The sequence below is a fragment of the Pseudomonas sp. D5(2026) genome (assembly GCF_057766845.1).
On the sequence record NZ_CM173421.1, the window covers coordinates 3229469 to 4152214 of the forward strand.

Consider the following 922746-nt stretch of genomic DNA (forward strand, 5'->3'; position numbering starts at 1 on the left):
AAGCACTATCAGAAGGTTGAAGGCCTGGATGTACCGGAATCCTTCGTCACCCACCGCGACAACGCCACCGTCATCGAAATGCCGGGCACCGAAGGCCGCTGGAAAACCACCCGCTTTGTCGACATGGCCGACATGCGCCACGACATGCACGTGAACATCGTCACCTTCCAGCCGGGCGGTGTGATTCCGTTCGCAGAAACCCACGTGATGGAACACGGCCTGTACGTGCTGGAAGGCAAGGCAGTGTACCGTCTGAACCAGGACTGGGTCGAAGTGGAAGCCGGCGACTTCATGTGGCTGCGCGCCTTCTGCCCGCAAGCCTGCTACGCTGGCGGCCCAGGCAACTTCAGCTACCTGCTGTACAAGGACGTGAACCGTCACGTACACCTGACGCTGAACCCTAAACGCTAAGCCCAGGCTGATGCCCGCAAGCCCGCCAACCTGGCGGGCTTTCTGTTTGCCGCGCATACTGAAACACCCACCCCTGCAGGGTACGGCCATGAACCGCTACCTGCTGATCGCGACCTTGCTGCTGTGCACCTCTGCCCTGGCCACCGATGGCTGGAAACTCGCCTACGACCGCGAAGGCATTCGCGTGTACCTGAAAGACCCAAGCGCCTCGCCCTACCCGCAGTTTCGTGGTGTCAGCACCATGAAAGCCAGCGTGCGCACGCTTACTGACCTGCAGGATAACCTGCGCGTAGCCTGCAAGTGGCTGTACGCCTGTGACCAGCTGCGGCTGCTGGATGTGGAAGGTGATAGCACCTGGGTATACCTGACCACCAACCCACCATGGCCGACGAGGCCGCGAGACATGGTGCTGAAAGTGACCAGCGAACGCCTGGCCGACGGTACCCTGGTGCGCCACCTGAGCGCCGAGCCCGACAGAATCCCCAAGGTTGACGGACTGATCCGGGTACGGCACCTGAGTGGCAAGTGGCGGATGAAGCCGCTGGGTGAGCGGGTGACCGAGGTGACCTACCAGTTGCAGGCCGCCCCTGCCGGGGATGTGCCGAGCTGGCTGGCCAACCGGCTAATGGTGGATATAGCGGTGGTGACGCTGCGTACCTTGCGAGCGGTGGCTGAGCGCCAACCTTGAGTATGCTGGTCGCCGCCATCCGCCGGGCTTCGCTCTGGAAGATCACGCCGTACCACGGTACGTACTACAGAAAATAAAAAACGCGGGATGTGCGCAAGGATCGTGACCTTGAATCAGGTCCGGCGAACAGGGAGCGTGACGGGTGTGGGAGCGGGCTTGCCCGCGATGCAGGCTGCGCGATGGAAGGCAAAGGGCTTCACCTGTATTCGCCGGACAACCTCACAATGATCGTGCTGGCTTTGAGTGCTGTGCAAGAGCATCTTCCACAGATCATCAGATCCCACCGCCCGCCAACAACTGCGCCATCACCTCAGCCAACGCCTTGACCATCACATCCGCGGTCGGCCGGTGCACGATGACGATCTCATAACTGTCGACCTCCGGCAGCCCTTGCCCGGCCCCCAACACCCTGTGCTCGCCGGTGGCCGCCCTTGGCGGCAGCAGGCTGATACCCATGCCATCGGCGACCGCGGCCTGGATGCCACTGAGGCTGGAACTGGTAAAGCTGATGCGCCAGCGCCGGCCCATGCCTTCGATGGCGTTGATCATGTCCTCGCGATACAGGCCACGTGGCGGAAAGGTGACCAACGGGATCGGGTCCAACTCGAAGGCAGGCGTGCGCGCGCTGTCGATCCACTGCAGACGCTCTGGCCAACAGGCCACGCCCTCACGGCTGTTGCGTCGTTGCTTGAGCAGCACCAGGTCAAGCTCGCCATTGTCGTAGGCCTGGCTCAGGTCGCGGCACAAGCCGCTGGTCACTTCGAGCTTCACCTGTGGGTGCAGCCGGCTGAATGCCGACAGCGCATTGGTGGTACGCCCGCCAACGAAGTCCTCGGGCACGCCAAGCCGTACCGTGGTGCCTACCATCGCCCCGGCCAGGGCTTCAAGCATCTGATCGTTCAGGGCAAGCATGTGTCGGGCATAGCCGAGCAAGGTCTGCCCGGCGTCGGTCGGCAGCACATCACGGTTGCCCCGCACCAACAGGCGGTGGCCGACCATGTCTTCCAGGCGGCGTACCTTCTGGCTGATCGTCGACTGGGTCGAATGCAAACGCGCAGCAGCGGTAGTGAAGCTGCCGCAGTCGGCTACTACGACAATAGCGCGCAGCAGATCGAGGTCGAACAAGGCTCTATTCGATTTCACGCTGATGGACATCTGGATATTCAACTAATGAATGGCAAGTCTGCGTTCTATCACGGCTAGTCACCGAGGGCCACTCCTTCCCGCCGAGGATCGGCACCGCCTGACCAACCCTCGCCGCTGCGCTGGATGATCTGCATGCCGCTGGTCATGGTCATCGGCGTCACCTCATGGCCCCAGGCTGCCAACTGGCGGATCAGCGCCGGGCTGCTCAGCCCTGCTTCCACTTCGGTGCCGGCATTGCGACTGCCGAAGTTGGGCAGGCCAGCGGCCTGTTGCGGGTCGAGCTGCCAATCCAGCAGGCCGACCAGTGCCTTGTTCACGTAACCGATGATCTGCGAACCACCCGGCGAACCTAGGCTCGCGACAAACTCGCCCGTGGCACGCGAGAACACCAATGTCGGCGCCATGGCCGACAGCGGCCGTTTGCCCGGCTGCACCCGATTGGCCACAGGCTTGCCGTGCTCGTGGGGGATGAACGAGAAGTCGGTCAGCTGATTGTTGAGCAGGAAGCCCTTGACCATCAGGTGCGAGCCAAATGCGGCCTCCACCGAGGTGGTCATGGCCAGGGCCTGGCCGCTGTCATCCACCGCACTGAGGTGAGAGGTGGAGATACGCAGTGGCGAGCGGTCGGGCGCAAGTGCCAGGTCCGCTCCTTGCGGGTGGCCCGGACGGGCGCGCTTCATGCTGTGCTCGCCGATCAGCGCCGCGCGGCTGGCCAGATAAGCAGAGTCGGTCAGGGCCTTGACCGGGACGGGCACGTAGTCGCTGTCGGCCAGGTACTGAGCGCGGTCGGCGTAGGCCAGGCGCTCGGCCTCGGCGATCAGGTGCACGGCCAAGGGCGGGGCTTCCAGGCGGGCCGGGGACGAAGTGGCCAGCGGTCGCAGCGCTGCCAGGTCGCGTTGCGGCGCGGTGCGCTGCACGGCTTCGAGCAGGCCCAAGGTTTGCAGGACGGTCACCCCACCCGATGAAGGTGGCGGCATGCCGCAGATCTGCCAGGCCTTGTAGGGACCGCACAACGGCTCGCGCTCCTTGGCCTGGTACCGCTGCAAGTCCTGCAACGACAGATAACCGGCATTGGCGTGGCTACGCACCTTGGCGACGATGGCTTCGGCAATTTCACCGCTGTAGAACACCTCGGGCCCCTGTGCGGCGATCTGCTCGAAGGTATGAGCCAACTCAGGGTTGCGCAGGATCGTTCCCACCGCCAGCGGCTTGCCCTGTTCATCGAGGAAGTAACGGGCCATGGCGGGCGAGCGGGCAATGTAGGGGTCCCCGGCCAGTAGCGTGTGCAGGCGCTCGGAAACCGCGAAGCCGTTGCGTGCCAGGGCGATGGCCGGGGTGAACAGGGCGTGCCAGGGCAACTTGCCATGCTGCTCGTGGACCTGTTTCAGGGCACGCAGCACCCCGGGCACGCCCACCGAACGCCCTCCGATCTGCGCCACCCGGAACGGCATGGGTGTGCCATCGGCTTGCAGGAACAGTTTTTCCGTCACCGCCGCAGGTGCTGCCTCCCGCCCGTCGAATGCCTGCACGCGCTTGCCATCCCAGTACAGGATGAACGCCCCGCCACCGATCCCACTGGACTGCGGCTCGACCAGTGTCAGCACCATTTGCATGGCGATGGCGGCGTCAATCGCACTGCCGCCGGCACGCAGCATCGCCCGCCCCGCTTCACTGGCCAGCGGGTTGGCTGCGGCGACCATGTGCCGGCTGGCGTGCACCGGCTGCAAACCGCTACGGTAGCCAGAGGCCAGTTCCGGTGGTGCGGGCAATACCTGGTCGGCCCCGGCCCAGTCACTGGCAGCCAGCAGGCACAGAACGCAGATCAGCGGGGTGGGATATTTCATCGTCAAGCGTCCTGCCTTCACCTATTCAGCGAAGTACTGTCGGTCATAAGCAGTCTCGACTTCAAGCCTTGGTGCAATTACCGGCAAGCCATTCGCTGACCAATACAGCCTTTGCTCTCTGCGTGAGTGCCAGGTTTGCGCAATGACAGATCAGGTCACTTCTTCGAACGGCAGCCCCACATAGTTCTCGGCAATGTTCACCAGCCCCGCCGGCGAGCTCAGGAAGTACTCGCGGTCAGCTTCCTGCATCTTCTGGTCCCAGGCGTCCTTGTGGCTACCGAAGTCATGCAGCAGTTGGGTCATGAACCAGCTGAAGCGCTCGCCCTTCCACACGCGGCGCAGTGCCAGCGGCGAGTATTGCGCCAGCAGGTCGACGCGCCCTTCGTGGTACACCTTGACCAGAATACGGTACAGGTAGTTGACGTCCGAGGCCGCCAGGTTAAGGCCTTTGGCACCGGTAGGGGGGACGATGTGCGCAGCGTCACCCACCAGGAACAGGTGACCATACTGCATGGGTTCGACCACCAGGCTGCGCAGCGGCGCAATACTTTTTTCCAGGGCTGGGCCGGTAACCAGGTCAGCCGCCACGTCGGCGGGCAAACGGGCTTTAAGTTCGTCCCAGAAACGCTCGTCAGACCATTCCTCAACCCGGTCCTGCAAAGGTACCTGCAGGTAGTAGCGGCTGCGCGTTTGCGAGCGTTGGCTACACAACGCAAAACCGCGCTCATGGTGGGCGTAGATCAGCTCGTGATTGACCGGTGGCGTGTCCGACAGCAGGCCCAACCAGCCAAACGGGTAAACCCGCTCATACTGTTTCAGCACGCCCTCCGGGATGCTCTGCCGCGAGATGCCGTGGAAGCCGTCGCAGCCGGCGATATAGTCGCAGTCAACCCGCTGCACCCGGCCATCCTTTTCGAACGTCAGGTAGGGCTTCTGGCCTTTCAGTTCATGCGGCTGGACATTGCTGGCGGAATAAATGATCGGCGCACCACTGGCTTCACGGGCCTGCATCAGGTCACGGGTGACTTCGGTCTGGCCGTACACCATCACCGTCTTGCCCCCGGTCAGGGCCTTGAGATCCAGACGTTGACGGCGCCCGCCAACCAGCAGTTCGACACCCTCGTGCACCAGGCCTTCACGGTCCATGCGCTCGGCCACGCCGGCCTCACGCAGCAGGTCGACCGTACCTTGCTCCAGCACCCCGGCACGAATGCGGCCCAGTACATATTCTGGGGTCTGGCGTTCGACGATGACGTTATCGATACCGGCCTTGTGCAGCAGCTGGCCCAGCAGCAGGCCAGACGGACCTGCACCAATAATTGCAACCTGAGTTTTCATTGTTGTTGTCTCTGTTCGGACGATACCGGCCCGGAACTGGCAGCGGGGCGGCATCTGCTGTTAGGGTTTGCCATTGCATTTTTAATGGCAAAAAATGCCGCTTAAGTGTGCTATTCCATAAAAAAACTGCACTTTTACGAAAAGCGTTCGATTAACGGACAGGTCAGCCCAGATGAAATCCACCCTCCCCGGCGTCCCGTTGTTCAAGCTGTACGGCGAAAATCAGGCCTGGCCCGGCACCGACCTGCTGCACTGCGAATCAATCCCGGCGCGCAGCCGCCTGCATCACTGGGAGATCAAGCCGCACCAGCATGCCGAGCTGTTCCAGCTGCTGTATGTACAGCGTGGCCAGGCCCAGGTGGAGATCGAGGGGGTGCGCAGTGCCATCGGCGAAGCGGCGATCCAGGTAGTGCCGCCGATGACCGTGCATGGTTTTCGCTTCAGCGCCGATATCCAGGGCTATGTCCTGACCTTTGGTACTGCCCTTGTAGCGAACCTGGAACAGCGCCTGGGCGCGCCACTGACGGTGCTGGCACAACCTGCGTGTTACCCGCTGGGCCATGACCGCGTGCACCTGCGCAGCCTGGTCGACACCTTGCAGCAGGAGTACCAGGGCAATGCCCCGGCTCGCGCAGCGATGCTCGAAGCGTTGGTGACCGCGCTGATGGTGTGGATCAGCCGCCGCCAGCAGCAAGGGCTGGCGCCGCGCAACCGCGATGAACGTGACCGGCTGTTGCTGGGGCAGTACTTGCGCCTGGTCGAAGCGCATTACCGCGAGCATCTATCGGTTGAAGATTATGCCGCGCGGCTGAATGTTCCGAGCTTGCAGCTGAACCAGCTGTGCCGGACGCTGAGTGGCCAGACTGCGTTGCAGGTGGTGCACCAGCGGTTGTTGCTGGAGGCGCGACGCAACCTGATCTACACGCGGATGAGCATCGGGCAGTTGTCGGACAGCCTGGGGTTTACCGACCCGACCTACTTCGCCCGGTGGTTCAAGCGCTTGAGTGGGCAGACGCCCAATGGGTATCGCAGATCGGGGCTGTCTGAATAATCCATGCAGGCCTCTTCTTGACGTATACGTCAACCTGCCCTCAGGATATCCGCATACCCTACGTCGAGCCCGAGCATGAGCACTCAGACCTACAGCATCTCCGACCTGTCCCGCGAGCTGGACATCACCACCCGCGCAATACGCTTCTATGAAGAACAGGGACTGCTCAGCCCTGAGCGTCGTGGCCTGGAACGTATCTACTCACCGCGCGACAAGGTCAGCCTGAAGCTCATCCTGCGCGGCAAGCGCATCGGCTTTTCCCTGGCCGAGTGCCGTGAGCTGATCGAACTGTACGACCCCACCAGCGGCAACCTCAAGCAGCTCAACAGCATGCTGGCGAAAATCGCCGAGCGCCGTGCCCAGCTGGAGCAGCAGATGCTGGACATTCACCAGATGCAACTGGAACTGGACACCGCCCAGGAGCGCTGCGAACAAGCCCTGGCCGCCACCCTGAACAACAAAGACAACCGCTGAACGCCACAGGAAACCCGCCATGTCCTTGCCCAAACACGTCCGCCTGGTCGAAGTCGGCCCCCGCGACGGCCTGCAGAACGAAGCCCAGCCCATCAGCGTCGGCGACAAGGTACGCCTGGTCAACGACCTCACCGAAGCGGGCCTGGCCTATATAGAAGTGGGCAGTTTCGTGTCCCCCAAGTGGGTGCCACAAATGGCCGGCTCTGCCGAGGTTTTCGCCGGCATCCAGCAGCGCCCCGGTGTGACGTATGCCGCACTGGCGCCGAACCTGCGTGGTTTCGAGGACGCCCTGGCTGCCGGGGTGAAGGAAGTGGCGGTCTTCGCTGCCGCCTCCGAAGCGTTTTCGCAGCGCAACATCAATTGCTCGATCAGCGAAAGCCTCAAGCGTTTCGAACCCATCATGGACGCTGCGCGCAGCCACGGCGTGCGCGTGCGCGGGTATGTGTCTTGCGTGCTGGGCTGCCCTTATGAGGGCAAGGTCAGCGCCGAGCAGGTGGCCCCGGTGGCCCGCGCCCTGCACGACATGGGCTGCTATGAGGTCTCGCTGGGTGACACCATCGGCACCGGAACCGCAGGCGACACCCGGCGCCTGTTCGAGGTGGTGTCGGCCCAGGTACCGCGCGAGCAGCTGGCCGGACACTTCCATGACACTTACGGCCAGGCCCTGGCCAACGTCTATGCCAGCCTGCTTGAAGGCATCAGCGTGTTCGACAGCTCGGTAGCCGGGCTGGGCGGCTGCCCTTACGCCAAGGGTGCTACCGGCAATATCGCCAGTGAAGACGTCGTGTACCTGCTGCAAGGGCTTGGCATTGAAACCGGCATCGACCTGGGCCGGCTGATAGCCGCCGGCCAGCGCATCAGCAGCGTGCTGGGCCGCGACAACGGGTCGCGGGTAGCACGGGCCTGCAGCGCTCAATAGGTCACACGGGTGTCACATTGGTGTGGGTGAAGTGTTACCTCCCGCACATTTCACAGCAAAAAATCGGGTAACAGGGAAACAAATCGGCAGAATTTCAGGCTGGGCGGTGTCGACCAAAATTCTTAACTCATTGATTTTAAAGGGTTTTCAAAAGTTGGCACGCACCCTGCTATATCTCTGGTACAACAACAAAAAAAACGCGATACCCAATAAAAACAACAGGTAACGGCTCTGACATAACAAGAACAACACGGCAGAGGCGTAGCAAGCAGATTTTTTTGGAGTCGACACGCTTTTCAGGGGTTCGCCCCGCGGTCTGGCACAGAACAATAAAACTACCTCAAGGTAGCGGCAGCCAGGTTCGGATCAGCGATGATGACAGCAGGTCAGCGCTCAAAAAAATACGTTTGCTCTTGACCCCGCATGGGGGTCGCCCGCAGCACCAGGACAAGCCGACAAAAACAACAATAGGCCGGTCCCAATAATAAAAAAAGAGCAGGCAACAACGCTTTGAGGGGAGCTTCGGCTCCCCTCAGTGCTTCCTGCCCTCTTCCTCCTTCTGCTTCTCCTCATCCTTTCCTTCGACCTTCTCCACCAGCAACGGCATCGTGCCCAGTACCAGCAGGGCCAGTACCGTGCTGATCAGCGCCGTGGCTTCGCGTCCCATGCCAGCCGCCATACCGATGGCAGCCGTCATCCATAGCCCGGCAGCGGTCGTCAGCCCCTTCACATGGCTGGTGTTCTGGCCGTTACCCTTCAGAATGGTACCCGCACCGAGAAACCCGATACCGGCAACGATGCCTTGGATCACCCGGCTTAGCGCCTGGTCATCGGCCCCCGCCATGCTGGGTGACAGCATGAACAGGGCAGCGCCCAGCGAGACCAGCATGTGGGTACGCACCCCGGCAGACTTGCCCCTGTGTTCACGCTCGAAGCCCAGTATTGCGCCAAGCACAGCAGCCATCAGCAAGCGCACAAGGATTTGCGTGACCTCGCGCTCATCGGTGACATCGGCGAATTCGGCCTGGATTGCTTGCCAGATGACATCCATCGCGGTGCTCCCCTGCCTGAGCATATGGTTTCAGGGTTGACCTCTTCACGCAGTGCAAAGTGCCGCTCAGCCTACCGATGCAGCAACTGGCCCCTGACCGCGGTCCACCCTGTAACCACCCCAGGAGGATCCCACCATGCCCATTGAAATCGACGAAACCACCCGCCGCTGCACGCTGATTGGCGAAGGCTTGCGCATCGAGGGCGAAGGCCCGGACATCGAGATCATCACCGACGAGCAGTTGCGCATGTCGGTGGCCATTCTGGCCGGCCAACGCGTGCCGATCACGGAAACCGAAGCCGATACACTGACCGTGGCGGGTGCGGTGGATAGCCGCAGGCATCTGAAGGCCAGCGCGCCAGGCTCGGTGATATGAGGCCTGGCGGGGCTATGCGGCAAATCTGATATGGTTTTTATCGTAAAATCTGAACCTGTGCTGATAACAGCTTCAGCGCCATAGTGCTCATGCCTGATCGAGGCCTGATGAGCAGCGAACCATGAACGATAGAATCCCTTTTACAGAGATCGCCACCGCCCCAGCCAGCATCCAAGCGCGACGCACCGACAGCGGCATCCATACCCGCAGCTTTACCGGGCTTTACCGTAACCTGCGCATCGGCTTTGCCGGCGCCCTGTTCGTGCTGTTCTTCGGCACGGCCTGGCTGAACTGGAACGGCCGCCAGGCCGTACTGTGGGACCTGGGGAACAGCAAGTTCCACATCTTCGGCGCCACCTTCTGGCCACAGGACTTCATCCTGCTGTCGGCGCTGCTGATCATCTGTGCCTTTGGCCTCTTCGCCATCACCGTCTACGCCGGGCGTGTCTGGTGCGGTTACAGTTGCCCGCAAAGTACCTGGACCTGGCTGTTCATGTGGTGCGAAAAGGTTACCGAGGGCGACCGCAACCAGCGCATCAAGCTGGCCGCGGCGCCCTGGAGCATGAACAAACTGGCCCGTCGCACGCTCAAGCACAGCCTGTGGTTGGCCATTGGCGTGCTCACGGGGCTGACCTTTGTCGGCTACTTCACCCCGATCCGGCCACTGGCCGCAGAATTGCTCACCTTGCAACTGGGCGGTGTGGCACTGTTCTGGGTACTGTTCTTCACGGCCGCTACCTACATCAATGCCGGCTTGCTGCGTGAAGCGGTGTGCCTGCACATGTGCCCGTATGCGCGCTTCCAGAGCGTGATGTTCGACAAGGACACCCTGGCGGTCGCTTACGACCCGCGTCGTGGCGAGGCCCGTGGGCCGCGCAAGAAAGGCAGTGATGTCGGCGCCCAGGGACTGGGCGACTGCATCGACTGCACGCTGTGCGTGCAGGTGTGCCCCACCGGCATCGACATTCGTGATGGTTTGCAGATGGCTTGCATCGGCTGTGCCGCGTGCATCGATGCCTGTGACGGGGTAATGGACAAGATGGGTTACGCCCGCGGCCTGATTGGCTACAAGTCCGAGCACAGCCTGCAAGGCGGTACCACTCACTGGCTGCGCCCGCGCCTGCTGGGCTACGCTGCCGCACTGCTGGTCATGATCGGGGCACTGGTGGTAGCCCTGCAGATGCGCCCGATGGTATCGCTGGATGTGATCAAGGACCGCGGCCTGTTCCGCGAAAACGCCCAAGGCCAGATCGAGAACATTTACCTGCTCAAGGTCATCAACAAGACCGAACGTACCCAGCACTATCAATTGCGCCTGCTGGACGCTGACGGTTTCACCCTGCAGGGCAATAGCGCACTGGTCATCCCTGCTGGTGAAATGAGCGAACTGCCGGTGTCGGTGGCGATGCTGGCCGAGCGCCCGGCCAGCAGTTCGCAGACGCTGAGCTTTGAAATCCGCGAGCGTGACGACCCCACTATCCGCAGCGTAGCGCACAGTCGCTTCGTCGCCCCCATGAACCGCTGATCCCTTACACTCACGCCACCTTGCCTGCCAGGCTTCGACAGAAGGCCAGAATGAAACGCTACGAACGCTTCGCCGACGACATTGCCGAACTGATCCGCTCCGGGGTGCTGGGCCCCGGCCAGCGCGTGCCGTCCGTGCGCTACGCCAGCCAGACCCACGGGGTCAGCCCGTCCACCGTGTTCCAGGCCTACTACCTGCTTGAGCGGCGTGGGCTGATCCGGGCCCGGCCGCGCTCCGGGTATTTCGTCAACGCCCACGTTCCGCGCCAGTTCAGCGAGCCGCAGGCGCTGCAGCCGGTAAGCGAGTCTACCGATGTCGACGTTAGCGCCTTGGTATTTTCGATCCTCGACTCGATCAAGGACCCCAACACCATTGCCTTCGGCTCAGCCTTCCCCAGCCCTGAGCTGTTCCCGCTGCAACGCCTGTCGCGCTCACTGGCCAGCGCCAGCCGCAGCATGGACCCGCGCATGGTGGTGACCGATCTGTCCCCCGGCAACCCGCAACTGCGCCGGCAGATAGCCTTGCGCTACATGGTCGGTGGGCTGATGCTGCCGATGGAAGAGCTGCTGATCACCAACGGCGCACTGGAGGCCCTGAACCTGTGCCTGCAGGCAGTGACCCAGCCGGGCGACCTGGTCGCCATCGAGGCCCCCGCCTTCTATGCCTGCCTGCAGGTGCTGGAGCGGCTCAAGCTCAAGGCGGTGGAAATCCCCGTGCACCCGCGCGAGGGCATGGACCTGGGGGTGCTGGCGCAGACCCTGGAAAAGCACCCGGTAAAGGCTGTGTGGTGCATGACCAACTTCCAGAACCCGGTAGGTGCAAGCATGCCGGAGGCCAAGAAACAGGCGCTGGTGGAGCTGCTGGCGCACCATCAGGTGCCGTTGATCGAAGACGATGTGTACGCCGAGCTGTACTACTCGCAACAGGCGCCCAAACCCGCCAAGGCTTTCGACACCCAGGGCCTGGTCATGCACTGCGGTTCGTTCGCCAAAAGCCTGGCACCGGGCTATCGCATTGGCTGGGTGGCCGCCGGGCGCTTTGCGCAGAAGATCGAGCGGTTGAAACTGATGACCTCCCTGTGTGCCTCCATGCCGGCCCAGGCGGCCATCGCCGACTACCTGCAACACGGCGGCTACGACCGCCACCTGCGCAAGCTGCGCTACGCGCTGGAGGGCCAGCAGGCCAACATGCTGGCAGCCATCGCCCGCCACTTCCCGGCGCAGACACGGGTCAGCCAGCCCTCCGGCGGTTACTTCCTGTGGCTGGAACTGCCCGAGCAGATGGATGCCCTCAAGCTGTTCCACATGGCTCTGGCCCAAGGCATCAGCATCGCCCCTGGGCCGATCTTTTCGCCCACCCGACGCTTTGGCAATTGCATCCGCCTGAACTACGGCAGCCCCTGGCATGACGGCGCCGAACAGGCGATGGAGACCCTCGGGCGGATCATTCGCTCGTTCTGATAGCGAGGGGCCAGAGGGACGACTATAGTTGCTCGGTCCGACCATCAGGCCCTCGTCATGCAGCCAGATACGTCCTTTGCCCGATTGCAAGCGCGTGTCGCAGAACTGGAAGCACGCCTGGCAGAACGCGAAGACAGCGCTCAGGCGCATGACAGGCTGCTTGGAGAACTGCTCGACAACAGCCCGGCCAACGTGTTTGCTGCCGACCGCAGGATGCGCCTGTTGGCCATCAACCGCACGGCGCGCGAAACCTTCGAGCGTTACCGAGGCTTCGTGCCGCAGATTGGTGACTACGTACCCCAGTTCCTGACCGGTCAACCCGACATCATGGGCCGCCTGGCCCCGATATGGCCGCGCATACTGGCAGGGGAAGCGTTCATCGACACCGTCACCTTCGGGCCGGACGACGCACCACGCCATTACGAAATTCGCTACCACCCGTTACTCGATACTCAACAGCGAATTCAGGGCGGCTACCTGTTCGCCTATGACATCACGCAGCGCGTGACCGAACAGGAACGCCTGCAGCAGGCCGAAGAAGCACTGCGCCAGGCGCAGAAAATGGAGGCAGTCGGTCAGTTGACCGGCGGGATAGCCCATGATTTCAACAACCTGCTGGCCAGCATCCTTGGCGCCCTGGAACTGGCTGGGCAGCGTCTGGTGCAGCAACGCGTGGCGGACACCGCGCAGCTGCTTGAACTCAGCCGGCACAATGCCCAACGCGCCGCAGCCTTGGTGCAGCGCTTGCTGGCATTCTCACGGCAGCAGACGCTGGTCCCGCAACGGGTCGATGTGCAGCAACTGGTGGCTGGTATGCACGACCTGATCAGCAGCTCCACCGGCCCCTATGTCGACTACCACGACCAGACACATGCCGGGCTATGGCCCATCCGAATAGACGCACAGCAACTGGAAAATGCGCTGCTCAACCTGTGCATCAACGCCCGTGACGCCATGCCGCTTGGCGGCACCTTGAGCATCGGTTGCGCCAATGTCGAAGTGCAAGGCGCCGAAGCCAGACAGCTGGGCCTGGCCGCTGGCCAGTTTCTGCGTATACGCGTTGAAGACACTGGCATGGGCATGTCCAAAGCAGTGATGCAGCGCGCCCCTGAGCCCTTCTTCACCACCAAGCCGCTCGGCCAGGGCACTGGCCTTGGGCTGTCCATGGTCTACGGCTTTGTGCGGCAATCCGGGGGCCAGCTGGTCATCGATAGCACCCCTGGCCAGGGTACGGCCATCAACCTGTATCTGCCCCGCGATGAAAGCGTCGCCGCCGCTTCACCCAGCCCCCACGTCGAGGAGCCTGCGCCTGCGGCCTCGCTTCAGCAGCGCGTATGCAAGGTGATGCTGGTGGAAGACGAGCCGGCCCTGCGCCTGGTCATGCTGGAGGTATTGCTGGACCAGGGCTATGAAGTTCAGGCATTCGAAGATGGCCGCCAGGCATACAAGGCCTTGCAGGAAGCCCCTGCGCCGGACTTGCTGATTACCGATGCCTGCCTGCCAGGGGGTATCGATGGCCACCAACTTGCGGACGCCTGTCGAAGTATTGCACCACATGCAGCGGTGCTGCTGATCACAGGGCATGACCCTGTGCACAGTATGGCAAATGCGCGGCCCGACCGGCGCACCGAACTGCTGCCCAAGCCATTCGATCTTCAGGCACTTGCCCAGGCGCTTGAACGGCTGCTGGGGAGCACCGCCCAGTCGCACTGAGCGGCTATTCGCCTACAGGTGAACACGTTAAAGTCAGGACTTTTCATTGGCCGGACGCAGGCATGCCTTCTCGTGATCTGAACTCACTGCGCCAACAAGTCGAAGACCTCCAGCGACAGAACACACTGCTGGAGCAACGGCTTGCAAGCCTCCAGGCGCACGACCAGGACTTCTATCGCTCACTGTTCGACACCATGGACGAAGGCTTCTGCATTATCGAATTCTTCGATGGCCCCCATGGCCCGCTGAGTGACTACGTGCATGTGCTGGCCAACGCAGCCTATACCAAACACGCCGGCATCCCCAACGTGGTCGGGCAAAAACTGCGCGAGATGGTGCCTGATGAGGCAGATGACTGGGTGGCCCGCTATGGCGCGGTGCTTCGCACCGGTGAACCGCTGCACTTCGAGCAGGAACTGGTTGCTACCGGCCGTGTGCTGTCAGTGACCACTTTTCGCATAGAGCCTGCCGAGAAACGCCAGGTAGCGGTATTGTTCAAGGATGTGACCGAACGCCGGCGTGCAGAGCAGGCCCTGCAGCGTCTGAACGAAGAGCTCGAACAACGGGTGAGTGCCGCATTGGCAGAGCGCCGTTTGTTTGCCGAGCTGGTCGATCACAGTGTGGTCAATGTGCATGTGGTCGACAAGGACCTGCGCTGGCTGGCTGTCAATCGCCAGGCCAGGCATGACTTCCACCTGCTGTACGGGAGGACACCCGAAATCGGCGACTACCTGCCCGGGTTGTTCGAGGATGGCACCGCCGGCCAGACGCCTATTCTGCCGATGTGGCAGCGCGCCCTGGCAGGCGAGCAGTTCATCGAGATCGGTACCTTCGGCAAGCCCCCCGCGCTGCGCCATTACGAGTTGCGGTTCAACGCCTTGCGCGACCCCAAAGGCGAGGTACAGGGCGCGTTTCTGTTCGCCTATGACATCAGTGAACGGGTGCAGGAGCAGGAACGCTTGGCCAAGGCCGAAGCGGCGCTGCGCCAGGCACAGAAAATGGAGGCCGTAGGCCAGCTCAGTGGCGGCATTGCCCATGACTTCAACAATTTGCTGGGCGGCATCCTTGGTGCTCAGGAGCTGATGCGTCAACGCCTGGACCAGTCACGCTTCGACGCCCTGGCACCCTTGCTGGAGCTGTCCAGCAGCGCGGCGCAGCGGGCCTCGTCGCTGGTGCACCGGCTGCTGGCGTTCTCCCGCCAGCAGACCCTGCAACCCTGCTCCACGCAGGTGGCCACTTTGGTGGCTGGCATGGAAGACCTGCTTCGCCGCACCATCGGCCCGGCGATTACCCTGAGCAGCCGCTTCGCCAACCAGCTGTGGCCAACCTTCATCGACCCTCCCCAACTGGAAAGCGCCTTGCTCAACTTGTGCATCAACGCGCGCGATGCCATGCCGGCCGGTGGTGTGATCGAGATCATTGGCGACAACCTGCGGCTTGACGACAAGCAGGCCCTGGCACTGGCACTGCCGGCCAGCGAGTACGTGCGGCTGAGCATCGTCGACAACGGTAGCGGCATGTCGGCTGAAGTCGTTGAGCGCGCAGTCGAGCCGTTCTTCACCACCAAGCCGATGGGCCAGGGCACCGGCCTGGGTCTGTCCATGACCTATGGCTTCGTGCGCCAGTCGGGTGGGCAATTACGGGTGCTGTCGGTGCCTGGCGAGGGTACCCGCATCGAGCTGCTGTTACCCCGCCACCACGCGCAAGCCCAGGCGCCAATCAGCAAACCGCAGCGCGCGCCTTTGCGAAGAAGCAGCGAGACTGCAAAACGCATTCTGTTGGTTGAAGACCAGACCGCCTTGCGCCTGGTGATAGGTGAAGTGCTGGAAGAGCTGGGCTATCGGGTGGACGCCTTCGAGAACGGTCCGTCTGCCCTCACCCACCTGCAAAGTGGCGAACGGCCGGACTTGCTGCTGAGCGATGTCGGCCTGCCTGGCGGCCTGAATGGCCGCCAGGTAGCCGAACGCTGCCGTGAGCGTTACCCGGACCTCAAGGTACTGTTGATGACTGGGTACGATGAGAGCGCGGCGTTCAGCGACGGCCAACCGCTGCAAGGTACGCTGGTGTTGACCAAGCCGTTCGAACTGGACGCACTGGCGGAGCGGGTTCGTGAGCTGCTGGAAACTTGACGGGCGCGTTCAGCGCCCGCCGCCCAGGTCGATGAAGCTGCCGGTGGCATAGGAGGCTTTGTCCGAAAGCAGCCAGAGGATGGCCTCGGCCACTTCCTCGGGACGCCCCCCTCGGCCCATGGGCAAGCCAGGTTCGAGCTTGCTGACGCGGTTTGGGTCACCCGACAGCGCATGGAAACCGGTATGGATATAGCCCGGCCGGACGCCATTGACGCGCACGCCCTCGCCTGCCACTTCTTTGGCCAGGCCGATGGTGAAGGTGTCGAGCGCGCCCTTGGAGGCGGCATAGTCGACATATTCGTTGGGCGAACCCAGGCGTGCGGCTACCGATGATACGTTGACGATGGCCCCGCCTTGCCCGCCATGCCGGCGCGCCATGCGCAGCAGGGCGTGCTTGGCGCAGAGCATGGGGCCGACGACGTTGGTTTTCATGACATTCAGCAGCCGGAACTCGGACATGTCCTCGACCCTGCTTTGCTGGCCGATGGTGCCGGCGTTGTTGACCAGTGCGGTGACCGGGCCGAGCTCGTCGTCGACGCGCAGGAACAGCTGGATGATTTCATCTTCGACGCTGACGTCGGCGCGCACCGCGATGGCCTCGGCGCCCAGGGCGCGGACCTGGCTGAGGATGGCTTCGGCGGCTTGGTCATCGGCGTGATAGTTGATGCAGATGCGGTAGCCCTGGTGGGCGGCCAACAGCGCAGTGGCGGCGCCGATGCCGCGGCTGCCGCCGGTGATGACGATGACGTTCTCCATGGGTTTGCCAATGGTTTGGGGAAGGGAGCATCGACAATAGGCGAAATGGCGCTGCGTTGGAATGACGAAGATCAGCACAGCCAACCCTCTGCTGTTGATGTGGCTGTTGATGTGGCTGTTGATGTGGCTGTTGATCTGGCTTTTGATCTGGCTTTTGATCTGGCTTTTGATCTTGATCTTCGCGACTTCAGGAGGCCGAACGCAGGCCTTGCGGAGGCAGGTGACGGGCATGGATGCCCGTCAAGCGCTGAGGCCCCAGGATGGGGCCTTCGGCGCGGTCCTGCCGGGAGCAAGGCCGGAGTGAGGGAACCCCGGAGCGCAGCGCAGGGGCCGGATGATGGGAGCGCAGCGTTTTTTGGTTACTTTTTGTCGCGTTTGACAAAAAGTGACTCGCCGTAAGGGCGAAAAGGTGAGTCCGTGTCGCCATCGCGAATGGACTGTTCGCTGAGTCAAAACAGACGAATTTGCTTCTTGCTTCTTGCTTCTTGCTTCTTGCTTCTTGCTTCTTGCTTCTTGCTTCTTGGATGTGGGCATCCACATCGAGTAGGTATTCATTCGCGCAGGTGGCGCATCATCACCTTTCCGCCCTTACGGCGGGTCACTTTTTGTCAAACGCGACAAAAAGTAACCAAAAAACGCTGCGCTCCTATCATCCGGCCCCTGCGCTACGCTCCGGGGTTCCCTCGCTCCGGCCTTGCTCCCGGGAGGACCGCGCTGCAGGCCCCATCCTGGGGCCCAGCGCTTGACGGGCATCCATGCCCGTCACCTCCCTTCGCAAGCCCTGCGCTCGGCCTCCTGAAGTCGCAATCCGCGGCGCCTGGGCTATCGCGCGCTTAGAAGCAAAATCAAAAGCCGAAGCGAGAGCGAGAGCGAGAGCGAGAGCGAGAGCATCGAGATCTTGCCTTGTGTTTAGATCAACTCTGCTGTTGATCTTGATCTTGATCTTGATCTTGATCTTCGCGACTTCAGGAGGCCGAACGCAGGCCTTGCGGAGGCAGGTGACGGGCATGGATGCCCGTCAAGCGCTGAGGCCCCAGGATGGGGCCTTCGGCGCGGTCCTGCCGGGAGCAAGGCCGGAGTGAGGGGACCCCGGAGCGCAGCGCAGGGGCCGGATGATGGGAGCGCAGCGTTTTTTGGTTACTTTTTGTCGCGTTTGACAAAAAGTGACTCGCCGTAAGGGCGAAAAGGTGAGTCAGCGTCGCCATCGCGAATGGACTGTTCGCTGAGTCAAAACAGACGAATTTGCTTCTTGCTTCTTGCTTCTTGCTTCTTGGATGTGGGCATTCACATCGAGTAGGTATTCATTCACGAAGGTGGCGCATAGTCACCTTTCCGCCCTTACGGCGGGTCACTTTTTGTCAAACGCGACAAAAAGTAACCAAAAAACGCTGTGCTCCCATCATCCGGCCCCTGCGCTACGCTCCGGGGTCCCCTCGCTCCGGCCTTGCTCCCGGGAGGACCGCGCTGCAGGCCCCATCCTGGGGCCCAGCGCTTGACGGGCATCCATGCCCGTCACCTCCCTTCGCAAGCCCTGCGCTCGGCCTCCTGAAGTCGCAATCCGCGGCGCCTGGACTATCGCGCGCTTAGAAGCAAGATCAAAAGCCGAAGCAAGACCGAGACCGAGAGCATCGGGATCTTGCCTTGTTTAGCTCAATGCCCCGCCGATGCCGGGCCCGCCTTGGCGGTAAAGGGCGGCTTGGCGAACCACACCAGCAGAATCAACCCGGCAAACACCCAGCTCATCAACGTGAAGTAATCCACCGTCGACATCATGTAAGCCTGCCCGTTGAGTATCTGCTCCAACTGCGCATAACTCTGCGGGCTGGCGCCGCCCAACTGCTCAAGGGTATGCCGCGTCGTCGGGTCGAACTGGCTGATGTGCTCGCTCAGATAGGCATGGTGCTGGTCCGCCCGACGAATCCAGATCCAGGTGGTCAACGAAGCCGCAAAACTCCCGCCCAAGGTTCGCAGAAAAGTCGCCAGCCCCGAACCGTCGGCAATCTGGTGCGGCGGCAGATCGGACAGCAGAATGCTCAACGTCGGCATGAAGAACAACGCCACGCCAATCCCCATGAACAACTGCACCAAAGCCACGTGCTGGAAGTCCACCTCGCTGGTGAAACCAGCACGCATGTAGCAACTGGTACCGATCGCCAGGAACGCCAACCCAGCCAGCACCCGCAAGTCGAACCGGTGCGCATATTTACCCACGAACGGCGACATGATCACCGGCAGCAAGCCGATCGGCGCAACCGCCAGGCCTGCCCAAGTCGCGGTATAGCCCATCTGCGTCTGCAACCACTGCGGCAGGATCAGGTTGATACCGAAGAACCCGGCATACCCCCCGACCAGCACAATGGTGCCAATGCGGAAGTTGCGGTGCACGAACAGACGCAAGTTGACCACCGGGTGCCGGTCGGTCAGCTCCCAGATCACGAACACCGCCAGGAACACCACCGAGATCAGGCTGCCGACAATGATGAACGACGATTCGAACCAGTCCAGATCGTTGCCTTTGTCCAGCACTACCTGCAAGGCACCGACGCCGATAATCAGGGTCAGCAGGCCAATGTAATCCATCGGCTGGCGGCTGGTGACCACCGGGCGCGTGCGCATCTGCTGGCGCACCACGGCAGCAGCGAACAGGCCGATGGGCACATTGATGAAGAAGATCCATGGCCAGCTGTAGCTATCGGTAATCCAGCCCCCAAGAATCGGCCCGGCAATCGGCGCCACCACCGTGACCATCGCCAGCAGCGCCAGTGCCATCCCCCGTTTTGCCGGGGGGTAGACAGCAATCAGCAGGGTTTGGGTCATCGGGTAAAGCGGCCCGGCGACCACGCCCTGCAAGACACGAAACCCCACCAGCTCGGGCATCGACTGGGCAATACCACACAGGAACGACGCCAGCACGAACAGCAGCGTGGCCCAAATGAACAGCTTCACTTCACCAAAGCGCCGGCTCAGCCAGCCGGTCAGCGGCAAGGCGATAGCGTTGCTCACCGCGAACGAGGTGATGACCCAGGTACCTTGCTCGTAACTCACCCCCAGGTTGCCGGAAATGGTCGGCAAGGCCACGTTGGCGATGGTGGTGTCCAGCACCTGCATGAACGTCGCGAGCGACAGGCCGATGGTGGTCAGCAGCAGACTCGGCGGCGTGAACTGGGCAGCGGCGTTGTTGCTCATCGTTGCGCCGTCTTGCCGGTTGCGCTGTTCTCGTGAATCAGCCGGGCGATCAGGTTGTCGGCTTCGACCAGCTGGTGGTCATACACCTGGGTGGTGTAGCTGGCCTTCTGCGGAGGCTGCTGGGCCAAAGCCGGGCCGCTCTGGTCATGCAGGTCGACTTCAACCACGGTGGACAGGCCGATACGGAGGGGGTGGTCCTTGAGCTGGTCGGGGCTGAGGTGGATGCGCACGGGTACTCGCTGGACAATCTTGATCCAGTTACCGGTTGCGTTCTGCGCCGGCAGCAAGGCAAAGGCGCTGCCGGTGCCCGCGCCAAGGCTGTCGACCGTGCCGCTGTACTTGACCTCGCTGCCGTACAAATCAGCGGTGACTTCCACCGGCTGGCCAATGCGCATCTCACGCAGCTGGGTTTCCTTGAAGTTGGCATCGATCCACACCTGATCCAGCGGGATTACCGCCATGGTCGCGGTGCCCGGCTGCAGGCGCTGGCCCAACTGGACGGTACGCTTGGCAACGTAGCCGGTGACCGGCGCGACCAACGTGGTGCGGGCGTGGTCGAGGTAGGCCTGGCGCAGGTCGGCAGCAGCAGCCATGACGTCGGGGTGCGAGGACACCACGGTGTCGTCGACCAGCGCGCTGCTGGTGCTGAGCTGTTGGCGCGCACTGTTGACGGCGGCCTGGGCAACGGTCAGGTCGTCGCGGGCATGGGACAGTTCTTCTGCGGCAATCGCACCGCTGTCAGCCAGCACCTTGCGCCGGTTGAAGTCCTGCTGCGCCTTGCGCAGTTCAGCTTGGCGCGTTTCCAGTTGAGCCTTCAGCGAGTCGACGTTGCTGTACAGCCCGCGCACCTGCCGCACGGTGCGTGCCAGCTTGGCTTCGGCGGACTGCAAGGCCACTTCGCTGTCGGCCGGGTCGAATTGCAGCAACACCTGGCCGGCGTGGACCAGGTCGCCGTCATCGGCCCCGATGCTGGTAACGGTGCCAGCGACCAGCGGGGTGATCTCCACCACGTTGCCGTTGACGTAGGCATCGTCGGTGCTTTCGTGCCAACGCCCGACAATGCTGTACCAGGCCCAGGTGCCGACCCCGGCAAGGATCAGCAGCAACAGCAGGCCAAGCAGCCAGGCCTTGCGCTTGCGTGACGACTCGGGCGCGGCGGAGGGAGTCGGGGTGTCTGTGGGAGTGGCCATGACAATACCTTGGATAATTCGTTACAGGGTTCAACGGTCGCCAAAGCGGCGGATCGTCAACGGGTCGCCAGCACTGAGCAGCACCTTGGCCAGCAGGCCTTCCAGGGTCTTGAGCTCCTCTGGTGCCAGCACGCCGCACAACTCGTTCATGGCGGCGGCGCCAATTTCCGGCAGGCGGTTGGCCAGGCGCTGGCCGTCCGCAGTGAGTGCCAGGCGCACTTGGCGCCGGTCGTCGGCGCAGCGGTTGCGCACGATCAGTTCCTTCTGCTCGAGGCGGTCGAGCATGCGGGTCATCGAACCGCTGTCCAGGCCCAGGTACCGGCACAGTTCGGCCGGGGTATCCACCTGGTACTGGGTGACGATGATCAGCACTTTGAACTGCGCGGCGGTGACGCCCTCTGACTCCAGGTGCCAGTCAAGAATGCGGTCTTTGAGAATCGCAGCACGGCCAAGCAACATGCCGATGGCGCAGGTCTGGAAGTTTTCGGGGGAAAAATGGGCCATCGTTGACTGCTCAGTTAAGTGTGTAGAAATATTACTGCCTAGGCAGTGAATGTCAAAGCCTTCATTAGCAAGCTATGAAATATTTCATGACTTCTGCCTGTCTCACCGCTCTCAGCAGGCGCGTATTGCGGCCCATTGCTGCACACAAGGCCGCGCCTGCAAGGGTGTGCGTAAAGGCGGCTAACGCGCTCGCAGGCCCAACGCCTCCACCGCCCCGCAAGCAATCGCCATTCCCACCAGTTCTGCGAGGCTGCCCGCCTGCAACCGCTTCATCACCCGCCCCCGGTACAGGTCCACGGTCTTGACGCTGATGCCCAACTGCTCGGCAATTTCGCGGTTGCTCAACCCTTGGGCCAAGGGTACGAACACGTCCCGCTCACGCGGCGTCAGGCCATCGATACGCGCCTGCACCAAGGCCAGCGCCTGATCGCCTTGTCGCGCCAGCCCGGCGTGCTCCAGCGCAGCCTGAACGCTGTCGAGCAGCAACTGGTCGTTGTAGGGTTTTTCGATGAAGTCGCAGGCACCGGCCTTGAATGCCCGCACCACGATCGGTACATCGGCATGACCGCTGACGAAGATCACCGGCACCATCAGGCCACGCTCACGCATCGCCTGCTGCACAGCCAACCCGCCCAACCCCGGCATGCGCACATCCAGCAGCACACAGGCGGGCCCATCATCGACGCAGGCGTCGAGAAACGCCTGCCCGCTGGCGAACGGCAAGGCTTGCAGGCCCACCGACTGCAGCAGCCAGACCGTAGAGTCGCGCATCCCCTGGTCGTCATCGACCACATACACTTTTGCTTGCAACACTGCCTCCCCTTATTCCCTGCTGACCGCCAGCCGGCAGCACAGTACCAGACCGCCGCTGTCACCCGCCCGCGCCCACAGGCTGCCACCGAAGCCTTCGATCAGGCTGCGGCTCATGCTCAAGCCCAAGCCCAGGCCGTCGGCCTTGCTGGTGGTGAACGGCGTAAAGATTTCATCCAGCCGCTCCGGTGCCACGCCCGGGCCCTGGTCGGCTACCTCGACCAGCACCCCATCGCCATCGCGCGCAGCGCAGAGCAGGATACGTGACGGCCGCTCCCCCTGCTGCTCGCGATTGGCATCGATGGCATTGCGCAGCAGGTTGAGCAGCACCTGCTCCAGCAGCACTCGGTCGGCATACACCAAGGGCAGTTGAGCGCTCATGCGAAGTTCCACCTGCACTTGGTCCCGCGCGGCTTCCCAGGCGCACAGGCGCATGGCTTCGCCAGCCAGCTCGGCCACATCCAGCGCCTCCAGGCGGCGCGGCCCCTTGCGCAGGAAGGCACGCAGGCGGCGGATCACTTCGGCGGCATGGGTGGCCTGTTCGCTGATACGCTGCAGGCCCTGGCCTACCCGCTCGCGAGCCTGGGGGGCACGTTCCAGGCCCTGCAGGTAACGCTGACTGGCGTTGGCATAGTTGACCACCGCGGCCAGTGGCTGATTGATCTCGTGGGCGATGCCCGAGGCCAGCTCGCCCAGGGTAGCGAGGCGGGCACTGTGCGCCAGGCTTTCCTGCGCTTCGATGCGCAAGGTGATGTCGCGGGACACGCTGACCACCTCCACCACCGCGCCCGTGTAGGTCTCGCGGATCGCCCGGCTGGCGATTTCGAACCAGCGGTAGTCGCCTGTCGCCTGGCGTACCCGGCAGGTCATGGTGTGGTAGCCATCCTGGTCCAGCGCGGCAGCGGCCTGGCGTAGTACCTGACGCCGTTCGCGCGGATGCAGCAAGGTATGTACAGGCATGCCACGCAGCTGCTCGGGCCACAGGCCGAGCAGGCGGTAGGCTGCCGGTGAGGCATCGAGAAAGCGGCCATCGGGGCTGTGTCGGGAAATCAGGTCGGTGGTGTTTTCGATAATCAACCGATACAGGCGCCGGGCGCGGCTGGCTTCGCGTGCGCCATGGCGCTCTTCGCTGGCATCACGGCAGCGGCCCAGCACCTGCTGGCCGTGGTTGTCCGGCATGAACGTCCACAGCACGATACGTTCGCCGACCTGCACTTCGACATCGCTGATCGCCCGGTGCTGGCGCAGACAGGCACGCACCAGGGCAGCGCAATTGGCCGGCAGCCAGCAAGCCAGCTCAGGCCCTTCGGCGACCCAGGCCTGCAGTGCCGGGTTGAGTGCCAGCGGGCTTGCATCACTGGCCAGCAACAGACTGGGTTGGGGGTCTTTGGCAAGCAAGGGGTAAGCAGTGTCATCCACGGTAGGCGGCCTGTTGTTATAGTAGTTTTACTATATTGCTATAGTCGATATTCCTAATACCATAGCGACTCGCGTAAAACTGCGACAGAGGGGGCGGCCCACCGTCCGCCCCCTGCACCCTGAACAGAGCTAACAATCAGCCATCGGGGGCCAGGTGCACAGGCTGCGTCTGCCTCCCTTACAGGATTACCGCATGTCGATCTATGCCCAGGGCCTGATGCCCGCTGCCGTCAACCATGTCGCCCTCACCCCGCTGAGCTTCATCGAACGCACCGCGGCCGTTTACGGCAACTACCCGGCCGTCATCCACGGCGCCATCCGCCGCAACTGGCAAGAAACCTACCAACGCTGTCGGCGCCTGGCCAGCGCCCTGGCCGGCCGTGGCATTGGCCGCGGCGACACCGTGGCAGTGATGCTGCCCAACACCCCGACCATGCTCGAGGCGCATTTCGGCGTACCCATGACCGGTGCTGTGCTCAATACCCTGAACGTGCGCCTGGATGCCGAGGCCATCGCCTTCATGCTGCAGCATGGCGAGGCCAAGGTGCTGATCACCGACCGCGAGTTCCATGCGGTCATCGAAGGCGCTCTGGCACTGCTTGAACACCCGCCGCTGGTGGTTGATGTAGATGACCCGGAGTACGGTGAAGGCCGCGCGGTCAGCGAGCTGGACTATGAGGCCCTGCTCAACGAAGGCGACCCGGAATTTGCCTGGGAATGGCCCGATGACGAGTGGCAGGCCATATCACTGAACTACACCTCCGGCACCACCGGCAACCCCAAGGGCGTGGTCTACCACCACCGTGGCGCCTACCTGAACGCACTGGGCAACCAGATGACCTGGGCCATGGGCCACCGACCGGTGTACCTGTGGACGTTGCCGATGTTCCACTGCAACGGCTGGTGCTACCCCTGGACCATCACCGCGCTGGCCGGCACCCACGTGTTTCTGCGCCGGGTCGACCCGCAGAAAATCCTGACCCTGATCCGCGAGCACAAAGTCAGCCACCTGTGCGGTGCGCCGATCGTGCTCAACGCGCTGGTCAACATGCCCGAGGCGGCCAAGGCAGCCATCGAGCACCCGGTGCAGGCCATGGTCGCCGGCGCTGCACCACCGGCCAAGGTCATCGGCGCCGTGGAGCAAATGGGCATCAAGGTCACCCACACCTATGGCCTGACCGAGGTCTACGGCCCGGTGACCGTGTGTGCCTGGCATGACGAATGGGACGCGCTTTCGCTGGAAGAGCGTGCCCGGATCAAGTCTCGCCAAGGCGTGCGCTACCCGACCCTCGATGGCCTGATGGTTGCCGACCCGCAAACCCTTCAGCCGGTGCCCCGCGACGGCGATACCCTGGGCGAAATCTTCATGCGCGGCAACACGGTGATGAAGGGCTACCTGAAAAACCCTGAAGCCACCGCCGAAGCCTTCCGTGGCGGCTGGTTCCACACCGGCGACCTGGCCGTGTGGCATGCCGACGGCTATATCGAGATCAAGGACCGGCTCAAGGACATCATCATTTCCGGTGGCGAGAACATCTCCACCATCGAGGTCGAAGACGCCCTGTACAAGCACCCGGCAGTGCTGGAAGCCGCCGTGGTGGCGCGCCCGGATGAAAAATGGGGGGAAACCCCGTGCGCCTTCGTTGCCCTGAAGCCAGGCCGGGAGGACACCCGTGAAGCCGACATCACCAGTTGGTGCCGCGAGCACCTGGCCGGGTTCAAGGTGCCGAAGACCGTGGTGTTCGGCGAGCTGCCCAAGACCTCGACCGGCAAGATCCAGAAGTACGTGTTGCGCGACCGGGCCAAGGCCCTCTGATGCCGTAGCCGCTCCGCTTCAGGCGCAGCACACGGCTGCGCCTGAAGGTTCAGCGCACGCCCAACCATCCCCCACTATTGCAAGAGCTGCCGATGACCACCTATTCCGCCCCCCTGCGCGACATGCGCTTCGTCCTGCATGACGTGTTCAACGCTTCGGACCTGTGGGCCCGCCTGCCCGCCCTGGCCGAACGCATCGATGCCGACACTGCCGACGCCATTCTCGAAGAAGCTGCCAAAGTCACCGGCCAGCTGATTGCCCCGCTCAGCCGCAACGGTGACGAGCAAGGTGTGTGCTTCGACGCAGGCCAGGTCACCACCCCTGATGGCTTCCGCGAGGCCTGGAACACCTACCGCGAAGGTGGCTGGGTTGGCTTGGGCGGCAACCCGGAACACGGCGGCATGGGCATGCCAAAGATGCTCGGCGTGCTGTTCGAAGAGATGCTCTACGCCGCTGACTGCAGCTTCAGCCTGTATTCGGCGTTGAGCGCCGGCAGTTGCCTGGCGATCGATGCCCACGCCAGCGAAACCCTCAAGGCCACTTACCTGCCACCGCTGTATGAAGGCCGCTGGGCCGGTACCATGTGCCTGACCGAACCCCATGCCGGCACTGACCTGGGGCTGATCCGCACCCGCGCCGAGCCCCAGGCCGATGGCAGCGTGCGCATCAGTGGCAGCAAGATCTTCATTACCGGCGGCGAGCAGGACCTGACCGAGAACATCGTCCACCTGGTGTTGGCCAAACTGCCGGATGCGCCCGCCGGTGCCAAAGGTATATCGCTGTTCCTGGTGCCCAAATTCCTGGTCGAGGCCGATGGCCGTCTGGGCGCGCGCAACGCTGTCCACTGTGGCTCGATCGAACACAAGATGGGCATCAAGGCCTCGGCGACCTGTGTCATGAACTTTGATGGTGCCATCGGTTACCTGGTGGGCGAGCCGAACAAGGGCCTGGCAGCGATGTTCACCATGATGAACTACGAACGCCTGTCCATCGGCATACAAGGCATCGGTTGTGCCGAAGCCTCCTACCAGAGCGCCGCCCGCTACGCCAACGAGCGCCTGCAGAGCCGCGCAGCGACTGGCCCGCGGGCACACGACAAGGCGGCCGACCCGATCATCCACCATGGCGATGTCCGGCGCATGCTGCTGACCATGCGCACCCTCACCGAAGCAGGTCGGGCGTTCGCCGTCTACGTTGGCCAGCAACTGGACGTGGCACGCTATGCCGAGGACGCCGGCGAGCGCGAGCATGCCCAGCGCCTGGTGGCACTGCTGACACCGGTGGCCAAGGCATTCTTCACCGATAACGGTCTGGAAAGCTGCGTGCTTGGCCAGCAGGTGTATGGCGGTCATGGCTACATCCGCGAATGGGGCCAGGAGCAACGGGTGCGAGACGTGCGCATTGCACAGATCTATGAAGGCACCAACGGCATCCAGGCCCTTGATCTGCTGGGGCGCAAGGTGCTGGCCGACGATGGTCAGGCGTTGGCCAGCTTTGCCAGCGAAGTGCGAGCCTTCAGTGTGGATGCGCCCTTGTACCGCGAGGACCTGCAGGCGAGCCTGGCGCGGATGGAGGCCACCAGCAGCTGGCTGCGGGAGCAGGCAGGCGAAGATGCCAACCTGGTCAGCGCGGTGGCGGTTGAGTACCTGCAGCTGTTCGGGCTGACTGCGTACGCATATATGTGGGCGCGGATGGCTGCGGTGGCGTTGGCCAAACGTGAGGAGGATGAGGCGTTTCATGGCGCGAAGCTTGCGTGTGCGGCGTTCTATTTCCAGCGGGTCTTGCCGCGAGGGCTGGGGCTGGAGGCGAGTATTCGGGCCGGCAGTGGCAGCCTTTATGGGCTAGAGGCTGCACAGTTCTGAGCGATGTGTCACTGACGCGCTTTTTGCAAGCGCAGCCGTGTGCTGCGAAGAGGCCGGTGCAGGCTAACGAATCTGTACTCACTGACCTCTTCGCAGCATCAGCCCGTTCCAGAAGCGATTGCAGACATCGTCTTGTGCCCGCGAAGGGTTCTCAAACGCTGAAAAACCATGGCTAATCCGACGAAAAACCGGCACAACTGATAGTCATTCGCCATTACATTGGTTCTCGGGAGCCCTCCCGCAAGGGTAGAATGCGCAAAACCCGGAGCCGCAATGAACCACGACCGCCTCAATCCCAACCCAGACGATGCCATCACCGACGCCGCAGCGCATTGGTGCATGCGCCTTCACGCCGAAGATTGCACGCAGGCCGAGCATGAAGAATTCGCTGACTGGTTGGCGGCCGACCCGCGGCATGCCGAAGAGTACCAGGCGATGCTGGAGATCTGGCAAACCGCCGACCTGCTGCCGCGCAGCGCCACCGTCATCGACTTCAACCCACCCGTCAAACACGCCGCCCGCCCTCGCAACTGGCGGCCATTGGCGTCTGCTGCAGCCATCGCCCTGGCAGTGCTGCCGCTGGCCGGCTGGATGGGGTGGGAACAGGGCTGGTTGCCCAACCACTACCAGCACTTCGAAGCCAGTGACCGCATGCAGACCGTGGAACTCAGCGACGGCAGCACGGTACAGCTCAACCTCCACACCGAGCTCACCTTCCTCAACTACAAGGACCAACGCCAGGTCACGCTCAAGCGCGGCGAGGCGTTCTTCAAGGTGCGACACGACAGCAGCCACCCGTTCATCGTGCGTGCCGGCAGTGGCCAGACCCGGGTCACCGGCACCCAGTTCAACGTGTGGAAGTACCAAGACCAGGTGAAGGTCACCCTGGTGGAAGGTTCAGTACTGGTGTCCAGTGAGGGCAGTGCCGGTGGCTACCGCCTTGGCCCTGGCATGCAGGCCAGCTACCACAAGGGCGACTTCGAGCCGCAGCTGGAGCAAAGCGACGACTATGGCAACAGCCTGGCATGGCGCAGCGGCAAGCTGGTGCTCGACAACCTGAGCCTGGAACAGGCGCTGCCGGTGATCAACCGCTACCTCGACGCCCCGCTGCTGCTGGCCGATGCCAGCACCGGCCGTATCCGCATCAGCGGCATCTACAACACCCGTGACGTGGGGCGCCTGGTCAACAACCTGCCCAAAGTCCTACCGGTCTACCTGACCCGCAGCAAGGACGGCAGCACCGTGCTCAATCGCATCTCGCCGCCGCCCGACAAGGGCTGACGCCCTCCCCGCCTTACAAGGTCATCGCTGCCAACCAGCCGAACGCCATCAACGGCAAGTTGTAATGGATGAAGGTCGGCACCACGGTGTCCCAGATGTGGTGATGCTGGCCATCCACGTTCAGGCCCGAGGTTGGGCCCAGGGTCGAGTCAGAGGCCGGCGAACCCGCATCGCCCAATGCACCGGCAGTACCGATGATGCACACCGTGGCCAACGGGTCGAAGCCCAGTTGCACGCACAGTGGCACGAAGATCGCGGCCAGGATCGGCACGGTGGAGAACGACGAGCCGATCCCCATCGTCACCAAAAGGCCTACCAGCAGCATCAGCAAGGCACCGATGCCCTTGCTGTGGTCGATCCACTGCGCCGAGGTTTCCACCAGGCTCATCACCTCACCGGTGGCCTTCATCACCTCGGCAAAGCCGGACGCGGTAATCATGATGAAGCCGATCATGGCCATCATTTTCATGCCTTCGGTGAACAGGTCGTCGGTATCTTTCCACTTGACGATGCCCGACAGCGAGAAGATCAGGAAACCGACCATGGCGCCGATGATCATCGAGTCCAGCAACAGCTGAACGATGAAGGCTGAAGCGATCGCCAGCCCGGCCACCAGCAAGGTCAGCGGGTTGTACTGCACGCTCACCTGCTCCACCTGCTGGATGCGCGTCAGGTCGTAGTCGCGCTTCTTGCGGTAGCTGATGAACACCGCCACCAGAAGGCCGACGAGCATGCCGGCTGCCGGGATGGCCATGGCGTGGGTGACGTTGACGCCGCTCACATCGACACCTGCGCGGGCAACGTTGGCCAGCAGGATCTCGTTGAGGAAGATATTGCCGAAGCCCGCCGGCAGGAACATGTACGGGGTGATCAGGCCAAAGGTGATTACACAGGCGATCAGCCGGCGGTCGATGCGCAGGCGCGTCAACACGTACAACAGAGGCGGCACCAGCAGCGGGATGAAGGCAATGTGGATAGGCAGGATGTTCTGGGACGACACGGCCACCACCAGCATCAGGCCGATCATCAGCCACTTGACCTTGCCACCCTTGGCGTCCCCTCGCCGGTCGATCATGGCCAGGGCGCGGTCGGCCAGCGCATGAGCCAGGCCAGACTTGGCGATTGCCACGGCAAAGGCACCCAGCAGTGCATAAGACAAAGCCACCGTGGCACCACCACCTAGGCCACCGTTGAAGGCTTTGAGCGTGCCTTCGATACCCAGGCCGCCCACCAGCCCACCGACCAGGGCGCCGATGATCAGGGCGATGACCACGTGCACGCGGGACAGGCTGAGTATCAGCATGATGCCGACCGCGGCGATCACTGCATTCATGGTTGGCTTACCTCATTACGACAGAAAAAAGCGCGAACTCTGAAGCAGTAGGCGGCAGATGTCAAAAGCGCCTTGATGCAGCGCGTCAACGGGTGGCCGAATTTAAATTGAATGTTTGAATAAAGAAAAAACGGCATAGGCCGATACTGTGGGAGGCAGCGAGGTGCCTGGCTGGAGAGCTTTGGCGCCTCCCCGCCCCACCGCAAATAAAGCCATAACCCTTACTGCCAAAAAGGGATCCGCCCCCATGCCTTTGCGACAACTTTCCATCCAGTGGAAAATCACCCTGCTCGCCGGTCTCTGTCTGGCCGGTATCGTCACCTTGCTCGTCGGCCTGTCGCTGTACCGCATGGATCACAGTTCGGACCTGGTCAAGGCCAGCAGCATGCAGATGCTGACCGAGGCGGCGCAGTCACGTATCGAATCACAAGGTGAAGTGCAAGCGCTGAACATTCGCCGCCAGTTCATGGATGCCTACCAGTACGGCGCCGGCTTCGCCCGCCAGGTACTGTTCCTCCGCGAGCAGGCCGAAAAGCGCTTTCTCGATGCCTTCGACCTGCGCGAGGACATGACCCGCCAGGTGCGCGCCGCACTGCAAGCCAACCCCGACCTGCTCGGCCTGTCACTGGTGTTCGAGCCCAATGCCCTGGACGACAAGGACAGCCTGTTTGCCGGCAAGGCAGAACTGGGCAGCAACGAAACCGGGCGCTTTGCCCTGTACTGGTCGCAGCCACGCGCTGGCCAGCTGACCTCGATGGCCCTGCCCGAACATGACATGGCCAACACCGAGATCGGCCCCAGCGGCCAGCCGGCCAACACCTGGTGGGTGTGCCCTCGCACATCCGGCAAGGTGTGTGTGGTGGAGCCCTACTTCTACGACATCGACGGCCAGCAGGTGCTGATGACCAGCATCGTGTTCCCGCTGGCGGTCAACGGCAAGATCATTGCCACCCTGTCCATCGACATCAACCTCAACAGCCTGCAGGCACTGAGCCAGGAGGCCAGCCACAGCCTTTACGAAGGCCGCACCACGGTCGGCATTCTTACCCCGGTCGGCCTGCTGGCAGGCTACAGCGCCGATGCCAGCAAGCTTGCCCAGCGCTTCGACCAGGTAGACCCGACCAAAGGCGCCGAGCTGGTGCGCAAGCTGGCCGATGGCAAACTGACTATCCTCCACGACCGCCAGCGCTTGAAAGTGCTGGCGGCATTCCGGCCAATCCCGGACGCCCAGCCCTGGGGCGTGTTGCTGGATGTGCCGGAAAACGCCCTGACCGGGCCGGCCGAAACCCTGAAGCAGGAACTTGACGCGCTCAACACCAGTGGCACCCTGCTGGAACTGAGCCTGGGCCTGGCCGCAGCCATTGCCGGCCTGCTGCTGGTGTGGCTGATGGCCCGCGGCGTTACCCGGCCAATCCTTGGCGTGGCCGCCATGCTCAAGGACATTGCCAGCGGCGAAGGCGACCTGACCCGTCGCCTGACCTACCAGAAACAAGACGAACTGGGCGAACTGGCCGGCTGGTTCAACCGCTTCCTCGACAAATTGCAGCCAACCATCGCCGAGGTCAAAAGCTCGGTGCAGGCCGCCCGAGGCACGGCCGACCAATCCTCGGCGATTGCCACTGAAACCAGCGCCGGCATGGAGCAGCAGTACCGCCAAGTCGACCAGGTGGCCACCGCCTCGCATGAAATGAGCGCCACCGCCCAGGACGTTGCCCGCAGCGCCGCCCAGGCGGCACAGGCGGCACGCGATGCCGACCAGGCCACCCGCGAGGGCTTGGCGGTAATCGACCGCACCACCAGCAGCATTGGTGCACTGGCCGCCAACATGAGCGACACCATGGCCGAAATAGAAGGCCTGGCGCAGAACAGCGAGAAGATCGGCTCGGTACTGGAAGTGATCCGCTCGATCGCCGAACAGACCAACCTGCTGGCGCTCAACGCTGCCATCGAAGCTGCCCGCGCCGGTGAGGCCGGCCGTGGCTTTGCCGTGGTCGCCGATGAGGTGCGCAACCTGGCCCAGCGCACTCAGGAGTCGGTGGAAGAAACTCGTCAGGTCATCGAAGCACTGCAGAACGGCACCCGCGAAGTGGTCGGCGCCATGGACCACAGCCACCGCCAGGCCCAAGGTGGCGTGGAGCAGGTCGGCCAAGCCGTCACGGCATTGCAGCGCATTGGCCAGGCGGTGACGGTGATCACCGACATGAACCTGCAGATTGCCTCTGCCGCCGAGGAGCAAAGCGCGGTAGCCGAGGAAATCAACAGCAACGTGGCGACCATTCGTGATGTCACTGAATCACTGTCTGGCCAGGCCAACGAGTCGGCGCGGGTCAGCCAGTCGCTGAACAGCCTGGCCAACCAGCAGCAAGCGCTGATGGACCAGTTCCGCGTCTGAAGCAAACGGGGCCACGCCAGTGGCCCTGAAACCGACAAAACCTCGTCGTCTACACTTGCCCCCACTGCCAAGGGGTGGCGAACGACGAGGTTTACATGAAGAGAATTCCAGCGCTGCTGGCCGGGCTGCTGTTGACGGTGGGCCTGGCCAGCACCGACAGCGCCGCATCGGCAGAACAGCCTTCACCTATCCATTTTGGTGCCATCGGCTGGGAAAGCGGCGCCCTCACTACCGAGATCCTGCGGCTGATCGTTGAGCGCGGCTACGGCTACCGTACCGACACCCTGCCTGGCAGCACGGTCAGCATGGAGGTGGCCCTGGCGCGCAATGACCTGCAAGTGATCGCCGAGGAATGGGCCGGGCGCAGCCCTGCCTGGGTCAAGGCCGAACAGGCCGGCCAGGTGTTCGCACTGGGCGATACGGTCAAAAACGCAGAGGAAGGTTGGTGGGTACCGGCCTATGTGATCGAGGGCGATGCCGCACGCAATCTGAAACCCGTGGCGCCGGAGCTGCACAGTGTCGAGGACCTCAAGCGTTACCCGCAGGTTTTTTCTGACCCCGAATCGCCCGGTAAAGGGCGCTTTCTCAACAGCCCGAGCGGCTGGACGTCTGAAACCGTCAACAGCCAGAAGCTCAAGGCCTATGGCCTGGATGGGCTCTACAGCAACTTCCGCAGTGGCTCCGGTGCCGCGATGGACGCCGAGATCGGTTCGGCAATCCGCCGTGGCAAACCCGTGCTGTTCTACTACTGGAACCCGACCCCGCTGATGGGGCGCTACAAGCTCATCCGGCTGGAAGAGCCACCGTTCGATGCCCAGGCCTGGGCCACCCTCACCGACCCCGCCAATCCCAACCCGAAGGGCAGCCGCTCGCTGCCGGCAAAGTTGTCGATTGGCGTGTCCAAAGCCTTCCGCGAAAACTACCCAGACCTGGTCAGCGTGTTCGAACAGGTCAACCTGCCCATCGATCGCCTGAACAAGGCCCTGGCCGTCATGAGCGAAAAACGCACGCCCCCGCGCAAAGCCGCCCTCACCTTCCTGCGCGATAACCGCGAGGTGTGGAAAGCCTGGCTGCCGGCGGACATCGCCGCCAAGGTCGAGGCCAGCCTGTGAGCAGCGGTTTCCCGCAAACCCTGCAGTTTTCCTTTGCCGACAGCGTCAACCGCCTGGTCGACTGGTTGGTATTGAACTACGGCGACCACCTGCGCGGTTTTTCTGACCAGTTGCTGCAACTGCTGGTCGGCCTGGAGAACCTGCTGCGTCTGTTGCCTTGGTGGCTGCTGTTGCTGCTGGTGGGGCTGCTGGCCTGGCACGCCAGCCGCAGCCTGCTGCGCAGCGCCGTGCTGGTCGCGCTGCTGGCCCTGATCGGTATGCTCGGGCTCTGGGACAAGCTGCTGCAGACCCTGGCTCTGGTGCTGGTCAGTACCGGCCTGTGCGTACTGGTGGGGGTACCGCTGGGCATCCTGCTGGCCACCCGCCCGCTGGCCAGACGGCTGCTGTTGCCAGTACTCGATGTGATGCAGACGCTACCTGCGTTCGTTTACCTGATCCCGGTGCTGATGCTGTTTGGCCTGGGCAAGGTGCCTGCCGTGTTCGCCACGCTGATCTACGCCCTGCCGCCGCTGGTGCGGTTGACCGAACTGGGCTTGAGCCAGATCGACCCCTCGCTGTTACAGGCGGCACACGGCCTTGGCGCCAGCCGTTGGCAGCGGTTGCGGCGCATCGCCCTGCCCTTGGCGCTGCCAAGTATCATGGCCGGGCTTAACCAGTCGGTGATGATGGCCTTGTCGATGGTAGTCGTGGCGTCGATGATCGGCGCCCGTGGGTTGGGCGAGGATGTGCTGGCGGGGATCCAGACCTTGAATGTTGGCCAAGGGGTGGAGGCCGGGCTGGCAATTGTCGCCCTGGCGATGGTGATCGACAGGATCAGCCAGGCCTATGGGCGTAGCAATCGCTGAGCCGTGTCGCCAGTGCCTGGGAGCAGCCTTGTGCTGCGAGAGGGCCGGGCCTGACAATACGTTTCTGTCAGCTGAGAACCGGACCTCAACCGCATGTCCCTGAAAGCCCTGCGCACCTTGGTGACCATCGCCCGCCACGGCACCTTTGCCCGCGCCGCCGACCTGCTCAGCCTCACCCCTTCGGCGGTCAGCCTGCACATCAAAACCCTCGAAGACGAACTGAAGGTGGCCTTGTTCGACCGTAGCCGCAGGCAGGTGGTGCTGACCGAAGCCGGCCAGTTGGCGGTGGCCCGCGCCGAAAGCCTTCTGGCTGCCTATGACGAACTGGCCGATGCCCTGGCCAGCGGCCCGAGCCTGCGCGGCCGCTTGCGCCTGGGGGCGATCCACACGGTGCTGGCGCGGCGTTTGCCCAAGGCGCTGGTGTGGATCAAGGCTCACCACCCGCAGCTACACATCAGCGTGGCCTCAGGCATGTCGGCGGAGCTGGCGCGGCGCGTGGAAGACGGTGAACTCGATGCAGCGATCACCACCGAACCGGTCAGCCCTTACCCGCAGAACCTGGACTTTACACCGCTGTTCGAGGACCGTTTCTGGGCCATTGCCAGCCCTGAACTGGCCGGGTATAGCGTGCCGCAGTTGCTGGCCAGCCAGCCTTTCCTGCGCTTCGACAAGCGTGCCTGGGCTGGCCGCCAGATCGAGCAGGAGCTACGCCGCCAGCATATGCAGGTGAGCGAACTGATGGAACTGGACAGCCAGGAAGCCCTGGCGCGCATGGCGGTGATGGGCCTGGGTGTGGCGGTTATCCCCATGGCGGACGACGACCTGCAACGCTTGCCACCCGCCACCTGCCTGCCGTTTGGCGAGCCGCAGCTGACCCGGCGGGTGGTGTTGCTGGAGCATGAAAAAAGCCAGCGGCGGCATTTGAGTGCGGTGTTGAAGACCGCCCTGGAAGCCTGAAGCCAGGCTGCTCGAAAGCGCGGTATGCGCCCACCAACATGCATTTTTCCTCAATGGTCACTGAAGAAAACAACGTTTTTACCGATTGATCCGCACCCGTAGTCTATGCCCGTACCCGACTACGGAATGCTGACCATGCTGCACTTGCTGCTGACCACCCTGCTACCCATCATCCTGCTCATTGCCCTGGGTACCTTCCTGCGTATTCGCGGTTTTCTTGCCGAGAGCTTCTGGCCTGGCGCCGAGCGCCTGAGCTACTACGTCCTGCTGCCGTCGCTGTTCCTTCATGGGCTGGCCACCGCCAACCTCGATGGCATACCGGTGCTGGGCATGGCAGGTGCCCTGATGCTCTCAACCTTGGTCGGTGCCTTATTGCTGGTGCTGTATCAGGGCACGGCAAATCATGATGGTGCCGATTTCACCTCGGTGTTTCAGGGCGGTATCCGCTTCAACAACTACATTGGTGCCACCCTGGCTGCGGGCATCTATGGCAGCGCCGGTATTGCCCTGGCGGCGGTGGCCAACGCGGCCATCGTGCCCTTGGTCAACCTGCTCTGCGTGCTGGTGTTTGCCCGCTTCAGCGCCCGTCACAGTTCCCCTGCCACAGTGCTTCGGGCGATCTTCGCCAACCCGTTGATCGTCGGCTGCGCTGGCGGGCTGATGCTACGGGTCTCGGGGCTGGGCTTGCCAGCCGGTATCGACGCCACGGTCAAGGCCTTGGGCCACGCCGCCCTGCCTCTGGGTTTGCTGTGTGTCGGCGCAGCACTGGGTGGCGCCAGCCTCGGCCAGCAGGTGCGGCCGCTGATGGCAGCATCGGCGTTCAAGTTCCTGGTCATGCCACTGACCACCTGGGGCCTTTGCCGGCTGCTCGGCCTGAGTGGCCAGGCTGCGGTGGTGGCGGTGTTGTTCCAGGCGCTGCCCACCGCTTCGTCATCTTATGTCATGGCCCGGCAAATGGGCGGCAATGCGCCACTGATGGCCACCATCATCGCTCTGCAGACCGTGGCCGCCGCCGCTACCCTGCCTTTGGTGTTAATGCTTACGCTTGGCTAGACTGAAATTCTGCCCACCGCCTGGTAGTTCGCCCATGCGCCTTTACTGCATGCTGATCGGCTTGACCTCGGCCCTGCTCGCAGGCCCCCTCCATGCCGCTGACCCGGCCAAAGCCGCCGTTGCCGAGGACAAGGCCGAAATGCTTGAAGAAAAGGTCGTTGAAGATGCACCTCCCCCCAAAAAAGCGGAGAAACTGACCCCCGGCGAAGCGCGGGCAGTGGACCCGGCTGGCAAGGCGCCGCTGGATGACAGCATCACCTGCCTGGCACGTACCATCTACTGGGAAGCCAAAGGCGCCGACGCCAAAGACATGACCGCAGTGGCCAGTGTGGTGCTCAACCGCCTGGGCCACGATGGCTTTCCCGACACCATCTGCGCGGTAGTCAAACAGGGTGTGGAGGCCAAGGCCTGTCAGTTCTCATGGTGGTGTGACGGGCGCCCGGACCAGGTCGAGGAACCGCAACGCTACGACGTTGCCAAAGAGATCGCACGCAAGGCACTGAACCAGCAGTTGAAAGACCCCACCGGTGGCGCATTGTACTTCCACGACCGCACGGTGCGCCCCGACTGGGCCAAGGCTTATCGCAAGACCGCGCAGACCACCCACTTCCTGTTCTACAAGCCGAACCAGGCATTGGCCCATTGACGCGTAAACGGCTGACAACGCTGGCCCGATGCGAATGACTGGCAACTGACCGCACTTTTCCACCGACCAGGGGTCTACTCCCTCTTTTGCCGCCAGTAACGATTGCCGGCGTTTTCATTGTCTTGCACGACCTCGGGCCAAAAGCCGCGGGCTTGTGTAGGATGAGCAGCGCACACCACGACGCTGCCAGTCATAGGGAGATCCACATGCGCGTCCTGACATCCGTTGTCGCCTTGTCACTGGGCCTGGTCGTTTCGACCGGGGCGCTGGCAGCCACCGGCGAAGAGGCGCAGTTGATCGATTCGATCAATGTCTACCGCAGCAAGGCCCAGCCCTGCGGTGGCGGGGCGTCGCTGGAACTGCCGCCGCTCAACAGCGACACACGTCTGGCGCTGTCGCCAGAGGGCACCCGCGACCTGCAACAGGCCATGACCCGCGCCGCCTACCCAATGGTCAGCGTCCAGGCCATCAGCCTGTCGGGGCCACGCGATGCACGCGCCGCCATGCATGCCATTGAGGAAAGCTTCTGCCAGGTGGTGCTCGATCCGCAATTCGTCGATATCGGCGTCAGCCAGGAGGGCCGCGACTGGCGCATCGTGCTGGCACGGCCGCTGCTCACCGGCCGCCTGGGCGACTGGCAAGCCGAGGGGCAGAAGGTGCTGCAGGAGGTCAACGCCGCGCGCAAGGTGCCACGGCAATGCGGCGGCCAGCCGTTTGCCGCCGCCCCGGCACTCAGCTGGAGCACAGTGCTGGCCGGGGTCGCCGCCAACCACACACGGGCGATGGCCAACCAGAACTTCTTCGACCACATCGATAAAGATGGCCGCACACCCGGTGACCGGGCGGAACTGGCCGGATACCTGTACCAGCAGATCGGCGAAAATATCACTGCCGGGCGTGACACAGCGCAAAAGGTCGTCAACGGCTGGCTGGACAGCCCGGGGCACTGCGCCACGCTGATGAATCCGGCTTTCCGTGAACTGGGCGCTGCCTATGCGGTGGACCCCAAGAGTGATGCCGGGATCTACTGGACAGGCGTGTTCGGGACGCCGCAGTAGGTCACGTGAAGGGGCAATTGCCTGCACGCAACTGCAAGGCCGTACAACCAAACCGACGCCGCACGCATTTGCCAAGGTAGCTGGCATCCCCCAGGCCCACCTCATCGGCAATCTGCGCCAGGCTGTGGCTGGAGTTGAGTAAACGCCAGCGCGCCTGCTGCAAGCGCATCTCCAGCCACCAGGCCTTGGTGCTCATGCCGTGGCTGGCCTGGAACTGCCGGTCCAGTTGACGCCGGCTGATGCCCAGTTCCGCAGCCAGTTGCTCCACGGCCAACGGCGTGCCCAGGTGATGACGCATCAGTGCTTGCGCCCGCTGCACCTGGCGCCCCTGACCGGCACCCAGCTCCAGCGAGCGCAAGGCGTGACGGCTGTCGCGGGTCTCGTCCACCAGCATGTCAGCCAGCCCTTTGAGCGCACGCGTTCGCCCGCAAGCGCGTGAAAGTAGGGCAACGGCCAGGTCTATGGCGGCAGTGCCACCGGCGCACGTGATGCGATTGCCATCGATGCAGTACAACTGCTCGCTCAGCAGCTGCAACTGCGGAAAAGCAGCACGAAACTCGGCTTCGTGACGCCAGTGCACCACCACCTTGTGCCCCTGCAGCAGGCCGCAGGCCGCCAGCAGGAAGGCGCCATTGTCGCCCCCCACCAGCTTGACACCCGCCTTGGCGGCCTGCCTGAGCAAAGCCTGGTAACGTGGCGCCAGCGCTGCGGTGGCCATGGCACTGCGGCCGCCAAACACCACCAGGTAGTCGAAACAGTTCAGCTCGAGCTGATCAGCAATGGCCTCGACCTGCAGTACCGCGCCACTGCTCGACGGTATCGGCTCAAGGCTGAGCCCCGCCACCGTCCAGCTGCAATAGCGTTGCTTGCTGTAGTCCTCGTCGTCGGCGCTGAAGCGCAATTTGTCGAGAAAGGCGCCAAACGGCAGCAAGGCAAAATCCGGTAACGGCATGATCAGCAAGCGGATGTCGGGCGGCATGAAACCACGTCCAGAAAAGACCCTTTTATGACCAGATAATACTCTTCCAGCTTGAGCGTTGCGCCATAGACTGGCGCCCTCTCTCGAACAAGGTATTTTTCAGCATGGCACTGGACACCTGGCTCATCTACCTGCTGGCCAGCATCGGTCTGTCGCTGACCCCGGGGCCTAACAGCCTGTTGGCGTTGACCCATGGCGCGCTATATGGCGCACGACGAACGCTGTTCACCATCGTGGGCGGGGTATTGGGTTTCAGCGCCCTCATCGCCTTGGCCATGTTCGGCCTCAGCGCACTGCTCCAAACCTCGGCGTCGGTGCTGGGCGTACTGAAGTGGGTGGGTGGGGCTTATTTGATCTGGCTGGGCATTCAACTGTGGCGCAGCCCAGGCCTGCAACTGGAACTGACCGAGCAAAGCGCGCGGCGCGGCAATGCCGGGCTGTTTCGCCAGGGCCTGCTTTCGGCCATGGCCAACCCCAAGGTGTTGCTGTTCTATGGTGCCTTCCTGCCGCAGTTCATCGACCCACAGCGAGGACTACTGCTGCAGTTCGCTGTGATGGCCGCGACCTTTGCCAGCGTCGAGTTCCTGGTCGAGTATTTGCTGGCACGCCTGGCGTTTCGCATTCGCCCTTGGCTGGCCAAGGGAGGTAAAGGTTTCAATCGCTGCTGCGGCAGCCTGTTTGCCTTGATTGGCCTGGCGCTGCCGCTTGGCCGATAGCGGGCCCGCGAACACGGGCGAAGCCCGTGCCCTGCACCGCGTAACGGTTCAACCCCGGCGTGCTTTGAGTAGAAACACAACCAGCGCCACACCCGGCAACCCCGCCCCCACCAGTGCCACACCCTGCCAGCCAAACTGGCTGAACAGCGCACTGGCCACCGCGGACCCCAGCGCCCCTCCAAGGAAAATGCTGGTCATGTACACCGCATTCAGCCGCCCGCGGCTGGCAGGGTCCAGTGCGTACACTTCGCGCTGGCCGATGACCATGTTCATCTGCACCGCAAAGTCCAGCAACACGCCGGTAAGGCCCAGGCCAATCACGCTGTAACCCGGCACTGTCAGCCCCAGCAACAAGGCCGCTGGCGCCAGCAACAGCGCCAGCAGCGAGCCGGCCCGGGCATGCCCGGCATCGGCCAGGCGGCCGGCCATGGGCGCAGCAACGGCACCCACCGCGCCGACAAGGGCGAACACAGCGATCTGGCTTTGTGACAGGCCATGCTCACCGGCAAGCGCCATCGGCACCGCCGTCCAGTAAAGACTGAACGCTGCAAACATCAGTGCCTGGTAAAACGAACGCTGGCGCAACAGCGGATAACGACGCAGCAGTGTGAGCAGCGACAGCATCAACCCGGCATAGCTGGCTTTGTGCTCGGGACGCCGCTGCGGCAAGGTCAACACCAACAACAGGATGATCGCCAGCATTACCCCTGCGGCGCCAATGAACACCGCACGCCAGCCGAAGTGGTCGGCCACCAGGCTCGACAGCGGTCGCGCCAGCAGGATGCCCAGCAGCAAGCCGCCCATGATGTTACCAACCACACGACCACGCTGCTGCTCCGGCGCCAGATGCGCTGCCAGCGGGATGAGCATCTGCACCGACACCGAACTGAAGCCGATCAGCAGTGCGTAACCCAGGAACAGCTGGCCCTGGCCGCTGCTGCTGGTACCCGCCAGCAGCAGGCTGACGCACGCCAGGACCGCGGTGGCCACCATCAGGCGGCGGTTTTCCAGCAGGTCGGCCAGCGGTACCAGCAACAATAGGCCCAGGGCATATCCCAGCTGAGTGAGAGAAACGATCAGGCTGGCATGCTCGGTGGACAGCCCTAGGTCCGGGGCGATCAGCCCGACGATGGGCTGGGCGTAGTAGATGTTGGCGACGATCGCGCCGCAGCAGAACGCCAGCAGCACTACCAGAGCCCGGCTCAGGCTGGCGGCTGCCGGTTGCGCTGTCGCAAGGGAGGGGTTCATGCGAAGTTCCTCGACAAGGGATGGGGAGATGCTGGCCACCTTACCCATGCACGCCATCGCCGAGAATCCGGCGGTGGCGCAATGCGGCTTTGCGCACAGCGCAACACTAGTTGCCGCGTATGAGCAAATTTTCGCAAAAGTCGATGAATGCGTTTACCCGCCGTGAGCCCCGGTGGTTGGGCATATACAAGGCGTTGATGCTGCTATTGGCCGTGCCAGGGCTGGCCTGCCAGTCGGGGAAAACCCGCTGCAGGCGCCCCGCCAGCACATCCTCGCGTACCAGCCAGTCGGCCAGCAGTGCGATACCACTGCCTGCCAGTGCCGTTTCACGCAACATGTCGGCATTGGCGCTGCGCAATGGCCCGCTTACATCCAGCTCCAGGCTGTCCTGGCCACAGGTCAGGCGCCAGGGGCGCGCTTTCTGCCCATAGCGAAAGCGCAGGCAGGCATGGTCAAGCAACTCCCGGGGATGCTGCAGTGGCTCACGCCCGGCCAGGTAAGCCGGGCTGGCCACCAGCCAACGCTGAAAACCGCCCAGCCGGCGGCACACCAGCTCGTCATTGGGCGAGGGGTCGCCCAGGCGAATCGACAGGTCATAGCGCCCGTCAAGCAAGTCGTCCAGGCGGTCGCTGAGGTCGATGTCCAGTTCCAGTGCCGGGTGCTGCGCCAGAAACGGCCCCAGGTGCGGGGCGATGACCCGCCGGCCGAACTCCACTGGCAGGCTCAGGCGCAGTACACCAACAGGCTCCTCGCCGCGATCGGCGATGCTGGCATCAGCCTCGTCCAGTGCTTCAAAAATGCCCCGTGCCCGCTCGTAGTAACGGGCGCCGGCTTCGGTCAGGCTGACCTGGCGCGTCGAACGGTTGAGCAAGGTGGCGCCCAACGACGCTTCCAGGGCATCGACCAGACGTGTCACCGACGATGTCGCCAGCCCTAGCCTGCGCGCGGCAGCAGAAAAGCCTTGAGCATCGACAGTGGCCACGAACATTTTCATCGCCAGCAGCTTGTCCATGTTCAGCCCGTCTTCCAAAAACCGGAAAGTTCTTACAAACCGCCGGGCGGGTCAAGCAGCGCGCCCCACGGCAATCGCGTCCATAGTGAAATCAACCCAATTCCAAGGAGGCTTGCCATGACCCTGAACAACCTGCTGACCGCCCTGCCGCCCTGCGATCCCGCCAGCGCCGAACGTGTCGACGAATTGCTCAGCCGCCCAGGCGTACGCGTGGAGCGTATCGTCTCCAGCGGGCAGGCAAGCCCACCCGGCTTCTGGTACGACCAGGCCGAAGGCGAGTGGATCATGTTGCTCAGGGGGGCTGCCGCCCTGCGTTTCGAGCACGAGCGCCACACCCGCCTGCTGGCGCCGGGCGATTGTCTGGACATCCCCCCGCACCACCGCCACCGCGTGGAATGGACCGCGCCCGGCACAGCCACCATCTGGCTCGCGGTGTTCTATAGCAGCAGCACCCCATGGCCGGCATGAAGGGGCCATGCCTGCCCGTGCACAAGGCGCAGTTGCCCCGTCGCCGTGCAAGGTTGGGCTTACGACCAAAGCATGAATACAAATCGAAGAGGCCTCATAAACGCCCCGTTCAATGCGTTTTTCAGCACCTTATCTATACTTTTAGCCACATCTTCGTAAGTTCAGCCCTGCGACAATCAGCCTCGCTCAATTATGTACCAACTTGTTAATTAGCAAGCTAAGGGCTTAAACTGCGCGCATTCCACCTGCTGAGATCCCTGGCATGAAAGAAACACCGCGCGCCTCTGGCGCCACACACTTCATCCTGGTCGGCCTGGGCGTGATCGTCGCCCTGCTCGGCCTCCTCCTGGCTGCTGGCGGCGTCAAGCTCGCCGGTCTGGGCGGTTCCTGGTACTTCCTGATCGGCGGCTTGGCCATGGCCATCGCCGGTGTCCTCATTGCTCGGCGCAAGAGGGCTGGCGCCTGGCTGTATGCCGTGTTCTTGATCGGCACTGCCATCTGGGCACTGATCGATGCGGGCCTGGTGTTCTGGCCGCTGTTCTCGCGCCTGTTCATGTTCGGCGCAATCGGCATGGTCGTGGCGCTGGTCTACCCGCTGCTGGCGCGTGCCAATGGCGCCAGCGCCGGGCGCGGTGCCTACGGCGTCGCCGGGGTAATGGCCGTGGTGCTGGTGGTCGCTGTCGGCAACATGTTCGTTGCCCACCCAAGCGTTGCTCCCAACGGCAAAGGCCCTGGCATGACCCCAGTCGAAACCGGCAAGGAACAGAAAGACTGGGCCCACTACGGCAACACCGAAGGTGGCAGCCGCTTCGCCGCGCTTGACCAGATCAACCGTGACAACGTCAACAAGCTGAAGGTAGCGTGGACCTACCACACCGGCGACGTCGCGATCAGTGACGGCAACGGTGCCGAAGACCAGCTCACCCCGCTGCAGATCGGCAGCAAGGTGTTCATCTGCACCCCGCACAACAACCTGATCGCACTCGATGCCGACACCGGCAAAGAACTGTGGAAGAACGAAATCAACGCCCAGTCCAAGGTCTGGCAGCGTTGCCGTGGCATGGCCTACTTCGACGCCACTGCCGCCATCGCTCAGCCAACCCAGCCGAACAGCTCGCCGATCACCAGCGTTAGCGTAGCGGCCGGTGCCAACTGCCAGCGTCGCCTGCTGACCAACACCATCGACGGCCGCCTGATTGCCGTCGACGCCGACAACGGCGAGTTCTGCCAGGGCTTCGGCAACAATGGCCAGGTTGACCTCAAGGCCGGCCTGGGTGATGTACCGGACTCCTACTACCAGCTGTCCTCGGCACCACTGATGGCCGGCACTACCGTAGTGGTCGGCGGCCGTGTTGCCGACAACGTCCAGACCGACATGCCAGGTGGCGTGATCCGTGGTTTTGACGTGATCACCGGTGAAATGCGCTGGGCCTTCGACCCGGGCAACCCGGAAGATCGCCAGGCACCACAGGCCGACAGCACCTACGTGCGCAGCACCCCGAACAGCTGGGCGCCGATGTCCTACGACCCGGCGATGAACACCGTGTTCCTGCCGATGGGTTCGTCGTCCACTGACATCTACGGCGTAGAGCGCAGCAAACTGGACCACACTTACGGCGCTTCGGTGCTGGCCCTGGACGCCACCACCGGCAACCAGAAGTGGGTGTTCCAGACCGTGCACAACGACCTCTGGGACTTCGACCTGCCCATGCAGCCAAGCCTGATCGACTTCACCAAGGACGACGGCCAGTCGGTACCTGCCGTGGTGATCGGCACCAAGGCCGGGCAGATCTACGTGCTCGACCGCGCCACCGGCAAACCGCTGACCCAGGTCGACGAAGTACCGGTCAAGCCAAGCAACATCCCGAACGAGCCGTACTCCGCTACCCAGCCCAAGTCGGTGGGCATGCCGCAGATTGGCGCGCAGACCCTGACCGAATCGGACATGTGGGGTGCCACCCCTTACGACCAGCTGCTGTGCCGCATTGACTTCAAGAAGATGCGCTACGACGGCCTGTACACCGCGCCGGGCACCGACCTGTCGCTGAGCTTCCCGGGTTCGCTGGGTGGCATGAACTGGGGCAGCATTTCTACCGACCCGGTACATGGCTTCATCTTCGTCAACGACATGCGTCTGGGCCTGTGGATCCAGATGATTCCTTCGCAGAACAAAGGTGGTGCAGCATCCGGTGGCGAAGCACTGAACACTGGCATGGGCGCGGTACCGCTCAAGGGCACCCCGTATGCCGTGAACAAGAACCGCTTCCTGTCGGTCGCAGGCATTCCATGCCAGGCACCGCCGTTCGGCACCCTGACCGCCATCGACATGAAGACCCGCCAGGTAGCCTGGCAGGTACCGGTCGGCACCGTTGAAGACACCGGCCCGCTCGGCATCCGCATGCACCTGCCGATCAAGATCGGCCTGCCAACGCTGGGCGGCACCCTGTCGACCCAAGGCGGCCTGGTGTTCATCGCCGGCACCCAGGACTTCTACCTGCGCGCCTACGACAGCAGCAATGGCAAGGAAATCTGGAAGGCTCGCCTGCCCGTTGGCAGCCAGGGCGGCCCGATGACCTACGTCTCGCCGAAAACCGGCAAGCAATACGTGGTGATCACTGCTGGCGGTGCACGCCAGTCGACTGATCGTGGCGACTACGTGATTTCTTACGCTCTGCCGTAAGACCGCGTCGCCTGCTTCGCGGGCAAGCCCGCTCCTACAAGGCTTACACCGGCCCTGTAGGCGCTGGCTTGCCCGCGAATGCCCCTCAAAGACAATCCGAGATTCTGTAATGCCATCCGCAATTCGCATCACCCCCACCCTGCTGCTGGCCCTGGCCAGCACCACTGCCCTTGCCAACGACGACCTGCTGACCCGCAGCACCCTGACCGGTGACTGGGGCGGCCTGCGCCATCAACTCGAAGAAGACGGCGTCAAGATCACCGGCGACTACAGCGGTGAAACCGCCTACAACGCCCACGGTGGCCTGCACCGCTCGGCGCGCTATTCGCAGAACGTCAAGCTGGGCGTGCAGTTCGACCTGTCGAAACTGTACGGCCTGGACAACGGCGGCAAGGTCCAGCTGACCATCAACGACCGCCGCGGTAACAGCGCCTCGGAAGACCTGGTAGGCAACCGCCTGCCGATCCAGGAAAACTACGGCGGCCTCTACACCCGCCTGACCGAGCTGAGCTACGAGCGCACGCTGTTCACCCCGGCGCTCAACGTCAAGCTCGGCTACATGGCCATGGGCAACGACCTCGGCGGCCTGGACAGCGGCATCCTGTGCAATTTCATGAACGCCGGCTTCTGCGGCCACCCGCTGAACATGTCCGGCGGCAGTGGCTGGGCCAACTACCCCAACGCCCACCTCGGTGTGCGGGTGAAGTACGACCTGTCGCCTTCCTGGCAACTGCGCGTGGCGGCGTTCAACGTTGACCCCGAAAGCAACGGCAACTCCAGCCGCGCCTGGCACCTGGGGCCCAAGCACACCACCGGCACCGTGGTACCGGTAGAGCTTATCTACAAGCTGCAAGGTGAACTGCCAGGTGAGTACAAGCTGGGCTACTACTACGACAGCTCCGATGTGAAACGCATCGGCAGCGACGATGAAGTGTCCGGCCGAGGTGGCCATTACCTGTTGGTCGACCAGGCAGTGTGGAACGACCAGGCCTCCCCAGGCCGAAGCCTGCACGCCTTCGGCCAGTACTCGGCGTCAAGCAAGGCTGCTTCGCCGTTCACCAAGTGGTATGGCGCCGGCGTGGTGCTGTACAAACCGTTCGAAGGCCGCCCGAAGGATACCGTGGCACTGGGTTATGGCCGGGCCGTGCCCAACCCGCGTAGCCGCGACGTGCTGGAAGATGCCGCTTTCAACGCGGGCCAGCAGTTCCCGGATATCGACAGCGCCGAGCAGTTGATCGAACTGAGCTACGGCTACCAGGCCACGCCATGGCTGAACCTGCGCCCGGATGTGCAATACATCATCGAGCCAGGGGCGTTTTCGGGCAAAGACATCGACAACGCACTGGTGGTTGGCCTGCAGGTCAAGGCGACCTTCTGAGTCACCGGGGCCGCGCTGCGGCCCATCCACCGTCGCGACCATCAAGCCTGCTTGAGGTAGTCCACCAGCCTCAGCAGCATGGCATCGCAGCCCCGCAACTGTTCGACACTGACAAACTCATCCGGCTTGTGGCCCTGGTCCATGCTGCCAGGCCCGCACACCACGGTGGGGATGCCCGCCTGGTCAAACAGGCCACCTTCGGTACCAAACGCTACCGTACCGAACGTATCCGAGCCACTGAGCAACGCCACCAACCTCGCAGCCTCGCTGTCCTCCGGTGTCGCCAGCCCCGGATAGGCACTCAGCGGCTCCAGGCGAATGGCGCTGGCGATGTTGACCTTGCGCATACGTGGCAGCAACTCGGTTTCAGCATAGGTTTGTAACTGGTCGGCCACCGCCTGCGCCTCGAACCCAGGGAGCGCGCGTACTTCGAAATCGAACTCGCACTCGGCCGGCACGATGTTCAGCGCCCTGCCCCCTTTGATCACGCCGGTCTGCACCGTGGAGAACGGCGGATCGAAGCGCTCGTCGTGATAAGCCGGCAGTGCCAGGGCATCGCCGATGTCACCCAACTTGCCAATCAGTTTCGCCGCATACTCGATGGCGTTCACCCCATACGGCGCGTACGCCGAATGGCACGCTGCGCCCTGTACCTGGCAGCGCATTGCCAGCTTGCCCTTGTGCCCCAGCACCGGTTTGAGTTCGGTAGGTTCACCGATCAGGCACAGCCGTGGTTTACACGGGCGCTGTTCGAGGGCAGCCAGCATCGAGCGCACGCCCAGGCAACCAACTTCTTCGTCATAGGAAAATGCCAGGTGTACCGGCATGCGCAACGGCTGGGCGAGAAAAGCGGGTACAGCAGCCAACACCGAGGCGATAAAGCCTTTCATGTCGGCCGTGCCGCGGCCATACAGGCGGCCTTCACACTCACTCAGGGCAAACGGCTCGACCGTCCAGGCCTGGCCATCCACTGGCACCACATCGGTATGGCCAGACAGCACCACACCGCCAACATCCTTGGGGCCGATGGTGGCGAACAGGTTGGCCTTGGTGCCCTCCGGGTTATGGAACAGCTCGCATTCCACTCCCAACTCGGCCAGGTAATCACGGATAAAACCGATCAGCGCCAGGTTGGAGTCGCGGCTCACCGTGGCAAAGCCGATCAGCCGGGCCAGCAGCGCGCGGCTGGCAAACTCACTCATCGCCCGGCACCCCATAGCTTGGCGCGGCGGTCGGGTTGAGGGCGCGGGTAACGTAATCCTGCATCTGGGGGCGATAGGCTTGCCACAGGCCATCAAGCACGCCGATCGGGTCACTATCGGCCCAGTCGACGCGCAGGTCCACCAGCGGCCAGGTCAGCTCGCCCGCAATCTTCAGCGCCGCCGAGTGCACGGGCCCGGCTTCGCCACCCGCTGCCATCGCCGCGTGCATGGCTGCCAGCAGGCGATCGGCCAGATGGCCGCCGGCCTGCTCGAAGGCCAGCACCATGGCTTCGATCACCTGGGTCGAGGACAGCAGGTTGCCAGCCGCCGCGCATTGTTCGCCGGCCACTGCATGGTGTGTGCCCAGTGCTTCCCGCCCGGTGAACAATGCCACCTGGCCGTGACTGTCGATCACCGTGACCTGGCGGTACTCACTCCAGCCATTGGCACTGAGCACCCTGTCCAGCGCAGCGGCAGGCGGTAACTGGCCATGCTCAAGGGCATCGAGAATCTGCGGGCCTAGCGCCGGCAGGGTGATGTTCTGGGTAGAGACCGCGCCCACACCGGCACGCACCCAGGGGCAACGGGCACCCACGGCGATGCTCGACGAGCTGATGGCGATACCGACCTGGCCGGTTTCCTGGCAACGACCGATGATGGAGAACGTCATGTCATGGTTCCTGTTGTGCTGTGCGATACACGGCATTTTGAGTGGAACCTTCTGGCGGGCGAAACGACCTTTTTCCGAGGGGGTAGGCAGGAAAAAACTATGCTCAAGGCGCCGCTCTCTGCACCCGCTCGAAAAACCACCTCACCCACCCGGGCAACCCACCCCGCAGGCCAGAGAACTCAAGGCCTTCGCCGTTTTATCGGCAAGCACCAGCTAAATACTATTTTCGCCATTTCCACGGCATCCCTAGTCTGGCTCCAGGCAACGGCGGTCCTCCAAACCGACCTGACAAAAACCGCCTGAACAAGGGCTCGGACATGACACTGAACAACCTCGAAATCGACACCCTCGTCGTCGGCGCCGGCCAGGCCGGCGTGGCCATGAGCGAACACCTGAGCAAGCTTGGCGTGCCGCACCTGGTACTGGAGCGCAACCGCATCGCGCAGGCCTGGCGTACCGGCCGCTGGGACTCGCTGGTCGCCAACGGCCCGGCCTGGCACGACCGCTTCCCGGGGCTGGAATTCAACCTCGACGCCGATGCGTTCGCCGGCAAGGACCAGGTGGCCGACTACTTCGAGCAGTACGTACGCAAGTACAACCTGCCCGTGCGCACCGGCATTGAAGTGAAGCGCGTGGTGCGTAACAGCGACCGCCCAGGCTTCACCATCGAAACCAATGAAGGCGTGATTCGCGCCAACCGCGTAGTCGCCGCCACCGGCCCGTTCCAGAAGCCGGTGATCCCGGCCATCGCGCCGAAAGACAGCAACCTGCACCAGATTCATTCCGCCGCTTACTTCAACCCAGAGCAGCTGCCTGAAGGCGCGGTACTGGTGGTCGGTGCCGGTTCCTCCGGCGTGCAGATTGCCGAGGAATTGATGCGTGCCGGACGCCAGGTGTACCTGTCGGTCGGCGCCCACGACCGCCCGCCGCGTGCCTACCGCAACCGCGACTTCTGCTGGTGGCTGGGCGTACTGGGCGAGTGGGACGCAGAAATTGCCAAGCCCGGTCGCGAGCATGTGACCATCGCGGTCAGCGGCGCCCGCGGTGGCCACACCGTGGACTTCCGCGCCCTCGCCCACCAGGGCATGACCCTGGTCGGCCTGACCCAGTCGTTTGAAAACGGCGTAGCGCGCTTCCAGGACAACCTGGTCGAGAACATCAACCGCGGCGACGAAAACTACCTGGCCCTACTGGATGCGGCCGATGCCTACATCGAACGCAACGGCCTGGACCTGCCGCAAGAGCCCGAAGCCCGCCAGCGCCTGGCCGACCCGGAGTGCATGCGCAACCCGCTGCAGCAACTGGACCTGGCCAAGGCCGGCGTCAGCAGCATCATCTGGGCCACCGGTTACGGCGTGGACTTCAGCTGGCTGCAGGTAGACACCTTCGATGCCAACGGCAAGCCCCAGCACCAGCGTGGTGTGGCCCGCGAACCGGGCGTGTACTTCCTCGGCCTGCCGTGGTTGTCGCGCCGTGGTTCATCGTTCATCTGGGGGGTGTGGCACGACGCCAAGCACGTAGCCGGCCACATTGCCACGCAGCGTACCTACACCGCCTACCGCGACCGCGAGCAACGCGCAGCGGATGAGCAGCAAACTGCCAAGATCAGCAATGTCAGCACCCTCGGAGCCCACTGATGCCTACCCATACTCGCATCCGCATGTTCAACACCAAGGAAACCTACCCCAACCAGACCCTGGACAACGACTTGTGCCAGGCCGTACGGGCGGGCAATACCATCTACGTGCGCGGTCAGGTCGGTACCGACTTCGAAGGCAAACTGGTCGGCCTGGGTGACCCGCGCGCACAAACCGAACAGGCGATGAAGAACGTCAAGCAACTGCTTGAAGAAGCCGGCTCGGACCTGTCGCACATCGTCAAGACCACCACCTACATCACCGACCCGCGCTTCCGCGAGCCGGTGTACAAAGAGGTGGGCAAGTGGCTCAAGGGCGTGTTCCCGATTTCCACCGGGTTGGTGGTGGCCGGGTTGGCCCAGGCCGAATGGCTGATGGAGATCGACGTGATCGCCGTGGTGCCCGATCAGCAATGACCACAGGCCTGAATGACGGCGGGTGACTGCCACCTGCCCGTCCAGCCACGCCTGGGTTGCCCGTGCCGCAGCTTGCCAGCGCTGAGGTGCGGGCACACCAACGGACGACGGCACATGCACACTGAAACGTCGCCCGCAGTTCGCGCGTGGCTGGCTACCCGGCGCAGCTCCAACGCCATCGGGCGTACCACACCCAGTCCATTCAGTAGGTCGCCCTCCCGCCGCTGAGGTCAAACACAAAGCCAGTGGTAAAGCTGCACTCAGGCCCGGCGATCCAGCTGACCATGTTGGCAATCTCCTCGGCCTTGAGGAAGCGCCCCATGGGGATCTTGGCCTTGCTCGCGGCAATATGCTCGGCCGTCATCTCGGCCATCAGCGGCGTCTCGACCATCGCCGGTGCCACGCAGTTGAGCAGCACGCCATCCTGCGCCAGCTCCTTGGCTGCCGCCTTGGTGAAGGCGATGACCCCGGCCTTGGCTGCCGAATAGCCCGAGATGTACTGCACACCCTCCTTGCCGGCCATGGAGGCGATATTGACGATGCGCCCGTAGCCGCGCTCACGCATGTGCGCGATGGCGGTGCGGCAGCAATAGAACACACCGTTCAGGTCGATGGCGATGACCTTGTCCCAGGCGTCTGGCGGGTACTCCCAAGACGCCACCACCGGACCGTTGATGCCGGCATTGTTGACCAAGATCTGCACCTGCCCCAAACGCGCCAGCGTCTGGGCAAAAGCCGCCTCCACCGAGGCCAGCGACGACACATCCACTGCCTGGCGCAGCACCGGCTCGAAGCCGTTTTCCGTGCTGTTCCAGCCATCGACGGCAAGGTCCCAGATCACCACCTGGGCGCCGGCGACATGCAAGCGGCGGGCAATCGCCAGGCCGATGCCACGCATGCCACCGGTGACGATAGCGATTTGGCCTTGCAGGTACTGGCTCATTGTTCAGCTCCATTTTCGACAGAAGGAATATCCGGCAAGCGACGCAGGTCACATGCCCTTTGGGGCGCTAGCCGAGACGATCCTCCAGGCCATGGAGGATGCCGCCCGGGACGGGTGTTCTGTTCAGTGTTCATCACGATTGCGCGCTTGTTGTTGGAAGGGCAAACAACGGAGGGGCTAGGCAAACCCGAACAATCGCCGAGGGGTGTCCCACATTACTGTGCGGCGCAGCCGGGCATCCGGCATCAGGCGCTCGGCCAGCTTCAGCAGCGGGCCGTAGTCCACCCGCGCGGGTTGGCGAATGAACGGCCAGTCCGACCCCCACACACAGGATTGGGCGCCAAAGGCTTCGAGCAGGGCCTGCACGTATGCACTGCTCTGTTCGAACAAGGCGTCCGCTGCGGCAAACTTCTGCATGCCTGACAGCTTCACGCAGGCGCGGCCGCTGTCGGCCAGCCGCAGCAACGCCTGGAAGCCGGCTTGCTGCAAACCGGCAGCGACATCCGGGCGGCCGCAATGGTCAATCAACAGACGAGCCTGCGAGCCTTGCAGCAGGCTGTGCAGGTCCAGCAACTGGTCGTCACACACCTGCAGCTGGGCGAACATGCCAACCTCGGCGAGCTTGCCGAACAGCCCGTCAACGCCCTTGAGGCTGGCTACCCCGTACAGCGCGGGGTTGAAGGCGATACCCACCACGCCTTGCGCCTGTAACGCCGCCAGCGCGTCGAGGTTGATGTCCGCCTTGACCACCGCCACCCCCTTGAACCGCCCCTGCCCGCTGGCCAAGGCATGCAGCAGGCAGCGGTTGTCGGTGTGGTAGCCGCTGTTGGGGCCCACCAGCAAGGCATGTTGCACGCCGTAAGCCTCCATCACCCGGGTGAACTGCGCCTGGGTGGCGACCTCCTGGCCGGAGGGCGCGTAGGGTGCATCGGGGTGATAGGGGAAACGGGCGGGGTCAAACAAATGGTTATGGCAATCGATCTTCGCTTCGTCAAATATGTTCACGCAGCACTCCCGTCAAGCGCCACTGCGCTTGTCTGCAGATCTTGTTATTGTGCGCCGCAAGGGCAGTTAGGCTGGGATTAACGATACTGTGTGGCCGGCTTTGACGCTCATACCCAGATGGCGAAAACCATAACCGAAGGTAATACACATGCTGCTTGGCAACGAAGGCGCAGACGCAAGCACCATGCTGTTCAAGCTGCGGCACATGGAAGTGTTCAGGGCGGTGATGCTGACGGGCTCGATCAGTGCGGCGGCCAAATTGCTGTATGTGTCGCAGCCGGCGGTGAGCAAGCTGATTCAGTACATCGAAGCGCGCCTGGCCTACCCGCTGTTCGAGCGCGTCAACAACCGCCTGGTGCCGACGGCCGAAGCGCAGGTGCTGTTTCGCGAGGTCGAGCGGGTGTACCAGGCAGCGTTGCAGGTCAACGAATGTGCCCTGGCGCTGGGCGCTGGCGGCCAGCGCAAGTTGCGTATCTCGTGCAGTGCATCGTTGTCCACGGTGGTGATCCCAATGGCCCTGGCCCAGCTCAAGCGTGAATCACCGTCACTGAATATCGAGTGGCAAACCTCGTTGATGGGCGAAATGCCCAACCAGATCTTGTCGAAGAAGGTCGACCTGTCGATCGCCGCCCTGCCGGTGGTGCACGACCACCTGCATTCGCAAGCGTTCATGCGTGGACGCATGGTAGTGGTGATGCCGCCGGGTCACCCTTTGGCCGGTCAGCCCGCGCTGACCCTGCAGCAGCTGGAGGGCCACGCGTTGCTGCTGTTCCGGCCCGACATGCCGTTTGGCAAGCTGTTGGCCGAACACATCGGGCGCCGCGGGCTACAACTGAAATCACTGTTGTCGTTCACCAATGCCAACGAGGCTGTGGCGTTGGTCAAGCAAGGCATGGGCATCAGCGTGATCGACGAGTTCGTTGCACAGGACAGCGGGCTGGCGGTGGTGCCGTTGGCCGATGAGATTCACTTCGATATCAGCTTCGTCTATTCGCGCTTCGAGCCGCCCTCGCATGCAGCGCTGCAGTTGATGCGGGTGTTGCAGGGGCAGGCGCAGAAGCTGGGGCGGGCGCTTGCGCCGGGCTGATCATCTACGCAACTGCTCCCCTGTGGGAAGGGCTTCAGCCGCGAACACTGCCGAAGCCGGTGCCGTGCACCGAGTCGCCAGATTCGCGGGCACGTCCGCTTCCGCTGGGTATACAAGGGTGCGGTTTAAAAGCCGACCGTGGCCGAGAGCAGATAGGTCCGCGGGGTGGACAGGGTCAACCCCGGCTCACTGTCATCCGACGCCCCTGCCGAGCTCCAGTAGAGATCATCGAGCACATTCTCGACACTGGCCCGCAAGGTAACCTCGGTGGCGTCCACCTTGAAGGCATAACGTGCACCCAGGTCATAACGCTCCCAGCCGTCGATGCGCTTGCTGTTGTTCTGGTCCAGGTACTGGGAACTTGAGTGAATGCCGCGCGCTGTGAAGGTCAGGCCGTTCACCCCTGGCACGTCCCATTCAGCCCCCAGATTGACGTTGTATTCGGGCGTGGCCGGCGCACGGTTGCCATCGTAGGCACCGCCGACAGTGTCGGTGAGTTCGCTGTCGATATACATCACCCCACCCAGCACCCGCACGCCCTGCACCGGTTCACCGAACACACTCAGCTCGATGCCGCGGTTGTCACGCTTGCCATTGGGGCCGAATACCCGCGAGGCGGGGTTGGTCTCGTAGGCTGGCTGGCGGATGCGGAAGGCGCTGGCGGTAAAGGCCACCTGGCCGAGGTCGTACTTGGCCCCCACTTCGATCTGGCGGCTGGTGAACGGCGGGAAGATCTGGTCTTCGTTGATCGAGGTCGACGGGGCGATCTTGCCTTGGCTCAGACCCTCCATGTAGTTGGCGTACAACGAGAGCTGGTCGGTGACCTTGAGCAATACGCCCCCAGAAGGCGAGACCTTTTCTTCGTCATAGCCCGTATCGCCTTTGACGCCGTCGCTCCAGTCATCCACCTGCACCCGTTGCCAGCGCGCCCCCAGGGTCAACAGCAGGCGGTCGTCAAAAAAGCCAAGGGTATCGGCCAGGGCCACGCCGGAAAAGCGGTTTTCCGTGTAGACCTCGGGGTCGAGGCGGGTTGGCGTAGCGGGTGACGGTGCGGCCACCGGGTTGTAGAGGTTGCTCGGCGCCGAGGCATAGCGCGCACCGCCGTTGGTGAAGTCCATGTAGTAATAGCTGGCGGCCAGGTTCAGCTCGTGGCTCACCGGCCCGGTATGGAACCAGTGACGCAAACCGGCCATGGCGGTGCGCACTGACTCGTCCCGGGTAAAGTCACGCGGCTGCACGGTGAAGTCGCCGGCATCGTTGGTGATCGACACGTTATGGCGAAGGAAGTCGTGGTTGCTCTTGCGCGCGCCGACCGCACCATAGGCCAGCAGCGACTCGCTGATATCGTACTCGGCGTTCAGCGCACCGAAGGTGTCGTTGGTACGCGCCTTGCTCCAGGCCTGGGCGTAGTTGTGACGTACATCATTGGCATTGGGCACCTTGGCATTGGCACCGACCAGCACACGCTCCTGCGGGGCGTCGGTGTCGCGTTCGGTGTGGCCAAGGTCCGCCGAGAGCCGCAGGCGCTCGCCTCGAAAATCCAGGCCCAGCACCGCCATTTCGCGGTCAACGCGCTGGTGATCCCATTCGGTGTCACCGGCCTGCTTCACGCCATTGAAGCGCACGCCGAACTGCTGGTCTTCACCAAAGCGACGGCCGATATCCACTGCGCCGCCAGCCTGGCCGGCCGAAGCGTAGCTGCCGGTGAATTCGGTGATCGGCTTGTCAGCGGCTCGCTTGGGCTGCACATTGATACCGCCGCCCACGCTGCCACGCGGCGAAATGCCGTTGATCAACTGGCTGGGGCCTTTGATGATGTCGACCCGGTCAGCCATTTCCATGTCGATCGAATACGTCGGCAAGATGCCATACAGGCCGTTGTAGGCCACATCGCTGTTGAACAGGCTGAAGCCGCGAATGGTGAACTGCTCGAAACGCCCGCCCGCCGGGTTGGTAGCACGCACTGAAGGGTCACTGGCAATCAGTTCGCCCAAGGTGCGCGCCTGTTGGTTCTTGACCAGGTCGCTGGTGTAGCTGCTGATGCTGAATGGGGTTTCCATGAAGTCGCGCGAACCGAGCAAGCCTTGTGCCCCCTGGCGTGCCACTTGGCCACCGGCATACGGCTGCGTTTCGTTGCTTGCGGCCAGGCCGCCGACGATGCTGGTGGGGGCGATTTCCAGAGCGCCACTGCCCTGGGGGGCAGGCATCAGGGTGAAGGCCCCCTCACCCACCGGCAGCGCCTGCAGGCCACTACTGCGCAGCAACTGGCTGAAGCCTTCATCGACACTGTAACGACCGGACAAGCCGTTACTTTGCCGGCCCTCTACCAATGCCGGGTCCAGCGAAAGGCTGACACCGGCCTGGTCGGCGAAATGGGTCAAAGCAGCACCCAGGCTGGCTGGCGCTACCTGGAACGTACGCCGGGCCGGCTCATCGGCCCAGGTGGGTGCACACAACAGCAGGCTCATCGCGAACAATGGATGTGCTGCGCGCGCCAGTGGGCGCAGGCGGCAAGATTTTACTGCAGGCATTGAACAAGGCTCCCCTTTTATTTTCTCCTACCGGTAATGACCGGCGAGTGAAAAAAAGGGGACAGCCTCATGCTCGTTTTTCTCGTGCGGTCAGGCTCACCCAATAACGCGTGCGGGTCTGCACTTGCAACGGCAGGCTGGCGGCGAGCAGGGCCAGCACCCGGTCGGTGTCGTCAAGGCGGAACGTGCCGGTCACACGCAAGCGCTCCAGTTCTGGTGCCCAGCGCAGTACGCCGGGGCGATACCTGCGCAGTTCGCGCAGCAACTCGCCCAACGGGCGGTCGTCCAGCCGTAGCGCGCCTTCGCGCCAGCCCAGTTGCCATTCGTCGAAGGCTTTGACAGGGCCAACGCCGGCCGCCTGCAAACTGGCCTGTTGGCCGGCCTGTAGCATCACGGCTGGACCACGCAGCGGTTGCAGGCTGACTGCACCCTTGATCGCCGACACCCGGCAGGCCTCATCAAGCAGGCGCAGGCACACCTCGCCCTCACTGAGCACCACCCGGCCGTAAGGCACCTGCAAGGTGAGGCTCAGGTTAGCGGGCACGCTGACGGCCACTTCACCGCGCACCAGTGCCACGCGGCCTGCACCCAGCTCGATATCGACCGCACTGTCGGTGTTCAACTGCAACAAGGTGCCGTCGCTCAGCATTGCCTGCCTGCGCTCTCCTACCGCGGTGCGCATGTCGGCGGTCCAGGCATCCAGCGGCAGCTCACGGCTCACCAGCCAGGCCAACGGCAGCAACGCCGACACACCCAGGGCTTGTTTGAGCAGTGCCCGACGACCGGCATCCGGGCGATCCAGGGCGGCCATCGCCAATGCGCCGGGCAACCCGGCAAACCGCGCTCGCAGCAGCGATGCCTTTTGCCAGGCGTCTTCGTGCAGGGGGCTGCTGGCGCGCCATTGCGCCAGGCGCAGCAGGTCAGCTTCGCTTGCGTCGCCAGAATCCAGTAGTGCCAGCCAACGGGCCGCAGCACGCAGCGCCTCGCGGGTTTCTGGGGTGTGGGGGCTCATCGCAACTCGGCCAACAGGCAATGCTCGTAAGCCTGCGCCATGTAGCGTTTCACCGAGCGCTGGCAAACGCCCAGGCGCTGGCCAATCTCGGCGTAGCCCAAACCTTCCAGCTGGTGCCAGAGAAAGGCCTTGCGTATCGCCGGCTTGAGGCCGTCGAGCAGTTCATCCAGTGCCTGCAGGGTTTCCAGCAGTACCCAGCGCTGTTCTGGCGACGGCACGTGTTGCTCGGGCAACTGCGCCAAGGCATCAAGGTAGGCCTGCTCCAGGCTACGTCGCTGGTGGAAGTTGCTGAGCAAACGCTTGCCCACGGTCAGCAGATAGGCGCGCGGTTCGCGTATGTCTGCCAGCGGCTGGGCGCTGGCCAGAATGCGCAGAAATGTATCCTGACTGAGGTCGGCGGCATCCCAGGCATTGCCCATACGCCGGCGCAGCCAGGTTTCAAGCCAGCCACGATGCTCCCGGTACAGGGCAGGCAGGCCAGGCTCCGGTGGCGGCGCGGCGTCGATCATGAGGTGAGTCCTGCAGCGGAGTAAATAAGATTAATTCTAATTTACATCACGCCACAGAACCAAGCGCTTTGTTACCGGTCAGGCAATTGCTTCATCTACCAGCACTTGTGCTTCCTGCACCAGACGCTGCAAATGCGCCTCGTCGATGAAGCTTTCGGCGTAGATCTTGTAGATGTCTTCAGTACCCGACGGGCGCGCGGCGAACCAGCCATTGGCCGTCATCACCTTGAGCCCGCCAATCGCCTGGCCATTGCCTGGAGCATGGCTGAGGATCTGCACGATCGGCTCACCGGCCAGCTCGGTCGACTTCACCTGCTCCGGCGCCAGCTTGCTCAGCAACGCCTTCTGCCGCGCGTCCGCCTTGGCCTCGACACGAGTGGCGAACGGCTTGCCCAGCGCGTCGGTCAGGTCGGCATAAGCCTGGCTCGGGTTACGCCCGGTACGGGCGGTCATTTCGGCGGCCAGCAAGGCCGGGATCAACCCGTCCTTGTCGGTGGCCCAAACCGAGCCATCGCGGCGCAGGAACGAAGCCCCTGCACTTTCTTCGCCACCAAAACCGAGCGAACCGTCGAACAGGCCCTGGGCGAAGAACTTGAAGCCCACCGGCACTTCGTACAGCTTACGGCCCAGGCGCTGGGTGACGCGGTCGATCAGGCCGCTGGAGACCACGGTCTTGCCCACGGCAGCGTCACTGCGCCACTGCGGGCGGTGGCGGAACAGGTAGTCGATGGCCACGGCGAGGTAGTTGTTGGGTTGCAGCAAGCCATCAGGGGTAACGATGCCGTGGCGGTCGTGGTCCGGGTCGCAAGCGAAGGCCACGTCAAAGCGCTCACGCAGGCCTATCAGGCCCTGCATGGCATACGGCGAGGAAGGGTCCATGCGGATCTGGCCGTCCCAATCGACGGTCATGAAGCGGAAGGTCGGGTCGACCTCGGTGTTCACCACTTCCAGGGCCAGTTGGTAGTGCTTGGCAATCGCCGACCAATAGCGCACCCCTGCCCCGCCCAGCGGGTCGACGCCCAGGCGCAACCCGGCGCCACGGATCACATCGAAATCGATGACGTTTTCCAGGTCCGCCACATAGGTGCTGACGTAGTCGTGGCGGTGGGTGGTCGGCGCCAGCAACGCCTGGGCATGGTCCATGCGCTTGACGCCGGCCAGGTTAGCGGCCAGCAGTTCGTTGGCCTTGCCCTCGATCCACTTGGTCACGTCGCTGTCGGCCGGCCCGCCGTTGGGCGGGTTGTACTTGAAGCCACCGCTTTGTGGCGGGTTGTGCGACGGGGTAATGACGATACCGTCAGCCAGACCCTGTGTGCGGCCACGGTTGTGGCAGAGGATGGCGTGGGACACAGCCGGTGTGGGCGTGTATTCGTCATCCTTGGACAGCATCACCTGCACGCCGTTGGCGGCCAGTACTTCCAAGGCACTGGCGGCCGCAGGAGCTGACAGGGCGTGGGTATCGGCGCCAATAAACAGCGGGCCATCGATACCTTTTTCCTGGCGGTACAGGCAGATAGCCTGGCTAATGGCCAGGACGTGATACTCGTTGAAACTCAATTCAAGCGAACTGCCCCGGTGCCCCGAGGTGCCGAAGGCCACGCGCTGGGCCGCCACGGCAGCATCTGGGCGGCCGGTGTAATAGGCGGTGAGCAGCCGGGGAATATCGACCAGCACGCTGGCCGGAGCCGGCTTGCCTGCCAAAGGACTGAGCGTCATGCAAAAACCTCGAGTTCAACGGATGTTGGTGTTGGAACGTGCAGTGTACTGAGAGTTGCAATGCCGTGCGATGGGGGCATCAAAGAAACCCCGGTCCCTGCTGGGTACAGCGCACCCCGCCCAACCCTATGACGGTCTAGAGTTCAAGCCATACCCATTGTGAATAAGGCTCTATGGCTTTCCATCGTCTGACCCGCACACACCCCCGCCTGAGCCTCGCCACTATAGTCGGCCTCGCTGGCGCCTGGCTGATCCCCGCCGGTGATACCGTGCAACACATCCTCGCTGGCTGGAACCTGGGGGTGTGGCTGTACCTGCTGCTGGTGCTCTACCTGAGCTGGACAGCCAGCCCGGAAAAGGTCCGCAAGGTCGCCGGCGTCGAAGACGAGAACGCGGGCCTGGTCCTGCTGACCGTGTGCATCGCCGCCATCGCCAGCCTTGCCGCGGTCACCCTGCAACTGGTCTCCAGTCGCGGCCTGCAAGGCACGGACCTGGCCGTGCACTATCTCTATACCGGCCTGACCGTCGCCGGTTCATGGCTGCTGATCGGCTGCATATTCACCCTGCATTACGCCCGCCTGTTCTACACCGGGCAAAGCCACGAACTGCCGCTACGCTTCGCTGATGGCGAGCGCAACCCTGATTACTGGGACTTCCATTACTTCTCGTTCACCATCAGCGTGGCGGTGCAAACCTCAGACGTTGGCGTCGCCGGACGAGGGTTGCGGCGGGTGGTGCTGGCGCATTCGCTGGTGGGCTTCGTATTCAATACGGCGATTCTCGGGTTCACGATCAACATCGCCGCCGGGTTGCTAGGTTGACCAAGCCGCTCGTCTGAAAAACCTGCGCGTCTAGCGCCAGCGAAATCCACCAAACCCAATGGTTACCTGACACCTTGCGGTCGGGAAAACGTTTGCCATGCAGTCAACCGACACACTGCGCCCGTGACAAGGGTGTGACCCCTGTCATGCATTCGCACATTTGTCGTACTTGCAACCGAAAATCGCACGTAGCAGGTGCTATCTTTACTTTCCCGGCGGCCGCATCGATGTGGCCACCCGCTCATCACGTCCAGGTACGGACAAGGAGGCTGGCATGAACAAGATGACGTTCCCCAACGCCTGCCAGGTGATGCGCTGGCATTTCCATCCGTTGGGTTTCGAGGCCAGCATGGATGCGCCACGCAGCATGGTTGCACGGCTGTTCGACCGCGCCAGCGGTGAGACCCTGCTGGCGATTGCGGGCATCCCCTGTGCAGCGATCATGGCCGCCGCCGATGTAGAGCGCATCATCGAGGCCGTCGAGGCGGAAATGGACGCCTTCATACCCGCCTTTACCTTGCGCGATGCAGTCTAGGCTCTGTTTTCAACGCAGCCTCACCGAGTATCAAGGCTTTTCATACAGCGCCTAGCCTGCAGCAGTGAGTTCCGGGCCCATGGCCTGCAACTTGCTCATGAACTGCTCGGCCGGCACAGGCTGGCCCAGCAGGTAGCCCTGCAACGAATCACACCCCAGCCGGGTCAGGAAGTCCTGCTGCTTGTCGGTTTCAACCCCCTCGGCAACGATACGCAGGCCCAACGCCTGGCCCAGTGCGACGATTGCCGAAACAATCGCTGCATCGTCACTGTCCTGCTCCAGGTCGCGCACGAAACCGCGGTCGATTTTCAGCTCGTTGGCTGGCAGGCGCTTTAGGTACATCAGGCTGGAATAGCCCGTACCAAAGTCATCAATGGACAAGTCCACGCCCATGTCGGACAGGCGCTGCAGCACGGTCAGGCTGGCGTCGGCATCGTGCATGGCGGTGGTTTCGGTAATTTCCAGTGTCAGGCAGTTGGCCGGCAAGCCGTTCTGCTGCAGGGCGCGGGCCACGCTGTCGACCAGGCCGGCGTGGCAGAACTGGATAGCCGACAGGTTCACCGCCATGCGCCAGCCAAGGTGGCCCTGGTCCAGCCACTGGCGCATCTGACGGCAGGCCTCGATGAGTACCCACTCGCCAATGGGGATGATCAGGCCGGTCTTTTCCGCCAGGCCGATGAAGCGGTCAGGCAGCAGCAGGCCTTGCTGCGGGTGCTCCCAGCGCAGCAGCGCTTCGGCACCAATCGGCTGGCAGGTATGGGCGTCGAACTTGGGCTGGTAATGCAAGCTGAACTGGCGCTGCTCCAGCGCCAGACGCAAGTCCTGCAGCAACTGCAACTGCTGGCGAGCATTGCTGTTCATCGACACATCGAAGAAGCTGTAACCGTTCTTGCCAGCGCTCTTGGCATGGTACATGGCCGCGTCGGCGTTACGCAGCAACTCGTGCTGGTCCTGGCCGTTGCCCGGGTACAGGACGATGCCCAGGCTCGCCGACAGTTGCAGGTCGTGCTCGGCCACGCGGAAAGGCCGGGAAACCAGGTTGACCTGCTTGACCGCCACGTCCATGGCATCGTTCGGTTCCTGCAGTTCCACCAGCAGAACAAACTCGTCGCCACCAATCCGTGCCAGCGTGTCCTGGCTGTGCAAGTGGCCGCGCAGGCGGGCCGCCACGGCCTTGAGCAGAAGGTCACCAATATGATGGCCAAAGGCATCGTTGACCGGTTTGAAGCCGTCCAGATCAATGAACATCAGGGCAAAACAGCCGCCCTGCTCCGCCACTTTGGCGATAGCCTGCTCAATGCGATCGGCCAGCAGGGTACGGTTTGGCAGATCGGTGAGGGTGTCGTGCAAGGCCAATTGTGTCAGTTCCTGGTTGGCCAAGGTCAGCGAACGGGCCAACTCGGCAGTACGTGCCTCCAGGCGCGCGTCCAGCACCGAAGTCAGCAACGCCACTGCCAGAACTGCCAGCGTGGTGATCAGCACCAGGTAAACCAGACTGTCACCCTGCAGACCGCCCCCCAGCGCGCCGCAGAAGCTGCCCTCGGGGAAGTTCGCCGCGGCCATGCCGGTGTAATGCATACCAACGATGGCAAAGCCCATCACCACTGCCGCCAGGCCACGGATCTGCCGTACATAGGGTGTATGTGCGCGCAGGCGGAAGGCGATCCACAATGCTGCCGCCGAGGCGCCTACGGCAATCAGCAGCGAAGCACCAAACAACGTCGGGTCGTAATCAATACCCGGCAGCATGCGCAGCGCGGCCATGCCGGTGTAGTGCATGCAGGCGATACCGGCGCCCATGATCAGCGCGCCGAACCCCAACTGCAGCGCGGGCAGGCTCGGCTGGCTGACCAGCCACAGGGCAAAGCCCGAGGAAAGCACAGCGATCAGCAGCGAGAACGCGGTCAGGGCCAGGTCGTAACCCAAGTCGATGGGCAAGCTGAAGGCAAGCATGCCAATGAAGTGCATCGACCACACGCCGATGCCCATGGCCAACGCACCGCCGCCCATCCACAGGTAGGCAGCGCGGCCCTTGGCCGTGGCGATGCGGCCAGTCAGGTCAAGAGCGGTATAGGATGCCAGGATCGCCACGCACAGCGAAATCAACACCAGCGAAGAAGAGTAGCTACCGGTCAGCATTGAGAGTTCCAGCGCCGGAACAGGGGGCCCGGCAAAAGCTGACGATTGTACTCAAGCTTAAGCGAAACGCACGGGGTTTTTGCGGATGGGAATGGACCCAATAACTGCAAATGCCCCCCCTCTGCGCATGGTCATTTCTGCTCGGCAAACGCCTGCTCTGCATTCCAGCCGCCGCCCAACGCAGCCACCAGTTGCACACTGGCCACCAGGCGCCCTTGCAGCAGGTTCAGCACGCTGCGCTCGTTGCTCAGCGCCGTGGTTTGCACGTTGACCACATCCAGATAGCCGATCAGCCCGGCGCGGTACTGGTTCTCGGTCAGACGCAACGACTCACGGGCGGCATCAAGCGCCTCTTGGCGCACCCTGGCTTCATCGCCATACACTTTCAGTTGAACCAGCAGGTTTTCCACTTCCTTGAAGCCGTCCAGCACGGTCTGGCGGTACTGCGCCACCGTCTGGTCATACACGGCCACCGTGCGGTCGACCTCGGCGCTGCGTTTGCCGGCGTCGAACAGGGTCAGCGCCAACTGCGGGCCTACCGACCAGTAGCGGTTGGGCAACTCGATCCAGTTGCTGAAGCTGCTGCTGGAATATCCGCCACTCATGCTCAGGCTGAGGTCCGGGAAGTAGGCTGCCCGCGACACCCCGATGTTGGCGTTGGCCGCCATCACGTTGCGTTCGGCTGCAGCGATGTCCGGGCGTCGCTCCAGCAGTTGCGAAGGCAGCGAAACCGGTATTTGCGGCAACGCGGGAATAGCCTTGCTGTCGGCCAGGGCGAAGTCGGCCGGAACCTTGCCCAGCAGCACGGCGATGGCATTTTCGAACTGCGCACGCTGCCAGATCAGGTCGATCAGGTCAGCCTGGGTGCTTTTGAGCTGGGTGCGGGCCTGGGCCACGGCATCCGGGCCGGCGACACCGGCACGGTACTGGTTTTCGTTCATTCGCAGTGAGCGTTCATAAGCCGCCACGGTGGCTTCCAGCAAGCGCTTCTGCTCATCGATAACCCGCAATTGCAGGTAGTTCTGCACCAGCTCCGACTGCTGGCTCAGGCGGATCGACGCAAGGTCGGCGAAACTGGCTTCGGCACTGGCCTCGTTGGCATTCAAGGTTTCACGCAGCTTGCCCCACAGGTCGATCTCCCAGCTCACGCCCAACTGCGCGTTGTAGGTGTTGCGAATGCCACTGCTGTTATTGGACAGGCTGGAACTGGAGCTGCCGGTGCCCTGCGCCGAGCGGTTCTTGCTGGCGCTCAGGTCCAGGCTGGGGAACAGCGCCGCGCGGCTGCTGCGCACCAGTGCCTGGGCCTGGCGGTACTGGGCTTCTGATTGCGCCACAGTCTGGTTGCTGCGGTTAAGCTCTTCGACCAGCGCATTGAGCCCGGCATCACCGTAGATCTCCCACCAGGCGCCGCGGGCGATGGCGTCGGAGGGCGAGGCCTGGGTCCAGCCTTCGGCATGCTTGAACTGCGCCGCCGTGCTGTTCAGCTCGGGGCGGTGATAGTCGGGGCTCAGGGTGCAGGCACTGAGCAAGGCCGCGCACAACCCGGCGCTGAGCAGGCGCGAGCCACGGCCACGGGTCAGTGCTTGCAGGGCACGGTGAAGTGGGGTCTGGGCAAAAGTCATAGCGGGGTTTCCAGGGCGGCGTCGGTGCGCACGCCGCGCCAACGGTTGAAGCGGTGGCGCAGGCGGTCCAGGTACAGGTAAACCACCGGCGTCGTATAAAGGGTGAGGATCTGGCTGAACACCAGGCCCCCGATGATGGTCAGGCCCAGCGGCTGACGCATTTCTGCGCCCTCAGCCTGGCTCAACAGCAATGGCAATGCGCCAAGGATCGCCGCCAGGGTGGTCATCAGGATCGGCCGCAGGCGCAGCAGGCAGGCCCGACGTATTGACTCTTCCGGCGAAAAGCCATGATGGCGCTCCAGTTGCAGGGCCAGGTCGATCATCAGGATGGCATTTTTTTTCACCACCCCGATCAACAGGAACAGCCCCAGCAACGAGATCAGGCTGAACTCGCCACCGGTGACGTACAGCGCCAGCAAGGCTCCGACGCCCGCCGAAGGCAGTGTCGAGAGAATGGTCAGCGGGTGAATGTAGCTTTCATACAGAATGCCCAGCACCAGGTACACCAGCAGCAGTGCGCCAAGGATCATGAATGGCTGGCCCTGCTGGGTCTTGGCAAAGGCATCGGCAGTGCCGCCGAGCTTGGCAATCACCTCCTCGGGCAAGCCCAGCCTGGCCACCGCGCGTTCCAGCGCCGCCATGGCCTGGTCGGGGCTATAGCCCTCGGCGACGTCGAAGGCGATGTCTTCCGAAGCGAACTGGCCTTCGTGGCTGACCCGGTCGTTGGCCAGGCTGTTCTCGTAGTGAGCGATGGTCGACAGCGGCACCCGGGCGCCGTCGGCGGTGATCACCTGCACTTGCTCGAGCGTGCTCGGGTCCCAGGCGTATTTCGGGTTGATCTCCAGCACCACCTGGTATTGGTTGAGGCTGTCGTAGATGGTGGAGATCTGCCGCTGGCTGTAGGCGTTGTTCAGTACTGCGGTGACCATGTCCATGTCGATGCCCAGGCGCTTGGCCTGGTCACGGTCGACCACCAGCGTCACCTGCTGGGTACCGGCGCCATCACGGGCGTCGATGGCGGTCAGCTCAGGCAGTGCACGCAGCGCAGCGACCACCTTGGGGAACCATTCGCGCAATGCCGAAAGGTCGCCGCTTTGCAGGGTATACAGGTACTGCGAAGAGGTCTGGTCACGCCCACCGCCACCCAGTTGCAGGTCCTGGTCAGCCATCAGGAACAGGCGCCCGCCGGGCACTTTGGGCAGTTCCTTGCGCAGGCGTTCGATCACTTTCTGCGCATCGATCTTGCGCTCGCTGATCGGTTTCAGGCGCACCAGCACAAAGGCGTTGTTGGTACCGCTGTTGCCGCCGATGAAACCGGCAACGCTCTGCACGGCAGGGTCGGCCAGCAAGGCGCGGCGGTAGATTTCCATCTTCGGCTGCATCACGCTGAACGACAGGCCGTCGTCGCCACGGATGAAGCCCATCAACTGGCCGGTATCCTGCTGGGGCATCAACGTTTTGGGTACTACCACGTACAGGGCGATGTTGATGCCGATGGTGGCCAGCAGGCTGAGCAGGGTCAGGCGCTTGTGGCGCAGAGCCCAGCCCAGGCTGCGGTCATAGGCAGCAACCATGCGCTGATGCAGCTTGTCGCTCCAGCGCTGCAGGCGGCTCTGCTCGGCCTTGTGCGGCTTGAGCCAGCGGGCGCAGAGCATCGGCGTAAGGGTCAGCGACACCACCAGCGAGACGATGATCGCCGCCGCCAGAGTGATGGAAAACTCCTGGAACAGGTTGCGCACGATGCCGCCCATGAACAGGATGGAGACAAACACCGCCACCAGCGACACGTTCATCGACAGCAAGGTGAAGCCCACTTCCTTGGCGCCCAGGAAGGCCGCCTTCATCGGCGGCTGGCCGTTCTCGATGTGCCTGGAGATGTTTTCCAGCACCACGATGGCATCGTCCACCACCAGCCCGGTGGCAAGGATCAGCGCCATCAGCGACAGGTTGTTGAGCGAGAAACCGCACAGGTACATGACCGCGAATGTCCCCACCAGCGATACCGGCACCGCCAGGCTGGGGATCAGCGAGGCGCGCAGGCTGCCGAGGAACAGGTAGACCACCAGGATCACCAGCACCACGGCGATCAGCAGGGTGTGCTCGGCCTCTTTGAGGGTGGCCTTGATCACGGGCGAGCGGTCCATGGCCACGTTCAATTGCACGCTGGCTGGCAGCAGCGACTGCAGTGCCGGTAGCTGGGCCTTGATCTGGTCGACCGTTTCGATGATGTTGGCGCCGGTCTGGCGGTTGACCACCAGCAGCACCGCTGCCTGGTCGTTGAAGAAGCCGCTGTTGTAACGGTTTTCAACGCCGTCGGTGACGGTCGCTACGTCAGACAGGCGCAAAATGGTGCCGTTCTGCTGGCGAATCACCACCGGCTCGTAGTCCTTGGCGCTTTCCAGCTGGTCGTTGGCCCGCACCTGCCAGTTACGCTCGGCGTCCTCGACAAAGCCCATGGGCCGGCGCTGGTTGGCGTTGGACACCGCAGTGCGCACCTCGTCCAGCGACAGGTTGTACTGGTTGAGCAGTTGCGGCTCGACGGCAATGCGCACGGCCGGCAGCGAACTGCCACCGATCTGCACCTCCCCTACCCCCGATACCTGAGCCAGGCTCTGTGAAAGGATGGTGTCGGCCAGGTCATACAGCTGGCCTTTCTGCAATACATCCGAGGTCAGCGACAGCACCATGATCGGCGCCTGCGACGGGTTGATCTTCTTGTAGGTGGGCATGCTGCGCATGCCGCTGGGCAGCAGGTTGCGGGTTGCGTTGATCGCCGCTTGCACCTCACGGGCTGCGCCATCAATGTCACGGCCCATCTCGAAGCCGATGATTACCCGTGTCGACCCCTGGCTGGAGCTGCTGGTGAGCGTGGTGACACCGGCGATGCTGCCGAGCTTGCGTTCCAGCGGTGTGGCCACGGTCGAAGCCATGACCTCGGGGCTGGCACCAGACAGGTTCGCCGACACCACGATCACCGGGAAGTCCATTTGCGGCAGTGGCGCCACCGGCAGCAAGCCAAAGCTGACCCCACCCAGCAGCATGATCGCCAGGCTCAACAGCATGGTCGCCACCGGGCGACGGATGAAAGGCCCGGACAGGTTCATGCCTGAGCCTGCTTCACGTCAGTGGCCGGGCGCCAGCGGCGGGCCAGGCGATCGAAGTACAGGTAGATGACCGGGGTGGTGAACAGCGTCAGCACCTGGCTGACCAGCAGCCCGCCGACCATCACCAGGCCCAGTGGCTGACGCAGCTCGGCGCCGGAACCGGTGGCAAGCATCAGCGGCACCGCGCCAAACAGCGCGGCCAGGGTGGTCATCAGGATCGGCCTAAAGCGCAGCAGCGCCGCCTGGTAGATGGCATCGCGTGGGCTCATGCCCTGATGGCGCTCGGCCTCCAGGGCGAAGTCGATCATCATGATCGCGTTCTTCTTGACGATACCGATCAGCAGGATGATGCCGATGATGGCGATCATGCCCAGGTCGTTACCGCTGATGAGCAAGGCCAGCAAGGCACCGACCGCCGCCGACGGCAGGGTCGAGAGGATGGTGACCGGGTGGATGTAGCTTTCGTACAGCACCCCCAGCACGATGTACATGGTCACCACCGCCGCCAGAATCAGCAGCAAAGTGCTCGACAGCGACGCCTGGAAGGCCTCGGCCGCACCCTGGAAGCGGGTTTGCACACCCAACGGCATGCCGATGTCCTGCTGCACCTGCTCGATCACCTGCACGGCTTCGCCCAGCGACGCGCCGTGGGCCAGGTTGAACGACAAGGTCACTGCCGGGAACTGGCCGATGTGGGAAATAGCCAGCGGGGCTTGACGCTGGTCGATCCGCGCCAGCGCCGAAAGGCGCACCTGGCCGCCATCGGTGGCCTTGACGTGGATCGACTCCAGCGCCTGCGGGCCGATCGTTGCGGCGTCCTTGGACTGCAACACCACGCGGTACTGGCTGGCCTGAGTGTAGATGGTCGAGATCTGCCGCTGGCCGAAGGCGTCGTACAGGGCATTGGTGATCTGCGACACGCTGATCCCCAGGCGGCTGGCCATGTCCCGGTCGATGACCAGGTACACCTGCAAGCCTTTGTCCTGCAGGTCGCTGGCCACATCGGCCAGTTCCGGGCGCTGCTGCAGCGCCTGCACCAGCTTGCCGCTCCACTGCGCCAGCAGGTCGGCGTCCGGTGAGGACAGGCTGAACTGGTACTGGGTACGGCTGACCCGGTCTTCGATGCTCAGGTCTTGCACCGGCTGCATGAACAGGCGGATGCCCACCAGCCGGTCGACTTGCGGCTGCAGGCGGCTGATCACTTCGCTGGCGCTGACATCGCGCTCGCCGTGGGGCTTGAGGTTGATCAGCAGGCGACCGCTGTTGAGCGTGGCGTTGTCGCCGTCTACGCCAATGTAGGACGACAGGCTTTGCACGGCCGGGTCTTGCAGGATGACCTTGCTCAGGGCCTGCTGACGTTCGCTCATGGCGGCGAACGAGGTGGACTGCGGCGCCTCGGAAATACCCTGGATCACCCCGGTATCCTGCACCGGGAAGAAGCCCTTGGGCACAACCATGTACAGAAACACCGTGAGCACCAGGCTGGCCACTGCCACCAGCAGGGTCAGCGGCTGGTGCTTGAGCACCCACTGCAGGGCACTGCCGTAGTGCTTGATGAGCCAGTCGATCCAGGCGCCACTGGCACGGTAGAAGCGGCCTTGCTCTTCTTCCCTGGGCTCGCGTTTGAGCAGACGCGCGCACATCATCGGCGTCAGGGTCAGGGACACCACCAGGGAAATCAGAATGGCCACTGCCAGCGTGATGGCGAACTCGCGGAACAGGCGTCCGACCACGTCAGCCATGAACAGCAACGGGATCAGGACCGCAATCAGCGAGAAGGTCAGCGAAATCAGGGTGAAGCCAATCTGCCGGGCGCCCTTGAGCGCCGCCTGCATGGGCGTCTCGCCCTCTTCGATATGCCGGGAGATGTTCTCCAGCATGACGATGGCATCATCGACCACAAAGCCGGTGGCGATGGTCAGGGCCATGAGTGTCAGGTTGTTGACCGAGAACCCTGCCAGGTACATGACTCCGAACGTCCCGATCAGCGACAGTGGCACGGCAATCGACGGAATGAGGGTGGCGCTGAAGCGGCGCAAGAAGACGAAGGTGACCATCACCACCAGAACGATGGCGATCAGCAGCTCGTGCTGCACGTCCTTGACCGCGGCGCGAATGGTCTGGGTGCGGTCGGTCAGCACCGACACATCGAGGCCGGCCGGCAGGTTGTCGGTGATCGACGGCAGCAGGCCCTTGATGCGGTCGACCACTTCGATCACGTTGGCGCCCGGCTGACGCTGGATGTTCAGCAGCACTGCATGGTTCTGGTTCGCCCAGGCGGCCAGCCGCTCGTTCTCGGCGCCGTCGACGATTTCGGCCACATCTTTCAGGCGCAGCGGCGCACCGTTGTTGTAGGCCAGGATCAGGTTGGCGTATTCCTCGGGAGAACGCAGCTGGTCATTGGCGTCGAGCATCGACACCCGGGTCGGGCCGTCGAAGTTGCCTTTGGGCTGGTTGACGTTGGAGGCACCGATCAGCGTGCGCACGTCATCCAGGTTCAAACCATTGGCCGCCAGGGCGTCGACGTTGACCTTGATGCGCACCGCCTGGCGCTGGCCACCGGCAATGCTGACCATGCCCACGCCGCTGATTTGCGCAAGCTTTTGCGCCACGCGGGTATCGACCAGGTCGTTGAGCTTGGGCAGCGGCATGGTCTTGCTGGAGATGGCCAGGGTCAGCACCGGGGTGTCGGCCGGGTTGACCTTGTTGTATACCGGCGGTGCCGGCAGGTCGCTGGGCAGCAGGTTGCTGGCGGCGTTGATCGCGGCCTGCACCTGTTGCTCGGCAACGTCCATGTTCATGTCGAGGTTGAAACGCAGGGTCAGCACCGACGCGCCGCCAGAACTGGTCGAGGCCATCTGTTCCAGGCCCGGCATCTGCCCGAACTGGCGCTCCAGTGGCGCGGTGACGGCGCTGGTCATCACCTGCGGGCTGGCGCCGGGGTACAGGGTCATGACGCGAATGGTCGGGTAATCCACCTGCGGCAAGGCGGAAACCGGCAGCAACTTGTAGGCGATCAGGCCGGCCAGCACGATGGCCAGCATGCTCAGCGTGGTGGCGACCGGGCGCAGGATGAACAGGCGCGAGAGGTTCATGCGCCCGCCTTGCCTGCTGCGTTGCCGGGTTGTGCTTCACCTGTTGTTTGGGCCGCGCCCTTGGCTTCCTGCCCTTGCAGGTGCTGGCCTGGGCTGGTCGGCACTTGCGAGCTGTCTTCGACCACTTCCACCTTGGTGCCTTCGCGCAGGCGGTCGGTGCCTTCCAGCACCAGGCGGTCGCCGGCCTTCAGGCCGTCGAGAATGACGCTGTTCTCGCCATCGCTGGCGCCCACCTTCAGCTTGCGGACATTGACGGTGCTCTGCTCGTTGACCACATAGGCGAAGGTGCCATCGTTGCCAAACTGGATGGCCGCGGCCGGCGCCATGACCACCTGCTTGAGGGTGTCGGCCAGCAAGCGCACGTTGACGAACTGGTTGGGGAACAGGGCCAGGTCCTTGTTCTCGAAACGGCCTTTGAACTTGAGTGTGCCAGTGGTGGTGTCGATCTGGTTGTCGATGCTGCCCAGCACACCGGTGGACTGCAGCTTGCTGTCACTGCGGTCCCAGGCCTCGACCGGCAGGCTGGCGCCACTGCGGTAGCGCTCCAGCACCGTGCTCAGTTCGGTTTCCGGCAGGGTGAAGGCGACGTTGATCGGCTCGGTCTGGGTAATCACTACCAGCGCGGTGGTGTCGTTGGCGGCCACCAGATTGCCCAGATCGAGCTGGCGCAGGCCCACCCGGCCACTGATCGGCGCACGGATCTGGGTGAAATCGAGGTTCAGGCGGGCGTCGTTGACCTGTGCCTGATTGGTCTTGACCAGCCCTTGGAACTGCGCAACCTGGGCTTGGGCAGTGTCCAGGGTTTGCTTGGCGATGCTGTCTTCGGCGTACAGGCCTTTATAGCGGGCCAGGTCGACCTGAGCGTTCTTCAACTGCGCCTGGTTCTGCGCCAAGGTACCTTCGGCCTGCTGCAGGGCGATGCGATAAGGGCGCGGGTCGATTTCGGCCAGCAGGTCGCCGGCCTTGACGCGCTGGCCTTCCTTGAAGTGGATTTTCACAAGCTCGCCAGCCACACGGCTGCGCACATTGACTGTATTGGTCGCGGTGACCGTGCCCAAGGCTTTGTAGTAGAGCGGGAAGTCGCCTGTCCGCACCGGCACGACGCGTACCGGCACCGGGTCGCTGGAACCGCCAAAACCTGGGCGGCCGCCGATCATGCCCATGCCCTTGCCACCGCGCCCGCCACTGGCCTCTTTATGCGCAGGCGTCGCTGCGGGCCACAGCCACCAGGCCAGTGCAGCCACCAGCAGCAGGATCAGCAGGCCGACGAGCCAGCGACGGAGGGAACGGGAATTGGACGCTTGCATGGGTTGAACGAACCTTGTTCGGAATGACGACTTGGGGAGGATGAACGATAAGCACTGCCATCGTTTTAGCAAAGGGCCTTTACCAGAGGTTTACCTTTGCCTGACGTTGCCAAGAGGCGGAATTTTAAATGAAAACGGCCCGGAACGTGTTCCGGGCCGTTACAGGGTGTTGCTTGGAGCGGTGACGGGCCTGAAGGTTCGGTTGCCTGGTCTGGCCCTTTCGCGGGTGAACCCGCTCCTACGGGGATGTCACAGCTTTTGAAACCTGTGCCGCACGTTGTAGGAGCGGGTTTACCCGCGAAGAGGCCATCACAGGCTACAGACGCCCGCCCTGCCCCACGCAATCCTTACTTCAGTACAGCCAGCGCCGCGTCGTAGTTCGGCTCGTCAGCAATTTCGCCAACCAGTTCGCTGTGCAGCACCTTGTCGTTCTCGTCCAGCACCACCACGGCGCGGGCGGCCAGGCCGGCCAGCGGGCCGTCGGCAATGGCTACGCCGTAGTTTTCGAGGAACTCGCGGCCACGCAGGGTCGACAGGTTCTTCACATTGTCCAGCCCTTCGGCACCGCAGAAACGTGCCTGGGCGAACGGCAGGTCAGCCGAGATGCACAGCACCACGGTGTTGGCAACGTCGTTGGCCTGGGCGTTGAACTTGCGCACCGAGGTGGCGCAGGTCGGGGTATCGACGCTTGGGAAGATATTCAGCACCTTGCGCTTGCCGGCGTAGTCTTTCAGCGACTTGTCAGCCAGGCCTTCACCTACCAGGGAGAAAGCCGGAGCCTGGGCGCCGGCCTGTGGCAGGTTGCCGTTTACCTGGACCGGGTTGCCTTTGAGAGTCACTTGAGCCATGACGAAATCCTTATGCGGGGTTTGAAAAGGACACTGAGTTAAGCATGAAGGCAGCCGGGTGCCTATGGGGGGCAGGTGAAATTGTTCCATTGCCGGACGAATTTTGTGGACAAAAAATGCCGATAGCCGCGGTTACGGCCAGTTGCCTCACAGTTCACAACCGCCCATCCACACCTCCCACTCCGAGTGCGGAGCACAGTGAGCTAATTGATATGGGCGGTACAACGCTGCTCCCAAAATCGCTGTGAGGTTTGTGCCAGAGGCTTTACGACGCAGTTGGATTGGCACCTCGTGACTATAAGGGTAACAAATCCTACAACTTCATCGGAAGTTTCGCTACAAAGTTTGCCTTGTACATCTTCAAAGTGACGCTAACATCAGACAAGTCGCAATACCGCGACGCATAAATGGAGATTCAAATATGAAAACCATCAAGATGGAGTCTACAAAACTGGCCAACCTGGCCCTTCTGGTCAAAAAGAGCCAGTAAGCCTTAACCGATGAATGCTGAAGCGCAGTGCCGGCCTGCGCTTTAGCCAAAGGAGGAAAAATGGTAAGCAGAGACTGTTTTTTTATCGCCAAGGATAACGCTCTGATCTGCTGGGACTTCAACAATCACAAGCAGTATGAACTTTCAGCCGAGCACGCAGAAAAACTGATATCGATCATTTACGGCCACCCCTGCAATGACCCAACTGATCCCACAATCAAAGATCTAAAGCGCTGCGAGATAATCACTGACCGCACAACGGATGAAAACGCTTGGGGATGGGACATTCTCTCTAGAATCTTTCATATTGGAACCAAAAACATACCGCTAGACGATCAACCAACCAGTACGCATCAATGGGCCAACCAATACCTGGAACATTGCAATGAAGTATTGAGTGAAATACCTCCTGCCGCCGCCGATGAGCCAACAGCAGGCATCCAACTGCCAACCACAAGCAACGCCAGTGAGTTCGATAAAATTCTCGGGCGGCGGGCAACCGTGAGAAACTTTCATCGCTCATTAATTCCAATAGCTGAACTAGGGCAAATTTTACACCACACGCTAGGCTTTATTGACTCTCGAGCCCTGGATCATGAAGAAGGAGGGATTGAGCAATTCAACAAGCGGCGTTGCAGCCCATCAGCAGGAGGATTGAATGCCACCGAAGGCTATGTATACATAGCGAATGTCGAAGGTATAGCGCCAGGAATTTACCGGTATGACCCTCACATGCATCAGTTATACTGGCGTAATCCGCTGCCTCCAAGATTGGGTGACTTGCTCTCTGGACAACATTTCGCCAACGATATACCAGTGGGATTATTCCTTACCTCCAGATTCGATAAATTGTGGTGGAAGTACGAACATTCGCGTGCTTATCGGATGGCACTGATCGAGATAGGCCATGTGGCACAGACCTTTCAGCTGGCTGCTACCGCCTGCGGAATGAATACCTGGCTAACTGGCGCATTGAATGAGTGCTTGATTGAACCACTGCTGAACCCTATAAACGCGAATGAGCAGGTCCTTTTCTTTGTCGGCTGTGGCTACAGTGATGGGTCCGCCATTCCCGACTGCCTAAAGTCCATCTTGAAAAAAACCGAGGCGAGCTGACATATGAACAAGTTAGCCAACCGCAGTATAACCTTGTTTCGGAATTGGCACTCCTCCAGCGCTGTCCGTTCGCGACCCTACGCTTATCAATTCACAAAAGCGGATTTCGCTCAGACAGACCCCGGCTTATGGTTCCCCATCGCACTCAGTCCAGCACTGGCTCATGATGCAATAAAATCCCTTCCCAAAAAAGAATTGCTGATCGCACATGCATCTCATCTAGTATATTTTATGGACTATACCACAGCACTAGAGATGACGCATGTCAATGAGGCTGTACGTTGCATTGTAACTGGAAGCCTGAAGAAATACTTTGAGAACAAAGAGCGCCGCATCGCTTTAAAAATATACGCGGATGAAGCGTATCACGCATTATTTTCAAAAGAGATTGCAGATCACGTAGCACAGCATTTCAACTTAGTACGCATCAGGCCCGCTCGCCTAGATAGGCTAGATCGTGTTATAGATAAAAGCCCTCCAGCGTTCGAATGTTTAACCCGCTTCTGCATCGGATTTGTGTCAGAAACCTTGATCACTCACGAACTCCTTAAGTTATCTAGCGAGGCGCTCGTTGGCCCAGTGACGAACATGCTAAGGGATCACTTGCATGATGAAGGCCGCCATGCAGCCTTCTTTTCCGAGTGTTTCGTCAGCTTGTGGCGAAATATTTCCAAGATGGAGAAGGACTATGTGGCTCAAATTTTACCTGAGGTGCTCATAGCTTTCTGCCAGCCCGACCTATCATGCTTGCGAATGCTACTCAGAAACCGACCAGACCTAGAAGACGAAATTTCTGCTTATGTGGAGGCAAACTGGACGATCCGAATGATCGAGATTTGCGGGCCGACACTTCGAGCAATTCAGCACACTGATTTGCTGGATGATGAAGGCTATTTCTTGCAATTCCAATCGGCGGGGTTGATAGCATGAACCGCCCCACTGGTTCGCTTCGGCGCCACCTGTGCTCGACGTTGCTGATTTTGTTATGTCTGCTGGGTGTATTTCCTCTGGACGTGATCCTCCCATCATTCCCGGCGCTCTCAGATGAGTTTCGGGTCAACACAAAACAGATTGCGTACTCAGTGAGCTTTTTTGCTGTTGGTGTGGCCATGGCGCAAATCGTGATCGGCCCGCTGTCAGATGGCATCGGGCGCAAGCGTTTGTTGCTCGCTGGGTTGAGCGTATCCATTGTGGGGGCGCTCGGTTGCGTATTTTCAACCCAATATGAAACGTTCATGGCCTTTCGCTTGGTGCAGGCCCTGGGTTGCGGCAGCCTCGTGCTAGGCCAGGCGCTTGTGCAGGACCTCTACAGCGGTACACAACGCAATGCCATGCGCATCCTGTTAACAAGCGCGAGCGGGTTGTTCATCTCCCTGTCACCGCTGGCAGGTGCCTTTCTTCAACAGTCCTTTGGCTGGGAGGCCAGCTTTACGGTATTCGTGATCATCGCTGCAATCGTTTCACTTTTATCGTGTGTGCTGCTCCATGACACACCTGCGTCGCATGACCGGGCGCCAAGCATGTCCAGTTATCGGGTGATGCTGCGAGACACGGACTATCTCGCGCATTCCATGCTGTCCAGCCTCGCCTTTGCCTGCCATTTTTCCTTTATCGTCATAGCGCCCTTGCTGCTGATGGGCAGGCTGGAGCTGACGGCCTATCAATTCTCTCTGGTCTTTATCGGCTATGGGTTGGCATACATCGTCGGCGGCATGGCTGCGACCTACTTGAACAGTCGCGTAAGCCCGCAAGCTCAAATAAAAGCAGGCTTGCTGCTTATAAGTACTGCGGGCATCACCCTTTTGATGTGGGAATGGGTGGCAGATTTATCTGTGCTGGGGGTTCTACTGCCGATGATTGTCTGTACCACCGGGACAACCCTGGTACGCCCCGCCGCAACGACCCAGGCTTTGGCGCGCTATCCACGTCAGGCAGGTGCGGCAGCGTCGCTCAATACGACGTTGCTGTTCGCCGGTGCCGGTTTGACGAGCAGTGTGGTCGCAGGCTTCGAAAGCGCGCTACCGGCAGGCTTGGGCGTGCTGTTCGTGGTGGCCAGCCTGTGCGGGTGGTGGCTGCTTGCATGCACCAAGGACGATGGAATGCAACGCTGCTGAAACTTTGATCAGGCAAAAAAATGCCCGGGTGACGACAAGCGCCCCGGGCATTCTTGAATGAAACGGGTGAATCAGCTTACAAGGCCGTACACCACAGAGGTCAGCGCAACCAGGCCGACCACAACGACGAACACGTTGGAGGCCGCACCGCTGTACTTGCGCATCGATGGCACACGGCGAATGGCGTACATCGGCATCAGGAACAACAGCACCGCGAGAATCGGGCCGCCGAGCGACTCGATCATGCCGAGAATGCTCGGGTTAAGGGTGGCGACGATCCAGCACACCACCAGCATCAGTGCGGCAACCACGCGGTCCAGGGCCTTGGCGCCTGGGCGCGCACCGGTCTTGGCGATGATGCCCTTCAGGCCTTCGCTGGCGCCGATGTAGTGGCCGAGGAACGACTTGGCGATGGCCACGAAGGCGATCAACGGCGCAGCGAACGCGATGGTCGGGTTGCTGAAGTGGTTGGCCAGGTACGACAGGATCGACAGGTTCTGTGCCTTGGCTTCGGCCAGCTGGGCGCTGCTCAGGGTGAGCACGCAGCTGAACACGAAGAACAACACCATCACCACCATCAGCAGGTGGGCACGACGCAGGATCTGGCCGCTGCGCTCGTCGGCGTGCTCGCCGTAACGGCGCTTCTGGTCGACGGCAAAGGCCGAAATGATCGGCGAATGGTTGAACGAGAACACCATCACGGGTATGGCCAGCCACAGGGTGTGCAGGAAGGCCGAGGCCGGCGGCACCTGAGTGGCGCTGTCGAGAATGCCACCGGTCCAGTGCGGCACCAGGTACAGGCCCAGCAACGCCAGAGCAACGATGAACGGGTAGACCAGCAGGCTCATGACCTTGACCGTGGCCTGCTCCCCGCAGCGCACAATGGCCAGCAGGCCGAGAATCAGCACGAATGACAGGATTGCCCGTGGCGGCGGCTGCATGTGCAGCTGGTGCTCCATGAAGCTGGACACGGTGTTGGTCAGTGCCACGCTGTAGATAAGCAGGATCGGAAAGATCGCGAAAAAGTACAGCACGGTGATCGAGGCGCCGGCGGTGACGCCGAAATGCTCCTTGACCACGTCGGTGATATCGCCGCCATCGCGCCCGGAAAGGACGAAACGGGTCAGCCCGCGATGGGCGAAATAGGTCATCGGGAAGGCCAGCACGGCCAGGATCAGCAGCGGCCAGAAGCCGCCAAGGCCGGCGTTGATCGGCAGGAACAGTGTCCCGGCGCCGATGGCTGTGCCGAACAAGCCCAGCATCCAGGTGGTGTCGTGACGCGCCCAGGTGCCGAGGGCGGCGGGGGTCGATTCTGCAAAGCGTTGTTCAACGCTTGGGGCCTGCTCATTCATTCCGGGTGAAGCTCCACTCGCAAGACTGCAACAGGCTGAGAATGGCGAAATAGACGTTTCGCCCAACTCAACCGGAAAAGAGGGGCGCGATTGTGCACGGAAAGGTTGCACTTGCGAAGCCCTTTTCCGAGGAGCGGTTGCACTTGTCTTTACAAGCGGGTTATACCAACAGGCTGCGGGGTGGGGCTGGCAGGTGTTGGCCGTGGTTCTTTCGGCGCCTGTGAAATCGAGCGCCGCCCGCGCGGCGCATCGCGAGCTGCGCTCGCTCCTACGTTTGTTTCGGGCCAGTTATTTCTGTGGGATTTGCGCGCGTACGCCTTGGCGCATGGCTCGATATCGCGTCGTACAAGCAAGGGGGTCGCGCGCGCCTGTCACAAGCCTCACTGGCCCGAAACAAACGTAGGAGCGAGCGCAGCTCGCGATGCGCCGCGCGGGCGGCGCTCGATTTCACAGGCGATGCAAATGCCACGCCCAACACCTACCAGCCCCACCCCGGCGAACTGACTGGCATTACGCTACGCCCCCCTTTCGCGACGCAAGGCCGCTTCCACAGAGGGGCCGCGCAGGCCTTTGGTGGTGTTACTTCTGAACGGCAGCGAACGCTTCGGCAACCCGCTGCAGGTTGGCCGGGCGCAGGCCGGACATGCACACACGGCCGCTGTCGATCAGGTAAACGCCGAACTCGTCACGCAGGCGACGTACCTGCTCGACGCTGAAGCCGGTGTAGCTGAACATGCCGCGCTGGCGCAGGAAAAACTGGAAGTCCTGGCCCGGCAGCAGCACGGCCAGGGCATCGACCAGCGCCTGGCGCATGTCAAGGATACGCTTGCGCATCACTTCGACTTCTTCGGCCCACTGGGCATTCAGGCCAGCATCGCTCAGTACGCCGGCAACCAGCTGGGCGCCGAAGTTGGGCGGGCTGGAGTAGTTGCGGCGCACGGTGGCCTTCAGCTGGCCAAGCACGCTCTGGGCAGTGGCCTCGTCATCGCACACCACCGACAGGCCGCCCACCCGCTCACCATACAGCGAGAAGATTTTCGAGAAGGAGTTGCTGACCAGGCACGGCACGCCGGCACGGGCCATTTCGCGGATAGCGTAGGCGTCTTCTACCAGGCCTTCGGCGAAGCCCTGGTAAGCGATGTCGAGGAATGGGATCAGCTGGCGCGCCTTGACCACTTCGACCACTTGTTGCCACTGGTGCTGCTCCAGATCGGCACCTGTAGGGTTGTGGCAGCATGGGTGCAGCAGCACCACGCTGTTGGCCGGCAGGCTTTGCAAGGTGGCCAGCATGCCGTCGAAGTCCACGCCACGGGTGGCCTGGTCGAAGTACGAGTAGGTGTGCACCTTGAAGCCCGCACCTTCGAAGATGGCGCGGTGGTTGTCCCAGGTCGGGTTGCTGACCCAGACTTCGGACTGCGGGAAGTAGCGCTTGAGGAAGTCGGCACCGACCTTCAGGGCGCCGGAGCCACCCACGGTCTGTACGGTGGCCACACGGCCGCCGGTCACGGCCGGGTGATCGGCACCGAACAGCAGCGCCTGAATGGCTTGGCGGTAGCTGGCCAGGCCTTCCATCGGCAGGTACAGGGAGGCTTCGTGGTCCTGACCGGCAATGCGTTTTTCCACCGCATCCACCGCCGCCAGTTGCGGCACCACGCCGGCCTCATCGTAGTACAGGCCAATACTCAGGTTGACCTTGTCGGCGCGCGGGTCGGCCTTGAAGGTTTCCATCAACGAGAGGATCGGGTCGCCGGCATAGGCATCGACATGTTTGAACACAGCGTGCAGCTCCTTGGATCAGGACGGTACGGAAAGTCAGCCCTGAGCATACCCGGAGAGCGGGCTCAGGAACATCCACTATTGTGCAAGGTTGTCTATGCAACATTGCATGGCCGGGGATGAGTGCTGGATTCTTCGCGGGTAACCCGCGAAAGGGCCGGCTCAGCCAAGCAGCTCTTTCAGGCCTTGCAACTCCTGCTCGGTCACCGCCACTCCCTCCTCCTCGGCCACCTCGCGCTCACGATAGCGGCGCTCACCCGGCATGCGGGTCAGCCCGACTGCCTGCATCTGCTCCACCAGTTCGCGGCTGCGCTGGGCAAAGCGCTCGCCCTCGGCCTTGCCCGGGTCGATGACGATGATCAACTGCCCGGTCCATGGCGTTTTCGCCCCCGGATGCCCGGACCAATCGAACTCCCAGGAGAAATGACCGCCGGTCAGCGCCGCCGCCAGCAACTCGACCATCATCGATAACGCCGAGCCCTTGTGCCCGCCAAATGGCAGCAAGGCCCCGCCTTCCAGAATCGCCTTTGGGTCGGTGGTCGGCTGGCCATCGGCGTCCACCCCCATGCCCTCCGGCAATTGCTGGCCGGCACGCGCGGCAATTTGCACATCGCCATGGGCCATGGCACTGGTGGCCATGTCGAAAACAATCGGGTCATGCTCGGCGCAAGGCGCAGCAAAAGCGATGGGGTTGGTACCGAACAGTGGCTTGCGCGCACCATGCGGCACCACGCAGGTCATGCTGTTGACCACGCTGAGGGCTACCAGGCCCTCTTCGGCGAACGGCTCTACATCCGGCCACAACGCAGCGAAGTGGTGCGAGTTGTGGATCGCCAGCACGGCAATGCCTGCGTTGCGCGCCTTCGCCACCAACAGCTCACGGGCCGCCGCCAGTGCCGGCTGGGCAAAACCGCCCGCAGCATCGACACGCACATACCCGGCGGCCACGTCGCTGACCTGTGGCGCGGCCTGGCCATCGACCCAGCCGCTGGCCAAGGTCGAGACATAACCGGGCATGCGGAACACCCCATGGCTATGGGCGCCATCACGCTGGGCGCTGGCGCAGTTGTGGGCCAGCACCCGGGCCACGGCCTCGCTGCACCCATGGCGCTGGAAAATGGCCTGCAACAGGCTTTGCAGCTCGGTAAACGGCATGCGCACAACGGTGCTGGTGGAAGGTGCGGACATCTGAAGCTCCTTGTTGATTTTGGAATGGCTACAGCGTTGCAACGACAAAAACTTTCCTTCATGTGACAGCAATCTGTCAAATATTGACTTGATGACAGAAAACATTCATTTTCTTCCCAAGCCTCACCCCTGGAGCCGCAGCATGAGCCAAATGATCAAGCAACGCCTGGAAAACAGCCTCGAAGGGGCCGCTGCCTCCGGTCGCAAGATCGCCACCTACATGCTTGCCAACCTGCACGAACTGCCGTTCCAGACCTCGGCCAGCATTGCCGCCAAGCTGGGCGTCAGCGAATCCAGCGTCGGGCGCTACTGTCGCTCACTGGGTTATGCCCACCTCAAGGCGCTTAAGCAAGACCTGCAGAACGATCTGGGCGATGGCCCGTGGTTGGTAGGTGATCGCCTGCAAGATTACCGCCAGAACCAGGACGCCAGCGACAACGCCGGCAGCCTGGAACTGGAAATCGCCGCCCTGGTGCGCGTACACGAGTACCGCCAGAGCCCGGCCTGGCACAACGTGGCGCAACGCCTGGCAAGCAAACCGCGGGTGTTCATCGCCGGCTTCCAGACCGAGCGTGGCATCGCCATGTGCATGAGCCACCTGCTGCAATACCTGCGCGATAGCGTGCAACTGGTCGACATCAGCGCCGGGCACTTCGGTGAGGTGTTGCTGGGCCGTGCCGAAGACAGCGCCCTGGTGGTGTTCGAGGCGCGCCGTTATTCCCGCCATGCCCTGATGCTGTGCCAGAAGGCGCGCGAGGCTGGCATTGCGGTCACCTTGGTGACCGACACTTTCTGTGACTGGGCGGATGCCAATGCCGACGAGGTGTTCCGCATCCCCACCGAGTTCAACCTGTTCTGGGAATCCACCTCGACGATGCTGTCGTGGGTGCATCTGATGGTCAACGAGGTCTGCAAGAAGCTCGGACCGGATGTTGAAAAACGCTTGGAAGCAACTGCCGCTCTACATAACGAATTCGTCGGCTACACCTCGTGGTCGACGGGCAAACAACAATAGCAAGAGTGCAATGAGGTGCGAGATGAACAAGTCCATGGCCTTGGTGGGTGCGTGCGCCCTGCTGCTGGCGGGTGCCGCCAGCGCCGAAACCCTGCGGTTCGCCACCGAGGGTGCCTACCCGCCCTTCAACTATGTAGACGCCGATAACAAGCTGCATGGCTTCGATATCGACATCACCCACGCCCTGTGCGAGCAGATGAAAGTCGAATGCACGCTGGTGGCCCAGGACTGGGAAGGCATCATCCCCGCCCTGATGGCGCGCAAGTATGACGCCGTGGTGGCGTCGATGATCGACACCGAAGAGCGACGCAAGAAGATCGCCTTCACCGACCACTACTACCGCACGCCACTGACCGTGGCGGTTGCCAAGGACAGCAAGATCGACAGCGCCCAGACCGACTTTGTCGGCTACACCGTCGGTGCGCAGTCTTCGTCCACCCAGGCCATCTACGCCGAAGACGTGTATGGCAAGGCCGGTGCCGACGTAAAACTGTACCCGACCATGGACGAAGCCAACGCAGACCTGGCGGCCGGCCGCCTGGACGGTGTGATTGCCGACAAATTCCCGCTGCACGAGTGGATGAACAAGAACGGCGGGGATTGCTGCAAAATCCTTGGCGACGTGGCCGACACCAAAGCCGATGCCGCCATCGCTGTGCGCAAGGACGACGAAGCCCTGCGCCAGCGCCTGAATACCGCGCTGCAACAGATCGTGGCCAACGGTACCTATCAGAAAATCGCCAGCAAATATTTCGCTTTCGATATCTATAACTGACCACTGGCCTTGCGCCTCACCCTTGCAGGCACGGGCTTGCCCGCGCCTGCAAGGGTGAGCGCCCCTCCAAGTTAGGGGTTCGTCATGCTCGATCAATTGTCCTTGCTGTCTTTCGCCAGCGGAGGCTGGGGCCAGGCGTTGCTGGCCGGCGCGCTGGTTACCGTTTCCCTGGCCCTGGCCTGCCTGCCCATCGGCCTGCCACTGGGCCTGGTGGTCGCGCTGGCGGCGCGCTCACGCAAACGCCTGCCACGGGCCTGGGCCACCACCTTTTCTACCGTGTTCCGCGGCCTGCCCGAGCTACTGACGTTGCTGATCATCTATTACGGCTGCCAGATCGCCGCACAGAAGATCCTCGCCGCCATGGGTTATCAAGGTGAGTTCATCATCAACACCTTCCTCGCCGCGATGATCGCCTTCAGCCTGGTGTTCGCCGCGTTTTCCAGCGAGATCTGGCTGGCCGCCTTCAAGACCCTGCCCAAGGGCCAACTGGAAGCCTGCTCGGCGCTTGGCCTGAGCAAGCGCACCGGTTTCTTCAAGGTGCTGCTGCCGCAACTGACCCGCATCGCCCTGCCCGGTTTGTCCAACAATTGGCTGTCGCTGCTCAAGGACACCTCGCTGGTGTCGACCATCTCGCTGGTCGACCTGATGCGCCAGACCAACCTGGCGGTCAGCGTAACCAAGGAGCCGATGTTCTTCTACGGCGTCGCCTGCCTGGGCTACCTGCTGTTCGCGGCACTGTCCGGGCGCGTATTCGCCTACATCGAACGGCGCAGCAACCGCCACCTGCAAGGAGCACGCGCATGAGCTTCGATCAACTGCTGGCAATGGTGCTCGACCCCGACCTGCTGGAGCGCTACGGCCCACGCTTCATCGACGGCCTGCTGGTAACCGCCAAGCTGGTGGCGATTTCCTTCAGCCTGGGCGCTGTGCTCGGCCTTCTGCTGGCCCTTGCACGCATGTCTCACAGCCTGTTGCTGCAGCGCATGGCTGCCGGCTACGTGTACTTCTTCCGTGGCTCGCCGCTGCTGGCGCAATTGTTCCTGCTGTATTACGGCCTGGGTTCGCTCAAGGGCTTCTGGCAGGACGTCGGCCTGTGGTGGTTCTTCCGCGAAGCGTGGTTCTGCACCTTGCTGGCGTTCACTCTGAACACCGCCGCCTATCAGGCCGAGATTTTCCGCGGCAGCCTGATGGCGGTTGCGCCTGGCCAGCATGAAGCGGCTCGGGCGCTGAACCTGAAACGCTCGACCACCTTCTTCAAGGTGATATTGCCACAGTCGCTGCTGGTGGCCATTGGCCCGCTGGGCAACGAACTGATCCTGATGATCAAGGCCAGCGCGATCGCCTCGCTGGTGACGATCTACGACCTGATGGGCGTGACCAAACTGGCCTTCTCGCGCAGTTTCGACTTCCAGATCTACCTGTGGGCCGCCGTGCTCTACCTGGTGATCGTCGAACTGGTGCGGCGCCTGTTGAAACACCTGGAAGCCCGCCTGGGCCGCCACCTGAACTGACCGAAGGATACGTTTCATGCATTGCCAGACCCTTGTCCTTGGCGCCGGCATTGTCGGCGTCAGCACCGCGCTGCACCTGCAGGCACGCGGGCGCCAGGTAATTCTGATCGACCGCGACGAACCGGGCAGCGGCACCAGCCATGGCAACGCCGGGCTGATCGAGCGCTCCAGTGTCATCCCCTATGCCTTTCCACGGCAATTGAGCGCACTGCTGCGCTACGGCCTGAACCGCCAGCCCGATGTGCGCTACAGCCTGGCGCACCTGCCCAAGGCCGCACCGTGGCTGTGGCGCTACTGGCGCCAGTCGGCACCCGGGCGTCTGGCTGGGGCCGCCGCCGATATGTTGCCGCTGGTGCAGCGCTGTGTCGAAGAGCATGACGCGCTGATCGCTGCTGCCGGCCTGGAAAGTCTGGTGCAAGCCAAAGGCTGGATCGAAGTGTTCCGCGACCCAGCGCTGTTCGAGCAGGCAAAAACCGATGCCAAGGGCCTGAGCCGCTATGGCTTGCAATTCGAAATCCTCGAATGCGGGCAACTGCAGGCTCGTGAGCACCAACTGGACGCCACCGTGGTCGGTGGCATTCACTGGCTCGACCCGAAAACCGTGAACAACCCCGGCGCGCTCACCCGTGGCTATGCGGCGCTGTTCCTGCAACGCGGCGGGCAGTTTGTGCATGGCGATGCGCGCAGCCTGCGCCAGGCCAATGGCCAATGGCGGGTAGAGAGCCGTCGCGGCCCGATCACTGCCGACGAAGTGGTGGCCTGCCTCGGTCCACAGTCGGCCGACCTGTTCAGCGGCCTGGGCTACCAGATCCCGCTGGCAATCAAGCGGGGCTACCACATGCACTACAGCACCCGTGACGGCGCTCAGCTGGAGCACTCAATCTGCGACACCCAAGGCGGCTATGTTCTGGCGCCGATGGCGCGCGGTGTGCGCCTGACCACCGGCATCGAGTTCGACGCAGCCAGTGCGCCCGGCAACCAGATTCAACTGGGCCGCTGCGAGGCCTTGGCGCGCAAGCTGTTCCCGGCCCTCGGCGAGCGCCTGGACGACACGCCTTGGCTGGGCCGCCGCCCCTGCCTGCCCGACATGCGCCCGGTGATCGGGCCGGCGCCGCGCCACCCAGGGCTGTGGTTCAACTTCGGCCATGCCCATCACGGTCTCACACTGGGCCCGGTCTGCGGCCGGCTGCTGGCCGAGCTGCTCACTGGCGAGCCCCCCTTCACCGACCCCGCGCCTTACAGCGCGACCCGTTTCGACTGAACCCATGCGGGAGAACAACAAGATGACCGCACCACTGAGCCTTGCCACCCTTGCCCCCGAACCCGACCCGCGTCCGGTGCTGATTCGCATCGAAGGCCTGAACAAGCACTATGGCGCGTTCCACGTGCTGCGTGACATCGACCTGCAGGTGCGCGAAGGCGAACGCATCGTGCTGTGCGGGCCGTCCGGCTCGGGCAAGTCGACCCTGATCCGTTGCATCAACCGCCTGGAAGTCGCCCAGCAGGGCAGCATCCAGGTGGACGGCATCGACCTGGCAGCCACCACGCGCGAGGCGTCACAGGTACGCAGCGACATCGGTATGGTGTTCCAGCACTTCAACCTGTTCCCACACATGAGCGTGCTCGACAACTGCCTGCTGGCCCCCACTAGCGTGCGCGGGCTGTCACGCAAGGACGCCGAGGAGCGGGCACGCATGTACCTGAGCAAAGTCGGCATCGAAAGCCAGGCGCACAAGTACCCCAGCCAGCTGTCCGGCGGCCAGCAGCAGCGCGTGGCCATCGCCCGGGCACTGTGCATGAAGCCGCGGATCATGCTGTTCGACGAGCCCACTTCGGCGCTGGACCCGGAAATGGTCGCCGAGGTGCTGGATGTGCTGGTGCAGTTGGCTGGCACGGGCATGACCATGCTGTGCGTCACCCATGAAATGGGCTTTGCCCGGCAGGTAGCCGAGCGGGTGCTGTTCCTTGAGGGGGGTCAGATCATCGAGGACAGCCCGCCGCAGGTGTTCTTCAACCAGCCGCGCACCGAGCGGGCCAAGGCGTTCCTGGCGCAGATACTGCATTGATTGAAAGCCTGTGGGGCGGGTTTACCCGCGAAGAAGACACCGCCGTGGATGGCACGGGCTTCGCCCGTGTTCGCGGGCAAGCCCGCTCCCACAGGGATCGCGCCAGCTTTTAGACGTTGAGCAAGACAGTTGCCCCACAAGGACCGAGGAGACTTCGAGCTACCTATTCATTGCACCGCTGCAATGACCCAACTGCATCGTTAAATATTATTGACCGCCGCCCCTGCCAAACCCACGCCGCCACAGGCCCGCATCGGTTTCAGCCCCCCAAAAAACGGTGTATTGCCTGCGTTAAAGCCCTCTTCCGTTGTTTGACATATCGAACGGCTCTGGCAAGCTATCTACAAGCCCCGACCGGAATCGTCGCCTCTGACGAGCCGGCAGTGCTCGGGGCCACAGGCAGCAATCAGGGCCCCGCGCCGTGCGCCTGCACAACAACGACAGGTCGAACCTGTCCCAAGGTGACATATGTCCAACAGCAACATTGGCAACAAGCAACCTTCCCTGCGCAAACCTGTCGTCCTGATGACCATGGGCACCCAAGAGCGCAAAGGCCATGACTACCAGGTCATGACCCACAAATACATTAGCCCGCTGGTCGAGTTCTCCGATTGCGTCCCGGTGTTGGTACCCACCTGCTTCGGTACTGAAGACCTCGAGACCTACCTGGACATGGCCGACGGCGTGTACCTGACTGGCGCTGGCAGCAACATCGACCCAGCCCTGTATGGCCAGGAAAACCAGACTCCAGGCAAAGGCCAGGACCAGAACCGCGACCTGTTCGACATTCCGCTGGTCAAGGCGGCGATCAAGCGTGGCCTGCCCATCTTCGGCATCTGCCGTGGCATGCAGGAAATCAACGTGGCCCTGGGTGGTGACATTTACCAGAAGGTGTATGCCGAACCTGGGTTCAATGACCACCGGGAAAACCCGGAAGACCCGGTCGAAGTGCAGTACGCCCAGGTGCATGGGGTGAAGATCCAGCCGGGCAGCTGGCTGCACGAAACCCTGGGTACCGACGAGATTCGCGTCAACTCGCTGCATGGCCAAGGCCTGAACAAGCTCGGCGCCGGTATTGAAGCGATCGCCCGTGCCGAAGATGGCCTGGTCGAAGCGATTCATGCGCCAAGCATTTCGCCGTTCCTGTTCGCGGTGCAGTGGCACCCTGAGTGGCAAGCGGCGAAGAACCCTGACTCGATAAAGATCTTCCAGGCTTTCGGCGATGCTTGCCGGGCCCAGGTACGCAAGGCGCAAGTCAAGCGCCAGCACGCGGCCTGACCTTCAGTTTCCTCTGCTTTGATCGCGGGGCGGCGCAAGGCCTCCCCCGTTTCCCCGGTCACCCTCTGCTGGTCCCAGAACACTTCCCGTGGAATCGGGCGGCGGGCTTGTGCCTGTCTCCGCGATCCTTTTTCTTCCAAGAGATACGATGACCGTTATGTGGTTGTCGTTATGCCTTCTGCGCCGGTGCGATCGCGCGCCGCCCGCGCGGCGCATCGCGAGCTGCGCTCGCTCCTACGTTTGTTTCGGGCCAGTTACGCCTGTGACAGGCGCGCGCGACCGCCTTGTTTGTACGACGCGATTTCGCGCCATGCGCCAAGGCGTTCGCGCGCGAACCCCACAGGAATGATTGGCCCGAAACAAACGTAGGAGCGAGCGCAGCTCGCGATGCGCCGCGCGGGCGGCGCTGGATCTCCGCGCCACCGCCATTCTCAAACTGGCCACCTGAGCACCTAAACACCCAAACAAAAAATTCCGAAAGGGGCTAGCCACACTCGAAGTTGTACGATAACTTACCTCCAACGCAAAACAACACCCTTCACCAAGCGCCCCAGGATGCCAACAACAATGAATCCACAAGAACTCAAATCCATCCTCTCCCACGGCCTGCTGTCTTTCCCGGTCACCGACTTCAACGCCCAGGGCGACTTCAACCCGGCTGGCTACATCAAGCGCCTTGAGTGGCTGGCCCCCTACGGCGCCAGCGCGCTGTTCGCCGCCGGCGGTACCGGTGAATTCTTCTCCCTGGCCGCAAGCGAATACAGCCAGGTGATCAAGACCGCGGTTGACACCTGCGCCACTTCGGTACCGATCCTCGCCGGTGTCGGCGGCTCCACCCGTCAGGCCATCGAATACGCGCAAGAAGCCGAGCGCCTGGGTGCCAAGGGCCTGCTGTTGTTGCCGCACTACCTGACCGAAGCCAGCCAGGACGGCGTCGCCGCCCACGTCGAAGCGGTGTGCAAATCGGTAAACATCGGTGTGGTGGTGTACAACCGCAACGTCTGCCGCCTGAACGCCGACCTGCTGGAAAAACTGGCCGAGCGTTGCCCGAACCTGATCGGCTACAAGGACGGCCTGGGTGATATCGAGCTGATGGTGTCGATCCGTCGTCGCCTGGGCGAGCGCTTCAGCTACCTGGGTGGCCTGCCGACCGCCGAAGTGTATGCGGCCGCCTACAAGGCCCTGGGCGTACCGGTGTACTCCTCCGCGGTGTTCAACTTCGTGCCGAAAACCGCCATGGACTTCTACAACGCCATCGCCCGCGACGACCACGCCACCGTGGCCAAGCTGATCGACGATTTCTTCCTGCCGTACCTGGACATCCGCAACCGCAAGGCCGGCTACGCCGTCAGCATCGTCAAGGCTGGCGCCAGAATTGCCGGTTATGACGCAGGCCCGGTGCGTACTCCGCTGACCGACCTCACCGCCGAAGAGTACGAGATGCTCGCCGCGCTGATGGACAAGATGGGCCCGCAGTAAACGCCGCCCGCGGCCTGCCACATGCCGCGCCCGGAGTGGGCCTGCCCCACTCCGGTTACAATTCGTGAGCCCGCACAAAAATAACTAGTGGGAGTATTGCCAGCATGCAAGCGACTAAGAAGACGCATGTGCGCTACCTGATCCTGTTCATGCTGTTTCTGGTGACCACGATCAACTATGCCGATCGCGCTACCATTGCAATCGCAGGCTCCAGCCTGCAGAAAGACCTCGGCATTGACGCCGTAACCCTCGGTTATATCTTTTCCGCCTTCGGATGGGCTTACGTGGCTGGCCAGATTCCTGGTGGCTGGCTGCTCGATCGCTTCGGTTCCAAGAACGTCTACGCCTTCAGCATCTTCACCTGGTCGCTGTTCACCCTGCTGCAGGGTTTTGTCGGTGGCCTTCCGGTTGCCTGGGCCGTGGTCACCCTCTTCACCCTGCGCTTCCTGGTGGGCTTCGCCGAAGCCCCGTCATTCCCGGGTAACGCGCGCATCGTCGCTGCATGGTTCCCGACCCAGGAACGCGGCACGGCGTCGGCCATCTTCAATTCGGCGCAGTATTTCGCCACTGCACTGTTCGCCCCGATCATGGGCTGGATCGTGTTCAGCTTCGGCTGGGAGCACGTGTTCGTGGTCATGGGTGTGCTGGGCATCATCTTCTCGGTGGTGTGGCTGAAGACCATCTACAACCCGCGCCAACACCCGCGCATCAGCCCAAGCGAACTCGAGCACATCGAGCAGAACGGCGGCCTGGTCGACATGGACCAGAAGCGCGGCAGCGACGGCCCGAAATGGGGTTACATCAAGCAGTTGCTGACCAGCCGCATGCTGCTGGGCGTCTACCTGGGCCAGTACTGCATCAACGCCATCACCTACTTCTTCCTCACCTGGTTCCCGGTGTACCTGGTGCAGGAACGTGGCATGACCATCCTCAAGGCCGGCTTCATCGCCTCGCTGCCGGCGGTGTGTGGTTTCATCGGTGGCGTACTGGGTGGTGTGATCTCCGACTGGCTGCTGCGCCGCGGCAACTCGCTGACCTTCTCGCGCAAACTGCCGATCGTCTGTGGCCTGCTGCTGTCCACCACCATGGTGTTCTGCAACTACGTCGATGCCGAGTGGATGGTGGTTGGTTTCATGACGCTGGCGTTCTTCGGCAAGGGCATCGGTGCGCTGGGCTGGGCGGTGGTAGCGGACACTTCGCCCAAGCAGATCGCCGGGCTGTCCGGTGGCCTGTTCAACACCTTCGGCAACATCGCTTCGATCACCACCCCTATCGTGATCGGCTACATCATCAGCGCCACCGGCTCGTTCAAGTGGGCGCTTGTGTACGTGGGTGCCAACGCGCTGGTCGCAGTATTCAGCTACCTGGTTATCGTCGGCCCCATCAAGCGCATCGAGCTGCGTGATGCCGCCCCAAAGCCACACGCTGAGCCTGCCACCGACGGCGAACTGGCCAGTTCGCGTCACTGAAAGAACACGCCCGTGCCGGGTCACCCGGCGCGGGCGGATGTACAAAAGCCTGAGAATCTGACAAGTAGGGCCCAAACATGCAGTTGATCGAACATTCCGACTCGCCCCGCTACGTCCGCCTGCACGACGACGATAACGTCGTGGTGGTCGTCAACGACGGCGGCTTGGGCGAAGGCGCCCGCTTTGCCGACGGCCTGACTCTGGTCGAAGGCGTGCCGCAAAGTCACAAGGTGGCCACCGTGGCCATCGCCAAGGGCGAGCCGGTACGCCGCTACGGGCAAATCATCGGCTACGCGCTGGAAGACCTGCGCCAAGGCAGCTGGGTACAGGAAAGCCAGTTGGCCATGCCGGCTGCGCCGGAACTGGACAGCCTGCCGCGCTGCGACGCCGTGCCACAGCCGCTGCCGCCGCTGGAGGGTTTCACCTTCGAGGGCTATCGCAATGCCGACGGCACTGTCGGCACCCGCAATATCCTCGGCATCACCACCACCGTGCAATGCGTGACCGGCGTGCTGGAACATGCGGTCAAGCGCATTCGCAACGAGCTGCTGCCCAAATACCCCAACGTCGACGACGTGGTGGCCATTACCCACAGCTACGGCTGCGGCGTGGCAATCAATGCCCGCGACGCTTACATCCCGATCCGCACCGTGCGCAACCTGGCGCGCAACCCCAACCTCGGCGGCGAGGCACTGGTGATCAGCCTGGGCTGTGAAAAACTGCAAGCCGGCCAGGTGATGCACGACAACGACCCGTCGGTGGACCTCAGCGACCCATGGCTGTACCGCCTGCAAGATGCCAGCCTTGGCTTTGTCGAAATGATCGAGCAGATCATGGACCTGGCCGAAACCCGCCTGAAGAAGCTGGACCAGCGCCGCCGCGAAACGGTCCCGGCCAGCGAACTGATCCTCGGCATGCAATGCGGTGGCAGCGACGCCTTCTCAGGCATCACCGCCAACCCGGCACTGGGCTATGCCGCGGACTTGCTGGTCCGCGCTGGCGCCACTGTGCTGTTCTCTGAAGTGACCGAGGTGCGCGACGCGATCTATATGCTGACCTCGCGCGCGGAAAACCAGGCCGTTGCCGACGCGTTGGTGCGCGAAATGGACTGGTACGACCGCTACCTGCAGCAAGGCGCCGCCGACCGCAGCGCCAACACCACGCCGGGCAACAAGAAAGGCGGGCTGTCGAACATCGTCGAGAAATCGCTGGGTTCGATCGTCAAGTCTGGCAGCGGCGCTATCCAGGGTGTGCTCGGCCCAGGCGAACGGGTCAATCGCAAAGGCCTGATTTTCTGCGCCACCCCGGCCAGCGACTTTGTCTGCGGCACCTTGCAGCTGGCAGCCGGCATGAACCTGCACGTCTTCACTACCGGCCGCGGCACCCCGTATGGCCTGGCCATGGCACCGGTGGTCAAAGTGTGCACCCGCAGCGAACTGGCCCAGCGCTGGCCCGACCTGATCGACATCGACGCCGGTCGCATCGCCAGTGGTCGCTCGACCATCGAGGAGCTGGGTTGGGAACTGTTCCATTACTACCTGGACGTGGCCAGCGGCCGCAAGCAGACCTGGGCCGAACAACACCGGCTGCACAACGACATCACCCTGTTCAACCCGGCGCCCATTACCTGATGCCGCAGCCCTGACCACGCATTCACACACTCCACCCTCAAGCCCACAGGAGCACCCCATGCCTGAAATCCTCGGCCATAACTTCATCGCCGGTCAGCGCAGTGCCGCTGGCCCTCAGCGCCTGCAGAGCCTGGACGCCAGCACTGGCGAAGCCCTGCCCTACAGCTTTGCCCAGGCCACCGAAGCCGAAGTGGACCAGGCCGCCAAGGCCGCCGCCGCTGCCTTCGCCGAGTTCCGCCAACTGGCCCCGGCACGTCGGGCCGAGTTCCTCGACGCCATTGCCGCTGAACTCGACGAACTGGATGACGCCTTCGTCGCCATCGTCTGCCGCGAGACCGCCCTGCCCGCCGCCCGTATCCAGGGCGAGCGTGGCCGCACCAGCGGGCAGATGCGCCTGTTCGCCCAGGTGCTGCGCCGCGGCGACTTCCTCGGCGCGCGCATTGACCTGGCACTGCCCGAGCGCCAGCCGCTGCCACGCGTAGACCTGCGCCAGATGCGCATCGGCGTGGGCCCGGTCGCGGTGTTCGGTGCCAGCAACTTCCCGCTGGCCTTCTCCACCGCCGGGGGGGATACCGCCGCCGCCCTGGCCGCAGGCTGCCCCGTGGTATTCAAGGCGCACAGCGGCCACATGGCCACGGCCGACCTGGTCGGTTGCGCCATCGTGCGCGCCGCTGAGCGTACCGGCATGCCCAAGGGCGTGTTCAACATGGTGTTTGGTGGCGGCGTGGGCGAGTGGCTGGTCAAGCACCCAGCGATCCAGGCGGTTGGCTTCACCGGCTCGTTGAAAGGCGGCGATGCCCTTTGCCGCATGGCCGCTGAGCGCCCGCAACCAATCCCGGTATTTGCCGAGATGTCCAGCATCAACCCGGTCATCATCCTGCCGGGTGCCCTGGCCAAGCGTGGCGAGGCCATTGCCCGCGAGTTGTCGGGGTCTGTGTGCATGGGTGCCGGGCAGTTCTGCACCAACCCTGGACTGGTGATTGGCTTGCAGTCGCCACAGTACAGCCAGTTACTCGCCGACCTTGGCCAGTACCTGGACCAGCAAGCCGGGCAAACCATGCTCAACGCTGGCGGCCTGCGCAGCTACGTCGGCGGCCTTGAACACCTGCATGCCCATGCCGGTATCGAGCATGTGGCCGGCCAGGCGCAGGAAGGCAACCAGGCGCGCGCTCAGCTGTTCAAGGCCGATGCACGCCTGCTGGTCGAGTCCGACCCGCTGTTGCAGGAGGAAGTGTTTGGTCCCACCACCGTGGCCGTAGAGGTGCAGGACAACGACCAACTGCGCGAAGCGCTGCTAGGCCTGCGTGGCCAGCTGACCGCGACGCTTATCGGCGAGGCGGAAGACTTCGATGCGTTCGCCTGGCTGGTGCCGCTGCTGGAGGAGAAAGTCGGTCGAATCCTGGTCAATGGTTACCCGACCGGTGTCGAAGTCTGTGATGCGATGGTGCACGGAGGCCCGTACCCGGCTACCTCCGATGCGCGTGGCACCTCGGTCGGCACGTTGGCCATCGACCGCTTCCTGCGCCCGGTGTGCTATCAGAACTATCCGCAGACGCTGCTGCCTGAGGCACTGCGCGACGGCAACCCGCTGGGGCTGCGGCGGTTGGTGAACGGGCAGTGGAGTGACGGGGCGATCTGACTGGCTGCCAGAAACAGGAAAGCCCTGCGCACGGCGGGGCTTTTCTTTCTGACTGTACCGGCCTCTTCGCGGGCAAGCCCGCTCCTACAGGGCTATCTTGCCCGCGAAGAGGCCAGTACAGGCAGCAAAGGCTTCAGGTCCCTTGCGCTTCAGCCGCCTCATGCGCCTGGCGCAAGCGCTCGCGGCTGTTGCTAAGGTGCATGCGCATGGCCATCTTCGCCCCTTCGCTGTCACGCCGGGCAATCGCCTCATAGATCGCCTCGTGCTCATGCATCAGGCGACTCATGTAATGCGCCTGATCATCATGGGCCAGGCGCGCCGAATTCAGCCGGGTGCGCGGAATGATGCTGGTACCCAGGTGGTTGATGATATCGGCGAAGTAGTGGTTGCCGCTGGCCTGGGCAATGCGCAGGTGGAACTGGAAGTCCGCCGACACCGCATCAGTGGCGTGGGCCGCCCCCTCGTTGAGTTCGTCCAGCGCCGCCCGCATACCGGCCAGCGCTTCGTCGCTTCGCCGCTGGGCCGCCAACCCGGCCGACTCAATCTCCAGGGCAATGCGCAACTCCAGCACCGCCAGCACCTCGCGCAGGGTGACCACGGTGGCCGGGTCGATACGGAAACCGCCCGTAGCCGGCGCATCCAGCACGAAGGTGCCGATGCCGTGGCGGGTCTCTACCTGCCCGGCGGCCTGCAACCGCGAAATCGCCTCACGCACCACCGTGCGGCTGACGCCCTCTTCGGCCATGATCTGCGATTCGGTCGGCAGCTTGTCGCCGCGCTTGAGCTGGCCGCTGCGAATGCGTTCGGTCAGCACCGTGACCAGTTCCTGGGCCAGACTGCGCGGCTTGCGCCGGGTCCTTGCCTGTACCTGTTGCTCTGTCATTGCCCTGTATTTCACCTAGAAAGACAGCGCTCATCATAGCGCAAGCGGTTGTACGATCACATACACCCGGTGCGGTATTTATTGTCCATCTTTGCCGACCATGCCCCATGAAAAAGCGCGCAGAATGATTGGCCCATGGTCTGCGCGAGCCTGTACTGTACGCCTTCACGCTCACTGATCCATGGAAGGAATCTGCAGTATGAAAACCCTCGACCGCCTTTTGCTCGGCAGTGGCCTGCTGATCCCCCTCTGGCTGCTGGCGGGCGTTTGGCTCACCGCCCAGGCCTACCCCGGCTACGACCACCTTCAACAGGCCATGAGCCAGCTTGGCGCGGCCGGTTCGCCAACCCACAGCTGGTCACCACGGGTCAACAACTTCCCCCTAGCCCTGCTGTTTGCCCTGTTTGCCTGGGGCCTGGTGCGGCGCTGGCGTAGCTCGACGCTGGCGCTGCTGAGTGCGGGCCTGGTGTTGCTGCATGGCATGGGCAGTTTGGGCACCGGCTGGTTCCCCTGCGACCAGGGCTGCGCACCGGCACAGCCATCTACCTCGCAGCAACTGCATAACCTGTTTGGTTTGCTGATGTTCCTCTCGCTGACTTTCGCCAGCGCCCTATGGGCATGGCTGGGCAACCGTATTGCCGGCTCCCCCGCCCTGGCGCTGTTCTCGCTGGCTTGCGTGGTGCTGGCGATTACCACCGTCGCGTTGATGGGCCAGGCGGCGCAGAGTGGCCAGTTGTTCGGCCTGTATCAACGTCTCAACTATGGCGTGTCGGTAGTCTGGGTTGCCAGCCTGGCCTGGACGAGCCTGCGCAAGCCCGCAGCCAATCCTCTGCGCGTAACCTGACGGCAAATTGCTGGCCCACAGCACCGGAAAGCGAAGGCAAACTCCGTTTTCTTTCAGACGCTTAGGACCGCAATATGCGAGTAATTCTAGCAACGATGGCCGGCTGCGTGCTGGCCACCCTCGCTTTCGGCGCCCAGGCCAGGGCACTGAGCCAGAACGATCGTCACACCTGCGGCTGGGGTGCACAGATAGCCGCCGAAGCCCAGCAGGCCAAGCTTTCCGGGGTAACGCTGTACGCCACACGCAAGAAGCTTCAGGTGCGTAAGTTTCCCAAGCCGTGGATGCGCATGACAGCCTTCGGCATTACCGAACAAACCTACAACAGCCGCTCGCGACTCAAGCCGGCAGCGATAAAGCGGACTTACTTTGAGCAGTGTGTTCAGCATGCGACTGCAAGAAGATAATGGTTTTTTATCAGTGAATTACAGAACAAACATAAACCCATTTAGTAGAATTCATGTGCTGTGAAGTGGCCTCTATCGCCAGCAGCTTGTAAGCGCGTGCAAGACTCAAGCATTTGTTAAGCTGATACAAGTCGCCAGAATTGACCAAGGCCATTCACCCTATGGATGAACTGCGCAAGATCGACCTCAACCTGCTGCTCGCGTTGCACGCCCTGCTCAGCGAAAAGCACGTGACCCGCGCAGCCTTGCGCCTGCACCGCAGCCAACCGGCGGTGAGCCACGCCTTGGCGCAGTTGCGCAAACACTTCGACGACCCTTTGCTGGTACGCCAAGGCGGCGGCATGGTCCTCACTGCCCGCGCCCAGTCGCTGGCACAGCCACTACAGGATGCACTGAGCAATCTCGACAGCCTGCTGGCCACCCCGCTGTTCGACCCAGCCCGGGCCCAGCGCCGATTCCGGCTGTCGCTATCCGATTACGCTTCGCGCATCATCCTGCCGCATCTGCTACGCCACCTGCGCCAAGTCGCGCCCGGGGTGGACCTGGCCATCAGCCAGGCCAGCCGTGAAACCATGTTGGCGCAGTTGCTCGATGGCGAACTGGATCTGGCCCTGGGCCTGTTCCCCGAACTGCCTCAGGACATCACCGTCCAGCCCCTGTTTGCGGATCGCTTCATCAGCGTTGCCGATCGCCAGGTGCTGCCTGCCAGCGGCGGCATGGCCCTGGAAGACTGGCTGGCACGCCCACATGTATTGATGGCCATGCGCCCGGATGCTTTCGATGAAATCGAGCGCGCACTGGCCGCCCGGGGCCTGCAACGCCGTATCGCCCTGGCCTTGCCGCACTGGAGTGCGGCAGTCGAAGTGCTGGCCGGCACCGACCTGATCCTGACGGTGGCCAGCCGCGCTGTGGGGTCGTTGCGCCAGCACAGGACACTGCGCCAGTTCACGCCACCACTGGCCATCCCCTCGTTCGATTATCAGCAAGCCTGGCACAACCGCAAGGACACTGACCCCGGGCACCGCTGGCTGCGCGAAACCGTATGGGCGTGCAGCCAACCAGGGCGCTGATCAGTTTTCCTGCCCTTTCACAGCTGCCGTGGAATGGACCGGTGACGCCGTCGCCCAAGTGCCCTGTACCAGCATTACTCCGCACAGGATCAGCACCACGCCGGCCACCCTGGCCAGACTGAGCGGCTTGCCACCCAACCCCATCACCCCATAGTGGTCGGCAAGCACTGCCGTGATGATCTGCCCAGCCACCACCAGTACCAGGAACCCTGCTGCGCCAAGTTTAGGGGTGAGTGCTGCGGCGCCGGCTACATACATTGCCCCCAGCACGCCACCAACCCACAACCACCAGGGCCCCTGCAGGGCCTTTCCCATGTCTGGCACCGGCACCCGAATAATCAGCAGGGCAGCAATCACCACCAGCATGCTTACCGTCAACGATGTGAAAGCCCCCCACAGCCAATGCCCAAGTGCCCGGCCTGCCGCAGCATTACCTGCGGCCTGAAACGGCAACACAGCACCGGCAAGCAACGCCATGGCCACAGGAAGCGCCAGCAGAAGCATTGATTTACTGAACATGGCATTCCTCATCCAAGGTATCGATGGCCACCATGATGGTGCATTACCCAGTACTGATAGAAATCAAAATCCTGCACTTGAACTATTCGTACCATGCATAGTGAAACATCCCTTCCGTCCGGCGTGCGCATGTTGTCTTAACCCTGAAACATCTGTGCTGTTGACTTACTAAGGCACCAAGATAAACTGCGCCTTATGAATATTCTTGAGAACAAGCATCACATCATGCTCGATGCACTGGCCGAGGCCCCCGCTGACGCCAGGCAGAACGTGCGCCTGTGTTTCGAACTGCTGTCCGCTGCAGCGGCCATCAACCGGGTATGCGCCGCACGGTTGGCCCGCCATAACCTGTCGGAAGGGCGGTTCGCAATCCTCCTGACCTTGCAAGGTGCAGGCGGCCGCCTGGCACCGCTGGAGCTGGCGACGCGCCTGGCAATCACCTCGGGCACCGTAACCGGCCTGCTCGACGGCCTGCAGGGTGACGGTTTTATCAAGCGCCGCAAGGACGCCCATGACCGTCGCAAGCTGAGCATCAGCCTTACCTCGGCAGGCATAGCGGTACTCGACGCCGTATTCGCACAACACACTGACTGGATCGGCACGATCATGCAGTCACTGGACAACACGCAACGCGACGCCCTGTCCATCACGCTACAGGCACTCTCGGCCAGTCCTGCCCTGGCACTGCCACCGGACAAGCACTGAACCCAAGACACACCCGCAAGACCACATGGAGGTGGATAATGTTGCAAAATCAGAGCGTATTGGCCCGGCTTGGCAGGAAGCCCCGGGTACATAGCGAACACGACCGGTTAAGTCGTCGCCAACCTTGGCTCGAGGCCTGCCTGCCAGCGGCCCTTTACCGGCGCCTGTTCATCCGCCGCCTTGCCAGACAGCCACTGGCCATCGAGGGTTTCAGCTTTCGCCCGGTGCAGAACCTGTTCGAACTCGAGCAGGCCCTGCGTCTGGTCAACGAGAGCTATGCACGCCGCGGCATCGCCACCGTGTGCCGTGCGGGCATGCGGTTTTCGCCGTTTCACCTGCTACCGGGCACTACCACCTTCGTGGCTCTGAAAGACGGGCGAGTGGTTGGCACCGTGTCGCTGATCGAAGACTCGGCACTGGGCCTTCCACTGGAGGATGTGCACATCAACGAGGCTGTGCTGCAGCGCCTGGGCGGTGTGCGCGTGGCCGAAGTCGGGACCTTGGCGGTATGTAGCCGCTACAAGGGCAAGGGCGTGCCACTGATGCTGTACAACGCCATGTTTCGATGGGCCATTGACCATCGTAAGGTGAGCACCTTGGTGATCGCCGTGCACCCGCGCGCCGCCAGCTTCTACCGCAATGTACTGTTCTTCTCGCCCATCGGCCCGGTACAGGCCTATACCAAACTCAACAATGCCCTGTCGCTGCCGCTGGCCGTGAATCTAGCCCGGGCGCGGGATGTGTTCGCCAAGGCCTACAGTGCGCCAGGCCTGAAGTTTACGGTCGACCAGACGTGTACCGACCTGTTCGACTTTTTTTGCTCGCGCCATTACCCACATATCCAGCTGCCCGCCGCACAGGCTCGCTGGAGTGCCGACGACGTCCTCACCCACATGGCGCGTTGTGGCACCTCGCCGCACCACCTTTCGCCGCGGGTGCGACGGGCTCTGCAACTGGACTGAGCAGCCCGCCCCGCGTTCCAAACCCACACGACTTTCATGGAGGACAAGTTCATGGACACAGGATTGCTGCGCGCGATCTACAGGGAAATCACCCTCAGGCAACCGTTTGTACGTACACCTGAGCCCGACCTGGTGATGGTCGACGAAACTTGCGTCAGTGCCTACGCCGACAGTGCCGGCCAGGGCCAGGCGCTGTCCGGCACCTACTTGTACCACTGCGCACAGATGTGCGCCCTGATCAAACCCGGTGATGTCGTACTGGATATCGGTTGTGGCCCTGCCAGCCTATTGCTGCAGTTGGCCCGGCTGAACCCGCGGGCCGAGTTCATCGGTGCCGACCTGTCCACCAGCATGCTCGAGGTGGGCCGTGAATCGATCCGCCAGCAGGGCATCGACAACGTCGAACTGCGCGAAGAAGACATGACGCGCCTGGCCGGTATCGCCGACCGCAGCGTCGATGTAGTGATTTCGTCCATGGCCCTGCATCACCTGGCAGACCTCTCTCAGCTGGAAGCGACGTTCCGCAACATCGCGCGCGTGCTGCGCAATGATCGGGCCATCTACCTGAATGATTTCGGCAGGCTCAAGTCGGTGGAATCGGTGGACTACTTCGTCAGCCGCGCTAGCGACGGTGCCGATCAGGCTACCCTGCTCGACTACCGCAACTCGCTGCTGGCGGCGTTCTCGCGGGAAGAGTTCCAGACCCTTGCCGCCAGCTATCTGGGCCCATGTGCCAAGGTCTACAGCACCGCCGTCAGCCCATTGATGATGGTTGTCCGCACTCCCAAGCGGCGCTGCGTGGCGGCAATGAAGGACGAGTTCCGCCGCCGCTACCGCAGCTTGCCGCGTAGCCGCCAGGCTGATGTCGATCAGTTGCGCCTGTTCCTCGGCATGGGGGGGATGGCGAGTGCGTTCTGAGCCGCAGCGCCTGCAAGCCGCCCTGGCGGCGTGGCGCACGTTGCTGGGCGACGTCCACGTGCAGACGGATGCCGCGACGCTCGCCAGGTTGCGCCAGGACACAATGCGCTCGCCCGCCCATGCCTGCGCCCGTCTCAGGCCCGCCAACAGCGAAGAGGTGGCGGCCTGCCTGGCCATTGCCCGCCAGCACAACGTTGCGCTGCAACCTGCCAGCACCGGCAACAACTGGGGCTACGGTGGCATGGCGACTACGAATAGCCACTGCGTCCAACTCGACCTGTCGCGCATGGACAAGATCCTCGCCTTTGACGAAGCGCTGGCTGTGGTCACCCTCGAGCCTGGCGTGACCCAGGCGGCACTGGCCGACTACCTGGCCAGCCGCGACCTGCCCTTCCTCACCCCGGTCACCGGCGCCGGGCCCACATGCAGTGTGCTGGCCAATGCGCTGGAGCGAGGGTTCGGCATCACGCCGGTAACAGACCACTGGCAGGCCGTGATGGGCCTTGAGGCCATCCTGCCCGATGGTCAGCGCTACCGCTCGCCCATGTGGGCGCCTGGCACCACCCCGTGTTTCAAGTGGGGAGTCGGGCCTTACCTTGATGGCCTGTTCGGCCAGAGCGGCCTAGGCGTGGTGACGCAAATGTCGATTGCCTTGGTCCGACGCCCGCAAGTCGTGCAACCGTTCTATTTCTGGGTCGACTCCGCGGCACAGTTACCTGCAGCACTGGACGGGGTGAAACGCATTCTTGACCGTTGCGGCAGCCAGGTGGGCGGCATCAACCTGATGAACAGCACACGCCTGCTGAGCATGGCTTATGACGCGCGTCCCCTGACCCAGCTAAACCAGGCTGAGCGCGACACCGCTGCGAGGTCGCTGGCCCTGCCTGCCTGGATGGGGGTGGGCTCGATTTACTGCGAACAGGCGCAACTGGCCTCGCTGAAGGGCATTATCCGTACCGAACTGCGTCGTTTCAGCAGCCGCTATCTGTTCCGCAGCCAGCGCCAGCTGGCATGGGCAAGCCAAGCCCTGCGTCTGCTGCCAGGTGCCTGGTCCAGGCGCTGGCGGGTCATGCTGGACAAACTGCACTTGGGTATGGAACTGATGGAAGGCCGGCCCAATCAGGTGGCGCTGCCGCTGGCCTATGTCGCCGGAGCACGGCCGCAGGCAGGCGCCCTGCTCGACCCGGCACGGGACAACTGCGGCCTGATCTGGTACGCACCGATCCTGCCTTTGCGTAGTCAGCAGGTGGCAACATTCGTCAGGCACATGGAGCATGTGTGCCAGACCCACCGCCTCCCCTGCCCGGTCACCCTCACCACGTTGTCTGGCCGGGCAATCGACTGCACCTTGCCACTGCTCTTCGATCGCAACGATGAAAAGGCCACAGCCCGCGCAGAGGACTGTTACCGGCACTTGTTCAACAGCGGCAAACAGCAAGGTGTACTGCCCTATCGCCTGCCTCTGGCCTTCATGCACCTGCTGACCGATACGCAGGCGCCTGCCTGGCAGCTTGGGCAGCGCCTCAAACACGCCCTGGACCCGCAGCACCTGCTCGCACCAGGGCGTTACTGCCCACCAGCCCCGGCCACCGGATGCCATTCCTCCGCCATGGAACCTCTGCAATGAGCGACGACCGAAAATCCCTGATCGACCTTGGCCAACTGCCAACCCGCAACCTGGCCGAATGCCTGGCGGTGGATCAAGCCGCCCTGGTCAACGCCTTGACAGGCCAACTGCCCTCAACGTTGGTAGAGCACCTCGCTGCCAGCGCGGACCAGGCCCAGGCACTGGGCCTGTCAAAAAAAGTGGCGGCCATTGGCCTGGCGTTGGGCCAGTGGCTGGAGCAGGCCCCCGAGTCTTTGCGCCAGCAGGTGTTCGAGCAATGCTGCACGCACCCATCCGATACCGTGCGCAGTTGGGCGGCGTTTGCCCAGGCGTTCCTGTCACGCTCGCTGCCAGCGGAAGATGCCCTGCTGGCGCAGTTTCGCTTCGCCCGCGATGAGCACTTCGGTGTGCGTGAATGGGCCTGGATCGCCCTGCGACCGCGCCTGGCCCAGCACCTTGAAGCGGCCCTGGCGCTACTCGGCCGCCATACCGGCGATGCAGACCCACTGGTCCGTCGGTTCTGCATCGAGATCCTGCGCCCGCGCGGCGTTTGGTGCGAGCACATTGCCGCGCTCAAGCAACAACCAGAAGTGGCCGAGCCGTTACTGGTACCGCTACTGGCCGAAGCCGAGAAATACGCCCAGGACTCGGTCGCCAATTGGCTCAACGATGCCAGCAAGACCCGCCCCGACTGGGTACTTCAGCTGTTTCAGCGCCATCCCCCGGCCTGCAAGGCCTCGCAGCGCATCCAGACCCGGGCCACCCGAAGCCTGCCCCAGTGAACCACCACAAGGAAACAAGCATGTCACTTAAGGAAAAACTCGACGCTGTCAAACAGCAGATGGCCCAACTGCCCACCGAGGTGCTGGAAAAATTTGGCGCCTCGTTGCAAGCCCTTATCGCAAGACACCCTGAAGAGCACGTGCTCAAAGCCGGCGACAACGCCCCGCTGGCCGTGCTGGAGGATGCCGATGGCAAGGCCGTGGACCTGCGGGCCCTGCTGGCACGCGGTCCATTGGTACTGGTGTTTTACCGCGGCCTGTGGTGCCCGTTCTGCAATGTAACGCTCAGCGAATACCAGCAGATGGCAAGCGATCTGGCCGCCAGCGGTGCCACGCTGGTCGCCGTCTCTGCCCAGAGCCGCGCTGCCACCCTGAAAACCCGCGAATCCCTGGGCGTGCGCTACCAACTGCTGAGCGACCCGGGCAACCAGCTGGCGCGCCAGTACGGCATCGTCTTCGAGCTGGAGCCAGAGCTGGAAGCGGTGTATCGGGCACTCGGCGCCGACCTCAAGGCACTGAACGACTGCGACGATCTCAGCCTGCCGATGGCCAGCGCTTTCATCATCGGCCAGGATGGCCGCATTCGCCATGCATTCGTCAATGTCGACTACTCCGAACGTGCCGAACCACAGGCCTTGATCGAAGCCGCCAGCCACTAGGACTCACTCCCCGGCACCGGGCTGCCCGGTGCCTCACCTCATCACGGACAGATGACATGAAACGTATCGCTATCATGGGTGCCGGCGTGGCCGGCCACCTGGCTGCCCTGTACCTGCGCAAACGCCTGCCGGGCGTCGAAGTGACGCTAATCGGCCGTCCGGACCGCAAGCGGCCGATCGTCGGCGAGTCGACGGTCGAACTCACTACGCACTTTTTCAAAGGCATAGGCCTGGGCAGCCTGCTCGAAGAGAAGCACTACCACAAGTACGGCCTGACCTATTACCTGAAGCTGCGCAACAACCCGGAATGCCGCAACTACGTGGTCCACGAGGCCCCCGGGGTTATCCGCATGCCAGCCTACAACCTTAACCGGTTCAGTTTCGACAAAGACCTGCGCGCCATTGTCGCCGGGCAGCAGGTGCAACTGATAGAGGCTGACGTGGCTGCGGTGGACCTGCATGAAGGTGAGCACACCCGCCATCGCCTGACCCTGCGCAACGAGGCGCAGAGCTGGCAGCTGGATGCCGACTGGGTGGTGGATGCCACAGGCCGCAATCGCTTCATGGCAAAGAAGCTCAAGCTGCACAAGGAGCCAACCTACCAGCGCAGTACCTTCTGGTTCCGCCTGCGCCAGTTCGACCGCAGCATTCTGCACAACATCAACACCCACAAGGACAGGCATCACTGCTACGACCCCTACTACGTCACCCACCATTTCTATGGCAAAGGCTACTGGATCTGGCTCATCCCCATGCGCAGTGACGACGGTGCCGACATGATCAGCATCGGCATCACCTACCGGCCCGACATGGTCAACGAGCGGATCGGCACTTTGGAGGCGTTCAAGGAGCGGGTCATGGCCGATCATCCGGTGATCACCGAGTTGATGGCCTCAGGCGAAGTGGTCGACCAGCACGCCATGTACAACTACATGTACGAAGCCAACCAGTACTACTCCACCGATGGCTGGTTCCTGATCGGTGACGCGGCATTCACCTTCGACCCGGCCAACAGCGCAGGGCTGGCCTACGTGGCCCAGCAGATCCCGCAGGTGGCTGCGATGATCGAAAAGGATATCCAGGGCACCCTCACCCCGGGCTACGTCAGTTGCCTGGAGTCGCACATCCAGGCGCAGCTCGCACTGCAGGACACCTGGAGCAAATGGTATGAGGTGATGGACGACCCGTTCCTGATGGGCTGGACGCTGTTGTTCGCCAACATGGCGTACTTCCATGTGGTGCTGCCGATGTACGTCAGTGGCGACTTCCTCGACGGCCACCAGGCGCAGCAGTTCGCCGACCTGCTGCCACGCTACACACGTGACTTACAGCCATCGCCGCTGCCGTTCGCCTGCCTGCTGCGCGAAGTGCGCCGCTCCAACCCGGGCATTAGCCCACAGATGATCCCCAACCTGTACTCGCGCACCATCAACTTCGCCCTGTACAAGGCCGACAACCAGGCTCGCCCGCGTTACGCCGCCAGCTACTTCCTGCGCTCGGCAATGCTGCGCCTGCGACTGATGCGCATGGTGCGCTGGAGCTTGGCACCACGCCACCTGAAGTTGCTGGCGCGGCACAGCCTGGGCACCCTGCAGGACCTCGGCCGGGCAACCAGCCTAAGGCTGATGCCCTCGTTGTTCTACAAGTACGGCGAAGCCCCCGAGCTGCTCAAATCGCCATTCGGCAGCGACGGTGGTTTCCTCGACCTGGCCAAACACTGATGGCCTTGCCCAAGATGACGGCCGACCACGAACTGCTCGCCCAGAGCGGTGTGCGCCTGGCTGCGGGGGTGCGCGATGGCACACTGTCACCGGTCGCCCTGGTCGAGGACAGCATCGGCCGCTGCCAGGCCATACAACAACGCTGCAACGCCGTGGCAGTGGCGTTGTACGACCAGGCACGACGGGCTGCCGAGTTTGCCGAGCGCCAACGTGACCAAGGGGTTACGCTGGGCCGCCTGCATGGCGTGCCCTTTAGTTTCAAGGAAGGCCTGGGCCTGGCCGGTGCACCGAAAACCTGCGGTTCGCGCCTTCGCCAGCAACAGGTTGCGCGTTTTACCGCCACTGCCGCGCAGCGCCTGATCGAGGCTGGCGCCATTCCGGTGGCACTGGGCAACCAGGCCGAGATGGCGCTCTGGCCTGAAACTGATAACCCGGTCTATGGTTGCACCGGCAGCCCTTACCGGCAGGGGCGCAGCGCCGGTGGCAGCAGTGGTGGTGATGCCGTGCTGGTGTCCAGTGCTTGCGTACCTTTCGCGCTGGGCACCGATGGTGGCGGCTCGGTGCGTATCCCGGCGGCCTGCAATGGCATCTTCGGCCTCAAGCCATCACGGGGGCTGGTGCCATTGACCGGGCATCTGCCCCTTGACGAGCGCGGTCTGGGGCAGCCGCATGCACTGGGTATCGCCCGGCATTTCACCGTGGGCCCGTTATGCCGACATGCCGAAGACCTGCCCGTTCTGCTGGAAATCATCGCTGGCCCCGACCAGCACGATCGCAACATTGTCGGCCACTACCAGCATTGCCAGGCGCCCGGTGCCTTGCAGCACCTATACCTGTGCCAGCCAGACCGCCTGAGCTGGGGCAGCCGGGTATCCCCGGCAGTGACCCAGGCACTGGAGGACCTGGCGCATCACTTTCAATTACAAGGCACCCAGGTCGAACGCTGGCACCCTCAGGCACTGGACGACGCATTCGCCATCTGGCTGGCCGTGCTGAAGAAGGAAGCCGGCGTTCGCCTGGCCGATATCCTCGGTGACGGCCAACCTGTGGCGCACGTGACCCAGGCCTGTCTGGCCCTGACCGGCAAACCCCTGCATGCCACCGGGCCTTGGCTGGCTACTGTACTCGACAGCCTGGGCGAATACCTGGGCAGCCCCGGGCTTACGCGTCAGCTGTCGAAACGAGATGCCCTGCAACAGGCATTGGCCGAACGCCTGGCGGGCAACAGCTTGCTGGCACTACCGGTGCTCCCCGGCATCTCCCCCAAACATGGCCATGCCCTGCGCTATCCGGGCGATATCGGCTACACCGCATTGTTCAACGTACTCGGGCTGCCAGCGCTGACGGTCCCCATGGGACGCCTTGACCAAGGTTGCCCGGTTTCCGTGCAACTGGTCGCCGGCCCAGGGCAAGAGCACCGGCTGCTGAACGCAGCCCTGGCCCTGGAACATGCATTCGGTGGCTGGCTCGCACCGCCTATCTGACTCTTTATTTTCGGGACTTCATCATGTCCAACGCCATTCATGCCAGTACCGTGCAACTCACGCCGGCACCCCAGTCACAGTCAGCCGTAGGCTCCCAGGCGGAGCACCTGACCCTGATGTTTCTGCTGCAACTCATCGTGATCTTCAGCGTCTCGCGGCTGATCGCCTGGTTCAGCACCCGCAGCCTGGGCCAGACGCCGGTCGCCGGCGAAATCCTTGCCGGGCTGGTGCTCGGCCCGAGCCTGCTGGGCTATTTCTTCCCCGAGCAACTGGCCGCGCTGTTCGTACCGCAAACGGCCACCGCCTTCGTGGTCACCGCGCAGATCGGCCTGATCCTGCTGATGTTCCAGGTCGGCCTGGAGTTCGAGTTCGGCACGCACCTCAAGGGCCGCAAGCGTTCGGTCATCGTCATCAGCATGGGAGGGCTGCTGGTGCCATTTGCCAGCGGCATGCTCACTGCCGAGTACTTCTGGCAGCAGATCAGCGGGGACAAACCCTCACTGCTAGCCTTCCAGTTGTTCTTTGCCACGGCACTGTCGATCACCGCACTGCCTATCCTGGGACGGATATTCATGGAGCTTGGCCTATCCCGCTCTCGGGTCGCCACGCTCACCATTGGCGCGGCAGCAATCGACGATGTATGCGGCTGGCTGATCCTGGGCGGCGTCACTTCGTTGATCGCCTCGCAGTTCAATCCCTGGACCTCTCTGGCGAGGTTGCTGGCGCTCGGGTTGTTCTTCGTCGTCGTGATCGCCCTGGTACGGCCACTGGTCCTGCGCTGGATAATCGGCGACCTGCAGCGCCGGCCGTTGTCGACCCAAGGGATATCGCTGATGCTGATCATTCTGTTGGCCAGTGCGACAGTGACCAACCTGATCGGGGTATTTTCGATCATCGGCGGTTTCATACTTGGCGTAGCGCTGCATACCCAGCGCACCTTCGTCGAACAGTGGAATGCCAAGGTCAGTGGCGTGGTCAATGCGTTCTTCCTGCCGATCTTCTTTGCCTATACGGGCCTGCGCACCGATATTGGCGCCCTTGAGGGCAACACCGCTCTGTGGAACTGCCTGTTGATCTGCCTGGTGGCCTTTGCCAGCAAATTCTTCGGTGCTTATGGGGCTAGCCGCCTTCTGGGCGAAAATCGCCGCGATTCGGCATTGATCGGTGTATGCATGAACACCAGGGCGCTGATGGAGTTGGTGGTACTGAACGTTGGCTATGACCTGGGCGTGCTGCCCAAGGAGTACTTCACGCTGCTGGTAATCATGGCCATCATCAGTACCTTCATCGCATCGCCGCTGATTCGCTTGTTGACCGCACGCACCCGCGCCCCGCATGCGACCCCGGGGGCAACCGAGGTCAGCAACGGCTGAGGTCAGCGCGAGGTTTCGACGCGCAGTACTTCGGTGTAGATCGCGTCGACAGTCTGGCCAACCTTGAGGTTCTTCATGCGTTTCTGCAGGTCTGGATTCTCGACCTTGACCACCTGAAGCTTGCCCTCCGGTGGCAACAAGCTCACCTCATGCGTGTTGAGGTCGATCTTCTTGATCTGAGAGGTAACCTTGACCTGGCGGAACGCCTCGCCGCCCGGGTTGGGGTTTTGCTCGGTTGCACGGATGGTACCGGACTCTTCAGTCGCTTTCGGCGCCCCACCCACGTCCGGATTGAGCACATAGGCCACCGCGCGTGTCACGTAGATGTCGACTTGGTCACCGACTTTCAGGTTGGGCAGCGCCTTGGCCTTTTCGGTCAGCTGGAACGTCACATCCTTCTTATCGTCAGGGCCTTTCACCGTGACCTGGCGGGTGGCCAGATCGATAGCCGTTACCTGCGTGGTGACATGGCTTTCCAGCGCCTCGCTCCCGATTGGGATTCCGGCAGCCTGCACCGTGAAGCTGGCAGCAGAGGCCAACGTGGCAAGGGCTACAGCACGAGCGAGAGTACGAATGGGGTTCATAGGCGTGCTTCCCTGTGATCAAGTCCGAATAGGCGCGTGAAAGGTTCACGCGCTATCAAGCATAGCCATTACCTGCCGCTTTGCTGGCCCTCTGAGGGCGCCCCGCATTCGTCGTAGAAAAACTGCACTTGTGAATGCAAATTTTTAAGGGCGCCTGGCATTTCAGCGATTACGCGTCACCCGCCACACCGTATTCGCCAGGTCATCGGCAATGATCAACGCTCCCCGTGGGTCCACCGTCACGCCAACCGGTCGCCCCCGGGTCTTGCCATCCTCACCGCGAAAGCCCGTGGCGAAGTCGATGGGTTCCCCAGCAGGCTTGCCATTGCTGAACGGCACGAAAATCACCTTGTACCCCACCGGGTTGGGGCGGTTCCAACTGCCGTGCTCGCCCACGAACACACCGTCGGCAAAGCGCTCGCCCATTGCCGAGGTCGAGAAGTCGACACCCAGTGCAGCCACATGCGAACCCAGGCTGTAATCCGGCTTGATCGCCGCCGCCACCTTGTCCGGGTTCTGCGGCCGCACCCGCTCATCCACATGCTGCCCCCAGTAGCTGTAAGGCCAACCATAGAAGCCCCCTTCACGTACCGAAGTGAGGTAGTCCGGCACCAGGTCGGGGCCCAGCTCATCCCGCTCGTTGACCACCGTCCACAACTGCCCGGTCTGCGGCTGAATGGTCAATGCCGTCGGGTTACGCAAGCCGGTGGCATAGGGCCGGTGTGCGCCGGTCTCGGCATCGACCTGCCAGACCATGGCCCGATCGATCTCTACCTCCAGGCCGCGCTCTGTGATGTTGCTGTTCGAGCCGATCCCCACATACAAGTAGCGGCCATCCGGGCTGATGGTCAGCGCCTTGGTCCAATGGTGGTTGATCTCGGCCGGCAGGTCGGTGACCTTGGTTGGCGGGCCGTCGGCCTGGGTCTGGCCTTCCTTGTAGTCAAAGCGCACCAGCGCATCCTGGTTGGCTACATACACCTTGCCGTTGGCATAGGCCAAGCCGTACGGTGCATTGAGGTTATCCGCAAACACGGCCTGTACCTCGTAGTTGCCATCGCCGTCAGCATCGCGCAGCAAGGTCAGGCGGTTGCCACCCTTGACCTGGGTATTGCCCTTGGCCTTGATCTGGCTGGCGATTACATCCTTGGGCTTGAGCTTGGCCGCGCTGCCACCCCTGCCCTCAGCCACCAGAATGTCACCATTGGGCAGCACCAGGCTCTGGCGCGGGATTTTCAGGCCGGTGGCGATGGCGGTGACACTGAAGCCCTCCGGCACGGTCGGTTTCAGTTCGCCCCAGGCAGCCGGTTGCGCAATCTTCATGCTCGGCAGCAAGCCGCGCTGAGGTTCCGGCAGCTTCGGATCCGGGCCGTGGGCCTGGGTCGGCTCGCCGTCGCCACCACAGGCACTCAGCAATAGCGCCACACCCAACAGGCTAAATGCATGCAAAGGCTTCATGCCACACCTCCTGAACGCAGGTTGCTCAAACCGATCCAGGCGGCCACCACTGCGAGCACTGTCACGATGACCGACAACACCAGCCCGGAAGGCATCACCGCCCAGGCGTCCTTGGCATGCTCAAAGGCATTGATCAGCCCAAGCACCCAGGTCACCAGCAGCAGCACAAAGTACAACGTAGCGCGCCCGCCCTTACGCTCGGCGCGGATCAGGTTGGCCAGCGCGAACAACAGTGTCAGCCCACAGAACACCAAGGCACCGGCGATCAGCCAGGCGGCGAAGTTGCTCCACTGGATCTGGTAGCTGTTGTAGTAGGCGATATCGCTCAACAGTGCGCCAAGGAACAACGGCACACTACCTGCCAGCAGCAAGGCATGCAGTGGGCTGGGCGTACAGCGGTAGAGGGTTTGATCAGATGCGGTCACGTTGCCTCCTTTTCATTCAGTGACCAAGGGCTGATGGTCTTGCGCCATCAGGTAAGCGCAGGGTGCGCTTAGCAAAGGAGCCTATTGACGCCGAGATAGTTCACCGCTTCGCTGTAATGAAATATCCTGCAAGGCATTTGCTGCCAAGCGCAGAAGGGGAATACATGAGCAGACCACATGCGTCCTGGGCACTGGCTACCCTGCTCTGCCTCAGCCTGGCATTTACCACTGGTTGCTCCAGTAAAGCCAGCCAGGCACGCTACGCCACGCCTGCAGTGGGCTCCAACTGCTTCGCCAAGGCCGTCCCCACTATCGGTGAAGGCGGCCTGGCCTGGGGCAATACATTGAGCATTGCGCAACAGAAATCGCTGAACAACTGCGTACGTTATGCCAGCCGCTCGGGAGGCACGCCCAGGACTTGCCAGGTAGTGCTGGCCAAGTGCAAAAACTGAACATATAACAATCTTAAAGTACGAAACTTCCTACAAAAACACTGCAACTTTTCACACGATATTTCGCGAACGCGATACATATACGCTCAAATAAAATCTTACACTTTCAGCCTCGACCCAAAAGCAGCGATCGAGGCATTGTCTTTCACTTGAATTCCAGATACTTGATCACCCGCTCATCTCAGCAAATAAGTAGGAAACTTCTTACAGCATAGATTCGAGCCTGAAATCCAGCACAGTATGAATAACGGTATTTCAGTCTTGTCAGTACTGAAAGTTGCCGCAGTGCGTCTCTGGTTCGAAAAGACTGTCTCTCTGAGCAAGGAGCTCGCATGACCAATGCCTCCGTCAGCCGCGCCACCTCCGGCCCAGCCTGCAGCGCACGCGTGCCCATCCTGCCAGTGCGCTACGCCATCGTGCCCCGCACCGGCGACGCCCACGCCTGCCGCTATGTCGATGCAGGCTTCAACCTGGAACAAGGCTTCGCCCCGCTGCAGCACTCGGCCTACACCCTCCGCGCTTTGCGCCCAGGCTATGTCTACGTGTTCATGAAAGGCCCTCAGGGCGAAAAGCTGGTCATTCATGAGCACGTCGGCGCGGGCCTCTACAAGGAGCTGCGCTACCAAGGGCTGGAGGACTACCACCGGCGTGAGCGCTACCTGTCCGGCCAGAGCATGGGCTGGGTGTGGGCCGACACCTGTCAGGACTCCGCCAAGGAAGTGTGGATCGGCTACAGCCCGCACCTGTGGACCAATGCCATCACCGCCCGTATCACCGGTTCGCCAGCCCTGCGCAAACGGCACATGCGCCAGCTGGACATGGCCGACCTGGTGAGCGGCAACCAGGCGCCGTCCACACAGCCCCATGTGTTGCCAGTGAGTGCCCTGCAAATCTGGGTCGAAGACTTCAAACCAACAGAGCGGCGCATGCCGCTGACCTGGAGCAGCGACCCGGTCACCGAAACTTTGCCCATCGGCAACCTCACTGCCATCGCCCGCCACTACCCCTGGACCCAACCGAAAGTGCCGGTGGTGGTGGCGCTCGCCGACGCGGAAGGCATGGCCCTGGACCTGAGCCTGTCGGTCTCGGCCTACCAGCATCAACTGCGCGACCTGATGCCGGCCGAGCAACTGGAACACACAAAACCCGCCCAGCCTCCCGAGCAGGAGCGCGTGCCGGCATGCTACCGGCTGGATGCCGAACAGCTCAGCCCGCAGAGCCGCGACTTTCACCATCGCAACCTGGTCGCCATGCTGCTGAACAAGACGCTGGAAAGCCTGTACCCGGCGGATGCGCCTTCACCAGAACTGGCCGCGTTCAGGCTTGGCACGTCACGCCGGGGGCCCGCCCTGTCGCCGGCCGAGTCACATTTCCAGGCCCTCACCCATGAAGACTATTCACCCAATGGTGCACGCCTGGCACAGCGCCTCGATGTCGACAAATACCGGCGCTTCCTCGCCGAACGCGACGCACTGGAACGGCGCATTGCCGCCCTGCGCAACCTGGCCTTGCAAGCCAGCAACGATCATGACGCCTGGCTGGCGACGGCCGAATCCCAACACATCGATAACCCCTACAGCCTCGCTGCGGCACTGGCCTGTTACGACCGCGACGAACGCACCTCCGCCCGCGGTCTGGAAATCTCACTGGCGTTGCTGATTCACCCAATGGGCCAGCCGACACCCGGCACCGAAGATCATGACCGACGCTTCAAACGCCTGGAGCAATGGCTGGACCAGAACGACAGCCCGCTTTACACCGCCTTGGCGCCGTTCAACCCGTTCAAGGACAAAGCCGATTCGATAGGCACCTTGTTCGGCGCCAGCGACAACGTGATCGAAGGGCTGGCCGGTCGCTTCCCGGCCATGGCAGACATCACTGACCTCACCGCCCAGTCGGTCAATACCGTGGTGCTCAAGCGCCTGCGCGGGCAGACCCGCTGGGATGCCAGCCATGGCTTGCGGCGGCAAGTGTTGTTGGCTGCGCGTGAGGCCAATGCCGAGAAAGCACTGGGGTTGTTGGCGGCACGCTATCGAATCACCGAGCAGGCCATTACGGAAAATCCCTTTAGCCAGGAGGTACAGCGGTATTTGAAGAGCGGCATGGCGCAGGTCGAAGAGATGAAAGCGTTGCGCATATCAGGAAGCCGCACGGTGTCCATCGAGCTGACCACCACTGCACGGGTGAAACCCAACTTCCTTGGGTTGCTCACTTCCGGGGGTGGGGGTGGTTTAAACGCGGGGATGCTGTGGTTCAACATCTTATCGCTCAAGACGGCCTACAACAGCCTGCAGAAGAGCGATGCACCGGAATACACCCTGGGGTTCGCTTCATCTGTTTTCGGGGTGATTGGTGCAGCGGCGGCGACATTGGTCAGCGTACGGGCAACGCAAAAGGCCGTCATGCTGAGATTAAGTGCCACAGCGCCGGGCATGGCCTTTGGTAACGGTCTAATCAAGCTCCTAGGAAGCAATTTGTTCGCAAGGTTGTCCGGTTACCCGGCTATTTTCCTAGGATTCGCCTCTGACTATAAAAAATCCCAAAGACAGAAGATGCACGGTAATACTGCCGCTTCTGATTTAACTTTCTATGGCGGGGGCGCGGTCGCAATAGGCTCTGTCTTGGTATTAGAAGGTGGATTAGCTATTGCAGGCGCCACAACACTTATCCCTTTTGCAGGGTGGACTGCAGCTGCAGTAGTCCTATTAGGCGCTGCGATCATAGCTGGAGGCATCTACCTCCATGCGAAAGCCAACGAACACCTTCACAACCCTATAGAGCTATGGGCCAGTCGAAGTATATTTGGGAACCGTCTCAATGACGGTGAAAGCCGACCAGACATAATTTTAGATACCGACAAGAAACTTCCAACCTTCGTCAACATTAACGACGAAATCAACGCTTGGCATCAGGTATTTTACTCACCCTCGCTGCTTTCAAAAAAAGAGACAAAACTATTTGACCTAGGGCATCTGGACAGCAAATGGACTGACTTAAACACATGGACTACTCCAAACTGGACTGCCATCACACACAATCAAGTTTCTAGCATCCCCCCTACTGCTGAATTTACAGTCCTCCTACGGGGATTTCTATTGGGCCAGAGCGAATGGAAAGCCAGCCTTAGTAGTCAACTCGAGAACAATGGCATATCTGTATTCCCAGCCACACCAGACTGCTATGAAATTAGGGGCGGACTGATACTCCACTTCAAGAATCAAATTCGAAACCACCGCCATATTAAACTGAACATCAAATATCTGCCAAATCTAGGCTTAGACGAACAAGCAGGCTCCTCCCAGATTTTCAAACTTGGGGAACAATAATGGCCATTTCATGGATTTTCACACCTTCCGCACGCTCTCAGTTCACTCCACATATCTCAAGCCAACTATTAACCATAAACAAACATCACTTATCGCTCGTAAACCCATGGGTATCCGACTCCGTATTCATGGGAAAACTATATACCGCCATGACATTAGGGTTAGCAGCCTATATCTACCCGGATATCATAGATACGGATTTTAGAAAGTCGGCGCTAGCGGACCTTCACTCACTCGCACAATACATTGTTGCACCACTGATATTTACACCATTCATCGCCTACAGGATATTCTTCATAAAAAATCTGTCAAACATCTACCTCAATCGCGCAACTGGAAAATTATATACCAACGCAACAAAAAACTTATCTCATTCGATTGGACCAATATCAAGGGAGGGGTATTTAAGCGCACAGAGTTTGGCGGTTCATCCTCCAGTACTAGTTATGCACTTGCCTTTGCCCCGCCTAGGAAGGACGGTAGCCTTCACAAAAAAGACTGCCTGTGGGTCGACAGCAACGAACCCACCGAACCCGGCGTCAAGCATGTCGCCGAAGTATGGGAATACCTCCGCCACTTCATGGACCACGGCCCGGACAAACTCCCCCCGCCCGGTGAACCCAACTGGTGGCACAAGCCACTGCACGCCATCTGCCTGACCCCGGCCGAAGCCTGGCGCCACTATGCCCCCTGGCGAACCGGCGAGCCCGGTGAAATGCAGGGCAAAAAGAACTGGCAATTGCCGTTCTGGGCCCTGCTGTTCCCCTACAACCTCTCCGTAGCCATCTGTTGGTACGGCATCTGCCGCCTGTTCAACGTCCGAGCAGCGCCACCGCCACCCGAAGCATTTGAGGAGGCCCCAGCTCATTCAACCCAAAGGAAGCGTACATGAGCGACGCCTCCGTCAGCAGCGCCACCTCCGGCCCTGCCTGCAGCGCACGCATACCCATCCTGCCAGTGCGCTACGCCATCGTGCCCCGCACCGCCGACGCCCCCGCCTGCCGCTATGCCGATGCAGGCTTCAACCTGGAACAAGGCTTCCCCACGCTGCAGCACTCGGCCTATACCCTCCGCGCTTTGCGCCCAGGTTATGTCTACGTGTTCATGAAAGGCCCTCAGGGCGAAAAGCTGGTCATTCATGAGCACGTCGGCGCGGGCCTCTACAAGGAGCTGCGCTACCAAGGGCTGGAGGACTACCACCGGCGTGAGCGCTACCTGTCCGGCCAGAGCATGGGCTGGGTGTGGGCCGACACCTGTCAGGACTCCGCCAAGGAAGTGTGGATCGGCTACAGCCCGCACCTGTGGACCAACGCCATCACCGCCCGTATCACCGGTTCGCCAGCCCTGCGCAAACGGCACATGCGCCAGCTGGACATGGCCGAGCTGGTGAGCGGCAACCAGGCGCCGTCCACCCAGCCCCATGTGTTGCCAGTGAGTGCCCTGCAAACCTGGGTCGAAGACTTCAAACCGACAGAGCGGCGCATGCCGCTGACCTGGAGCAGCGACCCGGTCACCGAAACTTTGCCCATCGGCAACCTCACTGCCATCGCCCGCCACTACCCCTGGACCCAACCGAAAGTGCCGGTGGTGGTGGCGCTCGCCGACGCGGAAGGCATGGCCCTGGACCTGAGCCTGTCGGTCTCGGCCTACCAGCATCAACTGCGCGACCTGATGCCGGCCGAGCAACTGGAACACACAAAACCCGCCCAGCCTCCCGAGCAGGAGCGCGTGCCGGCATGCTACCGGCTGGATGCCGAACAGCTCAGCCGGCAGAGCCGCGACTTTCACCATCGCAACCTGGTCGCCATGCTGCTGAACAAGACGTTGGAAAGCCTGTACCCGGCGGATGCCCCCTCACCAGAACTGGCCGCGTTCAGGCTGGGCACATCACGCCGGGGGCCCGCCCTGTCGCCGGCCGAGTCACATTTCCAGGCCCTCACCCATGAAGACTATTCCCCCAATGGCGCGCGCCTGGCACAGCGCCTCGATGTCGACAAATACCGGCGCTTCCTCGCCGAACGCGACGCGCTGGAACGGCGGATTGCCGCCCTGCGCAACCTGGCCTTGCAAGCCAGCAACGATCATGACGCCTGGCTGGCGACGGCCGAATCCCAACACATCGATAACCCCTACAGCCTGGCAGCCGCCTTGGCCTGTTACGACCGCGACGAACGCACCTCCGCCCGCGGTCTGGAAATCTCACTGGCCTTGCTGATTCACCCGATGGGCCAGCCGACACCCGGCACCGAAGAGCATGACCGACGCTTCAAACGCCTGGAGCAATGGCTGGACCAGCACGACAGCCCGCTTTACACCGCCTTGGCACCGTTCAACCCGTTCAAGGACAAAGCCGATTCGATCGGCACCTTGTTCGGCGCCAGCGACAACGTGATCGAAGGGCTGGCTGGTCGCTTCCCGGCCATGGCAGACATCACCGACCTCACCGCCCAGTCGGTCAATACCGTGGTGCTCAAGCGCCTGCGCGGGCAGACCCGCTGGGATGCCAGCCATGGCCTTCGGCGGCAGGTGCAGTTGGCAGCGCGTGAGGCCAATGCCGATAAAGCACTGGGGTTGTTGGCGGCGCGCTATCGAATCACCGAGCAGGCCATTACGGAAAATCCCTTTAGCCAGGAGGTACAGCGGTATTTGAAGAGCGGCATGGCGCAGGTTGAAGAGATGAAAGCGTTGCGCATATCAGGAAGCCGCACGGTGTCCATCGAGCTGACCACCACTGCGCGTGTGAAACCTAACTTTCTCGGGCTGCTCACCTCGGGCGGTGGTGGTGGTTTAAACGCGGGGATGCTGTGGTTCAACGTGATCTCGCTGAAGACGGCGTACAGCAACCTGCAGAAGAGCGATGCACCGGAATACACCCTGGGGTTCGCTTCATCTGTTTTCGGGGTAATCGGTGCAGCGGCGGCGACATTGGTCAGCGTGCGGGCGACGCAAAAGGCCATGATGTTGAAGTGGATCTCAACGGCGCCAGGCATGGCCTTTGGTAACGGCATCATCAACTTTCTGACGAGTAATCTTTTCGCGCGGGCATCAGGCTACCCGGCGATAATAATTGGGTTTTCCTCAGATATTTTTAAGGCAGTACGTCAATGGCAGAACGGCAATCTTATTTCAGGCTTATATACAGCGGCCGCCAGCGCGACTACTGCTTTAGGTTCGATTCTTGTTCTAGAAGGAAGCCTTGCCATCGCAGGCACGACAGTCCTCATTCCCTTTGCAGGCTGGACAGCAGCTGGAATCGCCCTGATCGGAGCAACTTTGATCGGTGGAGGTCTATTCCTCTACTCAAAAGCTCACTCCCGCCTTCATAGCCCTTTAGAATTATGGGCCAGCAGAAGCATCTTCGGGACAAGGGAAAACGATGGAGAAATACGGGAGAATATAAAGTTAGACTTTGATAAAAAATTGCCACCCTTTCGCCACATCCACGAAGAAATCAAGTCATGGCAGATTGAATTTTTCTCACCGAAAGCATTGTTGACACCGTACTCTGAGCAGCTCGGCTTAGGCGCCCTAACGACACATTTGGATATAAATAACAAATGGCCAACACCTGACTGGGCAACAATTATCCATACCCAGGCCACTAAACAAAACGCAACACTCGAGCTAACTATACTTTTACCAGAATTCGTATTAGGTCAAAGCGAATGGTCAGGGAGTTTAGTGAGCCAGAATCTCGACAGGCAGACAACCCCACTCCAAATAACCCCTGACTGCCATATCACCCAAGCAGGTTTATTACTTCATTACAAAACTGATGCTAGACAAATCAGGTCTGCCACGCTAACGATTACTTACTATGCCAACCAAGGACTGGATGACGACACTCCTTCTACTACCACTATTCATCTGGAACGCTAAACCTATGGCGACTATCTGGCTTTTTAATCAAGCCCACAATTCAGGATTCAAGCCAAAAATTTCCGGACAACTTATACAAACAACCAGTTCACACTTAAGCCTGCGCAACCCTTGGGTGTCCGATTCTGTATTCATGGGAAAAATCTACACTGCCATGTTTCTATTTACCTGGATATTATCATGTTACAATCTCATTAATGAAAATATAGACTACTCAATCAACGGCGGCGACATTTTCGTTGCCATCCTGATCTCACTCCCCTTTATTTTTACCCCATTCTTAGCCTACAGAATACTTTTCATAAAAAACTTATCGAACATATATTTAAATCGACACACAAAGAAAATCTACTATAAGCGATTCAAAAAACTCATAATATTTGACTGGAGCCAAGTCGCAGGCGGTCTTTTCAGTCGCACAGAATTCAGTGGTTCCTCCTTCACTACCAGCTATGCCCTCGCCTTCGCTCCCCGCCGCGAAGACGGCAGCCTGCATCAAAAAGACTGCCTCTGGGTCGACAGCAACGAACCCACCGAACCCGGCGTCAAGCATGTCGCCGAAGTATGGGAATACCTCCGCCACTTCATGGACCACGGCCCGGACAAACTCCCCCCGCCCGGTGAACCCAACTGGTGGCACAAGCCACTGCACGCCATCTGCCTGACCCCGGCCGAAGCCTGGCGCCACTATGCCCCCTGGCGAACCGGCGAGCCCGGTGAAATGCAGGGCAAAAAGAACTGGCAATTGCCGTTCTGGGCCCTGCTGTTTCCCTACAACCTCTCCGTCGCCATCTGCTGGTATGGCATCTGCCGCCTGTTCAACGTCCGAGCAGCGCCACCGCCACCCGAAGCATTTGAGGAGGCCCCAGCTCATTCAACCCAAAGGAAGCGTACATGAGCGACGCCTCCCCCAGCAGCGCTACCTCCGGGATTAGGGCTTGGCACAATGAACATTACGGGCCCAAGCTACTATCCGCCGAGCAGGCCCTATCCCTCGGCATAACTAAAGCCGACACCCGATGGCATCAGAACAACCACTGGTCGCCGCCAAATTGGACAGCTATCACACATAACGAAGTAGCCACACCCCAACCAACCGTAGAGTTCACAGTGCTGCTGCCTGCATTCAGGCTAGGCGTAAGTGAATGGTCAGGAAGTTCGAGTTCCCTCCGTGACGACCACGGAATTGACGTATTCCCAATCACTCCAGCCGGACACATCGTAGACGCTGGATTAATTTTGCATTTCGAGAACACGGTTGCCAACCAAAATCATGTCTCACTGCATCTAGCTTACAGCGCCGATCAAGGCCTGGACGAAGATAATGAGATCCTTTCAACTTTTCGCCTGGAGCGCTGATCATGGCAACCATCTGGATATTCAATTCAACGTCATACTCCGGACACCCTCCTGCAATTGGAGGGCAGTTGGCAAACGTATCCGAGGTTACCTTGTGCCTGAGAAACCCATGGATAACAGATTCCGTGTTTATGGGAAAATTATACTGCGCAATGACGATCACACTACTGGCAGGCACTTACCCCTATCTACCCCCTAACATCTCGAAACTTTACAACGAAGACATTTTAATGATGCTTTTATTATTAATAACCCCCTTCGTGTTTACTCCTTTCCTAGCTTATCGAATTTTCTTTATAAAGGGCTTATCAACTATCTGCCTCAACCGATCAACCCAAAAAATCTACTACCAACGTTTGAGCAAGGTATTTGTGTTTGAATGGGCTAACACAGGAGGTGGCATCTTCAAACGCACCGAATACGGCGGCTCATCGTTCAGCACCAGCTATGCCCTCGCCTTCGCCCCCCGCCGCGAAGACGGCAGCCTGCACCAAAAAGACTGCCTCTGGGTCGACAGCAACGAACCCACCGAACCCGGCGTCAAGCATGTCGCCGAGGTATGGGAGTACCTCCGCCACTTCATGGACCACGGCCCGGACAAACTCCCCCCGCCCGGTGAACCCAACTGGTGGCACAAGCCACTGCACGCCATCTGCCTGACCCCGGCCGAAGCCTGGCGCCACTATGCCCCCTGGCGAACCGGCGAGCCCGGTGAAATGCAGGGCAAAAAGAACTGGCAATTGCCGTTCTGGGCCGTGTTGTTCCCCTACAACCTCTCCGTAGCCATCTGTTGGTACGGCATCTGCCGCCTGTTCAACGTCCGAGCAGCGCCACCGCCACCCGAAGCATTTGAGGAGGCCCCAGCTCATTCAACCCAAAGGAAGCGTACATGAGCGACGCCTCCGTCAGCAGCGCCACCTCCGGCCCTGCCTGCAGCGCACGCGTACCCATCCTGCCAGTGCGCTACGCCATCGTGCCCCGCACCGGCGACGCCCACGCCTGCCGCTATGTCGATGCAGGCTTCAACCTGGAACAAGGCTTCCCCACGCTGCAGCACTCGGCCTATACCCTCCGCGCTTTGCGCCCAGGCTATGTCTACGTGTTCATGAAAGGCCCTCAGGGCGAAAAGCTGGTCATTCATGAGCACGTCGGCGCGGGCCTCTACAAGGAGCTGCGCTACCAAGGGCTGGAGGACTACCACCGGCGTGAGCGCTACCTGTCCGGCCAGAGCATGGGCTGGGTGTGGGCCGACACCTGTCAGGACTCCGCCAATGAAGTGTGGATCGGCTACAGCCCGCACCTGTGGACCAACGCCATCACCGCCCGTATCACCGGTTCGCCAGCCCTGCGCAAACGGCACATGCGCCAGCTGGACATGGCCGAGCTGGTCAGCGGCAACCAGGCGCCGTCCACACAGCCCCATGTGTTGCCAGTGAGTGCCCTGCAAACCTGGGTCGAAGACTTCAAACCGACAGAGCGGCGCATGCCGCTGACCTGGAGCAGCGACCCGATCACCGAAACCTTGCCCATCGGCAACCTCACTGCCATCGCCCGCCACTACCCCTGGACCCAACCGAAAGTGCCGGTGGTGGTGGCGCTCGCCGACGCGGAAGGCATGGCCCTGGACCTGAGCCTGTCGGTCTCGGCCTACCAGCATCAACTGCGCGACCTGATGCCGGCCGAGCAACTGGAACACACAAAACCCGCCCAGCCTCCCGAGCATGAGCGCGTGCCGGCATGCTACCGGCTGGATGCCGAACAGCTCAGCCCGCAGAGCCGCGACTTTCACCATCGCAACCTGGTCGCCATGCTGCTGAACAAGACGCTGGAAAGCCTGTACCCGGCGGATGCGCCTTCACCAGAACTGGCCGCGTTCAGGCTTGGCACGTCACGCCGGGGGCCCGCCCTGTCGCCGGCCGAGTCCCATTTCCAGGCCCTCACCCATGAAGACTATTCACCCAATGGGGCACGCCTGGCACAGCGCCTCGATGTCGACAAATACCGGCGCTTCCTCGCCGAACGCGACGCGCTGGAACGGCGTATTGCCGCCCTGCGCAACCTGGCCTTGCAAGCCAGCAACGATCATGACGCCTGGCTGGCGACGGCCGAATCCCAACACATCGATAACCCCTACAGCCTGGCAGCCGCCTTGGCCTGTTACGACCGCGACGAACGCACCTCCGCCCGCGGTCTGGAAATCTCACTGGCGTTGCTGATTCACCCAATGGGCCAGCCGACACCCGGCACCGAAGATCATGACCGACGCTTCAAACGCCTGGAGCAATGGCTGGACCAGCACGACAGCCCGCTTTACACCGCCTTGGCACCGTTCAACCCGTTCAAGGACAAAGCCGATTCGATCGGCACCTTGTTCGGCGCCAGCGACAACGTGATCGAAGGGCTGGCTGGTCGCTTCCCGGCCATGGCAGACATCACCGACCTCACCGCCCAGTCGGTCAATACCGTGGTGCTCAAGCGCCTGCGCGGGCAGACCCGCTGGGATGCCAGCCATGGCCTTCGGCGGCAGGTGCAGTTGGCAGCGCGTGAGGCCAATGCCGATAAAGCACTGGGGTTGTTGGCGGCGCGCTATCGCATCACCGAGCAGGCCATTACGGAAAATCCCTTTAGCCAGGAGGTGCAGCGGTATTTGAAGAGCGGCATGGCGCAGGTTGAAGAGATGAAAGCGTTGCGCATATCAGGAAGCCGCACGGTGTCCATCGAGCTGACCACCACTGCGCGTGTGAAACCTAGCTTTCTCGGGCTGCTCACCTCGGGCGGTGGTGGTGGTTTAAACGCGGGGATGCTGTGGTTCAACATCTTATCGCTCAAGACGGCCTACAACAGCCTGCAGAAGAGCGACACACCGGAATACACCCTGGGGTTCGCTTCATCTGTTTTCGGGGTAATCGGTGCAGCGGCGGCGACATTGGTCAGCGTGCGGGCGACGCAAAAGGCCGTCATGCTGAGATTAAGTGCCACAGCGCCGGGCATGGCCTTTGGCAATGGGGTTATCAAGTTTTTGAGTAGCAATCTGTTTGCGCGTTTAGCCGGATATCCGGCAATAGCATTTAGCCTATTTTCTGACCTATTTAAGGGAGTGCGCCAACTCAAAAGTGGTAATTCAATTACAGGCGGATACACCTTGGCCGGCGGGGTAACGATGGCCACTGGCTCTGTTGTTACCCTTGAAGCAGGACTTGCAGTTGCGGGCGTTACATCCGTTGTTCCCTTCGCTGGATGGGCCGCCGCCGCCCTTGTTCTCGTAGGAGTAGCCATCATTGCAGGAGGCCTCTACCTACACGCCAAGGCACATGAGCGCCTTCACAGCCCAATAGAACTGTGGGCAGCACGTAGTATCTTCGGCAACCGTATTAACGATGGAGAAATTCGCACTAAAATCATCTTGGACTATGAAAAAAAACTGCCTGCATTCCCATCGCTGCATGCAGAAATCAAAGCTTGGCATGACGAGCATTTTGGACCAAAGCTAATTTCAGCTGAGCAAGCTCTCACACTCGGCATAACCAAAGTCGATACAAGATGGAATCAAAACAATCACTGGTCTCCGCCAAACTGGACAGCTATCACACATAACGAAGTAGGCACATTTCAACCAACCGTTGAGTTCACAGTCCTGCTACCTGGCTTCAGGTTAGGCGTAAGCGAATGGTCAGGAAGCTTGAGCTCCCTCCATGATGACCAAGGAATGGACGTATTCCCAATTGCCCCGACCGGCCACATCGTAGGTGCCGGCCTGGTTCTGCATTTCGAGAACACGCTTACCAACCAAAAACATATCTCACTGCATCTAGCTTACAGCGCCAATCAAGGCCTGGACGAAGACAATGAGACCCTGTCAATTTTTCGTCTGGAGCGCTGATCATGGCAACCATCTGGATATTCAATTCAACGTCAGCTTCAGGGCATAAGCCCGCTATTGGCGGGCAAGTATCAAACTTATCAAAAAATACTTTATGCCTGCGAAATCCTTGGGTATCAGATTCTGTATTCATGGGGAAACTGTACTGCACAATGACCCTATCATTAATAATCGGCTTATATCCAAATCTATTTGATGGAGAATTTTTGGACTACTTTGAGTCCAACCCCATATTAATGTCCGGCTTCACACTCGCCCCCTTCACCTTCCTTCCCTTCCTTATTTATCGAATATATTTCATAAAACGCTTATCAAGTTTCTGCTTCAATCGTTCAACCCAAAAAATCTACTACCAACGTTTGAGCAAAGTACTCGTATTCGAATGGGCCAACACCGGAGGTGGCATCTTCAAGCGCACCGAATACGGCGGCTCCTCCTTCACCACCAGCTATGCCCTCGCCTTCGCCCCCCGCCGCGAAGACGGCAGCCTGCACCAAAAAGACTGCCTCTGGGTCGACAGCAACGAACCCACCGAACCCGGCGTCAAGCATGTGGCCGAAGTGTGGGAATACCTCCGCCACTTCATGGACCACGGCCCGAACAAACTCCCCCCGCCCGGTGAACCCAACTGGTGGCACAAGCCATTGCACGCCATCTGCCTGACCCCGGCAGAAGCCTGGCGCCACTATGCCCCCTGGCGAACCGGCGAGCCCGGTGAAATGCAGGGTAAAAAGAACTGGCAATTGCCGTTCTGGGCCGTGCTGTTCCCCTACAACCTCTCCGTCGCCCTCTGCTGGTATGGCATCTGCCGCCTGTTCAACGTCCGAGCAGCGCCACCGCCTCCCGAAGCATTTGAGGAGGCACCAGAGCATTCAACCCGAAGGAAGCGTACATGAGCGACGCCTCCGTCAGCAGCGCTACCTCCGGGCCCTGTCTGCAGCTCACGCGTACACATCCCGACGGTGCACTACACCAACGCGCCATGCACCCGCGACTTCCCGGCCATGGCTGAGACCTTGTCAATTTTTCGTCTGGAACGCTGATCATGGCAACCATCTGGATATTCAACTCAATGTCAGACTCTGGACACAAGCCCTCTATCACAGGACAACTATTAAGCTTATCTGACACCATTTTATGCTTAAGGAATCCATGGATCACAGACTCTGTCTTCATGGGAAAGCTGTATTGCGCGATAATTATTTTATCAATTTCCGGCTTTTACCCACACTTACTCTCCAGAGATATATGGCACATGTACGAATCCGCTCCATTACTGGCGACCGGATTCTTGCTTATGCCTTTCACTTTCCTACCTTTCCTCATTTATCGAATATATTTCATAAAACGCCTATCAAGCTTCTGCTTCAATCGGGCGACCCAAAAAATCTACTACCAACGTTTGAGCAAGGTACTCGTATTCGAATGGGCCAACACCGGAGGTGGCATCTTCAAACGCACCGAATACGGCGGCTCATCATTCAGCACCAGCTATGCCCTCGCCTTCGCCCCCCGCCGGGAAGACGGCAGCCTGCATCAAAAAGACTGCCTCTGGGTCGACAGCAACGAACCCACCGAACCCGGCGTCAAGCATGTAGCCGAGGTATGGGAATACCTGCGCCACTTCATGGACCACGGCCCGGACAAACTCCCCCCGCCCGGTGAACCCAACTGGTGGCACAAGCCACTGCACGCCATCTGCCTGACCCCGGCCGAAGCCTGGCACCACTATGCCCCCTGGCGAACCGGCGAGCCCGGTGAAATGCAGGGCAAAAAGAACTGGCAATTGCCGTTCTGGGCTGTGCTGTTCCCCTACAACCTCTCCGTAGCCATCTGTTGGTACGGCATCTGCCGCCTGTTCAACGTCCAAGCAGCGCCACCGCCACCCGAAGCATTTGAGGAAGCCCCCAATCAACCCGGCAAAAGGAAGCGCAAATGAAACCCATCGTACTGGTAGGCCATCATCATAGCTGCCCGCTCCATGGCGAAGGCACTGTGGAAACCGGCGCAAGTGCAACATTCGTGGATGGCAAGGCCGTCGCACGTGTGGGCGATCGCATCAGTTGTGGCGCCGTAATCGAAACCGGCGCTGCCTGCACGATCATCGAGGGCCACCCCGCAGCAAGGGAGGGTGACACTACCAGCCATGGAGGGACTTTGATCGAGGGGGACCAAGGTTGGCTCATTGATTGAAAGCCACTACCGGCCACCGAGCCAGATGCTGAAGCCTGTCAGTCAACAGGTTTGGGCCGTCCAGCGGCCCAAATGGCGAACAAAGCCACCTTTCCGGGTGACCCGTTCTCATAACCATGGCGCCAGCCCGCAAACTGCGCCATATCTGCGTCAATCCAGCACTGGCCGAAGCAACGCCTGTGCCTCGTAAAGGGTCGGCAAATACCGCAACCGTATCTCATCAATACTCAACCGCGAAGCATGAGTCGTGATGGTCAGCGTGGCTTTCAACTGACCGGCCCGTCCCAGCAATGGCACCCCCAGCACCCGCATACCGATTTCATACTCCTGATCAACGATACAGAACCCCTGCCCCTTCACGCGCAACAGCTCAGCGTCCAGCTGCGCCCGGTCTGTCAATGTGTAAGGCGTCAACGCCCGCAGCGGGTGACGGGCAAAGTATTCGTCTCGCTCCCCCTCATCCAGCCAGGCCAGCCAGACCCGCCCGCTGGCCGTGCAATACATGGGTACCCGGGAGCCCGGCCTGATCGACAAAGACGCCACATGGCTATACCGGCTACGCACCAGATGGATGATCTCATCGCCATCGCGGGTACCCACCGATACGTGCTCCTGGGTCTGGCGCGCCACCTGTTCAACAATCGGCCGCAGCATGCGCGGCAGTTGCGCCGAGTCCACATAAGCCTGGCCGATACGCAAGGCCTTGGGGGTCAGCCAGTACTCACGGCTGTCAGTTTCGGCAAAGCCTTCATGCACCAAGGTCAGCAGAAACCGCCGCACCGCACTGGGCGTAAGGCCAGATAACCTGGCCGCCTGCGGCACACTCAGGCGCGGCTGCTCGGCGCTGAACAGTTGCATCAGCGCCAGGCCTTTCTGCAAGCCCGCGATCAGGTCACGGGGATGGATGACAGGTGTGTTCATGCATTCGACTCGCTACCAGAGGAACAAAAACAGCCGATTACTGCGATAACCGGATCATGACTGTGATTATCGCATTAAGTGGCCGATTGACGCATTGTTGCCCGCGCCCCTCTGCCTCACCCTTACCTCCATAACAACGCCAATAAGGAGGTCAGCATGATTCGAGGGTCCACTGAACTGGTCGCCATCGTCGGTTCGCCCATCGCCCAGGTGAAGTCCCCGGAAAATTTCAACACCTGGTTCAACCATAACAACTGCAACCTCGCCATGCTGCCCATCGACCTGCACGAGGCGGCGCTGGACAGCTTTGCGGATACCCTGCGAGGCTGGCAGAACCTACGCGGTTGCGTGGTCACCGTGCCTTACAAGCAGGCGCTGGCCAACCGCGTGGACGGCCTGAGCGAGCGCGCAGCTGCCCTGGGTTCGGTCAATGTGATACGCCGCGAGCGCGACGGACGCCTGCTGGGCGACAACGTGGACGGCGCCGGCTTCCTCGGCGCTGCGCACAAGCATGGCTTCAAACCGGCGGGCAAACGGGCACTGGTGATCGGTTGCGGCGGTGTTGGCAGTGCCATTGCCTATGCACTGGCTGAGGCAGGGATCGCCAGCATTACCCTCAGCGACCCCACCACAGCACGCATGGGTGCTGTATGCGAACTGCTCGGCAACGGCTTCCCCGGGCTCACGGTCAGCACACAGTTCAGTGGGCTGGAAGACTTCGACCTGGTGGCCAACGCGTCCCCGGTCGGCATGGGTACCCGCGCAGAGCTACCGTTGTCCGCCGCCCTGCTGGCCACCCTGCTGCCAGACACCCTGGTCGCCGACGTGGTCACCTCACCCGAGATAACCCCGCTGCTGAACCGCGGGCGGCAAGTAGGTTGCAAGGTCCAGACTGGCCCTGAAATGGCCTTCGCCCAACTGGGCCATCTTGGCGCCTTCATGGGCGTCACGCCGTCGGAGATCTGAGGCTATGACGACTCTGGAGCACACACGCAACAGCTTCGACCTGGTTGTGCTGGGCAGCGGTGCCGGTGGTTTCGCCGCTGCCGCCACAGCATCCCGCCGGGGGCTAAAGGTGCTGGTGGTGGAAAAGGCCGAACGCTTTGGCGGCACCTCGGCGATTTCTGGCGGCGCGGTGTGGCTGTATGGCACCGACCAGGCCCGTGACGCCGGCGCCAAGGATTCTCCCGAGGCAATGCGCACCTACCTCAAGCAGGTCATCGGCGACGGCTACGACCCCGCCTTGGGCGATGCCTTCATCGAGCATGGTCACCAAGCGCTGCGCTGGCTGGAGCAGAACACCGAACTGCGTTATGCCCTGCGCCCACTCTCACCCGACTATTACCCGGATGCACCCGGCGCCACTCAGTTCGGTCGGGCGCTGGAAATGGTCGAATACGACGGCAAACACCTGGGCACACGCTTCAAGGACCTGCAGATGCCACCGCCCGGCATGCTGCTGTTCGGCGGCATGATGGTCAACCGGGTGGATATCCAGCATTTCCTCAGCATTCGCCGCTCACCCAGGTCGCTGTGGCATTGCCTGAAGCTGATGGCGCGTTACGCGCGCGACCGCCTGCAGCACCCACGCGGCACCCGGCTTACCACTGGCAACGCATTGATCGCCCGCCTGGCCACCAGCGCCTTCGCCCACGGCACGCAGTTGTGGTTACGCAGCGAGGCCGTGGAGCTGATCGCCGAGCACGGCGTGATCACGGGCGTGGTCGTACAGCGCGAGGGCCGCCGTGAGCGGGTAATGGCCCGTGGTGGCGTGGTGTGCGCCATGGGCGGATTCGCAGCAGGCGCAATGGCCGCCAGCTACCGCCCTGCTCAAAAGGCGCCGCACCTGACCATGTCACCACCGGCAAACGACGGAGCCGCCCTGCGCCTTGCCCAGGCCGTGGCAGCAGCCGAGGGCGAGAGCCTGGCGGCCAACTTCTTCTGGGCACCGGTTTCCGAACTACGTCATGCCGATGGTGAACGTGAGCGCTTCCCGCACCTGGTCACCGACCGCGCCAAGCCGGGCGTAATTGCGGTAGACCAAGCCGGGCGGCGCTTCGTCAACGAGTCCGACTCCTACCACCACTTCGTGCACACCATGTTCGCCAACGGCATTGCCAGCTGCTGGCTGGTCTGCGATGCCGAGGCAATGAACCGGTACGGGCTTGGCCTGGCGCGGCCCAAGCCCGTCAACAACCAGGCGTTGATCGACGCAGGCTACCTGTATCGGGCCACCACATCGCAGGCACTGGCCCTGGCCATCGGCGTCGATCCACAGGTGTTTGCGCAAACACTTGCACAGTTCAACAGCGATGCCGGCAATGGCATCGACCGCGCATTTGGCAAAGGCGGCAACAGTTACAACCGCTACATGGGCGACCCGCAACATGCGCCCAACCCATGCTTGGCCCCCCTGACCAAGGGGCCGTTCTATGCCATCCGCATTCACACCGGCGACCTCGGTTCAGCCCGTGGTCTGGTGACCAACGCCGATGCCAACGTGCTGAACCGCAGCGGTTTGCCCATTCCCGGGCTGTATGCGGTCGGCAACGACATGAACTCACTGATGAAGGGCACCTACCCCGGCCCCGGCATCACCCTGGGCCCTGCCCTCACCTTCGGCTGGCTTGCTGCCAACCACATCACCGCGCGCCTGCAGGCGCCGGCTACCCATACGGAGAACCCGGCATGTACTACGAACTGAGAACCTACACCCTCGACCCCTTGAAAATGGCCGACTGGCTGGCCCTGTACCAAAGCCACGCACTCGAGGTGCAGAGCGAACACCTGGGCAACCTGGTGGGCTTTTTCACCAGCGAGTTCGGCGACGTCAACCAAGTGGTGCACATCTGGGGCTATGCCAGCCTCGACGACCGCATGGCGCGCCGCGCAGCCATGGCGGCAGACTCGCGCTGGGCGGAATTCTCGCGACGCAACCGCGAGCTGGGCGCGGTACTGCGCCTGCAATCGCGGCTGCTGCGCCCGACCGGTTTCTCACCGCTGCAGTAAGCCACACACCACCTCTTCCAACAGCCGAGCGGACCCCTTCCATGCCCCCCCTTGAATGTGACGTACTCGTCATCGGCTCCGGCGCCTCAGGCCTGGCTGCCGCCGTAACCGCCGCGCATCATGGCCTGACAGTGGTCGTCGCGGAAAAAGCCAGCCAGCTGGGCGGCACCAGCGCCTGGTCGGGGGGCTGGTTGTGGATACCGCGCAACCCTCTGGCCATCGCCGAAGGCATCGTCGAAGCCGACGATGCCCCGGAGCGCTATTTGCGTGCGCAAACCCACACCCGCGAGTTGGACCCGCGTCAACGCGCCTTCCTGCGCCATGGTCCGGAAATGGTGGCGTTCTTCCAGCAACACACTGCCGTGCAGTTCCAGTGCGGTAGCCGTATGCCCGACATGCGTGAAGGCGATGGCAGTGCACGCGGCGGTCGCTCGCTGTGTGCATTACCTTACGACGGGCGACGGCTAGGGCCTTGGCTGCACAAGTTGCGCCCGCCGCTGGACATCGTCAGCCTGGCCGGCATGGGCATTGCCGGAGGTGCCGACATGGCTGCCTTCTTCAACACCACACGCTCGCCAAAGGCAGCGCTGCATGTTGGCAAGCGCCTGTTGCGCCATGGCCGAGACCTGCTGCTGCACCGTCGCGGCCTACATCTGGTCAATGGCAACGCGCTGGTAGCGCGCCTGCTGCGCAGCGCCCTTGATCGTGGCGTGACATTGCTGACCGAGAAAGCGGCCAGCCGACTGTTGTTGTGCGAAGAACGGGTCAACGGCGCGCTGTTTGCCGACGGCCAAACGATCTACGCACGGCGTGGTGTGGTGCTGGCGTGCGGTGGTTTCCCACATGATCGCCAGCGTATCTCGCAACTGATGCCGCACGCGCCGGACGGTGACCAGCATTACTCCGCTGCGCCCAGGGAGAATAGCGGTGACGGTTTGCGCCTGGGCGAACAGGCGGGTGGCCAGGTGTCTGCGGCAGGCGCCCACGGGGGCGCCTGGGCGCCGGTATCGCAGGTACCGCGCGGCAATGGCCATTTCGGCCATTTTCCACACCTGATCGACCGCGCGAAGCCCGGTTTCATCGCCGTGCGCCGCGATGGTCGGCGCTTCGTCAACGAAGCCGATTGCTACCACGACTTCATGAACGCGCTTTTCGCCGCCACGCCGCAGGCTGAGCAGCCGGAGGCCTGGCTGATCTGCGACCATGCTGCGCAACGACGCTATGGCATGGGTTGGGCCAAGCCCTTTCCCTTCCCTACCCGCTTCTATCAGCGCAGTGGCTATTTGCACAGCGGCGCTACCCTGGCGCAACTGGCGCAGCGCTGCGGGATCGACGCCGAGCAGTTGCAGCGCACGGTGGAGGGCTTCAACCATCATGCGGCACAAGGTGAAGACCCAACCTTTCTACGTGGCGCATCGGCCTACAACCGGGCCCAAGGCGACCCGCAGCAGGCACCTAACCCGTCGCTTCGGCCGTTGCTGAAGGGGCCGTTCCATGCGGTGAAACTGCTGCCAGGCAGCCTTGGCACCTTCGCCGGCCTGGACACAGACGCCTCAGCCCGCGTACTGGACCACGAAGGGCAGCCGATACCCGGGTTGTTTGCAGTGGGTAACGACATGCACAGCGTGATGGGTGGGTACTACCCGAGCGGCGGCATTACCCTTGGGCCAGGGATGACCTTCGGGTATCTGGCCGGTAGAGCGTTGAGCGGGGGCTGTGCACATCATTGATGTCGGTTTTGCGCGCATCAGGCAACCAAGGCCAAAGCCTTCTACCCTTCAGTGACGTGAATACCTGCCGCGCCCGCCGGCCAACGCAACCGTTCGATAACCGAACAGTAGCCCGTCTCTCGAATTGACGCTGCCGTCTTCACTGCTCACCATGCACCGGCCTTGCGTGCCCCCCCTGCCTGGGAAACGATCACGCACCCGTAGCACCGCAGCTGAATACAATTTCAAGAAACGAGCAGTCTATGAACCACTCCAAGATCCCCCCCGCCGCGCCCCGGATGTCCCAGGGCTCGATCGGCGACAAGCTCCGCGGCGCCTTCGGCGTCGGCAAGACCCGTTGGGGCATGCTCGCCCTGGTGTTCTTCGCCACCACCCTGAACTACATCGACCGCGCCGCCCTCGGCATCATGCAGCCCGTGCTGGCCAAGGAAATGAGCTGGACGGCGATGGACTACGCCAACATCAATTTCTGGTTCCAGGTCGGCTATGCCATCGGCTTTCTGCTGCAAGGCCGACTGATCGACAAGGTCGGGGTCAAACGGGCCTTCTTCTTCGCTGTACTGCTGTGGAGCCTGGCCACGGGTGCCCACGGCCTGGCCACCTCGGCGGCAGGTTTCATGGTTTGCCGCTTCATCCTCGGCCTGACCGAGGCCGCCAACTACCCAGCCTGCGTCAAGACCGTGCGCCTGTGGTTCCCGGCGGGTGAGCGGGCCATTGCAACGGGGCTGTTCAACGCCGGTACCAATGTTGGCGCCATGGTCACCCCTGCGCTGTTGCCGCTGATCCTGGCTGTGTGGGGCTGGCAGGCTGCGTTCATCGCCATGGGCAGCCTGGGCCTGGTGTGGGTCGTGCTGTGGGTATTGAAGTACTACAACCCTGAAGACCACCCCCGCGTGCGTCAGAGCGAGGTGCAGTACATCCAGCAGGATGATGAGCCCGAGCCGACCCGCGTGCCGTTCAGCCGTATCCTGCGCCTGCGTGGCACCTGGGCTTTTGCAGTGGCCTATGCGATGACCGCGCCAGTGTTCTGGTTCTACCTGTACTGGCTGCCGCCGTTCCTGAACCAGCAATACAGCCTCGGCATCAACGTGACCCAGATGGGCATCCCGTTGATCATCATCTGGCTGACGGCAGACTTCGGCAGCATCGGGGGTGGCATCCTGTCGTCGTGGCTGATCGGCCGTGGCGTGCGTGCCACGACAGCGCGGCTGGTGTCCATGCTGATCTTTGCCTGCACCATGCTCAGCGTCATCTTTGCCGCCAACGCCAGTGGGCTGTGGGTCGCGGTGGCGGCCATCTCGATCGCGGTAGGCGCGCACCAGGCGTGGACGGCGAATATCTGGAGCCTGGTGATGGACTACACACCCAAGCACCTGGTGAGCACCGTATTCGGCTTCGGCAGCATGTGTGCGGCAATTGGCGGGATGTTCATGACGCAGATTGTCGGCAGCGTGCTGACCGCTACCAACAACAACTATGCCGTGCTGTTTACCATGATCCCGGCCATGTACTTCCTGGCGTTGGTGTGGATGTATTTCATGGCACCGCGCAAGGTCGAGAGCGCCTGAGAGCGCTAGCCACTTACCTCTACGGGGCCCTTGCGGGCCCTTTTTTTGGCTTGGAGTTTCTTGAGAAGCGGACAACGACAATGCAGCCTTCGGTGTGGGTTCACTCGCGAACGTGGCGTAGCCGGTGCCATGCGCCACGTTCGCTCGATCAGACCGCGGCCAACACCGCCTTGGCTTTCTCCAGCGCCATGCGCGCGCGCTGCTCGCCGCTGATGCCCTGCTCCAGCAATTGCCGCGTGGGGATTTCCAGGCTCAGCGGCACGCTCGGCGGCAAGGCGCGCAACAGGCCAACCAGGTCGGCATCGCCATCACCCGGGAAGCGTCGCTCGTTACGCGCCTGGCGCAGGATCTCATCCATGTCGGCCGGCACCGGGCCAGCAACGTCACACAGTTGGGCATAGCGCATGCGCTGCGGCTTCAGTTGCGCCAGGTCGTCCAGCGAAGAGCCGGAGCGGTTGAAGTGGAAGGCATCTACCAGTACGCAGCCATTGGCACGGTCGGCGTTGGCCACGACCCGCATGGCCTGGCGCAGGTCACGTACGTCGGTCCAGGGCATGAACTCCAGGTGAGGGTGAATGCCGTATTGCACCGCCAGCTCGCACAATGCGGCAAAGCGTTCGGTCAGGCGCGCTTCGTCGGGGTCGTTGCCCGCTACCAGCAATTCAGTGCCACCCAACCCGGCGCCCACCGCCAGGATCGCTTCGAAGTCGGCCACACAGGTTGCCGGTTCAAGGCGCAGGATCTCCAGGTCGAGCACCTTGATACCCGTGTCGCGCAGGCGCGCCTGGGTTTGCCGGCGCAGTTCGGCATCGGCTACCAGCGGGAAATGCCGCTCCTGTTCGGTGGCGGGTACCAGCCGTAGGCCGACATGGCTGTAACCCGCTCGGGCGGCGGCCTCGACCATGTCCGGTGGAGACAGCTCGAGCACCGTCAGGGCCGCGAGGGAAAAAATTCGATCAGTCATTTATCATCACCAGCAATAGTAAGGTTGTATCAGCCAATGTGCTCGGGCGCGCAAGCCCGACCGCTTTGGGCTGCCTGCCTTATCGCTTCGATCAGCGCCAGTGTGCGCCCCCCGTCAGCAGCGTCGATCAGCGGCACCTGTTCACCCCGGGCAACCCGCACAAAATGCTGCAATTGCAGGGTCAATGCCTCGCCGGCGGGGATGCTTTCCGAGCTTTGCAACAGGGGCGTATGCCAGCCCGAGCCTGCCTCGGCGTAATGCCAGCGCTTGAGCTGGGGAATGCTCAGTGCTCCTTGGGTACCGGCCAGCAGATAGCACGGCTGGCCATCCTGGCGCGGGTACACAGGGCTTTCGCCACTGTCCAGCTCCCAGCTCCACGGAGCAGCCACCGCGTCAGACCCGGTCAGGCTGCCCAGGGCACCGTTGGCAAACTGCAACAGCACTGCGGCGCTGTCTTCGTTGGCAAAACCGCGTACATCGTTGCGGGTGAAGGCTTGCACCTGCACCACCTCGCCGCACAGGTAACGCAACAGGTCAAGGTCGTGGATCAGGTTGGTCAGCAAGAAGCCGGCCCCTGGCTCGCGACGCCAGGGCGTTTCGAAATAGCTGTCAGGCTTTTGCAGCTGCCACAGCGCAGTGACGTTGATCAACCGGCCCAGTTTGCCTTCGTTGATCACCTGGTGCGCCTTGGCGATCAGCGGATTGTGTCGGCGATGGTGACCTACAAGCACCGGCACACCCCGGCGGTTTGAAGCTTCCACCAGTGCACGCACTTCATCCAGGTGCACCCCCACCGGTTTTTCCACCAGCACCGGCACCCCAGCCTCGACACAATCCAGGGCGGTGGCGACATGCAGGTTGTTGGGGTTGGCGACAATCACTGCCTCGGGGCGAACTCGCTCCAACATTTGCCGGTGGTCGGCAAAGCAAGGCACGCCGCAGTCGGCGGCGAAGGCCTCGGCCTGCGGGCCGGGGTCGGCTACCGCACACAGTTGGGCTTGCGGCACATTGCGCAAGTGCTGGTAGTGCTGCCGGCCCATGATGCCGGCGCCAATCAAGGCAATACGAAGGGGTGCGTTCAACAGCCTGTCCTCTTGTCATTGTTGTTATGAAGTTCTGAAACCAGGTTCCAAAATTCACACTCGACAATTTAGAACCAAGTTCAGCTTTTCAGAAGAACGGGCGCAACAGACTGTGCGGTAATCGACCGGAATATCCCCTCAGGCAAACAGCTCGCTGGCTGGGCTGGCCGCCGACAGCTCTTCTGCCGCCGCCAGCAATAGCGGTGCCAGCGCTGTAAGGCGGCTCTGTGCCAGCCGCGCGCTGGGCCCGGCGATGCTCAGCACGCCGATCACCTCGTCACTTTGCGGGCGGCGTATCACTGCGGCCAGGGCTGAGGTGCCGATGGCGGAGGTCTCCTCGACCCAGGCATAGCCACGCTCGCGGGCGCGGTGCAGGTAGGCGAGCAATTCATCGGTGGAGCGTGGCGCGTTCGGGCCGAACTGGTCGGGGTCGGCAATACCTTGGCGCAACACCATCTGCAGCGCCTGCTCATCGTCCAGGCTGGCCAGCCAGGCATGCCCGGAGGCGGTATAGAACAGCGGCGCGTCGCGCCCCATATCCGGGTCGTAGCGCAGCCCGGAGCGGGCCCCCTGGGACTTGGCGATCCAGGTTTGCCGGGCACCGTCGATCACCCCAAGGCGCACGAGTTCGCCGCTGTCCTGGGCCAGGCGGTCAAGAATCGGCTGGATGATGTCGGCACCGCTGCTGGCGAGGTAACGAAAGCCCAGCGCTACCAGCTTGGCCGACAGCTGATAGCGGCTGCTTTCCCGGTTCTGGCGCACGTAGCCCAGCCGCACCAGCTCAGTGAGCATGCGGTGGGCAGCGCTTTTGGGAATGTCCAGGCGCTCGGCCAGGGTTTGTAACGGCAGCCCTTGGGGTTCACCGGTAAGGCTTTCTACAAGACTGAAGGCGCGTTCGATCTGACTACCAGCCATGTCACAGGTCCCTGATTTTTTTGCGGATTCTAGAAGATGATTCCACATCGTCGCCAGCCAGCGCAGCTCGGGCCACCTCGAATGTCCGATGATCGCCCAGTTCTTGCCTGACATGCCCGACCTGACCTTGCAGGACCACCCGCCGCCGATAAAAATGTGGAACATTGTTCCAATAAAAACACAGGAAACCCGCAATGTCTTCCGCTCCTCTCGAAACCGCATGCGATGTACTGGTCATAGGTTCTGGCGCCGCCGGGCTGGCGGCGGCCGTCACGGCTGCCTGGCATGGGCAGAAGGTGATCGTGGCGGAGAAAGAACGGGTGTTTGGCGGTGCCACCGCCTGGTCCGGCGGCTGGGCCTGGGTGCCACGCAACCCGCTGGCGCGCAGGGCCGGCATCGAGGAAGACATCGAGCAACCGCGGACTTATCTGCGCCATGAGCTGGGGGCAAACTACAATGCCGAGCGCGTCGATGCCTTCCTTGAGGCGTGCCCGCACATGGTGGCGTTTTTCGAGAAGTACACGGCGTTGCAGTTTGCCGACGGCAACGGCATCCCGGACATGCATGGCGATACGCCGGGGGCAGCTCTTGGCGGCCACCAGGTGATCGCCGCGCCCTACGATGCCCGCGAGGTTGGCGCCCTGCTGCCACGCTTGCGCAAGACCATGCGCGAAACCTCGTTCATGGGCATGGCGATCATGGCCGGTACCGACCTTGCCGCCTTCCTTAACATGACCCGCTCGCCCAAAGCCCTGCTGCACGTGTGCAAGCGCTTTGGCCGCCACCTGTACCACCTGGCCCGCCATGGTCGGGCCATGCACCTGGTCAACGGTGTGGCGTTGGTGGCGCGCCTGGCTAAATCGGCACAGGACCTGGGTGTGCACCTGCAAGCGTCGGCACCGGCCAAACGCCTGCTGATCGAGGATGGCCAGGTGCGCGGGGCGTGGGTCGCTACGCCACAGGGCGAGCAGCTGATCCGCGCCAAGGCCGTGGTGCTGGCGGCCGGTGGTTTCCCCAATGACAACGCCCGGCGCCAGCAACTGTTCCCGCGCGATGCCAGCGGCCACGACAACCTGGCACTGCCGCCCAAGGGGTGTTCTGGTGATGGCCTGCGGCTGGGCGAGTCCGCCGGCGGCGTGGTTGCCACCGACCTGAAGTCACCGGTGGCCTGGGCACCGGTTTCACAGGTGCCGTATCGCGACGGCAGCGTCGGCCACTTCCCGCACATTATCGAGCGCGGCAAACCGGGCGTTATCGGCGTGCTGGCCAACGGCAAGCGTTTCGTCAACGAAGCGCATGGCTATTACGACTATGTGTCGGCCATGGTCGCTGCAGTGCCGCAAGGTCAGGAGGTGTGCTCGTGGCTGGTTTGCGATCATCGCTTCTTGCGCCGCTATGGCCTGGGGCATGCCCGCCCGGCACCGCTGCCGGTAGGCCCGCATGTGCGCAACGGCTACCTGAAACGCGGTGCCACGCTCGAGCAGCTCGCCCAGGCCTGCGGCATTGACCCGTCCGGGCTGCGCGCCACGGTCACTGACTTCAATACCCATGCCCGCAGCGGCCAGGACCCGGCGTTTGGCCGCGGTTCCACGCCGTTCAACCGCAAGCAGGGCGACCCACGGCACAAGGGCCCTAACCCGTGCGTAGCGCCCATCGAACACGGGCCGTTTTATGCGGTGAAAGTAAAGCCCGGCTGCTTTGGCACCTTTGCCGGGTTGCGCACCGACGGCAATGCCCGTGTGCTGGATGAGGCCGGGCAACCGATCGCAGGTCTGTACGCAGCAGGTACCGACATGGCCAGCGTGTTTGGTGGCTGGTACCCGTCGGGCGGTATCAACCTGGGGCCGGCGCTGACTTTTGGCTACGTCGCCGGGCGGCACATTGCCGGGGTGCAGGGGTATGAGTGAGCTGACTCACAATATCCGGGTGGTCGGCACGCGTCAGGAGGACGCAGGGAAAGGCCGTGGCGCTTGAATCGAGCGCCATGCGGTCTGATCTTTCAGCGTTGTCGTCCCTCCGCTCACAGGTCACGCTGCGCTGTGCTCCTGAATCTGCTCAAGCCAGTAGGCCACATCCACCTCGTCGATCTGCTCGGTGCGCAGGAAGCGCTCGGCATATTGACGGTATACCCCGCTGCTTAGGAACAGCTGTAGCAATTGGCCATCGACGTGCCCCTCGCGGGCCATGGCCACCAGGATCTTCACCGATTCGGACAGGGTCTTCGGGGGTTTGTAAGGCCGGTCTGCTGCCGTCAGGGCTTCGAAGATGTCGGCAATCGCCATCACCCGCTCGGCGACGCCCAGGTCCTGCCCGCCCAAGCGGCGCGGATAGCCGCTGCCGTTCATCTTTTCGTGGTGGTTGCCGGCGATGTCGGGTACCCGCTTGAGCTGGCGCGGGAGCGGCAGCGCGCTGAGCATGATGATGGTCTGCACGATGTGTTCGTTGATCTTGAAGCGTTCTTCATCAGTCAGCGTGCCACGGCGGATCGACAGGTTGTACAACTCGCCGTAGTTGCTGGCGTGGCCTGGCAGGTGCATGTCGAACCCCCAGATATTACGCGGGTCGCCCTTCACCACCGGCGGCGTGCGGGTGCCCCAGGGCACGCAGTGTTCGGGGCGGTCGGCCAGCAATGGCTCCTCTGTCGGTAGTGCAGGCTGCGGCACGCCGACAAGGCGTTCCGCCTCGTCACGGGAGATGCCCAGGCGGTTATCGAAATGGCGCAACCAGCGACGCTTGCCGATCACCTGCAAGCGCTGGATATCGGTGTCCTGCATGAACTCGCCGCCGATGTTGGCCTGGGCGACGAAAGCGAAGTCGTCCTGCAGCTCGGCCTGGCTTCGGCTCAGTGCGGCTTTCAGCACCTGCTGGTCGGCGCCACTGGCCAGGCCTTGCCAGTAGGCCAGCTCCGCATCGCGCCACAGCACTTCGAAACGCATGCGTACTTCGTGAATGCGGTTGTACAGGGTCTCCAGCTTGGTCGCCTTGTCCACCACGTACTCGGGGCTGGTGACCTTGCCACAATCGTGCAGCCAGGCTGCCACACGGAACTCGTATCGCTCTGCCTCGGTCATGCTGAAGCTGGCGAACGGGCCGTTGTCGGCTGCCACTGCCTGGTCCAGCAGCATCTGCGCCAGCTGAGGCACCCGCTCGCAGTGGCCACCGGTATAGGGGCTCTTGGCGTCGATGGCGTCTGCCAACAGCTTGATCATGGCGTCCAGCAGACATTGCTGGGCTTCGACCAACTGCCGGGTCTCGATAGCCACTGCAGCCACACCGGACAACTCCTCGACAAAGCGCCGGAATGCCTCGCCTACCCGCTCAGGCGCCTGCTCTTCGTCCATTTGCAGGACCAGGATGCCCAACAGTGCCTGGCTACGGTCATTCAGCACGACGGCCTGACTGCGCTCATGCAGGCCGAGGGCCCGGGTCACTGCTGTAGCCAAGTGCTGCCGTGCGCCTTCATCCACTGCCAGTTCGCTTGGGTATTGCTCACCGCGGCACGAGGCGGCCAGGCGCAGCAAAGCCTGTTCGGCGTCGTACAGGTACACCACGCCGGCGTCGCCCGCGGCAGCTTCCACCAGATGGCTCAGCACGCCATCGAGCATGCGCTCCAGGTTTCGCTCACGGCTGAGCGTAAGGGTAATCGCCTGATAGTGGCGAATAGTACCGGCCATTCGGCTCAACACGCGGCTCAGTTCACGCACCTCGGAAACCCGCGAGTGCACGCCCACCTCACGGCTGAAATCAAAGCTTGCCAAGCCTTGAACCTGCTCGCGCAACAGCCGCAGCGGGCGGCCAATACGCCGGCCAAGCACACCGCCGAGCACCAGCAACACAGCCATCAGCGCCACGGTCCAGAGCAACTGCTCGAACAAGACTTTGCGTGCCCCTACCAGCAGCTCGTGGCCTGGTACGGCAATCAGCACTTGCAAGTCGTGCCCGGCCAGAGTGGTCAGCTGCACGCGAATGCCATACCAGGTCTGGCCGTCCACCTGATAAGGCTGGGGCTGGTTGCCCGTCGGCATGTCAGCGTATAGCCGCGCCAGGCTGGGAGCGCCCAGCTCGGCGATACGCGACAGGCGCACGCCTTGCCCTTCATGCACGATTGCCCGCTGCGGGTCCGGATAAGCCACAACATCGCCCCGGTCATCGACCACAACGATCTCGGTACCCGGGGTCATGCGCAGGTCCTGAATCTCACTGGCCAAGTCGTTGACCGAAACGTCCAGGCCGATCACGGCCCCACCGTCGACGCTACGTTGGGCCATGGTCAAGCCGACCTCACGGGTGGTGAAGAACACATAAGGGCGGGTCAGCACTGTAGCGGGCTGTACCGTGGCTTCAGAGAACCAGGGGCGCAGGCGTGGATCGTAGCGATAGTCAGGTTTGGCCTGGGCCTGCAACAGCTTCAGCGCCCGATCATAAAAGCGCCACTCGCCCTGCACCTTGGCGCCCTCGCCATGGCTGACGCTCTGCACCAGAAATGCCGTGCCCGGTGGGGCCGCGAAACGCTGCATCAGTTGCGGGTCACGCAGGCGACGCACCAACAGGAACTCGCCGCTGGGGTAACCCAGATAGGCGGCGCTGAGCATGCGGTTGGCGTCCAGCATTTCCACCAGCTGTGGCAGCCGATCCAGACGCTGTGCCTGGGTGTGAAGCGTCGTGTTGTGGGCAAGCAGGCGGATGCTGCTTTGCGCCGGCTCGATCAGGCGCCTGGCGCGCTCATCGATGGTCTTGGCAACCTGCTGGGCGGCATCGCCAGCAGCAGCCACGAGGGTCTGGCGAATACCGCGATAGCCCTGCCAGGCCAGGGCAGCGCCGAGCAGCAGCATGCCCAGCACGATGGCCAGCGCCACCAGCCACTGCAGTGAAATACCACGTCCTGTATTGCCAACAACACGCCCCGTCGACACGCAGCCCATCCCAGGTACTCCATGTGCGGCACATTGCCTTGGCTGATTTCTGCAGCAGTGTAGAGTGCGCGTGAGCTTTCTGCCGGGCCGGCAACACGTTTACAGACGAGCGTGCAAGGCTTTGTACCGCGACATAGGCGACGTGGGCCATGATCAGGGCATCAGCCGCGCAACTGGTACCAGGTGGTCTTGAGCTGCGAATACTTGTCGAACGAATGCAGTGACAGATCGCGGCCAAACCCCGACTGCTTGCCCCCACCGAACGGCACCGTCACATCCAGCGCATCGACCGTGTTCACCGATACGGTACCGGCTTTCAACGCCCGCGCTACCCGGTGCACCTGGTTGAAGTCGTCGCTCCAAACCGAAGCTGCCAGGCCATAGATGCTGTCGTTGGCAAGGCGCACCGCTTCTTCTTCCGTGTCGAAGGCGCTGACCGCCAGCACTGGGCCGAATACCTCCTCCCGCGCCAGGCTCATGCGGCCCTCGACACCGGCAAAAATGGTCGGTTCGATGTAGTTGTCCGAACCTTCGATGTTCAGGCGTCGGCCGCCACACACCAATTGCGCGCCCTCTTGCCCGGCACGCACGATGGCGGCCTCAATGCGGCCGGTCTGTTCGGCATCGACAATGGCCCCGGCGCGGCTCGCCGGATCCAGCGGGTTACCGGGCAGCCACTGGCGAGCCTTGACCTGCAGGCGCGCGATGAACTCATCGTGAATGGCACGCTGCACGTACAGCCGCGAGTTGGCCGAACACACTTCGCCCTGGTTGAAGAAAATGCCAAAAGCGGCTTTCTCCGCAGCCAGGTCCAGGTCCTGGCAGTTGTCGAACACCAGGTTCGGGCTCTTGCCGCCGCACTCGAGCCAAACCTGCTTGAGGTTGGACTGCGCCGAGTACTGCATGAAGTACTTGCCCACCTGGGTGGAGCCTGTGAACACCAGGCAGTCCACATCCGGGTGCAGGCCCAGCGCCTGCCCGGCCTGCTCGCCCAGGCCTGGCACCACGTTCAGTACGCCTTCCGGCAACCCCGCTTCCAGCGCCAGTTGGGCCAGGCGCAGGGCCGAGAACGGTGATTGCTCGGCGGGCTTGAGTACCACGCTGTTACCGGCAGCCAGCGCCGGGGCCAGCTTCCAGGCGGCCATGTCGAGCGGGAAGTTCCATGGCACCACGGCAGCGACCACGCCGAGGGCTTCGCGGGTGATGGTGGCCAGCGCATTGGCAGCAGTGGGCGCCACCTGGTCATACAGCTTGTCCAGCGCCTCGCCGTACCAGGCGAACACATGGGCAGAACCCGGCACGTCGATGTTGTAGGCGTCCATCACCGGCTTGCCCATGTTCAGCGAGTCCAGCAAGGCCAGTTCTTCACGATGGGCCATGATCAGCTCGGCCAGGCGCAGCAGTACTTTCTTGCGCTCGCCCGGCGCCATGCGCGGCCAGGGGCCGTGTTCGAAGGCCCGACGGGCGCTGGCGACGGCCAGGTCGACCTCGGCCTGGCCGCAGGCGGCTACCTGTGCCATCAGGTTGTTGGCGGCGGGGTTGATGGCTGCGAAGGTGGCGCCATCCTGTGCATTGACGGGTTTGCCATTGATCAGCGCTTTGGATGGCAGGTACAGGTCCGAGGCGCGTTGTTGCCAGAATTCGAGGGTGTACATTTGTACTCCAGGCGACCGCGGTGGCGATCATTTTTTGCGGAAGTAACAGGTACCACACAGTCCGCAAGCGCGCCGCGCCTCCTCTGTGGGAGCGGACGTGCCCGCGAATCAGGCGACACGGAGGATGGCACCGGCTTCGCCGGTGTTCGCGGGCATGCCCGCTCCCACAGGGGAAACCGGTTGCCCTTGGCAACGGCTTAGAGCTTGCCGACCAACCGAGCGGTGCGGTCCACGGCAATGCGGGTTTTCTCTACCAGCTCATCCAGCTCGCTGTGGTTGGCGATCAAGGCCGGGGCCATGATCATTCGGCCCAAGGTCGAGCGTATGATCACCCCTTCCTCGAAACCAAAGGTGCGGCACTGCCAGGCCAAGTCGTTCTCGTTGGCAAAGCGCTTGCGCGTCGGCTTGTGCTCGGCGAACTGCAGCGCCGCCACCAGCCCGGCCCCTTGCACCTGGCCGATCAATGGGTGATCGGCAAACACTTCCCGCAGAATGCGCTGCAGGTACGGCCCCGTGTCGTCCTTCACCTGGCGCACGATGCCTTCGTCACGCAGCGCCTTCAGGTTGGCGATGGCCACTGCCGCCGCCACCGGGTGGCCGGAATAGGTCAGGCCGTGGGCAAAGACCCCGCCGCGCTCTACCAATGCCTCGGCTATGCGTTTGCTCAGCACCAGGCCCCCCATGGGCACATAGCCGCTGGTCAGGCCCTTGGCAATCGACAGGGTGTCGGGCTCGAAGCCGAAGTATTCATGGGCGAACCATTCGCCGGTGCGACCAAAGCCACCGATCACCTCATCGGCGCACAGCAGCACGTCGTACTGGCGGCAGATACGCTGGATTTCCGGCCAGTAGCTTTCAGGCGGGAAGATCATGCCGCCCGCCCCCTGGAAGGGTTCGGCAATGAAGCCGGCAACGTTTTCGGCACCCAGCTCGAGGATCTTTTCCTCCAGTTGCAGGGCGCAGCGGCGGCCGAACTCGGCCGGGGTCAGTTCACCGCCCTCGGCGTACCAGTAGGGTTCGTCGATGTGTGCCACATCCGGAATCAGCCCGCCCATGTCGTGCATGAACTTCATCCCGCCCAGCGCCGTGGCCGCCAGGGTCGAGCCGTGGTAGCCGTTCCAGCGGCCGATCATGATTTTCTTGCCTGGCTGGCCAACCACCTGCCAGTAGCGGCGTACGGTGCGGATCAGTACCTCGTTGGCCTCGGAGCCAGAGTTGGTGTAGATCGCGTGGCTGTAGTGCCCCGGCAGCAGGCTGAACAGCAACTCGGACAGTTCGATCACCGCCGGGTGGGTGGTGTGGAAGAACATGTTGTAGTAGGCCAGCTGATCCATCTGCGTGGCTGCGGCGGCCGTCAGGTCACGACGGCCATAACCGAGCTGGGTGCACCACAGGCCGGACATGCCATCCAGGTAACGCTTGCCCTCGCTGTCCCACAGGTGCAGGCGTTCGCCCCCGACGATCACCCGCGGCCCTTCGGCGTTCAGCGCCTTCTGGTCGAGGAAGGCATGAATGTGGTGGGCTGCATCGGCTGCCTGGTAGTCACGGGTCTGGCGTTGCGGGGCGAAAGGCGCGTTCATTGTTGGTTTTCCTTTGCGGTGGGGTTGCAGGGCGGCTGGCGTTCAGCGCAGCTTGCCCATGTAGCTTTCCAGCGGGTCCTTGCCCAGCACGCCCTGGGCATTGGCCAGTGCATCGATGAACAGGGAGAACAGTTCGGACTGGGTGCCGATGTCGAGCTTGGCGTAGACGTTCTTGCGGTGCGACTTGATGGTGTCCTCCGACACGCCCAGCCGCTCGGCCAGCGACTTGGTCGAGTGGCCACGCAGGATCAGCTGGGCGATACGGCATTCACGCTCGGTCAACAGCGAGCTGCCGAAGTTGTTCAGGGCGGCATGGATACGTTGCTCGAGGATGTTCTCGAAGCGGCCTGCGCGGCTGTCCAGCCCGGCAAAATGCTTGCCGAGTACCGCCAGCACCCAAGGCGTGATGAGCCCGAACCGCGTGCGGCTTTGCCCATCCAGCTTGTCGGTGAAGGCCAGCGACACCGCCAGGCTTTGCCCGGGCGCCACCTGCAGGATGTAGTTGAGTTCATCCTCCAGGTGCGAGTGGCGATAGAACGATTGGTAGTACTCGCTGACCTCGAAGTGATCGGGTGCCACTTCGAACAGGCCGTAGCAGCCGGATTCGACCTGTTCCACGCAAGCACCGTAGAACGGGTCGAGCAGGTAGAAGCCCGACAGGTAGCGGCTGACATTGCCCTCGGGCTGCCAAGGCGCCTTGTCATCCTGCTCGAACAGCGCACAGGGCATGCCGTCGTGCGGGTACAGGTACACCGTGGTCGCCTGGATCGGCCGGATCACACCCAGTGCCGCAAACAGGCTGGCGGCAAAGCCCGGCCGGCCGATCGCCTCGGTGACCTTGGCCTGGTGCTCGAACCATTGTTCTGAAAGCAGTTGATTAGTCACTGTGGGCCTGCCGTTTCTTTTCAGTGGCACCGCCGCCAGTGCGGTGCGTCGTTGAGCAGATACTCCCACGGCGCTGCTGGCACCGGAATCACCCTTTGGGGTGAGCCGGGCAAGGGCAGTGGCCGCTCACCCCAAAGGGTGATTCCGGGTACCTGCAGGGTGTGGGAGCATCGACCTGCCCCAGCGCTGCGAGCTTTCCGCTCGACCTCCTTGCACAACACCCAACGGTTGCGAGCCCGCTCGCCTGCCGCGGTGTCCTGCATCCCTTTTCAGGAGTTAGCAATGCATACAACAACAAGTACAGCCCATAGCCCCGCCCCGCATGCACCCTCGCAACCCGGCACCAGCACAGGCCGCTTCCGCAAGTCCATGAGCATGACCGCCCTGGTGCTATTTGGCCTGGCCTACATGGTGCCCCTGGCCGTATTCACCACCTACGGGCTGGTCACCCAGATGACCAAAGGGCACCTGCCCACCGCCTACCTGCTCACGCTCGCCGCCATGCTGCTGACCGCTTACAGTTACGGCCGCATGGTCCAGGCCCATCCCTACTCCGGCTCGGTCTACACCTACACGCGCAAGGCCTTCGGCAGCCATATCGGCTTCATCACCGGTTGGACACTGCTGCTCGACTACATCTTCCTGCCGCTGCTCAGCTACCTGCTGATCGGCATCTACATGTCGGAATACTTCCCGACCATCCATGCCTGGGTGTGGGTGGCGGGCTCCATTGCCCTGGTCACCTTCCTCAACCTGATCGGCATCGAATCGATCACCCGGGTCAACTGGATACTGGTAGTGGTGCAACTGGTGTTCATCATCGTCTTCGTCGCCCTGTCCATTCTCAAGCTCAGCGGACAGGCGGAGCCGGTGTCGCTGCTGGCCCCCTTCCACCACGAAGGCTTCAGCGTGCCGTTGATCCTGACCGGCGCCGCCGTACTGTGCCTGTCGTTCCTCGGTTTCGATGCGGTATCGACCATGGCTGAGGAAACCAGCAACCCGACCTACCGCATTCCCGTGGCGATTCTTGCGGTGTCGTTGATCGGCGGGCTGCTGTTTCTGGTGGTGTCTTACTGCGCACAGATGGTGTTCCCCGACTGGGGCAGCTTCGCCGACCCGGATTCGGCCTCGGTGGACGTGATGCGCCGGGTGGGCGGCGAGCTGCTGGTAACCGCCTTCACCGCGACCTACGTGGCCGGCTGCTTTGCCTCGGCCATGGTGTCCCAAGCCAGCGTGTCGCGCGTACTGTTCGCCATGGGCCGTGACGGCGCATTGCCGCGGGCATTCGGCCAGCTGGTGACGAAAAAGCGCGTGCCGGCCACTGCCATCCTGGTGGTCAGCCTGCTGTCGCTGATCGCCCTGGTGATCACCCTGGATACCGTGGCCAACATGATCAGCTTTGGTGCACTGTTCGCCTTCTCGGCGGTGAACCTGGCGGTGGTCAAGCACTACCTGGTCGACCAGAAACTGCGCGGTTGCCGCAACGGCCTGCTGTACGGCGTAATTCCCGGGCTGGGCGTTATCAGCACGCTGTGGCTATGGAGCAGCCTGACCAGCCTGTCGTTCACCATCGGTCTGTGCTGGATGGGCATGGGCCTGTTGGTGCTACTGGGGCTGACCCGCGCGTTGCGCGTGAAGCTGCCAGAGCTGCAGATGGCCGAGTGACACCTGAAGACTTGCGCGCCTTTGCCTCGCGGGAACCGGTGCTGGAACGCAAGGCCGGGCGCCGAGGCGGTGCGCGCATTCATGGGTTTAACCTGTGCCGGCCGCTTCGCGGTCTTACCTGCTGAGAGGCCGGCACTGGTGCTCCGGGCTGTATACAATCAGCAAAAAGCTTGCTTACAATACCTAGCGCCTATGACATCGGTAATCGCCGATGCGTATTGCGCAGGCTTGCACCATGTCATCTACAAACCCTGTAAAAACGCTACTCGTCAAAAACGCCGCGCTGCTGGTCACCATGGACGGCGAGCGCCGCGAGATCAAGAACGGCGGCCTGTTCATCGAAGACAACCTGATCAGGCAAGTCGGCCCCAGCGATACCCTCCCGCAGCACGCCGACGTGGTTCTGGACATGGCCGGCAAAGTGGTCATCCCAGGGCTGGTCAACACCCACCACCACATGTACCAGAGCCTCACCCGCGTGGTACCGGCAGCTCAGGACGGCGAGCTGTTCAACTGGTTGACCAACCTGTACCCGATCTGGGCGCGCCTGACCCCCGAGATGATCGCGGTGTCGACCCAGACCGCCATGGCCGAGCTGATTCTCTCCGGCTGCACCACCTCCAGCGACCACCTGTATATCTACCCCAACGGTTGCAGGCTCGACGACAGCATCCACGCGGCTGCCGAGATCGGCATGCGCTTCCACGCCGCGCGCGGCAGCATGAGCGTGGGCCAGAGCCAAGGCGGCCTGCCACCTGACTCGGTGGTGGAAAAGGAAGCCGACATCCTCAAGGAGTCGCAACGTCTGATCGAGGACTACCACGATGCCAGCCACGGCTCGATGCGCCGCATTGTGGTCGCGCCATGCTCGCCGTTCTCGGTCAGCCGCGATCTGATGCGCGAAGCTGCCGTGCTGGCGCGCCAGTATGGGGTGTCGCTGCACACCCACCTGGCCGAGAACGTCAACGACATCGCCTACAGCCGCGAGAAGTTCGGCATGACCCCTGCCGAGTACGCCGAAGACCTTGGCTGGGTCGGCCACGATGTATGGCATGCCCACTGCGTGCAGCTCGACCAGCACGGCATCGAGCTGTTCGCCCGCACCGGCACCGGCGTGGCCCACTGCCCATGCTCGAACATGCGACTGGCCTCGGGCATCGCCCCGGTGCGCAAGATGCGCGACCATGGCGTACCGGTGGGCCTTGGGGTCGACGGCTCGGCCTCCAACGACGGCGCCAGCATGATCGGCGAAGTGCGCCAGGCCCTGCTACTGCAACGGGTGGGCTTCGGCCCTGACGCGATGACTGCACGCGAAGCACTGGAGATTGCCACCCTGGGTGGCGCGAAAGTGCTCAACCGCAATGATATCGGCGCCCTGGCCCCTGGCATGGTCGCCGATTTCGTCGCCTTCGACCTGGGCCATGTGGCGTATGCCGGCGGCCACCACGACCCATTGGCAGCACTGGTGTTCTGCACCCCGACCCAGGTGCATACCAGCGTGATCAACGGCCGCATCGTGGTGAAAGACGGCCAGCTGACCACTGTCGACCTGCCGCGCGTACTGGAGCGCCACAACCAGCTGGCACATCAGTTGGTCAGTGGCACTTGATGCCAGGCATCAGCTCGGCATCGCTGGGTTGAATGAAGGTAGTGCGCAGCCCTTTTGGGCTGCGCTGTCACGCAGCGAGATGTCCACTCAAAGGTCCATGACCATCTCATGCCAGGCCATGCCGCCGTGTTCCGACGGTGACGGTTTCACGTACTGGTAGCCCAGTTTCTGGTACAGGGCCACATGCTGCTCCTTGCACATCAGGTGAATGGCCTGCTTGCCCGCCGCGTGCATGCGTCCAATGAATTCGTTCATCAACACTTTGGCGTAGCCTTTGCCCTGGTGGGCCGGGTCTACAACCACCGACATGATCACCACGTTCGCTGCCGCCGGGTCATGGCCGACCAGCTCTTTGAATGCCTCGTCGGACATCACGACCTCGTGGGCGCAACCACTGTTGATGAAACCAACGATCTCGCCGTCACTTTCCAGCACCAGGAAGCCTTGTGGGTACTGCGTGATACGCGTGCGGATTTTCTCCAGCGTGGCTGCCTCATCCCCTTCATAGGCGCCAATTTCGATGGCGTAGCAACGCTCGGCATCTGCGGGGACGGGGGTGCGAAACTGGAGGGCGCTCATGGCAAGTATCCTTGGCAATGGTAAAGGCAGCCGCCATGATAAATGAGCATCGTCCTTGCGCTCCATCATTGCGAACTCGCCCAGGTCGGGCGTGTGATGCTTGCTGCTTGCCAAGGACGGCAAGCATCATGGGAGCCTTGCTCTATTGCCACGGATACGCCGATGACCGCTGTAACTTCCCCCACCACCGAACCAAGCCGCTGCAAACGCCTGAAAGCGGCCAGCAGCAGGGATCATGACAGCGTTGATCAACTGGTGATGGCAGCGCGGCCTTTCGAGAACCGCGCGCGCTATGGACGCTTCCTGCAGGTGCAGCACCGCTTTCATGGCAGCCTGCTGGCGTTGTATCAGGATGAACAGCTCAACCAGCAACTGCCTGGGCTGGCGGCGCTGTCGCGTTTCGCGGCGGTAGAGGCCGACCTGCTCGACCTGGGCCTGCCACTGCCAACGTCCCCCCAACCGGTCTGCGTCAGCTCGGCCCAGGCCCTGGGATGGCTGTATTGCAGTGAAGGTTCGAACCTGGGGGCGGCGTTTTTGTTCAGGCACACACAACGTCTTGGGCTGGATGGCGACAAGGGCGCCCGCCACCTGGCCCCCCATCCGGATGGCCGAGCGCTGCATTGGCGCGAGTTTGTCGCCAGGCTGGACAGCCTGGTGCTGGAGGAACAGGAAGAAGCAGAGGTGGTGGCAGGGGCAATTGCTGCGTTCGACAGTTATCGGGGGCATCTGCGTGAGGTATTTGCAGGCAGTTGACTGAGCGCAATGGCACCTGTTGCGGGTACTGCCCAGCACCAACCACCCCGGCAAAGTTCTTCAAGTTGTTGCTGCAGCGAACTTTTTCTTGATTCCCTGTCTATGTGTGAGGCGCAGAAAGGTAGCGGAACGCGAGACAAGGTTCGCCCCACACCTGCTGGCCAGATGGCTCAATTGTTATCAGAGGTTGGCTACGCTCATGAAAATACATGTCGCAAGGTTGGTGCTGCTCGGCCTGTTCTCGTTCGCGGCGGTGGGCACGGCATCGGCAACACAAATGAAAGCCACCGAGGCAGTTGCACCGGCCGTTCAATCACCGTTGCAACCAGCCGGCAACCCTTGGTCCAGGGTGGCCAGTGCGGCCGTTGAACAGCCGGCCACGCTGCTGGCGCATGATGACGATCGCTGGCATGGCCACCGAAGCGACTGGCGCCGCGAACAGTGGCGCCGTGAACAAGCCCGGCGGGACTGGGAGCGGCGGCGCGACTGGGAACGGCGCCGTGATTGGGAGCGCCGCCATGAGCGCGCCATGCGCCAGCGTCATCATGACGAGCATCGCTACTACCGCCGTTGAAGCCCAGGCGAGCGTGCAGACGCGGTGTCAGTCGGCCAGCTGGTGAGCATCGCCCGCCGCCTCTGCCTCCATCTTCAAGCGGTCAGCCTTGCAGATGTACCTGGGCTTGCGCGGCGCCAGTTTGGCACTGGCCTTCTTGGCATGCGCCTGCAACAGTTGTTTGATCTTCTTACGACGGTTCATGGTCCACGGGGCCTGTCAGTACGGTTTCGCTGCCGCCATCATACCTCGGCAGCCTGGGGTAAACGCGGGCAAAGGCCAAGTTCATGCCTGCCAAGGCCGCAGCAGGACACATGATTCGCCGCGTTGACGTTATTTTCACAGTCCACAGATTAGCGTCACGCCCTTTCCGGCCACGAGCACGACCGCTGGCCGCCAAGGTACGACGAGGCATACGTGTCACACACTACATCCCCCGCCGCGCACAAGCGCGTGGACTGGGCCGGCTTGGGCTGGCTCTTGCTGTTCTTCTGGTATTTCTCCGGCGTAACCCAGGCGTTACTACTGTTCAGCGGGACTACCGGCTTCGCCGGTTTTCGCGATGCGCTATTCCTCAGCAGCCTGTGGCTGGCACCCGTCCTGTTGCTGCCGCGCTTCACCCGCGCCACCGCGGCAATCATCGGCCTGGTGCTGTGGGCTGCATCGCTGGTGGGCCTGAGCTACTTCGGCATTTATCGCCAGGAGTTTTCACAAAGCGTCATCTTTGTGATGTTCGAGTCCAACACCGCCGAGGCCGGTGAGTACTTCAGCCAATACTTCAGCGTGGGGCTGGGCCTGGCACTGGTGCTATACACGCTGGTTGCGGTACTGCTTTGGCGGCGCGTGCGCCCGGTCAGCCTGCCGCTGCGCAGCCGCCTGCCGGTGGTCGTGCTATTGCTGGTGGCCAACCTGGTGTGGCCGTTCTACAAGCAGATGGTCACCCAGGAACGCAACTTCGCCGATGCGCTCGAAAAAGTGCAGCAGCGCATGGAACCGGCCGTACCTTGGCAGTTGCTGGTCGGCTACCGCCAGTATCGCCAACAGCTGGACAACATGCAGAAGCTGCTGGCCCAGAATGCCGCATTGCCACCGCTGCAAAACCTGCGTGACAGCAGTGGCAAGGCGCCACGCACCCTGGTACTGGTGCTGGGCGAGTCGACTACCCGCGAGCACATGCACCTGTATGGCTATAACCGCGACACCACGCCCAACCTCGACGCGCTGGCCGCCAGTGACAAGGGCCTGACCGTGTTCCGCGACGTAGTATCGCCGCGCCCCTACACCATCGAAGTGATGCAGCAGATCCTCACGTTCGGCGACGAGCAGAACCCGGACCGCTTCCTCAGCGCCCCATCGCTGATCAACCTGATGAAACAGGCAGGCTACAAGACCTTCTGGATCACCAACCAGCAGACCATGACCAAGCGCAACACCATGCTTACCACCTTCTCGCAGCAGACGGACGCGCCGGTGTACCTGAACAACCAGCGCAACCAGAATGCCAGCCAGTACGATGACGTGGTGCTGGCACCGTTCGAGAAAGCCCTGCAAGACCCTGCGCCCAACAAATTCATCATCGTGCACTTGCTGGGCACGCACATGGACTACCGCTACCGCTACCCGGACGACTACGCGCACTTCAACGACAGGCAGGGCGTGCCAGGCACGCTGACGGCGGACCAGGTAGAAACCTATAACTTCTATGACAACGCGGTGCGCTACAACGACTATGTGGTGTCGACCCTGATCAAGCGTTATTCGGCAGGCAACCCCAATGGGTTCCTGATGTACCTGTCCGATCATGGTGAAGACGTGTACAGCTCCGGTGACCACGACCGCCTGGGGCGCAACGAAGGCGCACCAACCCGGCCGATGTATACCATTCCGTTCCTGCTGTGGACCTCGCCTAGCTGGCAGGCCGACCACCCGCGTGACTTGCAGGCAATGGCCAACCGCCCGTACAGCAGCTCACACCTGATTCACACCCTGTCTGACCTGGCCGGGTTGAGTTATGACCTCTATGAACCGGCCAAGAGCCTGGTCAGCCCACAGTTCTTGGTAGCGCCACGCTGGATCGGCGACCCATACCGCAAGGATGGCTTGCGCGAGTTCGATCAGCTACCGCGGGACAAGGCCGACGGGGTACAGGAAACAGCCAGCACCCGGCAGTAATGAGGCCACGGGTCATGCAGGGCAGCTTCCCTGCCGGGCACTCCCCCGCACCGCCTCGGCCAACTTGCGCAGGTTGGCCTGGTGCGCATTCACCAGGCTGGTGATGCTGTTGTCCGCGGCAGTCTGCACCGACGTACGGCAGGTCAGCTCGGCCTGCCCTTGCTGCTTGAGGCGCCACACGGCCTCCAGCGAGGCGTAGCGCCCTGGTACCGTGTCGAAGCGCTGCACATCCACCCGCAGCGACGCCTTGCCACCGCCCGCCGGGCCGCCCAACTGGTCCTGCAGGGCGCTGCGGAATTCATCCACCAGGTTGGCGCCCCACCACTCCGTCTCCAGGATGGCCAGGCCGCTCTGCCCTTGCCGCACCACCAACTGTGGGCGGTCGACCTGGGGCGGCACAGCCACCCTGACTACCTGTATGCGCTGGCCGCTGCCACGCACCGGTTCGCTCGGTACCAGCGTGTGGTAGTTGTTCGGCGTACTGCTGCAGCCCCCGAGCCACACCAGCAGGCTGGCCACACATACATTGCGCAGTCGTTGCATCGGCTGTCTCCTCAGGGTTCAAGGTCTGCGGCCCCGGCCGCTTTCGGCCGGCCACGAATCAGCGACTCGGGGTGGCGGCCCAGGTAATCGGCAAGGTCACGTAGCGAACGCGACATGCGCTCCAGCTCGTCCAGTGTTTCGCTCATTCGCTGGCGCTGTGGCGAGTCTTCGGAAATGGCCGAGTTGGCCGTACGCAGGGTCTTGTGCACCTCGTCCAGCGCCACGTTCACGTCCGGCAGTGTCTGGCCATTGAACTGCCTGAGGCTGGCGCGCAGCTCACGCAGGCTGCCGTCCAGGTTACCGGCGATGCTTTCCAGCGGCAGCTTGGCAATGCGCTCCACTACCCGCTGCAACTGTTCCTGCAACTGCTCAAGGCTGCCGGGCAGCGTCGGGATCGTGATGGGGTTGGCAGCCATGTCGAAGGTCACCTTGGGTGCATCCGGGTAGAAATCCAGCGAAATAAACATCTGCCCGGTGATCAGGTTGCCGCTACGCGCCTGGGCCCGCAGCCCATGTTCGACAAAAGTGCCAATCAGTTTCCGCGCACCTTCCAGATCGCCCTCGGTGTGCTTGAACACTGCCAGCATCTTGCGGTGCACCGGCCCCAGCCGCTGGGGGTAGATCACCGCATCGACCACTACCGGAAAGGTCTGCCGCGCAGCATCGTAGTCAAGCTGGATCGAGGTGACCCGGCCAAACTCCACACCCTTGAACTCCACTGGCGCCCCCACCGACAGGCCACGCATGGCCTGGTCGAAGCGCAACTGCAGGTACTGCGCCTGGCCATGCGGAGGCGACAGCGCCATGTCGCGGTCGGCGAATAGCTGGAAGCGGGCCTGGTCGGCAGCAGGCTCGGCTTGCGCCGCAAAATCGGGCGAGCCGAAGGCCAGCCCGCCCACCAGAATCGACGACAGCGATTCGGTATCGACCTTCAGGCCATTGGCACCGATCTGCATGTCGATGCCACTGGCATTCCAGAAACGCGTGTCAACAGTGACGAACGTGTCGTAGGGCGCCTGCACGAACACGCCAATCTCTACCCCCTTGCCATCGTCCTGGAGGGCAAAGGACACCACCTCGCCCACCGGGATCTTGCGGTAGTAGATCGAAGAGCCGATATCCAGCGAGCCCAGGTCGCTGGCAACCAGAACAAAACGCTTACCCTTTTCGTCATAGGTGATCGGCGGAGGCAGCTCCAGGCCGACAAAGGACTTTTCCGGCACTTTCGACTCGCCGGAATCGGCCCCGATGAAACTGCCCGAAAGCAACGTGTCCACCCCGGAAACCCCGCCGACACCGATGCGCGGTCGCACCACCCAGAAGCGCGCCCCTTGGGTAGCAAACGAACGGGCATCGTTGGAAAGCTGAACCTTGGCCACCACACTCTTCTTGTCGTCGGCCAAGTCCACCGTGGTCACTTCGCCGATCACCACGCTGCGGTATTTTACCTGGGTCTTGTGCGCCACCAATCCCTCGCCGCTGTGGAAAGAAATGGTGATCACCGGCCCTTGCTGCATCCAGTTGCGCACCACCAGCGAAGCGCCGATCAGGATCGCCAGGATCGGCACGATCCATACCAGCGACACACTCCAACGTCGGGTGCGCACTTCAACCTGCCCAGGGCCCTCGCGCTTGTCAGTCTGTTGCCCCATCAATGCGGCCTCCCCTCGTTGGCATGGCTATCCCAGATCAAGCGTGGATCAAAGCTCATCGCAGAGAACATGGTCAGCACCACCACCATGCCAAAAAACAAGATGCCCACGCGCGGCTCGATGGTGCCCAGCCCGCGCAGTTGCACCAGCGCAGCCACCAACGCCACTACCATCACATCGAGCATGGACCAGTAACCGATCAGCTCGACGAAGCGATACAACTGCGAACGCTGCCGGCAGGCCCAGGAAGAACCACGCTGGGCAGTGAACAGCAGCAGGCCAAGGGACAAGAACTTGATGGCAGGCACACCCACGCTGGCGATGAAGATGATCAGCGCGATGTCCCAGGCCCCGGCTTCCCAGAACTCCAGCACGCCACCGCCAATGGTGCTGTCTGTACCACTGCCGAGCATTTCGGTGTGCATCACCGGCAGCAGGTTGGCGGGGATGTAGAAAACCAGGGCTGCCAGCAGAAACGCCCAGCCACGGCTGATGGCATTGGCCTTGCGCCGGTGAATGACGGCGCCGCAACGGTCGCAGGTGTGCGCGCCACTGCGCGTGTCGCAGGCCTGGCCACAGCCATGGCACAGACACAAGCCAAGGTCGTGCGCATTGGCTGGAGTAGTCATACCTGTTCCCACAAGTCGCGGATGTCCTTGCCGGCAATGTGGATGATCAACATGCTAAGCGCAGCCAGGGCCAGCAGGCCGATACCGGGGATCACATCGAGCAGCCCCGCCAGCTTGATCACCGCCACCATCGCCCCCAGCAGACACACCTCCAGCATGCTCCAGGGCCGCAGGCTTTCCAGGCCACGCATGCACAAGGCGAAACCGGGGGCACGCTGGCCGGCAAGGGCAAAACTCAACACCCAGCACAACAAGGCAATTTGCAGCAGCGGCGCAAAAATGATCGATAGCGCCATGACCAGGGCGATGAAGGTGATACTGCCGTGACTGAGGATCTGCACGGCGTCCCACAACGTGGCCGAGTGGGTCAGCCCCTGCATGCCGATGGTCATGACCGGGTAATAGTTGGCGAATACCAGCAGGACGCCGCCCGTCACACTCAATGCCAGCCGCTGCTCAATGGTCAGTGACCTGTGCCGGTACAGCACGCCGCCACAGCGCTGGCAAAGGGCACGTTGATGTTTGAGCAGCGGTGCCCGGTGGTACACCGTGTCGCAATACTCGCAGATGATCAGATCTTGCGTCTGGCTCATGTCTTGCCCACAGGAAGCCTTGCATCAGGCCAAGAGGCTAATCGGAACGGCGTCTGATATCCGGTGTAGCCTATCTGGGCAAAACTTCCATCACCGCGTCAAAGGCGAACTATCCTGTGGGGCGGGCTTTTCGCCCGGTGGAGGTGTGCCATGCGTACGTTCACGTGGAGTTACCTGTTGCTGCTGTGCGCAGCATCGGCCGCCCAGGCGCAGTCGGTGGTGCCGCTCAAGGGTCAGAGCAGCCAGCAGATGCAACTGGATATCAACGATTGCAATACCGTCGCCACCAATGCCGCAAACGGCACGGCGACGTCCAGCGACCCACATGTCGGTGGCCGGGTTCGCGGTGCAACTGCGGGTGCGGCCGCCGGTGCTGTAGGCGCGCAGGTGCGCGGCAACCAGCATGACGCGCTGTATGACCGGGTGGGTGACGATGCCAAGCAGCAATACCGGCAGAACCGTGCCGGCGAAGCAGCCGCCGCCGGGGCCGCGGTCGGTGGCATGCGCCAGCGTCAGGACCGGCGCCAGGACAGGCGCGGCCAGGACGAGGCAAAAACCCAGGCCCATGCCAGTGCCTACAGCGGTTGCCTGCAGGGGCGCGGCTATCAGGTCAACCCCTGAGCAATGCCACGCCATGCGCCTCCTGCCGGGGAAGCATGGCGTGCTCAGTTCAGGAACTTCGCCAGCTCTTCCCGACAAAATTCCACGAACAACTGCGCCGGTTTGGTCAGCTGGACTCGCTTCAACCGCGCCGCAGCCAGCCCCGACAGCGCCACCGGCTCGGCAATGTCGAGCATTGCCAGGCGCTGGCCGTCATAGGTGTATTCCGAGTGCGGGCGGGTTACCAGCAACGAAAAACCGAAACCCTGACCCACCATTCCACGCACCATCTCAATTGATGGCGAACTGAAGACAATGTTCGGTGCCAGGCCCATATCGTTGAACAGGCTGACGAAGTATGTGCGGCTAGGGGCCACGTCCAGCAGGATCATCGGTTCCGGGCACAGGTCGCGCAGCGAGACCTGGGCCTGGCCGGCAAAGCGGTGGTTCTCTGGTAGCAGCACATAGGGCTTCTGCGGCGGCATCAGAGGTTCGGCCTCAATGGTGCCGTCCAGGTCGTGGTCATAGAGAAACGCCAGGTCGAAGGTACCGGCGGTCAGGCCCTGGATCAGGTCCTGCTGTTCACCGTCACGCAGGCGAATGTCCACACCCGGGTAACGCTGGCGAAAACCGGCTATCAGGCGAGGCAGGTACAGCGGTGCCACGGTTTCGAAACAGCCGATGTCGATTTGCCCGGCGACGGTATCGTTGTCGGCCAGGGCGTTCTGTTCGAACTCATGGGCCATCTGCAGCAGCGACTTGGTCTTGGCGTAGAAGCGTTTGCCGCTGGGCGTCAATGACACGCCCTGGGCGTGGTGGCGGATGAATAGCTGTACACCGAAACTTTCCTCCAGACTCTTGATAGCCGTGGAGATGGACGGCTGGGCGATATACAGCTGGCGTGACGCTTCGGCCACACTGCCCGCTTCCACGGTGGTGACGAAGTACTTCAGTTGTCGCAAGGTATAAGCAGCCACAGGGTACCTCTCTGACGCTGGTCTGGGCAGACTGGGATCGTGCCTCACACTTTACCCTTGGCTATAGCTGAGCGGGCGCTGAGCGCTGAAGGATTTACCTATACCTTGAACAGTTTTTTTGTATGGGCCGGGTTGCCCCGGCCCGGTGCATCACTCAAACCCGGGGTTCGCCCGAATGCAGTCGTCACCAATCTGCTTGTACCCCGACTCACAGGGCATTCCGCAAACTGGAGCCGCGCCGCGCTTACGCCGGGACAGCGTTGCAGGCGGCTCAGTGGTATCTGCCTGATCCTCATCATCGACGTCTGGCAGGTCTTTCATCGGTTCTTCTTGCATGCATTTCACTCCTTGGTGGGTTGCTAAGGCCAGGCCAACGATAGGTCGTGCGTGCGCTGTCGCGCAGCTGGAAACAGGTCCCAGAGGCACTGCAGCCACTGGTCAAAAACGCCCGAGCGTCTTTACTGATAGTCATCGGCCCAGGCAAGCGGTGTGCGCTAATGAAGATCGTGGTCACCAGCATCCTCGTCGACGACCAGGCCAAGGCCCTGGCTTTCTACCACTACGTACTCGGTTTCGAGCCCAGACACGACATTCCCATGGGCCGGCACCGCTGGCTGACTCTGACTTCGCCCAACGACCCCAATGGCGTCGAACTGCTGCTGGAACCCGACGCGCATCCGGCAGCCAAGGTGTACAAGGCCGCGCTCAAGCAGGATGGCATCCCCGCCACCTCGTTCGGCGTGCGTGACATCCAGGCCGAATACATGCGGCTATGTGCAGCAGGTGTGAAGTTCATCCGGCCACCTACCCCAATGGGGCCGGTTACCGTGGCGGTGTTCGATGATACGTGCGGCAACCTGATCCAGATTGCCCAGAAGCACTAGCCGGTTGCCCTTACCCCACTGCGCACCCACAAGGAAAAAAGATGCGCCACGAATTCAGCGAAGTGCTCAACGACCTGGTCGACTACTTTCTGCTCGGCGATATCCAGTTGCTCGAGCGCTTCAAGCAAGACCATCAACTGCCCGACGACCTGGCCCATGCGTTCACCCACGGTGACAGCGGCGACCAGGCTGTGCGCGAAGGTGTCGTGTTGCCGCTGGCCGGTGTCGACAACCTGCCCTACCGCATCCTGTTCACCCTCGATAACCACACACCGGCCCTGCGCGAGGCCGGCAGCCGTCTGAAGCACCGGCGCAATGGCTATGTACTGCGGGTCGAGCACGGTGCGCTGATGCTGTACACCTGGCGCATCCTGCAGCACTTCACGCCCAAGACCCTGGGTGACCTGATGGCGCGTTACCAGGTGACAGGGCGGCCGATCATCGAACTGGACAATGGCTGGTACGACGTGGAGGTGCTGGCGGGGGCACTGGTGCGCGACGGGTTGTACGAGCCGGCGTTCGAGTTCGTGTTGAAGAAGCGCTGGAGCCGGGGTGAGGCGACAGCTGTGGATACCGGGTACGCATTCGGGCTACGTGGCTACTTCGACTGATTGATCGCCTGTGCTTGCCCGCGAAGGAGCCAGCACAGGCAAACTCGACCTTCAGGTGTGATTGATATCCCGATCCTTGGTCTCAGGCAGGAAGAAGATCCCCAGCACTGCCGTCATCAGGGCAATCACGACCGGGTACCACAAGCCGTAGTAGATATCTCCGGTCGCTGCCACCATGGCAAACGCCACGGTCGGCAGGAAGCCGCCGAACCAGCCATTACCGATGTGGTAAGGCAGCGACATTGAGGTGTAGCGGATACGCGCCGGGAACAGCTCCACCAGCCAGGCGGCAATCGGGCCGTAGACCATGGTCACGTAGATCACCAGAATGGTCAGCAGTAACAGCACCATCGGGTAGTGGATCTTCGCCGGGTCGGCCTTTTCTGGGTAGCCCGCCTCTTTCAACGCACCACTCAAGGCTGCGGTAAACGCTTCGCTCTGCACCTTGAAGTCCGCCGCAGCCAGGCTGCTGCCGTCAAAACTCGGCAGTACTCGCTCACCTATGCGGATCTGCGCCACGCTGCCGGGTTCAGCCGCTTCGTTGGTATAGGGAATGGCGCGCTTGGCCAGCAGGCTCTTGGCAATGTCGCAGGAGGTGGTGAATTTGGCCTTGCCCACCGGGTCGAACTGAAATGCGCACTGATCTGGGTCGGCCACCACCACTACCGGGTTCTGCTCCTGGGCAACGAACACATCCGGGTTGCCGTACTCGGTCAGGGCCTTGAAGATCGGGAAGTAGGTCAGCGCGGCGATGATGCAGCCGGCCATGATGATCTTCTTGCGGCCAATCCGGTCGGACAGGCTACCGAAAATGATGAAGAACGGCGTGCCGATCAGCAGCGAGCCGGCAATCAGCAGGTTGGCAGTCTGCGGATCGATCTTGAGCATCTGCAACAGGAAGAACAACGCGTAGAACTGCCCCGTGTACCACACCACGGCCTGGCCGGCGGTACCACCGAGCAGCGACATGATCACCACCTTGAGGTTGTCCCAGCGGGCAAACGACTCAGTCAGCGGGGCCTTGGATGCTTTGCCTTCGGCCTTCATCTTCATGAACACCGGCGACTCGTTGAGCTGCATGCGGATGTACACCGAAATCGCCAGCAACAGGATCGACAGCAGGAACGGCACCCTCCAGCCCCAGGCTTCGAACACTTCCGTCCCCATGGCCGTGCGGCATGCCATGATCACCAGCAAAGACAGAAACAGCCCCAACGTGGCAGTGGTCTGGATCCAGGCGGTGAAAAAGCCGCGTCGGCCCTTGGGTGCATGTTCAGCCACATACGTGGCCGCGCCGCCGTATTCGCCACCCAAGGCCAGGCCTTGCAGCAAACGCAAGGTAATCAGGATGATCGGCGCAGCCACGCCGATCGCACTGTAGCTTGGTAGCAGGCCCACCAGTGCCGTAGACAGGCCCATGATGACTATGGTGATTAGGAAGGTGTGCTTGCGCCCGATCATGTCGCCCAGGCGGCCGAACACGATGGCTCCGAACGGCCGTACGGCGAAGCCGGCAGCAAAGGCCAGCAAGGCAAAGATGAATGAGGTGGTTTCATTGACGCCTGCAAAGAAATGCCTGGCGATGATCGCGGCGAGTGAGCCATACAGGTAGAAGTCGTACCACTCGAATACCGTACCAAGGGACGAGGCGAAGATGACCTTGCGCTCCTCCTTGGTGATACCGCGTTGGGGCGCGCTGCCCGTGGATGTGCTGTCGAGAACCGCCATGGGTTGCCTCCGTCATGTTGTCATGCAGGCCGGAGCACCCCACAACCACTTCACCGTCGCACCCAGGCCCTTGAGCTTGCTTTGTTTGCGCGAAGCACGACGAGGCGGGCCGCCTCGGATCGCAGCAAGGTAAATGAAGCATAATCGGGATTGCCTGAATATCCACCCGCCAGGCCCTGCACACGAAGGCGGCCTGGACGACACGGCAGCACCGAGTATTGGGCGATATCTGGTCCGCGATTCTGGCGAGGGCGGTTTCACCCGCCAGACGTTACCGGCCCCTTCAACTCGACCTGATTACCATCCGGGTCATAGCAGTACAGCGAAAGCCCCTCGCCTTCGGCACCATAACGCTTCTCGGCAGGCTCCACCTTTACCCCGGCGGCTTCCAGATAGGCCGTCAACGCGGCCTCGTCGAACGGCTCGATGCGCAGGCAGAAATGGTGCAGGTTGCGCCCCTCCACCCCCGGTGCAGCCCCACCTGGCTGCCCCAGCGGCCCGTCCAGGGTCACCAGGTCGATCATCGCCGCGCCCGTGGCCAAATGCACCATGCCCAGGTCTTCGCGCACGCGGCTGACCGTGCAGCCGAGCAGCTCGGTGTAAAAGGCAACACTGCGCGGCAGGTCGCGGACCCGCAACACAAGGTGGTCGATTTGCTTGATGGTGAACGGTCGCATGCCAGGCTCCTTGTGGCGTGTTTGCAAAAGCGTGCGCCACCATAGCGCAGGTTCACGCGGCGTGACCAGAATCAGCTATTCGTTCACCAAGCGTTGCAGTACACCCCCTTCATGGCGCGTCAGGATACGCAGCAGTTGGTCGACCAGCGCCCGGTCTGGCGCATCCAGGTGGAAGTGGTGCCCGCCTGGGTGCCAGGAGACTTTCGCGTGGCTGGGCAAGGCGGCCTGACGCCGGGTAAAGGCCTCGCCGGTGAACGCCCCCTGGCGGCCGAACAGCAGGTACAACGGGCAGCGGATCTGGCTGAGCAGGTCGCATGCTTCGCGCTCGGTCAGTGGCATGGGCTCGGGCAATACCAGGCGCGGGTCGTGGCGCCAGCAATAGCCATCGCCCAGTTGAAGCAGGTCGCGCAGCGCCAGCAGCCGAGCGGCATCTTCCGACAGTTCGGTGTCCAGACGCTCGCGGCGTTGTGCCAAAGCGGTGTCCAGGTCGTCGAAGCGACCGACATCGGGCTCGGCAAAACCCGGCAACTGGCTGCGCTGTACCATGCGCTTGAGCCGGTAGGCCCGCGCCAGGTGCTGCACCCGGTCATCCTCGGCCACCGTGAACGGTGCACCCATGCCGTCGAGGAAGGTCATGCTGGCAATGCCACTGGTCATGGCCGCCAGCAGCGACGCTATACCGGTGCCCATACCATGGGCCAGCACATGAAATTGCGCCAGGCCCAGGCTGTCGGTCACCGCCAACATGTCTTCGGCATGCTCCCACAGGTAATAGCCACTGTCGTGGCGACGATGGCCAGAACGGCCATGGCCGATCAGGTCGGGGGCCACCACGAAGCAGCCGTCCAGCATCGGTGCCAGGCGCTCGAACGAGGCAGCGTTATCTAGCCAGCCATGCAAGGCCAATATGGGAATACCGTCTTCTTGCCCCCAGGTACGGACCGCTATTTCAATACCATCGAGGTCTAGCAGGTGGTCTTTCGGACTGCACAGCGAACGCATTGCAATTCTCCTTGGCTGAGGCCTGCACCATGACCTGTCCCACCCTCTCGCAGATCCTCCCTCGCTGCCAGCCCCTCACCGACCCGCACATGCGCAGGACCGACCGCTGCCAAACAACTATCTACCGCACACCGACGCCTTGATCAGCGTGGACTATCTCACTCCACAAAAGAGATGGTTACCATGACAACCCCGACACCGTTGCATCAAAGCCAGATAACCCGATCGTTACCGAAATGGAGCAAGGCGCTCCAACCCACGCATACACGCAAAGTGGTGCAGAGCCTGTACAAGGAGTATCTCGATGAAGATGGCAGCCCTTACGCGTGGTATGCCACTGCCGATGAGCCAACGCGCGAGCAGTTGCACAACGCGTTGCAAACCCGTAACAAACGGCTGGCGCAAGTCAAGCAGGCGCTGGGCGAGTTCAAGGACATCATTGCGTTCTGCGGCCCTCTGCTGACCGAGCGGTTGGGGGTGAATGTGCCCGTGGACAGGGCGCAGTATGTGTTCCAGCCCTTTGAGTCAGAGGCCAACATCTGGGTCGGCGTTCCCGATGTGGAAACCCCTTTGGTCCCGGACGTGGATGCGGATGTGCTGGCTACTCGCCCGGCAGGCCAGCCGCAAACACGCAGCTTGCTGGAGGCTGCCCTGCACAACTTCGAGGGGCTGGACGAAGTCGGCCCCTACAGCAGGCTCACCAACGCCGCAGGCAGCGACACCCCCCTGGCAGGCCTGACGATGGCGGACTTCGTCAGGCATTGTCGGGCACTGGACCTTGGCAAACGCTATCAAGATCATCTGCTTGCAACCCATGAAGGCGCCAATCGCGCTGAGATCCAGCGCCTGTCGATTGCAGCGAACCGTGAGACGTTGAGGGTCCAGGCATTGATCGCCAAGCTCAAAGGTCTGCTGAGCAAGGCCGGGCTCGATGCGCTTGCGCAACTGTGCGACGGCAGCCCTGACCCCACCTATGACAACGAGGCGTTGCATTGCTGGAACTTCAACCTCTTCGATGTCCCCGTCCACGAAGTACTGTTCATTGGGCCAGACAACCCTTACCGCCAGAACCCCTGCATCGTGTATATCCCTGGCGACAGCGAGCACCCGATAAGGGAGTTCGCTTCTCGTCAGGAAGCGGGCAAGCACCTGCGCAGTCGGCTATTGCAAAGCGAGTTTCGTCGAGCCTTGGTGCATTTCGCCTACAAGGACAGGCAAAAAGAACTCGCCGGAAAGCTGGAAATCGCGCTGTTCGAAGAGAATGAAGCGGGCATACGCAAACCCCGAATCATGCCAGTGATCCCTTTCACGCTCTCGCTAATCAGAATCGACCCTTGGGCGACCTTGTACAACGCACACCTTGCGCGCATGAAGGCCGACGCAAAAACCATTGCAGTCCCTACCGCCGAAGTCGACGCCAACGCCCGCCACGAGCGTCTGAAGTACTGGTTCGACCTGGGTATGAACGTGCTTAATGTCGCCGCGTTCTTCGTGCCGGGGCTGAACACGGTCATGCTAGGCGTTTTTGCTTACGACCTGATGAGCTCGGTTTTCACCGGGTTCGAGGCCTGGGAAGAAGGAGATACCCGTCAGGCACTGGCACAGCTGGAATCGTTGGCCATCAACGCGGGGGTGATTGCCGGCTTTGCAGCGGGCGCCAGGGTTGTCCAGGCCTCTGGCTTTGTAGATGCTTTGAAGAGTGTGTGGCATGAAGACAAGGAAGTGCTTTGGCACCCCGACATGAAACCCTATGCGAGCACGGTGGCTATTCCTGAGGGGGCTCAACCCGATTTGCTCGGCCATGTGCACGTCGACGGGAAGACCTACCTGAAGCTGGATGGGACCCTGTACGAGGTGTTTCAGGACGCTGATCAGCAGTGGCGCGTGCGCCACCCAGAGGATGCGCAGGCCTATGCCCCACGTTTGCTGCATCATGGTGATGCCCGCTGGCAACTGGCCCATGAACAGCCTCTGGAATGGGACCGCGAACAGCTCGCGCGCCGCCTCGGCAGCCATGGCGCAGGCCTGGACGACAGCGAACTGGACCATGCCATGCGCAGTACCGGTACCGATCCAGACGTACTGCGACGCGCCCAGGCAGCGGGCCTGCGTCCACCCGCCTTGTTGCTCGACACGCTGCAGCGGTTGCAACTGGACAATCAGACACAACAAATCATCAACTGTGTACGCCATGGGTTGCCGCTAGCTGCGTACAAGAACTTTGCCTTGCCCGAGTTGCTGCGCCTGCCGGGGTGGCCCGAAGGGAAGGTGCTGAAGGTTTACCAAGGGCCAGAGCCCTGGGGCGAATCGGTGCGCTACGGCCCTCCTGACACGCTGGGCCAAGTAGAAATCGAGGTTACCCGAACCGATCTGGACAATGGCCAGTTGAGCCAGACCGTGCTGGATCAGATGGATGAAGACGCCATTGAGCAGTTGCTCGGTGACACACCAACCGAGCACCGAGCGTCCGCACTGAACAACAAGCTCGCGCAACACCTGGAACAGCATCGCAAGGCGCTGTTCGAGAGCCTGCACCAAAGACGCCGTCCCACACGCCCGCCAATCGCACAAACCCTCGCCCGGCAGTTTCCCGGGCTACCGGACAGCGCGCTTGAAGAATTGCTTGCCAACATCAGCAACGCTGAACGGGAACGCCTGACCAACGGACGGGTGCCGCTGCGCATTGCCGAGGAAGCACGCCTTCTGCAAGCTCGAGCGCGGCTTGACCGCGCCCTCCTCGGCCTGTTCAGGCCCAGCCTGGCCAACGACGACAGCCTACGCATCAAACAGGCGCTGCAAGCCACGCACCCGCAGGCTGACCCGGCCCGGTTGCTGCAACTTGCCCTTGACGATCGCCAGCACTGCGCCTCACTGATCGGCCAACAACCCATCAACCCCAGGTTCCGCTCCCCTTTGCGGTTGGCCAACGGCCAGCTGGGCTATCCCCTGAGCGGTCGTGGCTTGCAAGGACGAATCTTGCCTGCTGCACGTCGACTCCGGACGCTCTACCCTGAACTCAGCAGCGAGCAAATCAGTGGGCTGCAAGCCGAACTGGCTCGAGGAGGCGACCTGGGTAGCGCGATCAACCAGCTGGAAGTCGAGCAGCGCACCCTCAACCGGGATCTCAACCGCTGGGTAAGCACCGCCCGCACCCTTGAAGAGCGCTTTGATCGCCAGCAATGCACCGAGCGACTGATGAGTGCTTCGCGCCGTGAAGGCGGCGTGCAAGCCGAAACACTGGTACTGGACCGTATGCAACTCGAAGCGCTACCCGCTTTCACTGCACGCATGCCGCATATCCGCAATCTCAGGCTCGAGGGGCTGCAGATGCGGCACCTGGAGGGCAGCTTCCTGGCAAACTTCCCTAACCTGGAAACCCTGGAAATCGTCGGCAACCCGGACATCGATGCCGAAACATTGTTCGAGGCGCTCAGGTCAGCACCGCGGCTGCGCGAGCTGGGCCTGACTGACAATGGCTTGACCACCCTTTCACCCACCGCCCAACAGGCCATCGGGGCAATGCCCGGCCTGCGGCTACTGTGGCTCAGCCGCAACCGGCTGCAACTCGACACCAACAGTTTAGGCTTCCTGACGCGCTTGCCCCTGGACGCCCTCGGCCTGGGCCACAATCAAATCACCCTCGACGAAAGCCTTGCCGCCCAGTTTCAGGACATGATCCACCCCACTGTACTGCACCTGTCAGGCAACCCACTGCGACTGGCGCCCGACCTGCGCTTCATGGCGCGTCTTGTCCACCTGGAACTTGAGCGTTGCGAACTGCAGCAATGGCCCGACAGCCTGACAGTCCTGATGAGCCAGCCCCAGTACCAACTGCGCTATCTGAACCTTTCGTCCAACCGCATTCGTACCCTGCCAGACTTGCCTGGCGTGCTGCGTACCCCTTTTGCCCGCGATGTCGCCGCGCACTTGCCGGAGCGCCGCTGGCTGTTCAACTACAACACCCTGGAAGCCCAGACACGTGCACGCCTGGGCAGCAGCGGCGTCAACGTATTCGAGCACGCAGAAGACGTGCCAGTGTGGCAAGGCATCTTCCGTGGCGAGGCGAGCAGTGCCGAGGAGCAACTGTGGAGCGACCTGTTCGACCAAGGTGAAAACGCAGCGCTGCTGGGGGTACTCGAACGCCTTGCCCAATCGGCCGAAGCGCAGCGTGATGGCGAGGCCCTGAGGGCACGCGTCTGGAAGCTGTTGGATGACGCGGCCCACGACACGGCCCTGCGTGAACGCCTCGCCACCGTGGCCGGCGACTTCCCGCCAACCTGTGGTGACGCAGGTGCCGATGCGTTCAGTGCCCTGGAGATAGAAGTGCTGGCCCACGAAGCAGCAGCCGCCGCCGGTAGTCGACCGGCTGATCTACTGAGCCTGTATGGCAAGTTGTATCGACGCAGTCAGGTCAATCAACTGGCCGACCGCATCAGCTGGAGAAGGTCCTTGCGCAAACAGGCACTGCTCGATGGGGTCTTCGATGAAAACCTCCCCGCATACGATGAGCTCGACGATCCCTCAGCCTTTCCAGACAGCGAACTTCAGACGGGGCTGGTGGACGATATCGAGGTACGCCTGGCCTTGCGCCAGTCCTTGGCCAGCGCGCTGGACTATCCTGAGCCGAGCCGAGGCATGCTGTACCGCCATACGGCCAGAATCAACGATACAGTCATCGAAAGGGTGCAAGCTGCGGTCCTTTCCCTGGACAGGGATGCCACCGCCCGGGAGCAATGGTTGAACCAGCAGCCGGGCTGGGTCGAGTACTTGAAACGAGAGCATGCGGCACAGTTCAGCCTGATCACCGACTTTTGGCGGCCGGGCCTTGATTATCTCTATTACTGCCTGGATGAAACCGCCGACCCGGTCACGTCCCTGGACAGCTCTGTGCTCCGAGCCTTGGCCACGGTCATGCCTGAAAGCCCTGTGGATGCTCAAGGCGTTCTGCGTCGCGTCGTGATCAACGAGCAGCAGTATCGCCAGGGCGTGGACGCGCTGACTGCCGAGCAGCAGCAGGTTGAAACGGGTCTGCTGACCAGTCTCACCCGCCAGACGCAAACAATCGGCCGCTAAACACCACTCACTGCCCGCGCAGGTCTTCGAAGAAGGCCTGCTTGCCATCCACCTGGCTGGACGCCCTTGGAGCCGCTGCGGCGTCACCGCTGGCGGCCTCCACATGCCAATAGCAGTGCCGCACTGCGCGGGTCACCGCCACGTAGGCCAAGCGCTGCACTTCGTCCTTCTGTGCCGAATCGAACGGTTGGGTATCACCTGCCTTGCCCAGCCCGGCCTGGCGGTATACCTGGTTCTTGTAGGGTGAGCTGGTCAGGTACTGGCAGTCACCCAGCATGAACACCGCATCGGCCTGCAAACCCTTGGCACTGTGATAGGTCAGCTGACGCAGCCGGCGCTGATCGGCCGGCAGCGCCGCGTCGGCGTGCAACACGCTTTGCAGATGCTCGTTCATCAAGGCCCTGTCGCTGCCCTTGCGGTAGAGCATCATGACCGTCTCTCCCCGCTGGTAGTGCTCGACAAGCGTTTCGCCCAATGCAGCCTCGTCACGGTCGAACACCTTGACCGGCGAGCTGGGCAACTCGGCCGCCGGGCCACTGGCGCGCGCTTTCTTGCCGGCAATCGCCGGGGTGCCCTTGACCAGGTGTTCGGCCGCGTCGATCACCTGCTGCTGGCATCGGTAGTTGTCGACCAGCATCACCCGCGTGTTGGCCGGTGACGGGAATGCCTTGGTGAACTCCATGAAATACTTGGGCGAACTGCCACGCCAGCCGTAGATCGATTGCCAGTCATCCCCCACGCACAGCAACGACGAATGCTGGGCATGGCGCCCGGTGTGCATGGCCGGGCCGCGGCGCCGTATTTCAGCGAGGCTGGCACGCAACCAACTGACGATCTGCGGCGACACGTCCTGGAACTCGTCGAACATCAGGTGCGCCAGCGGCCGCAGCAACGGATCGGGCAGCAGGTGCAGGTTTTCCGGGTTGTTCTCGCCAAACAGGGCGAACATGCGGTTGTAGCTCATCACCGGTGGCGACTGGTCCAGCAGGTGCGCTTCCAGGGCTTTCCAGTAAAGTGCCAGGGCCTCGAAGAACAGTGCATCGCTATCGCCAGACGGGAAGCTCATCGCCGCCACCGCTTTGTTCACCTCCAACCCAAGGTTTTCGATGAAATTGGCCGCACTGACGAACGCATCCAGCAGCGGCGCCGGGGCCAGTTCACCCTTGACCTTGTACTCAAAGCCAGGGCCGGCCACAGCATCGCCCGCCAACGATGCCGCCAGGCGCCTGGCCATGGCGTAGTTGTCGAGCCAGATCAGCGGCCTGTCGCAGAACGCCTGCAGCAGCGTGCGCTTGACCGCCCACTCGGCACGCACCGTCAGCTTGGCGCCGGGGCGCTGGTACTGCGCACTTTGTGCGGGATCGAAACCCAGCACCACCAAAGGCCCCTGGCCTTCCAGGCGGCCATGCACATAAAAGCGGCTGCCACGGATGTCGACCGTTTCGCGGCAGGGCTCGATGCCCTTGATCGGCCAGACGCCAGCGGCGAACCACAGGTCCTCGATCACGTCGCACAGTTCTTCGTCGCGCTGGGCCGCCAATTGGGTCACCTGTGCGCGCTTCTGCACATCGGGGTTGTTCGGGTCCAGCGGCTTCAGTTGCAAGGCTTCGCTGCGCAACTGGCTGACCAGTTCGGCAAAACGCGGGCTCTCGCCCAGCAAGCTGCTGTAGCACTGGTTCAGTTGCTGGCGCTGGGCATCGTTCAGGCGCAGGTCGAACGGGTTGCTGTCGGCCTCGGCCTCACGCCCGGCAGGCATCTCGTGGCCCAGTGTTTCAAATGCACGCACCTGGCCGAAGCCCGGCAGGCTGCGCACCAGCGGCAGGATGCGCGAATGGAACGTGCGCACCAGCTCGCGGGCCTGCACGGGCTGCAGGTTGATCTGCCACAGGGCGAACACCTGCAACAGCCGCTTGATGAAGTCTTTGCGCGATTCGCGGGTGAAGGTGACCACGGTCATCGCATCCAGCTCGTAACCCAGGTAATGACGCAGCAGCAGGATGCGCAGCACCAGCGAAGTGGACTTGCCTGCCCCGGCGCCGGCCACCACGCAGGTAGACGGGGTGTCACTGAAGATCAGCTTCCATTGCGCGGGGCTGGGCTGGGCTTCGGCAGGCAGGCGCTGGGCGACATCGGCCTTGAAGCGCTTTTTCAACTCGGCCGTCAACGGCAGGCGCCAGTCGTCGAACAAGTTGTCATCCTGGCCTGGCACGGCGGCGCTGTCGGGGCGCGTATCGCGGATCACCAGCACCTGACGCCCAGCCTCATAGCCCTCCACCCGACCACGCTCGAACCCTTCACGCACGCCATCGGCATGGCCAGTGCGCTGGCCTGTGGCGTGGCCGAGGAACCACGAGTCGCGGTGCTGGGCTTGCAGGCGGGTCAGGCCACGGCCCAGCAGACGGGCGGCCAGCCGGCGAAACCAGGGCAACTGGGCAGGAGGGGTAAGGTCGGCGGGGGCCAGGGGTTGCTCGTGGGCCACGGTCACTCCGTTGAAAATCAAAACAGCAGGCATGTTCGCCGCATCGACGAAAAATCGCCAGCGAATGCTTGCAGATCAGTGGATTAGGCGATGAAGCGAATAAAGCGCAGCAGGAAAAACATCTACCAAATAGATTATTTTAAGCCGATATTTACGCTTATTTTCGATGTTTCTTTAGCGCATCATGGCGCCATTCCACTGATTCAAGGAGCACGACCATGCTGCAACTGCGACCCTTCGAAAGCCTCGGCCACGCTAACCATGGCTGGCTCGACGCCCACCACCATTTCTCGTTTGCCGAGTACTACGACCCGGCACGCATGCACTGGGGTAACCTGCGGGTTTGGAACGACGACCTGATCGCGGCCGGCAGCGGCTTCCCGCCGCACCCGCACCGCGACATGGAAATCATCACTTATGTGCGTGAAGGCGCGATCAGCCACCAGGACAGCCTGGGCAACAAGGGCCGCACCGAAGCCGGTGATGTTCAGGTAATGAGCGCCGGTACCGGCATCGTGCACAGCGAGTACAACCTGGAGGACATCGACACACGTATTTTCCAGATCTGGATTGTGCCGGAGCGCACCGGTGAAGCACCGCAGTGGGGTAGCCGGCCGTTTCCCAAAGGCGAGCGCGGCGAAGGCTTCGTGACCCTGGCCAGCGGCCGCACCGGTGACGAGGACAGCCTGCAGATCCGTACCGATGCCCGCCTGGTGGCTGCCACCCTGCAGGCAGGTGAAACCGCCGAGTACCGCTTCGATGCCGCACGCCGGGGTTACCTGGTGCCGGCCAAGGGGCTGGTGGAAGTCAACGGGCTGCGGGCCAAGGCGCGCGATGGCGTGGCGATCGAGCAGGAAGCGGTGCTGCGGGTAACCGCCATCGAGGATAGCGAGATCGTACTTGTGGATGTAGCCTGAAAACCAGGCCTGTGACAATCCATGTCGCAGCGCAAGGCGGCTCCCATGGAACAACCGCTAACCCGTGGGGTTAGCAGGGTTTTGTGGGGGCTGGCTTGCGGCCCTGGACCGCCCCGGCTATCGCAAGGTAGCCATCAAACATTGGCGCCATCAGCCAGCCTGCACTAGCGTTGTGCTACCAGCCAGCCCAACGTTCCTGCGGAGCACTCGATCATCATGCCGGACCTGCGCCCGAATCCAACGCTGTGCCTGGAGTACCGTGCCGAACAACCCATTCACCACGCCTTCATCAAGCAGGCCGACCGCTGCCCGGCGGCCATTGCCATCATTGGCCAGCACACAATCTGCAGCTATTCCCAACTGGAGCAGATCAGCGCGGGCATTGCCGCGTTTCTGGTTAAAAACGCCGCCAGCGGTACCGATCGTGTAGTCATCGTCACCCACCGCAGCGCCGCCCTGGTGTACGCCATGCTCGGCTGCCTGCGTGCCGGCCTGGCCTTCACTGTGGCTGACGCCGCTTACCCTGCCGCGCGTATCGAGCAAATCGTCAGCACCCTGAAGCCTGCGGTGGTCCTGCGCTGTGCCGAGGCAACCGTCGACGTCGGCCAACCCATGGTCGTCACGGTGCCTGAAGCCCCCGCTGAAGCGCTGCTGGCCTTCCCTCGCCAACCTGTCGCGCTGCCTGCTGTCAGCCCTGAGCAGGCGGCCTACATCACCTTCACCTCGGGCAGCACCGGTGAACCCAAGGGCATCGTTACCCACCACGCACCGCTGGTGCACTTCATCGACTGGCATGTGCGCCAGCACGGCTTTACCCAGGCCGACACCTTCTCGCTGCTTTCTGGCCTGGGCCACGACCCGGTATACCGGGACGTGTTCACGCCACTGTCGCTTGGCGCGACCATTGCGTGCCCGGCGCAGTCGACCCTGACCGATCCCTCACGGCTGGCCAGCTGGCTTCACCAGCACGGTGTGAGCGTGATCCATCTCACCCCGCCGCTGGGCAAGCTGATCGAAACTGGCGCACACCTGAACGGCCAGGTTCTCGACCACCTGCGCTACCTGTTCTGGGGTGGCGATGCACTCAGCCCGACGCAGTACCAGCAGGTCCGCGCCATCGCACCGAATGCCATCAATGTGAACTTCTACGGCACCACCGAAACCCCACAGGCCATGGCTTTCCACACCCTCGACCCGGAAATGGATAATGCCCGGGTGCCCCTGGGCAAAGGCATTGCCGATGCACAATTGCTGGTGATAAACCCAGACAACCAGCTGGTCAGCGAGGGCGAGACAGGCGAAATCCTGATCCGCAGCCCCTATCTGTCACGGGGTTACTGGGGCGACCCAGGGCTGACCGAAGCCAAATTCATCGCCAACCCGTTCACCGCTGACGCGGCCGACCGCTGTTATCGCACGGGCGATCTAGGCACCTACCTGGCCGATGGCAGCGCCAGTTTTCTGGGGCGCGCTGACAGCCAGGTGAAGATCCGTGGGCATCGCATCGAGCTGGCGGAAATCGAGAACGCCATCTGCCGACACCCGCACATAGGGCAATGCGTGGTCCTGGCCAACCACGACAGTGCATCGACCCGGCTGGTTGCCTATTGCGTCGCACAGCAGCCCACCCGAGCTGACGAACTGCGCCAGGCGCTCGCCGGCCAGCTGCCTGACTACATGGTACCGGCGCTGTTCGTGTTCCTTGATACCCTGCCGCTCACCCCCAACGGCAAGGTCGACAAACGCGCGCTGCCTGCTGCATTTGACGACAGTATCAACCTACCCTTGTCACCCCTGGCCGAAAAGCTGAGTACAGCCTGGGCACGCATCCTCCAGGTGCCGCGCCTGGACGCCAGGTTGAGCTTTGTCGAGCTGGGCGGCGACTCGCTGTCGTTTGTGCAGGCCTCGCGCGTGCTCGAGGCGCTCATCGGCCACCTGCCTGAACGTTGGGAAACCCTGCCGGTGTGCCAGCTGGCCGAGCTGAGTACGCCGCCCAAGGGCACGTGGCGGGTAATGGAAATGCCGGTGTTCATACGCATGCTCGCCATCATCCTGATTGTGGTTGGCCACCTGGGCGAGTTCGACCACTGGATGATCGTCGGCGAAACCTCGGTGCTGTTCCTGGTCTCTGGCATCGCCCTGGCGCGCTTTCAGCTCAAGGCCATCGAAGCGCGCGGTGATGCACGCACGCTGCTCACGTCACTGGCAGCCATCGTGGTGCCAACACTGCTGTACACCGCATTGATCCAGCTGGTATTCGACCGCCTGCACTGGCAATCGCTGCTGCTGGTTTCCAACTGGTTCCCCGCCAGCGAGGTCAGCCTGTTCAACTATTGGTACATCGAAGTGTTGGTGCAGATGATCGTGATCATTGGCCTGGTGCTGTCGATCAGGCGCGTGCGCCAGGTGCTGCTTGCCGACCCGTTTCGCTGGCTGATCATCGCTGCCTGTGCACTGGTGGCGCTGGATGTGTTCCTCAACCAGTTCGTATTCGATGCCAGTGCCCTGCTCAACCGGGTGCCTCAGCACTTCCTGGCGGTGATGGTGCTGGGCATGGCCGTGCACCATGCCGATACGGCCTCACGCAAATGGGTGGCCAGTGTGGTGGCCGTGCTGGTGGTGGGTGAGCTGGACCTGATGGCGGTTGCCCATGTTGGCTGGCAAGCCTTGACACACTATGTCGACATCGCCCTGCCAGCGATACTGGCGCTTGTCTGGTTCCGCTCGGTGCCAGTGCCCGCCCTGGTTGCACGGGCAGGTACGGTGATCGCTTCGTCAACCTTGTATATTTACTTGACGCATTTCCAATTCGAATCGGTAGCGGAGCATGTTTTCAGGCACCCGCTGTTCGAGGTGGCCCTGGCACTCGCTGGTGGTGTACTGGTGAGCTATTGCTGGAACACCCTGTTGCGTCTGCTGTTTACCCGCAGGCGCAAGCAGCACCAGGCGCCGGGAGCCGATCCAGCTGAACGCGTCACCTCTGCCTGAGCGAAGATGAGCCGCCACCCCATGCGCTACTCTTGTCAGGCCAGTTCGGCCAGCACCTCGGCCGAGGTGGTGACCTGCCGGAAGTGGTGCTTCCACAGGTCGGTACCCAACTTGCCCGAGCGGTCCAGCGATGACCCTATTGTCATGTCTGTCACCAGCGTGGGCATCAGCCCTGCGTCGAACAGGGCAAAGCCTGCGGCCAGCACGCAGGTTTCGGTCTGCAACCCGCACACCAGCACCCGCTCTACACCCAGTTGCCGGATGTAGTCGATAGCTTCGGCACTTTGCCCATAGCCATGCTTGACGAACACCTGGTCGGCCTCGACCAGGCTCTCGTCCTCGGCCGCCGGGTGCCAGCCAAGTTGGCGCTCGAACGGCGTGATCTGTTCATCGTGCAACTCGACCGAGGCTATGGTGGGAATGTTCGCTGACAACCGGCGCAAACCATCGACCAGCCACTCGGGCGGGCTGAAGGTGGACTGAACATCGACGATGAGCAAAACCTGGCGCATAGCGTACTCCGGCCATCATGCAAAATGGCGCGGAGTATAACGCGTGGCACCGGGCCTTGATCACCCATCGTTGCTCCCCCCACCGACAATGCCGGCGCAAGTTGGGCAAATACCTTGGCGAGCAGCACAAGGCAGCTTCTGCAAGCACTGGACTGTGACGACAATCGGCGCCCTGGCCCTGCAGGCTGCCGTAGCTGCGACGTATTCCTTCAGGCTATGATCGGTCACCCTGCCGCGGACCCCCTGAACCATGCCCGTAGACCTGCAAGCGTTGTACCCCAGGCTGATCCACCTGATGCTGGACACGGTATTCGTGGTCGACAGGGACAACCAGATCGTGTTCGTCAGTGATGCCTGCAAGACGCTGCTGGGCTATGAAGCCTGCGAACTGATCGGCACACCGATCACCCGCTACATGCACCCTGACGACCTCCCGGCTACGCGCGCCTCGATCATGCGGGTGATGAACGGCCAGCCGCACTACGACTTTAGCAACCGTTACCTTCGCAAGGATGGCAGCGTGGTGCACATACTGTGGGCGGCCTGCTGGTCCGACGAGGCCCAGGCGCGTATCGGCGTGGCACGGGACGTTACCGCCCTGCGCGAGGCCGAAGACGAACTGCGCTTCCTCGCCCATCATGACCCACTGACCCGGCTGGCCAACCGCGCCATGTTCAATGAGCGGCTGGACACCGCCCTGGCCGCGGCCCGGCGTCACAACCGCAGGCTGGCCTTGCTGTTCCTCGATATCAATGACTTCAAGCAGATCAACGACAACCACGGCCACAGCGTGGGTGACCGGGTACTGTGCACACTGGCCCGACGCCTGGAAAGCTGCGTGGGGGCGGCTGGCACGGTAGCGCGGATGGGCGGTGACGAATTCACCGTGCTGTTACCCGATTGCCCGTCGCCGGAGGCCATTGCCACGCACGTACAGCACATTCTCGCGGTCATGGCCAAACCGCTCGACGCCGAATTTTCCGGCATCGAGGCACCTTCCTGCAGTATTGGCGTGGCCTGCTTTCCCGAAGACGGCAACGATGCCGACATGCTACTGCGCCATGCTGACGGGCACATGTACCGAATCAAGCGCCAACGCGCTGCGACGGGCTGAAGGCAAGGGCACACCGCATGGCTGAACACCTGCAAGCAACTGCCGGGCAAACACCCGCCTCTGTCGGCCTGGGCCAGGCATTGCTGTTCTGGCTGAAGCTGGGTTTCGTCAGTTTCGGTGGCCCGGCCGGGCAGATTGCGATCATGCACCAGGAGCTGGTGGAGCGGCGCCGCTGGATCAGTGAGCGGCGTTTTCTGCATGCCCTCAACTACTGCATGTTGCTGCCCGGGCCGGAGGCCCAGCAACTGGCCACCTACATCGGCTGGCTGATGCACCGTACCTGGGGCGGGGTGATTGCCGGCGCTCTGTTCGTGCTCCCGTCCCTGTTCATTCTGATCGGCCTGTCGTGGGTGTACCTGACCTGGAGCGAAGTACCGGTGGTAGCCGGGATTTTCGAAGGGATCAAGCCGGCCGTGACCGCCATCGTCGTACATGCCGCCCACCGCATTGGCACGCGGGCGCTAAAGAATGGCTGGTTATGGGCCATTGCCGCGGCCTCGTTCGTGGCCATTTTCGCGCTCGACGTCCCCTTTCCGCTGATCGTGCTGGCGGCCGCACTGCTGGGGTATGTCGGTGGCCGGGTGCTGCCGGCACAGTTCGCGCCAGGTGGTGGCCACAGCGCAGCCAGGGCCCGCCAGCGCCCGGCGCTGATCGACGACGAGACCCCGATACCCGCGCACGCCCGCTTCAGCTGGGGCCGTCTGGTGACCTTGCTGCTGGCAGTGGCGGCGCTTTGGCTTCTGCCCATGGGCCTGCTGACGGCGGCCTTTGGCTGGCAAGGCACACTGACGCAAATGGGCTGGTTCTTCACCAAGGCGGCGCTGCTGACCTTCGGAGGTGCCTATGCAGTGCTGCCCTATGTCTATCAAGGGGCTGTCAGCCACTATGGCTGGCTGTCGCCCACGCAGATGATCGATGGCCTGGCGCTGGGCGAGACCACGCCCGGGCCGCTGATCATGGTGGTGGCCTTCGTCGGTTTCGTCGGTGGCTACCTGCAGCCGATGTTCGGCGCCAACCAGGCGTTCCTCGCGGGCGCTGTGGCGGCGGGCCTGGTGACCTGGTTCACCTTCCTGCCCTCGTTCCTGTTCATCCTCGCCGGAGGGCCGCTGGTGGAGTCGACCCACAACGAACTGAAATTCACCGCCCCGTTGACCGCGATAACTGCGGCTGTAGTGGGGGTAATCCTCAACCTTGCGCTGTTCTTCGGCTACCACGTGCTGTGGCCGGCCGGGTTCGATGGCGCGTTCCACTGGTCCTCGGCTGCGATAGCGCTCGCGGCGGCTGTGGCACTGTTCCGTTACAAGCGCGGGGTGATACACGTGTTGATCGGCTGCGCCGTTGCCGGGCTCGCCCTTCACCTTTTCCGCTGATGGAGCCGATCATGCACAACCCTGGAGACGCCTTGCTCGACAGTTGGCACCATAACGCCCAAGCCTGGATCGACGCCGTACGCAACGGCGCCATCGAGAGCCGTCGCCAGGTCACTGACCAGGCCATCCTGCTGGCCATCCTTGGCCGCCAGCCCGAACGGGTGCTCGACCTGGGTTGCGGTGAGGGCTGGCTGCTGCGCGCGCTGGCCGACCGGGGTATCGAGGCCGTGGGCGTCGACGGCGACAGAACGCTGGTAGATGCAGCGCGAGCTGCGGGCGCGGGTGAGGTGCACCTGGCCAGCTATGCGCAGTTGGCTGAGGCGAAGGTGCATGTTGGCAAGAACTATGACCTGATCTGCGCCAACTTCGCACTGTTGCACCAGGACATCATTGAACTGTTGTCGGCAATGCGTGCTTTGCTGGTGCCAGGCGGTGCGCTGGTGATCCAGACCCTGCACCCGTGGAGCGTGGCCGACGGGGATTATCAGGATGGCTGGCGAGAGGAGTCTTTTGCCGGGTTCGTCGGGGATTGGCAACCGATGCCTTGGTATTTCCGCACCTTGGCCAGCTGGCTGATTGCGCTGGACATGGCGGGGTTGCGACTGGTCAGTCTGCAGGAACCGCAGCATCCGCAGAGTGCGGTGCCGCAGTCATTGTTGATGGTGGCTGAGCGTCACTGAATCGGGCCGTAATAATCCTGTGGAAGCAGGGTTCACCCCACTCCCACAAGACAGGCCAGTGCAGGCGACTACAGCACCGGCTTGCGCGCCGCCCCGCTACGGGCCTTGGCCATGGCTGCCAGGCGCACCGCAACGTTGGCAGCGCCGTAACCGGCGTACCCTGCCTTGCGCTGGATGATCTCGAAGAAGAAACGCTCCTCGAACGGCTCGGTATAGACGTGGAACAGCTCGCCACCTTGAGCGTCGCGGTCGTACAGCACGTTGTAGTACGCCAGTTCGCTGAGGAACTCGTCGTCGAAATCGAAACGCGCCGCCAGGTCGTCGTAGTAGTTCAGCGGGATTTCCAGCAGTGGCACCCCTGCCAGCTTGGCCCGCGCCACTTCGCGGAAGATGTCGTCACAATCGAAGGCGATGTGATGCACGCCCGAACCACGGTAGCTTGAAAGCGCATGGGCGATGGCGGTGTTGCGGTTTTCCGAGATATTCAGCGGCAGGCGCAAGGTGCCGCACTGGCTGCGCAGCGCGCGGCTCTTGACCAAGCCGTACGGGTCGGGGAGCACCACTTCGTCGTCGGCGGCGAAGTCGAACAGACTCTTGTAGAACAGCACCCAGCTGTCCAGCGACTCGGCCGGCAGGGCCAGGGCCATGTGGTCGATGCGGCGCAGGCCGCCGGTCGCGGCTGCGTTCTTGTCCAGGCTGAAGTCGGTGTCGTACAGGGAGTGGCCGGCAGTGCCCTGCTCTACCAGGTACAGCAGGCTGCCATCGGGCGCACGCACGGCCGGCACTTCACATTCGTTGGGGCCGACCAGGCCGCGGAACGGCTGGCCACGGAACGCAGTGGCACGCTTCAGGGCCGCTTGCTGGTCCTTGACCCGCAGCGCAGTGGCGCACAGCGACGGGCCATGGGCCTCGAAGAAGTTGTGGCCGAAGGAATACGGTTCAGCGTTCAGCACAATGTTGATATCACCCTGACGCAGCAGTTGCACTTCTTTGCTGCGGTGCTTGCCGGCTTCGGCAAAGCCCAGGCGCTTCAACCAGTTGCCCAGGCGCGCGCCGACGGCTTCGTCGACCGCGAACTCCAGGAACTCCACGCCGTCGTAAACGCTGGCCGGCGGAGGGGTGAACAGTACGCCAGGTTCGATCGGCGTGTTTTCCTGCTCCAGGCGCAAGCGAGTCTGCTCTTCGAGGTACAGCAGCGAACGCAAGCCGTCGGCGGCATTCTGCCGGGTTGGTGCGGCGCGGAAGCCGTCATTGAAGATTTCCAGCGACAGCGGGCCACGGTAGCCCGTGGCGAGGATCGGCGCCAGGAAACCCGCCATGTCCATTTCGCCCTGCCCCGGGAAGCAGCGAAAGTGGCGGCTCCACTCCAGCACATCCATGGCCAGGATCGGCGCATCGGCCATTTGCACGAAGAAGATCTTGTCGCCGGGGATGTCGCGGATCGCGCTTGGGTCACCTTTGAGCGACAAGGTGTGGAAGCTGTCGAGGATCACCCCGAGTGCCGGGTGGTCGGCCTGGCGCACCAGGTTCCACACTTGCTGGTATGTGTTGACGTGGCGGCCCCAGGCCAGCGCTTCGTAACCAATGCGCAGGCCGCGCTTGCCGGCATGTTCGCCCAGCAGGCGCAGGTCGTCGACCAACAGTTGCTCGTCACCCAGGGCATCGGCCTGGACGTTGCTGCACACCAGCACCAGGTCAGTACCCAGCTCCTGCATCAGGTCGAACTTGCGTTCGGCGCGGTCGAGGTTTCTCTGCAGGCGGTCGCGGCGGCAGCCTTCAAAGTCGCGGAACGGCTGGAACAAGGTAATGGCAATGCCCAGGTCGGCGCACATCTGGCGCACCTGGCGCGGGCTGCCAGCGTAATAGAGCAGATCGTTTTCGAAGATCTCGACGCCGTCAAAACCGGCGGCGGCGATGGCTTCGAGCTTTTCCGGCAGAGTGCCGCTCAAGGACACGGTAGCGATCGAACGCTGCATGGCGGGAGTTCCTTGTTGTTGGAGGAATACGGTGCCATTCGGGCAAATAACCCCTGTCACAGTTTATGGCACGATCGATTATTCGCAGGTAAAGTCCACGCTTCAATATCTTTGTACGGAATGGTTAGTTTTGCGTTCGATTATCGCACAAAACCCGTTTTAGCGAATTGCTAGACCGCGGGCCCGTGGTCAACATGGACCACAGACGCAGGCACACCGACCGTTGCCTCCTGCCTTGGCATAACCTCTGGCGGAACCTGCGCAAACAACAATAACAACGGAGACAACGATGGCTCACTCCAGCTCGCAAGCAAAGAAAGCGACCGCCAGTGGATGGATAGGCTCGGCACTCGAGTACTACGACTTCTTCATCTACGCCCAGGCCGCTGCGCTGATTTTCCCGCAGATTTTCTTCCCCAACACCGACCCGAAAATGGCCATCATTGCCTCGTTGGCCACCTATGGCGTGGGCTACCTGGCACGTCCGGTCGGCGCCTTCGTACTGGGCCACTGGGGTGACACCCGCGGTCGCAAGAACGTACTGCTGCTGTGCATGTTCCTGATGGGCCTGTCGACCATGGCTGTCGGCCTGCTACCCACCTACCACGACATCGGCTACCTCGCACCGGCCTTGCTGGTTGTGCTGCGCCTGATCCAGGGCTTTGCCGTGGCCGGGGAAATTTCGGGTGCCAGCTCCATGATCATGGAGCACGCGCCGTTTGGCCGAAGGGGCTACTACGCCAGTTTCACCCTGCAAGGTGTGCAAGCGGGCCAGGTACTGGCGGCGGCGGTATTCCTGCCACTGGCTTACTTCATGCCCAGCGAAGCCTTTACCGAATGGGGCTGGCGCATTCCGTTCCTGATGAGCGCCATCGTGCTGATTGCCGGCTTCATCATCCGTAAGGAAGTGCACGAAACCCCGGCGTTCGTTCAAGAAGAGAAACAGGACAAGGTTGTCAAATCGCCCATCAGCGAAGCCTTCCGCCACAGCTGGAAGCACATGGTGCTGGTGATGTTCATGGCCCTGATGAACGTGATCCCGGTCGTGGCCACCATCTTCGGTGCGGCCTACGCGGTACAGCCGGCGTATGGCATCGGCTTCGACAAGAGCGTGTACCTGTGGATTCCGGTGGTCGGTAACATCGTCGCGGTACTGGTGATCCCGTTCGTGGGCAACCTGTCGGACAAGATCGGCCGCCGCCCGACCATGATCGCTGGCTGCCTGGGCTCAGGCCTGCTGGCCTTCGTCTACCTGTATGCGATCAGCATCCAGAACGTGCCAATGGCGTTCGCCGCCTCGATCGTCATGTGGGGCATGGTTTACCAGGGTTACAACGCGGTGTTCCCAAGCTTCTACCCAGAGCTGTTCCACACCCGCTACCGCGTTACCGCCATGGCCATTGCGCAGAACATCGGCACCATGCTGACCGCCATGCTGCCCGCGCTGTTCGCAATGGTTGCCCCACCTGGCTCGGACAACATTCCGCTGGTAGTCGGTGGGCTGGCCTTCTTCATCACCGGCGTGTGCGCCCTGGCGGCCTACATTGCCCCCGAAACCCACCGCCTGGCGATGGAAGACCTGGGCAACCCAGAGGCCAAGCCGATGGAAAAGGCAGCCTATGAAGCCAGCCGTAAAGATAGCTTTCAGGCAGTGAGTCACTGATAGATTGCAGGGGCTGCTTTGCAGCCCCTTCGCGGTCAAGCCCGCTCACACACGTACCGTACAGGCTTCAGCCTTTGATCACGTCCTGCAGACGTGCCCACAGCCGCTGCACATCCCCCCGCTCGGTCGGCAGCGCACCAATCGACACCCGCACCATCCACCGCCCGTCCAGTGTAGCCGGCGTCACATAAGCATCGCCGGATGCATTCAGCCGCTCGGCCCAGCCCTTGGTATGCGCATCCAGCGCCTCCCCTTCAAGCCCCGCCGGTCGATGGCGAATGCACAAGGTTTGCAGCTGTACTGGCGCCAACACTTCCCACTCCGCCGCCGCCTCGACCTGCCCCGCCAGCCACTGGGCGTTGTCCAGGTCACGCCGCAGCCGTGCCTGCAATGCGTCGACACCCTCGCTGCGCAACATGAACCACAGCTTCAAGGCGCGGAACCGACGACCCAGCGGAATGCCCCAGTCGCGCAGGTTCTTCACCTCGCCATCCACCGCCGACTGCAGGTAGCTGGGATTGGTGCTCATCACCCGGATCAGGTGCTGCGGATCGCGCACGTAATAGATCGAGCAATCGAAGGCCACACCCAGCCATTTGTGCGCGTTGACCACCACCGAATCGGCCAGCTCGATGCCGTCCCACATCCAGCGGCACTCGGGCAGGATCATCGCCGAACCGGCCATGGCCGAGTCAACGTGCAACCACAGCCCATTGGCCCGGGCAATTTCGCCCACCGGGCGCAGCGGGTCGAGGGCAGTGGTCGTCGTAGTGCCGGTGGTGGCAACCACGGCGCAGGGCTGGTTGCCGGCGGCCAGGTCCTGTTCGATCGCCGCCTGGAGTGCCTCTGGGCGCAGGGCGTAGCGTTCGTCGGTGGGGATCAGGCGGATATTGTCGCGCCCAAAACCTGCCAGCAGTGCAGCCTTGTCCACCGAGCTGTGGGCATGAGCGCTGACATATACGATCAAAGGCTTGGCTTCGGCCTGCAGGCCGCCGCGTACCAAGGCGTAGTCGGTGGCACGTTCACGGGCGCTGATCAGCGCCACCAGGGTGCTGGTCGAGGCGGTGTCCTGGATCACGCCACTCCATTGGCCAGACAGGCCGAGCAGCTGGCGCAGCCAGTCGAGGGTGGTTTCTTCCAGTTCGCTGAGGGCCGGGCTGGATTGCCACGACAGGCCCAGCACGCCCAGACCGGTACTGAGGAAGTCACCCAGCACCGAGGACAGGGTGCCGTTGGAGGGGAAGTAGCCGTAGAAGTCCGGGTGCTGCCAATGGGACAGGCCAGGCATGACCAGGTTGTTGACGTCGTCGAGAATGGCCGCGAAAGGTTCGCCTTGTTGAGGGGCAGTTGCGGGCAAGGCGGCCTTGAGATAGCCAGGTTCGACCTGGGCCATGACCGGGCGTTCGCCCACGGTCTGGCGGTAGTCGGCGATCAGATCGATCAGCTGGTGGCCGTACTGGCGGAATTGTTCGGGGGTCACACTCGCTCTCCTGTGGGTTACGTATCGCCCCCAGTCTAGGCACCTATCCCCAGCCGAATAACCCCGCTTCCCGCATAGCTGCTATGGCGAACCCGCATGCCCGCCCTGCACACCAAACTGCGACTGGCGCCACAACTCGAATACCCGGTTACGCAACCAGCGGTGCTCGGCCGAGGCCTGCAGGCGCTGGTGCCACACAACCCAGTACCGCTGGCTGTGGTCGATAAAGCCCAGTGGCCGCCAGGCCAGATCATGCAAACGGCTCAACTGCCGGGCGATGTGCTCGGGGACCGTGGCCACGGCCTGGCTGCTGGCAATCACGTTGACCGTGGCGGAGAAAAACGGCACTTCCAGGCTGACCCGCCGCTGCAGGCCCTGCGCGCGCAGATGGCGGTCGATGAAGCTGTCCTTGTCCCCGCCGCCGGAGATACGTACGTGCTTGTGCGCCAGGTAGTCGGCCTGGCTGAGCGCGCCATGTGCAGTCAGCGGGTGATCGCGGCGCATCAGGCACACTGCGCGGTCCTCCCCCAGCAGGCGCCCGTGCAGGTTGGGCGGCGACTCGTCGAACAATGTGGTCGCCAGGTCGATTTCGCCACTGGCCAGCAAGGCATACTGGCCGGCTTGCCAGGTGCGATACTCCAGCGAAACGCCGGGCGCTTCGTGCTCCAGCGCAGCGACCAGCAACGGCAGCATGTGCTCGGCCACATAGTCCGAGGCAGCCAGGCAGAAGCGCCGCTCGCAGCGGGCCGGGTCGAATACGGCAGGTTGGCGCAGCGCCTGCAGTTCTTCGAGCACTTGGCGCAAAGGCTCGACCAGGGCTTCGGCGTGCTCGCTAAGCACGTAACCACGCCCTTGGCGCACCAGCAATGGATCATCGAAGGCTTCGCGCAGGTGGGCCAACTGGCGGCTAAGGGCCGATTGGCTGACGCCTAGGCGCTCGGCCGCGTGGCTGAGGTTTTTAAGCTGCAACAGGTGGTCGAGGGTACGCAGGTGAGCGAGGCTGAGGGAGGCGAAGGTGGGGTTCATGCAGGCTCCCTGCGGTGGAATTCAAGGGCCCTCTCGCGGGCAAGCCCGCTCTCACAGGGTTCTCACATCGTAAAGCATCGTGAAAAACCTGCGGGAACGGGCTTGCCCGCGAACAGGCCGCAACGCGGCCCGGACGATTACTCGGTCAGGCCAACATAGACGTTCTGCACGTCATCGTGCTCGTCGATCGCTTCGAGGAACGCTTCAACCTCAGCCAGTGCTTCTGCACTCAGGCTCGCCGCGCTTACCGGGTTTTTAGGGGTGTAGCCGATTTTCGCCGCGGTCACGGTGAAACCATGCTCTGGCAGGGCCTTCTGCACCGCGTCCAGGTCGGTGGTGTCGGTGATGAACAGGGTCGAGCCCTCTTCTTCACCTTCCTCGAAGTCCTGGGCACCGGCTTCGATCGCGGCCATTTCCGGATCAGCGTCAGCGCTCGCAGGCGTGGCCTCGATCAGGCCTACATGGTTGAAGTCCCACGCTACCGAACCGCTGGCACCCAGCTGGCCCTTGCGGAACAGCACGCGGATCTGCGCGACGGTGCGGTTGATGTTGTCGGTCAGGCACTCGACGATCAGCGGTACCTGGTGCGGAGCGAAACCTTCATAGCTCACCGCATGGTATTGCACGGCATCACCGTCCAGGCCTGCGCCCTTGCGGATTGCCCGATCCAGGGTCTCGCGGGTCATCGAAGCCTTCTTGGCTTGCACGATGGCCAGGCGCAGGCGCGGGTTCATGTCGGGATCGGCACCCGACTTGGCCGCGATCTGGATTTCCTTGGACAGCTTGCCCATGATCTTGCCTTTGGCATTGGCCGCTGTTTCTCTATGTTTGGCTTTCCACTGTGCGCCCATGTCGACTCTCTTGTTTCAGCGGCCGGTTCAGGAAGCGACCGGCCAAAAGTGGGTGCATTTTATACGCCCTCGAGCATGGGATCGACAAGAAATCTCATCAGCCTTTATCGGCCTTGCCCGCCGCCGCGGCAAACCGCGCCAACCGCACGTCCAGCCTTCGCGGGCGCACACCACGATCTTCGGCCTGCTCCTTGCGGCGGATGGCATTGCGCACCATCAGCGAACCCAGGTAGCGGATCGGCTCGGGCGGGAACAGCCCCAGAGGCCCCTTGACCAGCGGCGACCGGGTCCACGGGTTGTCCAGCCCCAGCGCCAGCGACGAAAGAATCTGCCCGCCCATGTGGCACGGGCCAACGCCGCTGCCGGAGTAACCGAAGCCGTAGAACACGTTGCCCTGCCCGTCCAACCGGCCAAAGAATGGCAAGCCGGTCACCGAGCGATCCGACGGCCCGTTCCAGCTGGCCGCCAGTGGCACCTCGGCCAAGGCCGGGAAAAAGCCGCCAAGGCTTTCGCCCAGCAACCGCCGATACGGCGACGGCTGGTCGAACACCGGCAACATGCGCCCGCCATAGGCAAACGTGTTGCCGCCCTTGCCGAGCATCAGCCGGCCATCGGAGGTGTTGTGGTAGTAGTGCACGAAAATACGCGAGTCGAGCACGCTGATCCCGCTGTCCAGGCCGATCTGGCGCAGCAGCTCGGGGCACGGTTCGGTAATGACCATGTCGCTGGAAACGATCGCCACACTGCGCTCGAACTGCGGGAAGACGCGCGCCATCCAGGCATTGAGGCCCAGCACTACACGGTCGGCGCGCAGCGTGCCGTGGGCCGTGCGGACCTGCACCGGGGCACCGTGCTCCAGGCCGGTCATGGCGGTGCCTTCGTAGAGGCGCACGCCGCGCTGCAAGGCCACCCGGCGCAGGCCGCGCACCAGTTTGCCCGGCTGCACGGTGGCGGCGGCCGGCGAGAACCAGCCTTCCAGGTGCCGTGCCGAACCGGCCAGGCGCTGCACCTGCTCCAGCGGCAAGCGGCGGAACGAGTTGATGCCCTTGCGCTCCAGCGCGGCGATCACCGCGTCGGTGGCACCCACCTGGGCTGCATTGGTGGCCGTGTACAGCGTGCCGTCCAAGCGGAAGTCGCAGTCGATGCCATTGGCCGCGCAGAACACACCGATGTCTGTGATGCTGCGCTCCGACTCGCGCACCAGCCGTACCGCCTCCTCCTCCCCGAACAGGCGTTCGAGGGTGAAGTACTTGGCCGACCAGGACAACGCACAGCCCCCATTGCGGCCGCTGGCACCAGCACCGCAGATGTCGGCCTCGATCAGCACCACATCCAGGGCCGGTACCGCCTCCTTGAGCATCAGCGCTGTCCACAGACCGGTGTAGCCACCGCCCACAATGCACACATCGCAACGGGTATCGCCTTGCAGCGGCGGGCATACCGCCTCCTGCGCCGAATCCAGGGCCTGTTGCAGCCAGAAGGGTCTCATTCGCTCGCTTTCCTTTAAGTACGCAGTGGCTTGATTGCCATGCTGGTGTTCGGTGCCACGTCGGTGCCTTGCGCGCTGCTGGCCGGGCGGCTGTTCCAGTGCGGCAGCAACACCAGCGCCGAGAACAGCGCGCAGCCCGCGAACACGATGAACACCGTGACGCCGTCGAAATAACCCGGCAGCAGCCCGCCCAGCACCGCGCCCACCGACCCACAGCCGTTGACGAAACCTGCTGCGGTAGCGCCGGCCTTGGCGGTGCCGAAGTCGATGGCCGCAGCGCCGCTGATCATCGAGTCCGGCCCGTACAGGGTCAGGCCCATGACGAACAGCAAGGCCACCACCAGCAGCACGCTGCCGGTGTGCATGGCCGCCATGAACAACGCCAGTGTCACGGTCAGCAGCACCAGGCTGATCACGCAGGCCGGCATGCGGCGGGCGCCAAACAGTTTGTCCGAGGCCAGGCCGATCATGATCGGGCCAAGCAGCCCGGCCAGTTCGAAAGCGGTCGGGATGATTGCCGCGCCCACCTTGCCCACCGAGGGCATCTGCTCGAAGACGATCACAGGGCCCCACAGCAAGATGGCGTAGCGCGCCGGCTTCAGCAGGAAGTACGCCAGGCCCAGGGTCAACACCGTGCGGTTGCGCAGGATTTCCCGCAGTGGCGCCCACACGCTGCACAGGTTGTCGGCCGGGGCCATGCTTTGCGGCTCGGGCTCAACCGCCGGCAAGCCGACGTCCTCAGGTTTGTTGCGCTGCAGGAAGAAGAACAGCACCGCCACCAGCGCCACCACGACCGCGCTGGAGAAAAACGCCGCATGCCAGGTGCCCACCAGGGTGTAGGCCCACCAGCCCGCGAACGGCGAGGCCACCAGGCCGCCGAAGGCATAGCAGGAACTCCACAGGCCCAGCACCCGCCCACGCTGCGAAGCCGGGAAGAAGCTGCCGATGTTCTTGCACAAGCCGGCCCAGCCAGTGGATTGCGCCAGCCCCTGTACCAGCATGCAGGTGGCGAAGATCGGGAAGGTTGCGTAACTGCCCATCACCACTGCCGCCGCCGCAGAGATCAGCAACCCGCCCAGTACGACCACGCGAGGGCCGAAGCGGTCGGCAAGCATGCCCCAGGTGAACTGGCCCACGGCATAGGCGGCCAGGTAGATGGCGTCCAGGTTGGCCATGGCGGCCTTGTCGAGCATGAAACCTGGGTCTTCGGCGATGCCCAGCTTGGCCACCGAGAAGGCTTTGCGGGTGAAGTAGAAGGCGGCGTAAGCCAGCCAGGTGATGGCGAAAATCTGGATGCGCCAGCGTTTGAACGCGGCTAGGGAATGATTCATGTAAGTCTGACCTCTTGCTCAAGTGTGCCGGCAGAATGTGAAGAAACGCCTGTCTTGTTCTTGTGTTACGCACAGCGATGACGAGGCTGTCATCGGGTCAGGTGGCGCCGTGTGAGCGCCATGGCCCTGGCGGCATTCGTGGTGCCAGCGTCGGGCTGAAATCCATGGAAACAGTTGCTGTAAGATAAATAAAATCGATTTATCGTATTACACACATAAGCCCAGCTTGTTACTGAGGTCGTCATGTCGGTTTCCCACGCTCAACTCAAGGCTTTCCACGCGGTGGCCGTGCACGGTAGCTTTACCCGCGCCGCAGAAAAGTTGTTTCTTACCCAGCCTGCGGTGTCCGACCAGGTGCGCAAACTGGAGGAGCGCTTCGGCGTATTGCTGTTCCACCGCAACAAACGCTCGGTGCAGCTCACCGACCTTGGCGAGCGGCTGCTGGGCATCAGCCAGCGCCTGTTCGCCTGCGAGGCCGAAGCCCAGGAGCTGCTGCACGACTCGCGTGCACTGCAGACCGGCAGCCTGGTGCTGGCAGTGGATGCGCCGGTGCACGTGCTGCCGCAGATCGCCCGCTTCTGCCAGCGCTATCCGGGGATCCAGGTGAAGATCGAAACCGGCAACACCGACGAATCATTGGCGCGGCTGTTCAGCTATCAGGCTGACCTGGCCCTGCTGGGCCGGGATGTCGATGACGAGCGCCTGCATTGCCTGCCGCTGCGTCGTGACCCGATGGTGGCGTTCGTTTCCCACCACCACCCATGGGCCAGCCGCGGCTCGATCAGCCTGGCCGACCTGGACGACACGCCACTGGTGCTGCGCGAGCCCGGCTCGGTGACGCGGCAGACGCTGGAAGAAGAGATGCAACGTGCCGGCCTGCGGATGCGCGCAGCGATCCAGGTGGAAGGCCGGGAAGCGGCGCGTGAAGCAGTGGTGGTAGGGATTGGTGTGGGCGTGGTGTCTGCGGCGGAGTTCGGTGCCGATGCGCGGGTATGTGCGTTACCGATAGTGGATTGCCAGCGCCATTTGACCGAGACCCTGGTGTGCCTGAGCGAGCAGCGAACCCGCCGGGTGGTGGCGACTTTCCTGCAGATGGTCGAGGAAAGGGTGTAGGCCTGTGCTGGCCTTTTCACGGGCTCGCCCGCTCCCACAGGTCCTGCGCAGCATCCACAATCCGCGGTGAAGCTGTGGGACCGGGCGAGCCCGCGAAGGGGCCAGTTCAGGCAACCCAACTATGCTGGGATAAACCTCGATCCGTGGGCACCCACCCATGCTCTACCGCCTTGCCGCCGACACCTTGGTGCTGCTGCACCTGGCCTTCATTCTGCTGGTGCTGTTCGGCGGCCTGCTGGTGCTGCGCTGGCGCCCTGCCCTGTTGCTGCACTTGCCGGCCCTGGCCTGGGGCCTGGCGGTGGAGTGCCTGCATCTGGGCTGCCCGCTCACCACCTGGGAAAACCGCATGCGCAATGCCGCCGGTGACGCAGGTTACCGGGGCGGTTTCGTCGAGCACTACATCTGGCCACTGATCTACCCCGCCGGCCTCACCCCGCAGACCCAGCTGCTGCTGGGCACCCTCGTGCTGGCGCTGAACCTCGGCATCTACAGCTACGTGGCCTGGCGCTGGCGCCGTCCTAGCGGGTAGCGATCACGAACAACCGCGGGAAGGGCAACAGGACCTTGCCATCAGAGGCCGGCGGATAATCGCGCTGCATGGCCTGCAGGTACATCTGCAGGAAGTCAGCCTGCTCCTGCTCATCAAGCCTGGCCAGATAAGGCCGCAACGCCGAGCCCTTGAACCATTCCACTACCGCTTCGGCGCCGCCCATCAACGGGTGATGATAGGTGGTGCGCCAAACGTCCACCCGTGCGCACAGCGGGCTGAGCAAGTCGTAGTAGAACGCCGCGTTGTGCCGTGGCGGCAACTGCAAGTCGGCGAACTTCGCCGCCCAGGGGCCTTGGCTTGCGATCTCGCGCAACTGCCGGTGGGCCGGTTCGTCGAGGTTGTCCGGGGTCTGCACGGCCAGGCTGGCGCCCTCGCTGAGCTGGCGCACCAGGTGCGGATACAACAAGGCGTGGTCAGGCACCCATTGCAGCGAGGCATTGGCCAGGATCAGGTCCTGCGGCTCGGGGGCAGTCCAGCCGGCAATGTCGGCAATGACCGTGCGCACACGCGGGATGCACAGCCGCTTGCGCTCACGGGCCTTGTCGATCATGTCCGGGTCGCTGTCCAGTGCCGTCACCTGGGCATCGGGGTAACGTTGCAGCAGCACCTCGGTCGAGTTGCCGGGGCCGCACCCCAAGTCAGTGGCGTGGCGCACCGGCCGTGGCGGGATGGCGGCAATCAGGTCGCGTACGGCGCGCGTGCGTTCGTCTTCGAACAGGGAATACTGGGTGGCGGACCAGGCCATGTGCGGCTCCTTTGGGCGGGCAATGTGCCTAGCATATGCCATCTGTCGCCCGGCGGGACGGTTGCGAAGGGATAACACCGGAACTGATCACCTATGCTTGAAGTCAGTCCTTCCATGCGCACGCCCATGAAGACCTACATCGCCCTCGCCATCCTGGCCCTGATCGCCGCGGCCGCCCTGCTCGGTTCACCGTGGATGAACCAGCGTTTCCACATGCCCGCAGAAAAAGCCCAGGCCCAACAACGCGAAACGGCCGGGTCCCCAAGGGAGCCGGCCGTTTCCAGACGCGAGTGACGCTTAGTGCTGCTTGCTACCAGAGCGGATCTGGTGCACCACACCCATTGCCACCACGACCGCCGCAGCGATACCGGTGGAAATGACCAGGATCTGATAGTCAGGCATGAAGGCCATGGTGACCAGGGCAGCCACGATGAACGCGATCACCAGGTAGGTCAGCCACGGGAACAGCCACATCTTCAGGCGTACTTCCTTACCTTGGGCAATCAGCTTGCGGCGCATGCGCAGTTGCGAGAAGGCGATGACCAGGTACACCAGCAGGGCGATCATGCCGGTGGTGTTCATCAGGGTGTCCAGCACGTCTTTCGGGCGCAGGGTCTCGCTGAAGTTGATCAACGCACATACCACGGCCACGGCGCACGAACCCATGATCGCGTACACCGGTACACCGGTACCGGCGCGGGTGATCTTGAAGAACGACGGCGCGTCGCCACGCTGGGCCAGGGAGAACAGCATGCGCGATGCGGTGTAGTGGCCAGAGATCAGGCAGCTGCTCACCGAAGTCAGCACCACGAAGTTCATCAGCAGCTCGGCATACGGCACGCCCAGCAGTTCCAGGGTACGGCGGTAAGCGCCATAGCCAGAAACACCCAGGTGCGGGTCGTTCCACGGTACCAGGCAGACGATCAGGAAGATCGAACCGACGTAGAACAGGCACACACGCCAGACCACCGAGTTGGTTGCCTTGACGATCTGCGCGGCCGGGTCCTTGGCTTCGGAAGCGGCGATGGTGACGATTTCGGCGCCGAGGAAGGCGAACATCACCCCGAGCAAGGCACCGATCACCGTGGTGATGCCATTGGGCATGAAGCCTTCGGCAGTGAGGTGGCTGATGCCACGCACTTCACCGAACTGCCAGATGTTCATCACGGCAGCGGTACACACGATCAGGAAGCAGACGATCGCAATCACCTTGATCAAGGCGAACCAGAACTCGAACTCACCGTAGTGCTTGACGTTGAAGAAGTTGACGGTGATCAGCAACAGGGTCGTGGCCAGCACGAACACGTTGACGCTAACGTCGGGGAAGAAGCCATGTAGGATCTTGCCCGCCACATAGGCTTCCCAGGCCATGAGGATGACCCAATACCACCAGTACAGCCAGCCGATGGTAAAACCGGCCCAACGGCCAATGGCGCGGTCGGCGTAGGTTGAGAACGAGCCGGTGTCAGGCGAGGAAGTCGCCATTTCACCCAGCATGCGCATGATCAGCACCACCAGGATGCCGCCTGCCAGGTAGGCCAGGACAGCGGCTGGGCCGGCACTGTGGATCACGCTGCCGGATCCGACGAACAAGGCGCCGCCAATAACCCCGGCGATCGACATCATCGTCAGGTGGCGCGACTTCAGCGAGGCACTGAGCTTGCTCTCGTGCCCGCTTTTCGCGGTGGTGGTTGTGGATGTTGCGTCCATCAGTTGTGTACCCCGTGCTTCTTTTTATCCAAGGAAAACTGTGAAACCCCGATGGCTGGCGATTTCACCTGTACATCAGTGCTAATGCGGGCAGGATGGTGTGAACGAACACACGCAGGCCTTCCATGGCGGCCTGCTGACGCGCCCCAGGGCGACTGCCTGAGGCGAACTGAACATGCTTTATGTGGCGATATCCGACACCTAATGTAAAAATGTACGACGCAGAGAGCCATGCACAGTGGCATGAATCTCGCACTGCACTGTATAGGTCGCCCATGCAGTACACCCTGCAAACGCCAGGCGATACGCACCCTGAAGGCCCCGAATGTTCGAATTACATCCAGACTCCTCAACCCCGCTGGTCAACCAGATCATCGACGGGCTGCGCGATCTGATCGACAACCAAACCCTCAAGCCAGGCGCCAAGGTCCCGTCGATCCGCGCCTTTGCCGCAAGCTATTCGGTGAGTACCTTCACCGTGGTCGAAGCCTACGACCGCCTTGTCGCCCAAGGGCTGCTGGTGAGCCGTGGCAATGCGGGGTTCTTCGTCAACCGTGCGGCGGGCGACCTGTTGGAGCAGCACAACGCCGAGGCCGACACCAGTCGACCAATGTTCAACTCCGAGTGGTACCTGCAGCAGATCTTCGAAATCCGCCAGTTGCCTTACAAGCCGGGGTGCGGTTGGCTGCCCAACGACTGGATGTACGAAGACGGCCTGCGCCGCGGCCTGCGCCAAGTGGCCGGCAGCCCGCTGGAGTTGTCGGGGTACGGCGACCCCATGGGCCTGATGGAGCTGCGTGCGCTGACCGCCCAGAACCTGCAGCAAGAGCTGTCGATCGTCGCCAACCCGGCACAGCTGATGCTCACCCACGGCGCCAGCCAGGCCCTGGACCTGGCCGCACGCACACTGGTGCGCCCAGGCGATGTGGTGCTGGTGGACGACCCCGGCTACCCGAACCTCATGAGCATCCTGCGCACCCAAGGCGCAACCCTGGTAGGCGTGCCACGTACACCGGCCGGCTACGACCTGAACCAGCTGGAGCAATTGCTCACCCACCACCGCCCGACGGCGTTCTTCACCCAGCCGCACCTGCACAGCCCGACGTGCTCGCGCACCCCGCTACCGCAGTTGCACCGCCTGCTGCAGCTTGCAAGCCAGCATGGCTTCCGCCTGGTGGAGAACAACCTGTACGCCGACATGGTCGCCGAGCCGCAGCCATGCCTGGCCAGCCTCGACCATCTGCAGCAGGTGGTGTACGTGGGCAGCTATTCCAAGAGCATTTCGCCCAACGTGCGGGTCGGCTACATGCTGGCCAACCCCGAGTTGATGCAAAAACTGCTGCACCTGAAGATGCGCTCAGGCCTGACCACCTCGCAGGTGATGGAGCGCGTGGTGTATGCGGCGATCATCGACGGGCGCTGGCGCAAGCACCTCAAGCGCCTGCGCCAGCGCCTGGCCGAGGCGCATCAGGAAGTTGGCCGGCACCTGCACCGATTGGGCTTCGAACTGTTCACCGAGTCGGATGAAGGCATGTACATCTGGACCCGCCACCCGGCGATTCCCGATAGCGCCGCGTTGCTGGATGATGCGCTGGAGAAAGGCATCATGCTTGGGCCTGGGCAGTTGTTCATGGTCGACGCCAAGGCGACCGGGTGGATGCGCTTCAATGTGGCGTTCAGTACGGACCCGGCGATGTGGGAGTTGTTGGAGAAGGTGTTGGTGAAGCATGTGCGGCGGGGCGGGATGTAAGGCCGCTCCACATCAGTTTTGGGCCACACCTTCCTGTGAGGGCCCGCTGTCCGCCTAGTTTGTTCCCTTGATATCGAAGGTTCCCCGCTGCACCTCATCATTTCCAGCCATGCCCCCGGGGGAGGCTCGCGGGGCGCAATGGCAAGGTGAAATAACACCTGGCTTTTTTACCAATAGCGCATGACGCTTGATTCAGATGACCCCATAACTAACCGGACAACAAAGGAACGGGGGCCTCGCAAAGCATGCGAAGCACTGGTAGTCGAACGTGGGGGTTCAATCGCCGCGGGGGTGAGCAAGAAGATCCACTATCTGGTCATTGGCAGTATTGGCAACGAGCAGTGGCTGCACAGCAGTTACGGCACGAAGATCAAGAAAGCAGTGGAAATCAGGGAAGCGGGTGCGAACATTGCGATTGTGAGCGAGGCGCATTGGCAGCGTGCGGCGTTTGGTTGATGACCATGATGGCGTTCACCGCTTCTGAGCAGATCGATAGACCTCGCTACGCTCACGCTTGCCAACCGATACCACCCACTACAACGATACGCTCGTCTTCGACGCGATAGGCGAGGCCTTTGTGGGACATCGCCCAACCCCTTGGACTGCGCAGTCGCGCAGAAAACTCAGCGCGCAAGCGGTCCGCGTACCATGTGGGAGCGAGCCCTTGTGGGATTGGTAGTTGTGGCAAGACAGTGACACGCCTCAAGCCAAGAGCGCGTCCGGGAACTTGGATCCCATTCCTGGAAAAGGTATGCTGGGCAATAGCTAAACGCCACTACCCAGGCAGGCTTGGTGCCTGTCTTCAAGGACGAACCCTTTGCCCAGCCACCCGACCCGCCATACCATCGCCCGCCAGTGGCAACTGCTCAAGTTACTGCCCGGCCGCCACCCGGGTATGAGCTCCACCCAGTTGCAGGCAGCCCTAACAGCCGTGGGCCATACCACCAGCAAACGCACCGTCGAGCGCGACCTGGTCGAGCTCGCCGCACTGTTCCCGCTACAGTGCAACAGTAAAGGCATGCCTTATGGCTGGTACTGGCAACCGGGCTTGAGCCTGGGCGAAGCGCAGCAGCTGCAACCCGACACACTTGCGCCCCCGACACACGTTGTACTGTATGCCTGGGTCGATGACGCGCTGGCCCGCCGGTTGGAACAGTCACCACTATCCCTCGACATGCAACTGACGCCGCAGGCTAGCGGCGGTGCCGCGCTGGTGGCCACCGTCGTCGACAACCGTGCGCTGATGGGCTGGCTGCTGTCCCAGGCGGGTTCGATCCGCATCCAGGCCCCGCAGGCGCTGCGCGCGGCCATGATTGAACAATTGCGCCAGAGCCTGGCGCTGCATGATGGAGAGAGCTGTAAGCAATAACGCCAACGGCGTCAGTAGGTTCCGGGATACGCTACGGCATCGCCAAAACGCGACGCCGGAATGGCTCAGGTCGCTTTACCGCGGGTCACGACGTGCCAGGCAAGCATAGGCCAGGCCCAGTACGCTGGCCGCCAGTATGCCAAGCAGTATCATCAGCTCACGACTGTAACGGGCCACCATGGCCGGAAAACCGATGACCTCGCGGTACACCTGCACTTTGGCCTCACCATCGGCATGGCTGATACTGACCCCGCCATGGCGGATCTGTGAGTAGTCGGCATCGAAATACACCCACACCTTGCATGTGCCACCTGGCTCGATGGCCGGTATATCAACCTGGGCGGTGGGGGTTTCCAGCAGCGTGTCGTTGCCGGCAGCATTTCGCACCTGCACCAGGCCCTTGGCTGGCAGGCGGATTTTCACCTGCCGGACCTGCGCATCACCACTGTTGTGCAGTTCGACCAGCAGGCCGGTACGGTGGTCGACCAGCCCGGCCTCGAAAGGCTTGGCGAACAGCTGAGCATAAGGTGCCTGCGCCATTTCGATGAGCCGCTCGACCTGATCATGGCCCAGCTGGCCTTGAACGATACCGTTGATTTGCCCCTGCAACTGCTCGTACTTCAGCTGTTCGCTGGCTTTGCTGATCCGCTCGCTGAACTGGCCGGGGTAAGTGAGGTAGGCATAGGTGAGTGACGCTTCAAGACGCGGATTGCCCCTGAGCAACGCGTAGGCGGCCAACAGGACCATCAGGCCGATCAGCACGGCGACGAGAAGCTTTCCCACCTTGTCCCAGCTCAATGCATGCTTCCTTCTGTCGTGTTACAGACGATTAAAACCGCCCAAGGGTGCCAAGTTCGCGCCCCCCAGGCAAGCCTGGCTAGGCTTCGCCCTCGCCTTCGCGTGCCTGACGTATCTGCAGCAGCTGGCCGTCGATCAGTGACTTGGCCATCCCGGCCAGATAGTACGTGGCCTTCATCATCACCTGGCGGTCGCCAGGCCTGTCGATGGCCTTGCGAGTGATTTCGGTGATGCAGCCCATGATGCCCGAAGCTTCCATCAGTGCGGTGCGTATTGGCAGCTGCGGTTTCATTTGCACCAGTTCGGCATCGCTGTTGCCAAAGCGGCTCGCTGCACGCACGACAGTGGGTTTGCTGCTGTTTTTCGGCGTTTCGCTGTCCATGTCCATTCCTCAAGGTTAGGCGCGTGCAGAGGCTAGGCCGCTGTCTACCCCATTACAATGACAAAGGCCTGGAAACGGTCACTTTAGGAAATGGACTACAAGAACCCTGCAAAGGGAGCGCCGAGCCACCGCTCAGCCCCTTGACCCGCCCCCGGCAGTGGCGGACGATCAACCTCCCCCACACAAGGACGAACACCATGCTGCGGATACTGGGAAGAGCCTCTTCCATCAATGTGCGAAAAGTCATGTGGGCCTGTGCCGAATTCGAGATCGCATTCGAACGCGAAGACTGGGGCTCTGGCTTCAAGGCCACTGACAGCGCCGAGTTCCTCGGGTTGAACCCCAACGCCATGATCCCGGTGATCCAGGACGGCGACTTCACTTTGTGGGAATCCAACAGCATCATCCGCTACCTGGCCAACCGCTACGGCGCCACCGCGTTCTATCCCGGCGAGGCCCAGGCGCGGGCCAGGATCGATCAGTGGATCGACTGGCAGGCCTCGGACCTGAACCGCTCATGGAGCTACGCGTTCATGTCGCTGGTCAGGCACTCACCCGCTCACCAGGACCCGCAAGCACTGGCTGCCGGTTGTGCCGAGTGGTCACGCTACATGCGCATCCTCGACCGCCAACTGGCGAGCACCGGCGCCTATGTGGCCGGCAGCCAGTTCACCCTGGCCGACATCCCTATCGGCCTGTCGGTCAACCGCTGGTTCGAAACGCCGTTCGAGCACCCGCACCTGCCTGCTGTGCGCGATTATTACGAGCGACTCAGCGAGCGCCCTGCCTATCACTTGCATGGCCGAAACGGTACTCCGTAGTACCGCCAGGAAGTGTGTCGAGGGGCGCAAAGCGCCCCAAGGTTCCGGCCTGTTACAGCGCAACCTGCCGCGCAGCTACCCCCCCTCGCCCTCGCCAGGCAAACAGCAGCACCAACACCAGCCCCAGCGCCGCCATCGCAGCCCCCGCCAGAGAGATCGCCGGGTAGCCCAGCCCCGCGTTGATCACCGCGCCGCCCAGTGCCGCACCGATTGCATTGCCCAGATTGAACGCGCCGATGTTGACTGCCGAGGCCAGGTTGGCCGCCTCCATTACCCGCATTTGCAGCGGCGGCACCAGGGCAAAACTGGCCGCCCCCCAAACCAGGATCGCCAGGGCGGTCGGCAATGGCCAGTCCAGTACCAGCGGGAACACCAGCAGCACGGCAATCAGCCCAGCCAGTGACAGGATCAGGGTGCGATCGATGGAGCGGTCCGCCGCCTTGCCGCCCCACACGTTGCCCAAGGTCAGGCCGACACCGAACAGCACCAGCATCACCCTCGGCGGTCAGCCGCATTCTCGCCCGCACCGAACAGCGCCTGGGTACCCGCCTGCTACTGCGCACGACCCGAGCGCTCGCCCTCACCCCCGAGGGAGAGGCCTACCTGCGCGGCGCACGGCGAGTGCTGGCGGACATGCTCGAAGTGGAAGAAGCCATCACTGACCAAGGCGTGCCACGCGGGCGCTTGCGGGTCAGCGCTGCGCTGGGCCATGCCCGGTTGACCGTAGTGCCCCTGCTGGCGGCCTTCAGCGCACGCTACCCGCAAGTGCTGGTTGACCTGACCCTCAGCGACGAGGTGGCCGACATTCTCAGCGGCCAGGCCGACGTGGCGCTGCGCTTCGGTCACCTGCCGGACAGCTCGTTGAGCGCCCGCGCCATCGGCGAGACCGGCCAGGTAGTGGTGGCCTCGCCCGATTACCTGCAACGCCACGGTACCCCGCTTGCGCCTGAAGACCTTGCCAGGCACAACTGCCTGCGCTTCAACTTCCGCCGTGCGATGCCCGACTGGCCGTTTCACCGCGACGGGCATACGTTCTCACTGAAGGTTAAAGGGAATATCGAATGCAGCAGTGGCGAGGCGCTGGCGCAACTGGCCAGGCTGGGCGCCGGCGTGGCGCGTATCGGCACCTTTACCGTGGCCGATGACCTGGCCAACGGGCAGCTGGTGCCGTTGCTGGAGGCTTACAACCCTGGTGATCGGGAACCGATTCATGCGGTGTTCGTCGGCGGCCCGGCGATGCCGGCGCGGGTACGGGTGTTTGTGGACTTTCTGGTGGAGCAGCTATCTGGCGGCCTGTAGAGCCGGCCTCATGTCGCGACAAGGCCGCCCACACGCCCCCTGGTCAGTCTCATCACGCTTGCATGCCGGCCAGGATAAAGCCCATGAACCGCCGCACATCCGCCCGGTGTGCCGCCATGTCCAGCGGCTCGCGGCTGCAAAGGCGCAGCAACTGAAGGTGCCCGTAATCGTTGATCAGGAACGCCGCATACCCCACGTCCAGCCCAGCCGACAGCCTGCCGCTGTCGCACAAGTCCTGTAGCAGGCACTTCAACTCGTTGACCAGCGCGTCATTGACCCGCCTGTAGGCATCCGGCACGCCCTGCTGCTCAGCCCCCAGCAACGGCAGCAACGGCGGCAATATCTCGCGCCAGAGCGGTGCAGGCAGCACCTCGAATGCGTAATCGGTCAAGTGCGCTTCGTAGCAACACAGAGCCTCCAGCGCATCGTCGAATTCCGGCAGGCGCCGCCGGGCTTCGGTCACCGCCCGGTGGTCGGCCTCGCGGAGCTTCTCCAGCAAAATCTCCTGCTTGCTGCCGAAGTAGGCAAACACCGTGGGCACCGACACTGCGGCCAGGCGCGCGATCTGTTCCATGGTGGTGGTCTGGTAACCCTGCGTTTCAAACAGGCCTAGCGCCGTTCGGCTGATGGTTTCACGACGCATCGCCTTCTGCTGCTCGCGCAATCCGCTCACATTCACACCTTTTTTCGATCCGTACACGTCGGCGCCCAGCATAACGCAAAGCTGTGTCGTAAAAATATTTTATTGACTAAAGGTTTTAATCAACTCAAAACTAATGTTCTATTCTGACCCCGGGAGTTGCCATGTCCACCGCCGCAGACCTCATCATCCACAATGCCCGCATTTACACGGTCGACCCGCACAGGCCCTGGGCCGAGGCGGTGGCCATTTGCGGCGAACGCATCGTTTGCGTGGGCGACCGCGGCAGCGTCATGGCATACGCCGGCCCTGCCACACGACTGCTGGATGCCGGCGGCAAACTGGTGCTGCCGGGCTTCGTCGAGTCTCACTGGCACTTTTCCTCTACCGCCTTTGCCTTTCAGGCGCTGGTCAACCATACAGACCCACAACAGGTGCTGGCCCTGCTCAAGGCCTACGTCGAGGCCAACCCCTCTGAAAAAGCCATTACCGGCATGGGCTGGATCCAGCCGTTGATGCCTGGGCACATGTTGCGCCGCGAAGTACTGGATGCCATCTGTCCGGACAAGCCAGTGTGCCTGCTGTCCACCGACTATCACACCATGTGGGTCAACAGCTTCGCCCTGAACGCTGCCGGCATCGACCGCAACACCCCGGCGGTAGAAGAAGGCGCCAGCTGGTTCGAAAAGGACCCGATCACCGGCGAGCCCACGGGCCTGATCATTGACTGCGCCGCCTATTCGCTACTGATGCAACGCCTGAGCGAAGCCGGCTACCTGCCGACAGGCATCGACCTGTACCTGCGCTCGATCCCCTTCTGGCAGGAGAAACTGGTGGCGGCCGGAATTACCACAGTATTCGATGCCGGTTTCCTCGACCCCGCCGGCGACCAGTCGCTGCTGTATGAAACCTTGCAGCAACTGGAGCGTGAGGAGCGCCTTAAACTGCGGGTAGTCGGCAGCTACATCAACATGGGCACCGAGGACGACCCGGTCACTCGGCTGCAGGCCCTGCGCGAACGCTACGACTCGCCGCTGGTCAAGGCGCAGACCCTCAAGCTGATGCTGGACGGGACCGAGCTGAACCACACCGCATTCCTGCTCGAGCCCTATTGCGACAAGCCACACAGCTGCGGTTCGACGACCATGCCCGAGGAAGTGTTCGAGGGCCATGTACGCAAGGCCGACGCCCTCGGTATCGACGTGATGGTGCATGCAGTGGGCGATGCCGCCGTGCGCATGGCGCTGGACGTGTTTGAGCGCACGTTCTCCAGCAACCCGCCCCGCGACCGTCGCCACGTCATCACTCACGCCTTCCTCACCCACCCCGACGACATCCCGCGCTTTCGCCGTATCGGCGTCATGGCCAACACCCAGTTGCAGTGGGGCGTGGTCGACGCCTACGCCGAGGCCATCCAGCAGGCCTATGGCTACCCGCGCTGGGCGTCGATGTACAAATTCCGCAGCTTCATCGACCAAGGTGTGACCGTGTCCATCGGCATGGACGGCCTGGTGTGCCAATGCCGATGCCAGCACAAGCCGGTGGAACACATCGAATCGGGCCACACCCGCCAGCTCAGTGGCGAACCCGATGCCCCTGTGATGCCCGATGCCGACGAGCGCCTGAGCATCCCGCAACTGATCGCCGCCTATACCCTCAACGGTGCCTACCAACTGGGCCTGGAACGGGAAATCGGTTCGATCACCGTTGGCAAGCGTGCCGACATCATCGTGCTGGAGCAGGACCTGTTCGAACTGGACCGCTACCAGATCGGCAATACCGAAGTAGCGCTGACCGTGATGAACGGCCGCATCACCCACGACGCAGGTACCCTGCCCCGCGCCTGACCCCGGACCCGACCATGCACAACAATAACAACACCTTGCTTCTGCGTGCCGCGTTGATCTACATCGCCGCCACGGCGCTGATCATCATTGGCGTACAACCCATCTTCATCGGCCTGCTGGCCGAGCGGTTGCATCTGGACCTGAGCCAACAGGGCTGGGTACTTTCCAGTGAAATGAGCGGAACCCTGCTCGGTTGCCTGCTGCTGTCGATACCCAGGCGTCACCCGAGTGGCCGTGGGCTGTACCTGGCGGCAGCCTTTGCAGCGCTGATGTTGAACGTCCTCAGCGCTACGCTGGACACTTTGTCGACGTTGATTCTGTGCCGTTTTGCCTGTGGTATCGCTGCAGGTCTGCTGTATGCCGGGTCGATCAGCGGGCTTGGCCGGCTGCCGGGCCAGGATCGCTCGTACGGCCTGTCGCTGCTGATTCAAACCGCTGTCTTTGCCCTGTACGCGACGTGCCTGCCACAACTGGCAGAGCAGTTCGGTCACCGCACGGCGATTGCATCACTGGGTTTCTGGTTCGTGCTGATCGCTATGGCTGCGTTGTTCATTCCGGTACGGCTGCAGCATGCAACACCCGTGCGCCTGGCGCAGCCAGGCGGTGGCTCGGCGATTATCGGGCACTACGCCCTGCTGGGGATGCTGTGCCTGCAGCTGGCCATCTATTCGTTGTGGGGGTTTGTCGAACAGTTGGCGCGCGAACGCGGCATAGACGCGGTGGATGTGGGCTGGGCGTTCGGGCTGGGAATACTGGGTGGCTTGCCTGGCGGTGCCCTGCCCAGCCTGCTGGGCGCACGGGTGAGCCGTGGCCCTATGATCGGCCTGGGCTCGCTGGTAGTGCTGGTGTCAATCACCCTGCTGGCGCGCTATACGCATGATGCCGATCAGCTGTGCATGGCACTGTTTCTGATGAACTTCGGCTGGGTGCTGGCGCTAACCTACTACATGGGGGCAATTGCCACCAATGACCCACGCGGCACGTTGACGCCCTGGGTCAGTGCGCTGCAACTGGGGGCCGCGGCGGCAGCGCCGGCGTTAGTGGCCTTGCAGCAACAGAGTGCCGGGCGGGAAATGATCTTTGCCAGTGCAGGGACGGCGGTGGTGTTGGGGTGTGCGCTGAAGTGCGTGGCCGGCGTGGTTCATCGGCGGGCAGTTCGTGAAGCTGGTTGATGGGGCGCATGAGCCGGTGATGGTGTGCAACGACTGCAGCCTGATCTGACACCGATACCGCCAGTTAGGTTATCTTCGACGCTTCACTGTACCGCCCGGGCCAGACCACCATGCGCATTGTCATTCCCGACGACTACCAGGATGTAATCCGTACCCTCGATTGCTTCGGCAAGCTGAGCGGGCATGCTGTCAGCGTCCTTCATGAGCACCCGCCTGCCACGCTGGAACAACTTGCAGCACGCTTTGCCGATGCCGACGCCCTGGTACTCACCCGCGAACGCACACGCATCGACGCCGCCTTGCTCGACCGCCTGCCCAACCTCAAGCTGATCAGCCAGACCGGCAAGGTGTCCAGCCACCTCGACCTGGCTGCCTGCACCGCGCGCGGCATTGCCGTGACCGAGGGGCGGGGATCGCCGGTAGCGCCTGCCGAACTGGCCTGGGCGCTGATCCTCAATGCCCGCCGACAACTGGTGCCGGCCATTGATGCCTTCCGCCAAGGCCAATGGCAGGTCAACCTGGGCCAGGCGCTGGCCGGGCAGACGCTGGGCATCTGGGGCTATGGCAAGATCGGCCAGCGCCTGGCGCGTTATGCGCAGGCCTTCGACATGCCCGTGCTGGTGTGGGGCAGCGACAGCAGCCGCGCCGCAGCCAAAGCCGATGGCCACTCTGCTGCCGCCTCGCGCGAGGCGTTTTTTGCCGAGGCGGATATTGTCAGCCTGAACCTGCGCCTTTCGGATCAGACACGCCATGGGGTGACCTTCGACGACCTGTCCCACATGAAGCCCGACGCCTTGCTGGTGAACGTCAGTCGCGCAGAACTGATTGCACCAGGCGCATTACTGCAGGCATTGGATGCCGGGCGGCCGGGCTATGCGGCGGTGGATGTTTATGAGGAAGAGCCGTTACTCGACCCGGCCCATCCACTGCTGCGCCACCCACGTGTACTCAGCACGCCCCACTTGGGGTATGTGGAGAAGAACGGCTACGAACTGTACTTCGGTGACGCCTTCGACAACGTGCTGGCGTTTTTCGAAGGGGTGCCGAAGAACGTCGCCAACCCGCAAGCTTTGGCACTTCAGCGCTTGAACCCGGCGCAGCCTTGAAGTTGTCCTAATCAAGCAGGTGCAGCCCCAGCGTGAAGACCGCCACGGCCAAGGCGAGCAATGACACGGCATGACGTTCCAGATACGCTGACCAACCGGGCGCTGACTGCGACGCGCATCCACATTGGTGCTGGGCCAGGCCGGTCAACCGCGTCTCCACACTGTCCATGCGGTCTGCCTGGGCGCTGGTTGCCAGTACGAGCTTCTTCAGCGCCGTGGTCACCGTGATGGACAGCTCCTCCCGAGCCTGGTTGCTGGCGGCCAGTTGCTGCTGGTACTGCTCAAGGCTCTTGCGGATCGCCCCTTCTTTCTGCACGCGGGCCAGGGTACTTGCCACCAGCTTTTTGTTCAGCGCCTCGATACTGGCCTGCAGTGCTTCGTGTTCGGTGGCCCGCAGGGTCGAAGCGTCCGCCTCAAGGTGGGGCTCGTGCATCCTGTTCCCATTCGCCTCGGCAAGTGGAGTCAGGGTGCCGTGTTCATGTAGCTGGTTCATCAATCACTATCCGGATACTGCGGTAAGGGGCGAGAAGCTATCAAAATGACATCATCGAATCCACTGATGAGTCGTGCAATTGACGGCTTTCGTCAGAACGTGCGCGTACACTTGCCTTCAAGCCACTCGCAGGAGCCGCTTCATGCCCTACCCCATTGAAGAAAAACTGGTCATCGGCGTTGCCTCGAGTGCGCTGTTCGACCTCTCCGTTTCCGATGACATCTACCAGACACAAGGTGTCGAGGCCTACCGCCAACATCAGGAACAGAACCTGGACGAGCCGTTTCCCAGGGGGGTGGCGCTGCCGTTCATTCGCCGCTTCCTGAGCATCAACAAGGCATTCCCCGACCAGTTGCCGGTGGAAGTGGTGCTGCTCTCGCGCAACTCGCCGGAAACCGGCCTGCGGGTGTTCCGCTCCATCAGCCACTATCAGCTGGACATCACCCGTGCGGCATTCATGTCAGGTCGCTCGCCCTACGAGTACATCCCCGCGTTCAATGCTTCGCTGTTCCTCAGTGCCAACGAGGAAGATGTGCAAAAGGCCATCGACGCCAACTACCCTGCCGGGCGTGTGCTGCCTACGCGCATCTACGATGATGAAATCGACACCGAGCTGCGGGTGGCCTTCGACTTCGATGGCGTGATTGCCGACGACGAGGCAGAGAGTGTGTACAAGCGCAACGACAACCTGGACGACTTTCAGGAACACGAGCGCGTGCACAAGGGCACCCCGCATTCGCCGGGGCCTTTGGCAGACCTTTACCGCAAGCTCTCGCGGATACGCATGCTGGAGGACCGCAAGCTGTCCGAAGACCCGACGTACCAGCGGATCCTGCGCATTGCCATCGTCACGGCGCGCAACGCACCTTCGCATGAGCGAGTAGTGACGACCTTGAAGGATTGGGGCGTATCGCCGGATGAGTGCTTTTTTCTAGGCGGTATGGATAAACCCAGAGTGTTGTCGATATTGAAGCCACATGTGTTTTTCGACGACCAGCGCACGCACTTGCAATCGCCAGCGGGGAACCTGCCGATGGTGCATGTACCGTTCGGGGTGGCGAACAGGGTGCGCTCGCCTCAGGCACCAGACCCGCAGCAGGAACAACTGTCAATTTGCGAATTGTCACGCGAGCCATAAACCGCCAGAGCGACACCCTTGACCCACGCCCGCTCGCCGCCGCATGCTCGAGCGCTTCCACCCACGCTCAAGGAACGATTGCATGAAGCTGGAAACGCTTGCCATCCATGCGGGCTTCAGCCCCGACCCGACCACCAAGGCGGTGGCCGTACCGATCTACCAGACCACCTCCTTCGCCTTCGATGACACCCAGCACGGCGCCGATCTGTTTGACCTGAAGGTTGCCGGCAACATCTACTCGCGCATCATGAACCCCACCAACGACGTGCTCGAGCAGCGCATGGCCGCCCTGGAAGGCGGGGTTGGCGCGCTGGCCGTAGCCTCGGGCATGGCGGCTATCACCTACGCCATCCAGACCGTCGCCGAAGCCGGCGACAATATCGTCTCGGTGGCCAAGCTGTACGGTGGCACCTACAACCTGCTGGCGCACACCCTGCCGCGTATGGGTATCCACACCCGCTTCGCGGCCCATGACGATATCGCCGCCCTCGAAGCGCTGATCGACGCGCGTACCAAAGCGGTATTCTGCGAGTCCATCGGCAACCCCGCCGGCAATATCGTCGATATCGCCGCGCTGGCCGAAGCCGCCCACCGCCACGGTGTGCCGCTGATCGTCGACAACACCGTGGCCACCCCGGTGCTGTGCCGGCCGTTCGAGCACGGCGCCGACATCGTCGTGCACTCGCTGACCAAGTACATCGGCGGCCACGGCACCAGCATCGGCGGCATCGTCATCGACTCCGGCAAATTCCCCTGGGCCGAGAACAAGGAACGCTTCGCCCTGCTCAACACCCCCGACCCGTCTTACCACGGCGTCACCTACACCGAAGCCTTCGGCCCTGCCGCCTTCATCGGCCGCTGCCGTGTGGTGCCCTTGCGCAACATGGGCGCCGCGCTGTCGCCGTTCAATGCTTTCCTGATCCTGCAAGGCCTGGAAACCCTGGCCCTGCGCATGGAGCGCCATACCGAGAACGCGCTAAAGGTCGCCCATTACCTGCAAGCCCACGAGCAGGTGGCCTGGGTGAAGTTCGCCGGGCTGCCCGACCACCCCGAACATGAACTGGCCCAGCGCTACACCGGCGGCAAGCCGGCGTCGATCCTGTCGTTCGGTATCAAGGGTGGCCAAGCGGCTGGCGCGCGCTTCATCGACGCGTTGCAGTTGGTGGTACGCCTGGTGAACATCGGCGACGCCAAGTCACTGGCCTGCCATCCCGCTTCCACTACTCATCGTCAGCTCAACGACGAGGAACTGGAGAAGGCCGGCGTGCCACGGGACATGGTGCGCCTGTCGATCGGCATCGAACACAGTGACGACATCATCGCCGACCTGGCCCAGGCCTTGGAGGCCAGCCGCGGCTGATTCATCCGCGCCCTACCCAATGTCGAAGGCGGGCGCACCTTCATCAAGCCTGGATGCACCCGCAATGACCCTGTTTTACCTGAAACTCACCATCACCCCCCTGCTGATGTGGGCCATCTCCCTCGCCTCCCGGCGCTGGGGAGGCCTGCTAGGCGGTTTGCTGTCGGGCCTGCCGATCACCTCGGCGCTGGTGATGACCTTCCTGTGCCTGGAACAGGGCACGGCCTTCGCCCTGGGCGCGTTGCCCGGCGCACTGGGCGGCCTGGCGGCAGTGCAGGCCACCTACACCGTCTACCTGCTGGCCACGCGCACACTCGGCATCGCCGTGGCCGTACTGCTGGCGTTGCTGTTCTATGGCCTGGCGGCCTATGCCTTTACCCACTGGGGCAGCCTGTACCTGTCGATTGCAGTGGCGTTGGCGCTGATCGGCGTGCTGATCCGCGCCAGCAGCCGCGAGCCCAAACCTGATACCTTGGCCCGCCCCCGGCACCGGCACTGGGAAATCCCGTTGCGCATGGTATCTGCCACTTCCCTGCTGATGATCACCACCAGCCTGGCCAGTTGGCTGGGCCCGGCGACCAGTGGGATGCTGGCGCCCATTCCGGTGATTGCGTGGCCACTGGTGGTGTTCGCCCATGTGCAGGGCGGGCGAGCCGGGATGGCGGCGATGGTGCGGGGCAATGCGATCGGCGCGGTGGGAGTGATTGCGTTCTATCTGGTCTTGGCGGGGCTGCTGGAAACGTGGGGCGTTGGTGTGACCATCGGGCTGGCCATGCTGTGCGCTGTGGTGCTGACCATTGGGCTGGCCGCTGTGTTGCGGCGACGTTGATAGGCCGTTGGGGCTGCTTCGCAGCCCATCACAGGCAGCCAGCGCCTGCAGGAACCGAGCGGACTGCTCGCACCTGCGGTCTTAGTCGAACGCCCCGTTCAACACCTCATAGATGATCCCGGTCGCCACGGCGACCAGAATCAGGTCTGCGCCCGCTTGCATCCACTCATACCCGTCGTAGTGAGGCAGCTGCCCCAACAGACGGCCATCCAGTTTCTTGGCGATACCAGGTGGCAGGGGCTTGCCGCGGGCCAGGTTCTTCTGAATGCCTGGAGGCAATGCCGGGCCCGGGCTCCAGTAGTTGCGGTGGCCACCGAGGATACCCAATACATCGCCACGGTCGATGGACGGGCCGCCGTGCCAGTCATTGCCGCCGGCGCTCTGCTTGTGGCCGCCCGAATTGCCCTGGCCCTGGGCGTGCGGCGCCTGGCCCTTGCCGTGCCCCTGACCTTGGCCCTGGCCTTTGCCATTACCCGGGTCGGCGAGCACCGGGCCAGAGGCCAAGGCCACCGCCAATGAGGTGACAACGGCTGTCATGATTGTTGATCTGGCCATGTGAGCATCCTTTGCGAGAGAGGTTGCCCCACACTATAGACGGTGCGCACGCCTGCTTCACTTGCAACAGCCTCAGCAGGGAGGCTGACAAGGCAGGCACGCTTCGGCCACAATCGGTCGCCTGGTCCACGCTGGGAAGCACTGCATGCTCACTACCCTCGCCATCGGCAACTACCGCTCGATCAACCACCTGGTCCTGCCGCTGGGCCAACTCAACCTGGTGACCGGTGCCAACGGCAGCGGCAAATCCAACCTGTACAAGGCGCTGCGCCTGCTGGCCGAAACCGCACAGGGCGGTGTGGTCGAAGCCCTCGCCCGTGAAGGCGGGCTGGATTCGACCTGGTGGGCCGGCCCAGAAACCAGCGCACGAATGCGGCGCGGCGAAGTGCCCATCCAAGGCCAGCATCCGAGCGAAGCCAGGCGCCTGCGCCTGGGCTTTGCCACCGAGGACCTCGGGTTTGCCATCACACTCGGCCTGCCAATTCCCCTGCCGTATCCGACCGCGTTCATGCTCGACCCCGAAATAAAGTGCGAGGCCATCTGGGGCGCTGGCGCCTATCGGCCCTCGTCCTTGCTGGTCGAGCGCAAGAACGCCTTGGTGCGGGCCCGCGAGGGCAACAGCTGGGCGGTGCTTGATCAGCATGCTGACAGCGGCGAGAGCTTCTTCAACATCGTCGGCCGGCCCCGCCAGGCACCGGAAATCGGTGACCTGCGCGCATTCATCAATAGCTGGCGGTTTTACGATCACTTCCGGATTGACCGTGATGCGCCTTGCCGTCAACCCCAACTGGGCACTCGCTCGCCGGTACTGCATCACGACGGGCGCAACCTTGCCTCAGCGTTGCAGACCATTATCGAAATTGGCGATGTGGAGGATCTGGTGGAAGCGCTGAATGACGCGTTTCCCGGCAGCCGTCTGGAGATAAATGCGCCACCTGGCGGGCTGTTCAGTGTAAGGCTGCACCAGCACGGTCTTTTGCGCCCGCTCGAGGGTGCTGAATTGTCGGACGGCACCCTGCGTTATCTTCTGCTGATGGCCGCCCTGCTTACACCACGGCCGCCATCGCTGATGGTCTTGAACGAACCGGAAACCAGTCTGCACGCGGACCTGCTTCCGGCCTTGGCGCGGCTGATCATTCGTGCATCACGCCGTAGCCAGGTTTGGGTGGTATCGCACAGTGCGCCATTAATCAACGCGCTGGCAGCCTGTGACGGGTGCAATGTGCTAGAGCTGGAAAAAATACAAGGGCAAACCCAGCTGCGGGGGGTTGGGTTGCTGGATGAGCCGCTGTGGCGCTGGGCTGACTGAATTCAAGGACGGTATGAGCCCGGCATGACTAACCGGCCCCGGTAATCTCATCCATGAACTGGGTAAGAAAGGTTTCAAGCCGGGTATGACGCTCGGCAGCAAGGCGAGCCCCTTCTTGGGTTTTAAAGCCCGAGGCGAGCTTGAGCAGTTTGGTCTGGAAGTGCTCGATGGCATACGCCCCGTCCTGGTACGCCCTCTGCTGCGCGAAAGGATTCTCGAAGTCATAGAGCGCCGACCCCATTCGCCCGGAGACGTAAAAACACCGGGCAATACCCACCGCGCCTATGGCGTCAAGCCGGTCACTGTCCTGAAGGATGCAGGCCTCAAGTGTCAGCGGTTCGAGTCCTGCCGAGTAACTGTGTGTTTTGATCGCATGCACTACTTGCTCAACGCGCCCACTCGGCCAGCCCATCTCAGCAAGGGCTGATGCAGCCTTGTTCGCCGACAACGTCGAAGCCTGCCCACGTAACGGCGAATGCTTTTCCACTGCCACACAGTCGTGCAGCACCGTCGCCGCAAGCAAGATTTCAAGGTCGCCACCCTCTACCCGCTGGATCCGGTGCGCATTGACCCACACGCGCTGAATATGGGCCAAGTCGTGGGAGCCATCACGCTGGTCGGACGGCAGATACTTCAGCAAGTCAGTGGCAAGAGACTGATAAGGGGCAAACGCTTCGCGGGTCATCTTCGGTAGATTCCATTTCCGGTGAATGCACGGGTTCACGGGTGCCGTCCGGACGCTGCCTTGGGCAAGTACCGAGAGCCTGCATGTCGGTTTCAAAGCCTGTACAGCACTGGCAGGAGCAGCCTTGTGCTGCAATGAGGATGTTACTGCCAAAGTAATTCCTCAGTCCTATCAGCACCTTGCTACTAAGTATTTCCGTCAACAACACGTTTGTTACTGGGAGCACTTGTATTCGATCAGCAAGGAGTCAATGGATGTCCGCTCGCTTTTCCTCCCCCGCCACCCGTATTCGCCAAACCGCACTAGCGGTCAGCTTCGCGGGCTCGCTGCTGGGCACTGCAAATGCCAGGGCTGAGCCAGTGGATTACAGCACCCCGGCAGATTCGTTAGCCAGCGCTGAACAGGATGGCGCCATGGAGCTTGCGGCAACCACCGTCTCCAGCATGGCCCTGGGTGCCACCACCGAAGGCACCGGCAGCTACACCACCGGCTCGGTCAATACCGCAACCGGGCTGCGGCTGTCTGCACGCGAGACACCCCAATCGGTCAGCGTGGTCACCCGCCAGCAGATTGAAGACCAGAACCTGAACGATGTTGCCCAAGTGCTTGAACAGACACCAGGCGTGGTCGTTGACAGCATGGGGCCCGCCGGAAGCGACGCCAACCATATCTACGTGCGCGGCTTCGAGGTCGGCAGCATCCAGGTGGACGGCATCAACCGCCCCGATACCTTTGGCTTCAGGGACGACCTCTCCGACATGGTGTCGTATGACCGGGTAGAGGTAGTGCGCGGTGCCACGGGCCTGATGTCCGGCACTGGCGACCCGGGCGCCACCGTCAACCTGATCCGCAAGAAGCCGACCCTGGAAACACAACGCAAGCTGACCTTGAAAGCGGGCTCGTGGGACAACTACCGCACCGAACTAGACGTTTCTGGCAAGTTGACGCAAAGCGGCAATGTCCGCGGGCGTTTTGTCGCCTCCAATACCGACAGCCAGAGCTACGTCGACCGCCAATCGCTGGAACGGCAGGTGGCCTATGGGGTGCTGGAGTGGGACATCACCGACAGCACGATGCTGACAGCGGGTGCGGAATATCAGGAGATGGACAACGACGGGGCAGGCAACCACGGCTTCCCGATGTTCAATTCAGATGGCAGTCACTTCAGCCCCTCCCGCACGTTCAATTCAGCTTCGGACTGGAGCTATCACAAGCGTCGCACCAAGACGGTATTCACTACGCTGGAGCATCAACTGGACAACGGCTGGCAGTTGAAAGTGAATGCCGAACACAGCCGTCGCAGCTATGACGACACCTTTGCCACGGCTGCCAGCGGCACCGTCAAGCCCGATGGCAGTGGCATCAGCACCTGGACGGGGCGTTGGGCCGGCGAGCCCCGGCAGACCTCGTTCGACCTGTCGGCGTCGGGCCCGTTCGAGCTGTTTTCACGCGAGCACCAGGCCTACCTCGGGGCCAGTCACTACCGCGCCTACTACCGCAACGACGGTTACCCACTGTGGACGATCCAGACCATCGACAACATTTACACCTGGGACGGTTCGCTGGCGATACCAGACGCCATCCATGCCAAGTCCTCGGAGGACGCGCTGGATGAAACCCAGGACGGCCTGGTGGCTTCGGTACGCTGGAGCCTGGCCGATGACCTGTCGCTGATTACCGGGGCGCGGCTGATCGACTGGAAACGCGACGAAACCTCTACCACCCTGTCGTCCGGCGCGACAAGCCGCACTTCGCGTAGCGAAACCGGAGTCGTCACGCCCTACCTTGGCCTGGTGTATGACCTCAACGAGCACTGGTCGGCGTATGCCAGTTACACCACCATTTTCAAACCGCAGAGCAACAAGGATATCAACGGGACCTACCTGGACCCGTTGGAAGGCGTTAACTACGAGCTCGGTCTGAAGAGTGAGTTCTGGGACCAGCGCCTGACCGCGGCTTTCAGCGTTTTCGAGGTACACCAGGACAACCTGGCGGTAGCCGACGGAAGCAACCTGGCGCCAGACGGCAACCAGGCCTACCGTGCCGAGTCGGGTACCAAGACACGCGGTTTCGAGATGGAAATGGCGGGCGAGGTTTTGCCTGATTGGCAGGTCTCGGCCAGCTACACCTATGCGGTGAGCAAGGATTCGGATGGCGACCGCCTGAACACTGAAATACCGCGAGACACCTTGAAACTGTTCACCAGCTACCGCCTGCCGACCCTGCCACAGTTGAAGGTCGGGGGTGGTGTGCGCTGGCAGGGTACCGAGTATTACAAGAGCGCCGGGCCCAACAACGAAACGTTCACCCAGGCCCCCTACAGCGTGGTCGACCTGATGGCTCAATATGCCTTCACGCCGCAGACCAGCGTTTCACTGAACCTCAACAACGTGTTTGACAAAACCTACTACACGGCGATTGGCGCGCGCGGCTGGTATGGCAGCCCACGCAGCGCCACGGCCACGTTGGTGTACGCGTTCTGACCCGCCAAGGCGACGCCTGATTGCCCCCTGAGTTCGCTGATCAGAACACCGACCATCCGATCCGCGAACTGAGCAGCTCAAGCGCCGCCATCCCGGCCAGGGAGTTGCCCGCAGCATTCAGCTCTGGCGACCACACGCATACGGTAAATTGCCCCGGCACGATCGCCACGATACCGCCACCCACGCCACTCTTGCCAGGCAAACCCACCCTGAAGGCGAAATTCCCCGCCTCGTCATATAGCCCGCTGGTGGCCATGATCGAGTTCACTTGTTGGGTCTGGCGCCGTGTCAGGATCTGCTCACCGCTGTGCTTGCAGAACCCGTCATTGGCCAGGAAGCAGAATGCCCGCGCCAGGTCCAGGCAGTTCATTTGCAGTGCGCAGTAACTGAAGTAACTGCGCAGCACCGTCTCGACCTCGTTATGGAAGTTGCCAAATGACTGCATCAGGTACGCCATGGCAGCGTTGCGCGCGCGAAACTGATATTCCGAATCAGCGACCCGGGTATTGATCGAGATGTGAGGGTTGCCTGAAAGCCGTCGGACAAAATCGCGCATCGACAACGTGGGGGCCGCGAAGCGCGACTGATTGATATCGCAGATCACCAATGCCCCGGCATTGATGAACGGGTTACGCGGCCGCCCGCGCTCGAACTCCAGCTGCACCAACGAGTTGAACGGCTGCCCCGAAGGCTCATGCCCCAGCCGCTCCCAAATGGCTTCCCCCGAATGGCCAATGGCCTGAACCAGGCTGAACACCTTGGAAATGCTCTGCACCGAGAATGGCACCTGCGCGTCGCCTGCGCAGTGATAACTGCCATCGTTGCCATAGACAGCGATGCCCAGCTGGTTCGCCGGCACGTCCGCCAGCGCGGGAATGTAGTCAGCGACTTTGCCCTTGCCGATCAAGGGACGTACTTCTTCGAGAATCTCGTTCAACAGCGTTTGCATGGAAGGCCCTGTATCAATCCCCAGACGACGGCGAGGGGCAGTCTTCTTGACGAAGACCGAGCGGGAGAGATCACACATTCAGAAACAAATCACCGTAAGCGTCGTCATCGCCAGGAAGATCGCCGCGCGTTACGGCCGTGAAGGCAGCTGTAAAAAGCTGCGAGGGCCGGCCACGCGCCGCACCGATGTTGTGGGAATTTCCCCAACGATCCGGCCATCACGCGGCTGGCTGGGTAAAACGGATCGAAGCGTGGATTGGGGTTTCAAAAATCAATGAATACGGCGAGTGCACTGAGCAGCAAACAGAGGCTCGCGACAGCCGTTAAATGCACGCGCATCGGCAGATACCACCCAGGCACCGCTTGCGCCAGTTTGCGATCCTGCCAAAGATGGCCGATAAAACCAAAGGTCAACACTAGACACCCCACCGGCACAGGCAGCAACGCGCCAACCCAACCGATCAGGGCCGGTATAACGCTCCACACCAGTCGCTCTTGACGCTGCTTCGCGGGCAACCCCTGCAACGTCATGGCGAACCCCCAGTGCAGGGCACCGACGAAGCTCAATATCACCGCGCCATAGCCAACCAGCATCATCGAGAAAAACGCTCGATACTCAGCCCAAAAAAGGATGAGCAGCGTCAAACCAATAAACGGCAGCAGACCGCCGTACCCCAGGGCAGCGAAGCGGCTTGGAGATAACGCAGTAGCATCGGTATTCATCTGGGCGCCCCTTCGCGACGGTTCAGGACCGGACGTCAACTGTGTCGTCCAATGAGGTTAAGGAATTCGTGCCGCGTAGAGGGGTCGTCGCGAAATTCACCTAACATCACGGATGTCATCATCACCGAGTTCTGCTTCTCTACCCCGCGCATCATCATGCACATATGCTTGGCTTCGATCACGACCGCCACTCCTGCAGCATCCGTGACTTCCTGCACGGCATACGCAATTTGCCGCGTGAGGTTTTCCTGTATCTGTAAACGACGAGCGAACATGTCCACCACGCGTGCAACCTTGGAAAGGCCTAACACGCGTCCTGTTGGCAGGTACGCGACATGAGCCTTGCCAATAAACGGCAGCATGTGGTGTTCGCACAATGAGTAGAGCTCAATGTCACGCACCACAATCATTTCATCGTTTTCACTCTCGAACAGAGCACCGTTTACAACCTCGTGAAGATCCTGGGCATACCCGTTGCACAAGTACTGCATCGCTTTTGCCGCACGCTGGGGTGTGTCCAGAAGCCCTTCGCGCTGCGGGTTCTCACCAATGCCGACGAGGATTTCATGAAAGTGCTCGGCTAACGAATGTGACATTTGGACTCCTCACCGCTACAGCGGTGCCCGCCATCGGGATGTGGTAGCCAGGCCAAGTGTGGCCTCAATCGACAGAACAGCCTGTAAAGAACCGAAAGCACGGGACGTAACGGACGCCAGGACAGTGGCGCGACCCACAGGCCCACATCCGCAGCACGCCAACTCCACAAGGTGGCGTCCAAGCCTGTAACCCAGTGCCCGCTCGCGAACCTTCCATGCAGGCATGACCTCAGTTGTTCAACCGTGAAGCCCAACGCCCCTGCATCGAAATCATCAGCACTGATGTCAACCAGGATGAGCTTTCCACCGGTCGAGTGCCTGCGCAGGAAGGCGATCTCCCGAGCGCACAAGGGGCAGGCGCCGTCAAAGTACAGCGTGAAGGGCCACTGGCAATACATGTACAAAGCCTCATTCCTGTACAGGTTTTTTGTACAAGTTAGCTGAAACACGGAAATTCGCAATGGGCGTGACAGCTTTCGGCGACGGCAGCCAGGCGGACCGGCATTTTGATACAAACAATGCCTGCCGCGAGTACTGCTCGCCCGGGGGCTGCACATGCAGGCCTTACCACAAAGCCGGAATCGGATTTGCTAAGATCGCGGTATTCCGCTGGGTGAACTGCGTATTCACTCGAGCCCTTTGCAGCCTGCTGGAAGACCTGATGAAGAAACTGATTCTGCCTTTCGCTATCTTCGTTAGCGTCATCATCACTGGGAAGATCGCCGAGCATTACGGACTGGAGGGCAGCTGGAAAGTCGGCCTGCTGTGCCTCGTGGCAGCTATCGTCCAGATCGCGGTTACCCGCTTTCAGCGCCACCAGCGGCAGAAAGCCCAGCTTTAAAGGGCGCGAGGCATTGCTAACGTCAGTGGGTGATCACGTTATGGGGACTTTTCTTTCACCCAATTTTCACAGTGGCTTGGGCAGGATGAAGCTATCCCTACGTGATAGTACTTAGCCCGCCTCGGCGGGTTTTCTTTTGCCCGCCTGTTTCCTGTTTAAGTTTTGAGGAACGGGAGCGGGTCGAAAAATCAGAAATTACCCCTTCCTTGTAGGCCATTTCCCAAAGATACTCCTCGCGCCTGATTTTCGTTGCACATGGAAATAGTCAGCCCTAGTCTCGATCCGTCGCTGCCAATTCAGTGACCGGTTTTGACGGACCGATGACGCTGTCCTCATGTGCACACTTTTATGGTGGCTGTACGTGCGGGCACCCTGTGGTGCGCCGAGTGCCAACGTCTCGGTCCGTCAACCCGCGTACAGCTGCCACCCATTGCTTGACGGCATGGCGTGGTAGCTCCTCCTTCTACGTTGGAGCCTCACCATGCTCAAGATCGTTCCAGATCCACCCCACCGGTCCCTCTGCCTTGAAGACACCCTGATCCAGGCCACGGATTACGCGCTTTGCGCTGCAACTGTCGTGCATCAGGCGATGCTGCTGCAGCCCAAGTCACCAGCGTCGATTCTGATGATGACCTCGATGCATGAACTGGAGACCTTGAGAGCTTTGCTCGAGTCCGCAATAGCCCAGGTGCAGATGCCCACTGAACCTCGCACTACGCACTGACGTCTCGCTGATGTACTGCCTGGGCCGGCCTCTTCGCGGATCCCCTCCCAGGCACTCCCTCAGCCTTGAAGACTGCCGTGCTCCTGTAGGAGCGGGTTCACCCGCGAATAGGCCCGTACAGGCTGAAGCAATCTTGGGAAAACTGAACAATGTCCACAGAAGAAACCAAATTCACCGTCGGCAAAACCACCTTCTACCAAGGTGAAAACCATACCCATCCCCTCTTCCGCATCGAAGCCGGCATACCTTGCCAGAGTGCCCGTGAACAGGCATCGGAGTTGATGGGCTACGCACGGGATATGACCTTGGATGGATTGATGGAAGACAAACCTCAGTTGATCTGGGCTTCGCACTACCTTTGCGCGTTGGCCAAGGCACTGATGGATGATGCTGAGTTGGGAATGATGCGCTGAATCCGTTATCTTCCTCAATGTGTGCCTTCAAGACCTAACTCAACTGCTGTTTTTGAAGGCGCTTCAACTACCTGCCCGTCTTTAAACAGCCATGCTTTAAGCCCCCATAGGGGTTGAATCACAAAGCACTCAGTTCAGCCACTAATGTCTCGATCAAACGATAGCGCAGGGCCAGGCCTCAGGGTGGTTGCTCCAAGCGCTCGATCTCCTCCGGATGCACCTCCAACGAATCACAAACCAAATTTCTTAGGGTGGTTGATCCGATCCAGCAGGCGGACCATCGTTTCCGCATCGCTGCACGCGCTTCCAGCTTGCGCTAAATCATGAATGCAAGTCTGAATGAGTGGAGACCATCGACCTTTCGCTTTATCGTTCAACAGTGACAGTAGTCCCTGATCGGACTGATCAACATTCCTGAAGGCATTGACCTCGCTTCGGAGAACTGAGTCAGACTCTTCCTTAATGGGTACTTCGCCGTTTTGTTGATCATCGACAGCTACGACCGTGTCCAGTTCTTCCACCGGTCTCAGTTGAACAGACTTCAGAAGCTCGGTGATAGCTGTACCAGCGCCTGCACACAGGTAGCGCACCGTACCCAAGTGAGTATTGCGTCGTGGTGAGTGTGGGAGGTAGAAATCTACTTGCTCACCCTCACCCAAGACCATATCACTCCACTCTCGCAATGTATAACCACTGGTGACTCTGGGATAGTTCTTGCGAGCATGGAGTCTTGCAACGGTCATATCGCTTAATGAGTAAGGGTCCACCAGCACGCCGTATTTGCGCAGCAGGTCGTATGCCACCTTGATGCAAGGCTCCAGCGACTCCGGATTCACTTCAAGCCGGTCTGTGCTATGTGCCGAAGGGGCCGACTCCCTCAAATCGCCGAGAAGTCGAGCCAAGGTGTTATGTTCAGACCGTGCGTCCGGGATGATCCACTCCTCAGCCAACAGCCGAGCGTCGTTCAAGGCTGGAGCATCTGATTTGGAAGGGCGTGCCATTACCGGCTCCTGTAATCTGGATAGTCGAAATCTTCATGCGAAAAATCGCCCTGACTCGGTCAGAGCGAGCTACCACAATCTACTGCCGGACGTTGAGTTGAGCTCCGGGCCGGGAGTATTACGGCGAAAGCTGCTCTTGAGCGCTGCCGATGCAAGCCATATACACAGCGCTGAAACGACTGGCAAGGAGTTCGTAGCAAGCCTCTGATCGATATACGGCAACCGGCTCTGTACTCAGGCGTTATTCATAGGCATTATTGGCAAAACGCCAGTACCGCGCAAACTTAATGACTTCAGACATGAGAGTATGAAATTGATAGTGCGGGTCATGATCGCCGGCCGCGAAATTGATCGAATCGAGTGTCCTCCACAGGACTCCTCCGATCCGCTTCTAGTTCGGTATAGGAGGAGGATCTGGCGAGTAGAAGAAGGCTGCATCCATGTAGATGCGTTGCCAACCATTCCAATGCTTCCGGATGCCGAAGCTGAAATGGGCATTCTGGAGCGACTCAACCTGATCGCTAATCCATTGCCGGAGCGTCTCATCGACTGCACTGTATTGCTCAGATCGGAGTTTCCCTACTTGGGTGACGCCGCAATACTCGCTTTAGCCACTCTCGCTCAGCTTGGAATGGACCTTCTCGCCAAAGAAGCCCTGCTGGATTTCCTTGACCTCCACAGTGATGTCAGTCCATGGGGTAATGATCCGTCCGTTGAAAGCAGGGTCGTCCCCTCGACGCGGCTGGAATTATCGGCCTCTGCGGACACCATGATCCCGACTACTGATGCCGAGGGCTCGGATGAGTGGACATTGGACTGGCTGCCGCAAGAGAGGTGGAAAGCACCCGAGCAGGACGATACTGAGCTGAGAAGTCTCGCTGGCCAGACCCAGAGCCAGATCGGCGCTCATGCGGTAGAGGACTCTGGTGCCTATACCATCGATTTTGACGAACTGAGTGACGACTGGAAGGTCGAGATTCCAGAGACATCTCGGCCGGCGTGCACCCAAAGCTCACTCCCAGGGCTACTGCGGGAAAGTGAGTCTTCCAGTTCGACACCGTGCGAGCAGGTCTCCCCGAGAACTTCATCACTACCAGCGCAACACCTCTCATTCATCGCAGAGAAGACAGCCCTGCTCGGCGAAACTGCACTGGAAGTGCTGAGATATTTCGCTGACAATCCCGGGGACAAGAGTACCCACGCAGAATCAGTCACAGGATGCTCCAGGGGCGTGATCAACGGTCTTCTCAATGGGTCGCTCAGTCGCTTTGTTCAGAAAACAAGCGTCGGAGGGTGGTCTTGCCATTCATGGGTGTCTGACGTGCTGGCCGTAATTGATGCCAACCGATGAATGATCTCTACTTGCAGCTCAGCACCTCACTGCTGGCCTGGAGGTTGGCCAGCAGAGCTTCCAGTGGGGCTGCGGAGAATCTGAGCTCGCATTCCCAAACCGTCAGCACCGTCCACCCGGATGCTGCGAGCGCAGCTGTGGCACGTCTGTCTCGTTCTACGTTTGACTCGAATTTCTTCAACCAGAAATCTGGTCGTGTTTTGGGTGTGGTTGCATACTTGCAACCGGGGTGCCGATGCCAAAAGCACCCATGGATAAATATACAGGTGCGGAACCTAGGGAGTACAATGTCAGGGCTTCCCGGAAGATCCCGGCGATGAAGTCGAAACCGATAACCGTTGGCATGAAGAAACCTCCGAACAAGCATCTCGGGTTGTGTGTTCCGTCCTTTGATGCCCGCCATCATGCGAGAACGGGCTGCCGTGTCAACGATGTCCATTCTTCACCTTTTACAGCAGTGTGATTCTATGAGTCGTACCTATCCCATCCAGGTGGTTGATCTTTTTGCAGGACCTGGAGGCCTTGGAGAAGGTTTTTCCTCACATTGCAGTGATGGTACTCAATCCTTCGAAATCAAGGTCTCCGCCGAGATGGAGACATCTGCGCACTCGACGTTGCGCCTCCGAGCGTTCTATCGCTTGCTCAAACGCGAGCAGCCAGAGGCGCTGGATGACTATTACCATTTCTGTGAGACCGCGGATGTCGCCAAACCGTACACAAAAAAAAGCTACTCGGCCTGGCGGCACGCAGACAATGAGGCCCAACAGATCGAACTGGGCACGCCCGACGGAAATGCCAAGCTGGACGGTCTCCTCGAACACCGACTGGACGAAACCAAGCCGTGGGTACTGATTGGTGGGCCACCTTGCCAGGCTTATTCAGTGGTGGGCAGAGCGAGAAACCGGGCAAAAACCGACTACAAAGCGGAAAATGATCACCGGCATTTTCTGTATCGCGAGTATCTGAGAATCATCCAGCGCAAGCGACCCGCGATTTTTGTGATGGAGAATGTCAAAGGCATCCTGTCCTCTATGGTTGGTGGACAAGCGATGTTCCCTCAGATCCTTCGCGACCTTGCCGACCCGGATGCTGCATTCGGTGAGAACACCAACGGACCCAAGTACCGCATCTGCTCGCTTGTAGCCGACGACATCTACGAAAGCGGGGCCTATCCCGACAGCGTATCCCCTGCCAATTACATCATCCATGCAGAGAAATTTGGCATTCCCCAGGCTAGGCACCGGGTGATTCTGCTGGGCGTTTCCGAGGAATATGCCGACGCAGTAGCAGATCACAAGTTATCGCCTGCTGCCCCCCCGACCATAGACCAGGTAATCGGAAACCTTCCGCCTTTGCGCAGCACGCTGACGCGCCAGAGTGATTCTCCGGATCTTTGGGCACATGTTGTGCGACAGCATCTGGGTGAGCTGGCGGATGCCTGCAGAGAACAGGATGACCCCACGACCAGCGGCCTTATGCTAGCCCGCCGTTTGGGGATCATGGCAGACTGCTTCAGTAGCAACGCTTGGGGCAACGGCGGTCTGCGGGTCATGAAACGGCCGGAGTGGACTGGCAAGACCGGAACTCACCTAGACGACTGGTTGCCCGATGAGAGACTGCGTTTCTGGCTCAACCATGAAGCCAGAGGCCACATGAGTTCCGATCTTCGCCGGTACGTCTACGCAGCTGTGTTTGCAGATGTCAAAAAAGGCTCCCCCAAGGGGCATCAGGATTTTAATCTTCCGGGTCTAGAACCTGATCACAAAAACTGGAAATCCGGCAAGTTCAGCGATCGTTTCAGGGTTCAGCGCGCGGGTATTCCTGCGACAACTATCACTAGCCATATAGCCAAAGATGGACACTACTTCATCCACTATGACGCGAGGCAGTGTAGAAGCTTGACGGTTCGAGAGGCAGCTCGCCTGCAAACGTTCCCTGACAATTACTTTTTCCTAGGGAACAGAACCCAGCAGTTTCACCAAGTCGGCAATGCGGTCCCCCCCCTGTTGGCAGTCCAGATTGCAGACATCGTGGCCCGGATTCTCAAGAGCGGGAAGAGTGCTGGCAAAACACTGAAGCAGCCAATGAAGCAATTCAGGATGTTCGAAACGGAGAGCTGACATGACGCCCCCCCACTTCAAAAGCCGCAGTGCCCCACCCAAGGCAAGTGCGATGGTCGAGGCATTGCGCGGCTTGGGGTACAACGTGCAGACCGCGCTGGCCGATATCATCGACAACAGTATTGCTGCGGGCGCCAGCGAGGTCCGGCTGCAGTTTCACTGGGATGAAGATGAAAGTCGTATTTCATGTCTTGATAACGGTAGAGGCATGAGTGCTGCAGAGCTGGATCGAGCAATGAGGCTAGGGGAACGTAATCCTCTGGAGCAGCGCTCGTCGGCAGATCTCGGTCGCTTCGGCATGGGACTCAAGACAGCTTCATTTTCTCAATGTCGAAGGCTTACGGTAGCTACCGTGGGCAACAACGGCTTGCAAACTTTACGCTGGGATCTCGACTTCCTAGCCGCAAGTGCGGACGACGGATGGCACCTTCTGGAGGGATGTCATCCCGGCTCAGAGATCCATATCGAGACATTGTCATACCAAGATCACGGCACACTAGTATTTTGGGAGCTTCTGGACCGAGTGGTCACGAAAGGCAGTACCTCCAAAGACTTCCTCAATATAGCGGACAGCGTCGAGCAGCACCTCGGTATGGTCTTCCACCGCTATCTGGAGGGAAGCCGCCCTCGCCTTCGAATCTTTCTCAATGACCATCCCGTGAAACCTTGGGATCCCTTTATGAGCGGGCACCCGGGCAAGCCATTCAATCCTCCTGCTTTCAAACATCCGACAGCTTCTGGAGTGACGGCGGAATGCCACGTATTGCCGCACAAAGACCGACTCTCGGCGATGGAGTACGATTCTTTGTCAGGCCCGGAGGGATGGACCGCCCAGCAAGGATTCTACGTATACAGAAATGAACGGCTCCTTGTTGCAGGGAGCTGGCTTGGACTTGGCTTAGGAAGATCTTGGACAAAGGATGAGGCGCATAGGCTCGCGCGAATTCAACTCGACATCCCCAATTCAGCGGACGCTGACTGGAAAATAGATATCCGAAAATCCACTGCCCGGCCTCCAGTGTACTTACGCAGTTGGTTGACCACCTTGGCAGAGGAAACAAGAAGTCGCGCCAGAAGAGCATTCGCTCACCGTGGCAAGCCCACTCTTCTGGGAAAGACTCAGATTATCGAAGCTTGGAAGGCCGAGAAGCTTGCAAGTGGTATGCGGTACCGTATAGACCCAGAGCACCCTGCCGTAAGGGCCGTACTGGACGATGCAGGGGCAATGCTCCCTCAGATCAAAGCGATGCTGCGTGTCATCGAAGAGACCGTCCCGGTACAGCGGATCTGGATCGATACAGCGGAAAACAAGGACACACCATCCACAGGCTTTGATCAAACGCCTTCCGACGAAATCCTTGGTTACCTGACCACGCTTTATCGGGTCTACGTTAATAAAAAAGGGTACTCGCCCGCGGCAGCCAGAGCCCATCTACGGGTAACCGAACCCTTCCATGCATTCCCTTCGCTAGTAGATTCACTTCCCGATATTATCTAATGGAGCTAGACCTCAAATGTCCGAGGAAAAAAAATGGACCGTTGTCAAATTCATTCAAGATCTGCTCGCGGATGTTGAAGATAAGACACTGATTACGCCCCAGCTAATCAAGCAGGAAATCGATGCTCTCTTAAATTATCGCCCATCATTGGGTGATGGCGTAGACCGGGCTGCAATTGCTGAAGAACTGATACGTCGGAACAGCATCTGGATAGGCGACGATTCATCGCTGGTCAACATGGAGGGGCATGTCCCATGGCTCACCAGCGAGAGGAAACAGGAGTGGCGTTACTGGCGGCGCTACCGTGAGTGGCAAGAGCGCAAGCTCCCGTGGAAAGCGATCGAAGGCTTGGACAGGACAACCGATAACACGTTGGCCATGCTGGAAGACCCTGCGCGGGAAGGCAACTGGGACCGTCGCGGCATGGTAGTCGGGCACGTTCAGTCAGGAAAAACTGCAAACTATACGGGACTGATCTGTAAAGCTGCGGATGCAGGATACAAGATCATTATTGTTCTCGCCGGGCTGCATAATAATTTGCGCTCACAGACTCAAATGAGGCTGGATGAAGGTTTCCTCGGCTACGAAACCAATGCGGAGCGAAAAGTCGGTGGCAAGCGTCTCATAGGCGTAGGAACCATCGATAGTTCCCATGAGCTACGGCCCCAGTACGTTACCAACAGATCGGAAACCGGGGATTTCAACCTCAATTTCGTACGCAACCTAGGGGTTGCCCCAGAAAACAAGCCTTGGCTATTTGTGGTCAAGAAGAACAAATCCATCCTGACGCGACTGCGAAATTGGCTCCATAATCATGTTGCGCGATCTATTGATCCAGAAACCAAACTGCCATTAGTTACTCACCTCCCCCTCCTGATAATCGACGATGAGGCGGATCATGCGTCGGTAGATACCGGGGAGAAAGTAATGAGGGACGATGGCAAACCGGACCTAGAACACGAGCCCACTGCGATCAATCGTCTCATCAGGCAGATTTTGCACTCGTTCTCCCGTAAAGCATACGTCGGGTACACCGCAACGCCTTTTGCGAATATCTACATCCATGAGCATGGCGAGACTAACAAAGAGGGTCCGGATTTGTTCCCGGCTGCCTTCATCACGAACCTTGCAGCCCCATCTAATTATGTCGGCCCCTCCAGAGTATTCGGCCTCGCGAGTGAGAATGGTCGTGAGGGCGCATTGGACCTTGTCCGCGTAGTGTCAGACCAATGTTCCGAAGACGGGCGAAGCGGGTGGATGCCGAATGGGCACAAGAGTGGGTACCAACCTGTTGATCCCATGCCAGCTTCGCTGGTTGAGGCCATACACTCTTACATCCTCGCCTGTGCGATCCGTCAGCTGAGAGGGCAAGGAGGCGAGCATTGCTCTATGCTCGTCCACGTGACGCGGTTCAACATGGTTCAACGCTGTGTTCATGAACAAATCGACGAATATATTTCCCATCTGAAACAACGTGTAAAGCGCCAAATCGACCACACAGGGTTTATCGATGAACTTCGTCGCCTGTGGGACAGGGATTTTCTTTCTACCAGCCAGCGGACCGCCGACCAGACTTCACAAGAAATTTATCGTGCAGTGCATGAATGGGAGGCCATCGAGAGCCAGTTGACAGAGGTACTCGAGCAGATCGATGTACGCATGATCAACGGAACAGCCAAGGATGCCTTAGACTATGCAGAGAATTCAGCGGGCCTGAAAGTGATCGCGGTCGGAGGTGACAAGCTCGCACGTGGCTTGACCCTCGAAGGTCTCTGCGTAAGCTATTTCCTACGTGCCTCCAAAATGTACGACACCCTTATGCAGATGGGTCGCTGGTTCGGATACAGACCCGGGTATCTGGATCTCTGCAGGCTCTACACGACGGAAGACCTGGTGGACTGGTTCGAGCACATTGCCGACGCATCCGAGGAACTACGCGCTGAATTTGACTACATGACGGAAAGTGGACTCACACCGCGTGACTACGGGCTGAAGGTCAAATCTCATCCTGTGCTGATGGTGACCTCTCCACTCAAGATGAGAACGGGACGAACTTTATATCTTTCGTTCAGTGGCGAGCTCGTTGAGACTGTGAGCTTCTACAAAACCAAAGAGAAACTCGCCTCAAACTTCGATGCTTTCCAGGCTCTACTCGACACAATGGGAGAGGCAAGCAAAATACCTGCTCAAAAACGCGCAGAGCGTTTTGACAAGTGGAATGGGGTCAGCTGGTGTGATGTCCCGGCACAACCCATCATTGATTTCCTGAGGACCTATCAGACTCACCCCGACTCAAGGAAGGTGCGCAGCGATCTGCTTGCGGATTTCGTAGAAGAGATGAGCCTGTCAGGCGAACTTAACGCCTGGACGGTGGCTGTAATCGGGGGAGGTGACAAGAAAACCGAGCAGGTTTCGGGACATTCGATCAAGCGCATGATGCGCAAGAACAGAGCCACAGAGGGCGAGGACAAATACTCGATTGGCCGCTTGCTGTCTCCACCCGATGAAGCACTCGATCTGGACGAAGCAGCTTGGAGTGCCGCCCTGCTACAGACACAGAAAGCGTGGAAGCCGGATCCTGCCCGCAGGAACGGGCAAACTCCTCCAACGGTTCCAAGTGGACCTTATATCCGCCGAGTACGTGGTCGAGGCGATAACGGTATAGCGGCTCATCCGGAAAAAGGTCTGCTGCTGTTGTACATGCTGGATTTAGAGTCTTCAGGCATAAGCGGTATCGATATCCCGGCCATCGGTTTCGGAATCAGCTTCCCGGCCAGCAACGCAGAGAAATCCGTGCCTTATGTTGTGACAAATCTTCTCTGGGAGCAGCAGTATGGCGGCAGTGACTAGCAGCGATATCCAGGGCATTTGGAGAGCGTTATCCGGCGCTATCAAAACGCCTGGCTGGCAGACAATCGATCTACTCAAAGCAGGCACCTGCCATATGAAACTTGCCCGGCACTCGCCGGGCGATGAAGAAGCTGTCTTGATTGGTTTTGCCACCACGAGGATAGCTAGCGCAACCCGGCTTCCCAAAGGACAAGGCTTCCGAATGGAGCGCGCCAACCTGGGCGAAGCGTTGGACTCTTACCAGTGGCTGGCTATCGTGAGGCAGCCCTCGGGTCCGCTGGATCTGTTTTCCGCGGTGGTCAGCGACCTTGCGGGAGTACTGGCTTGTGCGGACGACACCTCGGAAAGCCAACTCTACCAGAGTATTTTGGGTCGAGTCCGTGGCTGGCAGGAATTCATGCGCAAGGGCCGAGACGGTCTCAGCAATGAGGCAGAGCAAGGACTGGTAGGTGAACTTTGCTTTCTCCAGAGCCTGCTAGAAGTAGGTGTTCTCCCGTTTTCTGCCATTGATGCCTGGAAAGGTCCGCAAGACGGACTCCATGATTTCCTCTTCGGGACCGGTTCGATTGAAGTGAAGTCAACCATTGCGAGCGAGGGTTTTCCGGTAAGCATCACCTCACTAGACCAACTTGATGATTCGCAGAGCTCTCCTCTCTTCTTGGCCGGTGTGCGCTTGGAGGTCAATGAAACGGGCATGACCTTGCCAGAATACGCAGACGGCGTACGTAAGATCTTGAAGTCCGACTCTGCAGCATTGCACAAATTTGAGATTAGTCTTATTGACGCTGGCTATCTTTCGATGCATGAAGATCTTTATATTCGATGCTTCACTGCAAAAGAGCTGAAGGTGCTACTCGTAGACTCAACCTTTCCAAGGCTTATTCCTGCTAATGTACCCGCAGCAATCAGCTGGGCGCAATATCAACTCGACATATCGACAGGCGCACCCGAAAGCTTGCAGCTGGTTAGCGCCCTGCAGAAAATTGGAGTCATCTGATGCAATTGGTAGATTTTCTGCAAGAAACACAAACTGCAATTCGTGATGAACTGAGGAAAGACCTCTTACCTGGGAAGATTCCAATTTCTGCGGAAGAACTGTTCACCGAGCAGGTAATGAACCACCTCGCCGATCAAGGCATTACATTCGACACGAATGTCTGTCATTACGATGCAAAAGTTGGCAACTATAAAATAAAGATCAGCGGTTATTCCGTATCCGACACTACAGACGAAGATGGCAATCCCGACCGCCTCGATCTTTTTGTCAGCCTCTACAAAGGATTTGATGAAATCGAGTCTCTATCAGATTCAGAAGTGGCCCGTTCCGCAACTCAGGGATTGCACTTCCTAAGATTCTGTGCAAAGAATCAGCTATCCAGCAAGCTGGATGAAACCAACAACGTATACGCACTTGTCACTGAGGTGGAAAGAATTTTTGACAAGCTTGACAGCATCAGGATTTTCATAATTACAGATGCGATGGTCAAGACGAGAGAATATGCGCCACAAGAAGTTGAAGGCAAGCAAGTCCGCATAGAGCTCATGGATATTCAACGCCTGTTCAACCACTGGCAGCAAGGGCGTCCGCGGGATGAGCTGGTTGTCAACTTCAACGAGCTATGCGGCGATGCCCTGCCAAGCGTCTGGGTACCCGGATCCGATGATGAAGAGTATGATTACGCCTTGACTGCAATACCAGGCAATGCGCTCCGCGCACTTTATGAAACATACGGACCGCGCATCCTTGAAGCAAACGTACGCTCGTTTTTGGGTGTGGGCGCCAAAGGAGTAAACAAGGGCATCCGAGATACGCTGCGAGAGACACCTGAGCGTTTCATGGCTTATAACAATGGGATTGTTATCGTTGCCGACGCCGGAAAGCTTGGTCGGGCAGCTGACGGTTCACCCGGCATTTCGTGGCTGCAAGGAATGCAGATCGTCAATGGAGGGCAGACCACAGCCTCTATCTACTTTGCGAAACGGAAATTGCCGAATCTAGATCTGGACAGAGTCAGAGTTCCTGCCAAAATTATCATCCTTAAATCTGATCAGAGCGACCCCGAAGAGCTGATCTCCAATATTTCCCGCTATGCAAATAGTCAAAACGTCGTCAAGCAGTCTGACTTGTCTGCAAACAAACCATTCCATCGCGAGCTAGAAAAGCTGTCCATGCGAGTGTATTGCCCGGATGGCGTTGGCCGGTGGTTTTATGAGCGGTCTGCAGGCAGCTATAAAGTCATGCTGGAAAAAGATACAACCACAGTCGCTCAGAAGAAAAAACTTCAGGCCGCCATTCCACCTTCACGCAAGCTCACAAAACCGGACATCGCTAAATTCCTGTTCGCTTGGGACCAAAAACCACATATAGTGAGCTTGGGCGCACAAAAAAATTTCCAAGCCTTCATGGCTGAGATTTCAGAGATGGAAGATGCGGGGACTTATACTACCCCTACGCCCGAAGCCTACAAGCAGATAATCTCCAAAGCTATAATCTTTAAATCCGCTCACCGCATCATAAGGCCGTTATTCCCTGCATTCCAAGCAAACATTACCGCCTATACGGTTTCAATTTTGGCAGAAAAATTAGGTCAAGGTTTCAAATTCGACCGCGTGTGGCAGGAACAACGCATTTCTCAACAACTTGAGGAACAGATATCGATCTGGGCGCATGAAGTAAATGAGGCCTTGCACAGAGACTCTAATGGAAAGATGATCTCAGAGTGGGCAAAAAAACCGGAGTGCTGGAAAGGCGTATCCAATGCGAGATACTCAAAACCACAAGCCGGCATACCCGAAGCAGCATAGACACTCAAATAAACTTCTAGCCTGAAATGCTATCAGGCTAGAAGCTACTTTTAGTGGCAGCGGTCCGTTTGAACACCAAACAGATGTAGAGACTCTAGAGAAGCACCGTAAGCGCTCCATGAACCCCACATTTGAAGCGCTTAGCTGATCCCTGATGCTGGGCTACCGATTTCTTTCTTGAGCCCGCCAACCGTGATGCGCCCTGACAGCAAAGCCGAAAAAGTCTAACTCTACCCTAAGCCCGTGGACTTTCGAAAGTCCACGCCTTGGTCAAGCTGGATATCAAAGTCGCCGTGTTCGCCCCCGTACTTTTCGTCCTCATAAAGCCCGTAACCGCATCAAGGTATTGTACTGGGAGCGCAACGGCTTTTGCCTTTGGCTCAAGCGCCTCGAAGCCGAACGTTTCAAAACCTCCCCGGACGCCACCGACGAAGCCATCGTCCTGACCGCCCAGGAACTGAACTGGTTACTCGACGCCTTCGACCTCTTACGCAACCGTCCACATCAGATTCTGACACCCCGTTTCTTTGTCTGACCCGGATACAAAAAAGACGAAACGGCACGGCTACAGGCCGTTTCGCTCAAACCTGTCCCCAGGGGAAATTGCGTTTCTGGTTGGTAAGCGCTCCATAAACCCCACCTAACCAAAGATGGGCAGCGCACCTAGCTGTGTATGTGAGGTGTGCAATTCCATGGCAGTAGCGCTTCGTAGTCTTCGACTGAGCACGCCTGCGGCAGGCGTTCCAGTGCGTGGCGCAGCCACGCATAGGGTTCTTGGCCGTTGGCTTTGGCCGTTTCTACCAAGCTGTAAAGTTGTGCGCTGGCAGTGGCACCTTTGGGCGTGTCACTGAACAACCAGTTCTTTCTCCCGATGACAAACGGGCGGATCGCACGCTCGGCCGCGTTGTTGTCCATCGGCAAGTAGCCGTGCTCGACGTAGCGTTCCAATTTGCTCCAGTTGCTGGCCAAGTAACCGATGGCCTTGCCCAAGGCATTCTGCGTCGTGACCTGAGGTTGCGTTTTCTCTACCCAGTTTTTCAGCTGAGTCAGCAATGGCAGGCTGCGCTCCATGCGGGCAACCTTACGATCTTCGTCGTCACTGTCCTTCAAGTCGCGCTCGACGCCATAGAGCTTATTGATCAGGTTCAATGCGATGTCAGCGCGTCCTGTTTTGCCCTTGGGCTGTACTTTCTGCGCTTCGACGAACTTGCGGCGCGCGTGCGCCCAGCAGCCCAATCGCTCCAGCCCGTCCTGTGCGGCCAGCGCGTTGTAACCGGCGTAGTCGTCGGTCATGACATAGCCGCGATAGCCGTCCAGCAGGCGCACCGGCACCTCCTGCGCTCGGCTGGTGGCGTAGTCGAAAAGGATCACCGGGCGATCAGGTGGGCCGCCGGTTTGCACCCACATCCAGGATTGGCTGCTGGGCTCACGACCAGGCTCTTTCAACACCTGCACACGTGTTTCATCACAGTGGATGATCCGACTGTTCAACAGGCTTTCGCGCATCAGATTCAGCAGCGGCTGAAAGTGCTCGCTGCATTGAATCACCCAGCGTGCCAGGGTCTGGCGCGGGATATCGATACCGTGACGCCCCAGCACTTTTTCGAAGCGGTGAAGCGGCAAGCCGTCTACGTATTTGGTGGTCAGCAGCATGGCCAGCACACTCGGGCTGGCCATGCTTTTCTCGATCATCTGGGCGGGCTTGTCCGCCGTTACGGGCGCTGACTCGCAGTCCCGGCAGCCGTACACCTTGCGAACATGTTTGATGACGCGAATCTGCATCGGGACGATTTCAAGTTGTTCGCTGACTTCTTCACCGATGGCATGTTTACGGCAGCCACAAGCGCAGGTCAGTTCATGCTCGGGCAGTTCGTGGACAACTTCGATACGCGGCAAATCAGCTGGCAGCGGCTTGCGCTTGCCACGGCGTTTGGTTGGCGCAACGACTTCTTCGTCGTCAGCCTCATCCAAGGGCTCGGCCAGGCTTTCCGCTTCGTCGAAGAGTGGCAACTGTGGTGTCGCCGCATCGCCAGTCTGCTCGGTCTTGCGCCCGAACAAGCGCTGGCGCAATAGCGCAACTTCCTCTTCGAGATGAACGATCTTGCCCTTGTCGGACGCGCGCTCGTGGATCATCTGCTCAAGCAGTTGCTTGAGCAGAACAGGATCGTCAGGGAGGTTTTCGGGCATGGAAATCATGCCGCGGATTATACCGAATCAGGCGACGTATCGAGGCGTCAAAACCTGATGCGGACGGTTGCGCCAGAGGTCGAAGCCATCAAGCAGCCAGTTCAGTTCCTGAACGGTCAGGACAATGGCGACCTCAGTCGGATCGGGTGAAGTTTTGAAACGTTCGGACTCCAGGCGTTTGAGCCAGAGGCAGAAGCCGTTTCGCTCCCAATAAAGGATTTTCACGCGATTGCGAGACTTGTTGAGGAAGACGAAAAGCACTGGGTCGAACACCGCCACTTTGATATCGAGTTCGACCAATGCGGCCAGGCCATCGATGGATTTTCGAAAGTCGACAGGCTTGGGGTAGAGGTACACTTTTTCGACTTTGGCGTCGGGTCGCATCATGGTCGGCGAGCTCCAGAAAGAAATCGGGAGCACAGCATCGAGGATCAGGTAAGCGCTTTGAATGTGGGGTTCATGGAGCGCTTACTCTGGTTGGCTTTATGAATGCCAATTCTTTCTTGCGCGCCTTCAAGCCTGAAGAGGGATGACACCGGGCGAGTGTCGACGGCAGCACAGCCACTAAACTTGAGGGCTGATGGCAGCTTTGGCGTCAGAAGCGCTTATCACCGATAGCCGGCAAGATCAGCTCCCGTACAAACGAAGCCCCGGACAAGCGCAACAGCGCGTCGACCATAGTGACCACATCATGCACCGGTACCTGGCGCCGCTCGCCACGTGCTGCGGCTTGCGCCAATGGCGTGTTCAGGGAGTCGTCGGTATTCAGATAACCCAGTTGAAGCACGGTCACCGCCAGGTTGTCATCCCTGAAACCTTCGCGCAGCGCATCAGCCATGCCGTTGAGGGCGAACTTTGAGGCGCCGAACGCTACCTCCGGGCGCCCACTCTGGCGAAGAGCTGAGGTCGAACCGGTGAGGATCAACTGCGGCCGGGGCGCACCAAGCAACTTGGGCACCAGGCGCTTAAGCAGAAGCAGCGTGGCCGTGATGTTCACCTCGACCAGCCTGGTGATCGATTCGTCGCTGTCGTCAAGGAAGGCATAGTGCTCGCTGAAGGCGTGTTCTTCCCAGATGCCAACGTTGTAGATCAGGACATCCAGATCGGCAGGTGCCCGATCCGCGATCTGTGCTACAGCCGCCGCTGGCTTGGCAAGGTCGGCATCGACCCAGTGCAGATCGATGCCCGGGGCAAGGGCCAAGTCTGACGGCTGTTTGCGCGATACGCCGATCAGCGTGTCCCCTGGCTGGCCGAGCCCTTCGAGCAAAGCCCGGCCCAACCCTCTGCCGGCGCCTACGATCATCATCTTCATCTGTTGCTCCTTTTAGTTAAAACTCTCCAAACTTCCCTGGGCCGTTCAAATCCACCGGACATTCAGTACGACGAAGTGCAGCAGGATCCAGACCATCAACAGCAGATGGGTCAGTTGCAACCCTTCCTGGCGGATCCAGTAGCCGAACCATATCCCGCCCAGCAGCATCGCGAATAGGAACCCGAGCGTTGCGCTCAAGGCCAAGTTCAACCAGGGCCTCGCCACCTCCAAACCGGCGCCAAGCAGCAGTTCATAGCAGCCAACCCAAGCCGCGAGAACGGCGGCTGCCTGTGTCAGCACGATGATCGACAAGGCCAAGCGATGGATGGCGTGAGAGGTCATCGCTCGCACCAGCAAAGGGAGGCTGATTCCGGGAGGTTGGGCCAGCGGCGCCATCGACATGGTCTCCCCGATCGCCCCGGCTGAGCTGGCAAAGGCCTGCAGGTTGTTGATCAGGCTGATACTCAGCCACAGGCTCAAGCCAATGCAGCAGGTGATCTGGAAAATCAGCAGTGAAGTCGGAGTGTCCATTCCGGGTCCTTTGTGAGTTCGTTTCCGAAAGCAGCGAGAGCGTCCGGACGCCACTCTAAAACCTTGACTTAACTCGAGGTCAATACCGGTTTACCAATAAGGCAGCCAGGGGCGACAACCTCAACCGTTTGTTAAAGCCGCCTGTAAGCCTTAGAAGTTTGTCGAGGTCTTGGGCGACCGACCGAGCCGCGCCGATCAACGCCACAGGTATGACCCACTGGAGGATCCGGGATAGAGCCAACCGGTTTGCTATGCTCTCTACTTCGGCTGGCCTGAAGGCGCCGAGCGTGTGCGGCATTGGCCAAGATGCTTGAGATTTTTCTATCCGCGTTTGTGAAAAAACGAACCAAGGAGTGGAGTAACAGACATGCCAGCTTGTCCCCTACCCGCTGATGAAGCACTTCGTCAGCGCACACTTGATGACATGGACTTGGTCGATACGCCGGCCGAGCATTATCTTGATACCTTGGTACGACTCACCCAAGAACTAGCCCAGGTGGAGACCGTTCTGATCAGCCTAATCGATCAGGATCGGCAGTGGTTCAAGGCTCGAATCGGCATCGAGGTAAGCGAGACGAAGCGCAATGTGTCCTTTTGCGGCTACGCGATTCTCGGTGAGGATACCTTGATGGTTTCCGACGCCAGGTGCGATTCACGCTTCGAGGACAATCCCCTCGTGCTGAACCCACCCTATATCCGGTTCTATGCGGGCCACCCGTTACGTGCCTCAAATGGAAAAGCCATTGGCACCCTGTGCATGTTCGATCCTCGGCCGCGGAAGCTCAGCGAGGCACAACAGGCTCATTTTCGGGACTTAGCCACGCTCACCGAGGGTTATTTGCAACTGCGGAGCCTAGCTCAGGTCAATCGCGCTCTGCGTGTTGAAATGGATCGCGGGCAGCGCAGGGCTTTGCTTGATCCTTTGACACAACTATGGAACAGCGGGGCGTTGGCAGCATTTCAGAACCGAGAGCTTCAATTGGCTGAGGAGCGAGGTTTACAGCTAGGTGCCGTATACGCAGACCTCGACCGTTTCAAATCCGTCAATGACGAGCATGGCCACGATGCCGGCGATAAAGTGCTCTACGAGTGTGCCCGCCGCCTGCGGGCTACGCTTCGGCCAGATGACCTGCTGGTACGCCAGGGAGGAGAGGAGTTCGTGGCCCTGCTACGGGTTAAAGATAGCCAAGAATTAACGCAGATTGCGGAGCGCTTGCGTCAGTCAATCGGCAGCGCGCCGTTTCTGTTACCCGGCGGCCCTCGGAAGATGACCATGAGCATTGGATGCACCCTGCTCACCCAGGGTGAGCAGATTGATGATGCAATAAAGCGCGCTGACGGCGGTCTCTATGCGGCCAAACATGGGGGGCGTGACCAGGTTGTCTATGTGCCAGCGTTATCCTGAGGAAGTTAAGATTCGGTAACACGGGGCGAGATTCCCCTATACGAGAGCGCCTCATCTGAACCGACGTTCGCTAAGGGAACTCCGAACAAGTTGCCTTGAACGCGTAATGAGCGGCGTTTTGACGCCGCCCGACCATTTTTCAGCCCTCAATCAGCTCAAAGCGAGGGCCTTGCCCTGGCTCTTGCGCGCTACAGGCGTACCTCTCCTGCAGTGGTCAATAATTGCCTGCTGCGGGAGAGGTGGACCCGTGAGGGCAGAAAACCAAGGCCGTGCCTTGGTTATCCAGTAATCAGCGGCTGAAAATCTGGCTTTTCGGCATCCACAATCCGTCCATTTCGGGCTGATGGGCAACTTGTTCGGAGTTTCCCTAAATGGGTGTCCGGTTTCATTAGACCACTATACCCTGGATATGCCTCGATCAGGATTCACGACTTAAAACACACCTTCGGTCGCCGACTGCGGGCCGCAGGCGTTACTGAAGAGGATCGGAAATCACTGCTCGGGCACAAGAGCGGCAGCATCACCAGCCACTATTCCGGCGCTGAGCTGGGCAAGCTGATTGAGGCTGCGAACATGGTATCAACGACTGACTCTCGCGGGCCGGTGTTGACGATCTTGAAGAGGAAGATCGGATGAGGTCCCGAAAAAATCCCCACATGCAAAAACAACAAGGCCTCCCGAAGGTGGGTAAGTCGTTGAAATATATGGTCGGGACGGAGTGATTCGAACACTCGACCCTTTGCACTCCATGCCGGAGGTCGACCCAATAAAGCATTGATTTTATTAGTGTATTTTTGAGCGCTCGCTGCAGCCAATGCTCCACTCTACCCAACGGTTTTCAACGATCCCCCGCAAAAGCCCCATCCTATGCTCGGTGGTCGCCTCAGGGCTCCAGCTAAATGGAGCAGTCCCCGTCTAACTACAATCTCTGAACAGGAGATAGCATAACGCCATCCATTTGAGTAGCATTTACGTCAACACAACGCTAGCCCGCTGGCGATCAGTAGACAAGCTTCAGTGACTCCGCACCACTTGCGCGCTTGGCCTAGGTCTTGAGCCACGAAGTCAACTTATCATCCTGTCAGGGAACTGCATGTGCAGCTGGATAAAGAACAAAAAGAAGTCATTGAGGCATCCACTACTCAGTGGATGTTGGTTAACGCCGGGCCTGGGACGGGCAAGACCCAGGTTTCCGCCCTTCGGCTAATACACCTGTTGCGCCAAGGCTTGCATCCGGCGCAGATATTGGTTCTGAGTTTTTCTCGCAGCGCCGTCAGCACCCTGTCTCGTCGCCTCGACAGCATGGACGTGCTTGATGAGGGCATAGCTGAAGATCTTCGACATCTCGCCATTCGAACGTTTGATGCCTGGGCATTTCGTGTACTGCGACAGAGCGGTGCAGCACCCAAAAGCCTGCTGCAGAACACCTACGATGCAAACATCGCAGATGTGACAGGCCTGCTAAACGACGAAAATTCCATCCAGGTGCATGAACGACTTAGATCAATACGCCATGTCATCGTTGACGAGTTTCAGGACCTTCCTGGGGTCCGGTCTGAAATGGTCCTAGCTCTGTTGCGTCGCCTCAACGATGGCAACGGCGACCCGGTAGGATTCACAGTTCTGGGTGATCCGGCCCAGGCCATTTATCGTTTTGCGGCCAGGGCAGCCGGTAATCTGCCAGCAGAGGATCCATGGCTGGAGCTGAAGCATTTCTTCTCTGAAGGACTAAAGGAAGTCGAGTTGACGCGTAACCATCGCTCGGTCGCCCCCCTCGCAAAACAGGTAGAGGAACTGCGTGGACTGCTGCGAAGCAGCCAACTGGATGGCAATCAGAAGTTGGAGGCAGTCAGACACCACCTGGCGTCCCTGCCTGTGAGTGACTCAGGCGAAAAGATTGGGCCTGAATGGCTTGTGCAACAGTCTCCTGGCTCGGTCGCAGTACTGATGCGAACCAATGGAGAGGCGATCCGATTGGCGCAGATGTTGATCGGCAACAAGCTGAATACACCGCCGGTGCCCGTCAGACTGCAGCTGGCAGGGCAGACCCATGCAGTACCGGCATGGGTAGGGGCCCTGCTGGGCCCCCTAAAAGTTCAAAAACTGACTGCCACAATATTCAATGCACTGTACTCCAGCACGTCCAGCCGCCTAGGGCCGGATGGTGAAACGCAACTGCACCTGCCCTCCAAGGACACTGCTTGGAAACTCCTACTAAGAGCCAGCGGCGCTGCTGACACGGATACTTCCATTGATATGGAAGCGCTGCGTGAAAGACTTGTCTGGCCGGATGCCTTTCCAGAAGACCCTCAGAATGCACAGGGAACCGCTGTGTACGTCACCACTATTCACCAGGCCAAGGGCATGGAGTTCAACCATGTGGCGCTGTTGGACACGCACCCTTCTGTTGAGAAAGAGGAAGTGGACGACCCTTTGGAGGAGGCCAATGTCGGCTTTGTCGGCATCACACGGGCCGGCCAAACCTTAAGCCGACTGGAAGCAGACTGCATCTGGCGCCCACCCTATGAACGTGAGTTGCGAGATTACCGCAAGCGTCACATTTACTGGGGCGTGATGGTCAATATGCAGTCAGGGTTGCCGGGGGATATCGATTCCGCCTCTTTCGTCTCGGTGCATGTGCTTGGCAGTGAGGAGGCAGCGACTCGGGTCCAGTCAGAACTCCAACAGCGAGGAGATACACTGCGTGGCCGCAAGGTTGAGTTACGAAGGACCGAGGCCGAGAAGCTCATTGACGCTAGATATGACATCTTTTTACTGGAGGATGATGGAGCCCCCCTGCTGATCGGGCGTACGGCCATGCAGTTGACTGCAGACCTACTGAAGTTGCTCTGGGAGAAGAAGTACACCCTCCCGAACAGGCTCTTCAATCTGCGAATTTCTGACGTGGTCACGGTCACGGTGCCGCCACATGGCGAAGAGTCGATTGCTGAACCCTGGCGAAGCAGTCGCATCTGGCTGGGTGTGACTCTGGTAGGAACGGCTGATTTCAAACCCTATAAACGAAAAGGTGCCTGAAACGGACATGGGTAACAAGAATAAGGAGATCGCTCGCGCAGCAGTGGTGGAGATGACCACAGCACTGCTTCAGGGCCCACTGCAAGCCGACGAGGTGCTGATGTCGGCACCGGTCGACACCTACCTTACTGGTATTCTCTGGCCACGCGGAACACCCATTGGAGCCGAGGCTGACGATGACGACGCGACCGGCGAAGTCAAGGGCGGTGATGGCAATACTGCCTCCAATAACGAGCAGGGGATACCTGGGTATCGCGCCATTCGGCCCTGTTCGATCGGCATGACCCTATCCGTGAAACAGGGCGTGCCGGTAGAGATTTCGCTCGGTCAGACAGCCCGGTATGTGCCTGTCGAAATCAGTGCGGAACCTGAGCCGAATGATGGAGTGGAACGCTCATCAGTAACTGGCGGAGCCCGTCTTGGCTGGGCTCGCAAGGCTCTCGGCTATTCGGTGTTGATTCCGGCCGACCAGGCTCCGGGTGATCGTACTCTGAATGAGTTTCTCGATACCTCCGGCAATACGGTCAGAGATGTCCGCCTCTCCTTGCGCATTCGTCTGCGACACGTGAATGGACAGTCAGTCTTTACATTTACCCTAGTCAATGAAGAGAAGGGAAATGATGATGCGCTGCGCGACGCCAGCTGCCTGTTCCAGGCTAGCTTGGTAGTGCGTGCCGTCGAAGGTGATCAGGGGAAAATCCAGCCGCGCAGGGCCGCCCCAGTCGAGGAAGGTGATGAAGACGCACTGTGTAATGCCCTACTGTATCGCGATATCCATGAATATGCCGTAGGGCATGGCATAGCCGCTGCCTGGGATGAGCAACCTGGACAACTCGTCAAGGAGGTGCGTACCGCCTGGTTGCCTGCAGCTCGCGTCCGTGGAACTAGTCCCGATGGGCACGCGATTCTGAAGGATTTCGTTGCGAACCAGCCCGGTGGCTTAAGCGCGGCATTTCTGGGGCAGGAACACGAGCGCGCCTTAGTTACCCGTGCACTAACCTCGTTCGTAGGCAGCTACGAGCAATGGATCCACTCATTGCTGGTCCCCCGCCTCGCGAACTTTAAAGGTTCGTTAGCCAAGGCTGCCGCCTTCAACCTGGAACGCTGTCAGTCGGCTCACCGGCGCATGCTGGACGGGGTGACACTGCTGCAACAAGATGACTCTGCCTGGCTGGCCTTTGCTCTGGCAAACCAGGCAATGGACAAGCAATCGCGCTATGCATCCAAGGGTGACCAGGCACGACCTCTTGTGTGGCGTCCCTTCCAGCTGGCATTCATGCTACTGGTCCTGCCCAGTCTGGTGAACCCGGAACGTGAAGACCGCACTTGCATGGACCTGCTGTGGTTCCCGACGGGAGGAGGTAAAACCGAAGCCTATCTGGCTTTGACGGCCTTCCAGATCTTTCATCGCCGTCTAGTAAGCCCGGTGGCCGGGCGTCAGGGCGGCGTGGATGTTCTGATGCGATACACACTGCGTCTTCTGACAGTGCAACAGTTCCAGCGTGCGGCTGCACTGATCACTGCGTGCGAATTCATGCGCCACCATGACGGCCGCTTGGGTAATGCACGTATTAGCCTTGGGCTATATGTAGGCGACGACAGTACCCCAAATGGCATGGAAAAGGCCCGCGAGGCACTTGAGGAAGAGCGACTGGGCCGGCAACCGGTCTCAACCCCAAGACAATTGCTTCGTTGCCCAGTGTGTGGGGGTGACCTCCACGCAAGCGCGTACCGGCCCCATCCGTCCGAACCTCGAATAGATATCGTGTGCGGGACTGAGGGCTGTGAAACGCAAGGCAGCCCACTGCCGATTCTCACGGTAGACGACACCATTTTCGCATCGCCGCCGTCGCTGCTGATCGGCACCATCGACAAGTTCGCCCAGATTCCCCGTTCTGCAAGGATGCGCCCCCTGTTTGGCCTGGACGGCGGAGAACCGCCTGGCTTGATCATTCAGGACGAACTGCATTTGATATCCGGTCCCCTGGGTTCGATGGCAGGGCTATACGAGACGGCCATCGACATGCTTTGTACTCGCAGAGATGTAAGGCCAAAGGTAATTGGTTCGACCGCCACCATCGGCCAGGCAGCTGCCCAGGTGCGCGCGCTATTTGACCGCGGTGTGCTTCAGTTTCCCCCACCGGGCTTCGACGCGGATGACTCGTTCTTCGCAGTTCGCGACACAGTCGGCGCAGATCGTCTGTATCTCGGTCTACCTACCGCTGGGCGAAGCCCCAAGTTTGCCTTGCAGGCTCTGGTGGCCGCATTGCTGCAGTCGGCACACACGCTGCTGGAGCGGGGAAACGCAGACCATCAGACAATAGATGCTTACTGGACATGTGTCGCCTACTTCAACAGCCTTCGGGAACTGGGTGGTGCACATGTGCTGATGCAGGACGACGTGCCACGCCAGATGGCGTTCCTAGCCGCACGCCTTGGTGCGTCGATTCGATCGTTGGAGAGCCAGCCTGTCGAACTCAGCAGCCGCAAGTCTTCACGTGAACTGCCAGGTGTTTTGCAGGCCCTGTCAGCCACCCTTTACGACTTCCATGAAGCGTTGGCGCGAGGTGAGATCAAGGAACAGCCTGAAGACACTGTACTTGCATCGAACATGATATCGGTAGGTGTCGATATATCCCGGCTGGGCCTAATGGTAGTCAATGGGCAACCTAAATCCACAGCAGAATACATACAAGCAAGCAGCCGTGTAGGACGAAATGGGCCTGGACTGGTCTTCACGCTCTACAACTTCAGCCGCCCCAGAGATCTGTCCCATTTCGAACACTTCCGCAGCTACCACAGCGCTCTCTATCGCAGCGTGGAAGCAACCAGTGTTACACCCTGGGCTCCCAGGGCTAGGGACAAGGCATTGCACGCGGTTGTCGCATCGGTTGTTCGGCATCTGGTGCCCGGCATGGAAAGCGACGAGGACGCCCTCCAGTTCGATGCTGATGCTCCTGAAGTGCAGGCCTTGCTGGATCACATTCTAACCAGAGCCTCGGATGCTACCGGTGGCATCGAAGAAGATGCGACCCTGGCCGGATTGCAGGCAATCATAGACCGCTGGGAATCGCAGGTGGAGAACGTAAAGGCCGCCGGAGGCCGGTTGCGGTACTGGAAAAAGGCAGCACCGTTTGGCCGAACATCACCCCACCTGATGTGTTCTGCCGAGGAAAGTACGGGCGGCGCAGGGCAAGCTTGGCCGACACCAGGATCGATGCGCGAAGTGGAGCCCTCCTCTGCCTTCGTGCTGAAGACAATTCCTCGCAGAACAGGAGATCAATGATGGCAACCTTCAACCGAACCGCGAAGAAAGCGACTGGCGTGGCAATGGTCGCTCCAGGCAACGGGGGGGTGGAGCCTGTAGGGCGAGTCCGCCGTTCGCAGTTGATATCGACCTACGGAATTGGAGCCATTGTCGATCTTGAAAAGGGTTCGTACATGCCCATGGGTCTGGAGGATTGGGAGCGCGTAACCAGGCTGCCGTCTCTCTCGATTGGAGAAGATCGCCTCCAGGCATTGCTCGGAGTTGACCATTTCCGCCTTGCCCCCATTGCCGTAGAGCTCAAGCCAACGCGTCAGGTAGACCCTGGGCACGCCTTGCCGGTCGTACGCTTTCCCAGATGGCACCAATGTCCGAAGTGCCTGCGGATCGGCCAAGAAGGTACGCCATTCGAGCTGGCTGCCAATGGCAGTGAGCTGGAGTGCAGGGGGCACCCCAAGCCCGTTCTCACGACGCCTGTGCGTTTTGTGGTTGCGTGTACCAAGGGACACATTGATGACTTTCCCTGGGAGTGGTGGGCACATCGTCACAAGGGTGCCTGCGATCGGCCTACGCTGGAACTGAAATCAGATGGAAAGTCCGCCGCTTTGGCTGATTTATATGTCAAATGCAAGAATTGTGGGGCCAAGGAATACCTCGGTGATGCTTTCCGTCCTGAAGCCATGAAGGGCCAAAGCTGCCGAGGCAGTCGTCCATGGCTGCATGACCGCCAGGACGGCTGCGATGCTACGCCACGAGTGATACAGCGCGGTGCATCCAACGTGCACTTCCCGGTTGTTGCATCGGCATTGTCGATCCCGCCGGCATCCGAAGCTGCTTTTCAGATCATTGCTGATCAGTGGCTTTCTCTGGGCGCGCTGCCAGAGGAAGCAGTTATTCCGGCCCTTATCAGAATTGCCCAGTCGCTTGGCGTCGAGCATGAAGCATTGCTGATTGCATACAGGGAAAAGCAGAGGCTGCTTGAAGGCGCAACTGAGCGAACTGAGGTCAGCTCTCGGCGAGAGGAGTACGAAGCACTTTCCAGTAAGCGTGACGATGCTGCCTTTGCAGGCGTAATGCCACAGTTCTGCAACAGCGTAGAGTCTGCGCCAGAGCCACTGTCAAAGTGGTTTGACATTATCGGCGCCGTATCTCGTCTGCGCGAAGTGCGTGCACTGGCGGGATTCACACGAATTGAACCCTACCCCGTCAGTCCGGAGAACATGCGGGATGCCCTGAACAGGGGCGCGATTTCACCGCTTTCAAAGACACCTCGCAATTGGTTGCCGGCCGCCGAGATACGGGGTGAAGGCATCTTTCTGAGATTCCGCACAGATGCGATCGATACTTGGATTAACGCCAATCCCAGCCTGGTGGAGAGGGTTGCAGCACTGGAGCATCGCTCCGCTGCAATTGCATCCGAACGAGGCTATGAGCGTGAGCACGCGATAACGGCCCGATTGCTTTTGGTGCATTCCTTTGCCCACGCACTGATCCGCACCATCTCGGTGGATTGCGGCTACTCATCGTCCTCATTGCGTGAACGTCTCTACGTGAGCGAGGTAGATGGCCCACTCGGCCCCATGAACGGTGTCCTGATCTACACGGGATCTCCCGACTCCGAGGGTAGCCTCGGTGGACTTGTTCGCCTGGCGGACCCGACGCAGCTGACCAGGGTGGTCATGCGGACAATCCGATCCGCACAATGGTGTGGCAGCGACCCCGTGTGCCTGGAAACAGAACCGGAACAGTCGGGGGACAGGGTCAGCGGTGCAGCCTGCCACTGTTGTCTTCTGGTCCCCGAGACGGCTTGCGAGAAGTTTAATCGAGAACTGGATCGCACGATGCTGGTTGGTTCTGCACCTGCCGCAGGCAGTGGGGAGTGGTCCGGATTCTTTGCAGATGCCGACCTGGAGTAAGTGATGGCGATCCTGATTCCTGAACAACCCAAAGAGTGCCCCTATGGTGAGCGAATTGTTTACGAGCGACTCGGGCGCGACCTAGATAGCGCATGGGTGGTCATGCACTCACTGGGACTGCATGGTCATGAGACGAAGATCTGGGGTGAAGCTGACATTGTTGTGCTCTCCACCAAGGGCTTCTTCGCGCTTGAAGTAAAGGGCGGCAAGGTGTCCTGCAAGGATGGTATCTGGCAGTTCGGAGACCCTACCGGAAAGTCCTATAGCAAGAAGGAGGACCCCTGGACGCAGGCGAAGGGAACGATGTTCGCAGTGCGTGATCGGCTGAACGAGGCAGACGCGAGATTCAACGGCCTGCTAATGGGCTTTGGTGTGGTTATGCCCAGTGAGCGCTTTACTTCAATTGGCGCAGAAATAGAGCCGGCAGTATTGCTCGATAGGCGTGATTTCAACAGAAACTTGGGCTTCTACATCGGACAGTTGGAACGACACTGGGCTCGTGTCTACGAGAGCAAACATGGCCGAAAGCCACGATCGCCTAGCAAGGAAGACATTCAGGCGGCGCGACGTATCTTGCGTCCGGACGTCGAGTCCACTTTCAGCTTGGGGAGCTATCTGACCGGTATCGATGCCACACTCGTGGGACTTACCAATGATCAGGTACGGGTGTCGCGCAGGATGGCTGCCAACCCAAGAACGGTTGTCCGTGGACAGGCAGGGACCGGCAAGACGGTGATCGCGATCGAAAGGGCGCGACAGCTGGCTGCTCAGGGGAAACGTGTGTTGTTTCTTTGCTTCAACCAATTACTGGCGAAGCATTTGCGTCTAACCCTTGAAGGAGACCCGCTCCGAGACCAGATCGATATCAGGCATGTCCACGCACTGTATCGAGAGGTCATCAAGCGTGCCAGCCTTGAGGAAAGACTTGCTGAAGCAGTAGATGAGCGCCATCTGTTCGCCGAGGTCTTCCCTCTTGTGTTCCTCGAGGCTGCCATTGAGTGTGACCTTCCGACCTGGGACGTGCTGATAGTCGATGAAGCGCAGGACATCCTGACGCCAGAGAACCTTGACGCATTCGACTACATGTTGGGTGGACCAGGCCTGAACAGAGGCTGTTGGCACATTTTTTTTGATCGATTGCAGAATATCTATGGGAACGAGGTGCAAGAGATGGTTGAGCGTCGACTATCGGAAGCACTGCCCGCCTACGACGACCTGTTTGAAAACTGCAGGAACACAAGGCAAGTGGCGGTTCAGGGATCAATTGTCTCCGGCATCGACTTGGCGCTGATCGGCGCACCGGAAGGTCCGGAGTGTGCCAATGTTTACTACCGTGATCAAAAGGACTTTGTTTCACGTCTAAACAGTCTGGTCGCCCAGTTGATTGGTCAGGAGGTGCCTCCTGGGGACATTGCCATCCTGTCGACCAGACGTAGAGATAACTCATCCATATCCGGCCTCACTGAAGTCGGTGGACTGCCTTTGGTTGATGTGGCGGAGTCTTCTTCTGGTGATATGGTGTTCTCAACCATGCATGCATTCAAGGGACTAGAGCGTCGTGTTGTGATCGCAATTGACATGACCGACATTGGACAGCCGTTTTCCTCGATGCTGCACTACGCTGGGCTCTCCCGCGCCAGGACTTTGCTTCACGTATTTCTCCCTGATACTGCAAAAGCGATCTACTCGAAACAGGCTGGCAGGTATGCAGAGCGAGTAATTCAGAGCCAGTAGACCGGATGGTGGAGCTTCGTCGCAGCAGCTCTCTGCGGCTTGGCACCATTCAACTTCAACGTCGTTCCTGGCGCCGGCACAGTCTGCGACTACATCTTCACACTCCCTCCCATCTAGGCAGGGAGACGTGCAAGTTGCAGATAGAAGCGCTGAATGAAGAGAGCAGGCAGAAGCATAGTCGCCTGCTGGGGCACAAGAACGGTAGCATCACCAGTCACTACTCAGCCGCCGAGTTGGGCAAACTGATCGATGAAGCCAACAGGATTTCGGCCACCGACTCGCGCGGGCCGGCACTGACAATTTTGAGGAGAATGGCAGGATGAAAAAAAAACCGCAAAAGTCCCTACGCTTCTACGTGTGAAGCGCCCATAAAAAAATCCAGTCACCGCTAAGTGACTGGATTTTTTAGGGATTTTTTGGTCGGGACGGAGTGATTCGAACACTCGACCCCTTGCACCCCATGCAAGTGCGCTACCGGGCTGCGCTACGCCCCGACTGGGCTTTGAAGCATGTTCTCAATCTTGCCGAGAACGTTGAAGAATGTACCCTAACCCTCTGATAAATGAAAGCTTTTTCTCAAAAAAATTTCCACTCATCAGAAACCCGGCTCACTTCTTCAAAACCACCAATACATCCTCCAATTCAACAATCATCTGCCGAATCAGCTGCTTGTACTGGCTGGATTCATCTTTAGCCTCATCACTGGAGAGCCTCAACCGCGCCCCGCCAATGGTGAACCCCTGATCATACAGCAGCGCACGAATCTGGCGGATCATCAGCACATCCTGCCGCTGGTAATACCGCCGGTTCCCCCGCCGCTTCACAGGGTTCAGCTGGTCGAACTCCTGCTCCCAATACCGCAGCACGTGTGGCTTTACGGCACACAACTCGCTCACTTCACCAATGGTGAAGTAGCGTTTGCCCGGTATGGGGGGCAGTTCGTCGTTATGGCTTGGTTCCAGCATAGGCCTCAACCCGGGCCTTCAACTTCTGCCCTGGACGAAAGGTGACGACGCGCCGTGCGGTGATCGGGATCTCTTCCCCAGTCTTGGGGTTGCGGCCCGGCCGCTGGCGTTTGTCGCGAAGGTCGAAGTTGCCGAAACCGGACAGCTTGACCTGCTCGTTCTCTTCAAGTGCGTGCCGAATTTCTTCAAAAAACAGCTCGACCAGCTCCTTGGCCTCACGCTTGTTAAGCCCCAGCTCCTCGTACAGCCTTTCGGCCATCTCAGCTTTCGTCAGAGCACCCATGCCGTTATTTCCTTAACGTGGTGTTCAACCTTTGTTCGAGCGAGGTGAGGATGTTTTGCAGGGTAGTGTTCACCTCATCGTCGTTAAGAGTGCGCGATGGATGCTGCCAGGTCAAGCCGACGGCAAGGCTTTTTCTATCAGGATCAATGCCTTTACCTTGGTACACATCAAACAGCCTGAGGTCTGTGAGCCATTCGCCTGCATTGTCACGAATTAATTCAAGCACCGCGCTAGAAGCCACATCACGTCCTGCGATCAAAGCCAGGTCGCGACGGGTTTCCGGGAACTTGGACAGTTCGCTGAACTTCGGCAGGCGGCCTTCGACCACATCGCCCAGCACCAGCTCGAACAGGAACACCGGACGGTCCAGGCCCAGGGCCTTGGCCAGCTCTGGGTGGATGGCGCCGAGGTAGCCGACCAGTTTGCCGTCGCGCTCGATGGCAGCGGTCTGGCCTGGGTGCAGGGCTGGGTGTTTGCCGGCGCTGAAGGTGAAGTCGCTCAGGGCGCCGGAGTAGCCCAGCAGGGCTTCCACGTCGGCTTTCACGTCGAAGAAGTCGACGCCGTCGCGGCCGTTGGCCCAGCCTTCTGGCAGGCGGCTGCCGGTGATGACGCCGGCAATCATTGGCTGCTGCTGCAGGTCACCCAGTTGGCCGACAAAGCGCAAGCCGCTTTCGAACAGGCGCACACGGTCTTGCTGGCGGTTCAGGTTGTGCTGCAGTGCCTTGACCAGGCCCGGCCACAGCGAGGCGCGCATGGCGGCCATGTCGCTGGAGATGGGGTTGGCCAGCAGCAGCGGCTCTACGCCCGGGCTGAACAGTTCGAACAGTTTCGGGTCGATGAAGCTGTAGGTGATGGCTTCCTGGTAGCCGCGGGCAACCAGCAGGCGACGCAGGGTCGGCAGGTCACCGCGGGTTTCCGGCTTGCCCTGTGGGGCCAGGCGGGCTTGCGGGTAGCGTACAGGCAGGTTGTTGTAGCCGTACAGGCGGGCCAGCTCTTCGATCAGGTCCACTTCCAGGCTGATGTCGAAGCGGTGGCTTGGCACGCTGACGGTCCACTGCCCTTCCCCGCTCTTGGTCGTGGTCAGCTCGAGGGCGTTGAGCAACTGCTCGACCTGGGCCGGGTCCATTTCCATGCCAAGCATCTGGGTGATGCGTTCGGCGCGCAGGGTGACCGGGGCTACTTGTGGCAGGTGCTGTTCGCTGACCGCTTCGACCACAGGGCCGGCTTCGCCGCCAACGATGTCCAGCAGCAACTGGGTGGCGCGCTCCATGGCTTCGCGGGCCAGTTGCGAGTCGACGCCGCGCTCGTAGCGGTGCGAGGCATCGGTGTGCAGGCCGTAGGAACGGGCTTTACCAGCGACGGAAATCGGCTCGAAGAAAGCACTTTCCAGGAACAGGTCGCGGGTTTTTTCGGTGTTCACACCGCTGTGCTCGCCACCCATGACGCCGGCGATAGCCAGGGCGCGGGTGTGGTCGGCGATGACCAGGGTGTCAGCACGCAGGGCCACTTCCTGGCCGTCGAGCAGGACGAGTTTTTCGCCCTCTTCGGCCATGCGCACGCGGATGCCGCCGTTGATTTCCGCCAGGTCGAAGGCGTGCATCGGCTGGCCGAGTTCGAGCATCACGTAGTTGGTGATGTCGACGGCGGCGTCGATGCTGCGAACGTCGCTGCGGCGCAGGCGCTCGACCATCCACAGTGGGGTTGGCTTGCTCAGGTCGACGTTACGGATAACGCGGCCCAGGTAGCGCGGGCAGGCAGCCGGGGCGCTGACTTCGACCGGGCGCACTTCGTCATGGGCGGCCGCTACGGCTGGTACCACCGGGCGGGTGACCGGGGTGTCGTACAGGGCGCTGACGTCGCGGGCCAGGCCAGCGATGGACAGGCAGTCGCCGCGGTTCGGGGTCAGGCCGATTTCGATGCTGGCATCATCCAGGCTCAGGTACGTGCGAATGTCTTCACCAACCGGAGCGTCGGCAGCCAGTTCCAGCAGGCCGTCGTTTTCTTCGCTGATCTGCAGTTCGGCAGCCGAGCACAGCATGCCGAAGGACTCGACACCGCGCAGCTTGGCCTTCTTGATCTTGAAGTCGCCTGGCAGTTCGGCACCGATCATGGCGAACGGGATCTTGATGCCCGGGCGGGCGTTAGGGGCGCCGCACACAACCTGGAAGGTTTCCTGACCGCTGCTTACCTGGCACACGCGCAGCTTGTCGGCGTCCGGGTGTTGTTCGGTGGCGAGAATTTCGCCCACGACGATGCCGCTGAACTGGCCGGCAGCGGGGGTAACGCTGTCAACTTCGAGGCCGGCCATGGACAGGCGGGCGACCAGTTCGTCACGGGAGACTTGCGGATTGACCCAACCGCGCAGCCACTGTTCACTGAATTTCATGCTGTTCTCCTGAAAGTTGCGTCGATTGGGCCTAGCGGAATTGGGCTAGGAACCGCAGGTCGTTGTCGAAGAACAGACGCAAATCGTTGACGCCATAACGCAGCATGGCCAGGCGCTCGGCACCCATGCCGAAGGCGAAGCCCTGGAACTCTTCTGGGTCGATACCGGACATGCGCAACACGTTCGGGTGCACCATGCCGCAGCCCATCACTTCCAGCCAGCCAGTTTGCTTGCACACGCGGCAGCCATTGCCGGAGCACATCACGCACTGGATATCGACTTCTGCAGACGGCTCGGTGAAGGGGAAGAACGATGGGCGGAAACGGACCGCCAGTTCTTTTTCGAAGAATACGCGCAGGAATTCTTCGATGGTGCCCTTGAGGTCGGCGAAGTTGATATCGCGATCGATCAGCAGGCCTTCGACCTGGTGGAACATCGGCGAGTGGGTGATATCCGAGTCGCAGCGGTATACGCGGCCCGGGCACACAATGCGGATGGGCGGCTGGGTGGACTCCATGGTCCGCACCTGCACCGGCGAGGTGTGGGTACGCAGCAGCATGTTGGCATTGAAGTAGAAGGTGTCGTGCATCGCCCGCGCCGGGTGGTGGCCAGGGATGTTGAGCGCTTCGAAGTTGTGGTAGTCGTCTTCCACCTCTGGGCCTTCGGCAATGCCGTAGCCAATGTGGGTGAAGAACTGCTCGATGCGCTCGAGTGTACGGGTGATCGGGTGCAGGCCACCGGTGGCCTGGCCGCGGCCTGGCAGGGTGACGTCAATGCATTCGGCAGCCAGGCGAGCGCTGAGCTCGGCTTCTTCAAAGGCAGCCTTGCGGGCATTGAGCACAACGGTGACGCGCTCTTTGGCGTCGTTGATCAGCGCGCCGACTTTCGGCCGCTCTTCGGCTGGCAGGTTGCCCAGGGTCTTCATCACCTGGGTCAGCTCGCCCTTCTTGCCGAGATAATTAACCCGGATCTGTTCCAGGGCGTTGATGTCTTCAGCGCGTTCCACGGCCTCTAGGGCTTGGGAGACCAGCGCATCCAGGTTTTCCATGTACAGACTCCAGATACGAAAATAGGGGAAGAGCTTTGAAGGCTCTTCCCCTATCGATGACGTTCAATGCCCGGCAGCGCTAGCACCGCCGGGTGATTGTCGCGGGTACTTAAGCCAGAACGGCTTTAGCTTTCTCGACAATCGCAGCAAACGCCGCTTTTTCGTTCACTGCCAGATCAGCCAGAACCTTACGGTCGATTTCGATCGAAGCCTTTTTCAGGCCAGCAATCAGACGGCTGTAGGACAGACCGTTGGTGCGGGCACCGGCGTTGATACGAGCGATCCACAGTGCGCGGAACTGACGCTTCTTCTGGCGACGGTCGCGGTAGGCGTATTGGCCTGCCTTGATGACCGCTTGCTTGGCTACACGGAATACGCGCGAACGTGCACCGTAGTAACCTTTAGCCAGTTTCAGAATTTTTTTGTGACGCTTACGAGCGATAACGCCGCGCTTAACACGAGCCATGAGTAACTTCCTCTATCTTAACCAGAATTAACGAACGCGCAGCATGCGCTCGACTTTTGCGACGTCGGACGGGTGCAGCAAGCTGGCACCGCGCAGTTGACGCTTACGCTTGGTCGACATTTTGGTCAGGATGTGGCTCTTGAAAGCGTGCTTGTGCTTGAAGCCCGAAGCTGTCTTCAGGAAGCGCTTCGCAGCACCGCTCTTGGTTTTCATTTTTGGCATGTTGGAACTCCGCATTCGATAAAATTACACATAATCATCAGGCCTGCCGTGCCCGGGAGATTACTTCTTTTTCTTGGGGGCGATGACCATCATAAGCTGGCGTCCTTCCATCTTCGGATGCTGCTCAACGGTGCCGTATTCGGCGAGGTCGGCTTCGACCCGCTTCAACAGCTCCATGCCCAGCTCCTGGTGGGCCATCTCACGACCACGGAATCTCAGAGAGATCTTGGCCTTGTCCCCATCGGTAAGGAAACGTACCAGGTTGCGTAGTTTTACCTGGTAATCCCCATCCTCCGTCCCTGGACGAAACTTGATTTCTTTGATCTGGATCTGCTTCTGGTTTTTCTTGGCTTCGTTAGCCTGCTTCTTCTTCTCGAAGAGGTGCTTGCCGTAGTCCATGACCTTGCAGACGGGCGGTACCGCGTCTGCAGAGATTTCTACCAGGTCCAGCTTCGCTTCATCAGCGATACGCAGCGCTTCATCAATCGAGACGATGCCAACCTGCTCGCCGTCTGCGCCAATTAACCGAACCTCGCGGGCCGAGATATTCTCGTTGATCGGGGCCTTCGGTACAGCACGCTTATCGTTTCTCATTTCACGCTTAATAGTCATTACTCCGATTCTTGGCGACCACGCCGGGAAACCGCTTGTGTCAGAAGCTCAACGAATTGGGCGACGGGCATGGAGCCCAGGTCTGCGCCTTCGCGAGTACGCACAGCGACGGTTTGCGTTTCGACTTCGCGGTCCCCTATAACCAAAAGGTACGGGACCTTGAGCAAAGTATGCTCGCGGATTTTAAAGCCGATCTTCTCATTTCTCAAGTCCGACTTGGCACGGAAACCGCTTCCGTTCAGAGATTTCTCAACCTCAAGGGCAAAATCGGCCTGTTTGTCGGTGATATTCATGATCACCGCCTGGGTTGGGGCCAGCCACGCCGGGAACACGCCAGCGTAGTGTTCGATCAGCATGCCGATGAAGCGCTCGAACGAACCAAGGATGGCGCGGTGCAGCATGACCGGGCGAACTCGGCTGTTATCTTCGGCAATATAGCTGGCATCCAGACGCTCTGGCAGGTTCGGGTCGTACTGCAGGGTACCGCACTGCCAGTTACGGCCGAGGCAGTCGCGCAGGGTGAACTCGATTTTAGGGCCGTAGAAGGCGCCCTCGCCAGGCTGGTACTCCCACTCGAGGCCGGATTCGTTCAGGGCGTCGGCCAGCGCGGTTTCAGCACGGTCCCACAACTCTTCGGAACCGACACGCTTGGCCGGGCGAGTGGACAGTTTCATGGCGATGTCGCTGAAACCGAAGTCCTTGTACACGTCCAGGGTCAGCTTGATGAAGTCGGCGGCTTCTTTCTTCACCTGTTCTTCGGTGCAGAAAATGTGCGCGTCGTCCTGTACGAAGCCACGCACGCGCATGATGCCGTGCAGTGCGCCGGACGGCTCGTTACGGTGGCAGGCACCGAACTCGGCCAGACGCAGCGGCAGGTCGCGGTAGCTTTTCAGGCCCTGGTTGAACACCTGCACGTGGCACGGGCAGTTCATCGGTTTTACCGCGTAGTCACGGCTTTCCGACGAAGTGGTGAACATGTTTTCGGCATAGTTGGACCAGTGGCCGGAACGCTCCCACAGGATGCGGTCGACAACCTGCGGGGTCTTGATTTCCTGGTAGCCGTTTTCGCGCTGTACGCCACGCATGTACTGCTCGAGTACCTGGTAGACGGTCCAGCCGTTGGCGTGCCAGAACACCATGCCCGGGGCTTCTTCCTGCAGGTGGAACAGGTCGAGCTGCTTGCCGATCTTGCGGTGGTCGCGTTTTTCGGCTTCTTCGATGCGCTGGATGTACGCAGCCAGCTGCTTCTTGTCAGCCCAGGCCGTGCCGTACACGCGCTGCAGCTGCTCGTTCTTGGCATCGCCACGCCAGTAGGCGCCGGACAGCTTGGTCAGCTTGAATGCCTTGAGGAAGCGGGTGTTCGGCACGTGCGGGCCACGGCACATGTCGACGTATTCTTCGTGGTAGTACAGGCCCATGGCCTGTTCATCCGGCATGTCTTCGACCAGACGCAGTTTGTAGTCTTCGCCACGAGCCTTGAACACCTCGATGACTTCGGCGCGCGGGGTCATTTTCTTGACCACGTCGTAGTCTTTTTCGATCAGCTCCATCATGCGCTTTTCGATGGCGGCCATGTCTTCTGGCGTGAAGGGGCGCTCATAGGCGATGTCGTAATAGAAGCCTTCGTCAATGACCGGGCCGATCACCATCCTGGCGGTCGGGTACAGCTGCTTCACGGCGTGGCCAACCAGGTGGGCGCACGAGTGACGGATGATCTCCAGTCCCTCTTCATCTTTAGGGGTGATGATCTGCAGGGTGGCGTCGTTGCTGATCAGGTCACACGCATCGACCAGCTTGCCGTCGACTTTGCCGGCAACGGTGGCCTTGGCCAGGCCAGCGCCGATGGAAGCGGCTACTTCAGCTACGGATACGGCGTGATCGAACGAACGTTGACTGCCATCGGGAAGAGTAATAACGGGCATGGCGCCTCCTCTCCTAGTGGTGACCCCTACCAAAGGTCACGTGGGTTGGGATGAGCCAGTACAAGATCCGACCTGCCTTCCGGTAAAAGGAAGCCTGCCCCACAGTGGCAGAAGCCTTTCGGCTTGTCAGGGACGAACCAGAGTGACTGGAAAGAAAAAAGATAGCTGCAGCCGGCAACAGCGCGACCGCAAGCCGGGCATGCTAGCACGCGGGTTGCACCCCAGGCAGAAATATTTGGAAATTGCCCCACAGCGGTGAACTAACGCGGAAAAATACCGCTCAGACTTTGGGAAGCAACCTACTCTTGATGAGACCTTAACCCAAGGAGTAACTGGTGATGCGAGTTCCGTCTCTTCTGGCCCTGACGGCCGCTGGCGCCCTGCTGCTGCCCGTGGCTGCGAACGCCGGCAACTTCCCCCCTGGGAAGGAGGCCGGCTACATGACCCAGTGCACGCAAGTGGCCAGCGGCCAGGGCGTTGACGCTGCCACCGCGAAAAAGCACTGCGAATGCGGCGCGCAAGCCATCAAAAAGAACTTCACCGACGCCGAGATTGCCGACCTCGACAGCAAGGACGGCGTTGACGCCAAGCTGATGCAGAGGGCGCAGATGGTGGTGAAACAGGCCTGTGCACCGAAGAGCTGAAACCTTAAAGTCAGCGACGACCAGCCATTCTTTGAGCTGGATCAATATCCTGCGAAGGTAAAAGGCGCTAGATGCGCAGAATTAGACTATGATGTATCCCGTGCTCCGTAGCCTCGGCCGCATTGCACCACTGAAAAAACTAAATGTTCTGGAGATTCACCCATGTCCAATCGCCAACAAGGCACCGTCAAATGGTTCAATGATGAGAAAGGCTACGGCTTCATCACCCCAGCAGGCGGCGGCGACGACCTGTTCGTACACTTCAAAGCCATCGAATCTGACGGCTTCAAGAGCCTGAAAGAAGGCCAGACTGTTTCCTTCGTCGCCGAACGCGGCCAGAAGGGCATGCAGGCTGCACAGGTTCGTCCGGAGTAATTCGGATAGCTGTAAAAAAACCCGCCCTTGTGGCGGGTTTTTTTATGGGTGATTGCATCATCTGAGTGGGGCGGGATTGCCTGCAAAACAGACTTTAGGGTGAACGGCACGGGCTTCGCCCGTGTTCGCGGGCGAACCCGCCCCTACAGGCGACTGCGCAGGCTTTTCACATTTTGCGCAAGGCAGTTGCCCCCGCGTGCATCAACCGCAGTTGACGCGGGTTACCCTGCCCTGCTCGTCCACGTTCAGGTTCAGGCGCTCGGAGCGGTACTCCAGGGTGACCACATCGTGCGGCTTGAGAATGCGCGCCATCTGCGAGCCGCTGGCCTTGCGTGCCTGCTCCAGCAATTCGGCGCTGGCCTGCTTGCCCATGGCAAAGTCGGCACCACTGGCTTCGCAGCGGCCATCGTTGCCCACTGGCGCGGCCGGCGCAGCACCGCCATCAGCATTGCCACCAGTGCTGCAACCCGCCAGGACAGCAGCCACAGCCAGAGTTGCCAGGTAAGCACGGGTACGGAACATGAAGCCTCCTAAATCGGTCCGGGAACTGCCTGATCCGACAGCTCCGCTCATCATTTGTTGCAAAACCGGTCAAGTCTGCCTGAACTGTAGCAGCAAGACGAAAAGCAATCGTGACCGGATTTTGCACAACGTGCTGTGTTTGCCATATGCTTAGCTCGCACGGTCACCGGCGCAAAGCCATGATTTGCTGCAAGAAGTGGAGCGCATCCCGCCTCCATCGAACACCAGGGCCAGGTGTTCCTCTTCGTTCCGGGCCCCCAGCGAGAGCTTTTCATGAGCACCCACAGCATCGATGCCGATATCAAGGTCAAATGGGCCGAGGGCCAGAGTGCGTACAGCCCTGGCACACCGGAAGAGTTGCTGTTGATCGCCATCGACCTGTTGGTGCGCGATAACGGCGCCGAGGCGGCACGCAGCTTCATCGACCAGGTGTTCGAGCGCTACGCGCCGCACGCGGCTATTCCAATCGCGCCAGGCGGGCACTGAGCAGGTCGAACAGCCCCTGGGCATCACCCTGCTCCACCCACAGCACATTCGCTGGCTGCTTGAGCACGCCGTACCAGTCCGCAATTGTCTGGCCGAAAGTGGGCCCTTCGCGGCTGTCGATGCTCATGTGGATGCGCCGACCACTGAAAAGCTCGGGTTTTAACAGGTAAGCGATGACACTGGCGTCATGCACAGGGCCGCCGGGCATGCCGTACAGGTCCATGTCGTGGGTAATGTAGGCATTGAGGATGTCCACCACGCGCTTGCTGGCCTGGTTGTTCACGGCTGCCAGTTGCGTCAGGCGGGCGTTACTGGTCAGCAGCTTGTGGGTGACGTCCAGCGGCAGGTAGGTCAGCTGCACGCCGCTGGCCAGCACCACTTCGGCGGCATGCGGGTCGGCGTAGAGGTTGAACTCCGCCACCGGGGTGATGTTGCCACCATTGAAATGGGCTCCCCCCATGACCACCACCTCTTTGATGCCTTTGACGATGCCTGGGCGCTGGATCAGCGCCAGGGCCAGGTTGGTCTGCGGGCCAAGCATGGCGACGGTGATGCTGTGCGGTTTGGCTGCGCCGAGGGTATCGACCAGGTATTGCACGGCATTGCCCTGGGCCAGGGGGGCTTTCGGCTCGTGCACCTGGACACCGGTGAGGCCTTCTTCACCATGAACATCGGCGGCATAGATCGGCGTGCGCACCAATGGGCGGCCGGCACCGGCGTACACCGGGATGTCTTCGCGCCCGGCCCATTCGCGGGCCAGGCGGGCATTGCGCGAGGTCTTGTCCAGGCGCACGTTGCCGGCCACTGTGGTGATGGCGCGGATATTGAGCTCTTTGGGCGAAGCCATGGCCAGAAACAGCGCAACCACATCGTCGGCGCCGGGATCGGTGTCAATGATCAGGTCGATGGGGGCGGCCTGGAGGGTCGAGGCTGTGGCCATGAAGACGATTCCTTGTAGCAGGGACTTGAGCATGGGTGGCACTCCTGTTGCCTATGAATTATTCGTTTGCCCCCCCGGTGTCTTTTGTGGAACCGGCTAAAAGGTGACGCCGGAGATGAGGGCGATGTTGCTGTAGGGCTGACACTCGCCTGTACGCACCACTGCACGAGCACTACGCGACAGCACTTTGAAATCCTCATGGGCCAGCCACTCGCGCTTGCCCAGCTTGCCCTTCAATCGCTCGATTTCGACCAGCGCGGGTGGCACCACTTTTTGCATTTCTTCAGCCAGCACGTGCCGCTCAACCTGCAATTCGCTCAGCACCACCCGCAGCACGCTTGCGAAGTCCGGCAGGCCAGGCGTAATGGCCAGGTCGATAAATTCCACCCCCGGCGGCACCGGCAGCCCGGCATCGCCGATCACCAGGATGTCGCCATGCCCCATGCCGGCAATGACCCGCGACAGGGCAACGTTCAACAGTGGGGTTTTCTTCATGGCGTCAGCTCCGCCAAGTAGGGAATCGATGGCTGGGCACCGGCACGGGTAACCGACAATGCTGCGGCCCGCTGACCAAAGATGATCGCCTCACCCTCCTCCAACCCACGTACCAGGCCGGCAGCAAAGCCGCCAATGAAGGTATCGCCGGCAGCGGTGGTGTCCAGCGGCTGCACGTGCGGTGCAGGATAGTGCTGATGGCCTTGGGCGGTAACCAGCAAGGCACCTTGCGCACCCAAGGTGATGATCACTTTGCCTGCCCCCAGCTGCAGCAAGCACTCGCCGGCGCGCCGGGCACTGTCCTGATCGGTCACCGCCACACCGGTCAAGGCTTCGGCTTCGCTTTCGTTAGGGGTAAGGTAATCGATATGCGCAAACCAGTCCGCTGGCAAGGGGCCGGTAGCAGGCGCCGGGTTCAGGATGACCTGCTTGCCCAGTTCACGCGCCCTGGCCAGCGTGCAAGCCACAGTGTCAGTCGGCACTTCCAGCTGGCAGATGACCACCTCGGCGGCCTGCAGCAGTGCATCGAAGCGCAGCACCGACTGCGGCGTCAGCAGGCCGTTGGCGCCGGGAACGATGACAATACAGTTCTGGCTGGCGGCATCCACCGTGATCAGCGCCACACCGCTGGACACGCCTGGGCAGGTGCTGACGCCCTGACAGTCGACCCCCTCGACATACAAGGCCCGGTGCAGTTGCCGACCGTAATCATCATCCCCAACATTGCCGATCATCGCCACGCTGCCGCCCAGCCGCGCAGCCGCCACGGCCTGGTTGGCACCCTTGCCGCCCGGCACCGTGAAAAAGCTATCGCCGGGGAGTGTTTCGCCGGCCCGTGGCAGGCGCCGGGCGCGGGCCACCAGGTCCATATTGAGGCTGCCGACCACCACAACCTTGGCATTCATGACATTTCCTTAGCGTTAGCGGTAATCATTGAACAGGTCCGGGCGCGGCCCGGTGGACTCACGCAAGACGATACGCGGGGCGACAATGCGCTGCTCTGCCGCGCCCTGCCGAGGTGTAGCGATACGCGTCAGCAGCAACGAGGCAGCGCTCTCGCCCAGCTCGCGAATCGACTGGCCCACGGTGGTCAGCGGCGGGTACACGTAGCGGCTCAGTTCGATGTCGTCGAAGCCGATCACCGACAGCTCGCCGGGTACGCTGATATTGCGTTCGGCTGCAGCACGCAGCACACCAAAGCCGATCATGTCGTTGCCGGCAAAAATCGCCGAGGGCCGTTTGCCTTCCAGCACCTGCGCCGCCGCCGCATGGCCACCCGGGCTGGTGAAGTCGCAGTGCAGTACACGGCTGCCCAGCACAGGCGCCCCGGCTTCGGCCATGGCACGGCGGAAGCCGCTCAGGCGCAGCTGGGTAACCCCGGTTTCGGCGGGGCCGCCGATATAGGCAACATCGCGATGGCCAAGCCCCAGCAAGTGCTGGGTGGCCAGGTACGCCCCCTGCTCGTGGTCAATGCGCACCAGGTCAGCATCGACGCCTTCCAGTTCACGGTCGACGATGACCATTGGCGTGCGCACACTGGCCAGGCTTTGCAGCAGGTCGTCGTCCTGGCCCACCGAGGCCACCACCAGGCCGTCGATGCGTTTTTCCAGCAGCACGCGCAGGTAGCTGCGCTGCTTCTGCGGGTTGTCGTCGGAGTTGCACAGGATCACGCAATAGCCGTTGCGCTCGCAGGCGTCTTCGATACCCCGCGCCAGCTCGGCGAAGTACGGGTTGACGCTGTTGGGCACCAACAGGCCGATGGTGGCCGTGCTACGCGCCTTCAGCGAACGCGCCACCGCGCTGGGCACGTAATCCAGCTCAATGATGGCGGCTTCCACTTTCAGCCGCACCTGTTCGCTAACCGGCCGGGTCTTGTTGAGTACATGAGACACGGTGGTGTACGAAATACCCGCCAGTGCCGCGACGTCTTTGATGGTTGCCATGTTGTCAGTTCCGCCGGCCTGCACGCCGGCTACGGTAAGTGTCGAGCACCACGGCGATGACGATCACCGCCCCGGTGATGATGCGTTTGGTCGGCTCGCTGGCACCGATCTGCGCCAGCCCGGCGGCCAATACGGAAATGATCAGTACGCCAAAGAAGGTGCTGATGACCGAGCCACGCCCACCCATCAGGCTAGTGCCGCCGATCACGACGGCAGCAATGACCTGCAGCTCCAGGCCAGAGCCAGCATTGGGGTCGGCCGCTTCCAGGCGCGAGATCTGGAACAGCGCGGCCAGGCCGGCGAACAGGCCCATCAGGGCGAACACCAGCACTTTGTAGGGGCGCGGATCGATACCGGCCAGGCGCACGGCCTCTTCGTTGGTGCCGATACCGATCAGGTAACGACCGAACACCGTACGCGTCAGGACCAACTGGGCGAGCACGATCACCAACAAGGCGATGATGAACGCCGGCGAAACACCAAAGGCGACCGGGTTGGAGAACCAGGCATAGGCGTCGCCGATATAGGCGGTGCGCGAGTCGGTGAACTGGTAGGCCAGGCCACGGGCCATCTCCAGCACACCAAGCGAAACGATGAACGACGGGATGCGCCAGGCCACGGTGACGCCACCGGTAATGCTGCCGGCCAATGCGGCCACAGCCATGCCCAGCAGCGCCGAGGGCAGCACGCCCCAGCCCCAGCCGAGTATCGCCACGCTAACCGTCGAGGCGGCCAGCGCCAGCACCGAACCCACCGACAGGTCGATGCCGCCGATGATCAGCACAAAGGTCATGCCCACCGCCAGCACCATCAGGTCCGGGATCTGGTTGGCCAGCGTGCTGAAGGTGCCATACGACCAGAAGTGGCTGCTGAGGAACGAGAACAGCACGATCATCGCCAGCAAGGCGCCAGCCAGGCCCAGGTAGGTGCCCAGGCCAAAGTACGTACCGCTGCGGCGCATGGGGGCGGCGCCCTGGTTGTTTAGCGGGGTGGTTTTCATGCATCCATCCTGGGGGCTGCATCATGCAGCAGTGCGTCACGTTTCTGATAACCGGCGAAGGCGGCGGCAAGCAACTGGTCCTGGCTCCAATGATCACGCGCGAAGGTGTCGATCAGGCGGCCGGCGGACAGCACGGCGATGCGGTCGCAAATCAGCATCAGTTCGCGCAGGTCACTGGACACCACCACCAAGGCCTTGCCTTGACGCGCCAGCTCGGCCAGCAGGCCATAGATGTCGAACTTGGCGCCCACATCGATGCCACGCGTGGGTTCGTCGAACAGCAGCACCTGGCAATCGCGCTCCAGCCAGCGGCCAATTACCACCTTCTGCTGGTTACCGCCAGACAGCTCGCCCACCACTTGCTGCGCGCCAGCACTGCGAATGCGCATGGCCTGGATCTGGCGTTCGGCCAAGGCCTTTTCCGCTTCGCTATCGAGCACACCGGCGCGCGATACCGCGCCCAGGTTGCCCAACGCAATGTTGGCGCTGATCGACTGCGTCAACAGCAGGCCCTCGCCTTTGCGGTCTTCGGTTATCAGCGCGATGCCGGCCCGCACTGCAGCCTTGGGCGAGTCGATGTTTACCGCCTGCGGCGGTTGGCCCAACGCGATACAGCCGCTGTCGGCGCGATCGGCACCGTAGATCAGGCGCAACAGCTCGGTACGGCCGGCGCCGATCAGACCGGAGATGCCAAAAATTTCCCCTGCCCTGACTTCGAACGACACCTCGCGCACCTTGTCGCCGCGGCACAACTTGTCAACCTTGAGCAGCGGTGCACCTATCTGCCGCCGGCCCAGGTCGATATGCTCGCCCAGCTCGCGGCCGACCATCAGGTTGACCAGTTCGGCGCTGCTGTAGCGCTGGATCGGCTCGTCGCACACCAGTTTGCCATCGCGCAGTACAACGATGCGTTGCGCCACGCGCTGCAACTCTTCCAGGCGATGCGAGATATAAACGATGGCCACGCCACGCGCACGCAGGCGCTCGATCTGGGTGAACAGCAACTCCACCTCGCGCGCAGTGAGCATGGCCGTGGGTTCGTCCAGGATCAGTACATGGCAGTCACCGATCAGGTTGCGGGCAATCTCGACCATCTGCTGATGGCCGATGCCCAGCTCGCCGACCGGGGTGTCCGGGTCGATGGCGTCGAGCCCGACCCGGGCCATGGCGGCCATTGCCAGTTGGCGCAGGCGCTTGTGGCTGATCCAGCCAAAGCGGCTGGGCAAGTTGTCGAGAAACAGGTTCTCCGCCACAGTCAGCGTCGGCAGCAGGTTCAACTCCTGCATGACCATGCGCACACCTAGGCGTTCGGCCTCACTGCGACTGCCGGGCGCGTAGGCCTGGCCGCGGTAGGTCATGTGCCCGGTGGTGGGCAGCTCCAGGCCACCGATGAGCTTGGACAACGTGCTCTTGCCAGCGCCGTTCTCGCCGGTCAGGGCCAGCACTTCACCGGCGCGCAGGTTCAGGCTGACCTCGCCGAGCACGGGCTGGGCGTAGGTCTTGCCCAGGCCGCTGGCGGCGAGCACCACTTCATTGGCCGATGCAGGCATGGCCGATTCTCCTGGCAGCATCAGGGCTTCTTGGTGATGAGTTCGACCGGGGTCTGGATGACGTTGTCGGCATCCACATCAGGCTTTTCGCCCTTGACCATTTTCAGCGCCGCCTGAATGCCGTACACCGCCTGCTGGCTGGCGGCCTGGTCGAGGGTGGCAAGCACGCGACCGTCTGCAAGCATTGGCTTGATGGCATTGATGTTGTCATAGCCCACCACTTGCACCTGGCCGGTCTTGCCAGCGGCACGCACGGCGGACACAGCGCCCAGGGCCATGCTGTCGTTGCCAGCCAGCAAGGCCTTCAGGTCAGGGTATTCGTTGAGCATGGAGGCAGCGACGGCGTTGCCTTTGTCGATCTCCCAATTGCCGCTTTGCACCGAGACGATGTTCATCTGCGCGGCATTCATGGCGTCCTTGAAACCGGCGGTGCGCTGCTGGGCATTGGTGGTAGTCGGCACCCCTTCGATAATGCCCACCTGGTCACCGGCCTTGAGCTTCTGGCTGGCCAGGTAATCGCCAACCAGACGCGCGCCCTTGCGGTTGTCGGGGCCGACGAAAGGAACGCTGATGCCTTTGCTCTTGAGCAGATCAGGGTCCAGACGGTTGTCGATATTGATCACCACCACCCCCTGGTCCATGGCCTTCTTCACCGCCGACACAAGTGCCTTCGAGTCAGCCGGAGCAATGACCAGGGCCTTGGCGCCGGCATTGACCATCTGCTCGACGATGCGGATCTGCTCGCCAGTGTCGGTTTCGTTCTTGATGCCGTTGGCGATCAGGTCGAACTCGTCGGCATGGCTCTTCTGGTAGTCCTTGGCGCCGTCTTCCATGGTGCGGAAGAATTCGTTGGCCAGCGACTTCATGACAAGGGCGACTTTGGGCTTGTCTTCGGCGTGGGCAGCAGACAATGGCAAGGCGAGGCTAAGCGAGGAAATGACAGCGAGGGCCAGCAGACGACCGGGGAACGGCAGCTTCATGGACGATGACTCCGAATCTTGTGTTTTTTATCGGATCGCAAACGTTTGCGTTGACCAACTATGGTAACAGGACCGTTGTTTGTCAAATCCGTTTGGCTATCGGAGGCCAGAGTGCTGCTGAGGCCGATTATGCAGGCTTTTCCGAAAAACCGAACGCCTTTTCCTTTTTTTGTTCGGAATTACGAATGAAATCCCCCTTTCTCAGCCGTAGCGCTTGGTAATGAAAGGGTCGCGCAGCGGCCCCGGGTTCGGTGCAACACCACCCATTGCCGGGGCTGCCAAGCAGCCCATTGCAACGCACGGCCGCTCCCACCCAGGCAGCGCGTGGTGCCTTGGTACGAAAAGTGCCTGTAGCCGAGCGCGACTCAATAACTATCTCACTAGGAAGCGAGAACAATAACGATGAATGCCGCACTGAAAACCTTCGCCCCCAGCGCACTCGCCCTGCTGCTGATCCTGCCAACCAGCGCCTCGGCCAAGGAAGCCGAAACCCAACAAAAGCTGGCCAACGTGGTCATCCTCGCCACCGGCGGCACCATTGCCGGCGCCGGTGCCAGCGCTGCCAACAGCGCCACTTACCAGGCTGCCAAGCTGGGCGTCGACAAGCTCATCGCCGGCGTGCCAGAACTGGCCGACATCGCCAACGTACGCGGCGAACAAGTGATGCAGATCGCCTCCGAGAGCATCAGCAATGACGACCTGCTGAAACTGGGCAAGCGCGTCGCCGAGCTGGCCGAAAGCAAGGACGTCGACGGTATCGTCATCACCCACGGCACCGACACCCTCGAAGAAACCGCCTACTTCCTCAACCTGGTAGAGAAGACCGACAAGCCAATCGTGGTGGTCGGCTCGATGCGCCCGGGTACCGCCATGTCCGCCGACGGCATGCTCAACCTGTACAACGCCGTGGCCGTAGCCAGCGACAAACAGTCGCGTGGCAAAGGCGTGCTGGTGACCATGAACGACGAGATCCAGTCCGGCCGCGACGTGAGCAAGGCGGTCAACATCAAGACCGAAGCCTTCAAGAGCGCCTGGGGCCCGATGGGCATGGTAGTGGAAGGCAAATCGTACTGGTTCCGCCTGCCGGCCAAGCGCCATACGGTCAATTCCGAGTTCGACATCAAGCAGATCAGCAGCCTGCCGCAGGTGGACATTGCCTATGGCTATGGCAACGTCACCGACACCGCCTACAAGGCGCTGGCGCAGAACGGCGCCAAGGCGCTGATCCATGCCGGTACCGGCAACGGTTCGGTATCGTCGCGGGTAGTCCCGGCGCTGCAGGAACTGCGCAAGAACGGCGTGCAGATCATCCGCTCGTCGCATGTCAACCAGGGTGGTTTCGTACTGCGCAACGCCGAACAGCCGGATGACAAAAACGACTGGGTCGTGGCTCACGACCTGAACCCGCAGAAGGCGCGGATCCTGGCGATGGTGGCAATGACCAAGACCCAGGACAGCAAGGAGCTGCAGCGCATCTTCTGGGAATACTGAGTGCTCCCCCCTCAGTGCCGGTGCGCCGGCTCTGAGGGCCTCAATGCCCTCTCCTGAACCGCACAGACACTGAGGGTAAAAAACCGGCGACATCGCTTACCTTTCTGACCTGCCTGATGGTTTACAGGCCAACGCTGGATTTCTCCTGACAAGCTGTTGCGAATTTACTTACAGTGAAATACTGTACGTGCATACAGCAAAAACAAGGAAATTCCTGTGTCCAGCACCGCCTCCGCCACCCCGAGCAGCTATGAACAGCTGGGTGTACGCATCCAGAAGATCATCAACAGCCCCACCGCCCAGCGCAGCCGCGCGGCGCTGATCTTCCGCCTGGAACAGGAAAGCCCGGATGACTGGGAAACCCTGCTTCAGGAGATTGCCGAGAACGACAACGTCACCCTCGCCCACCGTGACGATGGCGGCGTGCAGATTTTCTGGACCGTACCAAAGGAAGACTGACTGCGCATGAGAGTTTCGCTTTTCGCAGCCGCTTGCCTGTTACTGACCACTCCGTTTGCTCAAGCCGACGCCCCGCGCACCTTCCAGGAGGCCAAGAAGGTCGCCTGGAAGCTCTATGCACCGCAATCGACCGAGTTCTATTGCGGGTGCAAATACAAGGGCAACAAGGTCGACCTGGCGTCATGCGGCTATACCCCACGCAAGAATGCCCGGCGCGCCTCGCGCATCGAATGGGAACACATCGTACCCGCCTGGCAGATCGGCCATCAGCGCCAATGCTGGCAGAGTGGCGGGCGCAAGCAGTGCTCGCAGCATGACGAAGTGTACAAACGCGCCGAAGCCGACCTGCACAACCTGGTGCCAAGCATCGGTGAGGTCAACGGCGACCGCAGCAACTTCAGTTTCGGCTGGCTGCCGGAGCAACGCGGCCAATATGGCCGCTGCCTGACCCAGGTCGATTTCAAGGCCAGGAAAGTGATGCCGCGCCCATCGATCCGCGGCATGATCGCCCGCACCTACTTCTACATGAGCAAGCAGTACAACCTGCGTCTGTCCAAACAGGACCGCCAGTTGTTCGAAGCCTGGAACAAGACCTACCCGCCGCAAGCCTGGGAGCGGCAACGCAACCAACAGGTCGCCTGCGTGATGGGGCGGGGAAACGCGTTCGTGGGGCCGGTCAACCTCAAGGCGTGCGGTTGACCCTTAAGCCAGCGCTTGCAAGTAGGCGCTGGCTTCCCGGTAACGAGCCAGCCGCGCCAGGTCGGCAGGGCCCGGGCAGGGGATGCGCGAGAGGTCACTATTGTCGGCCAGATCGGCCAGCTTGACGGTGCGCGCCAACGGATCACCGCCCAGTCGCACTACGAAATCCTGGTAAGGTTCGCCCTCGCGGCGGCTAAGCGCCAGCAACGCGGCCAGGATTTTCAGCGCGAAGCCCTCACGCGCCAGGTCGGACAGGGTCAGCGGGGTGTCTTCGATCACATCGTGAAGCACCGCCACAATCCGCTGTTCAGGTGTGGAAACCCGCATCATCACGCGTAACGGGTGGAGGATATAAGCCGCCCCACCCTTATCGTATTGCCCTTCATGCGCCCTGGCGGCCACGGCAATGGCCCGCTCCAGTGTAGACATGAGGCCCTCCCCGTTTGGCAGCTACCCACCCAAGCATAGCCAAACTTGTGTGAAAGGCGCCTGACACAAGCCTTGGCGGCGGCGCCTCTGCCCAGGCTTAGGCTCTGAAGGAAAAGCCTTGATACTTGTTTATGCCGCGTTGAAAACAGGCCCTAGCGTGATGCGCCGTGCTGGATGACCACTGAATCGGTACCCAGCTTGGCCATCACTTCGTCCCTGCGCGCTTGCGCCTCTTCGCGGGTGGGGAACGGCCCCAGCAGCACCACCGGCTTGCCGTCGCGGTACTCCACCGAAGACGGGATGCCCTTTTCGATCAGGCGCGCCGTCATGTCGCTGAGCGCCCCCATGTTGGCGCCCTGCACCACTTCCACATCCCAACCCTGGGGCGCCGGCTGGCCTGCCAGGGCCTCGGCACGCCGCTGCAGATCGGCGCCGCCGCAAAGCTCGCGGATACGCAGGTTATTGCCGGTATCGTCGACGATGATGTCGTATTGGCCATCGCGCTTGATCGCCACGTAGCTGCGGTAGGCTTCGTACTGCCCGGCATCGTCCTTGCCGCGGACCTGACCGCAGATGGTGCCCTGGGTGTCGATCCGCACGTTGCCGAACTTGGCGGTCTTGGGGTTGTGCAGGTGTTCGGCCACCTGCTTGTGCACGCCTTCGACCTCGTTCTCACAGCCCGCCAGGGCGAGCACTGCCATTACCACAGCCAGTTTGCGCACGCGTGTACCTCCAGATTCGAAGGGGCGGATTCTAGCACGCCGGGGTATGCCCGAACCGCGACCAAACGTTACACGCTGCTTCGGGCGCAAATGCAAAAAGGGCGATCATTTCTGATCGCCCTTTTTCGATTTGGTAGGCACAATTGGACTCGAACCAACGACCCCCACCATGTCAAGGTGGTGCTCTAACCAACTGAGCTATGTGCCTGTCGTGTGGTGCGCATATTAGTGATCCGATGCGTACCTGTAAAGCTTTTTTTTGAGAAAAATCAAAAACTTTCGCATGCAAGCGCTTCGTGCCCATACCGCGGTTTTCGACCCGCATGGCAATGGACAATGAAAAAAGGGGTGACCCTTTCGGATCACCCCTTTTTCGATTTGGTAGGCACAATTGGACTCGAACCAACGACCCCCACCATGTCAAGGTGGTGCTCTAACCAACTGAGCTATGTGCCTGTCGTGTGGTGCGCATTCTACGCATTACAAAAACCCTGTCAACACTTTTTTTCGCGCTAACCTACTGAATCTTAAACTCTTTATAGAGAGGCTGACTGAGGGGGGCCCCGTAAAGGATTTTCACCAGACGACTAGCGGGTGTTTATTATTATTGATAGCATCGGTACATTCGTTAAAAATATAAAACACGAGGTTCCTGCAGCATGGCTAACACCCCCTACCCCCAGTCCTACTACGCCGCCTCGGCCAACCCGGTGCCGCCACGTCCGGCGCTGCAGGGTGAGGTGGAAACCGATGTGTGCATCATCGGTGCCGGCTACACCGGCCTGTCCAGCGCCCTGTTCCTTCTGGAGAACGGCTTCAAGGTAAGCATCGTCGAAGCGGCCAAGGTCGGCTTTGGCGCATCGGGCCGCAACGGCGGCCAGATCGTCAACAGCTACAGCCGCGACATTGATGTCATCGAACGCACCGTTGGCCCCAAGCAGGCACAACTGCTGGGCCACATGGCCTTCGAGGGCGGGCGCATCATTCGTGAGCGCGTGGCCAAGTACAACATTCAGTGCGACCTGAAAGATGGTGGCGTATTCGCCGCCCTTACCAGCAAGCAGATGGGCCACCTGGAATCGCAAAAGCGCCTGTGGGAACGCTTTGGCCATAATCAGCTGGAGCTGATGGACCAGAAGCGCATCCGCGAAGTGGTTGCCTGCGACAGCTACATTGGCGGCATGCTCGACATGAGCGGCGGCCACATCCACCCGCTGAACCTGGCCCTGGGCGAAGCTGCCGCGGTCGAGTCGCTGGGTGGCATCATCTATGAGCAAACCCCGGCCGTGCGCATCGAGCGTGGCGCCAACCCGGTCGTGCATACCCCGCAGGGCAAGGTCCGCGCCAAGTTCATCATCGTTGCCGGCAACGCCTACCTGGGCAACCTGGTACCCGAGCTGGCCGCCAAGTCCATGCCATGCGGCACGCAGGTGATCACCACCGAGCCACTGGGCGAAGAACTGGCACGCACCCTGCTGCCGCAGGACTACTGCGTCGAGGATTGCAACTATCTGCTCGACTACTACCGCCTGACCAGCGACAAGCGCCTGATTTTCGGTGGCGGCGTGGTGTACGGCGCGCGTGACCCGGCCAACATCGAGGCGATCATCCGCCCGAAAATGCTCAAGGCCTTCCCGCAGCTGAAGAACGTGAAGATCGACTACGCCTGGACCGGTAACTTCCTGCTGACCCTGTCGCGCCTGCCACAGGTTGGCCGGATCGGCGACAACATCTACTACTCGCAGGGTTGCTCGGGCCACGGCGTGACCTATACCCACCTGGCGGGCAAGGTACTGGCCGAGGCCCTGCGCGGCCAGGCAGAGCGCTTCGACGCCTTTGCCGGCCTGCCGCACTACCCGTTCCCGGGTGGCCAGATGCTGCGCGTACCCTTCAGCGCCATCGGTGCCTGGTACTACAGCCTGCGCGACCGCCTGGGCTTCTGATTCAGGCAAGCCCGCGCCCACAGGATTTGTGCTATTGCACAGTCCGTGTGGGCGCGGGCTTACCTGCGAAGGGGCAGGCACTGGCAGCGCTATTTGTTCAGGCTATTTACCGCCTGCTTCGCCGCAATCTCTTGCCCCGCCTTGGCCAGTTCATCCGCAGCATGCAACCACCGCTGGCGATCAACCTGAGCCGGCAGTTGCCGAGGTGGCTGCACCAGCACCGCCCAACTCCCCTGCTTTGCCCACGCCGATGCAAAGTCATCGAATGCCATCATCTGCCGCCGGTGCATGCCCGAGCGCAGCAGCACCCGCTGCTTGTAACGGTCATACCCCATCAACACCGCATAGCGCGGCTCGCTCCACCAGGCCGAACCTTCCTCGTAACGCAGCAGCACCGGGTTGCCCGCCGCCACTTGGGTCAACAGCGCGTCCAGTTGCTTGTCCAGCGGGTACACCACCCTGCCGTAGTCCCGCGCCACACGGGGAATAGCGGTATCCAGCGTTTCGGCGCCCTGAGGCAGGTTCAGCGGCTTATCCAGCAAGCCCGGCGTAATAGGCGCCCCCTGCTGCGACAGCACTGCCGCCAGCGCCATGGCCCCGCTGTGGTTGGCGTTGCCACGGTAGAACGGCACGCTGCTGATTTCGACCCGCTGCGGCAGGCCCTTGAGGTTACCGGGCGGTGCGCTGGCGCAGCCGGCCAGGGTGGCAGCCAGCAGACAGGCGGCCAGTAGCCGTCGGGGGGCAGCCTTGAAGGAATGTTGCTCCATGGACACTCGCTTGTTCCAACGCCAGGCAGGCAGCGCCCGGCTCTGGCCACCGATCATAGGTCCGACAGCCGCGCGGGTATAGTCCGACAGCGCCTTGGAGCGAATCGGCACTAGAGATCGACCATTGTTCGATGGAACGTCACAGGCGAAGGGCTAGACTAAAGCAGTGTCTGGAAGGTAAACGCGGGCCAATCAAGCGCTTGCCGTAGAGATGGAGGCACAGATGAGCCTGACCATGGCAATACTCATGCTGGTAGGCATGTGGCTAAGCGTCGCAGCCGCCATGCTGTGGGGTGTACTGCGTATCGTGCGGCGTCATGCACACCATCACCACCTGCCACCGCAGGCCCCGCCAAGGCCACAGCCGGTATCACGGGCGCGGCGGCATGCCGGGGTGAGCTAACCTCAGGATTTTCTGAAGCCCACTCACGGACAAGCCCGCTGCACAGGTATTTCGCAATGCCAGTGGGACGCGAGGTACCTGTAAGAGCGGGCTTGTCCGTGAGGGGGGGCGCAAAACGCCTTTTTTACATCAACCTTCAGCCGCTTCACGCTTCAAACGCGCCCGGCGGGCCAGGATGTTGAGGACCTCGATAGCCGTCGAGAACGCCATGGCGGCATACACATAGCCCTTGGGTACATGGGCGCCGAAGCCTTCGGCGATCAGCGTCATGCCGATCATGATGAGGAAACCCAGCGCCAGCATGACCACGGTCGGGTTGTCGTTGATGAAATTGGCCAGCGGATCGGCTGCCACCATCATCACGATCACAGCAGTGATAACGGCGATAATCATGATAGGCAGGTGCTCGGTCATGCCCACGGCGGTGATGATGCTGTCGACCGAGAAGACGATATCCAGCAGCAGGATCTGGAAGATCGCCGCAGCAAAGCCCAGGGTAACCGTGGAGGAGACTTTGGCTTCCTCCTTGGCGCCATGCGGGTCGACGTTTTCGTGAATCTCCTTGGTCGCCTTCCACAGCAGGAACAGACCACCGGCAATCAGGATCACATCCTTCCACGAGAAGGTGTTGCCGAACACTTCGAACACCGGGTCGGTCAGCTGAACGATCCAGGCCACGGTGCTGAGCAAGGCCAGCCGCATGACCAAGGCCATGCTGATACCGATACGCCGCGCCTTGGAGCGGTACTCCACCGGCAATTTGTTGGTCAGGATCGAGATGAAGATCAGGTTGTCGATGCCCAGTACAATTTCCATGGCCACCAGCGTAGCCAGGGCAACCCAGGCGGTCGGGCTAGCGGCGAGTTCCAGCAAATATTCCATTGTTCAAATCCTGCAGCGTCGGTTGGGGTCAGATTTCCTGGGTTTCTTCTTTCTTCTCGGCATCCTTGGGCTTGTGCCCTTCGCTGCCGATGGCTTCGCTCAGCGCCTGCTGGGCAGCCTTGTTGGTGTCGTCGATGGCCTGCTTGGCCGACTGCGCCGCCTGGTCGAGCATCTGCTGGGCGGATTTCTCGGCCTGGTCGCAGCCTGCCAGGGTGAACAGGGCCAAAGCCAGCACCAACGGGGTGCCAATGGATTTGAATTGCAGCATGGTGTCCTCGCTTGAAATAACCCGGCGGCGCATGGCGCCTGGTAGCCGTGCATTCTAGAGACGGCAATAGTTCAGGAAAATTCGTATTTTCATGGCATATACTTCGGTTTTTACGAATCGGAACGACCGACGGTGCTTAACTATCGCCAGCTGCATTACTTCTGGGCCGTGGCCAAGACGGGCAGCATCACCCGCGCCAGCCAACAGCTGAACCTCACACCGCAAACCATCAGCGGGCAGATCACCCTGTTCGAGCAAACCTACGGCCTGGAACTGTTCCAGCGCGCCGGCCGGCAGCTGGAACTGACCGAAACCGGCCGCCAGGCCCTGGTGTATGCAGAACAGATGTTTCAGATTGGCAGCGAGCTTGAAGCCATGCTGCGCGCCGGCCCTCAGGAGCAGATCCTGTTTCGTGTGGGGGTGGCTGACGTGGTGCCCAAATCCATTGTCTACCGCCTGCTGGCACCGACCATGGATCTGGAGGAGGTGCTGCGCATCAACTGCCGCGAGGACAAACTTGAGCGGTTACTGGCAGACCTGGCTATCCAGCGCCTGGACCTGGTGATTTCCGACAGCCCCATGCCCAACCACCTGGACATCAAGGGCTACAGCCAGAAGCTGGGCGAGTGCGGGCTGAGCTTCTTCGCCACACCGGCGCTGGTACAACGGCTGGACGGTCCTTTTCCAGCGTGTCTGCAGGATGCTCCGCTGCTTGTTCCCGGCCAGGAGACCGTGGTACGCAGCCGCCTGCTGCGGTGGCTGGGCGAGCAGCAGGTGCAACCACGGATCGTGGGGGAGTTCGATGACAGTGCCTTGATGCAAGCGTTCGGTCAATCGGGCAGCGGCATTTTCGTTGCTCCCAGCGTAATCGCCGAAGAGGTGTGCCGTCAGTATGGCGTGCAACTGATCGGGCAGACCGAAGCCGTGCACGAATCGTTCTATGCCATTTCGGTGGAGCGCAAGGTCAAGCACCCAGGGATCGTGGCGATTACCGAGGGGGCGCGGCGGGAGTTGTTTCACTGGTAGCCGTAAAAGCCTGATTGACTACGAACACAGCCCGGCATGCGCCATAGGTGCTCTATGGTAAAGTCCGCCCTTTCCAGATTCCGAGATACCGCTGCACATGACCCCTTTTCTCCGCCTCCTCAACCGCACCAGCCTGGTGACCCAGATCGTCATCGGCTTGCTCGCCGGTATCGCCCTCGCCCTGCTGGCACCTGCCATCGCCCGTGACCTGGCCTTTCTTGGCAAGGTGTTCGTCAGTGCCCTGAAGGCGGTTGCGCCTGTGCTGGTGTTCATCCTGGTCATGGCTTCGGTCGCCAACCATCGTCACGGCCAGGAAATCCACATTCGCCCGATCCTCTGGCTGTACCTGCTGGGCACCTTTGCCGCTGCAGTGGTGGCCGTGGTTGCCAGCATGCTGTTCCCCTCGCACCTGGCGCTAAGCACCAGCGAAGCCACGCTGAGCGCGCCAGGCGGCATCGCCGAGGTAATGCAGAACCTGCTGCTGAGCGCGGTAGACAACCCGGTCAATGCCCTGCTCAATGCCAACTTCATCGGCGTGCTGACCTGGGCCGTCGGCCTGGGCGTGGCCCTGCGCCATGCCGGCGAAACCACCCGCACCGTGGTCGCAGACCTGTCCAATGGCGTCACCCTGATCGTGCGCATGGTCATCCGCTTCGCCCCGCTGGGCATTTTTGGCCTGGTCAGCTCCACCCTGGCACAGTCTGGCCTGGACGCCCTGCTCGGCTACCTGCACCTGCTGGCGGTACTGATTGGCTGCATGCTGTTCGTGGCGCTGGTGATGAACCCGCTGATCGTGTTCTGGAAGATCCGCCGCAACCCCTACCCACTAACGCTGCTGTGCCTGCGTGAAAGCGGCATTACTGCGTTCTTCACCCGCAGCTCGGCCGCCAACATCCCTGTCAACATGGCATTGTCGGAACGCCTCGGCCTGCATGAAGACACTTACTCGGTGTCGATCCCGCTGGGCGCAACCATCAACATGGCCGGCGCGGCAACCACCATTACCGTGCTGACCCTGGCCGCAGTGCATACCCTGGGTATCCAGGTAGACCTGCCAACTGCCGTGCTGCTCAGCGTGGTGGCGGCAGTGTGCGCCTGCGGCGCCTCGGGCGTGGCCGGGGGTTCGCTGCTGCTGATTCCGCTGGCGTGCAGCCTGTTTGGCATCCCAAGCGAAATTGCCATGCAGGTAGTGGCGGTGGGCTTCATCATTGGCGTGTTGCAGGATTCGGCCGAAACGGCGCTGAACTCTTCGACCGATGTGCTGTTCACTGCGGCGGCGTGTCAGGCTGAAGAGCGGCGTAACGGCTAAGCGCGCCGGGGCCGCATTGCGGCCCCAATTGCCTTACTCGATGGCATTACCTACCCTAGTGGCCTTTCCCCAGCCACGAGACAGGGCCATGTCAGAACACGAAACCGCAGGTGAAGGCCGCTTCAACAGCATCGAGATCCGCGTTCTCGGCTCGCTGATCGAAAAGCAGGCCACCAGCCCGGAAAGCTACCCGCTGACCCTCAATGCCCTGGTCCTGGCCTGCAACCAGAAGACCAGCCGCGAGCCGGTGATGAACCTCACCCAAGGCCAGGTCGGCCAGGCGCTGCGCGCCCTCGAAGGTCAGGGCATGACCCGCCTGCAGATGGGCAGCCGTGCCGACCGCTGGGAACATCGGGTAGACAAGGCACTGGAGCTGGTGCCAGCACAGTTGGTGTTGATGGGCCTGATGTTCCTGCGGGGCCCGCAAACCCTCAACGAACTGCTGACCCGTAGCAACCGCCTGCACGACTTTGACGACACCGAGCAGATCCAGCATCAGCTGGAGCGCCTGATCTCGCGGGACCTGGCTTTGCACCTGCCACGTCAGGCCGGCCAGCGTGAAGACCGCTACACCCATGCCTTGGGCGACCCGGCGGAAATCGAGGCGATTCTCGCTGCACGCCAACAGGAAGGCGGCGCGCGCAACAGTGGCGGCAGTGTGTCAGAAGACCGCATCGAAGCCCTCGAAGCCCGCATTGCGGCGCTGGAAGCGCGCCTGGCCGAACTGGAAGGCTGAGCCGTCACGGTTCGGGGTCGGGGAAATTGCGGCAGCTCTTGCGCTCGGCCAGTTCCCGGTCAGTGGGGCGCTGGTCGACGAACACAGCGCGACCGTCGGCGTAGATTTCCAGGTAGCCCCAGTGCAGGTCCTGCTCTTGCTCCCCGGGCTTTGGGGGGACTAGCCACCAGGGTTCGCGGCTGATCAGGGTCATGGGTGTGGTTCCTGAGAGGTCTGCTGTAAGCATAGACACCTTCAGGTGCTGCTTTGCTTGAACCGGCCCTTTCGCGGGTAAACCCGCTCCTACAGGGATTTTCACAGTTTCAACAACTGCGCAGTCCTGCGAGAGCGGCTTTAGCCGCGAAAAGGGCCGGTACAGGCTTACGCCGGTGCCGAAGTCCGAATCAGGTGGTCAAAGGCCGCCAGCGATGCCTTGGCCCCCTCACCCACCGCAATGACAATCTGCTTGTACGGCACGGTAGTCACGTCACCGGCGGCAAACACACCGGGGATGCTGGTCTGGCCCTTGGCGTCGACAATGATTTCGCCACGCGGCGACAGCTCGACGGTGCCCTTCAGCCAGTCAGTATTGGGCAACAGGCCAATCTGCACGAAGATGCCTTCCAGTGCCACTTCGTGCTGTTCATCCGTGGTGCGGTCCTTGTAGCGCAGGCCGGTCACCTTCTCGCCATTGCCCAGCACCTCGGTGGTCAGCGCGCTGGTGATCACGTTAACGTTCGGCAGGCTGTGCAGCTTGCGTTGCAACACCGCATCGGCACGCAGCTGGCTGTCGAACTCGATCAGCGTCACCTGGGCGACGATACCGGCCAGGTCGATGGCCGCCTCCACACCCGAGTTGCCGCCGCCAATCACCGCCACGCGTTTACCCTTGAACAGCGGGCCGTCACAGTGCGGGCAGTAGGCCACGCCGCGGCTGCGGTACTCCTGCTCACCTGGCACGTTCATTTCGCGCCAGCGGGCGCCGGTGGCCAGGATTACAGTCTTGGCCTTCAGCGAAGCGCCCCCCGCCAAACGCACTTCGTGCAGACCGCCCTCGGCAGCAGGAATCAGCGCTTCACCGCGCTGCAGGTTCATGATGTCGACGTCGTACTGTTTGACGTGCTCTTCCAGCGCCGTGGCCAGCTTCGGCCCTTCGGTTTCCTGCACCGAGATAAAGTTCTCGATGGCCAGTGTGTCCAGCACCTGGCCGCCGAAGCGCTCGGCGGCAACACCGGTGCGGATGCCCTTGCGGGCAGCGTAGATGGCAGCAGCGGCGCCAGCGGGGCCACCACCGACAACCAGCACGTCAAAGGCATCCTTGGCGTTGATCTTCTCGGCCTGGCGGGCGCCGGCGTTGGTGTCGATCTTGCCAAGGATTTCTTCCAGGCCCATACGGCCCTGACCAAACACTTCACCGTTCAGGTAGATACTCGGTACCGCCATGATCTTGCGCGATTCCACTTCGTCCTGGAACAGCGCACCGTCGATGGCAACATGCCGCACGTTGGGGTTGAGTACCGCCATCAGGTTCAACGCCTGGACCACGTCCGGGCAGTTCTGGCACGACAGCGAGAAGTAGGTTTCGAAGTTGAATTCACCTTCCAGGGCCTGGATCTGCTCGATCACTTCGGCACTGGCCTTTGACGGATGGCCGCCGACTTGCAGCAGCGCCAGCACCAACGAGGTGAACTCGTGGCCCATGGGGATGCCGGCGAAACGCAGGCTGATATCGGCACCCGGGCGGTTCAGCGAGAACGAAGGGCGACGGGCATCGGTACCGTCCGCGCTGAAGGTAATGAGGTTCGACAGGCCGGCAATTTCCACCAGCAGGTCGTGCAATTCGCGGGACTTCGCGCCGTCGTCGAGGGAGGCAACGATCTCGATCGGCTGGGTGACCCGCTCCAGGTAGGTTTTCAGTTGCGATTTAAGCGTGGCGTCCAACATACGGGCGATTCCTTTTTCAAAACTCGGATACAAAAACGCCCAGGCGAGGTCGCCCGGGCGTTTGACGGGGCGGTAGGTATTTCAGCTTTGGCGGCTGCTTACCGCCCGCGTTATGGGCATGACCTTAGATCTTGCCTACGAGGTCCAGCGACGGCGCCAGAGTGGCTTCGCCTTCTTTCCACTTGGCCGGGCACACTTCGCCTGGGTGAGCGGCAACGTACTGGGCAGCCTTGACCTTACGCAGCAGTTCGGCAGCATCACGGCCTACACCACCGTCGTTCAGCTCGACAATCTTGATCTGGCCTTCCGGGTTGATCACGAAGGTACCGCGGTCGGCCAGGCCGGCTTCTTCGATCAGCACGTCGAAGTTGCGCGAAATGACGTGAGTCGGGTCACCGATCAGCGGGTATTGGATCTTCCCGATGGTGTCGGAAGTGTCGTGCCAGGCTTTGTGAGTGAAGTGGGTATCGGTGGAAACACCGTAAATTTCCACGCCCAGCTTCTGGAACTCGGCGTAGTTGTCAGCAAGGTCACCCAGCTCGGTCGGGCAAACGAAGGTGAAGTCGGCCGGGTAGAAGAACACGACAGACCACTTGCCTTTCAGATCGGCTTCGCTGACCTGAACGAACTCGCCTTTGTGGTAGGCGGTGGCGTTGAAGGGTTTGACCTGGCTGTTGATGATTGGCATGAGAGACGCTCCTTCATGGGGTTGGAATCAGTTGATGGATAGAATCCTAACTAATCATCCCGCTGAAGGCTCATTGGCAAAGCTCATGCTTTCGATTGGTTTTGGCTATAACCGGGGTTATTTAATAGAAGGGAAAGGGCTGAGCAAAGGATTGCGGGCTTGAGCGCTGCACTGGCAAAGAAATGTAACAGCTACCCATTCGGCACCACTGGCAAACGGGTCTAGGCTCAAGCTCATGTGATACCGGGCCCCTCTGACGGCTGCCAAGCCGCCATGTCGGATCACTGTTGCCATGCAACGTCGACATTCAAGGAGGGGCTCATGACAGCTCTGCAAGCATTCCTCACAACACCTGTCCTCGGTACCAGCGCCTGGTTGTGGCTGGTGTTCATGGCCATCGTCATCGGTTTGCTGGTGCTCGACCTGGGCGTGCTGCACCGCCACGACCGGGAAATTGAAATGCGCGAGAGCCTGCTGCTGTATTCGGGCTATTTCAGTGTCGGTGTGCTGTTCGGCGCGGGGGTCTGGTACCAGTTGGGTGCGCAGTCTGCGCTGGAGTTCTACACCGGTTTCCTGGTCGAACAGTCGCTGTCGATGGACAACGTGTTCGTCATGGCGATGATCTTCAGCTACTTCGCCATCCCTCGCCGCTACCAGCACCGCGTGCTGTTCTGGGGTATCCTGGGCGTGGTGTTCCTGCGGGCCATCATGATCGGCGTGGGCGCGGCGCTGGTACAGAACTTTGCCTGGGTGCTGTACATCTTTGGTGCCTTCTTGCTGTTTACCGGGGTGAAAATGGCGCTGTCGAAGGAAGACAGCCGCCCGGACCTGGCCAACAACCCGATCCTCAAGTTCGTGCGGCGGCACATGCGGGTTACCGACCAGATCCATGGCTCGCACTTCTTCGTACGCCACACCCCGGCCGGGCACAGCAAGGCGCTGCGTTATGCCACCCCGCTGTTTCTGGCACTGGTACTGATCGAACTGGCCGACCTGGTGTTTGCCGTCGACAGCGTGCCGGCGATCTTCGCCATCACCCAGGACCCGTTCATCGTCTACACCTCCAACATCTTCGCCATCCTCGGCTTGCGCTCGCTGTATTTCGCGCTGGCGGCGCTGATGCACCGGTTCGTCTACCTCAAGTACGCACTGGCACTGGTGTTGATCTTCATTGGCTGCAAGATTTTCTACCACGGCATGGTGGGCAAGGTGCCGGCGCTGCTGTCACTGGGCGTGACATTCGGGTTGTTGCTGGGTGGGGTGGTGATTTCGTTGATCAAGACGCGGGGGCAGACGTTGAATAAAGACGACAAGACGATAGAAAAAGCAGCTAACGATAAGAAAACAACGGGACAAAAAAAGAATGACCCACAGTTACGGGTCTGAGTTGCAATCATTGCTTGATGATGAAGTAACCAACCGCTCCCCAAAGTGAGGCAATCAAGATCAACCAAAGGGCTACTCCCATATCTCGCCTCAACTTTGGGGGAAAATTGTCAAGCTCCGCTTCGCTCAACCATCCGAGGCGTGAATGTAACCTAGGGAATGTGACCAAAGCGCTTACTGTACTCATCAGTAGGCATCGATGCCTTAGGTTTCGTCCGCCCCATACGGGTTTCATCTGCTCAAGATAGGGGTTGCTCGTGATCGCTGAAAGGGCGACATCAAAATCACTCGACAAAGCAATTTTCACATTGATAGCGATCCCCGCAAGGCCCAGGACGAAAGGCACAATCAGGAATCCTATTTGCAACAATGGGGACCAATTGTCAAAGTCAATCATCAGTCACCTCATGAAGGAATTCACCGGTCCGCTCTCCGAGGGCGCCAATACCAATAGCGCTTGCAGAAGAGGCGGCGCCAACGATCGCAATCCCGCACACTGCACCAAACCCACCGGTACCCACCGCAAAAATACCGCATAACGCAGCTGCTGCAGCACCTCCACCAGAGGCGCCTACCAACCCTCCCGTTAGACCTCCTGCAAAATTTCCCGCTTCAGTAAACCGAACCTTTCGACAAGCACGAGTCTCCCCGGCCCGACAGACTTCTTTTACTTTCAGATAAGACGAGGTCCCGCCCAGCCCAATCGCTGCATACCCTCCGTATTGAAGGTACTTACTTAACCGCGCCACCTTCTCAAGATGTGTCGCATACCCCGGAATTTGCCCCGGTCCGCCCGCTTTCGACCAATGGTGCACCAGGCTCTTGGTAGAGATACGCAAGCTCTTCTTCAGCCGCTCATAGCTCCCCAGATTCAGTTGCTTATTAAGCAACGCCGCTTTCAACTGGCCATCCAGTTGCTGCAACAACCGCCTGCGCTCGGCGAAGAAACCCGGACTATTCAAATGGCCATTGTGCATGAACTCACGCTGGTGCAATTGCTCGATGCTGGTCAAGGTATTGCTTACTTGTTTCAAGCCTTGATCCAGCATGTCCTTGCCCACGCCCATGGACAGACTGGCGTTGCTGAGCAAGCCGGCGATTTCGGCCTGGTGCTGCATCATGAAATCCGCTTCGACGTAGTCGAGTGCTTCCAGCGCACGCCGCGCATGCTGCGCCGCCGCCATAAGCTCTCCCTCTTCGCGCGTGCAGGCATTTCCATTGTCAGGATCACCGATAACGAAAATTTCCCCAGCTTTGAACCCTTGCGCATACGTGGGGTTGAGCCGCTGTAACCGTGAGATCGGCAACGTGGAATCGTGACCGGCCAGTTGAAGCAGTATCTGGGGAAACGACATGCGTCGTGGAACCACGTAGAAGCCAGGCTCCAGCGTGCCAGGCAGTGCACCTATTACCGGTTGGGAGAAGCGCTCGGGGTTGAAGGTGGGTGACAGCTCGGCAGCGTGGGTATTGGCACGCCCTGCAATGGAGTGCATGGACGGCGGAGCCTCATACAAGGGCGCGACTACCCGGTTGGTGCCCGGCGAACAGCCACAGACAACCAACGCACCATCCATAGCCACCCGCTGGCCATCTGAAATAAAGTGATCCACACCTTCGGCGACAGTTCCCGCCTGCCCACAAAGAGGGCATGGCGTGGTGTGGTCGCCTTCACGGAGCACCATTCGGCCTTCATCTAGGTAGCCGGCCCCGGTCGCAATACAGACAGCACCCGTTGTGGTGATATCGCCATCTACCGCCTGACCTTTTCCCTCTAGATTGACGCGCATATATGAACTCCCTGTACTTGACTCAGGTTGGAAACCTATCACCAGCAAGGGAGATACAAGTGGCATCAGCCAAAATTCAGATACGTCCTACAAGTTGCAGGACTTTGCGCAATCACTGCAGGCGCGGGTTCACCCGCGAATGGGCCGGGGCAGGCTGACGCGTTCACCGCCCGCTACGCAACATCTCCACCGGCACATACTTGCCAATTTCGTACTTGCCAATCGCCGCCCGGTGCACTTCATCCGGCCCGTCAGCCAGGCGGAGGGTGCGCTGCATGGCATACATGTAGGCCAGCGGGAAATCGCCGCTTACCCCTGCCCCGCCATGTATCTGGATAGCCCGGTCGATCACGTTCAAGGCCACGTTCGGCGCCACCACCTTGATCTGGGCGATCTCGCTACGAGCCACCTTGTTGCCGACGGTGTCCATCATGTAGGCCGCTTTGAGCGTCAGCAGTCGGGCCATGTCGATTTCCATGCGCGAGTCGGCGATCTTGTCGACGTTGCCGCCCAAGCGTGCCAGTGGCCGACCAAAGGCAGTGCGCTCCACCGAGCGCTTGCACATCAGCTCCAGCGCGCGCTCGGCCATGCCGATCGAGCGCATGCAGTGGTGGATACGGCCTGGGCCCAGTCGGCCCTGGGCAATTTCGAAGCCGCGGCCTTCGCCAAGGATCACGTTTTCGTACGGAACCCGCACATTCTCGAAAAGGACTTCGGCATGACCATGGGGCGCATCGTCATAACCGAACACCGGCAGCGGGCGGACAATCTTCACGCCCGGCGTGTCGGTCGGCACCAGCACCATGGAATGCTGCTGGTGGCGTGGGCCTTCAGGGTCGGACAGGCCCATGAAGATCATGACCTTGCAGCGCGGGTCGCAGGCGCCGGAAGTCCACCACTTGCGGCCGTTGATTACCCACTCGTCACCGTCCCGTATGGCGGTAGCAGCCATGTTGGTGGCGTCCGAGGAGGCCACGTCCGGTTCGGTCATGGCAAACGCCGAGCGGATCTCGCCGCGTAGCAGCGGCTCCAGCCACTGGCGTTTCTGTGCCTCGCTGCCATAGCGCACCAGCACTTCCATGTTGCCGGTGTCCGGCGCCGAGCAGTTGAACGGCTCCGGCCCGAGCAACGAGCGGCCCATGATCTCTGCCAGCGGTGCGTACTCCAGGTTGCTCAGGCCGGCGCCGTATTCCGACTCTGGCAAGAACAGGTTCCACAGCCCTTCGGCGCGGGCCTTGGCCTTGAGTTCCTCCATGATTGCAGTGGGCTGCCAGCGGTCACCCTCGGCGACCTGGCGCTCGAACACGGCTTCGGCAGGGTAGACATGGGCGTCCATGAACGCAGTGACACGCTCGCGCAGTGCCTGGACCTTGGGTGAATAGGCGAAATCCATCAGGGCTACCTTCACAGTTCGGAGTACGTGGAGCAGAGCCTAGAGCAGCATTGCTCCATCCACCTAGTCTATTTTCCGCGTGTATAAACATTCATAACCGATATATGATCGACCGATAACTCCAACAAAGAGCGGCGCCCATGAACCTCAGCAAGGTCGACCTCAACCTGTTCATCGTGTTCGATGCGATCTACACCGAAGCCAACCTGACCCGCGCCGGGCAGATCGTCGGCATTACTCAGCCGGCAGTGTCCAATGCCCTGTCGCGTCTGCGCGAAACCTTCAATGACCCGCTGTTCGTGCGCACCGCGCAAGGCATGGTGCCCACACCCATGGCGCAGAACATCATCGGCCCGGTGCGCAACGCACTGGCGCTGCTGCGGACCTCGGTGCAGGAAAGCCGCACGTTCAATCCGCAGCAGGCCAACAAGACCTTCCGCATCAGCATGACCGACCTGACCGAGGCGGTCATCTTGCCGCCGCTGTTCCAGCGCCTGCGCCGCCTGGCGCCGGCGGTAATGATCGAGAGTTTCCTGTGCAAGCGCCGCGAGACCACCAAGGAACTCGCGGCCGGCCGCCTGGACTTTGCCATCGACGCGCCACTGAACACCGACCCGCAGGTGCGCCACATCAAACTGATGCAGGACCGCTATGTCTGCGCCCTGCGCCAGGGCCACCCGCTGGCCGACAGCAAGCTGACCCTCGACAGCTACCTGGGCATGACCCATATCCATATTTCCAGCCGACGCAACGGCCTGGGTTACGTCGACCTGGCGCTGGGCAAGATGGGTGTGCAACGCAAGGTCGCCCTGCGTTCGCAGCACTACCTCATGGCGTCGCAGGTGTTGCAGCAGACCGACATGGCCATGACGGTTCCCGAGCGCTTCGCCCGTCGCCATCAGTTGCGTTATCAGGCGCTGCCGGTGGAGGTGCCTGCACTGGAAACGCACCTGTACTGGCATGAAAGCACCGACCAGGACCCGGCCAACCGCTGGATGCGCGAACAGATCACCGAATTGTGCGAGCGCGTGGTGGCAGAGGAAGAGAAGGCGCTGGAGCCCGCCTGAATAAGCTGGCGAGGGGCCATTTATGGCACCTCACCCAAAAAAGTAGAAAATTCCATGCAATGTCTTAGAAAGAGAATTTTTTTCTATAAGCATCGAGAATCGAACCAAAGGAAGTGAAAAATATCGCGCTGCTGGCAGGTACGCTTACGTCAATGATTGCCGATTTCACGGCCACTGACACGGACCCGCCTCAATGCCTAGCGCCCCACTCTACTTCGATTACGCCGCCACAACCCCGGTTGACGACCGGGTCATCGAAACCATGCTCGCCTGCCTGGGAAGCCAGGCCAACTTCGGCAACCCGGCGTCCAGCGGGCACGCCTTCGGCCAAGCTGCACGTCACGCCGTAGAGCAGGCCCGTCAGCAAGTGGCCGAGTGCATCGGTGCGCAACCCGAGCATCTGGTGTGGACATCGGGGGCGACCGAGTCCAACAACCTGGCGCTCAAGGGTATTGCCCAAGGCATCGGCCAGCCCGGACACCTGATCACCAGCCAGCTGGAACACAAGGCCGTGCTCGACACCGTGGCCGAACTGGAGCGCCAAGGCTGGGCCGTTACTCGCCTGGCGGCGGATGCCGCCGGCCTGATCCAGCCCGCAAGCGTACAGGCAGCGTTGCGCGCTGACACCCGCCTGGTATCGCTGATGGCGGTCAACAACGAACTGGGTACGGTCACCGACTTTGCCGCGATCGGCGAGCAGGTGCGTGCCCACGGTGCCCTGCTGCACGTGGATGCCGCGCAGGCTGTGGGCAAGCTGGCAATCGACCTGCATACGATGGCCGTGGACCTGATGTCTTTTTCGGCACACAAGGTCTACGGGCCCAAGGGCATCGGTGCGCTGTATGTGGGGCCACGCGCTCGCGCGCTGATGCGTGCCCAGATGCACGGCGGCGGCCATGAGCAAGGCTTGCGTTCCGGCACCCTGGCGACCCATCAGATCGCTGGCATGGGCAGCGCCTTTGCCTTGGCCGGCCAACCCGGCGACAGCGAGTACCAGCGCCTTGAGCAATTGGCAAGACGCCTGCGCACAGGCCTGCTGGCCATGCCCGGCGTTACCCTGAATGGCTGCGCCAAGCAACGTATTCCCCATACCTTGAACCTGTGCATCGACAGCAAGGGCTTCAACAGCACGGCGCTGGCCAGCGAATTGGCCTTGTCGACCACCTCGGCCTGCAACTCGGCGAGCAACGCTGCCTCGCATGTGCTGCTGGCACTGGGGCTGGATGAACGCCAGGCACGCAACAGTGTGCGCTTGAGCCTCGGCCGTTTCAGCACCGAGGCTGACGTGGACAAGGCGCTCGAAGTGTTTGGCCGGGTGCTGGCGTCAGCATCGGCAGCACTGTGGTGACCACGCCCTAGAACAGGCGGCTGTCCGGCGTGAAATCCTCAACCTGGATTTTCGCGCTCTGCGCCTGCGGGTGCCGTGGGTTGAACAGGTAATTGGTAGTGCTGGGCATGATCGCGCTTGGCACCGGCAGCAGCAATGCCGAACAGTCATCCAGAAAGCGATTGCCCAACGTACGGGTCAACTCAGGCTGGGCGGACCAGCCGGGCTGCAAAGCGGGCAACTGCGCCTGGGAAACCGTGTCAGGCAGTTCGATGCGAAGCAAGCGCATGGTGGTAGGGAAATCCTCCGGGTCGATCTCCAGATGCACTAACACTTCCAGCATCGCCCCGGGAGGGCTGGTGGCGGCATACACCACCGGCCGACCCGCCTGGTGCCAGCGGCCACTTACACGCAAGCCCCCCGTACCGCTCAAGTCTGCATAGGCGCTGATTCGCCACAAAATCACAGGCCATAGCCCTCGGCAATCTGCAGCAGCATTTCTTCGACCTGAGTGGTGCCTTGCTGGGTGGTGAGCATCTGCATCGGCGTCAGCCCCGAGAAGCGTTCCTTGGGCTTGGACAGCCAGCGCTTGGCCTTGCCCGCTTCACCGAACACGGCCTCGGCCATGGCGGTGATGTGGGCCGAGCGGAACAGCCGGTCGCTCTCATCCACGGTCAGCGGTTGGTCACGCTCGATACGGGATTTGAGCGTGCGCAGCGGGATGATCTGGTCGCGCTCCACCGGCGTGAGCACACCGCGTTCGGTCAGTTTCACCAACCAGGTGGCGGCAAAACCATCGGTGATGCGGGTGTGAATTTCGAAGTCGCTGGCAAGCTCGGGAATGTCCAGCAGCGCCTGCAGGCGCGCCCGGTACTCGTGGTAACCGTTGTCGCGAAGCACTTCGGCAAGCATGGCACGCTCCTTTTCGGCATTTACCGATAAGTATGCGGTATATGCCGGGTCATTGCCAGTTTGCCGGGGCGGGCAATCGAAGCCAGGGCTTTGCCAGATTGACCGCCAGCATTGCCAGGACCGCAAAGCGGCCCCGGAAACCTCACAGGAAGGTGAACACTTGCGATGCCGGCAACCGCGACTTGTTCAGCCCGGCATTGAAGTCCGCCTCGCTGCGGTAACCCAGGCTCAGGATCACCACACTGGTGAACCCACGCTCACGCAAGCCCAGTTCGGCATCGAGGACCTTGCTGTCGAAGCCCTCGATCGGCGTGGCATCCAGCCCATGCGCTGCCGCACCCAGCAAGGCAGTACCCAACGCCAGGTAGGTCTGCTTTTCCATCCAGTGCTGCACATCCTTCTGGTCGAAGCGGTGCAGGTTGACATAGTGACGGCGGCTCTGGTTTTGCCCGGCGCGCGCTTGCTCATCACGGAAACGGCCATCGGCAGCCTCTTGATCGAGCACGGTGTTCAGGTGTTCTTCAGTCATTTCGGTACGGGTGCAGAACACGATCACATGCGAGGCATCGAGAAGCTTCTGCGTGTTGTAGGCATAACCCTCCGCCGTGCTCTTGGCCAGGCGGGCCTTGCCTTCGGCCGTGTCGGCGACGATGAAATGCCAGGGCTGGGAATTGACCGACGACGGGCTGTGGCGCAGTTGTTCGAGCAGGGCGTCGACAGTGGCTTGGGGAATGCGGCGTGAGGCATCGTAAGCTTTGGTAGTGTAACGGCGCTTGGCCAGCGATACGGTATCCATGCGACAACTCCGGAATGAACAGTGGATGTGCCGCGCATCTTATCTTTCCAGCAAAAAAGAAAAAGCGGCACAATGTAACAACACTTTCATCCCTGGAATGAAAATGCTGCGCATCACCGACCTCGAACTGTTTGCCCGCAGCAGCGTGCTGGGCAGCTTCACTGCCGCCGCCCATGAAGCAGGCCTGCTGCCGGGCCAGGTGGCTGCCGCGATCAAACGCCTGGAACGCGACCTGGATGTACGCCTGTTCGCCCGCACCACCCGCAGCCTGCGCCTGACCGCCGAGGGCGAGCGCTACCTGCCAACCGCGCTGAATGTGCTGGAAAGCCTGCGCCAGGGCCATGAAGATCTGCATGGCAACCCCAATAGCCTGCGCGGCACCCTGCAAGTGTCGGCCCCTTCCGACATGGGCCGCAACATGCTGCTGCCCTGGCTCAGCGCCTTTCGCCGCGACCACCCGGCATTGCAACTGCGCTTCTTTCTGTCCGACCAGATGGCCGACCTCAACCGCGACCCTGTGGATGTGGCCATCCGCTATGGCCTCAACCAGGATGCCAACTACATCGCCCTGCCGCTGGCCGAATGGAACCGCCGAGTACTGGTGGCCTCGCCCGACTACCTGGCGCGCCACGGCCGCCCGCTCACCCCCGACGCGCTGCTGCAGCATGCCTGCCTGCTGTACATGCAGCACAGCCGGGTGTACGACAAGTGGCAGTTGGGTAATCGCACGGTGCAGGTGCGTGGGCCATTGGTCAGTGACGACGCCGACGTCATCCGCCGCCTGGCCATCCAGGGGGAAGGTATCGTCTACAAGTCGTGGCTGGATGTCAGCGCCAACATCGCGGCCGGTGAACTGGAAATCGTCCTGCCCGAATTGCTCGGCGAACCTACCCCGCTCACCTTGGTCTGCCCTCATCGCAAGCAACTCACGCCTGCCGTGACGCAATTGCACCTGTGGCTACGCGAACGCTTCGAGGCCCTGCGCGCCCGGGCACTGACCAACGGCTGCACAATCGTTCCAGACTGAGTCGGGGGCATTGCGCTAAGGTTGCCATTTACCCCACGGTATACGTCCATGAGCAACTGGATCGACTTCAAACAAGACGCCGACACCGGCATCGAGTCGGTCCGTGCGCATTTTGTCGGGCATGCCTATGACCCCCACTGGCACGACAGCTTCCTGGTCGGCGTGACCGAGCAGGGCGTGCAGCAGTTCAACTGCCGTCGGGTGCGCCACCGCAGCACGCCGGGGCAGGTGTTTTTACTTGAGCCTGGCGACATCCACGATGGCCTGGCGCCCACCGAAGAAGGCTTCACCTATTCGACGCTGTACCTGGAGCCCGCCTGGCTCGACCAACAGCTGCGCGCGCTGTACGAGCACGCGCCAGGCGACAGCCTGCCCAGCTTTGCCGACACCCTGTGCCATGACGAACGTCTGGCGCGGGCCACCGCCCAGGCCTTCCAGGCCGTGCATGATCAGGACTTGCGCATCGTCAGGCAAACGGCCATGGACGATTTACTGGCCTGTCTGACCCGTCACCTGCACTGGCGCCGCCGCATCAATCCCGACCCGCGCCTGCCGCTGACCGCACAGCGTGCGCGGGACTTCCTGCACGCCAACCTGGAGCGCGACATCGGCCTGGAAGACCTGGCCCAGGCCTGCGGCATCGACCGCTTTCGCCTGACCCGTGCGTTCAAGGCAGCGTTCGGCATTGCACCCCATGCCTACCTGATCCAGCTGCGCCTGGCCCGCGCGCGGCGCCTGCTTGCCCAAGGTCAGACACCTGCTGAAGTGGCCGTGGCGTTGGGCTTTGCCGACCAGAGCCATCTGGGGCGCTGGTTCCGCCGCGCCTACCAGTTGACCCCGGCTGACTACCGCAGGCGCTGCTCAAACCTTCCAGACTGAGTGCCGGCAGGCAGCGAGCATGGTGCTCCGCGTTTACGGAGCCCTGAACCATGTCGCAGTCGTTGTTGCCCTTCATTCTGTTCGCCCTGGTGTCCAGCATCAGCCCGGGGCCGACCAACCTGTTGATCCTGGCCCATGGCGCCCACCGGGGCCTGCGCGCAAGCCTGGCGCCGATCGTGGCGGCGTGTGGCGCGGCTGCAGCCATTGTGCTGCTCGTCGGGCTGGGGCTGGGCGAACTGCTGCTGCGCTACCCCCTGGCGCAACAGCTGATGAGCTGGGCCGGGGTGCTGTGGCTCAGCAGCCTGGCGTGGAAGATGCTGCGCAGTGCCGCCGCCCCGCTCCACACGACCACGGCGCCAGGCTTCAGTGCGCTCAGCGCGGCCTCGTTGCAAGTGGTGAACCCCAAGGTGTGGTTGATGGCCGTGGCGGTGGTCGGGGTATTTGCCGCGCCGTCGTTGCCAGTGTGGCAGTTGGCGCTGGTGTTTTTGCTGATCGCTCTGCCGAGCATGGCAACGTGGGCGCTGCTGGGGGTGGGGAGCGCCCGGTGGCTGCAGGCACCGGGGCGGTTGCGGGTGTTCAACCAGGTGTTGGCGGGGGTTTTGTTGATATCGGCATGGGCTGCAGTATTAGCCTGAGTCGCTACTTGGCTTGCAAGTGGCCTGAACGGCCTCGGCTCAGCGAGTCAGCGCCTCGCGAAAGCGCTGGGTACTGGCAACGGCCAGTACCAGCCCGACCACTGCTACGCTACCGCCCACCAGGCCGATATGCGCCACATTCATCTGGCTGCTGACGATACTGCCCAGCAGCGCACCACCGCCAATGCCGATGTTGTAGATACCCGAGAACAGCGCCATGGCCACATCGGTGGCATCGGACGCCAGCTTCAGGGTCCTGGACTGCAGCGACAGACTGAAGCTGAGAATCGCCACGCCCCAGAACATGCTCAGCACTGCGAACACATGGAAGTTGCCCGACAGCGGCAACATCAGCAACAGGCACGCGGCGAGCAACCCGATCGACCCCACCAGAAAGCCATGCGGGAAGCGGTCGCTGTAGCGGCTGAACAACAACGAACCAAAAACCCCGGCACCGCCGAACAACAGCAGCAACAGCGTGGTACGGTCGCCGCCAAACTGCGCTACGTGCAGGGCGAACGGTTCGATATAGCTATAGGCCGTGAACTGCGCGGTAATGACCAGCGTCACCAGCAGGTAGGTAATGACCAGTGCCGGGCGCTTGAACAGGACCGGCAGGCTGCGCAACGAACCGGAGTTCTGGCTGGGCAGCAGCGGCAGCGATTTCATCAGGCACAGCATGGTGGCAAGCGCTACCCCGGCAACGCTCAGGAACGTGATGCGCCAGCCCAGTGCCTCGCCCACTACGCGGCCCAGCGGGATGCCAAGGACCATGGCCAGGGTAGTACCGGTGGCCAGCAGGCCGAGCGCCTTGGCCTGCTGGCCCGGCGGCGCCACACGCACCGCCAGCGAGGCAGTGATGGACCAGAACACCGCATGCGCCAGGGCAATGCCGATACGGCTGACCAGCAATATGGCGAAGCTTTGCGAAAGCCACGACAACAAGTGGCTGACAATGAACACCAGGAACACGAACAGCAGCAGACGCCGCCGTTCGATGTTGCGGGTCAGCAACATCATGGGCAACGAGGCCAGTGCCACGACCCAGGCATAGATGGTCAGCATCAGGCCCACCTGGGCAGTGCTCATGTCGAAGCTGCGGCCAATGTCACTGAGCAGCGCCACCGGGACGAACTCGGTGGTGTTGAAAATGAAGGCCGCCAAGGCCAGGGCGATGACGCTCAGCCAGCTGCCGCTGCCCGTTGTGGGCGGCAGGTGTGTGGGGATGGGTTCGTTCATGGGTGGAAACTGCTTCTCCGCAGGCAACGCAACAAGTCGCACGCCAGCGACCCGCTTGCAGGGGTGCCAACGTACGTTTTGTTATGGATAGGAATGCCCGGCATGGTACGCGTCAAGCTGGGGCCTCACAACCACAGGGCAGGCAGGAGGAGTACCATGCACGCTTTGTGTGAAACGCGTGTGCAACAAGGAGCCCGATCCGCTCATGGACAAGCAGCCCCCCCAGCAGCAGTGGCAGCAGGCAGTTACCGCCTATGCCCAGGCCGTCAACGACTATGTCGCGCAGGGCCGTGCGCACGGTTGGGACAACCTCGAAGAGCCGCAGGCACCCGCCACCGAACACCTGCTCGACGCCTGGCTGGCAGCCCTGCAGGCAGCCAACCACCCTGGCGTCGACGAACTGCAGCGCCAGGCCTTCCGTGAGGCCTGGCCACCCGCGCACCAGCCCTTGGTACCGTTGCTCGAAGCGCACGGCCAAGGCATCGGCAGTGTCCTGCTGCTGGAAGATGGCAGCCTGCTGGCACGTATCGGCATGCCTTACGACAAGGGCCAGGTGGTGCGTATAGACCACCATGGGGTAACCCCGGTCATCGGCGTCGAACACTTTGGCCGCTGCCCGGCGCGGCGCTATTTCGCCTTGGCCAATGCCGAGGGCGTGCGTGTGACCGATGGCTGGGGTGGCCCGCAGGTGCAACGTCTGGCCTGGCCCACGGGGCTGGAGGGGTTGCCGCCAGGTTACCCGTTCGAGCCGTTCGACCTGCCGCCCACACCGACCGCGCTGATCCCCTTCCCCGACGGCCAGCGCGTGCTGCTGGTGAGTGCCGAAGGTATCTTTGTGCTGGCCACCCAAGGTGCGACCCGCCTGCTGCCACAGCAAGCACGCGTGCTCGATGAGTTGGCCGAGGGCACCGACCCGGACGATATCAGCCTGGGGCTGAGCATGGAGCATGGTGCGGTGTCGGCGGATGGCCGGCTGATCGTCGTGGGTGAGCAAGGCAGCCGGCACCTTGTTCTGGACGAACAGCTCAAGCCGCTGGCGCACATCGGCCCGGGCAGCGAATACCCACACTTTGCCTTGTTCAACCGCGCCGGTGACCAGTTGATCGTCAATGCCTGCCATTTCTACAGCGGCGCCACGCTGGCCGTGAGGGTGGCAGACCTGCACGGGCTGGATACCGATTACTACAGCCAGGACCCGCGTACCCCGCTGGTGCAGGATGGCGCAAGGGTGTATGCGGGGGTAGCGCGCGATGGCGAGTACATTGTGGGTGATGCCTATGGCTACCTGCGGGCGTTTGGCGAAGAGGGTACGGAGCATTGGCAGCATTACCTGGGATCGACCATCAGTGCGATGGATATCAGCGCCGACGGGCAAACACTGGTGGCGGCGAGCCATGCGGGGGTTATTTCGGTGATTGCGCTGGATAGCGGGCGGCCCGAGTGGCAGATCGGTACCGGGGCGCACGGCGAGGTGCGGCGATGGTTGTTCTGGAAGGGCTGGGACAAGCCAATGGCCTGGTAAAACGGCTGCATCGTTGCTGCCTGTACGGGCCCACCGCGCGCAAGCCCTACATCACCCCTGTGTAGGAGCGGGCTTGCCCGCGAAGAGGCCCGTACAGGCAACCGATCAATCAGCCCTGTAGCGTGGCCATGTCGATCACGAACCGGTACTTCACATCACCGGCAATCATCCGCTCATAGGCCTGGTTGATGTTGCGGATATCCAGCATCTCGATATCGCAGCGGATGTCGTTCTCGGCGCAGAAGTCCAGCACTTCCTGAGTCTCGGCAATCCCCCCGATCAACGACCCCGCCAGCACCCGGCGCTTCATCACCAGGTTGGCCGCATGCAATGCCGGGTCAATCGGTTCGATCAGGCCGACCAGGATGTGCACCCCGTCGAACTTCAGCGTTTCCAGGTACGGGTTGAGGTCGTGCTGCACCGGAATGGTGTCGAGCAGGAAATCGAAACGGCCGGCAGCGGCGCGCATCTGCTCGGCATCCGTGGAGACGATCACATGGTCGGCCCCCTGGCGGCGCGCTTCCTCGGCTTTGGCCTGAGAGCGCGTGAACAGGGTCACTTCCGCACCCAGCGCCTTGGCCAGTTTGATGCCCATGTGGCCCAGGCCGCCCATGCCGAGGATGCCGATCTTGTGGCCCGGGCCCACGCCGTGGTGCTTGAGCGGCGAATAGGTGGTGATGCCGGCGCACAGGATAGGCGCAGCGCTGGGCAGGTCCATACCGGCTGGTATGCGCACCACGAAGTGCTCGCTGACCACGATGCTGCTGGAATACCCCCCCATGGTGTTGCTGCCATCGACCCGGTCCGGGGTGGCGTAGGTCATGGTCGGGCCTTCCAGGCAGTATTGCTCCAGATTCTTGGCGCAGGCTTCACAGGTACGGCACGAGTCGACCATGCAGCCAACGCCCACCAGGTCACCGACCTTGTACGCGGTGACCTTGTCGCCCACCGCCGTGACCCGGCCGATGATCTCGTGGCCCGGCATCAGCGGGTACACGGCAATGCCCCATTCGTTGCGCGCCTGGTGGATGTCGGAGTGGCACACGCCGCAGTACAGAATGTCGATGGCGACGTCGTCCGGGCGCGGGCTGCGGCGTTGGAACGTCATGGGGGCCAGGGGGCTGGTGGGGGTTTGAGCGGCGTAACCGATGGCGGTATACATGCAGGGCCTCGCAGTGAAGTGAAACGATTCAGGCGACGCATTCTGCGCGCCGTTTGCCGCCTCGCCCACGGCTGATTCTCCGGCATGCATGCCTGATTCTACGAAGATGCCAACCCATAGCTGGCGCCACGCCCTCAATCTGCGATGATCAAGCTGTCTGATTCTCTGCCCTTGGTCCACCATGCAACTGACCCGTCACGTCGATGCCAATGCGCCGCTTTGCGCACTGATCCGCAGCCTCGCCACGCGCCCAGGCTTTGTGCCCACGCACCTGCCCCAGGTGCAGGTGCTGAGCTGGGACCACTATGTGGCCAGCAGCCCGCAGATCTACGAACCAAGCCTGATGATCCTGGCCCAGGGCAGCAAGCTGGCGCGCCTGGGGCCGCGCACCCTGGAGTACGGCGCCGGGCATTACTTGGTGCAGGCGTTGTCGGTGCCGTTCATGTGCGAAACCTTCGCCACCCGCGAGGCGCCGCTGTTGGGCGTGGCGGTGGGCATCGACCGTGGCGTGCTGGGTGAACTGGTGCAGAGCATGGGCCTGGCACCGGACGCTGAAGTGCAGGCGCAAACCCCGCAGTCAATGACATCGGCGGCACTCGATGCGCCCATGCGCGAAAGCGTGGAACGGCTGCTGCGCTGCCTGCACGACCCGCTGGACGCCAAAGTGCTGGGCCCGGCGCGTGTACGCGAAGTGCTGTACACCGCCCTGCGGGGTCCCCAGGCCGGTGTGCTGCGGGCACTGGTGGAGCAACAGGGGCACTTCGCCCGCATCGGCGCTGCCCTCGCCCACCTGCGCGAGCACTACAGCGAGCCGCTGAGCGTGGAGGCGCTGGCTGCGTGCGCCAACATGAGCGTTTCGACCTTCCACGAACATTTCAAGCGCTGCACCGACATGGCGCCGATGCAGTACCTCAAGCGCTTGCGGCTACTCAAGGCGCAGCAGATGCTGATCGGCGAAGGCCTGGGCGTGGCACAGGCTGCGCACCGGGTGGGCTATCAGAGCACCTCGCAGTTCAGTCGCGAGTACAAGCGCCAGTTCGAACGTAGCCCGGGGGATGAATTGCCTTACCAGAGCTTGCCGGTGTAGTTGCTTGACCTGGACGGCCCCTGCAGGTCAGTCCACCAGCGGCCACTGCGCCAAGGGCCAGTAAGCCCCCTTGCGCGACTCGTAGAGCGTAAAGTGTCGTGCGGTGAGGTAAAACTCCGGCGCGCTGCTGGCCTCGGGCGGCTGCCCGCGGTAATCCCTGGACAGCGTCAGGTGCGGTCGATACTCACGTTTGGCCGCCTCCATCCCCAACGGCAGCAGCGCCTGCTGCAAACCGTACACCAGTTGCAACAGGGTCGGCGGTACCTGCTGCGCCTCCAGCACCAGGGCGCTGGCCCGCTGCCACACCTGCAAACGGTCGAGCAACAGCCGCGGCGCCGAGGCTGGCAGCGCCAGTTGGTCGACGGCCGCGCAAATCGCAGGCACCTGCGCGGTATCCACATCACCGAGGAACAGCAGCGTGACGTGGAAGTTGGCGGCCGGCACCGGTTTGCCGCTGCGCAGGTTCAGCCCTCGCCGCCACTGGGCCAGGTCACGGCGCTGGGCGTCGCTGACCGGCAAGGCGAAGAACAGCCGCTTGAACGGACTACCACTGGGGCGTATATCCTGAACCATACCAACTCCCTGACATGAAACGTTTGCGCAAGACTGTAGGGTATTACACCAATGTCGCCCCACAGTTTCGTAACAATCAGTACAAACTACCCCCATGATTGTTTATGCTGGCGGGCTCATGCCATGGCGCATGGCCATTCTTCGACCAGTAAACGTCCATGAAAATTGCACTCGTACTCATCTTCGTCCTCTCGATCGCCTATGTTCACCTGCGCGGTCGGGTTCGCCACAAGCTGACTCGCCAGCTGGGCGACCACTCCAGCTTCCTGGCCCCGATCAACAGCTTCCTGTACCTGTTCTCCAAACACCCGGCTAAGCCTTACCTGCCGGTCGAGGCCTTTCCAGAACTGAAACCGCTGCAGGACCACTGGCAGGAGATCCGCGAGGAAGGTCGCCAGTTGCTGCACGTGGGTGAAATCAAGAAGTCCGACAATTACGATGACGTCGGTTTCAACTCGTTCTTCAAGACCGGCTGGAAGCGCTTTTACCTGAAGTGGTATGGCGAAAGCCACCCGTCGGCAATGGCCCTTTGCCCACGCACGACCGAGCTGCTGCAAGGCATCGGCACGGTCAAGGCGGCCATGTTCGCCACCCTGCCACCCGGTGCCAAGCTGGTGCGCCACCGTGACCCGTATGCCGGTTCCTACCGCTACCACCTGGGCCTGGACACACCGAATGACGATGGCTGCTACATCGATGTGGACGGCGAGAAATACGCGTGGCGCGATGGTGAGGGGGTCATCTTCGACGAAACCTACATCCACTATGCGGCCAACACCACCGAGCACAACCGCATCATCCTGTTCTGCGACGTCGAACGCCCGCTCAAGTACCGCTGGGCAACTGCGTTCAACCGCTGGTTCAGCCGCAACGTGATGGCCGCTGCCGCTGCGCCCAACGACGCCAGCGACAAGACCGGTGGCATCAACCGCCTGTTCACCCGCATCTACAAGATCCGCGAGCGTGGCAAGGCGCTGAAAAAGCGCAACCGCATGCGCTACTACCTGGAAAAATGGGCAGTGGTCGCGGCGTTGGTGCTGGTGTTCATCTACATCTGAAGGCTCAACGCAGGCCACTGTACGAGTGACCTGCGTTTACCAACCAAAGTACCGCCTCACACGTGCAACTCTTCGACTAGCCTGAAAGCTCCACTCGCAACCCCCCCAAGGTGAAGACGATGAGCATGATGGACTGGGACGCCTACCGTAAGCAGTTGATGGCCGGCATCGGCGATCTCAAGCAACTCTCACCCGACACCGTAGCCGGCTACATGACCGCCAGCGGTGCAGGCGCCAAAACCAACCACCTGGATGCCAAGACCCGCGAGCTGATCTCCTTGGCCGTGGCTGTGACCACCCGCTGCGACGGCTGTATCGCCGTGCATTCGCAGCAGGCCGTCAAAGCGGGTGCCAGCCGCGAGGAAATTGCCGAGGCCCTCGGCGTGGCCGTGGCCATGAACGCCGGTGCCGCGCTGGTGTACTCGGCCCGCGCAATGGACGCGGTGGGCAAGGCCAACGGTTGAGCACAAACGGCGTCGTCGCCCTTGCGCGACGGCGCCGCGCCACCCAGACTGGGCGGCTCACCCCGCGCAGGAACCCGCATGATCCACATTCGCCCCATGACGCCGGAAGATTTTGATCGTTTCTGGCCCACCTTCCAGGCCATTGTCCAAGCCCGTGAAACCTACGCTTTCGACCCGGCGCTGAGCTTCGAGCAGGCCCGCCAGCTGTGGCTGGAGCTGCCCTTGCACACGCTGTTGGCCGAAGAAGATGGCGAGCTACTGGGGTCCTATTACCTCAAGCCCAATGCTGCCGGGCCTGGTGCGCATGTAGGCAATTGCGGCTACATGGTCTGCGAACAGGCGCGCGGCCGGGGCGTGGCGCGCTTGATGTGCGAGCACTCGCAAAAGCTCGCGCGCCAGGAAGGCTTTCTGGCATTGCAGTTCAACTCGGTGGTAGCCACCAACGCAGTGGCCGTGGCGCTATGGCACAAGCTGGGCTTTGAAACAGTCGGCCGTTTGCCCAAGGCCTACCGTCATGCCCGCCTGGGGCTGGTGGACTGCCTGGTGATGTACAAATGGCTGGCGGATGAGCCGGTGGTGGAGAAGCCGCCGCTGCTGATCGGGCGCAAGAACATCGAGGCACGGGTATCGCGGCGCCGCGGGCGCTAGCCTGTTCAGGCAAACCTGCCTTCAAACTCACAACCTGATTTTTTCGCGACACTCACAGCACACCCACATTTGACGCCCCAGCCTTTCAATGGTCAGATGCGCGCCAGTTTCAGGTGCCCTGCGCCGCCGCGCGCAGGGTGAAACGGGAAACCGGTGCGTCGTGTTGCCCACGACAAGTCCGGTGCTGCCCCCGCAACGGTAAGCGAGCGAACCCTTCGAGATACCACTGTGCTCAGGCATGGGAAGGTGAAGGTTTCATGCCCCTCGCAAGCCCGGAGACCGGCCTGGAGCTTCACTTGGCAACCCGCGGTGGGCGGGCGCAGGCCGGAATCCGTGCGCGCGCCTGCCTGCATGGTTCGCCTTTGCGTGTTTTCCACCGGGATCCATTCATTCCTGCAGCAGTGGAACGACATGTCCCGTATGTTCAAGCTTCACCCTCTGGCGGCCTGCCTGGCCGTCACCCTGCCGGCGCTGGCTGATGACCGCGACCCGCAGCCTCTGGCCCTGCCTTCCACGGCCATCACCGACACCCTCGACAGCCGTACCATCGACCTGGCCACGCCGACCCAGGCAGGCTCGCGCCTTGGCCTCAGTGCCCTGGAGACGCCGGCCAGCACCAGCAGTATCAGCGAACGGCAGATTCAGCAGCGCAACAACCTCACAGTGCAGGATGCAGTGACCCGCTCGCCGGGCATTACCTTCGTCGGCTCACCGGGGGACGGCGGTACAGGCTTGTCTGCCCGCGGCTTTGCCGGCCACAGCTCGGTGATGACCCTGTTCGACGGCGCGCGCCTGTACACCGGTGCCGGCACCCAAACCTTCCCGGTCGACCCGTGGATGGTCGAACGCATCGAGGTGATTCGCGGCCCGGCCTCGGTACTGCATGGCGAAGGCGCCACCGGCGCGGTGATCAACGTGATCCCGAAAAAACCTTTTGCCGGCGAAGTGCGCAACCACCTGCGCCTGGGTTACGGCTCGTGGGACCGCCAGCAGCTCGGCCTGGACAGCGGCGGCAGCCTCAGCGAGCGCCTGAGCTACCGCCTGACGCTGAACCAGCAGGCCGGCAATGGCTGGGTCGACCGCACCGCTTCACGTAGCCTGGCCATGAGCGCCGCGCTGCGTTTCGATGCCAGTGATGACCTCAGCTTCACGCTGGCCCATGACCGCGGCGATGCACAACCTGCCAACTACTACGGCACCCCGCTGATCGACGGCCACTACCGCAGCAGCCTGCGCAAAAAGAACTACAACGTACAGAACGACGTGCAGCAGTACGTTGATGAATGGACCCGGCTGACAACCGACTGGGCGCTGAACGACCAGCTCAGCGCCAGCAACCAGCTGTACTACATCAAAAGCCGCCGCCACTGGCGCAACGCCGAGGACTACAGCTGGGACGCAGAGCGTCAGCAACTGCTGCGCGGCAGCTACCTGGAGATCAAGCACAACCAGGAGCAGTTCGGCGACCGCCAGACCTTCACCTTCGACCACACCCTGTTCGGCCTGGCCAGCAAGACCGTGCTCGGTGCCGAGTACAACAAGGTGCGCTTCAACGTCGACAGCAATTCCCCCTACAACGATGTCGGCGGCGACTACGTCGACCCGTGGCAGCCACAGCCCGGCGGGTTCCATAGCGCCTCGCCGTTGCGGCCGCAAACGCTCTCGACCACCCATACCTTTGCCCTGTTTGCCGAAAACCGCCTGCAATTGAGCGATCGCCTGTCGTTGGTTACCGGCGTGCGTCGCGACCAGAACCACATCGACCGCAACAACTTGACCAACGACAGCCGCAGCGATCGTAGCCTGCAAGGTGGCAACTGGCGCGTGGGGCTGGTGTATGCACTCAACGACGACCTGTCGTTGTACGGCCAGTACTCAACCAGCGAGGACGGGGTCAACAACCTCATCAGCCTCAGCCCCGCGCAGATGCACTATGACCTGACCGAGGCGAAGCAGACCGAGGCCGGCATCAAGCAGCGCTTTTGGGAGGGGCGTGGCGAATGGACGCTTGCTGCCTACCACATCGTCAAGAAAAAGCTGCTGGTCGACGACCCGATCACGCACGAGAAGCAACAAGCCGGGCAGCAGACCTCCGATGGCCTGGAAGCGACGCTGGAGCTGGCCCTGGCCCATCAGTGGCAGGTGTCGGCCAATGCATCGCTGGTACGCGCCAAGTACGACGACTTCGACGAAATGGTCGGCGGTCTGCCGCAGGACCGCGCAGGCAACCGGCCGGCCAACGTGCCACGGCGTACCGCCAACCTTTGGTTGAGCAAAGGCTTCGGCCAGCAGGTAGAGGCCGGCTTGGGGGCGCGTTATGTGGATGAGCGTTATGCCGATACCGCCAATAACCACAGCGCCCCCGGCTACACCGTGGTCGATGCCAACATCGCCTGGCAAGTGTTGCCGGACGTGAAGCTGGGGTTGCAGTTGAACAACCTGTTCGATCGCGAGTATGTGCAGTCGGCGTTCAGCGGGCAGCAGTGGTTGATGGGGATGCCGCGGTCGTACTTCGCGACGGTGGATTACAGCTTCTGATCTGGGTGGCTTGTGCTGCGAAGAGCCCGGCACAGGCCACACAAAAACCTCTATTCCCTTTTAGCATCTTGTTATACGATAACGTTTCACATGAAATCCATTCCTATTAGACAGCCCATGACAAGTGCCAGCGCCACGCCCACGCTGATCACCCAGCGCCTGCAGAGCATCGATGCCCTGCGCGGCCTGGTGATCCTGTTCATGCTCCTGGACCACGTCCGCGAGACTTTCTTCCTGCACCACCAGGTCAGCGACCCCATGGCCATCGACACCACGGAACCGGCGCTTTTCTTCAGCCGCACCCTCGCCCACTTGTGTGCGCCGGTGTTCGTCCTGCTGACCGGCCTGTCGGCCTGGCTGTATGGCGAGAAGTATCAGGGCCGTGGCGACGTCTCGGCGTTCCTGCTCAAACGCGGGCTGTTCCTGGTGGTGCTGGAGTTCACCCTGGTCAACTTCGCCTGGACCTTCCAGTTGCCCCCCAGCGTGATTTACCTGCAAGTGATCTGGGCCATCGGCGTCAGCATGATCGCCCTGTCGCTGCTGGTGTGGCTGCCACGCGCCGCGCTACTCGCCCTGGGCGCCATCATCGTCGCCGGCCACAACCTGCTCGACGGCGTGCACTTCGGCGTAGAGTCAGCCCTGCATGTGCCGTGGGCAATCCTGCATGATCGTGGCTGGCTGGCGTTTTCCGAGACCCTGCACCTGCGCACGTCTTACCCGGTGCTGCCTTGGATCGGCGTCATCGCCCTGGGTTACGGCCTGGGGCCCTGGTTCGCCCGTGGCAGCGATGCCGGACAACGCCAGCAACACCTGCAGGTAGCCGGTTTGCTCGCGCTGCTTGGCTTTGCCCTGCTGCGCATGTTCAACGGTTACGGTGAGGCGCCGTGGAGCGGTTATCCAACCTTCACGCAAACCCTGATGAGCTTCTTCAACATCACCAAATACCCACCGTCGCTTCTGTTCCTGGCCCTGACCCTGGGCTGTGGCCTGCTGCTGTTACGCGCGTTCGAGCGGGCCGGCCAAGTGCGCTGGATCACGGCACTGGCGGTGTTCGGTGCGGCACCGATGTTCTTCTACCTGCTGCACCTGTATGTGCTGAAGCTGCTGTACCTGGCCTGCGTGGCGCTGTTCGGGCTCAACCATGGCGACTACTTCGGTTTCGACCGCATTGCAACGGTGTGGCTGGGCGCGGTACTGCTGGCGGTTTCGCTGTACCTGCCGGTGCGCGGGTTCGCCCGGCTGAAGCAGCGCCGCCGCGACATCAGCTGGATGAAGTACTTCTGAAAAGCGTTTTCCCCCGGCGCCGCGATGGTCTACCATGCGGGCCGCCGGTTTCCACCACGGAACTAACAGGGAATCCCAGGCCCGCCAATACGGGCCAAACGGAACTGCCCCCGCAACTGTAGGTGCCGAGCCTGCTCCACCCATGCCACTGGGCCTACCGCCCGGGAAGGCCGGAGCCAGGCCATGACGCACCAGTCAGGAGACCTGCCGGCCTGCATTCACCAACCGGCGGGGTGTCCGGGATTGGCCGTCAGTGTTGCCCCAGCCACCCGCTGGGGCTCGGCGATGCCTGTCCGTGCGTTCCTCACCAGAACTGTCCGATAGGAGATCGCCCAGCATGCTGCCCCGTTTCGCCACCCTGCTCGCGGGCCTAGGCCTCACCGGCCTGGCCCAGGCCGCTGCCACCCACTACCCGCTGACGGTCGACAACTGCGGCAAGCCGCAGACTTTTGCTCAGGCACCGCAGCGCGCCGTCACCATCGGCCAGGCCGGTACCGAGCTGCTCTATGCCTTGGGGCTGGGTGATAAGCTGGCGGGCACCGCGCTGTGGTTCAACAACGTATTGCCTGAATACCAGGCAGTGAACGCCAAGGTTCCACGCCTGGCCGACAACGAACCCAGCTTCGAGGCGGTGGTCGGCAAGCACCCGCAGCTGGTCGCGGTGCAGTTCGAATGGATGGTCGGTGCCCAGGGCTCGGTCGCCACCCGCGAGCAGTTCGATGAACTGAAGATCCCCACCTACGTGCTGCCATCGGACTGCGAAGGCAAGGACAACCTGGTCGGTGCAGACGGCACCCGCCTGCAAGCGTTCCAGGTAGACAGCATCTACAAGAGCGTCAGCCAACTGGCCGAGATCTTCGACGTTCAGGACCGCGGTGCGGCCCTGAACGCAGAATTGCAAGGGCATCTGGACAGCGCCAGGGCGCGGCTGGCCGGCAAGGACCTGTCGGCAACTACGGCGCTGTTCTGGTTCTCCAGCGCCGACCTTCACATCGACCCCTATGTGGCCGGCCGCCAGGGTGTCGCCGACTTCATGCTGCGCACCCTTGGTGTACGCAACGTGGTCGAGTCCAGCGAAGAATGGCCAAGCGTAGGCTGGGAAACCCTGGCCAAGGCCAATCCGACCTGGCTGATCATCGCGCGCATGGACCGCCGCCGTTTCCCCGCCGACGACTACCAGAAAAAGCTCGAATTCCTGCGCAGTGATCCGGTAACCCGCAACATGGACGCAGTGAAGCACGACCGTATCATTATCCTTGACGCCGACGCCATGCAGGCCGGTATCCGCCTGTTCCGCGGCGTTCAAACGCTGTCCACGGCCTTCGCCAGCGGTAAAGCAGCCCAGTGATGATTCGCCTGTTACCCTGCATCGCCGTTGCCCTGGCCGCCCTGTTGGCTGCCCTGCTGGCCGGCACCGCCATCGGCGAAACCAACCTGTCGCCCAGCGTGGTCGGCCAGGTGCTGGCCAACCACCTGTGGCAAGCCGCCTACCCGGTGGACCCGATCGACGCCGGCATCGTCTGGAACTACCGCCTGACCCGCACCCTGGTCGCAGCCGCTTGTGGCGCCGGGCTGGCCACCTGCGGTGTCATCCTGCAGGCGATGTTGCGCAACCCACTGGCCGAGCCCTACTTGCTGGGGCTGTCTGCCGGTGCCTCGACCGGCGCGGTACTCGTCGGCCTGCTGGGCCTGGGTAGCCTGGCGTTAAGCATGTCCGCAGGGGCTTTCATCGGTGCCGTGGCCGCATTCGCCTTGGTACTGGTGCTGGCCCGCGCGGCCGGCCCCAGCAGCAACAATGCCCAGGTGATCCTTGCCGGTATCGCCGGCTCGCAACTGTTCAATGCACTGACCGCCTTCCTGATCACCAAGTCGGCCACCGCCGAGCAGGCGCGCGGTATCCTGTTCTGGCTGCTGGGCAACCTGAGCGGCGTGCGCTGGCCTTCGGTGTGGCTGGCTGTGCCGGTGGCGATTTTCGGTTTGCTGGTGTGCCTGTGGCACCGCCGTGCTCTGGATGCCTTCACCTTCGGTACCGATTCGGCCGCCTCGCTGGGCATCCCGGTGCGGCGCACCCAATTGCTGCTGATCAGTTGTGCAGCGCTGGTGACGGCTGTGATGGTGTCCATTGTCGGCGCCATCGGGTTTGTCGGGCTGGTAATACCCCATGCCCTGCGCCTTCTGCTCGGCCCCGGGCACAGCCGTCTGTTGCCCGCCAGCGCACTGGGCGGTGCGCTGTTCCTGATTGCGGCAGACATTCTTTCACGCACGCTGATCGCCGGCCAGGTGATCCCGGTGGGCGTGGTGACTGCGCTGATCGGTGCCCCCGTATTCGCGCTGATTCTGGTTAGCCGTCGGGGGCGCCCATGACCGCCATGACAGCAGTTCGCATCCCTCCGCTGGCCTGCCATGGGCTGGGGCTGCAACTGGCCGGCAATACCGTGCTCAGCGATATCGACCTCAGCGTTGTCGCCGGTGAAACCCTGGGCATTGTCGGCCCTAACGGCTCGGGCAAATCCTCGCTACTGAAGTTGCTGGCAGGGTTGCGCAAACCGGCCTGCGGCAGCGTGCAGCTCATGGGTGAGCCACTGGCACAGATGCCCCGCCGCCGTGTTGCCCAGACGCTGGCGCTGGTCGAGCAACAGGCCGACACCCTCGATGCGATCAGCGTGTTCGACGCGGTTGCCTTGGGCCGCACACCCTGGCTCTCGGCCCTGGCACCGTTCTCGCGGCAGGACCGCGCCATCGTCGAGCAAGCCCTGACCGACCTCGATGCCCTGCACCTGCGCACGCGCCTGTGGGGGTCGCTGTCCGGTGGCGAGCGCCAGCGTGTACACATCGCCCGCGCGCTGGCCCAACGGCCGCAGGTGCTGCTACTGGACGAGCCGACCAACCACCTGGACATCCAGCATCAGCTAAGCCTGCTGCAACAAGTGCAGGCGCTGCCGGTAACCACCCTGGTGGCGCTGCATGACCTCAACCAGGCGCTGACCTGCGACCGTGTCGCGGTTCTTGACAAAGGCCGCCTGATCGCGCTCGGCAAACCCTTCGAGGTGCTTACCCCCAAGCGCCTGCTGAGCACCTTCGGCGTCCACGCCCACTACCTCACCGACCCTTTCGACGGCGCGCGCATCCTGCGCTTTCGCGCCCCCTGAACCAAGTAGCCCTGCCCATGCTGTTGCGTCATTGCCAACAGGCACGTTCCCACAGGTCAGCGTAATCGCAACTGCATGTGCGTGGTCTGCCACACCGGGTCTTGCTCCACATCCACCAGCGTGAACCCTTGCCGCTCCCAGAACGCAATGGCGCCCGGCAGAAACGGATGAGTATGCAGGTAAAGGCAGTCGACGCCCGCTTGCATCGCCCGTTCGCGCAAGGCACCAAACAAGGCAGCCGCCAGGCCATGCCTGCGGTAGGCCGGCAACACGAACAGCCGCACCACCTCGACTACCCGCTCTGCGCGGTAATCAAGCTGGGCAAAGCGATGATCATAGGGCAAGTAACCTATCACCGCGACCAGCCGCTCACCCTCACGGGCTTCCAGAAAACAGCCCGCGCCGTCCAGGTAAGTGTCGGCGAAATGCGCCAGGTCACGCGGCAAGGGTGCGTTGGCGAGCATCGGAAAAAGCACGCGGCGAGCGCTGTCGACAAACGCCAGCACTTCGGCAATGGCGTCACGCGCTACAGGTTGCAGGGTCCAGTTCGGCATCGGGCGGTTGCCAGTGTGATCGGGAGCGCACGGTTCTACCGCAGCGTGCCGCTCAAGGCAAATCACAGGGCTCGTCGCGGCAAGGCGGACACCGGTATAATCGGCAGTCTTCACTGCCCGACCAGGCCACACCATGCCTCGCCTCCCGAAGTTGCTGTTCCCCCTGTTGCTGGCTGCTGCACTCACCGCCTGCGACCAGAAACCCTCCCGTGAAGAACAGATCCTCGCCCAGCTGCCGCTGCAGGACGCCTACACGCACAACATCGAGCGCATGTCCGCGCTGCTGGGCCGCACTCACCCGCAGCTGTCGCAAGCGACCATCCAGGACGTACTGCGCAAGCACCTGACCGTCGAGGACCAGCGCCGGGACCTGTTCCGCCTGTACAGCGAAAAGAACTTCAGCGACGCCGAATTCGCCACCATCGTCGCCGCCACTCAGGACCCCGCCAAAGCGCGCGCCCTGGAAGACACCGAAGCCGGCAAACGCTTGAGCGAAAAACTCACCGCGCTGATGCGCGAAACCGCCCGCGATGTGAACGTGCAGGCCTTGGTCGAACAGCGCATGCAACAGGTGGAAGATGAGCTTGATGCACTGGACAAGGCAGGCTCTTGAGCGCCACCCGCTAAGGTAACTCCCGTTCAGCAGCCCTTTACGATCACCCGAGGTCAGGATTGCCACACACCAAGCACGGATTGCGCCTGGATCTACGTACACTCATTCTGGTGCTCTGCGCCCTGACCGCAGTGGTCATGCTGTGCGCCAGCTATTTCGCCAGCTACCGGGTGCAGCGCCAGCTACTGATCGACAATGCCCTGGAAGCCAACCGGGTGTATGCGAGAAAGCTGGCCAGCATCACCGAAACCTTCATTGGCAGCGCCTTGCAGCAACTGATGTTCAGCGCCGGTGTACAAAGCCGACAGTTGAGCGACACCGCAGCGCTGCAGGTAGAGACTGACCGCGTACTGGGCCAGAGCATGGCCTTCAACTCCACCTTCGTGATCGATGCCAACGGGGTACTGCTGGCAGTATCCCCCGCCCCGCTACGCCACCTGATCGGCACCCACGTGCAGTCGCCCGGCGCTCAGGAAGCCCTGCACGAACGCCGTCCACTGGTTTCCACGCCCTACCTGTCGGCGGCCGACAACCTGGTGGTGGTGCTTTCGCAACCTATTTTCGACAACAACGGCCGCTACCTGGGGTATGTGGGTGGCAGCCTGTACCTGCGTGAACACAACATCCTCAACAGCCTGCTGGGCGAGCATTTCTACAAGGACGGTTCGTACCTGTATGTGGTCGACCGCAACCGACGCCTGCTGTACCACCCCAATAGCGAACGGGTAGGCACGGTGGTGGAGGGCAATGCGCTAGTTGACCAGCTGGCGACACTGGACAGCGGTACCCGGCAGTTGACCAATAGCCTAGGCGTGGAAATGCTCGCCGGTTTCGCCACTGTACCCAGCGCCGGCTGGGGCGTGGTAGCTCAGCAGCCTTTGGCGCAGACGGTGACGCCGCTGAACCATCTGGTGCTGAACGTGATCGCCAGTTCGGCGCCTTTGGCGCTGGTTGGCAGCCTGCTGCTGTGGTGGTTGGCCCGTACCATCGCCCGGCCGCTGTGGAAACTGGCCGCGAGTGCCCGCACGATGGACCGCGCCGGTACCGCCGAACGCTTGCATCAGGTGCGGGCCTGGTACTTCGAGGCGGCAGAGCTCAAGCGCGCATTGCTGTTCAGCCTGAACTTGCTGCAAGAACGCATCGGCCGGCTCAATCGGGACGCCCAGACCGACCCGCTGACCGGCCTGGGCAACCGCCGCAGCCTGGAATTCAGCCTTTCGTTACTGGAAGCTGAAAACCGGGAGTTTGCTGCCATTGCGCTGGATATCGACCATTTCAAGCGGATAAATGACAGCCATGGACACGAAGTGGGCGACCAGGTGCTGCGCCAGCTGGCGGAGCTCATGCGCCGTTGTTGCCGCGAGGGCGACCTGTTGTGTCGCACCGGCGGCGAGGAGTTCTTGATATTGCTGCCTGGGGCAACCCTGAATGTGGCCGCCGCAGTGGCCGAACGGTTGCGTGTGACCGTACAGGATATGCCGGTGGAACCGGTGGGGGCAGTGACAATTTCGCTGGGGGTGACGCACTGGGATGGCGAGACGCACGGCGAGCCCATGAACGCATTGGGCGAGGCTGACCGGGCGCTTTACCGGGCCAAGCAAGAGGGGCGCAACCGGGTCGCTTTTGCCTGAACGCCTTGTGTTGTCACCATGGAACGGGCTCGCCCGTGAAAATGCCGATACAGGCAACGATGCATCGCTGCCCTGTAACAATTCCTGTCATAAAACTGCAGCGTTCCAGTCATAGGATTGACCCCGACCTGACATTTTCACTTCATGGATGAGCGTCTCATGCGTCGTGTGGTTTTCAATCAGAAAGGTGGCGTTGGCAAATCCAGCATTGCCTGCAACCTCGCCGCAGCCAGTGCCGCCGAGGGCTACCGAACCTTGCTGGTCGACCTCGACCCACAGGCCAATGCCACCTTCTACCTGACCGGGCTGGCCAACGACACCATTCCTGCCGGCATCGCCGACTTCTTCCGCCAGACCTTGTCGCCGGTTACTGCCGCCGGCAAGAAGCACCGCGTGGCAATCACCGAAACCCGCTACAGCAACCTGCACCTGGTCACCGCCAGCCCTGACCTCAGCGACCTGCAAAGCAAGCTGGAGAGCAAGTTCAAGATCAACAAGCTGCGCAAGTTGCTGGTGGCGCTGGGCGAGGACTACGAGCGGATCTACATCGACACCCCGCCCGCACTGAACTTCTACACCTTCAGCGCGCTGGTGGCGGCCGAGCGTCTGTTGATTCCGTTCGACTGCGACAGTTTCTCGCGCCAGGCCCTGCACAGTGTCATGGCCGAGGTCGAAGAACTGCGCCAAGACCACAACCCCGCGCTGCAGGTGGAAGGTGTGGTGGTCAATCAGTTCGCCGGCCGCACCGCACTGCACCAGACCCTGGTCGATCAACTGCGCAGCGAAGGCCTGCCGGTGCTGCCGGTGTACCTGAGCAGTTCGATCAAGATGCGTGAATCGCACCATGCCTCGGTGCCATTGGTGCATTTGGCGCCACGGCATAAACTGGCCCTGGAATTTGTCGATTTGCTGGATGTGCTTGAGCGTGCGGCCTGACAGGCCTTTTGAGGCACTCCGGCTGTAACCTGCTGCATCGGTTGAATCAGGTATACCGAGGTCGCCCTCGACAAAGCGCCTTGCAGCGCCCGGCTATCTACTGGCAAGCACAATAACGATGGCGCGGCCCTACCGCGCCACTTTCATCATGGCTGCCAAAGGAAACCGGAGAGCTCCCGCATGTCCGCACATCATGAGGTATCCCCCGCCACCCTGCGCAGGGTGATAGCCGCTTCGGCCATCGGCAACTTCGTCGAATGGTTCGACTTCGCCGTGTACGGCTTTCTCGCCACGCTGATCGCCAGCCAGTTCTTTGCCAGCGAAGACGCCAGCGTGGCCTTGCTCAAAACCTTCGCGGTGTTCGCCGTGGCCTTCGCCCTGCGCCCCTTGGGCGGCATCGTCTTCGGTGCCTTGGGCGACCGACTGGGTCGCAAGCGCATCCTGTCGCTGACCATCCTGCTGATGGCCGGCTCCACCACGTTGATCGGCCTGCTGCCGACCTATGCCAGCATCGGCCTGGCAGCCCCGGCGCTGCTGACCCTGGCCCGCTGCCTGCAGGGGTTTTCTGCCGGTGGCGAATATGCCGGGGCCTGCGCCTACCTGATGGAGCACGCGCCTGACGACAAGCGCGCCTTTTATGGCAGCTTCGTACCTGTGTCGACCTTTTCCGCCTTTGCCTGCGCAGCGGTGATCGCTTATGGCCTGGAGGCCAGCCTGTCGACCGAGGCGATGAATGCCTGGGGCTGGCGCATTCCGTTCCTGATTGCCGCACCGCTGGGCCTGGTCGGCCTGTACCTGCGCTGGCGCATGGAGGAAACCCCGGCGTTCCGCGAAGCCGTCGCCCAAGGCAAGGAGCACGAGCATTCACCGCTGAAGGAAACCCTGCGCCACCATGGCCGGGTCATCCGCAACCTGGGGGCGTTCATTTCGCTGACCGCGTTGTCGTTCTACATGTTCACCACCTACTTCGCCACCTACCTGCAACTGGTCGGCAACCTGACCCGCGCGCAGTCACTGCTGGTGACCACCGTGGCCCTGCTGTTCGCCGCCGTGGGCTGCCCGCTGGCCGGTGCATTTTCGGACCGGGTGGGGCGGCGCAAGACCATCGGTTTTACCTGCCTGTGGATGATGCTTAGCGTGTTCCCGGCGTACTGGCTGGCCAGCTCTGGCTCGATGTCGGGTGCGTTGCTGGGGGTGATCCTGCTAGCGGTGGGGGCACTGTGCAGTGGCGTGGTTACCGCAGCATTGCTGTCGGAAAGTTTCCCTACACGTACCCGCTATACCGCTTCGGCGATTACCTACAACGTGGCCTACACGCTATTTGGCGGCACTGCGCCGCTGGTGGCAACCTGGCTCATCGGCCAAACCGGCAGCAGCCTGGCACCGGCGTTCTACCTGGTGGTGATTGCGCTGGTGGCGTTGGTGGGCGGCTTGGCGTTGCCGGAAACTTCGCGGATTTCTTTGCATGAGGACATGAGCATGGACGGTGTGCGGGCCGGAACCCGAAACACCGTCTGAAATTTCCGGGGCTGCCTTGCAGCCCCGACTGCTCAGCCTTCCTGCTGCTCTTCCCGCCGATACGCCCACTGATACAACGCCGGCAACACCAGCAACGTCAGCGCTGTAGAGGACAAGATCCCGCCAATCACCACCGTTGCCAGTGGCCGTTGCACCTCCGCACCGGTCCCGGTGGCCAAGGCCATCGGAATGAACCCCAGCGAGGCCACCAGCGCCGTCATCAGTACCGGCCGCAATCGGGTCAGCGCACCCTCCTCGACCGCCGCCCGCAGCGTGCGCCCTTCCTCGCGCAGCCCGCGGATAAAGGCAATCATCACCAGCCCGTTCAGCACTGCCACTCCCGACAATGCAATGAACCCGACCCCGGCAGAAATGGACAGCGGAATATCACGCGACCACAGCGCCAGCACCCCGCCGGTCAGCGCAAAGGGGATGCCGGTGAACACCAGCAGGCCGTCCCTGAGGTTGTTGAACATCATCAGCAACAGTGCCATGACCAGCAGCAAGGCTACCGGTACCACCACCTGCAAGCGCTCGGCCGCCGACTGCAACTGCTCGAACTGGCCTCCCCAACGCGTCCAGTACCCCGGTGGCACCTGCACCTGGTCGATCAGGGCCTGCTCGGCCTCTTGCACAAACGAGCCCAGGTCGCGTCCACGCACGTTGGCACTGACCACCACCACACGCTTGCCATCCTCGCGGCTCACCTGATTCGGGCCCAGTTGCAGGTTCAGCGTGGCTACCTGCGACAGCGGGATGAAACCGATTTGCCCGGCCCCCTCAGCAGCACTGGCCGGTACGGGAATCAGCAGGCTGGCCAGCCCGTCGACATCGGTACGCAAGGTTTCCGACAGGCGCACGACCATGTCGAAGCGGCGGTCGCCCTCATACAGCGTACCGGCGGTGCGGCCACCCACGGCAATGGCGATGGCGCCCTGCACATCGCCCACATTCAGGCCATGACGGGCGGCCTTGTCACGGTCGATGTCGATGGTCAGTACCGGCAAGCCCGTGGTCTGCTCCACCTTCACCTCGGACGCGCCTGGCACCCCTTGCAGGCTGGTGGCGATCTGCGCGGCAGTGCGATTGAGCACCTCCATGTCGTCTCCGAACAGCTTCACCGCCACATCGCTGCGCACCCCGGAAATCAGCTCGTTGAAGCGCAGCTGAATGGGCTGCGACAGCTCATAGTTGCTGCCCGGTACACTGGCAGCGGCACGTTGCACCTGGGCGATCAGTTCATCCCGCGGCTTGCCCGGGTCAACCCATTGTTCGCGCGGGCGCAGCATCACGTAGGCATCGGAAATGTTCGGTGGCATCGGGTCGGAGGCAATCTCGGCAGTGCCGGTGCGGGCAAACACCCGCTCCACCTCGGGCACCTGGGCGATGATCGCCTGCTCCAGGCGCTGCTGCATGTCCACCGACTGCGACAGGCTGGTGCCCGGCACTCGCAGGGCCTGCAGGGCGAAGTCACCCTCGCTGAGGCTGGGGATGAACTCGCTGCCCATGCGGCTGGCCACCACGCCGGACAACAGCACCAGGGCGGCGGCAGCAGCAAACGCCAGTTTGCGCCGGCCCAGCACCCAGGCCAGCACCGGGGCATAGCGCTGACGTGCCGTACGCATCACCAGGCCTTCCTCCTCCTTGACCTTGCCGGTGACGAACAGGGCAATGGCCGCCGGTACGAACGTGACCGAGAGGACCATCGCACCCAACAGGGCCATGACCACGGTGAAGGCCATGGGGTGGAACATCTTGCCCTCGACCCCGGTAAGGGCAAAGATCGGCAGGTACACCACCATGATGATCAACTGCCCATAGATCAGCGGCCGGCGTGCTTCGCGGGCGGCGGCAAACACCTCATGGAACCGTTCGGCGCGGGTCAGCATGCGACCGTGGCGCAGCTGGGCATGGGCCAGGCGACGGATGGCGTTTTCCACGATCACCACCGCGCCGTCGACGATGATGCCGAAGTCCAGCGCGCCCAGGCTCATCAGGTTGGCACTGACCTTGTTGCTGAACATGCCGGTAAAGGTGAACAGCATCGAAAGCGGGATAACCATGGCCGTGATCAGCGCAGCACGGATGTTGCCGAGGAACAGGAACAGCACGGCAATCACCAGGATTGCACCTTCGATCAGGTTCTTCTTCACCGTGGCGATCGCTTTCTCCACCAGGTGGGTGCGGTCGTACACCGTCACTGCCACTACGCCCTTGGGCAGGTTGCGATTGATCTCGACCAGTTTTGCAGCGACCGCCTGCGACACCGTGCGACTGTTCTCGCCAATCAGCATGAACACCGTGCCCAGCACGACTTCCCGACCGTTTTCGGTGGCTGCCCCCGAGCGCAGCTCTTGGCCAAGGCCAACCTGGGCGACATGGCTGACGCGGATCGGCGTGCCGTCGACGCTGGAAATAACGATGTTGGCAATGTCTTCGGCCGAGGCCACCTGGCCAGGCGCGCGAATCAGCAACTGCTCGCCATTGCGCTCGATATAGCCAGCGCCAATGTTGGCGTTATTGCGCTCCAGCGCTGCAATCAGGTCGTTGAGGGTGAGCTTGTAGGCCGCCAGGCGTTTGGGCTCTGGTGCAATAAGGTATTGCTTGGCATGGCCACCGATGCTGTTGACCTCGGCCACACCCGGCACATTGCGCAGCTGCGGCTTGATGATCCAGTCCTGAATCACCCGCAGGTCGGTTGGGGTGTAAGGTGTACCGTCTTCCTTGAGCGCCCCCTCCTGGGCTTCCACCGTCCACAGGAAGATTTCCCCCAGGCCGGTGGAGATCGGCCCCATGCTCGCCTCGATGCCCTCAGGCAATTGCTCGCGGGCCACCTGCAGGCGCTCGTTGACCAGTTGGCGGGCGAAGAAGATATCGGTGCCATCATCGAAAATGACCGTGACTTGCGACAGGCCCGAGCGCGACAGCGAGCGGGTCTGCTTGAGCCCTGGCAGGCCGGCCATGGCGGTTTCGATGGCAAAGGTGATGCGCTGCTCGGTCTCCAGCGGCGAATAGCCGGGGGCGGCGGTGTTGATCTGCACCTGGACGTTAGTGATGTCCGGCACAGCATCGATCGGCAGTTTCTGGTAGCTGTGGATACCCACCGCGGCCATCAGGACCACGGCCAGCATCACCACCAGGCGCTGCTCGATGGCAAATTGAATCAGGCGTTCGAACATGCAGGTGTCCCCGTGATCAGTGGCTGTGCTCGGCCGAGCCCTTGCCCAGTTCCGACTTGAGGACAAAGCTGCCAGCGGCCGCAACCTGAGTACCGGCGGCCAGGCCGCTGGTGATTTCCACCTGGCCAGCATCGCGGCGGCCAGTCTTCACCGGGCGCGCCTCGAAGCCTTCCGCAGTGCGGGCAAACACCACGGTCTGCGCCTCCCAGGTTTGCAGGGCGCTTTCCGGCACCGCCACGGCGGCCTCGAAGCGGTCGACGCTGACAGCCACGTTGACGAACAGCCCGGGGCGCCAGGCGCCATTGGGATTGGCAAGTGTGGCGCGCACAGTGGCGGCGCGGTTCTGCTCGCCGAGCAGGCTGCCGACGTAATTGACCTTGCCCTGGACCTCGGCGCCCAGGTCCGGCGCACTGACCCTGACATCGCGGCCGGTCACCACCTTGTCCAGGTCACGAGGGGCCACGGCGAAGGTGGCCCACACCCGGCTCAGGTCGGACAGGGTGAACGCGTTGCTGGTCGCGTCGACCACCTCACCCACGGTCAGGTGCTTTTCCACGACGACCGCATCGAAGGGTGCGCGCAGTTCATAGCGGTTGCCGGCACCGGCCGGGCCCACCGCCGCGACCTTCTGCCGAGCGTTGGCCAGAGCGATCTCGGCCTCCTGCAGGGCCTGGCGCGCCTGCAGGTAATCCTGCTCGGCGCTGATTCGCTCCTGCCACAGCTGTTGCTCCCGCTGAAAGGTCAACCGCGCCAATTCCAGACGACGCTGGGCGGCCTGCTGTTCGCTGCGCAGGTCGGAGATCTGCTGGCTGGCAATCACCGCCAGTACCTGGCCGCGCCTGACCGCCTGGCCCAACTCGGCTTGCACCGCTTCGACCACACCCGGCACGCGGGGTACCACATGTGCGGTGCGGTCCTCGTCAAAGCGGATCTCACCCGGGAAGCTGATGGCGGTGCCCAACTCACGGGGGCCAGCGGCAGCCAGTTGCACGCCAGCCGATTCGATCTGCGCGACAGACAGGTGCAACTGGCCCTCTTCTTCGCCATGCCCCTCCTCTGCAGGGCCTGCGGCGGCCTGCTCTGCAGCGTGGCCGTGGCTGTCTTGACCATGGTCGTCATGGGGGGCTTGAGCCTTGGACGCCTGGCCGAGTGTGCCGGTCCAGGCCAGGCCAGCGAGGCCAAGGGCCGCAACGGCAGTGGCCAGAAGGGCTAGCTTGCGTGGGTTAGTCATTGTTGCTCCTGCTATCGGGTTTGTTGCTCAGGCCATCAAGATCGCCGTAGATCCGCTCCACGTGTGCACGCGCGTCGGTCGCCGAGGCCAGCGCCTCGAGGTACAGCCCGCGAGCCTCGATCAGCGTGCGCTGGGCGTCGAGTACATCGAGAAAAGCGAACTTGCCCATTTCAAAACCGCGGGTGGCGGTGTCCACGGCCTGCTGCGCAGCCGGCAGGATGGTGCGGTCGTAGGCTTCAACGTCCTGCATCGCCGTCTCCCACTGGCTGATGGCACTGCGGGTTTCACTTCGCAGACGCAGCTCCACGGCATTGCGCAGGTCGCGCGCCTGATCGGCACGGCGCGCAGCCGCCAGGACATTGCCCTGGTTGCGGTCGAACAGCGGCAACGGCATGGACAGGCCAACCACGTTCACCCGCTCCCGGTCTTCGCGGCTGTACTGGCTGCCAAGGCTGACGGTGAGGTTGGGGAAACGCTGGGCTTTTTCCGAACCCAGGGACGCATCGCCGCGCTCGACCTGGGCAGCGGCCAGGCGCCATTCAACGGTCTGTTCGACCTGTTCAAGCAAGGTGTCGGCACCCGGCGCGATGCCTGGCGAAAGGTTGGCCGCCTGTAACCGTTCAAAGCTTGCCATCGGGCTGCCCGTCAACCGGGCCAAGGCCTGGTAGGCCACGCTGCGCTGGGTTTTCGCGCGGCGCACTTCGGTCTGGGCCTGGGCCAGTTGCACCTGGGCACGGGTGGCCTCCACCGGTGATGACTGGCCTGCCGTAACCCGCCCTTGCACCACCCGCAGGCCGCGTTCAGTCAATGCCTGCGACTGCTGCGCCAGCTCCAGCGCGGTCTGCGCACGCAAGGCAGCGTGGAAAGCCTGCACCACATCGGCCCGCAGGGCGTTGCGCTGGCGCTCCAGGTCGAGCAGGGCAATGGCCTGGCCGGCCTCCGCCACGGCGAGACGTGCGCCACGCTTTCCGCCCAGTTCCAGCGGCTGGCTGAGGGTGACGGTGGTGGTGGTGGTGTCGCGACGGGTGTCCTCGACCTCCCAGGCCAGCTCCGGGTTGGGGATCAGCCCGGCTTGGCGCCATTCGCCATCGGCAATGCCAATTTCACGGCCGGCTGCAGCCAGCTCCGGGTTCTGGGCGAAAGCGGCGGCAAGCGCCTGGGGCAGGCTCAGCGCCTGGCTGGCCTGGGCGCCGGTGGCACTGGCCAGCAACAGACAGAGCAAGGCGATCTTGCGGGGGATGGGCACGACACAGGTCCTCTCGGCGAAGCATTGGCGAGGGACTGTAGAAAGGGCCGGTTATCGGGGCGGTGGCGGCAAGGTTACAATTTTGTAATGACGCGCTGCGTTGCTTTGCAGGCGCAGCCTTGTGCTGCTGGGCACAGGACGGTGAACGCCCAAGAAGTTCGATAATCGCCCACTTTCCCGGTGCGACGATCTTGTCCAATTGACGGAACTAACCAGTCAGTACAAAACTACGTGCATTCAACAACAACAAAGCGATGCCCGTCATGAAGCCCCTTATTCTCGTGCTCAACGGCCCCAACCTGAACATGCTGGGCACCCGCGAGCCTGCCCAGTACGGCCACGAAACCCTCGCTGACCTGGCTCAGGGATGTGCCGATACTGCCCACGCCCACGGCCTGGAAATCGAGTTTCGCCAAACCAACCACGAAGGCGAACTGATCGACTGGATCCACGCTGCCCGTGGCCGCTGCGCCGGCATCGTGATCAACCCTGGCGCCTGGACGCACACCTCGGTGGCCATCCGCGATGCCCTGGTGGCCAGCGAACTGCCGGTGATCGAGGTGCACCTGTCCAATGTGCACAAACGCGAGCCGTTCCGTCACTTGTCGTTCGTATCGTCCATCGCCGTCGGTGTCATCTGCGGCCTGGGCAGCCACGGCTACCGCATGGCGCTGAGCCACTTCGCCGAGTTGCTGCAGGAGCGTACGGCATGAGCCAGCAAGCCATCCTCGCCGGCCTGATCGGCCGCGGCATTCAACTGTCACGTACGCCGGCCCTGCATGAACACGAAGGCGACGCCCAGGCCCTGCGCTACTTGTACCGGCTGATCGACGCCGACCAGCTGCAACTGGACGACAGCGCCCTGCCCGGCCTGCTCGAAGCCGCGCAACATACCGGCTTCACCGGGCTGAACATTACCTACCCGTTCAAGCAGGCGATCCTGCCGTTGCTCGACGAACTGTCCGACGAGGCCCGTGGTATCGGCGCGGTAAATACCGTGGTGCTCAAGGACGGCAAGCGAGTCGGCCACAACACAGACTGCCTGGGCTTTGCCGAAGGCTTGCGCCGTGGCCTTCCCGGTGCGGCACGGCGCCAGGTGGTACAGATGGGTGCCGGTGGCGCTGGCTCGGCCGTGGCCCATGCCCTGCTGGGTGAAGGGGTAGAGCGGCTGGTGCTGTTCGAAGTGGACTCAGCCCGTGCGCAGGCGCTGGTGGACAACCTGAACGCCCATTTCGGCGCGGAGCGCGCCGTGCTTGGCACCGACCTGGCCGCAGCCCTGGCCGAAGCGGACGGGCTGGTCAACACCACGCCGGTGGGCATGGCCAAGCTACCGGGCACGCCACTGCCGGTGGAATTGCTGCATGCCCGCCTGTGGGTGGCCGAGATCATCTACTTCCCGCTGGAGACCGAACTGCTGCGCGCGGCCCGGGCACTGGGCTGCCGCACGCTGGATGGCAGCAACATGGCGGTGTTCCAGGCGGTGAAGGCATTCGAGCTGTTCAGCGGGCGGCAGGCGGATGCGGCACGAATGCAGGCACACTTTGCCAGTTTCACCTGATAGAAAAGTGTTGGCTTCTTCGCGGGCACGCCCGCTCCCACAGGTACTGCGCAAACGTTACTGATTGCACTCTCCCTGTGGGGCATGCCCGCGAAGTGGCCGGTAAAGGAGAATCACTCTTTTTCATCCAGCAAAGCCTGTATCACCTGTTCCTGCCCGCCATAATCCCCCTCGCCAAAGTGCACATGGCGCACCTGCCCCTTGCGGTCGACAAAGTAATGCGCCGGCCAGAACTGGTTGCCCCAGGCATTCCACACCTTGTAGTCGTTATCTACCGCCACCGGATACCCGATACCCAACCGGGCAACCTTGCTCCGCAAAGTGCCGACATCATGCTCGTAGTCGTACTCGGGTGTGTGCACTCCTACCACCACCAGACCTTGATCGGCATAGCGCCGCGCCCACTCATTCACATGCGGCAGGCTGCGCCGGCAGTTGATGCAGTCCCAGGTCCAGAAGTCCACCAGCACCACTTTGCCCTTGAGCCCCGGGGCATCCAGCGGCGCCGAATTCAACCACTGGCTGGCGCCGGACAGCGACGGCATGGCGCCGTAGCTGTCGCGGGCCTTCAGGTGCCCAGCCAATCCAAGACCCGTCAGCGCCAGCGCAAAACCGCCTGCCTTGAGCATCCGGCGGCGATCAGTTGTCATGGCAACCGCCCGTGGCGTAGGTGCGGTACTGCACGCTTTGCCGCTGGCCATGGGAGTCAAGGTAGTCCATTCGGGTATTCACCAGGCCACAGGCGTTACTCTGGTCATCCTGAACCGACAGCACTTTCTTCACATCCAGAGGCTCACCGTAGCGGTACTGCATGACCCCGCCATCCTGCATCGGGGCAGTGCTGGCCTGGGCAGCGATGGCGCCGAAGCTGAGCACGGCGAACAGGCTGGCGCTGGCGATAGTCTTGACGTTCATGGCATCTCTCCTGAGTAACAATTGGGGGGGAGTGTTGCTCCCCGGTCGAGAGCCATTTCACGCCTGCCAGGTATCGCGCATGTGTCGTCCAGCGTTGTGATGTGCTTCCTGCTGTATCTCTGCCCGTGCCAGATACACTGCAATACAAACTCCCGCAGGCAAGGGCGAACGCGCTCGGTACACTGCGCCCAACCCCCTTTGCACAGGAACCCAGCGCATGGAACACGTCGATCACATCCTGATCGTCGACGACGACCGCGAGATCCGCGAACTGGTCGGCAATTACCTGAAGAAGAACGGCCTGCGCACCAGCATCGTTGCCGATGGCCGGCAGATGCGCGCCTTTCTCGAAGCCAACAGCGTCGACCTGATCGTGCTCGACATCATGATGCCCGGCGACGACGGTCTGCTGTTGTGCCGCGAGCTGCGCGCCGGCAAGCACCGCAACACGCCGGTGCTGATGCTGACCGCCCGCAATGACGAAACCGACCGCATCATCGGCCTGGAAATGGGCGCCGACGATTACCTGACCAAACCGTTCTCGGCCCGCGAACTGCTCGCCCGCATCAACGCCGTGCTGCGCCGCACACGCATGCTGCCACCCAACCTGACCATCAGTGAAAGCAGCCGCCTGCTGGGTTTCGGTCAATGGCGCCTGGACACCACCGCGCGCCACCTGCTCGACAGCGAAGGCACCCTGGTGGCCCTGAGCGGCGCCGAGTACCGCCTGCTGCGGGTGTTCCTCGACCACCCGCAGCGGGTGCTCAGCCGTGAACAGCTGCTTAACCTGACCCAGGGCCGCGAAGCCGACATCTTCGACCGCTCCATCGACTTGCTGGTCAGCCGCCTGCGCCAGCGCCTGGGTGACGATGCCCGCGAGCCCAGCTGCATCAAGACCGTGCGCAGCGAGGGCTACGTGTTCTCGCTGCCGGTGCAACTGCTCGAGTCCCCCTCATGAAATGGCCACGCACCCTGGCCTCGCGCCTGGCACTGATCTTCTTCACCGGCCTGGTGTTGGCCTATGGTCTGTCGTTTGGCCTGCAGGCCTACGAGCGCTATATCAGCAGCCGCTCGATGATGCTCAGCAACCTCGAGCAGGACGTGGCGACCTCGGTTGCCATCCTTGATCGCCTGCCCGCAGCCGAACGTGCCGCCTGGCTGCCGCGCCTGGAACGGCGCACCTATCGCTATCGCCTCGACCAGGGCCTGGCCGGCGAAGCGATGCCGAGCAGTGACCCACCGATGGCCGCCGCGTCGATCGTCAAGGCCATTGGCAGCGACTACCGCCTGACCTTTCTGGAAATCCCTGGGCCCAATGCGCATTTCCAGGCACACCTGAACCTGGCCGACGGCGCGCCCCTGACCATCGACGTAACGCCAACACCGGTCCCGGTAGCCCGTTGGTTGCCCGTGGTGCTGCTGATTCAGCTCGCTGTGCTGTTGCTGTGCACTTGGCTGGCGGTACGCCTGGCCATCGGCCCGCTAACCCGTCTGGCCCAGGCCGTGGACAACCTCGACCCGGACCAGCCCGGCGTGCAACTGGATGAAAGCGGCCCACGCGAAGTGCGCTACGCTGCCGTGGCCTTTAACGCCCTGCAGGCGCGCATTGCTGCCCACCTCAAGGAACGCATGCAGTTGCTGGCGGCCATTTCCCACGACCTGCAAACACCGATCACTCGCATGAAGTTGCGGGTCGAAGTGATGGATGAGGGGGTCGAAAGGGACAAGTTCTGGAACGACCTGGATGAAATGGAACACCTGGTGCGCGAAGGCGTGGCTTATGCCCGCAGCATGGACAGCAGCACCGAAGCGACATGCCGGGTCAACCTTGATGCCTTTCTCGACAGCCTGGTATTCGACTACCAGGACAGCGGCGCCCAGGTCGAACGCCACGGCAACAGCGGTACCCTGCTGGAAACCCGCCCGCATGCGCTGCGTCGGGTACTGGTGAACCTGGTCGACAATGCCCTGAAGTTTGCAGGTGCTGCCGAGCTGCATGTGTCCTGCGAGGGCAGTACCACCATCATCCGCGTGCTCGACAACGGGCCAGGGATACCCGGTGACGAGCTGGATGAAGTGCTCAAGCCGTTCTACCGGGTGGAAGGTTCACGCAATCGCAGCACGGGTGGCACCGGCTTGGGACTGGCCATTGCCCACCAGCTGATCCAGGCCATGGGGGGGCGGCTGACATTGAGCAACCGCGAACAGGGCGGATTGTGCGCGCAGATCGAACTCACCTGAAGTGCATCTGCGATCGTTGGCAGGAACGGCCTTGGATCTCGATCGGGCCGCTCCTGTAAAAAGCGAGGTCGCCTCTACAAACAGATACACAACTGCATCCCCCTGACACACTGCAGATACCCCGCCTCGAGACACTCCCGGTCACACAACCACACCCCGGGAGACCCTCATGAAAGCCTTCACCTTGCCCTCCGGCTGGAAGCTGTTCGCCGCCCTTGCCGGCCTGACCCTGGCGATGAGCGCCGTGGTTCTGGCCAGCCAACCTGACCCGGACGGCTTGCGCAGTGCCATTCGTGCCACCGCACGCAGCTCGTTCGCACTGTTCTTGCTGGCGTTCCTGGCCTCGTCGCTGGTGACCTTGCTGCCTGGCACCTCAAGCCGCCGCATCCTTCAGGAGCGACGCTACCTGGGGTTGGCATTCGCGTTCTCCCACACCGTGCATGGCGTGCTGATTTATCGCTACGCCCAGCAGTTCCCCGAACTGTTCTGGGCAGGCCGCACGCTCACGTCCAGCCTGCCCGGTACGGTCGGCTACCTGTTCTTGCTGCTGCTCACCGCCACCTCGTTCAAGGCGCCCATGCGGCTGTTGGGCGGCCGTGCCTGGCAAGCGCTGCACAGCAGCGGCATGTGGGTACTGGCTGGGGTGTTCTGCCTGTCCTTCTACAAACGCATTCCCATGGGGGGCTGGTACCCGCTGGCGTTCGCCCTGATGTTCAGCGCCATCGCCGTCAAGCTCACCGCCAAAGTGGCCCGTAAACAACGCCGCAGCACCCGCGCCCTTGCCTGAAGAGAGCACCGCACATGACGACCTTGACCCGTACCCTGACCACCGTTGATCGCATCGGCAGCTGGAGCGCCGACTTGCCATTACGGGTATTTCTGGCCTGGGAGTTTTTCGAATCCGGCCTGGAGAAATTCAACGGCAGCAACTGGTTCGCCGACCTGCAGTCCAGCTTCCCGTTCCCCTTCAACCTGCTGCCCGCAGAGCTGAACTGGCAGCTGTCGATGTGGGCCGAGTTGGTACTGCCGCTGCTGCTGTTGCTGGGCTTGGGTACCCGGCTGGCATCGCTGGGTTTGATGGTGGTGACCGTTGTAGCGATAGCGGCAGTGCACTGGCCGGCGCACTGGCCGGCGCACTGGTCGGGCCTGGCGGAGCTGGCCCAAGGCTATGCCATTACCGACCAGGGCTTCGGCAATTACAAATTGCCGCTGATCTACCTGATAGCGTTGCTGCCACTGCTACTCAAGGGCGCCGGGCGCCTTAGCCTCGATCATTGGCTTGGCACGCGGTTCGGCAGATGAGGACCGGGGGCTGCTGCGCAGCCCCCAATGCCTTCAAACGGTTCCGACAATGACACCTTGCTCGCGCAATGCCTGCAACAATGCCAACCCTTGCTGCACATCCCCGCCCAATGCCTGCAGCCGCTCTCTTCCAGTCCCCTGCTCCACCAGCAACCGGTACGCCATAGGGGCCAACCGGGCAAAGCGCACCTGCAACCGGGCATCGCGATAAACCAGCAGCAAGGTTGGCGACGCCGGGGTAGCCGTTGGCTGGTAGTCCACGCCAATGCTGTCCACCGGCCAACGATAGGCCAACACGCGCGCCACACAAGACAACAACGGCTGCCCATCCAGCAGGTCACCATCAGGGTCATGCGCCGGGTCCTCGGCGTCGCTCAGGTACAGCTGCGCCTCGACCCACTCATAATGCGCCAGCTCCAGCTGCCAAGGGGTGTCCAGCGCCACACCTTGCAAGTAGTCGACGAACGTTTCGGCAATTTCGGTAAACAATGGCGTCTGGCAACGGTAACTGGCGTAGAAATCACCTACTCGCGCATGCCAGCGCTGCTCGCCCAACGCCTGGCGCATGACCGGGAAGCTGCCTGCCAGCAAGCCTTCGATGGCGCCATAGAACAATTCGCGGTAAACCCTCAGGCGGCGGGCCTCGATGCCGGGCGGCGGGGCATGGCGCTGCGGGTCGCGCAGGTGACGGGCCAAGGCATACTGCTGCGCACGCAAGGTCTCATTCATCTGCTTGCCCTCCGGCAGCGCATTGCACAGCACGCATACGCGCCGTCTCGGCCAACAGTTCGGCCAAGGGCGGGTAGTTGAAATCACGCTCCAGCACCGTCGGCCGTACGCCGAAGCGCGCACAAGCGGTGGCGTACAGTGTCCAGACATCTTCCTTCACGGCGGCCCCGTGGGTATCCACTTTGAGGTCCGGCGCTTCATCGTAATGCCCGGCAACGTGCATACCGGTCACGCGCGCCTGGGGCAGGCCTGCAAGAAATTGCCGGGCGTCGTAACCATGGTTGCAGGCGTTGACATAGACGTTGTTGACGTCCAGCAGCAGGTCACAATCAGCTTCATCAAGCACCGCCCGGATGAAGTCGAGTTCGCTCATCGCCTGATACGGCGCGGCATAGTAGCTGATGTTCTCCACGGCAATGCGCCGCTCCAGCTGCTCCTGAGCCTGGCGTATGCGCGCGGCCACATGGCGTACGGCTTCATCGGTGAACGGGATGGGCATCAGGTCGTACAGGTGCCCGTCATCACTGCAATAGCTCAGGTGCTCGCTGTACAGTCGCACCTGGTATCGGTCGAGAAACTGCCGGGTCTGCTCAAGAAAATGGCGGTCCAGCGGCGCGCTGCCACCCAGCGATAAAGACAACCCATGACAGGTGACAGGAAAGCGCTCCGCCAGCTGGGCCAGGCCCTTGCCGTAGGCGCCGCCCACGGCAATCCAGTTTTCCGGCGCACACTCCAGAAAGTCCACTGCACCCGCCTCCATGGCCAGCAGTTCCGGCAACAGGCCGCGACGCAGGCCTAGCCCGATGTTCAACATTGCGGGAAACATAAAAGCTCTCCAACAGGCACAACGCCCCACCTGGCCAGCAGGAGGAGCGTTGTGGCATTTCATGGGGTAGAAAGTCAGGGCTTGCCGGTCAGGTGGCTGAACAAGCCATCAGGCATGGCCTTGCCATTGGCCTGATAAATCGCCTTGAGATGATCCGCCGCTTCCTGCTCGGAGATGAAACCGTCATGGTTGCGGTCGATCATGTCGAAATCACGGGCACGGTCCTTGGCCACCGCCAAAAACTCATCGCGCGAGACCTTGCCATCGTGATTGCTGTCGGTTTTGGCGAACGAGGCGTCGCCACACTTGCCTTCACCACACTTGCCCTCAGCCCCGGCCTTGGCGCCGGCGCCGCATTTACCCTCACCGCACTTGCCTTCGCTTTGGGAAGCCTTGCCGCTGCCGCCGCACTTGCCTTCACCGCACTTGCCCTCGCCGGCCACTTTGGCCGAAGCCAGTTGGTAACCTTGGGCCAGCGGCTCGACGGCGAACGCACTGTTGCTCAATGCCATGCTGCCGATCAGGGCGGCGCCGAGCAAGCCGAGGGTGTTTTTTGCTTGAGTCATGATGCAGCTCCACTGGGTTGGAAAGTGGAGCCATTAGGCCGTTGCGGTTTGTCGGGGATGTATCGTGCCAGGCGCGCTTTTGTATGGCAGTAGGTCTGCAGCACAGGCAGATACAGTGCGATACACACCACCCGGCAACGGGCCCCAAGGTGCCCTGGGGCCATGAGCCGTGTTTAGTCTTCCAGCGGTTTGGGCGGGGCTGCGGGCTTGGCCGGCTTGCTGTCCTTGGCCTTGGCTTGCGGGGTCGCCGCTACGGGCTCGGGCGCCGCCAGTGCCTTTTCACTGGCGGGCAGTTCATCGACCGCCTTGAAGATCACCTGCGGGTCGATGGCCTCGCCGCTGTCGTCGTCCTTGAGCATGTGCCGCTCACCGTCCTTGCCCACCAGAATCACCTTGGTACCCTTGCTCGCACCCAGCTTCAGCTCCCGAATCAGGGCCATTGTGGTCTGCTGCTCGAGGTTCTTGTCCTCTCGCTTGCCCATCATGTTGGCGACGCTGTACAGGACAAGGTTGCGCTCCTTGAACGCTGCCTGGGTGGCCGGGTCCTCGAGCGCCTTGTTCAGCCCTCGCAACGTCGGGTCGGCACTGCTGGGAGCGATAACCACCAATGGTCTGGTCTTGCCCAGTTCCTTGGCTAGAGGCGCATCACTGTCTGCGGCAAACAGGGGGCCGGCAACAGCAAGCAAGGTTGCGAGGGTCAGTGACCGGACAAGCATGCGTATCTCCTTATTGTCTCGATATACCAATGACTACAGATCACGGAGAAAAATCCGACAGGGAGCCTAAACCACTTCATTCCAGAAAGGGGTGTGCAAAAGTAACTGTCGATTTCCGAGCCACCTGAAGCCAAGACTACGGCGCTGGTAGAACTACTGTCAGCTTGATTGAGCATAGCCCAAAGCCGCTGTGGCAGGGCCAGCCGAGCCCTTGCCCTGAACGCATGTCAACGCACATCGATCGATGGCCCCTTGGGTCCCACTTCCATCGCTTGAATCGTCAGATCCAGCATCAGCCCTCTGCGTGCAGCGCGCTGCGCATCACGAATGGCATCCGCCTGGTCGATCATGGCCCCTTCGCTCAGTGCTTCGTCGTCAAGCACCCTTTCGAGTTGCCTTCTGAACGGCAGGTCGACCGCAGCGAATCGCTCAGGATGGGAACGCTCCAGGTGCGCCTGCCAGAATTCACGGTCAACCATGGAGCGGGCAATCTCTTCCGGCGTTTCCGCATCCCGCACCGCAGCCTCTGCTTCTGCCAGGTCCGCATCCAGGACGCCTGAGATCGCAAGGAAGCTCATTTCTCCCACCTGCAGTGGCAAGTCGAGACGCTCCCTCAGCCCGACCCTGAAAGCCAGCCCCACCTCGCTTCCTTCCAGCGTCCTGCCATGCTGTAGCGCCCATCGGGTAGCGAACATGTCGACTGCATCCTGGCGCCATAAACGTCTGCCCAGGTCTAGCAAAGCACGTTCGCTTTCTCCCTGAGCCGCGTGCTCAACCTGCCAAACCAGCAGGTTCAGTTCAAGGTTGCTCAAGCACCAGGTTGCACCATCCTGGCACCCCCACTCATCATTGGCCACTGACAGCAAGTTCTGCCGCAGCTCTGGCGTAATGGCCATCGCTTGCAATACCGCCATGACCCGATTGCCCAGTGCACGCGCGTTGACACGAAAGTCTTCGGACAGCAACAACTGGCGAAGCACCCGGAAGAAACGCTCGGCGTCCTGCCCTGAATCCAGCGAGTCCCAGGCAGCAAGCATCAAGCCGCGATGCTCCGGGGCCACGGCATCCCCCCATACTTCACGCGCGTGCTGCAGCCGCAGAAGCACTTGCTCCTCGTCGAGGGCCGGATCGACGCTACTCAACGAAGCCTGCAAGCGTAACGTCTGGGCCTCGCCCAAGGGGTTCGCATTCAAGCGGAACCGCCGCCGCTGCCACACGGGCAACTGGTAGAAACCCTCTGGAATGTGCCTGATCCGGTTATCCCGCAAGTCAACGGATACCAACTGAGCATTGTCGAACACGCCCAGTGGAAACTGCGAGATCTGTGTGTCGCGCAAGTTCAGCCAACGCAACTCAGCCAAGCCCGCCAACGTGAACCTGCTCCCCAGGGGGTTGTGGGACAGGTCGAGAGACTGCAGGCTCGTGCAACTGGCCAGTGTGGCGGTTTGTGTAATGTTCAGGACGATCCGGTTGTTGGTCAGGCTCAGATGCCGCAGCTGCGCTATCTGCAGCAACGGCTGCGGAAGGCGTGTCAACAGGTTCCCACCCAGATCGAGGGTTTGCAGGTTAGGGAAAGCCAGCAGTAGGCTGCTGGGCACCTCCAGAAGGTCAAGGTGCAGCAGCGACAGGCTGGTCACACCTCTGAAGCTGACCTGTGCGGGTATGTTGGGCAAGCCGCTCGATCTGAAATTGCAGAACATGACATGGAGGTTTTCCTGTGCATTGATTTGCAGTTCCCCCACGCCTACCGACCGTCGCCAGCAATTGAACAACGTCTGGCGTAAAGCCTCTCGATCTTCCCTGACATCGCCCTGCCCTCGTGCCACCCAGGTATTCAGTGTCATACGCAGGATGGCGAACTCATTGCGAAGGTCAGCCAGTACGTGTTCAATCTGATGTCCTGAACGCCTGGCGTCATCGGCGAAGGTCTCGACCTGCTCATCACTCAACCACGGAAAGAGATCACGCAACGTTGCCCTCAGGGCACTGCCCCTTGATGCGAAACCACCTACTCCGCCACCACCCAGCGGGTAGCCAATACGTCCATCGGCCAAGCGCATGGGCCCTCGGACAGCACCTGGGCGTACCGCGCCAAGCAAACGACAGATCTCATCACGATGGCGTGCCGCTTCGCGCGCCAGCATCACCCTGAGGTTGTGCGCGAATGGATCGCCGATCCCCATCGCCTGCCGTTGCCCTTCGGTATAGGCAGGCGCCATGACGTCGAACAACTCACCTGCCTCACCCAGCGCCGTGCCCTGGCTGCCATGCAGTTGAAACCTGCCGTTCAGGTGTACCAGATCGAACGCCCGCGGCCCTTGCTCAGTCTTCGCCAGCATCGGCCCGCCCAGGCTACCTTCGTACAGACGCCAGCACACACCTTGGTCGCCTCCGGGTAGATACCGCAGCAAGCCCAAGGCCACCCGTGCCAGGTCTGCTTGCTGCGGGGTATCAAGGTACAACGCTTCAAATACCCGAGCCTGGCGTGTCGCCAGCACACTGCCCCTTGCCGCCTCGGCCAGCCCCAATGCAACCCTGCCACTGGACAGCAGCCGCGTGCGATCAATGCTGCTGGCGGCCTGTACCAGTGCTTGCGCAGTGCGCGCGCTCAGCCCCGGGAACACCCGACGCAGCGCCGCGCTGCCAGGGGTGTCGCTGGGCTGCAAGGCTTCGAAAAGGTGCTGCAGCAGTGTTCGGCGTTGCGTACATGCCAGCGTGGCCAGTGCCTGACCTGTCAGGCCACTCGCGCCTGGCAAGCGCCGAGCGTGATCGAGCACTGTTGCATCTTCTACCGGCTCGCCGCTGCGCAGACGGCCAATCATGCTGCGGATGCGTTGATCAAGCCTGACCCGCTCCACACTGTCGATCATCCCGGGGCTCGGAGGCTGGGCGTGTACATGCAAGCCCCGCACATCGTCGCCATCAAGGCCATGGAACAGCAGAACCTGATCAATCTGTTCGTCATTCAGCCCATTGAAGGGCTCACCCAAACGCCGGAACATGCGGTATCTGTCAGTCCACCGAGCCGGTTGCTCGCTCCACAACCGCCAGGCACCTGCGCCATTGTGGCGCAGCAACGGCCCGTGGCCGTCGACTGGATACAACTGCCATTGATCATCACCTGCCTCGGTCACGCGATAGTGATGCCCGTCCATTTCGATCCAGGCCCGCCCGTCCTGACGCCGAATACCCAAGGCGTCCGGGCTTGAGGCGGCAACGGGTGCCTGGCTTTGAAACGGGGTCACGTCTTGTTGCCAGAGTTTCTCAGTACCGTCCTCCAGCCGAGCCGGCACCATGGCATCGACCTTCGCAGAGCGTGCCCAAACCCGTCGAGCCACACCCACCCCGGCGACCGTGGTCGCCAGCACGGCAAGGTCTGTCGCCACATGGGTCAAATGGTCGAGCGCCTCCTGGCGATCGCCTTCCTGCCAGGCCTCGACGCCATGGTAGACCTCGCCCAGCAGTTCGCAGGCCGTCACGGCCAGCAGCGCCAGGCCAACCCCAGGCACAAAGAAACTGGCCAGGTTGAGCAGCGCCCATCCTTCGGCGGCAAGGCGCAGGTCATGCTGGCGCTGAACCTCACGATCCAGCCTGGCCACAGGGACCGCGATCATCGCCGCATCTTCCTTGATCTGGTGGATACGTGCCTGCGCCAGGCTGATGAACAACGGCTGCGGGTAAGCCTGCAAACGCGGTTCGAGATCGCGAAAAGCCCAGCTCGGCAGATCATCGAAGCGCTCCGCGACCTGGGCAAAAAAAGCCTGGCTGTCACGCCGCAGCACGAAGCGGCTGAAGAAGCGCTGATAGGCCTTGTCTCGCAAGCGGCGGCCCAGTTCGCGGTTCAGTTTGTCGAGGCTCTCGAACGCGCGCCAAGGCGAAAAAGGGTCCCCAGGCACGTAAAGCAACACCCGACGCGTCGTGTTGAACAAAACGCCCTGCTCAACCACAACGAACACAGTCACCTGCTCAATCTGGCAGCCCAGCAACTTCAGTTGCCTGGCCTGCACAAGGTCGCCCGCCAAGCGCGGCAGCTCACCCTTCTCGCACACAGCAACCATCACATTGAGTTCGCTGGCATCCAGCGTTCCCTCCTGCCTGGCTTTGTAGGCGTCCACAAGCATGGTGTAGCGCCTGGCATCTACAAGCTGAGACACCAGGCGCTCGGCACTGCCAGCGGGCGTGAGGATGGCATCCAGATGACGTTGATAGCGCTCACCCAGGTCCAGCTCACGACACAGTCCGGCAAACTCGATGCTCGTAGGGGGTTTGACCGTACCGTGGCGTGGAAGCAGCAATCGGTTACCGCGCGGCTGGCCACCTTCCTGTGCCTGGGCGGCCGCGAAGTTGCGCAATGCCACTTCGAGCAGCGGCTTTTCTTCATAGACCACGGCCGTCAGGTGCGCGCCCACCGGCTGACTGTTGATCACAGCTTCCCGGCGGCCCTCCAGAAACCTGAGGGAGTAAGGGTTACGGCCAAGCCCATAACGCTCGTCGAGGGCCTTCCCCAGGGCTGATGCGACGAAACTGTCGATGCCCTCGATACCTCGCAGCACCGTGTTCACTTGCTCACAGCAGCGAAGGCTGTTTGCCAATGCCCGGCCGATCTCAGGCAGTTGCTCAGCAGGTGCATGACGCAACCAGGGTGGCAGGCGCCTGCCGATGATGCCGTCCTGGAAAGCGTCGATGGCGGCCTGCGCATCTGACGGCAAAGTGGTGTCCATAGCGGGGGCCTCTTCATGAAAAGAGGCCAGACTAAGTTGCCTGCTCCCCGCCAGGCGCTATATAGCTAATGCCTGCGTTCAGACAACCGCCAACCCGCTAGCGGAGCGGACGCTGCACCGTGTTCCGGTCCAGCGCCTCCAGCGTCAACTGCAGCAACACCGCATGCTCGCGTTGCTGATTGCGGATCTGCAGCCGCGCGATTTCCTCGTCCCGATTCCCCAGCGCCATCAGCCGTTCCAGCTCAGCGTGCATGGATTGGGGCACTTGCAAGCGAACCGCCGAGGCCTTGCGCAAGTAATCCTGCCAGAACCACTGGCGTGACAGGTAATCAGCAATGCCCTCCCGAGTCTGTCGCGCCAGGATCCTTTCACGGGCCAGGAGAAGGTCCTGATTACTCAAGGCAGGGATCCCTGCATAAAGCATTTCATCGGGTTGGGCAGGCAAGTCCAGAGACTTGCGCAAGCCGATTCGATAGGCCAAGGCGAACTCGATCGATTCAGCACCCGCCCCCACCCGATAAGCATGTTCAGCGGCAATTTGCTCAAGCACCGCCAACCGCCACATCCGGGCACCGAGCTTCAGCAAGGCCCGTTCAGGCCGGGCAGATCCGCTGTGCCTCGTGCGCCATATCATCACTCGCAGTTCCAGGTCGGCGAAACGCGCGGTGGCGTTATCCTGGCAACCGGTCGCCGCTGCGTGCTCGAACAGCTCTTGCCTGAGGGCATCATGCTCAGACATCGCCTGGAGCATGTCGAACACACGGGCCGCCAGCGCGGATGCAGTCGATGAGAAACTGAAGGCGCCGGATTCTGTCAGCATCGACAGGGTATTGAAAAACTCTTCCGATTGCTCCTCGGCCTCCAGATGGGCCCACAGTGCCGCCATTTCATCTCGACGTTCGCCAGGCAACGCATCCAGAATGCGCAACCGGTAAGGCACGCGACTGGCCTCAAGCAAATGCCAGGTTGAAACCCCGTCATATGCTGCCCCCAGCGGATTGCCGGAAAGCTCGACCCTGCCCGAACGCCACAACTGCGACTGATGAAAACCCTCGGGCAGTTCAGAAATACGGTTGTCGCTGAGGTTCAGGGTGTGCAGTTCTGGCGCGTCCATCAGCCCGTAGGGGCACTCGGGTAACTGAGTGTTCGACAGGTAGAGGGCATTCAGCTCGATCATTGCCTGGACGGAAAATGCCCTGCGCAACGGGTTGTCCGAAAGGTTCAGGTACACCAGGGACCGGCAATCTGCCAAGACCAACGCCTGGCCTTGGTCGAGCGTGATCTGGTTACCAGACAAGTCGAGTACCTCCAGCCTCTGGACAAGCATCAGAGGCAATGGCAAACGCGTGAGTCGGCAGTTGGTGATTTCCAGGTTGCGCAAGTTGGGAAACGCCCGCAGAAACTCGTCCGGAACGTGCTCCACGCGCATGGCGCGCAAGGCCAGGATCGAGACGTGGGGAAAGCCTACTTGCGCGGGCAGGGCCGGCAGTTGGCGCAAACGGCTGATGGTCTGGGTCAGCATGAAACGCCCGTCCTCCAGTGCTGCTTGCCCTTGCAGTTCCGGCACAAGACAGCGCCAGCAGTTGATCAGCCCCTTTCTGAACTCACGCCGGGCGGCCAGTTCTGGTGACAGCAAGGCACTGCGTGCCCACTGGGTCAAGTGCCTCTTGAGCACCCCATATTGCTGCTCCAGCATAGATAACCTGGCCTGCGCGTCACTTGAGGCCAACCAGCGCTCGATCTGTTCGTCGGTAAAGGCCGGATACAGGTCTCGCAACCGGGCCTGAAGCGCCCTTGGCCTGTTTAGCCCTAACGCCCCCCAGAGCCTGCCGCCCGCCATGGGGTAACCAATCCGGCCATCAGCCAGACGTTGCGGCGCGAGAAACGAGCCGCTCGGCTGCTCCAGCCTGAGCAGATTCACCACAGTCTGGCGTTGGTCGAAAGCCAGGTTGGTCAGCGCCTGGCGCAGCGCAGGCACAAAGGGCTGGCCTTGAGCGATGGCCGCTTGCGAGGCGTCGTCATAGGCTGCGGCCAAGGTCTCGAACAACTCGCCTGTCTCACCGATATCCGTTTGCGTTCGGGCACGCAGGCGGAACAGCCCATGACGATGAAGCACGTCAAATGTCTGCCCCGATCCCTCGACCGTCAACAACGGCTCGCCAGCATCACCGTCGAACAACCGCCACCCCGGCCCACCAGCCCCCGGCACATGTACCAGCATATTCAAGACCACACGCGCCAGGTCGAGGTTTTGCGGCGTATCGATGCACAGCGCCTCAAACACCCGCGCCATTCGGATTCGCGCAACCTGCAACCTTGCTGCCTCGGCCACCAGCAACGGCACGCGCCCCGTCTCACGTAAAAACTGCAGGTCATCCTCGCTGGCATCGCGCAACACCTCATCGGCGGCCAAGCGGTGCAGGCTGGCAAAATTCTGTCGTAAGAGGCGGCCAGTGTCCGTGTCGGGATTCTGCTCATCGTACATCGCCTGTAGCAGTTCTCGTCGCCCGGCCCAGGCCACATCGGCCAACGCTGCCCCGCCCTTGCCGGCCGCCTGTGGAAGGCTCATGACCCGCTGCAGCAGTTGCGGGTCTGCGGTTACACCGCCCTCGCGCAACTGGTTGACCAACGTACCAATCCTGCCAGCGAGCCGCACGCGCGTGACGGTGTCGACCAACGCTGCCTCCGGCGGTCGGCCATACACATGCCAAGCTCGCAGTTGCTGATCATCGAGGCCATGGATCGCCAGCGACCGGTCGATCTGCGCATCGTCAAGGTCGCTGAATGGCCCGCCCAGGCGGCGGAACAACTGGCGTGTGTCGTCCCACTCGGCGGGCTGTTCGCACCACAGCCGCCAGGCACCGGCCCCATTGTGACGCAGCGGCGGCGCATAGCCCTGATAAGGGAGCAATTGCCACTGTTCATCGTGGTCGTGCCAGGTCATCTCATACCAGTGCCCGTCCATGCTGATCCAGCGGCGCTCGCCCAGGCGGTGCATACCCTCCATGTCCGGCTCCGCCGTGTCTGGCGGGCTTTCGCAGCGATAGGGGCTGAGGTCTGCGTTCCACAGTTTTTCCTCACCGTTTTCCAGCTGCGCGGGTACCAGCTTGTCCACCACGCTCCAGGCGCGCCGGGCCGTGGCAACGACGGCAACGGTTGCCCCGACAGCCAGCAGCCCCTTGCCTACATTCAGCAGGTGCGCCAGCGCCGCATTGCGTTCGTTGTCCTGCCAGTCCCCTACAGCCTGGAACGTCTGCTCAAGCAGTTCCCAGGCCATCACCCCCAACAACACCGCGCCGATGCCCGGAACGAAGAACCCTGCAACACCCAACAGGGTCCAGCCTTCAGCACGCAAACGGCGGGCGTGTTCGGCCTGGACCTCGCGATCAAGCAAGGCCACGGGCGGGGCGATGACCGCAGCATCGTCCTTGATCCGCGCAATCCAGTCGTCAGCAAGGTGTTCGAACAGTGGCAGGCGATAGGCAAAGGTCTGCTCATCGAGGTCCCGAGTTGCCCAGCCAGGCACGTCATCGAGGCGCTCACTGACGGCCGAGAAGAATCTCTGGCTATCGCGTCGGCGTACGAAGCGGTTGAAAAAACGCCGGTAGTCATCTTCGCGCAGGCGTTTGCCAAGCACCCGGCGGGCGTAATCTTCCAGGTCGCTGCGCACGCTCCAGGGGCCGTGCGGGTCACCCGGTACATAGACCAACACGCGCTTGCTGGTGTTGAACAACAGGCCCGCGTCGATCACGTCCAGCACAACGATCTGCTGCAAGCGGCAGCCGAACACCGCCAACTGTCGCACGCGAACCGATGCGCCTTCGAGCTTGCCGAGCGTGTCCTTGGTGCAGAGCGCCACCACCCACTGCAGTTCCTCTGCGCTCAATACGCCCTGAGCCCTGGCTTGCAGGGCATCCACCAGCATGCTGTAGCGTTGCCGTCGTGTCAGCAATCCTCTGACTTCGGGCTGGAGTACCGAATCCAGATGCGCCTGGTATTTCTGCCCAAGATCCAGCGTTCGACACAGCCTGGCGAAGCCCGGTGCAGACAGTTCACTACGCTTTGCGCCGCGCACATCGACCAGGCAATTGCCCTGTGGCTGGTCGCGTTGCTGTTCTGCGGTGAAATTGCCTAAGGCGGCCTCGAGCAGAGGGATGTCGTAGTAATCGCTGCCAACAACCGGAAGCCGACTGGTTACATAATGGATCGTGGGCGAGGTAAAGGTGTACCACTGGCGAAAGTACAGGCGATCGGCGTCAAGGTCACCGTGGGCACCGAGCGCCTGCTGCAGCAAGGGCTGGGTAAATGCATTCAGGTTGCGTAGCCGCGCCAGCGCTGACGACAAGCCTGCGCGGCAGGCCAGCAGTTCAGGCAGCGCCTCGCTCAGCAGGGTGAATTCGGCCATGCTCAGCCGCTTCATCCAGGCCGGCAGCCGCTGTGCAATGTAGTGATCCTGGCATGCTTGTGCCATGGCAAGGGTATCGACCACAGCCGATGGTTGACTGCTATTGTTCTGCATCTCTGCCTCCGCGACGACATGGAGGACCGAGTCTGAAGACTGTAGCGTCATGCTGACGCCTAGCTATCTACCACCCGCTCAGAACAGCAGTAACTGATGGTCGGTAAGACGCGCGAAATCATCGCCGACAAAGGGCAGGATGGCATCGGCCACCGGCAGGAGCTGACGGCTGATGTAGTGATCGTAGTCGATCGGTGCCTGCAGGTTTTCCAGCGGCTCAGGGCCAGCGGTGGTGATCACGTAACTGATCCAGCCCCCACGCTGGTACTGCAGGGGGCGCTGCAGACGCCTGTTGTAGTCGTCGGCAAGGCGCGCAGCACGCACATGCGGCGGCACGTTGCGCTGGTAATCGGCCAACGGGCGACGCAGGCGCTTGCGATAAACCAGCAGTTCGTCCTGCTCGCCCGCCAACGTTCGCCGCACATACTCGCGCACGTAATCACGGTAGGGCTCGCTGCGGAACACACGGCCGTAGAGTTCCTGCTGGAACTGCCGGGCCAGCGGTGACCAGTCGGTGCGCACCGATTCCAGGCCCTTGTAAACCATTTCTTCAGCACCGTCGGGCCGCTGCACCAGGCCGGCGTAACGCTTCTTGCTGCCTTCGTCGGTACCGCGGATGGTGGGCATCAGAAAGCGCCGGTAATGCACCTCGAACTGCAACTCGAGCGCACTCTGAAGGTTCATGGTTTCGTGCAGATGGGCTTGCCACCATTGGTTGACCTTTGCCACCAGCTCGCGGCCGATGCGCGCCGCGTCTGCCTCGGCATGGGCGCCCTTGAGCCAGACAAAGGTGGAGTCGGTGTCCCCGTAGATCACATCGTAGCCGCACGCCTCGATCAGGGACCTGGTCTGGCGCATGATCTGGTGGCCGCGCATGGTGATCGACGACGCCAGGCGCGGGTCGAAGAAACGGCAACCGCTGGAGCCAAGCACTCCGTAGAAGGCATTCATGATGATTTTCAAGGCCTGTGACAGCGGCGCATTGCCCTCGCGCTTGGCCGCTTCCCTGCCCTGCCACACCCGTTCGACGATGGCTGGCAGGCAGTGCTGTGTGCGTGAAAAACGCCCACCGCGAAAGCCCTCGACCGAATGTGCGTCGTCAGGCAGACGCAGGCCTTCGATCAGCCCGACCGGGTCGATCAGAAAGGTACGGATGATCGACGGGTACAGGCTCTTGTAGTCCAGCACCAGCACCGAGTCGTAAAGCCCTGGCCGCGAGTCCATGACAAAGCCGCCGGGGCTGGCTTCGTCCGGGCGGCTGCCAAGGCTGGGCGCGACGAAGCCAAGGCGGTGCATCTGTGGAATGTACAAGTGACAGAACGCGGCTACCGACCCACCGCTGCGGTCCACGGCCAACCCCGTCACCGACGCACGTTCGAGCAGGAAGTCGAGCAGCCGGGTATGGGCGAAAATGCGCGTGACCAGTTCGCAGTCCTTCAGGTTGTAGCGCGCCAGGGCCGGTTTGTCTTCGGCGAAGCGGCGATTGATTTCGTCCATGCGTTGGTACGGCGTGTCGATGGCCTTGCCTTCACCCAGCAGGGTCTGGGCAACGTTCTCCAGGCTGAACGAGGGAAAACTCCAGGTAGCCGAACGCAGCGCCTCGATGCCATCGATCAGCAGCCGCCCCGGCGCATCGGCGAAGACATGGCCGCCGCCGGCATGGCTGCGCAGGGTCATGACCGCACCGTTGCGCCCCAGGGCCAGAGGCACCTGCAACGACTTGGCGTGCTCATGCAGCAGGCGCAGGTCGAACTGCACCAGGTTCCAGCCAATGATCGCGTCCGGGTCATGCCTGGCCATCCACTGGTTGAGCCGGGTGATCAAGGCGGCGCGATCAGCGCAATACTCCAGGTCGAAGTCAAGCCCGCTGGCATCGCCGTTGGCCGGGCCGAGCATGTACACCTGGCGCTGACCACAGCCCTCCAGCGCGATGCTGTACAGCTCACCACGCTCGCTGGTCTCGATATCCAGCGACACCAGGCGCAGCGCCGGGCGATAGCCTGGCAGCGGCCTGAGCTGGGCTTCCCGGTAAACGCCCTGCGCATCCGGCTGGCCAGTGAACTGCACCGGCGCCGTGATGAAGCGCTCCATGAGGTAACGCTCCGGCGGGCGGATATCGGCCTCGAACACGTCGATACCGGCCGTGCGCAGACGCTGCTCCAGTTGCATCAACTGGCGATGCTGGCGGGTATAGAGACCGAGCATCGGGCGATGCTCGAAGTCTTTCAGGCGCAGTGGCTTGAGCTTGGTCCCTGCTTCGTTGGCCAGCAGCCCACGGGCATGCTCGGCCTGCGCCTGAGGAATGAAAGCCACAGACTCCTGCGCCGCCAGCCGCAACAGCCGCGGCCCGGCATCGGTGGCCAGCCAGAACTCCACGCAGGTGCCTTCCGGCGTATCGTGCCAGTGCCGGGTCAGGACAAAACCCTGCTGCAACTCCACTGCGTCGACCTCTGGATTGTCTGTAGATGGCGTTATTCTACCTGTGTCGTGCCTGGCATGAGTGTTTTAGCGCCTGTTACGCAGCCGGTGCATCCTCGCCGACTGATGCTCGATCGGGTATTCAACCGTACAGGTAGTTGATGTCCTTGTAGACCAGCGGCGGTACCCGGCCGAGCAGGAAGTCACGCAGCTTGTGCATCTGCCGCGCTTTTGGGCTGGCCTTGAGCCAGGTCATGTAGTAACCGTCGCCGGTGGCCACGGCATGTTTGAAAGGCGTGACCAAACGTCCGGCGGCCAGGTCGGTACTGGCCAGTACCAGATCGACCACTGAAATGCCCAGGCCTTGCTGGGCGGCCGATATGCCCTGGTCGAGGGTATCGAACACCTGCCCCTGATCGATGCTGATGTCCAGCGCATCCATTCGCGCCAGCCAACGCCGCCAGTCACGCCGGTCGGGCGACGGGTGCAGGAACTCGCATCGGGGCAGGTCGGACAGTTGCGGATGTGCCTGCGTCATGTAATCCGGATGACATACCGGGATCAGCCATTCATCGAACAGCTTGAAGCTCTCGATATCGGCGGGAAAACGCCCGCTGGCCAGGAGAATGGCGCAGTCGTAGGGCTCGGAATAGAAGTCCACGCTGTCGATATCCATCCACACACTGGATAGCTGCACGCTGCAGTTGTCCTCGACCTTCTTGAAGGCATCCAGCGCCCGCAGCAGCCAGCGCACCGTAAGCGTGGACGGCGCCTTCAGGCGCAGGCCGTAGCGATCCTGACGCAGCAGTGCGCAGGCATTTTCGATGATCTTGAAGCCCACCTTCAGCTCTTGCGCCAGCAGGCGGCCGTGCTCGGTCAGGCTCAGTTTCGGGCCCCGACGTTCGAACAGGTCGCAGCCGAACAGGGCTTCGAGGGTCTTGATGTGGTGGCTGACGGCACCCTGGGTCAGGGCCAGCTCTTCAGCCGCACGGGTGAAAGAGCCATAGCGAGAGGCCACCTCGAAGGCACGCAGTGCGTGCAAGGCCTGAATCCGTTCCGACATGGAGGCGTCCCGAGCATGAGTAAGACTAATAGTAGGTCATAGTTCCACGCGTTTTACAACGACAGGAGCGTCTCGGAAAATGCAGGTAAATAACAAACATCACCAAGATCCTGCCTGCATGTGACTGGAACGTTCACTTAAATCAACGCCTGGGGAAATCATGTTTACGGGATATGGAAATTGCTATCGCCTGGATGCGCTGGAGCTCGCCGCTGAACATGGTTACAACATGCAACACTGGACGTTCAAAACCATAGAACACTTCCGCAGCATTCTTGCCAACCCCGAATTCCCCTGCCTGTTCGGCCGCAAGGCGGTAAACGGCGAAACCTGCCACATTCTCTTCGCCCGCGCCGAGCAACTGGCCGATGACATCGCACAGGGCCTGGCCAATTACGTGCGCACCGTCGCACCGATCGCCCCCAAGCAGCGCATCGGCAGCCCTTTGGTGGTGTTTCTCGAAACCGCAGCCGGCAGCAGCCTGGCCGAGCAGCAGGCCTTGGCCTGGAAGGTACTGCGCGGCGTGCACGCACGCGACCCACACCCTTGGCCTCAGAGCATCCCGACCGATCCCGACGATGCCGGCTGGTCGTTCTGTTATGCCGGCATGCCACTGTTCATCAACATGAACTTCCCCGGTCATCAGCAGATGAAAAGCCGCAATCTGGGCCAGCACATCACCTTCGTCATCAACCCGCGGGAGAACTTCGACGAAGTGGCCAACGCCAACACCGAGAGTGGCAAGCGCATCCGCGAGCGCATTCGCGAGCGCGTGCACCACTACAACGACGGCGTTGTGCCCGACACCCTTGGCTTTTTCGGCGATACCGACAACTACGAGTGGAAGCAGTATCAACTGCAGGAGACAGGCTCGCTCAACCCGTCACGCTGCCCGTTCCACGCCCATGCCGCACACCAGGCGACAACCGACATACTGATCGAGAACTGACCGTGAATACCGCACTCACCGCCACCTATGCCCTCACCGTGCTGCTACTGATCGCCACTCCCGGCCCGGTGGTGGCACTGATCGTCAACACTGCGGCCGCCTCCGGCTCGCGCAAGGCCATGTTCACCGCCGTCGGCACCAACTGGGCTTCACTGGTGCTGATCGGCGCGGCAGCCTGGATCATCCTCACCAGTGCCGCCATCGACAAGGCATGGCTCAGCACCATGAGCCTGCTGGGCTGCCTGTTCATCGGCTACATTGCCATCGGCACGCTGAGGGACGCCCTGCGCGCACCCGCGTCTGACTCGGCGAGCGAGGCCCCCAAGGCTGGGCGCGGTGGGCTGATGCAAGGCTTCATGGTGGGCATTTCCAACCCGAAAGACATCATTTTCTTCATCGCCTTCTTTCCGCAGTTCATCCAGATCACCGAATCATTCGGCAAGAGCATGGTGGTGCTGTCACTACTGTGGGTGGCCATCGATTTCGCCGTGCTCAGCCTGTACATCTTCGCCATCGGCAAGATCGCCTCGCAGCGCAGCAACCGCGTCATCAGCCTGGCCTCGGGCGTTGCCCTGCTGCTGATCGCCGCCGGCGGCTTGCTTTACAATCTCAAGGAACTGGCGGCCTGAATCTGCTGCACCGCGCCTGGCATCGGCGAAGGAGAGACCATGACCACGATTGACACGCGCCCGTCTCCTTCTCCGCTGCAGCAGGACTACCAGCGTTTTCTCCTGCTGGGCAGTCGCCGTGCACCCTATACCCTGCATGTGCACGAAACCGGCTACCGCTCCGGCACCATCAACACCGATGCCCTTGGCTTGCGCTACAGCCATTGCGCCGGCAAGCGCTTTTCGGCGGCCGAGCACGGTGGTGCGTCACGCATCAACCTGCTGGTCGGGGGCTCCACAGCCCTGGGCATCGGCGCCAGCTCCGACGAACACACGGTGGCCTCGCACCTGTCGATGCTCACCGGCGAAGTCTGGCTGAGCCTGGCCGGCTGCGGGCTCAATGCCACCCAGGAATTGATGATGTTCCTGACCCACCAGCACCGCCTTGGCCAGCTCGGCCATGTGGTGGTGCTCAGTGGCCTCAACAGCCTGGCCCACGAAGCCCTGTGTGAAGTCCTCGCAGGTACCAACGACCCGCAGCATGCCAAGGCCTACCAGGCCTTTCTCAACAGTTTCAGCGAAGGCCTGCAGCCCTGTGCACCACCCCGTCGGCAGTCGCTGTGGCGGCGCATCGGCCAGGCGCTGGCGCCTCCTGCGGCCGCGGCCCCGGTCAGCTGGCCGCTGTCGCCCCCGGAAAAACGGCTGGCCCGTGCCGCCGACAACATTGGCCGTACCTTGCGCCAATGGGACCGCTTGCTAGCAGACAGCCACGCCACGCTCACCTTCATCCTGCAACCCTTGCTGCCCTGGTGCAGGGATACTCTGCCCGCCGGTGAGCAAGCCATGCTGACCGCGCTTCAGCAACAACCGGCGAACTTCGACCGGCTGCTGGAGGGCGCATTCGACAGACAGTTGCATTCGACATTTTTCCGCCGCATCAAAAGCCAGGCCGACCCGGTGCCCTGCTACGACATGAACTGCATGCTCGACAGCTCGCCAGTGTTCGGCGCCGACCTGTTCATCGACCGCCTGCACCTGAACGATCTGGGCAACAATGCCTTGGCCAAGGTGATCACCGCCAAGCTTGGGCTGGCCCAGGAAAAACATGCCCAGCGCAAGGTCACGCCGATCAAGCTCGTCTGACAGTTGCCGAGTGGTCTTTCGGCCACCCCTCTTGGATGGGTAGAATACGTCGTCGTTACGATTTGTCCGAGGCGCACGCTTGACCGCCATGAACACCGAAGCCGTCCATCCGTACCTGGCCATCCATGGGGTTCGCCTGTGAGCCTTGTGCGACGCCTGCCCCCGCTGTTGGCTGCGCTGGTGCCACTGGCCGCGCAAGCGTTGGAGGTACGCATTGACCCTCATGCCGACTTGCTCTACCGTCAGGCCTTGCCGCTGCTGGAGCAGGCCGATGACCAGGGCGATGCTGCCAGCACGCTGCGCACCGCAGTGGGCGGCGACCCCGAGCTTAGCCGCCAGGGCCAGGCCATGGCCCACACTTTGCCGACAGCGGTAGCCCTGCTGAAAAAATCGGTAGCGCTTGGCCACCCGGTTGCGCAGTACCGCCTGGCGCTGTACTACATGACGTACCTGCCCGTCGCGCAAATCCCGGAGGCCGCCTGCCCGTTGCTCGAAGCCAGCCTCAAGCAGGGGTTTGCCGCACCCGCGCCAGCCATCGCCACCTGGTGCCGGCCCTACAACGTCAGCAGCGAGTACCGTACAGCGCTGGAGGCCATCCCCAGCATGGCCACCGTGTACGCCCCCTACTACCCGCAACCGGCCACACGCCTGGCCTGCAACCGCAGCCGGCCACAAGGCCTGGAAATGCTGTGGGGGCGTCAGCGCGACTACCAGGCCGAGGTGTACCGCCTGCTTGGCGACCTCGACCCACAGCAGCGCACGAGCCTGCTGCAGAAAGCCGTAGACATCAATGGCTGCGCAACGGCGCAACAGCTGCTGACCAGCCGCCCATAACCCAGGTGCATTCGGGGCCGCTTTGCGGCCCTGTTGTCAAGTGGCCACTGAGGTTGAGGCGAACACACGTCGACCAGCAAGATCGTTCAAGCCATCCCCTGCCCCGTCTGTCATGCTGGCCTGCCACGTAGCCGTAATGCAGCCATCATGCCCCACATCGCCCGCCAAGCCTTCCTTCACGGCGCCATTGCCATTATCCCGTTGTCCCTGGCCGTTGCCCCTTGGGGACTGCTGGCCGGTTCCATGGCCATCGAGGCCAACCTCAGCGCTTGGCAGGGGCAAGGGCTGTCGGCCATCGTCTTTGCCGGCGCCGCGCAGCTGGTGGCCATTGGCATGCTCAAGGGGGGTGCCAACCTGGCGTCGATCCTGCTCACCACCCTGCTGCTGACCTCGCAGCACCTGCTGTATGGCCTGTCGATGCGCCCGGTACTATCCAGCCAGCCGCTGCGCTGGCGCCTGGGCCTGGGCTTTCTGCTGACAGACGAATTCTTCGCCCTGACCAGCCAGTACGACCAGCAGCAATTCAACCGCTGGTATGCCTTGGGGGTGGGCCTGACCTTCTACATTGCCTGGAACCTGTTCACCCTGGCCGGCATACTGCTGGGCCAGAATATTCCACACCTGGACCAGTTCGGCCTGGATTTCTCCATTGTCGCCACTTTTGTCGCCCTGATCGCCCCGCTGGTGCGCAACCTGGCCACCGTGGTGTGCGTAGCCGTGTCGCTGTTCTGTTCGGTGCTGTTCAGCTACTGGCACTGGGAAACCGCCCTGGTGGTCGCAGGCCTGCTGGGCATGAGCGCCGGGTTCATTTGCCAGAAATTCGCCGGAGCCCGCGCATGACCTGGATCCTGATTTTCGCCATGGGCGCCATCGTGTTCCTCAACCGCTACGCATTCCTGGAGCCACGCCTGCCCTTGCGCCTGAGCTCGAATGCCCGGCAGTTTCTCGGCTTTGCCGTGCCGGGCATGCTCACCGCCATCTGCGGCCCGATCATCTTCATAGCTGACCACCAGCTCAACCTAAGCCTGCTCAACCCCTACCTGCTGGGCTCCCTTGTGGCCATCGCCCTGGTGCTGTTGACCCGCAGCGTGTTGCTGAGCATGCTGGTGAGCATGTTGATCTTCTTCTTTCTACGCAGCTGGCTGGCATGAGCACACCCTTGCGCGAGCAGACACACCTCTGGCAGGCGCCAGCCCTGGGCGACGTCGAGATGCTGCACGCTCGCTACTATCAGCAGCGCTTCGCCCCGCATGTGCACGAGGGCTACGTATTCACCGTGATCGAGTCGGGCGCCCAACGCTTCTGGCACCGCGGCAGCGAGCATCTGGCACCGGTCGGCAGCATGGTGCTGATCAACCCCGACGAACTGCATACCGGCGCTACGGCCCATGAAGCCGGCTGGCGTTATCGCGGCTTCTATCCCGAGCACGAGCGGGTCACCGGTGTGCTCGACGAACTGGAACTGGGCCGCCACGGTATGCCCAGCTTCAAGGACAGCGTGATCCATGACCCGGCCCTGGCCCTCGCTTTCAGCCAGCTGCATCAGTTGTCTGAAGCCAGCGCCAGCGCCTTGCAGCAGCAGACGGCCTGGCGCCAGGCGGTGCTGGCCCTGGTGCAGCGGCACGGGCAGTGCGCCGAGCCTTCGGCACCTGGCCACGAACCCCTGGCCGTAGCCCGCGCCCGCGAACTGCTGGAAAGCCAACTGGCCGACCCGCCCTCACTGGAAACGCTGGCGGCAGCAGTCAACCTGTCGCCGTTCCACTTCGCCCGGGTGTTCCGCCAGGCCACCGGACTGCCACCCCATGCCTGGCTGAAGCAACGCCGCCTGGCCCGCGCCCGCGAAATGCTGAAGCACGGCCTGGCCGCTTCGCAAGTGGCGTTCGACCTCGGCTTTGCCGACCAGAGCCATTTGAGCCGGCAGTTCAAGCAAGCCTATGGGGTGACCCCCGGGGCCTATCGGCAAGCCTGCGTTCACTCTGCTCTACGCGCGTGAGAGGCAGCGCCCTCTCGAGAATGCAGACCCGCCAGCAGCTACCAGATTGTGCAGTTGAGCACTTCAACAGGTCACGTTCAGAAACCAAGCCCTGAATCCCTTGCACGGCACGAGCATCAACTTTAAACATGCTGTTTATAAGTAACGAGTTGTTGCTGCGCCGCAAGAGCAGCCACTTGCAGCTGCCGCAGCGCGCCTTGCAAAGGCCGCAAGAGCCTGGCCAACCCTCTGCTACACTGACAAGGCTGAACGGAGGATCCTGCCATGTCCGAAAGAGAGCTCACCACCCTTCTGTCGTTGATGAACCAGCGCCAGGCCTGTCTGAGCAGTGCCTGCAAGGAGATTGCCGACTGGATCGACCGGCAGGGCGATGTGCCCGCCGCCGGCAAGATCCGCGCTAGCCTGAAGGCACTGGAGGCCGATGAGGCCCAGGTTCGAAAGACCCTGACGTCGCTGACCCTCGACAGGCCGCTGCCGCGCTTTCGTAGCTGAAAGGCGCAGTTGAAAAAAGGGCCGCTGAACGCGGCCCTTTGATCTGTCAGTGGCTCATGTGCATGTGATCATGCCCACCACCCGCGTCGGCGTTGAGTGCACGCACTTGTGCCTGAACTTCCAGGGTTTCCTTGGCGCCCTTGGCATCCTCGATGGTCAGGGTCAGAGGCACTTTGTCACCCTCCTTCACCTGATTGTGCAGGCCCATCAGCATGACATGCAGGCCATTCGGGTCCAGGGTCACTGCCTTGCCGGCTGGCAACTCGACAGCCTTGACCTCACGCATGCCCATCACGTCACCGTTCATGGTCATCTCGTGCACCTGCACAGTCTTGGCCACGGGCGAAGCCACGCCTACCAGCTTGCTGTCGCTGCTGGCGGTCAGGACCATGAAAGCACCGGTGGACTGCTGGTGCGGCACGCTGGCACGCACCCAGGCATCACTCACGGTGGTCTGGGCCAGGGCCGGCAAGGCCAGCCCCATCAGTACCAGGGCAGCCAAACCGCGTTTGATCGGTTGCATCGACATTCAGCAGATCTCCATCAGGGTGACCAGGTCTTCGGCACATTCCTTGGCGTTCAGGGAATGGCCCAGGCTCAGGCGCAGCGTGCCACGTGTATCGTAGACGTAGCTGGTGGACGAGTGAGAAATGGTGTAGGTGTCTCCGGCCGGAACCTTCTCGTAGAACACCTTGAATTCCTTGGCCACCGCGGCAATTTCCTCGGGGGTGCCGGTCAGCGCGGTGAACGTCGGGTCGAAGGCCTTGACGTAGGCATCGAGCACCTCGGGCGTGTCGCGCTCCGGGTCCAGGGTGATGAACACCACCTGGAACAGGTCGCGGTCGCGTCCCCTCAGCAGCTTGCGAATCTGCGCCGCACGCGCCAGCGTGGTCGGACAGACAGCCGGGCACTGGGTGAAGCCGAAGAAGACCATCGGCATGCTGCCGTAGAAGCTCGACAGGGTGCGCACGTTACCTTGCGGGTCTTTGAGGCTGAACTTGCGCCCGAGGATTTCGTTGCTCATGTTCTTGCCGTACTTGAACTCGAGCCCCCGGGCCGGGCTGCAGCCTGCCAGCAGGCCAAGCCCGAGAACGCCCATGCCGGCGACAACCGCACGCCGGGTCAAAAGATCATTCATGAAACCATCCTTTACAGGGAAGGTGCCGGCCCTCGGGACGGGCCGGTCGAAAAACCGGGGCATTCTGGCATGACACCCAGAGGGGTTCTACCCGACCAACGCGGGGATGGCCTGCAGCCCTTTGAATACGGGCTGCGGCCTGTTGTCGCAGGGGTTGAAACCGTAACACTTTGTTGCTAAGGGAGCCGCCTTCAACTCAGTAGTAGGCGTTTTCTTTCTGGCTGTGGTCAGTCACGTCGCGCACGCCCTTCAGCTCCGGAATACGCTCGAGCAGGGTGCGCTCGATGCCTTCCTTCAGGGTGACATCGGCCTGGCCGCAACCCTGGCAGCCACCACCGAACTGCAGCACGGCAATGCCGTCATCGACCACGTCCACCAGGCTCACTTGGCCACCATGGCTGGCCAGGCCCGGGTTGATCTCGGTCTGCAGGTAGTAGTTGATACGTTCGTTGATCGGGCTGTCTTCGTTGACCATCGGCACCTTGGCGTTCGGCGCCTTGATGGTCAGCTGGCCGCCCATGCGGTCGGTGGCGTAGTCAACCAGTGCGTCTTCCAGGAACGGTACGCTGACGGCGTCCAGGTAGGCGGTGAAGCTTTTCAGACCCACGGCGGTGTCGTCAGGCTTCTCTTCGCCCGGCTTGCAGTAAGCGATGCACGTCTCGGCGTACTGGGTGCCCGGCTGGGTGATGAAAATGCGAATGCCGATGCCGGGCGTATTCTGCTTGGAGAGCAGATCGGCCAGGTAGTCATGGGCGGCGTCGGTAATGGTTATAGCGCTCATGTAGGTTCCTCACAGACTTGCGGCCAAGTGTACGCCAACCCGGCCCTTGAACAAAGTCCTAGCAATTGACTCGGGAAAGCGCATATTCCGGGGCCGCCCCCCGTTGCGCCGTCAGCCAGGCCTGCATTCGCCGGTACAGGCCGCGCTCCAGCCACTGGTAGCTGAACCACGACATTAGTCCAATGGACGGCACGCACAGGGCAAATGTCAGGAACGGGTTCAGCTGCAGCCGCTGGCTGGCGAACCAGCCTGCATACAGCACCAGCACATGAATCAGGTACACCGAGTACGAACAGTCGCCAAGGGCCTTGAGCAGCCGATTGCCCTGGAACAGCGGCTCCATGGCCACGAAGGCCAGCACAATCATCGCGCTCGGCATACCCCAGTGCAGCAAGCGCTGGGAAGCGTCCAGATAGTAGATCGCCAGGCCCGCCACACCGAGCAACGCCAGCGGCAACCACCGGCCCTGGCGGATCAGCCCGCGGCGGTACAGTACGCCGACACCAATGCCCAGCAGAAACTCGTAGATGATGTCGTTGTTGTAGAAGCGGCTGACCACGCCCATGCGCCCCAGTACCTCACTGACCAGCAACAGTGCGGCAGTCACCAGCAGCAGGTGATGCTGTTGGCGTACCAGGAACGCCAGGCCGAACAGCAGGTAGAAGAACATCTCGAAGTTCAGCGTCCAGCCCACGTTCAGGGTCGGGTACAGGCCGTAGCCACCTGGGTTTTCCGCCGGGATGAACAGCAGTGACAGCAACAGGTGCGGCCAGGTAAACGCCTGATGTGGCATACATTGGCTGCATGCCAGCAGCAACATGGCCATCAGGGCGGTGTAGAACCAGTAGGCAGGAACGATGCGCAGCGCCCGGTTGAGCAGGAACTGGCGCGGTTCGATGGCTTTGTCGCGGGTCGACAGGTAGATGACCAGTCCACTGATGACGAAGAAGATGTCGACGCCTACCGCGCCACGGTTGGTAAGCAGTTGGCCGATGGGGCCGGTGGCGTGGAAGTCGAAGAAGATCTGCATGAAATGGTGGCAGACCACCACCCAGGCGGCGAACGCCCGCAGTGCCTGAAGCGAATACAGCATGGAATACCCTGCGCTTGGCGGTGCATTGAGGCCCGTATCGAGTGCAGAGGCCAGCGCCAGCCTTGATGGCAGCGCCATACTCGCGAAGGGCTGCAAAGCAGCCCCTTTGCAATCGATCAAGACCACCCACCGTTTCCGACCGCAGGGCACTCGGAAAAGTCAGCCAACCCGATCAGAGGTTCTCGTAGCGGTTCATGTCCAGCACGCCCGCCTCGACCGGTTCGGTCTCCTTGATATAGCTGTTCAGGTCGTGGAAGTAGTGCCAGAACGCTGGGTGACTGCGGCGCACACCCCAGCGCATGACAATGCGCTCGAACTTCGCCGCGTCATCTTTCGCATACTCCATGTCCTCGACGAACTCCGGCACATCCTTGGTCGGGATGTTGAAGATGAAGTTCGGGTAGCTGGTGAGCACACCCGGGTACAGGGTCAGGGTATCCAGCCCCGGCTGGTAGCGGTACGCCTCACCCAGCAGGAACGCCACGTTGCTGTGCGCGCGGTTGCGCAGCAGGCTGTACACCTGACGCTGGCCGTCCTGCCCTTCGATACGCAGCATGGTCGCCTCGGGCAACTGGTTGATCACCTTCAGCCCGGCCGCCGGGCGCGACACCAGTCGGCTGAGCGACTGCTCGGCATTGCGGAACTCTTCGCTGATCTGCGACCGTGAGCAGAACGCGCCCTGGCAGCGATTGATCGGGTCCGGCGCGGCATTCAGGCTACCGGTGCGCTGCAGCAGCTTCAGGCCAAAGTCGCGCTTGGGGTTGCGCGAGTCGAGCTTGATACCACTCGGGGTGTCGGTGTCGATGTCTTCATAATCCATCCACATCTTCACCTTGCCACTGTTCTGGTACCAGTCGCCAAGGATCGCCTTGCGCTGGTCGGCCGGCATCAGGCGCAGGAAGTTGATCTCGGCGCCATTGCGGATCAGGTCGAAGTACAGGCGCGTCTGCAACTGGTGCGAAACGTTGCCATACACATCGAAGTTGACCGCCAACTGGTAATACGTGCGCTCGAACAACGGGTAGTCGAACAGCCACACAGTCAGCGGTACATCCCCCACCAGGCCCTTGGTCACCGATGCGCTGTCGAAGTGGCGGAAGATGCTCAGCAGCGCATTGTCGTTACCGGCCCACAGCGTCGACCATCTCGGTGCCGGCATTTCGGCATAGGCTTCACGGCGCAGTTTCTCGTAGTCGTTGCGCTTGTCACGATAGGCGTGCCACAGGCTCAGCACACTGCCCACGTCATCGATCTGGCCAGGCATGGCCAGCAAGGGCGTAGCCTTGCCCCGATACTCGGCATCGGTGATGTAGCGATCGAAGGCCGGCTCCTGGAACAGCGCCCAGAAGTTGTCGCGGATCACGTCAGTGGCAATCTGCCCGCGGCACACCGGGCCACGGATGAAGGTGCGCACGAAGTACTCGGCGTTATCCAGCATGAACTGGTAGCGCGCCACCGCCGGGATCGCCTCGAAGGTTTCAAACGGATTGGCCCGGTGGCGCGGGCCGTAGCCCGGAAGCGCGGTGGCATGCCAGTCGCCGGCGTAGAACAGCTGCTTCACGCGCTTAAGTTTCTGCGGCCCCATCGGGTAGGTGATGTGCGTCTTGTGCACGATCACGCCCTGCACCGGGATCAACCGGTAGTAGAAGTCCGTGCCCGGCGGGTCGTTGGGGCGGCGGGTGGCAATGATATCGACCGGCTTGCCACTTGGCGTGCGCGAGCGCACCCACTGGAAGAAGTGGCCCTGCTCGCCGCCAACGAAGTAGATATGTGCCAGGAACAGGTGCTCGTACAGCCAGCGGCCCACCAGCGCCTCGGTGGAACCCGGGCGGTTGAGCAGTTCTTCCCACTCTGCGATTTGCCTGGCCTCGGCCGCGCTAGGCTGGATCGGCTGATACTCCACCGGCGCACCGGCCGCCAGCCAGCGGCGCATGGTGGTGTATTCGTCGTCGGTCAGCCCGGTCACCGCCAGCGGCATGCCCTCCTTGGGGTGTGCGCCGGCATAGGCGTCGAATTCATGGGGCAACGGGCACATGTTGTTGCGGCTCAGGCCCAGGACGATCTCTTCGGGCAGCTTGGCGTTGGGCGTAAGCGGGGTTTTGTGGCCCAACTCCAGCATGCGCGCCATCAGCGCAGCCTGACTGCCCTGGTTGTCGAGCACCGAGTAGAAGCCCTTCTTGCGCCATTGCTCTTCGCTGTGTGCGTCGTAGAACAGCCGCGTGGTGGGCACCGCCTTGCTCCGCTCGCCCTGGTACACCGGGACCTTGCTGGCCCCGCGTACAGCGCCTTCAGGGCTTTCCAGCTTCAGCTGGCAGGCGGCGTCGTTGCAGGCATGGCAGGCCACGCACTTCTCGGTAAAGATCGGTTGAATGTCCCGGGTGTAGGAAATGGCCGGGCTCGACTGGGGGGCTTGCCCGAATGCCGCGCCGCTGATGAGCAGGGCGAAGGCGCCAGCAAGGATACGATGCACCATGTGCGGAAAGTCCTGGTTCTTGAAAGCCATCACGATTTGTTGCCTGGTCATCCTGGGTGCTTTGCGCTGTCAGCGCCCGCTCAACATGAGCAGTTTTCATGCAAATGGGCGACATGCCTAAAAACCGCGCAGCTTTGTTATGATTCGGCACCTTCTGATATTTGCCCGACCAGGTAGTTCCTATGTCCGACCGCAGCGCTCGTCTCCAAGCACTCCAGAACGCACTCAAAGAGCGCATCCTGATCCTCGACGGCGGCATGGGTACTATGATCCAAAGCTACCGTCTAGAGGAACACGACTATCGTGGCACGCGTTTTGCCGATTGGCCAAGCGATGTGAAGGGTAACAACGACCTGTTGCTGCTCAGCCGCCCGGACGTGATCGCCGCCATCGAGAAGGCTTACCTGGATGCAGGTGCCGATATTCTCGAAACCAACACCTTCAACGCCACGCAGATTTCCCAGGCCGACTACGGCATGGAGTCGCTGGTTTACGAGCTGAACGTCGAAGGCGCGCGCATCGCTCGCCAGGTTGCCGATGCCAAGACCCTGGAGACGCCGGACAAGCCGCGCTTCGTCGCCGGCGTGCTCGGCCCTACCAGCCGGACCTGCTCGATTTCCCCGGACGTCAATGACCCTGGGTTCCGCAACGTCACCTTCGACGAGTTGGTAGAAAACTACATCGAGGCCACCCGCGGCCTGATCGAAGGCGGCGCCGACCTGATCCTGATCGAGACCATCTTCGACACCCTCAACGCGAAGGCGGCGATCTTCGCCGTGCAGCAAGTGTTCGAGGACGACAACGTCGAACTGCCGATCATGATCTCCGGCACCATCACCGACGCCTCCGGCCGTACCCTGTCGGGCCAGACTACCGAAGCGTTCTGGAACTCGGTGCGTCACGCCAAGCCGATTTCCGTGGGCCTGAACTGCGCCTTGGGCGCCAAGGACCTGCGCCCGTACCTGGAAGAGCTGGCGACCAAGGCCGATACCCATGTGTCCGCCCACCCCAATGCCGGCCTGCCGAATGCCTTCGGCGAGTACGACGAAACCCCGGCCGAGATGGCTGCGGTGGTCGAGGAATTCGCTGCCAGCGGCTTCCTCAACATCATTGGCGGCTGCTGCGGTACCACGCCGGGGCACATCCAGGCCATTGCCGAAGCCGTGGCCAAATACAAGCCGCGCGAGATTCCGGAAATCGCCAAGGCCTGCCGCCTGTCGGGCCTGGAGCCGTTCACCATCGACCGCCAGTCGCTGTTCGTCAACGTCGGTGAGCGTACCAATATCACCGGTTCTGCCAAGTTCGCCCGGCTGATCCGCGAAGAGAACTATACCGAAGCCCTGGAAGTCGCCCTGCAACAGGTCGAGGCCGGCGCCCAGGTAATCGACATCAACATGGACGAAGGGATGCTCGACTCCCAGGCGGCCATGGTCCGGTTCCTCAACCTGATCGCGGGCGAACCGGACATTTCGCGCGTACCGATCATGATCGACTCGTCCAAGTGGGAAGTGATCGAAGCCGGCCTCAAGTGCATCCAGGGCAAGGGGATCGTCAACTCCATTTCCATGAAGGAAGGCGTCGAGCAGTTCAAGCACCACGCCCGCCTGTGCAAGCGCTATGGCGCTGCCGTGGTGGTCATGGCCTTCGACGAAGTCGGCCAGGCCGACACTGCCGCGCGCAAGAAGGAAATCTGCCAGCGCAGCTATGACATCCTGGTCAACGAAGTGGGCTTCCCGCCAGAAGACATCATCTTCGACCCGAACATCTTCGCCGTCGCCACCGGTATCGAAGAACACAACAACTACGCCGTCGACTTCATCGAAGCCTGTGCCTATATCCGCGACCACCTGCCCCACGCCCTGAGCTCGGGCGGTGTGTCCAACGTGTCGTTCTCGTTCCGCGGCAACAATCCGGTGCGTGAGGCGATCCACTCGGTGTTCCTGTATCACGCGATCCAGAACGGCCTGACCATGGGTATCGTCAACGCCGGCCAGCTGGAGATCTACGACGAGATCCCGGCCCAACTGCGTGAGAAGGTCGAGGATGTGGTGCTCAACCGCACCCCGCATGGCACCGATGCACTGCTGGCCATCGCCGACGACTACAAGGGCGGCGGCGCAACCAAGGAAGTGGAAAACGAAGAGTGGCGCTCGCTGCCGGTGGAAAAACGCCTGGAGCACGCGCTGGTCAAGGGCATCACCGCGTTCATCGTCGAAGACACCGAAGAATGCCGCCAGCAGTGCACGCGCCCCATCGAAGTGATCGAAGGCCCGCTGATGAACGGCATGAACGTGGTCGGCGACCTGTTCGGCGCAGGCAAGATGTTCCTGCCGCAGGTGGTCAAGTCGGCCCGAGTGATGAAACAGGCCGTTGCTCACCTGATCCCGTTCATCGAGGCCGAAAAAGGCGACAAGCCGGAAGCCAAGGGCAAGATCCTGATGGCCACGGTGAAAGGCGACGTCCACGACATCGGCAAGAACATTGTCGGCGTGGTGCTGGGCTGTAACGGTTACGACATCGTCGACCTTGGCGTGATGGTGCCCGCGGAGAAGATCCTGCAGACGGCCCGCGAGCAGAAGTGCGACATCATCGGCCTGTCCGGCCTGATTACCCCGTCGCTGGACGAAATGGTCCACGTTGCCCGCGAAATGCAGCGCCAGGGCTTCGAACTGCCGCTGATGATCGGTGGCGCCACCACCTCCAAGGCGCACACGGCGGTCAAGATCGAGCCCAAGTACAGCAACGACGCAGTCATCTACGTCACCGACGCTTCGCGCGCGGTCGGCGTGGCCACCCAGCTGCTGTCCAAAGAACTGAAGCCGGGCTTTGTCGAGAAAACCCGCCTGGAATACGTGGACGTGCGCGAGCGCACCGCCAACCGCAGCGCCCGCACCGAGCGCCTCAGCTACGCCCAGGCTATCGCCGCCAAGCCGCAGTACGACTGGGCCAGCTACCAGCCAGCGGTGCCCTCCTTCACCGGCGTCAAGGTGCTGGAGGACATCGATTTGCGCACCCTGGCCGAATACATCGACTGGACCCCGTTCTTCATCTCCTGGGACCTGGCCGGCAAGTTCCCGCGCATCCTCACCGACGAGGTGGTTGGCGAGGCCGCTACGGCGCTGTACAAGGATGCCCGCGAGATGCTCGACAAGCTGATCGACGAGAAGCTGATCAGCGCCCGCGCGGTATTCGGCTTCTGGCCGGCCAACCAGGTGGCCGATGACGACATCGAAGTCTACGGCGAAGATGGCCAGGCACTGGCCACCCTGCACCACCTGCGCCAGCAGACCATCAAGCCGGACGGCAAGCCCAACTGGTCGCTGGCCGACTTCGTCGCACCGAAAGACAGCGGCGTGACCGACTATGTAGGTGGTTTTATCACCACCGCCGGCATCGGTGCCGAGGAAGTAGCCAAGGCTTACCAGGACAAGGGCGACGACTACAGCTCGATCATGGTCAAGGCCCTGGCCGACCGCCTGGCCGAAGCCTGTGCCGAATGGCTGCACGAGCAGGTGCGCAAAGAGCACTGGGGCTATGCCCGCGACGAGCACCTGGACAACGAGGCGCTGATCAAGGAACAGTACAGCGGCATCCGCCCTGCTCCTGGTTACCCGGCCTGCCCTGACCACACCGAAAAGGAAACCCTGTTCCGCCTGCTCGATGGCACCGCCATTGGTGAAACCGGGCCGAGCGGGGTGTACCTCACCGAGCACTTCGCGATGTTCCCGGCGGCGGCGGTCAGCGGCTGGTACTTCGCCCACCCGCAGGCGAAGTATTTTGCCGTCGGCAAGGTCGACAAGGACCAGATCGAACGTTACAGCGCACGCAAAGGCCAGGATGTCAGCGTAAGCGAGCGCTGGCTGGCGCCTAACCTGGGGTATGACAGCTAAACGACTGAGCTGGCTTCTTCGCGGGCTTGCCCACACAGGTATGAAACAGGCCTCAAGGGCCATGATTTACCTGTAGGGGCGGGTGTACCCGCGAAGAGGCCGGCACAGGCAACCTCGCAACCATTGCCTACACTGTCCCTGATTGCCTCTGATTTCCCCAGGAGCCACCATGGACGATTCCAGCCAGGGCAAACCCCCGACCCTCTGGCAGATGCTTCACAGCATCCTCGCCGCCGCCTTCGGCGTGCAAAGCGGCAAAAACCGCGCACGCGACTTCACCCACGGCAAAGCCAGCCATTTCATTGCGCTGGGGGCGCTGTTCACCCTGGTGTTCATCGCGATTTTGATCGGCCTGGTGCAGTTGGCCCTGCACCTGACCCGCTAACCTGTGCCGCCCTCTTCGCGGGTAAACCCGCGCCTACAACGGTCCTGCGTCATTTTCAAGGCAGATGTTTCCACTGCGCAGAGGCGGGCACAGGCAATAATAAAGCGCCGGCGGGATTCCCTCCCGCAGGCGCTCCTGTTACATCACGGTCTTGAGTTTCAAGTCACTGGTGGCTGACCCAATACACGGCAGTGACTACCACCAGAACGATCAGGCAGAGGATCGCCCAGGCATCGACACTGCTGTCAGCTTTGCGGACCTTGGTTGGGTTTCCCATTGCATTGCCTCTTGTAGTGGTTATGGGAATGCACTTCACCACCAGCAGTTAAGACGAGCAATGTCCTTCCCTCAAGCGGGGTCATTCAATATTCGACCGGTGACGCCAGAAACGGGTAACGGTAACCGGGCGGCCGCCCTTCGGCACTGTAACGCCGGAAATCGACGCCGTAGTCGTCCCTTTCCAGCAGCTTCAACCAACGCCTGGCCTTGGCCTGATCGATTTCCTGCAATACCGGAACACGGCGCTCGCGCAGGCCGTCGCGGTTCAACGCCAGACCATGGGCATCATCGTGCAGCATCACCATGGCCCAACCGCCAAGGGTGAAATGCCCCCCCATCAGCACGCTCAAGCGCCCATCGATACGCGCGCGCAAGGCTTCGGCCGAGCTGTTGACGGCACCGAACAGCACATCACTCCCCGGTGTATACCCGGCCTCCTCGAACGCCTGCATCGCACCAAAGGCCATCTGGTCATTGGCCGACCACACCAGGCGGGTGGCCGGGTAACGCTCCAGCAACTGTTGCGCCTGCTCGTAGGCGCGCTGGCGGTTCCAGCCGCCGTATACCACCTGCCGCAAGCGCACCTGAGGGAAATCGGCCAAGGCGCGGCGCATGCCCTCAACGCGCAACTGCGAGGCCGGGGTGGTCTTGACCCCGGCAAAGGCAAGCAGATCCACCGGCCCTGCGTTGCGAGGCAGTTGTGCGAGCATCGAGTGCAACATCTGGTAGCCCGCCTGCTCGTCGTTGCTCATCAAGGTACCCAGCGGCTCGGCATACTTGTCGGGCTGAGCCTCGATGCTGAGGCGCTGGCTGGCGGTCAGGCCATTGTTGACCAGCAGCAGTTTCACCCCGGTGCCACGCGACAGGCGCAGGATTTCCGGTGCCACGTACTGCTCGTTGACCAGTACCAGGTAATCCGGCCGCTGCGGCGCGTTCAGGATCGTCCGGGCCTGGGTCAGTATCAGGTCGGCGCGGCGCTCGCTGTATTGCACCTGCAGGGACATGCCCAGCTCGTCCGCGGCGGCCTTCATGAAGCGGGTATAGCTGGTCCAGAATGTCTCGGTGGACAGCCCCGGGTTGAGAAACACCACCGAAGCCGGTTGCGCATTTGCCACCAGTGGCAAGGCTAGGCACAAGCTTTGGCACAGGGCCTTGAGCATGGGGTCACATCTCTGCGAAGCAAACGCCGGATTATAAACGCCTGGCGACACTCAACGCACAAATGGCAGTCAATCTCACATAGTCCATTTGGTTCTTTTCATATGCAAAAACATCACTTTAGCGCATAACCGCAACCTGATATCGTTCCCCGGCTCCGTACCGGAGTGCGCGGCCGTGCGCGCGAATAGCTGCATGCCTGAGACAGGACTTTTATGTACGTATACGACGAGTACGATCAGCGGATCATCGAGGACCGCGTCAAGCAGTTCCGTGATCAGACCCGCCGCTACCTGGCCGGTGAGCTGAGCGAAGAAGAATTCCGCCCTCTGCGCCTGCAGAACGGCCTTTATATCCAACGTTTCGCGCCGATGCTGCGTGTCGCGGTGCCGTACGGCCAGTTGAACGCCAATCAGGTCCGCACCCTGGCCAAGATCGCTCGCGACTACGACAAGGGCTATGCCCACATCTCCACCCGCCAGAACGTGCAGTTCAACTGGCCGGCGCTGGAGGACATCCCCGACATCCTCGCCGAGCTGGCCACCGTGCAGATGCACGCGATCCAGACCAGCGGCAACTGCCTGCGCAACACCACCACCGACCAGTTCGCCGGTGTGGCAGCAGACGAAATCGTCGACCCGCGCCCGTGGTGTGAAATCGTCCGTCAGTGGACCACCTTCCACCCGGAATTCGCCTACCTGCCACGCAAGTTCAAGATCGCCATCAACGGCTCGCAGGAAGACCGCGCCGCCATCGAAGTGCACGACATCGGCCTGGAGCCGGTGCGCAACGCTGCCGGTGAACTGGGCTTCCGTGTGCTGGTCGGTGGTGGCCTGGGCCGTACCCCGGTGGTGGGCTCGTTCATCAACGAGTTCCTGCCGTGGCAGGACCTGATCAGCTACCTCGACGCCATCCTGCGCGTGTACAACCGTTACGGTCGCCGTGACAACAAGTACAAGGCGCGGATCAAGATTCTGGTCAAGGCCCTTACCCCGGAAGTGTTCGCCGAAAAGGTCGAGGCCGAAATGGTCCACCTGCGAGGCGGCAGCACCACCCTGACCGAGGCCGAAGTGCAGCGTGTGTCGCGCCACTTCGTCGACCCCGAGTACCTCGCACTCGACAACGTCGACTACACCGCACTGGATGCCGAGTACCCAGGGTTCGCCCGCTGGCGCTCGCGCAACACCCGTGCCCACAAACGCCCGGGTTACGTGGCTGTGACCCTGTCACTCAAGCCGACCGGTGTTGCTCCGGGTGACTTGACCGACAAGCAGCTGGACGCCGTGGCCGACCTGGCCGAACGCTACAGCTTCGGCTTCCTGCGCACCTCGCACGAGCAGAACATCATCCTCGCCGATGTCGAGCAGCGCCAGCTGCACGCGCTGTGGCTGGAACTGCGCGAAGGCGGCTTCGCCACTCCGAACATCGGCCTGCTGACCGACATCATCTGCTGCCCGGGTGGCGACTACTGCTCGCTGGCCAACGCCAAGTCGATCCCGATTGCCGAGTCCATCCAGCGCCGTTTCGACGACCTGGACTACCTGTTCGACATCGGCGAAATCGACCTGAACATCTCCGGCTGCATGAACGCCTGCGGCCACCACCACGTGGGCCACATCGGCATCCTCGGCGTGGACAAGAAGGGTGAGGAGTTCTACCAGGTGTCGCTGGGCGGCAACGCCGCGCGCGGCGCAAGCCTGGGCAAGATCCTTGGCCCGTCCTTCGCGCAGGATGACATGGCCGATGTGATCGAGAAGCTGATTGCCGTGTACGTCGAGCAACGTACCGAGGAAGAGCGTTTCATCGACACCTACCAGCGTATTGGCATCGACCCCTTCAAGGAACGCGTCTATGCAGCGAATCATTAAGAACAACCAGATCGTCGACGAAACCTGGCACCTGCTGCCCAAGGAAACCTCGTTCGACGAGCTGACCAACTGCGACGACTACATCGTCCCGCTACAGATGTGGCGCGACCATGCCCATGTGCTCAAGGCCCGCGATGGTGGCTTGGGTGTATGGCTGGACAGCGACCAGGAAGCGGAGGAAATCGGTGAAGACGTGCACCACTTCCAGGTCATCGCCCTGAACTTCCCGGCATTCACCGACGGCCGCAGCTACTCCAATGCGCGCCTGCTGCGTGACCGCTACAAGTTCAAAGGCGAACTGCGCGCCATCGGCGATGTGCTGCGCGACCAGCTGTTCTTCATGGCCCGCTGCGGCTTCGACGCATTCGCCATCCGTGCCGACAAGGACCCGGAAGACGCGCTGCAAAGCCTGAAGGACTTCTCGGTGACCTACCAGGCCGCCACCGACGAACCGCTGCCGCTATTCCGCCGCCGCTGATCGTCCCGCCCCAGCGAACAGCCCGCCTCTAGGCGGGCTGTTTCGTTCATAGGCCGTGGCGTTGAATTGCCTCTCGGCTCAATTCAAGCAAAAGCTGCCGTTTTGCTGCCTCACGCTCTGCGCAGATATGCTCGACTTGGGCAAAATAGTCGCCATCGCTCAGCGTTTTCGATTGTTCGAGCAACGCATCCAGGCGCTGCTGAAAAGGCTCGTCCAGGCGGCTGAAGCGCGCCGCCTGCTGCTCGTGCAGATAGTCCTGCCAGAAGGATCGATCTGCCAGCGCCTGAGCCAAGGCTTGTGGCGTTTCCTGCCGCAGCACCTCGCTGCGCGCGGCGTCCAGGTCTTCACGGCCAACGCCGCTGAAACTCTCATACGAAAGATGGCTGGGCTGCACGGGAAGGTCGAGGCTATCCGCCAGCCTGACGCGATAGGTCAAGTAAACCTCAACGGGATCGTTCGAAAAGTAATCCGCAATATGCCGCGCGGCAATTGCGTTGACTTTGTCCAGGCGGAACAACGAACGCCCCAGCCTGACCAGCGCCCGCTCTTTCTGCAACCCGGTACCGGCTGTTCCGGCCCTGACGACCATCGCGCCAATCTCCAGCTCGCTGAGCGTCAGCAGCAACTCGTCGCTGCAACTGCGCGGCCGGGCAACTTGCTCGAACAGGCTCGCGCGTACTTCAGCGTGCTGCTCGCAGGCTTCGAGGATATGCCACACTCGCGCCTGAAGGTCGCGCGGTTGTGCGTCGTATTCACGCAGGGCGCGTAAATCATAGAAAAAGCGGAACAGATCCTGTGCCCCGGCTTCCTGGCTCAAGCGGTTCCAGCTCGCCAATCGCACCTCGCGCTGGGCTGGCGTGAACCCTGAAAACCAAGGGGCTGCAGCGTTCGGGATCGAAGTGGCATGAGCTGCACGTCGACGCTCAGCAGCCCCGGCCGACGCCCTGGCCAACTGCAAGCGCTGCAGGGTTTCGTCCGAGAGTGGATTGTCGTGCAGTTCCAGGCCCCGCAACAAGCGAAGCGGCACTAGGGACAACGCTTCAGGCAGCGTCTGGATCTGGTTGTCACGCATGTCCAGCAACTCCAGATTACCGTGCCTGGCCAGATCAGCGGGCAGTTCGCCCAGCCCGGTGTTGCGCAAGGACAGCCGGCGCAGCAGGGGGAAAGACGCCAAGGGTGGCAGCAAACCGACCGGGTTGCCGTTGAGCTCCAAACGGCGCAGCTCCACAAGCTGGCTCAAACGCAGGTTATCCTCGCTGGAAAGCACGATCTGGTTGCCGCCAAGGCGCAGGTTTTTCAATTCGGTCAGTTGCTCGATACCTGCAGGAAGGCGAGTCAGCCGGTTGTTCCGCAAGTCCAGGTTGCGCACCTTGCTGAAGCGACCAAGAAAGCCCGTATCAAGGCTCGTCAGCTGCATATCGCGCAGGGTCAGGTGCGTGATGTGGTCGAAACTCACATTTTCAGGCAAAGCCGGCAGGTCACCCACCCGCTCACCCACGAGGGTCAGGTGGTAGTCACCCGCCACCTCCCCAGGGGTAAAGCGCTGCCAGCTTGCCGTAATGCGCCTGGCAACCTTGATACGACGCAGGCGGCGAACAATGTTCAGCCCTGCGTCATTTCGCCAGGCTTGCAATGCCTGCTTGAGGCTGACCTTGGCCTGTAGCAGTTGGCTGACATGGTTCCACGGATCCACCCCCCGCTGCGCCAGGTCTTGCAGGTAGACCTCCAACTGCTCACTGCTCATCACCGGATACACGTGGTTCAACGTGCGGCGCAGTGCCTGGCGGGTCCCTGTCAGGTGGCCACTGAGCGGGTAGCCCAAACGCCCATCGAACAACCGCACAGGAGGGCGAATCCCCTGCCCCACACGGGCCAGCCCAATCATCCGGGCCGCCGACTCACGGTCTGCGAGTGCCTCACGCCCAAGCCGCTCACCCAGTGCGTCATCCGTCATCTGGCTCATACCAAGCAACTGTCGCTGACGGCTGTCCAGTTGCTGTCTCAACGTCTGCAGCAACCCACCCCTGCCCGCGGCAGGCAGCTCAACGTTGACCCCGGTCGACCAAGGGGCGATGGCATCGATCAGGCCCAGCGCGAGCTTGCCGGTATCGTCATTTTCTGCCGCGGCCTGGCGCAACCCTGCACAGGCACGGTCTATTCGGCTGTCGCGTATTGCCCAGCGTGCACGCTCCGCCAAGGCCAGGGGTACCCGGCCCCCGCCAGTCAGGCTCTCGATCTCGACACTGCTGGCTCCCTCGACGATTTCCCGTGCGCAGCGGTGGGAAAGGCCTGGGAAGTCCCGCATCAAGACCCGGTCCGCTGCTTGCGGGCTGATCTGTCGCTCGTTGAAGACCTCCTCGAAAGCTTCACCTCGCAACGCTGGAAAATCACGGTGCAATTGCTGGCGCTCGATGGCATCGAGCAAGCGTGCCGGCGGGGGCGCATTTTCCAGTAACAAACGGCGCAGGCAGTCAGCATCGAAACCGGTTGCCTGCAGCGCTACGGATACCGCCTCATCGGGCACCTGCGCCGTGCGGCTGGCAAGGCGGCGCACCATGCTGGCGGGGTCATGCCAGCGCTGCGGTTGCTCGAACTCATGCACCCATCCCCCGGCACCATTGTGCTCAAGTGCCGGTGAATACGCCCCCGGCCTTGATGGATGATGAATACGCCATGCGCCATCGTCCCCTTCGCTCACTTCATAGACAGCGTCGTGCAGGCGCCTCAGCGAACGGCCAGTTTCATTCACGGCCTGTCCTACCATCAGATCGACGCCCTCACGCTGATAGCCCGACAAGGAGGGATCACACAGCCGCAACTGGCCATCGCCCAGGCTTACCGGCACCATGGCATCCACCCGCGCCACTCGCTGTGCCAGCTTGCCAAGTGCCGCCGCCCCGGCCGTCGTCACCGCCGCTATCACGACCGTGTCGGCCACGTTGAACAAGTGGCCCAATGCGGCGTCGCGATCACCCAACTGCCAATCCTGGTAGCCTTCGTACACCTCACCCGCCAGTTGCACCACCGTAAGCCCCAGCAGGGCCTGCCCCAACACAGGCACAAACAGCGCTGCCAGGCCTGCCACGCTCAAGCCCAAGTCCAGATAGCCCTGCAAACGTGCGCGGCGGTCGGCGATATCCTCATCCTCTGTCGATACCGCCAGTACCCGCGCGTCATCCCGCATTTTGTCGATCCGGGCTTGGCGCAGCGCGACGAACACGTCGCCCTCGATCGCAAAACAGCGGCCATCCAGCTCAAGCGGAAGAACAGTATTACCGTGGTTGAGCAGCGCGTTCAGCGTCGCGCAGAAGGCGACGCGATCACGCTCTGCGACGAAGCGCTGGAAGTACCGCCGATACGCTTCATTACGCAAGCGTATGCCAAGGGTCATGTACAGCAGTTCCCAGCTGGTGTGCCAACTCACCGGGGCATACGGGTCCTCAGGCAACCACGCGATAACGCCAAGCAGGCGGGCGTTCTGACGCACTTCGATCACCAGTGCGCCAATGACTTCCTTGCCCAACAGCCTCAGTGTGTGACACTTCAACACGGTGTCGTCGGCTGGCAGGAAAGACGCTGTGCCCACCACCTGGTTGATCCACTGACAGGTCTGCTCATCGATTTCACCCTTGATCCTTGCGGCGATTGCAGCAAGCGCCAGGTTGGCGCTCATCGCCTCCTCCAGGGTGCTCTCGACGGCCACCCCCTCGCCTTCAAGCTTCGCTTGCAAATGGCTTTGATAACGCCTGCCGATATCAAGGTCTCTGCAAAGGCGGACAAAGGCTTGCGCACTTAGCGGCAGCAGGTGCCCGCTAGCAGTGACCAACTGCGACCCGGCTGCGAACCAGCCAGGCTGCATTTCCTTTTCGTGGAAGTTATGCAGTGCCGCCGAGAGCAGGGTCTGGGTGCTGACGATGCGTGTCGAAGTGCTTGGTAAAGCAGGAGATATCGACGGTTTGGGCTGCAGGGTCACCAGCCTGAGCTGTGCCTGGCGCAGCTCTACCTGCCTGATCGAATGGGCCTCAAGTGCTCTTTTGAGCAACGACTCGGCGAACTCATCCAAGGGGGTTATGGCCCCTAACCAGGCGTCGACTTGGTCCTGCGCCCGCTGTTGGCGCAAAGCAGCGGCGCGCAGCCCTGTCAGCTCTTGGGCAGACGCGCGCTTGAGCCAGCCTGGCAGCTGACGGGCAATCAGCGCATCGATGGAATCGGCAGGTATTACGGAAGGGGTCATGGGCAGCCTCAACGCTTGATAAAAAAGCGCTAGCTGAACAAGGTTCCAATCCCCTCTGGCCCTATTTATGTAGTGAATGCACAGCTTGAAAATGTATTTGTGCCTACAGGTCAAATGACTTTGGCGCCGTAGCGGCTTATTCGCTGCCGTTCAAACCTGCACACTGGGCACCACATGATCCTCCCCCTATTCAGGAGCAACCCCATGAGCGTTCCTTCCTTCGGCCTCGGCACCTTCCGCCTCACCGGCCAAACCGTCATCGACTCGGTCAAGTCTGCCCTGGCAGTCGGCTACCGCGTCATCGATACCGCACAGATCTACAAGAACGAAGCCGAAGTCGGCCAGGCCATCGCCGAAAGCGGCGTGCCGCGCAGCGAGCTGTTCATCACCACCAAGATCTGGGTCGACAACTACGCCGCCGACAAGCTGATCCCCAGCCTGCGTGACAGCTTGCAGAAGCTGCGCACCGACTACGTCGACCTGCTGCTGATCCACTGGCCAGCGCCGGGCAACGGCGTAGAGCTGCCCGAGTACATGAAGGCCCTGGCCGACGCCAAGCAGCAAGGCCTGGCTCGCCAGATCGGCGTTTCCAACTTCAACATCGAACTGACCAGGCAAGCCATTGCCGTGGTCGGCAAAGGGGAAATCGCCACCAACCAGATCGAGCTCAGCCCGTACCTGCAGAACGGCAAGCTGACCGCGTTCCTCCAGGAACAAGGGATCACCGTGACCTCGTACATGACCCTGGCCTACGGCAAAGTGCTGAAAGACCCGGTACTGGCCCAGATCGCCGCCAAGCACAAGGCTACTGTCGCCCAGGTTGCCCTGGCCTGGGCCCTGCAACTGGGCTATGCCGTGATCCCGTCGTCGACCAAGCGTGAAAACCTGGCCAGCAACCTGCTTGCCCGTGGCCTGAAGCTGGACAGCGACGACATGGCACGCATCGCCAAGCTGGAGCGCAATGGCCGCGAGGTCAGCCCCGACGGCCTGGCGCCAACCTGGGACTGACACCGATGACTGCTCAAACAATGAGACCCGGCCGCGTGCTTTTCGCGTTGGCCATTGGCGCCTTTGGCATCGGTACTACTGAGTTCACCCCGATGGGGCTACTGCCGGTCATCGCCCAGGGCGTGGAGGTGAGTATCCCAAGCGCCGGCATGCTGATCACCGCCTATGCCATTGGCGTGATGGTCGGCGCACCGATCATGACCCTGCTGTTCAGCCGCTTTGGGAGGCGCGCTGCGCTGATGGCATTGATGGCCATCTTCACCCTTGGCAACCTGCTGTCGTCGCTGTCGCCGGACTACTACACCCTGCTCGCTTCGCGACTGGTCACCAGCCTCAACCATGGTGCGTTCTTCGGCCTGGGAGCCGTGGTGGCAGCCAGCGTGGTGCCCAAGGAGAAACAGGCCAGCGCCGTGGCCACCATGTTCATGGGCCTGACCATCGCCAACATCGGCGGCGTGCCGGCCGCCACCTGGAGCGGCCAGCAGATCGGCTGGCGCATGGCATTTGCCGGCACCGCCGTACTCGGCCTGCTGGCCATGGCCGCGCTGTGGTACGCCCTGCCCAAGGGTGAACGCGGCAGCGTGCCGCATGTGCGCAAGGAACTGGCAGTCATTGCCCGCCCCAGCGTGCTGCTGGCAATGGCCACCACGGTGCTCGGTGCCGGTGCCATGTTCACCTTGTACACCTACGTGGCACCAGTGCTGGCCGAACTGACCGGTGCCTCGGACAGCTTCATAACCTTGGGGCTGGTCCTTATCGGGGTTGGCTTCACCCTTGGCAACAGCCTGGGTGGCCGCCTGGCCGACTGGTCGCTGGATGGCGCGGCGAAGATCTTCCTCGCCGTGCTGGCGCTGATCATGCTACTGATGCCCCTGGTACTGAGCAGCCACATCGGCGCCGCCATCGCCCTGCTGGTCTGGGGCATGTTCACCTTCGCCGTGGTACCGCCGCTGCAAATGCGCGTAATGACTGCCGCCATCGAGGCGCCGGGCCTGGCATCGTCGATCAACGTGGGTGCGTTCAACCTGGGTAACGCCGTGGGCGCGGCACTGGGTGGTGCGGTTATCAGCCTGAACCTGGGCTACGCCGCCGTGCCAATGGCCGGGGGTGTGCTGGCGGCTGCGGGACTGTTGCTGGTATGGCTGGGCGGGCGCAGCAAGGTCGCCGGCAAGACCGCAGCCGATATGGCCTGATCGCATCACCTGCAGGAGCGGCCCATCGCGACACAAGGCCGTTCCTGCACACGGGCCGCGCCCGATACACCTCTGTCTTCCTCACGCTGTAATGATGGAATGCCGGGCGCCTCCGTTCTCTTTTCAGGCTGCAGGCAAGGATGCCCGAAACGCGACATTGGCTGCCTGTTCGGCGTGAGACAGGCCACCTGGGCACTGGATAACCTGCTACGGCAATGCCTTGCTCCCTTGCCATAGAAGAACCTTGCTCATGACAACCTCCGCCGCCTCCATAGCCGCCACGCCTGCCGACCAGCCTCAGGGTTTTGTCGTGCGCATCGTCGGTGCGGCTGCATTCGCCCACCTGCTCAATGACCTGATTCAAGCCGTACTGCCATCGATCTACCCCATGCTGAAAAGCGATTTCGCGCTGAGCTTTGCCCAGATCGGCTGGATCGCCTTGGTGTATCAGGTAACCGCTTCCCTGCTGCAACCCTGGGTCGGCATGTTCACCGACAAGCACCCACAACCCTACCTGTTACCTGCCGGCATGCTGGTGACGCTGGTGGGTATCGCCCTGCTCGCCTTTGCTGGCAGCTATGAAATGCTGCTGGTGGCTGCCGCCGTGGTCGGCGTGGGTTCGGCCACCTTTCACCCAGAGGCCTCGCGGGTGGCCAGAATGGCCTCCGGCGGGCGCTTCGGCACCGCGCAGTCAACCTTCCAGGTCGGCGGCAATACCGGCTCGGCCCTCGGCCCGCTGCTCACCGCTGCCATCATCATTCCGCACGGGCAACCGGCCATTGCCTGGTTCATGCTGGCCGCTGCGCTGGCTGTTCTGGTGCTGCTGCGGGTGACGGGCTGGAGCGTGCGCCACGGCCAGGCCCAGCTCAAGAGCTTCGCGGGCCAACAGGCCCCTGGCCTGTCGCGGGGTGCCATGTGGCGCGCGGTGGTGGTGATCGCCGTGCTGATGTTCGCCAAGTTCGTCTACATCGCTTCGTTCACCAACTTCTTCACCTTCTACCTGATCGAGCATTTCGGCCTGAGTGTGCAGCACAGCCAGCTGTACCTGTTCGTGTTCCTCGCAGCCGTAGCGCTGGGCACCTTTGCCGGTGGCCCGGTGGGTGATCGCATCGGGCGCAAGGCCGTGATCTGGGTCTCGTTCCTCGGCGTGGCGCCCTTCGCCCTGGCCCTGCCCCACGCCAACCTCGCCTGGACAGCCGTACTGGCGGTGGCCATCGGCCTGGTGATGTCCTCGGCATTCGCTGCCCTGGTGGTGTATGCCCAAGAGGCGGTGCCAGGCCGGGTCGGCATGGTTTCGGGGGTGATGTTCGGGCTGATGTTCGGCATCAGCGGCGTGGGTGCAGCCGGCCTGGGCACACTGGCCGACCGGCATGGCATCGAATGGGTGTACCAGGCCATCGCGTTCCTGCCGCTGCTCGGGTTGGCCACCGCCTTGCTGCCGGCCACCCACTCGCGGGCCCGCCCAGGTCGTTGCTGCTAAAGTGGCGCTGCCAGGCTACTCCGATATGAGGTCACGATGGTAAAGCCGCAGCGTGAATTGTTGGTGGAGGTCGATGAGTGGACCTGGGAAGTCGGTAGCCGTGCGACAGACTACCCAAGCGACTGGTTCATCGAGCCCCATAGCCATACCAAACATCAACTGATCTATGCCATCAAAGGCCTGATGATTGTCGAGTCCGGCAACGAATGCTGGACTGTGCCACCCAGCCGCGGCGTGTGGATGCCTTGCGGCCAGGTGCATGCCATTCGCTGTGTCGGCGACGTGAAGATGCGCAGTGTGTTCGTGCGCATCGACGCGGCAGCAGGCCTGCCCCTGCAGAGCAAGGCCATCAGCATCTCGCCGTTGCTCAGCGAGCTGATCAAGACCTCGGTGGGCTTCACCGCTCCGTTTGCCGAGGACTCGCGAGAAGCCCGGGTCATGCGCCTGATCCTCGACGAAATCTGCGTACTGCCGACGTTGCCGCTGAAGCTGTCGCAACCCAGCGACAAGCGACTGAGGGTGATCTGCACGGCGTTGCAAGAACAGCCCGAGGATAACGCCACCGTTGCCGACTGGGGCCTGCGACTGGGGGTGGACGAAAAGACCATCCAGCGGTTGTTCCGCAAGGAAACCGGTATGACCTTCGGCCAGTGGCGCCAGCAGGCGCGGCTGATGCAGGCACTGGAGCGGATAGCGCTGGGCGAGCGAATCATCGATGTGGCGGGGGCTTTGGGTTATGACAGCCCAAGTGCCTTCGCCAGCATGTTCAAGCGCCAGTTCGGTACCACGCCCAGCCAGTTCTTCAAATAACCTGAAGTCCACACATTTACCGGTCACCAGCTTGCTGCATAAGGGCGCCCGCTAACGGCTCGCCCTGCCTGATCTTGCACAGCATCCCCGCCAAGCCGTATACAGTACCCCTACAACAATGCCCGCAAAGGAGCCCGGCACATGACCGTGACGCTGTCCCCCCTGCAGATCGACTGCGATTTCGACTCCGGCAACATACAGGTACTGGATGCCAGCAACCCGGCCCAGGTACACCTGGCCATTCGCCCGGACACCCACAGCGGCCACTACCAGTGGTTCCACTTCAAGGTCAGCGGGCTGACACCGGGGCAGGTCCATCGCTTCAGCCTGGACAACGCTTCTGGCTCCTCGTACAAGAACGCGTGGAGCGGCTACAACGCAGTCGCCAGCTACGACCAGCAGCGCTGGTTCCGCGTGCCCAGCCAGTTCGACGGTGCGGCGCTATCGTTCGAGGTCAAGGCTGAACAGGACCAGATCTGGTTCGCCTATTTCGAGCCCTACCCGCGTGCCCGCCACAACCAGCTGATCGAACGTGCCCGCCAACTCCCGGGGGTCGAGTTGCTGGCCAGCGGCCGCAGTATTCAGGGCCGCGATATCCCGCTGCTGCGGGCAGGTGACGGTGCCGAAGGCAAACGCAAGCTGTGGCTGATTGCCCAGCAGCACCCGGGCGAGCACATGGCCGAATGGTTCATGGAAGGCGTGATCGACCGCCTGCAGGCCAACGACGCGGTGATCCAGCAGTTGCTGGCCAAGGCCGACCTTTACCTGATCCCCAACATGAACCCCGACGGCGCCTTCCTCGGCCACCTGCGCACCAACTTCAAGGGCAAGGACCTTAACCGTGCCTGGCAGGACGCCAGCGTCGAATTCAGCCCGGAAGTGTTCTTTGCACAGGCGCAGATGAAGCAGTACGGTGTGGATGCCTTCATCGACGTGCACGGCGACGAAGAGATCCCGCACGTGTTCACGGCCGCATGCGAGGGAAACCCGGGTTACACCCCTCGCTTGGCCAAGCTCGAAGAGCAGTTCCGTAGCACCTTGTGCAGCCTGACCCGCGACTTCCAGACGGTGCATGGCTATACCCGTGACGAACCCGGACAGGCGAACACGACGCTGGCCTGCAATGCGGTGGGCATGGCACATGACTGCCTGTCACTGACGCTGGAGATGCCGTTCAAGGACCATGACGACGCACCCGATGCCGTCACCGGGTGGTCGGGGGCGCGTTCGAAGGCACTGGCCGGAGCGGTACTGGAGACCCTGGCAAGCATGGTAGGCGATTTGCGCTGAATCTCGCCTTGCGCAGCCCCTGCAGGAGCAGCACGTCGTGACACACGGCGGCTCCTTCAGGGGGTATGAACCGCCGGAAGGACGACAGGTCAGAATTGCACATCCAGTATCACACTGTCGGTATAGGTCGCAGCCGGCGGTGTCGCCTGATCGGTATAGACCTTGGCGTTGTAGTTGAACACCTGGCTACCCGTGCCGGTACCCACGCCGGGGTTGATGTCGGCATCCGTACTGGAACGCCTGGCAGCCCCTGACGCCCCCCAGCGCACGGTCCCGGCACTTTTGAAAATGTCATAGGCCAGGTAGTTGTTGGCCGAAGACTTCATCCGCCGCCGCCCACCGGAAACGTTCTGCCCGTCATCCAGCCCTACCGTGTAGCTGCTGCCCTTGGTGCATGACACGTTTATGCCCTGGCTCACCGTGCCGAACCCCGCCACCACCGGCGCACTGGCGAAACTGATGTCAGGGGTGGTGATCTGGCAATCGTTGGTCACCGTCAGGCTCACGTTCAAGATCTGGCTACCCGAGCCGGTGTCACGCCCAAGGCATATCCCCAACGCGCCAATACCCGAACAATAATCCCAACTCCAGGCCACGGTCAGGGCCTCCTGATACAACCCGGCCGCGACATTGCTGCCAATTTGGGTGCGCATGTAGATCGGCACCGCCTTGGGCGTGGTACCGCCGAGCAGCCCCAGCAAGTCGAGGATACCGTTGCGGGCGAAGTCGTAGGCCACACCCCGGGTAATCGGGTAGCGGGTGGTGTTGTCGGCATAGAGCGTGTAGGGAATGACATCGCCTGTCGGGCCGACCAGCCCACCCGAGGCGGGCGTGATCGTGGCGTAGAAGTGATCACCGCTGCTGAGCAAGGTCAGTAGTGAACCGGTGCACTGCAACCCGGAGTTCAGGCTGGAAGCCGTCTGTACGGTGTTGCGAACCTGCGTTGAATTAAGGCTGCCAAACGCTGCCGGCAACGTGGCCACCGACGAGCAAAGCGCCCAGGCCGAAGCGCTCGGCAACAGCAGCACGCTCGCCCCCAGGCCGCGCAACCAAGCCTTCATCGGCACACCAGCGGACCAATCAGAGGGATCGAGCCTTGTGCTTCAGGCAGATCGAACTCCACTTCGCAATTTCCACCCCCGTCAAGCGCTACCTGAAGGTGGTTATGCGACGACAGGTTCTCCAGGTACACCAACCCGTCCCACCCCACCACCGCCAGGGTGCCGCTCTCTGCGTGGGTGACACGGCTACCCAGTTTGAGCACCTGCTGGTTGCCATCCACCAATTCGACACTGGCCGCCATGACGCGCCTGAGGGGGAATTCCAGCAAGTAGCCACTGCCCCGTCGCACCGCTACACGCTGCTCAACGTCCGGTGCGAGGACATCCGGTGGCAGGTTCATGGGGTCGATCTCGTACTTGCCCCGGTAGTAACCGCTGCTGTAAGGCACCAGCAAGTGCCCCTTGGCATCGGTGCGGCCGATCTCCTGGTTTTCATAACGCACCGGCACATCGGCGTAACCTGCGGTACTGACCACCACGAAGGCATCATCGATACGGTTGGCGGCGAACACGCCGGCATCCATCCACACCAGAGACCCACTGGCGTCGGCCCAGCGGGTCATGTCGCCGCTGCTGCCATACACACCGGCCTGCAATTGCACCGATTGCAGGCGCCAGGTGACGTCGGCCTGGCGATAGGCATCACGGTCGCTGCCTGCGGCATAGCCCAGGTTGTAACCGACGCCGACACCGGCTGGCACCGCACGGCTGTAGTTGACCCGTTGCAGGGTCTCGCCTTCATTGCTGCGCTCCATGCTCAGCGCCAGGGTGCCGTGCAGGTCGAACGGGATCACCAACTGCGCCTGCACCGCCCACTGGCTGTCACCCACTTCACGGTTGGCCGACAGGTACATACTGCTGCCGCCCCACAGCGGCTTGCTGTAGCTCAGGTTGATCAACCGCGTACGCGTCCCGTCACCGGCGCGCACGTCGAAGTAACCAGCGCCAATGCTGCCGTACTCGTTCAGGTTGAAGCTGAGAGTGACCTGTTCGCTGCTTTTGCTCAGCTGCATATCCGGGAAGCCCACCCGGCTCAGGTCGGCATAGTCGCCATGGCGTTGCAGGCGCTGGTAACTGAAGCCGATGCGCTGGCTGTTGTACTGGTAGCCAAGGGCGACCTGATGGCCCTTGTCGCCCTCGAACCGGCTTTGCGCCAAGGCAGCGTTGAGCACGCCGAAGTTGCCCACGCGCATGTTGCCACCCAGCCCACCCAGCACCAGCGATTCAGCCGATTCGGCGTGGGTTTCCAGGGTGAAGATGTCACTGAGCCCATAGCGCAGGCTACCTGAGGCGATACCCGGCCCATAGCTGAAATCGCGTACGCCGTAATCACGGCGCAGGCTGCCGGCGGCCACCGAGTAGTCCGACAGGCCCTTCTGCAGCAGGCTGCTGGTGACATAGAACGGCAAGGTGGTCGACACCTGCCGGCCAAGGGCATCAGTGGTGACCACCACCGCCTCCCCGGCACCGTTGATGAACGGCACGTTGGTGAGGGTGTACGGGCCCGGCTGCAGTTCGGTGGTGCTGGACTTGAAACCGTTGATGAACAGGTCGAGCGACGTCGGCACCGCCGCTTCGCCGGCGAACGCAGGCAAGGGGTAAGTGACAAGATCCGGACGCGCCGCGAAGTCGCGTGACAGCTGCACCCCGCCCACTCGCACCGAACTGCTCCAGGGCAAGGCGCCCGTCACGAAGTCACCGGCTTCGTAGGTCAGCAGGCGCTGCTCGTCGGTGAAGCGCCAGGTGGTGTCGTAACGCATGAAGCCTCGCCGCGTATCGTCCGCCTGTGCGCCATTGAAAGACTGGCGCCACTGGCCGGTACTGGAGAAGGTACCCCAGCTGTCGAACAGGCGCAGCTCGTTCCAGGCGGCCAGGTAGGTGCCACCTTCATCGGTGTCGTTGAGATACAGGTCGTAGTTGAACAGGGCGCCGAAACTGCTGCGCGCATCGCTGGCCGGGTAAAGGTTGCGATCACCCACTTGCTGGTCTGGCAACCAGGCCGGCGGCACCTGCAGCAGCAGGCGCTGGTTCTGACTGTCGTAGTCGGTGTGCAGCCCCGCGATGCTGTCCAAGGCCACCTCCCCCTGGGGGTTGCCCGGCAGCGAAACGCCGGCTGCACGCAATACGTCGCTGTCCAGGAACAACCGCCCGGCCCGCTGCTGCACCGGTATCAAGTCAACCCTGGGCATCTGGTTCACCACCAGGTCGAGGTAAAGGGTAGCCTCGGCGATGGCGGACATCTCCGTGGGCGGTGGGGGCAAGTCGTCGGCCAGCACCAGCGCGGAGCTGGCCATGGTCAGCCCCAGGCACCAGCGGCACGTCGTCGCCGGGAGCCATTTCACACACGGTTTCCAACCATTGCCGGGTCCTCCCTGACGCCTGCCCTGCATTCGGTCGTTGGCTCATTGGCCTTGGCGGATGGCGTCCGCCGAGCGCTGACCATTGACCCTGCCCTTCAGCACGCTGCCACTGCCGGATGCCACGGGGGCCGGCCAGCGCATGCTTGCACCCGGCAGCACATAACCCAGCAGGCCTTCAGCTAATGGCTTGCTCTGACGGCCTTGCTGCACGACCACATCGGTCAGCCGCGCATGCACTGGGCCCGTGTTACGCAGTTCAATGTAGGGCTTGCCTTGCACCGTCACCGGGCGCCAACTGAGCTGCGGCTTGCCCACCCCCTCGGCGTTGCGTTTGCCTTCAGGGTCGGCCTTGCCCCACAGCCCCTCGCCATAGACAAACAGCGGCACCGAATAGCGCATCTGCAAACGAATGGCCGCCGTCGCGCCAGGCTCAGCCTTGTCGACCGGGATGGCGGGCGGAATCTCGTCGATGATGATGCGGTAGGCCTGCTCCTGGCCGGCGGGTGAAGGGCCGGTACGGGTCAGGCGGATCAACTGCTTCTGCCCGGGAGCGATGTTGGCGACCGGCGGGCTGCCGATAATCTCGCGCTGCGCCTGGAACTGCTCCTTATAATCACCCTGACGCCAGGCGAATACCCGCACCTGCAGGTTTGCCGGTGCAGTGCCACGGTTTTCCAGCCACAACGCACCTGCCTTCTGGTCGGCCTCCAGCACCGGGTCGATCGGCCAGATCAGCACCGAAGTGGCCGCCCAGGCCGGCAGGCTTGCCAGCGACAATAATCCAGTCAAACCACGCGTCCACTTCGCGCCTGCCCGCATGCAGCTCTCCTTAGACACTTGTCATGGGTGGCGCTGGCGTTTACCAGGTCACCGTCACTTGCACCACATCGGTGTAGGTCCCTGCCGGCTGCGTACCGGTCAGCTGGACCCGGCCGTACACCGGTAGCTTGATCGCTGTCGGGTCGGCATAGCTCACCGCCACGCTCTGGCCAATTCCCAAGGCCTGGGTATAGGCCGCGTCCCGGTACAACTGGTAGGCCAGCACTTGCGTGCCACTGGTGCGCTTCAGGTTGCGTGTACCACTGGCACTGTTTTGCCCGCCGTCCAGGCTCATGCTCATGGCCACGCCCGGCGTGCACTGGAACGTCACGGTAGAACCACCCAGCGATGTGCTGAGCAGCCCCGTGGACAGCGCCGACTGCGAGCCATAATCGAGCGTGCCGTAGCTGGTGACACCCCCCACCACCAGGCACCCGGCGACAACCTGCGCCGTCACCGTGAAGGTACTGGTGGTCACTGCCCCCAATGGCGCGGTCAATAGCATGCTTACGCCAGTCAGGCCACCTGCCAGCCAGCCGCGCATGGGTCAGAACGACAGCTCGACCGAGATCGTATCGCTGTAGACCCCTGCGGGCAGGCCCGCCTTGCCGACGGCCTTGCCGTAAAGGTTGACGGTCTGGGCGGCGCCGGTACTGGTCGGCAGGGTGATGGTGTCGTCGACCGCCAGCAACGTCGTACGCCCAGCGTCGGTATAGAGGTCATACGGCACATAGTTGCCAGAACCATCGGCGAGCGCACGGGAGCCACCACTAGACTGGCCGTCATGCAGGCCTGCCCGCACTTTGATCACAGGCACCGTACCTGCAGAGCACAGAACGCTCATGGCGCCCCCCCCGCCTCCCAGCACCTGGGCTTCGGCGGTGACAAACAAGGCATCATGGGTACCGAAGTCCAAGGCACCGAAGTCAAGCCCCGACGTGCCCGACGTGCCATTGACCTGGCACGCCGCAATCAGCGTCAGGGTCGAGCTGATACTCCCGGTCACCGTGGTGGCCGCTTGTGCCTGGGAAGCCAACGCCAGGCCCAGGCCTGCGAGGACACAGCATGAAAGGTTCGTGCGCATCGGAGTCTCCTTGCGTGTTTACCAGTCCAGGGTCACTCTGAGGGTGTCGCGGTAAAGCCCGGCCGGCAGCGCACGCGGTTGCGCCACTACCACACCGTAGATGGGAATCGGTACTTGCTGGCTGCTGCGAATGGTGAAGGCCCGCACCTGGCCGATGCCGTAGCGGCTATTGCCACCTGGGTCGACCGCCAGCTGATAAGGAATCAGTTCACGGCCGTTGCTCAGGCGGCGTATGCCATCGTCGCCATAGAGACCACCATTGATACGCACGTTGAAGGCCCGAACTTCAGGCGTGCAACTGATCTGCAGGCTGCCCTCTCCGCCCACTTCGTCCACCTGGCTGCGCAACGGTTGGTCCCAGTTCGGGCCGCGCTCGCCAAAGTCCATTACGCCTGGATCACCCAGCACGGCCGGTTGCGTCTCGTTGCTGCTGATTTGGCAAGACGCGCTGATCACCAACCGCGCCTGGATGAAACCGGTGGTGCTGCCATGCGCCACACCACCGGGGACCAGCAGCGGGCCGAGGGTGAGCAACAGGATCGAAGTGCGGTTCATGGCCTGGCGTCCTTGTGCATGGTGGCGTCCCTACCAGGTGACGGTGACTTTGAGCAGGTCGGCATAAACCCCTGCATCCGGCACCCAGGCCAGTTTGTCGATACGTGCGTACAACGGCAATTCAGCCGAACCGCTGCCCGGCACACGCGCCGACAGGGCTACCCCCACCGCCAGAGGCTCACGCCAGGCAGCATCACGGTACAAGCGATAAGGAATGGGCCGCGCCGTGCGGTCGTGGCTGGCCAGGTAGCGCAGCTCGCCGACGCCACCATGCTGGCCACCATCGACGCGCACCTGATAGGGCGTATCCGGGTTGCACTCAAGGCGCGGCGGGTGCTGGGTCAGCAGCACGCCGCTCAAGGGAGCGCCAGGGCCATCCAGGCGCGCCGTCGCACCCAGGTCGATTTGCCCCAGGGCCTGGGCTCCCGCATCGCGGGTCTGGGTGACCAGCATGCAGCCACGCTGCACCAGCACCCGCACTTCCACGAGAAAATCCGCAGCCACGGTACTTCCGCTGAACAACAGGCCGAACAGCGCGGCCAGCATGCGCTCCGTCACCTTGTTATCCTTATCGAGACGTCCTGAACTGAGCGTAGCAGTGAGGCGGCACAAGCGAAGTGGCATAAAGCCATTTTTTTGTATTAGCGACAAAGCGGTATCGTTGTTTCAAAAAAAGCCTGTGCTGCACAGAACCCATGGCCAACCCGTGCCTCCAATGGCCAGGAGCCGGTAAATGGGCCGGGATTCTGTTAGGGTGAATCGTACTCGTCCTGCGCCAGACACCTGTGCCGTACACGGACGGACATGACAGGAGCTTTTTCAATCATGACTGCAGACAACTCACTGGCAGACGCCATGGAGCGCTGTGCCCAGGAGCCGATCCAGGTTCCGGGCAGCATCCAGCCTCACGGCTTTCTGCTGGTGCTGGATGCCACTGACCTGTGCGTACTGCAGGCCAGTGAAAATGTCGAGCACTGGTTGGGCTTGCCAGCCCGTGAACTGATCGGTTGCCACTTCTCCGACCTGGTTCACGATGGCTTTGACCTGCACGCACACCTCTCACGGCTTCCCGAAGATGAAGTCTTCCCATTCCACATTGGCGACGTGTGCTTGCGCCAGGGCGCACCCGTCAGTGCCCTGCTGCACTTGCTGGTCCATTGCCACGATCAGGTGCTGATAGCCGAGTTCGAACCACCCCGCCTGCCAGTAGACCTGGCCGGGCAAGGCGACTATTACCCGCTGGTCCGCAGCTTTGTCGCCAGTCTGCAACTGGCCAGCAGTATCGAAGACCTGCTGCAGCAAACGGTGTTGCAGCTCAAGCGCATCACCGGCTTTGGGCGCGTCAAGGCTTACCGTTTCGATGCCGAAGGCAACGGCCAGGTGCTGGCCGAGGTAGCCGACCCGGGCTACCCCAGCTACGCGGGCCTGTGCTTCCCGGCTGCGGACATCCCGCGCCAGGCGCGCGAGCTGTACCGGGTCAACCGTATCCGCGTGATCGAGGATGCCAACTATCAGCCCTCGCCACTGCTGCCTGCTACCAACCCACGCACCGGCAAGGCGCTGGACATGAGTTTCGCTGTACTGCGCAACGTGTCGCCCGTGCACCTGCAGTACATGCGCAATATGGGCACGCTGGCCTCGATGTCACTGTCGATCGTGGTCGACGGCGAGCTGTGGGGGCTGATTTCCTGCCACCATCAGCAGCCACGCCCGGTGGACTTGCGCACCCGCACGGCCTGCGAACTGTTGGCCAGCGTGCTGTCGTTGCAGGTGGAGTCCCGCGAGTCCCACACCAGCACGCGCAAGCTGTTGGCGCTGCGCCAACACATCGTACGCATGATCTCGTCCATGGCCGACCACGACAGTGTCAGTGACGGCTTGCGCGACCTGCCCCACGTGCTGCTGGCCTTTGCCGACGCCCAGGGCGCGGCGGTGATCTCGGCCGAGCGCTGTGACCTGATCGGCCAGACTCCGCCTGAGGCACAGGTGACCGCGCTGGTGCACTGGCTCGGCCAACGTGACGAAGACAGCGTGTTCCATAGCGACAACCTGCGGCGCGATATCACTGAGCTACCCGAGCTGGCAAACCACGCTGGCGGCGTGCTGGCAGTGGCCATCTCGCAGATCCACTCGCACTACCTGCTGTGGTTCCGCCCCGAGCAGATACGCACGGTCAACTGGGCCGGCCAGCCGACCAAGCAGGTCGGGCCACAGGGCAACCTCGACCCGCGGCACAGTTTTGAACGCTGGCAGGAAGAACTGCGCGGCTATTGTCAGGCGTGGGACCCACTGGTGATCGAGGGTGTGATGGAGCTGCGCACCGCTGTGCTGGGCATTGTCCTGCGCAAGGCCGAAGAACTGGCACAACTGGCTGGCGAGTTGCGCCGCTCCAACAAGGAGCTCGAAGCGTTTTCCTACAGTGTTTCCCACGACCTGCGCGCACCGCTCCGGCACATCGCCGGCTATACCGAACTGCTTGGCGAAATCGAAGGCGAGGGCCTGAGCGAACGCGGCAAGCGCTTTCTGCAGCATATCGGTGAGGCGGCGCATTTTGCCGGCAGCCTGGTCGACAACCTGCTCAACTTCTCGCAGATGGGCCGCTCGGCCTTGCGCCTGTCAGACGTCGACCTGAACGCCCTGGTCGAGGCCATTCGCAGCGAACTGGCCCCCGATTACGAAGGCCGCGCAATCGTTTGGGACATCGCCCCGCTGCCCAAGGTGATCGGCGACCCGGCATTCATCAACATGGCCTTGCACAACCTGATAGCCAATGCCATCAAGTACACCCGCGGCCGCAACCCTGCTCGCATCGGCATCAGTGCCGTACAGCACCCCGGCGAAACCGAGGTCTGCATCCGCGACAATGGCGTGGGCTTCGACATGGCCTACGCCAACAAGCTGTTCGGCGTCTTCCAGCGCTTGCACCGCATGGAAGATTTCGAAGGCACCGGCATTGGCCTGGCGAGTGTACGCCGCATCATCGAGCGCCATGACGGTCGAGTCTGGGCCACTGGCCAGATCGACCAAGGCGCCAGCTTCCACTTCACCCTACCCCGAAACACTGTTACCTGAGGCATCGCTACCATCATGCTCAAGCCCATTCTGCTGGTCGAAGACAACCCCCGAGACCTGGAGCTGACCCTGCTGGCCCTGGAGCGCAGCCAGTTGGCCAACGAGGTCATCGTGCTGCGTGACGGCGCCGATGCGCTCGACTACTTGCTGCGCCGCAACGTCTATGCCGAGCGCGATGACGGCAACCCTGCCGTGCTGTTACTCGACCTTAAACTGCCCAAGGTCGACGGCCTGGAGGTGCTCAAGGAAGTGCGCGCCACTGCCGAACTGCGCAGCATCCCCACCGTGATGCTGACCTCCTCGCGCGAAGAGCCCGACCTGTTGCGTGCCTACGAGCTGGGGGTAAACGCTTATGTGGTAAAACCCGTGGAATTCAAGGAATTCGTCGCCGCCATCTCCGACCTCGGGGTATTCTGGGCAGTGCTAAACGAACCGCCACCCGGCTCACTGCGACTGAACCGTCGCGGTAGCAACTGAGGCCGCCGCGACGATGCATCAAACGCCGTTGAAACTACTGATGGTCGAAGACAGCTCGATGGACGCCGAGCTGACCCTGATGCGCCTGGAGCGCAGCGGGCTGCATGTACAGTCGCAGCTGGTGTTCGACCATGCGGGTGTCGAACATGCCCTGCGCCAGGCCCACTACGACCTGATCTTGTGTGACTGCGTGCTACCAGGCTCGTCCGGTACCGAAGTGCTGGCCATCGCCCAACGCCTGGCACCCGATATTCCGTTCATATTCCTGTCCGGCATTTATGGCGAAGAGCACGCGGTGGAAATGATCCGCCTGGGCGCGACCGACTATGTGTTGAAGAAGAACCTGCCACTACTGCCCAAAGCCGTGCGCCGAGCCCTGAGCGAAGTGCAGGAACGCCAGCGCCGTCGCCGCGCCGAAGAGGCCTTGGCGGACGTCGAAGCACGTGCTCGCATTGCCATCGACGCCGCCGGCATGGGCACCTGGGACCTGCGCCCGCAAGAGGGCCTGTTGCTTTGGGATGACCGCTGCAAGACCTTGTTCGGCCTGCCCACCAGCACCGAAATGAGCCTTGAAGTGTTCTACGCCGGCATCTACCCCGACGACCTGCCACTGGTGCGCGAGGCGGTGGAACATGCCATGCGCCCGGAAAGCGACGGTCATTACCGCGTGGAGTTTCGGATCGCGCAACCCAATGGCCTGGAGCCCCGCTGGTTGCTGAGCAGCGGCCAGAGCCAGTTCGTCGGTGATCAGTGCGTTCGCTTCTCAGGCGTGCTGCAGGACATCCACACGCAACGCCAGGCTACCCAGGCGCTGCGTCAGCTGAACGAGATGCTCGGCGAGCGGGTCGAGCGCCGTACCCGCGAACGCGATCGTGCCTGGGAGCTGTCGCAAGATTTGCTGGCCGTGCTGAACAAAGACTTGACCCCGGTCGCGCTGAACCCCGCCTGGGAAGCCAGCCTGGGCTTCTCACGCGAACGCCTGAGCCAGTCCTCCTTGCTGCACCTGCTGCCGGAACACGACCAGGAACAGTTACTCACCGAACTGGCCGCCCTCTCCCATGGCCGCACCAGCGCACGCTTTGTCGGTCGCATTCTGCATGCCGGCGGCCAGCAACGCTGGCTGTCGTGGGTGGTGGTGCCGGAGGACACCCTGCTGTACGTGGTGGCACGCGACATCACCAGCGAGCGCGAAGCCGCCCTGGGCCTGGCAGATGCCAACGCCCGGCTGCGCGAACAGATCAACGAGCGCGAGCGCATCGAGGCCGCTCTGCAGCAGATGCAGCGGCTGGAAGCGGTCGGGCAGCTGACGGCTGGCGTGGCGCATGACTTCAATAACCTGCTGACGGTGATACTCACCGGTGCCAGCTTTCTGGAGCGCGATCTGGCCAAGGCCGACCTGGAAAAGGCCCGCACTCGCCTCACCCATATCCGCGAGGCGGGCGAGCGTGGCGCCAAGCTGACCTCGCAACTGCTGGCCTTCTCCCGCCGCCAGCGTCTGGAGCCGGTGCCGCTAAACCTCAATCGTACCCTGGCCGGCCTGGAAGAGCTGCTGCGCCGCACCCTGGGCGGCAACGTCTCGGTGCGCCTGGACCTTGACCTGGCCCTGTGGCAGGCACTGACCGACCCCACCCAGACCGAGATGATCATCCTCAACCTGGCGATCAATGCCCGCGATGCCATGCCCGACGGCGGCCAACTGACCCTGACAACGCGCAACACCCGTATCGACAAGCGCCCACAACGCCCGGAAGACCCGGACCCGGGCGAGTACGTGATGCTGAGTATCCGCGATACGGGGTGCGGCATGAGCGAAGACGTGCAGGCCAAGGTATTCGAGCCTTTCTTTACCACCAAGGACATCGGCAAAGGTTCGGGGCTGGGCCTGGCCCAGGTATTCGGCTTCGCCAAGCAGTCCGGTGGCGGCGTGCGCATCGACACCACACTCGGTCGCGGTACCGAAGTGGCGGTATACCTGCCAGCGGTAAAAGAGGAGATGGTGAACGAACCTGCAGCAGCAGTGCTCAGTCAGCCGATCAGCGAAAGCGGCCATAACCGCACGGTGCTATTGGTGGACGACGACCATCTGGTGCGCGACATGCTGGGTGATGTGTTACGCCAATACGGCTACCAGGTGCGCCAGGCGCACAGCGGCGAACAGGCATTGGCCTTGCTGGATGACGATATCGACCTGCTGCTGACTGATTTCGCCATGCCCGAGTTCAACGGTGCACAACTGGCGCTGGCGGCCCGCGAACGGTACCCCCACGTGCCGGTGGTGTTTCTTACCGGTTATGCGGAGTTGCAGGGGCTGGAACTGCCGGGCAGCCTGGTGATCCAGAAGCCGGTGCAGGCTGATGAACTGGCCAGGGCGCTGAACGAAATGCTGGGGATTGCCGGGTAACCTGGTACGGCACGAACCGCGCTCAGGAGGCGCGGTGGCGCGCAAACCACACAAACGCGAAAACCCAGTGCTCATCTTTCCTGGCACTGGGTGAAATACGTTTGAATCTGAAAAATGGCAGGGGCGGCTGGATTCGAACCAACGCATGGCAGGATCAAAACCTGCTGCCTTACCGCTTGGCGACGCCCCTGTATCGGATGCAGCATTTGCTGCCCTGACAATTCCAAGTGAGTGACAACTGGGTTGTTGTCTTGGAATGCGCGGCACTTTAACAACAAACTTTCGGTCTGTGAACCCCCCTGATAAAAAAAATTGCCAAAAAAACAGCGAGTTAGTCATTTCGGCTCGGGTGCAGCGACCGTCCGTCGGTTTCCGCCTGCCTCGCTTCAACACAATCGCATTCCGCACTTCCAATCAGATAAGCCCATTGCATTGACCAAGGAGGACCCCATGCCTGTCTCTCACGACCTCTACCAGGACCTGCACTACCCGCGCGAAATCGTCCAGCAGCGCCGCCAGCAGGACAAGGCGCTGGACCGCCTGCTGGACGAGTACGTGGACATCGACAACCAGGTGCTGGCTGCCGAATCGATATCGGCCGGTAATTTCGTCGACGAAGACCTGCGCCACCTCAAGGAGCGTCGCCTGGCGGTGAAGTACATGATCGAGCGCCAACTGGAGCGCAAGGCATAGCCCGTACAGGTACAACAGGCGGTCAGACCTATCGCAAGAAGTGATGATTGCCCGGCACTTTCTCTATTAGTCAAAATGGCCGCCCTCGGGCAAGCTGCAGGCTGCCCCACCATCGCCCAAGGAGCGTTGCTTTTGTCTGCCTGGATCCCCACCCCCCTGCGCCAGCTTGGCCAACGCTTGCGCGGCACCGCCAATCAACAGAGCGAGCTGCTCGGCTGGTTCGAGGACAAGGCGCACAGCCGCGGTTATCAGCTGAGTGACGGTCAGCGGCGGGTAATTCACTGCATGGCCGAACAACTGACGCAGCTTGAACAAGGCCAACCGCGCAGCCTGTACCTGTACGGCTCGGTCGGCCGTGGTAAAAGCTGGCTGCTCGATGGCTTTTTCCAGGCCGTGCCGATAACCGCCAAGCTGCGCCTGCACTTTCATGACTTCTTTGCACGCCTGCACCAGGGCATGCACCGCCACCAGGCGCTGGACGACGCGCTGGGCGCAACGCTAAACGAGCTGGTGGGCGGTTGCCAGGTGCTGTGCTTCGACGAATTCCACGTGCATGACATAGGCGATGCCATGCTGCTCACCCGGCTGTTCAACGCCTTGTTCGCCCGAGGCGTGTACGTGCTGGTGACTTCTAACTACGCACCCGAAGGGTTGCTGCCCAACCCGCTGTATCACGAGCGTTTTCTGCCGGTCATTCGCCTGATCAACAGCTCGATGCAAGTGCTCGAAGTCGGTGGCGACACCGATTTTCGAAGCTTGCCGGCCAACCGCGAGCATCAGCGTTTTACCCAGGGCCATTATGTCTGGCCGGGTGATGCGGCGCAGCGCCAGACGCTGAACGTGCCGAACGAACACCCGGTGATGCTGGAAGTGAACAAGCGCCCGCTGCGGGCGCTGGCCGTCGATGGCCGACGGGTAGTGCTTGGTTTTGACGATCTGTGCGAGAAGGCCACCGCGGTCATCGACTACCTGGTGCTGGCCAGGGACTATGACGAGTGGGTCATCGATGGGCTGGATGACCTCTCGGAGTGTTCGCTGGCGGCTCAGCAGCGCTTCGTCAACCTGGTAGATGTGCTGTATGACCAGGATCGGCGGGTGGTTGTGATCGGTAAACGACCGCTGGAAGAGAGCCTGGGCGGCCCACTGGCCGACCTGATGCGTACCCGCAGCCGGTTGGGGCAACTGCACCAGATTGCCCCCTGAGCCTGCAGTGCCTGAGACGGCCCTTTCGCGGGTGAACCCGCTCCTACGAACCACCGATGCGTGTGTAGGAGCGGGTTTACCCGCGAATACGGTGGCAGCGCCAACGGTGAACGACCGGTGGAAACTGGCCAGCAGGCCCGGCCCCTTCGCGGGTGGAGGCGCTTCGCCCGCGAAAGGGCCATCGAGGTCAAACCATCAGCCCGCCCTGGGCAAATCCGCCAGCACCGCTTCGATCTCGCCCAGCACTGCCGGGTCATCCAAGGTCGAAGGCGGCACATAATCCTGCCCATCGGCAATCTTGCGCAGCACCGCCCGTAGAATCTTGCCGGAACGGGTCTTGGGCAGGCGCTTCACCAGCCGAACCCGGTTGAAACAGGCCAGCGGGCCGATTTCCTCGCGCACGCTGCCCACCAGCTCCACCAGCAACTGCGCCTCGGCAATGCCCTCGCCATCCTTGAGTACCACCAGCGCCAGCGGTACCTGGCCCTTGATCTCGTCATGCACGCCGATCACTGCGCACTCCGCGACCGCCGGGTGGCGGGCGACCAGGTCTTCCATTTCGCCGGTGGACAGGCGATGACCGGAAACGTTGATCACATCATCGGTGCGCCCCATGATGTAGACGAAGCCATCATCGTCCAGATAGCCGCCATCGCCCGTGTGGTAGTAACCCGGATACGTGCGCAGATAGGCCTGCAGGTAGCGCTCGTGATCCCCCCATAGTGTCTGACTGCAACCGGGTGGCAATGGCAGGGCAATCACGATCGACCCCTGATGGTTGGCCCCGAGCAAGTGGCCTTCGTCATCCAGCACGCGAACGTTGTAGCCAGGCACCGCCCGGTTGCTCGACCCTGGCTTCGCCGCGCTGCCCTCCAGCCCGACGCAAGGCGCGGTGACCGGCCAGCCGGTCTCGGTCTGCCACCAGTGATCGTGCACCGGCTTGCCACTCACCCGCTCCAGCCATTCATGGGTGCTGGAATCCAGCTTTTCCCCCGCCAGGAACAGTTGCCGCAGCGAGCTGAGGTCATGTTTGCGGATCAGTTCGCCCTCCGGGTCTTCCTTGCGGATGGCGCGCATGGCCGTCGGTGCACAGAACAGCGCGTTGACCTGATACTGCTCCACCACCCGCCAATAGGCCGAAGCATCCGGGGTGCGGATCGGCTTGCCTTCGTAGAACACCGTGGTACAGCCGCTCATCAACGGCCCATAGACGATCAGTGAATGGCCGACCACCCAACCGACGTCGGAAATGCCCCACCACACATCGCCGGCCTGCATGCCATAGATATGGCGCATGGCATAACACAGCGCCACGGCATTGCCGCCGTTTTCCCGGACGATACCCTTGGGTTTCCCGGTGGTGCCCGACGTGTACATGATGTATAGCGGGTCGCCGGCATCCAGCTCCACAGGCGCCACCGGCTCGGCACCGGCCAAGGCCGCCTGCCAGTCCAGGTCGCGGCCTGGCAGCAGCTCAGCGTGCGCCTGCGGCCGCTGCAGCACCAGCACATTGCGCGGCTGGTGCCGGGCCAGTTGCAGGGCCCGGTCAACCAGCGGCTTGTATGCAATGACCCGGTCGAACTCCAGCCCACACGATGCCGTCAGCAACAAGGTAGGGCGGGCGTCATCGATGCGCAGGGCCAACTCGTTGGCGGCAAAGCCACCGAACACGACCGAATGCACCGCGCCGATCCGCGCGCAGGCCAGCATCGCCATGGCCGCTTGCGGCACCATGGGCATGTAGATGATCACCCCATCGCCCTTGTTCACCCCCAGCTGGCGCAGCAAGCCGGCCAGGCGTGCTACCTCATCACGTAACTGGTTGTAGGTGTAAGTCTGCTGCACGCCGGTCACTGGCGAATCGTAGATCAGCGCCAACTGCTCGCCCCGGCCCTGCTCGATCTGGTGATCGAGGGCCAGGTAACAGCTGTTGAGGCGGCCATCAGCGAACCAGCGGTGGGTCCCGTCGGCGTTGTCTTGCAGGGTCAGGGCAGGCTTGCGGTGCCAGGCCAGGTGTGCGGCCTGTTCCGCCCAGAAAGCGGCAGGGTCGGAAATGGAATGGGCGTAGCTGTGCTGGTAGCTCATGTCGTCAGAAACCCGGTACTTGTTGTTATTGAAGGGCGAAACTTGAGTATGGACCGCTACACCCACCCTGCCATGGGACTAAAGTCACAACCGACCTGCAAATTTGCAGACAACGCAATAACGCCCCATAACAGTGCAAAGCCTCTAGAATAGGCACCCCCTCAAACACCGAGCAGCCCATGGACATCGATCAGGCCCGTACCTTCCTGGAAATTGTGCGTTGCGGCAGCCTGGTCGCCGCAGCCGAACGCCTGTTCGTGTCACAAACCGCGATCACCGCGCGCGTGCAGCGCCTGGAGCAGCAACTGGGTTGCCAGCTGTTCGTGCGTAGCCGCAGCGGCGCCAGCCTGACCAGCGATGGCGAAGCGTTCGTCAGTTATGCCAACCAGTTGGTGCAAACCTGGGAAGCCGCGCGCCGCGACCTGCCGTTGCCTGAAGGTTGCCAGCAGGTGCTGCATGTCGGCGGTGAGGTGAGCCTGGGCAACCCGATGATGCTCGACTGGGTAAGTGCCCTGCACCGCGAACTGCCCAGCCATGCCATCCGCAGCGAGGTCAGCGATGGAGAATCGCTGCTGCGCAAGGTCGAGATGGGCTTGCTGGACGCCGCGCTGGTCTACCAGCCGACCTACGGCCCAGGACTGCAGGTGGAACAGTTGATGGAAGAGAAGCTGATTCGCGTGCGCCGGGTCGACCGGCCCGAACCATATATCTACATCGACTGGGGCGAGGCCTTCCGCCGCCAGCATGATGCGGCCCTGCCCGACCGCGCGCGCCCGGCGTTAAGCTTCAACCTTGGCCCGTTGGCCCTGCAGTTCATACTCGACCAAGGCGGCAGTGGCTACTTCCGCACGCGGGTGGTGCAGGCCTATCTGGACAGCGGCGTGTTCGAGCGGGTACCGCAGGCACCGGAGTTCACCTACCCGACCTTCCTGGTGTACCCACGCAAACGCGACAGCGAAGCCCTGCAACAGGCCTTCGCCATCCTGCGTCGGCTGGTAGCTGCCGGCGCCAGCGACTGGTCACAACGCTGGGACCCGGTTATCTGAAGCCTCGGTCTTGCTGAGCAACTGGCGCTTGAGGCCGGCAATCAGGTCGGTCTGGGTGATCACCCCCACCAGCTTGTCGCCATCAAGCACCGGCAAGCAGTGCAGGCCTTGTTCGCACAACAAAGGCAGCAAGCGTTCCAGCGGGTGCTGGCTGCTGACACTTACAACCCGCGTGCTCATCACTTGCGCCATGCGCACTGCCTTGCGGCCGAACAGGCCGCGCCAGCCGCAACGGCCACGCTGCATGGCCGGGCCAACCAGGTCGCTGAGGCTGACGATGCCCACAAGCTTGCCGTGCTGCAGTACAGGCAGGGTTTTCAGGTGATGGCTGGCGAGCATTTTCCACGCCTGCTCCAGCGTGGTATCAGGCGTGGCGAACTGCACATCGCGGGACATCACCGAGGCTGCGGTGATACCACCAAGGCTGCGCTGCAGGGCGTGCTGCTCGGTCGCAAGGATGATGCGCTCCAGCTCGTCGCGGGTGACGTCGACAAACTCGCCCAGCTCTTCCAGGGCCTGGTCCAGGTCTTCACCGCGGATGCCGACCCGCTCGCCGGGCAGCGGGTCATGGGTGTGGTGCAGGTCTTTGCGCGGCACCGCGCCTTTCGGGTAGCGCACACCCGTCAGGCGGTTGTAGGCGATTGCCACGCTCACCAGGATCAGCGCATTGAGCAGCACCGGCTCCAGCAGGTGATCGCCCATGGCAGTCAACCCCGTGTCGGCCAGCACCGCGCTCACCGCCACCCCGCCACCCGGTGGGTGCAGACAGCGCAACAGGCACATGACCAGGATCGAGATACCGAGCGCCGCAGCAGCCACCCACAGCTCCGGGCCGAAGCCTTCGCGCATCGCCAGCCCTACAGCGCCGGCCACGGCGTAGCTGCCCAACACCGGCCAAGGTTGGGCCAATGGGCCGGAATGCACGGCAAACACCAGTACCGCTGAAGCAGCCAGCGGGCCGAGCAAGTGCAGGGCGATGCTGGGCCCATAGGCCATGCTGGTCAGCCAGCCCGCGAGGAAAAGGCCAAGTAGCGCACCGATACCGGCACGCAACCATTCTTTGGGGGGGATGTTCAGGGGGGACGGCAGCAGCCGCTGCAGACGACTTTCGGAACGCGAGGCAGACATTTGGGCAATCGGGATCTTTGGTTTTTCTGATTAAAAAGAAAGCCCAGCCGAGCTGGCCTGGGCCTCGTATTGCGCATGCAATACCACAAGGGGCTCCGTCCGTGGAAGGATGGAAACCGCAGGGTTTCGTGAGGGAGATTCTGCCGGGCGCAGCGGGATTGGGCTAATTCAAAAAAATGCGCCTGTACTGCAATTTTTTTGTAGTACTGACACCCTCGTGGCGCGCAGCGGCCCCGGCATTATCGGGCCTTGCGCGGCAGGTCGATGCTCACTCGCAGGCCGCCCAACGGGCTTTCCAGCAAGGCCAGGTGCCCTTCCCAGGCATCAACGATGTCGCGCACGATGCCCAACCCAAGCCCATGCCCGTCCACCTGCTCGTCCAGCCGCGAACCACGCTCCAGCACCTGCTGCCGCTGCCCTTGCGGAATACCCGGGCCATCGTCATCGACCCACAGCTGGTAGCCCTCGGCGTTCGACGCGATGCCCAGACGCACCTCGCTGTCAGCCCACTTGCAGGCGTTGTCCAGCAGATTGCCCAACAGTTCCAGCACGTCCTCGCGGTCCCATGGCAACAACAGCCCGGGCGGCACATCACTTGCCAACAGCAGGCCCTCGCCATGAATCATGCCCAAGGTCCCGAGCAACCCCGGCAGTTCGGCATCACAATCGAACTGCGCGCCCGGCAGCGCATCCCCTGCCAGGCGTGCACGGTTCAGCTCGCGCGCCAGACGCTCCTGAATCTGCTGCAACTGCTCGCGCATTTGCGCGCGTACCTCCGGCAGCCCCTGCAGGCGCTCACTGGAAGCCAGGCTCAGCAGCACCGCCAGCGGCGTCTTCAGCGCATGGCCGAGGTTACCAAGGGCGTTGCGTGAGCGGCGCAGGCTGTCTTCGGTATGGCTAAGCAAGTGGTTGATCTGCCCCACCAGCGGTACCAACTCGCTGGGCACCTCGGCATCCAGCTGCGAGCGCTGCCCCTGCTGCAACTGGGCAATCTGCTGGCGTGCCCGTTCCAGCGGCCGCAGCGAGCGGGTGACCGTGATGCGCTGCAGCACCAGAATCAGGATCAGCGCCACCAGCCCCATGCCCAGGCCGATTTGCTGCAAGCGCCGGAAACCTTCGCGCACCGGTGAATAGTCTTGAGCCACACTGATCGAAATGTCCTGGCCCAGGCGCCGGTAGTCGGCACGCAGGGTCAGCAGTTGCTGGCCTTCCGGGCCCAGTTCATGGCTATCGGAAAGCCCGGGCGCTGCGGGCTTGGGCATGTCCAGGTCCCACAGCGAACGAGACCTCCAGGTACCCTGGTCAAGGTCAATGCGGAAGTAATAACCGGAAAACGGCCGCTGATAGGCAGCCGAGATGCGCCGCTCATCCAGCTGCAGGCCCGAAGGCCCACGCACCAATGCCACCAGAAGGTTCTCGCTTTCCTTGCGCAGGCCGTTTTCCAGATAACGTTGCAGGCCGGCTTCGAACAGCCACAAGGTCAGTTGCGCCAGCACCACGCCGACCACCACCAGCACCGCCACCAGGCCCAGGCTCAGGCGCGCCTGGATCGACTTCACTCACCGCTCCCGGCATAGATGTAGCCTTGCCCGCGTCGGGTTTCGATAACACTGCGACCCAGCTTGCGGCGCAAATGGTTGACGTGGACCTCCAGCACGTTCGAGTCGCGCTCGGTTTCACCGTCGTAGAGGTGCTCGGCCAGGTGGCTTTTGGACAGGATCTGCTGCGGGTGCAGCATGAAGTAGCGCAGCAGGCGGAACTCGGCCGCGGTCAGTTGCACATCCACACCCTCGCGACTCACGCACTGACGGCTTTCGTCAAGGTGCAGGCCGGCCGCTTCCAGCTTCGGCTGATTGGCCAGGCCACGGGCGCGGCGCAACAAGGCCTGGATGCGCAACTGCAGCTCTTCGGGATGGAACGGCTTGCTCAGGTAATCGTCAGCCCCGGCCTTCAGCCCTTCGATGCGCTCGGCCCAGGAGCCGCGGGCGGTGAGGATCAATACCGGTGTGGCCAGGCCGGCGGCACGCCACTGGGCCAGCACGTCCAGGCCGGGCAAGCCAGGCAGGCCGAGGTCCAGGATGATCAGGTCGTAAGGCTCGCTTTGCCCCTGGTAAACCGCGTCACGGCCATCAGCCAGCCAGTCCACGGCATAGCCCTGGCGCTGCAGGCCGGCGGTCAGTTCATCGGCCAGCGGTACGTTGTCCTCGACAAGCAACAGGCGCATTCAGTCATCTTCCTCGTCTTTGAGCAGGGCGCCGGTGCTGGCATCGAGCTTGATCTCGCGCACCACACCTTCAGTCGTCAGCAACTCGACTTCATATTCGTAGCGATCATCGTCCTCTTCCAACTCGGCTTCCAGCAGACGCGCCCCGGGGTGACGCCCCAGGGCGGTCTCGAGCAGTTGTTCGAGCGGCAGGATGATACCCTTCTGACGGAGCTTCAGGGCTTCATCCTGGTCCAGGTCGCGGGCAACAGCCAGGGAGCAGACGGCAAGCAGCGAGAGCGCCAGGTAACGTGCCGTCCGGGATACATGGATCATCAGCTGTCTCGTTCGTCCTTGAGTACCTCACCGGTCTTGGCATCCATGTCAACGTCCCATTCGACGTTCTTCGTATCACGCAGCTCGACCTTGTAAATGTAGCGGCCGTACTCGTCTTCAAGTTCCGAGTCAGTGACGGTGGCGCCTGGATGCTTGGCCACGGCAGCGGCCTTGAGCTCGTCCAGCGACTTGATGGTCTTGGCGTTGACCAGTTTGACCACTTCGTCAGGCTGAACGTCCTTGGCGAAGGCGGCATTGGCGCCCAGGGCGAGGGCAGCGGCGGTGATCAGGGCAGTCAAGGTTTTCATCGTTCTTCTCTCCTGAGAACTGTGCAAGTTGTCTACGGGGTTAAGATTAACCAGCGGTCCTTAATTCAACCTGAAAACAGCTGGCGGCATGATAGCGCAGTTACGGCGCTAGCCAGGCTCGGCAACCTTCAACGAGCGGCCTTGTGCTTCGAAAGGGCCAATACAGGCACATGCAGTTATGTTATCTGTAACGGCCCCTCGCAGCACAAGGCTGCTCCTATGCCCAAGAGACACGCCATGAGCGCCATCCACATCAAATACCCCGCCCTCACCTTCAAGGCCGGCCAGCGTGCCTTGCGACACATCCGCGAGCGCGGCCTGCAGGCGGCCGATGTCGGGGTATTGCCGGGCGCGGCGGGTGGGCCGAAGCCGCTGGGCATCCAGGGCCTTGACCTGGCGCTGTTCGGCGAGTGGCTACCCTCGGCACCCCGTCAGCGTGCCCTGATCGGCGCATCGATCGGTGCCTGGCGCTTCGCCAGCGCCTGCCTCGACGACCCGATCGCCGGCATCCGCCGCCTGGGCGAGCTGTACACCGAGCAGGATTTTGCCAAGGGCGTCACCCCGGCCGAAATCAGCCGCAGCTGCCAACGCATGCTCGATGACCTGCTGGAAGGCCGCGACGGCCAACTGCTGGCCAACCCGCACTACCGCCTGAACATTCTGGTGGTGAAAAGCCATGGCCAGCTCGCTCACGACCATCGCGGCCGCCTGGGGCTGGGCCTGGGCTCGGTGGTTGCCAGCAACCTCCTGGGCCGTTCGCGCCTGGCCCGCCACTTCGAGCGCATCATTCTGCACGATGGGCGCGCCGCCCCTCCGCTCGACACCCTGACCGACTTCCCCTCGCGCTACCTGCCGCTGGACCTGGCCAACCTGCGCCATGCCCTGCTCGCTTCCGGGTCGATACCGATGGTCATGCAGGGCGTAAAAGACATCCCCGGTGCCGGCGCCGGCACCTACCGCGACGGCGGCCTGCTCGACTACCACCTCGACCTGCCCTACCGCGGTGACGACCTGGTGCTGTACCCACACTTCACCGACAAGGTGGTCCCTGGCTGGTTCGACAAGGCCCTGCCCTGGCGCAAGGGCGATGCCACCCGCCTGCAAAACGTGCTGCTGATGACGCCTTCGCCGCAATACCTGGCCGCTCTGCCCTACGGCAAACTGCCCGACCGCAACGATTTCAAGCGCTTCATGGGCGATGCGCCAGGGCGCAAGCGCTATTGGTACAAGGCCATCGCCGAAAGCCAGCGCCTGGGTGATGAACTTCTGGAACTGACCGCCACCGGGCGGCTGCATGAACGCCTGCAAGCCTTGTAGCGGCCATGCTGGTAGACTGCGCGCATTATTGATTCACACAGAGTTATGACAGCGTGGAAATTTTCAAGGAATTCACATTCGAATCGGCCCACCGCCTGCCCCACGTCCCTGAAGGGCACAAATGCGGCCGCTTGCATGGCCACTCATTCAAGGTCGGCCTGCACCTGACCGGCCCGCTCGATCCGCACACGGGCTGGATCCGCGACTTCGCCGAGGTCAAGGCGATCTTCAAGCCGATCTATGATCAGCTGGACCACAACTACCTGAATGACATCCCCGGCCTGGAAAACCCCACCAGCGAAGTGATCGCCAAGTGGATATGGGACCAGGTCAAGCCACTGATGCCAGAACTGTCCAAGGTTCGCATCCACGAAACCTGCACCAGCGGTTGCGAATACACCGGCGACTGATTCGCCCGGCTCACTGGCCTTGCGCGCTGCCCATGGCATCGCGCAGGAAGCCGGGGGCAATGTAGCGCTGGTAGTGCGCCTCTGAAAGCAGGAAGAACTCGCGATCGATCGCATCGCGCAATTGTGGCAGTTCCCAGTCACGGAACTCCGGCAGCAACGCCATGCCATAGGCCTCCAGGTCGCGGATCATCCGCGCCCCGCGGGCAATCAGCTGGTAAGCCCAGCAATATTCCGACTGCTGCTCGACAAAGCGGATGGAGCGCTGCTCCAGTTGCTGGCGCAGCAGACCTTTGTCGAACACCTCAAGCTTGGCCATCATCACCTGCACCAGCAGCTGTTCAAGGCGCAACCACACGGCGCGCTTTTGCGTGTCGTCGTAGCCGTTCCAGTTGATCACTTCGTGGTGAAAACGCTTGCAGCCACGGCACACTGTGTCTCCGTACACCGTGGAGCACAGGCCGACGCAAGGGGTTTTGATGGACTTGTTGGACATGAAAAACAACAGCTTGGCGATGGAACACAGGCCCATGTTAGCCCTTTGTCTAACCAGGGTCACTCGTTAAAGTCGCGTACACCGCCTTACCTTCGGGCTTTTTTTACCGTAGAATCACCCGGCCTTTTCAAAGGCAACAATGTCCGTTGGAAGCTGTTTTCAAAGCGTCACGAGCACAGTTGATCCGGTAGAACGGCGTTGGCCCGGGCCATGCATCCCTCGCATGCCCGCGCCAGCCCTCATCAGCCCCCGTTCTGCAGGCGTAAAACTTTGAAAGCAGCTTCTGTAAGGATTCTTTGCGACCCTGGCTGGGCGGCCCACAAAGCCGCGGCAGCGCATGGGTGCATTGAATGCTGGATAAGCGTCCCGGACCCCCTTTAGGGACCACTGATGAGGGAAATAACTGTGCTTGAAGCCTACCGCAAACACATCGAAGAGCGCGCCGCCCTGGGTATCGTTCCCCAGCCGCTTAACGCCGAACAAACTGCAGGCCTGGTCGAGCTGCTGAAAAACCCGCCGGCCGGCGAAGAAGCCTTCCTCGTAGACCTGATCACCAACCGCGTACCGCCAGGGGTCGACGAAGCTGCCTACGTCAAGGCCGCTTTCCTCTCCGCCGTCGCCAAGGGCGAAGCCAAGTCGCCACTGATCGACCGCAAGCACGCCACCGAACTGCTGGGCACCATGCAGGGCGGCTACAACATCGAAACGCTGGTCGCACTGCTGGATGACGCCGAACTGGGCGCCGTCGCGGCCGAACAGCTCAAGCACACCCTGCTGATGTTCGATGCCTTCCACGACGTGGCCGAAAAAGCCAAGGCCGGCAACGCTCACGCCAAGGCCGTCCTGGAATCCTGGGCTGCCGGCGAGTGGTTCACCTCGCGTCCGGCCATCGCCGACAAGTACACCCTGACCGTGTTCAAGGTGCCTGGCGAAACCAACACCGACGACCTGTCGCCTGCCCCGGACGCCTGGTCGCGCCCTGACATTCCGCTGCACGCCCTGGCCATGCTGAAAATGGCCCGCGACGGCATCGAACCGCAGCAGCCTGGTTCGGTCGGCCCGCTGGCCCAGATCGAAGCCGTCAAGGCCAAGGGCTTCCCGGTTGCCTATGTTGGCGACGTGGTCGGTACTGGCTCCTCGCGTAAATCCGCTACCAACTCGGTACTGTGGTTCTTCGGCGACGACATCCCGTACGTGCCGAACAAGCGCGCCGGTGGCTTCTGCTTCGGCACCAAGATCGCCCCGATCTTCTACAACACCATGGAAGACGCCGGCGCCCTGCCGATCGAATTCGACTGCACCAACCTGGGCATGGGCGACGTCATCGACGTTTACCCATACAAAGGTGAAGTACGCCGTCACGACAGCGACGAACTGGTCACCACCTTCGCGCTGAAAACCGAAGTGCTGCTGGATGAAGTCCGCGCTGGCGGCCGTATCCCGCTGATCGTCGGCCGTGGCCTGACCGAAAAAGCCCGCGCCGAGCTGGGCCTGGGTGCTTCCGACCTGTTCAAGAAACCAGAGCAGCCTGCCGATTCCGGCAAGGGCTTCACCCTGGCGCAGAAAATGGTCGGCCGTGCCTGTGGCCTGCCAGAAGGCCAGGGCGTACGCCCAGGCGCCTACTGCGAGCCAAAAATGACCACCGTCGGCTCCCAGGACACCACTGGCCCGATGACGCGCGACGAGCTGAAAGACCTGGCATGCCTGGGCTTCTCTGCTGACTTGGTCATGCAGTCGTTCTGCCACACCGCGGCCTATCCGAAGCCGATCGACGTCACCACCCACCACACCCTGCCAGACTTCATCCGCACCCGTGGCGGCGTGTCGCTGCGCCCGGGCGACGGCATCATCCACAGCTGGCTGAACCGCATGCTGATGCCTGACACCGTAGGTACCGGTGGCGACTCGCACACCCGCTTCCCGATCGGCATCTCGTTCCCGGCCGGTTCCGGCCTGGTGGCCTTCGCTGCCGCCACCGGCGTCATGCCGCTGGACATGCCAGAATCGATCCTGGTGCGCTTCAAGGGCAAACTGCAGCCAGGCATCACCCTGCGTGACCTGGTTCATGCCATCCCTTACTACGCCATCCAGCAGGGCCTGCTGACCGTCGAGAAGAAAGGCAAGAAAAACGCCTTCTCCGGCCGCATCCTGGAAATCGAAGGCCTGGACGAACTGACCGTCGAGCAAGCCTTCGAGCTGTCCGACGCCTCGGCCGAGCGTTCCGCTGCCGGTTGCACCATCAAGCTGCCGGAAAAGGCTATCGCCGAGTACCTGCAGTCCAACATCACCCTGCTGCGCTGGATGATCGGCGAAGGCTACGGCGATGCCCGCACCCTGGAGCGCCGCGCCCAGGCCATGGAAGCCTGGCTGGCCAAGCCTGAGCTACTGTCGGCCGACGCCGATGCCGAATACGCCGAAATCATCGAAATCGACCTGGCCGACGTCAAAGAGCCTGTGCTCTGCGCGCCGAACGACCCGGACGATGCCCGCCTGCTGTCCTCGGTACAAGGCGAGAAGATCGACGAAGTGTTCATCGGTTCGTGCATGACCAACATCGGTCACTTCCGCGCGGCCGGCAAGCTGCTGGAGAAGGTCAAGGGTGGCATTCCGACCCGCCTGTGGCTGGCTCCGCCAACCAAGATGGACGCTCACCAGCTGACCGAAGAAGGCTACTACGGCATCTACGGCAAGGCCGGGGCTCGCATGGAAATGCCAGGCTGCTCGCTGTGCATGGGTAACCAGGCACGAGTGCAGACCGGTTCGACCGTGGTCTCCACCTCGACCCGTAACTTCCCGAACCGTCTGGGCGACGCTACCAACGTGTACCTGGCATCGGCCGAACTGGCCGCTGTCGCTTCGATCATCGGCAAACTGCCGACCGTCGAAGAGTACATGCAGTATGCGAAAGACATCGACAGCATGGCTGCCGACGTTTACCGCTACCTGAGCTTCGACCAGATCGCCGAGTTCCGCGAAGCGGCAGCCAACGCCAAGATCCCGGTGGTCCAGGCGTAAGCTGAGTTACAGGTTGTAAGCAAAGCCCCGGCAGCGATGCCGGGGCTTTGTTGTTAGGGCCTGCGCCGGCCATTTCGCGGCTAAAGCCGCTCCCACAGGGCTCCCACGGTGTTCCAGACCTGCGCACGCCCTTGTAGGAGCGGCTTTAGCCGCGAAGCGGCCGGCACAGGCCACCTCATATCACAAACAAATCCACGAACCTGTGCACCGCCATGCCTTCCAGTTTCTGCTGGTCCTTGCACAGTTCGAAAATCTGCTGACACCGCTGCCGCGCAAAGCGGGTCGCCAGGTTGGCCCTGAACTTGGCCTCCAGCAACGGTATACCCTCCGCGCGCCGCCGGCGATGCCCGATCGGGTATTCCACCACCACTTGTTCGGTGCTGCTGCCATCCTTGAAGAACACCTGAAGTGCGTTGGCGATCGAGCGCTTGTCCGGCTCCAGGTACTCACGACTGAAGCGCGGGTCTTCCACCACCTCCATCTTCTCGCGCAGGCGGTCGATACTGGGGTGATTGGCATGGAAGGCGTCCTCATAATGCTCGGCCACCAGATGGCCAAAGATCAGCGGCACGGCCACCATGTACTGCAGACAGTGGTCACGGTCGGCGGCATTGGCCAGCGGGCCGCTCTTGGAAATGATGCGGATCGCTGATTCCTGGGTGGTGATGACGATGCGGTCGACTTCATGCAGACGGTTACGCACAAGTGGGTGCAGGGTGACTGCTGCCTCACAGGCGGTCTGGGCATGGAACTCGGCAGGGAAACTGACCTTGAACAGCACGTTTTCCATCACATAGCTGCCCAACGCCTGGGGCAGACGCAACTCGTACTGCCCGGCGGGCTTGAGCGCCAGGTCTTTGTTGGTATGGCTGAACGAAACATCGTAGAACCCCCACTGCGAAGCCGTGAGCACGCCCGGCACGCCCATTTCCCCACGCAAGGCGATGTCAGCCAGACGCACACCTCGGCTGGAGGCGTCACCGGCGGCCCAGGACTTGCGCGAACCGGCGTTGGGCGCGTGGCGATAGGTACGAAGGGCCTGGCCGTCGACGAAGGCATGGGACAAGGCCGAGAGCATCTGCTCACGATTAGCCCCCATCAGCCTGGCGCACACGGCGGTCGAGGCGACCTTCACCAGAATCACATGATCGAGGCCGACGCGATTGAAGGCGTTTTCCAGCGCCAGCACGCCCTGGATTTCATGCGCCATGACCATGGCCTCAAGCACGTCACGCATCGGCAGCGGCTTTTCACCCGCAGCAAGACGTTTCTGTGACAGGTGGTCAGCCACTGCCAGGATACCGCCGAGGTTGTCCGAGGGATGAGCCCATTCGGCGGCCAGCCAGGTATCGTTGTAGTCCAGCCAGCGCACCGTGCAGCCAATGTCCCAGGCGGCCTTGACCGGATCGAGGCAATAAGAGGTGCCGGGGACGCGAGCACCATTCGGGACCAGCGTGCCTTCCACCTGAGGACCAAGGAGCTTGGTGCACTCAGGGAAGCGCAAGGCGAGAAGGCCACAACCGAGGGTGTCCATCAGGCAGTTGCGCGCGGTGTCCAGGGCCTCGCGGGATTCGACCCGGTAGCCGAGGGCGTAATCGGCCAGGGTTTGTAGCACCCGGTCGTAATCCGGGCGGTCGTTGAGGTCTACGTTGGCGCTCATATCCAGCTCCCTTCAAATTGCCGGGGCTGCTGTGCAGCCCTTCGCGGGCTTGCCCGCTCCCACAGGTTGACCACGGCATTCAGAACCTGTGGTTACCCTGTGGGAACGGGCAAGCCCGCGAAGGGCCGCTTGGCGGCCCCAACGAACTAAAGCCGAGCGCCAGTGGTGCGTTAGAAGCTGTCGCCAGGCACGCGAACCCAGCCCTCCATCAGCACGCGAGCACTGCGGCTCATGATTGCCTTGGTTACCGTCCACTCACCATTCACCTGGCGCGCCTCGGCCCCGACCCGCAGGGTGCCCGAAGGATGACCGAAACGCACAGCGCTGCGCTCGCCCCCGCCAGCGGCGAGGTTGACCAGCGTGCCCGGAATGGCCGCCGCGGTGCCAATTGCCACCGCAGCCGTACCCATCATGGCATGGTGCAGCTTGCCCATCGACAAGGCCCGCACCAGCAGGTCGATATCACCGGCCTGCACCGCCTTGCCACTGGACGCAGTGTAGGTGCTCGGCGGTGCAACGAACGCCACTTTCGGCGTGTGCTGACGCCCGGCAGCCTGGTCGACGTTGTCGATAAGCCCCATGCGCACGGCGCCATAGGCGCGGATGGTCTCGAAACGAAGCAGCGCCTGCGGGTCGCCGTTGATGGCGTCCTGTAGTTCGCTACCGGTGTAACCGATATCGGCAGCATTGACAAAAATGGTCGGGATACCGGCATTGATCAAGGTAGCCTTGAACGTGCCGACCCCCGGCACTTCCAGGTCATCGACCAGCTTGCCGGTGGGGAACATGGCACCGCCACCGCCGTCTTCATCGGCTGCAGGGTCGAGAAACTCCAGCTGCACCTCGGCCGCTGGGAAGGTGACCCCGTCCAGCTCGAAGTCACCGGTTTCCTGCACTTCACCTTCAGTGATCGGGACGTGGGCGATGATGGTCTTGCCGATATTCGCCTGCCAGATACGCACCGTGGCGATACCGTTGCGTGGAATACGCGCCGGGTCGACCAGGCCACTGCTGATGGCAAACGAACCGACCGCAGCGGACAGGTTGCCGCAGTTGCCACTCCAATCGACGAAGGCCTTGTCGATGCTGACCTGGCCGAACAGGTAGTCGACATCGTGTTCGGGCTTGATGCTTTGCGACAGGATCACGGTCTTGCTGGTGCTCGACGTGGCGCCGCCCATGCCGTCGATCTGCTTGCCGTAAGGGTCGGGGCTACCGATTACCCGCAACAGCAGAGCATCGCGGGCAGGACCTGGAATTTGCGCCTGCTCGGGCAGATCCTGCAGGCGGAAGAACACGCCTTTGCTGGTGCCGCCGCGGATGTAGGTGGCGGGGATTTTCACTTGCGGTACATGTGCCATGTTCAATTCCTGTCTTGCACAGCCTCTGTAGGCGCGGGTTTGACCGCGCCTACACAGGACCGCGCTGCTCTTGGTTAGGCGGTCGCTTCGAGGAAGTCCTGGGCAAAGCGCTGCAGCACCCCGCCCGCTTCGTAGATCGACACTTCCTCGGCGGTGTCCAGACGGCAGGTCACCGGCACCTCCAGGCGCTCGCCATTGGCGCGGGTAACCACCAGGGTCAGGGTCGCCCGTGGCGTGCGCGCACCCAGCACGTCATAGGTCTCGCTGCCATCCAGACCCAGGGTCTTGCGGTCGGTGCCCGGTTTGAACTCCAGCGGCAGCACGCCCATGCCTACCAGGTTGGTGCGGTGAATGCGCTCGAAGCCTTCGGCGACAATTGCCTCGACACCCGCCAGGCGCACGCCCTTGGCCGCCCAGTCGCGCGACGAACCCTGGCCATAGTCGGCACCCGCAACGATGATCAGCGGTTGCTTGCGCTGCATGTAAGTCTCGATCGCCTCCCACATGCGGGTAACCTTGCCTTCCGGCTCGATACGCGCCAGCGAGCCCTGCTTCACGCTGCCATCGTCGTTGCGCACCATTTCGTTGAACAGTTTGGGGTTGGCGAAGGTGGCGCGCTGGGCGGTCAGGTGGTCACCCCGGTGAGTGGCGTAGGAGTTGAAGTCCTCTTCCGGCAGGCCCATTTTCGCCAGGTATTCACCGGCGGCGCTGTCGAGCATGATGGCGTTGGACGGCGACAGGTGGTCGGTGGTGATGTTGTCTGGCAGCACCGCCAGCGGGCGCATGCCACGCAACGTGCGTTCGCCGGCCAGGGCGCCTTCCCAGTATGGCGGGCGACGAATGTAGGTGCTCATCGGGCGCCACTCGTACAGCGGCGCCACCTTCGGCCCACGGTCTTCCTCGATGGCGAACATCGGGATGTACACCTTGCGGAACTGCTCCGGCTTGACCGCTGCACGCACCACGGCATCGATCTCTTCATCACTGGGCCAGATATCCTTCAGGCGGATTTCCTTGCCATCGACCACGCCCAGCACATCCTTCTCGATGTCGAAGCGAATGGTGCCGGCAATGGCATAGGCGACCACCAGTGGTGGCGAGGCGAGGAAGGCCTGCTTGGCATACGGGTGGATACGCCCGTCGAAGTTGCGGTTACCAGACAGCACGGCGGTGGCATACAGGTCGCGGTCGATGATTTCTTGCTGAATCACCGGGTCCAGGGCACCGGACATGCCGTTGCAGGTGGTGCAGGCGAAGGCGACGATGCCGAAACCGAGTTGCTCCAGCTCTTTTTCCAGGCCGGCTTCTTCCAGATACAGTTGCACGGCCTTGGAGCCTGGCGCCAGCGACGACTTGACCCACGGCTTGCGGGCCAGGCCCAGCCTGTTGGCATTTCGTGCAATCAGGCCTGCAGCAATCACGTTGCGCGGGTTGCTGGTGTTGGTGCAGCTGGTGATGGCGGCGATGATCACCGCACCATCAGGCATTTGCCCCGGCACTTCTTCCCAGTTGCCGGCAATGCCCTTGGCGGCCAGGTCGCTGGTGGCGACACGGGCGTGCGGGTTGGACGGGCCGGCCATATTGCGCACCACGCTCGACAGGTCGAAGCTGAGGGTGCGCTCATAGACGGCAGCGCCCAGGCTGTCGGCCCACAGGCCGGTGGCTTTGGCGTAGGTTTCCACCAGTTTGACCTGCTGCTCTTCACGGCCGGTCAGGCGCAGGTAGTCGATGGTCTGCTGGTCGATGGCGAACATCGCCGCAGTGGCGCCGTATTCCGGGGCCATGTTGGAAATGGTGGCGCGGTCGCCCAAGGTCAGGGCACGTGCACCCTCACCATGGAACTCCAGGTAAGCACCGACCACTTTCTGCTTGCGCAGGAACTCGGTCAGGGCCAAGACCAGGTCAGTGGCGGTGATGTTCGGGGCCAGTTTGCCAGTCAGCTCGACGCCGACGATTTCCGGCAGACGCATCCATGAGGCGCGGCCGAGCATCACGTTTTCGGCTTCCAGGCCGCCTACGCCGATGGCGATCACACCCAGTGCATCGACATGCGGCGTGTGGCTGTCGGTGCCGACGCAGGTGTCCGGGTAGGCGACGCCGTGGTCACTGTGGACCACCGGTGACATCTTCTCCAGGTTGATCTGGTGCATGATGCCGTTGCCCGGCTGGATCACGTCGACGTTCTTGAACGCCTTCTTGGTCCAGTTGATGAAGTGGAAGCGGTCTTCGTTGCGGCGGTCTTCGATGGCGCGGTTCTTCTCGAAGGCCTGCGGGTCGTAACCACCGCACTCGACGGCCAGCGAGTGGTCGACGATCAGTTGCACCGGCACCACCGGGTTGACCTGGGCCGGGTCGCCGCCTTTGTCGGCAATGGCGTCACGCAGGCCGGCAAGGTCGACCAACGCAGTCTGACCAAGGATGTCATGGCACACCACGCGGGCCGGGAACCACGGGAAGTCGAGATCGCGCTTGCGCTCGATCAGCTGGCTCAGCGAGGCATCTAGCGTAGCGGGGTCGCAGCGGCGCACCAGGTTCTCGGCGAGCACGCGTGACGTGTATGGCAAGCCGTCGTAGGCGCCGGGCTTGATCGCCTCGACCGCCGCACGGGCATCGAAGTAGTCCAGGTCGGTGCCTGGCAGGTGCTTGCGGTATGCAGTGTTCATCATGGAATCAGGCTCGGTCACAGGAATCGGAAGGTTTCACCGTACCTGTGGGAGCAGGCGTGCACGCGAATGCGTCAGCAGGTGCAATAGGGTTGCCCGGTCGGGCGCATTCGCGGGCACGCCCGCCCCACAAGGGAAACGGGCTGCCTCTCTGTAGCTATTCAGCGCTGCTCGATCGGCACGAACTGGCGCTGCTCGACGCCGACATACTCGGCGCTCGGGCGGATGATGCGGTTGTTGGCGCGCTGCTCGAAGACGTGCGCCGCCCAGCCGGTCAGCCGCGAGCAGACGAAGATCGGGGTGAACAGCTTGGTCGGAATGCCCATGAAGTGGTACGCCGAGGCATGATAGAAGTCGGCGTTGGGGAACAGGCGCTTCTGCTCCCACATGGTCTTGTCGATGGCTTCGGAAACCGGGTACAGCACTTTGTCACCCACTTCATCAGCCAGCTGTTTCGACCAGCCCTTGATCACCTCGTTGCGCGGGTCGGACTCTTTGTAGATGGCATGGCCAAAGCCCATGATCTTGTCTTTGCGCTCGAGCATGCGCAGCAGCTCGGCGGTGGCTTCCTGCGGGCTCTGGAAGCGTTCGATCAGTTCCATCGCTGCCTCGTTGGCACCGCCGTGCAGCGGTCCACGCAGCGAGCCGATGGCTGCGGTAACGCAGGAGTACAAGTCAGACAGGGTCGAGGCACAGACACGGGCAGTGAAGGTCGAGGCGTTGAATTCGTGTTCAGCGTAGAGAATCAACGACACGTTCATGACCTTGACGTGTAGCTCGCTCGGCTTCTTGCCGTGCAGCAGGTGCAGGAAATGACCACCCAGGGTGTCTTCATCACTGGTGCAGTCGATGCGCACGCCATGGTGGGTAAAGCGGTACCAGTAGCACATCACGGCCGGGAACAGCGCCAGCAGGCGATCAGTCTTGTCGCGCTGGGCTTCGAAGGTCAGTTCTGGCTCAAGGGTGCCCATTACCGAGCAACCGGTACGCATGACGTCCATCGGGTGGGCATCGCGCGGGATGCGCTCAAGCACTTCCTTCAAGGCTTGCGGCAGGTCACGCAGGCCCTTGAGCTTGTGCTTGTAGTCGGCCAGCTCGGCCTGGGTTGGCAGCTCGCCGTACAGCAGCAGGTAGGCGACTTCTTCGAACTCGGCACCGGCGGCCAGGTCGCGCACATCATAACCACGGTAAGTCAGCCCGGCACCGGCCTGGCCCACGGTCGACAGTGCAGTCTGGCCGGCCACCTGGCCACGCAGGCCTGCGCCACTGAGTACTTTTGCTTCGGCCATGGTGTTTCTCCTTTCTTGAATTTGTTATGGATGCTTTCTGGCTAATTCGGGCGCTGGCGCTTAGCCCTTCTTCTGGGCAAACAGTGCATCGAGGCTCTGCTCGAAGGCGTGATAACCAATGGCATCGTAGAGCTCCATGCGGGTCTGCATGGTGTCGATCACATTCTTCTGCGTGCCGTCACGGCGCAGCGCGGTGTACACGTTCTCGGCCGCCTTGTTCATGGCACGGAACGCCGACAGCGGATACAGCACCAACGAGACGTCGACCGAGGCCAGCTCTTCGGTTGTGTATAGCGGCGTGGCACCGAACTCGGTGATGTTGGCCAGGATCGGTGCCTTCACCCGATCCGCGAAAGTCTTGTACATCTGCAGTTCGGTGATGGCTTCCGGGAAGATCATGTCGGCACCAGCCTCGACGCACGCCTCGGCACGGTCCAGGGCGGCGTTCAGGCCTTCGACGGCCAGCGCGTCGGTACGCGCCATGATCACGAAGCTGTCATCGCTGCGGGCATCGACGGCAGCTTTGATACGGTCGACCATTTCCTGCTGGCTGACAATTTCCTTGTTGGGACGGTGGCCACAACGTTTGGCGCCAACCTGGTCCTCGATATGGATGGCGGCAGCGCCGAACTTGCTCATCGAGCGCACGGTACGGGCAACGTTGAAGGCCGAAGCACCGAAGCCGGTGTCGACATCCACCAGCAGCGGCAGGTCGCACACGTCGGTGATACGACGCACGTCGGTGAGCACGTCGTCCAGGCCAGTGATGCCCAGGTCTGGCAAGCCCAGGGAGCCGGCGGCCACGCCACCACCAGACAGGTAGATGGCCTTGAAGCCGGCACGCTTGGCCAGCAGCGCATGGTTGGCGTTGATGGCGCCAACCACCTGCAGCGGATGTTCAGCGGCAACGGCGTCACGGAAACGCTGACCGGGGGTGCTCTTGACTGTCATTTCTCACCTCGTGTGCTGTTGTTGTGGGCGTCCAGGTAGTGACGCTCGATATTGCGCTTGGACGCGCCGATGTGGCGACGCATCAGGAGTTCGGCCAGTTCGCCGTCACGGTCGGCGATGGCATCAAGAATGCGATGGTGCTCGGCAAAGGCCTGGCGTGGCCGGTTGGGCGTGGCGGAGAACTGGATACGGTACATGCGCACCAGTTGGTACAGTTCGCCGCAGAGCATCTTGACCAGGGTCTGGTTGCCGCTACCCTGAATAATCCGGTAATGGAAGTCGTAGTCGCCTTCCTGCTGGTAGTAGCCCAGGCCGGCCTGGAACGCGGCATCGCGCTCATGGGTGTCGAGCACCCGGCGCAGTTCGTCGATGTCGGCCTGGCTCATGCGTTCGGCGGCCAGGCGGCAGGCCATGCCTTCGAGCGACTCGCGGATTTCGTACAGCTCGATCAGCTCGGCGTGGTTGAGCGATACCACCCGCGCGCCCACATGCGGCACACGCACCAGCAGGCGCTGGCCTTCAAGGCGGTGGATAGCCTCGCGAAGCGGCCCGCGGCTGATGCCATACGTGCGCGCCAGTTCCGGCTCGGAGATCTTGCTGCCGGGGGCGATCTCACCCTTGACAATGGCCGCCTGGATGCGCCGGAAGACGTTTTCGGAGAGGGTTTCCGTTTCGTCTGTCAGCACCGGGCCGGGGGTGGAAAGGTCCTGCATATTGTCGACACCTTTTAAAACTCTTCGTCAAAAACTAGCCAATCAAGACCAGTAAGTCAAAGACAAAATGAAAATTGTCGACAATCGTCTAATCGCGAACTAACACCACGTCAACGCTGTCAGATCGCGCACCGCTGGCGTCAAGACGTCGGCGTGATAGAATGCCGCGCCTCCGATGGGGTATGGATAGCCTGTCTGTCATGCATTCATGCTTGCTGACAGATAAACGAGGAAGCTTGCGCAGTAATTGCCAGTCACCTTGACCTGAACCTTGCCTAGAACCTTGCAATGCACCGCGCCAGGAATATGAGACTTACACCCGTTTTATTGCTGCTGTGCCTCACCCTGCTGCCGGCCCTTGGCCAGGCTGCGGGCAAGACCGTGTATGGTCTCAACGAATACGCGCATTTGGGCGACCTGGATCTGGAAGTGGCCGCCAAGCTCGACACCGGTGCCAAGACCGCGTCGCTCAGTGCCCGCGACATCAAGCGGTTCAAGCGCAATGGCGAAAGCTGGGTACGCTTCTACCTCGCCATCGATGCGGCCCATTCGCACCCGATCGAACGCCCGCTGGCACGCGTCAGCAAGATCAAGCGCCGAGCCGGCGACTATGATGCCGAATCGGGCAAGGCCTACACGGCCCGCCCGGTCATCGAACTCGAAATCTGCATGGGCCAGGCCAGGCGCACCATCGAAGTCAACCTCACCGACCGCAGCGCCTTCCAGTTCCCGCTGCTGATCGGTTCCGAGGCGCTCAAGCACTTCGACGCACTGGTTGACCCAAGCCTTAAATACGCGGCCGGCAAACCTGCCTGTGCCACCGACGCTCCCAAAGCAGAGTAATCCCGATGCGCTCTCTTACCCTCCATCTGAAAGTCCTGATCACCGTGCTGGTGCTGTTGGGCGTGGCGGTCACGGCTTATCAGATCTTCGTGCTCGGCATCCCGGTGACCGAGGATGAAACCGACGACCTGTGGAACATCGACGCCAAGGTCGAGTTCGTGGCCAACAGCAAGGACCCGGTCAAGGTGCAGATGTTCGTGCCACCGCTGAACCGCGACTATGTCAGCCTCAACGAGAGCTTCATCTCCAACAACTACGGGGTGAGCATCAACCGTGCCGACGGCAACCGCAAGGTTACCTGGTCAGCACGTCGTGCCAGCGGCAACCAGACCCTCTACTACCGCCTGGTACTCACCAAACGCTACAGCAGCGAGAAGACCAAGGTCAAAGGCCCGACTTTCCGCGACAGCCTGGCCGTCGAAGGCCCCGAAAAGATTGCCGCCGAAGCCCTGATGGCGCCGATACGTCAGCACTCGGCCGACGTCGAGACCTTCGTCAGCGAGACCATCAAGCGGGTCAACAACCTCAACGACGACAACGTCAAGCTGCTGCTGGCCGGCGACACTTCGGCGATGAAGAAGGCCCAGGTCATCGACCTGCTGCTGTCGATCGCCCACGTGCCGATGGAGAAAGTACACACCATCCGCCTGCTGGCCGACACGCCGCAAACCCCGGAGCTGTGGCTGCGCAGCTTCAACGGCGACGACTGGCTGTACTTCAACCCGGACACCGGTGAGCAAGGCCTGCCGAGCGACCGCCTGCTGTGGTGGACCGGTGACGACAACCTCATTACCGTCGATGGCGGCAAGAAGGCCAACGTCACCTTCAGCATGAACAACAGCGAGATGAACGCCATCCGCCTGGCCAAGCTGACCGACGAGAACACCGACGCCGACTTCCTCGAATACTCGTTGTACGGCCTGCCGCTGCAAACCCAGCAAACCTTCATGATCATGGTCATGATCCCGATCGGCGTGCTGGTGATTCTGGTGCTGCGCAACCTGATCGGCATCCAGACACTGGGCACATTCACCCCGGTGCTGATCGCCCTGGCGTTCCGCGAAACCCAGCTGGGCTTCGGTATTGTGCTGTTCACAGTGATCACTGCCCTGGGCCTGTCGCTGCGCTCGTATCTGGAACACCTCAAGCTGCAGATGCTGCCACGCCTGTCGGTGGTATTGACCTTTGTCGTGGTGCTGATTGCTGCCATCAGTCTGTTCAGCCACAAGCTGGGCCTTGAACGCGGGCTGTCGGTAGCGCTGTTCCCGATGGTGATCCTGACCATGACCATCGAACGCCTGTCGATCACCTGGGAAGAGCGTGGTGGCGGCCATGCCATGAAAGTGGCCATCGGCACCCTGTTCGCAGCATCCCTGGCACACCTGCTGATGATGGTGCCGGAACTGGTGTACTTCGTGTTCACCTTCCCGGCGGTGCTGCTGATCCTGGTGGGCTTCATGCTGGCGATGGGCCGCTATCGCGGCTACCGCCTGACCGAGCTCGTGCGCTTCAAAGCCTTCCTGAATAAGGCTGACTCCTGATGTTTGGTCTGATCAAGACGTGGAAAGCCCTGGAGGCCCGGGGCATCATGGGGATCAACCGACGTAACGCGGACTACGTGCTGAAGTACAACAAGCGCAGCCTGTACCCGATCGTCGACGACAAGATCATCACCAAGGAGCGCGCACTGGCAGCCGGCATCCATGTGCCGGAAATGTACGGCATCATCGAGACTGAAAAAGAGATCGAGAAGCTCGACCAGATCATTGGCGGGCGCAGCGATTTCGTCATCAAGCCGGCGCAAGGCGCCGGCGGTGATGGCATTCTGGTAATCGCCGACCGCTTCGAGGACCGCTACCGCACGGTGTCGGGCAAGATCATCAGCCACGAGGAAATCGAGCACCAGATTTCCAGCATCCTCACCGGGCTTTACTCCCTCGGCGGGCACCGCGACCGCGCGCTGATCGAGTACCGCGTGACCCCGGACCAGATATTCAAGAGCATCAGTTACGAAGGCGTGCCGGACATCCGCATCATCGTGCTGATGGGCTACCCGGTGATGGCCATGCTGCGCCTGCCGACTCGCCAGTCCGGCGGCAAGGCCAACCTGCACCAGGGCGCCATCGGCGTGGGTGTCGACCTGGCCACCGGCGTGACCCTGCGCGGCACCTGGCTGAACAACATCATCAGCAAGCACCCGGACACCACCAACGCGGTCGACAGCGTACAACTGCCGAACTGGGACGGTTTCATGAAGCTGGCCGCTGGCTGCTATGAACTGTGTGGCCTGGGCTATATCGGCGTGGATATGGTGCTTGACCAGGACAAGGGCCCGCTGATTCTGGAGCTCAACGCCCGCCCGGGGCTGAACATCCAGATCGCCAACGATTGCGGCCTGACTCAGCGCACCCATGCCATCGAGGCGCACATCGAAGCACTGGCCAAGGACGGTGTGACCGAAGACGCCGAACAGCGGGTGCGGGTAGCACAGGGTCTATTCGGGCATGTGCCTAACCGCTGAAATACAGGGCTGCTTTGCAGCCCATCGCAGCACAAGGTAGCGCCTGCAAGCACTGCACCGGGTTCAAGCGCTTCGCTCGACCTGCAGGCGCTACCTTGTGCTGCGTACGGGCCAAACACAATGTTGAATGTCGTACCCAGCGCTAGGCGCTTTTCCTGCACAGGTCTACAATCGCCCTCCTCGCTTTTACATCGCCGTCCATACTGATGCCGACCTGCACGCTACACCCCCTGCCCTACCAGCCCGACCCTGCCGCCTATTTCGCCCACCTGCGCCAGGCACCCGGTGCGATCCTGCTCGACAGCGCCCGCCCCGGCGCCGAGCGCGGTCGTTTCGACCTGATAAGCGCTTGGCCGCTGCAACACCTGAAGGCGCAGCCCGATGAAGATGGCCGCGCCTTCCTCCAGCGCCTGCGCGCTGGCCTGGCACAACTGGGCCACGCCAACTTGCCCAACGGTGTAGAACTGCCCTTCGCCGGCGGCCTGATCGGCTACCTGAGCTACGACTTCGGCCGCCGCCTGGAACACCTGCCAAGCCTGGCCGTGGACGACCTCGGCCTGCCTGACGCACAACTGGGGCTGTATGCCTGGGCACTGGTCAGTGATCATCTGCTTGGCACCAGCCAGCTGGTGTTCCATCCGAGCCTGGCAGGTGACGAACGCGAACGCCTGATCAGCCTGTTCCAGAATACCAGCGCCACCACCGGCGACTTTCGGCTGCTCGCACCGATGGTCGGCGACCTGGAGCCCGAGCAGTACAAAACAGCGTTCGACCAGGTACAACGCTACATTCAGGCCGGTGACTGCTACCAGATCAACCTCACCCAACGCTTTCGCGCGCCCTGCCAAGGCGATCCATGGCGGGCTTACCAGGCCCTGCGCCAAGCCTGCCCGACACCCTTCTCCGGCTACCAGCAACTGGCCGACGGCAGTACCCTGCTGAGCTTTTCGCCCGAGCGCTTCATCCGCGTCAGCCAAGGCCAGGTGGAAACCCGGCCGATCAAAGGCACCCGCCCACGCGCCAGCGACCCGGCTGAAGACGAGCGTAATGCCCAAGAGCTGCTGCACAGCCCGAAGGACCGTTCGGAAAACCTGATGATCGTCGACCTGCTGCGCAACGACCTGGGGCGCACGTGTGAGATCGGCTCAGTGAAGGTGCCGGAACTGTTCAGCCTGGAGAGTTACCCCAACGTGCACCATCTGGTCAGCAGCATCACCGGTCAGCTGGCCAGCGACAAGGATGCGCTGGACCTGATCGGTGACAGCTTCCCGGGCGGCTCGATCACCGGCGCACCGAAAATTCGCGCCATGCAGATCATCGACGAACTGGAACCATCGCGCCGCGCACTGTACTGCGGCTCGCTGCTGTATGTGGATGTACGCGGCGAGATGGACAGTTCGATCGCCATTCGCAGCTTGCTGATCAAAGATGGCCAGGTCAGTTGCTGGGGCGGCGGCGCGGTGGTAGCCGACTCGCAATGGCAGGCCGAGTATGAAGAGTCGATAGCCAAAGTGCGGGTGCTGATGCAGACCCTGCAGGGCTTGTGAGCCCTTCCAGACCGCATTTTTTTGTTACCATCCCCCTACTACGAGCGCACAGCGCCACAGCCAAGATGGAAACCGCCTGATGAGCCAACCCTTCGACGTCGCCGCCCTCGCCGCGACCTATGCCAACAAGTCCCCGCAGGACATTCTCAAGCTTGCCTTCGAGCACTTCGGTGATGACTTGTGGATTTCCTTCAGCGGCGCCGAGGATGTGGTGCTGGTCGACATGGCCTGGAAGCTGAACAAGCAGGTAAAGGTATTCAGCCTCGACACTGGGCGCCTGCACCCGGAGACCTACCGGTTCATCGACCAGGTACGCGAACAGTACAACCTGCCGATCGAGATCCTAAGCCCAGACCGCGCCAAGCTCGACCCTTTCGTCAAGGAAAAGGGCCTGTTCAGCTTCTACAAGGACGGCCATGGTGAGTGCTGCGGCATTCGCAAGATCGAGCCACTGCGACGCAAGCTGGCCACCGTCAGCGCCTGGGCCACCGGCCAGCGCCGCGACCAAAGCCCGGGCACCCGCAGCCAGGTGGCGGCACTGGAGATCGACAGCGCCTTCTCCACGCCTGAGCGCACGCTGTACAAGTTCAACCCGCTGGCACAGATGAGCAGTGAAGAGGTATGGGGTTATATCCGCATGCTCGAGCTACCGTACAACAGCCTGCACGAGCGCGGTTTCATCAGCATTGGCTGCGAGCCGTGCACCCGCCCGGTGCTGCCGAACCAGCATGAGCGTGAAGGCCGCTGGTGGTGGGAGGAGTCGACGCAGAAGGAATGCGGGTTGCATGCGGGCAACCTGATCAGCAAGGCTTGAGCTAGTCCTGGCGGTCTGTAGGAGCGGGTTTACCCGCGAAGAAGACACCGCGGTGGATGGCAGGGGCTTCGCCCGTATTCGCGGGCAAGCCCGCTCCCACAGAGATCGCGCCAGCTTTTAGAAATTGAGCTAGACAGTTACTCCCAAAGCGGCCCCATCATTCCCGAATCAGTGCACCGGCAGCTCGACGCCTTCGAACAATTCTTCCAGCTCTTGCTTGTTATGGCACTGAATGGCCTTGGCCATCACTTCACGGGTCAGGTGCGGGGCAAACTTCTCGATGAAGTCGCACATGAAGCCACGCAGGAAGGTACCGCGACGGAAGCCGATCTTGGTGATACTGGCTTCGAACAGCTCACTGGCATCCAGCGCCACCAAATCACTGTCGAGCTTGGCATCCACAGCCATGCCGGCAACGATACCCACGCCCAGCCCCAGGCGTACATAAGTCTTGATCACGTCGGCGTCAGCCGCGGTGAAGACTACCTTTGGCGTGAGGCCGCGGTGATTGAAAGCCTCATCCAGCTTCGAGCGCCCGGTGAAGCCGAACACGTAGGTGACAATCGGGTATTCGGCGACTGCTTCCAGGGTCAATTTCGGCAGCTTGGCCAGCGGGTGGCCTTGTGGCACCACGACGCAACGGTTCCACTTGTAGCACGGCATCATGATCAGGTCGCCAAACAGCTCCAGCGCCTCGGTAGCGATGGCGAAGTCGACCGTACCGTCCGCAGCCATCTCGGCAATCTGCATGGGCGAACCCTGGTGCATGTGCAGGGACACTTCCGGATACTGCTTGATGAAGCTGCTGATAACCGGCGGCAACGCATAGCGCGCCTGGGTGTGGGTGGTGGCGATGGACAGTGTGCCCTTCTTCTCGTTGGAGAATTCCTGGGCAATCTGCTTGATGCTCTCGACCTTGCGCAGGATTTCGCCTGCGGTATTGATGATGCGCTCACCGGCCGGGGTAACGCGGGTCAAATGCTTGCCGCTGCGGGCAAAGACTTCAACACCCAACTCGTCTTCGAGCAGGCGGATCTGCTTGCTGATCCCTGGCTGGGAGGTATACAGGCTCTGCGCCGTCGCGGAGACGTTGAGGTCATGGTGCGCCACTTCCCAGATGTAGCGCAGTTGTTGAAGCTTCATAGGTTTCCCTCGGTTCAGCGATGAGTCCGCAGCAGCAGGCAGCGACGATATATAACTATATTAGTGGTTTCTGAAATAAATCTAGAACTATTTTGTTACATGCCCACGGAAACGGCCTACACCTATCTTCATGCCTTCCTACGCCCTAGATGCTGCGCCAAGGGCACCATGTACACGGGCACCGGCGACAGCTGCAGCAGCCGCACCGCCGTGCGCCCCAGCGGTACATCCACCCCGGCACCCGCACTGTGGCTACCGAATATCAACAGGTCGACACTTAGCCGCTGGGCCTGGTCGAGAATCACCTGTGCCGGGTCACCCTGCCGCACCCGCACGGCCTTGATCACCGCCAGGTCAGCCTCTTCGCCCAACTCGTCACGAAAGTTTTCCAGCACACGCTGCTCTATGTTCGCCATCACGGTATTCACCCCCTGGCTGTGCAACTGGTCGAGCGTCTGCTCATCGAGGTAACTTTGCAGGAGGGATTCGGCGAACTGGCCCATCGGCTCTACCGCGTGTATTACATACAACTCGGCACTGAACGTGCGCGCCAGGGCCAGCGCGTGTTGCATCACGAAAGGGGCGTAGACACCGAGGTCGGTGGCGTACAGCATGGAGCGGATCATTCGACCTCCTCGACTGCCGCAGCGGCAGAGCAAGCTTCAGCTTAGCAGCGTGCCGGACGCTCGCTTTGCCGTCCGGCGCGCTGCTGCCGTGGGCTGCAGGGCCCCGCCGAAGCCTCCACCACCTTCAGGCAGGCCGGTTGCTGCGGTCTATGAAACTCAGCGCCTGGCACAGCATCTCAACGCGCGGCAGGCTGCAGCCTGCCGCCCGTGCGCGTGCCAGCGGCTCGGCATAGATGGCCCCCAGCTCCAACGGGCGTTTGTGGGTGTGGTCGTGATACATGCTCGGCCAGTAGTCGGGCATGCGCTCAGTCACCTGGAACAAGTGCTCGGCATAGCCCTCGGGCAGCACATGGCCACAAGCTGCCGCGCCCTGCACCACCTCGGCCATCAAGGCCTGTATCAACGCGCGGGTATTGCTGTCGGCCATCAGTGGTGTGGTGCTGGCCCCCAGCAGCACCGACAGCCCGTTGTAAGGCACGTTCCACACCAGCTTCTGCCAGCGCGCCAAGGCCAGGTTCGGCATGGCCTGCGAGTCGATCCCCGCCGCCCGGAACAACCCAGCGCCCTCATTCACCAGCGCGACCCCGCAATCGCTGGCCGGCCCGCTGTGATACCCCAGATTGACCGCACCCAAAGCCTGGTGACGGATGACACCTGGTGCCTCGCGGTTGACGCAGATGAAGCACAGGCCGCCGAGCAGGTGCATGTCGCTACGCAAGGCTGGACGCAACTGCTCCTCTACCCCCAGGCCGTTCTGCAACAGCACCACCTTGGCACCGGGCGCAGCGGCCTGGACGATCAACGGTGCCAACTGCTCATTGCTGGTGGCCTTGGCCCCGATCAGGAGCCAGTCACAGGGCGGCATGTCGGCGGCACTGGCATAAGCCTGCACCCTCATCTGCAGTGCGCCATGCACGGCACTGTCCAGGCTCAGCCCTTGCTCACAAACGGCCTGATACTCGCTGCGCAGCAGAAAATGCACATCGAAACCGGCCCGGGCCAGCATCAACCCATAAAAGCCACCGATGGCGCCACTGCCGATGATGCCGATGCGAGGGGTGTGCGAATGCATGCCAATCTCCAGGTATATAGTCAGCTCTCTTTTTACACAGGTTACGTAGCGCTGGGCAGTCCATTCGCGGGCAACACCCTTGCTCAGGTAAAAACCCCACAATGACTGGGCTAAGCCCATTGTCGTGCCATCTGTAACGCGCTAAGGTTCGGCTCCCCGCTGCGATTATTCTTGCTGCTGGGCCGCACGGGGATAGTTGGCGGCCGGCACCGTGACCTGACGAGTAACACGATGGCTGATTTACCGATCGATGACTTGAACGTTGCCTCCAACGAGACCCTGATCACCCCTGATCAGCTCAAGAAGGAAATCCCCCTCAGCGCCAAGGCCCTGCAGACCGTGACTGCCGGCCGTGAAGTGGTGCGCAATATTCTCGACGGCAAGGACCATCGCCTGTTTGTCGTGATCGGCCCTTGCTCCATCCACGACATCAAGGCTGCCCACGAATACGCCGAGCGCCTGAAAGTGCTGGCCGAAGAAGTGTCCGATACGCTGTACCTGGTCATGCGCGTGTATTTCGAAAAGCCGCGCACCACCGTCGGCTGGAAAGGTCTGATCAACGACCCGTACCTGGATGACTCGTTCAAGATCCAGGACGGCCTGCACATCGGCCGCAAGCTGCTGCTGGACCTGGCCGAAATGGGCCTGCCGACCGCCACCGAAGCGCTCGACCCGATTTCCCCGCAGTACCTGCAAGACCTGATCAGCTGGTCGGCCATCGGCGCCCGCACCACCGAATCGCAAACACACCGCGAGATGGCATCGGGCCTGTCCTCGGCGGTGGGTTTCAAAAACGGCACCGACGGCGGCTTGACCGTTGCCATCAATGCCCTGCAGTCGGTGTCCAAGCCGCACCGCTTCCTGGGCATCAACCAGGAAGGCGGCGTGTCGATCGTCACCACCAAGGGCAACCCATACGGCCACGTGGTACTGCGCGGCGGCAATGGCAAGCCGAACTACGACTCGGTCAGCGTCGCCCTGTGCGAACAGGACTTGGCCAAGGCCAAGATCAAGGCCAACATCATGGTCGACTGCAGCCATGCCAACTCCAACAAGGACCCGGCCTTGCAACCGCTGGTGATGGAGAACGTCGCCAACCAGATCCTCGAAGGCAACCAGTCGATCATCGGCCTGATGGTCGAAAGCCACCTGAACTGGGGTTGCCAGTCGATTCCGAAAAACCTCGACGAGTTGCAGTACGGGGTGTCGATCACGGACGCCTGCATCGACTGGGCGGCTACCGAGAAAACCCTGCGCAGCATGCATGCCAAGCTCAAGGATGTGCTGCCGCAGCGTAAGCGCAGCTAACTATTGCGCGAACAAAAACGCCGGGCATTGCCCGGCGTTTTTTGTTGTGTCTGGCGCCCAGTCGTCAGCTCAAGCCTTGCTCGAATGCCGCTGTTGGCGCTCCATGTAACGCTCCACATACGAGCAAGACGGGATCACCGTGTAGCCCATCTGCTCGGCGTACTCCAGGGCGCGCTCGGTCAGCGCGGCAGCAATCCCGCGGCCGCGCAGGGCGTTGGGCACGAAGGTGCGATAGATGTCCAGCGTCTGCTTGCCCAGATCCATGTACGTCAGATAGGCACGATGACCGTCCACGTTGGTCTCGAACTGATGACCGGCCTGGTCATGGTGGATGGTCAGCGCTTCGCTCATCACTACTCCTCGCAGGTCTTCTCGGCAGACCCTTACCTTAACCGATGGTGGTTTATCCGGCACAGAATCCTCTACGCCACCTGTTTCCGCTTCGACCATTGGACGATTGTAATCGCCTGGATCCTCTGACGCTCACAAGATAGTAGGCACCGCAAGCGGGATTGCTCAAGGTGGTGGCGGTTAAAAATGATCAAAACGCCGCCCGGCGTGACTTTCCCAAGCCAGCCCAACAGCCACCGGATGCTCTAGCGCTTAAGACGCTGATCGACAGTTAAAGTCACCCTTAGTTCAACAAAAAAGTTCCTGCACTACAACCGCTTGCGAAGCCTGCACATTTTTTTCACAGACACGTCGCAAATCTTGTCGGCGCGGGGTCAAGCAACATTTTTTTTGCAGTTCTTGCGCTCTGTCAGTTTACTTACTACAAGTAATGGGTACTATGTACGCCGGCCAGTTTCTCTTTCCTGAGAGATGGCTCTTTAATAGAAAGTCCTTGAAGGGGAACACGATGAACAACGTTCTGAAATTCTCTGCTCTGGCTCTGGCCGCAGTTCTGGCTACCGGTTGCAGCAGCGTATCCAAAGAAACCGAAGCTCGTCTGACTGCGACTGAAGACGCAGCAGCTCGCGCTCAAGCTCGTGCTGACGAAGCCTACCGTAAGGCTGACGACGCAATGGCAGCCGCTCAGAAGGCTCAGCAGACCGCTGACGAAGCCAACGAGCGCGCTCTGCGTATGCTGGACAAAGCCAGCCGCAAGTAATAATCCTCACGGATTGTTAAGAAGCCGACCCACTTGTGGGTCGGCTTTTTTATTGCCTTTGAAACCGAAAATGCGGCCAGCAGGTACGAAAAGGCCTGCACTAAGGCAGGCCTGGGTGTGTCGAATTTACCTTACTGCAGTTCGGGCGGAATGCTCGTAACCATCGGTGCGCCGCCCTGGTTTTCCACCGGCACGGCAATTTCTACCGGCATACCATCTTCTGCGGCCACCACGTCACGCACCATGTCCCAGTTCATGCGTAGGTTATTGGCCAGGTCTTCGCGCTTGAGCAAGGTATTGATAACGGCGGTGTGTTTGTCGACAACTGACGGGTTACCTTGGTCATCCAGCGGCGTGTGTGCCTCAAGATAGACCTTGCCGCCACTGATACCGAACTTGTAAGGCTCGTTGATGATGCGCACCGGAGTCCCCACCGGCACCATCTTCGACAGTTCAAGCACGTTATTGTTGAACATGCGGAAGCAGCCGTGACTGGTGCGCATGCCAATGCCGAACTTCTTGTTCGAACCATGGATCAGGTAGCCTGGCACGCCCAAGGTGAACTTGAACGGCCCCAGCGGGTTGTCCGGGCCAGCCGGCACCACAGTCGGCAGGATGTCACCGTCCGCTGCGTGCTCTTTGCGAATCGAAGCGGGCGGCGTCCAGGTCGGGTTCGGCGTCTTGGCGGTGATCTTGGTGTTGGCAATCGGCGACCCCCACCCCTCGCGACCAATCCCCAGCGGGAAGGTGTACACCACGCTCTGCCCCTTAGGGAAGTAGTACAAACGGTACTCGGCCAGATTGATGACGATGCCTTCGCGCGGGCCCGGCGGCAGGACGAAACGGGTCGGCAGGATGATCTCGGTGCCAGCGCCCGGCAGCCAAGGGTCTACGCCCGGGTTGGCGGCGATCATTTCCAGGTAGCCGAGGTCGTTTGCGGTGCCGATATCGGCGAACGTGTCCTCGTACTTTGCCTTGATCACATGCACCTGGCCGACGATGTCTTCACCGGGCGGTGGCAGTGGCAGCTCCAGCGCAGCAGCGGGGCCCGCTACCAACAGGGCGGCCAGGGACAGGCTACGGGTGACTGCAGGAAAGCGCGGCAACATCCGGTAAATCCTTCGAAAGGTGGGTCAAGAGAATCGATTGTACACCCGCGCCGATGCAAGCGGGAGGCATTGGCACGTTGCAAACGTTTCAGATGATGAAAGGCGCCTGTCGTTCAGCTGCCGTGCAGCTCTGGCCACACCGGGCGCATGCCACGTCGCTGGGCATCGAGGATGGCACGACACAGCTCACACAGGCGGCCATCGCGATAGATCGATCGCGACACCCCCGACCAACGTGGCTGGGCTGGCAGCAGGCCGCCGCACAAGGTACGGTCGACCGGCACGCCCAACTCAAGCTGGCGGGCCACGAGGTGGACGCGGATTTCCTGGCAGGCGAACAAGTCGAGCTGTTCGTCGGGCTCGATCAGTTGATAGGCATACAGGGACCAGGCAGGGCGCGGCATTTGGAGCACTCGAAACGGGGGGCGCAACATTAGCCGAAAGGCGCCCCCGTTTAAAGCTTCACAGCAAGGGTTTTATCGCTGGCCAGGCATTTTCCAGCAGGCGCTGCTGGGCACCCTGGGCCGGATGGATGCCATCAGCCTGCATCAGCTCGGGTACACCCCCTACCCCTTCGAGGAAAAACGGCACCAAAGGAACCTGTTTGTCCGCTGCCAGCTGTTCATACACCTTGGCAAAGGCAGTGGTGTAACGCACACCATAATTGGGCGGCAGGCGCATGCCCAATAGCAGCACCTTGGCCCCTGCCTGACGCGAGTGCTCGATCATCGAGGCAAGATTTTGTTGCAATTGAGCAGGTGACTGCCCGCGCAGGCCATCGTTGCCGCCCAGCTCCAACACCACCAGGCTCGGTTTATGTGCTGCAAGCAGCGCCGGCAGCCGCGCCTGGCCGCCTGCGCTGGTGTCGCCACTGATCGAAGCATTGACCACTTTGTCGTCAAAACCTTCGTCCCTGAGGCGGGCCTGCAAGAGAGACACCCAGCCCTGGCGGCTATCCAGGCCAAAACCGGCGCTGATACTATCGCCAACAACCAGCAGTGTTCCTGCCGCTGCGCTCTGGGCCAGGCAATACAGGGCCAGACCGGCACTCAACCACCACACTCGCATCGGATTCTCCATGAGCCCCAGCATTCTCGTTGCGCAGAACCTTAGCAAAGTGGTCCCCAGCGCGGAAGGAGACCTTACCATCCTCCACGCACTGTCTCTCGACCTGGCCCAAGGCGACAGCCTGGCCATCGTCGGCGCCTCCGGCTCTGGCAAGTCGACCCTGCTCGGCTTGCTCGCCGGCCTCGACCGCCCCAGCGCTGGCAAAGTCATGCTCGCCGGCCACGATCTGGGGCCACTGGATGAAGACCAACGCGCCCGTGTGCGCGCCGAACATGTGGGCTTCGTGTTCCAGTCGTTCCAGCTGCTCGACAGCCTCAATGCCCTGGAAAATGTCATGCTGCCGCTGGAGCTGGACGGCCGCCGCGACGCCCGCGAACAGGCTCGTACCTTGCTGGAACGGGTCGGCCTGGGCAAGCGCCTGAGCCACACACCCCGGCAGCTGTCGGGCGGCGAGCAGCAGCGCGTGGCAATTGCCCGCGCCTTCGCCGCGCAGCCTGCGGTGCTGTTCGCCGATGAGCCCACCGGCAACCTCGACAGCCACACCGGCGAGCGCATCAGCGACTTGTTGTTCGAGCTGAACAAGGAGCGCGGCACTACCTTGGTGCTGGTCACCCATGACGAACGCCTGGCCCGCCGCTGCCGGCGCCAGATCCGCCTGGACGCGGGCCGCCTCGTGGCGCCGATGGAGGCCCGGTGAGCCATATGCCGCTGTCCCGTCTGGGCGGCCTGGCACTGCGCCAGTTGCTGCGTGATGTTCGCGCCAGTGAAGTGCGCGTGCTGTTCTTCGCCCTGTTGGTAGCGGTAGCCGCCAGCACCGCTATCGGCTATTTCGGCGCCCGCCTCAACGGCGCCATGCAGCTGCGCGCCAGCGAGTTCCTTGGCGCCGATCTGGTACTGCAGGGCAGTGCCCCGGCCCGCGAACAACAGCTCGATGCCGGCAAGGCACTGGGCTTGCGCCATGCACACGTGGTCGAGTTCACCAGCGTGGTCGGCGGCGACAATGGCATCCAGCTGTCCAGCGTAAAGGCCGCCGACGGCGCCTACCCATTGCGCGGGCAAGTACGCAGCGCTCCGGCCCCCTATGCCGAAGAAACGCCCGGCGGCGGCCCTGCCCCTGGCGAGGTGTGGGTCGAACCTCGGCTGTTGGCGGCACTGGGGCTGGCGATCGGCGACAGCATCGACGTGGGCATGAAAACCCTGCGGATGAGCCGTGTGCTTACCTACGAACCGGACCGCGCCAACAACTTCTACAGCCTTACCCCGCGCGTGATGATGAACCTGGCCGACCTGGAAGCCACCGGAGTGATCCAGCCGGGCAGCCGGGTCACTTACCGCGACCTGTGGCGCGGCGATGCCGAGGCGCTGGCGCAGTACCGCCACACCGTGGAAAAAGACCTGGCCGCCAACCAGCGCCTGCGTGACACCCGCGATGGCAACCAACAGATCGGCGGCGCACTGGGCAAAGCCGAACGCTACCTGAACATGGCCAGTCTTGTGGCTGTGCTGCTGGCAGGCGTAGCCGTGGCTCTGTCGGCCAGCCGCTATGCTGCACGCCGACTGGACGCCAGCGCCCTGCTGCGCTGCCTGGGGCTGTCGCGCCACCAGGCGTTGGGTCTGTATTGCCTGCAACTCGCCATGCTCGGGCTGGTCGCTGCCCTGGCCGGCGCCTTGCTCGGCTGGCTGGCTCAGCTGGGCCTGTTCCGTCTGCTGCACGGCTTGCTGCCGAGCGTGGTGCCCGCCGGCGGCATCATTCCAGCGCTGGCAGGTATCGGTACCGGGCTGGTGGCACTGGCTGGCTTCGCCCTGCCGCCGATCGCAGCGCTGGGCCAAGTGCCGCCACTTCGCGTGCTGCGCCGTGACCTGCTGCCCATACCTGCGAGCAGTTGGCTGGTGTACGGCGCCGCCCTGCTCGCCCTGGGCCTGATCATGTGGCGCCTGAGCCTCGACCTGCTGCTCACCTTTGCCCTGCTCGGTGGCGGCCTGGTCGCTGCGCTTCTGCTCGGCGGCCTGCTGTTGCTCGGTTTGCGCAGCCTGCGCCAGCTGCTGGCCGGCGCGCCACTCACCTGGCGCCTGGGGCTGGGCCAGCTATTGCGCCACCCCATGGCTGCGGCAGGCCAGGCCTTGGCCTTCGGCCTGATACTGCTGGCCATGGCCCTGGTCGCCCTGCTGCGCGCAGAGCTGCTCGATACCTGGCAAGCACAGCTACCCAAGGACGCGCCTAACCACTTCGCCCTGAACATCCTGCCGGATGACCGAGAGTTGTTCGCTCAACGCCTGCACCAGGTCAATGCCGCTACGGCACCGCTGTACCCGGTGACACCCGGGCGCCTGGTGCAAATCAATGAAAAACCAGTACAGCAGGTGGTCAGCAAGGACTCGGCAGGCGAGCGCGCCGTGCAGCGCGACCTCAGCCTGACCTGGGCCGCCGAGTTGCCCGAAGGCAATGTGTTGAGCGCCGGCAGCTGGTGGCAAGCCTTGCCAGCCGACAACGACATCCCCGGAGTTTCGGTGGAAGCGCAACTGGCCAGCAGCCTGAAACTGCAAATGGGCGACCTGCTGACGTTCGATATTGGCGGCCAGCAGCGCCAGGCCCGCGTGAGCAGCCTGCGCAACGTGCATTGGGACAGCTTCCAGCCGAACTTCTACATGATCTTCCAGCCTGGCACGCTGCAGGGGCTGCCGACCACTTACCTGACCAGCTTCTATCTGGCACCGGGGCATGACCTGGATGTAGTTGCGCTGTCACGGGCGTTTCCGGCGGTGACCATCCTGCAGGTGGATGCCTTGCTCGACCAGCTGCGCAGCATCCTCGCCCAGGTCACCCTGGCGGTGGAGTATGTGCTGCTGTTCGTGCTGGCCGCCGGACTGGCCGTGCTGTTCGCTGGCTTGCAGGCCACGCTGGACGAGCGTATTCGCCAAGGCGCACTGTTGCGCGCACTGGGCGCGGCGCGGCCGTTGCTGGTCAAGGCCCGGCGTATCGAGTTCGGCCTGCTGGGTGCGGCCAGCGGGCTATTGGCGGCCGTGGGCTGCGAACTGATTACCTGGGTGCTGTACCGCTATGCCTTCGACTTGCAGTGGAGCCCGCACCCGTGGCTGCTGGTGTTGCCGCTGACGGGGGCACTGCTGGTGGGTGGTGCTGGAGTACTGGGAACACGGCGGGCGTTGAATGCCAGCCCGCTGGCGGTGTTGCGCGAGGCTTGAGGCCTGGCTGTCAGCGCTTCTGCCGGGACAGCACATGCCTCAAGCTGACGCAAGACGGGCCAGTCAGCCCGTCGAAACGCCCTGGCCATAACTGATGCTGCTGACATACCAGGTTGCCTCACCGGTAGGTGTATGCACCACCACCTCATCACCTTCCTCCTTCTTCAGCAAGGCGCGAGCCATGGGCGAATCGATCGAGATGTAATCGTTGCGCCCGTAGATCTCGTCGTAGCCGACAATGCGAAACTTCATGGTCTCGCCCTCGTCGTTCTCGATCTCTACCCAGGCACCGAAAAACACTTTGCCTTCCTGCTCAGGCGAGTAGGCCACTACTTTCACATCTTCAAGACGCTTGCGCAGGTATCGCACCCGGCGGTCGATTTCGCGCAGCAGCTTCTTGTTGTACTGGTAGTCCGCGTTCTCGCTGCGGTCACCCAACGACGCCGCCCAGGCAACCTTTTGGGTGATTTCCGGGCGATACACCCGCCACAGGTGGTCCAGCTCTTTCTTCAGCGCCTCATGGCCTTCTGTGGTGATGATATTGGTGCTCAATAGCGCATTCCTCAGCGGCGGGTTATCAGGCCTTGACGCGCGATGCGGGTGAGATGCCCTATGACTTCGGCGGCCTCGTCCGACGCCGGCGCCTGGATCACAGCCAGGTCGAAACGGTCATTGCCAAACTGCGCGAGGTGGCAGCCGCTATCGGCGAACTGGATCAGAAAGGCACGCGCCTGCCCTTTACGCCGTGACAGGCCTTCAAGATGACGCAAAAGGGTGGGTTGATGCCGGCCGCCGAGCAGGATGCGCGGTGTGCGGGACGCCTGGCTGGCAGGCAAAGGGCTCAAACAGACACTGGTACGTGGGCAACTCATGGAGCTTCTCTCCGCCTCGCGAATCCCGCTGGGCAGCGGTGGGAGGCGTCACCGAACCAGCGCTTTAGCGGTATTTCGGACGGCCCGGAATTGGGGCGTTCCTGCGCCCCGCAAGTAGCTGTTTAAATCGGCGCAGGCGGTATGCTAGAGCGATGAGCACCAAGTTGCAAGCTACAAGCCGCAAGCAAGAACAAGCCGAGTATTGGCCCGCGCTTGCCTGCGGCTCGTAGCTCGCAGCTTGCAGGTGATTAGCGGGCGATCAGCCGGTCGAGCGAGAAGCGGCCGGCGCCTTCGATCATGACTGCAACAGTGCCGGCCAACAGCGCCAGGGCGAACTCATAGCCATTGTTGGACATGAACAGGCCGTTGCCGATGTGCACCGAAACGATCGCCACTATCAAGGTCACCGTCAGCGCCAGGGCCGCCGGGCGAGCCAGCAGGCCGACCACCAGTGCCAGGCCACCGAAGAATTCGGCACCGCCGGACAGCAAGGCCATCAGATAACCCGGCGCCAGGCCGATGCTTTCCATCCATTGGCCGGTGCCTTCCAGGCCGTAGCCACCGAACAGGCCGAAGAGTTTTTGCGCACCATGGGCCATGAAGATGATGCCGACCAGGATGCGGATAACGCTTAGGCCTGCGCCAGCACGGGTAGAGAACAGTGCGTTGAAGGTAGTGTTGTTCATGTGGAAGCGTCCTTGAAGCGAAGCAGTTGTGTTGGGATGGGCGCCATCATAATCAATTCGATAGATATGAAAATCGCAAAAAACCCAACATAACAATCGATATAATCGATTGTTAACGCTTCGCTACGCGCTCCAGTGCTGTGCGTTCGCGGTTGAACGCCAGGTAGTACTTGTTGATGCTATTGACGAAATTGACCGGTCCCATCCCCACCTGCTCCATGGCGATACGCTCTGTCTGGAAGAACCACTGGTTACCGTTGAGCCCTCGCCGTCGGGCCTCTGCGCGCATGGCCTGAACCCGCTCGGGGCCAAGGTTGTAGGCTGCCAGCACAAAGGCCATGCGCTCACGCTCATTGATCTTGGCACTGGCAAAAAACTTGCGCCGGATAAGCGCCAGGTAACGGGCACTGGCCAGGACATTGCCATCTACCGTCGCGGTATTGCTCACCCCCACCCGTTGGGCCGCCGAAGGGGTAATCTGCATCAGACCATGGGCACCGCCAGTGCCGCGTGCAGTCGGGTTGAGCGTCGACTCCTTGAAGGCCAGTGCAGCCAGGTTGAGCCAGTCGATCTGTTGCGCCTGACCATGCTTCTGCAACACTGCCCGCACCGAGGCCAGACGCTGGCGGCCTTTGCTGGCCAAGGGGTTGTGTACCCGGTACTGGCGGCGGTAGATACGCTCGAACGCTGCATCCTGGTTATCGGGCGCGCGGTAACCTTGCAGAAAGCGATCGACTGCGGCCAACAATTGCGGCGCATCACGCCCTACATACCAGCGCATGGCTTGCGGCGCACCCAGGCGCACCCGGCTGTCCAGGCGCAGCCGCGGCATAACCCGGGCCCAACGCCGGGCAATGGGCTGCTCGACTACGGTCAGGTGGTAGATGCCAGCCTGTACCATCTCCAGCACATCCTCCACTGCCAGCGTCGAATCGACCCACTCCACTTTGATCGGCGGCCGCTTGCGCAGTGCCAGTTGCTGGTTGACCTGCTGGATCAGCGGCCCCGCGGCACTGGCGCTGGTCAAGGCGACGGTACGCCCTGACAGCTGTTCGACCTTGCTGAAACTTCGCTCGCCTTTGCGCCCGACCAGCGTCAGCGGCACCTGGTCGAGTATCGGCGCACTGCTGCTGACAGCGCCCACCGTCGTGGGGTCAAGCAGCTCGCCCGGGGCAGCCAGATCACCCTCGCCGCGGGCCAGAGCGCCCAGCAACTGCTCCTTGGCTCGCGGGATGAGCGTTAGCTGGATCTGCTGGTCGTCGGCGGTACGAGCATTGAGGAAATGCTCCAGGGCACGCAGGCGATAATACTCTATGCCGACTGGCTCGCCCTTGACCTCGCCGGAGCTGTTGCGGCTCTGGTTGACCAGCACTCGCAGTACTTTGCTGGTACGAATCTGCGGCAGGTCACGTACCTTGGCCGGCGGTATGTGCTGCTGCGGGCCCGGCGAACGCGCCTGGGCGGTGCCGGTAAAGGCCACCCAAAGCATCAGCAGGAAAATGAGCCAGCATCGCAGCATGCGAAAACGTGTCCGTGGTCGGTGAGCGGCATCCATGGGTTGCACCGCCAAGTGATAAACGACGGTAAAAGACCACGGCAACAGCATGAAGTTCTTGGCTTTTTCAGAAAAACCCGGTTTTTGCTATGCTGGCCGCCCCGCGGCACGAGATAGCACCATGCAACTGATCGATATCGGCGTCAACCTGACCAACAGCAGCTTTCACGACCAACAGGCAGCCGTTGTCGAGCGCGCACTGGAGGCCGGCGTTACGCAAATGCTACTGACAGGCACCAGCCTGGCGGTCAGCGAACAAGCGCTGGAGCTGTGCCAACAACTGGATGCCAGCGGCGCGCACCTGTTCGCCACGGCCGGCGTACACCCACACGATGCCAAGGCCTGGGATGCCGACAGCGAGCGCCAGTTGCGACTGTTGTTGAGTGAACCGCGCGTACGCGCTGTGGGCGAATGCGGCCTGGATTTCAACCGCGACTTTTCCCCTCGCCCGCTCCAGGAAAAAGCCCTGGAAGCCCAGCTGACGCTAGCTGCGGAGCTGCGCCTGCCGGTGTTCCTGCACGAGCGCGATGCCAGCGAGCGCTTGTTGGCGATTCTCAGGGAGTACCGCGACCACCTGTCGGGCGCAGTGGTGCACTGCTTTACCGGTGAGCGCGAGGCGCTGTTCGCCTACCTGGACCTGGACCTGCATATCGGCATTACCGGCTGGATCTGCGACGAACGCCGCGGCACTCACCTGCACCCGCTGGTAGGCAACATTCCTCAAGGCCGGCTGATGCTGGAAAGCGACGCGCCCTACCTGCTGCCGCGCAGCTTGCGGCCCAAGCCCAAAAGCGGGCGCAACGAGCCGGCGTTCTTGCCGGAAGTACTGCGCGAGGTGGCCTCACATCGCGGTGAGTCAGCCGAGCACACGGCAGCGCATACCACGGCAACGGCCCGCGATTTTTTCCAGCTCCCCTGATTCTTGCGGGTTTCTGCGGGGTGGGTGAACGCCGTTGATATGCATCAACAAATCCCGTGGAGGATGCGGGCACAATGATGGCACCTTGCCAATATTGTTTCCGCTCAACTCAGAGAAGACCTGCCCATGGGTGCCTGGCTTAGCAATGTTTCCCTGAAGTACAAGTTCTGGGCCGTCAACGCAGTGGCCTTTGTCACCACCTTGCTGCTGGTGCTGTATGCCGTGCACCTGGAGCAACGCGCACGTGCCGAGGCGGCTCAGGCCCAAGCGGCCGCGCAAGCCCAGTTGCTGGCCACCTGGCCAGCCGGGCAAGCACTGCCACGCCCGGCCAATGTCATCAGTTGGCAAACGGGGCAAACACCAACCTTCGCCGGAGAAGCGCTCGATGCCCTGCGCAATGCCAATGGCTGGGTAGAACTGCCAAGCGCCTGGATCCTCGGTGAAAACCCGCTGCGTGGCGCTCAGGTGCTGCGCAACGGCGACCAGCAGTTGGCTGTGCTGGCTCAGTCCCCCAGTCTGCGCCAGGTATTCTTCGATCGCTTCAGCAACTACGCGGTGTGTGTACTGATCCTGATGCTGGCCATGCTCGGTGCCTCCCAACTGCTGATCCGCTTCCTGCTCAGCCAGCTCAACACCCTCAAGGACGTGATGCTGCACGTGGAAAAAACCGGCGACTTGTCGGCCCGCGTACCGCTGGCCAGTGGCGACGAGGTCGGCCAGATGGCCGGGGCCTTCAACGCCATGCAGTCCACCTACCACCGCGTGGTCAGCACCGTCGCCCAAAGCGCAGCACAGCTGGACTCGGGCGCTGCACGCCTGGCCGCCAGCATGAGTGACGTGCGCCATGGCATGCTCGGCCAGCAGAGTGAAACCGACCAGGCCGCCACTGCCATCAACGAAATGTCGGCGACCGTGCACCACATTGCCCAACACGCCGGTGCCACCCGCGATCTGTCACAAACCGCGGACACCTTGGCCGGCAGCGGCCAAGCGGTGGTCAGCCGAGTGCAGGATTCGATTTCCGGGCTTTCCAGCGGCGTGCAGCAAACTGCCGAAATGATTCGCCAGTTGGCCGAGGACAGCCAGAAGATCAACGGTGTCGTCAGTGTGATCCACAGTATTGCCGAACAGACCAACTTGCTGGCACTCAACGCTGCCATCGAAGCCGCGCGCGCCGGCGACCTGGGCCGCGGCTTTGCCGTGGTGGCCGATGAAGTGCGCAACCTGGCCAAACGCGTGCAAACCTCCACGGATGAGATCACCACCATGGTTTCGGCCCTGCAGTCGGGCACCCGCGATGCGGTGGAGTTCATGCAGGAAAGCTCGTACAAGGCCGACGACTGCGTGCGTCAGGCTCAGGAGGCCGGCGAGGCGCTGGCTGAAATTACCGGTGCCGTGGCACAGATGCGCGAGAGCAATACCCAGATCGCTGTAGCGGCCGAGCAGCAAAGCCAGGTAGCCGAGGAAATGAACCGCGCGGTGGTCAGCATCCGCGATGTCACCGAGCGGACCGTGCAGCAGACGGTCGGCTCGGCGACCACCAGCAGCGAACTGGCGACCCTGGCCGGCGAACTGAACAAGGCCATTGGCCAGCTCAAGCTATAGTCACCATAGCCAGGTTCGATTGGCCCCCGCCTGGGGGCCGCACTAAGCTTTGGGCATGACCGAGAGGAAATCCCCATGAGCAAACGCCTGCCCAATCTTCCCGCCTGGCAATGGCGCGGCTACCACCATAATCACCGCCACCCGACCAACCTGGTGCTGCACCTGATTGCCGTTCCTTTGTTCATTTTAGGGGCACTACTGGTGCTGTCCGGACTCTTCGGTTTCGACCTCGGCCAGATCGCGGTGGGCGTGATTGCCCTGATCGCCGCACTGGGCCTGCAGCGCCAAGGCCACCGCCTTGAAGCCAAGCAGCCCGAACCGTTCGCCAACCGCCAGGATGCCGTGCAGCGCTTACTGACCGAGCAGTTCATCACCTTTCCGCGCTTTGTGGTGAGCGGGGCCTGGTGGAGGGCCTGGCGGGAGCGGCACAAGCACCGACACTGAGTCAGTTGCCGGGGCGCTCCTTGTAAGCAACCTGGTAAGGATCAGGCGAAAACGGTGACGGTCTGCCGGCTCAAGGCCAACAACTCGCCCTGCGCTGTCCACAATGCCGCAGCAGCGTGCCCATAGCCATCCCGTGCATGCTCGGTCTCCACGCAGTATCGGCACCAATCCAGGGTCGACAGTTTCACCGTAGGCTGGATGAACTCAATGGTCCAGGTCAGCGTACTGCCCGCAGCGGGCTGCTTGAGAAACGGCATAAGGCTGGGTGGCCAGGCATCGACCAACGCCAGCAAGTGCGCCTCGTTCACCGGCTCTTCCAGCACATCCCGCAAACGCACCCAGCCGCCCATCTTGCGCGACTTACTGCCACTGAACGGAAGCCCACCTACTGCCCAGCGCAGGGCAACATGCCGCATGAACTCAGGGGTAACGCCTTTGATATAGGGCAACTCCGGGGCCGCCGCGTCGAGCGCAGGCATTTCAACGGCAGGTAACGCCGGCACTTCCACCACCGAAGGCCGGCCCGCACCGAAATTGCCCTGCACCAAGGTCACCACTTGGCCATCCTGAACGGCGCGGCCCAGCAACGTGCTAACCGCCTTGCCTTCGCGCAAGACCTCCACCTCGAAGCGGATGGGCACATCCGCAGCCGCTGGCGCCACGAAGCTGATGGCCAATGAGCGTACCGGGCGGCTGTCGCAGAGCCTGAGGCGCATGGCTTCGTACACCATGGCCGCCATCAGGCCGCCAAAGGCTGCGCGCCCCTGAGCCCAGCTGGGCGGAATGCTGACGGAATCCGGGTTGGCCCGCACAGCGTCGAGCAGTTGGTTGAAATTCATTGGCCGGCTCCTGCCTGCAAAGGAAAAGGTCCACTCATCCTAGCCAGCAAACCCCGGACAATCAGCCCGCAAATCGGTCATTTTCCGTGATAACGCCGCGCCAGCGCCTCTTGCAGGGTATCCAGCGTCACATCTGACTGGCGCTCCGCCTCATGCAGTTCCTGCTCCCAATCGGCCTTGCAGGGCAGCAGGTCGGCATGGTCGCGCGCTTGCAGCAGCCATTGCAGGCGGTCGTGCCAATCACCCAGGTCGCCCTGGGCCTTTTTCAGCACACGTTGCAGTTTCTTTCCTGCGTGATCGAGTTGCGGATAGGCCTCATCGCCATAGCGCGCACGCTTTATCAGCAAACGCAGCCGGTGGCGATCGTGAGCCGGGTCCCGCAACGCTTCGTGCAACGTGCGCCATTGTTTGACCAGGCGCTTGTCGATGCGTTTGTCCAGCGATTTGACCAGCCCCTCCCGGCCCGCCGCACGCAGGAACAATGGAAAGGCGTCAACAATCGCCAGCACCCTGGCCAGCTGCGGGCTGGCAGCGACACTTGCAAAGGTTCTGTCACGCCCCTGCAGACGCCGCTGCCCGGCTGCCGCATGACCGCGCCCGATCAGCTCGGCCGCCAGTACCTCACGATCACGCAAGGGCGTGGTAAGGGTACCCAGCGAACTTGCAGCATCCTCAAGCTGCTCCACGCCGGGCAGCCCACGCAACGGCCTCAACAGACTGCGCAGGCGCCGCAAGGTGATACGCAAGTCGTGCAAGGCCTCGCTGTCGGTATTGGCAGCCAGGCGTTCACGACAGGCCAGCAAGCGCACCTGCAAGGTCAGTATCTGGGCAACTACATGGTCGAGCATGGCAGACATACGATGCTCCCTGGTCAGCGCCCAGCGCGAGATTCACGAATGTAGAAGCGGGCCTTTTCGGCTTTGCGGGTACAGCTTTCATAGCCTTCGAACTGCTGCTGGGTCTTGGCCCCGGTCAGCAACGACAAGGCCTTGGAGTAACTGACGGCACCGGCGAAGCCTTCGGCCTTGGCCAGGTCCAGCTCCTTCCAGGCGGCATCCAGCTGGGTCGCGCAGCTGTCACGGTAGGCCGTCTTGCCCGCGCAGCCAGCAAGGGCCAAGGCAATCAGTGGAAGGCAGATCCAGGCTTTCATCAGTAATACCTCTATGGATAAACGGTGGCTATTCGACGCTCCGACAGCTGGAAAGTGCCATGCCCAGCCGGCGTTGCCTGGCCAGTTTTATTACAGTAGCTCAGCACGATCTACATTGAAGCACAGGCAGCGATGGGTGCATTGTAGGACCATGATGGCACTGGCCGGGGAATGTTCATGAGTAAACGTGTGGCACTGGTACTGGGGTCGGGCGGAGCCCGAGGGTATGCACACATCGGCGTGATCGAAGAAATCGAGCGCCGCGGCTACGAAATAGCCTGCGTCGCGGGGTGTTCCATGGGCGCGGTGATTGGCGGTATCTATGCCGCCGGCAAGCTGGACGACTATCGCAACTGGATCGAGAGCCTCGACTACCTGGATGTGCTGCGCCTGGTCGACGTCAGCTTTCGCCTCGGTGCAATTCGCGGCGACAAGGTGTTCGGGCAGATCCGCAAGATCGTCGGCGAGATAAACATCGAGCAACTGCGCATACCCTACACCGCAGTGGCGACCGACCTTACCAACCAACAGGAAATCTGGTTCCAGGAGGGTTGCCTGCACCAGGCCATGCGCGCCTCGGCGGCCATTCCCAGCCTGTTCACGCCGGTGATGCAAGGCAACCGCATGCTTGTCGACGGCGGCATCCTCAACCCGCTGCCAATCGTGCCTGTGGTGTCCAGCCATTGCGACCTGATCATCGCGGTGAACCTCAACGCCACCAACCAGAAGCAGTACCAGTTGCCAGTGATTGAGCGCCCGGCAGCGTTCAAGATGCGTTTTGACGCCTTGCTGAGTTCGCTGGGCTCACGCCTGCCGTTCCGGCGCAAACCGGCGGAAGAGCTGATCCGCATCGAAAAGGAAATCGTCGCCGAAGGGTTGGCGCCACCAAGCCCGTGGCTGGCCGACAGCGCCGACCCGGAAAGCCAGCAATCAGCGGCGGCCCCGGAGCGCGAGGGCGCGCCGAAGTCGGCCACCGGTTCTTTCATCATCGACAACGTGGGGCCGGCCTCGCTGCTGGACTTGATCAACCAGAGCTTCGAGGTCATGCAGACTTCGTTGGCACAGTACAAGATTGCCGGCTATCCGCCGGATGTGCTGATCAACGTGCCCAAGCGGGTGTGCCGGTTCTTTGAGTTCTACAAGGCGCCGGAGCTCATCGCCCTGGGGCGAGAGATTGCACGCGATACGCTGGACAGTTATGAAGGGGTGAAGCGGTAGAATCTGGTCCGCGCCGCCCCTGAGGCAGTGTGGTCTTCGACAATGACCGCCCTCGCGGCTGGCGAAAACGAAACAGGCCGCGCGAGGCGGCCTGTTTCTTCATGCAACGAACACCTTAGTAACGGGTGATGTCTGCATTGGCTTCCAGCTGCTTGCGGTAAGCGGCAAAGTCCTGCTGGCCAGCACGTGACGCGAGGTAGCGGCGAATCTGCTGCTTCTCTTCGTCGGTGGCGGTAGCGCCTTCGTTCACACCCTTGAGCTGCAATACCACCAGGCTACCGTCACGCAGCACTACACTGCCGTAAACAGGCTTGTCCTTGGCTTGCGGCTTGCCCAGACGGAACAGTGCCTGCAGTTCGGCCGGATCAATACCGTCCTCACCACGGGTGACTGCTTCATAGGCTTTCCAGCCCAGGCCTTCGTGCACACTGCCTGCTGCGATGGAACCGTCGCGCAAGCCGGCAATCAGCTTGTCTGCCTTGGCCTTGAGCTCGGCAGTCGCCTTCTCTTTGGCCAGGTGCTCCCTGATGTTCTTGGCCACAGCTTCCAGCGGCAGTTGCTCTGGCTTGCGGTGCTCCTTGACGCGCAGCACCACGGTGGTCTCAGGGTCAAGCTCGATGGCGGTGCTATTGGCCCCCTCATCCAGCACTTCTTCAGAGAACGCAGCCTGCACCACCGCACGGTTGGCAGTAATACCTTCACCGCCCTCGCGGCCGAAGGCAGCGGAGGTGTGTACCTTGAGGTTCAGGTCCTGGGCCGGCTGGGCCAGATCGGAAGCCTCGTAGGCAGCATCCTGCAGTTGCTTGCTGGCGTCGACATAACGCTGCTCGACCAGTGGCATCTTCAGATCGCGGGTCAGTTTGTCCTTCAGGCTGGCGAAGCTCGGTACTTCTGGCGCCTGCACGCCCAGCAGCTTGATCAAATGGTAGCCAAACTCGGTGCGCACCGGTGCAGATACCTGGCCATCCTGCAGCTTGTACAGCGCCTCTTCGAAGGCTGGGTCGTATACACCCGGGCCGGCGAAGCCGAGATCACCACCGCTGTTGGCGGAGCCTGGGTCCTGAGAGAACTCCTTGGCCAGAGCGGCAAAGTCCTCACCCTTGGCCAGACGCTGCTCGATCTCTTCGGCGCGAGCCTTGGCCTGGGCGTCGGTGACCTTGTCGTTGACCTCGATGAGGATGTGCGCGGCATGGCGCTGCTCGGCGAGGTTGGCGATTTCCTTCTCGTACTGGGCCTTGAGCTCTTCGTCGGTCACTTTGACCTGGTCGAAGAAGGCCGACTTTTTCAGTTCGATGTAGTCGATCACGACCTGGTCAGGCGACATGAACTCCTTGGCGTGCTGGTCGTAGTGCGCCTTGACCTCTTCATCGCTGACCTTGACTGCGGCCGGGTCGGCCTTGAAGGTCAGGGAGGCGAAGTCGCGGGTCTGCTTTTCCAGGCGAGCAAAGGCGTCGACCTGCTGATCGGTGACGAAGCTGCTACCGGCCAGGCCAGTGCGCAGTTGGCCGATCAGCATTTCCTCGCCGAGCATCTCGCGGAACTGCATGCGGCCGTAGCCCATCTGGCGAATCACCTGGTCGAAACGGTCAGCGCTGAACTTGCCGTCCACCTGGAACTCAGGGGTCTGCAAGATCACCTGGTCCAGCGCAGCGTCGGAGAATGCGAACTTGGCATCCTCAGCACCTTGCAGCAGCAGCTTGCGGCTGATCAGCCCCTTGAGTGCTTCTTCACGCAGCAACTTGTCATCCAGCAGCGCCGGGTCGAAATCCTTGCCCAACTGTTGCATCAGTTGACGGCGCTGCATGTCGGCCGCCTGGCTCAGTTCGTTCTGGCTGATGGTCTGGCCGTTCACCTTGGCGGCGTCCTGGCTATGAGTGGCGGCCTGGAAAATGGCTTCGAAACCGGTCAATGCCATCAACACGACGATAAGGCCGATGATGGTCTTGGCAATCCAACCTTGTGAATTGTCCCTGATATTTTGCAGCATGCGTCCCCCAGAAACGGCTGTACCACTGCGTCGACAACCGCGGAGCGTGGGTAGAATCCTGATAAAAGAAAGGCGCATCCGAGGATGCGCCTTTTCTTAGCAAACGTGTCAGGCGGGAACGTTTGCGCCCCGCCATCACCGTGCTCGGACCAGGCAAGGCCGGGCCCGGCTGAAAGACGACTTAGTTGACGGCGTCTTTCAGGCCTTTGCCTGCCTTGAAACCTGGAACCTTGGCGGCTTCGATCTTGATTGCCTTGCCGGTTTGCGGGTTGCGGCCGGTACGCTCGGCGCGCTCCTTGACCGAGAAGGTACCGAAGCCAACCAGTACCACATCGTCACCTTGCTTCAGGGCGCCGGTGACGGATTCGATGACTGCGTCCAGCGCACGGCCGGCTACAGCTTTCGGGATGTCAGCAGATGCGGCGATAGCGTCAATCAGTTCCGACTTGTTCACTCTAAGTCCCCTTATTTCTCTATTGAGTTTGTTTCTAAGTATGTAATGAAAAGCTTATGAAACGTGTGCTGGGCGGCCTGACGACAATAGCGTGCCGCTTTATAGCAAGGCCTCGAAAAAACTGTCAAGGAAAGCCCCCCAGCTGAAAACTACTAATGCGTGCTAATTCTTTCCTTGGCATCGCCGTCGCGCTTTTCATCTTTCGCGACAATCTCCGGAGCCACATCTGGCAAGGGCTCCGGGGCGTATTGCAGCGCAATTTGCAGGACTTCGTCAATCCATTTGACCGGTTTGATCTGAAGATCCTGTTTGATATTTTCAGGAATCTCCTTGAGATCGCGAACATTCTCCTCGGGAATGATCACCGTCTTGATCCCGCCACGGTGTGCCGCCAGCAGTTTTTCCTTCAGCCCGCCAATGGCCAATACCTGGCCACGCAAGGTGATTTCACCGGTCATGGCCACGTCAGCACGTACCGGAATCTGCGTCAGTGCCGACACCAGTGCGGTGCACATGCCGATACCGGCACTTGGGCCATCCTTCGGCGTGGCGCCCTCAGGCATGTGAATGTGCACGTCGTGCTTCTCGTGGAAGTCGGCGGCAATCCCCAGGCTGCGGGCGCGGCTGCGTACCACGGTCTGCGCGGCGGTAATCGATTCGACCATGACATCGCCCAGCGAGCCGGTCTTGATCAACTGGCCCTTGCCGGGGATGACCACAGCCTCGATGGTCAGCAACTCACCGCCCACCTGGGTCCAGGCCAGGCCGGTAACCTGACCGATCTGGTCCTGCTGCTCGGCCAGACCATAGCGGAACTTGCGCACGCCCAGCAGGTGCTCCAGTTGCTCGTTGGCCACCTTGACCTTGACCTGCTTCTGCCCGGTATGTTCCTTGACCACCTTACGGCAGACCTTGGCAATTTGCCGCTCCAGGCCCCGTACACCGGCTTCGCGGGTGTAGTAGCGGATGATGTCGCGAATCGCCGAGACATCGACCTCCAGCTCTTCCTTCTTCAAGCCGTTGGCCTTGACCTGCTTGGGCACCAGGTACTTGATGGCGATGTTGATCTTCTCGTCCTCGGTGTAGCCAGGCAGACGGATGATTTCCATCCGGTCCAGCAGCGCCGGCGGGATGTTCATCGAGTTCGAGGTGCAAAGGAACATCACGTCCGAGAGGTCATAGTCGACCTCCAGGTAGTGGTCGTTGAAGTTGTGGTTCTGCTCAGGGTCGAGCACTTCCAGCAGTGCCGAGGCTGGGTCGCCGCGCATGTCGCTGCCCATCTTGTCGATTTCGTCGAGCAGGAACAACGGGTTGCGCACACCCACCTTGGTCATCTTCTGGATCAGGCGACCCGGCATGGAGCCAATGTAGGTACGGCGGTGGCCACGGATCTCGGCCTCGTCACGCACGCCACCCAGGGCCATGCGCACGAACTTGCGGTTGGTGGCGGCAGCGATCGACTCGGCCAGCGAGGTCTTGCCGACGCCGGGTGGCCCGACCAGGCACAGCACCGGACCGCGGATCTTCTTGACGCGCTTCTGCACAGCAAGGTACTCGAGGATGCGTTCCTTGACCTCTTCCAGGCCATAGTGGTCGGCATCGAGGATTTCCTCGGCCTTGGTCAGGTCCAGACGCACCTTGCTCTGTGCCTTCCACGGCACCTGCACCAGCCAGTCCAGGTACGAGCGCACCACGGTAGCTTCGGCCGACATCGGAGACATTTGCTTGAGCTTGTTCAGCTCCGCCTGGGCCTTGGCCAGGGCATCTTTAGGCAGACCTGCGGCTTCGATGCGTTTTTTCAGCTCTTCGACTTCATTGTGGCCTTCGTCACCATCGCCAAGCTCTTTCTGAATGGCCTTCATCTGCTCATTCAGGTAGTACTCGCGCTGGCTACGCTCCATCTGCTTCTTGACCCGGCCGCGAATGCGCTTTTCGACCTGCAGCAGGTCGATTTCGGCATCCAGCAGTGCCAGCACGTGCTCGACACGGGTAGTCAAGTCGACGATTTCAAGAATTTCCTGCTTCTGCTCGATCTTCAGGGCCATGTGCGCGGCCATGGTGTCGACCAGGCGTCCTGGCTCTTCGATGCTGTTCAGCGAAGACAGCACTTCGGCAGGCACTTTCTTGCCCAGTTGAACGTACTGTTCGAACTGCGACAGCAGGGTGCGCACGAAGACTTCCGACTCGCGCTCGGCAGTGTCGGTTTCGTCGATCAGGGAGACTTCGGCACGGATGTGCCCTTCAACTTCGGAGAAGCGCTCGACCGCACCACGCTGCTCGCCTTCGACCAGCACCTTGACGGTGCCATCAGGCAGCTTCAGCAGTTGCAGCACGGTGGCAACGGTACCGACGCGGTACAGGGCGTCCTCACCCGGGTCGTCGTCGGCTGGATTCTTCTGGGCCAGCAGAAGGATCTGCTTTTCGCCCGTCATCGCCGCCTCGAGGGCTTCGATGGACTTTTCACGCCCCACGAACAGCGGGATAACCATGTGCGGGTAAACAACGACATCGCGCAATGGCAAAAGAGGCAAGTCGAGGGTGGTCTTCATGATTTCGCCTCTACAGCGGCCTTATGGCCGGAAACCGGTGGAAATGATGCTTGGACCTAATGTGGGGGCATGCTTGGGAAATTACAAGCGCTTGCACAGGAAAAGCAGAAAGGGGCCCGTAGGCCCCCTTCTTGCTTGCAACCGAAAACCGGCCATTGCCTGAATCAGGCGTCTGGTGCGGCCTTGGCTTGCGGTTCGCTGTTTTCGTAAATCATCAGCGGCTGCGACGTGCCCTCAATGACGCTCTCGTCGATAACCACCTTGCTGACATCCTTTTTCGAAGGGATCTCGTACATGGTATCGAGCAGAACGCCTTCGAGGATCGAACGCAGGCCACGGGCACCAGTCTTGCGCTCCAGGGCCTTGCGCGCAACGGCCTTGAGCGCATCGCTGCGGAACTCGAGGTCGACGCTTTCCATCTCGAATAGCTTGGCATACTGCTTGGTCAGGGCATTCTTCGGCTCGGTGAGGATCTGCATCAATGCAGCCTCATCCAGCTCGTCAAGGGTAGCCAGTACCGGCAGACGGCCGACGAATTCCGGAATCAGGCCAAACTTGACCAGATCGTCCGGCTCGACCTCACGCAGGGACTCACCAACCTTCTTGCCCTCTTCCTTGCTGCGCACTTCGGCACCAAAACCGATGCCACCTTTGGTGGAGCGGTTCTGGATGACCTTTTCCAGGCCCGAGAACGCACCACCGCAGATGAACAGGATGTTGCGGGTATCAACCTGCAGGAATTCCTGTTGCGGGTGCTTGCGGCCGCCTTGCGGCGGGACCGAGGCCACGGTGCCTTCGATCAGTTTCAGCAGTGCCTGCTGCACGCCCTCACCCGAGACATCACGGGTGATGGACGGGTTGTCCGACTTGCGCGAGATCTTGTCGATTTCGTCGATGTAGACAATGCCCATCTGGGCCTTTTCCACGTCGTAGTCGCACTTCTGCAACAGCTTCTGGATGATGTTCTCGACGTCCTCACCCACATAACCGGCTTCGGTCAGGGTGGTGGCGTCAGCAATGGTGAACGGTACGTTCAACAGGCGTGCCAAGGTTTCGGCGAGCAGGGTCTTGCCCGAGCCAGTCGGCCCGATGAGCAGGATGTTGCTCTTGCCCAGTTCGACTTCGTCACCCTTCTTGTCACGCTGGTTCAGGCGCTTGTAGTGGTTGTACACCGCTACGGCCAGCACCTTCTTTGCGCGCTCCTGACCAATGACGTACTGGTCCAGGATGCCGCTGATTTCTTTCGGCGAAGGCAATTTGTGCGCGCTGCTCTCGGCCTGGGCTTCCTGCACCTCCTCACGGATGATGTCGTTGCACAGGTCGACGCACTCGTCGCAGATAAATACCGAGGGCCCGGCAATCAGTTTGCGCACTTCGTGCTGGCTTTTGCCGCAGAAGGAGCAATAAAGCAATTTGCCGCTGTCCTCGCCGTTACGGGTGTCAGTCATTCGATCGATCCAATCCGGTAGGCTTGCAACACAAGATGAAGGCAATTGCGGGCTTTTTCAAGTCCGCAGGTAGGCGCTTTCGACGCCCACCTGCTCTGACCTCCCGGTTCAGGAGGCCAGTTGCCGCTTGTCGTAGACCGAGTCGATCAGGCCGTACTCGGCTGCGCGCGAGGCGCTCATGAAGTTGTCACGCTCGGTGTCACGCTTGATGGTCTCGAGGTCCTGGCCGGTGTGATAGGCCAGCAGCTCGTTCAGACGGGCCTTGATATTGAGGATTTCCTGGGCGTGGATCTCGATATCGGTGGCCTGACCCTGGAAGCCGCCAAGCGGCTGGTGGATCATCACGCGCGAGTTCGGCAGGCAATGACGCTTGCCCTTGGCACCTGCCGCCAGCAGGAAGGCGCCCATGCTGCAGGCCTGGCCGATGCAGATGGTCGAAACGTCCGGCTTGATGAACTGCATGGTGTCGTAGATCGACATGCCGGCGGTGACGGAACCGCCCGGCGAGTTGATGTACAGATGGATATCCTTGTCCGGGTTCTCCGCCTCAAGGAACAGCAGTTGCGCAACGACGAGGTTGGCCATGTAGTCCTCTACCGGGCCAACCAGGAAGATCACACGCTCCTTCAACAGGCGCGAGTAGATGTCGTAAGCACGTTCGCCACGGGCGGACTGCTCGATAACCATCGGGACCAGGCCGCCTGCGGCCTGGATGTCAGAGCTCTGCTGAATATAAGAATTGCGGGACATGTCCTGCGCTCACTCCCAAATAGTCATGGCTTGAATACGCACAAGCCAGCTCGAAGGCTGGCTTGTGGAGGTTTCCTACGAGAGAAGCCTGTTACTCAGCAGCGGCAGGAGCCTCGGCTGGTTTAACGGCTTCTTCGTACGAGACCGACTTGTCGGTCACAGTCGCTTTCTGCAGAACAGTATCTACAACTTGTTCTTCCAGCACAACCGAACGCACTTCGTTCAGTTGCTGGTCGTTCTTGTAGTACCAGGCGATGACCTGCTCAGGCTCCTGGTAAGCCGAAGCCATTTCTTCGATCATCTCGCGAACCTTGGCGTCGTCCGGCTTCAGCTCGAACTGCTTGACCACTTCGGCCACGATCAGACCCAGCACGACACGGCGCTTGGCTTGCTCTTCGAACAGCTCGACTGGCAGTTGCTCAGGCTTGATGTTGCCACCGAACTGCTGAACAGCCTGCACGCGCAGACGGTTGACTTCGTTTTCCAGCAGGGCTTTTGGCACTTCGATCGGGTTGGCGGCCAGCAGACCGTCCATGACCTGGTTCTTGACCTTGGTCTTGATCGCCTGACGCAGCTCACGCTCCATGTTCTTGCGAACTTCGGCGCGGAAGCCTTCCAGGGTCGATTCTTTGATGCCGAACTGGGCGAAGAACTCTTCGTTCAGCTCTGGCAGCACAGGTGCCGAAACACTGTTGACGGTGATGGTGAACTCGGCGGCTTTGCCAGCCAGGTCCAGGTTCTGGTAGTCCTCTGGGAAGGTCACGTTGACAACGCGCTCTTCGCCTGCCTTGGCGCCTACCAGACCCTCTTCGAAGCCCGGGATCATGCGGCCGGAGCCCAGTACCAGCAGGGTGCCCTTGGCCGAACCACCGGCAAACACTTCGCCGTCGACCTTGCCGACGAAATCGATGTTGACCTGGTCGTCGTTCTGCGCAGCGCGCTCGACGGCCTCGAAGCGGGTGTTCTGCTTGCGCAGCACTTCCAGCATGTTGTCCAGGTCGCTGTCAGCCACTTCGGCGCTCAGGCGCTCGACCTTGATCGACTCGAGGCCTGCAACCGTGAACTCCGGGAACACTTCGAAGATGGCGACGAACTCCAGATCCTTGCCCTTTTCGAAGGACTTCGGCTCTACAGCCGGAGAGCCAGCCGGGTTCAGCTTCTGCTCGACGATGGCTTCGTAGAAGGAAGCCTGGACCAGGTCACCGAAAGCCTCTTGACGGGCGTCCGCCTCGAAACGCTGACGGATCACGGTCATCGGCACTTTACCAGGACGGAAGCCCGCAATCTTGGCGCGCTTGGCAGTCTGCTGCAGACGCTTGTTGACTTCGTTCTCGACGCGCTCGGCCGGAACGGCGATGGTCATGCGGCGCTCGAGAGCGGAAGTGTTTTCAACAGAAACTTGCATGGATATTCCTCGTTGCACAGACGTTAGCCGGCGTTAGCCCGACTCCAGAATCAAGGGCAAACATTCTAGTGAGTCACGCAGCAGAAGTCACCCCACACGGGACGACTGAAAACAACGCCGGTCGATTAACTTTCAAGGCCCGCACGGCACAGCGCCGGGCCTGCTTCCAACAGAGGCTGCACGGCGCCCGGGGCGGCCTGCAGCCGAAATACCTTGTCAAACAACTACCAGCAAAGAATTCGCCTCCTTTATTCAGGATCGATTTCGTTGAACTGGCAGTACTCCTCCCATTCCAGCCCCAGCGCCTCGGCCACTTCACGGTGCGTTTCCAGGCGCATGGCCTGCAGCTGCTCCGGGGATTCGGCAATCAATTGCAGCGCCAACTCCCAGGGCTCAATGCCCTGCTCCGCGGCTGCATCCTCGAACGCCCACTCGATCTGCTGGGCCTGCTCGCGCGCATCCAGCTCGCGGATCTCCTCGAGCAACTGCGGATTGGCTTCGGCAAAGCGCTGCAGCGCCAGGGCCTGACGGGCTTCTTTTGCAATCATCGTGGTGTCCTTTGCCGGCCAAACGGGCCGGTGTTTCAACCGGCTGAAATCTAACAGCTTTTATTGGGGTGCCACCAGAGGATTACAAGGGGCGGGAGGTGATTTGGCCGAGCGGTGGTTGACCGCGACATTTTCAGCGCCTTCGAGATCGAGCGCCGCCCGCGCGGCGCATCGCGAGCAAGCTCGCTCCTACATTTGTTTCGGGCCAGTATCGCCTGTGCCTGCGCACGCGACCGCCCTGTTTGTACCCCACGATATCGAGGTGAGCGCCAAGGGGACGCGCGCGTCTGCCCCCAGGAATAATTGGCCCGAAACAAATGTAGGAGCGAGCGCATCGCGAGCAAGCTCGCTCCTACATTTGTTTCGGACCAGTATCGCCTGTGCCTGCGCACGCGACCGCCCTGTTTGTCCCCCGCGATATCGAGGTGAGCGCCAAGGGGACGCGCGCGTCTGCCCCAGGAATAATTGGCCCGAAACAAATGTAGGAGCGAGCTTGCTCGCGATGCGCCGCGCGGGCGGCGCTCGATCTACGCATCACCGCAAAAACCAAGGCAGGCACCTTGCCGCCCTGAAACAATCGGCCGTAGAACACCCCATAAAAGCTTGACCGCCAACAGAGTAAGCGCGACCACCTTGTTTACCCGGCACGATATCGAGGAGGAACATCAGGAGCCACGCGGGCGACGCTCAACCTCAATCAAAGACACCAGAACACTGACGGCATGCACATCACAACCCCAAAACAAAAAGGCGCCCGATCTCACGATCAAGGCGCCTTTCAGGAATATGGGGTGGACGATGGGAATCGAACCCACGACAACTGGAATCACAATCCAGCGCTCTACCAACTGAGCTACGCCCACCATATTGCGGTCTTGCAGTACAACCTTACAGAAGCATGGTGCGGACGAAGAGACTCGAACTCTTACAGCTTGCGCCGCTGGAACCTAAATCCAGTGTGTCTACCAATTTCACCACGTCCGCGTAACGCTTAAAACAAAGGCGCCAGATGCTATCGAGGCGCCCTTGAAGAATATGGGGTGGACGATGGGAATCGAACCCACGACAACTGGAATCACAATCCAGCGCTCTACCAACTGAGCTACGCCCACCATATTGCATTACAGCCTACTTGCTTGCCAAAGCTGCCTAATGGCGCACCCGGCAGGACTCGAACCTGCGACCATCCGCTTAGAAGGCGGATGCTCTATCCAGCTGAGCTACGGGCGCTTAAGCTTGAAGCCTAACCGAACGAGACGCTAACAAGGAACTGTTAAACCACTCATTCTGCCCGACTTAGCCAACCAGTGATAGGCTGTGCCCGACAAGTGCGGCGAATCTTATAGTCGACCCCGAAAGTCGTCAACACCTTTTTCGAAAAAATTTAAATTATTTAAGGGGTTAGGGGATTTGCCCGACCACCCGCCTTTGCCCTTGGCCCATGTCGTGCGAGAATGCGCGTTCTTTATTGTTCCTTCTCGATGGTTAATCACGCGTCTATGACTGCACACCTAATCGATGGCAAGGCTATCGCCGCCAGCCTGCGCCAGCAGATCGCTCAACGTGTCGTGGAGCGTCGCCAGCAAGGCCTGCGCACGCCGGGCCTGGCGGTGATCCTGGTCGGCACCGACCCCGCCTCCCAAGTCTATGTCTCGCACAAGCGCAAGGACTGCGAAGAGGTCGGCTTCATTTCGCAGGCTTTCGACCTGCCCAGCGAGACCACGCAACAGGCCCTGACCGAGCTGATCGACCGTCTCAATGACGATCCGGCCGTCGACGGCATCCTGCTGCAACTGCCGCTGCCGGCGCACCTGGACGCCTCGCTGCTGCTCGAGCGCATTCGCCCGGACAAGGATGTGGACGGTTTCCATCCTTACAACATCGGCCGCCTGGCCCAGCGTATTCCGCTGCTGCGCCCATGCACGCCAAAAGGCATCATGACCCTGCTGGAAAGCACCGGCCAGGACCTGTACGGCATGAACGCGGTGATCGTCGGCGCGTCCAACATCGTTGGCCGCCCGATGGCCATGGAACTGCTGCTGGCCGGCTGTACCGTGACCGTCTGCCACCGCTTCACCAAGGATCTGGCCGGCCATGTCGGGCGTGCCGACCTGGTGGTCGTGGCTGCCGGCAAGCCGGGCCTGGTCAAGGGTGAGTGGGTCAAGGAAGGCGCCATCGTCATCGACGTGGGCATCAACCGCCAGGAAGACGGCAAGCTGGTTGGCGACGTGGTCTACGAGACTGCCCTGGCACGCGCCGGCTGGATCACACCAGTGCCGGGCGGCGTCGGGCCGATGACCCGGGCGTGCCTGCTTGAGAACACGCTGTATGCGGCAGAAGAGCTGCACAAGTAATACCGCGTGATGCGAAAACGGCACCTCTTGCAGGTGCCGTTTTTTTTTGCCCGTGATTGATGGTGCGGGTCAGGACCACGGCCCGCTGATGGCCTTCAAGGGTCACGCCACTGCGCCGGCTGCCGGTAGGCCTGTGCCCAGGCTTGCACTTCACTGGCCGGCATCGGCCGGGCAATGCAGTAACCCTGCGCCAGCTCGCAGCCCAGGTCCATCAGTACCCGGCCATGCTCGACACTCTCCAGCCCCTCGGCAATCACCTCGCGGCCAAACGCCCGGGCCAGGCCGATCACCGCCTCCGTCAGCGCCAGGTCGTCCTGGTCATGAAGGATGTCCCGTACGAACGACTGGTCGATCTTGATCGTCTGGGTCGGCAAGCGTTTCAGGTAACTCAACGACGAATAACCGGTGCCGAAATCGTCCAGCGAGAAACGCACACCCAGCGCACGGCAGGCGTCCAGGCAGCGGCTGACGTGCTGCAGGTTGTCGATGGCCACTGACTCGACGATTTCCAGGTCCAGCAGCGCCGGGTCCACCGCCGGGTACGCTGCCAGCAGTTGCTGCAGGCGCTCGGCAAAGTCACTGCGCTGCAAGTGCCGCGCGGCGATATTCACGCTCAGTGACCAGGGCTGCCCTTGCAACTGCCAGACCTGCAACTGGCTCAATGCCTGCCCTATCACCCACTCGCCGATTTCGACGATCAGGTCGGTCTGTTCTACCCACGGCAGGAAATCGCCTGGCGGCACCACGCCACGGCCCGGCCGCTGCCAGCGCAACAACCCCTCGAAGCCCAGTACCTTGCCACTGCGCAGGTTTACCTTGGGTTGGTAGTAAAGACACAACTCGCCGTTGCGTAGCGCCCGGCGCACGCGCGCCACGGTCTGGTGGGTGGCCTTGAGCTCCTGCTCCTGCGTCACATCGAACAGGTGGTAACGGTTGCGCCCGCGCTGCTTGGCCACATACATGGCCTGGTCGGCGTGGCGCACCAGGGTGTCGGCATCTTCATCATCCTGCGGATACAGGGTCACGCCTATACTGGCGCTGAGCGACAGCGTATGCCCACGCACCACACAAGGCGCCGCCAATGCCCGCAATACCCGCTGCAGGGCTGCATGCAGCTGGCACTCATCGTCGACGTCGCGCAGGATCAGCACGAACTCGTCGCCCGACAGCCGGGCAACGGCATCACCACCGCGCAGGATACTCTTCAAACGCTGCGCCACTTCCACCAGCAGCAGGTCACCCACGGCATGCCCGTAGCCGTCGTTGACCGCCTTGAAACCATCCAGGTCGAGCATGCACACCGCCAGCGAGATGCCTTCACGGCGCGAACAGGCCAGGGCCTGGTTCAGCAGGTCGGACAAATAGGCGCGGTTGGGCAGGCCGGTGAGCACATCGTGGCCCACCCGCCACTGCAAGGTATGCAGTAGCTGACGCTTCTCTGTAACGTCAAAGCGGATGGATACATACTTGCGCACCTGGCCTGTTAGCGGGTCGACCAGCGGCACCATGGTGCTGTCGACCCAATACAACGAACCGTCCTTGGACCGGTTGCAGATTTCGCCCTTCCACACCCGCCCGGCAGCCAAAGCCCGCCACATGCCGACAAAGAACGTCGGCTCATGCAGGCCGGAATTGAGGATACGGTGGTTGGCCCCCAGCAGCTCCTCACGGCTGTAGCCCGAGATGCTGCAGAACTGCTGATTGACGTAGGTGATGTTCCCACGCAGGTCGGTTTCCGAAAAGATCGCGGCCGCGTCCACGGCCGCGCGATAGTTATCATCCATAAAGCATCCTGCCTTAGCGGTTGAAGCGCTCCACCAGGGCGCGCAATCCGGCGCATACATGTTCCAGTTCGGTGCCGCGCGAGGCGGCGGCGTTGGCGCTGTGGGCGCTGTGCTGGGCAATACCGGCAACGCCGTTGATTTGCCGCGAAACGTCTTCTGCCACCGCCGACTGCTGCTGCGAGGCGGCGGCCATCTGCTGGCTCATATCGCTGATGCGCTGTACCGCGTCACGAATACCATGCAGCGCTTGCCGGGCCTCCTGCACCTGGACAACACCTTGCTCGGCACCGTCGATGCCGTGGCTGGCGATCGCCACGGCTTCCTCGGCGCCACTGCGCAAGGCATCGATTATGGCCTGGATGTGCAGGGTGGACTGGCGAGTCTTGTCGGCCAGTGCCCGCACCTCGTCGGCGACCACGGCAAAGCCGCGGCCCTGCTCACCCGCACGGGCTGCCTCGATGGCGGCGTTGAGGGCCAGCAGGTTGGTCTGCTCGGCAATGCCACGGATCATCCCGGCTGCCTCGGCGATGGCGCCAGTCTGACCAGCCAGGTGGCTGACCGCCTGGTTGATCTGCGTCACAGTGCTGGCCAAGTTACGAATGGCCGCACCGCTTGCATCGGCTACCTGGCTACCTTGTTCGGCCAGCAGGTGGGCCGTGTGTGCCTCGGCGGCGGTCAACTGCACGTGGTTGGCCACTTCGCCAATGGAGGCGGCCATCTGGTTCATTGCGGTGGCGCTCAGGTCGGTTTCGGCGCGCTGCTCCAGCAATGCCGCCTCGGTGCTGCGCGACAACTGCCCGGCATCGCGAGCAGCCACGGCCATTTGTCCGGCCAGGTCGCTTAGCCGCGTCAAGGCGGTTTTCAGACGTGCCTCTTCGCTGATCAGCATCAGTTGCAACTGCCCGGCAGCACCCGTCAGGTCGCTGTAGGTCAAGGCTGCAAGCGGGTCGGCGAAGGCACCTTCGGCGCCCTGCACAATCTGCTGTAGCTGCCGCCCGAGGGCGTTGCGCGCCCACAGGCCGCAGGCCACGAACAGCCCCAGGGTCAGCCCCTGCCCCACCAGGCCGGGCCACAACTGGTTTGCGCCTACCGCCAGCAGCCCGCCGGCCAGTGGCAAGGCCAAGGCCTGCATCAGCAAGCTCAGCCGGCGCGGCGCCGACAATGCCGTTTGACCGTTGCGCAGCCGCGCATACAGCACTTCGGCACGGGCGACTTGCTCCCGCGTGGGGCATACGCGCACCGACTCGTAACCCACAACCCGACCTCCTTCGAGGATGGGCGTGACGTAAGCATTGACCCAGTAGTAGTCGCCGTTACGGCAGCGGTTCTTGACGATACCCATCCAGCTCTTCCCGGCTTTCAGGTAGCGCCACATCAACTCGTACACCGCTGGCGGCATGTCCGGGTGGCGCACCAGGTTGTGCGGGCTGCCGATCAGTTCGGCCTCGCTGTAGCCACTGATGGCGGCAAACTCAGGGTTGCAGTAGGTGATCAGGCTGGCGGTATCGGTAGCAGAAATCAGCCGCTGATGAGGGGGGAAACGTTGCTCGACCGGGGTTACCGGCAAGTTGAGGCGCACGATGAGACTCCATTCAATGACAAGCCGGTATCCAGTTCATCGACGGCCACCGGAACCGATTCATGGCGATCAGTTCCAATAGGCAAAAGCGCTTCCTGCCGTTGAGGCACGAGGCCGAACGGCACAAGGAAGAGGACGATGACTAACCGGTCAGACCATGAATTCTACGAAATTCATCACATAAATAAAACAAAGGTGATCGATCATGGCGTTGCGCCACATGGATAGATATCGTTAAGTTCTTGATTCTAAATGGGAATTAAGCGATGACGAGATCAGCTTTGGGTATCGCCCTGCGCCGCTACCGCAAGCTGGCGGGCCTGACCCAGGCACAACTGGCCGAACGGACCGGCTTCGACCCCAAGACCATCAGCCGTTTCGAAACCAGCACCTACACCCCCAGCATCGATGCAATCTTGGCGTTTGCCCAGGTGCTGGGCGTCAAGCCCAAGGACTTCTTCGCAGAACCGGACGACGAAGAGGAGCAGCGCGCCTACCTGTTCGGCGTCATCCACAACGCCCCGCCTAAAGATCTTGGCAAGCTGATTGCAGCAGTTGACCAGGCACTGGCCAAGCCCTGAGCTATTTCACGCGCCCACTTTCACGGCACGCACCGATCTAGAGCATGGCAGGCCGGATTGCCCCACAACCGGTCAGACCGGTAAGGCCAAAAAACCTTGCAATCGAGGATTTTTCGCGCTTTTATGGCCTCGCGCTGAACAAACCGGTAAGACCACAATAATTAAGTCCTGCGCTCTTTCGCCCCGTGCGGCTACCGAAGCAAGGACACCGATCAGAGACTCCTCCCATGCTCAAATGGTGCTCGCGTTCGATTTTCCTGCAAGTCGTACTTGGCCTTGCCCTCGGCATCGCCTGCGGTCTGAGCTTCCCCGACCTCTCCCTGCAACTCAAACCCCTCGGCGACGGCTTCATCAAGCTGATCAAGATGCTCATCGGCCTGATCGTGTTCTGCGTGGTGGTCAGCGGCATTTCGGGTGCGGGCGACCTGAAAAAGGTCGGGCGCATCGGCCTGAAGTCGGTGATCTACTTCGAAGTGCTGACTACCCTCGCGCTGGTGATTGGCCTGGTGTTCGCCTTCAGCAGTGGCATTGGCAGCGGTGCCAATATTCACCTGGATCAACTGTCCGCCGCCGATGCCAACGGCCTGGCCGAGCGCGGCCAGCACATCCATGGCGCCACGGCGTTCTTCATGGACCTGATCCCCACCTCGGTGATCGGTGCATTCGCCGACAACAACATTCTTCAGGTGCTGCTGTTCTCGGTGCTGTTCGGCAGCGCGCTGAACCTGGTGGGTGACTCGGCCGCCGGCATCTCGCGACTGATCAATGAACTGAGCCATGTGATCTTCCGCATCATGGGCATGATCGTGCGCCTGGCGCCGATCGGCGTGTTCGGCGCCATCGCCTTCACCACCAGCAAGTATGGCCTGGAGTCGCTGCAGCACCTGGGCGGGCTGGTGGCGCTGTTCTACCTGACCTGTGCCGGCTTCGTACTGATCGTGCTGGGCACCGTCATGCGCTTGTCGGGCCTTAAACTGCTGCCGTTGATCAAGTACCTGCGTGAAGAGCTGACCATCGTCCTGGGCACCGCCTCTTCCGACGCCGTGCTGCCACAGATCATGCGCAAGCTTGAGCACCTGGGTATTGGCAGTTCAACGGTTGGCCTGGTGATCCCTACCGGCTACTCGTTCAACCTCGATGGTTTCTCCATTTACCTGACCCTGGCCATCGTGTTCATCGCCAACGCCACCGGCACGCCACTGGAAATGACCGACCTGCTGACAATCCTGCTGGTGTCGCTGGTGACTTCCAAGGGGGCTCACGGCATCCCAGGCTCGGCACTGGTGATTCTTGCCGCCACCCTGACTGCGGTACCGGCGATCCCTGTGGTAGGCCTGGTACTGGTGCTGGCGGTGGACTGGTTCATGGGTATCGGCCGGGCGTTGACCAACCTGATCGGCAACTGCGTAGCCACCGTGGCCATTGCCCGCTGGGAGAAGGACATTGACCTGGAGCGCGCGCAGAACGTGCTCGACGGCAAGCCTGGCTTTGCCCCCGCGCCACGCAAGCAACCCAACGCCCATCAACAGGAATTCTGAGCGAACGTGGCCGGCATTGACGCCGGCCCTTCCAGGAGCGAAACGTGATCAGCTCATCAACCGTCGTCAACTCAGTGGTGGAAAAACTCCGCCAGGCCCTGGCCCGCGGCCAATGGCGCACCGGCGACATGCTGCCCGGCCAGCGCGAACTGGCCGAACAACTGGGCATCAGCCGCCCCAGCCTGCGCGAAGCGGTAACCGTGCTGGAAACACTGGGCCTGGTGCGCTCGTTGCCCGGCAAGGGTGTGTTGGTGCTGGACGCCGATGCCCAGGCGTCGGGTGGGGAAGTCAGTGCCGCGGCCAGCCTGGCCGACGTACTGGAACTGCGCTACACACTCGAACCGTTCATCGTCGGCCTGGTGGCGCAATCGGCCAACAGCCAGGACATCGGCCAGCTGCGCCTGACCCTGATGGACATGCGCGAAGCGCTGGAGGCCGATGACAGCGAAGCCGGGGTCAAAGCCTACATTGCCTTCCATGAAGCGCTGTTCGCCCTGACCACCAACCCGATTTTCCAGAGCGTGGTGCAGCAAACCGGCAATGCCCTGAAGCAAAGCGCCGACATGCTGCGCAACTCGCCAGAGCACCTGGCCGCGCGGCTGAAGGAGAACGAAGCGGTGGTACGTGCCATTCGCGAACGCAGCAGCGCCCAGGCCAGTGCCCAGATGCGTCAGCATATCGTGGCCGAAGGGCTGCGCATGGGCATCGCGCTGAATATCCCGGACGAACATCCACATCCATGACCTCAGGAGAGTGACCATGAACGCCGCCCCCCACTTGCCTGCCCTGCTCGCGGCCGGCGAAACCCGTCTGTCGGCCGAGCAGATTTACCCGCGGCTGTTCGACGCCATTCTCGAACAGCGCCTGCCCCCGGGCAGCCTGTTGCCCGAGCAGGCGCTGGGCCATGCATTTGGTGTCAGCCGCACGGTGATCCGCCGCGTGCTCGGGCGCCTGTCCGACCAGCAGGTGGTGGTGCAGCGCCCCAGCCACACCGCACATCTGGCCGCGCCTGACCCAGACCAGGCACGCCAGGTGCTCAGTGCCCGGCGCCTGGCCGAAACCACGCTGATCACACTGGCCGCGCAACGCGCCCGGCCGGCGCAGGTACGCCAGCTACGGCAACTGGTGGAGCGCGAGCGCCAGCACCATGAGAGTGGCGAACGCTGCGCGGCGATCCGCCTGGGCGGCGAGTTCCACCTGAAACTGGCGCAGGTAGCGGCCAATGCGCCGCTGGCGCGATTTCTCAATGGGCTGGTACCGATGACCTCGCTGATCATCGCTCGCTACGAATCGCCGTGCTGCGATCATTGCGCGTGGGAAGAGCATGCGGCGATCATCGATGCCGTGGAGCAAGGTGATGCCGAAGCGGCCTTGGGGTTGATGCACAGGCACCTTGACCGCCTGGAAGAAAAGCTGGACCTGGACTAATCCGACCAGACTACGCGATCGCTCCTGCTCAGGCCGCGTTCACGCACCATTTGCAGCTGCGCTGAGCGGGCGATGGGCTGCACAGCAGCCCCGATAACCCCACCCTATACTGCGAGAACCAGCCCAGCCTCTACCAGGGAGGCGGTCGCGTGAGTTCTCGAATCTTCCTGTTGCTATGCCTTCTGCTGGCCCTCGGCGGTTGTGCCAGCAAGCGTCCCCCTGCCCCGCCCCCGCCCACAATACTCAGCCCTGCGGCGTGGCAACGCATCGATCAGGAACTGATCGACGCCTCGGCCGGCGCCGCCGGTTCGGCCAATGACTATGCCCGTCGCTCGATGCGGGTGTGGAAGGAGCAGGTGCAACAACGCACCGAGCGCGACTTCATCCCCTGGTTCACGGGTTACTGGACCCAGCAATGGCTCACCCTCAAGGTGGCCTGGTACAAGCTCGACAGCGGCGAGGGTCGGGAACCGGCAGAAAAACGCCTGGCCCTGTACCTGCAGGAGCAGTATCACGCGCGGGTGATCGAGCCGGTAGCCGAGCAGATCAACCCCGAGGGCATCCGCGACCGCGCCTGTGAACTGTATCTGCAACTGCTCGGCCAGCAACTGCCGGCCATCATCAGCCGTTACAACGCGCCGCCCGAGCAGTTCAGCCAGCGCCTCAACCGTATCCCCGCCATCGCCCTGGGGCCACCGGATGCGCGCAATGCCAGCCTCTATCAGCTGCTGCGGGCCAAGTCACTGGACCAGCAACCGGCCTGGCAAGCCATGCGCCAGCACTTGCATCAGCAGGCCAGCAAAGGCCCTGGCAGAACCGATGTCGGACTTAACTCGGTGGCCACCCAGGCCAGCGAAAAGCTCGGCGCCACCCTGGCGCCACGCGGTATCGCCAGTGCCGTGGCATCGGCAGTGGGCAAGGTGGCGGGGGCGATGATTTCGATTGCTACGGCCGGTTACGGGATGATGACACATGACCGTGAACACCCGCAGATGGTCGAACAGCTGCGGGTGATTCTCAACGTGGCGTTGAACCAGGAATGGCAGGAGTTGATGGAGAACCGCCAGAGCGGCGCCATGGCGGGGGTCTATTACCTGTCGGGGCAGGTTGAGGACAGCTTGCTGGCCAGTGCGCCGCGGCCGATGGAACAGCAGGTTGAGCAGCAGCAGGCGCCTTTGATCATGCGCCTGCCACCTTAGTGGCGGCCTGTGCTGGCTTGTTCGCCGCGCAAGGCTATATCAAGCTGCAGCCAGGGCAGAGCGTGGCAAACCAAACACCCGATCAAACGCCCAGTTGTAGGCAAAGGTGTAGCACGGCACCAGGATGATGAACGCCATATCCACCAGCAGCGCCTCCAGCAATGTCATGTCCAGCCACCAGGCAATCAGCGGAATCAAGTACACCACCAGGGTCAACTGGAAGCCGATGGCATGCACCACCCGCCGCGCCACGCTGCGCCCCCGCTTGGCCTGGCGGCTCTCCCAGTACTCGAACAGGGTGTTATAGACCAGGTTCCAGAGCATGGCGATGGTGGTGATCATCACCGCCAGCGGCCCGGTATGGGAGGCCTGCGTATCTGACAGGTAGGCCAGCCCAAGGGTCGACATGCACAGCCCGATCAGTTCATAGAAAGTCACGTAGACCAGCTTGCGTTTCAATCCCTGCACCGAGGGTTACCTCCAAAGACAAAAAGCGACGGGGGCGATCATGCTTCAATACACTTGACAGCAAAAGTCAGCAGCTATCAGATTAACTGACAGGAGGCTGCCATGAACTTTTCCAGCGACAACATCCAGCTGTTTCTGGCCGTGCTCGACCACGGCTCGTTTTCTTCCGCGGCGCGCGCCCTCAAGCGGGTGCCTTCAGCGGTGAGCATGGCCATTGGCAACCTTGAGGCAGACCTTGGCTACAGCCTGTTTGAACGCGGCCCGCGTGAAGTTCGCCCAACCGCACAGGCCTTGGCCCTGAAGCCACACGCCAGGCTGATTGCCGAACAACTGGGGCTGCTGCAGGTTCATGCCCTGGAGCTGTCCCAAGGGCTGGAGAGCAGCCTGACCCTGGCCGTGGTACCCGACATCGATCACCGCCCCCTGCTGGCGGCCATCGCCAACCTCGGTGAGCGCTACCCGTTGCTGGACATTGCCCTGCTCAGCGCTCCGCAGGAAGAAGCCTTGCACTTGCTGGACAGCGGCCGTGCCGACCTCTGTGTAGCCTTTGCCGGTTTGCAGGTCGATGCCCGACGCGGCTTCCAGCACGTCGGCATGGAGTCGCTGGTAGCCACCCTGTCGCCGGCCCACCCGGCATTGCGTGAGGGGCGTATCCACTACCTTGAAGACCTGACGCAGGTGCGTCAGATTCTGGTGCGCAGCCGCGACCTGCCGCTGGCTGACCCTCGCCCGCTGATCGGTGCCACGCACTGGTCCAGCGACAGCTTCGACCTGGCTTTGCAGATGGTGGAAGCGGGCCTGGGCTGGGGCGATCTGCCGTTGTCGCGGGTCGCGCCGCTGCTGGCCAGCGGGCGTCTGATACGCCTGGAGTTCCGCAATACACGCAACGAGTTGCAACTGCCCGTGCATATCCTGTGGCGCAAACAACAGCCGCTGCAGCAGGCCGCCCGCCTGCTGATCGAGCAGTTGGCTGACCAGTGACTGCCGTCCGTCGCAACGTCTGTAAGAATTTTCTCTAAGCACTTCAATCTTTTACCCCTTGAGCCGATATCTCGGGCGACAGGCCTCGCATCGCGTCATGAGCGCGCTGCGACCTCCCCTCATTGGCTCAAGGTCTCGAAACATGAACCTGAAATTTCGCCACAAGATCCTGCTCAGCGCCTGCGGCGTCGTGGTTTTGGCATTTGCCCTGTTCACGCTCTACAACGACTACCTGCAACGCAACACCATCCGCCAGAACATTGAAGCCTCGGTGCAGCAGGCCGGGGCACTGACCGCCAGCAGCGTCCAGAACTGGATGAGCGGGCGCATCCTGGTGCTGGAAAACCTGGCCCAGGACATCGGCCAGCAAGGTGCCGGCGATACTCTGGCAGGGCTGATCGAGCAGCCGTCCTACACGCGTAATTTCCTGTTCACCTACTTGGGCCAGGCCAACGGCGTATTCACCCAGCGCCCGGATACCCAGATGCCCGCCGGTTACGACCCGCGCCAGCGCCCTTGGTACGGCGCCGCCGCCAGCGCCGGGCAGACCGTGCTGACCGCCCCGTACCAAGGTGCAGTCGGTGGCCTGATGGTGACCATCGCCACCCCGGTGAAGAGCAAGCGCAATGGCGAACTGATCGGTGTTGTCGGCGGTGACGTGACCCTCGATACCCTCGTCGAGATCATCAACTCGGTCGACTTCGGCGGCATCGGTCACGCCTTCCTGGCCGACGCCAATGGCCAGGTGATCGTCAGCCCCAACAAAGACCAGGTGATGAAGAACCTCAAGGACATCTACCCAGGCAGCAACCTGCGGGTCGCCGCCGGCATGCAGGATGTCACGCTCGACGGCCAGGACCGCATCATCTCGTTCGCCCCGGTGGCCGGCCTGCCTTCGGCGCAGTGGTACATCGGGCTGTCGATCGACAGGGACAAGGCCTATGCCGCGCTCAGCCAGTTCCGCACCTCGGCGATCATCGCCATGCTGATCGCCGTGGCCGCGATTGCCGGCCTGCTCGGCCTGTTGATTCCTGTGCTGATGAGCCCGCTGACCACCATGGGCCGCGCCATGCGCGACATCGCCGAGGGTGAAGGTGACCTTACCCGCCGCCTGGCCGTGCAGAACAAGGACGAGTTCGGCGAGCTGGCTACCTCGTTCAACCGCTTTGTCGAGCGCATCCATGCCTCGATCAGCGAAGTGTCCTCGGCCACCCGCCTGGTACATGACCTTTCGGAGAAAGTGGTCAGCGCCTCCAATGCGTCGATCAGCGGCTCTGAAGAACAGAGCATGCGCACCAACAGCGTCGCTGCGGCCATCAACGAACTGGGCGCCGCCACCCAGGAAATCGCCCGCAACGCCGCAGATGCTTCGCAACATGCCAGCGGTGCCAGCGAGCAGGCGCACGGTGGCCGTGAAGTGGTTGAAGAAGCCATCAGCGCCATGACTGCCCTGTCACAACGGATCAGCGAGTCGTGCGCGCAGATCGAAACCCTCAACGCCAGCACCGACGAAATCGGCAAGATCCTCGACGTGATCAAGGGCATTTCTCAGCAGACCAACCTGCTGGCACTGAACGCGGCCATTGAAGCAGCTCGTGCGGGTGAAGCCGGCCGTGGCTTTGCCGTGGTGGCCGACGAAGTGCGTAACCTGGCGCACCGTACCCAGGAGTCGGCGGAAGAAATCCACCGCATGATCACCAGCCTGCAGGTCGGCTCGCGCGAAGCGGTGCATACCATGAACACCAGCCAGGTCTCCAGCGAGCAGACCGTGCAGGTGGCCAACCAGGCCGGCGAACGCCTGGCCAGCGTAACCCAGCGCATTGGCGAGATCGATGGCATGAACCAGTCGGTGGCGACAGCGACCGAAGAGCAGACCGCCGTGGTCGAGAGCCTCAACCTGGACATCACCCAGATCAACGCCCTGAACCAGCAGGGGGTGGAGAACCTCAACGAGACCCTGCGCCATTGCGACCAACTGGCCCAGCAGGCCGGGCGTTTGAAGCAGTTGGTGGGCAGCTTCAGGATTTAAACGCCGGGTTCAGGCGGCAACGGCCTATGCCTGTTGTCGCCTGAACCGGCCCCTTATGCAGCCACTGCCTTCGCAGCCTTGCCCCGCCGTACCCAGGCCAGCAGCACCGCCGCCATCAGCACAAAGCCCAGGTAGCCAAACAACGGGTACACTTCGCCCACCAGGCTGATGAACCCCACCAGGCTACAGGCGAACGCCACCACCCCGGTCACCACCGAGCCCCAGCGGAACGTCGTCGTGCCCGCCGGTAACAGCCGCGAGAGGAAGGAAAACAGCGTGCCCACCGCGGTGTTGACGATCATGCCGAAGATGATCAGGCACATCACCAGCCCCAGCAGTGGTGACACCTCGTTGGCAATCGACAGCATCGGCATCGGCTGGTCGGCCACACTGTCCAGGCGCGACAACAGCCCGGCACTCATCACCAGCATCAGGCCGCCAAGTGCCGCACCGCCGAGCAGGCCTCCCCACACCGCCGCTTTCTCGCCCTTGGCCGAACCGCCCAGGATGGCCAGGATCGGCGCGCCCGCCACGATGTTATACGACACATACAGGAACGCACCCAGCAACCAATGACGGGTGCCGGCCTGTTGCTGGCTAGCCACCTGATCGAGCGCGGCAAAGCTCTGCTCGCGGGTGATCACGGCATACAGCGCTATCGCTGAAGCCACCAGGATCAGCAAGGGGGTGATCGCGCCGATTGCAAGAATCATCCTGCGCACGTCCAGGCACACGATGCCGACCACCACCAGCGTCACCAGCACGCTGCCGGTCAGGGCCGGGATGCCGAACTGCTGCTCCAGCAATGCACCACCGCCGGCCAGCATGACCACGGTGACGGCGAACATGAAAAAGGTGATCAACCAGTCGACGAACATGCCCAGGTGACGGCCGCAGATGGCCAGGATCACATCCTTGTGCGAGGTGGCCTGCTGGCGATTGCCCAGCCCCGCCAACGCCATGCCGAGGAAGGTGAACAAGGCGGCACTGACCAACGCGCCAGCCAACCCCCACACGCCGAAATCGACAAAGAACAACAACAGTTCCCGCCCTGAAGCGAACCCCGCCCCCACGATCACGCCGACAAATGCGCCGGCAATCTTCAGCTGCTCTTGCATGTGAACCTCTGGATTTATTGTTGTTTTTTCATTGCCGTCGCATACCTGTCGCAGGGGCGGCCTTGCAGCCCATCACGACACACGGTCGCCTCTACACGGGCGCTTTGCCCGGTCAGGCGTCGCCGACGAACGCCTGCACTTCGATCTCCACATCCACGCCCAGGGCCAACGCCGAAGCCACGGTGGAGCGCACCGGTAGCGCCGCGCCGAAGAACGTCTTGTACACCTCGTTGAAGCCGGCGAAATGGCGCATGTCCGACAGCCAGACCGTGACCTTTACCACCTGGTCGAAACGCGCACCACAGGCCGCCAGGCTTTCGGCGATGCGCTCGCAGGCAGCACGGGTCTGAGTCTGGATATCACCGCGCACCACTTCGCCGTCGGTGTTCATCGGCACCTGCCCGGAGAGGAACAGAAAGCCACCGGCCTTTACCGCGCGGGAAAACGGGAACGGCAGGCTACTGGGGAAACGCTGAATGTCATTGCTCATGGGATGCTCCTTTCAGGGTTGCTGGAAACGGGCCGGGGACAGGCGATCGGGCGCCACGCCCTGGCTGACAAGGTCGGGACACAAGGGCTGGCCCAGCAGCAGATCGGCGGCCAGGCGCGAGGCGCCCGCTGCCGACTGGATGCCATAGCCTCCCTGGGCCGCCAGCCAGAAAAACGCGGGTGCATGCGCATCGAAACCGATCACCAGGTCGCCATCGGCAACGAACGAACGCAGCCCGGCCCAGGTGTGGCTGGGGCGGCGGATCGCCAGGGTGGTCATGGCTTCAATGTTGTAAATACCCAAGGCCACGTCGAACTCCTCGGGCGCGGCATCCTGTGGCTCAACCGGGTCGGCATTGGCTGGCGACCCCAACAGTTGGCCGGCATCAGGCTTGAAGTAGAAGCTTTCATCGACGCCAATCACCGCCGGCCAGCGGGCAAAGTTTTGCTCTGCCGGGCCGGGGAAGGTGAAGGCGCTACGGCGGCACGGTTGCAAGCCGATACGCGCCACCCCGCACTGCTCGGCCACACGGTCCGCCCAGGCCCCTGCAGCATTGACCAGGCGGCGGGCCTGCAGCCGGCTGCCATCCGCCAACTCCACCTGCCACATGCCGTCCAGGTACCAGGCCTTGATCAGCTCGGCGTTACAGCGCAGTTCACCGCCAGCAGTGCGATAACCACGCAAGAAGCCTTGGTGCAAGGCATGTACATCAAGGTCCATCGCACCCGGCTCAAGCACCGCGCCGGCCAAGGCTTCGCCACGCAAGCTGGGTACCAGTGCCAAGGCCGCGTCCCGGTCAAGCAGGCTGACTTCTGTGCCATTGGCCAGGTTCTGCGCGTAGGTTTGCTCAAGCAGTTCACGCTGCTCCAGGCCGGCCACATACAGACAACCTCGCGGCTCCAGCAGCGGGTGCTCGCAGAAGCCCGGCGGTGGCGCTTCGTAGAAGGCCCGGCTGGCGCGGGTCAGCGCCTGGATCTGTGGGGTGCCGTAAGCCTCCATGAACATGGCCGCCGAACGCCCGGTGGAATGGTAGCCAGGCTGCGATTCACGCTCGAGCAACAGCACACGCTGCTCGCCGGCCAGGCGATAGCCCAGTGAGGCGCCGGCAATGCCAGCACCGATGATCAGGGTGTCGTAGGTCGGGGTCATGCACGCTCCTGCCAGCCAATTATCATTTATGAGAATTCTAATATATGAGAATTTAGAAATGCGCAAGTGTCCAAGGTAAGATGCCCGACCACCGCCGCATGCCGAGATCCCTGAATGCCCGCAGCTCTACCCCAGCTTGACCGTGCCGTCGTCGGCCAGCGTCTGCGCCAGGTGCGCAAGGCTCGCCAGATGACCCTCAAGCAATTGTCCGAAGCCAGTGGCGTGCCGCTGTCCACGTTGTCGAAGATGGAACTGGCGCAGGTGTCGGTCAGCTATGAAAAACTCGCCGCTGCTGCGCGGGCGCTGAATGTCGATATTGCCCAGCTGTTTCGCGCCAGTGGTACGGTCAGCGCGCCGGTGCCGGTGACCGTGGTGGTCGATTCACTGCCCGCTGCGGCGGGCTATTCGACCGGCACCTACGACTATTATCCGATTGCCGGGGACTTCCCCGGACGGTGCATGACACCGGCCTATGCCCGCATCATGGCCCGCGAGCGCGGCCAGTTCGACGACTTTATCCGCCACCCCGGGCAAGAATTCGCTCTGGTGCTGAGTGGGCGCGTGCGCATCGAGTTCGAGACCGGAGAAGCGGTGAGTATCGGGCCGCAGGAGACGGCGTATTTCGACAGCCAGGTGGGCCACATCTACCTGTCGGAAAGCGATGACGGTGGTGATGCCCATGTCATGGTAGTGATGACTGATCGTTGATCGGGCGCACCTGCCAAGGCAAGCGCGGTTATAACCTAATAACGAACAAGTCTATTTGGCTATAAAAAAATCTATATGCTGACTGGCATCCGATAACGGGCAAAGTTGGGCAGTCGAGTAGCGTATGGATGTAGGTTCTTTCGGTTTTACCATTGCTGGCCTGGTCGTGGGCTTCATCGTCGGTATGACCGGCGTCGGTGGCGGCTCGCTGATGACCCCGATCCTGTTGTGGTTTGGCATCCACCCGGCGACCGCTGTCGGCACCGACCTGCTGTATGCAGCGATCACCAAGGCCAGTGGTGTCTGGGTGCACGCGCGCAACAAGAACATCGACTGGAAGATCACCGGCCTGCTCAGCATGGGCAGCGTGCCCGCAGCGGCGCTGACCCTGTGGTTCCTCAGCACCCTGCACACCGATACCTCGGCGCTCAACGCCATCATCAAGCAAGGCCTGGCGGTGGTGCTGATCCTGACCGCGCTGGCCATCCTGTTCAAATCGCGCCTGCAGGCCTTCGCCAGCCGCCACGCCGGTGATCACTACCACCTCAGCAACCGCAGCCTGAACACCCTCACAGTGCTGACCGGCGTGGTGCTTGGGGTAATGGTCACCCTCACCTCCATCGGTGCTGGCGCCCTGGGTACGGTGGCGCTGTTCCTGCTGTACCCGTTCCTGGTCACCCGTCGCCTGGTCGGTACCGAAATTGCCCACGCCGTGCCACTGACCTTGGTAGCAGGCCTGGGCCACGCGGGCATGGGCAACATGGATTGGTCGCTGCTGGGCTATCTGCTGCTGGGCTCGCTGCCGGGCATCTATCTGGGTAGCCACCTCACCGGGCGAATTTCCGACCGCGTGCTGCGCCCTTGCCTGGCAGCGATGCTGCTGCTGATCGGTTACAAGCTGGCGTTCTGAGCCTTAGCCCAGGCGCAACCGCCACTGCCCGGTAAAGCTCAGTTCCAGGCGTGACAACGGCAGCACGTCGATACGCTGCCCGGCACTCAACGGACACCCTAGCACCTGTACCAGCATGGCCCGTATAACCATCGGGTGGGTCACCGCCAGCCAGTCACCCGGCCTGTCGAAGGCCGCCAGCCAGGCGGCCAGGCGCTGGCATAGCGCAGTGAACGACTCGCCACCATGCACGGCACTGGCCGGATCCTGCAGCCATTCTGCCAACGCCTGCGGTTGCTCGGCTTGCAGCTGTTTCAGCGACAAACCCTGCCAACGCCCGAGGTCACAATCGGCCAATCCCGGCTCGATCTGTACCGCCCCCGTTAACCACGCCGCCGTCTCGCAGGCCCGCCGCTCTGGCGCACTCAGCAACTGCGCGCCTGAACGGTCGGCGCCTGACTCTTGCTCTAGCGGCAGGATGCCATCGTCAGAATGGTGCAGGCGCCCGGTCTTCTGGGCCTGGGTCAGGGCATGGCAGATCAGGGTCAGGCGGACGGCTTTCACCAGGCATTTCTCGCAGCGGGCTGGGGCGCATGGTTTAGCATGCTGCGAGACTTTTGGCTGCAACAATGTCGTCGACCCGACTTGCCCGCGTATGGGCCGCACAGCAGCCCCTCGGATCAGAAGCTGATATTCAGCGCAGCAAACAACGCCCTGCCCGGCTGGTTATACGTGTTTGCCCCCGAGCTGCTGGCATTGCCGCCACGCAGGATCTGCTTGTCGAACACGTTGTTCACACCTACACGCACATCGTAGTTGGCGTTGAACCTGTACCCGGCGCTCACGTCCACCAGGCCATAGGCCTCGACGTCCTGCTGGGCGGTCTTGTCGTAGTCCTGCTGGGTGCGGTAGTTGTAGGTCGGTGATTTCTGCTTGCCGAAGTAAGTACCTGCCAGCTGGAATGACAATTGTTCGGTGGCGCGCCAGTCGAGGCTGGTGTTGACGGTGTATTCCGGGATCACCGACAGCGGCTCGCCCGTTTCGCGATTATCGTTGTCGAGCATCCAGGTCAGGTTGGTGTTCCAGTCCAGGGTCGGAGTCACCTCGATGAAGAAGTTGCCTTCGACACCTTCCACCCGCGCCTTGCCAGCGTTGTCCCACTGCGTCACGCGGCTGCCGGTACCTATGGTGTAAAGCACATCGGTATCACCGATGATCTTGTTCTTGTAGTCGTTGCGGAAGTAGGTGGCACTGGTGCGCCAGGTACCACGGTCGTACAGCAGGCCGATTTCCTTGTTGACGCTGATCTCGGGCTTGAGGTCGGCGTTGCCCTGCAGGTAACAGCCACCATTGTTGGTCTGTTGCACGCTGCAGCCATTACCGCGGCTGTACAGCAGGTAGTTGGGGTTGGACTGGTACAGGTTCGGAACCTTGTAGGCACGGGCGATGCCGCCTTTTACCGACAGCGCTTCGGTGAGCTTGTGCGACAGGTTCAGGCTGGGGCTGAAGTTGTCACCGAAGGTTTCGTGGTGGTCGAAACGCAGGCCCGGCGTAAGGGTGGTGTCGCCAACGATGATGTTGTCTTCGACAAACAGCGCATAGCTGCGTGCGGTCATCTTCGAGCTGCTGCGATCGAAGCCGACAAGGCCGTCATTGTTGGCGGGGTCGGAGCTTTGCGGGCGCAACGAACCTTGGTCGTTGAGGGCTTCGTACAGGTACTCGCCGCCCACGGTAAGCACATGTTCTGCGCTGCCCATGGCGAACGGCAGGTTCACTTCACTGCTCAAACGTGTGTTGCGCAAACGTGACATGGCCCCACCTTCGTCGTTGGGGGCACCTTCGGTGCGGCCTGCCAGGCCCTCGTTCAGGCGCCAGTTGCGCACGTACTCGTAGGCCAGCGTGGTCTTGCTGGTACCCCAGGTGAAATCACCGAGGTGGGTCAGGTCGTAAGTACTGCGCTGCATCACGTTGGTTTCGTGGCCGTAGAGGCTGGAGACGAAGTCGACGTCGCCGCCGCCGTTGCTGTTCATGGTGTCACCGGCAAAAATGTTGCCCTGACGGCTGTAGCCGGCACTGGCTTCCAGGCGGTGCTCGTCGTTCAGTTTCCAGCTCAGCAGGCCGTTGATGTCCTTGTTGCGCACCCCCTCCCGCCCCGCTACCAGGGCGCTGGTGGCATGCCCGGCGTTGATGTCCAGATCGTCGGCGTCAGTCTTGGCCAGGCCGCCGTACAGGCGGAAACCAAGGTTATCGGTCAGGCCGCCACCTAGGTTGAAGTTGGCTCGGCGGCTGGCGCCTTCCGCGCTGTCTTCGGGCAGCTGCGTGTACAGGCTGACGCTGCCTTTCAGCTCGTCGGAAGGGCGCTTGGTGATGATGTTGACCACCCCGCCCATGGCGCCGGAGCCGTAGCGTGCGGCGGCCGGGCCACGCAAGATCTCGATGCGCTCGACCGCTTCGGCCGGCACCCAGTTGGTTTCACCCCGAGTATCACGGTCACCGTTCCAACCATAGCGCACGGCGTTACGCGCACTGGATGGCTTGCCGTCGATGAGGATCAGCGTGTTTTCCGGGCCCATGCCGCGCAGGTCGATCTGGCGGTTGTTTCCGCGTGCGCCACTGGCACTGTTGCCGGTCAGGTTAACCCCAGGCTCGCGACGGATGATGTCGGACAGGTCATTGGCTGGCGGGTGGCGCTTGATGTCTTCGGCGGTGATGATCGACGTGCCCAGGGCCTGTCGCGCCTCGCGCTCGGCGGTGATCAGGGTGTCCTGGATCACCAGTGCGTTGTCGGCGACGGGCACTTCCAGTACCTCACCCGCACGTCGCTCCTCGGACTCTGCCGCGGTCGCCATCATGGCCGGCGACGCCAGCGCGACGAACGCCAGGGCCAGGCTGTTGGGTGAAGTTCTGCACTGCATGGGTACATCTCCTGCGATTCATGAGCGAAAAGGCACATCCCTGTCGGAAACCGGGAGCCCTCGCCCACCGGCCCCGCACACTCAGTCTGGCGGCCAACAGGGTTGGTAAATATAGAGAATCGCAAATGCGAGTAAATCTTACTTACGAAGTTTACATGTTTGTAACTGAACTTTGCTGAACCCTGATCTTTGGCATCGCGAGGCTTACCCGCCCCGCTGTGAGAGCAACTGTCTTGCTCAACATTTGAAAGGCGTGCGCGGTCGCCTGCAAGGAGCGGGTTTACCCGCGTGGCGGCGGCAACAGTGAACGGCTGGTGGAAATTGCCGGCAGGCCTGGCCCTTTCGCGGGTGAACCCGCTCCTACAACGGCCTGTGCCGAATCACCGAAGTGTCAGCCGTACCACTCTATGGCGAAGACGTCGCTCCTCTCGTTAAGCGAGGGATCTCACGCAGCCTTCCGCTGGAGCAGTGCAGCTACCTGCTCGGCAGTTGCTTTGGCAGATTGTGGGTTCTGGCCTGTCACCAAGCGGCCATCGACGACCACATTGGAAGTGAATGGCAAGAGTGCTTTCTCGTAGCGCGCCCCACGGCGTTTCATTTCTTGCTCGGCATTGTATGGGACCTTGCTCGCCACGCCCGCCAGCACTTCTTCGATCCAGGCATAGCCCGTCAGACGACGCCCCTCTACCAGGAGACGACCATCAGACAGCCGAGTATTGAGCAACCCGCAATAGCCATGGCAAACCGAAGAGACAACGCCACCACGCTCGTAGATCTCGCGGGTCAGTCGCTGCAAACCCTCGTCCTCAGGGAAGTCCCACATCACCGCATGGCCACCGGTAAAATAGATGGCGTCGAAGTCTGATGACACTAACGCTTGCGGACTTGAGGTGTTGGCAAGACGTGCCATTGCCGCCGGGTCGTTCAACCAGGCTTTGGCCGTGCCATCAAGCAATGGCCACTTGAGCGAACGCGGCTCGAGTGGGGATTTTCCACCCTGCGGGCTCACCAAGTGCTGTTCGTAACCTCTGCCAGCGAACACATGCCAGGCATGCGTCAGCTCACTCAACCACAACCCCGTGGGATGACTTGGGTCGCTGTAATGGGCAACGTTGGTAACGACGTGCACGATGCGTTTGGTCATGCCTGAGTACCTGATCCTAGGTGGTTGGGCCAAGCATCGCCTTCATACGGGCGAGCAGTTCTCTGTAGAGTCGCAGGTCATCGAGCCGTCTGGTCACTGACCAACCCGTCAAGCAAGGTCGTCAAGGCATCCTCGATGGCATGGTCGCCGACCTTCGCCGGCACCAACCGGCTATCGATCGAAAGCAGGGTCAACCCGTGAAGGTGCGCCCAGCTTGCGGTGGCCTGTCCCAAGGCAGAACGGGCGCGGATCGTACCCTCCTCCTGACCACGCTCCAGCACCTCGATCACCAGGTAGAACGGTGCCTGGGCTCGGGGGTCGACATGGATCTGCGCGGGGTCTCCCGCCTGTGTCGAAAACATCAACCTGTACAAATCCGGATTTTCCTCGCCAAACGCCAGGTAGGCGTAGGCCATCGCCCGCAAGCGCTCTGGTGCTGACATTGCTGGCCCCATCGCGTCTTGCATCGCCGCATTCAATCGCTCGAAGCCCAGTAGCGCCAACTCGTGGAGCAGCGCCCCCTTGTCCGGAAAATGCCGATATGGCGCCGAGTGGCTCACCTGGGCTCGCCGGGCTATTTCGCGCAAGGTGAATTGCCAGCCTTGCTGTTCTTTCAGGGTTGCCAAAGCAGTGTCGATGATGGTGCGGCGCAAATCGCCATGGTGGTAGGGCTTTGCTTCGCAAATTTCATCGGCTGACATACGGCTGCTCCCCTCATGTTGACAGTGAAAACATTGTCTTCCTATGATCGGCGGAAATCAAGTTTACAGTGTCTACATTGCAATAACCTTGAGAGGTGCAAGATGACTATCGCCGCAACGTCCATCCCGGCTATCGACGCCGCAACCACGCTGGAGCAGCAGCGTCGTGCGTTTCTCAATGACGGGCCACCCGGTTTTGAGCGACGCAAAACCAACCTGGTCAAGTTGCGCGCGGCTGTGCTTGCCCATCGCCGCGACGTGGAAGAAGCGATCAGCGCCGATTTCGGCAACCGCTCAAGGCATGAGACAGACATCATGGAACTGCTTGGCGTGGTCCAGTCGATCGACTACCTGCTGCGGCACCTGCGCCGTTTCATGAAACCCGAGCGTCGTCACGTCGCGGCGTTTCACCGCACTGGCCGCGCGCATGTGGAGTACCAGCCCAAAGGCGTGATCGGCGTCATGGCGCCGTGGAACTACCCAATAGCGTTGACCTTCATCCCCCTGGCCACCGCACTGGCGGCTGGCAATCGGGTGATGATCAAGCCCTCCGAACTGACGCCACGCACCAGTGAGCTGATTCAGCGCATTCTGGTGGGCAGTTTTACCGTCGAAGAGGTGGCGGTGATACTCGGCGGCCCTGAGACAGGCGCAAGCTTCAGCGCTCTCCCCTTCGACCACCTATTGTTCACCGGCAGTACCCAGGTTGGCCGGATGGTAATGCGGGCGGCGAGTGACAACCTTGTGCCGCTGACCCTTGAACTGGGCGGCAAAAGCCCTGTGATCGTGGCCCCAGGGCATGCCGGACGCAGCACCCTCGACAGCATCGTCTTCGGCAAACTGGCCAACGCCGGCCAGACCTGCGTGGCACCGGACTACGCGCTGGTCCATGAGGATGACCTGGATGAATTCATCTCCCAGTACTGTGCGGCTGTCGCCCGTGGTTATCCGCAAGGCCCGACCAGCCCGGACTACACCTCCATCGTCAGCGACAGGCACTACACGCGGTTGCAGTCGCTGGTCGAAGACGCCCGCACCAGGGGCGCCAAGGTGATCGAGACTGGCGTGACGCCAGAGCGCGCGACAGAGCGACCGCGGACACTGGCTCCGGTGCTGATCGTGGGGGCTGGTGACGATGCACGGGTCATGCACGAAGAAATCTTCGGGCCTTTGCTACCCGTGCGTACCTACCGCTCCCTCGACGAAGCTATTGGCTATATCAATGCCAGGCCACGTCCGCTGGCGCTCTACTACTTCGGCAATGTGGGGGCCGACAGCGAAGCGCTGCTCAGGTGCACCACCTCCGGCAACGTCGGCATCAACAACACCCTGATGCACGTCGCGGTGGACGACCTGCCGTTCGGGGGCGTGGGTCCCAGTGGCATGGGGGCTTACCACGGTATCGAGGGTTTTCGCTCGATGAGCCATGCCAAGGGCGTGTTCGTCCAAGGTCGCTGGAACTTGCCAAAGCTGCTCCGGGCACCATTCGGAAAACTGGCTGATTTTGCCCTCGCCTTCACCCTGCGGCCCCGCCCCTGACACCACGCCCAGTAGCTGGAAAAGCGGGTCTTTGGCGCCTTGACATTAAAGTTAAGTTTAAAGTTAAGGTGCATGTGTAAGGTCCATCTAGTTCGCCGCCAAGCGAGATGCCTGGTCGCATTCATCAATGCGTGATGCAATTCACCGGAGAGACTGAAAAGTGAAACTCGGAACCGTCGCCGCAGTGGCAGGTGCACTCCTGACCCCCATCGCCAACGCCACCCTGGCGGACACGACCGGCATCCCTAAACATGCCGAAACCGCGATGATAGATATCGCAGGCCACCAGGTACCCGTCGTCAAAGGCGGTTTGTACGACCGATACCGCTCCAACCCTCCCCTGTCGGTGATCCAGGCCGAAGCGCCAGGCATGGACCTCAGTTGGTTCAAAGGCCTGGAAAAGACCAAGGTCGATATGGGCTTCGAGTCGTACTCGCCCAACTTCTACTACAAGAACAGCCGGTTTACAGCGGTTTACACCGCAGACCTCGATCGCCTGCGCGAGCTGATGCCTGTCGAAGTACTCAAGCAGGTTCAACCCTTGCAAGTTTGGCCAGGCCGCGGCCTGATCGCTTTCACGGCTTACACCTACGATTATTGCGACAACGACAGCTACAACGAAATTGCCTTGTCGATCATCACCAACAAACCAGGCAAGTCCAATCTCGGGCCATTCAGCTTGATCGGGCAATCCATGTCCAAGGACTTCTGGGGCTACGTGCTCAAATTGCCGGTAAATACCGAGCTTGCCCGTGTCCGTGGCGTAGTGGGCTACAACCTGCCGAAATGGCTGACAGAGATCAACCGCCGAGAGGACGCCGCGACCGTATCCTATGACATCGTCGACGCGCAGACTGGCAATATCGATGTCGTCTTTAGGGTAAAAAAGCTCGAGGACGTATCCAATGAAGCCGGCCTGGTGACTAACAGCTTCACCAACCTCGATCACGCTGGACAGCTGAGTTATGGCTATGCGACGTCTCGGCAGACCCGTCATGGATCGAGCATGAGCGCTGACTCGGCTCACCTGGTGCTCGGCGACGGTAGCCTGTCGACGTACATCCGTTCTTTAAAGTTGGGCAAGATGGTGAAATACGAATACGTGCCCGAGTTCCAGAGCGCCCTCTATGCTCCAAAGCCGCTGGCAGCATTGAATAGCGGTAACTGAACGCTCTATCAGCGCCGGCCCCTGAGCCGGCGCCCTGCTCCGCATCAGACGCTGGCATGCTTCACTTGGCAGGTGAAGCGCCCACCTTGTTCAAAGCGATGTCTTCGCGCAGACGGCCAAGCACCCGTTGGGTGTTGTCTACGCACGGCATGCCGTCTGGCTTGCTTTCAATGCCGTCGATCACCACCAGCAACTGTTCCTTGTTGCGAGCCAAGCGTTGCTGCAGCACCTCGATCTCCTCGACCTTGCGCTTCAACCCGGAAAGTAGCTCGTCATGACGCCAACCTTGCGAACTCATCGGCAACAGGTGCCGGATTTCTTCCAGAGTAAACCCTGCTGCCTGGGCGCTGGTGATCATCTCCAGTATCCAGACGGCATCATCGGAATAGTCGCGGTAGCCATTGGCCTTGCGCTCAACTGATTGAATCAGCCCACTTGCCTCGTAGAAACGAATGCGCGAAGCGGCAAGACCCGTGATTTTCGCAAGCGCTCCAATCCTCATACCACACCTTCACAGAAGTTCTGACCTTAAAGCTCACTTTAACCCCCCGGGCACCCGAGAGCCAACTTCCATGATCTCCAATCGTGGGCCTGATCAAATCGGCCCAACCCGCCATCCCGCGCCTACTCTTACGATAAGGACTTGACCTTAAAGTTTACTTTAAGCCTAAGGTAAGTACCTGGGCTACATGGACTTTGCTGTACCGCGCCCAAGGGCGGCAGCCACAGCGTCGCGCCCGGCATACGTAAACGGGCCATCATCATCGCAGTTAGTAGAGAGAAACCTTCTACCGAGGTTTCCAGGAGACCAAATGCAAACCGTTTTAGGCGCAACTGGCCAGATAGCCATAGAGCTGGCACGGGAACTGAACCGGACATTTACCGAAGATATCAGGCTGGTCAGCCGTAATCCGCGCAAAGTCAGCGACTCTGACACGCTGATTGCGGCGGACCTGCTAGACGCCAGCCAGGCGGCCAAGGCCGTAAAGGGTAGCAGCATCGTTTATTTCACGGCCGGACTCCCGCCAGATACACAGCTTTGGGAAACGCAGTTTCCAGTGATGCTGCGGAACGCGCTTGATGCGGCTCGCGCATCCGATGCCAGTTTCGTCTATTTCGACAACACGTATATGTACCCGCAGGATGATCGTCTGCTGACGGAGGACACGCCCTTCGAACCGGTCGGTCGTAAAGGGCAGGTTCGTGCGCGAATGGCATCGATGGTGTTGCAGGAGATGGCGCGAGGCGACATTCCTGTGGTCATAGGGCGAGCTCCAGAGTTCTATGGGCCCGGCAAAACGCAGAGCATCACCAATACCCTGGTCCTCGACAACATGAAGGCCGGCAAGACGCCACGCGTCCCTGTGCGAGACGATACTCAGCGAACACTCATCTGGACGCCGGATGCAAGCCGGGCACTGGCAGCGCTGGGGAACACGCCAGATGCGTTCGGGCAAACCTGGCACCTGCCCTGTGACGATGAGCGGCTGACCTACAAACAACTTGTCACGCTGGCTTCTCAGATCTCTGGCAAGGACGCTACTTATAAAATTCTAGGCAAATTGACCCTGACAGCTGTAGGCCTGATATCCAAGCAAGTTCGTGAGCTGCGGGAGCTGCTGCCACGGTACGAGCACGACAACCTGTTCGACTCTTCGAAGTACAAGCAGCGTTTTCCCGATTTCAAAGTCACGACTTACCATCAAGGGCTCACTCAGATCTTCAATGTGTCTGGTAGCTGCTGAGACGGCTCCATAGCGAGGGTTGAAGTCGATGACGCATTGGAGATGGCGGAACAAACAGAGGTCTCAAAATGTATAGCGACGGTCGAGGTATGACCGTCGCTATACGACCCAAACTGGACATCGATTTGAACAAGCAGTCATGTTCAATGGCCCAAGCTTGCCGTATTGCCTCTCCTTCAAAGTGTACTTCGACAAATCGCAGTAACGACGTAGTCCCCCATAGCCTTCCTAGCCTGCAGCGTAGCGCTGCCTATGTGCGGCTGAAGCACTACGTTATCCAGGTCAAACAAGCTGGTGGGCACTTGCGGTTCATTTGCGAACACGTCCAAGGCCGCCCCTGCAAGTCGCCCATCCTGCAAGCGAGCAACCAGTTCCACTTCGTCGATCACGCTTCCCCGCGCCACGTTTACAATCACCCCTTTCGCGCCAAGCGCTTCCAGCACTGGCGCATTGACCAGGCGTGACGTCGCACTTCCTCCTGCGGCAGCGAGGATAAGAATGTCACTGTCCGCGGCCAGGCTGCCAGCGTCGGGGTAATAGGTGTAACTGCAGCCCTGCAGCTCATTGCGGTTGTGATACGCCAGCTTGACTCCGAACGGCAGTAGGCGACTGGCAATCGCTTGGCCGATACGGCCGAGACCTATGATGCCGACGCGCAGCCCTCGCAACGTGGTGCCTAGCAATGGGAATGCGGCCTCGCGCCACTGGCCCGCCCGAACGAAGCGGTCAGCCACGCAAACCTGACGCAGCAAGCTCAAGAGCAAAGCTATTGCTTGGTCCGCCACGGCATCCGTGAGGATATCGACCGTCGTCTCGACCCGAATGCCGCGGGCTTTCGCCTGGTCCAGATCAATGCAATCAACGCCCACACCGTTGACAGCGATCAATGACAGGTTGACCAGTGCGCGCATGACTGGGGTTGGCACCCCCACTACTCCGTTGGTCACCACCGCACGGAAACGTTCCGGCCGGTCGGCTAGAACAGCCTCCAGGGCATGCGAATCAAAAGCACGTACCAAGTCGAACTGCCTGGCGAGCTGACTTTCGTGCTCGTCGAGCAACGGCGCCAGCATCAGCAGGGCCTGGCGCGGGCTTGCTCCGTGATTGATGTTCATGCTGCCTCCAGGTTCAACTGCGCGCGGGGCTGCGAGTCGGGCCGCTTCAACATCGCGGCGGGGATCGCCATGATCAATGCTCCACTGATGAACAGGCACAGGCCCAAGACATAAGTGCCGTTGTTGATGTCGCCGGTGAGGTTCTCCGCCACTGCTGTAATCATCGAACCGGTGAAACCAGACAGGTTGCCGAACGCGTTGATCATGCCTATGCCTGCCGCAGCTGCGACACCTGAGAGCACCGTGCCCGGCAACGTCCAGAAGATAGGCATCAGGCTGAGCACCCCGGATGCCGCCACGGTCAGGAACACGATTGAAAGGACAACGTTGTGTGCGAAAACAGCACTCAGGATCAACCCGCAGCCACCGATGAACGCCGGGATCGCGGCATGCAGCCGGCGTTCACCAGTGCGGTTGGAGTGGCGCGCGTTGAGGAACATGGCGATCACCGCAACGCCATAAGGGATGGCGGTCAGCAAGCCGATTTCCAGGGTGCTGGTCACTCCCGCGCTCTTGATGATCGACGGCATCCAGAAGGCCAGGCCATAAAAACCTGTGTTGAACGTGAGCAAGATGAATACGAGCAGCCAAACACGTGGGCTGAAGAAGACATCTTTGAGGCGTGAAACCTTGCCGTGCTCCTCTTGCTTCAAGTTGGCTTTGAGTAGTTCCTTTTCCTGCTGGGACAACCAAGCCGCCTTGTCGATGTTGTCGCACAAGCAGCAATAAACGATGGCCGCCATGATCACCGACGGTACACCCTCGACCAGCAGCATCCACTGCCAACCGGCCATACCGTGCCAGCCATCCATGCTGGTCATGAGCCAGCCAGACAAAATGCCGCCCAGCGTCAGGCTGACAGGCATTGCCATCAGGAAACCAGACATCACCCGGCTTTGCCGATGGGTCGGGAACCAGTAGTTGAGGTAAAGAATCACTCCCGGGAAGAAGCCTGCCTCACAGATACCGAGCAGGAAGCGCAGCACGTAAAACATGGTACTGGACTCGACATGGAAGAACGCGGCAAGTGGCTGGGTAAATGCCACAGCCATGGAGATGATGGCCCAGCTCAGCATGATGCGGGCGATCCAGAACCGCGCGCCGTATCGATGCAGCAACAAGTTGCTCGGGACTTCAAACAGAAAGTAGCCCCAGAAGAAAACGCTCGCGCCCAAGGCGTAGACCGTATTACTGAACTGCAGATCCTCCAGCATGCTCAGTTTCGCGAAGCCGATATTCACCCGGTCGAGATAGGCCGCCATGTAACACAGCAACAGGACAGGCAGGATTCGTATGATTACCTTGCGATAGGTGCGATCTTCGAAAGCCTGATCGCGCATGGGGTCGACAACTTGATGAGCCATAACCAACCTCTTGGCATGTCGTGCACGCCTGATTGTTCTTATTTAGAGAGCATCGGGCACGAGTGCCCGATGGTAGTACCTGTCAGCGAATCGGTTCGCGGCTGGGCTGACCATCGACCAGCCGCAGCAGCCCTAGTGGATTGGCGTCGCGCAGGGCTTCGGGCAACAGCGCATCGGGGAAGTTCTGGTAGCACACCGGGCGCAGGAAGCGGTCGATCGACAGTGTGCCAACTGAGGTGCCACGGCTGTCAGAAGTGGCTGGGTACGGGCCGCCGTGCACCATGGCGTCGCAGACCTCGACACCGGTCGGGTAGCCGTTGACGAGGATCCGACCGGCCTTCTGTTCCAGTACCGCTACCAGTGGGGCGGCAGCGGCCAGATCGCTCTGCTCGCCGATCAGCGTGGCGGTCAGTTGCCCACCCAGTGCATGCAGTGCAGCAAGCAACTGGGCCTGGTCGGCCAGTTCTACCACTACCGTGGCCGGGCCAAAGACTTCTTCTTGCAGTAACGGCTCACCCTCGAGCAGCAACCGCGCATCTGCCGCGAACAGTTGCGGCCAGGCCTGGTTGCCCTGCTGTTCGGCACCCGCTAGATGGCGAATGCCGGGCAGTGCCTTGAGGGTAGCCACACCGTGGGCATAGCTGGCCAAGGTGCCTTTGTTAAGCATGGTTTGCGGTGACTGGTCGGCTACCTGCGCACGCATGTGTTCGACAAAGGTGCTGAATTCGGGAGAGCGCACGCCCAGTACCAAACCGGGATTGGTGCAGAACTGCCCACACCCAAGCACCACCGAGGCGACCAGCTCGCAGGCCACGGCCTCGGCGCGAACCGCCAGCGCGCCGGGCAATACCAGCACCGGGTTGATACTGCTCATTTCGGCGAAAACCGGGATCGGTTGTGGCCGCGCCGCGGCCATGTCGCAAAGGGCACGGCCGCCCTTGAGCGAGCCGGTGAAGCCAACCGCCTGAATGGCAGGGTGTTTGACCAAGGCCTCACCCACGCCACCACCGAAAATCATGTTGAACACGCCGGCAGGCATGCCACAACGCTCGGCGGCCCCTACAATCGCCTCGGCCACCCATTGCGCAGTCCCCATGTGGCCGCTGTGGGCCTTGAACACCACTGGGCAGCCTGCAGCCAGGGCTGCGGCGGTATCGCCACCGGCGGTGGAAAACGCCAGAGGGAAGTTACTGGCGCCAAATACCGCCACCGGCCCCAGGCCCATGCGGCACTGGCGGATATCCAGCCGTGGCTGCGGGGTGCGCTGGGGCTGTGCGCGGTCGATACGCGCACCGGCGAAATCACCTCGGCGCAACACAGAGGCAAACAACCGCAACTGACCGCTGGTCCGCGCCCGCTCGCCCAAGATTCTTGCTGCTGGCAAGGCGGTCTCGCTACATACGGTATCAATGAAGTCATCGTCCAGCGCATCCAGCGCATCGGCAATGGCATCGAGGAATTCGGACCGGCGCAGAGCGGGCAACGCCCGGTAGATCGGATAGGCAGCGGCAGCGGCTAGAGCAGCCGCATCCACTTCTTGCTCGGTAGCTTGGAAAAACGCACCAGGTAGCGCCTGCCCGGTGTGCGCATCCACGCTATGCAATGAAGCAGTCCCGGTAGCACGGCGGCTACCGCCGATGAATTGTTGGCCTGCAAATGAAGTCATGAAGGGTCCCTTCGCGTCGCGTAAGACAGTGGGCACTAATCTATGCGGCTCTGCGATTCTTGCCCAATGGCTTTTGGGGATCATCTGATAACCGCTTGTTATCAGTCCAACTGCACCCTTCGTGCGTTGGCCAGCAGTATCTCGGCAAACTCCAACGCCGCGCCGGTCAAGGGCTCGCCTTTGCGGGTCAAGATGCCGTAATCCTGGGGATCCAGGTGCAGCGGCGTATCGAGGTTGATAAGTACCCCGCTGGCAAGATGTGGCTCGACCATCGCCTGGGGCAGCATGCCGATCATCGGGCCGCCCAACAGCACCTTGAGGAAGGTCTGCATCGAAATGGTGTCGATGGTGTTGCGCGGCACCGCGACCCCGGCCTCGGCGAACGCGCGTTCCATGCGACCACGAATTGGCGTGCCCTTCGGGTAGAGGATCCACGGCCACTCGAGCAACTGAGGCAGCGTCACCGGCCCGGCATCGCTCAAAGGATGCTGGTCGTTGACCACGAAGCAGAACGGCTCCGGCGCCAGCGGCTGGAAGTCGAAGCGCTGGTGCTGCGCCACATCGGTGAATCGTGCTACCGCCAGGTGCAGGTTCTTGTCCTCCAGCATCGCCATGAGATGGTCGCTGGTCTGCTCCACCACCTCAATCGATAGCAACGGCTTGCGCTGCTTTATCTCGACGATGGCTTCTGGCAGCGCTACGGCGGTGGCGGCAAAGATGCCGCCAATCTTCAGATGCCCGTGGCCGCCTTGGCGCAGGCTGTCGATCTGGTCGACGAAGGTGCGCGCATCATTGAGTGCGACCTGGGCATAGCGCACCACCTGCTCGCCCAGGGCGGTGGGCGGCATGCTGCGTGGCAGACGCTCGAACAGGGCGAAGCCGAGCAGGTTCTCGATCTCCTTGAGCATCTTGCTGATCGCCGGCTGGCTGAGGTTCATCTGCTGAGCTGCCAGATGCATGTTGTGTGTGCGACCGAGTGTGTCGATGAGCAGAAGGTGGCGGAATTTAAGCCAGTTGCAGACGTGAGAAAAAGATAGGTCCGACATGAATCCACCTTGGGGCAATAACCACATGTTATCGAATAGTGAAAAGATGCCATTGGAGTTTATCGCACGGTTTGCCCTAGCGTTCAGCTTTCAGATCCAGGAGACCTAGATGCCATGCCGATAACGCTCACTTCCGCTAATACTCTTCCCGAGGACAACCTGGCCGGCACCCTTGTCGGCCGCGCCTGGACGCCCGGTGAACCCGGCGGCCCCTCGCCGATAGTGTTGCGTAATGACGGTGTGTTCGACCTCTCCGAACGCTTCGCCACCCTCAGTCAGTTGCTTGAGCATGAAGATCCGCTACAGGCAGTACGCAGCACGCCGGGCCAGTTTCTGGGTAGCGTCGAGGCGCTGCTGAGCAACAGCGGTGCCGCCTTCGATGCCAGCAAGCCCTATCTGCTCGCGCCAGTCGACCTGCAAGTCATCAAAGCCGCAGGCGTGACATTCGCCGCCAGCATGATCGAACGGGTGATCGAGGAGCAAGCCGGCGGCGACGCCAGCAAAGCCGAAGCGGTGCGTGCCACAGTACGCACGGTGATCGGTGACAACTTGCGTGCGGTGCGGCCAGGCTCTCAACAGGCAATGGCGTTGAAAGCACTGCTGCTGGAAAAGGGAATGTGGTCCCAATACCTGGAAGTCGGGATCGGTCCGGATGCGGAAATCTTTACCAAAGCACCTGTGCTGGCTGCTGTCGGCAGCGGCAGCGCAATCGGCGTGCACCCGAAATCGGCATGGAACAACCCCGAACCGGAGGTGGTGCTGGCGGTCGACAGCCGCGGCCGGATTCATGGCGCGACCTTGGGCAACGACGTCAACCTGCGCGACTTCGAGGGCCGCAGCGCACTGCTGCTGAGCAAGGCCAAGGACAATAATGCCTCTTGCGCCGTCGGCCCGTTCATTCGCCTGTTCGATGAGACCTTCGACTTGGACACTGTGCGCCGCTGCGTGGTCGATCTGGAAGTCCAGGGTCGCGATGGCTACCGCCTGCTTGGCAGCAGTTCGATGGACCAGATCAGCCGCGACCCCGAAGATCTGGTGCGGCAGACCCTCAACGAAAATCATCAGTACCCAGACGGCTTCATGCTGTTTCTCGGCACGCTTTTCGCCCCCACCGAGGACCGCGACCAGCCGGGTGCCGGCTTCACGCACAAACCCGGCGATCACGTGCGCATTGCCAGCCCGTTTCTGGGCCAACTGCATAACCAAGTCACGACAAGCGACCAAGCTCGCCCTTGGACCTTCGGTCTCGGCGCGATGATGCACAACCTAGCCGCTCGAGGACTCCTGAAGTAGCAACACTCAGGATTTCCGCCGGGCCCATAACAACAAAAAAGCGAGGTAAGACATGCAAACCCAAGCCAAGGACGCCGTGCCCGACCCGCGTCAGCTGCGCCGGGCGATCTATACCGGCGCAATCGGCAGTGCTCTGGAGTACTACGATTTCGCCATTTATGGGCTAGCCGCGGCGCTGGTCTTCGGCCATATATTCTTCCCCACCCTCGGCACCACAGGCGCCTTGCTCGCCAGTTTCGCCACCTATGGCGCAGGATTCTTGGCGCGACCGTTCGGCGGGCTTTTCTTTGGCTCATTGGGTGACCGCAAAGGGCGCAAGCTGGTCTTGTTGCTGACCATCGCCCTGATGGGTACCGCTACTACCCTGATCGGCCTGCTACCGACTGGCGCCACGGGTGCTGTGCTACTGGTACTGCTGCGCCTGCTGCAAGGTTTTGGTGCGGGTGCCGAACAGACCGGCGCGGCGACACTCATGGCCGAACTGGCTCCGCGTGAGCGACGAGGGTTCTATGCCGCCCTGCCCTTCATTGGGGTATTCAGCGGCCTGGCCCTTGCCACTATCACTTTCCGCGTGATGCAGAGCTCGCTGACACAGGAAGAGTTGCTCGACTGGGGCTGGCGGATCCCCTTCCTGGCCAGCGTAGTGCTGATATTCATGGCCATCTGGATCCGCCTCAAGCTCAAGGAAAGCCCGGTGTTCCAGCAGCTCAGCCAGAACCAGCAAGTGATCGAATCGCCGATGCGCGCCGTGCTGCGTAATGCACGTCGGCCACTGGCAGCGACTACGTTGATGCGCATGGCCGAAACAGGCTGCTCGACCCTCTATGCCACTGTATCCATCGCCTTCCTTACCGGTTTCGCCAGCAGCCATCTCAGCGAGGAAGGTGCCAACCTGGCCACCATTGGTACCAATGCGGTGCTCGTCGCCAGTATCCTCAGCGTATTCACCACCCCATTGTTCGGCGCTCTGTCCGATCGTATCGGACGCCTGGCGGTGTACCGTGGCGGCGCCTTGTTCGGCGCGTTATGGGCATTCCCCTCGTGGTGGATGATCGACAGCGGCAATTCGACATTGGTGTACATCGCGGTGATAGGTGGCTTCACCCTGGCTGCAAATAGCATGCTCGGGGCACAGTGTGCGCATTTCACCGAACTGTTCGGCAACCGCTACCGCTACTCCGGCGTGGCTCTGTCCCGAGAAATCGGCGCGATGCTGTCCGGCGGCGTGGCGCCGCTCCTGGGCATATTCCTGGTCGGTCTGGCCGGTGGTGCCTACTGGGTGCTGGCGCTATACACCCTGGCGCTGACTGGGCTGACCTTGATCGGCACCTGGCTGTCCATCGAAACCTGTGGCCGCGACCTGACGGCACTGGACGACGCAGTGGGAAGTGCGGCTTCATCCCAACACAGCCATTTAGGCGTCGGTGTGCCGCAACGCTAACCAGTGGCCAAAAAATACAAGAGAGATCGATATGACCGATACCCCAAAACGCTCGCTACGCAGTCAGCAATGGTTCGACGACCCGAGCCACGCCGACATGACTGCGCTGTACGTGGAGCGTTACATGAACTACGGCCTGACCCGCGCTGAACTGCAATCGGGGCGGCCGATCATCGGCATCGCCCAGACCGGAAGCGACTTGACGCCCTGCAACCGCCATCACCTGGAACTGGCTCAGCGGGTCAAGGCCGGTATCCGTGATGCGGGCGGCATTCCGATGGAGTTCCCGGTACACCCGATCGCCGAACAGAGCCGTCGGCCCACCGCCGCGCTCGACCGCAACCTGGCGTACCTGGGACTGGTGGAGATCCTCCACGGCTACCCGCTGGACGGTGTGGTGTTGACCACCGGCTGCGACAAGACCACTCCAGCTTGCCTGATGGCCGCCGCCACCACCGACCTGCCGGCCATTGTGCTGTCCGGCGGACCAATGCTAGACGGCCATCACAAGGGCCAACTGATCGGCTCGGGCACGGTGCTGTGGCATGCGCGCAATCTGATGGCTGCCGGCGAAATCGACTACGAAGGCTTCATGGAAATGACCACCGCTGCTTCACCGTCGGTAGGCCACTGCAACACCATGGGCACGGCGCTGTCGATGAACGCCCTGGCCGAAGCCCTGGGCATGTCGCTGCCCGGTTGCGCCAGCATCCCCGCGCCCTATCGGGAACGCGGGCAAATGGCCTACGTCACCGGCAGACGCATCTGCGAACTGGTAATGCAAGACGTACGTCCCTCATCGATCATGACCCGCGAAGCATTCGAGAACGCCATCGCAGTAGCCTCGGCCCTTGGCGCCTCAAGCAATTGCCCGCCCCACTTGATCGCCATTGCCCGGCACATGGGCATCGAGTTGTCGCTCGACGACTGGCAGCGCATCGGTGAAGACGTGCCGCTGCTGGTCAACTGCATGCCGGCCGGCAAGTACCTGGGCGAAGGTTTCCACCGTGCCGGCGGCGTACCGGCGGTGATGCACGAGCTGCGCAAGGCCGGTCGCCTGCATGAAGCCTGCGCTACGGTAAGCGGCAAGACCATCGGCGAGGTGGTCAGCGACACCGTCACCAGCAACCGCGACGTTATCCTGCCGTTCGACGAGCCACTCAAGCACAGCGCTGGTTTCATCGTTCTCAGCGGCAATTTCTTCGACAGCGCGATCATGAAGATGTCGGTAGTCGGCGAAGCCTTCCGCAAGACCTACCTGTCCGAGCCAGGCAAGGAAAACAGCTTTGAGGCGCGGGCCATCGTGTTCGAGGGCCCCGAGGACTACCACGCCCGCATCGACGACCCAGCACTGGACATCGACGAGCGTTGCATCCTGGTGATCCGTGGCGCCGGCACCGTGGGTTACCCGGGCAGTGCTGAAGTGGTCAACATGGCGCCACCGGCGGCGCTGATCAAAAAAGGCATCGACTCGTTGCCGTGCCTGGGCGACGGTCGCCAGAGCGGCACCTCGGCCAGCCCGTCGATTCTTAACATGTCGCCGGAAGCGGCGGTCGGGGGCGGCCTGGCACTCCTTCAGACCAATGACTTGCTGCGTGTCGACCTCAACCAGCGTCGCGTCGACCTGCTGGTAGACGATAACGAAGTGGCGCGCCGTCGCGCTGCCTGGAAGCCGAACATCCCAGCCTCTCAGACACCGTGGCAAGAGCTCTACCGCCAATTGGTCGGGCAGTTGTCCACCGGTGGTTGCCTGGAACCGGCCACCCTGCACATGCGTGTGATCGCCCGTGAAGGTGGGACGCCGCGGCATTCCCATTGAGCGGCCTTTAGGACTTGGGTCTGCCACCGTATCGAGTAAAGGTGGCAGATCCACGGTTGGGTTCGATGAGTTGCTCAGGATGGCAAGTAAAGTGCATTCCTGTAGTTTCGGGCTCCGCTAGAAGTTCCACTCCTCAGCCCGAACTAGCCGGCAGAACGGCCCGTCAAGCGTTGCATTGTGATGGGCAACGATGTCCTTAGCTTTCATCATTGGCGTGTCTGAACAGGTATGACCTTCGGCGACAAGTACCGCATCAAAGCCAACGTCACGAGCAGCACGGCAGGTGCTGTCTACACAGTATTGAGTTTTCATGCCAGTGATGACCACACCGGTAGCCCCGCGAGACCGCAAATTGTCCGCCAGGCCAGTCATTTCGAAGGCGTTGGCTCGCCGCTTTTCGAATACCACCTCTCCACCCAGAAGCTTCAGTTCTTGCGCAACCATCGTCAACGGGCTGTCTGGTTCGATTGGAGATCCCGCAGGCCCGATGTGGCGCGCGAGAAAAATCGGAGCGCCAGCGCTGCGTGCCTTGTCCGATCTCTTATTTGACCAAGGTGATGGGTAAATCCGAGAGCTGAATCACCTTTGCCGCGACAGACCCCAGAAAAATCCCTGCCAAAAAACCATTGCCATGCGAACCCAGGATGATGCTGTCACATCCAAGGAAATGCGCACACGCCACAATTTGACTGGCTGCATCGCCTTGCAAGCTATGGAGTGTGAATGCAATCCCTTCTTGCTTCAGAAGCACCTCAGCCTTTCGTGAATCCTCGGCACTTCTATCCCCATAGTAGCGATCACGCTCATCCTCGCTCATGCCATTTGCGATTCGAGTGGGTAAAAGTGGCTGTACATTCAACAGATGTACCTCAACATTACCGCCCAGCAACCCACCCTCTTGGATAAGCCCAATAAGGTAACGCACGGCGCGTTCCGAATGCTCGGAACCATCGACCGCAACCAGTATTTTGTGCATGTTCCAAATCCTCTTTCAGGTCATGAAGGTGCTTGTCGTTCCGGGTGCCGCCAGCATTCAACCCGTTCTACTCGGACAAGCGGATTCGAATCTGTTTTTCTATCTCGATAACCGCAAATAGCGCAACGCCAACCCCGATGATCAGCAAGCCATCAAGGAAGGGGATTGCCTGCGTTGCAAATACCTTTTGCAGCGGTGGCGCATACGTGATGGCGAACTGAGCGAAGGTAATCACCATGACGGTGATCCACACGACCTTGGTGCCGCGAATACCCTTCCAGGTAAGCGATGTGCTGTAGAGGTTACGGATGAAGAACAGGTGGAATATTTCCATCACGACTAACGTGTTCACCGCGAGGGTTCGGGCCAACTCAACGGAGTAGCCTCGGTCGAGGGCATAAGAAAAAATGCCATAAACACCGCAGAGGAAAAGAATGGAAACAAGCACCATATGCCAGACCAAGGCTGCGCTTATGAGTGGTTCCTTACGTGAACGGGGCGGCCTGAGCATGGTGTTTTCTTCGGTGGGCTCGAACGCGAGCGCGATGCCGAGGGTCACTGCGGTTATCAGGTTGATCCACAGAATCTGTATCGGCGTCACCGGCAGCGTAATGCCGAGGAGCAGCGCGACAATGATGGTCATGGTCTCGCCTGCGTTGGTAGGCAGCGTCCAGCTCAACACTTTCTTGATGTTGTCATAGACTGTTCGGCCTTCGCGTACTGCAGCGACGATGGAGGCGAAGTTGTCATCGGCCAACACCAGGTCTGCGGCCTCCTTGGCGGCCTCACTGCCTTTTCCACCCATGGCTATACCGGCGTCTGCACGCTTTAGCGCCGGTGCGTCGTTAACGCCATCACCGGTCATGGCCACGGTCATGCCGTTCGATTGCAGCAGCATTACCAACCTGAGCTTATGTTCGGGGCTGGTGCGAGCAAAAATGTTGATGCCCTTTACCGCCTCCTTGAGGGCGGCATCGTTCATGGCGTCCAGGTCCACCCCAGTCAGCACCTTGTCGGGATTTTGCAAGCCTATCTGGCGACCGATAGCGGCGGCGGTACCGTCATGATCGCCAGTGATCATTTTTACGGCAATGCCCGCTTTTTGGCATTGCTGAACCGCCTTTAACGTCTCGGGTCTAGGTGGATCAATCAGACCGACCATGCCCAGCAACGTCAACTTTCCTTGCACGTCCCCGAACGCCAACACGGTGTGCTCGGGCCGAACCGGCCTTACTGCAAACGCCAATACACGCTGCCCCTTGGCAGCAATGGCGTTCGCCTTTGCGTGCCAGTAGTCCACATTGAGCGGTTCAGTCTCGCGAGTGCTTGCAAGCTGATGCGTGCACATGGCCAGTAGCTGCTCTGGCGCGCCTTTCACGTAGATGGAGGCATGTCCATCATGATTGTGATGCAGTGTCGCCATGAAGCGGTGTTTAGCGTCAAACGGTATGGCATCAGTGCGGGGCCAAGCCCGACGATCCTCATTTCGATCAATTCCGGTTTTCCCGGAGAATGCCAGCAATGCCCCCTCCATCGGATCACCTTCCACCGTCCATACATCGTCATGCAGGCGCAGTACGGCATCGTTGCAAAGACCTGCTGCTCGTCCCAGTTCAGACAGCTTGGGGTGAGACGATAGGTCAATTAACTGATCGGCAAGACTGATGCTTCCCGCGGGCTGATAACCCGTGCCATCGACCGTGAAGACCAGATCGTTCGTGACGACCGTTGCCACCATCATTTCGTTGCGGGTCAGTGTACCGGTCTTGTCAGTGCAGATGACGGATACCGAGCCTAGTGTTTCGATGGTAGGCAGACGGCGCACGATGGCGTTACGTCGAGCCATTGCCCGAACGCCCACGGCCAGCGTAATGGTAAGGACGGCAGGCAGACCTTCAGGTATCGCCGCTACCGACATCCCCACCACGACCATGAAGATCTCGTTGAAGGCGTAGTGCCCGACATAATGGCCGAACACGAGCAATAAGCCGCCCACTAACAAAATCAGGATCGTCAGCCAGCGGGCAAACACGTTCATTTGCTGCACCAGCGGAGTGGTCAGCGTTTCTACACCTGCAAGCAGAGTGCTGATGCGTCCGATCTCGGCTGCTGCTGCGGTCGCCACTACAACGCCTGTTGCTTGTCCGCAAGTCACGAGCGTACCGCTGAACGCCATGCAAGTTCGATCACCCAAAGCTGCGTCAAGGGGCACTGATTGGGTATGTTTTTCTACGGGTACGGATTCACCGGTAAGAATGGCTTCCTGAATGTGAAGCCTGTTCGCGTGCAGCAAGCGTAAATCAGCAGGGACTTTGTCTCCCGCCTCCAGCAATACGATATCGCCCGGTACCAGTTCCTCACCCGCAATACTCAAGCGTTCGCCTGCGCGAATCACTGCGGCGCGCGGTGCCAGCATCTGCCGGATAGCATCCATCGCCTTTTCTGCTTTGCCTTCCTGAATGTAGCCAATGATTGCGTTTGCAATTACCACCGCCAGGATCACTACCGTATCCCACAGATGTTGCAGCATCGCGGTAATCGCAGCGGATCCCAAAAGCACGTAAATCAGGATGTTGTGAAATTGCAGCAAGAATCGAAACCAGGCCGGGCGCCGTGCTGCCTGTGGCAGGCGATTGAAACCAGCGCGGTCAAGACGGGCTTGAACCTCGGCAACCTCCAGTCCGACAGGCGCATTGACCTCGAGCAGGTTTGTCACCTGCTCGGCTGGCAGGGTGTGCCAGGCCACGGAATGCGCAGGGATTGGTGTTTGCTCAACGACTGCGTCGACCACCGGCGTTTTCAATGAGACTCCCCTGTGCGCACAGCTCGACTGTAACGGGCTTAGGTGGACATGAGCGGTCGTCGCTGTATCAGCATGCTGATAAATCGCTCGTCACGCTTAGGTTCTCTTTGCCATCTAGCTGATACGAACTAAAAGAAACATGCAACCGACAGCTTGATGACTATTGACCTGAATCAACCAGAAGCGCCGGCAAGGTGAACTGCACTTGGGCGCCAGGACTTTGCTTGGGGCTGGCCCAGAAGCGGCCTCCGTGGCTGTCGATGATCGAGCGGCAGATCGACAGCCCCATGCCCAGGCCGGTCGCCTTGGTGGTGTAAAAAGGCTCGAAAACCTGTTCTACGTTTTCCACTGCAAATCCGGGCCCGCTGTCCGCCACTGTTACCCGCACCCCCTCCTGGTCGAGGGCCGTGCTTATTTGCAGCTTACGAACGCCTTCAACCTCGATCATCGCTTCCAGCGCGTTGAGGATCAGGTTCAGCAGCACCTGCTGCAACTCAACACGGTCGACCAGCACCTGCGGCAAGCCCTCGGCAAGGGTGGTATGCACCTGTACTTTTCCCCTCACGGCCTCGCCACGGGTAAAGTCGACCATCTCCAGCACCACGGCGTTGACGCCCACCGCGTGCTTCTGCGGCGGGGTTTTGCGGATCAGCTCACGAATACGGCCCAGCACCTGCGCCGCGCGGTTGGCATCCTTGATGATCCGTCCCAGCCCCAGGCCTACTTCATCCAGCGCCGGTGGCTTTGCGCTCAACCAGCGGATGGCGGCATTGGCATTGGTGACCGTGGCAGCGATCGGCTGGTTGACTTCATGGGCGATCGAAGCGGCCAACTGGCCCATGGTGGCGACACGGTTGGCATGCGCCAGTTCGGCCTGTATCTGGCGATTCTTGGCCTCCCGTTCCGCTACCTCGTGATACAGCCTGGCGTTTTCAAGCGAGATGGCGGCTTGTGACGCGACTAGCCGCAACACCGCAATACGCGCGGGGTCGAATACTCCGGCACTGAGATTGTTCTCCAGGTACAGCGCCCCAACCAGCCGCGCCTGATTGCCAAGCGGCAGGCATAGCAGCGACCGGGCCGAGCATCGGCGGATGTAGTCGTCAGCCATGAACGCAGCGTCACCCATGGCGTCGTCCAGACACAGACTTTCCCCCGTGCGCAGTACCTGGTAAAGCACGGATTCGGCCAGCAACGTACTGCTCACCGGTTCGTTGCAAAGCACCACTTCACCCTGCCCCACACTTGCCTGCGCGATGATATGCGGCTCGCTCCCTCTGGCGCGGACCAACACGCCCCGCTCGGCACCGGCTTGCTCGATCGCCGTGTGCAGCACTTGGGTGATCAGTTTCTGCAGATCGACTTCGCCCGACACGGCGCGAGACACTTTGAGCACCGTTGCGAGGTCCAGGTGCTCGACCGGGGTGGCGATGGTAGCCGTGGGGCCTGGCTCCGGCTCGATGCTGCGCAGATAACGATGACGGCTGTCCAGCTGGCGCACCTTGCCATCGGCGCCCCAGCGCAGGTAGCCATAACGCGCATCTCGAAGGTAGACGCGGGCAATCCGGGCAAGCCCGCGGCTGCCGTAGAAACGCGATGCCAACTCGTTTGCAAGCGCCTCGACATGCACGTAGCCGCTGTCACGCGCGAGCTGGATGGCCTGTTCATAGAGGTGCTCAGCGTGGACCACGTGCCCCTGCAAGCGCGCGATTTCGGCCTCCAGCAGCACCTGCCGGCTGGCGAAGGTTTCTGCGCACTGCCGGGCCCAGATCTGCAGCTCGTCATGGTGCTCGGCCAGCGCCTGCAACGTGGCTTCATCAATGCTCTGCCCGGCCGCCAGCGTCAGTGCGGCAAAGAAGTGGTACTCCGCTTCCTCGAAAAACGAGGTGATCACCCATTTAAGCGCCTTGGCCCGCGCCGCACAGGCTTCGGCCGCCGCATAGTCACCTGCCAGGTAGCGCGCCTGCAGCTTGCGCACCCAGTATTTGCCGGCCGCCAAGGCAAGGTCCGGGGCAGCGTCCAGGTGCTGCTCGAAGCGCGCTTCACTGAAGTGCTCGTCGTTCAGACATCCAAACACCGGCGTTTGCCCGCGCAGCGTGCGGATCAGCGCCAGCTGTGTGTTCATGAAGTCGATCACCAGCCCGAAATGCACTTTTTCTGCGTAGGCCAATCCTTGCTCGGCCTCCGGTTGCATGCTGCCCAGCGGTTCACCAGTGAACAACTGATCGGATATCAGCCCATTGCCTACATAAGCGGCATACGGCAGGTCACCAACCCGATTGGCCGCGACGAAGGCCCGGCGCAGCAACTCGCGACACTCGCTGACCGGCCGCGTCCAGCGCACCACGAACATCGAGAAACACAGGAAAGTACTGGCTTCAAAGCGTTGCAGGCCGCGCCGCTCGACCAGCTCGCAAGCAAGACGCCCGAATCGGTAACCGGTCTGGTAGTCGCCATAGCGCCGGGACACCCGCCCGATATTGGCGTAGAGCATGCACGATGCATCACAGTTGCCATGCTCAAGGCTCAAGCTTACAGCCTTGCATATGGTCAGGCAGGCCAGGTTGGCATTGGTTTGCACGGCCGGGGCGAACAGCTTGCACAAGACATCCAGGGTGGCCAGGGAGGTCGCGTCCTCCATCAGCGGCAGGTCAATCAACTGCTCGATACTACGCGCGCCTACCCGCAACGCGATCTGGTCATATTCACCACGTACCTCGTCATCGCTCGGCCGCGCGACCCAGTGGATGCCCACCTGCCGCAGCCAGGCGAGGCAAACCGCCACCGCGCGATCGCTGCGGTCGAGCATCAGGCAAACATCCATATGCAAGCACGCTACCGCAACGCCTTCAGCTGCGGTCCTGGCGCGCCGAGCCAGGCCGATCAGCCGCGCGTCCGCGCACCCGAGCTGGCCGGTGAGAAACTCGCATTCAGCCCGGTTCAGCGCCAGGGCAAAGCTCAATTCATGCGGATAAGCGGCACACGGCCCCTCCAGTAATTGCTCGCCCACGCTCAGGTAGGCCAAGGCCGATCCGTAGGCCGATGCGGCCTTGGCCCGGCGCCCGGCAAACAGGTTGAGTTCGGCCAACTGCTTGCGTTCGCCAGGGGCATCGATCAGCGTCGCACCGCGGTTGAGCTGCCCGACGATCTCGAAAATGGCTTCATCGCGGTGCTTGCCCGGCACTTGGTTAGCCAGCAGGCGACCGATGCGCAGGTGCATGGCAGCGCGGTCTTGTTCGGCAATCAGCGAGTAGGCGGCTTCATGAATGCGGTCATGAACGAACGCGCAGGTGCCGTCATGGTGGGCGACCAGCTCCAGCCGGATTGCCGCCCATAAAACCGCCTGTACACGCTCCATCGGCAGATCGAGCACCAGGGCAAGCGTCTGCGTATGCGCCACGTTCCCCAGACAGGCCAGGTGCTGAAGTGCCTGACGGGTTGCCAGCGGCAGTCGGGCGAGCTTGCCAACCATCAGGTCGACGACATTGTCGGTGTAACCCTTGGCATGGATACGCTGCGAATCCCAACGCCAGCGCCGGGCTGCGTGGTCGTAGGCCAGGAGCGACTCCTCGGCCAGCGCCTGGAGAAACTGGATGACAAAAAACGGGTTGCCGGCGGTCTTGTCCTGTACCAGCTGGGCCAGGCCCATCACGCTCGGGGCCGGGCAGTGCAGTGACTCGGCGATCAGCTGTTCGATATGCGGGCGTGCCAGGGGCGCAAGGCGAACCTCATGCACAGGGGCGCCGGCCTGGCGAATCGCCTGGAGCCTGGCGGTCAATGGGTGGTGGGCATCCACCTCGTTGTCGCGGTAGGCGCCCACCACCATCAGATAGCGCAGTTCCGGGTGCGTAAGCAGGTCTTCGAGCAGGTCGAGGGTCGCCGCGTCCAGCCACTGCAGGTCGTCCAGAAAAAGCGCCAGCGGGTGCTCGGCGCGGGCAAACACCGAGATGAAGCGTCTCAATACCAGCAAAAACCGCCGTTGCGCCTGCTGCGGATCAAGCTCCGGCACTGGCGCAGGCTCGCCGATGATCAGCCGCAGCTCCGGGATCAGGTCGGTCATAAGCCGTGCGTGGGGCCCACACGCCGCCAGCAATGCCGTACGCCATCCGGCCAGCACCTCGCTGCTTTTCCCAAGCAACGTGCGCACCAGCCCCTGAAACGCCTGCACCAGGGTGGAATACGGGATATCGCGCTTGTACTGGTCGAACTTGCCACTTGCGAACAGTCCTCGCGGTGGTACCAGTACCTTGTGCAACTCATTGACCACCGAGGATTTTCCGATACCCGAATAACCGGAAACCAGCACCAGCTCCGGCACGCTGCTGCGCACCATGCGAGCGAAGGCATCTTCGAGAATCTGCACTTCGCGTTCGCGACCGTATAGCTTTTCCGGGATCAACAGGCGGTCGGGGGCGCCTTGTTCATCCAGGCTGAAGGCCTTGATGCTCCGGCCTTGTCGCCACTCGGCAAGGCACCGGCGCAGGTCTTGCTCAAGGCCGGCAGCACTCTGGTAGCGATCTTCAGCGGTCTTGGCCAGGAGTTTCATCACCAGTCGGGACAGCAGCGGCGGCACGGTGGCAACGCGCTCGCTGGGTGGCAGTGGTTTGCGAGCAATGTGGCAGTGCACCCACTCCATGGGTTCTGTGGCGCTGAAGGGCAGCGAACCAGTGAGCATCTGGTACAGGCTCACCCCCAGCGCGTAGAGGTCACTGCGTGAGTCTACGGAGCGGTTCATCCGTCCTGTCTGCTCAGGCGCCATGTATGCCAAGGTGCCGGCGATGGTCTCCGGCGGTTCGGGCGCTTGCCGCTCGCGGGGCAAGCGTGACGCCAGGCCGAAACCGGTAAGGCGGACCTTGCCATCGTCGCAGTCAACCAGAATATGGTGGGGTTTGAGGTCCTTGTGCACCAACCCGGCCAAGTGCAGGCGGCCCAAGGCAACGCTAATTGCCACAGCCAGCTCAAGGCAGGTTTCGATGTCCAGCGGTGACAGCAGCAAGGCCGACAACGGTTGGCCGCCCGGGTCGCTCAGTACCAGGCGCGGCTTGCCATTGAAGCGCTCCAAGGCCTGGGGCTGCAGCGCCCAGCTACCCTCAAGCTCATCGCGTAGACCATATTCATGTGCCAAGCGGTCGACGGTGGCAGGCGCAGGCTGCTCATTGGCCGGCTGCATCAGCAGCACGCGGGTGCCGTCCGGGCGCCGTAGCCGGCAAAACAGGCGATCACCATCGTTCCACAGGACTTGCTGTTTACCTGGCATGGGTCCGGGCCCCTTCATCAAGTTGGACGAATGCGGGCTGTGTCAGACCATGCGACGCAACGGCTCGACACCCAGCGCTTCGGCCATGCGTACCAAATCGGCGACCGAGCGAGCGCCGAGTTTCTTCATCATCTGCCCACGATGTACTTTCACGGTGACCTCGCTGAGGTTCAACTCAGCGGCGATCTGCTTGTTCATCAGGCCGGCGATAACGAAGGCCAGCACCTGCCGCTCCCTGGACGTTAGCGTCTCGAAAGCGCTGCGCAATGCCCCGCCGGCCTGTTCACCTGCCAGACGCTCGCGGTCGCGAGCCAGGGCACTGGCCACCGCGTCGAGCATGTCCTGCTCACGGAACGGTTTGGTCAGAAAGTCTACCGCGCCAGCCTTCATCGCTTTGACCGACATGGCAATATCACCATGCCCTGTGATGAATACCACCGGAATGTGCACCCCTCCCTGCTCCATCTGTGCCTGGAACGCCAGGCCGCTTTCTCCACGCAGACGCACATCGAGCACCAGGCAGCCGGGCACAGCCTTGCGGGGGAAGGCAACAAAGTCCTGGGTGGAAGCAAAACTTTGCACCTGCAAGCCGACCGAACGGAACAGCCCGTCGAGGGCCAGGCGCATGGACTCGTCGTCATCAACGATATACACCACCGGCTCATTCGGGCCGTGTGTGCTCTGTAAGGCCATTTGCGCTCCTTCAGCCGTGACGCCGCGTGCTGTTGGCAGGTTGAAAATCTAGCCTATTGTTGGGCAAGGTTCACAGGTTTGGCCACCGGAAACCGGCAATACCAGACGCAGGTATGGCCCAGCTATACCTAGGTATACTTCTGCCACTTGCGCGACCGGGTATCTTGAAGCAATGGCACAGGCCGCCAAGAGCAGACCGCGCATGAAGCAGCCCACCGCAACTCTGATTGCCGTTGTCGACGACGACGAGTCCCTGCGCGATGCGCTCGACGGCCTGTTGCGCGCCACCGGCTACCGTGCCCGCACCTTTGCCAGCGGCATTGATTTCCTTGCCTCTGATGGCCCGAGCCAGGCAGGCTGCCTGATCTCCGACATCCAGATGCCCGGCATGTGTGGCGTCGAGCTTTTGACGCAACTACAGGTACGTGGGTTCGACATTCCGGTGATCTTCATCAGCGCCCACCCGGGCCAACGCTCACGCATCACCCCGGGTATGGCAGGCGTAGTCAGCTGTCTGCCAAAACCATTCGAAGCCCAGCAGCTGCTGGACTGCATCGAGACCGCCCTGCACCACTGAACAGTCCCTTCGATACGATCGTATAGCTGCTTACGCCCCATGCGTAATCCACTGCACACCCATGGAGAAGTGTGCGCATCCCTGCCCCTGCATAACATCGACCTACAGCGTCCCGCGAGGGCCGAAGAAAAGAACCTTAACCGTTCAAGACAGGAGCACGATCATGAAACAGCAACTTCTGGTTATTGGCGCAGGATTCGCCGGATTGTGGAGCGCCCTGAGCGCCGCGCGCCTGCTCGATATGCATGGTCGGCAAGACGTGCAAATTACCGTGCTGGCGCCACAGGCTGAACTGCGTATCCGCCCGCGTTTCTATGAGGCCGACGTGCATAGCATGTTCGCCCCGCTCCAGGCGCTCTTCGATGCTGTCGACGTAAACTTCATCAAGGGCTGCGCCGAAAGCATCGACGAGCTGGCCCGCCGCGTCAGCTACCGCGACGAAGCCGGGCAACAGGCGCAATTGGCCTACGACCGCCTGATTCTGGCAAGTGGCAGCCTGCTGTCTCGTCCCCCCGTGCCTGGCCTGAACCAATATAGCTTCGACGTGGATCAGATCGAATCAGCAGCGCGCCTGGAGCAGCACCTGATGGCGCTGGGCAAACGTCCCGCAAGCAGCGCCCGCAATACCGTGGTGGTGTCCGGCGGCGGCTTCACTGGTATCGAAACCGCTACCGAGATGCCTGCACGCTTGCGTGCGGCTCTGGGCGAAGACGCGGAGATCCGGGTGGTCCTTGTCGACCGCGGCGAGCGCATTGGCGCCGCCCTGGGTGAGGGTATCCGGCCTTCGATCATTGAAGCCTCGGATGAACTGGGTATCGAATGGATTGTCGGTGCCACCGTAACTGCAGTGGATGCCAATGGCGTAACGCTGGCTGATGGCCGACATATCGAAAGCCAGACCGTGGTCTGGACTGCCGGCATGCGCGCCAGCCCGCTGACCGAACAACTGACCGGTACCCGTGACCACCAGGGGCGCCTGCATGTGGACGGCAACCTCAAGGTGCGCGGCCTGGACCATGTCTTTGCCGCAGGCGATGTGGCTTATGCAGCCACTGACGAGATCGGCAATTTCGCTGTGATGTCCTGCCAGCATGCCATCAGCCTCGGTCGCCATGCCGGCAATAACGCCGCCGCCGATCTGCTGGGTGTGACACCCACGACTTACCGACAGCCCAAGTACGTGACTTGTCTGGATCTGGGCGCTTGGGGCGCCGTATACAGCGAGGGCTGGGACCGCCAGTTGAAACTGGTGAAAGGCGAAGCCAAGGAGCTCAAGACCCAGATCAACACCGTGTGGATCTACCCGCCGGCAGCCGAGCGCGCCACCGCCCTTGCCTCTGCCGACCCGTCGATTCCAGTGGCTTGAGCCCCGCACGACCTTCCCATCCAGCAGGAGAACGACCATGACAATGCCAATGAACAATGTCGTCCCGATCGAGGCCGAAGAACTGGTGCCCTCGCGCTATGCAGTGAAAGTCGGTGACATCGAGGTGCTGGTGGTGAGCGACGGTGTACTGCCATTGCCCACCGAAACCATGTCGACCAACGCTGACCCAGCCGCCCGCGCAGCTTGGTTCAAGGACATGTTCCTGGGGCCGGAAACCTTCGACTGGGCGCTGAATGTATTGCTGGTGCGCAGCGGCGAGCAGGTCATCCTGGTGGATGCCGGGCTGGGTGGGCAGTTCCCTGGGTTCCCGCGGGCCGGGCTGTTCCCGAAACGGCTGGCGGCGGTCGGCATCGCGCTGGAGTCGATCACCGATATCGTCATCACCCACATGCACATGGATCACATCGGCGGTCTGCTGGTGGATGAGGTGAAGAACCGCTTGCGTGCGGACGTAAAGATCCATGTCACCGCGACAGAAGTAGACTTCTGGGCTGCACCGGACTTTTCGCAAACGGACATGCCTAAACCGGTACCAGATGTGCTGCGGTCTACGGCAAAAGCGTTCATGCAGGCCTACGGCGACAAGATCCGCACCTTTGAGCTGCACCATGAAGTGGCGCCCGGTGTCGTCGCCACCCTTACCGGCGGTCATACCCCGGGGCACTGTGTGGTGTACATCAACTCGAACGGAGAGCAGCTGACCTTCGCCGGAGACGCACTGTTCCCGGTAGCCTTTGACCACCCGGATTGGCACAACGGCTTCGAACACGACCCCGAGGAGTCAGTGCGGGTAAGGATGGCGCTGCTACACGATGCCGCAACCAGTGGCGAACTGTTCGTCGCGACACACTTGCCCTTCCCTTCTGTAGGGCGGGTAGCAGTCGACGGTGAAGGGTTCCGCTGGGTCGCGGGATTCTGGAATTATTGAAAAACATCGTGGTGCTCGACAGCCCCTCACACATAGCAGTGCGTTGCACGAGATGCACTGCTATGTGTGAAGGGGCCGCGGAACTCAAGCCGAACTAGGCCAGCGCAGCTTCCTGCTCCAGCAACGACCAACCGCCATGCCCATCCACCTCAAGCCGATGGGTATGGAACGCCGCCAGCGTGCTACGGTGGCCGACACTGACCAGCAATGCACTCGGCATCTCCGAACGCAACAACGCATACAGGGCATGCTCGAGCCCTTCATCCATCGCCGAGGTGGACTCGTCGAGGAACACCACCTGCGGCCTGTTGAACAGCACCCGGGCAAACGCCAGGCGCTGCTGCTCGCCCACCGAGAGGATGTGTGACCAGTCGCAGCTGACGTCGAGACGCTCGGTGAGGTGGGCCAGGTTGACCTGGCGCAATGCCTGCTGCATCAGCAGTTCATCCTTGGGATGGCTGGCTGCCGGGTAGGCAATGACGGTACGCAAGTCACCCAGCGGCAGGTACGGGCGTTGCGACAGGAACAGTGCCTGATGGCCCGTTGGCCGCCTGACCTTGCCTTCGGCATACGGCCAAAGGCCCGCCAGGGCACGCAGCAGCGTGGTTTTACCACTGCCTGACGGCCCTTTGATCAACAACGCCTGACCGGCGTGCAGGCTCAGGTCCAGGTTGGCGATAAGGGCATGTCCGTCCGGGCGCAGCACCTGTAAGCCCGCGATCTGCAGCGCATGCGCCTGGTCTTCGGTCGTGACGCGCGGCAACGCACTTGCCTGCTGGTTGGCATCCAGAAAGCCAGTGAGGCGGTCAAGGGTCGCGCGGTACTGCGCGAACGCATCGTACGACTCACGGAAGAACGACAGAGAATCCTGCACCTGCCCAAAGGCCTGGGAAGTTTGCATGACATCGCCCAGCTTGATCGCCCCACTGAAGAAGCGCGGCGCCTGAAGAATGAACGGAAACACGACAGCAACCTGACTGACACCCAAGTTGAAGCCACTGAGCTTCAGGTTCCGGTACACCAATGCCCAGACATTCACGATCAAGGAAGCAAAGCGGCCCAGCAACGTGCCCCGCTCGACTTGCGAACCTTGGTAGAAGGCAATGTTCTCGGCGTTCTCACGCAGACGCATCAACGTGTAACGGAAGTTGGCGGTGAGTTTCTCGTTGAGGAAGTTAAGCCGGATCAGCGGGCGCCCTAGTCGGAAGGCCACCCAGGTGGCGGCGATGACATACAGGTACACGGCAAACACCATCGCCCGAGGGATCTCCACCCCGGCCACCGTCAACGGTGCTGACAGCCCCCAGAGGATGCCGGTGAACGCCACAAGCGAAACCAGCGCACTGACTGCGCCCAAGGCAAGGGTGACCGAGTTGGTGACGAAAGCGTTGACGTCCAGTTCGATACGCTGGTCGGGGTTGTCCACCGGCTCGGCAAGGAACTGGCCACGGTAATAGGCATCGCCCTGCATCCAGTCGTGGGTCAGGCGCTCGGTCAGCCAGACCCGCCACTTGATGCTGAATGCCTGACTGACATAGAAGGTGAACAACGAGCGCAGCACATGGATGGTGGCCAGCACCGCGAAAACACCGAGCAAGTACCAGAACGCCGTTTGGTCAAGGCCTTGCAAAGCGCTGTAGAAGCCGTTGTACCAAAACGAGAACAGCACGTTAAGGCGAACCGAAAACAGCGTCAGAACCAACAGCAGTGCGAACACCAGCAACGGCCGCCAACTGCGCCTGAAACTGAAATAGGGCCCGGCAAGCTGCCAGAACTGGCTGCCCCAGCGTGTGCAACGCACCGCCAGAGTCGCGGCTGCAGCGAAGCTGACAAGGGTGATGAACGAGGCAATTGCCAGCCAGCTTAGGCTCTCTTGCAGGGCCTGATGCCAGTTCATTTCCATGGTAAGTATCCGTGCTGAGTATTTCCGCGAGCGTAGCATTACACCGTCATGCCTCAGGTATAAATGACGCACATTTCATGATTTGTAGGAGCAGGTTTACCCGCGAACCCTGTAGGAGCGGGTTTACCCGCGATCACCGGCGAAGCCGGTGCCCTCCACCGAGTTGCCTGCTTCACGGCATGCCCCACAGCAATTCGAGCAGGCCCAGAATTTTTGGCCCACAAAGACAAAACCCCTACCTGCATGCGCAGATAGGGGTTTTGCGAAATGAATCTTGACGATGACCTACTCTCACATGGGGAAACCCCACACTACCATCGGCGATGCATCGTTTCACTACTGAGTTCGGGATGGGATCAGGTGGTTCCAATGCTCTATGGTCGTCAAGAAATTCTGTAGCCAGAATGTCCAGATGGACAGCCCAGCGAATTCGGATATGCGATATTTGTGGTCTTACGAATTTTCGGGTCTTTCGTCTTCACCACCACAATCTGCGTCAGCAAATTGCTTGGGTGTTATATGGTCAAGCCTCACGGGCAATTAGTATTGGTTAGCTCAACGCCTCACAGCGCTTACACACCCAACCTATCAACGTCGTAGTCTTCGACGGCCCTTTAGGGGATTCAAGATCCCAGTGAGATCTCATCTTGAGGCAAGTTTCCCGCTTAGATGCTTTCAGCGGTTATCTCTTCCGAACATAGCTACCCGGCAATGCCACTGGCGTGACAACCGGAACACCAGAGGTTCGTCCACTCCGGTCCTCTCGTACTAGGAGCAGCCCCTCTCAAATCTCAAACGTCCACGGCAGATAGGGACCGAACTGTCTCACGACGTTCTAAACCCAGCTCGCGTACCACTTTAAATGGCGAACAGCCATACCCTTGGGACCGGCTTCAGCCCCAGGATGTGATGAGCCGACATCGAGGTGCCAAACACCGCCGTCGATATGAACTCTTGGGCGGTATCAGCCTGTTATCCCCGGAGTACCTTTTATCCGTTGAGCGATGGCCCTTCCATACAGAACCACCGGATCACTAAGACCTACTTTCGTACCTGCTCGACGTGTTTGTCTCGCAGTCAAGCGCGCTTTTGCCTTTATACTCTACGACCGATTTCCGACCGGTCTGAGCGCACCTTCGTACTCCTCCGTTACTCTTTGGGAGGAGACCGCCCCAGTCAAACTACCCACCATACACTGTCCTCGATCCGGATAACGGACCTGAGTTAGAACCTCAAAGTTGCCAGGGTGGTATTTCAAGGATGGCTCCATGAGAACTGGCGTCCCCACTTCAAAGCCTCCCACCTATCCTACACAAGCAAATTCAAAGTCCAGTGCAAAGCTATAGTAAAGGTTCACGGGGTCTTTCCGTCTAGCCGCGGATACACTGCATCTTCACAGCGATTTCAATTTCACTGAGTCTCGGGTGGAGACAGCGCCGCCATCGTTACGCCATTCGTGCAGGTCGGAACTTACCCGACAAGGAATTTCGCTACCTTAGGACCGTTATAGTTACGGCCGCCGTTTACCGGGGCTTCGATCAAGAGCTTCGCTTGCGCTAACCCCATCAATTAACCTTCCGGCACCGGGCAGGCGTCACACCCTATACGTCCACTTTCGTGTTTGCAGAGTGCTGTGTTTTTAATAAACAGTCGCAGCGGCCTGGTATCTTCGACCGGCATGGGCTTACGGAGCAAGTCCTTCACCCTCGCCGGCGCACCTTCTCCCGAAGTTACGGTGCCATTTTGCCTAGTTCCTTCACCCGAGTTCTCTCAAGCGCCTTGGTATTCTCTACCTAACCACCTGTGTCGGTTTGGGGTACGGTTCCCAGTTATCTGAAGCTTAGGAGCTTTTCTTGGAAGCATGGTATCAACCACTTCGTCGCCTAGAGGCAACTCGTCATCAGCTCTCGGCCTTGAAATCCCGGATTTGCCTAAGATTTCAGCCTACCACCTTAAACCTGGACAACCAACGCCAGGCTGGCCTAACCTTCTCCGTCCCTCCATCGCAATAACTGGAAGTACAGGAATATTAACCTGTTTTCCATCGACTACGCTTTTCAGCCTCGCCTTAGGGACCGACTAACCCTGCGTCGATTAACGTTGCGCAGGAAACCTTGGTCTTTCGGCGTGCGAGTTTTTCACTCGCATTGTCGTTACTCATGTCAGCATTCGCACTTCTGATACCTCCAGCAAGCTTCTCAACTCACCTTCACAGGCTTACAGAACGCTCCTCTACCGCATCATCATAAGATGATACCCGTAGCTTCGGTGCATGGTTTGAGCCCCGTTACATCTTCCGCGCAGGCCGACTCGACTAGTGAGCTATTACGCTTTCTTTAAAGGGTGGCTGCTTCTAAGCCAACCTCCTAGCTGTCTAAGCCTTCCCACATCGTTTCCCACTTAACCATGACTTTGGGACCTTAGCTGACGGTCTGGGTTGTTTCCCTTTTCACGACGGACGTTAGCACCCGCCGTGTGTCTCCCATGCTCGGCACTTGTAGGTATTCGGAGTTTGCATCGGTTTGGTAAGTCGGGATGACCCCCTAGCCGAAACAGTGCTCTACCCCCTACAGTGATACATGAGGCGCTACCTAAATAGCTTTCGAGGAGAACCAGCTATCTCCGAGCTTGATTAGCCTTTCACTCCGATCCACAGGTCATCCGCTAACTTTTCAACGGTAGTCGGTTCGGTCCTCCAGTCAGTGTTACCTAACCTTCAACCTGCCCATGGATAGATCGCCCGGTTTCGGGTCTATACCCAGCGACTAAACGCCCTATTAAGACTCGCTTTCGCTACGCCTCCCCTATTCGGTTAAGCTCGCCACTGAATATAAGTCGCTGACCCATTATACAAAAGGTACGCAGTCACCTAACAAAGTAGGCTCCCACTGCTTGTACGCATACGGTTTCAGGTTCTATTTCACTCCCCTCTCCGGGGTTCTTTTCGCCTTTCCCTCACGGTACTGGTTCACTATCGGTCAGTCAGTAGTATTTAGCCTTGGAGGATGGTCCCCCCATATTCAGACAAAGTTTCTCGTGCTCCGTCCTACTCGATTTCATTGATAAGAGATTTTCGTGTACGGGGCTATCACCCACTATGGCCGCACTTTCCAGAGCGTTCCACTAATCTCAAATCAACTTAAGGGCTGGTCCCCGTTCGCTCGCCACTACTAAGGGAATCTCGGTTGATTTCTTTTCCTCAGGGTACTTAGATGTTTCAGTTCCCCTGGTTCGCCTCTTGCACCTATGTATTCAGTACAAGATACTCAGCTTATGCTGAGTGGGTTCCCCCATTCAGAGATCTCTGGATCACAGTCTGTTTGCCGACTCCCCAAAGCTTATCGCAGGCTACCACGTCTTTCATCGCCTCTGACTGCCAAGGCATCCACCGTATGCGCTTCTTCACTTGACCATATAACCCCAAGCAATCTGGTTATACTGTGAAGACGACATTCGCCGAAAATTCGTACGTTGCTCTTCCGAGCAGAACTCACAAATTTTACCTTAGCCTGATCCACCAGCAGTGAAACTGGTGTTCAGTCTATATCTATCACATATCCGAATTTTTAAAGAACGATCTGACAAAAGTCAGAAATCAACATTCGATACAAATGCTCATTTCTGAGTTTGATCAAGGTACAGCAAGTGGTGGAGCCAAGCGGGATCGAACCGCTGACCTCCTGCGTGCAAGGCAGGCGCTCTCCCAGCTGAGCTATGGCCCCGCATATTGGTAGGTCTGGGCAGATTTGAACTGCAGAAGAGCCGTCCTCACCACTCTTTATCCAGAGGCATGGGGTGCTCAACATTCCAACCAAAATTGGTAGGTCTGGGCAGATTTGAACTGCCGACCTCACCCTTATCAGGGGTGCGCTCTAACCAACTGAGCTACAGACCTAAGGGTAAAACTTTGGGTCTTGATCGTCTTTATACAATGAATCAAGCAATTCGTGTGGGAGCTCATCAGCAGGCTGATGTCGTCGATTAAGGAGGTGATCCAGCCGCAGGTTCCCCTACGGCTACCTTGTTACGACTTCACCCCAGTCATGAATCACACCGTGGTAACCGTCCTCCCGAAGGTTAGACTAGCTACTTCTGGTGCAACCCACTCCCATGGTGTGACGGGCGGTGTGTACAAGGCCCGGGAACGTATTCACCGCGACATTCTGATTCGCGATTACTAGCGATTCCGACTTCACGCAGTCGAGTTGCAGACTGCGATCCGGACTACGATCGGTTTTGTGAGATTAGCTCCACCTCGCGGCTTGGCAACCCTCTGTACCGACCATTGTAGCACGTGTGTAGCCCAGGCCGTAAGGGCCATGATGACTTGACGTCATCCCCACCTTCCTCCGGTTTGTCACCGGCAGTCTCCTTAGAGTGCCCACCATTACGTGCTGGTAACTAAGGACAAGGGTTGCGCTCGTTACGGGACTTAACCCAACATCTCACGACACGAGCTGACGACAGCCATGCAGCACCTGTGTCAGAGTTCCCGAAGGCACCAATCCATCTCTGGAAAGTTCTCTGCATGTCAAGGCCTGGTAAGGTTCTTCGCGTTGCTTCGAATTAAACCACATGCTCCACCGCTTGTGCGGGCCCCCGTCAATTCATTTGAGTTTTAACCTTGCGGCCGTACTCCCCAGGCGGTCAACTTAATGCGTTAGCTGCGCCACTAAAATCTCAAGGATTCCAACGGCTAGTTGACATCGTTTACGGCGTGGACTACCAGGGTATCTAATCCTGTTTGCTCCCCACGCTTTCGCACCTCAGTGTCAGTATCAGTCCAGGTGGTCGCCTTCGCCACTGGTGTTCCTTCCTATATCTACGCATTTCACCGCTACACAGGAAATTCCACCACCCTCTACCGTACTCTAGCTTGCCAGTTTTGGATGCAGTTCCCAGGTTGAGCCCGGGGCTTTCACATCCAACTTAACAAACCACCTACGCGCGCTTTACGCCCAGTAATTCCGATTAACGCTTGCACCCTCTGTATTACCGCGGCTGCTGGCACAGAGTTAGCCGGTGCTTATTCTGTCGGTAACGTCAAAACAGCAAGGTATTAACTTACTGCCCTTCCTCCCAACTTAAAGTGCTTTACAATCCGAAGACCTTCTTCACACACGCGGCATGGCTGGATCAGGCTTTCGCCCATTGTCCAATATTCCCCACTGCTGCCTCCCGTAGGAGTCTGGACCGTGTCTCAGTTCCAGTGTGACTGATCATCCTCTCAGACCAGTTACGGATCGTCGCCTTGGTGAGCCATTACCCCACCAACTAGCTAATCCGACCTAGGCTCATCTGATAGCGCAAGGCCCGAAGGTCCCCTGCTTTCTCCCGTAGGACGTATGCGGTATTAGCGTTCCTTTCGAAACGTTGTCCCCCACTACCAGGCAGATTCCTAGGCATTACTCACCCGTCCGCCGCTGAATCAAGGAGCAAGCTCCCGTCATCCGCTCGACTTGCATGTGTTAGGCCTGCCGCCAGCGTTCAATCTGAGCCATGATCAAACTCTTCAGTTCAATACTGCTTGGGTTTTTAAGAAACCCTAAACTTGGCTCAGCAATCTCAAATGACTATGTGATTTCTCGCATGGCCACTTGTGATGCTGATAATCTTTTTGACTATCAGTCCGTACTCACAAGCACCCACACGAATTGCTTGATTCGATTTGTTAAAGAGCGTTTGGTTAAGAGCTTTTCGTCTCAACCGAGGCGCGCATTCTACGCTTTCCTCAGAGCCTGTCAAGCGTTTATTTTGAAGTTTTTTGCGAGAAACTCGTTTGGCTTCAAACACTTGACTCAACACAGTGGCTAGCTTTGCTTCGCTACCGCGTTGGAGTGGTGCGCATTATAGGGAGGCCATCGAGAAGGTCAACCTTTAATTTCAATGATTTGAAATATTTCTGGTAAACCCACTTGAGGGCTACCACCCACCCCACCAATTGCGCACTATATTGCTCATCACTTTCCCCGCCCAAGGATTGCCGCACTTAAATGAACACCCAGACCCGCAGCCTGGCCGCCACCCTCTTCCCAATCGGCCTACTGCTTATCGCCATGGCATCGATTCAGTCCGGCGCCTCTCTGGCCAAAAGCATGTTCCCGATCATCGGCGCACAAGGCACCACCACCCTGCGTCTGATTTTTGCCAGCATCATCATGCTACTTATATTGCGCCCGTGGCGGGTACGCATGACCGCCAGCACGTTGCGCAACGTGGTGATCTACGGCATGGCACTGGGCGGCATGAACTTCCTCTTCTATATGGCCCTGCAAACGGTGCCGATCGGTATCGCCGTGGCCCTGGAATTCACCGGCCCACTGGCCGTGGCGATCCTCTCCTCGCGCCGACCGATCGATTTCCTGTGGATTGCCCTGGCCATCGCCGGCCTGCTGCTGTTGCTGCCGGCAGGCCAAAGCGGCCAGGCACTCGACCCACTGGGCGCCGCCTATGCGCTGGGAGCAGGTGTGTGCTGGGCGCTGTACATCCTGTTCGGACAACGCGCAGGCGCCGAGCATGGCATTCAGAGCGCGGCCCTGGGGGTGGTAGTCGCGGCCCTGTTCGTCGCCCCCATCGGTATCGCCCACGCTGGCAGCGCTCTGCTCACACCTGCCGTGATCCCCATGGCGTTGGCCGTTGCAATACTGTCCACCGCCTTGCCATACAGCCTGGAAATGGTTGCCCTGACGCGAATCCCGGCGCGCACGTTCGGCACCCTGATGAGCATCGAACCGGCATTCGGCGCATTGTCCGGGCTGCTGTTCCTCGGTGAGGTGCTGACGCTTACCCAATGGCTTGCGATTCTGGCAATCATTACCGCCTCGGTCGGCACTACCCTGTCCATGCGCAAGGCGCCCAGCCCAGCCATAGCGGCAGACTGATATGAGAAATATTTTCATTTGAGACGGGATTAGTGATTGTAGCAGCCCGTCTCGCTGATTAAGCTGTCACAGAGTCATCATCTTTACGCTATCTACTGGGCCGAACACGGACACTGGGGGAAGGTTCAGGAAGAACCAAAGCGACAACGACAGGGTCGAGACAACTGATTTGCCCTGCATTTAAGGACAGGAATGAAACGAATTTTTCTCATCCTGGCCATCTTGGCTATTGCTGGATGTGCCGCCACAGCCAAGACCGAGGTCAAAAGGGGCAAGAAGGGCCTGCATATCAACTGCTCCGGCCTTTCTTCCTCGTGGGACAATTGCTACAGCAAGGCGGCAAGCTCCTGCAGCACGCGCGGCTACCGGGTCATTGCACGCTCGGGCGACAACGATGAAGAAGCGGGTGACTACTTGTTCGGCATCAACCCGGCGGGTTACACCAGCCGTAGCATGATCGTCATCTGTAAATAGAGAAAAGGGCAGCTCGAAAACTGCCCTTTTTCATCTGCCTTACAGCGGTGCAGTACGCTCTTCCATCCAGGCCAGTGCCTCCCCTTGGAGCAAGGGCGCCAGACGCTCACGCACATGGGCGTGATAGCCGTTCAGCCACTCCACCTCTTCCCTGGTCAGCAACTCGGGCAACAGACAGCGGGTGTCGATAGGGCACAGCGTCAAGGTCTCGAAGTGCAGGAAGTCACCGAAGGCACTCTTGCCCGCTTCGCGGTTGACCACCAGGTTCTCGATGCGTACACCCCACTGCCCCGGCCGGTACGTACCCGGTTCGATCGAGCTGATCATGCCCGCTTGCATCGCCGTCTGCGGTGCAGGTGCCGCCTGGTAGGCGATCACTTGAGGCCCCTCGTGCACGTTCATGAAGTAGCCCACCCCGTGACCGGTACCATGACCGTAATCGACCTGATCAGCCCAGATCGGCGCCCGGGCAATGGCGTCGAGCAACGGCGACAACACCCCTCGCGGGAACGTGGCACGCGACAGGGCAATCATGCCCTTGAGCACACGGGTGCAGTCCTGCTTCTGCGCCTGGCTGGGGTTACCGACCGGCACCATGCGGGTGATGTCGGTAGTGCCGCCCAGGTATTGACCGCCCGAGTCGATCAGCAGCAAGCCATTACCCTCGATGAGCGCATGCGACTGCTCGGTGGCACGGTAGTGTGGCATCGCGCCATTGCCATTGAAGGCGGCGATGGTAGAAAAACTCAGCGACACGAAGTTCGGGCGCCGAGCACGCGCGGCACTCAATTGCTCGTCCACCGTCAGCTCGGTAATGATCTCCCGGCCGAGATTCGCCTCGAACCAGGCGAAAAATTCGCACAAGGCCGCGCCGTCCTGCTCCATGACCTGGCGAATGTGCACCAGGTCGTCGTCACCCTTGCAAGACTTGCTCAGCGTGGTGGGGTTGAGCCCCTCGACAAGCACCACCTCTGCCGCCAGGTTGTCCAGCAGGCCGCAGGTGACCCGTGCCGGATCCACCAGCAGCCGCGCCCCCGCGGGAACGGTGCCTAGCGCCTTGCCTGCTTCGCTATAGTCACGCACCTCGATGCCGTCGACCTCCAGCACGTGACGCAGGTGCGCGTCCACCTTGTCCTGGCCCACGAACAGGATGGCCTGCTGCTGATTGATCAGGGCAAAGGCCAGGAAAACCGGATTGTAGGAGACATCGCTTCCGCGCAGGTTGAACAGCCAGGCAATGTCGTCCAGAGTCGCGATGAAGTGCCAGTCGGCCCCCTTGGCCTGTATGCCCTGGCGCAATTGCGCGAGCTTTTCCGCCCGGTTCACCGTGGCGTGTGGCGGCAAGTGCTGGTACACCGGGTTACCTGGCAGCGCCGGGCGCCCGTCCCAGACCTGACCCAGCAGGTCCATGTCAGTCACCAGCCGCGCTCCACGCGCCTTCAGCCGCTCACCCAGTTGGCGCGCCGAAGCCAGGGCCATGACCGCGCCATCCACTGCCACGCGACCGTTGCGCTCGACGTTTTCGCCCAACCATTCCAGCGCCCCGGGTTTGCCCGGCAACAGTTTCATCAGTTCGATGCCGCTGCCCTCCAGCTCGTGAGCCGCCTGCTCCCAGTACCGGCTATCGACCCACAGGCCGGCAAACCCGGGGGTGACCACCAACGTACCGACCGAGCCCTGAAACCCCGAAAGCCACTGACGCCCCTGCCAGTAACCGGGCAGGTATTCGGAAAGATGGGGATCGGCAGAGGGTACCAGCAAGGCATCGATGCCCTCTGCCGCCATGGCTTGGCGCACGTGCACCAGTCGCTGCGGCACGCTTTGCTCAAGGGTGGTCTGGACGTTCATGCACTCTCCTGCGGCTTCATAACGGTTAATCCAATAGACCGATAATGGAACAGCCGCCAGAGCGCTGCAATCGCGACGACCAAGATACGGCACGCATTGCCCGCCACGCCCTGTGCCAATAGGAAGCTGCCTACAACAGGACCAGAACCATCGATCAAGTTCCGCTGAACTTCCCCAAGGCATCGGCTTCACACACAGTACATTCATTGCACACAGGCAAATGATCATGCCCAGTGCCATCGAACCGAAAGCCGGGGTGGTGTTGCTTGACGCCCGCGACCATACGCCCGAACACGAGCACGGCGTTCATCTCAAGCTTGCCGATGGCCTGGCCCGTTTGCTGGGATGCCCACATATACATCCCATGCAGCAGCCAGACGCCGCCGAAGCCTACTATTATCTTCCCACCGAGACCCTGATCGACCCCAGGCGATATACCGCCTTGGGTATTCGCAGCGAACAGGACCTGTTTGGCGGTATGGTGCCGTCCCCCTACATGGCGACCAAGGCAATCTCTCACCCGCTGCCAGCAGGGGCCAGCTTCCCGCCGGGCTGGACCAACGACTTTGCCCGACAGGCCAGCGACGCCCTGCTGCGCGGCTACACCGTGTTCAGCAAAGCCGACGCTCACGCTGCCGCACATTTGCTGCTGCTCGATGGCCCACTGAGGGTCAAGCCGGTACTGGCTTGCGCAGGACGCGGGCAACAGGTCATCACCACTGCAGACGCCCTGGAGCCTCTGCTGGTCGGTATGGATGATCAAGCGTTGGCGCTGTGGGGTCTGGTGCTCGAAGAAGACCTGCGCGACGTGCAAACATTCAGCGTCGGCCAGGTGCGCGTCGCCGGCCTGACCTGCAGCTACCACGGCACCCAGCAACTGACACGCGACCATCAGGGCACAGAGGTCTACGGCGGTTCTGACCTGGTGGTGGTACGTGGCGACTATCAGGCGCTGCTACAGCTTCCACTGGAAGACCACCTTCGCCTTGCCATCAACCAGGCCATGGTTTACGAACAAGCCGCCGAGCAACACTTCCCGGGCTTTTTCGCCTCACGTCGCAACTATGATATCGCTCGCGGCATCAGCCCTTCAGGCCACCTGCGCAGCGGGGTACTCGAACAATCCTGGCGCCTGGGCGGTGCTAGCAGCGCAGAACTGTTGGCCCTGCAGGCGTTTGCCGATGACCCGGCATTGCAACGGGTGCGTGCCTCCACCCACGAAGTATTCGGCAACCCCGACTTGCCCTCTGACGCCACCCTCTTTTACCAAGGAAACGACAGTGAACTCGGACAACTCAGTAAATTTGCGCGGATTCTTGAACATGGCCATTCAGAGTGAAACCGTTGAACTGCAGGTCGAGAATGACCGCATTGCCGGCACCTTGGTCAGCCCGGGCACCAAGATGCCGGGCATTCTCTTCGTACACGGCTGGGGTGGCAGCCAACAACGTGACCTGGCGCGCGCCCGGCATATCACAGGACTGGGATGCGTGTGCATGACCTTCGACCTGCGCGGTCACGAAAAGACCGAAAGCCAGCGCCTCACGGTTACCCGTGAACAGAACCTGCAGGACCTGCTAGTGGCTTACGATCGACTGGTCAGCCACCCGGCGGTCGACAGCAGTGCCATCGCCATTATCGGCAGCAGTTATGGCGGTTACCTGGCGACTCTGCTTACCCGCGAACGGCCGGTCAGATGGCTGGCTCTGCGGGTACCCGCCATGTACTGGGACGACGAATGGGGCAACCCGAAACAAACCCTTGACCGTCAACGCCTGAATGCCTATCGCCGGCGCCCCCTGGGCCCGGCCGACAACCGCGCACTGGCAGCGTGCGCCGAATTCGGCGGGGATGTGCTGCTAGTAGAGTCCGAGCAGGATGACTACGTGCCGCACACTACATTGATGAGCTACCGCTCGGCATTTATCAATGCCCACTCGCTCACTCATCGCATCGTCGACGGAGCCGATCATGCACTGTCCAGCGAAGAGAGCCAGAAAGCCTACAGCTCGATCCTGGCGGCATGGATCAGCGAAATGGTCATCGGCGCCCGCCTGGATCGCTACCCGCACTACGCACCTTGGTATGCCTGATGCCCGCCCACCTGGCAATGCAGGACGCCATCGTCACCGCGCACCAAGCTGCGCAGGGCCTGGTAGGCGGCGAAGTTGATGCTTCGCGCCTGATGCTTGCTCAGCAGGTCAAGAAACGACGCCTCGACGAAGTGCACGGCTGCCGCAGCCCAGGCCTGGCGTGACTGCCATTGCAGGTATTGCAACACCCGGCTGCCATCGTCGCTGGCCTGGATACTCACACCCTGCAGCCCTTCGCAACGCGCAGCCAGCGCCTCACTACGCACCACCAGGGCGTGGGCCAATGCCTGCTGGCACATGGTGGGCACTTCGTATTCGATCATCTGGGTGAACCACAAGGCATGAGGTTTTGCCAACATCGACAGTCTCCTGGCTACGGACGCATGCAGCGCGATGCCGTGCAGGGTAAAACCTCAAGTAAAGTCAAGGTCAAGTGGTTTCTACATACCCTGACCGGACACCGCAAACCGTCGCCGATAATCACTCGGGGTAAGGCCGGTGACACGCTGGAACACCTTGCGAAACGCACCCGGGTCCTGGTAGCCGACACCCCACGCGATCTGTTCGACGTTGCGCCGGGTGAACTCCAGCAAACGGCACGCCCGACCTACCCTCACCTGCTGGCAATACTCGGTCGGGCGCAGCCCGGTAGCTGCACGAAAGCGCCGCAAGAAAGTGCGCTCCTCCAGCCCCGCGCAGGCAGCCATCGTGCTCAGGTCGGCATCCTGCCCGCCATTGCCCTGCAACCAGTGCTGCACCTTCAACACGGCCTCGTCGCCGTGGTCTAGGCGCGGGCTGAAGACAGCTCCGGGCAGCGGCGCCGCGACCGGATCGACCGCCAGATAGCGGGCGGTCTCCTGTGCCACCGTTGCCCCCACAAAGCGCTCCAGCAGACGCAAGCCCAAGTCAGTCCAGGCCATCAACCCCGCCGAGGTCACGATGTCGCCGTCATCCAGCAATGGCTGCTGGGCCTCTACCCGCACCTTGGGGAAGCGCTGGGCAAGCGCATGCACATAGTTCCAGTGCGTGCAGGCCGGGCGCCCATCGAGCAAACCGCTGGCAGCAATGAAAAATACCCCGATGCATACCGACGCCAGCACCGTACCACGCCCGTGCATCAGACACAGCGACGCACGGTGACGCTCCAGCAACTCAGCTTGCGGAGCCGACTCCAGGCTTGGCGGAATGATCAGTACACGCAAGCCCGATGCGGCAACAGCAGAGCTATCCGATGCTGGCAACAACTGCCCTGCCTCATCTGCCTGCCAGCAACTGACCCGAATGTGCGGCAGCTCGACGGCCCCCAGTTCGGCCGCAACCCGGTTGGCCACCAGGAACAGGTCGGCCAGGCCATGCACAGCGGCGCGCTGGACGCCGGGGTACAGCAGCAAGCCGATATCGAGGTTGGCTGAGGTGTCAGTTTTTGCCCGCATAGTGTCGTTCGCGCCAATCCTCAGGTAAGTGAACACAGCCTATAACTAACGTCTCTCGACGACTACTGCCACAGGAGGCAGCATGAACAAGCAGGCACTGCTCATCATCGACATCCAGAACGACTACTTCCCGGGCGGCAAATGGACCCTCGATGGCGCCGACCAGGCGGCCGACAACGCTGCCCGCTTACTGGCAGCAGCACGCCAGCGCGGCGATCTGGTGGTGCATGTGCGGCATGAGTTCGACACTGCCGATGCGCCATTCTTTACCCCCGGTTCGCAAGGCGCGGCCATCCACGCCAAGGTCGAGCCATTACCGGGGGAGCCCGTGGTGCTAAAGCACAAGGTCAATGCCTTCCTCGGCACCGATCTCGAGCACACGCTGGACCGGCATGGCGTCGAGGCGCTGACCATCGTCGGCAGCATGAGCCACATGTGCATTGACGCCGCCACCCGGGCTGCGGCCGACCTGGGCTATCAAGTGACCGTGGCGCACGATGCCTGCGCAACCCTGCCACTGGCGTTCGACGGCAAACAGGTGCCGGCGGCTCATGTGCATGACTCGGCGATGGCGGCGTTGGCGTTTGCCTATGCCAATGTGGTGAAGACCGATGAGCTGCTGAAAAACTGATCGGTTTGAGACCTGTTGAGGCTGCACAGCAGCCCCAACACCTGCACACTCAAATCACCACATTGCGCACAAACCGCACAGCCGTCACGCCATCGTTGCGGTAGGCATACCGGCAATTGCTGGGGAACACATGGAACCGCCCTGCCTGCAAGCGATGCTCGATATCTTCGATGATCAGCGTCAGTTGCCCATCGACCACATAAATCTGCTCACTCCATCCTTCGGCATCGGCCTCACTGCAATAGCACTCCCCCGGTGCCAGGGTCCACTCCCAAAGTTCCACCTCGCGCCTTGCCGGGCTGGTGCCCAGCAACACCGCTCTGCTCTGGGGGTGTTCGCCAGCCCAGGCCAGCTCTTCAATGCGCCCGGGGTCGCGCAGGTCTGGCGCCTGGATCAAAGTACTGAAGGCCACGCCCAAGGCTTCGGCAATCAGGTCCAATGTGGTCAGGCTGACATTCTTCTCGCCCGCCTCGATCGCGACCAGCATGCGCCGGCTGACCCCTGAACGCTCGGCGAGCGCCGCCTGACTCAAGCCGGCGGCGTTGCGCAGACTGCGCACATTGAGGCTGACATGTTGCAGCACCGATGCCCGGTGCGAAGAATCCTTGTGCACTATATTGCTCACTGATCAAGATTGCGCAGTATACTGCCCACTTTTGCGGCGATTGTGCGCCGCCCTTTCCGAGTGTGCAAGACCATGAACCAGCCCAGCAGCAAGCCTACCCCTGCCGTCACCTTCCGCCTGAGCAAGGCCGAACTGGTGCTGGTATTCATCACCATGTTGTGGGGCGGCACTTTCCTGCTGGTGCATAACGTGATGACCGTCAGCGGCCCGATGTTCTTCGTCGGCCTGCGCTTTGCAGCAGCCGCGCTGTTCGTTGGCGTGGTCTCGGCGCGAGCGCTGCCCGGCCTGACCTTCACCGAGCTGAAGGCCGGCATGCTGATCGGCGTGTCGATCATGCTCGGCTATGGCCTGCAGACCATGGGCCTGCAAACCATCAGCAGCAGCCAGTCAGCGTTCATCACTGCGTTGTACGTGCCGTTTGTGCCGCTGCTGCAGTGGCTGGTGCTGGGCCGGCGGCCCGGCCTGATGCCCAGCATGGGTATCTGCCTTGCATTCATCGGTCTGATGCTGCTGGCCGGCCCGGAAGGCGGCAGCCTGCGTTTCAGCGAGGGCGAACTGGTCACCCTGGTCAGCGCCGTGGCCATCGCCGGTGAAATCATCCTGATCAGCCGCTACGCCGGCCAGGTCGATGTGCGCCGGGTGACTGTGGTGCAACTTGCCACCGCATCGCTGCTGGCGTTTCTGATGATCGTGCCGACCCAGGAGCGCATCCCCGACTTTTCCTGGCTTCTGCTGGCCAGCGCAGTCGGCCTGGGCGCAATGAGTGCGGTGATTCAAGTGGCGATGAACTGGGCCCAGAAGTCGGTCTCGCCTACCCGCGCCACGCTCATCTATGCCGGTGAACCGGTGTGGGCCGGCATCGTCGGGCGCCTGGCCGGCGAGCGCCTGCCGGGCGTTGCGCTGCTCGGCGGCCTGCTGATCGTGGTCGCGGTGGTGGTCAGTGAACTCAAGGTGCGGCGCCCTCGCGAAAGCGTCGAAGCACGCGATGTGCAGCATCAAGGCGAACGTCAGGCCGGGCTGTGAAAGGGTCAACAGCGGCTATTCTTTGTAAAGAACTGTTATAAAAAAACCGCTTGTCACAGCCTGTTTGTAGGATTCTGCGACAGCTTGCGTGTTGGTGATAAACACCTCGGCACGTATGATTCTTTGCAAACTTCTCCAGAATAGGCCGCTATGTCCTTGATAGTGCTATTGCTTCTGCCGTTCTTGGGCAGTTGCCTGGCAGCTGTGCTGCCGCACAACGCACGTAACGCCGAGTCCATTCTTGCCGGGCTCGTAGCCCTGGTCGGTACCGTCCAGGTAGCACTTCTGTACCCTCAGATTGCCCATGGTGGCGTCATTCGCGAAGAGTTCCTGTGGCTACCCAGCCTGGGGATGAACCTGGTCTTGCGCATGGACGGCTTTGCCTGGCTGTTCTCGTTGCTGGTACTGGGCATTGGCACACTGGTATCGCTGTATGCCCGCTACTACATGTCGCCGCAAGACCCGGTGCCACGCTTCTTCGCGTTCTTCCTGGCCTTCATGGGCGCCATGCTCGGTCTGGTCATCTCCGGCAACCTGATCCAGCTGGTGTTCTTCTGGGAACTGACCAGCCTGTTCTCCTTCCTGCTGATTGGCTACTGGCACCACCGCGCCGATGCCCGTCGCGGCGCCTACATGGCGCTGATGGTAACCGGCGCAGGCGGCTTGTGCCTGCTGGTAGGGGCACTGCTGCTCGGCCATGTGGTCGGCAGCTACGACCTGGACAAGGTCCTGGCTGCCGGTCACATCATCCGCCAGCATGCGCTTTACCCGGTGCTGCTGCCCCTGATCCTCATCGGCGCCCTGACCAAGAGCGCACAGTTCCCCTTCCAGTTCTGGCTGCCCCACGCCATGGCAGCGCCCACGCCGGTGTCGGCCTATTTACACTCTGCCACCATGGTCAAGGCCGGGGTGTTCCTGCTGGCACGCCTGTGGCCGGTACTTTCCGGTAGCGAGGAGTGGTTCTGGATCGTCGGCGGTGCCGGTGCCCTCACCCTGCTGCTCGGCGCATTCGCCGCCATGTTCCAGAATGACCTCAAGGGCCTGCTGGCCTATTCGACCATCAGCCACCTGGGCCTGATTACCCTGCTGCTTGGCCTGAACAGCCCGCTGGCTGCCGTTGCCGCGGTATTCCACATTCTCAACCATGCCACCTTCAAGGCCTCGCTGTTCATGGCCGCCGGCATCATCGACCACGAGAGCGGCACCCGTGACATTCGCCGCCTCAGCGGCCTCGTCCGCCTGGTGCCCTATACCGCGACCCTGGCGATGGTCGCCAGCGCCTCGATGGCCGGCGTACCGCTGATGAACGGCTTCCTGTCGAAGGAAATGTTCTTCGCCGAGACGGTGTTCATCAGTTCTACCGCCTGGGTCGAGGCCACGCTGCCGGTAATCGCCACCCTGGCTGGCACCTTCAGCGTGGCCTATGCCCTGCGCTTTACCGTCGATGTGTTCTTCGGGCCGACGGCTCAGGACCTGCCCCATACCCCGCACGAGCCGCCACGCTGGATGCGTGCTCCAGTCGAGTTGCTGGTGCTCACCTGCCTGGTAGTGGGCATCTTCCCCGCCCAGTCGGTCGGCCCCCTGTTGGCCGCTGCAGCCCTGCCGGTGGTTGGCGGTACCCTGCCCGAGTACAGCCTGGCCATCTGGCATGGCTGGAACGCACCGATGGTCATGAGCCTGGTAGCCATGAGCGGCGGCATCGTCCTGTACCTGCTGCTGCGCAAGCAACTGCGCCTGGGCCGCTTCCCCTCCCCCCCCGTGATCGAGCGTTTCAATGGCAAGCGGCTGTTCGAGCATGGCCAGGTTCATCTGATGCTGCTGGCGCGTCGCCTCGAGCGCTTGCTCACCACCCGGCGCCTGCAGTCGCAGCTATTCATGCTGGTATTCGCCGCGTTCCTCGCGGGCCTCACGCCTATGTTCTATAGCGGCCTGAGCTGGGGTGACCGCCCGAAGATTCCGGGTTCGGGCGTGTTCGTCGCCCTGTGGTTGATCGCGATTGCCTGCGCCATCGGCGCCGCTTATCAAGCCAAGTACCACCGTCTGGCGGCCCTGATCATGGTCAGCGTCTGCGGCCTGATGACCTGCATTACCTTCGTCTGGTTCTCTGCGCCGGACCTGGCGCTGACCCAGCTGGTGGTGGAAGTGGTCACCACCGTGCTGATCCTGCTCGGCCTGCGTTGGCTGCCTAGGCGTATCGAAGGCGTGTCACCGCTGCCTGGCAGCCTGGAGCGCGCGCGCATGCGCCGCCTGCGCGACTTGCTGCTGGCCGTGCTGGTGGGTGGCGGCATGGCCGTGCTGTCGTACGCCATGCTGACCCGACCGACGCCCAACGACATTTCCTCGTTCTACTTGAGCCGGGCATTGCCTCAGGGCGGCGGCACCAATGTGGTCAATGTCATGCTGGTCGACTTCCGCGGCTTCGATACCCTCGGTGAAATCACCGTACTGGTGGCTGTGGCACTGACTGTGTTCGCCCTGCTGCGGCGCTTCCGCCCTCCGAAAGAGAGCATGCAGTTGCCAGCGCAACAGCGCCAGTTGGCGCCGGACGTGGTCACCGACCTGATCAACCCGCGGCATGCCACCGATACCGCGCTGGGGTTCATGATGGTGCCTGCAGCACTGGTGCGCCTGCTGCTGCCGATCGCCTTGCTGGTGTCGATGTACCTGTTCATGCGCGGGCACAACCAGCCCGGTGGCGGGTTTGTCGCTGGCCTGGTGATGTCGGTGGCGTTCATCCTCCAGTACATGGTGGCCGGCACCCAGTGGGTCGAAGCACAGATGAGCCTGCGGCCGCTACGCTGGATGGGTACCGGGCTGCTGTGCGCGACCCTGACCGGTGTCGGCGCCATGCTGCTGGGTTATCCGTTCCTCACCACCCATACCGCCCACTTGCACCTGCCACTGCTGGGTGATGTACACGTGGCCAGCGCGCTGTTCTTCGATATCGGCGTGTACACCGTTGTGGTCGGCTCGACCCTGCTGATCCTCACGGCCCTGGCGCACCAGTCGGTGCGCGCCTACCGCCCGGGCAACCCGGCAAAAACCAGCCAAGCAGGAGCCGCCTGATGGAAGAAGTGATTGCAGTCGCCATCGGCGTACTGGCTGCCTCCGGAGTGTGGCTGATCCTGCGCCCGCGTACCTATCAGGTGATCATGGGCCTGTGCCTGCTTTCGTACGGGGTCAACCTGTTCATCTTCAGCATGGGCAGCCTGTTCATCGGCAAGGAACCGATCATCAAGGATGGCGTTACCCAGGACCTGCTGCACTACACCGACCCGCTGCCGCAGGCACTGGTGCTCACCGCCATCGTCATCAGTTTCGCCATGACCGCGCTGTTCCTGGTGGTGCTGCTGGCCTCGCGCGGCCTGACCGGTACCGACCACGTGGATGGCCGGGAGCGTGACGAATGAGTGGTATGAGCCAACTGATTGTCGCCCCCATCCTGCTGCCGCTGATTACAGCGGCGATCATGTTGCTGCTGGGTGAAAAGCACAGGCATATCAAGGCCAGTCTGAACCTGCTGTCAACCTTCACCGGCCTGGCAATCGCGGTCTCTCTGCTGCTGTGGGTGCGCACCCAGGGCCAGGCAGCATCGATCGGCGTGTACCTGCCGGGCAACTGGCCAGCGCCGTTTGGCATCGTGCTGGTGGTGGACCACCTGTCCGCGCTCTTGCTGAGCCTGACCGGGGTCATCGGTTTCAGCGCCCTGCTGTTTGCCCGTGCCCGCTGGGACGGTGCAGGGGCCAGCTTCCATGCACTGTTCCAGATTCAGCTGATGGGGCTGTATGGCGCCTTCCTCACCGCCGACCTGTTCAACCTGTTCGTCTTCTTCGAAGTGCTGCTGGCCGCCTCCTATGGCTTGCTGCTGCATGGTTCGGGGCGTGCGCGGGTGCGCGCCGGCCTGCACTACATCGCCATCAACCTGTTTGCCTCGTCGCTGTTCCTGATCGGCGCAGCGATGCTGTATGGCGTAACTGGCACCCTGAACATGGCTGACCTAGCGCTGAAGGTTCCACTGGTACCGGAAGCCGACCGTGGCCTGCTGCATGCCGGTGCGGCAATCCTGGCCGTGGCCTTCCTGGTCAAGGCCGGTATCTGGCCACTGAACTTCTGGCTGGTGCCAGCTTACGCGTCAGCCAGCGCACCGGTGGCTGCATTGTTCGCCATCATGACCAAAGTCGGCCTGTACGCCGTGCTGCGCCTGTGGACGCTGCTGTTCTCCGGGCAGGCCGGGGCCTCTGCGCATTTCGGCGGCGAATGGCTGATTTACGGCGGACTGGTTACCCTGGCGGTGGCAGCGGTATCAATCCTGGCGGCACAGCGCCTGGAACGTATGGCGGCACTCAGTATCCTGGTCTCGGCCGGCACCCTGCTTGGCGCGGTGGGTTTTGCTCAGGCGGCACTGACCGGCGCGGCGCTGTTCTACCTGGTCAACTCGACCCTTGCGCTGTGTGCACTGTTCCTGCTCGCCGAACTGGTCGAGCGCTCGCGCTCGGCCAATGAAGCGCCGCTGGACGAAGAAGAAGACGCCATGCCCCCGCCACTGGAATCGCTGCACCCGCCCAAGGGCATCAACCTCGACGATGAACAGCAGGTGGTAATCGGCCAGATCATCCCGTGGACCATGGCCTTCCTCGGCCTCAGCTTCATCGCCTGCGCACTGCTGATCATCGGCATGCCGCCACTGTCAGGCTTTGTCGGCAAGCTCAACCTGATCAGCGCGCTGTTCAATCCACTGGGCCTGGGCGTGCCGGCCGAGCAGCCGCTGAGTGCCGCCGGCTGGGGCCTGGTAGCGTTGCTGATCCTGTCCGGCATGGCCTCGCTGATCGCCTTCGGCCGCGTCGGCATCCAGCGTTTCTGGAAGCCCGAAGAGCGCCCGTCACCGGTGCTGCGGCGCTATGAATGCCTGCCCATCGTCATCCTGCTCGGCCTGTGCCTCATCCTCAGCCTCAAAGCCGAGCCGTTGCTGCGCTACACCCAGGACACTGCCGCCAGCCTGCAGGCCCCCGATACCTATATCGAAGCCGTGATGGCCGCCCGGCCGATTCCTGGCCCCACCTCGCGCGACGTAGAGGTGCAGCCATGAACCGACTGTTCCCCGCCCCACTGCTATCGGTCTCGCTGTTCGGCCTGTGGCTGCTGCTGAACCTCTCGGTCAGCCCCGGCAACCTGCTGCTAGGCGCCGCACTTGGCATACTGGCGCCACTGTTGATGGCGCCCCTGCGCCCGCAGCATGCCCACGTACGGCGCCCCCTGGTCATCGCCCGGCTGATCGGTCGGGTCGGCATCGATGTGATCATCTCCAACCTGCTGGTGGCCCGTGGTGTGCTGCGGGCCGGCAAGCAGCCGCTACGCTCGGCGTTCGTTCACATACCACTGGCATTGCGTGACCCCCACGGCCTGGCAGCGCTGTCGATGATCACTACGGTGGTGCCTGGCACAGTCTGGTCCGAACTGGCACTGGACCGCAGTGTGCTGTTAGTGCATGTGTTTGAGCTGGACGATGAAGCGGCCTTCATACAGCACTTCAAGGACACTTACGAACGCCCGCTGATGGAGATTTTCCAATGACAGGCCTGCTCGCCAATGCCGTCCTCGCCAGCCTGTTCATCTTCGCCCTGGCCATGGGCCTGACGCTGATCCGGCTGTTCCGTGGCCCCTCCGCCCAAGACCGCGTGCTGGCCCTGGACTACCTTTACATCCTGGCCATGCTCACCATGCTGGTGCTGGGTATCCGTTATGCCAGTGACACCTACTTCGAAGGTGCCCTGCTGATTGCGCTGTTTGGTTTCGTCGGCTCGTTTGCCCTGGCCAAGTTTCTGCTGCGCGGAGAGGTGATCGAATGACTGAAGCCCTGGTACTGCCGTTCTGGCTGGAACTGGTCACGGCCGCGCTGCTGCTCACCGGCAGCCTGTTCGCCCTGGTCGGCGCCATAGGCCTGGTACGCCTGAAAGACTACTTCCAGCGCATGCACCCGCCAGCGCTGGCCTCGACCCTTGGCGCCTGGTGCGTTGCACTGGCCTCGATCATCTACTTTTCGTGGCTCAAGGGCACCCCTGTGCTGCACGCGTGGCTGATTCCTATCCTGCTGTCGATCACCGTGCCGATCACCACGCTGTTGCTGGCACGGGCGGCACTGTTCCGCAAGCGCATGGCGAAAGAGCCGGTGCCTGAAGAAGTCAGCAGCGGCCGAGACCGTGGCAATTGAAGGTTTGCCGTCTCAACCTTGGCTCAGGCGCTGCAACTCGCGCCGGACCATGGCGGCATATGGCGGCGGGCTAAGGCGATAGAGCTCAGCCGCCACCCAGTTCAACCAGGCGCCTTGCAGCCTCTCACGCCCGGCCAGCAAACGTTCTGCCTCAGCCACGGCATCTGCCTGGTGCTGCCGATGAAACTCGGCCCGCGATGCCGGCGCGTCGTCACTGTCGATCATTCACTGGCCTTGAAGGTGGTCAGTTCACCCTTGCGCCATTTGGCGACCTTGCCGGTCACTGCTTTAAGCAACTTGCCCAGGCCTTCCTGCACTTGTTGCTGCGCGGCGAATACCAGCATCACGCCATGGCCTTCACGAAACACGATGCCCTCGCCTTCCGGCACAGAAACGAAGGCGTAGTCGCCAACGCCATACACATTCAACTTGATTTCGCGAAAGCGCATTTCCAGCTTGCCACCTTCGCGGCTAGGCAATACGGCAGCACGAAAGTGGTCGCCGACTTTCAATTCAAGGCGCTGCTTGTCATCGACCACCAGTGCACTCTCGGTGTCGATTTCGGCCATGTACAAGCCTTCGGGACTCTGTTCGGTGACATAGATGAAGCGGCCCTGAAACAGTTGGGCCAATTTACCGCGCAAGTCGCCCAGGGCGAACAACGCATGCGTATCAAGTGTGCTGACTGCCAATGAAGTAATCCTCAACCGGTTACAACCCGCCCTCACCCAAGCTCGGGGAGGCGCGGCCATTTCTTATCGATAGGCAAAAAGAGTAATAAAGCGATATGCGAAATGTCTGTGCTCGCTGACGATGCAGCGCGCAGGAATCTTTACTCTGGTTTGCCAGACTCGCCCTCAACCGAAGGCGTTTGGCTCATTCCCGGCTTGGGAAGCGTGATGCCTGAAATCACTCGCCAGAAAACGCAACCAATGGAGTGAGCCTGCAAGAAGACAAGCCCTGGCATCCATGTGCGCATTACTGTAGGACAAATATGCCCGAAAACACCGAAACCCGTCGAGAGGCAATAAACATTTTCAGGCAGCCAGCCCTTTCTTCAGTTGCTGCTGCCAGGCAGCCTGACACTCAAGCGCTTCCTCGCGCGTGGCGAAGGCGGTGCCGCGGCGCTCGCCATTGACCAGCACCACCCAGCAAATGCGCTTGCCCAGCGCCTGGAAGGTGGCCGGCACGCCCGACCCTATCATTACAGCCACATCGACTCGGCTATTCATCATTCCCTCCGGAACTTAATTAGCACCCTAACGATAAAGCCATGATACGCCTGACAGTGGCGCGGAAACAGCGCATCCCGGTACAGCAGTGTTTCTTACGGCGCAACAAAAACGGTATCGACGAGAAACGCAAAAAGCCCCAGGGATTGCTCCGAGGGGCTTTGCACCGCGCGCGGATTTATACCTGGCGCTGGTGGCGATCGAGCTGCTCGTGGCGCTCCTGGGCTTCGATGCAGTACTTGGTGGTCGGGCTGATCAGCAAGCGCTTCAGGCCGATGGGCTCACCACTGTCATCGCACCAGCCGAAGCTTTCGTCGGCAATACGGTCCAGGGCCATTTCCAGCTGTGGCAGCAGGCGCTGGTCGCGGTCGATGGCATTTACCAGCCAGCTACGTTCTTCTTCGACCGAAGCCACGTCGGCAGGGTCTGACGGGGTGTCCAGGCCTTCGATGGTGGTGCGGCTGAGCTCGATGCGTTCATGGGTTTCGACTTTCATCGCCTGCAGCAGCTCAGTAAAGAAAGCAAGCTGGTCGGCGTTCATGTAGTCATCGGCCGACATGGCCAGCAACTGTTCCTTGGTCATCGATTTCTCTATGAAAAAATGTGCATTTGGGCGATTCATGTGCCGCCGATGCCTATGCATCGACAGCGGAATTCTTCAAGCGCCAACCGGCACTCTTTTACAGGGGGCGGCAGTCTAAGGCGCCAAGCGGCGTGGAGCAACTGCAAATGGGTGCGAATTTGCGTCCGCTGCTGACAATCCGCCGGTCGGCACCCCTGCTCAGCTGCAGGGCCAGTAGCAAACTGTGATTCCGGTAGGGCCCATCCGCCTGCCGTTGCCGTTGCCGTTGCCGTTGCCGTTGCCGTTGCCGTTGCCGTTGCCGTTGCCGTTGATCTTGATCTTGATCTTGATCTTGATCTTGATCTTGATCTTGATCTTGATCTTCGCGACTTCAGGAGGCCGAACGCAGGCCTTGCGGAGGCAGGTGACGGGCATGGATGCCCGTCAAGCGCTGAGGCCCCAGGATGGGGCCTTCGGCGCGGTCCTGCCGGGAGCAAGGCCGGAGTGAGGGGACCCCGGAGCGCAGCGCAGGGGCCGGATGATGGGAGCGCAGCGTTTTTTGGTTACTTTTTGTCGCGTTTGACAAAAAGTGACTCGCCGTAAGGGCGAAAAGGTGAGTCAGCGTCGCCATCGCAAACGGCCTGTTCGCTGAGTCAAAACAGACAAGTTCGCCTCTTGCTTCTTGCTTCTTGCTTCTTGGATGTGGGCATCCACATCGAGTAGGTATTCATTCACGAAGGTGGCGCATAGTCACCTTTCCGCCCTTACGGCGGGTCACTTTTTGTCAAACGCGACAAAAAGTAACCAAAAAACGCTGCGCTCCCATCATCCGGCCCCTGCGCTACGCTCCGGGGTTCCCTCGCTCCGGGCTTGCTCCCGGGAGGACCGCGCTGCAGGCCCCATCCTGGGGCCCAGCGCTTGACGGGCATCCATGCCCGTCACCTCCCTCCGCAAGCCCTGCGCTCGGCCTCCTGAAGTCGCAATCTGCGTCGCCTGAACTATCGCGCGCTTAGAAGCAAAAGCAAAAGCAACGGCAACGGCAACGGCAACGGCAACGGCAACGGCAACGAACCGAGTCTGATCAACGGTCCTTGAACTGTGCCTCGCGCTTGGCGATGAATGCGGCCATGCCTTCTTTCTGGTCTTCGGTGGAGAAAGCCGCATGGAAGACCCGACGCTCAAAGCGTACCCCCTCGCTGAGGGTGACTTCAAACGCTCGGTTGACGCTCTCCTTGACCATCATGCTCACCGGAATCGACTTGCTGGCAATGGTCGCCGCCACCTTCAGCGCCTCTTCCACCAGTTCTGCCTGCGGCACGATCCGCGCCACCAAACCTGCACGCTCGGCCTCTTCCGCCCCCATCAGGCGGCCGGTCAGGCAAAGCTCCATGGCCTTGGCCTTGCCCACCGCACGCGTCAGGCGCTGGGTGCCGCCCATGCCCGGCAGCACGCCCAGGTTGATTTCCGGTTGACCAAACTTGGCGTTGTCGGCAGCGAGGATAAAGTCGCACATCATCGCCAGCTCGCAGCCGCCGCCCAAGGCAAACCCGGACACGGCAGCAATGATCGGCTTACGGCGATTGGCAATGCGATCGGCGTCGCTGAACAGGTCGTCGACGTAGATCTGCGGGTATTGCAGCTCGGCCATTTCCTTGATGTCAGCGCCAGCGGCAAAGGCTTTGGCCGAGCCTGTCAGCACCACGCAGCCGATGTTCGGGTCGCGCTCGAGCTGGTCCAGGGCCTGGTTGATCTCGCCGACAATCTGCGCGTTCAGCGCATTGAGCGCCTGCGGGCGGTTGAGGGTGATCAGGCCAACCTTGCCGTGGATGTCCAACAGGATGGTTTCGAATGCCATGCAGTCTGCTCCTTCAAAGATTGCGCGCAATGACCATGCGCTGAATGTCGCTGGTGCCTTCGTAGATCTGGCAAACCCGAACGTCGCGATAGATCCGCTCCAGCGGGAAGTCACTCAGATAGCCATAACCGCCCAGGGTCTGCAAGGCATCCGAACAGACCTTTTCGGCCATTTCCGAGGCAAACAGCTTGGCCATCGATGCTTCCACCAGCGCCGGGCGCCCCGCATCACGAAGGGCGGCGGCGTGCAATACCATCTGCCGGGCCACGGAAATCTTCGTCGCCATGTCGGCCAGGCGAAAGGCCACGGCCTGGTGCTGGATCAACGGTTTGCCAAAGCTCTGGCGCTCGTTGGCGTAGTCGCGCGCCACTTCGAACGCCGCGCGGGCCATACCCACCGCTTGCGAGGCGATGCCGATACGGCCGCCCTCAAGGTTGGCCAGGGCGATCTTGTAGCCTTCACCCTCCGCCCCCAACCGATTGGCCACTGGCACGCGCACATCGTCGAAAACGATCTGGCAGGTGTCGGAGGCGTGCTGGCCGAGTTTGTCCTCGACCCGTGCTACCTGGTAGCCCGGCGAGTCGGTCGGCACGATGAAGGCGCTGATGCCACGCTTGCCAGCCTCCGGGTCGGTGACTGCAAACACGATCACTACCCCGGCGTTCTGCCCCGAGGTAATGAACTGCTTGCTGCCATTGAGCACATAGTGGTCGCCCTCCAGGCGTGCTCGGGTCTTCAGGCTGCTGGCATCGGAGCCAGCCTGCGGCTCGGTCAGGGCGAAAGCACCGAGCATCGCACCTGTCGCCAGCGGGGTGAGGAACTGCTCTTTCTGCTGCTCGTTGCCGAAGCGCAGGATCGGCACGCAACCCACCGAGTTGTGCACGCTCATGATGGTCGAGCAGGCGCCATCGCCCGCAGCGATTTCCTCCAGGGCCATGGCATAGGCCACATAGCCGGTGTCGCTACCGCCCCACTGCTCCGGCACCAGCATGCCGAACAGGCCCAGTTCGGCCATTTCGTCGATGGCCTCTTTCGGGAAGCGATGTTCCTTGTCCCATTGCTCGGCAAACGGTCTCAGGCGCTCCTGGGCGAAGGCGCGTACCGCGTCGGCGATCTGTTGTTGCTCGTCATTTACCAGCATGGTTCACCTCAGTACAGGCATTCAACAGCCATGGCCGTGGCCTCGCCACCGCCGATGCAGATGGCCGCCACACCCCGGTGCAGATTGTTCTGGCGCAAGGCCGACAACAGGGTGACCAGAATACGTGCGCCAGAAGCGCCGATCGGGTGCCCGAGGGCGCAGGCGCCGCCGTGAATATTGACCTTGTCGTGTGGCAGATCGAGGTGTTTCATGGCCGCCAGGGTGACCACGGCGAAGGCCTCGTTGATCTCGAACAAGTCGACCTCGGCCAGGTTCCAGCCGGTGCGTTTCATCAGTTTGTCGATCGCGCCGATCGGGGCGGTCGGGAACAACGCCGGGGTGTCGGCAAAGGCGGCGTGACCGTGGATGACGGCCAATGGCTTGAGGCCACGTTTGTCGGCCTCGGAGCGACGCATCAGTACCAGCGCCGCAGCGCCGTCGGAAATCGAACTGGCGTTGGCCGCCGTCACGGTGCCGCCTTCACGAAACGCCGGTTTGAGCTGCGCAATCTTGTCCAGGCGCGCCTTGGGCGGCTGCTCGTCATCCTTGATGACACGCTTTTCCTTGCCCTCGGTGACTTCCACCGGCACGATCTCGGCGGCAAAACGGCCGCTGCTGATGGCGTCCTGCGCTCGGGTGAGCGAGGCGATGGCGAACTGGTCCTGGGCTTCGCGGCTGAAGGCATTGGCCTGGGCACAGTCCTCGGCAAAGGTGCCCATCAGGCGGCCTTTGTCGTAGGCGTCTTCGAGGCCGTCCATGAACATGTGGTCGATGATCTTGCCGTGGCCCATGCGGTAGCCACCACGGGCTTTGTCCAGCAGGTACGGCGCGTTGGTCATGCTTTCCATGCCACCCGCCACTACCACGTCTGCGGTGCCGGCCAGCAGCAGGTCATGGGCCATGATCGCAGCTTGCATCCCCGAGCCGCACATTTTGTTCAGGGTGGTGCAGGTGGTGTGCTTGTCCAGCCCCGCGCCCAGCGCGGCCTGGCGTGCCGGCGCCTGGCCCTGGCCGGCTGGCAGCACGCAGCCGAACAGTACCTGCTCGACACAAGCGGCATCGATGCCGGCACGTTCCACGGCACCACGGATGGCAGCGCTGCCCAGTTGCGGCGCAGTCAGGCTTTTGAGGTCGCCCTGCAGCCCGCCCATGGGCGTGCGTACGGCGCTGACGATAACGATGGGGTCATTGGCGAGGGGCATGTTCGTTCTCCTTACTTGGCAGCCATGCGCAGCGCACCGTCGAGGCGGATGACCTCACCGTTGAGCATGCTGTTCTCGATGATGTGGCGGGCCAGCGCAGCGTATTCCTGCGGGCGACCCAAGCGGGGCGGGAATGGCACGCCGGCAGCCAGAGAAGCACGTACCTCTTCGCTCATGCCGGCCATCATGGGGGTTTCAAAGATGCCCGGAGCGATGGTCATCACGCGGATGCCGAAGCGCGCCAGTTCGCGCGCGGCCGGCAAGGTCAGGCTGGCAATGGCACCCTTGGAGGCGGCGTAGGCGGCCTGACCAATCTGGCCGTCATAGGCGGCAATGGAGGCCGTGTTGATGATGACCCCGCGCTCGCCGCCCTCATCGGCAGCCCCTTCGGCCATGGCCGCTGCAGCCAGACGCAACAGGTTGAAGCTGCCGATCAGGTTGACGTTGATGACCTTGGCGAAGCTGGCCAGGCCATGTGGGCCCTGCTTGCCCAGCACCTTCTCGGCACCGACGATGCCAGCACAATTGACCAACCCATGCAGGCTGCCAAAGGCGCTGATAACTGCATCGACAGCCGACTGGGCCGCCTGCTCGTCACTGATATCAGCCACGGCGAAACGGGCGTTGTCGCCCAGCTCGCGAGCCTTGGCTTCGACAGCCGGGGCATTGAGGTCGACCAGCATGACCTTGGCACCAGCCTCGACCAGCATCTGTGCAGTAGCGGCACCCAGCCCGGAAGCGGCGCCGCTGACGATGAAATGTTTATTGGCGATGTGCATGAGTTCTTTCCTTTCAGACGCTGACAGGGGTGGCCTGTTGCGCTTGTTGTTTGGCGACTTCCTGGTTGCGCAGGATGAAGCGTTGCAGCTTACCGCTCGGGGTCTTGGGCAGTTCGCTGACGAATTCGATTTCCCTCGGGTAGGCATGCGCGTAGAGACGCTGGCGCACGTGCTGGCGCAAGGTTTCTTCCAGCTCGACGCTGCCGGCGTAGCCGCTGGCCAATACCACGAACGCCTTGATCAGCTCGGTGCGCTCCGGGTCGGGCTTGCCGATCACCGCTGCCTCGATCACCGCCGGGTGCTCGATCAACGCACTTTCCACATCGAACGGCCCCACCCGGTAACCGGAGGTGGTGATCACGTCGTCGCTACGGCCGACGAAGCTGATGCTGCCATCCGGGTTCAGCTCGACAGTGTCGCCGCTGAGGTAGTACTTGCCGACGAAGGCTTTGGTCGGCAGGCCGTGGTAACCACCGAACCAGCACAGCGGCGACTGCTCACGGTCAACGGCGAGGATGCCTGGCTGGCCGGCTGGCAGCTCGTTGCCCTGCTCGTCCAGCACCACGATGCGGTGGCCAGGAATGGCATAGCCGGCAGAACCCAGGTGCACCGGATGCTGCAGGCCATGGTGGTTGCACAGCACCATGCCCAATTCGGTCTGGCCATAGTGATCGTGAATGGTCACGCCCAGCTCGTCGGCGAACCAGCGGATCACCTCGGGGTTAAGCGGTTCGCCCGCACTGCTGACCACTCGCAGGCGGCCCTTGATCGGTGCCGAAAAATCTTTGCCCGCCGCAATCAGCAAGCGATACGCAGTGGGCGAGCCGGCCAGGTTGGTAATGCCCAGCTTGTCGATCACCCGGGCGCAGCTTTCGACACTGAACGGGCCATCGTAGAACGTGGTGGCATGCCCCAGCGACAACGGACCGGTCACGGCGTAATACAAACCGTAAGCCCAACCCGGGTCGGCCAGGTTCCAGAAGTTGTCCTCAGGCAGCAGCTCGATGGCATCACGCATGTAGCCCTGAAACGCGACAATCGCGCGCAGTGGCACTTCCAGGGGTTTTGCCGGGCCAGTGGTTCCAGAAGTGAACATCAGCAGGAACGGATCGTTGCCTGAGCGCATCACCGGCTCGCAGACATCCGCTGCGCTTTCCAGGCATTGCTGGAAGTCCAGTTCACCACTGCGGGCCTTGACGGTGATAATGGTCGGGCAGGCGTGCACCTCGTCCAGCTTGGCGCGGTTCTGGCTATCGGTGACCACCACTCGGGCGTGAGATTGCTCAAGCCGGTGCTCGATGGCCTTGGGGCCGAACGCCGTGAACAAGGGCTGATAAACCGCCCCAAGGCGCCAGGTAGCAAGGATGGTCACCAGCAGTTCGGGGGTGCGCGGCATCAAGCCGGCAACCCGGTCTCCAACGCCCACCCCCTGCGCCCTTAGCACATTGGCGAACCGTGCAGCCTGCACCTGAAGCTGGTCGAAGCTATAGCGCGCGCTGTTACCGTCGCGATCTTCATGTATCAGCGCCAGCTTGCCGTCACCGGCATGCCGGTCACAACATTCGACACAGGCATTAAGGGCCTCAAGGCTGCCATGCAATGCCGCCACTGCGGCCTGGGCATGGTCAAACGCACGAGCGGCCTCGGCGTAATCGCGCATCATCGGACTCCTGGTTTCTTGTTTTTGGAGTTGAAGCATCGGTCCGACGATGTTCGCGCCGCTCATGCGCGGCGGCAATGGCCAAAGCTGTCAATCTGGATGACTGGTTTGGCCGCCGCTCATCACCCCTCTGCGCGCTCGGCTGCCCGCAGGTAGGACTGGGTGAGCGCCCGACCAGGCGCTCGACATGGACGCCGTGTCATGCCTGCCGCCGCAAGCGATGGCCCTTCAGTGCCCTGCCCCTCGCGCCTGGATCAATGCCCGATAATGCCCCGGGTTGCAGCCGAACCACTTGCGAAATGCCTTATAGAACGAGCTGCTGTCGGCAAACCCCAAACGCTCGGCAAGCTCGCCCATGGCCACGTCTTCCTGGCTGAGCCAGGCGATCGCCAGCTCCCGTCGTACGCTGTCCTTCAGGCCCTGGTAGTTCTGCCCCTCTTCTGCCAGGCGCCGCCGCAGGGTCGATGGCGACAGGCACAGCTGCCGGGCCAGGCTGTCAGCATCGGGCCATTGCTCAGGGGCCAGGCGCAACAGGTCGGTGCGGATACGCCGCCCGAGGCTGGCCGGGTCACGGTACTTGACCAGGATATTGCCCGGCGCTTCGGCCAGAAAACGCTGCAGTTCCTCCTCGCTGCGGCGCAGGGGCAAGTCGAGGCATTGCGAAGCAATGATCATGCGTGTGCGTGGACGCTCAAAATGCAGGCTCTCCGAAAACATGACCCGGTAGTCGTCGCAAAAAGGCGGTTCGGCACAACGCAGATCGATGCTCAGAATCGGGATGCGCCGCCCGGCCAGCCAGCAAGCCACGCCATGCACGATCATCCAGAACGTGAAATAGGTAAACGCACGGCGCGGTTCGTCACGCGGCTCATTGATGACAATTTCGGCCAGGCCTTCCTGGCGCACCAGGCTGGGCTGCATGTCTTGAAGCATCAGCGACAGAAATGCCAGCGAGGTTTCCAGGCCTGCGCCCAGGGTCGGTTGGCCCATGCTGGCACGGCACATGAAAGCCAGGCTGCCACTGCACAAACCGCGCGGGTCCATCGCGAAAAACTCGTCGTTGCAGCGCCGGGCCAGCAAGCGCCACAGGCGGGCATAGGATTCGGCACTGACCCTTGCCTCTGGCAGGTGCAGTTGTTCAACGGCGATGCCCGCCCTGGCCAGCAAGCCACTGTCAGGCTCACCGGCAGGGCAGGTCTGCAACAGCGCTTCGCGCACCAGTTGCATGGAAATGGTGTCTTTGTCGCTCATCGACGGTCCTGTCGGCTGATTGCCGGCCATATTAGGGTGCCCCGCAGCAAACAGCCATCACAGCCCCGCGGCCAGACTCAGGAATGCCTGAATCAGGCGCAGTTCGCGACGGCGCTCCAGGCAGCCGATCACGTGTTGGTTGACAAGGCCCTCACCGGCCAATGGTCGTGCCACCACACGGGGATCATTGGCCACTTCAGTGGAAGAAACAACGCCAATCCCCAGTTGCGAGGCCACTGCCTCGGTTACCGCCTCCCGGCTGTCCAGTTCCAGCAATACACGCGGTTGCACGCCCGCCTTGAGGCAGGCCTTGTCGAAGGTGCGCCGCGTGGTGGAGCTGGGTTCGCGCAGCACCATGATCTGCTGGTGCAGCGCGGCCAACGGCAAGTCCTCCCGCTCGGAGGCCCAGGTATGCCCCACAGGTAACAACGCACACAGGCGCGACTCACAGAGCGTTTGCAGATGCAGCCCCTTGCGCGGCTCGATTTCGGTCAGCACCGCCACGTCGGCATGCTCGCCAAGCAGCGCAGCCAACGTCTCCTGTGCATTGCCCAGGCGCAAGTTGACGGTGACGCCAGGGTACCGCTCACGCAGCAGCGCCAGCATCGGCATGACCCGGTGCGGGCCGTCGGCGGCTACCTCCAGGCGCCCGGTCAGCAGCTGGCGGTTGGCCTCGAGCATGGCCTGCGCCTCTTCGGCCAGGCCGAACATGGCGCGGGTGATGGCCGCCAGGCGCGTGCCCTCCTCGGTCAGTTCCACGCGCCGTGCGGTACGCCGCAGCAAGGTGATCTGGTAGTGCTCTTCCAGGGCCTTGACGTGCCCGGTCACCGCCGGCTGGCTGATGAACAGGCGCTCGGCAGCACGGGTAAAGCTGCCCTCACGGGCCACGGCGTCGAAGGCGCGTAGCTGGAACAGGTTCATATTTATCGGCCTGACTTATAGCTGGGATAACAACAAACAATTTGATTGATGACAACGCGAATTGCAACCTAGGCCCCGTAGTTTCAGCCCACCGCTTGTGAGGAATAACGGAATGAGCAACGCCCCGATTCTGCTGACCCCAGGTCCCCTGACCACATCAATCCGCACCCGCCAAGCCATGCTGGTGGACTGGGGCTCCTGGGACCGTGACTTCAACCAACTGACTGCCAGCGTCTGCGAACAACTGCTGGCCATCATCGACGGCGCCAGCAGCCACCACTGCGTTCCCCTGCAAGGCAGCGGCACCTTCGCCGTGGAAGCGGCCATCGGCACCTTGGTGCCACGCGATGGCAAGGTTCTGGTACTGATCAACGGCGCGTACGGCCAGCGCCTGGCAAAGATCTGCAAAGTGCTGGGTCGCACCTACAGCACCTTCGAAACGGCCGAAGACCAGCCGACCACCGCCGCCGACGTCGACCGGCTGCTGGCCAAAGACCCGGCCATCACCCATGTGGCGCTGATCCACTGCGAAACCAGCACCGGCATTCTCAACCCGCTCCCCGAGATCGCCCAGGTGATCAAACGCCATGGCAAGCGCCTGATCATCGATGCCATGAGCTCGTTCGGAGCATTGCCGATCGATGCCCGCGAAATCCCCTTCGAAGCGCTGATCGCAGCCTCCGGCAAGTGCCTGGAAGGCGTACCCGGCATGGGCTTCGTCTTCGCCGAAAAGAACGCCCTGGCGGCCGCCGAAGGCAATGCCCACTCGCTGGCCATGGACCTGCACGACCAGCACGTCTACATGGCCAAGACCGGGCAATGGCGCTTCACCCCGCCTACCCACGTGGTCGCGGCCCTGCATGAAGCGCTGCAGCAATACAACGAGGAAGGTGGCCTTCCGGCCCGCCACCAGCGCTACGCAGACAACTGCAAGACGCTGCTCGACGGCATGGCAGCCATCGGCCTGCGCAGTTTTCTGCCCGCCGAAATCCAGGCGCCGATCATCGTCACCTTCCACGCCCCCACCGATGCCCGCTACCAGTTCAAGGACTTCTACGAGCGGGTCAAGGCCAAGGGATTCATTCTCTACCCGGGCAAGCTGACCCAGGTCGAAACCTTCCGCGTCGGCTGTATCGGTGTGGTCGGGGCGGACGGCATGCAGGCCGCCGTGAATGCCGTGGCCGAGGTGCTGCGGGAAATGGAAGTGCTGGACATCTGACGCTTTGCCCACCCGAACCCAGGAATTCGCGCACATGAACTACAACAACCCCACCCAACTGCAAGCCGCCATCCTCGACTGGGCTGGTACCGTGGTCGATTTCGGCTCATTCGCCCCCACCCAGATCTTTGTCGAGGCCTTTGCCGAGTTCGACGTGCAGGTGTCCATCGAGGAAGCCCGAGGCCCGATGGGCATGGGCAAATGGGACCATATCCGCACCCTGTGCGACGTACCGGAAATTGCCGAGCGCTACCGCAAGGTGTTCGGCCGTACCCCGACCGATGATGACGTCACCGCCATCTACAACCGCTTCATGCCGCTGCAGATCGAGAAGATCGCTGTGCACTCGGCGCTGATCCCCGGTGCGCTGGACACCCTCACCGGTCTACGCCAGGACGGCCTGAAGATCGGTTCGTGCTCGGGCTACCCGAAAGTGGTGATGGACAAGGTGGTTGAACTGGCGGCGCAGAACGGCTATGTGGCCGACCACGTGGTGGCCACAGATGAAACCCCGAACGGCCGCCCATGGCCGGCCCAGGCCTTGGCCAACGTGATTGCGCTGGGGATTGACGATGTAGCGGCCTGCGTGAAGGTGGACGACACCGTGCCAGGCATTCTTGAAGGCCGCCGTGCCGGCATGTGGACCGTGGCACTGGTCTGTTCGGGCAATGCCCTGGGCCTGACCTGGGAAGGCTTCCGGGCGCTGAGTGCCGAAAAACTGGAAAGCGAGCGCCAGCGTATCCATGCACTGTTTGCCGGCTCCCGCCCGCACTACCTGATCGACACCATCAACGATCTGCCCGAAGTGATTGCCGACATCAACCGGCGCCTGGCCAAGGGCGAGATGCCGCAAGCCTTCTGACCCTGCGGTTTCTCTGTGGAAGCGGCCCTTTTGCGAAACAGGGCCGCTCCACACCCGACTACCCTCAGGCTTGAACGCTATTGCGGCAATTGCACCTGCGGTTTGGTCGCGGCAAAGATCGCCCAGCTGGAGACGAACAGCGCCGCGATCAATGGGCCGATCACGAAGCCGTTGAGGCCGAACACCGCCAGCCCGCCAAGGGTCGACACCAGGATCAGGTAGTCCGGCATGCGGGTATCCTTGCCCACCAGGATGGGCCGCAACACATTATCCACCAGGCCGATCACCAGCACCCCGAATGCAGTAAGCACCACCCCTGGCAGTATCGCCCCGGTCAGCAGGAAATACGCCGCCACCGGCGCCCAGATGATGCCAGCGCCCACCGCCGGCAGCAGCGACAGAAACGCCATCAGCACCGCCCACACCAATGCACTCGGGATATCCAGCACCCAGAAAATAAAGCCACCCAATGCACCTTGGGTAATGGCCACCAGCACGTTGCCCTTCACCGTCGCCCTCACCACACGATTGAATTTCAACTGCAAACGACGCTTCTGGTGCTCGGGCAGCGGCACGGCCATGCGCACCCGGCGCGCGACTTCCGGGCCATCACGCAGGAAAAAGAACAGCAGGTACAGCATGATGCCGAAACTGATCAGGAACTCGAATGTGCCCTGGCCAAAGCTGAATGCCTGGCTGGCCAATACCTGGCTACCCTGGGTTGCCCACTTGGTGATCTTGTCACGCAACCCGTCGAGGTTACCCATGCCCATGTTGTCCAGGCCACGCTGGGCGAATGCCGGGAGCATGTCCTTGCCGCGCTCGACGTAACCGGCGATGTCCAGTTGCCCGCTTTCGATGCGCTGGTACAGCGTGGCGCCCTCTTGTACCAGCAGGGCGCTGGTGATGATTACCGGCAGGATCGCCACAAGCAGGCACACCAGCGTGGATGTGACCGCGGCAAGGTTACGCCGCCGCCCGCTGCGGATCAGCAAATGACGCTGCAGCGGGGCGAACAGGATACCGAGGATCACCGCCCAGAAGATTGCGCCGTAATACGGCAGGAGAATCCAGAAGAAGGCAATGGTCACCAGCGCCAAAAGTACTGCCAGGGCTTTGTTCTGTAGCGCGGTTTCGTTCATCGCAGTTCCTCACATGGCTTATGAGTGATTAGTGCACCGCACCTGGACAAAAGTGCCGCGCTCTCTTGACGCAAATCAATACGCACCTTGTCCATCGCCCCTAGCATCGCCGCCTTTTTGCCCCGGTGCGCACATGAACCCTACTGCCAAGCCCGAACTGCTGGCCCCCGCCGGCACTCTAAAGACCATGCGCTACGCGTTTGCCTACGGCGCCGATGCGGTCTACGCCGGCCAGCCGCGTTACAGCTTGCGGGTGCGCAACAACGAGTTCGATCACGCCAACCTGGCACTGGGGATCGAGGAGGCGCACGCCTTGGGCAAGCGCTTCTACGTGGTGGTCAACATCGCCCCGCACAATGCCAAGCTCAAGACCTTCCTCAAAGACCTGGCACCCGTGATCGAGATGGCGCCGGACGCGCTGATCATGTCCGACCCCGGCCTGATCATGCTGGTGCGCCAGCACTTCCCGCAGATGCCGGTGCACCTGTCGGTGCAGGCCAACACCGTCAACTGGGCGAGCGTGCAGTTTTGGCAGCAACTTGGCCTGAGCCGGGTGATCCTGTCGCGAGAGCTGTCGCTGGACGAAATCGAAGAAATCCGCCAGCAGGTGCCAGGAATGGAGCTGGAAGTGTTCGTGCACGGCGCCCTGTGCATGGCCTATTCCGGCCGTTGCCTGCTGTCGGGCTACCTCAACAAGCGCGACGCCAACCAGGGCACCTGCACCAATGCCTGCCGCTGGAAATACGACGCCACACCAGCCACCGAGAACGCCACCGGTGACATCGTGCGCCAAGTGCAGCCCACCCTGGGCCTGGGTGCCCCCACCGACCAGGTGTTCCTGCTGCAGGAAAGCAACCGCCCCGGCACTGAAATGCCGGCGTTCGAGGATGAACACGGCACCTACATCATGAACGCCAAGGACCTGCGCGCCATCCAGCACGTCGAGCGCCTGGCCTTGATGGGTGTGCATTCGCTGAAGATCGAGGGTCGCACCAAATCGCACTTCTACTGTGCCCGTGCGGTGCAGTCGTATCGCCAGGCGATCGACGACGCGGTGGCCGGGCGGCCATTCGACCGCGCCCTGATGGGTAACCTCGAATCCTTGGCACAACGCGGTTACACCGAAGGTTTCCTGCGCCGCCACGTGCACGACGAGTACCAGAACTACCAGCGGGGCAACTCGGTGTCCGAACGCCAGCAATTCGTTGGCGAGCTGACCGGCGTGCGTATCGACGGCCTCGCCGAGGTCAAGGTGAAGAACCGCTTCGCCGTGGGCGACCATCTGGAGCTGATGACCCCGCGCGGTAACTACCACTTCGACCTGCACCGCCTGCACAACCGCCAGCAGCACGCCATCGAGGTCGCACCGGGCGATGGCCATGTGGTGTACCTGCCGATTCCGGAACAGGTTGCCCTCGACTACGGCCTGCTGATGCGCGACCTCCGCATCGACGAAGCAGCAAGCTGACAACACTGTAATGTGCACCTCAGCTACCTGACAGCCGGCGGCAGCGAACATCGTGGCTCTTCTGCATGAGGCCACGCCATGTTGCGCAACCCCTCCCGCCGTACGTTTGTCAAAGGCCTGGGCGCCGCCAGCACGCTGGCGGGCCTGGGGCTGTGGCGCCCGCTGGCTCAGGCCGCCGAAGGCCGAGACCTGGCCGGCCAGCATTTCGAGCTGTTCATTGGCCAGACCCCGGTCAACATCACAGGCCGGCCGCGTACCGCACTGACCGTCAACAACAGCCTGCCCGGCCCACTGCTGCGCTGGCGCGAAGGTGACACCGTGACCTTGCGCGTGCGCAACCGACTGGCGCAGGACACCTCGATCCACTGGCACGGCATCATCCTGCCGGCCAACATGGACGGCGTGCCTGGCCTGAGCTTCGCTGGCATCGAGCCCGGCGGCGACTACCTGTACCAGTTCACCCTGCGCCAGAGCGGCACCTACTGGTACCACAGCCATTCGGGGCTGCAGGAGCAAGCCGGGGTATACGGGGCGATCGTGATCGAGCCACGCGAGCCCGAAACGCACCGCTACCAGCGCGATCATGTGCTGCTGTTCAGCGACTGGTCAGACCAGGCGCCGGAGCAGCTGATGGCGACGCTGAAGAAGCAGTCCGACGCGTACAACTTCCACAAGCGCACGGTTGGCGACTTCATCGAAGACGTGGCCGAAAACGGCTGGAGCCCCACCGTCGCCGAACGCACGGCCTGGGCACGCATGCGCATGAGCCCAACCGACCTCGCGGATATCAGCGCCGCCACCTACACCTACCTGCTCAACGGCCAACCACCACAAGGCAACTTCACCTGCCTGTTCCAGCCAGGCGAAACCGTGCGCCTGCGGCTGATCAACGCCTCAGCCATGACCTATTTCGACTTCCGCATCCCCGGGCTGAAGCTGACGGTGATCGCCGCCGACGGCTTGCCGGTGACCCCGGTGAGCGTGGATGAAGTGCGCATTGCCGTGGCAGAGACCTACGACGTGCTGGTGACCGTGGGTGACCAACCCGCCTACACCCTGTTCGCCCAAAGCATGGACCGCACCGGCTTCGCCCGCGGCACCCTGGCCCGTGCGGCCGGGCTGCAGGCACCGGTGCCTGCCCCCGACCCACGCCCAGTGCTGAGCATGGAGGACATGGGCCACGGCGGTATGGATGCCATGGCGGGCATGGACCACAGTAACCCGCCCGGCATGAACCACGGCAACATGGCCGGCATGGGCCACGCCGCCATGTCGGTCATGCAGCAACACCCGGTCAGTGAAACCGGCAACCCGCTGGTGGACATGCAGAGCATGGCACCGCGTCCCAACCTGGCCGACCCTGGCATAGGCCTGCGTGACAATGGTCGCCGCGTGCTGACCTACGCCGACCTGCGCAGCCCCTACCCCGACCCGGACGGCCGCCCGCCATCGCGTGACATCGAGCTGCACCTGACCGGCCATATGGAGCGCTTCGCCTGGTCGTTCGACGGTATCAAGTTCAGCGACGCCGAACCGCTGCGGCTGACCTACGGTGAGCGCGTGCGTATCACCCTGGTCAACGACACCATGATGACCCACCCCATCCACCTGCACGGCATGTGGAGCGACCTGGAAGACGAGCATGGCCAGTTCCTGGTGCGCAAGCACACCGTCGACATCCCGCCCGGCAGCCGACGCACCTACCGGGTGACCGCCGACGCGCTGGGCCGCTGGGCCTACCACTGCCACTTGCTCTACCACATGGAGAGCGGCATGCTCCGCGAGGTACGCGTCGATGAATGACACCCGCAACCGCAGCATCGTGGCAGGCGTGACGCTACTGACCTTGCTCGCCAGTGAACGGGCGATGGCCGCGGGTTTCGAACACGCGAACCACGGCCAGATGGGCCATCAGGCCATGCCCATGAACCATGAAAGCATGGGCCATGGCCAGCCTTTCCTCAGCCAGCCTCGCACACCCCTGCCTGTCATCACCGACGCCGACCGCCGCGCCGCCTTCCCGCCATTGCCAGGGCACCCAGTGCATGACCGGGCGCTGAACTGGGCAGTGATCGTGGACAAGCTCGAATACCAGAACTTCGAGAGCAGCAGCGCCCTGAACTGGAACGCCACCGCCTGGGTCGGCGGCGATATCGACCGCTTGTGGCTGCGCACCGAAGGCGAACGCGAACAGGGCAATACCCACAAGGCCGAGCTGCAGGCGCTGTGGGGCCATGCCGTGAGCCCGTGGTGGGAACTGGTGGCCGGTGTACGCCAGGACTTCAAGCCTGCCAGTGGCCAAACCTGGGCCGCCTTCGGCATCCAGGGCACACCGTTGTACGGCCTGGAGCTGCAAGCCACCGCCTATGCAGGCGAGCGGCAACAGACCGCGCTGCGCCTGGAAGCCGCTTACGCTATGCTGCTGACCAACCGCTGGATACTGGAGCCGACCCTGGAGGCCAACCTCTACGGGCGCAACGATGCCGGGCGCGAACAAGGCGCGGGGCTGGCCGACAGCGAGGTGGGCCTGCGCCTGCGCTACGAGATCACGCGCGGCTTCGCCCCCTACGTCGGGCTCAGTTTCAACCGCCTGCACGGCTCGCGTGCCAACCAGGCCCGCGAAGACGGCGAAGACCTGGGCCAGACCCGCCTGGTCGCCGGTATCCGCCTGCGTTTTTAAAGGAGTGCTTCACCATGCTGCGCAAACACCTGCTGACCCTGAGCCTGCTGGCCGTCACCGGCCTGGCCCAGGCCGCCGAGACCATCGACGTCTACCGCGACCCCAACTGCGGCTGCTGCAAGGCCTGGATCAGCCACCTGCGTGACAACGGTTTTACCGTCAACGACCACGTCGAGCCAAACATGAGCGCCGTCAAGCAACGCCTGGGCGTGGCGCCGCGCCTGGCGTCGTGCCACACCGGGGTGATCGACGGCAAGTTCGTCGAAGGCCACGTGCCGGCCGAGCAGGTGCGCCTGCTGGCCAAGCGCAACGACCTCAAGGGCCTGGCCGTGCCAGGCATGCCCATGGGCTCGCCCGGCATGGAAATGGGCGACCACAAGGATGCCTACCAGGTCATCGGGGTGACCCAGGATGGCCAGGACACCGTGGTTGCCAACTACTGATGCTCAGCCTGGGGGCGCTGTTTCTCAGCGCCTTTGGTGCCGCCACCCTGCTTCCGCTGCAATCGGAGGCCGTGCTGGTCGGTCTGTTGCTGCGCCAGCCCGAGGCCTGGGCAACCCTGCTGCTGGTGGCTACTCTGGGCAACGTGCTCGGCTCGGTGGTCAACTGGCTGCTGGGCCGTGCCATCGAGCACCTGCGTGACAAGCGCTGGTTTCCTTTCAGCGCTGCCCAGCTGGCGCGTGCGCAGCAGCGCTACCAACGCTGGGGGCAATGGTCGCTGCTGCTCAGCTGGATGCCGGTGATCGGCGACCCGCTGACGCTGATCGCCGGAATCATGCGTGAGCCGTTCTGGCGCTTCCTGTTGCTGGTGACCCTGGCCAAGGCTGGCCGCTATGCAGTGCTTGCGATGATTACCCTGGGCTGGTTTCACGCCTGGTAACACCTTTCAGGTTTCGCGTGGTCCACTGCCTGCTACAGTCGCCCCTTCCTACCTGGCCCAACACGGAGTGCCCCCATGCTGCGCGCAACCGCCCTGGCCATGGCCTGCCTTGCCGGCAGTTCGGCCATCGCTGCCGAGTCGCCTACCTACGGCCCCCAGCTCGAAGGCTTCAGCTACCCGCACCCCCTCAAGCATTTCGACTTCAAGTCCCAGGGCCAGGCCCTGCAGATGGGCTACATGGACGTGCCCGCCCAAGGCCAGGCCAACGGCCACAACGTGGTGCTGATGCACGGCAAGAACTTCTGCGCCGCCACCTGGGAAACCACCATCGACGCCCTGAGCAAGGCCGGCTACCGGGTCATCGCGCCCGACCAGGTCGGCTTCTGTACGTCAAGCAAACCGGCGCATTACCAGTACAGCTTTCAGCAACTGGCCGACAACACCCATGCCCTGCTCGAACAGCTGGGTGTAAAGCAAACCATTGTGCTCGGCCACTCCACCGGCGGCATGCTCGCCACCCGCTATGCGCTGATGTACCCACAGCAGGTGGAACGCCTGGCAATGGTCAACCCGATCGGTCTGGAGGACTGGAAAGCCCTGGGCGTGCCCTACCGTACCGTGGACCAGTGGTATGCCCGCGAGCTCAAGCTGGATGCCGGAGGCGTACGCGCCTATGAACGCAAAACCTATTACCTCGGGCGCTGGAAGCCTGAATACGAACGCTGGGTGCAGATGCTGGTGGGCCTGAACAAAGGGCCCGGGCATGAAGCGGTGGCGTGGAACTCGGCACTGATCTACGACATGATCTTTACCCAGCCGGTGTACTACGAGTTCAAGCACCTGCAGATGCCAACCCTGCTGCTGATCGGCGACAAGGACACCACGGCCATCGGCAGCGATATCGCGCCGCCGGAGGTGAAGGCCAAGCTGGGCAAATATGCCGAGCTAGGGCCGCAGGTGGCCAAGCTGATACCCAAAGGTGAGCTGATCACCTTCGAAGGCATGGGGCATGCGCCACAAATCGAGGAACCGATGCGGTTCAATCGCACCCTGATCGAATGGCTGGGCAAGTGAGCCAATGATTGGTCCCCCGTGGGAGCGCGCAGGCTTTGGAATTTTGCACAAGCCCGCTGCTGCCACAGGGTTCCTCTACACGTTCCAGACCAGCGCTTCTGTCCAGCCCAACTCGGCAAAGTCGCCCGCCCGCAACTCGGCCTCTTCCTCGCAGAAAAACTCATCCAGCTGTGGTGGCCTGACCGCAGTATCACTGAGCATTGCGTGCACCTGCCCACGGTGATGCACCTGATGTTCAAACAGATGCGCCAGCAAACGCAGCCGCTGCTCGCGCTGCACCCGATCGGGCCGAACGACGCTCACATAGCGGCCCAGGTCGCCATCACTCAGCCCTCGGCAGTAGGCGATCAAACGGTGGTCAGCCTGGGCCTGCTCGGCATGCAGGTCGGTACAGGTGGCAAACGGCTGTTCCGGGTCGAAAAAGCGTTCGCCGTCGGTATCGGGCTGCTCGCCGCGCTGCTCGCACTCCAGCATATGCAGGTAAAACCAATCCACCGTCAGCAAATGGTTGAGGGTGGCCTTGATCGACGGGAAGAAGCTGCAACGCGGGGCGACGAACTCGTCCTGGGTCAGTTGCAGGCAGGCCTTGTACAGGCGGTGGTTGGCCCAGCCATTGTTATAGGCCTGGGTCAGCAGATGATGCGATAACGGCTGCATGGTCGGCTCCTTTTCAGGCGAAGCGTTGCAGTTGCATCTCCCGTAGCCGGCTCAGGGTGCGCTGATACGGGAACGCCAGATACCCTTGAGTGTAGAGGGCATCGAGCGGCACCTGTGCCTCCAGGTACAACGCCACCCGGCGGTCATAGCATTCGTCGACCAGGGCAATGAAGCGGCGAACCGCATCGTCCTTGGGCGACAGCGCAGGCAGTTCACGGTCGCCCGCCACTACCCTCGCCGCGCCATCTTCGGTACCACGGGCAATACGCCCCGCCCGCTGTTCCCCGCCCAGCGCCGGAATGCCGGATACCAGAATCGAGGGAAAACGGTCGCACAAGGCCATGAACTCCATGGCGGCCAGGGGTTGATCGCACAGATCGGTGAAACGACACCAGATAGCCTGCTCACTACGCCGCACGACGTGAATGTGCCTTGAGCCAATAACCAAGGGCTGATCGGTGCCGGCGTCTTCGGGGCTGAGCTGGCGGAACACCTCGGCCAACTGGCTGACCTGCCCTGCCTCGGCTACCCAATAGCGCTGCCGCGCTTCACCGGGGTGCAGGCGGTGATCCTGCTCGCCCGCTACCGGCAGTACCTGCATGTGACGACCAATGGCGGCGATGGCCGGCAGGAACCGCTCGCGGTTGAAGCCATCGCGGTAGAGCTGCTCGGGCGGCTGGTTGGAAGTGGCAACAATCACCACGCCCTGATCGAACAGTACCTGAAACAGGCGGCCGAGGATGATCGCATCACCGATGTCGTTGACGAACAGTTCATCGAAGCACAGCACGCGGATTTGCCGCGCCAGCTCCGCCGCCAGGGCCAGCAGCGGGTCGGCGGTACCGTTGAGCTGAAACAGGCGCTGATGCACCCAGGCCATGAAGTGGTGGAAGTGCTGGCGCCGGCTCGGTATGCGCAGACACTGGTGGAACTGGTCCATCAGCCACGTCTTGCCGCGCCCGACCGGGCCCCAGAGGTAGAGGCCCTGGGTGGGGCGGCCCTGCTCGAGGGACTGGAAGCAGCCTTGCAAGGCCTCGACGACGCGGGCCTGGGCGGGATCAGCAACGTAGCCCCGAGTGCTCAGGGCTTGCTGGTAGAGGGATTGGGGGTCGATGGCCATGGCCGCATTCTACCCGACTGTCACCCTCGGTGCAGGCGCGCGTCAGTCGGCCAGGCCTACCTTGAGCAGCGCGCCGTCCTTGTCATCGGTCAGGACATACAGGTAACCATCCGGCCCCACCCGCACATCACGGATACGCGCGTTCAGGTCACCGAGCAACCGCTCTTCGTGCACCACCTTGTCGCCGTCCAGTTGCAAGCGGATCAATTCCTGAGTGGCCAACGCACCGATGAATAGATTGTGGTCCCAGGCCTTGAACCTCGGGCTGTCGTAGAACGCCATGCCGCTGATACCCGGTGACTTTTCCCAGACATGGTGCGGGTCGATCATGCCGTCCACATGCTTGCCCTTGGCCTCGGGAATTGGCAGCAGCGAATAGTTGATGCCGTGGGTCGCCATCGGCCAGCCATAGTTCTTGCCAGGCTTTGGGATGTTGATTTCATCACCACCGCGCGGGCCGTGCTCGTGGGTCCACAGCTGGCCGGTCCAGGGGTTGAGGGCGGCGCCTTGCTGATTACGGTGGCCGTACGACCAGATCTCCGGGCGCACGTTGCCCTTGCCGACGAAGGGGTTGTCTTTGGGCACTTCGCCGTCCGGCAGAATACGCACGACCTTGCCTTGCAACTTGTCCAGGTCCTGAGCAGTAGGGCGTTGGTTGTTCTCGCCCAGGGCGATGAACAGGTAGCCGTCGCGGTCGAACACCAGCCGCGAGCCGAAGTGGTTACCCACCGACAACTTGGGCTGCTGGCGGAAAATCACGGTGAAATTCTCCAGCCGGGCGCGGTCCTCGGACAGCTGCCCGCGGCCGACCGCAGTACCGGCCTTGCCGTCACTACCCTCCTCGGCGTAGGACAGGTAAACGGTGCGGTCCTTGCCGAACTCCGGTGACAGCGCCACATCCAGCAAGCCACCCTGGCCTTCGGCCCAGACCTTGGGTACACCACTGATCGACGGGCCAACCTTGCCTTCGGCATTGACCAGCCGCAGGTTGCCCGCCCGCTCGGTCACCAGCATGTCCTTGCCGCCGGGCAGGAAGGCCAGGGCCCAAGGGTTGCGTAGGCCATCGGCAAGCGTGCTGACGATCAAGGTACCTTCTTCGCTGGGAAATCGCTGTTCGGCCGCCGCATGCGCCCACAAGGGCAGTAGCGCGGCAGCAGCCAGGGTGGCCAGCCAGGGTGCTCGAAGCATGCCGGATTCCTTTCAAGTGGTTTTACGGCGCACGTGGGTTGTCACGGGGTGGCCGGGTGGGTTCCAGGTTCGGGGTTTGCTGCTGACGGCGCAGGTTGTCGCCGTTGCCGATGCCACGGTTGTCCAGGGTGGGTGGGCGCTGGTACGGGTCGGTGGACGGGCCACGTACCGGTGGCGCAGCCGGCATGCTGCCTTGACGGCTGTTCGGGTTGACCCGCTGGATCGGGCTGTTGTAAGGGTTATTGTTGCCGGCAGCACGTTGCACGGGCTGCTGCGCCGCCGCGTGCGCGGGCAGGCACAAGGCCAGGCCGAGGGCCAGGATGGGCAATGTCGGGGTCATGCTTCACCTCCTGTACGAAAATGCCGCGCCTGGTGGGTTTGATAGCCTAAGGCGCGAGGGGTTCGCGGCAAAAGTGTGAATGCGGGTGGAGATGATTCCTGATGTTTCAGTATGGGCCTCGGAGGGCTGCTTTGCAGCCATTCGCGGGCGCGCCCGCTCCCACGGTCACCCACAGATTTCTGGCCCTGTGAGACACGTGTGGGAGCGGGCTTGCCCGCGAATGGCCGCAAAATCTACTGGCCGTTGTCCACCTTGTGCCGCGCCGCATACAGGCACAGCATCTCCATGGCCAAGGTTGCCCCGGCCAAAGCAGTGATATCGGCATGGTCATAGGCTGGCGCCACTTCCACCAAGTCCATGCCTACCAGGTTGATGCCACGCAGCCCACCCAGAATCTCCAGCGCCTGCACCGTGCTCAGCCCGCCACACACAGGCGTTCCGGTACCGGGTGCGTAGGCCGGATCGAGGCAGTCAATGTCGAAGGTCAGGTACACCGGCCGCTCGCCCACCCGCTGGCGAATCGCCGCAATCACCGCCTCTGTGCCCTGGCGGTGCACTTGCCTGGCGTCGAGAATGGCAAAGCCCTGGCTGTCGTCATTGGTCGTGCGCAGGCCAATCTGTACCGAGTGGGCCGGGTCAACCAGGCCTTCGCGGGCGGCATGCCAGAACATGGTGCCGTGATCGATGCGCTTGCCCGCCTCGTCTGGCCAGGTGTCACTGTGCGCATCGAAATGAATGAGCGCCAGCGGGCCATGGCGGCGGGCGTGAGCCTTGAGCAGCGGGTAGCTGATGAAGTGGTCGCCACCGAGGGTGAGCATGGCGCACCCCGCCTGCAGAATATGCTCGGCATGGGCCTCGATGCTGTCCGGTACCGACTGCGGCGTGCCGCTGTCGAAGGGGCAGTCACCATAGTCGATCACCGCCAGGTGGTCGAACGGGTCGAACGCCCACGGCCAGTGGCGGGCCCAGGCCTGCTGAACCGAGGCCGCACGAATCGCCCGCGGCCCGAAACGCGCGCCGGGGCGGTTACTGGTGGCCGTGTCGAACGGCACACCGCTGACCACCACATCCACACCGCGCAAGTCGCGGCTGTAGCGGCGGCGGGAAAAACTGACAACACCGGCGTAGGTGCTTTCTGCGGCGGTCCCATACAGGCTATCGCGGGTAATTGCCTGGTCGTTGCTTGCGGCTTGGTCCACGGTCGGGCTCCTTGATTGTCATGGGCTACTGCCGGCTGCGGAAGGCGGTCCACAGACGGTTGCGTTGGCGCAGGTCGGCCAGGGCCATGCTGCGGTCGGCATACAGGCGCTGACGCACCTCGGCCGACGGATAGATATCCGGGTCGTTGCGCACCGCTTCGTCCACCAGCGGTGTGGCAGCCTGGTTGGCGTTGGCGAAGAACAGCGTGTTGGTCAGCGCTGCCACCGACTCAGGCTTGAGCATGAAGGCGATGAACGCCCGGGCGGCCTCGGGGTGTGGGGCGTCCTTGGGGATGACCAGGTTGTCCTGCCATACCAGCGTGCCTTCGCGGGGGATGCGGTAGATCACCTCGAACGGCTTGCCGGCACGGCGGGCCTGGTCGGCGGCCATCGCGGCATCGCCGTTGTAGGTCAGCGCCAGGCACACGCTGCCATTGGCCAGGTCGTTGATCTGCCGGCCATTGGCGACGTAGCTGATCGACGGCTGCAACTGGCTGAGCAGGTTCTGCGCGGCAGCCAGGTCACCCTTGTTCTGGCTGTAAGGGTCCTTGCCCAGGTAGTTCAGGGCTACGCCGATCACCTCCTGGGGCGAGTCAGGTATGGCGATGCCGCAACCCTTCAGGCGGGCGGCGTACTCGGGCTTGAACAACAGGTCGAGGCTATCCAGCGGTACATCACCAAGGCGCTGGCGTACCGCCTCCACATTTACCCCCAGGCCCAGCGTGCCCCAGGTGTACGGCACAGCATGGCGGTTGCCGGGGTCAACCTCGGCCAGTTTGCCCAGCAGGTCCTTGTCGAGGTTGCCGTAGCCAGGCATGGCCTGAGCGTCCAGCGGTTGCAGGGCATTGGCCTTGAGCGCCCGGGCCAGCACGGTGGATGACGGCACCACCACGTCATAGCCGCTACCACCAGTCAGCAGCTTGGTTTCCAGTACCTCGGGGGTGTCAAAGGTGTCGTAACGCACCTTGTAGCCGGTTTCCCGTTCGAAGCGTTGCAGGGTTTGCGGGGCGACGTAATCGGCCCAGCTGTAGAGGTTGACGACCTTTTCTTCGGCCTGCAGCGGCAGGGCCAGAACCAGAGACAAAAGGCACAACGATCGACGCATGGCGGACACCTCGGTAAATGGGTGGATGCCGCGAGCATGCCAGCCGGGTTACATTGCACCAATGGCAAGTTTGCAAAGCTGACATTCATCAGGAGCAATGTAATGCTCGGACAAGTCCATGATCCCGACCTGCACTTGCTGCGGCTGTTCGTCACTGTAGTCGAGGCAGGTGGCTTCAGCGCCGCTCAAGGCGTGCTGGGCCTGAGCCAGCCCACCATCAGCCAGCGCATGGCCCAACTGGAGGCACGCTTGGGTTACCGCCTGTGCAGCCGCGGCAAAGGTGGTTTTCGCCTGACGGAAAAAGGTGAACTGCTATTGGACGCGGCGCGTGGGCTACTGCTGAACATCGAGCAGTTTCGCCAGCAGGCCAACGGCGTTGCCGGGCGGCTGCTGGGAACTGTGCGCATCGGCATGGCGGAAAATCAGGACAAGGCGGTGAGCCTGAAACTGGCGGCGGCCATTGCGGCATTTCGCAGGCGAGAGGAATCGGTGCAACTGGAGCTAGTCAGTGCACCGCCGGCGGAACTGGAACGGCTGTTGCTGGAGCAGCGGCTGGACTATGCCATCAGCTACTTTTCCGGCAACCAGGCGGCCTTTGATTACCAGCCCTTGTTCGCCGAGCGACAGCGGCTGTATTGCGGCAAGGGGCATGTGCTGTACGGCGAAACGGATGTTGGGCTTGAGCGGTTGCTGGACATGGACCAGGTGCGCCATCCGTACCGTTTTCTCAAAGGGGGCGAACCGTTCCAGAGCAGACGCAGTACGGCAGTGGCGGAGCAGATCGAAAGCGTGCTGACGTTCATTCTGTCGGGACGGCATATTGGCTACTTGCCATGCCACTGTGCACAGGCCTGGGAGGCCGAGGGGCTGTTATGGGCGCTGGACCCTGAGCTTGATTTTGGGGTGCCGTTCACCCTGGCCCGGCACCGGGCACAGGGGGTTGGCGAGGCAGCCCATGTATTTGCGCAGGATTTGCTGGCGGCGTTTGCCTGAATCGGTCCCTTCGCGGGTAAACCCGCTCCTACACCGGATCGGTGGTGGACACCTGTCGGTGGCTGGGCACGGGCCGTCGTGTAGGAGCGGGTTTACCCGCGAAGAGGCCGGCCCTGCTGGCCAATCTCCACCCGCCGTTCACCCACCCGCCGTTCATCGTTGCCGCCGCGAACAGGCCCGTTCAGGCCACCACCATCAGTAAGCCATGCTCCAGCTCAGCGTGTAGGTACGCCCGCGCCCCTGGTAGTCATACAGATACGCCGGCCCGTAGGTCGGCGAATAGAACAACGTCGCGCGCTGTCCCCATACCGTGCTGTACTGCTTGTCCAGCAGGTTCTGGATACCGGCGCTGAAGGTGCCGAAACCGGTGTCCTGGCTGCCCAGCAGGTCGAAGGTGGTGTAGCCGTCAATCTCGTGATCGGCATCGTCCTTCAGGCTGAAGGCATGGTTGGCCTGCAACCGTGCACTGCGGCCATCGGCCTTCCAGCCGACGAACGCGGTGGCCTTGGACAACGAAGCGTATCGGGCATCGCGCTTGATCCAGCCGCCGTCGGCGGCCTCTTCCTCGGAGCGTGTCATGTGCAATGTGCCGCCAGCTTCCCAGCCGGTCTGGAAGTGCCGGGTCAGTGCCCCTTCAAAGCCGAAGTCGCGGCTTTTCTGATCTTCCACGTCAATGGTCAGCGTTTGCGAATCGACGTTGATGATCTTGTCCGACCAGATGTAGTACAGCGCTGCCTGTGCATCCCAGTCCAGGTCGGCATAGCGCCAGCCCAATTCCACCTGGCGGCTCTTGATACCGGCCAACGGGTTATCGGCCACACTCAGGCCCGGCTTGCCGTAGTACTTGGCCGGGTCAGGCAGGTCGAAGCCTTCGCCATAGTTGCTCCACACCTGGTGGCCGTTCTTGAAGTCGTAGATGGCACCAACGTTGAACAGGTTGACCTGATAGTCGTTACTGCCGCCCGGCACGCCCTTGAAGTCACTGACGTCCACGTCCATCTGCTGGCGCCGGGCGCCACCGGACAACGTCAGGTTGTCAGTGGGATGCCAGTCCAGCTGGGCATATACCGACACCCCATCCACCCGGTAGCTGGGGTAGCGTGCGGCCTTGCTGTCCTTTTCCAGCTCCAGGCCACCCGACTCGGACGAAGTCTGGGCGTTGAAGGTGGTCTGCTCGGCGTTGAAGCGCTCGCGGTCCAGGTCAACGCCGTAGGTCAGCTTCAGCGTATCCCACTGCTTGGCAAACAGGCCCTTGAGGCTGGTGACCTCGAAGTTCTGCTGCGAGGCGGCAAAGTACACCCCGCGCGAGCCGGTGGGTGTGGCACGGTTGTAGTACGGGAACGGGTAGAAGTTGTCGTCTTCCTTGCGGTACGAAGCCTGCAGGTAGAAGTCCTGGCCCAGCACGTCGGTGTGGTGGTAATTGGCATTGAGCAGCAGGCGCCGCGTGCGCGGCTCCAGGTCCGATGAATAACCGCTGCGCAGCTCGGCGTCTTCCAGGTCGGATGGCGCGTTGTAGTTCAGGTTGGGGAAGTAGATACCCGTGCTGCCGTGGTTGCCCGAGTCGTAGTACTGGGCCAACAGGTCGAGGCTCTGCTGGTCGTTCAGCTGCAGGCCCAAGGTACCGAGTACGTCGATGGTGCGGTTGTACTGCAGGTCGGTCTGGGTGTTGTCGATGAAGATCTGGTCGCCAGCACCATCGTAGAAGGCTTCGTTCTGCTCACCGGAAACCCCCAACCGGGCATTGACCCGCTCGTTGCCGCCGCTGACCGACTGGGCGAAGCGCGTAGCCAGGTCGTCGCTGTTGTTGAAACCGCTGCTGGCCCCCAACTGGGTCTCGAAGCGCGCCGGGCCGGGTTCGCCCTTCTTGGTCACGATGTTGATGATGCCGCCGGTGGCACCACCGCCGTAGATGGCGCTGGCGCCAGACAGCACTTCGACGCGCTCGACGTTGAACGGCGAAATGCTGTCGAACTGGCGCGACAGGCCGCGTGAGCTGTTCTGGCTGACCCCATCGATCATCACCAGCACGTTGCGCCCGCGCATGTTCTGGCCGTAATTGGTGCGCCCTTCCGGCGCCAGGTCAAGGCCCGGCACCAGCTTGCCGATGGCTTCCTTCAGGCTGACGCCGCTGTCGATCTGCTCACGCAATTGCTGCTGGTCCACTACCCAGACGGTTCCGGGGATTTCGCTGATTGCGGTGCTGGTGCGCGAGGCTACGCTGACTTCGATCGGCTTGAGGTTGACCGCCTGCGGCGCGGCCGCGGCCTTGCTCAGCGTGATGGTGCGAGCCTCGCTGAACTGCCAGCTCATGCCACTGCCGGCCAGCAACTGCTGCAGGGCCTGCTCGACACTGTAGTTGCCCTGCAACGGCGGGCTGACCTGGCCGGCGACATCGCCTGTGGTGTACAGCAGGTGCAGGCCGGCCTGGTCGGCGAAGGTGGTCAGCGCCTGGTCCAGCGGCTGGGCGGGCAGGTTGAGCTGGACCTGGCGGGCCTGCATCTGGGTCTGTTCGGCAGTTGTCGCAGCCCCAGCGTGCAGGGGGCCAAGCAACAGGGCCAAGGCACTGCAAGACATCAAGGCATGGTGAAGTGGACCGCAACGGCGGTGCAAGGGCTTGAGCATCAGAGGCACGAATGAGCTTCCTGACAAGTCGTAAATGAGAATGGGTTGCTGATCAGTCTCACTACGACGATCTGGCTTGCAGGAACTTGCAGTGCCAAATGAAAAATATTTTTATTTCTGTCCGGCCTCTTCGCGGGCAAGCCCGCTCCTACAACGAATGCGCCCGCCTGAATATCGTGCGACCTGTGCAGGAACGGGCAAGCCCGCTAAGAGGACGGCACAAGCTCATCAATGCACCACGGCCAACCATGGCAGGTAGGTCACCTTCAGGCCATATCGCTGCTCCAACGTCCGCAACAGAGCCTCAGGTTCATCCAGGTCGAACACCCCGCTCACCTCCATCGCAGCCAGCTTGCTGTCGGACAACACAATGCGCCCATGCCGGTATCGTTCAAGCTCCATCAGCACCTGCCCCAGCGGCTTGCCGTTGAAGATCAGCTTGCCCCGCTGCCAGGCCATCTGCGTGACGGCATCGGCCGCCACCGCCAGTTCATGTTCACCCACCTTGGCTTCACCGCGAGCTAACACGACGTGGCCATCGCGCTGCACGCTGAAGGTGGCAGCATTGCCCTGCACCCGCGCACCGGCCGTTTCGACCACAAACGGCCGTGAATCATCAGCGGTCTCGAACAGTGCCTCACCCGCATCGAGCACCACACGCCGCTCATGCTCGCTGAACGCCACGCTCAAGGCGCTGGCGCTGTTCAGCGTCACCCGTGTGCCATCTGCCAGGGTAATGATCTGCCGTTCGCCCACGGCGGTGTGGTAATCCGCCAGCAGCATCGGGGCTTGCTGCCAACCCGCCACGGCGGCGACCAGCAACACCACCGATGCTGCCACACCCGCCTGCTTCAGCCGGCCGCGGCAATGGCGCAGAGCCTGGCCGATGTACTTTGCCACCATGCTCTCGGAAACCCCCAGGCGTTGAGCGACCTGCTTCTGGGTCAGGCCCTCGACACGGTTGAGCAACAGCGCCTGGCGGGCATTGTCGGGCAACTGCAACAGCGCCTGGTCAAGAATCTGCAAGCGCTCGCGGGCCAGCAACGCCGCCTCGGGTGCCGGTGCCGGGCAGGCCACCTCACAGGCTCCGTCGCTGTCGTCGTGGCTGGCAGCGATGCGTTGCTCACGGCGCAAGGCGTCAATTGCCAGGTTGCCGGCCACGCGGAAGATGAAACTGCGCGCGTGCAACACCGGCACTGCCTGCTCGTCGATGTTCACCAGCTTCAGGTAGGTTTCCTGCGCCACGTCGGCCGCGCGCTGGCGGTCGCTCATGCGCCGCGTCAGAAACTGCAGCAGGTCGTCGTAGTGCTCCTGGAAACTTGCCAGCAGGCCCGACATGGGTGAAGTCAGCATGATTGGGGAACAGCCAGTAAGAGAGGTTATCGGGCGTTAATGAGAAACAGTATCTTTCATATCAACCGATACTTTCAACGTCGACGCGCATTTGCCACACTGCCAGCTCCACTCCGGCAAGGTCACAGCCCATGACTGCCCGTCTGTACCGCTATACCCGTCTGTTCCTGGTCCTGCTGCTGGCCTGTGGCCTGGCGGCCTGTGCGCTGTTCCAGCCACGTGACCCGGTGAACATCAGCGTGATCGGCATTGAACCACTGCCCGGGCAAGAGCTGGAACTGCGCATGGCGGTGAAAATGCGGGTGCAGAACCCCAATGAGGCACCGATCGATTACAACGGCATCGCCTTGAACCTGGAAGTGAACGGCCAGCCGCTGGCCGCCGGGGTCAGCGACCAGCAGGGGCACATTGGCCGTTACGACGAAGCAGTGATCGTGGTGCCGGTCAGCATCACGGCGTTTTCCTTCCTGCGCCAGGCCTATGGGCTAGGCAAACTGGATTCGCTGCAGGGGCTGCCCTACAAGCTGCGCGGCAAACTGGCCGGCGGGCCGCTGGGGACCGTGCGTTTTACCGATGAAGGCAAGCTGGACCTGCCCAAGGGCACCTACTGATAAGCGCCCGGCGGGTGTGCTCAGCGGTTGGCGCTGGCTGCGGCCATCAGCTTGTTGACTTCGCTGCGCACCATGCTGGCGTATTCAGGCGGGGTCATGCCGTCCAGTTCAGCGCGCACCCACTCGGCCCATTTGCCCTTGCGCCGTGGCTTTTCAGCAATCAGCCGGGCGGCTTCGCCCTTGGCTTTGCCCAGGTTGTTTTGCCACATCTCGAACAGCCGGGCCTTCTCTGCCTCGATCTGCGCCCGTTCCTCGAAGCTCATGTTGGCCAGATTGAAACTCATGAAGTTACCTGCAGGTTTGAAAATGGCCGCTATCTTACACCCAGGCAACCCATCATCGGAAAGCCGCCGCAACTTTACCGATGTGGTGGCATCCATTGTTCACACCCCCATTGACGAGGACGAGTTCATGGCCCGGAAAAACGCCACGCTGGCAGACAGCGATCAGATCAAGGACCAGGTATTCAGCGAACTGCAATCGCTGATAGAAGAATCGGAAAAACTGCTGAACGACAGTGCCGCCCTGGTCGGCGAAGAAGCAGAGACACTGCGCGCCCAGGTAAGCCTGAAGCTGCGCCAGGCACGCCAGGCGGCCAGCAACGTGCGCAGCAAGGCACAACCGGTGGTGGACGCCACTCAGGACTACATCGGCGGCCATCCCTGGCAGACCGTCGCCATTTCCGCCGGCCTCGGGCTGGTGGTGGGCCTGCTACTGGGCCGGCGCAATTAAAGCCTGCGCCGCCTGGTGCACATCAGGCGGCCAAAGCCTGCGGGATGCCGCTGTGGAAGCGCAGCTCCTGGTCTGGTGACTGGATCAGCTCCATTTCCGCAGCGCGTACCAGCTCGACGCGGCGGGCGATGTCCGCCTCATCACCGTAGTTGTGCGCCAGTTTCAGATAACCCTGGTAGTGGCGCGCCTCGCTTTTCAGCAGCCCGTGGTAGAAGCGGCTCAGCTCCTCATCCAGATGCGGCACCAGCGCGGCAAAACGTTCGCAACTGCGCGCCTCGATGAACGCCCCCACCACCAGCGTATCCACCAGCTTGACCGGCTCGTGGGCGCGCACCAGCCGGCGCAACCCCGACGCATAACGCCCCGCCGACACCGGGCGCAACGGCACACCGCGACGCTTCATGAGGCGTAACACCTGTTCGTGATGCACCAGCTCCTCGCGGGCCAGGCGCGACATCATGTTGATCAGATCAAGGTGAGTGTTGTACTTGGCTATCAGGCTCAGGGCCGTGCTGGCGGCCTTGAACTCGCAGTTCTTGTGGTCGATCAGCAGGGTTTCCTGGTCGGCGAGCGCCGCTTCGATCCAGGCGTCTGGCGTCGGGCAGCCAAGAAAGGCGTCGATTTCGGGGATCAGGGACATAAGCGTGCAACCACACAGAACAGGCAGGGCCGGCGATTATACCGGCGGCGGCTGGCGATGCCAGTGACTATGCTTGATGTACATCAAGCGCTGGAGGGGGAAGCGCCGACTATAGTCAGGCATTGGTCGCCATCATCGAAGGGAGTTAACGCCCATGCAAGCCGTCCGCAGCATCCTCGTCGTCCTCGACCCCGCGCACGCCCACAGCCGCGCGCTTACGCGGGCCAAGCTGATCGCTGGCATTACTGGCGCACGCCTGCATTTGCTGATGTGCGACAAACGGCATGATCACAGCGCGCTGCTGAGCCTGCTGAGCAGCCAGTTGCATGATGACGGCTACGACAATGTCACCCATGAAGAGGGCTGGCGCGACAACCTGCACGACACCATCATCTATGTACAGCAGGCCGAAGGCTGTGAACTGGTGATCAAGGACCACCGTCCGGACAACCCACTGAAAAAAGCCCTGCTCACCCCCAGCGACTGGAAGCTGCTGCGCCAATGCCCATGTGCCGTGCTGATGGTCAAGAGCGAGCGGCCGTGGACCGGGGGCAAGATCCTGGCGGCGGTGGACGTGGGCAACCAGGACGAAGACCACCGCCGCCTGCATGCCAGCATCATCGACCATGGCTTCGAGATTGCCAAACTGGCCAAGGGAGAACTGCATGTCATCAGTGCCCACCCGTCGCCGATGCTGTCAGCGTCGGACCCGGCCTACCAGCTGAGCGATACGATCGAAAAACGCTACCGTGAAGCGTGCAAGGCGTTCCAGGCCGAATACGGCATCAGCGATGAGTGCCTGCACGTGGCCGAAGGGCCGGCGGATGTGTTGATTCCACATACCGAACAGAAGCTCGATGCAGTGGTGACAGTGATAGGTACGGTGTGCCGCACAGGGATTTCCGGGGCGTTGATCGGTAATACCTCGGAAGTGGTGCTGGATGCGCTGGAGGGCGATGTGCTGGTGCTCAAGAGCGAGGAAGCCATCGCCCACCTGGCGGAGCTGGCCCGCGGCTGAGTATGCAACAGGCAGGCCCCTTGTAGGAGCGGGTTCACCCGCGAATGCGTCATTGATTTCAACGCCACATTCGCAGGCAAACCCGCCCCCAAGGTTCCGTTGCCGCCCGGGAATCTAGACCAACGCCTCCCGCACTTTTGGGTCAAGCCCCTCCCCCGCATGGGCCTCGTTCCACTCTGCCAACTGCCGGAGCATCGCCGGCGTCCAGAAGCTCTTCATATGCTGCCGCACCCCTTGCACCGCCAGCGCCCGGTCTGGCTCGCTGTCGAAGTAATGGGCGATCTGGTTGGCCATCTTGACCAGGTTTTCGCTGCTCATCGGCGAACCTCGGCTTTCTCCGCAGTACGGCGCTCTTTCAGCAGGCGCTGCTGTTCATCACTGAAGTCCTGATAGCGCTTTTGCCATTGCGATGGCTGGAACACTTTCACCACTTCCACTGCCGTCACCTTGTACTCGGGGCAGTTGGTGGCCCAGTCGGAGTTGTCGGTGGTGATCACGTTGGCCCCCGACTCCGGGAAGTGGAAGGTGGTGTACACCACCCCCGGCGCCACGCGCGCACTGACCTTGGCACGCAGCACAGTCTGCCCGGCGCGGCTGCCGATACCGACCCAGTCACCATCTTGGATGCCACGGCTTTCAGCATCGGTCGGGTGGATCTCCAGGCGGTCGGCGTCATGCCAGGCGACGTTGCCGGTACGCCGGGTCTGGGCACCAACGTTGTACTGGCTAAGAATGCGCCCGGTGGTCAGCAGCAACGGGTAGCGGTTGTTGACCTTTTCGTCGGTGGGCACGTAGCCGGTGAGCATGAAACGGCCCTTGCCACGCACGAACTGGTCGATGTGCATGGTCGGCGTGCCGTCTGGCGCGGCGTCGTTGCACGGCCACTGCAGGCTGCCGTGGCGGTCGATTTCAGCGTAGCTGACACGACGGAAGGTCGGCGTCAGGCGGGCGATCTCGTCCATGATCTCGGAAGGATGGCGGTAGTTCATCGGGTAGCCCAAGGCGTTGGCCAGGGCCACGGTAGCTTCCCAGTCGGCCTTGCCGGCCAGCGGCTCCATGACCTTGCGCACCCGCGAAATACGCCGCTCGGCGTTGGTGAAGGTGCCGTCCTTTTCCAGGAACGAACTGCCCGGCAGGAACACATGGGCGAACTTGGCAGTTTCGTTGAGGAAGATGTCCTGCACCACCACGCACTCCATGGCGAGCAAGGCCGCCGTGACGTGCTGGGTGTTGGGGTCGCTCTGGGCGATGTCCTCACCCTGGCAGTACAGCGCCTTGAAGCTGCCATCCAGTGCCGCTTCGAACATGTTGGGAATGCGCAGACCCGGGTCGGGCTGCAAGGTCACGCCCCAGGCCTGTTCGAACTCGGCACGCACGCCCTCGTTGGAGACATGCCGGTAGCCGGGCAGTTCGTGGGGGAACGAGCCCATGTCGCACGAGCCCTGCACGTTGTTCTGCCCGCGCAGCGGGTTCACCCCTACCCCTTCACGGCCGATGTTGCCGGTGGCCATGGCCAGGTTGGCAATGCCCATCACTGCGGTACTGCCTTGGCTGTGCTCGGTCACGCCCAGGCCGTAGTAGATGGCCGCGTTGCCGCCGGTGGCATACAGCCTGGCCGCAGCGCGGATCTGCTCAGCAGGCACGCCACAAACCGGGCCGAGCACCTCGGGGGCGTTCTCTGGCAGGCTGACGAAGTCGCGCCAACGGGCGAAGTCTTCGGTTTCGCAGCGGGCATCGATGAAGCGCTGGGCCAGCAGGCCCTCGGTGACGATCACGTGGGCCAGGGCGTTGAGCATGGCCACGTTGGTGCCCGGGCGCAGTTGCAGGTGCAGGTCGGCGCGGGCGTGCGGCGAGTCGACCAGGTCGATGCGCCGTGGATCGATCACGATCAGCCGCGCCCCCTGACGCAGGCGGCGCTTGAGTTGCGAGCCGAATACCGGGTGGGCGTCAGTGGGGTTGGCGCCGATCACCAGCACAACGTCGGCCTGCATCACCGAGTCGAAGCTTTGTGTGCCAGCCGACTCACCCAGGGTCTGCTTCAGGCCATAACCGGTGGGCGAATGACACACCCGTGCGCAGGTGTCGACGTTGTTGTTGCCAAACGCCGTGCGCACCAGTTTCTGCACCAGGTAGGCTTCTTCGTTGGTACAACGACTGGAGGTGATGCCGCCGATGGAGTCGCGCCCGTACTTGAGCTGAATGCGGCGGAACTCGCTGGCGGCGTAGGTCACGGCCTCGTCCCAGCTGACTTCCTGCCACGGGTCTTCCAGGCGCTTGCGGATCATCGGTTTGGTGATGCGGTCCGGGTGGGTGGCGTAGCCCCAGGCAAAGCGGCCCTTGACGCAGGCATGGCCGTGGTTGGCGCCACCGTTCTTGTCCGGGACCATGCGCACCAGCTGGTCACCCTTGATTTCGGCGCGGAACGAGCAGCCAACGCCGCAGTAGGCGCAGGTGGTAATGACCGAACGCTCAGGCTGGCCCAGCTGCACCAGGCTCTTTTCCGTCAGGGTCGCGGTTGGACAGGCCTGCACGCAGGCGCCGCACGACACGCATTCGGAAGCAAGGAAGTTTTCGCCCCCCGCTGCCGCCACCCGCGATTCGAAACCACGCCCGGTGATGGTCAGGGCAAACGTACCCTGGATGTCTTCGCAGGCGCGCACACAGCGGCTGCAGACGATGCACTTGCTTGGCTCGTAGTCGAAATACGGGTTGGAAACGTCTTTTTTCTCGTCCAGGTGGTTGGCGCCGTCATAGCCGTAGCGCACCTCACGCAGGCCCACCTGGCCGGCCACGGTCTGCAGCTCGCAGTTGCCGTTGGCCGAACAGGTCAGGCAGTCCAGCGGGTGGTCGGAAATGTACAGCTCCATCACGTTGCGACGCAGGCCGGCCAGGCGCGGGGTTTCGGTGCGCACCACCATGCCTTCACTGACTGGCGTGGTGCAGGATGCCGGGTAGCCGCGCATGCCTTCGATTTCCACCATGCACATGCGGCAGGAGCCGAAGGCTTCGAGGCTGTCGGTGGCGCACAGCTTGGGGATACTGGTGCCCAGCATGGCGGCGGCGCGCATGACCGAGGTGCCAGCAGGCACGCTGATGGCGCGGCCGTCGATGCTCAGGCTGACCTGCACGTCGCTTTCGCGGGCCGGGGTGCCGAGGTCGCTGCTTTTATCAGAAGCGGGGTCGAAGAAATTGATCACTGTGCGGCCTCCGTGGTGGTCAGCCCAAAATCGGCGGGGAAGTACTTGAGCGCGCTGGCCACCGGATAGGCAGTCATACCGCCCATGGCGCACAGCGAGCCGTACTGCAGGGTGTCGCACAGGTCACGCAGCAACAGCGCCTGGTCGTGACGCTCGGTGATGTCGCTGGTGGCGATCAGCCGGTCGACCACTTCCATGCCCCGGGTGGAGCCGATGCGGCACGGGGTGCACTTGCCGCAGGACTCTTCGGCACAGAACTGCAGGGCGAAACGCGCCATGCTGGCCATGTTCAGCGTATCGTCGGCCACCACGACACCGCCGTGGCCGAGCATCGCGCCCACGGCGGCAAACGCTTCATAGTCCAATGGGGTATCGAAATGGCTGGGGGGTACCCAGGCACCAAGCGGGCCACCGACCTGCGCGGCCTTCAGCGGCCGGCCACTGGCTGTGCCACCGCCATAGCCTTCCACCAGCTCGCGCAGGGTCAGGCCGAACGCGCGCTCTACCAGACCACCCTGGCGGATGTTGCCGGCCAGCTGGAACGGCATGGTGCCCAGCGAGCGGCCCATGCCGAAATCGCGATAGAACGCTGCACCCTTGGCCAGAATGATGGGCACCGACGCCAGGGTAAGCACGTTGTGCACCAGCGTCGGCAGGCCGAACAGCCCTTGCAGCGCAGGCAGCGGTGGCTTGGCGCGGACGATGCCACGCTTGCCTTCGATGGATTCGAGCAGCGCGGTTTCTTCGCCGCAAATATAGGCGCCGGCGCCCACCCGCACTTCCAGGTCGAACGCCTGGCCGCTGCCGGCGACGTCAGCCCCCAGGTAGCCAGCTTCACGCGCGATGGCGAAGGCCTGGTCAAGTACCCGGATGGCGTCGGGATACTCCGAGCGCACATAGATGTAGCCCTTGTCGGCACCTACGGCGAGGCCGGCAATGATCATGCCCTCGATCAGCAGGAAGGGGTCGCCCTCCATCAGCATGCGATCAGCGAACGTGCCCGAGTCACCCTCGTCGGCGTTGCACACCACGTACTTCTGCCCGGCACCAGCGTCTCGCACGGTGCGCCACTTGATGCCGGCCGGGAACGCCGCACCACCACGGCCACGCAGCCCGGAATCGAGTACTGCGGCAACCACTTCGGCACCGTCCAGCGCCACGGCGGCCTCGAGGCCCGCGAACCCGCCGTTGGCACGATAGTCGTCCAGCGACAGTGGCCGGGTGATGCCAGCGCGAGCGAACAGCAGGCGTTGCTGGGTCTTGAGATAGGGTATTTCTTCGACCGGCCCCAATGCCAACGAGTGGCCACCGGGTTCGCCCGCCAGGGCATCAAGCAATGACGGCGCATCGTGTGGCGTAACCGGACCGAAACCCAGGCGCCCTTGCGCACTGTCGCACTCGATCAGCGGCTCAAGCCAGTAAAGCCCGCGCGAGCTGGTGCGCTGGATGTCCAGCGGCAACTGGCGGCGCTCGGCCTCGCGCAGCAGGGCCTCGGCAACCTGGTCGGCACCCACGGCGCGGGCAACCGAATCACAGGGAATATACAGCTTCAGCATGCTGAGTCCTCCTGGCAACCGTTGACCAAGTCCCGCAGGCGCTCAGGGGTGAGGCGCGCGTGCACTTGGCCGTCCAGCTCCAGCGCTGGCGAGCAGGCACAGGCACCCAGGCAATACACCGGGCGCAGGCTGATGGCCCCGTCGGCGCTGGTACCATGGTCGTCCAGTGCCAACTGTTCACGCAATTGCGCGGCCAGGGCTTCGGCGCCACGGCTCTGGCACGACTCGGCAAGGCACAGGCGCAGGGTGTGGCGAGCGGGCGGCGCGGTGCGGAAGTCGTGATAGAAACTGATAACCCCACGCACTTCAGCCAGGCTGAGGTTGAGTGCATGGGCGATCTCGGGGACCGAGGCATCAGGGATGTAACCAATCTCGTGCTGTACGGCATGCAGGATCGGCAACAGGGCACCTGGGGTGTCCTTGTCGCGGTCTAGAATGCGCTGGATCACAGGCAGGTGGAGCAATTCATCAGGCATACAGCGGACCTCGGCATCACGGACCCTGCCTGAGTTTTTGAAAGGGCAGGTTTCCGGCGTGTTCTGCTGCGGCGCACCGTCCACGTCACAGTTGCGTGGGACTGGCGGCCTCCTCGCCCACGGCCGCACGTCTGCGCGCACTGATCCTTGGGCATCCTGCTAGCATGGCACTTGTAGCGCCGAGGGGTTGCATACGAGCGACCAGGCGCATTCTGAAACCGACGCACGTGTTTGCGCCCCGGCATCATCTGCCGCGGCTTGCCGATCAGGTGGGTCTTGAAACCATCGTTGCATGCACCAGGCCCTCGAAACCGGACCTGGCCCACTGCCGGGCCAGCCAGACGGCAGCCCCGGCAATGGGCTGCCATCCGGCATGGCCAGGGGGCAAAGCGCGACTGAATTCAGTCGGTAGACTGCACCGCCTCGGTGTCGGCGGCGGGGGCCGGAGCCTGGGCCTGGGCCTTTGACTTCGCACGATTGCGTCGGTCCTGGCTGCGTTGCCGCGCAGCTTGCTGCTTGGCATGCAGCGCCTGAGCGGCGGTCACGGTACCTGCAGCCTGACCGTTGAGGTCAAGGCGCGGTGCATTCTCCACCATGCTCGCCCAGTATCGAGCGCCACGGCACCAGGTCGAAATGCCCAGTTTGAGCTGTTCGCGGGTCAGCCCAAGCAGCTCCAGGTGTTGCTCGGCATCCTTGAAAATGCCCTCCTTGAGCGGCACCTTGGGGGCCGGGTTGACCGGGAAAGCCAAGGGAAAATGCTTCTGCAGTGGCCAGATCGCTGCCACCGCCGGGTCCATCTCGCGCGGCTTCGCCTGCGGGGGCGACTTGCGCTTGGGCGGTTTCGCGCTATCGGCCTTTACCTGCCCTTTTTCCGCCCGCAGGCGGTCTCGTAGCTCAGCTAGTTGTTCAAAACCCATTGTTCATTCACTGCTTCGAAGTTGATTGCGTGGTGCAAGGATACCCCATGCAGCCAGCACATTGCTTGCAGGCCAACTTTCCCGGCTAGCCGAGGCACAACGCACATGCCTGTACGACGGCCTTCAGCTGAACACCCAAAGCACGCGTGTGGGCTTGTCGGTCAGGTTGGCGTAACGAAAACGGGCGTGAGGTTGCAGCTGAAAACTGTCATTGGCGTGCAGCGTGACCGGCTCAGCATCGCCCAACCACACGGTCAGTTCGCCTTCGAACACGAAGCAGCCCTGCTCCGAGCTGTCGTCCAGGTACTCCTCGCCACTGCTGGCCCCCGGCTGCAAATGGCTATCGAGCATGGAGAACGCGCCCGTTATCGAGGGCGATGCCAGCACATCGGTGATGCCACCCGCCAGGTGCAGCGTGCGACGCTCGTGCGGGCGGGTGACCCAGTCGAGCTCGCGGGGTTTGTCCAGCTTGTAGAAGTAGGCTGTCGAAACACCGAGCTCTTCGCTGATGGCTGTGAGGTCGGCCACGGTCGGGCGTGATACGCCGCGTTCGACCTGGGACAGAAAACCCACCGAACGGCCGATGCGCTGTGCAAGCTCGCCCAGTGTCAGGCCCTTGAACCTGCGCAGGTCGCGAATCAGTACTGCCAGGCCTTCGATTTCTTCGTGCACTTTCATGGTTGAATCGCGACTTTCAGACGGGAAATGGATGCCCGGAAAAGTACAGGATTCATTTCACAAAGCAAAATGCTTTGCGGGAGGTGCCGGAGGCGAGATGTACGATTGAGGCACCGATCGAGCACCGCGCGGGCGGCGCTCGATCTCACAGGTGCTGAGAACAGCTAACCAAGCGTTCTGCCCTTACCGAACAGCCTCATAGGTCAGGTCCAGGCACTTGCGGGCTTTCTCCACCAGCTCGTCGATCTCTTCGACACTGATCACCAGCGGTGGCGCGATGATCATGGTGTCGCCCACCGCGCGCATGATCAGGCCGTTGTCGAAGCAGTGCTGGCGACAGATCATGCCGACACCTTTGCCTTCATGACGGGCCCGGGTGGCCTTGTCTTTCACCAACTCGATCGCCCCGAGCATACCCAGGCCGCGCACTTCGCCTACCAGCGGGTGGTCGGCCAGTTCGCGCAGGCGTTGCTGCAGATAAGGCGCGGTTTTATCGTGCACCTGCTGGATGATCTGCTCGTCGCGCAGGATCCGCAGGTTCTCCAGGCCCACCGCTGCCGCCACCGGGTGGCCGGAATAGGTAAAACCGTGGTTGAAGTCGCCGCCTTCGCTGATGACCTTGGCCACCTCGTCACGCACGATCACCCCACCCATGGGGATGTAGCCGGAGGTCAGGCCCTTGGCGATGGTCATCAGGTCAGGCTTGAGGTCGTAGTAATCGGTGCCGAACCACTCACCGGTACGGCCGAACCCGCAGATCACTTCGTCGGCGACGAAGAGGATGTCGTACCTGGCCAGGATTTCCTTGATCTTCGGCCAGTACGTCTGCGGCGGAATGATCACGCCACCGGCGCCCTGGATCGGCTCGGCAATGAAGGCGGCAACGTTGTCCACGCCAACTTCGAGAATCTTCTTCTCCAGTTGCTCGGCCGCCCACACGCCGAAGTCAGCCTCGGCCATATCGCCGCCTTCGCCAAACCAGTATGGCTGCGGGATGTGCACGACATCCGGGATCACCCCGCCCTGCTGGTGCATGCCACTCATGCCGCCCAAGGCCGCGCCCGCCACGGTAGAGCCGTGGTAGCCGTTGATACGGCCAATGATAACCTTCTTGTTGTTCTGGCCCTTCAGTGCCCAGTAATGGCGGACCATGCGCAGCACGGTGTCGTTGCCTTCGGAGCCGGAGCCGGTGAAGAACACGTGGTTCATGCCTTGCGGGGCCACCTCGGCGATGGCCTTGGCCAGCTCCAGCGCGGGCGGGTGCGCGGTCTGGAAGAACAGGTTGTAGTAAGGCAACTGCTTCATCTGCTGGCTGGCGACCTCGGCCAGCTCATCGCGGCCATACCCGACTGCCACGCACCACAGGCCGGCCATGCCATCGAGAATCTTGTTGCCCTCGCTGTCCCACAGGTACACGCCCTTGGCCGAGGTGATGATGCGCGGGCCTTTCTCGGCCAGTTGCCTGACATCACTGAACGGGGCCAGGTGATGGTCGCGGCTCATGGTTTGCCAGGCAAGGGTCTGCGAATTCTGTTCACTCATTGACTTCACTCCATCAAGTTTCGCAGCCATGCTGCGAGGGTACTTTTTACAGGTGGGAAAGGTCGCTGTTCAGGCAGACAGCAACAGCCTCTGACGCAGGACCGAGCGATGCCGGCAGGCCTTGCCAAAGGACTGGAAGATGGCCAGGTAATGTGGGTTATCCATGACCTGGAACTCGGGGTGCCATTGCACGGCCAGGGCAAAACCCTTGCTGTTTTCGACCGAAACCGCTTCCACCAGGCCATCGGGCGCCAGCGCTTCCACCCTCAGCCCGGGGGCCAATACGTCGATGCCTTGGCCGTGGATGGAATTGACGTCGAATATCGCCGGCAAGCCCATGCGGTCGAGCATGCCGCCAGGCTCTACATGAAGCGTGTGGCGCGGCCCATATTGCTTGTCGAGGGGCTCATCCTTGCCTTCGCGGTGGTCCATGAACATGCCGGTCTCGTGGACCTTCTGGTGCAGGGTGCCACCCAGCGCCACGTTCATTTCCTGGAAGCCACGGCAAATGCCGAGTATCGGTACGCCGGCGGCGATGGCCGCGCGCATCAGCGGCAACGTGGTGGCATCGCGCAGAGGGTCGTGATGGGTGCCCGCAGCACTGGCCGGGCCGTTGTAGTGGTGCGGCTCGATGTTGGACGGCGAACCGGTGAAGATCAGCCCATCCACCACATCGAGAATATCGGCGCTGTCCATCAGCTCACCGAGGCTGGGAATGACGATGGGCAGCCCACACGCTGCCTTGGCTGCCGCGCGCGCGTACTTTTCGCTGATGGTCTGGGTTGCATGCAGCCCAATCATGCTGGTGCATGCGGTAATGCCAATCACGGGCACACGTGGCATATCTTCCTCCGGCAAATCCATATTGCGCGTTGTATTGAAACGGTAGAAAGGGAGCGTGCAGCGTCGCTGCACCTACAGGAACCAGCGGTATTCGCGGGCATCGATGTGGTGCATGAAGTCCAGCTGCTCCTGGTATTTGTTTTCGCAATAGACCATCACGAACTCGCTGCCCAGGCCTTCGTTGAGCACTGGGTGGTGACGCATGGCGGCCAAGGCGCTGAGGGCATCCTTGGGGAAGTCGATGCCGCTCTGGCGGTTGTCGTTCAGCGGGGCGATGGGCTCCACGCCGCGGTCCAGGCCATGCTCCATCCCGGTCAAAATGGCCGCCAGTACCAGATACGGGTTGGCGTCGGCGCCAGCTAGACGGTGCTCGATGCGCAGGTTGCGCGGGTCGGACTCGGGGATGCGGATGCACGCGTCACGGTCTTCGAACCCCCAGCTGGCCTTGCTCGCCGCGTTGACCATGGCGCCATAACGTCGGTAGGCATTGTGGTTGGGGGCAAAGATCGGCATGCAGTGCGGCAGCAGTTCCAGGCAGCCTGCCACCGCATGGCGCAGCTTGCGCTGTTCGCTTCCCGCCAGGATGTTATTGCCGGCGGCGTCGTACAGGCTGACGTGCACATGCATGCCGCTGCCTGGCGCGTCCAGGTACGGCTTGCTCATGAAGCTGGCACGGTAGCCGTGCTTCATCGCGATACCGCGGGTACTGCGGCAGAACAGTGCCGACCAGTCCGCCGCACTTAGGGCATCGTCGCTGTGCGAGAAGTTGATCTCGAACTGGCCTGGGCCCAGCTCTGCGGTAATGACGTTCGCCGGCACGCCCTGCTCGTTGGCGCCGTCGACCATCTCGTGCAGGACCGACGAGAAGCGCGACAGCCGCTCGATGTGCATGTTCGGCTGATCGTCTTCATCCCCGGTTGCCGTGTCGCGTGGATACTGTGGCAGGCCGTTATCAAGCTTGCGGTCGAACAGGTAGAACTCCAGTTCGAATGCCACCACCGGGCGGATGCCACGTTTGGCCAGACGCTGAAGCACACGCGCCAGCACTTCACGGGGCTCGAACTCGATCGGCTTTGCGGTGCCGTCGGACGTGATCAGCATCTGGGCGATCACTTCCTTTTCCCAGCGCACCGGCTTCAGCGTACCCGGCACCAGGCGCCGGGCGGCATCCGGGTCGCCATCGGCGAAGCAATAGTCCCCAATCGGGTAAAGGCCGCCCTGGGTACCCAGCAGCACGCAGTTCTGCGGCAGCTTCAGTGGCGCACCGGCTGCGACTTTTTCCAGCATGTCCATGGGGTAGCGCTTGCCGTAGAAGTGCCCGGGAATGTCCAGGGCAATCAGGTCGACATAGCGAATTGCCGGGTGTTCTGCTCGGAACGAGCGCACTTCAGCCAGCAGATCCGGAAAGATGACACTCATCTTCTTATCCTTGTGAGGTGAACGAATTCAATTGAAGACCCAGAGCACACGGGTGGCTTTGTCCGTCAGGTTGGCGTAACGGAACGGCGCATGGGGTTGCAGCTGGAAGCAGTCGTTGGCCTGCAGGGTCACGGCATCGCCCTGGTCCAGCCACACCGTGAGTTCGCCCTCGAGCACGAAACAGCCCTGCTCGGAACGGTCGCTCAAGTACGCTTCCCCACTGGTGGCGCCCGGCTCGAGATGGCTGTCGAGCATGGCGAAGGCGCCTGTGATGGTCGGCGAAGCCAGCACGTCGGTGATGCCCGATTCCAGGTACAGCGTGCGCCGCTCGTTAGGGCGCGTGACCCAGCCAATGCTGCGGGGCTTGCTCAGGTTGTAGAAGTACGCGGTTGATACGCCGAGCGCTTCGCTGATAGCGGTGAGGTCTGCCACGGTCGGGCGCGAAACGCCGCGCTCGACCTGGGAGAGAAAACCCACCGAACGGTTGATGCGCCCGGCCAGTTCACCCAAGGTCAGGTTCTTGAATTTGCGCAGGTCGTGAATAAGGATCGCGAGGGCTTCAACCTCTTCGTGCATCTTCATCGTTTCGGACTGCCGTGAAATTTTTAGACTTATTTTTCATGAAAATTTACATGAAAATTTTCACGCGTCAAGCCAAACGATGGAAATGTGCAGCCGCCAGCAGAGGGCTTGCTGCGCAGCGTGCCGGATTGGCTGCGGTGGCGCGGGTTTCTTTACAGGCGCTCGGCGAGTAGCCTCGTGGCTTAATCCTCCAGCCCGACCACGTCCATCGCCATGCCAAACGGTTTCCCTGATTTGCCCTCGCTCAATGCGCTACGTGTGTTCGAAGTGGTTGCCCGCCACCTGAATTTCCGCCTGGCCGCCGAAGAGCTGGGGGTGACCCAGGCGGCAGTGGCACAACAGATACGCGGGCTGGAAGCGAGCCTGGACCTTCGTTTGTTCGAGCGCCTGCCCCGGGGCCTGGCACTGACCGATGCGGGCCTGGGCTACAGCGGCAGCATTCGCAGTGCCTTGGCGATGATCGATGAGGCAACCCGCCTGCTGCGGCCACAGGCGTCTCACCTGACGGTCAGCGTGACACCGACCTTTGCCTCCAAATGGCTCATTCCCCGGCTGGGCCGCTTTGCGCAAAGCCATCCGGACATCGATTTACGTGTACTGGCCACCGATCGGCTGTCCCACTTCAATACTGACGGCGTGGATATCGCAGTCCGCTATGGCAAGCCCGACTTCGGTGCGGGTTTGAACAGCGAACTGTTGATGGACGAGCGTATCGTCGCCGTGGCCAGCCCAACGCTATTCGAAGCCGGCAAAGCCCCCGCCAGCTTCGAGCAGCTTCAAGCGTTCACCCTGCTTCACGATGCCCATGATTTCTGGCCTCGGTACCTCGCACAACTGTTCCCGCAGCACGGGCAAGCGACTGCCAAAAACCTGCGGTTCAATCAGACCTCATTGGCCATCGATGCGGCCATCAGTGGTCAGGGTATTGCTTTGGCAAGCGTGGCGTTCGTCAGTGATGACATCGTCGCGGGCAGGTTGACCCAGGTCTTCGCTCAGCAGCTCAGGCTCGATAAGGCGTTCTATCTTGTGTGGCCACGAAAGATGCAGCAGCCGGAGTCGCTAGGCATTGTCCGGCGCTGGTTCAAGCAACAAACAGGCAATAGTTAATCTACTGCATCAGTAAAGTTTAACTGTCTCCCTAGCCGCCACTTCTACTGCTAATTTTAGTGCTTCCAGGCAATCATCGATTCGCATTACGGAGGCAGCATGTCAGTAGAAAAAGTTGCGATCATCACAGCAGGTGGCAGTGGCATGGGCGCGGCAGCGGCACAGCGCCTGGCCGCTGACGGGTTCAAGGTTGGCATCCTTTCCTCCTCGGGCAAGGGCGAAGCACTGGCTGCCGAACTTGGCGGTATAGGTGTAACCGGTAGCAACCAGTCGGCTGAGGACCTGAAACGCCTGGTAGATGCCGTGGTAGAAAAGTGGGGGCGCATCGACGTGCTGGTCAATAGCGCCGGCCATGGTCCGCGCGCGCCAATCCTGGAAATCAGCGACGAAGACTGGCACAAGGGCATGGACACCTATCTGCTCAACGTCATCCGCCCGACGCGCCTGGTAACGCCCTACATGCAGCGCCAGAAAGGGGGCGTGATCATCAACATTTCCACCGCCTGGGCGTTCGAGCCGATTGAGCTGTTCCCGACGTCTGCAGTGTTCCGCTCGGGCCTGGCCGCATTCACCAAAATCTTCGCCGACCAATTCGCGGGGGACAACGTGAGGATCAACAACGTCCTCCCCGGCTGGATCGACAGCCTGCCAGCCACCGAACAGCGCCGCGACAGCGTGCCGCTCAAACGCTATGGCACCCGCGAAGAAATTGCCGCCACCATCGCGTTTCTCGCTAGCGAAGGCGCTGCCTACATCACCGGGCAGAACATCAAGGTCGATGGCGGCGTGACACATAGCGTTTGATTGTCTGTCGGCCCGCAGACCAGTCGACTGAGCAGGCCAAGGCGTTTACGCTGGCGCTTTCCCACCTGCACGGAAGCGCCAATGACAGAGACATACCAAGGAAGCTGCTTGTGCGCAGCAGTCTCTTACCTGCTACTCACCCCACCCAAGGCAGTGAGCCACTGCCACTGCAGCCGGTGCCGCAAAAGTCACGGCGCCGCATTCGCTTCGTACGGCAGCATTCCGCGCGGTATGCTGCGAATACTGCGCGGCGCTGCCAGCATCAAGGCCTTCTCTTCATCACCGACGGTTACGCGCGAGTTCTGCACGGAGTGCGGCTCGACCTTGTTCTGGTCACGCGCCCAGGGTGAGTTTGCCGACTGGATTTCGATAGCGCTGGGAACGCTTGATACGCCGTTCCTGCCCAGGAAGCAGAAACATGTTCACGTCGACGCCGCTGCCCCTTGGTACTCTCCCTGCAACCCTGACTGATCACCCAGCGCAGGACCAATAGAGCAATCACGGCTAGGCACCTCAGTGCCTGAACAACGGATGCTAGCGCTTACCGCACCTTCCAGAGATTCCGTTCGTTGACTGACTCACAGCACAACCCGAGCTACATGAAACGGTTCGAAACCGTGCTTGCCTACATCGACAGCCACCTCGAAGGTGACCTGTCGGTGAATGCCTTGAGCCGCATCGCCAACTTCTCGACGTTTCACTTCCATCGGCAGTTCACGGCCTACATGGGCGTTCCGGTTTCACGGTATGTGCAACTGATGAGACTTCGACGCGCAGCACATCAACTGGTCGCCTCGCCCGCGACGCCCATACTGGAGGCCGCATTCGGCGCCGGGTTCGAAAGCCCCGAAGCCTTTGCCAGAGCGTTCAGGCGCGCCTTCGGCATGGCGCCGAGCGCGTTCGCCAAGGCGCCGAACTGGCAGGCCTGGAGTGCGGTATTCAATGTTCCTCACCGTTCCAGGAGTATCACCATGCAGATCCGTATCGTGCATTTCGCCCAAACCCGCGTGGCCGCGCTCGAACACCAGGGGCCGCCCGGTCTGGTCAGCGAAAGCGTCGCGCGTTTTCGCCAATGGCGCATGCAAAGCGGCCAGTCGCCTGTGACCAGCAGCCGTACTTTCGGTATCCCCTACGACAACCCCGACACCACCCCGGCCCACGCCTTTCGCTTTGCCGTGTGCGGCGAGATAGACGAGGCGGTGCAGCCCAACGATTTCGGCGTGCATGAACGGGTTATACCGGCAGGGCGTTGTGCCGTGATTCGACATACCGGCTCGCCTGACTACATTGGCGAAACCATCTACCCGCTTTATCGTGACTGGCTGCCATCGAGCAACGAAGAACTGCGTGATCATCCGTTGTTCTTTCATTACCTGAGCGTCTATCCGGAAACACCACTGGAGCAATGGCAAACGGACATCTACGTGCCGCTGAAGTAGACGGCTGGGCCATGGGTAGCGGGCGTAGCCAACTTGGCCGGCCCAGGCGCATGGCCGGGCAACCGGGCCGGGGATCAGATACGTACCCTGGATGCCTCGCCATGCGTCTGGAGGCGTGTTTGCTTGCGATAAAAGGCGTGGATAGCCCACACCACCCCTACGAACAACAAGGCTGTACCAAGCGCTTCCATAGGAGACGGCCAGCGTTGGTTGATGAGCAGGCCCATCGTAGTTGCATAAATGGTCCCGCTGGCGATCAATTGCCCGCTCAGCGCCAGCGGAAGACGCCGCGTTGCGATTGACCATGCCCAGGCACCTGCAAGGGTGGCCCCCAACCCCTGAATCAGCCCACAGACGATCAGCGCCTGAGTACCTGCCAAACCGCTCGGATGGCTAGCGAAATGAGACAGTTTCAAGTGCAGCCCAACCGGGATGAACGCCAGCATTTCGACGCTGCACATGAAGATCAACATGGCTGACCACAACATGGGAGACATGCTTGGGCGCCGAGCCAACGCACTTTCATTCAACAGGCCAAAACCGGTCCAGAATGCGATTGCCAGCAACGATGCAAACAGCCCAAGCAGTAACGACGCGGTCGGGAGCACTACCGCCGCACGGCTAGCATCAAACACGCTCAGATTGACCAGGCTGATGCCCAGGGCCGCCACCAGCAGTGGCCCGGCAATGGCGCGCCAAGGCACGCTGGCGCTGCGCATGTTGCCGGCAATCGCGAGCACGATCGGTACTGACCCCATCATCACCGGGGGGATCACCGGCCCGGCTGCCAAAACCGCAGTGGTGATCAGGAAGAAGTAGCCAATGTATCCCAAGAAGCCCAGCAGTGCGGCACAGGCCCAGTCATTCAGTCGCAATTGCCGCACTTCGCTGCGGTAAGCGAACAGCACCAGCAGGCTACCTAACCCGGCAAAGGCATAGCTCACCACCGCCAGGTCAAAAAGGCTGTAGTCGCCGACCAGCCCCGGAAAGATATAGAGCAGCGACCAGGAAAAAGTGGCGGCAATGGCCGCTAACAAGCCCAGGGTCATACGCTGTGCCCCTGCCGTTGGATCCAGCAATGAGCTATTTGCCGGGCAGTGTCGAAAACCCGCATGTCCTGGCCCATCGCACCGCTGACAAAACTGCCCTCCAGCAAGATAAACAACCCTTGGGCAACTGCGTCAGGGTCGTTTATACCGGCGCTCATGGCCAAGGCAGCAAGGTTTTCGCGTATCCCTTGCTTATGCCGGCTCACTGCCAAATGCACGGGGTGGCTGAACTGGGGGAATTCAGCCGCACTGTTAACGAACAGGCACCCCCGCTCGCTATCTTTCAAAAGAAAGCGTTCATACAAATCGAAAAAAGCGAGCATGCCACTGACCGGCTCAGGATGCCCAGCCAGGGTGCGCGCTACCTCTTCACGCCAGCGTCGGTCACGCTCCTCAAGGCACGCCACTATCAGCGCATCCTTGGAGGGGAAATGGCTGTAGAGCGTCATTTTGGTAACGCCCGCCATCGCGGCAATGGCCGTTACCCCCGTCACGTATAAACCTTGCGAGAGAAACAGCTTCATCGCGGCATCAATCAAGCGCTCACGGGTATTGTCCAATTCAAGGCACTCCGGCAAAGGCACGGAGTTGACTATACTGACCGGTAAGATTCAGGCGCATCCAGATACGACCTGAAGCATGGTCGCTACGACACCGAGCGCAGCAGCAAAACGCAGGCCTGGTCAATCAGAAACTTGCTACGCCAGCTAAGCGCCCCTGCACTTCGGATGCGAATCTGGGCTGTGCACCTGATCGTGCCGTCTACCTTCTTGCGAAACACCGCTTGGCCCAACGGGTCATGACCATGCCGGTGGAAACTGTGTTTACCGAGATCAATCCCACCCCGTGCTGACTCGCTGGTGGTGATGATCTCCAAAACAAAACACCCTGCGAAAGCTTAGCCCTCGCAGGGTGTGGGGGTGACCCTTTCAATTAGCCCGGCCTACGCTGAGCTTACGTGCACGCTAAAGCCGGTACTGCATGGATGCGGGCAAATCATCGATCATTTTTTGAAGAAGACCCGACAGCATTGCTGAGGCCTTTAGAATTATGATCGCCTGGCGTCGTTCGAGAGATGGCCGTGGACTTGGCCAAACCGCGAGTGTCCTTGGAGTGAGCGACACCCGAGGTGGTGGTGCCATGACCGTTGTCGCTGTTGCGCGAGCCTCCATAATGATTGCCGCTTACTCCATGATCGCGTGCCGCCTTTCCAGCGTGATCACTTCCAAGGCCCTTCCCGCTTCCACTATGCCCTCCCATGCCACCGCCATGTCCGGCGCCGTTTCCACCACCATGTCCGCCGCCACCGCCATGACCACCGCCACCGCCGCCCTTGGCATAAGCGGAACTGATAGGGGAGATATCGGCGGGCAAGAATGCCGTCATTCCGAGTGCCAATGCACAAGCAAAGACAGCAACCAAAGGTTTTCTCATTTTTGTTCGGCTCCGGAGACGCGAGTGGATAGCTAAAGTGCAGGTTGGACCTGACACAGACACCAAAGTTCTCGCATTCCGACAGGCTGCCTGGGAAACGCCGATCACGTTTTCCCGAGCGCGTAGTAAGCAAAATCTCGACCGCGCCAGTCCATTTTTCGGCCGCTAGCGCAGCGTTCAATAACTATCGGCGCCCAATCAAAAGGTTCGACAGCGCAAACAACGTGGTCAGTTGTGCAGTGTTCTTGGCCAAGCCACGAAAGCGAGTCTTCACATAACCGAACTGGCGCTTGAGCGGACGACTATGTCAGCACAGGTAGTCTGCCCCGTCCTGACGTGTTCGGAGAATCCTCAGCCAACCAAGCAGGGCCGAGCCCGCCAGTGCTAACAGCCCTTGAGGTTCCGCCTTGCTATTGGCGTACCACACCGTCAGGATGGATGCTTCATCAGGCTTAAGGAGAGAGCCGTGTTTCCCATGAGCGTGTGGTTCGCCTATACCGCCGCCTGCGTGCTGTTGGTGCTGGCACCGGGCCCTGACAACTTGTTGGCCATTGGTCGCGGTCTCAGCCAGGGTAAAGTCGCAGCGGCTGTATCCGGCATGGCGTCAGGCGCAGGCATTCTGTTTCACGTTGCAGCCGCTTCGTTAGGCTTGACCCTACTGATGCAAACCTCGGTGCTCGCATTTTGGGTGATCAAGCTCATTGGTGCCGGCTATCTGCTCTGGCTAGGGATCAAGGTTCTGCGCGCTCGTAGCCTGATAAGCTTTCAGCCGGCGTCCAGGCAATCTCTGTCCAGCATTTTTCTGACCGGTCTGCTGTCGGCTGCGCTCAACCCCAAGCCAGGTTTGTTCGTGCTGGCGTTCATTCCCCAATTCGTCGACCCCGCACGCGGGTCGGTCAGTGTGCAGATGATGGTTTACGGCCTGTGGTTCGCTGCACTCACTGCATTGGGGTTTGCCTTGATGGGCATTTTCGCCACGGGGCTGTCTCGCTACCTGTATCGGCGGCCACGGCTGGTGAATGGGCTGAACGTGGGCGCAGGCCTCACCTTCGTCGCGTCTGGCGTTTCGATTGCGGCGTTGAGCCAGAGATAGCAAGCAGGAAAAGGCGGCGGAGCTGCATATGAGCCCCGCACTTCATCACGATGCAGAAGCCTCGTCGGCCAGCTTCGCATGGGTGTTCAGTTCCTCAGAGATGAAGGCCGAAATCATCGCCCGATAGACCTGCTCCACCACCTCAGCCGAGGCACCGGTTTCGTCAGCCATCTCACGAACCTTCTTGATCACTTGCTCGACCCGGGCAGGCGCACGCACATCATCGGTGGTTTTCTTGAAGCCTGCTGCTTGCGTTACGAGCCTTCCACGTTTGGCGAGAAGCGAAACGAGGCTGCGGTCGATTTCATCAATCCGTTGACGGACTTCGTCCAGAGAGGTGCAAGGTACATCCATTTGCTTGACTTCCTTTTCATGAGCCTGCGCTGGATTGAAGCAGGCTGTCGTGGGTGATCGGGTCGTGCAGTGTAGCTGCTATGCCAGGTCTGCTTAACGCGCCTCAGAGGGTGTAACGCCGCAGGGATATTCCAATCCATTTCGAATAACCAACTCACGCCTGCGTGGCGCAGATCGCGAAAATGCAGATCCTCCACACGAACCATCTTTCGCACAGGCTCAAGCAGCCTGCTGGCGGGCGAAGGTTTGGGGCTCTTGGTAGACCAGGACATCCTTTTTCTTGAGGTGGATCTGGACGGGATAGATAAACGTCCAATCGGCCTTTTTCCTTGCTCTGATCGTTGCCATGATTCCCGGTGGTACGAGCATGATTGGCGGAGGCCATTCCGGCTATTTGTCCGGTCTGGGCTATTTCAGGGAGACTCCCGGTGCATCATCCCGGGAGCGTCGATGTTGACCTTGCCCCCTTGGCATAGGCGGTCAGCACTTCTTCACGGGCCGCCATTCGCTTCAGATAACCGGCCACATTGGGCAATGTCTGGATATCCACCTGCAATTGAGCGTGGATGCGCAGCCAGGGATAGATGGCCATGTCGGCAATCGAGTACATCCGAGCAATGAAATCGCGTCCGGCCAAAGCCTTTTCCACTGTGCTGAACAAATGGACGGTTTGTTCCTGATAGCGCGATCTTGCGTACTCGTTGCCTTCGGCCTCTTGATGAATGAAGTGATAGTTCTGCCCGGCCATCGGCCCCAGGCTGCTGATTTGCCAGGCCAGCCAGTGGAGCACCGCATAGCGCTCAGGCCCTACGCACGGTAGGAATCGCAAGTGCTTTTCCGCCAGATATTGAAGGATAGCTCCGGACTCGGGCAGGATCAGCGCCTGATCGTGATCGACCAACAACGGGATCTTTCGGTGGATTGTCAGGCGGGCGAAGTCCGGCTGGTGTTGTTCACCCTGCGCCAGGTTTATCCGACGGATCCGGTAAGGCACGCCAAGCGCCTCTAGCATGATCAGGATCTTGTGACCATTGGCCGTCGGCGCGAAATAAAGTGTGTACATGGATACGGCTCGCAAAAACCAATCAGTGGCGGGAGGGGCAATCGGCGCGGTTGAGCCCGGCCCGTTCCGCCAGGGCTCAGGCAATCGGATAACGCTTGAACAGATCGGTCTGTTCCAGGCGGGCCGCATGGGCATTGATGGCCGGGAAATCGCTGGCCTTGACTACATCGGGCAGCATCAACTGCATGAACGACCAGGCCACCGCACAAGTGACCTCAACCTGGTCTGGGCGCACCCCGTGCGACGCTTGTGCCGCCAATTGTTTGTCCAACTCCGCGCACGCCGCCAGCAACTGCCGGGTGACGCGTTCGACCCAGGGCTGATGAAGCTTTTCCGCCGGTCGAAGATTGTGTTCATAGACGATCTGGACGGTCTTCTCGCATGCCGCCAGCGCCAGCCCCAATGTACTCAAAGCTCTGGCCAGCGCCTGCGGTTGACTTGGCAATAGCTTGCTCCCGGGTGAGCTGAGGGTCTCGAAATAATCGATGATCAGCGTCGAGTCCATCAGTACGGAGCCGTCATCGAGCAGCAGAGTCGGCGCTTTGACCACCGGATTGATCCTCGAAAACTCTTCGAATGTGCTGAACACCGACAGTGGGGCATGTTCGAACTCGATGCCTAGAAGGTCCAGGGATATAGCTACCCGGCGAACGTAAGGTGAATCCAGCATCCCAATGAGTTTCATCGATAGTTTCCTTGATTGATGTTGATCTCTAATGCCGTTGTCTGGCATTTGAACAGCAGGGGAACGGATACGCCGGGTGCTGCTTCTGTGCCCTGACTGGCTCCAGTTGCAGAAGACCTTCCCCATCAATCAGCGCTAGCCCGACAGACAATTTCACGCGCTCGCCGGGGCCAATCGCGAAGTCGACACCGTCCGCGCTGATCCAATGCTTGCCGCTCACCGCACGCGTGTAGATGTCGTGAGTAAACCGCACCGAAACCCATTGCGCACTGGTCAATGAAATCTGCAACCACTGGTGGTCTTCACAGTCAGGATTACCCGTTGTCATTTGCCGTGCTCCCCACGCACCGTCTATGGCTCCATTCCTCTTGCCAGTCGAAGACTTTACCGTCACTTACATTAATGAGAGCCTTGCCACTTATAAATCAGTTTTTTTTTCCACTATTTGTAAGAAATACTTACATGTCGAATATTCCTCCTATCACCTGCCTACGCTGCTTCGAATCGGTTGCAAGGCTGGGGAGCGTCACCGCAGCCGCCAAGGAACTGCATGTCACCCATTCGGCCATCAGCCAGCAGATCAAGGTGTTGGAAGAGATGATCGGCGTCACCCTGTTCGTCCGTGAGGGACGGGGTCTGCGGGTCAGTGAGGACGGACGACTGTATGCCTTGCAGATCCGCGAATGCTTGGGCGGAATCGCCGAAGCCACGCGACTGATCAAGACGCAACCCAAGTCAACGGAACTGGTGGTCGCCGTTCTCCCTTCGTTCGGATTCAGCTGGTTGTTGCCCCGCTTGCCACGTTTCCAGCAATTACAGCCGCATATCAGCGTCCGGCTACAGGCCAATCTGGCGCTATCGGACCTGACGCGGGAATCTGTCGACGTAGGGATCCGCATGGGCAAGGGCGACTGGGACGGGGTGGAGCAGCATCTGCTCTTTCATGACGAGACGTTGGTGGTTGCCGCTCCGCACTTCAACGGCGGGGTGCTGCCACAGACCCCTGAAGAGATCATCAGCAGCAACATTGTTTTCAACATGGAATCATGGCAACCGTGGTGTCAAGCGGCCGGGCTGGATAGGGAAGTCCCACGCATCGGCCTGTGCAGCAACGACTCCAACCTGGTGCTTCAAGCCGTGCGCTTGGGCCAGGGGATCGCCCTGGAGCGCCGCAGCCTTGTGCACGACGCGATCCAACGAGGGGAGTTGGTGCAACTCTCCCCCGTGATCGCTCCCTATCCCTACCCGTATTGGCTGGTATTACCCAACCGCGAGCGTTCAGAAACAAAGCAGCAGGTGTTCTCAAGTTGGCTGACACATGAGGTCGCTGTATATCTGAACGAACTGGATCATGGCAGCAAGACGGTCCGATGATGGCCGATTGTTGCCCTTGCCAAGGGGCTGCTAACCGACCCGGAGCGGACGGTCATGGCATTGGGTTCGGTGGGGGCCTTAAGGTGTTCGTCATGAGGTTTTTGGTGGTTATCAGACCGAGCGCCGCCCGCGCGGCGCATCGCGAGCTGGCGCTCGCTCCTACGTTTTTTCGGGCCAATTGTTCCTGAGGATTTTGCGCGCGAACGTCTTGGCGCATGGCTCGGTATCGCGTCGTACAAACCAGGCGGGTCTGCCGCTTCGTCTTACCCAGCGGCCGGGCTTTCTCGGCTCCCACCAGGTAGCGATCAATCATGTCCTTGATTGCGTGCCCTCCACGGTTGGCCCGCTCGATGGCACCATGCCCTGCCAACTCTGTCTCTCGTCGCTTCGCCCAAGCCTGCGCTGCCTGCTTACGGGCGAACGTCTGGGCTTCTTGGTAGACTAGGACACCTTTTTCTTGAGGCGGATCTGGACGGTATAGCTGACCGTTCCATCGGCCTTTTTCCTTGCTCTGATTGTTACCATGATTTCCGGGGGTACAAGCGTGAATGGCGGTGCTACATCGCACCACTGTCTCACCAAAAAACCCGAAAAGTGGTACATAAATGCGTAGACCAGAATGCCCCTAGAATTAGCTTCAAAGCCACAAACCACGTGCCCTGAGCCGTCACGCCGCTTCAGCGTTGCACCGATGATGGACTGGACAGACAGACATTGCCGGTTCTTCCTGCGCCTGCTCTCCCGGCAAACCCTGCTCTACACCGAAATGGTCACCACCGGTGCCCTGCTGCACAACGACGCCCACCGTTTCCTGCGCCACGATGCCTCTGAGCACCCGTTGGCCCTGCAACTGGGCGGCAGTGTGCCGGCCGACCTGGCCGCATGTGCGCGCCTGGCTGAAGAAGCGGGCTACGATGAGGTCAACCTCAACGTTGGCTGCCCAAGCGACCGGGTGCAGAACAACATGATCGGCGCGTGCCTGATGGCTCACCCGGCGCTGGTGGCCGACTGCGTGAAGGCCATGCGTGATGCCGTATCGACGCCTGTCACGGTGAAGCACCGCATTGGTATCAACGGCCGTGACAGCTACGCCGAACTGAGCGACTTCGTCGGCCAGGTGCGTGAGGCCGGCTGCCGGAGTTTTACCGTGCATGCACGCATCGCGATTCTGGAAGGGCTGTCGCCGAAAGAGAACCGCGAGATCCCGCCGCTGCGCTATGACATCGCAGCGCAGTTGAAGAGGGACTTCCCGGACCTGGAGATCGTGCTCAACGGCGGGATCAAGACCCTGGACGAATGCCAGGCACACCTTGAAACCTTCGATGGCGTGATGCTGGGGCGCGAGGCGTATCACAACCCTTATCTGCTGGCCGAGGTGGACCAGCAACTGTTTGGCAGCGATGCGCCGGTGGTCAGCCGTAGCGAGGCATTGGCGCAACTGCGGCCTTACATCGTGGCGCATATGGAAAGCGGCGGTGCGATGCACCACGTTACCCGGCATATTCTGGGGCTGGCCCAAGGATTCAAAGGGGCGCGGCGCTTCCGCCAGCTGCTGTCGGCTGACATTCACAAGGCGGCTGAACCCTTGGCGGTGTTTGACCAGGCCGTGGAGTTGTTGCAGGGGCGATGACCTCAGAGGGAGGGAACCTCGGGCTTGCTTGCGACTCGAATCTTCACCTTTCCTACAGCCCTGTGCGGACCAGCGGGTCCGCAGGGTTTCGGCGGCCCTTGAGCGGCTGCCGGGGCTCGGGTAATGTCGAGTAAATGCACAGGACAGAGCACGCCCATGACCTCCAAGCTGGAACAACTCAAGCAGTTCACCACCGTGGTCGCCGACACCGGGGACCTGGACGCCATCACCCGCCTGAAGCCGGTCGATGCCACCACCAACCCGTCGCTGCTGTTAAAGGCTGCTGCCATCCCGGGCTACGCCGACCTGCTGAAACAGGTGAAGGCCGACGCCAAGGGTGATGTCGACCTGGCCTGCGACAAGTTTGCGGTGGCCGTGGGCTCGGGCATTCTCAAGGTCATCCCGGGGCGTATCTCCACCGAGGTGGATGCACGCCTGTCGTTCGATGAGCCAGCGCTGCTGAACAAGGCTCGTCAGCTGATTGCGCTGTACGAGGCGGCCGGAGTGCCAAAAGAGCGTGTGCTGATCAAGCTGGCCTCCACCTGGGAAGGCATTCGCGCCGCCGAGAAGCTGGAGAAAGAAGGCATCCAGACCAACCTGACCCTGCTGTTCTCCTTCGCCCAGGCCCAGGCTTGCGCCGATGCCGGGGTGTTTTTGATTTCGCCGTTCGTGGGCCGTATCTACGACTGGTACAAGAAGAGCACCGGCCAGGAATACGTGGGCGCCGAGGACCCGGGCGTGCAGTCGGTCACGCGCATCTACAACTACTACAAGGCCAATGGTTACAACACCGTGGTCATGGGTGCCAGCTTCCGCAATATCGGCCAGATCGAACAACTGGCCGGCTGCGACCGCCTGACCATCAGCCCCGAGCTGCTGCAGCAGCTCAGTGATGACCAAGGTGAGTTGCCGCAGGTGCTGAAACCGGGCAACGCCGGTGAAGCCAAGCAGCACCTGAACGAAAGCCAGTTCCGCTGGGCGATGAACGAAGACGCCATGGGCACCGAGAAACTGGCCGAAGGTATCCGCCAGTTTGCGCGGGACCAGGAAAAGCTGGAGAAGTTGATGGCTGAAAAGGCCTGATACAGTTCGGGTTTGCCCGACGGGCGGGAAGAGCTCAGTATTTTCCGCCCGTTTTGTTTGCCACGCCTTAGTTGTGTATTGAATTCTCGGGCCTGTTCGCGGGCAAGCCCGCTCCTACACCGATCGAGGTGAGGGCGGGCTTGCCCGCGAACAGGCCGCCATAGCCACCCGAGCTGTCGATGACCTCCCCTAACCCGTTGCCCCTCGTTCTCGCCGGCCCGGTACTGCGCCGCCTGGAACCCCAGCGTCTGGCCGTCTGGCTGGTCACTACCCAACCGCTGCAGCCCGAGTTCGTCTGCCTGGCAAGCGAGGCCCAAGTCGATTGCCAGGTGGTGCCGATTGGCCGGCATGCCTACGTTCACCTGCTGGACATCCAATTCGCCAGCCCCCTGCCCTGCAACCAGCTGCTCGACTACGACCTGCTGATCAACGGCCAGGGTATCGCCGACTGGGCCCCACACCTGCTCTACCCCGGCAACCCACGCCCGAGCCTGGTGCTGCGTGAGCGCCTCGACCACTTGCTGCACGGCTCCTGCCGCAAGCCGCACCACCCTGCGGCCGATGGCCTGCTGTGCGCCGACCGCCTGCTGCAGGCGTGCAAGAGGCCCGAAGACCGCCCCGCCGTGCTATTGATGACGGGCGACCAGGTTTACGCCGACGATGTCGCTGGCCCCATGTTGCGCGCCATTCATAGCCTGATCTCGCGCCTGGGCCTGTTCGACGAGCAACTGGAGGGTGCGGTGGTAGCCGACAGCCAGGCGCTGTACCAGCACCCGGCCAGCTACTACCACCGCGCCGACCTGCTGCCGGCGCTGGAGCGCAACGACACCCTGCGCGAGCGCTTTTTCGGCGGCAAGCGCAAGCCGATCTTCTCGTCCAGCAACGCCGACAACCATCTGGTGACCTTGGCCGAAGTCATGGCCATGTACCTGTTGGTGTGGTCGCCGGTGCCTTGGCAGCTGGTGGACCTGGGCATCCCCAGCGGGCTCAGCGACGAGCATCAAGCCCGATACCGGCATGAGCTGCCGCTGATTCAGGGGTTTGCCGACAATCTAGGTCAGGTGGCACGGGTGATGGCCCACCTGCCCTGCCTGATGATCTTCGACGACCACGACATCACCGACGACTGGAACCTCTCGGCGCAGTGGGAGGAAACGGCCTACGGCCACCCATTTTCGCGAAGGATCATTGGCAACGCCTTGCTCGGCTACCTGCTCTGCCAGGCCTGGGGCAACAACCCGGACGATTGCAATCCGCTGATCAAACAGTGCCAGGTGCTGACCCGCCAGAACCAGGATGAGCTGATTGGCGAGCTGCTGCGCTTCCAGGGTTGGCAGTTCAGCCTGCCTACAGAACCACCACTGCTGGTCCTGGACACCCGTACGCGGCGCTGGCGCAGCGAAAGCAACCTGGCCAAGCCGTCCGGCCTGCTGGACTGGGAAGCGCTGAGTGAATTGCAGCAAGCACTGCTCGATCATCCCTCGGCGGTTATCGTGTCACCTGCGCCGATTTTCGGGGTGAAGCTGATTGAAACGGTGCAGAAGGTGTTCAGCTGGCTGGGCTACCCGCTGCTGGTGGATGCCGAGAACTGGATGGCCCACCGCGGTGCAGCACAGGTCATCCTCAATATCTTCCGCCACTCGCGCACACCGGGGCACTACGTGGTGCTGTCGGGGGATGTGCATTACTCGTTCGTGTATGAGGTGCTGATTCGCCACCGCCAGCGCAGCCCGCACTTGTGGCAGGTGACCAGTAGCGGGATCAAGAACGAGTTCCCTCGGCGTTTGCTGGATGTACTCGACCGGCTCAACCGCTGGTTGTACGCGCCGCGTTCACCACTGAATTGGTTTACCAAGCGCCGGGAGATGGAAGTGGTGCCGCGCACGCCGAACCATAGCAAGGCGGGGGAACGGTTGTGGAATGGTGCGGGGCTGGGACAGGTGTTCTTTGATGAACAGGGGCGGCCGGCGCGGGTGTATCAGCTGGATGCAGGCGGGAATGAAGCGACTGAGTTCGTTGGCAGAAAATAGATAAAGCGAAAAATCGGCTGCCTTTACTGGCCCTTTCGCGGGCAAACCCGCAGATGGGCCGGCACAGGCTATAGATCAGCCCCGCTCCAGCGCATTGACCAGATCATGGAAGGCTTCGCGGTTGGAGTCATTCAGGCCCATGAGGATCTTGTGCGCCTCCAGCACCTTGGAACGCACCACCTCTTCACTCTGGTCCTGCGACGGCAGGTCGGTCAGGCATTCGGGGCAGGGAATCGGCCGATCGACGATGTTGAACACCTGATCGAAGCCCATCGACTGCAATAACCGTGAAATGTCTGGATTGGTAGTCACCACAGTCGGCAGCAGACCCACCTTCTGCCGCGACAGGATCGACAGCTTTGCCAGAAGGCCCAGCGTGGTGCTGTCGATACTCTCGGTTTCAGTCAGGTCGATGACAATCGCCGAGAAGTTCAGCGCAGTGAAAATCTTCTCGATCGTCGCATCCAGCGCCGAACACAGGGTCAGGCGCACTTCACCAACGAATTTCAGTACGAAGGTACCGCTCTGCTCGGCGAACTGAATTCTACCGGTACTCATTGAAGGTTCCTGCTCAACACCAATAGGGCGATATCATCCGGCATCTCCCCAAGCGTAGCCAATCCAAATCGTTGACGCAGCCCATCCAGACTGCCACCTGCTGCCTTGACGATCTCCGGCAAGGCGGCTTCTTTATCTTTGAGCGTATCACCCGGCAAAAGGTCCAGAATGCCATCGGACATCAGGCTGAGGCTGAACTGCGGGGGCAGTTCCACCACCAGGTCCTGGTAGGTGGCCTCATCGAACAGCCCTACCGGCAGGCCACGGCCTTCCAGGTAGCGGGTGTGCTCGGGGGTGTACAGCACCGGCAGCGGTAGATGGCCGCCAACGGCGTAGGTCAGCAGGCCGGTGTCTTCGTCAATCACCCCGCCCACCATCGTCACATGCTTGCCCAGCTTGCAGTTGATCAACCCACGGTTGATATGGCTAAGCACCTGCGAAGGTTTGAACTCGCGCATCTTGCCGCCACGTTTGAATTCGAACAACAGCCGCGTGGTCATGAACTTCAGCAGGACGGTGACGAACGCTGATGATGCACCGTGCCCGGAAACATCGGCGAGGTAGAAGGCGATACGCCGTTCGTCCACGCGGAAGTAATCGGCAAAGTCACCCGACAGATACAGCGACGGGATGATCTGATGCTCGAAAGCAAACTCGCCGGCTACCCAGGGGCTTTCCGGCAACATGTTCATCTGCACCTGGCGACCGGCGGTCTGGTCCTCCTGCAGCAGGTGCAGGCTGGCCTCCAGTTCGCGGTTGGCGGCTTCGAGCTTGTCGCGGTAGCGCTGGTTTTCCAGCACAAGGCGCGAGCGGTCGAGGGCGCGGCGCACCGAATGCTCGAGTACGGCCAGGTCTTCCAGCGGCTTGATGAGGTAGTCGGCGGCGCCCAGGCGCAACGCTTCCACCGCATCACTCATGACGCCGGCACCGGACACCACGATCACCGGCAACTGCGGCGCACGCTCGCTGACCTGACGGATCAGTTCGAGGCCGCCCATCTGCGGCATGCGCAGATCGCAGATCACGAGGTCGGGCTGGTGTTCTTCGAAGACCTGAAGCCCCTGCTGGCCATTACCGGCCTGGAGGACGCTGAAACCACTGTCTTCAAGGTAGGCGGCGAGGCTAGCACGGACCACGTCGTCGTCATCGATGATCAGCAGCGTTGCACTGGTTTTCTGCATGTGGGCGAACGGCGCCGATTTAGGTTGGTGCAGCGGTGTCGGCAAGGCAGACGGCCAGCTACGGGAATTCTTTATGGTCACACTCTACTTGAGTTGTAGGACAAGAACACCTGCCCGGCAACTGTTCAGAGGTACCTTGTAAGGCGCAGACGGTACTCCCATCCGGCAGGGGTTTCAAGCATGCAGGGGTCGACCTCGCTGCTCTTTACAGGGCAAATCACCGGGAGTTATAAGAAAGTCGACCAGCGCAACCCGACGGGAAGGATGCAGCATGCCTCACACGCCCTCCAGCCACAGCGAGAAACGCGACTTCATTCGTATGCGCATCGACACCGAGATCAGCCTTTTGCACGAAGGCCAGGTGATTGCGGCGGTGTGCCTGGACCTGTCCAGCGGCGGCATGCAGGTACAGGCGCCGCAGCATTTTTTGGTGGGTGATCGCATAGAGGTGCGGATCGACTCCGACCATCCGGCACTGAAGGGATTGCACGCCAGCACCGAAGTGGTGTGGATTGCCGACCAGCCGGGCGGGCAGCAGAAGTTCGGGCTGCGGATTCTGGCCATGCATTGAACAAGGGGCCGCATTGCGGCCCCAGGTTCACAGATCAGAAGTCGTCTTCGACCTCGCCATCCTTCACCTTGAACTCGCGGTTCTGCAGGTAGGCGTTACGAATGAAGATGTACTTGTCACCCTGAATCAGCTTTTCGGCCGAGAGCAGGCTGGCGCGGGTGTCGATCACGTCCAGCGCGAAGATCGAGTTGCGCGTAGGCACGTGGTCGATGTAGCGATAGGGTTTGGTGTAGGTGTCCGGATACTTGGCCACGCCGTCACGCACGGTGCTTGGGCCCAGCAGCGGGATGACCACATACGGCCCGCTCGGCACACCCCAGTAGCCCAAGGTCTGGCCAAAGTCTTCGTCATTGCGCTGCAGGCCCATCTTGGTACCCACATCGAAGAAGCCACCCAGGCCGAAGGTGGTGTTGACGATCAACCGCGCCGTATCCACGCCTGCCGCATGCGGCTTGAGCTGCAGCAAGTCGTTGGCCAGGTTGGTCACGTCACCCAGGTTGCGAAAGATGTTGTGGATGCCATCTTCGAGGAACTGTGGAGTGACCGCCTGGTAGCCCTTGGCCAATGGTTTGAGGGCATAGGTGTCGAGGGTATCGTTGAAGCGGAAGATCGGGCGGTTGACCGCTTCCCAGGGATCTTCCTCGGTGGCGGCCTGAGTGGCAGCCACGGGCGCCAGCAGCATGCTGGCGCAGACACAGGCCTGGGTGACTCGTTCGATCACACTGGCACCGATCCTACGCATAGGTGTTTCTCCATCGAATTTCTCGGCCGCAAGCGCAACAGTTCGCGCTGCTATCAAGGCGGCAGTATAGAGACTTGCGGGCTGATAAACAGCCTTACACATTTTTGCTCAATATTTTGTGAACAACTGTTGCACAGAGGCCGTTGTCACAGGACGGTAACAATCAACGCATAGCCTTCGAACCATTTGGGGGAAGTTGCCATGGACACTGCGCCCGCCTTCACTGCTGTACTGTTCGGCTTGCGCGGCTGCCTGGTGCAGGCCGCCAATGGCGCTCCCTCACCCGCCCCCGGCGCCCTGGCCACCCTTGCCAGCCTGCGTCAGCGCCAAGTGCCGTGCATCTGGCTGGATGACCTCAATACCACGCAAAGCGAGCACCTGGCCCATGTACTACCCGACTGGCTGCCAGGGCATTCAGTCAATGGTGTGCACTGGCCAGCGCCAAACGCTTGCTGGCAGGCACTGATGGCGCTGGATAGCGAACGCCTGGATGGCTGCGTATTGGTCAGCGGCGACCCACGCCTGCTGCAGTCTGGCCTTAACGCCGGCCTGTGGACGGTAGGCCTGGCCGCCTGCAGCCCGCTATGCGACCGCACTTCTGCGCAATGGCAAGCCATGAGCCCGCAAGAGCAGGACCTGGCGCGCAGCAAGGCGACGCTGGCGCTGTTCAGCCTTGGCGTGCACTCGGTGATCGACCATCTGGAAGCGCTGGACACCTGCCTGCAGGACATCGCCCAGCGCCGACGCAAGGGTGAAAAACCCTGATACAGCACCCTTGACGCGGATCATGCAAATCGGCAGCAGGTAGATTACCCTGAAGGCAGGCCAGAACCTTTGCCACGTCGCCGAGGTCCATGGCTTGCCAAGCCATTGATGGAGAATAGCCAATGCCTGCCCGCGAATTGCAAGAGCGCCTGAACAGCTTGCGCGAGCAACTGGACCGCAACGTACCGCTTTCGGAAGAAGAGCTGGCCGCCCTGCACGAAGAGGCGCGTCAGATCGAAGCGCAACTGAAACTTGAGGAAGCCACGCCAGACAACAACCTGGTGGACGGCGTGAACCTTGCGATCGAACGCTTCGAGGCCGACCACCCCGACCTCACAGCCACCCTGCGCAGCATAGCCAACTCGCTGCACAGCATGGGGATCTGAAATAGCGGGGGCCGCAAAGCGGCCCCCTGTATTACTGCCGAACCAGGCGCTTGTTATCCGGGCTGATCGCCCCGGTGCTGCGGTACGGGTTAATGTCCAGCCCACCGCGGCGCACATAGCGCGCATAGACCGTCAGGTGCTCCGGCTGCAGCAGATTCTTCAAGTCCAGGTAAATCCGTTCCACACACTGCTCATGGAAGTCGGCATGCTGGCGGAAGCTGATCAGATAGGTCAGCAGGCTGGCGTGGTCCAGCGCCCTGCCCTTGTACTCGACCACCACGCTGCCCCAATCCGGCTGGCCGGTGACCGGGCAGTTGGACTTCAGCAGATGGCTGTGCAGGGTTTCTTCCACCACCCGCTCCGGGTTGCAGCGCAACAGTTCTGGCTGCGGCTGCTCGTAGTTGCTGATGGCCACGTCCAGTGCATCGATGCACTGCCCCGGTAAAGCCACCACATCCTGGGCTTCAACCTCGGCCAACGTGCGAACCTTCACCCCCACCGGCTTGCCGGCAGCGGCGGACAGGTCTTTTTGCAGGCATGCCTGCAACTCGCCCAGCGAGGCGAACACCGTCTGGTTCAGCGAGTTGAGGTACAGCTTGAATGACTTGGACTCAATGATGTTTGGCGAATCCGCCGGGATGGCGAACTCGCCGATCGCCACCACCGGCTTGCCCGAAGGCAGCAGCCAGCTCAGCTCGAAGCAGTTCCAGTAATCCACCCCCTGCCAAGGCAAGGTCTGTGCAGTAACGCCCAGCTCGGCCCACTTGGCAGTACGCGGGATCGGGAACAGCTGTTCCGGGGAGTAGGTGGCGATGTATTCGCTGGACTTGCCCAGCGGGGAATGTTCGGCAGCGGGATGCATGGAAACTGACCTAGAGGTTCGAAATTGCCTCTAGTCTACCGGTTTTGCACCCCACCTTGCAGGGCCAGTCACTCAATGGTCAATGTCCCGACCATACCCGCCTGGTAATGCCCCGGCACGTTACAGGCAAACTCGATGGGCGCCGATTGGCGGAAGGTCCAGATCAGCTCGGCGCGCTGGCCGGGCATGACCATCACAGTGTTGCCACCCCCGTGACCATGGCCGTCACCGTGGCCCATCATTTGGCCGTGGTTCATCATCTTGCCGTGATCCATGCCGTCGTGGTTCATGGCCTCGGTGAACATCTTGCCTTGCATGGCGACCATTTCCTTCTGGTGTTCGGCATGCATGGCCTTGTCGCCCAGATTGAATTCGTGAGGCAGCTTGCCCTCGTTGACCAGCACGAAGCGCACCGTCTCGCCGGCTTTTACCTGCAGGCTTTTTGGCTCGAAGGCGATGTCCTTGAGCACCACGTTGACCGTACGGGTGGCCTTGGCCGCCGGGGCAGGCTCGCCGAAGGCGAAGGTCTGCGCCTGGCCAGCAAAAGCCGGCAAGCTGCCCAAAGCAAGGGTGGCGGCAATGAACAGGTGTTTCATGATGACTCCGGGGTTACACAATCGGGATGAAGCCACATTAGCCGGGGGCGACTGGCAGCTACCTGACAGGCACATTACAACTTTGTCAGCTTGGGCGAGCGGGCACATCGTCACGTATCATTTCAGCCATCACATTGCCCCTGTGCTAGCAGGGTAAAACAACGCCCATTGGCTACGCTAACTTTCAGATTATGGACAGTGCATGAAACTGCTGATCGTCGAAGACCAGGCCCGCACCGGCCAGTACCTGAGCCAAGGCCTGAGCGAGGCCGGCTTTGCCACCGAGTTGGCTACCGATGGCGAAACCGGCCAGTTCCTCGCCCTGACCGGCGACCACGACCTGCTGATCCTCGACGTGATGCTGCCCGGCCGCGACGGCTGGCAGATCCTTCAGGCCGTGCGCCAGGCTGGCCTGGATACGCCGGTGCTGTTCCTGACCGCCCGCGACGCCGTCGAGGATCGCGTGCATGGTCTGGAACTGGGCGCCGACGATTATCTGGTCAAGCCATTCGCCTTTTCCGAACTGCTGGCCCGGGTACGCAGCCTGCTGCGCCGTGGCACCAGCCCGAGCCAGGACACTACCTTGAGCCTGGCCGACCTGCGCCTGGACCTGATTCGCCGCCGCGCCGAGCGCGCCGGGCAGCGCATCGACCTGACCGCCAAGGAGTTTTCACTCCTTGAACTGCTGCTGCGCCGCCAGGGCGAGGTGCTGCCAAAATCGCTGATCGCCTCGCAAGTGTGGGACATGAACTTCGACAGCGACACCAACGTGATCGAAGTGGCCATCCGCCGCCTGCGCCTGAAGATCGACGACCCGTACCCCAACAAGCTGATCCACACCGTACGCGGCATGGGTTACGTACTTGAAGAGCGCACCGAGTGATGCGCCGGATTTCCCTCGGCAGCCGCCTGGCCCTGCTGTTCGCCGCCTGCACCGCCACCGTCTCGCTGGGCGCCGGCCTGTTATTCAGCCGGGCCAGCGCGCAGCACTTCATCGAGCTCGACCAACAACTGCTGGACTCGCGCCTGTCATTGTTCCGTACGCAACTGGCTGGCGTCAGCACGGCTGATGAGCTTCTGGCTCGCCTGCCTGCCCTGCACGATGAACTGAGCCACCAGGCCGACCTGGCCCTGCGTATCAGCGCCAGCAATGGCGCCACCTGGTTCGAAAGCCGCAGCGGGCTGCCGCAAGCAGCACTGAACACCGGGCTGACCACCCTGCATACACAAGGCATCGACTACCGCAGCCTGTCCGTACCCCTGACGCCGGGCACCATGCAGTCGCCGCAACTGACCCTGTACCTCGACATCACCCACCATCAGCACTTCCTCCAAGGCATGCAACGGCTGATCTGGCTGACGGTCGGCCTGTCGGCGCTAACCACCGCACTACTGGGTGCCTGGGCCGCCCGCAGCGGCCTGCGCCCATTGCGGCAGATGGGCCAGGTGGCCGCCAGCGTGTCAGCGCGCTCCCTCACCACCCGTCTGCCGGTGGCGCAGATGCCCGAAGAACTGGCCGAGCTGGCCAGCAGCATGAACGCGATGCTGCAGCGCCTGGACGATGCCTTCCAGCGCCTGTCAGCGTTTTCGGCCGATATCGCCCACGAGTTACGTACGCCGCTGTCCAACCTGCTGACCCACACCCAGGTCACCCTCACCCGCCCACGCAGCCTCGAAGAATACCGCGAGGCGCTGCATGGCAATCTGGAAGAGCTGCAATGGATGGCGCAGATGATCAACGACATGCTGTTTCTGGCCAAGGCCGACCACGGCCTGCTGGTACCGGGGCACGCGCCTTTGGCGCTGCATGACGAGGTGGATGCGCTGCTGGAATACTACGCGCCACTGGCCGAAGACAGCGACGTGCAGATGCTGCGCGAGGGTGAAGCCGTGCTGCTGGGTGACCAGCACATGCTGCGCCGGGCGCTGTCCAACCTGCTGGACAACGCCATGCGCTTCACCCCGGCAGGAGGACAGATAAAGGTGACCCTGGGGCCGGGACCGACGATCAACGTGGCCAATACCGGGCTGGCTATCGACCCGACGGCGCTACCACGGCTGTTCGACCGGTTTTACCGGGTGGACCCGGCTCGGCGGGAAGGCTGCAGCGAGCATGCGGGGCTGGGCCTGGCGATTACCCGGTCGATCGTGCAGGCCCATGGCGGATGCATACGGGCGGAGTGCGACGGTGGGTGGACCCGATTCGTGATCGACTTCACTCAAGCTCGGTAACCCTGGGGCGCTTGACGCCCCCAGGATCTCAGGCAAACATCAAACCGCCAGGCCAATCGCCGGCTGCACCTGCGACGCCCGGTAGGCCGGGTAAATGGTCGCCAGGAAACTCATCACCAGGCCGGCGGTGCAGATGATCGCCACATCCCCCCACTGTAATTGCGACGGCAAGCTGCTGACGAAATACACATCCGACGTGAAGATGTGCTGCCCGCTAACCCGCTCCAGCCAACCGACAATCTGGCTGACATTGAACGCCGCAATCACGCCCAATACGCCACCAATCAGCGTGCCGACAATGCCGATCAGGCTGCCCTGGACCATGAACGTGCCCATGATCTGCGCCGGCGTGGCGCCCAAGGTACGCAGGATGGCAATGTCCGGCCCCTTGTCGTTCACCACCATCACCAGGGTGGCGATGATATTGAACGCCGCCACCGCGATGATCATCATCAGCAGCAGACCGATCATGGTCTTTTCCATCTTCATGGCGCTGAACAGGCTGCCCTGGGTATGCGACCAGTCATCGGCGCGGTAGGCGTCGCCAAGCCCGGCGGCAATCGCCTTGGACACCTGCGGAGCGGCATACAGGTCGTGCAGCTTCAGGCGCACACCTTGCACCTGGCCCGGCGCCCAGCGTTGCATCTCGGCAGCATCAGCGACATGGATATAGGCCTGCGAGCCATCCAGCTCGGCGCCGACCTTGAAGATGCCGACCACGGTGAGGCGCTGCATGCGCGGGGTGATGCCACCCGGTTCCTTGCTGATTTCCGGCACGATCAAGGTCAGCTTGTCGCCGGTGTTCAGGCGGAAGCGCCGTGCGGTCAGCTCGCCGATGACCACGCCAAACTCACCTGGCTGCAAGTCCTGCAGGCGGCCCTGGACAATGTGCTGGCCAACGATGGAAACCTTGCCCTCCTCGGCCGGGTCGATACCCCCCACCTGGATCGGCTGCATGGCGCCCTTGTATGACAGCATGCCTTCCATCTCGGTAATCGGCGCCACAGCCATCACCGCCGGATTCTTCGTGGCTGCGTCGGCCACCTTGTGCCAATCGTCCAGCGGCTGCACACCCAGGATGGCGGCATGCGGCACCAGGCCGAGAATGCGCGAGCTCATTTCGCGCTGGAAGCCGTTCATCACCGACAGCACCACGATCATCGCCAGCACGCCCAGCGACAGGCCGATCATCGAAGTCATCGAGATGAACGAAATGAAGTGGTTGCGACGCTTGGCTCGGGTGTAGCGCGCACCGATAAAGATGGGCAAGGGTCTGAACATGTACGAAATCACCCAATGAAAACAGGAAAACGGGGCAGCACTTGCCACCCCGACAGTCGATCAGATTGCCACCAGGTGGCCATCGTCGAGCTTCAACACGCGGTCCATCTGCCGCGCCAGGTTGAGGTCGTGGGTGACCACCAGGAATGCCGTGCGCGAGGCACCGGACAGCTCCTGCATCAGCTCCTGGATGCCTTGGGCGGTATGGTGGTCGAGGTTGCCGGTCGGCTCGTCGAGCATCACCAGGCCGGGGCGGTTGACCAGCGCCCGGGCAATCGCCACGCGCTGGCGCTCACCGCCGGACAGCTCGGCCGGCTTGTGGTTCAAGCGGTGGCCCAGGCCTACCCGCTTGAGCAGCGCCTCGGCACGCTCCCGGGCCTCGGGGATGGGCGTTCGGCCGATCAGCAGCGGCATGCACACGTTCTCGATGGCGGTGAATTCCGGCAGCAGGTGGTGAAACTGGTAGACAAAGCCCAACTCACGGTTGCGCAGCAGGCCACGGGCACGCTCGCCCAGTGCCGACAGCTCTTCGCCCGCCAGCCATACGCTGCCCTGGGTCGGCCGGTCGAGGCCGCCCAGCAGGTTGAGCAAGGTACTCTTGCCTGAGCCGGAACTGCCGACGATGGCGACCCGCTCACCGGCTTGCAGCTCCAGGTTGAGCCCGGACAGCACCTGCACCGACTCCGGGCCCTCGTCGTAGGACTTGCCCAGGTTGCGGCAACTCAGAACGGCTTTATCACTCATGCGCGACTCACTCATAACGTAGCGCCTCTGCAGGCTGGGTGCGGGCCGCACGCCAGGCCGGATACAGGGTGGCGAAGAAACTCAGGACCAGTGCCGCACCGCAGACCATGTACACGTCCTGGGCCAGGATCTGCGACGGCAGGTAATCGATGAAGTACACGTCGGCGTTGAGGAACTTGTGCCCGATCAGTTTCTCGATGCCGGCGATCGCGGCGCTCACGTTCAGCGCCGCGAAGATCCCGACCACGGCGCCGATCAGGGTACCGATCACCCCGATCACCGTGCCCTGGACCATGAAGATGAGCATGATCTGCCCGGGCGTGGCGCCCAGGGTGCGCAGGATGGCGATGTCGCCGCGCTTGTCGTTGACCACCATCACCAGGGTGGAAATGATGTTGAACGCTGCCACCGCCACGATCAGCAGCAACAGCAGGCCGATCATGGCCTTTTCCATACGGATCGCCTGGTACAGGTTGCCGTGGGTACGGGTCCAGTCACGGCTATAGAATTCCTGGTCGCCCAGCTGCTGGGCGATGCTCCAGGCTACGCGCGGCGCCTGGAACAGGTCGTCGAACTTCAGGCGCAGGCCCTGGACCTGGTCGGGCTTCCAGCGGTGCAGGCGGGACAGGTCGCTGATGTTGGTCAGGCCCAGGTAGCCGTCGATCTCGCCCGCGCCAACGTGGAAAGTGCCAACCACGGTAAAGCGCTTCATGCGCGGGAACATGCCGGCAGGGGTCACGCTGACCTCGGGGGCGACGAAGGTGAGCTTGTCGCCGATGGCAACGCCCAGCTTGGCCGCTGCCTTGTCGCCGATCATGATGCCCCACTCGCCCGGCGCCAACTGGTCCAGGCGGCCTTGCAGGACGAAGTTGTCAATGATTGACACCTCGCGCTCGCGAGCGGGGTCGATGCCGTTGAGCAGCACCTTCTGCACCTTGCCATCATGGGTCAGCAGGCCCTGCATCTGGGTGAACGGCGCAACCGCTACCACCTGCGGATTCTGCTTTACTTGTTGGGCAAGGGCCTGCCAGTCGGCAATGGGTTGGCCGCTCTCCAGCGTGGCATGGGGAATCATGCCCAACACGCGGGTGCGCATCTCGTGATCGAAACCGTTCATCACCGACAGCACCACGATCATCACCACCACGCCCAGGGCGAGGCCGATCATCGAGGTCAGGGAAATGAACGAGACGAAGTGATTGCGACGTTTGGCACGGGTATAACGCGTGCCGATGAATGCGAAAAGAGGTCTGAACATGTCGGGGCTTGTTCGGATGAAAGGGAACGTCCTTGTGGCGAGGCGCCTACGGCGGCTTTACACTCGGACCACCGCCGCTACCTTGGGTTCGCCATGACGACATTAGACGAAGAAGATCGCCGCGAATACTACCGCATCGAAGATCGGATCGCACTTCAAATAAACCCCCTTAGCGCGGCCGAAGCCCTCGAGCCAGATGTGTTGCAAGATGATTCACCGCTGTTCAACCTGCTCAGCGAACTGCACCTGTCCGACTTCGAGTCGCAACACCTGTTGCGCCAGCTCAGCGACAAGGACCGCACGCTCGCCGCCTTCCTGCGGGCACAGAACAAGCGCCTCGACTTGCTTAGTGCGGTGGTTGCGCAAACCCTGCTTGGCGAGGTCGGCGAGCCAGTACCGGTGGTCATTTCCGAAGGCGGCATCGAATCCGTCCAAGCCACACGGATTGACCCGGGTACACGAGTGAAGGTGAAAATGGTGCTGATGCCGCGTGCCCATGGCCTGCTGCTGCGCGGCAAGGTCAGCCATTGCGACCCTCGCCCGGAAGGCGGCTTCGAGGTCGGCACCGAGTTCATCGACATGACCGACGCCCAACGACAACTGCTGGCCCGTTACATCCTGCAGCGCCAGCAACAGCAACGGCGCCAGCAGCTGGAACTGAACGACCCTGCCTCCTGAGCCAATTTCCCCCTGATTTGAAGGAACGAACGTGACCCTGATCTACGGCCATCGCGGCGCCAAGGGCGAAGCACCCGAGAACACCCTGAAAAGCTTTCAGCAATGCCTGTCCCATGGCGTGACCCGCTGCGAGCTGGACCTGCACCTGTCAGCCGACAACGAACTGATGGTCATCCACGACGCCACCCTCAAGCGCACCACTGGCCGTCGCGGCAAAGTGGTCGAGCACCCGGCCGCCGACCTGGTCAAGATCGATGCCCGCAAAGGCGGCCCGGGCCATGTGCAGCCCTGCCCGATCCCGAAACTGGAAGAGCTGTTCGAAAAATGCCCGTTCGAGCACTGGCAGCTGGAAGTGAAAAGCGCCTCGCGCACCCGCGCGGCCACCACTGTCCTGGCGATCCGTGAACTGGCCCAGCAATATGGCTTGCTGGACAAGGTGACCATCACCTCCAGTTCACGCGAGGTACTGGGCGCCGCCCTGGAACTGGTGCCGGACGTGAAACGCGGGCTGGTGGCCGAATACGCCTGGCTCGACCCGCTGAAGGTGGCACATAACTATGGCTGCGAGCTGCTGGCATTGAACTGGACACTGTGCACCCCCGAGCGCCTGCTCAAAGCACAGGGCCAGGGTTTGCATGTGTCGGTGTGGACGGTCAACGAGCCGGCACTGATGCGCCGGCTGGCTGACTTTGGTGTGGACAGCCTGATTACAGACTTTCCCGGTTTGGCCAAGACCACCCTCGGGTAGGGTTGAAATCGGTCTCTCCGACCGGCTCAGGCCACCGGTCGGAGCCGCTCAAAAAAGCCGGTTCAGGCCGTCATAGGCAGCTACCCGATAGGCTTCGGCCATGGTCGGGTAGTTGAACGTGGTGTTGACGAAGTACTTCAGGTTGTTGTGCTCACCTGGCTGGTTCATGATCGCCTGGCCAATGTGGACAATTTCCGAAGCCTGATAGCCGAAGCAATGCACACCGAGGATTTCCAGGGTTTCGCGGTGGAACAGGATCTTCAGCATGCCCTGCGGCTCGCCGGCGATCTGCGCACGCGCCATGCCTTTGAAGAAGGCCTTGCCCACTTCGTACGGCACTTTGGCCTGGGTCAGTTCCTGCTCGTTCTTGCCGATCGAGCTGATCTCCGGAATGGTGTAGATACCGGTCGGCACGTCGTTGACGAAGCGCCAGCTGCCATTGTCGACAATGCTGCCAGCGGCCGACCGGCCCTGGTCATGGGCCGCACTGGCCAAGCTTGGCCAGCCAATCACGTCACCGGCACCGTAGATGTTCGGCACGGCGGTGCGGTAGGCCTCGTCGACCTCGATCTGGCCGCGGCTGTTCACCTTGATGCCGATGTTTTCCAGGCCCAGCTTGTCGGTGTTGCCGGTACGGCCGTTGCACCAGAGCAAGGCGTCGGCCTTGATCTTCTTGCCCGACTTGAGGTGCAGGATCACCCCGTTGTCCAGGCCTTCGACGCGCTCGTAGTCTTCGTTGTGACGCACTGTGATGTTGTTGTTGCTGAAGTGGTAGCTCAGCGCCTGGGAAATTTCCGAGTCGAGGAAGCTCAGCAGTTGGCCGCGGTTGTCGACCAGCTCGACCAATACGCCCAGGCCACTGAAGATCGAAGCGTATTCGCAACCGATTACGCCGGCACCGTACACGATCAGCTTGCGCGGGGTATGGCTGAGGCTGAGGATGGTGTCGCTGTCGTAAACCCGCGGATGGTGGAAGTCGATGTCGGCCGGGCGGTAAGGGCGCGAGCCGGTTGCAATGATGATGTGCTTGGCGTTGAGCTTCTCGACCACGCCGTTGGGGCACACCACTTCCACGGTCTGCTCGTCGGCGAAGCTGCCGGTGCCGAAGAACACGTCGACGCGGTTGCGGGCATAGTAGCCGGTGCGCGATGCCACCTGCTTGGCGATGACCTTCTCGGCGCTTTTCAGCACGTCCGGGAACGAGAACCAGCGTGGCTCGCCGATGGCACGAAACATCGGGTTGGTGTTGAACTGCATGATCTGCCGCACCGAGTGACGCAGTGCCTTGGACGGAATGGTACCCAAGTGGGTGCAGTTGCCACCAACCTGGCGACGGTCATCGACCATCGCTACCTTGCGCCCTGCTTTGGCGGCGTTCATTGCCGCGCCTTCACCGGCCGGGCCGGAACCCAGCACCACTACGTCGTAGTTGTAGACAGCCATGCGTACTCCTTCAGAACTGGCCCGCAAGCCACGGTCGCTTGCGGGGCACGATCATGCCGCCGGGGCGCCATGAGAAAATTCGGGTGCAGTCTAATCAACCCGGAACGCCGCGCACATTAACCCTTGGTCGCGTCGTAGGCCAATTTTGCCCGCACTACATATGCTTCACCCATTCCCTGGCGGCAATCATCCCTGCTTGTGCTTTCACTGGCCTTTCACTGCCCGTTCGAACGCGGGCGTAGATCGGGAGACGAAGCCTCCCTCTGCTCGAGTCACCAAAACCGCAGCCAGGTCATGCGCCACGGCAAAATCCCAGCCTCGCTGCGGACCCAGGATGAGCAGCAGCGTCGAATAGCCGTCGGCCTGCAGTGCTGAGGCGTCCAGCACCGTAACGGCCGCCAGGTCATGCTCGACCGGGCGCCCGAGGCGGGCATCGAAGGTGTGCGAATAGCGCCGGCCATTCTGCTCGAAATAGTGCCGATAGTCACCCGAGGTTGATACTGAAAGGCTATTGACCGGGATGATCTGGCGGGCGACCTGCCGGTCTTCGCGAGGCAGTTCCAGGGCAATGCGCCAAGGGCTGCCGTCAGGCTTGCGGCCAACTGCCTTCAACTCGCCAGTGACCTCGGCGACAAAGCTGCTGACACCCATGGCCTGCAGGCGCGCAGCGATCACGTCGACAGCATGGCCGGCGACGATGCTGTTGAGGTCGAGCTGCACCGGGGCATCCTTGCACAGGGCGCGCCCCTTGATGCGCAGGTGCTGGTAGCCCACACGCCGGCGCACCTGGGCCAGTGCCTGTGGTTCGGGCACCTGCTCGTGACGGGCCTGAGGGCCGAAGCCCCACAGGTCGAGCAAAGGCTCTACCGTGAGATCGAAAGCGCCATCGCTCTGCTCGGCAAGGTGCTGGCCGAGGCTGACCAATTCGAGCATATCGGGCGGCAGGGCCAGGCACTCACCGGCGGGTAACCGGTTGAACTGGCTGACGATGGAATCGCCGCGGTAGGTCGAGTAGTGGTGGTCGATGTCATGCAGGATGGTTTCAACCGCCCTCTGCACCTGGGCCGGCACCGGGCCACCAGGCTCGCGGACGTACTGGATGCTGTAGCTGCTGCCCATGGTCGGGCCACCCAGACGCTCCAGGGTGGGGCCCTGGTTGCAGGCGGTGAGTAGCAGCAGAATGAACAGTAGGGCTGTGCGCACAGTAGGGTTTCTCGGTTGCCGGTGCTGGCCTCTTCGCGGGTAAACCCGCTCCTACAGGGGCAGCGATAATCCTGTAGGAGCGGGTTTACCCGCGAAAGGGCCAGCACTGACAACACACATTCAGAATAAAAAAAACGGGAACCCGAAGGTTCCCGTTTTTTCATTGCCTTACAAGCGAATCAGCGCGGAAACGCTGGCGGGTTCACACCGGCCATGTCTTCCATCACACGAACCACCTGGCAGCTATAACCGAACTCGTTGTCGTACCAGACGTACAGAACAACGCGGTTGTCGTTGGCGATGGTCGCCTCTGCGTCAACCACACCGGCATGGCGCGAGCCCACGAAGTCGGTCGAAACCACTTCCTGCGAAGCCACGTAGTCGATCTGCTTGTGAAGTTCCGAGTGCATGGCGGTCTGGCGCAGGTACTCGTTGATCTCGTCGCGGGTGGTGGCCTTTTCCAGATTCAGGTTCAGGATGGCCATCGAAACGTTCGGCGTCGGGACACGAATGGCGTTGCCGGTCAGCTTGCCCTTCAGCACTGGCAGTGCCTTGGCAGCGGCGGTGGCGGCGCCGGTTTCGGTGATTACCATGTTCAGCGGCGCGGCACGGCCACGGCGGCTGCCCTTGTGGAAGTTGTCGATCAGGTTCTGGTCGTTGGTGAACGAGTGAACGGTTTCGACGTGGCCGTTGACGATGCCGTACTGATCGTTGATGGCCTTGAGCACCGGCACGATGGCGTTGGTGGTGCAGGAGGCCGCCGAGATGATCTTGTCATCGGCAGTGATGTCACCGTGGTTGATACCGTGCACGATGTTCTTCAGCGCGCCCTTACCAGGTGCGGTGAGGATCACGCGGGCAGCACCAGGGCAGGCCAGGTGCTGGCCCAGGCCGTCGGCGTCACGCCATACACCGGTGTTGTCAACAACAAGCGCATTGTCGATGCCGTACTGGGTGTAGTCGACTTCGCTCGGGTTCTTGGCGTAGATAACCTGGATCAGGTTGCCGTTGGCGGTGATGGTGTTGTTGGCTTCGTCGATGGTGATGGTGCCATCGAACGGACCATGCACCGAGTCACGGCGCAGCAGGCTGGCACGCTTGACCAGGTCGTTTTCGGCGCCTTTGCGCACGACGATGGCACGCAGACGCAGGCCGTCACCACCACCGGTTTTCTCGATCAGGATGCGCGCCAGCAGGCGGCCGATGCGACCGAAACCGTACAGAACAACGTCGGTGCCTTTACGCGCCGAAGCGTTCTGCTGGCCAACCACGTCAGCCAGCTCTTCACGGACGAACTGCTCGGCAGTGCGGCCATTGCCTTCCTGCTTGAACTTGTTGGCCAGCTTGCCCAGGTCGACCGATGCGGCGCCCAGTTTCAGCTCGCTCATGGCTTTGAGCAGGGGGAATGTCTCGTGGACGGACAGTTCGGTTTCGTCGGTTTGGCGGTGGCGCGCAAAGCGGTGCGCCTTGAGGATCGAGATAACCGAACGGTTGATCAGGCTGCGGCCATAAATCGAGCTCACCACGTTGTTATTGCGGTAGAGCTGACCGATAAGCGGGATCATCGCTTCAGCCAGGGCTTCACGATCAATCCACTCACCAAGACACTGGTCGGGCTTCTGAGTCACGGGAACCTTCCACATGTAGGGACAGAAAAAAGGGGCTACATTATGACGCCCCGACGCGGAACCGGCAATGAGCGCCTGTCGCAGTGACGCAAGCCAGCGCTCATGCCCTTTCGAGCCTGACAGCCGGCACCGTCACCGGTACAATCGGTCTCTTTGCCGCAACGCTTGGAGTGCAATCTCCCGTGTCAGTTCTGCGCCTACCGCAAATGTCGGCCACGGCCGGCAAACAAACCTGGGGCAACTTGCCCGGTGCCGCCCTCAGCCTTGCCATCGCCGAGGCTGCCAGCAGCGCTGGCCGCTTCACCCTGCTGCTGACGGCCGACAGCCAGGCCGCCGACCGTCTGGAGCAGGAGCTGCGCTTCTTTGCCCCGGGCCTGCCAGTGCTGCCGTTCCCCGATTGGGAAACCCTGCCCTACGACCTGTTCTCGCCGCACCAGGACATCATCTCCCAGCGCATCGCCAGCCTGTACCGCCTGCCGGAGCTGAGCCACGGCATCCTCGTGGTGCCGATCACCACCGCCCTGCACCGCCTGGCGCCCACACGCTTTCTGCTGGGCAGCAGCCTGGTGCTGGATGTGGGCCAGACCATCGACGTAGAGCAGATGCGCACGCGCCTGGAAGCCAGCGGTTATCGTTGCGTCGACACCGTCTACGAGCATGGCGAGTTCGCCGTGCGCGGCGCGCTGATCGACCTGTTCCCGATGGGCAGCAAGCTGCCCTACCGCATCGACCTGTTCGATAACGAGATCGAGACGCTGCGCACCTTCGACCCCGAGACCCAGCGCTCGATCGACAAGGTGGATTCGGTGCGCCTGCTGCCAGCACGCGAATTCCCGATGCAGAAGGAAGAAGTGACCCGCTTCAAGGCACGCTTTCGCGAGCGCTTCGACGTCGACTTCCGCCGCAGTGCAATCTTCCAGGACCTGGCCAGCGGCATCATCCCCGCCGGTATCGAGTACTACCTGCCGCTGTTCTTCGAAGACACCTCAACCCTGTTCGACTACCTGCCGACCGACACCCAGGTGTTCTCGCTCCCCGGCGTGGAACAGGCCGCCGAGCACTTCTGGAACGACGTGCGCGGGCGTTATGAAGACCGCCGCGGCGACCTCAGCCGGCCGCTGTTGCCGCCGGCCGAGCTGTTCATGCCGGTGGAAGATTGCTTCGCCCGGCTCAAGCAGTGGCCCCGGGTAGTGGTCAGCAGCGAAGAGCTCGACCCTGGGGTGGGCCGCGAGCGCTTCCCGGCGCGCGCCCTGCCCAACCTGGCCATCGAGGCCAAGGCCAACCAGCCGCTGGCCGAGCTGGCCAACTTCCTCGACCAGTTCCCCGGCCGCGTACTGTTCACAGCCGAATCAGCGGGCCGCCGTGAAGTGCTGCTGGAGCTGCTCGAACGGCTGAAGCTGCGCCCGCATACCGTCGATGGCTGGGACGATTTCATAACCGGTGCCGAGCGCCTGGCGATCACCATCGCCCCGCTGGACGACGGCCTGCTGCTGGACGACCCGGGCCTGGCCCTGATTGCCGAAAGCCCACTGTTCGGCCAGCGGGTGATGCAGCGTCGGCGCCGTGACAAGCGCGGCGAAACCGCCAACGACGCGGTCATCAAGAACCTCACCGAGCTGCGCGAAGGCGCGCCGGTGGTGCACATCGACCATGGTGTCGGCCGCTACCTGGGCCTGGCCACCCTGGAAATCGACGGCCAGGCCGCCGAATTCCTGACGCTGGAATACGCCGAGAACGCCAAGTTGTATGTGCCGGTGGCCAACCTGCACCTGATCGCCCGCTACACCGGCAGCGACGACGCCCTGGCACCGCTGCACCGGCTGGGTTCGGAGGCCTGGCAGAAAGCCAAGCGCAAGGCCGCCGAACAGGTCCGCGACGTGGCCGCCGAACTGCTCGACATCTATGCTCGCCGCGCCGCGCGCAAGGGCTATGCGTTTGCCGACCCGTCCGCCGACTACGCCACCTTCAGCGCCGGCTTCCCGTTCGAGGAAACCCCGGACCAGCAGGCTGCAATCGAGGCCGTGCGAGCCGATATGCTGGCGCCCAAGCCAATGGACCGCCTGGTCTGTGGCGACGTGGGCTTCGGCAAGACCGAAGTGGCCATGCGCGCGGCGTTCATCGCCGTGCACAGTGGCCGCCAGGTGGCTGTACTGGTGCCCACCACCCTGCTTGCCCAGCAGCATTACAACAGTTTCCGCGACCGCTTTGCCGACTGGCCCGTGACCGTGGAAGTGATGAGCCGCTTCAAGTCGGCCAAGGAAGTGGCCGCCGCCGCCGCGGACCTTGCCGAAGGCAAGATCGACATCCTCATCGGCACCCACAAGCTGCTGCAGGACGACGTGCGCTTCAAAGACCTGGGCCTGGCCATCATCGATGAAGAGCACCGCTTTGGCGTACGCCAGAAAGAACAGCTGAAGGCGCTGCGCAGCGAGGTCGACATCCTCACCCTGACCGCCACGCCGATTCCGCGCACGCTGAACATGGCTGTGGCAGGCATGCGCGACCTGTCAATCATCGCCACGCCGCCAGCACGCCGCCTGTCTGTGCGCACCTTCGTCATGGAGCAGAACAAAAGCACGGTCAAGGAGGCGCTGCTGCGCGAACTGTTGCGCGGTGGCCAGGTGTACTACCTGCACAACGATGTGAAAACCATCGAAAAATGCGCCGCCGACCTTGCCGAGCTGGTGCCTGAGGCACGCATCGGCATCGGCCACGGGCAAATGCGCGAACGCGAGCTGGAACAGGTGATGAGCGATTTCTACCACAAGCGCTTCAACGTGCTGGTGGCCTCGACCATTATCGAAACCGGTATCGACGTGCCCAGCGCCAACACCATCGTCATCGAGCGCGCCGACAAGTTCGGCCTGGCCCAGCTGCACCAGTTGCGTGGCCGGGTTGGCCGTAGCCACCACCAGGCTTACGCCTACCTGCTCACACCTACCCGTCAGAAGGTCAGCGCCGACGCCGAAAAGCGCCTGGAGGCGATCGCCAACACACAAGACCTTGGCGCAGGCTTCGTGCTGGCCACCAACGACCTGGAAATCCGCGGGGCCGGCGAGCTGCTGGGCGAAGGCCAGAGCGGGCAGATCCAGGCGGTGGGCTTCACCCTGTACATGGAAATGCTCGAGCGCGCGGTCAAGGCAATCCGTAAAGGTACCCAGCCGAACCTTGAGCAACCACTGGGCGGCGGCCCGGAGATCAACCTGCGCCTGCCGGCACTGATCCCCGAAGACTACCTGCCTGACGTGCATGCGCGTCTGATCCTGTACAAACGCATTGCCTCGGCTGCCGACGAAGAAGGCCTCAAGGACTTGCAGGTCGAGATGATCGACCGCTTCGGCCTGTTGCCAGAGCCGACCAAGAACCTGATGCGCCTGACGTCGCTCAAGCTGCACGCGGAAAAGCTCGGGATCAAGAAAGTCGATGCGGGGCCCAACGGTGGCAAGCTCGAGTTCGAAGCCGAAACCCCGGTCGACCCGTTGACCCTGATCAAGCTGATCCAGGGTCAGCCCAAACGTTACAAGTTCGAAGGCGCTACCCAGTTCCGCTTCCTGGTACCGATGGAACGCCCCGACGAACGTTTCAATACCCTGGAGGCGCTGTTCGAGCGCCTGACCCCACAGCCTGCCTAAGGAAGACCCATGCGTGCCATCCGTTGCCTGACCCTGCTGCTGGCGCTGTTCGCCCCGGCTGCCTTCGCCGAAGGCCTGTATCAGGTAGAAATGATTCTGGTGCGGCAGAACAGCGTGCCCGCCTTCACCAGCCCGTTCGCCCCCGAAGACTGGAGCGCCGGCGCCCCACGCCTGACCAAGGACGCCGAGCGCCCCCCAGCACTGGAAGATGAAGCCACCCGCCTGGAAGCCACCGCCGACTACACGGTGCTGATGCACAAGGCCTGGCAGCAGCAGGTGGGCAGCGAACCCAGCCGCATCGCCGTGGGCGAAGGCACCGAACAGTTCGGGCACTTCCCTATCGAAGGCAACCTGAGCATCGCTGAAGGCCGCTTCATCACCGTCGAGGCCAACTTCTGGGTCAACCAGCTGGATGGCAACGGCAACGTGCTGCAAAGCGAGCAGTTCAGGCAAAGCAACAGCAACGTCAAGGGCGGCCAGCTGACCTTTCTCGACGGCGGGCACCTGGCGGTACTGCTGAAGGTGACACCACCGGGTACGCCGAAAATGCCGGTGATGGACCCGGAGATGATGGAGCAGTAGGCCAATGAAGCACGATGCCGCCGAGATGGTGAACGCTTATCCGAACTGGATTCAATCGTTCAGCAAAGCTGCCCTGCAGCGCGGTGAGCGGTATGCCGAGGAAGGCAGGGCCGAACTGGAAGGCGTGTATGGGCAGACCATCACCGCCAATTGCCAGGGGAGCGGCAACAACCACTACCGGCAACGCATCGAGCTGCACGTTGCGGGCGGCCGCTGCCATGTGCGCGGTGAATGCGATTGCCCGGTACGGCAAAACTGCAAGCATTGCGCCGCTGTACTCTTCTGCGTGAGCGACCGCTTTTCCAGTAGCGGGGGCATGCAAGCCAACCCGGGCACCCTGTCCGCCGAACTGCAGCACTGGTTGAGCGGCCTGGAGCAGGCCCCACCCAAAACTGACGCGACCGAAGACAAACGCGGGCGCATGGTGTGCTATCAGCTGCAGCTCACCGATGATGCTGGCTGCGCCCTGCTTGTCCGCAAAGGCACGCGAACGGAAGACGGCATCCGCTTCAGCCGCGTCCAGTCACTTTACGACTTTCTCTACGAACCACCGCGCTTCGTAACAGACGAAGACATCCGCATTCTGCGCCTGCTCTCGGCCCTGAATCAGGGCGGCGGCCAAGATCGCGGTTACAAACTGAAGGGCCACGAAGGTGGCGAGTTGTTCCAGCGCGCCCTCGAAACCGGGCGAATGTTCTTCGATACCGACTTCCCCCCGCTTCATGAAGGCCCGGTGCGCCATGCCGAGTTTCGCTGGGTACGCCTGGACAACGGAAACTACCGGGGGCGGTGGTACAGCGGCGAAGAAATGCTGCGCCGCGTCATCCCGCTGCTGCCGCTTTACTACCTGAACCTGCCGACCCGTGAAGTGGGCAAAGTCGAGCACAGCCTGGATCCGCATGTCGCCGTGCAGTTGACTATCGCACCCGATGTACCGGAACACCTGGTCGTCCCCCTGAGCCACAAGCTCAATGCCCTCAGCCACAAGGTGCCGACCCCGACGCAAGTGCAGGAGCAGTTGCTCGATAACATCCAGCCAAAGCCCCTTCTTGCTCTCGGCAGCCTCGAATACACCGCCTACATGCCGAAAACCGGTCGCATGCAACGGCAGATGCAACATCGCGCCGCATTGGCGTTCGATTATGACGGCTTGCAGGCCAGCGGCACCGATGAAAAGCCACTGACCCGCCTGGCAGGCAGCACCAGCCAGCGCATTCGCCGCCAGACTCAAGCCGAGCAGGCATTGCGCCAGATGCTGCGCGATTTCGGCTTCAAACCTGCCACACGGCAGAGCAAGGCACTACCCGACAGCGCCGGCGAAATGCATCAATTGCCAGACGACGAAGCCTGGTTGCGCTTTGCCCGCGAAGGCCTGCCGCGCCTGCGCGAAGCCGGCTGGGACATCGACATTCACCGCGACTTCGCCTTCAACCTTCAGGAGGTGGACGACTGGTATGCAACCATCGACGAAGCGCCCGGCCATGAATGGTTCGACCTGGAACTAGGCATTGTGGTCGATGGCCAACGCCACAGCCTGCTGCCGATCGTATTGCACCTGCTGCGCAGCAGCCCGGAGCTGCTACGCCCTAGCGAACTGGCCCGGCGCAGTGACGATGAGCACCTGCTGATCGACCTCAACCGCGGCCGTCCCGATGCCCCCGCCTTGCGCGTCGCCCTGCCCTACGGCCGCATCAAGGCAGTCATGGGCACCCTGGGCGAGCTCTACTTGCACGAGGACACGGCAGGCCCGTCCCTGCGCATGGAGCGCGCCGACGCCGCGCGCCTGAACGAAATCGAAGGCCTGCCCCTGCACTGGGAAGGTGGCGAGCATGTACGCGATCTGGGCCGCCGCCTGCGCGATGCCCGCGACCTGCAGGTAGAACCGCCCACCGGGTTGCAGGCCAGCTTGCGCCCCTATCAGCAGCAAGGCCTGAACTGGCTGCAGGCCTTGCGCGAAATGGGTACCGGCGGCATCCTCGGCGACGACATGGGCCTGGGCAAGACCCTGCAGACCCTGGCCCATCTGCTGCTGGAGAAGCAATCCGGGCGCCTGAGTACACCGGCCCTGGCGGTCATGCCAACCAGCCTCATACCCAACTGGCTGGACGAAGCCCAGCGCTTCGCGCCCGGCCTGCGCGTACTGGCCCTGCATGGGCCGGGGCGCAGCAAGCACTTCTCCAAGCTCCATGAGTACGACCTGGTCCTGACCACTTACGCCCTGATACCACGCGACCTCGAACAGTTGCGCCCCCAGGCCTGGCACATGCTGATACTGGACGAGGCGCAAAACATCAAGAGCAGCAGCAGCAAGGCCGCCCTCGCCGTCTGCGAGCTACAAGCCGGCCAGCGCCTGTGCCTGACCGGCACGCCGATGGAAAACAACCTGGGCGAACTGTGGTCGATCTTCCACTTTCTGATGCCCGGCTGGCTGGGCGACCTGAAGCGCTTCAACCAGGATTACCGCAACCCGATCGAACGTCACGGTGACAGCGAGCGCATGGCCCACCTGGCCAGCCGCATCCGGCCGTTCCTGCTGCGCCGCACCAAAGAGCAGGTGGCCACAGAGCTGCCGGCCAAGACCGAGATGGTGCACTGGGTCGAGCTCAGTGACGCCCAGCGCGATACCTACGAGGCCGTGCGAGTAGCCATGGACCAGAAAGTCCGCGACGAAATCGCCCGCAATGGTGCCGCACGCAGCCAGATCGTGATCCTCGATGCGTTGCTCAAGCTGCGCCAGGTGTGCTGCGACCTGCGCCTGGTCAAGGGAGTGGAAAGCAAAGGCAACCAGGCCGACAAGGGCAAGCTGGGTGCGCTGCTGGAAATGCTCGAAGAACTGCTCAGCGAAGGGCGCCGGGTGTTGTTGTTCTCACAGTTCACCTCAATGCTGGCGCTGATCGAGCAGGAGCTCGAGAAGCGCAAGATCCGCTACAGCCTGCTGACCGGTGACACTCGCGACCGTCGCACGCCAGTGCAGCAGTTTCAGCAAGGTAACAGCGAAGTGTTCCTGATCAGCCTGAAGGCGGGGGGCGTAGGCTTGAATCTGACGGCGGCGGACACCGTGATCCACTTCGACCCCTGGTGGAACCCGGCCAGCGAAAACCAAGCTACTGACCGAGCCTACCGCATCGGTCAGGACAAGCCGGTGTTCGTGTTCAAGCTGATTACCCGGGGCACGGTGGAGGAGAAGATCCAGCTGCTGCAGCAGGAAAAGGCAGCATTGGCCGCCAGCCTGCTGGACGGCGGGCAGGCTGGGCAGTGGCGGCTTGGCGATGAAGAAATCGAGGCCCTGTTTGCGCCATTGCCCGGAAAACGCGGGCGATAGATCGAAAACGGATACAGCCCGCGCGGGCCTCTTCGCGGGCAAGCCCGCTCCTACAGGCACTGCACTGCCCCAGATGGCGATGCGGTAACTGTGGGAGCGAAGAGGCCAGCGCAATCAATCGACCAACTGAGCTTCCTTCAACGCCCCCAGCGCCTCCAGCCAGCGCGGCTGCTGGCGATAATCGGTTCGTGCAAAACCTTGCCCGCGCATCCGCGCAATCCGCGGCGACGGCTTGACCTTCATGCGCTGCGCCGCACTCAGCGCCAGCTCCGCCGCCGCCCGGTCATTGCACACCAGGCCCATGTCACAACCGGCGCTCAGCGCCGCCTCGATACGGCTGGCCGCGTCGCCCACCACATGCGCACCGGCCATCGACAGGTCATCACTGAAGATCACCCCGTCAAAGCCCAGCTCGCCACGCAAGATGTCCTTTAACCAACGCCGCGAGAAGCCGGCTGGCTGGTTATCGACCTGCGGGTAAATGACATGCGCCGGCATCACTGCCGCAAGCTGCCCACTCAGGCGGGTAAACGGCACCAGGTCGGCCTGGCGCAGTTGTTCCAGGCTGCGCTCATCGGTGGGGATAGCCACGTGCGAATCGGCTTCGGCCCAACCATGCCCCGGGAAATGCTTGCCACAAGCGGCCATACCCGCCGCATTCATGCCACGGATGAACGCGCCGGCCAGTCGCGTTGCACGCAGCGGGTCACCCTCGAACGCGCGGCTGCCCACCACGGCGCTACGCTGGTGGTCCAGGTCGAGCACCGGAGCAAAGCTGAGGTCCAGACCAACTGCCAGTACCTCGGTCGCCATCAGCCAGCCGCACTGCTCAGCCAGGTATTCAGCATTGTCGTTATCGGCCAGCGCACGCATGGCCGGCAGGCGCACGAAGCCCTGGCGCAGTCGTTGTACGCGACCACCCTCCTGGTCCACTGCCAGGATCAGTTCGGGGCGAATGGCGCGGATGGACGCGCACAGTTCGCGCACCTGGCGCGGGCTGTCGATATTGCGGGCAAAGATGATCAGGCCAGCCACTTCGGGCTGGCGCAGCAATTGACGGTCTTCGGCGGTCAGCCATTTACCGGCGATATCCACCATCAGGGAGCCTTGCAGGCTGACAGTCATGGGTAATCCTTCATTGAAGACAGAGAGAGGCCCAATCGGGGGCAGCAGACACCCACAGGCACGCGCCGCTGGCCACAGGCGAAGCCATGAGAGCACTGGTCAGCGAGGGAAATGTGAAGTAGATCGAGATCGGGCATGGGCGCTAGCTTAGCGGAAGCGCCCTGCCACGCCCAGCCTTCAGGCCTTGGCGGTAGCCGAGCTGGTCTTTGTTCGCGGGCGCAGCTGCGCAGTTGCCATCGCCTCGTCGGTCACACCGCTGTCAGCGCGCATGCCTGCCGCCAGGAACGGCACCATCAGGCGCATCACCTGCTCGATCGAAGTGTTGATGCCGAAGTCGGTCTCGGCAATCGCCCGCAAGGCCTTGATACCGGACATGCTGAAGGCCGCGGCACCCAGCATGAAGTGCACACGCCAGAACAGTTCCAGTGGCGGAATGCGTGGCGCAGCCTCGTTCACAAGCAGCATGTAGCGGCGGAACACCTTGCCGTACATGTCTTCCAGATAACGCCGCAGGTGACCCTGGCTCTGGCTGAACGCCAGACCCAGCAGGCGCATGAAGATCGACAGGTCGTTGTTGCTACGCGGCTGCACGGCCAACGCCTGCTCTACGAGCATTTCCAGCAGTTCTTCGAGGCTGGGCTTGTGCTCCGGCTTGGCCTGGCGCCGCTCCAGTTCACGCTCGAGACTGGCGCAGAACGGGCCAAGGAAACGCGAGAAAACAGCCTGGATCAGCGCCTTCTTGGAGCCGAAATGATAGTTGACTGCCGCCAGGTTGACCCCGGCCTTGCTGGTAATCAGCCGCAACGAGGTTTCGGCGAACCCCCTTTCCGCGAACAGCTGCTCGGCAGCATCGAGAATGCGTTCAACGGTTTCCGATTGGGCCATGACTACTCCGACTACTCCGCCAGACAAACAGGTGTTTGAAACATACGTTTCAGCCCTGCGTCTGTCAAGGCTCGGTGACTGGGCGGTCGCCATTTAAAAGGCGCAAGCTGGAAGCTGCAAGCATCAAATAACAGCAACACCGGCCGGATATCACGAAATCGCTTCAGGGGTGACTGAAAAGGTTGGAAGGACTGCCGTTTCACCCTTTCTTGCAGCTTGGAGCTTGCAGCGGGCCAGACACTGTATATAATCCCAGTCACTGTACAAAAAGACAGAGCGCTTACCATGTTGAAACTGACGCCACGCCAAGCCGAAATTCTCGCGTTCATCAAGCGCTGCCTGGAAGACAACGGCTTCCCGCCCACCCGCGCGGAGATTGCTCAGGAGCTGGGCTTCAAGTCGCCCAATGCCGCCGAGGAGCACCTCAAGGCGCTTGCCCGCAAGGGCGCGATCGAAATGACGCCGGGCGCTTCCCGCGGCATCCGCATCCCTGGCCTGGAAGCCAAGGCCGAAGAAGCCGGCCTGCCCATCATCGGCCGGGTAGCTGCCGGTGCGCCGATTCTTGCCGAACAGCACATCGAGCAATCCTGCAACATCAACCCTGCCTTCTTCCACCCCCAAGCCGACTATTTGCTGCGCGTACACGGCATGAGCATGAAGGACGTCGGCATCTTCGACGGTGACCTGCTGGCTGTGCACACCTGCCGTGAGGCCCGCAACGGCCAGATCGTGGTGGCGCGTATCGGCGACGAAGTCACCGTCAAGCGCTTCAAGCGCGAAGGCAGCAAAGTCTGGTTGCTTGCCGAAAACCCCGAATTCGCCCCCATCGAAGTCGACCTGAAAGAACAGGAACTGGTGATCGAGGGCTTGAGCGTCGGCGTCATTCGCCGCTGATCCAGGAGGCGTCATGCAGCAGTTCATTCACGCACCCGAGCAAGCCCAGTTGCCCCTGTTCGAAGCATTCCTCGCACAGCCCGTGCTGCCAGGCCTGAAAGCCAGGGAGCCAGCGCGCAAGAGCAGCCAGCCCGAACTGTTCAGCGAACTGTCGCTGCGCGGCGCCCCTGGCCACTGCCAAAGCCTGCTGGCACCCGTGCTGCGCGAACTGAGCGAAGAGGACGAGACCCGCTGGCTGACCCTGATCGCCCCACCGCCAAGCCTGACCCAGGCCTGGCTGCGCGATGCCGGGCTCAACCGTGAACGTATTCTGCTGCTGCAACCCCGCAGCAATCAAAGCGCGCTGCAGCTGGCCTGTGAGGCCTTGCGCCTGGGCCTCAGCCACACCGTGGTGAGCTGGCTGGGCAACGTCAACGCCACTGCACGCCAGCAACTGCTACGTGCAGCCAGTGCCGGAAACGCACAAAGCCTGAACATCCGCCTCGGCTGATGTTCAGGCTTTGCCTGTCACTTCAAATAGCCTGATACGCTGCTGCACACTCAGTGCAGCACACGCGGCCCTTCATCACGCTCAAGGTCGCCATCCATCAGGCGACCGGCCATCTGCACGCCCACACTGAGCATGGCCTTGGCCACTTCCACATGCTGACCCTGCAGGAACACCTTGGCGTCTTCCGAGAAATCCAGGGTTACCAGAGAGCCCTCATCCTCGGCGCGACGAAGTTCGATGCGGCCATCAGGCAACTCGACAATTTCCAGAAAAGACGTAGACATAAATGGCAGTTCTCCGCGAAAGGCGATTATTGTACCAGCCGTTGCGGCTATCAGCACTCACTCAACGCGTCACGGAAACGTCTCACCAAACTTTTGAGGTCATTTCGCCAGCTTTCCAGCTCGGCACGCGACAGCGCTGGATGCTCAGGCTCATCAAGATTGACGGCTTGAATCAATGGCTGGGTAACGTCGGTTTTCGGCGCTTTTCTGGCGACCGGTGGTCGGAACAAATCGGCATAAGCACCGAGCATTTGCGCCAGCCAGGTTTCACGCTGGCGGGCCAGTTCCAGCAACTCGGCCACTTCCGGGATGGTTATACCATTAAGGGCATCGTCGGCCAGGGCCTGCTCCACCGTTGCGACAACCGGAAGGCGGTAGAAGCCCCCGATTTCATGGCACAGCCCCAACAGAGCACCATACAGGTGGAACAGCGCCGACTCGCGTTCAGCCTGAACCAAGCCTTGGGCATTCATGGCCTGGCTTTGTTCAGCCTTGGCCATGGACTCGAGGGCGAGGCCGGCGAAGAACAGTTTCTGGTTGGTGCGGGTGTAGAGTTCCTGGGCCATTTCAGTGCCCTCCCATAAGGCTACAAGGCGGATATCTGCATCATAAATGATTGGGGCCGCTTTGCGCCCTTCGCGGGCTTGCCCGCTCCCACCAGTACAGCGCCACATTCAAGGGCGGCGCGATACCTGTGGGAGCGGGCAGGCCCGCGAAGGGCCGCAAAGCGGCCCCACATTACAGCACCGATGGATCAGCGCTTGTCTTCAACCTTCCAGGCATTGCCGTCGTAGAACGCCTTCCAACCGGTCGGCTTGCCATCGACCTCGGACTGTACGTACTGCTCCTTGGTCTTGCGGCTGTAGCGGATCACCGCCGGGCGGCCATCCGGGTCTTTCTGCGGTGCATCGCACAGGAAGTGGTACTTCGGGTCGATCTCATGCTTGTGCGGCACAATCTCCAGCACCAGCGGCGCACGGGTTTCGCGGTTCTTGGGGAACTGGCTGGCTGCCAGGAACAGCCCCGAAGCACCGTCGCGCAGCACGTAGGTATCGTCGACCTTCTCGCACTTGAGCTCCGGCATGTCTACCTTGTCCATCTTCGGCGGCGCCGCCTCGCCGCTCTTGAGCAGCTTGCGGGTGTTCTTGCACGCCGGGTTGGTGCAGCCGAAGAACTTGCCGAAACGGCCAGTCTTCAATTGCATCTCGCTACCGCACTTGTCGCACTCCAGGCTCGGCCCTTCGTAGCCCTTGATGCGGTAGTTGCCTTCCTCGATCTCGTAACCTACACAATCCGGGTTGTTACCGCAGATGTGCAGCTTGTGCTTCTCATCCAGCAGGTAGGCGTCCATCGCCGTGGCGCAGATCGGGCAACGGTGCTTGCCCAGCAGTACGCGCGATTCCGACTCGCCCTCGTCGTCAGCAGCAATCTCGTCGCCCGGCACCAGGTTGACGGTAGCCTTGCAGCGCTCTTTCGGCGGCAGGCTGTAGCCAGAGCAACCCAGGAACACGCCTGTAGAGGCGGTGCGAATCATCATCGGCCGGCCACATTCCTTGCACGGAATGTTGGTCATGGTCGGCTGGTTGGCGCGCATGCCGTCTTCGCTGGACTCGGCAGTTTGCAGCTTTTTGCTGAAGTCGCCGTAGAACTCGTCGAGCACGTTCTTCCAGTCACGCTCGCCCTGGGCCACGTCGTCGAGGTTCTCTTCCATGACGGCGGTAAAGCCGTAGTCCATCAGGTTGGAGAAGCTCTCCGACAGGCGCTCGGTGACGATGTCGCCCATCTTCTCGGAGTAGAAGCGGCGGTTGTGCAGCGTCACATAGCCACGGTCCTGGATGGTGGAAATGATCGCCGCGTAGGTCGATGGGCGGCCAATGCCGCGCTTTTCCATTTCCTTGACCAGGCTGGCTTCGGTGAAGCGCGCCGGTGGCTTGGTGAAGTGCTGGCTCGGGTCGATCTGAATCAGTTTAAGCGCTTCGCCCTGAACCATTTCTGGCAGCACGTCGTCTTCGCCCGGCTTGCTCTGCTGGGGCAGCACACGGGTGTAGCCGTCGAACTTGAGGATGCGGCCCTTGGCACGCAGCTCGAAATCGCCGGCAGCGACGGTGACGCTGGTGGACAGGTACTGCGCTGGCGGCATCTGGCAAGCCAGGAACTGGCGCCAGATCAGCTCGTACAGGCGCTCAGCATCACGCTCCATGCCACTGAGCTTGGTCGGATGGGTATTCACGTCAGAAGGTCGAATCGCTTCGTGCGCCTCCTGGGCGCCCTCCTTGCTGCCGTAAACCAGTGGCGCCTCCGGCAGGTACTGCTTGCCGAACTCCCGCTCGATGTAGCTGCGCGCCATATCCAGGGCGTCAGCCGACAGGTTGGTCGAGTCGGTACGCATGTAGGTGATGTAACCGGCTTCGTACAAGCGCTGGGCCATCATCATGGTTTTCTTCACACCGAAGCCCAGGCGGTTACTGGCCGCTTGCTGCAAGGTAGAAGTAATGAACGGTGCCGATGGCTTGCTGCTGGTCGGGCGGTCTTCGCGCTTGACCACGCTGTAGCTGGAAGCCTTGAGCTTTTCCAGCGCAGCCATGGCCTGAGCTTCATTCAGCGGCTTGAAGGCCTCGCCCTTCTCGCGCGCCACCTCGAAACGCACCTTGGCGTTCTTGGCGGTGCCGAGGTCGGCGTGGATTTCCCAGTACTCTTCCGGGATGAACGCGCGGATCTCACGCTCACGCTCCACCACCAGCTTTACCGCTACCGACTGCACACGGCCAGCGGACAGGCCGCGAGCAATCTTGGCCCACAGCAATGGCGAAACCATGTAACCGACCACGCGGTCGAGGAAACGCCGCGCCTGTTGGGCGTTGACCCGGTCGATGTCCAGCTCGCCCGGCTGCGAGAAGGCCTCCTGAATGGCCTTCTTGGTAATTTCGTTGAACACCACGCGCTTGTAGCGGGTGTCGTCACCCCCGATGGCCTCGCGCAGGTGCCAGGCAATGGCTTCCCCTTCGCGGTCCAAGTCGGTTGCGAGATAGATGGTGTCGGCATCCTTGGCCAGGCGGCGCAGCTCTTCGATCACCTTTTCCTTGCCAGGCAGGATCTCGTACTTGGCCTTCCAGCCATGGTCGGGGTCGACGCCCATGCGCGCCACCAGCTGGCGGCGGGCCTTTTCTTTCGGCGAAAGCGCCGGCGCCTCACCCGCAGCCTTGCCACGCTTGGCGGCCGGCTCTTTGCTCGCGCTGGCCGAACCGCTGGTGGGGAGGTCTCGGATATGGCCGATACTCGACTTCACCACGTACTGGTTGCCCAGGTACTTGTTGATGGTCTTGGCCTTGGCCGGGGATTCCACAATGACCAGCGATTTGCCCATGGATCGGAGTATTCCTGAATCTGAAGATAAAAAACGCGCCAAGTGCCAGACGCGGCACCGCTATATATAGTGGCAAAAGTGTGAGGTCAAGCTCGGACGATCAGTCGTGCGACTTGCCCAGCAACCCGGGCAGCCCCTCTTCGGCCTTGACCAAAGCAAAGCGTGGCACCTGCTCGCCGTCAACTTCTACGGACTCCTCGAACATCGAAAGGGGGCGTACCCAGAAGCTGTAATCACCATACAGGCATTGGTAGAACACCATCCACTCTTCGGTTTCGGAGTGCCGCGCAACACTGAAGACACGGTACTCAGGCCCTTTGTAATGCCGATAGACGCCTGGTTGTATCTGCATGTTGCACACCTCCTGAATAAAACCTGAAAAAAACAAAACCGGGGCACAAGGCCCCGGTTGCTGTCCCGCTACGCGATCAGACGCGTTCGAAGACAGTGGTGATACCTTGGCCCAGGCCGACGCACATGGTCGCAACACCCAGAGTACCGCCATTTTGCTTCATGACGTTGAGCAGGGTGCCGGAAATCCGCGCCCCGGAGCAACCGAACGGGTGGCCCAAGGCAATCGCGCCGCCGTGCAGGTTAACCTTCTCATCCATCTTGTCGAGCACTTTCAAGTCTTTCAGCACTGGCAGGGCCTGTGCAGCGAAGGCTTCATTGAGCTCGATGAAGTCGATGTCAGCCATGGTCAGGCCGGCACGCTTGAGGGCTTTCTGGGTCGATGGCACCGGGCCGTAACCCATGATCGCCGGGTCGACACCCGCCACCGCCATCGAGCGGATGACCGCCAATGGCTGGATACCCAGGTCCATCGCACGCTGGCCGGACATCACGATCATGCACGATGCGCCGTCGGTAATCTGCGACGAGGTACCGGCAGTGACAGTACCGCCTTTCGGGTTGAACGCAGGCTTGAGCGATGCCAGGCCTTCGAGGGTAGTTTCCGGGCGAATGGTTTCGTCGAAATCGAACACCTTCAGGAAGCCGTTCTCGTCATAGCCCTGCATCGGGATGATCTCATCCTTGAACTTGCCTTCGACAGTGGCCTTGTAGGCCAGCTGGTGCGAACGCAAGCCGAACAGGTCCTGCTGCTCACGGGTGATGCCGTGCATCTTGCCGAGCATTTCCGCAGTCAGGCCCATCATCCCGGAAGCCTTGGCGGCATGCAAGGACAGGTGCGGGTTGGGGTCGACGCCATGCATCATGCTGACGTGGCCCATGTGCTCCACGCCACCTACCACGAACACATCACCGTTACCGGTCATGATTGCCTGGGCAGCCGTGTGCAGGGCGCTCATCGACGAACCGCACAGGCGGCTGACGGTCTGCGCCGCAGAGGTGTGCGGGATCGGGGTCATCAGCGAGGCCATGCGGGCGATGTTCCAACCCTGCTCCAGGGTCTGGTTGACGCAGCCCCAGATCACGTCCTCGACTTCTTTCGGGTCGACCTTGCCGTTGCGTTCCAGCAGTTTGCTGATCAGGTGCGCCGACATGTCTTCAGCGCGGGTATTGCGGTGCATGCCACCCTTGGAGCGGCCCATTGGCGTGCGACCGAAGTCGACAATCACCACGTCTCTTGGATTCAGGCTCATATCAAATCTCTCGCTCTAGCTCGTTGACCGCTCAGTTGAAGAAGCGCTGGCCGTTCTTGGCCATTTCACGCAGCTTGGCGGTCGGGTGGTACAGCGGCCCCAGGTCGGCGTACTGATCGGCCAGGGCAACGAATTCGGCCACACCGATCGAGTCGATGTAACGCAGCGCACCACCGCGGAAGGGAGGGAAACCAATGCCATAGACCAGGCCCATGTCGGCTTCGGCAGCGGTTTCGACGATGCCGTCTTCCAGGCAGCGCACAGTCTCCAGGCACAGCGGGACCATCATCCAGTTGATGATGTCTTCATCGGTCACTTCACGCTGCTCGAACACGATAGGCTTGAGCACGTCCAGCACGGTGGCATCGAAGACCTTCTTCGGCTTGCCGCGCTTGTCGGTTTCGTAGGCGTAGAAGCCCTTGCCGTTCTTCTGGCCCAGGCGGTTGGCCTCGTACAGCGCGTCAACGGCCGAGCGACGCTCGTCCTTCATGCGGTCCGGGAAACCTTCGGCCATCACATCGCGGCCATGGTGACCGGTGTCGATGCCGACCACGTCCATCAGGTAGGCCGGGCCCATCGGCCAGCCGAACTTTTCCATGACCTTGTCGATACGCACAAAATCGACACCGGCGCTGACCAGCTTGGCGAAGCCGCCGAAGTACGGGAACAGCACGCGGTTGACCAAAAAGCCCGGGCAGTCGTTGACCACGATCGGGTTCTTGCCCATTTTCTTGGCGTAGGCCACGGTGGTGGCAACCGCCACTTCACTGGACTTCTCACCACGGATCACTTCAACCAGCGGCATCATGTGCACCGGGTTGAAGAAGTGCATGCCGACGAAGTTTTCCGGGCGCTTGAGCGCCTTGGCCAGCAGGTTGATGGAAATGGTGGAGGTGTTGGAAGCGAGGATGGCATCGTCCTTCACCTGGCCTTCCACTTCCGCCAGCACCGCTTGCTTGACCTTCGGGTTCTCGACCACAGCCTCGACGACGATGTCGACATTGGCGAAGTCGCCATAGGACAGGGTCGGGCGAATGGCGTTGAGCGCCTCGGCCATCTTGGCCGCGGTCAGGCGACCCTTTTCGACGCGGTTGCCAAGCAGCTTGGAGGCCTCGTTCAGACCCAGCTGAATGGCTTCCTCGCGGATGTCCTTCATCAGGATCGGCGTACCTTTGACCGCCGACTGGTAGGCAATACCGCCGCCCATGATGCCGGCGCCGAGCACGGCGGCCTGCTTCACGTCGTGGGCGATCTCGTCATGCGCCTTGGCCTTGCGCTTGAGTTCCTGATCGTTGAGGAACAAGCCGATCAGGCTCTCGGCGACCGAGGTCTTGGCCAGCTTGGCAAAGCCTGCGGCTTCGACTTCCAGGGCCTTGTCGCGACCGAAGTTGGCGGCTTTCTGGATGCTCTTGATCGCTTCGACCGGGGCCGGGTAGTTGGGGCCGGCCTGGCCTGCGACGAAGCCCTTGGCAGTCTCGAAGGCCATCATCTGCTCGATGGCATTGAGCTTGAGCTTCTCCAGCTTCGGCTGGCGCTTGGCCTTGTAGTCCAGCTCGCCACTGATGGCACGCTTGATCAGGTCGAGGGCACCGGCCATCAGCAGCTCAGGGGCGACCACGGCGTCGACAGCCCCCACTTTCAGGGCGTCTTCGGCACGGTTTTCCTTGCCGGCGGCGATCCACTCGATGGCGTTGTCCGAGCCGATCAGGCGTGGCAGGCGCACGGTACCGCCAAAGCCCGGGTAGATACCCAGCTTGACTTCCGGCAGGCCGATCTTGGCGCTGGAGGACATGATCCGGTAGTCGGCCGCCAGGCACATTTCCAGGCCGCCGCCCAGCGCGATGCCGTTGATGGCGGCAACGGTCGGCACTTCGAGGTCTTCGAAGGCGTTGAAGATGCGATTGGCTTCCAGGTTGCCAGCGACCAGTTCGGCCTCAGGCAGCTTGAAGTTGTCGACGAACTCGGTGATGTCGGCGCCGACGATGAACACGTCCTTGCCACTGCTGACGATCACGCCCTTGACCGAGGCATCGGCCTGGATGGCATCGACGGCCTGGCGCAGCTCGTTCAGGGTAAGGCGGTTGAACTTGTTGACGGACTCACCCTTGAGGTCGAACTTGAGCTCGACGATGCCACTTTCAAGAGCCTTAACCGTGATGGCTTTACCTTCGTAAATCATCAACTGATCTCCACGATATGGAAGCTGAACTGTACACGCCGATCGCTGCAGCAGAAGCAGGCCTAGCTGCCCTGCCCCAGGCACACCCGTCAGCGCGCTAGTCGGAAGTATGGCTTGGCGTCATGACATACAAACGCTCAATTCATACGCCCGTTTGATTTGGGTGTGCACACATTCTCCGAAAAGATGGGCGTTGTCAAATGCTCACGAGCACGGCGAAAACGCGACTTTCCAGTCATTTTCTATCGTTCGGGTACAAAACATGATGACAGTGATCGCCGGTCATTCATGTCAGCGATTGACCACACGTATTGGCTGGAGTGCTTTGCGCTTGCGCGGCGAGCCAGGGCGACTACACTGGCTCTTGCTTGAATGAATACCCGGCCTGCCTGGCCTTTTCTGCGCAGCAGAACGCAAAGCGGCGACTTGGCACCCCACCCCTTCAGGGTCATGCCGAGCCGCCGCTTTGTCGTTGTGGGAGCGGGGTTGGTGTCACCCCAGGATGTGTGGTTACCTGTCAGGCCAAGGTTTCGAGAGCATGGGCAACATCCTGCAATACAGCAGTATCGCCGCGCTCGGTCCAGTACAAGGCAATCATCCGCGCATCGGCCTCTACCTTGTACACACTCGCCGGCAAACGCGACAAGGCGCCCATGAAGCGTGGGTCTTCACAGGGTTCACGCCACTGATTCCACCACACCCCGGGGCTGACCTGCCAGAAACTGAAGCTGTCCTCATGCCCACGGCGCCGGGCCCGGTGATACTGCGGGCAGGGGCTTGGCGGCTCCTTTTCCAGCCAGTGCGGCCACTGCTGCGGCGCCAATTGCATGGCCAGACCCATGCGCCGTGCCTCCAGGCGCAACTTCATCTGCTCGCTCTGCTTGCGCGAACTGCGCAGCCAGGAAAGCGGGCTGAGAATCAGCGCAAGGATTGACACCACCAGCAATACCGTCATATCAGTAGTTCCCATAAAGCGTTGCAAATGAGCTGGTTAGCCATTTTCACGGTAGACCCGCCCTAAAGCGACCATACTTCTTCTATCGCGATTGTCAGGAGTACCGCTCATGAAATACGAACATTTGTTGGTCGCCGTCGACCTGACCGAAGAGTGCGACCCGGTGATCAAGCGCGCCATGGCGCTGGCAGAACCTTCGAAAGCCAAGGTATCCCTGGTGCACATCGTCGAACCGATGGCCATGGCTTTCGGTGGTGACGTACCGATGGACCTGTCGCAGTTGCAACAGCAGCAATTCGACCAGGCCAAGGAGCGCATGGACCGCCTGTTCAACAAATACCCGGAAATCAACCGCGGCGACTCGCACCTGACCTACGGCCAACCGCGCCAGGAAATCCACCAGCTGGCCAAGGACCAGAACTGCGACCTGATTGTGGTCGGCAGCCATGGCCGTCACGGCCTGGCATTGCTGCTGGGCTCCACGGCCAACGATGTACTGCACGGTGCGCCGTGTGACGTGCTGGCGGTGCGCTTGCTGAAGAAGGATTGATTTGACCTGAACCGGCCTCTTCGCGGGCAAACCCGCGCCTGCAAGGGTGTGGCGATCCCTGTAGGAGCGGGTTTACCCGCGAAGAGGCCGAAACAGGCTAACGCCAATCAGCCTTCCAACTCAGCCCAGCGCTCTACCAGTGCATCCAGTTCGCCCTGCAGCTTCTCGATCTGTGCCAACACCGCCGAAGTTTCTGCAATCGGCCGCTGATAGAAACCCGCCGCATTCACTTCTTCCTGAGCCTCGGCCATACGCTGTTCCAGCTCGTCGATCTGCCCCGGCAGCATCTCCAGCTCACGCTGCAGCTTGTAGCTGAGCTTCTTCTTCGAAGGCTCTTCCACCACCGCCGCAACAACAGGTTCAGGCTTGGCCTCGACCTTCTCCACCACCGCGCTGTTGAGCGCGGATTTGCCGCCCTTGCTCTCGGTCACACCCAGCAGCTTCGGCGAGCCGCCCTGGCGAATCCAGTCCTCGTAGCCGCCCACATACTCACGCACCTTGCCCTCGCCTTCGAACACCAGCGTGCTGGTGACGACGTTGTCGAGGAAGGCCCGGTCGTGGCTGACCATCAGCACGGTACCTTTGTAGTTGGACAGCACCTCCTCCAGCAGCTCGAGGGTTTCCACGTCCAGGTCGTTGGTCGGTTCGTCGAGCACCAGCAGGTTGGCCGGCTTGCTGAACAGCTTGGCCAGCAGCAGCCGCGCACGCTCACCACCCGACAGCGCCTTGACCGGCGTGCGCGCACGCTGGGGGCTGAACAGGAAGTCGCCCAGGTAGCTCAGCACGTGGCGGTTCTGGCCATCGATCTCGATGAAATCACGGCCCTCGGCCAGGTTGTCGATCACGGTCTTTTCCAGGTCGAGCTGGTGGCGCATCTGGTCGAAATAAGCCACCTCGAGCTTGGTACCGCGCTCCACTTTGCCCGCAGTGGGCTCAAGGTCGCCCAGCATCATCTTGAGCAAAGTGGTCTTGCCGGTGCCGTTTGCGCCCAGCAGACCGATGCGGTCCTGCCGTTGCAAGACCATGGAAAAGTCCTTGACCAGCAGAGGCCCGTCCGGGTGATGGAAGCTGACATTTTCCAGCACCATTACCTGCTTGCCGGATTTGTCCGCTGCTTCGATCTGGATGTTGGCCTTGCCCTGTCGTTCGCGGCGCTCGCCACGCTCCACACGCAAGGCCTTCAGTGCACGCACACGGCCTTCGTTGCGGGTACGCCGGGCCTTGATACCCTGGCGAATCCACACTTCTTCCTGGGCCAGGCGCTTGTCGAACAGCGCGTTGGCGGTTTCCTCGGCGGCCAGTGCGGCCTCCTTGTGCACCAGGAAGCTGGCGTAGTCGCCGTTCCAGTCGATCAGGCCGCCGCGGTCCAGCTCGAGAATGCGGGTGGCCAGGTTCTGCAGGAACGAACGGTCGTGGGTGATGAACAATACCGCGCCGTTGAAGCCACGCAGGGCCTCTTCGAGCCAGGCGATGGCACCGATGTCCAGGTGGTTGGTCGGTTCGTCGAGCAGCAGCAGGTCGGGCTCGGACACCAGCGCCTGGGCCAGCAGCACGCGGCGGCGCCAGCCACCGGACAGCTCGGCCAGGGTCTTGTCGGCCGGCAACTGCAGGCGACTGAGCGTGCTTTCCACCACCTGCTGCAGGCGCCAGCCGTCGCGGGCCTCCAGCTCGTGCTGGACGTGCATGAGCTTTTCCAGGTCTTCATCGCCCTGGATGTTCATGCTCAGGTGGTGGAACTGCGCCAGCAACTCGCCCACGCCGTCCAGGCCAGCGGCTACCACGTCGAACACTGTGCGCTCGTCGGCCACCGGCAGCTCCTGCGGCAGCTCACCGATCTTCAGGCCCGGGGCACGCCAGATTTCGCCGTCGTCGCCCTTCTGCTCGCCCTTGACCAGGCGCAGCATGCTCGACTTGCCGGTGCCGTTGCGGCCGATGATGCACACCCGCTCGCCACGAGCGATCTGCCAGGACACTTTGTCCAGCAGCGGCATGGCGCCGAATGCGAGGGACACATCGCTGAATTTGAGCAGGGTCATGTTCGTCTCCATAAATCGGGCGCGCATTCTACCTGACTTGGCCCCCGACGGCATCCGCCAGGCCAACCGGTGAGCGCCTGGCGACATCTGGTCGAACTTAATATCCCGATACACGCACAGCGCTTTCACCCACTGCCGGCAAACGGCTAAGCTAAGGCAATAGCTTTCAACAGTGCTGGCTCCGCCGACACTTCCCATGGTTCAACTGCCCGGACGTATCATGCGCAGCCGCCTGCTACATATCGCATCCTGCCTGCTGCTTACCGCTGCCACCTGCGCGGCACAGGCCACCGACCTGACCCTGCAACGCCAGTACTATGACGAGGCCAAGCGCGCGCTGGCAAAAGGCGACAAAGGCCCCTACCTGCGCTATGCCCAGGCCTTGAGCGACTATCCGCTGACGCCCTACCTGGCCTACGACGAACTCACAGCCCGCCTGAAAACCGCCAGCAACCAGGAAATCGAAGGTTTCCTTGCCAAGCACGGCGACCTGCCCCAGGCCAACTGGATGAAGCTGCGCTGGTTGCGCTGGCTGGCCGAACGCGGCGAGTGGGATACCTTCGTCAAGTACTACGACCCCAAGCTCAATTTCACCGAACTGGACTGCCTCAACGGCCAATACCAGCTCAGCCACGGTTTGCGCGCCGAAGGTTACGCCACCGCCGACAAGCTGTGGAACGTCGGCAAATCGCAACCTGCCGCCTGTGACACGCTGTTCGGCATGTGGGCAGCCGAAGGCCAGCTGACCGAGGCCAAGCGCTGGGCACGCACCAAGCTGGCAGCCCAGGCGCGCAACTACGGCCTGGCCAACACACTGGCCAAGACGCTGACCACCCTCCGCTCACAGGGGCGCCTGCTGGTCGACGTCGCGCAGAAGCCTGAGCTGCTCAACCAGCCGTCGCGCTTTACCCCGATCAACGAGGCCATGTCCGACGTGGTCAGCCTCGGCCTTCGTCGCCTGGCCCGGCAGAACCCGGAGCGGGCGATGGCACTGCTCGACGATTACGCCCAGCGCATGCACTTCTCGCGTGACGAAAAGGTGGCCATCGCCCGCGAAATCGGCCTGACCCTCGCACGCCGCTACGACCCACGCGCCCTCGACCTGATGACCCGCTACGACCCCGAGCTGCGTGACAACACCGTCAGCGAATGGCGCCTTCGGCTGCTGCTGCGCCTGGGCCGCTGGGAGGACGCCTACGAGTTGACCAAGCGCCTTCCCCAGGACCTGGCCAGCACCAGCCGCTGGAAGTACTGGCAGGCTCGCAGCCTGGAACTGGCACAGCCAAACAACCCGCAGATCCCGCTGCTTTACAAGACCGCAGCGCGTGAGCGTGACTTCTATGGCTTCCTCGCCGCCGACCGGGCACAGACACCGTACCAGATGAACAACAAGCCGCTGCTGCTGAGCCCGCAACTGGTCAAGAAGGTGCGCAACACGCCCGGTATCCAGCGCGCACTGGAATTCCACGCCCGCGGCCAGATCGTTGATGGCCGCCGTGAGTGGTACCACGTCAGCCGCCACTTCACCCGTGACGAAATGGTCGCACAGGCACGCCTGGCCTATGAGCTGCGCTGGTACTTCCCGGCCATCCGCACCATCAGCCAGGCCCGTTACTGGGACGACCTGGACATCCGCTTCCCCATGGCCCACCGCGACACGCTGGTGCGCGAAGCCAAAGTTCGCGGCCTGCATTCGAGCTGGGTATTCGCCATCACTCGCCAGGAAAGCGCCTTCATGGAGGACGCACGCTCACCCGTGGGCGCCAGCGGCCTGATGCAGCTGATGCCGGCCACGGCCAAGGAAACCGCACGCAAGTTCAGTATCCCGCTGGCCTCTCCGGCGCAAGTACTGAATCCGGACAAGAACATCCAGCTGGGTGCAGCCTACCTGAGCCAGGTACACAGCCAGTTCAACGGCAACCGGGTGCTGGCTTCGGCAGCCTACAACGCCGGGCCCGGGCGTGTGCGCCAGTGGCTCAAAGGCGCCAAGCACCTGAGCTTCGATGTGTGGGTAGAGTCGATCCCGTTCGACGAAACACGCCAGTACGTGCAGAACGTGCTGTCGTATTCGGTGATCTACGGGCAAAAGCTGAATTCACCGCAGCCATTGGTGGATTGGCATGAACGGTATTTCGATGACATGTGATTGCTGTTGAGCCTGTACCGGCCTCTTCGCGGGTGAACCCGCTCCTACAAGGGTTACGCGGTCGTTGTAGGAGCGGGTTCACCCGCGAAGAGGCCGGTACAGGCAACACACCTATTCCAGGATTTCTACTTCCATCCCCACCTCCAGCCACCCACTGCCATCCACCGCCAGGTTCTGGCCGAACAGCACGTCGCCTTCTTTTTCGCGGAAAGTCTTCAGCGTAGCCATTGGCTCACGGTCAGCGCTGCGCTCCCCGGTGGCTGGATCGATGGTGGTGAAGATGCACCGCACACTGGGCTTTAGGACGCGAAACGCCAAGCTGCCGATGCGAATCCGCTTCCAGCCATCCTCGGCAAACGGCTCCGCGCCCTGCACCACCAGGTTGGGCCGAAAGCGCAGCATCGACATGGGCCGACCAATACGCCGGTTAAGCTCATCCAGCGAGCCCTGCCCGATCAGCAGCAAGGGGAAGCCATCCGGAAACGCCGCACGGTCACTGTTGAATCCGTAACCATTGGGCAGGTAACGCGCACGCTGCTCGGGGCAATGCACCAGGCGTACGGCCTTGCCCAGCAACTCGCTCAACCAGGCTGCCGCGGCATCGCCAGCGTCCGGCACGCGCAAGGTATCGCGCCAGATCGTCACGCCGCGCAGGGCGTCATCGGCAGGCGGTACAGGCACCCGCAACGGCGGCTGCCCAGGGGCTTGCAGCAGCAACTGGCCGCTGTCGTCAGCGTGTGCGCAGATCTGGCCAAGTTGTGGCCAGGCACGCTGGGTCAGGAAGCGTCCGTTTTCTTCCTCGACCACCATCCAGCGCCGGTCGCCTTGCAGCCCCAGCAAACCCACCGGTGATGCCTTCAGGCTTTGCGCCTGCCCCGACTTCACCGGGTATCGATACAACTCACTGAGAAACATCCTTGCTGCCTCGCGTCATGCCAAAAGCCAAGCTTATACCTGGCCGGCACAACGTTCACGCAGCGGTGGTATCCAGCAACAGGCGCTGCTTGACCACATCGACAAGGCGATCAGGCTGGAACTTGGAAAGGAAGTTGTCACAGCCCACCTTCTTCACCATGGATTCGTTGAAACTGCCCGACAGCGAAGTGTGCAGCACCACATAGAGCTGGCGCAGGCGGGCATCGCTGCGGATCTCGGTGGTCAGCCGATAGCCGTCCATTTCCGGCATTTCTGCATCGGTGAACACCATCAGCAGCTTCTCGCACACGTCCTCGCCGGCATCCGCCCAGCCCTTGAGCATGCGCAGCGCCTTCAGGCCATCACTGGCCACATGCAGCTTCATGCCCAGCTGGGACAGGGTGTCGCGCAATTGCGCCAAGGCCACACTGGAGTCGTCCACCAGCAGCACCTCCCGGCCGCGGGCCCGGGCCAGCACTGGGTCGGCGAGCTTGTCGCCAGAAACCCGGGCGTTGTAGGGCACGATTTCGGCCAGCACTTTCTCCACGTCGATCACTTCCACCAGCTTTTCATCGACCTTGGTGATGGCAGTCAGGTAATGCTGGCGACCGGCACTGGAAGGCGGCGGCATGATCGACTCCCAGTTCAAGTTGACGATGCGGTCTACACCGCCCACCAGGAAGGCCTGCACCGAGCGGTTGTATTCGGTGACGATGATGGTGCTGTCCGGCCCCGGCTGTAGCGGGCGCATACCGATCGCCTGGGACAGGTCGATCACCGGCAGGGTCTGCCCGCGCAGGTTGACCACACCGCAGACATAGGCGTGGCGCTGGGGCATCAGGGTCAGCTTGGGCAGTTGCAGTACTTCCTGCACCTTGAACACGTTGATCGCGAACAGCTGGCGACCGGCCAGGCGAAACATCAGAATTTCCAGGCGGTTCTCACCCACCAGTTGCGTGCGTTGGTCTACCGTGTCGAGAATGCCAGCCATTGGAAAGCCCCCAGGCTTGAGTCGTAAAAGGTGAAATCATCTACCCTGTATCGGCGGCTTCACGCACACCTTGACCCTTGCGGGAAAATGCCGCGCGGATAATTGATATCACTTTACCATCATGCTTTACTGCCGACACGCCAGGGCAAATCAGGGGCACGACAAAAGTTCCCTACCCTAGCCCTTGATCAGGGAAACCCTTAGCGGCAATCGGGTGCAACCTGATGTTCGCGATATCCTTTAGCCATTAATGTGACGCCATTCTCATTGCATGAATGGAGTCAGGCTTTTGCTAGCTATCGTTTCGGCGTGCCCGCCCCCCGCGCCTACCCCACGCGCGGGGATTTGATGATGGACACTGCCTTATCGTTCGATGACGCCCTGCAGGGCTTCCTGCTGGATGCCCAGGTACTGCTGACCCAGGCTCAGGAATGCCTGCAGCATCTGGAGCTGATAGACAATGACCCGGATGCCTGCAGTTGCCTGAGCAGCGCCCTCGACACTATCGCCCGTCAAGCTACGCGCTTGGGCCTGCGTGAAGTTGCCCACTACACCACCGCCCTGCAACAGCTGCTTGCCCCAGCCTGCCACGGTGGTTGCCTGCAGCGGGAAGCCCTACCCGCGATAGGGGCGTGCCTGACCTTGCTGGCCTGGCAGTTGGAGCTGGTCGATAGCCGTACAGGGCGGCTGAACCTGGACATCGGCGAGCAACTGGTGCTGCTGGGTGAATTGGCCAAGGTCGTACAACCCCCCTTTGCGCCAGCCTGCGCGTCCTGCGACGAAGCAGGCAGCGCGTGCATTCACCCGCACAGTGACGTGGCAACCGGCACCCGCCCCAGCCGCTCTAATCGCACGCATTAACCTGACTCAAAGTGCAACTAAGCAACTTTATTGAAACCCGACCATGGTCGAACTTGGAAAGTTCTTCAGGTTTTCGGTGCATGCCGCCGAATCATTGCCGCACAAGTTACAGCACAAGTGGGTACTGCGCGATTAAAGGGTGGCACTTTGCTACTCGAAAGGGCCCGAGCAGCAGGCGTTTCAACGGACTACCTGGCCGCGACCGATGCAATGCAAAGTGGTAATATGCGCCCCCACAAACGCTTGCTATCGGAACAAAGGTGGCAAGAATACGTATTCAAAAAAACAACGAAAGTACTGCGCCAAAGCCTCTGAGCAGCATTGTGCAAGGCCTCCATCAGCAATACTTCAGTGGCCTCCCTACCTATGTTCCCACGCTTGAAGACCTTTTTGCGTTGCTGCTCCCGCGCCGCCGTGCTGCGTTGGGCAACGGTCGGACTTTGCGTGGCCTCACTGGTTGCCAACATGGCGCTGTACCTGGCCAATCAGACAATCCCGGCCACCCTGCTGGTGCTGCAGTTGGTCGCCACGCTGGGTGCTGCTGTGCAACTGGGCCTGGGCGCCAGGTCGATCCACCTGCGCCCGGCTGAGCTGGCCGAGCGCATGCTCAAAGTGCAAGAAGACGAGCGTCAGCATCTGGGCCGGGAACTGCACGACGACATCGGTCAACTGCTCACCGCTGCCAAGCTGCAACTGCAGTGGCTGCAGCGGCGCATGCCCGACGAATTGCAGGGGCACTGCGATGCCCTGCGCAGCACACTGGATGACACCCTCGGTAATGTGCGCAATGTCTCCGCACTGCTCAACCCCCGGCAGTTGGCCAGCCTTGGTCTGGAAGACAGCCTGCGCGCGCACCTGGTACGCACCCTGGCCAGCAGCGGCGTGCACTGGAGCCTGGCGTGCAACCAGCGCCTGGGCGGCATCGACGAAGCCGTGGCCATGGCAGTGTTCCGTATTACCCAGGAGGCAGTGACCAACATGCTGCGCCACGCCCAGGCACATAACCTGGTCATCCGTCTGCAACGCACCCCTGAGGGGCTGGCGTTGTCGATCCACGACGATGGTCGTGGTTTCATCCCTGCCCGGCACCCGGCAGAGGCCGGTCAGCGCGGCCTGGCCGGCATGCAGGAGCGGGTAATCGCGCTGCGGGGCAGCCTCGACATCACCAGTCAGCCTGGCCGAGGCACGCAGATCGAAGCGATGTTCCCGTGGTCCCCGCGCACCCAGCAACGCGCCAGGAGTACTACCAACCATGACCTGTAGACTACTGCTGGTAGATGACCACTCACTGATCCGCGCCGGGGTGCGCGCGCTGGTCGGCGACATCCCCGGCTATGAGGTGGTCGGCGAAGCCGACGACGGCAATCAGCTACTCGACCAGGTGCGCACACTGACGCCCGACATCATCTTGCTGGACATCTCCATGCGTTCGACCAGCGGCCTGGACGCCCTCACCCAGCTGCGGGCCAGCGGTAGTAGCTGCAAAGTGCTGATCCTGTCAATGCACACTGACCCGGACCTGATCATGCGGGCCCTGGAGAGCGGCGCCCACGGCTACTTGCTCAAGGACACCAGCACCACCGAGCTGGAACAGGCGCTGGGGGCTGTATGCCGAGGTGAGCGCTACCTCAGCCCGGCCATCGCCCACACCGTTATCAACCAGGCGCTGAGGCACACCAAACAAGGCAAGCAAAGCGCTGGCGAACGGCATAATCTGACTTCACGCCAGCTTGAAATCCTGCGCCTGATCGTGCGCGGCAAGTCCACGCGGGAAATCGCTGCGGGCCTGGGCCTGTCGATCAAGACCGTGGAAACTCACCGGTCACAAATCATGAAGCGCCTGCAGATTCACGACGTGGCCGGCCTGGTGCTGTTTGCGGTACGCGAAAAAATCATCAGCCTGGATGACTGAGCAACGGCGACCCGGCCGGCAGGTGCAGGAACAACGCCGCCGACCTCGCCTGAAAGCGCAGATTGGCAGCCTGCAACGGCTCGCCATCGAGGTTGATGTCCAACCCTTGCGAACTCTTGATCTCGACCCATGGCAGCCTGGCACGAACAAACAGGCCGTCGCCACCCAACAGGTCACGCAGAGCCCCTACCATCTCCTGCGGTGCCGGCAGAATGGCGACGTCAAGCAAGCCGTCGTTGATCCTGGCTTCGGGGCACAGCACCTGCCCGCCACCGGCCTGGCGGCCATTGCCGATACCCAGCGCCAGCAAATCCCCTTGCCAATGAAAGCCCGGCCCCTGTAGCTCCACCGAAGCCGCCTGAAGCTCACTGAAGCGGGACAGCCCGGTGAACAGGTAGGCGGCAGCACCCAGCACTTTCTTGAGGTCCTCGGAGGTATTGGCGGTGACCTGGCTGCCAAAGCCACCCGTGGCCATGTTGAGGAACAGCTGATCGCCAGCCTGCCCCAGGTCTATGGGTTGTGGCGCGACATTCAGCAAGGCCAGCGCCGACGCCGGCTCCAGGGGGATGCCAGCGGCCTTGGCAAAATCGTTGGCAGTACCCAGTGGCAACAAGGTCAGACTGGCTTTGGTAGCGGCCAATCCCATGGCCTCGGCCACATCACGCAATGTGCCGTCCCCGCCACCGGCGACGATATGGCTGTAACCCGCCGCCAGTGCCTCGGCGACCAGCCGTTGGGCATCGCCCGCCTCCCAGGTCACCCGTACATCCAGGACCCAGCCGCTATCGCGCAGGTCGCTCACGGCGCTGCGGACGTCTTCGTTCATCGCCTGCTTGCCGTGCAGCACCAGCATTGCCTTGCGCCCTTGCATGTGCGCATCTCCGTAAAATGGACCAACCCAGATCTCGACCACTCGCATGACCGGATCGTTGCATGCCTTGCAAAAAACATTGGGCAGACGGCGCTTCTGCAACTGATCGCGTTGCCGGTCATTCTTCCACATGTGGCAATCCGGGCTATGCTCAGCAGATACCCCTATTGCCATGGACGCGCCCGGCAGTGGCTCCCCCACTGTTGCCAACGGGCGCGTTTTGCTATCTGCAGCCTTTCGCGAGGACTTCGGGTCATGCGCATTCTCTGGACACTGCCCTACCTGCCTTGGCCGACCACCAGCGGCCACAAAACCCGGCAATACCATCTGCTGCGCGCACTGGCGCAGCGCGGCCACCGAATCACCCTGCTGGTGCAGTCGAAAATCCCTCTCAGCGATGCAGCACGTGAGGCCCTGGAGCCACTCCTCGAACGCCTGATCGTGCTACCCCGCCGGCCGCTGCACAGTCCACTCAACCTGCTGGCTTCACCCATCATCGACTACCCCATGCGGGCAATCATCAATGGCCTGGCACCTCGCCTGCGGCACCGGTTCGAGCAATTGCTGGACGAGCCTTGGGACGTGATCCAGATCGAGCACAGTTACAGCTTCCAGCCGTTCGAAAAAGCCTTGCAGGCTCGCGGGCTGCCTTACATGCTTAGCGAGCACAATTTGGAGTCGGTAATGGGCGGTGCCTGCCACGACCGCCTGCCGCTATGGTTGCGCCCGCTCAACGCCTTCGACCGCTGGCGCTACCGGCGCTGGGAGCACCGAGTGCTACGCCAGCCCACCGAACTGGTGGCGGTCTGCGCCCACGATGCCGAACTGATCGCGCAGATCAGCGGGCGCCCGGTGAATGTGGTGGTCAACGGCGTGGATTGTGATTTCTACCAGCAAGTGCAACCTGCGGTGCACAGCCAGCGCCTGTTGTTCGTCGGCAATTTCGAATATGGCGCCAATCTGGAGGCCATCGAATGGGCACTGGACGACATCATGCCGAAGGTGTGGATGAGCAACCCGGCGGTGCGTCTGGCTATTGCCGGGCATGCCATGCCGGCCAACTGGAAACTTCACTGGAACGACCCACGCATTGAATGGTTCGGCTACCGCCCCGACCTGCGTGAACTGCAACGATGTTCAGCGTTATTCTTCGCCCCCCTGCGCTATGCAGGTGGCTCGAAGGTGAAAATCCTCGAAGCGATGGCCGCCGGCTTACCCGTGATCACCACCGACAAGGGCGTTTCAGGCCTGACCGTGAACAACGGCGAGCACTACCTGGGCAGTGACGACGGTGACCTGCTGGCACTGCTGATCACCCAACTGCTCAATCAGCCCTGGCGCATGAGCCAGTTGAGTGCTGCCGGGCGTCAGTTTGCCCGCCAGCGCCACGACTGGAGCGTGGCCGCCCAGCAACTGGAGAATGTGCACATACGCCTGACCCAGGCGGCACCGGCCGAGGCCGCGCCGCTGGACAGTGCCTGGCTGGGCCGCTCAGCCAAGTAGCTCGCTGAAGGGAATGAATGGCACGCTGTCGCCCTGCTTCGGCGTGCTGCCTTCACGCACTTCCACCAACCCCTCGGCCCAGGCTGCGCTGCGCAGCACACCCGAGCTCTGGTTCTTGTAGATGCGCACTCGGCCCTGTTCTATGCGCGCGCGCAGGTATTCGCGGCGCGTACCCGGCTTGGGCCAGTCAAACCCAGCGGGCATGTCGAACCGCAGCGGCGTGACGTCAACTACACCCTGACGACGCAGCAGGTAGGGCCTGGTCAACAGACCAAAGGTGACCAAGGTCGAGGCCGGGTTGCCCGGCAGGCCGATCACCGGCACACCCTGAAAGTGGCCGAAGGTCAGCGGCTTGCCCGGTTTGATCGCCAGCTTCCACAACGCCAGTTCGCCGGCCTCGCGCAGGGCAGCACCGAGGTAGTCGGCTTCCCCCACCGAGACGCCTCCGGTGGACAGAATCAGGTCTACGTCACCCAGTGACGCCAGGCAGGTGCGAGTACGCCCCAGGTCATCCGGCAGGATGCCGGCATCGACCACTTCGCAACCCAGCCGCTGCAACCAGCTGACCAGCAGCCTTCGGTTGCTGTTGTAGATCTGCCCGGGCCCCAGCGGCAGGCCAGGCTCGACCAGTTCGTCGCCGGTCGACAGCACCGCCACTTTCACCTTGCGCACCACGTCCAGGCGGCCATGCCCCAAGGTCGCCGCCAGGCCCAGTTCGATCGGCCCGAGGCGGGTGCCGGCGCTCATCACCTGCTCGCCTTTGCGGGTTTCCTGGCCTTGAGACCGTATGTTCTGCTCGGTGCGCAACGTTTCGAGAAAGCGCACCCGGCCATCTTCGAGTACTTCGGTGTTTTCCTGCATCTCGACGCAGTCGGCCCCCTCCGGCACAGGCGCACCGGTGAAGATCCGTGCGCAGGTACCCGGCTGCAGCGGCTGGGGCGCATGGCCGGCGAAAATACGCTGGCTGACCGGCAGCGGCTGGCCCTGCCAGTCAGCCAGGCGCAAGGCATAACCGTCCATGGCGCTGTTCGGCCAAGGCGGCAGGTCGAGCGAGGCCACCAGGTCGGTGGCCAGCACGCGGCCTTCGGCTTCGGCCAGCGGCAGGTTTTCGATCTCGCCAATCGGTGCAGCTTCGGCAAGCGCCAGCAGTTGCTCCAGCGCCTGTTCCACCGGCATCAGCGGCCGGGCCTGGCTGACCTCAGCCACGGCTGTCACAGGCCGCTGCCTGCTTCAGGTGCGGCACGAAGTTGCACGGACGATGACGGGCATCAAGCTGCTCGGCCAGGATGCCATCCCAACCGGTGCGCACAGCGTTGGTCGAGCCCGGCAGGCAGCACACCAGAGTGCCGTTGGCCAGCCCGGCCAGGGCACGCGACTGCACGGTGGAGGTGCCAATGTCGGCCACTGAAATCTGCCGGAACAGCTCGCCAAAACCGTCCACTTGCTTGTCCAGCAGGCAGGCCACCGCCTCGGGGGTGCTGTCGCGGCCAGTAAACCCGGTACCGCCCGTAATCAGCACCACTTGCACGCTGTCATCGGCGATCCATGTGGCTACCTGGGCTCGGATCTTGTACAGGTCATCCTTGAGCAGCACACGCTCGGCAAGGCGATGACCGGCGGCGCTCAGGCGGTCGACGAACATCTGGCCAGAGGTGTCAGTGTCGAGGGTACGGGTGTCGCTGACCGTGAGCACGGCGATGTTCAGCGCCACGAAGGGGGTATCTGCCTTGGCTTTCATGGGTGTCCGTCACAACAGGATGAGATGGACGCAGTTATATCACAGCGCACCTTTTCCGGCGTTGCCCCCATCGGCCTTGCCCTGGATCAAGGGGACGAATTAGTCGCTATGCTGCACTTGGAGTGAACTTGCACTAACGTCCTGCGTCATAAATGTCATCTAGCACCATCGCACTTGGAGAAACACGATGATCAAACGGACCCTACCCGCCTTCCTGCTCGCCTTGGGCTTGGGCGCCCTCGCCGGCTGCTCGACTCCAACCGTCATTACCCTGAACGATGGCCGGGAGATCCAGGCAACCGACAAACCGTCCTACGACGAAGACTCTGGCTTCTATGAATTCGAGCAACTCGACGGCAAGCGCACGCGCTTGAACAAGGACCAGATCCGCACCGTCAAAGAGCTCTGACCAAGGCCCCGTTCAGGCCATGGCCCTTTAAACAACAAGGGCTTGCGGGCAAAAACGGGATGCAGTAGGATTTTGGTCATCGGAGTGTAGCGCAGCCAGGTAGCGCGTCTCGTTCGGGACGAGAAGGCCGCAGGTTCGAATCCTGTCTCTCCGACCAGATCCTTATCAAAAAGCCCGCCATGTGCGGGCTTTTTGTTGTGTGCGAAAAATGCCTCCGTGCGCGGGTTCAGCCGCTGTGGGCACCTGCAACCACTGCAGACCGAGTCAAGCGCTCAGGCGGGAGGTGACTTCGCCCAACTGCCCTGACAAACCATGCAGGCGCTGCCCCGCCTGCTCCGTATGCTGCACCGCTTCCTGATTGGCTGTGGCAATGCGGGTAATTTCGATCAGGTTGCGCGAGATATCTTCGGCTACGCTGGTCTGCTCCTCTGCCGCCGTGGCGATCTGCCGGTTCATGTCGCGGATCGCCTCCACCGCCAGGGTAATGCGTTGCAGCATCTGCCCGGCCTGCTCGACCTGCTCAGCCCCTTCCTGGCTACGTTGCTGGCCGCTTTCGATGGCCTTGACCGCCTCCACAGCCCCCGACTGTACCGCTTCGATGATCTGGTGAATCTCTGCAATCGACGCTGCCGTGCGCTGGGCCAGGCTACGCACTTCATCAGCGACTACCGCAAAACCACGCCCGGCTTCGCCAGCACGGGCTGCTTCGATGGCTGCGTTAAGCGCCAGCAGGTTGGTCTGTTCAGCAATGCCACGGATCACTTCCAGCACTTTGCCTATACGTGTGCTGTCATGCTCCAGATCGCGAATTACCGACGCCGTGCCGGCAATTTCGCGGTTGACCAACCCGATGATGTCGATGGTCTGCTGCATCACCTGCTCGCCCGCCTGGGCGCTGTGGTCGGCGTCATCGGCCGCACGGGCAGCCTCGGCGGCGTGGCGAGCGACCTCTTGGGCAGTGGCGGACATTTCGTGCATGGCCGTGGCCACCTGGTCGGTACGCTGGAACTGGTCATGAGTACCGCGGGCCATGTCACCGGCAATATTGCGCAACTGCCCGCTGGCACCTTCCAGCTCCTGAGCGTTGTCCTGCAGCCGGCCGACGGTGTCGGCAAGGAAGTCACGCAGGGTGTTGGCTGCCCGCGCCAGGCGCCCCAACTCATCCTCCCGACGGCTGTCGACCCGGGCAGCAAAGCAGCCCTGGCTGAGCTGCGCGACGTACTCGATCAACTGACGGATCGGCTCGATCAGGCTACGGTTGACCAGCCACAGGCTGAGCAGCCCCACCAGCACCGCAGAAGCCAGCATCACCAGCAGGCCCAACCATACCGTGCGCTCGGCACTGGCATTGATGCTGGCTGCGCGCTGACGGGCATCGGCGCGCAGCTGCTCGACCAGTTCGCTCATCTGCTCACTGGCGGCACGATCCACGCCTTTGACCGCCCGGTCTCCCGCTACCGGATCGCCGCCTGCCGCAAGGAAGGCCTGGCGGCCTTGCGCATAGGCCTGGCCCAACTGGCGGTGGCTGTCGCGCAATTGCTGCAGCGACGCCTTGAGCGTGGCATCGCTATTGTCGATCAATTGCCCGAGCAGTTGTTGTACTTGCTGTTCGCGGGCCTGGAACTGCTGCCAGTACTTGTCCATCTCCGCTGGCTGGCGCCCGCGCAGTAGCACGTTTTTCCATTCCTGCACCTGTATCTTGAACTGCAGGTTGGCTTCGTCAATCGATTGCGAGGCCCGCAGCGGCCCGTCGACCAGCTCGGCGTAGCCACGCACGCTGGACGACAGGAACTGGAAACACACCAGGGCGATCAGCAGCATCGCCAGCACACTGCCGCCGAGCAGCGAAAGAATTTGCACTCTGAGGGATTTACGCAACATCGAGGGTCTCGGAACCAGAGGGAGTAGGCTGAGGCCGCTGTACAGCCTCATTACTGGCAGGCCAAAAAAAAGCTGCCATCACGCAATGGCAGCCAGGTCGAGCACTTACGCAACAGTTGAGGCAAATACTCTCAGGCAATTACTACAGAAATGTTACAAGGCCGCGACACGCTAACCGGTGGTGAACTGCAGCGCTGCCAGCCGTGCATACAGCGGGCTGTCCTCGATCAACTGACGGTGGGTGCCCACCGCCACCAGCCGACCCTGGTCGATGACCGCGATGCGCTCGGCGTGCTGCACTGTGGCCAGGCGATGGGCGATCACCAGCGTGGTACGGCCGGCCATCAACCTGGGCAGCGCTTGCTGGATCAAGTATTCGCTTTGTGCATCGAGGGCACTGGTGGCTTCGTCCAGCAACAGGATCGGCGCATCGACCAGCAAGGCCCGGGCGATCGCCAAGCGCTGACGCTGCCCGCCGGAAAGGCCTATGCCGCCCTCCCCCAGTTGTGTCTGGTAGCCCTGGGGCAATTGCCGGATGAATTCGTCGGCATGGGCGCCGCGGGCTGCTGCTTCGACTTCAGCCAAGGTCGCCTCGGGCCGGCCATACCGAATGTTGGCCTCCACCGTGCCACGGAACAACGAGGGGTTCTGCGCCACCAGGGCGAACTGCCGGCGCAGCTGGTCGGGATCAAGCTCGGTAACCGGCTGGCCATCAAGCAGGATGCGGCCTTGCTGAGGGTCGTAAAAGCGCAGCAACAAATCGAACAGGGTCGACTTGCCTGCCCCGGAAGGGCCTACCAGGGCGACGGTCTGCCCAGGCTCGATGGTCAGGCTCAGGCCGTCAACAGCCGCCACTGTGGGCCGTGAAGGATAAGCAAACACCACCTGCTGCAACTCGATACGCCCACTGGCCCGCTGCTGTGGCAGCACCTGCGCCGCGGCGGGCGGCAGGATGGCACTTCGCGCGGCCAACAATTCGGCAATGCGCTCGGCGGCACCCGCGGCCCGCTGCAGTTCGCCGATCACCTCACTGAGGGTACCGAAGGCGCTGCCGACGATCAGGCTGTAGAACACGAATGCAGCCAGCTCGCCTGCGGATATGCGCCCGGCGATCACATCCATGCCGCCGACCCACAGCATCACCCCCACCGCCCCCAACACCAGCACGATCACCAGGGTAATCAGCCAGGCACGCTGGGCAATCCGCTTGCGGGCAACAGTAAACGCTGCTTCGACCGTATCGGCGAACAGTTCGCGGTCGTGCGCCTGGTGGTTGTAGGCCTGCACGGTCTTGATCTGCCCCAGCGTCTCAGCCACGTAGCTGCCCACATCGGCGACCCTGTCCTGGCTCTGCCGCGACAGGCTGCGCACCCGACGGCCGAACAACAGGATCGGTGCCAACACCAGCGGCAACGTTACCACCACGATGCTGGTGAGCTTGGGGTTGGTAATGAACAGCAATGCCACACCGCCAATGACCATCAGCGCGTTGCGCAGGAACATCGACAGCGATGAACCGATCACGGATTGCAGCAAGGTGGTGTCCGCTGTCAGCCGCGACTGGATCTCGGAGCTGCGGTTGTCTTCGAAAAAACCTGGGTGCAGGCCGATCAGGTGGTCGAAGACGGCACGACGGATATCGGCCACACAGCGCTCGCCAATCCACGACACCAGGTAAAAACGGCTGAAGGTACCCACCGCCAGCGCCAGCACCAGCAGCAGGAACAGCCCGATGGTCTGATTGAGCTGGTGCGCGGAGCGGGTCATGAAACCTTGATCCACCAGCAGGCGGATGCCTTGGCCCATCGACAGGGTGATGCCAGCTGTGACTACCAGCGCCAGCAATGCCAGCAGCACCTGCCGGCGATAAGGGCGAACGAACTGCCAAGCCAGGCGCAAGGCGCGGCGTTGGCGCGGGGAAACCGATTCGGGCATGGCGACGACCACAAAGGGTGGGGAAGCGGCAGCCTACCACTCATCCCGGTCGGGAGACTGCATGAAGGTTGCTATAACGCATCGATCTAAACAGCTTATGGAGCTTTCACAGGCTTTCTGCTGGACTGTTGCTGCCGTGACCCAGAAGCTGTCACAGGCCAGTCACGGCGCAGGGCTACCCTGAGCTTGAACCTGAAGAGGAGACAGTGCATGAGCTTGCAGCATGGCAGTGATAACCAGAAGCCCCAGACCTCTCCGCAACCGCAAGTATGCGGTTCGATCATCGACGCCAAGGGGCGCGAAGTGCCGATCACCGAGCAGATGATCCAGCAGGCCTGCAAGGCCCTGGAAGAAAGCCGTGTCGAGCGCGTACGCAAAGGTTGATCGGCGAATTCTTTGCAACCCGGCGCTTGCGCCGGGTTTTTATCTGCCCAGCCAGTGGGCTTGACCACCCCCACAGATAACCGTACATACCTGCAAGGTCACGACAAGGTTTGCTTAGACCAACACCCCACCCAGGGCACTGACCAACTGCGCCAACTGCGGCGCCTCCCCGTGCAAGCGCACGGCCAGCCCCTCGATCTCGCGCCTTGGCGGGTATTGCTTGCGCAACTGGTCGAACGCCGCTCGCTGTTGCTGCGGATCATCGCTCAGGCTACGGCGGAAATCGGCATCATCGCGGCGCGGGTCATACACGGCGCGACACAGGGTGGCCAAGGCCCAGGACAGGTCGGTGCTGGCATCCAGATCGATCTGCGCCAACGGTGGCCTTGGCAGCAGCTCGCCCAGTCGCACCTGCTCGTCCACACCCAGGAAGCGGCACAGCGCCTGGTAGATCTGCGCCGTACCACGCTGGCGACCATCGAGGCTATAGCCGGCAATGTGCGGCGTAGCCAGTGTGCACAGGTCGGCCAACTGCAGGTCGACCTGCGGCTCCCCTTCCCACACATCCAGCACTGCGTGCACGTCTTCTCGGTCCAGCAGCAGCTCGCGCAGGGCCACATTATCCACCACCGGGCCACGGCTGGCGTTTACCAGCCAGGCACCTGGGCGCAACTGTGCCAGCTGCGCCTGCCCCAGCAGGTGCCAGGTCGGGTACTCGCCGCCGCGTTGCAATGGGGTATGCAAGCTGATCACATCGCACTGCTGCAGGATGGTTTCGAGGCTGACGTAGTCGCCGCCCTCGGCGGCCTGACGCAACGGGTCGCACACCAGCACCTTCCAGCCCAGGCCGTGCAGCACCCGCACCAGACGGCCACCCACTTCACCCGCGCCCACAACGCCATACACGCGCTCAGGCAATGCCACGCCATCCAGCTCGGCCAGGGTCAGCAGGCTGCCCAGCACGTAATCGACCACGCCGCGGGCGTTACAGCCAGGCGCGCTGCTCCAGCGGATACCGGCCTCTGCAAAGTAGTCCAGGTCCAGATGATCAGTACCAATGGTGCAAGTGCCGACAAAGCGTACACGGCTGCCTTCGAGCAACTGACGGTCGACCTTGGTCACCGAGCGTACCAGCAGGATATCGGCGTCCTTGACGCTGGCAGCATCGAGGCTTCGGCCGGGGTAGCGGCGAATTTCACCGAACCCCTGGAAGAAGGCATCGAGCAGCGGGATGTTCTCGTCGGCAACTATCAGCATGGTGCTCTCCTGTCTGGGGAGAGCAGTGTAGGCGCAACGCCGGGCCTGTTCCAGAGCGATTCAGTCGGCTTTCTTGCGGATCCAGTACAGGAAAGTGCCGGCGTCCTCTTGCTGCTGCAGCAGCTCGTGGCCGAGGAAGTTGCAGAACTTGGGGATGTCGCGGCGGGTCGACGGGTCAGTGGCGATGACCTTGAGCAGGCCGCCGGCGGCCAGGTTGCGTACGTGCTGGTGCAGCATCATCACCGGTTCCGGGCAGTTCAGGCCGGTGGCATCGAGGATGGCGTCGGGGGTGAAATCGGTCATGGGGGGCTCCGAAAATGATCGCTATTGTCGCGCATAGCGCGGTGCGGTCCAAGGGGGCTTAGACGCATGCCTTCAGCATTGTGTGAATATTGAGATCGAGCGCCGCCCGCGCGGCGCATCGCGAGCTTCGCTCGCTCCTACGTTTGTTTCTGGCCAGTAACGCCTGTTACAGGCGCGCGCGACCGTTTTGTTTGTACGACGCAATATCGCGCCAAGCGCCAAAGCGTTCGCGCGCAAATGGCACAGAAATAATTGGCCCGAAACAAACGTAGGAGCGAGCGAAGCTCGCGATGCGCCGCGCGGGCGGCGCTCGATCTCAATGCAAACAGCAAATGCAAACCATCCACCTGAAACGCTCAGCGCGGTTTCAAATCGAGCCGCCTCAGGTGGCAAGTCACTTCCTCGCGGTCGTGGTACAGCTGCTTGCAGGCGATCGACACCTTGATCTTGCGTGCCTTGAATGTCGCCTCCATACGATCGAGCAAGCGCCGTACTTCGGCATAACGCTGCTTCATCGGCAACTTCAGGTTGACCACTGCCTCGCGGCACAGCCCTTCACCCAGCCAGGTTTCGATCAGCGAGGTGGTACGCGCCGGCTTCTCGACGATATCGCACACCATCCAGTCTACCGGCTGCTTCGGCTGCCAGGTAAACCCATCGGCCATCAAGTGCTGGACCAGGCCGGTGTCCATCAGGCTTTCGGCCATCGGCCCGTTGTCGATGGCTGTCACCAGCATGCCGCGGCGCACCAGCTGGTAGGTCCAGCCACCCGGCGAGGCTCCCAGGTCGACGCCGGTCATGTCATCACCCAGGCGCTGCTCCCACTGCTCACGCGGAATGAACTGGTGCCAGGCTTCTTCCAGCTTGAGTGTCGAACGGCTGGGCGCCTCGCGAGGGAACTTCAGGCGCGGGATGCCCATGGGCCACAAGGCGCTGTTGCTGGCCGATGCAACGCCGACAAATACCCGCCGGCCGCTGATGAAGGTCAGTAGCAAACGTGGGCGGCCAGGGTCATCGACCAGGCGGCCGGCCTTCTCCAGGGCCTTGCGCAACGGCACTTCGAACTTTCGGCAAAAGGTGGACAATTCCTTGCCTTCGTTGCTGTCCAGCACCTCCAGCCAAAGGCTGCCGAACACCGGGAAGTCGGCCAACTGTGCCAGCAGCACACTGATGCGGTCACTTTCCGGCAGTTCGACGTAACCGCCACGTGCCCACTGCCGCGGGAAAATCAGCTGGTTGAAACGCAGTTCCCCCATCAAGCGCTCGGCACCGCCCTCCTCGCTACAGACAAACTCGGCACTGGCACTTTGCGGCTTGCCTTTGGCATAGCCGGCAACACCCAGGCGGGCGGCATGTTCGCTGATCTCGGCGCAAACCTCGCCCTCGAAACCGGGCCGGCAATGCATGAACAGGGTATTCATCTCTCACTCCACTACGGCTGGCGCACCACAGGCGCCGGCAGGGCGGCGATGATAAAGGAAGTTCGGAACCTGCGACACGCCCCGCCGGTCCAGAAAAGGGTCAGGTAGCCTAAACCGGTCTAACCTGACCACTCAGCCAGGTCCGTACCGTGCGGACCGATACAGAGCGGTGCTGCCGGCAAACCGTGAATATTTGCCGGGCACCGGTGCAGAAGGAGTTGGCAATGCCCTCGCTCGATAGCCTGAACACCCTCAAGCCCCTCAAGGTCGGCGACCAGACCTACCACTACTTCAGCCTCACTGAGGCCGCCCGCCAGCTGGGTGACCTGCAGCGCCTGCCCATGTCGCTGAAAGTGCTGCTGGAAAATCTGCTGCGCTGGGAGGACGGCACAACCGTCACTGGCGACGACTTGCGCGCCATTGCCCAATGGCTTGGCGAACGGCGCTCCGACCGCGAGATCCAGTACCGCCCGGCGCGGGTGCTGATGCAGGACTTCACCGGCGTACCTGCCGTGGTCGACCTGGCGGCCATGCGCGCCGCCATGGCCAAGGCTGGTGGCGACCCACAACGGATCAACCCGCTGTCACCGGTCGACCTGGTGATCGACCACTCGGTAATGGTCGACCGCTACGGCACGCCGCAAGCCTTTGCCGAAAACGTCGACATCGAAATGCAGCGCAATGGTGAGCGCTATGCCTTTCTGCGTTGGGGCCAGAGCGCGTTCGACAATTTCCGCGTAGTACCCCCGGGCACCGGCATTTGCCACCAGGTCAACCTGGAATACCTGGGCCGCACGGTGTGGACCCGTGAGGCTGATGGCCGCACCTATGCCTTCCCCGATACCTTGGTGGGCACAGACTCGCACACCACCATGATCAACGGCCTGGGCGTACTTGGCTGGGGTGTCGGCGGCATCGAAGCGGAAGCGGCCATGCTCGGCCAGCCGGTATCGATGCTGATCCCCGAGGTAATCGGCTTCAAGCTGACCGGCAAGCTGCGAGAGGGCATCACTGCCACTGACCTGGTGCTGACCGTGACGCAGATGCTGCGCAAGAAAGGCGTGGTGGGCAAGTTCGTTGAATTCTATGGCGACGGCCTGGCCGAGCTGCCCCTGGCCGACCGCGCGACCATTGCCAACATGGCACCGGAATACGGCGCCACCTGTGGCTTTTTCCCGGTCGACCAGGTCACCCTGGACTATCTGCGCCTTTCGGGCCGCCCCGAAGCGACCGTGCAGCTGGTGGAGCAGTACTGCAAGGCGCAGGGCATGTGGCGCCTGCCCGGCCATGAACCGTCATTCAGCGACACGCTGGCACTGGACATGGACGAGGTCGAAGCCAGCCTGGCCGGGCCCAAGCGGCCACAGGACCGCGTAGCACTGGGCCAGGTCAGCCAAGCCTTCGACCACTTCATCGAGCTGCAGCCCAAACCGCTGGCCAAAGAAGTTGGCCGCCTGGAAAGCGAGGGCGGCGGCGGTGTGGCGGTGGGCAACGCCGACCAGACCGGCGCGATCGACTACAGCCATCAGGGCCAGACCCACACCCTGCGCGATGGAGCCGTGGTGATTGCCGCGATCACCTCATGCACCAACACGTCCAACCCCAGCGTGATGATGGCTGCCGGGCTGGTGGCGAAAAAAGCACTGGAAAAAGGCCTGCAACGCAAACCCTGGGTCAAGAGCTCGCTGGCGCCGGGCTCCAAGGTGGTCACCGACTACTTCAAGGCAGCCGGGCTCACGTCTTACCTCGACCAGTTGGGTTTTGATCTGGTCGGTTATGGCTGCACCACCTGCATCGGCAACTCCGGCCCGCTGGACGAGGCGATCGAGAAAGCTATTGGCAGCGCCGACCTCACCGTGGCCTCGGTGCTGTCGGGCAACCGCAACTTCGAAGGCCGCGTGCACCCGTTGGTCAAGACCAACTGGCTGGCCTCGCCCCCGCTGGTGGTGGCCTACGCCCTGGCCGGCAGCGTGCGCCTGGACCTGACGCGCGACCCGCTAGGCTCAGGCAAGGACGGCCAACCGGTCTACCTGCGTGATATCTGGCCGAGTCAGCAGGAAATTGCCGAGGCTGTGGCCAAGGTCGATACGGCGATGTTCCACAAGGAATACGCCGAAGTGTTTGCCGGTGATGCGCAGTGGCAGGCCATCGAGGTGCCACAGGCCGCCACTTACGTGTGGAAGGCTGACTCCACCTACATTCAGCACCCACCGTTTTTCGACGGCATCGGCGGGCCGCCACCACAAATTGCCAATATTCACGGCGCACGGGTGCTGGCGCTGTTGGGCGACTCCGTGACCACTGACCACATTTCCCCCGCCGGCAACATCAAGACCGACAGCCCGGCCGGGCGCTACCTACGGGAACAGGGTGTGGAGCCACACGATTTCAACTCCTACGGTTCGCGGCGCGGCAACCATGAAGTGATGATGCGCGGCACCTTCGCCAACATCCGTATCCGCAACGAAATGCTGGCAGGAGAAGAAGGCGGTAACACCTTGCATGTGCCCACTGGCGAGAAGCTGTCGATCTACGACGCAGCCATGCGTTACCAGCAGGAAGGCACCCCGCTGGTGGTGATTGCCGGCCAGGAGTACGGCACCGGTTCGAGCCGCGACTGGGCAGCCAAGGGTACCAACCTGCTGGGGGTCAAGGCCGTGCTGGCGGAAAGCTTCGAGCGTATCCACCGCTCCAACCTGGTGGGCATGGGCGTGTTACCGCTGCAGTTCAAGGCGGGGCACAACCGCAAACAGTTGGGGCTGACCGGCAAGGAGCAGATCGATGTACTGGGGCTGGACGGTGCACATCTCCACCCCGGCATGAGCCTGCCCTTGCGCATTACCCGCGAAGATGGCCAGCAGGAACAGATCGAGGTGCTATGCCGGATTGATACCCTGAACGAGGTGGAGTACTTCAAGGCGGGGGGGATTCTGCATTATGTATTGCGCCAGATGATCGCTGGCTGAGACGGATAGCCTGGCACAGGATTTGTGCCGTTTTCTAAACCGAGCGCCGCGCGGGCGGCGCTTGGTCACATGGGCGCCGGTGCCCCACAGCCGTATGCGTCCAAGTCCCTCGCGACAGGGCTGGCCCTTGGCCACCCATTCGGTCATCATCTGACTCACCCGTCATTGATGGCAATCAATGAACCAAATATCCATTCAATAAAACCAGCGGCTTGCCGATACCTGTCGAAAGCCCTGCGGACTATCACCCATGCGTAACAACCAGCCGATTACCCAGAGAGAACGGACTTTCCCTGCCCAGCAGCGGTTGATCTCCACTACCAACGCCAAGGGTGTGGTGACCTACTGCAACGATGCCTTTATCGAAATCAGTGGTTTCACCCGCGAGGAGCTGACTGGCGCACCGCACAACCTGGTGCGCCACCCCGACGTACCGCCTGCCGTGTTTGCCCATATGTGGCAAACCCTCAAGCAGGGCCAGCCGTGGATGGGTATCGTCAAGAACCGCTGCAAGTCCGGCGACCATTACTGGGTCAACGCCTATGTCACCCCCATCTTCGATAACAACCAGGTCGTTGGCTTCGAGTCGGTGCGAGTCAAGCCCACCGCCGAGCAGATCCGCCGCGCCGAGGCTCTGTACCAGCGCATCAACCAAGGCAAGCCGCCGGTACCGCGCCGCGACAAGTGGCTGCCGGTGCTGCAGGACTGGCTACCGTTCATCCTGATCAGCCAGGTGGGCTTCCTGATTGGCAACTGGCTGGGTCATTCCTGGGGCTTTGCCTTGGCCGCAGGGCTTTCCGTACCACTGGGCCTGCTTGGCCTGAGCTGGCAGCAACGCGGCCTCAAGCGCCTGCTGCGCCTGGCCAAGCAAACCACTTCCGACCCACTGATCGCGCAGATGTACACCGACAGCCGTGGCGTGCAGGCGCGCCTGGAAATGGCCATGCTCAGCCAGGACGCACGCATGAAAACCTGCCTGACACGCCTACAAGACAGTGCCGAGCACCTGAGCGACCAGGCACGGCAGTCCGATGCCTTGGCGCACAAGAGCTCTTCGGGGCTGGAGCGCCAGCGGGTGGAGACCGAACAAGTCGCCGCTGCGGTAAACCAGATGGCTGCCACCACCCAGGAAGTGGCCAACCATGTGCAGCGCACCGCCGATGCCACCCAGGAAGCCAACCGCCTTACCAGCCAGGGCCGGCAGATTGCCGGAGAAACCCGCGAGGCCATCGAACGTCTGTCGGCGGCAGTGGGCGAAACCGGCCAGACAGTTACGCAACTGGCCAAAGACAGCGACGAGATTGGTGGCGTGGTCGACGTGATCAAGGGCATCGCCGACCAGACCAACCTGCTGGCGCTGAACGCAGCCATTGAAGCGGCGCGCGCCGGTGAAATGGGCCGTGGTTTTGCCGTGGTAGCTGATGAAGTACGTCAGTTGGCCCAGCGCACCGCCGAATCCACCGGGCAGATCCACGGCCTGATCGCCAAGCTGCAACAAACCGCCAGCAACGCAGTGCTGACCATGGAAACCGGCCACCGCCAGGCACAGGAAGGCGTTGATCGGGTAATGCAGGCCGACGAGGCGCTGGTAGGCATCAGCGAAGCGGTAGCCAATATCACCGACATGGCTACCCAGATTGCTGCTGCAACCGAGGAGCAGACCGCAGTGGCTGACGAGATCAGCCGCAACATCAGCACCATTGCCGAACTGGCCGACCAGACCGCCGAACAGGCGCAGCACTCGGCACTGCTGAGCGAGGAATTGACCAGCACTGCGGGCAGCCAGTATTCGCTGGTGGAGCGTTTCAACCGCTGAAGCTCACGGCTTGCCGCGCCACCGCTGTGGGTGGGCACCGGCTCTGCCGGTGTTCGCGGGCAAGCCCGCTCCTACAACGGAATGTGCCGAACCACCGCGTATGTAGGAGCGGGTTTACCCGCGAATACGGTAGCGGCGGCAACGGTGAACGACGAGTGGAGATTGGCCAGCAGGCCGGGCCCTTTCGCAGGCAAGCCCGCTTGCTGCGTTACCAGTCCAACCGCAAGCGGCTCTCGAAGTAGCGCTCTTCACCGCTCAGCGGGTCCTCGAAGCGCAGGCTTTGCGCCAGCAGTTTCAGCGGCCGCTGGTAGTCATCCTCTTCATTGAGCAATTGCGGATAGAACGGGTCATTGCTGATTCCTGCACCCAGAGCCGCCATGTGAACACGCAATTGATGGGTCTTGCCGGTCACTGGCGACAGCCCATAGCGCCATTGCTCACCGTTCTTCTCCAGCACCTCGGCCAGCGTTTCACTGTTGGCATCACCCTCCACCTCATGCATGCGGAAAAATGGCTCGCCATGCACCAGGCGGCTTTTGTGCACCAGCGGAAACACATGCTGCGGCATGGCAGCGGCAATGGCCTGGTAACGCTTGTCGATACGCCGCTCGGGGAACAGCCGCTGGTAAGCGCTGCGGCTGTGCGGGTTGGCAGAAAACAGCACAAGCCCGGCGGTGTGCCGGTCAATACGGTGCAACGGCACCAGGTGCGGGTTGTCCAGGCGACGGATCAGGCGGCGCAACAAAGTCTGCTCGACGTATTCACCGGTCGGCGTCACCGGCAGAAAATGCGGTTTATCGGCCACCACCAGGTGCTCGTCCACATGCAGCACCACCTCCTGCACCGGGATCGGCCGTTCGTTCGGCACCTCACGGAAGTAATGCAAACGCATGCCACGCTTGTAAGGCAGGTCGGCGGCAACTGCCTGCCCCTCGGCATCCAGCACCCGGCCACGGGCAAAGCGGTCAAGCCACTGGGCGCGGTCAATAGCCTTGAAGTGATCACACAAGCAATCGAGCACGGTCACCCAGTTACCAGGTGGCAAGCACACCGTACTGGCTTGCTGGCGGGCGGGGTCGAAAGGCGTGGTCATGGCTGGGCTCGGGACATTGATGGCCGCGCATTATCGCCCAAGCCCGTGCCCTCAACCAGCCCGGGCCATCGCCTCGCAGCGCTCCTTCAGCCAGCGCAGTACCTGTACCGGCTCCCAGCGGCCAGGGTCATAGAGGGCATAGAGCAACCCCTGATAGCCCACCACATCCAACCCACGGTGGTAACCGGCCCGCTGGAACAAGGCCTCGATCTCGGCGAAGCAGGTATTGAAGTGGACTTTGCCGAACGGCGTACAGTCGTCGGTTACCAGGCCTTCGAGGCGCAGTTCCAGAACGGCGTCAGCCACCCGTTCCACGGGCATGCGGTTGACGCTGTACTTGAGTTGCTCGACATTGAGCATGGCTTCACCTCGATACTGTATTTATATACAGCATACGAACATCCCCTTGCTGCCGTCAATGCGCTTCATTGCAGCCCCGCCAGGTAGCCGCTGCCTTTGCGCAGGGTCAGCACCTGCCTGCGCGGCGTGCCGCGCGTCACCGACAGATGCACCCATTTGTCGAATTCCAGGATCAACTGATCGAAGGGCACCGCACTTTCGCTGATTCGCCGGACAGTCTCGCGCGGGCTGACCTCGATCACCGTGAAGTCCGCCGCCAGCCCTTGTACGTGCTGGCTGTCGGAGGCGCCACCGATCAACCGGTTGACCCTTTCACTGCGATACCCGCTGCTGATGATGATGGGCGCGTCGAACAATGCACGTACCTGCTCCAGCGCACAGCACAGCAATTGCAGGTTGGCCCTGGCTTCGAGGGGCGGTGCATTATCGAACCCGTCCCGGGCGGCGAGCTGGGAAACGGTCATTTCATCGAAGGTGAAATGTGGAGTGATCAGCATGGCGAGCTATTCCGATGATGGAGAAGGTTACCGGCGACGGTGCGCCTGCAACAGATCATCAGCTCGCTTCACAAATCATGGAGCAGGGTTGCAACTCCTCTGCAGCCATCATTGCCCAAGAAAGGCCACCACTTGTTCGGTATCGAAGGGCCAGTGCAGCTCGGCGCCGTTGTCACAGCGCCGCAGCACCGGAATGATCAGGCCATAACGCTCGAACAAAGGCTCGCTCTCGGCGATGTCGACCAGCTCTACCAGCAGGCCATGATCGACGAGGGGCATCAACACGGCCTCGGCCACTTCGCACAGGTGGCAGCCGAGGGTACCGAACAGTTGACATTCAGGCAGCATGGGGCAGGTCCCGGGTTGGCGTACACAACAGCCTATTCTAGTGTGGTGTTTCACAAATAACGACCATAACTCGCGGCGCTTTTTGCGCTCATGCGGCGTTGTCGCTCCTCGCCGTAGCTGGGCTACGACTCGTCGCGACGCCTTGCCTGAGCGCAACAATCGCTCGCGAGTTATTGGCCGTATTTGCAAAACACCACACTAGGCCCGCCACGCCCACCCTGCACCTGACCTGGCTCAATCCTGGCTGGTAGCACCGATCCGGTGCAGCGACAGGTCCGCGCCCTGGAACTCCTGCTCATGGCTCAAGCGCAGGCCATGCAGCGCACGGATTGCTCCATACACGGCAAAGCCACCGGCCAAAGCCACCAGCACCCCCATCAGGCTGCCCAGCAGCTGGCTGACCAGGCTGACACCGCCCATGCCGCCCAACGCCACCTGGCCGAACACGCCACAGGCGATGCCCCCCCACACGCCACACAGGCCGTGCAATGGCCACACACCCAGGACGTCGTCGATTTTCCAGCGATTTTGCGCTGCGGTGAAAGTCCAGACAAAGAGCGCCCCCGCCACCAGGCCGGTGACCAGCGCTCCAACCGGGTGCATCAGATCGGAACCTGCGCAAATCGCAACCAGCCCGGCCAGCGGACCGTTATGCAGGAAGCCGGGGTCGTTGCGCCCGGCCAGCAACGCTGACAGGGTGCCACCCACCATGGCCATCAGCGAGTTGATCGCCACCAGGCCACTGACACCCTGCAAGGTTTGGGCACTCATGACGTTGAAGCCGAACCAGCCGATGATGAGGATCCACGAGCCCAACGCCAGAAAGGGAATGCTCGACGGCGCGAACGCCACCAAGCGGCCCTCGCGGTAGCGCCCACGGCGCGCGCCCAGCAGCAGCACCGCCGCCAGCGCCAGCCAGCCCCCCATGGCGTGTACCACCACGGACCCGGCAAAGTCATGGAACGGGGCGCCGAAGCGAGCCTGCAGCCAAGCCTGCACGCCCAGGTTGCCGTTCCACACCACACCCTCGAAGAACGGATAGACGAACGCCACGATCAATGCCGTGGCGCACAACTGCGGCACGAATCGCGCCCGCTCGGCGATGCCCCCGGAAATGATCGCCGGAATCGCCGCCGCAAAGGTCAGCAGGAAGAAGCACTTGACCAGTGCATAGCCATGGTCGACAGCCAGCGTCGCTGCCGGCTGGAAGAAGTTGACCCCATAAGCGATCCAGTAGCCTATAAAGAAGTAGACCAGCGCCGAGATGGCAAAGTCGCTGAGGATCTTCGACAAGGCGTTGACCTGGTTCTTGTGGCGCACCGTGCCCACTTCAAGAAACGCAAAGCCGGCATGCATGGCCAGCACCAAGATGGCGCCCATGAGAATGAACAGGGTGTTGGAACCGTGGACCAGAGAGTCCATAGCGCTGTGCATGTTTTCCATGAAATAGGCAGACCTGCTGAAAAAGGCACCAGGACAGTTCAAGAACCTGCATCCCTGCACCGAATCGGTGCCAGCCCCTACCCTGTTCACGTGAGCGGGGTGAAGCCTGCGTGGTTTTTTCTTGGGTTTGTCGTGGATTGGGTTAAGGTTTATCGGTATTCGCTGCGTGAGCGCCCTGAAACGGCGCAAAACCGGTCACAGGCGCTCCGCAACGTGGCAAAAACTTAGCAAGGCCCATACCAGCAGCCGCACTTGAACCTTCCATGCGTGCTGTCACTCGAACTACCAACACTCATCGACAGGGAGAGACCCATGGCCAGCAAATCGGCAAAGAATGCACAAGAGATATTGATGGCTGACTTCCAGGCCTTGGTGCGCGACACCGAGAAGCTGCTGGCCGACACCGCCAACCTGGCCGGCGACCAGGCCGAGGAATTGCGCGAGCAGATTCACGAGCGCCTGGCCCAGGCCCGCGAAACCCTGCAACTGACCCAGGACTCGGTACGTGAACGGGGTCAGGCGGCGCTGGGCAGCGCCGAGCAGTACGTGCAGGAAAACCCGTGGCAGGCGATCGGCATCGCGGCCGGCGTCGGCCTGTTGATCGGTCTGCTGGCCAACCGGCGCTAAGGGGAACCCATGGAGAATGACGCCAACGGCGCCAGCGCTTCGGGCAAGCGCCTGGGTGCGGCCATGCTGGGGCTGCTGCACAGTCACATCGAGCTGTTCGGTATCGAGCTGCAGGAGCAGAAAGGCCGCACTTTGAGCCTGCTGCTGTTCGCCGGCCTGGCGCTGGTGTTCGCCCTGCTGCTGCTGACCGCACTGTCCGGGCTACTGCTGGTGCTGCTGTGGGACAGCTATCGACTGGCCGGTATCATTGGCCTGTGCGTGTTCTATGGCATTGCCGCACTGTACTGTGCCATGCGCCTGAAGGCGGCGGTGTTCGACGAATCATCGCCTTTCGGCGCCACCCTCGAAGAACTTGCCAAGGACAGGGAGCGCCTGTTGCCATGAGCCTGCCAGAACTGCCAAACACGCGTAACCCGCGTGAACTGCGCAAGGCGCTGCTGCGCCTGCGCATGGAGATGCACCGCCAGGAAATCCGCCATGAGTCCGGGCAGTTGCTTGAGCCGCTGCGCCGCGTGCGCGGTATGGGCAGCTCACTACATGAAGGCCTGGGTATCAAGCATGCGCCACTGTGGGGCATCGGCGCCGTGGTGGCGCTGGGCTTTCTCACCGGCAAGGGCGTACGCAGCGGCAACCTGACGCGCCTGGTGCGCTTGGGCAGCACCCTGCTGCCGCTGGTGCGCCTCTACCTGCAAGGCGGCCGCCGCCCCTGACCTGCGCGCGACCCGGCAGCACAATGCCCTTGCTGCGGGGTATGCTGCTGCCTTCAAACTAAAGGAGTACGCGCCTTGGACTGGCACACCTTGCTTACCCGCGAACGGCTGGGCAAAGCCCTGTACAGCGCCGATGAACTCGGGCGCAGCCCCTTCCACAAAGACCATGACCGCATCATTTTCTCCGGTGCCTTTCGCCGCCTCGGCCGCAAGACCCAGGTGCACCCGGTGTCGAGCAACGACCATATCCATACGCGCCTGACTCATTCGCTGGAAGTCAGCTGCGTCGGCCGCTCGCTGGGCATGCGCGTCGGCGAAACCCTGCGCGACAACCTGCCGGACTGGTGCGCCCCCAGTGACCTGGGGATGATCGTGCAGTCAGCCTGCCTGGCCCACGACATCGGCAACCCGCCATTCGGTCACTCCGGCGAGGACGCCATTCGCCATTGGTTCCAGCAGGCCGCCGGGCGTGGCTGGCTGGACGACATGAGCGATGACGAGCGGGCCGACTTTCTAAACTTCGAAGGCAATGCCCAAGGCTTTCGCGTGCTCACCCAACTGGAATACCACCAGTTCGATGGGGGGACGCGGCTGACCTATGCCACCCTCGGCACCTACCTTAAATACCCTTGGAGCGCCCGCCATGCCGACGCCCTGGGTTACAAGAAGCACAAGTTCGGCAGCTATCAGAGCGAACTGCCGCTGCTTGAACAGATCGCCCGCAAGCTCGGCCTGCCGCAGCTGGAACACCAGCGCTGGGCGCGCCACCCGCTGGTGTATCTGATGGAGGCTGCCGATGACATCTGCTACGCGCTGATCGACCTGGAAGACGGCCTGGAAATGGAGCTGCTGCAATACACAGAAGTCGAAGGGCTGTTGCTCGACCTGGTCGGCGATGACCTGCCAGAAACCTACCGCCAGCTCGGCCCAAGCGACTCCCGCCGGCGCAAGCTGGCAATCCTGCGTGGCAAGGCCATCGAACACCTGACCAACGCCGCCGCCCATGCCTTCGTCGAGCAGCAGCAGGCGTTGTTGGCCGGGCAACTGGCGGGCGACCTGGTGGAACACATGCATGGCCCAGCCAAACGCTGCGTACTGCAAGCCAAGGACATGGCACGCAACAAGATCTTCCAGGACAAGCGCAAGACCCTGCACGAAATCGGCGCCTATACCACCCTGGAGATTCTGTTGAACACGTTCTGCGGGGCGGCCCTCGAACAGCACGGTGGACGCACGCCATCGTTCAAGAGTCGCAGGGTGCTGGACCTGATCGGCAACAATGCGCCAGACCCGCATGCCTCGTTGCACAGCGCCTTCCTGCGCATGATCGACTTCATTGCCGGCATGACCGACAGCTATGCCAGCGAAATGGCCCGGGAGATGACCGGGCGCTCCAGCCCGACCTGAACCGCGTCCGTGCAGCGCGGGCTCGGCCTGGCGCTGCACCACGCTTGCAGGAAACTTCCTACATCAACAGGAGCCAGACTAAACGGCACGAATATAAACTAATGAAAAGTTACCAAAATCGCTTTGACATCGAGTTAAGCACACCTAATCCGTAGCCCATTTTGTTTTATCTTGTAAGCCGTTTCCCATATAGGCCTAACAGCCATTCCCCGCACGCCCGACGACTTCCAACTGCGATAAGGTGCCCTCTGTCACCCTCAATCGATCGCAGGGAAATCGAACATGCACTCCATATTTATCGTTGACGACCATCCGGTAATTCGCCTGGCCGTCCGTATGCTGTTGGAAAACCAGAATTACAAGATTGTCGGCGAGTCGGACAACGGCGTAGACGCCATGCAGATGATCCGCGAGAGCAACCCCGACCTGGTCATTCTCGACATCAGCATCCCCAAGCTAGACGGCCTGGAGGTGCTGGCCCGCTTCCAGACCATGGCCCTGCCCTTGAAGGTTCTGGTATTGACTGCACAGTCCCCGGCCTTGTTTGCCGTACGTTGCATGCACTCAGGCGCAGCAGGTTATGTCTGCAAGCAGGAAGACCTGAGTGAACTGCTCAGTGCAATCAAGGCCGTACTGGCCGGTTATAACTATTTCCCCAGCCAGGCAATAAAAAACAACCAGACGACCGACAGTGACCTGCAACTTTTCCGACAGGTCAATGACCGCGAACTGATGGTACTTCAACTCTTCGCCCAAGGCCGCAGCAACAAGGAAATTGCCAAGGGCATGTTCCTCAGCAGCAAGACTGTCAGTACCTACAAGAAGCGCCTGATGCACAAACTGCAAGTCAATACGCTGGTCGACCTGATCGAGATGGCCAAGCGCAACGCGCTGGTCTGAACGTGGTCATGGCCCGAGCCATCAATCGCCTGCTGCTCGCCCTGCTGCTGTTCAGCGGCGCGACACAGGCTGTCCATCGCGAAGCCGCGTCCTTTACGTTGATCGCACGCTCATCGGCCCGACCGGTCCAGCCCGTGCTCACGCCCGAACAACGACAATGGCTCGAAGGCCGCCAGGAACTGGTGCTGGGTACGTCGGCACCCGACTATCCGCCGTTCGACATCACCGGTGGCGGCAACGACTACCAGGGCCTGACTGCCGAATATGCAAGCCTGATCGGCAAGGCCTTGCAGTTGCCGGTGAGGGTACTGCGTTTCTCCAGCCGGCAGGCGGCGGTAGAGGCGCTCAGGCACGGCGATATCGACCTGCTGGGCAGCGCCAATGGCTACGAAGCGGCCAGTGACGGCCTGGCACTGTCGCAGCCCTATGCCGTCGATCAACCCGTACTGGTAACGCGTGAAGACGAAAACCGGGCGCTGGACATGGACCTTGCCGGCATGCGCCTGAGCATGCTTTACCACTATTTGCCCAGACAGGAAGTCCTCAGCGCCTACCCCAAGGCCGAGCTGCTGGCCTTCAGTTCTTCCAGCCAGGCATTGAATGCCGTCGCGTTCGGCCAGGCCGACGTGTTCATCGGCGACACCATCTCCACGCACTACCAGCTCAACCGCGGCCATCTGCCCGGCCTGCGCATGGCCAACTTCGGCAAACACGAGGCCATCGGCTTCAGCTTTGCGTTGCGTCAGCAAGATACCTTGCTGCTGGACCTGGTGAACACCATCCTGGACAGGCAGAGCCCGGCCATACGCTCCAGTATCTTCAAACGCTGGAGCGCTGGCAGCGACCTGCTGCTGAGCGATCGCCAACTGCAGTTGAGCGAGGCCGAGCAGCAGTGGCTGCAGAAGCACCCGGTGATGCGCGTGGCGGCAGATGACGCGGCTGCACCACTGTCCTATTTCGATGATTCGGGGCATTTCCGAGGCATCACCGCCGACCTGCTGGAGCTCATTCGCCTGCGCACCGGGTTGCGTTTCGAAGTGCAGCGCGCCAGTGGCCTTGCCGACATGGTCGCTCGCCTCAAGGATGGCCGGGCTGATGTCATCGCCGCACTGGCCAGCGCCGGGAAAGCAGGGGACGACCTGCAAATCAGCCGCCCTTACCTCGAAAGCGCCTATGTGCTGGTAAACCGCAAGGGCAACAACACACTTAGCTCACTGGAGCAGTTGCAGGGGCACCGCATCGCCATTACCCGCTACAGCACCCTGAACGCCATGCTGTCCCGGGACTACCCCAAAATAAGCTGGGTCGAAACCGAAAGCGCGTTCTACTCCATGGCGTTGCTCAACAGTGGGGCCGTCGACGCGGTGATCACCACCCTGATCGACGCCAACCACGCCTTGGCCAGCAACCCTGAACTGGTCATCCGCACCTCGGTCGGCAGCGAACCCGCCAACTTCGCCATGGCCACCACTGGCCCGTCACAGGCGCTGCTGTCTATCCTCGACAAGGCTTTGCTGAGCATCTCACCGGAGGAGCTGGGGGTAATCAACAACCGCTGGCGCGGCTTTGGCAGGCATGAGGACGACAACGCCAAAGGCTACAGCCGCCTTGCCCTGCAGGTAGTGCTGGCCACCGCCGTGCTTCTGTTGCTGGCCTTGCTCTGGAATGCCCGCCTGCGCCTGCAAATTCGCCAGCGCCAGCACGCCGAACGCGCGCTGAATGACCAGCTGGCATTCATGCGCGCCCTGCTCAATGGTACACCCCACCCCATGTATGTGCGTGACCGCGAGGGTTGCCTGAAAAGCTGCAACTACAGCTACCTTGAAGCCGTGCAGGCCCGCTCCGACCAGGTGATCGGCAAAAAACTGAACGACAGCCTGTTTGCCGATTCCGAGCAAGCTCTGCAGATCCAGGCTGATTATCAGAAAGTCATGGCTGCGGGCTCGCCGCTGATCAAGGACCGTCCATTACGGATCAAGGGCCGGGACCTGACCATCTACCACTGGATCTTGCCGTACCGCGACTCCCTGGGTGAGGTGCAGGGGATCATCGGCGGCTGGATCGACATCAGCGAACGCCGCCAACTGGTCATGGAGCTGCGCCAGGCCAAGCAGCAGGCCGACGATGCCAACCGCGCCAAGAGCACGTTCCTGGCGACCATCAGCCACGAAATCCGCACCCCGATGAACGCCGTGATCGGCATGCTGGAACTGGCGGTCAAGCGCGCCGACCAGGGCCGGGTGGACCGCAGCGCGCTGGAACTGGCGCACCATTCGGCCAAAGACCTGCTAGGCCTGATCGGTGACATTCTGGACATCGTACGCATCGAGTCCGGGCACTTGTCCCTGGCCCCGGAGGTGGTCGACCTGGCGGCGCTGGTCGAATCGGTGGGGCGCATGTTCGATGGCCAGGCGCGGCAGAAAGGCCTGGCCCTGGAGGTGCAGATCGCTCCGGCCGCACGCTGCCATGTCCTGCTTGACCCGCTGCGCTTCAAGCAGGTGCTCTCCAACCTGGTGAGCAACGCCATCAAGTTCACCGAGCACGGTCAGGTACGCATCTGCGTCGCCCTGCTGGATGACGGTACCAGCACACCAGCGGTACTGGAGCTGGAGGTGCGCGACAGTGGCATCGGCATCCACCCCGACGACCTGCAGCGCCTGTTCAACCCGTTTATCCAGGCCAACCCGCACAGCCAGGGCGCCCGCGCAGGTACCGGGCTGGGCCTGGCCATCTGCCGCAACCTGTGCGAAATGATGGGCGGCAGCCTGTCCATGAAGAGCCTGGAGGATGTCGGTACCCAGGTGCGCCTGAAAATGCCGTTGCAACGGGTTGATGCCGCAGCGCAGCCGACACCTTTGCCCGAGCAGCTCGACGTGCCCGACCCACGGCTGAACGTGCTGGTCATTGATGACCACCCGGCCAACCTGCAACTGATGGCGCAACAACTTGGCTACCTGGGCCTGGAACACGCCAGCGCCCGCGATGGGCGGGAGGGCCTGGCCGCCTGGCGGGCAGGCGACTTCGATGTACTGGTACTCGACTGCAACATGCCGCACATGAACGGTTACCAGTTGGCGACTGCCGTGCGCGCCGAAGAACGCCATACCAGGCGGCCACGCTGCACCATACTCGGCTATACCGCCAACGCACAGCCGGAGGTACGCCGCAAATGCCTGAACGCCGGCATGGACGACTGCCTGCTCAAGCCCATCAGCCTGAGCACCCTCAGCCAGCGCCTGGCTGGCATTTGCCCGCGCCGCCAGCAACGCCCCCGACGCAAGCTGTATCAACTGGACGGCCTGGCCGCCGTGGTCGGGCCTGACCCGGTCGACCGCCAGCGCTTCCTGGAGGCCTTGCAACAGAGCCTTCAGGTCGACCTGGCCAGCCTGATGGCGCTGCACCCGCAGCTTGATAGCCGCGCCATTGCCGAGCAGGCCCACAAGGTGCTCAGCGCAGCGCGCATGCTGGAAGCCCCTGACTTGATGGCGGCCTGTGAAGCCCTCGAGGCCAGCGGTTTGACCACTGCCCAGGTGCGCCTGCGGCGCCAGGCACTGGCACGACATATGCGCCGAGTGGACCGTGCACTGGCCAGGGAATTGACCACAAGCACAGTTACTCAGGCAGGCAGCCAGGCGTGTTAACTGGTAGACTGCGCGGCGTTATTACCTAAGAGGATTGTTTCATGGCCACAAACCGCTCCCGTCGTCTGCGCAAGAAGCTGTGTGTCGACGAGTTTCAGGAATTGGGCTTCGAGCTGAACCTGGAATTCAAGGAAGATCTGGATGACCAGGCAATCGATGCTTTCCTCGACGCGTTCCTGGAAGAAGCCATGGACGCCAACGGCCTGGATTATGTAGGCGGTGACGATTTCGGCCTGGTGTGCTCGGTCAAACGCGGCTCGGTCAGCGAAGAACAGCGCGCTGCTGTTGAAGCCTGGCTCAAAGGCCGTGGCGAACTGACCAAGATCGAAGTCAGCCCGCTGCTGGACGCCTGGTACCCGGAAAAGCCGATCAACAAGGCTGAGTGATACTTGTCAGCTTCGGGCTGAAAAGGTTCATTGCTGAAAAGGCCACCCCACTCGGGTGGCCTTTTTTATTGGCGTTGCTTTTCCGTCGAACGTGACGCATCGCGGCTGCGCTTGGGGCATAATGCGTACTGTTTACGTCGTGGGGCCATCATCTCTTACAGCCCCAAAGCCCTTTTCCCTCGCCGCAGGGTATTCGCTCACTATGATCAAAACGCTTCGACCCCTCATTCTTGCCGGCCTGCTGTTGCCGCTTGCCTTGCCCAGCCACGCCGCCGTCAATACCACCCTGCCTGCCAAAGTGCAGAAGGCGCTCAAGGCCAACAAGCTGCAGGACACAGCGCTGTCGCTGGTGATGCTGCCGCTGGACGGCCCCGGCACCCCGACCGTGTTCAATGCCGATGTGTCGGTGAACCCGGCGTCGACCATGAAACTGGTCACCACCTACGCCGCCCTCGAACTGCTTGGCCCGACCTTCCAGTGGAAAACCGAGTTCTACACTGACGGCACCCTGAGCAACGGCGTGCTTAACGGTAACCTCTACCTTAAAGGTGGCGGTGACCCCAAACTGAACATGGAAAAGCTGTGGCTGCTGATGCGTGACCTGCGCGCCAATGGCGTGCGCACCGTCACCGGTGACCTGGTGCTGGACCGCAGCCACTTCGTGCAACCCAACCTGCCGCAGTTCAACGATGACGGCGGCGATGAAAACAAGCCGTTCCTGGTCAAGCCCGACTCACTGCTGGTCAACCTCAAGGCCCTGCGCTTCGTGGCCCGTAATGATGGTGGCAAGGTCACCGTCGCAGTCGAGCCGCCGATTGCCCGCATCCGCATCGACAACCAGGTCAAGCCGGTAGCCTCGAAGAAATGCACCGGTGATGTACGCTACAACCCGGTGCCTCAGGCCGACGGCATCAGTGTAACGGTCAGCGGCCAACTGGGTGACGGCTGCAACTCGCAAACCTATCTGTCGCTGCTCGACCACCCAACCTACGCCGCCGGTGCCGTACGCGCCATCTGGAGCGAACTGGGCGGCAACATCCAGGGTGGCGACCGCATCGAGAATGTGCCCAAGAGCGCTCGCCTGCTGGCCCGCGCCTTCTCGCCCGACCTGGTGGAAGTGATCCGCGACATCAACAAGTACAGCAACAACACCATGGCCCAGCAGCTGTTCCTGAGCCTTGGCGCGCAGTTCCGCACCGATGCCGACGGTGACGACGCCCGTGCTGCCCAGCGCGTGGTACGCCAATGGCTGGCGAAAAAGGGTATTACCGCGCCGCACCTGGTGATGGAAAACGGCTCTGGCCTGTCGCGTGCCGAACGGGTCAGTACCCGGGAAATGGCCGAGATGCTCAAAGCCGCCTGGAAGAGCCCTTACGCCGCCGAGTTCATGAGCTCGATGCCGCTGGTGGGCATGGACGGCACCATGCGCAAGCGTCTCAAGCGCACCGCGATGACCGGTGAAGGGCACATCAAGACCGGCACACTGAACACTGTACGGGCGATTGCCGGCTTCAGCCGCGACAGCAACGGCCATACCTGGGCGGTGGCGGCGATCCTCAACGACCCCAAACCGTGGGGTGCCTCGCAGGTGCTGGACCAGGTGCTGCTTGACCTGTATCGCCAGCCGAAGCTGGCTGGCAGCACAGCGGCCAACTGACTCCACCTGCCATCACCCGGGCCGGCTCCCGCGCTCGACGCAGGCGCGGCCTTGGGTCGAGCAAGGGCCGCAAAGCGGCCCCTACGCCGACCGCGCGCGCGGTTTTATAGCGGCTCCCCCTCCACCCGGTCCCGCCCGGCCTGCTTGGCCGCATACACGCCGGCATCGGCGCGCAACAGCAAGGCATCGGCGCCCTCGCCCGACCGCCACTGCGCCACACCAAAGCTCGCGGTCACCTGGCCCACGCCTTCCACCGGCACATTGCGCACCCCTTGCCACAACTCCAGCGCCAACAGCCGCGCCTGGTCGACATCGCTGCCCGGGCATAGCACCATGAACTCTTCCCCGCCCAAACGGCAGAACACATCGGTACGCCTTAAACGCTGACTGATGCGCTGGCACAGGCTGCGCAGCACCCGGTCGCCGACGGCATGGCCGAAGCGGTCGTTGATGCGCTTGAAGTGATCAATATCGAGCATGATCACCGACAGTGCCAAACCATCGCGCTGGGCCCGTTCCAGTTCGATCTTGAGCCGCTCCTGGAAGTAGCGACGGTTATGGATACCGGTCAGCGAGTCGGTGACCGACAGCGCCCGCAACTCTTCTTCCACGCCCTTCAGGTCGGAGATGTCCGTCAGGTAGCCATGCCACAGGGTACAGCCCTGCTCGCCCACTTCCGGCGTCGCCTCGCCACGCACCCAGCGCAGCCCGGCCCGTGGCAGGCAGACCCGATACTCCTCGCGCCAGGGTGACAGGTGTTCGGCCGAATAGCGCACCGAGCGGCGCACGCGCTCCAGGTCATCAGGGTGGATACGCTCGAACACCGCCGCGGCATCCTCACGCAACTGCAGCAGGTCGACCTCATAGATGTCATACAGGCCCATGCTGGCGTATGGAAAGCACGAATGGCCGTTGGCATCCAACCGATATTGGTAGATGCCGCCCGGCACTTCGGCGCTGAGCTTTTCCAGCAACCGGTCACGCGCTGCCAACGCCTCATGCACCCGGCGCCGCTCGGTAACGTCAATGCAGATGGCCAGGTAGCCAACCCACAACCCCTGTTCGTCGAGCATGGCAGTCACCAGCATGTTGGCGACCAACTGGCTGCCATCGGCTCGTAGCAAGGTCCACTCACCAGGCTCGGCCCCGTGCGCCTGCACCGTTTCCGCGAACATCGCCTGGCCGCCAGCAATGGCGCGGCCAAAGCGCAAGCTCAAGGCCTGGGCACGCAGGTTCAGTTCCTCCGGCAGTACCAGGTCGTCAAGGCGCAACCGGCCGATCGCTTCGCTGGCTGCGTAACCGAGCATGCGTTCGGCGCCGGCGTTGAACGTGCTGACCACCCCTTTGAGGTTGGTGGCGATGATCGCCACCTGGGTCGCGGCGTCCAGCACACTGCGCAGTTGGTTGTGGGTGCCACGCAACGACTGCTCGCTGACCTGCAGTTCGGCTGTACGCTGTGCAACCAGGGCCAGGGCGCGCTGACGCTGGCTTAACAGGCTGTAGAGCAGCACGCTGAGCAACAGGCTCAACAACCCGCCCAGCAAACCGACCGCCAGCACTGCCGAGGTGCGGTTCGCCTGCACGAACGCCTGGCTCGGTTGAATATTCAGCTGGAAATGGTGATCGGCCAGGCGCAACACCGGGTTGCTGGCCAGCGCCAGGGGCGCGACTGGATTTTGTGAATCGAACATCAGGACAGGGCCTTGTAACCCAGACGGGTCCGTGATGTGCACCACAAGGTTGTCATCGGCCGCTACCGGCCGCCCCTCGCTGACCAGCTCGCGCATGCTCAGCAAGGCCATCACATAGCCCGCGGCCGCACCACGGGGGTCGGCATCGGAAAATACCGGTGCCACCATCAGCAGGCCGGGCTCTGCCGAGTGGGTATCGAACAGGGTCAATGGCTCGGACACCGCCATGCTGCCCGGCCCCAGCGCCCGCGCCAGGGCTGCCTGGGGCCCGCTTTGACCCGCGAGGTCCAGGCCATAAGGCAACCCGGGCCGATCGCCCGACTGGGTATAGAGCACCGGGAAGTAATGGTCGCGCTGCGACGCCGGGCGCCACTGGCCTTGCGCATCCAGGTCACGAATCACATAGCCTGGGCCGGTATGGGCACTGGCCAGGCGCTCGAATTCGGCGCGTTGCCCAGCCTCGACGCGCGGCGCCCAGGCATAGGCCAGGGTGCGTTGCAGCAGTGGCCGGGCATAGCCGTCGAATTCGCGCAGGGTGATTTCGCTGGAAAAGCTGAAAAACCGTCGCAGCCCGTCCAGGCGCTGCTGCTGCTCGTCAAAGCGCTCGGCAATACGGCTGAAGCGCTCGCTGGCCAGCAGCTCGAAGCGCTGGCGCAGCTGCTGCTTGTAGAAGGTGTGCGCGGCAAATGCCAGGGCAGCGGTCAACAAGCCGCCGGCCACCAGTGCGATCAGCGCCATCGCCCAGGCAGACACCCTCTCTGTGCACAAGCCAAGTAACCGCGCACGCACGCCACCCTTTGACATACACCCATCTCGTCACGTCAGCGTCCTGCGGATTATCTTGCCCTGACCTCAGTTATAGCTATTGGCCATTAGCCGCGCAATGTACCTCGTCGCCTTACCGAAGCTGCAAACGCCAGGCGCGATGGATACGGTTATTTCGGGCGAAGTCCGGGTCCAGGGTCTGGGCGCTGATTTCTTCCACCACGTAACGCGCCATCAGGTGCTCGTCCAGCTGGAACTTGCGGAAGTTGTTGGAGAAATACAGCACGCCACCCGGCGCCAGGCGGGCCATGGCCAGGTCCAGCAGCTGCACATGATCACGCTGCACGTCGAATACGCCTTCCATGCGCTTGGAGTTGGAGAAGGTTGGCGGGTCGATGAAGATCAGGTCGTAGCTGTCACGGTTGCCTTCCAGCCAAGCCATTACATCGCTCTGTTCCAGGCGATTGCGCTCGGAATAGCCATTGAGCGCCAGGTTACGCCGGGCCCAGTCCAGGTAGGTCTTCGACAAGTCGACGCTGGTGGTGCTGCGCGCACCGCCCTTGGCCGCGTGCACAGTGGCCGTGGCGGTGTAGCAGAACAGGTTGAGGAAGCGCTTGCCGGCAGCCTCGCGCTGGATGCGCATACGCATCGGGCGGTGGTCAAGGAACAGGCCGGTATCCAGGTAGTCGGTGAGGTTGACCAGCAGCTTGACGCCACCTTCGCTCACCTCCTGGAAGCGGCCCTCAGTGGCCTGACGTTCGTACTGGCGCGTGCCGCTCTGCCGCTCGCGACGCTTGAGCACTACACGCTGCGGCGAAATACCCAGCGCCTGCGGGATGGCCGCCAGTGCATCGAGCAGGCGCGCCTGAGCCTTGTCCGGGTCGACCGAACGTGGCGCGGCGTATTCCTGCACGTGTACCCAGTCCTGGTACAGGTCGACCGCCAGGGCATATTCGGGCATGTCGGCATCGTACAGGCGGTAGCAGTCGATCTGCTCGCGACGGGCCCACTTGCCCAGTTGCTTGAGGTTCTTTTGCAGGCGGTTGGCGAACATCTGCGCGCCTTCCGACAGCCGCGCTGGCTCGCTGGCCTGCGGCGCCTGCTGACGGGTTTCGGTGCCTTCAGGCTGCGCTTCGCGACGTTCACCCGTGACGAACTGGTCAGGCTGCACCTTGAACAGCAACAGCTTGCATGGCAATGCGCCGTTCCAGAACGCGTACTGCTTGTGGCTACGAATGCCCATGCGCTTGCCCAGTTGCGGCGCGCCGGTGAATACCGCTGCTTCCCAGCCCATGCAGGCCTGGCGCAGGCGCTCGCCCAGATTCTGGTAGAGGTACAGCAGGCTGGCTTCGTCACCCAGACGCTCGCCGTAGGGCGGGTTGCTGATGACCAGACCTTTCTGGTTCTGGTCCGGACGTGGCTCGAAGGTGCTGACTTCGCCCTGGTAGATCTTTACCCAGTCGCCCAGGCCGGCACGCTCGACGTTGTTGCGGCCCGGCTGGATCAGCCGCGGGTCAGCCTCGTAGCCACGGATCCACAATGGTGGCTTGGCCAGGCCGGCCTGCGCGCGCGCCTGCGCTTCGTCATGCACCTTGCGCCACAGCGCCGGCACATGGCCGAGCCAGGCACTGAAGCCCCAGCGTTCGCGCTTGAGGTTAGGGGCGATATCGGCGGCGATCATGGCTGCCTCGACCAGGAAGGTACCCACACCGCACATCGGGTCGGCCAGCGCACCACCTTCGGCAGCAATACGCGGCCAGCCAGCACGGATCAACACCGCTGCCGCCAGGTTTTCCTTCAGTGGCGCGGCGCCTTGCTGCAGGCGGTAGCCACGCTGGTGCAGGCTGTGCCCGGACAGGTCGAGGGACAGAATGGCCTCGCCACGGTCCAGGCGCAGGTGCACACGCACGTCAGGGTCGATCTTTTCCACGGACGGGCGCAGGCCTTCGCGGTTACGCAGCTTGTCGACGATCGCATCCTTGACCTTCAGCGCACCGAAATGGGTATTGTCGATGCCTGAGCCATGGCCGCTGAACTCCACAGCCAGGGTGCCGTCGGCTGCCAGGTGGTCGGCCCAGTCGACCGCGTGCACACCGTCGTAAAGGTCGTCGGCGTTCTTCATCGAGAAGCGCTTGAGCACCAGCAATACGCGGTTGGCCAGCCGCGACCAGACACACAGGCGGTAAGCAGTTTCCATGTCGGCGGCGCCGCGAATGGCCGAGGTGTGCTCGCGCACCTCGTCAAGGCCGAGGCCTTTGGCCTCTTCGGCGAGCAGGCTTTCAAGGCCTTTGGGACAGGTGAGGTAAAGTTCGAAACGGTCCGACATGAGTATTCCAGCGCCTTGGGCTATTTGACTGACGGGGCGACGCATCGCCCCGCGATGTTTGCCCGTACACCTTTCCAGCAGGCGTGCGGGTGGCCCTCTGCGCACACAAAGTGCAGCAGAAAAGCCGGGCCGCCTGACCGATCCGTGCCTGGCCCAGTGGCAAAGACAGCTTAGATCATCAGGCAGTACGAGAAATTCTGGCGACCTGCGGGCCGATGTGACCCTTCGTCGCATTTCAAATTATTTCTGTCATCCGCAAACAACGCTGGCGAAATGACGTCAAAGAACGGCAAAACCCGATCATTACGGGGCTGAACACCAAACAAGGTTGAGTCGCATTTATTTACTTATCCCCTGACCCTTGGAAAGGTTACGTGCTTATGACAAAACGGTCATTCACACCGTGACTCGCATTCGATAGAACTGGTCTCAGGCCACTTCGCAACGAGGCGGCACTTTCAGCTCGCCACGCCGGCAGCGAGCGCAAACCGGCAGAACGACTCTGCCCGGCCTCGGAGAGGCCGACGGGACATTACAGTCAACAAGTGAGGGCAACACCCTATGAGAAGACTTAAGCGTGATCCGTTGGAAAGAGCATATTCACGTGGTTACCAATACGGGGTCACCGGCAAATCCCGCGAACTTTGCCCCTTCAATCTTCCTTCTGTTCGCCAAGCCTGGATCAACGGCTGGCGTGAAGGTCGCGGTGATAACTGGGACGGAATGACTGGCACCGCTGGCATCCATAGACTCAACGAAAATCACGCCGTTGGCTGAACGAGGACACTGAATTCGATTTACCATGCACGCCCCATCCGGGCGGCGGGCGAAGGCCCAGGGGCCCCTTGAAGGGGCCCTTTTTTATGCCTTGGCAAACCTCATCAGCCGTACCCACGCCCCTCGAATGGGCCTGTCAGATCAGCGCGGCATTGCCGCGATAGCATCCACCGCTTCGCGAATCAGCGCCGGCCCCTTGTAAATGAAGCCCGAGTAAATCTGCACCAGGCTCGCCCCGGCCGCGATCTTTTCAGCAGCATGGCGGCCTTCGGTAATGCCACCGGCGGCGATGATCGGCAACTTGCCGCCCAGCTCACCTGCCAGCACCTTGACGATATGGGTGCTCTTTTCCAGCACCGGCGCGCCCGACAGGCCGCCCGCCTCGCCACCGTATGGCAATGCTTCGACACCTTCACGGCCCAGCGTGGTGTTGGTGGCGATCACCGCATCCATGCCCGACTCCATCAGCGCGGCGGCCACCAGCGCCGTTTCTTCGTCGCTCATGTCCGGCGCAATCTTGATTGCCAGCGGCACGCGCTTGCCGTGTGTGCCGGCCAGTTGCTCGCGGCGCTCGGCCAGGGCGTCGAGCAACTGCTTGAGCGAGTCCCCAAACTGCAGGCTGCGCAGGCCCGGGGTATTCGGCGAGCTGACATTGACCGTGATGTAGCTGGCGGCAGTGTAGACCTTGTCCAGGCAGATCAGGTAGTCATCGACGGCACGCTCGACCGGTGTGTCGAAGTTCTTGCCGATGTTGATGCCCAGCACCCCCTTGTAGCGCGACGCGCGTACGCGCTCGAGCAGGTGATCAACGCCCAGGTTGTTGAAGCCCATGCGATTGATGATGGCCGTGGCTTCCGGCAGGCGGAACAACCGCGGCTTGGGGTTGCCTGGCTGCGGACGCGGGGTGACAGTGCCGATTTCGACAAACCCGAAGCCCAACTGGGCGAAGCCGTCGATGGCCGCGCCGTTCTTGTCCAGGCCAGCAGCCAGGCCCACCGGGTTGGCGAAGTTCAAGCCCATGACCGAAACCGGCAATGACGCCGGTTGCTTGCACAGCATGCCGTTGAGGCCCATACGGCCACCGGCGCCGATCAGGTCCAGGGACAGGTCGTGGGAAGTTTCCGGGGAAAGCTTGAACAGCAGCTGGCGGGCCAGGGTATACATGGGCGGGCAAGGCTCAGGGTGAGTGAGGGGGCGATTATAGCCAGCGAGGGGCTGACAGGACAGCAAATCGTGGAGCGCTTGGCACATCGGTTGCACCCGTTCAGCCCACAGCCTTATCAGTAAGGGCGAGGACTCTTGTGAACACTGTACCCCGAGCAACGCCCCTGGCCTGGGTCAACGGCAGCGATGCGCCGGAAAAAACCAGCCTGAACATCGGCTACATGGCCCTGACCGACTGCGCTTCGGTGGTGGTCGCCGCCACCCAGGGCTTCGCCCAGCAGCACGGCCTTACCCTCAACCTCAAGCGCCAGGGCTCGTGGGCCGGGCTACGCGACAAGCTGGTCAGCGGCGAGCTGGACGCCGCGCATTGCCTGTATGGCCTGGTCTACGCCGTGCACCTGGGCATTGGCGGCGTACCTGCCAGCGACATGGCCGTGCTCATGGGGCTGAACCAGAACGCCCAGGCTATCAACCTGTCCCCTGCCCTGCAGCGCAAGGGCGTGACCAACCCTGAGGCGCTGGCGCGCCTGGTGCACCAGCATGGCGCACGCCTGACGTTCGCCCAGACATTCCCCACTGGCACCCACGCCATGTGGCTGTATTACTGGCTGGCCAGCCAGGGCATCCACCCGCTGCGCGACGTCGACAGCGTCGTGGTGCCACCGGCGCAAATGGCTGCACACCTCCAGGCCGGGCGCATTGACGGCTTCTGCGTCGGTGAACCCTGGGCCGCCGACGCCGTGGCCAAAGGCCAAGGCTTCACCCTGGCCACCAGCCAGTCGATCTGGCCGGATCACCCGGAAAAGGTCCTGGCCTGCGCGCGCGCCTTTGCCGAGCAATACCCCAACAGCGCCCGCGCGCTGATCAAGGCGATCCTCACCGCCAGCCGGTTCATCGAGCAAAGCCCGGAAAACCGCCGCAGCACCGCGCAACTGCTGAGCGCAAGCACCTACCTGGACACCCCGCTGGACAGCATAGCCCCTCGCCTGCTCGGCCACTATGAGGACGGCCTGGGCAACCAATGGCAAGACCCGCATGCCCTGCGCCTGTTCGACCAAGGGCGGGCCAACTTGCCCTATCTGTCCGACGGTATGTGGTTCATGACCCAGTTCCGCCGTTGGGGCCTGCTGCGCGAAGACCCCGACTACCTCGGCGTGGCCCGGCAGGTCCAGCAACTGCAGTTGTACAGCGAGGCCGCACAGAGCCTGGGCATCGCTTGCCCGGGCCAGCCGATGCGCAGCAGCCTGCTGATCGATGGCTCCCGCTGGGACGGCAGCGACCCCTTCGGCTATGCCCGAAGTTTCAGCTTGCATGCCTTGGGCGACCTGCCCGATGCCCGTGTCGGCGTGTGAGGGGGGAGGACGAACATGTTGCGCATCCTGCTGATCGACGACACCCAGAGCAAGCTAGGTCGTCTCCGGGCGGCATTGAGTGAGGCCGGCTTCGAAATCATTGAAGCCCCGGACCTGACCATCGACCTGCCCGCCTGCGTCGAAACGGTGCGCCCGGACGTAGTACTGATCGATACCGACTCACCGGACCGTGACGTGATGGAACAGGTAGTGCTGGTCAGCCGTGACCAGCCGCGGCCCATCGTGTTGTTCACCGACGAGCACGACCCCGGGATGATGCGCCAGGCCATTCAGGCAGGGGTCAGCGCCTATATTGTCGAGGGCATCCATGCTGCGCGGCTGCAGCCGATCCTGGATGTGGCCATGGCCCGCTTCGAAAGCGATCAGGCACTCAAGGCGCAGTTGCTTGCGCGCGACCAGCAATTGGCCGAACGCAAGCGCATCGAGCAGGCCAAGGGTTTGCTGATGAAGATGAAGGATTGCAACGAAGAGCAGGCCTATACCCTCATGCGTCGCCAGGCCATGAGCCGGCAGCAGAAGCTGATCCAGGTGGCCGAACAGATCATTGCCATGCATGAGATGCTCGGCTGATGCGCTGGGCGTGAGATTTTTGGCGCCTGGCAGATCGAGCGCCGCCCGCGCGGCGCATCGCGAGCTGCGCTCGCTCCTACGTTTGTTTCGGGCCAATTATTTCTGTGCCATTTGCGCGCGAACGCTTTGGCGTATGGCGCAAGATCGCACCGTACGAGCAAGGCGGTCGCGCGCGCCTGGAACAGGCGTTACTGGCCAAAAACAAACGCAGATCGAGCGCCGCCCGCGCGGCGCATCGCGAGCTGCGCTCGCTCCTACGTTTGTTTCGGGCCAATTATTTCTGTGCCATTTGCGCGCGAACGCTTTGGCGTATGGCGCAAGATCGCACCGTACAAACAAGGCGGTCGCGCGCGCCTGGAACAGGCGTTACTGGCCAAAAACAAACGTAGGAGCAAGCGCAGCTCGCGATGCGCCGCGCGGGCGGCGCTCGATTTAACAGGCGCTGAAGACCTTAAGACAACCCCCACCAACAGTTGGCCCATCTCTTGCTGAACAAATCTCACCGGTAGCCAACGGCGGTTACCCCACTTGAATCCCGACAAAGACGTCGCTCTCCCCTCCACGCCCGTGGAGCGGGTAGCGGCGTCTTTTTCGTTCCGTTGCACTACCGAGTGAGGTGTTCGATGAGTACCAGCTTCTGGAAATCCGGGCATGTGCCCACGCTGTTCGCCGCGTTTCTTTACTTCGACCTCAGCTTCATGGTCTGGTACCTGCTGGGCCCGCTGGCGGTGCAGATTGCTGCCGACCTGCAACTGAGCGCACAACAACGGGGCCTGATGGTCGCCACACCGATCCTGGCCGGGGCGCTCCTGCGTTTTGCCATGGGCGTTCTGGTCGATCGCCTGTCGCCCAAGACTGCCGGCCTGATCGGCCAGGTGGTGGTTATCCTCGCCCTGGCTGCAGCCTGGTACCTTGGCGTGCACAGCTATGAACAGGCACTGCTGCTAGGTGTATTCCTGGGCTTTGCCGGTGCGTCCTTCGCCGTCTCGCTGCCGCTGGCTTCGCAGTGGTACCCGCCACAGCACCAAGGCAAGGCCATGGGCATCGCCGGCGCCGGCAACTCCGGCACGGTGTTCGCAGCCTTGCTGGCACCGGCACTGGCAGCAGGCTTTGGCTGGAACAATGTATTCGGCTTTGCCCTGATCCCGCTGTCACTGGCCCTGGTGGTGTTCGCACTGCTGGCGCGCAATGCTCCGCAACGGCCCAAGCCGAAAGCCATGGCCGACTACCTCAAGGCACTGGGCGACCGTGACAGCTGGTGGTTCATGTTCTTCTACAGCGTTACCTTCGGCGGCTTCATCGGCCTGGCCAGCGCCCTGCCCGGCTACTTCAGCGACCAATACGGCCTGAACCCGGTTACCGCCGGCTACTACACCGCCGCTTGCGTGTTCGCCGGCAGCCTGATGCGCCCGCTCGGAGGCGCCCTGGCTGACCGTTTTGGCGGCATCCGCACCCTCCTGGGCATGTACAGCGTGGCCGCCATCTGCATTGCCGCAGTCGGTTTCAACCTGCCCTCTGCCGCGGCCGCACTGGCGCTGTTCGTCAGCGCCATGCTCGGCCTGGGGGCCGGCAATGGCGCAGTCTTCCAACTGGTGCCACAACGCTTCCGCCAAGAGATCGGGGTAATGACCGGCCTGATCGGGATGGCCGGTGGCATCGGCGGCTTCCTGTTGGCGGCCGGGCTGGGCACCATCAAGCAGCACACGGGCGATTACCAGCTGGGGCTATGGCTGTTCGCCAGCCTGGGCCTGCTGGCCTGGTTCGGCCTGCACGGTGTGAAACAGCGCTGGCGCACCACCTGGGGCTCGACTGCAGTCACTGCAGCGCGGGTCTGAGGCACGCCGATGAGTCTGCAACTGAGCTTCGCCCAGGCCAGCGCCACCGGGCCTCGCGCGGAAAACCAGGACGCCCTGCGCCTGGTCACGCCGGCACCAGAGCTGGCCGCCAGCAAAGGCTACCTGTTCGCCCTGGCCGACGGCGTCAGCCAATGTGCCGACGGCGGCCTGGCGGCGCGCGCCAGCCTGCAGGCCCTGGCCTTGGATTACTACGCCACCCCGGCCACCTGGAGCGTGGCCCAGGCCCTCGACCGCCTGCTGCTGGCGCAAAACCGCTGGTTGCGCGCCCAAGGCAGCGGCCAGCCGTTGCTGACCACACTTAGCGCGCTGGTGTTGCGCGGCAGGCGCTTTACCCTGGCCCATGTCGGCGACTGTCGGGTGTACCGCTGGCACGAGGGGAACCTGCAATGCCTGAGCGAAGACCATGTATGGGACCAACCGGGCATGCAGCATGTACTGAAACGGGCACTGGGCCTGGACCAGCACCTGCTGGTGGATTACCTGGAGGGCGAGCTGCAACCGGGCGAGTGCTTTCTGCTGCTCAGCGACGGGGTCTGGGCCAGCCTGGGCGAACAGCACATCCAGGCCGTGCTGCGCGAGCAAACCGACCTGCAACTGGCCGCCGACACCCTGGTCACCAGTGCCCACCTCAATGGCAGCAAGGACAACGCCAGCGCCTTGCTGGTGCAAGTCGAGCAACTGGGCACGGCCAACCTGGGCGATACCCTGGCACAACTGCAACAGTGGCCTGTGCCCGGCCTGCTGCGCGAGGGCCAGGTGATCGACGGCTGGCAGGTCGAAACACTGCATGCGCACAGCCGCCAGTCCTTGCTGTACAAAGTACGCGATAGCCAGAACCAGCCTTGGCTGCTCAAGACCCTGCCCACGGCACGCGAACAGGAACCGGGGGCGGCACAAGGGCTGTTGCTGGAAGAGTGGTTTCTGCGCCGCATCGCCGGCCGGCACTTCCCCGAGCTACACACCGCCAGTCAGCGCCAGCACCTGTACTACGTGATGCGCGAATATCCCGGCCAAAACCTGGCGGCGTTGCTGGCCGAACAAGGCCCGCTGCCCCTGCCGCAATGGCTGGAGGTCGCCCGGCAACTGCTGCAGGCAGTAGGCGTGCTGCATCGGCGCAACTTGCTGCACCGCGATATCAAGCCAGACAACCTGCACCTGGGCCGCGATGGGCAGCTGCGCCTGCTGGACTTCGGCCTGGCCTATTGCCCGGGCCTGTCCGAAGACCCGCTGCACGAGCTACCCGGCACGCCCTCGTACATCGCCCCGGAAGCATTCGATGGCCACGCGCCCAGCCCGCGTCAGGACTTGTATGCAGTAGGCGTGACCCTGTACCACCTGCTGACCGGACACTACCCGTACGGCGAGGTTGAGGCCTTCCAGCGCCCGCGCTTCGGCCAGCCGGTCAACGCCGCGCGCTACCGACCCGACCTGCCGGAATGGCTCCAGCACAACCTGCTGCAGGCCGTGGCGAGCGACCCGGCGCAGCGCTTCGAAACCGCCGAACACTGGTTGCTGCTGCTCGAGCGCGGCGATCGCCAGGAACTGCCCAGCCGGCCCCGGCCGCTGCTGGAACGCGAGCCGCTGAAGGTGTGGCGCACCCTGGCCCTGTTGTCATTGCTGATCAATCTGATACTGCTGTTCACCCTGCTCAAGGGCTGAACGCACCTTGCCGATGAGGAAACCCTGATGAATGCAAAAGTATGGCTGGTCGGTGCCGGCCCTGGTGACCCTGAACTGCTCACCCTCAAGGCAGTGCGTGCGTTGCAGCAAGCCGCCGTGGTCATGGTCGACGACCTCGTCAACCCGGCAGTGCTCGAGCATTGCCCGCAGGCCCGCGTAATGACCGTGGGCAAGCGCGGCGGCTGCCGCTCTACACCGCAAGCGTTCATCCAGCGCCTGATGCTGCGCCACGCGCGACAGGGCCGTTGCGTGGTGCGGCTCAAGGGCGGCGACCCTTGCATCTTTGGCCGTGGCGGTGAGGAGGCACTGTGGCTGCAGGGCCATGGCATCGAAGTGGAGGTGATCAATGGCATCACCGCCGGCCTGGCCGGGGCCACGCAGTGCGGGATCCCCCTGACTTCACGGGGCGTGAGCCGAGGGGTGACGCTGGTGACGGCGCACACCCAGGACGATAGCGAGCTGAACTGGGCAGCCTTGGCTCAGGGCGGGACAACACTGGTGGTCTACATGGGGGTGGCGCGGCTGGAACAGGTGCGCCAGGGATTGCTGGCGGGGGGTATGGCGCCGGAAATGCCGGTGGCGATGATCGAAAATGCCTCGCTGCCGCAACAGCGGGAGTGCAGAAGCGATGTGCAGGGAATGGTGGAAGCTGCACGGGGGTTTGGCTTGCGTAGCCCGGCAATTTTGGTGATTGGGGAGGTGGTTGGGGAGCAGCAGGCTGTGGGGCGGATCGCAATCGCAGGCTGACTGCAGGAGCAGCCTTCGAGGCCGGTTAAACCCCAGGCAAAGAAAAACCCGGCCGAGGCCGGGTTTTTCATGAAGCTTCAAACCAATTACTTGGCCTGGGCTTCTACCTGAGCTTCAACGCGACGGTTGATAGCACGGCCTTCTTCGGTGGCGTTGTCAGCAACCGGACGGGTTTCGCCGTAGCCAACCGAGTCAACACGGCTGGATTCTACGCCGTACTGCTGGGTCAGGACTTGCTTGACGGCGTTGGCACGACGCTCGGACAGCTTCTGGTTGTAAGCGTCTGGACCCACGGAGTCAGTGTGACCTTCAACCACGGTGGTGGTTTGTGGGTACTGCTTCATGAAGTCAGCCAGGTTTTTGATGTCGCCGTAGCTGTTAGGCTTGACGACCGACTTGTCGAAGTCGAACTTGACGTCCAGCTCAACGCGAACGACTTCGGCAACAGCCGGGCAGCCGTCGGCGTCAACAGTAACGTTGGCCGGGGTGTCTGGGCACTTGTCGACGTTGTCGCACACGCCGTCGTTGTCGGAGTCGGAGCAGACTTCAGCAACTGGAGCAGGAGCAGCTTCAGCTTGCTTCGGGCTACCGCCGAAGTTCAGGCCAACACCAACGCTCGGGGCCCACTCGGTGTCGCCCTGGTCGATGTTGTACTGAGCTTCTACGCCGGCACGGGCATAGAACATGTCGGTGATGTACCACTTGGCGCCAGCGCCAACGTTGGCGAAGGTGGAGTGGTCACGACCGCCACGGCCGGTCTGGCCCAGCGACTGGTGCGAGAAACCAGCGGAAACGTACGGACGGATGGCGTCGTACGGGTTGTTGAAGTGGTAAACGGCGTCCAGGGCAGTGTTCGAGCCCTTGATGTTCTTGCCGTCTTCGCCACGAGCGTTGTGTACTTCGTCGTAGCCCAGACGCAGCTCAACGTCGTCGGTCAGGAAGTAACCGATCGAGCCGCCGAACAGGTTGCCGTCGTTCTTGAAGTCGCGCTGGCTGTCGAAGAATTCTTTCTTGTAGAAGATTTCAGTCTCGACGGCGCCTTGACCTTGTGCCATAGCGCCAATCGAAGTGGCGGCTACAAGCGAACCAATGGCCAAGCCCAAGGTGTTTTTCAATTTCATCCGTTAAATCCCCATCTGGTGATAGTTAAGCAGTCCCACCACAAACAAGAGGGACAACTCGACGGCGAGTCTAGCAGAACTCACCGGTTCGTTAGAGATATTTGCACGCCACTAAGTTTCATCAAGGCCGGCAAATTTCTCCCGAAGCTTGTCTAGCGCACGCTTGTATCGCATTTTCGTGGCGCTCAGGCCCATGTGCATGATGTCGGCAATTTCCTGAAACTCCAGCTCTGCGACAAAACGAAGCACCAGAATTTCACGGTCAATCGGGTTCACATGCACAAGCCACTTATCCAGCCCGCCTTTTTCTTCCGGTTTCGGAGCCTTGTCTTCGGACGCCTCTTCAACAGGGTCCAGACTCAAGGCATCCATCAACCGACGTTTGCGGCGCTCCTTGCGGTACTGGGTAATGCACTCGTTGTAGGTGATGCTGTAGAGCCAGGTCTTGAACTTCGACTTACCCTCGAAGTTTTTCAGCCCGTACAGCACTTTCAGCATCACTTCCTGACAGACATCGTCCGCGTCACGGTCGTTCCCCAGATAACGCGCACAGACGTTGAACAGGGTCCGCTGGTAGCGCCGCATGAGCTCCTCATAGGCGCGGGTAACGTGGTACAGCTCCTCATGCGAACGCGCCACCAACTCTTCGTCTGTGAGCTCGCGGGGGTCATAGCGCATGGGCGGCGAATGAACTTTATTCAAAACGGATCTGGCCGACAGTCAGGTCAATGTCGCCGCGCGACCCCGTGGGTCGAATTTCGCGGCGGCATACATTAACAGCTTTTGTGCGGTTAGCGGCTATTGACGCGCTGTTCAAGCAGCTCGCGATTGGACAGCGACACCAATTCGCCATCATCGGTCAGCAGCGTCGTCTTCACCGTACCGATTTCCTCGATATGCCCTTCGACCTCTCCAATCCGCACCTGCTGGCCCACTTGGTATAGCTCGCGCACGTATATGCCGGCCAGGATTTGCCCGGCGATTTCGCGACTGCCAAGGCCCATGGCCAAGGCAACAGCCAGACCAACGGTAATCAGCCCGATAACGATAACGTGGTTCAGCAGGTCGGTTTTCACTTCCAGCTGGCTGATGGCCACCGAGATGCTGATGATGATCACAAGGCCTTGGGTGATACGCCCCAGGCCCGCCGAGTATTCCAGGCCGATACCTTCGGCAGCGCCACGCACCAGGCCGTTGGCCACCTGCGCCAGCAGCACGCCGGCCAGCAGCACCAGGGCCGCGCCGAACACCTTGGGCAAGTACAGGGCGAGCATGTCGAGGGTCGCCGAAACCCGCTCCAGGCCCAGCGATTCAGCAGCCGAGACCAGGAAGATGAGCAGCACGAACCAGTAGACGATCTTGCCGATCAGGGTCGAGATCGGCACCTGGATACCGCCCCGGCCGAGCATCTTGGTGAGGCCGGTGCCGGCCATCAGGCGGTCCAGGCCAAATTTGGCCAACAGTTTGGACAGCAGCGTGTCGAGCAGCTTGGCCACCACGAAACCGAGCAGCACCACGACCAGCGCGCCGAACAGGTTGGGGATGAAGTTCGCTACCTTGGTCCAAAGGGCAGTCATCGCGGTGACCAGGCTCTGGGTCCAGAGATCGAGTTCCATATTCAATCGGCCTTATCTGCTTTGCTGCCGCTGGCAGCGTTGCGGGAAGAGTGTCGACGCACCGGCGCAACGTGCGCCGAGCCATTGTTCACGGCAATCAGCAGCGCCTGGCACCAGCGACCAAGCAGGCTGAACAGATCACCCGCGCCAACCTGACGGTTGGCGGTTTTCAGCACGCGACCCAGGCAAGCGGCGTCGTCCCGGTCGTCCCGGTCATTGCCGGAGGGTGACGCCTTGAGCAGGTCACGTAGGGATTCTTCAAACGGATCGTGCATGGGCACCTCGCGCAGTGTCAGCAAGAGACGAGATGGCCGGGCAACGGGTCACACATCCCGTTGGGACGAATGTTTCAAATTGCACAGCTATACCCACCGCAACCGCCGGAACAGCCACCACTGCCCCACGGCCAACCCCAGCACGACAATGCAGGCGAACAGGAAGCCCAGAGGGTTTTCCGCCCCGGGGATGCCGCCGACATTGATGCCCAGCAGCCCGGTGACAAAGCTCATGGGCAGGAAGATGCAGGTAATGATGCCAAAGCGGTACATGGTGCGGTTCATCCGCTCGCTGCGCCGCCGGTCTTCGCTTTCCAGCACCAGCGCAGCGCGTTCGCGGGCCAGTTCCAGCTCTTCGAGGTAGCGGATCAGGCTGTTGTTGAGTTCATTCCAGTAATCGGCGTCGGCATTGGCGAACCAGCTCCATTTACTGCGCGACAACTGCGCGTAGATTTCCCGTTGCGGGGCGAGAAAGCGGCGCAAGCCAGCGGCACGGCGGCGGATCTGCTGCAGGCTGCCCTGCTCCGGGGTATACCGCTCGTCGGATTCGACCTTTTCTTCCTCCAGGTCGACCAGCTCGGCCAGGTCGCTGACCAGGCCCTGGACCTTTTCGGTCAGCAGTTCGCCCATCAACAGCAACAGCTCTGAGGCCGATTTCGGTCCCCTGCCCTGTTCCAGCAGCTGGAGAATTTCATCGCTGGCGCGCAAAGGCCTCAGGCGCAACGAGATAACCCGCTGCGCCTCGGCGAAAATGCGTACCGAAACCATGTCTTCGGGCTCGGCGCCCGGATTGAGGTTGACCCCCCGCAGGAACAGCAACAGCTGTTCGTCCGCCAAGGGCAGCAGGCGCGGCCGGGTGTTTTCTTCCAGCAGCAGTTCGCAGGCGAACTCGCTCAGGCCGCTGTCGTGCAACAGCCAGGTACGGGTTTGCGGATGGCTGCGGTCCCAGTGCAGCCACAGGCTTTGCTCCGGTTGCAGCTGCAGGTCATCCAGTTCGGTACGGGCAATCGAGCGCGCGCCGCCTTTGCCATCGAGCACCAGGGCATGCACCAGCCCCCACTGCGCGTTGTCTTCCTCTAACATCCAAGCTCCATCAGCGCGCGCGGCGCATTACTCCGGCATTTTCAGCGGGCTCGGCGAAACCAGCACGCCATTGTTGTCGGCATATACATACTCGCCCGGGCGGAAGGTTACCCCGGCGAAGGTCACCGCAACGTTGAGATCGCCGATACCGCGCTTGTCGGTCTTCATCGGGTGACTGGCCAGGGCCTGCACGCCGACATCGGTCTGGATCAACACATCGACATCACGCACACAGCCGTAGATCACCAAGCCTTCCCAACCGTTTTTTGCGGCTTTTTCGGCGAGCATGTCGCCAAGTAGCGCACGCCGCAGCGACCCCCCGCCATCGACCACCAGTACTTTGCCCTTGCCGTCGAGTTCAACCTGCTCCTTGACCAGCGAATTGTCCTCGAAACACTTGATGGTGACGATCTGGCCACCGAACGAATCGCGGCCACCGAAATTGCTGAACATCGGCTCCAGCACTTGTACCAGGTCCGGGTAGGCGTCACACAGGTCGGGCGTTACGTAATGCTGCATGGGAAGCTCCTGTCAGTCACAACGAAAGCGGGTATCGGCCAAGGCTACACCTTGGAGGCTGTCGCAGTCATCCGGGACCGGGCAGTCATTTGTATTCATCCTGTCTCGGCCCTTCCACGCGTGACCCGCTCCTGCACAGGAACGCGCCGTTATCCGGTGTAGGAGCGGGTTCACCCGCGAAGAGGCCATGACAGGTACAGCAAACTCAGCTGGCAGGCACAGGTTCCGCAACGCCAGTGGACGCATGCACCGGCAGCAGCGGGTTGCGCAGCCAGCGCTCCACCAGCGGCCACACCTGCACCTGCGCGGCCTTGCTCACCAGCATGTCGACATGCCCGAAGGCCTCGAAACCTTCTTCACGACCCAGCCGCAGGAACTGCTTGCGCTCGCCGCCCAACTGCTCGAACAGCTTGCGACAGGCCCACACCGGATCCTGGAAGTCCCCAGCGCCGGCCACCGCCAGCAGCGGCACATCCACCTCTGCCAGCCCCGCCCACCAATCGTGCTTCTTGTCGCCAAAGCGCCCGAACAGGCCGTGCCAGCGCATGCTCTCCAGGGCCAGGCCTATCGGCTCGTCTTCAGGCCCACGCTTGAAGCGTGGCCCGGATATCTGCCCCCAACGCTTGAGCACGAGCTTGGCCCCCCAAGCCAGCGGTGGCACTTTCAACGGCCAATAGACACGGCTGATCTGGGTGCCGAACAGCGCCACGCTGGCCACCTGCTCGGCGGCCAGGAAACCACCCCCCAGCGCTGCTACCAGGGTGGTGCCACCCAGGGAATGGCCGGCCCAGTGCGGCGCCTGGCCCGACTGCTCGCGCACGAACGCGTTGATCAACGGCAGGTCATCACGGGCGTAGGCGGCAACGCTGTTGTGCTTCCAGTCCAGGTTACGCGGCGACAGGCCATGGCCACGCATTTCCGGAATCCATACATCGAAACCGGCGCGCGCAAGATAGGCGCCCAGGCCAACCCCTTTGGGCGAATACCAGAAGCGCCGATTGGAGAAACTGCCATGCAGGAGAATGACCGGCACGCCTTGGGCCTGGGCCTGATCGGCCAGCCCCAGACGGGTGATGGCGATCTCGACGCTGGGATCCGGGCCGTTACCGGCCTTGATCCGATACACGTCTTCGCTGAGATCGCCGCGGCGCTCGGCACTGAGCAGGGCCACGGGGAATAAAGTGCTGCTGCTTTGCATAAGGTTGCTTGGTGCACAAAAAAGGGCGGGATCCATTGCTGGAGCTCGCCCTGGAAAAAACCAGGCAGGAGGACGCCAGACGTCCTCCCGCGTTTCACTGCATCAGGCCGCGCCTTGGCCTTCGGCGAGGAAGAACCAGGTTTCGAGTACCGAGTCCGGGTTCAGCGACACACTTTCGATGCCCTGTTCCATCAGCCACTTGGCAAGGTCCGGATGGTCCGAAGGGCCTTGGCCGCAGATACCGATGTACTTGCCGGCCTTGTTGCACGCAGCAATGGCGTTGGCCAGCAGCTTCTTCACCGCAGGATTTCGCTCGTCGAACAGGTGGGCAATGATGCCCGAGTCACGGTCCAGGCCCAGGGTCAACTGGGTCAGGTCGTTGGAGCCGATCGAGAAGCCGTCGAAGTATTCCAGGAACTCTTCGGCGAGGATGGCGTTGGACGGCAGTTCGCACATCATGATCACGCGCAGGCCGTTGTCGCCGCGGGCCAGGCCATTTTCGGCGAGCAGGTCGACAACCTGGCTGGCTTCGCCCAAGGTGCGTACGAACGGCACCATGATCTCGACGTTGGTCAGGCCCATCTCGTTGCGCACACGCTTCAGTGCGCGGCACTCGAGCTCGAAGCAGTCACGGAACGATTCGCTGATGTAACGCGAAGCACCACGGAAGCCCAGCATCGGGTTTTCTTCTTCCGGCTCGTACAGCTTGCCGCCGATCAGGTTGGCGTACTCGTTGGACTTGAAGTCCGACAGGCGCACGATGACCTTTTTCGGGTAGAAGGCCGCCGCCAGGGTGCTGATGCCTTCTACCAGCTTCTCGACGTAGAAGCCGACCGGATCGTTGTAGCCGGCAATGCGCTTGTCGACGCTTTCTTTCAGGTCTGCAGGCAGGCCCGCATAGTTCAGCAGCGCCTTGGGGTGCACGCCGATCATGCGGTTGATGATGAACTCCAGGCGTGCCAGACCGACACCGGCGTTGGGCAGCTGGGCGAAGTCGAAGGCGCGGTCCGGGTTGCCGACGTTCATCATGATCTTGAACGGCAGTTCCGGCATGGCATCGACCGAGTTCTGCTTGATGTCAAAGCCCAGTTCGCCTTCGAAGATGAAGCCGGTATCGCCTTCGGCACAGGAAACGGTCACGCCCTGGCCGTCTTTCAGTACCTGGGTAGCGTTGCCGCAACCGACAACCGCCGGGATACCCAGCTCACGGGCGATGATCGCCGCGTGGCAGGTACGGCCACCGCGGTTGGTGACGATGGCGCTGGCGCGCTTCATCACCGGCTCCCAGTCAGGGTCGGTCATGTCGGAGACCAGCACGTCGCCCGGCTGGACCTTGTCCATTTCCGATACGTCGTTGATGACACGAACCTTGCCGGCGCCGATACGCTGGCCAATGGCACGGCCTTCGACCAGCACGGTGCCTTTCTCTTTGAGCAGGTAGCGTTCCATGACGTTGGCGCTGGAACGGCTCTTCACCGTTTCAGGGCGAGCCTGGACGATGTACAGCTTGCCGTCGTCACCGTCCTTGGCCCACTCGATGTCCATCGGGCGCTGGTAGTGCTGCTCGATGATCATGGCCTGCTTGGCCAGCTCGCTGACCTCGGCATCGGTCAGGCAGAAGCGAGCACGCTCGGCGCGGTCGACTTCGACGGTCTTGACCGAACGGCCGGCCTTGGCTTCGTCGCCATAGACCATCTTGATCGCCTTGCTGCCCAGATTGCGGCGCAGGATGGCCGGGCGCCCGGCCTGCAGGGTGTTCTTGTGCACGTAGAATTCGTCAGGGTTGACCGCACCCTGCACCACGGTTTCGCCCAGGCCATAGGCGCCAGTGATGAATACCACATCGCGGAAGCCCGACTCGGTGTCGAGGGTGAACATGACACCGGCAGTGCCGGTTTCGGAGCGGACCATGCGCTGCACACCGGCAGACAGGGCTACCAGCTTGTGATCGAAGCCCTGGTGCACGCGGTAGGCGATGGCGCGGTCGTTGAACAGCGACGCGAACACTTCCTTGGCCGCGCGGATCACGTTATCGACGCCGCGGATGTTGAGGAAGGTTTCCTGCTGGCCGGCGAAGGAGGCGTCCGGCAGGTCCTCGGCAGTGGCCGAGGAACGCACGGCAACGGCCATGTTGTCGTTGCCGGCGGCCATTTCGGCGAAGGCCGTACGGATTTCCGAATCCAGTCGTGGCGGGAATTCGGCCTCCATGACCCACTGGCGAATCTGCGCGCCAGTCTTGGTCAGGGCATTGATGTCGTCCACGTCCAGCGCGTCGAGCGCAGCGTGAATCCTGTCGTTCAGACCACTCTGTTCGAGAAAATCGCGGTACGCCTGCGCCGTAGTGGCAAAGCCGCCCGGCACCGATACACCAGCACCGGCAAGGTTGCTGATCATCTCGCCCAGGGATGCGTTCTTGCCCCCCACATGCTCCACATCATGGACGCCGAGCTTATCGAGGGAAACTACGTACTCTACCAAGGTGATCTCTCCACTAACTGTGTTGGAAAAGCTCAAAAGGCGCCCGCCTGTCTTCTTTGACTTGGCCGGGCGTTTGTGGCCTGTACCTGGAAAATAGGCTCTGCAAATGTGGCAGAATGTCGACAGCCGCATTCGGCAAACCGAACTTATCATATCCAAGAATCGTCATCAGCTTAAGGCCCAGATCGCAAATGAAACGAACCGCGTTCTTCATCTCCGACGGCACGGGTATCACTGCCGAAACCCTGGGCCAGAGTCTGCTCGCGCAATTCGAGAGCATTCCCTTCAACAAATTCACCCGTCCTTACATCGATTCGCCGGACAAAGCGCGAGCCATGGTCCAGCAAATCAACGCGGCGGCCGAGCGGGACGGGGTTCGCCCGATCATCTTCGATACCATCGTCAACCAGGACATCCGCGAGATCCTGGCGACATCGAATGGCTTCATGATCGACATCTTTTCTTCGTTTTTATCCCCGCTCGAGCAGGAATTGATCGCCCATTCGTCGTATTCCGTGGGCAAATCCCACTCGATCGGCGGCAATTCCAACTACATGGAGCGCATCGAGGCGGTGAATTTCGCCCTGGATAACGACGATGGTGCACGCACCCACTACTACGACAAAGCCGATCTGATTCTGGTTGGCGTGTCGCGTTGCGGCAAGACCCCAACCTGCCTATACATGGCCATGCAGTTCGGCATCCGTGCCGCCAACTACCCGCTGACCGAAGACGACATGGAGCGCCTGCAGCTGCCGGCGGTGCTGAAAAAGCACCACAACAAGCTGTTTGGCCTGACCATCGACCCCGACCGTCTCACCGCCATCCGCCACGAGCGCAAGCCCAACAGCCGCTATTCCAGCTTTGCCCAGTGCGAGTTCGAAGTACGTGAGGTGGAAAGCCTGTTCCGCAGGGAGAACATCCCCAACATCAATTCCACGCATTTTTCGGTGGAAGAGATTTCGGCGAAGATCCTGGTCGAGAAAGGTGTGGAGAGACGGTTCAAGTAAACCTGTCCGGGCCCGCCCCCTGTAGGAGCGGGTTCACCCGCGAAAGGGCCAGCCCAGGCATACAAAAAAGCCCCGGCATCACTGCCGGGGCTTTGTTTTACCTGACTACAAGGCTCAGGACGGCACCGCCGCCGCCTGCCCGCTCATGGCCAGATCGACCAGCTCGCGGTTGGCCACCGCGTACATCGCATAGTCAGTACCCGTGGCATTGCGCAGGTCGTCGAGCATGGCGCGCCAGCGCTCCACCATTCCCCGGTGCTGCTCTGCCCACAGTGCCACGCGGGCATCCATGTCTTCCGGTGCATCGGCCATCTGCAGGACCGAAATGGTGATCGCCCGCTGCTGCAAGTCGATATCGTCGCGGAATGCCTCGCGGGCCAGCGCCTGCCAGTTGTTTTCCACCGGCAGGTTGCTGATTTCCTGCAGGTACCAGGTCAGGTCCAGCGCGCTGCCCACGGCGAAGAACGCCTTGGCCACCTGCGCCGGCTCATGGCCGGTAACGTCGGCCGCTTCAATGATCGGCAGCAGGGTGTACAAGTGGCTGGTACCCGCCACCATACGCGCCAGCAACTCCGGCACACCGGCCTCGACAAAGCCCTGGTAGCGCACCATCCAGCGTTCGCGGGTGGGGCCTTCGAGCAGTTCATCAAGTTTCAGCCCCAGCTGCGCGATCTTCGGCCCGAAGTGCGCGGTATCACGCCCGGCGTCCTGTTCGTTGCGGCGGCTACGCAGGAACCAGCGGGTGGCACGGCGGCCGAGACGCATCAGCTCGTCCATCAGGGTGAGCTGGATTTCTGCGGGCACCTGATAGTCCAGCGCCTCGATCTGGCGGAACCAGTGCGGCAGGTGGAAGATGTCGCGCACGATCACATAGGCCCCGGCCACGTTGGCCGGGCTCATGCCGGTCGACTCCTTCAGGCGCTGGACGAAGGTGATACCCATGTTGTTGACCAGGTCGTTGGCGATCTGGGTGCTGACAATTTCCCGTTTCAGGCGGTGGCGACGCATGGCTTCGGCAAACTTGCTGACCAGGGACGGCGGGAAAGCGGTATCCATGTCACGGGTCAGGTAGTCGTCGTCCGGCACCAGCGACTTGAGCAGTTGCTCCTTGAGGTCGATCTTGCTGTACGAGATCAGCACCGACAGCTCGGCGCGGGTCAGCCCATGGCCGGCAGCCAGGCGTTCGGCCAACTGTTCCTCGGACGGCAGGAATTCGATGGCGCGGTCAAGTTTGCCCCGCGCCTCAAGGTCGGCCATCAGGCGCTTGTACTCGGCAATCCGCTCGCGGGCGCGGCGGGCGGCCAGCGACAGCGCCTGGGTCTGCTTGTAGTTGTTGCCCAGCACCAGCCCGGCCACTTCGTCAGTCATGCTGCCCAGCAGCTGGTTGCGCTGCTTCTCGGTCATGTCGCCACCCTGCACCACTTCGTTGAGCAGGATCTTGATGTTGACCTCGTGGTCGGAGCAATCCACGCCGCCGGCGTTGTCGATGAAGTCGGTGTTGGTGGCGCCGCCGTTCAGGCCGAACTCGACGCGGCCGAGCTGGGTCATGCCCAGGTTGCCGCCCTCGCCCACTACCTTGCAGCGCAGTTCGTTACCGTTGACCCGCAGCGCATCGTTGGCCTTGTCGCCGACATCGGCGTGGCTTTCAGTGCTGGCCTTCACGTAGGTACCGATACCGCCGTTCCACAGCAAGTCCACCGGGGCCTTGAGCAGCGCGTTAAGCAGCTCGGTCGGGGTCAGTCGGTCGGCTTCGATGGCGAAGCGTTCCTTCATCTGCGCACTGATGGCGATGCTCTTGGCACTGCGCGGGAAGATCCCGCCGCCTTCGGACATGATGCTGGTGTCGTAGTCGCTCCAGGCCGAGCGCGGCAGGTCGAACAGGCGCTTGCGTTCAGCGAAGCTGGAAGCGGGCTCCGGGTTGGGGTCGATGAAGATATGCAGGTGGTTGAACGCTGCCACCAGTTGCAGCTTGTCGGACATCAGCAGGCCATTGCCGAACACGTCGCCGGCCATATCGCCCACACCAATGACGGTGATCGGGTCTTCCTGCACGTTGATGCCGCGCTCGCGGAAGTGGCGCTGCACGCCCACCCAGGCACCGCGCGCGGTAATGCCCATCTTCTTGTGGTCGTAACCGGCCGAGCCGCCGGAAGCAAAAGCATCGCCCAGCCAGAAACCGTAGTCGATCGCGATGCCGTTGGCGATGTCGGAGAAGGTCGCAGTACCTTTGTCCGCCGCTACCACAAGGTACGGGTCGTCATCATCATGGCGCACCACGTTGGCCGGCGGTACCACGCCACCGTCCTTGAGGTTGTCGGTGATGTCGAGCAGGCCGGAAATGAAGATGCGGTAGCACGCCACGCCTTCGGCAGCAATCTCGTCACGGCTGCCGCCAATCGGCAGACGGCGCGGCAGGAAGCCGCCCTTGGCGCCGACCGGCACGATGACCGAGTTTTTCACTTGCTGGGCTTTGACCAGGCCCAGCACTTCGGTGCGGAAGTCTTCTTCGCGGTCGGACCAGCGCAAGCCGCCACGGGCGACGTTGCCAAAGCGCAGGTGCACGCCCTCGACGCGTGGCGAATAGACGAATATCTCGAACTTTGGCACCGGCTTGGGCAGTTCGGGGATCAGCTTGGGGTTGAACTTGAAGCTGAAGTACGACTTGTTCTGGCCGTTTGCATCGGGCTGGTAGAAGTTGGTACGCAGGGTGGCCTTGATCAGGTCCAGATAGCGCCGCAGGATGCGGTCTTCGTTGAGCACCTGCACGTCGTCCAGCGCAGCCAGAATGGCCTGCTCCAGGCGCTGCTGCTTGTCGTCAAGGTCGTCCTGGGTGAGCTTGCGCGCCAGGTAGAAGCGGGTCTTGAACAACCGGGTCAGCTCGCGAGCGATATCGGTGTGGTTGTTCAGGGTGCTGGCGATGTAACCCAGGTCAAAGCCCAGGCGAATCTGCTTCAGGTAACGGGCGTAAGCGCGCAGCAATGCCACGTCGCGCCATGGCAGGCCGGCAGTCAGTACCAGGCGGTTGAAAGCGTCGTTCTCGGCGTCACCACGGACGATGTGGATGAAGGCGTCCTGCAGGGTGTCGTTGAGCTGCTGGATGTCCAGGCTCAGGCCTTCGCTGTAGGTGAAGGCGAAGTCGTGGATCCAGTATTCGCGGCCATTGGCATGGCGCAGGCGATACGGGAACTCGCCGAGCACGCGCAGGCCAAGGTTTTCCAGAATCGGCAGCACATCGGACAGCGCCAGCGGGGTGTCGGCGTGGTAGAGCTTGCAGTGCAGGGTGCGCTCGCCAACCTGGGTCAACGGCTGATAGAAGCTCATTGCCAGCGGCTTGCTTTCCGACAGGCTCAGCACATGCTGCAGGTCGACTACCGCCGAGTGCGCGGCGAAGCGCTCGCGGTACCCGGCCGGGAAGCCTTTGGGGAAATCGGCGAGGATGTTGGTGCCCTGGGCTTCGCCGAAGTTCTCCACCACCAGTGCCGAGTAATCGTCATGCCACGAGCGGCAGGCCTGGATGACTTCGCGCTCCAGTTGCTGCGGGTCGATGTCGATGCGGTTCTTGGGGTCGACCCGCAGAATCAGTTGCACACGGGCCAGAACCGATTCGGAGAAGAAGGTCCAGAACTCGCAGTCGCTGGCCTTCAGGCGCTCCATCAGCACCTGCTGGATCTTCTGCCGCACTTCGGTGGAGTAGATTTCCCGCGGGACGTAGGCCAGGCAGTAGCAGAAGCGGCCGTACGGGTCTTTGCGCAGGAACACGCGGATCTTGTTGCGCTCCTGGATTTGCACGATTGCCATGACCGTGCTGAACAGCTCGTCGATCGGCGTCTGGAACAGGTCGTCACGCGGCAGCACTTCCAGCACCTGGGCCAGTTCCTTGCCCAGGTGAGCCTTGGGATCGAAGCCCGAACGGCGCTCGACTTCGGCCACCTTCACGCGGATGTACGGAATGGCATGCACGCTTTCGCCATACACCGACGAGGTGTACAGCCCCATGAAGCGGTGCTCCTTGATGACCTTGCCGTCGGCGTCCAGCTGACGGATCGACACGTAGTCCGGATAGGCCGGGCGGTGCACGCGGCTGGGCAGCGCGGCCTTGGCGAACGACAGCAGCAGCGGCTCGTTGAGGTAGGCCACAGCGTAGTCTTCGATGCGCAGCTCTTCTGCGGTCAGGCCCACGCGCAGGCGGCGTGGCAAGCCGAGGAACGACTGCCCGTCGTAAACCATCTGGCCGCCATCGGCGTCGCCCTTGACGGTGAATTCTTCATAGCCCAGGAAGGTGAAGTGGTTATCCAGCAGCCACTCGAGGAAGGCCTTGACTTCGCTCTTTTCGTTTTGGGCAGGGCCAAAGGCGGTCTGTTCTACCTGCGCCACCACGTCACGCAGTTTGGCCTTCATCGGTTCGAAGTCGGCCACCACCACCCGTACCTCGGCCAGCACCTGCTCGATTTCGCGGGTCAGCACTGTCAGCTCGGCGGCATTGGCGCAGCGGTCGATCTCCAGATACATCAGTGACTCGTAGCACACGCCCTCGCCCTGGGTACCCTTGGGCAGCAGTTCCAACAGCTCGCCTTTGGCGCCACGGCGCACGCTGAGCACGGTGGTTTGCAGGGTGTGGATGCTGTAGCCACGGCGGTTGAGCTCGGTGCGCACCGAATCGACCAGGAACGGCAGGTCGTGGTGCAGCACTTCGACCACGGTATGGGTCGACTGCCAGCCATTGCGTTCGTAATCAGGGTTGTACACCCGTACTTGCGGATATTCGGGGTCGAAACGCTCGATGATGCGCCAGGCTGACAGGGTGCAGCCGGCCAGGTCGGAAAGCCTGCGTTGGGTGAGTTCGTCCAGAGAGATGATGCCGAAGAACTGCTCGGCGAACAGCGCCACTTGTGGCAGGGACTGCTCGCTGATGTGCTGCGCCAGGGCCGCTTGCAGTTGATGCTGGAAGTCGGCTTTGCTGGCTGCGGTGAAGAACGCCATCTGTGGTACTCCGCTTGGGCTTTGTAATAATTGAAGCGTCGCTGCGTGCGCCGTGTACGGATCAACGATAGCCAACCCGTGGCATGGCGGACGGTAAAAAACCAGACGTTGAACGTGCGCAGGCACGCCCAGGGCTCGCCGAAGCTTAACGACTGATCGGTCATCTACGCTTGCAGCGCTGCGACAATTTCGGTCAAGGGGGGGTAACTTTACGTTTATGCCTGTACGCAAGACTGTCAGAATCCCCTTCCGTTTCCTTTGATTCGAGCCTGCTCATGCAAATCAACACCGCCCTGCTGTTCGCCACCCCTTGCGATGACGAGGAAGACAACATGGCGACCCTGTGTTGCCACAGCGACAAAGGTCAGATGTTCCTGCTTACCCGCTACCCGGACGAGGACACCGTCGACCTGACCCTGGATGATGAGCCGTCGACGCTGGATGGTCTTAAAGTGACCCTGAGCGCCAAGCGCCTGCTGATTGAAGTGGCGGCCGGTGACCGGGACGCGCTGAAGGGGGATGAAGTGCTGGAGATCAACCTGACCAGCGAGTTGAGTGACATGGATGAAGTGAAGGAAACCCTTGAAAACATCCTGGCCGGTACTGGAACCTTGGTCTGCGAGCTGTAGGAGCGGGTTTACCCGCGAAGCAGGCACTGCGGGGATGGCATGGAATCTGAGTGCCCCGCAAAGCCCTAGCCCAATGCTGCCTGCATTTCTTGCGCCTGCACCCGCAACGCCTCGCAAAACGGCTCCACCGCTGCCGATGCCGGCCGATGGTCCGGGCGTATCAGCATCACCTGATACGGCACCGACACCCGTAACCGGCGGATCGGCAACCCGCCTTGCGCCGCCTCCAGCCCGCTCAGCGGGTTGATGATCGCCACCCCCAGGCCTTGCCTGACCATGGCGCACACCGAAGCTGCACTGGTGGTTTCGATCACCGTGCGGCGGTTGACCCCGGCCGCACGAAAGTGCTGATCCAGACGCTGGCGGTAGGTATCCAGACTGGCCAGGTTGATGAAATCGACCTCATGGAAATCACTCAGCTCCAGTTCAGCCTTCACTTGCAGCGGGTGATGCTCGGGCAACACGCACACCATGTTGGCACTGAACAGCAATTCACCATACGCGCCGCGCGGTATCTGTTCGACTTCAGTCAGGCCAAGGTCATGCTGCTGGGCAACCAGTGACTCCTCCAGCAAAGGCGACTCCTGCGCCAGAATGCTCACGCTCACGCCGCTGTGCTGCTGGTGAAAGCGCTGGCAAGCCTTTGGCAACAAGGTTTGCGAGAACAGCGGCAAGCAGGTGATGGCCAGCCGGCCCTGCTCGAAGTTGCGGATGGCCTGGGCAAAGCGATCGATCCGCTCCAGCCCGACGTAGGCGCGCTCGACCTCCTCGATCAGCAGCAACGCCTGGGCTGTGGCCACCAGACGCCCTCCCTCACGTTCGAACAGGTTCAGGCCAGTCACCTGCTCCAGCCGCGCCAGTTCGCGGCTGACGGTGGGCTGCGAGGTGAACAACAGGCGCGCCGCCCCTGTGACGCTACCGGCCGCCATAATGGCGCGGAACACTTCGATGTGGCGAACGGACAGTTTCACGGCAATACCCGGAGAGTCGACAATGGGCATATCAGATATGAATAGCTGGCAGAAGAATAGCTATTTTTCTGAATTCACCCTTTGGCGCATCCTCGTGGCCTTCCTTATACGAGTAACGCCACCATGACCGCACCCTTCACCCTCCTGGCCGAGGCGGTTCGCCAGCACGGCTCGCCGCTATGGGCATACGACACCCGCACCATCGCCGATCGTGTCGAGCAGCTGAACGTGTTCGACACCGTACGTTTCGCCCAGAAAGCCAACCCGAACTTGCATGTGCTGCGCCTGATGCGCGCCCATGGTCTGGTGCTGGATGCAGTGTCGCTGGGTGAGATGGAGCGGGCCTTCGCCGCCGGCGCGAGCGTTGACGGTGACCCTGCCGGCGTGGTGCTGACCTGTGACGCACTGGACCGCCCCACCCTGGAGCGAGTGGTGGCCTCGAAGATCGAAGTCAACGCAGGCTCCATCGACATGCTGCGCCAACTGGGTGAACGCTCGCCCGGCCACCGCGTGTGGATCCGCATCAACCCGGGCTTCGGCCATGGCCACAGCCGCAAGACCAACACCGGCGGCGAAAACAGCAAGCACGGCATCTGGCATGAAGAGCTGGACGAGGCGCTGGCGTGCATCAAGGCCCATGGCCTGCACCTGGTGGGCGTGCACATGCATATTGGCTCCGGGGTGGACTACCAGCACCTGGAACAGGTGGCCCGCTCGATGATCGAACTGATCGGCCGCCTGGGCGTGGACATCGAGGCGTTCTCCATTGGCGGCGGGCTTTCCACCCCTTACCGCAGCACCGACAAACCGGTCGACCTGCAGCGCTATGCGCAGACCTGGGCGGTAGCGCGCAAGGAAGTCGAAGCGATGCTTGGCCACCCCGTGCGCATGGAAATCGAGCCAGGGCGTTTCCTGGTGGCCGAGTCGGGCTACCTCGTGGCCGAAGTGCGCGCCGTCAAGCAAGTGGGCCGCAATACCTTCGTCATGATCGACGCCGGCTTCAACGACCTGATGCGCCCGGCGATGTACGGCGCCTACCACGGCATGACCCTGCTTGATGCCAACGGCCAGCCGGTGGACCGCCCACGGCAACCGACTGTGGTGGCCGGGCCGTTGTGTGAATCGGGTGACGTGTTCACTCAGAATGACCAGGAACTGACCCCGCAGGACCTGCCTCAGGCACAGGTGGGCGACCTGCTGGTGATTCACGATGCCGGCGCCTATGGCGCGTCGATGTCGTCGAACTACAACAGCCGGCCGCTGCTGCCGGAGTTTCTGATCGAGGGCGGGGTGTTGCGGATGATCCGCCGGCGGCAGACGGTGCAGGACCTGCTGAGCCTGGAGACCGACATCATCCCGTGACCGCTTCCCGTAGTCCGCCCATGTAGTGCTCCAGGCGACTACGCAGCCAACGCTCGGCCGGGTCGCTGTCAGTGGTGCTCAACCAGACCATGGCCAGCTCCAGTGCAGCAGTCTCGAACGGCAGCGTCTCGGCCTGCAGGTTGCCCCAGCGTTCCATACCCTGTGCGGCATAGTCCGGGCAGCAGGCCAGCAGGTCGGTACCGGCCAGAATCGCCGGTAGCGAACTGAACTGCGGCACCGACAACACCACCTTGCGTTCACGGCCGATGTCTTTCAACCAGTCGTCGACCACACCCTGGGTGTTGGCGGTCGGCGAAACCTGGACATGCGGGCGTTGGCAAAACTCATCCAGAGAAAGCGGCGTGGTGGACTTGTCGGCCCGCACTACCCTGGCCTGCATGGTGCGTAGCACCTTGCGTTTGGCATTGGCGGGCAGGCCCTTGGTCTGGCTGATACCCACCGTCACGTCGCCCGCCGCCAGCAGGTCCGGAATGCGCCAGTAGTCCACATGCTGCACGACCACCACCACGTTTGGCGCCTCCACCCGCAGCGCCCGCAACAGCGGCGGCAACAGGCCCGACTCGACATCATCGGACAAGCCAATGCGGAAGGTCATCTTGCTGGTCAGCGGGTCGAAATCATGGGTCATGCTGAGTGCCACGGACATCGCATCCAAGGCTGGCGTGAGGTACTTGATCACCTCTTCGGCCCTGGCCGAGGGCTCCATGCGGTTGCCCACACGAACCAGCAACGGGTCATTGAACATCGTACGCAACCTGGCCAGCGCCGCGCTGACCGTGGGCTGGGCGACGAACAGCTTCTCCGCGGCGCGGGTGAGGTTGCGTTCCTGCATCAGCGCTTCGAACACCACCATCAGGTTGATATCGGCTTTGCGCAGTTCGTTGCGGTTCATGGGTGCTCTCGGGCCGTGCTTGTTGTGTGGGTTCAATTTCAGCATCAACAAGCATCCTAGCCGAATCGAAACCTGCACTGCACGCTACGCAATCGCCATCGCCCCGTACTGAGCGACCGGGGTGATCTTCGGCTCTCTTCTCTTCCGCGCCCCTGCCGTGCACCGCCCAGGCGTTGACTCGCGAAGCGGTCATTCATGATGCCGACACTTTTTGGCCGCCATTCGCGCAGTGCGATGAATGGCGGGTTGGGTGGTCGGCGGGGGGATCGGGTCAGGGCCAGCAGGGGGCTTGCCAGAACCTGTTTGGCGCCTGGGAGATCGAGCGCCGCCTGTATGGCGGTAGAGGTGCGTCGCCCGGGAGATCGAGCGCCGCCTGTATGGCGGTAGAGGTGCGTCGCCTAGGAGATCGAGCGCCGCCTGTATGGCGGGTAGAGGTGCGTCGCCTGTGAGATCGAGCGCCGCCCGCGCGGCGCATCGCGAGCTGCGCTCGCTCCTACGTTTGTTTCGGGCCAGTCATTCCTGTGGGATTTGTGCGCGAACGCCTTGGCGCTTGGCACGATATTGCGTCGTACAAACAAGGCGGTCGCGCGCGCCTGTCACAGGCGTTACTGGCCAGAAACAAACGTAGGAGCGAGCATAGCTCGCGATGCGCCGCGCGGGCGGCGCTCGATTTCTGCCACCCCCTAAAACCCACGGCAAACACACCCGGCCATTGCGCAACGTCATGCCAGGCGGTGTGGCCTTGAAGGTATGGCGGTAGAGGTGCGTCGCCTGGGAGACCGAGCGCCGCCTGTATGGCGGTAGAGGTGCGTCGCCTGGGAGGTCGAGCGCCGCCTGTATGGCGGTAGAGGTGCGTCGCCTGGGAGATCGAGCGCCGCCCGCGCGGCGCATCGCGAGCTGCGCTCGCTCCTACGTTTGTTTCGGGCCAATCATTCCTGTGAGATTTGCGCGCGTACGCCTTGGCGCAGGGCTCGATATCGCGTCGTACAAACACGGCGGTCGCGCGCGCCTGTCACAGGCGTCACTGGCCAGAAACAAACGTAGGAGCGAGCGCAGCTCGCGATGCGCCGCGCGGGCGGCGCTCGATCTCCCAGGCGCCAAACAGGTTCTGGCAAGCCCCTGGGTGGCCCTGCTCGACAGGCTGGAACGTTCGGCATTCGGCCGCTGTTACACTGTCAACCGATGAAATAGGCGAGCCAGAGCAAAGGTATGAACCCAACGCGCTACTCCACCGTGGCAAAGGACTTGATGCAAGCCATTGCCAGCGGCCGCTACCCGGTGGGCAGCCTGCTGCCGACCGAATTCGAGCTGTGCGACCTTTATAATGTGAGCCGGCACACGGTGCGTGCCGCTATCAACCAGTTGCTCACCCAAGGGCTGGTGTCGCGGCGCAAGCGGGTGGGCACTCGCGTGGAGGCCAGCAGCCCGCGCGGCGGCTATTCGCAATCGTCGGCCTGCGTGGCTGACCTGGCGCACCTGGCAGACACCCAGCAGCGGGAAATCCAGAGCGTGCGCCACTTTGTCGCCGACCTGAACGAGGCGGCGCGGCTGGGGCTGGTGCCGGGGGAGCATTACTTCTGCGTGTCGAGCATCCGCGTCGACCGGCAGCACCCTGCCGCGCCGCTTTGCTGGACCGACGTGTATGCGCCGCGCGACTATACCGAGGTCATTGACCTGGCCCGCGAGCACCCTGACCGGCTGATTGCCGGGTTGATCGAACAGCACTATGGCCGGTCAATCGCAGTGGTCGACCAGCAAGTGCGCGCGGTTTTGCTGACAGCGGAAATGGCCAAGGCGCTGAAGGCCGAAGCAGGCTCGCCGGGGTTGAACATCATCCGCCATTACCGCGAGGAGAATGGTGATTTGATGGCGGTTTCCGAGACCGTGCACCCGGATGACCGCTTTACCTTGGTCACCCAGATGCGCCGCGACCAGATACTGAAGGGGTAAAGTGAGAAAATTACGACATTGTTAAACTGCAATCACCTGACAGTTTTATCAGTGTCGAACCTGTGACAGGTGAGGCACACTCATACCTCGCTCAGTTCGGGCTCATCAAGACCATGCCTACAGATACTGGCTCTACGCATATATCAAAACGCATGCCAAGCAACTACTTGCCCTATGGCTATCGAAACGCCGAAAAGCGGCCGATCGGAATGTGAGGCTACAGTGGCGAGCCTCTATCTACCGGCAGCGAAACGCGTATCCCCTGAAGTGTTGCAGCCTGAATGACCTGATACTTTTATCAGCTTAAGCCTGTGCACTTCATAACACACTGATGCCAAGTGCCAGATCTGACGGATCTCAGAGATATGTCAACGCATAAAACTTCGACATCACGCAAAAAACACGATCCGGCCATTGCAGCCTGTTCGGAAAGCCAGGCCCATGACCAACATGGCGCCGCACGAACACCCACGGGCCCAACAAAAGGTCAGTCAGGAAACTATACACCCTATGGGTTTCGAAACACCGAAGCGGAACTGACCGGAGCGGTGGGGTTCAATGGTGAATTTTACGCTTCTGCGCTGGAAGGCTATGCACTCGGAAATGGGTACCGAATATTCATCCCACGCTTGATGCGATTCATCAGCCCAGACAACCAGAGCCCTTTCCTCAAAGGCGGCATCAATGCCTATGCCTACTGCCTGAACGACCCTATCAACGCACAAGACCCTAGCGGAAAAAATGCAATCAATAAATTTTTCCAGGCAGCCATTCAGATAGGCAGGAATTATAGAAAACAATTCAAACCCTCCAATACGGCACACCTGCTTTCGAACAACCAAGCCAAACACCTTCAAACCGAACTCAAGAATGCCAAAAAATTAATAAGCGAGGACATCGTAGACATCCATATCATCAACAACAAAAATAACGCCCAAAAAATCAGTCCATCACTCATTTACAAATACACACTCATAAATGAAGGAGACGAAACCACCCTGATCGTCTTCGGCGCCTCTACTGACCCCCTCTTGAATACTCACGCCAGCGGCGCTGAAATGTGGAATTTCAATGCCAGCAACAACGTCAGCGCTGCAGGTTATATCGCCTATAAGAATGGGGTATTCACTGTCGACGACTGGTCCGGCCACTATCAGCCTGAGCACTGGCGCACGGCGCTCGTAAAAGCCTACCTGGAAGGGTTGGGCTATGAGGTGAGAACTGTGCGCCGTGGCTTTGGGTAGCGTGCCCAACCACTGAAAGATGATGGGGCAAAGGCGAATGCCTTCATGCAATACCCCGATGCCCCGGAAAAACGGTTGCGGCGCCGACCGGGCCGGCTTATAAAAGCTCAACTTAACTTTAGGTCGACTCGTATGGCAGCGGACAACACACGGATGCTCACAGTGGGTGAAGTGGCCAAGCGCAGCGGCGTGGCGGTGTCTGCGCTGCACTTCTACGAAACCAAAGGGCTGATCGCCAGCGTCCGCACAGCAGGCAACCAGCGCCGCTATCCCTCGCTGGTGCTGCGTACCCTGGCGATCATCAAGGTGGCCCAGCGCACGGGTATTGCGCTTGAGGAAATCAAACAGGCACTCAGCCGTTATGCCCCCAACAGCAAGCTCACGGCAGCACAATGGAGCGAGATGTCCACGGCCTGGCGCGAAGACCTGAATGCCCGCATTCGCACACTGGAGGCACTGCGCGACAGCCTGGACAACTGCATTGGCTGCGGTTGCCTGTCGCTTGAAGACTGCCCGCTGCGCAACCCCGAAGATGTGCTGGCCAAGGAAGGAACCGGGGCGCGGATACTCGAGAAAAAGGCCCGCCAGGCTGCAGACTTGCCCAGTACGTAACGGTCAAAATGCTCGATAAGCCCGCCTGCTTGTCTTCGACCTTGCTTGCGTTGGAACCATTGCGACGCGCCACCGCCCTAAGCCTGTGTTGTTGACACTCAGTCGCTCACAGGAAGGAACACAAACATCATGAAACGTGAACAGATCGAAGGTGTTGCTGAAAACCTCGCAGGCAAGGCGCAGAGCGCTGTAGGCCGACTGGTCGAAGATCCGGCGCTGGAGGCCGAAGGCGATGGGCGTCAGGCCGCAGGTCAGTTGACCAAGTCCTATGGTGACACGCTGGACACGGTGTCTTCATTCGTCAAGCAAAAGCCTTTCGCCGCAATGGCCATCACAGCCGCTGTCACACTCGTGGTCTCTCGCCTGCTGCGCCGCTGAGCGGGGCACCGCAAGCAAGGCCTGGGCCGGGTATGTGACCCGGCCCGCGCCATCACCAGATGGCGATATCGTAGGTAAGGTACAAGCGGTTGCTGTCGCGCCCGCGAGCGAAATCCGAACGATAGACATAGTTGCGCAGTTTCACGCCCAGACCTTTCATTGGCCCGCCCTGCACCACGTAGGCAATCTCGGCGTCACGCTCCCATTCTTTGATGCCCTCGCCACCTGAGCGGCCATTGTCGCCACTCAGGTAGCGCGTCATGAAGGTCAGCCCCGGCACGCCGGCGGCCGCGAAGTTGTAGGCGTAGCTGGCCATCCAGGTTTTCTCTTCCTCCTCGATGAACTTGCCGATGCCGACGTTGCTGAACGAATAAACGGTCGCACCGCTGATATACGGCAAACCGGCATCTCCATCGAGCACCTGATAACCGGCCCCCAGGGTATGGCCGGAATGCGCATACGCCACCTGGCCACTGAACATCTGGTTGTCGATGCCGCCGCCATAGGCCGCCCCGCTGTCGCGGCTTTTGAAGTAGCGCAGGTCCGTGGTCAGAACCCCGCCAGCCAGCGGCAGGTCATGCACCAGCCCGGCAAAATCCTGGCGATAGAAGTGCTCCAGCTGGCCATGGTACACACTCAGGCGCAGTTGTTTGCTGACGGCATAGTCGGCACCGGCAAAGCTGAAGTCACCCGACTTGCCGCCCCCATAGCCATCCAGATAAATGCCAGTGCTGTTGGACGAGTCACGCTGCTTGAAACGGTCAAGGTGCCCGGCCGTCAGGGTCAGCCCGTCGATATCCGTGCTGGTCAGCTGAGTGCCCTGATAGGTCTGTGGCAGCACCCGCGCATCGTTGTAGACCAGCACCGGTGTCTTGGGCAGCAAGGTGCCGTGCTTGACCACGGTGCTGCCCAGGCGGGCTTTGGCCGTGACCCCGGCACTGGCGAACTCATCCGCCGCACGGCCATCGTCGTGCACCGGCAACAGCCCGGTACCGCTGCGCCCGCGCCCGGAATCAAGGCGTACGCCCAGCAGGCCCAGTGCATCGAGCCCCACACCCAAAGTACCTTGGGTGAAACCTGACTGGTAGTCGAGCAGAAAGCCCTGAGCCCATTCCACCCGTTCGCTTTTGGCCGTGGCGGCAGCGCGGGCACTCATACCCTGCTCGTCACGGAAATTCTCGTTGAAATACACGTTGCGCAACTGCAGCTTGAGCTTGCTGTCATCGACAAAACCGGAAGCGCCGGCAACAGGCAGCCAGCCGCAAAGCAGGCCTAAGGTGGCCCCACGGAACACAACTCGGGACATGATCGGTACTCTATTGTTGTTTTCGGAGTGAGCGGAGGTCGGGGCGCCTGGCGGCGCCCGATAATGCCTAGACGAAGAAGGACAAGGCCCCCGTGAGCAACGCCAGTGCTGTGATCACCAGCGAGGTGAGCACGGCCCATTTCACCGTGGCCTTCTGGAAGTCGCCGATATCCCGGTCGACCATGCCCACCAGCAGCAAGGTGGAGGCCACCAGCGGGCTCATCAGGTGCACAGGCTGCCCCAGCACCGAGGCGCGGGCAATTTCCACCGGGTCGATACCATAGGCGGCAGCGGCGTTCGCCAGGATCGGCACAACGCCGAAGTAGTAGGCGTCGTTGGACAGCACGAAAGTCAGCGGCATGCTGGTCAGCGCCACCACCAGCGGGAACCAGTGGCTCCAGGCTGCCGGAATCCAGTCCACCAGGGTCTGCGCCAGTGCGTCAACCATCTTGGTGCCCGAGAAAATACCGGCAAATATGCCTGCGGCGAATACCAGCAGCACCACGGTCATGGCGTTACCCGAATGGGCGAGAATGCGTTCTTTCTGCACATTCAGCTGCGGGTAGTTGATCATCAGCGCGGCGACGAAACCGATCATGAACAGGATGGCTGCGTGCATCAGCCCCAGCACCAGCGCAGTCATCACGACAATCACCAACACTAGGTTCACATAGGCCAGGCGCGGACGCTTGTGCGGGTTGTCGCCAAGGATTTCCTTGATGTAGCAGTTGCCTCCACCAGACTCCAGGGCAATATTGCCGATACGCCGACGCTCTGCACGGCCAAGCAGATAAGCGGTGAATACGACCCACACCGCCCCGCCGATGACGGTGGGCAACATCGGAATGAAGTACTCGGTCGCATCCAGACCAAGCGCGGCAATGGCGCGGGTGGCGGGGCCGCCCCACGGGCTCATGCCGCTCATGATGCTCAATGACAGCATCGATACGGTAGCCAGGATCATCGGGTTCATGCCGATGCGCTTGTAAAGCGGCAGCATGGCGGCACAGGTAATCATGTAAGTCGTGGTGCCATCACCGTCCAGCGCAACCAGCAGCGACAGCAGGGCGGTGCCGATAGCGATCTTTATCGGGTCGCCATTCACCCGCTTGAGAATCTTGCGGATCAACGGGTCGAACAGGCCGGCGTCGATCATCAGGCCGAAGAACAGGATGGCGAACAGCAGCAGCGCGGCAGACGGTGCGACCATTTTCAGCCCATCGAGCATCATCTTGCCCAGGTCTGGCGCGAAACCGCCAATAAGGGCGAAAACAATCGGCACGATGGTCAGCGCGACGATCGGGGACAGGCGTTTACTCATGATCAGGTAGGTGAAGGTCACCACCATGATCAGGCCCAGAAGTGCGAGCATGGTTTGTTCTCTTGTTTTTATTGTCTATGTGGCCACCTGCAGCGCAGACGGCCCCCTGACCCCCACCCGGCAACGCCTGATGGGGGCCTGTGAAAAGCTAGAGGGTGTCGGGGCTCAGCCGTGGCGGCGCGGTTCGGCGACCCAGTCGGCTGTTTCAGCGACGGAGCTGACCACCGGCTCGCCGTTCAGGCGGCTGTGCAGTGTCTGGCGGTCACAGGCATTTTCCGACAGCGAAACCACCACCGTAGCCACTGCATTGCTGGCAAGACTCGTCAGCGCACGGGCCTCCGACATGAAGCGGTCGACCCCGATCAACAGGGCCAGGCCGGCCAGGGGAATGTCGTGGATCACAGTAAGAGTCGAGGCCAAGGCCACGAAACCGCTGCCGGTAACGCCTGCCGCGCCCTTGGAGGACAGCAGCATGATCGCCAGCATGGTGACCACCTGGCCCAGGCTCAGGTCGATGTTGCAGGCCTGCGCGATGAACACGGCTGCCAACGACAGATAGATGGCAGTACCGTCCAGGTTGAACGAGTAGCCAGTGGGCAGCACCAGGCCAACCACGCCTTTTTTGCACCCAAGCTTCTCGAGTTTCTCGAGCATTCGCGGCAGCACCGGCTCGGTTGAAGAAGTCCCCAGCACCACAAGGAACTCTTCGCGGAAATAGCGCAGCAGCTTCCACAGGCTGAAGCCATGGGCCCGGCAGATGCCACCGAGCACCACCAGCACGAAGAACGCGCAGGCGATGTACAACGTCCCCACCAGCTTGGCCAGCGAGCCAAGGGACGTAATGCCGTACTGGCCAACGGTGAATGCCAGTGCGCCGAAAGCGCCGACCGGGGCAAAGCGCATCAGGTAGCCGAAGATGCGGAACACCATGGTCGAAGCCGACTCCAGCACGTCCAGTACCGGCTTGCCCTTTTCGCCCATCGACGAGAGGGCGAAACCGCTGAGTACGGCGATGAACAGGACCGGCAAGACCTCACCCTTGTTGAAGGCACCGATGAAGGTGTCCGGGATGATGTGCATGAAGAAGTCCACCACGCTCAGCTTGGCAGCCGAGGCGGTGTACTGGCTCAGGCCCGCCGTACTCAGGGTAGCGGGATCGATGTTCATGCCGACACCTGGCTTGAACAGATAGACCGCTGCCAGTCCGATCACCAGGCTGACCATCGTCAGGCCCAGGAACAGCAGCAGGGTCTTGCTCATCAAGCGTCCCAGGGAACGTTTGTCAGTCATGCCGGCGATGCCGGTGACGATGGTGCAGAACACCACCGGCGCGATCATCATCTTGATCAGTTTGATGAACGCATCACCCAGCGGCTTGAGGGCCACGGCCTGTTGCGCCCAGAAGTGTCCGACCACCACGCCCAGCAGGACGGCGCAGAGAATCTGGAAATACAGCGATTTGGCGAGTCTCATGAGGCATCACCCATTGTTGAAATTGTGCGGATGCGCTTGTTACGAATGTGCAGGTCTGGATCAGCGCCTGGAGCTACCCGGCCAACCTGCGGAATGTAGGGGCGTAGACGAACCCTGAGAAGAGCCGCCGGGCGGTTCGCACCACCGAAGCCTGGATCGTCTTGCCATCGGCACCGCTGCGCGTCAGCGCAACATCGATGCCGCCACTTGGATGCTCCAGGCGGACCTCGGCCAGTTGCTGTGCACCTTCGCCCAACAGGTCGGCAATCACGGTGCCAGGGCTGACGCAGGCAGTCGCCAGCCCCACCGCGCCAGTGATCGCCAAGGCACGATGGCAGTTGTGCGGCATGAAATAGCGAACCTGCAGCGTGCCGTCGTAGCGCGGCTTGGACACCAGCACTGGCTTGGGGATGACCATGCCACTGACATCGCCCAGGCCCATGGCCTTTCCGGCCTTCAGCCGCAACGCTTCCAGGCGTTTGAGCAGCGCGCTGTCGGCGTCCAGCTGAGCAGGGGTTTCCGAGCCACTGACCCCCAATTGGCTAGCCTCTACCACCATCATCGGCATGGCCATGTCGATGCAGGTCACCGGCACGCCATCAATCACGTCCTGGGCCTTGCCCGTGGGGAACAGCTTGCCGGTCTTGCTGCCGACCGCGTCGAGGAAGGTCAGGTGCACCGGGGCGGCAGTGCCCGGAACCCCATCGATCGCCGTGCGGCCTTCGTAGCGCACGATCCCGCCGGGCGTTTCGACCAGCGAATTGACGAAAGTGCCGGTGTTCAGGTTGCGAATGCGCACCAAGGTCTTGCCTTCCTGGCCTTTTACCAACCCCTGTTCGATGGCGAATGGCCCAACAGCACACAGCATGTTGCCGCAGTTGGGGGCCGTATCGACCCGGCGCTGTGCGACCATGACCTGCACGAACAGGTAGTCGACGTCAGCGTCGGCGTGCAGTGACGGGCTGATGATTGCCACCTTGCTGGTCTGCGGGCTGCCGCCACCGATACCGTCGATTTCCAGCTCATGGCCAGAGCCCATGAGGTTGATCAGCAACTCGTCGCGCTCGACCACATTGGCAGGCAGGTCCCAGGCGTGAAAGAACGGCCCTTTGGAGGTACCGCCGCGCATGAGTACGCAAGGAATTCGTTGCATGATTTCGCACTCTTGTTGATCAATGGACATCATTGATGCTGTGGGCAAAAGAGTGACAGGGATGGATAAATCAATCCAATGCAAATATCGTAGCGATTATTGCCTTTCACAAAATAATTCCTCTTTGAACGGGCCAAGGCTTTTATATGGAATATGAGCTTCAAGACATCCGATCTTTCGTGAAAATCGCCGAACTCGGCAGCTTCCACGAAGCCGCCGAAGCACTGCATCTCTCCCAGCCAGCGCTAAGCCGGCGCATAAAGAAGCTGGAGGAAGGCCTAGGTACCTCCTTGCTCGAGCGCACCACCCGTCGCGTCAGCCTGACCAGCGTCGGGCGCGACTTTTTGCCCAAAGCCAGACGGTTACTGGACGACTTCGAAGACTCCATTCTCAGCATCCGCGAACTGGCAGAACGACAAACCGGCCAGGTCACCCTTGCCTGCATCCCCACGGCAGCGTTCTACTTCCTGCCGTCGGTGATCCGCGACTACAACGAGCAGTACCCGAAAATCCGTATTCGCCTGCTCGATCTAAGCGCCAACGACGGGCTTGAAGCGGTGCTGCGGGGTGAGGCTGACTTCGGCATCAACATGATGAGCGGGCAACACCCGGACATCGAGTTCGTCTCGCTGGTGCAGGAACACTTCGTCCTGGCCTGCCGGCGCGACCACAAACTGGCAGGCCGTGACGCCGTCACCTGGACCGAGCTTGCCGATTACCGCCTGATCGGCGTAGGCCGACTGAGCGGCAATCGCATGCTGCTCGACCACGCGCTATCCGGGCTCAACTTGCGCCCCAAGTGGTTTTACGAGGTACAACACCTCTCGACCTCGCTCGGCATGGTGGAGGCCGGCCTGGGGGTATCGGCCATGCCCAGCCTGGCCATGCCCAACGCCGACCATCCGACCCTGGTCAGTGTTCCGTTGATCGAACCCCAGGTCACCCGAACACTCGGCCTGGTTTACCGACGCGGCGCCTCGCTTTCGCCTGCAGCTGAAAAATTCGTGTCGATCCTGCTGGAGAAATGGCCCAATCGTTGACTGGGCGTGCCCGTCAGACCGCCGACATCCACCCTGTGCTGCTGCCGCGCCCATCAATCAGTCGCTGCCCAGGCCGAGTGTGTCGGGGCGGCGCTTTTCAAGCGCGAACTTCAGCAGCGCTGCGCTGCGGAACAGGCCGTGGGCGAACTTGCCGTAAGGCAACGTGATGAACAGCGCCATGACCGTGCCCAGGTGAACGGCCAACAGCACCGCCATGGCCCCGGTATCCCTCAGGCCCAACAGGGCGAGCCCGGAGAGACTGATCAACAGCAGGAGCAGGATGAAGGCCCTGTCCATTGGCCGCTGCCTGGGGTCGCCCTGTTCCGGCGCTCGGCGCAGGTTCAGCACAAGCAGCCCGGCGGGGCCAATGACCAGGCCGATCCCCCCGACCGTGCCCAGCAGCACAGGCAGGCTCAGCACGGGGTAAGGCGCCTGAAGGTCGAGTACGTAGTGATATGCCGTGGCGACCAAGGTAGCCGCGAAGCACAGCAAGAATCCGTAGAAGGTCAAGTGGTGGAAACGGCGCCGCCACAGGGTGTAGCGATCATCCTCGTTGTTACAGCCCTGGCCATGCCCTCCGTCGAGGTACTTCAAGGTCAGCACAGCTGTTGAAGCTTCAAGGATTGCCCCGTCAACAGGCGGAGCCTGAGGTTCGGCCGGCGAAATGCTGCGCCAGAACCGCCTTATCGCCACCGCCAGCGCGACACCGCTCAGGCAAAAGACACTGCCGAACAACAGCGCCAGCATGTTGTGTGGAAAAACCGCATAGAAGTCGCCGCCCAGGCGACCAGGCAACAGGGTTCCGTTGACCTGCAAGGCCAGTAGCAAGAACAGCGACAAGGCAATCGCCAGCGCAGTGACCACATAGGTGCCATTGTGCCGGTAAAGACGGCCGAACGCGGCCGGCCAGGCATAGTCAGCGTACGTCTGGCCACGGACCTTGGCCATGGCCTGAGGCACGTTGACAGCAAACTCATGAGGCGCGGCATACTGGCAGGCATGCAAGCAGGCGCCGCAGTTATGGCACAGGTTGGCCAGGTAATGGATATCCGCCTTGGCAAATGTCAGCCTTCGGGTCATGGCCGGAAACACGGCGCAGAAGCCTTCGCAGTAGCGACAGGCATTGCAGATGCGCATCTGCCGGTCGACTTCCGTTTCATCCATGTTCAATACCGGAATCAGTTCGGCCCGGCCCGCCGGGTCATACGTGTGGGGTTCAGGCAATTGCGCGGTCATGACAGGCCTCGTTTGGGGATGAAATACGTGCAGCAGCAGCCGCGGAATGGGTGCCGGCGATACGGCCGAAGGCGGTGCCTATGGACATGCCGACGCCAGCGGTGTAGCCCTTGCCCAGCACGTTGCCCGCCATCATTTCGCCCGCAACGAACAGGTTCGGGCTGCGCCGGCCAGCGAAATGAACGGCAGCGGTCTCATCCGTGCGTAGCCCCAGGTAGGTGAAAGTCACCCCTGGACGCAACGGATAGCCATAGAATGGTGGCGTATCGATCGGTCGTGCCCAGTGGCTCTTGACCGGTGTCACGCCTTGCGTGTGGCAGTTGTCCAGCCGGGTATGATCGAAGCTGCCCGCCTGACACGCCCGGTTGTAGGCGTGAACCGTGTCAAGGAAGGTCGCTACCGGAAGGCCCAGAAGCTGCGCCAGTTCTTCCAGGGTATTGGCCGTGATACCCCCGAAAACCGGCGGCATGAACCGCCCCAACGCTTTCTGGTCGATGATGGAGAACCCCACCTGCCCCGGCTGATGGGCTACCAACCTGCCCCAGATCGCATAGCGCTTGGGCCAGAAGTCCTCCCCTTCATCATAGAAGCGCAAGCCTTCACGGTTGACCACCACACCCAGCGAAACGCAATCGATACGCGTGCAGATACCGCCGTCGTACAAGGGCGCGCGGGCGTCTATGGCTACCATGTGCGCCTGGGTCGGGTCACCGATAGTATCGGCCCCCAGATCGATCATCCGTCGCAGCAGTACACCGTCGTTGAAGCGGGTGCCACGGACCAGAAAATTGTCCGCTGGCCACTCACCGCGTTCGTTCTGCCCCCACGCCTCGCGCAACCAGCTTCTGTTCGACTCGAAGCCTCCAGCCGCCAGCACACAGGCTCGCGCCTGGATGCGTTCGGCCGGCAAGCGGCGCCCTGCGACATCACGCGCCGGTACATGGGCCGCAACGAAACGGTCGCCGTCCAGCTCGATATCGCACACTGGCGTGTCATAGCGAACCTCAACACCCAACCGCTCGGCACTACGGAAATAGGCATTGACCAGTGCCTTGCCACCGCCCATGAAAAAGGCGTTGGTGCGCGCCGTGTGCAACGCGCCAGAGAGCGACGGCTGAAAATGCACGCCATGGTGCCGCATCCAGTCCCGGCAATTGGCCGAAGCCCTGATCACCAGCCGCGCCAGTTTCTCGTCGGTTTGCCCGCCCGTGACCTTGAGCAGGTCTTGCCAGAATTCCTCTTCCGGGTACGCGTCAACCAGTACATCCTGCGGCGCATCGTGCATGCATCGCAGGTTGCGAGTGTGTTGAGAGTTGCCACCACGCCATTCACGCGGCGCAGCCTCCAGCAGCAGCACACTGGCCCCCGCCTCGCGGGCCATCAGCGCCGAGCAAAGGGCAGCATTCCCGCCGCCAATGACAAGCACATCGATCATTTTGCCTCCAGGTCTCGAGGAGCCAGAACGTTCGGGGTGCTCCTCGCGGACCACGGACTCTAGTGAGACCTGGCAGGTGACGAAACGCGATTACCGAAGGTAGGTGTTCAGTTTTTCTAAAGGCTGATGGCGCCCAGGCGGCCTCAGAGCAGGCGCGCCCCGGGCCATTGACCGCAGGCAACCCGCTCGCGCGCGACCTCATGCAACACGACCCGGGTCGCAAGCGCAGCAGGCGAAAGCTCATCCTCACTCAGGCTCACCACCAGATTGCGGCGCTGCGCCTGGGCATCGTCGATGGCGAATACGCGCATGCCTGCTTGCGTTGCCCGGGCTACTGCCGCACCGGGCTGCAGGGTGGCGGCGTGGCCCGCCGCTACGCAATCCAAGAGCAATGACAGGCCATCGACCTCCATGACGATGTTGGCTTCCAGCCCCGCCCTGGCCAGGATTGCCTGTAACGTGGCGCGCAAGCCATGCTGACTGCTCGGCATCACCAGCGGCAACGTCGCGATCTGCTGCAACGTCAGCGATTCGCCCCAGCCACTTTGCACCAATGCCAGCGGAACCAGCGCGAACAGCCGTTCCTGCAAAAGCGGACGCACATCCAGGCGCGCCCCCGCGTCGGGCTGGAACAACACAGCCAGGTCCAGGTGCCGGGCGTTAAGCTGACTGACCAGATAGCCCGACAGCATTTCCACCAGGTGCAAGTGGATGTCCGGATAGCGCTGGCGCATGCGGTCGATAAGGGCAAGGCCCAGGACCGATGCCGTAGTCGGGGCAAGGCCGACACTTACATACCCGCTCATGCGTCCACTCTGCGCGGCAAGCATGGCGTGTTCGGCCTGACGCAGCGCCAGCCGGGCATGGTACTCGAACGCCAGACCAGCCGCCGTCGGGACGACGCCGGTACTCGAGCGCGTCAACAGCCGGGTGCTGAGCTCGTTTTCCAGCTTCGACAGTTGCTGACTCAGGGCGGAGGCGCCCACGCCAAGCTCGAGCGCGGCCCTGCCAAGGCTGCCGTGCTCCAACACACTTAAAAAGTAGCGAAACTGGCGTAACTCCACATTGACCTCTCGATGCCCCTGCCTTGCCCGCATTGTACGCAGGAACGGCAAGGTCATGGGGGAGCCTTGCTGACAGCTCGAGTCATTGCTCGGCTCGGTAACGACAGCCTTGTCCTTGCATCGGGTTGCGCATACGTGCAAGGCTAAAAAGGGATCACCCATGACGAAAAGGAAGCAAAGCACCTCATGCTTGGAATCACACGTATCCATCGCTATTTGCGCCCACTGCCTGCGAAACCGACCGCAGCCAGTGGGCGTGACCTCAAGGCCAAACGCGCCACCCGCCTCGCCTCGAAGGTTGCCAACCTTCTCTGCACCCCCCGCTCCGCCCCGCCTTACCTCTGTGTCACCCCTGAGCGTCCCGCTGTCAAACGTGTGCCCCCGACCTGACTGCCTCCTCTGCAGCTCACACACCGTACTCGCCTGTTGCAGGCGGAGTGCCTGACGCAACGACAAGGGGCAACAGCCAATGCTTTTCTTTCACGGTAAACACATTTTCAGCGCCATCTTCGACATGGATGGCACCCTCTTCGACACCGAGCGCCTGCGCTTCAAGACACTCAAACAAGCGTCTCTGGAAATCTTCGGCAAAGCGCTGAGCGAGCACACCCTGATTGGCTCGCTGGGCCTGAGCGCAAAGAAGGCCGAGGCCCTTGCCAAGGCGCATAACGGCGACGACTTCCCGTACGCCGAAATCCGCCAACGCGCCGATGAACTTGAACTGGAGTACGTGCGCAATCACGGCGTACCGATCAAGGCCGGCCTGCTGGAGGTGCTGGAGCGCCTGCGCAAGTCGGGCCTGACCATGGCGGTGGCCACCTCCAGCCGCCGTGCCATCGCCGAGGAATACCTGATCAACGCCAACGTGCTGAAGTACTTCGACATCACCGTTTGTGGCGATGAAGTCAGCCAAGGCAAACCACACCCCGAGATTTTCCTGAAAGCCGCCCGCGCGCTCAATTGCGAGCCAGACCAGTGCTTCATGGTCGAGGACTCGGAAAACGGCATGCTGTCGGCGATGCGCGCCGAAGGGCAGGCGATCCTGATCGAGGACATCAAGCCGCCTGCGCCGGAAATCAAGGCGGGCGCGCTCAAAGCCTACCGCAGCATGCATGAATTTCTCGCCGACCTGAGCGAGTGCGTACCCGACCTGGGCATGCCTGCATTGAGTGAGCCGTTCCCGGCCTCGATGAACCAGTTCAGCGTGGGCATTCATGGTTTCGGCGCCATCGGCGGCGGTTACCTGACACAGGTATTTTCCCATTGGGACGGCTACACCCGACCGCGTGAAATCATTGCCGCAACCCGCTCACGCATGCTGCGCGAAAGCGTCAGCGCCTTTGGCCGCTACAGCGTACGCTACGGCGCCACGTCGTTCGACCAGACCATCGACAACGTGCGCATGATCGACATGGACGATGACGACGCGGTCATCAGCATGTACACCACTGCCGAAATCATCGGCCTGAGCCTGCCCGAGCAGGCCATCAGAAGCCAGGCCAGGGTGATCGCCCAAGGCCTGCTGCAACGCTTCGAGCGCCGAGGCCGCGAGCTGACTCTGCTGATCGTGCTGAACAAGGTTGGCGGTGCGGCGTTCGTGCGTCGTCACGTGCAAGCCGAGCTGGCGTTACTGTGCCCGCCTGCGATCAGCGAGCAGGTTATGCAAAAGACCCATTTCGCCGAAACGGTGGTCAGCCGCATCGTGTCCAAACTGGGCAATGACGCACTGGTACGGCAACTGCGCATCAAGTCGCAGATGTTCCAGAACAGCCTGGAAGACGAGCCTGCAAGCACGCGCAAACCTTCAGCGCCGCTACCAGAGTACGAACGGCTGATCGGCCACTTCAGGCCCTTTGCGCAGCCCAGCAGCGCCATGAGCCAGCTGCATCTGGTGCTGTTCAACAGCGAAGCCGACATGCCGCTTTACGCCGAGCGCGGCAGCGATTTGCTCGAACGCCTGCGCCAGGTGAAGACAGTGCCAGACATTGCCCAGATCCAGATCATCAAGAACCGCCTGTGGAACGGCCCGCACGCCATCGTGGCCTGGTACGCCAGCCTGCTGGGCCATGCCTGGGTCGGCCAGGGCATGGGCGATGCGCGGGTGAGTGAACTGGCCGAGCGCCTGATTCGCCAGGAGGTCGCGCCCGCACTGGTGGCCGAATACCCACAGATGGCCGAGGTGGTCAGCCGCTTTGCCGAGGCATTCCTCGAACGCTGCAAAACCTCGTTCAAAGACCCGTGCGCCCGGGTAGGCCGCGACCCCTTGCGCAAGCTGCAACGCAATGAACGCATCCTCAGCAGCATCGACCTTGCCCGCAAGCACGGTATTGCAACCCCGGCCCTGGCGTTTGGCGCAGGGCTCGCCATTCACCACGCCCTGAACGGCAGCGACAGCAAAGACCTGGAAAGCCAGGCAATCAGGCGGGTTTACCTCGACAACCAGGAAAGCGTCGAAGCCGTGCTTACCCATGCCAACAAACCGTTCCCCGGGTTGTGCCCCGTCAAGGACGCGGAACTGATCGCTGCCATCAGTGAAGGTTTCCGCCAATTGCCGCAGCCGGCTTCGCGTCACGCGATTGCTGTAGGCTCATAACCAGCCCTGGCCGGGACACTGTGGACGCTGGCTGCGCCTGCGTCCCGGTCAGCGCCATGGGCTGGCCTTGGGTACCGGCCTAAAGCACTTCGAACAGGCCTGCTGCGCCCATGCCGCCGCCCACGCACATTGTCACGACCACGTACTTCACCTTACGTCGCTTGCCCTCCAGCAAGGCATGGCCGACCATCCGCGCGCCGCTCATGCCATAGGGGTGGCCGATAGCAATGGCGCCGCCATTGACGTTCAGCTTCGCCGGGTCGATCTGCAACTGCTGGGCGCAATACAGCACCTGGCAGGCGAACGCCTCGTTCAGCTCCCATAGCCCGATATCGTCTACCGTCAGGCCCTGCTGGCGCAGTAGCTTGGGCACCGCCAATACCGGGCCGATGCCCATTTCCTCGGGGGCAAGGCCAGCTACAGCGATACCGCGGTAAAGCCCCAGGGCTGCAGTACCCGAGCGCCCCGCCAGCGCACCGTCCATCAGCACGCAGGCACTGGCGCCATCGGACAACTGACTGGCATTACCGGCCGTGACACAACCGCCTTCGACCACGGGCTTGAGCCCCTGAAGGTCGGCCAGGGTCGTCGCCGGTCGGTTCCCTTCGTCCTGGGTCAGGCGCACCTCTTCATGGCTGACAACACCTGTCAGCTTGTCCACCACCTTCTTGCGTGCGATCACCGGCACGATTTCAGCGGCGAACAGCCCTGCCGCCTGCGCCGCTGCCGTGCGCTGCTGAGACTGCAGGGCGTAGGCATCCTGCGCTTCGCGGCTTATGCCATAACGCCGGGCCACCCGTTCGGCCGTTTGCAACATCGGCATGTAGGCGTGCTCGCTCAGGCGCAGCACTGCGGGGTCGTAAGCCTCACTGGCCAGCTGGTTGTGCACCTGCTGCACCAGGCTGATCTGCTCCTGGCCTGCGCCAATGGTCACCTGCATGCCATCAACCATTATCTGCTTCGCCGCCGTGGCAATGGCCATCAGGCCTGAAGCGCACTGGCGGTCGACGGTCTGACCGCTGACCGATTGGGGCAGGCCGGCGGCCAGCGCCGACAGCCGCCCCGGGTTGATCGCGGCAGTGCCGCTCTGCATGGCAGTCCCCAGCACCAGGTCATCGACCTGCGCCGGTTCGATGCCAGCACGTTCTACTGCGGCGCGGATAGCGACAGCCGTCATGCTGGGGGTTTTCAGGTCGTTGAAGGCGCCACGCATGGCTTTGCCGATAGGGGTGCGAGCAGTGGCGACGATCACGGCATCTTTCATGATGGCTGTTCCTCAGGGGATAGGGGCTGCAGTTCGCTCAACACATGCCGCAGGCAGTCAGGCACCGGTACCGGACGCCGCCCTTCGCGGTCGACGAATACATGGACGAAGCGGCCGGTGGCACAGGCCAGTGGCTGGCCGGCGAGGAACACCGCCAACTGATAGTGCACTGAGGTGTTACCCAACCGGCTCACCGCAAGGCCCACTTCGATGTCATGCGGGAAGGCCACCGGCGCCTGGTAGTCGCAGGCGGAGCTGACCACCAGCGCGATCACCCTCCCCTGGTCGATATCCAACCCACCCTCCTGCACCAGCAGGCGGTTCACGGCGCTGTCGAAAAAGCTGTAATAGACCACGTTGTTCACGTGGCCATAGACATCGTTGTCGTGCCACCGAGTGGTTATGGGCGTGTAGTGCCGATAGTGTTCACGTCGCCGGAGGTGGTTCATCAGTAGGCTGCCTCATAGATGGCCAGCGCATCGGCCTGGGTGACTTCACGCGGGTTATTGACCAAAAGGCGTTGCTGTTGCATCGCGTCTTCGGCCAGCTGGCCAAGCCGATGACCCGGTACATCAGCGTCGCGCAGGCGGTCAGGTAACCCGCAGCGGCTACTTAGCGCAGCCAGCTCGGCCACGAATTGTTCTGCCTGCTGGCGCTGATCGCCCGGCTGCAAACGGGCCCCCAGCAGCGGCACGGCCAGCTCGGCGTAGTCCACTGCCGCCACCGGCAGGTTGAAGCGCAGCACATGCGGCAACACCAGCGCGTTGGCCAGGCCATGGGGAATATGAAAATGCCCACCCAGCGGATAGGCCAGGGCATGCACCGCCGCCACCGGTGCATTGGCAAAGGCCTGGCCGGCCAGGCATGCTCCCAGCAGCATGGCCTGGCGGGCCTGCAGGTTGCCGCCGTTGTGCACAGCCTGGTCAAGGTTATCCGCCAGCAGCCGCAGCGCCTCACGGGCCAGCAGGCTGGACAGCGGGTTACGTTTGAGGCGGCTGGTATAGGCTTCGATGGCATGCACCATGGCGTCGATACCGGTAGCAGCAGTGACCGCCGATGGCAGGCCGAGGGTACAGACGGCGTCGAGCACTGCCAGGTCCGGCAACAGCAGCGGCGAAACAATGCCCATTTTGGTGGTAGCACCGGTGGTGACGATGGCGATCGGTGTCACCTCCGAACCGGTACCTGCCGTGGTGGGCACCTGGATCAACGGAAGCCGGCGGCCCTTGGCCTTGTCAATGCCATACAGCTCGGCGATCGGCTGTGAACAGTCGCGGTGGGCCAGCAGTGCAACCAGCTTGGCCACATCCATCGAACTGCCGCCGCCGAACCCTACCACCAGGTCGGCACCAATATGCCGGGCGCGCTGGACGGCCGCCAGCACGCATGCTTCGCTAGGGTCGGCCGTAACCTCACTGAAGATCGCCACGCCGACCTTGGCTGCCGTGAACCCCGGCAGCAGGTCATCAAGCATGCCAAGACGGGCGATACCCGGGTCACTGACGATCAAAACACGCTTGGCACCGCGCTCACGGCACAGACCTGCAAGGCGCTGCACCGCGCCGGCTTCGCAGAGGATCTGCGCAGTGGTGGCAAAGCTGAAAGGCTGCATCACACTCTCCTTGTCAATGTGGTTTGCCGTGCGCTAGAACGCGAAATCGCTCTCTGGTAGCGCCATCAGACAATCCGCGCCGCCCAGCAGGGCCTCGCGATGAGCGGTGGCGCGGGGCAGCAGCCGCCGCCAGTAGAACGTCGCAGCGTGAAGCTTGGCCCTGTAGAAGGCTGTTTCCGTGCTGCCGGCGGCAAGCGTTGCTTGAGCATGCACAGCCGCTTGCAACCACATCGCCGCCAACAGCACGTAGGCCGAGTAGGCAAGAAAATCAACCGACACTGCCCCTGACTCCTGGGGGTCGCGTTGACAGGCCTCGACCACATGGGCAGACAAGGCGCGCCACTCCTCCAAACGTTGCCCCACGGACGTCGCCATGGTCTGCAGGCCGCCGAGCGCATTGGCAGCCCCGACGTGCAGCACCATTTCGTCGATCAGCAGATTGAGCTCGGCCCCGCCGTCCCCCAGTAGCTTGCGGCGTATCAGGTCAAGGGCCTGTATGCCGTTGGTGCCTTCATAAAGCTGGGTGATGCGGCTATCGCGCATCAACTGCTCCATGCCCCACTCGCGGATGTAGCCGTGGCCGCCATACAACTGCACCCCAAGGCTGGCGACCTCCTGACCGACGTCGGTGAAGAACGCCTTGACGATAGGGATCAGCAACGCCGCCCGCCGGGCTGCCGCCTGGCGCGCCGGTGCACTTTTCGCAGCGTGCTCCAGGTCCAGTTGCCGAGCGGTGTAGATGCCCAGCATGCGACAACCCTCGGTAAGGGTCTTCTGGGTCAACAGCATGCGCCGCACGTCTGGATGGACGATAATCGGATCGGCAGGCTTTTCCGCTGCCACCGGCCCGGCAAGCGAGCGCGACTGCAGACGCTCCCGGGCATAGGCCACCCCCCCCTGAAAAGCAGCCTCGGCAATACCAAGCCCCTGCAGGCCGACCTGGAAGCGGGCATCGTTCATCATGGTGAACATGCAGGCCAGGCCTTGGTTGGCCTCCCCCACCAGCCAGCCTTGGGCACCGTCGAAATTCATCACGCAGGTCGAAGCACCCTTGATGCCCATCTTGTGCTCCAGCGCCCCGCAGCACAGCGCATTGCGCTCGCCACCGGGCAGCAGCTTGGGCACCAGGAACAGGCTGATGCCCCTGACACCGGCCGGCGCATCAGGCAGGCGCGCGAGTACCAGATGAACGATGTTGTCGGTCAGGTCCTGCTCGCCACCGCTGATGAATATCTTGCTGCCGGTAATGCGGTAGCTGCCGTCCGCTTCCGGCTGGGCGCGGGTACGCAGCAAAGCCAGGTCGGTGCCGGCCTGCGGCTCGGTCAGGCACATGGTACCGGCCCACTCGCCACTGACCATCCGGCTCAGGTAGGCCTGCTTGAGTGCCTCGCTGCCATGGCGATGCAACGCCAGGACCGCGCCCTCGGTCAGGCCGGAGTAGATGCGGAACGACAACGACGCCGCCATCAGCATTTCATGGAAGCTGGCCGATGCCATCTGCGGCAAACCCTGGCCACCATAGGCCTGCGGCCCGGTCATACTGGCCCAGCCATGTTCGACGTATTGCCGATAGGCCTCCCGCATGCCGTCCGGGGTGGTGACCTCGCCGCCAACCCACTGGCAGCCCTGTTCGTCACTGTTGCGATTGAGCGGTGCGATGATTTGGCCTGTGAAACGTGCGGCCTCCTCAAGGATACCGTCGAGGGTGTCGCGGTCCAGTTCGATACCTAGCTGCTGGCAATGTCCGGCCAGATCGAACAGTTCATGCAGCACGAAACGCATGTCGCGAAGGGGCGCCTGGTAGTTCATGCCCGAACCTCCCCACGCGGTTCGAAACGCTTGCCACCGGCCACCAGCGAATAGAACAACCCTGCCGGGCGCCAATGCTCGCCAAGCACGCCCTGCAGGTATTCCAGCCGTGCCAGGATAAACGGCGCCCCCTGCTCGTCGGCCCAGCGCATGGGCCCGCCAGTGGCAGCCGGAAAGCCATAGCCGTGAAGCCAGACCCGGTCGATGTCGGCGCTGCTGGCGGCGATACCTTCCTGGAGAACCTTCGCCCCTTCGTTGACCAGTGCCAGCAGGCAGCGCTCGAGGATTTCCTCGGCACTGATACCCCGGCGTCGATAGCCAAGCTTCTGGGACACCTGCAGCACCAGAGCGTCGACCTGCGGGTCATGCTCGGCCTGTCGGCTGCCGGGTGCATAGCGGTAATAGCCTTGCGCGGTTTTCTGCCCGAGGCGGCCGAGTTCGCACAGCGCGTTATCGACCTGCACCAGCGGGTCGTGCATGCCTTGCCCGGCCAGCTGCCGGGCGCGCCACTCCAGGTCGATGCCCACCACGTCGTACATGCGGAACGGCCCCATGGCGAAGCCAAACTGCTGCAGTACCGCATCCACCTGGTGTGGCAAAGCCCCTTCAAGCAGCAACTTGCGTGCTTCGCCCACATAGCTGCGCAACATGCGATTGCCAATGAACCCTGGGCAGTTGCCTGCCACTATCGCCACCTTGCCCATGCGCTCGCCCAGCGCTTTGGCGGCCTCGAGTACCTTCTGATCAGTGTGCGCCCCACGCACGATTTCGAGCAGCTTCATGACATGCGCGGGGCTGAAGAAATGCAGCCCAAGGACCTGGGACGGTCGCTGGGTGACGGCGGCAATCGCGTCGATGTCCAGCGCCGAGGTGTTGCTGGCCAGGATCGCACGTGGCTTGAGGTGTGCATCCAGTGCACGGAAGATTTCCTGCTTGAGCGCCAGGTTTTCATACACCGCTTCAATCACCAGGTCGGCCTCCGCCAACGCCGGATAGCCGTCCACGACCTGCACACGCGCCAGGCAGGCTTCGGCCTGGGCCTGGGTGATGCGCTGCTTGTCCACCTGCTGGGCCCAGGCTTGGCTGACCATGCCCAGCCCTGCTTCGAGCGCTGCCGCGTTGCAGTCCAGCCACAGCACCGACAGCCCGGCGTTGGCCAGGCTGATGACGATGCCGCGGCCCATGGTGCCTGCACCTATCACAGCCACCTGATTGATCGGGAAGGGAGTATTCACGCGCAACGCTCCTGCTTTCTTGTAGGTATGAGGACTGTGATCACCCTAAGCAGGCCGAAGGTATTTTTGAAATTTCCATTTCGTATGCCATATATTTTCGGCATGAATATTTCGAACTTCGACCTGAACCTGCTGCGCGTCTTCGATATGTTGCTGCGTGAACAGAACGTATCCCGCGCCGCCGAGCGTCTGGCCCTGACCCAGCCGACCGTGAGCAATGCCCTGGCGCGCCTGCGTGACCAGCTGGGTGACCCGCTGCTGGTCCGCGTGGGCCGGCGCATGCGCCCGACGCCACGGGCCTTGGCACTGGAGGGGCCGATACGTGCTGCGTTACAGCAGATCGAGCAGACACTGGGCACCGGCGATGGCTTCGAGCCACAGCGCAGCCATCGCCAACTGCGCATCGCCCTCACCGATTTCGTCGAACAGCTTTGCATGCCGCCGCTCCTGGCGCGGTTGCAACTACTGGCACCCAACTTGCGCATCGACGTGGTGCACCTGGCCCCCAACCTGCCGGCCGAGGCGCTGGACCGGGGCGACCTCGACCTGGTACTGGGCCGCTTCGACGAGGTGCCAGCGCGCTTCACCCGCCACCCCTGGCGCCGTGAAACCCTGCAGATCGCGCTGCGCCAGCAGCACCCGCACCTGGCGCTGGGCCAGGCACTGGACCTCGATGCGTTCCTGGGCTTGCGGCACATCTGGGTGCACGGCGGCCAGACCCGAGGCATGGTCGACCAGTGGCTGGCCGAGCAAGGCCTGACCCGGCAAATCGCCTATACCACGCCCAACTACCTGCAGGCCGCGCATCTGGCCGCAGCCACCGAAATGTGCGTGGTGCTGCCGCGGCAACTGGCCCAGCAGTTCGCGCATCTGCTGCCTTTGGCGGTGCACGAACTGCCTTTTGCCCTGGAGCCTTTCGAACTTGAACTGGTACACCTGAGCCACCGTCAGCACGACCCCGCCCTGGCCTGGCTGGTCGAACAGATCCTCACGCTCCCCCCCGCCTGAAGCCATCAGGAAACGCGATAGCGGCCATGCCGCTCTGGTATTGGCTGGTGCGCAAGCCCCTCCCCTAGAGTGTTCTGCCTCAAGAACAACAAGGAAATCCCATGCGCTTTTCACTGTCGATGCTGGCGCTTGCCCTGCTGGCCCCCCTTCCGAGCCTGGCCGCAACAGCGGCCAAGGATGCCACCGCGGCCACCCTGGCCAGCAACCAGCAGTGGCTGAAACGGTTATCCTTCGAGGATCGCGTCGATTACGAAACAGCCAGGCGTGGGCTGGTCGAGCGGTTCGACGGGCCAGTCGCGACAGCCGATGGCAAGACCGTGTGGAACCTGGCCCAGTATGCTTTTCTGGAACCGGCGCAATCCCCTGCCACGGTAAACCCGAGCTTGTGGCGCGTCGCTCAGTTGAACAACATCGCCGGGCTGTTCAAGGTCACCGAGGGCATCTACCAGCTTCGCGGTCTGGACCTGGCCAACATGACCATCGTCGAGGGGCCGGACGGGCTGATTGTGCTCGACCCGCTGCTTGCCGTGGAGACGGCCAAGGCGGGCCTCGAACTGTACTTCAAGCACCGCCCGCGCAAGCCGGTGACCACGGTGATCTACACCCACCCGCACGTCGACCATTTCGGCGGCGTGCGCGGGGTGATCAACGAGGCGGACGTCAAGGCTGGCAAAGTACAGGTCATCGCGCCCGAGGGGTTCTTCGAGCATGCCATCGGTGAAAACGTGCTGGCCGGACCGGCCATGAAACGCCGCGCCCAGTACATGTACGGCGCGCCCCTGCCCCGTGGGCCGCGAGGCCAGGTGGATGCCGGACTGGGCAAGGGCGTGCCGGCCAATGCCACTGTCAGCCTCATCGCGCCGACGCTCGAAATCAGCCAACCGCTGCAACGCATGACCCTGAGCGGCGTGGAGGTGGAGTTCCAGCTGACCCCGGGCACCGAGGCGCCGGCGGAAATGAACATCTATTTCCCGGCGCTCAGGGCACTGTGCATGGCCGAGAACGCCACCCATGTGCAGCACAACGTACTGACGCTGCGCGGGGCACTGGTGCGCGATCCGAAAGTGTGGGCCCATTACCTGGACCAATCGCTGGTGCGCTACGGCGAGCAGGCCGAGGTGGTGTTCGCCCAGCATCACTGGCCCACTTGGGGCGGTGCGGCCATCCGCGACTACCTGGCCGACCAGCGCGATATGTATGCCTTCATCGACAGCCAGACCTTGCGCCTGATCAATCAGGGCCAGACACCCATGGAAATTGCCCAGACCCTGGCCAGTCTACCGCCGCGTCTGGCAAGCAAATGGTACAGCCGCGACTACTACGGCTCGCTCAGCCATAACGTCAGGGCCGTCTATCAACGCTACATGGGGTTCTACGACGGCAACCCGGCCAACCTCGACCCATTGCCACCGCAAGCGGCCGGCAAGCGTTACGTGGCGGCGATGGGGGGGGCCGATCAGGTGCTGACCCAGGCCCGCCAGGCCTTCGCCAAGGGCGACTATCGATGGGTGGCGCAATTGGTCAACCACCTGGTATTCGCCGAGCCGGACAACACCGAGGCCCGCGAACTGCAGGCCGACGCGCTGGAGCAACTGGGTTACCAGAGTGAGAACGCCACCTGGCGCAATGCCTACCTCAGTGGCGCGCAGGAATTGCGCTCAGGCGTTGCCGCCGGTGCGGGTAGCGGCGGCAACACCGATGACATGGTGCGGGCCCTGACACCCAGCCTGTTTTTCGACTACCTGAGCGTTCGGGTGAATGCCTACAAGGCCGCCGATAGCGACCTGACCGTAAACTGGCGGTTTTCCGACCTGGACGAAGACTACGCTCTCACCCTGCGCAACGGCGTCCTTACCCACCGCGACCTGGCGCGCCACGCCAAGGCCGATGTAGAGATCACCATGCGCAAACAGACGCTGGACCGCATTGCCCTCAAACAGACAGGCTTTCTCAAGGAAGCCACAGCAGGGGCAATCGACATCAAAGGCGAGCGGGTGAAGTTCCTGCAATTCATGGGCGGGCTGGAAGAGGCTGATTCACGCTTCAATATCGTCACGCCCTGAGCGGCAGCGGGCGGCACCGGCACTGTGCTCAGCCGCCCTTCGCCAACCGGCACAAGCCCGCCAATGCCATCAGCCACACCACGCTACCCAGTGCCAGCACTGCCCACGGCGCAGGCTGGCCGCGTTCGGCCTGCAACATCGCCAGGCCTCGTTCATAACGCCGCCGCTGGCGGGATAGCAGCGCCAGCACGGCCACGCCCGCCAATGCCAGCACGTACACATCGCCTTGACGACAGGCCAACGCCGCCACCGCCACCAGCGCCAGCACAGTGCGCCGCCAGGCCAGCTCGGTGCGTTCTGCCTGCAGGCCCGGATCACCCATGCCAGCGTGGCCACAGGACGAGACCTGCCAGCAGTACCGCGACCAGACAGCCCAGCGCCAACAAGGGCACCAGTGCCGGCAACGGCAGCGGACGTCGATGACGCAATGCCCGCTCTACCCGCAGCCAGCGCAGGCAGGCGCCAGCGCTCAGCAATGCGCTCAGCAGCATCAGGCCAGCGACCAGCCACAGCCGCAGGGGTGTCTCGAGGACGTGGCCGGCGAAGGTTTCAATGGCGATCGCGCCACCCAGCAGCGCCAGCGCGGTGCGGACCCAGGCCAGGAAAGTACGTTCGTTGGCCAGGGTGAAGCGCGGATCAGGCGCTTCACCCTGGCCCAACAGCCGCCGCGACCAGTCAGGCCGTGGTTCAGGCACGCCCATCAGCGCACACCAAAGCTGCGCAGGGCGCCGGGCGAGAAGTACGAAAGGCTGGTGCGCACATTGAAGGCAAAGGGCCGACGCTGCTCGTTGATCAAGCCCGATGCATGGTAGCGGCCGCTCTTGAGGTCGTAGGTGATCTCCATGGCGTTGACCGCCACCTGGCCGCCGGGGTGAAAGAAACCATGGGCCTGTGAGGTGCGCCACAGCTCGCCACGCGCGTCGTAGCTGTCTGTTTCGAGAATGGCCCAGGTGTCTTCATCCAGGTAGAACCGGCGCTTGGCATAGATATGCTGCGCCCCGGGCTTCAACGTCGCCTCCACGACCCATACCCGGTGCAGCTCGTAGCGGGTCGGTGCCGGGTCGATGTGGCCTGGCTTGATCAGGTCCGCATAGCGCAGCTCGGGCGATGCCAGGCGGTAACAGTTGTAGGGCACGTGCAGCGTCTGCTTGCCCAGCAGCTTCCAGTCATACCGGTCAGGCGCGCCATTGAACATGTCGCGACTGTCGGCGGTCCGCAGGCCGGCGGTGCCAGGGCCAGTGGTGTCATAGGCGATGTTCGGCGCCCGTCGTACCCGCCGCTGGCTGGCGCTGTACACCCAGGACAAACGCGGTTCGGCGACCTGGTCCAGTGTCTCATGCACCACCATCGCATCGCCGGCAAGCCGCGAGGGCGCCGTCATGCGGTAGGTGAAGTAATAAAGTACATTGCCCGCCCCCAGGTTGGCCAAACCTTCGGGCCGGGCCACTTCCTGACGCGCACTCATCAGTACGAAGCGGCCATTCTTCAGCGGTGTGACGCTGTCGGAGCTCAGGCTGTAGCTGATGTTGCGATGCCGGGTCAGGTGGTTCCAGATCACCTCCAGGCCGTTGGTTGGCCGTGGAAAGGCGATGACACCCGTGAAACCTCGCACGCTGTTGCCCTGGTCATCCAGCTGCGCCTGCTCGGCGTTGCGGGCTGCCGATGCCGCGACTGCGTCGGGTACCGCAACACTACGGTGGGTCGGATACACCGGCAAGCTCAGGCTGGCTGGGAAGCGTTTGAGCAAGGCCACCTGGCCGTCGGTAAGCTGACTTCGGTACTGCCGGTAGTTGGCGGCCGTGATCCGGTACAGAGGCTGCTCATCGGCAAACGGGTCCAGCGGCGTGCCGTTGTCGCCCAGGCGTTGCTGGGCCGTACTCAACCCACCTTGCCAGGCGGGGATGCGCCCGTCGGGGCTGGCAGCACGCTCGGCCCCCACCGGGGTCAGGTTGTCGGGCAGGCCGGCTGCCGCCAGCGCGCCGCTCGCCCAGAACAGGCCGATCATCACCATGCGCATTTTCATTGTCATGCCCTCAGAAAGTGACGCCCACGCTCAGCGAGATGAAGTCCCGGTCGCCGCGAGTGCCATAGTCGCCGTCGATAAAATCGGTGTACGACACGCTCAGGCTGTAGGTGCTGGCAAGCGTCGCATCCAACCCCACGCTGATGGCCCTGGAGCCTTCGCTGAAGGCCGATCCCTCCACCGGGCCGGTGCCGTGCACGTCATGTGCCCAGGACAGGTTCGGCCGCAGGTCGAAACCGGCAATCACATTGGGGTAGGCCCAGGTGGCGCGCAGCCGGTAGCCCCAGGAGAACGGGGTCATGAAGCCTTCGTCGTTGCAATGCTCAGGGGTTTTGGAAATGGCCACGCACACACTGTTGTCCGCCAGTTCGCCACTGTTGAACGTGCCCGAACGCCCATAACGGGGGCCATAGGCACCCTCCAGACCGCCGACATAGGTGGCGCCCGCCTCGCCTATCAGCAGCAACTGGTTGGCACCCATCACCTGGCTGAAAGCGTGAACAGCGGTTACCTGCAACTGGGTCACCTCCTTGCGGCGGTAGCCGTCGAACAGCGTACTGGCGCTGTCTGGCCGCAGGCCGTCGCCCAGCAATGGCGAGCGGCCATCGACGTTCAACAACGACTGGATGATGTCGGTGCCGTTGAGTTGCATGGGCATGTTCGGTCGGTAGCTCAGCTCCCCCTGCAGCGCCGTGCCGGTGCGCAGGGTGGTGGAGAACGAAAGGCCGTACAGGCGAATGTCCTCGGGGTATTGCACCCGGTACTGCGAGCTGCCCAGGCGTAGCGCGCCGACCAGCGACTGGCCTGCACTGGTGCCCAGGAAAGCAGCACAGCCTGCAGACCCGATACCGAGGTTGGCGCACAGCTGCGGGGCAAAACGGCGGTTGTCGAAATACGGGCTGCTGACCGTACCCAGGTAAGGCGTGCGGCTGTGGTAGTTCGCCGCGTAGGCGCCAAACTCGGTGTCCAGCGCCGCCACGTACCATCGCAGCGAAACGCCCCACTGCCCGCTGTTGCGGGCATCCTGGTCGCTGCCACGGGGTATGCGCACGCCTTCGCTGGTGAGGTTTACACCAAACGGCGCAAGCCCGGCCACGGCTGTGGGGTTGCCGAGTAATTTGGCGCCCACGTCCAGGCCATCACACCCATCGGGCAAAAAATCGTTGTTCGAAAAGAACGTGCCGCAGTTGTCCAGCTGGGTCTGTTCCCAATCCAGCTGATAGAAACCGTCGACCGACAGCGCTTCGGTGAGGTTCTGAGTGAAGTAGAACAGGTTCACCGGCACCAGCGCGTCCTTCACTTCCGAGCCGGGGCGGCGCAAGGCCGCCAGGTTGAAGGGGTTGATGACGTTCAGTCCGCCCTGGATGAAGGTACTCTCCCCCCAGTTGACCACCTGCTTGCCCAGCCTGACCGAACCTGGCTGGCCATCGATGTCGTACAGGTAATAACCGAAGGCGTCGAGCAGTTGGCTACCTGCGGTCTTGGCCGAACGCTTGCGGTTGTTGTCCTCGACCTGCTTGAAGCGCTGGTCGTGATCGCGCAGGGCAGTGTCGTACCAGTAGGTACCGCGCAGGAACACCCCCAGGTTGTCGTGCTTGAGCTCCAGGTCATGGGTACCTTTGAACACCGCCGAAAACACGTCGCCGGAGGCAAAGTTCAGGCGGCCGTCATCGCTGTTGGCGCTGAGGTGCAGGGCCGGGTCAGGGTTGGCAGTCGCAATGCTGGTACCAAAGGAAAGCGCCGAGTCGAACTGCCCCTCTAGTTCACCCCAGTGAAACTGAGCGGCACAGGCAGACGCAGAAAAAAGTACTGATGAGGCAAGTACCGACAACGGTCCCGAGCGACCGTAAATACGAGATGCCATCACTCTTAACCTCTTATTGTGTTTATTCGAGAGTGAGTTGCGAGTTAGTGCTGAAATACCGCGCAAAGGCCTGTAGGAAAGGGCTTGGGTAATTATTCGAACGTTTCTGTTATCCTCGTTTTGCTGCTTACCGATACTAAGTAGGCCACCGGGGCTGAACAAATAGCGTCTCCCGATGGTTGCCATATCACTTCGGCATAGCCTGAGAATCACGATGACTTTGAAACAGCTGCGTTATTTGATTGCCATTGTCGAAGCCGGCAGTTTTTCCAATGCCGCACGTCAGGCGTTCATCGCCCAACCCGCCTTGAGCCGACAGATAGGCCTGCTGGAGAGCGAACTGGAAATGCAACTGCTGGCGCGCCAGCATGACGGTATCGAATTGACCGATGCCGGGCGGCAGTTGTACGAAGTGGCCCGATCGGTCGTGCAGCAACTCGATTCGGTGAAGGACGAGCTGAAGTCCAGCCGCGGCAACCCCAAGGGGCACGTGGCCATCTCGATTCCCGCCACTGCCTCGGCACTGTTGTTGCCGGCCATCATTACCCAGGCCCAGGCACGCTTCCCTGGTATCAAGCTCACCGTATGGGATGGCCTGAGCCGCGAAGGTGGCCAGGCGATCGAGCTGGGCAAAGTGGATTTCGGCGTGGTGCCCAACGCCGAAGAGCTTGCCCATGTGGTCGCCGAACCTGTGTTTTCCGAAGACCTGTACTGGGTCGGCCTACCTGGGAACGGCCCTGACGAGTCGCCCATCACCTTGGCTGAGGCCGCAGCGAGCCGCCTGGTAATGCCACCCCGCAGCCTGCACTTGCGCAGGCGCATCGAGCAGGCTGCCATGGAGACCGGTGTGACACTGGACTCAAGCTACGAACAGCAGTCGGCCCCCGGTATCACCAGCCTGGTCCGTGCTGGCCTGGCGGCCACCATCAGCAACTGGCCACCGCTGCTGGATTTGGCCGCGCCTGCCTGTGCGCGGCTGATAGTGGAACCACGCATCACCCGCACCATCGCCTTGGCCTACTCGCAGCACAAGCCGCTGTCGTTCGCCGCCGCCTGCATGCGCGACCTGGTGCGCGCACTGCTGGTGGATGCGGTGCGCAGCGAGCGCTGGAAAGGCACCCTGATCGAGCGCGAGGCCCTGGCGGAGCAGAGCCTCTGAGCGCTGTGCACATCACGCTTGGGCTGGCGCAGCCGTGCCCACCTGCACCAGACGTTGCCGGGTTTTCTGCGGGTCCATCCAGGCCAGCCCGATCAGCCCGGCAATCACCAGCACCGCGCCGCACACCAGAAAACCCTGGCCAAACCCTGCCGTGTGCCCGGCCCCGGCGCCCTGCACCAGCAAACCGGTGACCACCGGTGCCGACAGCCCGGCCAACGAGGCGATACCGTTGCCGATCGCCAGAATGCCGCCGCGCTGCCCGCTGGGCGTGAACTCCGCCAGCATGGCAGGCCCCACGGAATACATCACCAGCGCCAGCCCGCCGCTGAAAGTGAGGCTGACGATCCGCTCGGCGTTGCTCAGACCGGGCAGAAACAAGGCCGCCGACAGTAGCCCGCTGGCGATCAGGCACACTGAAACGAACGCACCGCGCGACCAGCGTGTGGCCAACCCGGCACGCATCATTCGCTGCGACAGCCAAGCCATGAACAGGCTCAGCGGCGTGGTAACCACCACGAACAGAACGAACACCTGGCCGGTCATGATCGGGTCGATCCCCAGCCCGGTTTCCAGGTAGCTCGGTACCCAGGTCAAGGTCAACGCAAGGGACCAGTTGGCGGCGAAGTGGCACAAGTAGTTGCCCAGTACCGTGCGGTCACCAAGCAGACGACGATAGGGAACAGAGGCCTGCCCTTCTTCAAGCTGGCCCGGGCGAATGCGGTCGAGGTTGCCCTCGCTGCCCAGCCACCACCACAGCACACACCACACCGCGCCGATCACCGCCAACACGATGAAGTTCATGCGCCAACCGTAGTGCACACTGATCCATGGGATCATGGCACCCGCTACCAGCAGCCCCAGCGCACTGCCGGTATGCAACAGCGCGACGGGAAGGTTGCGACGGTCGTTGGGGAACCACTTGTACAAGGCATGTGTAGCCACCGGTGAGGCCGGCCCCTCACCAATACCCAGCAGCACCCGGCAGGCGACGATCGCCCACAGCGAGCTGACGAACAACATGGGCAACTGGATAAGCGCCCAGAACGCGCCCATGCCCAGCAACAGGGTGCGGGTTGGCCGGCGATTGGCCATGAAGCCACCTATCACCGCCGAGATGGCGAAGAACCAGTGCAGTGCGCCCCCTACCAGGCCGAACTCGGCAGGGGACAAGCCCAGTTCCCTGGACATCGGCACCGCCACCAGGCCGATGACCACCTTGTCCAGGAAGTTCACCAGCATCAACAGCGCCAGCAGTACCGCAATCATCCAGGCCGTGCCTGCACGCGCGGGGGTGTCAGTATGAGTCATGATGATCTCTCGTTATTGTTCTTGTCTGGAGAGCCCGGCCGCCACGGGCCGGGCATACCGCGTCATTGCTCAGGCATGAGCACGCCCTTGGCGATGGTGTTGCGCTGGATCTCGCTGGTTCCGGTGAGTATGCGCATCATACGTGTCGCACGGAATATCCACTCCACCGGGTTGCCACGCAGCAGCCCGGCACCGCCGTGTATCTGCACGGCACGATCGGCGATGCGGAAGGCCGTCTCCGAAACGAACAGCTTGCACATCGGGGCCTGGGTGCGGATATTGCCGCCGGCGTCATTCACCGCTGCCGTGGCGTAGACCATGCTGCGTGCAGCATGCAGCTCGGTGGCCATGTCGGCGATCATGTGATTGATCGACTGGAACATGGCGATAGGCTGGCCGAACTGCTTGCGCGTGCGGGCATAGTCGATCGAGAGGTTCAGTGCCAGGCCGGCCAGCCCCAGCAAGGTGGGGCAATGCAGCAGACGGTTGAGGGTGATGCGCCCCATCGCCAGCTTGAAACCCTGCCCTTGCTCACCAATGCGGTTGGCCGCCGGCACCCTTACGTCCTCAAGGATGATGTCACCATGCGCACCACCGCCGGACATGACCGAATAATCGCTCTCAACCCTTACCCCCGGTGCGCTCAGGTCGATGAAGAACGCCGAAATCCCTTGGGCACCGCGCCCGGGATCCGTCACCGCAAGCAGCACGGCGATGTCGGCATAGGGCGCACCTGAAATGTAACGCTTGGTGCCGTTCAGCACATAGTGTTCACCCTCCCGCCGTGCGGAGGTCTTGATCGCCGTTGCATCAGAGCCGGCCTCGCTTTCAGTCAGGGCGAAGCACACGGCCTTTTCGGCACGGCACACCGGCTGCAGGAACGCCTCGATCTGGGTCGGGCTCGCCACCTTGAACAGATGGCCGATACGGGGCGGCCCGGAAAGCTCACCGAGAATATGCGGCGCCAGCATGGAGCCGGTGAGCACCGTCGCTTCCTTGACCGCACACAGGTCTGAAACGCTCAACCCGGCGCCACCTATCGCCTCGGGCAGCATGATGTTGTAGAAGCCCTGCTCGCACGAGCGCTGCCATACCTGCTGCAGCACCGCCCGCGGGTGCGGCTCTGCCCAGCTGAGACCGGCTTGCTGTTCCAGGGGCAGGATTTCGTTGCGAACGAAGCCACTGATGGCCTCGATGATCTGCTGGGCCTTTTCGCTTGGCTGATACATGGTCGTTCCTCGTGTCAGATACGGCGTTCGCTGTTTTGCCAGTAGGCGTCACGGATCAGCCGGCGTACCACCTTGCCGTTGGGGTTTTTCGGCAGCTCGCTGACGAAGTCCACCGCACGTGGTTTCTTGAAACCGGCCAGGGCCTGGGCGCAGTGTTCAATGACGTCCTGCTCCTGCAGCGCCATGCCCGGCTTGAGCACGATCACCGCCCGCACCGCTTCGCCCCATTGCTCGTCAGGCACCCCCACCACCGCCGCCTCGAACACCTGCGGCATGCTGTAGAGCACCTGCTCGACCTCGCTGGGGTAAATGTTGAAGCCACCGGAAATGATCATTTCTTTCTTGCGGTCGACGATGAACACATACCCTTGCTCATCCACGGTGGCCAGGTCGCCAGTCAGGTAGTAGCCGTCGCGCATCACCTCGGCAGTGAGGTGGGGTGCACGCCAGTAGCCCTGCATGATGTCCGGCCCCTTGACTACGATTTCGCCCACCTCTCCCGGCTGGACGTCCTGGAAGTGGTCATTAACCACGCGCAGGTCGGTTTCGAAGTAGCAACGCCCGCACGAGGCCAGGCGCCGGTAGTCACCGCCCTCGCACAGATGGTCCTGTTCGGTCAGGACCGTTACCAGCGAGCAGGTCTCGCCAGCACCGTAACCTTGGGCCAGGATCGGCCCGAATACCTCGATAGCCCGTTTCACCAGCGCTGGCGCCATCGGCGCGGCACCGTACATCACCAGGCGCAAGCTGCTCAGGTCGTAACGCTCGACATCGGGGAAGTTGACCAGGCGATTGATCATTGCAGGCACCAGGAACAACCGGGTCACGCCTTCGCGCTGGATGGTCTCGAGCAACAGCTGGTCGTCGTAGCGCTCCAGCAGCAGGTTGCAGGCACCGACCGCCAGCAGCGGCATCAGCTGCATGCCGCTGGCATGGGTGATAGGGCCAACGTGGGCCATGACATCGCCCGGGGCGGCGCGACGGGTCGGGCTGGCGAGGCTCTTGCGGATAAGCGCCTTGCGGTTGCCCACGCTGAGCATCGCAGCCTTGAGCACACCAGAGCTGCCAGAGGTGTAATGCAAAACGGCAAGGGCATCGTCAGGCAGGTCGCAGCTGATTGGCTGGCTACTGCCTTGGGCCAGCAGTGCGGCATAGGTGATGTCACCGCCCCGCTCACCCAAGGTCACGATCAAGCGTACCGAAGGTATCTCGTGCCTGCGGGCCAGCAACGCCTGGGCGAGTTGCGCATCGGCGATCAGCGCGACACTGCAGGCGTCGTTGAGCACCTGAATCACCTCATCCGGTGCCAGACGCGCATTGACCGGTACCTTGACCAGGCCGGCCTTGTAGAACGCCACTTCTGCTTCCACCAGTTCGGCGCGGTTGGGCGCCAGGATGGCCACATGCTCGCCCATGGCGATGCCCTGTGCCAGCAAGGCCGAGGCCAGCTGGTTGGCCCGCTGTTCGAGCTGAGCGAAGGTCAGCCGGGTATGGCGGTCGATCACCGCCAGACGTTCAGGCCAGTATCTTGCACTTCGACTGGATAGGGTTCCAAGGTTCACGTTGTTGTTCTCGTCGACGGTTAAGACCAGGTCGATGCTAAACAGCGGGAAGCCGGGGCAAGTAATACCAGTTACGTATGCACGCCATAACAGATTGCGCTGGCACGGGTGCTTTGACGACCTGAGCCAAGGATGACACATCGCTTGCATATGACACTTTGTGTCATTATGATCAACACCGTGTCCTGGCGTCGCCTTCGCGCCGATCAGTCATCCATACACTCTTCCCCTTGCAGGTACCGCCCATGACGACCACCATGCACACCCCCAAGGACCAGCTTGTCAAACTCGCCCAGCAACAGATGCTGACGGCGCTGGCCGACAACACCTACACCGCGCGACAAAAGCTCGCCCTCACCTGCCGTATCCTGTTCGACGGCGGCCACGACTCTGGCCTGGCCGGGCAGATCACTGCGCGCGCGCAGGAACCTGGCACCTACTACACCCAGCAACTGGGGCTTGGCTTCGACGAAATCGCCGCCTCCAACCTGCTGGTGGTGGACGAAGACCTGACGGTGCTGCAAGGCCGTGGCATGGCCAACCCGGCCAACCGCTTCCACAGCTGGCTGTACCGCGCCCGCCCCGACGTCAACTGCATCATTCACACCCACCCGCTGCACAGCGCCGCCTTGTCGATGCTGGAAGTTCCGCTGGCCATCTCGCACATGGACCTGTGCCCACTGTTCGACGACTGTGCATTCCTCGAGGAATGGCCCGGTGTGCCGGTGGGCAACGAAGAAGGCGAAATCATCGCGAAGGCGATTGGCGACAAGCGCGCAATCCTGCTTTCCCATCACGGCCTGCTGATCGCTGGCCGTTCGATCGAGGAAGCCTGCGTGCTCGCCCTGCTGTTCGAGCGCGCAGCCAAGATGCAACTGCTGGCCATGGGCGCCGGTGACATCCGCCCCATCCCCGAAGCCCTGGGCAAAGAAGCCCACGACTGGATTTCCACCCCCAAACGTCACGGCGCCGCCTTCAGCTACTACGCGCGCCGCGCCTTGCGTGCCCATGGCGACTGCCTGGGCTGATCGAAGCTGTACTCTTTCCTCAACAACGGCAAAGGTGCCTGGTCATGTCTACATCTGTAATTCGCGGCGTTATCGGCTACACCATCACTCCCTTCACGGCAGACGGCACACTCGACCTGGATGCCCTGGGCACGTCCATCGATAGCCTGATCGCAGACGGCGTGCACGCCATCGCGCCATTGGGCAGCACCGGCGAAGGGGCTTACCTGTCCGATAGCGAATGGGAAACCGTGGTGCGCTTCAGCCAGGCACGCATTGCCGACCGCGTACCCAGCGTGGTCAGCGTCTCCGACCTGACCACCGCCCGCACCGTGCAGCGTGCCCGCCTGGCACAGGCCTGCGGCGCCACGGCGGTGATGGTGCTGCCCATCTCTTACTGGAAGCTCACCGAAGCCGAAGTGATCGCCCACTACAAGGCGGTCGGCGCCGCCATCGACATTCCGATCATGCTCTACAACAACCCCGGGACCAGCGGCACCGACCTGTCGGTGGAACTGATCCTGCGTATCCTCGGCGAAGTGCCCAATGTGACCATGGTCAAGGAAAGCACCGGTGACATCCAGCGCATGCACCGCCTGTTCACGGCTACAGATGGGCAGGTGGCGTTCTACAACGGTTGCAACCCGCTGACCCTGGAAGCCTTGGTGGCCGGTGCCACTGGCTGGTGTACCGCCGCGCCCAACCTGATCCCGGCACTCAACCTGGCGCTGTGGGACGCCGTACAACAAGGCGATCTGGCCGAAGCCCGTGCGTTGTTCTATCGCCAGTACGAACTGCTGGAATACATCACCCGCCGTGGCCTGCCGACCACCATCAAGGCCGGTCTGAAAATGCTCGGCCAGGATGTCGGCGCCCCACGCCTGCCCCTGCAGCCGCTGGATGCGCAAGGCAGCAACCACCTGAAAAGCCTGCTGGTGGCGCTGACCAACTGACGCACAAACCTGCCCGGCAGCCTGTCGCTGTCGGGCAGCCTTTTTCTTCAGGAACAGCCTTGTGCGGTGAAAGGGCCAATGACGCTGCAGTCGGATTACCCCTTCGCAGCACAAGGCTGCACCTGATCTGACCATTACCAGAGGCAACCATGGACGCGCCAGCACAAAGCGCTGCAACCCCGCTCAGGCTGACAGACATCCTTCACCCGGTGATTGCCGGACTCGTTTCGGTGATCGTCAACTACGGCGGCACGTTCATCCTGGTGTTCCAGGCGGCCAAAGTGGCCGGGCTGAGCCCAGAGCTGACGTCATCGTGGGTCTGGGCGGTGTCGATCGGCGTCGGCCTCAGCGGCCTGGCATTGTCCTGGTACAGCCGCGAGCCGGTCATCACAGCCTGGTCCACGCCAGCCGCCGCGTTCCTGGTCACCGCCCTGGCCAGCGTGCCCTACAGCGAGGCCATAGGTGCCTACCTGCTGTCGGCCGCCGGCTTCGTGGTGCTGGGGCTGAGCGGGTGCTTCGAGCGGCTGGTGCGCGTCGTGCCCGGCGGCATTGCCGCCGGCCTGCTGGCCGGCATCCTGCTGCAGTTCGGCATCGGTGCCTTTGCCAGCCTGTCGGTCGACCCTGCCCTCGCCGGACTGCTGATTGCAGCCTATGTGGCCTTCAAACGCTTCACCGCCCGTTACGCCGTAGTCGCCATACTGCTGCTGGGCCTGGGGTATTTGTTGCTGCAGGGGCAAGTGGGCCTGACCACGTTGCGTCTGGAATTCGCCTCACCGGTTTTCACCGCGCCCACCTTCTCCCTCAACGCGGCCCTCAGCGTGGCCCTGCCGTTGTTCCTGATCACCCTCACCGGCCAGTACATGCCCGGCATGCTGGTGCTGCGCAACGATGGTTTCAAGACCAGCGCCAACCCGATTGTCGCCGTCACGGGCACCGGCTCCTTGCTGATGGCGCCCTTCGGTTCACACGCGTTCAACATCGCCGCCATCACCGCAGCCATCTGTACTGGCAAGGAAGCCCATGAAAACCCGGACAAACGCTGGGTGGCGGGTATCGCTGCCGGTGTCTGCTACATCCTCGTCGGGGTGTTCGGGGTCACCCTGGCGAGTGTCTTCATGGCCTTGCCGGGCACCTTTATCACCACCCTGGCGGGCCTGGCCCTGCTGGGCACCATCGGCGCCAGCCTGGCCAGCGCCATGGCCGATGCCCGTTCACGCGAGTCAGCACTGATCACCTTCCTGGCGGCGGCGGCCAACATCAGCCTGTTCGGCATTGGCGGGGCTTTCTGGGGCCTGGTCATTGGTCTGCTGGCCCATGTTGTACTGAACGGCCGCCTGCCCGGTTTGAGGGGCACCTCCCACTAAGCGGGCTTTCCACCACCTTGCAGTGCGCCAATGGCGCACTCTACTCAACAGGTTATCGACATGCTCCACCCTGGCCCCAAGCTGCTGACCCAAATTGCTGCCGTGCACTTCGTCAGCCATGTGCACATCATGCTGATCCCGGCGCTGCTGCCGGTGCTGCCCGGCCTGCTGGGCGTGGGCTTCGTAGAGCTGGGCGTAGCCCTGGCAGTGTTCAACATCGTCTCCGCGCTGGTGCAGGCCCCGCTGGGTTACGCTGTGGACCACTATGGTGCACGTAAAATGCTCAAGGCCGGGCTGCTGTTGGGCAGCCTCAGCTTTGTGCTGCTGGCGGCCAGCCCCGGTTACGCGGTATTGCTGGTGGCGATGGCCATGGCTGGCCTGGCCAATGGTGTGTATCACCCGGGCGACTATGCGCTGCTGGCCAACGGCATCGAGCCCGCACGCCTGGGGCGGTCGTTCTCTATTCATACCTTTGCCGGTTTCCTCGGTTCGGCCGTTACCCCAGCCGTATTTCTCGGCATCGCCGCGGCGCTCGGCACGCGGGCAGCCCTGGCGGCGGGCGCGGTATTCGGGGTAGCCGCGCTGCTGCTGATATCGATACCAGGCAGTGGCGTTTACCGGGTCGCCAGGCCTGCCAACAAACAAGACGCAGGCCCGGCCGCAGCAACAGGCCGCGTACGCTTGCTCACCCCCATGATCGGCGTGCTGACGGTGCTGTTCATCCTGCTCAACCTGAGCACCAGCGCCATTGAGAAGTTCTCCGTAGCCGCCCTGGTCCAGGGCCAAGGCCTGACACTGGCCTGGGCCAACGCCGCGCTCACCGCTTTCCTGCTGAGCAGCGCAGCCGGCGTGCTGTGCGGAGGCGCTTTGGCCGACCGTACCCGGCGCCATGGCCTGGTGGCGGCACTGGCCTTCGCGCTGGCGGCTGCGCTGACCGCTCTGGTGGCGCTGGGGCTGCTGCAGGGCTGGGCATTGGTGGCCGTACTGGGCGCCATTGGCTTGCTCACCGGGGTCATCGCCCCATCACGGGACATGCTGGTCAAGGCGGCGGCGCCACCCGGGGCCGAGGGCAAAACCTTCGGCCTGGTGTCGACCGGGTTCAACATCGGTGGCGCCATCGGGCCGGTGGCGTTCGGCTGGATGCTCGATCAGCGCATGCCCAACGGGATTTTCATCGCATCGGTGGTGTTCATGCTGCTGACAGTGCTGCTGACCCTGGCACAGGAGACGTATTCAGCCAGGAGACGCGCGACAGAACACTTGGCGCGCGCCCAGTAGGACCCGGTGCAACATTGCCGGGCCACGAACAATCATTCATTGCACCGGGTTGGCATGCGCCACTCGCCCGCCTGCTCCCGGTCGATTGACGAACAGCACATCCAGCACACTGTTGCGCAAGCCCTTCAGTGCATTCCAGTTCGCTGACGCATGCACGTATTTGTCGCGCAACAGCCGCTGTTCTTCCTCGCTCAACCCCACCTGCCCAGTTTCTCCCAAGGCAAAGGCATGCAATTTGCGGCTGATGCCCAACAACTCCTCCGGCAGCCGATGCTCAGCCTGCGCCCCCAACGGCGCAAACGGCACACCAGCGCGCACCGCCAACGCCCGCATCACGCTCAAGTACACCCGGGACAAGTGCCCCGCCACTTGCCGCTCCCGGTACACCGCCGCATAGACCTGCTTTTGCGCCTCGTCCCGCCGCCCGCCGGCAATCGGCTCCTCCCAGGTCATCACTCGCGGCCTGGGTTCGCCCATGTCGGCAAACGCCGAAGCCAGCAAGGCACTCACCTTGGCATGTACGCGGCACTGCTCGACGCACATGCCTGCGGGCACCCGCTGGGACTGCGGCTTGCACAGCAGCACCTGCTCCAGGAGGCTCTCAGGGTAACCACCACCAATATTCGAGTGCACGCCCGGCAGCAGGATATCGTGGCCACTGCGCACCAGCGGGAAGTTATGCCGCCGCTCGTCCTCGGCCACCAGTTGCACCACGTGCCGGGCAATACCCGCACCCAGGCCCAGGCGCAAGCCACCGTGGCGGCCGTCTGCCGGGTCGAAGTCACCCTGTAAGGGCGCGATGATCGCCGCCACGGTGTCGAACAGGCCGATAAAGTTGATCGAGGTTTCGCACGCCACCGACAACAGCCCACCCGCGCCCTCGTGCAACAGGTTGGCCAGATGCCGCACCGCCGCAGCGCCTCGGCTGAAACCGAAAAGATCGAACTCGATCCGCTCCAGCTTTGCCTGCGGATGCGTCCGGCGCCATGCCTGCAGTTGCTCGGCCATCCCCTGCAACGCCTCGGCGACCCGCGCCTCGGCCCCCGTGCGCCCATGCCCGGTGGCCGAAGCGTAGACATGGTCGGCTTCACCCGCCAGCGTGCCCACGCCTTCCACATAGCGCTTCAAGAACGCCTGCGGCCCGTCGGCATTGGCCGCATCAGACGGATACAACGCATGCAACAGGGCCACGTTGCTCAAGGCGTTGCCATAGCTGCCGCCCTTTTCACCCTGATCGCCCACCGCCGTGGCATTGTGCTGGTTGTTACCAGTGCCATCGAAGAACACGCCAAAACGCAGGTTGACCGGCGTAAGGTTTGGCGTGCTGCCGCTGCTCATTTTCATCGTCGTGCCTTCTGCTTGTCCGAAAAGCACAAGCAGGCGCCAGCACGCCGTCACGGAACATCAGGCAATCGCCAGCCATACGTAGGACATTTCTTTGCCCGCAGGCCCGACTGCAACGATAAATTTACCCGCCGCCATTGGTCGCCGCCCCCTCGGATAGATTAAAGTATCCCCCTTGCCAAGGCTGCTGCCTCAAGCCGCCTCAGGCCCCCTACCAGGAACCGTCGCCGATGGAACACCGTGAAGCGCTGATCGCGCTGCGCACTTTTCTTTCTACCCAGATCCTAGGCCAGGAAAAACTGGTCGAACGGCTATTGATCGTGCTGCTGGCTGACGGCCACATGCTGGTCGAAGGGGCACCGGGCCTGGCCAAGACCAAAGCCATCAAAGAACTCGCAGAAGGCATCGAAGCGCAGTTCCACCGCATCCAGTTCACCCCCGACCTGCTCCCGGCCGACATCACCGGCACGGAGATTTACCGCCCGGAAACCGGCAGCTTCGTGTTCCAGCAGGGGCCGATCTTCCATAACCTGGTGCTGGCCGACGAAATCAACCGCGCACCGGCCAAGGTACAGTCGGCGCTGCTCGAAGCCATGGCCGAGCGCCAGGTCAGTGTGGGCCGCAGCACCTACGACCTGTCGCCGCTGTTTCTGGTCATGGCCACGCAGAACCCGATCGAGCAGGAAGGCACCTACCCGCTACCCGAAGCCCAGCTCGACCGCTTCCTGATGCATGTAAAAATCGGCTTCCCCGACGCCGCCGTAGAGCGGCGTATCCTGGCGCAAGCCCGGGGTGAAGCCCTGGGCGGCGAGACCAAGCCTGAGCGCCGGGTCAGCCAGCAGGCCATCTTCGCCGCGCGCAAGGAAATCCTTGGCCTGTACATGGCCGACGCAGTGGAGGAATACCTGGTGCAGTTGGTCATGGCCACCCGCACCCCGGCCAAGTTCGACACCGAGCTGGCTGACTGGATCGCCTATGGCGCCAGCCCGCGCGGCTCCATCTCGCTGGACCGCTGCGCGCGTGCCCACGCCTGGCTGGCCGGGCGCGACTTTGTCAGCCCCGAAGACATCCAGGCAGTGCTGTTCGACGTACTGCGCCACCGTATCATCCTCTCCTTCGAGGCCGAGGCGGCAGGGATCGACCAGGACCGCGTGGTCCAGCGCATCCTCGACGTCGTCGCCGTTGCCTGACCCCATGCCCACTGCGCAACTGGCCGAACATGGCATCCGCATTGGCCTTGCCGAGCTGATCGACATGCGCCACCGCGTGCGCGAAATCCAGCTGTTTTCCAAGCCTGGCCAACGCAGCCCGCTGGTGGGCCTGCACCATTCCAGGCTACGTGGGCGCGGCGTCGACTTCGACCAGGTGCGCGTTTACCAGGCCGGCGATGATGTGCGCAACATCGACTGGCGTGTCACTGCGCGTACCCAGGAGCCGCACACCAAGCTGTTCCACGAAGAACGCGAGCGGCCGATCTTCATCCTCGTCGAACAAAGCCAACGGCTTTTCTTCGGCTCGGGGCTGATGTTCAAGTCCGTACTGGCGGCACAGGCGGCGGCGCTGTTCGGCTGGGCAGCACTGGGCCACAACGACCGCATCGGCGGCCTGGTGTTCGGCGACAACGAACACCACGAAGTCAAACCCCGGCGCAGCAAACAGAGCCTGCTGCAACTGCTCAACCGCTTGGCAAAGGTCAACCAGTCACTGCACACCGAAGCCGTACCGGGGGCCGACAGCCTCGGCCTGGCCCTGCGCCGCGCCCGCGAAGTGCTGCGCCCCGGCAGCCTGGCCATCGTGATCTGCGATGAGCGCTCGCTCAGCGCCCAGGTGGAACAGCACCTGGCCATGCTTTCACGGCATTGCGACCTGCTGTTGCTGCCAGTATCCGACCCGCTCGACCACGCGTTGCCCGCCGCCGGCCTGCTGCGCTTCGCTCAGCGCAGCGCCCAGCTGGAGCTCGACACCCTCGACGCCAACCTGCGCCAGGCCTACCGCCAGCAGGCAGAAGCCCGTATCGAGCGCTGGGAGCTTATGGCGCAAAAGCTGAGGGTGGTACTGATGCCACTGAGCACGCAAAGCGAAATGGTCGAACAACTGCGCGAGTACCTGAGCGCCCAGCGGCCACGGAGCGCGTCATGAACCCGCTTGACCAGTTGCACCCACTGATCGCCCCGGCACCGGTCAGCCTGTGGCCTCCCGCACCGGGCTGGTGGCTGCTGCTGGCCGTCCTGCCGCTACTGGGCTGGGGCTTGTGGCGGCTGCGCCGCTGGCGCCCGGGCAAACGCCGCATCGTGCGCGCCGAACAACCCCTGGACCCGGTGCGCCTGGAGGCCTTGGCCGAGCTGGCCCGCCTGCCACGTCCGTATGACGGTGCCCCGGCTGGCGCCTGGCTGCAACAGATCAACGCTCTGCTCAAACGCCTGTGCCGCAACCACTACCCAGGCGCCAACAGCCACACCCTCAACGGCCGCCAGTGGCTGGCCTTTCTCGACAACCGCTGCCCGGCCGCCGGCCTGACCCGCTGGATGGTACTGGTCGAAGGCGCCTATAAACCCGAGTGCAAGCTCGATGACAAGGCCATCGCCGGGCTCAGCCAAGCCGTCGAAACCTGGATCCGCAAGCATGTTTGAACTGGCATGGCCGTGGGTCTTCGCCCTGTTGCCGCTGCCATGGCTGGCGCGCCTGCTGCTGCCCGCAGCCGACAGCGGGGAACCGGTGCTCAAGGTGGGCTTCCTCAACGAGCTGGAAGGCCTGGCCGGGCGTCGCGCGCGGCTCAACCTGCCCACCTGGCGCCAGCAGGCACCGTTCGTCGTCATCTGGCTGTTGCTGCTGTGCGCCGCTGCTCGCCCGCAATGGCTGGGCGAGCCGGTGCCGATCGCCGCCAGCGGCCGCGACCTGCTGGTGGCGGTGGATGTGTCCGGGTCGATGGACTTCCCCGACATGCAGTGGAAGAACGAGGACATCAGCCGCCTGGACCTGGTCAAGGCGCTGATGGGCGACTTCCTGCAAGACCGTGAAGGCGACCGCGTGGGCCTGATCCTGTTCGGCAGCCAGGCCTATCTGCAAGCGCCGCTCACCTTTGACCGGCGCACCGTGCGCACCTTCCTCATCGAGGCGCAGATCGGCATCGCGGGCAAGAACACCGCCATCGGCGACGCCATTGGCCTGGCGGTCAAACGCCTGCGCGAACGCCCCGCACAAAGCCGGGTGCTGGTGCTGATCACCGACGGTGCCAACAACGGCGGGCAGATTCACCCGCTGACAGCCGCCCGCCTGGCGGCCCAGGAAGGCGTGCGTATCTACACCATCGGTATCGGCGCCAACCCCGAAGCCAATGGCACCCCAGGCCTGCTCGGCCTCAACCCGAGCCTGGACCTGGACGAAGCCGCGCTAAAGGAAATTGCCGACATCACCCACGGTGCCTACTTCCGCGCCCATGACGGCGCCGAACTGGACGCTATCGGCGATACCCTCGACCAACTGGAGCCCGTGGCCCAGCAACCGACCCAGGCGCGCACAGCCCAGGCCCTGTACGCCTGGCCCCTGGCGCTGGCGCTGCTGCTCAGCGTGCTGCTGGTGGTGGCCGTGCAGTGGCCCGACAACCTGTTGCAACGCGCGCTGCGCAAGCCGCGCTTCCTGCAGCCGCACCCGGAATGGCGCCAACGCTTGAAGCGCCTGCGTTTAAGGAGGCGGCGATGATCGACTTGTGGCCCCAATGGCTGCGTCCGCTCTGGCTGCTGGCCGTGCCGGTGCTCGGCTGGCTGCTGTACAAGCTGTGGCACCGGCGCAAACGCGCCGGACGCTGGCAGATGATTCTGCCGCCCGCCTTCCATGGCGTGCTGCTGGGTGGCGGCAGCGGCAGCACCAGCAAACTGCCGTGGGTGGCGCTGGGCCTTGCCTGGTTACTGGTGATCCTGGCGCTACTCGGGCCCAGCTGGCAGCGCCTGGAAGAAAGCCATCAGCGCCCGGCCGACCCACTGGTGATCCTGCTCGAACTGACCCCGCAAATGCTCGCCGAGGACAGCCCGCCCAACCGCCTGGAACAGGCTCGACGCAAGATCCTCGACCTGCTTGAACACCGCCGCGACAGCCAGACGGCCCTGGTGGTGTATGCCGGCTCCGCGCACACCGTCGTGCCGCTGTCTGACGATCTGGCCACCACCCGCAATTTGCTCGAGGCCATCGACCCGTCGATCATGCCAAAACCCGGCCAGCGTGCCGACCTGGCCGTGCAAAAAGGCCTGGCGCTTTTGGCCCAGAGCGGCCTCGGCCAAGGCCGCCTGCTGCTGGTAGGCTCGGCGCTCAGCGCCGCCGAACGCCAGGGCATCACCCAGGCCCTAGGTCGCCAGGGCCCCAGCCTGCTGATGCTGGGCATCGGCAGCCGCGAAGGCGCTCCTGTGCGCCAGGCCAATGGCGAATACCTTAAAGACGACCAGGGCGGCATCCTTTTGCCTCGCCTGGACAGCGCCAGCCTGAAGGGCTTTATCCGCAGCACGGGCGGGCGCTACCGGCATGCCCGCATCGACGACCTCGACCTGCGTGGCCTGGGCCTGTTCGACAACCCGCGGAGCGGGCGCAATGACGGCCAGACCCTGCAACTGGACAGCTGGGCCGACCAAGGTTATTGGCTGCTGATTCCATTGTTGCTGCTGGCCGCCTGCGCCGGCCGGCGCGGCTGGCTGTTCTGCCTGCCGCTGCTGCTGGCCTTGCCGCAGCCTGCCCAGGCTTTTGAGTTCAACGACCTGTGGCTGCGCCCCGATCAGCAAGGCCAGAAGCTGCTGGAGCAAAACCGTCCGGCCAGCGCTGCACGTCACTTCCAGAACCCGCAATGGCGCGGCATGGCCCTGTATCAGGCCGGCGACTATGCCGGTGCCGCCGAGGCATTTTCCCAAGGCGACACAGCAGCAGCCCACTACAATCGAGGCAATGCCCTGGCCCATGGTGGCGAGCTGGAAGCCGCCCTGGATGCCTACGAACAAGCCCTGGAGCGCCAGCCCGACCTGCAGGCCGCACTGGACAACCAGGCGCTGGTGCAGCAACTGCTGCAGCAACGTGAAGCCAAGGCCGAGGAACAGCCACCCGGCAGCGATACCCAAGACACGCCCGGCAGCGAAACCGAAGGCAACAGCAGCTCGGCCAGCAACCAGGCCCAAGGCACACCCGGCAACGACCAACAGGCCAGCCCCGAACAACCCGGCGAAAGCAGCAACAGCCAGGCAGCACCCGGCAACCAGGCCGGGGGCGACGACAGCGTCATCCAGCCGCCCCAGCGCCCGGTATCGACCAACCTCGACGGCGAACAGCGCCAAGCCCTGGAGCAATGGCTGCGGGAGATCCCCGACAACCCGGCAGAGCTGCTGCGACGCAAATTCTGGTATGAACAGCAATTGCATCAGGAAAAATCACGATGAGTCGCTTCGGCGTCTTGCTCCTCACCCTGCTGTGGGCCGTGCTGGCCCACGCCGAACCGCTGCTGCAGGCCAGCGTCGACCGCACCCGCCTGGAGGCGGGCGAAAGCCTGGAACTGACCCTGGAAAGCCAGGACGTCACCCAGTTCGGCAAGCCCGACCTGCGCGCCCTGGAAGGTGACTTCGAAGTGCGCGGTACGCGCCAGCTGAACAGCCTGCACACCCTCGACGGCGAAACCCGCGCCAGCACCCGCTGGATCATCACCCTGCTGCCACGGCGCAGCGGTAGCCTGCGCATACCCGAGCTGCAACTGGGCCAGTCGCACAGCCAGGCCATCGAACTGCAAGTGCTGCAGGCCGATGCCAGTCGCCAGGAAAACGCTCAGGTATTCATCGAAGCGACCCTCGACAACCACGACGTCTATGTCCAGGCCCAATCCGTGCTGACGGTGCGCATCTACCACTCAGTAGCGCTGTACGACGACAGCAGCCTCAGCCCCCTGCAACTGGAGAACGCCAAGGTCGAGCCGCTGGGCGAGTCGCGCACGTATGAAAAGGAAATCAACGGCGTGCGTCATGGCGTGATCGAAACCCGCTATGCGGTGTATGCCCAGCAAAGCGGTACCCTCGACATCCCGCCGCTGACTTTCACCGCCACGGCAGCCGCCAGCAACGACGAAGCAGCGCAGGCCAATGGTACGGCCCGCGCCGGCCATCAGGTACAGGTCAGCTCGCTGCCCTTGCGCCTCAATGTACGGCCGATTCCCGCAGCCTGGCCGGCTGGCTTGCCGTGGTTGCCAACCAGCAGCCTGACCCTGGAAGAGCACTGGAGCCCCGACCCCGGCAGCCAGCAGGTACAGATTGGCGACTCGCTGACGCGCAACATCACCTTGCGTGCCGAAGGCTTGTCCAGCACCCAACTGCCACCGCTGCCGGCCACAGAGATCATCGGCCTGCGCCGCTACCCTGACCAACCGTTGTTGCGCAACGAAATCAGCGAACGGGGCATGACCGCCAACCGCGAAGAGCGCGAGGCCCTGGTGCCGACCCACAGCGGCACGCTGGCCTTGCCGGCGCTGGAAGTGGCCTGGTGGAACACCCGCGAAGATCACCTGGAGCACAGCAGCCTGCCGGCGCGCACGCTGAACGTACAGGACAACCCGGCACTGAGCGCCGACACCCCGGTGGGCGACAACAGCAGCGCCAGCACCCTGCTGTGGCCGTGGCAGCTGTCCACACTGGTGTTCGCCCTGACCACCGTGCTGGGCTTCGCCCTGTGGTGGCGCGCCCGCTCGCGGCCAGCGGTGCTGCGCGCCGCGCAGAACGGGCCAAGCCCACGCACCTTGCTGGACGACCTCAAGCGCGCATGCCAGGCCAACGACCCCCAGGCTACGCGCCAGGCGCTGGATGCCTGGGCCCGGCAGCAACCGGAAACCCTGGCCGAGATGGCGGCGCGCTTCGTGCCGTTGTCGGATGCGCTGGATGGTTTGAACGGGGCGTTGTACAGCGAGAGCGGGCAGTATTGGCAGGGTGAAGACTTGTGGCGGGCGATTGGTACCATTCCGCCGGCTGAGCAGGTATTGCTGCCGACGGGCGAAAACGGCAGCCTGCCGCCGCTTTATCCCAAGTAAGCCAGCAGGTGTTCGCCATAGGGTTTTCAGCGCCTGTGAGATCGAGCGCCGCCCGCGCGGCGCATCGCGAGCTGCGCTCGCTCCTACGTTTGTTTTTGGCCAGTAACGCCTGTTACAGGCGCGCGCGACCGCTTTGTTTGTACGACGCGATATCGAGCTATGCGCCAAGGCGTACGCGCGCAAATTTCACAGAAATAACTGGCCCGAAACAAACGTAGGAGCGAGCGCAGCTCGCGATGCGCCGCGCGGGCGGCGCTCGATCTCACAGGCGCTGAAATTTTCATGGCGAACACCTGGTGCCCCCAATCCCTCGCCCTGCCCCCCGAACCCCGCTTGGGTTACCATACCGCCCTTTCCCCGCTTGCCCGACTCGACACCAACAGGTCATCCATGCGTCTGTTTCATACCTCCGACTGGCACCTGGGCCAAAGCCTGCACGGCCAGGAACGCGATTTCGAACACGCCTGCTTCCTCGACTGGCTGCTCGGCCAGCTACACCTGCGACAGCCGGATGCGCTGCTGATTGCGGGCGACATCTTCGACACCGTCAACCCGCCGGTCAAAGCCCAGGAACGCCTCTACGACTTCATCGTCCAGGCCCACGAGCAACAGCCCAAGCTGGACATCGTGATGATCGCCGGCAACCACGACTCCGGTTCGCGCATCGAGCTGCCCGCCGCGCTCATGCGCCGCCTGCGCACCCATGCACTGGGCCGTGTGCACTGGCTGGACGAGGGCCAGCTGGATGCCGAGCGCCTGTTGATTCCGCTGACCAACGGCCGTGGCAAGGTGGCCGCCTGGTGCCTGGCCCTGCCGTTCCTGCGCCCGGCCGAAGTGACCGGCCCGCAGCTGGGTGACGACTACCTGCAAGGCATCACACAGGTGCACCAGCAACTGATCGCCGCCGCGCAGAAGAAGCGCAAGAAAGACCAGGCGCTAATTGCCATCAGCCACGCGCACATGGCCGGTGGTGCGGTGTCGGAAGACTCCGAGCGCAGCCTGATCATCGGTAACGCCGAGGCGCTGCCGGCCAAACTGTTCGACAAAGCCATCAGCTATGTCGCCCTGGGCCACCTGCACAAGCCGCAGAAGGTCAACCGCGAAGAACGCATCCGCTACAGCGGCTCGCCAATCCCGCTGTCGTTCGCCGAAATCAACTACCCGCACCAGGTCCTGGAAGTGGAGTTGGACGGCAACGGCCTGGTCAGCGTCGAGCCACGCCCCGTACCACGCGCCGTGGCCCTGCAACGGGTGGGCCCGGCACCGCTGGGCGAACTGCTGCAGCAACTGGCCGACCTGCCGGTGGTCGACCTGCTCGAAGACCCCAACCGTCAGCCCTGGCTGGAGGTGCGGGTAATTCTGGATGAGCCGCAGCCCGACCTGCGCCAGCAGATCGAAACCGCGCTTGAAGGCAAGGCGGTACGGTTGATCCGCATCAGCGCCGAATACGCTGGCCGCAACAACGCCGAAGACGATGACCTGGCCTTTGTCGAGCTGGCCCAGATGACCCCGCAAGACCTGTTCAGCCGCGCCTGGGAGCAAGCCTACGGCAACCCGGCCGACGAGCAGGCGCTGGCCGACTTCGCCCTGCTGTTGCAGGACGTGCAACAGGAAGAGGAACAGCCATGAAGATTCTCGCCATCCGCCTGAAGAACCTGGCATCGCTGGCCGGCCCGATCGACATCGATTTCACCGCAGAACCGTTGGCCAGCGCTGGCCTGTTCGCCATCACCGGGCCAACCGGCGCCGGCAAGAGCACCCTGCTTGACGCCCTGTGCCTGGCGCTGTTCGGCACCGTGCCGCGCCTCAATGACATTGGCCGTGAGGCCAAGGTGCCAGATGCCGACGGCGAAATACCCACTTCCGACCCGCGCAACCTGCTGCGCCGCGGCACCGGCAGCGGTTTTGCCGAGGTCGACTTTGTCGGTATCGACGGCCGCCGCTACCGCGCCCGCTGGGAAGCCAACCGCGCCCGCGACAAGGCCAACGGCAAACTGCAACACAGCCGTCAGAGCTTCTACGACCTCGACAGCGAGCAGGTGCTCGGCAGTGGCAAAAACGAATACAAGCAACTGGTAGAAGCCCGCCTGGGCCTGAATTTCGAACAGTTCACCCGTGCGGTGATGCTGGCCCAGAGCGAGTTCGGCGCGTTCCTCAAGGCCGACGACAAAGACCGCAGCGAGCTGCTGGAAAAACTCACCAACACCGCAATCTACACCCGCCTGGGCCAGCGTGCCTTCAGCAAGGCGCGTGAAGCCGGCGAGGCGCACAACGCCCTGAAAGAACGCGCCAGCCACCTGCTGCCGATGGCTGCCGAGGCCCGTGCCGAGCTCGACCAGCGCCTGGAGCAGGCGCAGCAGCAGTTCAAGGCCGACCAGGCCGGCGAGCGCCAGCTGGAGCAGCAACGCAACTGGCTGAATGAACAACGCCAGCTACAGGCCCAACACGCCGAAGCCAGTACCACGCTGCAGGCCGCCGAACTGGACTGGCAACAGCTGGCCGAACCACGCCTGGACCTGGCACGCCTGGAGCGCCTGGCCCCACAGCGTCACCAGTTCCACCGCCGACAGGCCCTGAGCGCACAGTTGGCGCCAGTGGCCGCGAAAATGGCCGAACAGCAACAGCAGCAAGCCGAACTGCAGGTGCGCACCCACGAACTCGAACAGGCGCTGGACACTGCGCGCCAAGCGCTTGCCGACCGCCAGGCCGAGCACGGCGAGAACGCGCCGCGCCTGCGCCAGGCTTTTGCCGCGCAGGACAGTCTGGCGCGCCTGGACCAGGAGCTGGCCGCCCAGCGCAGCATCGGCCAGCAGGCGCAACAGCAAGTCGCTGACGGCCAGCAGCAACTGCAGCAGCTGGAAGACAACCAGCAGCGCAGCATTCAGCAGCTGGCGCAGATCGACACCGCGCTTGCCGACAGCCAGCACCTGGCGGGCCTGGCCAATGCCTGGCACGCCTACCTGCCGCAACTGAAGCAGGTGATGCTGATCGGTGGCCGCCTGACCAAGGGCCGAGAAGAGCTACCCGGCCTGCAGGCCCAGGCTAGCCAGGCCAATGCACACTTGCAGGCCGAGCGCGACGCCTACGACCTGTTGTTCCGTGAAGCCAAGGCCGAGCCCCAGGCCCTGGCCGAACAGATCGACCTGCTCGGCGGCATGCTGCAGGACAACCGCAAACAGCAGCGCGCCGTAGAGGAAATGTCACGCCTGCACGGCCGTGAACAGGAGCTGCGCCAGCAGTTGGACGCCCTGCGCGACCGCCAGCAGCAGGCCATGCTGCAACGCCAGCAACTGATTACCGAAGGCACCGCCGCCAAGGCCGAACTGGAGGCCGCCGAACAGGCGTTGACGCTCACCCGTCAACTGCTGGAACGGCAACGTCTGGCACGCAACACCAGCGTCGAAGAACTGCGTGGCCAACTGCGTGACGGCGAACCCTGCCCGGTCTGTGGCAGCGCCGAACACCCGTTCCATCAGCCAGAAGCATTGCTGCAGAGCCTGGGTCGCCATGACCAGGCCGAAGAGCACGCCGCGCAGAAGCAGGTCGAAACGCTCAACAGCAAGCTGGTGGAGCTGCGTACCCAACTGGGTGTGGTCAATGCCCAGCTCAAGGACTTCCAGCAGCAACACCAGCAACTGGGCGAACAGTTGCAACCGTTGGTGGCTCAGGTACAGGCCCACAGCCTGTGGCCAGCCCTCGCCCCACAGGACGACAAAGCCCGTCGCGTCTGGCTCGACAGCCAGCTGCGTCGCCTGGATGAAGAAATCAGCCAGGACGAGAAACGCCAGAGCGCTCTGCTGGCCCTGCAAAAAGACGCCGCCCGCCTGAACCAGCAATTGCAGGCGGCCCACGACGCCCAGCAACAGGCCCAGCGCCATCTGGAGCAGCAGCACCAGGCCCTGGCCAACGATGAGCAACAGTTGCAGCAAGGCCTTGACGACCTGGCCGGCGTCTTGCCCAAGGAAGCCCTCAAGGCCCTGAACGAAGACCCGGCCAATGCCTTCCTCGCCCTCGACCAGCAGATTGCCCAGCGCCTGCAGCAACTGGAACAGCGCAAGGACGAACTGGAAGAACAGCAAGCACGCCAAACCCAGCTGGACAAGCTGCGTGACCAACAGCAGGCGCGCGTGCAAGGCCAGCAGCAGTTGCAGCAGACACTGGCCGCCCTCGAGGAGCAACGCCAACAAGCCCTGGCCTCACTCGGCGAACTGCTCGGCGAGCATGCCAGCGCCGAAGCCTGGCAACAGCACATGGACAGCGCGCTGGAACACGCCCGCGCCCTTGCCGCCGATACCGCCCAACGCCTGCAGGAACTGCGCACCCAAGGCGTACAACTGGCCAGCGAACTCAAGGGCAATGCCCAGCAGCAACAGGCGCTGGACAGCGAGTGCCAGCAACTGCAAGGCCAGATCGCACAATGGCGCAGCGAGCATCCAGAACTGGATGACGCCGGGCTGGATCGCCTGCTGGCCATGGATGACGCCCAGGTGAATGAACTGCGTCAGCGCGTCCAAAGTGCCGAAAAGGCCATCGAACAAGGCCGCGTGCTGCTGCAGGAACGTGAGCAGCGCCTGCAACAACACGCCGCACAAATGACCGTGGGCACCTCGGCCGAAGCCTTGGAGCACGCCCTGACCGAGCTGCGCGGGCGCCTGGCCAACCATGAGCAGCAGTGCGCCGAATTGCGCGCGCAACAGGCCGACGACCAGCGCCGGCAGCAAGCCCACCAGGCGCTGGCGGCCGAAATCGAACAGGCCCACCAACAGTGGCAACGCTGGGCCCGCCTCAATGCCCTGATCGGTTCGGCCTCGGGCGATGTGTTCCGCAAGATCGCCCAGGGTTACAACCTCGACCTGCTGCTGCACCACGCCAACGCCCAGCTACGTCAGCTGGCCCGCCGCTACCGCCTGAAACGCGGCGGCAGCGCCCTTGGCCTGCTGGTGCTGGACACCGAGATGGGCGACGAACTGCGTTCGGTGCACTCGTTGTCGGGCGGGGAAACCTTCCTGGTGTCGCTGGCCCTGGCCTTGGGCCTCGCGTCGATGGCTTCCAGCACCCTGCGTATCGAATCGTTGTTCATCGACGAAGGCTTCGGCAGCCTCGACCCCGAGTCACTGCAGTTGGCAATGGACGCCCTCGACGGCTTGCAAGCCCAGGGTCGCAAAGTGGCGGTGATTTCCCACGTACAGGAAATGCACGAGCGGATCCCGGTACAGATCCAGGTACGGCGCCAGGGTAATGGCCTGAGTGACGTGGAGGTGTGCGGGTGATCCTCTACTCGTTCCGCCGCTGCCCGTGGGCCATGCGCGCGCGCCTGGCCCTGCGCTATGCCGGCTGCGAAGTGGAGATCTGCGAAGTGGCGATGAAGAACAAGCCGGCAGAACTGCTGGCCTTGTCGCCCAAGGGCACGGTACCGGTGCTGGACACCGGTGCAGGGGTGCTGGAAGAGAGCCTGGACATCATGCGCTGGGCGCTGACGCAACACGACCCGCAGGACTGGCGGCTACAGGCCAACCCTGCGGCTGCGCAGCAGGCTGAAACGCTGATTGCGCGCAATGACACCACGTTCAAGGCGCACGTGAACCTGTACAAGTATGCCGAACGTTACCCGGAGCATTCCCGCGAACATTACCGCCAGCAGGCCGAGGCCTGGCTGGCGGAGCTCGAAGGCCTGCTGGTGGGGCGGGCTTACCTGCTGGCCGACCACCCGAGCCTGGCCGATGCCGCGTTGCTGCCGCTGATGCGCCAGTTTGCCGGGGTTGAACCGCAGTGGTTCGCCGAGGCGGCTTATCCACGGGTGCGCAGTTGGCTGGAGGGGTGGCTGGCTTCGGAGCTGTTCAAGGCCGTCATGGCCAGGTGAATGTGTGGGGCGGCCAAGCGCCTGGCGGGGGTTTGATGTAGGGTTTGAGATCGAGCGCCGCCCGCGCGGCGCATCGCGAGCTGCGCTCGCTCCTACGTTTGTTTCGGGCCAATTATGCCTGTGGGATTTGCGCGCGAACGCCTTGGCGCATGACGCGATATCGCGTAGTACAGACAAGGCGGTCGCGCGCAGCAGCCAAAGGCGTTACTGGCCCGAAACAAACGTAGGAGCGAGCGCAGCTCGCGATGCGCCGCGCGGGCGGCGCTCGATATCCCAGGCGCTAAAAATCCAACGCCGAACCCTCACAAATCATCACTCGATGAACTTCAGGTCCGAAGGCGCGTCCTGCGCCATGGTCTGCACGGTTTCCCCCAACTTGCCAGTCAAGAGATCACGGCGCATGACCACGATCTGGTTGCTCTTCTGGTTGGCCACCAGAAGGAATTTGCCGCTAGGGTCCAGGGCAAATTCGCGGGGATGGTCGCCTTCCACGGAGCGGCGCTGCACGAACGTCAACTGGCCGTCATTCTTGCCAACAGCAAACACCAGGATTTCATTCGCCGTACCACGGTTGCTCACGTACAGGAAGCGGCCGTCTGCCGACAGGTGCAGGCCTCCCGCTGCCTTGGCCGCTGCATCCTGCAGCTCGGTCAGCGGCAGACGTTGACGCTCAAGCAGAGCAGCATCCTCGACATCGAACATCACCACTTCGCCACTCATTTCCAGCGTCAGGTAGGCATGCTGGCCGTTGGCGTCGAACAGCAGGTGACGGGGCCCACTGCCTGGCGGCAAGGCCACCGAGGCCGGGATTGCCGGGCTCAATGGTTTGTCCACACTGGCGCCGTCATAGCGGTAGATGAATACCTTGTCCGCGCCCAGGTCGCAGGCATACACATGCTGGCCGTTGGGCGACAGCACCAGTGCGTGCACATGGGCACCGGCCTGGCGTTCGGGGTTGACGCCACTCGCCTTGTGCCGAGCCTGTTGCACCACGGCTTTGAGCTTGCCGTCCCTGGCCACCGGGATGACCACCAGGCTGCCGCCAGGGTCAGGCTTTACCGCGTAGTTGGCCACGAACAGATAACGCTGGTCACGACTGAGGCTGGCGTGAGTCGGTTCGTCACCGTGGGTGACCACCTGGTTGAGCGGCTTGAGCTCGCCCTTGGTGCTGACGCTGAAACTGCTGGCATGGCCACCCGGGGTTTCATTGACCACGAACAGCTGGCGCTGGTCGGCCGACAGCACAAGCCATGAAGGGTTGACGCTCTTGACCACTTGTTGCGGCGTGGGGTCGATGCGGCCAGCCTTGTCGTCGAACTGATAGCGGTAGATACCCTGGCTCGCGCCATCGGTGTAGCTGCCCACCAGCAACGTCGAGGCGTGGGCGTGGATAGTCAGGCTCATCAGGCTAGCGGTCAGCAGGTTCGTCCAGGTCCGGTTCATCTTGGTCATCATCCGGGGCGCGAAAGGCACTCATACAGACTAGTCGATGCGCGCCGTTGGCATCGTCGAGTTGCCACTCGTCTCCGGTGGCGATGGCGGCAGCGACTTGCTCGGGGGTGAACGACCAGCGACGCAATTGGCGGCCGTCCATGCATTCGACAGTGAGGCCGGTTTCATCGGCGGTGAAGTCGAAGGCGTGCAGGCCGTCGATCAGAAGCATATCGCAGGACTGCAGGGCGGTAGCGAGGGGGGACATAGGGGTACCAATCTGAAATGAGTCGGCAGTATAACCTTGGGGCCGCAACGCGGCCCCCCCTGCAATCAATGGGCAAAGATCGACCCACCCTCCTTGCCCACCATCTTCTCGGGCTTGATCAGGAACCGCGCCAATGCCGGTAGCAGCCACAGCGCACCAAACATGTTCCAAAGCAGCATGAAGGTCAGCATCAGGCCCATGTCCGCCTGGAACTTGATCGCCGAGAAAATCCAGGTGCATACCCCAATGGCCAGGCACAGCCCGGTGAACAGCACCGCCTTGCCGGTCGAGCGCAGGGTCTGGTAATACGCCTCCTGCAATGGCAACCCCGCACGCAGGAAGCTTTCCAGGCGGCTGTAGATATAGATGCCATAGTCCACGCCAATGCCCACACCCAGCGCCACCACCGGCAAGGTCGCCACTTTCACCCCGATGCCCATGTAGGCCATCAGCGCGTTGCCCAGCACCGAGGTCAGCACCAGGGGCAGCACGATGCACAGTGTGGCGGCGAACGAGCGGAAGGTGATCAGGCACATCACGGCCACGCAGATGTACACCAGGATCAGGATGGTCAGCTCGGCCGACTTGATCACCTCGTTGGTCGCGGCCTCGATGCCAGCGTTGCCCGCCGCCAGCAGGAACTGCAGGCCTTCCTTGTCATGGCTGTCGGCAAACGCCTTGGCCACGGCGGTGACGCGCTCCAGCGTTTCAGCCTTGTGGTCATTGAGGAACACCAGCACGGGTGCCAATGAGCAGTCGCCGTTGTAAAGGCCGTCAGCCCGGGCGATGGAATTGTTGAGGATGTCCGGGTTACGCGACAGGGTTTCCCATTTCAGGCTGCCCTCGTTCATGCCCTTGATCACCTGTTTGGAAACGGTGACCAGGGAAATCGCCGACTGCACGCCAGGGGTGTTTTCCATGGTCCACATCAGCTCGTCGATCGGCGCCATGGTCGAGTGGACCGAGCACATCTCCGACGGCGTCTTGACCATGATCACCAGCACATCGGAACTGGTCGAGTAGTTGCTGATGATGAAGTTGTTGTCCTGGTTGTAGCGCGAGTCGGGGCGCAGCTCCGGTGCCCCTTGGTCGAGGTCGCCGATCTTCAGGTTCTGGCTGTACCACAGGCCACCGGCGAAGGCGAGCAGCGCCAGCACCACCGACACCGGCGCCACCTTGGCACTGGCGAAGTTCGACAACAGGCGCCAGAACGGGTGCTCGCGGGTCGCGTCTTTCTTGCTGCGCTCGATGGCCTTCTTGCTGATGCCGACATAGGAGATGGCCACCGGCAACAGGATCAGGTTGGTGAACACAATCACCGCCACGCCGATGGAGGCGCCGATGGCCAGTTCGCGAATCACCCCGATGTCGATGATCAGCAGGGTAATGAAGCCCACTGCGTCGGCAAGGATGGCGATCATGCCCGGCAGGAACAACTGACGGAATGTGCGCCGGGCAGCGGTAAGGGCGTTGTCGGCGTCACTCGACTGCAGGGCGATGCCGTTGATCTTCTGCACCCCGTGGGAAATGCCGATGGCGAAGATCAGGAACGGCACCAGCATCGAGTACGGGTCCAGGCCAAAGCCCACCGCATGCATCAGCCCCAGCTGCCAGACCACCGCCACCAGTGTGGTAATGAGCACGGCGACAGTGCTGCGGATGCACCAGGTGAACCAGTACAACAACACCAAGGTGATCACCAGGGCGACGCCGAAGAACATCGCCACCATCACCAGGCCATCGATCAGGTCACCGACCTTCTTGGCAAAGCCGACGATGTGGATTTTTACATTGGGGTTCTGTGCCTGGAACTTGTCGCGGATCTTCTCTTCCAGCAGGTGAGAGAACTGCTGGTAGTCCAGCTTCACCTGTTTGCCCGGGTCCTGCGGGTCGGGGTAGCTCTCCAGCAGCGGCACGTCGATGATGCTGGACTTGAAGTTGTTGCCTACCAGGCGCCCCACCTGGCCTGACTTGAGCACGTTGTCGCGCAGGGTATCGAGGCTGTCCTGCGACCCGTTGTAGGTGTTGGGGATTACCTCACCACCGGAAAAACCCTCTTCGGTGACCTCGCTCCAGCGCACGCTGGGGCTCCACAGTGACTTCAACCCGGCCCGATCGACACCGGGGATGTAGAACACCTCATCATGGATCTGACGCAGGGTCTCCATGTAGTCCTTGTCGAAGATGTCACCGTTCACCGCCTCCACCGAAATGCGCACGGTGTTGCCAAGGTTGGCCAGGTCGTTGCGGTGCTCCATCATCTGCTCGATGAACGGGTGCTGCAGCGGGATCATCTTCTCGAAGCTGGTCGACGGGCGAATCTGCGTGGCCTGCCAGAACAGGAAAATACTGACCAGCACACACAGGGCGATGACCACTGGGCGGTTGTTGAAGATCAGGCGTTCCAGCAGCGTGGCCTTGTCCTGGTGATGCGAGTGCATGGCAATGCTCTCCCTGCTGGTCATGGACGCACCTCCCGGGCAGCCTGATCAGCCCCTTCGGCGCTGGCCAGATGCACACCACCCTGCCCCACCAGCAGCAGGCCGCCATTGGCCAAGCCACTGACGCCGGCCAGGGCCAGGCGGTCGGCGCGGTTGTACACGCTGAAGGTCTGGCCGTCGTCCGTGCTGCGCAGCACGCTGCCACCATTGCCGACCAGCACCAGGGTGCCATCATCGACAAGCGTAGCGCCTGCCAGGCCGAACTCCAGCGTACCGCGCGCGGCCTTGAGTTCGATCGGCTGCCAGCTGTCACCGAAGTCGCTGGAGCGGAACAGGTTGCCGCGAAGGCCGTAGGCCAGCAGGGTCTGCGGCCTGGCGGTGCCGATCACGCCGAACAGCGAGCCCTCGTAAGGGCCCTGGACCTTGACCCAGGTCTGGCCCCTGTCGGCGGAGCGGTACATACCACCCTGCTCACCCACGATGAACAGGCCGGCATCGCGCACTTGGGCGATACCGTTCAGGTGCAGCTGGTCCGGGTTGTCCAGCCGCTCGGCCACGTCCTGCCAGTGCTGCCCGCCATCAGTGGTTTCCAGCAAGGCGCCATAGGCCCCCACGGCAAAGCCGTGCCGGGCATCGAGGAAGGTGACATCGAGCAAGGGCGCTTCACGGGCGAGGTCTTCGAACTGCTTGCTCCAGGTAGCGCCGCCGTCGCTGCTGGTGAGGATCTGTGCGTCATGGCCGACAGCCCAGCCACGCTTGTCGTCGAGGAAAAACACGGCAGTGAGCAATTGCCGGGTGGGTACCCGGGCCTGGGTCCAGGTGCTGCCCTGGTCGTCGGAGAACAGAATGTGGCCGCGATCACCAACCACCACCAGGCGCTTGCCGGCATGGGTGGTGTCGATCAACAGGCTTTCACTGGCCTTGGCCGACTCGGTGGAGTATTCATCGGCTGCCGCGGCCTGGGCACTGTCGGCCCACATCCCCAATGCCAGTGCCAGCATCGCGCTGGCTGCCCATGGCCAGGCGCCACGCCTGGCTGGCATACGTAACTGTTCCCTCATGACTGCCCCCTTGTTGTGTTCTTTTTGGTGGGTCAATGCATTGCAGGCCTTGCGAATGCCTGATCTAGAGGCCTGCAATAGCTTGAGGGGATCGTAGCGGGGATGTTTGCGGGAGTACAACGGGCGGGGTGTTATGTTTTGTTGTCGGCCGGGGAAAGCCGGGGCCGCTGGGCGGCCCTTCGCGGGTAAACCCGCTCCTACAAAGGTTGCATCCCCCTGTAGGAGCGGGTTCACCCGCGAAGGGCTGCACAGCAGCCCCAATTCACCAGACTTACGCCAGGCTCTTGCTCACCACTTCATACACATCACTGGACAGCTCGCCAGACGCCAGAATCCGCTCCAGTTCGCCCTTCATGAGGGCCTGACGCGCATCGTCATACTTGCGCCAGCGGGTCAGCGGCGCCAGTTGCCGCGATGCAATCTGCGGATTCAGTGCATTCAGCTCGATCACCAGGTCCGCCAGGAAGCGATACCCTGAGCCATCGGCAGCATGGAAGTTGACCAGGTTCTGCCCGGCAAAGGCACCGATCAGCGCACGCACCTTGTTCGGGTTCTTCAGGGTGAAGGCCGGGTGCTGCATCAATGCCTTGACCCGCGCCAGCCCGCCCGGCAGCGTGCTGGCCGCCTGCACGCTGAACCATTGGTCCATGACCAACGGGTTGTCCTTGAAGTGCTCGGCAAACGCCTCCAGCGCTTTCGCGCGCTCGGCCTCGAACGGCGAGTTGACCAGTACCGCCAGCGCGGTAAGGCGCTCGGTCATGTTGTCGCAGTGCTCAAACTGCTCCAGGGTCGCCTCCAGCACCTGTTGCTTGCCACTCTGCATCAGGTACGACAGGGCGATGTTCTGCAGGCTGCGGCGGGCAAAGTGCTCGGCCTCGGCCACATAGGCAGTGCTGCGCGACACTTCGCGGTTGGCCTGGTAACGCGCCCACAGGGCGTCGAACAGGTGTTCGGCGATCTGCTGGCGTGCGAACTCGCGGGCGGCGTGGATGGCGTCGACGTCGGCCACCTGGCTGATCTCGGTAAGATACGCCTCACCTGGCAGCGAGAGCATTTCGGCCACCATGGCCGGGTCCAGCGATTCGTTGCCCAGCACAGTGCCCAGGGCGGTGATCAGGCGCTGGTCGAGCTTCAGGGCTTCACCGCGTTGATGCTGGCCGATCAGTTCCTGCAGTACCTGCACCGACAGCTGCTGGCCCGCTTCCCAGCGGTTGAAGCCGTCGCTGTCGTGCTGCATCAGGAACATCAACTGGTCGCGGTCATACGGGAAGCTCAGCTTCACCGGGGCGCTGAAGCCACGCAGCAGCGATGGCAGCGGCTTGGCCTGGATGCCCTGGAAAGTGAAGGTTTGCTCGGCCTCGGTCACCGACAGCACGCGGCTGGTCCCTTGAGCGGCGTCCTCGCCAGCCAGCTGCAGCGGCAGGTCATTGCCGGCGGCATCCAGCAGGCCCAGCTCCACCGGGATCACGAACGGCAGTTTCTCGGCTTTGTCCGGGGTCTGCGGGCAGCTCTGGCGGAACGTCAGGCTGTAGGTCTGCGCGGCGGCGTCATACGCCTCACTGACTTCCAGACGCGGGGTGCCAGCCTGGCTGTACCAGCGCTTGAACTGGGTGAAGTCGACGCCGTTGGCGTCCTCCATGGCCTTGATGAAGTCGTCGGTGGTTACCGCCTGGCCGTCATGACGTTCAAAGTACAGGTCGCTGCCTTTACGGAAGCCTTCGGTACCCAGCAGGGTACGGACCATGCGCACCACTTCGGCGCCCTTCTCGTAGACGGTCAGGGTGTAGAAGTTGGAGATTTCGATGAAGCTGTCCGGGCGCACCGGGTGGGCCATGGGGCCGGCGTCTTCGGCGAACTGGTGGGTGCGCAGGTAGGCCACGTCTTCGATGCGCTTGACCGTGCGCGAGTTCATGTCGGCACTGAACTCGGCATCGCGGAATACCGTGAAGCCTTCCTTCAGCGACAACTGGAACCAGTCACGGCAGGTGACGCGGTTGCCCGACCAGTTGTGGAAGTACTCGTGGGCGACCACGCCTTCGACGCGCTGGTGCGCAGCATCGGTGGCGGTTTCGGCACGGGCCAGCACACAGCTGGAGTTGAAGATGTTCAGGCCCTTGTTTTCCATCGCGCCCATGTTGAAGTCATTGACCGCAACAATCATGAAGATGTCCAGGTCGTACTCGCGGCCATAGACTTCTTCGTCCCAGCGCATGGACTTTTTCAGGCTGACCATCGCGTGGTCGCACTTGTCGATGTTCTCGGGCTCGACGTAAATGCGCAGGGTCACATCACGACCGGACTGACGGGTGAAGCTGTCTTCAACGCACCACAGGTCACCGGCCACCAGGGCGAACAGGTAGGCCGGCTTCATGAACGGGTCTTCCCAGGTCGCCCAGTGGCGGCCGTCTTCGGCCGGCCCGCTGCCGATCGGGTTGCCGTTCGAAAGCAATACCGGGTAGCGATGCTGCTCGGCGATGACCGTGGTGGTGAAGGTGCTCATCACATCCGGGCGGTCGAGGTAGTAGGTGATCTTGCGGAAGCCCTCGGCCTCGCACTGGGTGCAGAACATCTTGCCCGACTTGTACAGCCCTTCCAGGGCGGTGTTGCTTTCCGGGTGGATCTTCACGCTGGTGTCCAGGGTGAAGCGCTCGGCTTTGGGCTGTACGGTCAGGCTGTCGGCGCCGAGCTGGTAGTCGCCTGGCTGCAGTTCCTGGTCATCCAGCGAGGCGCGCAGCAGTTCCAGCTGCTGGCCATCGAGTTCCAGTGGCGGCAGGCCGGCACCGCGTGCCGGGTTGCGGCGCATGACCAGTTGCGCGTGAACCAGTGTGTGGTCCTCGAACAGCTCGAAGGTCAGGTGCGTCTCGTCGATCAGGTACTCCGGCGCCTGGTAATCCTTGAGGTAGATCACTTGCGGTTGTTCGGTACGCATGTGCAGGTCCTTTTTACTGGAGCACGGCCAACTGGTAGGCCGTGTACTTGCGAATATTGATCACACCGGTGTCGAAGATCAGGTACTGGCCCTTGATGCCCAGCAGCGTGCCCTCGGCCACCGGGTCCTTGTCGAGGTTGAAGCTGACAATCTTCTTGGGGTATGCCTCGACCGGGTAGTTCATCTGCACCACCTCTGCGTCCGGCAGCGGTTGGATAGCCTGCAGGCCGAAACGCCCCTGCAACTCGCGCAGGCCGTCGGCGCAGGCTTCGAAGACCTGCTCGCGGATGGCCGGCAGGTCGAGCACCTCGGCATCGCCCTTGAGCAGCGCACGCCAGTTGGTACGGTCCGGCACCTGGCTGCGCAACACGTCTTCGACCAGGCCCGATTGCTGCCGAGTGGCCACGCGCATGATCGGCAACGCCTGGCTGGCACCCTGGTCGAGCCAGCGGGTGGGCAGTTGGGTGGCACGGGTGATGCCGACCTTGATCCCAGACGAATTGGCCAGGTACACGATGTGGTCGGTCATGCAGAACTGTTCCCCCCACGACGGCTCCCGGCAGGTGCCGGCGTCGTAGTGGCATTTTTCCGGGGCCATGATGCACACATCGCACTGGGCCAGCTTGGTCATGCACGGGTAGCAGTAACCCTGGCTGAAGCTGGTCTTGGTGCGCTTGCCGCAATGGCTGCAATGAATGGCGCCGAGGTATTCCAGGCGCAGGCGCTGGCCGATCATCGGGTTGACCGGCACCTGCATGTCATCCAGGCGGAAGCTGTACTGCACCACCGGTGCCTGCAGGCTGACGCCCATTTTGCTCAACGAGCCACGAGCGAGTTCGATCAATGTACCGAGTCCGACTTGAACAGAATGTTGGCGATGGGCGCGGACTTCGACGCGCATTCCTGTGGGCCCATGTAGCCGGTGCGCTGGTCCTCGGGCAGGTTCTTCATCTCCCAGGCGATGACCGCCTGCAGCGACAGTTCTTTCTGCTCGGCCGTGAGCTTGCGGCCATCCGACCATTTGCCGATTTCCACCGCCAGTTTCAGGCTCTGGTAGATTTCCGGGGTGATGTTTTCAATCATTTGCGCGAAAGTGGACATAGTGTCTCCTGATTCAAGCCGACAGTTTACGCCGGGCCAGCGCCCCACCCAAGAGCCCGGTCAGGCATCCGATGAGCAGCCCGCCGACGTGGGCGGCATTGGCGATCTGGCCAAGGCCGAGGGTGCCGACCACGCCGGTCAGGCACACCACCAGCCAGATCAGCATCATCACCAGCACGCCCTTGGGCAGGTTGAAGTAACGGTCGGGCGCCAGCCACTGGTACAGCCAGATATGCCCGAGCAGGCCGTACAGCACGCCGGACAGGCCGCCAAACAGGCTCGGCCCGCTGGTGTAGTGCTGGGCCAGGTTGGAGACCAGGCTGAACAGCAGGGTCAGGCCCAGCAACGCCCACGGGCCCTGGCGCAGTTCGATGCGTTTGCCCAGTTCCCAGTACCACAGGCTGTTCATGGCCAGGTGCAGCACGCCGAAGTGCAGCAGCATGGGCGACACCAGTCGCCACCACTGGCCTTGGTCGAGGGTTTGCGCCAGCGAGGTGAAGTACAGGTAGTCGCCCTGGACACGGAAGTCGAGGAAGGTGAACCAGCTGATGGTGGTGAAGTTGTCACCAAGCCCCGTAAGGCCGGCGACGATGAAGCACAGCAGCAAAGTGAGGGTGGTGATTTTGCAGGCCTTGGCCTGGGCCGCCAGGGAAGGCTGTGTGGGGGCATTCGCGGGTGAACCCGCCCCTACAAGGTCGGCGCTGGCCGGCAGGTCGGCGTTGCCGTCCGGGTAGCGCTGGTAGAGCTGCAGCACATCTTCGGCCAGGGTGTCGGGAGCCCAGAGGACCTGGGCATCGCCCTCCTCGCTTACCCGGTGCGGCACCTGCAGGCGCTGCAACAGGTGGACGAAGCCGCTGAGGTCGACCGACAGCGGCAGGCGCATCACTTCGATAATGTTCATTGGTTGGCCTGTGGGCGGTCGACGTCGACCCAGACGAACTTGTGTGGGTCGATACGGGTTTCATCATCCAGCCGGTAGGCGACCAGCTTGCCGTAGAGCACGGCGCTGTAGTCCAGGCAGGCCAGGTTGGCGCGGATCGGTGCCGGGCGGCCGCTGCGCCAGTAATGCCCGACGAACAGCATCGGCTGGTCTTCGTCATAACGCAACAAGGCGTTCTTCTGGCTGTGGCTGAGCGGGGTGCTGGCCACGTCTTCGGGCAAGGCATCGGGCTGGAACACGATGTCACCGTAGGTTTTCGGGTCTTCTTCCCAGAACTTGGTGCGGAAGAACGCGCGGGTCAGGCCGTCGCCGCCGGTCAGCGTCAGCCCGTCCGGCAGGCGCATGTCGGTACCGCGCAACAGGCGGTTGCACACGGTGTCGGCAAAACTGCCACTCACGGCCGAGGCCTGGATGAAGTGTTCATCGATGCGTCCGTCGGGGTATTGCTGGCGCAGCGGCTCGATCAGCCGCGGGTCCCAGCAGGCGTGCACCAGACGGAAACGGCCGGCGTCAACGAACAGCGGCAGCTGGTAGAACCAGTTGACGAAATCGTGCCAGTCGCCAGGGTGCTGGGCAAACTGGGTCAGGGTTTCGTCAATCAGCCGGGCATGCCGCGGCGTGTGTTCGCGTACATAGGCCTTGCCGCTGCCTGGCAGCGCCGGGGTGACCCAGCCCAGGGCGTTGTATTCGTGGTTGCCCATGATGCAGAACGCCTGGCCGGCTTCGACCATGTCGTGGACGATGTACAGTGCCTCACGAATGCGTGGCCCGCGGTCGACGATATCGCCAAGGAACAGCACCTGACGTCGCGGGTGGCGCCACACGCCGGCCACGCGCTTGTATCCGAGGGCGTCGAGCAGGCGTTCAAGGGTCAGCGCACAGCCGTGCACGTCGCCGATGATGTCAAAACTTCGCGCCGGATCGAGCATCAGTCGTCACTGCTCCCCAGGCGGCTGCCCCAACCCAGCTTGGTGCGGCAGACCTCGTAGTAATTGTGGTCCAGCGGGTGGATCAAACGCAGTTTCTGCGGCTTCTTGCTGACCGTGATGGTGTCGCCGGGGGCACAGGTGAAGTGGTTCTGGCCGTCACAGGACACCTGTGGGTAGATCTGCAGGTCCTTGGACACCACGATCTTCAGCTCGCTGTTGCCGTCGACCACGATCGGCCGGCCCGACAAGGTGTGCGGGTACATCGGCACGATGACGATGGCATCGAGCTTGGGGTGCATGATCGGGCCACCGGCCGACAGCGCATAGGCAGTGGAGCCGGTGGGGGTGGCGACGATCAGGCCATCGGCCTTCTGGCTGCAGACGAACTGGCCATCGATGTAGATCTCGAACTCGATCATGCGCGTGGACTTGCCCGGGTGCAGCACCACGTCGTTCAGCGCATCGCCCTGGCCGATGGCCTCGTGGTGGCGGCGCACCTCGGCCTGCAGCAGGAAGCGGTTTTCCACCAGGTAGTGGCCGTCGAGCACTTCGGCGACCTTCTGTTCCAGCTCGTCGGGGCGGATGTCGGTGAGAAAACCCAGGTTGCCACGGTTGATACCCAGCACCGGAATGTTGTGCCGGGCCAGCGCGCGGGCTGCGCCCAGCAGGCTGCCGTCGCCGCCGACCACGATGACCAGGTCGCAGACCTCGCCCAGCAGCTTGCGGGTGGATGTTTGCAAACCATGGCCGGGCAGCACTTCGGCAATGGTGTCCTCGAGGATCACGTGCAGGTGGCGATCGAGGAGGAATTTTTTAAGTCGGCGAATGGTGTCGAGCACCTGCGAGCTGCCAAGGCGACCGATGATACCGATATTGCGAAATTGCTCCATGGGGCTCCTGCGAGGCTCTGCGGCGGGTGACGATGCGCCGATTATGGGCGAAACCACCGGGCAGCGGCAAACCGGCTATGCTCGCAGGATGACGCCATTCGCCCAGCTCCACGACCTGCCCCGACAATTGCAGCACTCCACCGTGCGTGACCTGGCATGGGCCCTGTTGTCGCCGCCCCTGCTCAGCGCCCCGCCCTGCCCCCAGCGACACCCGCTGGCGGGCAGCCTGTGGGCGCAGCAGCCGCAACGCCTTGAACAGTGGTTGCGGGCCCTGGATGCCGATGACCGACCGTTGCGCGAGTGGCTGGCGCAATTGGGCAGCCGGCGCCTGGGACATTACTACGAACGCCTGTGGCAATTTGCCCTGAGCCAGGCGCCAGGCATCGAACTGCTGGCCGCCAACCTGGCGATTCGCGACGGCGGGCGCACCTTGGGCGAGCTCGACGTGGTGCTGCGCGACCGCGACGGCGTGCACCACCTGGAACTGGCGATCAAGCTGTACCTGGGCCCGGAAGACGCCGGGCACGACCCGCATGCCTGGCTGGGGCCTGGTTGCCATGATCGGCTGGGGACCAAGCTTGCACACCTGGCGGGGCACCAGTTGCCCATGTCCAAGGGGGCGCAGAGCCGCGAGATGCTGGCCAAGCTGGGGATTGAGCAGGTACAGGCACATGTGTGGCTGGGCGGCTATCTTTTCTACCCGTGGCCGGGCCATGCCAAGCCACCCACCGGCGCCAACCCGCAGCATTTGCACGGGCGCTGGGTGCGACGGCAGGACTGGGTGCTGGCTGAAGGTGAACGGTGGCAGCCGCTGCAACGGCATGCCTGGCTGGCACCTGCGCGGTTCGAGGCAGGCGAATGCTGGCTGGCGGAGCAGTTTGCAGCCTGGTTGCATATGCTGGAGCAGCAGGCACCGGCGCAGTTGCTGGTGCGACTGGAGCAGGAGCCCGATGGCGCCTGGCAGGAGGTGGAGCGGGTGTTTCTGGTGGCTGATGACTGGCCGTATCTGCCCGGTAACTGATGTCGCCTGGTCCGGCGCCTTCGCGGGCACGCCCGCTCCCACAGGTACTGCACAGTCTTTGAAGCCTGTGCAGTGCCTGGACTGCCCCCCAAGGGGTGGATTGGTGTCCAACTTCTTGGGGGCAGTCCATACCTGTGGGAGCGGGCGTGCCCGCGAAGGGGCCGGTGGCTGGCAACACAATTTTCACAGACCCAGCGCAAAGATTCGTTTCTGGTAACCATTACAATGGCACCTGAGCGCCAGCAAGAGCGCCTTCCCGACCTGATGACGAGGACCGATCATGGTTTCATCCAACCCCGCGACCCATTACGCGCGCCTGTCCATCGCCCTGCATTGGCTGATGCTGGTGCTGCTGGCTGCTGTCTATGCCCTTATCGAACTGCGTGGGCTGTTTCCCAAGGACAGCGCCGAACGCAACCTGATGAAGGACCTGCACTTCATGCTGGGGCTCAGCGTGTTCGTGCTGGTCTGGCTGCGCCTGGCCATGCGCCTGAGCCGTCCGACTCCGCCCATCGTGCCAAAACCACCAGCCTGGCAGACCGGCCTGGCGCACCTGATGCACCTAGCGCTTTACCTGATGATGATCGGTCTGCCGCTGGCCGGTTGGTTGATCCTCAGCGCCGCCGACAAACCGGTGCCGTTCTTCGGCCTGGAGCTGCCACATCTGATCGGCCCGAACCCGGACCAGGCCAAGTTCATCAAAGGCTGGCATGAGCGTATTGGCAGCTGGGGCTACTGGCTGATCGGCCTGCATGCACTGGCCGGGCTTTACCACCACTATGTGCAACGCGACAACACGTTGTTGCGCATGCTGCCCTACAAGTAACCGCGTCGGCCCTGCAGGCCACCCGTGTGCACGAAGATCAGGCGGCTGCCGGGCTTGAACTGCCCGGCAGCAACCTGATCACGCAAGGCCAGCAGAGCCTTGCCGGTATAGAGGGCTTCGAGCGGCACGCCAGTGCGCCGCTCGCAGTCGGCGATGAAGGTCAGTAGCTCATCGTCGAATTTTCCGAAACCGCCACGGCAGGCGTCGTACAGCTGGTAGCCGTGCGTGCCGGCCAGGGCTGCCACCGTCTCTGGCACCCCATGATCCCTGGGCACTGCCAACGCACCATGTACGGCATGTGCACCCGCCTCGGCCAGCACAAGGCCGGCCAAGGTAGTCCCCGTTCCAGCAGCCAGCCACCAGGCGTCATGGTCTGACCAGCCCAATCCCGCGATCTGCTCGCGCGCCTGCTGCATGATCAGTGCGCAGCCCTGCGCACCGGCCAGCCCGCCGCCCCCTTCGGGGATGCAGTGCCAGCCTGGATAGCGTGCTTGCCAGGGTTCCCAGAAACCGGGTTCGTTGCGTGCACGGTAGCCGCCGTAGCCTAGCCAATGCAGTTCCATGCCCAGCGCCTGCAGGTCACGCACGGTTGGCGTGTCCTGGGCATGGCCGCGTAACAGGCCGACAGTGGCGAAGCCGAAACGCTTGCCGGCAGCGGCCAAGGCGTGCAGATGGTTGGAATGGTTGCCGCCGAGGCTGATCAGGCCCGGGGCATTGCAGGCGACGGCCTGTTGAAGGTGGTGACGTAGTTTGAACCACTTGTTGCCGCTGATCAGCGGGTCGATCAGGTCCAGGCGCAGAATGGCAGCCTGGACCTGGGCTTGATTCAGCCAGGGTAAGTCCAGAAATTGCAGCGGGGCTTGGGGAAGGTCGAATACATGCATGGATCGCAGTTTACAGGGAAAGCCCGGAAGCGCTTGCAGGAGCGGGTTCGCTCGCGAACACCGGCAAAGCCGGTGCCATCCACCGCGTCGCCTGTTTCGCGGGCATGCCCGCTCCCACCGGTTACCGCGCAGGTATCGGGCTCACGCAGCCCCGACGACCTCAGAGCTCAGCCGCCAACCGCGAGCCTTGGTTGATCGCTCGCTTGGCATCCAGCTCGGCCGCCACATCCGCGCCACCAATCAGGTGCACCGACTGCCCCGCCGCCTCCAGCCCTTCCTGCAGCTCGCGCAGCGGATCTTGCCCGGCACAGATCACCACATTGTCCACCGCCAGCACCTGCGCCTCGCCGCCGTCCACACGAATGTGCAGGCCGGCATCGTCGATAGCCAGATACTCGACGCTGTTGAGCATCTGCACCCCTTTGTTTTTCAACCCGGTGCGGTGAATCCAGCCGGTCGTCTTGCCGAGCCCGTCACCCACCTTGGATTTCTTGCGCTGCAGCAGGTACACCTGCCGTGCCGGGGCGTGCGGCTCGGCCTTGATCCCGGCCACACCACCTCGCGCCTGAAGCTGGGTGTCGATGCCCCACTCTTTCCAGAATGCCCCTCGGTCCTGACTGGTGGCCACGCCCTGATGCACCAGGTACTCGGACACATCGAAGCCGATACCTCCCGCGCCAATCACGGCCACCGACTTGCCCACCGGCTTGCGCTCGAGCAGCACGTCCAGGTAGCTGAGCACCTTGGCATGCTCCACGCCCGCAATCGCCGGGGTACGCGGGGCGATGCCGGTAGCCAGGATGATTTCATCAAAGCCGCCGCCCACCAGTGCCTGCACATCCACGCGGGTATTCAGGCGCAGGTCGACGCCCGTGCTTTTGACCTTGTTGCGGAAGTAACGCAGCGTTTCAAAGAATTCTTCCTTGCCCGGCACCCGCTTGGCGACGTTGAACTGGCCACCAATCTCACTGGCGGCGTCAAACAGGGTCACCGCGTGGCCCCGCTCGGCCGCCACGGTGGCCGCCGCCAGGCCAGCCGGGCCGGCGCCTACTACGGCAATGCGCTTCACCGCACGTACAGGCAGGTAGTTGAGTTCGGTCTCGTGGCAGGCACGCGGGTTGACCAGGCAACTGGTCAGTTTGCCGCCGAAGGTGTGGTCCAGGCAGGCCTGGTTGCAGCCGATGCAGGTGTTGATTTCATCCGCGCGACCGGCAGCGGCCTTGTTGACGAAGTCTGGGTCGGCGAGAAACGGTCGGGCCATCGAGACCATGTCCGCATCGCCCTCGGCCAGCACCGCCTCGGCCACTTCCGGGGTGTTGATGCGGTTGGTGGTGATCAGCGGAATGCTCACCACGCCCCGCAACTTGGCGGTGACTTTGCTGAAGGCCGCACGCGGCACTTTGGTGGCGATGGTCGGAATACGCGCCTCGTGCCAACCGATTCCGGTGTTGATCAAGGTAGCGCCGGCCTGCTCGATGGCCTTGGCCAGCAGCTCGATTTCGTCCCAGGTGCTGCCACCCTCGACCAGGTCGAGCATCGACAGGCGGAAGATGATGATGAAGTTCGGCCCTACCGCGCCACGCACCCGGCTGACGATTTCCACTGCCAGGCGCATGCGGTTTTCATAACTGCCGCCCCAGCGGTCGGTGCGGTGGTTGGTGTGGGCGGCCAGGAACTGGTTGATGAAGTAGCCTTCCGAACCCATGATCTCGACACCGTCGTAACCGGCACGCTGGGCCAGCACGGCACAATTGACGAAGTCGGCAATCTGCTTCTCGATACCCGCCTCGTCCAGCGCCTTGGGCTTGAACGGGTTGATCGGCGCCTGGATCGCGCTAGGAGCCACCTGTCGTGGGCTGTAGGCGTAGCGCCCGGCATGCAGGATCTGCAGGCAGATCTTGCCACCGGCAGCGTGCACCGCCTCGGTGACGATGCGGTGCTTGTCGGCCTCTTCCTCGGTGCTGAGCTTTGCCGCACCGGAATACACCCCGCCTTCATCATTGGGCGCAATGCCGCCAGTGACCATCAGGCCAACGCCACCGCGCGCGCGCTCGGCAAAGTATGCAGCCATGCGCTCGAAGCCGCCGGGGCGCTCTTCGAGGCCGGTGTGCATCGAGCCCATCAGGGTGCGGTTGCGCAAGGTGGTAAAGCCCAGGTCCAGCGGGGCAAGCAGGTGCGGGTAGCGGTCGGCGGCCATGGAAAGGTCCCCTGATGGCGTGATCACGAAATGCGGGCACCTCACTGGGTGGCGGGCCCCGTCGTTTGTCTGCCTGCGACATTAAACAGCCGTTTGAATTGCCTCAATGATCAAAAATGACAAGTTAATGATCATTATGAACAGCAAAGTCAGCACCTGTCGGGAAGGCTCCAGATCTTCAGCGCTATAAGGTTCGCCTGGCTTGATCGCCAAACAGTCTCCCCGCGCATTTGCCAGACAACGCGGCTCTGCCAGACTCTTCAAGCACGTTTGATCATCCACCCATGGAACGCGGCGCCTATCAGTGCGCCCGGAGGGTTCGCTCATGCTGACAAAAGGATGGGACACCATCAGCATCGTTCGCCAGGACAGCGTGAACAGTGACCTGGCAGCCAGCTGGAACAGCCTCGACCACGAATTTTCCTATACCTCGGATGAAGGCTACGCCTGCCACGGGGTGTTCGACTGCTGGTCGGTCGTCAACGGTGGCGGCGGTCGCTTGCTGCGCCTGCGCATGCCTATACGTTCAGGCTTTTTCGAGGCCAGTGGCACCAGCCGCTCGCTGGCCGGCGCGGTTGCCATCATCGAGGTCACCCTGTCGCTGTTGCCACAAGGCGACGGCCAGATGCAGTTGAAGTCGGCCTTCCTGCGCAAGGCCGGAGCCACTCAACCCCTGCAGGACAACGAAGGTGGCTGGCTACGCGGCATCACCCTGCAAGACCCCGACGGCTCGCTAGGCCCTTTCGCCACCGTGGTGCTGGACTGTATCTGCAACTACCTGGTCGAGCATCCCCTACAGTTCACCCACACCTTCGCGACCATCAACTTCAGCAAAGCCACCGCCCCGGAATGGGCCAGACCACGCAAATGCACCTATGCCTACCTCGATTCGGGCTTCCTGGCGATCATGGCCGTATGTACCGAGCGCGACATCAGTGAGCTGCCACTGGATATCGATGTGTCAGGCATCAGCCAGGGTGGGCAGTCGAGCTACGTGCTGTCTCCACGCCTGGTACTGGAGCACCTGGTACTGCCCGGGCTGCTTCAGCTTTACCAGGGCGCCACGGCGCAGGACTATCGTGTCGACAATACGCAAATGGTCAACATACCGACCTTGCGTATGAAGGCCATCAAATCAGGGGCGATCTGGTACACCCCCGTTGTCTTCGCCGGCTGCAACCCTGCACGAATGCTCGGTGACTTCATCACCGTCGACTATCAGGGCGACTGCGACCTGCACGCAGGCATCGACATGAAGTGGAACGGCTGGCTGAGGATGAAGCTGGTGCTCGATGGCAACACCATCACCTTCGTCAAGCAGTCGTCCGACTTCAGAAAGGAAGTGCATATTCCCTGGTACCTGGCCTGGCTCTCGCCCATCGTCAGCCTGATCACCCACATCGTCACTGCTGTGATCTCCGATGACCTGATCAGCGCCATCGCCGCGCGTGGCGGCTCGGTCAAGGCCGACACCATCGATTGCGTGTCCTGGAGCAACGACACGCATACCGCTTCGTCGAGCTACCTCGCCGAGGCCCTTGTCATCAACTACGTGTGACCCCACCAACACAAGGAGCCGTATCATGAGCAATGAAAGCAAGGTCATGCTGGCCGGGTTTGCCCAGCCCATCTCGCTACGCCTCGATCACCTCAATGAAACCGCGCGCCAGACCCTGCGCGAATCGCCGCTGTACCGCAACGCGGCGCTTGTACACAGTTCCGAAGACACCTTGCGCGCCGCGCAGCTACTGACCAATGCCGGAACGCTGGCCAGTACGGTCACGACCAATGGCTGGGATACCGTGAACATCTGCCGGGTCTCTGCGCTCAACCAGCGCATCGCCCTGGAAAAAACCTACCCCGCCAACATCGACGCAGGGGTCGACAGCTTCTCGCTCAAGGCAGACTTCGACGCCTGGTCGATTACCACCGGCGGCGACGGACGCAACGTCAAGGTACGCATCCCCTTCGGCTCAGGGACATACAAAGGCCTCAACGGCAAAACCTACCAGGTCCAGGGGATGTCTGCGGATGTCTACGTCAAGCTCAGCTACTTCCCGGCGCCCAATCCAATATCGGCTTCAGACGGCACGTATGAACTGCAAGTCAACACCCAGGCAACGGACCCGGATGACCCGATCGCTGCGGTGATTGCCCTGAGGGACCCGAACAACGTCTTGAGCGGCATTGACCAGAGCGTGATGCGCGGCGTACTCGAAGACTGGCTGAACCAGCCCGAGAACCTGAAGAAGTTCGACACCCTGTTCAGTACCGTACTGATCAACAACATGGGCAAGGAAAGCGAGGAATTCAAATGGCTGCGGGCCACCTCCATGAGCTATGCCTATACCGACAAGAACAGTGAGGAAAGCAGCATCTTCGGGGTGCTGGCCATGACCAACGAGCGTGACTCCACGGGGTTGCCGAACCAGTTGCCTGCCGTGATGCTGGCTGCGGACAACAATGCCAACTTCCTCATCAGCCGGGAGATCTTCGTCAAGTACCAGTTGCTGGCGGCATTGCCGTTCATCTTCGAGGGTACCACCGAGGCCAACTTCACCCTGGATGCGGCGGGCACATCCATCACTGCCAACGACCTGAAGCTCGACAGCGTCAAGTTTGGGGCCATCACCTATCATCCCGTGGCCGAAAAGTTCGATATCAACTTCGACGAGTCCTATATCCGTACCGAATGCAAGGTACGCACCGACATCTCACCTGGTATCGTGGCCTATACCCGCATCGTCACCAAGCAGACGCTACAACTGGGCGTCAACGACAAGGGCGAACAGGTGATGGTATATGCCATGGTCGGAGACCCGGATGTCCAAAACACGACAGACATCGCCACCTGGGTGGTCGTCACCGAAGCCATCCTAGGCGCGATTGCCGCCGTGGCCACTGCGGTGGCTGGTGGTGTGGGCGGCAAGGTGATGGCGTTGATCGTCGGCATCATCGCAGCGTTGGTGGTGGCCATTGTCAGCATCGTCATCCACGTGATCATCGAGCGCGTGGTGGCGGGTGGGGTAACCAACAACATTCCGTCCATAGCGCCCATGGTCAAAGTGGCGGCGAACCAGGTCAAATGGCCCTTCAGTGAACCGGATGCCTTTGTCCTGACCGACATCACCTACTCCGGTGCGCTGATATTCGGCGGCTCGCTCAAGTTGCTCGAGAAGTTCTGCATCCAGGACAAACGCCTCGCCCTCGCGACGCTGGCCGCCTGACCTTGCCTACACAACCCCGGGCCTCAATGCCCGGGGTTCGTTGCACGCCCATCGCCATTCCTTTGGTATGATCAAAAGTCGATTGTGCATGGTTCAATGCAGTGCGCTACTCAAACCGATCAAAAGGCGCGAGATTGCGGCTTCATCGCTCCGCATGGCCACTCCACTTTTAGCGAATACCCACGCTTGATGCGAAAACTCCTGGCAAGCGCCCTGGCGCTGGTGATGATCGCCGCCGTCTGCGGCTACGGTTTCTGGACCCAACAGCGCCCGGAAGGCCACTACCTGTCCGACCTGCGCATCGAACTGGCGCTTAACCATGGCGTACCGGGCGAGCACGGCAACTTGCTCGGTGTCGAACCACTGCTGTTCCCAGGCGACTATCAGAACTTGCAGCGCTTGCACCGCAAGCTCGCCGCTTATCTGGAGCAAGCCCGTGCCCAGGGGCTGGTGGGGCCGCGCACCGTGGTGGTGCTGCCGGAGCATATCGGTACCTGGCTGTGGGCGCGCGGTGAGAAGAACGAGCTGTACCAGGTCAGCCACAGCCGCGAGGCCCTGCAATGGCTGGAACTGAGCAACCCGCTTCGCTACGGCCTCGCGGTTCTTGGCGCTGAGGGCGACGACTGGCGTGCCGATGCGCACTTGCGCATGAAGGCCGAGCAAATGGCCACAGACTACCAGCAACTGTTTGGCGGCCTGGCAAAGGAATTTGGCGTCACCCTGGTGGCCGGCTCGATCGTGCTGCCCGAACCCTATGTGAAACAGGGCGTGCTGCATGCCGGCCGTGGCCCACTGTTCAACAGCAGTGTGGTGTTTGCCGGCGATGGCTCGCTGCTGGGCGAGCCGCAGCGTCAGCAATATCCCGACAGTGAAATGCGCCGCTACGTCCACGGCGGCCGCCAGCACTCGCTGCAGGTCGTGCAGACCCCGGCCGGGCGCCTGGGGGTGCTGGTAGGCAGCGACAGCTGGTACCCGGACAACCACCGACAACTGACTGAACAAGCCGTACAACTGGTCGCCAACCCGGCGTTTCTCAGTGGCAAGGGCAGCTGGCAAGCACCCTGGCGGGGAAATCGCCACCAGGATGCCAGCGCCGGGCTGGCCTTGCAGCGCGGCGAAGTCAGTGAACAGGCGGCCTGGCAACGCCTGACCGAAGTGGCCGGAGCCGGCATCAGCAGCATGAGCGTGTTCATGCGCGGGCAGTTCTGGGAACAGGGCAGCGATGGCCAGGGCTTTGCTCACCAGTCGGGAGCGTTGCTCGCCGCCCCACCCAGCCCGGGTGCTCGCCTGCTGAATGTGTGGCTGTAAGCCCATGGCCCGCCCCCGCGTGCGCCTGGGCGAGCTGTCGGTTGGTTTTGTCCAGCCTTTGAGCGAAGCCCTGCGCGAACTGGGCCACGACCCTGAACCTTTGCTGCGCCGCTACGGCCTGGATGCTACACGCCTGAGCGAGGCCGGCGCACGCCTGTCCATCCCCCGCTACATGCACCTGGGCCACGCCGCTATCGAAATGAGCGGTGAGGCCGCTTTAGGTCTGCGCATAGGGCGCCTGAGCCGGTTGGCACATACAGGTCTGGCCGGGGTCACTGCGGCCCAGGCCCCCACTCTCGGCGAGGCCGCGCGCACCCTGCTGCGTTTCGAGCCGCTTTACGCGGCCAACTACCGTGGCCATTCCAGCTTTCAGGAAGATGACCAGGGCGCCTGGCTGCGTTTCTACTCCATCAGCCCATATAACGACTACAACCGCTTTGTGGTCGACTCACTGCTGGCCGGGTGGCTGGCCCAATTGGCCGACCTTGCCGGCACCCCGGTGCAGGCCGAACGCCTGGACATCGAGTTTGCCGCGCCCTCCTATGCCGCGCGCTATCAACCACTCTGCAGCACACCTGTGCAGTTCGCCGCGGACGGCAATCAGCTGCGCCTGAGCCGCGCCACCTTGCAACTGGCCAACCCCGGGCATTGCCCGAGTACCTGGCAGCACCTGTTGCAGCTGTGCGAAGCAGAGTTGCTGCAGCGCACGCGGGTGCGCAGCCTGGGTGAGCGCATTACTCACCTGCTGGGCCCGCTGCTCAATGGCGGCCGTGAACCGGACCTGGAGGAAGTGGCGCTGCACTTGCAGCTGCCAAGCTGGACCTTGCGCCGCAAGCTCGCCGAGGAAGGCACGCGCTTTCGCGACCTGCTCAACGAAACCCGGCGCGACCTGGCCGAGACCTACATCCGTGACACGGCGCTGGCCTTTGGCGAGATTGCCTATCTGTTGGGGTTTGCTTCGGCCGAGGCCTTCCAGCGCGCATTCAAGCGCTGGACGGGCCTCACGCCGGGGGAGTTCCGCCGCAGCCAGCGGCAGCCGGGCTAGAGTTCGGTGGCGTCGTCGGCCGGTTCCGGGGTGTCCAGTTCGTAAGCCTGGGTTTCGAGTAGTTCTTCCTGGTATTCATCCATTGCCCTGCGTCCTCTTTGCTCATTATGCCTTTGTAGGTATCGCCTTCAGCCTAAGCAGGTGGGATGAAGGGATGATGACAAGCTTATGAGAGGTAAACGTAGCAGGTGTTCAGGAGGTTATCGCGGGGCGTCTGTAACAGAGAATGTTTACAGCCTGAACCGGCCCTTTCGCGGGCTGCCGGCGAAAGGGCCGGTTCAGACGACCAATCAAAGGGAGGGGGCTGCGACCTCCGCCGGCTGGGCATCCTGCTGCACCTGAATCGGCGCAGCCTCCACCGGTGGAGCCACCGGTTGTGAACCCTGGCTGTCATCCACCACCGGAGCCACCACTGCCTCAGTGGTCGGGGCAACGGCCGCTGGCGCAGTCTCAGCCACAGGCGCAGGAGCCGGCGCCACCGGGTTCGCCGCAGCCTGCTCCGGCAGCCCCAGGTCCACCGCCGGCTTTTCCACCTTGGGCGCCTCGACCTTGGCCTTTTCGACCTTCTTCGGCTTGGGCAGGTAACTCTCCACCAAGGCAAAATAGCGGTCATAGAACTGCGCCGCGGTCACCGTCTCGCTAGCTACCTTGACCATCGAGTCGTCACTGGAGCCGATCGGCATCGACACCGAACCCAGCACTCCCACGCCCAGGCTGGCGGAGGTGTTGGACTTTTTCAGCGCATAGCGGTCCTGCAGGGCGTTGGCGAACATGGTCGAGTGCTGGTCGTCGCTCACGTCCGGTGCACAGGTGACATTGAAGCTGATCTGCAGGTGGTTCTCGCTGTTTTGCTGAAAGCTCTTGTTACCTACCACCTGGTTGGCGCCGCTGCTGGTGATGATGTATCCCTGGCTGAGCAAAGCACGCCGGGCGGCCTCGCAAGAGCCGGCATCGCTCACCGGAAAGCTGCGCGAGAAGGTGCCCGAGTCATCGAAGTTCTCGTGCTCATAGACGGCCGCTTTTTTCGAGGAACAACCGGTCACGCCCGCCAGCACCAGGGCCAGCCCGAGCGCACCAAAGACGGAAGATCTGGTCATTGCGAATTCCGGGTATGTGAGGGAAGTGCCTATTGTGCAACACAGCAGGCAGGCACAGGAACCACTGGTCGGTGAAGAATCTGTAAGCTTGGTGTAGAACCGGGTAAAGGCCGGCATTTGCCAGGTGCACCAACGAAAAAAGCGACCCGAAGGTCGCTTTAACGTTGCTTCAAGGCGTTCATGGGGCCTTGAAGCGAAGATGGCGCAGCGGACGGGACTCGAACCCGCGACCCCCGGCGTGACAGGCCGGTATTCTAACCGACTGAACTACCGCTGCGTATCATTCAGGCTTTCGCCCGATTGAAAACTGGGTCTACCCTTTCCGGCGCAATGGCCTCAGGGCAGGCACAAAAAAAGCGATAACGTGATCGCTTCTCTTGTGTTTGCTTCAAGGCGTTCTAGGGACCTTGAAACGAAGATGGCGCAGCGGACGGGACTCGAACCCGCGACCCCCGGCGTGACAGGCCGGTATTCTAACCGACTGAACTACCGCTGCGTATCGTTCAGGCTTGCGCCCGATTGAAACTGGGATCAGCCCAAGGTGTTTGCCTTGTGGCCTCAGACCGGTGCAAGGCACCCATCTGTTACTGAAAAATGGCGCAGCGGACGGGACTCGAACCCGCGACCCCCGGCGTGACAGGCCGGTATTCTAACCGACTGAACTACCGCTGCGCAGTGCGTTCCTCTCTGGCTATCGGCTTCTTGCGAATCCGATACTCCAGGAACATCTCAGGAAGTGGTGGGTGATGACGGGATCGAACCGCCGACCCTCTGCTTGTAAGGCAGATGCTCTCCCGGCTGAGCTAATCACCCTCGCGATGTTGCTTGTTGCGTTTGCTTCGCTGAGGCCGCGAAATTTACGCAGGTGACGAAGCTAAGTCAATAGCCCCATTGAATTTTTTTCAAAAAGGCAACGTGAGGTTATTGCCTGTGCCGGCCTCTTCGCGGGTAAACCCGCTCCTACAGTCGGACATTAACCGTTGTAGAAGCGGGTTTACCCGCAAAAAGGCCGGCGCAGTTTAAACAAGGTACTCAGCTATAGATCATCTTGCGGGTCATGCCGCCATCGACCACAAACTCCTGGCCGGTGACAAATGCCGCCTGGCGTGACAGCAACCAGGCAACCATGGCCGCTACATCTTCCACGGTCCCCACCCTGCCCGTTGGGTGCTGGGCATGGTCAGCTTCACTCAACGGCTCGGCACGGCGCTGCGACGGATCACGGGCATCGATCCAGCCCGGGCTCACCGCATTGACACGAATCTCCGGGCCCAGGCTCATGGCCAGGGCATGGGTCAAGGCCACCAGGCCGCCCTTGCTTGCCGCATAAGCCTCGGTGTCCGGTTCGGACTGCCGAGCACGGGTAGAGGTCAGGTTGACGATCGCCCCATTGTGCGCACGCAGGTACGGCGCACAATGCTTGGCCAGCAGCATGGGGCCGCTGAGGTTGACCGCCAGCACCCGATTCCACTGGGCCAGGCTCAGGCTTTCCAGCGTCTGGTTGTGCGGGTTGGCAATGGCCGCATTGCACACCAGCGCGTCCAGCCGGCCGAACTGCCCGAGCACTTCGGACACTCCGGCACTGACCTGGGCCTCGTCGGCAACGTCCATGGTGATGAACCAGGCGTTGTCGCCCAACGCCTTGGCAACCTTGGTACCACGCTGGCGGTCCAGATCACTCAGCACCACTTGCCAGCCTTCGCAGATCAGCCATGCGGCAATGCCCAGACCGATGCCGCGGGCGGCACCTGTGACCAAGGCTACCCGGCCATTGTGGCCCGGGGTGCTGCCGCTGATTTCGATCACAATGCTGCCAGCCCGCGCGCCAGGTCAGCCTGCAGGTCGGCCACGTCTTCCAGGCCCACGGCAACGCGGATCAGGCTGTCGCGGATACCCGCCGCTTCACGCTCCTGCGGCGACAGACGACCGTGTGAGGTGGTCGCCGGATGAGCGATGGTGGTTTTGCTGTCACCCAGATTGGTCGTGATGGAAATCACTCGGGTAGCGTCGATGAAACGCCACGCGCCCTCTTTGCCACCCTTGACCTCAAAGCTGACCACTGCACCAAAACCGCTCATCTGGCGCTTGGCCAGTTCGTGCTGCGGGTGGCTGGGCAGGCCGGCGTAATGCACCTTCTCCACGCCGTCCTGCTGCTCCAGCCATTCGGCCAGGGCCTGAGCGCTTTCGCAGTGTGCACGCATACGCAGGCGCAGCGTTTCCAAGCCCTTGGTGAAGATCCAGGCGTTGAACGGGCTGAGGGTTGGACCTGCGGTACGCAGGAAACCGACCACTTCCTTCATTTGCTCGGTACGGCCGGCAACCACACCGCCCATGCAGCGGCCCTGGCCGTCGATGAACTTGGTGGCCGAGTGGAACACAATGTCGGCACCCAGCTTCAGCGGCTGCTGCAACGCCGGGGTACTGAAACAGTTGTCCACCACCAGCATGGCACCATGTGCATGGGCGATTTCGCTGAGCGCAGTGATATCGACCAACTCGGCCAGCGGATTGGAGGGCGATTCGACGATCAGCAGTTTGGTGTTGGCCTTGATGGCCTTTTCCCAGCCGGTGAGGTCGACCAGTGGCACGTAGTCCACTTGTACGCCAAAGCGTTTGAAGTACTTCTCGAACAGGCTGATGGTGGAGCCGAATACGCTCTGCGACACCAGCACATGGTCACCGGCGCTGCACAGCGACATGACCACGGCCAGGAGCGCCGCCATGCCGGTGGACGTACCCACGGCCTGCTCGGCCCCTTCCATGGCCGCCAGGCGCTCCTCGAAGGCACGCACCGACGGGTTGGTGTAGCGCGAGTAGACGTTGCCCGGTGTTTCACCGGCAAAACGCGCAGCAGCATCGGCTGCCGTGCGGAACACATAGCTGGAGGTCAGGAACAGCGCTTCGCTGTGCTCGCCTTCCGGGGTACGGTTCTGACCAGCGCGCACCGCCAGGGTGTCGAAACCGACACCCTCGAGGTCACTGTCCAGTCGCCCGGCATCCCATTGATCCGTCATGCCGTCGCTCCCAAAATCAGTTGTTGTAAAGGTCGATGATCGCGCTGACGGCCTGGTTCTTGACCTTGGCCAAGTCGTTACGGGCCTGCTCGATGCGGTCGAGGTAGGCTTCGTCGATATCGCCAGTGACGTACTCACCGTTGAACACCGCGCAATCGAACTGCTCGATCTTGATCTTGCCGCCGCCGACCGAGTCGATCAGGTCTGGCAGGTCCTGATAGACCAGCCAATCGGCGCCGATCAACTCACCCACCTGTTCGGTGGTGCGGTTGTGGGCGATCAGTTCGTGAACACTCGGCATGTCGATGCCGTAGACGTTGGGGTAGCGTACTGCAGGAGCCGCGGAGCAGAAGTAGACATTCTTGGCGCCGGCTTCGCGGGCCATCTGGATGATCTGCTTGCAGGTGGTGCCGCGCACGATCGAGTCGTCCACCAGCATCACATTCTTACCGCGGAACTCCAGCTCGATAGCGTTGAGCTTCTGACGCACCGACTTCTTGCGCGCAGCCTGGCCGGGCATGATGAAGGTACGGCCGATGTAACGGTTCTTGACGAAACCTTCGCGGAACTTGACGCCCAGCCGGTTGGCCAGTTCCAGCGCGGCAGTACGGCTGGTATCCGGGATCGGGATGACCACGTCGATATCATGATCGGGGCGCTCGCGCATGATCTTGTCGGCCAGCTTTTCACCCATGCGCAGACGCGCCTTGTACACCGAGACCCCATCGATGATCGAGTCCGGGCGAGCCAGGTAGACGTGCTCGAAGATGCACGGCTGCAACTTTGGCGCTTCGGCGCACTGCTTGGTGAACAGCTGGCCTTCTTCGGTGATGTACACCGCTTCGCCCGGTGCCAGGTCGCGGATCAGGGTGAAGCCGAGCACGTCCAGGGCAACGCTTTCCGAGGCGATCATGTATTCCACGCCTTCGTCGGTGTGACGCTGGCCGAACACCACCGGGCGAATGCCATGGGGGTCGCGGAAACCGACGATGCCGTAGCCGGTGATCATGGCCACCACGGCGTAACCGCCAACGCAGCGGCTGTGCACATGGGAGACCGCAGCGAACACGTCTTCTTCGGTCGGCTGCAGCTTGCCGCGCACCGCCAGCTCATGGGCGAACACGTTCAGCAGCACTTCCGAGTCGGAGTTGGTGTTGACGTGACGCAGGTCGGACTCGTAGATCTCCTTGGCCAACTGCTCGACGTTGGTCAGGTTGCCGTTGTGAGCCAGGGTGATGCCGTAAGGCGAGTTGACGTAGAACGGCTGGGCCTCGGCCGAGGTCGAGCTGCCCGCAGTCGGGTAGCGCACGTGGCCAATGCCGATGTTGCCTACCAGGCGCTGCATGTGGCGCTGCTGGAACACGTCGCGCACCAGGCCATTATCCTTGCGCAGGAACAACCGGCCGTCATGGCTGGTCACGATACCGGCAGCGTCCTGGCCGCGGTGCTGGAGGACCGTAAGCGCGTCATACAGCGCCTGATTGACGTTCGACTTACCGACGATACCGACGATGCCACACATGCGACGCAACCCCTACTTTGATGAAACTTGAGTGAATAGTGCTCAGGGCTTGGACGGCCCGAGCAACTGTTCCTTGAACGGAAGATCAGCCGGAGTGCTGATCAGGCCACTGGGCGTCCATTGGTCGGTGAAACCCAGAATCAGGTTTTTCGACCAGTCGGCGACCAAGAGAAACTGTGGTATCAGGCGTGATTCCTGCCACCAGGTATCTTGTTGAACCGGCCCCAGGCTGATCAGGCCTATGGCCACCACTACCAGCAAGGCCCCGCGCGCTGCGCCGAAGGCCATGCCCAGGAAACGATCGGTGCCGGACAGCCCGGTCACGCGGATCAGCTCACCGACAAGGAAGTTGACCATGGCCCCCACCAGCAAGGTGGCGACGAAAAGAATGGCGCAGCCAGCGATGACGCGCATCGATGGCGTCTGGATATAGCTCTCAAGATACACCGAGAGCGAACCGCCGAACATCCAGGCAACCGCACCGGCAATGATCCAGATGAGCAAGGACAAGGCCTCCTTGACGAAGCCGCGCTTGAGACTGATCAATGTGGAGACGGCGATGATCGCGATGATCGCCCAATCAACCAAGGTAAATGCCACGGTGCTGCCTGCAGACGTTTGAGGCGGCGCATTTTACCAGAGCGGCGGGCCGGGAGTAAGCGGAATGTCAGCTGGATTGGTGTTGGGCGATTCGCAGCCAAGACCGCTCCCACAGGTTCTGTGTGCGCCTTGCAGCGACGCGGTACCTGAAAGAGCGGGCCCACTCGCAAATGGGCGGCATCGCCGCCCCGGGGAATCAGCTGCGCTCGGGCTGGAAGCGCACCACAAAGCCCTTGAGGCTGTTCTGACGGTTGACCGCGTCGCGCACGCGCTCGGCCTCGGCGCGCTCGATCAACGGCCCCACGTACACACGGTTCATGCCACCCGCTGTACGGATATAGGCGTTATAACCTTGGCTACGCAAGGTTTGCTGCAGCTTTTCGGCACCGGCGCGGTTGGACAGACTGGCCAGCTGGATCGACCAACTGACTGGCAGGCCATTGACGTCGATCTTCGATGGTGCGGCAGGCGCTGGTGTTGCAGCAGCTTTGGCCTCTACCTTGGGCGCGGGCGCGGGCGCCTGCGGCTTGGGCGGCTGAACCTGCGCCTGGGTCTGCGGCGACGGGGTAATTGGCTGGCTCGGTGTACTGGCCGGGGCAGTCGACTCGTCGATCACCACGGGCGCCTGCTGCGGCGCCTCCGGAATAACCTGCGGCTCCGGTACGGCAACCGGCTCCACCTTCACTTCCGGCAGGCTGGGCATGGCCGGTGCCTGCGGGGCTTCGACGTGCACCTGGCGCATCTCGTCCTCGCGGGTAAACAGCATCGGCAGGAAGATAACCGCCAGCGCCACCAGCACCAGCGCACCCACCATGCGCTGTTTCATCCCTTTATCCAGCACAGCCATCTATTCCACCCTCCTGGGCGTGCCGCTCCAGCCATTCCAGCGCCTGGGCGACACAGAAAAACGAACCGAACAGCAGGATCTGATCATCCGCCGTCGCCTGCGCACATTGCCCTTCAAGGGCTGCGTCGACGCTGGCATAAGACTTCACCGCGGCACCGAGGTTCGCCAAGGACGTGACCAGCTCTGCGGCCGGGCGACTGCGCGGGGTATCCAGCGGCGCCACTGCCCAGTCGTCGATGAGGCCCTGCAGCGGCGCGATAACGCCCTCCAGATCCTTGTCGGCGAGCAGGCCAAATACCGCGAGGCGACGCCCCTTCAGCGGCCGGGCCGCCAGGCGCCTGGCCAGGTACTGCGCCGCATGCGGGTTATGCCCGACATCCAGCAGCAACGCTACCGGCTTGCCCTGCCAGTTCAAATTACGGAGGTCGAGACGCCCAGTGATACGGGTATCCAGCAGCGCCTGGCGAACCTGCGCCGGGTCCCACGGCAGCCCCATCAGCAGGTAAGCCTGCAGGGCCAGCGTGGCGTTTTCCATGGGCAGGTCAAGCAAAGGCAGGTCATGCAGCTCTACCTGCGCGCCATCAGCCGCAGTACCGCGCCAGCTCCAGCAGCCATCGGTGCTGGCCAAGTCGAATTCCCGACCGCGCAGGAACAGTGGCGCAGCCAGTTCGGCGGCCTTGTCCAGCAACGGCTTGGGCGGATCCAGGTCGCCGCACAAGGCCGGCTTGCCCGGGCGGAAGATGCCAGCCTTCTCGAAGGCCACCAGCTCGCGGGTATCCCCCAGGTAATCAACATGGTCGACACCGATGCTGGTCACCAGGGCGAAGTCGGCATCCACTACGTTCACGGTATCCAGGCGGCCACCAAGGCCCACCTCGAGCACCACGGCATCCAGCTGCGACTGGTAGAACAACCAGAACGCGGCCAACGTACCCATCTCGAAGTAGGTCAGGGAAATATCGCCCCGTGCCGCCTCGACGGCGGCGAAGGCTTCGCACAGGCGCTCATCGCTGGCCTCCTGGCCATCGATCATCACCCGCTCGTTGTAACGCAACAGGTGCGGCGAACTGTATACACCGACCTTGAGCCCCTGGGCACGCAGCAACGAAGCCACGAAAGCACAGGTCGAACCCTTGCCGTTTGTGCCGGTTACCGTCACCACGCGCGGCGCCAGCTTGCCCAGCGACAAGCGGGCAAGCACCTTCTGCGACCGCTCCAGGCCCATGTCGATGGCCGAGGGGTGCAATTGCTCGAGGTAGGCGAGCCATTCGCCCAGGGATCGTTGTTTCATCACGCGACGGCAGCCGCCTCACGCGCTTCTTCCGGGGTTTGCTGACCGGTCATCTGCGCCAGCAGGCGGGCCAGACGCGGGCGCAATTCGCCACGGGAGATGATCAGGTCGATGGCGCCGTGCTCCAGCAGGAACTCGCTGCGCTGGAAGCCTTCAGGCAGCTTCTCGCGTACGGTCTGCTCGATCACGCGTGGGCCGGCGAAGCCGATCAGGGCCTTTGGCTCACCGACGATGACGTCACCTAGCATCGCCAAGCTGGCGGAAACACCACCATACACCGGGTCGGTCAGGACCGAGATGAACGGGATGCCTTCTTCACGCAGGCGCGCCAGCACGGCCGAGGTCTTGGCCATCTGCATCAGCGAGATCAGCGCTTCCTGCATGCGCGCACCGCCCGAAGCGGAGAAGCAAACCATTGGGCAGCGGTTTTCCAGGGCATAGTTGGCCGCGCGTACGAAGCGCTCGCCGACGATGGCACCCATGGAGCCGCCCATGAACGAGAACTCGAAGGCGCTAACCACGATCGGCATGCCCATCAGGGTGCCGCTCATGGAGATCAGCGCGTCCTTTTCGCCGGTCTGCTTCTGCGCAGCGGTCAGGCGGTCCTTGTACTTCTTGCCATCACGGAACTTCAGGCGGTCGACCGGCTCCAGGTCAGCGCCCAGTTCAGCCCGGCCTTCAGCGTCAAGGAAAATGTCGATGCGCGCACGTGCGCCGATACGCATGTGGTGATTGCACTTGGTGCAGACATCCAGGGACTTTTCCAGCTCCGGACGATACAGCACGGCCTCGCAGGACGGGCACTTGTGCCACAGGCCCTCGGGCACCGAGCTCTTCTTCACCTCGGAACGCATGATCGAAGGGATCAGTTTGTCGACTAACCAGTTGCTCATGCTTTCTTTCTCCAGTATTGGCAGGCGGGGGGACAGCATCACCGTCCCTGCCCTGCCCTTGAGCTCAAAATCTTTTATGAAACGATGGTGGACCGGCCGCCGGGGCTTCCAGCGCGCCACTCCACCGCTAATGTATTTTCTTGCCGCCATTGGTACTGGCGGCGGCCCAGCAGGGCTGCGAAAGCTATGGACGATGGCGCGCAGCCAGCCGTCACATCTGCCATCAAGCCTGTTTCACCGCCTTCATGAAGGCCTCGATCTTCGCCGCATCCTTGATGCCCTTGGCCTGCTCGACGCCACCGCTGACATCCACCGCGTAAGGCTTTACCTGTGCAATGGCCTGGCCAACGTTATCGGCCGACAGCCCACCCGCGAGGATGATCGGCTTGCCAAGACGCGCCGGCACCAATGACCAGTCGAACGCCTCACCGGTTCCCCCGGGTACGCCCGGCACATAGGTGTCCAGCAAAATGCCGCGGGCACCGGCGTAAAGCCGGCAGGCGGCCTCCAGGTCGTCGCCAGGGCGCACACGCAGGGCCTTGATCCAGGGGCGGTGGTAGCCTTCACAGTCCTGCGGGGTTTCATCGCCGTGAAACTGTAGCAGGTCCAGCGGAACCACTTCGAGGATCTCGTTCAGCTCGCAGCGCGAGGCATTGACGAACAACCCGACCGTGGTCACGAATGGCGGCAACTCGGCGATGATCGCCCGCGCCTGGCGCACGTCCACTGCCCGCGGGCTCTTGGCATAGAAGACGAAGCCGATGGCATCGGCACCCGCTTCGGCAGCGGCCAGTGCGTCTTCGATGCGGGTAATCCCGCAGATCTTGCTGCGAACATTGCTCATGGAACACGAACCCTGATTGTTGCGGCGAAAGGGCGGATGTTAGCAAATGGCTTTTCGCCCGTCAGTCTGCCAACGCCTCGTAACCACTCAAAAAGTGTGGACCGATGTAACGCTTGGGCAACGCAAACGCTTCGGGGTACTCCACCTGCACCAGGTAAAGCCCGTATGGGTGGGCCGTTACCCCACCTTCGCGGCGGTTGCGCCCTTCCAGCACTTCGCGGGCCCAGGAAACCGGACGCTCGCCGGCGCCGATGGCCATCAGCACACCGGCAATGTTACGCACCATGTGGTGCAGGAAGGCGGTGGCACGCACGTCCAGCACGATCATCTGACCATGGCGAGTAACACGCAGGTGGTAGATGTGCTTGATGGGTGATTTGGCCTGACACTGGCTGGCGCGGAAGGCGCTGAAGTCATGGGTACCGAGCAGGAACTGCGCGGCCTCGGCCATGCGATCGACGTCCAGCGGGCGGTGGTTCCAGGTCACTTCCTCGGCCAGGTGCGCCGGGCGAATCGGGTCGTTGTAGATCACGTAGCGGTAGCGCCGGGCGCAGGCCTTGAAGCGGGCATGAAAGTCGGCCGGCATTGGCCGCGACCAGACCACGCTGATGTCGTGCGGCAGGTTGAAGTTGGTGCCCATGGTCCAGGCGCGCTCGTCACGCACGGCACGGGTATCGAAGTGCACGACCTGCCCGCAGCCGTGAACGCCGGCGTCGGTACGCCCGGCGCAAATCACCGAAATCGGCTCGTTGGCGACCTTGGACAGCGCTTGCTCCAGGGCTTGCTGGACACTCGGCACGCCGCTGGCCTGGCGCTGCCAGCCGCGGTAGCGCGCACCTTTGTATTCCACGCCCAGGGCGATGCGGGAGTAGCCTTCGGCCGCGGATTCGGCGGTAGCGGTGTCGATGATGTCCAAGAGCATGAAACCTGTGGGGTGTACGGAATGGCGGGGATTATAACGACAACGGCAGCCTTGTAGGGCTGCCGGTGGATGCGCACTGCATTTGCGGGCCTCGTGGCGGGCGCGCCCGCCCCCACAGCTCACTCACAAGGTCGAAAATTCGTGGGGCCCCTGTAGGAGCGGGCAAGCCCGCGAAGAGGCCTGCCCTGCTTGCATCAAACCAGCCGGGAGAGCATGTCCTCGGCTTCCTGGCGCTGGCTGTCGTCGCCATCCTTGACCACTTCATCAAGGATGTCGCGCGCGCCCTGGCTATCGCCCATGTCAATGTAGGCACGGGCCAGGTCGAGCTTGGTGGCGACTTCGTCACTGCCGGAGAAGAAGTCGAAGTCCAGGTCGTCCAATGGCTCGGGCTCTGGCTGCGCAACCGCGTCTTCGCTGGTGAAGTGCGGCTCCAACGAAGGCGTTTCGAGGCTCTGCGACAGCTTGTCAAGCTCGGCGTTGACGTCGTCAAGCTCCGAGGCGAAGCTCTTGGCTGCCGGCGAATCGTCGTCCAGCGACAGGGACAAGTCGAAGTCCGACGGCAGGTCAAACTCGGAGACCGGGTCAAACTCAGGCTCGCTGTCGAAGGCAGCCAGTTCGGCGGCGACATCGACCGGACCTTGCTCCACCGTGTCCGGAGTGGCTGGAGCCACAGGCTCACTGATGTCGAGGTCGAAATCAGACAGGTCCACGGCAGGCTGAGGCTCGGCTTGCGCCAGCATGGCTTCGAAATCAGCGTCGGCGTCGGCTTGCAGCTCGGCATCCACGGCAAACGGTGGTTCTTCTGGCTGAGCTTCTTCCTGTACGGGCTCATCCAGCACAGGTTCAGCGATTACCAGCTCGTCGGGTACGCCCCCCTGCGCCACCGGCTCATCCAGCACGGATGCGGCCAGCGGGTCTTCATCGGCCAGCTCGTCATCCAGGCTCAGGTCGAAGGCGCTGTCCAGATCCTGCCCATCCAGGCCGGATACATCGAGCGCTGGCACTTCATCGAAGGCATCCAGCTCTGCCTCAGGCTCTGCTTGCCCGACAGCCTCTGGCTCAGCCTCCGCTTGCGGTTCGAACCCAGATACCTCGTCAGGCACCACATCAGCAACCACCGGCGCCTCGGGCTCATCGTGCAACAACTCTTGCACGTATTGCTCATCCATTTCGGCAGCCAGCGCCGCCGCGCCCAGGCCAAGCATGGCTGGATAACGCTCTTTCAGCCCGGCGACTTCGGCAACGTTCTGCTCGCTGGCCGGCAACTGGCGCTCCTGTTCGGCAAACGCGCTCTGGTCACCCTGACGGGCGTACACGTCCATCAGTTTAAGACGCAGGTCGTCACGCTCCGGTGCGGCGGCCACGGCGGGCTCCAGCAGGTCGGCGGCACGATTCAGGCGGCCTTCGGACAGGCATTGGTCGACTTGTGCCAGCAGTGCGGCGTGCGGGTCTGCTTGCGGTTCAGGCTCGGGCTCTGCCTCGGCGGCCGGCTCCGCCACTTTTTCCGCAGCGACGGCAGCAGCAGCCGAAGCGGCGACCACAGCCGGCGACAGGGTTACGCCAGGCTCCGTGGCTTCGACGCCGTCGAAGCTCTCGGTATCGCTGTCGAAACCTGTGCCCTGCTCTTCTTCCAGCGCCCGCGCCATGCGCAGGTGCTTCTCAGCTTCTTGCTGGGCTTTGCGCTTGCGCGCCAGCAGCCACAGCAGCAGTGCCAGCACCAGGATGCTGGAACCGGCAATTATCCCCAAAAGCCACGGGTTGCCCAGGACCGCGTCGAGCGCACCTTTCGGCTGGCTGGCGGGTACAGGCTGAGCGGCCGGCACAGGCTTGGATGCGGCATCGGCAGCAGCAGGCGCCGGCTGGACCGCTGGCTGGTCCGGGGTAGCGGCAGCCGCTGTCGACGCGGCTGCGCCCTGGCCTTCCAGACGTGCCAGCTGGCTGTTCTTCAACTCGATCAGGCGCTGCAGCTTGTCCAGCTGGCTCTGCAGGTCCGCCATGCGGCTTTTCAGTTCTTCGTTGTCGCGACGGCTGGTGTCCAGGCTTTCCTGGGCCATGGCCAGTTTGTCACTCAATGCCTTGGCCTGGCCGGCATCGGCCTGATTGCCCGGGCTGACCAGGCGCAGGTTGTCGCCCTGGGCGATACGCGACGGTGCAGCCTCGGCGGCGCCACGACGGGTGGCATCCAGCTGGCGGGCACGCGGGCCCAGGCGACGGCCTTCACGCCAGGCGGCATACTGCTCGGCCACCTCGCGGTTCGCCTCGCCCTGGGCGATACTCTGGATCTGCTGCTGATCGGGCAGGCGCAGTACCTGGCCAACCTTCAACTGGTTGATGTTGTTGCCGATGAAGGCGTCCGGGTTCAAAGCCTGGATAGCGATCATGGTTTGCTGGATCGAACCACCCTGGGTATTACGCGCGGCAATCTGCCACAAGGTGTCGCGACGCTGGGTGGTGTAGCTGCTGGCACCGGTCATGGCCGGTGTGACATTGCCCGCTGCAGGTTTCTCGCCCTGTGCCTTGGCCTGGTCGAGCAGCACGCTATAGTCACGCAGCAAGCGACCCTGCGGCCACATCACCTGCACCAGGAACTTGACCACCGGCCCTGGCAGCGGCTGACTTGACGTCACGCGCAGCACACTTTTGCCGTTTGGGTTGATCACCGGAGTGAAGGTCAGGTCTTCGAGGTAGGTCGGAAACGCCACCCCGGCCTTGCTGAACTCTTCCGGTGGCGCCAGGCTCGGCGCCACTTCGGTGGCTTTGAGGTCGCGCACGTCGAGCAATTCGATCTCGGCGTCCAGCGGCTGATTCTGTGCCGACTTCAGGGTCAGCTCCCCCAGGCCCAGCGCATTCGCCATGCCAGACGACAGCGCGGATGCTGCAGCCATGGCCAGAACCAGTTTGCGAATTCGAAGCATGACCTCTTCCCTTGTATGAATCGTCCCGAAACCTGCATGCGGAGCAGGACAAAAGTGCTCACCAGTATCTTTTACGGCATGTGTTTAATCAACAATTGCGCCACTTGCACGGCATTGAGCGCGGCGCCTTTGCGCACGTTGTCGGTGGTCAGCCAAAGGTTGAGTTGCTGGTCTTCATCAACACCGTGACGTACACGTCCAACATAGACCACGTCTTGGCCTACTGCGTCACCTACCGGGGTCGGATAATCATCGTTTTCCACCCGTTCCACGCTGTCAGCCGCGTCCAGAGCCTGGTTGACCGCTTCCAGATCGACCGGACGACGGCTCTGCACGGCCACACTGAAGCTATCGCCGAAAAACACCGGGACTTGAACACAGCTCACGGAAATCTTCAGATCAGGCAAGCCCAGCAGCACGCGCAGTTCACTGACCAGGCGGCGCTCCAGCGCGGTATGGCCCTGCTCATCGGCCGCACCGACCTGGGCCAGCAGGTTGAATGCCACCTGGCGGTCGAAGAAGCGCGGCTCCAGCGGGCGGGCATTGAGCAGTTCGGCGGTTTGCCGGGCCAGCTCGCTGACCGCTTCACGGCCTTGCGCAGATACCGCCAGCGCGGCCATCACCTGTACCCGCTCGATGTCGAGCAGGCCCTTGAGCGGCGCCAGCGCGACGGCCAGGGCTACTGCGGCCGAGCATGGGCTGACGATGCGCGCTGGCAACGACAGGCTGGCCAGGCGTTCGGCGTTGGCTTCCGGCACCAGGGCCAGGGCATCGTCCAGGCCGCCGGACAGATCGATCACCGTGCAGCCCGCCTGCAGCGCCTTACCGGCAAAGCTGCGGCTGACGGCGGCCCCGGTGGCGAAGAAGGCCAGCTTGACCTGGGCGAAGTCGAAGCTGTCGACTTCACGCACCTTCAGTTTCTTGCCAGCGAACATCACGCTGCTGCCCGCCGATTCCATGCTGGCCAGCAGATGCAAGGTAGCAACCGGGAATGCCAGCTCTTCGAGGATCTGTACCAAGGCTTCACCGACGCTGCCGGTGGCGCCGACGACGGCGATATCCAAAGGGTGTGTCATGGAAGGGATCCTTTTGCTGAAAACGGCGGGGGCGGCACTTTACTCGGATTGTAGGGTTTTGTCTGTGCTGGCCGCATCTTCGTCGGGCAAGGGTCCGCTATGAGGGGCGTGCGGGGGGCGTGAGGGATGACGGGGATGACGGGGGATGACGGGGGGATGACGGGGGATGACGTGGCATTTGCAGTGTTTGTGAGATCGAGCGCCGCCCGCGCGGCGCATCGCGAGCTGCGCTCGCTCCTACGTTTGTTTCGGGCCAGTCACGCCTGTTACAGGCGCGCGCGACCGCCTTGTTTGTACGACGTGTAATGTTTACACGACGTGATAATGCGCCATGCGCCAAGGCGTTCGCGCGCAAATGGCACAGGAATGATTGGCCAGAAACAAACGTAGGAGCGAGCGCAGCTCGCGATGCGCCGCGCGGGCGGCGCTCGATCTCGCACGCGCTGCAAACCTTACCCCCGGATACAAAAAAACCGCGCCGTTGCCAGCGCGGGTTTTTGGTCAAAACAGAACGATCAACGCTCCAGCAGAATCCGCAACATGCGGCGCAGCGGTTCGGCGGCGCCCCACAGCAGCTGGTCACCCACGGTGAACGCGCCCAGGTACTGCGAACCCATGTTCAGCTTGCGCAGGCGGCCAACCGGGATGTTCAGGGTGCCGGTGACCTTGGTCGGGCTCAGCTCCTGCATGCTGATTTCACGCTGGTTCGGCACCAGCTTCACCCAAGGGTTGTGCTGGCTGATCATGCCTTCGATGTCGGCGATCGGCACGTCCTTGTTCAGCTTGATGGTCAGCGCCTGGCTGTGGCAGCGCATGGCGCCGATGCGCACGCAGATGCCGTCGACCGGGATCGGGCTCTTGAAGCGGCCGAGGATCTTGTTGGTTTCGGCCTGGGCCTTCCACTCTTCGCGGCTCTGACCGTTCGGCAGTTCCTTGTCGATCCACGGGATCAGGCTGCCCGCCAGCGGCACGCCGAAGTTCTCGGTCGGGAACGCTTCACTGCGCATGGTCTCGGCAACCTTGCGGTCGATATCGAGGATGGCGCTGGCCGGGTTGGCCAGGTCATCGGCCACTGCCGCGTGGGTAGCGCCCATCTGCTTGATCAGCTCGCGCATGTTCTGCGCACCGGCACCCGAAGCCGCCTGGTAGGTCATGGCGCTCATCCACTCGACCAGACCGGCCTCGAACAGACCACCCAGGCCCATCAGCATCAGGCTGACGGTGCAGTTGCCACCGATGTAGTTCTTGGTGCCGGCGTCCAGTTGCTGGTCGATGACCTTGCGGTTGACCGGGTCAAGGATGATCACCGCGTCATCCTGCATGCGCAGGGACGAAGCAGCGTCGATCCAGTAACCCTGCCAGCCAGCTTCACGCAGCTTGGGGAAGACCTCGTTGGTGTAGTCGCCGCCCTGGCAGGTCAGGATCACGTCGAGGGTCTTGAGTTCTTCAATCGAATAAGCGTCCTTGAGGGGCGCTGTATCCTTGCCCACGTTCGGACCCTGGCCACCAACATTGGAGGTAGTGAAGAACACCGGCTCGATAAGGTCGAAATCCTGCTCCTCCAGCATCCGCTGCATGAGCACGGAACCGACCATACCGCGCCAACCGATCAGACCTACACGTTTCATCGCAACTACACCTTTGCTAAAAGTGGGCCGCCACCGGGAATTTTTGGGGGCGGGCCAGAGAGATTACAGATTCCGCAGCGCTGCGACTACTGCGTCGCCCATTTCCTGCGTACCAACTTTGCGGCAGCCTTCCGAGAAGATGTCGCCAGTGCGCAGACCCTGGTCCAGAACCAGGCTCACGGCCTTCTCGATCGCCTCGGCGGCAGCCGACTGATTGAAGCTGTAACGCAACATCATAGAGACCGACAGGATGGTCGCCAATGGGTTGGCGATGCCAAGGCCTGCGATGTCCGGTGCCGAGCCGTGGCACGGCTCGTACATGCCCTTGTTGTCGGCATCCAGAGACGCCGAAGGCAGCATGCCGATGGAACCGGTCAACATGGAAGCTTCATCCGACAGAATGTCACCGAACATGTTGTCGGTCACCATCACGTCGAACTGCTTGGGTGCACGCACCAGCTGCATGGCAGCGTTGTCGACGTACATGTGGCTCAGTTCCACGTCCGGGTAGTCCTTGGCCACGTCTTCGACCACTTCACGCCACAGCTGGCTGGAGGCCAGAACGTTGGCCTTGTCCACCGAGCACAGTTTCTTGCCGCGCACGCGGGCCATGTCGAAGCCGACACGGGCAATGCGGCGCACTTCGCTTTCGCTGTACGGCAGGGTGTCGTAGGCCTGGCGTTCGCCGCCCTCCAGCTCGCGCTGGCCGCGCGGGGCACCGAAGTAGATGCCGCCGGTCAGCTCACGGACGATGAGAATGTCCAGGCCCGACACGATTTCCGGCTTCAGCGACGAGGCGTCGGCCAGTTGCGGGTAAAGAATGGCCGGGCGCAGGTTGGCGAACAGGCCCAGTTGCGAACGGATCTTCAGCAGGCCGCGCTCCGGGCGAATGTCTCGCTCGATCTTGTCCCACTTCGGCCCGCCCACAGCCCCCAGCAGCACCGCATCGGCCTTGCGCGCACGCTCCAGGGTTTCGTCGGCCAGCGGCACACCGTGCTTGTCGATGGCCGCGCCACCAATCACGTCGTGCGCCAGGCTGAAGCCGAGCTGGAACTTGTCGTTGGCCAGCTCCAGTACCTTGACCGCTTCGGCCATGATTTCCGGGCCGATACCGTCACCTGGGAGAATCAGAATCTGCTTGCTCATGCTTTCCTCTATCCATTCACGCGGTGCGGCCAAGCGGGCCCCACCGAAAAGTGCTTAACGCTCGGCCCACAACACCAGCACATCCGTGCTGAATGAGCCGTCGGCCTCGATCTGGTAATACTGCCGTACTTCTTCGCCCATGGCTTGCTGCAACTGGCGGATGGCCGCGCGCATCGGCTCGGGGGTGCGCATGCGCTCAACCCAGGTGCTCCACTCCAGGCGCAGCGGTTGGCGGGTGTGGCTGCGCACGCGCAGGCCGGCCTCGCTGACCTGCCGCTGCCACTCGGCGGCGGAATAGTCGCGCACATGGCTGGTGTCGCGCAGCACTTCGACCGTTTGCAGGTAAGTGTCGAGCAGCGGGCTGCCCGGCGACATCACGTCGATGAACGCCGCCACACCCCCTGGCTTGAGGACCCGGCGCACTTCGCGCAGGGCCAGGCCCAGGTCGCTCCAGTGGTGGGCCGAATAACGGCTGAAGACGAAGTCGAACGATGCATCGGCGAACGGCAGGCGTTCGGCAGCGCCGCGTTCAGTAATGATATTGCCCAGGCCGCGTTCGGCGGCGGCGCTGGCGACCACGTCGAGCATGGATTGAGAAAGGTCGTAGGCGACCACTTCGTTAACCAGCGGGGCGACGTGGAAGCTGACATGACCGGCACCGCAGCCCAGGTCCAGCACGCGGGCATGGGCCTGCCCTGCCAGCTCAGCCTGCAGCAGGGCGAATTCACTGCCTTGGGCGTGCACGGCGCTGCTGAGGTAGGCGCTGGCCTGTTCGCCGAACTGGCGTTGGACCACATCGATGTGCTGGGTGCTGGTCATGTCTCGTTCCTTTAGAGTTTTGTTGCCTGTGCCGGCCCTTTCGCGGGCACGCCCGCTCCCACAGGACCTTCATAACCCTCAGGGCTGGTGATATCCCTGTGGGAGCGGGTTTACCCGCGAAGAGGCCGGCACTTTCACCTACGAACTTCAGGCATCGCGGAACAGCCAAGGCTGGCTGGCACGGTGCTTGGCTTCGAAGGCCTTGATCGCGTCGCTGTCCTGCAGGGTCAGGCCGATATCGTCCAGGCCGTTGAGCAGGCAGTGCTTGCGGAACGCATCGATCTCGAAGTGCAACACCTTGCCATCCGGGCGGGTCACCGCCTGCGCCTGCAGGTCGATGGTCAGCTGGTAGCCCGGGTTGGCTTCGACCTGCTTGAACAGCTCGTCGACTTCCTCATCGCTCAGAATGATCGGCAGCAAGCCGTTCTTGAAGCTGTTGTTGAAGAAAATGTCGGCAAAGCTCGGCGCAATGATGCTGCGGAAGCCGTACTCGTCCAGCGCCCAAGGGGCATGCTCACGGCTGGAGCCACAACCAAAGTTTTCCCGCGCCAGCAACACGCTGGCACCCTGGTAGCGCGCATGGTTGAGCACGAACTCTTCGTTGACCGGGCGCTTGCTGTTGTCCTGGTAGGGCTGACCCACGTCCAGGTAACGCCACTCGTCGAACAGGTTCGGGCCAAAGCCGGTGCGCTTGATCGACTTCAAGAACTGTTTGGGGATGATCTGGTCGGTGTCGACGTTGGCACGGTCCAACGGTGCAACGAGGCCAGTGTGCTGGGTAAAGGCTTTCATGCTGCGCTCCCTTGGATCAACTCGCGGACATCAATGAAGTGGCCGGCTACCGCGGCAGCGGCGGCCATGGCCGGACTGACCAGATGGGTACGGCCACCGGCGCCCTGACGGCCTTCGAAGTTGCGGTTGGAGGTGGACGCGCAGTGCTCGCCGCTTTCCAGGCGGTCCGGGTTCATCGCCAGGCACATCGAGCAGCCTGGTTCACGCCATTCAAAACCGGCTTCGAGGAAGATCTTGTCCAGGCCTTCACGCTCGGCCTGGGCTTTGACCAGCCCCGAGCCCGGTACCACGATGGCTTGCTTGACGCTTGCGGCCACCTTGCGGCCCCTGGCGATTTCCGCCGCTGCGCGCAGGTCCTCGATTCGCGAGTTGGTGCACGAGCCGATAAACACACGGTCGAGCTTGATATCGGTGATCGCCTGGTTGGCGGTCAGCCCCATGTACTTCAAGGCACGCTCGATCGAACCACGCTTGACCAGGTCGGCTTCGGCTGCCGGGTCTGGCACACGCTGGTCGACAGCCAGAACCATTTCGGGCGAAGTGCCCCAGCTGACCTGTGGCTTGATCTGGCTGGCATCCAGTTCCACCACGGTGTCGAATACGGCGTCGTCATCCGACACCAGGTCTTTCCACGATTCGACCGCTTGCTTCCACTGCTCGCCCTTCGGCGCGTACGGGCGGCCTTCGACGTAGGCAACGGTGGTGGCATCGGTCGCCACCAGGCCCACGCGGGCACCGGCTTCGATGGACATGTTGCAGATGGTCATGCGGCCTTCCATCGACAATTCGCGAATGGCACTGCCGGCGAATTCCATGGCGTGACCGTTGCCACCGGCGGTGCCGATCTTGCCGATCACGGCCAGCACGATATCCTTGGCGGTAACGCCAGCCGGCAACTGGCCTTCCACGCGCACAAGCATGTTTTTCATCTTCTTGGCGACCAGGCACTGGGTGGCGAGCACGTGCTCGACCTCAGAGGTGCCGATGCCGTGGGCCAGGGCACCGAAGGCGCCGTGGGTGGAAGTGTGCGAGTCGCCGCAGACCACGGTCATGCCTGGCAAGGTGGCGCCCTGCTCCGGACTGATGACGTGGACGATGCCCTGGCGCTCGTCGTTCATCTTGAATTCGACGATGCCGTATTCGTCACAGTTCTCGTCGAGGGTTTGCACTTGCAGGCGCGACACCTGGTCGACGATCGCCTCGATACCACCCTTGCGCTCTGGCGTGGTCGGCACGTTGTGGTCCGGCGTGGCGATGTTGGCGTCGATACGCCACGGTTTGCGGTTGGCCAGGCGCAGGCCTTCGAAGGCCTGGGGCGACGTCACTTCGTGGATGATGTGGCGGTCGATGTAGATCAAGGACGAGCCGTCATCACGGCGCTTGACCTCATGGGCTTCCCAGAGTTTGTCGTAGAGCGTTTTGCCAGCCATCAGACTGTTCCTCATCAGCGTCTTTCTATGCCAAAGACCCCTTGGCTTGTACGGACGATGCTATGGGGTTAGATTGAATAACTCAAATTCATAATTTTTATGCTTTGGATAACCCAAAGGAATACCACACCATGGACCTGGCCAACCTCAGCGCCTTCATCGCCATTGCCGAAACCGGTAGCTTTTCCGGCGCAGCCGAGCGCCTGTTCCTGACCCAGCCGGCCATCAGCAAACGCATCGCCGGCCTGGAGCAGCAACTGGACGTGCGCCTGTTCGACCGCCTGGGCCGCGAGGTAACCCTCACCGAAGCCGGGCGCGCCCTGCTGCCGCGGGCCTACCAGATCCTCAACGTCCTTGATGATACCCGACGGGCGCTGACCAATCTGACCGGGGCCGTGAGCGGTCGTCTGACCCTGGCCACCAGCCACCACATCGGCCTGCACCGCCTGCCCCCGCTACTACGGGTTTTCACCCGCCAGTACCCGGCAGTGGCACTGGATATTCAGTTCATGGATTCGGAACAGGCCTACGACGAGATTTTGCATGGCCGAGCCGAAATCGCCGTGATCACCCTGGCGCCCGAGCCACACCACTTGATCAAGGCCGTGCCAGTGTGGGACGACGCCCTGGACTTCGTCGCCGCCCCCGAGCACCCGCTGGCCAGCAACCAGGCGGTCAGCCTGGCTGACGTCGCCCGCCACCCGGCGGTATTCCCCGGCGGCAATACCTTTACCCACCATATTGTCCAGCGCCTGTTCGAAAGCCAGGGGCTGATGCCGAACATCGCCATGAGCACCAACTACCTGGAAACCATCAAGATGATGGTGTCGATCGGCCTGGCCTGGAGCGTGCTGCCACGTACCATGCTCGACGAACAGGTTGCACCCATCGCTTTGCCCGGCATACAGCTTTCGCGCCAGCTAGGCTACATTCTGCACACGGAGCGTACGCTATCGAATGCGGCCAGGGCATTCATGGCCCTGCTCGACAGCCACTCAGAGCCCACCTGACCGGCTGTCAGCCAGCCATTTCGATTCCAAGGACACGTCATACGCCACAGGTCTGGTACCGATGCCCAAATCAGCAAACCGCTTTTTGCGCCTGCCGCGCATACCTGCAGCTGATCCCCAAGAGTCCGAGCAGGCCTGGCAGAACGCCCCGCAACTGCTGGCAGCGCTCAACGGCGCACGCCTGGGCGCCTGGCTATGGGATATCGAAAGCGGCAGGGTCAGTTGGTCGCGGGGCACCCAGGCCCTGTTCGGTTTCGACCCACAGCAGCCACTGCCTGCCGACATCGATTACCTCGACCTGCTGCCCGAGGAAGACCGCGCCCGTACGCGCCAAGTGTTCCAGGCGGTGGTCAACGGCGAGCCAGTGGAGCAGGCCATGCGCCACCGTATCCGCTGGCCGGATGGCAGCCTGCACTGGCTGGAGATCAACGGTAGCCTGACCCACGACCTGCACGGCCGGCCGCAGATGATCGGTGTGATCCGCGAGATAACCCGCCAGCGCGAGCGGGAAACGGCGCTGATCAATTCGGAAAAGCGCTTCGCCACGCTGTTCCACCTGAGCCCCAACGCCATTTTGCTGACCCGCCGCCACGATGGCATGATCTTCGAGGTCAACCAGCACTTCGAAGACATGTTCGGCTGGCCCGGCAGCCAGGTGATCGGCAAGACCAGCCTGGAACTGGGCCTGTGGGTCAACCCCGAACAGCGCCACCAGATAATCGATTCGACCCGCGCCAACGGCGGCCCGCTGATCATGGAGGTGCAATTCCGCGCATCCAGCGGCAAGGTGCATGACGGCATCCTGTGCACCCAGGGCATCGAACTGGAAGGCGTGACCTTCCTGATCAGTACATTCGTCGACACCACCGAACGCAAGCGCGCCGAGCAGGCCCTGAAGGACAGCCAGGAGCGCCTGGACCTGGCCCTGGACTCAGCGCAACTGGGCACCTGGGACTGGCACATCCCAAGCGGCATGCTCTACGGCTCGGCCCGCGCCGCGCAGTTGCATGGCTTGCCGCCCATCCCCTTTCATGAATCGTTCGATGCATTCTTCGAGGGTGTGCCGGAGCAAGAGCGCAACTCGATGCGACAGGCCTACCGTAGCCTGCGCGAAGGGCCTGCCGGCAACTATCAGATCACCTACAGGGTGCAGCTGGAAAACGGCGCTTCACGCTACATAGAAAGCCGCGCGCGGCTGTACCGCGACGACCAGGGCATCCCCTTGCGCATGGCGGGAACCTTGCTCGACATCACCGACCAGGTGGAACGCGAACAGCGCCTGAGCGCCTCGGAAGAGAAGTTTGCCAGCCTGTTCCAGGTCAGCCCCGACCCGATCTGCGTCACCCGCCAGGACACCGGCCAGTTCATCGAGATCAATCCGGCGTTCACCCAGACCTTCGGCTGGAGCAGCGAGCAGGTGCTTGGGCGTACCGCAGAGGAGATCGGCCTGTGGGCCGAGTCCATCGAGCGCGCGCGGCGCATCGAGCAGGTGATCCGCGAACAGGCCTTGAGCAACGTCGCCGTGGTACTCAACCACCGCAATGGCGCGCCCCTGACCTGCGTGATTTCCAGCCGCCTGATCACCGTCGACGACCAGCCCTGCAGCGTTACCACCCTGCGCGACATCACCCAGCAACAACGCGCCGAAGCAGCGCTGAAGTCCAGCGAGGAGAAGTTCGCCAAGGCCTTTCACTCCAGCCCCGACGCCATCACCATCACCGAACGCCACAGCGGCCGCTACCTGGAAGTCAACGACGGCTTCTGCCGCCTGACCGGCTACAGCACTGCCGAAGTGGTCGGCCACACGGTGTACGAGATCGGCATCTGGGCCGACGACAAGCAACGTAGTGCATTACTTGCCGAACTGCGCGAGCGCGGCCGGGTACACCACCGCGAGATGCTCGGGCGCAACAAGCGTGGCGATATCCTCACGGTCGAGGTTTCGGTGGAACCGATCACCCTCAACGAAGTGGACTGCCTGCTGCTGACCGCCCGTGACGTGAGCCAGTTGAAGAACGCCCAGGCGCAGATACGCCACCTGGCCTATCACGACCCGCTGACCAACCTGCCCAACCGCGCCTTGCTGATGGACCGCCTGAGCCAGCAGATCGCCCTGCTCAAGCGCCATAACCTGCGCGGCGCCCTGCTGTTCCTCGACCTTGACCACTTCAAGCACATCAACGACTCGCTGGGCCACCCGGTGGGCGACACCGTGCTGAAGATCATCACTGCCCGTCTGGAAGCCAGCGTGCGCCTGGAGGACACCGTGGCACGTCTGGGGGGCGACGAATTCGTCGTGCTGCTCAGCGGCCTGGAAGGGAGCCGCGAACACGTGGAAGAGAAAGTACGCGAGCTGGCCGACACCCTGCGCGAACTGCTGGCCGAGCCAATGTCACTGGATGGCCAGCGCCTGCAGGTAACGCCAAGCATCGGCGTGGCGCTGATCCCCGACCACGGCACCACACCGGCCGACCTGCTCAAGCGTGCCGATATCGCCCTGTACCGGGCCAAGGACTCCGGCCGCAACACCACCCAGCTGTTCCACACCACCATGCAGAAGGCCGCCAGTGAGCGCCTGCGCATGGAAAACGACCTGCGCCTGGCCTTGGCCCGTGGCGAACTGGCGCTGCACTTCCAGCCACAGGTGGATGCCCGCGACAACCGCATCGTCGGTGCCGAAGTACTGCTGCGCTGGCACCACCCGCAACTGGGCCAGCAACCGCCCTCGCAGTTCATCCAGGTACTGGAAGAAAGCGGCTTGATCCTTGAAGTTGGCAGCTGGATTCTCGACGAAGCCTGCGACGCCTGCGCCCGCATGCTCACCGACGGGTTGATCGACGCTGATGATTTCAGCCTGTGCGTGAACATAAGCCCGCGACAGTTCCGCCAGAACGACTTTGTCGGGCGGGTGCTGCGCAGCCTGGACGATTACCGCCTGCCGCGGCAGATGCTGACGCTGGAAATCACAGAAGGCATTGTCATCCAGAACCTGGAAGACACCATCAGCAAGATGCGCGAGCTGAAGGGCTACGGGGTGAGTTTCGCCATGGATGACTTCGGCACCGGCTACTCCTCGCTGACTTACCTGAAACGCCTGCCAGTGGATGCGCTGAAAATCGACCAGAGCTTCGTACGCGATGCACCGGACGACCCCAACGACGCAGAAATTGTCCGCGCCATTGTCGCCATGGCCCGCAGTCTGGACCTGGCGGTGATTGCCGAAGGGGTAGAGCTGACCGAACAGCTGGCGTTTCTTGAGCGACTGGGATGCCATCTGTACCAGGGCTATCTGCACAGCCGGCCATTGCCGCTGTCCGAGTTCCGTCAGATATTGCTGGAGGCGCCGGCAGATTACTGATGGCCTGAATGTACGCCCTGCACGAGACCGCATGAGGACGCACGAAAAAGGGCACCCCTGGGGGGTGCCCTTCTTCATTGCAGCGCGATCAGTTCAGCGCTGGTTTCTCGCCATTGATCGGGATGCGTTTGGCCTTGGCTTCTTCAGGCACGATGCGCAGCAGGTCGATGCTGAGCAGGCCATTGGCCAGGCCGGCGGCCTTCACTTCGATGTGATCAGCCAGGCGGAACGACAGCTTGAAGGCGCGTTGTGCGATACCCTGGTGCAGGTAGGTCACTTCAGCGGCGCTATTGTCGCGCTTGCCACCGGTCACGGTCAGGACACCTTTTTCGACCTGCAGGTCGAGGTCCTCTTCCTGGAAACCGGCTGCAGCAACCACGATGCGGTAGTGGTCATCGCCATGCTTTTCCACGTTATAGGGCGGGTAGCTGCTACCGGCCTCGTTACGTGCCGCTGATTCGAACAGGTCGTTGAAACGGTCGAAACCAACGGAATGACGGAACAGTGGAGCAAGAGAGAAAGCAGTAGTCATGGTCATAAACTCCTGAGATTCAGCAAGTAAGTCATTACGCGACCCGGCTTCGGCATCGCGTACTCAAAAGATATGGCCGAGGGAAATGCTTTCAAGGGGCAAATAGAAAAAATCTGATTTTTTTGCATGGGGCCTGACGGCCCCTTCGCGGGTGAACCCGCTCCTACGACGGCCTGTGCCCAGCCACCGACATGTGCCCAGCTACCGATATGTGCCCACCCCCGATCAGGTGTAGGAGCGGGTTTACCCGCGAATACGGCAACGGCGGCAACGGTGAATGGCAGGTGAAGATTGGCCAGCAGGCCCGCCCCTTTCGCGGGTGAACCGTACAGGTGCAGTACCCGCGAAGAGGCCTGCTCAGGCGACGCAAGCCTCAAAGGTATGAGTCTCAACCCCCAGCAACCGGCTGATCCGCGCGCAGTCATCTTCCCGGCGCAACTCGGCAAACAACACCACCGCTTCGGGGTAACTGCGAGTCAGCATCGCCAGCCACTGTTTCATTCGCCCCGGTGCATAACGCGGCGACAATTTAGCCTGAGCCTGGCGCCAGAACTCACGCAACAGTGGCAGCAAGTCATCCCAGCTCATCGGCTGATAGTCGCGCCCGTCCCGCGCCGCTGCAATCTGCAGGCCCAGGTCCGGGCGCGATACCAGGCCGCGGCCGAGCATGATGTCTTCGGCACCACTGACCTCGCGGCAACGCCGCCAGTCATCGACCGTCCAGATTTCGCCATTGGCAAACACCGGCACCTTGACCACATCCTGTACCCGCGCCACCCACTCCCAATGCGCTGGCGGCTTGTAACCCTCAACCTTGGTCCGTGCGTGCACCACCAGGTGTGCCGAACCACCTTCGGCCAACGCCGTGGCGCACTCCAGTGCACCGTCGGGGCTGTCGAAGCCCAGGCGCATCTTCGAGGTCACCGGGATATTCGCCGGTACTGCACGCCGCACTTCACGCACAATGGCGTGCAGCAACTCCGGCTCTTTGAGCAGTACCGCACCACCGCGCGACTTGTTCACCGTCTTTGCCGGGCAACCGAAGTTCAGGTCGATCACCGGCGCCCCAAGCTCGCAAGCCAGTGCGGCGTTTTCCGCCAGGCATACCGGGTCCGAACCCAGCAATTGCACACGCATGGGCACACCGGCAGCCGTGCGCGCGCCTTGGCGCAACTCAGGCGCCAACTTGTGGAACGAGGACGCCGGCAACAGACGGTCGCACACGCGAATGAACTCGGTGACGCACCAGTCGATACCGCCCACGCGGGTCAATACGTCGCGCAGGATGTTGTCGACCAGCCCCTCCATGGGGGCCAGGGCAATTTGCATGTCGGTGTCTCAGCGGAAAAAGCCGGCAGTTTAACAAAAATTGCCGGCGGCTCAGGCACCGATCAGCGCCGGGCCGTAACCCTCGACGAATTCCGCCGGCATGCGCCTGGGCTTGCCGCTGGACAGCTCGATGCAGGCAAATGTGGTTTGCGCGCGCAGCAGCGTCACACCATCGCGGGGGCGCTTGAGCTGAAAACGCCGGGTCATGCGCAGGCGCTGGTCCCAGTCAATGATCCAGGTGGCCAGTTGCAGCTCGTCGTCCTCATAGGCAGCGGCCAGGTAGTCGATTTCGTGGCGCACCACGGCCATCGCCCGGTCAAGGCGCCGGTATTCGGCCAGGTCCAGCCCCAGGCGCTGGGAATGGCGCCAGGCGCAACGCTCAAGCCAGGTAACGTAGACCGCATTGTTGGCGTGGCCAAGGCCGTCGATGTCCTCGCTGCCCACGCGCAGGTCGATGACGAAGGGTGTTGCCAGGTCCCAGCTCATTTTCGCTTCCTTGGCGCAAAAGGCGATTTAGCAGCGATCTGCCGGACAATGTCCAGCCCCTGTGAGCCTGACGCGGCTGTTATAGAGGGGCTTGCCCGCGAATCAGACAGCGCGGCGGATGGCACCGGCGATGCCGGTGTTCACGGCTGAAGCGGCTCCTGCACTGACCGCATCAACCCGGGCCAGCAGTTCGAGCACGGCTTCACTCAGCCGCGGATCGGCCAGCACCCGCTGGTGCCCCCCCTCTTCCAGCAGCATCAGACGGCTGTCGAACCAGGCCTTGTGGATGACATGTGCCTCATCTGGGGGCACGAGAGCATCATCGGTGGCATGCACCACGAGCCCCGGCAGCTCCAGCTGGTAACCAGCGACATCCAACCGCGCAATCTGCATGCCCACATCGCGCTCAACCTGGCGAATGAACGCTGCCCGCGCCCGTGCTGGCAGCCCCAGACGATGGGCGAAACCACGTAATACACTCAACAATTGCGCCGGGGCCGCAATGCTGACAGCCGCCTCTGCGCGCAGGCCCATCTGTAAAGCCAGCAGCACGCTCGCCCCACCCATGGAATGGCCAATGACTGCACGCAACGGCGGCAACTCAGCAGCAGCTTCCAGCAACGCCCGGGCAAACAGCACCACGTTCGCTTGCTCGCCTGGCGAACGGCCATGCCCAGGCCCTTCCAGCGACACCACCGTATGCCCCGCCTGAACCAAGGTCTCGATCAAGGCGGCAAACTGCGTCGGGCGCCCTTCCCAACCGTGCATCAGCAGCACGGTCGGCCCTTGACCCCAGCGCAAGGCAGACAGGCCGAAGCGCAGTGTAATGCGCTCGGCGCTGGCCAGCACAGGCAGCTCCCAATCCCGCGGCGGCAGGTTGCGCGGGGTCATGAAGGCTCGGCGCATCTTGCCCGCGACATGCTCGGGGGCCAGGCGGCCCAGGGTGCCATTGACACCGCGAATCCAGCTCAGGGTGGTCATCGCCATGCTCCAGTGTTAAAGCACCGCCGATTTGGCGGCGCGTAAAATACGGTCAGACAGATCACTGGCCCCCAGGGCCCGGGCCAGCGCCAGCCCTCCCACCATCAGGGCCAGGTCGGCCAGCGCTTTGTCGGCATCCTCAGGGCGGTCGACCATCGCTGCAGTCATCAACTCGATGTGCTCGGCCAGCACCTCGCGGAAAACCTCCGGCAGGCGCTGCATTTCGCCCAACGCATTAGGCAGCGGGCAAGCATGCACTTCGCAGTCCCGGTGCTTGCGCGAGAGGTAGAAGGCGCCAGCCAGCGCTCGCCGACCGGCGCCATCGAGATTGGGGTCGATCTGGGCGAGCAAGGCTCGGCGCTCACCCAACAACTGGCGGAACGCTTCGAGCATCAGCTCGTCCTTGCTGTCGAAGTGCGCATAGAAGCCACCGACAGTCAGGCCTGCCGCACCCATTACCTGGCTGACGCTGGGCTCGGCCGGGCCGTGCTGGATCAGCGCACTGCGCGCAGCTTCCAGAATGCGTTCGCGGGTTCTGCTCTTCTTGTCGCTCATCTGGCACGCACCAAACAAAATATGATGATCGAAATATTATTCTCATAATATTTTTTGGCAAGCAGAATCTGCGACCGCTTGTCGGGGGGGAGGGGGGAAATTATTGGGGAAGGAAAAAACAAAAGGCCCATTCAATAAGCGAATGAGCCTTTAAAGTCCCGCAAAACGCGGGTAAACGTGGCGTCCCCTAGGGGACTCGAACCCCTGTTACCGCCGTGAAAGGGCGGTGTCCTAGGCCACTAGACGAAGGGGACGTAACCTTCGCGAAGATCCACTTGCGTGAACCCTGGCAGAAATGGTGGAGCTAAGCGGGATCGAACCGCTGACCTCCTGCATGCCATGCAGGCGCTCTCCCAGCTGAGCTATAGCCCCGAAACAAAAGGCTCATCAATAATCGACGAGCCTTTTAAAGCCCTGCAAAACGCAGGAAAAGTGGCGTCCCCTAGGGGACTCGAACCCCTGTTACCGCCGTGAAAGGGCGGTGTCCTAGGCCACTAGACGAAGGGGACGTAACCTTCGTGCCGATCCGCTAACGCGAACCGCGGCAAAATTGGTGGAGCTAAGCGGGATCGAACCGCTGACCTCCTGCATGCCATGCAGGCGCTCTCCCAGCTGAGCTATAGCCCCGGATTTCTAGCCTCGCGGCCCAGCGACATACCAACATCGCTTGTGTAAAACTGGCGTCCCCTAGGGGACTCGAACCCCTGTTACCGCCGTGAAAGGGCGGTGTCCTAGGCCACTAGACGAAGGGGACGAACCTTCTTACCTTCAAGACCCGGTTGCTGGACCCGGTCTTGCTTATCAGCCTTGGCTGCTAAGCGGAATTTGGTGGAGCTAAGCGGGATCGAACCGCTGACCTCCTGCATGCCATGCAGGCGCTCTCCCAGCTGAGCTATAGCCCCACAATGTCGCTTTGAACTGAATCGCTGGCTGGGTGCCTGGCGTTTCGTTTTCGTTCATCGCTGTGGACGGGGCGCATATTAAGATCGGATTGCAGGACTGTCAAACTAATTTTCAAAAATATTCAAAAATTTTTTCACAGATAACAATCACTTACCGCCCTGCCCCGGTTTTTTGGGGCTTAGTTGGCCTGTGGGAGCGGGCGTGCCCGCAAATGCGGTATTGAATTTACCATTGCATTCGCGGGCACGCCCGCTCCCACAGGTTAGGTGCAAAGCTGAATCAGGCAATGGAAGCCAACAGCTTTTCCCACTCTTTGTTTTCTTTCTTCGACACCCCACCCAGCAGGTCCAGGGCCTGGCGCAGGCGGTAGCGGGTCAGGTCGGGACCGAGGATTTCCATGGCGTCCAGCACCGAAACCGAGCTGGCCTGGCCGGTGATGGCGGCGAACATCAGCGGCATGGCGTCACGCAGCTTCAGCTCCAGCGCCTCGACCACGGCCTGGATGCAACCGGTGATGCGCTCTTTTTCCCACTGGCGCAGGCTTTCAAGCTTCCACAGGATCAGCTGGATCACCTGGCGTACCTGGTCGGCCGACAGTTTCTTGCTTTCGAACAGCTTGGCGTCCAGCTTGAGCGCGCCTTCGAAGAAGAACCCGCCCAACGGGGCAACCTGGCTGAAGGTTTCTACCCGGCCCTGCACGTGCGGGGCAATCTTCATCATGTAGTCGCTGTTGAACGCCCATTTCTGCAGGCGTGCGGCGAATTCCTCTACCGGCAGCTCGCGCAGCCACTGGCCGTTGAGCCAGGACAGCTTCTCGATGTCAAAGATCGGGCCGCCCAGCGAGATACGCGACAGGTCGAAGTGCTCGACCATTTCGGCCAGCGAGAACTTCTCGCGCTCGTCAGGCATCGACCAGCCCATGCGGCCAAGATAGTTGAGCATCGCTTCAGGCATGAAGCCCATGCGCTCATAGAAGGTGACCGAGGTCGGGTTCTTGCGCTTGGACAGTTTGGATTTGTCCGGGTTGCGCAGCAGCGGCATGTAGCACAGCTTGGGCTGCTCCCAACCGAAGTACTCGTACAGCTTGATCAGCTTGGGCGCCGATGGCAGCCACTCTTCACCACGCAGCACGTGGGTGATGCCCATCAGGTGGTCGTCGACCACGTTGGCCAGGAAGTACGTCGGCAGGCCGTCGTTCTTCATCAGCACCTGCATGTCCATGCGGTCCCACGGGATCTCGACATCGCCACGCAGCATGTCCGGCACCACGCAGATACCTTCGCTCGGCACCTTCATGCGGATCACGTGCGGCTCGCCAGCGTCCAGGCGGCGCTGTACTTCTTCGGCGCTCATCAGCAACGCACGGCCATCGTAACGCGGGGTTTCGCCGCGGGCCTGCTGCTCGGCACGCATCTGCTCCAGCTCTTCGGCGGTGCAGAAGCAGTAGAAGGCGTGGCCGGCGTCTACCAGTTCCTTGGCGTACTTGGCGTAGATTTCGCCACGCTCGCTCTGCCGGTAAGGGCCATGCGGGCCGCCGACATCCGGGCCTTCGTTCCATTCGATGCCAAGCCAGCGCAGGGCGTCGAAGATCTGTTGCTCCGACTCACGCGTGGAGCGCAGCTGGTCGGTGTCTTCAATGCGCAAGATGAACTCACCGCCGTGCTGCTTGGCAAAGCAGTAGTTGAACAGGGCGATGTAGGCAGTGCCGACATGGGGGTCGCCGGTAGGCGATGGCGCGATACGCGTGCGTACGGTGGTCATGGAGAGTCTCGAACGAAAGATGAAACAAAGGCGGGATGTTAGCAGGAGGCGGGCACCGGGCTCCAGCAATGGCGCGAACGTCACTTGTCGACAGGCCCTGTGCCGCTGTTAAATTTGTTTACATTTCTGGAACGATAGTCCCCATGCCTGCCCAACTCAAACGCCGCCTGACGATCTTCTTCACCCTGGTGGCCATCATTGCCCTTGCCTTCCTGGCCCACTGGTACTTCAAGGGCCGCTTCTACGAAAGCACCGACAACGCTTACGTGCAGGGCGAGATCACCCGTATCTCCAGCCAGCTCGGTGCACGCATCGAAACAGTCCCGGTCGCGGACAACCAGCACGTCAACAAGGGCGACCTGCTGGTGCGCCTGGAGCCCGCCGACTTCGAGCTGGCGGTCGAACGCGCCCGCGCCGCCCTGGCCACCCGCGAAGCCGAGTACGCGCAAGCGCAAAGCCGCCTCACCCAGCAAGGCAGCCTGATTGCCGCCGGCCAGGCCCAGCTGGCGGCTACCCAGGCCACTTTCGACCGTTCACGGCTGGACCTGAGCCGCGCCGAGAAACTGCGCAAGCCGGGTTTTGTCTCTGAGGAGCGGGTCACTTCCCTGTCGGCGGACAGCCATGTCGCCGGTTCCCAGGTCGACAAGGCACGCGCCGACCTGCAAAGCCAGCGCCAGCAGGTCACGACCCTGAACGCCGAACTCAAGCGCCTCGATGCGCAAATCGCCAATGCCCGCACCGACCTGGCCCAGGCCGAGCTGAACCTGACCCGCTGCGAAATCCATGCACCGATCAGCGGCACCATCGGCCAGCGCAGTGCGCGCGATGGCCAGGTGGTGCAGGCTGGCGCCTACCTGCTGTCGATCGTGCCGGATGAAGACATCTGGGTGCAGGCCAACTTCAAGGAAACCCAGATCGGCCGCATGCACCCCGGCCAGCGCGCGGAGCTGGTGTTCGACAGTTACCCCGACACACCGATCGAAGGCCGGGTGGACAGCCTGTTCGCCGCGTCCGGTGCGCAGTTCAGCCTGCTGCCACCGGACAACGCCACCGGCAACTTCACCAAAGTTGTGCAGCGCATCCCGGTAAAACTCACGTTCCGCGCCGACAACCCGTTGCATGGGCGTATTCGCCCCGGCATGTCGGTGACCGCCACTGTCGACCTGCGCAGTGAAGACCAAGACCACAATGGCCGGTGACCAACTGCTGCGCCCCACGGCGGAGCCAACCCGGCGCGACTGGATCGCGGTGATGAGCGTGATGCTCGGTGCCTTCATGGCAGTGCTGGACATCCAGATCACCAACTCCTCGTTGAAGGACATCCAGGGCGCACTGTCGGCGACGCTGGAAGAAGGCTCATGGATTTCCACCTCGTACCTGGTAGCGGAAATCATCATGATCCCGCTAACAGCCTGGCTGGTGCAGCTGCTGTCGGCGCGGCGCCTGGCAGTGTGGGTATCCGGCGGCTTCCTGCTGTCGTCGCTGCTATGCTCGATGGCCTGGAACCTGGAGAGCATGATCCTGTTCCGTGCCTTGCAGGGCTTCACCGGCGGCGCGCTGATACCGCTGGCCTTTACCCTGACCCTGATCAAGCTGCCCGAGCACCACCGCGCCAAAGGCATGGCGATGTTCGCCATGACCGCCACTTTCGCCCCCTCTATCGGCCCCACCCTGGGCGGCTGGCTGACCGAGAACTGGGGCTGGGAGTACATCTTCTACATCAATATCCCGCCGGGCCTGCTAATGATCGCCGGCTTGTTATACGGGCTTGAGAAGAAGGAGGCGCACTGGGAGCTGCTGAAAAGTACCGATTACGCCGGGATCGTCACGCTCGGCCTTGGGTTGGGCTGCCTGCAGGTGTTTCTTGAAGAAGGGCACCGCAAGGACTGGCTGGAGTCGCACCTGATCGTCGGCCTGGGCAGCGTTGCCCTGGTCAGCCTGATCACCTTCGTCATCTTGCAGTTTTCCAAGCCACATCCACTGATCAACCTGCGCATTCTTGGCAACCGCAACTTTGGCCTGTCGAGCATCGCTAGCCTGGGCATGGGCGTGGGCCTGTACGGGTCGATCTATCTGCTACCGCTGTACCTGGCGCAGGTACAGGGTTACAACGCGTTGCAGATTGGCGAGGTGATCATGTGGATGGGTATTCCGCAGCTGTTCCTGATCCCGCTGGTGCCGCAACTGATGAAGGTGATATCGCCCAAGGTACTATGCGCGCTGGGGTTTTGCCTGTTCGGCGCTGCCAGTTTCGGTTCGGGGGTGCTCAACCCGGACTTTGCCGGGCCGCAGTTCAACCATATCCAGATCATCCGCGCCCTGGGCCAACCGATGATCATGGTGACCATCTCGCTGATTGCCACCGCGTATATCCAACAACAGGATGCAGGGTCCGCGTCGAGCCTGTTCAATATTCTGCGTAACCTAGGTGGCGCGATTGGTATTGCCTTGCTGGCCACCCTGCTGGATGCGCGCACCAAGGTGTACTTCGACTACCTGCGCGAATCGGTGGTGCCGAGCAACCCACAGGTGGCTGAGCGGCTGGCGCAACTGGCGGAGCGCTTGGGCAATGACAATGCGGCGCTGGGCAAACTTAGCGAGATTACCCACCAGCAGGCACTGATCATGGCTTACAACGATGCCTTCCACTTTGTCGGGATCGGGTTGGCGGTGAGCATGGTGGCGGTGTTGCTGACCCGCAAGTTGCCGGAGGGGCTGAAGGCTGGGGAGGCCCACTGAGGCTATTACAGATTAGATGCGGTCCCTGTGGGAGCGGGCATGCCCGCGAACACCGGCGCAGCCGGTGCCAGCCACCGCATTGAATTCTTCGCGGGCACGCCCGCTCCCACAGGGCCCGCGCCCGGCTTCAGCTGCTGATCAACCGCTCCCGCAGCTGCGCAATCTCGTCACGCAACTGCGCCGCAGCTTCGAACTCCAGGTCGCGGGCGAACTGCATCATTTTCTCTTCCAACTGCTTGATGCGCTTGGTGATCTCGCCCGGCGTACGTAGTTCGGCCTCGTAACGGGCGCTCTCCTCTGCCGCCTTGGCCATGCCCTTGCGCTTCTTGCTGCGCGCACCGGGCACGGTGGCGCCTTCCATGATGTCGGCGATGTCCTTGACCACCCCCTTGGGCACGATGCCGTTGGCTTCGTTGAAGGCGATCTGCTTCTCGCGGCGGCGCTCGGTTTCATCAATGGCCCGCTGCATGGAGCCGGTGACGTTATCGGCATACAGGATGGCTCGGCCATTGAGGTTACGTGCAGCGCGGCCAATGGTCTGGATCAGGGAACGCTCGGAACGCAGAAAACCTTCCTTGTCTGCATCGAGGATGGCCACCAGCGACACCTCGGGCATGTCCAGGCCCTCGCGCAGCAGGTTGATGCCCACCAGTACGTCGAAGGTGCCCAGGCGCAGGTCGCGGATAATCTCTACCCGCTCCACCGTATCAATGTCCGAGTGCAGGTAGCGTACCCGTACGTCGTGGTCGGCCAGGTAATCGCTGAGGTCCTCGGCCATGCGCTTGGTCAGCGTTGTCGCCAGCACACGCTCGCCTGCCGCAACACGCTTGCGGATCTCGGACAGCAGGTCGTCGACCTGGGTCAGCGCAGGGCGTACCTCTACCTGCGGGTCGACCAGCCCGGTCGGGCGCACCACCTGCTCCACCACGCGCCCGGCATGCTCGGCCTCGTAGGGGCCTGGGGTGGCCGAAACAAAAATGGTCTGCGGGCTGACATCCTCCCACTCGTCGAAACGCATCGGCCGATTGTCCAGCGCCGAAGGCATGCGGAAGCCGTACTCGACCAGGGTTTCCTTGCGTGAACGGTCGCCCTTGTACATGGCGCCCACCTGCGGGACGCTGACGTGGGATTCGTCGATCACCAGCAGCGCATCGGGCGGCAGGTAATCGTACAGGGTGGGCGGCGGCGCCCCGGCCGGGCGCCCGGACAGGTAACGCGAGTAGTTTTCGATGCCGTTGCAATAGCCCAGCTCGAGGATCATCTCCAGATCGAAGCGGGTGCGTTGCTCCAAACGCTGCGCTTCGACCAGCTTGTTGGCCTTGTGCAGGTATTCCAGGCGATCTTTCAGCTCTTCCTTGATGCCCTCCACTGCTTCCAGCAGGGTTTCCCGCGGGGTGACGTAGTGGCTCTTGGGGTAGAAGGTGAAACGTGGCAGCTTGCGGAAAACCTCACCGGTCAACGGATCGAAAGCGGCGATGTTCTCCACTTCATCGTCGAACAGCTCGATGCGGATGGCTTCCAGATCCGATTCCGCCGGGAAGATGTCGATTACGTCGCCGCGTACCCGGAAGGTGGCGCGGGCAAAGTCCATTTCGTTGCGGGTGTACTGCAGGTCGGCCAGGCGGCGCAGCAGCGCGCGCTGGTCGAGCTTGTCGCCACGGTCCACGTGCAGGACCATTTTCAGGTAGGTCTCGGGGCTGCCCAGGCCGTAGATGCACGACACAGTGGTCACGATGATCGCGTCACGCCGTTCCAGCAGCGCCTTGGTCGCCGACAGACGCATCTGCTCGATGTGGTCGTTGATCGAGGCGTCCTTCTCGATGAAGGTGTCTGACGACGGCACATAGGCTTCCGGCTGGTAGTAGTCGTAATAGGAAACGAAGTACTCCACCGCATTGTTGGGGAAGAATGCCTTGAACTCCCCGTACAACTGGGCGGCCAGCGTCTTGTTGGGCGCCAGCACCAGCGTCGGGCGCTGCACCTGCTGGATGACGTTGGCAATGCTGAAGGTCTTGCCCGAGCCAGTCACCCCGAGCAGCGTCTGGTGCGACAGCCCCGCCTCGATGCCTTCAACCAACTGGCGGATAGCCTCGGGCTGGTCGCCGGCCGGCTGGAAACGTGTGACGAGCTGGAACTCGGACATGAAGGACCTCACGGTGCAGCAGCTGTAAATTTAGCCAGTAGTCTATACCCAAATGCGCCCGTTCGGGGGCGCTTTCAAGGCACAGGTGTGGGCCTGTGCAACGGTGGACACGGCAATTGGACCAATGGTCGAAAAATATTTGCGCAAATAGCCCTAAAAGCTGTGCCAGAGTGTCGCGGTGACCGGTCGGTATCACTATACTGACTCCCCGTTTGTGCACCGCTTCAGTGCATTCGGCTGGAGCGTGTACGCCCTATCACACTCCAATCAGAGCCAAGGTAACAATGAGCCTGTTTTCCGCTGTCGAGCTGGCACCCCGCGACCCTATTCTGGGCCTCAACGAAGCATTCAACGCCGACCCACGTACCGACAAGGTCAACCTGGGCGTAGGCGTGTATTGCAATGAGGAAGGCCGCATTCCGCTGCTGCGCGCCGTGATCGAAGCCGAAACCCAGCGTGCCGCCCAGCACGCTTCGCGCGGCTACCTGCCGATCGACGGCATCGCCACCTACGACCAGGCTGTGCAGAAGCTGCTGTTCGGCGCCGAGTCGCCACTGCTGGCCGCTGGCCGCGTGGTCACCGTGCAGGCCGTCGGTGGTACCGGCGCGCTGAAGATCGGCGCCGACTTTCTCAAGCGCATCTCGCCAGACGCCGTGGTTGCCATCAGCGACCCGAGCTGGGAAAACCACCGTGCGCTGTTCGAATCGGCCGGCTTCCCGGTGCAGAACTACCGCTACTACGATGCGCCGACCAACGACGTCAACCGCGCTGGCATGCTCGAAGACCTCAACGCCCTGCCGTCCGGCTCGATCGTGGTGCTGCACGCCTGCTGCCACAACCCGACGGGCGTCGACCTGAACCTGGACGACTGGAAGAACGTTCTGGAAGTAGTCAAGGCCAAGGGCCACGTGCCGTTCCTCGACATGGCCTACCAGGGCTTTGGTGACGGTATCGCCGAAGACGCCTTCGCCGTGCGCCTGTTCGCCGAGTCGGGCCTGGAGTTCTTTGTTTCCAGCTCGTTCTCCAAATCGTTCTCGCTGTACGGCGAGCGCGTCGGCGCACTGTCGATCGTGACCGCCTCCAAGGACGAGAGCACCCGCGTGCTGTCGCAGGTCAAGCGCGTGATCCGCACCACCTACTCCAACCCGCCAACCCACGGCGCAACCATTGTTGCCACCGTGCTGAACAGCGCAGAACTGCGCCAGATGTGGGAAACCGAACTGGCCGAAATGCGCGAGCGTATCCACGGCATGCGCAAGCAGATGGTATCGCTGCTGGCCGAATACGGTGCCAACCGCGACTTCAGCTTCGTTGGCCGCCAGGTCGGCATGTTCTCCTACTCGGGCCTGACCGTTGAACAGGTTGCCCGCCTGAAGAACGACTTCGGCATCTATGCCCTGGACACCGGCCGTATCGCGGTGGCCGCGCTGAACCAGAGCAACATCCACGTGGTGACCAAAGCTATCGTGGAAGTGCTGTAACTCATTGTTTTGCCTGGGGGTGGGTTGACTTCTCCCGGGCAATCAGTAAGATACGCGCAGATTCCGCGATAGCTCAGTCGGTAGAGCAAATGACTGTTAATCATTGGGTCCCTGGTTCGAGTCCAGGTCGCGGAGCCAAACATTGAAAAGCCCCCGTGTTGCGTAAGCAACCGGGGGCTTTTTCGTTGTTCACCGGAAGTATGTCGCCGCCTGGTAGATCGAGCGCCGCCCGCGCGGCGCATCGCGAGCTGTGCTCGCTCCTACGTTTGTTTCTGGCCAATCATTCCTGTGCCATTTGCGCGCGGACGCCTTGGCGCATGGCGCAATATCACGTCGTACAAACAAGGCGGTCGCGCGCGCCTGTAACAGACGTTACTGGCCCGAAACAAACGTAGGAGCGAGCGCAGCTCGCGATGCGCCGCGCGGGCGGCGCTCGATCTGCCGGGCAGCACAAAACCCAAGACATGCACCATCCAGCCCCAGAGCCCTCAACCACTACGCCCAATCGGGTAAAACTGACCCTGGCTCCAGACGCCCAACCATTCCTCCCCCTCGATCACACGCGGCACCGCCAGCTCCACCAGTTGGTAAAATACATTGCGATGTATCAGCGCCTCCAGGTTGCTGCGCATCAGCACATACGGTGATGGCTCCTGCGTCACCGGGTCGATCACCACCCGCAGAGGGTTATCCGGACCGGCCTCGACCTGGTCCTCGACATTGCTGGTAAAGCGCAGCACCTGTTGTTCGCCTTCCCCCTGCACTTCCAGCAGCACGGCCACGAACGGCGCATCGTCGACACGAATGCCGACCTTCTCTACCGGGGTGATCAGGAAATAGTCATCGCCATCGCGGCGAATGATGGTCGAGAACAGCCGCACCATCGGCTTTCGCCCGATAGGCGTACCCAGGTAATACCAGGTGCCGTCGCGGGCGATGCGCATGTCGATGTCACCACAGAAATCCGGGTTCCACAGGTGCACCGGCGGCAGCCCCTTGGCCTTGGGGATCTGCGCCAGAAGGTCATTGGCCTTGCCGGAGTCACTCATCACGCTTGCCTCATTCACTCATGCCCAAGAGGCTACGAGCGTACTCGCGCATCGGCGCGCCAAGCAAATCCTCCGGGGTGTTGTCGTGGAACGTCAACAAACCGCCACGGCTCTTGATGCGTGCGGTGTCGATCAGGTAGCGGGTATTGGTTTCGATCAGCATCATCTGCACCACGCCAGTGTCCCAGCCCAGACGGTCGACGGCCTGCTCGTCATACCACTCGTCACCATTGCCGATGCGATCGTCGGTACGAGCGAAGCGGGTGTACAGCAGGTAGTCGGCGCCTACCGAGCGCGCCTGGGCAATGGCCTCTTCCAGGCCCAGCGGCCCCTGGGCGCGACGCACCATCGGGAAGTATTCAACGAAACTCTTGTAGGCCTGCTGAGCCACTGCATTCTGCCGAGGCGCCGGCCCCTTGCCCGGCGGCACGAACGCACCTTGGCCGATGAAGATGAATGAATCAGGCTGCAGGCGGATCGACAAGGTGCGACGGGTTTCGCTGTGGTCCAGCAAACCGGCATCGCTCATGTGATAGCGGACGCCCTCGCCCATATCACTGACATTCATGCAGCCGCCCAGCGCCATCAGCGCTAGCAGCAAGACCAGGCTACGCATCTTTCCTCCAGTGGCCGGCGACGAAAAACCGGCGAATAGCCGGCGGATGCAGCTTTTGCGCCAGCTTCAGCCACCGATCACTTTCATGACCGTCACGCCGCCGGAAAAGGCCAGGTCCTGCTTGTCTGCCAATGCCTTGACCAACAACCGCTGCAAGGCCGGCAACGCCTGATGACGCGGCTTTTCCAGCAGGTCGCCGACGAAGTGCCGGTTACCAGACGACAGGCAGCCATGCAGCCAGCCCGTGGAAGACAGGCGCAGCCGCGAGCAAGTACGGCAAAACGGCACGCTTTCGTTGGCTATGACGCCGAAGTGGCCCCTGCCAGGGATGTGGTAACGCATGGCAGTGGCGTCCAGCGGCGCATCCACCTGGGCGTAGGTATGTTGGCCGCCGATCAGCGCAAGCAGTTGGTCGAGGCCGACAAACTGTTGGAGGAAGGCGTTGCGATCATGGGCAAGATGGCCCATGCGCATCAGTTCGATAAAGCGCAGCTCGAAGCCGCGCGCGAGGCAGTAATCCAGCAGCGGCAGTACCTGATCGAGGTTTTTCCCTCGCATCGGCACCATGTTGACCTTGATTCGCATGCCCAGGGCGCTCGCCCGCTCCATTCCGTCCAGCACAGCGCCCAGGTCGCCGCCACGAGCAATCTGGCGGAAAGCCAGCGGGTCGAGGGTATCGAGGGAAACGTTCAGCCGACGAATCCCGGCCGCCTGCAGTTGCGGCAACTTGCGCGCCAGCAACTGGCCATTGGTGGTCAGCGAGATGTCGTCAAGGTCGAGTTTGGCCACGGTAGCCAGAAAGGCATCCAGACGCGGGCTAACCAATGGCTCACCGCCAGTTATGCGCAGGCGCTCGATGCCGGCAGCTTCGATCATATAGGCCACGCCACGGGCCAGGGCATCCGCCGACAGCTCGTCCTGCGCCGCCACCAGCCGCTTGCCGTCAGGTACGCAGTAGGTACAGGCGTAGTTGCAGGCAGCCGTCAGGCTGACGCGCAGGTTGCGAAAGCGCCTGCCTTGACGATCGACGATCATGAGTGACTCCGGCATGGATGAAGGGGCTGGCAAAACCTGACTCATAAATCAGGTTTTTGCAACCCCCAATGAACAATGCCGAATGTTCAAGCGATAGCCGAACGCTGCAGGCTGCGCTGCCGCGCAGAGCACCCACGATGCAGTACTTGTGGCAGCGGGCGTACCCGCGAAGAATCAAACGCGGTGGCTGGCACCGGCTGCGCCGGTGTTCGCGGGCGTGCCCGCTGCCACAGGGCCCACGCAGTTTTGTGCAATGCTCAGTTCGAGGGTTCCGGGTCGCGCTTGCGCTTGTTGCCCATCCGCACACCAATATCCATCAGGAACTGGAAGAAACCTTCCTGGTCCTCCAGCACATTGCTCCAGAACGGCGAGTGGTACAGCGCCACAGCGCCGTGCACCAGCGCCCAGGCAGCGCAGTAGTGGAAATACGGCGGCACGTCTTCGAGCTTGCCTTCGCTGATTCGGCCCTTGATCAGCAGGGTCAGGCGGTCGAAGTTGGAGGCACGGATGCTGTGCAACTGCTCGACCATTTCCGGCACCTGATTGCCCTTGACCACCTTTTCCTCAAGGCGGTCGAACAGCCGGTAGCGTTGCGGGTCGCGCATGCGGAACTCGAAGTAGGCGCGCGACAGCGCTTCCTTGTCACGGTCGACGTCGGCCGAGTGCAACAGCTCGTTCAGGTCACGCTCGTAGTCGAGCATCAGGCGAAGGTAGATCTCCGCCTTGGACTTGAAGTGCTTGTAGATCGTGCCTTTGCCGATGCCCACGGCGTCGGCGATCATCTCGACAGTGACGCTGTCTTCACCTTGCTCGAGAAACAGCTTGAGCGCGGTATCGAGGATTTCCTGTTCGCGACGGCGAAACTCACGGACCTTACGAGGTTCTTTCTGCATGGGAAGGACTGGATGACAATCGAAGCGGTTTATTATGCCTAACTTGCGGGAAATTGCACGGATCATCCACACATGTCTGTGTTTCACGATACATACAGCCATGCGCTGCGGGAGGAATGAAACGTTGACGTATTCCAAATCTGTTTAAAAAACGTCCAATATGCACTGGCACTGCGCCAAACCTGACCAATACTTGAAGTGTTGGCGCGGCGCATCCCCCCCAGTGGCGCGCCGATAAAGGTGCTCAGGGACCGCGTACCTTTGTTTTACTCCTAATGGTCTTAACCCGGATTCCTCCCCCAGAACCCGGGTTTTTTTTGTGTTTTTGTGGGGAGGATGGTGTGACGGCTGTCAGGTGCGTGCCGCAAGAGTTTCAGCGCCCGTGAGATCGAGCGCCGCGCGGGCGGCGCTCGATCTCATAGGCGCTGCAAGGGCTGTGGCAGGCACCTTGTAACCCTCACGCAATCTCTAACCCCGGTGAATCAATCCACACGCGCCAACGGGAACAGACGCTTGAAGTTGGCGGTAGTCTGCTCGGCCAACTGCTCATAACTGGCCCCACGCAGGGAAGCCACATACTCCGCCACCTCCCGCACATACTGCGGCAAGTTCGGCTTGCCCCGGTGCGGAATCGGTGCCAGATAGGGTGAATCGGTCTCCACCAGCAAGCGATCGACAGGCACCTGCCGCGCCACCTCACGCAACGCCTCGGCATTGCGGAAGGTCACGATTCCAGACAGCGAAATGTAATAACCCAGGTCCAGCGCCGCCTTGGCCATGTCCCAGTCTTCGGTAAAGCAGTGCAGCACACCAGCCTGCGGCAGGTTGGCCTCACGCAGCAGCGCCAGGGTATCGGCGCGCGCCGCCCGGGTATGCACGATCACCGGCTTGCCGGTCTGCCTCGAGGCCTCCAGGTGCAGGCGGAACGAAGCCTGCTGCAACTCGGCAGCCTCCGGCTCGTAGTGGTAATCCAGCCCGGTTTCACCAATCGCCACCACATGCGGGTGGGCCAATTCGCGCAATAACCATTCCAACGCCGGGGTTTCACCAGGGGCCAGGTCCAGCGGGTGCACGCCCACCGAGCAGTCGACGTCAGCGTACTGCTCGCTCAGCGCCTTCACTGCCCCCGCATTCTCGGCACTGACGCCAATGCACAGGAAATGCCCGACCCCACGCTCACGCGCCGCCTGCAGGGCAGCATCCAGGGAGCCCTGGTGGGCACTGAGGTCAAGACGGTCGAGGTGGCAATGGGAGTCTACGAGCATGGGATAACGGCACACATGAAAAATGGGAGATCAGCGGGCACCCGGCAGTTGCAGCCAGTGAGCCAGCAGCGATTCAAGCAGCAAGGCACGGTTGAGGTTGGCCTTGCCCAGCACCTTCTGGCGCTGCTCGAGGATCCATGCCTGCACCTCCAGCACCTTGGCCTGTCGGCTCTTCTGGGCCAGGTACTGCACGACCTTGCGCATATCGGCCAAGCCTAACCCTTCCTCGTCCTGGGTCAACTGGTAGCGCAGGATCAGGTGCGACCAATCGCAAAACCAGTCGAACAGCAGTAACAACGGCACACTGCTCCAGGCATCGGCCAGCTGACTGGGCGATTGCTGCTGCTTGAGCAACTTCTTCACCCCGTCGGTAACCAGCGCACGTTGCTCGCGCACACCCTGCGCCTGCAAGCTGACCGCCATCAATGGCGAACCCGCGGCCAGCGTCAGCAGTTCATCGCGCTCGACCTCGTCGCAGTCGGGTAACGCGCCGGCCAGCCATGCCTGGCTCTGGGCCAGGCTGGGCTGCGGACAGGCGACCTGCTGGCAGCGGCTCTTGATCGTCGGCAACAGACGGCTGGGCTGGTGCGTAACCAGCAACAACACGGTATCACCGGAAGGTTCTTCAAGGCTTTTAAGCAGGGCGTTGGAGGCATTGACATTCATCGCCTCCACCGGCTCGATCAACACCACCTTGCGCCCGCCCAGCTGCGCGGTCTGCACCACAAAAGCCACCAGCTCACGCACCTGGTCGACCTTGATCGGCTTGTCAGCCTCTTCCGGTTCGAGGACGAAGTTGTCCGGGTGGCTGCCGGCCTTGAGCAACAGGCACGACTTACACGCCCCACAAGCGTCCAGACCCTGCGGCTGCTGGCACAACAGGCGCGCCATCAGGCGCTCGGCCAGGGCCCGCTTGCCAATACCCTGCGGCCCATGCAGCAAATAGGCGTGGGCGTGCCGGCTACGCCCGGCCAGTTGCTGCCACAGCGCCTGCTGCCAGGGGTAGGCCTCAGCCACGGCAACGCCCCAAAATGCCTGGCAGCAGTGCGTCGATGTCACGCTGCACAGCCTCCAGGGATTGTGCCGCATCAAGCAAGCTGTAGCGCTGTGGCGCGCCCTGAGCGCGCTGCAGGTACGCCTGGCGCACCGCTTCGAAGAAGGCCTGCCCTTCCTGCTCGAATCGGTCCAGGCGGCCACGGGCAGCGGCTCGGGCAAGGCCCACTTCTACCGGCAGGTCGAAGACCAGGGTCAGGTCCGGGCGCAGGTCGCCCTGGACGAATTGCTCCAGGGTAGCGATACGCTCGACCGACAAGCCACGACCGCCGCCCTGATAGGCATAGGTAGCGTCCGTGAAACGGTCACACAGCACCACAGCCCCACGGGCCAGCGCCGGGCGGATCACCTGCGCCAGGTGCTGGGCGCGAGCGGCGAACACCAGCAGCAGCTCGGTGTCGGCCGCCATGGCTTCGTCGCTCGGGGCCAGTAACAGTTCACGCACCCTTTCCGCCAGCGGCGTGCCGCCTGGCTCACGGGTCAGCACCACGTCCAGGCCGTGCTCGCGCAGGCGCGCGGCCAGATAGTCGCGGTTGGTGCTCTTGCCCGCACCTTCGGGGCCTTCCAAAGTAATAAACAAGCCGCTCACAGGCAGTCCTTAATGTTGTTCGTCAGGCGTCGGCCGCTCGGCCGCTTGCGCACCGCCGGCAGGGGCATCCTGCGCGGGCGCTTCATCGGGGGCTGGCTGCGCAGCAGGCTCGTCCGCAGCCGGGGGTTCAGGGCGCTGCGCGTCATCGGCGCCCGACGCCTGTTCAGCATCATCGTCAGCTGGCTTTGCCTCTCGCTGCGGCGCGGGGCTGGAGCGGTAGTCCGACCGGCGCTTGAGCTGGAACTCGCGCACCGCCGAGTTGTGGCCGTCGAGGTCGTCGGAAAACACATGGCTGCCATCGCCACGAGCGACGAAGTAAAGGCTGGTGCCATTGGACGGGTTGAGCGCCGCATGAATCGCTTCGCGGCCGACCATCGCGATCGGTGTCGGCGGCAGGCCGGTCATGGTGTAGGTGTTGTAGGGCGTAGGCTCGCGCAGGTCAGCGCGGGTGATCTTGCCGTTGTAGCGTTCACCCATGCCATAGATAACCGTCGGGTCGGTCTGCAGCATCATACCTAGGCGCATGCGCCGCACGAACACACCGGCGATCTGCCCGCGCTCCTGCGGAATGCCGGTTTCCTTTTCTACCAGGGAGGCCATGATCAGCGCCTGGTAGGGGTCACGATACGGCAGGTCGGTGGAACGCTCAGCCCACTCCTTGGCCAGCACTTCGTCCAGGCGCATGTAGGCCTGCTGCAGCAACTCGACATCGGTCATACCCCGCACGAAGCGGTAAGTGTCGGGGAAGAAGCGGCCTTCGGGGAATACGCCGGTATGGCCGAGCTTGTCCATGACCTCGGCATCCGACAAGCCATCGAGTGTATGCTTGATCTTTTCATGCTTGGCCACGGCCGCGCGCACCTGGCGGAAGGTCCAGCCTTCGACCAGGGTGAGGTTGTACTGCACCACGTCGGCACGGCGCCAGGCGTCGAACAACTGCTCGACGGTCATGCCTGGGGTAAGACGATACTCGCCGGTGTGCAGGGGGGTGCCGGCCATGTTGAAGCGCCAGTACAAACGCAACCAGACGGCGTCGTCGAGCAACCCTTCTCGTTGCATGCTGTAGAACATGCGGTTTGGGTTAGTGCCATTGGGCACATCCAGCAGGCGTTCCTGCGTGACGTGCAAGGGCTGCTCCAGGACCGAGTTGACCTTCCAGGCCGACCAGCCAAACGCCAGGCCGGCAAGGATCAAGCCCATTTCCAGCAACAGCAGGAATTTACGTCTCACGAATTCAGGTTTCCAGTAACGTACGGGCAACGGCCTGCAGTTTACGAGTGAGCGGGCCCGGCGACCAGTTTAGCGCGGCTACGCCACGCACAGGCCAAATGCCGTAAACGCTATTGCAAACAAATACTTCATCAGCTTGCTCCATCGCGTCGAACGACAGGTCGCAGACTTGTACCGCAATACCCAGCAGTGGGGCCTGTTCCAGCAGTGCGGCACGCATCACGCCCGCCACCCCACAACGGCTAAGGTCGGCGGTAAGCAGCACACCATCACGCACCAGAAACAGATTGCTGTATACCCCTTCGATCACCCTGCCCTGCGCGTCACGCATCAGGCCTTCGGCATGGTCGTTGTCCTGCCATTCGGCACGGGCCAGCACCTGCTCCAGGCGGTTGAGGTGTTTGAGGCCGGCCAGCAGTGGTTGTTCCCCAAGCCGGGTCTGGCAAGGGAACAACCGCACGCCATGCTCGGCATGCTCGGCAGGATAGCGGGGTAATGGGCTGCCTTGCAGGATACGCCGCGGCGCAGCATCGACCGCCGGTGCATAGCCTCGCTGACTGTCGCCACGAGTAAGGATGAGTTTGGCGACACCCTCGCCCAACTGGCTGGCGTAGCGCAGCAACTCGTCGCGCACCAGCGCCAGGTCGGCGTTGATTGCCAGGCGCTGGCAGCCCAGCGCCAGGCGTGCGAGGTGGCCGTCCAGCAAGCTGGGCCGGGCGCCTCGCACAGCGATGGTTTCGAACAGGCCATCGCCGTAGGCCAGGCCGCGGTTCTGCAGGTTGAGTGCAGTCGCAGGCTGGCCGTCGATCCAGCTGTGCATCAGCCGGCAAACCGGCGGAATACCAGCGAGCCGTTGGTGCCGCCAAAGCCGAACGAGTTGGACAGCACCACGTCGATCGGCATGCTGCGCGCCTGATGGGGAACGAAGTCCAGGTCACAACCCTCGTCCGGCTCGTCCAGGTTGATGGTCGGCGGAGCCATCTGGCTATTGATTGCCAGCACGCTGAAGATCGCCTCCACCGCGCCCGCGGCGCCCAGCAAGTGACCCGTCATCGACTTGGTCGAGCTGACCGCCAGCTTGTAGGCATGCTCGCCGAACACGCGCTTGATCGCCGCCACTTCCGCCACATCGCCCGCCGGGGTAGAAGTGCCGTGGGCGTTGATGTAGCTGACTTCTTCCGGCTGGATACCGGCATCGCGCAAGGCGTTGGTCATGCAGCGGGCAGCGCCTTCGCCAGAGTCAGGCGGCGAAGTCATGTGGTAGGCGTCACCGCTCATGCCAAAGCCAACCAGCTCGGCATAGATAGTCGCACCGCGGGCCTGGGCGTGCTCCAGCTCCTCGAGCACCAGGGCACCAGCACCGTCGGACAACACAAAGCCGTCACGGCCCTTGTCCCACGGGCGGCTGGCCCGGCTTGGCTCGTCATTGCGAGTAGACAGCGCGCGCGAAGCACCAAAACCGCCCATGCCCAGACCACAAGCGGCCATCTCGGCGCCACCGGCGATCATCACGTCAGCTTCACCGTAGGCGATATTGCGTGCGGCCATGCCAATGCAATGGGTGCCGGTGGTGCAAGCAGTGGCGATAGCGTAGTTCGGCCCCTGCAGGCCCAGGTGGATCGACAGGAAACCGGAGATCATGTTGATGATCGAACCCGGCACGAAGAACGGCGAAATGCGGCGCGGCCCCGAATCGTGCAGGGTGCGGCTGGTTTCCTCGATGTTGGTCAGGCCACCGATACCCGAGCCCATGGCCACGCCAATACGCTCGCGGTTGGCGTCGGTAACCTCCAGGCCGGCACTACGCACCGCCTGGAAACCGGCCGCCAGGCCGTACTGGATGAACAGATCGAGTTTGCGGGCCTCTTTGGCCGACAGGTACTGCTCAACCTCGAAGCCTTTCACCGAGCCGCCAAAACGGGTGGAGTAGGCAGACAGGTCCGTGTGTTCGATCGGACCAATGCCACTGCGGCCAGCCAGAATGCCCTGCCAGGTGCTCGGTACATCGGTACCCAGTGGCGACAGCATACCCATACCGGTGACCACGACGCGTCTACGCGACACAGTACTCTCCTTTTCTAATAACAGAGTCTCTTGCCATTGCATTCAAGCACTGGAATGCAATGGCAACAGACTCTTGGTGCGCGGTGAACGAAGCAGCCTGAAAACGCGAGGCGCTCGCAAAGAAAAAACCGCACGCCGGCGAAGGCAGTGCGGTTTTCCCCGACAAGTAGCGTCGACTGTAGCGTCTTAGGCCTGGTGGGCCAGGACGTAGTCGATAGCAGCTTGAACGGTAGTGATCTTCTCGGCTTCTTCGTCAGGGATTTCGGTCTCGAATTCCTCTTCCAGAGCCATCACCAGTTCAACGGTGTCAAGCGAATCGGCACCCAGGTCATCGACGAAGGACTTGGAGTTAGTCACTTCTTCTTCCTTGACGCCCAGTTGCTCGGCGACGATTTTCTTGACGCGTTCTTCGATGGTGCTCATACCTAGTTTTCACTCCTAATGGATATATGTCAGGCAGCTGGCCGGTGGCTAATTTTATAGAAAGACGTTCGCTTTTCAAGCGAAACGCACCTTCAGGCTAGTCACCCCACCCGCTGCCTGGAATCTGGTTGCAGCTTTATAACGGATTTTAGGCTCGCAGTATGACTCTTTTTTTACGAAACCCGTCACATTGAGTTGCAGTATTACATGTACATCCCGCCGTTGACCGGCACGGTAGCGCCAGTCACGTAGGCTGCGCCGTCGGACGCCAGGAACGAAACCACCTTGGCAATTTCGTCAGCCTGGCCCAAGCGGCCCAGCGGAATCTGGGTCTGCAGGGCTTCGCGCTGAGCTTCCGGCAGCTCGCGAGTCATGTCGGTATCGATGAAGCCTGGGGTCACCGAGTTGACGGTGATACCACGCGAACCCACTTCACGCGCGAGGGCGCGGCTGAAACCTTCCAGACCGGCCTTGGCAGCCGCGTAGTTGGCCTGACCTGCGTTACCCATGGCACCGACGACCGAGCCGATGCTGATAATACGACCCCAACGTGCCTTGGTCATGCCACGCAGCACGCCCTTGGACAGACGGTAGAGGCTGTTCAGGTTGGTGTCGATGACATCGAACCACTCGTCGTCTTTCATGCGCAGCATGAGGTTGTCGCGGGTGATACCGGCGTTGTTGACCAGGATGGCCGGCGCGCCGAACTGCTCGCCAATGGCGGCCAGTACGGCTTCAACCGATTCGGCGCTGGTCACGTTCAGCTCCATGCCGGTGCCGGTGATGCCGTGCTCTTTCAGGGTGGCAGCGATACGCTCGGCGCCGGACGCCGAAGTGGCGGTACCGATCACGGTCGCGCCCTGGCGGCCCAGCTCTAGGGCGATGGCCTGGCCAATGCCACGGCTGGCGCCGGTAACCAGTGCAACTTTACCTTGCAGGCTCATGCAAGCTTCTCCAAATCAGGCCAGTGCCGCACGGGTGGCAGCAACGGCGTCAGGGGTGTTGAGGTTGTAGGTGGTCACGCCGTCGGCGCAACGCTTGTTAAGGCCAGCCAGTACCTTGCCCGGGCCACACTCGACCAGGTTGACCGCACCGTTGGCGGCCAGGGTCTGCACACACTCGACCCAGCGTACCGGCTGGTACAGCTGTGCCAGCAGGTCGTGCTTGAGGGCATCGAGGTCGGCGGCGACGGCGGCAGTGACGTTCTGCACCACCGGAATCTGCGGGGCCTTCCAGTCAATGGCATTGACCGAATCGGCAAAGTGCTCGGCGGCCGGCTTCATCAGGGCACAGTGCGACGGGACGCTGACCGCCAGCGGCAGGGCGCGCTTGGCACCTTTGGCCTTGCACAGTTCCATGGCGCGATCTACCGCAGCCTTGTTACCGGCGATGACCACCTGACCAGGCGAGTTGAAGTTCACGGCACTGACCACTTCATCCTCAGCGGCTTCGGCGCAGATTTCCACGACCACAGCATCGTCCAGGCCGAGAATGGCAGCCATGGCGCCGTGACCGGCCGGTACGGCTTCCTGCATCAGCTGACCGCGGCGCTCGACCAGGCGAACGGCATCTTTCAGGCTGATGCTGCCGGCGGCGACCAGAGCGCTGTATTCGCCCAGGCTGTGACCGGAAACGAAGGCAGGCTTGGCACCGCCCTCTTCCAGCCACAGGCGCCACAACGCGATGGACGCGGTGAGGATCGCCGGCTGGGTCTTGTCGGTCTGGTTAAGTTGCTCTTCCGGGCCGTCCTGGACCAGCTTCCACAGGTCGTAGCCGAGCGCTTCGGACGCTTCCTTGAAGGTTTCGATGATCACTGGCTTCTCGGCGCCGAGCTCGGCGAGCATGCCCAGCGATTGGGAACCTTGACCGGGAAAGACGAATGCGAGGGATGCAGACATTGAACAAGCCCTTATGATCTTGTCGTCGGATAGTGTGCGCCAGGCCCGAGGCCAGGCGCGGAATCTGAAAACTTGGATGGAAACACAGACCAAGCGGTCACATTTAAGCACTTCATCGGCGAAATGCCTAAGGCAACAGGTCTTCAAGGCGGCCATGCAGCCGCTGCGGCAGGTTTTCCTGAATTTCGATCAGCGCCCGCTGGATGGCACTCTGAAACCCCTGCACGCCCGCCGAGCCATGACTCTTGATGACGATACCCTGCAGCCCCAGGAAGCTCGCCCCATTGTGCCGCGCCGGCGCCAGGTCGGCCTGCAGACGCTTGAGCAGCGGCATGGCAACGGCCCCGGCAACGCGGGCAAAAGCACCGCCCTTGAACAGTTTTTCGATGCGCGCACCGATCATCGTCGCCAGGCCCTCGCTGGACTTGAGCAGTATGTTGCCGACAAAACCGTCGCACACCACCACGTCTGCCTCACCCCGGTACAGGCCATCCCCTTCGACGAAACCGACATAGTTGAGGCCGCGGGCATTCTGCAACAGCGTGGCAGCCAGCTTGACCTGCTGGTTACCCTTGATGTCCTCGGTACCGATATTCAACAGCGCGACCCTTGGCCGGTGCACACCCAGAGCCTGGGCAGCCACAGAGCCCATTACAGCGAACTGGTAGAGGTTTTCGGCACTGCAGTCGACATTGGCGCCCAGATCGAGCAGTTGGCAGTAACCCGTCTGGGTCGGGATCGCCGCCACCATGGCCGGCCGGTCGATACCCGGCAGAGTCTTGAGCACAAAGCGCGACAACGCCATCAGCGCCCCGGTATTGCCGGCACTGACGCAGGCCTGGGCTTTTCCGTCGCGTACCAGTTCGAGGGCGATGCGCATCGACGAATCCGGCTTGCCGCGCAACGCCTGGGATGGCCGCTCGTCCATGCCGACCACCTCACTGGCGGCGACAATCTGCAGGCGCGCACGATCCGCAGCTGGCAGGCCACTGACGAGATCTTCAAGGAGGGAGGGTTGACCGACGAGGGTCAGGTGCAGCGAGGGGGTAGCCGAAAGGCAGGCAATGCTAGCCTGGACAATGCTGCGGGGACCGAAGTCCCCGCCCATTGCGTCGATCGCGATGACCTGAGCGGACAAGGATTACTCGTCAGCGCCCTTGTCGACCACTTTGCGACCACGGTATACGCCTTCTGGCGAAACGTGGTGACGCAGGTGAACTTCACCGGTGGTTTTCTCTACCGACAGCGCGTTTTCCGACAGGGCGTCGTGCGAACGGCGCATGTCACGGGCAGAGCGGGATTTTTTGTTCTGCTGAACAGCCATAATTGATTAACTCCTAAACGTTTGGGTCACGCTTTAACTGCGCCAAAACACTGAACGGGTTGGACCGCGATACCTCGTCCTTGCTCGATTCGGGCTCGTCTGCGCCCGCCGGCTGCTGGCATTCTTCCGGATGATGAGCAGGCACGATTGGCAAGGCGAGCAAAAGCTCCTCCTCGACCAATGCCTGCAGATCCAAAGGATCTTCGCCCAGTTCCAGCACGTCATAGCCTTTCGGCAACGACTGGGTATTCGCACCCTCCTTCACCACTGCGTAAGTACATTCGCTGTGGATCGGCAGGGTGACCAGCTCAAGACAACGCTGGCAAACCATCTTGACTTCGACGTCCAGCTCGCTGTGGATAACCACCACGTGCTGTTCATCTCGTTCAAAATCGAACTTCGCCTGCACCGTACCGACATTGTCGGAAAGCGGGTCGCAGAGTCTTTCCAAATCAGCGAGTTGCAGCGAACCGTTAAGGGTTACGCCACGATCGGCTAATTTGCGCGGGTCAACGTGAGGTGGAATCGGGTCATTCAACATAGGCGCAGCATTCTAGGGATGCCCCCCGCCCCTGTCAAAGGAAATTAGGCGGCATCGTGCGTGATAGAATTGGTTCAACCGAACCCGGAGTCTACCATGCTTCCTTTGTTACTGGCTTCCAGCTCTGCCTATCGCCGCGAACTGCTCGCACGCCTGCACCTGCCCTTCACCTGGGCAAGCCCTGATATAGACGAGCAACGCCTGGATGGCGAGCCGCCCGTGGAGCTGGTACGCCGGCTGGCCAGGCAAAAGGCCGAGGCACTGGCAGACAGCTACCCTGGGCACCTGATTATCGGCTCGGACCAGGTTGCAGTATTGGGTGAGCAGGTGCTGGGCAAGCCGCACACGTTCGAGCGCGCCTGCGAGCAACTGCTGGAGTGCAGCGGGCAACAGGTGAGCTTTCTGACCGGGCTGGCGCTGCTCAACAGCTCAACCGGGCACTGCCAGGTGGATTGCGTGCCGTTTACGGTGACGCTGCGCGAGTTGAACAGGGAGCGGGTCGAGCGTTATGTGGCAGCGGAACAACCGCTGGATTGCGCTGGCAGCTTCAAGGCGGAGGGGCTGGGGGTTAGCTTGTTCCAGGGCACGCACGGGTGCGATGCGACCAGCCTGATCGGGCTGCCGTTGATTCGGCTGGTGGATATGCTGATGAAGGAAGGGGTGGAGATACCTTAGCCTGGCTTGAGTTTTTTGTTGTCAGCGAGGTCGAGCGCCGCCCGCGCGGCGCATCGCGAGCTACGCTCGCTCCTACGTTTGTTTCTGGCCAGTAACGCCTGTTACAGGCGCGCGCGACCGCCTTGTTTGTGCGACGCGATATTGCGTCATGCGCCAAGGCGTTCGCGTGCAAATGGCACAGGAATGGAAGGGGTGGAGATACCTTAGCCTGGCTTGAGTTTTTTGTTGTCAGCGAGGTCGAGCGCCGCCCGCGCGGCGCATCGCGAGCTACGCTCGCTCCTACGTTTGTTTCAGGCCAGTAACGCCTGTTACAGGCGCGCGCGACCGCCTTGTTTGTGCGACGCGATATTGCGTCATGCGCCAAGGCGTTCGCGCGCAAATGACACAGGAATGGAAGGGGTGGAGATACCTTAGCCTGGCTTGAGTTTTTTTGTTGTCAGCGAGGTCGAGCGCCGCCCGCGCGGCGCATCGCGAGCTACGCTCGCTCCTACGTTTGTTTCGGGCCAGTAACGCCTGTTACAGGCGCGCGCGACCGCCTTGTTTGTGCGAGGTGATATTGCGTCATGCGCCAAGGCGTTCGCGTGCAAATGGCACAGGAATGATTGGCCTGAAACAAACGTAGGAGCGAGCGCAGCTCGCGATGCGCCGCGCGGGCGGCGCTCGACCTCACAAACCCCGCGAATCGCGCGACAAACACCGCGCGACGAGCCCTCAGCGCAACTGCGGCCCCTGGAACCCCATCCACATCGCCAGGTGCTCAGCCACGCTGGCCCCCACGCGCTTGGAGAAGCGATCGAACGGCGACTCCTGAACGGTGAAGTCCACCAACTCTTTCTCACCCACGATCTCACGCGCCACATAGCTGGCACTGCCCAGGCCATCCACAAGCCCCAACGCCTTGGCCTGCTCACCCGACCAGATCAGGCCACTGAACAACTCCGGGTGCTCCTTATCCTTCAGGCGCTCACCCCGCCCCTGCTTGACCATGGCGATGAACTGCTGGTGCGTGGTATCCAGCACACCCTGCCAGAACCGGGTCTCTTCTGGTTTTTCCGGCGAAAAAGGATCAAGGAACGCCTTGTGCTCACCCGAAGTGTAGGCACGCCGCTCGACCCCCAGCTTCTCCATGGTGCCGACAAAGCCATAACCGGCCGCCGTCACGCCAATGGAACCCACCAGGCTGGCCTTGTCGGCATAGATCTCGTCCGCCGCACTGGCGATGTAATAGGCACCGGAAGCACCAAGATCAGTGATGACCGCATACAGCTTGATGGCGGGATACTCAGCACGCAGGCGACGGATTTCGTCATACACGTAACCCGCTTGCACCGGGCTGCCACCCGGGCTGTTGATGCGCATCACCACAGCCTTGGTCTTGTCGTCCCTGAACGCCTCTCGCAAGCTCTTGACGATGTTGTCGGCGCTGGCAGCCTCCTGATCGGCAATCACCCCGCGCACCTCGACCAGCGCGGTATGGCTGGCACTGCGCGAAGCAGCCTTGTCCATGTCCATCAGCGGCGAGAACAACGCCAGAATGCCGAACAAGTAGACGAAGGTCAGCAGCTTGAAGAAGATCCCCCAGCGCCGTGACCGTCGCTGCTCCTGCACGCTGGCCAGCAAGGTCTTTTCCAGCAGCTTCCAGCTGTTGCGCTCTTCGCGCTCCTCGCGCTCGGCCTCGGGGGCTTTCCATTCGTCTGCCATGCTTACCTACCTTGGAAGTGGAATTGCGGAACCACCCAGCCACTCGCGCAACTGGGAAAAGTGATCGATGCATACCTGCGGACCAAACTCGGCCAGCGCCTGCAGCGACATGGCACCATAGCCAACCGCCACCGAATGCATGCCGGCATTGCTGGCCATTTGCAGGTCGAATGCCGAATCTCCGACCATCAGCGCACGCGCCGGTTCGACACCACAATGGCCGAGGATTTCCTCAAGCATCAGCGGGTGCGGCTTGCCCCGGGTCTCGTCAGCGGCGCGGGTGATATCGAAGAACTGCTCCCAACCATTGGCCTTGAGCACCCGATCCAGCCCGCGACGGGCCTTGCCGGTGGCCACCGCCAGGCGGTAACCCTCGGCACGAAAGGCATCCAGCGACTCGACCACGCCATCGAACAGCGGCGAAGGCTGCTGATCCAGCGCAACGTAGACATCGGCATAGTGCTGACGGAAGCTGGCAACCCCTGCGGGCGACAGGTGTGGGTACAAGGTATGGATCGCCTCGTCCAAGGCCAGACCGATGATACCCTTGACCGCAGCGTCGCTGCTCTGCGCCTCGCCGGCACGCTCGGCGGCAACATTCATGGCCTGGACGATACGCCCAATGGAATCGGCCAGAGTGCCATCCCAGTCGAAGATCAGTAGCTCATAGCCCTTTTTCATGGATCAGGACGCACTCAGCCGTTCAATGGTTTTCGCCCAAACCTCATCCACAGGCGCCTCGAGCTTCAACTCGCCACCGTCTGGTAGCGGCACGGTCAACGCATAGGCATGCAGGAACAGGCGCTTGCCACCCAGCTCACGAATTTCGCGACTGAAATCTTCGTCGCCGTATTTGCTGTCGCCAGCGATCATGTGCCCGGCATGCAGGGTATGCACGCGGATCTGATGGGTACGACCGGTGATCGGGCGCGCCTCGACAATGGTGGCAAAGTCACCAAAGCGGCGCAGCACGCGAAACAGGGTGAGCGCCTCCTTGCCTTCCTCGTTCACTTCGACCATGCGCTCGCCAGAACGCAGGTTGCTCTTGAGCAACGGCGCGTTGACCTGCTTTTTCGAGGTTGGCCAGTGGCCGCGCACCAGCGCCATGTAGCGCTTGTCGACACCATCGCCGCGCAGGGCGGCATGCAGGTGGCGCAGCATGCTGCGCTTCTTGGCAATCATCAACAGGCCAGACGTGTCGCGATCCAGGCGGTGCACCAGCTCCAGCTCCTTGGCGTCGGGGCGCAACTGGCGCAGCGCCTCGATCACCCCGAAGCTCAGGCCACTGCCGCCATGCACGGCGATGCCGGCCGGCTTGTTCATCACGATAAGCGCCTTGTCTTCGTAGACAATGGCGGCTTCCAGGCGCTGCAGCAGGCCTTGGGCCACCGGTGCCGGCTCGTCTCGCTCCGGCAGGCGAACGGGCGGCACCCGTACGATGTCGCCGACCTGGATTTTGTACTCCGGCTTGACGCGGCCCTTGTTGACCCTCACCTCACCCTTGCGCAGGATGCGGTAGACCAGTGTCTTGGGCACGCCCTTGAGGGCCGTGATGAGGAAATTATCGATGCGTTGGCCGGCAAGCTCCGGCGCGACTTCGATCAGCTGAACGCCGGAAGTCGGAGGGGTATTGGTCGTCATTGCGGGATCATAACAATTTTTTATGGAATTGAAGCACTTAATCATTGCTGCTATAGTCGCGAACGCCGCCAAAAGCGGCAGGCCAGCGGCACCAGGCTCTTTGCCGGTCCCTGACCTTCGCAATTCTCCAGGACGCGAGGCCGTCCTACGGGGTTTTCGCCAGTTTACCGAAATGCCTGGAATCGCCACCAGCGCCGTGTAGAGAAGACCGAAAAAAAACGACAAGTGCGGTGTTTCACCTGCTTACCCGATTCTTTTCGCTGCACCTCTGCCCGCGAGTCGCTTCCACGCAACGCCCGGCGAATGCTTCGGAAATACCTGCCTTGGACATGAATGGCGCCAGCGCAGAACCAGCGCTGGCGAAAAATGCAACCCGTTGCGGATTCAGCGCGCGGCAGCACCCGAATTATCAGGGATACGTGCAGGGTGGAGATGCACAGCCCTCGGACCGTGTAGCACCGCGTCCGGCCACCAGCCCACTGACGGCTGGTGAGCGGATAAGGTCCTGAACAGATGCCCACCGGGCGTCCACGGCTGACGGTTGATTCCTCCTCCTGACTGAGTGCACAAGGCCCGCTTGGTTGATTCGGATACCTATTCGAAGCCACCGGGGCCTTGTTGGCACCGCAGCAAACAGGACGCGTCGTCGCGACAACGGCAGGCTGGGCAACCGGCTGGTGCCGAACGTCGCTCGACACGGGGGTGGCCCGGCCACCCTTTGCGCACCTTGGCACCGACCATGAGACGTCGTGTGTGCCGAACGCCGTTTCCGGCAGCCCGGAAACCGACGGTACAACATGAAAAGAATGCTGATTAACGCGACTCAACCCGAAGAGTTGCGTGTAGCCCTGGTGGACGGCCAACGTCTCTACGATCTGGACATCGAGTCCGGCGCGCGCGAGCAGAAAAAGGCCAACATCTACAAAGGCAAGATCACCCGCATCGAACCCAGCCTCGAAGCCGCCTTCGTCGACTTCGGTTCCGAACGTCACGGCTTCCTGCCGCTGAAAGAAATCTCCCGCGAGTACTTCAAGAAGGCCCCAGAAGGCCGGGTCAACATCAAGGAAGTGCTCAGCGAAGGCCAGGAAGTCATTGTCCAGGTCGAGAAGGAAGAGCGCGGCAACAAAGGCGCCGCCCTCACTACCTTCATCAGCCTGGCCGGCCGCTACCTGGTGCTGATGCCCAACAACCCACGTGCCGGTGGCATCTCCCGCCGCATCGAAGGCGAAGAGCGCAACGAACTGCGCGAAGCGCTGAACGGCCTGACCGTGCCGGGCGACATGGGCCTGATCGTGCGCACTGCCGGCCTTGGCCGCAGCAGCGAAGAAATGCAGTGGGACCTGGACTACCTGCTGCAACTGTGGACCGCCATCAAGGAAGCGTCCCTAGACCGCGCCGCGCCATTCCTGATCTATCAGGAAAGCAACGTCATCATCCGCGCCATTCGCGACTACCTGCGCCAGGACATCGGCGAAGTGCTGATCGACAGCATCGAAGCCCAGGAAGAAGCGCTGACCTTCATCCGCCAGGTGATGCCGCAGTACGCCAGCAAGGTCAAGCTGTACGAAGACAGCGTGCCGCTGTTCAACCGCTTCCAGATCGAAAGCCAGATCGAGACGGCCTTCCAGCGCGTGGTTGACCTGCCGTCCGGTGGCTCGATCGTGATCGACCCGACCGAAGCCCTGGTGTCCATCGACATCAACTCGGCGCGCGCCACCAAAGGCAGCGACATCGAAGAAACCGCCCTGCAGACCAACCTGGAAGCGGCCGAGGAAATCGCCCGCCAGCTGCGCCTGCGTGACATCGGCGGCCTGATCGTCATCGACTTCATCGACATGACCCCGGCGAAGAACCAGCGCGCCGTTGAAGAGCGCGTTCGCGAATGCCTGGAAGCCGACCGCGCCCGCGTGCAGGTAGGCCGCATCTCACGCTTCGGCCTGCTGGAAATGTCCCGCCAGCGTCTGCGCCCATCGCTGGGCGAAAGCAGCGGCATCGTCTGCCCACGCTGCTCCGGCACCGGCATCATCCGTGATGTCGAGTCGCTGTCGCTGGCCATCCTGCGCCTGATCGAAGAAGAAGCCCTGAAGGACCGCACCGCCGAAGTACGTGCCCAAGTGCCGATCCCGGTGGCCGCCTTCCTGCTGAACGAAAAGCGCAATTCGATCACCAAGATAGAGCTGCGCACCCGTGCGCGCATCATCATCCTGCCGAACGACCACCTGGAGACCCCGCACTTCGAAGTCCAGCGCCTGCGCGACGACAACCCTGAAGTGCTGAACAACCAGTCCAGCTACGAAATCGCCGCCGCCGAAGCCGAAGAAGCGCCGCAGCCGACCGCCACTCGCACCCTGGTACGCCAGGAAGCCGCAGTGAAGACGGCCCCGGCCCGCGCCAACGCACCGGTACCGGCCACCGCTGAAGAGTCCCAGCCTGCCGCCCCGGTCGCCCCTGCCCCGAGCGCTCCGGAGCCAAGCCTGTTCAAGGGCCTGGTGAAGTCGCTGGTCAGCCTGTTCGCCGGCAAGGACGAGCCTGCCGCCGCGCCAGTGGTTCCCGCCGCCGAAAAACCGGCTGCCGAACGCAGCCCGCGCAACGAAGAGCGCCGCAACGGCCGCCAGCAAAGCCGCAACCGCAACGGCCGCCGCGACGAAGAACGCAAGCCGCGTGAAGAGCGTGCCGAGCGTGCACCGCGCGAGGAACGCGCCCCACGTGAAGAGCGTGCACCGCGTGAGGAGCGCGCCCCACGCGAAGAACGTGCACCGCGTGAAGAACGTGCTCCACGCCAGCCACGCGAAGACCGCCGTAGCAACCGCGGCGAAGAGCGCGTTCGCGAACTGCGCGAGCCGCTGGACGCTACCCCGCCAGCCGAACGTGAAGAGCGCCAGCCGCGTGAAGAGCGTGCTCCACGCGAAGAGCGCGCACCTCGTGAAGAGCGTGCCCCTCGCGAAGAACGTGCTCCACGCGAAGAGCGCGCCCCTCGTGAAGAACGTGCTCCACGCGAAGAGCGCGCCCCTCGTGAAGAACGTGCTCCACGCGAAGAGCGCGCACCTCGTGAAGAACGTGCTCCACGTGAAGAACGCGCACCTCGTGAAGAACGTGCTCCACGTGAAGAGCGCGCCCCTCGCGAAGAACGTGCCCCGCGCCCACCACGCGAAGAGCGCCAACCACGCGCTGCCGAAGAAGCAACCGAACAGGCTGCCGAACTGGCCGAAGAGCAACTGCCAAGCGAAGAGCTGCTGCAAGACGAGCAGGAAGGCACCGATGGCGAGCGCCCGCGCCGCCGCTCCCGTGGCCAGCGTCGTCGCAGCAACCGTCGTGAGCGTCAGCGCAACGCCAATGGCGAGCTGATCGACGGCAGTGAAGAAGAAGGCAGCGAAGAGCAGCCACAACAGCACCAGGCCACCGAGCTGAGTGCCGAACTGGCCGCCGGCCTTGCCGTGACTGCCGCTGTCGCAAGCAGCAACATCAGCTCCGACGCAGAAGCCCAGGCCAACCAGCAGGCAGAACGTGCCACCGCCGAAGTCGCTGCTGTTGCAGAAACCGACAGCAGCGAAGCCGCCCAGCCGGCTGAGCCCGTCGAAGCAGTCGCCAAAGCTGAAGAAGCAGCCGTGGCCCCAGCGGTAGAGCAGCCGGTCACCGAGCCAGTGACCGTAGCCGAGGCAACTGCCGAGCCTGTGGTCGAAACTGCCCCGCAGCCTGTTGCTGAAAATACTCCTGCTGTTGAGCCGGCCGTGGTTGCAGAACCCGTGGCCACTCAAACCCCAGTAGAAGCCCCAGCGGTGGAAGGCGGCGAGAGCGAACAGGCCCCGGCCATGGTCGAAGTCACCCCGGTTGCCGTGCAGCCTGCCCCGGTTGTCGAAGCCCAGCCAGAAGTGGCGGCCGAACCTGCACCTGCAGCGGCCGAACCTGCCACTGTCATGCTGGCCAACGGCCGCGCACCGAACGACCCACGTGAAGTGCGTCGCCGCAAGCGTGAGGCCGAGGCTGCTGCCAAAGCCGCACAGGAAGCTGCTGCAGCCTCCCAGGAGCCAGCCTTGGAATCCGCCGATGAGCACAAACCTCATCACGGCTGATAGCCAAAGCTGAATGAAAAAGCCCCGCCAGTTCGCACTGGCGGGGCTTTTTTTGGCTTGCTGTCCCGGCCTCTTCGCGGGTAAACCCGCTCCTACGGGAGGTTCACAGGCAGCCAATCAGTAAAGATTAGGCTCCATCTCCAGCTCAACCCCAAACCGCTCGAGGATATCCGCCTGGATCTGCCGCGCCAGCGCATGCATCTGCGCCCCGCTCGCCTGCCCATAGTTGACCAGCACCAGCGACTGCAAGCGATGCACGCCAGCATCACCCTCACGATGGCCCTTCCAGCCCGCCTGCTCGATCAACCAGCCCGCCGCCAGCTTCACCTGACCATCAGCCTGGGGATATGCCACAACCCCCGGATACTGCGCACGAATACGCTCGACCAGATCAGCCGTCACCACCGGGTTCTTGAAGAAGCTCCCGGCATTGCCAAGCTCTGCCGGGTCTGGCAGCTTCTCGCGGCGAATGCTGCAGATTGCATCACTGATCGCTTGCGCGGTCAGCTCGCTCTCACCCTGCTCAGACAGGCGTTGGCGCACCGGACCGTAGTCCAGTTGAGCGTGCAGGGTGCGGGTCAAGGCAAAGCGCACACGCAAGATCAACCAGCGGCCGGGGTTGCGCTTGAAAAGGCTGTCGCGATAGCCGAAAGCACATTCCGCCAAACTGAAGTCATGCAGCTCGCCAGTCTCACGATCCAGGGCTGTCAGCCCGTTGAATACGTCCTTGATTTCCACCCCGTAAGCGCCCACGTTCTGCATCGGCGCGGCACCCACGGTGCCAGGGATCAGGCTGAGGTTCTCCAGCCCGCAATAGCCCTGCGCCAGCGTCCACTGCACAAACGCGTGCCATGGCTCACCGGCCTCGGCCTCGACCACGATACGCTCGCCATCGTCACTGACCACACGCCGACCGCGGCTGGCCATGTGCAGCACCAGAGCATCGATATCGCGGGTCAGCAGCAGGTTGCTGCCACCACCGATCACAAATACCGGCAGGCCCTTCTGGTGTGCCTGGCTCAGTGCCTGACGCACCTGCTGGTCGTCCTGCACCTGGCTGAAATAGCGCGCCTTCACGTCAATGCCGAAGGTATTGTAAGGCTTGAGCGATACCTGCTCCTGCCACTGCACTGTCATAGACGCCCCTTGATTTCCAGCACCAGCGACTGGCAAGCCGCTTCCACCAGATCCAGCACCTGCTCGAAGCCGTCGGCGCCACCGTAGTACGGGTCTGGCACCTCATCCAGTGCTGCTCCGTAACGGCGCAAGAACAGGTCGAGTTCGCCCACCGCCGTGGACGGACGCAGGGCGCGCAGATCGCGCAGGTTGTGCTCATCCATGGCCAACACCAGGTCGTACTCGGCGAAGTGCGATGCCTTGACCTGCTGGGCGCGTTGTTGAGACAAATCGTAACCGCGTGCCAGAGCCGCCTTGCAGGTGCGGCTGTCTGGCGCTTTGCCGACATGCCAGTCACCGGTACCCGCAGAAGCTACCTGCACCTTGTCGGCGAGCCCCGCGGCGTGCAACTGATGGCGAAGCACGCCTTCGGCAGTGGGCGAGCGGCAGATGTTGCCCAGGCAAACAAACAGGACGCGCATCAGGCCTCCAGCAAGCGCCGTACGCGCTCCAGATCCTCAGGGGTATCTACACCCACGGCAGGCGCCTCGATGGCGTCCTCGATGTGAATGCGCACGCCGTGCCACAGGGCACGCAGCTGCTCCAGCGCTTCGGCCTGCTCAAGCCAGCATGGGCCCCAGCTGACGAAGTGCTGCAGGAAGCCGACACGGTAGGCATACATGCCAATATGGCGGCGATATGGCACACCATGCGGCAGCACGTCACGGCCCTTGGCAAAGGTATCGCGGGCCCAGGGCAGCGGCGCCCGGCTGAACGTCAGAGCCAGGCCGTTCTTGTCACTCACCACCTTGACCGCGTTAGGGTTGAACACGGTTTCCGGCTCATGGATAGGCTCGGCCAGGGTGGCGATGCCGGCTTCCGGATGTGCAGCCAGGTTGGCCGCCACCTGGTCGATGATCACCGGCGGGATCAGCGGCTCATCGCCCTGCACGTTGACCACGATGGCATCAGCCGGCAAGCCAAGGTGGGCAGCCACTTCGGCCAGCCGGTCGGTGCCGGACTCATGATCGGCACGGGTCATCAGCACTTCGGCGCCGAAGGCCTGGCAGGCTTCGAGGATGCTGGTGTCGTCGGTGGCGATGACCACACGGCTGGCACCGCTCTTGCGGGCTTGCTCCCACACATGCTGCACCATCGGCTTGCCAGCAATCAGCAGCAGCGGTTTGCCTGGCAGGCGCGTGGAGCGCAGCCGGGCGGGAATCACTACCGTAAAATCCAGGCTCATTTGTCAAGGCGCTCGTCGTCGGTCAGGGTGCGCGCCTCGCTTTCCAGCATGACCGGGATACCGTCGCGAATCGGGTAGGCCAGGCCAGCGCCTTTGCTGATCAGCTCGGTCTTGTCGGCGCTCAGCTTGAGCGGGCCCTTGGTAATCGGGCAGGCGAGGATATCGAGCAGTTTGGTGTCCATTGGAGGCTTCCTTTAGGCCAGGTGGCCGGAAATTGAAAACGGGCTCAGGGTTGGCGCAACAAGCGTTGCAGCTGGTTGTCGAACCAGGCGCTGAAAGCCGGCGTAGGCTGCGCTTCGACGGCCAGGTACCACCAGTCGTCCGCGGCAAAGGCCCGGCATTTCACCGCATCCTTCTCGGTCATGACCAGCGGCAGTGGCGGGCTGAAAGCCAGGCTCCGGGCACTGAACTGCGCATGGTCGGCAAAGGGATGCGGCACCGGCTGCCAGTTTAGCCCCAGCAGGGTGTTGAAGAAACGTTGCGGGTTGCCGATACCGGCTACCGCATGCAAGCGCTGGCCGGCGGGGAAATAGTCGAGCGGACGGCGCTCGCCACTGCGCAGGTTGACCAGGGCGGACGGCTGCAGGCGGAAACCGAAACCATCGGTGCGGTCTTCGCTGGCGCCGTTGAACAGCACCGCGTCAGCCTCACGCAAGCGCTCGGCCGGCTCACGCAACGGCCCCGCCGGCAGGCAGCGGCCATTGCCCAGGCCGCGGGCAGCGTCGATCAGCACCAGTTCCAGGTCACGGGCCAGGCGGTAATGCTGCATACCGTCGTCGCACAGGATCAAGTCGAGGGGTTCGCTGGCCAGCAATGCCTGCACGGCCTGGGCACGATCGGGGTCGATCATCAGTGGCACGCCGGTGCGTTGCACGATCAGCAGCGGCTCGTCGCCCGCCTGACCGGCCGGCTGATCGGCCTGCACCCGCCACGGCAGCCGTGGAGGCTTGGCACCATAGCCACGGCTGACCACGCCCACCTTCAGCCCTTGCTGGCGACAGTGCTCGATCAGCCAGAGGATCATTGGCGTCTTGCCGGTGCCACCGACGGTGATATTGCCCACCACAATGACCGGTACCGGTGCCCGGTAGCTGGCACTGTCACCCCTTAGAAAACGCGCGCGCTTGCGCGTGACCACGCGGCGATACAAGGCCTCCAGCGGTCGCAGCAGCGCCAGCGACGGATGCCCGGCGTACCAGGCGGCGAGCAAGCGGTCGGTGAAAGCCATCAAGGCGTGCCCTGGGCCGCCTCGACGGTGGTCATGCGCAACTGGCTGAAACCGAGCTTGCCGGCAGCATCCATTGCGGTGACCACAGCCTGGTGCGGGGTCTTGCCGTCGGCGCTGATGGCCAGCGGCAGCGTGTTGTCGCCGCCCGACTCGCGCTCTATGGCCTCGCTCAGGGTGGCCAGGTCGCTTTTGGGTAGCAGGTGGTTGTTCACCGAGTACACGCCTTCGGCGCTGATGGTGATTTCCACCAGCTTGCCCTGGTCAGCCGGCGCCCGCTCGGCGCTGGTGGCCTCGGGCAGCTCGACGCGCAGTTGGGTCTCGCGCGTGAAAGTGGTGGTGACCACGAAGAACAGCAGCAGGACGAACACCACGTCGATCAGCGACGCCAGGTTGATGTCGACGTTCTCCCGCTGGCGATTGCGCCGGAACTTCACCCCTTGCCTCCGGCCACTTCCACTTCACGGTCGCCCTGGATCACTTCCACCAGCTTGATCGCCTCCTGCTCCATGCCGATCACCAGTTCATCGATACGACGCAGCAGGAAGCGGTGGAAGAACACCGCCGGGATACCGACCATCAGGCCAGCCGCAGTGGTGACCAGGGCCTTGGAGATACCACTGGCCAGTACGGCGGCGTTGGCAGTCATCTGCGAGCCCATGAAGGCGCTGAAAATGTCGATCATACCCAGCACGGTGCCCAGCAGGCCCAGCAGAGGCGCCATGGCGGCGATGGTGCCGAGGGTACTGATGTAGCGTTCCAGTTCGTGGATGACGCGCGAGGCGGCCTCCTCGATGCACTCTTTCATGATTTCCCGACCGTGACGCGAATTGGCCAGGCCCGCCGCGAGGATTTCCCCCAGTGGCGAATCGGCACGCAGGGCCTTGAGCTTGTCACTGGTCAGTTGCTTGTCCTTGATCCAAATCCACACCTGGCCCAGCAGGTGCGGCGGGGTGACGCGACTGGCGCGCAAGGTCCACAGCCGTTCGACGACGATAGCCATGGCAGCGATGGAGCTCAGAATGATCGGCAGCATCATCCAACCACCGGACTTGACCAATTCCCACACAATAAACGCCCCTTCGGAAAAAGGCCGCCACTCTACCATAGGCGCGCCGGGGGCTCATCTGCCGGAGGTCAGGGAATTGGGGGTGGGGCTGACGGGTGCTTGCCGTTACAGGTTCAGCGGCCGTGAGATCGAGCGCCGCCTGTATGGCGGTAGAGGTGCGTCGCCTGGGAGATCGAGCGCCGCCTGTATGGCGGTAGAGGTGCGTCGCCTGGGAGACCGAGCGCCGCCCGCGCGGCGCATCGCGAGCTGCGCTCGCTCCTACGTTTGTTTCGGGCCAATCATTCCTGTGGGATTTGCGCGCGTACGCCTTGGCGCATGGCTCGATATCGCGCCGTACAAACAAGGCGGTCGCGCGCGCCTGCCACAGGCGTTACTGGCCCGAAACAAACGTAGGAGCGAGCGCAGCTCGCGATGCGCCGCGCGGGCGGCGCTCGATTTCTGCCACCCCCTAAAACCGACGGCAAACACACCCGGCCATTGCGCAACGTCATGCCAGGCGGTGTGGCCTTGAGGGTATGGCGGTAGAGGTGCGTCGCCTGGGAGACCGAGCGCCGCCCGCGCGGCGCATCGCGAGCTGCGCTCGCTCCTACGTTTGTTTCGGGCCAATCATTCCTGTGGGATTTGCGCGCGAACGCCTTGGCGCATGGCTCGATATCGCGCCGTACAAACAAGGCGGTCGCGCGCGCCTGCCACAGGCGTCACTGGCCAGAAACAAACGTAGGAGCGAGCAAAGCTCGCGATGCGCCGCGCGGGCGGCGCTCGATTTCTGCCACCCCCTAAAACCGACGGCAAACACACCCGGCCATTGCGCAACGTCATGCCAGGCGGTGTGGCCTTGAGGGTATGGCGGTAGAGGTGCGTCGCCTGGGAGACCGAGCGCCGCCCGCGCGGCGCATCGCGAGCTGCGCTCGCTCCTACGTTTGTTTCGGGCCAATCATTCCTGTGGGATTTGCGCGCGAACGCCTTGGCGCTTGGCGCGATATTGCGCCGAACAAACAAAACGGTCGCGCGCGTCTGCCGCAGGCGTTACTGGCCCGAAACAAACGTAGGAGCGAGCGCAGCTCGCGATGCGCCGCGCGGGCGGCGCTCGATTTCTGCCACCCCCTAAAACCGACGGCAAACACACCCGGCCATTGCGCAACGTCATGCCAGGCGGTGTGGCCTTGAGGGTATGGCGGTAGAGGTGCGTCGCCTGGGAGACCGAGCGCCGCCCGCGCGGCGCATCGCGAGCTGCGCTCGCTCCTACGTTTGTTTCGGGCCAATCATTCCTGTGGGATTTGCGCGCGAACGCCTTGGCGCTTGGCACGATATTGCGTCGTACAAACAAGGCGGTCGCGCGCGCCTGTCACAGGCGTCACTGGCCAGAAACAAACGTAGGAGCGAGCGCAGCTCGCGATGCGCCGCGCGGGCGGCGCTCGATTTCTGCCACCCCATAAAACCCACGGCAAACACACCCGGCCATTGCGCAACGTCATGCCAGGCGGTGTGGCCTTGAGGGTATGGCGGTAGAGGTGCGTCGCCTGGGAGACCGAGCGCCGCCCGCGCGGCGCATCGCGAGCTGCGCTCGCTCCTACGTTTGTTTCGGGCCAATCATTCCTGTGGGATTTGCGCGCGAACGCCTTGGCGCTTGGCGCGATATTGCGCCGAACAAACAAAACGGTCGCGCGCGTCTGCCGCAGGCGTTACTGGCCCGAAACAAACGTAGGAGCGAGCGCAGCTCGCGATGCGCCGCGCGGGCGGCGCTCGATCTCATGGCCGCTAAACCTGTAACGACGTACACCTAACACCTAACCCCCTAATCCAGTTGAGCCCGCCAAAACCGCCGCTGCCCCCGAACGAACTCAACTTCTCCCTGCCGCCCCAACACCAACCGCAACGCGCCCTCCACCGCCGTGTCATGCACCGCCAACCCATGCCGCTGATAACGCTCCATCACCTGCACATGCGGGTGCCCGAAGTTGTTGTTGCGCCCTCGCGAAATCAATACCCCCCGCGCTGCGGTTGCCCGAATGAACGCCTCGGTGGACGAGCTGCGGCTGCCATGATGCGGCGCCTGCAGCCAGTCGATACGCGGCGCTTCAGTCTCTGCCAACCAGGCCCGTTCGGCCGCAGCTTCCATATCCCCCGCCAGCAGCAGACGCTCGCCCTGCGCCTCTATCAACAACACACAAGAACGGTCATTGCTGCTCTGCCCGTCCGCCCAGCGCCACAGCGAAAAACGCACGCCATCCCAGTCCCATTGCTCGCCACTGACGCAAGGCTGCAATTGCACGTCATCCAGCGCTTCCCCACCAATTGCCCGCCTGACCGGCAGACCACGTTGTATTGCCGCAGCACCGCCAGCATGGTCAGCATGTGCATGACTGATCACCATCAGGTCGAGGCTACCCACCCCCAGCTTGCGCAGAGTCGGCAGCACCACCCGCTCCCCCAGGTCGCTCTCTCCCCGGGCCGGACCGGCATCGTAGAGCAGGGTGTGATGCCTAGTCTGCAGCAGCACCGCCAGCCCCTGACCGACATCCAATTGCCAGACCTCGACCTGGCCGAACGGCACTGGCTCCCTGGGCACCCACAGTGCCAGCAACATGACCCCACCCAACCCACGCAAAGGCACGCCACGGGGCAGCAGCACCAGCAGCGCACCCAGCACCACCAGTAGCCAGGCCCACCCTGGCAGCACCGGGGGCACCCACGCCGGATGCTGCTGCGCCACCAACGCCAGCAACCGGAACAGCCATTCCAGCAGGCCACCCGCCATCCACAGCAGCGCGTCCCCTACCCCACCCAGCGGCAGCAGCACTGTACCCAGCAACGCCAACGGCAACACCGCCAGGCTGACCCATGGCACCGCGACAAGATTGGCCAGCGGCGCACTCAGGCTCACCGGCAACCCCGTGGCCAGCAACACCGGCAGCAAACCAATGGCGATCACCCATTGCGCACGCGTCCAGGCCTGCCAGGGCCGCCAACCCCCCAACCGGGCACTGAAGCAGTAGATGAGCGTGGCCACGGCGGCGAACGACAGCCAGAACCCAGGCAGCAACGCCGCCAGTGGCTCGAAGACCAGCACAGCGACCAGTGCAAGCAGCAACGGAAAAAAAGCGCCAAGGTGGCGAAAGCGCAGACGCCAGAGCAGCACCACGGCCAGCATCAGACAGGCCCGCTGCACTGGCACCCCACCACCCGCCAGCCAGCCGTAGGCCAGCGCTGCGGCCATGGCCAGGCCACAGGCCCAGGGTAACCACAGTAGCCTTGCCGGCCATAGCCCCCAACGCGCCAGCCCGGCGACCAGGCCATAGAGCAAACCGGCGACCAGGCCGATGTGCTGGCCGGAAATCACCAGCAGGTGCACCGTGCCGGTGGCCTGCAACGTCTGCCAGTCCTCCCGGGCCAGGCCCGCACCATCGCCAAGCACCAGTGCCACCAGCGCGGCCTGCCGGCCATTGGCTTCGACCATCAGCAAGCGTTGACGCAGCGCATCGCGCCAACCACCGGCGACTGGCGCCAGCAACTGCCCGGCCTTGACCGTACCCGTAGCCCCCACCCGTCGCGCCAGCAATTGCGCTTCCCGGTCAGGCCCGTGCGGGTTCAGCAGCCCGGCCGGGCGCTGCAAGGTCACCGCCAGCCGCCACTGCTCGCCCGCCCGCAGCGGCGGCCCATCGAACCAGCTCAGTTGCAAACGCTGAGGCAGTTCGGCCCGCCGCGAGCGTGGCGCTTCCAGCTCGAAACGCACGCCTTGTGCAGTGCGGGCCGGCAAACCCGCCACCCGCCCCTCCAGCCACAAGGTGCGCCCCTCCAGGCCGGCAGCCAGACGATCATCAAGGGCCTGCTGAGCAGACCCGCACGCCCAACACAGGCCCAGCAGAAACCAACCCAACGGCCAGACGCGGGTAAACAGGCTGCCGACAGCGCAGGCCGCCAGGGTTATCAACCATCCGACCGATGGCAATGCGGGCAGAAAGCCCAGGCACAACAGCCCGAGCGCGAGCGCAAACATCCCTGTGCGCATGAGGTAGAGCTCCAGAAGGCGAGTCACCTCCTGAGGCATAGCTCAATTGCCGGCATCGCTTGCTCAACAATTGTCACAAACTCTAAACGAGGCGGAGCAGGATTAAGGGCATACTGCCAGGGTCAACGCTCCGGGAGCCTACATGCCGCGCCGACTTTTCAAACGCTACATGCCGGACCCGACCAGCATTCGGGAACACAAGTCCTTACGCTTTTTCGGCAAATTGCTGCACGACCCCAACCTCTGGCACCTGAACCGCCATTCGGTGGCCAGAGCCATGGGTGTGGGCCTGTTCGCGGCGCTTATTCCCATACCGATGCAGATGCTGCTGGCGGCGGCCCTGGCGATCCCGGTGCGCGGCAACCTGCCGGTCGCCGTCAGCCTGGTGTGGCTGACCAACCCGTTGACCATGCCGCCGGTGTTCTTCGTCACCTACATGACCGGTGCCTGGCTGATGCAGGTACCGCCGCGCACCCTGCCCGACGAGCTGACCTTCCAGTGGATCACCGACCAGCTGTCGACGCTGTGGCAACCCTTCCTGCTCGGCTCGGTGGTGTGCGGCGTGGTGCTGGGCATCCTCGCCTACTTCACCACCATGTTCTACTGGCGCTGGTGGGTGGGCCGGCAGTGGCGTCGTCGCCAATGCCGGTGCAAGGCTTCAGGCCCGCATGCCACGGCCGCTGACCAGCAAGCGAACGCAAACAACGTAGAGCACCGCAGTGGCCACCAGCATGAAGGTGATCGCCGTGCCAATGCTGATATCCGACACCCCTAGAATGCCGTAGCGGAACGAGTTGACCATGTGCAGCACCGGGTTGGCCAACGACACGGTCTGCCAGAACGGCGGCAGCAGGTTGATCGAGTAGAACACTCCGCCCAGGTAGGTCAACGGCGTCAGCACGAAGGTCGGGATGATCGAAATATCGTCGAAGTTACGCGCAAACACGGCGTTGACGAAGCCAAGCAGCGAAAAGATGGTGGCCGTCAGCAGCACAACCACCACGGTCACGCCCAGGTGGTGCACCTGCAGGTCGGTGAAGAACATCGACAAAATGGTCACGATCACACCCACCGCCAAACCACGCAGCACCCCACCCAGCACATAGCCGACGAGAATGGTGTGCGGCGACACCGGCGACACCATCAGTTCTTCGATCGAGCGCTGGAACTTGCTGCCGAAAAAGCTCGACACCACGTTGCCATAGGAGTTGGTGATCACCGACATCATGATCAGCCCCGGCACGATGTACTGCATGTAGGTGAAGCCACCCATATCGCCGATCTGCCGGCCAATCAGGTTACCGAAGATGACGAAGTACAGCACCATGGTGATCGCTGGCGGCAGCAACGTTTGCGGCCAGATGCGCAGGAAGCGCCGCACTTCGCGGTAGACGATGGTGTTCAGGGCGACCCAGTTGGTGCGCAGTTCCACACTCATACGGCCACCTTCGACAGGTTTTTTTCCACCAGGGACACGAACAGCTCCTCAAGTCGGTTGGTCTTGTTGCGCAGGCTCTGCACCTCGATGTTCTGCAGCGCCAGCTGGCCGAACAGCGCGGTGATGCCGATGTCCTTGTCCACCTGCACTTCCAGGGTATGCGGGGTCAGCAGCCGGCACGGGTAGCCCTGCAGTACCGGCGCCGCGGCCAGGTCCTGCTTGAGGTCGAGCACAAAGGTTTCGACATGCAGCTTGCCCAGCAACTGGCGCATGCTGGTGTTCTCGACGATGGTGCCATGGTCGATGATGCCGATGTTACGGCACAGCTGTTCAGCCTCTTCCAGGTAGTGGGTGGTGAGGATGATGGTGATGCCCTTCTGGTTCAGCTCGGTAAGGAAGCTCCACATCGAGCGGCGCAGCTCGATATCCACCCCGGCGGTGGGTTCGTCCAGGATCAGCAGACGCGGTTCGTGGATCAATGCGCGGGCAATCATCAGGCGCCGCTTCATGCCGCCAGACAACGAACGCGACTGCACATCACGTTTGTCCCACAGGCCCAGCTGGGTCAGGTACTGCTCGGCACGCTCCTTGGCCAGCTTGGGCGGGATGCCGTAATACCCGGCCTGGGTCACGACGATGTCGAAGGTCTTCTCGAACTGGTTGAAGTTGAACTCTTGCGGCACCACGCCCAGGCAACGCTTGAGCGCGGAGGGCTCGCGGTCCAGGTCGTGACCGAACACGCTCACTGTGCCGCTGGTCTTGTTCACCAGGGTCGAGAGAATGCCAATGGTGGTGGATTTGCCGGCACCGTTGGGGCCGAGCAAGGCGAAGAAGTCGCCTTCGGCAACATCGAGGTCGATGCCTTTGAGGGCCTGAAAGCCATTGCCGTAGGTCTTGGTCAGCTGTCGGATGGACAGGGCAGAACTCATAGCGGGTCACTTACCGAAGAAAAAGGTGCAGGACACGCCAGGTAAAGTCACTGGCGCAGTGCGTGCAGCCATGGTGCAAGGCCAGGCTGCACAAGTACAGTCACATCTATTGATAATGACTATCGAAGCGGGTTCAAGTGAGCGCAGTCATCACTGCGGCCTGGTAGGCCGGGCGTTGCTTCAGGCGCTCATACCAGGCCTGAAGGTGGTACATGTCGGGGCGCTCGATGGGCATTTCGAACCAGGCATAGATGAAGCTACCCAGTGGGATGTCGCCCATGCCGATCTGGTCACCGGACAGGTACGGCTGATTGGCCAGGGTTTCGTCGGCAATGGCCAGTAATTGCGCGCACTGCTTGTGCGCGGCGTTGATCGCCACCCAGTCGCGCTGGTCTTCCGGCGTGCGCAGCAGGCCCCAGAACAGGGGCCGGAATGGGGTAGCGAAGGACGATGTGGTCCAGTCCATCCATTTGTCGGCCAGGGCGCGTTGGCGTGGGTCTGCCTGATACCAGCCCTGCTCAGTGCCGTACTCCGCGCACAGGTAGCGGACGATGGTGTTGGACTCCCACAAGGTCAGGTCGCCGTCTTCGAGCATCGGCACCAGACCGTTGGGGTTTCGGGCACGGTAGTGCGGCTCGTTGACCACGCCGAAGGCGCCACCGGCGTCGATGGACTCGAAGTCCAGGCCCAGTTCGTGGGCGATCCACAGTGCCTTGCGCACATTGCTCGAATTCTTGCGGCCCCAGATCTTCAGCATGGCAACATCCTTTTGAATGCGGAGGTGGCACAGTCTACTCCAGACCTTCGCCGCCTGTACCGGCCTCTTCGCGGGCAAGCCCGCTCTCATCAAACAAAATACAACCCACTGTTTTCTAAGCACTCAAGCGGCCACCAGCTGATACCCCAGTTTCCGGGCTTTGCGGAGCAAAGCCCGGACCTGCCGGTCCTGGCTTCTGGTTTCGAACTCCTCAAGACCTTTTTCAACATAAGCCTGCTTCTTGGTTAAAAGGTTGTACACCAGACGTGCCAACTGATGCGCAGTGGCCTTGATGGCGCAGCTGGTATCCATTCGAGTCAGTCTGGCTCGGTGCGATGCACCAATGAAACCCTTGTCGTTACGGGCATTGGATGCAGCCTGCTTGAGTGCTTGAGCTGCTCGATTGACTATTTTTGGCCCACCACTTGCCAGTCGATGACCGCCGGAGATTCGAGTAGGGGGAGCCAGTCCCAACCAAGAGCAGAAGTGCTGTGAGGACGGGAAGCGTGATAGATCTGTACCGATCTCCCCTGTCAGCACTAATGCAGTGTCCACCCCAATGGTTGGAATTGCGGTTAGGTCCACGCCAAGAACTTTCCACAATGTCTGATGCAGTTCAGTCTGTTGGGCACCGTTTCGGTGCGGGCTCCGTAAAGGCTTATTGGATGGCTCTGGCTTGTTTTGCAGCACCGGCAACTGCTCTAACGCGGCTTTTATGGCGTCGTCACAATCAGCAATTTGCTGCTCCAGGAAGTCATAGGCAGCCAATTCCTGAGTTAGCGCATGCAAATGCTCGCGCCGCCAATTGCCATGAAGACTCCGAGCGACAGCCTCCTTGCCTGCCTTGATGCGGCGGTCGGTCAGTTCAGCCAGTTGCACTGGGTCCCGTTCACCTGCGCAGATGGCTCGCAAAATCTTCATGCCAGTTACGCCGGAAATATCACTGATGACATTGGCCAGCTGGATGTTCATTTGGCTCATGGCCTTTTGCATCCGGTTCAGCGTCTGCGCCTGGTCTTTCACTTTGGAAGCACGCTGCCTGACCAATGACCGGACGCAGCAGGTCAGATCATCGGGGCGGAATGCGCCTCTGAGCAGTCCATGAGTCATCAGCTGCCAAATCCACTGGCAATCCAGCACATCTGATTTACGGCCCGTGATTTGCCGAGTTGCTCTGGCATTGACGAGATAAACCTCAAAACCGCGCTCGCTGAGAATCTCGTAAATTGGAATCCAATAAACCCCCGTGGATTCCATGGCAACGACCTTGATCCCCAGGCTTTCAAGCCAGTTAGCCATCTTGAGCAGGTCGTCAGTAAAGGACGTGAACGACTGGACGGGATTTTCGTGCCGGGGATCGACCGCCACGAAATGCTCTCGACCACCGACATCGATCGCTGCGCAATCGGGATGGACGACGGTAAAGCGTTGCTTGGAAGGCTTGCGCGCCATGATGAATCCTCGCAGGATAAAGGGCGCGCGGGGCACACGGTGGCGAAAGGGTTCACTCTCTCATACGTGGTCACAGCTGAATCAGCTGATGCCTACAGGGACTTCACGCCGATACCGTGCGGATCACTCTCCCACGCGGGTGTGCGGACACACACCAGTGCTGGCTACGATCTCTGTCCCGCGCACACGAACCCTAACAAAGCAAAAGGCGGCTGGCCCTACCGGGCCAACCGCCTTTTCTTTTTCAAAATGTCAGCGTCGCTGCGGATCTAAAGCCGTACACCTCATGTTTGCTGCGCGACAGCGCAGCCCGGAAGGGCTGGGTGATCTCCCACAGGATCACCACCGTCTTCACGTCACCGGTATTCCTGCGTAGGTTCTACCCACACATAGGCCGAGCCTGCCGGCCATTCACCGTCGCGGCCGCCCCCGCATTCGCCAATCGCTGGCATCGCCACGTTCCGCTGTAGGAGCGGGTTCACCCGCGAAAAGGCCGGTACAGGCGAACAAATGAACTGAAACTCCCACCGCCACACCCTGTCACTGTTCTGAACATGCCGTTCACAGCATTGCGTCTAAGCTGTCTGGGACGGCTCAAGCCCTAGGTTCCAAGGAGGACCGATTATGTTGCTGTTGTGGTTGGTGGTGCTGGTAATCGGCGCGGCGTACCTCACGCACCGGCGCCTGGCGCCTTTGCAGATACTCGGCGTCATGGCGGCCTATGTGCTGTTGATGGGCATTTTCAGCAGCGCCCCCGGCTGGCTGCTGGCGCTGATCTGGGTGGTGCTGGCCCTGAAGATCGCCCTGGTTGTGCTCCCGCAGTGGCGACGCAAAGTGTTTACCGCCCCGGTATTCCGCTGGTTCCAGCGTACCCTGCCGCCCATGTCGCAGACTGAGCGCGAGGCCATCGACGCCGGCACCGTGTGGTGGGATGGCGAACTGTTCAGTGGTCGCCCAGACTGGCGCACCTTGCTGGCCTACCCGGCACCGAAGCTGACTGAAGAAGAGCAAGCCTTCATTGATGGCCCGACCGAAGCACTGTGCGCCATGGTCAGCGACTGGCAGATCGGCCAGGACCTGGACTTGCCGCCCGAAGCCTGGGCACATATCAAGCAGCATGGCTTTTTCGCCCTGATCATCCCCAAGGAATACGGCGGCAAGGGCTTCTCCGCCTATGCCCACTCCCAGGTGGCGATGAAACTGGCCACCCGCAGCGGTGATCTGGCCTCCACGGTGATGGTGCCCAACTCCCTCGGCCCTGCCGAACTGCTGCTGCACTACGGCACCGACGAACAACGCAACCACTACCTGCCGCGCCTGGCCCGAGGCGAGGAAATCCCCTGTTTCGCCCTCACCGGCCCGCTGGCCGGCTCCGACGCTGGCGCCATGCCTGACACCGGCATCATCTGCAAAGGCCAGTGGCAAGGTGAAGAAGTGATCGGCCTGCGCCTGAACTGGGAAAAGCGCTACATCACCCTCGGCCCGGTCGCCACCCTGCTGGGCCTGGCATTCAAGGCCTACGACCCGGACCACCTGCTGGGCGATGAGGAAGAACTGGGCATCAGCCTGGCACTGATCCCCACCGATACCCCCGGGGTGGAAATCGGTAAACGCCACCTGCCACTGGGCGCCGCGTTCATGAATGGCCCCAACAGCGGCAAGGACGTGTTCGTCCCGCTGGACTTCCTCATTGGCGGCCAAGCGATGCTTGGCAAAGGCTGGATGATGCTGATGAACTGCCTGTCGGTAGGTCGCTCCATCTCACTGCCTGCCGTGGGTACAGGGGCTGCCAAGTACACCAGCCTGGTGACCGGCCAGTACGCCAATATCCGCGAGCAATTCAACGTGCCACTGGCGGCCTTCGAAGGTATCCAGGAATCGCTGGCACGCATTGGCGGCAACGCCTGGCTGATGGACAGTGCCCGCCTGCTGACCGCGAAGGCCGTGGATCTTGGCGAGAAACCCTCGGTGCTGTCGGCGATCCTCAAGTACCACCTCACCGAGCGTGGCCGCGAATGCATCCAGCACGCCATGGACGTGCACGGTGGCAAGGGCATCATCATGGGCCCGAACAACTACCTGGGCCGCAACTGGCAAGGGGCGCCGATCTTCATCACGGTCGAGGGCGCCAACATCCTTTCGCGCAACCTGATGATCTTCGGCCAGGGCGCCATTCGCTGCCACCCGTTCGTGCTCAAGGAAATGGCCTTGGCCGGGCGTGAAGACCACGATCAGGCGCTCCAGGAATTCGATGACCTGCTGATGAAACACATCCTCTTCGCCGCCGGCAACGCGGCCAGCACTCTGGTGTTCAACCTGGGGTTGGGGGTTTTCGAGAAAGTACCGGGGGACACGCTGAGTCAGGGGTATTTCCGAGCCCTCAACCGCCAGGCCGCCGCCTTTGCCCTGCTGGCCGACCTGTCGATGATGCTGCTGGGCGGGGCGCTCAAGCGCCGGGAGCGCCTGAGTGCGCGGCTGGGCGATGTACTCAGCTACCTGTACCTGTCCAGTGCCGCACTCAAGCGCTACCACGATCTCGGTTCGCCCGAGCACATGCAGCCCCTGCTGCGCTGGGCCATGGAAGAAAGCCTGGGCCAGGCGGAGCACGCCCTGGACCGGTTGCTCGACAACTTCCCCAACCGCTTCGTCGGCTGCGCGCTACGGGTGCTGGTGTTCCCCTTTGGCCGCCGTCACACCGGGCCGAGCGATGAACTGGACGCCGAGGTGGCAGCGCTGATAGGACGCAGCAAAGGCGACCCTGCGCTGGAAGAGCTGCTTGCCGGTTGCTTCAGGCCGCAAGCCGACGGCGACCCGGTGGCAGCCCTGCAACGAGCCTGCGACCTGCTGGAGGCGTCGACGCCGCTGCACAACGCGCTGCATCAGGCAATCAAGGAAGGCAAGGTACGACCGGCGCCCGGGCAGTCGGTGATCGATGCGGCAGTCGACAGTGGTGTACTCCAGCCTGATCAGGCGCAACGCCTGCACGCGGCCGAACAAGCGCGCCGTGCCGTGATCGACGTGGATGCCTTCGACAAGGCACAGCTGCTGCCGGAGCAAGGCAAGGTACGCTGAGACAGGGGCCGTTTTGCGGCCCCTTCCCCAACCGGCGTATACTCCGCGCCCCGTTTCAACCATTCCGAGGACCACCCCAATGGCCACCCCCCACGTGGAATACCACCTGCAACTGCTGAACCACCTGCGCACCATACTGGTGGCCCTGGGTGAAGCCGAGCAGGTACCGGAGGAAAGCCACACCCTGTTCCTCGACCGCTTCGACGAGCTACTGACCCTGTTGCCGCAAAACCCGCTGGAAAGCCAATATCTGGGCCAGGACCTGATATGCCAGGTGATTCAGCGCTATCCGCAAATCGCCCACCTGGTGCCGCGCGACCTGCTGTGGTTCTTCGGTGGCGACTGCCTGCACTTCATGCCGGACGAAGAGCTGCAGCTCTACCAGAACCTGGAAGATCTGCGCTATGAAGCGGAACGGGACGGCCTGCGGTTTGACTGGCATGCACAAAAGCAGGCTCTGCTGGAAGCCGTAAAAAAGTCCTGAACACACGTGCGCTGCCGCCCTAAAAATCCGTACCCAGCTGCCACTTAATCCTACATTCAACCATTGGCCTCCCCCCCTATGCTGTTGGCCGCTCCCCCTTCGGCTCGAAGCCGACGCAAGGGAGCGTCCCCTAGTCAACACGACAACATCAAGGAACTGCCAATGAAAAAAACTTTGCTCATGCTCGCCATGGCGATGGCCAGCAGCAGCGCATTCGCTCTCGACGATGAAACAGGCCAGATCAGCTTCTACGGTACCATCTACGGCGGCGGTACCTGCCCGATTGAAGTCGTCGCCCCAGGCGCCAGCGTTATCCCCGAGGTATCGCTGGGTAACTTCACGAAAGGCTACTTCCACACCCCTGGCACCTCCACGCCTGACAAGGCATTCGCGCTGAAGATAACACCGACTTCGGCCTGCATAATTCCACCATCCGAGACCGCAACCGTGAAATATACCCCCTTGCACGGCATAGTCGGCACCGACCTTTATGGCGTCAACGGTGCCACGGGCGTGGGCGTCGCGATCAAAGACAGGCTGAAAGCCAAAATTGCACCCGACAGTGATTCCATCGAATACGATCTATACGTAGATCGCCCAACGGAGATGGTGTTCTACGCCTCGTACGAGTCTTACGCGGATGCAGCAGTTATCACCGACGGCGTAGCACAAGCTGAAGTCGCCTTCACGGTAGACATGCCTTGATACCTACTCCAGGTGCCCGCACCTGGAGTCCACCATTCCTGCCCGGTCAAACACCATGTCACCCCTTTCTCGACTTCTGATCACCTCATGCAGCTGCCTGGCGCTGCTCACAGCCATTCTCCCCGGCGCACAAGCGGCACTCACCATCAGCCACACGCGAGTGGTGCACGACAGCGCCAAACGCAGCTCCTCGGTCATCGTCGCCAACCCCTCCAACAGGCCGTACGCGGCGCAGGCCTGGGTAAACACCCAAGCCGACGACGCAACCACTGCCGTCCCCCTGATCGCTGCCCCTAACCTGTTCCGCCTCGACCCCGGTGGCGAACAGACGGTGCAAATCAATGCCCTGCCTAACGATCTCCCCCGTGATCGTGAGTCCGTGTTCTATTTCAACCTGCAGGAAATACCGCAGGCAGCGACCAATGACGGAGAGAACATCCTCAACATCGCCCTGCGCACGCGCATCAAGCTGTTCTATCGTCCCAGTGAGCTCAAAGGCCGCCCGCAAGACCGGTTGAAAGACCTGGCCTGGTCGGTGCAACAAATAGATGGAAAACCGCATCTGGTCGTCGATAACCCGTCGCCTTATCACTTCACCTTCAGCCGCCTGGTGGTAAGTGGCAATGGCGCGAGTGAAACCATCAACGCCAAGGCCATGGCCTTGCCCCTGGGCACGCAGGCCTATGCGCTGAACACCATGACAGTCACCGATGGGCTACAGGTGAAGTTCACCACGATCAGTGACTACAGTGGCATAACTGCAGAGGTCTCCAGCCCGGTTGCAAGGCCGTGATCCAACACTTTCCATCAATCGCGCAGTGGCAGGTTGAGCACGGGACGAAACGCTACCCAAGTCGCGCCCTCATCGAAGCTTACGGACGCCGTGATAGTAAAATTATGACCGATCCATAGGGTGGCCAGGTGGGTTTTAGGTACCGTCACATCATCGCGCATGCCAATTCCCTCGTCGGCCTCGGTAGCAGATAACGCATGCGCAAACAGCACGTCATACGCTGGCGCGTCGCTGCCACCAGGCAAGACCCCGGTCAGCTGAATGCTGACCTGCTGCCCCTCGGCAATCAAAGGCCAAGTGCCCAGCCGGATCGGCACATTGGCTGGCGCCTTGCCCAGGCTGAACCCATCGGCATTGGCCCCATCCAACTCGGGTTGGGGCAACCGCTCCGAGCGCGCTTTCACGTCCAGAGCAAGTGCGTCGGAATCGAGCGCATTGGCGTTGTCACTCACGCGGTATAGCACCGTAACGGTATGCGTGCTTTGCGCCAAAACGTACTGGGTGGGTATTTCGAAGAAACGCTCTTGCCCGTTGTACGGCGTGCTGGTCGTAAAGTACCCCGCTGTGCCCGGCGCTCCCCACACCACCGTGAGGGTTTCATCCGGGTAGATAACCGCACTCGCCGGGACCTCAACCAGTAACGGCGGGTAAAAGTCATTGAGCGTCAGCGTCTGTTGTGCCCCCCAGCCCTCTGCCTGGTCGATCAACACCGGCGGCAAACTTCGCGGTATCGGCGTGGCAGCCACCTCCAGCGTGACTGGCTGTGAACCAGCGCTCAGGTTACCGGCACGGTCACAGACCTTGTAATGGACATAGCGCTTGCCATCACCGCGCGCCAGTATCATTTCCTTGGAAAATACGATGCTTATCGGCCGGCTAGGGTCCATCAGTTCATACCGATCGACCTCTTCATTGGCAAACGGCTCACGATCCCAGTAAACGATCAGCGTGTCAGCCACTGCGGGGGTTTGATATCTCGGCACCAGCGCCTGCAGGACGTTGTTCTCGAGGTAGCGCGCGGTCACGCCGTCCCTGAGCACTTCCTCATCGAACACCAGGCTCCCTTGGTTGTCACCCAGCACTGGCGCCACCTCGTCGATGGTCAGAGACAGAGGCATGGATCCGACCTCCTCCCCATTGAAGCCGTGGGCCAAATAGGTGACGGCCGCCACCCCGTGCTCGAGGAACTGCACCGGGACATCCACATAGAGCTCATCTGGCGGTATGTCGTCGTACCAGGTCTTTTTCTCGACCTCTGAACCGTTCCAGTACAGGATGATCCATTCCGGGCGTTCGGGAGTTGGACGCGAGTATTCCCACATCGGGATGTCGATGCGCAGTGGGCGACCCAACACCGCAACCGGCAGCAAATTGTGCTGCCCGCCGGGAATGTCGGGTAGCGCATCCGGCGCCGTCGGCGGATCGAGCGGGACCGGAACCGGAACGTAAGTACCCTGTGTAGACCGTTGCATACTCTGCATCTCCATCCAGTGCAGGCGGGCACAAAAAGGGGAGGTTCGATACCTCCCCGGTTGCAATAGCCCTACCAGCTGTAGTGAAGCCCGACGTTGGCACCCCAGGGCTGCTCGATCTTTTCACCGTTGGCGTAATCGAAGTCGGCGTGCAGTTGCAGGCGATCGGTCATGCTAACGGCAACCCCCAGCCCCAGCTCGCCGCGCGAGCCCGACAGATCATTGTCAAACCGGTTGTCGTTGACGTTGACCTGGTTGTCGTCGACGAACTCATGTGCGTAGGCAGCGCGCAGGTAGGGTTGCACCTTGCGCCCGGCACCTAGGTCGAAGGTACGCCCAACGGTGGCCCCGGCCTTGCCGAGCAGCGAGCGGGTGACGTCGCCGCGCGCCTGCATTCCGTTATCCAGGTCATAGTGCTTGCCTTGGATGGTGACCATTGACCATTGCGTATAGGGCTCGATGAAGTAGTCATTGCCCAGCTCCAGATGGCGACCGAACTCCAGGGATGCACCCACACCGAAGTTGTCGTAATCACCTTTGCTGCGCTTGCCATCGCTCAATGTGATATCCGACGAGTTGTCAAAGCGGTTGAGCTTGACCACCCCATCCAGATAGTAACCGCTCTGGGCATCGAGCCAGGTGGCATACAGCCCCAGGTAATAACTCTTGACGTCGGCAGACGCGCCACGCGTCAGGTTCAAGTCCGAATTGCTGTGCCCTGCCATCACACCCAGAAGCCACTGGCCATCCCCAAGCGGCAGCGGCATATCAGCACCTAACGAGAAGCCCTGCTGTACCTGCTGGTATGCACTGCCCGCTGCATCGGAAACGTTGTACTTGTTGCCATATGCCCTGACCCAGCCACCCGCCTTGCCTTGGTCCAGGCGCAGTTCGCCCATGCGGCTCCGCAAGGTGGTGAGCTCGCCATACCATACGGTCGGCGCGGTGTTGAACAGGGCCAGCACCGAAGCGGTACCGGGGCTGATGACCTTGCTCGCACCGTCGAGGAACCAGTCGTTGCCACGCTGCACCAGTTCGTAGGAGAACGTGCCCACGTCGACTGGGCCGTTGAGCAAGGAAAACTGCGCATCGCCTGCAGCGGCATGCACCAGGTGCAGTTGGTTCTCAGACACAGGGTCGGCACCACTGCTGCCAACCAGCAAGGTATGGCTGCCGGTGGCGGTACCGGTGATTTCAAGGTAATCGCTATCGCCGGTACTGAAGTCGGCGTCCATGATGAAGTTGCCACTGCCAGCCAGCGTCCCCACGCTCAAGCGCTGATACTGGCCCGGCTCGGGGGTCGGGATCAAGGCTAGCAGAGCGGCGCTCCACGCGGCCAAAGCGGCTGCCGCCAGAACGAGTGGAATAAGCGCAGCGCTCAAAAACATTGGCGAGATGAACGCAGGTATCATCAAACATGGGGGCAAGCTCTCACCAGTGGCAAACCCATCTTCTGCCGGTGGGGGTTCGCTCTCCCGAGCCTCGACAATGGCTACCAGAGGAAGTAACAGCCCAAGGATCTTAACCAGAACAAATTCTAACAGGTCGGTGGTTAACCCTTCGGAAACTCCTCCGAATTCACCTACGCTCCCCCGTAATAACCCCACCTCGAGCCCTCCCTCGACCTACGCGTCCTCAGAAAACCTCTCTCAGGAGTCTCAAGTGCTTCAAAACGGTAATGGGGCGACATCTCCGCCCCCTATCGCATACCCAGACTTCACGATATTGGGTGTTGGCGACGAACTCGTATTGAAGAAGAGCAACGGTTTGGGGCTAGGGTATGTAGTGAAAGTAAACAGCTACTAGTGACCCCAACCAGGTTCCCGCTGCGCAACGCAGCGGGAACCTTCCCACAATGCAGTACCCCTCGCTCACGCTGATTACTCCGCCAGACACTGAAGACTCTTCCTACATTACCTCACCCCCGCCCCGCCTAACCTAGCGCCCTCGAACTCGGCGTACACCGTCTTTTGAAGCACCCCTGCGCGAAGGGCGCAACACAAGCAGCCAAGACCTCTACCTGAACAGTGGGATCAACCTGGGTGCCTGGCGCCTGCGCAGCCAACAGGCACTGCGCCAGGGCGATGACGGTACACGGCAATGGAGCCGCAGCGACACCTACGCCCAGCGTGACCTGCCCGGCCTGCGCGCGAACCTCACCCTGGGCGAAACCTTTACCGGCAGCGATGTGTTTCGCAGCTTTGCTTTTTCTGGCGTGCGCCTGGCCTCCGACCAGGAGATGCTCTCCGATACCCTGCAGCAATATGCTCCGGTCATCCGCGGTGTTGCACAAACTCGGGCGAAGATCGAAGTGCTGCGCAACGGCTTCCCGATCTATTCCAGCTATGTAGCCCCGGGACCGTATGCCATCGACGACCTCAGCGTCGGTGCCGGTCACGGTGAGCTGGAGGTGGTGGTGACCGAAAGCGATGGGCAGGTCAGCCGCTTCATCCAGCCCTATTCATCGCTGGGGAGCCTGCTACGCGAAGGGGTGTGGCGCTATACGGGCACCGCTGGCCGCTACAACGGTGCCGAACACCTCGACAAGCCAGGGTTCTGGCAAACCACCCTGGCCCGCGGCGGCACCTGGAACAGCACGCTTTATGGCGGCCTGCTGGCCAGTGACTACTATCGCGCCTACGCACTGGGGGCGGCCCGCGACTTCGCTGACCTGGGTGCGTTGTCGCTGGACGTCACCCAGGCGAGCACCGACCTGGGTGGTTCGCTGGGGCAAGTGCAGGGGCACAGCGTTGCCCTGCGCTATGGCAAAAGTTTCCAGACCCGCACCAGCCTGCGCTTTGCCGGCTACCGCTACTCCACCGAGGGCTACCGCGACTTTGACGAAGCCGTCCTGCAACGCAATAGCGCTTCGCGGTTTGCCGGTAGCCGGCGCAGCCGCCTGGAAGCCTCGGCATACCAGACCATGGGCCAAAGCAGCTCGCTGAGCCTGACCCTGTCGCAAGAAGACTACTGGCGCAGCGACTACCAGCGTCGTCAGTTCCAGCTGCAGTACAACACACGCCTGGGTGACCTCGGGGTCAATCTCTTCGCTTCGCAATCACTGAGCGAACGCAATACCGACAGCAGGATGTTCGGGCTGAGCCTGAGCCTGCCACTGGACTTCGGCCGCCGGCAGACCACCCGTTTCGACCTGCAACGCGTCAACGGCCAGTATAGCGAGCGCGCCAGCCTGCAAGGCGGTTTGCTGGATGACCGCCTCAGTTACTATGCGGCGCTGGCCAACGACCAGAACAACCGCAAGAGCGGCAACCTATCGCTTGCCTACCAGGGCAGCAAGGCCAGTTATGGCGTAGGTTACAGCGAGGGCAGCAACTATCGCACCCTGTCGCTGAACGCCAGTGGCTCGATGCTGGCCCATGCCGACGGCATCACCTTCGGCAGCTACATGGGGGAGACCACGGCGCTTGTACACGTACCCGACGTCGCCGATCTCGGCATGCAGAATGCCACTTCGACACGGACAGATGCCGATGGATACCTGCTGGTCCCATACCTGCGCCCCTATCGGGTCAATTCACTGGTACTCGACACCGACCAACTGCCCCCCGAAGTGGTCATCGAAAATGGCAGCCAGCAAGTGGTTCCACGCCGAGGTGCAGTGGTCAAGGCCCGCTTCGACGCACGCCGGGTGGTGCGCATGGTGCTCACGCTGCAACACCCCGACGGCCGCCCACTGCCGTTCGGCGCCGACGTCAGCGATGAGCAAGGCAAGTCACTGGCCGTGGTCGGCCAGGCTGGGCAAACCCTGCTGGCAAGCACCCAGCAAGGTCCGCAACACCTGACGGTACGCTGGCAGGACGACGGTAATCAACACTGCCAGGTTGCGGTGAACCCGCAGAACCTGCCACTGCTCGATGGCTTCCGCATGCAAACGCTGCAATGCCTGCCCGTATCGGTTGACGACACCAAACCGGCATCTGCCGACGACTCACAGGAACACGCCTAATGACCCCGCCCCACACCCGCCGCCTGCGCCTGCTTGCCTTAACCCTCTGCAACCTCATGCCCTGGCTGGCGGCGACCAGCGCGCAGGCCAACTGCAGCTGGGGCGCCGGCAGCGCAACCTACATGACCTTCAAAAACCAGAAGGTCAGTTTTTCGATCCCGCGCGATGCACCCGTCGGGACGCTCATCGGCGAGGCCAGTCTATACGCTAAAAATGACCAAGGGGCGACCTTGACCTGCTTCTATAACGCTGCCACCCCAGTCACTGCCAGGCTGCCCAACAGCGCACCACCGTTCGTCGGCAGCCTGCCCCTCATGGGCAACAAGAACGTGGATGGCATGGTGATGCAGACCAACATCAAGGGCGTGGGCGTTGCCATCGATCTTGGCTTCCCCTTCAATGGCAGTGCCGACAACACCTTCACGCCCGACGCAGGCACTGGCATCCCCTACACAGGGACCATGACCAAGCCGACCTCGTTTAGCCTGCCACTGGACGCAATCCGCGGCAAGGCCAGCTTCATCAAGATTGGCGATATCGACCCTGGGCCGCAAGAGGTCGACGTGGAGGTGTTTCATGGTTTCATCCATGACTTAGGCAAAGTCATGGATTACAAGGTCCAGGCCACCATCACCCGCGCGCAGTGCTCCCTGGCAGGAAACCAGGTGAATCCCGGCCTTGTGAACATGGGGGAATACAGCATCGATGACTTCAAGGGGGTCGGCACGCCCCTAAATTCCGTTCCATTCCAGATCACCCTCAACAACTGCGTGGACAGCAGTGCCCCGGGTACCAAGCGTGCGGATATCCATCTGATGCTGGATACCAGCCAAGGCTCAGTCCCCATCGACCCCACCGAAGGCGTGTTCAGCATACTCCCGGGATCAGGCAGCGCCGACGGCGTCGGCATCCAGATACTGCACAGCGACAACACTACACCGATGCCCCTGCAGTCCGAGCAGTTGATCAAGGAACTGGATATTGGCCAAACCGTGCTGCATTTCAATGCCCGCTACGTGCAGACCGAGGCCCGGGTGACACCTGGCGTGGCCGCTGGCGCGCTGAACTTCACCGTTCACTACCGTTGAACAGTGCAAGCCCCTGAACAAGGGGCTTTAGCACAGGGTTGTATCGGGGTGAAATCGAGACGAAAAAAAAGGGACCTGAGGTCCCTTTTTTATCTTACGTTTGGAGCGGGAAACGAGACTCGAACTCGCGACCCCGACCTTGGCAAGGTCGTGCTCTACCAACTGAGCTATTCCCGCATTGTGAAACTTTACCGCTTTTGGCGTGAAGCGCCTTGACGACCTTCACCACCACTGCACCGCATAGACGCCACAGTATTTAAACTGGAGCGGGAAACGAGACTCGAACTCGCGACCCCGACCTTGGCAAGGTCGTGCTCTACCAACTGAGCTATTCCCGCATTTGGCGTCCCCTAGGGGACTCGAACCCCTGTTACCGCCGTGAAAGGGCGGTGTCCTAGGCCACTAGACGAAGGGGACACACAACACTTTTCAGTGCACCAGAACATGAACCTCACGATTCAGCCTGGATTTTCTTTTCCTGCCCCGCCGTTAAGCAGTGCCGGAGAAACTGGAGCGGGAAACGAGACTCGAACTCGCGACCCCGACCTTGGCAAGGTCGTGCTCTACCAACTGAGCTATTCCCGCATTGGCGTCCCCTAGGGGACTCGAACCCCTGTTACCGCCGTGAAAGGGCGGTGTCCTAGGCCACTAGACGAAGGGGACACGCTGCTGGCATTACTGCCTGCTTTCACTCCCTGCTGCGTTTCGCTGTGTGCTTTACGCTGCAAGTGGCGCGCATTCTATGGATGGTTCGGGAAGGCGTCAACCCCTTTGTAGAAATTTATTTAAATCAATGACTTCCGGGTACACCCAGCGCTGTTTTGGCAAGCCTGCCGGGGTTTGGCGTTGATTTTCTGGCGTCAAGTCAGCATTAATGTGCCAGCATCCAGTCATGGCACAGTTTGCCGATAGAAAAAGAGAATGGCTGTCAGGGCCTCTCGCGAGCAAGCTCGCTCCTACACTCAATATGCAAACCTATTCATGAGGCATTAACGGTGACACCACTTCTGATCACCCTGCTCATCGTGGCGGGCATCGCGTTGCTGATCGTGATCGGCTACCTCAACAATGTGGTCGAGAATGGCAAGCTTGAGCGCGCCCGGACGAAGATCGAGCTCGCCGACCGCCTGCGTCGCTGTGGCGAAATCACCGAGACGTTCCCCGGCCAGTTCATGACCCCGGCTCTCAAATTGCTGCTGACCCGCCTGGAGCTGAACCTCAACCAGCGCCTGCTGGCGGTGGACAAGCACAATGCCGAATTCAAGGCGCGCATCGCCGAACTGGAAGGGCTGATTGCCCTGGGCGACAAGCTCCCGGTCTGCAACCCTCCTAACCCGATCCACACCGAGATCAAGGCCAAGGACGTACGCTTCTTGCTGGAGGCGCTGCACAATCAGGTGACCCGCGCAGCCCAGGAAGGCTTCTTGCCAACGACCGAGGCCAAGCACTGGGTCAAGGAGATCCGCCATATTCTGGTGTTGTTGCATATCGAGTTCTTCAACAACCTGGGCCAGCAGGCTTTGCAGAAAGGCCAGCCCGGCCAGGCGCGCCTGGCCTTCGAGCGCGGCGTGCAGTATTTGCGCAAGCAGCCGGAGCCGAAGGTGTATGAAGAGCAGCTGACGTATCTTGAGAAACTGTTGGCCCGGGCCAATGCCCAGGTAATGGACCGCATGGCACCGGCGGAGGACGAGCACAACGAATTGACTGATGGGCTCAAGACCGATGAGGAAGAGACCTGGAAGAAGAAGGTGATCTACGACTGATTGGTTAACCTGTACCGACCTCTTCGCGGGTAAACCCGCTCCTACAAGCGAAGAGGCCGGCACAGGCAACATCGATCAGCAGTCAGTCAACGCCAGAAAGATCGCCGCCAACCGCTCCAGCCCCACCTGGTCCGCCTCGCTGAACCGCCCGACCGTCGGGCTGTCCAGGTCCAGCACGCCAATCAACCTGCCGTCCTTCACCAACGGGATCACCAGCTCGCTGTTGGAGGCACTGTCACAGGCAATGTGGCCCGGGAATGCATGTACATCCTCGACCCGCTGGGTTTGCCGCGTTGCCGCCGCGGCCCCGCACACACCTTTACTGAACGGAATGCGCACACACGCCACCTGGCCCTGGAACGGGCCCAGCACCAGCTCTTCGTTGCGGTTGAGGTAGAACCCCGCCCAGTTCAGGTCGTCCACCTGGTTATACAGAAACGCCGAAAACTGCGCGGCGTTGGCGATGAAGTCACGCTCGTCGGCGAACAGCGCCTGCACTTGCGCCGCCAGCAGGTTGTAGCCGTCGAGGCCGGCGCCACTGGCATTGAGGTCGATCATTTATTTTTGCTCCAGCAATTGCAGCCCGACCCAGTAGCGGGCGAACTGATAGGCACAACGGCCATTACGGTTGCCGCGGCCGGTGGCCCAGCGCACGGCGAGGATGTCGAGTTCTTCGGTGCGCTGCCACACAAGGCCCGCAGGTTGTGCCAACTGGCCAATCCAGTGCTCCACAACATTCAGGAAATGGTCCTGGGTGAACGGGTAGAACGACAGCCACAGGCCAAAACGGTCAGACAGGGCAATCTTGTCCTCCACTGCTTCACTGGGGTGCAGTTCGCCGTCGACACGCTTCCAGTTCTCGTTGTCGCTTTCCTTCTCGGGCACCAGGTGGCGGCGGTTGGAGGTGGCGTACAGCAGCACATTGTCCGGGGCTTGCTCCAGCGAGCCGTCGAGCACGCTCTTGAGCACCCGGTAGTCGCCCTCCCCGGCTTCGAACGACAGGTCGTCGCAGAACAGGATGAAGCGTTGCGGCAGCTTCTGCAGTTGCTCGACCACCCGTGGCAGGTCGGCCAGGTGGTCACGTTCGATTTCGATCAGGCGCAGGCCGGCGCTGGCGTGCTCAGCCAGCAAGGCACGTACCAGCGACGACTTGCCGGTACCGCGCGAGCCCCACAGCAGCGCGTGGTTGGCCGGCAGGCCGTTGATGAACTGGTGGGTGTTGCGGCCCAGCTGGTCGCGCTGTTTGTCGACGCCGATCAGGTCGGTCAGGCGAATGTCCAGGCTGACGTCCAGCGGCAGCAGGTAGCCGCTGCGGCCATCACGCTGCCAGCGCGCGGCCAGTGTGGTGCCCCAGTCGATGTGCGGGCGTTGTGCCGGCAACAGGGGTTCAAGGCGCGCCAGTACCGATTCGGCGCGGTCCAGAAAAGCGATCAAGCGAGCGTCCATGACGACTCCTAACAATCTCAGTTTTGTGGGGGCCGCTGCGCGCCCCTTCGCGGGCTTGCCCGCTCCCACAGGGCTTGCCTTCAGCCTGGGGCTAAGCTGTACCTGTGGGAGCGGACAAGCCCGCGAAGGGGCGCCAAGCGGCCCCCGCCTGGCGATCAACTGAAATGAACAGACAGACCCACCAGCAGCCGGGGCTATTCGGCTATGCTTGCGCAGCGCAAGGAACGGGAAACCGGCTCGGGACTCATGGATATCAAGTTCACCAATCGCCTGTCATACAAGCAAGCCCGGTTGACAGTCCTGGTCGGCTTCATCCTGGGAACATTGCTCAGTCTCATCCAGATCGGCATCGATTATGCCAGCGAAGACGCGTCCATCAACCGTGAAGTGAACGCGCTGCTGCAAATCAGCCACAACCCGGCCTCGCGCATCGCTTACAACATCGACTCGGAACTGGCGCTGGAGCTGACACGCGGCCTGCTGCAGTCGCCGGCCGTCATCCGCGCACGGCTGATCGACAACAACGAAACGGTACTGGCCGATGTCGAGCGGCCCAAGCTGCAAGACCGCTACCGGCCACTCAGCGACTTCCTGTTCGGCGAGCAGCGGCAGTTCAAGGAGCGCCTGTACCTGACCCACATGCCAGAGCAATACCTGGGCACCCTGTATCTGGACATCGACACCTTCGCCTTCGGCAGCCGCTTTCTCGACCGTGCCGGCATTACCCTGCTCAATGGTTTCGCCCGCAGCCTGGTGCTCACCGGCATCTTGCTGGCGCTGTTCTACATGATGCTGACCAAGCCGCTGGTGACGGTGATCGGCGCACTCAGCGGCCGCGACCCGCGCAACCCCCGGCAAACGCGCCTGGAATGCCCCCACGGACACGAGCATGATGAAATCGGCGTGCTGGTGAAGGTCGCCAACCAGCAGTTCGTCAGCATGGCCACCGAGATTGAACAGCGGCGCACCGCGGAAAACCGTCTGACCCAGTACCTGAACGAGCTGGAAGACATTGTGTCGGCACGCACCAACGAGCTCAAGGCCAGCAACAGCAGCCTGAGCCTGTCCAACCAGGAGCTGGAACAAGCCCGCAGCCGAGCGCTGGACATGGCCCAGGCACGCGCCGCCTTCCTGGCCAACATGAGCCACGAAATCCGCACCCCGCTCAACGGCATGCTCGGCATGATCGCCCTGGCACTGGACAACCCGCTGCCCAGCGAGCAACGCCAGCAACTGGCTATCGCCCATGACTCGGGCAAGGTGCTGGTAGAGCTGCTGAACGATATTCTCGACTTGTCCAAGTTCGATGCCGGCCAACTGGAACTGGAACGCATTGCGTTCGACATGGGCTCAATGGTGGAAGACACCGCCAACCTGCTGTCGCAGAACACCGCGCAAAGCGTGGAGCTGACCTGCCTGATCGCCAGCGACTTCCCCAGCAGCGTGCTTGGCGACCCCACGCGTGTGCGGCAGATCGTCAGCAACCTGCTGTCCAACGCGCTGAAGTTCACCCGCTTCGGCCGCGTCGATGTGCGCTTGGCGGCCATTGTCGGCGGTGTGCGTCTGGAGGTACGGGATACCGGCATCGGCATCCCCGAAGACGCCCAGGCGCGCATCTTCCAGCCTTTCACCCAGGCCGGTGCCGGCATCACCCGCCAGTACGGCGGCACCGGCCTGGGCCTGGCGCTGACGCGCAACCTGTGCAAGGCCATGCAGGGTCACCTGCACATTCGCTCCGAGCCGGGCTTTGGCAGTTGTTTTACCGCCGAATTGCCGCTGACCGTGCACACCGAAGCCATCCCGCCAGCGCCCTTGCATGGCCGCGTGGCAGCATTGAGTGCAGCCGGCAGCGGGCTCAGTGAACTGTTGCAGCACTTGCTGCCCGCCTGGGGCCTGACCTACCAGCGCCATGACAGATGCGCCACGCTGGATGCCGAAGCGATCGACCTGTTGATCACCGACGACGTCGAGCACCTGTTCGAGCTGCGCCCGGCATTGAAAACCCCGATTCTGCTGGTGACTGCCTACGGCAACTTCCTGCCCAACGAGCAGTCCTTGGCTTTGGCCCCGCTGCACCAGCTAGCCCGGCCATTGGCACGCAACGCCTTGTACCAGACCCTGCGCCGCACCTTGCAAGGCCATGAGCCCGAACACCCGCTGGCCATCCCGGCCATTACCCAGGAGCAAGGCCGTGCGAGGATTCTGCTGGTAGAGGACAACCCGGTGAACCAGCTGGTGGCCAAGGGCATGCTGGCCAAGCTCGGCTGCCAGGTGCAACTGGCCACCCAGGGCGCGGAGGCCCTTGAGCTGCTGGCGCGCGAGGAATTCGACCTGGTGCTGATGGACTGCAACATGCCGGTGATGGACGGCTACGAGGCCAGCCGGCGTATCCGCCAAAGCGGCCGCTGGCCCGAGTTGCCCATCGTCGCCCTCACCGCCAACGCCATGCCCGAAGAACGCGAACGCTGCCGGGCGGCGGGCATGAACGACTACCTGGCCAAGCCATTCCGCCGCGAAGAGCTACTGGCCTTGGTCGACCATTGGGTGCCCTTCAGCGGCTGAGCAAACGCTCGATGTCTCCCTCCAGGGCCTGTGGCTTGGTGGTGGGGGCATAGCGCTTGACCTGGCCACTGGCCGGGTCGACCAGAAACTTGGTGAAGTTCCACTTGATCTTCTGGCTACCCAGAATGCCCGGGCCGCGCCGCTTGAGCTCAACGAACAGAGGGTGAGCGCCCGGGCCGTTGACCTCGACCTTGCGAAACAGCGGGAAAGTCACGCCGAAATTACGCTCGCAGAACTGCGCAATTTCCCGCGCATCGCCAGGTTCCTGCTTGCCGAACTGGTTGCACGGAAAGCCCAGTACCACCAGGCCACGGTCACGGTAGGCCTGCCACAGTTGTTCCAGGCCCTTGTACTGCGGGGTAAAACCGCACTGGCTGGCGGTATTGACCACCAACAGTACCTTGCCCGGGAAGTCGCCGAGCTTCTTGTGCTCGCCGCCCAGGGTCACGCAGGGGATGTCCAGTATCGATGCAGCCATTGTCGGGCTCCGGTCAGTCGCGCGGGCGCAGGTCGATGCACACCGAGTTGATGCAGTAGCGCAGGCCGGTCGGTGGCGGGCCGTCAGGGAACACATGCCCCAGGTGCGCGTCGCAACGGGCGCAGGTGACCTCGGTGCGGATCATGCCGTGGGACGTGTCGCGGATCTCGATCATCGCGCTGTCCTCGATCGGGGCGTAGAAGCTTGGCCAACCGCAGCCAGAGTCGAACTTGGTCTGCGCATCGAACAGCGCCAGGCCGCAGCAGATGCAGTGATAGATACCGTCGCGGCGCTCGCTGTTGTACTTGCCGCTAAATGGCCGTTCGGTGCCCTTGAGGCGGCATACCTGGTACTGCTCGGGGTCGAGCATCGACCGCCATTCGTCCAGGGTTTTTTCGATCTTTTTCATGTAGAAACCTCGGCAGGCTGAATTTCACCCCACACCGTCTTTTCCGGGGCGCGGGTGGCACGTATATTAGTTGGCTTCGTGTGCCAGGCGTTCAGTCTGGCACCCGCTTCCTGCCCTTTCAAACCTTTCGGCGGGGCGTAGCGCGTTTTCTCAATCGGGATCCCATCATGCAGTTCAGCAAATCGAACAAGCTCGCCAATGTCTGCTACGACATTCGCGGCCCAGTGCTCAAGCACGCCAAACGCCTGGAGGAGGAAGGCCACCGCATCCTCAAGCTGAACATCGGCAACCCGGCGCCGTTTGGCTTCGAGGCGCCTGATGAAATCCTTCAGGATGTGATCCGCAACCTGCCCACCGCACAGGGCTACAGCGACTCCAAAGGCCTGTTCAGCGCGCGCAAGGCGGTGATGCAGTACTGCCAGCAGAAAGAAATCGAAGGCGTCACCATCGAGGACATCTACCTGGGTAATGGTGTGTCCGAGCTGATCGTCATGTCGATGCAGGCGCTGCTCAACAACGGCGACGAAGTTCTGATCCCGGCCCCCGACTACCCGCTGTGGACAGCCGCCGTGAGCCTGGCCGGCGGCAAGCCGGTGCACTACCTGTGCGACGAGCAGGCCGACTGGTTCCCCGACCTTGAGGACATCAAGGCCAAGATCACCCCGAACACCAAGGCGCTGGTGATCATCAACCCGAACAACCCGACCGGCGCCGTCTATTCCAAAGAGCTGCTGCTGGGCATGCTGGAGCTGGCCCGCCAGCACAACCTGGTGGTGTTCTCCGACGAGATCTACGACAAGATCCTGTACGATGAAGCTGTGCACATCAGCACCGCCTCGCTGGCCCCGGACCTGCTGTGCCTGACCTTCAACGGCTTGTCCAAGTCGTACCGGGTGGCGGGCTTCCGCTCTGGCTGGCTGATCATCTCCGGGCCCAAGCACCACGCACACAGCTACATCGAAGGCATCGACATGCTGGCCAACATGCGCCTGTGCGCCAACGTGCCGGCCCAGCATGCCATCCAGACCGCGCTGGGCGGATACCAGAGCATCAACGACCTGGTGCTGCCACCGGGGCGCCTGCTGGAGCAGCGCAACCGCACCTACGAACTGCTCAACGATATCCCCGGGGTCAGCTGCGTGAAGCCGATGGGGGCGCTGTATGCGTTCCCGCGGATCGACCCGAAGGTTTGCCCGATTCTCAACGACGAGAAGTTCGCCCTTGACCTGCTGCTGTCGGAGAAACTGCTGATCGTACAGGGGACGGCGTTCAACTGGCCGTGGCCGGACCACTTCCGCGTGGTGACCTTGCCGCGGGTGGATGACCTGGAAGCGGCAATTGGCCGGATCGGCAATTTCCTGAAGGGGTATTCGCAGTAGGGTTCGATGGGGCGCCGGGAGGGGGCGCCGGGAGGGGGCGACGAGGGGTTCGACGAAAGATTGATGGTGGGGCGTAGATCGAGCGCCGCCCGCGCGGCGCATCGCGAGCAAGCTCGCTCCTACATTTGTTTCGGGCCAGTTACGCCTGTGACAGGCGCGCGCGACCGCCTGGCCCGTACCACACGATATCGCGTCATGCACCAAGGCGTTCGCGCGCAAATCCCACAGGCATAATTGGCCCGAAACAAATGTAGGAGCGAGCTTGCTCGCGATGCGCCGCGCGGGCGGCGCTCGATCTCACAGGCGCCACCCCACTTGCGGCAAACACCCAGCGCCCTTGACGCAGCCCCCAAGCCGAAGGTTTCTTACATCCTGCAACGCTCTATCCCACAGCCCCCACGCCATCCTCTGCCATACTCCGCCGTACACAGTTTGAAATAGTCCCCCGATTGAATCGGCGCGGCAGGCCCCTTATATACCCCGCAGTAAGCGACAACTCATCCGTCAGGAGAACGTAACAACCATGATGCGCATTCTGTTGTTTGTAGCCACCAACCTCGCGGTGGTGCTGGTTGCAAGCATTACCCTGAGCCTGTTCGGTTTCAACGGGTTCATGGCCGCCAACGGGGTCGACCTGAACCTCAGCAGCCTGCTGGTGTTCTGCGCCGTGTTCGGCTTTGCCGGCTCCCTCGTCTCGCTGTTCATCTCCAAGTGGATGGCGAAGATGACCACCGGCACCCAGATCATCAGCCAGCCGCGCACCCGCCACGAGCAGTGGCTGCTGCAAACGGTCGAAGAGCTGTCCCGCGAAGCGGGCATCAAAATGCCTGAAGTGGGTATCTTCCCGGCTTACGAGGCCAACGCCTTCGCCACCGGCTGGAACCGCAACGACGCGCTGGTCGCGGTGTCCCAGGGCCTGCTGGAGCGCTTCTCGCCCGATGAAGTGCGTGCGGTACTGGCCCACGAAATCGGCCACGTTGCCAACGGCGACATGGTCACCCTGGCGCTGGTGCAGGGCGTGGTGAACACCTTCGTGATGTTCTTTGCCCGCATCATCGGCAACTTTGTCGACAAGGTGATCTTCAAGAACGAAGAGGGCCAAGGCATTGCCTACTATGTAGCAACCATCGTTGCCGAGCTGATCCTTGGCATCCTGGCCAGCATGATCGTGATGTGGTTCTCGCGCCGCCGCGAATTCCGCGCAGACGAAGCCGGTGCGCAACTGGCCGGTACTGCGGCAATGATCGGCGCCCTGCAGCGCCTGCGCGTGGAACAAGGCCTGCCAGTGCACATGCCTGACACCATGAAGGCTTTCGGCATCAATGGCGGCCTCAAGCACGGCCTGGCAGGGTTGCTGATGAGCCACCCGCCGCTGGAAGAACGCATTGAGGCCCTGCGCCGCCGCGGCTGATCCACCTGAGAAAACAAAGGGCGACTTCGGTCGCCCTTTTTTATTCCCGGCCTTACGCAGCTTCTGTGGGAGCGGGCGCGCCCGCGAACACCGGCAAAGCCGGTGCCATCTAACGCGCCGCCCGCTCCCACATGGGCCGGGGCAGCCTGCCCTACCTGCTTACCGGCTGAGCCGGTACACCCGCTCCAACAAACTCGACGCCCCGGCCTGCACAAACTTCGGGCTCTCCTCAATCACCTCCACAGCCTCCAGTTGCTCCACCTGCCACCCCGCAAACCCCTGCCTCAGCTCTTCATCCCTGACCGAAAACGGCGGCCCGGCCAACAATGACTGGTCATACTCCAGCGTCACCACCAACCCCCGGCAGCTTGTCGGCAGCAACCCCGACAACAGCTGCATATACCGCGCACGCATCTGCACCGGCAGCGCAATCACCGCCGCCCGGTCATACAGCCCCACGCAGTCAGCCACATCCTCTGCCCGCAAGGCAAAAAAGTCGCCACACCACAGCTGCACATCTCCACTGCGCCAAACCTCGAATGCGCCCTGCTGCCGCACCTCGGCCTCAAGCCCGTGCTCACGGAAAAAATCCTCCACCGCCCGCCGCGACAGCTCCACACCCAATACGCGATGGCCCTGCCCTGCCAGCCAGGCCAGGTCAAGGCTCTTGCCACACAACGGCACCAGCACCCTGCTGCCGGGCGCCAACTGCAACTGCGGCCAATACGTCTGCAGATAGGGGTTCACCTGCGCCTGGTGAAAGCCGATCTGGTTATCGGCCCACCGCTGCTGCCAGAACGCTGGTTCCATGATTACTCCCGATTTTTAGATGATTTGTCGGTAAAACTTGGTTTGGATTTCGATCTGTAGTTAATCGAAGATGGTTGCATCTTAACCTTCAGGACCCCGCCATGCTGCCCAGCCTGTTCATTTCCCATGGTTCCCCCATGCTTGCCCTGCAACCCGGCGCCAGCGGGCCGGCACTGTCCGGGTTGGCCAACGCCCTGCCCCGGCCGAAAGCGATCGTGGTGGTGTCGGCGCACTGGGAAAGCCGCGAGCTGCTGGTCACCGCCAGCGCACAGCCCGAAACCTGGCATGACTTCTACGGCTTCCCACCGGCCCTGTATGCGGTGCAGTACCCGGCGCCGGGCGAGCCCGGGCTTGCTGGCCAGGTCAGTGAGCGGTTGAAGGCTGCGGGGCTACCCGCGCGGCTGGACATGCAGCGCCCATTCGACCATGGCGCCTGGGTGCCACTGTCGCTGATGTACCCGGATGCGAGCATTCCCGTGGTGCAGGTTTCACTGCCCAGCCACATGGGGCCGGCGCTGCAGCTAAAAGTGGGCCAGGCACTGGCGGTGTTGCGTACCGAGGATGTACTGCTGATAGGGTCGGGCAGCATTACCCACAACCTGGGTGAGCTGGACTGGCATGCAGGGCCGGATGTGATTGAGCCATGGGCCCTGGCGTTCAGGGATTGGGTGGTAGACCGGCTGCAGGAGGATGACCAGGCGGCGTTGCTGGATTACCGGCAGCAGGCGCCGTTTGCGGTGCGCAACCATCCCAGTGATGAGCATTTGCTACCGCTGTTCTTTGCCCTCGGAGCCGGGAGCAAGTTCGGCGTGGTGCATCAGGGGTTTACCCTGGGCGCGCTGGGGATGGACATCTATCGGTTCGACTGAAGGGCCTCTTCGCGGGCAAGCCCGCTCCTACAGGTACTGAAATCTGTGGGGTACCTGTAGGAGCGGGCTTGCCCGCGAAAGGGCCGGTAAAGGCAAAAAAAATCCCCGACCTAAGCCGGGGATTTTTTCGTTACGCCAGGATCAATCCTCGCGGTAGCGACGCAGCTTCAGCTGCTTGCCAGCCACGCGGGTGTCCTTGAGCTTGGACAGCAGCTTCTCGAGGCCGTCTTCCGGCAGCTCGACCAGGCTGAAGCTGTCGCGCACCTGGATGCGGCCGATAGCGTCACGCGCCAGGCCACCTTCGTTGAGGATCGCCCCCAGCAGGTTCTTGGCAGCGATGCCATCACGGGCACCCAGGGCGGTACGGCAACGCACGCGGCCTTCGGCCAACGGCAGCGGCGCACGGCGCTCACGATCACCACGGTCAGGGCGCTCGCCACGCTCACCGCGCTCGGTACGCTCACCACGCGGGGCGAAGCTCGGCACCAGCGGCTGCTCGCGCTCTACCGCCGCCAGGTCCAGCGCCTGGCCATTGGTGGCCTTGCGCAGCAGGGCCGAAGCCAAGGCACGCGCGCTGCAACCCAGGTCGGTGGTCAGGCGGTCGAACAGTTCGCCGTGGGTGGCTTCTGCTTCGGCTACCAGCGGCGCCAGGCTCGAGGTCAGCTTCTTGATGCGGGCATCCAGCACGGCCTGGGCATTCGGCAGGCGCGCTTCGGCAACCTTCTGCCCGGTAACACGCTCGATCACCTGCAGCATGCGGCGCTCACGCGGGGTAACCAGCAACAGTGCACGGCCATCGCGACCGGCACGGCCAGTACGGCCGATTCGGTGTACGTAGGACTCCGGGTCGTACGGCATGTCAACGTTGAATACGTGAGTGATGCGCGGTACGTCCAGGCCACGGGCAGCGACGTCGGTGGCGACGACGATGTCCAGGCGGCCATCCTTGAGCGAGTCGATCACGCGCTCACGCTGGTTCTGGGCGATGTCGCCGTTCAGCGCAGCAGCCTTGTAGCCCTTGGCTTCCAGCGCGGCGGCCAGGTCCAGGGTGGCTTGCTTGGTACGCACGAAGGCGATCAGCGCGTCGAACTCTTCCACTTCCAGCAGACGCAGCACAGCCGGGATCTTCTGGTCCGCGTGGACCATCAGGTGGGCCTGCTCGATCGCGGTAACGGTCTGGGTCTTGGTCTGGATCTTGACGTGCTTGGGTTCGCGCAGGTGGCGCTCGGCGATCGAACGGATCGACGACGGCAGGGTTGCGGAGAACAGTACGGTCTGACGGGTAGCCGGGATTGCGTCGAAGATCACTTCGAGGTCGTCCATGAAGCCCAGCTTCAGCATCTCGTCGGCTTCGTCCAGTACCAGGTACTGTACGGTCGACAAGACTTTTTCGTCACGACGCAGGTGGTCGCACAGACGGCCCGGGGTGGCCACGACGATTTGCGCGCCGTTGCGGATCGCACGCAGCTGTGGGCCCATCGGGGCACCACCGTAGACGGCGACAACGTTCACGCCCGGCATCTGCTTGGCGTAGGTTTCGAAAGCGGTAGCAACTTGCAGCGCCAACTCACGGGTTGGCGCCAGGATCAGGGCTTGCGGTTCGCGCTTGCTCACATCGATCTTGTTCAGGATCGGCAGGGCGAAGGCAGCGGTTTTGCCGGTGCCAGTCTGCGCCTGGCCGATCATGTCGTGACCGGCGAGGATGATCGGGATCGATTGTTGCTGAATGGCGGACGGCTCTTCGTAGCCGGTAGCCACAACGGCAGCAACAATGTTCGGATTAAGATCGAGAGCGGCGAAGCCGCCGGTTTCCTGGGTCATGGGTCTGCCTCTAGGTGCATCCGCAAAGACCCATGCTCCAAAGCTGCACATGCCTTGAAAGACCGTAAGGTCACCCAGGCAGCTTTGGCGGCGGGGATTTGCGAAAACGATTGAAAAAGAAAACTTGGGAAGGTCCGCCTAGCGGACGCGCAGCCGAAGCTGGACTCGGAGGATTTGCACCACCTGATTTTGAGGTCCGCTAAAAGACCGGCGCGTACTATACCTGAAATAGTCGCGTACGTGAGGAAAATTTTCATGGGGGCAGGGCCAGTATCGGGCCATCGCGCACGACAGGCTGAATCGATAATCCCCTGAAGCCTTACTTGCTCGGTGTCGGCGCGCGTCAGCCATTCAGGTAGCCGGCCGAATCTCGCGGATCAGCCCATCGAGGCTGTACCCCAAACGCGGCGCCAGCGCCTCGGCCCGGGCTCTCAAACCGTCCAGGTCCAGCGACTGCTCAAGGTCTGCCGGCACCAGCAGAATCACATTGCCCTCCTTCACAGGCAGCTCCCAGTAATGCCGATGGTACAACCCGCGCAACAACGCCGCGCCCAGCGGCCTGCCATCATCGGTGGCCCACTGGTTGATCACCAACCAGCCGCCTGGGTTCAGGTGTTGCTGGCAGTTCTCCAGAAAGTTCCACGCCAGGTGCCCGACCCCAGGGCCATGATCGGTGTACAAGTCAACGAACAGCAGGTCGGCCTTCTCTGCCGTGGGCAATAGCTCCAGGGCATCGCCGATGCGCACATACAGCCGCGGGTCGTCGTCCAGGCCCAGGTAATCCATGGCCAGGCGCGGCACATCCGGGCGCAGCTCGATGGCCTCGATGTCTTCCAGCGGCAGGAACTTCATGCAGGCCTGGGTCAGCGTGCCGGCGCCCAGGCCCAGAAACAGTGCACTCTCAGGCAGTTCGTGGCACAGCGCCCCCACCAGCATGGCGCGGGTGTAGTCGTACTCCAGCCAGCTGGGGTCGGCGGTGAACACGCAGCTTTGCTCGATCGCATCGCCGAATTCCAGAAAGCGGTAGTCGTCTACTTCGTACACGCTGATGACGCCAAACGCATCTTCCACCCGTGCCAGCAGCCGCTCTTGCCGTTCCGCCGTCATGTCCACCACCCGCCTGCGCAAAAACGCGCATTGTCCGCCAACACCCTTGATGCAACAAGCGCAGCGCCAACTGTTACCATGGCCCATAGCCTACAACCGACAAGACCGAGCCCAAGATGAACCAACCGTGGAGCCCCGACAGCTGGCGCGCCCTGCCGATCCAGCAGCAACCGACCTACCCCGATGCCGCGCACCTGCTGAAGGTTGAACAGACCCTGGCCAGCTACCCGCCGCTGGTGTTCGCGGGTGAGGCGCGCGAGCTGCGCCGGCAGTTTGCCGAAGTCACTGAAGGCCGTGCCTTCCTGCTTCAGGGCGGCGATTGCGCCGAGAGCTTCGCCGAGTTCTCGGCTGCAAAAATCCGCGACACCTTCAAGGTGTTGCTGCAAATGGCGATTGTCATGACCTTTGCCGCCGGCTGCCCGGTGGTGAAAGTGGGGCGTATGGCCGGGCAGTTCGCCAAACCGCGCTCATCTGGCGATGAAACCATCGGCGACGTCACCCTCCCCGCCTACCGCGGCGACATCGTCAACGGCATCAGTTTCGACGCCAAAAGCCGTATTCCGGACCCGGAGCGCCTGCTGCAGGCCTACCACCAGGCCACCGCCAGCCTCAACCTGCTGCGCGCGTTCGCCCAGGGCGGGTTTGCCGACCTGCACCAGGTGCACAAGTGGAACCTGGACTTCATCGCCAACTCGGCGCTGGCCGACAAGTACCACCAGTTGGCCAATCGCATCGATGAAACCCTGGCGTTCATGCGTGCCTGTGGCCTGGACAGTGCGCCGCAACTGCGCGAAACCAGCTTCTTCACGGCCCACGAGGCGCTGCTGTTGAACTATGAAGAAGCCTTCGTGCGCCAGGACAGCCTGACCGGCGACTACTACGACTGCTCGGCGCACATGCTGTGGATCGGCGACCGCACCCGCCAGCTCGATGGCGCCCATGTCGAGTTCCTGCGTGGCGTGCACAACCCCATCGGGGTCAAGGTTGGCCCGAGCATGAACCCCGAAGAGCTGATCCGCCTGATCGACACGCTCAATCCGTCCAACGACCCGGGGCGTCTGAACCTGATCGTGCGCATGGGCGCGAGCAAGGTTGGCGACCACTTGCCGGGGCTGATCCGCACTGTCGAGCGCGAGGGGCGCAAGGTGTTGTGGAGCTCCGACCCGATGCACGGCAACACCATCAAGGCCAGCAGCGGTTACAAGACCCGCGATTTTGCGCAGATTCTGGATGAGGTTAAGCAGTTCTTCCAGGTACATCAGGCCGAGGGCAGCCATGCTGGCGGTATCCATATCGAGATGACCGGGCAGAACGTCACCGAATGCATTGGCGGTGCCCGGCCGATCACCGAGGATGCGTTGTCGGACCGGTATCACACCCATTGTGATCCGCGGATGAATGCCGATCAGTCGCTGGAGTTGGCGTTCCTGATTGCCGAAACCCTCAAGCAGGTGCGGCGGTGAGGCTGGGGCGCATGCCTTGAGTTTTGTAGCGCCTGGGAGATCGAGCGCCGCCCGCGCGGCGCATCGCGAGCAAAGCTCGCTCCTACATTTGTTTCGGGCCAGTTACGCCTGTGACAGGCGCGCGCGACCGCCTTGTTAGTTCGACGTGATGTCGCGCCATGCGCCAAGGCGTTCGCGCACAAATGCCACAGGAAAAATTGGCCCGAAACAAATGTAGGAGCGAGCTTTGCTCGCGATGCGCCGCGCGGGCGGCGCTCGATCTCCCGGACGCTGAAAAGCTGAAGCCAGGCGCTTGGACCCAACTCACTTCCTCAGTGGATCATCCCAGAAATGCCGCTCGGCCTCTTGATGGATATCCGCCCGACTCAACCCCAGATCGTGCAAGGTTGCATCACTGAGACTGGCCAACTCCTGACGCTGACGGTACAGCTCCAGCCAACGCGCCGGGCGCTGCAGAGCCGCGTGCCACAGGTAGCTCAGGGAAAAGGCTGGTTGCTGGATGCTGCTGACATGACCTTTCATCGTGAAGCCCTCCGTGTTGATGGCCTCAGTCTCACGCCAGGCATAAGATCAATCCAACGAATGTTTCTGATGCGATGCATCTCGGAGATTGATGCAATGTCCCAGTACCAAAGCCTCGACGCGGACGTCCTGCGCACCTTCGTAGCCATTGCCGAGCAAGGCGGCTTTACCCGCGCAGGCGAAGTGGTCAACCGCACCCAGTCAGCAGTCAGTATGCAGATGAAACGCCTGGAAGAAGACGTTCTGCAGCGCCAGCTCTTCGAACGTGATGGCCGTCAGGTGCGGCTGACCGCCGAAGGTCAGGTCCTGCTGGGGTATGCCCGACGCATTCTCAAGTTGCATGGCGAAGTGTTCAACACCCTGCGCATGCCGCACATGGTTGGCCTGGTGCGCATCGGCACACCGGACGACTACGCCATGCGCTTCCTGCCGACCATCCTGTCGAGCTTTGCCCAGGCCTACCCGCTGGTGCAGGTGGAAGTGCATTGCGATTCGTCCAAGCACTTGATGCTGCGCCAGGATCTGGACCTGACCATCGTCACCCGCGAGCCCGGCAACGAGATTGGCCAGTTGCTGCGCCAGGAACGCCTGGTGTGGGCCGCGGCAGAAGGCTTTTGCCCGCACGAACAGCGGCCGATGCCGGTGGCGCTGTTCAACACCGACTGCTTCTGTCGCGCCTGGACCTGCAATGCGCTGGAGGCACAGGGCATCGATTACCGTATTGCCTACACCAGCCCGAGCCTGGCAGCGATCTTTGCCATCGTCACCGCCGGGCTGGCAGTGACCGCGCAGCTGCAGAGCCTGATCGGGGGCAACATCCGCATACTGGGTGAAAGCGAAGGGCTACCGCAGTTGCCGATGGCCAATGTGATGCTGGTGCGCAGTACGCAATCCCCCTCGCCAATCACCGACTGCATGGCCGACTACATCGTTGAGGGTTTCAAGTGATCGGGGGCCGAAAAACGGCCCCACAATCTCAAAGCTCAAACCCCAGCATCACCGCACAGACCACCAGGAACACACAGAACATCGCCCGCAGTACCTTCTCCGGCAACGCGTGGGCCAGCTTCACGCCCCAGCTGATGCTGAGCAAGCCACCCACCGCCAAGGGAATCCCAACCCCCCAGTCAACGCTATGGTGCACGCCATAGGTCACCAGCGTGACCAAGGTACTCGGCGCCGCCAGCGCCAGTGACAACCCCTGCGCCACCACCTGAGTAGCGCCAAACACACTGGTCAGGATCGGCGTGGCCACCACGGCCCCACCCACGCCGAACAAGCCGCCCATGGTGCCGGCAAAGCTGCCCAGCACACCCAGCCACGGCCAGGCATGACGCAGCTCGGCACTCGGCGACGACACCTTCATGAACATCCGCACCACGTTCCACACTGCCAAGGCTACCAAAAAGCCGACAAAACCCAGGCGCATGGAGTGCGCATCAAGCCCCACCGCCCAGATCGACCCCAGCCAGGCGAACAAGAAGCTGCATACCGACAGCGGCAACGCATGGCGCAACGCAATACGGTTGCGCTGGTGATAACGCCACAACGCCAGCAGCACGTTCGGCACCACCATCACCAACGCGGTCCCCTGCGCCAACTGCTGGTCCAGGCCAAACAGCACACCCAACGCCGGAATCGCGATCAGCCCGCCACCAATGCCAAACAAGCCCCCCATGGTGCCCAGGGCAGCGCCCAACACGATATACAACAACCACTCGATCATCAGGGCCTCGTCCGCCTGTACCAATAAAGCGAGCATGCTAACGAGTGTGCGCTGGCGGGGAAACGCACAGCAGCGCACAATGGCTGTGCGTTTTTCGCAAAAGCAAGGCAGCCATGAGCCCCGATACCCTGACCGACCAATTGAGCCTGTTCCTTGATGTGCTGGAAACCGGCAGCTTTTCTGCCGCCGCCCGTCGCCACCCGCTGACCCCGTCTGCGGTAGCACGGCGCATCGACAACCTGGAAAGCGCCGTCGGCAGCCGCCTGTTCACCCGCAGCACCCACGCGGTGCGGGCCACGCCTGCAGGCAACGCCTTTGCCGAGCGGGCCAGGCGCATCATCGAGGAGTTGCGCCTGGCCCGGGCCGAAGCGGTGTCACTGAGCAATGCCCCGGAAGGCCTGATCCGCATCGACGCACCTGCCGCGTTTGGCCGCCGCCACCTGGCCCCGGCCATTGCCGACTTCCTGGTGGCCTACCCGGGCCTGGACGTGCAACTGCGGTTGATCGACAGCTTCGTCGACCTGCATGGCAGCCACCTGGGCGAGGTCGACCTGGTGTTGCGCGCCGGCCCTTTGGCCGACACCCGTCTGGTCGCCACGCCGCTCGCCTACATGGTGCGCATCGCCTGCGCCAGCCCCGCCTACCTGGCCAGCCGCGGCATCCCCACCTGCCCCAGCGAACTGCCCGGGCATGACGGGCTGGACTGGGATGGCCTGGCGCCGCCGTTCGCCTGGCGCTTCAGTGTGGCCGGGCAAACCCGCCTGTACCGCCCCGCGCGCATGCGCATGGCCGCCAACAATGCCGAAACCCTGCTGTTCGGCGCCCTCGCCGGCCTGGGGATAGCCCACCTGCCCACCTGGCTGAGCAGTGAATACCTGCTACGCGGCGAGCTTATCCCGTTGTTCTGCGACGGCGGTTTGCCTGAAGCCGAGACCAGTGGCATTTACGCGTTACGCCTGGCACATGAAACGAACTCTCGCAGCCGTTTGCTGCTCGAATTCCTCAAGAGCCGATTCAGCCCGATACCACCCTGGGACCTGGCCTTGCGCAGTGAACTGCGCGATTAACTCGCGCACTGATGATCAGCGTGCCAGAATTTTCCATTGATCACTTTCAAGGACCTGCATGAACGCCGACACCCAAGCCTCCTGTGACGAGCTGCTGCTGGACAACCAGGTCTGTTTTGCCCTGCACTCCACCTCGTTGCTGATGACCAAGGTCTACAAGCCGCTGCTGCAGGCGCTGGGCCTGACCTACCCGCAATACCTTGCCATGCTGGTGCTCTGGGAGCGTGACGGACTGACCGTGGGCGAAATCAGCCAGCACCTGCTGACCGACCCAGGCTCGCTGACCCCGCTGCTCAAACGCCTGGAAAGCGAAGGCCTGTTGCAGCGCAACCGCAGCCGCGAAGATGAACGGGTAGTGATGGTGCAACTGACCGACAAGGGCCGCGCCCTGCAACAGCAGGCCAAAGAGGTGCCGCCGTGCATTCTCAAGGCCAGCGGGCGCAGCCTGGAGCAGCTGCAGCAACTGCAAGCCGACCTGCTGAACCTGCGCGAAAACCTGCAGAAAAACCTCTGAGCGCTATGCTGTGAAATGGCCGTTCCGATGAACGGCGATGATTTATCTTGCGCGCTAACTAATTGCGCGCTAATTTAAATCCCACACCAACCCCCGCCCTCCTGCAAACGGGAGTGCACAGCACATTAGCGAGGCTCAAGATGCAAAAGGTCACTCCGCTGTACATCGCAGAAGCTACCTCCACCGGTGGGCGCGACGGCAAATCCCGCTCCAGCGACGGCAAGCTCGTCGTCAGCCTGAGCACCCCCAAGGAACTGGGCGGCGCGGGCGGTGACGGCACCAACCCCGAGCAGATGTTCGCCGCCGGTTACTCGGCCTGCTTCATCGGCGCCTTGAAATTCGTGGCCGGGCAAGAGAAGAAAGCCCTGCCGGCAGATACCTCGATCACCGCCAAGGTGGGCATCGGCCAGATCCCGGGCGGTTTCGGCCTGGACATCGACCTGCACATCAACCTGCCGGGCCTGGCCCAGGCCGATGCCGAAGGGCTGGTGGAAAAGGCGCATCAGGTGTGCCCGTACTCCAATGCCACCCGCGGTAATGTGGATGTGCGCCTGCACGTAACCGTCTAAGGCGCAAAGGCTTGCGCAATGCCCTGTAGGAGCGGGTTTACCCGTGAAGAAAACACCGCGGTGGATGGCACAGGCTTCGCCCGTGTTCGCGGGCAAGCCCGCTCCCACACGGATCTGCGCCAGCTTTTAGAAATTGAGCACGACAGTTGCCCCCACAAAAGCACGAGCACACAGGCATAAAAAAACCCGGCTTGCGCCGGGTTTTTTGCGTCTCGCAAGAAGCATTACTTCTTGGAACGGCCTTTGAAGCTGTTGTCGCGAGTGTCGATGTCGATCCACTCGTCGATCTGGATGAAGTCGGCAACCGAGATCTCGGTACCGTTCGCCAGCTTGGCAGGCTTCATGACTTTGCCGGAGGTGTCACCGCGAGCAGCGTTCTCGGTGTAGACAACTTTACGGCTGATGGTGGTCGGCAGTTCAACCGACACCAGACGGCCTTCGAAGAACACGGCTTCGCAGACGTCTTCCATGCCTTCTTCGATGTACGGCAGAACGGCTTCGATGTCTTCGGCGTTCAGCTCGTACATGGTGTAGTCGGTGGTGTCCATGAAGGTGTACTCGTCACCATTGATGAACGACAGGGTCGCTTCTTTGCGATCCAGGATCACGTCGTCCAGCTTGTCGTCCGCACCGTATACGGTTTCGGTCTTGTAGCCGGTCAGCAGGTTCTTCAGCTTGGTCTTCATGATCGCGCTGTTACGGCCCGACTTGGTGAACTCAGCTTTTTGAACCAGCCACGGGTCGTTGTCGATCCGCAGTACGGTACCGGGTTTCAGTTCTTTACCAGTTTTCATTACGAAGTATCCGAATCTGGATGGATTTATAAAAATCGAGGCCGCGTATCATAGCGAATTTCGGTAAAAGTGTACTAGCGCTTCGGCAAGGTCCGGCTGAGCGGCCTGTCGCGCCCCCCAACGGCGGGCATGCTGCTGCAGTTCCGGCCAATGCTGGCGGGCCGCCCGCCAGGCCTGGCCCATGTCGAAATCCATGTTCCAGGCACGCCACAGGCCCAGCAGGGCTGCATCGGCTTCGTCTGACAGGCCGCAGCGATAATGCGCGAGGAACGCTTCGAGTTTTTCCCAATGGGCATTCTCGTCCTGCACATAGATGTGCCACAGCATCGGCTGCCCCGCCCACTGCGCACGCACGAACGAGTCTTCGCCACGCACGGCATTGAAATCGCAGCTCCATAACAGCCGGTCGAAGTCGTCCTGGCTGACGAATGGCAGCACCTGAACGGTCAGCGCCCCACGCGTGCGCACATCACCCACGTGCAGCGGCCCCTCGCCCAGCCACTGGCTGAGCCCCGCGACGATGCGCCCCTGCGGGACCAACAGGTGGCAGGCCTGGTCAGCCGTGGCCAAGGCATCAAGCCAGTTGCCCAGCTGTGGGTTTTCATAGGCGAACAGCGAGATCAGCAGCGCACCCGGCACAGGGTCTACACCAAGCCCCAGCAAGAAGGCACGGCGCGCATCCGCCGACTGCTGGAACGCATCACGCCGGGCCAGCAGCGAACCCTCGCGCAGCAAACCGCCCGTTTTGTCGGTAAAGCCCGGGAAGAAAAAAACCTTGCGCAAACCGTTGGGCTGCGGCGAAGGCAACCCATGGCAACCCTCTACCCAGTCCTCGGCACTCAGGTACTCGAGGTTGAGCCAGAGCGGCGGCTGCGGACGGGCACGCATGGCCTCGACATACGCCGCCGGCAACTGGCAGGCGAACGCGCCGATCACCACATCGGCGGGGGCCACCGGCAACCACGCTGCCGGCCAGTGACGCACATCCACACCGTGCTGCCACTGTTGCGCCGCCGTGGCATCGGCGCCAGGGCACATAGGCGTGAAAGCGTTGAGGTCATCCACCCACAGGCGCACCGCCAGGCCGTGCTCGGCCACCAACTGCCGGGCCAGGCGCCAGGTCACGCCGATATCGCCGTAGTTGTCGACGACGCTGCAGAAGATGTCCCAGGTGGCTTTCATGCGCCCCTCCCGTGCTGGTGCAAAAACCGCGAATTCTGCGCATAAATTGGCGCTGACAAAAGCACCTGCGCAGAAAAATGCCCAAGCGCATGCGACAATGCCCCCCTACCACGCTGCCAGGAGGCTGACATGCCGCGCCACCGTGAACTGAAGATCACCCTCAAGCCGTTGCCGTTGATCATGTGCGTAGCCTTGGGCCTATGGCTGGGCGCCATGGCCATTGCCGTGAGCCTGTGGCTGGCCCAGCAGTTGTGGCCACAGCAGGTGCAACCTCTGGCCCAGGTTGTGGCCCCCCACGCCTACCGACCCGCTGCAACACCCGCGCCGACCACTGCCCAGGATGGCCAGGCCGAGATGTTCGAACGCTACAAGGACATCCTGCACAAACAGGAGCTGCAACAGGCCGCCGATGCCGCACAGGGCAATCCGCGCAACCTCAACAGCCCCAAGTGCCAGTTCTGGCTACAGCAAAACCGTACCGCGCCCACCGAAAAAAGCCAGGCCAACGTGCTGGAGTTCTGTTACTGACCATGGACAAGCCCCACCTGCTGGCGCTGATTGTCGCCACCCTCGAGCATGACCTGGACGTGCTGACCCGCGCGGCGCAAACCGCCTACGAGGCCGCCACCGCCGAAGAGAACATTGCCGAGAACAAGTATGACACGCTGGGCCTGGAGGCCTCGTACCTGGCCACCGGCCAGGCCCGCCGCAGTGCCGAGATCCGCCAGGCGCTGGTGATCTACCAGCAGTTGCTGCTGCGTGACTACGACACGGCGCGCGGTGTGCAGGTAAGCAACCTGGTGACCCTGGAAGATGAAGAGGGCGGGCACCGTCGGCTGTTTCTGGGGCCTGAGGCAGCGGGGCTGAAGATTGGCGAGGGGGACGGGCTGGTGACGGTGATTACTCCGCGTTCGCCGCTGGGGCAGCTGTTGCTGGGCAAGCGGGTGGATGACGAGGTGAGCCTGGGGGCGCAGGTATCGTTCATTGTCGATGTTGTCTGAACCGGCCTCTTCGCGGGCCCGCCCGCTCCCACAAGGGGCCCACTGTCTTCAGGGCTGTGATATCCCTGTGGGAGCGGGCGGGCCTGCGAAAGGGCCGGCACAGGCAATAATTCTCTAAAGGGCCTGCAAGGCATCGAACCGCCCCGCCAGCCCCTGCTCGGCAAACTGCTCCACCACAAAATCGACGAACGCCCGGGTCTTGCCCGGCAACAGCTTGTGCTCGGCGAAATACAGGCTGATATGCCCATCGTCCACATACCAGTCCGGCAACACCCGCAGCAGCCGCCCGGCCAGCAGGTAGGGCACGGCAAACGGCAGGCTCACCAGGGCAATGCCCAGCCCCTGCTCGGCCACCGCGCATGCCGCGTCCGAATCGCTCATGGTCATCGCCTGGCGCAATTGCAGCGGCTGCTGCACCTGCCAACGGCTGGTCAGCGGCCACGAGCGCACCCGCCCGGTCTGCGGTGACCGGACCAGGATGCCGTCATGGCGTTGCAGCACCTGCGGGTCGTCTATCGGCGCGTGCCGCTGCAGATAGACCGGCGCCGCCACCAACACCCGGTGCGCCGGGGTCAGCTTGCGCGCCACCACCCCCGGCGGCAGTTCGAAGCCACCGCCAATCGCAGCATCGAAGCCCTGGCCGATCAGGTCGACCTGGCGGTTGTCGAAATGCCAATCCGGGGTAATCGCCGGGTAGCGGCGCAAGAACTCCCCCAGCAACGGCAGCACATACAAACGCCCGAACACCGTGCCCATGCTCACCCGTAACGACCCGGCTGGCTGGCCTTCGGCACTGGCCAGGTTGGCCACGGCGTACTGAATGGTGCGAAAGCTGTCACTGACCTCGCCGAGAAAACGCTGCCCCGCTTCGGTCAAGGTCAGCTTGCGGGTACTACGCTGGAACAACCGCACACCCAGGCGCGCTTCCAGCTGCGCAACGTGCTTGCCCACAGCAGCCGGGGTAAGGCTCAGGCGCCTGGCGGCTTCGGCAAAACTGCCAACCTCGGCACTGCGGATAAAGCATTCCAACGCGCTGAACGATTCCATGGCCATGATTAACAACCAAAGGTTTACTCTGCTGATAGTGATTGCCATCTTATCAGTAGGTAATCGAGCGCCGATACTGTGCCCCATCCAAGGCATTTCGGCCTGGCTTCCAGCAGGAGAACAGCATGTCCAAGCAACTTACACTCGAAGGCAAGGTAGCCCTGGTTCAGGGCGGCTCCCGAGGCATTGGCGCAGCCATCGTGCGGCGCCTGGCCCGCGAAGGCGCGCAAGTGGCCTTCACCTATGTCAGCTCTGCCGGCCCGGCTGAAGAACTGGCTCGGGAAATTACCGAGAACGGCGGCAAAGCCTTGGCCCTGCGGGCTGACAGCGCTGATGCGGCAGCTGTGCAACTGGCGGTGGATGACACCGTGAAGGCCTTCGGCCGGCTGGATATCCTGGTCAACAACGCCGGTGTGTTGGCAGTGGCCCCGGTGACCGAGTTCGACCTGGCCGACTTCGATCACATGCTGGCCGTAAACGTACGCAGCGTATTCGTCGCCAGCCAGGCCGCGGCACGCTACATGGGCCAGGGGGGTCGTATCATCAACATTGGCAGCACCAACGCCGAGCGCATGCCGTTTGCCGGCGGTGCACCGTACGCCATGAGCAAGTCGGCACTGGTTGGCCTGACCCGCGGCATGGCACGCGACCTTGGGCCGCAGGGCATTACCGTGAACAACGTGCAGCCCGGGCCGGTGGATACCGACATGAACCCGGCCAGTGGCGAGTTCGCCGAGAGCCTGATTCCGCTAATGGCCATTGGGCGGTATGGCGAACCGGAGGAGATTGCCAGCTTCGTGGCTTACCTGGCAGGGCCTGAAGCCGGGTATATCACCGGGGCCAGCCTGACGGTGGACGGTGGGTTTGCAGCCTGATTGAAAGGTTGCCTGTGCCGCGACAGCGCCGGCACAGGCTTAGCCTTTCTTTGCCCCCAGGCACTGTTCCATCACGTCCAGAAAAGCCCGGGCAGCCGGTGTGGGGCTGGACGACCACACCGCATACAAGTGCCGCACCGGCGCATCCACCAACCGCGCCACTGCCACCCCTTCGATGCCCTGAGCTACCCGCTCAGGCACCAGGCCAACGGCCATGCCCCGCTGCACGAATTTCTCCACCAGACGAACATGCCCTATCTCGAACTGCACCCGACGCTGCAACCCCACCGCCTGAAACGCCTCGTCGGTCTGTCGTCGCGCCCCAGTGCCTTCGGGGAAATCCACCAACACTTCGCCTGCCAGGTCAGCCAGCGCCAGCTGTGCCCTGCCCGCCAGGCGGTGCGCCAATGGCAACACAGCCACCAGTTCTTCCCTGGCCAGCAACCGATGCTGCACCCCCTGCACCACCTCGCCCTGCCACAGCCCGATAAAGCCCACGTCCAGGCGCCGCTCGAGTACGTCAGCGATCAGCAATTCGCTCTTGGCCGTGAGCCAGCGCACATCCACATCCGGATAACGACCATGGAATACCGCCAACAGGTCGACCAGGTCCAGCGCGGTGAGCGAGCTGATTTCACCAATCGCCAGCCGCCCGCGCACCTGGCCGCAGGCCGCCGCCACGTCATCGGCAATGCGCCGGGCCGCCTCCACCGCTGGCCGTGCACTGAGCACAAAAGCTTCCCCCGCAGGTGTCAGGCGCACCCGTCGCGAACTACGCTCGAACAGGCTCACCCCCAGCTGCGCCTCCAGCCGCGCCACCTGATGGCTAAGGGCCGACTGCACCACATGGCAGCGCTCCGCCGCACGGGTAAAACTGCCGGTGTCGGCCACGGCAAGGGCATATTCGAGCTGCTTGAGGTTCATCGATCTATCTGCTTTCAAGATGAATAGGTTGAAAACTATACATTGGTGTCATGCCAGACACTTGCTGATAATCATCACCACACACGACTGCCCCCACGAGAATTGCATGCACACCCCCACTCTCAGCCGCGCCCTGATCCTGCTGATGGCCACCGCCACAGGCCTGGCCGTGGCCAGCAACTACTACGCCCAACCGCTGCTGCACAGCATCGCCCAGCAATTTGGCTTGAGCACCGCCAGTGCCGGCAGCATCGTGATTGCCGCGCAGCTCAGCTATGGCGCCGGCCTGTTGCTGCTGGCACCGCTGGGCGACCTGTTCGAGCAGCGCCGGCTGATTACCGTGATGACCGTTGTCTCCACCCTGGGCCTGGTCATCAGCGCCTGTGCACCCAGCCTGCCCTGGCTGCTGCTCGGCACGGCGCTGACCGGGCTGTTCTCGGTGGTGGCACAGATCCTCGTGCCGATGGCAGCGACCCTGAGCGAGCCGCATCAGCGCGGGCGCGCGATCGGCACGCTGATGAGCGGCCTGCTGCTGGGCATCCTGCTGGCGCGTACTGCTGCCGGCTTCATGGCCGAGCTGGGTGGCTGGCGCAGTATCTACGTGCTGGCCGCCGTGCTGATGGCACTTACCGCGCTGGCGCTATACCGCAGCCTGCCGCAGCACCACAGCCACGCCGGGCTGAAATACCCTGCACTGATCGGCTCCGTGTTCCGCCTGTTCATCGAAGAACCCGTGCTGCGCCTGCGCTCGCTGCTCGGTCTGTTGGCATTCAGCCTGTTCGCCCTGTTCTGGACACCCCTGGCGTTTCTGCTGGCGAAAGGCCCCTATCACTATTCGGATGCGGTGATCGGCCTGTTCGGCCTGGCCGGTGCGGCGGGTGCGTTGTCGGCCAACTGGGCCGGACGCCTGGCGGACCGTGGCAAGGGGTCGCTGGGTACCACCGTGGGCCTGGTGGTGTTGCTGCTGTCGTGGGTGCCGCTGGGGTTTGCCGAACAGTCGCTGCTCGCCTTGCTGCTGGGCGTGCTGATGCTCGACCTGGCGGTACAGCTGGTGCATGTGAGCAACCAGAACGCGGTGATCGCCCTGCGGCCGGAGGCACGTACGCGGCTGAATGCCGGTTATATCACCTGCTATTTCATTGGCGGGGCGCTTGGGTCGTTGCTGGGCACACAGCTGTTCCAGCGCCAGGGCTGGATGGGGATTGTGGTGGCTGGGCTGGTGATTGGCGGGCTGGGATTGCTGGTGTGGGGCCTGGCCGAGCGTAAGCGCAAGAACACCTTGCAGGTGGCCTGATAAATGACCACTGGATTCTTCGCGGGCGCGCCCGCTCCCACAGGCGTATCACGGCCCTGAGGTTTGTGAAGCGCCCGCGAAGAGGCCATTGGCCACGGCGACAAAGTACCGCACTACCCTCCGTCGCAATGCCGTTGACTTGCCTGCCGGGGCAGCGCTCAGTAAGCGCTGGAAAATGCCCTTTCCCTGACAGGATGAATTTATGACAAGACTCACGGTGCAATCCGGCGATTTCTTGCAAGGTGAAGGCGAGTATCGCAATGGATCGCTCACACTCAAGACCGCGCGCAGCCCCTCACCCGGTGAACGGATTTCCCTGGCACGCATCAGCGACTTGCGGCTGGCCAGCCTGGAAACCAACCGCAGCCTGGGCAGCGCCTTGGGCTGGGGCGTGGCCGGCGCCCTGGTGGCAGGGCCAGTGGGGCTGCTGGCCGGGCTGTGGCTGGGCGGCAAGGAAGAAGAAGCCACCTTCCTGGCCACATTCAAGGATGGACGCAAGCTGATGGCCATTACCGATGGCAAGACCTGGTCGAAGATCGATGACAACTGGCGGCAGCACAAGCGGCCGATCAGGACAGGCTGACTGAATACGCCGGGCCTGGATCGTTTTATGTAGAGGGCGGCTGATAAGATGCCGCCTTTTTCATGGCCTGTACCGGCCTCTTCGCGGGTAAACCCGCTCCTACAGGGATATCACCACCTGGGGTATCCCCACCCGGTGTATCGCCAACCGGTGTAGGAGCGGGTTTACCCGCGAAAGGGCCGGCACAGGTATCGCGCATCCAGGAGCCCCATCGCATGCCCCCGCATCACCCCCGCCTGCCCCTGAGCCTGCTCAGCCTGGGCCTGGCCCTGCAGTGCCCGCCTGTGCTTGCCGAAGGCAGCGTGGTGCTTGCCCCCTTGCAGGTCTCCGACACCTTCGCCAGTGATGGCTACCAGGCACGCCAGGCGGCTGTGGGCGGTTTCCAGCCCGCGCCGCTGCTCGACACCCCCGCCTCTGTCAGCGTGTTCAGCCAGCAGCTACTGGAAGACCGCCAGGTCCGCACGCTTAGCGAAGTGTTGCAAAGCGATGCCTCGGTCGGCGAAAGCTATGCGCCGATTGGCTACTACGAAAACTTCAATGTGCGCGGCTTCGAGCTGAACGCCGCCAGTAGCTATCGCATCAATGGCCAGACCATTGCCGGAGAGCAGAACGTAGCCCTGGAGAACAAGCAGCAGGTGGAATTGCTCAAGGGCCTGTCCGGGCTGCAGAGCGGTATGTCGGAGCCGGGCGGCTTGATCAACTATGTGACCAAGCGCGCCGAAGACATACGCAGCGTCACGGTATCGACCAACGAACAGGGCGAACGCTATCTGGCCACCGACCTTGGCGGCTGGTTCGGCAGCGAAAAGCAGTTCGGCCTGCGCGCCAATCTGGCCCATGAAGACATCCGCGCCTACGTCGACCACGCTGACGGCAAGCGCGACTTCGCCTCGCTGGCGTTCGACTGGCAGATCAACCCGGATGCCACCCTGCAGCTGGATGCCGAATACCAGCACCGCGAACAGGCGTCGGTGCCGGGTTACCAACTGCTCGGAGGCACTGAAGTGCCCCACGGCATCGACCCGAAAGACCGCCTGGCCTACCAGCATTGGGCAAAGCCCGTGCAGAACGACTCGCTGAACCTGGGCGGGCGCTTCGAATACCGCTTCAACGATACCTGGACCGGCACCTTGAGCGCCTCCCGCAGCAAAGTGGTGATCGACGACTACAGTGCGTTTGCCTGGGGTTCGAGCGAGGGGGCGTTTTTCGGCAGCAATGGTGACTACGACATCTATGACTTTCGCAGCCCCGACGATACCCGTCGTACCGACGAGGCACAGGCCACGCTCAACGGGCACTTCGATGCCCTGGGCGTGGGGCATGAGCTGATCGTGGGTACCAGTGCGCAACGGCGTACGCTGGATCAGCGCCCGTACTACAACGAGTGGCTTGGTACCGGCAACATCAACACCGGCTCCCCTGCATTCGCCCCGTCCGACAAACCCGTAGGCGCCAGCGAACGTCGACTGGACAGCCGCCAGTACGGCTTTTTCATCAGCGACCGCATCAGCTTCAACGAGCAATGGCAGGCCGTGCTGGGCGCCCGTGAAGTACGCCTGGATGAAAAGACCTGGGACGAGAACGGCGTAGCCGGGCGCCATACCCGCCAATACGAGCTGCTGCCCAACGCTGCGCTTATCTACAAGCCGCAGCCGAACACCACGGTATACGCCAGCTACGCCAAGGGCCTGTCCGCCGGAGGTACGGCCCCCTGGTTCGCCAGCAATGCGGCTGAAATCCTTGCGCCCACCACCTCCCGCCAGCTGGAACTGGGCCTCAAGCAGGACTGGCAAGGCCTGAGCCTGAGTGCCGCATTGTTCCAGATCCGCCAGGCTTACCAGTACGCACGCCCGGACGGCACCGGTAACTTCACCTACGTGCAGCAAGGCCAGCAGAAAAATACCGGCCTGGAACTGGGCGCCAGCGGCTGGGTGACCCCGAAGCTGCAGGTACAGGCCAGTGCGGCAGCCATCCGGGCGCGGGTGCAGAACAGCGGTACCGATGACTACGAAGGCCACCAGGCAATCAACGTTCCCCGGTTCCGCGCGGCGTTGCATGCCGAATACAGCCTGCCAGTAACGGGCCTGGCGCTACTGGGTGGGGCGCGCTACAGCGCCAGCAAGTATGCGAGCCAGGCGGGCAATGTGGAGGTTGGCGGGTATACCGTGTTCGATCTGGGTAGCCGTTACCGTACGCGAGTCGGCGGGTATGACACGGTGCTGCGGCTGACGGTGGATAATGTGTTCGACAAGCGTTACTGGCGCGATGTGGGCGATTACCTGGGGGACAACTACCTGTTCCAGGGGGCACCGCGTACCGCTCGGCTTTCGGCTTCGATCAGCTTCTAGATTACCGGGGCCGCCCCCACAGGAAATCGGGTACGCCTGTGGGAGCGGCCTTGTGTCGCGATGGGCTGCGAAGCAGCCCCAATGGCCCTGAAAACAAAAAGCCCCCGTGCTTTTCAGCGCGGAGGCTTTTCGTAGAATGTGGCGGTGAAGAAGGGATTTGAACCCTTGATACGATTTCTCGTATACACACTTTCCAGGCGTGCTCCTTCGACCACTCGGACACTTCACCGTTTCTCTTCAAGCCTTGCGGCCCGTCGAGGTGCGCTAATTTAGTGAAAGACTTTCCCTTTGGCAAGCATTTTTTTCAATTTTTTCATGTATTTGCACTTGGGCTGCCGTGAGCGCTGACCGACCAGTCAGCCTTGCTGCTTTACCTCGCCCCTGGCGCTGGGTAACGTCGTCGCCACGCCAACAAAAGGACTCTGCCATGAGCGAGCTGATTACCTACCACGCCGAAGACGGCATCGCCACCCTTACCCTGAACAACGGCAAGGTCAATGCCATCTCGCCGGACGTCATCACTGCCTTCAATGCAGCGCTGGACCGCGCTACCGAGGAGCGTGCAGTAGTGATCATCACCGGGCAGCCGGGCATTCTGTCGGGCGGTTACGACCTCAAGGTGATGACCAGCGGCCCCAAAGAGGCCATCAGCCTGGTCACCGCCGGTTCCACCCTCGCCCGCCGGCTGCTGTCGCACCCGTTCCCGGTGGTGGTCGCCTGCCCCGGCAATGCCGTGGCCAAGGGCGCTTTCCTGCTGCTGTCGGCCGACTACCGCATTGGCGTCGAAGGGCCGTACAAGGTATGCCTGAACGAAGTGCAAATCGGCATGACCATGCACCACGCCGGTATTGAACTGGCCCGCGACCGCCTGCGACGCTCGGCCTTCCACCGCTCGGTGATCAACGCCGAAGTGTTTGACCCGCAGGGTGCAGTGGATGCCGGCTTCCTCGACAAGGTGGTGCCGGCCGAGCAGTTGCAGGAAGCGGCAATGACTGCGGCGCGGGAGCTGAAGAAGCTGAACATGCTGGCGCACAAGAACACCAAGCTGAAAGTGCGCAAAGGGCTGCTGGAGGCGCTGGACAAGGCGATCGAGCTGGACCAGCAGCATATGGGCTAGCGGCACGGCCCCTTTCGCGGGCAAGCCCGCGCCTGCACATCCGCCCTCTACGCGGGGAAATCCGCAATTCAACGGGCATACGCAACCTGTGCAGGAGCGGGCTTGCCCGCGAAAGGGCCGGAACAGGCCTGCACCAAGGTTTGCCCCAACCAGTGCACACCCGTACACTGCCCGGCGACTGTCTGGTGTGAGTCGTACCATGCTTTATTCATTGCGTATGTTCCTGCTGGGGCTGCATTTTCTTGCCGTTGGCGTCGTGGGCCTGATCATTGGCCTGTGCCGCCCCTTCAACCCTGACAACAGCCGCGTTTTCGCCCGGCTCTACAGCTTGCCGGCCACCTGGCTGATGCGCATCAAGGTCAAGGCCGAAGTCGGCCCATTGTGGGACCACCCGCCCGGCTGTGTGATCGTGGCCAACCACCAGTCCAACTTCGACCTGTTCGTGCTGGGCCAAGTGGTGCCACAACGCACCGTCGCCATCGGCAAGAAGAGCCTGGGCTGGATCCCGCTGTTCGGCCAATTGTTCTGGCTGGGGGGCAACGTGCTGGTCGACCGCAAGAATGCCTATCAGGCGCGCAAGGCCATACAGAAGACCACCCGGGTTCTGCAGGACGACACCTCGATCTGGATTTTCCCCGAAGGCACCCGCAATGCCGGCGAGCATTTGCTGGCGTTCAAGAAAGGCGCATTTCATATGGCGATCGAAGCCGGTGTGCCGATCGTGCCGGTCTGCGTCAGCCGCTATGCCAGGCGCCTGAGCCTGAACAGCTGGCGTCAGCGCACGGTGATAGTGCGCTCGCTGCCACCCATTGCCACGACGGGCATGACGCCGCAGGATCTGCCAGCGCTGATCGAGCAGTGCCGGGGGCAAATGCAGCAGTGCATTGACCGCATGGAAAAAGAACTGGCCTGATCCGGGTTGCTCTGGCGCCGGGTACAGCCCAAGCTGTATCCGTGTTCAACCGAATAAGCGGACAACCATGGGTCGAGTCGTGGCATCGGCGGTGTACAGCGCCGGCAGAAAGGTCACCAACATCAGCATCGACGAAGGCAGCGAGTGGGCGCGCAAGCCGGGGCATTTCGTGTGGATCGGCCTGGAAGAGCCCAATGCCGAGGAACTGGCCAACCTGCAGTCCCAGTTCAACCTGCACGAACTGGCCATCGAAGATGCCCTGGAAAAACACAGCCGGCCCAAGCTGGAAACCTTCGGTGACGCGTTGTTCATCGTCACCTACTCGCCCGTGCGCCACGAAGGCAAGCTGGAATTCATCGAAACCCATATCTTCGCGGGCAACGGCTACATCATCACCTGCCGCAACGGCCACTCCAAGTCCTACGCCATGGTCCGCCAGCGCTGCGAGGCCCGGCCCCTGCTGCTGGAACATGGCGAAGACTTCGTGCTGTACGCCCTGCTCGACTTCGTCACCGAGAACTACCAGCCGGTCAGCGAGGCCATTCATGGCGAGATCGAAGAGCTGGAGGAAAGCGTACTGGGCGGCTCGCTGCAGGAAGACGACATCCGCCGCCTGCACAGCCTGCGCCGCGACATCCTGCGCCTGCGCCGCTACGTGGCGCCCATGGTTGAAGTGAGCGAAGAACTGCAGCGCCTGAACTTCCCGTTCATCGACAAGAACATGCGCCCGTACTTTCGTGATGTGCAGATTCACGTGACACGGCAGATGGAAGACCTGGCCGGCATCCGCGACATTGCCAGCCAGACCATCGAGATCGGCATGCTGCTGGAGTCGTCACGGCAAAGCATCGTGCAGCGCAAATTCGCGGCCTGGGCGGCGATTCTGGCGTTCCCTACGGCGATTGCCGGGGTGTACGGCATGAACTTCCAGAACATGCCAGAGCTGAGCTGGCACTACGGTTACTTCGCGGTACTGGGGGTGATTGCGACGGGGTGTGCCGGGTTGTATGCCAGCTTCAAGAAATCGGGTTGGCTTTGATGGCCTCTTCGCGGGCTCGCCCGCTCCCACAGGTTGCGCACAATGCTGAAAATTGTGAGCAACCTGTGGGAGCGGGCGTGCCCGCGAAGGGTTGCAACCGATTATGCGGCGCTGTCGCCGGCCTTTGACGGCTGCTGGATAAAGCGCAACATCCACTCCCCTACCAGATCGCCCTGGTGCTCGGTGGCCAGGCTGGCGACGGCCTTGTGGTACACCTCGTCACCCAGGTATTCCTGGCGCGCATCGAGCAGTGCGCGGGAGTAGTCGTGCACGAACTCCGGGTGGCCCTGGAAGCACAGCACCTGGTCGCGAATGTGGTACGCCGCATTCGGGCAGAAATCGCTGGAGGCGATCACCGTGGCGCCTTCCGGCAGCTCGGTCACCTGGTCCTGGTGACTGATCAGCAAGGTCAGCTCCGACACCTCCGGGTCCATCCACGGCGCATGCGCCGCCAACGAGTAGCGATGGATACCCACGCCCCAGCCTTGCTCGGCCCGCTCGGCCTTGCCACCCAGGGTCAAGGCCAGCAACTGGTGGCCAAAACACACGCCCAGCAGCTTCTCACCACGCTCGTACAGTTTGAGCAGGTAGGCCTTGAGGGTCTGGATCCACGGATCGGTACCGAACGAATCGGCCTTGCTGCCCGTCACAAGGTAGGCATCGAACTTTTCACTGTCGGCGGGATAGTCGCCGTGCATCACGTTGTACACACAAAATTCGGCGGCAATCGGCTGACGCGAGAAGAGCTGCTCGAACATCCTGCCGTAGCCCTGATATTGCGCCGTCAACTCCGGTCGCAGGACATCGGTTTCAAGGATGCAGATGCGTAACGACATAGGGGTAGTCCTGAACGACATGGGTGGGAATCTGCTGTAGAGACTGCCGCGAAAGGCACGTACAAGCAAGTAGGCTGCGCTGACGAACGGTCACATTTCGTCGGTGCGTGCCTGGCACTTGCGCCAGTGTCTAGATAGAGCATGCCAGCTGGCTGGCACTTGGCCTCATAGCCAAAAGAAATGTTTTTACCAAACATTTAGAACAAAGGGTTCTCAAGCATGGATAACGCACACCCTACTGTTGGATGTATATCCACTTTCAAGAGGCAAGCAGTCAGGCGCCACGCAACGCCACTGTGATCGACCCGAAACGCGACAAGGAAGCCAACGGGTATTCAGGAATAACAACAAGAAGGCGGTCCGCCATGTTCAGACAATCGAAAATTCGCCAAGCTGGGCTCATTCTATTCGCCACTACATTGCTATTGATCTTGCCGAACCTTACACGTTTGTTTGGCTGACGGCGGCAGTGGCGCCAAGGGGCAACGCACAGGTAACCTGCTGGCCTTGATGGTCGGAGATTGCCTATGCGCCACTGCCTTGCCTTCCTAGCGTTGCTCCTGAGCCTGCCATTGTCGGCGGCGCAACTGCACCTTGAACTGGGGGCTACACCGCGCCAGTGGAGCAGCGCCGAACTGCTTGGCCATCCTGAGGCCCAGGATATCAGCATCGAACAGGACGTTTCCTACAAACGCCCCATGCGCTATCGGGCGGTGCCGCTGGCCACGCTGCTGGAAGGTGTGAGCGCGAGCGATCACCTGCAGGCCGTGGCGCTGGATGGCTTTGCCGCCGAAATGCCCGCCGCGGCATTGCTGCAGCCAGGGCCGGCAAGGGCCTGGTTGGCCGTGGAAGACCCAGGCAAACCGTGGCCGCCACTGGCTAAAGGCAAGCCAAGTGCCGGGCCGTTCTACCTGGTGTGGACTGCACCGCAGGCCAGCGGCATCCGCCCTGAACAGTGGCCCTTCCAGATCGCCACCCTTCGCAAGCTGGCCCCGGTGCACCAGCGGTTTCCCGCACTGCTGCCCGACCCGAAGCTGCCGGCCGACAGCCCGGTGCGCCAGGGCTTTGCCCTGTTCCAGCAGAACTGCCTGGTGTGCCACCGGTTGAACGGTGCGGGAGATGGGCAGGTGGGGCCGGACTTGAATGTGCCGCATAACCCGACCGAGTATTTTCAGCCGGTTTATTTGCGCAAGTTGATACGGGACCCGCAGAGCCTGCGGCAGTGGCCGCAGGCGAAGATGCCGGGGTTTGCCGAAAGTGTGTTGAATGAGCAGGAACTGGATGCGCTGCTGGCCTATTTGGGGCACATGGCAACGCGTAAGCCTTGACGGCCTCTTCGCGGGTAAACCCGCGAAGGGGCCTACACAAAACTGTCAGGCCGTGAGCCGTTCGTGCTTGACGCCCCACCCTTCCACCTCACCCCCATACGGTGTCACCAACTGCTCGAAGGCCTCTTCAAAGTCGCCAATCCCCCCATGGGTGGCGTACATGACCTTGCTCAGTTCCAGGTGCCAGGCACCGTCGCCCAGCTCCTTCACCTGGGCATTGAGCGATTCCCCGCGAAACTGCCCGGCGGCACGACGGGCCCCTGCTTCGTCCGGGAATACGGCATAGAACTCGATGGGGTGGATCTGGGTGAAGTCGAAACCGCCTGCTTTCATCTGGCGCAGGACGTTGCTGCTGATATCGTCGTTCTGGCTGCTCATGAATCGTCCTCCTGAATAAAGCAATGGATAGACTTTCCGTGCACTACGCACCTGCCGGCATTGGCCGGGCAGTTCGAGCTGATGCAAGACGCGAATTATTGAGGCGGCGCCAACCCGCAGAACAGGCAGGCCCTCCACCAGCGTAGCGCCTGCCAAGGCAGCACGCAAACGTGTGGTTCAGGGTGCTTCGTGAATGCTGGTGATGGTCACACCACTGTGCTCTTTGAGCCAGCGAGCAGTCGGGGAGATGATACGGTCCTGGAAGTCGTTGAGGTCCAGCTCGTCCATCACCGGAAACAAGTGTGAGCGAATGGCCCGCGCAGCGTCTTCCTCGCTGGGGCAATGCTCGGCATGCAACAGCAATGCGGACGGTTCGCCCTTCTGGTCGGCAAAGATGACTTCCCACTCTTTCATTGAACGGACCCTCTCAGTCAACGAACACCAGGTGTGTGATGCCTGAATAACTGACCTTGGGGCGGGGAGAATGTTCAGTCCGGGAAAGTTGTGCGGGGCCCCTTCACGGGCTTGCCCACTCCCACAGGGCCAGCACAAGGTTCGAACCCTGAGCAATGCCTGTGAGAGCGGGCAAGCCTGCGAATGGGCCGCAACGCGGCCCCGGTTTACTTCTGCGTGCTGTGCACTGCGCCAGCGGTATTATCCAGCAGGCTCTTGGTCGCAGTCTGGATATACGCTTCCAGCCTCTTGAGCATTTCCGGCTGGTCCGGGCTTTCGATCAGCTCGGCCTTGAACTCGCTGCCCAGCTGGTAGCGGTACATCCGCGGGCTCATGTCCTTGGACTCGATCAGGATACGGTCACCCTGCACCAGCCCGACGATCTGCTCGCTGCCCGACGGCTTGATCATGCCCACGCCCTGGTCACCCTCAGGCAGGTTGAGCAGGTCGCGCCCCCAGCACTGATGGCGCGTCTTGCCGCCCAGGCGCCCCATGATGGTCGGCACGATGTCAACCTGGGTACCCACGGTGTGGTTCACCGCCCCGAACTTCTCCTGAATGCCCGGGGCAATCAGCAGCAACGGCACGTTGAAACGGCCCAGGTCCAGCTCGGTAACCTGCTGGTGGTTGCCAAAGCCATGGTCACCGACGATGACGAACAGGGTGTCCTTGAAGTAAGGCTCTTTACGCGCCTTCTCGAAGAACTGGCCCAGCGCCCAGTCCGAATAACGCATGGCGGTCAGGTGCTCGTCCAGACGGCCCTGGCCGGTAACCTTCTCTACCGGCAAGTCCTTCGGCAGCGCATATGGCGTGTGGTTGGACAGCGTCTGCAGCAGCGCGTAGATCGGCTTCTTGCCATCATGCTTGGCCAGCTCTTCGTTGCCGCGGTCGAACATGTCCTGGTCGGACACACCCCAGGTCGGGTCGGAGAACACCGGGTTGACGAAGTCATTACGGCCGATGAAGGTGGTCATCCCCTGGTTGCCAAAGAACCCGGACTGGTTATCCCAGGCAAAGTCGCCGTTGTAGACATACACGTCGTCGTAGTCACGGGCGCCGAGCAGGGCTGGCAGGCCCGACAGCTTATGGCCGCCTTCCGGGGTCTGCATCAGGTATTCGAAACCTGGCAGGTTGGGGAAGCAGGCCATGGTGGCGAACATGCCCTGGTGGGTATGGGTGCCGTTGGAGAAGAAGCGGTCGAACAGCAGGCCTTCTTTGGCCAGCTTGTCGAAGTACGGGGTGATGTTGTTGGGGCTGCCCAGCGCACCTACCGAGTGGCCGGCGAAGCTTTCCATCAGGATCACCACCACGTTCTTGATCGGCAGGGTCCGGTCAGCCGGCGGCACAAAGTCGCGACGGATAGCGGCTTCGTCGGCGTCGACCAGTGTGTCGTTGGCCGTCAGCAGTTGCTCACGCACACTTTGCGTGGCCACGTCCTGCTCCAGCACCGGCTTCCAGATGTTGGCACGGTCCTCGCTGAAGCGGCTCTTGGCGGCGTCGATCAGGGTCAGGGTACCGTTCAGGCCCAGCTGGTTGACGAAGTTGGAGTCAGTGGTAAAGGCATCACCCCAGCGCATCGGCGGGCCCTGGCGCAGGGTGCCACGGGCAGCGACCACGGCCACCAGCAAGATCACCATGAATACCGCCAGGCGCTTGTACCACGGGGCAACGCGGTACAGGCCTTCGGCTCGGGTAGCGCGATCGATACCTTTGAACAGCAGGCTCAGCAGCCAGGTACCGAGGGCCCAGGCCAGCAGGTAGCGCACCACCGGGAAACCGTACCAGAGCATGCTCATGACGGTTTTAGGGTCTTCCTGGATGTACTGGAACACCAGGCCATTGAGGCGCTGGTGGAACTCGCGGTAAAAGTCCATTTCCATCAGGCCGAGGAACATCACCACGCTCGAAGCGAGGGTCAGCCAGAAACGGAACACACCACGCCGGGCCATGGCCCAAGGGCTGAGCATGGCCAGCAGCAGTGGGATGCTGATGTACACCACCACCCGCAGGTCGAAGCGCAAGCCGTTGAGGAAGCCTTCGGCGACAGTCGCATAAGGGGTATCGCCGACCATGTCGTTGTTGTAGGCCAGCAGCGCCAGGCGCACGAGGCTGAGCATCAGCATGATCACCAGGCCGCTGAGCAGCGTGTAGGCCAGGTGGGATTTCAGGGTCGGCGAAAACGACGTTCGCGCGCCCTGTTGCTTCAAGGCGTCCGTGTTAGCCATGAATGGGAAGGTCCTAGGATTGCGGTTTGCGAAGAGGCGATGGCGCTAGACCAACGCAGCATTATGCGGGTGCGGATTCTGTTTAAACCCATGTGAAAATTTTGTCACGGCCCTATTTCTGGCTATGTCAGTAACGCGCCTAGAGCCGCACATTCCCCCGCGGCCCGGCAATCGCCCAGATCACCAGCCCCACCACCGGCAGCAGTGCGATCAACAAGATCCACAACACCTTGATGCCCACCTCGCTGCCACTCTTGATCACGTTGAGAATGGCCCAGATATCCAGTGCCAGAATGATCAGCCCGACCAGGCTGTTGAAGGTAGATCCCATGTCTGAATTCCTGTCAGAGGCTTTGCTGCACAGCATAGTCAGCTATCGCGCCAATAGAAGGGAATCCTTGGCGGAAGTCGCGGGTCCCTCGTTAGACTGACTGCATTCATTGATTCGAGGTTCGCATGCCCCCTGCCCACAGCCAAAGCGCCGCCCCATCCTCACTGCTGCAGGCCTGGCGCCAGCAGGTCACCGATACCCCCTGGCTCAGCGCCGGCCTGGGGCTGAGCCTGCTGGCGGTGTGCGTGCTGCTGGCCGCCAGTTTCTGGAACGCGGTGAACGGCGACCATGCCGACAACCTGCACCTTGCCATGCTGGGCGGGTTGTCAGGCTTTGGCGCCACTGCGCTGGGCGCGGTGCTGGCAGTGGTGCTGCGCGATGTCAACGCGCGCACCCAGGACGTGATGCTGGGCTTTGCGGCCGGCATGATGCTGGCCGCCAGCTCGTTTTCGCTGATTCTGCCGGGCCTGGAGGCTGCCCGCGAGATCACGGGCAACGGCCCGGCCGCCGCGTTTACCGTGGTGCTGGGCATGGGCCTGGGTGTGCTGCTGATGCTGGGCCTGGACCGCTTCACCCCGCATGAACACGAAAGCACCGGCCCGTGCGGGCCCGAAGCCGAGCGCATCAGCCGGGTGTGGTTGTTCGTGCTGGCGATAACCCTGCACAACCTGCCTGAAGGCATGGCGATTGGCGTGAGCTTTGCCAATGGCGACATGAACATCGGCCTGCCGCTGACCAGTGCCATCGCCATTCAGGACATCCCCGAAGGGCTGGCCGTGGCGCTGGCCTTGCGCGCCACGGGGCTTTCGAACCTGAAGGCGGCGTTGGTGGCGATTGGGTCGGGCCTGATGGAGCCGCTAGGGGCGGTGATCGGGCTGGGGATTTCTACCGGCTTTGCCCTCGCCTACCCGATCAGCATGGGGCTGGCGGCAGGGGCGATGATCTTTGTGGTCAGCCACGAGGTGATCCCCGAAACCCACCGCAATGGGCACCAGACAGCGGCGACCCTGGGGTTGATGGGCGGGTTTGCGGTGATGATGTTTCTCGACACTGCGCTGGGCTGAAGATTGATGTTTCGTGAGCCGGCCTCTTCGCGGGCTCGCCCGCTCCCACAGGGTGGACTGCCCCCCAAAAGTTGGACAGTTTTAAGCTGCAGCCTGAGCCCTGTACTCCACAGGGCTCAGGCCATTGAGCCTCAGCTTGATGCGATCATGGTTGTAGTAGTGAATGTACTCATCCAGACCCGCTCTCAGCTCATCAATGCTCTCGAAACGCTTCAGGTAGAAAAACTCAGATTTGAGCGTGCCGAAGAAGCTTTCCATGGCCGCATTGTCCAGGCAATTGCCTTTTCGAGACATGCTCTGCTTTACCCCGCATTCGCTTAGCTTACGGCGGTATTGCGCCTGCTGGTAATGCCATCCCTGATCCGAATGCAGCACGAGCTTCGGTTTCTCTCCCAGGCAATCGAGCGCTTTGCCAAGCATGTTCCCAACCAGGCTATAGCATGGGCGGCTGGCCATTTCGTAGGCCACGATTTCGCCGTTGTACAAATCCATCACGGGCGACAGGTAAAGCTTCTGTTGAGCTACTTTGAACTCGGTTACGTCGGTCACCCACTTCTGGTTTGGGCGTTGAGCAACAAAATTTCGCTCCAGCACATTCGCTGCCACTTTACCGACGGTACCTCGATAGGAGCGGTATTTCTTGGGGCGCACTACTGATTTCAATCCCTGCTCAGCCATCAGCCGTTCAATGACCTTCTTGTTCACCCGCTTTTCCTTCCTGATTACGAGTGCGATGCGGCGATAACCATAAAGCCCTTTCTGCTCGTGGTAGACGCGATGCACCAATGCCTTGAGCTCAGCATGCCGATCTGGCTTCTGCTGAGCTTTTAGCTGGTAGTAGAAGGTGCTGCGCGCCAGCTCGACCAACTGAAGGAGGTCAGGCAAAGGAAACCTGCGCTTGAGTTTGGAAACGATCAGGGCTTTTTCCCGCGTGTTCGTTCCTTTTCCTCGCGCAGAGCCTTGAGCTCCTTTAGGACAGCATTCTCCATGCGCAGGTACTCAAGTTCAGCCATCAGCTGATCTCGAGACTTCTGATCATCATTGGTATCGGTGGGTTTGGCAGGCTTGATCTTCTTCGGCACGTCGATTGGCTTTCTTGGCTTGATGGCAGTAGAGGGTGCAGGACTGCCACTGTAGTACTGCCGCTGCCAAATGCCTATCTGAGAGGACTGCCCAAGACCAAAGTGGGCAGCGGTCTGGCGCAGCGAAAGCCGATGCTCGTGCATATAGCTAAGCACCTGCTGTTTGAAATCACTGGTATAGCGCCGCCCATGCGAGCCTGGACCAATGCCATTATTGGCCTGATAACTGGCCACCCAGCGTCGAAGCAGGCTGAAATCGATACCTAAGTGTTGAGCCACCTTTCGGAAACCGTTGCTGCCATCCAGGTAGGCTGTGATCGCTGTGAGCTTGAATTGCTCGGTGTACTTACCCATAGATCCCCCAAGGGTTGGATTGGTGTCCAACTTCTTGGGGGCAGTCCAGGGTTATCACAGGGCCTGATGCGGTGGAGTACCTGTGGGAGCGGGCATGCCCGCGAACAAGCAATTACTGGTATCAGATGTGGACGGCGACTTTCAAAGCCTCCAGCGCCGGCTCAACCTTGATGCCCAGCTCTGCGCCCAGCTCCATCACCCGCGCCAGGTCCTGCTGCCCCACCATGACCATCTGCAGTTCGTCATCCAGCAACTGGCTGAAGTTGAGCAGCACATAACCACCCGCCTCCTTGTTCAGCGCGCCCATCTGCACCTGAATGCGGTTGAGCGCAGTCAGTGGTTCGGTACGGACCAACTGCTTGGGCTTGAGGGTAAACGGCACGCTGTTGTCGAACGAGTCGCTGATCTGCTGGAACAGGTCTTGGTAGCTGTCGGCCTGGAACACCACGGTATCCGGCAGGCTGCCGAGCACCACCCATTCGCCCAAGGGAATCGGGAAAGTGTCGTCGTAGTTGATGTCGGGGTTGGCGGCCAGGAAGGCGACAGGGTCGGCGTAGGCCTGGGCGGCCTCGTCGGCAATACGCTCGATGTCTGCCTCACGCATGCAGCCGGCGCCAATGAGGCTGATGAATTCGAGCAACTGAGTTTTCATGAATGGGGGCCTGCGACGGGTGAAAAGTCGCCAAGGATAGCCGCAAATGCCCCCTGGCGGTTAGCCGGCCAGCGTTTGCAGGCGCGCGGCGGTGTCTGCTGCACCCATGGTTTGCGCCGCCATCAGGGCGGTGATGCCGCGGGCATCCTGGTGCGCCGGGTTGGCCCCTTGTGCCAGCAGGTAGTCGAGGATTTCGCTGCGATTGAACATGGCCGCCAACATCAGCGCGGTGCGACCGTCCTGCGCGGCGGCATCCACCGGCACGCCATGCTCCACCAACAGGCGAATCATCGCCAGGTCCCCTTTGAATGCGGCACCGGCAATCGGCAACTGGCCATTGTCGTTGGCAATCAGCGGGTCGGCACCTTGCGCCAGCAGCACGCGCACCGCCTCGTGGTGGCCGTGGTAGCTGGCCAGCATCAGCAAGGTATCGCCCTTGTGGTTACGCAGGTTGGCCGGCAGGCCGCTGGCAAGCAGGCGCCCGAGCATGTCGGCATCGCCCTGGCGGGCACGCTCGAACACCTGCTCGGCGAACGCGGCGGTTTCGTCATCGGTCATGGTAGCGGGTGCGGTCTGGCTGGGCATAGGGAACCTCCTGGCATAATTGATGGACCAAGTGTTCGTCAGGCATGCCAGGGCGGTCAAAGGTTCAGATTCTATCGGGCCGATAGGCACTGGCTGACCCGTGCAAAATGCACTGTGCAAAATGCACGACCATGCAGCTTGCACGATACCGCTTCTGCTAATTCTCCGTAACAGCCTGTATTTACTGGATTTTTCGCCAAACAGGATTCTGGCACGGTCACTGCAACCATCAACTCATGTCTGCCACACACCAGCCAGGAGTTGATATGGACCTCATCCAGCAAAAGTTCGCCTCGGTATTTTCGGCCTATCAGGTAAATACCCAAGCCCGGCCCGATGGCGGTGTACTGCTTACCCTGCGCGCAGCGGATGGCAAGGTTACCCGCCGGGTGCTGACCTATGGGCAATTGCACAGTGCCGAACAGCTGTCTTGGGCGATCAGTGCCATCCGTCGTGACCTGGCTGAAGAGGCCAGTGAGTTGCCGGTCATCTCGATGCTGCAGAGCCAGCAGCGGTTTGCCTTGCCGACTTACCGCTGAGGGGTGTATTGCCTGAACTGGCCTCTTCGCGGGTGAACCCGCTCCTACATTGACTGCGCGATGCCTAAGGGCGGCGCAACATTGACTGCGCGATGCCTAAGGGCGGCGCCACCGCTGTAGGAGCGGGTTCACCCGCGAAGAGGCCGGCAATGTCATTACAACTCGTCGATCCCCAGAAACGCCCGCGCCGTTACATCCCCGGTAAACCGCGCCTGCATGCCCTGCTCGCTGCCGTACAAGCGAAACGCCAGGCAAAACGGTGCATCCCCCAGCTCAACCCAGCGCCGCGTCCCGGCCGGCACCAGCAGTTGGTCACCTTTCTCGCACAGCACCGAATACACCCAGTCGCCCAACCGCAGGCCAACCTGCGCCCGCCCGCTGACCACGGCGAACAGCTCGTCGGCCTCATGCACATGTTCATCACGCACATCGACCTGTGCCGGGTCTTCACCGTCGCGGTTGAGCAACGCGAAAGCCTTGCTGCCATGCGCCGTCATCAACTCATCCAGATACACGCGGCAAGCATCCAGCACCTCGTCCTGGGCCGTGCCCGGGCGCACCCGCAGGCCAGGTTCGGCGTGGACAAAGCGCACGCCCTGTTCAGCCAAGGTGGCAGCGATATCGTCGTGGTGAGTCAGCACCTTGTTCGGCAGTTCCGGGCTGGCGGGGTGGAAAACGCTGAGAATGCTCATCAGGGGCGGGTCCTGGTCGGTTGCGAACAAAGGGCAATGATAACGGCTGCGGCCAGGGCTGCGGCACTGGCCATACCAAAGGTGAAGGTGGGGCCCAGCAGCTTCCAGCTGTAGCCTGAGTACAGCGCCCCCAGCGCACCGCCGGTACCCGACAGCGCTGCGTAAAGCGCCTGGCCCTGGCCCTGCTGGCGGGCGCCGAAGCTGGCCTGGACGAATGCGATGCTGGCGGCATGGAAGCAGCCGAAGGTGGCCGCATGCAGCAGTTGGGCGAAGATCAGTACTGTCGGCTCCTGGGCCAGGTTGCCCAGCAGCAGCCAGCGCAATGTTGCCAGCAGGAAGCTGGCCAACAGTACACGCTGCACGCTGAAACGGGCGAACAGGCGGCTCATGACCATGAACATCAGCACCTCGGCCACCACCCCAAGCGCCCAGAACAGGCCGATGGCACCGCGCGTGTAGCCCAAGTGCTCCAGGTGCAAGGTAAGGAAGGTGTAGTACGGCCCGTGGCTGAGCTGCATCAGTGCCACGCACACATAGAACGCGATCACCCCCGGGGCGCGCAACTGCTGCAGGAAGCCCCCCGCGCCGCTGCGCCCGCCCTGTTCCACCGGCTGCGCATTGGGCACCCACAGGCTGGCGGCGACGATGCCGGCCATGATCGTGACCAGTGCCACCGGGTAGATGTCCAGGCTCAACCACTCGAACAAGCGGCCCAGGCCGACCACGGTGAGGATGAAACCGATCGAACCCCACAGACGTACCTGGCTGTAGCGCGACGTCTGCCCGTGCAGGTGGGCCAGGGTAATGACCTCGAACTGCGGCAGCACCGCATGCCAGAAGAACGCGTGCAGGGCCATCACCAGCGCCAGCCAGGCGTAGCTTTTGCCGAAGAAGATCAGGGCGAAGGTGGCCAGGGTGCACAGCGCGCCAAGGCGTACGATCAACAGGCGCTGGCCCGTGCGGTCACCCAGCCAGCCCCACAGGTTGGGGGCCACGCAGCGCATCAGCATGGGAATGGCCACCAGCTCGCCGATGCGCGCCGGGGAGAAGCCCAGGTGGTCGAAGTACAGCGCCAGGAAAGGCGCGGTGGAGCCCAGCAGGGCGAAGTAGAACAGGTAGAAGCTGGACAGGCGCCAGTAGGGAATGGGTTGCATGGGATGGCCTTGTGGGACCTGTGCCGGCCACTTCGCGGGTTTAGCCGCGAAGTGGCCGGCGCAAGCAAATCAGAGCTGGCCCAGCACCGGGGTAGCGACCTTCACCTCGGCATTCTGCGCGCGGTGGCGCAGCAGGTGGTCCATCAACGCGATGGCCATCATCGCCTCGGCAATCGGTGTGGCGCGGATGCCCACGCACGGGTCGTGGCGGCCTTTGGTGATGACGTCCACCGGGTTGCCATCGACATCAATCGAGCGGCCCGGGGTGGTGATGCTGGAAGTGGGCTTCAGTGCCAGGTGGGCAACGATCGGCTGGCCCGAGGAAATACCACCCAGAATGCCGCCTGCATTGTTGCTGAGGAAGCCGTCCGGGGTCAGTTCGTCCCGGTGCTCGGTGCCGCGCTGGGCCACACTGGCGAAGCCGGCGCCGATCTCCACGCCCTTGACCGCGTTGATGCTCATCAGCGCATGAGCCAGCTCTGCATCCAGGCGGTCGAAGATCGGCTCGCCCAGGCCGGGCATCACGCCTTCCGCAACCACGGTGATCTTGGCGCCCACCGAGTCCTGGTCGCGGCGCAGCTGGTCCATGTAGGCCTCCAGCTCAGGTACTTTGTCCGGGTCGGGGCTGAAGAAGGCGTTCTGCTCCACCGACTCCCAAGACTTGAACGGGATTTCGATCGGGCCCAACTGGCTCATGTAGCCACGCACGGTGATGCCCTGGGTGGCCAGGAACTTCTTGGCGATAGCACCGGCGGCCACGCGCATGGCAGTTTCACGGGCCGAGCTGCGACCGCCGCCGCGGTAGTCGCGGATACCGTACTTGTGGTGGTAGGTGTAGTCGGCGTGGGCCGGGCGGAACAGGTCCTTGATGGCCGAGTAGTCCTTGGACTTCTGGTCGGTGTTGCGGATCAGCAGGCCGATCGAGCAGCCGGTGGTGCGGCCTTCGAACACGCCGGAAAGGATTTCTACCTCGTCGGCTTCCTGGCGCTGGGTGGTGTGCCGGCTGGTGCCGGGCTTGCGCCGGTCAAGGTCGTGCTGCAGGTCGGCGAGGGAGATTTCCAGGCCCGGTGGGCATCCATCGACAATGGCGACCAACGCCGGGCCATGGCTCTCGCCAGCGGTGGTGACAGTGAACAGCTTGCCGTAGGTATTGCCGGACATGGACGCTCCGCGAGTTCTGCCTGAAATGGACGAAAGCAGCAGTATACAGATGGTTTGATCGCCTGTGCGGGCCTCTTCGCGGGCACGCCGGCTCCCACAGGATCACCACAGATCCAAATGCTGTGAAATACCTGTGGGAGCGGGCGTGCCCGCGAAAGGGCCGAACCAGCAATTCGCCCCCCAGAACCTTCCTGCAAACATTGGGTCAAACCCATATCTCCCCAAGTAGTACCGCATGATGTCGCGCCTCGTCGCCTTGCTCTTCCTGCTGTGCACCGGCCTGGCCCAGGCCGCCGCCCCCACTGTGCTGCAACGCCCGATCGACCTGGACACCGGCCAGGGCGTGCTGCATGGCAGCCTGCTGCTGCCGCAACAGGCCACCCCGCCGCCAGTGGTGCTGATCATCGCCGGCTCCGGCCCCACCGACCGCGACGGCAACAACCCGGCCTCCGGCAAGGTCGACAACCTCAAACGCCTGGCCCTGTTGCTGGCCAACGAGCACATTGCCAGCGTGCGTTACGACAAACGCGGCGTGGCCGCCAGCCAGCCGGCCACGCCTGACGAGCGTGACCTCAGCGTGGAGCGCTATGTGGCCGATGTGGTCGCCTGGAGCCGCAAGCTCAAAGCCGACCCGCGCTTCGGCCCGCTGATCCTGATTGGCCACAGCGAAGGCGCGCTGATTGCCAGCCTGGCCGCCGAGCAGGCAGGGGCCAGCGCAGTCATCACCCTGGCCGGCAGCGGCCGGCCGCTGGCCGAGGTACTGCGCGAACAACTGGCCAAGCGCCTGCCGCCGGCGCAACTGGCCGGTGGCAGTGCCCTGCTCGACCGCCTGCAGGCCGGGCAGACCAGCCTGGATGTGCCAGCGCCGCTGCGCCAGGTGTTTCGCCCCAGCGTGCAGCCATACCTGATTTCGCTGTTCCAGCAAAACCCGGCAGCCGCCTTTGCCCGCCTGCCCATGCCGGCACTGATCGTGCAGGGGCGCAATGACGTGCAGGTGGACGTGGCCGACGCCCAGCGGCTGAAAGCGGCCAAGCCAGATGCGCAACTGGTCCTGATCGATGGCATGAACCACATGCTGCGCATCAGCCCCAAGGGCATGAGCCAGCAGCGCGACAGCTACCTCAACCCCGAGCTACCGCTGGCGCGCGAACTGGGTGAGCGAATTGTGACATTCATCCAGCATTTGCCTGCGGCGTAAGTCAAACAGGCTCAGGTCTCGGGCATGCCTGCCGATACAGCAGGCATAGCTGAGGACAAGCCCTGATGACCACCGCCCCCACCGCCGTCGAGCCGGCCGAAGAACCCCAGGAAATCCCCGCCCTGCCTTGGGCCGAGCTGACCGCCGAACATTTCCAGCTGCTACGCCTGGCAGCACTGCCGACCGACCGCAGCACCGGCGCGCGGCCGCTGCGTTTTGTGCAGTTCGGCTATGCCGAGCGCCATGACAAGGCACACAGCCTGCTGCGCATGGAAATCCAGTTGCCCGGCCAGAAGGTGCACAAAGAGCAGAACCGCCTGGACATCCGCGTCGACCATGCCGAGCGTCTGGTGCGTATTGGCAATGAACATGGCTTGCAAGTGGAGCCCGTGAACCGCGGTATCGGCCGTTTCATGCTGGCCCAGGCCGCCCAGTGGTTGCAGCGCAAGTGGTCGCACTACCGGGTGGAAGGTATGGCGCTGCCTAGCAAGGACGCCCTGAACGAGGACTCACGCCTGCGCCGTGACCACTGCTTGCGCGGGGTCGGTATCGAGGTGGAGTACGAGGAAAACCAGCATCTGAAAGGCCGTACCGCGGACATGACGGTGGCCCAGCTCAAGGCTGTCTGGAACAGCGAGCGCCTGCAGCGGGTAGAGATTCTGGATGCCGCCAACCTGCTGCAGCAGGCGGACCAGCAACTGCAGGAAAAGGAAGGGCAACTGCGCGAGCGGGATGAGCGCGTGGCCAAATACCAGCGCGAAGACGGCGGATTGCGTTTCACCATTACCTGCCTGGTGGCGTTTGCCGTGTTCCAGGCAGGGCTGTTGATCTGGATTGCAACCCGCTAAGACCGCATCAGCCGGTGGAGTTTGGGGCCGCTTGGCGGCCCATCGCGACACAAGGCCGCTCCCACGAGGTATTGCTCAATTTCCAAAGCTGGCGCGATCCCTGTGGAAGCGGGCTTGCCCGCGAACACGGGCAAAGCCCGTGCCATCCACCGCGGTGTCTTCTTAGCGGGTAAACCCGCTCCCACACGGGATCACGCTTGTGTCGCGATGGGCTGCAAAGCAGCCGCAAATAGCCTAAACGCGGGCCTTGAACAATTCCTGATGCTGGCGGCACTGCTCGGCCGTGAGCATGAACACCCCGTGCCCGCCACGCTCGAATTCCAGCCAGGCAAAGTCCACCTCGGGGTACAACGCCTCGACATGCACCTGGCTGTTGCCCACTTCGACAATCAGCAACCCCTTCTCGGTCAGGTGGTCAGCCGCTTCGGCCAGCATCCGCCGTACCAGGTCCAGGCCGTCGCTGCCGCAGGCCAGGCCCAGTTCGGGCTCATGGTGGTACTCGGCCGGCATGTCGTCGAAGTCTTCGGCATCGACATACGGCGGGTTGGACAGGATCAGGTCGAAACGTTGCCCCGGCAAACCGCCAAAGCCGTCGCCCTGCACGGTGTACACACGACCGTCCAGGCCATGGCGCTCGATGTTCTGGTTGGCCACTTCAAGGGCCTGGAACGACAGGTCGGCCAACACCACCTCGGCCTCGGGGAACACGTCGGCGGCGACGATGCCGATGCAGCCCGACCCCGTGCACAGGTCCAGAATGCGCGCCGGGTCGCTGGCCAGCCACGGCTCGAAACGTTTTTCGATCAGCTCGCCAATGGGCGAACGCGGCACCAACACCCGTTCGTCGACGATGAACGACATGCCGCAGAACCAGGCCTCGCCCAGCAGGTAGGCGGCCGGCACACGCTCTTCGATACGGCGTTTGAGCAGGTGCTGCAGGCGTACCCGCTCGTCGTCCTCGAGCATGCAGTCCAGGTAGCTGTCGGCCACCTCCCATGGCAAGTGCACGGCACCGAGCACCAGCATGCGGGCCTCGTCCCAGGCGTTGTCGGCACCGTGACCGAAGAACAGGTCATGCTCGTGGAAGCGGCTGACCGCCCAGCGGATGTAGTCGCGCAGCGTGCGCAGACGGGATGTGATCACGGGGTACTCCTATTTTCAGACCGGACAAAAGTCTAACAGCCCCACCCGCACATTTGTTCCTTTGCCTTGCCCAAAGGCTAGCCACAGGCCAGTAACCATGCCGCTTGCGTTGTCAACCATTCCCATTGGCGCCAAGGCAGGGGAGAATAGGTATACAAAAGCCCTATCCAAGGAGCCCTTGATGTCCGTTCCAACCACGATGTTTCGCCTCACTGGCCGCGACTATCCGCCGGCCAAGCTGAGCCACGCCAGCCTGATCATCATCGATGCACAAAAGGAGTACCTCAGTGGTCCCCTGAAGCTGTCGGGCATGGACGAGGCCGTGGCCAACATCGCCAGGTTGCTCGACGCCGCACGTAAAAGCGGCCGTCCGATCATCCATGTTCGCCACCTGGGCACTGTCGGGGGCCGCTTCGACCCCCAGGGGCCGGCTGGCGAGTTCATTCCGGGGCTGGAGCCGCTGGAAGGTGAAATCGTCATCGAAAAGCGCATGCCCAACGCGTTCAAGAACACCAAGCTGCATGAAACATTGCAGGAGCTGGGCCACCTTGACCTGATCGTCTGTGGTTTCATGAGCCACTCCAGCGTCAGCACCACCGTTCGCCGCGCCAAGGACTATGGTTATCGGTGCACCCTGGTAGAAGACGCGTCGGCAACCCGCGACCTGGCATTCAAGGACGGCGTCATTCCGGCCGCACAGATTCACCAGTGCGAAATGGCCGTGATGGCTGATAACTTCGCTTGCGTGGCACCCACCGCCAGCCTCATCTGAGCGGCTTGCAGGACCGCCCGGCAGCCGGGCGGAACCCGATGGGCAGCAGCAGGTCGAATTCCGGATATCCACCGAGGAGAGCGGAATGAAGCTTAAAGGCAGTTTCGACGCCAAGCGCCTGCGCCCGCGCGAACCGCGTAACTGGGGCGCCCGCCTGGCGGCCGGCCTGTCGGCCCTGCTGGCGACGCTGGGCGTGTTGCTGGCCATGGCCGGCGCCGCCGGCCTGCTGGGCAACTACCCTGCCCTGCAGGAACTCAACACCAACAAGCCGTTGTCCAGCATCCTCACCGTGGCTGGCTTGCTGCTGCTGTGGCTGGGCGTGCGTTTCTGGCGGCGCAGCCGTATCCGCTTGCGCCGCGGGCGGGAGCTGAACCTGTCGCCGCACCTGATGAAGAAGCACGATTGATGGTTTTGCGTAACCTGTGCGGGCCTCATCGCGGGTAAACCCGTTCCTACAGGTGCCCGGCCGCCTTCAGGCTCTGTGATATCCATGCAGGAGCGGGTTCACCCGCGAAGAGGCCCGCACAGGCTGCACACGGCCCCACAGTCGCGTAAACTACGTCGCCTACGTGGAGGCATCATGCAAGACGACGATTTTTCCCTGTTCAAGGCCGAAGTGCGCGGCGTAAGGCCGATCAGCCACGACCGTGCCGACGTCGGCAAGCCCAAGGCCGACCGCCAGAAGCTGGCCGGCCTGCGCCAGGCAGCGACCGTGCGCAGTGACAAGGCTTTGGTCATCGATGGCATGTCCGACCAGTTCGTCATCGACGTCGGCGCCGAAGACGAGCTGATGTGGCGCCGCGATGGCGTGCAGGAAGGCCAGCTGCGCAAGCTGAAGCTGGGGCAGATTCCATTCGAGGGCAGCCTCGACCTGCACGGCATGACGGTGGAAAAGGCCCGCGAAACCTTGTGGGACTTCATCGCCGAAGCCACCAAACTAGAGGTGCGCTGCGTGCGGGTGACCCACGGCAAGGCCGCGCGCCTGGACGGCAAGCGCCCGATGATCAAGAGCCACGTCAACACCTGGCTGCGGCAGCACCCGCAAGTGCTCGGTTTTGCCTCGTGCAGTGCCCGCCACGGCGGCACTGGCGCTGTGTATGTGATGCTGAAGCGAACCATGCTCGAAGGGCGCGACGAGTAACGCCGCGCTTGCAGCGCCGCCCTCACCGCCGTACCCTTCGTTTTTGCGATTTTTTCCCACAGGTAGATCCATGTCCCTGGAACAGAACTACACCGAGATCCTCAGCCAGATTGGCGAGGACGTCTCCCGTGAGGGCCTGCTCGACACGCCCAAGCGGGCTGCAAAGGCGATGAAGTACCTTTGCCGCGGTTATGAGCAAACACTGGAAGAAGTCACCAACAACGCTTTGTTCAGCTCTGACAACAGCGAAATGGTGCTGGTCCGGGACATCGAACTGTATTCGATGTGCGAACACCACATGCTGCCGTTCATTGGCAAGGCACACGTTGCCTACCTGCCAAAGGGCAAGGTACTGGGCCTGTCGAAGGTGGCACGTATCGTCGACATGTACGCCCGCCGCCTGCAGATCCAGGAAAACCTCAGCCGCCAGATCGCCGAAGCCGTGCAGCAGGTAACCGGTGCCGCAGGCGTGGCCGTGGTGGTCGAAGCCAAGCACATGTGCATGATGATGCGCGGTGTCGAGAAGCAGAATTCCACCATGATCACCTCGGTGATGCTGGGTGAGTTCCGCGATAACGCCGCCACCCGTAGCGAGTTCCTCAGCCTGATCAAGTGATTGGTTGCTGGCCCCAAGCCGACCCTTCAGGGTCGGCTTTTGCATTTCAGGAGTTGTCCATGATCGTCAAAGCCCTGCGGGTTGGCCTCGGCCAGCTCATCGTGTTCGGTGACTGGATCAGCCGCCCGGCCAAGCGCAAGCGCGACGCCGCCGCCCAGGCCCGCATCGAGCAAGCAGCCAAGGGGCTGGCGCTGTACCAGTTCCACGCCTGCCCATTCTGCGTCAAAACCCGCCGCACCCTGCACCGGTTGAACGTGCCGGTGGCGCTGCGCGATGCCAAGAACGACCCGCTGCACCGCCAGGCCCTGCAAGAAGGTGGCGGCCGGGTGAAAGTGCCATGCCTGCGCATTGAAGAAGCCGGTAAGGTGACCTGGATGTATGAGTCCAAGGCAATCATTGCTTACCTGGATGAGCGGTTTGCCGCCATCTGACTGACGCAGCAGATCCCTGTGGGAGCGGGCGAGCCCGCGAAGCAGACACCGCGGTGGTTGGCACGGGCTGCGCCCGTGTTCGCGGGCACGCCCGCTCCCACAAGGGTTGCGCAAGCGCCTGGAAAACAGGTCGGCTTTCAACCCACCATCGGCACATGCCGCGGGTGGCTGCTGACCCGCTCCAGCCAGGCCCTTACCGCCGGGTACTCTGCCAGGTCGAACCCGCCCTGCTGCGCCACATGGGTGTAGGCATACAACGCCACATCGGCAATCGAGTACTGCTCACCCACCAGGTAAGGCGTCATCTGCAACTGTCGCTCCATCACCCTCAGCGCCTTGTAGCCGCCCTTGTGCAACTTGCGGTACTCGTCCAGGCGCTCGTCCGGCAGCCCCAGGTAGAACTGGATGAACCGCGCCACGGCAATGTACGGCTCATGGCTGTACTGTTCGAAAAACTGCCACTGCAGCACCTGGGTACGCAGACGCGGCTCGCTGGGCAGGAACTCGCTGCCATCGGCCAGGTAGTTGAGAATGGCGTTGGACTCCCACAGGTAGCTACCGTCTTCCAGTTCCAGCACCGGTACCTTGCCGTTGGGGTTCATCGCCAGAAACTCGGGCGTTTCGGTCTCGCCCTTGAGAATGTCCACCGGGTGCCATTCATATGGCCGGCCCAGCAGGCTCAACATCAGCTTGACCTTGTAACAGTTACCCGACTGGTAGTCGCCATAGACCTTGTACATCGACCCTCCCTGCAAAGCAGTTTCGCAATTGCGCCCAATATTTGGCGACTGTACGGCTAAAAGCAATGGCCGCTGTATGGCAAGGATCAACCTTGCTCGCTGTAGTCTGAAAAAACTGCTTACACCTTTACAAGGATTTTGTTCATGACCGATGCCACTTCCGCACGCCTGCGGCCCCTGGCAGACACCTCCCCGTCGGCGGTGGTCGCCGGCTTCATTGCCATGCTCACCGGCTATACCAGTTCGCTGGTGCTGATGTTTCAGGCCGGTCAGGCGGCCGGGCTGACCACCGCGCAGATTTCGTCATGGATCTGGGCGCTGTCGATCGGCATGGCGGTGTGCAGCATCGGCCTGTCGCTACGCTACCGCACACCGATCACCATCGCCTGGTCCACCCCTGGCGCGGCGCTGCTGATCACCAGCCTGGGTGGGGTCAGCTATGGCGAGGCCATTGGTGCCTACATTACCTGCGCCTTGCTGGTGCTGGTGTGCGGCCTGACCGGCAGTTTCGAGCGCCTGGTCAAACGCATCCCGGCCTCGCTGGCCTCGGCCTTGCTGGCGGGCATCCTGTTCAAGATCGGCAGCGAAATCTTCGTGGCTGCGCAGCATCGCACGCTGCTGGTGCTGGGCATGTTCTTCAGCTACCTGCTGGTCAAGCGCCTGTCGCCGCGTTATTGCGTGCTGGCGGCACTGCTGGTGGGCACTGCGTTGTCTGGTGCACTGGGCCTGCTGGACTTCAGCGGCTTCCACCTGGAAGTGGCCAAGCCGGTGTGGACCACGCCAAGCTTCTCGCTGGCAGCAACCATCAGCATCGGCATTCCGCTGTTCGTGGTGGCCATGACCTCACAGAACATGCCCGGCGTGGCCGTCCTGCGTGCCGACGGCTACCAGGTGCCGGCCTCGCCGCTGATCTCGGCCACCGGCTTTGCCTCGCTGGTGCTGGCGCCGTTCGGCTCGCATGGGGTCAACCTGGCTGCGATCAGCGCGGCGATCTGCACCGGACCGCATGCCCATGAAGACCCGAACAAACGTTACACCGCAGCAGTGTGGTGCGGGATTTTCTACGGCATTGCCGGGGTGTTCGGAGCCACCTTGGCGGCACTGTTCGCGGCATTGCCGAAAGAGCTGGTGCTGTCGATTGCGGCACTGGCGCTGTTTGGTTCGATCATGAACGGTTTGACCGTGGCCATGAGCGAAGCGCGCGAGCGGGAGGCAGCGGTGATCACCTTCATGGTGACTGCTTCGGGGCTGACCTTGTTCTCGATTGGTTCGGCGTTCTGGGGGATTGTGGCGGGGGTGTTGGCCTTGATGATTCTTGGGCCGCGTAGGGTATGACGGTAGAGGTAGGGTATGACGGTAGAGTGGTGTTGATGGTAGAGGTAGGGTATGGCGGTAGAGTGGTGTTGATGGTAGAGGTAGGGTATGGCGGTAGAGCGGTGTTGATGGTGAGATCGAGCGCCGCCCGCGCGGCGCATCGCGAGCTGCGCTCGCTCCTACGTTTGTTTTTGGCCAGTAACACCTGTTGCAGGCGCGCGCGACCGCCTTGCTCGTACGACGCGATATCGAGCCATGCGCCAAGGCGTACGCGCGCAAATCCCACAGGAATGACTGGCCCGAAACAAACGTAGGAGCGAGCGCAGCTCGCGATGCGCCGCGCGGGCGGCGCTCGATCTCAAACCCAACAACCATCCCCCGCCAGGCCTCAAACCCAACAACCATCCCCCGCCAGGCCTCAATCCCAACAACCATCCCCCGCCAGGCCTCAAACCCAACAACCATCCCCCGCCAGGCCTCAAACCCAACAACCATCCCCCGGCAGGCCTCAAATCCAACAACCATCCCCCCGCCAGGCCTCAAATCCAACAACCATCCCCCCGCCAGGCCTCAAACCCAACAACCATCCCCCGCCAGGCCACCTAAATCCTGAAATGCCCCACCATCCCCTTCAGGTCAGTACCCAACTGCGCCAACTCGACACTGGACCGGGCATTGTCCTGCATCGCCAACGCCGCTTGGTCCGCACTGCCGCGAATCTGCGTGACACTGCGGCTGATCTCTTCCGCCACCGAACTCTGCTGCTCGGCGGCTGCGGCAATCTGCTGGTTCATCTGCTGAATCAATGACACCGCTGCGGCAATGCTGCCCAGCGCACTTTCGGTCTGCAGTGCATCGGCCACGGCCAGCCGCACCAGCTCGGTACTCCCACGGATCTGCGCCACTGACTGCTGGGCATTGCCGCGCAGGCTGGCCACCAAGGTCTCGATCTGCTCGGTGGATTGCCGGGTACGCCGCGCCAGCGCACGCACTTCATCGGCCACCACGGCAAAGCCGCGCCCCTGCTCGCCGGCGCGGGCAGCCTCAATGGCGGCATTGAGCGCCAGCAGGTTGGTTTGCTCGGCCACGCTCTTGATCACTTCCAGCACGTCGCCAATGGTGTGGATTTCGGCACTGAGGCTGTCGATGCCGGCGCTGGCGGCTTCTGCCGCCGACGCCAGTTGCTCGATGCGCTGCATGCTCTGGCGCACCACCTGCTGACCCGAGTCGACCTTCTCGTCCGCTGCCTGGGCCGCCTGCGCCGCCTCTTCGGCATTGCGCGCCACATCGTGCACGGTGGCCGTCATCTGCTGCATGGCGGTAGCCACCTGTTCGGTTTCCTCTTTCTGGCTGCCCACCTCGCGGTTGGTCTGCTCGGTCACCGTCGACAACGCCTGGGCACTGCCGGCCAATTGTTCGATGCCTTGCTGCAAGCCGCTGACAATGCCCGAGAGCCCCGCCGCCATCTGCTGCATGGCCTGCATCAGTTGCCCCACCTCATCCCGGCGCGGCGCCTGGGCGTCGAAGCCCAGCTCACCCGCCGCGATGCGCTGGGCGCGGGCAATCACATGCTTCAACGGGCCGACCACAGCCCGGGTAATCAGCCAGGCCGCCAACACGCCTACAAGCAGCGCCAGCGCCGTGGCCAGGCCGATGGCGAGGGTATTACGCTGCAGCTCCCCTTGCAGGGCCTGCTCCTGCCCAAGATAGGCTTGGTCGACACGCCCGGTAACCCGCTCGGCGCTGGCCTGCAACTGCGCCTTGAGCCCCTGCTCGCGGACCAGCTGGTCGGTGTATTCGTTGAGTTTTTCCGAGAAACTGCCAATGTGCCCAGCCACTTCGCCCAGCACGCTCTGGTAACCGGCATCGCCAACCGCGCCTTGCAACTGGCTGACCAGGCCGGCGGCCTCCACTGTCTGGGCAATACGCTCCTGGCTCACATCCTCCTCGCCCTTGCGGCTTTTATCCAGACGCACCCGCGCTTCGTCCATGGCCTGCAGCATCAGCCGCGACACCTGGGCCACCTGCGCGGCTTGCTCAAGAAACTCGCCACCCTGCTGGCCCTGGGACTGCTTGAGAGTGTACGCGCCGTCATCGGCCAGGCCGGCCTGCAGCACATCAAGGTTATTGGACACGTTGGACACCGACCAACTGGCCATGTCCAGCGCCAGCTCCTTGGCCTGCACGGCCTCGACAAAGGCTTCGAATGCCTGGCCATAGGCGGCGAGATCGGTTTGCGCCGCCGCCAGCGCCGGCAGGCCTTGGGCGCGTTCGACCAAACCCTGCAGGCCGACACGCAAAGCGTCGGCCTCCTTCATGTCGGACCGCAGGGCAAACGCCTGCTCATGCTCGCGCAAGCGCAGCAAGTCGGTATTGAACTGGGCCAGCTGACGCAAGCTGTCGAAGCGCTGACCAACGCTTTGCAGCGCCACGATGCCGATGGCCGCCACCGCCAGCGTCAGCAGCAGCACCAGGGCAAAGCCCAGGCCAAGTTTGCGGGCCATGCCCAGGTTGGCCAGCACACCGTGCTTGCTCGCGCCCATCGCCGATCCCCTTTCAGCCAGTGAGGTTATCCCGAAGGCTAAGGGTGGCAACGTTGCCTGCCAATGAACAAGAGGGTGGCGCCAGAATAGTGTCAAATAGCTATGAACGTGTCGCTATCAGGCTGGCCGAGGTCGCCCTGCGTATCGGAGGAAGGCCTGAGCGGGGGAATCCTGCCCATAGGCGACAGTGCCGCCTGCGTCCGGGGTGGGTATACCCGCGAAGCCGGCGGCGTGTTTCGCCTCAGATTGCCGTCGCCCCACCATCCACCGTCAGGCAATGCCCGGTGGTAAACGCCGCACCGTCGCTGCACAGGTACAGCACGGCACTGGCAATTTCCCCGACCTTGCCAATGCGGCCCACCGGGTGCATGGCTGCAGCGAACTCGGCCTTGCGTGGGTCGGCCTCGTAGGCGCGGCGGAACATGTCGGTGTCGATCACGGCCGGGCACACGGCGTTCACGCGGATGCCCTTCTTGGCGTACTCGATGGCCGCCGACTTGGTCAGGCCGATTACCGCATGCTTGCTGGCGCTGTAGATGCTCATCTTCGGCGCCGCCCCAAGCCCCGCCACCGACGCGGTATTGACGATGGCCCCACCGCCCTGGGCCAGCAACAAGGGCAACTGATACTTCATGCACAACCACACGCCCTTCACGTTCACACCCATGATGGCATCGAACTCAGCTTCGCTGCCTTCGGCCAGGCGGTGGTGCTCGATCTCGATCCCGGCGTTGTTGAAGGCGTAGTCCAGCCGGCCGTACGCGGCAATCAGGCGCTCATGCAACTGGCGCACCTCGGCGTCGCGGGTAACGTCGCAGGCAATGAACAGCGCTTCGCCGCCCGCCGCCTGGATCAGCGCCACGGTGGCCTCGCCGCCAACCGGGTCGAGGTCGGCCACCACCACTTTCATGCCCTCGTGGGCGAACGCCAGGGCGGTTGCCCGGCCGATACCGGCACCCGCGCCGGTAACCAGGGCTACCTGGCCAGAAAAGGTCATGCTCATCGCGTGCTCCTGTGAGGGTTTGGTGGGGTTCAGAGCATAGTCAGCCACCGCTCGGCCGGGCAGCATCATCACACCAACGGTTGGGCTACCATGCTTGTCAGTGATTTTAAGGAACCGCCTTCATCAACAAGGTAGATTGAACGCCTTACTTCCTCCACAGCCCACAAGGACCCGCCATGACCCAGACCAACCGCCGCTTCCTGCTTGCCAAACGCCCGGTCGGCGCCGTGCGCCGTGACGACTTCAGCTTCGAGACCGTACCGGCCGAACAACCCGGCGAAGGCCAGGTACTGGTGCGCAACCTGTACCTGTCGCTGGACCCGGCCATGCGCGGCTGGATGAACGAAGGCAAGTCCTACATCCCGCCCGTGGCCCTGGGCCAGGTAATGCGTGCGCTGGGCGTCGGTGAGGTGGTTGCCTCCAATCACCCCGGCTACCAGCCGGGCGATTACGTAAGCGGCGCCCTCGGCGTGCAGGACTACTTCACCGGCGAGCCCCAGGGCATGCACAAGATAGACCCCAATCTGGCCCCCCTGCCCCGTTACCTGTCAGCCTTGGGCATGACCGGCATGACCGCCTACTTCGCCCTGCTGGAGGTCGGCCAACCCAAAGCTGGCGACACCGTGGTCATTTCCGGCGCGGCCGGTGCGGTGGGCAGCATTGTCGGGCAGATTGCCAAGATCAAAGGTTGCCGCGTGGTCGGTATTGCCGGCGGTGCCGAGAAGTGCCAGTACCTGAAGGACGAGCTGGGCTTTGACGGCGTGATCGACTACAAGGCCGAAGACGTGCTGGCCGGCCTGAAGCGCGAATGCCCCAAGGGTGTGGACGTGTACTTTGACAACGTGGGCGGCGACATCCTTGATGCCGTGCTGACGCGCATCAACTTCAAGGCACGCATTGTGATTTGCGGCGCGATCAGTCAGTACAACAACAAGGAAGCGGTGAAAGGCCCGGCCAACTACCTGTCGCTGCTGGTGAACCGCGCGCGCATGGAAGGTTTTGTGGTGATGGATTACACCAAGGACTATGGCAAGGCTGCGCTGGAGATTGCCGGCTGGCTGGCCAGTGGTCAGGTGAAGAGCAAGGAAGATGTGGTGGAGGGGCTGGAGACGTTCCCTGAGACCTTGCTGAAGCTGTTTAGCGGGGAGAATTTTGGGAAGTTGGTGTTGAAGGTTTGATTGGGGGTGGGTTTAGGGTGCATGCCTTGTGAGGTTTAGCGCCTGGGAGATCGAGCGCCGTCTGTATGGCGGTAGAGGTGCGTCGCCTGGGAGATCGAGCGCCGCCCGCGCGGCGCATCGCGAGCTACGCTCGCTCCTACGTTTGTTTCTGGCCAGTAACGCCTGTGACAGGCGCGCGCGACCGTTTTGTTTGTACGACGCAATATCGCGCCAAGCGCCAAAGCGTTCGCGCGCAAATCCCCCAGGAATAACTGGCCCGAAACAAACGTAGGAGCGAGCGCAGCTCGCGATGCGCCGCGCGGGCGGCGCTCGATCTCATAGGCGACGCACCTCTACCGCCATACAGGCGGCGCTCGATCTCACAGGCGACGCACCTCTACCGCCATACCCTCAAGGTCACACCGCCTGGCATGACGTTGCGCAATGGCCGGGGGTGTTTGCCGTGGGTTTTATGGTGTTGCAGATATCGCGCGCCGCCCGCGCGGCGCATCGCGAGCTACGCTCGCTCCTACGTTTGTTTCTGGCCAATAACGCCTGTGGCAGACGCGCGCGACCGTTTTGTTTGTACGACGCAATATCGCGCCAAGCGCCAAAGCGTTCGCGCGCAAATCCCCCAGGAATAACTGGCCCGAAACAAACGTAGGAGCGAGCGCAGCTCGCGATGCGCCGCGCGGGCGGCGCTCGATCTCACAGGCGACGCACCTCTACCGCCATACAGGCGGCGCTCAATTTACGCACCACCTCAAAACCCAAGGCGGCACCTGGTAGCCTTGATCCGATGTCCCGGCGCACACATCGAACCGTTGCTCTGGTAGCATCCGGCCCGCACCAAAATCTTCGCTGTCTGAACCGACAATCATAGAAAAATCAAGAGCATGGGCCTTGCAAGCCGCACGGCCCCTAACGGGGGATTAATGGACTTATGGACTGCCTTCCAGGCAATCATCCTGGGAGTGGTTGAAGGGCTCACGGAGTTTCTGCCAGTTTCCAGTACCGGGCACCAGATCATCGTTGCCGATTTGATCGATTTTGGCGGTGAACGCGCGATAGCGTTCAACATCATCATCCAGCTGGCGGCGATCCTGGCGGTAGTGTGGGAATTTCGCGGCAAGATCCTGGAAGTGGTGTTCGGCCTGACCAGCCAGCCCACGGCACGGCGTTTCACCGGCAATCTGCTGCTGGCGTTCCTGCCGGCAGTAGTGCTGGGCGTGCTGTTCGCCGACCTGATCCACCATTACCTGTTCAACCCGATTACTGTGGCAGCGGCGTTGGTTGTGGGCGGGGTGATCATGCTCTGGGCCGAGCGTCGCGAGCACCGCGTAGAGGTGGACCACGTGGACGAAATGCGCTGGAGCCACGCCCTCAAGATCGGCTTCATCCAGTGCCTGGCGATGATACCAGGCACATCGCGCTCCGGGTCCACCATCATCGGCGGCCTGCTGTTCGGCCTGTCGCGCAAAGCGGCCACCGAGTTCTCGTTCTTCCTGGCGATGCCGACCATGGTCGGCGCAGCCGTGTATTCGGGTTACAAGTACCGTGACCTGTTCCAACCCGGCGACCTGCCGGTGTTCGCTATCGGCTTCGTGACCTCGTTCATCTTCGCCATGATCGCCGTGCGTGCGCTGCTCAAGTTCATCGCCAACCACAGCTACGCGACGTTCGCCTGGTATCGCATCGCCTTCGGTTTATTGATTCTGGCTACCTGGCAGTTCGGCTGGATCGACTGGTCGACAGCTCAGGGCTAACGGGACACAAAAATGAAAAGGGCTGCATACGCAGCCCTTTTCATTGGTCAGGTTCAGCCGCGAATTTCAGCGACTACCGCAGCCAGCGCTTGCGCCGGGTTGGCAGCCTGGCTGATCGGGCGGCCGATTACCAGGTAGTCCGAACCGGCATCCAGTGCCTGGCGCGGGGTGAGGATACGGCGCTGGTCATCCTGCGCGCTGCCCGCAGGGCGAATGCCCGGGGTCACCAGTTGCAACGACGGGTGCGCCGCCTTCAGTGCCGGGGCCTCCAGCGCCGAACACACCAAACCGTCCATGCCAGCCTTCTCGGCCAGCGCGGCCAGGCGCAGCACCTGCTCTTGCGGGTCGACATCCAGGCCGATACCAGCCAGGTCTTCACGCTCCATGCTGGTCAGCACAGTCACGCCAATCAGCAATGGCTGCGGGCCGCTGCGCTTGGCCAACTCTTCACGGCAGGCCGCCATCATGCGCAGGCCGCCGGAGCAATGCACGTTGACCATCCACACACCCATCTCGGCTGCAGCCTTCACTGCCATGGCGGTGGTGTTGGGGATGTCGTGGAACTTGAGGTCCAGGAACACTTCGAAACCCTTGTCGCACAGGGTTTCGACAATACCCGAAGCGCTACTGGTGAACAGCTCCTTGCCAACCTTTACCCGGCACAGCGCAGGGTCAAGCTGGTCAGCCAGCTTCAGAGCGGCCTCACGGGTAGGGAAATCCAGGGCGACGATCAGGGGCGTCTGGCAGGCGGACATGGCAGGGTCTCTTTGCAAGTCGAAAACGGCGCGCATTGTAAACGAAGTGACGCAGGCTTTGGGGCCCGCAGGTCACGGAATTGGCCCAGCATGGGCTGGCTCCTATAATTGAACTATTGGAAAGTGCAATTGCTCAAAAATCGTACAAGCGCTGCACATCACTCTGTAAAGGAGAACGACAATGCCCTGGTATGCCTGGCTGATCCTCATCATAGCCCTCGGCTCCATCGTCGGAGGTTTGATGATGCTGCGCGACACGGCAAAAAAACTGCCACTGACCGAAGAGCAACTGCGCAAGGTGCATGAGCGCAATGCCGAAGCGGATGCCAAGGATGCACAGGACCGTTAGGGGTTAAGAAGGGGTTGAAAGCCTCATTTTGCTTGGCGTGGGTTATGTGGTGCCGGTGAGATCGAGCGCCGCCCGCGCGGCGCATCGCGAGCTGCGCTCGCTCCTACGTTTGTTTCAGGCCAGTAACGCCTGTGACAGGCGCGCGCGACCGCCTTGTTTGTACAACGTGATATTGCGCCATGCGCCAAGGCGTTCGCGCGCAAATGGCACAGGAATGATTGGCCCGAAACAAACGTAGGAGCGAGCGCAGCTCGCGATGCGCCGCGCGGGCGGCGCTCGATATACGCATCACCTCAAACCTCAAGACGGACACCTGATAGCCTTAACTCCATCTCCCGGCGACCCCATCGCCGGTCACCCATGCCCCCTTTCGTGTTGAGCCGCCTCATTTCAGACAAAAAACAGGGCTGCTTTGCAGCCCCGGTTCCGAAGGGCAACCCCAAACCACAGGCTCGCCCTACTCCCGCACTTACTCCACCATCACCTTGTCCCGGTTACGCTCCAGCAACGCATTGCCAATGCCCTTGATCTCCAGCAGTTCATCCACCGAAGCAAACGGCCCATTGGCCTCCCTATAGGCCACGATGGCTTCAGCCTTGGCCTTGCCTATCCCGTTCAGCTCCTTCTGCAAGGTGACCGCATCAGCCTTGTTCAGGTCCAGCCGCTGCGGCTGCTGGGCCTGCTGCTGGCTCACCACCGGCACTGGCTCGGGCATCGCCGGGGCGCTGGCCGGAGCAGCGCTGAGGGAAAAGGACAGGCTGGCGAACAGCGGCAGCAGCAAGTACGACAGAACGTTGTTACGCATGGTGAACACTCCTAGTGTTGGTCATTTTCCAGCAGCCGTTTTCCTTCGGCTGCGTAATCAACCCTAGCGGCAAACCCCACACCGAAACAGCCGCCATCATCGGCGAATGGTTACCAAATCGATCAGCGACCCAGCCAACTTCGCCAACCCAAAAACAATGGCCTTTCCCCTCCACCACCCCGGCCTGAGCGTATTTGGCGCCCTGCCTCATGGCCTGTAGCCGAATACCCGTTTGTCCGATGCCGCATTCAACGCAAGACCCGCACACTTTCCTACAACCCCCGGCGAACGAGGCCAGACTACGAACAACCGCACTCTCCAGCCGGGCGAAGATCACCTGCCAACTGGCATCACATGAACCAACTGCTAGATTTTTGAGCAATGGACAGCCGTTTGCTTGAAGGACCCAAGCTGCACGCCCTCATCCACCCGCCGCTTGCCCGCGCACCCAGCCCGTCCATCAGGCCAGCCTTCGCACGGCCATCCGGCCCCTTAGGCCCACCCGTACCGCCCCGCCCAGCAAGAGGATCACAGCCGTGCCCCTCAAGACCCTCACTGTATTCGGCACCCGTCCAGAAGCCATCAAGATGGCCCCGCTTGCCCTGAAACTCGCACAGGACACCCGCTTCGAGCCCCGTGTGTGCGTCACCGGCCAGCACCGGCAAATGCTCGACCAGGTACTGGAGCTGTTCGGTATCACCCCCGATTACGACTTGAACATCATGAAGCCCGGCCAAGACCTGACCGGCGTGACCACAGGAATTTTGCAAGGCATCCAGCCGATACTGGCCGAATTCAAGCCTGATGTGGTGCTGGTGCATGGCGACACAGCGACCACCTTTGCCACCAGCCTGGCGGCCTATTACCAGCAAATTCCCATCGCCCACGTAGAAGCCGGCCTGCGCACCAACAACCTGTATTCACCCTGGCCAGAGGAAGGCAACCGGCGCCTGACCGGCACCCTGGCCGCCCTGCACTTCGCCCCCACAGCCACCTCGCGTGACAACCTGCTAAGGGAAGGCATTGACCCAGCGAGCATTTTCACCACCGGCAACACCGTGATCGACGCTCTGCTGGACGTGGTGCACAAACTGGAGAGCCCGGTGCTGAGAGCCCAGTTCGAACGCCAGTTCGATTACCTGGCTGCCCATCGGCGCATGGTGCTGGTAACAGGCCACCGGCGCGAGAACTTTGGCGATGGCTTCGAACGCATCTGCCAGGCTTTGGTGCAGACGGCGCGCCAGTTCCCCGAGGTGGATGTGGTGTACCCGGTGCATCTCAACCCTAACGTGCGAGAGCCGGTCAACCGGCTGCTGGCGGATGTGGGGAATATCTACCTGATCGAACCGCTGGATTACCTGCCGTTCGTTTACCTGATGACCCGTGCGTATGTCATTTTGACCGACTCGGGGGGCATTCAGGAGGAAGCGCCGGCGCTGGGCAAACCGGTGCTGGTGATGCGTGATACCACGGAGCGGCCGGAGGCGGTGGCGGCGGGGACGGTGAAACTGGTGGGCACGGAAGTTGGGTCCATTACCGGGGAACTGGCCAGGTTGCTGACGGATGAGGGGGCGTATCGAGAGATGAGCGTGGCGCATAATCCGTATGGGGACGGGAAGGCGTGTGGGCGGATTGTGGAGGCGCTTGGGTCGAGATTGGGGTTGGGCTGACAGGCGCATGCCTTGAGATGTTTGTCGTTTGTGAGATCGAGCGCCGCCCGCGCGGCGCTCGATCTCACAGGCGCAAAACCTCTCGAGCCCCCGTCAGGCGAACAGCTCGGTCTGCCCCAGCGCCTTGCCGACCTGGTCCTTGGCAGACAGCGTCGGCTCAAAGTCTATCGGCCACTCGATGGCAACTTGCGGATCATCCCAGGCAATACAACGCTCGCACTGGGCCGAGTAGAAGTCGGTGGTCTTGTAAACAAACTGGGCAGTCTCAGTCAACGTCACGAAGCCATGGGCGAAACCCGGTGGAATCCACAACTGATTATGGTTTTGCGACGACAACACAGCACCAACCCATTTGCCAAAGGTGGGCTAGCTGCGGCGGATGTCCACCGCCAAATCGAACACTTCACCCTGTACCACCCGTACCAGCTTGCCTTGGGCGTGGGGCGGCAACTGGTAATGCAGGCCACGCAACACACCCTTCACCAAGCGGGAATGGTTGTCTTGAACGAAGTCTGGCTGCAGGCCAGTCACCTCATTGAACACGCGCGCATTGAAACTCTCGTAGAAAAAGTCACGCTCATCACCGAAAACCTTTGGGGTAAACAGGAAGACTTCAGGGATGGCCAATGAAGTAGCGTGCATCAAAATACCTTCACGGCAACGATGACGATCGCAAGCTGGCCTAGGGATTCTCCGATCAAGTCAGCACAGGCCATCTGACCTGTGCTGAAATAGCCCTCCGTCCAACTGCCTTCTACAAGTCCGCCATCCCATCAGTCAGATGAGCTTTTCCGATTTCGAGTACGCCGGCAAGCGCAAGCAAACCCGTCGCGAGCGTTTCCTGGCCGAGATGGAACAGGTCGTTCCGTGGAGTGGGCTGGTGGCGTTGATCGAGCCTCACTACCCAAAGGCTGGCGGTGGCCGCAAGCCTTATCCTCTGGAAACCATGCTGCGCATTCACCTGCTGCAGAACTGGTTCTCGTTGAGCGATCCCGCCATGGAAGAGGCGCTGTACGAGATCACTTCGATGCGCCAGTTCGCTCGTCTGACGCTCAGCGCTCCGATCCCCGAAGACACGACGATCATGAACTTCCGGCACCTGCTGGAGAAGCATCAGTTGGCGGCCGGCATTCTGGAAACCATCAACAATTACCTGCAAGACAAGGGCCTGTCGTTGCGCCAGGGCACCATTGTCGACGCGACCATCATCCACGCGCCCAGTTCGACCAAGAACAAGGAAGGCAAGCGCGATCCTGAAATGCATCAAATGAAGAAGGGCAACCGGTACTATTTCGGCATGAAGGCCCACATCGGCGCGGATGCTGAATCGGGTCTGGTGCATCACGTTCATGGTACCGCCGCGAACGTAGCTGACGTGACGGAGGTCGCTCAGCTGTTGCATGGCGAAGAGAATGTCGTGTGTGCGGATGCGGGTTACACAGGCGTGGAAAAGCGGCCAGAACACGAGGGACGGCAGGTGATATGGCAGGTCGCTGCCCGCCGCAGCACCTACAAGCACTTGAGCAAACGCAGCGTGCTCTACCAAGCCAAGCGCAAGATCGAAAAGGCCAAGGCGCAAGTGCGTGCGAAGGTGGAGCACCCGTTCCGGGTGATCAAACGCCAGTTCGGCTATGTGAAGACTCGCTTTCGTGGCTTGGCCAAGAACACGGCGCAACTGACCACGCTGTTTGCCCTGTCGAATCTGTGGATGGTGCGCCGGCAATTATTGCCTGCTGCGGGAGAGGTGCGCCCGTGAGCCCAGATAACCAAGGCTTTGCCTTGGTTATCCAATAATCAGCGACTGAAAATCGGGCTTTTCGGCATCCCTAAGCCGCCCATTTCCGACTGATGAGCAACTTGTTCGGAGTTCCCCTAGGCGAGACGGCCACAGCCAACGGAAAAGAAACCTATGCGTGGTTGAGCCGCGCACTGGAAGCATGCCCCAGGCGTCCTCAGTGGAAGATTACGAGGCTCTGCAGCCTTGGAATTACGCGCCCCAATTTCATAGGTAAGTGCTCCGCCCATTTTTCAACTCGGATGGGTTCATGGATAGGCTACAGATATCGGCCGCCGCCTTCATGACAGGTCACGATTGCCTCAGCCTTCGACTTTCCGATATCATTCAGCTATCACTTCGGAGTCATGGGCGCAGCGATATTAAGATTAAGTTTATCGAATTGGCTAAGCTGGGCTATGAAATCGCTAGGATTGTGATCAGCTTACGCATAAAAAGACACTCTTGTGAGACTTGAGTGTTTGTGCATATCTTCCTAGTTTCCTGACCAACTCAGACCTAGGGGATAACAACTATAAAAGTACGCCAGGGAAGACAATGGCTAGCATTTTTTTTTCGACATTAATTGATACTTTTCAGGCAAAAAAAACCCGGAAACCTGAGAGAAAAACTTTTCTAAAAATACGAGCAAACCTGACTTTTAGAGCTAGGCACCCACTAGCATCATCACACCCTCAAAACTTACGCGCTGCTTCGGTGACAAACTCGAGCATCAGCCCCATACACAGCTCAGTTCTTTTCAAAAGATTTTTATTACTTCCATTTAATATTCCCATGTTTTTGAACAACACCGCCAGCACAATGCAAGCCTATTGCATCGAAGACAAAATATTAAAATACTGGTCATGGCGGTCCTTTATCGAAATATTGCCTCCTACTCCCAACTCTCTCGCTCAGCACTGCGAGGCAGTCCGGTCACAAGGCAATCTTAAATCAACGACTTACCCAGTCTCAAATTGATTATCGCGAGGGTTTGTGATGGCTTGTATCCCGTGTTTTTTTTCGGTAGTTTTTGTTATACGGAATCAGGGAGATAGAATTGCAAAAATTCTCTCCGAAGCCGCTCAAGTCGTTGCACAAACTGTCAGCGATTACGAACTGATTGTGGTTGACAACGCATCTGATGACGACAGCGTGATGGTCTTGAAGAGACTGACAAACGAAAAGGGTCTCGCCAACCTTCAAGTCTATGCCTTGACCAAAGAAGTCGATACGGACACTGCTTCCTGGGTTGGCTTAGAAAACGCCTTGGGTGACTATGTCGCGGTCATCGACCCTATGATAGATGACATCAACTTTATCCCGCAGATGCTTGATCAAGCGGTAACTGGCGCCGACGTTGTATTTGCCCATAATCAGCAAAAAAGCCCACAGAGCCTAGCGTATCGTTGGGCCAACGCATCGTTTCACAGCATGTACAACTGGTTCAACGGTGTCCATCTCGCCAAAGAAGCACCTCAGTACCGCATCCTAAACAAACGAGTTATAAACTTCATCCTGCAGCACCCTCAGCCTTCGATGACGTACCGACACCTTCCGGCTACCGGCGGTTTTGCCCGGTCCTACCTCACATACAGTGCTGCGCCTCAGGCTCCAAGCCCCAAACGCCTGGGTGACAGTATTGACCGTGGCGTGCGATTGTTGGTTTCAACCACTCGTGCACCGATGCGACTTGTTACTTATCTCTCGTTATTTGGTGCCGTTGCGAACCTGGTGTATTGCATTTATGTCATCTCGGTAGGCATTTTCAAGGCCGACGTAGCCCCCGGCTGGATCAGCTTCTCGCTCCAGCAATCGGGTATGTTCTTCCTAACTTCATTGGTGCTACTGGTATTAGGCGAGTACATCCTTAACATGGCTAGCTTATCGAATGAAGGTCCGCTGTATCATGTTGGCCAGGAATTTACCAGCGCGCGAATGACCCGGCATGAGAAATTGAACATTGAAGAAGCGAAGCCGAATCAATTCGAGGCAAAGTATAACAATAGCGATCAAACCTCATGACTTCATCTACCCAAGCCAATCAAACTTACCAAGATGCCGTCATTATCGGTGCCGGATTTTACGGCGCAGCCATCGCGATCTACTTAGCCAAGCAGCGAGGTCTCAAACGTATACTTTTGGTAGAGCGCGAGCCTGGTTTAATGAAGCGCGCCAGTTATAACAACCAAGCACGAGTGCATAATGGCTATCACTATCCGCGAAGTTTCACGACAGCTTATCGCAGTCGAGTAAATTTTCCAAAATTCGCTTTGGGCTGGCCAGAGGTAGTTAGAAAGGATTTCACCAAGCTGTACGCAATTGCCCGTCGTAACTCTAAGGTCACGGCGAAGCAGTTCGAGCGGTTTTGCCGAGATATTTGTGCCGACCTCAAACCTGTAGATCCAGGGCTACGAAACCTGTTTAATCCTCGATTAATCGAAGATATATTCATGGTCGAAGAGTATGCGTTCGACTCTACCCGCCTTGCGGCGTGGGCAATTCGCGAATTGGCACAAAGTTGTGTACAAACACGCTACCAGACCCGGGCAATATCGATCTCCAAAAGTAGCCAAGCGCCGTTGCAGGTTATTACCGAAACACCTCAAGGCGAGCAGACCTTGACGACATGTAGGTATGTCTTCAATTGCACATACAGTGGTCTTAACCAGTTCCTAGGTGATTTTCCCGGCGTTGGTACGGGCCTCAAGCACGAGATCACAGAGATGGCGCTGATGGAGATGCCAACATCCCTTGAGGGACTGGGTGTCACCGTGATGGACGGTCCGTTTTTTTCAATGATGCCGTTCCCGGCTCGCGGACTGCACACGCTGTCTCACGTACGCTATACGCCGCATTTACACTGGAACGATCAAAAAGGGCTCGACCCCTATAAAAAATTCGGGCTTTATGACCGTAGTACGCGCGTAGATCGGATGGTCAGGGATGTGGGCCGGTATATTCCAGAAATCTTGAAGGCCCAACACAAAGAGTCTCTCTTCGAGGTCAAGACCATTTTGGTAAAAAATGAAGGAGATGATGGGCGACCAATCTTTTTTGAAAAGCATGCAGAGTTGCCGGGTTGCTTTTCCCTACTTGGCGGAAAAATAGACAATATTTACGATATTTTTGAAAAGTTAGATACAGAAATTTTTTTACCTCAAGATCAGTAATAATTCGTGCTTGGAATGGAAAACTATGAATTCGCTTATTGGTTTCTCCGGCTTTGTCGGAAGCACACTTCTAAAACAGTCTTCTTTTGATGATTTATACCGCTCCACCAATATCTCGGAAATAGAAGGTAAGTCCTTCGACGTCGTGGTTTGCGCCGGCGCACCAGCGAAAAAATGGATTGCCAACCGCGAGCCTGAAGCCGACTGCCAGACTATCGAAGCATTAATTGACCATCTGAAAACCATCCAGTGCAAGACCTTCGTGCTGATTAGCACTGTTGACGTATTCAAGACTCCCATAGGTGTTGATGAAGACTCTCCTGTAGATGAATCAGGCCTGCCCCCCTACGGCCTGCACCGCCTACGGCTGGAGAACTTCGTTCAAACTCATTTTAAGAATCACCTGATCGTTCGCCTTCCTGGGCTTGTAGGCCCAGGATTGCGCAAGAACGTAATCTTTGACTTTTTGAATGATAACAATCTACAAGCAATCGACAGCCGTGGAGTTTTCCAATTCTACCCCATGGTCAATTTATGGTATGACATACAGCTCGCTCTCGAGGCAGGGCTCAAACTGCTTCATCTAACCGCGCAGCCATTGAGTGTCGCTGAGATTTCACAAAAAGGTTTCGGTAAAATCTTCACTAACACACCGACTGACGTCACTGCAAAATATGACATGCAAACCAAACATGCGAAACTGTTTGGTAGTAAAGGCCGTTATCAATATAACGAACGTGAAACCATACAAGCCGTTCGCGCTTATGTGCAATCGGAGCCAACGAAGGCCACAGAGCGAGTACACGCATGAGGCTGGCAATCTCTAATATTGCGTGGAGCACCACTGAGGATGAAATCATTGCAGGGCTGCTTGCGCGATATGCCGTAGATGTGATTGACATTGCGCCGGGCAAGTATTTCTCCGAGCTAAGCAAAGCCACCAATGGTGATATTGCCCGCCTCAAGGACTGGTGGGCGCAGCGGGGAATTATGCTCTCTGGCATGCAAGCATTGTTGTTTGGTACCTCGGGACTGAATGTATTCGGCTCTGAACAAAGCAGGGCGGCATTACTTCAACATCTGACTGATGTATGTCGCATCGGCGCCGGCCTGGGCGCAACACGTATTGTTTTCGGTTCGCCGAAAAATCGTGACCGCAGTGGGTTGACCGACCAACAAGCGCTGGACTCCGCCGTGTCATTTTTCAGGCAATTAGGCGACATCGCTCAAGCGCGCGATGTCACGATTTGCCTAGAACCGAATCCCACGTGCTATGGTGCAAACTTCATGACCACGAGTGCGGAAACAGCGGCGACGGTAAGGTCGATTGATCATCCGGCAATCCGTATGCAACTGGATACAGGCGCCATGGCTATCAATGGCGAAGATCCATTCATCGTGCTCGAAAACTGTGCCGAGTTGATCGGTCATATCCATGCCAGTGAACCCAGCTTACTGCCTCTAGGCGATGGCGGTACCGCGCATGAAAACATGGCACGTGCGGTGTCTCGTTATCTGCCGGGCCACATCGTTACTATTGAAATGGTTGCAACCGAGACCGAACCACATGTGCAATCAATTGAGCGCGCACTGCAGCTTGCCCACCAGCACTACGGCACTCCCAACGAGGTGATAGTATGAGCATGAAGTGGGTAATTCTGATCTTGGGGATATTATCGAATGCCTCCGCCAGTGTCCTAGTGAAACTAGCGATGCTACCTCCACGTAAGTTTCCTTCCTTGAGCGACCCTATGGCGGCTCTCAGCAACTGGCCCTTCTGGAGCGGACTGATGCTGTATGGTGCTGCATTCCTACTCTATGCCGCAGCTTTAGCTCGCTTGCCGCTCAATGTGGCCCACCCGGTTCTGACGGCCGGAGCTATTGCCACGGTGGCCGTGTTTTCTTTGCTGTTTTTCCGCGAGCCCTTCAACTGGACGACCGGGGCCGGCATCATCTTGGTGATTGTTGGCGTTGGGCTGATCACCGCTCGCATTGTTTGATGGAAATATAAAATGACTGATATTGCCCCAGATATACGTACTAGTTGGCAGGTGCCTTCATTCGACATGCGATTCTGGCTGGGTCGCCAGCATCCATGGTGCGTAGTGATTCCGGTCATAAATGAGGGTGAGCGAATCGAAAACTTGCTCACCCGCATGGTGGCGCTCAGCATCGCGGATGTCGCCGACATTATTATTATCGATGGCGGAAGTTCCGATGGGTCCCTGGAGCTCCAACCTTTGCAGCAGTTGGGTGTTCGAGGCCTGTTGGTAAAGACTGCGGCAGGTAGGCTTAGTGCACAGTTACGATGCGCCTACGCGTTTGCGTTGGATGAAGGTTATCAAGGAATCGTCACCATTGACGGTAATGACAAGGACGACCCTGATGCTATTCCACAGTTCATCGAGTCCTTGAAACAGGGAGTAGACTTTGTACAAGCTTCGCGCTTTATCAAGGGCGGGATAGCCGAGAACACACCACAGTCTCGTGATTTGGCTATTCGCTTTATACACGCGCCCATGCTGAGTCTGTTTTCAGGCTTCAAGTGGACGGATACCACCCAAGGCTTTCGTGCCTATAGCCGCAAAATGTTAATTGATCCGAAAATGGCAGTCTTTCGCGAGGTATTCATAAACTATGAACTTCTTGCTTATTTGTCGTATCGAGCGCCGAAACTGGGTTTCCGGTGCATGGAGCTAGCCACTGCCAGACGCTACCCCAAAGGCGAAGTACCTACCAAAATCAGTAGTGTAAAAGGAAACCTTTCGGTGCTTGCCGTATTGTTTCTCGCTTGCTTTGGAAAATACAACTAAAGGCCTAGGTAGTGTAATGTTCAAGCATCTTGAAATTAACGAAAAAGCTTCTGCAATATCATCAACAATCGTGATAACAGCATTCGCACTATTGCTATGCCTTGGCATATCGAGCGCCCCCAAATATACTGATTTTATCGTTGGCTCTCTCAGCTGGTATGCCGGAACAAAGCTCCAGGACCAAATAGCAGCGCCGATATTCATTGCTGTTGTTTTTTGTGCGCTAATTTTTTTTACATCAATAGCAAGACGTCAGAAAAAAAAATTTGGCAGTGAGTCAGCGTTGGCTTTGTCCAATCAGCTGTTGTGGTGGTCTCTACCGGCAATTGCCGGAATTGCGCGTATGGTACTCGGTGCGGGCCTTGAGCCAAACGTACTTTATTGCTCGGTATTTGGCCTCTCTTTTATTGCCTTGGCTGTGACAGTTGGCGCGGTAAATAAGGCGCACCTTGACCCACGCGTAATCAGCCTAGGTGCGCTTGGTATTCTACTGCTAATGCTATACCAACTGGAACTTGTGTTAGTTATGGGCCGGATACCAACCGAGCTGACGCAGGGAATTGACCTATCTACATACGCCAAGCCTAATTACACAGTGGCGTTGCTGGTGGGGGGGCTGTGTATTGCGTGCATCCCTTGGAACCAGAAAGTATTTACACGGCTTACCCATTGGCTATTGGTGACCGGACAATTGGGACTACCGATTTTCTACCTGGTATTGTACCCTGCTCGTATACAACAACCCGACGGCACTCTATTCCAGTACGACACAACGGTTTGGCTGAAAGTCTTGGTTATCGGCATGATAATCTGGGGCGTAGTTGATGTACTATGCCGGGCACGCCGGTACGCCTCTACTCAGGACGTAGCTAAATTGCTGTCGCCTATCGCGATCTTCGGCCTCTTAGTCGGATTGAAAATGGGTGCGACAATTTATCCAAATATCAGCCCCGATGACTACCACTTCGGCGAAAGCCTTTTGGGTTGGTGGTCCTATCTACAAGGAGCCATTCCTTACGTCGATTACCTCCCTGCGCATGGCATCATCAGTGATGATCTGCCCCAGTTCTTATCATTTATATTTTATGATGGTTCTGCCGGCAGTATTGCCCATGTCGGCAACCTCAGCATCGCATTCCTGTCCTTAGCGACCTTTTTGTCGCTATATTATTATTCAGGCAGCGTCAGCTTTGCGTTTGCAGCGACCTTTTTTCTGAGCCCAAACCTTATTTGGTTGTTTCTGGTCCCGTTCCTATGCGTGTGGCTGAGTCCTTCGTTGCGCCAGCGCCCTGAGCGTTGGCTACTCGTCTGGATGTTTACCGCGCCTTTCGTCGTATTGGGAATTCCACCTCAAGGCTTACTGCTTGCGGCGGCGTCTGGTGTAATGGCGGTTTACTACGCCTGGCGCCTCTGGAATGCACCTCGCCCTCGCCAACTGAAGGGCATCTTATTTGTTGGAGTATTACTCCTAGTGCTCGCAGTTACGACTCCTGCTGGGATCATGCTGTTAGGTGCTATTCGTTACGTGTTGGAAAACGGGCCTATCAATCAACTAGCCTACGGTAAACCATGGGCGCTAAGCTGGGAGGGTGCGCGAAAAGGTTTTGTCTTCGAACTATTGCGCATGTCTTGGATTGCCATTCCTCTAGCCTGCCTGCTGTTGTTCCACCGTTGCTTTCAAACAGCCCAACGACGCGTAGATCTAATGCTTACGTTACTAGTTGTGCTGATATTTGTAATCTTGTTGATACCCTATTCAATGGGGCGCATCGATGCTGGCCGTATGTCCCGCCCCGGAATGGCGGCGAATTTTGGCTGGGCTATTTTACTACCTGTAGTATGTTGGCATATAGTGAGTGCTCGCACCAAACTTTTACTAGTTGTCGTAGCAATGAGTATGAGTGCCGCGGTGGGCCCCATGCCGGTATCGTTGTACGGCCTGATAAATTCCACAAAAGCGACTGTCAACACCCGTGGACAGGAAATCAGTGATGGTGCGGTTGCCGACCTGCCTAACATCGGTAAGGCTTTTGTTCAGCCTGCCCACTGGGACAGGTTGACTCGGCTCTCCAGAGTACTGAAAGACAACATTCCGACCGGTGAAACCTATCTGGATCTAACATCGCGAAATGCTCAATATTTTTATTTAGGCTATCTTCCGCCTCTGCCAGTGACCGCAGTATACAACATGGTTTCACCTGCTCAGCAACTGCGTGCAATCGAAAAATTAAAAGAAAACCTCCCAACAATTGCGTTGCTGGAAGGGACGAATATTATCCATGACGGTGGCGGCCTAGCGCTACGCAACCCGTACCTGTACCGATTCATAATTGACCATTACACTCCGTTTTATGTAGATGGCTTTATCCTTGGGCGTAAGAAAGACAGTCCGCTAACTCCAATCACTAGCATCGAAATTCCTTTGATGGATTTCACAGATGCGAACTGGAGCCACGGTATCAATCGCACCGCCCCCGCGCTCTATGTTTCTGATTCAGGATTTTTGCCTGCACTGAAGGTAGGTGACCAAATCCAGATCAACAAAGGCGACGTTCGTCGGATACGTGAGATACGTATCGCTAGTCGACAGGTATGGCTTGAAGGGCCGATGTTGCAGGCTTCGGATTACGGGTCAACGAATCAAGCACACTTAATTGAGCCGAGCCCTGAAGCTATGGCTGAATACCAGGCGGCTTTGCTACAGCGCGCTTTCGCGTTGCCGCAATTGAAGAGAATTCCGATCGCTTGGGGCCGTTCGCAAGCCACGCTGAGCGAGAAGATGACGTTGATTAAAAGATTGGATGAGATAAAACCCAGCCTCAAGCACTTAGTGGCACAAAAAGGAAGCTATAAGGTCGATGGCGCTGATCCATACCTGATTTTCGATCTTTCTAGGTGGAAACTGTCTGGCCGCGATGCGGGATTGCTCAAATTTGAATTCCGCTGCGTTGGTCGTGCCGCCGAACCGCGCATTCAAGTACTCTGGTGGGGTGATGGCCAGCGAGGTGCATTCGAGCCCAGCAGTGTTCGCTTCAATGCTGAAAATGGAACGTTAATTGTTCCGCTGGAAGCGTCACCACGCTGGTTGACTTTACAGCATGTGAAAGGCTTGAGGATTGATCTGGACAATCCTGACTCTTGCAGCAGTTTCAGTATCAACAATCTGGGCATCTACCAGCGTCAATATTGATGCGGAACTGATTAAGACGTTTGTGCAGATCGTGTCCCAGGAAGTGGTGTAACTGAACCAGCCGAAATCGCCCTTTGGGCGAAAGAGAATAGTCATCGTGGTTCTTGGCTAACGTTGAGTTTGCGGACTTAACCTTCACCAGAGAAACCACGATGACCAAGCCCACTATCGCATTGACCGAGCTGGTTGAGAAAAGGGCAGACGCTGATCTGCTCAAGCAAATGATCCAGCTCGTTGCCCAGCGCATGATGGAGTTCGACGGAGTGCGATCCATGAACCCCACCTTCTAAAAGATAGGGCCTCAGCTTACCGTGGTATCTCTGGCGAGCAGTTCCATGGCAGCAAGGCTTCGTAGTCTGAGACCGACGACGCATACGGCAGGCGCTCAAGTACGTGGCGCAGCCACGTATAGGGCTCCTGGCCGTTGACCTTGGCGGTCTCGACCAAGCTGTATATCTGCGCACTTGCCGTGGCGCCCTTGGGCGTGTCACTGAACAGCCAAGCCTTGCGCCCAATGACAAACGGCTTTATCGCACGCTCTGCCAGGTTGTTGTCGATTGGCAAATGGCCCGCTTCGACATACCGTTCCAGGCGGCTCCAGTTGTTTGCCAGGTAATGCACCGCCTTGCCCAATACGCTTTGCGGCGTCACCTGGGCGTACGTCTTGTCCAGCCAGCTTTTCAGCTGACCGAGGATCGGTAAGCTTCTTTCCTGGCGACCGATGAACCGCTGTTCGTCGCTGACCTCCTTGAGGTCGCGCTCGATGTCAGAGTGCGATCCATGAACCCCACCTTCTAAAAGATAGGGCCTCAGCTTACCGTGGTATCTCTGGCGAGCAGTTCCATGGCAGCAAGGCTTCGTAGTCTGAGACCGACGACGCATACGGCAGGCGCTCAAGTACGTGGCGCAGCCACGTATAGGGCTCCTGGCCGTTGACCTTGGCGGTCTCGACCAAGCTGTATATCTGCGCACTTGCCGTGGCGCCCTTGGGCGTGTCACTGAACAGCCAAGCCTTGCGCCCAATGACAAACGGTTTTATCGCACGCTCTGCCAGGTTGTTGTCGATTGGCAAATGGCCCGCTTCGACATACCGTTCCAGGCGGCTCCAGTTGTTTGCCAGGTAATGCACCGCCTTGCCCAATACGCTTTGCGGCGTCACCTGGGCGTACGTCTTGTCCAGCCAGCTTTTCAGCTGACCGAGGATCGGTAAGCTTCTTTCCTGGCGACCGATGAACCGCTGTTCGTCGCTGACCTCCTTGAGGTCGCGCTCGATGTCATACAGCTTATTGATCATCGTCAGCGCCACATCGGCTCGTCCGGTCTTACCCTTGGGCTGCACCTTTTGTGCTTCGACGAACTTGCGGCGCGCGTGAACCATGCATGCCAGTCGCTCGATACCGGGCTGCAACGCCAAAGCGTTGTAACCCGCATAATCGTCGGTCATCACATAGCCGCGATAGCCTTGCAGCAGACGCAATGGTACTTCCTGCGCACGGCTGGTGGTGTAGTCGAACAGCACAACTTGTCGATCAGGCGGGCCACTGGCTTGCACCCACATCCAGGATTGGCTGGTCGGGTCTCGATCCGGTTCTTTCAACACCTGGACGCGGGTCTCATCGCAATGAATCACCGGACTTTCCAGCAGCCGATCACGCATCAGGTTCAACAGCGGCTGGAAGTATTTACTGCACTGGATCACCCAACGCGCCAGGGTTTGTCGTGGAATCTCGATGCCGTGGCGGGACAGCACACTTTCAAACCTGTGTAGCGGCAAGCCATCGACGTACTTGGTCGTCAGCAGCATGGCCAGCACGCTTGGGCTGGCCATGCTTTTTTCGATTAACTGGGCGGGCTTGTCAGCAGTGACAGGAGCAGTCTCGCAACCACGGCAGCCATAGATCTTGCGCACGTGTTTGAGTACGCGGATCTGCATCGGCACGATATCGAGCTGCTCGCTGGTTTCTTCGCCGATGACATGCTTACGGCAACCGCAGGCGCAGGTCAGTTCGTGTTCGGGCAACTCATGGATAACTTCGATACGTGGCAGATTAGCCGCCAGTGGCTTGCGCTTGCCACGGCGCTTGACCGGGACAACGACTTCTTCATCGGCATCATCGACTACAGCCAGCAGAGGGTCATTTTCCGCTTCATCGAACATGGCCAGTTGCGGCGTTTTGGGATCGACGGTTTGCTCGGACTTGCGGCCAAAGAAACGGTCACGCCATAACTTGATTTGCTCTTTCAGATCGTCAATTTGGACGATGTGGGCCTGATTGACTTCCTGCTCGCGCAAACGGGCAGCATAGCTCTCAAGCAATAATTGCTTGAGCAGGGCAGGATCGTCTGGGAGATTGTCGGGCACGGAAATCATGCCGCGGATTATACCGGGTCAGGCGACGTAGCGCGGAGTCAAAACCTGATGAGGACGGTTGCGCCAAAGGTCGAAACCGTCGAGCAGCCAATTGAGTTCTTGGACGGTCAGGACAATCGCTTCGTCGCTGGGCTCAGGCGACATTTTGAAGCGCTCGGCTTCCAGGCGCTTGAGCCAGAGGCAGAAGCCGTTGCGCTCCCAGTACAACACTTTGATCCGATTACGCGCCTTGTTGAGGAAGACGAAGAGCACGGGGTCGAACACGGCGACTTTGATATCCAGTTCTACCAAGGCAGTAAGGCCGTCGATGGACTTTCGAAAGTCCACAGGCTTGGGGTAGAGGTAGACTTTTTCGACTTTGCTGTCGGGGCGCATCATGCAGGGCTGGCTCCAGAAGGAAATCGGGAGCACAGCATCGGGCATCAGGTAAGCGCTTTGAATGTGGGGTTCATGGAGCACTTACCGATGTCATACAGCTTATTGATCATCGTCAGCGCCACATCGGCTCGTCCGGTCTTACCCTTGGGCTGCACCTTTTGTGCTTCGACGAACTTGCGGCGCGCGTGAACCATGCATGCCAGTCGCTCGATACCGGGCTGCAACGCCAAAGCGTTGTAACCCGCATAATCGTCGGTCATCACATAGCCGCGATAGCCTTGCAGCAGACGCAATGGTACTTCCTGCGCACGGCTGGTGGTGTAGTCGAACAGCACAACTTGTCGATCAGGCGGGCCACTGGCTTGCACCCACATCCAGGATTGGCTGGTCGGGTCTCGATCCGGTTCTTTCAACACCTGGACGCGAGTCTCATCGCAATGAATCACCGGACTTTCCAGCAGCCGATCACGCATCAGGTTCAACAGCGGCTGGAAGTATTTACTGCACTGGATCACCCAACGCGCCAGGGTTTGTCGTGGAACCTCGATGCCGTGGCGGGACAGCACACTTTCAAACCTGTGTAGCGGCAAGCCATCGACGTACTTGGTCGTCAGCAGCATGGCCAGCACGCTTGGGCTGGCCATGCTTTTTTCGATTAACTGGGCGGGCTTGTCAGCAGTGACAGGAGCAGTCTCGCAACCACGGCAGCCATAGATCTTGCGCACGTGTTTGAGTACGCGGATCTGCATCGGCACGATATCGAGCTGCTCGCTGGTTTCTTCGCCGATGACATGCTTGCGGCAACCGCAGGTGCAGGTCAGTTCGTGTTCGGGCAACTCATGGATAACTTCGATACGTGGCAGATTAGCCGCCAGTGGCTTGCGCTTGCCACGGCGCTTGACCGGGACAACGACTTCTTCATCGGCATCATCGACTACAGCCAGCAGAGGGTCATTTTCCGCTTCATCGAACATGGCCAGTTGCGGCGTTTTGGGATCGACGGTTTGCTCGGACTTGCGGCCAAAGAAACGGTCACGCCATAACTTGATTTGTTCTTTCAGATCGTCAATTTGGACGATGTGGGCCTGATTGACTTCCTGCTCGCGCAAACGGGCAGCATAGCTCTCAAGCAATAATTGCTTGAGCAGGGCAGGATCGTCTGGGAGATTGTCGGGCACGGAAATCATGCCGCGGATTATACCGGGTCAGGCGACGTAGCGCGGAGTCAAAACCTGATGAGGACGGTTGCGCCAAAGGTCGAAACCGTCGAGCAGCCAATTGAGTTCTTGGACGGTCAGGACAATCGCTTCGTCGCTGGGCTCAGGCGACATTTTGAAGCGCTCGGCTTCCAGGCGCTTGAGCCAGAGGCAGAAGCCGTTGCGCTCCCAGTACAACACTTTGATCCGATTACGCGCCTTGTTGAGGAAGACGAAGAGCACGGGGTCGAACACGGCGACTTTGATATCCAGTTCTACCAAGGCAGTAAGGCCGTCGATGGACTTTCGAAAGTCCACAGGCTTGGGGTAGAGGTAGACTTTTTCGACTTTGCTGTCGGGGCGCATCATGCAGGGCTGGCTCCAGAAGGAAATCGGGAGCACAGCATCGGGCATCAGGTAAGCGCTTTGAATGTGGGGTTCATGGAGCACTTACCGATCAACGCCACCAGCCCACTCCACGGAACGACCTGTTCCATCTCGGCCAGGAAACGCTCGCGACGGGTTTGCTTGCGCTTGCCGGCGTACTCGAAATCGGAAAAGCTCATCTGACTGATGGGATGGCGGACTTGTAGAAGGCAGTTGGACGGAGGGCTATTTCAGCACAGGTCCGATGGCCTGTGCTGACTTGATCGGAGAATCCCTAAATATCCTTGAGCCGCTGCTGATAAACCCAATCTACAATTTCGGCCTCGGGTGTGTAACCGCTTACCAGCTCTCTAAGTAACTGACGAACACGTGTAAAATCCTCATCCTCGACAGCCTTCAGCAGCGAGGACAAACGGTCCGCCAACTTTTCCCAAGGCAAAAAATCTTCATTAGCCGACATGATCATTGGGTGTTGCGTTGGTAGTACATTATCACCAATCAGCAACTCTTCATATAGTTTTTCACCAGGGCGCAACCCAGTAAACTCAATAGTAATATCACCATGGGGATTACTTTCAGACCTTACACTCAGGCCCGATAGATGAATCATTTTTTCCGCCAATGCAGCGATCTTTACAGGCTCGCCCATATCTAACACAAATACATCACCGCCCTGCCCCATGGAGCCAGCCTGAATGACAAGCTGCGCGGCCTCAGGAATGGTCATGAAATATCGAGTTATCTTTGGGTGAGTCACGGTCAGCGGCCCACCTGCTTTGATCTGCTTATGAAACAGTGGAATGACTGAACCTGAAGAGCCAAGCACGTTTCCGAAACGAACCATAGTGAAGCGGGTTTTGTTGACTCGAGCAATATTACTAGAGTCACCAAAAAGCACTGGTGCAACTTCTTTGCTTAAAGCCTGCAGAACCAACTCAGCCAAGCGTTTGGTACTACCCATCACGTTGGTTGGACGAACCGCCTTGTCAGTTGAAATCAATACAAAGTTAGCGACATTCGCCTGCAGTGCTGCCTGGGCTGTATTCAATGTACCAATGACATTATTCAGGACGCCTTCAGCAATATTGTGCTCCACCATGGGCACATGTTTGTAGGCCGCAGCATGATAGACGGTATTCACGCCCCACATCGTCATAATATTAATCAGATGACTTTGATTGCGAACGGAGCCCAGGAAGGGTACCAGCATGACTGCCAGCGATTCACGCTTGATACGCTGCTCCAACTCACCGTGAATCTTGTAAAGATTGAATTCGCTATGCTCAAACAGCAGGAGAGCCTTTGGTTCGAGCGCCAGTATTTGCCGGCAAAGCTCAGCCCCAATCGAACCACCAGCCCCCGTCACCAGAACGACCTGACCAGTAACACAACGCGCGAGCAGATCGCGCTGAGCAGGAACCGCATCGCGCCCCAGCAAGTCAGCGATATCCACTTCTTGAATATCATCGACCTTTACACGGCCACTCGCCAAATCCATGAACCCAGGAACGCTGCGTACATGCAACGGGAAGTGCTCAAGAAGCCCTAATATTTCGCGACGACGCCCCCGACTTGCGGAAGGGATCGCCAAAAGGATTTCTTCAGCTCCCGTAATGTCGATCATTTTCTGGATATCCCGACCGCGGAACACCTGAAGCCCGGAAATAACTCGATCCGCTACGCTTTCGTCATCGTCGATAAACGCAACCGGGCGCATCGCCCGCCCGATACGCAATGCCGCAACCAACTGGTTCCCTGCTGCCCCAGCGCCATAAATCGCCACTTTCGGCAAACCGTTATCACGATTGGTGAAGGGTACATGCTGCCTAGCGGCGAACCAGTCCCCAAGAAAGTACTGACGCATCGTCAGGCGTAGCCCCCCAATTAACACCAGGCTCAACCACCAATAATTGAACACGATGGAACGGGGAACTATCGCTGTATGATTACTGTGCCAATAAACGACCAATGACAGTATCAGTGACGACAATGACACGGCCTTGGCGATGGCTATCAGTGCATCATTGCCGAAATAACGCATAACCGCACGATACATACCAAATCGAATAAAAATAGGTATGGCTATGAGCGGGGCTGCCAGAAACAACCAGTAATGAGTTCGCAACGGATCATAGATTTCGTCTATACCGAGACGGACCAAAAACGCGAGCCACAGTGCGAGCCAGACCAGGAATACGTCTGTCACAACTTGGAGCGCGCGCTTGTAGCGCCGGGGTAGCAAAAGCATCCCCGTACGCAGCCTATCCGTCATCCGCTTACTCTCCTTACTCCGAACCAAACCAGATCCCTTCCTATTCCATTTCACACTGCACCCTGCCTGGTCGATGCCACCTAAAAGAAAAGGCAAGCCCAGGCAGGAAACACTCAATTATACGCTGATCTCCCCCTAGTATTTCACCTAGCGGCGCTATGCATGACCTTGCTCAACACGTCGCATGTTTTTGCAATCTCAGCGTCAGTCAACGTTGGGTGAACCAGGAACATCAGGCTTGTCTCACCAAGCTGTCGTGCCATTGGCAAGCACTCCTCAGGACGCCAAGAAGTACCATCGAAGGCTTTTTCAAGATAAACCTCCGAACAAGAGCCCGAAAAACAAGGAACGCCAGCTGCATTGATTTCGCTGAGAATCCGGTCCCGATTCCACCCTTCCGCAAGCAGTTCTGGTTGTACGAAGACATAGCATTTATACGAAGCATGTACGATGTCATGGGGGATTTCTGGAACACGTAGTCCCGGCAATACCTTCGCGCAACCCCAGATACGGCGAGCGTTGGCCAACCGCGACTCATGCCATTGAGGCATTCGCCTCAGCTGAATTCGGCCGATGCTTCCTTGCACCTCCAGCATTCGCCAATTGGTACCGAAGCTTTCGTGCAACCAACGGAAACCAGGCGGATGTTGACGCTCGTATACCGCCTCCCAGCTCTTGCCGTGATCCTTGTAAGACCACATGGCCGACCACAGTGTTTTATCGTTGGTAGTGACCATACCGCCCTCTCCCCCCGTAGTCATGATCTTGTCCTGACAGAAGGACCAGGCACCCACATGACCGATGGAGCCGACCGAGCGGCCTTTGTACAGCGCGCCATGGGCCTGGGCGCAATCTTCGATGACCTTGAGGTCATACTCAGCAGCCAACGCCATGATAGGGTCCATGTCGCACGGCCAACCGGCCAAGTGCACGCAGACCAGCGCCCGGGTGCGTTCGCTCAGCACCGCGCGAATGGTTTCAGCGTTAATGTTCTGGGAGTCGCCATCGACATCGGCGAACACCGGCACAGCCCCCGCATTTACTATCGAGGAAACCGAGGCCAGGAAGGTACGAGAGGTGACGATAACCTCATCGCCGGCTCCAATGCCCAGTGCCTTGAGTGCTAAGTCGAGCGCAACCGTGCCATTGGCCACAGCGACGGCATGCTCGCACTGCGCCCATTTGGCGAATTCCCGCTCGAACTCCCGGCATTCCTGGCCGGTCCAGTAGTTGACCTTGTTGGAAAGAATCACTTCACGAACAGCATCGGCTTCCTCTTCAGTAAAGGACGGCCAAGGAGCAAAAGCGGTATTCAGCATAGCAATAAGTCCATTATTCGGTCAGCGGCGGCAATGTGCTCAGCCCGCGCTGGCCAAGGAACGTGCAGGAACGCCCACGGCAGTCATCCCGTCGGCTACAGGTTTGACCACTACGGCACCAGCGCCAATCACCACGCTTGATCCAATTTGAATCATCTGGCGGATGCAGGCGCCGATGCCGACCCAACTGAGGTCACCAACGGTCACGCCACCGGCCAGGTGCGCACCAGGGCTCAAGTGAACGAAATCGCCAAGCAGATTATCATGATCGACGCTACACCCTGTATTCAGAATGGCCCCCAGACCGATACACGAATCGATGTTGACCACTACGCCTGCCATCACCACGCTTCCCACACCGATCACACTGTGGCGGCTGATGACTGCCTGGGGATGAACCAGTGAAACAATTGGCGCCCCGGCCGCGGTAAGCTGCTGCTGCTTGTCATGACGCACCTTGTTGTTGCCGATACCAACGATCACACCGTCGACACTCGGTAGCTGCTCAAGCAATGCAGCGCTGTTACCGACAACAGGCCAATGCCCGTTCAATTGTCGAGCCGGCCAGGCATCGTCGTAGAATACGACTTCCCGCCAACCGCACAGCTCAGCGATATCGGCGAGCACCTTGCCATGCCCACTGGCACCGAGGATGGCCAAACGGTTCATTGGTGATTACCAGTGAACTTGCTCATCGTCGCTTCACCAGCACCGCTGATACCATCTTTCTTCACGACCTTCTTCACCGTGAGGAATAGAATCTTCAGGTCCAACCAGAAGCTGCGGTTTTCCACATACCAAACGTCGAGCTTGAATTTGTCTTCCCAGCTCAACGCATTCCGGCCATTGATTTGCGCCCACCCGGTCACACCAGGACGCACTTCGTGGCGACGATACTGTTCAGGCGAATACAGTGGCAGGTATTCCATTAGTAACGGACGTGGTCCCACCAGGCTCATCTCGCCCTTTAGCACGTTCCACAGTTCTGGCAGTTCATCCAGACTGGACGCTCGCAGAAAACTGCCGAAAGGAGTCATACGCTGGGCGTCCGGCAATACGTTGCCGTGACCATCCACAGCATCGCGCATGGTGCGGAACTTGACCATCTCAAATGGTTCGCCATCACGCCCCGGACGCTGCTGACGGAACAGTACCGGCGCGCCCAGCTTCTTACGCACCTGCCAGGCCACCAGCGCAATGACCGGCGACAGCAAAAGCAAGGCGGCCCCAGCGGCGACTAGGTCGAAAAGACGCTTCAACATTTCTTCACACCCTCCAACCACTGGACAAACTGACCAGCCAACAGCTTTCGATCAAAACTGCGTGCCGCCAGGTGACGCCCTCGTTCGCCTTTAGCCTTGAGTTCAGCCCGATCAGAAGCAGCCTGTTCCAACGCATCGGCAAAGGCATCAGGGTTCTCCGGAGCTACGGCAAAACCGCAGTCCTCACTGACGATCATCTCGGCAAGCCAACCAGGGTAATTGTTGAGCACCGGTAAACCCGAGGCAATGTAATCAAAAAACTTGTTCGGCGAGGTGCCAAAATAGAAGGCCGGTACGTTGGCCAGCACCTGCAACCCCAGGTCGGCGGAAGCCATGAGCCCGGCCAGTCGCTCCTTGTTCACCGGGTCATGGAAGATGACGTTGTCCAACCCCTCGGCCTGGGCACGACTTACTAGTGCAGGCTTGAGCTTACCCTGACCAATCAGTACCAGGCGGATATCATCGCGTCCCCGGGCTTTCAACCGCGCAGCGGCATCGAGCACCGCATCGAGTTTGTTGGCGATGCCATGGGTGCCGGCGAAAACCGCCATGAGCTGACTGTTGTCCACTCCCTCCGGACGCCACGACTTGGCCGTAGCATCAAAAATATCCAGATCGCAGCCGTTGGGGATCATCGCAACCTTTGACGGTGCGACTCCACGAGAAACAATACCTTCGACGATGCCGGGCGACAGGCCGATAAGCCGGTGAGCGGAGCGATAGCTAACCCACTCCAGTACCGACATGCCCCAAAGCACCGCAGGGTTGGTGATCACGCCCATCGCCTTGGGCAGCTCAGGCCAAAGATCACGAACTTCGAAGACAAAAGGCTTATTGCGCAGCCAACGCGCGCAAACCCCTGGGATACCTGCCGTAAGCGGTGTAGTCGTAGCGAAGACCAAGTCATATTTTGAGGTCAGCGCCACGCCTATGCTTCGTAGCGCAAACTTGATGAAGCTCATCGCTCGCTTGAGGAAACCATCGCTGTTGGCGTAGGCCAGGTCGAACTCGATGACATCAATCCCCTCAACCTTACCTTCACGCTTTCCGGATAGGAAAGGCCCGGTCAGCCCGGTGTTGCCGCCGCCATAACTACCGCAGACCATGGTCACTTGGTGGCCTTGGCCGATCAGGCGCCGCGCCATTTCGTACGAGCGAATACCCGTGGCGCCTTTCGGGGTCGAAAAATGTTGATGGAAATAGAGAACTCTCATAGTTACCAGTGATACTCCGTAATCAATACCCCAGCTGTCGCCACTTCGACTTCAAGCACTGGTAAACGCGTTTTCTCAAGGTAATAGCGGGACTCCCAGCCCTCCACCAGCTCGCAACGTACGATAGCGACGTTGGCCACAACCGATAGCCTCTGCATGCCATTGCTCACCCCGTTGCCATCCATCACCCAGTCACCAGGTCGCAACCGCCAACGCAGGATCGCCTTGCCGGTGAAACCAGAAATATCATCGCGTACCTGTAGGGAATTAGGGCCAAGGACGACATGACGATTATGCGTGGCGCCCTTTCCATCCCGATAACCCGCAGCGCAGGTAACGCCCCCGTCGCCATGAGCCAGCGCTTCAAGATTGCAAGTGCGTAGCCAATCACCGAACAAGAAGCGACTGAGCCGTGGCATCTGGTCCCGGTCATCGAACTGGACAGTGTTGTGGCTGGCTGTGCCTGGGAAATAATTCAACCATTCAGCTTCGACGTTGTAGCTGAAGCTGCCGGCGTCGCACAACAGGTTGCGCCCATCGTGCCATAGGTCCAGGTGCAGAGCATCGGCCTGCCCCGGGCGGAAACGGAAGCGTGGATAGCGCAGCACCGCTTTAGAGCCACCCTCACGCAACAAGACATACCCGCCCTGGTCAAACTGTTGGCTGCCTGGAAGTTCGGCAACCGCCACCGGAGCCGATAAGCCCAACCATTGCACCGGCAAATCCCAGGCACCCACCTCACGGTAGGCACGCTGAGAGACGAACAACGCCATGGCCAGCTGCACCGAAGGACGGAAATCTCGGTAGCCTGTATCAGTCAGAGGAAGCAGGCGAGCGCCATCATTTGCCCCAATGTTGGGAGCGTCACCCGTCGACTCGTCGACAAAAGCGTATAACCAACTCGCCGCTGCGCGTGCCTTGGCCTGGAAGCGCGCAGAAAGCGCCGGCAAATCGAACTTGCGTCGCCAGACCTCGACCATCGAGAACGTATCCAGCATCACCCGGTGATAATTGACCGAATACTGACTGAAACTTCCATCACGCTCGATCAGCCGACAAGCCCGGTTCTCAAGCCACCGTTGTCCGGCCCGATAATAGCGCTCCCCCTCGGAGAGGCCGTTTTTCATCAACCAGCTACCACCAATGTAGAGCGCGGCGGCCTCTGACGTGCCGTGGTTGTTATCCTGGGCCATCGCGTAACTGATGGTCGGCTCGATACGCTTGAGGTGCAACTCCACCAGCGCCAGCAAACCCGGCAAAGGTTTACGATGCTGATCGAGTATGACCGCGCTCATGGCCAGATGTAGCAGGCGGATGGAAGCCTCCTGGCCGCACTTCCAATTCGGGCCATGGTAAGGCGTATTTTGCTGGCACCAGTGCGTCAACCATTGGTTCAAACGGGCTATCGACGTGTCGCCACCATTACAAGCGCGCTGCGCAAAAGCCAAGACCCAATCGAAACGGGAAGCCTCCCAGATGCACTTTATGTCACCTACAGCCACATCGAAGTCCGGGATCCGCCACCACTCCCTCTCCGGGTCAGGTACACGCACGCCCGTCAATGGATTCAGATGCCAATCCGGCGGCGCCTCTCCCACCGCAACGGGCCACAAGCCGAAATAACGAACCTCGCTGGCCCATTGCCCGGAGTCCGGTAAGTTTTGCATCTGGCGCGAAGGCTGGGTAAAAAACGGACCCGAAGGGCTCTGCGCGGTCAGCCGCCGTACAGGGTTGAGCCCGGTCTTAACGCCCAGACGGTAGCCCAACGCCCGGTACAAGTTGCCCGGGCCTAGTGCCAGCGCAGTCCTGGCCTTCACGAAAAACAGGCTCATTGCGCACGCAACAACTGCGCAACTTCGATACTGACGCGAGCCACCTCGAAGATCTCATCCTTTGGAATAGGTGCCGCCTTGCCCTGGTCTATAGCTGCCAGGAACGCAGCAGCGCATTCGGACTGGCCCTTGTTCTGCTTCCAGAGGTTAAGCTTCTTGAAGCCTGGCCAACCATAGCCCTTCAGCTTGCGGAAGTTGTCCAGTTGCAACAGACGCCCGGCCGCGAACACTTCGACCCGCTCCTTGGGGAAGCTCGCGGCGCCGTTTGCCAGATAGTGGATGGTACCAAACGAGCCATCTTCGAAGCCCAGAATGATCGATGCCTTGTCTTCGGATACAGCCACTGCTGGCGAATCACCCATTCTACGAGCCTGGATGGAAACAATAGGGCTGCCCACAAGGAAACGCATCAGGTCGATGAAGTGACAGGCCTCGCCGATGATCCGCCCCCCGCCGACCGCAATATCCTGGGTCCAGTGATCGCTTGGGATGGCGCCTGCGTTCATGGTCATGATCAACGCTTTAGGCTCCTTCACAGGAGCAAGCAAACTCTTCATCTTCTGCACTTGCGGGGCAAAGCGGCGGTTGAAACCAACCATCAGCTGTGGGCCTTTCCCCCCTTGATGGGCACTGTCATAAGCGGCTCTGACCTCCTCCAGTTCTGGTAGCGTGATGGCCAGAGGTTTTTCTACGAAAACATGTTTGCCCGCCTGCAAGGCCTGCGAAACAAACCGCGCATGGCTATCATGGCGAGTCACCACAGCAACTGTGTTGATAGCGGGATCTTGCAGCATGGCCTGCAGGTCGGTGGAGGCCTGAACGAATCCTGCTTTTTCACCATGGACGACACTATTGATGCCACCGGAAGTGACAATCGTATGGAACTGCGCACCAGCTGCCTTGAACGCCGGGATCAAAACCCGCGAAGCATAATTACCTGCACCAATGAAGCCCACCACAGGCTTCTGTGGGTTCAAGGCTGCCAGAGCTGATAGAGGAACCTGACGGATCCCCCGCTCTGCAACAGCGGATGTGTATTGCAACAGCATGCCAAGGCCAGATTTGTCTTCGGTCAACGCGGCATAGGCAGCCGCAGCATCCTCGAATGCAAAACGATGAGTGACCAGCGCTTTGACGTTCAACTGCCCACTCGCCAACATGTCGAGCACGGCTTCAAAGTTTCTCTGCTGGGTCCAGCGTACAAACCCGAGTGGATAGTCCTGCCCTTTTTCTTCGTAGTTTGGATCATAACGACCAGGCCCGTAGGAACAGGACACTTGGAAACTCAGTTCCTTCTCGTAGAAATCGGCACGGTTGAGTTCAAGGCCGGTAACCCCCACCAGTACGATACGCCCACGCTTACGGCACATCCGGGCTGCTTGCGTCACAGGGTCGGAGGATTTTGTCGAAGCGGTGATGATAACGCCATCGACCCCTTGGCCACGGCTGAAGGCCATTCCGGCCGCGATCGGGTCTTCACCCTTGCCCGGGTTACATACCTCTGCGCCATATTGGCGAGCGATTTCGAGTTTACTGTCATCGAAATCGATGGCAAGCACACGGCAACCCTGGGCACGCAGCAACTGGACGGTCAGCAAGCCGATCAGGCCGACGCCTGTCACCACGAAGGCTTCGCCCAAGCTCGGTTGAGCGAGGCGAATGCCTTGAAGGCCAATACTGGCGACAACCACAAACGCAGCGGATTCATCATCCACTGCATCCGGAATACGTGCGCAAAGGTTCTTCGGCACCTTGACCACATCCGCATGCGGGCCATTGGACACAACCCGGTCGCCGGCCTTCAATCCCTCGACGCCTGCGCCGACTTCAGCGACCACCCCCACGTTGCAGTAACCCAGTGGAAGAGGTTGCGACAGCTTGGACTGCACCGCCTCGATAGTCGTCATAAGGCCATCGGTTTTGACCTTCTCCAGAACCATACGAACTTTTTCGGGCTGCTGGCGTGCCTTTTCAAGGTAGGAGGCTTTGCCGAAACCGACCAGCATTCGCTCCGTACCCGCCGAAATCAGCGACACGCTGCTGTTGATGATCACATGTTCCCGGGAAACCTGCGGTGCAGGCGCTAGCGTGACGCTGGTGCCGCCTTTGGCCATATCTTGAAGAATCTGCTTCATAGCAACCTCAAATGCAAAATCGGTTTTAATTCAAACGATAGACTTCGCCAAAACTTTTGGCGCTTCAACAATGACTAGGCCTTACCCGCGAAGAAGTTCGAGATAAGATACTCGTACGACTTCTTATGTTCTCCGCAGATGAACTTGAAATTAGCTTGCGATGTCGACGCATGCTCTTTATCGAATACACGCACACATGGAGCATGCTCGATCTCCAATTGATACATTCGCAATTGCTCAGCCACGAAGACTTCTTCACCAAACAAAAATCTTGGGTAATCGACACTCGCTCCCTGCTGAAAGTAATTTTTCGTGAAGATCATGAAAGACCCGTGGGCACCATACATTTTCTGGGGAGCCGGGGCAGAAGACTGCGGGGTCTGCGCCAGTGTCGACTGCCGTTTTTGCGAACGTGAGCGGGCTCTTTCACGCATGCGTGACAAGCCGGAGTACCATTTGAAAAGTACCGGACTCGAACAGACCACTCGCATGAATTCAAATTTTTTGGATGATGGCCGGTGCATGATTTTGGGGTTTAAATCACGCCCATCTTTATCAGAATAAATACCCGGCGCAATCAAACCCGACCGCGGGGCTAGCACAAGCCCCCCCAGTTTGGTGAAAAAGTCACTAGCCACGACCAAGTCAACATTGCACACCATGACATAATCGAAGTAAGTCGTGGGCGCGACTAAGCTAGCCAGCGCACGAGAGAAAGCCGGGAAGTAGCCCACATTGTCATTCTTCAGATAACGGTAGGTAAACGCATATTGCCGCTCGGCCATCGCTGAAGGTAAACCTACCGTCGAATTGTCTGCCAACACGACATCCAACTCAAGATCCGGGCACGCCAAAAACGCCTTTTCTACCGACTCAAGGAAGCGCAAAGCGTCTTCATGGGCATTGTAGCAAACCGGTACGATACAAATTTTCATCTTCTTCTCGCTAGCGAATCTTGAGTTTCATCAAGCAGGACAACATAAACCATTGAATTAAGAATACGAATGGTAGCGTTAGCCAAGTCAAGGAACTTACGATGTAGGTTTGATACATGAACGCAACAAAGAAAATAAAGAAAACGACGGCGAGTGCACTCTCGCGCTTACACAGCAAGCGCCAATAGCCCAGATTGCACACAAGACCAAGAATGAATCCAAAAAAAATACTCCCCACCAAGCCGAAATCGTTAATCAAACCACGAAAAATCGTATAAAGGTTACCTTTGACATAGTCACCATAGGCATAATATTCATCATATATACCCATTGGCAACTCCCTGTCATCGCCAGCCAACTGAAAGAACGACATGAACGTATAGAAACCTCCCGTGAGGTAGTCCTGCCTATAATTCATCAGGGACTCCCCCAAAAACCGTTCGGAAAACCAATCCGAAAATGCCGGCAAGTGTACCGACGAGTAGGTAACCAAGTAAAAACGAAGCTTGTTTAAGACCATTTCAAGATCATCGAGCTGATAAACCCCTCGCGACAGGAAGGACGCGATGACCACTGGCAACACCAACAGTGCATACATAAACAAGACACGGAAACTTTTCAAATCAATAAGGGTATAATTTTTATTGTAAATACGGGTAACCAGAATGCCACCCAAAAACAAAAATATGGAAAAGAAAAACAAACCTTTCGCACTCTGCATTGCCATAACCAGCAAAGCCGGTACAAATGAGAAAATCAACACCAGTTTCCTCGACCGCCCTTTCGAACGAGACCCGTATATGAGCCCCCCTAGAATCGCTGTACAGTAGCTAGCCTGAAGCCCTAGCTGAGCGAAGACACTCGAAACAATCTCTCCAGAGTAACGTTTCCCTGCGTACACTCCACCAGCCGATATCGGGTTTTCGATCACCTGATCAATAGAGATACCCTGCTGGAGCACCCCTATGAAAATCATGACCACTGAAAACATCGCCAGGAGGTAAAACACCAGCGAATAAAGCCCGCCATCAAAATAGAATTCAGCATCAAGCTTACGATCATTCAAAGCGAAAGCTTTCGACCAAGGAAATATTAAACCTGACAATGAAAATACCAAGCAAAATATCAATATGTAAATCATGGCCAACGGATTAACGGGTGCTTCAAAAGCCACCAATAGTGGGAGGGCGGTATAAAGAAACCAAAAAAGAAACACAATTGAAGCCGGATTGAGCCATACCCCCACTCCCTTGCGTGAACACCATGCGCCAAACAGGAAAAGAGACGCTATGAACAGGTTTACCGCTTTGAAAAACCAGAACTCATCCACGATCAATTTTCCCTTTATACTTCCTGAGAAATGCGATTAACAGGAACAGTTCCGCCAAAACGAACGCAGAGGCAGCACCAAATGCGTTGAAAAAATGCGACAACACAAGCGACAGTACAAAGATGCACCCACCAACAACGAACACAGCTTTCGCAAAATAAGACTGGGCACTGAGCAAGTTCAGGCCCACTGCCCCGAACATTGCATTAGCGACACCAAACATGACCGCCGGAGCCATCAAAGCAATCAGCGCGACTGTTTCCCCGCCCAGCCCGGGTAGAAGACCAGACTCATGACCGGCCCATATAGCACTCACTGCAAGAGGCAATATAACTAGCATCATCAAGACTTGCGCGCGCGT

785 protein-coding genes, 28 tRNA genes, 3 rRNA genes, 26 pseudogenes and 2 riboswitches (2 of these 844 only partly in view) are annotated in these 922746 nt (G+C 61.9%); of the genes and pseudogenes, 379 read left to right on the forward strand and 463 right to left on the reverse strand.

Annotated elements, in window-relative coordinates; all coding sequences use genetic code 11:
- Positions 1-411, forward strand: the 3' portion of a protein-coding gene (locus AC3B5Q_RS15030) for a bifunctional allantoicase/(S)-ureidoglycine aminohydrolase (RefSeq protein WP_003247865.1). It extends 426 nt beyond the left edge of the window; only the last 411 of its 837 coding nucleotides appear in the window; the start codon falls outside the window, past its left edge; the stop codon is at positions 409-411.
- Between the two features lie 88 nt (positions 412-499).
- Complete coding sequence (locus AC3B5Q_RS15035; RefSeq protein WP_101196024.1) at positions 500-1099, forward strand: START domain-containing protein; 600 nt, start codon at positions 500-502, stop codon at positions 1097-1099.
- A gap of 273 nt (positions 1100-1372) precedes the next feature.
- On the opposite strand, the gene AC3B5Q_RS15040 is transcribed toward AC3B5Q_RS15035, so the two are convergent.
- From AC3B5Q_RS15040 to pobA, 3 genes are all read right to left on the reverse strand, one after another.
- Positions 1373-2254: a LysR substrate-binding domain-containing protein gene (locus AC3B5Q_RS15040; RefSeq protein ID WP_021785640.1), complete on the reverse strand. Its 882-nt coding sequence runs from the start codon at positions 2252-2254 to the stop codon at positions 1373-1375.
- A 44-nt stretch (positions 2255-2298) separates the two neighbouring features.
- Positions 2299-4089: a gamma-glutamyltransferase gene (gene ggt / locus AC3B5Q_RS15045; RefSeq protein WP_101196023.1), complete on the reverse strand. Its 1791-nt coding sequence runs from the start codon at positions 4087-4089 to the stop codon at positions 2299-2301.
- A 150-nt stretch (positions 4090-4239) separates the two neighbouring features.
- Complete coding sequence (gene pobA, locus AC3B5Q_RS15050; RefSeq protein WP_021785642.1) at positions 4240-5427, reverse strand: 4-hydroxybenzoate 3-monooxygenase; 1188 nt, start codon at positions 5425-5427, stop codon at positions 4240-4242.
- 172 nt (positions 5428-5599) lie between these two features.
- Between pobA and AC3B5Q_RS15055 the strand changes: the two genes are divergently transcribed.
- The 3 genes from AC3B5Q_RS15055 (at position 5600) to AC3B5Q_RS15065 (ending at position 7871) form a co-directional block, all read left to right on the forward strand.
- A complete protein-coding gene (locus tag AC3B5Q_RS15055; protein ID WP_021785643.1) occupies positions 5600-6478 on the forward strand; it encodes a helix-turn-helix domain-containing protein in 879 nt (292 codons plus the stop codon).
- 75 nt (positions 6479-6553) lie between these two features.
- Positions 6554-6952, forward strand: a complete 399-nt coding sequence (locus AC3B5Q_RS15060) for a MerR family transcriptional regulator (protein ID WP_003247847.1) — start codon at positions 6554-6556, stop codon at positions 6950-6952.
- Positions 6953-6971: 19 nt separating this feature from the next.
- The gene (locus tag AC3B5Q_RS15065) at positions 6972-7871 is read left to right on the forward strand and encodes a hydroxymethylglutaryl-CoA lyase (protein WP_103444294.1); all 900 of its coding nucleotides are present in this window, start codon (positions 6972-6974) and stop codon (positions 7869-7871) included.
- Between the two features lie 532 nt (positions 7872-8403).
- Here the strand turns inward: AC3B5Q_RS15065 and AC3B5Q_RS15070 are convergent.
- The gene (locus tag AC3B5Q_RS15070) at positions 8404-8922 is read right to left on the reverse strand and encodes an MgtC/SapB family protein (RefSeq protein ID WP_021785645.1); all 519 of its coding nucleotides are present in this window, start codon (positions 8920-8922) and stop codon (positions 8404-8406) included.
- A gap of 136 nt (positions 8923-9058) precedes the next feature.
- Here AC3B5Q_RS15070 and AC3B5Q_RS15075 point away from each other — a divergent pair, with 136 nt between their 5' ends.
- From AC3B5Q_RS15075 to AC3B5Q_RS15095, 5 genes are all read left to right on the forward strand, one after another.
- A complete protein-coding gene (locus tag AC3B5Q_RS15075; RefSeq protein WP_021785646.1) occupies positions 9059-9298 on the forward strand; it encodes a DUF3203 family protein in 240 nt (79 codons plus the stop codon).
- Positions 9299-9419: 121 nt separating this feature from the next.
- On the forward strand, positions 9420-10823 hold the full coding sequence (gene ccoG / locus AC3B5Q_RS15080) for a cytochrome c oxidase accessory protein CcoG (RefSeq protein WP_021785647.1): 1404 nt from the start codon (positions 9420-9422) through the stop codon (positions 10821-10823).
- Between the two features lie 50 nt (positions 10824-10873).
- The gene (gene mapR / locus AC3B5Q_RS15085) at positions 10874-12283 is read left to right on the forward strand and encodes a GntR family transcriptional regulator MpaR (RefSeq protein ID WP_028697280.1); all 1410 of its coding nucleotides are present in this window, start codon (positions 10874-10876) and stop codon (positions 12281-12283) included.
- A 57-nt stretch (positions 12284-12340) separates the two neighbouring features.
- The gene (locus tag AC3B5Q_RS15090) at positions 12341-13996 is read left to right on the forward strand and encodes a PAS domain-containing hybrid sensor histidine kinase/response regulator family protein (RefSeq protein WP_488392652.1); all 1656 of its coding nucleotides are present in this window, start codon (positions 12341-12343) and stop codon (positions 13994-13996) included.
- A 62-nt stretch (positions 13997-14058) separates the two neighbouring features.
- Positions 14059-16125 (forward strand): PAS domain-containing protein, encoded by a 2067-nt coding sequence (locus AC3B5Q_RS15095; RefSeq protein WP_275967229.1) that lies wholly within the window; start codon positions 14059-14061, stop codon positions 16123-16125.
- Between the two features lie 9 nt (positions 16126-16134).
- Here AC3B5Q_RS15095 and AC3B5Q_RS15100 read toward each other — a convergent pair whose 3' ends face one another.
- The gene (locus tag AC3B5Q_RS15100) at positions 16135-16881 is read right to left on the reverse strand and encodes an SDR family oxidoreductase (RefSeq protein WP_028697281.1); all 747 of its coding nucleotides are present in this window, start codon (positions 16879-16881) and stop codon (positions 16135-16137) included.
- 61 nt (positions 16882-16942) lie between these two features.
- On the opposite strand from AC3B5Q_RS15100, the gene AC3B5Q_RS15105 reads away from it, so the two are divergent.
- Positions 16943-17185, forward strand: coding sequence for a hypothetical protein (locus AC3B5Q_RS15105; RefSeq protein ID WP_488392653.1), 243 nt, complete (start codon positions 16943-16945; stop codon positions 17183-17185).
- A 1346-nt stretch (positions 17186-18531) separates the two neighbouring features.
- Here AC3B5Q_RS15105 and AC3B5Q_RS15110 read toward each other — a convergent pair.
- The 5 genes from AC3B5Q_RS15110 to AC3B5Q_RS15130 all read right to left on the reverse strand — a co-directional run bounded on the left by AC3B5Q_RS15110 (position 18532) and on the right by AC3B5Q_RS15130 (position 23990).
- Positions 18532-20067, reverse strand: coding sequence for a DHA2 family efflux MFS transporter permease subunit (locus tag AC3B5Q_RS15110; RefSeq protein ID WP_004575310.1), 1536 nt, complete (start codon positions 20065-20067; stop codon positions 18532-18534).
- A complete protein-coding gene (locus tag AC3B5Q_RS15115; protein ID WP_021781651.1) occupies positions 20064-21257 on the reverse strand; it encodes an HlyD family secretion protein in 1194 nt (397 codons plus the stop codon). The genes AC3B5Q_RS15110 and AC3B5Q_RS15115 overlap by 4 nt, the downstream gene beginning before the upstream one ends.
- A 30-nt stretch (positions 21258-21287) precedes the next feature.
- A complete protein-coding gene (locus AC3B5Q_RS15120; RefSeq protein ID WP_010954405.1) occupies positions 21288-21761 on the reverse strand; it encodes a MarR family winged helix-turn-helix transcriptional regulator in 474 nt (157 codons plus the stop codon).
- Between the two features lie 180 nt (positions 21762-21941).
- On the reverse strand, positions 21942-22574 hold the full coding sequence (locus AC3B5Q_RS15125) for a response regulator transcription factor (RefSeq protein WP_021781652.1): 633 nt from the start codon (positions 22572-22574) through the stop codon (positions 21942-21944).
- Between the two features lie 9 nt (positions 22575-22583).
- Positions 22584-23990, reverse strand: a complete 1407-nt coding sequence (locus tag AC3B5Q_RS15130) for a sensor histidine kinase (RefSeq protein ID WP_488392654.1) — start codon at positions 23988-23990, stop codon at positions 22584-22586.
- A 193-nt stretch (positions 23991-24183) separates the two neighbouring features.
- Between AC3B5Q_RS15130 and AC3B5Q_RS15135 the strand changes: the two genes are divergently transcribed.
- The 3 genes from AC3B5Q_RS15135 (at position 24184) to AC3B5Q_RS15145 (ending at position 28949) form a co-directional block, all read left to right on the forward strand.
- Entirely contained in the window at positions 24184-25806 is a 1623-nt protein-coding gene (locus AC3B5Q_RS15135) for an acyl-CoA synthetase (protein WP_019437073.1), read from the forward strand.
- A 92-nt stretch (positions 25807-25898) separates the two neighbouring features.
- Complete coding sequence (locus tag AC3B5Q_RS15140) at positions 25899-27668, forward strand: acyl-CoA dehydrogenase C-terminal domain-containing protein (RefSeq protein ID WP_488392655.1); 1770 nt, start codon at positions 25899-25901, stop codon at positions 27666-27668.
- Between the two features lie 273 nt (positions 27669-27941).
- Positions 27942-28949 carry a FecR family protein gene (locus tag AC3B5Q_RS15145; RefSeq protein ID WP_319298260.1) on the forward strand — a complete coding sequence of 336 codons (1008 nt, stop codon included), beginning with the start codon at positions 27942-27944 and terminating at the stop codon, positions 28947-28949.
- Positions 28950-28962: 13 nt separating this feature from the next.
- Here AC3B5Q_RS15145 and AC3B5Q_RS15150 read toward each other — a convergent pair whose 3' ends face one another.
- The gene (locus AC3B5Q_RS15150; RefSeq protein ID WP_021781657.1) at positions 28963-30282 is read right to left on the reverse strand and encodes a Na+/H+ antiporter family protein; all 1320 of its coding nucleotides are present in this window, start codon (positions 30280-30282) and stop codon (positions 28963-28965) included.
- A gap of 568 nt (positions 30283-30850) precedes the next feature.
- On the opposite strand from AC3B5Q_RS15150, the pseudogene AC3B5Q_RS15155 reads away from it, so the two are divergent.
- The 8 genes and pseudogenes from AC3B5Q_RS15155 to AC3B5Q_RS15190 all read left to right on the forward strand — a co-directional run.
- Positions 30851-31816, forward strand: a pseudogene (locus tag AC3B5Q_RS15155) (methyl-accepting chemotaxis protein); the annotation flags it as partial.
- A 102-nt stretch (positions 31817-31918) separates the two neighbouring features.
- Positions 31919-32674, forward strand: coding sequence for a methyl-accepting chemotaxis protein (locus AC3B5Q_RS15160; protein WP_241792063.1), 756 nt, complete (start codon positions 31919-31921; stop codon positions 32672-32674).
- A gap of 95 nt (positions 32675-32769) precedes the next feature.
- Positions 32770-33786: an ABC transporter substrate-binding protein gene (locus AC3B5Q_RS15165; RefSeq protein ID WP_101196273.1), complete on the forward strand. Its 1017-nt coding sequence runs from the start codon at positions 32770-32772 to the stop codon at positions 33784-33786.
- Entirely contained in the window at positions 33783-34631 is an 849-nt protein-coding gene (locus tag AC3B5Q_RS15170; RefSeq protein WP_021781660.1) for an ABC transporter permease, read from the forward strand. Before AC3B5Q_RS15165 ends, AC3B5Q_RS15170 begins: the two co-directional genes overlap by 4 nt.
- A 93-nt stretch (positions 34632-34724) precedes the next feature.
- Positions 34725-35588, forward strand: a complete 864-nt coding sequence (locus AC3B5Q_RS15175) for a LysR family transcriptional regulator (protein ID WP_021781661.1) — start codon at positions 34725-34727, stop codon at positions 35586-35588.
- A gap of 135 nt (positions 35589-35723) precedes the next feature.
- Positions 35724-36641: an AEC family transporter gene (locus tag AC3B5Q_RS15180; protein WP_021781662.1), complete on the forward strand. Its 918-nt coding sequence runs from the start codon at positions 35724-35726 to the stop codon at positions 36639-36641.
- Between the two features lie 34 nt (positions 36642-36675).
- A complete protein-coding gene (locus tag AC3B5Q_RS15185) occupies positions 36676-37287 on the forward strand; it encodes a cell wall hydrolase (RefSeq protein ID WP_021781663.1) in 612 nt (203 codons plus the stop codon).
- Between the two features lie 206 nt (positions 37288-37493).
- Positions 37494-38345, forward strand: a complete 852-nt coding sequence (locus tag AC3B5Q_RS15190; RefSeq protein ID WP_021781664.1) for a CAP domain-containing protein — start codon at positions 37494-37496, stop codon at positions 38343-38345.
- On the opposite strand, the pseudogene AC3B5Q_RS15195 reads toward AC3B5Q_RS15190, so the two are convergent.
- Positions 38312-39324: pseudogene (locus AC3B5Q_RS15195) on the reverse strand (GlxA family transcriptional regulator). The gene AC3B5Q_RS15190 and the pseudogene AC3B5Q_RS15195 overlap by 34 nt on opposite strands.
- A 104-nt stretch (positions 39325-39428) precedes the next feature.
- Between AC3B5Q_RS15195 and AC3B5Q_RS15200 the strand changes: the two are divergent.
- Entirely contained in the window at positions 39429-40040 is a 612-nt protein-coding gene (locus AC3B5Q_RS15200) for a LysE family translocator (RefSeq protein ID WP_103444287.1), read from the forward strand.
- A gap of 48 nt (positions 40041-40088) precedes the next feature.
- On the opposite strand, the gene AC3B5Q_RS15205 is transcribed toward AC3B5Q_RS15200, so the two are convergent.
- Positions 40089-41288: an MFS transporter gene (locus AC3B5Q_RS15205; protein WP_103444286.1), complete on the reverse strand. Its 1200-nt coding sequence runs from the start codon at positions 41286-41288 to the stop codon at positions 40089-40091.
- Between the two features lie 106 nt (positions 41289-41394).
- Positions 41395-42300, reverse strand: a complete 906-nt coding sequence (locus AC3B5Q_RS15210; protein WP_021781667.1) for a LysR family transcriptional regulator — start codon at positions 42298-42300, stop codon at positions 41395-41397.
- 117 nt (positions 42301-42417) lie between these two features.
- Between AC3B5Q_RS15210 and AC3B5Q_RS15215 the strand changes: the two genes are divergently transcribed.
- The 3 genes from AC3B5Q_RS15215 (at position 42418) to AC3B5Q_RS15225 (ending at position 46826) form a co-directional block, all read left to right on the forward strand.
- Positions 42418-42768 (forward strand): cupin domain-containing protein, encoded by a 351-nt coding sequence (locus AC3B5Q_RS15215; protein ID WP_021781668.1) that lies wholly within the window; start codon positions 42418-42420, stop codon positions 42766-42768.
- A gap of 262 nt (positions 42769-43030) precedes the next feature.
- The gene (locus AC3B5Q_RS15220; RefSeq protein WP_021781669.1) at positions 43031-45448 is read left to right on the forward strand and encodes a glucose/quinate/shikimate family membrane-bound PQQ-dependent dehydrogenase; all 2418 of its coding nucleotides are present in this window, start codon (positions 43031-43033) and stop codon (positions 45446-45448) included.
- Positions 45449-45557: 109 nt separating this feature from the next.
- The gene (locus tag AC3B5Q_RS15225; protein ID WP_021781670.1) at positions 45558-46826 is read left to right on the forward strand and encodes a carbohydrate porin; all 1269 of its coding nucleotides are present in this window, start codon (positions 45558-45560) and stop codon (positions 46824-46826) included.
- 41 nt (positions 46827-46867) lie between these two features.
- Here AC3B5Q_RS15225 and argE read toward each other — a convergent pair whose 3' ends face one another.
- Entirely contained in the window at positions 46868-48028 is a 1161-nt protein-coding gene (gene argE / locus AC3B5Q_RS15230) for an acetylornithine deacetylase (RefSeq protein ID WP_103444283.1), read from the reverse strand.
- On the reverse strand, positions 48021-48698 hold the full coding sequence (locus tag AC3B5Q_RS15235) for a DUF1028 domain-containing protein (RefSeq protein ID WP_014590707.1): 678 nt from the start codon (positions 48696-48698) through the stop codon (positions 48021-48023). Before AC3B5Q_RS15235 ends, argE begins: the two co-directional genes overlap by 8 nt.
- Before the next feature lie 317 nt (positions 48699-49015).
- On the opposite strand from AC3B5Q_RS15235, the gene AC3B5Q_RS15240 reads away from it, so the two are divergent.
- Positions 49016-50335, forward strand: a complete 1320-nt coding sequence (locus tag AC3B5Q_RS15240; RefSeq protein ID WP_021781673.1) for a flavin-containing monooxygenase — start codon at positions 49016-49018, stop codon at positions 50333-50335.
- A complete protein-coding gene (locus AC3B5Q_RS15245) occupies positions 50335-50751 on the forward strand; it encodes a RidA family protein (protein WP_014590706.1) in 417 nt (138 codons plus the stop codon). The genes AC3B5Q_RS15240 and AC3B5Q_RS15245 overlap by 1 nt, the downstream gene beginning before the upstream one ends.
- Positions 50752-50953: 202 nt before the next feature.
- On the opposite strand, the gene AC3B5Q_RS15250 is transcribed toward AC3B5Q_RS15245, so the two are convergent.
- Together AC3B5Q_RS15250 and AC3B5Q_RS15255 are read right to left on the reverse strand one after the other, a co-directional pair.
- The gene (locus AC3B5Q_RS15250; RefSeq protein ID WP_101196280.1) at positions 50954-51694 is read right to left on the reverse strand and encodes an SDR family NAD(P)-dependent oxidoreductase; all 741 of its coding nucleotides are present in this window, start codon (positions 51692-51694) and stop codon (positions 50954-50956) included.
- A gap of 177 nt (positions 51695-51871) precedes the next feature.
- Positions 51872-52699: an amidohydrolase family protein gene (locus tag AC3B5Q_RS15255; protein WP_101196281.1), complete on the reverse strand. Its 828-nt coding sequence runs from the start codon at positions 52697-52699 to the stop codon at positions 51872-51874.
- Between the two features lie 148 nt (positions 52700-52847).
- Here AC3B5Q_RS15255 and AC3B5Q_RS15260 point away from each other — a divergent pair, with 148 nt between their 5' ends.
- Positions 52848-53786 carry a LysR family transcriptional regulator gene (locus AC3B5Q_RS15260; protein ID WP_101196282.1) on the forward strand — a complete coding sequence of 313 codons (939 nt, stop codon included), beginning with the start codon at positions 52848-52850 and terminating at the stop codon, positions 53784-53786.
- A gap of 125 nt (positions 53787-53911) precedes the next feature.
- Here the strand turns inward: AC3B5Q_RS15260 and AC3B5Q_RS15265 are convergent, their stop codons facing one another.
- From AC3B5Q_RS15265 to pgm, 4 genes are all read right to left on the reverse strand, one after another.
- Positions 53912-56317 (reverse strand): TonB-dependent siderophore receptor, encoded by a 2406-nt coding sequence (locus AC3B5Q_RS15265; RefSeq protein WP_319298264.1) that lies wholly within the window; start codon positions 56315-56317, stop codon positions 53912-53914.
- Between the two features lie 67 nt (positions 56318-56384).
- Positions 56385-57329: a FecR domain-containing protein gene (locus AC3B5Q_RS15270; RefSeq protein ID WP_028697286.1), complete on the reverse strand. Its 945-nt coding sequence runs from the start codon at positions 57327-57329 to the stop codon at positions 56385-56387.
- Complete coding sequence (locus AC3B5Q_RS15275; RefSeq protein ID WP_021781678.1) at positions 57326-57838, reverse strand: sigma-70 family RNA polymerase sigma factor; 513 nt, start codon at positions 57836-57838, stop codon at positions 57326-57328. The genes AC3B5Q_RS15270 and AC3B5Q_RS15275 overlap by 4 nt, the downstream gene beginning before the upstream one ends.
- A gap of 78 nt (positions 57839-57916) precedes the next feature.
- On the reverse strand, positions 57917-59554 hold the full coding sequence (gene pgm / locus AC3B5Q_RS15280) for a phosphoglucomutase (alpha-D-glucose-1,6-bisphosphate-dependent) (protein ID WP_330508028.1): 1638 nt from the start codon (positions 59552-59554) through the stop codon (positions 57917-57919).
- A 173-nt stretch (positions 59555-59727) separates the two neighbouring features.
- Here pgm and AC3B5Q_RS15285 point away from each other — a divergent pair, with 173 nt between their 5' ends.
- Complete coding sequence (locus tag AC3B5Q_RS15285; RefSeq protein WP_021781680.1) at positions 59728-60375, forward strand: DUF1345 domain-containing protein; 648 nt, start codon at positions 59728-59730, stop codon at positions 60373-60375.
- Between the two features lie 274 nt (positions 60376-60649).
- Entirely contained in the window at positions 60650-60910 is a 261-nt protein-coding gene (locus AC3B5Q_RS15290; RefSeq protein WP_003247746.1) for a DUF1652 domain-containing protein, read from the forward strand.
- Between the two features lie 51 nt (positions 60911-60961).
- Here AC3B5Q_RS15290 and AC3B5Q_RS15295 read toward each other — a convergent pair whose 3' ends face one another.
- From AC3B5Q_RS15295 to tpx, 6 genes are all read right to left on the reverse strand, one after another.
- The gene (locus AC3B5Q_RS15295) at positions 60962-63049 is read right to left on the reverse strand and encodes a putative bifunctional diguanylate cyclase/phosphodiesterase (protein ID WP_021781681.1); all 2088 of its coding nucleotides are present in this window, start codon (positions 63047-63049) and stop codon (positions 60962-60964) included.
- Positions 63050-63180: 131 nt separating this feature from the next.
- Positions 63181-64671: an efflux transporter outer membrane subunit gene (locus AC3B5Q_RS15300; protein WP_021781682.1), complete on the reverse strand. Its 1491-nt coding sequence runs from the start codon at positions 64669-64671 to the stop codon at positions 63181-63183.
- Positions 64668-67775 carry an efflux RND transporter permease subunit gene (locus tag AC3B5Q_RS15305; RefSeq protein WP_021781683.1) on the reverse strand — a complete coding sequence of 1036 codons (3108 nt, stop codon included), beginning with the start codon at positions 67773-67775 and terminating at the stop codon, positions 64668-64670. The genes AC3B5Q_RS15300 and AC3B5Q_RS15305 overlap by 4 nt, the downstream gene beginning before the upstream one ends.
- Positions 67772-70870, reverse strand: a complete 3099-nt coding sequence (locus AC3B5Q_RS15310) for an MdtB/MuxB family multidrug efflux RND transporter permease subunit (protein ID WP_330508029.1) — start codon at positions 70868-70870, stop codon at positions 67772-67774. Before AC3B5Q_RS15310 ends, AC3B5Q_RS15305 begins: the two co-directional genes overlap by 4 nt.
- Positions 70867-72177 carry an MdtA/MuxA family multidrug efflux RND transporter periplasmic adaptor subunit gene (locus AC3B5Q_RS15315; RefSeq protein ID WP_021781685.1) on the reverse strand — a complete coding sequence of 437 codons (1311 nt, stop codon included), beginning with the start codon at positions 72175-72177 and terminating at the stop codon, positions 70867-70869. The genes AC3B5Q_RS15310 and AC3B5Q_RS15315 overlap by 4 nt, the downstream gene beginning before the upstream one ends.
- A gap of 347 nt (positions 72178-72524) precedes the next feature.
- Positions 72525-73025, reverse strand: coding sequence for a thiol peroxidase (gene tpx, locus AC3B5Q_RS15320; RefSeq protein WP_012052082.1), 501 nt, complete (start codon positions 73023-73025; stop codon positions 72525-72527).
- Positions 73026-73575: 550 nt separating this feature from the next.
- On the opposite strand from tpx, the gene AC3B5Q_RS15325 reads away from it, so the two are divergent.
- From AC3B5Q_RS15325 to AC3B5Q_RS15335, 3 genes are read left to right on the forward strand one after another with little or no spacing between them, the layout of a single operon-like run.
- The gene (locus AC3B5Q_RS15325; protein WP_101196287.1) at positions 73576-74631 is read left to right on the forward strand and encodes a SagB family peptide dehydrogenase; all 1056 of its coding nucleotides are present in this window, start codon (positions 73576-73578) and stop codon (positions 74629-74631) included.
- Between the two features lie 3 nt (positions 74632-74634).
- A complete protein-coding gene (locus tag AC3B5Q_RS15330; RefSeq protein ID WP_488392656.1) occupies positions 74635-75561 on the forward strand; it encodes a diiron oxygenase in 927 nt (308 codons plus the stop codon).
- On the forward strand, positions 75558-76745 hold the full coding sequence (locus AC3B5Q_RS15335; protein ID WP_101196288.1) for a Bcr/CflA family efflux MFS transporter: 1188 nt from the start codon (positions 75558-75560) through the stop codon (positions 76743-76745). Before AC3B5Q_RS15330 ends, AC3B5Q_RS15335 begins: the two co-directional genes overlap by 4 nt.
- A gap of 71 nt (positions 76746-76816) precedes the next feature.
- On the opposite strand, the gene AC3B5Q_RS15340 is transcribed toward AC3B5Q_RS15335, so the two are convergent.
- The 3 genes from AC3B5Q_RS15340 to AC3B5Q_RS15350 form a co-directional block, all read right to left on the reverse strand.
- A complete protein-coding gene (locus tag AC3B5Q_RS15340; RefSeq protein WP_330508032.1) occupies positions 76817-78097 on the reverse strand; it encodes a serine/threonine transporter in 1281 nt (426 codons plus the stop codon).
- Between the two features lie 579 nt (positions 78098-78676).
- Positions 78677-79873, reverse strand: coding sequence for an amino acid aminotransferase (locus tag AC3B5Q_RS15345; RefSeq protein ID WP_021781689.1), 1197 nt, complete (start codon positions 79871-79873; stop codon positions 78677-78679).
- Between the two features lie 162 nt (positions 79874-80035).
- Positions 80036-81061: an Ldh family oxidoreductase gene (locus AC3B5Q_RS15350; RefSeq protein WP_021781690.1), complete on the reverse strand. Its 1026-nt coding sequence runs from the start codon at positions 81059-81061 to the stop codon at positions 80036-80038.
- A 142-nt stretch (positions 81062-81203) separates the two neighbouring features.
- Between AC3B5Q_RS15350 and AC3B5Q_RS15355 the strand changes: the two genes are divergently transcribed.
- The 11 genes from AC3B5Q_RS15355 (at position 81204) to AC3B5Q_RS15405 (ending at position 93924) form a co-directional block, all read left to right on the forward strand.
- The gene (locus AC3B5Q_RS15355) at positions 81204-82076 is read left to right on the forward strand and encodes a MurR/RpiR family transcriptional regulator (RefSeq protein ID WP_021781691.1); all 873 of its coding nucleotides are present in this window, start codon (positions 81204-81206) and stop codon (positions 82074-82076) included.
- A 22-nt stretch (positions 82077-82098) separates the two neighbouring features.
- The gene (locus AC3B5Q_RS15360; RefSeq protein ID WP_021781692.1) at positions 82099-82851 is read left to right on the forward strand and encodes a transporter substrate-binding domain-containing protein; all 753 of its coding nucleotides are present in this window, start codon (positions 82099-82101) and stop codon (positions 82849-82851) included.
- 84 nt (positions 82852-82935) lie between these two features.
- Positions 82936-83655, forward strand: a complete 720-nt coding sequence (locus AC3B5Q_RS15365) for an ABC transporter permease (protein ID WP_021781693.1) — start codon at positions 82936-82938, stop codon at positions 83653-83655.
- Positions 83652-84362: an ABC transporter permease gene (locus AC3B5Q_RS15370; RefSeq protein ID WP_021781694.1), complete on the forward strand. Its 711-nt coding sequence runs from the start codon at positions 83652-83654 to the stop codon at positions 84360-84362. The genes AC3B5Q_RS15365 and AC3B5Q_RS15370 overlap by 4 nt, the downstream gene beginning before the upstream one ends.
- Before the next feature lie 16 nt (positions 84363-84378).
- A complete protein-coding gene (locus tag AC3B5Q_RS15375; protein ID WP_103444271.1) occupies positions 84379-85623 on the forward strand; it encodes an NAD(P)/FAD-dependent oxidoreductase in 1245 nt (414 codons plus the stop codon).
- 22 nt (positions 85624-85645) lie between these two features.
- A complete protein-coding gene (locus AC3B5Q_RS15380) occupies positions 85646-86428 on the forward strand; it encodes an amino acid ABC transporter ATP-binding protein (protein WP_021781696.1) in 783 nt (260 codons plus the stop codon).
- A gap of 468 nt (positions 86429-86896) precedes the next feature.
- Positions 86897-87706 carry a gamma-glutamyl-gamma-aminobutyrate hydrolase family protein gene (locus AC3B5Q_RS15385; RefSeq protein ID WP_021781697.1) on the forward strand — a complete coding sequence of 270 codons (810 nt, stop codon included), beginning with the start codon at positions 86897-86899 and terminating at the stop codon, positions 87704-87706.
- A 567-nt stretch (positions 87707-88273) separates the two neighbouring features.
- Positions 88274-89185 (forward strand): 5-dehydro-4-deoxyglucarate dehydratase, encoded by a 912-nt coding sequence (kdgD, locus tag AC3B5Q_RS15390; protein ID WP_010954445.1) that lies wholly within the window; start codon positions 88274-88276, stop codon positions 89183-89185.
- Between the two features lie 104 nt (positions 89186-89289).
- Positions 89290-90654: an MFS transporter gene (locus AC3B5Q_RS15395; protein ID WP_103444270.1), complete on the forward strand. Its 1365-nt coding sequence runs from the start codon at positions 89290-89292 to the stop codon at positions 90652-90654.
- 77 nt (positions 90655-90731) lie between these two features.
- On the forward strand, positions 90732-92285 hold the full coding sequence (gene garD / locus AC3B5Q_RS15400) for a galactarate dehydratase (protein ID WP_021781699.1): 1554 nt from the start codon (positions 90732-90734) through the stop codon (positions 92283-92285).
- 58 nt (positions 92286-92343) lie between these two features.
- Complete coding sequence (locus AC3B5Q_RS15405) at positions 92344-93924, forward strand: aldehyde dehydrogenase (NADP(+)) (RefSeq protein WP_021781700.1); 1581 nt, start codon at positions 92344-92346, stop codon at positions 93922-93924.
- Positions 93925-94057: 133 nt separating this feature from the next.
- On the opposite strand, the gene AC3B5Q_RS15410 is transcribed toward AC3B5Q_RS15405, so the two are convergent.
- A complete protein-coding gene (locus tag AC3B5Q_RS15410; protein ID WP_003247694.1) occupies positions 94058-94807 on the reverse strand; it encodes a FadR/GntR family transcriptional regulator in 750 nt (249 codons plus the stop codon).
- A 199-nt stretch (positions 94808-95006) separates the two neighbouring features.
- Here AC3B5Q_RS15410 and AC3B5Q_RS15415 point away from each other — a divergent pair, with 199 nt between their 5' ends.
- From AC3B5Q_RS15415 to AC3B5Q_RS15425, 3 genes are all read left to right on the forward strand, one after another.
- Positions 95007-95651 carry a DUF998 domain-containing protein gene (locus tag AC3B5Q_RS15415; protein WP_021781701.1) on the forward strand — a complete coding sequence of 215 codons (645 nt, stop codon included), beginning with the start codon at positions 95007-95009 and terminating at the stop codon, positions 95649-95651.
- Between the two features lie 74 nt (positions 95652-95725).
- On the forward strand, positions 95726-96055 hold the full coding sequence (locus AC3B5Q_RS15420) for a hypothetical protein (RefSeq protein ID WP_021781702.1): 330 nt from the start codon (positions 95726-95728) through the stop codon (positions 96053-96055).
- Between the two features lie 161 nt (positions 96056-96216).
- Positions 96217-97125, forward strand: a complete 909-nt coding sequence (locus AC3B5Q_RS15425) for a LysR family transcriptional regulator (protein ID WP_103469075.1) — start codon at positions 96217-96219, stop codon at positions 97123-97125.
- Here the strand turns inward: AC3B5Q_RS15425 and AC3B5Q_RS15430 are convergent, their stop codons facing one another.
- Positions 97126-97644 carry a DMT family transporter gene (locus tag AC3B5Q_RS15430; protein ID WP_031321937.1) on the reverse strand — a complete coding sequence of 173 codons (519 nt, stop codon included), beginning with the start codon at positions 97642-97644 and terminating at the stop codon, positions 97126-97128.
- A gap of 195 nt (positions 97645-97839) precedes the next feature.
- On the opposite strand from AC3B5Q_RS15430, the gene AC3B5Q_RS15435 reads away from it, so the two are divergent.
- Genes AC3B5Q_RS15435 through AC3B5Q_RS15475 form a run of 9 tightly spaced genes read left to right on the forward strand, consistent with a single transcriptional unit; the run spans position 97840 to position 107854 of the window.
- On the forward strand, positions 97840-98349 hold the full coding sequence (locus AC3B5Q_RS15435; RefSeq protein ID WP_392524523.1) for a MarR family winged helix-turn-helix transcriptional regulator: 510 nt from the start codon (positions 97840-97842) through the stop codon (positions 98347-98349).
- A 38-nt stretch (positions 98350-98387) separates the two neighbouring features.
- Positions 98388-99311 (forward strand): GNAT family N-acetyltransferase, encoded by a 924-nt coding sequence (locus AC3B5Q_RS15440; RefSeq protein WP_103444269.1) that lies wholly within the window; start codon positions 98388-98390, stop codon positions 99309-99311.
- 51 nt (positions 99312-99362) lie between these two features.
- On the forward strand, positions 99363-100229 hold the full coding sequence (locus AC3B5Q_RS15445; protein WP_021781707.1) for a class I SAM-dependent methyltransferase: 867 nt from the start codon (positions 99363-99365) through the stop codon (positions 100227-100229).
- A complete protein-coding gene (locus tag AC3B5Q_RS15450; RefSeq protein ID WP_021781708.1) occupies positions 100219-101856 on the forward strand; it encodes an FAD-binding oxidoreductase in 1638 nt (545 codons plus the stop codon). Before AC3B5Q_RS15445 ends, AC3B5Q_RS15450 begins: the two co-directional genes overlap by 11 nt.
- On the forward strand, positions 101853-102617 hold the full coding sequence (locus AC3B5Q_RS15455; RefSeq protein WP_103462593.1) for a hypothetical protein: 765 nt from the start codon (positions 101853-101855) through the stop codon (positions 102615-102617). Before AC3B5Q_RS15450 ends, AC3B5Q_RS15455 begins: the two co-directional genes overlap by 4 nt.
- Positions 102618-102637: 20 nt before the next feature.
- Positions 102638-103276 carry a peroxiredoxin-like family protein gene (locus AC3B5Q_RS15460; RefSeq protein WP_021781710.1) on the forward strand — a complete coding sequence of 213 codons (639 nt, stop codon included), beginning with the start codon at positions 102638-102640 and terminating at the stop codon, positions 103274-103276.
- A 56-nt stretch (positions 103277-103332) separates the two neighbouring features.
- On the forward strand, positions 103333-104997 hold the full coding sequence (locus AC3B5Q_RS15465) for an NAD(P)/FAD-dependent oxidoreductase (RefSeq protein ID WP_103444268.1): 1665 nt from the start codon (positions 103333-103335) through the stop codon (positions 104995-104997).
- Complete coding sequence (locus AC3B5Q_RS15470) at positions 104997-106481, forward strand: amidase (protein ID WP_103444267.1); 1485 nt, start codon at positions 104997-104999, stop codon at positions 106479-106481. Before AC3B5Q_RS15465 ends, AC3B5Q_RS15470 begins: the two co-directional genes overlap by 1 nt.
- Positions 106482-106504: 23 nt before the next feature.
- Positions 106505-107854, forward strand: a complete 1350-nt coding sequence (locus AC3B5Q_RS15475) for a cation:proton antiporter (protein ID WP_021781713.1) — start codon at positions 106505-106507, stop codon at positions 107852-107854.
- Positions 107855-107856: 2 nt separating this feature from the next.
- Here the strand turns inward: AC3B5Q_RS15475 and AC3B5Q_RS15480 are convergent, their stop codons facing one another.
- From AC3B5Q_RS15480 to AC3B5Q_RS15490, 3 genes are all read right to left on the reverse strand, one after another.
- Positions 107857-108438, reverse strand: a complete 582-nt coding sequence (locus AC3B5Q_RS15480; RefSeq protein WP_021781714.1) for a hypothetical protein — start codon at positions 108436-108438, stop codon at positions 107857-107859.
- A 162-nt stretch (positions 108439-108600) separates the two neighbouring features.
- Positions 108601-109893, reverse strand: coding sequence for a PQQ-dependent sugar dehydrogenase (locus AC3B5Q_RS15485; protein WP_021781715.1), 1293 nt, complete (start codon positions 109891-109893; stop codon positions 108601-108603).
- Positions 109890-110318: a DUF2231 domain-containing protein gene (locus tag AC3B5Q_RS15490; protein WP_021781716.1), complete on the reverse strand. Its 429-nt coding sequence runs from the start codon at positions 110316-110318 to the stop codon at positions 109890-109892. Before AC3B5Q_RS15490 ends, AC3B5Q_RS15485 begins: the two co-directional genes overlap by 4 nt.
- 164 nt (positions 110319-110482) lie before the next feature.
- On the opposite strand from AC3B5Q_RS15490, the gene AC3B5Q_RS15495 reads away from it, so the two are divergent.
- The 11 genes and pseudogenes from AC3B5Q_RS15495 to AC3B5Q_RS15545 all read left to right on the forward strand — a co-directional run bounded on the left by AC3B5Q_RS15495 (position 110483) and on the right by AC3B5Q_RS15545 (position 125407).
- The gene (locus AC3B5Q_RS15495) at positions 110483-110770 is read left to right on the forward strand and encodes a hypothetical protein (protein ID WP_021781717.1); all 288 of its coding nucleotides are present in this window, start codon (positions 110483-110485) and stop codon (positions 110768-110770) included.
- A gap of 332 nt (positions 110771-111102) precedes the next feature.
- The gene (locus tag AC3B5Q_RS15500) at positions 111103-114096 is read left to right on the forward strand and encodes a T6SS effector BTH_I2691 family protein (RefSeq protein WP_338443577.1); all 2994 of its coding nucleotides are present in this window, start codon (positions 111103-111105) and stop codon (positions 114094-114096) included.
- A pseudogene (locus tag AC3B5Q_RS15505) lies at positions 114096-114988 on the forward strand (hypothetical protein). Before AC3B5Q_RS15500 ends, AC3B5Q_RS15505 begins: the two are co-directional and overlap by 1 nt.
- A complete protein-coding gene (locus tag AC3B5Q_RS15510) occupies positions 114985-117975 on the forward strand; it encodes a T6SS effector BTH_I2691 family protein (RefSeq protein WP_488392657.1) in 2991 nt (996 codons plus the stop codon). The pseudogene AC3B5Q_RS15505 and the gene AC3B5Q_RS15510 overlap by 4 nt, the downstream one beginning before the upstream one ends.
- A 4-nt stretch (positions 117976-117979) precedes the next feature.
- Positions 117980-118873: a DUF6708 domain-containing protein gene (locus tag AC3B5Q_RS15515; protein WP_157829282.1), complete on the forward strand. Its 894-nt coding sequence runs from the start codon at positions 117980-117982 to the stop codon at positions 118871-118873.
- A 32-nt stretch (positions 118874-118905) separates the two neighbouring features.
- Positions 118906-119334 (forward strand): annotated as a pseudogene (locus AC3B5Q_RS15520) (T6SS effector BTH_I2691 family protein); the annotation flags it as partial.
- Between the two features lie 2 nt (positions 119335-119336).
- A complete protein-coding gene (locus tag AC3B5Q_RS15525) occupies positions 119337-120227 on the forward strand; it encodes a DUF6708 domain-containing protein (protein WP_101196512.1) in 891 nt (296 codons plus the stop codon).
- On the forward strand, positions 120224-123214 hold the full coding sequence (locus AC3B5Q_RS15530; protein WP_488392658.1) for a T6SS effector BTH_I2691 family protein: 2991 nt from the start codon (positions 120224-120226) through the stop codon (positions 123212-123214). Before AC3B5Q_RS15525 ends, AC3B5Q_RS15530 begins: the two co-directional genes overlap by 4 nt.
- Positions 123215-123216: 2 nt before the next feature.
- Positions 123217-124110, forward strand: coding sequence for a DUF6708 domain-containing protein (locus AC3B5Q_RS15535; protein WP_488392659.1), 894 nt, complete (start codon positions 123217-123219; stop codon positions 124108-124110).
- Between the two features lie 149 nt (positions 124111-124259).
- A complete protein-coding gene (locus tag AC3B5Q_RS15540; RefSeq protein WP_103444570.1) occupies positions 124260-125153 on the forward strand; it encodes a DUF6708 domain-containing protein in 894 nt (297 codons plus the stop codon).
- Positions 125150-125407: a PAAR domain-containing protein gene (locus AC3B5Q_RS15545; protein WP_103444571.1), complete on the forward strand. Its 258-nt coding sequence runs from the start codon at positions 125150-125152 to the stop codon at positions 125405-125407. Before AC3B5Q_RS15540 ends, AC3B5Q_RS15545 begins: the two co-directional genes overlap by 4 nt.
- A 150-nt stretch (positions 125408-125557) precedes the next feature.
- Here AC3B5Q_RS15545 and AC3B5Q_RS15550 read toward each other — a convergent pair whose 3' ends face one another.
- A complete protein-coding gene (locus AC3B5Q_RS15550) occupies positions 125558-126328 on the reverse strand; it encodes an IclR family transcriptional regulator (RefSeq protein ID WP_021784807.1) in 771 nt (256 codons plus the stop codon).
- Positions 126329-126484: 156 nt separating this feature from the next.
- Here AC3B5Q_RS15550 and AC3B5Q_RS15555 point away from each other — a divergent pair, with 156 nt between their 5' ends.
- From AC3B5Q_RS15555 to AC3B5Q_RS15575, 5 genes are all read left to right on the forward strand, one after another.
- Positions 126485-127294 (forward strand): shikimate dehydrogenase family protein, encoded by an 810-nt coding sequence (locus AC3B5Q_RS15555; RefSeq protein ID WP_103444572.1) that lies wholly within the window; start codon positions 126485-126487, stop codon positions 127292-127294.
- A 4-nt stretch (positions 127295-127298) separates the two neighbouring features.
- The gene (locus AC3B5Q_RS15560) at positions 127299-129032 is read left to right on the forward strand and encodes an FAD-dependent oxidoreductase (RefSeq protein ID WP_021784809.1); all 1734 of its coding nucleotides are present in this window, start codon (positions 127299-127301) and stop codon (positions 129030-129032) included.
- Positions 129017-129337, forward strand: a complete 321-nt coding sequence (locus AC3B5Q_RS15565; RefSeq protein ID WP_003250862.1) for an NIPSNAP family protein — start codon at positions 129017-129019, stop codon at positions 129335-129337. The genes AC3B5Q_RS15560 and AC3B5Q_RS15565 overlap by 16 nt, the downstream gene beginning before the upstream one ends.
- Before the next feature lie 41 nt (positions 129338-129378).
- Positions 129379-131067: an FAD-dependent oxidoreductase gene (locus tag AC3B5Q_RS15570; protein ID WP_021784810.1), complete on the forward strand. Its 1689-nt coding sequence runs from the start codon at positions 129379-129381 to the stop codon at positions 131065-131067.
- Between the two features lie 242 nt (positions 131068-131309).
- Positions 131310-132635, forward strand: a complete 1326-nt coding sequence (locus tag AC3B5Q_RS15575; RefSeq protein WP_103469077.1) for an MFS transporter — start codon at positions 131310-131312, stop codon at positions 132633-132635.
- Positions 132636-132783: 148 nt separating this feature from the next.
- On the opposite strand, the gene AC3B5Q_RS15580 is transcribed toward AC3B5Q_RS15575, so the two are convergent.
- The 3 genes from AC3B5Q_RS15580 to AC3B5Q_RS15590 all read right to left on the reverse strand — a co-directional run bounded on the left by AC3B5Q_RS15580 (position 132784) and on the right by AC3B5Q_RS15590 (position 135596).
- Entirely contained in the window at positions 132784-133599 is an 816-nt protein-coding gene (locus AC3B5Q_RS15580) for a sugar phosphate isomerase/epimerase family protein (RefSeq protein WP_143493696.1), read from the reverse strand.
- Between the two features lie 29 nt (positions 133600-133628).
- Positions 133629-134681: a Gfo/Idh/MocA family protein gene (locus AC3B5Q_RS15585; protein WP_103462598.1), complete on the reverse strand. Its 1053-nt coding sequence runs from the start codon at positions 134679-134681 to the stop codon at positions 133629-133631.
- Between the two features lie 138 nt (positions 134682-134819).
- Positions 134820-135596, reverse strand: a complete 777-nt coding sequence (locus AC3B5Q_RS15590) for an IclR family transcriptional regulator (protein ID WP_021784814.1) — start codon at positions 135594-135596, stop codon at positions 134820-134822.
- Positions 135597-135790: 194 nt separating this feature from the next.
- Between AC3B5Q_RS15590 and AC3B5Q_RS15595 the strand changes: the two genes are divergently transcribed.
- Positions 135791-137503: an FAD-dependent oxidoreductase gene (locus tag AC3B5Q_RS15595; RefSeq protein WP_488392660.1), complete on the forward strand. Its 1713-nt coding sequence runs from the start codon at positions 135791-135793 to the stop codon at positions 137501-137503.
- Positions 137504-137623: 120 nt separating this feature from the next.
- Here AC3B5Q_RS15595 and AC3B5Q_RS15600 read toward each other — a convergent pair whose 3' ends face one another.
- The 4 genes from AC3B5Q_RS15600 to AC3B5Q_RS15615 all read right to left on the reverse strand — a co-directional run bounded on the left by AC3B5Q_RS15600 (position 137624) and on the right by AC3B5Q_RS15615 (position 144629).
- The gene (locus AC3B5Q_RS15600; protein WP_488392661.1) at positions 137624-140518 is read right to left on the reverse strand and encodes an HD-GYP domain-containing protein; all 2895 of its coding nucleotides are present in this window, start codon (positions 140516-140518) and stop codon (positions 137624-137626) included.
- A 152-nt stretch (positions 140519-140670) separates the two neighbouring features.
- Positions 140671-142164: an aldehyde dehydrogenase gene (locus AC3B5Q_RS15605; protein WP_488392662.1), complete on the reverse strand. Its 1494-nt coding sequence runs from the start codon at positions 142162-142164 to the stop codon at positions 140671-140673.
- Between the two features lie 197 nt (positions 142165-142361).
- On the reverse strand, positions 142362-143744 hold the full coding sequence (locus tag AC3B5Q_RS15610; protein WP_003250846.1) for an aspartate aminotransferase family protein: 1383 nt from the start codon (positions 143742-143744) through the stop codon (positions 142362-142364).
- A 42-nt stretch (positions 143745-143786) separates the two neighbouring features.
- Positions 143787-144629, reverse strand: a complete 843-nt coding sequence (locus tag AC3B5Q_RS15615; RefSeq protein WP_010953510.1) for a helix-turn-helix transcriptional regulator — start codon at positions 144627-144629, stop codon at positions 143787-143789.
- Positions 144630-144911: 282 nt separating this feature from the next.
- On the opposite strand from AC3B5Q_RS15615, the gene AC3B5Q_RS15620 reads away from it, so the two are divergent.
- On the forward strand, positions 144912-146294 hold the full coding sequence (locus tag AC3B5Q_RS15620; protein ID WP_488392663.1) for an APC family permease: 1383 nt from the start codon (positions 144912-144914) through the stop codon (positions 146292-146294).
- A gap of 235 nt (positions 146295-146529) precedes the next feature.
- The gene (locus tag AC3B5Q_RS15625; RefSeq protein WP_021783119.1) at positions 146530-147903 is read left to right on the forward strand and encodes an 8-oxoguanine deaminase; all 1374 of its coding nucleotides are present in this window, start codon (positions 146530-146532) and stop codon (positions 147901-147903) included.
- A gap of 87 nt (positions 147904-147990) precedes the next feature.
- Here the strand turns inward: AC3B5Q_RS15625 and AC3B5Q_RS15630 are convergent, their stop codons facing one another.
- Positions 147991-148482: a GNAT family N-acetyltransferase gene (locus AC3B5Q_RS15630; protein WP_021783120.1), complete on the reverse strand. Its 492-nt coding sequence runs from the start codon at positions 148480-148482 to the stop codon at positions 147991-147993.
- Between the two features lie 162 nt (positions 148483-148644).
- Between AC3B5Q_RS15630 and AC3B5Q_RS15635 the strand changes: the two genes are divergently transcribed.
- Both AC3B5Q_RS15635 and AC3B5Q_RS15640 read left to right on the forward strand, forming a co-directional pair.
- A complete protein-coding gene (locus tag AC3B5Q_RS15635) occupies positions 148645-149235 on the forward strand; it encodes a biliverdin-producing heme oxygenase (protein ID WP_021783121.1) in 591 nt (196 codons plus the stop codon).
- Positions 149236-149434: 199 nt separating this feature from the next.
- Positions 149435-149809, forward strand: coding sequence for a hypothetical protein (locus AC3B5Q_RS15640; protein ID WP_028698074.1), 375 nt, complete (start codon positions 149435-149437; stop codon positions 149807-149809).
- A gap of 27 nt (positions 149810-149836) precedes the next feature.
- Here AC3B5Q_RS15640 and AC3B5Q_RS15645 read toward each other — a convergent pair whose 3' ends face one another.
- Positions 149837-149992: a DUF2986 domain-containing protein gene (locus AC3B5Q_RS15645; protein ID WP_021783123.1), complete on the reverse strand. Its 156-nt coding sequence runs from the start codon at positions 149990-149992 to the stop codon at positions 149837-149839.
- Positions 149993-150205: 213 nt separating this feature from the next.
- Between AC3B5Q_RS15645 and AC3B5Q_RS15650 the strand changes: the two genes are divergently transcribed.
- Positions 150206-151960, forward strand: coding sequence for a phosphoethanolamine transferase CptA (locus AC3B5Q_RS15650; protein ID WP_103462603.1), 1755 nt, complete (start codon positions 150206-150208; stop codon positions 151958-151960).
- Between the two features lie 12 nt (positions 151961-151972).
- Here the strand turns inward: AC3B5Q_RS15650 and AC3B5Q_RS15655 are convergent, their stop codons facing one another.
- From AC3B5Q_RS15655 to AC3B5Q_RS15670, 4 genes are read right to left on the reverse strand one after another with little or no spacing between them, the layout of a single operon-like run.
- The gene (locus AC3B5Q_RS15655) at positions 151973-152503 is read right to left on the reverse strand and encodes a PqiC family protein (protein WP_021783125.1); all 531 of its coding nucleotides are present in this window, start codon (positions 152501-152503) and stop codon (positions 151973-151975) included.
- A gap of 11 nt (positions 152504-152514) precedes the next feature.
- Positions 152515-154155: a PqiB family protein gene (locus AC3B5Q_RS15660; protein WP_103469085.1), complete on the reverse strand. Its 1641-nt coding sequence runs from the start codon at positions 154153-154155 to the stop codon at positions 152515-152517.
- Positions 154155-154784, reverse strand: a complete 630-nt coding sequence (locus tag AC3B5Q_RS15665; RefSeq protein ID WP_021783127.1) for a paraquat-inducible protein A — start codon at positions 154782-154784, stop codon at positions 154155-154157. Before AC3B5Q_RS15665 ends, AC3B5Q_RS15660 begins: the two co-directional genes overlap by 1 nt.
- Complete coding sequence (locus AC3B5Q_RS15670; protein ID WP_014860839.1) at positions 154781-155377, reverse strand: paraquat-inducible protein A; 597 nt, start codon at positions 155375-155377, stop codon at positions 154781-154783. Before AC3B5Q_RS15670 ends, AC3B5Q_RS15665 begins: the two co-directional genes overlap by 4 nt.
- A gap of 150 nt (positions 155378-155527) precedes the next feature.
- On the opposite strand from AC3B5Q_RS15670, the gene AC3B5Q_RS15675 reads away from it, so the two are divergent.
- Positions 155528-155998 (forward strand): YMGG-like glycine zipper-containing protein, encoded by a 471-nt coding sequence (locus AC3B5Q_RS15675; protein WP_021783128.1) that lies wholly within the window; start codon positions 155528-155530, stop codon positions 155996-155998.
- A 44-nt stretch (positions 155999-156042) separates the two neighbouring features.
- On the opposite strand, the gene AC3B5Q_RS15680 is transcribed toward AC3B5Q_RS15675, so the two are convergent.
- The gene (locus tag AC3B5Q_RS15680; RefSeq protein WP_021783129.1) at positions 156043-156954 is read right to left on the reverse strand and encodes a LysR family transcriptional regulator; all 912 of its coding nucleotides are present in this window, start codon (positions 156952-156954) and stop codon (positions 156043-156045) included.
- A 150-nt stretch (positions 156955-157104) separates the two neighbouring features.
- Positions 157105-157290, reverse strand: coding sequence for a hypothetical protein (locus AC3B5Q_RS15685; protein WP_021783130.1), 186 nt, complete (start codon positions 157288-157290; stop codon positions 157105-157107).
- A gap of 161 nt (positions 157291-157451) precedes the next feature.
- Between AC3B5Q_RS15685 and AC3B5Q_RS15690 the strand changes: the two genes are divergently transcribed.
- Both AC3B5Q_RS15690 and AC3B5Q_RS15695 read left to right on the forward strand, forming a co-directional pair.
- Complete coding sequence (locus tag AC3B5Q_RS15690; protein ID WP_021783131.1) at positions 157452-157838, forward strand: VOC family protein; 387 nt, start codon at positions 157452-157454, stop codon at positions 157836-157838.
- 41 nt (positions 157839-157879) lie between these two features.
- Positions 157880-158449, forward strand: coding sequence for a hypothetical protein (locus tag AC3B5Q_RS15695; protein ID WP_021783132.1), 570 nt, complete (start codon positions 157880-157882; stop codon positions 158447-158449).
- 51 nt (positions 158450-158500) lie between these two features.
- Here AC3B5Q_RS15695 and AC3B5Q_RS15700 read toward each other — a convergent pair whose 3' ends face one another.
- The 3 genes from AC3B5Q_RS15700 to AC3B5Q_RS15710 form a co-directional block, all read right to left on the reverse strand.
- Entirely contained in the window at positions 158501-160177 is a 1677-nt protein-coding gene (locus AC3B5Q_RS15700; protein WP_021783133.1) for an MFS transporter, read from the reverse strand.
- A gap of 257 nt (positions 160178-160434) precedes the next feature.
- Complete coding sequence (locus tag AC3B5Q_RS15705) at positions 160435-160854, reverse strand: VOC family protein (RefSeq protein ID WP_021783134.1); 420 nt, start codon at positions 160852-160854, stop codon at positions 160435-160437.
- Positions 160855-160929: 75 nt separating this feature from the next.
- Entirely contained in the window at positions 160930-161856 is a 927-nt protein-coding gene (locus tag AC3B5Q_RS15710; protein WP_021783135.1) for an alpha/beta fold hydrolase, read from the reverse strand.
- A 183-nt stretch (positions 161857-162039) separates the two neighbouring features.
- Between AC3B5Q_RS15710 and AC3B5Q_RS15715 the strand changes: the two genes are divergently transcribed.
- A complete protein-coding gene (locus tag AC3B5Q_RS15715) occupies positions 162040-166929 on the forward strand; it encodes an NEL-type E3 ubiquitin ligase domain-containing protein (RefSeq protein ID WP_488392664.1) in 4890 nt (1629 codons plus the stop codon).
- A 7-nt stretch (positions 166930-166936) separates the two neighbouring features.
- Here the strand turns inward: AC3B5Q_RS15715 and AC3B5Q_RS15720 are convergent, their stop codons facing one another.
- Positions 166937-169441: a UvrD-helicase domain-containing protein gene (locus AC3B5Q_RS15720; RefSeq protein WP_488392665.1), complete on the reverse strand. Its 2505-nt coding sequence runs from the start codon at positions 169439-169441 to the stop codon at positions 166937-166939.
- Between the two features lie 185 nt (positions 169442-169626).
- On the opposite strand from AC3B5Q_RS15720, the gene AC3B5Q_RS15725 reads away from it, so the two are divergent.
- Both AC3B5Q_RS15725 and AC3B5Q_RS15730 read left to right on the forward strand, forming a co-directional pair.
- Positions 169627-170325 (forward strand): pirin family protein, encoded by a 699-nt coding sequence (locus AC3B5Q_RS15725; protein WP_021783138.1) that lies wholly within the window; start codon positions 169627-169629, stop codon positions 170323-170325.
- Between the two features lie 216 nt (positions 170326-170541).
- Complete coding sequence (locus AC3B5Q_RS15730) at positions 170542-173313, forward strand: amino acid adenylation domain-containing protein (protein ID WP_488392666.1); 2772 nt, start codon at positions 170542-170544, stop codon at positions 173311-173313.
- Between the two features lie 35 nt (positions 173314-173348).
- Here the strand turns inward: AC3B5Q_RS15730 and AC3B5Q_RS15735 are convergent, their stop codons facing one another.
- A complete protein-coding gene (locus tag AC3B5Q_RS15735; protein WP_021783140.1) occupies positions 173349-173825 on the reverse strand; it encodes an isochorismatase family protein in 477 nt (158 codons plus the stop codon).
- A gap of 250 nt (positions 173826-174075) precedes the next feature.
- On the opposite strand from AC3B5Q_RS15735, the gene AC3B5Q_RS15740 reads away from it, so the two are divergent.
- From AC3B5Q_RS15740 to AC3B5Q_RS15750, 3 genes are read left to right on the forward strand one after another with little or no spacing between them, the layout of a single operon-like run.
- The gene (locus AC3B5Q_RS15740; RefSeq protein ID WP_103444588.1) at positions 174076-174939 is read left to right on the forward strand and encodes a sensor domain-containing diguanylate cyclase; all 864 of its coding nucleotides are present in this window, start codon (positions 174076-174078) and stop codon (positions 174937-174939) included.
- Positions 174940-174956: 17 nt separating this feature from the next.
- Positions 174957-176309, forward strand: a complete 1353-nt coding sequence (gene chrA / locus AC3B5Q_RS15745) for a chromate efflux transporter (protein WP_488392667.1) — start codon at positions 174957-174959, stop codon at positions 176307-176309.
- Positions 176310-176320: 11 nt separating this feature from the next.
- The gene (locus tag AC3B5Q_RS15750; RefSeq protein WP_488392668.1) at positions 176321-176989 is read left to right on the forward strand and encodes a class I SAM-dependent methyltransferase; all 669 of its coding nucleotides are present in this window, start codon (positions 176321-176323) and stop codon (positions 176987-176989) included.
- 68 nt (positions 176990-177057) lie between these two features.
- Here AC3B5Q_RS15750 and quiC read toward each other — a convergent pair whose 3' ends face one another.
- A complete protein-coding gene (gene quiC, locus AC3B5Q_RS15755) occupies positions 177058-178965 on the reverse strand; it encodes a 3-dehydroshikimate dehydratase QuiC (protein ID WP_103444590.1) in 1908 nt (635 codons plus the stop codon).
- 289 nt (positions 178966-179254) lie between these two features.
- Between quiC and AC3B5Q_RS15760 the strand changes: the two genes are divergently transcribed.
- Positions 179255-180628, forward strand: coding sequence for an MFS transporter (locus AC3B5Q_RS15760; RefSeq protein ID WP_021783145.1), 1374 nt, complete (start codon positions 179255-179257; stop codon positions 180626-180628).
- 67 nt (positions 180629-180695) lie between these two features.
- On the opposite strand, the gene AC3B5Q_RS15765 is transcribed toward AC3B5Q_RS15760, so the two are convergent.
- The 5 genes from AC3B5Q_RS15765 to AC3B5Q_RS15785 form a co-directional block, all read right to left on the reverse strand.
- Positions 180696-182108 (reverse strand): DOPA decarboxylase, encoded by a 1413-nt coding sequence (locus tag AC3B5Q_RS15765; protein WP_021783146.1) that lies wholly within the window; start codon positions 182106-182108, stop codon positions 180696-180698.
- Positions 182109-182189: 81 nt separating this feature from the next.
- Positions 182190-183134, reverse strand: coding sequence for a LysR family transcriptional regulator (locus tag AC3B5Q_RS15770; RefSeq protein ID WP_021783147.1), 945 nt, complete (start codon positions 183132-183134; stop codon positions 182190-182192).
- 137 nt (positions 183135-183271) lie between these two features.
- On the reverse strand, positions 183272-183985 hold the full coding sequence (locus tag AC3B5Q_RS15775) for a YebC/PmpR family DNA-binding transcriptional regulator (protein ID WP_004575404.1): 714 nt from the start codon (positions 183983-183985) through the stop codon (positions 183272-183274).
- Positions 183986-184082: 97 nt separating this feature from the next.
- Positions 184083-185474 (reverse strand): FAD-dependent oxidoreductase, encoded by a 1392-nt coding sequence (locus tag AC3B5Q_RS15780; RefSeq protein ID WP_021783149.1) that lies wholly within the window; start codon positions 185472-185474, stop codon positions 184083-184085.
- A gap of 14 nt (positions 185475-185488) precedes the next feature.
- On the reverse strand, positions 185489-186805 hold the full coding sequence (locus AC3B5Q_RS15785; RefSeq protein ID WP_103462611.1) for an MFS transporter: 1317 nt from the start codon (positions 186803-186805) through the stop codon (positions 185489-185491).
- A gap of 243 nt (positions 186806-187048) precedes the next feature.
- Between AC3B5Q_RS15785 and AC3B5Q_RS15790 the strand changes: the two genes are divergently transcribed.
- Together AC3B5Q_RS15790 and AC3B5Q_RS15795 are read left to right on the forward strand one after the other, a co-directional pair.
- Positions 187049-187918 carry a LysR substrate-binding domain-containing protein gene (locus tag AC3B5Q_RS15790; RefSeq protein WP_021783151.1) on the forward strand — a complete coding sequence of 290 codons (870 nt, stop codon included), beginning with the start codon at positions 187049-187051 and terminating at the stop codon, positions 187916-187918.
- A 157-nt stretch (positions 187919-188075) separates the two neighbouring features.
- Entirely contained in the window at positions 188076-188447 is a 372-nt protein-coding gene (locus tag AC3B5Q_RS15795; RefSeq protein ID WP_021783152.1) for a DUF2784 domain-containing protein, read from the forward strand.
- Here AC3B5Q_RS15795 and tam read toward each other — a convergent pair.
- Positions 188437-189213 carry a trans-aconitate 2-methyltransferase gene (tam, locus tag AC3B5Q_RS15800; RefSeq protein WP_021783153.1) on the reverse strand — a complete coding sequence of 259 codons (777 nt, stop codon included), beginning with the start codon at positions 189211-189213 and terminating at the stop codon, positions 188437-188439. The genes AC3B5Q_RS15795 and tam overlap by 11 nt on opposite strands.
- A 114-nt stretch (positions 189214-189327) precedes the next feature.
- On the opposite strand from tam, the gene AC3B5Q_RS15805 reads away from it, so the two are divergent.
- Positions 189328-189507, forward strand: a complete 180-nt coding sequence (locus tag AC3B5Q_RS15805) for a hypothetical protein (RefSeq protein ID WP_028698076.1) — start codon at positions 189328-189330, stop codon at positions 189505-189507.
- A gap of 3 nt (positions 189508-189510) precedes the next feature.
- On the opposite strand, the gene AC3B5Q_RS15810 is transcribed toward AC3B5Q_RS15805, so the two are convergent.
- The gene (locus AC3B5Q_RS15810; RefSeq protein ID WP_021783155.1) at positions 189511-190923 is read right to left on the reverse strand and encodes an amino acid permease; all 1413 of its coding nucleotides are present in this window, start codon (positions 190921-190923) and stop codon (positions 189511-189513) included.
- Positions 190924-191248: 325 nt separating this feature from the next.
- Between AC3B5Q_RS15810 and AC3B5Q_RS15815 the strand changes: the two genes are divergently transcribed.
- The 3 genes and pseudogenes from AC3B5Q_RS15815 to AC3B5Q_RS15825 all read left to right on the forward strand — a co-directional run bounded on the left by AC3B5Q_RS15815 (position 191249) and on the right by AC3B5Q_RS15825 (position 194042).
- Entirely contained in the window at positions 191249-192673 is a 1425-nt protein-coding gene (locus AC3B5Q_RS15815; RefSeq protein ID WP_103444595.1) for an aminotransferase-like domain-containing protein, read from the forward strand.
- A gap of 231 nt (positions 192674-192904) precedes the next feature.
- Positions 192905-193129: pseudogene (locus tag AC3B5Q_RS15820) on the forward strand (BRCT domain-containing protein); the annotation flags it as partial.
- 361 nt (positions 193130-193490) lie between these two features.
- On the forward strand, positions 193491-194042 hold the full coding sequence (locus tag AC3B5Q_RS15825; RefSeq protein ID WP_021783158.1) for a WYL domain-containing transcriptional regulator: 552 nt from the start codon (positions 193491-193493) through the stop codon (positions 194040-194042).
- A gap of 75 nt (positions 194043-194117) precedes the next feature.
- On the opposite strand, the gene AC3B5Q_RS15830 is transcribed toward AC3B5Q_RS15825, so the two are convergent.
- Both AC3B5Q_RS15830 and AC3B5Q_RS15835 read right to left on the reverse strand, forming a co-directional pair.
- Positions 194118-194840 carry a hypothetical protein gene (locus tag AC3B5Q_RS15830; RefSeq protein WP_021783159.1) on the reverse strand — a complete coding sequence of 241 codons (723 nt, stop codon included), beginning with the start codon at positions 194838-194840 and terminating at the stop codon, positions 194118-194120.
- Between the two features lie 79 nt (positions 194841-194919).
- Positions 194920-195222 (reverse strand): DUF3077 domain-containing protein, encoded by a 303-nt coding sequence (locus AC3B5Q_RS15835; protein WP_021783160.1) that lies wholly within the window; start codon positions 195220-195222, stop codon positions 194920-194922.
- A gap of 197 nt (positions 195223-195419) precedes the next feature.
- On the opposite strand from AC3B5Q_RS15835, the gene AC3B5Q_RS15840 reads away from it, so the two are divergent.
- Positions 195420-196043 carry a glutathione S-transferase family protein gene (locus AC3B5Q_RS15840; protein ID WP_028698077.1) on the forward strand — a complete coding sequence of 208 codons (624 nt, stop codon included), beginning with the start codon at positions 195420-195422 and terminating at the stop codon, positions 196041-196043.
- A 52-nt stretch (positions 196044-196095) separates the two neighbouring features.
- On the opposite strand, the pseudogene AC3B5Q_RS15845 reads toward AC3B5Q_RS15840, so the two are convergent.
- A pseudogene (locus AC3B5Q_RS15845) lies at positions 196096-196536 on the reverse strand (MFS transporter); the annotation flags it as partial.
- Here AC3B5Q_RS15845 and AC3B5Q_RS15850 point away from each other — a divergent pair.
- Positions 196536-197342: pseudogene (locus AC3B5Q_RS15850) on the forward strand (LysR substrate-binding domain-containing protein); the annotation flags it as partial. The pseudogenes AC3B5Q_RS15845 and AC3B5Q_RS15850 overlap by 1 nt on opposite strands.
- Positions 197343-197394: 52 nt before the next feature.
- Here AC3B5Q_RS15850 and AC3B5Q_RS15855 read toward each other — a convergent pair.
- Entirely contained in the window at positions 197395-198015 is a 621-nt protein-coding gene (locus tag AC3B5Q_RS15855; RefSeq protein ID WP_103444849.1) for a TetR/AcrR family transcriptional regulator, read from the reverse strand.
- A 131-nt stretch (positions 198016-198146) separates the two neighbouring features.
- Between AC3B5Q_RS15855 and AC3B5Q_RS15860 the strand changes: the two genes are divergently transcribed.
- The 3 genes from AC3B5Q_RS15860 to AC3B5Q_RS15870 all read left to right on the forward strand — a co-directional run bounded on the left by AC3B5Q_RS15860 (position 198147) and on the right by AC3B5Q_RS15870 (position 202107).
- Positions 198147-199829, forward strand: coding sequence for an amidohydrolase (locus AC3B5Q_RS15860; RefSeq protein ID WP_021783164.1), 1683 nt, complete (start codon positions 198147-198149; stop codon positions 199827-199829).
- A 14-nt stretch (positions 199830-199843) separates the two neighbouring features.
- Entirely contained in the window at positions 199844-201001 is a 1158-nt protein-coding gene (locus tag AC3B5Q_RS15865) for an MFS transporter (RefSeq protein ID WP_103462612.1), read from the forward strand.
- Between the two features lie 110 nt (positions 201002-201111).
- Positions 201112-202107: a D-2-hydroxyacid dehydrogenase family protein gene (locus AC3B5Q_RS15870; RefSeq protein ID WP_021783166.1), complete on the forward strand. Its 996-nt coding sequence runs from the start codon at positions 201112-201114 to the stop codon at positions 202105-202107.
- A 7-nt stretch (positions 202108-202114) separates the two neighbouring features.
- Here AC3B5Q_RS15870 and AC3B5Q_RS15875 read toward each other — a convergent pair whose 3' ends face one another.
- Entirely contained in the window at positions 202115-202600 is a 486-nt protein-coding gene (locus AC3B5Q_RS15875) for a hypothetical protein (RefSeq protein WP_021783167.1), read from the reverse strand.
- Positions 202601-202742: 142 nt separating this feature from the next.
- On the opposite strand from AC3B5Q_RS15875, the gene AC3B5Q_RS15880 reads away from it, so the two are divergent.
- The 3 genes from AC3B5Q_RS15880 to AC3B5Q_RS15890 all read left to right on the forward strand — a co-directional run bounded on the left by AC3B5Q_RS15880 (position 202743) and on the right by AC3B5Q_RS15890 (position 205927).
- Complete coding sequence (locus AC3B5Q_RS15880; protein WP_021783168.1) at positions 202743-203738, forward strand: 5'-nucleotidase; 996 nt, start codon at positions 202743-202745, stop codon at positions 203736-203738.
- An 82-nt stretch (positions 203739-203820) separates the two neighbouring features.
- Complete coding sequence (locus AC3B5Q_RS15885; RefSeq protein WP_103444598.1) at positions 203821-205098, forward strand: bifunctional O-acetylhomoserine aminocarboxypropyltransferase/cysteine synthase; 1278 nt, start codon at positions 203821-203823, stop codon at positions 205096-205098.
- Between the two features lie 64 nt (positions 205099-205162).
- Positions 205163-205927, forward strand: coding sequence for a hypothetical protein (locus AC3B5Q_RS15890; protein WP_021783170.1), 765 nt, complete (start codon positions 205163-205165; stop codon positions 205925-205927).
- Between the two features lie 81 nt (positions 205928-206008).
- Here the strand turns inward: AC3B5Q_RS15890 and AC3B5Q_RS15895 are convergent, their stop codons facing one another.
- Positions 206009-206482, reverse strand: a complete 474-nt coding sequence (locus AC3B5Q_RS15895) for an anti-virulence regulator CigR family protein (protein WP_014860874.1) — start codon at positions 206480-206482, stop codon at positions 206009-206011.
- A gap of 145 nt (positions 206483-206627) precedes the next feature.
- Here AC3B5Q_RS15895 and AC3B5Q_RS15900 point away from each other — a divergent pair, with 145 nt between their 5' ends.
- The gene (locus tag AC3B5Q_RS15900) at positions 206628-207791 is read left to right on the forward strand and encodes an AAA family ATPase (RefSeq protein ID WP_028698080.1); all 1164 of its coding nucleotides are present in this window, start codon (positions 206628-206630) and stop codon (positions 207789-207791) included.
- A 28-nt stretch (positions 207792-207819) separates the two neighbouring features.
- Here AC3B5Q_RS15900 and AC3B5Q_RS15905 read toward each other — a convergent pair whose 3' ends face one another.
- On the reverse strand, positions 207820-208476 hold the full coding sequence (locus AC3B5Q_RS15905; protein WP_103444601.1) for an HD domain-containing protein: 657 nt from the start codon (positions 208474-208476) through the stop codon (positions 207820-207822).
- Between the two features lie 254 nt (positions 208477-208730).
- Between AC3B5Q_RS15905 and AC3B5Q_RS15910 the strand changes: the two genes are divergently transcribed.
- Positions 208731-210959: a TonB-dependent siderophore receptor gene (locus AC3B5Q_RS15910; protein WP_103444602.1), complete on the forward strand. Its 2229-nt coding sequence runs from the start codon at positions 208731-208733 to the stop codon at positions 210957-210959.
- A 40-nt stretch (positions 210960-210999) separates the two neighbouring features.
- Here the strand turns inward: AC3B5Q_RS15910 and glsB are convergent, their stop codons facing one another.
- Entirely contained in the window at positions 211000-211908 is a 909-nt protein-coding gene (gene glsB / locus AC3B5Q_RS15915; protein ID WP_014591518.1) for a glutaminase B, read from the reverse strand.
- Positions 211909-211954: 46 nt separating this feature from the next.
- On the opposite strand from glsB, the gene AC3B5Q_RS15920 reads away from it, so the two are divergent.
- Positions 211955-212185 (forward strand): hypothetical protein, encoded by a 231-nt coding sequence (locus tag AC3B5Q_RS15920; RefSeq protein ID WP_135192366.1) that lies wholly within the window; start codon positions 211955-211957, stop codon positions 212183-212185.
- Here the strand turns inward: AC3B5Q_RS15920 and AC3B5Q_RS15925 are convergent.
- The 3 genes from AC3B5Q_RS15925 to AC3B5Q_RS15935 are packed head-to-tail and all read right to left on the reverse strand — an operon-like array spanning position 212172 to position 213624.
- Positions 212172-212630, reverse strand: a complete 459-nt coding sequence (locus AC3B5Q_RS15925) for a DUF3429 domain-containing protein (RefSeq protein ID WP_103444604.1) — start codon at positions 212628-212630, stop codon at positions 212172-212174. The two genes, AC3B5Q_RS15920 and AC3B5Q_RS15925, sit on opposite strands and share 14 nt — an antisense overlap.
- A 35-nt stretch (positions 212631-212665) precedes the next feature.
- Positions 212666-213226, reverse strand: a complete 561-nt coding sequence (folE, locus tag AC3B5Q_RS15930) for a GTP cyclohydrolase I FolE (protein ID WP_084850491.1) — start codon at positions 213224-213226, stop codon at positions 212666-212668.
- Entirely contained in the window at positions 213211-213624 is a 414-nt protein-coding gene (locus AC3B5Q_RS15935; protein WP_274119075.1) for a thiol-disulfide oxidoreductase DCC family protein, read from the reverse strand. The genes folE (AC3B5Q_RS15930) and AC3B5Q_RS15935 overlap by 16 nt, the downstream gene beginning before the upstream one ends.
- 263 nt (positions 213625-213887) lie before the next feature.
- On the opposite strand from AC3B5Q_RS15935, the gene AC3B5Q_RS15940 reads away from it, so the two are divergent.
- From AC3B5Q_RS15940 to AC3B5Q_RS15950, 3 genes are all read left to right on the forward strand, one after another.
- On the forward strand, positions 213888-214067 hold the full coding sequence (locus tag AC3B5Q_RS15940) for a hypothetical protein (RefSeq protein ID WP_337994279.1): 180 nt from the start codon (positions 213888-213890) through the stop codon (positions 214065-214067).
- Between the two features lie 481 nt (positions 214068-214548).
- Positions 214549-214791 (forward strand): hypothetical protein, encoded by a 243-nt coding sequence (locus tag AC3B5Q_RS15945; protein ID WP_014860884.1) that lies wholly within the window; start codon positions 214549-214551, stop codon positions 214789-214791.
- Positions 214792-214940: 149 nt separating this feature from the next.
- Positions 214941-215204 carry a DUF3077 domain-containing protein gene (locus AC3B5Q_RS15950; RefSeq protein WP_274119077.1) on the forward strand — a complete coding sequence of 88 codons (264 nt, stop codon included), beginning with the start codon at positions 214941-214943 and terminating at the stop codon, positions 215202-215204.
- 230 nt (positions 215205-215434) lie between these two features.
- Here the strand turns inward: AC3B5Q_RS15950 and AC3B5Q_RS15955 are convergent, their stop codons facing one another.
- Complete coding sequence (locus AC3B5Q_RS15955; RefSeq protein WP_274119078.1) at positions 215435-216205, reverse strand: hypothetical protein; 771 nt, start codon at positions 216203-216205, stop codon at positions 215435-215437.
- A gap of 307 nt (positions 216206-216512) precedes the next feature.
- Between AC3B5Q_RS15955 and AC3B5Q_RS15960 the strand changes: the two genes are divergently transcribed.
- The gene (locus AC3B5Q_RS15960; RefSeq protein ID WP_274119079.1) at positions 216513-217556 is read left to right on the forward strand and encodes a hypothetical protein; all 1044 of its coding nucleotides are present in this window, start codon (positions 216513-216515) and stop codon (positions 217554-217556) included.
- Between the two features lie 7 nt (positions 217557-217563).
- Here the strand turns inward: AC3B5Q_RS15960 and AC3B5Q_RS15965 are convergent, their stop codons facing one another.
- Positions 217564-217995, reverse strand: coding sequence for a very short patch repair endonuclease (locus AC3B5Q_RS15965; protein WP_274119080.1), 432 nt, complete (start codon positions 217993-217995; stop codon positions 217564-217566).
- Between the two features lie 28 nt (positions 217996-218023).
- Here AC3B5Q_RS15965 and AC3B5Q_RS15970 point away from each other — a divergent pair, with 28 nt between their 5' ends.
- From AC3B5Q_RS15970 to tnpB (AC3B5Q_RS15995), 6 genes are all read left to right on the forward strand, one after another.
- A complete protein-coding gene (locus AC3B5Q_RS15970) occupies positions 218024-219676 on the forward strand; it encodes a DNA cytosine methyltransferase (RefSeq protein ID WP_274119081.1) in 1653 nt (550 codons plus the stop codon).
- A gap of 52 nt (positions 219677-219728) precedes the next feature.
- Positions 219729-221174, forward strand: a complete 1446-nt coding sequence (locus AC3B5Q_RS15975; protein ID WP_274119088.1) for an ATP-binding protein — start codon at positions 219729-219731, stop codon at positions 221172-221174.
- A gap of 16 nt (positions 221175-221190) precedes the next feature.
- Positions 221191-224025 carry a Z1 domain-containing protein gene (locus tag AC3B5Q_RS15980; RefSeq protein WP_274119082.1) on the forward strand — a complete coding sequence of 945 codons (2835 nt, stop codon included), beginning with the start codon at positions 221191-221193 and terminating at the stop codon, positions 224023-224025.
- Entirely contained in the window at positions 224009-225022 is a 1014-nt protein-coding gene (locus tag AC3B5Q_RS15985) for a PD-(D/E)XK motif protein (protein WP_274119084.1), read from the forward strand. Before AC3B5Q_RS15980 ends, AC3B5Q_RS15985 begins: the two co-directional genes overlap by 17 nt.
- Positions 225022-226830, forward strand: coding sequence for an AIPR family protein (locus tag AC3B5Q_RS15990; protein ID WP_274119085.1), 1809 nt, complete (start codon positions 225022-225024; stop codon positions 226828-226830). Before AC3B5Q_RS15985 ends, AC3B5Q_RS15990 begins: the two co-directional genes overlap by 1 nt.
- A gap of 346 nt (positions 226831-227176) precedes the next feature.
- A complete protein-coding gene (gene tnpB / locus AC3B5Q_RS15995; RefSeq protein WP_488392669.1) occupies positions 227177-227365 on the forward strand; it encodes an IS66 family insertion sequence element accessory protein TnpB in 189 nt (62 codons plus the stop codon).
- 128 nt (positions 227366-227493) lie between these two features.
- On the opposite strand, the gene AC3B5Q_RS16000 is transcribed toward tnpB (AC3B5Q_RS15995), so the two are convergent.
- The 4 genes from AC3B5Q_RS16000 to AC3B5Q_RS16015 all read right to left on the reverse strand — a co-directional run bounded on the left by AC3B5Q_RS16000 (position 227494) and on the right by AC3B5Q_RS16015 (position 230860).
- Positions 227494-229026, reverse strand: a complete 1533-nt coding sequence (locus tag AC3B5Q_RS16000) for an IS66-like element ISPpu13 family transposase (protein ID WP_032489559.1) — start codon at positions 229024-229026, stop codon at positions 227494-227496.
- 18 nt (positions 229027-229044) lie between these two features.
- On the reverse strand, positions 229045-229404 hold the full coding sequence (gene tnpB, locus AC3B5Q_RS16005; RefSeq protein ID WP_032489558.1) for an IS66 family insertion sequence element accessory protein TnpB: 360 nt from the start codon (positions 229402-229404) through the stop codon (positions 229045-229047).
- Positions 229405-229612: 208 nt separating this feature from the next.
- Entirely contained in the window at positions 229613-230329 is a 717-nt protein-coding gene (locus AC3B5Q_RS16010; RefSeq protein ID WP_274119501.1) for an SDR family NAD(P)-dependent oxidoreductase, read from the reverse strand.
- A 45-nt stretch (positions 230330-230374) separates the two neighbouring features.
- Complete coding sequence (locus tag AC3B5Q_RS16015) at positions 230375-230860, reverse strand: DUF2165 domain-containing protein (protein ID WP_274119500.1); 486 nt, start codon at positions 230858-230860, stop codon at positions 230375-230377.
- 367 nt (positions 230861-231227) lie between these two features.
- Between AC3B5Q_RS16015 and AC3B5Q_RS16020 the strand changes: the two genes are divergently transcribed.
- From AC3B5Q_RS16020 to AC3B5Q_RS16050, 7 genes and pseudogenes are all read left to right on the forward strand, one after another.
- The gene (locus tag AC3B5Q_RS16020; RefSeq protein ID WP_488392670.1) at positions 231228-232265 is read left to right on the forward strand and encodes a sensor domain-containing diguanylate cyclase; all 1038 of its coding nucleotides are present in this window, start codon (positions 231228-231230) and stop codon (positions 232263-232265) included.
- Between the two features lie 390 nt (positions 232266-232655).
- Positions 232656-232901 (forward strand): annotated as a pseudogene (locus tag AC3B5Q_RS16025) (tyrosine-type recombinase/integrase); the annotation flags it as partial.
- A gap of 459 nt (positions 232902-233360) precedes the next feature.
- The gene (locus AC3B5Q_RS16030) at positions 233361-235301 is read left to right on the forward strand and encodes a UvrD-helicase domain-containing protein (protein ID WP_392524393.1); all 1941 of its coding nucleotides are present in this window, start codon (positions 233361-233363) and stop codon (positions 235299-235301) included.
- A gap of 7 nt (positions 235302-235308) precedes the next feature.
- Positions 235309-238587 carry a helicase-related protein gene (locus AC3B5Q_RS16035; protein ID WP_392524394.1) on the forward strand — a complete coding sequence of 1093 codons (3279 nt, stop codon included), beginning with the start codon at positions 235309-235311 and terminating at the stop codon, positions 238585-238587.
- Positions 238587-240482 (forward strand): DrmB family protein, encoded by a 1896-nt coding sequence (gene drmB / locus AC3B5Q_RS16040; protein ID WP_392524395.1) that lies wholly within the window; start codon positions 238587-238589, stop codon positions 240480-240482. Before AC3B5Q_RS16035 ends, drmB begins: the two co-directional genes overlap by 1 nt.
- A gap of 3 nt (positions 240483-240485) precedes the next feature.
- Positions 240486-242216, forward strand: coding sequence for a nuclease-related domain-containing DEAD/DEAH box helicase (locus AC3B5Q_RS16045; RefSeq protein ID WP_488392671.1), 1731 nt, complete (start codon positions 240486-240488; stop codon positions 242214-242216).
- An 80-nt stretch (positions 242217-242296) separates the two neighbouring features.
- Positions 242297-242539, forward strand: a pseudogene (locus AC3B5Q_RS16050) (hypothetical protein); the annotation flags it as partial.
- Positions 242540-242633: 94 nt separating this feature from the next.
- Here the strand turns inward: AC3B5Q_RS16050 and AC3B5Q_RS16055 are convergent.
- The 9 genes from AC3B5Q_RS16055 to thrS form a co-directional block, all read right to left on the reverse strand.
- Positions 242634-242710: transfer RNA gene (locus AC3B5Q_RS16055), tRNA-Pro, on the reverse strand.
- Positions 242711-242824: 114 nt separating this feature from the next.
- Positions 242825-243181, reverse strand: coding sequence for a MerR family transcriptional regulator (locus AC3B5Q_RS16060; RefSeq protein ID WP_003250681.1), 357 nt, complete (start codon positions 243179-243181; stop codon positions 242825-242827).
- Positions 243162-243464: an integration host factor subunit alpha gene (ihfA, locus tag AC3B5Q_RS16065; protein WP_003250679.1), complete on the reverse strand. Its 303-nt coding sequence runs from the start codon at positions 243462-243464 to the stop codon at positions 243162-243164. Before ihfA ends, AC3B5Q_RS16060 begins: the two co-directional genes overlap by 20 nt.
- A gap of 4 nt (positions 243465-243468) precedes the next feature.
- A complete protein-coding gene (gene pheT / locus AC3B5Q_RS16070; protein ID WP_004574323.1) occupies positions 243469-245850 on the reverse strand; it encodes a phenylalanine--tRNA ligase subunit beta in 2382 nt (793 codons plus the stop codon).
- Positions 245851-245881: 31 nt separating this feature from the next.
- Positions 245882-246898, reverse strand: a complete 1017-nt coding sequence (gene pheS / locus AC3B5Q_RS16075) for a phenylalanine--tRNA ligase subunit alpha (RefSeq protein ID WP_003250674.1) — start codon at positions 246896-246898, stop codon at positions 245882-245884.
- A 109-nt stretch (positions 246899-247007) separates the two neighbouring features.
- On the reverse strand, positions 247008-247364 hold the full coding sequence (gene rplT, locus AC3B5Q_RS16080; RefSeq protein ID WP_003250671.1) for a 50S ribosomal protein L20: 357 nt from the start codon (positions 247362-247364) through the stop codon (positions 247008-247010).
- Positions 247365-247391: 27 nt separating this feature from the next.
- Entirely contained in the window at positions 247392-247586 is a 195-nt protein-coding gene (gene rpmI, locus AC3B5Q_RS16085) for a 50S ribosomal protein L35 (protein ID WP_003250667.1), read from the reverse strand.
- A 60-nt stretch (positions 247587-247646) separates the two neighbouring features.
- A complete protein-coding gene (gene infC / locus AC3B5Q_RS16090; RefSeq protein WP_012052879.1) occupies positions 247647-248198 on the reverse strand; it encodes a translation initiation factor IF-3 in 552 nt (183 codons plus the stop codon).
- Positions 248198-250120 carry a threonine--tRNA ligase gene (gene thrS / locus AC3B5Q_RS16095; RefSeq protein ID WP_021782770.1) on the reverse strand — a complete coding sequence of 641 codons (1923 nt, stop codon included), beginning with the start codon at positions 250118-250120 and terminating at the stop codon, positions 248198-248200. Before thrS ends, infC begins: the two co-directional genes overlap by 1 nt.
- Positions 250121-250458: 338 nt before the next feature.
- On the opposite strand from thrS, the gene AC3B5Q_RS16100 reads away from it, so the two are divergent.
- On the forward strand, positions 250459-250764 hold the full coding sequence (locus AC3B5Q_RS16100) for a hypothetical protein (protein WP_021782771.1): 306 nt from the start codon (positions 250459-250461) through the stop codon (positions 250762-250764).
- Positions 250765-250926: 162 nt separating this feature from the next.
- Positions 250927-251139, forward strand: a complete 213-nt coding sequence (locus tag AC3B5Q_RS16105; protein WP_003250656.1) for a cold-shock protein — start codon at positions 250927-250929, stop codon at positions 251137-251139.
- A 201-nt stretch (positions 251140-251340) separates the two neighbouring features.
- On the opposite strand, the gene AC3B5Q_RS16110 is transcribed toward AC3B5Q_RS16105, so the two are convergent.
- Positions 251341-251661, reverse strand: coding sequence for an I78 family peptidase inhibitor (locus AC3B5Q_RS16110; protein ID WP_014591556.1), 321 nt, complete (start codon positions 251659-251661; stop codon positions 251341-251343).
- 273 nt (positions 251662-251934) lie between these two features.
- Here AC3B5Q_RS16110 and AC3B5Q_RS16115 point away from each other — a divergent pair, with 273 nt between their 5' ends.
- On the forward strand, positions 251935-252147 hold the full coding sequence (locus AC3B5Q_RS16115; protein WP_021782772.1) for a hypothetical protein: 213 nt from the start codon (positions 251935-251937) through the stop codon (positions 252145-252147).
- On the opposite strand, the gene AC3B5Q_RS16120 is transcribed toward AC3B5Q_RS16115, so the two are convergent.
- From AC3B5Q_RS16120 to AC3B5Q_RS16150, 7 genes are all read right to left on the reverse strand, one after another.
- Positions 252119-253120, reverse strand: a complete 1002-nt coding sequence (locus AC3B5Q_RS16120; RefSeq protein ID WP_021782773.1) for a nucleoside hydrolase — start codon at positions 253118-253120, stop codon at positions 252119-252121. The two genes, AC3B5Q_RS16115 and AC3B5Q_RS16120, sit on opposite strands and share 29 nt — an antisense overlap.
- Positions 253121-253183: 63 nt before the next feature.
- Positions 253184-253582, reverse strand: a complete 399-nt coding sequence (rbsD, locus tag AC3B5Q_RS16125; RefSeq protein WP_021782774.1) for a D-ribose pyranase — start codon at positions 253580-253582, stop codon at positions 253184-253186.
- Positions 253579-254487 carry a ribokinase gene (gene rbsK / locus AC3B5Q_RS16130; RefSeq protein WP_021782775.1) on the reverse strand — a complete coding sequence of 303 codons (909 nt, stop codon included), beginning with the start codon at positions 254485-254487 and terminating at the stop codon, positions 253579-253581. Before rbsK ends, rbsD begins: the two co-directional genes overlap by 4 nt.
- Positions 254488-254502: 15 nt before the next feature.
- Positions 254503-255525 carry a LacI family DNA-binding transcriptional regulator gene (locus tag AC3B5Q_RS16135; RefSeq protein ID WP_021782776.1) on the reverse strand — a complete coding sequence of 341 codons (1023 nt, stop codon included), beginning with the start codon at positions 255523-255525 and terminating at the stop codon, positions 254503-254505.
- 4 nt (positions 255526-255529) lie between these two features.
- A complete protein-coding gene (locus tag AC3B5Q_RS16140) occupies positions 255530-256525 on the reverse strand; it encodes an ABC transporter permease (RefSeq protein ID WP_488392672.1) in 996 nt (331 codons plus the stop codon).
- Positions 256522-258075, reverse strand: a complete 1554-nt coding sequence (locus AC3B5Q_RS16145) for a sugar ABC transporter ATP-binding protein (protein ID WP_021782778.1) — start codon at positions 258073-258075, stop codon at positions 256522-256524. The genes AC3B5Q_RS16140 and AC3B5Q_RS16145 overlap by 4 nt, the downstream gene beginning before the upstream one ends.
- A 20-nt stretch (positions 258076-258095) precedes the next feature.
- On the reverse strand, positions 258096-259055 hold the full coding sequence (locus tag AC3B5Q_RS16150; RefSeq protein WP_021782779.1) for a sugar ABC transporter substrate-binding protein: 960 nt from the start codon (positions 259053-259055) through the stop codon (positions 258096-258098).
- A gap of 402 nt (positions 259056-259457) precedes the next feature.
- Here AC3B5Q_RS16150 and AC3B5Q_RS16155 point away from each other — a divergent pair, with 402 nt between their 5' ends.
- The 3 genes from AC3B5Q_RS16155 to AC3B5Q_RS16165 all read left to right on the forward strand — a co-directional run bounded on the left by AC3B5Q_RS16155 (position 259458) and on the right by AC3B5Q_RS16165 (position 261704).
- The gene (locus AC3B5Q_RS16155) at positions 259458-260546 is read left to right on the forward strand and encodes an asparaginase (RefSeq protein WP_021782780.1); all 1089 of its coding nucleotides are present in this window, start codon (positions 259458-259460) and stop codon (positions 260544-260546) included.
- Between the two features lie 216 nt (positions 260547-260762).
- Positions 260763-261005, forward strand: coding sequence for a DUF1654 domain-containing protein (locus tag AC3B5Q_RS16160; protein ID WP_004574330.1), 243 nt, complete (start codon positions 260763-260765; stop codon positions 261003-261005).
- Positions 261006-261011: 6 nt separating this feature from the next.
- Positions 261012-261704: an endonuclease gene (locus tag AC3B5Q_RS16165; protein ID WP_021782781.1), complete on the forward strand. Its 693-nt coding sequence runs from the start codon at positions 261012-261014 to the stop codon at positions 261702-261704.
- 3 nt (positions 261705-261707) lie between these two features.
- On the opposite strand, the gene AC3B5Q_RS16170 is transcribed toward AC3B5Q_RS16165, so the two are convergent.
- The 4 genes from AC3B5Q_RS16170 to AC3B5Q_RS16185 form a co-directional block, all read right to left on the reverse strand.
- Positions 261708-262133: a GTP pyrophosphokinase gene (locus AC3B5Q_RS16170; RefSeq protein WP_103469207.1), complete on the reverse strand. Its 426-nt coding sequence runs from the start codon at positions 262131-262133 to the stop codon at positions 261708-261710.
- 152 nt (positions 262134-262285) lie between these two features.
- Entirely contained in the window at positions 262286-262855 is a 570-nt protein-coding gene (locus AC3B5Q_RS16175; RefSeq protein WP_021782783.1) for an SPOR domain-containing protein, read from the reverse strand.
- Positions 262856-262986: 131 nt separating this feature from the next.
- Positions 262987-263063 (reverse strand) — tRNA-Val (locus tag AC3B5Q_RS16180).
- Between the two features lie 171 nt (positions 263064-263234).
- Positions 263235-263311: transfer RNA gene (locus AC3B5Q_RS16185), tRNA-Val, on the reverse strand.
- A 203-nt stretch (positions 263312-263514) separates the two neighbouring features.
- On the opposite strand from AC3B5Q_RS16185, the gene AC3B5Q_RS16190 reads away from it, so the two are divergent.
- On the forward strand, positions 263515-264798 hold the full coding sequence (locus tag AC3B5Q_RS16190) for an NAD(P)/FAD-dependent oxidoreductase (protein ID WP_003250557.1): 1284 nt from the start codon (positions 263515-263517) through the stop codon (positions 264796-264798).
- Between the two features lie 89 nt (positions 264799-264887).
- Here the strand turns inward: AC3B5Q_RS16190 and AC3B5Q_RS16195 are convergent, their stop codons facing one another.
- On the reverse strand, positions 264888-265622 hold the full coding sequence (locus AC3B5Q_RS16195) for a peptidase C39 family protein (protein ID WP_021782784.1): 735 nt from the start codon (positions 265620-265622) through the stop codon (positions 264888-264890).
- Between the two features lie 166 nt (positions 265623-265788).
- On the opposite strand from AC3B5Q_RS16195, the gene AC3B5Q_RS16200 reads away from it, so the two are divergent.
- Positions 265789-265968, forward strand: coding sequence for a hypothetical protein (locus tag AC3B5Q_RS16200; protein WP_021782785.1), 180 nt, complete (start codon positions 265789-265791; stop codon positions 265966-265968).
- A gap of 129 nt (positions 265969-266097) precedes the next feature.
- On the opposite strand, the gene AC3B5Q_RS16205 is transcribed toward AC3B5Q_RS16200, so the two are convergent.
- A complete protein-coding gene (locus tag AC3B5Q_RS16205) occupies positions 266098-266850 on the reverse strand; it encodes a TerC family protein (protein ID WP_021782786.1) in 753 nt (250 codons plus the stop codon).
- 28 nt (positions 266851-266878) lie between these two features.
- A complete protein-coding gene (locus AC3B5Q_RS16210; RefSeq protein WP_021782787.1) occupies positions 266879-267118 on the reverse strand; it encodes a hypothetical protein in 240 nt (79 codons plus the stop codon).
- Positions 267119-267250: 132 nt separating this feature from the next.
- On the opposite strand from AC3B5Q_RS16210, the gene nhaR reads away from it, so the two are divergent.
- From nhaR to AC3B5Q_RS16225, 3 genes are all read left to right on the forward strand, one after another.
- Entirely contained in the window at positions 267251-268144 is an 894-nt protein-coding gene (gene nhaR, locus AC3B5Q_RS16215) for a transcriptional activator NhaR (protein WP_021782788.1), read from the forward strand.
- 97 nt (positions 268145-268241) lie between these two features.
- Positions 268242-269453, forward strand: a complete 1212-nt coding sequence (gene sstT, locus AC3B5Q_RS16220) for a serine/threonine transporter SstT (RefSeq protein WP_021782789.1) — start codon at positions 268242-268244, stop codon at positions 269451-269453.
- Between the two features lie 88 nt (positions 269454-269541).
- Entirely contained in the window at positions 269542-270189 is a 648-nt protein-coding gene (locus tag AC3B5Q_RS16225; protein WP_021782790.1) for a YceH family protein, read from the forward strand.
- Positions 270190-270193: 4 nt separating this feature from the next.
- Here the strand turns inward: AC3B5Q_RS16225 and AC3B5Q_RS16230 are convergent, their stop codons facing one another.
- The 3 genes from AC3B5Q_RS16230 to ahpC all read right to left on the reverse strand — a co-directional run bounded on the left by AC3B5Q_RS16230 (position 270194) and on the right by ahpC (position 272800).
- The gene (locus tag AC3B5Q_RS16230) at positions 270194-270382 is read right to left on the reverse strand and encodes a hypothetical protein (protein WP_021782791.1); all 189 of its coding nucleotides are present in this window, start codon (positions 270380-270382) and stop codon (positions 270194-270196) included.
- A 167-nt stretch (positions 270383-270549) separates the two neighbouring features.
- On the reverse strand, positions 270550-272112 hold the full coding sequence (gene ahpF / locus AC3B5Q_RS16235) for an alkyl hydroperoxide reductase subunit F (RefSeq protein ID WP_103444108.1): 1563 nt from the start codon (positions 272110-272112) through the stop codon (positions 270550-270552).
- Positions 272113-272236: 124 nt separating this feature from the next.
- Positions 272237-272800: an alkyl hydroperoxide reductase subunit C gene (gene ahpC, locus AC3B5Q_RS16240; RefSeq protein WP_004375926.1), complete on the reverse strand. Its 564-nt coding sequence runs from the start codon at positions 272798-272800 to the stop codon at positions 272237-272239.
- A gap of 321 nt (positions 272801-273121) precedes the next feature.
- Here ahpC and AC3B5Q_RS16245 point away from each other — a divergent pair, with 321 nt between their 5' ends.
- Entirely contained in the window at positions 273122-274186 is a 1065-nt protein-coding gene (locus tag AC3B5Q_RS16245; RefSeq protein ID WP_064492460.1) for a TerC family protein, read from the forward strand.
- A gap of 7 nt (positions 274187-274193) precedes the next feature.
- Here the strand turns inward: AC3B5Q_RS16245 and AC3B5Q_RS16250 are convergent, their stop codons facing one another.
- The 3 genes from AC3B5Q_RS16250 to AC3B5Q_RS16260 all read right to left on the reverse strand — a co-directional run bounded on the left by AC3B5Q_RS16250 (position 274194) and on the right by AC3B5Q_RS16260 (position 277366).
- Entirely contained in the window at positions 274194-274583 is a 390-nt protein-coding gene (locus AC3B5Q_RS16250) for a hypothetical protein (RefSeq protein ID WP_101196120.1), read from the reverse strand.
- Complete coding sequence (locus AC3B5Q_RS16255; protein WP_021782795.1) at positions 274576-275973, reverse strand: PAAR domain-containing protein; 1398 nt, start codon at positions 275971-275973, stop codon at positions 274576-274578. Before AC3B5Q_RS16255 ends, AC3B5Q_RS16250 begins: the two co-directional genes overlap by 8 nt.
- A 163-nt stretch (positions 275974-276136) precedes the next feature.
- Positions 276137-277366: an acyl-CoA dehydrogenase gene (locus tag AC3B5Q_RS16260; RefSeq protein WP_020192828.1), complete on the reverse strand. Its 1230-nt coding sequence runs from the start codon at positions 277364-277366 to the stop codon at positions 276137-276139.
- A gap of 140 nt (positions 277367-277506) precedes the next feature.
- On the opposite strand from AC3B5Q_RS16260, the gene AC3B5Q_RS16265 reads away from it, so the two are divergent.
- Together AC3B5Q_RS16265 and AC3B5Q_RS16270 are read left to right on the forward strand one after the other, a co-directional pair.
- Complete coding sequence (locus AC3B5Q_RS16265; protein ID WP_021782796.1) at positions 277507-278433, forward strand: LysR family transcriptional regulator; 927 nt, start codon at positions 277507-277509, stop codon at positions 278431-278433.
- Positions 278434-278626: 193 nt separating this feature from the next.
- The gene (locus AC3B5Q_RS16270) at positions 278627-279781 is read left to right on the forward strand and encodes a cysteine desulfurase family protein (protein ID WP_101196122.1); all 1155 of its coding nucleotides are present in this window, start codon (positions 278627-278629) and stop codon (positions 279779-279781) included.
- Positions 279782-279788: 7 nt separating this feature from the next.
- Here the strand turns inward: AC3B5Q_RS16270 and AC3B5Q_RS16275 are convergent, their stop codons facing one another.
- The 3 genes from AC3B5Q_RS16275 to nfsB form a co-directional block, all read right to left on the reverse strand.
- Positions 279789-280226, reverse strand: a complete 438-nt coding sequence (locus AC3B5Q_RS16275; protein WP_003250527.1) for an RES family NAD+ phosphorylase — start codon at positions 280224-280226, stop codon at positions 279789-279791.
- Positions 280223-280672 carry an Xre family toxin-antitoxin system antitoxin gene (locus AC3B5Q_RS16280; RefSeq protein WP_003250525.1) on the reverse strand — a complete coding sequence of 150 codons (450 nt, stop codon included), beginning with the start codon at positions 280670-280672 and terminating at the stop codon, positions 280223-280225. The genes AC3B5Q_RS16275 and AC3B5Q_RS16280 overlap by 4 nt, the downstream gene beginning before the upstream one ends.
- A gap of 142 nt (positions 280673-280814) precedes the next feature.
- Positions 280815-281468 (reverse strand): oxygen-insensitive NAD(P)H nitroreductase, encoded by a 654-nt coding sequence (gene nfsB / locus AC3B5Q_RS16285; protein WP_021782797.1) that lies wholly within the window; start codon positions 281466-281468, stop codon positions 280815-280817.
- 103 nt (positions 281469-281571) lie between these two features.
- On the opposite strand from nfsB, the gene AC3B5Q_RS16290 reads away from it, so the two are divergent.
- The 3 genes from AC3B5Q_RS16290 to AC3B5Q_RS16300 are packed head-to-tail and all read left to right on the forward strand — an operon-like array spanning position 281572 to position 284009.
- Positions 281572-282495: a LysR family transcriptional regulator gene (locus tag AC3B5Q_RS16290; protein WP_103469210.1), complete on the forward strand. Its 924-nt coding sequence runs from the start codon at positions 281572-281574 to the stop codon at positions 282493-282495.
- A 48-nt stretch (positions 282496-282543) separates the two neighbouring features.
- Positions 282544-283374, forward strand: coding sequence for an AraC family transcriptional regulator (locus AC3B5Q_RS16295; RefSeq protein WP_101196125.1), 831 nt, complete (start codon positions 282544-282546; stop codon positions 283372-283374).
- Positions 283375-283424: 50 nt separating this feature from the next.
- Complete coding sequence (locus tag AC3B5Q_RS16300; protein WP_101196126.1) at positions 283425-284009, forward strand: LysE family translocator; 585 nt, start codon at positions 283425-283427, stop codon at positions 284007-284009.
- Positions 284010-284048: 39 nt separating this feature from the next.
- Here AC3B5Q_RS16300 and AC3B5Q_RS16305 read toward each other — a convergent pair whose 3' ends face one another.
- A complete protein-coding gene (locus AC3B5Q_RS16305; RefSeq protein WP_021782801.1) occupies positions 284049-285248 on the reverse strand; it encodes a sugar transporter in 1200 nt (399 codons plus the stop codon).
- Between the two features lie 205 nt (positions 285249-285453).
- On the opposite strand from AC3B5Q_RS16305, the gene AC3B5Q_RS16310 reads away from it, so the two are divergent.
- A complete protein-coding gene (locus tag AC3B5Q_RS16310; RefSeq protein ID WP_021782802.1) occupies positions 285454-286770 on the forward strand; it encodes a WD40 repeat domain-containing protein in 1317 nt (438 codons plus the stop codon).
- A gap of 109 nt (positions 286771-286879) precedes the next feature.
- Here the strand turns inward: AC3B5Q_RS16310 and calA are convergent, their stop codons facing one another.
- On the reverse strand, positions 286880-287932 hold the full coding sequence (gene calA / locus AC3B5Q_RS16315) for a vanillin reductase (RefSeq protein ID WP_488392673.1): 1053 nt from the start codon (positions 287930-287932) through the stop codon (positions 286880-286882).
- A gap of 181 nt (positions 287933-288113) precedes the next feature.
- Here calA and AC3B5Q_RS16320 point away from each other — a divergent pair, with 181 nt between their 5' ends.
- Positions 288114-289019 (forward strand): AraC family transcriptional regulator, encoded by a 906-nt coding sequence (locus AC3B5Q_RS16320; RefSeq protein ID WP_103444106.1) that lies wholly within the window; start codon positions 288114-288116, stop codon positions 289017-289019.
- A 27-nt stretch (positions 289020-289046) separates the two neighbouring features.
- On the opposite strand, the gene thpR is transcribed toward AC3B5Q_RS16320, so the two are convergent.
- Complete coding sequence (thpR, locus tag AC3B5Q_RS16325) at positions 289047-289592, reverse strand: RNA 2',3'-cyclic phosphodiesterase (protein WP_021782805.1); 546 nt, start codon at positions 289590-289592, stop codon at positions 289047-289049.
- A gap of 158 nt (positions 289593-289750) precedes the next feature.
- Between thpR and lpxO the strand changes: the two genes are divergently transcribed.
- The 8 genes from lpxO (at position 289751) to AC3B5Q_RS16365 (ending at position 298733) form a co-directional block, all read left to right on the forward strand.
- The gene (gene lpxO, locus AC3B5Q_RS16330) at positions 289751-290650 is read left to right on the forward strand and encodes a lipid A hydroxylase LpxO (protein ID WP_021782806.1); all 900 of its coding nucleotides are present in this window, start codon (positions 289751-289753) and stop codon (positions 290648-290650) included.
- A 119-nt stretch (positions 290651-290769) separates the two neighbouring features.
- Positions 290770-291114: a carboxymuconolactone decarboxylase family protein gene (locus tag AC3B5Q_RS16335; protein ID WP_014591592.1), complete on the forward strand. Its 345-nt coding sequence runs from the start codon at positions 290770-290772 to the stop codon at positions 291112-291114.
- Positions 291115-291192: 78 nt separating this feature from the next.
- Positions 291193-291762 (forward strand): GNAT family N-acetyltransferase, encoded by a 570-nt coding sequence (locus AC3B5Q_RS16340; protein WP_003250500.1) that lies wholly within the window; start codon positions 291193-291195, stop codon positions 291760-291762.
- Between the two features lie 94 nt (positions 291763-291856).
- A riboswitch (cobalamin riboswitch) is annotated at positions 291857-292064 on the forward strand.
- A gap of 109 nt (positions 292065-292173) precedes the next feature.
- Positions 292174-294300 (forward strand): TonB-dependent receptor, encoded by a 2127-nt coding sequence (locus AC3B5Q_RS16345; protein WP_103463149.1) that lies wholly within the window; start codon positions 292174-292176, stop codon positions 294298-294300.
- A 117-nt stretch (positions 294301-294417) separates the two neighbouring features.
- Positions 294418-295584, forward strand: a complete 1167-nt coding sequence (locus AC3B5Q_RS16350) for an acetyltransferase domain-containing protein (protein WP_101196546.1) — start codon at positions 294418-294420, stop codon at positions 295582-295584.
- Positions 295585-295612: 28 nt separating this feature from the next.
- A riboswitch (cobalamin riboswitch) is annotated at positions 295613-295810 on the forward strand.
- A gap of 111 nt (positions 295811-295921) precedes the next feature.
- On the forward strand, positions 295922-296932 hold the full coding sequence (locus tag AC3B5Q_RS16355; protein WP_392504247.1) for an ABC transporter substrate-binding protein: 1011 nt from the start codon (positions 295922-295924) through the stop codon (positions 296930-296932).
- Positions 296932-297948, forward strand: coding sequence for a FecCD family ABC transporter permease (locus tag AC3B5Q_RS16360; protein ID WP_021782810.1), 1017 nt, complete (start codon positions 296932-296934; stop codon positions 297946-297948). The genes AC3B5Q_RS16355 and AC3B5Q_RS16360 overlap by 1 nt, the downstream gene beginning before the upstream one ends.
- Positions 297945-298733 (forward strand): ABC transporter ATP-binding protein, encoded by a 789-nt coding sequence (locus AC3B5Q_RS16365; protein ID WP_101196543.1) that lies wholly within the window; start codon positions 297945-297947, stop codon positions 298731-298733. Before AC3B5Q_RS16360 ends, AC3B5Q_RS16365 begins: the two co-directional genes overlap by 4 nt.
- A 56-nt stretch (positions 298734-298789) precedes the next feature.
- Here the strand turns inward: AC3B5Q_RS16365 and AC3B5Q_RS16370 are convergent, their stop codons facing one another.
- Positions 298790-299287, reverse strand: coding sequence for a GNAT family N-acetyltransferase (locus AC3B5Q_RS16370; protein WP_103444103.1), 498 nt, complete (start codon positions 299285-299287; stop codon positions 298790-298792).
- 133 nt (positions 299288-299420) lie between these two features.
- On the opposite strand from AC3B5Q_RS16370, the gene AC3B5Q_RS16375 reads away from it, so the two are divergent.
- From AC3B5Q_RS16375 to AC3B5Q_RS16390, 4 genes are all read left to right on the forward strand, one after another.
- A complete protein-coding gene (locus AC3B5Q_RS16375) occupies positions 299421-299900 on the forward strand; it encodes a hypothetical protein (protein WP_101196541.1) in 480 nt (159 codons plus the stop codon).
- A gap of 59 nt (positions 299901-299959) precedes the next feature.
- A complete protein-coding gene (locus AC3B5Q_RS16380) occupies positions 299960-301531 on the forward strand; it encodes a sensor domain-containing diguanylate cyclase (protein ID WP_021782814.1) in 1572 nt (523 codons plus the stop codon).
- A 159-nt stretch (positions 301532-301690) separates the two neighbouring features.
- Positions 301691-302467: a ParA family protein gene (locus tag AC3B5Q_RS16385; RefSeq protein WP_021782815.1), complete on the forward strand. Its 777-nt coding sequence runs from the start codon at positions 301691-301693 to the stop codon at positions 302465-302467.
- A gap of 180 nt (positions 302468-302647) precedes the next feature.
- Positions 302648-303985, forward strand: a complete 1338-nt coding sequence (locus tag AC3B5Q_RS16390) for an MFS transporter (protein ID WP_021782816.1) — start codon at positions 302648-302650, stop codon at positions 303983-303985.
- A gap of 32 nt (positions 303986-304017) precedes the next feature.
- On the opposite strand, the gene AC3B5Q_RS16395 is transcribed toward AC3B5Q_RS16390, so the two are convergent.
- From AC3B5Q_RS16395 to AC3B5Q_RS16405, 3 genes are read right to left on the reverse strand one after another with little or no spacing between them, the layout of a single operon-like run.
- Positions 304018-307164, reverse strand: a complete 3147-nt coding sequence (locus tag AC3B5Q_RS16395) for an efflux RND transporter permease subunit (RefSeq protein WP_021782817.1) — start codon at positions 307162-307164, stop codon at positions 304018-304020.
- Positions 307165-307180: 16 nt separating this feature from the next.
- A complete protein-coding gene (locus AC3B5Q_RS16400; RefSeq protein WP_103462701.1) occupies positions 307181-308395 on the reverse strand; it encodes an efflux RND transporter periplasmic adaptor subunit in 1215 nt (404 codons plus the stop codon).
- Entirely contained in the window at positions 308388-309641 is a 1254-nt protein-coding gene (locus AC3B5Q_RS16405; protein WP_021782819.1) for a TolC family protein, read from the reverse strand. Before AC3B5Q_RS16405 ends, AC3B5Q_RS16400 begins: the two co-directional genes overlap by 8 nt.
- Before the next feature lie 263 nt (positions 309642-309904).
- Between AC3B5Q_RS16405 and aroQ the strand changes: the two genes are divergently transcribed.
- A complete protein-coding gene (gene aroQ / locus AC3B5Q_RS16410) occupies positions 309905-310354 on the forward strand; it encodes a type II 3-dehydroquinate dehydratase (RefSeq protein ID WP_021782820.1) in 450 nt (149 codons plus the stop codon).
- Positions 310351-311199: a shikimate dehydrogenase gene (locus AC3B5Q_RS16415; protein ID WP_101196539.1), complete on the forward strand. Its 849-nt coding sequence runs from the start codon at positions 310351-310353 to the stop codon at positions 311197-311199. Before aroQ ends, AC3B5Q_RS16415 begins: the two co-directional genes overlap by 4 nt.
- 113 nt (positions 311200-311312) lie before the next feature.
- Here the strand turns inward: AC3B5Q_RS16415 and AC3B5Q_RS16420 are convergent, their stop codons facing one another.
- Positions 311313-311828, reverse strand: coding sequence for a thioredoxin family protein (locus AC3B5Q_RS16420; RefSeq protein WP_135192375.1), 516 nt, complete (start codon positions 311826-311828; stop codon positions 311313-311315).
- A gap of 10 nt (positions 311829-311838) precedes the next feature.
- On the reverse strand, positions 311839-312114 hold the full coding sequence (locus AC3B5Q_RS16425) for a DUF2790 domain-containing protein (protein ID WP_021782823.1): 276 nt from the start codon (positions 312112-312114) through the stop codon (positions 311839-311841).
- Positions 312115-312331: 217 nt separating this feature from the next.
- Here AC3B5Q_RS16425 and AC3B5Q_RS16430 point away from each other — a divergent pair, with 217 nt between their 5' ends.
- From AC3B5Q_RS16430 to AC3B5Q_RS16445, 4 genes are all read left to right on the forward strand, one after another.
- Entirely contained in the window at positions 312332-313072 is a 741-nt protein-coding gene (locus AC3B5Q_RS16430; protein ID WP_003250463.1) for a response regulator, read from the forward strand.
- Positions 313069-314355, forward strand: coding sequence for a sensor histidine kinase (locus tag AC3B5Q_RS16435; RefSeq protein WP_103444097.1), 1287 nt, complete (start codon positions 313069-313071; stop codon positions 314353-314355). Before AC3B5Q_RS16430 ends, AC3B5Q_RS16435 begins: the two co-directional genes overlap by 4 nt.
- A gap of 169 nt (positions 314356-314524) precedes the next feature.
- Entirely contained in the window at positions 314525-315142 is a 618-nt protein-coding gene (locus AC3B5Q_RS16440) for a ferric reductase-like transmembrane domain-containing protein (RefSeq protein ID WP_021782825.1), read from the forward strand.
- 14 nt (positions 315143-315156) lie between these two features.
- Positions 315157-315657, forward strand: a complete 501-nt coding sequence (locus tag AC3B5Q_RS16445) for an HvfX family Cu-binding RiPP maturation protein (protein ID WP_488392674.1) — start codon at positions 315157-315159, stop codon at positions 315655-315657.
- A gap of 33 nt (positions 315658-315690) precedes the next feature.
- Here the strand turns inward: AC3B5Q_RS16445 and AC3B5Q_RS16450 are convergent, their stop codons facing one another.
- From AC3B5Q_RS16450 to AC3B5Q_RS16485, 8 genes are all read right to left on the reverse strand, one after another.
- Positions 315691-316386, reverse strand: coding sequence for an HvfC family RiPP maturation protein (locus AC3B5Q_RS16450; protein ID WP_319297917.1), 696 nt, complete (start codon positions 316384-316386; stop codon positions 315691-315693).
- The gene (locus AC3B5Q_RS16455) at positions 316379-317212 is read right to left on the reverse strand and encodes an HvfB family MNIO-type RiPP peptide maturase (RefSeq protein WP_274148376.1); all 834 of its coding nucleotides are present in this window, start codon (positions 317210-317212) and stop codon (positions 316379-316381) included. Before AC3B5Q_RS16455 ends, AC3B5Q_RS16450 begins: the two co-directional genes overlap by 8 nt.
- A 74-nt stretch (positions 317213-317286) precedes the next feature.
- The gene (locus AC3B5Q_RS16460; RefSeq protein ID WP_325948257.1) at positions 317287-317778 is read right to left on the reverse strand and encodes an HvfA family oxazolone/thioamide-modified RiPP metallophore; all 492 of its coding nucleotides are present in this window, start codon (positions 317776-317778) and stop codon (positions 317287-317289) included.
- Between the two features lie 173 nt (positions 317779-317951).
- A complete protein-coding gene (locus AC3B5Q_RS16465) occupies positions 317952-318494 on the reverse strand; it encodes a DUF4174 domain-containing protein (protein ID WP_021782830.1) in 543 nt (180 codons plus the stop codon).
- A 227-nt stretch (positions 318495-318721) separates the two neighbouring features.
- Positions 318722-323215, reverse strand: a complete 4494-nt coding sequence (locus tag AC3B5Q_RS16470) for an NEL-type E3 ubiquitin ligase domain-containing protein (RefSeq protein ID WP_488392675.1) — start codon at positions 323213-323215, stop codon at positions 318722-318724.
- A 97-nt stretch (positions 323216-323312) separates the two neighbouring features.
- Positions 323313-327734 carry an NEL-type E3 ubiquitin ligase domain-containing protein gene (locus AC3B5Q_RS16475; RefSeq protein ID WP_488392676.1) on the reverse strand — a complete coding sequence of 1474 codons (4422 nt, stop codon included), beginning with the start codon at positions 327732-327734 and terminating at the stop codon, positions 323313-323315.
- 78 nt (positions 327735-327812) lie between these two features.
- Entirely contained in the window at positions 327813-330173 is a 2361-nt protein-coding gene (locus tag AC3B5Q_RS16480) for a DNA polymerase II (RefSeq protein WP_103462707.1), read from the reverse strand.
- Between the two features lie 121 nt (positions 330174-330294).
- Positions 330295-331215, reverse strand: a complete 921-nt coding sequence (locus AC3B5Q_RS16485; protein ID WP_021782834.1) for a LysR substrate-binding domain-containing protein — start codon at positions 331213-331215, stop codon at positions 330295-330297.
- A 160-nt stretch (positions 331216-331375) separates the two neighbouring features.
- Between AC3B5Q_RS16485 and AC3B5Q_RS16490 the strand changes: the two genes are divergently transcribed.
- From AC3B5Q_RS16490 to AC3B5Q_RS16525, 8 genes are all read left to right on the forward strand, one after another.
- Positions 331376-332164 carry a YqcI/YcgG family protein gene (locus AC3B5Q_RS16490; RefSeq protein ID WP_274148372.1) on the forward strand — a complete coding sequence of 263 codons (789 nt, stop codon included), beginning with the start codon at positions 331376-331378 and terminating at the stop codon, positions 332162-332164.
- A gap of 2 nt (positions 332165-332166) precedes the next feature.
- Complete coding sequence (locus tag AC3B5Q_RS16495) at positions 332167-332793, forward strand: LysE family translocator (protein ID WP_021782836.1); 627 nt, start codon at positions 332167-332169, stop codon at positions 332791-332793.
- Between the two features lie 39 nt (positions 332794-332832).
- Positions 332833-333915, forward strand: a complete 1083-nt coding sequence (locus tag AC3B5Q_RS16500) for a hypothetical protein (RefSeq protein ID WP_103462708.1) — start codon at positions 332833-332835, stop codon at positions 333913-333915.
- A 138-nt stretch (positions 333916-334053) separates the two neighbouring features.
- Entirely contained in the window at positions 334054-334749 is a 696-nt protein-coding gene (locus AC3B5Q_RS16505) for an SEL1-like repeat protein (RefSeq protein WP_021782838.1), read from the forward strand.
- Positions 334750-334896: 147 nt separating this feature from the next.
- The gene (locus tag AC3B5Q_RS16510; RefSeq protein ID WP_021782839.1) at positions 334897-335589 is read left to right on the forward strand and encodes an AzlC family ABC transporter permease; all 693 of its coding nucleotides are present in this window, start codon (positions 334897-334899) and stop codon (positions 335587-335589) included.
- Positions 335586-335900 carry a branched-chain amino acid transport AzlD family protein gene (locus tag AC3B5Q_RS16515; RefSeq protein WP_021782840.1) on the forward strand — a complete coding sequence of 105 codons (315 nt, stop codon included), beginning with the start codon at positions 335586-335588 and terminating at the stop codon, positions 335898-335900. Before AC3B5Q_RS16510 ends, AC3B5Q_RS16515 begins: the two co-directional genes overlap by 4 nt.
- Positions 335897-336742, forward strand: a complete 846-nt coding sequence (locus AC3B5Q_RS16520; protein WP_338443689.1) for an AraC family transcriptional regulator — start codon at positions 335897-335899, stop codon at positions 336740-336742. The genes AC3B5Q_RS16515 and AC3B5Q_RS16520 overlap by 4 nt, the downstream gene beginning before the upstream one ends.
- Positions 336743-337006: 264 nt before the next feature.
- On the forward strand, positions 337007-337234 hold the full coding sequence (locus AC3B5Q_RS16525; protein WP_003250422.1) for a hypothetical protein: 228 nt from the start codon (positions 337007-337009) through the stop codon (positions 337232-337234).
- Positions 337235-337280: 46 nt separating this feature from the next.
- Here the strand turns inward: AC3B5Q_RS16525 and AC3B5Q_RS16530 are convergent, their stop codons facing one another.
- The 5 genes from AC3B5Q_RS16530 to AC3B5Q_RS16550 form a co-directional block, all read right to left on the reverse strand.
- Positions 337281-337763 carry a copper chaperone PCu(A)C gene (locus AC3B5Q_RS16530; protein ID WP_103462709.1) on the reverse strand — a complete coding sequence of 161 codons (483 nt, stop codon included), beginning with the start codon at positions 337761-337763 and terminating at the stop codon, positions 337281-337283.
- Positions 337764-338372, reverse strand: a complete 609-nt coding sequence (locus tag AC3B5Q_RS16535) for an SCO family protein (protein ID WP_003250418.1) — start codon at positions 338370-338372, stop codon at positions 337764-337766.
- Between the two features lie 196 nt (positions 338373-338568).
- Positions 338569-339153, reverse strand: a complete 585-nt coding sequence (nfuA, locus tag AC3B5Q_RS16540; RefSeq protein WP_003250416.1) for a Fe-S biogenesis protein NfuA — start codon at positions 339151-339153, stop codon at positions 338569-338571.
- A 58-nt stretch (positions 339154-339211) separates the two neighbouring features.
- Positions 339212-340246, reverse strand: a complete 1035-nt coding sequence (locus AC3B5Q_RS16545) for an acyltransferase family protein (protein WP_488392677.1) — start codon at positions 340244-340246, stop codon at positions 339212-339214.
- Between the two features lie 172 nt (positions 340247-340418).
- On the reverse strand, positions 340419-342719 hold the full coding sequence (locus AC3B5Q_RS16550; RefSeq protein WP_101196630.1) for a fatty acid cis/trans isomerase: 2301 nt from the start codon (positions 342717-342719) through the stop codon (positions 340419-340421).
- Positions 342720-342901: 182 nt separating this feature from the next.
- Here AC3B5Q_RS16550 and metH point away from each other — a divergent pair, with 182 nt between their 5' ends.
- Together metH and AC3B5Q_RS16560 are read left to right on the forward strand one after the other, a co-directional pair.
- Complete coding sequence (gene metH / locus AC3B5Q_RS16555) at positions 342902-346609, forward strand: methionine synthase (protein WP_021782845.1); 3708 nt, start codon at positions 342902-342904, stop codon at positions 346607-346609.
- A 169-nt stretch (positions 346610-346778) separates the two neighbouring features.
- Entirely contained in the window at positions 346779-346994 is a 216-nt protein-coding gene (locus AC3B5Q_RS16560; protein ID WP_103444087.1) for a DUF2970 domain-containing protein, read from the forward strand.
- 362 nt (positions 346995-347356) lie between these two features.
- Here the strand turns inward: AC3B5Q_RS16560 and AC3B5Q_RS16565 are convergent, their stop codons facing one another.
- Positions 347357-348433, reverse strand: a complete 1077-nt coding sequence (locus AC3B5Q_RS16565) for an ABC transporter substrate-binding protein (RefSeq protein WP_135192349.1) — start codon at positions 348431-348433, stop codon at positions 347357-347359.
- A gap of 213 nt (positions 348434-348646) precedes the next feature.
- On the opposite strand from AC3B5Q_RS16565, the gene AC3B5Q_RS16570 reads away from it, so the two are divergent.
- Together AC3B5Q_RS16570 and AC3B5Q_RS16575 are read left to right on the forward strand one after the other, a co-directional pair.
- Positions 348647-350299 (forward strand): nitrite/sulfite reductase, encoded by a 1653-nt coding sequence (locus tag AC3B5Q_RS16570; protein ID WP_021782849.1) that lies wholly within the window; start codon positions 348647-348649, stop codon positions 350297-350299.
- Positions 350283-350777 (forward strand): DUF934 domain-containing protein, encoded by a 495-nt coding sequence (locus AC3B5Q_RS16575; RefSeq protein ID WP_003250391.1) that lies wholly within the window; start codon positions 350283-350285, stop codon positions 350775-350777. The genes AC3B5Q_RS16570 and AC3B5Q_RS16575 overlap by 17 nt, the downstream gene beginning before the upstream one ends.
- A 46-nt stretch (positions 350778-350823) precedes the next feature.
- On the opposite strand, the gene AC3B5Q_RS16580 is transcribed toward AC3B5Q_RS16575, so the two are convergent.
- A complete protein-coding gene (locus AC3B5Q_RS16580; RefSeq protein WP_392519962.1) occupies positions 350824-355011 on the reverse strand; it encodes an NEL-type E3 ubiquitin ligase domain-containing protein in 4188 nt (1395 codons plus the stop codon).
- A 204-nt stretch (positions 355012-355215) separates the two neighbouring features.
- Between AC3B5Q_RS16580 and dkgB the strand changes: the two genes are divergently transcribed.
- The 5 genes from dkgB to AC3B5Q_RS16605 all read left to right on the forward strand — a co-directional run bounded on the left by dkgB (position 355216) and on the right by AC3B5Q_RS16605 (position 360792).
- The gene (gene dkgB, locus AC3B5Q_RS16585) at positions 355216-356019 is read left to right on the forward strand and encodes a 2,5-didehydrogluconate reductase DkgB (RefSeq protein WP_103444084.1); all 804 of its coding nucleotides are present in this window, start codon (positions 355216-355218) and stop codon (positions 356017-356019) included.
- Positions 356020-356039: 20 nt separating this feature from the next.
- On the forward strand, positions 356040-357212 hold the full coding sequence (locus tag AC3B5Q_RS16590) for an MFS transporter (protein WP_488393129.1): 1173 nt from the start codon (positions 356040-356042) through the stop codon (positions 357210-357212).
- A gap of 250 nt (positions 357213-357462) precedes the next feature.
- The gene (locus tag AC3B5Q_RS16595; RefSeq protein ID WP_274118981.1) at positions 357463-358692 is read left to right on the forward strand and encodes an MFS transporter; all 1230 of its coding nucleotides are present in this window, start codon (positions 357463-357465) and stop codon (positions 358690-358692) included.
- Between the two features lie 36 nt (positions 358693-358728).
- Positions 358729-359502: an AraC family transcriptional regulator gene (locus tag AC3B5Q_RS16600; RefSeq protein WP_021782854.1), complete on the forward strand. Its 774-nt coding sequence runs from the start codon at positions 358729-358731 to the stop codon at positions 359500-359502.
- A 141-nt stretch (positions 359503-359643) separates the two neighbouring features.
- Complete coding sequence (locus AC3B5Q_RS16605) at positions 359644-360792, forward strand: M14 family metallopeptidase (RefSeq protein ID WP_274118980.1); 1149 nt, start codon at positions 359644-359646, stop codon at positions 360790-360792.
- A gap of 89 nt (positions 360793-360881) precedes the next feature.
- Here AC3B5Q_RS16605 and AC3B5Q_RS16610 read toward each other — a convergent pair whose 3' ends face one another.
- The 7 genes from AC3B5Q_RS16610 to AC3B5Q_RS16640 all read right to left on the reverse strand — a co-directional run bounded on the left by AC3B5Q_RS16610 (position 360882) and on the right by AC3B5Q_RS16640 (position 367229).
- Positions 360882-361853, reverse strand: coding sequence for a Csu type fimbrial protein (locus AC3B5Q_RS16610; protein ID WP_021782856.1), 972 nt, complete (start codon positions 361851-361853; stop codon positions 360882-360884).
- Positions 361850-364147 (reverse strand): fimbria/pilus outer membrane usher protein, encoded by a 2298-nt coding sequence (locus AC3B5Q_RS16615; protein ID WP_103444082.1) that lies wholly within the window; start codon positions 364145-364147, stop codon positions 361850-361852. Before AC3B5Q_RS16615 ends, AC3B5Q_RS16610 begins: the two co-directional genes overlap by 4 nt.
- Positions 364148-364255: 108 nt before the next feature.
- Positions 364256-365032, reverse strand: a complete 777-nt coding sequence (locus tag AC3B5Q_RS16620; RefSeq protein ID WP_488392678.1) for a fimbrial biogenesis chaperone — start codon at positions 365030-365032, stop codon at positions 364256-364258.
- A gap of 40 nt (positions 365033-365072) precedes the next feature.
- Positions 365073-365576 carry a Csu type fimbrial protein gene (locus AC3B5Q_RS16625; protein WP_135192346.1) on the reverse strand — a complete coding sequence of 168 codons (504 nt, stop codon included), beginning with the start codon at positions 365574-365576 and terminating at the stop codon, positions 365073-365075.
- Positions 365577-365579: 3 nt separating this feature from the next.
- The gene (locus AC3B5Q_RS16630) at positions 365580-366116 is read right to left on the reverse strand and encodes a Csu type fimbrial protein (protein WP_338443699.1); all 537 of its coding nucleotides are present in this window, start codon (positions 366114-366116) and stop codon (positions 365580-365582) included.
- A gap of 18 nt (positions 366117-366134) precedes the next feature.
- The gene (locus AC3B5Q_RS16635; RefSeq protein WP_135192344.1) at positions 366135-366671 is read right to left on the reverse strand and encodes a Csu type fimbrial protein; all 537 of its coding nucleotides are present in this window, start codon (positions 366669-366671) and stop codon (positions 366135-366137) included.
- 30 nt (positions 366672-366701) lie between these two features.
- A complete protein-coding gene (locus tag AC3B5Q_RS16640; RefSeq protein ID WP_135192343.1) occupies positions 366702-367229 on the reverse strand; it encodes a Csu type fimbrial protein in 528 nt (175 codons plus the stop codon).
- Between the two features lie 267 nt (positions 367230-367496).
- On the opposite strand from AC3B5Q_RS16640, the gene AC3B5Q_RS16645 reads away from it, so the two are divergent.
- The 3 genes from AC3B5Q_RS16645 to AC3B5Q_RS16655 are packed head-to-tail and all read left to right on the forward strand — an operon-like array spanning position 367497 to position 372621.
- Entirely contained in the window at positions 367497-369743 is a 2247-nt protein-coding gene (locus AC3B5Q_RS16645) for an ATP-binding protein (protein ID WP_488392679.1), read from the forward strand.
- Positions 369744-369758: 15 nt separating this feature from the next.
- A complete protein-coding gene (locus AC3B5Q_RS16650; RefSeq protein WP_021782864.1) occupies positions 369759-370220 on the forward strand; it encodes a response regulator in 462 nt (153 codons plus the stop codon).
- 13 nt (positions 370221-370233) lie between these two features.
- On the forward strand, positions 370234-372621 hold the full coding sequence (locus AC3B5Q_RS16655; protein WP_021782865.1) for a hybrid sensor histidine kinase/response regulator: 2388 nt from the start codon (positions 370234-370236) through the stop codon (positions 372619-372621).
- Positions 372622-372736: 115 nt separating this feature from the next.
- On the opposite strand, the gene AC3B5Q_RS16660 is transcribed toward AC3B5Q_RS16655, so the two are convergent.
- Positions 372737-372811: transfer RNA gene (locus AC3B5Q_RS16660), tRNA-Gln, on the reverse strand.
- 260 nt (positions 372812-373071) lie between these two features.
- On the opposite strand from AC3B5Q_RS16660, the gene AC3B5Q_RS16665 reads away from it, so the two are divergent.
- Together AC3B5Q_RS16665 and zapE (AC3B5Q_RS16670) are read left to right on the forward strand one after the other, a co-directional pair.
- On the forward strand, positions 373072-373314 hold the full coding sequence (locus AC3B5Q_RS16665) for a hypothetical protein (protein WP_020193386.1): 243 nt from the start codon (positions 373072-373074) through the stop codon (positions 373312-373314).
- A 132-nt stretch (positions 373315-373446) separates the two neighbouring features.
- Positions 373447-374517 carry a cell division protein ZapE gene (gene zapE, locus AC3B5Q_RS16670; RefSeq protein ID WP_135192341.1) on the forward strand — a complete coding sequence of 357 codons (1071 nt, stop codon included), beginning with the start codon at positions 373447-373449 and terminating at the stop codon, positions 374515-374517.
- Positions 374518-374712: 195 nt separating this feature from the next.
- On the opposite strand, the gene AC3B5Q_RS16675 is transcribed toward zapE (AC3B5Q_RS16670), so the two are convergent.
- The gene (locus AC3B5Q_RS16675) at positions 374713-376602 is read right to left on the reverse strand and encodes a propionyl-CoA synthetase (protein ID WP_103444078.1); all 1890 of its coding nucleotides are present in this window, start codon (positions 376600-376602) and stop codon (positions 374713-374715) included.
- A 179-nt stretch (positions 376603-376781) separates the two neighbouring features.
- Here AC3B5Q_RS16675 and AC3B5Q_RS16680 point away from each other — a divergent pair, with 179 nt between their 5' ends.
- On the forward strand, positions 376782-377648 hold the full coding sequence (locus tag AC3B5Q_RS16680; RefSeq protein ID WP_021782868.1) for a LysR family transcriptional regulator: 867 nt from the start codon (positions 376782-376784) through the stop codon (positions 377646-377648).
- On the opposite strand, the gene AC3B5Q_RS16685 is transcribed toward AC3B5Q_RS16680, so the two are convergent.
- From AC3B5Q_RS16685 to AC3B5Q_RS16705, 5 genes are all read right to left on the reverse strand, one after another.
- On the reverse strand, positions 377622-378776 hold the full coding sequence (locus AC3B5Q_RS16685) for an HPP family protein (RefSeq protein WP_021782869.1): 1155 nt from the start codon (positions 378774-378776) through the stop codon (positions 377622-377624). The genes AC3B5Q_RS16680 and AC3B5Q_RS16685 overlap by 27 nt on opposite strands.
- 239 nt (positions 378777-379015) lie before the next feature.
- Positions 379016-380335 (reverse strand): ATP-binding protein, encoded by a 1320-nt coding sequence (locus tag AC3B5Q_RS16690; protein WP_103444077.1) that lies wholly within the window; start codon positions 380333-380335, stop codon positions 379016-379018.
- Positions 380332-381000: a response regulator transcription factor gene (locus AC3B5Q_RS16695; RefSeq protein ID WP_003250345.1), complete on the reverse strand. Its 669-nt coding sequence runs from the start codon at positions 380998-381000 to the stop codon at positions 380332-380334. The genes AC3B5Q_RS16690 and AC3B5Q_RS16695 overlap by 4 nt, the downstream gene beginning before the upstream one ends.
- Positions 381001-381315 carry a PepSY domain-containing protein gene (locus AC3B5Q_RS16700; protein ID WP_003250344.1) on the reverse strand — a complete coding sequence of 105 codons (315 nt, stop codon included), beginning with the start codon at positions 381313-381315 and terminating at the stop codon, positions 381001-381003.
- Complete coding sequence (locus AC3B5Q_RS16705) at positions 381315-381623, reverse strand: PepSY domain-containing protein (RefSeq protein ID WP_103444076.1); 309 nt, start codon at positions 381621-381623, stop codon at positions 381315-381317. Before AC3B5Q_RS16705 ends, AC3B5Q_RS16700 begins: the two co-directional genes overlap by 1 nt.
- Positions 381624-381860: 237 nt before the next feature.
- Here AC3B5Q_RS16705 and AC3B5Q_RS16710 point away from each other — a divergent pair, with 237 nt between their 5' ends.
- Both AC3B5Q_RS16710 and queD read left to right on the forward strand, forming a co-directional pair.
- Complete coding sequence (locus tag AC3B5Q_RS16710) at positions 381861-382940, forward strand: patatin-like phospholipase domain-containing protein (protein ID WP_103444075.1); 1080 nt, start codon at positions 381861-381863, stop codon at positions 382938-382940.
- 53 nt (positions 382941-382993) lie between these two features.
- Complete coding sequence (gene queD / locus AC3B5Q_RS16715; RefSeq protein ID WP_003250327.1) at positions 382994-383350, forward strand: 6-carboxytetrahydropterin synthase QueD; 357 nt, start codon at positions 382994-382996, stop codon at positions 383348-383350.
- A gap of 10 nt (positions 383351-383360) precedes the next feature.
- On the opposite strand, the gene AC3B5Q_RS16720 is transcribed toward queD, so the two are convergent.
- Positions 383361-383843, reverse strand: coding sequence for a DUF1289 domain-containing protein (locus AC3B5Q_RS16720; RefSeq protein ID WP_181004865.1), 483 nt, complete (start codon positions 383841-383843; stop codon positions 383361-383363).
- A gap of 405 nt (positions 383844-384248) precedes the next feature.
- On the opposite strand from AC3B5Q_RS16720, the gene acnB reads away from it, so the two are divergent.
- Positions 384249-386858 (forward strand): bifunctional aconitate hydratase 2/2-methylisocitrate dehydratase, encoded by a 2610-nt coding sequence (gene acnB / locus AC3B5Q_RS16725; RefSeq protein ID WP_021782875.1) that lies wholly within the window; start codon positions 384249-384251, stop codon positions 386856-386858.
- A 175-nt stretch (positions 386859-387033) separates the two neighbouring features.
- Here acnB and prpD read toward each other — a convergent pair whose 3' ends face one another.
- The 6 genes from prpD to AC3B5Q_RS16755 form a co-directional block, all read right to left on the reverse strand.
- Entirely contained in the window at positions 387034-388518 is a 1485-nt protein-coding gene (gene prpD, locus AC3B5Q_RS16730) for a 2-methylcitrate dehydratase (protein WP_021782876.1), read from the reverse strand.
- 170 nt (positions 388519-388688) lie between these two features.
- Positions 388689-389879 (reverse strand): 2-methylaconitate cis-trans isomerase PrpF, encoded by a 1191-nt coding sequence (prpF, locus tag AC3B5Q_RS16735; protein WP_021782877.1) that lies wholly within the window; start codon positions 389877-389879, stop codon positions 388689-388691.
- A gap of 74 nt (positions 389880-389953) precedes the next feature.
- The gene (gene acnD, locus AC3B5Q_RS16740; protein WP_103444071.1) at positions 389954-392542 is read right to left on the reverse strand and encodes a Fe/S-dependent 2-methylisocitrate dehydratase AcnD; all 2589 of its coding nucleotides are present in this window, start codon (positions 392540-392542) and stop codon (positions 389954-389956) included.
- Between the two features lie 161 nt (positions 392543-392703).
- Complete coding sequence (prpC, locus tag AC3B5Q_RS16745; RefSeq protein WP_021782879.1) at positions 392704-393831, reverse strand: bifunctional 2-methylcitrate synthase/citrate synthase; 1128 nt, start codon at positions 393829-393831, stop codon at positions 392704-392706.
- 60 nt (positions 393832-393891) lie between these two features.
- Positions 393892-394782: a methylisocitrate lyase gene (gene prpB / locus AC3B5Q_RS16750; RefSeq protein ID WP_012053054.1), complete on the reverse strand. Its 891-nt coding sequence runs from the start codon at positions 394780-394782 to the stop codon at positions 393892-393894.
- Positions 394779-395495 carry a GntR family transcriptional regulator gene (locus AC3B5Q_RS16755; protein ID WP_021782880.1) on the reverse strand — a complete coding sequence of 239 codons (717 nt, stop codon included), beginning with the start codon at positions 395493-395495 and terminating at the stop codon, positions 394779-394781. The genes prpB and AC3B5Q_RS16755 overlap by 4 nt, the downstream gene beginning before the upstream one ends.
- A 306-nt stretch (positions 395496-395801) precedes the next feature.
- On the opposite strand from AC3B5Q_RS16755, the gene rloA reads away from it, so the two are divergent.
- The 5 genes from rloA (at position 395802) to AC3B5Q_RS16780 (ending at position 401220) form a co-directional block, all read left to right on the forward strand.
- Positions 395802-396338: a retropepsin-like aspartic peptidase RloA gene (gene rloA / locus AC3B5Q_RS16760; protein ID WP_021782881.1), complete on the forward strand. Its 537-nt coding sequence runs from the start codon at positions 395802-395804 to the stop codon at positions 396336-396338.
- Between the two features lie 5 nt (positions 396339-396343).
- Positions 396344-397879 (forward strand): osmotic stress tolerance membrane protein RloB, encoded by a 1536-nt coding sequence (gene rloB / locus AC3B5Q_RS16765; protein ID WP_021782882.1) that lies wholly within the window; start codon positions 396344-396346, stop codon positions 397877-397879.
- On the forward strand, positions 397879-398859 hold the full coding sequence (locus AC3B5Q_RS16770) for an alpha-L-glutamate ligase-like protein (RefSeq protein ID WP_021782883.1): 981 nt from the start codon (positions 397879-397881) through the stop codon (positions 398857-398859). The genes rloB and AC3B5Q_RS16770 overlap by 1 nt, the downstream gene beginning before the upstream one ends.
- 206 nt (positions 398860-399065) lie before the next feature.
- Positions 399066-400406 (forward strand): aminodeoxychorismate synthase component I, encoded by a 1341-nt coding sequence (gene pabB, locus AC3B5Q_RS16775; RefSeq protein ID WP_021782884.1) that lies wholly within the window; start codon positions 399066-399068, stop codon positions 400404-400406.
- A gap of 79 nt (positions 400407-400485) precedes the next feature.
- On the forward strand, positions 400486-401220 hold the full coding sequence (locus AC3B5Q_RS16780; RefSeq protein WP_003250299.1) for a phosphoadenylyl-sulfate reductase: 735 nt from the start codon (positions 400486-400488) through the stop codon (positions 401218-401220).
- Positions 401221-401388: 168 nt separating this feature from the next.
- Here the strand turns inward: AC3B5Q_RS16780 and cysB are convergent, their stop codons facing one another.
- The 3 genes from cysB to AC3B5Q_RS16795 form a co-directional block, all read right to left on the reverse strand.
- Positions 401389-402363 (reverse strand): HTH-type transcriptional regulator CysB, encoded by a 975-nt coding sequence (cysB, locus tag AC3B5Q_RS16785; protein WP_010953293.1) that lies wholly within the window; start codon positions 402361-402363, stop codon positions 401389-401391.
- A gap of 128 nt (positions 402364-402491) precedes the next feature.
- Positions 402492-402989, reverse strand: a complete 498-nt coding sequence (locus AC3B5Q_RS16790) for a universal stress protein (protein ID WP_021782885.1) — start codon at positions 402987-402989, stop codon at positions 402492-402494.
- Positions 402990-403113: 124 nt separating this feature from the next.
- A complete protein-coding gene (locus AC3B5Q_RS16795; protein WP_367250938.1) occupies positions 403114-404061 on the reverse strand; it encodes a putative 2-dehydropantoate 2-reductase in 948 nt (315 codons plus the stop codon).
- A gap of 231 nt (positions 404062-404292) precedes the next feature.
- Between AC3B5Q_RS16795 and AC3B5Q_RS16800 the strand changes: the two genes are divergently transcribed.
- On the forward strand, positions 404293-405369 hold the full coding sequence (locus AC3B5Q_RS16800) for a 3-deoxy-7-phosphoheptulonate synthase (protein ID WP_021782887.1): 1077 nt from the start codon (positions 404293-404295) through the stop codon (positions 405367-405369).
- A 69-nt stretch (positions 405370-405438) separates the two neighbouring features.
- Here AC3B5Q_RS16800 and AC3B5Q_RS16805 read toward each other — a convergent pair whose 3' ends face one another.
- A complete protein-coding gene (locus tag AC3B5Q_RS16805) occupies positions 405439-405720 on the reverse strand; it encodes a GNAT family N-acetyltransferase (protein ID WP_003250290.1) in 282 nt (93 codons plus the stop codon).
- A 508-nt stretch (positions 405721-406228) separates the two neighbouring features.
- Between AC3B5Q_RS16805 and AC3B5Q_RS16810 the strand changes: the two genes are divergently transcribed.
- Positions 406229-406480 (forward strand): Lpp/OprI family alanine-zipper lipoprotein, encoded by a 252-nt coding sequence (locus AC3B5Q_RS16810; protein ID WP_003250288.1) that lies wholly within the window; start codon positions 406229-406231, stop codon positions 406478-406480.
- A gap of 131 nt (positions 406481-406611) precedes the next feature.
- Here the strand turns inward: AC3B5Q_RS16810 and AC3B5Q_RS16815 are convergent, their stop codons facing one another.
- From AC3B5Q_RS16815 to AC3B5Q_RS16825, 3 genes are all read right to left on the reverse strand, one after another.
- The gene (locus AC3B5Q_RS16815; protein WP_021782888.1) at positions 406612-407589 is read right to left on the reverse strand and encodes a L,D-transpeptidase family protein; all 978 of its coding nucleotides are present in this window, start codon (positions 407587-407589) and stop codon (positions 406612-406614) included.
- A 113-nt stretch (positions 407590-407702) separates the two neighbouring features.
- Entirely contained in the window at positions 407703-407993 is a 291-nt protein-coding gene (locus tag AC3B5Q_RS16820) for a hypothetical protein (RefSeq protein ID WP_021782889.1), read from the reverse strand.
- Positions 407994-408051: 58 nt separating this feature from the next.
- Positions 408052-408657: an arylesterase gene (locus AC3B5Q_RS16825; RefSeq protein ID WP_020192893.1), complete on the reverse strand. Its 606-nt coding sequence runs from the start codon at positions 408655-408657 to the stop codon at positions 408052-408054.
- Between the two features lie 10 nt (positions 408658-408667).
- Between AC3B5Q_RS16825 and AC3B5Q_RS16830 the strand changes: the two genes are divergently transcribed.
- Both AC3B5Q_RS16830 and AC3B5Q_RS16835 read left to right on the forward strand, forming a co-directional pair.
- Entirely contained in the window at positions 408668-409354 is a 687-nt protein-coding gene (locus AC3B5Q_RS16830) for an ABC transporter ATP-binding protein (protein WP_021782890.1), read from the forward strand.
- On the forward strand, positions 409351-411858 hold the full coding sequence (locus AC3B5Q_RS16835) for an ABC transporter permease (protein ID WP_103462713.1): 2508 nt from the start codon (positions 409351-409353) through the stop codon (positions 411856-411858). Before AC3B5Q_RS16830 ends, AC3B5Q_RS16835 begins: the two co-directional genes overlap by 4 nt.
- A 63-nt stretch (positions 411859-411921) precedes the next feature.
- Here the strand turns inward: AC3B5Q_RS16835 and greB are convergent, their stop codons facing one another.
- The 4 genes from greB to AC3B5Q_RS16855 form a co-directional block, all read right to left on the reverse strand.
- Positions 411922-412410, reverse strand: coding sequence for a transcription elongation factor GreB (greB, locus tag AC3B5Q_RS16840; RefSeq protein ID WP_021782892.1), 489 nt, complete (start codon positions 412408-412410; stop codon positions 411922-411924).
- A gap of 11 nt (positions 412411-412421) precedes the next feature.
- Complete coding sequence (locus AC3B5Q_RS16845) at positions 412422-412730, reverse strand: hypothetical protein (protein WP_021782893.1); 309 nt, start codon at positions 412728-412730, stop codon at positions 412422-412424.
- Positions 412731-412978: 248 nt separating this feature from the next.
- Positions 412979-413416, reverse strand: coding sequence for a DoxX family protein (locus AC3B5Q_RS16850; protein ID WP_103462714.1), 438 nt, complete (start codon positions 413414-413416; stop codon positions 412979-412981).
- 112 nt (positions 413417-413528) lie between these two features.
- On the reverse strand, positions 413529-414935 hold the full coding sequence (locus AC3B5Q_RS16855) for an MltF family protein (RefSeq protein ID WP_028697374.1): 1407 nt from the start codon (positions 414933-414935) through the stop codon (positions 413529-413531).
- 157 nt (positions 414936-415092) lie between these two features.
- Here AC3B5Q_RS16855 and AC3B5Q_RS16860 point away from each other — a divergent pair, with 157 nt between their 5' ends.
- The 3 genes from AC3B5Q_RS16860 (at position 415093) to AC3B5Q_RS16870 (ending at position 417939) form a co-directional block, all read left to right on the forward strand.
- Positions 415093-415890, forward strand: a complete 798-nt coding sequence (locus AC3B5Q_RS16860) for a TatD family hydrolase (RefSeq protein ID WP_021782896.1) — start codon at positions 415093-415095, stop codon at positions 415888-415890.
- A gap of 126 nt (positions 415891-416016) precedes the next feature.
- Positions 416017-417495, forward strand: a complete 1479-nt coding sequence (locus AC3B5Q_RS16865) for a methyl-accepting chemotaxis protein (protein ID WP_103462715.1) — start codon at positions 416017-416019, stop codon at positions 417493-417495.
- A 75-nt stretch (positions 417496-417570) separates the two neighbouring features.
- Positions 417571-417939 carry an Mpo1-like protein gene (locus AC3B5Q_RS16870; protein WP_252458298.1) on the forward strand — a complete coding sequence of 123 codons (369 nt, stop codon included), beginning with the start codon at positions 417571-417573 and terminating at the stop codon, positions 417937-417939.
- Positions 417940-417980: 41 nt separating this feature from the next.
- On the opposite strand, the gene AC3B5Q_RS16875 is transcribed toward AC3B5Q_RS16870, so the two are convergent.
- The 3 genes from AC3B5Q_RS16875 to AC3B5Q_RS16885 all read right to left on the reverse strand — a co-directional run bounded on the left by AC3B5Q_RS16875 (position 417981) and on the right by AC3B5Q_RS16885 (position 419928).
- Positions 417981-418778: an acyl-CoA thioesterase gene (locus tag AC3B5Q_RS16875; protein WP_488392680.1), complete on the reverse strand. Its 798-nt coding sequence runs from the start codon at positions 418776-418778 to the stop codon at positions 417981-417983.
- 77 nt (positions 418779-418855) lie between these two features.
- Positions 418856-419635 carry a CHAD domain-containing protein gene (locus tag AC3B5Q_RS16880; RefSeq protein ID WP_021782900.1) on the reverse strand — a complete coding sequence of 260 codons (780 nt, stop codon included), beginning with the start codon at positions 419633-419635 and terminating at the stop codon, positions 418856-418858.
- 14 nt (positions 419636-419649) lie between these two features.
- Complete coding sequence (locus AC3B5Q_RS16885; protein WP_003250254.1) at positions 419650-419928, reverse strand: lipoprotein; 279 nt, start codon at positions 419926-419928, stop codon at positions 419650-419652.
- A 177-nt stretch (positions 419929-420105) separates the two neighbouring features.
- Between AC3B5Q_RS16885 and AC3B5Q_RS16890 the strand changes: the two genes are divergently transcribed.
- Positions 420106-421146, forward strand: coding sequence for a patatin-like phospholipase family protein (locus AC3B5Q_RS16890; protein ID WP_028697375.1), 1041 nt, complete (start codon positions 420106-420108; stop codon positions 421144-421146).
- A gap of 115 nt (positions 421147-421261) precedes the next feature.
- Here the strand turns inward: AC3B5Q_RS16890 and AC3B5Q_RS16895 are convergent, their stop codons facing one another.
- The 11 genes from AC3B5Q_RS16895 to AC3B5Q_RS16945 all read right to left on the reverse strand — a co-directional run bounded on the left by AC3B5Q_RS16895 (position 421262) and on the right by AC3B5Q_RS16945 (position 431517).
- Entirely contained in the window at positions 421262-423133 is a 1872-nt protein-coding gene (locus AC3B5Q_RS16895; protein ID WP_338443723.1) for a SurA N-terminal domain-containing protein, read from the reverse strand.
- 181 nt (positions 423134-423314) lie between these two features.
- Positions 423315-423587, reverse strand: a complete 273-nt coding sequence (gene hupB, locus AC3B5Q_RS16900; protein WP_003250246.1) for a nucleoid-associated protein HU-beta — start codon at positions 423585-423587, stop codon at positions 423315-423317.
- A gap of 152 nt (positions 423588-423739) precedes the next feature.
- Complete coding sequence (gene lon, locus AC3B5Q_RS16905) at positions 423740-426136, reverse strand: endopeptidase La (RefSeq protein WP_488392681.1); 2397 nt, start codon at positions 426134-426136, stop codon at positions 423740-423742.
- 164 nt (positions 426137-426300) lie between these two features.
- Positions 426301-427584, reverse strand: a complete 1284-nt coding sequence (gene clpX / locus AC3B5Q_RS16910; protein ID WP_003250242.1) for an ATP-dependent Clp protease ATP-binding subunit ClpX — start codon at positions 427582-427584, stop codon at positions 426301-426303.
- A 108-nt stretch (positions 427585-427692) separates the two neighbouring features.
- On the reverse strand, positions 427693-428334 hold the full coding sequence (gene clpP / locus AC3B5Q_RS16915; RefSeq protein WP_003259400.1) for an ATP-dependent Clp endopeptidase proteolytic subunit ClpP: 642 nt from the start codon (positions 428332-428334) through the stop codon (positions 427693-427695).
- 91 nt (positions 428335-428425) lie between these two features.
- The gene (gene tig, locus AC3B5Q_RS16920) at positions 428426-429739 is read right to left on the reverse strand and encodes a trigger factor (RefSeq protein ID WP_103444061.1); all 1314 of its coding nucleotides are present in this window, start codon (positions 429737-429739) and stop codon (positions 428426-428428) included.
- A gap of 248 nt (positions 429740-429987) precedes the next feature.
- Positions 429988-430287: a DUF6388 family protein gene (locus tag AC3B5Q_RS16925; RefSeq protein WP_021782906.1), complete on the reverse strand. Its 300-nt coding sequence runs from the start codon at positions 430285-430287 to the stop codon at positions 429988-429990.
- A 787-nt stretch (positions 430288-431074) separates the two neighbouring features.
- Positions 431075-431150: transfer RNA gene (locus AC3B5Q_RS16930), tRNA-His, on the reverse strand.
- A gap of 36 nt (positions 431151-431186) precedes the next feature.
- Positions 431187-431271 (reverse strand) — tRNA-Leu (locus AC3B5Q_RS16935).
- A 52-nt stretch (positions 431272-431323) separates the two neighbouring features.
- Positions 431324-431399: transfer RNA gene (locus tag AC3B5Q_RS16940), tRNA-His, on the reverse strand.
- 41 nt (positions 431400-431440) lie between these two features.
- Positions 431441-431517 (reverse strand) — tRNA-Arg (locus AC3B5Q_RS16945).
- Between the two features lie 269 nt (positions 431518-431786).
- Between AC3B5Q_RS16945 and folD the strand changes: the two genes are divergently transcribed.
- Positions 431787-432641 carry a bifunctional methylenetetrahydrofolate dehydrogenase/methenyltetrahydrofolate cyclohydrolase FolD gene (gene folD / locus AC3B5Q_RS16950; RefSeq protein ID WP_021785508.1) on the forward strand — a complete coding sequence of 285 codons (855 nt, stop codon included), beginning with the start codon at positions 431787-431789 and terminating at the stop codon, positions 432639-432641.
- Positions 432642-432736: 95 nt separating this feature from the next.
- On the opposite strand, the gene AC3B5Q_RS16955 is transcribed toward folD, so the two are convergent.
- From AC3B5Q_RS16955 to AC3B5Q_RS16965, 3 genes and pseudogenes are all read right to left on the reverse strand, one after another.
- The gene (locus AC3B5Q_RS16955) at positions 432737-434425 is read right to left on the reverse strand and encodes a putative bifunctional diguanylate cyclase/phosphodiesterase (protein WP_021785509.1); all 1689 of its coding nucleotides are present in this window, start codon (positions 434423-434425) and stop codon (positions 432737-432739) included.
- A gap of 13 nt (positions 434426-434438) precedes the next feature.
- A complete protein-coding gene (locus tag AC3B5Q_RS16960; protein ID WP_407726703.1) occupies positions 434439-435557 on the reverse strand; it encodes a methyl-accepting chemotaxis protein in 1119 nt (372 codons plus the stop codon).
- 165 nt (positions 435558-435722) lie between these two features.
- Positions 435723-436004, reverse strand: a pseudogene (locus AC3B5Q_RS16965) (PAS domain-containing protein); the annotation flags it as partial.
- 266 nt (positions 436005-436270) lie between these two features.
- Here AC3B5Q_RS16965 and relB (AC3B5Q_RS16970) point away from each other — a divergent pair.
- The 5 genes from relB (AC3B5Q_RS16970) (at position 436271) to AC3B5Q_RS16990 (ending at position 440750) form a co-directional block, all read left to right on the forward strand.
- Positions 436271-436585 (forward strand): type II toxin-antitoxin system RelB family anti-toxin, encoded by a 315-nt coding sequence (relB, locus tag AC3B5Q_RS16970; RefSeq protein ID WP_028697376.1) that lies wholly within the window; start codon positions 436271-436273, stop codon positions 436583-436585.
- Positions 436586-436812: 227 nt separating this feature from the next.
- On the forward strand, positions 436813-438123 hold the full coding sequence (locus AC3B5Q_RS16975) for a C4-dicarboxylate transporter DctA (RefSeq protein WP_021785512.1): 1311 nt from the start codon (positions 436813-436815) through the stop codon (positions 438121-438123).
- A gap of 44 nt (positions 438124-438167) precedes the next feature.
- Complete coding sequence (locus AC3B5Q_RS16980) at positions 438168-438866, forward strand: FadR/GntR family transcriptional regulator (RefSeq protein WP_021785513.1); 699 nt, start codon at positions 438168-438170, stop codon at positions 438864-438866.
- 16 nt (positions 438867-438882) lie between these two features.
- Positions 438883-439551: a GntR family transcriptional regulator gene (locus tag AC3B5Q_RS16985; RefSeq protein ID WP_103444059.1), complete on the forward strand. Its 669-nt coding sequence runs from the start codon at positions 438883-438885 to the stop codon at positions 439549-439551.
- Positions 439552-439700: 149 nt separating this feature from the next.
- Positions 439701-440750, forward strand: a complete 1050-nt coding sequence (locus AC3B5Q_RS16990; protein WP_103444058.1) for a hypothetical protein — start codon at positions 439701-439703, stop codon at positions 440748-440750.
- Between the two features lie 39 nt (positions 440751-440789).
- On the opposite strand, the gene AC3B5Q_RS16995 is transcribed toward AC3B5Q_RS16990, so the two are convergent.
- Positions 440790-441218 (reverse strand): PACE efflux transporter, encoded by a 429-nt coding sequence (locus AC3B5Q_RS16995; RefSeq protein ID WP_021785516.1) that lies wholly within the window; start codon positions 441216-441218, stop codon positions 440790-440792.
- A gap of 102 nt (positions 441219-441320) precedes the next feature.
- Between AC3B5Q_RS16995 and AC3B5Q_RS17000 the strand changes: the two genes are divergently transcribed.
- The 3 genes and pseudogenes from AC3B5Q_RS17000 to mcpA (AC3B5Q_RS17010) form a co-directional block, all read left to right on the forward strand.
- On the forward strand, positions 441321-442199 hold the full coding sequence (locus AC3B5Q_RS17000; protein WP_103444057.1) for a LysR family transcriptional regulator: 879 nt from the start codon (positions 441321-441323) through the stop codon (positions 442197-442199).
- Positions 442200-442341: 142 nt separating this feature from the next.
- Positions 442342-443373 (forward strand): annotated as a pseudogene (gene mcpA / locus AC3B5Q_RS17005) (methyl-accepting chemotaxis protein McpA); the annotation flags it as partial.
- 258 nt (positions 443374-443631) lie between these two features.
- A pseudogene (gene mcpA, locus AC3B5Q_RS17010) lies at positions 443632-444228 on the forward strand (methyl-accepting chemotaxis protein McpA); the annotation flags it as partial.
- A 53-nt stretch (positions 444229-444281) separates the two neighbouring features.
- On the opposite strand, the gene AC3B5Q_RS17015 reads toward mcpA (AC3B5Q_RS17010), so the two are convergent.
- The 3 genes from AC3B5Q_RS17015 to AC3B5Q_RS17025 form a co-directional block, all read right to left on the reverse strand.
- Complete coding sequence (locus AC3B5Q_RS17015) at positions 444282-445346, reverse strand: YkvI family membrane protein (protein ID WP_021785519.1); 1065 nt, start codon at positions 445344-445346, stop codon at positions 444282-444284.
- Positions 445347-445458: 112 nt separating this feature from the next.
- The gene (locus AC3B5Q_RS17020; RefSeq protein ID WP_021785520.1) at positions 445459-445836 is read right to left on the reverse strand and encodes a RidA family protein; all 378 of its coding nucleotides are present in this window, start codon (positions 445834-445836) and stop codon (positions 445459-445461) included.
- 12 nt (positions 445837-445848) lie between these two features.
- Positions 445849-446985 (reverse strand): NAD(P)/FAD-dependent oxidoreductase, encoded by a 1137-nt coding sequence (locus AC3B5Q_RS17025; protein ID WP_021785521.1) that lies wholly within the window; start codon positions 446983-446985, stop codon positions 445849-445851.
- 114 nt (positions 446986-447099) lie between these two features.
- Here AC3B5Q_RS17025 and AC3B5Q_RS17030 point away from each other — a divergent pair, with 114 nt between their 5' ends.
- Together AC3B5Q_RS17030 and AC3B5Q_RS17035 are read left to right on the forward strand one after the other, a co-directional pair.
- On the forward strand, positions 447100-447693 hold the full coding sequence (locus tag AC3B5Q_RS17030; RefSeq protein WP_021785522.1) for a helix-turn-helix domain-containing protein: 594 nt from the start codon (positions 447100-447102) through the stop codon (positions 447691-447693).
- 124 nt (positions 447694-447817) lie between these two features.
- Entirely contained in the window at positions 447818-448603 is a 786-nt protein-coding gene (locus AC3B5Q_RS17035) for a sulfite exporter TauE/SafE family protein (protein ID WP_021785523.1), read from the forward strand.
- A 3-nt stretch (positions 448604-448606) separates the two neighbouring features.
- Here AC3B5Q_RS17035 and AC3B5Q_RS17040 read toward each other — a convergent pair whose 3' ends face one another.
- From AC3B5Q_RS17040 to AC3B5Q_RS17055, 4 genes are all read right to left on the reverse strand, one after another.
- Entirely contained in the window at positions 448607-449146 is a 540-nt protein-coding gene (locus AC3B5Q_RS17040; RefSeq protein ID WP_021785524.1) for a histidine phosphatase family protein, read from the reverse strand.
- Between the two features lie 116 nt (positions 449147-449262).
- Positions 449263-451497, reverse strand: a complete 2235-nt coding sequence (locus AC3B5Q_RS17045) for a TonB-dependent siderophore receptor (protein WP_021785525.1) — start codon at positions 451495-451497, stop codon at positions 449263-449265.
- Positions 451498-451942: 445 nt separating this feature from the next.
- Positions 451943-452641 (reverse strand): type 1 glutamine amidotransferase domain-containing protein, encoded by a 699-nt coding sequence (locus tag AC3B5Q_RS17050; RefSeq protein WP_103469245.1) that lies wholly within the window; start codon positions 452639-452641, stop codon positions 451943-451945.
- Between the two features lie 77 nt (positions 452642-452718).
- The gene (locus tag AC3B5Q_RS17055) at positions 452719-453342 is read right to left on the reverse strand and encodes a TetR/AcrR family transcriptional regulator (RefSeq protein ID WP_021785527.1); all 624 of its coding nucleotides are present in this window, start codon (positions 453340-453342) and stop codon (positions 452719-452721) included.
- 102 nt (positions 453343-453444) lie between these two features.
- Here AC3B5Q_RS17055 and AC3B5Q_RS17060 point away from each other — a divergent pair, with 102 nt between their 5' ends.
- Both AC3B5Q_RS17060 and AC3B5Q_RS17065 read left to right on the forward strand, forming a co-directional pair.
- Complete coding sequence (locus AC3B5Q_RS17060) at positions 453445-454881, forward strand: coniferyl aldehyde dehydrogenase (RefSeq protein WP_103469246.1); 1437 nt, start codon at positions 453445-453447, stop codon at positions 454879-454881.
- Between the two features lie 160 nt (positions 454882-455041).
- Entirely contained in the window at positions 455042-456049 is a 1008-nt protein-coding gene (locus tag AC3B5Q_RS17065; RefSeq protein ID WP_103444052.1) for an acetoacetate decarboxylase (ADC), read from the forward strand.
- A gap of 61 nt (positions 456050-456110) precedes the next feature.
- Here the strand turns inward: AC3B5Q_RS17065 and AC3B5Q_RS17070 are convergent, their stop codons facing one another.
- On the reverse strand, positions 456111-456551 hold the full coding sequence (locus AC3B5Q_RS17070; RefSeq protein ID WP_103444051.1) for a MerR family transcriptional regulator: 441 nt from the start codon (positions 456549-456551) through the stop codon (positions 456111-456113).
- Between the two features lie 310 nt (positions 456552-456861).
- Between AC3B5Q_RS17070 and AC3B5Q_RS17075 the strand changes: the two genes are divergently transcribed.
- Positions 456862-457794, forward strand: a complete 933-nt coding sequence (locus AC3B5Q_RS17075; RefSeq protein WP_021785531.1) for an NAD-dependent epimerase/dehydratase family protein — start codon at positions 456862-456864, stop codon at positions 457792-457794.
- Between the two features lie 176 nt (positions 457795-457970).
- On the opposite strand, the gene AC3B5Q_RS17080 is transcribed toward AC3B5Q_RS17075, so the two are convergent.
- The 4 genes from AC3B5Q_RS17080 to AC3B5Q_RS17095 all read right to left on the reverse strand — a co-directional run bounded on the left by AC3B5Q_RS17080 (position 457971) and on the right by AC3B5Q_RS17095 (position 462985).
- Positions 457971-458909 carry a 2-hydroxyacid dehydrogenase gene (locus tag AC3B5Q_RS17080; protein ID WP_103469248.1) on the reverse strand — a complete coding sequence of 313 codons (939 nt, stop codon included), beginning with the start codon at positions 458907-458909 and terminating at the stop codon, positions 457971-457973.
- Positions 458906-460273 (reverse strand): MFS transporter, encoded by a 1368-nt coding sequence (locus tag AC3B5Q_RS17085; protein WP_021785533.1) that lies wholly within the window; start codon positions 460271-460273, stop codon positions 458906-458908. The genes AC3B5Q_RS17080 and AC3B5Q_RS17085 overlap by 4 nt, the downstream gene beginning before the upstream one ends.
- An 82-nt stretch (positions 460274-460355) precedes the next feature.
- The gene (locus AC3B5Q_RS17090) at positions 460356-461939 is read right to left on the reverse strand and encodes an aldehyde dehydrogenase (NADP(+)) (protein ID WP_021785534.1); all 1584 of its coding nucleotides are present in this window, start codon (positions 461937-461939) and stop codon (positions 460356-460358) included.
- 101 nt (positions 461940-462040) lie between these two features.
- On the reverse strand, positions 462041-462985 hold the full coding sequence (locus AC3B5Q_RS17095) for a LysR family transcriptional regulator (RefSeq protein WP_021785535.1): 945 nt from the start codon (positions 462983-462985) through the stop codon (positions 462041-462043).
- A gap of 114 nt (positions 462986-463099) precedes the next feature.
- Between AC3B5Q_RS17095 and AC3B5Q_RS17100 the strand changes: the two genes are divergently transcribed.
- Genes AC3B5Q_RS17100 through AC3B5Q_RS17110 form a run of 3 tightly spaced genes read left to right on the forward strand, consistent with a single transcriptional unit; the run spans position 463100 to position 467538 of the window.
- Positions 463100-464278, forward strand: a complete 1179-nt coding sequence (locus tag AC3B5Q_RS17100) for a fumarylacetoacetate hydrolase family protein (RefSeq protein WP_021785537.1) — start codon at positions 463100-463102, stop codon at positions 464276-464278.
- 52 nt (positions 464279-464330) lie between these two features.
- Positions 464331-465719: an MFS transporter gene (locus AC3B5Q_RS17105; RefSeq protein WP_135192740.1), complete on the forward strand. Its 1389-nt coding sequence runs from the start codon at positions 464331-464333 to the stop codon at positions 465717-465719.
- Between the two features lie 31 nt (positions 465720-465750).
- Positions 465751-467538, forward strand: coding sequence for an IlvD/Edd family dehydratase (locus tag AC3B5Q_RS17110; RefSeq protein ID WP_021785539.1), 1788 nt, complete (start codon positions 465751-465753; stop codon positions 467536-467538).
- 117 nt (positions 467539-467655) lie between these two features.
- Here AC3B5Q_RS17110 and AC3B5Q_RS17115 read toward each other — a convergent pair.
- The 5 genes and pseudogenes from AC3B5Q_RS17115 to AC3B5Q_RS17135 form a co-directional block, all read right to left on the reverse strand.
- Positions 467656-468084 (reverse strand): annotated as a pseudogene (locus tag AC3B5Q_RS17115) (isochorismatase family protein); the annotation flags it as partial.
- On the reverse strand, positions 468080-468514 hold the full coding sequence (locus tag AC3B5Q_RS17120) for a universal stress protein (protein WP_103444045.1): 435 nt from the start codon (positions 468512-468514) through the stop codon (positions 468080-468082). The pseudogene AC3B5Q_RS17115 and the gene AC3B5Q_RS17120, both read right to left, overlap by 5 nt.
- Positions 468515-468581: 67 nt before the next feature.
- On the reverse strand, positions 468582-471317 hold the full coding sequence (locus AC3B5Q_RS17125) for a cation-transporting P-type ATPase (protein ID WP_223271145.1): 2736 nt from the start codon (positions 471315-471317) through the stop codon (positions 468582-468584).
- 160 nt (positions 471318-471477) lie between these two features.
- On the reverse strand, positions 471478-476574 hold the full coding sequence (locus tag AC3B5Q_RS17130) for a trifunctional serine/threonine-protein kinase/ATP-binding protein/sensor histidine kinase (protein ID WP_488392682.1): 5097 nt from the start codon (positions 476572-476574) through the stop codon (positions 471478-471480).
- Between the two features lie 42 nt (positions 476575-476616).
- Positions 476617-477267 (reverse strand): response regulator transcription factor, encoded by a 651-nt coding sequence (locus AC3B5Q_RS17135; RefSeq protein ID WP_103444043.1) that lies wholly within the window; start codon positions 477265-477267, stop codon positions 476617-476619.
- A 202-nt stretch (positions 477268-477469) separates the two neighbouring features.
- Between AC3B5Q_RS17135 and AC3B5Q_RS17140 the strand changes: the two genes are divergently transcribed.
- The 3 genes from AC3B5Q_RS17140 to AC3B5Q_RS17150 all read left to right on the forward strand — a co-directional run bounded on the left by AC3B5Q_RS17140 (position 477470) and on the right by AC3B5Q_RS17150 (position 480159).
- On the forward strand, positions 477470-477844 hold the full coding sequence (locus tag AC3B5Q_RS17140) for a response regulator transcription factor (RefSeq protein WP_103444042.1): 375 nt from the start codon (positions 477470-477472) through the stop codon (positions 477842-477844).
- A gap of 163 nt (positions 477845-478007) precedes the next feature.
- On the forward strand, positions 478008-479210 hold the full coding sequence (locus AC3B5Q_RS17145) for an NAD(P)/FAD-dependent oxidoreductase (RefSeq protein ID WP_103444041.1): 1203 nt from the start codon (positions 478008-478010) through the stop codon (positions 479208-479210).
- 37 nt (positions 479211-479247) lie between these two features.
- Positions 479248-480159: an MBL fold metallo-hydrolase gene (locus tag AC3B5Q_RS17150; protein ID WP_488392683.1), complete on the forward strand. Its 912-nt coding sequence runs from the start codon at positions 479248-479250 to the stop codon at positions 480157-480159.
- A gap of 94 nt (positions 480160-480253) precedes the next feature.
- Here the strand turns inward: AC3B5Q_RS17150 and AC3B5Q_RS17155 are convergent, their stop codons facing one another.
- From AC3B5Q_RS17155 to AC3B5Q_RS17180, 6 genes are all read right to left on the reverse strand, one after another.
- Positions 480254-482062 carry an ABC transporter ATP-binding protein/permease gene (locus tag AC3B5Q_RS17155; RefSeq protein WP_103444039.1) on the reverse strand — a complete coding sequence of 603 codons (1809 nt, stop codon included), beginning with the start codon at positions 482060-482062 and terminating at the stop codon, positions 480254-480256.
- Between the two features lie 272 nt (positions 482063-482334).
- Positions 482335-482450 (reverse strand): 5S ribosomal RNA (gene rrf / locus AC3B5Q_RS17160).
- 131 nt (positions 482451-482581) lie between these two features.
- A 23S ribosomal RNA gene (locus AC3B5Q_RS17165) occupies positions 482582-485474 on the reverse strand.
- A 234-nt stretch (positions 485475-485708) separates the two neighbouring features.
- Positions 485709-485784 (reverse strand) — tRNA-Ala (locus AC3B5Q_RS17170).
- Between the two features lie 96 nt (positions 485785-485880).
- A tRNA-Ile gene (locus AC3B5Q_RS17175) sits at positions 485881-485957 on the reverse strand.
- 87 nt (positions 485958-486044) lie between these two features.
- Positions 486045-487581 (reverse strand): 16S ribosomal RNA (locus AC3B5Q_RS17180).
- Together the 16S, 23S and 5S rRNA genes with 2 tRNA genes alongside form the textbook arrangement of a ribosomal RNA operon.
- Positions 487582-488055: 474 nt before the next feature.
- Between AC3B5Q_RS17180 and rhtA the strand changes: the two genes are divergently transcribed.
- Together rhtA and AC3B5Q_RS17190 are read left to right on the forward strand one after the other, a co-directional pair.
- Positions 488056-488943, forward strand: a complete 888-nt coding sequence (gene rhtA / locus AC3B5Q_RS17185; protein ID WP_021783181.1) for a threonine/homoserine exporter RhtA — start codon at positions 488056-488058, stop codon at positions 488941-488943.
- Between the two features lie 192 nt (positions 488944-489135).
- Positions 489136-489417, forward strand: a complete 282-nt coding sequence (locus AC3B5Q_RS17190; RefSeq protein ID WP_021783182.1) for a hypothetical protein — start codon at positions 489136-489138, stop codon at positions 489415-489417.
- 39 nt (positions 489418-489456) lie between these two features.
- Here the strand turns inward: AC3B5Q_RS17190 and AC3B5Q_RS17195 are convergent, their stop codons facing one another.
- Positions 489457-491265, reverse strand: coding sequence for an aminopeptidase P family protein (locus AC3B5Q_RS17195; protein ID WP_135192914.1), 1809 nt, complete (start codon positions 491263-491265; stop codon positions 489457-489459).
- Positions 491266-491485: 220 nt separating this feature from the next.
- On the opposite strand from AC3B5Q_RS17195, the gene AC3B5Q_RS17200 reads away from it, so the two are divergent.
- Positions 491486-492604 carry a DUF3182 family protein gene (locus AC3B5Q_RS17200; RefSeq protein WP_488392684.1) on the forward strand — a complete coding sequence of 373 codons (1119 nt, stop codon included), beginning with the start codon at positions 491486-491488 and terminating at the stop codon, positions 492602-492604.
- Positions 492588-493358, forward strand: coding sequence for an alpha/beta hydrolase family protein (locus AC3B5Q_RS17205; RefSeq protein ID WP_103444035.1), 771 nt, complete (start codon positions 492588-492590; stop codon positions 493356-493358). The genes AC3B5Q_RS17200 and AC3B5Q_RS17205 overlap by 17 nt, the downstream gene beginning before the upstream one ends.
- Here AC3B5Q_RS17205 and AC3B5Q_RS17210 read toward each other — a convergent pair.
- Positions 493337-493717 (reverse strand): antibiotic biosynthesis monooxygenase, encoded by a 381-nt coding sequence (locus tag AC3B5Q_RS17210; protein WP_488392685.1) that lies wholly within the window; start codon positions 493715-493717, stop codon positions 493337-493339. The genes AC3B5Q_RS17205 and AC3B5Q_RS17210 overlap by 22 nt on opposite strands.
- An 81-nt stretch (positions 493718-493798) precedes the next feature.
- Complete coding sequence (locus AC3B5Q_RS17215; RefSeq protein WP_021783185.1) at positions 493799-494791, reverse strand: GlxA family transcriptional regulator; 993 nt, start codon at positions 494789-494791, stop codon at positions 493799-493801.
- Positions 494792-494873: 82 nt separating this feature from the next.
- Here AC3B5Q_RS17215 and AC3B5Q_RS17220 point away from each other — a divergent pair, with 82 nt between their 5' ends.
- Positions 494874-495422 (forward strand): cysteine hydrolase family protein, encoded by a 549-nt coding sequence (locus AC3B5Q_RS17220; RefSeq protein WP_488392686.1) that lies wholly within the window; start codon positions 494874-494876, stop codon positions 495420-495422.
- A 49-nt stretch (positions 495423-495471) separates the two neighbouring features.
- Here AC3B5Q_RS17220 and relB (AC3B5Q_RS17225) read toward each other — a convergent pair whose 3' ends face one another.
- Entirely contained in the window at positions 495472-496035 is a 564-nt protein-coding gene (gene relB / locus AC3B5Q_RS17225; RefSeq protein WP_028697079.1) for a type II toxin-antitoxin system RelB family anti-toxin, read from the reverse strand.
- Between the two features lie 84 nt (positions 496036-496119).
- Here relB (AC3B5Q_RS17225) and AC3B5Q_RS17230 point away from each other — a divergent pair, with 84 nt between their 5' ends.
- From AC3B5Q_RS17230 to AC3B5Q_RS17260, 7 genes are all read left to right on the forward strand, one after another.
- Entirely contained in the window at positions 496120-497070 is a 951-nt protein-coding gene (locus AC3B5Q_RS17230) for a DMT family transporter (protein ID WP_103444032.1), read from the forward strand.
- Positions 497071-497220: 150 nt separating this feature from the next.
- Positions 497221-500136, forward strand: a complete 2916-nt coding sequence (locus tag AC3B5Q_RS17235; protein ID WP_021783189.1) for a monovalent cation/H+ antiporter subunit A — start codon at positions 497221-497223, stop codon at positions 500134-500136.
- Positions 500136-500480, forward strand: a complete 345-nt coding sequence (locus tag AC3B5Q_RS17240; protein ID WP_003250128.1) for a Na+/H+ antiporter subunit C — start codon at positions 500136-500138, stop codon at positions 500478-500480. Before AC3B5Q_RS17235 ends, AC3B5Q_RS17240 begins: the two co-directional genes overlap by 1 nt.
- A complete protein-coding gene (locus AC3B5Q_RS17245; RefSeq protein ID WP_021783190.1) occupies positions 500477-502156 on the forward strand; it encodes a monovalent cation/H+ antiporter subunit D in 1680 nt (559 codons plus the stop codon). Before AC3B5Q_RS17240 ends, AC3B5Q_RS17245 begins: the two co-directional genes overlap by 4 nt.
- Positions 502153-502641 (forward strand): Na+/H+ antiporter subunit E, encoded by a 489-nt coding sequence (locus AC3B5Q_RS17250; RefSeq protein ID WP_021783191.1) that lies wholly within the window; start codon positions 502153-502155, stop codon positions 502639-502641. The genes AC3B5Q_RS17245 and AC3B5Q_RS17250 overlap by 4 nt, the downstream gene beginning before the upstream one ends.
- A complete protein-coding gene (locus AC3B5Q_RS17255) occupies positions 502638-502916 on the forward strand; it encodes a K+/H+ antiporter subunit F (protein ID WP_021783192.1) in 279 nt (92 codons plus the stop codon). The genes AC3B5Q_RS17250 and AC3B5Q_RS17255 overlap by 4 nt, the downstream gene beginning before the upstream one ends.
- Positions 502913-503278, forward strand: a complete 366-nt coding sequence (locus tag AC3B5Q_RS17260; protein ID WP_021783193.1) for a Na+/H+ antiporter subunit G — start codon at positions 502913-502915, stop codon at positions 503276-503278. Before AC3B5Q_RS17255 ends, AC3B5Q_RS17260 begins: the two co-directional genes overlap by 4 nt.
- Before the next feature lie 12 nt (positions 503279-503290).
- Here the strand turns inward: AC3B5Q_RS17260 and AC3B5Q_RS17265 are convergent, their stop codons facing one another.
- The 12 genes from AC3B5Q_RS17265 to AC3B5Q_RS17320 form a co-directional block, all read right to left on the reverse strand.
- Positions 503291-503503, reverse strand: a complete 213-nt coding sequence (locus AC3B5Q_RS17265; protein ID WP_103469257.1) for a hypothetical protein — start codon at positions 503501-503503, stop codon at positions 503291-503293.
- Positions 503500-503970 (reverse strand): hypothetical protein, encoded by a 471-nt coding sequence (locus AC3B5Q_RS17270; protein WP_003250101.1) that lies wholly within the window; start codon positions 503968-503970, stop codon positions 503500-503502. The genes AC3B5Q_RS17265 and AC3B5Q_RS17270 overlap by 4 nt, the downstream gene beginning before the upstream one ends.
- Positions 503971-504315: 345 nt before the next feature.
- Entirely contained in the window at positions 504316-504510 is a 195-nt protein-coding gene (locus AC3B5Q_RS17275; RefSeq protein ID WP_021783195.1) for a hypothetical protein, read from the reverse strand.
- Positions 504511-504688: 178 nt separating this feature from the next.
- Positions 504689-505093, reverse strand: a complete 405-nt coding sequence (locus AC3B5Q_RS17280) for a TraR/DksA family transcriptional regulator (RefSeq protein WP_003250099.1) — start codon at positions 505091-505093, stop codon at positions 504689-504691.
- Positions 505094-505291: 198 nt separating this feature from the next.
- Complete coding sequence (locus AC3B5Q_RS17285; protein WP_325948494.1) at positions 505292-505507, reverse strand: hypothetical protein; 216 nt, start codon at positions 505505-505507, stop codon at positions 505292-505294.
- Positions 505508-506153: 646 nt separating this feature from the next.
- A complete protein-coding gene (locus tag AC3B5Q_RS17290) occupies positions 506154-506927 on the reverse strand; it encodes an enoyl-CoA hydratase (RefSeq protein ID WP_003250095.1) in 774 nt (257 codons plus the stop codon).
- A 13-nt stretch (positions 506928-506940) separates the two neighbouring features.
- Complete coding sequence (locus AC3B5Q_RS17295; protein ID WP_021785352.1) at positions 506941-508068, reverse strand: acyl-CoA dehydrogenase; 1128 nt, start codon at positions 508066-508068, stop codon at positions 506941-506943.
- 8 nt (positions 508069-508076) lie between these two features.
- A complete protein-coding gene (locus AC3B5Q_RS17300; protein WP_021785353.1) occupies positions 508077-509270 on the reverse strand; it encodes an acetyl-CoA C-acyltransferase in 1194 nt (397 codons plus the stop codon).
- 11 nt (positions 509271-509281) lie between these two features.
- Positions 509282-510049, reverse strand: a complete 768-nt coding sequence (locus AC3B5Q_RS17305) for an SDR family NAD(P)-dependent oxidoreductase (RefSeq protein WP_488392687.1) — start codon at positions 510047-510049, stop codon at positions 509282-509284.
- A gap of 13 nt (positions 510050-510062) precedes the next feature.
- A complete protein-coding gene (locus tag AC3B5Q_RS17310) occupies positions 510063-511709 on the reverse strand; it encodes an acyl-CoA synthetase (protein WP_021785355.1) in 1647 nt (548 codons plus the stop codon).
- 228 nt (positions 511710-511937) lie between these two features.
- Positions 511938-512960, reverse strand: a complete 1023-nt coding sequence (locus AC3B5Q_RS17315) for an AraC family transcriptional regulator (RefSeq protein ID WP_021785356.1) — start codon at positions 512958-512960, stop codon at positions 511938-511940.
- 57 nt (positions 512961-513017) lie between these two features.
- A complete protein-coding gene (locus AC3B5Q_RS17320; protein WP_135192760.1) occupies positions 513018-513881 on the reverse strand; it encodes a LysR substrate-binding domain-containing protein in 864 nt (287 codons plus the stop codon).
- Between the two features lie 112 nt (positions 513882-513993).
- On the opposite strand from AC3B5Q_RS17320, the gene AC3B5Q_RS17325 reads away from it, so the two are divergent.
- Together AC3B5Q_RS17325 and phnX are read left to right on the forward strand one after the other, a co-directional pair.
- Positions 513994-515100 (forward strand): 2-aminoethylphosphonate--pyruvate transaminase, encoded by a 1107-nt coding sequence (locus tag AC3B5Q_RS17325; protein WP_135192761.1) that lies wholly within the window; start codon positions 513994-513996, stop codon positions 515098-515100.
- A 34-nt stretch (positions 515101-515134) separates the two neighbouring features.
- Complete coding sequence (gene phnX / locus AC3B5Q_RS17330) at positions 515135-515962, forward strand: phosphonoacetaldehyde hydrolase (protein ID WP_003250077.1); 828 nt, start codon at positions 515135-515137, stop codon at positions 515960-515962.
- Between the two features lie 77 nt (positions 515963-516039).
- Here phnX and AC3B5Q_RS17335 read toward each other — a convergent pair whose 3' ends face one another.
- Complete coding sequence (locus AC3B5Q_RS17335) at positions 516040-517104, reverse strand: AI-2E family transporter (protein WP_021785358.1); 1065 nt, start codon at positions 517102-517104, stop codon at positions 516040-516042.
- Positions 517105-517237: 133 nt separating this feature from the next.
- Here AC3B5Q_RS17335 and trhP point away from each other — a divergent pair, with 133 nt between their 5' ends.
- From trhP to AC3B5Q_RS17365, 6 genes are all read left to right on the forward strand, one after another.
- Entirely contained in the window at positions 517238-518572 is a 1335-nt protein-coding gene (gene trhP, locus AC3B5Q_RS17340) for a prephenate-dependent tRNA uridine(34) hydroxylase TrhP (RefSeq protein ID WP_021785359.1), read from the forward strand.
- A gap of 78 nt (positions 518573-518650) precedes the next feature.
- Complete coding sequence (locus tag AC3B5Q_RS17345; protein ID WP_488392688.1) at positions 518651-520375, forward strand: copper resistance system multicopper oxidase; 1725 nt, start codon at positions 518651-518653, stop codon at positions 520373-520375.
- On the forward strand, positions 520368-521252 hold the full coding sequence (locus AC3B5Q_RS17350; protein WP_021785361.1) for a copper resistance protein B: 885 nt from the start codon (positions 520368-520370) through the stop codon (positions 521250-521252). The genes AC3B5Q_RS17345 and AC3B5Q_RS17350 overlap by 8 nt, the downstream gene beginning before the upstream one ends.
- A gap of 14 nt (positions 521253-521266) precedes the next feature.
- On the forward strand, positions 521267-521695 hold the full coding sequence (locus tag AC3B5Q_RS17355; RefSeq protein WP_003248913.1) for a DUF411 domain-containing protein: 429 nt from the start codon (positions 521267-521269) through the stop codon (positions 521693-521695).
- Positions 521695-522132 carry a YqaA family protein gene (locus tag AC3B5Q_RS17360; protein WP_010953185.1) on the forward strand — a complete coding sequence of 146 codons (438 nt, stop codon included), beginning with the start codon at positions 521695-521697 and terminating at the stop codon, positions 522130-522132. The genes AC3B5Q_RS17355 and AC3B5Q_RS17360 overlap by 1 nt, the downstream gene beginning before the upstream one ends.
- Before the next feature lie 75 nt (positions 522133-522207).
- Positions 522208-523206 (forward strand): alpha/beta fold hydrolase, encoded by a 999-nt coding sequence (locus AC3B5Q_RS17365; protein WP_488392689.1) that lies wholly within the window; start codon positions 522208-522210, stop codon positions 523204-523206.
- Positions 523207-523281: 75 nt separating this feature from the next.
- Here AC3B5Q_RS17365 and AC3B5Q_RS17370 read toward each other — a convergent pair whose 3' ends face one another.
- The 6 genes from AC3B5Q_RS17370 to AC3B5Q_RS17395 form a co-directional block, all read right to left on the reverse strand.
- Positions 523282-523863: a DinB family protein gene (locus AC3B5Q_RS17370; protein WP_021785363.1), complete on the reverse strand. Its 582-nt coding sequence runs from the start codon at positions 523861-523863 to the stop codon at positions 523282-523284.
- A 13-nt stretch (positions 523864-523876) separates the two neighbouring features.
- Positions 523877-524983, reverse strand: a complete 1107-nt coding sequence (gene zapE / locus AC3B5Q_RS17375; RefSeq protein ID WP_021785364.1) for a cell division protein ZapE — start codon at positions 524981-524983, stop codon at positions 523877-523879.
- A gap of 42 nt (positions 524984-525025) precedes the next feature.
- Positions 525026-526171, reverse strand: a complete 1146-nt coding sequence (locus tag AC3B5Q_RS17380; RefSeq protein ID WP_021785365.1) for a PQQ-dependent sugar dehydrogenase — start codon at positions 526169-526171, stop codon at positions 525026-525028.
- A gap of 22 nt (positions 526172-526193) precedes the next feature.
- Complete coding sequence (locus AC3B5Q_RS17385; RefSeq protein ID WP_021785366.1) at positions 526194-526511, reverse strand: hypothetical protein; 318 nt, start codon at positions 526509-526511, stop codon at positions 526194-526196.
- A gap of 233 nt (positions 526512-526744) precedes the next feature.
- Positions 526745-527710: an agmatinase gene (speB, locus tag AC3B5Q_RS17390; RefSeq protein ID WP_021785367.1), complete on the reverse strand. Its 966-nt coding sequence runs from the start codon at positions 527708-527710 to the stop codon at positions 526745-526747.
- A 25-nt stretch (positions 527711-527735) separates the two neighbouring features.
- Positions 527736-528815, reverse strand: a complete 1080-nt coding sequence (locus tag AC3B5Q_RS17395; RefSeq protein WP_103469263.1) for an extracellular solute-binding protein — start codon at positions 528813-528815, stop codon at positions 527736-527738.
- A 102-nt stretch (positions 528816-528917) separates the two neighbouring features.
- Between AC3B5Q_RS17395 and AC3B5Q_RS17400 the strand changes: the two genes are divergently transcribed.
- On the forward strand, positions 528918-529808 hold the full coding sequence (locus tag AC3B5Q_RS17400) for a LysR family transcriptional regulator (protein WP_028697589.1): 891 nt from the start codon (positions 528918-528920) through the stop codon (positions 529806-529808).
- A gap of 195 nt (positions 529809-530003) precedes the next feature.
- On the opposite strand, the gene AC3B5Q_RS17405 is transcribed toward AC3B5Q_RS17400, so the two are convergent.
- Positions 530004-532430, reverse strand: coding sequence for a TonB-dependent receptor (locus AC3B5Q_RS17405; RefSeq protein WP_488393130.1), 2427 nt, complete (start codon positions 532428-532430; stop codon positions 530004-530006).
- Positions 532431-532658: 228 nt separating this feature from the next.
- Positions 532659-533783, reverse strand: a complete 1125-nt coding sequence (locus tag AC3B5Q_RS17410; protein WP_028697587.1) for a sigma-70 family RNA polymerase sigma factor — start codon at positions 533781-533783, stop codon at positions 532659-532661.
- 131 nt (positions 533784-533914) lie between these two features.
- Here AC3B5Q_RS17410 and AC3B5Q_RS17415 point away from each other — a divergent pair, with 131 nt between their 5' ends.
- Positions 533915-534394 carry an LEA/WHy family protein gene (locus AC3B5Q_RS17415; protein WP_021785372.1) on the forward strand — a complete coding sequence of 160 codons (480 nt, stop codon included), beginning with the start codon at positions 533915-533917 and terminating at the stop codon, positions 534392-534394.
- Positions 534395-534414: 20 nt separating this feature from the next.
- On the opposite strand, the gene AC3B5Q_RS17420 is transcribed toward AC3B5Q_RS17415, so the two are convergent.
- Positions 534415-534678 (reverse strand): hypothetical protein, encoded by a 264-nt coding sequence (locus AC3B5Q_RS17420; protein WP_003248880.1) that lies wholly within the window; start codon positions 534676-534678, stop codon positions 534415-534417.
- A gap of 127 nt (positions 534679-534805) precedes the next feature.
- On the opposite strand from AC3B5Q_RS17420, the gene AC3B5Q_RS17425 reads away from it, so the two are divergent.
- The gene (locus AC3B5Q_RS17425; RefSeq protein ID WP_028697586.1) at positions 534806-535126 is read left to right on the forward strand and encodes an ElaB/YgaM/YqjD family protein; all 321 of its coding nucleotides are present in this window, start codon (positions 534806-534808) and stop codon (positions 535124-535126) included.
- 22 nt (positions 535127-535148) lie between these two features.
- Here AC3B5Q_RS17425 and AC3B5Q_RS17430 read toward each other — a convergent pair whose 3' ends face one another.
- Positions 535149-535766, reverse strand: a complete 618-nt coding sequence (locus tag AC3B5Q_RS17430) for a MiaE family protein (RefSeq protein ID WP_021785374.1) — start codon at positions 535764-535766, stop codon at positions 535149-535151.
- Positions 535767-535920: 154 nt separating this feature from the next.
- Between AC3B5Q_RS17430 and AC3B5Q_RS17435 the strand changes: the two genes are divergently transcribed.
- Positions 535921-536784 carry a universal stress protein gene (locus AC3B5Q_RS17435; protein ID WP_021785375.1) on the forward strand — a complete coding sequence of 288 codons (864 nt, stop codon included), beginning with the start codon at positions 535921-535923 and terminating at the stop codon, positions 536782-536784.
- 114 nt (positions 536785-536898) lie between these two features.
- Here AC3B5Q_RS17435 and AC3B5Q_RS17440 read toward each other — a convergent pair whose 3' ends face one another.
- The 10 genes from AC3B5Q_RS17440 to AC3B5Q_RS17485 all read right to left on the reverse strand — a co-directional run bounded on the left by AC3B5Q_RS17440 (position 536899) and on the right by AC3B5Q_RS17485 (position 547994).
- Complete coding sequence (locus tag AC3B5Q_RS17440) at positions 536899-537102, reverse strand: formate dehydrogenase subunit delta (protein WP_021785376.1); 204 nt, start codon at positions 537100-537102, stop codon at positions 536899-536901.
- The gene (gene fdhF / locus AC3B5Q_RS17445; protein WP_028697583.1) at positions 537099-539981 is read right to left on the reverse strand and encodes a formate dehydrogenase subunit alpha; all 2883 of its coding nucleotides are present in this window, start codon (positions 539979-539981) and stop codon (positions 537099-537101) included. Before fdhF ends, AC3B5Q_RS17440 begins: the two co-directional genes overlap by 4 nt.
- Positions 539978-541537, reverse strand: coding sequence for a formate dehydrogenase beta subunit (locus AC3B5Q_RS17450; RefSeq protein ID WP_021785378.1), 1560 nt, complete (start codon positions 541535-541537; stop codon positions 539978-539980). The genes fdhF and AC3B5Q_RS17450 overlap by 4 nt, the downstream gene beginning before the upstream one ends.
- The gene (locus AC3B5Q_RS17455) at positions 541531-542013 is read right to left on the reverse strand and encodes a formate dehydrogenase subunit gamma (protein ID WP_028697582.1); all 483 of its coding nucleotides are present in this window, start codon (positions 542011-542013) and stop codon (positions 541531-541533) included. The genes AC3B5Q_RS17450 and AC3B5Q_RS17455 overlap by 7 nt, the downstream gene beginning before the upstream one ends.
- Positions 542014-542414: 401 nt before the next feature.
- Positions 542415-542930 (reverse strand): ProQ/FinO family protein, encoded by a 516-nt coding sequence (locus tag AC3B5Q_RS17460; protein WP_021785380.1) that lies wholly within the window; start codon positions 542928-542930, stop codon positions 542415-542417.
- A gap of 123 nt (positions 542931-543053) precedes the next feature.
- Complete coding sequence (locus tag AC3B5Q_RS17465) at positions 543054-543608, reverse strand: helix-turn-helix domain-containing protein (RefSeq protein ID WP_488392690.1); 555 nt, start codon at positions 543606-543608, stop codon at positions 543054-543056.
- Positions 543609-543791: 183 nt separating this feature from the next.
- The gene (locus AC3B5Q_RS17470; RefSeq protein WP_274118797.1) at positions 543792-545150 is read right to left on the reverse strand and encodes an aspartate aminotransferase family protein; all 1359 of its coding nucleotides are present in this window, start codon (positions 545148-545150) and stop codon (positions 543792-543794) included.
- Between the two features lie 69 nt (positions 545151-545219).
- Positions 545220-545993 (reverse strand): gamma-glutamyl-gamma-aminobutyrate hydrolase family protein, encoded by a 774-nt coding sequence (locus tag AC3B5Q_RS17475; RefSeq protein ID WP_021785382.1) that lies wholly within the window; start codon positions 545991-545993, stop codon positions 545220-545222.
- A 72-nt stretch (positions 545994-546065) separates the two neighbouring features.
- Positions 546066-547412 carry a glutamine synthetase family protein gene (locus AC3B5Q_RS17480; protein ID WP_028697579.1) on the reverse strand — a complete coding sequence of 449 codons (1347 nt, stop codon included), beginning with the start codon at positions 547410-547412 and terminating at the stop codon, positions 546066-546068.
- A gap of 27 nt (positions 547413-547439) precedes the next feature.
- Positions 547440-547994, reverse strand: coding sequence for a helix-turn-helix domain-containing protein (locus AC3B5Q_RS17485; protein WP_021785384.1), 555 nt, complete (start codon positions 547992-547994; stop codon positions 547440-547442).
- A 213-nt stretch (positions 547995-548207) separates the two neighbouring features.
- Here AC3B5Q_RS17485 and AC3B5Q_RS17490 point away from each other — a divergent pair, with 213 nt between their 5' ends.
- From AC3B5Q_RS17490 to AC3B5Q_RS17505, 4 genes are all read left to right on the forward strand, one after another.
- Positions 548208-549101 (forward strand): LysR substrate-binding domain-containing protein, encoded by an 894-nt coding sequence (locus AC3B5Q_RS17490; RefSeq protein WP_135192764.1) that lies wholly within the window; start codon positions 548208-548210, stop codon positions 549099-549101.
- A gap of 99 nt (positions 549102-549200) precedes the next feature.
- A complete protein-coding gene (locus AC3B5Q_RS17495) occupies positions 549201-549905 on the forward strand; it encodes an SDR family oxidoreductase (RefSeq protein ID WP_275966944.1) in 705 nt (234 codons plus the stop codon).
- Positions 549906-549986: 81 nt separating this feature from the next.
- Positions 549987-550376, forward strand: a complete 390-nt coding sequence (locus AC3B5Q_RS17500) for a GFA family protein (RefSeq protein ID WP_080671174.1) — start codon at positions 549987-549989, stop codon at positions 550374-550376.
- Between the two features lie 128 nt (positions 550377-550504).
- Positions 550505-551344, forward strand: a complete 840-nt coding sequence (locus tag AC3B5Q_RS17505) for an AraC family transcriptional regulator (RefSeq protein WP_033738427.1) — start codon at positions 550505-550507, stop codon at positions 551342-551344.
- 74 nt (positions 551345-551418) lie between these two features.
- On the opposite strand, the gene AC3B5Q_RS17510 is transcribed toward AC3B5Q_RS17505, so the two are convergent.
- The 4 genes and pseudogenes from AC3B5Q_RS17510 to AC3B5Q_RS17525 form a co-directional block, all read right to left on the reverse strand.
- The gene (locus AC3B5Q_RS17510) at positions 551419-552393 is read right to left on the reverse strand and encodes a DMT family transporter (RefSeq protein ID WP_021785388.1); all 975 of its coding nucleotides are present in this window, start codon (positions 552391-552393) and stop codon (positions 551419-551421) included.
- Positions 552390-552953, reverse strand: coding sequence for a TetR/AcrR family transcriptional regulator (locus tag AC3B5Q_RS17515; RefSeq protein ID WP_021785389.1), 564 nt, complete (start codon positions 552951-552953; stop codon positions 552390-552392). Before AC3B5Q_RS17515 ends, AC3B5Q_RS17510 begins: the two co-directional genes overlap by 4 nt.
- A 436-nt stretch (positions 552954-553389) precedes the next feature.
- On the reverse strand, positions 553390-553827 hold the full coding sequence (locus tag AC3B5Q_RS17520; RefSeq protein WP_488392691.1) for a hypothetical protein: 438 nt from the start codon (positions 553825-553827) through the stop codon (positions 553390-553392).
- Positions 553828-554011: 184 nt separating this feature from the next.
- A pseudogene (locus AC3B5Q_RS17525) lies at positions 554012-554128 on the reverse strand (IS5/IS1182 family transposase); the annotation flags it as partial.
- Positions 554129-554302: 174 nt separating this feature from the next.
- Between AC3B5Q_RS17525 and AC3B5Q_RS17530 the strand changes: the two are divergent.
- On the forward strand, positions 554303-554920 hold the full coding sequence (locus AC3B5Q_RS17530; protein WP_103469267.1) for a LysE family translocator: 618 nt from the start codon (positions 554303-554305) through the stop codon (positions 554918-554920).
- A 45-nt stretch (positions 554921-554965) separates the two neighbouring features.
- On the opposite strand, the gene AC3B5Q_RS17535 is transcribed toward AC3B5Q_RS17530, so the two are convergent.
- The 5 genes and pseudogenes from AC3B5Q_RS17535 to AC3B5Q_RS17555 form a co-directional block, all read right to left on the reverse strand.
- Complete coding sequence (locus tag AC3B5Q_RS17535) at positions 554966-555274, reverse strand: chorismate mutase (protein WP_103462723.1); 309 nt, start codon at positions 555272-555274, stop codon at positions 554966-554968.
- A gap of 222 nt (positions 555275-555496) precedes the next feature.
- Positions 555497-555622, reverse strand: a pseudogene (locus AC3B5Q_RS17540) (site-specific integrase); the annotation flags it as partial.
- 85 nt (positions 555623-555707) lie between these two features.
- Positions 555708-556337: a glutathione S-transferase family protein gene (locus AC3B5Q_RS17545; RefSeq protein WP_103469269.1), complete on the reverse strand. Its 630-nt coding sequence runs from the start codon at positions 556335-556337 to the stop codon at positions 555708-555710.
- Between the two features lie 76 nt (positions 556338-556413).
- A complete protein-coding gene (locus AC3B5Q_RS17550) occupies positions 556414-557022 on the reverse strand; it encodes a glutathione S-transferase (RefSeq protein WP_021785393.1) in 609 nt (202 codons plus the stop codon).
- 28 nt (positions 557023-557050) lie between these two features.
- Positions 557051-557350, reverse strand: a complete 300-nt coding sequence (locus AC3B5Q_RS17555; RefSeq protein WP_028697575.1) for a hypothetical protein — start codon at positions 557348-557350, stop codon at positions 557051-557053.
- A gap of 134 nt (positions 557351-557484) precedes the next feature.
- Between AC3B5Q_RS17555 and AC3B5Q_RS17560 the strand changes: the two genes are divergently transcribed.
- Complete coding sequence (locus tag AC3B5Q_RS17560) at positions 557485-558396, forward strand: LysR substrate-binding domain-containing protein (protein ID WP_274118792.1); 912 nt, start codon at positions 557485-557487, stop codon at positions 558394-558396.
- A 247-nt stretch (positions 558397-558643) separates the two neighbouring features.
- On the opposite strand, the pseudogene AC3B5Q_RS17565 reads toward AC3B5Q_RS17560, so the two are convergent.
- Positions 558644-558921: pseudogene (locus tag AC3B5Q_RS17565) on the reverse strand (site-specific integrase); the annotation flags it as partial.
- Between the two features lie 94 nt (positions 558922-559015).
- On the opposite strand from AC3B5Q_RS17565, the gene dusA reads away from it, so the two are divergent.
- From dusA to AC3B5Q_RS17580, 3 genes are all read left to right on the forward strand, one after another.
- Positions 559016-560026: a tRNA dihydrouridine(20/20a) synthase DusA gene (dusA, locus tag AC3B5Q_RS17570; RefSeq protein ID WP_101196186.1), complete on the forward strand. Its 1011-nt coding sequence runs from the start codon at positions 559016-559018 to the stop codon at positions 560024-560026.
- Between the two features lie 156 nt (positions 560027-560182).
- Positions 560183-561109, forward strand: a complete 927-nt coding sequence (tal, locus tag AC3B5Q_RS17575; RefSeq protein ID WP_021785403.1) for a transaldolase — start codon at positions 560183-560185, stop codon at positions 561107-561109.
- A 179-nt stretch (positions 561110-561288) separates the two neighbouring features.
- Complete coding sequence (locus AC3B5Q_RS17580; protein ID WP_103469271.1) at positions 561289-563139, forward strand: alkaline phosphatase D family protein; 1851 nt, start codon at positions 561289-561291, stop codon at positions 563137-563139.
- A gap of 75 nt (positions 563140-563214) precedes the next feature.
- On the opposite strand, the gene rssC is transcribed toward AC3B5Q_RS17580, so the two are convergent.
- Complete coding sequence (rssC, locus tag AC3B5Q_RS17585; RefSeq protein ID WP_021785405.1) at positions 563215-563697, reverse strand: anti-sigma factor antagonist RssC; 483 nt, start codon at positions 563695-563697, stop codon at positions 563215-563217.
- Entirely contained in the window at positions 563694-564878 is a 1185-nt protein-coding gene (gene rssB, locus AC3B5Q_RS17590; protein ID WP_021785406.1) for a two-component system response regulator RssB, read from the reverse strand. The genes rssC and rssB overlap by 4 nt, the downstream gene beginning before the upstream one ends.
- A gap of 271 nt (positions 564879-565149) precedes the next feature.
- Between rssB and AC3B5Q_RS17595 the strand changes: the two genes are divergently transcribed.
- Positions 565150-565449 carry a PilZ domain-containing protein gene (locus tag AC3B5Q_RS17595; RefSeq protein WP_021785407.1) on the forward strand — a complete coding sequence of 100 codons (300 nt, stop codon included), beginning with the start codon at positions 565150-565152 and terminating at the stop codon, positions 565447-565449.
- Positions 565450-565483: 34 nt separating this feature from the next.
- Here the strand turns inward: AC3B5Q_RS17595 and AC3B5Q_RS17600 are convergent, their stop codons facing one another.
- Entirely contained in the window at positions 565484-566191 is a 708-nt protein-coding gene (locus AC3B5Q_RS17600) for an MlaA family lipoprotein (protein WP_021785408.1), read from the reverse strand.
- Between the two features lie 201 nt (positions 566192-566392).
- Here AC3B5Q_RS17600 and pcrP point away from each other — a divergent pair, with 201 nt between their 5' ends.
- Positions 566393-566956 carry an HAD superfamily inactivated hydrolase PcrP gene (gene pcrP, locus AC3B5Q_RS17605; protein WP_053870451.1) on the forward strand — a complete coding sequence of 188 codons (564 nt, stop codon included), beginning with the start codon at positions 566393-566395 and terminating at the stop codon, positions 566954-566956.
- 122 nt (positions 566957-567078) lie between these two features.
- Complete coding sequence (locus AC3B5Q_RS17610) at positions 567079-567342, forward strand: DUF4404 family protein (protein WP_003248815.1); 264 nt, start codon at positions 567079-567081, stop codon at positions 567340-567342.
- A 31-nt stretch (positions 567343-567373) separates the two neighbouring features.
- Here the strand turns inward: AC3B5Q_RS17610 and queF are convergent, their stop codons facing one another.
- Both queF and AC3B5Q_RS17620 read right to left on the reverse strand, forming a co-directional pair.
- On the reverse strand, positions 567374-568204 hold the full coding sequence (gene queF / locus AC3B5Q_RS17615; protein WP_488392692.1) for an NADPH-dependent 7-cyano-7-deazaguanine reductase QueF: 831 nt from the start codon (positions 568202-568204) through the stop codon (positions 567374-567376).
- Positions 568205-568272: 68 nt separating this feature from the next.
- On the reverse strand, positions 568273-568800 hold the full coding sequence (locus tag AC3B5Q_RS17620) for a cupredoxin domain-containing protein (RefSeq protein WP_028697570.1): 528 nt from the start codon (positions 568798-568800) through the stop codon (positions 568273-568275).
- A 202-nt stretch (positions 568801-569002) separates the two neighbouring features.
- Here AC3B5Q_RS17620 and cinR point away from each other — a divergent pair, with 202 nt between their 5' ends.
- Together cinR and cinS are read left to right on the forward strand one after the other, a co-directional pair.
- Positions 569003-569683: a two-component system response regulator CinR gene (gene cinR / locus AC3B5Q_RS17625; protein ID WP_103443942.1), complete on the forward strand. Its 681-nt coding sequence runs from the start codon at positions 569003-569005 to the stop codon at positions 569681-569683.
- Positions 569680-571032 (forward strand): two-component system sensor histidine kinase CinS, encoded by a 1353-nt coding sequence (gene cinS / locus AC3B5Q_RS17630; RefSeq protein WP_103443941.1) that lies wholly within the window; start codon positions 569680-569682, stop codon positions 571030-571032. Before cinR ends, cinS begins: the two co-directional genes overlap by 4 nt.
- Before the next feature lie 39 nt (positions 571033-571071).
- Here cinS and AC3B5Q_RS17635 read toward each other — a convergent pair whose 3' ends face one another.
- The 3 genes from AC3B5Q_RS17635 to AC3B5Q_RS17645 are packed head-to-tail and all read right to left on the reverse strand — an operon-like array spanning position 571072 to position 574315.
- Entirely contained in the window at positions 571072-572313 is a 1242-nt protein-coding gene (locus AC3B5Q_RS17635) for a lipoprotein-releasing ABC transporter permease subunit (RefSeq protein ID WP_021785413.1), read from the reverse strand.
- Positions 572314-572373: 60 nt separating this feature from the next.
- Complete coding sequence (gene lolD, locus AC3B5Q_RS17640; RefSeq protein ID WP_172402812.1) at positions 572374-573057, reverse strand: lipoprotein-releasing ABC transporter ATP-binding protein LolD; 684 nt, start codon at positions 573055-573057, stop codon at positions 572374-572376.
- Between the two features lie 7 nt (positions 573058-573064).
- Positions 573065-574315 (reverse strand): lipoprotein-releasing ABC transporter permease subunit, encoded by a 1251-nt coding sequence (locus AC3B5Q_RS17645; RefSeq protein ID WP_021785415.1) that lies wholly within the window; start codon positions 574313-574315, stop codon positions 573065-573067.
- A gap of 93 nt (positions 574316-574408) precedes the next feature.
- Here AC3B5Q_RS17645 and AC3B5Q_RS17650 point away from each other — a divergent pair, with 93 nt between their 5' ends.
- On the forward strand, positions 574409-574993 hold the full coding sequence (locus tag AC3B5Q_RS17650) for a PilZ domain-containing protein (RefSeq protein WP_021785416.1): 585 nt from the start codon (positions 574409-574411) through the stop codon (positions 574991-574993).
- 31 nt (positions 574994-575024) lie between these two features.
- On the forward strand, positions 575025-575741 hold the full coding sequence (locus tag AC3B5Q_RS17655) for a glycerophosphodiester phosphodiesterase (protein WP_021785417.1): 717 nt from the start codon (positions 575025-575027) through the stop codon (positions 575739-575741).
- Positions 575742-575789: 48 nt separating this feature from the next.
- Here the strand turns inward: AC3B5Q_RS17655 and sthA are convergent, their stop codons facing one another.
- The 3 genes from sthA to AC3B5Q_RS17670 form a co-directional block, all read right to left on the reverse strand.
- Entirely contained in the window at positions 575790-577184 is a 1395-nt protein-coding gene (gene sthA, locus AC3B5Q_RS17660; RefSeq protein WP_021785418.1) for a Si-specific NAD(P)(+) transhydrogenase, read from the reverse strand.
- Positions 577185-577388: 204 nt separating this feature from the next.
- Positions 577389-578387, reverse strand: coding sequence for an FAD:protein FMN transferase (locus tag AC3B5Q_RS17665; protein WP_031322837.1), 999 nt, complete (start codon positions 578385-578387; stop codon positions 577389-577391).
- 179 nt (positions 578388-578566) lie between these two features.
- Positions 578567-580030 (reverse strand): glyceraldehyde-3-phosphate dehydrogenase, encoded by a 1464-nt coding sequence (locus AC3B5Q_RS17670; protein ID WP_021785419.1) that lies wholly within the window; start codon positions 580028-580030, stop codon positions 578567-578569.
- A 167-nt stretch (positions 580031-580197) separates the two neighbouring features.
- Between AC3B5Q_RS17670 and mfd the strand changes: the two genes are divergently transcribed.
- From mfd to AC3B5Q_RS17685, 3 genes are read left to right on the forward strand one after another with little or no spacing between them, the layout of a single operon-like run.
- On the forward strand, positions 580198-583647 hold the full coding sequence (gene mfd, locus AC3B5Q_RS17675) for a transcription-repair coupling factor (RefSeq protein WP_028697564.1): 3450 nt from the start codon (positions 580198-580200) through the stop codon (positions 583645-583647).
- Positions 583648-583656: 9 nt separating this feature from the next.
- A complete protein-coding gene (locus AC3B5Q_RS17680; protein ID WP_028697563.1) occupies positions 583657-584229 on the forward strand; it encodes a peptidoglycan binding protein CsiV in 573 nt (190 codons plus the stop codon).
- 4 nt (positions 584230-584233) lie between these two features.
- Positions 584234-587551 (forward strand): DEAD/DEAH box helicase, encoded by a 3318-nt coding sequence (locus AC3B5Q_RS17685; protein ID WP_080694534.1) that lies wholly within the window; start codon positions 584234-584236, stop codon positions 587549-587551.
- 114 nt (positions 587552-587665) lie between these two features.
- On the opposite strand, the gene nagZ is transcribed toward AC3B5Q_RS17685, so the two are convergent.
- Positions 587666-588664: a beta-N-acetylhexosaminidase gene (gene nagZ / locus AC3B5Q_RS17690; RefSeq protein WP_488393131.1), complete on the reverse strand. Its 999-nt coding sequence runs from the start codon at positions 588662-588664 to the stop codon at positions 587666-587668.
- 189 nt (positions 588665-588853) lie between these two features.
- Complete coding sequence (locus tag AC3B5Q_RS17695; RefSeq protein ID WP_021785423.1) at positions 588854-589561, reverse strand: TetR/AcrR family transcriptional regulator; 708 nt, start codon at positions 589559-589561, stop codon at positions 588854-588856.
- A 285-nt stretch (positions 589562-589846) separates the two neighbouring features.
- On the opposite strand from AC3B5Q_RS17695, the gene lexA reads away from it, so the two are divergent.
- On the forward strand, positions 589847-590455 hold the full coding sequence (gene lexA, locus AC3B5Q_RS17700) for a transcriptional repressor LexA (protein ID WP_010953131.1): 609 nt from the start codon (positions 589847-589849) through the stop codon (positions 590453-590455).
- A 13-nt stretch (positions 590456-590468) separates the two neighbouring features.
- Complete coding sequence (sulA, locus tag AC3B5Q_RS17705) at positions 590469-590945, forward strand: SOS-induced cell division inhibitor SulA (RefSeq protein ID WP_103443939.1); 477 nt, start codon at positions 590469-590471, stop codon at positions 590943-590945.
- Between the two features lie 50 nt (positions 590946-590995).
- Here the strand turns inward: sulA and AC3B5Q_RS17710 are convergent, their stop codons facing one another.
- The 7 genes from AC3B5Q_RS17710 to AC3B5Q_RS17740 all read right to left on the reverse strand — a co-directional run bounded on the left by AC3B5Q_RS17710 (position 590996) and on the right by AC3B5Q_RS17740 (position 599331).
- Positions 590996-591229 (reverse strand): hypothetical protein, encoded by a 234-nt coding sequence (locus AC3B5Q_RS17710; protein ID WP_021785425.1) that lies wholly within the window; start codon positions 591227-591229, stop codon positions 590996-590998.
- 50 nt (positions 591230-591279) lie between these two features.
- Positions 591280-591795, reverse strand: a complete 516-nt coding sequence (locus tag AC3B5Q_RS17715) for a DUF6586 family protein (RefSeq protein WP_028697562.1) — start codon at positions 591793-591795, stop codon at positions 591280-591282.
- Positions 591796-591983: 188 nt separating this feature from the next.
- On the reverse strand, positions 591984-594593 hold the full coding sequence (topA, locus tag AC3B5Q_RS17720; protein ID WP_021785427.1) for a type I DNA topoisomerase: 2610 nt from the start codon (positions 594591-594593) through the stop codon (positions 591984-591986).
- A 100-nt stretch (positions 594594-594693) separates the two neighbouring features.
- On the reverse strand, positions 594694-594945 hold the full coding sequence (locus AC3B5Q_RS17725) for a DUF1653 domain-containing protein (RefSeq protein WP_021785428.1): 252 nt from the start codon (positions 594943-594945) through the stop codon (positions 594694-594696).
- Positions 594946-595021: 76 nt separating this feature from the next.
- Complete coding sequence (gene fadA, locus AC3B5Q_RS17730) at positions 595022-596197, reverse strand: acetyl-CoA C-acyltransferase FadA (protein ID WP_488392693.1); 1176 nt, start codon at positions 596195-596197, stop codon at positions 595022-595024.
- A 31-nt stretch (positions 596198-596228) separates the two neighbouring features.
- Positions 596229-598376 carry a fatty acid oxidation complex subunit alpha FadB gene (fadB, locus tag AC3B5Q_RS17735; RefSeq protein ID WP_021785429.1) on the reverse strand — a complete coding sequence of 716 codons (2148 nt, stop codon included), beginning with the start codon at positions 598374-598376 and terminating at the stop codon, positions 596229-596231.
- Between the two features lie 517 nt (positions 598377-598893).
- Positions 598894-599331: a hypothetical protein gene (locus AC3B5Q_RS17740; protein ID WP_021785430.1), complete on the reverse strand. Its 438-nt coding sequence runs from the start codon at positions 599329-599331 to the stop codon at positions 598894-598896.
- Between the two features lie 109 nt (positions 599332-599440).
- On the opposite strand from AC3B5Q_RS17740, the gene AC3B5Q_RS17745 reads away from it, so the two are divergent.
- A complete protein-coding gene (locus AC3B5Q_RS17745; RefSeq protein ID WP_021785431.1) occupies positions 599441-599881 on the forward strand; it encodes a universal stress protein in 441 nt (146 codons plus the stop codon).
- Between the two features lie 107 nt (positions 599882-599988).
- Here the strand turns inward: AC3B5Q_RS17745 and AC3B5Q_RS17750 are convergent, their stop codons facing one another.
- Positions 599989-601917 carry an ATP-binding cassette domain-containing protein gene (locus AC3B5Q_RS17750; RefSeq protein ID WP_021785432.1) on the reverse strand — a complete coding sequence of 643 codons (1929 nt, stop codon included), beginning with the start codon at positions 601915-601917 and terminating at the stop codon, positions 599989-599991.
- A 220-nt stretch (positions 601918-602137) separates the two neighbouring features.
- Here AC3B5Q_RS17750 and AC3B5Q_RS17755 point away from each other — a divergent pair, with 220 nt between their 5' ends.
- Positions 602138-604063 carry a transglycosylase SLT domain-containing protein gene (locus AC3B5Q_RS17755; RefSeq protein ID WP_135192527.1) on the forward strand — a complete coding sequence of 642 codons (1926 nt, stop codon included), beginning with the start codon at positions 602138-602140 and terminating at the stop codon, positions 604061-604063.
- 111 nt (positions 604064-604174) lie between these two features.
- On the opposite strand, the gene AC3B5Q_RS17760 is transcribed toward AC3B5Q_RS17755, so the two are convergent.
- Entirely contained in the window at positions 604175-604978 is an 804-nt protein-coding gene (locus AC3B5Q_RS17760; RefSeq protein ID WP_021785434.1) for an MOSC domain-containing protein, read from the reverse strand.
- A gap of 55 nt (positions 604979-605033) precedes the next feature.
- Positions 605034-605969: a chemotaxis protein CheV gene (locus tag AC3B5Q_RS17765; protein WP_021785435.1), complete on the reverse strand. Its 936-nt coding sequence runs from the start codon at positions 605967-605969 to the stop codon at positions 605034-605036.
- A 351-nt stretch (positions 605970-606320) separates the two neighbouring features.
- Here AC3B5Q_RS17765 and AC3B5Q_RS17770 point away from each other — a divergent pair, with 351 nt between their 5' ends.
- The 3 genes from AC3B5Q_RS17770 to AC3B5Q_RS17780 all read left to right on the forward strand — a co-directional run bounded on the left by AC3B5Q_RS17770 (position 606321) and on the right by AC3B5Q_RS17780 (position 608742).
- Entirely contained in the window at positions 606321-606830 is a 510-nt protein-coding gene (locus tag AC3B5Q_RS17770; protein ID WP_021785436.1) for a hypothetical protein, read from the forward strand.
- A 366-nt stretch (positions 606831-607196) separates the two neighbouring features.
- The gene (locus AC3B5Q_RS17775; protein WP_021785437.1) at positions 607197-608093 is read left to right on the forward strand and encodes a sensor histidine kinase; all 897 of its coding nucleotides are present in this window, start codon (positions 607197-607199) and stop codon (positions 608091-608093) included.
- Positions 608083-608742, forward strand: a complete 660-nt coding sequence (locus tag AC3B5Q_RS17780) for a response regulator (protein WP_021785438.1) — start codon at positions 608083-608085, stop codon at positions 608740-608742. Before AC3B5Q_RS17775 ends, AC3B5Q_RS17780 begins: the two co-directional genes overlap by 11 nt.
- Here the strand turns inward: AC3B5Q_RS17780 and yegS are convergent.
- Positions 608726-609613, reverse strand: coding sequence for a lipid kinase YegS (gene yegS / locus AC3B5Q_RS17785; RefSeq protein ID WP_274148094.1), 888 nt, complete (start codon positions 609611-609613; stop codon positions 608726-608728). The two genes, AC3B5Q_RS17780 and yegS, sit on opposite strands and share 17 nt — an antisense overlap.
- A gap of 255 nt (positions 609614-609868) precedes the next feature.
- Between yegS and AC3B5Q_RS17790 the strand changes: the two genes are divergently transcribed.
- Positions 609869-611116 carry a glycosyltransferase family 4 protein gene (locus AC3B5Q_RS17790; RefSeq protein WP_135192529.1) on the forward strand — a complete coding sequence of 416 codons (1248 nt, stop codon included), beginning with the start codon at positions 609869-609871 and terminating at the stop codon, positions 611114-611116.
- Here AC3B5Q_RS17790 and AC3B5Q_RS17795 read toward each other — a convergent pair.
- Together AC3B5Q_RS17795 and moaB are read right to left on the reverse strand one after the other, a co-directional pair.
- Positions 611105-612331: a molybdopterin molybdotransferase MoeA gene (locus AC3B5Q_RS17795; protein ID WP_488392694.1), complete on the reverse strand. Its 1227-nt coding sequence runs from the start codon at positions 612329-612331 to the stop codon at positions 611105-611107. The two genes, AC3B5Q_RS17790 and AC3B5Q_RS17795, sit on opposite strands and share 12 nt — an antisense overlap.
- Positions 612315-612854 (reverse strand): molybdenum cofactor biosynthesis protein B, encoded by a 540-nt coding sequence (gene moaB, locus AC3B5Q_RS17800; protein ID WP_021785442.1) that lies wholly within the window; start codon positions 612852-612854, stop codon positions 612315-612317. Before moaB ends, AC3B5Q_RS17795 begins: the two co-directional genes overlap by 17 nt.
- 187 nt (positions 612855-613041) lie before the next feature.
- Here moaB and AC3B5Q_RS17805 point away from each other — a divergent pair, with 187 nt between their 5' ends.
- Both AC3B5Q_RS17805 and AC3B5Q_RS17810 read left to right on the forward strand, forming a co-directional pair.
- Positions 613042-613263 (forward strand): YgdI/YgdR family lipoprotein, encoded by a 222-nt coding sequence (locus AC3B5Q_RS17805; RefSeq protein WP_003248738.1) that lies wholly within the window; start codon positions 613042-613044, stop codon positions 613261-613263.
- Between the two features lie 80 nt (positions 613264-613343).
- Positions 613344-613420: transfer RNA gene (locus AC3B5Q_RS17810), tRNA-Pro, on the forward strand.
- 107 nt (positions 613421-613527) lie between these two features.
- Here AC3B5Q_RS17810 and AC3B5Q_RS17815 read toward each other — a convergent pair.
- The 3 genes and pseudogenes from AC3B5Q_RS17815 to AC3B5Q_RS17825 all read right to left on the reverse strand — a co-directional run bounded on the left by AC3B5Q_RS17815 (position 613528) and on the right by AC3B5Q_RS17825 (position 617079).
- Positions 613528-614295, reverse strand: coding sequence for a methyl-accepting chemotaxis protein (locus AC3B5Q_RS17815; RefSeq protein ID WP_373939451.1), 768 nt, complete (start codon positions 614293-614295; stop codon positions 613528-613530).
- A gap of 165 nt (positions 614296-614460) precedes the next feature.
- A pseudogene (locus tag AC3B5Q_RS17820) lies at positions 614461-615195 on the reverse strand (methyl-accepting chemotaxis protein); the annotation flags it as partial.
- A gap of 120 nt (positions 615196-615315) precedes the next feature.
- Positions 615316-617079 carry an ABC transporter transmembrane domain-containing protein gene (locus tag AC3B5Q_RS17825; RefSeq protein ID WP_392521182.1) on the reverse strand — a complete coding sequence of 588 codons (1764 nt, stop codon included), beginning with the start codon at positions 617077-617079 and terminating at the stop codon, positions 615316-615318.
- 210 nt (positions 617080-617289) lie between these two features.
- Here AC3B5Q_RS17825 and AC3B5Q_RS17830 point away from each other — a divergent pair, with 210 nt between their 5' ends.
- The gene (locus AC3B5Q_RS17830; RefSeq protein WP_003248731.1) at positions 617290-617463 is read left to right on the forward strand and encodes a PA1571 family protein; all 174 of its coding nucleotides are present in this window, start codon (positions 617290-617292) and stop codon (positions 617461-617463) included.
- Positions 617464-617577: 114 nt separating this feature from the next.
- Here AC3B5Q_RS17830 and pdxB read toward each other — a convergent pair whose 3' ends face one another.
- The 3 genes from pdxB to rlmM form a co-directional block, all read right to left on the reverse strand.
- Positions 617578-618720 carry a 4-phosphoerythronate dehydrogenase PdxB gene (pdxB, locus tag AC3B5Q_RS17835; RefSeq protein WP_021785446.1) on the reverse strand — a complete coding sequence of 381 codons (1143 nt, stop codon included), beginning with the start codon at positions 618718-618720 and terminating at the stop codon, positions 617578-617580.
- Between the two features lie 60 nt (positions 618721-618780).
- Entirely contained in the window at positions 618781-619023 is a 243-nt protein-coding gene (gene tusA, locus AC3B5Q_RS17840) for a sulfurtransferase TusA (protein ID WP_003248727.1), read from the reverse strand.
- A gap of 356 nt (positions 619024-619379) precedes the next feature.
- Positions 619380-620444, reverse strand: a complete 1065-nt coding sequence (gene rlmM, locus AC3B5Q_RS17845; RefSeq protein WP_003248725.1) for a 23S rRNA (cytidine(2498)-2'-O)-methyltransferase RlmM — start codon at positions 620442-620444, stop codon at positions 619380-619382.
- Positions 620445-620668: 224 nt separating this feature from the next.
- Here rlmM and acnA point away from each other — a divergent pair, with 224 nt between their 5' ends.
- On the forward strand, positions 620669-623410 hold the full coding sequence (gene acnA, locus AC3B5Q_RS17850; protein ID WP_021785447.1) for an aconitate hydratase AcnA: 2742 nt from the start codon (positions 620669-620671) through the stop codon (positions 623408-623410).
- Between the two features lie 250 nt (positions 623411-623660).
- Positions 623661-625226, forward strand: a complete 1566-nt coding sequence (aer, locus tag AC3B5Q_RS17855; RefSeq protein ID WP_488392695.1) for a methyl-accepting chemotaxis protein Aer — start codon at positions 623661-623663, stop codon at positions 625224-625226.
- A gap of 208 nt (positions 625227-625434) precedes the next feature.
- Here the strand turns inward: aer and AC3B5Q_RS17860 are convergent, their stop codons facing one another.
- The 5 genes from AC3B5Q_RS17860 to AC3B5Q_RS17880 form a co-directional block, all read right to left on the reverse strand.
- Entirely contained in the window at positions 625435-626319 is an 885-nt protein-coding gene (locus AC3B5Q_RS17860) for a pseudouridine synthase (RefSeq protein WP_021785449.1), read from the reverse strand.
- 51 nt (positions 626320-626370) lie between these two features.
- A complete protein-coding gene (locus tag AC3B5Q_RS17865; protein ID WP_021785450.1) occupies positions 626371-626679 on the reverse strand; it encodes a hypothetical protein in 309 nt (102 codons plus the stop codon).
- 65 nt (positions 626680-626744) lie between these two features.
- Positions 626745-627176, reverse strand: a complete 432-nt coding sequence (locus tag AC3B5Q_RS17870) for a D-Ala-D-Ala carboxypeptidase family metallohydrolase (protein ID WP_021785451.1) — start codon at positions 627174-627176, stop codon at positions 626745-626747.
- A gap of 108 nt (positions 627177-627284) precedes the next feature.
- Positions 627285-627524, reverse strand: a complete 240-nt coding sequence (locus AC3B5Q_RS17875; RefSeq protein ID WP_010953106.1) for a glutaredoxin family protein — start codon at positions 627522-627524, stop codon at positions 627285-627287.
- A 234-nt stretch (positions 627525-627758) separates the two neighbouring features.
- Positions 627759-628967, reverse strand: a complete 1209-nt coding sequence (locus tag AC3B5Q_RS17880) for an ammonium transporter (RefSeq protein WP_021785452.1) — start codon at positions 628965-628967, stop codon at positions 627759-627761.
- A gap of 312 nt (positions 628968-629279) precedes the next feature.
- On the opposite strand from AC3B5Q_RS17880, the gene AC3B5Q_RS17885 reads away from it, so the two are divergent.
- The 8 genes from AC3B5Q_RS17885 to dacB all read left to right on the forward strand — a co-directional run bounded on the left by AC3B5Q_RS17885 (position 629280) and on the right by dacB (position 638295).
- Positions 629280-629594, forward strand: a complete 315-nt coding sequence (locus AC3B5Q_RS17885) for an ElaB/YgaM/YqjD family protein (protein ID WP_488392696.1) — start codon at positions 629280-629282, stop codon at positions 629592-629594.
- 9 nt (positions 629595-629603) lie between these two features.
- Positions 629604-629978: a phage holin family protein gene (locus AC3B5Q_RS17890; protein ID WP_392514752.1), complete on the forward strand. Its 375-nt coding sequence runs from the start codon at positions 629604-629606 to the stop codon at positions 629976-629978.
- Positions 629975-630304: a hypothetical protein gene (locus AC3B5Q_RS17895; RefSeq protein WP_003248704.1), complete on the forward strand. Its 330-nt coding sequence runs from the start codon at positions 629975-629977 to the stop codon at positions 630302-630304. Before AC3B5Q_RS17890 ends, AC3B5Q_RS17895 begins: the two co-directional genes overlap by 4 nt.
- Positions 630305-630379: 75 nt before the next feature.
- Positions 630380-631711, forward strand: coding sequence for a deoxyguanosinetriphosphate triphosphohydrolase (locus AC3B5Q_RS17900; RefSeq protein WP_021785455.1), 1332 nt, complete (start codon positions 630380-630382; stop codon positions 631709-631711).
- A gap of 282 nt (positions 631712-631993) precedes the next feature.
- A complete protein-coding gene (locus AC3B5Q_RS17905) occupies positions 631994-632611 on the forward strand; it encodes a response regulator transcription factor (RefSeq protein WP_021785456.1) in 618 nt (205 codons plus the stop codon).
- An 8-nt stretch (positions 632612-632619) separates the two neighbouring features.
- Positions 632620-636252: an ATP-binding protein gene (locus AC3B5Q_RS17910; protein WP_021785457.1), complete on the forward strand. Its 3633-nt coding sequence runs from the start codon at positions 632620-632622 to the stop codon at positions 636250-636252.
- A gap of 41 nt (positions 636253-636293) precedes the next feature.
- Positions 636294-636638 carry a YggL family protein gene (locus AC3B5Q_RS17915; protein ID WP_021785458.1) on the forward strand — a complete coding sequence of 115 codons (345 nt, stop codon included), beginning with the start codon at positions 636294-636296 and terminating at the stop codon, positions 636636-636638.
- A gap of 202 nt (positions 636639-636840) precedes the next feature.
- On the forward strand, positions 636841-638295 hold the full coding sequence (gene dacB / locus AC3B5Q_RS17920) for a D-alanyl-D-alanine carboxypeptidase/D-alanyl-D-alanine endopeptidase (protein WP_274118785.1): 1455 nt from the start codon (positions 636841-636843) through the stop codon (positions 638293-638295).
- 104 nt (positions 638296-638399) lie between these two features.
- On the opposite strand, the gene AC3B5Q_RS17925 is transcribed toward dacB, so the two are convergent.
- Both AC3B5Q_RS17925 and rlmKL read right to left on the reverse strand, forming a co-directional pair.
- Positions 638400-640790 carry a sensor domain-containing diguanylate cyclase gene (locus tag AC3B5Q_RS17925; protein WP_274118784.1) on the reverse strand — a complete coding sequence of 797 codons (2391 nt, stop codon included), beginning with the start codon at positions 640788-640790 and terminating at the stop codon, positions 638400-638402.
- 94 nt (positions 640791-640884) lie between these two features.
- Positions 640885-643077 (reverse strand): bifunctional 23S rRNA (guanine(2069)-N(7))-methyltransferase RlmK/23S rRNA (guanine(2445)-N(2))-methyltransferase RlmL, encoded by a 2193-nt coding sequence (gene rlmKL, locus AC3B5Q_RS17930; RefSeq protein WP_021785460.1) that lies wholly within the window; start codon positions 643075-643077, stop codon positions 640885-640887.
- Positions 643078-643638: 561 nt separating this feature from the next.
- On the opposite strand from rlmKL, the gene rmf reads away from it, so the two are divergent.
- Positions 643639-643854 (forward strand): ribosome modulation factor, encoded by a 216-nt coding sequence (gene rmf, locus AC3B5Q_RS17935; protein ID WP_003248687.1) that lies wholly within the window; start codon positions 643639-643641, stop codon positions 643852-643854.
- Between the two features lie 141 nt (positions 643855-643995).
- Here the strand turns inward: rmf and AC3B5Q_RS17940 are convergent, their stop codons facing one another.
- On the reverse strand, positions 643996-645018 hold the full coding sequence (locus tag AC3B5Q_RS17940; RefSeq protein WP_021785461.1) for a quinone-dependent dihydroorotate dehydrogenase: 1023 nt from the start codon (positions 645016-645018) through the stop codon (positions 643996-643998).
- 137 nt (positions 645019-645155) lie between these two features.
- Between AC3B5Q_RS17940 and AC3B5Q_RS17945 the strand changes: the two genes are divergently transcribed.
- From AC3B5Q_RS17945 to cobA, 5 genes are all read left to right on the forward strand, one after another.
- Positions 645156-646370, forward strand: coding sequence for a CmpA/NrtA family ABC transporter substrate-binding protein (locus AC3B5Q_RS17945; protein WP_103443925.1), 1215 nt, complete (start codon positions 645156-645158; stop codon positions 646368-646370).
- Positions 646371-646385: 15 nt separating this feature from the next.
- Positions 646386-646961, forward strand: coding sequence for an ANTAR domain-containing response regulator (locus AC3B5Q_RS17950; protein WP_003248677.1), 576 nt, complete (start codon positions 646386-646388; stop codon positions 646959-646961).
- A 623-nt stretch (positions 646962-647584) separates the two neighbouring features.
- Positions 647585-648796: a nitrate/nitrite transporter gene (locus AC3B5Q_RS17955; protein WP_021785495.1), complete on the forward strand. Its 1212-nt coding sequence runs from the start codon at positions 647585-647587 to the stop codon at positions 648794-648796.
- Between the two features lie 9 nt (positions 648797-648805).
- Entirely contained in the window at positions 648806-650476 is a 1671-nt protein-coding gene (locus AC3B5Q_RS17960) for a bifunctional protein-serine/threonine kinase/phosphatase (protein ID WP_021785496.1), read from the forward strand.
- 27 nt (positions 650477-650503) lie between these two features.
- On the forward strand, positions 650504-651244 hold the full coding sequence (gene cobA / locus AC3B5Q_RS17965) for a uroporphyrinogen-III C-methyltransferase (RefSeq protein WP_021785497.1): 741 nt from the start codon (positions 650504-650506) through the stop codon (positions 651242-651244).
- Between the two features lie 86 nt (positions 651245-651330).
- On the opposite strand, the gene AC3B5Q_RS17970 is transcribed toward cobA, so the two are convergent.
- The 8 genes from AC3B5Q_RS17970 to ppsA form a co-directional block, all read right to left on the reverse strand.
- A complete protein-coding gene (locus AC3B5Q_RS17970; protein ID WP_003248667.1) occupies positions 651331-652365 on the reverse strand; it encodes an OmpA family protein in 1035 nt (344 codons plus the stop codon).
- Positions 652366-652476: 111 nt separating this feature from the next.
- The gene (gene sigX, locus AC3B5Q_RS17975; protein ID WP_003248665.1) at positions 652477-653043 is read right to left on the reverse strand and encodes an RNA polymerase sigma factor SigX; all 567 of its coding nucleotides are present in this window, start codon (positions 653041-653043) and stop codon (positions 652477-652479) included.
- 113 nt (positions 653044-653156) lie between these two features.
- A complete protein-coding gene (locus tag AC3B5Q_RS17980) occupies positions 653157-653981 on the reverse strand; it encodes a mechanosensitive ion channel family protein (RefSeq protein ID WP_003248659.1) in 825 nt (274 codons plus the stop codon).
- 2 nt (positions 653982-653983) lie between these two features.
- Positions 653984-654256, reverse strand: coding sequence for a hypothetical protein (locus tag AC3B5Q_RS17985; protein WP_028697557.1), 273 nt, complete (start codon positions 654254-654256; stop codon positions 653984-653986).
- Positions 654257-654343: 87 nt separating this feature from the next.
- The gene (cmaX, locus tag AC3B5Q_RS17990; RefSeq protein WP_021785499.1) at positions 654344-655339 is read right to left on the reverse strand and encodes a divalent cation transporter CmaX; all 996 of its coding nucleotides are present in this window, start codon (positions 655337-655339) and stop codon (positions 654344-654346) included.
- A 27-nt stretch (positions 655340-655366) separates the two neighbouring features.
- Positions 655367-655858: a ribonuclease E activity regulator RraA gene (rraA, locus tag AC3B5Q_RS17995; RefSeq protein WP_021785500.1), complete on the reverse strand. Its 492-nt coding sequence runs from the start codon at positions 655856-655858 to the stop codon at positions 655367-655369.
- A gap of 205 nt (positions 655859-656063) precedes the next feature.
- Complete coding sequence (locus AC3B5Q_RS18000; RefSeq protein ID WP_274118783.1) at positions 656064-657056, reverse strand: alpha/beta fold hydrolase; 993 nt, start codon at positions 657054-657056, stop codon at positions 656064-656066.
- A 102-nt stretch (positions 657057-657158) separates the two neighbouring features.
- The gene (ppsA, locus tag AC3B5Q_RS18005; protein WP_020193548.1) at positions 657159-659534 is read right to left on the reverse strand and encodes a phosphoenolpyruvate synthase; all 2376 of its coding nucleotides are present in this window, start codon (positions 659532-659534) and stop codon (positions 657159-657161) included.
- Positions 659535-659725: 191 nt separating this feature from the next.
- Here ppsA and ppsR point away from each other — a divergent pair, with 191 nt between their 5' ends.
- The gene (gene ppsR, locus AC3B5Q_RS18010) at positions 659726-660544 is read left to right on the forward strand and encodes a posphoenolpyruvate synthetase regulatory kinase/phosphorylase PpsR (protein ID WP_021785502.1); all 819 of its coding nucleotides are present in this window, start codon (positions 659726-659728) and stop codon (positions 660542-660544) included.
- Positions 660545-660658: 114 nt separating this feature from the next.
- On the opposite strand, the gene AC3B5Q_RS18015 is transcribed toward ppsR, so the two are convergent.
- Positions 660659-665524, reverse strand: coding sequence for an NAD-glutamate dehydrogenase (locus AC3B5Q_RS18015; protein ID WP_274118782.1), 4866 nt, complete (start codon positions 665522-665524; stop codon positions 660659-660661).
- 275 nt (positions 665525-665799) lie between these two features.
- Here AC3B5Q_RS18015 and AC3B5Q_RS18020 point away from each other — a divergent pair, with 275 nt between their 5' ends.
- Positions 665800-666153, forward strand: coding sequence for a hypothetical protein (locus tag AC3B5Q_RS18020; RefSeq protein WP_014591821.1), 354 nt, complete (start codon positions 665800-665802; stop codon positions 666151-666153).
- Positions 666154-666218: 65 nt separating this feature from the next.
- Here the strand turns inward: AC3B5Q_RS18020 and AC3B5Q_RS18025 are convergent, their stop codons facing one another.
- Positions 666219-667124, reverse strand: coding sequence for a LysR family transcriptional regulator (locus tag AC3B5Q_RS18025; RefSeq protein WP_021785504.1), 906 nt, complete (start codon positions 667122-667124; stop codon positions 666219-666221).
- A 123-nt stretch (positions 667125-667247) separates the two neighbouring features.
- Between AC3B5Q_RS18025 and lysA the strand changes: the two genes are divergently transcribed.
- Positions 667248-668486, forward strand: coding sequence for a diaminopimelate decarboxylase (gene lysA / locus AC3B5Q_RS18030; protein ID WP_274118781.1), 1239 nt, complete (start codon positions 667248-667250; stop codon positions 668484-668486).
- Here the strand turns inward: lysA and AC3B5Q_RS18035 are convergent.
- A complete protein-coding gene (locus AC3B5Q_RS18035; RefSeq protein ID WP_172402883.1) occupies positions 668476-669399 on the reverse strand; it encodes a LysR family transcriptional regulator in 924 nt (307 codons plus the stop codon). The genes lysA and AC3B5Q_RS18035 overlap by 11 nt on opposite strands.
- A gap of 1209 nt (positions 669400-670608) precedes the next feature.
- Between AC3B5Q_RS18035 and AC3B5Q_RS18040 the strand changes: the two genes are divergently transcribed.
- From AC3B5Q_RS18040 to AC3B5Q_RS18055, 4 genes are all read left to right on the forward strand, one after another.
- Positions 670609-671349, forward strand: coding sequence for a GntR family transcriptional regulator (locus AC3B5Q_RS18040; protein WP_021784022.1), 741 nt, complete (start codon positions 670609-670611; stop codon positions 671347-671349).
- Positions 671350-671714: 365 nt separating this feature from the next.
- Complete coding sequence (locus AC3B5Q_RS18045) at positions 671715-672593, forward strand: RHS repeat-associated core domain-containing protein (RefSeq protein WP_331245220.1); 879 nt, start codon at positions 671715-671717, stop codon at positions 672591-672593.
- A gap of 132 nt (positions 672594-672725) precedes the next feature.
- Entirely contained in the window at positions 672726-673205 is a 480-nt protein-coding gene (gene soxR / locus AC3B5Q_RS18050; RefSeq protein WP_028698043.1) for a redox-sensitive transcriptional activator SoxR, read from the forward strand.
- A 129-nt stretch (positions 673206-673334) separates the two neighbouring features.
- Positions 673335-673583 carry a CsbD family protein gene (locus AC3B5Q_RS18055; protein ID WP_274118714.1) on the forward strand — a complete coding sequence of 83 codons (249 nt, stop codon included), beginning with the start codon at positions 673335-673337 and terminating at the stop codon, positions 673581-673583.
- A 52-nt stretch (positions 673584-673635) separates the two neighbouring features.
- Here AC3B5Q_RS18055 and AC3B5Q_RS18060 read toward each other — a convergent pair whose 3' ends face one another.
- The 4 genes from AC3B5Q_RS18060 to AC3B5Q_RS18075 all read right to left on the reverse strand — a co-directional run bounded on the left by AC3B5Q_RS18060 (position 673636) and on the right by AC3B5Q_RS18075 (position 678836).
- Entirely contained in the window at positions 673636-674889 is a 1254-nt protein-coding gene (locus tag AC3B5Q_RS18060; RefSeq protein WP_021784026.1) for an OprD family porin, read from the reverse strand.
- Positions 674890-674956: 67 nt separating this feature from the next.
- Positions 674957-676261, reverse strand: a complete 1305-nt coding sequence (locus AC3B5Q_RS18065) for a CitMHS family transporter (RefSeq protein ID WP_274118712.1) — start codon at positions 676259-676261, stop codon at positions 674957-674959.
- Between the two features lie 114 nt (positions 676262-676375).
- Positions 676376-677683, reverse strand: a complete 1308-nt coding sequence (locus tag AC3B5Q_RS18070) for a dicarboxylate/amino acid:cation symporter (RefSeq protein WP_021784028.1) — start codon at positions 677681-677683, stop codon at positions 676376-676378.
- A gap of 73 nt (positions 677684-677756) precedes the next feature.
- Positions 677757-678836: a 4-oxalomesaconate tautomerase gene (locus AC3B5Q_RS18075; protein WP_021784029.1), complete on the reverse strand. Its 1080-nt coding sequence runs from the start codon at positions 678834-678836 to the stop codon at positions 677757-677759.
- A 146-nt stretch (positions 678837-678982) separates the two neighbouring features.
- Here AC3B5Q_RS18075 and AC3B5Q_RS18080 point away from each other — a divergent pair, with 146 nt between their 5' ends.
- The gene (locus AC3B5Q_RS18080; RefSeq protein WP_021784030.1) at positions 678983-679876 is read left to right on the forward strand and encodes a LysR family transcriptional regulator; all 894 of its coding nucleotides are present in this window, start codon (positions 678983-678985) and stop codon (positions 679874-679876) included.
- A 57-nt stretch (positions 679877-679933) separates the two neighbouring features.
- On the opposite strand, the gene tcuB is transcribed toward AC3B5Q_RS18080, so the two are convergent.
- The 3 genes from tcuB to AC3B5Q_RS18095 all read right to left on the reverse strand — a co-directional run bounded on the left by tcuB (position 679934) and on the right by AC3B5Q_RS18095 (position 683611).
- Positions 679934-681112, reverse strand: a complete 1179-nt coding sequence (gene tcuB / locus AC3B5Q_RS18085; RefSeq protein WP_021784031.1) for a tricarballylate utilization 4Fe-4S protein TcuB — start codon at positions 681110-681112, stop codon at positions 679934-679936.
- Positions 681093-682547 carry an FAD-dependent tricarballylate dehydrogenase TcuA gene (gene tcuA, locus AC3B5Q_RS18090; protein ID WP_021784032.1) on the reverse strand — a complete coding sequence of 485 codons (1455 nt, stop codon included), beginning with the start codon at positions 682545-682547 and terminating at the stop codon, positions 681093-681095. Before tcuA ends, tcuB begins: the two co-directional genes overlap by 20 nt.
- Before the next feature lie 143 nt (positions 682548-682690).
- Positions 682691-683611 carry a LysR family transcriptional regulator gene (locus AC3B5Q_RS18095; RefSeq protein WP_028698041.1) on the reverse strand — a complete coding sequence of 307 codons (921 nt, stop codon included), beginning with the start codon at positions 683609-683611 and terminating at the stop codon, positions 682691-682693.
- 469 nt (positions 683612-684080) lie between these two features.
- On the opposite strand from AC3B5Q_RS18095, the gene mtlD reads away from it, so the two are divergent.
- Positions 684081-686204: a bifunctional mannitol-1-phosphate dehydrogenase/phosphatase gene (gene mtlD / locus AC3B5Q_RS18100; RefSeq protein ID WP_021784034.1), complete on the forward strand. Its 2124-nt coding sequence runs from the start codon at positions 684081-684083 to the stop codon at positions 686202-686204.
- A 79-nt stretch (positions 686205-686283) separates the two neighbouring features.
- On the opposite strand, the gene AC3B5Q_RS18105 is transcribed toward mtlD, so the two are convergent.
- The 5 genes from AC3B5Q_RS18105 to AC3B5Q_RS18125 are packed head-to-tail and all read right to left on the reverse strand — an operon-like array spanning position 686284 to position 692124.
- Positions 686284-687468: an acetyl-CoA C-acyltransferase gene (locus AC3B5Q_RS18105; RefSeq protein ID WP_488392697.1), complete on the reverse strand. Its 1185-nt coding sequence runs from the start codon at positions 687466-687468 to the stop codon at positions 686284-686286.
- Positions 687465-687917 (reverse strand): acyl-CoA thioesterase, encoded by a 453-nt coding sequence (locus AC3B5Q_RS18110; protein WP_021784036.1) that lies wholly within the window; start codon positions 687915-687917, stop codon positions 687465-687467. Before AC3B5Q_RS18110 ends, AC3B5Q_RS18105 begins: the two co-directional genes overlap by 4 nt.
- The gene (locus tag AC3B5Q_RS18115; RefSeq protein WP_021784037.1) at positions 687917-689080 is read right to left on the reverse strand and encodes an iron-containing alcohol dehydrogenase; all 1164 of its coding nucleotides are present in this window, start codon (positions 689078-689080) and stop codon (positions 687917-687919) included. The genes AC3B5Q_RS18110 and AC3B5Q_RS18115 overlap by 1 nt, the downstream gene beginning before the upstream one ends.
- A 33-nt stretch (positions 689081-689113) precedes the next feature.
- Entirely contained in the window at positions 689114-690889 is a 1776-nt protein-coding gene (locus AC3B5Q_RS18120; RefSeq protein ID WP_103443921.1) for an acyl-CoA dehydrogenase C-terminal domain-containing protein, read from the reverse strand.
- A complete protein-coding gene (locus AC3B5Q_RS18125) occupies positions 690886-692124 on the reverse strand; it encodes a 3-hydroxyacyl-CoA dehydrogenase (RefSeq protein WP_021784039.1) in 1239 nt (412 codons plus the stop codon). The genes AC3B5Q_RS18120 and AC3B5Q_RS18125 overlap by 4 nt, the downstream gene beginning before the upstream one ends.
- A gap of 84 nt (positions 692125-692208) precedes the next feature.
- On the opposite strand from AC3B5Q_RS18125, the gene AC3B5Q_RS18130 reads away from it, so the two are divergent.
- Positions 692209-693132 carry a LysR family transcriptional regulator gene (locus tag AC3B5Q_RS18130; protein ID WP_021784040.1) on the forward strand — a complete coding sequence of 308 codons (924 nt, stop codon included), beginning with the start codon at positions 692209-692211 and terminating at the stop codon, positions 693130-693132.
- Between the two features lie 101 nt (positions 693133-693233).
- Positions 693234-695195, forward strand: coding sequence for an alkyl/aryl-sulfatase (locus AC3B5Q_RS18135; RefSeq protein WP_488392698.1), 1962 nt, complete (start codon positions 693234-693236; stop codon positions 695193-695195).
- A 28-nt stretch (positions 695196-695223) separates the two neighbouring features.
- Here AC3B5Q_RS18135 and AC3B5Q_RS18140 read toward each other — a convergent pair whose 3' ends face one another.
- The 4 genes from AC3B5Q_RS18140 to AC3B5Q_RS18155 are packed head-to-tail and all read right to left on the reverse strand — an operon-like array spanning position 695224 to position 699082.
- Positions 695224-695517 (reverse strand): DUF202 domain-containing protein, encoded by a 294-nt coding sequence (locus AC3B5Q_RS18140; protein WP_021784042.1) that lies wholly within the window; start codon positions 695515-695517, stop codon positions 695224-695226.
- Positions 695510-695896: a YidH family protein gene (locus tag AC3B5Q_RS18145; protein WP_021784043.1), complete on the reverse strand. Its 387-nt coding sequence runs from the start codon at positions 695894-695896 to the stop codon at positions 695510-695512. Before AC3B5Q_RS18145 ends, AC3B5Q_RS18140 begins: the two co-directional genes overlap by 8 nt.
- Complete coding sequence (locus AC3B5Q_RS18150; RefSeq protein WP_021784044.1) at positions 695896-697206, reverse strand: DUF1329 domain-containing protein; 1311 nt, start codon at positions 697204-697206, stop codon at positions 695896-695898. The genes AC3B5Q_RS18145 and AC3B5Q_RS18150 overlap by 1 nt, the downstream gene beginning before the upstream one ends.
- A gap of 22 nt (positions 697207-697228) precedes the next feature.
- Positions 697229-699082: a DUF1302 domain-containing protein gene (locus AC3B5Q_RS18155; protein ID WP_021784045.1), complete on the reverse strand. Its 1854-nt coding sequence runs from the start codon at positions 699080-699082 to the stop codon at positions 697229-697231.
- Between the two features lie 214 nt (positions 699083-699296).
- Between AC3B5Q_RS18155 and AC3B5Q_RS18160 the strand changes: the two genes are divergently transcribed.
- Positions 699297-700241: a LysR family transcriptional regulator gene (locus tag AC3B5Q_RS18160; RefSeq protein ID WP_021784046.1), complete on the forward strand. Its 945-nt coding sequence runs from the start codon at positions 699297-699299 to the stop codon at positions 700239-700241.
- Positions 700242-700253: 12 nt separating this feature from the next.
- Here AC3B5Q_RS18160 and AC3B5Q_RS18165 read toward each other — a convergent pair whose 3' ends face one another.
- The 3 genes from AC3B5Q_RS18165 to AC3B5Q_RS18175 all read right to left on the reverse strand — a co-directional run bounded on the left by AC3B5Q_RS18165 (position 700254) and on the right by AC3B5Q_RS18175 (position 704340).
- Positions 700254-701507, reverse strand: coding sequence for an MFS transporter (locus AC3B5Q_RS18165; protein ID WP_021784047.1), 1254 nt, complete (start codon positions 701505-701507; stop codon positions 700254-700256).
- Between the two features lie 104 nt (positions 701508-701611).
- Positions 701612-702778, reverse strand: a complete 1167-nt coding sequence (locus tag AC3B5Q_RS18170; RefSeq protein ID WP_021784048.1) for an acyl-CoA dehydrogenase family protein — start codon at positions 702776-702778, stop codon at positions 701612-701614.
- Positions 702779-702792: 14 nt separating this feature from the next.
- Complete coding sequence (locus tag AC3B5Q_RS18175) at positions 702793-704340, reverse strand: AMP-binding protein (protein WP_103462813.1); 1548 nt, start codon at positions 704338-704340, stop codon at positions 702793-702795.
- Between the two features lie 245 nt (positions 704341-704585).
- Between AC3B5Q_RS18175 and AC3B5Q_RS18180 the strand changes: the two genes are divergently transcribed.
- The 4 genes from AC3B5Q_RS18180 (at position 704586) to AC3B5Q_RS18195 (ending at position 708942) form a co-directional block, all read left to right on the forward strand.
- Positions 704586-705368, forward strand: coding sequence for an aldolase (locus AC3B5Q_RS18180; RefSeq protein ID WP_274118706.1), 783 nt, complete (start codon positions 704586-704588; stop codon positions 705366-705368).
- A gap of 44 nt (positions 705369-705412) precedes the next feature.
- The gene (locus tag AC3B5Q_RS18185) at positions 705413-706300 is read left to right on the forward strand and encodes a dihydrodipicolinate synthase family protein (protein WP_021784051.1); all 888 of its coding nucleotides are present in this window, start codon (positions 705413-705415) and stop codon (positions 706298-706300) included.
- Between the two features lie 149 nt (positions 706301-706449).
- Positions 706450-707664 (forward strand): benzoate/H(+) symporter BenE family transporter, encoded by a 1215-nt coding sequence (locus tag AC3B5Q_RS18190; RefSeq protein ID WP_103462814.1) that lies wholly within the window; start codon positions 706450-706452, stop codon positions 707662-707664.
- Between the two features lie 60 nt (positions 707665-707724).
- On the forward strand, positions 707725-708942 hold the full coding sequence (locus tag AC3B5Q_RS18195; protein WP_021784053.1) for an MFS transporter: 1218 nt from the start codon (positions 707725-707727) through the stop codon (positions 708940-708942).
- Between the two features lie 36 nt (positions 708943-708978).
- Here the strand turns inward: AC3B5Q_RS18195 and AC3B5Q_RS18200 are convergent, their stop codons facing one another.
- The gene (locus tag AC3B5Q_RS18200; protein ID WP_021784054.1) at positions 708979-710286 is read right to left on the reverse strand and encodes a T6SS phospholipase effector Tle1-like catalytic domain-containing protein; all 1308 of its coding nucleotides are present in this window, start codon (positions 710284-710286) and stop codon (positions 708979-708981) included.
- A 230-nt stretch (positions 710287-710516) separates the two neighbouring features.
- Between AC3B5Q_RS18200 and AC3B5Q_RS18205 the strand changes: the two genes are divergently transcribed.
- From AC3B5Q_RS18205 to AC3B5Q_RS18245, 9 genes are all read left to right on the forward strand, one after another.
- Positions 710517-711476, forward strand: coding sequence for an AAA family ATPase (locus AC3B5Q_RS18205; protein ID WP_003247242.1), 960 nt, complete (start codon positions 710517-710519; stop codon positions 711474-711476).
- 4 nt (positions 711477-711480) lie between these two features.
- Positions 711481-712425, forward strand: coding sequence for a DUF58 domain-containing protein (locus AC3B5Q_RS18210; RefSeq protein WP_028698037.1), 945 nt, complete (start codon positions 711481-711483; stop codon positions 712423-712425).
- Complete coding sequence (locus AC3B5Q_RS18215) at positions 712422-712916, forward strand: DUF4381 domain-containing protein (protein WP_003247240.1); 495 nt, start codon at positions 712422-712424, stop codon at positions 712914-712916. The genes AC3B5Q_RS18210 and AC3B5Q_RS18215 overlap by 4 nt, the downstream gene beginning before the upstream one ends.
- The gene (locus AC3B5Q_RS18220) at positions 712909-713985 is read left to right on the forward strand and encodes a vWA domain-containing protein (protein WP_331245216.1); all 1077 of its coding nucleotides are present in this window, start codon (positions 712909-712911) and stop codon (positions 713983-713985) included. Before AC3B5Q_RS18215 ends, AC3B5Q_RS18220 begins: the two co-directional genes overlap by 8 nt.
- Positions 713982-715697 carry a tetratricopeptide repeat protein gene (locus tag AC3B5Q_RS18225; RefSeq protein ID WP_274148055.1) on the forward strand — a complete coding sequence of 572 codons (1716 nt, stop codon included), beginning with the start codon at positions 713982-713984 and terminating at the stop codon, positions 715695-715697. Before AC3B5Q_RS18220 ends, AC3B5Q_RS18225 begins: the two co-directional genes overlap by 4 nt.
- Entirely contained in the window at positions 715694-717325 is a 1632-nt protein-coding gene (locus AC3B5Q_RS18230) for a BatD family protein (protein ID WP_331245215.1), read from the forward strand. Before AC3B5Q_RS18225 ends, AC3B5Q_RS18230 begins: the two co-directional genes overlap by 4 nt.
- A 390-nt stretch (positions 717326-717715) precedes the next feature.
- Entirely contained in the window at positions 717716-718954 is a 1239-nt protein-coding gene (locus tag AC3B5Q_RS18235) for an exonuclease SbcCD subunit D C-terminal domain-containing protein (RefSeq protein ID WP_021784059.1), read from the forward strand.
- Positions 718951-722595, forward strand: a complete 3645-nt coding sequence (locus AC3B5Q_RS18240; RefSeq protein WP_488392699.1) for an AAA family ATPase — start codon at positions 718951-718953, stop codon at positions 722593-722595. The genes AC3B5Q_RS18235 and AC3B5Q_RS18240 overlap by 4 nt, the downstream gene beginning before the upstream one ends.
- Positions 722592-723185 carry a glutathione S-transferase gene (locus AC3B5Q_RS18245; RefSeq protein WP_021784061.1) on the forward strand — a complete coding sequence of 198 codons (594 nt, stop codon included), beginning with the start codon at positions 722592-722594 and terminating at the stop codon, positions 723183-723185. The genes AC3B5Q_RS18240 and AC3B5Q_RS18245 overlap by 4 nt, the downstream gene beginning before the upstream one ends.
- Positions 723186-723497: 312 nt before the next feature.
- Here AC3B5Q_RS18245 and AC3B5Q_RS18250 read toward each other — a convergent pair whose 3' ends face one another.
- The 10 genes from AC3B5Q_RS18250 to AC3B5Q_RS18295 all read right to left on the reverse strand — a co-directional run bounded on the left by AC3B5Q_RS18250 (position 723498) and on the right by AC3B5Q_RS18295 (position 735175).
- Complete coding sequence (locus tag AC3B5Q_RS18250; RefSeq protein ID WP_488392700.1) at positions 723498-724628, reverse strand: lactonase family protein; 1131 nt, start codon at positions 724626-724628, stop codon at positions 723498-723500.
- Positions 724594-724884, reverse strand: a complete 291-nt coding sequence (locus tag AC3B5Q_RS18255) for a DUF5629 family protein (RefSeq protein ID WP_021784063.1) — start codon at positions 724882-724884, stop codon at positions 724594-724596. Before AC3B5Q_RS18255 ends, AC3B5Q_RS18250 begins: the two co-directional genes overlap by 35 nt.
- Before the next feature lie 65 nt (positions 724885-724949).
- Entirely contained in the window at positions 724950-727349 is a 2400-nt protein-coding gene (locus AC3B5Q_RS18260) for an efflux RND transporter permease subunit (RefSeq protein ID WP_021784064.1), read from the reverse strand.
- On the reverse strand, positions 727346-728386 hold the full coding sequence (locus AC3B5Q_RS18265) for a WD40/YVTN/BNR-like repeat-containing protein (protein WP_053870476.1): 1041 nt from the start codon (positions 728384-728386) through the stop codon (positions 727346-727348). Before AC3B5Q_RS18265 ends, AC3B5Q_RS18260 begins: the two co-directional genes overlap by 4 nt.
- A 271-nt stretch (positions 728387-728657) precedes the next feature.
- Positions 728658-731315, reverse strand: coding sequence for an aminopeptidase N (gene pepN, locus AC3B5Q_RS18270; protein WP_488392701.1), 2658 nt, complete (start codon positions 731313-731315; stop codon positions 728658-728660).
- A gap of 13 nt (positions 731316-731328) precedes the next feature.
- Positions 731329-732159 carry a DUF2797 domain-containing protein gene (locus AC3B5Q_RS18275; protein WP_103443914.1) on the reverse strand — a complete coding sequence of 277 codons (831 nt, stop codon included), beginning with the start codon at positions 732157-732159 and terminating at the stop codon, positions 731329-731331.
- A complete protein-coding gene (locus AC3B5Q_RS18280; RefSeq protein ID WP_003247224.1) occupies positions 732156-732416 on the reverse strand; it encodes a YeaC family protein in 261 nt (86 codons plus the stop codon). The genes AC3B5Q_RS18275 and AC3B5Q_RS18280 overlap by 4 nt, the downstream gene beginning before the upstream one ends.
- A gap of 13 nt (positions 732417-732429) precedes the next feature.
- Positions 732430-733317: a rhomboid family intramembrane serine protease gene (locus AC3B5Q_RS18285; protein WP_021784068.1), complete on the reverse strand. Its 888-nt coding sequence runs from the start codon at positions 733315-733317 to the stop codon at positions 732430-732432.
- The gene (locus AC3B5Q_RS18290; RefSeq protein WP_021784069.1) at positions 733314-734285 is read right to left on the reverse strand and encodes a metallophosphoesterase; all 972 of its coding nucleotides are present in this window, start codon (positions 734283-734285) and stop codon (positions 733314-733316) included. Before AC3B5Q_RS18290 ends, AC3B5Q_RS18285 begins: the two co-directional genes overlap by 4 nt.
- Positions 734285-735175: an NAD(+) kinase gene (locus AC3B5Q_RS18295; RefSeq protein ID WP_003247220.1), complete on the reverse strand. Its 891-nt coding sequence runs from the start codon at positions 735173-735175 to the stop codon at positions 734285-734287. The genes AC3B5Q_RS18290 and AC3B5Q_RS18295 overlap by 1 nt, the downstream gene beginning before the upstream one ends.
- On the opposite strand from AC3B5Q_RS18295, the gene AC3B5Q_RS18300 reads away from it, so the two are divergent.
- Both AC3B5Q_RS18300 and AC3B5Q_RS18305 read left to right on the forward strand, forming a co-directional pair.
- Positions 735174-736196: a DUF1853 family protein gene (locus tag AC3B5Q_RS18300; protein WP_021784070.1), complete on the forward strand. Its 1023-nt coding sequence runs from the start codon at positions 735174-735176 to the stop codon at positions 736194-736196. The two genes, AC3B5Q_RS18295 and AC3B5Q_RS18300, sit on opposite strands and share 2 nt — an antisense overlap.
- Positions 736197-736476: 280 nt before the next feature.
- Positions 736477-737022, forward strand: a complete 546-nt coding sequence (locus tag AC3B5Q_RS18305) for a cytochrome b (protein ID WP_021784071.1) — start codon at positions 736477-736479, stop codon at positions 737020-737022.
- On the opposite strand, the gene AC3B5Q_RS18310 is transcribed toward AC3B5Q_RS18305, so the two are convergent.
- Both AC3B5Q_RS18310 and AC3B5Q_RS18315 read right to left on the reverse strand, forming a co-directional pair.
- Complete coding sequence (locus tag AC3B5Q_RS18310; RefSeq protein ID WP_021784072.1) at positions 737013-737906, reverse strand: 1-aminocyclopropane-1-carboxylate deaminase/D-cysteine desulfhydrase; 894 nt, start codon at positions 737904-737906, stop codon at positions 737013-737015. The genes AC3B5Q_RS18305 and AC3B5Q_RS18310 overlap by 10 nt on opposite strands.
- Positions 737907-738066: 160 nt before the next feature.
- A complete protein-coding gene (locus tag AC3B5Q_RS18315) occupies positions 738067-740103 on the reverse strand; it encodes an NADPH-dependent 2,4-dienoyl-CoA reductase (RefSeq protein WP_103443913.1) in 2037 nt (678 codons plus the stop codon).
- A gap of 325 nt (positions 740104-740428) precedes the next feature.
- On the opposite strand from AC3B5Q_RS18315, the gene AC3B5Q_RS18320 reads away from it, so the two are divergent.
- The 4 genes from AC3B5Q_RS18320 (at position 740429) to AC3B5Q_RS18335 (ending at position 745683) form a co-directional block, all read left to right on the forward strand.
- Positions 740429-741661, forward strand: a complete 1233-nt coding sequence (locus AC3B5Q_RS18320) for a TULIP family P47-like protein (protein WP_021784074.1) — start codon at positions 740429-740431, stop codon at positions 741659-741661.
- A gap of 25 nt (positions 741662-741686) precedes the next feature.
- Positions 741687-743330 carry a TULIP family P47-like protein gene (locus AC3B5Q_RS18325; protein ID WP_274118699.1) on the forward strand — a complete coding sequence of 548 codons (1644 nt, stop codon included), beginning with the start codon at positions 741687-741689 and terminating at the stop codon, positions 743328-743330.
- Between the two features lie 189 nt (positions 743331-743519).
- A complete protein-coding gene (locus AC3B5Q_RS18330; RefSeq protein ID WP_103463159.1) occupies positions 743520-744638 on the forward strand; it encodes a nitrilase-related carbon-nitrogen hydrolase in 1119 nt (372 codons plus the stop codon).
- A 4-nt stretch (positions 744639-744642) separates the two neighbouring features.
- Positions 744643-745683, forward strand: a complete 1041-nt coding sequence (locus AC3B5Q_RS18335) for an AraC family transcriptional regulator (protein ID WP_028698028.1) — start codon at positions 744643-744645, stop codon at positions 745681-745683.
- 290 nt (positions 745684-745973) lie between these two features.
- Here the strand turns inward: AC3B5Q_RS18335 and AC3B5Q_RS18340 are convergent, their stop codons facing one another.
- From AC3B5Q_RS18340 to leuC, 21 genes are all read right to left on the reverse strand, one after another.
- A complete protein-coding gene (locus AC3B5Q_RS18340; protein ID WP_103443911.1) occupies positions 745974-746780 on the reverse strand; it encodes a DUF2242 domain-containing protein in 807 nt (268 codons plus the stop codon).
- A gap of 200 nt (positions 746781-746980) precedes the next feature.
- Positions 746981-747057 (reverse strand) — tRNA-Asp (locus AC3B5Q_RS18345).
- A gap of 142 nt (positions 747058-747199) precedes the next feature.
- Positions 747200-747276: transfer RNA gene (locus AC3B5Q_RS18350), tRNA-Asp, on the reverse strand.
- 99 nt (positions 747277-747375) lie between these two features.
- Positions 747376-747452, reverse strand: a tRNA-Asp gene (locus AC3B5Q_RS18355).
- Between the two features lie 65 nt (positions 747453-747517).
- Positions 747518-747593: transfer RNA gene (locus AC3B5Q_RS18360), tRNA-Val, on the reverse strand.
- 219 nt (positions 747594-747812) lie between these two features.
- Complete coding sequence (locus AC3B5Q_RS18365) at positions 747813-748586, reverse strand: SDR family oxidoreductase (protein WP_012053269.1); 774 nt, start codon at positions 748584-748586, stop codon at positions 747813-747815.
- The gene (locus AC3B5Q_RS18370; protein WP_021784493.1) at positions 748583-749794 is read right to left on the reverse strand and encodes an O-succinylhomoserine sulfhydrylase; all 1212 of its coding nucleotides are present in this window, start codon (positions 749792-749794) and stop codon (positions 748583-748585) included. Before AC3B5Q_RS18370 ends, AC3B5Q_RS18365 begins: the two co-directional genes overlap by 4 nt.
- Positions 749795-749810: 16 nt before the next feature.
- Positions 749811-751316, reverse strand: coding sequence for an amidophosphoribosyltransferase (gene purF / locus AC3B5Q_RS18375; RefSeq protein WP_004574897.1), 1506 nt, complete (start codon positions 751314-751316; stop codon positions 749811-749813).
- A 42-nt stretch (positions 751317-751358) separates the two neighbouring features.
- Entirely contained in the window at positions 751359-751916 is a 558-nt protein-coding gene (locus AC3B5Q_RS18380; protein WP_021784492.1) for a CvpA family protein, read from the reverse strand.
- Between the two features lie 196 nt (positions 751917-752112).
- On the reverse strand, positions 752113-752763 hold the full coding sequence (locus AC3B5Q_RS18385) for an SPOR domain-containing protein (protein WP_021784491.1): 651 nt from the start codon (positions 752761-752763) through the stop codon (positions 752113-752115).
- Positions 752747-754054: a bifunctional tetrahydrofolate synthase/dihydrofolate synthase gene (folC, locus tag AC3B5Q_RS18390; protein WP_021784490.1), complete on the reverse strand. Its 1308-nt coding sequence runs from the start codon at positions 754052-754054 to the stop codon at positions 752747-752749. The genes AC3B5Q_RS18385 and folC overlap by 17 nt, the downstream gene beginning before the upstream one ends.
- Complete coding sequence (gene accD / locus AC3B5Q_RS18395; protein WP_021784489.1) at positions 754054-754947, reverse strand: acetyl-CoA carboxylase, carboxyltransferase subunit beta; 894 nt, start codon at positions 754945-754947, stop codon at positions 754054-754056. The genes folC and accD overlap by 1 nt, the downstream gene beginning before the upstream one ends.
- 223 nt (positions 754948-755170) lie before the next feature.
- Entirely contained in the window at positions 755171-755791 is a 621-nt protein-coding gene (locus AC3B5Q_RS18400; RefSeq protein WP_021784488.1) for a phosphoribosylanthranilate isomerase, read from the reverse strand.
- A gap of 61 nt (positions 755792-755852) precedes the next feature.
- Entirely contained in the window at positions 755853-756713 is an 861-nt protein-coding gene (gene truA, locus AC3B5Q_RS18405; RefSeq protein WP_021784487.1) for a tRNA pseudouridine(38-40) synthase TruA, read from the reverse strand.
- A gap of 194 nt (positions 756714-756907) precedes the next feature.
- Positions 756908-759628, reverse strand: coding sequence for a motility hub landmark protein FimV (locus AC3B5Q_RS18410; RefSeq protein WP_021784486.1), 2721 nt, complete (start codon positions 759626-759628; stop codon positions 756908-756910).
- Between the two features lie 71 nt (positions 759629-759699).
- Entirely contained in the window at positions 759700-760704 is a 1005-nt protein-coding gene (locus tag AC3B5Q_RS18415; RefSeq protein ID WP_021784485.1) for an aspartate-semialdehyde dehydrogenase, read from the reverse strand.
- A 515-nt stretch (positions 760705-761219) separates the two neighbouring features.
- On the reverse strand, positions 761220-762332 hold the full coding sequence (gene asd / locus AC3B5Q_RS18420; protein WP_021784927.1) for an aspartate-semialdehyde dehydrogenase: 1113 nt from the start codon (positions 762330-762332) through the stop codon (positions 761220-761222).
- Positions 762333-762395: 63 nt separating this feature from the next.
- The gene (gene leuB, locus AC3B5Q_RS18425) at positions 762396-763478 is read right to left on the reverse strand and encodes a 3-isopropylmalate dehydrogenase (RefSeq protein ID WP_003247194.1); all 1083 of its coding nucleotides are present in this window, start codon (positions 763476-763478) and stop codon (positions 762396-762398) included.
- 54 nt (positions 763479-763532) lie between these two features.
- On the reverse strand, positions 763533-764297 hold the full coding sequence (locus AC3B5Q_RS18430) for a class I SAM-dependent methyltransferase (protein WP_021784928.1): 765 nt from the start codon (positions 764295-764297) through the stop codon (positions 763533-763535).
- Between the two features lie 147 nt (positions 764298-764444).
- On the reverse strand, positions 764445-765089 hold the full coding sequence (gene leuD, locus AC3B5Q_RS18435; RefSeq protein WP_003247192.1) for a 3-isopropylmalate dehydratase small subunit: 645 nt from the start codon (positions 765087-765089) through the stop codon (positions 764445-764447).
- A complete protein-coding gene (gene leuC / locus AC3B5Q_RS18440; RefSeq protein ID WP_275967214.1) occupies positions 765086-766519 on the reverse strand; it encodes a 3-isopropylmalate dehydratase large subunit in 1434 nt (477 codons plus the stop codon). The genes leuD and leuC overlap by 4 nt, the downstream gene beginning before the upstream one ends.
- Positions 766520-766650: 131 nt before the next feature.
- On the opposite strand from leuC, the gene AC3B5Q_RS18445 reads away from it, so the two are divergent.
- Together AC3B5Q_RS18445 and AC3B5Q_RS18450 are read left to right on the forward strand one after the other, a co-directional pair.
- Positions 766651-767529: a LysR family transcriptional regulator gene (locus AC3B5Q_RS18445; protein WP_021784929.1), complete on the forward strand. Its 879-nt coding sequence runs from the start codon at positions 766651-766653 to the stop codon at positions 767527-767529.
- A 61-nt stretch (positions 767530-767590) separates the two neighbouring features.
- Positions 767591-770887 carry a bifunctional diguanylate cyclase/phosphodiesterase gene (locus AC3B5Q_RS18450; protein ID WP_103443904.1) on the forward strand — a complete coding sequence of 1099 codons (3297 nt, stop codon included), beginning with the start codon at positions 767591-767593 and terminating at the stop codon, positions 770885-770887.
- 88 nt (positions 770888-770975) lie between these two features.
- Here AC3B5Q_RS18450 and AC3B5Q_RS18455 read toward each other — a convergent pair whose 3' ends face one another.
- The 12 genes from AC3B5Q_RS18455 to gltX form a co-directional block, all read right to left on the reverse strand.
- The gene (locus tag AC3B5Q_RS18455; RefSeq protein WP_019437397.1) at positions 770976-771419 is read right to left on the reverse strand and encodes an Hsp20 family protein; all 444 of its coding nucleotides are present in this window, start codon (positions 771417-771419) and stop codon (positions 770976-770978) included.
- 357 nt (positions 771420-771776) lie between these two features.
- Complete coding sequence (locus AC3B5Q_RS18460; RefSeq protein ID WP_021784931.1) at positions 771777-772748, reverse strand: tRNA dihydrouridine synthase; 972 nt, start codon at positions 772746-772748, stop codon at positions 771777-771779.
- Positions 772749-772799: 51 nt separating this feature from the next.
- Positions 772800-773234 carry an acyl-CoA thioesterase gene (locus tag AC3B5Q_RS18465; RefSeq protein WP_003247186.1) on the reverse strand — a complete coding sequence of 145 codons (435 nt, stop codon included), beginning with the start codon at positions 773232-773234 and terminating at the stop codon, positions 772800-772802.
- 102 nt (positions 773235-773336) lie between these two features.
- The gene (locus tag AC3B5Q_RS18470) at positions 773337-774215 is read right to left on the reverse strand and encodes an alpha/beta fold hydrolase (protein WP_021784932.1); all 879 of its coding nucleotides are present in this window, start codon (positions 774213-774215) and stop codon (positions 773337-773339) included.
- 15 nt (positions 774216-774230) lie between these two features.
- Positions 774231-774770: a TetR/AcrR family transcriptional regulator gene (locus AC3B5Q_RS18475; protein WP_021784933.1), complete on the reverse strand. Its 540-nt coding sequence runs from the start codon at positions 774768-774770 to the stop codon at positions 774231-774233.
- 178 nt (positions 774771-774948) lie between these two features.
- A tRNA-Glu gene (locus AC3B5Q_RS18480) sits at positions 774949-775024 on the reverse strand.
- A gap of 42 nt (positions 775025-775066) precedes the next feature.
- Positions 775067-775142: transfer RNA gene (locus AC3B5Q_RS18485), tRNA-Ala, on the reverse strand.
- A gap of 61 nt (positions 775143-775203) precedes the next feature.
- Positions 775204-775279 (reverse strand) — tRNA-Glu (locus tag AC3B5Q_RS18490).
- 42 nt (positions 775280-775321) lie between these two features.
- A tRNA-Ala gene (locus tag AC3B5Q_RS18495) sits at positions 775322-775397 on the reverse strand.
- A 51-nt stretch (positions 775398-775448) separates the two neighbouring features.
- Positions 775449-775524: transfer RNA gene (locus AC3B5Q_RS18500), tRNA-Glu, on the reverse strand.
- A 72-nt stretch (positions 775525-775596) separates the two neighbouring features.
- A tRNA-Ala gene (locus AC3B5Q_RS18505) sits at positions 775597-775672 on the reverse strand.
- 280 nt (positions 775673-775952) lie between these two features.
- A complete protein-coding gene (gene gltX, locus AC3B5Q_RS18510) occupies positions 775953-777434 on the reverse strand; it encodes a glutamate--tRNA ligase (protein WP_010952995.1) in 1482 nt (493 codons plus the stop codon).
- 143 nt (positions 777435-777577) lie between these two features.
- Here gltX and AC3B5Q_RS18515 point away from each other — a divergent pair, with 143 nt between their 5' ends.
- Positions 777578-778633 (forward strand): HlyD family secretion protein, encoded by a 1056-nt coding sequence (locus AC3B5Q_RS18515; RefSeq protein WP_021784996.1) that lies wholly within the window; start codon positions 777578-777580, stop codon positions 778631-778633.
- Complete coding sequence (locus AC3B5Q_RS18520; RefSeq protein ID WP_010952993.1) at positions 778623-780173, forward strand: MDR family MFS transporter; 1551 nt, start codon at positions 778623-778625, stop codon at positions 780171-780173. Before AC3B5Q_RS18515 ends, AC3B5Q_RS18520 begins: the two co-directional genes overlap by 11 nt.
- A gap of 127 nt (positions 780174-780300) precedes the next feature.
- Here the strand turns inward: AC3B5Q_RS18520 and uvrB are convergent, their stop codons facing one another.
- Positions 780301-782316 carry an excinuclease ABC subunit UvrB gene (gene uvrB / locus AC3B5Q_RS18525; RefSeq protein ID WP_021784995.1) on the reverse strand — a complete coding sequence of 672 codons (2016 nt, stop codon included), beginning with the start codon at positions 782314-782316 and terminating at the stop codon, positions 780301-780303.
- 284 nt (positions 782317-782600) lie between these two features.
- Here uvrB and AC3B5Q_RS18530 point away from each other — a divergent pair, with 284 nt between their 5' ends.
- Positions 782601-783797 (forward strand): amino acid aminotransferase, encoded by a 1197-nt coding sequence (locus AC3B5Q_RS18530; RefSeq protein WP_021784994.1) that lies wholly within the window; start codon positions 782601-782603, stop codon positions 783795-783797.
- A gap of 62 nt (positions 783798-783859) precedes the next feature.
- Positions 783860-783935, forward strand: a tRNA-Asn gene (locus tag AC3B5Q_RS18535).
- A gap of 350 nt (positions 783936-784285) precedes the next feature.
- Here AC3B5Q_RS18535 and AC3B5Q_RS18540 read toward each other — a convergent pair.
- The 16 genes from AC3B5Q_RS18540 to AC3B5Q_RS18615 all read right to left on the reverse strand — a co-directional run bounded on the left by AC3B5Q_RS18540 (position 784286) and on the right by AC3B5Q_RS18615 (position 797777).
- Positions 784286-784846, reverse strand: a complete 561-nt coding sequence (locus AC3B5Q_RS18540; protein ID WP_103443900.1) for a DUF1285 domain-containing protein — start codon at positions 784844-784846, stop codon at positions 784286-784288.
- Positions 784847-784856: 10 nt separating this feature from the next.
- Positions 784857-785462, reverse strand: coding sequence for a DUF4823 domain-containing protein (locus AC3B5Q_RS18545; protein ID WP_103443899.1), 606 nt, complete (start codon positions 785460-785462; stop codon positions 784857-784859).
- Positions 785463-785528: 66 nt separating this feature from the next.
- Positions 785529-786497: a GTP 3',8-cyclase MoaA gene (locus AC3B5Q_RS18550; RefSeq protein WP_392504266.1), complete on the reverse strand. Its 969-nt coding sequence runs from the start codon at positions 786495-786497 to the stop codon at positions 785529-785531.
- 257 nt (positions 786498-786754) lie between these two features.
- On the reverse strand, positions 786755-787390 hold the full coding sequence (locus AC3B5Q_RS18555; RefSeq protein ID WP_021784990.1) for a TetR/AcrR family transcriptional regulator: 636 nt from the start codon (positions 787388-787390) through the stop codon (positions 786755-786757).
- A gap of 482 nt (positions 787391-787872) precedes the next feature.
- Positions 787873-788655 carry a TatD family hydrolase gene (locus AC3B5Q_RS18560; protein ID WP_021784989.1) on the reverse strand — a complete coding sequence of 261 codons (783 nt, stop codon included), beginning with the start codon at positions 788653-788655 and terminating at the stop codon, positions 787873-787875.
- Between the two features lie 30 nt (positions 788656-788685).
- Positions 788686-789672: a DNA polymerase III subunit delta' gene (locus AC3B5Q_RS18565; protein ID WP_021784988.1), complete on the reverse strand. Its 987-nt coding sequence runs from the start codon at positions 789670-789672 to the stop codon at positions 788686-788688.
- Positions 789665-790297, reverse strand: coding sequence for a dTMP kinase (tmk, locus tag AC3B5Q_RS18570; RefSeq protein WP_021784987.1), 633 nt, complete (start codon positions 790295-790297; stop codon positions 789665-789667). Before tmk ends, AC3B5Q_RS18565 begins: the two co-directional genes overlap by 8 nt.
- 9 nt (positions 790298-790306) lie before the next feature.
- Positions 790307-791527, reverse strand: coding sequence for an endolytic transglycosylase MltG (mltG, locus tag AC3B5Q_RS18575; protein WP_021784986.1), 1221 nt, complete (start codon positions 791525-791527; stop codon positions 790307-790309).
- Between the two features lie 4 nt (positions 791528-791531).
- Entirely contained in the window at positions 791532-792347 is an 816-nt protein-coding gene (gene pabC / locus AC3B5Q_RS18580) for an aminodeoxychorismate lyase (protein ID WP_021784985.1), read from the reverse strand.
- The gene (gene fabF, locus AC3B5Q_RS18585; protein WP_101195964.1) at positions 792347-793591 is read right to left on the reverse strand and encodes a beta-ketoacyl-ACP synthase II; all 1245 of its coding nucleotides are present in this window, start codon (positions 793589-793591) and stop codon (positions 792347-792349) included. Before fabF ends, pabC begins: the two co-directional genes overlap by 1 nt.
- A gap of 186 nt (positions 793592-793777) precedes the next feature.
- Entirely contained in the window at positions 793778-794014 is a 237-nt protein-coding gene (acpP, locus tag AC3B5Q_RS18590; protein WP_021784983.1) for an acyl carrier protein, read from the reverse strand.
- A 203-nt stretch (positions 794015-794217) separates the two neighbouring features.
- Positions 794218-794958: a 3-oxoacyl-ACP reductase FabG gene (gene fabG, locus AC3B5Q_RS18595; protein ID WP_003247160.1), complete on the reverse strand. Its 741-nt coding sequence runs from the start codon at positions 794956-794958 to the stop codon at positions 794218-794220.
- 15 nt (positions 794959-794973) lie between these two features.
- Positions 794974-795912 (reverse strand): ACP S-malonyltransferase, encoded by a 939-nt coding sequence (gene fabD, locus AC3B5Q_RS18600; RefSeq protein ID WP_101195963.1) that lies wholly within the window; start codon positions 795910-795912, stop codon positions 794974-794976.
- Positions 795913-796039: 127 nt separating this feature from the next.
- Positions 796040-797050, reverse strand: coding sequence for a phosphate acyltransferase PlsX (gene plsX, locus AC3B5Q_RS18605; protein ID WP_021784981.1), 1011 nt, complete (start codon positions 797048-797050; stop codon positions 796040-796042).
- Between the two features lie 3 nt (positions 797051-797053).
- On the reverse strand, positions 797054-797236 hold the full coding sequence (gene rpmF / locus AC3B5Q_RS18610) for a 50S ribosomal protein L32 (protein ID WP_003247154.1): 183 nt from the start codon (positions 797234-797236) through the stop codon (positions 797054-797056).
- A gap of 13 nt (positions 797237-797249) precedes the next feature.
- On the reverse strand, positions 797250-797777 hold the full coding sequence (locus AC3B5Q_RS18615) for a YceD family protein (RefSeq protein ID WP_010952934.1): 528 nt from the start codon (positions 797775-797777) through the stop codon (positions 797250-797252).
- Positions 797778-797873: 96 nt separating this feature from the next.
- Between AC3B5Q_RS18615 and AC3B5Q_RS18620 the strand changes: the two genes are divergently transcribed.
- Positions 797874-798452, forward strand: coding sequence for a Maf family protein (locus tag AC3B5Q_RS18620; protein WP_488392702.1), 579 nt, complete (start codon positions 797874-797876; stop codon positions 798450-798452).
- Between the two features lie 711 nt (positions 798453-799163).
- Here AC3B5Q_RS18620 and AC3B5Q_RS18625 read toward each other — a convergent pair.
- From AC3B5Q_RS18625 to rluC, 3 genes are read right to left on the reverse strand one after another with little or no spacing between them, the layout of a single operon-like run.
- On the reverse strand, positions 799164-800153 hold the full coding sequence (locus AC3B5Q_RS18625; RefSeq protein ID WP_021784978.1) for a S49 family peptidase: 990 nt from the start codon (positions 800151-800153) through the stop codon (positions 799164-799166).
- A gap of 6 nt (positions 800154-800159) precedes the next feature.
- Positions 800160-800834 carry an HAD family hydrolase gene (locus tag AC3B5Q_RS18630; protein ID WP_021784977.1) on the reverse strand — a complete coding sequence of 225 codons (675 nt, stop codon included), beginning with the start codon at positions 800832-800834 and terminating at the stop codon, positions 800160-800162.
- A gap of 3 nt (positions 800835-800837) precedes the next feature.
- Entirely contained in the window at positions 800838-801794 is a 957-nt protein-coding gene (gene rluC / locus AC3B5Q_RS18635; protein WP_488392703.1) for a 23S rRNA pseudouridine(955/2504/2580) synthase RluC, read from the reverse strand.
- Positions 801795-802591: 797 nt separating this feature from the next.
- Here rluC and rne point away from each other — a divergent pair.
- Positions 802592-805864 (forward strand): ribonuclease E, encoded by a 3273-nt coding sequence (rne, locus tag AC3B5Q_RS18640; protein WP_338443903.1) that lies wholly within the window; start codon positions 802592-802594, stop codon positions 805862-805864.
- Positions 805865-805981: 117 nt separating this feature from the next.
- Here the strand turns inward: rne and murB are convergent, their stop codons facing one another.
- The 8 genes from murB to AC3B5Q_RS18680 all read right to left on the reverse strand — a co-directional run bounded on the left by murB (position 805982) and on the right by AC3B5Q_RS18680 (position 814529).
- Entirely contained in the window at positions 805982-807001 is a 1020-nt protein-coding gene (gene murB, locus AC3B5Q_RS18645) for a UDP-N-acetylmuramate dehydrogenase (RefSeq protein WP_028698220.1), read from the reverse strand.
- On the reverse strand, positions 806998-807462 hold the full coding sequence (locus AC3B5Q_RS18650) for a low molecular weight protein-tyrosine-phosphatase (protein WP_019752229.1): 465 nt from the start codon (positions 807460-807462) through the stop codon (positions 806998-807000). The genes murB and AC3B5Q_RS18650 overlap by 4 nt, the downstream gene beginning before the upstream one ends.
- Positions 807462-808226: a 3-deoxy-manno-octulosonate cytidylyltransferase gene (gene kdsB, locus AC3B5Q_RS18655; RefSeq protein ID WP_021784973.1), complete on the reverse strand. Its 765-nt coding sequence runs from the start codon at positions 808224-808226 to the stop codon at positions 807462-807464. The genes AC3B5Q_RS18650 and kdsB overlap by 1 nt, the downstream gene beginning before the upstream one ends.
- Entirely contained in the window at positions 808223-808408 is a 186-nt protein-coding gene (locus AC3B5Q_RS18660; RefSeq protein WP_003247142.1) for a Trm112 family protein, read from the reverse strand. The genes kdsB and AC3B5Q_RS18660 overlap by 4 nt, the downstream gene beginning before the upstream one ends.
- A gap of 44 nt (positions 808409-808452) precedes the next feature.
- Positions 808453-809454: a tetraacyldisaccharide 4'-kinase gene (lpxK, locus tag AC3B5Q_RS18665; protein WP_021784972.1), complete on the reverse strand. Its 1002-nt coding sequence runs from the start codon at positions 809452-809454 to the stop codon at positions 808453-808455.
- Positions 809454-809888, reverse strand: coding sequence for a flagellar polar localization protein PocB (gene pocB / locus AC3B5Q_RS18670; protein WP_021784971.1), 435 nt, complete (start codon positions 809886-809888; stop codon positions 809454-809456). Before pocB ends, lpxK begins: the two co-directional genes overlap by 1 nt.
- Entirely contained in the window at positions 809885-810520 is a 636-nt protein-coding gene (pocA, locus tag AC3B5Q_RS18675; protein ID WP_031322710.1) for a flagellar polar localization protein PocA, read from the reverse strand. The genes pocB and pocA overlap by 4 nt, the downstream gene beginning before the upstream one ends.
- Before the next feature lie 1795 nt (positions 810521-812315).
- Positions 812316-814529: a DNA internalization-related competence protein ComEC/Rec2 gene (locus AC3B5Q_RS18680; RefSeq protein WP_488392704.1), complete on the reverse strand. Its 2214-nt coding sequence runs from the start codon at positions 814527-814529 to the stop codon at positions 812316-812318.
- A 142-nt stretch (positions 814530-814671) separates the two neighbouring features.
- Here AC3B5Q_RS18680 and AC3B5Q_RS18685 point away from each other — a divergent pair.
- Positions 814672-815178, forward strand: a pseudogene (locus tag AC3B5Q_RS18685) (DUF2062 domain-containing protein); the annotation flags it as partial.
- 9 nt (positions 815179-815187) lie between these two features.
- On the opposite strand, the gene AC3B5Q_RS18690 reads toward AC3B5Q_RS18685, so the two are convergent.
- The 4 genes from AC3B5Q_RS18690 to AC3B5Q_RS18705 form a co-directional block, all read right to left on the reverse strand.
- Entirely contained in the window at positions 815188-815967 is a 780-nt protein-coding gene (locus AC3B5Q_RS18690; protein ID WP_003247128.1) for an ABC transporter permease, read from the reverse strand.
- Complete coding sequence (locus AC3B5Q_RS18695) at positions 815964-816896, reverse strand: ABC transporter ATP-binding protein (RefSeq protein ID WP_019752231.1); 933 nt, start codon at positions 816894-816896, stop codon at positions 815964-815966. Before AC3B5Q_RS18695 ends, AC3B5Q_RS18690 begins: the two co-directional genes overlap by 4 nt.
- Before the next feature lie 133 nt (positions 816897-817029).
- Positions 817030-817653 (reverse strand): glutathione S-transferase, encoded by a 624-nt coding sequence (locus tag AC3B5Q_RS18700; RefSeq protein WP_084852364.1) that lies wholly within the window; start codon positions 817651-817653, stop codon positions 817030-817032.
- Between the two features lie 123 nt (positions 817654-817776).
- On the reverse strand, positions 817777-819105 hold the full coding sequence (locus tag AC3B5Q_RS18705; RefSeq protein WP_274119533.1) for an IS110-like element ISPpu9 family transposase: 1329 nt from the start codon (positions 819103-819105) through the stop codon (positions 817777-817779).
- Positions 819106-819729: 624 nt separating this feature from the next.
- Here AC3B5Q_RS18705 and AC3B5Q_RS18710 point away from each other — a divergent pair.
- The 4 genes from AC3B5Q_RS18710 to AC3B5Q_RS18725 all read left to right on the forward strand — a co-directional run bounded on the left by AC3B5Q_RS18710 (position 819730) and on the right by AC3B5Q_RS18725 (position 824159).
- The gene (locus AC3B5Q_RS18710; protein WP_101195958.1) at positions 819730-822177 is read left to right on the forward strand and encodes an acyl-CoA dehydrogenase; all 2448 of its coding nucleotides are present in this window, start codon (positions 819730-819732) and stop codon (positions 822175-822177) included.
- Between the two features lie 79 nt (positions 822178-822256).
- Positions 822257-822661, forward strand: coding sequence for a PA2817 family protein (locus tag AC3B5Q_RS18715; protein WP_021784801.1), 405 nt, complete (start codon positions 822257-822259; stop codon positions 822659-822661).
- A 162-nt stretch (positions 822662-822823) separates the two neighbouring features.
- Positions 822824-823366 carry a fimbrial protein gene (locus AC3B5Q_RS18720; protein WP_021784800.1) on the forward strand — a complete coding sequence of 181 codons (543 nt, stop codon included), beginning with the start codon at positions 822824-822826 and terminating at the stop codon, positions 823364-823366.
- A gap of 55 nt (positions 823367-823421) precedes the next feature.
- Positions 823422-824159: a fimbrial biogenesis chaperone gene (locus tag AC3B5Q_RS18725; protein WP_021784799.1), complete on the forward strand. Its 738-nt coding sequence runs from the start codon at positions 823422-823424 to the stop codon at positions 824157-824159.
- A 14-nt stretch (positions 824160-824173) separates the two neighbouring features.
- Here the strand turns inward: AC3B5Q_RS18725 and AC3B5Q_RS18730 are convergent, their stop codons facing one another.
- Both AC3B5Q_RS18730 and AC3B5Q_RS18735 read right to left on the reverse strand, forming a co-directional pair.
- The gene (locus AC3B5Q_RS18730) at positions 824174-825631 is read right to left on the reverse strand and encodes a hypothetical protein (protein ID WP_223271151.1); all 1458 of its coding nucleotides are present in this window, start codon (positions 825629-825631) and stop codon (positions 824174-824176) included.
- Positions 825632-825702: 71 nt separating this feature from the next.
- Positions 825703-826926, reverse strand: a pseudogene (locus tag AC3B5Q_RS18735) (autotransporter outer membrane beta-barrel domain-containing protein); the annotation flags it as partial.
- A gap of 686 nt (positions 826927-827612) precedes the next feature.
- Here AC3B5Q_RS18735 and AC3B5Q_RS18740 point away from each other — a divergent pair.
- Positions 827613-829598 (forward strand): annotated as a pseudogene (locus AC3B5Q_RS18740) (fimbria/pilus outer membrane usher protein); the annotation flags it as partial.
- Entirely contained in the window at positions 829598-830686 is a 1089-nt protein-coding gene (locus AC3B5Q_RS18745; protein WP_028696975.1) for a fimbrial protein, read from the forward strand. The pseudogene AC3B5Q_RS18740 and the gene AC3B5Q_RS18745, both read left to right, overlap by 1 nt.
- A gap of 101 nt (positions 830687-830787) precedes the next feature.
- On the opposite strand, the gene AC3B5Q_RS18750 is transcribed toward AC3B5Q_RS18745, so the two are convergent.
- From AC3B5Q_RS18750 to AC3B5Q_RS18770, 5 genes are all read right to left on the reverse strand, one after another.
- Positions 830788-830863 (reverse strand) — tRNA-Gly (locus AC3B5Q_RS18750).
- Between the two features lie 85 nt (positions 830864-830948).
- Positions 830949-831024 (reverse strand) — tRNA-Gly (locus AC3B5Q_RS18755).
- A gap of 3 nt (positions 831025-831027) precedes the next feature.
- A tRNA-Glu gene (locus AC3B5Q_RS18760) sits at positions 831028-831103 on the reverse strand.
- Positions 831104-831195: 92 nt separating this feature from the next.
- Positions 831196-831271, reverse strand: a tRNA-Gly gene (locus AC3B5Q_RS18765).
- A gap of 2 nt (positions 831272-831273) precedes the next feature.
- Positions 831274-831349: transfer RNA gene (locus tag AC3B5Q_RS18770), tRNA-Glu, on the reverse strand.
- Between the two features lie 332 nt (positions 831350-831681).
- Here AC3B5Q_RS18770 and AC3B5Q_RS18775 point away from each other — a divergent pair.
- A complete protein-coding gene (locus tag AC3B5Q_RS18775; protein ID WP_021784794.1) occupies positions 831682-832449 on the forward strand; it encodes a hypothetical protein in 768 nt (255 codons plus the stop codon).
- A gap of 75 nt (positions 832450-832524) precedes the next feature.
- Here the strand turns inward: AC3B5Q_RS18775 and msrC are convergent, their stop codons facing one another.
- Both msrC and AC3B5Q_RS18785 read right to left on the reverse strand, forming a co-directional pair.
- Positions 832525-833007, reverse strand: a complete 483-nt coding sequence (msrC, locus tag AC3B5Q_RS18780; protein ID WP_003247105.1) for a free L-methionine (R)-S-oxide reductase MsrC — start codon at positions 833005-833007, stop codon at positions 832525-832527.
- On the reverse strand, positions 833008-833895 hold the full coding sequence (locus tag AC3B5Q_RS18785; protein ID WP_020191217.1) for an ATP-binding protein: 888 nt from the start codon (positions 833893-833895) through the stop codon (positions 833008-833010).
- Positions 833896-834099: 204 nt separating this feature from the next.
- Between AC3B5Q_RS18785 and AC3B5Q_RS18790 the strand changes: the two genes are divergently transcribed.
- On the forward strand, positions 834100-836457 hold the full coding sequence (locus tag AC3B5Q_RS18790; RefSeq protein ID WP_028696976.1) for a hybrid sensor histidine kinase/response regulator: 2358 nt from the start codon (positions 834100-834102) through the stop codon (positions 836455-836457).
- Here the strand turns inward: AC3B5Q_RS18790 and AC3B5Q_RS18795 are convergent.
- Positions 836447-836935: a glutathione peroxidase gene (locus AC3B5Q_RS18795; RefSeq protein ID WP_021784792.1), complete on the reverse strand. Its 489-nt coding sequence runs from the start codon at positions 836933-836935 to the stop codon at positions 836447-836449. The two genes, AC3B5Q_RS18790 and AC3B5Q_RS18795, sit on opposite strands and share 11 nt — an antisense overlap.
- Before the next feature lie 13 nt (positions 836936-836948).
- Positions 836949-837344, reverse strand: coding sequence for a peptide-methionine (R)-S-oxide reductase MsrB (gene msrB, locus AC3B5Q_RS18800; RefSeq protein ID WP_016715103.1), 396 nt, complete (start codon positions 837342-837344; stop codon positions 836949-836951).
- 167 nt (positions 837345-837511) lie between these two features.
- Between msrB and AC3B5Q_RS18805 the strand changes: the two genes are divergently transcribed.
- Positions 837512-838723 (forward strand): pyridoxal phosphate-dependent aminotransferase, encoded by a 1212-nt coding sequence (locus AC3B5Q_RS18805; RefSeq protein WP_003247100.1) that lies wholly within the window; start codon positions 837512-837514, stop codon positions 838721-838723.
- A gap of 523 nt (positions 838724-839246) precedes the next feature.
- A complete protein-coding gene (htpX, locus tag AC3B5Q_RS18810) occupies positions 839247-840134 on the forward strand; it encodes a protease HtpX (RefSeq protein ID WP_004575939.1) in 888 nt (295 codons plus the stop codon).
- Between the two features lie 159 nt (positions 840135-840293).
- On the opposite strand, the gene AC3B5Q_RS18815 is transcribed toward htpX, so the two are convergent.
- Positions 840294-840944 (reverse strand): thiopurine S-methyltransferase, encoded by a 651-nt coding sequence (locus AC3B5Q_RS18815; protein WP_004575938.1) that lies wholly within the window; start codon positions 840942-840944, stop codon positions 840294-840296.
- 101 nt (positions 840945-841045) lie between these two features.
- On the opposite strand from AC3B5Q_RS18815, the gene AC3B5Q_RS18820 reads away from it, so the two are divergent.
- A complete protein-coding gene (locus tag AC3B5Q_RS18820; protein ID WP_392473235.1) occupies positions 841046-841813 on the forward strand; it encodes a DODA-type extradiol aromatic ring-opening family dioxygenase in 768 nt (255 codons plus the stop codon).
- A 141-nt stretch (positions 841814-841954) separates the two neighbouring features.
- Here AC3B5Q_RS18820 and AC3B5Q_RS18825 read toward each other — a convergent pair whose 3' ends face one another.
- Together AC3B5Q_RS18825 and AC3B5Q_RS18830 are read right to left on the reverse strand one after the other, a co-directional pair.
- Positions 841955-843634, reverse strand: a complete 1680-nt coding sequence (locus AC3B5Q_RS18825) for a DEAD/DEAH box helicase (protein WP_003247096.1) — start codon at positions 843632-843634, stop codon at positions 841955-841957.
- A gap of 351 nt (positions 843635-843985) precedes the next feature.
- Positions 843986-844741 carry a spermidine synthase gene (locus AC3B5Q_RS18830; protein WP_021783115.1) on the reverse strand — a complete coding sequence of 252 codons (756 nt, stop codon included), beginning with the start codon at positions 844739-844741 and terminating at the stop codon, positions 843986-843988.
- A 116-nt stretch (positions 844742-844857) separates the two neighbouring features.
- Here AC3B5Q_RS18830 and AC3B5Q_RS18835 point away from each other — a divergent pair, with 116 nt between their 5' ends.
- Complete coding sequence (locus AC3B5Q_RS18835; protein ID WP_021783114.1) at positions 844858-846204, forward strand: class II 3-deoxy-7-phosphoheptulonate synthase; 1347 nt, start codon at positions 844858-844860, stop codon at positions 846202-846204.
- A 303-nt stretch (positions 846205-846507) separates the two neighbouring features.
- Here the strand turns inward: AC3B5Q_RS18835 and AC3B5Q_RS18840 are convergent, their stop codons facing one another.
- Positions 846508-846726: a DUF1127 domain-containing protein gene (locus tag AC3B5Q_RS18840; RefSeq protein ID WP_021783113.1), complete on the reverse strand. Its 219-nt coding sequence runs from the start codon at positions 846724-846726 to the stop codon at positions 846508-846510.
- Positions 846727-846822: 96 nt separating this feature from the next.
- Between AC3B5Q_RS18840 and AC3B5Q_RS18845 the strand changes: the two genes are divergently transcribed.
- The gene (locus tag AC3B5Q_RS18845) at positions 846823-847674 is read left to right on the forward strand and encodes a LysR substrate-binding domain-containing protein (RefSeq protein ID WP_031322250.1); all 852 of its coding nucleotides are present in this window, start codon (positions 846823-846825) and stop codon (positions 847672-847674) included.
- A 28-nt stretch (positions 847675-847702) separates the two neighbouring features.
- On the opposite strand, the gene AC3B5Q_RS18850 is transcribed toward AC3B5Q_RS18845, so the two are convergent.
- Complete coding sequence (locus tag AC3B5Q_RS18850) at positions 847703-848452, reverse strand: sulfite exporter TauE/SafE family protein (RefSeq protein ID WP_033730015.1); 750 nt, start codon at positions 848450-848452, stop codon at positions 847703-847705.
- 113 nt (positions 848453-848565) lie between these two features.
- Here AC3B5Q_RS18850 and AC3B5Q_RS18855 point away from each other — a divergent pair, with 113 nt between their 5' ends.
- From AC3B5Q_RS18855 to AC3B5Q_RS18865, 3 genes are all read left to right on the forward strand, one after another.
- Positions 848566-849519: a LysR family transcriptional regulator gene (locus AC3B5Q_RS18855; protein WP_021783110.1), complete on the forward strand. Its 954-nt coding sequence runs from the start codon at positions 848566-848568 to the stop codon at positions 849517-849519.
- 58 nt (positions 849520-849577) lie between these two features.
- Complete coding sequence (locus AC3B5Q_RS18860; RefSeq protein ID WP_010952890.1) at positions 849578-850033, forward strand: MarR family winged helix-turn-helix transcriptional regulator; 456 nt, start codon at positions 849578-849580, stop codon at positions 850031-850033.
- A 140-nt stretch (positions 850034-850173) separates the two neighbouring features.
- Complete coding sequence (locus AC3B5Q_RS18865) at positions 850174-850602, forward strand: organic hydroperoxide resistance protein (protein WP_021783109.1); 429 nt, start codon at positions 850174-850176, stop codon at positions 850600-850602.
- A gap of 224 nt (positions 850603-850826) precedes the next feature.
- On the opposite strand, the gene efp is transcribed toward AC3B5Q_RS18865, so the two are convergent.
- Both efp and earP read right to left on the reverse strand, forming a co-directional pair.
- Positions 850827-851396: an elongation factor P gene (efp, locus tag AC3B5Q_RS18870; protein WP_003252871.1), complete on the reverse strand. Its 570-nt coding sequence runs from the start codon at positions 851394-851396 to the stop codon at positions 850827-850829.
- Between the two features lie 48 nt (positions 851397-851444).
- Positions 851445-852578: an elongation factor P maturation arginine rhamnosyltransferase EarP gene (gene earP, locus AC3B5Q_RS18875; protein ID WP_021783108.1), complete on the reverse strand. Its 1134-nt coding sequence runs from the start codon at positions 852576-852578 to the stop codon at positions 851445-851447.
- A gap of 129 nt (positions 852579-852707) precedes the next feature.
- Here earP and AC3B5Q_RS18880 point away from each other — a divergent pair, with 129 nt between their 5' ends.
- Both AC3B5Q_RS18880 and AC3B5Q_RS18885 read left to right on the forward strand, forming a co-directional pair.
- A complete protein-coding gene (locus tag AC3B5Q_RS18880) occupies positions 852708-853106 on the forward strand; it encodes a hypothetical protein (RefSeq protein ID WP_021783107.1) in 399 nt (132 codons plus the stop codon).
- Positions 853107-853108: 2 nt separating this feature from the next.
- Positions 853109-853579 carry a GreA/GreB family elongation factor gene (locus AC3B5Q_RS18885; RefSeq protein ID WP_021783106.1) on the forward strand — a complete coding sequence of 157 codons (471 nt, stop codon included), beginning with the start codon at positions 853109-853111 and terminating at the stop codon, positions 853577-853579.
- 114 nt (positions 853580-853693) lie between these two features.
- On the opposite strand, the gene AC3B5Q_RS18890 is transcribed toward AC3B5Q_RS18885, so the two are convergent.
- Positions 853694-854632, reverse strand: coding sequence for a LysR family transcriptional regulator (locus AC3B5Q_RS18890; protein ID WP_488392705.1), 939 nt, complete (start codon positions 854630-854632; stop codon positions 853694-853696).
- Positions 854633-854751: 119 nt separating this feature from the next.
- Here AC3B5Q_RS18890 and AC3B5Q_RS18895 point away from each other — a divergent pair, with 119 nt between their 5' ends.
- Positions 854752-855501, forward strand: coding sequence for a 3-oxoacyl-ACP reductase family protein (locus tag AC3B5Q_RS18895; RefSeq protein ID WP_021783104.1), 750 nt, complete (start codon positions 854752-854754; stop codon positions 855499-855501).
- Positions 855502-855540: 39 nt separating this feature from the next.
- Here the strand turns inward: AC3B5Q_RS18895 and AC3B5Q_RS18900 are convergent, their stop codons facing one another.
- Positions 855541-856425, reverse strand: coding sequence for a LysR family transcriptional regulator (locus AC3B5Q_RS18900; protein WP_021783103.1), 885 nt, complete (start codon positions 856423-856425; stop codon positions 855541-855543).
- Positions 856426-856531: 106 nt separating this feature from the next.
- Between AC3B5Q_RS18900 and AC3B5Q_RS18905 the strand changes: the two genes are divergently transcribed.
- From AC3B5Q_RS18905 to AC3B5Q_RS18915, 3 genes are all read left to right on the forward strand, one after another.
- Positions 856532-857719, forward strand: coding sequence for an MFS transporter (locus AC3B5Q_RS18905; RefSeq protein WP_084852258.1), 1188 nt, complete (start codon positions 856532-856534; stop codon positions 857717-857719).
- A 202-nt stretch (positions 857720-857921) separates the two neighbouring features.
- Complete coding sequence (locus AC3B5Q_RS18910; RefSeq protein ID WP_012053335.1) at positions 857922-858302, forward strand: hypothetical protein; 381 nt, start codon at positions 857922-857924, stop codon at positions 858300-858302.
- 215 nt (positions 858303-858517) lie between these two features.
- A complete protein-coding gene (locus AC3B5Q_RS18915; RefSeq protein ID WP_488392706.1) occupies positions 858518-860650 on the forward strand; it encodes a TonB-dependent siderophore receptor in 2133 nt (710 codons plus the stop codon).
- 139 nt (positions 860651-860789) lie between these two features.
- Here AC3B5Q_RS18915 and AC3B5Q_RS18920 read toward each other — a convergent pair.
- Positions 860790-860879, reverse strand: a tRNA-Ser gene (locus AC3B5Q_RS18920).
- A gap of 198 nt (positions 860880-861077) precedes the next feature.
- Between AC3B5Q_RS18920 and AC3B5Q_RS18925 the strand changes: the two genes are divergently transcribed.
- From AC3B5Q_RS18925 to AC3B5Q_RS18935, 3 genes are all read left to right on the forward strand, one after another.
- Positions 861078-861767 carry a crotonase/enoyl-CoA hydratase family protein gene (locus AC3B5Q_RS18925; protein ID WP_028698250.1) on the forward strand — a complete coding sequence of 230 codons (690 nt, stop codon included), beginning with the start codon at positions 861078-861080 and terminating at the stop codon, positions 861765-861767.
- Positions 861768-861966: 199 nt separating this feature from the next.
- Positions 861967-862680 carry a lysophospholipid acyltransferase family protein gene (locus tag AC3B5Q_RS18930; RefSeq protein WP_021783099.1) on the forward strand — a complete coding sequence of 238 codons (714 nt, stop codon included), beginning with the start codon at positions 861967-861969 and terminating at the stop codon, positions 862678-862680.
- A gap of 67 nt (positions 862681-862747) precedes the next feature.
- A complete protein-coding gene (locus AC3B5Q_RS18935) occupies positions 862748-863719 on the forward strand; it encodes a magnesium and cobalt transport protein CorA (protein ID WP_021783098.1) in 972 nt (323 codons plus the stop codon).
- Between the two features lie 101 nt (positions 863720-863820).
- On the opposite strand, the gene AC3B5Q_RS18940 is transcribed toward AC3B5Q_RS18935, so the two are convergent.
- Positions 863821-864555 carry an amidotransferase gene (locus AC3B5Q_RS18940; protein WP_010952873.1) on the reverse strand — a complete coding sequence of 245 codons (735 nt, stop codon included), beginning with the start codon at positions 864553-864555 and terminating at the stop codon, positions 863821-863823.
- 527 nt (positions 864556-865082) lie between these two features.
- Here AC3B5Q_RS18940 and AC3B5Q_RS18945 point away from each other — a divergent pair.
- Complete coding sequence (locus tag AC3B5Q_RS18945; RefSeq protein ID WP_028698249.1) at positions 865083-865883, forward strand: cytochrome c; 801 nt, start codon at positions 865083-865085, stop codon at positions 865881-865883.
- Between the two features lie 45 nt (positions 865884-865928).
- Here AC3B5Q_RS18945 and AC3B5Q_RS18950 read toward each other — a convergent pair whose 3' ends face one another.
- From AC3B5Q_RS18950 to AC3B5Q_RS18965, 4 genes are all read right to left on the reverse strand, one after another.
- The gene (locus tag AC3B5Q_RS18950) at positions 865929-866261 is read right to left on the reverse strand and encodes a ribonuclease E inhibitor RraB (RefSeq protein ID WP_003252824.1); all 333 of its coding nucleotides are present in this window, start codon (positions 866259-866261) and stop codon (positions 865929-865931) included.
- A gap of 177 nt (positions 866262-866438) precedes the next feature.
- A complete protein-coding gene (locus AC3B5Q_RS18955) occupies positions 866439-866675 on the reverse strand; it encodes a hypothetical protein (RefSeq protein ID WP_021783096.1) in 237 nt (78 codons plus the stop codon).
- A 206-nt stretch (positions 866676-866881) separates the two neighbouring features.
- Positions 866882-868939, reverse strand: a complete 2058-nt coding sequence (locus tag AC3B5Q_RS18960) for an LTA synthase family protein (RefSeq protein ID WP_028698248.1) — start codon at positions 868937-868939, stop codon at positions 866882-866884.
- A gap of 139 nt (positions 868940-869078) precedes the next feature.
- Positions 869079-869270 (reverse strand): PLDc N-terminal domain-containing protein, encoded by a 192-nt coding sequence (locus AC3B5Q_RS18965; protein WP_003252818.1) that lies wholly within the window; start codon positions 869268-869270, stop codon positions 869079-869081.
- Between the two features lie 125 nt (positions 869271-869395).
- Here AC3B5Q_RS18965 and AC3B5Q_RS18970 point away from each other — a divergent pair, with 125 nt between their 5' ends.
- A complete protein-coding gene (locus AC3B5Q_RS18970; protein WP_021783094.1) occupies positions 869396-870334 on the forward strand; it encodes a ZIP family metal transporter in 939 nt (312 codons plus the stop codon).
- Positions 870335-870415: 81 nt separating this feature from the next.
- Here AC3B5Q_RS18970 and AC3B5Q_RS18975 read toward each other — a convergent pair.
- From AC3B5Q_RS18975 to AC3B5Q_RS18985, 3 genes are all read right to left on the reverse strand, one after another.
- Positions 870416-871770, reverse strand: a protein-coding gene (locus AC3B5Q_RS18975; RefSeq protein ID WP_488392707.1) for an IS3 family transposase whose coding sequence is annotated in 2 segments (ribosomal slippage) — positions 870416-871294 and positions 871297-871770 — 1353 coding nt in all. Because the reading frame shifts where the segments join, the coding sequence is not laid out codon by codon here.
- Between the two features lie 121 nt (positions 871771-871891).
- Positions 871892-872422, reverse strand: a complete 531-nt coding sequence (locus AC3B5Q_RS18980; RefSeq protein ID WP_021783093.1) for a hypothetical protein — start codon at positions 872420-872422, stop codon at positions 871892-871894.
- Positions 872423-872482: 60 nt separating this feature from the next.
- Complete coding sequence (locus AC3B5Q_RS18985) at positions 872483-873007, reverse strand: ankyrin repeat domain-containing protein (RefSeq protein ID WP_021783092.1); 525 nt, start codon at positions 873005-873007, stop codon at positions 872483-872485.
- Between the two features lie 266 nt (positions 873008-873273).
- Here AC3B5Q_RS18985 and AC3B5Q_RS18990 point away from each other — a divergent pair, with 266 nt between their 5' ends.
- Positions 873274-873546, forward strand: a complete 273-nt coding sequence (locus tag AC3B5Q_RS18990) for a DUF3509 domain-containing protein (RefSeq protein WP_021783091.1) — start codon at positions 873274-873276, stop codon at positions 873544-873546.
- 155 nt (positions 873547-873701) lie between these two features.
- On the opposite strand, the gene AC3B5Q_RS18995 is transcribed toward AC3B5Q_RS18990, so the two are convergent.
- The 3 genes from AC3B5Q_RS18995 to aroC all read right to left on the reverse strand — a co-directional run bounded on the left by AC3B5Q_RS18995 (position 873702) and on the right by aroC (position 876553).
- Positions 873702-874238 (reverse strand): oxidase, encoded by a 537-nt coding sequence (locus tag AC3B5Q_RS18995; RefSeq protein ID WP_084852266.1) that lies wholly within the window; start codon positions 874236-874238, stop codon positions 873702-873704.
- Positions 874238-875392, reverse strand: a complete 1155-nt coding sequence (locus AC3B5Q_RS19000) for an MFS transporter (protein ID WP_488392708.1) — start codon at positions 875390-875392, stop codon at positions 874238-874240. The genes AC3B5Q_RS18995 and AC3B5Q_RS19000 overlap by 1 nt, the downstream gene beginning before the upstream one ends.
- Before the next feature lie 69 nt (positions 875393-875461).
- Positions 875462-876553, reverse strand: a complete 1092-nt coding sequence (gene aroC / locus AC3B5Q_RS19005) for a chorismate synthase (protein WP_021783088.1) — start codon at positions 876551-876553, stop codon at positions 875462-875464.
- A 235-nt stretch (positions 876554-876788) separates the two neighbouring features.
- Here aroC and AC3B5Q_RS19010 point away from each other — a divergent pair, with 235 nt between their 5' ends.
- On the forward strand, positions 876789-877751 hold the full coding sequence (locus AC3B5Q_RS19010; protein ID WP_053870500.1) for an alpha/beta hydrolase: 963 nt from the start codon (positions 876789-876791) through the stop codon (positions 877749-877751).
- A 65-nt stretch (positions 877752-877816) separates the two neighbouring features.
- Positions 877817-878599, forward strand: a complete 783-nt coding sequence (locus AC3B5Q_RS19015) for a hypothetical protein (protein WP_021783086.1) — start codon at positions 877817-877819, stop codon at positions 878597-878599.
- Positions 878600-878833: 234 nt separating this feature from the next.
- Here AC3B5Q_RS19015 and prmB read toward each other — a convergent pair whose 3' ends face one another.
- A complete protein-coding gene (gene prmB, locus AC3B5Q_RS19020) occupies positions 878834-879742 on the reverse strand; it encodes a 50S ribosomal protein L3 N(5)-glutamine methyltransferase (protein WP_021783085.1) in 909 nt (302 codons plus the stop codon).
- A gap of 181 nt (positions 879743-879923) precedes the next feature.
- Between prmB and AC3B5Q_RS19025 the strand changes: the two genes are divergently transcribed.
- The 5 genes from AC3B5Q_RS19025 (at position 879924) to AC3B5Q_RS19045 (ending at position 882702) form a co-directional block, all read left to right on the forward strand.
- Entirely contained in the window at positions 879924-880514 is a 591-nt protein-coding gene (locus tag AC3B5Q_RS19025) for a cysteine hydrolase family protein (RefSeq protein ID WP_021783084.1), read from the forward strand.
- An 85-nt stretch (positions 880515-880599) separates the two neighbouring features.
- Positions 880600-880920 carry a hypothetical protein gene (locus AC3B5Q_RS19030; protein WP_021783083.1) on the forward strand — a complete coding sequence of 107 codons (321 nt, stop codon included), beginning with the start codon at positions 880600-880602 and terminating at the stop codon, positions 880918-880920.
- Positions 880921-881094: 174 nt separating this feature from the next.
- A complete protein-coding gene (locus AC3B5Q_RS19035; RefSeq protein WP_021783082.1) occupies positions 881095-881655 on the forward strand; it encodes a Smr/MutS family protein in 561 nt (186 codons plus the stop codon).
- Positions 881656-881725: 70 nt separating this feature from the next.
- Positions 881726-882271: a GTP cyclohydrolase I FolE gene (folE, locus tag AC3B5Q_RS19040; RefSeq protein WP_003252789.1), complete on the forward strand. Its 546-nt coding sequence runs from the start codon at positions 881726-881728 to the stop codon at positions 882269-882271.
- A gap of 59 nt (positions 882272-882330) precedes the next feature.
- Positions 882331-882702 carry a glutaredoxin gene (locus AC3B5Q_RS19045; protein WP_021783081.1) on the forward strand — a complete coding sequence of 124 codons (372 nt, stop codon included), beginning with the start codon at positions 882331-882333 and terminating at the stop codon, positions 882700-882702.
- 137 nt (positions 882703-882839) lie between these two features.
- Here the strand turns inward: AC3B5Q_RS19045 and AC3B5Q_RS19050 are convergent, their stop codons facing one another.
- The gene (locus tag AC3B5Q_RS19050; protein WP_021783080.1) at positions 882840-883442 is read right to left on the reverse strand and encodes a glutathione S-transferase family protein; all 603 of its coding nucleotides are present in this window, start codon (positions 883440-883442) and stop codon (positions 882840-882842) included.
- Between the two features lie 144 nt (positions 883443-883586).
- Here AC3B5Q_RS19050 and AC3B5Q_RS19055 point away from each other — a divergent pair, with 144 nt between their 5' ends.
- The gene (locus AC3B5Q_RS19055; protein ID WP_021783079.1) at positions 883587-884777 is read left to right on the forward strand and encodes a benzoate/H(+) symporter BenE family transporter; all 1191 of its coding nucleotides are present in this window, start codon (positions 883587-883589) and stop codon (positions 884775-884777) included.
- A 581-nt stretch (positions 884778-885358) separates the two neighbouring features.
- Here AC3B5Q_RS19055 and AC3B5Q_RS19060 read toward each other — a convergent pair.
- From AC3B5Q_RS19060 to AC3B5Q_RS19070, 3 genes and pseudogenes are all read right to left on the reverse strand, one after another.
- Complete coding sequence (locus tag AC3B5Q_RS19060; protein WP_373939452.1) at positions 885359-886240, reverse strand: methyl-accepting chemotaxis protein; 882 nt, start codon at positions 886238-886240, stop codon at positions 885359-885361.
- A 27-nt stretch (positions 886241-886267) separates the two neighbouring features.
- Positions 886268-887299 (reverse strand): annotated as a pseudogene (locus tag AC3B5Q_RS19065) (methyl-accepting chemotaxis protein); the annotation flags it as partial.
- A gap of 241 nt (positions 887300-887540) precedes the next feature.
- The gene (locus tag AC3B5Q_RS19070) at positions 887541-888302 is read right to left on the reverse strand and encodes an SDR family oxidoreductase (RefSeq protein ID WP_084851608.1); all 762 of its coding nucleotides are present in this window, start codon (positions 888300-888302) and stop codon (positions 887541-887543) included.
- A 176-nt stretch (positions 888303-888478) separates the two neighbouring features.
- On the opposite strand from AC3B5Q_RS19070, the gene AC3B5Q_RS19075 reads away from it, so the two are divergent.
- Positions 888479-889480 carry an NADP-dependent oxidoreductase gene (locus AC3B5Q_RS19075; protein WP_325948640.1) on the forward strand — a complete coding sequence of 334 codons (1002 nt, stop codon included), beginning with the start codon at positions 888479-888481 and terminating at the stop codon, positions 889478-889480.
- 914 nt (positions 889481-890394) lie between these two features.
- Entirely contained in the window at positions 890395-891225 is an 831-nt protein-coding gene (locus tag AC3B5Q_RS19080; protein WP_028696964.1) for an undecaprenyl-diphosphate phosphatase, read from the forward strand.
- A gap of 53 nt (positions 891226-891278) precedes the next feature.
- On the opposite strand, the gene pyrF is transcribed toward AC3B5Q_RS19080, so the two are convergent.
- The gene (gene pyrF, locus AC3B5Q_RS19085; protein WP_021783074.1) at positions 891279-891980 is read right to left on the reverse strand and encodes an orotidine-5'-phosphate decarboxylase; all 702 of its coding nucleotides are present in this window, start codon (positions 891978-891980) and stop codon (positions 891279-891281) included.
- A gap of 181 nt (positions 891981-892161) precedes the next feature.
- Here pyrF and AC3B5Q_RS19090 point away from each other — a divergent pair, with 181 nt between their 5' ends.
- Entirely contained in the window at positions 892162-892329 is a 168-nt protein-coding gene (locus AC3B5Q_RS19090) for a DUF2897 family protein (RefSeq protein WP_003252762.1), read from the forward strand.
- Between the two features lie 469 nt (positions 892330-892798).
- On the opposite strand, the gene AC3B5Q_RS19095 is transcribed toward AC3B5Q_RS19090, so the two are convergent.
- Positions 892799-893134, reverse strand: a complete 336-nt coding sequence (locus tag AC3B5Q_RS19095; protein WP_028697093.1) for a ComEA family DNA-binding protein — start codon at positions 893132-893134, stop codon at positions 892799-892801.
- A 536-nt stretch (positions 893135-893670) separates the two neighbouring features.
- On the opposite strand from AC3B5Q_RS19095, the gene wecB reads away from it, so the two are divergent.
- Entirely contained in the window at positions 893671-894804 is a 1134-nt protein-coding gene (gene wecB, locus AC3B5Q_RS19100; RefSeq protein ID WP_488392709.1) for a non-hydrolyzing UDP-N-acetylglucosamine 2-epimerase, read from the forward strand.
- A 93-nt stretch (positions 894805-894897) separates the two neighbouring features.
- Here the strand turns inward: wecB and rfbC are convergent.
- Positions 894898-895446: pseudogene (gene rfbC / locus AC3B5Q_RS19105) on the reverse strand (dTDP-4-dehydrorhamnose 3,5-epimerase).
- 130 nt (positions 895447-895576) lie between these two features.
- Between rfbC and AC3B5Q_RS19110 the strand changes: the two are divergent.
- The 10 genes and pseudogenes from AC3B5Q_RS19110 (at position 895577) to AC3B5Q_RS19155 (ending at position 906044) form a co-directional block, all read left to right on the forward strand.
- On the forward strand, positions 895577-896560 hold the full coding sequence (locus AC3B5Q_RS19110; RefSeq protein ID WP_330509467.1) for an IS5-like element IS2000 family transposase: 984 nt from the start codon (positions 895577-895579) through the stop codon (positions 896558-896560).
- A gap of 116 nt (positions 896561-896676) precedes the next feature.
- Positions 896677-896816 (forward strand): annotated as a pseudogene (locus AC3B5Q_RS19115) (transposase domain-containing protein); the annotation flags it as partial.
- Between the two features lie 761 nt (positions 896817-897577).
- A complete protein-coding gene (locus tag AC3B5Q_RS19120) occupies positions 897578-898603 on the forward strand; it encodes a glycosyltransferase (protein ID WP_330508389.1) in 1026 nt (341 codons plus the stop codon).
- Positions 898600-899751 (forward strand): FAD-dependent oxidoreductase, encoded by a 1152-nt coding sequence (locus tag AC3B5Q_RS19125; RefSeq protein WP_488392710.1) that lies wholly within the window; start codon positions 898600-898602, stop codon positions 899749-899751. Before AC3B5Q_RS19120 ends, AC3B5Q_RS19125 begins: the two co-directional genes overlap by 4 nt.
- Positions 899752-899776: 25 nt before the next feature.
- Positions 899777-900562 carry an NAD-dependent epimerase/dehydratase family protein gene (locus tag AC3B5Q_RS19130; protein WP_330508391.1) on the forward strand — a complete coding sequence of 262 codons (786 nt, stop codon included), beginning with the start codon at positions 899777-899779 and terminating at the stop codon, positions 900560-900562.
- Complete coding sequence (locus AC3B5Q_RS19135) at positions 900559-901392, forward strand: sugar phosphate isomerase/epimerase family protein (protein WP_330508392.1); 834 nt, start codon at positions 900559-900561, stop codon at positions 901390-901392. The genes AC3B5Q_RS19130 and AC3B5Q_RS19135 overlap by 4 nt, the downstream gene beginning before the upstream one ends.
- Complete coding sequence (locus tag AC3B5Q_RS19140; protein WP_330508393.1) at positions 901389-901751, forward strand: SMR family transporter; 363 nt, start codon at positions 901389-901391, stop codon at positions 901749-901751. The genes AC3B5Q_RS19135 and AC3B5Q_RS19140 overlap by 4 nt, the downstream gene beginning before the upstream one ends.
- Positions 901752-901763: 12 nt before the next feature.
- Positions 901764-902564 carry a glycosyltransferase family 2 protein gene (locus tag AC3B5Q_RS19145; RefSeq protein ID WP_330508394.1) on the forward strand — a complete coding sequence of 267 codons (801 nt, stop codon included), beginning with the start codon at positions 901764-901766 and terminating at the stop codon, positions 902562-902564.
- A 16-nt stretch (positions 902565-902580) separates the two neighbouring features.
- The gene (locus AC3B5Q_RS19150) at positions 902581-905754 is read left to right on the forward strand and encodes a hypothetical protein (RefSeq protein WP_488392711.1); all 3174 of its coding nucleotides are present in this window, start codon (positions 902581-902583) and stop codon (positions 905752-905754) included.
- Between the two features lie 152 nt (positions 905755-905906).
- Positions 905907-906044, forward strand: a complete 138-nt coding sequence (locus tag AC3B5Q_RS19155; RefSeq protein WP_330509494.1) for a hypothetical protein — start codon at positions 905907-905909, stop codon at positions 906042-906044.
- A gap of 16 nt (positions 906045-906060) precedes the next feature.
- Here the strand turns inward: AC3B5Q_RS19155 and AC3B5Q_RS19160 are convergent.
- The 16 genes and pseudogenes from AC3B5Q_RS19160 to AC3B5Q_RS19235 form a co-directional block, all read right to left on the reverse strand.
- Positions 906061-906519 (reverse strand): annotated as a pseudogene (locus AC3B5Q_RS19160) (IS66 family transposase); the annotation flags it as partial.
- 49 nt (positions 906520-906568) lie between these two features.
- Positions 906569-908125: an IS66 family transposase gene (gene tnpC / locus AC3B5Q_RS19165; protein WP_247957659.1), complete on the reverse strand. Its 1557-nt coding sequence runs from the start codon at positions 908123-908125 to the stop codon at positions 906569-906571.
- A gap of 18 nt (positions 908126-908143) precedes the next feature.
- Positions 908144-908503 (reverse strand): IS66 family insertion sequence element accessory protein TnpB, encoded by a 360-nt coding sequence (gene tnpB / locus AC3B5Q_RS19170; RefSeq protein WP_019437365.1) that lies wholly within the window; start codon positions 908501-908503, stop codon positions 908144-908146.
- Positions 908504-908589: 86 nt separating this feature from the next.
- A pseudogene (gene tnpC / locus AC3B5Q_RS19175) lies at positions 908590-909690 on the reverse strand (IS66 family transposase); the annotation flags it as partial.
- A gap of 18 nt (positions 909691-909708) precedes the next feature.
- Positions 909709-910068 (reverse strand): IS66 family insertion sequence element accessory protein TnpB, encoded by a 360-nt coding sequence (tnpB, locus tag AC3B5Q_RS19180; protein WP_019437365.1) that lies wholly within the window; start codon positions 910066-910068, stop codon positions 909709-909711.
- An 86-nt stretch (positions 910069-910154) separates the two neighbouring features.
- A pseudogene (locus AC3B5Q_RS19185) lies at positions 910155-910274 on the reverse strand (IS5/IS1182 family transposase); the annotation flags it as partial.
- Positions 910275-910360: 86 nt separating this feature from the next.
- The gene (locus AC3B5Q_RS19190; RefSeq protein WP_330508397.1) at positions 910361-912358 is read right to left on the reverse strand and encodes a polysaccharide biosynthesis protein; all 1998 of its coding nucleotides are present in this window, start codon (positions 912356-912358) and stop codon (positions 910361-910363) included.
- Positions 912359-912501: 143 nt separating this feature from the next.
- Complete coding sequence (locus AC3B5Q_RS19195) at positions 912502-913677, reverse strand: DegT/DnrJ/EryC1/StrS family aminotransferase (RefSeq protein WP_330508398.1); 1176 nt, start codon at positions 913675-913677, stop codon at positions 912502-912504.
- Positions 913678-913716: 39 nt separating this feature from the next.
- The gene (locus AC3B5Q_RS19200) at positions 913717-914346 is read right to left on the reverse strand and encodes an acetyltransferase (RefSeq protein ID WP_330508399.1); all 630 of its coding nucleotides are present in this window, start codon (positions 914344-914346) and stop codon (positions 913717-913719) included.
- On the reverse strand, positions 914343-914939 hold the full coding sequence (locus AC3B5Q_RS19205) for a sugar transferase (protein WP_330508400.1): 597 nt from the start codon (positions 914937-914939) through the stop codon (positions 914343-914345). Before AC3B5Q_RS19205 ends, AC3B5Q_RS19200 begins: the two co-directional genes overlap by 4 nt.
- The gene (locus tag AC3B5Q_RS19210; RefSeq protein ID WP_488392712.1) at positions 914933-916153 is read right to left on the reverse strand and encodes a glycosyltransferase family 4 protein; all 1221 of its coding nucleotides are present in this window, start codon (positions 916151-916153) and stop codon (positions 914933-914935) included. The genes AC3B5Q_RS19205 and AC3B5Q_RS19210 overlap by 7 nt, the downstream gene beginning before the upstream one ends.
- Before the next feature lie 2 nt (positions 916154-916155).
- The gene (locus tag AC3B5Q_RS19215; RefSeq protein WP_488392713.1) at positions 916156-917985 is read right to left on the reverse strand and encodes a heparinase II/III family protein; all 1830 of its coding nucleotides are present in this window, start codon (positions 917983-917985) and stop codon (positions 916156-916158) included.
- A complete protein-coding gene (locus tag AC3B5Q_RS19220) occupies positions 917982-920120 on the reverse strand; it encodes a bi-domain-containing oxidoreductase (RefSeq protein ID WP_330508403.1) in 2139 nt (712 codons plus the stop codon). Before AC3B5Q_RS19220 ends, AC3B5Q_RS19215 begins: the two co-directional genes overlap by 4 nt.
- Before the next feature lie 74 nt (positions 920121-920194).
- Positions 920195-921055: a glycosyltransferase family 2 protein gene (locus tag AC3B5Q_RS19225; RefSeq protein ID WP_330508404.1), complete on the reverse strand. Its 861-nt coding sequence runs from the start codon at positions 921053-921055 to the stop codon at positions 920195-920197.
- Positions 921056-921065: 10 nt separating this feature from the next.
- Complete coding sequence (locus AC3B5Q_RS19230) at positions 921066-922385, reverse strand: O-antigen polymerase (protein WP_488392714.1); 1320 nt, start codon at positions 922383-922385, stop codon at positions 921066-921068.
- A protein-coding gene (locus tag AC3B5Q_RS19235) for an oligosaccharide flippase family protein (RefSeq protein WP_330508406.1) crosses the window boundary here: on the reverse strand, positions 922378-922746 show its 3' portion. 894 nt of this gene lie beyond the right edge of the window; 369 of the gene's 1263 nt are visible here — the last part of the coding sequence; the start codon falls outside the window, past its right edge; its stop codon occupies positions 922378-922380. Before AC3B5Q_RS19235 ends, AC3B5Q_RS19230 begins: the two co-directional genes overlap by 8 nt.

Excerpts from the sequence above, each read along its gene's own strand:
- AC3B5Q_RS16875 (WP_488392680.1), bottom strand. The coding sequence starts at position 418,778 with ATGAATTTCAACCAACTGCTCGACGCTGTGCGGGCCAACCCGGATTCC.
- AC3B5Q_RS16830 (WP_021782890.1), top strand. The coding sequence starts at position 408,668 with ATGAGCCCCAGCATTCTCGTTGCGCAGAACCTTAGCAAAGTGGTCCCC.
- AC3B5Q_RS17865 (WP_021785450.1), bottom strand. The coding sequence starts at position 626,679 with ATGCTCAATGTCGAGCAACTCAAGTACAGCGTCAACCGCATGCCCGTG.
- AC3B5Q_RS16280 (WP_003250525.1), bottom strand. The coding sequence starts at position 280,672 with ATGCTTGCCGAAGTGCTTCGCGACAACGGTTACCACGAGTACCGGGCG.
- quiC (WP_103444590.1), bottom strand. The coding sequence starts at position 178,965 with ATGCAGCGTTCGATCGCTACCGTGTCCTTGAGCGGCACTCTGCCGGAA.
- AC3B5Q_RS16535 (WP_003250418.1), bottom strand. The coding sequence starts at position 338,372 with ATGAATGATCTTTTGACCCGGCGTGCGGTTGTCGCCGGCATGGGCGTT.
- AC3B5Q_RS17025 (WP_021785521.1), bottom strand. The coding sequence starts at position 446,985 with ATGACCCCGACCTACGACACCCTGATCATCGGTGCTGGCATTGCCGGC.
- AC3B5Q_RS16595 (WP_274118981.1), top strand. The coding sequence starts at position 357,463 with ATGACAACCTCCGCCGCCTCCATAGCCGCCACGCCTGCCGACCAGCCT.
- AC3B5Q_RS17790 (WP_135192529.1), top strand. The coding sequence starts at position 609,869 with ATGCGCATTCTCTGGACACTGCCCTACCTGCCTTGGCCGACCACCAGC.
- trhP (WP_021785359.1), top strand. The coding sequence starts at position 517,238 with ATGAACCCTACTGCCAAGCCCGAACTGCTGGCCCCCGCCGGCACTCTA.
- AC3B5Q_RS15065 (WP_103444294.1), top strand. The coding sequence starts at position 6,972 with ATGTCCTTGCCCAAACACGTCCGCCTGGTCGAAGTCGGCCCCCGCGAC.
- AC3B5Q_RS15860 (WP_021783164.1), top strand. The coding sequence starts at position 198,147 with ATGTCCACCGCCGCAGACCTCATCATCCACAATGCCCGCATTTACACG.
- AC3B5Q_RS15630 (WP_021783120.1), bottom strand. The coding sequence starts at position 148,482 with ATGAGCGCCCTCCAGTTTCGCACCCCCGTCCCCGCAGATGCCGAGCGT.
- AC3B5Q_RS18310 (WP_021784072.1), bottom strand. The coding sequence starts at position 737,906 with ATGCATGTATTCGACCTTCCCCAAGCCCCGCTGCAATTTCTGGACTTA.
- AC3B5Q_RS15685 (WP_021783130.1), bottom strand. The coding sequence starts at position 157,290 with ATGCAAGAAGAACCGATGAAAGACCTGCCAGACGTCGATGATGAGGAT.
- AC3B5Q_RS17310 (WP_021785355.1), bottom strand. The coding sequence starts at position 511,709 with ATGCGCGATTACGCCGAGGCCGCTCGTGCGTTTGACCATGCCCAGGCC.
- topA (WP_021785427.1), bottom strand. The coding sequence starts at position 594,593 with ATGGGCAAATCGCTGGTCATTGTGGAATCCCCGGCCAAGGCCAAGACC.
- AC3B5Q_RS17870 (WP_021785451.1), bottom strand. The coding sequence starts at position 627,176 with ATGCTGATCACTCCACATTTCACCTTCGATGAAATGACCGTTTCCCAG.
- lexA (WP_010953131.1), top strand. The coding sequence starts at position 589,847 with ATGTTGAAACTGACGCCACGCCAAGCCGAAATTCTCGCGTTCATCAAG.
- AC3B5Q_RS18145 (WP_021784043.1), bottom strand. The coding sequence starts at position 695,896 with ATGGGCGTGCCTGAACCACGGCCTGACTGGTCGCGGCGGCTGTTGGGC.
- AC3B5Q_RS18470 (WP_021784932.1), bottom strand. The coding sequence starts at position 774,215 with ATGACCACCCTGAGCTGGATTCGCGGTGTCAATGGCACCCTGGGCCGC.
- AC3B5Q_RS15465 (WP_103444268.1), top strand. The coding sequence starts at position 103,333 with ATGAAACGTATCGCTATCATGGGTGCCGGCGTGGCCGGCCACCTGGCT.
- AC3B5Q_RS15455 (WP_103462593.1), top strand. The coding sequence starts at position 101,853 with ATGAGCGACGACCGAAAATCCCTGATCGACCTTGGCCAACTGCCAACC.
- AC3B5Q_RS15710 (WP_021783135.1), bottom strand. The coding sequence starts at position 161,856 with ATGCGTTCGCTGTGCAGTCCGAAAGACCACCTGCTAGACCTCGATGGT.
- soxR (WP_028698043.1), top strand. The coding sequence starts at position 672,726 with ATGGCAGCGGACAACACACGGATGCTCACAGTGGGTGAAGTGGCCAAG.
- AC3B5Q_RS15580 (WP_143493696.1), bottom strand. The coding sequence starts at position 133,599 with ATGACTGATCGAATTTTTTCCCTCGCGGCCCTGACGGTGCTCGAGCTG.
- AC3B5Q_RS15945 (WP_014860884.1), top strand. The coding sequence starts at position 214,549 with ATGCTCAAGATCGTTCCAGATCCACCCCACCGGTCCCTCTGCCTTGAA.
- AC3B5Q_RS18550 (WP_392504266.1), bottom strand. The coding sequence starts at position 786,497 with ATGATCGTCGATCGTCAAGGCAGGCGCTTTCGCAACCTGCGCGTCAGC.
- AC3B5Q_RS17960 (WP_021785496.1), top strand. The coding sequence starts at position 648,806 with ATGAGTCTGCAACTGAGCTTCGCCCAGGCCAGCGCCACCGGGCCTCGC.
- AC3B5Q_RS15285 (WP_021781680.1), top strand. The coding sequence starts at position 59,728 with ATGGCTTTCCATCGTCTGACCCGCACACACCCCCGCCTGAGCCTCGCC.
- moaB (WP_021785442.1), bottom strand. The coding sequence starts at position 612,854 with ATGAAAGCCAAGGCAGATACCCCCTTCGTGGCGCTGAACATCGCCGTG.
- AC3B5Q_RS17030 (WP_021785522.1), top strand. The coding sequence starts at position 447,100 with ATGCCCGCAGCTCTACCCCAGCTTGACCGTGCCGTCGTCGGCCAGCGT.
- AC3B5Q_RS18660 (WP_003247142.1), bottom strand. The coding sequence starts at position 808,408 with ATGGACACCAAACTGCTCGATATCCTCGCCTGCCCGATTACCAAGGGC.
- aer (WP_488392695.1), top strand. The coding sequence starts at position 623,661 with ATGCGTAACAACCAGCCGATTACCCAGAGAGAACGGACTTTCCCTGCC.
- AC3B5Q_RS16135 (WP_021782776.1), bottom strand. The coding sequence starts at position 255,525 with ATGGCAACCATCAAAGACGTCGCGGCACTGGCGGGTATTTCGTACACC.
- AC3B5Q_RS17875 (WP_010953106.1), bottom strand. The coding sequence starts at position 627,524 with ATGCTGCCTGAATGTCAACTGTTCGGTACCCTCGGCTGCCACCTGTGC.
- lysA (WP_274118781.1), top strand. The coding sequence starts at position 667,248 with ATGACCGCACCCTTCACCCTCCTGGCCGAGGCGGTTCGCCAGCACGGC.
- AC3B5Q_RS18970 (WP_021783094.1), top strand. The coding sequence starts at position 869,396 with ATGCCCCCTGCCCACAGCCAAAGCGCCGCCCCATCCTCACTGCTGCAG.
- AC3B5Q_RS17775 (WP_021785437.1), top strand. The coding sequence starts at position 607,197 with ATGTTCCCACGCTTGAAGACCTTTTTGCGTTGCTGCTCCCGCGCCGCC.
- AC3B5Q_RS18265 (WP_053870476.1), bottom strand. The coding sequence starts at position 728,386 with ATGAGGGAACAGTTACGTATGCCAGCCAGGCGTGGCGCCTGGCCATGG.
- mtlD (WP_021784034.1), top strand. The coding sequence starts at position 684,081 with ATGCTTTTCTTTCACGGTAAACACATTTTCAGCGCCATCTTCGACATG.
- AC3B5Q_RS16020 (WP_488392670.1), top strand. The coding sequence starts at position 231,228 with ATGCCAGCTTGTCCCCTACCCGCTGATGAAGCACTTCGTCAGCGCACA.
- AC3B5Q_RS17815 (WP_373939451.1), bottom strand. The coding sequence starts at position 614,295 with ATGGCCCGCGGTACTCATGACCAGTTCCAGCGTACCGACCAGGTGGCC.
- AC3B5Q_RS19000 (WP_488392708.1), bottom strand. The coding sequence starts at position 875,392 with ATGCAACCCATTCCCTACTGGCGCCTGTCCAGCTTCTACCTGTTCTAC.
- AC3B5Q_RS18230 (WP_331245215.1), top strand. The coding sequence starts at position 715,694 with ATGAGTCGCTTCGGCGTCTTGCTCCTCACCCTGCTGTGGGCCGTGCTG.
- AC3B5Q_RS15240 (WP_021781673.1), top strand. The coding sequence starts at position 49,016 with ATGACACTGAACAACCTCGAAATCGACACCCTCGTCGTCGGCGCCGGC.
- AC3B5Q_RS18695 (WP_019752231.1), bottom strand. The coding sequence starts at position 816,896 with ATGAGTTCTGCCCTGTCCATCCGACAGCTGACCAAGACCTACGGCAAT.
- AC3B5Q_RS18995 (WP_084852266.1), bottom strand. The coding sequence starts at position 874,238 with ATGAGCATTCTCAGCGTTTTCCACCCCGCCAGCCCGGAACTGCCGAAC.
- AC3B5Q_RS17890 (WP_392514752.1), top strand. The coding sequence starts at position 629,604 with ATGGAGAATGACGCCAACGGCGCCAGCGCTTCGGGCAAGCGCCTGGGT.
- AC3B5Q_RS19080 (WP_028696964.1), top strand. The coding sequence starts at position 890,395 with ATGGACTTATGGACTGCCTTCCAGGCAATCATCCTGGGAGTGGTTGAA.
- AC3B5Q_RS17645 (WP_021785415.1), bottom strand. The coding sequence starts at position 574,315 with ATGTTCAGACCTCTTTTCGCATTCATCGGCACGCGTTATACCCGTGCC.
- AC3B5Q_RS18520 (WP_010952993.1), top strand. The coding sequence starts at position 778,623 with ATGGCCGGTGACCAACTGCTGCGCCCCACGGCGGAGCCAACCCGGCGC.
- AC3B5Q_RS19140 (WP_330508393.1), top strand. The coding sequence starts at position 901,389 with ATGAGCATGAAGTGGGTAATTCTGATCTTGGGGATATTATCGAATGCC.
- AC3B5Q_RS17635 (WP_021785413.1), bottom strand. The coding sequence starts at position 572,313 with ATGTTCAGACCCTTGCCCATCTTTATCGGTGCGCGCTACACCCGAGCC.
- AC3B5Q_RS16200 (WP_021782785.1), top strand. The coding sequence starts at position 265,789 with ATGAGCCTGACCATGGCAATACTCATGCTGGTAGGCATGTGGCTAAGC.
- AC3B5Q_RS15500 (WP_338443577.1), top strand. The coding sequence starts at position 111,103 with ATGACCAATGCCTCCGTCAGCCGCGCCACCTCCGGCCCAGCCTGCAGC.
- AC3B5Q_RS15480 (WP_021781714.1), bottom strand. The coding sequence starts at position 108,438 with ATGAACCCCATTCGTACTCTCGCTCGTGCTGTAGCCCTTGCCACGTTG.
- AC3B5Q_RS17215 (WP_021783185.1), bottom strand. The coding sequence starts at position 494,791 with ATGCGGGCAAAAACTGACACCTCAGCCAACCTCGATATCGGCTTGCTG.
- rluC (WP_488392703.1), bottom strand. The coding sequence starts at position 801,794 with ATGACGACCAATACCCCTCCGACTTCCGGCGTTCAGCTGATCGAAGTC.
- AC3B5Q_RS15115 (WP_021781651.1), bottom strand. The coding sequence starts at position 21,257 with ATGGCCACTCCCACAGACACCCCGACTCCCTCCGCCGCGCCCGAGTCG.
- AC3B5Q_RS18330 (WP_103463159.1), top strand. The coding sequence starts at position 743,520 with ATGCGAAAACTCCTGGCAAGCGCCCTGGCGCTGGTGATGATCGCCGCC.
- AC3B5Q_RS17715 (WP_028697562.1), bottom strand. The coding sequence starts at position 591,795 with ATGGCCCAGGAACTCTACACCCGCACCAACCAGAAACTGTTCTTCGCC.
- AC3B5Q_RS16145 (WP_021782778.1), bottom strand. The coding sequence starts at position 258,075 with ATGCCTGCATCGGCCAATGAAGTGGTGCTCGCCGCCAGCGGCCTGGGC.
- AC3B5Q_RS19205 (WP_330508400.1), bottom strand. The coding sequence starts at position 914,939 with ATGTTGAAGCGTCTTTTCGACCTAGTCGCCGCTGGGGCCGCCTTGCTT.
- AC3B5Q_RS16470 (WP_488392675.1), bottom strand. The coding sequence starts at position 323,215 with ATGGACACCACTTTGCCGTCAGATGCGCAGGCCGCCATCGACGCTTTC.
- mapR (WP_028697280.1), top strand. The coding sequence starts at position 10,874 with ATGAAACGCTACGAACGCTTCGCCGACGACATTGCCGAACTGATCCGC.
- AC3B5Q_RS16165 (WP_021782781.1), top strand. The coding sequence starts at position 261,012 with ATGAGAGTTTCGCTTTTCGCAGCCGCTTGCCTGTTACTGACCACTCCG.
- pdxB (WP_021785446.1), bottom strand. The coding sequence starts at position 618,720 with ATGCTGATAGTTGCCGACGAGAACATCCCGCTGCTCGATGCCTTCTTC.
- AC3B5Q_RS18725 (WP_021784799.1), top strand. The coding sequence starts at position 823,422 with ATGTCACCCCTTTCTCGACTTCTGATCACCTCATGCAGCTGCCTGGCG.
- AC3B5Q_RS18840 (WP_021783113.1), bottom strand. The coding sequence starts at position 846,726 with ATGAAAGGTCATGTCAGCAGCATCCAGCAACCAGCCTTTTCCCTGAGC.
- AC3B5Q_RS17460 (WP_021785380.1), bottom strand. The coding sequence starts at position 542,930 with ATGGGTTTTGAACAACTAGCTGAGCTACGAGACCGCCTGCGGGCGGAA.
- rraA (WP_021785500.1), bottom strand. The coding sequence starts at position 655,858 with ATGCAGCATTACGTAACGCCCGACCTGTGTGACGCCTACCCGGACCTG.
- AC3B5Q_RS19025 (WP_021783084.1), top strand. The coding sequence starts at position 879,924 with ATGTCCGTTCCAACCACGATGTTTCGCCTCACTGGCCGCGACTATCCG.
- AC3B5Q_RS18155 (WP_021784045.1), bottom strand. The coding sequence starts at position 699,082 with ATGGCATCTCGTATTTACGGTCGCTCGGGACCGTTGTCGGTACTTGCC.
- rssC (WP_021785405.1), bottom strand. The coding sequence starts at position 563,697 with ATGAGTACCGGTAGAATTCAGTTCGCCGAGCAGAGCGGTACCTTCGTA.
- dacB (WP_274118785.1), top strand. The coding sequence starts at position 636,841 with ATGATCAAAACGCTTCGACCCCTCATTCTTGCCGGCCTGCTGTTGCCG.
- AC3B5Q_RS15365 (WP_021781693.1), top strand. The coding sequence starts at position 82,936 with ATGCTCGATCAATTGTCCTTGCTGTCTTTCGCCAGCGGAGGCTGGGGC.
- AC3B5Q_RS18715 (WP_021784801.1), top strand. The coding sequence starts at position 822,257 with ATGGCCACCCCCCACGTGGAATACCACCTGCAACTGCTGAACCACCTG.
- sthA (WP_021785418.1), bottom strand. The coding sequence starts at position 577,184 with ATGGCTGTCTACAACTACGACGTAGTGGTGCTGGGTTCCGGCCCGGCC.
- AC3B5Q_RS16415 (WP_101196539.1), top strand. The coding sequence starts at position 310,351 with ATGAGCCAGCAAGCCATCCTCGCCGGCCTGATCGGCCGCGGCATTCAA.
- AC3B5Q_RS15060 (WP_003247847.1), top strand. The coding sequence starts at position 6,554 with ATGAGCACTCAGACCTACAGCATCTCCGACCTGTCCCGCGAGCTGGAC.
- AC3B5Q_RS16705 (WP_103444076.1), bottom strand. The coding sequence starts at position 381,623 with ATGAAAACCTTGACTGCCCTGATCACCGCCGCTGCCCTCGCCCTGGGC.
- AC3B5Q_RS15385 (WP_021781697.1), top strand. The coding sequence starts at position 86,897 with ATGTCCAACAGCAACATTGGCAACAAGCAACCTTCCCTGCGCAAACCT.
- AC3B5Q_RS18455 (WP_019437397.1), bottom strand. The coding sequence starts at position 771,419 with ATGACTACTGCTTTCTCTCTTGCTCCACTGTTCCGTCATTCCGTTGGT.
- AC3B5Q_RS19070 (WP_084851608.1), bottom strand. The coding sequence starts at position 888,302 with ATGAGCATGACCTTTTCTGGCCAGGTAGCCCTGGTTACCGGCGCGGGT.
- AC3B5Q_RS17080 (WP_103469248.1), bottom strand. The coding sequence starts at position 458,909 with ATGAACATCAATCACGGAGCAAGCCCGCGCCAGGCCCTGCTGATGCTG.
- AC3B5Q_RS19190 (WP_330508397.1), bottom strand. The coding sequence starts at position 912,358 with ATGACGGATAGGCTGCGTACGGGGATGCTTTTGCTACCCCGGCGCTAC.
- AC3B5Q_RS17355 (WP_003248913.1), top strand. The coding sequence starts at position 521,267 with ATGCTGCGCAAACACCTGCTGACCCTGAGCCTGCTGGCCGTCACCGGC.
- AC3B5Q_RS19210 (WP_488392712.1), bottom strand. The coding sequence starts at position 916,153 with ATGAGAGTTCTCTATTTCCATCAACATTTTTCGACCCCGAAAGGCGCC.
- ahpC (WP_004375926.1), bottom strand. The coding sequence starts at position 272,800 with ATGCCAATCATCAACAGCCAGGTCAAACCCTTCAACGCCACCGCCTAC.
- AC3B5Q_RS18065 (WP_274118712.1), bottom strand. The coding sequence starts at position 676,261 with ATGCTCGCACTTCTGGGCCTGATCATGGTGGTGACCTTCACCTACCTG.
- AC3B5Q_RS17205 (WP_103444035.1), top strand. The coding sequence starts at position 492,588 with ATGGCCATTCAGAGTGAAACCGTTGAACTGCAGGTCGAGAATGACCGC.
- AC3B5Q_RS17290 (WP_003250095.1), bottom strand. The coding sequence starts at position 506,927 with ATGGCATTCGAAACCATCCTGTTGGACATCCACGGCAAGGTTGGCCTG.
- AC3B5Q_RS15780 (WP_021783149.1), bottom strand. The coding sequence starts at position 185,474 with ATGAGACCCTTCTGGCTGCAACAGGCCCTGGATTCGGCGCAGGAGGCG.
- AC3B5Q_RS16590 (WP_488393129.1), top strand. The coding sequence starts at position 356,040 with ATGAGACCCGGCCGCGTGCTTTTCGCGTTGGCCATTGGCGCCTTTGGC.
- AC3B5Q_RS18555 (WP_021784990.1), bottom strand. The coding sequence starts at position 787,390 with ATGCAGAAAGAACCTCGTAAGGTCCGTGAGTTTCGCCGTCGCGAACAG.
- AC3B5Q_RS17600 (WP_021785408.1), bottom strand. The coding sequence starts at position 566,191 with ATGCGTAGGATCGGTGCCAGTGTGATCGAACGAGTCACCCAGGCCTGT.
- AC3B5Q_RS15610 (WP_003250846.1), bottom strand. The coding sequence starts at position 143,744 with ATGAACGCGCCTTTCGCCCCGCAACGCCAGACCCGTGACTACCAGGCA.
- rhtA (WP_021783181.1), top strand. The coding sequence starts at position 488,056 with ATGAACACCCAGACCCGCAGCCTGGCCGCCACCCTCTTCCCAATCGGC.
- rloB (WP_021782882.1), top strand. The coding sequence starts at position 396,344 with ATGCGCTCTCTTACCCTCCATCTGAAAGTCCTGATCACCGTGCTGGTG.
- AC3B5Q_RS16710 (WP_103444075.1), top strand. The coding sequence starts at position 381,861 with ATGAGCGCCATCCACATCAAATACCCCGCCCTCACCTTCAAGGCCGGC.
- AC3B5Q_RS17770 (WP_021785436.1), top strand. The coding sequence starts at position 606,321 with ATGGACACTGCCTTATCGTTCGATGACGCCCTGCAGGGCTTCCTGCTG.
- AC3B5Q_RS16515 (WP_021782840.1), top strand. The coding sequence starts at position 335,586 with ATGACCTGGATCCTGATTTTCGCCATGGGCGCCATCGTGTTCCTCAAC.
- AC3B5Q_RS18340 (WP_103443911.1), bottom strand. The coding sequence starts at position 746,780 with ATGACCAGATCTTCCGTCTTTGGTGCGCTCGGGCTGGCCCTGGTGCTG.
- AC3B5Q_RS19050 (WP_021783080.1), bottom strand. The coding sequence starts at position 883,442 with ATGTACAAGGTCTATGGCGACTACCAGTCGGGTAACTGTTACAAGGTC.
- AC3B5Q_RS17085 (WP_021785533.1), bottom strand. The coding sequence starts at position 460,273 with ATGGCTCATCAAGTTGTCGACCCCATGCGCGATCAGGCTTTCGAAGAT.
- AC3B5Q_RS15145 (WP_319298260.1), top strand. The coding sequence starts at position 27,942 with ATGAACCACGACCGCCTCAATCCCAACCCAGACGATGCCATCACCGAC.
- AC3B5Q_RS17385 (WP_021785366.1), bottom strand. The coding sequence starts at position 526,511 with ATGACCCCGACATTGCCCATCCTGGCCCTCGGCCTGGCCTTGTGCCTG.
- AC3B5Q_RS18850 (WP_033730015.1), bottom strand. The coding sequence starts at position 848,452 with ATGATCGAGTGGTTGTTGTATATCGTGTTGGGCGCTGCCCTGGGCACC.
- truA (WP_021784487.1), bottom strand. The coding sequence starts at position 756,713 with ATGCTCTTGGACATCATCGACACCGCTACCGCCGAATCCGCGGCCGAA.
- AC3B5Q_RS18475 (WP_021784933.1), bottom strand. The coding sequence starts at position 774,770 with ATGAGCGACAAGAAGAGCAGAACCCGCGAACGCATTCTGGAAGCTGCG.
- AC3B5Q_RS15175 (WP_021781661.1), top strand. The coding sequence starts at position 34,725 with ATGTCCCTGAAAGCCCTGCGCACCTTGGTGACCATCGCCCGCCACGGC.
- AC3B5Q_RS15880 (WP_021783168.1), top strand. The coding sequence starts at position 202,743 with ATGCCCTACCCCATTGAAGAAAAACTGGTCATCGGCGTTGCCTCGAGT.
- AC3B5Q_RS15510 (WP_488392657.1), top strand. The coding sequence starts at position 114,985 with ATGAGCGACGCCTCCGTCAGCAGCGCCACCTCCGGCCCTGCCTGCAGC.
- pcrP (WP_053870451.1), top strand. The coding sequence starts at position 566,393 with ATGGACACTGCGCCCGCCTTCACTGCTGTACTGTTCGGCTTGCGCGGC.
- AC3B5Q_RS17885 (WP_488392696.1), top strand. The coding sequence starts at position 629,280 with ATGGCCAGCAAATCGGCAAAGAATGCACAAGAGATATTGATGGCTGAC.
- nfuA (WP_003250416.1), bottom strand. The coding sequence starts at position 339,153 with ATGAGCGCTATAACCATTACCGACGCCGCCCATGACTACCTGGCCGAT.
- AC3B5Q_RS18965 (WP_003252818.1), bottom strand. The coding sequence starts at position 869,270 with ATGGGATCTACCTTCAACAGCCTGGTCGGGCTGATCATTCTGGCACTG.
- AC3B5Q_RS17970 (WP_003248667.1), bottom strand. The coding sequence starts at position 652,365 with ATGAAATTGAAAAACACCTTGGGCTTGGCCATTGGTTCGCTTGTAGCC.
- AC3B5Q_RS16205 (WP_021782786.1), bottom strand. The coding sequence starts at position 266,850 with ATGGAATATTTGCTGGAACTCGCCGCTAGCCCGACCGCCTGGGTTGCC.
- AC3B5Q_RS15960 (WP_274119079.1), top strand. The coding sequence starts at position 216,513 with ATGAAATTGATAGTGCGGGTCATGATCGCCGGCCGCGAAATTGATCGA.
- tcuA (WP_021784032.1), bottom strand. The coding sequence starts at position 682,547 with ATGATCGATGTGCTTGTCATTGGCGGCGGGAATGCTGCCCTTTGCTCG.
- AC3B5Q_RS19045 (WP_021783081.1), top strand. The coding sequence starts at position 882,331 with ATGATCGTCAAAGCCCTGCGGGTTGGCCTCGGCCAGCTCATCGTGTTC.
- rssB (WP_021785406.1), bottom strand. The coding sequence starts at position 564,878 with ATGCAGAAAACCAGTGCAACGCTGCTGATCATCGATGACGACGACGTG.
- acnD (WP_103444071.1), bottom strand. The coding sequence starts at position 392,542 with ATGAACACTGCATACCGCAAGCACCTGCCAGGCACCGACCTGGACTAC.
- AC3B5Q_RS18055 (WP_274118714.1), top strand. The coding sequence starts at position 673,335 with ATGAAACGTGAACAGATCGAAGGTGTTGCTGAAAACCTCGCAGGCAAG.
- AC3B5Q_RS19200 (WP_330508399.1), bottom strand. The coding sequence starts at position 914,346 with ATGAACCGTTTGGCCATCCTCGGTGCCAGTGGGCATGGCAAGGTGCTC.
- AC3B5Q_RS15555 (WP_103444572.1), top strand. The coding sequence starts at position 126,485 with ATGATTCGAGGGTCCACTGAACTGGTCGCCATCGTCGGTTCGCCCATC.
- AC3B5Q_RS15655 (WP_021783125.1), bottom strand. The coding sequence starts at position 152,503 with ATGCAACGACTGCGCAATGTATGTGTGGCCAGCCTGCTGGTGTGGCTC.
- AC3B5Q_RS15245 (WP_014590706.1), top strand. The coding sequence starts at position 50,335 with ATGCCTACCCATACTCGCATCCGCATGTTCAACACCAAGGAAACCTAC.
- AC3B5Q_RS15040 (WP_021785640.1), bottom strand. The coding sequence starts at position 2,254 with ATGTCCATCAGCGTGAAATCGAATAGAGCCTTGTTCGACCTCGATCTG.
- AC3B5Q_RS16805 (WP_003250290.1), bottom strand. The coding sequence starts at position 405,720 with ATGAGCGAAGCGCTGACCATCCACCATGACCAGGCCGGTCATCAGTTC.
- AC3B5Q_RS18795 (WP_021784792.1), bottom strand. The coding sequence starts at position 836,935 with ATGGCTGCATCGATACTGGACATCCCCTGCGTGACCCTGGGCGGCGAG.
- AC3B5Q_RS15105 (WP_488392653.1), top strand. The coding sequence starts at position 16,943 with ATGACGAAGATCAGCACAGCCAACCCTCTGCTGTTGATGTGGCTGTTG.
- prpF (WP_021782877.1), bottom strand. The coding sequence starts at position 389,879 with ATGGCACATGTACCGCAAGTGAAAATCCCCGCCACCTACATCCGCGGC.
- AC3B5Q_RS15395 (WP_103444270.1), top strand. The coding sequence starts at position 89,290 with ATGCAAGCGACTAAGAAGACGCATGTGCGCTACCTGATCCTGTTCATG.
- AC3B5Q_RS17365 (WP_488392689.1), top strand. The coding sequence starts at position 522,208 with ATGCTGCGCGCAACCGCCCTGGCCATGGCCTGCCTTGCCGGCAGTTCG.
- prpB (WP_012053054.1), bottom strand. The coding sequence starts at position 394,782 with ATGACAGTCAAGAGCACCCCCGGTCAGCGTTTCCGTGACGCCGTTGCC.
- AC3B5Q_RS17430 (WP_021785374.1), bottom strand. The coding sequence starts at position 535,766 with ATGTCCCTGATCCCCGAAATCGACGCCTTTCTTGGCTGCCCGACGCCA.
- AC3B5Q_RS17895 (WP_003248704.1), top strand. The coding sequence starts at position 629,975 with ATGAGCCTGCCAGAACTGCCAAACACGCGTAACCCGCGTGAACTGCGC.
- AC3B5Q_RS15665 (WP_021783127.1), bottom strand. The coding sequence starts at position 154,784 with ATGACTACTCCAGCCAATGCGCACGACCTTGGCTTGTGTCTGTGCCAT.
- AC3B5Q_RS15815 (WP_103444595.1), top strand. The coding sequence starts at position 191,249 with ATGTTCGAATTACATCCAGACTCCTCAACCCCGCTGGTCAACCAGATC.
- AC3B5Q_RS19135 (WP_330508392.1), top strand. The coding sequence starts at position 900,559 with ATGAGGCTGGCAATCTCTAATATTGCGTGGAGCACCACTGAGGATGAA.
- AC3B5Q_RS17220 (WP_488392686.1), top strand. The coding sequence starts at position 494,874 with ATGAACAAGCAGGCACTGCTCATCATCGACATCCAGAACGACTACTTC.
- AC3B5Q_RS16895 (WP_338443723.1), bottom strand. The coding sequence starts at position 423,133 with ATGCTGCAAAATATCAGGGACAATTCACAAGGTTGGATTGCCAAGACC.
- AC3B5Q_RS17020 (WP_021785520.1), bottom strand. The coding sequence starts at position 445,836 with ATGAGCAATGACATTCAGCGTTTCCCCAGTAGCCTGCCGTTCCCGTTT.
- AC3B5Q_RS15645 (WP_021783123.1), bottom strand. The coding sequence starts at position 149,992 with ATGAACCGTCGTAAGAAGATCAAACAACTGTTGCAGGCGCATGCCAAG.
- clpX (WP_003250242.1), bottom strand. The coding sequence starts at position 427,584 with ATGACTGACACCCGTAACGGCGAGGACAGCGGCAAATTGCTTTATTGC.
- pobA (WP_021785642.1), bottom strand. The coding sequence starts at position 5,427 with ATGAAAACTCAGGTTGCAATTATTGGTGCAGGTCCGTCTGGCCTGCTG.
- acnA (WP_021785447.1), top strand. The coding sequence starts at position 620,669 with ATGCCCTCGCTCGATAGCCTGAACACCCTCAAGCCCCTCAAGGTCGGC.
- AC3B5Q_RS18060 (WP_021784026.1), bottom strand. The coding sequence starts at position 674,889 with ATGTCCCGAGTTGTGTTCCGTGGGGCCACCTTAGGCCTGCTTTGCGGC.
- AC3B5Q_RS16045 (WP_488392671.1), top strand. The coding sequence starts at position 240,486 with ATGGCGATCCTGATTCCTGAACAACCCAAAGAGTGCCCCTATGGTGAG.
- AC3B5Q_RS17100 (WP_021785537.1), top strand. The coding sequence starts at position 463,100 with ATGCCGATAACGCTCACTTCCGCTAATACTCTTCCCGAGGACAACCTG.
- murB (WP_028698220.1), bottom strand. The coding sequence starts at position 807,001 with ATGACAGTGCAGTGGCAGGAGCAGGTATCGCTCAAGCCTTACAATACC.
- AC3B5Q_RS16450 (WP_319297917.1), bottom strand. The coding sequence starts at position 316,386 with ATGAATGAGACCTTGCGTGCGCAGCAGTATGCCTTGGCCCGTCACCTG.
- AC3B5Q_RS17495 (WP_275966944.1), top strand. The coding sequence starts at position 549,201 with ATGTCAGTAGAAAAAGTTGCGATCATCACAGCAGGTGGCAGTGGCATG.
- AC3B5Q_RS15550 (WP_021784807.1), bottom strand. The coding sequence starts at position 126,328 with ATGAACACACCTGTCATCCATCCCCGTGACCTGATCGCGGGCTTGCAG.
- AC3B5Q_RS15120 (WP_010954405.1), bottom strand. The coding sequence starts at position 21,761 with ATGGCCCATTTTTCCCCCGAAAACTTCCAGACCTGCGCCATCGGCATG.
- pgm (WP_330508028.1), bottom strand. The coding sequence starts at position 59,554 with ATGACGCTCAGTCCTTTGGCAGGCAAGCCGGCTCCGGCCAGCGTGCTG.
- AC3B5Q_RS18630 (WP_021784977.1), bottom strand. The coding sequence starts at position 800,834 with ATGAAAAAGGGCTATGAGCTACTGATCTTCGACTGGGATGGCACTCTG.
- zapE (WP_021785364.1), bottom strand. The coding sequence starts at position 524,983 with ATGGCCATCGACCCCCAATCCCTCTACCAGCAAGCCCTGAGCACTCGG.
- AC3B5Q_RS16010 (WP_274119501.1), bottom strand. The coding sequence starts at position 230,329 with ATGAAGATGATGATCGTAGGCGCCGGCAGAGGGTTGGGCCGGGCTTTG.
- sulA (WP_103443939.1), top strand. The coding sequence starts at position 590,469 with ATGCAGCAGTTCATTCACGCACCCGAGCAAGCCCAGTTGCCCCTGTTC.
- AC3B5Q_RS18700 (WP_084852364.1), bottom strand. The coding sequence starts at position 817,653 with ATGCTGAAGATCTGGGGCCGCAAGAATTCGAGCAATGTGCGCAAGGCA.
- AC3B5Q_RS16370 (WP_103444103.1), bottom strand. The coding sequence starts at position 299,287 with ATGCCGAACTGGACCCTGCAACCTGTAGCGCGTGACGCCATTGCCGAA.
- AC3B5Q_RS18890 (WP_488392705.1), bottom strand. The coding sequence starts at position 854,632 with ATGGCCATGGAATCGTTCAGCGCGTTGGAATGCTTTATCCGCAGTGCC.
- AC3B5Q_RS18985 (WP_021783092.1), bottom strand. The coding sequence starts at position 873,007 with ATGCCCAGCCAGACCGCACCCGCTACCATGACCGATGACGAAACCGCC.
- AC3B5Q_RS18515 (WP_021784996.1), top strand. The coding sequence starts at position 777,578 with ATGCCTGCCCAACTCAAACGCCGCCTGACGATCTTCTTCACCCTGGTG.
- AC3B5Q_RS15410 (WP_003247694.1), bottom strand. The coding sequence starts at position 94,807 with ATGACAGAGCAACAGGTACAGGCAAGGACCCGGCGCAAGCCGCGCAGT.
- AC3B5Q_RS17560 (WP_274118792.1), top strand. The coding sequence starts at position 557,485 with ATGTCGAATATTCCTCCTATCACCTGCCTACGCTGCTTCGAATCGGTT.
- sigX (WP_003248665.1), bottom strand. The coding sequence starts at position 653,043 with ATGCGCTATGACCCCCGCGAGCTCACAGACGAAGAGTTGGTGGCGCGT.
- AC3B5Q_RS19030 (WP_021783083.1), top strand. The coding sequence starts at position 880,600 with ATGAAGCTTAAAGGCAGTTTCGACGCCAAGCGCCTGCGCCCGCGCGAA.
- AC3B5Q_RS18075 (WP_021784029.1), bottom strand. The coding sequence starts at position 678,836 with ATGCAACGAATTCCTTGCGTACTCATGCGCGGCGGTACCTCCAAAGGG.
- AC3B5Q_RS18950 (WP_003252824.1), bottom strand. The coding sequence starts at position 866,261 with ATGAGCAGCCAGAACGACGATATCAGCAGCAACGTCCTGCGCCAGATG.
- AC3B5Q_RS16000 (WP_032489559.1), bottom strand. The coding sequence starts at position 229,026 with ATGATTTCCATGCCCGAAAACCTCCCTGACGATCCTGTTCTGCTCAAG.
- AC3B5Q_RS18250 (WP_488392700.1), bottom strand. The coding sequence starts at position 724,628 with ATGAACCGGACCTGGACGAACCTGCTGACCGCTAGCCTGATGAGCCTG.
- AC3B5Q_RS18530 (WP_021784994.1), top strand. The coding sequence starts at position 782,601 with ATGAGCCTGTTTTCCGCTGTCGAGCTGGCACCCCGCGACCCTATTCTG.
- AC3B5Q_RS16955 (WP_021785509.1), bottom strand. The coding sequence starts at position 434,425 with ATGGATGATAACTATCGCGCGGCCGTGGACGCGGCCGCGATCTTTTCG.
- AC3B5Q_RS15695 (WP_021783132.1), top strand. The coding sequence starts at position 157,880 with ATGCGCCACGAATTCAGCGAAGTGCTCAACGACCTGGTCGACTACTTT.
- AC3B5Q_RS18315 (WP_103443913.1), bottom strand. The coding sequence starts at position 740,103 with ATGGCCGCCGACCGCTACCCGCACCTGCTTGCCCCGCTGGACCTGGGC.
- tnpC (WP_247957659.1), bottom strand. The coding sequence starts at position 908,125 with ATGATTTCCGTGCCCGACAATCTCCCAGACGATCCTGCCCTGCTCAAG.
- AC3B5Q_RS16210 (WP_021782787.1), bottom strand. The coding sequence starts at position 267,118 with ATGCTGCAATTCAAATCCATTGGCACCCCGTTGGTGCTGGCTTTGGCC.
- AC3B5Q_RS16665 (WP_020193386.1), top strand. The coding sequence starts at position 373,072 with ATGCCTGTCTCTCACGACCTCTACCAGGACCTGCACTACCCGCGCGAA.
- AC3B5Q_RS17545 (WP_103469269.1), bottom strand. The coding sequence starts at position 556,337 with ATGTACACACTTTATTTCGCGCCGACGGCCAATGGTCACAAGATCCTG.
- AC3B5Q_RS18140 (WP_021784042.1), bottom strand. The coding sequence starts at position 695,517 with ATGGGTGATCCGGGCCTGCAGGCAGAACGCACCGAGCTGGCCTGGCGG.
- AC3B5Q_RS18790 (WP_028696976.1), top strand. The coding sequence starts at position 834,100 with ATGCTTGCGCAGCGCAAGGAACGGGAAACCGGCTCGGGACTCATGGAT.
- AC3B5Q_RS15350 (WP_021781690.1), bottom strand. The coding sequence starts at position 81,061 with ATGTCCGCACCTTCCACCAGCACCGTTGTGCGCATGCCGTTTACCGAG.
- AC3B5Q_RS18370 (WP_021784493.1), bottom strand. The coding sequence starts at position 749,794 with ATGACGGATCAATGGGATGCCGGGCGACTGGACAGTGACCTCGAGGGT.
- AC3B5Q_RS16870 (WP_252458298.1), top strand. The coding sequence starts at position 417,571 with ATGAGCAAACGCCTGCCCAATCTTCCCGCCTGGCAATGGCGCGGCTAC.
- aroC (WP_021783088.1), bottom strand. The coding sequence starts at position 876,553 with ATGTCCGGCAATACCTACGGCAAGCTGTTCACTGTCACCACCGCTGGC.
- prpC (WP_021782879.1), bottom strand. The coding sequence starts at position 393,831 with ATGGCCGAAGCAAAAGTACTCAGTGGCGCAGGCCTGCGTGGCCAGGTG.
- pabB (WP_021782884.1), top strand. The coding sequence starts at position 399,066 with ATGCCGACCTGCACGCTACACCCCCTGCCCTACCAGCCCGACCCTGCC.
- AC3B5Q_RS16550 (WP_101196630.1), bottom strand. The coding sequence starts at position 342,719 with ATGGTGCATCGTATCCTTGCTGGCGCCTTCGCCCTGCTCATCAGCGGC.
- AC3B5Q_RS17400 (WP_028697589.1), top strand. The coding sequence starts at position 528,918 with ATGCTCGGACAAGTCCATGATCCCGACCTGCACTTGCTGCGGCTGTTC.
- AC3B5Q_RS17780 (WP_021785438.1), top strand. The coding sequence starts at position 608,083 with ATGACCTGTAGACTACTGCTGGTAGATGACCACTCACTGATCCGCGCC.
- cysB (WP_010953293.1), bottom strand. The coding sequence starts at position 402,363 with ATGAAGCTTCAACAACTGCGCTACATCTGGGAAGTGGCGCACCATGAC.
- AC3B5Q_RS15795 (WP_021783152.1), top strand. The coding sequence starts at position 188,076 with ATGCTCTACCGCCTTGCCGCCGACACCTTGGTGCTGCTGCACCTGGCC.
- AC3B5Q_RS16360 (WP_021782810.1), top strand. The coding sequence starts at position 296,932 with ATGATTCGCCTGTTACCCTGCATCGCCGTTGCCCTGGCCGCCCTGTTG.
- AC3B5Q_RS18170 (WP_021784048.1), bottom strand. The coding sequence starts at position 702,778 with ATGTATCAGCCAAGCGAAAAGGCCCAGCAGATCATCGAGGCCATCAGT.
- AC3B5Q_RS17680 (WP_028697563.1), top strand. The coding sequence starts at position 583,657 with ATGCGTGCCATCCGTTGCCTGACCCTGCTGCTGGCGCTGTTCGCCCCG.
- AC3B5Q_RS15330 (WP_488392656.1), top strand. The coding sequence starts at position 74,635 with ATGAACAAGTTAGCCAACCGCAGTATAACCTTGTTTCGGAATTGGCAC.
- AC3B5Q_RS18385 (WP_021784491.1), bottom strand. The coding sequence starts at position 752,763 with ATGGCTGTGCTGGATAAAGGGATGAAACAGCGCATGGTGGGTGCGCTG.
- ihfA (WP_003250679.1), bottom strand. The coding sequence starts at position 243,464 with ATGGGTGCTCTGACGAAAGCTGAGATGGCCGAAAGGCTGTACGAGGAG.
- AC3B5Q_RS18895 (WP_021783104.1), top strand. The coding sequence starts at position 854,752 with ATGTCCAAGCAACTTACACTCGAAGGCAAGGTAGCCCTGGTTCAGGGC.
- AC3B5Q_RS15150 (WP_021781657.1), bottom strand. The coding sequence starts at position 30,282 with ATGAATGCAGTGATCGCCGCGGTCGGCATCATGCTGATACTCAGCCTG.
- AC3B5Q_RS16350 (WP_101196546.1), top strand. The coding sequence starts at position 294,418 with ATGACAAGTGCCAGCGCCACGCCCACGCTGATCACCCAGCGCCTGCAG.
- AC3B5Q_RS15690 (WP_021783131.1), top strand. The coding sequence starts at position 157,452 with ATGAAGATCGTGGTCACCAGCATCCTCGTCGACGACCAGGCCAAGGCC.
- AC3B5Q_RS17140 (WP_103444042.1), top strand. The coding sequence starts at position 477,470 with ATGAAGCAGCCCACCGCAACTCTGATTGCCGTTGTCGACGACGACGAG.
- AC3B5Q_RS18465 (WP_003247186.1), bottom strand. The coding sequence starts at position 773,234 with ATGAGCTGGGACCTGGCAACACCCTTCGTCATCGACCTGCGCGTGGGC.
- AC3B5Q_RS15515 (WP_157829282.1), top strand. The coding sequence starts at position 117,980 with ATGGCGACTATCTGGCTTTTTAATCAAGCCCACAATTCAGGATTCAAG.
- AC3B5Q_RS16850 (WP_103462714.1), bottom strand. The coding sequence starts at position 413,416 with ATGAACAACACTACCTTCAACGCACTGTTCTCTACCCGTGCTGGCGCA.
- AC3B5Q_RS15535 (WP_488392659.1), top strand. The coding sequence starts at position 123,217 with ATGGCAACCATCTGGATATTCAATTCAACGTCAGCTTCAGGGCATAAG.
- folE (WP_084850491.1), bottom strand. The coding sequence starts at position 213,226 with ATGTCACATTCGTTAGCCGAGCACTTTCATGAAATCCTCGTCGGCATT.
- AC3B5Q_RS17395 (WP_103469263.1), bottom strand. The coding sequence starts at position 528,815 with ATGCGTCGATCGTTGTGCCTTTTGTCTCTGGTTCTGGCCCTGCCGCTG.
- AC3B5Q_RS17595 (WP_021785407.1), top strand. The coding sequence starts at position 565,150 with ATGCCTCACACGCCCTCCAGCCACAGCGAGAAACGCGACTTCATTCGT.
- AC3B5Q_RS17345 (WP_488392688.1), top strand. The coding sequence starts at position 518,651 with ATGTTGCGCAACCCCTCCCGCCGTACGTTTGTCAAAGGCCTGGGCGCC.
- fadA (WP_488392693.1), bottom strand. The coding sequence starts at position 596,197 with ATGAGCCTGAATCCAAGAGACGTGGTGATTGTCGACTTCGGTCGCACG.
- AC3B5Q_RS19150 (WP_488392711.1), top strand. The coding sequence starts at position 902,581 with ATGTTCAAGCATCTTGAAATTAACGAAAAAGCTTCTGCAATATCATCA.
- AC3B5Q_RS15420 (WP_021781702.1), top strand. The coding sequence starts at position 95,726 with ATGCGAGTAATTCTAGCAACGATGGCCGGCTGCGTGCTGGCCACCCTC.
- AC3B5Q_RS15790 (WP_021783151.1), top strand. The coding sequence starts at position 187,049 with ATGTCGGTTTCCCACGCTCAACTCAAGGCTTTCCACGCGGTGGCCGTG.
- fabD (WP_101195963.1), bottom strand. The coding sequence starts at position 795,912 with ATGTCTGCATCCCTCGCATTCGTCTTTCCCGGTCAAGGTTCCCAATCG.
- AC3B5Q_RS16825 (WP_020192893.1), bottom strand. The coding sequence starts at position 408,657 with ATGCGAGTGTGGTGGTTGAGTGCCGGTCTGGCCCTGTATTGCCTGGCC.
- AC3B5Q_RS17695 (WP_021785423.1), bottom strand. The coding sequence starts at position 589,561 with ATGGCCCAATCGGAAACCGTTGAACGCATTCTCGATGCTGCCGAGCAG.
- AC3B5Q_RS16615 (WP_103444082.1), bottom strand. The coding sequence starts at position 364,147 with ATGGCCAGCTCCGCGCTGGTGCTGGCCGACGACTTGCCCCCACCGCCC.
- AC3B5Q_RS15570 (WP_021784810.1), top strand. The coding sequence starts at position 129,379 with ATGCCCCCCCTTGAATGTGACGTACTCGTCATCGGCTCCGGCGCCTCA.
- AC3B5Q_RS15070 (WP_021785645.1), bottom strand. The coding sequence starts at position 8,922 with ATGGATGTCATCTGGCAAGCAATCCAGGCCGAATTCGCCGATGTCACC.
- AC3B5Q_RS17610 (WP_003248815.1), top strand. The coding sequence starts at position 567,079 with ATGCCTGCCCGCGAATTGCAAGAGCGCCTGAACAGCTTGCGCGAGCAA.
- AC3B5Q_RS18195 (WP_021784053.1), top strand. The coding sequence starts at position 707,725 with ATGCTCCACCCTGGCCCCAAGCTGCTGACCCAAATTGCTGCCGTGCAC.
- AC3B5Q_RS16170 (WP_103469207.1), bottom strand. The coding sequence starts at position 262,133 with ATGTCTACACTGGAGCGGGCCATTGCCGTGGCCGCCAGGGCGCATGAA.
- htpX (WP_004575939.1), top strand. The coding sequence starts at position 839,247 with ATGATGCGCATTCTGTTGTTTGTAGCCACCAACCTCGCGGTGGTGCTG.
- AC3B5Q_RS17710 (WP_021785425.1), bottom strand. The coding sequence starts at position 591,229 with ATGTCTACGTCTTTTCTGGAAATTGTCGAGTTGCCTGATGGCCGCATC.
- AC3B5Q_RS16770 (WP_021782883.1), top strand. The coding sequence starts at position 397,879 with ATGTTTGGTCTGATCAAGACGTGGAAAGCCCTGGAGGCCCGGGGCATC.
- AC3B5Q_RS16695 (WP_003250345.1), bottom strand. The coding sequence starts at position 381,000 with ATGCGCCTGTTGCTTGTCGAGGACAACGTACCGCTGGCCGATGAACTG.
- folC (WP_021784490.1), bottom strand. The coding sequence starts at position 754,054 with ATGAAACAACGATCCCTGGGCGAATGGCTCGCCTACCTCGAGCAATTG.
- AC3B5Q_RS15530 (WP_488392658.1), top strand. The coding sequence starts at position 120,224 with ATGAGCGACGCCTCCGTCAGCAGCGCCACCTCCGGCCCTGCCTGCAGC.
- AC3B5Q_RS16400 (WP_103462701.1), bottom strand. The coding sequence starts at position 308,395 with ATGACTAACCCACGCAAGCTAGCCCTTCTGGCCACTGCCGTTGCGGCC.
- AC3B5Q_RS15435 (WP_392524523.1), top strand. The coding sequence starts at position 97,840 with ATGAATATTCTTGAGAACAAGCATCACATCATGCTCGATGCACTGGCC.
- AC3B5Q_RS18945 (WP_028698249.1), top strand. The coding sequence starts at position 865,083 with ATGCGCCACTGCCTTGCCTTCCTAGCGTTGCTCCTGAGCCTGCCATTG.
- AC3B5Q_RS18900 (WP_021783103.1), bottom strand. The coding sequence starts at position 856,425 with ATGAACCTCAAGCAGCTCGAATATGCCCTTGCCGTGGCCGACACCGGC.
- clpP (WP_003259400.1), bottom strand. The coding sequence starts at position 428,334 with ATGTCCCGCAATTCTTATATTCAGCAGAGCTCTGACATCCAGGCCGCA.
- AC3B5Q_RS16490 (WP_274148372.1), top strand. The coding sequence starts at position 331,376 with ATGTTTACGGGATATGGAAATTGCTATCGCCTGGATGCGCTGGAGCTC.
- rbsD (WP_021782774.1), bottom strand. The coding sequence starts at position 253,582 with ATGAAGAAAACCCCACTGTTGAACGTTGCCCTGTCGCGGGTCATTGCC.
- AC3B5Q_RS17095 (WP_021785535.1), bottom strand. The coding sequence starts at position 462,985 with ATGTCGGACCTATCTTTTTCTCACGTCTGCAACTGGCTTAAATTCCGC.
- AC3B5Q_RS17465 (WP_488392690.1), bottom strand. The coding sequence starts at position 543,608 with ATGAAAGTGCACGAAGAAATCGAAGGCCTGGCAGTACTGATTCGCGAC.
- AC3B5Q_RS16455 (WP_274148376.1), bottom strand. The coding sequence starts at position 317,212 with ATGTTTCCCGCAATGTTGAACATCGGGCTAGGCCTGCGTCGCGGCCTG.
- AC3B5Q_RS18830 (WP_021783115.1), bottom strand. The coding sequence starts at position 844,741 with ATGACGGCGGAACGGCAAGAGCGGCTGCTGGCACGGGTGGAAGATGCG.
- rlmM (WP_003248725.1), bottom strand. The coding sequence starts at position 620,444 with ATGAATACCCTGTTCATGCATTGCCGGCCCGGTTTCGAGGGCGAGGTT.
- AC3B5Q_RS17325 (WP_135192761.1), top strand. The coding sequence starts at position 513,994 with ATGAGCAACGCCCCGATTCTGCTGACCCCAGGTCCCCTGACCACATCA.
- lpxK (WP_021784972.1), bottom strand. The coding sequence starts at position 809,454 with ATGGCTTTCACCGACCGCTTGCTCGCCGCCTGGTACGCCGGGCATCCG.
- AC3B5Q_RS17425 (WP_028697586.1), top strand. The coding sequence starts at position 534,806 with ATGGCCCGGAAAAACGCCACGCTGGCAGACAGCGATCAGATCAAGGAC.
- AC3B5Q_RS18855 (WP_021783110.1), top strand. The coding sequence starts at position 848,566 with ATGAGCCCCGATACCCTGACCGACCAATTGAGCCTGTTCCTTGATGTG.
- AC3B5Q_RS18080 (WP_021784030.1), top strand. The coding sequence starts at position 678,983 with ATGGAATATGAGCTTCAAGACATCCGATCTTTCGTGAAAATCGCCGAA.
- msrC (WP_003247105.1), bottom strand. The coding sequence starts at position 833,007 with ATGATCGACCTCAATGCCAGTGGCGCCGGCCTCGACGGCTACAACCTG.
- AC3B5Q_RS19010 (WP_053870500.1), top strand. The coding sequence starts at position 876,789 with ATGATGTCGCGCCTCGTCGCCTTGCTCTTCCTGCTGTGCACCGGCCTG.
- AC3B5Q_RS17650 (WP_021785416.1), top strand. The coding sequence starts at position 574,409 with ATGACGACATTAGACGAAGAAGATCGCCGCGAATACTACCGCATCGAA.
- AC3B5Q_RS18320 (WP_021784074.1), top strand. The coding sequence starts at position 740,429 with ATGCTGACAAAAGGATGGGACACCATCAGCATCGTTCGCCAGGACAGC.
- AC3B5Q_RS17880 (WP_021785452.1), bottom strand. The coding sequence starts at position 628,967 with ATGGAAAACATGCACAGCGCTATGGACTCTCTGGTCCACGGTTCCAAC.
- AC3B5Q_RS17420 (WP_003248880.1), bottom strand. The coding sequence starts at position 534,678 with ATGAGTTTCAATCTGGCCAACATGAGCTTCGAGGAACGGGCGCAGATC.
- AC3B5Q_RS15270 (WP_028697286.1), bottom strand. The coding sequence starts at position 57,329 with ATGAGCCCCCACACCCCAGAAACCCGCGAGGCGCTGCGTGCTGCGGCC.
- AC3B5Q_RS19125 (WP_488392710.1), top strand. The coding sequence starts at position 898,600 with ATGACTTCATCTACCCAAGCCAATCAAACTTACCAAGATGCCGTCATT.
- AC3B5Q_RS18430 (WP_021784928.1), bottom strand. The coding sequence starts at position 764,297 with ATGACCAGCACCCAGCACATCGATGTGGTCCAACGCCAGTTCGGCGAA.
- AC3B5Q_RS17350 (WP_021785361.1), top strand. The coding sequence starts at position 520,368 with ATGAATGACACCCGCAACCGCAGCATCGTGGCAGGCGTGACGCTACTG.
- AC3B5Q_RS17580 (WP_103469271.1), top strand. The coding sequence starts at position 561,289 with ATGACCTCCCCTAACCCGTTGCCCCTCGTTCTCGCCGGCCCGGTACTG.
- AC3B5Q_RS17250 (WP_021783191.1), top strand. The coding sequence starts at position 502,153 with ATGAACCGACTGTTCCCCGCCCCACTGCTATCGGTCTCGCTGTTCGGC.
- AC3B5Q_RS15095 (WP_275967229.1), top strand. The coding sequence starts at position 14,059 with ATGCCTTCTCGTGATCTGAACTCACTGCGCCAACAAGTCGAAGACCTC.
- yegS (WP_274148094.1), bottom strand. The coding sequence starts at position 609,613 with ATGCAAGGGCGCAAGGCAATGCTGGTGCTGCACGGCAAGCAGGCGATG.
- AC3B5Q_RS18785 (WP_020191217.1), bottom strand. The coding sequence starts at position 833,895 with ATGGACGCTCGCTTGATCGCTTTTCTGGACCGCGCCGAATCGGTACTG.
- acpP (WP_021784983.1), bottom strand. The coding sequence starts at position 794,014 with ATGAGCACCATCGAAGAACGCGTCAAGAAAATCGTCGCCGAGCAACTG.
- AC3B5Q_RS16440 (WP_021782825.1), top strand. The coding sequence starts at position 314,525 with ATGAAAGCCTTCACCTTGCCCTCCGGCTGGAAGCTGTTCGCCGCCCTT.
- AC3B5Q_RS15090 (WP_488392652.1), top strand. The coding sequence starts at position 12,341 with ATGCAGCCAGATACGTCCTTTGCCCGATTGCAAGCGCGTGTCGCAGAA.
- tnpB (WP_019437365.1), bottom strand. The coding sequence starts at position 910,068 with ATGATGCGCCCCGACAGCAAAGTCGAAAAAGTCTACCTCTACCCCAAG.
- AC3B5Q_RS17915 (WP_021785458.1), top strand. The coding sequence starts at position 636,294 with ATGGCCACAAACCGCTCCCGTCGTCTGCGCAAGAAGCTGTGTGTCGAC.
- AC3B5Q_RS18745 (WP_028696975.1), top strand. The coding sequence starts at position 829,598 with ATGACCCCGCCCCACACCCGCCGCCTGCGCCTGCTTGCCTTAACCCTC.
- AC3B5Q_RS16345 (WP_103463149.1), top strand. The coding sequence starts at position 292,174 with ATGTCCCGTATGTTCAAGCTTCACCCTCTGGCGGCCTGCCTGGCCGTC.
- AC3B5Q_RS16105 (WP_003250656.1), top strand. The coding sequence starts at position 250,927 with ATGTCCAATCGCCAACAAGGCACCGTCAAATGGTTCAATGATGAGAAA.
- AC3B5Q_RS17145 (WP_103444041.1), top strand. The coding sequence starts at position 478,008 with ATGAAACAGCAACTTCTGGTTATTGGCGCAGGATTCGCCGGATTGTGG.
- AC3B5Q_RS18980 (WP_021783093.1), bottom strand. The coding sequence starts at position 872,422 with ATGAAAACTCAGTTGCTCGAATTCATCAGCCTCATTGGCGCCGGCTGC.
- tnpB (WP_019437365.1), bottom strand. The coding sequence starts at position 908,503 with ATGATGCGCCCCGACAGCAAAGTCGAAAAAGTCTACCTCTACCCCAAG.
- msrB (WP_016715103.1), bottom strand. The coding sequence starts at position 837,344 with ATGAAAAAGATCGAAAAAACCCTGGACGAATGGCGGTCGATGCTCGAC.
- AC3B5Q_RS17620 (WP_028697570.1), bottom strand. The coding sequence starts at position 568,800 with ATGAAACACCTGTTCATTGCCGCCACCCTTGCTTTGGGCAGCTTGCCG.
- AC3B5Q_RS15160 (WP_241792063.1), top strand. The coding sequence starts at position 31,919 with ATGGAGCAGCAGTACCGCCAAGTCGACCAGGTGGCCACCGCCTCGCAT.
- AC3B5Q_RS18290 (WP_021784069.1), bottom strand. The coding sequence starts at position 734,285 with ATGCTCGATCCGGCGCGAAGTTTTGACATCATCGGCGACGTGCACGGC.
- AC3B5Q_RS18905 (WP_084852258.1), top strand. The coding sequence starts at position 856,532 with ATGCACACCCCCACTCTCAGCCGCGCCCTGATCCTGCTGATGGCCACC.
- AC3B5Q_RS17130 (WP_488392682.1), bottom strand. The coding sequence starts at position 476,574 with ATGCCAGGTAAACAGCAAGTCCTGTGGAACGATGGTGATCGCCTGTTT.
- AC3B5Q_RS18180 (WP_274118706.1), top strand. The coding sequence starts at position 704,586 with ATGACGACCACCATGCACACCCCCAAGGACCAGCTTGTCAAACTCGCC.
- AC3B5Q_RS18185 (WP_021784051.1), top strand. The coding sequence starts at position 705,413 with ATGTCTACATCTGTAATTCGCGGCGTTATCGGCTACACCATCACTCCC.
- asd (WP_021784927.1), bottom strand. The coding sequence starts at position 762,332 with ATGAAACGTGTAGGTCTGATCGGTTGGCGCGGTATGGTCGGTTCCGTG.
- AC3B5Q_RS18300 (WP_021784070.1), top strand. The coding sequence starts at position 735,174 with ATGGGGCTCCTGCGAGGCTCTGCGGCGGGTGACGATGCGCCGATTATG.
- AC3B5Q_RS16100 (WP_021782771.1), top strand. The coding sequence starts at position 250,459 with ATGCGAGTTCCGTCTCTTCTGGCCCTGACGGCCGCTGGCGCCCTGCTG.
- AC3B5Q_RS18255 (WP_021784063.1), bottom strand. The coding sequence starts at position 724,884 with ATGTCCCCCCTCGCTACCGCCCTGCAGTCCTGCGATATGCTTCTGATC.
- AC3B5Q_RS17285 (WP_325948494.1), bottom strand. The coding sequence starts at position 505,507 with ATGCCCGTCACCTGCCTCCGCAAGGCCTGCGTTCGGCCTCCTGAAGTC.
- AC3B5Q_RS18915 (WP_488392706.1), top strand. The coding sequence starts at position 858,518 with ATGCCCCCGCATCACCCCCGCCTGCCCCTGAGCCTGCTCAGCCTGGGC.
- tnpB (WP_032489558.1), bottom strand. The coding sequence starts at position 229,404 with ATGATGCGACCCGACGCCAAAGTCGAAAAAGTGTACCTCTACCCCAAG.
- AC3B5Q_RS18020 (WP_014591821.1), top strand. The coding sequence starts at position 665,800 with ATGCAAATCAACACCGCCCTGCTGTTCGCCACCCCTTGCGATGACGAG.
- AC3B5Q_RS15740 (WP_103444588.1), top strand. The coding sequence starts at position 174,076 with ATGCCCGTAGACCTGCAAGCGTTGTACCCCAGGCTGATCCACCTGATG.
- AC3B5Q_RS18410 (WP_021784486.1), bottom strand. The coding sequence starts at position 759,628 with ATGCTTCGAATTCGCAAACTGGTTCTGGCCATGGCTGCAGCATCCGCG.
- rpmI (WP_003250667.1), bottom strand. The coding sequence starts at position 247,586 with ATGCCAAAAATGAAAACCAAGAGCGGTGCTGCGAAGCGCTTCCTGAAG.
- AC3B5Q_RS16375 (WP_101196541.1), top strand. The coding sequence starts at position 299,421 with ATGCCTCGCCTCCCGAAGTTGCTGTTCCCCCTGTTGCTGGCTGCTGCA.
- earP (WP_021783108.1), bottom strand. The coding sequence starts at position 852,578 with ATGAAAGCCACCTGGGACATCTTCTGCAGCGTCGTCGACAACTACGGC.
- AC3B5Q_RS18035 (WP_172402883.1), bottom strand. The coding sequence starts at position 669,399 with ATGAACCGCAACGAACTGCGCAAAGCCGATATCAACCTGATGGTGGTG.
- AC3B5Q_RS16720 (WP_181004865.1), bottom strand. The coding sequence starts at position 383,843 with ATGTCCAACAAGTCCATCAAAACCCCTTGCGTCGGCCTGTGCTCCACG.
- AC3B5Q_RS15215 (WP_021781668.1), top strand. The coding sequence starts at position 42,418 with ATGACCCTGAACAACCTGCTGACCGCCCTGCCGCCCTGCGATCCCGCC.
- AC3B5Q_RS17440 (WP_021785376.1), bottom strand. The coding sequence starts at position 537,102 with ATGAGCAGCGAAAACCTGGTCAAGATGGCCAACCAGATCGCCCATTAC.
- AC3B5Q_RS15885 (WP_103444598.1), top strand. The coding sequence starts at position 203,821 with ATGAAGCTGGAAACGCTTGCCATCCATGCGGGCTTCAGCCCCGACCCG.
- AC3B5Q_RS17235 (WP_021783189.1), top strand. The coding sequence starts at position 497,221 with ATGTCCTTGATAGTGCTATTGCTTCTGCCGTTCTTGGGCAGTTGCCTG.
- AC3B5Q_RS17805 (WP_003248738.1), top strand. The coding sequence starts at position 613,042 with ATGATCAAACGGACCCTACCCGCCTTCCTGCTCGCCTTGGGCTTGGGC.
- AC3B5Q_RS19075 (WP_325948640.1), top strand. The coding sequence starts at position 888,479 with ATGACCCAGACCAACCGCCGCTTCCTGCTTGCCAAACGCCCGGTCGGC.
- AC3B5Q_RS18335 (WP_028698028.1), top strand. The coding sequence starts at position 744,643 with ATGGCCCGCCCCCGCGTGCGCCTGGGCGAGCTGTCGGTTGGTTTTGTC.
- rlmKL (WP_021785460.1), bottom strand. The coding sequence starts at position 643,077 with ATGTCGGACCGTTTCGAACTTTACCTCACCTGTCCCAAAGGCCTTGAA.
- AC3B5Q_RS18990 (WP_021783091.1), top strand. The coding sequence starts at position 873,274 with ATGGACCTCATCCAGCAAAAGTTCGCCTCGGTATTTTCGGCCTATCAG.
- AC3B5Q_RS16975 (WP_021785512.1), top strand. The coding sequence starts at position 436,813 with ATGCTCAAATGGTGCTCGCGTTCGATTTTCCTGCAAGTCGTACTTGGC.
- AC3B5Q_RS17530 (WP_103469267.1), top strand. The coding sequence starts at position 554,303 with ATGAGCGTGTGGTTCGCCTATACCGCCGCCTGCGTGCTGTTGGTGCTG.
- AC3B5Q_RS16340 (WP_003250500.1), top strand. The coding sequence starts at position 291,193 with ATGATCCACATTCGCCCCATGACGCCGGAAGATTTTGATCGTTTCTGG.
- pyrF (WP_021783074.1), bottom strand. The coding sequence starts at position 891,980 with ATGTCCGCCTGCCAGACGCCCCTGATCGTCGCCCTGGATTTCCCTACC.
- phnX (WP_003250077.1), top strand. The coding sequence starts at position 515,135 with ATGAACTACAACAACCCCACCCAACTGCAAGCCGCCATCCTCGACTGG.
- AC3B5Q_RS16150 (WP_021782779.1), bottom strand. The coding sequence starts at position 259,055 with ATGAAGCTGCCGTTCCCCGGTCGTCTGCTGGCCCTCGCTGTCATTTCC.
- AC3B5Q_RS16310 (WP_021782802.1), top strand. The coding sequence starts at position 285,454 with ATGGACAAGCAGCCCCCCCAGCAGCAGTGGCAGCAGGCAGTTACCGCC.
- AC3B5Q_RS16610 (WP_021782856.1), bottom strand. The coding sequence starts at position 361,853 with ATGAAGGCTTGGTTGCGCGGCCTGGGGGCGAGCGTGCTGCTGTTGCCG.
- AC3B5Q_RS16445 (WP_488392674.1), top strand. The coding sequence starts at position 315,157 with ATGACGACCTTGACCCGTACCCTGACCACCGTTGATCGCATCGGCAGC.
- AC3B5Q_RS15185 (WP_021781663.1), top strand. The coding sequence starts at position 36,676 with ATGCGCCTTTACTGCATGCTGATCGGCTTGACCTCGGCCCTGCTCGCA.
- AC3B5Q_RS17320 (WP_135192760.1), bottom strand. The coding sequence starts at position 513,881 with ATGAACCTGTTCCAGCTACGCGCCTTCGACGCCGTGGCCCGTGAGGGC.
- AC3B5Q_RS16365 (WP_101196543.1), top strand. The coding sequence starts at position 297,945 with ATGACCGCCATGACAGCAGTTCGCATCCCTCCGCTGGCCTGCCATGGG.
- AC3B5Q_RS16355 (WP_392504247.1), top strand. The coding sequence starts at position 295,922 with ATGCTGCCCCGTTTCGCCACCCTGCTCGCGGGCCTAGGCCTCACCGGC.
- AC3B5Q_RS16460 (WP_325948257.1), bottom strand. The coding sequence starts at position 317,778 with ATGACTCAAGCAAAAAACACCCTCGGCTTGCTCGGCGCCGCCCTGATC.
- AC3B5Q_RS17750 (WP_021785432.1), bottom strand. The coding sequence starts at position 601,917 with ATGACCCTGCTCAAATTCAGCGATGTGTCCCTCGCATTCGGCGCCATG.
- AC3B5Q_RS17475 (WP_021785382.1), bottom strand. The coding sequence starts at position 545,993 with ATGCCACGTGTGCCCGTGATTGGCATTACCGCATGCACCAGCATGATT.
- AC3B5Q_RS15370 (WP_021781694.1), top strand. The coding sequence starts at position 83,652 with ATGAGCTTCGATCAACTGCTGGCAATGGTGCTCGACCCCGACCTGCTG.
- AC3B5Q_RS16570 (WP_021782849.1), top strand. The coding sequence starts at position 348,647 with ATGTACGTATACGACGAGTACGATCAGCGGATCATCGAGGACCGCGTC.
- AC3B5Q_RS17470 (WP_274118797.1), bottom strand. The coding sequence starts at position 545,150 with ATGAGTGAACAGAATTCGCAGACCCTTGCCTGGCAAACCATGAGCCGC.
- AC3B5Q_RS15110 (WP_004575310.1), bottom strand. The coding sequence starts at position 20,067 with ATGAGCAACAACGCCGCTGCCCAGTTCACGCCGCCGAGTCTGCTGCTG.
- AC3B5Q_RS18960 (WP_028698248.1), bottom strand. The coding sequence starts at position 868,939 with ATGGCTAACACGGACGCCTTGAAGCAACAGGGCGCGCGAACGTCGTTT.
- cobA (WP_021785497.1), top strand. The coding sequence starts at position 650,504 with ATGAATGCAAAAGTATGGCTGGTCGGTGCCGGCCCTGGTGACCCTGAA.
- AC3B5Q_RS19060 (WP_373939452.1), bottom strand. The coding sequence starts at position 886,240 with ATGCAGGCCATGCAGCAGATGGCGGCGGGGCTCTCGGGCATTGTCAGC.
- AC3B5Q_RS18880 (WP_021783107.1), top strand. The coding sequence starts at position 852,708 with ATGCCGCGCCACCGTGAACTGAAGATCACCCTCAAGCCGTTGCCGTTG.
- AC3B5Q_RS18545 (WP_103443899.1), bottom strand. The coding sequence starts at position 785,462 with ATGCGTAGCCTGGTCTTGCTGCTAGCGCTGATGGCGCTGGGCGGCTGC.
- fabG (WP_003247160.1), bottom strand. The coding sequence starts at position 794,958 with ATGAGCCTGCAAGGTAAAGTTGCACTGGTTACCGGCGCCAGCCGTGGC.
- AC3B5Q_RS15600 (WP_488392661.1), bottom strand. The coding sequence starts at position 140,518 with ATGGGCTGCGTGTCGACGGGGCGTGTTGTTGGCAATACAGGACGTGGT.
- AC3B5Q_RS17280 (WP_003250099.1), bottom strand. The coding sequence starts at position 505,093 with ATGACCAAGGAACAGTTGCTGGCCATGTCGGCCGATGACTACATGAAC.
- AC3B5Q_RS19225 (WP_330508404.1), bottom strand. The coding sequence starts at position 921,055 with ATGAAAATTTGTATCGTACCGGTTTGCTACAATGCCCATGAAGACGCT.
- AC3B5Q_RS18720 (WP_021784800.1), top strand. The coding sequence starts at position 822,824 with ATGAAAAAAACTTTGCTCATGCTCGCCATGGCGATGGCCAGCAGCAGC.
- AC3B5Q_RS17135 (WP_103444043.1), bottom strand. The coding sequence starts at position 477,267 with ATGGCCTTACAGAGCACACACGGCCCGAATGAGCCGGTGGTGTATATC.
- AC3B5Q_RS16320 (WP_103444106.1), top strand. The coding sequence starts at position 288,114 with ATGCAACTGACCCGTCACGTCGATGCCAATGCGCCGCTTTGCGCACTG.
- AC3B5Q_RS15770 (WP_021783147.1), bottom strand. The coding sequence starts at position 183,134 with ATGAACCCCACCTTCGCCTCCCTCAGCCTCGCTCACCTGCGTACCCTC.
- AC3B5Q_RS17210 (WP_488392685.1), bottom strand. The coding sequence starts at position 493,717 with ATGTTGGCAAAACCTCATGCCTTGTGGTTCACCCAGATGATCGAATAC.
- AC3B5Q_RS18305 (WP_021784071.1), top strand. The coding sequence starts at position 736,477 with ATGGTTTCATCCAACCCCGCGACCCATTACGCGCGCCTGTCCATCGCC.
- AC3B5Q_RS16530 (WP_103462709.1), bottom strand. The coding sequence starts at position 337,763 with ATGTCGATGCAACCGATCAAACGCGGTTTGGCTGCCCTGGTACTGATG.
- AC3B5Q_RS15295 (WP_021781681.1), bottom strand. The coding sequence starts at position 63,049 with ATGCTGACCGGTAGCTACTCTTCTTCGCTGGTGTTGATTTCGCTGTGC.
- AC3B5Q_RS16335 (WP_014591592.1), top strand. The coding sequence starts at position 290,770 with ATGAGCATGATGGACTGGGACGCCTACCGTAAGCAGTTGATGGCCGGC.
- AC3B5Q_RS18710 (WP_101195958.1), top strand. The coding sequence starts at position 819,730 with ATGTTGCTGTTGTGGTTGGTGGTGCTGGTAATCGGCGCGGCGTACCTC.
- AC3B5Q_RS17765 (WP_021785435.1), bottom strand. The coding sequence starts at position 605,969 with ATGGCTGGCATTCTCGACACGGTAGACCAACGCACGCAACTGGTGGGT.
- AC3B5Q_RS17905 (WP_021785456.1), top strand. The coding sequence starts at position 631,994 with ATGCACTCCATATTTATCGTTGACGACCATCCGGTAATTCGCCTGGCC.
- AC3B5Q_RS15965 (WP_274119080.1), bottom strand. The coding sequence starts at position 217,995 with ATGGACATCGTTGACACGGCAGCCCGTTCTCGCATGATGGCGGGCATC.
- AC3B5Q_RS18225 (WP_274148055.1), top strand. The coding sequence starts at position 713,982 with ATGATCGACTTGTGGCCCCAATGGCTGCGTCCGCTCTGGCTGCTGGCC.
- AC3B5Q_RS15750 (WP_488392668.1), top strand. The coding sequence starts at position 176,321 with ATGCACAACCCTGGAGACGCCTTGCTCGACAGTTGGCACCATAACGCC.
- AC3B5Q_RS15635 (WP_021783121.1), top strand. The coding sequence starts at position 148,645 with ATGACCGCTGTAACTTCCCCCACCACCGAACCAAGCCGCTGCAAACGC.
- gltX (WP_010952995.1), bottom strand. The coding sequence starts at position 777,434 with ATGACCACCGTACGCACGCGTATCGCGCCATCGCCTACCGGCGACCCC.
- AC3B5Q_RS17300 (WP_021785353.1), bottom strand. The coding sequence starts at position 509,270 with ATGCCCCTCGCCAATGACCCCATCGTTATCGTCAGCGCCGTACGCACG.
- AC3B5Q_RS16820 (WP_021782889.1), bottom strand. The coding sequence starts at position 407,993 with ATGCCGCGCCCTGCCTGGTCCCTGTATGCCTATCAACTGATCGAGCCC.
- AC3B5Q_RS15200 (WP_103444287.1), top strand. The coding sequence starts at position 39,429 with ATGGCACTGGACACCTGGCTCATCTACCTGCTGGCCAGCATCGGTCTG.
- AC3B5Q_RS18285 (WP_021784068.1), bottom strand. The coding sequence starts at position 733,317 with ATGAACATTATCGAAGTGATGCGCCTGCCGCTGTCGGTCGACCTCAGC.
- AC3B5Q_RS18110 (WP_021784036.1), bottom strand. The coding sequence starts at position 687,917 with ATGAACCACCTCCGGCGACGTGAACACTATCGGCACTACACGCCCATA.
- AC3B5Q_RS17670 (WP_021785419.1), bottom strand. The coding sequence starts at position 580,030 with ATGTGGAAGGTTCCCGTGACTCAGAAGCCCGACCAGTGTCTTGGTGAG.
- AC3B5Q_RS15890 (WP_021783170.1), top strand. The coding sequence starts at position 205,163 with ATGACCCTGTTTTACCTGAAACTCACCATCACCCCCCTGCTGATGTGG.
- AC3B5Q_RS16015 (WP_274119500.1), bottom strand. The coding sequence starts at position 230,860 with ATGGACACTCCGACTTCACTGCTGATTTTCCAGATCACCTGCTGCATT.
- AC3B5Q_RS16190 (WP_003250557.1), top strand. The coding sequence starts at position 263,515 with ATGGCTAACACCCCCTACCCCCAGTCCTACTACGCCGCCTCGGCCAAC.
- AC3B5Q_RS15460 (WP_021781710.1), top strand. The coding sequence starts at position 102,638 with ATGTCACTTAAGGAAAAACTCGACGCTGTCAAACAGCAGATGGCCCAA.
- prpD (WP_021782876.1), bottom strand. The coding sequence starts at position 388,518 with ATGAGCGCCAACGTAGACCTCAACGACCGCCCGGATTACGACCGGGTG.
- AC3B5Q_RS17195 (WP_135192914.1), bottom strand. The coding sequence starts at position 491,265 with ATGAACGTCCAGACCACCCTTGAGCAAAGCGTGCCGCAGCGACTGGTG.
- AC3B5Q_RS19220 (WP_330508403.1), bottom strand. The coding sequence starts at position 920,120 with ATGAAGCAGATTCTTCAAGATATGGCCAAAGGCGGCACCAGCGTCACG.
- AC3B5Q_RS16245 (WP_064492460.1), top strand. The coding sequence starts at position 273,122 with ATGACAGCTCTGCAAGCATTCCTCACAACACCTGTCCTCGGTACCAGC.
- AC3B5Q_RS18190 (WP_103462814.1), top strand. The coding sequence starts at position 706,450 with ATGGACGCGCCAGCACAAAGCGCTGCAACCCCGCTCAGGCTGACAGAC.
- AC3B5Q_RS16860 (WP_021782896.1), top strand. The coding sequence starts at position 415,093 with ATGCAACTGATCGATATCGGCGTCAACCTGACCAACAGCAGCTTTCAC.
- AC3B5Q_RS15305 (WP_021781683.1), bottom strand. The coding sequence starts at position 67,775 with ATGAACCTGTCCGGGCCTTTCATCCGTCGCCCGGTGGCGACCATGCTG.
- calA (WP_488392673.1), bottom strand. The coding sequence starts at position 287,932 with ATGTATACCGCCATCGGTTACGCCGCTCAAACCCCCACCAGCCCCCTG.
- kdgD (WP_010954445.1), top strand. The coding sequence starts at position 88,274 with ATGAATCCACAAGAACTCAAATCCATCCTCTCCCACGGCCTGCTGTCT.
- AC3B5Q_RS18620 (WP_488392702.1), top strand. The coding sequence starts at position 797,874 with ATGCTTCCTTTGTTACTGGCTTCCAGCTCTGCCTATCGCCGCGAACTG.
- lpxO (WP_021782806.1), top strand. The coding sequence starts at position 289,751 with ATGAAAATTGCACTCGTACTCATCTTCGTCCTCTCGATCGCCTATGTT.
- tpx (WP_012052082.1), bottom strand. The coding sequence starts at position 73,025 with ATGGCTCAAGTGACTCTCAAAGGCAACCCGGTCCAGGTAAACGGCAAC.
- aroQ (WP_021782820.1), top strand. The coding sequence starts at position 309,905 with ATGAAGCCCCTTATTCTCGTGCTCAACGGCCCCAACCTGAACATGCTG.
- AC3B5Q_RS17745 (WP_021785431.1), top strand. The coding sequence starts at position 599,441 with ATGAAATACGAACATTTGTTGGTCGCCGTCGACCTGACCGAAGAGTGC.
- AC3B5Q_RS18680 (WP_488392704.1), bottom strand. The coding sequence starts at position 814,529 with ATGCGCACAGGGATGTTTGCGCTCGCGCTCGGGCTGTTGTGCCTGGGC.
- AC3B5Q_RS15950 (WP_274119077.1), top strand. The coding sequence starts at position 214,941 with ATGTCCACAGAAGAAACCAAATTCACCGTCGGCAAAACCACCTTCTAC.
- AC3B5Q_RS15605 (WP_488392662.1), bottom strand. The coding sequence starts at position 142,164 with ATGTACACCCTCGAATTCTGGCAACAACGCGCCTCGGACCTGTACCTG.
- AC3B5Q_RS18625 (WP_021784978.1), bottom strand. The coding sequence starts at position 800,153 with ATGGCAGACGAATGGAAAGCCCCCGAGGCCGAGCGCGAGGAGCGCGAA.
- AC3B5Q_RS17725 (WP_021785428.1), bottom strand. The coding sequence starts at position 594,945 with ATGCAGATACAACCAGGCGTCTATCGGCATTACAAAGGGCCTGAGTAC.
- AC3B5Q_RS15560 (WP_021784809.1), top strand. The coding sequence starts at position 127,299 with ATGACGACTCTGGAGCACACACGCAACAGCTTCGACCTGGTTGTGCTG.
- argE (WP_103444283.1), bottom strand. The coding sequence starts at position 48,028 with ATGAGTGAGTTTGCCAGCCGCGCGCTGCTGGCCCGGCTGATCGGCTTT.
- AC3B5Q_RS19015 (WP_021783086.1), top strand. The coding sequence starts at position 877,817 with ATGACCACCGCCCCCACCGCCGTCGAGCCGGCCGAAGAACCCCAGGAA.
- AC3B5Q_RS15540 (WP_103444570.1), top strand. The coding sequence starts at position 124,260 with ATGGCAACCATCTGGATATTCAACTCAATGTCAGACTCTGGACACAAG.
- glsB (WP_014591518.1), bottom strand. The coding sequence starts at position 211,908 with ATGCAAACGCTGTTGAACGAGATTCTCGAAGAAGTACGTCCCTTGATC.
- AC3B5Q_RS16385 (WP_021782815.1), top strand. The coding sequence starts at position 301,691 with ATGCGTCGTGTGGTTTTCAATCAGAAAGGTGGCGTTGGCAAATCCAGC.
- AC3B5Q_RS18235 (WP_021784059.1), top strand. The coding sequence starts at position 717,716 with ATGCGTCTGTTTCATACCTCCGACTGGCACCTGGGCCAAAGCCTGCAC.
- AC3B5Q_RS16290 (WP_103469210.1), top strand. The coding sequence starts at position 281,572 with ATGCTGCGCATCACCGACCTCGAACTGTTTGCCCGCAGCAGCGTGCTG.
- sstT (WP_021782789.1), top strand. The coding sequence starts at position 268,242 with ATGACCCCTTTTCTCCGCCTCCTCAACCGCACCAGCCTGGTGACCCAG.
- AC3B5Q_RS16225 (WP_021782790.1), top strand. The coding sequence starts at position 269,542 with ATGTCAGAACACGAAACCGCAGGTGAAGGCCGCTTCAACAGCATCGAG.
- AC3B5Q_RS18040 (WP_021784022.1), top strand. The coding sequence starts at position 670,609 with ATGAACCCAACGCGCTACTCCACCGTGGCAAAGGACTTGATGCAAGCC.
- AC3B5Q_RS16890 (WP_028697375.1), top strand. The coding sequence starts at position 420,106 with ATGAGTAAACGTGTGGCACTGGTACTGGGGTCGGGCGGAGCCCGAGGG.
- folE (WP_003252789.1), top strand. The coding sequence starts at position 881,726 with ATGTCCCTGGAACAGAACTACACCGAGATCCTCAGCCAGATTGGCGAG.
- AC3B5Q_RS16880 (WP_021782900.1), bottom strand. The coding sequence starts at position 419,635 with ATGTCTGCCATGCTCGACCATGTAGTTGCCCAGATACTGACCTTGCAG.
- AC3B5Q_RS18650 (WP_019752229.1), bottom strand. The coding sequence starts at position 807,462 with ATGCGCGTCCTGTTTGTTTGCCTGGGCAACATCTGCCGCTCGCCCACT.
- rmf (WP_003248687.1), top strand. The coding sequence starts at position 643,639 with ATGAGAAGACTTAAGCGTGATCCGTTGGAAAGAGCATATTCACGTGGT.
- tusA (WP_003248727.1), bottom strand. The coding sequence starts at position 619,023 with ATGACCGATTTCACCCCCGACGCCATCCTCGATGCCACCGGCCTGAAC.
- AC3B5Q_RS18885 (WP_021783106.1), top strand. The coding sequence starts at position 853,109 with ATGGACAAGCCCCACCTGCTGGCGCTGATTGTCGCCACCCTCGAGCAT.
- AC3B5Q_RS17370 (WP_021785363.1), bottom strand. The coding sequence starts at position 523,863 with ATGCAGCCGTTATCGCATCATCTGCTGACCCAGGCCTATAACAATGGC.
- rbsK (WP_021782775.1), bottom strand. The coding sequence starts at position 254,487 with ATGAATGCCAAGGTTGTGGTGGTCGGCAGCCTCAATATGGACCTGGTG.
- leuB (WP_003247194.1), bottom strand. The coding sequence starts at position 763,478 with ATGAGCAAGCAGATTCTGATTCTCCCAGGTGACGGTATCGGCCCGGAA.
- AC3B5Q_RS15785 (WP_103462611.1), bottom strand. The coding sequence starts at position 186,805 with ATGAATCATTCCCTAGCCGCGTTCAAACGCTGGCGCATCCAGATTTTC.
- AC3B5Q_RS15140 (WP_488392655.1), top strand. The coding sequence starts at position 25,899 with ATGACCACCTATTCCGCCCCCCTGCGCGACATGCGCTTCGTCCTGCAT.
- tal (WP_021785403.1), top strand. The coding sequence starts at position 560,183 with ATGACCTCCAAGCTGGAACAACTCAAGCAGTTCACCACCGTGGTCGCC.
- AC3B5Q_RS17550 (WP_021785393.1), bottom strand. The coding sequence starts at position 557,022 with ATGAAACTCATTGGGATGCTGGATTCACCTTACGTTCGCCGGGTAGCT.
- AC3B5Q_RS18260 (WP_021784064.1), bottom strand. The coding sequence starts at position 727,349 with ATGACCAGCAGGGAGAGCATTGCCATGCACTCGCATCACCAGGACAAG.
- AC3B5Q_RS17505 (WP_033738427.1), top strand. The coding sequence starts at position 550,505 with ATGAAACGGTTCGAAACCGTGCTTGCCTACATCGACAGCCACCTCGAA.
- AC3B5Q_RS18940 (WP_010952873.1), bottom strand. The coding sequence starts at position 864,555 with ATGTCGTTACGCATCTGCATCCTTGAAACCGATGTCCTGCGACCGGAG.
- AC3B5Q_RS15970 (WP_274119081.1), top strand. The coding sequence starts at position 218,024 with ATGAGTCGTACCTATCCCATCCAGGTGGTTGATCTTTTTGCAGGACCT.
- AC3B5Q_RS18120 (WP_103443921.1), bottom strand. The coding sequence starts at position 690,889 with ATGAACTACCAGGCGCCCCTTCGCGACATGCGTTTCGTGCTGCATGAA.
- AC3B5Q_RS18205 (WP_003247242.1), top strand. The coding sequence starts at position 710,517 with ATGGAACACCGTGAAGCGCTGATCGCGCTGCGCACTTTTCTTTCTACC.
- AC3B5Q_RS17825 (WP_392521182.1), bottom strand. The coding sequence starts at position 617,079 with ATGCCCGAATCGGTTTCCCCGCGCCAACGCCGCGCCTTGCGCCTGGCT.
- AC3B5Q_RS17685 (WP_080694534.1), top strand. The coding sequence starts at position 584,234 with ATGAAGCACGATGCCGCCGAGATGGTGAACGCTTATCCGAACTGGATT.
- fadB (WP_021785429.1), bottom strand. The coding sequence starts at position 598,376 with ATGATTTACGAAGGTAAAGCCATCACGGTTAAGGCTCTTGAAAGTGGC.
- AC3B5Q_RS17940 (WP_021785461.1), bottom strand. The coding sequence starts at position 645,018 with ATGTATACCCTGGCCCGCCAGCTGCTGTTCAAGCTTTCCCCGGAAACT.
- AC3B5Q_RS15235 (WP_014590707.1), bottom strand. The coding sequence starts at position 48,698 with ATGACGTTCTCCATCATCGGTCGTTGCCAGGAAACCGGCCAGGTCGGT.
- AC3B5Q_RS18730 (WP_223271151.1), bottom strand. The coding sequence starts at position 825,631 with ATGCAACGGTCTACACAGGGTACTTACGTTCCGGTTCCGGTCCCGCTC.
- AC3B5Q_RS16265 (WP_021782796.1), top strand. The coding sequence starts at position 277,507 with ATGAACCTCAGCAAGGTCGACCTCAACCTGTTCATCGTGTTCGATGCG.
- AC3B5Q_RS16140 (WP_488392672.1), bottom strand. The coding sequence starts at position 256,525 with ATGAAAACCACCCCGCTAAACAACCAGGGCGCCGCCCCCATGCGCCGC.
- AC3B5Q_RS15290 (WP_003247746.1), top strand. The coding sequence starts at position 60,650 with ATGAACAAGATGACGTTCCCCAACGCCTGCCAGGTGATGCGCTGGCAT.
- AC3B5Q_RS18220 (WP_331245216.1), top strand. The coding sequence starts at position 712,909 with ATGTTTGAACTGGCATGGCCGTGGGTCTTCGCCCTGTTGCCGCTGCCA.
- pepN (WP_488392701.1), bottom strand. The coding sequence starts at position 731,315 with ATGCGTACCGAACAACCGCAAGTGATCTACCTCAAGGATTACCAGGCG.
- AC3B5Q_RS15430 (WP_031321937.1), bottom strand. The coding sequence starts at position 97,644 with ATGTTCAGTAAATCAATGCTTCTGCTGGCGCTTCCTGTGGCCATGGCG.
- AC3B5Q_RS15470 (WP_103444267.1), top strand. The coding sequence starts at position 104,997 with ATGGCCTTGCCCAAGATGACGGCCGACCACGAACTGCTCGCCCAGAGC.
- AC3B5Q_RS17275 (WP_021783195.1), bottom strand. The coding sequence starts at position 504,510 with ATGAATAGCCGAGTCGATGTGGCTGTAATGATAGGGTCGGGCGTGCCG.
- chrA (WP_488392667.1), top strand. The coding sequence starts at position 174,957 with ATGGCTGAACACCTGCAAGCAACTGCCGGGCAAACACCCGCCTCTGTC.
- AC3B5Q_RS17415 (WP_021785372.1), top strand. The coding sequence starts at position 533,915 with ATGACTGCCCGTCTGTACCGCTATACCCGTCTGTTCCTGGTCCTGCTG.
- metH (WP_021782845.1), top strand. The coding sequence starts at position 342,902 with ATGTCCGACCGCAGCGCTCGTCTCCAAGCACTCCAGAACGCACTCAAA.
- AC3B5Q_RS15275 (WP_021781678.1), bottom strand. The coding sequence starts at position 57,838 with ATGATCGACGCCGCGCCGCCACCGGAGCCTGGCCTGCCTGCCCTGTAC.
- AC3B5Q_RS16295 (WP_101196125.1), top strand. The coding sequence starts at position 282,544 with ATGAGCAACTGGATCGACTTCAAACAAGACGCCGACACCGGCATCGAG.
- rloA (WP_021782881.1), top strand. The coding sequence starts at position 395,802 with ATGAGACTTACACCCGTTTTATTGCTGCTGTGCCTCACCCTGCTGCCG.
- AC3B5Q_RS17230 (WP_103444032.1), top strand. The coding sequence starts at position 496,120 with ATGAACCAGCCCAGCAGCAAGCCTACCCCTGCCGTCACCTTCCGCCTG.
- AC3B5Q_RS18820 (WP_392473235.1), top strand. The coding sequence starts at position 841,046 with ATGCTGCCCAGCCTGTTCATTTCCCATGGTTCCCCCATGCTTGCCCTG.
- AC3B5Q_RS17055 (WP_021785527.1), bottom strand. The coding sequence starts at position 453,342 with ATGTCAGCCGATGAAATTTGCGAAGCAAAGCCCTACCACCATGGCGAT.
- accD (WP_021784489.1), bottom strand. The coding sequence starts at position 754,947 with ATGAGCAACTGGTTAGTCGACAAACTGATCCCTTCGATCATGCGTTCC.
- AC3B5Q_RS16845 (WP_021782893.1), bottom strand. The coding sequence starts at position 412,730 with ATGAGTTGCCCACGTACCAGTGTCTGTTTGAGCCCTTTGCCTGCCAGC.
- AC3B5Q_RS17380 (WP_021785365.1), bottom strand. The coding sequence starts at position 526,171 with ATGCTTCGAGCACCCTGGCTGGCCACCCTGGCTGCTGCCGCGCTACTG.
- AC3B5Q_RS15210 (WP_021781667.1), bottom strand. The coding sequence starts at position 42,300 with ATGGACAAGCTGCTGGCGATGAAAATGTTCGTGGCCACTGTCGATGCT.
- AC3B5Q_RS15180 (WP_021781662.1), top strand. The coding sequence starts at position 35,724 with ATGCTGCACTTGCTGCTGACCACCCTGCTACCCATCATCCTGCTCATT.
- AC3B5Q_RS15725 (WP_021783138.1), top strand. The coding sequence starts at position 169,627 with ATGCTGCAACTGCGACCCTTCGAAAGCCTCGGCCACGCTAACCATGGC.
- AC3B5Q_RS15865 (WP_103462612.1), top strand. The coding sequence starts at position 199,844 with ATGCACAACAATAACAACACCTTGCTTCTGCGTGCCGCGTTGATCTAC.
- AC3B5Q_RS18135 (WP_488392698.1), top strand. The coding sequence starts at position 693,234 with ATGCGCTTTTCACTGTCGATGCTGGCGCTTGCCCTGCTGGCCCCCCTT.
- AC3B5Q_RS17295 (WP_021785352.1), bottom strand. The coding sequence starts at position 508,068 with ATGCTGGTAAATGACGAGCAACAACAGATCGCCGACGCGGTACGCGCC.
- AC3B5Q_RS18445 (WP_021784929.1), top strand. The coding sequence starts at position 766,651 with ATGGACCTGGCCAACCTCAGCGCCTTCATCGCCATTGCCGAAACCGGT.
- AC3B5Q_RS17490 (WP_135192764.1), top strand. The coding sequence starts at position 548,208 with ATGCCAAACGGTTTCCCTGATTTGCCCTCGCTCAATGCGCTACGTGTG.
- AC3B5Q_RS18000 (WP_274118783.1), bottom strand. The coding sequence starts at position 657,056 with ATGCAAAGCAGCAGCACTTTATTCCCCGTGGCCCTGCTCAGTGCCGAG.
- AC3B5Q_RS15260 (WP_101196282.1), top strand. The coding sequence starts at position 52,848 with ATGCTGCTTGGCAACGAAGGCGCAGACGCAAGCACCATGCTGTTCAAG.
- AC3B5Q_RS15380 (WP_021781696.1), top strand. The coding sequence starts at position 85,646 with ATGACCGCACCACTGAGCCTTGCCACCCTTGCCCCCGAACCCGACCCG.
- rplT (WP_003250671.1), bottom strand. The coding sequence starts at position 247,364 with ATGGCTCGTGTTAAGCGCGGCGTTATCGCTCGTAAGCGTCACAAAAAA.
- AC3B5Q_RS18210 (WP_028698037.1), top strand. The coding sequence starts at position 711,481 with ATGCCCACTGCGCAACTGGCCGAACATGGCATCCGCATTGGCCTTGCC.
- AC3B5Q_RS16620 (WP_488392678.1), bottom strand. The coding sequence starts at position 365,032 with ATGCGGGCAGGCGCGAAGTGGACGCGTGGTTTGACTGGATTATTGTCG.
- AC3B5Q_RS18930 (WP_021783099.1), top strand. The coding sequence starts at position 861,967 with ATGCTTTATTCATTGCGTATGTTCCTGCTGGGGCTGCATTTTCTTGCC.
- AC3B5Q_RS18240 (WP_488392699.1), top strand. The coding sequence starts at position 718,951 with ATGAAGATTCTCGCCATCCGCCTGAAGAACCTGGCATCGCTGGCCGGC.
- infC (WP_012052879.1), bottom strand. The coding sequence starts at position 248,198 with ATGACTATTAAGCGTGAAATGAGAAACGATAAGCGTGCTGTACCGAAG.
- AC3B5Q_RS16545 (WP_488392677.1), bottom strand. The coding sequence starts at position 340,246 with ATGCTGTATTCGCTTCAGGCACTGCGGGCGTTCGCCGCCTGGGTGGTG.
- AC3B5Q_RS16815 (WP_021782888.1), bottom strand. The coding sequence starts at position 407,589 with ATGTTGCCGCGCTTTCCTGCAGTCACCCGTAGCCTGTCCCTGGCCGCC.
- AC3B5Q_RS16510 (WP_021782839.1), top strand. The coding sequence starts at position 334,897 with ATGCCCCACATCGCCCGCCAAGCCTTCCTTCACGGCGCCATTGCCATT.
- AC3B5Q_RS16520 (WP_338443689.1), top strand. The coding sequence starts at position 335,897 with ATGAGCACACCCTTGCGCGAGCAGACACACCTCTGGCAGGCGCCAGCC.
- AC3B5Q_RS18450 (WP_103443904.1), top strand. The coding sequence starts at position 767,591 with ATGCCCAAATCAGCAAACCGCTTTTTGCGCCTGCCGCGCATACCTGCA.
- AC3B5Q_RS16655 (WP_021782865.1), top strand. The coding sequence starts at position 370,234 with ATGCATCAAACGCCGTTGAAACTACTGATGGTCGAAGACAGCTCGATG.
- AC3B5Q_RS17050 (WP_103469245.1), bottom strand. The coding sequence starts at position 452,641 with ATGACCAAACGCATCGTGCACGTCGTTACCAACGTTGCCCATTACAGC.
- rne (WP_338443903.1), top strand. The coding sequence starts at position 802,592 with ATGAAAAGAATGCTGATTAACGCGACTCAACCCGAAGAGTTGCGTGTA.
- AC3B5Q_RS19055 (WP_021783079.1), top strand. The coding sequence starts at position 883,587 with ATGACCGATGCCACTTCCGCACGCCTGCGGCCCCTGGCAGACACCTCC.
- AC3B5Q_RS15720 (WP_488392665.1), bottom strand. The coding sequence starts at position 169,441 with ATGCCTGCTGTTTTGATTTTCAACGGAGTGACCGTGGCCCACGAGCAA.
- AC3B5Q_RS17480 (WP_028697579.1), bottom strand. The coding sequence starts at position 547,412 with ATGAGTGTCATCTTTCCGGATCTGCTGGCTGAAGTGCGCTCGTTCCGA.
- AC3B5Q_RS15985 (WP_274119084.1), top strand. The coding sequence starts at position 224,009 with ATGGCGGCAGTGACTAGCAGCGATATCCAGGGCATTTGGAGAGCGTTA.
- AC3B5Q_RS15700 (WP_021783133.1), bottom strand. The coding sequence starts at position 160,177 with ATGGCGGTTCTCGACAGCACATCCACGGGCAGCGCGCCCCAACGCGGT.
- AC3B5Q_RS17045 (WP_021785525.1), bottom strand. The coding sequence starts at position 451,497 with ATGCAGTGCAGAACTTCACCCAACAGCCTGGCCCTGGCGTTCGTCGCG.
- AC3B5Q_RS16960 (WP_407726703.1), bottom strand. The coding sequence starts at position 435,557 with ATGCAGGCCTTGGCCTTGCCACTGGCCGGCGGGCTGCTGGCGGTAGGC.
- garD (WP_021781699.1), top strand. The coding sequence starts at position 90,732 with ATGCAGTTGATCGAACATTCCGACTCGCCCCGCTACGTCCGCCTGCAC.
- AC3B5Q_RS17090 (WP_021785534.1), bottom strand. The coding sequence starts at position 461,939 with ATGACTTCATTTGCAGGCCAACAATTCATCGGCGGTAGCCGCCGTGCT.
- AC3B5Q_RS15870 (WP_021783166.1), top strand. The coding sequence starts at position 201,112 with ATGCGCATTGTCATTCCCGACGACTACCAGGATGTAATCCGTACCCTC.
- AC3B5Q_RS18045 (WP_331245220.1), top strand. The coding sequence starts at position 671,715 with ATGTCAACGCATAAAACTTCGACATCACGCAAAAAACACGATCCGGCC.
- AC3B5Q_RS15355 (WP_021781691.1), top strand. The coding sequence starts at position 81,204 with ATGAGCCAAATGATCAAGCAACGCCTGGAAAACAGCCTCGAAGGGGCC.
- AC3B5Q_RS19155 (WP_330509494.1), top strand. The coding sequence starts at position 905,907 with ATGACCAAGCCCACTATCGCATTGACCGAGCTGGTTGAGAAAAGGGCA.
- AC3B5Q_RS15445 (WP_021781707.1), top strand. The coding sequence starts at position 99,363 with ATGGACACAGGATTGCTGCGCGCGATCTACAGGGAAATCACCCTCAGG.
- AC3B5Q_RS15840 (WP_028698077.1), top strand. The coding sequence starts at position 195,420 with ATGCTGCGGATACTGGGAAGAGCCTCTTCCATCAATGTGCGAAAAGTC.
- AC3B5Q_RS15670 (WP_014860839.1), bottom strand. The coding sequence starts at position 155,377 with ATGAGCCAGACGCAAGATCTGATCATCTGCGAGTATTGCGACACGGTG.
- AC3B5Q_RS16685 (WP_021782869.1), bottom strand. The coding sequence starts at position 378,776 with ATGTCTGCCTCGCGTTCCGAAAGTCGTCTGCAGCGGCTGCTGCCGTCC.
- AC3B5Q_RS18860 (WP_010952890.1), top strand. The coding sequence starts at position 849,578 with ATGAACGCCGACACCCAAGCCTCCTGTGACGAGCTGCTGCTGGACAAC.
- thrS (WP_021782770.1), bottom strand. The coding sequence starts at position 250,120 with ATGCCCGTTATTACTCTTCCCGATGGCAGTCAACGTTCGTTCGATCAC.
- AC3B5Q_RS18130 (WP_021784040.1), top strand. The coding sequence starts at position 692,209 with ATGCCATATATTTTCGGCATGAATATTTCGAACTTCGACCTGAACCTG.
- AC3B5Q_RS17240 (WP_003250128.1), top strand. The coding sequence starts at position 500,136 with ATGGAAGAAGTGATTGCAGTCGCCATCGGCGTACTGGCTGCCTCCGGA.
- AC3B5Q_RS15565 (WP_003250862.1), top strand. The coding sequence starts at position 129,017 with ATGTACTACGAACTGAGAACCTACACCCTCGACCCCTTGAAAATGGCC.
- AC3B5Q_RS15975 (WP_274119088.1), top strand. The coding sequence starts at position 219,729 with ATGGTCGAGGCATTGCGCGGCTTGGGGTACAACGTGCAGACCGCGCTG.
- AC3B5Q_RS17255 (WP_021783192.1), top strand. The coding sequence starts at position 502,638 with ATGACAGGCCTGCTCGCCAATGCCGTCCTCGCCAGCCTGTTCATCTTC.
- AC3B5Q_RS18325 (WP_274118699.1), top strand. The coding sequence starts at position 741,687 with ATGAGCAATGAAAGCAAGGTCATGCTGGCCGGGTTTGCCCAGCCCATC.
- AC3B5Q_RS16525 (WP_003250422.1), top strand. The coding sequence starts at position 337,007 with ATGTCCGAAAGAGAGCTCACCACCCTTCTGTCGTTGATGAACCAGCGC.
- AC3B5Q_RS16985 (WP_103444059.1), top strand. The coding sequence starts at position 438,883 with ATGAACGCCGCCCCCCACTTGCCTGCCCTGCTCGCGGCCGGCGAAACC.
- AC3B5Q_RS15220 (WP_021781669.1), top strand. The coding sequence starts at position 43,031 with ATGAAAGAAACACCGCGCGCCTCTGGCGCCACACACTTCATCCTGGTC.
- dkgB (WP_103444084.1), top strand. The coding sequence starts at position 355,216 with ATGAGCGTTCCTTCCTTCGGCCTCGGCACCTTCCGCCTCACCGGCCAA.
- AC3B5Q_RS18955 (WP_021783096.1), bottom strand. The coding sequence starts at position 866,675 with ATGAAAGAGTGGGAAGTCATCTTTGCCGACCAGAAGGGCGAACCGTCC.
- pheS (WP_003250674.1), bottom strand. The coding sequence starts at position 246,898 with ATGGAAAACCTGGATGCGCTGGTCTCCCAAGCCCTAGAGGCCGTGGAA.
- AC3B5Q_RS18805 (WP_003247100.1), top strand. The coding sequence starts at position 837,512 with ATGCAGTTCAGCAAATCGAACAAGCTCGCCAATGTCTGCTACGACATT.
- AC3B5Q_RS15415 (WP_021781701.1), top strand. The coding sequence starts at position 95,007 with ATGAAAACCCTCGACCGCCTTTTGCTCGGCAGTGGCCTGCTGATCCCC.
- AC3B5Q_RS18150 (WP_021784044.1), bottom strand. The coding sequence starts at position 697,206 with ATGGTGATGATCGGCCTGTTCTGGGCGAGCGGCGCGCTGGCGGCAGCC.
- AC3B5Q_RS17410 (WP_028697587.1), bottom strand. The coding sequence starts at position 533,783 with ATGCTGACTTCACCCATGTCGGGCCTGCTGGCAAGTTTCCAGGAGCAC.
- AC3B5Q_RS18815 (WP_004575938.1), bottom strand. The coding sequence starts at position 840,944 with ATGGAACCAGCGTTCTGGCAGCAGCGGTGGGCCGATAACCAGATCGGC.
- AC3B5Q_RS18935 (WP_021783098.1), top strand. The coding sequence starts at position 862,748 with ATGGGTCGAGTCGTGGCATCGGCGGTGTACAGCGCCGGCAGAAAGGTC.
- AC3B5Q_RS18460 (WP_021784931.1), bottom strand. The coding sequence starts at position 772,748 with ATGCAAATTGCCCTGGCCCCCATGGAGGGGCTGGTCGACAACATCCTG.
- AC3B5Q_RS15300 (WP_021781682.1), bottom strand. The coding sequence starts at position 64,671 with ATGACTTTTGCCCAGACCCCACTTCACCGTGCCCTGCAAGCACTGACC.
- AC3B5Q_RS15360 (WP_021781692.1), top strand. The coding sequence starts at position 82,099 with ATGAACAAGTCCATGGCCTTGGTGGGTGCGTGCGCCCTGCTGCTGGCG.
- efp (WP_003252871.1), bottom strand. The coding sequence starts at position 851,396 with ATGAAAACTGGTAAAGAACTGAAACCCGGTACCGTACTGCGGATCGAC.
- tig (WP_103444061.1), bottom strand. The coding sequence starts at position 429,739 with ATGCAAGTTTCTGTTGAAAACACTTCCGCTCTCGAGCGCCGCATGACC.
- AC3B5Q_RS15440 (WP_103444269.1), top strand. The coding sequence starts at position 98,388 with ATGTTGCAAAATCAGAGCGTATTGGCCCGGCTTGGCAGGAAGCCCCGG.
- AC3B5Q_RS17950 (WP_003248677.1), top strand. The coding sequence starts at position 646,386 with ATGTTGCGCATCCTGCTGATCGACGACACCCAGAGCAAGCTAGGTCGT.
- AC3B5Q_RS17985 (WP_028697557.1), bottom strand. The coding sequence starts at position 654,256 with ATGCACGATCCGTTTGAAGAATCCCTACGTGACCTGCTCAAGGCGTCA.
- AC3B5Q_RS15955 (WP_274119078.1), bottom strand. The coding sequence starts at position 216,205 with ATGGCACGCCCTTCCAAATCAGATGCTCCAGCCTTGAACGACGCTCGG.
- AC3B5Q_RS16635 (WP_135192344.1), bottom strand. The coding sequence starts at position 366,671 with ATGAACCGCACTTCGATCCTGTTGCTCACCCTCGGCCCGCTGCTGGTC.
- AC3B5Q_RS15035 (WP_101196024.1), top strand. The coding sequence starts at position 500 with ATGAACCGCTACCTGCTGATCGCGACCTTGCTGCTGTGCACCTCTGCC.
- AC3B5Q_RS16755 (WP_021782880.1), bottom strand. The coding sequence starts at position 395,495 with ATGCAGGACCTTTCCACCCCCGGCCCGGTGCTGACAGACGAAACGGAA.
- AC3B5Q_RS15335 (WP_101196288.1), top strand. The coding sequence starts at position 75,558 with ATGAACCGCCCCACTGGTTCGCTTCGGCGCCACCTGTGCTCGACGTTG.
- AC3B5Q_RS18690 (WP_003247128.1), bottom strand. The coding sequence starts at position 815,967 with ATGAGTGTGGAACTGCGCACCAACTGGGTCGCCCTGAACACCATCGTC.
- AC3B5Q_RS15760 (WP_021783145.1), top strand. The coding sequence starts at position 179,255 with ATGGCTCACTCCAGCTCGCAAGCAAAGAAAGCGACCGCCAGTGGATGG.
- AC3B5Q_RS16270 (WP_101196122.1), top strand. The coding sequence starts at position 278,627 with ATGCCTAGCGCCCCACTCTACTTCGATTACGCCGCCACAACCCCGGTT.
- AC3B5Q_RS15895 (WP_014860874.1), bottom strand. The coding sequence starts at position 206,482 with ATGGCCAGATCAACAATCATGACAGCCGTTGTCACCTCATTGGCGGTG.
- AC3B5Q_RS16680 (WP_021782868.1), top strand. The coding sequence starts at position 376,782 with ATGGACATCGATCAGGCCCGTACCTTCCTGGAAATTGTGCGTTGCGGC.
- AC3B5Q_RS16575 (WP_003250391.1), top strand. The coding sequence starts at position 350,283 with ATGCAGCGAATCATTAAGAACAACCAGATCGTCGACGAAACCTGGCAC.
- AC3B5Q_RS17755 (WP_135192527.1), top strand. The coding sequence starts at position 602,138 with ATGCGCAGCCGCCTGCTACATATCGCATCCTGCCTGCTGCTTACCGCT.
- AC3B5Q_RS15835 (WP_021783160.1), bottom strand. The coding sequence starts at position 195,222 with ATGGACAGCGAAACGCCGAAAAACAGCAGCAAACCCACTGTCGTGCGT.
- AC3B5Q_RS19120 (WP_330508389.1), top strand. The coding sequence starts at position 897,578 with ATGGCTTGTATCCCGTGTTTTTTTTCGGTAGTTTTTGTTATACGGAAT.
- AC3B5Q_RS15315 (WP_021781685.1), bottom strand. The coding sequence starts at position 72,177 with ATGCAAGCGTCCAATTCCCGTTCCCTCCGTCGCTGGCTCGTCGGCCTG.
- AC3B5Q_RS16475 (WP_488392676.1), bottom strand. The coding sequence starts at position 327,734 with ATGCAGAACAATAGCAGTCAACCATCGGCTGTGGTCGATACCCTTGCC.
- AC3B5Q_RS16255 (WP_021782795.1), bottom strand. The coding sequence starts at position 275,973 with ATGCGCGTCAATCTAGAGGGAAAAGGTCAGGCGGTAGATGGCGATATC.
- AC3B5Q_RS15425 (WP_103469075.1), top strand. The coding sequence starts at position 96,217 with ATGGATGAACTGCGCAAGATCGACCTCAACCTGCTGCTCGCGTTGCAC.
- AC3B5Q_RS17245 (WP_021783190.1), top strand. The coding sequence starts at position 500,477 with ATGAGTGGTATGAGCCAACTGATTGTCGCCCCCATCCTGCTGCCGCTG.
- AC3B5Q_RS15100 (WP_028697281.1), bottom strand. The coding sequence starts at position 16,881 with ATGGAGAACGTCATCGTCATCACCGGCGGCAGCCGCGGCATCGGCGCC.
- AC3B5Q_RS18200 (WP_021784054.1), bottom strand. The coding sequence starts at position 710,286 with ATGAAAATGAGCAGCGGCAGCACGCCAAACCTTACGCCGGTCAACCTG.
- AC3B5Q_RS18015 (WP_274118782.1), bottom strand. The coding sequence starts at position 665,524 with ATGGCGTTCTTCACCGCAGCCAGCAAAGCCGACTTCCAGCATCAACTG.
- AC3B5Q_RS18925 (WP_028698250.1), top strand. The coding sequence starts at position 861,078 with ATGAGCGAGCTGATTACCTACCACGCCGAAGACGGCATCGCCACCCTT.
- purF (WP_004574897.1), bottom strand. The coding sequence starts at position 751,316 with ATGTGTGGCATCGTCGGTATCGTCGGTAAGTCGAACGTCAATCAGGCG.
- AC3B5Q_RS18540 (WP_103443900.1), bottom strand. The coding sequence starts at position 784,846 with ATGAGTGACTCCGGCAAGGCCAATGACCTTCTGGCGCAGATCCCCAAG.
- AC3B5Q_RS18160 (WP_021784046.1), top strand. The coding sequence starts at position 699,297 with ATGACTTTGAAACAGCTGCGTTATTTGATTGCCATTGTCGAAGCCGGC.
- AC3B5Q_RS16425 (WP_021782823.1), bottom strand. The coding sequence starts at position 312,114 with ATGAACGTCAAGACTATCGCCAGCGCCAGCCTGTTCGCCGTGCTCAGC.
- AC3B5Q_RS15265 (WP_319298264.1), bottom strand. The coding sequence starts at position 56,317 with ATGCCTGCAGTAAAATCTTGCCGCCTGCGCCCACTGGCGCGCGCAGCA.
- lon (WP_488392681.1), bottom strand. The coding sequence starts at position 426,136 with ATGAAGACCACCCTCGACTTGCCTCTTTTGCCATTGCGCGATGTCGTT.
- AC3B5Q_RS17485 (WP_021785384.1), bottom strand. The coding sequence starts at position 547,994 with ATGAAGATGCACGAAGAGGTTGAAGCCCTCGCGATCCTTATTCACGAC.
- AC3B5Q_RS15980 (WP_274119082.1), top strand. The coding sequence starts at position 221,191 with ATGTCCGAGGAAAAAAAATGGACCGTTGTCAAATTCATTCAAGATCTG.
- AC3B5Q_RS19145 (WP_330508394.1), top strand. The coding sequence starts at position 901,764 with ATGACTGATATTGCCCCAGATATACGTACTAGTTGGCAGGTGCCTTCA.
- AC3B5Q_RS17305 (WP_488392687.1), bottom strand. The coding sequence starts at position 510,049 with ATGCACATCGCCAATAAACATTTCATCGTCAGCGGCGCCGCTTCCGGG.
- AC3B5Q_RS16390 (WP_021782816.1), top strand. The coding sequence starts at position 302,648 with ATGTCCGCACATCATGAGGTATCCCCCGCCACCCTGCGCAGGGTGATA.
- rpmF (WP_003247154.1), bottom strand. The coding sequence starts at position 797,236 with ATGGCTGTTCAGCAGAACAAAAAATCCCGCTCTGCCCGTGACATGCGC.
- AC3B5Q_RS15475 (WP_021781713.1), top strand. The coding sequence starts at position 106,505 with ATGTCCAACGCCATTCATGCCAGTACCGTGCAACTCACGCCGGCACCC.
- nfsB (WP_021782797.1), bottom strand. The coding sequence starts at position 281,468 with ATGGATACCGTATCGCTGGCCAAGCGCCGTTACACTACCAAAGCTTAC.
- AC3B5Q_RS17200 (WP_488392684.1), top strand. The coding sequence starts at position 491,486 with ATGATCATGCCCAGTGCCATCGAACCGAAAGCCGGGGTGGTGTTGCTT.
- pabC (WP_021784985.1), bottom strand. The coding sequence starts at position 792,347 with ATGCACAGCTGGATCGACGGCCAGCCTGCGACTGCACTCAACCTGCAG.
- AC3B5Q_RS16885 (WP_003250254.1), bottom strand. The coding sequence starts at position 419,928 with ATGAAAGCCTGGATCTGCCTTCCACTGATTGCCTTGGCCCTTGCTGGC.
- AC3B5Q_RS16305 (WP_021782801.1), bottom strand. The coding sequence starts at position 285,248 with ATGAACGAACCCATCCCCACACACCTGCCGCCCACAACGGGCAGCGGC.
- AC3B5Q_RS16110 (WP_014591556.1), bottom strand. The coding sequence starts at position 251,661 with ATGTTCCGTACCCGTGCTTACCTGGCAACTCTGGCTGTGGCTGCTGTC.
- AC3B5Q_RS16780 (WP_003250299.1), top strand. The coding sequence starts at position 400,486 with ATGAGCCAACCCTTCGACGTCGCCGCCCTCGCCGCGACCTATGCCAAC.
- AC3B5Q_RS17435 (WP_021785375.1), top strand. The coding sequence starts at position 535,921 with ATGCAAGCCGTCCGCAGCATCCTCGTCGTCCTCGACCCCGCGCACGCC.
- AC3B5Q_RS17450 (WP_021785378.1), bottom strand. The coding sequence starts at position 541,537 with ATGCTGAAGCTGTATATTCCCTGTGATTCGGTTGCCCGCGCCGTGGGT.
- AC3B5Q_RS15640 (WP_028698074.1), top strand. The coding sequence starts at position 149,435 with ATGAAAATACATGTCGCAAGGTTGGTGCTGCTCGGCCTGTTCTCGTTC.
- queF (WP_488392692.1), bottom strand. The coding sequence starts at position 568,204 with ATGCATCCCGCTGCCGAACATTCCCCGCTGGGCAAGTCCAGCGAATAC.
- ccoG (WP_021785647.1), top strand. The coding sequence starts at position 9,420 with ATGAACGATAGAATCCCTTTTACAGAGATCGCCACCGCCCCAGCCAGC.
- AC3B5Q_RS15925 (WP_103444604.1), bottom strand. The coding sequence starts at position 212,630 with ATGAATACCGATGCTACTGCGTTATCTCCAAGCCGCTTCGCTGCCCTG.
- AC3B5Q_RS15525 (WP_101196512.1), top strand. The coding sequence starts at position 119,337 with ATGGCAACCATCTGGATATTCAATTCAACGTCATACTCCGGACACCCT.
- AC3B5Q_RS17520 (WP_488392691.1), bottom strand. The coding sequence starts at position 553,827 with ATGAGAAAACCTTTGGTTGCTGTCTTTGCTTGTGCATTGGCACTCGGA.
- AC3B5Q_RS16925 (WP_021782906.1), bottom strand. The coding sequence starts at position 430,287 with ATGATTGCAAAAGAAGCCCGTCAGGCCCTGGCGCTGCAGCGCTTTGCC.
- AC3B5Q_RS19215 (WP_488392713.1), bottom strand. The coding sequence starts at position 917,985 with ATGAGCCTGTTTTTCGTGAAGGCCAGGACTGCGCTGGCACTAGGCCCG.
- AC3B5Q_RS17015 (WP_021785519.1), bottom strand. The coding sequence starts at position 445,346 with ATGCAAGAGCAGCTGAAGATTGCCGGCGCATTTGTCGGCGTGATCGTG.
- AC3B5Q_RS18115 (WP_021784037.1), bottom strand. The coding sequence starts at position 689,080 with ATGCAGCCTTTCAGCTTTGCCACCACTGCGCAGATCCTCTGCGAAGCC.
- tam (WP_021783153.1), bottom strand. The coding sequence starts at position 189,213 with ATGGCCTGGTCCGCCACCCAGTATTCCCTGTTCGAAGACGAACGCACG.
- AC3B5Q_RS15730 (WP_488392666.1), top strand. The coding sequence starts at position 170,542 with ATGCCGGACCTGCGCCCGAATCCAACGCTGTGCCTGGAGTACCGTGCC.
- AC3B5Q_RS16430 (WP_003250463.1), top strand. The coding sequence starts at position 312,332 with ATGGAACACGTCGATCACATCCTGATCGTCGACGACGACCGCGAGATC.
- ahpF (WP_103444108.1), bottom strand. The coding sequence starts at position 272,112 with ATGTTGGACGCCACGCTTAAATCGCAACTGAAAACCTACCTGGAGCGG.
- AC3B5Q_RS15620 (WP_488392663.1), top strand. The coding sequence starts at position 144,912 with ATGCATACAACAACAAGTACAGCCCATAGCCCCGCCCCGCATGCACCC.
- AC3B5Q_RS15735 (WP_021783140.1), bottom strand. The coding sequence starts at position 173,825 with ATGCGCCAGGTTTTGCTCATCGTCGATGTTCAGTCCACCTTCAGCCCG.
- AC3B5Q_RS15225 (WP_021781670.1), top strand. The coding sequence starts at position 45,558 with ATGCCATCCGCAATTCGCATCACCCCCACCCTGCTGCTGGCCCTGGCC.
- AC3B5Q_RS17335 (WP_021785358.1), bottom strand. The coding sequence starts at position 517,104 with ATGAACGAAACCGCGCTACAGAACAAAGCCCTGGCAGTACTTTTGGCG.
- AC3B5Q_RS16500 (WP_103462708.1), top strand. The coding sequence starts at position 332,833 with ATGACCACGATTGACACGCGCCCGTCTCCTTCTCCGCTGCAGCAGGAC.
- AC3B5Q_RS15715 (WP_488392664.1), top strand. The coding sequence starts at position 162,040 with ATGACAACCCCGACACCGTTGCATCAAAGCCAGATAACCCGATCGTTA.
- AC3B5Q_RS15900 (WP_028698080.1), top strand. The coding sequence starts at position 206,628 with ATGCTCACTACCCTCGCCATCGGCAACTACCGCTCGATCAACCACCTG.
- AC3B5Q_RS19035 (WP_021783082.1), top strand. The coding sequence starts at position 881,095 with ATGCAAGACGACGATTTTTCCCTGTTCAAGGCCGAAGTGCGCGGCGTA.
- AC3B5Q_RS15675 (WP_021783128.1), top strand. The coding sequence starts at position 155,528 with ATGCGTACGTTCACGTGGAGTTACCTGTTGCTGCTGTGCGCAGCATCG.
- AC3B5Q_RS17510 (WP_021785388.1), bottom strand. The coding sequence starts at position 552,393 with ATGACCCTGGGCTTGTTAGCGGCCATTGCCGCCACTTTTTCCTGGTCG.
- drmB (WP_392524395.1), top strand. The coding sequence starts at position 238,587 with ATGGCAACCTTCAACCGAACCGCGAAGAAAGCGACTGGCGTGGCAATG.
- AC3B5Q_RS16035 (WP_392524394.1), top strand. The coding sequence starts at position 235,309 with ATGGGTAACAAGAATAAGGAGATCGCTCGCGCAGCAGTGGTGGAGATG.
- AC3B5Q_RS17110 (WP_021785539.1), top strand. The coding sequence starts at position 465,751 with ATGACCGATACCCCAAAACGCTCGCTACGCAGTCAGCAATGGTTCGAC.
- AC3B5Q_RS16700 (WP_003250344.1), bottom strand. The coding sequence starts at position 381,315 with ATGATCCATGTATCCCGGACGGCACGTTACCTGGCGCTCTCGCTGCTT.
- AC3B5Q_RS16060 (WP_003250681.1), bottom strand. The coding sequence starts at position 243,181 with ATGCTGGAACCAAGCCATAACGACGAACTGCCCCCCATACCGGGCAAA.
- AC3B5Q_RS16865 (WP_103462715.1), top strand. The coding sequence starts at position 416,017 with ATGGGTGCCTGGCTTAGCAATGTTTCCCTGAAGTACAAGTTCTGGGCC.
- AC3B5Q_RS16795 (WP_367250938.1), bottom strand. The coding sequence starts at position 404,061 with ATGCATTCGCACACCCCTCGCATCGGCATCATCGGCAGTGGCGCCATC.
- AC3B5Q_RS15705 (WP_021783134.1), bottom strand. The coding sequence starts at position 160,854 with ATGCGACCGTTCACCATCAAGCAAATCGACCACCTTGTGTTGCGGGTC.
- AC3B5Q_RS16645 (WP_488392679.1), top strand. The coding sequence starts at position 367,497 with ATGACTGCAGACAACTCACTGGCAGACGCCATGGAGCGCTGTGCCCAG.
- ppsR (WP_021785502.1), top strand. The coding sequence starts at position 659,726 with ATGAAACGAACCGCGTTCTTCATCTCCGACGGCACGGGTATCACTGCC.
- AC3B5Q_RS15075 (WP_021785646.1), top strand. The coding sequence starts at position 9,059 with ATGCCCATTGAAATCGACGAAACCACCCGCCGCTGCACGCTGATTGGC.
- AC3B5Q_RS17120 (WP_103444045.1), bottom strand. The coding sequence starts at position 468,514 with ATGCACAAAATACTGGTTGCGGTCGATGGTTCCGAGCATTCGGAACGC.
- tcuB (WP_021784031.1), bottom strand. The coding sequence starts at position 681,112 with ATGACCGCGCAATTGCCTGAACCCCACACGTATGACCCGGCGGGCCGG.
- AC3B5Q_RS16115 (WP_021782772.1), top strand. The coding sequence starts at position 251,935 with ATGAGCACCCACAGCATCGATGCCGATATCAAGGTCAAATGGGCCGAG.
- AC3B5Q_RS17075 (WP_021785531.1), top strand. The coding sequence starts at position 456,862 with ATGCAAACCGTTTTAGGCGCAACTGGCCAGATAGCCATAGAGCTGGCA.
- AC3B5Q_RS16300 (WP_101196126.1), top strand. The coding sequence starts at position 283,425 with ATGTCGCAGTCGTTGTTGCCCTTCATTCTGTTCGCCCTGGTGTCCAGC.
- AC3B5Q_RS18615 (WP_010952934.1), bottom strand. The coding sequence starts at position 797,777 with ATGTTGAATGACCCGATTCCACCTCACGTTGACCCGCGCAAATTAGCC.
- AC3B5Q_RS17455 (WP_028697582.1), bottom strand. The coding sequence starts at position 542,013 with ATGCCTGATGAATTGCTCCACCTGCCTGTGATCCAGCGCATTCTAGAC.
- AC3B5Q_RS16630 (WP_338443699.1), bottom strand. The coding sequence starts at position 366,116 with ATGCGCACGAACCTTTCATGCTGTGTCCTCGCAGGCCTGGGCCTGGCG.
- AC3B5Q_RS16420 (WP_135192375.1), bottom strand. The coding sequence starts at position 311,828 with ATGCTCAAGGCAGGCGGTTTTGCGCTGGCGCTGACGGGTCTTGGATTG.
- cmaX (WP_021785499.1), bottom strand. The coding sequence starts at position 655,339 with ATGTTAGAGGAAGACAACGCGCAGTGGGGGCTGGTGCATGCCCTGGTG.
- AC3B5Q_RS18400 (WP_021784488.1), bottom strand. The coding sequence starts at position 755,791 with ATGAGCAATGTTCGCAGCAAGATCTGCGGGATTACCCGCATCGAAGAC.
- AC3B5Q_RS15875 (WP_021783167.1), bottom strand. The coding sequence starts at position 202,600 with ATGAACCAGCTACATGAACACGGCACCCTGACTCCACTTGCCGAGGCG.
- AC3B5Q_RS16120 (WP_021782773.1), bottom strand. The coding sequence starts at position 253,120 with ATGCTCAAGTCCCTGCTACAAGGAATCGTCTTCATGGCCACAGCCTCG.
- AC3B5Q_RS15935 (WP_274119075.1), bottom strand. The coding sequence starts at position 213,624 with ATGTATTGCCAGTGGCCCTTCACGCTGTACTTTGACGGCGCCTGCCCC.
- AC3B5Q_RS16560 (WP_103444087.1), top strand. The coding sequence starts at position 346,779 with ATGGACGATTCCAGCCAGGGCAAACCCCCGACCCTCTGGCAGATGCTT.
- AC3B5Q_RS15325 (WP_101196287.1), top strand. The coding sequence starts at position 73,576 with ATGGTAAGCAGAGACTGTTTTTTTATCGCCAAGGATAACGCTCTGATC.
- lolD (WP_172402812.1), bottom strand. The coding sequence starts at position 573,057 with ATGAGTGATAAAGCCGTTCTGAGTTGCCGCAACCTGGGCAAGTCCTAC.
- AC3B5Q_RS17980 (WP_003248659.1), bottom strand. The coding sequence starts at position 653,981 with ATGGAACTCGATCTCTGGACCCAGAGCCTGGTCACCGCGATGACTGCC.
- AC3B5Q_RS16675 (WP_103444078.1), bottom strand. The coding sequence starts at position 376,602 with ATGAGCTACCAGCACAGCTACGCCCATTCCATTTCCGACCCTGCCGCT.
- AC3B5Q_RS15575 (WP_103469077.1), top strand. The coding sequence starts at position 131,310 with ATGAACCACTCCAAGATCCCCCCCGCCGCGCCCCGGATGTCCCAGGGC.
- AC3B5Q_RS16435 (WP_103444097.1), top strand. The coding sequence starts at position 313,069 with ATGAAATGGCCACGCACCCTGGCCTCGCGCCTGGCACTGATCTTCTTC.
- AC3B5Q_RS18910 (WP_012053335.1), top strand. The coding sequence starts at position 857,922 with ATGACAAGACTCACGGTGCAATCCGGCGATTTCTTGCAAGGTGAAGGC.
- AC3B5Q_RS16395 (WP_021782817.1), bottom strand. The coding sequence starts at position 307,164 with ATGTTCGAACGCCTGATTCAATTTGCCATCGAGCAGCGCCTGGTGGTG.
- AC3B5Q_RS17000 (WP_103444057.1), top strand. The coding sequence starts at position 441,321 with ATGAACTTTTCCAGCGACAACATCCAGCTGTTTCTGGCCGTGCTCGAC.
- AC3B5Q_RS17555 (WP_028697575.1), bottom strand. The coding sequence starts at position 557,350 with ATGACAACGGGTAATCCTGACTGTGAAGACCACCAGTGGTTGCAGATT.
- AC3B5Q_RS18105 (WP_488392697.1), bottom strand. The coding sequence starts at position 687,468 with ATGAAAGATGCCGTGATCGTCGCCACTGCTCGCACCCCTATCGGCAAA.
- AC3B5Q_RS15055 (WP_021785643.1), top strand. The coding sequence starts at position 5,600 with ATGAAATCCACCCTCCCCGGCGTCCCGTTGTTCAAGCTGTACGGCGAA.
- AC3B5Q_RS15940 (WP_337994279.1), top strand. The coding sequence starts at position 213,888 with ATGAAGAAACTGATTCTGCCTTTCGCTATCTTCGTTAGCGTCATCATC.
- AC3B5Q_RS17830 (WP_003248731.1), top strand. The coding sequence starts at position 617,290 with ATGAGCTTGCAGCATGGCAGTGATAACCAGAAGCCCCAGACCTCTCCG.
- AC3B5Q_RS17070 (WP_103444051.1), bottom strand. The coding sequence starts at position 456,551 with ATGAGGATTGGAGCGCTTGCGAAAATCACGGGTCTTGCCGCTTCGCGC.
- AC3B5Q_RS18415 (WP_021784485.1), bottom strand. The coding sequence starts at position 760,704 with ATGACACACCCTTTGGATATCGCCGTCGTCGGCGCCACCGGCAGCGTC.
- AC3B5Q_RS16485 (WP_021782834.1), bottom strand. The coding sequence starts at position 331,215 with ATGTCGGAACGGATTCAGGCCTTGCACGCACTGCGTGCCTTCGAGGTG.
- AC3B5Q_RS15485 (WP_021781715.1), bottom strand. The coding sequence starts at position 109,893 with ATGAAGCCTTTGCATGCATTTAGCCTGTTGGGTGTGGCGCTATTGCTG.
- AC3B5Q_RS18280 (WP_003247224.1), bottom strand. The coding sequence starts at position 732,416 with ATGTCCACTTTCGCGCAAATGATTGAAAACATCACCCCGGAAATCTAC.
- AC3B5Q_RS15990 (WP_274119085.1), top strand. The coding sequence starts at position 225,022 with ATGCAATTGGTAGATTTTCTGCAAGAAACACAAACTGCAATTCGTGAT.
- AC3B5Q_RS15595 (WP_488392660.1), top strand. The coding sequence starts at position 135,791 with ATGTCTTCCGCTCCTCTCGAAACCGCATGCGATGTACTGGTCATAGGT.
- AC3B5Q_RS15250 (WP_101196280.1), bottom strand. The coding sequence starts at position 51,694 with ATGAGCCAGTACCTGCAAGGCCAAATCGCTATCGTCACCGGTGGCATG.
- AC3B5Q_RS15310 (WP_330508029.1), bottom strand. The coding sequence starts at position 70,870 with ATGAACCTCTCGCGCCTGTTCATCCTGCGCCCGGTCGCCACCACGCTG.
- AC3B5Q_RS17925 (WP_274118784.1), bottom strand. The coding sequence starts at position 640,790 with ATGTCAAAGGGTGGCGTGCGTGCGCGGTTACTTGGCTTGTGCACAGAG.
- AC3B5Q_RS17315 (WP_021785356.1), bottom strand. The coding sequence starts at position 512,960 with ATGAGCGACAAAGACACCATTTCCATGCAACTGGTGCGCGAAGCGCTG.
- AC3B5Q_RS18070 (WP_021784028.1), bottom strand. The coding sequence starts at position 677,683 with ATGAGACTCGCCAAATCGCTGTATTTCCAGATTCTCTGCGCCGTCCTG.
- AC3B5Q_RS17190 (WP_021783182.1), top strand. The coding sequence starts at position 489,136 with ATGAAACGAATTTTTCTCATCCTGGCCATCTTGGCTATTGCTGGATGT.
- AC3B5Q_RS19195 (WP_330508398.1), bottom strand. The coding sequence starts at position 913,677 with ATGCTGAATACCGCTTTTGCTCCTTGGCCGTCCTTTACTGAAGAGGAA.
- leuC (WP_275967214.1), bottom strand. The coding sequence starts at position 766,519 with ATGGCTGGCAAAACGCTCTACGACAAACTCTGGGAAGCCCATGAGGTC.
- AC3B5Q_RS17035 (WP_021785523.1), top strand. The coding sequence starts at position 447,818 with ATGGATGTAGGTTCTTTCGGTTTTACCATTGCTGGCCTGGTCGTGGGC.
- AC3B5Q_RS15495 (WP_021781717.1), top strand. The coding sequence starts at position 110,483 with ATGAGCAGACCACATGCGTCCTGGGCACTGGCTACCCTGCTCTGCCTC.
- AC3B5Q_RS18165 (WP_021784047.1), bottom strand. The coding sequence starts at position 701,507 with ATGATTGCGGTACTGCTGGCGCTGTTGATGCTGGTGAACTTCCTGGAC.
- AC3B5Q_RS17155 (WP_103444039.1), bottom strand. The coding sequence starts at position 482,062 with ATGGAAATGAACTGGCATCAGGCCCTGCAAGAGAGCCTAAGCTGGCTG.
- AC3B5Q_RS16650 (WP_021782864.1), top strand. The coding sequence starts at position 369,759 with ATGCTCAAGCCCATTCTGCTGGTCGAAGACAACCCCCGAGACCTGGAG.
- uvrB (WP_021784995.1), bottom strand. The coding sequence starts at position 782,316 with ATGTCCGAGTTCCAGCTCGTCACACGTTTCCAGCCGGCCGGCGACCAG.
- AC3B5Q_RS15135 (WP_019437073.1), top strand. The coding sequence starts at position 24,184 with ATGTCGATCTATGCCCAGGGCCTGATGCCCGCTGCCGTCAACCATGTC.
- AC3B5Q_RS16800 (WP_021782887.1), top strand. The coding sequence starts at position 404,293 with ATGGCTGATTTACCGATCGATGACTTGAACGTTGCCTCCAACGAGACC.
- AC3B5Q_RS18215 (WP_003247240.1), top strand. The coding sequence starts at position 712,422 with ATGAACCCGCTTGACCAGTTGCACCCACTGATCGCCCCGGCACCGGTC.
- AC3B5Q_RS17260 (WP_021783193.1), top strand. The coding sequence starts at position 502,913 with ATGACTGAAGCCCTGGTACTGCCGTTCTGGCTGGAACTGGTCACGGCC.
- AC3B5Q_RS15375 (WP_103444271.1), top strand. The coding sequence starts at position 84,379 with ATGCATTGCCAGACCCTTGTCCTTGGCGCCGGCATTGTCGGCGTCAGC.
- AC3B5Q_RS17150 (WP_488392683.1), top strand. The coding sequence starts at position 479,248 with ATGACAATGCCAATGAACAATGTCGTCCCGATCGAGGCCGAAGAACTG.
- AC3B5Q_RS15660 (WP_103469085.1), bottom strand. The coding sequence starts at position 154,155 with ATGGGGCAACAGACTGACAAGCGCGAGGGCCCTGGGCAGGTTGAAGTG.
- AC3B5Q_RS15405 (WP_021781700.1), top strand. The coding sequence starts at position 92,344 with ATGCCTGAAATCCTCGGCCATAACTTCATCGCCGGTCAGCGCAGTGCC.
- AC3B5Q_RS15165 (WP_101196273.1), top strand. The coding sequence starts at position 32,770 with ATGAAGAGAATTCCAGCGCTGCTGGCCGGGCTGCTGTTGACGGTGGGC.
- AC3B5Q_RS17955 (WP_021785495.1), top strand. The coding sequence starts at position 647,585 with ATGAGTACCAGCTTCTGGAAATCCGGGCATGTGCCCACGCTGTTCGCC.
- AC3B5Q_RS16580 (WP_392519962.1), bottom strand. The coding sequence starts at position 355,011 with ATGACCCCTTCCGTAATACCTGCCGATTCCATCGATGCGCTGATTGCC.
- AC3B5Q_RS15905 (WP_103444601.1), bottom strand. The coding sequence starts at position 208,476 with ATGACCCGCGAAGCGTTTGCCCCTTATCAGTCTCTTGCCACTGACTTG.
- AC3B5Q_RS16600 (WP_021782854.1), top strand. The coding sequence starts at position 358,729 with ATGGTAAAGCCGCAGCGTGAATTGTTGGTGGAGGTCGATGAGTGGACC.
- AC3B5Q_RS19130 (WP_330508391.1), top strand. The coding sequence starts at position 899,777 with ATGAATTCGCTTATTGGTTTCTCCGGCTTTGTCGGAAGCACACTTCTA.
- AC3B5Q_RS16625 (WP_135192346.1), bottom strand. The coding sequence starts at position 365,576 with ATGCGCGGCTGGCTGGCAGGTGGCCTGACTGGCGTAAGCATGCTATTG.
- AC3B5Q_RS17405 (WP_488393130.1), bottom strand. The coding sequence starts at position 532,430 with ATGCTCAAGCCCTTGCACCGCCGTTGCGGTCCACTTCACCATGCCTTG.
- relB (WP_028697376.1), top strand. The coding sequence starts at position 436,271 with ATGACGAGATCAGCTTTGGGTATCGCCCTGCGCCGCTACCGCAAGCTG.
- AC3B5Q_RS15205 (WP_103444286.1), bottom strand. The coding sequence starts at position 41,288 with ATGAACCCCTCCCTTGCGACAGCGCAACCGGCAGCCGCCAGCCTGAGC.
- AC3B5Q_RS16810 (WP_003250288.1), top strand. The coding sequence starts at position 406,229 with ATGAACAACGTTCTGAAATTCTCTGCTCTGGCTCTGGCCGCAGTTCTG.
- AC3B5Q_RS17535 (WP_103462723.1), bottom strand. The coding sequence starts at position 555,274 with ATGGATGTACCTTGCACCTCTCTGGACGAAGTCCGTCAACGGATTGAT.
- ggt (WP_101196023.1), bottom strand. The coding sequence starts at position 4,089 with ATGAAATATCCCACCCCGCTGATCTGCGTTCTGTGCCTGCTGGCTGCC.
- AC3B5Q_RS19095 (WP_028697093.1), bottom strand. The coding sequence starts at position 893,134 with ATGCGTAACAACGTTCTGTCGTACTTGCTGCTGCCGCTGTTCGCCAGC.
- folD (WP_021785508.1), top strand. The coding sequence starts at position 431,787 with ATGACTGCACACCTAATCGATGGCAAGGCTATCGCCGCCAGCCTGCGC.
- AC3B5Q_RS16230 (WP_021782791.1), bottom strand. The coding sequence starts at position 270,382 with ATGACCCTGATCAGCCGCGAACCCTGGTGGCTAGTCCCCCCAAAGCCC.
- AC3B5Q_RS17060 (WP_103469246.1), top strand. The coding sequence starts at position 453,445 with ATGACTATCGCCGCAACGTCCATCCCGGCTATCGACGCCGCAACCACG.
- AC3B5Q_RS16195 (WP_021782784.1), bottom strand. The coding sequence starts at position 265,622 with ATGATCGGTGGCCAGAGCCGGGCGCTGCCTGCCTGGCGTTGGAACAAG.
- AC3B5Q_RS16605 (WP_274118980.1), top strand. The coding sequence starts at position 359,644 with ATGACCGTGACGCTGTCCCCCCTGCAGATCGACTGCGATTTCGACTCC.
- AC3B5Q_RS15590 (WP_021784814.1), bottom strand. The coding sequence starts at position 135,596 with ATGGCTGGTAGTCAGATCGAACGCGCCTTCAGTCTTGTAGAAAGCCTT.
- AC3B5Q_RS17105 (WP_135192740.1), top strand. The coding sequence starts at position 464,331 with ATGCAAACCCAAGCCAAGGACGCCGTGCCCGACCCGCGTCAGCTGCGC.
- AC3B5Q_RS15775 (WP_004575404.1), bottom strand. The coding sequence starts at position 183,985 with ATGGGCGCACAGTGGAAAGCCAAACATAGAGAAACAGCGGCCAATGCC.
- AC3B5Q_RS16790 (WP_021782885.1), bottom strand. The coding sequence starts at position 402,989 with ATGATCCGCTCCATGCTGTACGCCACCGACCTCGGTGTCTACGCCCCT.
- AC3B5Q_RS15910 (WP_103444602.1), top strand. The coding sequence starts at position 208,731 with ATGTCCGCTCGCTTTTCCTCCCCCGCCACCCGTATTCGCCAAACCGCA.
- AC3B5Q_RS15190 (WP_021781664.1), top strand. The coding sequence starts at position 37,494 with ATGCGCGTCCTGACATCCGTTGTCGCCTTGTCACTGGGCCTGGTCGTT.
- cinR (WP_103443942.1), top strand. The coding sequence starts at position 569,003 with ATGAAACTGCTGATCGTCGAAGACCAGGCCCGCACCGGCCAGTACCTG.
- kdsB (WP_021784973.1), bottom strand. The coding sequence starts at position 808,226 with ATGAGCCTGGATTTTACGGTAGTGATTCCCGCCCGGCTGCGCTCCACG.
- AC3B5Q_RS17500 (WP_080671174.1), top strand. The coding sequence starts at position 549,987 with ATGACAGAGACATACCAAGGAAGCTGCTTGTGCGCAGCAGTCTCTTAC.
- AC3B5Q_RS15340 (WP_330508032.1), bottom strand. The coding sequence starts at position 78,097 with ATGAATGAGCAGGCCCCAAGCGTTGAACAACGCTTTGCAGAATCGACC.
- AC3B5Q_RS18825 (WP_003247096.1), bottom strand. The coding sequence starts at position 843,634 with ATGACCCAGGAAACCGGCGGCTTCGCCGCTCTCGATCTTAATCCGAAC.
- AC3B5Q_RS16250 (WP_101196120.1), bottom strand. The coding sequence starts at position 274,583 with ATGATTGACTTTGACAATTGGTCCCCATTGTTGCAAATAGGATTCCTG.
- AC3B5Q_RS16260 (WP_020192828.1), bottom strand. The coding sequence starts at position 277,366 with ATGGATTTCGCCTATTCACCCAAGGTCCAGGCACTGCGCGAGCGTGTC.
- AC3B5Q_RS15625 (WP_021783119.1), top strand. The coding sequence starts at position 146,530 with ATGTCATCTACAAACCCTGTAAAAACGCTACTCGTCAAAAACGCCGCG.
- AC3B5Q_RS17360 (WP_010953185.1), top strand. The coding sequence starts at position 521,695 with ATGCTCAGCCTGGGGGCGCTGTTTCTCAGCGCCTTTGGTGCCGCCACC.
- AC3B5Q_RS18835 (WP_021783114.1), top strand. The coding sequence starts at position 844,858 with ATGAACCAACCGTGGAGCCCCGACAGCTGGCGCGCCCTGCCGATCCAG.
- pheT (WP_004574323.1), bottom strand. The coding sequence starts at position 245,850 with ATGAAATTCAGTGAACAGTGGCTGCGCGGTTGGGTCAATCCGCAAGTC.
- AC3B5Q_RS17910 (WP_021785457.1), top strand. The coding sequence starts at position 632,620 with ATGGCCCGAGCCATCAATCGCCTGCTGCTCGCCCTGCTGCTGTTCAGC.
- AC3B5Q_RS16465 (WP_021782830.1), bottom strand. The coding sequence starts at position 318,494 with ATGCTTGTCCGGTCACTGACCCTCGCAACCTTGCTTGCTGTTGCCGGC.
- AC3B5Q_RS17760 (WP_021785434.1), bottom strand. The coding sequence starts at position 604,978 with ATGTTTCTCAGTGAGTTGTATCGATACCCGGTGAAGTCGGGGCAGGCG.
- AC3B5Q_RS17265 (WP_103469257.1), bottom strand. The coding sequence starts at position 503,503 with ATGATCGACAGTGACGACGCGCCGGCATCGCGGGCCGAGTTTCATCGG.
- leuD (WP_003247192.1), bottom strand. The coding sequence starts at position 765,089 with ATGAAAGCCTTTACCCAGCACACTGGCCTCGTTGCACCGTTGGACCGT.
- AC3B5Q_RS18705 (WP_274119533.1), bottom strand. The coding sequence starts at position 819,105 with ATGGCGCGCAAGCCTTCCAAGCAACGCTTTACCGTCGTCCATCCCGAT.
- AC3B5Q_RS18865 (WP_021783109.1), top strand. The coding sequence starts at position 850,174 with ATGCAAAAGGTCACTCCGCTGTACATCGCAGAAGCTACCTCCACCGGT.
- AC3B5Q_RS15545 (WP_103444571.1), top strand. The coding sequence starts at position 125,150 with ATGAAACCCATCGTACTGGTAGGCCATCATCATAGCTGCCCGCTCCAT.
- AC3B5Q_RS18560 (WP_021784989.1), bottom strand. The coding sequence starts at position 788,655 with ATGCTCGTAGACTCCCATTGCCACCTCGACCGTCTTGACCTCAGTGCC.
- dusA (WP_101196186.1), top strand. The coding sequence starts at position 559,016 with ATGCCCCTAGAATTAGCTTCAAAGCCACAAACCACGTGCCCTGAGCCG.
- AC3B5Q_RS16155 (WP_021782780.1), top strand. The coding sequence starts at position 259,458 with ATGAATGCCGCACTGAAAACCTTCGCCCCCAGCGCACTCGCCCTGCTG.
- AC3B5Q_RS19090 (WP_003252762.1), top strand. The coding sequence starts at position 892,162 with ATGCCCTGGTATGCCTGGCTGATCCTCATCATAGCCCTCGGCTCCATC.
- AC3B5Q_RS15805 (WP_028698076.1), top strand. The coding sequence starts at position 189,328 with ATGCGCACGCCCATGAAGACCTACATCGCCCTCGCCATCCTGGCCCTG.
- AC3B5Q_RS15810 (WP_021783155.1), bottom strand. The coding sequence starts at position 190,923 with ATGGACGCAACATCCACAACCACCACCGCGAAAAGCGGGCACGAGAGC.
- AC3B5Q_RS16565 (WP_135192349.1), bottom strand. The coding sequence starts at position 348,433 with ATGCTCAAGGCCCTGTGCCAAAGCTTGTGCCTAGCCTTGCCACTGGTG.
- AC3B5Q_RS17860 (WP_021785449.1), bottom strand. The coding sequence starts at position 626,319 with ATGACCACGCCTTTCGACCCCGCCCGCCAGCAAGCCAGTACGGTGTGC.
- thpR (WP_021782805.1), bottom strand. The coding sequence starts at position 289,592 with ATGGTTCAGGATATACGCCCCAGTGGTAGTCCGTTCAAGCGGCTGTTC.
- AC3B5Q_RS17740 (WP_021785430.1), bottom strand. The coding sequence starts at position 599,331 with ATGACGGTATTGCTGGTGGTGTCAATCCTTGCGCTGATTCTCAGCCCG.
- AC3B5Q_RS18295 (WP_003247220.1), bottom strand. The coding sequence starts at position 735,175 with ATGGAGCAATTTCGCAATATCGGTATCATCGGTCGCCTTGGCAGCTCG.
- AC3B5Q_RS16855 (WP_028697374.1), bottom strand. The coding sequence starts at position 414,935 with ATGCTGCGATGCTGGCTCATTTTCCTGCTGATGCTTTGGGTGGCCTTT.
- AC3B5Q_RS18845 (WP_031322250.1), top strand. The coding sequence starts at position 846,823 with ATGTCCCAGTACCAAAGCCTCGACGCGGACGTCCTGCGCACCTTCGTA.